This is a genomic window from Mycobacterium dioxanotrophicus (genome assembly GCF_002157835.1).
Taxonomy (GTDB): domain Bacteria; phylum Actinomycetota; class Actinomycetes; order Mycobacteriales; family Mycobacteriaceae; genus Mycobacterium; species Mycobacterium dioxanotrophicus.
The window spans coordinates 3,478,945-4,394,450 of sequence record NZ_CP020809.1 but is presented as its reverse complement, the minus strand read 5'-3'; the positions used below and the strand labels follow the sequence as shown (position 1 = coordinate 4,394,450).

Below are 915,506 nucleotides of genomic sequence, written 5' to 3'. Positions count from 1 at the left end.
GGCGGTCTGCCATCCCGCGAGCGACTTTTCGGCGGAAAGATATGTTGCGATAGGGGGGTGACAGACAACAGCACCGACCCGGCCGTCCTGCGCGGAGTAGCCGAACAGTTGGCGACCGAGGCCGCCGCACTCGTCCGACGCCGTCGTATCGAGGTATTCGGAGAGGGGGTTTCGGACGACGCGGGCCAAGCACATCAAGCAGATGACGACGTGCGCACTGTCCGTTCTAAGAGCACGCGGACCGACCCGGTGACGATCGTCGATACCGAGACCGAGCGATGGTTGCGCGAGCGGCTTGCCGTACTGCGGCCCGACGACGAGATCCTCGGCGAGGAAGAGGGCGGCCGCAGCGGCAGTGACGGGCTGCGCTGGGTGATCGACCCCATCGACGGCACCGTGAACTTCGTCTACGGCATCCCGGCCTATGCCGTGTCGGTGGCTGTCCAGCTCGACGGCCGGTCGGTGGCCGGCGCCGTCGCCAATGTCGCCGCCGGATCGGTGTATTCGGCGGCACTGGGACAGGGCGCCGCCGTGCTCCACGACGGGGTCAGCACGCCGCTGCGGTGCACGGCGGTCGACGATCTGGGCATGGCCCTGGTGGGCACGGGATTCGCCTACGTCCCCGAACAGCGGCGCCGACAGGCCGAGGTACTCGCACAGCTGCTGCCCGCGGTCCGGGACATGCGACGGCTCGGCTCGTGCGCGCTGGATCTGTGCATGGTCGCCGCGGGGCAACTCGACGCGTATTACGAAGAAGGCGTGCACGTGTGGGACTGGGCGGCAGGGGCGTTGATCGCCGCCGAGGCCGGGGCCAAGGTGTGGTTGCCGGGCATCGCGGGCGCGGGACGCGTGGGTGCTGCGGCTCCCGGCGTCGCCACCGCGCTGCGTGATGCGTTAGCAGACGCCGGTATGGATCTTTGACAGCAGCGCCGAATCGGCGGGCCCGGTGGCGTCCGGGCGCAGGCTGGCCAGTACGGCGTTGATGTCGTCGCTGCTCGCCAGCTCGGTGAATTCCGTACCCAACGCCAGATCGACTGTGGCGTCCGGCCTTTCGTCCTGGAACAACTCGGTGCACGGCGCCACCAGCCAGACCGCCGCCGCGGCGGCTCGACCCGTCGGACCGAACCGGATCTGGCCCTGGCATTCCAGTCGGGTGTGGGTGTAGATCGGATCGTTGGCGGCTTCGGGCTGGGCGAAACCCAGGTCCCGCAGTTCGCCGGCGATCTCGCCCGCTTGACCGCCCTGTCCGCTGGCGTTGAGCACCCGGATCTTGGTGTCGCTGAGTGCCGCGGGGGTGGTGTCGGTCATTGCCGACCTCGCCACCTGTTCGCCCAGCTTCGGAGTCGCGGGATCGGTGGCAGGTGGTGGTGGGTTGCACACCGTGGCCTCGCGGACGTCTGCCGGCCGATTGAGCGCGACGATCCACACCACCAGCGAGACCACCGCCAGGATGGCGAACAGCACGATGGCGGGGACGGTGTTACGCCGACGGAACGGCCGACCGTGTCGGTCGAACGCGGTGCCGTCGGTGATTTGTGCGACCACCCCTGCACTCTAAAGGCATGGTTGCCCTGCACAGCGGCAGAGTCGGGACAACGGTGTGATGTAAATCACACTGCAACATGTGGCAATAAGGGCACGAATCGTTTGGGTAATGCGTTCGACGCTGGTACAAACCTCTGCTGCAAGGTTTAGGGAGGGGATAGCGCTTATGGCTACCGATTACGACGCGCCGCGGCGAACCGAAACCGACGAGGTTTCCGAGGACTCACTAGAGGAGCTGAAGGCCCGGCGTAACGAGGCGCAGTCGGCCGTCGTCGATGTCGACGAATCCGAATCCGCCGAATCGTTCGAGCTGCCGGGAGCTGATCTCTCCGGCGAAGAGCTTTCGGTGCGGGTGGTTCCGAAGCAGGCTGACGAGTTCACCTGCTCCAGCTGCTTCCTGGTGCACCACCGCAGCCGCCTCGCCAGTGAGAAGGATGGCGTGATGATCTGCACGGACTGCGCCGCCTGACCGGCGCGCTCAGTCCTGCAGAGCGGCGAGCACGCGGTCTGGATGACGGGTACTGATCAGCCAGTACGGGGTGGGGTCATCCGGATCGTCGAGTACCACCAACACCATCGGGCCGACCCAGGCCCGATGCACTACGTAGGCCGCCGGGTCGAGCTGACGACCCAGGGCGGCCGTTTTGGCAGTGCGGGGCACCTCCGCTGTCCGGGCGATGGCACTGGTCGGCAGGTGCGCGCCGCCGATCCACAGTTCGGTGCCTCCGCCCGGCCGGGCCACGACACGCAATTCGACCTTGCTGAACCAGCTCAGCACCGCGCCCGCCACGCCGAACAGCACCACGAACGACACCCAGTTGGGCAATGCGGAAACGGCCTGGTTGACCTCGAGGGCGATGAGCGCTGCCAGCACTGCTGCCGGCAGAGTCCACCACCACGGCACCCACAACCGCTCGCGGTAGCGCACGGTTTGGGTGGTTGCGCGCGTGTCTGACACGTGGCTCAGAGTAATCTGTGACGTCGTGTCCAACTCTCTGGCGGTGGTCCGATTGGACCGCGATCTCCCGATGCCCGTCCGGGCGCACGACGGCGACGCGGGCGTCGACCTGTACAGCGCGCAGGACGTCCAACTGGCACCCGGGCAGCGCGCGCTGGTTCCGACGGGTGTGGCCGTGGCCATCCCGCACGGCATGGTGGGGTTGGTCCACCCGCGTTCGGGTTTGGCTGCGCGCGTGGGACTTTCGATCGTCAACAGCCCTGGCACCATCGACGCCGGTTACCGCGGTGAGATCATGGTCTCGCTGATCAACCTCGACCCCGAGACGCCCATCGTGATCAGCCGCGGGGATCGGATTGCCCAGTTGCTGGTGCTGCGGGTAGAACTTCCCGAACTGGTCGAGGTGACCTCGTTCGACGAGGCAGGCCTGGCCGATACTTCCCGTGGTGCAGGTGGCTACGGTTCCTCCGGCGGACATGCGAGTTTGTGATGGCATTCGGAAAACATGAAAAAGACCCGGCGACCGACGACGCGGCGCTGGATTCGGCTGCCGACGCGGTGACCGATGACGACGACTTCGAGGGCCCCTTCGACGTCGAGGACTTCGATGACGCTGCGGTGGCAGCCCAGGGCCGACTCGACCTGGGCTCGGTACTCATCCCGATGCCCGACGGCGGGCAGGTGCAGGTCGAACTCAACGAGGCCGGCGCGCCCAGTGCGGTATGGGTGGTGACACCGAACGGTCGGTTCACCATCGCGGCATACGCGGCTCCCAAGAGCCCCGGGCTGTGGCGCGAAGTGGCAACCGAACTGGCCGACTCGCTGCGGAAGGACGCGGCGTCTGTCGCCATCGAGGACGGGCGATGGGGCCGCGAGGTGGTCGGCGCCGGCAACGGCGGCGTGGTGCGGTTCATCGGGGTTGACGGGTACCGCTGGATGGTGCGGTGCGTTGTCAACGGCGCTCCGGACACCGTCGACGCACTCGCGGACGAAGCCCGGACTGCCTTGGCCGACACCGTGATTCGGCGCGGTGAGACTCCGCTTCCGGTGCGCACCCCGCTCGCGGTGGAATTGCCCGAGCCGATGGCCGCCCAATTGCGGGCAGCCGCTGCGGAGGCGGCCGCCGCCCAGGCCGCGGCTGGTCAGCAGCAGCCGCCACTGCAGCAGCAGGAGCCCGAGCCGGTGGCCCGGCGCAGTGCGCAGGGGTCGGCCATGCAGCAGCTCCGCACCATCACGGGCGGGTAGGTCTGGGTGGGAGCAAGCACCGCCGGGTAGGTCGGCGAGCCCCCGCGAATTCGACGTAACTGTCGTCGGCAGCTCGGATTTTCGACTTTTTCGTCGAACTCGCGGATCGTGTCGGCGCCGGCCCCTCACGCTTCCTGCAGCGCGGCCACACACGCCGCGCCCACGACGCCCGTCGTCGCGCCCATCTCTTCCAGGGTGACGGTGCGCAGCGCGGCCCGTGGCGCAGCGGAGACCCATTCGAAGCCGACCTCGGCCGGGTGTACGGGATCGTCGGTCGCCACCACGACCCCCAGCGGTACCGTCAGTCGTTCCAGGTCAGCGCAATCGGGCGCGGCATGACCCGCGGCCTCCTCCATCGCGTCGGGCAGTGTCGGCCACTGCCCGACCCAGGACCGGGTCAGCTCGTCGGCCAGCCACGGCGGACTGGAAGCTCTCATCTGCGCCACCGTGGCCGCCAGGCCGTCACGGCGCAGCAGCTGTGCCGACTGGCGTGCCAGCAATGCCGCCGGTGCGTTCTCCGGAGACCCTGTCCACGGCGGCAGTGCAGCGAGCACGGCCACGGTCCGGCCGGGATGGGCCAGTGCCCACGCGGTCGCCACAACAGCTCCGATCGATACCCCGCCGACGGCGATCGGACCGGAGCGGGCGGCGTCGTCGAGTGCGTCGCGGTAACCGTCGACGAGCCGGTGCGGCTGAGGCGGCGGCGTCACCAACACCGCCCCGACCTCATGTAATGCGTCGGAAAACGCCCGGTAAACGTAGTCGTCATCGGATCCGGTGCCGGGTAACAGCACTGTGGTGACACCTCGGAGAATGACGTTCATCACATGATCCTGCCTGGCACTTGGGAGAATCGGCGCGCCGACCCGCGCCCGCGTGGCATTCGGGCAATAAGAGGTCTACCGTGGCGATGGTTGGGTGGATTCACAAAGAATCCGCGAAAGGTCAGGAGAGGCCATGTCTACGGCCGAAGGGTATCTGCGCCGGCTAACTCGACGCCTGACAGAAGACCCCGAGCAACTCGATGTCGAAGAGCTCAGTGACGAGGCGGCCAACACCGGCGCGATGAAGGCGATCAACTGCCAGCGCGGCCAGGAGGTGACCATGGTCGGAACCCTGCGCAGCGTTGAATGTAACGGCAAAGGCTGTTCCGGCGGCGTGAAGGCCGAACTGTTCGACGGCACCGCCACCGTGATGCTGGTCTGGCTGGGCCAGCGCCGCATCCCCGGTATCGAATCGGGCCGGACCTTGCGCGTGCAGGGCCGCGTCGGACAGCTGGAGAACGGCACCAAGGCGATCTACAACCCGCGTTACGAAATTCAGAAGTGAGCTTGAGCGACGACAGCGCTCCCGCACCATCCACGAGTGAGCCCGAGCCTGAGCTCACCGCTGCCCGAGGCCGGGCCATCTTGGATCAGATGGGCGGTATCAGCGGCCTGATCTACTCGTCGCTGCCGGTGGTGGTGTTCGTCCCGGTTTCGACGTTGTTCGGCCTGATGCCCGCGATCAGCGCGGCGCTCGGTGTGGCCACTCTCATTCTCATCTGGCGGCTGATCCGGCATGACTCGGTTCAGCCCGCGGTCTCCGGCTTTTTCGGCGTCGGCATCAGTGCGCTCATCGCCTACGTGGTGGGGGAGTCGAAAGGCTTTTTCCTGCTTGGCATCTGGACGTCGTTGTTCTGGGCCGTGGTGTTCGGCGTCTCGGTACTCATCCGGCGGCCGATGGTGGGCTACATCTGGGGCTGGGTCAACTCCCACGACCGGGACTGGCGCGAGGTGCGTAAGGCTGTCGTGGCCTTCGACATCGCCACCGTCATCTGGGTTGTGGTGTTCGCGTCGCGATTCCTGGTGCAGCAGCACCTGTATCAAGCCGACCAGACCGGTTGGCTGGGCGTCGCCCGAATCGCCATGGGTTGGCCGCTGACGGCAGCCGCAGCGCTCGTGACCTATCTGGCCATCCGCGTCGCGCGCAACGCCCTGCATGCGCAGCAAGGCGTCGAAAGCACCGACTGAGCGGTTTCCCGCTCAGCGCGCCGTGGGGTCCAGCAGCAGTGCGCGCAACTCGTCCTCGACCTCGCTGACGGTCACGAACAACAGCTCGTCGCCACCCTCGAGAGGTTCGTCGGATTGGGGCACGATGACCCGCGGGCCACGCAGGATGGTGACCAACGAAGCGTCGCGCGGGAGGTTCAGCCGTTTCACCGGCTTGCCGCCCCACGGAGTGTCGGCGGGCAGCGTGATCTCCACCAGGTTGGCCTGGCCCTTGCGGAATTCCATCAGCCGCACCAGATCGCCCACGGCGACCGCCTCTTCGACCAGTGAGGCCAGCATCCGCGGAGTCGACACTGCGACGTCGACACCCCAGTTCTCGTCGAACAGCCACTCGTTGCGGGGATCGTTGACGCGGGCCACCACACGCGGCACCGCGAACTCCGTCTTGGCCAGCAGGCTGAGGACCACATTGACCTTGTCGTCGCCGGTCGCCGCGATCACGACGTCGAACGTTTCCAGCTGCAGCGACTCCAGCACAGTGATCTCACAGGCGTCCCCCAGACGCCAGTGCGCGGCCGGGATGGCGTCGACATCGATGTGCTCGAGGTTGCGCTCCAGCAGCGTCACCTCGTGATTGTTCTCCAACAGTTCTTTGGCGATGGAGCGGCCGACGGCACCGGCGCCGGCGATGGCGACCTTCATCGACGCTCCTCCTCATGATCGTCCGTGGCGTGTTTCATTCCGACTCCACAGCTTCACTGGGCGGCAGCGCCGCGATGGCAAGGGCTTCGGCGATGTGGCCGGACACGGCCGCGAGGTACACTTCGTCGCCGGCCTGGATGACCGTTTTCGCGTCGGGCAGATAACCGCTGCCGAACCGCAGGATGAAGGCCACCCGGCCGCCGGTGGCGGCCTCCAGTGAGGTGACCCTGCGCCCCGCCCAGCCCTCGTGCAGGGCCAGCTCGGCGACCCCCACGCTGCCGGAGGGGTCGCGCCACTTGGTGGTCTCGGTCTCGCGCGTCAGCACGTTGAGCAGACGGTCGGTGGTCCACGGCACGGTGGCCACCGTCGGAATCCCGAGCCGCTCGTAGACGGCCGCACGCTTGGCGTCGTAGATGCGGGAGACGACGCGTTCGACGCCGAAGGTCTCGCGGGCCAACCGCGCCGAGATGATGTTGGAGTTGTCACCGGAGGACACCGCCGCGAACGCGCCGGCCTCCTCGATACCGGCGCGCAACAGCACATCACGGTCGAACCCCATACCGAGGACCCGTTCGCCGGGGAACTCGGGGGACAACCGGTGAAATGCGGTGCTGTCGCGGTCGATGACGGCGACTTCATGCCCGATGCGGGCCAGGCTGTCCGCGAGCGATGCGCCCACTCGGCCACATCCCATGACGACTACACGCACGCGACGGTCCTCTCCGATGGCTGAAAAGCAAGCTGTAACTCAACCCGTGCAGTGGGAACGCTACCGCTCTTCGGTCGTGGGCTTACCCTTGGCACTCGTGTCCAAGCTTTCGACCGCAGCGCGTCGGCTCGTTCTGGGGCGGCCGTTCCGCAGCGACAAGCTCTCCCACACCCTGTTGCCCAAGCGGATCGCGCTGCCGGTCTTCGCGTCCGACGCGTTGTCGTCAGTGGCGTACGCGCCCGAGGAAGTCTTCCTGGTGCTGTCGGTGGCCGGGCTCGGTGCGTATTCCCTGACGCCGTGGATCGGCCTTGCGGTGGGCGGCGTCATGCTGATCGTGATCGCCAGTTACCGCCAGAACGTGCATGCCTACCCATCCGGTGGCGGCGACTACGAAGTGGTCACCACCAACCTCGGGCCCACCGCGGGCCTGACGGTGGCCAGTGCGCTCATGGTCGACTACGTGCTGACGGTGGCCGTGTCCACGTCGTCGGCCATGTCGAACATCGGGTCGGCGGTGCCGTTCGTCGCCCAGCACAAGGTGCTCATCGCCGTCATCGCGATCCTGGTGCTCGCGTCGTTGAACCTGCGCGGCATCCGGGAGTCCGGTACTGCGTTCGCGGTTCCCACCTACGCGTTCATGATCGGCATGTACATCATGCTGGGCTGGGGCCTGTTCCAGATCTATGTGCTGGGCCACCCGCTGCGCGCAGAGTCGGCCGGATTCGAGATGCACTCCGAGCACGGCGACGTGCTCGGGTTCGCGCTGGTATTCCTGGTGGCGCGGGCGTTCTCGTCGGGTTCGGCGGCACTGACCGGTGTCGAGGCCATCAGCAACGGTGTGCCGGCGTTCCAGAAACCCAAGTCGCGCAACGCGGCCACCACTCTGCTGCTGCTCGGTGTCATCTCGGTGAGCCTGCTCATGGGCATCATCCTGCTGGCCAAGGCCACCGGGGTGAAGATCGCCGAGCGTCCGCAGGAGCAGCTGATCGGCGCACCCGCCGACTACCACCAGAAGACCCTCATCGCGCAGCTGGCCGACGCGGTCTTCCACAACTTTCCGATCGGTCTGTACCTGATCGCCGGTGTGACGGCACTGATCCTCGTGCTCGCGGCCAACACCGCGTTCAACGGTTTCCCGGTGCTGGGCTCGATCCTGGCTCAGGATTCGTTCCTGCCGCGGCAGCTGCACACCCGGGGTGACCGGTTGGCGTTCTCGAACGGCATCCTGTTCCTGGCGTTCGCGGCGATCGCGTTCGTGGTGGCGTTCCGGGCCGAGGTCACCGCGTTGATCCAGCTCTATATCGTCGGCGTGTTCGTGTCGTTCACGTTCAGCCAGATCGGCATGGTGCGGCACTGGACCCGGCTGTTGCGCACCGAAACCGACCGCACGGTGCGCCTGCAGATGATGCGTTCGCGCGTGATCAACGCGATCGGTCTCACCGCGACCGGCACCGTGCTGGTGATCGTCGTGCTGACCAAGTTCCTGGCCGGCGCATGGATCGCGATCCTGGCCATGGGCTCGCTGTTCGTCGTGATGAAACTGATCCACAAGCACTACGACACGGTGGCCCGCGAACTGCGGGCACAGGACGCGGCCGAGCCGGGCGACATTGTCCTGCCCAGCCGTAACCATGCGGTGGTGCTGGTGTCGAAGCTGCACCTGCCGACCAAACGCGCGCTGGCCTATGCCAGGGCCACCCGACCCGACGCGCTCGAGGCGATCACCGTCAGCGTCGACGACGCCGAGACCCGCGCGCTGGTACACCAGTGGGAGGACAGCGACATCAGCGTGCCGCTCAAGGTCATCGCGTCGCCATACCGCGAGATCACCCGTCCGGTGCTCGATTACGTCCGACGGGTCACCAACGAGTCACCCCGCACCGTCGTCACGGTGTTCATTCCCGAGTACGTCGTCGGGCACTGGTGGGAACAGGTGCTGCACAACCAGAGCGCGCTGCGGCTCAAGGGCCGGCTGCTGTTCATGCCCAACGTGATGGTGACTTCGGTTCCGTGGCAGCTCAGTTCGTCGGAGCGGCTGAAGAAGCTGCAGCCACAGTCGGCTCCTGGCGATGCACGCAGGGGATTCCTGGAGTGACCGAGCTGACCCTGACCACTGGTCCGGCGGCCAACGGCGGCAGCTGCGTGGCCCGCCACGACGGCCGGGTGATCTTCGTGCGGTATGCGCTGCCCGGAGAGACGGTGCGGGCGCGAATCACCGACGAGCGCGGATCCTATTGGCATGCAGAGGCTTTCGACATCATCGAAGCCTCACCCGACCGGGTCGACTCGCTGTGCGAGATTGCCGGCGTGGACGGCGCGGGCTGCTGCGACCTGGCCTTCGCCGAACCTGATGCGGCCCGGCGGCTCAAGGGTGCCGTGGTGGCCAACCAGTTGTCACGGCTCGGAGGATTCGACTGGCGTGATGAGTCGGATGCCATGGCCGAGCCTGTCGGAACTGTCGGTGCCACCGGCTGGCGGACCAGGGTGCGGCTGGATACCGCGGCCGACGGCACTGTCGGATTCCACCGCTACCACAGCACGGAGTTGGTGACCGAACTGAACTGTGCGCAGTTGCAGGACGGGCTGCTCGACGGTCTGGCCGGATCGCGGTGGCCCACAGGGTCGCAACTGCACGTGGCACTCGATTCCGATGGTGTCCGTCATGTGGTCGCCTCACGCGGCACTGCTGAGCATCCCAGGGCCGCCAAGGCCAAGGAGGGGCGCAAGCACACCACCCGGGTGATCGAAGGCGACTACGAAGCCACACAGCGTGTCGGAGACCGGGTGTGGCGGGTGCCGGTGACGGCGTTTTGGCAGGCCCATCGTGACGCATCGGCGCTCTACAGCGAGCTGGTGGCCGGCTGGGCGCAGCTGCAACCCGGTATGACGGCGTGGGATCTGTACGGCGGCGCAGGGGTTTTCGCGGCCGCCCTGGCCGAACAGGTGGGGGAGAGTGGGCACGTCGTCACCGTGGACACCTCGCGCGGTTCGTCGCGGTCGGCCCGGGCCGCGCTGGCCGACCTGCCCTGGGTGTCGGTGGTCACCGACTCGGTGCGGCGCACGCTGTCGGTGCAGCGAACCCGCGCCGACGTGGCAGTGCTCGACCCGCCGCGTACGGGTGCCGGCCGCGAGGTGATCGATCAGGTGGCGGCCGCCGAAGTGCCACGCGTCATCCATATCGGTTGTGAGGCAGCATCGTTCGCCCGCGACGTCGGTCTGTATCGGAATCATGGCTATGTGGTGGATGAGATCCGGGTGTTCGACTCGTTCCCGCTCACCCACCATGTCGAATGTGTGGCCGTCCTGACGCGCTGACCTTGCCGAGCAGTCACTGGGGTACCGGAATTGCGGCGTGTCGCGGACCTGCGTGTCTGTTCGCGGGAAAATCAGTCGGACCGATCGATCGGCCTGCTGGCGGGCATGTCGGCAGTCGTCACGTTGCTGCTGATCCTGGCCATGGCCGGGAACAAGATTCAGGGCCTGGCCGCCGTGCGGGGTCTCGGCATGCTGATCGCGGGCCTGCCCTGCCTGCCGTGGTTCATCGACTCCGACTGGGGATTGCTGTTCGGCGTGCTGCCGCCGTTCTGGGCAGCCAAGGCGTTCTGGGTGGCCAGCGCCCACGGCCTCTGGTGGCCCTATGTGCTCGCCGGAGTCGCCTACAACGGTGCACTCGCGTGGCCGCTGTTCCGGAGGTTCCTCGCCAAGAACTCGTGACGTCACCCGAATACGAAGTAGCGCAGCCACATGTACAGGCCCGACAGGCCAACCGAAATCACGGTCACTACGACGCCCTTGCGGGTGAATTCCCAGAATGAGATCGGAGTGCCTGCGCGGCTGGCGATTCCGAGCATCACGACGTTGGCGCTGGCGCCGATCGCCGTGAGGTTGCCGCCGAAATCCGCACCCAATGCCAACGCCCACCACAATGCGTCCGGATGCGCCATGTCGGGCATCGACGCGACGAGTTCGGAAACGATGGGTGCCATGGTGGCGACGTAGGGGATGTTGTCGATGACACCGGATACCGGCGCCGACACACCGAGAATGAGCATCACGGTGAGCAGTGCGTTACCGCCCGTGGCCTGCGTCGCGGCCCGCGCCAAGGCGTCGACGGTACCCGTCTTGACCAGCGCGCCGATCATCACGAACAGGCCGGCGAAGAACAACAGCGTCTCCCACTCCACGCCCGAGAGATAGTCAGACCGGTCCAGCCCGGAGATCACCACCAGGACGCCCGCGCCGATGAGCGCCACCACCGACGGCGCGACGTGAATCACGGAATGCAGGATGAACGCGGCGAACACCAACCCGAGGACAACACCACATTTGACCAGCAGGCGTGAATCGCGAATCGCCTCGGCTTCTTGCAATGCCATCACGTCGGCCACCCGGTCGGGGTCGACGTCGAACGATCCCGGGAACAGCCGGGGAAGCAGGGCGATGAACGCCGCGACGACGATGATCACGATCGGCGTCAGATGCACCAGGAAATCGTTGAAGCTCAAACCCCCGCGGCTACCGATGATGATGTTCGGCGGGTCACCGACGAGCGTCGCCGTGCCGCCGATGTTGGAGGCGAACACCTCGGCCATCAGGAACGGAACTGCCTTGATCGCCAACCGGTCGCAGACCAGCAGCGTGACCGGCGCGATCAGCAGCACCGTCGTCACGTTGTCCAGCAGTGCTGACGCCGCGGCGGTCACCAACACCAGCAGGATCATGATCCGTAGCGGAGAACCTTTGGCGCGCTTGGCAGCCCAGATCGCCACGTATTCGAACACGCCGGTCTGGCGCAGCACACTGACGATGACCATCATGCCGAACAGCAGAAAAATGACGTCCCAGTCGATACCGGTCTCGCGGGAGAAGAATGCGTCCTGGGATTCCACGACTCCGCAGGCGAGCACAATCGCCGCACCGCCGAGGGCAACCGTCGTCTTGTTGATCCGGTCGCTGGCGATCAGCGCGTAGGCGAGGACGAAAACGCCGATTGCCAGCAGCGCCATAGGGTTCAGCGCCTCAGAGCGGCTTCGAGCAGGCGGGACGCCGTGATGACCCCGTGCAGTTTTCCGTCTTTGAGTACCGCGACCAGTGGGCTGCGCAGCCGCGCCATCAGTGCGGCCACCTCGATGATGGTGTCGTCCGCGCGTGCCGACGGCACGTCGAGAAGATGTTTGGGCAGCACCTCGCGGACAGTCTTGCCGTGCAGCTTCTCCGCGATACGGTCCGCCATGGACTCGTCGAGGACCCCGGCCAGTGCCGGGTCGTCCTGCACGTACTGCGGGATGATGAACCGCACGACCTCCGAGGCGGGCAGCACCGCGTAGGGAAGCCCTTCGGGATCGGTGACCACGATTCCCGGCAGCCGGTGCTGGGCCAGCATGCGCGCGGCGTCCAAGGCGTCAGCGTCCGCGGGAACAACTGGAAATTCCTCAGCGATGTCCTCGGCGCGCACGCACAGCACCATACGACGCCAGTGCGCTGCGGTACGTCAAAAGGCAGGCTTGCTGCTAACTTTGAACGACGGTGTGCCGGGAAGCCTGGTCGGCGCTAGTTGATGCTGACCAATGGAGCCTGCCCTATGAACAGTGGACGTGAAGGAACCGGTCGCCGGCTGCTGACCCGTAGCGGGTCATGGGCCGAGGCCCGCCGGATCTCGGAGATCCTGCGCAAGGAGACCGTCGGCGGCATCCTGCTGCTCGTCGCCGCGGGAGCCGCGCTGGTCTGGGCCAACTCACCGTGGTCGCAGGGCTACCACCGGTTGTCGGCGGTGATGATCGGGCCGCAATCCCTGCACCTGAACCTGAGCGTGTCCGCGTGGGCGGCTGACGGCCTGCTGGCGATCTTCTTCTTCGTCGTCGGGGTGGAACTCAAACGCGAGTTCGTCGCAGGCGACCTACGTGACCCGGCCCGCGCCGCGCTGCCGATCGCCGCCGCTGTCGGCGGCATGGTCGTGCCCGCGGTGATCTTCGTCGCGATCAACCTGAGCACCGGGCATGGCGAGAACCTCGGCGGCTGGGCGGTTCCCATCGCCACCGACATCGCGTTCGCGTTGGCCGTGCTGGCCGTGCTGTCGAGTCACCTGCCCTCGGCGCTGCGGATCTTCTTGCTGACCCTGGCGGTGGTCGACGATCTGCTGGCCATCATCGTCATCGCGGTCTTCTACACCGACCACCTGGCACCGGGTCCGTTGCTGGCGGCGCTGATCCCCATCGGTCTGTTCGCGCTGGCAGTGCAGCGCGGTGTGCGGCGGTGGTGGATCCTGCTGCCGTTGGCGCTGGCGGCCTGGATGCTGGTGCACGCCAGCGGGGTGCACGCGACCGTGGCCGGGGTGCTGCTCGGATTCACCGTCCCGGTTTTGGGCCGCCACGCGGCCGCCGAACAGTTCGAACACACCATGCGGCCGGTGTCGGCGGGGTTCGCGGTACCGGTGTTCGCGTTCTTCGCCGCGGGCGTGACAGTCGGTGGATGGTCCGGTCTGGGCGAGGCGCTGTCACATCCGGTGACACTGGGCGTCATCGCGGGGTTGGTGCTCGGCAAACCCATCGGAGTGCTGGGCACCACCTATCTCCTGGCTCGGTTCACCCATGCCAGCCTCGACGAAGGCCTCGCGTGGCGGGACGTTCTCGGTGTGGCGTTGCTCGCAGGAATCGGCTTCACCGTGTCGCTGCTCATCGGTGAACTGGCGTTCGGCCACAGCAGCGTCGCCGACGACGACGTCAAGATCGCGGTGCTGTTGGGATCGGTTATCGCAGGTCTGCTGGCCGCCGGGGTGTTGGCGGCCCGTAACGCGGCATACCGTCGAATTGCCCGGATTGAGACCGCCGACACAGACCACGATGGTGTGCCCGACATCTACTCGCCGCGCGAGGGATAGCCCAGATTCCGTGCGTACACTAAACGAATGCTTGAACAGGTCCGCGGTCCCGCTGATCTGCAGCACCTGTCGCAGTCGCAGCTAAGTGACCTGGCGCAGGAGATCCGGCAATTCCTGATCCACAAGGTCGCTGCAACCGGTGGGCATCTCGGCCCCAACCTGGGTGTGGTCGAACTGACGCTGGCGCTGCACCGGGTGTTCGACTCGCCACACGACCCCATCATCTTCGACACCGGCCACCAGGCCTATGTACACAAGATGCTGACCGGGCGCAGCCAGGATTTCGACTCGCTGCGAATGAAAGGCGGCCTGTCCGGCTACCCCGCCCGCAGTGAGAGTGAGCACGACTGGGTCGAGTCCAGCCATGCCAGCTCGGCGCTGTCCTACGCGGACGGGCTGGCCAAGGCCTTCGAGCTCAACGGGCACCGCAACCGCCACGTCGTGGCCGTCGTCGGCGACGGCGCGCTCACCGGCGGTATGTGCTGGGAGGCGCTGAACAACATCGCCACCGCCGGGCGCCCTGTGGTCATCGTCGTCAACGACAACGGCCGCAGCTACGCGCCGACCATCGGTGGCTTCGCCGATCACCTGGCCGGGCTGCGGCTGCAGCCGGGTTACGAGCGGATCCTGGAGGAGGGCCGCAAGGCCGTCCGGGGCCTTCCGGTCGTCGGCGAGTTCTGCTACCAGTGCATGCACAGCATCAAGGCCGGGATCAAGGACGCGATCTCCCCGCAGGTGATGTTCACCGATCTGGGCCTGAAGTACGTCGGCCCCATCGACGGCCACGACGAGCACGCCGTGGAGAACGCCCTGCGGCATGCTCGCGGCTTCAACGCCCCGGTGATCGTGCACGTGGTCACCCGCAAGGGCATGGGCTATCCACCGGCCGAGAACGATGAGGCCGAGCAAATGCACTCGTGCGGCGTGATCGACCCCGAGACCGGGCTGGCCACCAAGGCCTCCGGGCTGGGCTGGACCTCGGTGTTCTCCGAGGAACTGATCAAGATCGCCGCCAAGCGCCGCGACATCGTGGCGATCACGGCGGCGATGCCGGGGCCGACGGGCCTGAGCGCGTTCCGTGAGCGCTACCCGGACCGCTTCTTCGATGTGGGTATCGCCGAACAGCACGCGATGACCTCGGCCGCCGGTATGGCGATGGGCGGCCTGCATCCGGTGGTGGCGATCTACTCGACCTTCCTCAACCGCGCGTTCGACCAACTGCTGATGGACGTCGCGCTGCACAAGCTGCCCGTGACCCTGGTGCTGGACCGCGCTGGTGTGACGGGACCCGACGGCCCCAGCCACAACGGCATGTGGGACCTGTCGATCCTCGGCATCGTGCCCGGCATCCGGGTGGCCGCCCCCCGCGACGAGCCGCGGCTGCGTGAGCAACTCGCCGAGGCGCTGGCCGTCAGCGACGGCCCCACCGCCATCAGATTTCCCAAAGGCGATGTCGGCGAAGGCATCCCGGCAATCGAGCGGCGCGATGGTGTCGATGTGCTTGCGGTCCCGGCCCCGGGCCTCACCGACGACGTACTGCTGGTGGCGGTGGGGTCGTTCGCGCTGATGGCGCTCGCGGTGGCCGAGCGGCTACGCAACCAGGGCATCGGCGTGACCGTGGTGGACCCCCGGTGGGTGCTGCCGGTTCCGGAGGCGCTGAGCGATCTGGCCCGCGCGCACAAGTTGGTGGTCACCGTCGAGGACAACGGGGTGCACGGCGGCATCGGGTCGTCTGTGTCGGCTGCGTTGCGGCACAACGAGATCGACGTGCCATGCCGCGATGTGGCGGTGCCGCAGGAATTCCTGCCACACGCGTCGCGCGGCGAGGTGCTCTCCGAGGTCGGACTGACCGATCAGCACGTCGCGCGGCAGATCACCGGGTGGGTGGCGGCCATCGGTGCGCTCGCGGGCGAACGCGAAGTGTCCGAGCAGGTCGACTGACGAGTTCGGTTTCCCGCTAGCCTCGCCTCATGGATGCCGAACTGGAGCGCTGGAAAGCCGGCGGGGAGTTTTTCGACTATCTCGGATTCGACATCTTCTACCGGGTCGGCGGGCGTCCGCTGGATGACGGGCCGAATCTGCTGCTGATTCACGGATATCCGTTCAACTCGTGGGATTGGTCGCTGATCTGGCCCACGCTGGCCGAGCGGTTCACCGTCATCGCCCCCGACATGATCGGCATGGGCTTCTCGGCCAAACCGTTCGCCTACGGCTACGCGGTGACCGATCACGCCGACATGCACGAGGCGCTGCTGGCGAAGCTCGGCGTCACCTCGGCGCACATCCTGGCACACGACCTGGGCGATTCGGTGGGCCAGGAACTGTTGGCCCGCCACGAGTTCGGGGGACAGGCCTACGGGTCGCTGCGCATCGAATCGATCACCTGGCTCAACGGCGGGTTGTTCAACGAGGCCTACACGCCTCGGCTGATGCAGAAGCTGATGTCGCGAACACCGTTGGGCGACATCATGAGTCCGTTGCAGGGCAGCCCGTTTTCGCGTCGGCTGGTGGAGCCCACCATCAACGAGATGTTCGGCGTCAACACCAAACCGTCACCGCAACTGATGGCGAAATTCCATCAAATTCTCGAGTACAACGACGGAAAGCGGGTGCTGCACAAGGTCGGTCGTTTCGTCAACGATCGCTACACGCACCGCAACCGGTGGGTGCGGGCCATGCGTGAAACCGCCGTGTCGATGCGGCTCATCGACGGGCCCTCGGACCCCAACTCCGGACGGCACATGGCCAAACGCTATCTGGAGGTGATCCCGGATCCGGACGTGGTGATGCTGCCCGACGACATCGCGCACTGGCCGCAGATCGAGGCTCCCGACGCCGTGCTCACCCATTTCCTGGCGCACATCGACTCGGTGAGCAGCTGACGCCTCAGGTTTCGGTGGACAGCGCCGCAGTCAGGATCGGCACCGTCAGCTCGCGTTGCCAGGGCCGAACCTGGGCCTCGACCAGGAACTCCTCGACCGCAGTCGCGACGTCGGACACCGGCTGCCAATCCCAGCACAACCGGCGCACCACCTCGGGGGTGATGAGGTTCTCGGCGGGTACCGACACCCGTGCGGACAGGTCCGTCAGGCCCGCCCGGGCGGCCTCCAGCCGGGCCGCGGCCTCGGGTTTGCGCCTGCTCCAACGGGCCGCCGGTGGCGGGCCGTTCTGGGCTTCGGTCGCCGACGGTGGATCGGGATTCTGCCGGGCACGCTCCAGGGCGTCGAGCCAGACCTGCGCGGTCCGCCGTTGCTTGGATCCGCCGAAGATGGGCAGCGCGGTCAACTCGTCGACGGTCTTCGGATCGGCCGTGGCGGCGTTGACGATCGCCGAGTCGGGCAGGATGCGGCCCGGCGCGATGTCGCGGCTGCGAGCGATGTTGTCGCGGGTGGTCCACAGTTCGCGCACGGCGGCCAGCGCGCGAGGATTGCGGACCTTGTGGATGCCTGAGGTGCGCCGCCACCGGTCGCGTCGGGTGGGCTGCGCGACGTAGGTCCGCAGAAATTCGAATTCCTGTGTGGCCCAGTCGGTTTTGCCCTGCTCTTCGAGAACCTCGGCGATCGCGTCGCGCAGCTCCAACAGCACCTCGACATCGAGTGCGGCGTAGTTGAGCCAGTCGCCGGGCAGTGGCCGCTTGGACCAGTCCGCGGCGCCGTGGCCCTTCATCAACTGCAGGCCGAGAAGCCGCTGCACCATGGCGGCCAGATTGACCCGTTCGAACCCGGCGAGCCGGCCGGCCAGTTCGGTGTCATAGAGCCGGGCCGGGCGCAACCCGATCTCGGCCAGGCACGGCAGATCCTGGTCGGCGGCATGCAACACCCACTCGTCGGATTCCAGCGTGTGCGCCACAGGGGCCAGCGCGTCGATCGGCGAACCTCCGTGGTTCACCGGATCGATCAGCACAGTGCCCGCCCCGGCGCGCCGGATCTGCACCAGGTAAGCCCGGTTGGAGTAGCGGAACCCCGAGGCCCGTTCGGCGTCGATGGCGAAGCGGCCCGTGCCGTGGGCGAGAAGCGTTGCCGCCGAGGCTATCTCCTGGGCGCTCACGCACACTTCGGGTACGCCGCCTGCGGGCGCGAGCAGCGGAGTGGCCTCCGGCTCGGCCGGCGCCTCGGGATGGTCTGATTCCCCGTCTGTCATCTCACGCGCGCGTGCGGGAACTCAGGTCCGTGACACCGGCAGGGGGCAACCCCGCCGCGTGCTCGAGGACTTCACAGAATGCCTCCACGTGCGGCCCCAGCTCCACGTTGGTGGCCGTCCACGAGGCCCGCAGCTCCAGCTGATGGGCCCGCGGGGGACCGGAGATGTCGCCGTAGCGCACGGAGGTGGTGGCGGTAACGGTGCCGCCGAGCGCCGTGACGTGTTCGGCGCGCGTGTCCAAGGCGTCGACCAGCCAACTCCACGCCACTTCGGGCAGCAGCGGGTCGACCGCTTCACTGGAGTCCAGGTCGGCCTGGATGTAGGCCACCAGCCGCATGGTGCCGTCCCAGGCCTCGGCGCCCTCGGGGTCGTGCAACAGGATCAGCCGACCGAAGGCGTCGCCTTCGGATCGCTCCGGGACGATCGCGGTCTCGGGATGCTTGACCTCGGCGCCCAGCGCATAGCTGTAGGGCGCCAGCCGCTGTGGCGGGCGGATCGGGCCCAGCTCAATTTCCGGGCGTACGGTGGTGGCATTCATCGCCGCTACCGCCGTCCGAAACTGTGCCGGTTCGGCAGACGTCACATCATTGGACGCTAGCCCATCAGGCCAGGACAGTGGGCAGGCGCGCCGTATTGATGCCCGCGTGGCGGTGCGGGGCATCCGGTGGCCGGCGCCGTGGCACCATAGGACCCGATGAATACCCGCCGTGAGCTGCCCGAGTCGCCCTACCTGGCCGCCGCCAGTGGCCGCGCCCCGCACCGAGTGCCCGTGTGGTTCATGCGGCAGGCCGGCCGGTCTCTGCCTGAGTATCGGGCGTTGCGGGCCCAGCACCGCATGCTGGAAGCCTGCTTCGATCCCGAACTGGTCTGCGAAATCACCCTGCAGCCCGTCCGGCGGCACGGGGTCGACGCCGCCATCCTGTTCTCCGACATCGTGGTGCCGCTCAAGGCGTCGGGCGTCGGTCTGGACATCGTGCCCGACGTCGGGCCCGTCATCGAGCATCCGATCCGCACGATCACCGATGTGCAGGCGCTGAAACCGCTTGAACCGCAGCAGGTCTCGCCGGTCACCGAAGCGGTGTCGCTCCTGGTGTCCGCGCTGGGCGAGGTGCCCCTGATCGGGTTCGCGGGCGCCCCGTTCACACTGGCCTCCTACCTTGTGGAGGGCGGGCCCAGCCGCCATCACGATCGCACCAAGGCCATGATGCTCGGCGAGCCGGAGACCTGGCACGCCCTGATGACGGCGCTGACCGATCTCACCATCGCCTTCCTGCAGGCCCAGGTGGACGCCGGAGTGGACGCCCTGCAGGTGTTCGATTCCTGGGCCGGGACGCTGTCGCTGGCCGATTACCGCAGCTACGTGCTGCCGCACAGTGCCCGGGTGTTCGCCACCATGACGGCAGCCGGGGTACCGATGACCCACTTCGGGGTGGGTACCGCCGAACTGCTCGGCGCCATGTCCGAGGCGGTGGAACCGGCTACGGCTTCGGTGGTGGGCGTGGACTGGCGCACCTCGCTCGTCGACGCGGCCGCCCGGGTCAAGCCGGGCACCGCGCTGCAGGGCAACCTCGACCCGGTGGTGCTGCTGGCCGGCTGGCCCGTGGCCGAGGCCGCGGTGCGCCGGGTGGTCGAGGACGGCCGTCAGGCGGTCGCCGCGGGCGCCGCCGGACATGTCTTCAATCTGGGGCACGGGGTGTTGCCTGCGACCGATCCCGGAATCATCACCGAGGCAGTGGAGCTGGTCCACACATTGTGAGGCCCGCGTATTGCATTGTCGGCGGCGGCATTTCGGGCCTGGTCGCGGCATACCGGCTGCGCATGGCCGTGGGCGCCGACGCGGACATCACGCTGCTGGACCCGGCTGACCGGCTCGGCGGAGTCCTGCGCACCGAGCGCGTCGGCGGACAGCCGCTGGATGTCGGCGCGGAGGCCTTCGTGGTGCGCAGGCCCGAGATGCCGGCATTGTTGGCCGAGCTGGGTCTGAATCGGCGCCAGATCGCCACCACCGGGGTACGTCCGCTGATCTACAGCGGCGGGCGTCTGCGCCCGATGCCGCCGGGCACGCTGCAGGGCATTCCCGCCGAGGCGTCGTCGCTGCTCGGACTGGTCGACGATGCGACGGTGGCCCGCATCCTCGACGAGCGGACGCGGCCGCTGCACTGGCGCCGCGGTGCCGATCCCACCGTGGCCGAGCTCGTCGGGGACCGCTTCGGAGCTCAGGTGGTGACCCGCTCGGTCGACCCGCTGCTGGCCGGTGTCTACGCCGGGTCGGCGGCCACCATCGGATTGCGCTCGGCCGTGCCGCCGCTGGCCGCCGCGCTCGACCGGGGCGCCCGCAGCCTGACCGATGCCGTGCGTGCGGCGCTGCCTCCGCCGGCCGGCGACTCCGTGTTCGGCGCGCTGGACGGCGGTTACCGCGTGCTGCTGGACGAGCTGCACCACCGGTCGGCCGCCCGGTGGGTCCAGGTGGGCGCCGAACGGGTCGACCGAACCCCACAGGGCTGGGAGGTGCTCGACGACGAGGGCACCCGGTGGCGCGCCGACGCGGTGGTGCTGGCCGTCCCGGCGCCGCGACTGCCCAAGCTGATCGAACACATTGCGCCCCGAACCGCGGCGGCCGCCCGCCGCATCCGCGTCGCCTCGGCCGCGGTCGTGGCCCTCGCGTTGCCCGGCGGGACGCCGTTGCCGCAGCAATCCGGCGTGCTGGTGGCCGGGACCGACCCTCACGACGAGCGCAGAAGCCTCCTCAACGCAAAGGCAGTCACGCTGTCGTCCCGCAAATGGGGACGGCGCGGCAATGTCGAATTGGTGCGGTTGTCGTTCGGCCGGTACGGCGACACCCTGGCCCGAGACACCGGTGACGAGGACCTGCTGACGTGGGCGGCGCGCGACCTGAACACCCTGTTCGGGGTGAGCGTCGATCCCGTCGACAGTCATGTGCAGCGATGGATCGACGCCATGCCGCAGTACGGCCCGGGACATGCCGATCTGGTGGCCGAACTGCGCGCCGGTTTGCCGCCGACACTGGCCGTGGCGGGCGGCTATCTCGACGGCATCGGCGTGCCGGCCTGTGTGGCCTCTGCCACCCGTGCTGCCGACATACTGCTGAAACCCGGCGTGGCACGATAGTCCTATGGCCAAGCTCGATTTCGACGTACTGAACTCCACCCTGCGCTACCTGATGTTCTCCGTGTTCTCGGTGAATCCCGGTGAACTGGGGGAGGATCGCGCCGACATCATCGATGAGGCCGCGACCTTCTTCAAGGCCCAGGAGGACTGCGGTGTCGTGGTCCGCGGGCTCTACGACGTCGCCGGGCTGCGCGCCGACGCCGACTTCATGATCTGGACCCACGCCGAGAAGATCGAGTCGCTGCAAGCCACCTACTCCGACTTCCGCCGCACCACGGCGCTGGGCCGGGCCAGTGACCCGGTGTGGAGCAGCGCCGCGCTGCACCGGCCTGCCGAGTTCAACAAGAGCCACGTGCCGGCGTTCATCGCGGGCGAGGACCCCGGCGCCTACATCTGCGTGTACCCGTTCGTGCGGTCCTACGAGTGGTACCTGCTGCCCGACGAAGAGCGGCGCCGGATGCTCTCCGAACACGGCATGGCCGCCCGCGGATACAAGGACGTGCGCGCCAACACCGTTCCGGCCTTCGCCCTGGGCGACTACGAGTGGATCCTCGCGTTCGAGGCGCCCGAGCTGGACCGCATCGTCGATCTGATGCGGGACCTGCGCGCCACCGACGCAAGGCGGCACACGCGCGAGGAGACACCGTTCTTCACCGGGCCGCGGGTCGCCGTCGAAGAACTCGTCGCCAAGCTCCCGTAACCCCGTCGCGCCCGGTTGACGTGGGCGTTTCGGCAGCAGGCCTACCCTCGCGGATATGACTGCTCCAGAAGACACCACGCGTCGTTTCGAAGAGATGTACCGCGACGAGCGGACATCGCACGGTCTGCCTGCCGCCACCCCGTGGGACATCGGCGGTCCGCAACCGGTCGTCCAGCAGCTCGTCGCGGTCGGCGCCGTCAAGGGTGAAGTGCTCGACCCGGGCACCGGCCCCGGCCACCACGCCATCCACTACGCGTCAAAGGGCTTGTCGGCCACAGGCATCGACGCATCGCCCGCGGCAATCGAACGCGCCAGGGAGAACGCGGCGAAAGCCGGGGTGACGGTGGACTTCCAGGTGGCCGACGCCACCAAACTCGAAGGCCTGGAAGGGCGCTTCGACACCGTCGTCGACTCCGCGTTCTTCCACGTGTTCACCGGCGAGCAGGAACTGCAGAAGTCCTACGTGCGCGCGCTGCACCGAGCCACCAAACCCGGGGCGCGGCTGTTCATGTTCGAATTCGGGGACCACAACGTCAACGGCTTCCGGATGCCGCGCTATCTCACCGCCGACGATTTCCGCGCGGTGCTGCCCGACGCCGGCTGGGACATCACCTACCTGGGCCCCACCACGTACCAGGGCAACGTCAGCGTCGCGACCTTCGAGATGATGGCCGCCCGCAATCCCGAGATGGCCCAGGGCATGGAACCGCTGATGGAGCGGTTGCGGGTGATCGAGCCGTGGCTGATCGACGGCCGCGTGCACATGCCGTTCTGGGAGGTGCACGCCACCCGGATGGGCTGAGCGCAGGGGGCGAGCAGCCGTGTGCGCCGCCACACCGCGGCCGCGTCGACGTTGTCACCGGTGACAACGACATGCGGCAGGTGACTCGGGACGATTGATCTGTCGGGCGACCCCGTCGCCTCGTCCAGACCCAGCCACCCGAGGAAGACAGCCATGACCAGACCCGCCACCCCGATCGACACTGCCGACTTCTACGAGCTCGAGGGGTTGTTGAGCCCGGACGAACGCGAATTCCTGCACCGGGTGCGCGAATTCATGACATCGGAAGTCGCGCCCGTGGTCAACCAGCATTGGCAGCGGGGCACGTTCCCGTTCGAGGTGGTTCCCGGGTTTCGGCAGCTGGGCCTGGCCGGCCTGCCCTATCGCGGATTCGGTTGCCGCGGTGGGTCATACCTGCTCGACGGCATGGTCGCGATGGAGCTGGCCCGCACCGACCCGTCGATCGCGACGTTCTCCGGTGTGCACGGCGGGCTGGCGATGGGCTCGATCTACCTGTGCGGCAGCGAGGAACAGAAGAAGCGCTACCTGCCGGAGATGGCCCGGCTGGAGAAGATCGGGTCGTTCGGTCTGACCGAACCCGACGTCGGATCCGGCGCGTCTCGTGGTCTGACCACGACCGCGCGCCGCGACGGTGACACGTGGATCCTCAACGGGCAGAAGAAGTGGATCGGCAACGCCACCTTCGGCGACCTCACCATCATCTGGGCCAGGGACGTCGCCGACGACCAGGTCAAGGGGTTCATTGTCGCCAACGACACCCCCGGGTTCTCCACCGCCAAACTGGAGGACAAGATCGCGCTGCGGATCGTGCAGAACGCTCTCATCACACTCGACAACGTGCGGGTCGACGAGGCTGACCGCCTGCAGAACGCCAACTCTTTCCGTGACACCGCCGAAGTGTTGCGGATGACCCGGGCCGGGGTGGCGTGGATGTCCGTCGGGTGCGCGCGCGGTGCTTACGACAACGCGCTGAAGTACGCGGTCGAACGCGAGCAGTTTGGCAGGCCCATCGGCGGATTTCAGTTGGTGCAGGACCTGTTGGTGCGCATGCTGGGCAACATCACGTCGTCCTGGGCGCTGTGCGCGCGGCTGTCCCAATTGCAGGACGAGGGCCGCGCCGAGGACCGGCACTCCTCGCTGGCCAAGGCGTGGAGCACGGTGCGGATGCGCGAAACCGTGGGCTATGCGCGGGAATTGTTGGGCGGCAACGGGATTCTGCTGGAGCACAATGTGGGCCGCTTCGTCGCCGACGCCGCGGCGATCTACTCGTATGAAGGCACCCGCGAGATGAACACCCTGATCGTCGGCCGGGCCATCACGGGGCTGAGTGCCTTCGTCTGATGTTGCTCACCGGATGTTCGCGGTGACGAATTCTGCGATGGCATCCTGCATCTGGGTCAGACCGGGCTCTTCGAGCGGATAGTGGCCTGCGTTGGTCAGCATCACCGTCTGCACCGGCACCCGGGTGATGCGGGAGAGCACCGGTTGGCTCAGTTCCACAGGGGTCCAACGGTCTTCGGCAGGCTGGGTCAGCAGGACCGGGCAGGCGTCGAACTCGGCCGGTTCGACCGCGGGGGTGTAGTTCAGGTAGCTGTCCAGGAAGCGGATGGGCACCCAGTTGCCGCCAGAGGTGCGGTCTCTGGTCATGATCTTGAGCGCCGCCGGGTCGTTCACCAGGGCCGACATCTTGGAAGCCAGGGTCATCGGGATGCGGATGCGGGCGGCGGGGGTACGGGCCGCGAGGTGCATTGCGGGCGTTCCGATTCGGGCGGTGAGTTTGTCGTGTGCGGTGTCGGTGCGGACGGTCGGGTCGCGCTGGTCGAGGAACGTCATGCCGACGATGCCGCGCAGCGTCCCTTTCGGCGCCCTGGCGGCGACGTGGTAGGTCAGCATGCCGCCGGCGCTCAGGCCGTACAGCACGATCGGCCGGTCGTCACGGGTCTGCTCGTAGGCCAGGAAGTCCACCACGAGATCCACCCAGTCGTCGTAGGAGACGAGGGCGCCGGGGCGTACCTGCGTGAGGCCATAACCGAGATTGTCGAGCGCGACGGTCTCGAAACCCCGCGCCGCCAGCGGGGCACCGACGATCAGGCTCATCTGCCGTCCGTTGGTGCCGACACCGTGATGCAGCACGATCTTGGCCGGGGCATCGGGGTTGGCGTAGCGGTCCAGGTGCACGCGGTGGCCGTGCCACTGCCAGAACTCCTCGGCGGGCGCGCTCTGGTCGGTCAGTCGGAGCCGTTCGGGCAGGAACTTCTGCAGCTCACGCCAGGCCTGCTGGTCGCGGTAGTACCCGGTCGCCGGCGTGGTCATCGGTCAGCTCCTCGTCGTATGTCACTAACCGGCCGCTGTGCCGAACAACAGGCCCAGCAGATAGGTGACGGTGGCGGCCCCGTAGCCGATCAGCAACTGACGCATGGCGCGGCGCAGCGGCGGTCCGCCCGAGAGCAGGCCGACCACCATGCCCGTGCTCAGCAGGGCCACTCCCACCAGGACCGCCGACACCACCACCGCGGTGATGCCGCTGAGGCCGAACAGGTAGGGCAGCACCGGGATCAGGGCACCGGACGCGAAGAACATGAAGCTGGACACCGCGGCCCGCAGTCCTGTTCCCACGGCTTCGTGCTTCTCGGTGGACACCTCACCCAGCGGTGAGTCACCCAGGACGCCGGACCGCAGGCTCGCGAAGACCTCGGCAGCCCGGTCGGCTGCCTGCTGTTCGCTCATCCCGCGCGCACGGTACACCAGCGCCAACTCGTTGGCGTCGACGTCGAGGGCCTTCACTGCGGTACCGGCCGTGGCGCTGGGCGTCGACGCCTCCAGCAGTTCGAGCTGAGAGTTGACCGAAACGTATTCACCGGCGCCCATCGACAACGCTCCGGCGATCAATCCGGCCAGGCCCGTCGCGAGGATCGTCTGGTTGGACACCCCGGTGGCGCTGATGCCCAGCACCAGCGCGAGATTGCTGACCAGCCCGTCGTTGGCCCCGAACACCGCGGCGCGGAAACTGCCCGACAGCTGGTCGCGGCCCCGGCTGGCGAGAGCGCGGACGACCTCCATGTGGATGCGCTCGTCGGCGGCCATCGTCGGCGTGGCGTCGACGTCGGTCTCGTATGCCGAACGGGCCTCGGCGCGTTGAGCCAGCGCCAGCGTGAACACCGATCCCAGGTGGCGAGCCAGGAAGCCGAGCACCCGGGTGCGGAGGTCAGGCCGGTGCGGTCTGCCGACCTGGTCGCCGAGCAGCGTCAGCCAGTGGTTTTCATGCCTGCCCTCGGCCAGGGCCAGCTGCAGCAGGATGTCGCGTTCGGCGCCGTCGCGGCGCTGCGCCAGGTCGCGGTAGACGGCCGCTTCGGCGCGTTCATTGGCCAGGTGTTGACGCCATCGACGCAGTTGCGATGCGGTGGGCTGCGAAACCACCATGCCCGCGGGTGTCCCTCAGCTCTCGGCCGGGACCAGGTGCAGGGATATGGAGTTGATGCAGTACCGCTGGTCGGTGGGGGTGGGGTAGCCCTCACCCTCGAACACGTGCCCGAGGTGGCTGTGGCAGTTGGCGCACAGCACCTCGACGCGGCGCATGCCGAGGGAATTGTCCGAGCGCAGGATCACCGCGTCCGAATTGGCCGGATCGAAGAAAGACGGCCAGCCGCAATGGGATTCGAACTTCTCTGTGCTGCGGAACAGCTCGGCCCCGCAGGCCCGGCACTCGTACACGCCTTCGGTCTTGGTGTCGGTGTATTCCCCGGTGAAGGGGCGTTCGGTGCCGGCCCGGCGGAGTACCCCGAATTCTTCCGGTGTGAGCTTCTCGCGCCACTGGTCGTCGGTCAGTTCCACCTTGGGACCCGGGTTCGTCATATCCCCAAATTACGTGGTGTGCGCCGAGGCGCGCCAGGTGTGGCAGACTCCGGGCTACCCTGCGGTCATGCGGGGCACGTGGATCACCCGGCCGGGTCAGCTGGTGGTCGTCGGCGTGTTCGGCGACATCGAGGTCCACCACCATCCGGCCGTTCAGCTCGCCGTCGGTCTCGACGGGCCCCTCGCAGTAAGTTCGGGCGACGGTACGACACAGCGCTGCCGGATCGCCGTGATGGCAGGCGGTGCGAAGCACGCGTTGCACACCGCGGGCGCGAACTCCGTCCTGTCGATCTACGTCGGTCCCGAAACCGCCACGGCGGCAACGATGAACGCGGCGAGCCGGGGGAGTGGCGCGGCGCCCGGCGTGTGGGCGGTGGACGGTGCCGATGCAGCCGCGGCCGGTGCGGCAGCGGCGGTGAGCACAGGTGATCTGGCAGGCGCGGCCGATCTGGTCGTCGGGCATCTCCTCGAACGCGCCGCAGGGCAGAGAGCCGTCGAGTTGCACCCGCAGGTACCGGAGGCGATCGCCGTTGTCTCGGCCCGGCTGCCCGGCAGCGCCGACCTCGGCTCGGTTGCCGAGCAGGTTGCGTTGTCGCCCGACTACCTGGGGCGACTGTTCCGGCAACAGACCGGCGCGTCGTTCGCCGCGACCGCCAGGTGGACCCGGCTGCTGGTCGCGCTCGACGAGTTGTCCCACGGTGCGTCGATCACCGACGCGGCGCATGCGGCCGGATTCAGCGACGGGGCGCACGCCGCGCGGGTGTGCCGCGAACTCACCGGGATCGCGCCCCGCGACGTGGCCCGGGCGCTGCGCCCGCGCTGATGTGACGGATCTGTGCAAGCCGCGGCGACGCCACCGGCTGCATGATCGAGGAACTCACTACGAGATCCCCGGGGAGCAGCCATGCCAGTGATGTCACGCGTCGAGCGAGCGTTCTGCCGTGGGGTGCTGTGGCGCCCCATCGGTTCTGCCGTTCTGGGCGCCTTGCCGATCGAGCGGCTGGGTCGCGAAGTTCTTGAAATCGGTTCGGGCAGTGGGGATATCGCGGCCCGGCTGCGGCAGACGCAACCCGCGCTGGCGATCACCGCCACCGACCTGGACCCGGTGATGGTCCAGACCGCTGCCCGCAGGCTCCGGTCGTATTCGGACGTCACCGTCATGGCCGCGGATGCCACCGACCTGCCGTTCGCTGACGATTCGTTCGATGCCGTGATCAGCTGTCTGATGTTGCATCACATCGTGGCATGGGAGCTGGCGGTCGGTGAGATCGCGCGGGTGCTGCGCCCCGGCGGTGTGTTCACCGGGTACGACCTGGTGCGCACCCCGTTGGCGACGGCGATCCACCGCCTCGACCGGTCGCCGTTCCGGCTGGTGAACCCCGACGAGCTGACCGACGTGTGCGCCCGACACGGCCTGGCCCTGCTGACCCGGACCCGGCTGGCGGGTCAGGTCATGCAGTTCAGCTCACGCTGAGACGGCTTCGCGCGGCCGGCTGAGCCACAGCGGGTCGATGCCTTCGTCCAGCCGGTCGTCGGCCTTGGCGTCCAGGTAGCGGAAATACAGCACGCAGAACACCACGATCAGGATCAGCGACCAGCCGTAGGTGATCTTCATGTACTCCAGGAAGCGGCCGGTGGTCGGCCAGCGCCACATCAACCAGCGGTCCATCGTCATGAACCCGTAGACCCCCAGCCACGCAGGCCAGTTGCGGATCACCGAGTTCGGCAACACCACCGTCATCAGGAACGGGAACAGCGTCATCGAGTAGTAGCCCTGGGCCAGTGACAGCACGAGCCACGAGGTGATCAGCAATACGCCCGAGGAGGTCAGCATCCAGAACAGTTGGTCGCGCTCGCGGTAGTAGCGGTACAGCAGCCACAGGCTGACCGCGGCGAGCACCACGAATGCGACGCGCAACGCCACGATCAGCCACATCGGCAGGCCGTAGTAGATGCCGTTGCCCAGGATGGCGGAGTTGAAGTAGTCGCGGGTCTGCATGATGTAGGGCAGCGTGTTGTGCACGAAGCCCATCGGATCCGCCGACAGCGGCCACGCCACCGCGTTGAACACGATCGGCACCGCGAACGCCGTCACCAATGCGCGCCACTGCCGGTTCAGCAGCGGCAGCAACAGCAGGACACCGAGCAGAGGTTTGACCACCAGGGTCATGCCGATGGCTGCGCCGGCCAGCCACTGATGGCTCTGCTTGCCATCCAGCAGCCAGCGGAAGAACAGCACCTCGGCCAGCAGGATGCAGCCGTTGATGTTGGTGAAAACAAGTGTGTTGGTGACTGATTCGGTACAGAACATGGCCAGCAGCAGCGCCGGCAGCGCCACCGAGGTCAGAGAGAACTTGAACAGTCGTACCAGAAGGCAGGCCGCGATGATGACCGCCACCGCGTTGAACGCGACGAACCAGAAGCGCGACGCGAACTCCGGCAGGAACCCGAAGGGGGAGAGCAGCAGCGTGCCGCCCGGCGGGTACAGGTAGTGCGGGTCGACGAAATTGAAGTGCTCGTTGTAGATGGCCCAGTGCCGCCGAAAATTGGACACCGCGCGGTACACCGGGCCGAAGTCGTCGGTGATGTAGCCGTTGGTGGACAGGACATAGCTGCGGTGGATGATCGACATGATCGCCAGCGGCCACAAGACCGAGCGCAGCACTGTTGCGGCGCTGGGCGGGGAGGTGCGGGGACGGAATGTCCCCAGAAGGCCGTTACGGATGGAATCTACTGCCGTCACCAGCGAACCGTACACCGGCGGCCGGACGCCGAGCTGTCAGGCAGGACAGAACGTGTCGGTCTCCGGCACCTTGCCGGTGTCGAGATACAGCGTGATCGGTTGCAGCGCACAGGCTGTGTAGATGCTCGCGCCGTGACCGATGCCCTGCCACATGACCCGACGGTTGGTGGCGCCGGCGTTGATGATGCTGGCGGCGACGGCCGAGACGCCCTCGTTGCCGACGATGGGATCGTTCTGCACCCCGAGGATCAGCACCGGGATCTTCAGATCCTTGGGATCCGCGGGTGCCGAACTACTGGGCCAGTTCAGGCATTTCACCAAATCAAGCGCGCCGACCGCGCCGAACTGTGGGTACAACTTGCCCCACTGCACGACGAGTTCGCGCACCCGGTCGGGTGTCGGCCGGTTGAGGGCGTCGCCGCAGCTGTTGATGAACTGTCCGTCGCTCTGCCGAAGTGACTGGGCTTGGGTGATCAGGTTGTTCAGCAGGTTCGGGTCGCCGGAACGGGCGGCGGCCAGCGCTGCTGCCAGATCATTGGTGGAGCTGACACGGTCACCGCGTGGGAACCCCAGGGCGGTGCTGATGGCGTCGGCCACGGCGGCCACCGAGGCGCCGCCGGGCCCGCGGCCCGCGCGGGCGTCGGCCAGCAACGCGTCGACAGCCCCCTTCGGATCCGGTCCCAGCGGGCAGTTGGTGGCGACGCACTGCGCGGCGAACGCGTCGAGCGCCGCCTGCTGGCCCTTGACCCGCTGCTCGGCGGCGGCCTCGGCGCCGACCGCCAACGGCAGCGGCGAATCGAGGATCAGCCGAGACACCTTGTTCGGGTGCGAGCCGGCGTAGGCGAGCGCGACCTGCGCGCCGTTGCCGATGCCGAGCAGAGCCAGGGTGGGGACGTCCCAGGTGCTACGGAGGCGTTCGAGGTCTTCGGCGGCGTGGGCGTTGTTGTACGCCGAGTCGCCAGGGGCGATGGTGTCGGTGCAGTTGGTGGTGGCGGTCTGGGTCACCGCGCCCAGGTTGGCGACTGGGTCGTTGCCGGACTGGAACTGGGCCTGGTCCTGCATTTCTTGACGGTCGTAGACGTCGCGGCAGTCCACGGCCTCGGACATGCCCATCCCGCGCCGGTCGACCGCGACGATCGGATGGGCGGCCAACGCGTCGGCTCCCGAGCGCGACAACCACACCGGCAACTGGACCGAGGACGGGAGGTCGGAGCCCGTGGTCATCACCAGGGGAGCCGCGCCGGGCGGTGTCTGCGGCGAGCTGGCCCGCACCACACCGATGTTCAGCGATCCGCTGGCGCCCTCGATCGGATCGAGGTCGGCGTCGTAGGTCGCGCACTCCAGCTTGATCCCGGGGAGCGGCTGGATTGCGGCGTTGCTGAACAGCCGTGCCGTGCAGTCACGCCACTGCAGCGGATCGTTCTTCGGAGCTTCCATGGGCGGCGGCCCGGCAGGCGCGGGTGCGCTGGTCTCGGGCTGTCCCTGCGGGTGGGCGCCGGTGCCGGTGGCGTACTTCGGATCCGCGGCAAGGATCGGGGCGCACCCGGCGAGCAGTGCCGACACGGCCACGGTCGACACACTCAGGGCCCTCACCAGCTGATGACGCATGGCCACCACAGTAGCGATAGGCCCGTCACAGACCGCGGACGTAACGCGTGTACAGGAAACCGTCGTGGTCGGTGAGCAGGTGTGCCGGACGCATCTGGGCATGGACCTGACCGGGGCCGGTGGCGATGCGGCGCGCGACTCCGCCGATGAGCAGTGGCGCCACCGTCAGACACAGCTCGTCGAGCAGATGGTTCTCGATCAACGTGCTCAAGAGCTGCGGCCCGCCCTCGGTCAGGACCCGGAACAGTTTGCGTTCGGCGAGGATCCGCAGCGCCACGACGGCATCGACCCGCCCGGGGTCGGTTCCCGAGGCGTCGATCACCTCTGCCACCGCCCCAAACCGGTGCTGTGCGTCGTGGACGGTGTTGGTGCACGTGAGGATCAGCGGAGCCACGTCGGTGCGGGTGAAGAACAACGAGTCGTGATCCAAATTGGCCGATGCCGTGATGACCGCGATCGGCGGTACCTCCGCCTGGCCGCGCTCCTGCCGGGCCTCACGTTGTACGGCAGACAGTTGGACACCCGAGTAGTTCTCGATGCGGACCGTGGCCGCGCCCATCAGGATCACGTCGGCTGCTTCACGCATGATGTGGAACAGAGCGCGGTCACCCGTCCCGCCCAGTCCGCCCGACTTTCCGTCCGACGTCGCGCCCCCGTCCAGGCTGGCGATCATGTTGCCGCGCACCCAGCAACGCTGCAGATCATCGGGGTAGGCATAGAGCTCGCGGACCCGGGGGTCGTCGACGGTATCGAGCGGGCCGAGCACTGTGAGCTGTGTCCCAGCGATGTCATCGGACATAAGCAGAATTTGAGCACGTCGTTACGCTGCCTGCATGCACGGGTCCAGCGACGTCGCTCATCTCGCCGATCGGCACCCCACCGTCACGCCCGAGCGGTTGGTGGCGCAGTTGATCCCACCGCCGACGTTCTCCGACGTCAGCTTCGACACGTACCGGCCCGACCCGGCAGAGCCGTCGCAGGCCGCGGCGGTGCAGTCGTGCCGGCAATTCTGCGAGCAGGCCGCGGTGCGGCGGGCTGGGAAGAAGAAGCTGTTCGGCAAGCGCGAGGTGCTGCCCGGCGTGGGCCTCTACCTCGACGGCGGGTTCGGTGTCGGCAAGACCCACCTGCTGGCGTCGACGTATTACACGCTGTCGGCGTTGGGCGAGGCGCCCACCGCGTTCGCGACGTTCGGTGAACTCACCCAGCTGGCCGGGGTGTTCGGCTATAACGAGTGCATCGACCTGCTGGCCGAATACGTGGTGGTCTGCATCGACGAGTTCGAGCTCGACGATCCGGGCAACACCACGCTGATCCCGCGGCTGCTGTCGGCGCTGGTCGAGCGGGGCGTGTCGATCGCGGCCACCTCCAACACGCTGCCCGAGCAGCTCGGCGAGGGCCGGTTCGCCGCGCAGGACTTCCTGCGGGAGATCAACACGTTGGCGCAGATCTTCACGACGGTGCGTATCGAGGGTCCCGACTACCGGCACCGCGATCTGCCGCCGGCCCCGGAGCCGCTCACCGACATCCAGGTGGCGGACCGGGCGGAGGCCAAGCCCGGCGCCACGCTCGACGGTTTCGACGCCTTGTGCGCGCACCTGGCGACCATGCATCCGTCGCGCTATCAGGCGCTCATCGAAGGGGTGTCCGAGGTGTTCATCACCGGCGTGCACCCGATCGACGATCAAAGTGTTGCGCTGCGTCTGGTGGCGCTGACCGACCGGCTCTACGACGCGGGCATCCCGGTGCTGGCCTCGGGAACCAAGCTGGACACGATCTTCAGCGCTGAGATGCTCGCGGGCGGATTCCGCAAGAAGTATCTGCGGGCCACGTCGCGGCTGCTCGCCCTGACCGCCGCGGCCCAGCAGGCCGATCAGACCGGCCGGACCATCACGTAGTCGTTCTCGATGCCCGCGCCGAGCCGAAATGTCTTGGTGCCGTTGACCGTGAAGCCGTGCTTGCGGTAAAAGCGTTGGGCGCGTTCGTTTTTCTGATTGACGCCCAGCCACACCGAGCTGAAGCCGAGCGTGGCGGCGCGCTGCAGCGCCTCGGTCATCAACGCCGTCGCGGCACCTGCACCATGCTGGTCGGGCAGCACATAGATCTTGGAGAGCTCGATGGCCGGGCGCAGGTTGACCGCGCGCTGTACATCGTCGTCGTCGGGAACACCGCGAATCATCATGGCGTATCCGGTGATCGCCCCCGTGTTTCCGCTCCTCGCGTGCGCGGCACCATCCCTGGCGACCAGCAGCACCCGCTCCGGATCGCCGAGATAACCGCCGAACCGCTCTTCGGAGAGATTCTCGGCGATGAACGCGGCGATGTTCTCCGGTGTCGACGACGGGGGACAGGCCAGTGGGAACGTCGCGGCCGCGACCGCAGCCAGCTCGGGCAGATCGGCGCGGCGGGCCTGATCGACGACGACAGCGTCGGTGCTCATTCCGTCACGGTAGCGGCGCGCCTGGCTGCCAGAGGTTCCACTGCGCGAGGTGCTTGCCGGTCTGCGGGTTGATCAGCACTACGTTGGTGACCAACGCGCGGTAGACGTCCCAGTACACGTCGCCGTTGACGGTGGCTCCGGGCGGAGCGTTGCGCAGCACGCTTTCCAGGGCGTCGGGTGCGTCGGTGTGCTTGGACGCGTAGGCGTCCGCATACGGCGTGACGCCGTCAAAGGTGAACGCCAGCGCCATCGCGTACGGGTTGGGTGCCTGGATGGTGGTGATGGTCACCGGTGCCCGCCACGGGCTGCCCTGTGCGCGCCAGCGCGGCGAGCCGTTCCAGCCCCAGCCGGGTGGGACATCGGTGGCGAGGACGTCGTGCACGGTGACGTCGGCGACGATGCCGTTGAAGTTCACGCGCAGTGTCTGCCCGATCTGGCCGATCGGCGTGTCCTCGGCGGCAGCGGCCGGTGCGACGGCGAGAGCGGCGACAGTCGTCACGACCGAGAACAGGTACGCAAGCCAGCGAGACATGCCAGGCATGATCGCACAGACTGGAACGTGTTACAGCAGGTTGGCGGTCAGGATGCCCAGGGACCGATGCCGCCGACCTTGTCGATGCGGATCCGCGTCAGCCACCCGGCCGGGGCGTCCGGCGGTGGGAACGCGGCATCCGGGGAGGCCAGGGTCTGCGCCAGTACTGCGAGAAGTTCGGGCGCGCCGCCCTCGACGATGCGGGCCGTGCCGGTGATCGCGAGGTACGGGCGCATGACCTGGCCGACGTGTCCGGGGTCGACGATCGTCACCGCGACCCGCGGATCGCGTCGGACGTTGCGCACCTTCTTGTGCTCGGCGAGGTGCGCGGTCACCAGCTCGTCGCCTTCGGGCGTCGACTGCAACGCGACCCACACCAGGGTGACCTGCGGGCTGCCGTCCGCGTTCAGCGTGACGAGGGTGGCATCGGCGCCGGATCCGATGAGTGTACGTGCGGCATCGTTGAGCTTCACGCCCAGTGCTACGGCTGGGCGGCCCCATTCATTCCCTGTTCTTCTTGATGAACGGCTCCAGCGCAGTGGCCAGATCGGTTTCCAACCGTTGTGGGTCCACGCCCAGCCGATGTAGCGCGCCGTCGTCGGGCTCCGCCTCGAACAACGCCAACAGGATGTGCTCGGTGCCGATGTAGTTGTGACCCAAGCGAAGTGCCTGCCGGAACGTCAGCTCGAGGGCTTTCTTGGCGGTGGAGCTGAACGGGATGAGGGCGGGCACCTCGGGGACCCGTGGCGGCAGCGTGACGGCGGTGCGGACCGTATCGGCGTCGACGCCCTGACCGGTGAGCAGCTTGGCCGCCAGCCCGTCGGGTTCGCTGAACAACGCGAGCAGCAGATGGTCGGCGGTGATCTCGGCGTTGCCCGCCCCGTGGGCGGTGTTCTGCGAGGCGACCACGACGTTGCGGGCCCGCGGGGTGAACCGGCCGAACCCGGCGTTGGGGTCCAGTGCGGCCGGATCGAAGTCAGGGACTTTGGGGACGAAGCGTTTCTGGGCCGCCTGCTTGGTGACGCCCATGCACTTGCCGATGTCGGTCCACGACGCTCCGGAGCGGCGGGCCTGGTCGACGAAGTGGCCGATGAGGTGATCGGAGATCTCACCGAGGGCGTCGGCGGCGATGACGGCGTCGGTGAGCTGTTCGAGGGGTTCGGAATGCGCCTGCTTGATGGCGTCGATGAGGTCGTCGAGGCGGACGGGGTTGGTGATTTTGACGGGCTCGCTCATAGCGTCAACTTTAGGTTGACGATCAGCGTGCGTCAACTCTAGGTTGACGCACGCGCCGTCTCGATGGATGGGTGAAGCGAGCCTGTGATCGGGCAAGATAAGCGCCGATGAACTTCGAAGACCGCGTGATCCAGCTGCTCCGGCCGATCCTTCGGCCGGTGATGCGGGTGTTGTCGCTGCGCAGCATCGTGATCGTCGCGGCACTTTCCGTCGTGATCCTCGTCCTCACCCTCGGCACCTGGGTGTGGCTCGGCGTGACCAATGATCAGTACAGCCAGCTCGACCGCAGGCTGGATTCGCTGAGCAGCCTGGGCGACCTGAGCACCCTGCTGAACAGTCCGCGGCAGGCCGGTGACGATACGTCGGCACCCAATGGCGGTGGATTGGTGCGCACCGCGCACATCGGCGGGGTCACCGTCTCGGTGCCGAGCAATATCGTCTTGCCGCAGTTGGAGAATGGCTACGCCAACACCACGATCGACGGGGTCGAATACCGGGTCCGGACCTTCACCGCGGGTCCGGCGTCCATCGCGCTGGGCGCTCCGCTGGCCGAAACCCAGCGCCGCATCGACGAACTGCATCTGCGGGTGATCCTGATCTGTGCCGGCGTCATCGGCGGCACGGTCGTGGTCGGCTGGATGATCTCGCTGGTGATGATCACGCCGTTCCGGCTGCTCGCGCAGCAGGCCCGGGCCATCAACGCGCAGTCGAAGCCCGACGAGGTTCAGGTGCGTGGCGTCCGCGAGGCCGTCGAGATCGCCGAGGCGGTGGAGGGCATGCTCGACCGCATCGGCAACGAGCAGGAACGCACGAAGGCCGCGCTGGAATCGGCCCGCGATTTCGCCGCCGTCGCGTCGCACGAACTGCGGACCCCGCTCACGGCCATGCGGACCAACCTCGAAGTCCTCTACACCCTGGACATGACCCCTGAGCAGCGCCACGAGGTGATCGGCGATGTGATGCGCACGCAGAGCCGTATCGAAGCGACCCTCACGGCGCTGGAGCGGCTGGCGCAAGGCGAGCTGACCACGGTCGAGGATTTCGTGCCTGTCGATGTCACCGAGCTGCTGGATCGCGCCGCGCACGATGCCCTGCGGGTCTATCCGGGGCTGCGGGCGAGCCTGATGCCGTCACCGACCGTGCTGATCCAGGGCATGCCGGCCGGCCTGCGGCTGGTCATCGACAACGCCATCGCCAACGCGGTCAAACACGGCGGGGCCACCGAAATCCGGCTCAGCGCAGTGCGCTCCGCCGACGACGTGCAGATCGTGGTCGACGACAACGGATCCGGCGTACCCGAGGCGGAACGGGCCGAGGTGTTCGGGCGCTTCGCGCGCGGGACGACGGCGTCGCGCTCGGGCTCGGGGCTGGGACTGGCACTGGTTGCTCAGCAAGCCGAATTGCACGGCGGCACAGCATCTTTGGAAGCGAGTCCGATCGGCGGCGCGCGATTGCTGTTGCGGTTGCCGATCATCCATGTGCCGGCCGACGACGCGCCCTTCTGACCGGTCCGGCCGCTCAGCAGTCCTGAACGGGCACGCTCGCCAGGAGCTCATCGAGGAAACCGCTCGCCTCGTCGCCGGCGCGGTCGACGGCACCGGCAGCGATGGCCTCGACGAGTCCGTCGTGCGGGATGGACCGGGCATGCGGTGTGCCACTCGTGGCTGCGACACTGGCCAGGATGGCCTCGGTGAGCCCGCGGTAGAGCTCGATGAGCACGGTGTTGTGGGAGGCGCGCACCACGGCGAGGTGGAATTCGGTGTCCACGTGGGCGAAGTCGTCGTCGGATGCGGCGTCGCGGCGGCCCAGGAGGGCGCGTAGCTCGGCCACGTCCTGCTCGGTGCGGGCCGTGGCTGCCAGCCGGGCTCCTTCGACCTCCAGGCAGCGCCGGACCTGCAGCACCTCCCGCAGTTCGGATCCGCACAGCCTGCGCAGTGCGCCGGAGACCTCGCTGGTGGCGCGCACGTAGGTGCCGTCGCCCTGGCGGACCTCGAAGATGCCGCTGTGGGCGAGGGCCCGAATCGCCTCGCGGACGGTGTTGCGGCCGACACCCAGTGCCTCCACGAGCTCGGGTTCGGTGGGGATCTTCGTGTTGACCGGCCATTCTCCGGAGCTGACGGACGCGCGCAGCTGCTCGATCACCTGGTCAACCAGGCCGGTTCGCCGGGTTGTGACAAGCGGCACGTGAAAATCCTTTCATCCAATCATGGGATGTATGTCATCATAGCCGAGTGACTCAGAACGTACAGAGCAATCCGCCACATACCTATGAGCACGATCTCGAACTCGAACTCGACGGCGCGGTGGAACTTCGTCCCGCCGCAATGGCCGCAGGCGGGGCACTCCTGGTCGTCGCCGTGGTCCTCACGGCGCTGAACCTGCGGCCGGCGATCACCAGCGTCGGCCCGTTGCTGGGTGAGATGCGTGCAGCGCTGGGCGCATCGGCCATCTGGGCCGGCGCGCTGACCACGCTGCCCGTGCTGTGCTTCGCCGCCGCTGGGATGGCCGCGCCGTGGCTGGCCCGCCGGGTCGGGCTCGGCAACGCGATTTCGCTGGCACTGGTCGTCCTCAGCGTTGGCCTTGTGGTGCGCGTGCTGGACGGCCAGTACGTTGTCATCGGCGGCACGCTGGTCGCCAGCGCCGGAATCGCCCTGGTCAACGTGCTCATCCCGGTGGTCATCAAAGGTTCCTTCCCGGCCCAGATCGGTCTGATGACCGGCGTCTACACCGCAGCCCTGCAGGGTGGCGGGGCACTGGGGTCGGCGATCACCCCGCCGCTGGAGCCGCTGCTCGGCGGGTGGCGCCCGGCCGTGGGTAGCTGGGTCCTGCTGGCCGTGCTCGCGCTGCTGCTCTGGGTGCCCGCCTCGCGCGCCATCCGCGGTGCGCGCGCCGCCGCCCCTGCCGGTCAGAGCCGCGGCCGCTCGCTGCTGCGCAGCCCGCTGGCCTGGACCGTGACACTGTTCTTCGGCTGCCAGGCGTTCCTGGCCTACATCGTGATGGGCTGGCTGCCCGAGGTCTTCATCGACAGCGGCGTCAGCAAGAGCGACGCCGGCCTGCTGCTGGGACTGGTGTCGGTGCTCGCCGTGCCGATCAGCCTGATCATCCCGCCGCTGGCCGCTCGTCAGAAAAGCCAGAGCGGATGGATCGTCGGACTGGGGGTGCTCGGCTTCATCGGCATGGTCGGCCTGCTCGTCGATCCGGCCTTCTCGCCGCTGCTGTGGAGCGTTCTGGTCGGCATCGGGATGAGCGTGTTCTCGTTGGGGCTCACCGTGATTGCGCTGCGCGCCCGCAATGCCGAGGACACCGCCCGGCTGTCCGGGATGGTGCAGGGCCTGGGCTATCTGATCGCCTCGACGGGGCCCTTCCTGTTCGGTCTGCTGCACGAGATGACCGCCGGATGGACGGTGCCGTGGATCATGGTGCTGGTGGTCTATTCGGTGCAGATGGTCGCCGGAGCGCTGGCCGGGCGTAACCGCTACGTCTGACGCGGCTGGCGACGGGTTCGGGTGGTCGTGTAGCCTGGCCGACGTGAACATCGGTGTATGCGTCGGCTATTGGCGCTTTATCAAGGCTCCGGGCGGAGCCGATAAAGCGCAGCGTTAAGCACGCATCCACCCGGAGCCCAGGCAGTGACCAACAGGTTGCTGCCTTTCGTCATTCAAGGGCGCCGGATGTTCTGCAGGTGCCCACCACCAGGAAGGCACCCCAACAATGACTTTCGCGCAGATCGTCACGCCGCCCGCCACATCGGACCGGCGGATCCGAAGTTTCAGCGCGATACCCAGCCCGCACGATGTGCTCACCGAGTTCCCGCTGGGCGCCCGGCGGGCCGAGAAAGTGGCCCGCGACCGCGACGAGATCGCCGCGATCCTCGCCGGCCATGACGACCGCCTTCTGGTCGTGGTGGGCCCGTGCTCGGTACACGATCCGGCAGCGGCGCTCGAGTACGCGAGCCGACTGGTCAAGGTGGCCGATGAACTCAGTGACCGGCTCAAGATCGTCATGCGCGTCTACTTCGAGAAGCCGCGTACGACAGTCGGCTGGAAGGGCCTGATCAACGATCCCGACATGGACGGCACTTTCGACGTGGCCCGCGGCCTGCGGGTGGCTCGCAAGCTGCTGCTCGACGTCATCGACATCGGGCTGCCTGTCGGATGCGAATTCCTCGAACCCACCAGCCCGCAGTACATCGCCGATGCGGTGGCCTGGGGTGCGATCGGCGCCCGCACCACCGAATCCCAGGTGCACCGCCAGCTGGCGTCCGGGCTTTCGATGCCGGTCGGGTTCAAGAACGGCACCGACGGCAACATCCAGGTCGCCGTCGAGGGCGTGAAAGCCGCTGCGGCCGAGCACGTCTTCTTCGGGATGGACGACATGGGGCGCGGTGCGGTGGTGAGCACCGAAGGCAACGAGGACTGCCACGTGATTTTGCGCGGCGGCACCGACGGACCGAACTACGGCGCCGACTCTGTGACCGCCGCGGCGGCCAAGCTCACCGCCGCAGGGCTGCCTGGCCGCATCGTGATCGATTGCAGCCACGCCAATTCCGGCAAGGATCATGTGCGGCAGGCCGTCGTCGCCGGCGAGGTGGCGCAACTGGTTCGCGACGGTCTCCCGATCAGCGGTGTGATGCTGGAGAGCTTCCTGGTCGCCGGCGCCCAAGCGCCCGAGGCCCGTCCGTTGACCTACGGGCAATCCGTCACCGACAAGTGCATGGATTGGGACACAACCGATTCGGTGTTGCGGGAGCTGGCTGGTTAGCTTTGGGCCCGCCCGCCGGTGTCACCCCGAGTGGTGTCCCAGCCGACGGGCATCATGGGAACCGTTGGGCTGCCGAGGTTTTCATCGGATAGAGTGGCCAACCCGGTCGGTGCAACGGGCGTCGACTTGGCGATCGTGCCGGCGAAACCCATGGGCGCGGCTCCGGTGTCGGATGCCGTCGTCGCATTCGTCTCCGACGGTGGCGGCGTGGTGCTGTCCATGGTCATGAACTCGTGGCGGTAGCCGCGGTCCTGGGCTCCTGCGTTGCGTCGCTTGCGATCCCGGTGGCGCGCGCGGTTGGCCGCAGCCACACCGGCCGACGCGGCGGCGGAATTGCTCATGGGCGCGGAGGTCCCGGTGACCGCGCTGTGCCGCATGGACGGTCCGAAGCGCCATCCCGGACCGTCGCCCCGAACGGCGTACCCGGCGGCTTCGGTGCCGGCCGGGATAGGGGCCGGCGCCGTCGGCGACGCCGGTGCGCTGCCCGCCGGGGCGGTATTGGAGGGCGGGACGGTCCCCGCAGCCGTCGACGACGGTGCCGTGAGCGCAACGGCGTTCGGTCGGTCGGCCGGTTGTGCGCCGGCGACCGCGGCGGGTTCCTCGGCGGGCATCTCGTAGGTCTGCACGAGGCCGGCGAGGCCGAGCGCGACCGGGACCGCCACCGAGGCCGCCGAGCCCATGATCGCGGCGTAGAGCGGCGTGCCCATCAGGGCGAACGTGGCTGCGTAGGCGAACACGTAGAGCAGCGGCATCCAGGTGGTGATGGCGGTCGACGGACTCGTCGCGAAGTCCACGATGATCTGGTAGATCGTGCCCACCGGATCGGTGACCAACTGCTTGAGCGCCCGGTACATGCTCAGGAAGTGCTCGGAGCCCGACAACCACTCTTCGACGGGGTCGTCGAACTGCAGCGCGGTCGCTGAGGCGCGGGCGACCGCGGGAGCCAGCAACAGCGGCGCCTCGGTGGTCGACGGTGCCGCCGTGACGGCCGCTTCCGCGCCGGCCTGATACGCCGTCATCGCCGTGGCCGCCTGGATCCACATCCGGAGATAATCGGCCTCGTTGAGGGCGATGGGAATGGTGTTGACGCCGAAGAAGTTCGTCGCCACCAGCGCGCCGTGCTTCGCGTGGTTGGCGGCCAGCTCGGCCATGGTCGGAATGGCCGCCAGCGCTGCGCTGTACGACGCAGCGGCGGTTTCGACCTGGATGGCCACCGCCGCGCTGTTCGCGCTCGTCTGGCTCAGCCAGGCCACATAGGACGCGTGTGCAGCGGCGTACTGATCGGCGCTCGGGCCCTGCCACGCCCCGGCTTGCACGGTGCCCAGCATGGTCGTGAGTTCTGCTGCGGCCGAGGCGTACTCGGTACTCAAGGAGTTCCACGCGGCGGCGGCTGCCAGTAGTGGTCCGGCCCCGGGGCCGTTGCTGATCAGCGTCGAATGTACTTCGGGTGGCAAAGCCATCCATACCGGGGCGGTCATGATCTCCTCTGGAAAGTTTGTTTAGCCAAAGCTAATTCGAGGAATTTACGGGTGCGCTGGGTTGGCGATGGATCGGTTGGAGCGCTTAGCGGTAGTCGGCCAGGTTGGCGGTGAGCTCGTCGAAAACCGCCTGATTCAGTGCGAAAGCCACCTTGACCTCGTCGACCACGCGGTCGATGGCATCGGCGTCGAGGCCGAGTCCGTCAAGGCGGGAGCGGTAGGCATCCTTGTACGGCTTGGCGCGCATCGAGAACTCATAGAACGCCAGGCCGGCGCCCGCCAGGTGGAAGCTGCGCTCGAGTATCCGGCCGATCGCTCGGCCGCCCGAGAGGTCGCCGAGATAGCGGGTGTAGTGATGAGCCACCACCGCGCCGCCCCAATTCGCGTCGGCGAGCCGGGCGCAGTAGTCGCGCGTGGCGGGGGAGTCGACCTGCCGCGGACCACCTGGCGCCCAGTGCTCCAGATCGGCATCGATGGCCGCCAGTCGTTCCAGTGCGGGGTCGTACACCGCGGCGACCAGTGGATCGTTGCGGTGGGCCCGCACAACGGATTCCAGGGTGCCGTACACCGTGCGCAACCGCAGCAGGTAGGCGACGTATCCCTGAGCGTTGACCCGGCCGCCCAGCAGCTCTGCCATGAATGACGAGTGCTCTGCGGCAGCGTGTTCGGCCCGCGAGCCGTCACGCATGGCGACCGACAGCGAACGGTCGATCTCGGATGCGACGGTGGTGCTCGGCGGCATACTGCGCTCCATGGTTTTGGCGACAGGTTGTCAACATGATGTCGACAATGTGTCAGAAAACTAGCATCGCACGCGTGCGGGCGGGGGTCTACGTCGGCGCGCCCACCGCACGCAGGATGAAGCGCTCGATCGCGTCCGTCGGCAGATGCCGCGGCGCCAGACACGCGTGGATCAGCGAGATGGTCGCGGACTCGTCATCGACCGCGAACCGGCCCGCGGCCACCCCGTCGGCCAAGATTCCGCGGAGCACATCTTCGACCGCCACCACGTGGTCCCGGATGGCCAGCATCGTGTCGGCCGACAGGGCGCCGTACAGCTGGGGTCCGAACCCCATGTGGAATTGCTGACCGGCGTCGAGTTGGTGCCGGATGAACACCGCCAGCCGGTCGGCCGGATCGTCGACGTCGGCCAGCGCGGCGTGCAACCCGTCGAGGTAGCGGTTCGTCTCGTGGGACGCGAACGCGACGACCACCGCCTCCTTGTCCGCGAAGTGATGGTAGATGGCGGTGCGCCCGATACCGGCTGCAGCGGCAAGCTTCGCCATGGTGATGGCGTCAAAACTGTGGTCGGCCATCAACGTGGCAAAGGCCTCAAAGACGCGCTGTTGGACCAGCTCGCGGTGCTCCTCTACGGAAGCGGCGGTGATCCTCGGCACACATGTGACTCTAACGTTCCACTGATCGGTGACACGTGAGCGGCGGGAGCCTTCTCTCCGGTGATCCGGAGTAGTTGCGAACCCGTTGGGCAGCAGGAGGATTCGATGGTGCCCGGAGACGACGAAGGCCCGGCGAATGCCGGGCCTCATCTGTACCAATTGTGGTGCGCGATACTGGGATTGAACCAGTGACCTCTTCCGTGTCAGGGAAGCGCTCTCCCGCTGAGCTAATCGCGCGGGTTGAAACTCTTGGAGGTGGAGACGGGAATCGAACCCGCGTGCACGGCTTTGCAGGCCGTTGCCTCACCACTCGGCCACTCCACCGCTAGGGTTGATGCCACTGCACCTTCGAGCGGATGACGGGATTCGAACCCGCGACCCTCACCTTGGCAAGGTGATGCGCTACCAACTGCGCTACATCCGCGCGCCACGGGCGAGATCGTCGCCCGTCGCGATGCAGAACATTAGTGCACGGAGGCGCGCAGACACAAATCCCCATTACGGGAGGGGAAAGCGCGCCCAAAATCAGTGTTTCAGAACGGGTCGCCGGCCTCCGGTGAAAACCGAAAATCCGTGGGCCGTCACGGTGTCCTGTCGGAAGGCGACGAGTCGGTGCGCTTCCGACGTGGGTTCCGAGTGGGTTCGGGCTGGCGCCGGGGCTGCGATCGGAGCTGTTGCACGACGGACTGGAGTGGTGTGAGTTCACTCACGTGGCGGTCTGGAGCGGCGGCCGGTGATGAATGGGATCCATCGGCCACATGGATGTCTGGCCAACGGTTGACCGGGCCCGCTGAGGTGGCGATTCTGGTTACGCCGGGAAGCCGTGCTAATGTTCCACGTCGTTCCCCGGTCTCGTAGCTCAGTGGGAGAGCGTCCGCCTCACACGCGGAAGGTCGCTGGTTCGAACCCAGCCGGGACCACCACAAATAGCCTGTTCAAAGGCGGTTGTTAGTGCTGCTGCAGATGTTCGACTGACTGCCGGATGACCCAGAGTGACCCGTTCAACTTTTTATTCTCAAACGCAGGTGACCCGCACCCGGGTCACTTGGCCGGCCGCGCTGTTGAGCCAGCAGTGATCACATCGAGCTTCGCCGCGGCGTCTGCTAGAGCGCTGTTGGTGGAGTGTGTGTAGACGCTCAACGTGAAACGAGCATCGGTGTGACCGAGCCACGCGGCGATGACGGTTTCCGGCACTCCGTTCAAATGCATGAGTGTGGCGCACGAGTGCCGTGCATCATGCAGGCGGACGTGTGGGAGACCGGCGTCTTTCAGTGCGTCGGCCCACGCATGCGTCACCGTATCCGGGTGCGGCGGCTTACCGAACTCGTCGACGACCACCAGACCGGTGTCGGCCCACTTTTCCCCCAGGAAAAGCTTCAACTCCGACTGGCGTTTGCGCTCGCGGCGCAACGCAACGGTGAGGTCGGATGTGAGTGGAAGCTCACGGATGCTGCTTGTGGTCTTTGGCGCCCCGGTCTCGCTGCCGCCGGGGATCGCGAGGCGCGCAGCGGAGATCGCGAGGGTCTTCGCGGTCAAGTCGACGTCATCCCATCGCAGCGCGAGGATCTCGCCCCGGCGCATTCCGTTCAGAGCGAGTCGCCACGCGATGTCCAGGGTTTGCCCGGCGGTTGATTTCAGCAGTGTCGCGATCTGTTCTGCGTCGAGTGTATTCAGTTTCGCTCGCTCCGACGGCAAAGGTTTCACGAGCGCGGCGACATTTCTGGCAACGGCACCTTGATCGACGAGATCGGCAAACACACTCCGCGTGTGAGCGAGCATCGGATTGATTGACGCAGGGGACCAGGCTGCCCGGGTCTTCTTTCCCTTCAGCTTTTCTGGCGCATTCCACGTGCCCATCGCGGATTTGCCGTCACGAAGAGCCTGCACCACCTGTTCGATGTCGTCTTTCGTGATCGACTGCACTCGACGGTCCCCCAAGTGGTCAACGATCGGGCGCAGTGCTGTGACATAGGCGCTCATCGTCTTTGGGCGGATGCGCTGACCCTGCAACCAGCTCTCCACTGCCTGTTGAACGGTGAGTTCGGCCGGCGCGACATGCGTGCCGTGGGCCACCTCCGAGATCAGAGTCGAGCGCCACTTCACGGCTTCTTCAACTGCTTTGAAGCGCTTCTTGTGCTGGAACCGTGTGCCGTCCGGCCGGCTGGCGTGGACGCGCACCTCGTAGCGTTTTCCCGCCGACGTCTCAACGACCTTTACCCACTCGGGTCTCCTTGCCATGTGCGCGAGCATGGCACGTGTCACCGCTCGATACGCAGTGGACGTGACAAGACACGGCGAAGCTCGGCGTGTCGGATCGGCTCACTGGAACCACTCACGTATACGCACCATGCTGTAGTGCATGACCAACCCCGACGAGCTGGCCGCCGCGATTGCCACGCTGCTGGCCGCCGCGCAACCCGCCCAGCCCGCGGCGGCACAGCCCACGCTGCTCACTGTGGCCGAGACTGCAGAGAAGTTGCGCTGCGGTCAGACTCTGATCTATGCGATGTTGAAGGACGGTCGGCTTGCATCGGTCAAGGTCGGACGGCGGCGACTGGTGAAAGCGGCAGACGTGGATCGCTTTATTGCCAAGGGCGGCGTCGCTGCGTGATCGGGCTTGCGGGCCCCGCTGTCCGCGCATTCAGTCCCCAGGCGACGGAAGTCTCATTTTCACAGCGCCGATGTGCGGATTCGGCAAAATGACTGGACTGCACCCTGTCGATCGAGGCAAGTGACAGCACAGTGACAACGGTCAGCAGCAAGAACGGTGACATCACGAGGTCGGTACTGTTTCCGGTGTGGAGAGTTTCGACGCGGTGGTTGGCCCGCGAGTGTGCGGCGTTCGCGATGAACTGGGACTGAGCCAGGACCGGGTGGCTCGCGCGGTAATCCCCGGGCCGAGTTGGACTGGCACACAAACCGAGTCGGTCAGCTTGAAGACTCGCGTATATGGATAGCGCGTTAACGCAGCGGAGTTCGCGGCTTACGCGCATGGTCGTGGACGAATCACGCACGGTGCTGCGAAACGGAGGGAGCAGATGATCGCAGACGGTCCGCAGAACTCCAGCGTGAAATCCTCCGCGCATTTGCGGACAATGCGGGAAGTTGCCGGGCTGTCGATGCGGGCCGCCGCGGATCTTTGTGGAGTAAGTCTGCGAACATGGCAGTATTGGGAATCGCCGGGGTCTGACCAGTCCATCAAGGACGACGTATACGAGCTTCTCGACGGGCTGCTTCGGCGGAAATCTCAGATGGTGCAGCAGTTCCTCGACGCTGTCGCTGATCTCGACGCCCGGCATTCGGCCGATGAGATCCCGCCGGTGTCGATCGTTCGATACCGGTCGCAAACTGAGCTGGAAGAGGTCTATCCCGACTTCCCCGGCGGAATCGGTCTACATAACGCGGTTGTATCTTCTGTGCTTGATGCGCTCGGTGAACGCCTTGTTGTCCAGTGGGCTCAGGAAGTTTCGTAGATCGGCGGCCCCGCCTGCGATCAGAACGCCAGGCGTCTGGGTGAACGCCGAAGTGTTGTTCCGTGGTTGACCCGGTCGGCGTCACTCCGTGGCGCACCTCGACAGTGTCCATCAAGTCTTCACCTGTTCGGCTACCTTGGCGAGGATCGACAAATATAACCGTCCCCGTTCCACCTGCGGTTTTGAAACTCTCCTGCTCACGAAACTGCAGCAGGTACACGGACGATCGGCTGCGCGGATTCGGAAGCAGCGATCGTATCGATGATCGCCTTGCCGACAAGGCTCGGAACCTGTTGAGGCAGCATGTGTCCGGCCCACGGGACGTGTAGATGCACAGCACCCGGAATGGCGGCGGCCATTTCCTCCGCATGTGCCGTAGGGGTAAGAACGTCCAGTCCTCCGGACAGCACTGTGGTGTGAGCGCGAATGCCTGTCAGTGCGGTGTGAACATCGAAGTCGCGCAGACTGGGCAGGAAGCCGACAGCAGTACGTAGCGATGTGTTGGCCAGCGCGCTGGAGACCACCGAGCTCAGCCCCCGCTGATTGATCCCACCGTGGGTGCTGAGCTGGTCGAGGACCAGTCGAAGTGGAGTCGTAACGGCGGTGGCGGCGCGGGGCGGGATGTGGCTGGCAATCTCGACGAGCCCGTCGAGGACCGGAAGGTTCAGTAGCTGGCCGACTCCGTGTCGTGCAATCCGACCGGATGCAGTAGCGCACAACACCAGTCCGCGCACTTCGGCGGTGCACCTGTGGGAGATGCGTGACAGGTAGGTCAATGCGACCATCGCCCCGAGCGAATGGCCAATCAGGGTGACTGGTCCAACAGGGGCGATAGCGGTGAGGAGGTCGTCGAGGTCGTCGGCGAGCTGGTCGACGTTATAGGTATGGATGGGGGTAGGGGACGACTCTCCGTGACCACGATGGTCATATCCGATGGCGCGTGCTCGGCCGTCGAAGCGCTTTGTCACCTCATGGATCTGAGCGTCCCACGCGGTGCGGTCCAGGCACAGTCCGTGTAGGAACACCGCGGTGCTGTGGGCGTCGGGCCTGCCCCACTGGGACACTGCTAGTGATGTTCCGTCACGGGTGAGGATGCGTTGCTGGCGGGGCTTCAGTCCATGTGCGACGGGCATGGCGGTATTACCTCGTCTTCCCGTGGCCGGCTGTGCTGGTGCTCAACATCAGCGTCTGTGCGGGGAGGCGGCCCGCTACCGTGCGCAGGTAGGTGTCGATATCGTCGGCAGGTATCGGGTCAGGCCACACCAGCACGGTCAGTGATCCGTCGGTAAAGATGACCTCGGTCTTGTGCCAGAACGTGTTCGGGGCGTCGCCTGGCTGCATTCCGGGTGGCCCGCCAGTGGCGTAGGTAAGAGGGCGGATCCCGTCGGTGCCGGCGCTCATGTGCCTACGCCTCGGGGGAGGCGAGGTCGCCGATCCCGTACTGGACGGCGAAGGCTCGGATGAAATCAAGGGATCGGCGACAGTCGCTGACGGTGCGGTGCATGGAGGGGGCGACCGCGTTGGTGAGTGCGGCGTGCCTGTCCGGGTCTATGAACCGCGCCAGTTCGAGTAGGGCTGAGGCGTCGATCGTGCGGTGGTTGAACCGGGAGAACAACTTCGGCATATGCCGTTCCAGGAACGGACCGTCCAACGAACGGATGGAGCTGCCGACCATCGGAACCGGTTGAGTGATCTGGTGTTCGTCAAGGAACTTGCGGATTTCTCGGGCCCCGTTCCGTCGGCTGGGCGACACGACTCGGTTGGAGTTGGACAGGTCCGTGGGGGCGAGGAATCCGCAAGGGTTCAGGAGGTCAGCGATCAATCCGTTGTCCAGGTGCATGGCTTGCGCCATGGTGAGCTCCGCATCGTCGCGACAGGCAGTGGCGGAACCTGCTGCGGCGCCTGTAGTCACGATGAAGCTGTTCCAGCGCTGTTGAATGCGAGACGCCCAGGCCGTGGTGGAGTCGGTCACTAGGAGCACGCTGCGGTGGTCGACTTCACGCAGTGTGTTGTCGATGATGACAACACCGACCTCGAGGATGAGGTCATGTCTCGGGTCGAGTCCGGTGGTTTCGATATCGATGACGGCGAGGTTGCCGGTTCCGGCGTCGGACACGGTGTCTCCTCGTCAGATCTGCGCCGGCGCGTGTGCGAGTGCGTCTCGCAGTGCAAGCACCGCCGCCTCTGCGTCCGCCCAGCGGCGACCTGCGACGGCGCGATAGAACATCGCGGCGTCGGCGTCGGTTTCAGCGTCGGCGACCTGCAGCAGCAACTTGGCGGCCTTGCGGGGAACGCGGCGCAACTTTGGTGCGTGGTTGCGCGCGTCGGCGAGGAGGAAGAGCGACTTTTCCAGGTCCTGCAGCGGATTTCCCTTGTCGCCTCGGCGCCATACGTACTTCACGGCGTTTCCCGGGTCGAAGCTGAGTTGGCGGGTGACCTCGATGCATTCGATACCGCTTGGATGGTTGGTGTAGTGCGACGGATGATTCACCGGGTCATGGCTGGTGGCGAGGTCGACTGCGGTCATCTCAATCCTCCTGTATCTCTAAAATAGAGATTAACACGAGTTGCGGTCCGTCGACCAGTTAGCAGGGGGAGGGAGGGCAGTGGGTTGGGGCTCACGGCCACGGGTGCCCGGCCGCCGATCTCGCCGCGTACCTCTGAGTGCTCTGCTGCGATCGTGCTCGGCACAGCACAAGACCCTGGGCCGGCGCGTGGTGATGCTGGGGTGTTTCCTTGGCGCCGAAACGCTTAATCCACCGCGCTGTTGAATATGTGGGCCCGGTGAGGCCCCGGCCCCTGAAAAACGACGATGCCCCACAGACCGTCACGGTTCCATGGGGCATCGTCGGAGCCGGCATTTAGTCCGACAGCTCCTCGCCCTCGAAGTCACGGTTACCAGGAAGGTGCTCCGAGCATGCGTTCAAATCGTCGGGCTCATCCCTGGCCCCGCTGGCAAGGTAATGGTCAAGCGCTCGGACATGCGCCGGTCAGGATTTCTTGACCCGCAGCGTTCCCAGGCCTTTGCCCGTGAGCACCTTCGGGCTGGCGAAGCCGGTCTCCACCAATTCGGAAGCGGCGTTGTTGAACTCGACTGCGGCCTCGTTGACGATGTCGGCCAACTTGGCGATGTCGGCGTCGACCTCAGCCTGAAGTTCGGCCACGCGCGCCCGACCGGCCTCACGTCCGGCCTCGAGATCGGCGGTGGACTGGTCGTAGAAGCTGCGCAACTCGCGCAAGGTACGCAGACCCTCGGCCAGTCGTGCAGCGTCGGCGGCGTCCTGGTCGGTGCCGACGTAGGTCTCGTTGATGGTGTCAGTCACGGGAAACTCCTTCTATGGTCTCGGGTTCAATGCGGTGGTGTGCGTGGATCAGTTAGTCGGCGGGGAGTCGGCTCATCACCTCCGCCGCCAGCCACACGAATGGCAGCCGGGTGTCCTCGTCAAGCAGGTCCAGGCTCATCGGACCCCCCTCGCTGATGTGTTCATCCCACGGGATGGTGACGACTGGGAGTTGGTAGGAGGCGTGGATCCGGTCCCGCTCGGCTGCCACGTCGATGTGGCCCTTGCCCGGTCGCGTCTGAGTGAACACGACCACCGCGTCTCTGAGCAGCTCCACGTACCGCCCACCGAACCGCTTCAATGTTTCGATCAGAACGTGCAACTCGTCGATCGAGTCGGCGGCAGTGGATGCTGCCAGCACCAGTTGGTCGGTCTGGGCCAGGCCCTGGTGATACACCTGCGAGTCGATATTGAGGCCGAAATCGAGAATCGACAGGTCGAACCACTTGGACAGTTCGCCCAGCGCCCGCTCCAGTTTCTCCGCGGTCAGGAACCCCGCACCGTCGGCCGTGCTGGCACCGAGCACCCGTAGCCCGGACTTGTCGGTGAGCAGATAGCTGCTCACATCAGAAGCGCGGTTCAGGTCTTGGTCCGAAGCCAGAGACATCACCGAGGCGGGGGTCTGGTCGCTGACCTTGCGCACACGGTCTGTGAGATTTCCCAGCGGGTCAATCGACAACGCAGCTACTTTCATCCCGCGGTGGGCCGAGGAGATGGTGGCCCCCATGTTCAGAGCTATCGCGGTCTTACCCGCCGAGCCTTTCCCCGAGACGACACCGACCCGCTTCGGTGCTCGCAGCGTGCGCCGGATCTGAGCGATCCGCTGGTCGTACGCGATCTCATCGGCCCCCTTGGACAGGTGCAGCCAGAAAATCTTGTTCGCCTTCGCGCGCCAGCCGCGTTGAGCGCCTTCGGTGCGACCCTCGATGATGCGCTCGGCGCGACCGGTGTCGGCAGTGGCCACCGGTCGGCCAAGGTCCGCCGGGGCGACGGGCCGACCGAAGTCGGCAGGAACCGCGGGCCGCCCGATCACAGTGACATCGTCGTACTGGCCGGCGGGTGCCCACTGCGCCGCAGTGGCGGTCCGTCCGCCCATCCCCAGAGGAGGCGGTACCGGCGCGCCGTTGGGGATGGGGTCGGTGAAAGCCGGCGGGGGAGCCGGGGCTGGACGGTCGATGAAGTCGTTGGCCGCGGGCGCGTTGCGGTACTTGTCCCGCATGCGCCGAACGTTGGGCTGCTCGGGTGGGACAGTCATGGTCGTTTCTCCTTGGCGGTTCGATTCCTGGTGGGGCACATGGTTGCAGCGGCGACCAAGTCCACGCCGCACGCGGCGCGGGTGATCACGTCGGATCCCCGAAACCGTCACCGCTGATGCGCACGACACGTTCGTCGGGGTCAGAACTGAGCCGGATTCCGATACGCGTATCGGTCGGGTCGATCGTGAAGACTGCGCGTTTCCCGTTGGCGGCCAGGACTGCTCCTATCAGCTCCCGTTCGACCTGCAGTGCATCGGCTGCAACGAAGTCAGGGAGGGGTGCGCAGAACGATCCCGGGTGTCGGATGCTTCCCGAACCGCTGCCTGACTTCGTTGCAGACGGCGCGGGTGCGGGGTTCGTGACAGGTTCTTCGCGCTGTCTCCACCGACGCAGCCATCCTCTGTTCCACTGCTGCTGCGCATTGACCGCAACAGAGGAGGCGCCGGATTCCTTGGCTGTGTCCGACAGTTCGGCGGACACAGTTGGAACCAGCGCGGGGCCCTGCGACACATCGGGAACCCCCAGCGCCGGTGCTGGTACCGGTTCGCGGTCGGAGCGGAACGGGCGCAGCCACGACTTGGCCCGGCGCACTACCGGGCGCCCGCGCGCGACGACCAAGGTCGCCCCTGCGGCACGGGCGGCGATGTCGAGTGCGGGGTCGGCGTAGACGTTTCCGGCCACGGGGACCGGTTCCGGTGCCGGTAGCGGGTCTCGTGCGTGCCGCGCCGGGTCGGTCAGCATCGACGCCGGTGACATGAACGGGGCAGCCTCGATCGCCGGTACAGAACCCGGCGCCGACAGCGGCGGGGGAACTAGACCCGACGCGGCCGGAAGCGCGGCCCGGCCCGCCAGGTCACCGTCGTCATCAGGGGAAGAGGCTGGAGCCAACACCGCGGGGCTGACGTAGTGGCCGAACACGTCGGCATCCGAATCCAAGTGACCGTTGACTCGCCGTTGCTCCTGGCCTTTGGGATCGGGGCCGGAGTGTGTGTTGTTGCCGAACACCGTTATGGGAGGCACAGGGCTGGCAGAGGCCGCGGCAAGCGATGCCGCTGGCTCGATAAGTTGTTCGACGGCGGCAGCATCCTCTGCGCTGATTGTGCTTTCCACGGTGGCGCCTTTCGATCCGCGCGTTGCCTTTTCAGCGGCGGCACTTCCCTGCACAGTGTCGGCGGGGTTGGCGGCCAGCTTCTTTTTCTGCTCGTCGTCATGAGCGTTGCGGTGCTTCTTCCACTCGTCCGAGCCGAACTTGAGCTTTCCGGGGATAGTGCTGAACTTCGCGGCCGGTGAAATTCCGAACATCTGCTGAAAAGTGATGTCCGCGTTGGCGTGCAGCAACCGCACCAGGACACCGGTGTTGGCGGTGACGCGGATGATGACCCACGACGAGACCATGAATCCGATGCCGAGCGACACCATCAGCCCGTAAACCTGAACCTCCGGATTGTCGGTGAGGCCCAGAATCTGGGTAGCGAGACCTGAGACTGTCGCAGGCAGCGCGACAGCCACCATCGACGTGATCACTGCCATGATGAGATGGCTCGCGGCGTGGGCGAAGGCCTTGGACAAAGTGTCGAATCCGCGACGCTTGTGGACACTGCCCGCAGCTGCCCACCCCGCGCCCACGAAGCAGGCCACCGACACTGTCAGGTGCACGACGAACTTCCAGCTCGCTACCACGGCGAACACGAACATCGGCAGCGCCGGCAGCACCAGCATGACGATCGCGGTGATGACGGTGTCAGGTCCGGCCGCGTTCTGGCCTTCGACGAAGCAGCCGGTGTTCACAGACAATCCCTGCCCGGAGGCCATCGCCTCCGACCACAGCTTCTTGCACGAGTCGGTGAATTCGTGGCCGTAGTTCAGTGCGATCGCCGGGGTGCGAATCGACTGGTCGACCAGCGCGTGGCCGGTCGAGAGCGTTGTGTCGTTGGCGCTTCGGGTGACCGCCGAAGCCAGTCCGGTCGAGAAACCGTTGGCTGTTTCGAAGACTTTTGCGATGATCGCGAACGGGTTGTTGGTGAGAACAATCACGGCGATCACCATGGCCAGTGCGGCGCCGATCCGGTTATAGACCTCGGTGGTGAACATGCTTCCGGCGGTGGAGGCTAGCCGTGACCGAAACACCGAGAACGTCACCAGAGCCAGACCTGCGCAGGCGATCGCCCACGGCGGAAAGAATGCGAACAGCGGTGCGCAGAACCGCTGATACGCCTCCGAGAGCGGGGTCATCCAATTCGCCGACGACAGCACCAGACCGAGCAGAGCGTTGGCCGGCACCACCAGGAACTTGTACAGCTCGAAGACGACGCTGGTGATCATCCCAAAGATCCACGAATCCTGGTGCAGGTATTGGCTTCCCAGGAAGTGCAGGCGATACCGCGCGGCGCCGGCACCGGCGGAGTCGGTGGCGGTGAACAGATCCAGGAACGAGGCCATGGCTACGCAACTCCTCGCGGCGTACGCGGCTCTGCGTCGAGATCGGTCTCACGGATCATCTTCGAACTGCGGGTGTCGGCGAAACGGGCTAGCGACGCCGACAGGATCGGCAGGAACTGCACTCGCACGATGTTGCTGTTGCCGTCGTTCCACCAGCCTTCGCCCTCGCGGCCGGCGCGAGTCCGGGTGTTGTCGTCGGGATCTGGCGGTGAGGTCTGAGTGACCATCATGTTGATCAGCGAATCCAGTATCGGCATGTCCATGTGCTTGAGAGCGGCCCGCGCGTTGCCAGCCACCTTCTGCCCGAGGGCTGCCTTCTTCTCGATCATCGCGTAGTTGTGATCGAAATCCTCGCCATGCTGGGATCCGAACACTCCAAAATTTGCGTCTTTTCGCGCGGTGCGGTCGGGCGAACGGACAAGTAGTTCGACAACGTCCTCGTTGCCTTTGAGGAAGCTGATCTCGTCCCCGAAAAACACACACGTTCCACGGATCTGAGCGAACCGGTGAGCCGTCATCCGTGCGATAGACCCATACACCGAAGCTGCCCACTTGTTCAGATCGGTGGCGTTGTCCGGGTTCTCGCCGCGGTAGACCGGAAGCTCATGGGTGCGAAACACAGTCGAATACGGAGTAGACCCGGACTCCATGCGTGCAGCCAAATCAGCCAGGTTGTCGAAGGGTGGCAGGCCCATGTCCCCGTGTCCGCGCTCCGGCGGGTCGATGAAAGCCCGCGTGTATGGGAGCGCGGCCCAGTGCTCGAAATTCAGCGACAGGGCCCGGGCTTCGGCGTCGCCGGTGGTCTTGAGGAACCCCATCAGCTTGCGGGTGCTGTTGATGCCCCGTGGATTGCGGAACAAAGGGTTGAGGACCTTGGCGAAGTACGCCCCCTCAGGCGACTTTGTCTCAAATCCGAACAGCGGCAGGTAGTGCGCCATCATCGCGGTCTCCGCCAATGGGGATGGAAGGCACTTGAGGAAATCCATCGACACCGGCCCGCCGGGTGAGTCTCCCGTGGCTGCATTGACCACCTGGGTTCGTGCGATCTGGCGGGCGAACACCGCCCACTCTCCGTGCTTGGAGTGATCTACCACGGTGGAGTACCGATTGAGCAGCGTGACGAACAGCAGGATGAGCTTCATCAGGTTCGACTTGCCGCGACCTTGTGCTCCGGTCAACGCGATTGACCCGTTGCCGCGTTCGGTCGCACCGAGGATGTCGAGCAGGATGATCTGCCCGTTGGCGTTCTCCTTGTTGATGGCGATGGGGATGCCGACGGCATCTCCGGCGAAGCTGCGCCGGATCGGCATTGCCCCAGAGAACAAGCGAGCGGTAGTGGTCTGCAGCAGATCATTGCCCAGACGAGTACGCCGCGACCCTGGCATCATCATCGTCCACAGTTCCTTCTGACCACCAACCGGCAGGAGCGGAGTGAAACCGTTGGATCGGAACCGCTGCTGCAACGCTGCGACCCGGCCGGTGAGCTCGTCGAGGTCGCTAGATCCGAAGGCGAAGATCGCGGCGACCTGCATCCCTCGCGGCCCCGACTCGGCGCGGATCGCGTCGTGGAACCGGCGCAGTTCGGCTCGGCGCTTGTCGTAGTCGTATGCCTCGAATTCATCGGCGGAATTGGCTTCGCCTTCAGACACCAGGTCGCGTTCGGTATCGGACACGCTCTTGGTGTCGACCAGATCTTGCGAGAAGCGAAGACGCAGAGCGAAGTCGGCATCACCGCCGATCGCCTGGTCTACCAGGTAGGTGAAGCTCGACACCTGGTCAGTGAATCGGGCAGGGTAGCGGGCGATCCCGAACAGTGACTGATACGACGTCACGCCGTCGGGGAGTTCGGCGATGCGGGCTTTGCCCGGGTGCGATATCGCCATCACCGTTCCGGCTGACAGTGTGCGGAAGCGCTTGAACAGCGAGGTCTTTCGGTCGATCTTGGAGAGTTTCTTGGTGTAGTCGCGGCCGGCGTCGAGATCGCGCAGGAACGTTGAGTACAGCGCCGTGGCTTCAGCAGCTTCATCGAACACGACCTCCGGGTAGGCCCGCTCGGTCGGTGTCACCGCACCGCTGCGGGGCGGCGGAAGAATCGGAACAGTCAAACCACGCGTGGTGGCCCGCTCGAAGTACCAGTCGACGAGTTCGGGGACAGTGCGTACCGGCCGGAACTCTGGTGGAATCGCTGCGAAGCACCGTTTCTCGAAATCGCCGAGGTCGGCCCAGTCCAGGCCTTCGTGAGGGTCCGTCTCGACCAGCGTCGAGACCATGCGCTCAGAAATCGTGCGACGTGATGGCTGGCTGATCGAGAGCCAGTACACGCGATCGAACTCTACGAACTCGCCGCTGACCATCCGCTGGTAGAACTCGTTGATCAGATGCTCGAGGTGACGGTAGCGGTCTGGTTCCCAGTCCGGGATACCTCCGGTAATTCGTCGATGCGTCGAGAGCGGATCGACGCGCACCCGCGAACCTGCCAACAGGATGTCGTCGGTGGGGATCTCCGACAGCGCAGTGAGCAGAAGTTCGTGGGAGTCTTGCGCGGCCGCCGCAGTCTCTGGTCGATAGCTATTGACGTTGAGTCCGGTGAGTAGGTAGTTGCACCACACGCTGCCGTCTTCGGAGAAGACCAGATTTTTGCGGCGTTTGCTGAGCGGCGGGATGTGGTTGCCCATTGTGCGTGTCCTTCCGGGCCGGCTCAGATGCCGGGGAGGTCGAAGTTGGCGCTGTGCCGGTGGCTGAGTCCACGTCGCAGCAGGGAGAGTGCGGTCAATTCGGAGAGCACTCCGGTGTTGTCGATGCGGGTCAAGATCGCGACGTAGACACTGACTGCGACGAACCCGGCGGCGAAGACGGCCGCGGCGATCAACGGGTTGGCAACCATGACGACGATGAGCGCGCAGGCCATCAACAGAAGGATGGCGATGACCGCGAATGGGCCCATGCGCACCCCGCCGATTTTGGCCACCATGCGCACGCCTTTGACATCGTTGAAGATCCTGAAGGGACGCATCAGGCATGGCCTCCGCGTACAGGAACCTCCGGACCGCCTACGCTGATGGCGCTAAAGAAGACTGCCCAGAGATGCTAAGCGAAATTGCCCAGTTGGCTTGAGTGGCTAAGGTTAGCAGGTTCGTCGTTGCAGGGGAACGATTGTGCCGTCGCCGGGGGTGCTGGGGCGGGCAGCTTCTGGAGTGGTCAGCAAAGCGACGATGGTGATGGGTTCGCCGCAATGCGGGCAGGAACGGGTGGCGGCCGGCTGTGGGGCGGGTGGCCGGGCCTCGGTGACGGTGGCGGCGGTGTCGCTGTGTTTGCGTTGCTCCCAGGCGTGTTTGCGGCAGCGGTCTGAGCAGTAGATCTTGGTCGGTGTGGTGGCGGTGAATTCGGTCCAGCAGGCTTGGCAGGAACGGGTCTCAGCTGACATGGGCGGCGACCGCCTTACGCATCGTTTCGGCGGTGGCTTGGTGGTTGCGCAGCCGGTAGCTGGGTCCGTCGATACCGACCACGGTGGCGCGGTGCAGTAGCCTGTCCAACATGGCGGCTGCGACGGTGGCGTCTCCGAAAGCGGTTGCCCAGTCAGCGATCCCAACATTGGTTGTCAGAATCGTACTCGACTTCAGATACCGTTGGTTGATCACCTGGAACAACGCGGATGCCCCATCGCCGGGCAGCGGAAGGTAGCCAAGTTCGTCAATCACCAACAGTTTCGGTCCGGCGAAGAACCGCATGCAGGTGTGCCAGCGGCCTTCCAGGGCGGCTTTGTGGCAGCGGGCCGCCAGGTCGGCGGCGGTGGTGAAATACACCCGGTGGCCGGCCTCGACCGCGCCGCGGGCCAACGCGACGGCCAGCATGGTCTTGCCGACCCGGGTGGGCCGACGAACAGCACGTTGGCCGCGTCGTCGAGGAAGCGCAGACTGGCCAGGTCGTTGATCAGTTTGGCGTCGACCCCGGGCTGGGCGGCGAAATCGAAATCGGCCATGGTCCAGGGTTCGGGCAGACAGGCGAACCGCAACCGTGAGGTCAGCCGGCGGGCTTCGGTGGCGTTGACCTCGATCTCCAACAGCCGCTCCAAAGCGGCGGTCAGGGACAGGTTTTCGGCGCGGGCGGCATCGAGGATGCGGGGTAGCGCTTCGGCTGCGTCGCCGAGTTTCAGATAGGACAGATGTGCCCGGAGTTGTTGGTATCGGCGGGCTTCGCTCATCTGTGGGACGGTTTTGCTCAAGGGGGTTACTCCTGGTTCTGTTCGGTTGGATGGTGTTGGGGAACAACGGATAGCCGTGCTGCGGTCGCCGCATAGACGGCCAGATCGATCACTACCTTCTGGGCGGGATCGTTCGCCGGGGCACCACGCAGCCGCGCGGCCTCGGCAACGGCGGCCACCGAGGGCGGTCGCCGGGTCTTATGAGTGCAAGGCCTGGCCGTCGAGAACCCCGATAGCACTGCCTGTTCGAGCGCGACGACGTGACCGGCATCGCGCACCACCGCGCCGCTGCCGTCGACCGCGCGGCGGTGCGCGGCAACAACGGCTCCCGATGCCGTGGTCAATTGCACGGTGTCAGAGCCCAGGCGGTGGGTGACGGTCACCGTGGCCCCGGCCAGCCCGGCGGCACCGAGTACTGATTGCCCCGCCAGGACACCAACGCTTGTGGAGTGACGATGCGGTGTTCGGTCAACTCGGCCGGATACGAACCCGTCGGCAGTGACCGTAGTGGTTCGGCATCGGCCAGGGCGCCGACGGTGGTGGCCTGCCCGTCGCGGCGCCGGCGGCGCCCGTCGAGCTTCACGCACAGCCGGTCCAGCGACGCCTGGGCTTGCTCGATCGTGGTGTCGTCGGTGACGGTGCGCCACCAGCGTTGGGCGGCAGCGTGATTGGACTTCTCCACCACACCCTTGCGGTTGCCCCGTCGTGGCGGGCACACATCGACGGCGACAGCGTAGTGTTTGGCCACCCGGCGAACGCCGCGGTGATCCGGCCCGATTCGGGATGACATACCGTGGCCATCCGGTCGAACCGCCACCGCTGGGTGACCCCACCCAACCGGATGCTGACCGCCTCGATCGCTTCCACGACGTGCGCGAAGTCCTCGGCCGGGCCAGCGCCCCGCGCCAGCGGCTCGAATGGGCCAACGCCCCGACCAGCAGGTGGGCATGCCGGTCAGCCGCCCACGATGCTGGTGGATCGGGCAGCTCGACCCAGTCCCACTGAGTCTCGACCCCGGGCGGATGATCGATGACCGCGACGTCGCGGCCCTTGACCGACTGACACGGCTCGCAATGCGGTCGCAGCCCCAGGTTTCGGATTGCCAGGGTCAGCGACGGATACGAGCCGGTAAAACCTAGCTCGACGAGTTCGTCGAACAGGGTTGAGGCCCACAGGTGCGGATCGTCAGCCAGGCGGATCCGGCAGTACTCGACGAACGGATCGATCACCAGCGGTTCAGAGCGTTGGCGTTGCCCGGGTACTCGTTCCCCAGCCAGATAGGCCCGAACGGTTCGGCGATTGATCCCGAGATGGCGAGCGATCGCCGATATCGACCAACCCTGCTCCCGAAGCGCATGCGCTTCCACATCACCCTCCAGCGACAGCAAACGACGGCCCTCCCATTCATCAGCGGAAACACAACTCCGCTGACGATGAGCAGAACCCCGACAAGCAGTCCGACGACACGCCGAACCACCGCTGCCAACTGGGCACTTTCAATTAGCGAGACTGAGCACTTTCACTTAGCGCCATCAACGCCACCCCGTGTGCCGGCGAGGCCGCGGCAACCGGTGCGCGTCACCGGAAGTTGTCCAGCAGTCCGGTGCCGTAGTTGGCAAGCCACATGATGCCGCCCAGGATCATCTCGACGAGTAGCACGCCGAAGACAACGGTGCGCAGTTCCATGTGTGCAGCGGCGCCTTTCTTCGCCATCCACACGTTGAAGGCCTGCCAACCGCCGACGAGAACCGCGAGCACCATGAGTGCGGCCAGGCCGAAGTTCACGAGGGTGGTGAGGATGCCGTCGCTGGTGGGGTCGACCAGATCGGCCCTGTAGATGACGCTCTGCGCGGCGGTGAAGATCATGAGTGCCCTTTCCCCGAATAGTCAGGTGCCGTGTGTTCGGGGACAGGCTGATACGCAACAGTTGTCAACAACGACCGCGGCGCGGGTTGCACGGGGCGGCAGGGCGCCAGCACATATACACACCCATGTGCGCGTATGTGTGTGGAAGACGATTGCGGCACCGAGCTACAACCTGCGATACGGGAGTCACTACGACATCCGACACAGGCCCGCATACAGGCACCGATATACCCGATACCACAGACGGCAATACAGCACGCAATACGTGCAGGTCGCCAACTCGTGGCGCACGCCGTGTCGTGCTACGAACAGAGCTACGGTGCGCGCATGAACCACGCAGATACAGGCGTCACTGTGCACGCTTTCATTCGGCCTGGTACCCCGGCATCGGCCGGGCCAGCCGTGGTGACTCAAGTCGTCGACCTCTACGAGTTCGGGGTGATCGGCCCGGGCTCGACAGTCTGGTGCAACCTCGATGTGCCCAACGCGCTGTGGGTGTTGTCAGAGGTCTCGACGTTCCTGCGAATCGTCGACGTGCCTACGGCGGGCTGGGTGCGGTTGACACATGACTCAGCGGTGTGGGGCCGGGTGGCTATCGACACCACGCGGGCTCCAAGTCACGGCTTCTCGACCTCGGACATGCCGATGTCGGTGCAGCCGCACGACACCGTGACTGTGGCTTTCCGCAACACCGACAGTGCGCGGATGCGTGCGCAGTTCGGCGGCGCACATCACGCCATGCACGACTTCGAAATCAGCCGGGGGATGATGCGTGCGATCGATTTGAAGGCAGGCGGACACCAGACCAAAGCAGCCCCGAATGCGCCCAGCCAGTTCTCGTCCAACCACGCCGGCGTGCGCGGCCTGGACCTCATGGCCGCGACCACCGGACCACACATGCACCGGGTGATTCGGGAGAACCTTGACACCTTCACCACCGTCATCGACGTCGCCGAGTTCGGCAGGATCAAAGCAGCCCAACAGCGCATCTCACAGATTGCTGAGGTGATTACCGATCCGATCGTGCAGCGCATCGCCGCGCTCAAAGACGTTGGACCGTTTACCGCCGACAACGATGACGATGGTGCCGGGGCCATGTCCGGGCTGGACGGCGATGCCGGCCCCGCGGCAATGGCCGGTTGACACCACTGGTGCTGGATTAGCCTGCGGAGGCAGCGGCTCCAGGAACCCGCTCGGGGCGGCGGATATGCGCAATGTCACCATGTGCCTCCGCGGCGGTCATCCTGCCCCAGACCATGTCCATGAGGCATTCACCGCGCATGGCCACGGTGACCCGGCCGTACTCCGGAGTGCCCGTGATGCTCAGGGTGCCGCCCTTCGTCGACGCGAAGAGTGCCATGGCATCTCGGATCAGCGCGTTGAAGCCGTGGTTCGTCCACTGCGAGATGGTGACCGGCTCCATCGACCCGGTCGCGACGGTTTTCACGTACACGACGTCTTCTTCGCGCTGAGCCATGGGACACCTCCTCTCGGACAAAAGTTCGATACAGCAACTATAGCTATGTTTGCCGCACTGCCGTCAACACTCAACTTGTCACGTCCTCCGTTGCTTGGTCGAAAAACTATTGTGGGGTGATCGCTCCCCACCCGACCGGGGCATCGATTCCGTCTACCAGCCACACGTTGTTCGTGCCCAGGGACACCCGTAGCGCCAGGTCCATGATCGACCACGTCTTGATCGAAGCCGCGGCCTTTACCCGCACCAGGACTTTGAGGGTGTCTCCCGGCTTGGCGGTGGACACCGGAACCGAATCTGAGGCCGCCCAGCTTGATTCGATAGTGGCCGTCGAATAGGGGCTGTCGGTGATCGCCGATCCCGAGAACTTAGACGAGACGAACTGCCCGAGCGACGTGGCGTTGCCGGTGGAGGTCAGGTACGCGGTCACGAACCGGCCCAACGATTCCGACAGTGAGCTTTTCGTATCAACCGGCACCGTGTACTTGCTCGCCACTTTGAACGGAGTGGTGTCGACGTTGACGATGGACGGCCACATCAACAGCTGGTAGTCGGTGTCGTGTTCGATGACTGTCACCGCGTAGCGGTTGATCTGGGCTGCGCCGACTCCGGGAGCCACAAACGTCACCGCGAACGTCGCCTGCCACAGCACCGCGTCGGAGCCTTGCCAGCGGATGATGTCGGACGGGTCGATAGAGCGCACTTCGAACGGCACCTCCGACAATTCGATCGACGGCGATGCCAATGACCGCGACAGCAGCGCCTTTTTCGCCGACTCGGAACCGCCCATCCACAGCAGGAGAGCGTTGCGCGCGTAGTTCTGCACCCGGGTGACGTCGGTGATCGCCGAGTAGGTGTTCACCGGCTTGGGCAGACGCGCCAAGATCACCGCTGTCAGTACCACCATCACCAGCACGAGGCACAACGCCAGCGGGCCGCTGATCATCGAGAACACCATGGCACGTTCCCGCGCCCTGGGCTTCCACTGTGACAGGTCTTTGAGCTTGCGCACATTCGACAGCAATCGGGCCATCCCGCTGAGTCCTTTCCAATTCGCAGGTCGCGCCGCGCGAGGCTCGCGACCTGGTAGCGGCCGTACGGTAGCTGCGCGCTACGGCCCTGGGACGCCTCCGGCGCGGACAGAGAGAGGACCACTTCTGTTGAACGCCACCGTTGATGCGCTCCTGAACGCGTATTCGCGCCCAGCCCCCGAGGCCACGCGGGTTGCTGCTGCGATTTCGCGGGCCATGGTGACCGAAGACGGCACCGAGATTGCGTCTGACGCCGTGTTGTCGGCGCGAGTCCGTGCTGCCGTCGAGACCGCCAACCACGAGATCGCCGCGGAGAAGATGCCGCGGACATCTACATCGCCTGAGCACCGTGCGACAGAGTTCGGTGACCCCGTCGGGGAGTTCACGGTTGATGACGCCGATCCGGCACCAGTACCGACGCTGCGGTCTGATCGTCGGTACCTGCTTACCGACGATCCCGCCGGCGCAATCACGGAGTCACCAGCCCCCGAGGCGCCACCATGGCGGACCGAACCGCCGCTCGACGGCGTAGAGCTGCGCACCGTCGCACCCTCAACTGAGGCTGAGACCGCAAGCCCACAGCGCCTTTCGGCGGTCGATGGCACCGCACACCTGGACGACGACGGCGACGAACGGTACTCAGATAGCGCTGATCATCGCGAGTACCGAGAACATGTGGACGAGACTGACGCTGCTGAAAACCACACCGAACCCGATGACTTGGCCTACACCGGATCGGAAACCGACGACTACACGGATGAACAAGGTAACGAGGTGCGCGGTGGCGCGGACACCGCCACTGATCCAGAACCTGTCGACGGCAATGAGCCCGATCCGATGCTGTCGCTATCGCCTCCAGTCCTACTGCCGCCCTCACCTACCGATGCATTCGCCGGCACCCCGTCGCCGTGGGACGACCAAGCCGAAATCGCGCCCCCCGCATCCGGCGATGACGACGAGCAGGACCCAGAGGATCAGGGCGCGGTGTTCAATCGCGACGTCGACGATCCCGCTCCCTCCTGGGACGCCACCGAACCACCCGACGACATGAACGAGCCGACCCGCGATCCGGAAACCCCCCTCAAAGAACGGATCAGCCAACAGCTGCAACGCGTCCGAGAGGGGAGCTGGCGCAAGCAGCTACTGCTCGGCGCCGGTGTCACCGTGGCAGTACTCGTGCTCGTCACCGTGTTTGTGGCGTCGATCGCCGGCAACCGCGGCGAGCCACCGCAGCCGGCGGGCCAAGTCGATGCACCACCGCTGCAGTCAGAGAATCCTGAACCTGAACCCGTGGACGAGGTTCTGGTCCCCGCCAAAGTCTCAGCGAGCTGCGGCAACGACAGCGACGCGGTCGCGCCGTTCGCTGCGGACAAGACCCGCGCTTGGGTGTGCCTGCGGATAGACGGACTCGACCTCAACGTCCTCAACATCACCTTTAACACGGAGGTGGTGATCACCTCGATCTGCCTCGTGCCGGGGTGGGACTACGTGGCACCCGACGGTCGTGACGAATGGGCCCGCCACCGACTGGTCACCGCGGTCACGTGGCGAATGGGCGGGCAAGCGTTCCCCCAAGAGATCAACCCCACCCGGCCCGGGGTCTGTAAGCAGTTTCCGACGGACCCTCCGATCAGCACGCGGGAGATGTCGATGACGATCACCGCCAGCACGCGGCCGCCGCTGGGCAAGGATCAGGTGAGCTCCGGAATTGGTGGTGCCGACAATCCGGACAGCGTTGAGAACATCGACAAAACCTCCGCAGTCGGATCTATCGTCATCAACGGCCACAAGCGGAATGCGGGTAGCTGATGGCCGCCAACACCGAGTCTCTGTACCGCTGTTTCCAGCAATCAAACGCCTACGCGCGTGTCGCCACTGAACTGGCCCGGGAACAGGGAGGGTCTACTGACGGTGTGGCTTTCACCGCGGCCGCCGCGCTAGCACGATGGTGGTGGTTGCACGACCGAAGCGCACCCTCCCGCGTCCTCGACAACATCGCCGACGCAGACCCGGCGGTGCATGCTGCACGGTCCCGGTTGTCGGGCTCCCGGCAAGAGGAGCTGGCTCGGTGGGTTTCGCTGGCGTGGCCCAGCATCTGTGTGAGGGCCCAGACTCTGCTTGCCGCTGAAGCGATCTGGTTACTCAGCACCGGCGGCGCGAAGGCCGATCGGTGAACCTCCTGTGGAGGCTGGCCACCCCCAGACAGTGGCGCCGCCGATCCTTGGTCCTGCTGCTGGTGTGGATTGCGGTGGCGTTCGCCCACCACGAGGGCGTGCTCGCCGACGCCGGGGGGCTCCGTCTCCCACGTGAGGTCACGACACCTTCAGCCAGCCTTCGGTAGGTCGCGCCCTGCGGTTCGATCCGCACCGGGACCGGCCACCATAGCCGTCGAAGGATTCGCTCGATTCTTCGATTCTCGTTAATGCTGACGACGCGACTTTCGGAAAGGACTCACAGTGATCGACCCCGATGCCATGAAGTACCTGAATCAGGCCATCGGCTCACTCCGGAACTCCAATCACGCGGCAGCGGACCGGGATCTGGACTATGCATGCGAGGCATTTCCCGACCATTGCGATCTTCACCGGGCTTTGGCGTACTCCCACGTGACCAACCGGGGCGGGTACTTGACGAGCTCCGACATCACCGCGATCCGAAACACCCTGAACACCTACGACGAGATGATGTCGGTCATCGACAAGTCGAGTCAGGAGGAATGGTTCGGTGCCGATTGGGTCCTGCCCACCGTCGCACTCATCTTGCCCGCGGTCACTCGGGGCCAGTACCGCGCTGCATACTCCGCTCTACTTGTGGAGCAGGGGCGCTACGACGAGGCTCGGGCCGAGTTGGATGCTGCTGCCCGCGAACGTGTCGTGATGGTCGAGAAAAACGCGGTCACCACGGCCAAGGAGATCGCCGCCGTCGAGTGCCTGCTGTACTTCCACACTTCCCGCTGGGAGGACCTGCTCAATGTGGCGGGGACTCTGGTGGCGAAGGACACCTCGCCGCTGGAGCAGGCACTGGAGGCTTACGGCACAGCCATGTCCGGAACGGCATTGGCCCATCTCGGTTCTCACGAGGCAGGGCAGAACAAGCTCCGATACGCGGTGTCGAAGAACTTCCGCGATGTGTCGGCGTGGGCCTCGTTGCAGCTGGGGTTGTCCTGCCGTACCGCCGGGCAGGAAGACGCCGCACAGAAGGCATTCGGCGACGGCATGCAGTTCAACACACTGCCTGAACTCACCAATGCGATACGCAACAAGAACCAGCGGATGCGAATCTCGGCTGCGGATGTGATCGCTGCGCGCACCAGCTACTGGGAAGTGGATTCCGAGCCGGACATGGACGACTTCCAGCGCACCTCCTCTGCAGAGGAACGGCGTGAGATTCTCGACGCGGCACTGGCCGAGTTGAACGCGATCGACGGTATGGACGAGATCAAAGAGCAGATGCTCACCTTGTCCCACGAGATCGCTTTCGAGAACGAGCAGCGTCGGCGGGGGATGCCGGTGAAGGCCAAGACGCGTCACATCATCTTCAAAGGACCGCCTGGTACAGGTAAGACAACGATCGCCAACCTCATTTCGCGACTGTTCTACGGGCTCGGGGTGATTCGCAACAACACCCTGGTGTCAGCCAACCGGGCGACCCTGGTCGCTGAGTTCGAAGGGCAGTCGGGACCGAAGACGATCGCCAAGCTCAATGAGGCCCTCGGCGGTTGCATCTTCATCGATGAGGCGTACGAGCTTGTGCAGGACCGCCCCGGCCACAAGGACTCGTTCGGTTCGGAATCACTGACAGCCCTGCTGGAGTACATGGACAACCACCGCGATGACATTCTGGTAATCATCGCGGGTTATCCGGCGCCGATCGAGCGGTTCCTCGGCGAAAACCCCGGCCTGAAGTCACGTTTCGCCTACTCGATGATGTTCAACACCTACAGCCCCGACGAGATGTGGCGCATCCTGACCGGAATGGCCGCTAAGGAAGGTCGCGCTGTCGACCCGGCTGTGGAGGGCCGGTTCAAACAGATCATCGAGATCATGTGGGACACCGATGCAAAGGGCGACAGGGTTCTCGACGTCGCCGGTAACGGGCGCTTCGCCCGCAACGTGTTTGAGCAGGCGCAGGGACTGTCTTCGCGCCGGCTGATGAGCGGCGGCGTCGATCTGACGTCACTCACCAACGAACAATTCATGCAGCTGTCCTCCGAAGATGTGCTTGGCGCATCGGCCAACATTCTCAAGGGGTTTGGCATCATCAACGTGGCCTAACTGTGCTGTCTCGTGAGATCGGTTACGCAGGAAGGTCGTCGAACGACAGCTGCTGTATGTGCCGATGCCAGCGCGGAAGGATCTGTGTTCCCTGAATGGAAGGTAGACGAGATGAGCACTGTAGATTCAATTGATCCCGAGGGTGCAGCGCAAATCCTGGCTCTCTTTATTGAAGATGGGGAGCCTCCTGATTATCAGCGGCAGGATTTCGAGTTCGCCGCATCTGCCGTCGGGAACAAGGTGACGCTACGAATCAGTGAGCTTAATGCGGTTGCGACGTCGATGCTCGACCCAACAAAGATCCGCAAGACGCACGTGTTCGAACTGGCGGTGACCTACACGGGCTCGGTGGATGATGATGCCGGGATCACTCGACACGAATGATGGTGGGTTGCGTCAACCGTCAACGGCGAACCGCCGCAACCATCGATCCGTTTCACGATTGAGACATCACACCTAGAAGGCACACGAGACATCTCTCCGCGTCAGACAGACACAGAACGCTGTTGCAGATACTTTCTGATGCCGGCGGCGTCGAGAATCCCACCGAACCGGTCGATGCCGACCCGCGCCACGAGCCGCTGCTGGGCGTAGACATGCACCATCGCGGTGTCCTCTTCGCATCGGAAGCGCAGCCCGATCCCGGCGACCGTTACGCGGTACTCGCGGCCGGGTCGGATCTGCCTGATGTCACCCGACATCAGTCCGGGCTTCGCCTCGCACGCAAGAGGATCAGGCACAGACACCGTCCCCGATCGCGCGCATCGCCCGTGCCGTGACGCACCGCACTGGGCCGGGAACGTCCGGCGGCCCGTGCTGAACCCATCGCGATGTTCCCGTCTCGAGCAGCCACTGATCGTCGCGAACCGCGAGATTGTCTGCCAGCACAGCGTATTCCTCGGCCACGCGCCGATGCTGTGCGCTGTAGCGGATCTCGTAGGCCAGAACTCGGCGGTCCGGGTAGAGCTCAAGGATGCGCGGATCCTCGTCGTAGGTGAGCAGCCACCGAGCTCGGCAACCGGTGAGCGCACCAGCAAGCCGCTCGTGGTCGTCGATGGACATTCCGCTCGAATACAGTCCGTTGCCGGCAACCAGGTACGGCGGGTCGACGAACAGCACGAGTTCATCTTCGATCCCGACGGTTCCGTTCAGTTCGGCGATCCACACGATCCCGTCGCCTTCGCGGACCCGTATCCGGCTACCCAGCCGGCCGATTCGGGCGATGCGGTCTGACAGCCCCTCAGGGTTCCACCGCGAACGCAGGTGCCAGCGGCCGGTCTGGCTCTTCCCGCCGATCGGACCGACACGAGCATTGACCATCCCGGACCGGGAGCACCGGTTGATGACCAACGCGGCGAACGCGAGGTCGAGGTCGTTGATGTCGTCGCCGGACTCTCGGGCAGCGACCAGCTCGCGAGCCGCATGCCACGTGCCCATGTCGGGCTGGCTGGCACGTACCACCGCGGCCAACTCGGCGCTGTTGCCGGTGACAGTCCGCCACAGTGCTGCCAGCGCAGGGTTCCTCTCGGTCAGCCAGAACTCGTCGACGACACCATGATCGAGCAGGTGTAGTCCTGCGCCCGCACCTCCGGCGAATGGCTCGGCCCACACTTCGACGTCCAGGAGGCCGAACTGCGACTGGAAGATCTCGGCGAGGGCGTAGGCCATGCGGGCTTTCCCTCCGGGGTAACGCAGTGGGCTCAGCCACCGGTCAGACTGTGGCGGCATTGGAGATGTCCTTCAGCGGCCGTGGATTACGCGGCATCCGCGCGACTGACTGGCGTGGGGCGAAGGCCTGACCAGTGGCCGTCGCCCGACACGACGACGGGCGCCTGCAGGTCACGATGTTGCGGACGGTCAGCATTCGTACCGCTTTCGTCCACTGAGACCGGGGTGTCATGAGCCAGCCACATGATCGGTGACTGCGCTCGTCAACAAATCGACACACCTGACGAAGGCCGACTACGTCAGCTGCCGCCACTGTGGCTCACCCAGATAAGCGACGAAGAACAGTACGTTCGGATCGTCGGCGTTCGCCTCGGAGGCGAAGCGTTCAGCCACTTCAAGGGCGGGAGTGGGGCTACCCACTGGGCAAACCTCTCCATGCTGATCGCGGTAGGCGGCGGTATACATCTTCATGATTCTCCGATCCGATAATGGCGCCGATTACGTCAGGCGGCGGCATAGGGCTCGTACATGTGCCCGTGCTTCTGGATGCACAACCCGCAAATCGGCACAGGGTCAGCACCGCCACCAATTGACCGGTAATTGCCTACGAGAGTGAACTCATCACACCAGGCGCAAACTTCCATGACCTCAAACAGGTCGAACTCCATCGACGTACCTTTCGCTGATAAGTGCGCCGATTATGTCGGGTACGTGTCCACCACGACGACCGTCGTGCGGGCATAGTCCAACGCCAGACGAACGCCCTCGGCCTTTGCCTCAAGCCGCCACTGGTTGTCATAGTCGCTCTTGCGCTTGGCATCTTCGGCCATGTCCAGCAGGGTCGCGTTTGCCTTCTCAAGGCGTTCGATCAATTCGTCCATGTCGGTCTCCTCACCAATAAGTGCGTCGATCATGTCGGCTAGTCGATGTGGTGTAGTGACGACGCGGGCAGCCCCCACTCGCCGCCCAGATGGTCGCGCACCCAGATCAGGCTTTGACCTCCAACGCTCACGATATGGCCGTAACCAGGCCAGTCCGGGTCGCCGTACCTGTGCATCTGCGCGAGCACGTCGGGTTCGGCACCCACGCGGTCACCTACCTTGAAGGTGCTCAACAACGCTCTCTTCTCACCGAAGATTTCGCCATCTGTCAGGCCGAGCGGCGTGCATTGGTGACCTGAAGCGTCTTCTGCTCGGTCATCGTCGAACTCTGTTAGTAGCAGCAGACTTTCGGCGTGTCTTCGGCAGAGCAGGGATCTGGTTATTGTCGATCCTGCCTGTGGTGAGCATCGCTGCGCCGACCTCGGCGGTGCTCGCGTCTGCGGCGTCGGCAGCGAAACTCTCCCAGGCGGCGGCCATTGCACCGTCCACATCGTCACTTGGGCGCACCCGGCTCGGGATGATCGTGCCGTCGGCCACCGCAGCGGTGACTTCCGCCAGCAGCGCGAACACCTCGGCGATTTCCTCAGCCCGTAGCTCGTCGTCGGGGTCCTCCTCCAGCTCGGGGTGCAGGATCCCGCGGCCGGTGCACGCTGCGATCACTGCTTCGGAAATTTCCTCGGCGGTCTCGGTTTCCAGCGTTGCGGCGATCTCGTCGAAGAAACCGTCTGGGATCTTGGGCCCCCGTGGCGCTGTGTGCACCGGGAATGTAGGTCCGGTCATCGTCTATCTCTCCTTGGTGGAAGTCCACCCGTGCGCCGGTGGGGAGGGCGGCGTATGAGTGGGGCCGACGTTATTGCCGAATCAGCCGCGCTCGAAGTCGAACGGCACGACACGCCGGGGGCGTGAGGTGGCAGCCCTCGGTGAGCTTGAGGGTGTGTCGCGAGCTCACGGCGTTGACCGTGACAGCTGTGCGGCGAGTTGGTCGTCCACGGCGCGCACCTCCACGGTCCCGTCGGCTGTGACTTCGGCGGAGATCACCCGGAATGTGGTTTTCGTGTCGATGATGTCGGCGTTGGTGACCGGCATCGCGTCGCCGGTGAGGTAGCGCACTCGGACGCGGCCTGCGCCACCTCGTACGTTGCCGTCCCTGCGGGTCAGCGTGTATCCCTTTGTGGTGAACGCGCCGCCGGTGGGGAACACTTCTGCGATGAACTCCGCTTCACGGCCTCGATAGACTGAGGGAACCACCTGCGTGGAGGTCAGTACACGCGGCTGATGGTCACGTCCAGCCACAGCGCGGTGCACTTCGAAGGCGCTGGCCAGCTTCGCCTCGGCGAGTAGAGCCTGCGCGCCGGCCAGTTCGGGGTTGCGGCCGTGGCGTGCGATCTGATTGGCGGCGGCCACCATTGCCACGCCGTCAGCGCGGACATCTGCGTGTTCGGGGCACAGTGCCTTGCTTGGGGGAGCCGTGTGTACCGGTGTGACGGCGTCCCAGTCAACTACCAGCTTCTCGCGAGCTCCCGGATAGTCCGCGTCCAGCGTGTTCGAGCGGTGGCGGATCTGGAACCCGGCGCGTGCGGCGGCATCGCGGTTGTCTTTGGAAACGCTTCCCGCGTATCGCTTGAGCGTGGCCTGGGCGGCTCGGTCGGTCAGCAGCTCTGGCGGAACTTTCGTCTGCAGGAACTCTTTTCGCGCGGCTCGGGCGAAACGCAGGTGCCTGGAAAGGTCGAAGCCCTCTATCCGGGTGGTCTGCGCTTCGGTGTCTACGCCGTGACGCGAACTGTGTGGACGAGAAGCCAACGCGGCTGCCGTGTGGGCTCGGGCCTTGCCAGCGAGCAGTTGCGCGCTGCCCGAAGCGTCGGCGGTGTAGCCCATGGGGGTGTCACCGTAGAAGGTCCGTTCCAGGATGCGACGGCGCGCGGCCAAACGCATCGATTGTGCCCGTGGGCTTTTGCCGACCAACATCGACTGGACTGCCGTGTTGAGCCCTGAAGCGTTGGCTCCGGCCGGAACTCGGGTGAAGTGCTCGAAATCCACATCGGGAATCCGTGCCAGCACGTCTGCAACGCGAGCGTCCGGCTCAACAGGCAGCCGCACACCGTCGACGAGCACTGCAGTCCCTCCACCGGCTCCCGCTACCAATGTGGCGCCGGACGCCATCTGGATCCCGGCTGTGGAATCGATGTGATGGCGGCGTGCGCCGTCGATCAGGTCGGCCACCGTCAGAGGACGGTCCTGCTCGTCGTTCAGCCGCTTCACCAGATCGCTGGCGGGGCGTGGGGAGGCGGCGACCTGCGCCTGCTCTGTCACGTCCTCGAACAACTTGTCGCTCATGCGCTGCGACACCGTGGTCAGCGCCCCGATCTCATCGAGTGTGTGCCGCGCATAGAACTTCTGCGTGCGCTCCGGCAGCTGGTCGAACGTGGTGCCCGGCGCTGGAGCAGCCATCGCCCCACTGGCGATCGCGTCGATACGTGTCTCGATGCGCTCCAATTCGGCGGCGGCGTCGAGCGGATCAACGATGGCGCCGTCGGCGACCAGGTCGCGCTCACATAGCGCTGAGGCCAACTGAATCTTGGTGACCACCATCGGATCGCTCTTGCCGCCGTTGATCTTGGACGAGGCCTCGTTGGAGTTCTCGCGAACTTCACTGAACACGTCGTTGTGCATGCCCGGAACACGCCGCAGCGCCCCCGACTGGGACCGCAACAGTTCCGAAGAGATTCCCGGCGAAACGGCTTCGAGGCTGACCAAAAGGTTGCTCAGTGATGAGGGTGCCAGAGATGCCACTGCCGCTGCGCTGGCGTTGCTCATCTGGCTGCGAACGTTGTGGGTCACAGTGCGCACCGTGACCCGGTTCTCCTGGCGCCGAGCCGAGGCATCGGCACGCTTGGCGTCGGTCATGACGCAGCGGCGGCACTGACGAGCTGATCCTGCGAATTCGCTGAGGGAAACGCACATGTCTGGGTTCTGGCCTTCCGATGCGACAGCCGTGTCATGTCCTTTCGATGCATTTTGGCATGCCTGTCGTAAATGCCGGGCAAACTACGCGGCAAATCACTGAACTCGATCCGTCAGGCAGAGGCCTGAAGGCGTTCGTCGAGCAGATTGAGCGCACGCAGCATTGCGGCCTGATCTTCGGATAAACGCCCGTCGCGGTGCCGCCGTCGCTGGGAGACCACCCAGCTGTAGAACCGGTGCCCGGTGTCGATCGGCCGGCCACCCAGTTCAACGGACAATGCGACGGCACGGGCGTCGAAATCCGCCTCGCGCGCTGTCCATCGCCATCCGGGAATGGCGGCCAGGGCGTCGGCGCGGGCTGCGCTCAAATCGCCGCGGCGGTGGTTGTCGCGCTGGTCGCAGACCCAGGCGGCGAGGGCGCATTCGAGCGCGTCTGCAGCTCCCGTTCGCGGGTAGTGACGGTGTGCGCTCACGAAGTCACGCAGCGCTTCAAGCTGCTGGGGCCAGGAGATCGGGGACCGAGGGCCGGCCAACGACTGTGCCCAGCCCGGCAAGGTGTCCAACAACTGGGCCCGGCGCGCGGATAGTCGGCCTGAACGCAACTCGAAACGTTGCGTGGCAAGCCACCCGGCCAACGCTTCATCATCCCCACGTGCAGGGATGTGCCCGAACGTGTCGACGAAGTCGCGCACTCGGGCGAATGCGGATTCCCAGCGGCGCTCCCCGGGGGTCCACGCGAACCCTGGGAGCCGACTCAGGAGTTCAGCGCGTCCGGCCGGCAGGCACCCTGCCATCGCCCGTCGCCGCTGACGGCTCAGCCACGCGGTGCGTGGGCCGCCGCTAAGATCGTCTCCGGCCTCGCCGCGGGCGGCGACCTCCAGGTAACGCGACACCCAGATGTCGCGACGCAGGGACGTGATCCCGGCGGGCAACGCATCCAGTGCGAGCTGCTGACGCTCCGACAGCTTGCCTGCCGCTCGACGGCACCACGACCACACCAGCCATGCAAAATCCCCGGAAACAGGGTCGGGGGGTGTCGCGGAAGCGGCTACTGACGCGCAGCGCACCAACCACGCGGTTTCGGTGTCAGTGGGCGTGCCTCGGCGGGCGGTGGTGTTCAAAGCCGTTGGGTCCTCTCGAGCTTGTCCATGCAGAGCCGCACGACCGTAACCACCCGGAGGACGGGGGAGCGAGGGTAGCGCGGTGCTGCACAAGCACCCGTCAGGCCAGCGCCGGCACCGCATTCAACAGCAGTGCTTCATCGTCGGCCCACGCGACCAGATCGTCACCGGCACGCTGCAGCTGCGGGTTGCTGGCCGAGCGGGCCGCTGCCTCATGGACATGTCGGACCCAAGTTGCGGTGTCCATCAACCGCTTTCCCAGCCTCAGATCAACGGAGTAGATACGGCAACTGGGAACTGCGGCGTCTTTGGGCACCGCTGCCACCTTCGCGATCACCTGCGATACCGGGGGCATCGGTTCCCATCCGCTGCCATTCCACGTCAACATCAGCGACGCGGTCGCATATTGGGCGAGCTGCACCGCGATCGCCAACCAGGACAGGTCGATGGAGCTCGACGTCTTGAGGTCGCCAATCATGAGAGTGCCTTCAGCGTCAATGACCAGGAAGTCGAACGTCCCGACCATCCCGGTGGCGGGGATGAACACAGTGCGTTCGACCATGGAGGCGACGAAATTCAGGTTATGGCGGCGCATCGCCGCGAACAGCACCACAAGGTAGGGACGGATCATCGAGGGAACCTCGTCGAGCGTCAAGACGCCCTCCAGTACGGCTTGCAGATAGCCGTGCACCATCGTGCCGAACTCGCTGCCGTCATGGGCACCGGAGCGGCGGGCCGCCTGCCACGCCACTGAACTCAGCGCACGCTTGGACGACCAGTCCAGTTCAGAGATGTGCTCGGCGCCGTCAAGGGCGAGTCCGTCGAGCAGTTCTGGGTTGCGAGCCAGCCCCAGCACCGTCGACCGCAGCTGCCAGTCGGTCAAGTTGCCTGTGTCGTCGAGGACCTTGGCGTGGCTGGTGGCGCGGGTCAGGGTGTCGGTCTGGCGGATCCCGTCCAGGCCAGGGACCACGTAGCTCTTCTTGTCGCGGGTGTAGGCCGGCTGCCACTTGCCGGGAACCTCAGGAGGAGCGGGAATGGCGTCGGTGGGCGGTGCGTAGGGAGTCCGGGACGGCGCCACCGGGTCGTCGCACAGGGCCAAAACCTGCGACGGGGCTGGCGTGACGCTGCCAATGGGCGGCGCCGCGGATGGCCCCGCCAAGGTGCCGTTGCTGATCACTGACGTAGTCGTCGAGCCGACCGGGGCGACGCTGCCGATGGCCGGGGCAGCGGACAGGGGCGTCGCAGTGATCGAGGGGGCAGCCGGGGCGACGCTGTAGATGGCCGGTGCGGGCGCCAGTGCTGTGCTCATGCGGGGCACGTTAACTTGCGTGGGCGAAAAGACGAATTGCCGCATGACGGCACGCCGATGCCGATAATGCGCAGCAGTAGGAGGTGTCGGTGCATCGCAAAAATGAGTGGCATGTGGCGGCGCAGGTTACGCGGCGTGCACGGCGACGCGCTCCGGACTGGTGGGGGCAGGGAGCTTCGCAATAACCTTTCGGCGTGTGACTGTGCTGCTCAGTGGAAGGCCTTTGCAGCCGAGCCATGCGGCACCCAAGGCGGCGGCGAACGCGGCGTCTGCGCGGTCCTCGATGTTCTTGTCTCGGGTGGCGTCCGGCCAAGCCACCGCATAGGCGGCGACCACCTGGCTCTTGCTCGCGTTGCCTTTTCCGGTGGCGAACTGTTTGATCTGCTGCGGAGTCACTTCCATCACCGGCACCCCCGCTGTGCACAGGCCCTCGATCACGGCCCACCACAGGAATCCGCGACGTGTGAGTGAGCTGTCCTTCTCGCGGACCGAGAACTGCAGACCCTCCACCACTGCCAGTGCCGGGTTGCAGGCACGCACCTGGTTGACAATCCCGTCGACGAGGATCCGGTGTCGAGAGACGTGGGCGTCGACGGTGCTGGTGGCCGGCGGCACTGAGCGATGCACCGCGGTGGTGAGCGCCGCTGTCGCCAGGTCGATCGCTCCGATGCCGGTTCCGGTCAAGGACAGGTCCAGACCGATGGCACAGGCTCTGCCGGCGGAGTCGGGGGTCGTGGCCATGGCTCCCACGGTCGCATCGCCTGGCGGCAGGGACGGCCCGCGGCGCGGTTCTCGCTGTCGTCTCACAGCGCCGCATGCATCTGTTCGAACAGGTTTTTGATAGTCCGGTTTCGTGTCGTGTGTGTTCCTGTTTTCGGCCGAATTCGTCGGATGTAAATTGTCCCGGCTGCGCTGAACCTCCCCGTACTTCCAGGTAAATTACCCGTTTGACCTGCGGTAACTGTCACCGATCCGGTTATTTCACTGCTCAGCCGGGCAAACACGCAACTGTCGTGGGAATGGGGGGTGCCTCCGACAGCGGATATTCTCTGTTTCAGAGAGAATGCAGGTAAAGATATATATCTAGAACAACTAACTAATGAGCTTCCACCTATAGACCCTGTTTCCTCCTGTCACGCCGAGCTGTCCGAGGCACCCCCCACTGCCACGACAGCTACGCATCGCTGCAGGTGAACCGAAAAGTCACCGATTTACTGACAGTTACCGCAGGTCAAACGGGTAATTTACCGCGAAACTCGGGGAGGTCTAGCGAGCGGCGAACCGCAGCGAAGATGACATCGAGCAGACGTTTCGGAAGGGGCGGGTGTACAGGTGCGGACCCGAGAGCTTTTCCGGCGACCTGTCACACCGCCAATGCACGATGTCGGCGTGGGGTTTCTGTGCGTCTGGATCGTGGTTTCGAGGCTGCTTGCCCGGGCACCGCATGGTTGAGTGGCTGACCTCGCGCCCCGCTGTGTGCTCGCTCCAGTGTTCGGTCAGCATCGACGGATCCAGCCGCCGAAGCATGACCAAGGAGACAGCCCTGTGACCAACTCCTCCGCCGGGACTGCTATCGAGATGGCAGCTGCGCACCCGCGGATCAGTCCTATCGGGTCGCCGCAGCGTCACTACCGGTTGGACCCGCCGCTGAAGAGGTCTGGACGTCGCAACGTCGATGTGGCGATCATCCGCGGGTTCAGCACCTTCTATGTGTTCGCCGCGAATGGCTCTGGCGATGTCGCTGATTGGACCGCGCTGGCGGTGCTGCGTGAGCCCGAGGTTGTTGACTACGAATCAGCGCTCGCTGCGGTCGGATACCGCCTCGGCGACCGCAAGGGTGATCCCACCCCCGCGGGCAGTTGCGGCTAAAGGCTCGGCATGCCGTACGTCCCGCAGGCCTCGGCGAAGTTTGCGGGGCGGTGTTCCCCGGGATCGAGTGCGCATCGAGCCATTTATCTGAGCATATGTTTGTGTTTCAATGCATATACTACTGTTGGTTTCGCGACTACCTGGAGAGGCGCCGGGAATGCAACACCACACGACTCGGGTCAGGCGATGTGTGACTCGAGTCGTCAGTTTCCACAGGCCTTTCCAGCGCAAGTCGGTTGAAGTCGCCCCGCTGTCCGACCCTGAGCAGGAGCTGCGCTATGACCCACCCCGCCCACTCTGGAACTGCGTACGAAGTACTTGCGCACCGGCGTGTCAGCCCGATCGGGTCACCGCAGCGGCACTTCTCTGTGACGCCTGCGATCGTTGCTGTTGATGGTCGCTCCCAACGCAATATCGCCCTCATCCCGGATGCGGAGACCTTCTATGCGTTTGTCTCCAGTGCCCGTGGGGTGATCACTGACTGGACCAACCTGCTCGGCGGGGAGGCCGGACCTGTCGGAAGTGTCGAGGATGCTCTATCCCGTCTCGGCTACCTTCTCGTCATCGCCTCGCGGCGTGACTCTGTCGCTTGACTCGCCGCCGCGGCATTCCCGGCGTTGATGGCGCTAAGTGAAAGTGCTCAGTCTCGCTAATTGAAAGTGCCCAGTTGGCAGCGGTGGTTCGGCGTGTCGTCGGACTGCTTGTCGGGGTTCTGCTCATCGTCAGCGGAGTTGTGTTTCCGCTGATGAATGGGAGGGCCGTCGTTTGCTGTCGCTGGAGGGTGATGTGGAAGCGCATGCGCTTCGGGAGCAGGGTTGGTCGATATCGGCGATCGCTCGCCATCTCGGGATCAATCGCCGAACCGTTCGGGCCTATCTGGCTGGGGAACGAGTACCCGGGCAACGCCAACGCTCTGAACCGCTGGTGATCGATCCGTTCGTCGAGTACTGCCGGATCCGCCTGGCTGACGATCCGCACCTGTGGGCCTCAACCCTGTTCGACGAACTCGTCGAGCTAGGTTTTACCGGCTCGTATCCGTCGCTGACCCTGGCAATCCGAAACCTGGGCTGCGACCGCATTGCGAGCCGTGTCAGTCGGTCAAGGGCCGCGACGTCGCGGTCATCGATCATCCGCCCGGGGTCGAGACTCAGTGGGACTGGGTCGAGCTGCCCGATCCACCAGCATCGTGGGCGGCTGACCGGCATGCCCACCTGCTGGTCGGGGCGTTGGCCCATTCGAGCCGCTGGCGCGGGCGCTGGCCCGGCCGAGGACTTCGCGCACGTCGTGGAAGCGATCGAGGCGGTCAGCATCCGGTTGGGTGGGGTCACCCAGCGGTGGCGGTTCGACCGGATGGCCACGGTATGTCATCCCGAATCGGGCCGGATCACCGCGGCGTTCGCCGGGGTGGCCAAACACTACGCTGTCGCCGTCGATGTGTGCCCGCCACGACGGGGCAACCGCAAGGGTGTGGTGGAGAAGTCCAATCACGCTGCCGCCCAACGCTGGTGGCGCACCGTCACCGACGACACCACGATCGAGCAAGCCCAGGCGTCGCTGGACCGGCTGTGCGTGAAGCTCGACGGGCGCCGCCGGCGCCGCGACGGGCAGGCCACCACCGTCGGCGCCCTGGCCGATGCCGAACCACTACGGTCACTGCCGACGGGTTCGTATCCGGCCGAGTTGACCGAACACCGCATCGTCACTCCACAAGCGTTGGTGTCCTGGCGGGCAATCAGTACTCGGTGCCGCCGGGCTGGCCGGGCCACGGTGACCGTCACCCACCGCCTGGGCTCTGACACCGTGCAATTGACCACGGCATCGGGAGCCGTTGTTGCCGCGCACCGCCGCGCGGTCGACGGCAGCGGCGCGGTGGTGCGCGATGCCGGTCACGTCGTCGCGCTCGAACAGGCAGTGCTATCGGGTTCTCGACGGCCAGGCCTTGCACTCATAAGACCCGGCGACCGCCCTCGGTGGCCGCCGTTGCCGAGGCCGCGCGGCTGCGTGGTGCCCCGGCGAACGATCCCGCCAGAAGGTAGTGATCGATCTGGCCGTCTATGCGGCGACCGCAGCACGGCTATCCGTTGTTCCCAACACCATCCAACCGAACAGAACCAGGAGTAACCCCTTGAGCAAAACCGTCCCACAGATGAGCGAAGCCCGCCGATACCAACAACTCCGGGCACATCTGTCCTATCTGAAACTCGGCGACGCAGCCGAAGCGCTACCCCGCATCCTCGATGCCGCCCGCGCCGAAAACCTGTCCCTGACCGCCGCTTTGGAGCGGCTGTTGGAGATCGAGGTCAACGCCACCGAAGCCCGCCGGCTGACCTCACGGTTGCGGTTCGCCTGTCTGCCCGAACCCTGGACCATGGCCGATTTCGATTTCGCCGCCCAGCCCGGGTCGACGCCAAACTGATCAACGACCTGGCCAGTCTGCGCTTCCTCGACGACGCGGCCAACGTGCTGTTCGTCGGCCCACCCGGGGTCGGCAAGACCATGCTGGCCGTCGCGTTGGCCCGCGGCGCGGTCGAGGCCGGCCACCGGGTGTATTTCACCACCGCCGCCGACCTGGCGGCCCGCTGCCACAAAGCCGCCCTGGAAGGCCGCTGGCACACCTGCATGCGGTTCTTCGCCGGACCGAAACTGTTGGTGATTGACGAACTTGGCTACCTTCCGCTGCCCGGCGATGGGGCATCCGCGTTGTTCCAGGTGATCAACCAACGGTATCTGAAGTCGAGTACGATTCTGACAACCAATGTTGGGATCGCTGACTGGGCAACCGCTTTCGGAGACGCCACCGTCGCAGCCGCCATGTTGGACAGGCTACTGCACCGCGCCACCGTGGTCGGTATCGACGGACCCAGCTACCGGCTGCGCAACCACCAAGCCACCGCCGAAACGATGCGTAAGGCGGTCGCCGCCCATGTCAGCTGAGACCCGTTCCTGCCAAGCCTGCTGGACCGAATTCACCGCCACCACACCGACCAAGATCTACTGCTCAGACCGCTGCCGCAAACACGCCTGGGAGCAACGCAAACACAGCGACACCGCCGCCACCGTCACCGAGGCCCGGCCACCCGCCCCACAGCCGGCCGCCACCCGTTCCTGCCCGCATTGCGGCGAACCCATCACCATCGTCGCTTTGCTGACCACTCCAGAAGCTGCCCGCCCCAGCACCCCCGGCGACGGCACAATCGTTCCCCTGCAACGACGAACCTGCTAACCTTAGCCACTCAAGCCAACTGGGCAATTTCGCTTAGCATCTCTGGGCAGTCTTCTTTAGCGCCATCAGCGTCGGTGAAGCCGCGCCGTGCGCCACTCCGTGCCGACCGGTCTACAACGATCGCGGGCGCCGTGGTCGAGCCGAGCGCAAGGAGTGGCTGTGAGTCATTACGTCTTTAAAGGGGCCATCTTCACCCCCGGCCCGCTGGTCGAGGAGTTGATCCGAATTGGCGAGGCTTCACCTGCGGCGCGAGGCATGGACATCGAGGAGGTGCTCGTTCAGATCGCCGGAGCGAATGGGATCGACCGCGCGACCGTCAGCTCTGACGAATTCCCCCAGGCCGTCTGACATGGCCAGGCTGATCATCTACGTCCCGGCCTCCGGGGCCTCGGAGTACCTGGCGGAAGTCCAGACACAGATCCGCGACGGGTCCACCAGCGGTTATGTCAACGACGACATCCATTGGGGCGTCGAGTACGACCTCGACGAGCTCGGAAGCGGTCTTCAATGAGGGAGTGGGATTTACCGCGCCAGGCCGCTGAGCTGGCTGAAGCAAAAGCTGCACACGACAAACCGGAGAATCGCGTCATCCGCGAGGGCCGGGCAATCTGCAAGCGGTGCGGCCTCGGCTGGGAGTGCATGGTGCACGGCTGCTGAGATCCTTTCCGGCGGGGGCGCGCCAGGTGGTTTCCTCGCGCTCACAGTGAGGGCTGGTCAGCACATAGTCCGGTGTTTGGTCGATTTCGCCATGTCAGTTGATCCCCGCGGTTTCCGTGGCCGGCCACCTCCGGTACCGTGTCCGGGCCGGTTGATGAACCAGTCGCTGACTGCATCGGCGTCGAAGAGTGGACTATTGCCGATTCGTGCGGCGGGTGCCGGAAAGTCGTGCGGGCGTGATGATCCGGTTCGGCGGCGCTGAGCGGCTTGGCCGTTGTACGTCCGCACGGTGGCGGCGCCAAGTCGGTACGTCTCTGCGATATCAGCGATCGAGAGAAGTGTCGGCTTGGGAGGCTTCGTCATGGCCGCAGCCTCCTCGGTTCGGGCGCACAGGCGAAAACATAACTATATGGCCTATAACCATGTTTTGCGCGCGGAAAGGATGAGCGGCCATGTCAATCGTGACCTGCACGGTGTGAATCTGCAGATTTACACGGCGGGCTAAGGGTTATGGAAGATCAGTCCTCTGCCTCGGCGTGTTCTGTGAGACGGCCTCGCCTCACGTTGCGTGACTCCGTCCACCGCTGCGTGTACCGCTGACGCAGCGTTTCGCCAACGTCGGTCACATCGCCGGCAAGCCACTGCGCGTAGCGGCTTGAGGGGTCGTTGGGCGCGAGCTCGCCGGATATGGCAAGGAGCGTCTCGTAGAGGGGACGCACACCCGGGTGCAGTGCGTTGCTCGGTAGACAGTTGTCCTCGACGAGTCGGATCACATATGGCCAACTCAGTGCTACGAGCGCGGCGCCGATCTGGTCGACCGCCGAATCGTCGTGCGCCGCATCGCTGCCGCGTTTGCGTGCCCGGCCGGCGCTGCGTTTGCGCGTGAAGCCGTCGAGCGCCGCGATGGCGCGTTCCACTGCCGCAACATCAACGGGCACTGGCCGGCGGTCGTAGTTGGGCGGCCGGAAAAGAAAATCACTGCCGATCTCGGGTCCAGGGGGAGTGAATTCGGGGTCGGCCACGATCTGATCCATCGTCCCCGGCGGCCACCCGACCCCTGCCTCCAGCCGACCCAGTACGCGGGACGAAAAGTTCGTTCTGCGCCCTGCTTCCAGATCGGACAACACCCGAATCGAGACTCCGCACTGTTCGGCGAAAGCCTCCATGCGGGGGTATCCGCTGTCGATGCGCGCCTGCCGTAGCGCAGCTCCCAAGCGGTGCCATCCACTGTCGTCGTTGCTCACCACGGTCCTCTCCAGTTGGTTCCGTGCGGCCTGAGTATGCACCATTGCCAGGCATCAGCGATGTCTGAGGTGCTGGATCCTTCCTTTCGCTAAGTAGTTCTGTGGTGGTTTGCCAGCAGGTGTGAGATCTGAAAAGATTGCCCGCGCTCCGGATATGGAGGCAAGGGCCACGTGTGGATCGTCGACACGCGTTAAATCGTGGCATATCGCGCGGATCCGCACCGGAAATGAGGGAAACTAGTTGTGAAGTGCGGCTATGGGCCGCTCCTGCGCGCGCAGCTGTAAACAGCTCGGGAGTCGTCTCAGCTAACGGCACGCTTTTCTCGCGATGTTTGCTAATGAACATCGCTGCGTGCGTCGGAGGACCCGAAGTTGCACAGGCATTCAGCTGCGCGTTCACGGCATATGCTGCGTGTTTCTCTTCTGCGGGACGTGCAGATGCAGGCTCAAGTGCCGCTGCTGTTCGCAGGCGTGACTGCATGCCAGATTCCGGATGTGCTGGATAAGCAGCTACTCCCGAGGTCTTATGTGCCGGTTGGACGGACCGTGAACCTGCGCGCAAGCAGCAGGACGAAAGGACAGCTGAGCCTATTCGTGGTCGGCGTCTTCAGGGTCACCGCACAGGCCCCGTCCGATTCGGTGTGAACGGCGGGCATCGTCGAGCTCGGCATCGCTGGATGCTGCAACAGCACTGCGCCACTCGTCACTGTCGGTCATGGCGCACATCATGTTTCGCGACATTGAAGGCTGACGAGTGCGGCGCGGTCGGACGACAGCGGATCTGCCGAAGCATCCGTGGCCCTTCTGCAAGTCGCGCCGCAGCCAAGGGGCGACGTCGGACCCAGGTAACCATTGCGCGCATGACACAGCCCGTATCCGTGCTTGCCGACACCACGTTCGTCGCAGTCAACGTGCACGCCGGCGACTCCGCTTTCCAATGCAAACTGCACGCTCACACGACGGTAACGGCGCTGCTTCCCCAACTGCGCGAACAATTCGCCGGAAGCGTTCACTCCGAAGGGACGGTGCACGCCTATCTGACCGCTGAACGCGTGGAGTGGGCGCTGGAGGCCGGGCCGATGCGCAAACGGCTGGACCCCGAGATCACCCTGGCCGAAGCCCAGATAGCCCCGGGGGCCGACCTCTACCTGACTCACCGCACCCGCACCGAGAGCTATCCGGTCCTGCGTGACGACGTCGCCGAGGGCGCCGCGGAGGTATCTCGGCGGCTTTTCGCCGTTCTTGACGGCCGCGACACGCGGCGGTTGGCCGCCGCAGCACTGCCGCCGGCAGTCGCAGCTGTCGGAGCAATCGGCATAGCCGACGTTCTGTCCGGTAATGCCGCCGCGCGGTGGCCGGTGGTGGGTGTTCTAGCCGCGCTGGCCGTAATGTGCGCCACCATCGCCGGGGTTCTGTCTCGGGCCCGCGACGAGTTCGACGATGTCAGTGCCTCGCTATGCGTTTGTGCCTACCTGGCCACGGCGGGGGCCGCGCTGGCGGGGGTGCCACGGAGCCTCGGGATCTGGCACTTGGCCACTGTCGGCGCAGCTGTGGCGACCATGGTCGTGGCGTTGTGGTCGGTGACGGCGAACAAACCTGCCGGACTGCACGTAGGTGCGGCCGCGGTGTCGGCATGCGCGGTGCTCGTCGGTGCGCTGCACATCATTTTGCCGGTGTCATCACAAGCGGCGGCCGCGCAGATGGTGTTCCTGTCACTGGTCGTCATCGTGTGTGCTGTGCAGTTCTCCCGCGGAGTGGGACGGGTGCTGGTGAACTACATCCCGACCACCGGCGAGCCGGTCATACGGCGGTCCGAGCAAACCGTCGCCGCAGTGTCACGAAGGTCGACGTCCGGGGTCGCCATCGAAGCGATGCTCAACCAAGAGGCTCGCGTCATTACCACGCTCAAGGCCCTGATCGGCATGGTCGCAGGGGCAGGAATGGCACTGGTCGCCGCGGCCGCGGCCGGCGGCTACTTCACCTCCAACTACGAGTGGCACATGTTCGCGCTGGTCGGTTCTGCGTCAGTTGCAACGGTCGCGATCGGACGCGGTCTCGTCATTCGTGCTGCTGCCGTGCCGCTGATGGTGGCCGGTCCTTTGGCCGCCACCGCCTATTTGGCCGGTCGGGCGGTGTCACCGCATCAGGCGGACCCAGTCGTGCTGATCGCCGGAGCAGCTCCGCTGATGCTGTTCGTGCTGCTCTCTACGCTGTGGGCGATCCGGGCCCAGTCCATGCATTCACCGCTGGATAAGCGCCGTCTGGAAAGGGTCGCGGTGTTGGCCGTCGTGGCGGTCTTTCCGCTGCTGGTTCTCATCATGGACGGCTGGTCGAAGGTCCGAAACCGCTGAGCACCGCCACCTCCACCCATTGCCGAGAAAGGTTCGTCGTGCCCCGTCTCCGCATTCTGACAGCGCTACAGCGCAGCGGTGCCATCCTCGCCGCTGTTCTGCTGGCCGCAGTGCTATCGCCTGCGCCGCAGGCCTCGGCCTACAGCCCGTACGTGTTCGACCCAGCGGTAGATATCGCCCCGCCTGACGCCCCACCAGGACCTGACCCTCGGTTCCCGATGAAGCAGCAATACGAGTGCGCTACCTCCGGGCAACTGGCGGGATCTCAATTCGACTCGGTGCCGATCGACACCGTTTGGGGCGTTCGGGATCTGCACGGCTTGTCCACCGGGAAAGGTCAGACAGTCGCTGTCGTCGATTCCGGGGTGAATCGAAACGATCGGCTGCCGCGTCTGCTCGGTGGCGGTGACTACATCATGGGCACTGACGGGCTGCTTGACTGCGACCATCACGGCACCCTGGTCGCCGGGATCATCGCGGCACAGCCGAAGCCCGGCGACGGCTTCGTTGGAATTGCCCCCGATGCCGCGATCATTTCGATCCGCCAGACATCAGACCGCTACAGCATCGACACCACCAAACAACCGGGCAATGCCCGCGACGCACAGGCCGCGTCCAACCTCACCACGATGGCCCGCGCGATTGTGCGTGCGGCGTCGTTGAACGCCACGGTCATCAACATTTCGGCCACAGCATGTGTGCCTGTATCGGCGCCCGTGGATTTGAAAGAGTTGGCTGGCGCTCTCTATTTCGCAGCGGTGGTGAAGAACGTGGTGGTGGTGACCGCGGCCGGAAACCTCGGCAACGACTGCGCTCCGAACCCAGGCCCCGACCCTGCTACCCCGTCCGACGAACGCGGCTGGGGCTCGGTGAGCGCTTTGTCGCTGCCGTCGCTGTTCGACCAGTTCGTGCTCAGCGTCGGCGGCACATCGTTATTCGGCGACCCGTACGTCAAGTCGATGCCGGGACCGTGGGTGGGTGTGGCCGCCCCGGCGATCAACGTCGTCAGCCTCGACCCGGCCAAGATCACCGGTGAGCTGATCAACGCGCAGACAACCAAAGCCGGCGACGAGCCGATCGCCGGAACCAGTTTCGCTTCTGCAAACGTTGCTGGCCTGGCAGCCCTGATCCGGCAGCGCTGGCCGAACCTGAGTGCCCACCAAGTGATCGAGAGGATCAAGCGCACCGCCCACAGTCCATCGAGCGCGTTGTCCTCACTGGTCGGCGCCGGGGTCGTGGACCCCAAAGCCGCGCTGACCGCCCCAATCGACGACTCGATCCCGATGCTGCCCGACGGTGTTCCCGCGGTTGCAGCGGTTCCTGGGGCTCCGCCACCCCCACCGGACACTCTTGGCCGCACGGTCGCCCTGATCACGTTGGCCGTGCTCGGGTCCGCGGTATTTATCGCCATGGTGGTGACCCTGGCCCGAGGAGGGCGCGGACGCAAGGAACGACAGCCATGACCACTCAGCGGTGGTTTCCGGTTTCCGGTGTCGGTTGCCGCGCAGTCAAATTCGAGGAGGACAACTGATGGCCCGCCGTGCGCGCACAACGACCGGGGACAACGACGCCACTGAATCGGCTCCGCCGCGGCTCGCGGTTCCGGACCGCAAACTGGTGTCGCTGACCCCCAGCACCGGCCTGGCCGCCTCGGCGCTGGCCACCACTGCCGCACTGGGATTGTCCCCGTACGGGCCGGCGGCCGCAGCTGGTTCGGCCGCCGCGATCGCGGCTGTCTTCGGAGCGCGGGCGGGGGGACGCACACTGGGACAGTGGGTGGCGTTGCGTCGCGGTAGCCGTGACCTTCCGGAGCAGGCGGCAGCGTTCTCACGCGAAGGAATAGGCGTGATCTTCGACGGGCACACCGTCTCGGCACTGGTGCAGATCACGCCGAGGCCGTGGCAGCTGACCAGTATCACTGCAACGGGCTCTTGCCAGTCGCCGGTGATCTCAGCAGATGTCCTGCGCCGTCAATTGCGCCAGTACGACATCGGAGTCAATCGCTTGACCGCCATCTGCGCCGGGTACAAATTCGCCGCCCGCGACGTCGCCGCCAGCGTCCTAGACACCCTCATCGGACCAGTGTCGGTCCCCCTCGGTGGGATGACGGTGATTGAGGTGTCGCTGCGCCTGGAAGCCGACATGCTCGGTCCTGCTTATCGTCGCGCACAGCGTGATTCACTCCCGCACGGCCTGTGCCAGGCACTGACGATCGCGGCGACCCGGGTCTGCCACGCACTGGCCGAGCAAGGTTTCGGTGGCCGAATCATGGATGTGAACTCGATCAGAGCATTCCAGTCCGATGTCCTCGCACAGGTGGGCCGTCCGCTGGCCAGCCCCGGGTGGAGAAGCTGCGGCCCCCGTTCCGGTGTGCACACCCGCACCTACGTTCCAGCGCGCGGGCACTGGAACGCCGAGTCGGCCGGCGGCTGGCACCACCTGCAGTCCCACCGGCAATACACCACGCTGACACTGACACCGCAGGGCGATAATCAGGCGCTGGCCCAGCCTCTGATCACGTACCTGGTGCGCGGTGAGGACGGCCTGGCCAAAGCCTCCGGATACGGCCTGCGCGCCGCTGTCGGACAGCAGGCCGCAGGCCTGGCTCAGGCGTTGCCGGTGACCCGGCAGCTTCCGATGCGGTCTCCGGGTGCCCTCATCGACGACGATCATCACCTCGGATTCGGTATCCCGGCCGGGGGAGCAGGTGTGTTCGTGGGTACGCGCGAGGACAAGACGCGCGTCTTCGTGGCAGTTTCTCCGACCGCCGAGCCGTTGTGGCTGTCGGGTCCGGTCCTGTTCGCGATGCAGATGGTGGCGCGGCTGTCGACGCAGGACCAGATCATCGCAGTGATGATCGACGATCCGCGCTGGCACCGGTTAGTTGCGCACCGCGACAGCCCGACACTGACTGTGGGGTCACTGGATTCGGCCCCCGCCGACGTTGTGGTGTGCACGCCCGCATGGTGGGAGCGCCACCGCGAGCGGTGCGCCGGCAAGGCAGTTCTGCTGGTCACCGAGGACGTCCCCGGACGGGGGGCCTCCAACAGTCTGACCGTAACGACCACGGCCAGCGGACATTCGGAGATCGCGGTAGCAGTAGACGAGCAGACCACGACCGTGCGCTGGGAACTGACACCGATGGAGCGCCGGACGCTGCTCGGGGACGTCGATACCGAGGGATCTGCTGCACCACGCGAAGGGTCGGATCTGCGCCTTCCACAGGTCGTGGATCTGCCGACGGCCACCGCGGCGATCCGCCCCAAGCGTCGACCGGCTGCCGCTGTGCCGGCGGTCGAGACCGTGAGACAGGCCGCGGTTCCAGCGACCCCGGCTGCAGTTCCGGTGACGCGACCGGACCCTCCTGTCTCCAATCGGCGCGCGACTCCAACGACGCTGTCGGTACGGGACGTGACAGAGCTGCCTCCGGTGGTGTCCGCGCCACCTGCTGCAGCCCGGTCGCCTCGACGTACCGCGGCTCCGACGCCGACGAGAGCGCCTGCGCCGCGAGTCGACACCGCCCCGGTCGCGGCTTCGCCCCCGCTGACCCCGCCGCCGGCGGCGGTGCGAACAGACACGCCCGCCCAGGACACCCCGACCCCGCCCCGTCGTCGCGACCGCACTCCGCTGCGGCCCGCCCCGGCGGGGTCACCTCCGCTGGCACCGGTAGATCCGCCCCGGATCCGGTCCCGGGACCGCCAGCCGAGCCCGCCACCTTCGCCAGCTCTTCCGCAGAAACCGCCGGCGCGCCGGGGAAAGCACCGTCACGGATCGGATGAGGAGGGCAAGCCGTGACCAGCGATAGCGGCGATCTGTTAGGTGCGTCCCAGCCGTGAAGTCCGGTGAAAGTCGCGACACCAGCGGGTTCGCTCGAGCCTCCTACCATTCCCAGGCGTTGTGCCTGTCCGCACTGGGAATTGCTGGGCTGCTGGCTCCGATCGCCGTATGGGGCTATCCCTCGCCGGTACGCACCGCTGTGGGGTGGGGCGGCGCAGCAGTCGGAGCGTGGATTCTGGCCGCGGCGCGCCGCCAGTGGCGGATGCAGGACGGTGGCTACCGCCGTGAGGTGCCGTTGGGCGTTAGCGAGGCCGCACACGTCTCAGGCAGCGCAGTTCCAGAGCTCCCGCCGACCCTGTATGAGCACGGGAAGTTGCACCCTGAGGTGCGCCGCATCCTTGATATCGCCGCCTCCCAGTTCCGCGACAGGCTGGTGCTCGACCCGGCCCAAGTCGAATTCGAAGAAGACGGCAGGGGTGGAAGGAAGCTTGTTCTGTGGGGATTCCATTGTGTGGATTCAGGTTTCCTCACTACCGCTGGCATCCAGGACAGGTTGCAGTCGACGTTTCGCAAAGGACTCGGCGGGGTTTGGGCGTTCGAGTGGGATGAGACTGGTGACCGCTTTCTGGCGAGTCGCAAGTCGCGGATCGAGAGGCTGGTGTTTCCCCCGGACTGGCCTGTCGTTACCGACGCCGCTGCGGCCAAGCGGCTCTACATCGGCTGGGAGTTCAAAGTCGGCAAGTCAGCTCGGGGTGTGGAAGGTGTGTGCCCCCAGAAAATGCCACACCTCATGTGCATCGGTGAGTCGGGCTCTGGAAAGTCGGTGAGTGTGCGCAGCCTGCTTGAGCAGTTCCGCGCCGCTGGATGGCAGTTGATTCTCGCCGATGGCAAAGGGCCGGACTACGCCGGATACTTCGCTCCGCACCCAGAGGACAACAATCTTCCCGTTCCGGGCACAGTCGCCGTCGGGATCGGTGCCTCCCCGCGCGGCATGAGCTATGTCGGCGCGATCGTTCTGGCATATCTGATTCTGCAGGAGCGGCAGAACGGTTCCATGGAAGCCAAGATCACTGATCCGGAAGGGTGGAACAACTTTGCGCCGGTGCTGCTGGTGATGGACGAGATCAAAGGCATGCGCGAGAAGTGGAAGAGCGCCTTGCCGGGCAAGGACTTCGAGGCCATCGAATCGATGGTGACCGAGATTCTCTCCCTGGGCCGCGAACTGCGGGTGCACGTCCTGCTGGTATCCCAAGACGCCCGTGCGGTGTCGATCCCGAACACCTGGAAGTCGAACGTACCCATGAGTATCTGCTTGGGCCGGCCCAAAGAACTGACGCTGAAGTATGGGTTCCCCGAGTCGGTGCAGCCCAAGGTTCGATTGATCACTGACGCGATGGACCCGAAGATTAAGGGCCGCTGCGTGATTGCCTCCGTCGACGAGAAGACCGGCGCTTCCGACGCCACCGAGTATCAAGGTTACCTCGGATATTCCCCAGGCGAGTCGTGGGATAACGCGAACCTGCCGCCACAGGTCAAAGATCATTGGCCGTCGTTCAAACAGAATGTGTCGGACAAGGTTCCGCGGATGTACACGCGCCAGTGGTTCAAGATCGAGGAGAAATCCGAGGCGCAGATCACCTCCGAGGAGAAGAGCGGCGATCGCGGCTACATCGACTTCGAGATGTTCACCGTCGAAGAACTCAAGAAGATGCACCGCGTGGCCTTGGACAAACGAGGATCTGACGGCCGCATCATCCCTGATCCCGCCGTGACCAAATTTGACCCGGCCAGCCCGCACTACGTGTGTAGACCACCGCGCGATGACGCGAACCGAGTAGTAGCCGAGCTTTGAGAGGGAAGTGCTTTGCGGCTGCGTCCGAGCAATGCTGGAGCACGGCGTTTGTCCCAGCCGTGAAGCACTGGCCGGCGCTGACCTTCCACTCGTTTCGACCGGCGACCTCCGTCATTATTTCGTGTCTGCCGCAGGGCATCTCAGATCCTCGCTGCATCGCTGCAGCCTGCGCCGCGCACAGTCCGAATCGCGTCTGCTTACGCCGCGCTGTCACGTCCTCCCGACCGCGAGCCGGACAGCTCCCGGTCGACAGCTTCCTGCAATTCGTCGCGTGTGTAGGGTCCATCGCCGATGTGAACCACGACGCGGTAGCCGCAAGCGGCATAGGAACGTGCTGGTTCATGGTCATCGACATAGTCGTAGGGCTGCCCGTCTGCGCCATACACAGTGGCAACTGGGTAGTCCGGATGAATGTCGTTGGGATATCTCTTCATTAGATCTCACGCCTCTGTGCCGTCACTTCGGATGTCCACGTCCGGGGCCGCCCTGAACGTGTTCGCAGCCTGGCACCGCTGAGGCAGCGTTCGTGTACGTGGCGCGGCCGCCGTGACCGAGGAAGTTAGATTTGCTGCGGTTGGGTGGGACTGGCGCCTTCAACTGGACTTCACGACGACCCTTGTCACGTCCTCCCAAGACTGCCGTCCCCCACGTGCTTCGTGATCCGATAGGCAGAACCCTGCGGCTGCAAAACCTCACCGCGCCGCGCACATGCGATGCCGCCGCCCGGCGAGATGCTGCCGGACATGAGCGATTTTCCGACTAACCCGAATTTTTCGCGGAATGTTGCCTTTGGCGGTGTGTAGATAAGCGAAAGTGCCTGTCCTGCAAGGGATAATTGGACTTCTCTACGGTTCAAAGATCCTGACGGGAAGGCACTTCGCAGGTGAAGAATATCGCGGCCGCATCGCGGGTGAAAGTGTCGGCCGACGGCCATGGCGTCGTGTCGCATGCCGGGATGGGCCTGCTACGTGAACTGGCCGATCGGACCGGGTTATCGGCGCAGGTCACGGCTGCTTTGGCCGACACCTACCGCGGGCCGTGGGTGTATGCGCCCGGAGACGTGTTCGCTGATCTGGCGGCTGCGGTTGCTGACGGGGCGGACTGCATCGACGGGGTCGGCCAGCTCTGCGGCGACCGTGAGCACGCCTTCGGTGCGAAAGCCTCGACGACCACGATGTGGCGGCTGGTCGATGAGCGCATCGACGCCGCACACCTACCCGCGGTGCGGGCGGCCCGAGCGGGCGCGCGGGCGGCGGCCTGGGCCGCCGGTGCCGCCCCCGCTCCGGGTGACTGGCTGCACATCGACATCGACGCCACCCTGGTGATCGATCACTCCGACAACAAAGGCGGTGCGACGCCGACCTGGAAGAAGTCGTTCGGGCACCATCCGCTGCTGGCATTTCTGGACCGCCCCGAGATCGCCGGCGGGGAAGCCCTGGCCGGGCTGCTACGCACCGGCAACGCCGGCTCCAACACCGCCAGCGACCACGTCATCGTGCTGGCCCAAGCGCTGGCAGCGCTGCCCGCGGCCTGGCGACCCGACCCCAGGGCTGGCGATCATCCCGACAAGCCCAAGGTGCTGGTGCGCTGCGACACCGCCGGAGCCACCCACACCTTCGCCGACGCCTGCCGGGCCGCCGGGGTGGGGTTCTCCTTCGGTTACCCCGTCGACTGGCGCGTCCAAGACGCGGTGGACACCCTCAACCTCGCCGAGGGCTGGTACCCGGCGATCGGCACCGCCGGCGGTCTCCGCGACGGCGCCTGGATCGCCGAAGCCACCACCCTGGTCAACCTGTCGTCGTGGCCACCGGGCACGCGGCTGATCCTGCGCAAAGAAAGGCCGCATCCGGGCGCCCAGCTGCGATTCACCGACGCCGACGGGATGCGGATCACAGCGTTCATCACCGACACACCACCCGGCGTCGTGTCAGGACAGGTCGCCGGCCTGGAACTGCGCCACCGTCAGCACGCCCGCGTCGAAGACCGCATCCGCGAACTCAAAGCCACCGGCCTGCGCAACCTGCCCTGCCACTCATTTTGGGCCAACGCCGCATGGCTGGAAATCGCCCTCACCGCCGCCGACCTGGTCACCTGGTGCCGACTCATCGGATTCCGCACCCACCCGGGCCTGGCCCGCACCGAGATCGCCACCTTCCGCTACCGGGTCCTCCACGTCGCCGCCCGCATCACCCGCAGCGCCCGCCAAACATGCCTACGTCTCGACGCCACCTGGCGATGGGCCGCCCAGATCGCGACCGCCTGGCAGCACATCCGCACCGCCTTCGACTGATCCACAGCTCATCTGATCCAACTGACGAAAGGCCCACTGGCCCTGGGAAAGCCCGCCCAGCCCGGCGATAAGGGACCACCCCGCCACGCCCCGTGACCGCAGAAGCCACCTCACGGCCCATCTTGCCCCAACGCTCCACCGCAATCACCTTGGACGAAAAATCGAGGCTAACTCTTTGGCCGGATCCTGTGGCGACTGTGGACGGCCATTCGAGCTCGACTCGCGTGGAATGAGCTTCCACATCAACGAAGACGGCAGCTGCGATTTCGGGTCAGACCGCGACCACGTCGCCTACGGCTGATTACCCGCGCCCTGGACGAGAAACAGCGACGGCGAAGGGCAACCTGTGCGCCGCCCCTTCGCAGCGCCGCGACTTGCGGACTTAGCGCGATTCGGCACCACACTGACAGGGAAAGGACGACCGATGAGCAAGTTTGCGTGCCCCCGAGACGAAGTGCTCTACCAGCTCACCCTTGACGGAACGGGGGAGTCGTTCGGTGACGTGACTACTTGGGGGCTGCACTACACCGGGTTAGGCGAGCTGACCCGTCAGGAGCTGAACAGCCAGCACAGCGACCTGCTGGCCGAGGCTGGGGCGTCCGTCTCGGACTTCCCGGAGAACAACTACTGGGTGGTGGCCGAGGACGGTCAAGGGTTCATCACCACCTACGCCTACTCGGACGAGGCCCAGTACCGATCCGCACTGGTTGACGCCGAGAGTCGCTGGTCCACATTCGATAACGGAGCCGCCTGAACCCGGCGCCCCACGCCGACTCGCGGCGTGCCGCCACATCTCATTCTTCAGTTCAGCTGCGCGGCTGGTGTGCTGCCGGCGACCGTTACGAGAGGACCCGCACATAGCATGACCCGTGAACAGGTCTGTGACCGCATCGCCAACCTGCATTTGGATGACCTGGATCTGGTGATTACCCGTGACAGTGACGGATTCGCGGTCGCGGAGAGCCGCGGCTGCAGGTCGTACGTCTCCGACATCGGATCGTCCTACGAGGTGCCCGACACCGCAGACGAGCACGGCCAGCACGCGTTCACCGCCGGCCCATGGACCGCCTACCAGTACCACAGCTCGTACACGGCACCCAACCGCGGCAACTATGCGCGTGAGATCGAAGACCTGGTCAACGGCGATGCGTCAAAAGTGGTCGTCGGTGTCACCGCGGTCTTCGAGGACGAGTCCGACCCCGGCACGTGGGTGTTCGGCATCCGGACAGTGGAGTAAGACATGCACCCGATATCCGCAGGTGAACGGGTCGAATTCAGGCTCTGGCCGAACGACCAGCCCTACACAGGAACCGTGGTCGAGGTTCGAGAGGCGGTTCCGCAAGCCGATCCCCGAATCCGGCGCGTAGACAACGAGGCACATGCCCTTGTCGATGTTGACACCGGAGGACAGGCGGCCGTCGCGCTGTCTGAACTGCGAAAGATAGAGGGCTGATCTATGGCCGGATTCGATGCCTGGATCGACACGTTCGTCGAGGAGAAGGGGGTCGATCTCGAGCACCGCTTCGACGTGGACGGACCGCAGTGGGGTTGGAACTCGATCCCGCTCTCCGTGGTAATCGACACGGCGAAGAACACCAGTCCCGCCGAGCAGGAGCAGATCAAGAAGCAGCTGGTCGAGATCGACTTCAAGAACGGCGACGCGATGCACTTCTTTGAGTTCCTCGCGCAACAACTGGCCCGCTGATGGCCGGCCAGTTTCCGCGTGGTGGCACCTGACCGCACTGTGCACTGCAGCCTCTGCGGAGCCGATCGGCGTGTCCTGCATCTGAGGCTGTGCTTTTGAGATCCCGTGAAACGGTTGACCAATGGATGTCCCTGAGACCATCACCATCTACACCGACGGCGCCTGTCATGGGAATCCGGGGCCGGGCGGTTGGGGTGTAGTGCTGCGTTTCGGTGAACACGAGAAGCACCTCTACGGCGGAGAGAAGGCGACCACCAACAACCGCATGGAGTTGTTGGCCGCGATCGTGGCGCTTGAATCGATCACCGCGGCGCGTCCCATTCAGCTGTGGACCGACAGCCAATACGTGCGCCAGGGCATCACAAGCTGGATCTCCGGCTGGAAACGCAAGGGGTGGAAGACATCTACAGGCCAGCCGGTGAAGAACGCAGATCTCTGGCGGCGCCTGGATACCGTCGCCGCGCAGCACACGGTGGACTGGCGTTGGGTGAAAGGCCACGCAGGGCACGAAGGCAATGAGCTCGCCGACCAGCTCGCCACACGCGGCGCGAAGGAGTTCGGTGGCTCGACAAGGGCCGCGGGAATACCGAACCAGGGGAGCGGACGGCAACGACATCGGAGGTGGCCACGATGACGGCGCACACGCGGGGCGCCGGAGGTGGCCCGATGGGCCAATCAGAGTGCCGGTTTGCCCGCAAGCGCCGGTATTCGACCCGAGACCTGGCCGTGATGGGCGCTGACGAGGTCAAGGCCGCGGTCGAGTCCAGCGGTCGTCGATTCGACTCGCTGCACCCGTACCGGTGCCCTGACGGTCCGCACTGGCATCTGTCTCACTATGAGCAAGCCTTGGGAATGTGTCCCGTCTGCGAGGAGTGGCATCCTGCCTGGTGCGGGTCTCAGCCAGACAAGCGGTGGATCATCTCCGGGCACGTGGTTGACGAACAGCCGTGCCCCGGTGAGGGACAGCTGACGGCGGCGGTGTCCCGATGAGTATCTACGTCGACATCGCCGTGAACAGTGAACTGATCGCCGGTGTGGCCATCACCCGCACGACCAGCGGTGGTGAGCAGCCCGACTCGACCAACACCTACCGGTGGACGTATGCCCGCAACGGCGACACGGCCGTCGGATTCGTCGAACACCGGTACGGGAACGGCGCTATCGCACTGGCGCACAAGGTTCTCGGTGAGATCACCGAACGCCGCCGGATCGCCCAGGAGACCAACCGATGAGCGTGTGCGACGCCTGCGACGGTCAGGACCACGGGGAGTTCGAGCCACTGAAGTTCAGCGGACTGTACCGCGAGTGGCTGTGCGGGATATGCCGATCGGTCCTGCTCGACCAGCCGATGGACTCGGCTGGTGATCCCCCAACACGGCTCATGACAACACCCGCGGCCGCCGAAAGACGGACGCTGACGGTCGCTGACCAGAACCCAGCGCGCACCGACGACAACGGGACCACCTGGTATCGGCCATCATTCGAGGGCCAGGCGCCACCGAAGATGTGGGGTTGGACTTCCGACCCCGCCCACGCACACCCGGACTACGCCGCGGCTGCGACCACGTGTGTGCTGCCCGCCGATGTCACGGCTGAAGATCGTGCTGCGGTCTTGGAGTTCGCCAACCATTTAGCAAGGGAGTCACGGAACCGTGGCATGGCTCAGCATCCGCTGCCGAACCCGTCTGAGGTGTCGGAATCCGAGTCCGGCAACGGATGTGACCACGCACCTGACGAGGGCTGTTACCGGTGCTGCAGTGACTGCAACTACGACACCCACACGTGCCGGGGCTGTGGAGAGCCGTACAAGCACGGGCACGATCCCCGCTGCAAGGACTGCGAACCCAGCTCTGCAGATCCAGTAACGAAAGGCACGAACTGATGCGCGAATACCGCACCAATCAAGAACAGGGGGACACTGTGGTGCTCCAAGCAGTAGATGCCGCTGGCTACCTGTACCCGGTCGACGTCGAGCCGGCGCAGCAACAGCGCGGACGCCCGCGGCGCTCAACCCCCGCCAAGATGACGCACACGGGCCCGCACTTCGCACCTGCCCGCCTCCGGTCCCTGACGTCCCTGACCGGGTCACCTCTGCGTCCGCGCCCCGAGTTGGCGGAAGTGGGACCCGTGCCGGCCAGCCTAAACAGTGAAGTCTCACGAAAGGGAGGCAATGACAACCATGTTGAAACACCGAAATGTCGATGAAACTGTCGACGACGGCGACGAACTGCTCAACGCTTTCGGCGATCGGTTGATTCTGGGCGGGGCGTGGACGTGGGCTGATGGTGGCCAGTCACCTACCCGCAGGTGCACGAAGGCATGACGCAGAGTTCATCTGCCTGAAAGGGGCACCATGATTCTCGGATTCACCGGGACCCGCCGCGATCCCACAGCCGATCAGAAGCGTTTTATCCGACGCAACCTGTTCAACGCCACCGAACTGCATCACGGCTGTTGTGAGGGCAGCGACTACGCCTCTCATCTGTGCGCGGTAGACCTCGATATACCGACAATCTGGCTGCATCCACCGACCGATGAGAAACTGATGGTGCCGCTGTCCAAGCTGCTCACACGGGGTGGGATTCACGCGCTCAGCGCCAAGCCGTACCACGCCCGGAACCGCGACATTGTGGACGCTTGCGAGTTGTTGATCGCAACGCCAGACGGCCCGCGCCGTCCGAACAGCGGAACTTGGTACACCGTTGACTATGCCAGGGCCAACAAAGTCACTGTCGTCGTCTGTCTGCCAGGCGGCATCATCGACAACGACTACTCGACCTGACGTAGGGCAGCTCAGCTGACCCGCATGCACCGTCGCGGCCATGCCTGGTGACGCGCCGCGCACCGGGTGATCCGAACCGAACCCATAGCGTCAGCTCTCCACTATAGAGAGAACACCATGGCCACAGTGCAATTGTCACGTCCCCGAATAACTCTGGTGACGCACCAAACCTGGCGCGCCGAAGACTTGGCGCCGTGGGCCGATGTGCACCTGGACTTTGGGCTGGACACCGCCGCCGGCGCTGATGCTGAGGCGATGCTGTGGTGTCCGGGCGGATGGGCTGCGGCCGCAACGGTACGGCACCGCCACCTGCAGCTGTCCTCGGCCGGGCCCCGCTGGCTGGACTACCTGCCGATCGAACTGACCGGACGCGAGATCGTGACCTCGGAATCTGGTGCGTTACGGCAGACACCGCCTGTCATTCATGGCGGGACAATATTCGCCAAGCTCCCTGAAACCAAGCATGATTCGTTTCCGGCGCAGCTGCGTTCACTCGATGAACTTCTCACAGATCTGAGCCGGCTACCGGACCGTGAGCCAGTGCAACTGCAGACTCCGGTGCATTTCGACTCCGAGGTCCGTTGCTGGGTGCGTGACGGCCGGGTCGTCGCACGAGCCAGCTACTTTCCGGACCGGGCACGGGAGGACTGGCTGGATCTCGATGATCCGGTGCGGGCAACGGCGGCAGTCCTTTGGCTGGAAGAGGCACTGGTGACGTGTCATGTACCCGTTCCGCCGGGCGTGGTGATCGACGTCGGCTGGTGCTCGGATCCCTGGTTCGGAGAGCCCGGCTGGCGAATCGTGGAAGCCAACGCCGCGTGGTCGGCTGACTGGTACGGCGCATTGGAGCTGTCCTCGGTAGTCGAGACCGTCGTCGCGAGCCAAGTCGGCGTGTCGGATCAGTGGCGTTGGTATCCCAGCCCATTGCTGCTGCACTTGTCGTCGGGACTTGCGCAGCGATGACTGCTTCGGCGCTGCATGGGGCTACGGAGTGGCCGACCAACGGATAGAGGCGCTGCAGCGCGCAGGCTATCAGTAAAGCTAAGGAGTGAGCATGGCCAAGATAATCATCACCTACGAGTATGAACCCAACCTCGACCACTACCCAACTGGCACGGAAACAGCTGCTGAGGCTATGCGATTCGACGTTGACCAGGTGCTGAACGGAAACACCTACTGGGGCGAATTGCTCGACGGCGACGGCAAGATTACCGCATCGGTGGTCGATTAGCCGCCACAGGGAATTGTTTTGCGGCGCAAGGACTCAGCGCCGAATCATCGCAATGGAGAAACCGATGGACGACTGGCCCGCGATGACGGAGAACGTGTGGAATGAACTCCGCTTCCAGGGAATGTGCAAAACGTGCGCCAAGCAGGTGCGCACGGTGCATGTGTGCGTATGGATCCCATGCCCGACCGGCGGATGGTGGTCACATCAGGAACACCCCGACGACAACCATGGCGCCGAAATTGGTTGGCAGCCTGAGCAAGACATGAATAGGCAGGGACACGTCTTCACTGTCGGCGAGCACCCGCCGGGAGGAACCGCGGTGTCGACTCGCGCCGGAGCCGGAACGGCTGTCTCAAGGGTGTGAGTATGCGACTAGGCCCCGCTGGGGAATCAGAGAGCCACCAAATGACAAAGGGAGCAGCAATGTCCCATACCGAACAGGTCAAACCGCTCGACCTGCGTGAAAGCGACCTTATTGACCTCGTCCCACTCTTGAACGGTCCGTCATCGCACCCGTGGACGTGGCAGCCGTTCGGTGCTGACGACAGGGACCGGGCAGAAGCGATCGAATCGGCCCGAGACATCGCGCAATACGAGTTGGCGGTCGTGGAATCGGTGGAGCACGTCGATGGAGACAAGGTGGTCGTCTACAACGATCAGATCAATGTCACCGTAGCCGCAGACCACCTGATCACCCGGACGGTGGGCTGACCTGTGGCGAGCACCGACATCGTCGGCTACACGTTCCAGGCCGAGAATCTGTGTCCATCTTGCATGCGCGGCAAAGTGATCACCTGGGGCAGGTTCGATCCGGAGTCCACGGCGTCCACTGAGTCGCTGCTTGCCGACCTTGCCAAGGTTGTCGGCGTCGACCACATGAACGAACGCACCTATGACAGCGGTGATTTCCCCAAGGTGGTGTTCGACAGCCAGGTCGAGGATTCCGAAGACCGATGCGACGGGTGCCATGAGCCCCTCATCGGATAGCTCGTCGAATCCGATCACCGATCCCGCCAGGGGAGTGGGCCTATGGCGATGGAGAGAATCGTTTCGTCGCGAGCTGGAGGACTGAACGCATGAGCCCCGATCCCAGCGGCACTGACCGACACAGTTCCGGTGACGTAGCTGCTCACAGCTCCCACCGAGGACGGCACCGCGCGCCTGATCCCCTCGTCCGCCCGGAGATCAAGATCGGATCGATGGATGCTCCCACCGATCCGATCCAAATTGGACCGCAGCAATGAGCACCGCGACCGAGCACGCGAAAGTTGCCCAGGACACCGCTCCGTACGAGTCGAAGCGGATCGCCAACGCGATTATCGACCGCTTTCAGATCCCCGCCGAGCACGCGCTGCGTGCGGCGTCGATGCTGGCCATCGACGATCGGCAGTGGGCATTCAAGATCAGCCAGGGCTACTGGATAGACCCCGTCCTTCAAGCAATCGAGGCGACACAATATGAGTAACCTTCACGTCGGCGGTCAGGTCCGCATCCATGTCCGCGGCGTCGATCTTCCCGCCGAGATCATCGCGCTGTCACGGTCACGGGCGACGGTCGAATACATCGACGCCCACGGTGAGAAGCGCGCGACCAAGGTACCCATCAACGCCCTTACCCCGGCGGGCGTGGGATGACCGACGCGGTCATCGTCGACGTCGACGGGACTCTGTGTGACGTGTCGAGTGTGCGGCACTTCGTTGCGGCGCGGCCCAAGGATTTCGACGCATTCCACTGCGCCGCCGAAACGTGCCCGCCGCATACGCATGTGCTCGACGAAGTTCGTGAACACCACCATGCCGGACACCGCATCGTCGTAGTCACCGCCCGCATGTACCGGTGGGAGCAATCCACCCGCACGTGGCTCGACCGGCACATGCCGGTGCCTTACGTGGGACCGTTCATGCGCGGCGACAACGACTTCCGCGCTGACGTGGAGGTCAAGCGCGACATCCATCGAATACTCACGCGCGATCACGGTTTCCGCATCGTTCACAGCATCGATGACAACCCGGAGATCGTTGCGCTCTGGACGGAACTCGGCATACCCACCACGGTCGTTCCTGGTTGGACGCAGTGATGCGCCGGTGTTTGTGCGGTCGACGAAGCGCCGGGTCGAGCAGCGAACACCGATGCGTGGATGTCCTCGGCGGCTACTGTCAGACCGTCATTGGCCGACACGTCGTCCAGCTGTAGGGCGCCATCTGCGCAGATACAGCGGACCCTGTAGACGATCCAGAATCCCTTCTCCGCTTGATCGCGCAGCTCGACCAAATCGCCAACGGAGAAGCTGCGGTCGCGAAAATCGTTCGGCTTCCACGATGTCATCGGTTCCCCCTACTTGGACTGTTCCCATTCACCCCGGTACACGACACAGACGTCGGACCTCATCGCGCGAGGCCCCCAGCCCGTGTTTTTACGAGCCTCGTTCTCGTCCTTCTTCACAGTGAGGACGGTTGTGGAGAAGGGGCGACCATCGGTGTCGAGTTCGTCGCAACTTACCTGCCAGCGATGCCATACAGCGGCCACAAGCGAGACCCTTCATTTTGACCGCTGATTCGGGAGTCGTTTGATCACGAATTTCGGAGTCGCTGAGGAGGGTCGGTGAGTCGGATTGATCACGAATTTGGGAGTCGCGTTGATTGACCGTTGGCCTGGTGTCCGGGCGGCTAGGCACAGGCACAGGCACAGGCACAGTCGGCCCGGCCGCCGCTTGGCACTAGTAACTTCCCAGGGAAGAAATCCTGGGGTAATTGTCAGCGGGCGTTACGGCGAAGACCTCCGAAGTGATTTGGTGCGTTCCTCAGGTCGCACTTCACTCGGAGGTCTTCGTTATGTCACCACGCCACGCTGCCCGTAACGTCCGTGGTCAGAACTGCTAGCCGATCCAGGGCAGATGCGGAGGACCGCCCCCAGGCCCGCCTTGATAGTTGGGGTAGTTGGGTGGCGCTGGCGGCGGCACATGGATTTGCGCGTGTCCCGGTGAGGTGCATTCGTGAACGCCGGGAGCGGGCTGCGAGCATTGCTGTGGCTCCGCCGCAGCGGAAGGAGCCTCAATCGCTGTCGCGGCACCGAGCGCCGCGACACTAATCGCCAACAGGTAGCGGAGTTTGATAGTCATCGAAGTTAGCCTCTCGTTTTCCCCTCACGTCTACCGTTGCACCGCCATCGGGGCGGGGCGAGGGCCAAAAGTCCCTAATAATCGCGGAAATATCACTAGTATCGTACGTACTACATACGTTCGGTAGGCGTAGCGATCGAACAGCAGCAGCGCCCAAACCGCGGGCGGAGGATCGAGCGGCACGAGTCCGGCAGCAGACGGAGCCTGGTGAGGCGTGTCGGTTCCGGTCGAATCTTGAGCAGGCTGCCCCCGGAAATGGCTTGTTAATTTTCGGACCGGAGCCGTGCCCGGCGATCAGTGGTCATCGTAGGGCTGGGTTCTGTCGCACCTCATTGGTTCAATGGCCTTGTCCTGCGCACGACCGTTTCCCACTTCAGCTACTGATGTCGGCATGTCTGCAGTGCACAGTCCAGCGGAATGCAGCAGGGTTCAAGGCCGATGCCACAACCCCATTGGTTCACGAGCGGAACGAGGTCTCGACGGCCGAGGTGCTGAGACGTTCGCGGTTCGCGACCGGTCAGCTGAGGTGTGTGATGAGGTCGCGGCAGGCCTGTTCACAGCGTCGACATTCGTCGGCGCAGGTTTTGCAGTGTTGGTGGTGCGAAGCGTGGCGTTCGCATTCATCGGCGCAGACTCGGCATGCGGTTGCGCATACTGCGAGTAGGGGTTTGGCGAATTCGGGGTCGAATGCGGTTTGTCTGGCGTTGATGTGTGCGGTAGCTGTACAGATGTCGGCACAATTGAGGTTGGAGGTGATGCAGGCGGCGAGTGTGTCGACAGTTGGCTCACTAAGGCATGCATCGGCGCACTGAGTGCAAGTTTGTGCGCAGTCCAGGCAGGCGTCGAGGCATTGGGCCAGGATCGTCCGGAGTTCTTCAGCGATCTTGCGGGGATGGGTTTCGAGGATGGTGGCCGAGGTGGTCATGGGTGACCTTCTTTCCTACTAGGGGATTCCGTAGTTCCGATGGCCTACCCCGAGGGCGGCGCCGACAAACACACTTCCGTAGTCGAATGAACAGCTTGTGGCCTACCGCGTTGCCCACAACAGGAACGTGCTCTTTCGCTTCTGACGTGCTCCAGGCAGGCGGCTGACTACACAGTGCCGCCCATTTGCTTTCGTGCACATCACAACGTCGTCGGCCGTCGCCTGGTTCGGGTGGTGTGGCAAGGCAATGTTGCGTCCCTGGATACTGCGGGCCCGATACTTCGGCCGCTTTTCGCTACCCTGGGCCGGCGTGTGGCTGAGCGGGCACGTCCCCGCCCTGGTTAGATCTGCCAGTCTTGTGCGCCATCGGGTTGGTTGTAGATGCCAACAGAGTTCTTGACGACGACGGGGTCGCCACTACCGAAGTTGCCGAAGAACCATTGTGCATTGGCGGGGCTGAGATTGAGGCAGCCATGGCTGACATTGCGTTTGCCTTGGTCGGCTACCGACCAGGGTGCGCTGTGCACGAAGATTCCGCTGTTGTCGATGCGGACGGCGTTTTGGACCTTGAGTCTGTAGCCTTCGGCCGATCTCACCGGGACCCCGTACGTGGAGGAGTCCATGATGATGTCAGCGAATTTTTCCAGCACGTAGTAGGTACCGTTCGGTGTCTCATAACCCGGTTTCCCCAGTGACACAGGGAATGTTTTTTCCAGTTTGCCGTTGCGGACCACTTGCATTTGGTGAGTCTTGTCATCGATCGTGGCGACTAGTGCGTCGCCGACCCGGAAGCTGGACATGGTGCCGGCCGCATCGATGTTGACAACGGTGCCCGCTGGCCAAAAATCGATTGGCCGCCAACGGAGTTGGGTGTCGCTCATCCAATAGAACTTGCCCGGCACGGGCGGGTTGGACGAGATGCGAATCGCGTCCTGTGCCATCTGCCGGTCAGCGATAGGGCGTTGAAAGTTGATGTAGATCGGCTTGGCGACCCCAACGGTCGAGCCATTGACAGGATTGAACGATGGGGGGAGGAATGGCGGCTGCCCCGTGAACGGAAGCGGGTTTTGTCCGATGGGAGTATCGGAGTTCAACGGTTGTGTGAACGGCGCTGGCAGTTCGGGTGGCTGCGGCGCCACCGGGTTCGGGATCGGCGCCGGTTGGACGGGCACCGGAGGAGGCGCACCCTCTGGATCGGCTATCGCTGCCGGCCCGCTCAGCAGCGATGTCGAGAGCCACAAGGCTGCCAAGATAGGGGCGGCCCAGCGACGTGTGCTCTGGTGGTACATGGTTGCCTCCTCAGCGCAGGTGTGAGACGAGCGGCCGGGCCAACGGAATCTGCGACACGTGCTCCACATACTACTATTTACGTACGGATACCGTATGTAGGGTGAGTTGCGGTGACGTGGCCTGGCTGAGCCAGTTTCACGCTGCATGTCACAGTGAAGTTCGCCGTAGTTTGGACGAACCGTGCGGTGGACATGCTGCGGGAACAACGCCGTGGCCACGTTGTGGTGTACGAGACTGTTACATACGTACCGATTACGTGTACATGCGGGCATCATCGCAATGCTGCCTACGGAGTTTCGAGGTCGTGCTTGGCCGTGGCCACGGTAGTGGGTTCTTTACGGACTCTTTATCGAAAACCGAACTGCTCGCAAGATTCGGCGCCCATCCTGGGGAAGATCAAGACAGCGGCGGCCAAGCAGCGCAACGCCGCGGTGTGAGACATCGCACCGTTGAGGTCCACGTGACGACGAAAGGACACGAAGTGCAGGCAGGGCGGACGGCGGCCACCGTGGCTGACGGTGTGATGGCCTCGCTCCCTGTCCCGCCCAACTGCGACCGACCAGCATGGCGAGATCGCCACCATGCAGGAGCTTCTCACGCCGCGGTCGGTGTGCGAGGGCCGCTCAGATCCGTCGATCATCGCACCTGTCGGTGCGCCGCCGTGACTCGGTCAGCACACACGACGAGGATTCGTGTACCCGTCCCACACTGTTCATCGAAGGACAATATCGAGTTCCGTAATTGAATTCTTAGGTGCATCACCGGCGGCGGCGAAGAGAACCGACCCCCGATGGACGTGTGACGTGACGTTTCATCGAATTAAGGTCGCCTTCGCCGCTGCTTTTGGGGCGTGCGCATTGTTGATGATGAGGACAGGTTGAGATGAATATGACGCCACAACAAGATTGTATGATTTGTCGCCAGCAGGGACTATATGCGAACCGTATGAATGTCGTGACAGCACCACTTGGATTTCGGACCATATGTCTATGACAACCGTGTCAACAGCACATGAGCAATTCGGCGGCGCCGTCGTTGACGCGCCAATCACAGGCAGCGGCCACGATGCACAGTCGATTAAGATTTTGCTGGTTGATGATGAGCCGGCGTTGACAAATCTGGTGAAGATGGTCCTGCACTACGAAGGCTGGCAGGTCGGTGTTGCCCACACGGGTCGCGAAGCGGTGCAGAAGTTCATCGAGATGCGCCCCGATGCCCTCGTCCTCGACATCCAGCTTCCCGATGCGGACGGGTTGGAGGTCCTCAGGCAGGTACGCAATGGTGATCAATACACACCGACCCTGTTGCTGACGGCCCGCGATGCGGTGATCGACCGCGTCACCGGTCTGACGGCCGGTGCCGACGATTACATGTCCAAGCCGTTCAGTCTCGAGGAGCTCGTCGCCAGGCTGCGCGGTTTGCTGCGCCGATCGAGTGTGCTGTCTGCACCCGACAACGAGGTGCTCAGCGTGGGCGGCCTTGTTCTGTACGGGGCGTCGCGTGAGGTGACCCGCGATGACGACCCGATCAGCCTGACCGGTACCGAGTTCGAGTTGTTGCGGTACCTGATGCGCAATCCGCGGCGGATTCTGAGCCGCGCTGAGATTCTCGATCGGGTCTGGAACTATCGCTTTGCGGGGCGGACCAGCATAGTCGACCTCTACATCTCGTATCTGCGCAAGAAAGTCGACGCCGGGCGAGCTCCGATGATTCACACGGCCCGCGGTGTCGGATATATGCTGCGGCCGGCCGATGGCACATAGCCGCGTGCCGTGGTGGCCGCCGCGGTCGCTGCTCAGCCGACTGGCGGTGGGCGTCTGCGCGGTCGTCACGGTGGTGTTGCTGGCTGTCGGGACGGTATCGATTCTGACGTTGCGCAGTTACGTGACCAACGTCAGTGACGCGCAGGTGGGGCGGGCTTTGACCGCATTCGAGTACGCGCTGCAGGACCATGCCGACGGCCCACTGCTGGCAGAAGAACTTACTCACTTCACCGGCCAGGGCGTCGACAACGTCATCGCGGTGTTGCATGGCAACGAGATGGTCGAATCAGCTGTGTTTTACGAACGCGATTCGCGACCGGCGCCGGCGGACGTGGTGAGTGTGATCGAGAATCACGTCTGGCGCAACGGGCCGGCATTCACCATCGATTTGGGCAGTTTGGGGCCCTACCGCGTGCGCAGCCGAACGATCGAGGGCGGCGAGCGGCTGGTTTCGGCTGTGTCGTTGGCTCCTGCCTACCGTGCTCTCAGAGAGAAAACACTCTGGACTCTAACTCTGATCGTGACAGCACTTGCGGCGACGTCGATGGGCACCGTCGCCGTGGTGCGGTCGTCGCTGAGGCCGCTGCGGCGAGTCGCCGCCACCGCCGCCCAGGTCGCCAACCTGCCTTTGACTGACGACGACCACCGGATCACGATGCGTGTCCGCGCCACCGACACCGATCCCACCACAGAGGTGGGTATCGTCGGCGACACCCTGAATCGCTTGCTGGATAACGTTGACAGTGCTCTGGCCGCACGCGCGGAGTCCGATCGGCGCACGCGACGCTTCCTCAGCGATGCCAGCCATGAGCTGCGCACCCCGCTGACCGCGATCCAGGGCTATGCGGAATTGACCAGGCAAGATAGTACGGAGCTGCCAGCAGTCACCGAATACGCGTTGGCCCGCATCGAAGCCGAATCGCACCGCATGACGCGACTGGTCAACGACCTATTGCTCATCTCGCGACTCGACGAGGGACAAGACCTCGACTATGGCGAGCTGAATCTGTCCGACCTACTCGTCGACGCGGTGAACGACGCCGCTGTTGTGGGCACCGAGCACACGTGGCAGACCTGCCTACCCGACACAGCGGTGCATGTTCACGGGGACCCCGCCCGCCTGCATCAACTCATCAGCAATCTGCTTACCAACGCCCGGGTACACACCCCACCCGGGACCACCGTCGTGACCACCCTCGCTGTGCCGGGCACCGATGCGGGCTGGGTCGAGCTGACCGTTGCCAACGACGGCCCCGGCATCGACCCACAATTGCTGCCCACCCTGTTCGACCGGTTTGTCAAAGCACAGAATTCACGCGACCCGGGATCAGGTACCGGTCTGGGATTGGCAATCGTGGCCTCGATCGCCGAAGCGCACCACGGCACCGTGCAGGTCGAATCCACACCGGGCAGGACAGCATTTATCGTCCGCCTGCCGTTGACGGGTTAGCGCTTACTTCAGGTGGCTGCGAACCACGCCAAATGTGAACTATCACGGTGCCAGCTGAAAACATCCTGGACGTTCGATATGCGTATTTGTTTGGGTTCGATATGAGTTCCGAATAGCGCCCCTTTTCGCATTTACGCTGAGCGATAGACAAATCTTCTTTGAAAGGAAGGGCCAATGTCTTTCACATTCCGCTCACCATTAGCAGCCCTGGCGATCGCGATAGCCGCGAGCGCGGCACCGATCGCGTTTGCGAGCTCCGCAGCGGCCGCGCCAACGGGATCCACTGATGCCCAGTCAACAATCGGGATGCTGCAGGCCCAGGGATTCCACGTTCTGGTCAGCAGAGTCGGCGACGGGCCACTCAATACGTGCACCGTCAACGCGGTGCGACCCGGTCGTAAAGCCTCACAGAATCTGCCGATCCGGGCCGGAGTACGTACGCAGCCTATCGCGGCACCGACGGTGTACGTCGACCTGATGTGCAAACGCTGAGAGATCACGTAATGCGTTGTCGCTGCCATGTTTCCGGGCGCGCGCCCCGTCGCCGAAGCGCCTTCCAGTTCTGCTAACCGAGCCGACTGCGCCGTCGTGGAGGCGATCCGATTCCAATACCGGCCCGTGGGCGGTACGACTTGAGAAAGACACTCGATGAACCACGTTCTGAGCCCCGCACCGATCAGCCATGCTGGACGTCCCAGGCTGCTTCGTCGCTGCGATCGCCCTGCAGCAATGGTGGGCGACACACCGGTGCTACGGGTACCAGCGCGATTGACTCACGGCAGTCGCGGATACTGGGCCAAGCTCGAAGGGTTCAACCCGGGCGGCATGAAAGACCGCCCTGCCATGCACATGGTCGAATGCGCCCGGGCCCGGGGCGACTTGAGGCCGGGAGGGCGGATCGTTGAATCAACCAGCGGCACATTAGGTTTGGGGCTTGCGCTGGCGGGCATGGTGTACGGCCATCCCGTGACGTTGGTGACTGATCCCGGGATGGAGCCGATTGTGCAGCGGATGCTGTCGGCGTATGGAGCCACCGTCGATCGTGTCACGCAGCCCGATCCCCATGGTGGCTGGCAACAGGCCCGCAAGCAGCGTGCCGCGCAGCTTCTGGGTGCCGAACCTGGCGGTTGGTATCCCGACCAGTACAACAATCCCGATAACGTTGATGGGTATCGGAGCCTGGCGATGGAACTGCACGCGGAGCTCGGCCCTATTGATGTTCTGGTGTGCTCAGTGGGCACCGGGGGTCATTCTGCCGGGGTGGCCCGCATCCTGAGGCAGTTCAACCCCGACCTGCGGTTGATCGGCGTGGACAGCATCGGATCCACCATCTTCGGTCAACCGGCGACCACCCGGTTGATGCGCGGGCTTGGATCAAGCATTTATCCTCGCAATATCGCGTATGAGGCGTTCAACGAAGTGCATTGGGTTGCCCCGGCCGAGGCGGTGTGGTCCTGCCGCCACCTGGCCGCCCGCCACTTCCTCACCGGCGGGTGGAGCGTCGGGGCGGTCGCCTTGGTCGCCGACTGGGTTGCCCGCACAAGCGATCAGGACGCCACTATTGCCGCAGTCTTTCCCGACGGACCACAACGTTACTTCGATACCGTTTACAACGACGCCTACTGCCTTCAGCACGAACTGCTCATCGACCAACCGGCGGGGCAACCCGCCGTGATCGGCCACCCGAGCGAACAGGTGGTGACGGCGTGGACTCGGTGCAACACGGTGCCCCAGCCGGCACCCGCAAGGCACTGACACTTCGTGGCCGCCGGAGGCCGCTCATCAGTTCGGTGTGGCCGTTGTCGGCAACTCGACGGTGAAAGTGGTTTGTTTTGGCGAACTTGAGCTTTCAGCACGGATGCTGCCACCGTGGGCCTCGACGATCGCCTTGGCGATAGACAGACCAAGCCCCGAGCCCCCGTGCTCGCGGGTGCGTGCCGGATCAGCGCGGTAGAGGCGGTCGAAGATGTGGGGGAGGTGCTCGGGGGTAATGCCGTGACCGGTGTCGCTGACTCGCACCACGATGCATCCGGCCTGGTATTCGGCGCTGACGGTGACCAGGCCATGCGCGGGGGTGTGGCGTAGCGCGTTGTCGAGCAGGTTGGTGAGCACTTGGGCCAGTCGTTGCCCGTCACCGTGCAGCGGTGGTAACGACGGGGGAAGTGCTGTGTGTAGCTGCACCTTTTTGGCGTCGTATCGGTCGCTGACCGCTGTGGCGATGGTGAGAATGACCTCGGAGATGTCCACGTCGGCCATGGACATCGATGCGGCGCCTTCTTCTGCCTGAGCGAGTGCGGCGACGTCTTCGGAGAACCGGACGAGTCGTCGGGTTTGGTCTCGCAACATCGCGGTGGTGTCGGGGGTCAACGATCGCACCCCGTCTTCGACTGCCTCGATGTAGGCGTCCAGGACAGCTATCGGGGTGCGGATTTCGTGGGCAAGGTCACTGAACAGTTGGCGCCGGTTGACATCGACGGCCTGCAATTGTGTGGCCATGTGGTTGAAAGCGTGTGCCAATGAATGGAAGTCGGCGCCCAGACCCGGTGGTGGCACCCGGACGCCGTAATCGCCGTCTGCGACGGCGGTGGCGGCAGCGGCGACATCAGCTACCGAGCGTTGCAGCCGCCGGCTGACATACCAGGTCACCAGAATCGCTGTCACGGCCGAAACAACCACTGCACCGCCGACCGACAGCATGGTCGCGTACTGGTAGGCCTGCTCGGCGTGCAATTGTTCGGGTGAGCGCGGCGGGATGCCGGCACGGTGCAGGTGTTCACGGAACAACGGCGGCCCCACCACAGCAGCGACCAGCCAGGTGGTGATGGCCCCGGCCAGAAGCACTGCCGATTGCGCGATCAGCAACCGCATCCCAATCCCGGGGACCAGTCGCGGCCGCGGTGTCATTGTCCGTTACCAATGCGGTAGCCCACCCCTCGAACGGTAACGACGTATCGCCGCGCGCCGGGGTCTTCGCCGAGCTTGCGCCGCACATGCCCGATGTGCACGTCGACGAGGTGATCATTGCCTATCCACGGACCGTCGTGCACTAATTCCAGCAGCTGGCGCCGGCTCAGTACTAGTCCTGGACGGGCGGCCAGCGTCGCCAGGATGTCGAATTCCATCCGTGTCAGCGCGATCGGCTGCCCGGCCAGCGATACCTGGCGAGCGGCCACGTCGATGCGCAACGCCCCGATCTGCAGGGGTGCTGGCCGTGCCGAGGCGCCGACGGGCGCCGGGTCGGCAGCAATGCGGGGACGCCGCAACATCGCCCGGATGCGGGCAACCAATTCGCGAGGACTGAACGGTTTCGTGACGTAGTCGTCGGCGCCCACGGTGAGCCCGAGAATGGTGTCGATTTCGGTGTCGCGGGCGGTCAGGATGACCACGTAGGCGTCAGAGAAGGTGCGAATCTGGCGGCACACTTCCAATCCGTCCATCCCAGGTAACCCCAGATCGAGGATCACCACGTCGGGATCGACAGTGCGAGCCAATTCGAGCCCGTCTGGCCCGGTATGGGCGATGTGGGCGCTGAACTGCTCGCGAACGAGGTAGCTGGCCACCACATCGGCCAGCGCGGTCTCGTCATCGACGACCAGTGCCCGGTACTGCGAGCCCTCTGCCGCTGCCCGCGGTGCATCAGTCATGTGTCAATGGTGCGGCTGTATCGCGCGCCGCAAACGATCGGCGAGTTTCTTCAACGAATCTTCACACGACCCTTACCGATTCAATGATGTGCGGCGGTCAGGGTGGAACAGGTAAGGAGGCCGATATGTCTGTGGGATCAACGCTCGGCGGGTTCGTCGACGCCGACTGGGATGGCTGGCTGCTGCTGACCGCTGCGCTGGTGGTGTGCTGGGTCGTCGCGATCGCGACAGCGGCATCGTTGTTCAGTCCCCGCCGCCGCGGTGGACATGAAGTTCGGTCGACACCGGTGATCGCGGCAATGTTGACACCCGGTCCCCGCGTGCGGGCCGGCGTCGACCGCGTATCGGCAACTAGTGATCACACGACGCAGGAGAACCCCAGCAATGATTGATACCGGCAGGGCACCGCAGTTCAGCCGCCGCGGGTTCCTTGCGGCTTCAGTCGCGTTGGGTGCTACCGCGATAACGGGGTGTCAGCGCAACACTGGTACGGCACCTCCGGCCTCCACGTCCTCCTCGTCGGGCGCGATTGCCGCCGCCGAAGCACGCCGCCCCCACAGCGGGCGCACCGTGTCGACCACCTTGACCGCTCAGCGCGGCCCCGTCGATCTTGGAGGCCGCACAGTAGACACGTTGTCCTACAACGGTTCTGTACCCGGGCCACTGGTGCGGGCGTCAGTCGGCGATGAGTTGGCGGTGACGGTGCGCAATCATCTGGATCACTCCACCTCGGTGCACTGGCATGGGGTTGCGTTGCGCAACGACATGGATGGCGCTTCGCCGGCCACACCCGACATCGATGCCGGCGGTGAGTTCACGTACCGATTCTCGGTGCCGCACCCTGGAACCTATTGGGCCCATCCGCACACCGGGCTGGACGCCGACACCGGCCTGTATTTTCCGGTGATCGTCGATGACCCCAACGACCCTGGCCGCTACGACGCCGAGTGGGTGGTGATGCTCGATGACTGGACTGACGGGGTAGGCCCGACCCCGACCCAGATCTATGACGGATTGCGCGGCGGCAGCGGCCACAACGGCATGCCGGGGATGGGAGGTATGAGCGGTGGCGGTATGGGCAACAGTGCGTTGCTCGGCGGGGACGCCGGCGACGTAAGCTACCCATACTATGCGATCAACGGGCGTATCCCTCAGGCGCCCACGACGTTTCGCGCCAAGCCTGGTGACCGGGTGCGGATTCGGATCATCAACGCCGGGTCTGATACCGCCTTTCGAGTGGCGCTTGCAGGACACCGGCTGACCATCACCCATACCGATGGATTCCCGGTAACGCCCATCGACGCTGACGCCGTGTTGCTCGGCATGGGGGAACGCTACGACATGGTAGTCACCGCCGGAGACGGAGTGTTTCCACTGGTGGCAGCGGCCGAGGGCAAGAACGCTACCGCGCGCGCATTGCTGGTCACCGGGACAGGGGTGACCCCGGCTGCCGAGTACACCCCCGGCGAGCTGCAGGGCCGCGTCGCGACAGTCAGCGACTTGGCCGCCACAGGGGAGGCGGTGTTGCCGCCATCGCCCGACGAGGTGAACCTGTCGGCAGATCTGGGTGGGTCGATGATGCGCTACGACTGGACGATCAATGGATTGCCGTTCGCAAAGACCCGCCCGCTGCAGGTCCGAGAGGGCCAACATGTGTCGTTGACGTTCAACAACGCCACGATGATGTGGCACCCGATGCACTTGCACGGACACACCTTCGAAGTGGTCGGCGCCGATGGCCGCCCAGGCGCGCGCAAAGACACCGCCATCGTGTTGCCGATGCAAAAGCTACAGGTGCGGTTCGTCGCCGACAATCCCGGTGTGTGGATGATGCACTGTCACAACACCTATCACCAAGAGGCCGGCATGATGACCAGTGTGGATTACCAGGCCTAGCCCACGGGAAAAGCAGCCGGCCGGCGGCGTGTCCTGCGAGGTCCCTCAGGCCGGTCAAACACGGGTGTCGCATCAGGCCTGTATGGGGCCGGCCGTGGAGGGCATTGGGGTCGCCATGATGTGGTGCTGCCCCGAACGACTGCTGGTCGCGCGCAAGGGCCCACATCCGCCTAATGACTTGGGCGCCAGCACCATAAGCCGATTCGCACCGTGAGCCGAGTAGCGACGATCGCATCGTCTACTATGTAGCTTAGTAGATGATGTGACAGGTGTAGTTCGAATGGTGGGGCGTGCGCGGCGCTCCGCGACGGGAGGCCGGTGTGACCGTGGATCGCCGAATCGGCGTGCGGGTGTTGGCCGCGGTGCTGGTGCTCACCGGAACGTTCGGGGCGGTTGTCGCCGTGGGAATCTCGCACTGTTGGGGGTGTGACCGCGCGGGCAGCAGCGACCAGCAGAGCGCCGTTGCGCCGCAGCCAATCGCCGATCTGGTGATTTCCCCGGGACCGGCGGCCACCGATGTGGACCCACTGGGCCCGGTAACTGTGTCGGCGAGCTTTGCTTCGGTGTCGGAGGTGACGATGACCAACGAAGAGGGCATCCGCATCGCCGGCGTCACCACACCCGACGGTGCGGTGTGGAAGCCCGCCGTGCCGCTGGGCTATGGACGCACCTACACCATCACCGCGACCGCCACCGCCCCCGACGGGGCCCGGCTGCAACGTGTTTCTACGTTCTCGACCCTGGTTCCGGGCAATCAGACCCGGGTCCGGCTGACCACGACATCGGGTGCTGACGTGCGTGACGGCGCGACCTACGGCATCGGCACCGTCGTGGTGGCGCGCTTCGATGAACCGATCGTCGACAAGGCCGCCGCCGAGCGGCGCCTGGTGGTGTCGACTGCACCGGCGGTGATCGGGTCCTGGTACTGGCTGGACGATCAGACTGCGCATTGGCGCCCGGCACAGTACTTCGCCCCGGAAACGGCGGTGACGGTGCAGGCCAACATCTACGGAGCGGCGTTGGGGGGCGGCCTGTATGGGCAAGAGGATGTGCATGTGGGCTTTGTCATCGGCGACGCACACGTCGCCATCGCCGACGACGCCACCAAACAGGTCAGCGTGTTCAACAACGGCCAACTGGTCCGCACCATGCCGACCTCGATGGGCATGGGCGGCACCGAGAGGGTCAACGGACAAACCATCTCATTTTGGACCCAGCGCGGCATCTACACGGTGATGGACAAGGCCAATCCCGTGGTGATGGACTCCTCGACCTATGGCCTGCCGATCAATTCCCGGCTGGGGTACCGCGAAACGATCTCGTGGGCCACCCGTATAAGCACCGACGGGATCTATCTGCATCAGCTGGAGAGCACCGTCTGGGCTCAGGGCAACACCAATGTGTCGCACGGCTGCCTGAACCTCAACCCCGACAACGCCCGCTGGTTCTACGACTTTTCCCAGCCCGGCGATGTCGTCGAGGTTCGCAACACCGGCGGCGAGCCCCTGCAGGTCTGGCAGAACGGCGACTGGAGTGTGCCCTGGGAGCAGTGGGTGAAAGGCAGTGCTTTGCGTTGACCGTGGTCTGACAGCGGTGGGTGGCCAGCGACGTGTGTAATTACGGCCACGGGGTACTGGCCGGCTCGGATGGGGAGGCCACTGCCGACAGCACGCTCCAGCTTCCCCAGCCTGCAGCACTCTCCGTACTAGTCCAGGCGCCGGGGAGCGCACTGGCGATGTCGGTGGCGGGGACGTATAACGGTCCGTCTTGGCCGAGCAGGTTGATCCAGACGATGTGTCCGCGGCCTTTGAGAACGCGGACGAGCTCGTGGGCGCAGCAGAACGTATCGACGAGTACAGCGGCGTCGAAGACCTGATCGCAAAACGGCAATCGAGAGGCATCACAGCAGATGCGAAAGCTGTCGCACCCGGGTGCTTGGGTGAGCAGTGCGATGGAAAGGTCGACACAGAAGACCTCGTCGAAGTGGTCGGTCAGCAGCGGGGTGATCTGCCCGGTTCCGGATCCGACTTCAAGGCAGCGTCCGCCGACGGGTATCTGGCCCCGACGGAGGGCGTCGCGCACCGCGTCGAATCGGTTCGTGCTGTGTTGGGTGTTCCATGTGGCGGCCATACCGTCGAACATGCTGGCGGTAGCTCGCGCGATGTCGGTAGTCCAGACGCCATCGACGGCGATTGCGCGGGCGAATGCCTGGAGCTCGGGAACATCGTCTAGGACAGGTTTGTCGGGCTGAGCAGGGATAATCTGGGGAACGGTGATGACGGTCATCGACGTGTCCTGTCTTCAGGTCGCTACCACCACATTAGGCAGACCGGTATTATAGATGACCATGTCGCTCACGGTCGCAAACGCATCAACCTTCGCCGTGTGACCCGTCGAGTACACCCCGGTATCTACAGATGAGGTGCCTAGCCTTCGATGTGGCGACCGCGTGCGATGGCTATCCTCGGTCGTGGTGGTCGTGATGTGGGCCATGGTTGGCCATTAGCGGGTTCGACCCGCGAGCCCGCTAATGGCCTCGATCGAAACCCCTCGATACCTACCGTGGCAGGTACCGAGGGAGCCGGTGCCAGGGCCGGGGTTAGAGCTTCTTCGAGCGCAACCGTAGGGCGTTGCCAATGACGCTGACCGACGACAGGGCCATCGCGGCGGCTGCGATGATCGGCGACAGCAGTATCCCGAACACCGGGTAGAGGACTCCGGCAGCGAGCGGGATGCCGGCGGCGTTGTACACGAAAGCGAAGACCAGGTTCTGCCGGATGTTGCTCATCGTCGCTGCGGATAGTCGCCGCGCCCGGACGATCCCCGTCAGATCCCCGCGCAGGAGCGTGACCCCGGCGCTTTCGATGGCCACGTCCGTGCCCGATCCCATCGCGATGCCCACGTCGGCGGCCGCGAGTGCAGGGGCGTCGTTGACGCCGTCGCCGGCCATAGCCACGATCTTGCCCTGGTCCCGGAGTCGCTGCACGACTGCGCTCTTGTGATCAGGCAGAACCTCGGCCTCCACCTCGCTGATGCCGAGCCGGCGGCCGACCGCCTCAGCGGTGGTGCGGTTGTCGCCGGTGAGCATCACGACGTCGATGCCATCGTCGCGCAGCGCGGTCAAGGCCTCGGGGGTGGTGTCCTTGACTGGGTCGGCGATCGCGAGGACACCGGCGGCGCGGCCACCGACGCCGACGAAGATCGCAGTGGCGCCGTCGTGGCGGAGGTCGTCGGCCTGGCGGGCGAACGCGGAGATGTCGATTCCCTCGTCAGCGAGGAACGTGGCATTGCCCAGGGCGACCCGGCGTCCCTCGACGGTGCCGACCACGCCGCGTCCGACGGGGGAATCGAAGTCGGTGACGGCTGGGGTGGTGAGGCCGGCGCGTTCGGCCGCTTCGACAATCGCGAGCGCTAACGGGTGTTCGGAGGCACGTTCGACGCCGGCGGCCAGGCGCAGTACGTCGTTGGCGTCGATGCCGTTGTCGGGCACGATGGCGGTGACCGATGGGCGTCCTTCGGTCAGCGTGCCGGTCTTGTCGACGACGAGGGTGTCGACTTTCTCCAAGCGCTCGAGGGCCTCGGCGTTCTTGATGAGCACACCGAGTTCGGCGCCGCGACCGACGCCGACCATGATCGACATCGGGGTGGCCAGGCCAAGGGCGCAGGGGCAGGCGATGATCAACACCGACACAGCGACGACCAGTGCGTATGCCAGCGAGGGGGAGGGCCCGACGAGTGCCCACACCACAAACGCGACGACGGCGATCGCGATGACCGCGGGCACAAACTTTCGGGCGACCTTGTCGGCGAGCCGTTGAATGGGTGCGCGGGATCGCTGGGCTTGCGCCACCATCGCAACGATGCGGGCGAGCATGGTGTCGCGGCCGACCTTTTCGGCGCGGATCACCAATGCGCCGGTGCGGTTGAGGGTGCCGCCGATCACGGTGTCTCCGGAAGTCTTGGTGACGGGCATCGATTCGCCGGTGACCATAGACTCGTCGAGCGAGGATCGCCCGTCCTGCACGGCGCCGTCGACCGGAACCTTCTCGCCGGGCCGAACCCGCATCAGATCGCCGATCTGCACGGCGTCGAGCGCTACTTCTTCCTCGGTGCCATCGGCGTTGATACGGCGCCCGGTCTTCGGGGCCAGATCAAGCAGTGCCTTGATCGCGCCGGAGGTCTGCTCCCGTGCCCGCAGTTCCAGGACCTGCCCGAGCAGCACCAGCACGGTGATTACGGCAGCGGCCTCGAAGTACACGGCGACGGTGCCGTCCATGCCGCGAAAGGCGTCCGGGAAAACACCGGGCACGAGGGTGGCGACGACGCTGTAGAGCCAGGCCACCCCGGTGCCCATCGCGATCAGGGTGAACATGTTGAGGTTGCGTGTGCGCACCGACTGCGCGCCGCGAACGAAGAACGGCCATCCAGCCCACAGCACCACCGGGGTCGCCAGTACGAACTGGATCCACGTCGAGACCGTCGCGGGGACGAAGTGGTGTAGTGAGGGGAACAGGTGCCCGCCCATTTCAAGGGCGAACACCGGGGCGGTAAGAACGAGACCGATCCAGAAGCGGCGGGTCATGTCGGAGAGTTCGGGGCTCGGGCCGGTGTCGGCGGTGACCACGGCGGGTTCGAGAGCCATCCCACAGATCGGGCAGGACCCGGGTTCGGGCCGGCGAATCTCGGGGTGCATTGGGCAGGTGTATTCGACGCTCTCGCCGAGAGATGCGACCGGCGCAGCGGCCGGGGCCTGTGCGGCGTCGAGGAACTCGCCCGGGTCCGCTGCGAACCTGGACTGACAGTGCGCCGAGCAGAAGTGGAATGTCCGACTGTCGTATTCGATGCGGTACTCGCTCGTGTGAGGATCCACCGTCATCCCGCATACGGGATCGTGCACGAGATCGGGGGCAGGCACCGATCCGTGGTCATGGTGGCGATGCTCGGTCATGATCGGCCTTTCGTGTACTCGATTGCCGCGACGTATACCCGCGAGGCGGGCGGCACTGCGACTCAGTGTATACCCCCAAGGGGTATGCGGGGCAGTGTATCGACAGCCCAGTTCGGTCCGTTTCCCTTCCGGCATGCGCGGCAGCGATCCGCATCGCTTCCTCGAGATTCTGGCGGCTTGGTGGACCTGCCCGCCGGGCCGGGGAGCCGCTGGGGTGTGGGTCAGTATTCGATCAGTCGAGTTACGTAGGGCATCATCCCGCTGGTGCGCACAGGTGCGATGCGTACTTGTGAGCCGGTGAACGGAGCCTCAAGCATTTGGCCCTCGCCCAGATACATCGCCTCGTGCTGGCTGGCGTCGGGTCCATAGAAGATCAGGTCACCGCGACGCATTTGCGCCGACGGAATTTTGCGCCCGGCGTTGTATTGGGATCCCGAATAGTGGTCGAGTTTTATCCCGACACCGGCGAACGCGTACAGATACAGCCCCGAGCAGTCGAAACCGACAGTGCCTGCGCCTGAATCGATTCCGCGTGAGGCTCCGTTGGCATTGCCGCCTCCCCACGAGTAGGGCACACCCAACTGCGACATCGCCCGACGGATCACATATTCGGATGCCTGTCGGCCGTACACGCGGGGGATTCGGCCATTGGTGAATCCCGGGTCGGCAGGCGCGGCCGCTTGAGGCAAAATTCCCAGGCCGGTCAAAAACTTGCGTCCCATATCGGCGGTCAGCTGCGCCGAGGTCGCTGAAATCTGAAGCACTGCATTGATGATGGCGACTGGATCACCGGTCACGTTCGCGCTGGGCACCATCGGCAAGGTGGTGTCCCACTGGCTGGTGCCGGCGCGGTCGGTCGGTTGGCGGTCCCAATCGCCGGCGCCATCCGGCTGCCGTGGTGCGGGACTCAGGCGTGCCCGCGCGGCATCGCGGACCGCCACCAGGCGATCGACTTCTGCCTGCTGGGAACCGAATTGGCGTTGCGCTTCGGTCAAGGTGGCAACTGCGGCGTGCTGACGCTGCCCGGCGACGGTGAGGGCTTGCTCGGCGCGCTGTTCGGCCGCCCGTGCCGTAGATTCTTGGTTTGCCTTTTCGATGCGGACGTGTTGCAGTTGTGTCAGCGCGCTGCGATATCCGCGGGTCAGCAATTGGTCGGCGCTGGCGGCGATGACCTCATCTGGGTTTGACGCCAGCACCAGCGTCTTCGGGGGCCCGTTGACATAAGTGGCAGCAGCGAACTGGTCGAATCGCTGTTGTGCGGTGTCGATGGCGGTACTGGCCTCGGTGAGCTGCTGGCGGCTGGTATCGGCGTCGCGCCGCGCGGCAGTGGCGGCGACGCGGGCTTGGGAGACCTCCAGCAGGGCCTTGTTCACACCCTCCTGCTGGCCCTGGATCTGTGCACCGACCTCAGCCAGTCGTTGGTTGGCTCCAGCCAGTTCGACGACCGCTGGCACCGGGGAGTTGTCGGCATGAGCCTGGCCATTGTGAGATGCGTGTACCTGCGGGTTGCTCAGCATTGCCGAGGCGGCCGCGACCATGAAGATGAGGCAACTGCTGGCAATGCGACGGACAGGCCTCATCGAAGGTCTCCCTCAGCGGGGTGCGGGTGCACCGTCGGCAGCTCGTACGTGCTGGATAACACCTCGTTCGCATGTGCCATAAGGAGACCTCCAGTACGTAGTTGCACCGTATATCACATCCGTCACACAGGGAACATCTGCCACAGTCTCGGTGCGGTAACGGCACGTTGCGCACAGCGACGAGGCGGTACGTGCTCGGCGAGGCCCTGTCGCCAGATGAGACCCTGTCCTAGCGACCGATTCGACTTCGCACCCGTGTGCCTTTATCTACTATCTAGGTCAGTACTATCTGTGGAAGATGATCGCGGGCGCGTGCGGCGGAGGTGGTGGCGTGGTGGGGCAGCCAAAGGTGTGGCGGCAGTGCGCCGTCGCCGTGGCAGTCGTCGCGGGTGTGGGTCTGGCCGTGGGCGTTCCCAGCGCGCTGATCGCCAATCCATGGTTTGTGCGCATGACGCCGGTGCCCTGGTGGAGTTACACGGTGTGGGTACTGACGGCCGTGATGAGCGCCGGGCTGGCAGTGACGTTCGTGGGTGACTCCTCTGGTGGGTCGCCGGCACCGGGAGGCTCCGGGATCCTTGCCAATTTGGGGTCGGCGCTGGCCGTCGGGTGTCCGGTATGCAACAAACTGGTGGTGGCTGCCCTAGGCGTCAGCGGCGCGCTCAACGTGTGGGCTCCGGTACAACCCATTCTCGCCGCAGCGTCATTGTCGCTGCTGGGATGGGCTCTGTGGCGGCGGATTTCAGCCCGCCGTAGCTGCCCGGTCGGCACCGCCACTGCGTTGACCGCGGCAGTCCCGGTGATCGATTCGGTGAAGGAGTTTGAGCGCTGATCGGCGCCGCCCGGCCAGTCACGGCCCTCGCGCTGGGCCTACTCGGCGTCGCCGGTGTTCTGGTGGCCGCATACACCGAGCCGGTTGGCGTGCCGCTGTCACGGCCACCGACCCCCCATCACTTTGTCGACACTGCCGAGGACCCGGCTGTGGTCGAGGGCGGCGCCGCCGCCTGTCCGGCCCCTGCCCCTGCCCGTGACGCGGTGGCGGTGCCGTCACTGGCTGATGCGAGGGCGCGCTGCCTGGGTTCTGCACGCAGCGCCAATGTCGGTCTCGCGATCGCGGGTAAGCCCACACTGTTGAATCTGTGGGCGTCGTGGTGTGCGCCGTGCCGGCAGGAGATGCCCATTCTGGATGCTTACGCGGGCAGCCCTGGCGCGGTCCGTGTGGTGGGTGTGAATGTGCGCGACCGGTCCTCATCGGCAGCCGCGCTCGTTCGCGACTTGCAGATCACGTACCCGTCCTTTACCGACGCTGACAACGTCGCCGCGGCGTTGGCAGCGCCGCCGCTGCTTCCCCTGAGCTACCTGGTGAAGACCGATGGTTCGGTGCGCCGCTTGCAAGATGTGTTGGTGTTCAGTGATGTCGAGCAGGTCGCCCGTTCGGTCGCCACGGCGATGAGTTCGTGATGTGCGTTCCCGACAGGCATGGGCCAGTGTTGTGCCGATCGTTGCTGAACTCGCTGTCGTCCGGTGCTCGTGCTGAGCGGTTTTCGGTGCGTGTGCGACTGGTAGGCGTAGCGGGAAGCAGGCGGGGGAACCGGCCGCGGCGGGGGTGGCGATGACTGCGGTGGTGTGGTGGGCACTGCTCGGTGTAGCAGCGGGCTATTTGGTCCCAGTGGCGCTGCGTGCACTGTTGCGCCGCGGTGTTGGCGCAGCGGTGTTGCTGTGCGCATGGGGCGCGATGGTGAGTCTGATTGTCACGGCTCTGGCGCTACCGGTCCTCGCTGAACTCTTGCGCCGCTGCTGGCTGAGCGCAGGTCCGGTCGACTCCAGCCGGGTTGACACTGCAGCAGCTGCTGTCAGCGCGGTCATAGTCGTTGTCGCCGCGGTCCGCGGCGGCTGGCGTTTCGGCCATCTCAGCCGGATGCGGCACCGCCTGCACGGCAAGCATTTTGAGATGAACTGGCTGCTCACCGGTCAACGGCCCCGTCCCGGGACGGTGGTGTGGTTGCCCGCCACCGAGCCCCTGGCCTACAGCCTGGCCGGCCAACCACCGCTGGTTGTGGCGACCACGGGGCTATACCGGGTCTTCGATGACGCTACGGTCAGCGCCGTGCTGGCCCACGAGCATGCCCATACAGCGCGCCGGCATCATCTCTTCGTGTCCCTCGCCGATACGGTCGCCTCAGGGCTGGGATGGTTGCCGGTAATGCGTCAATCCCCGTCGTTGGTGCGCACACTGGTCGAATTGGATGCTGACGCCCACGCCGCGCGCGCCCACGGCCATCACCGCCTGCTGCAGGCCCTACGGACCATGCAACACACACCGGCGCCGCCAGCGGCCCTGGGCATCGCCGGTGAGTGCACCCAACTGCGGATGGCCCGTCTTTCCGCGCAGAGCTGCGGCGGGGCCGGCCGACTGGGCGGTGCCGCCGCACGGTTGGGCGCCGGCCTTGTCCTCGGGGTGCCGGCGTTGTTGAGTTTGTCGGCCGTGATCGCTGTCGTCTCCTGCACTGCGGCCTAACACAACGTCGCCCCCAGCCTCGATGGACAACGACGACCACCGCGAGTACTACGTACGCACCCATGTCGTCGTCGTTGGCCGGCCGCATACACCGCGATCCGCCCAGCATCGACCCAAGTCCGGGAACCTATGGGCGACGCTCGAAAATCTTGGCTCCTGAAGTTCGGTGCGCGGAATTGAGATCGCGGTCGGATTCCCGATGGCAGCCTTACTGATTGTGCTCGGCCTGTTGCGGATTGGGCTGCAACCGCATCCACGCGAGGATTCCTACGGTCGCTGCGACGCACGTCGTTGTGTGATTGCCGACGCGCCGGGTCGACGCAGCACAGGTGCAGCGAGGTAGGCTCACAACAACAATCGTGGAGGGTGATAGTGCGCGTACGGGGATTCGGTGAACTCGAAGCCGACATCATGGATCGCATTTGGAATCGTGATCCCGAGCCGGTCACGGTACGCGACATTTTCGACGAACTCGCCGATGAGCGGCGGATCGCCTACACCACCGTGATGTCGACGATGGACAACTTGCATACCAAGGGTTGGCTGGAGCGCGACCGTGACGGCCGGGCATACCGCTACTGGGCGACGTTGAACCGCGAGCAACACTCGGCTCAATTGATGCGTGAGGCCCTCGACGGCGGTGGGCAGTCAGACCTCGTACTCAGCTACTTCATCGAGCAGATCGATCCGCAGGACTCCGATCGGTTGCGCGCCGCACTGCGCACGCTGGCCCGGCGGTCGAACAGGGCGAAGAAGCGGTGAGCGTCGCCGCCTGCCTGCTGATTTTCAGCATGGTGATGGTGGCGTTGGGGCCAAAGGCGCTAGGCTTCCTCACCCGCGGCGGTTCGGCGCCCAGGTTCGGCATCGTGGCGTGGCTGACCGCGATCGGCAGCGTGTTGGCCACCGGGGTCGCCATTCCCGCTCTGGTGGCCCTGGACGTGCTATCCCACGGCCGCCAGCACAGTTCGCTGCTGAGTTCGTGTATGCAGTTGTTGTGCGATCTGGCAGCTGGACGGGCTGGCGGCGCAGCACAATTGGGGCTACTGATGGCGGCGCTAGGCCTGATCGTCGCGGTGATGAGCCTGGGGGTGAAATTGCTGCATACCGTTCGCCGATTGCGTGCCCATGCCGACACTCATGCCCAGGCAGCGCGCCTGGTGGGACGGCGAACCGATCAACCTCATGTGTATATCGTTGATGCCGAGCAGCGCACCGCCTATTGCGTGGCCGGCAACCCGCCGGCGATCGTTGTTACCAGCAGCGCGGTCGCCGCTCTCGATCCTCGGGAATTAGCGGCCGTACTGGCTCACGAACGGGCGCACCTCGACGGGCACCACGCCACGATAGTGACCGTGCTGCGCGGTTTGGCGATGGTGTTCCCCCGGGTGACATTGATGACCCGAGCAGCCGCCGATGTCACGCGGTTGCTGGAAATGTGTGCCGACGACGCCGCCGCCCGTCGCTACGGCCAGCGCACGCTGCTCGCGGGGCTGCTGGCCCTTGCCGGTGCCGCACCGGCTGAGGCTCTCGGCGCCGCCGATGTCGCGTTGCTGAGCCGCGCCGAACGTTTGGCACTTCCGGCCGCCTCAGGTAGACGCTTGGGCGCACGCGTCGGCCTCGCCGGCGCCACCACCCTCATCGCATTGGTCCCGATGGGCACCTTCGTCCTCGGTGCGTCGGGGCTGCTCTGTAGTTGAGTGGTTCAATTCGACCCGCTCGACCGCCCGACGTCGCGTTAACTCGAGAGCCCGATCCCTGCGTTGGCAGGCAGTCCGCTCCGCTTTGAGAGGGCTGCCGACAGGCATGGCAGGCGGACAGGCACTTCACTACTGCCTTTGTACATACTATGTTGGACAGTAGATAGTGGCGTTGTGCCGTTCGAAAGGAGCGCTGCCGCAGATGAGCCCCGTGCGTCGAATTCGCAAGAGCCGCCAGTCGATATACACCTCCACTTACCGGCGCCAACGCAGATACCGTGCCGCAGGCTGGGTCCTTGTTGGCATCGGCGCCGTGATGGCGATCGTGCACGTCGTTACCCATCTAGGTCGGCTGCACATCGTCGGTTACCAGGACCTTCTGTTGGGCTACCCGATGGCCGCAGTGCTGACAATTGTCGGTTTCGTCATCGTCGGGTCAGTCTCTGGCGCCCACCGCTGACCACGGCGCGATGAGGCACGGTGTAGTCGAGGAAGATGCGTGAGGGTCGGCTGAAGTTATCGCCACGAATGTCCCATTACTGAGCACTGAGCTACGTAGTAGGGCAGTATTAGGAGGTGCCTGATTCCTCCACCGCCACTGCATGGTTCGGTGTACTTGTCGTAGAGAGTGGCACGGGCTGGGCTGATTTGGTCACCGACAGCATTCGACGCGAGGGGATTCTAGTGTCGATCGCCGGTGGTGGTGCCAGTGCCCTCCTGGCGATTGTCGCGAAGGCCCGGCCCGACATGATCATTCTTGAGGCGGGCGATTGCCTCGACGAGACGATGGCGACCTGTCGAACCCTTCGGTCTGTCTCCGAGGCCCACATCGCCGTTTTGACCGCCAACTGCGATCGGGCAACCCGGCTCGCGGGGCTCAAAGCCGGTGCGGATGAGGTGTTCGCCGAGCCGTTGCGAACGGGGGAGATCGCTTGTCGCGTAAGGACAATTCTGAACCATCGGCGACCATCCGCTTCCGGTACCGGGCCGTGTCCTGATCCAGGAACTGGACGCCAGTTCGGCTCGCTGACCATCGATGTCCACCGCCGCCTGGTGTTCGTGTCCGGTGAGCAGGTTCATTTGACGCGTGTGCAGTTCGACATCCTTGTCGCTTTGTCGCATCGGCCCGACGGGATCACGACCCGTCAAGAACTGCTGAATGCGGTGTGGGGTCCGGAATGGCGAGGCAATCCGGGTGTGATCGACGTGCACATCGGTCATCTGCGGCGCCGGCTCGGCGATGATCCGGCGGATCCTCGGCTGGTGGTGAATGTGCGCGGTGTGGGGTATCGGCTGCCGGGCAGTCGCTAGGAGTGACTGCCGGATGGAGCCGCAGGGCTTGCCTTATCGGCTGTGCTGGGCGGCGAGTCCTGTGGTGCGCGCCGCGGTTTGCCGCACCTCCTGTGCGCAACCGGGGGATGTGCTGTGAATGACGGGTCGACACTGACAGGTTCGCAACCTACGGTCTCGCTCAGTACATAAGCGGGACGAGTCACACTCCGGGTGGCGGATCGAGAGGGATGCAATGCAGCTGCGTCGAAACGGATTGTGGTGGCAACTCAGCGTCCTGACGCTGATTCTGGTGGTGATTGGCGCCGCGATGCTGTTCATCGAGCGCCGCCACCCGGGCGTCTCGGCAGATGAGGTGGATTGTGCCACACACAAATGCGTTGCGCTGACCTTCGATGACGGCCCCTCGCCGTTCACCGATCGACTCTTGAGAGTTCTTGCCGCCAAGGGCGCCAAGGCCACGTTCTTTCTGATCGGCAACAAAGTCGCCGCCGATCCCGCGGCTGCGCGACGCATCGCCGATGCCGGCATGGAGATTGGCAGCCACACCTGGGAGCACCCCAACATGTCGACCGTCCCGCCGACAGAGATCCCCGGCCAGCTCCGAAAAGCCACCGAGGCCATCACTGCGGCAACCGGTCACGCACCCTCGCTCTACCGGCCGGCTGGAGGGTTGTCCAGCCCCGAGGTGAGGGCTGAAGCGGGAAGGCAAGGGCTAGCCGAAATACTCTGGGATGTCATTCCTTTTGATTGGATCAATGATGCCGATCTCGCAGCGACCACCTACATGCTCAAGACACAGATCCGTCCCGGTTCCGTAGTGCTGCTGCATGACACGTATTCCAGCACCGTCGATCTGGTGTATCGATTCCTCCCCGTCCTGATCGCCAACGACTATCACATGGTGACCGTCAGCCATCTGCTGGGCAGCAGGCCCGCGGGCAGCAGTTACGGCGGGCGTGAGAACGGCCCACCGGCCGACGCCATCCACGACATCCCCGCCAACCAGACACCGACACTGCCACCTACCCCTTCACCCAAGCCAGCGCCCAACCTGCCCATCACCGACATCCCTAATCAGAACCCGGGCGGCCCACCAGCATGAACGTCGCCTGCGAAAGTCACCCGCAGGCACGAGCAGTCGCACTGCGGTGCGCCCGAGGATCAGACTGGCGTGCTGCCCGGAACCCGTTGGCGCTGCGTGCGGTTGCGCGATTCTGGGCAAGTTCACATGTTCTGCCTCGAAAAGGGGCGGTCCACCGCGATGACCAGGTATCCGGCGTGTTCCTTCGTGGTGTCGCAAACGCGTAACGTCCTTGCATCGACTGGATCATCTACGTAGTGAGGCAGTACTAGCTGTTACTGTGGTTAACACTGTGTGGCACAAAACCGTTCCTGGGACGGCGTGGTTGCGGTCGGCGACCACGCTCGGCGTCGTTGCCCTACTGATGATCGTCAGTGCGGGACTGACCGGAGCCGTGTCCAGCGGCGCGACGGAGCGCCATGCGCCTCATGTGCTTGCCGCGGCGACCGGGGCAGCCGCAGTCGTCAGCCTGGATCATCCCCATATTCAACGATACGACTCGGTGGCGGCCCCGGATACCTTTGCCGCGGCGGTGCTGCCTCGAGCCGCGACGGTTCTGGCGCTCGTCGCCGTCGCAGCCGGGTTAGCCGCCCTGTGGCTGTGCGAGACGCATGCGCCGGCAGCTACGCAACGGGGACCTCCGCTGCACATCGAAGCCAATCGTCTCTCGGGCCGGCGGATGCTGGTCCGCTTCTGTATCGATCGGCGCTGAGCGGGCGCACCGCCGCCGGCGCCGCGCGGCCTAATGGCCCGCGTCGGTGCCATCCCACCCGCTTGTCGACCCCTTCGCCGTGCGCTGCGTGCGGCTACCACCACAGGAGCTGTGTGTCCATGAACGAAGTTCTCTCTGTTTCTGCTGCCACAGATCTGGCAGCAAGCCCCCATCGGCCGGCCGGCAATCAACGAGTCGCAACGATGGTGGGCAACACCCCGGTGCTACGGATATCCGAGCCGTTCACCGCCGATGCACGGGGATTCTGGGCCAAGCTGGAAGGCTTCAACCCCGGCGGCATGAAAGACCGGCCCGCCATGCACATGCTTGAGCAGGGCCGCGCGCGAGGTGACCTCCGGCCAGGTGCCAGGATCATTGAATCCACCAGCGGCACATTAGGTTTAGGTCTTGCCCTGGCTGGAACGGTATATGGCCATCCGGTTACCTTGGTCGCCGACCCGGGCATGGAGCCGATCATCCACCGCATGCTCGCCGCGTATGGCGCCGATGTCGACGTGGTGGCCGAGCCTCACCCCCAGGGCGGCTGGCAGCAGGCCCGCCGTGACCGGGTGGCCGAGTTGCTGGCCACCCATCGGCATTCTTGGTACCCCGACCAGTACAACAATCCTGACAACGTCGCCGCCTACCGTGGACTGGCGCTGGAATTGCGTGCACAACTCGGCGATATCGATGTGCTGGTCTGCTCGGTAGGCACGGGGGGACACTCGGCCGGGGTGGCGCGGGTATTGCGGGAATTCAATCCTGATCTACGGTTGGTGGGTGTGGACACCATCGGTTCGACCATTTTTGGTCAGCCATCAACCACCCGGTTGATGCGAGGACTCGGATCGAGCATCTACCCACGGAACGTCGACTACGGGGCGTTCGACGAAGTCCACTGGGTGGCCCCCGATGAAGCGGTGTGGGCCTGCCGCACCCTGGCCGCCACGCATTACGCCAGCGGTGGCTGGAGTGTTGGGGCGGTAGCGCTCGTCGCCGGTTGGGTGGCGGCTGCTGAGCCGATCGATACCACGGTGGCCGCAGTATTCCCCGATGGCCCGCAACGGTATTTCGACACCGTCTACAACGACGACTACTGCCGTAGCCATGGACTGTTACGGACCCAGCCGCCGGCCGAGCCCGAATTTGTGGCCGATCCCGACAAGCTTGTCATCACTCGGTGGACACGCACCCGCCACATCGTCGATCCGGTCGAGGGCCGGCGCTGATGGGCGTATTCCGTCAGTTCACGACCTTCGGGTGGCCCAGCAGGATGCTGATGATCAACCAGTTCGGCATCAATCTGGGCTTCTACATGCTCATGCCCTACCTGGCCGGCTACCTCGCCGGTCCACTCGGGCTGGCAGCGTGGGTCATCGGCTTGGTCCTTGGAGTACGGAACTTCTCCCAGCAGGGAATGTTCATCGTGGGCGGCACCCTGGCCGACCGATTCGGCTATAAACCCCTCATCGTCGCCGGGTGTCTGTTGCGCACCGTGGGCTTCGCATTGCTGGTTTACGCCCACACCCTGCCGCTGCTCGTGATCGCCTCGGCAGCAACAGGTTTCGCTGGCGCATTGTTCAATCCCGCAGTCCGGGCCTACTTGGCAGCCGATTCGGAGTCCCGAAGATTGGAAGCGTTCGCCCTGTTCAACGTTTTCTATCAGGCCGGCATCCTGGCGGGTCCGCTGGCGGGACTTGCATTGATGGCACTGGACTTCCGCACGACGGCCACAGCGGCGGCGGCCGTGTTCGCCGTGCTGACGATCGCCCAGCTGTTCATGCTGCCCCAACACGCTTCGGGTCGCGCGGCATCGACAGCGAAAACAGCCGTCATTGACGACTGGCGCGCCGTCGTGTCGAATCGGTCGTTCGTTTGTTTTGCTGCGGCGATGATCGGCTCGTACGTGTTGAATTTCCAGGTCTATCTGGCCTTGCCATTGCACGCAGCCGCCATTGCTCCCCAGCGCTCTTCGTCGGTGGTGGCCGCGGTATTTGTCGTGTCGGCAGTCGTGGCGGTGGGCGGACAGCTGCGCCTAACCCGCTGGTTTGCCCAACGGTGGGGAAACGGGCGCGCGCTGGTGATCGGAATGACGATCTTGGCAGCGGCATTTGTGCCGTTGGTCGCCGTCCCCAACGCCGGCCGATTCGGCACGACTGGCGCGATCGTCGCCCTACTATGTTCCGCAGCGCTATTGGCGGTCGGTTCTGCGGCGGTGTTCCCGTTCGAGATGGATACCGTCGTCTCCTTGGCCGGCGGCCGCCTGGTAGCCACCCACTACGGGTTCTACAACACGATTGTCGGTGTGGGCATCCTCGTGGGCAATCTGGCGACGGGTTCGCTGCTGCAGGCGGCGCGCGGCGCTGGCGCCGATGAACTTCTGTGGGGTGGGCTGGTAGTGGTGGGTCTGATCGCCGCCTTGGCGATCTACCTGCTCGACCGCCGCGGACACCTCAGCGTCGCGCAGCAACCCATGGAGGCAGCCCAGCGCTGAGTCAGCTGCGCCGATTTGAACGCGACCATCCGGGTGCAGGCTGGGGGCACTCGGATGTGACGATCGAGCCCGCAGCAACACAGGGTTCTCGCCTTCATCCACGCGTCTGGCCGACCCATCCGGTCGGATGAACTCTGCTCGCCTGCTCGCAGGAGGAACGTCCAACCACGGTCGGGCCACGTCCCACCGGTCCGTGCCCAGCATCCAAATGCATTGGTATATACGTACTTTAGCGTGACAAAATCGTTGCAGCGTGTTGCTGGGGCATCACGCAGGTAGCTGTACCGTCTCGCTATCTGCCCAGTAACTACGTACTGGGCGTGATAGCGGTCCTCGGTGCGTGAAGGGAGTTCATTCATGAAGAAAGTTGTGGTGGCCGCGATTGGCGGTCCGTGTACCGTCCTGCTGCTGGCCGGCCCTGCGCACCTGGCTACAGCCGCACCTGCGGGCCTAGGAACGGTGCAAGACACCGTGTCGACATTGCAGTCGCACGGATATAAGGTGATCATGAATAAAACTGGCGCAGGCCCGTTGGAGCGCTGCACAGTCGCGGCAGTCCGACCCGGTCGAGATATCACCGAGCTGCGTAAGAATTCCCGGGAACGCACCGTTGAACGGGTTGTCTACAAGACGGTGTATCTCGACGTGTCGTGCTAGCGGCGTTCTCGGGTTCTGTCGTCGACTTCGCTTGAACGGCTACGGGCAGCACTGACTTTGGTGATCTTGGGTGCGGACGCGGGATCGAGCGCCCACGGCGCACCATAGGACGCACTGCGCGATCGTTCGGACGAGGGGATGTCCGACCGCCCGTCGCAGGCGTGAAGGTGGCGTCTGTGGCCGTGTAGTCATCGACGAGTCCTTTCGGGTGGATATTGTCACCGTAACGCGGTATTGACTGGCTTGGGTAGCGGTGCGCGTCGGAATTCGTGCTGAAGCGAAGGGTTGTGCCCCAAGGATTCTGCGAGCGATACCTCGGCGGCGGTGCCGGTAGACGATTTGACGATTGCGAGGTCAAGATCGCCTTGGACTGCCATAATCGCAATCGTGCGAAAGTGCTTGGCGATGGGCGCCGTCGGCATCGCTGTCAGCGCAGTACTCGTTACGCTGGCGGGGTGTCAGTCGACCGCCATGCCTATCTCTGCGGTGTCGGCGCCGGCGGGGACTTCGACCGAGGTGTACCGCTGGCGTTCGGTCGGGCCGCGGGAGTTCGCGGAGATCATCACTGAGCCGGGTCGCGTGACCATGAACGTCCATATCCCCTACGAAGGGGACATTGCCGGCACCGATCTGTCGATGCCGTTCGATCAGATCCAAGCGCGATCCGATGCGTTGCCGCAGGAACGCGCCACCCCTGTTGCCGTGTACTGCCGTTCGGGCAGGATGAGTCAGGTCGCAGCGATCACTTTGACCGCCATGGGGTATCGAGACATCGTCGAGTTGGCTGGTGGCACTGTGGCCTGGGAGGGCAGCGGCCGTACGCTTGTCTGGCGTTAGGCGCTGCCGGGTCCGCTGGCGAAGTTGCGGCCTTGACGCACCGATCCCGCTATTCAGGGTGGCGCGGCCAGAGGCACGCAGGATAATCGGCTAGCAGCACCCGCACGAGGAGCTTGTTGAGGTCGACGGTTCTGGCGAAGATTCTGTACGAACCGCCCCGTAGCCGGCCTCCTTGACTGCGGCGACGATTGCCTCTTCGGGGACAGGCGCCGCGCTGGTGACCACCAACCGGCCAGTGGCGGCACTGACCTCGATCTGTGTGACACCGTCGACGCCGGTGACCTCCTCGCGAACCGACTGCTCGCAGTGGCCGCAGGTCATACCCGATACGTGATACTCGGTAACTGTCATCAGAACACTCCTTCCATACCCTGGTGGGGTATCAACGGTTGACTATATACCTCCGTGGCGTCTACTGCCAGAGGGTCAAACCTCACCGGGACGATCGCGAATTCCACTCAGAGCGTGGAGTTTTCCGGCGCGGTGGCACGGCGGTCCGGAGACCACCGTGCCGAGTGGACGTGCCGATTGCTACGACATAAGTCCGTAGCTAGGCTGTTGTCAGAGTTCTGACCAGCGAAAGGCATGCACTCGTGCGAAATCTTCCAAAACTCGCCGCCATGGCCGCGATACTCCTGCTCACCGCCCTCGGGGCGCTGGGTACCCCTCGCGCAGCGGCGGCATCCGATCTCTGCCCGCACCGGTTCGGTGCCGCGCAACGGCTGACTGACGCCAATGGCGCTGTCGTGGCCGGGTGGTCGGTGTCGGGGCTGCGCAGTAGCACCGACTACATACCGGGTTACGCGGCGGGCGGGCGGTTGTGGGAGGCCGACGCCACCGTGGAGGCCCTGACTGGCACGGTGACGCCTGTCATCCCCAATCTGTATGCGGTGTCGCCCACTGGTGAGCGCTATCAAGTTCTCTGGCAGATTGCCAGCCCAGACGGCTTGGCGCCCAACACTCTTGAGCAAGGCCAACGATCGGCCGGGAAGCTGTACTTTGATGTGACCGGCGCCGATCCCATGGGCGTCATCTACACCGCCGCCGGTTCCGCACCAGCACTGATGTGGTGCTGTAACGGCGAGATGAAGATGTCCATGCCGATGTCGGGCGGGATGGCCATGCCGATGGCCGGTGGACCCTGTTGCGACGGACCCCAGCCGTGCCCGTGCTGTGCAGGGATGTGCCCGTGACGGGTCGTTCTCTGGGGTTGAGATGGACGACCCTGTCGACCACGCCGCGAGCGGTGTTAGATCGGCATGACTGTCGTCGAGACGAACTGATCGCGCAGCCAACCGACAAATTCGGCCCACTGCCCGGTCACCAGAGCGACACCCACCGCTATGAGTGCGACACCGCCGGCGATTTGAATGGACCGTGAATGCCGCCGGGTCCATCCCAGCCAGCGATTGACTGACCCCACACCGAGCGCAATCCCCACGAACGGCACACCCAGCCCCAAGCAGTAGGCCACGATCATCAGCACGCCACGCACCGCACTGACGCCTTGTGTGCTGGCGGCCACCGAGAGGATTCCGGCCAGGGTGGGACCCAGGCAGGGTGTCCACCCCAGCCCGAACGTTGCGCCCAGTAGGGGAGCGCCGCCCAGGCCGCCGACCAGTGGTGGATGAAATCGCAGATCCCGTTGCAGCGCCGGCACCAATCCGATGAAGGCCAATCCCATCACGATGGTCACCACGCCGCCAACCCGTTCCAACAGTTCGCGATTGAGGGCCAGCGTGCCGATCACGCCAAAGACCGAAGCGGTTGCGGCGACGAACACCGCGGTGAAACCGGCAACAAACAGGACTGCGGCGCCGGTCACCCGCCAGGCGTCACGTGACCAGGCCTGTTGGTCGCCGCGCCCGGGGACACCTACCGTGCCCGCGAGGTAGGACAGGTATCCAGGGATCAGTGGCACACAGCATGGCGAGGCGAAGGATACGAAACCGGCGAGGGCCGATGCAGCCAATCCCAGAATCAGTGGCCCGGTCGCCGCCGCATCGGCGAAGGCGTTGCCGATACCCTGAGGGTGGGTAGTCACGATTCGCGTGCCACTCGCTGCACAATGGGGCGTAGGTCCTCGGCCAGCAGTGCGCGTAGAAAAATCGCCGCAACACGGTGGTGGCGGTCGAGTACCAGGGTTGTCGGGACGACGCTGGTCGGATATCCCCTGCCCAATGCGATGAGGCTGCGCATCGGCGGGTCGAAGATGGAGGGATACCGAACATTGCGGTCGGTAACGAAATCGGTCGCAGCACTGCGGTTATCGCGCACATCGATACCGAGGAACGCCACCCCCAGGGATTCGGTTTCATCGAAGACTTTCTCCAGCTGCGGCGTTTCGGTTCGGCAGGGGCCGCACCACGAGCCCCAGACGTTGATCACGACGGCCTTGTCTGGGAAGTCTGAAAGGTGGATCGGCTGGCCAGTGCGTAGGCTGGGTCCGTTGAGGTCGCCGATTGCGCTACGGGAATCAGCAGGGTCGTAGAACAGGTCGGTTTTGCCGCCGGGCGACACAAATTCGAAACTGCCGCCTTGCGCTACGGCATCGCGGCCGGTGCTGCAGCCAGCAGTGACGAGCGCGCCGAGCAGCGCGATACCGAACACGCGTCCCGCGCAGGTATATGGCATCAGTCCTCCGACACTGAATCACCCAAGAGCTGTAATACGTCCTAGGTACGTAGATAGTATGTTATCGACTCTGCGGCAGGGTCCGATGCCGTAGGCATCGACAGCACTTCGGCTGCTCCACCAGGGGAATGAGGTTAGCTACGTGGTTATGCAGTACGCAGATATCACGTTTTTGAACTGCGCAAACGCTGCGCACACCGTAGGCTTGCCGCCAGGCTGCCGGGAGATGAAGTGAGAATACGCGGATTTGGAGAACTCGAAGCGGTGATCATGGACCGCGTGTGGTCCCGTCGATCTCAGACGCCGGTGACGGTCCGCGACATCTGCGAGGAACTGTGCGCCGAGCGTCAGATCGCCTACACCACAGTGATGTCGACAATGGACAATCTGCACACCAAAGGGTGGTTGGCGCGGATCCGAGATGGCAAAGCCTACCGGTACTGGCCTACCCTGACCCGTGAGCAGCACAGTGCCCGGCTGATGTGTGAGGCGCTCGACGGCGGGGGACAAGCAGAAGTTGTGCTCGGCTACTTCCTCGAACAGATCGGTCCGGACAGGTCGGCACGGCTGCGCACGGTATTGAGCCGACGTGGACGGTCGAAACAGTCAAAAGGTCCGCGGGCCAGCGACGATACGGCGGGCGCCGAGTCTCTGGGATAGGCAACATTACGCCGGCCGACTCGATGGCGGGTCGCAGCGCGCACGACTTTCGCCGTGTATTCGTGGGGTGTTAGGCCGGTTGGTCTGTCGGTAATTTCAGGCGCTTGAGCATCAGTGCGTTCACCGCCACGATCAGGCTCGAACCTGACATCGATAGCGCGGCGACCTCCGGACGCAGCACCAATCCGAATAGCGGTTGAAAAACCCCTGCAGCGATCGGCAGCGCGATCACGTTGTAACCCACGGCCCACCCGAGGTTCTGACGCATCTTCCGTAGAGTGGCTCGCCCGATGCGCAGGGCGATGGGCACATCGAGTGGATCTGACCGCATCAACACCACGTCAGCGGTTTCGATGGCGACGTCGGTGCCAGCGCCGATTGCGATTCCCAAATCGGCCTGTGCGAGGGCCGGCGCATCATTGACACCGTCGCCAACCATCGCGACCTTGGTGTTGGAACGCTGCACTGCGGAAATCTCTGCGGCCTTGTCACGTGGCAGCACGTCGGCGATGACGCTGTCGATGGCCAGCTGGCTGGCGATGCGTTTCGCGGTGGCTTCATTGTCACCGCTCAACATCACCACATCCACTCCAAGCTCATGCAAAGCTGACACCGCCGCCGCTGAGGTTTCCCGGGCGGCATCGGCCAATGCGATCACGCCCACGCCCCGACCATCCACCGCGACAAGTACGGCGGTGCGCCCGCCTTCAGCCAGCTCATCACGCTTGGCCATGAGGGCCCCGAAGTCAATCTTCTCCTCCACCATCAATTTTCGGTTTCCCACGGCCACGCTGCGACCCTCCACGACGGCGGTCACCAGAGTTAGCAGTTCAGTTTCGGCGATCCCGTCAACCACGACATCGGTCACTGCTGGCCGCCCCTTGGTCAACGTACCGGTTTTGTCCATCACCACCGTCTGGATGCGGGCCGCGGTCTCCAGCGCCGTGGCGTTTTTGAACAGCACACCACGTTTGGCGCCCAAGCCGGTCCCCACCATGATGGCCGTTGGTGTCGCCAGCCCGAGCGCATCTGGGCAGGTGATCACGACGACGGTGATCGCAAACAACAATGCGGTCTGGACACCTGCGCCCACCAGCCACCAAACGAGGAAAGTCGCCACGCCGCCGATGAGAGCGACCAGGACCAGCCAGAAGGCCGCGCGGTCGGCCAACCGCTGACCGGGGGCCTTGGAATTCTGTGCTTCCTGGACCATCTGCACGATCTGGGCGAGCACAGTGTCAGACCCCACCTTGGTGGCACGCACATACAACGTGCCAGTGGTGTTGATCGAGGCTCCGATCACCGCCGAACCCGGGTTTTTGGTGACGGGCAGGCTCTCGCCGGTCACCATGGACTCATCCACCTCGGAGTGCCCGTCGGTTACCTCGCCGTCGACCGGAATCTTTGAGCCAGGGCGGATCAACAACAGGTCTCCGACTACAAGATCGGCAGTCGGCACTTCTACCGGCGTGCCGTCCCGCACGATTACCGCTGTCGGCGGTGCAAGCTCGAGCAGCGTGCGGATGGCATCGTTGGCGCCGCCTCGCGCACGCATCTCAAACCAATGCCCCAGCAGCACGAATGTCGTGAGTACCGAAGCCGCTTCGTAGAAGACCTCGCCACCACCGGTCAGAGTCACGCCGACGCTGTAGAGCCAACCGGCGCCGACGGCGACGGCGACCAGCACCATCATGTCTAGTGTGTGAGCGCGCAGCGCACGCCAAGCTCCATCGAAAAAGATCCACGCGCTGTAGAAGACCACGGGAATACTCAACAGCAACGTGAAGACGTCATCGCGCATCCCGAACGGCGCCGAGAGAGTGAAGCCAAACATGTTGCGCCCCATCGGTGACCACAACATGATCGGGATCGACAGCGTCAACGCGACGATGAATCGGTTCCGCATATCGCGGACCATCTGGTCCATCGACATACCGACGTGACCGCCGTGCCCCATCATTTCTTGTGGCGATACCGCGCCGTGGACATCATGTTGTCCGGGCTCCGCCATCGGATCACACACATGGTTCGGCACCGATTGGCCCGCGCAGTGAAGTTCACATTCGCGCACCCACCCCGATAGTGCGTCTACCGACGTATGCGCAGGGTCGTAGGTCACCGTCGCGGTTTGGTTCGCCGCGTTCGCCGCGACCGACACCACACCGGGGCGTCGCCGCAAAGCCGACTCGACAACTCCACCAGAGGTAGCCCAGTGCAACCCACCCACATGCAGCACCACGGTGCTCTCAGCCATGGTTCCAGGATCGCCGCGCGTCGTAAGACTCAGCTAGCCCTCCGATAAAGATTGCGTCAAGAAGGAACAACGGCACCTGCTATCACTGTCGGCTAGTGCGGATGGTCGAACAGCACCAGGGTGTCGGCCAAAGCACCGTCGACGAAATACGCGCGGCACGTAAACGGGTCATGCATCAGGGTGCCGACCTCGGTTTGTGCATCGACCATGCCAGAGACATTCCATACCGTAATCCGCGCATGATCGACACCTTTAAGGGAATCGTTGCCAATGAGTGAAAACAGGTCTCGGCTGTCGGGATCCAACTCGCTGGCCGTCGCCTTGACCTCGGAAAGGTTGGCAGTCGACGGTGAGGCCAACTGGGCGCGCACATCAGTTTCGCACCGCTGTTGTGCCATACGTTCGTTCGAGTTTGCCGCGCCGAAACCCTGTGTCTTCACTGCGATTACTACGATCACCGCCAAGAACGCTACTGCTGTAGAGGCGATGAGCCATAAGGGCACACTGCGCTTCGATGGCCCAGGTTGACTATGCATCTCCCGAACCTTCCCCGGTCACGGCCCAAACGACGACCCGCTGACATGACCCCTTGTGCGCGCAGCTCATCCGCCGACCATTGATCAGACGCGGCCCTGACAACGGTTTCACCCAACCTCATTCATCTACTGGCCGCGATAGTAGTTGGACTGTCGAGGCGGCGCAGATGCGGCGGCAGGTCCGCCGACCAGGAAGTTAACGGCAATGGCAACACCTGCATTCGCTAGCTCTCGATCACCCGTGTCACATAGGGAGTCATCCCGGCGGTACGTACAGGTGAGATCTTGACCGGCACACCCGTCTGCTGCGCTTCCAACATCTGCCCGCCCCCCAGATAGAGGGCCTCGTGCTGTCCGCCACCGGGACCCCAGAACAGCAGGTCTCCCCGTTTGGCTTGAGAGGGCGGGATGTGACGGCCTGCGGTGTACTGGTCTCCGGAGTATCGCGGCAGCAGAACACCCACTCCGGCGAATGCGTAACGTGTCAACCCCGAACAGTCGAAACCGACGGTGTTCGCGCCCGAATCGATACCGCGACTCGGACCGGTAAGGCTTCCACCACCCCAGGAATAGGGGACTCCGATTTGGGAGCCTGCCCGCCGAATCACATACTCGATCGCCTGCGCTCCATAGACGCGGTTCCCCTTCAGGGGGGCGGGACTGGTGGGACCAGAGAAACCCAGGCTGGCCATGAATGAACGCCCGAGATCCATCGTTGTCTGCGCAGCGATAGCGCTGGCCTGCAGCGAAGCATTGGCAACCGCCAGCGGATCGCCTGGCGCTCCGGCGCTGATCAGCTTGGGTAACGTCGGATCCCATTCACCTTTATCGGCAGTCGCGACCGCCGGACTAATCATGCCGAGCAGCGCAACTAAGACGACCGCGAACCAGGTGCGTGCCATGCCCATCACCACCCGTCAGAAGCTCGTGCCAGCCACCGTCTACGACTTTGCGGCAGGGCCGACCAATTACGTAGTCGCACCGTACTAACGGTTAGCGTAAATCACTCCTGCCACAAATGTAACGCCAAGCTCAAATTTCACTTTGGCAATGTTTGGCTCAGCGGCGGCTACAGGCGTGTGGTTGATACCGCTTCACACGCGGATTCCTTGACTCTCCGAAGCTCATCAGTGCAAGCGGTTGACGAGTAACTGACGAAGATCCGCCGCTGCAATCCCGCCAAAGTCCTCACCCCTCACGAGCGTGTCACCGACCACCACGGATGGCATGCGGGTGCGCGACGGTTCCACGTATGACATCGGCACGGTAATCGTGGCGCGCTTCGACGAGCAGATTGGCGACCGCCGAACGTCGGCACCAGGTCACCACCTCCGGCCGGCGCACGGCGCGTGGCATTGGATCGACGATCAAATCGCTCACCGGTCGGCCCCGGCGGTACTCCCGTGCGGGCACGGTACGGACTGCGGAGGGCCATGTTTACGGCGCACTGCTCGGCGCTGGCCCTACGGTGAACACCGGTTTACCGCGCTGCACGCCGTGTAGGCCGCCTTGGGCATCAGCCCGCGGGTTCGTTCCCGGCACACATCCGCTCCGGGTCAGCGCTATATGCATCTTCGTGACCATTGAGCATGATACCCCTGGGGGGTACACTACTCAGAAGTGGCCCCGCAGAGGAGACGCGATGAAACTCAACTCAATTGAACGTGCCGCCATGAACAACCCTATCCGGGCCGCCCATCAACATCATCGCGAAGCCGCCTGGTTTCGGCGCCTGGCCGGGGGCGGATTGGCTGGCAAGCACGTCCTCGAGGTGGGGTGCGGACGGGGCGTCGGAGCCGAAGTAATCCTCGACCGTTTGGGCGCTGCCCAGGTGAGTGCCTTCGACCTGGACGAGACAATGGTCGAGCTGGCGCGCAGACGCCTGCACGGTCGCCCCGTGTCGCTGTCAGTGGGCGATGCATGCGATATCGCCCAACCGGCGCAGAGCATGGACGCCGTGGTGGACTTTGGGATCATCCACCACGTCCCCGATTGGCCCCAGGCAATCGCCGAGATGGCCCGCGTAATGCGGCCCGGAGGTCTGCTGTTGTTCGAAGAGGTGCCACGCCACGTCCTGGACACGTGGGCTTTTCGCACCTTGACGGTGCATCCGCGCGAAAACCGGTTCGAGGCAGACGAATTCGCCGCCGAGTTGAGTCGCCACGGACTCCACGGGTCCGGCCAGCTCGAAAGCCACATCGGCGGGATGGTGTTCATTGGAGCTGCGCGGAAAAGTTAGCGCTCATGTCAGCGCGCTACCGCGCAGCCACTCCTCCAAGGGCACACTCAAGTCGCCGTTCTGCCACAAGCTGCAGTGGCTCACCGCCCCGGCGGAAAACTGACCCTCGTCGACCACATCCGTTATCCGTAGGTCTACTTGGGGTGTACTCGACTGTCGCCGACGTTGGCTATCGGTGCGGCGCCTATCGTGAGGGGCAGTCTTATCTGTAGGGCTGTACTCGATGATTTTCGGGTGCACCGGGATGAGGGTTGGTTCCGCATCGTTGGATGTCTCAGTTCTTGGTGGAACAGGAGCGGCGGGTCGGACGTCTAACTGGGTGTGGATGCTGAGGAACGCCAAGTCCTTGCGGATGAGGGTTTAGATCCGGATGACCCGCGAGTGGTGACGGCGATCGATTTGGTTCGGTGGGAGTTGTCTCTGCTTAGCGACGTTGTCTGTAGCGGTGTCATCGACGAACACCGAAACGGGTCAAGCCGATGGCGTTTCCGATGAGTGGCGGATGGGCGTGTGCTGGTTGACGCGACGACTCAGGAGCCCATCATTCCGCGGCCGCCCATCATGGGGCTCATCATGGCAGGCATGCCGTCGGTGACGAAGCCGGTGACTTCGTGTGCGTGGGCGCGGATGGCGTTGGTGAGGTTGGGATCGTTGGCGGTCTCGGTGGCGATAACACCGTTGGGGGTCAGCATGATTCGCCGCTGGTAGTCGGGTGCGCGACGGAACAGGGTGGGCAGGCTTTGACTCATGCAGCTCACTTCGGCGCCCTGGTCGAGGTGGTCATACATCGAGGACACGTGGGCGTGTAGTTGGGCGACGAGGTCGTCGGCGTCGGATTCGGTGGTGGTGCGGACCCCTCCGGGGATGTTCTCCACGGTGCGCCTTAGTTCGCTGTGGCGGGCGAACATGGTCATGTAGCGGTCCATGTCGGTGCCCGACACGCCGCCCATCATGCCGGGACCGTTGGCGTTCCCGGTGGGCATGCGAATGCTGGTGGTGCGCAACAGGTATCCCAGTGCGGCGATAGCCCCGGCCCCGCCGAGGAGGGCAAGTGCGGTGCGTCTGGTGAGTTCGGTCATGTGTGGCTTCTTTCGTGATGGTGTCCTGCTCGGACCGCTGTTGGCCGCCGGGCAGGTCAGGTGGTGGCGGTTTTGTGAGCGGCGACGCGTTCGACGAGGCCGAGTGTGAACCGCTCACGATGATCGATGGCGAGGTCGGTCGCGGCCCGCAGGTGCTCTAGGGGGCGGCGTAGGAAGTGTTCGCCGCCAAGGGGAACGGTGAACAATTCCAAGAACCGCTGCACGGCTCGGACTGGGGCGGTGCTGCTGCGGATGTGGTCGACGAGGATGAGTTTTCCGCCGGGGCGCAGGACTCGGGTCATTTCGGTGAGGGCTTGGCTGTGGTCGGGGATGGCACAGAGCCCGAAGGTGCAGACCACGCTGTCGAAGCTGGCGTCATCGAACGGCAGGTGGTGGGCGTCGGCTTGTTGCAGGGTGGCCGGGTGGCCGAGATCGGCGGCACGTTGACGAGCCAGGTCGAGCATCTGCTGGCTCCAATCGATCCCGGTCAGCGTGACGTCCTTGGGGTAGAAGGCAAGGTTGAGTCCGGTGCCGATCGCGACCTCCAAGACGTCGCCGCTAGCTTGGCTGCAGACCCACTGGCGAGAATCGCCGAACAGGTGACGATCGAAGAACCCGATCTCACGGTCATAGGTGGCCGATTTCTTGTCCCAGTACCGGTTCCAACGGGCGGTGCGATCATCGGTGGCCATGGTTCACCTCGCGTCGGCCGTCAGACGGTCAGGGTGCGTCCGATGTGGGGAACAAACCGGCCGACAGCCCCACAGTAGTCCCGGTAGACCTGCCCGTGGATGGTGTTGAGATAGGGCTCTTCGACGACGCGGACCTGCAGCTCGATCGTCACCCACAGGACGGCGAACGCGGCCAGGGCGAGCGGGTTGGGGGTCATCACGGTTATGCCGGCGGCGAAGATCAGCATGGCGGTGAAGATGGGATTGCGGACCAGCCCGAACACGCCACTGCGCACCAATGTGGTTGTTTCACTGGGATCCACCCCAATACGCCAGGACTCGCCCATGTCGCGTTGGGCGTAGAGCGTGGCCGCGATCCCGGCGACGGCCAGCACCGTTCCGCTCGCCTGAATCCACGGCGCCTGCAGCAGCGCAATCGGGGTGAGGATGTCGAGCAGTTGCAGCAGCGGCGCGGCCGCCCCGGCGAGGATGGCGGCGATGAATCCAGCGCCGGCCAACCATTGCAGCGACCCGGGCCGGCCGTGGATGCCGCGGAATCCGGTGGAGCCGGTGTGGCGGTACTGGGTCCAGCTGCGCCAGCCGAATCCCAACACAGCGAAAATCAGATACAGACCGAGTGCGGTGGCGGGCATCAGACGGTTCCTCCTGGCTTAATGGGATGTCGGGCGGGTGGCCGCGGCAGGCAAGCGGCTAGTTGGCGGCGAGCGCTTCGTCGAACGCTGTGGTCAGGTCTTGGTAGCTGTGTGGCTGGATGCGGGTGTCGTTGAGGAAAAACGTCGGGGTTCCCTTCACCCCCAAGGCCCGGCCGTCGGCGATGTCGAGCCGGATGCGTTCCAGCGTCGCGGGATCGGCGTAGGCGGCGTCGAAGACGGCCATGTCCAGGCCGAGTTCTGTTGCGAATCCGCGGAATACGTCATCTGCCGGGGTTTGCTTTTCACCCCACTGGGCCTGGGTGTCATACATCTTGCGATACATCGCCTCCAGGTGGCCCTGTTGGGCGGCGGCTTCCACCGCCCGGGCGGCCCGCTCGGCGTTGACGTGGGCTTGCAGCGGGAAGTAGCGGATCACGAAGTTCACCCGGTCCCCGTATTGGGCCCGCGCTTTTTCGATCTCTGGGTAGACCGCGCGGCAGCCCTCGCATTCGAAGTCGAGAAACTCCACGAACGTCACTGTGCTGTCGGGCACTGCGTTGAGGCGGTGACTGTTCTCCCGCACCAACTGCCCAGCCTGGACATTCTCGGGCTGCGCTGGGGTGGTCGAGGCGCGGTCGCGCACCGACAGGTAGGTCAGCGCACCGATCGCCATGGCGGCGATGACGAACGCGGTGAGCACCATGCGGCTGGTGCGCGCCATTGAGATACCTCTTTCGCGGGATCGGCGGCGATGTCGCCTGGCATCGGTGACTGTCGATGTTGTCCTTGTTGACCGATCAATGGAGTTGAACGCTATCATCGTCGTGTGGCGATGAAAAGTGGTTCGGTCGATCCCGTGGTGTGCGGGAATGTGGATGCCGCGACGGCGCTGTTTCACAGCCTTTCGGACGGCACCCGGTTGGCGATTCTGCGCCGCCTGGCTGGTGGCGAGGCCCGGGTGGTGGACCTGACCAGGGAGTTGGGGTTGGCGCAGTCAACGGTCTCGGCGCATCTGGCCTGCCTGCGTGACTGCGGGCTGGTGGATTTCCGGCCGCAGGGCCGGGCCTCGATCTATCGGCTGGCCCGCCCCGAGCTGCTGGACATGTTCCGGGCCGCCGAAGCGGTGTTGGAGGCCACCGGCAACGCGGTCGCGTTGTGCCCCAACTACGGCCACCCGGCCGAGCGAAAGGTTGCGCGATGAGTGAGGCGTGCGGCTGCGGCAGCGACGAGCCCGTCGCGGACGACCACGAACCCGAACGGCTCTGGGAGATCACCGAACTGCGCGCCGCCGCGGTGGCCGGAGTGGTGCTGGCGGCCGGCTACGTGATCGGCTGGACCGGCGGCCCCCATGCGGTCGAGATCGGCCTGTATGCACTGGCGTTGGTGATCGGCGCCTACACGTTCGTGCCCTCGACCCTGCGCCGGCTGGCCCAGGGGAAGATCGGGGTCGGCACGCTGATGACGATCGCAGCGGTCGGCGCGGTGATCCTCGGCGAAGTCGGCGAGGCCGCCATGCTGGCGTTCCTGTTCTCCATCAGCGAAGGCCTTGAAGAATACTCCTTGGCCCGCACCCGCCGCAGCCTGCGCGCCCTGTTGTCGCTGGTGCCCGACGAGGCCACCGTCCTGCGCGCCGGCACCGAAACCCCCATCCCGTCAAGCCAATTGCGGGTCGGTGACCGGATGCTCGTCAAGCCCGGCGAACGCGTCGCCACCGACGGCACCATCACCTCAGGGCGCACCGCGCTGGATGTCTCGGCGATCACCGGCGAATCCGTGCCGGTCGAGGCCGGGCCCGGTGATGAGGTGTTCGCCGGGTCGATCAACGGCACCGGAGTCCTCGAAGTCGAGGTCACCAGCAGCGCCGCCGACAACTCGCTGGCCCGCATCGTGGCCATCGTGGAGGCCGAGCAGTCCCGCAAAGGCGAAGCCCAGCGCCTGGCCGACCGCATCGCCAAACCCCTGGTCCCGGCGATCATGATCGCCGCCGTCCTCATCGCCGCCATCGGTTCCGTCCTTGGGGATCCGCTGGTGTGGATCGAGCGGGCCCTCGTTGTGTTGGTGGCCGCCTCCCCGTGCGCGCTGGCGATCTCGGTGCCGGTCACCGTCGTCGCCGCGATCGGAGCGGCCTCCAAGCTCGGCGTCCTCGTCAAAGGCGGGGCGGCACTGGAAGCCCTCGGCGCGGTCCGCACCATCGCCCTGGACAAAACCGGCACCCTGACCGCCAACCGGCCCACCGTCATCGACGTCGCCACCACCAACGGCGCCACCCGCGAGCAGGTCTTGGAGGCGGCGGCAGCGTTGGAGGCCCGCAGCGAACACCCCCTGGCCGCCGCCATTCTCGCTGCCACCGAGGACGCGGTCCAGCCCGCCCAGGAGGTGCAAGCCGTCCCCGGCGCGGGCCTGACCGGGCATCGGGACGGCCGGAGGTTGCGGCTCGGGCGGCCCGGCTGGCTCGCTCCCGGCCCGCTGGCCGAACAGGTCACGGCCATGCAAGCCGCCGGGGCGACCGCGGTGCTGGTCGAAGACAACAACCAACTGATCGGCGCAGTGGCGGTGCGTGACGAACTGCGCCCCGAAGCCCGCGCCGTCGTGGCGCAGCTGCGCCGCGGCGGCTATCAGGTAGCCATGCTGACCGGCGACAACTACGCGACCGCCCATGCCCTGGCCCGGCAGGTGGGGATCGATACGGTGCATGCTGATCTGCGGCCCGAAGACAAAGCCGCGCTGATCGGTCAACTGCGCCAACACTGCTCGACGGCCATGGTCGGTGACGGGGTCAACGACGCCCCCGCCCTGGCCACCGCCGACCTCGGCATTGCGATGGGGGCGATGGGCACCGACGTGGCCATCGAAACCGCCGACGTCGCCCTGATGGGTGAAGACCTGCGCCACCTCACCCACGCACTGGCGCACGCGCGGCGCGCCCGGCGCATCATGCTGCAAAACGTCGGCCTGTCCTTGGGTTTGATCACGGTACTCATCCCGCTCGCCCTCACCGGGGTGATGGGGCTGGCCGCGGTCGTCGCCGTGCACGAACTCGCCGAAATCATCGTCATCGCCAACGGTGTGCGCGCCGGACGCACCACACCCCTCGGGGGCGCCACTATTGAAGCCGGAACCGACTTGCACCGGCTGGCCCAGACCGGCCACCAGAAAACCACGACAGCCAGCTGAACTCGGGTTGCAACAGCATCACGTTGAACCGTGTCAACTCGCGTGAGCCGAGCAACGGGGAGGACACCCGCATCGATCAGGTCGACCGCGTCGCACTCCGAAGCGCCGCCAGCACGCGATTCCTGGTCGGAAGGTCCAATCGGCACGCATCAGCTGCCAACTCAGTGCCCGGCCTCATGACATCCACACCATCAACGAGCACCGACGGCGATGGATATGCACCGACCCTTTCCACCACCACATCGTCAGCGATACCAACCTCAAACAGACACTCGGCGAGCAAGCGCCGAGCCTCCGCCGCATTCGGACACCCCGGGCTGGTGAGAAGCTCCACACGCATACATCTAGCTTCGCTCAGAGCGCGTGTTATCTGGGCGGTTGGATCGCGATGACGGGCCGGTGGGCGTTGCGATCGGCGTGGAGAGGTGGGCGACCAACGCCTGGACGCGCGTCGTGATGTCGTCGCGGATGATTCGCATGCGTTCGATGCCATCGATGCCGCGCAGTGAGGGTTCGTCGGTGTCCCATCGCGCGACATTGGTGCCGGGGCGGTTGCCGAGTTCGGCTTGGGTGCCGACGATGACGACCAGGTCCGCATCGTCGAGCATCTGGTCGGTGAGTTGAACCGGTCGATGGTCGCTGATGTCGACGCCGACTTCGGCCAGAGCTTGTGCGGAAAGATCGTTGACGGCGGTCTTGGCGTGGGTGCCGGCCGAGGTGACATGGATGGTGGGTCCGGCGATGTGGTGCATGAGTCCTGCTGCCATCACCGATTTTCCGGCATTGCTGACGCAGACGAACAGGACGGTTGGGGGTGTGGCGGTCACCGGGTGTTTCCCTTCGTGGTGGGCGGTCAGATGATGTGTGGGCTGCGCCGCTCCATCAGGATGACGTCACGCCAGTGGCCGTGGAGTCGGCCGTGGCGCTCACGCACCCCGACGACGCGGAATCCGGCCCGGTGGTGCAGGGCGAGCGTGGCGGTGTTCTCGGGAAACACCTGGCTTTGCAGGGTCCAGATTCCGGCGTTCTCGCTGGAGGTGATCACAGACGTCAGCAGCAGCGTCCCGATACCTTGGCCGCGAGCGTGCTCGGCGACATACACACTGAGCTCGATCACCCCGGCGTGCACGCACCGTGAGGAGACGGGCGCAGCGGCAACCCATCCCATCACCTGCCCGTCGGGGCCGGTGGTGACGAAGCGGTGATCCGGGAGGTGCTCGGCGTCGAAGGTGGCCCAGTCCGGGGCGTTGAGGTCGAAGGTGGCGTTTGCGGTGTTGATCCCGGCTTGGTAGATCGCCAGGACGGCATCGGCATGGTCGGCGGTCATCGGGACTATCCGATGTTGACTGCCGGTCATCCCGATGAGCCCGTGCGCGTTGCGATGGTCAACGAGTCACGGCGACGTTGAGGTCAGCCAGCAACCGGCGGACGCGTTCTTCGATGTCGTCGCGGATGGGCCGCACGGCGTCGAGGCCTTGGCCGGCCGGGTCGGGCAGTTCCCAGTTCTCGTAGCGCTTGCCGGGGAAGATCGGGCAGGCGTCCCCGCAGCCCATGGTGATGACCACGTCGGCGGCAGCCACGATTTCGTCGGTCCAGGGTTTCGGGTATTCACCGGTGATATCGATACCGACCTCGGCCATGGCAGCGATTGCGGCCGGGTTGATCTCGTTGCCGGGCTCGGATCCGCCCGACCAGGCCACGGCGCGGTCGCCGGCCATATGAGTGAAGTATCCCAGCGCCATCTGGGAGCGGCCGGCGTTGTGGGTGCACAGGAACAGCACGGTGGGTTTGCCGTCGCTGATCTTGCCTTCCACCCGGGCAAGGGCGTGCAGGCGTTGGCGGGCGAACCGTTCGGCCAGCAGCGGCAAAAAGTTGGGAATGGTGGCACGCCCGGCGAATTGGTCATACGACGAGCAGAGGAACCGTTCGATAGTTTCAGTGCCGAAGCTATCGGCGAACTCTGTCTCCAGCCGGGTGGCAGCCGTTTTCAGGGCGAGCTGTTGGTCGATCGACAGGTCATCGCGCAGCTGGTGGGTGACGGGGCTGTCGGTCATGGCGTGGGTTCCGTTCTCGTCGTCGAGCCGTCAGTGGGCAGGTGTTGGGAGGTGTGGTGATGAAACCGTTTACGCAGCGCCAGCGAGACATAGACCAGGGCCACCAGCACCGGGACTTCGATCAGCGGGCCCACGACCCCGGCCAGGGCTTGTCCCGAGGTGGCGCCGTAGGTGGCGATCGCGACGGCGATGGCCAGTTCGAAGTTGTTGCCCGCGGCGGTGAACGCCAGGGTGGTGGTGCGCTCGTAGCCCAGATCGAGCATGCTGCCGAGCAGGTAGCCCCCGCCCCACATGATCGCGAAATACGCCAGTAGCGGCAGGGCGATGCGGGCCACGTCCCAGGGCTGGTGAGTGATCTGATCGCCTTGCAGGGCAAACAGAATCACGATGGTGAACAGTAACCCGTAGAGCGCCCACGGCCCGATCGTCGGCAGGAACTTCGACTCATACCAGTCGCGGCCTTTGGTTTTTTCTCCGATCCGGCGGGAGAGGTAGCCGGCCAGCAGCGGGATGCCGAGGAAGATGAGCACCGATTTGGCGATCTGCCACGGTGAGGTGTCGATGGTGGTTTGTTGCAGGCCGAGCCAGCCGGGCAGCACCGACAGGTAGAACCAGCCCAACACCGCGAACATGACCACTTGGAAGATCGAATTCAAGGCCACGAGAACGGCGGCGGCTTCACGGTCCCCGCAGGCCAGGTCGTTCCAGATGATGACCATGGCAATACATCTGGCGAGGCCGACGATGATCAGGCCGGTGCGATATTCGGGCAGATCGGGCAGCAGCAACCAGGCCAGCGCGAACATCAACGCCGGGCCGAGCACCCAGTTCAACACCAGCGAGGACAGCAGCAGTTTGCGGTCACCGGTGACGGTGTCGAGGCGGTCGTAGCGGACCTTGGCCAGGACCGGGTACATCATGATCAACAAACCGAGGGCGATGGGCAGTGAAATTCCGTCGATCTGAACCTTTTCCAGTGCGGTGTTCAATCCGGGGATCCACCGGCCCAGCAGCAGCCCGGCAACCATGGCCGCGCCGATCCACAGCGGCAGGAACCGGTCGAGGGTGGACAGCTTGCCCACGACCGGCGGCGCAGTGGTGGTGTCGGTCATGCCGGCACCCCAGCCACTGCATCTACCGAGGTCGCTCCGAGGAGCACGGCCAGGCTGGCCAGCGCTTCGGGCACCACCGCGTAATACACCCACGAGGCCCGGCGCTGCGAGGTGAGCAGGCCGGCGTCGCGCAGCACCTTGAGGTGATGGCTCACGGTGGGTTGGGAGACCTCCACGCCGACCGAGATGTCGCAGACGCAGGCTTCGCCGCCGGCGTGGCTGGCGATCGCCGAAAACAGTTGCAGCCGCACTGGATCAGCCAGGGCTTTGAGTTTGACTGCCATATCGGCGGCCTCGGCCGCCGAGAGAGGTTCACCCAGGAGTGCCCCGGGTGGGCAGCACGCGTCATCGACTGGACCTGATGATTTCGACATACATCAATATTGATACTTATCGAACCAGCCGTCAAGCCGGGCGACCGATAATCAAGGGCCCACCATCGCGGGGATGGTGGGCCCTTCGTGCCGGGTATCGGCGTTAGCAGCAGGACGAGGTCTTCGCCGCCTGGGGCTGCGCTTCGGCGGCGGCAGTACCGCCGCAGCAGACCCCACCCTCGGCGGCCTCACCGTCGGCGAGGAGCTGCGGGCTGGTGCCGAACGTGTCGGAATCGGCCAGCACGGTGTAGACCTCCCACTTCTCCCCGGCCGGGCCAGTGACCCACACCTTGTCCTGGGTGGCAAAACAACACGTGGTGCCGATCTCCTCGTCGGTGAACAGCCCTTCGCTGGTCAGCCGGGCGATCTCGGCGTGCACCTTGTCACTGGATTCGACCTCGACGCCGAGGTGGTTGATGGTGCCGCCCTTGCCGGGATTTTCCAGCAGTACCAGCTTCAGCGGTGGCTCGGTGACCGCGAAGTTGGCGTAACCGGGCTTGACCTTGGCCGGGGAAACGCCAAAGAGTTTGGTGTAGAACGTGACTGCCTCGTCGAGATCATTGACGTTGAGCGCTAACTGAACACGGGACATGATGAACCTCCCACTAGGGCTGAGACATATATCGAACTGACGCGTCAGGGCTCAGCATGCCACCTTTTCGATATATGTCAAGAAATTGTGGCAGGATGGGGGCATGCCCAAAGCGTTGCCCGTGATCGACATGTCCGCTCCGGTGTGCTGCGCCCCGGTTGCCGCCGGGCCGCTCAGTGACGCCGACGCCCTGCAGGTGGCGATGCGGCTGAAGGCTTTGGCTGATCCGGTGCGGGTCAAGATCATGTCGCTGCTGTTCAGTTCGCGCCCCGGGGAGGAGACCAGCGGGGATCTGGCGGCGGTGCTCGACTTGGCCGAATCCACGGTCAGTCATCACCTGGGCCAGCTGCGCAAAGCCGGGTTGGTGATCTCCGACCGGCGCGGCATGAACGTGTTCCACCGGGTGAAACCCGAAGCCCTGCAAGCATTGTGCGTGGTGCTCGACCCGAACTGCTGCACCTAGCCTTAGACAGCAGATCGTCGGCACGGCCGATGTTCCGCGACCGGGAGGTGGTCGCACTGTCGCGGTGGCGTGGTGGCGGTCATCCACCGGTCGTTATGACTTGCGGGCCAGTTCTCCGTGCAGGGTGGAGATGATGTGGTCGCGTTCGTGCAGCGGAGCATTCAGTTCGGTGATCTGGGCTTCTCGTGCCTTCATCCGGGTCCGTAGTGCGGCGATGATGCTGCTCTCGGAGTCGGTAGCTGGTGGTGGCGGGGGTTCGGGGGCAGCGGCCAGCGGCTGCAGGGTGCGGATCCGTTTGCGCAGTTCGGTGCGGCGGTGAATGACGCGGCGGGACACTCCGGCGTGGCGGGCCAGGCTGCTGACAGTGATATCGAGGCCCCGCTTGCGCATTGTCTTCAGCGCCTGCCCGATACGGGTGTCGTCGTCGCTGCGTTTGCGGGCACTGGCTTGCAGCGCCAGCAGCGACGCGGTGGTCACGGTCATGCGGCCCTGTGGGGATGCGCTTTGCGCAGTGCTGAATCGTGAGCACCGCGGGTGGCCACTGGTTTGCAGTGGAATCCGATTGGCGGTTCCGGCCCGGGCGATCGCCTCATTATGGGTGGCCTGATCTGCAGTAAGACGGTCCAGTATTGCTTGCAGGGAATGCAATTCGCGCAGCCGCTCTGCGACCCACACGTTCTCATCGGTGAGGTCGCGTCCGGTCCGCTCGCGATACTGCCGCCGGCGTAGGTCGATCAATGTCATGGTCTTGGCCTGCTGGTACGGATCGTCGCGCTGGTCCTGAGACTCTCCAGCCTCGCCTGAATCATCGTCCCTGACAACCAGCGGCTGCACTGCCGAACCGCACCCAACAGTCGAGCCCGCAGGAGACGACTCAATAGGGTCTTTCGGCCCTACCCACCGGCGCCGACGGCGCGCATGGTCACAACAGCGCCACCAACTTCGCGGTGCCGCTCGATGGGAAGGACGATCATCATGATGTGGTACGGCGGGGGCTGGGGTGGTTGGATCATGATGACGGTATTGATGTTGCTGTTTTGGGGAGGGCTGCTCACCGCGATCGTCTTGGCAGCCCGCTCCTTTGGCACCGATAGCCGATCCCGCAGCGGCCCAACGGTATCGCCGCGGGCCGATGAGCTGTTGAGCGAACGGTTCGCCCGCGGCGAGATCGACGAAGAGGAGTTCCGTCGGCGAATGGCACTGCTGCGCGAACACCGCTAAGCGCCATGACCAACCCGCTGCGGCAGTGCACCGATCGACGGTTAGGCCTGACGGCCCGGCTGCCGTAGGTTCAGACTGAGGCCTATGCCGCTCCGACAGGGCGTTTCGAATCGCGCTGACCGGACACACGATGACGGTCACCCACACCGACGGCTTCCCGGTCACCCCCCACCCAGGTGGACGCCGTGCTGATCGGCATGGGTTTCTCCTATGTCAAGCCGCTGCCGGTTGGCATGGCTGTTGTCGGGTTTGGTGGTCGGTGTGGAGGTGGCCGAAGACCACCCGGGCGAGGCGGCGTTTGAGGCAGCGCAGCGCTTCGGTGGTGGAATCGCCGGCGGCCAGCCGCTTTCGGTAGTAGGCCTGGCCGAGGCCGTCCAGACGGATCTGGGTGATTGCGATGCGGTGTAGGGCGGCGTTGAGTTGACGGTTGCCTGAGCGGGTCATCCGGACCCGGCCGGCAGTGTTGCCTGACCAGACCGGGATCGGTGCCACGCCGCTGTGGCGGGCGAAGGCTGCTTCGCTTTTGAATCTGGTGACGCCGGCTGTTTCGCCGATGATCTTGGCTGCGGTCAGCTCTCCACAGCCCGGCATCGCCAGCAGCACCGGGGCAACATCGCGCACGCGTTCAGTGATGCGCTTGGCCAAGACGTTGATCTGCTCGGTGAGTCGGGTGATGTCGGACAGCTCGTCGCGGGCCAGCTCGGCGACGAGGCCGTCCAGGGTGCCTAGCCAATCGCTGAGAAGCTTGCGGTGTTTGGCACGATCCAACGACGCCGGTTTCGGAGCCCGATCGGGATCCAATTCATGAACCCGCCACAGCAACCGATTGATAGTCGCCGTCCGTTGCGCCACAAGGTCTTCGCGTCGGTCTACCAACAATTTCAACTCGCGCGAGATTTCGTCGTGAGAGGCCACTGGCAAGTCCGGTTCACGCAAGTAAGCTCGTGCAACTGCCAGCGCGTCGATCGGATCAGACTTGCCGCGCGTACGCGCTGACGCCCGGGCATGGGCCATCATTTTCGGCGGTACCCGCACCACCTTTTGATCGGCCGTCAACAAATCGCGTTCCAACCGCGCCGACAAGTGTCGGCAATCCTCGATCGCCCACACCAACTCCGTACCGAACTGGTTCCGGGCCCACTGCACCGCCTGACGATGCCCCTGCGTCGTGGCCTTGACGACTTTCTCGCCGAGTCTGCGTCCGACCGCGTCAACGGCGACGAAGGTATGCGTGCGCTTGTGCACATCGGCTCCAACAACAACCATGGTGGTTGCCTCCATTCACTGTGAGGTGACGGTTGGGCCGGTCGGCGGACACATCTCAGTGGGGGCGACGCCACGCTCCTATCAAGTCACGCCGGCCGGTCCTTCACACCTGATGCCGACAAAACCCATGGATGCCAACCCAAAGGCGGCAGCGACGCTACGAGCCAGACACCAGGTGATCAGGATCCAACCACCGCAACAAGCGGCAACCTCACCCTGACACTGAGAGAACGCTACGACGTTCTGCTCACCACCGCCGACGGAATCTTCGCACTCGTCGCACTCGCCGAAGGGAAAACGCGCTGGCCCGAGCACTGTTATCCACTGGTGCCGGCTCCGCACCCGGTCCCGGCTTCCAACCGCCCGAGCTGACCAAACGGGTCGCCACCGCCGACATTTTCACCGCCACACCGCCCGTCGATCTGGGGGCGCAGTCCGGCCGGCCCGCTTGGCACTGGCAATCTCAAGGGGAGAAACCGTGGGGTAGTTCCAGCTCAAAGTCACCCGATCACTTAGGTCGCGAACGGCGTCGCCCCCAGCCTCGATTCGGCAGGAGGCGACTCAGTCAAGCGTGGTTAGGCGCTGGTAGCTATCGGGACTGCCTGAAGCTGCGCCAGGTGCTGACTAGCATGCTTCTCGACAAACAGCGGGATGAAATCCCGGATCGGACGATTTTCGAATCGGGAAAGAGCCGCGCCGACTGCGGCTGTCGTCGGTTCCTGAAAAGTAGACCGCTGAGGTTCCCGGAAAGTTGACCCACCCGGTGGTCTCTTGGAGGGATGATCGCGGTGGAAGACTGGGCAGAGATTCGGCGGTTGCATCGGGCTGAGGGGGTGCCGATCCGGGAGGTCGCCCGTCGGTTGGGTATCTCGCGGAACACGGTTCGCGCGGCCCTGGCCTCGGAACGGCCGCCACAGTACGAACGCAAACCTCGCGGCTCGGTAGCCGACGCGTATGAACCGCAGATCCGGGTGTTGCTGGCCGAGTGGCCGAAGATGCCGGCCCCGGTGATCGCCGCACTCAACGAGCAGCTTGGCGAGATGACCCCGAAGCTGATCCTGGCCGAACGCCAAGCCGAGGCCCGGCACGCTGCAGGGGCACCAGTGATGCGCGAGGTCGCCGCCGAGCTGCGCCGCGACGTCGACCACGCCCAGTTCCTCATCGCACAGCTACGCCGACGTTTCCCCGACCTGAACTCCGACCACACGGTCCTGGCCGCCAGCGCCCGACCAGATGCTGCCGCCATGGCCATCCGACACCGCCAGTGCTGACACCGCCGGTCATGAGCACACCCGACGGACAAGCAACGACGGACGCCGCATCGCTGACCTCTGAGCTACAGCAACGGTTCCTGATCGCCCTCAACGATGCGATCACCCGAGGTCGTTCCCCAGGTCATGACATCGGCCTGGGACTCCAGACCCTCGCCGAAATGACACTGGTCGCCCAAAGCCATCCTGACGCCACCGCAGAACACCTCGCCGAGGCCTACGACACCTTCAACAGCGAACACCGCTAGCTCGCCTGCCGTCGAGTGCCGACCATCAGGCGCGAGCATCGTCGCCCGGGTTGGGGTGGTGTTTGGATCGAGTCTGGGCCAGACGGAACGAATCGGTTCCAGTTTCGATGATGTTTCCGCCGAAGGTAAGTCGGTCCACGATGGCCGCGCATAGCCGTGGGTCGGTGAACGTCTTGGTCCAGCCGGAGAAACTCTCGTTGGACGCGATCGCGACGGAGGCTTTTTCCTCACGTTCGGTGAGGACCTGGAACAGCAGTTCAGCGCCGCGCCGGTCGAGCTCCATGTAGCCCAGCTCATCGATGCAGAGCAGATCGACGCGGCCGTAGCGGGCGATGGTTTTCGACAGTTGTTTGTCGTCGGCGGCTTCGACGAGTTCGTTGACCAGTTTGGTCGCCAGGGTGTATTTGACTCGGTAGCCGGCCATCGCGGCTTCGGTGCCCAACGCGATCAGCAGGTGGCTTTTGCCAGTCCCGGAGTCACCGATCAGACACAGCGGCAAGCCCTTTTTGACCCATTCGCATTTGGCGAGGGTGTGCACCGCGGCGGCATCCACGTTCGGGTTGGCGTCGAAGTCCCAGGCCCGCAGCGACTTGTCGCGGGGAAAGCCGGCGGCTTTGATCCGCCGTGTAGCACGGCGCCGCGCGCGATCGTCGCATTCGGCCATCAACAGCTCAGCCAGAAATCCACGGTAGGACATCTGCTCGGCGGCGGCCTCGTCGGCCAGCTCGGCGAAGCTGGCACGAATCGTCGGCAAGCGCAGCATCCGGCAGGCCTGCTCCACAGCAGCGTCAGCAGCTTGCTCGGTCAACCCGCGCCGGTGCGGCAAACTGGTGCTCACAGAAGTCGTGCTCATGAGGTGGCGGTGTCCTTCCTAGGATTGCGCAGCAGAGCGTCGTAAACCGCCACCGAGGGCAGCGGCCGAGAATCAATAGGCAGTGCGGCCAGCCGTCGTGCGGTCAGCGACGCCACCGCCTCGGCCTCGTCTGCGGCTTCATGGCGTTCGCCATAGTGTTCAGAAGTGTTATCCTCAGCTGCCTTTCGCGCCTCTAAGATCACGGAATCGGCAGTCAGCGCCCCTGCCGCCAGAGCGCGGGCCAACCCGATGACCACCAGTTCGTGCGGCAGATGCCGGTGCGCCAGCAAGACGCCGATCAGTTCGCGGGTGCCGGTAGCGTCGCCGTGAGTCTTGCGGGCCGCTGCCCACCAGGCGTCGTGCACCGGGGTGAACCGCCCCGCCGCGCGGGCCTGCTCCAACGCCGTCGAACCCGGCAAAGCACCGGGCTTGCGCAGCAGAATCTCCAGGTAGTGATCCAGCTCCAGCCGGGTTTCGGCTTTGCCCGGCAAGCGTTCATGCGTGGCGACCAGCTGGCGGTCGCAGTACACCTCCAGATGCGAAGCATGCAACTGCACCCTCACCTGGCGGCCGGCTAACTGTCGTGACCTGACACGTTGTTGTCAGGCGGCGAGCCGGCTGATGGGTGGTTGTCCGCCGAGTGCGGAGTGGCCTCGTTGAGTGTTGTAGCGGTGCAGGAATCGGTCAAGACCTCGTGTGCGCAAGCTGTTTGAGGTCCAAGGGCGGGCGTAGGCCCACTCGGTGAGCAAGGTTCGGTTGAAGCGTTCTGCTTTGCCGTTGGTCCAGGGCCGGCCGGGTTTGATGAATCGGCGTTTGAGCTGCCACGCTGAGCAGACCCAACCCCAGTTGGTGCCGCGCCGGTAGACCAACGCGTTGTCGGTGAGCAGCCGTCGCACGCGCACGCCGTGAGTGGCGAACCAGGCCAACGCTCGGTGCAGGAATTCCGCGCAGGTCATATCTTTCTCGTCGGGTAGCACTTCGCTGTAGGCCAGGCGGGTGCGGTCATCGATAGCGGTGTGGACGTAGTCGTAGCCAATGTTGATCTTCTTGTGCCGGTGGGCCACCGATACCGCGGCGTCGCGGCCGTGCAGGCGCCACCCGCCTCCCTTGGGGATACGGCCGAGCTTTTTGACGTCGACATGGACCAGTGAGCCCGGGGTGCGGTGTTCGTAGCGATTGGGGCTGCGCCGCGAGCAGCGCACGGACTCGCCGGTGATCGGATCGATGGCAGACAGGTGCGGCACCTGGTGGCGGGCCAGGATCCGTCCGACCGTGGACGGATTCAAGCCGAGTTCACCAGCCAGGACGACAGCGCCGCGCTTGAGGCGGCGTCGGGCGTTGAGCACTTTCTGCTCGACCCGATGGCTGGTGCGCCGGGGCATTCGGACCGGGCGCGAGGATCGGTCGGCCAACGCTGCGTCGCCGCCCTCGGCATACCGGCGCAGCCACTTGTAGACCGTCGCTCTCGAAATGCCCAGTTGTTCAGCGACATGCGCCGGCGGCCAACCGGCTGCAACACGCTCAACGATCAGGCGACGAGCGAACACGTTGGTACGAGCGTTAGCGTGAGACACGAGGACCTCCTACGGGTGAATGCCAGACACATCCACTCCGTCAGGAGGTCCTCCCAGTTTCAAGCAGGCACGCCGTCAACAACCTCACAGGTCACGACAGCTAACCGCACCGGCACCGAATACCGATTGGTGCGCACCGTGATCTGTTCTCTGAACCGAACAGTTGTTTGAATACTGTTCTATGCTTGTCGGAAGCGTGGGATGCCGAGGCCGGTGGCAGCGATGTCAGTGGTTGTCCTGCAGCGTCTTTCGATCTGGGCGAGTTTGTCCTCAGCGCCGGCGAGGCTGACCTGGAGTCCCTCGACCTCGCCCAGCCAGCCTTCGCGTTCGGCTTCGGCGATGCGGGCCGCGAGGTTGTCCCGGATCTCCTGGAGCCGCGGTCGTTGCTGTGGGTCCGGCCATAGGAGTGCGCATCTCACGCAAGCGTGCTCGTGGATACAGGGTGTGCCGAAAGCGCGTCCGCAGGTGCCAACGGAGACCTTGCGGCGCTCGAAGTGGCCAAGGAACTGCTGCCATTCCTCGTCGGTGGGCTGGCGGTATTCCTCGGTCGGCCGGAGCTTGCGTCGGCGGGCGATGAAGGCGAGGTGGGCGGTGATCGCCTCGTCAGGGTAGACGGCCTTGTAACCCATGGTGACGCCGATGTCGCGGTGTCCGGCGATGACTTGAGCGATATGCGGCGGGAGACCGTTGAGCACGGCGTCGGTGATGAACATGCGACGGAAGTCGTGTGCGGTGAAGTGCAGCGGCTCGCCAGCAGGGTCGGTCAGCCCGGTGTGGGCCAGCGCTTCGTCAAGCAGCTGAGCTACGAAACTGCCTCCGAGCGAGCGATTTTCAGCTCTGCTCCGCCGTTGGAACAGCAGCGGAGACGGCGGCAACCACACCAATTCGTGGCTGTCGCGGGCGCGGACGAGCGGGACCGTTCCGTCGGCGCCCCGGATGCGGCAGATGACCGCGCTGAGCACATCGGCAAGTTCCGGGCTGACCACGAGCAGGCGTTCGGTGTCTGTCTTTGACGGGGCGACCTGCAGCAGCGGCACCAGCTCGTTGGTGTTCGGCAGCCGATACTGGATCAGGCTGTGATGGCTCAGTTCAAGCAGTTCCTCCACCCGGACCCCGGTATGACGAAGCAGCTCGATTACTGACCACGCCCAAAAGGCGTGCTCCTCGTCACGATTGAGCAGCCATGGCCTGCCAGTTTCTGGATGGCGCACCCAAACGTTGTCCGCCGCCGCACTCGGGCGCTCGATCCTGGTAAGGATCTTTCCGACGGCGGTGAACTGCTTCCCTGGCCGGATCTGTTGCCCGGCGTCCAGAAACTGCCGTGACTCGCGCCTCCACCGGTCGACCGCTTCGACCAGGACAGGCAGCACCGGCAGCCGCTCGCGGGTGCGGCTGTCCATGCGCGCTTTACGACGCCGAACGAACTTCTTCCGGACGAGATCTTCCTGGCTGATCGGGCACGGCGCCACCCACACACCCCACCGGACCGGGTCTTCAAGTCCCCATTCAGCCAGGTCCAGGTAGAACGCCCGCACGGTGGCCAGCGTGTCGAGGTAGCCGAGCCGTTCGGACTCCACCTCGACACGTTCGCCGTCGCGGATCACGGTGGTGGTCTTGGTGCGCAGGCGCCGCTTCCACGCGCCGGCGACCTCACGCGGCAACCGCAGCGAATCGATGTCGGGGTGATATTGCTCGAGGTCTGACCAGAAACACCGAACCAGGTGATACGCCAGGCCGACCAACGTGTTGTAGTCGACTGCCGGTTGCCGATCGGCTAGATAGGCGACGAGCAGGTCACGGATCGGTCGGCACGCGATCGGATAACGGTCGACGAGCTGGGCGACTGAACGCTGCCCGAGGCTACGGATCTCCTGCAACGACGGCGTATCGGCGCCGAACACGCCTGCCTCACGCAGCATTCGAAAAGTCGCCGACGCCGAATCCGTACGGCCCCGCACCACGTATTCGACGGATCTCCAGCACATCACCAACGGTGATGTCTGCCAGCGTGCCGCCCTTGGCAGCGACGATCACCGCGCAGCGAAACAGGATGTCGCCCAACGCGTCCGATCTGATCGCCGGATCCTGCTCGCACAATCGCCGCAGCCGGTCGAATCCCGCGCCGTCGCGGCCGTAGACCATATTGCGAACCAGCTTGCGCTTCTTCCCGCCGGTCAACAGCCACTCCAGGGACGGTCGCAGCACGTCTGCGCCGACCACCACCAGCAGCGAGCTGGTCATCAACTCCAACCGGTTCTCGGAGTACTTCCCCTGGCGACGAAGCCACTGCTCGGGATGCTGCGCCCATTCCGAGCCTTGGGCGTCGGCGCCGCTGGCCATCCACCGCAGCTGCCAGGTTTCACCGGGTTGGTCGGCGAGCCAGTCCAGCAGCATTGGCACGCCCCAACGGCGGGCGTTCCGCACCCGCTGCGTGGACAACTCAGCCGTCGCGGCGGCGATAACCCCATCCGCCTCGACACGATCGCCGCAGGTGGCCGCCCAGCGCGTCTGCACCGCACGGGCCGGATAACGGGTTCGCCAATCAGGATGCGTGAGAGCGGGCTCAAGCGGCTCGGCATCGACACGGTTGGCAGTCCTTGACGCCAGAATGGTCTCGGCGATGGTCATGAGCGCCGACTCCGAGCGAACAGCACATCCAGCGTCTCGGGTCGATAGCCCGCCGCCGGCGGCGGGCCCTGCTCGGCGGCCTTGCGGGTCTGTTCGGCGTGGTGGGCGAGCACGCGTTCGATCACATCCTCCTTGCGCGGGGTCAGATAGATCTGCGTGGTGGTCAGCTGCGCATGCCCGAGCACGAACTGCACGTCGGTGAGCGGCATCGCCGGATCCTGGGCCATCCGGTAGGCCGCCGTATGCCGCAGCGCATGCAGCGTCGCGCTGGCGCCGGCGTCGGCGCTCACCCGCTCGAACATGCGGTGCGCTGCGTGATAGGTCAACGGCCGAAACGGCTTGCGCCGCGTCCACCACAACGGTCTGGTTCGTCCGCGCGGGATTTGACCCTCCATCTCCACCTGATACAACCGCAGCCACACGAACGCGTCCGACGACGCCGGCAGCTCCTGCATCTCACGAGAACCCTTGCGCACCACCGTGATCAACTGCCGCCCAGGATCGACACCGCCCTGCGTCACGGTCAGCAGCTCCGAGGCCCGCGCCCCGGTGGAGACGTAAAACGCCACCATCGCCCGGTCTCGGTTCGAGAGCAGCCGCGCGAAGATCTGGTTGAACTCCGCATCCGGGATATTGCGCGGGATCCGTCTGATCGCCCGAGGCCGATACAAGCCTGCTCGCTCGTTGCGATACGGCTCCATCGGGTTGTGATGCGCGTGCGCCCGGCCACCGCGCCGCGACCGGTCCAGCGGAAACGGATTCACCATCGGCCCGGTACCGACGTCGCGGTGGAAATCATAGAAACAGCGCAGAACCGTTTCGCTGTGCACCCGCACCGACACCGAATAGGGCACCGCCCGACCAGAACCTTTCGCGCGGTTCGTGATCGCAAGCCATCGGCAGAAATCGCGAGCCTCCAAACGCGTCGCACCGTCCCACGCCACCTCGACCGCCCACAGAAACCGGAACCAGCGCAGCAGGTCCATCCCGTACGAGCGGACCGTGGCCTCGCTACGCCCAGCCGCGAGCAGATCGCTGAAGTACGCAGCGACCGCCCCGACCGGCCGGCCCTGTGGGTCGAGCAACCGATACGGATCCCACTTCGATCCCGTCGCCGACAGCGACCCCACCGCCGGCACCTCCAACACCGACAGATCGCGCACGTTCTCGAAGTCGTCGAACATGGCACCGACGGTAGGACCGCTGTCTGTCGATCACGGCGCTGACATGCCGGAACGTCGGAATTAGTTCAGTCAATAGGTGACTGTGCCGATCCACGCGCAAGTTGAACCAGAGCCCGGTTTCGAACGCAGCCTCCGGCAGCGGCACCAACAGCGGCGCCTCGATAGCGAACAGCTCACCGACGGTGCGGACCCGCGAACCGATACGCCGATCGAGGTCATCGGCGTCCCATTTGTCGATCATGGCATTGAGTTCGGCGATCGATTCGATCTGAGGGACCGGCACGAAGTGGTTGCGCCGAAACCAACCGATCTGGCCTTCCACCCCACCCTTCTCATGAGCCCCCTGGATGCCAGGTTGGCAATAGAAAGCCTGTACCGAGTAGTGCGACCGAAACGCCACCCAGCGATCGTTTTCCACCCGATGCCGCGACAAACCCAGCACCGCTGAGACTGCTGATTTGAGGTTGTCGTAACGGATCCGGCCAAACGGAACCCCGCCGAGAACCTCGAAGGCGTGCACGTGGCCCTCCAAGAACGCTTCCTGCCCGGCCGATAGGAACACCCGATGCACCGCGCGGCCGGAGAACGACAAACGCAACGAGAACAACGTGCACGTCACCGGCTGACCACGCAGCTCGATCACCACGTCCCCGAAGTCGACCTCGGCTTCCTCGCCGGGCCGATGCGACTGCGGCACGAACACCTCGACAGCGGCACGACCAGACTCGGCCAAGATCTCCCCGCGACGCACCGACACATACGCCCGCACCCGCGAATACGACACCTCGGCCTGATGCTCCTCGCGCAGGCGATCGAAAACCCGCTTGGCGGTATGGCGTTGTTTGCGCGGCGCCGTCAGATCAGTACGCAGCCAACCGTCAATGACCTCGCGGTAATCATCGATCTTGCTGCCCCGATTCGGATAACGCCTTCGTTCCGAAGGCCACGCCGACCCCAACGCCTTCTGCACCGTCGTCCAGGACACCCGGTACTCACGCTGAATCGCCCGCGCCGACTTCCCAGCGTGAGCATCCCGGCGGATCGCCGCGTACAGCTCCACCTTCGACCCCGAAGGCCGCACCTCCATAGCCCATCAGAGACAGGTGCACGGCGGGTGACTCCCGAATTCACAGTCACCGACTTTGACACGACAACACCGACTCCGAAATTCGTGATCAAACGACTCCCGAATCAGCGGTCAAAATCAGACCCTTACGCTCGGCGTGCCAGAGCGCCAAGATCGGCCATCTTGAGTGCGCTGAACACAGTGGCGGGGTTGTACCCGAACGAAACTGGACCGTCCTTGGGCCGGGTGAACGTCGCTTCCAGCAGGCCATCGTTCGTGGCCACGGCGAACACTTCCACCCATCTGTCAGTGGTCTCGAGGAGTGCGTGTGCCTGCGTCGGGTCCAGCACCGAGGTGCCCACCGCGGCGTTGCGGTAGCCGGTGGTCTGGTCGGGCGCGGTGCGGCAGGTGTCCAGGTAGCGGCGATAGGAAGCCAGCGCGTAGCTGGAGGCGTTGATGCCGTTATAGCCGGCACCGGAGACCGTGCCGGCCCACCCTTCGGTTCCCTCTGAGTTGCTGGGTCGCAGATCAGCGACGAACACTGGGCTGGTCGCCGCTGCGCGGCGATCGAGATCGGTTTCAGCGGGGATCCCGTCGACAGAGCAGGACGCTAGGCCAGGCAGTACGCCGCTGGTGCGGTCATGACCCAGTACCGGTTGCCAGCCGGCGGCCGGCAGAGGGAGGTCTGCGACCGAGATGACTGAAAACGGTTCCTGTGCGGCGATGACCCCGCCCGAGACCGGGGAATCAGAGTCGGCCGGGTCAGCCTGAGCCGCTGACGCGGTGAACACCGCGGCGGCGCCAACGAGGGCGGCAGCGCTGGCGAAAGTGCGGGTGAGCTTCATGAGCGGTGACGGTAGGTGTTGCCCGGAGAAGGGGGAGGCAGCGGCGCGCCCCGCTGGAGCGGGTTGTGGTGCGCTGGCATGCCTCTGCGTTTACCGGGGCAGACCGGTCTGGTCGATCACCAGCGCCAGCGAGCCCCCTTGTGGCGGATCGGCGTAACGGCGGGCGAGGTAGGCATGCAGGTCGCGGTACTGGTACTCGACGGCCGGCGGCTGCTCGCGCACCCACTCGATCGAACCCTCGTCGTGCTCGCCAACTCGCATGTAGGTCATAAGGTTGCCGGGGTTGCAGTCGGAGGCGGAGTCGAGGAAAACCGCCACGGGCTCCCCGCCGCTGAGCACGTATGCCACTCGGTAATTGGTCATGGTGGCCATGCTGGTGTGGTCATGGCGCTTGGGCCCGCTGCGGCGCGTCAGGGCAACTCGATGCAGCGATGGGTTAACGGTCACCCGCGACGAAGATGCAGGGACGGGATACCCGTCGGTGTCCGTCAGGAGCGTTGCCGCGCTCAGTCGAACGCCTTCCAATGGTGGCCGACGTAGCCGATGACAGCGTCCATATCGGCAACAGATTCTGGAGTGGGCATCGCCGTCTTCACGGCGCCTGCTGCGCAGTGCAAGTCTCGGTGCGAGACGTACTGTCCGCGCACGTAGTCGATGAAGGCGCCGCGCGTCTCTGGACGGTCCTGATACTGCGCGCACAGGGCGCGGAATTCGTCGTGAGTGATCATCGCCGTGGGCCTTTCCCGTTGGGGTGCAACGGGAAATATGCTGCGTTCTAGCGACGCTACTGACTGTCTGCGGCGCGGTCGGGATACACCGGAACCCTGGATCGCCGCCCGTAGCGCAACCCGGATCACCCTTGGTAGTTCCGCCTGTAGCGCCGTCCGTAGTGCCGGGCGTGCACCGTGCGCGGCGGCGGGTCTGATTGGCTCCGTGCAAGTCGTGGCGGCGGGCCGGTCTGGCACCTGGACCTGGACACCCACACAGGAGAAATGCTGCGTGCCGCTGCAACTCCCGAGCAGAGTGTGTTCAACGTGGCTGGCCCGCACGGGTTTCGACTATGCAGCGGCGGCCAGTGCGAACAACTCCATCTGATTCGGATCGTTCGCAGTCAACAGTGTCACGTCCTCGATGTAGTCCGAACCCTCGGTCAGCAGCTCGGCTGCGTCCGCCAGTTCCACGAGCTGCCACTGCCGCTCGATGCGCTCAGCGAAGCTGCCGGTGGGAAGATCACGTGCGGCGCGGGCACGATCGATGATCGCGTCGGCCACTGCCTGCATACGGAGATCGTGGTGTTGGTGCAGCATTTTCACGTGGGTCACCATCGCCTCGACCACGTTCGACTCCGGCAGATAGACCCCTCCGGAGGAATAGGTAGCGACACCGTCGTACAGGTCGAACGGGTCGTCGCCAATCAGATGCCGGGGACGCAACAGTCCGTCGAGAATGACCTGGTGCCGGATCGGACCGCTCGACGGGAAGACTTTCCACGCCGCGTCGGTGTCTTCTTCCCAGCGTCGCGCCGCGGTTTCGACGGCCTCGGAGACTTTCAATGCCCTGCGGTGCGACGCGCGGGTCGCGAACGCTGCAACATCAGAGCTGGAGAACACAGTCTCGATGTCGGTAGCCACAGCCTCGCGGGCTTTCCGTTCGTCGCCGTCGGCCCGCGTCAGATAGGCCTTCCAGTTCACCTCGCCGATCGCCTCAGCCGGGGTGTCGCACCGTCCGATGTGCACGCCATGAGCCAGGACCGCGTCGGAGTGGGTGGCGAAGAATCGGATATCGACGTCGTTCCCGGACAGTCGCGTGTACGCGGCGGCTATGTGGGTGGCGGTCGCGGGGTCGATGTTCTCCTCAAAGCCGTCGGCGGTGTGGAAACTGATCTGTGGAGCAGTTTGTCGCCCCGTGCTTTTCTTCCGGGTGGGCGCGGTATTTGACACTGTCTCGGCGGTGGTGATCGAGTTCTGCTCGGCGGCAAGCCATTCCGACCATTGTTGGCTGTCACCGGCGTCGGCGCGGTCTTGCCGTGTCTCGGCGACGAACAGGTCGGCGATCTCTTGACGTCGCCTCGCCCGGTCAGCCTCGATAGTACCGAGTTCGGAGACGGTCAGGGGAGCGTTGCCGACGCCGAGACCGTCACTGGCGGTGTGCTCGTGCACCTTGGCGTAGCTGGTCCGCAGATCGTCCAGCTCGCGAGGAGGTGCGATCACGCCGACAAACAGCGGGTGCAGCGGTTCGTACCCTCGGGAGTGCTCGTAGTTCAGGATGGCGGCCCGCTGAAGGGTGTGTTCGGAAGGAACGTGACCGGCGTCGGCTGCTTTGGCGCCGGCCAGTCCGCGCAGTGTTCCGGAGATGTCGTGGGTGACGTGCGTCGACGGGGACACTGAGGATACCGTGGCGGGATCCAGCCCCAGATCGGTGGCGATCGGTGCCAGCGCGGAGGCGGGTGCGGCAGCGATGACCGAGAGCACACCAGGACCTGCGAACTGCGCTGCTGCGGAAGCCAAGTCGGCACGGTAAGTCTTCATCGCGGCCCGACGTTCTCGGTCCCGTTGTGGATTGTGGGGGCAGCGGCGCTTGGCGGTGCGGCACATTGGCGGCGTCTCCTTATCTGGTGCGGGCGACGGTCCCCGCTCCGGTCAGGAACGTAGCGCGCAGCGCCGACAAGAGCAGGCCGCGCCACAGCTCTCGCACCCGCCACGTGAAACGCCGAGAAGTGCCGCACCGTAGACGGATTCACCGCCCGGACTGATGTTGGCAGCCGGGACACAACAGCATCTTTCCTGGTGTGGCTCAGTTCTCTTCGATCCGACAGGTGATCGCGTATTCGTCGAAGTCGGTCCAGTCGCTGCAGGTCTGCACAGCGACACGCACCGTCTCCTGGTCAGGGATCGAGGTATGGGCGACCAGGGCATGGACGAGGTGATCACGGGCGCCGTCGAGTGTGTCGCTGGTTCCGGCGATGAATGCTCCGCGGTCGGGGTGCTCGTGTGTTGGGTACAGAGACAGGCTCCAGGTGTACGCCACGGTGTTTGGACTCCTCTTTCCGATCCGCGATCTGTCTCAGTCCTGCATAAGTCTCGGGGCCTTGCCGCTCGCCTGAGCCGTCCAGCTGCTAAACGCCGTGAAGATGGCGGCGTTGAGAACGTCTTGGAGAACTTCAAGGTCGACATGCAGCATCGGGTCACTGATCCCGATGTAGGTGATGCATCCGCCGTGCACGGCGACCGCGACGTGCGGATCGTCGGGGTCATCGACCCCGATCCCTACCGCCTCGACGCTGGGGAACGTCGCCTGAGTCCATGCCTCATCCGCATGCACCGCTGAGTCGATGGCTTGCTGCAGCTTCGGGGATAGCGCGGTCATCGCGGTGCCGGTGCTGCGGGCAGCGTCGAGGACGTGGTGGGCTCGCTTAAAGGACCCTGCGTCGAGGTCGCTTCGGCATCGGCTCCACCGGAGACTCCGCTGCCGTTGGAACCCGGGTAGGGGGCCAGCGGCGCGGTGTAGGTGGGTATTTCGGCGTCCGTCCGCGCGGGGGCCGCCGGTGTCGCGCTGGACGTGGCCGCTGCGGGGACAGGGGCGCAGGTGTAGGGGTCGAAGCGGCTGGTGGACGCACCGGAGGGTCCTGCCTCCCCGTCGGCTGACACGGTGGCCGTGCTCGGCGCGACTTGGCCCTCGGAAAGCTGCGGCTCCGCGGCGGTATCGGTCACTGCGATGTTCGGTGGCCCGCCGGCCACCGGGGCGCATTGGCCGGGAGCGACGGTAGCGGTGACGGTAACGGTCGCGGGGGTCACGCGCACGTCAGTGGTCTCGGATTCGGGAAGTTCGCTGCCGGGGTCGGCGACAGCCACGGTGACCGCCGCTGACAGGGCGATGGATACAGCGGCGGGGATCAGAAGGGCGGTCTTGAGCCTCATGGCGCGCAACGTTAGGCACGCGCCACTGCCTTCCACGAGCGCGGCGCGTCGTTACGGTGGCGCAGGTGAACACCCCCTCGATGCTGGCACGCACCGCGGTTTACGCGTTGCTGGGCCAACTGCTGGTGATCGTGGTGGTGGCAGCGGCGGTACCGGGTGGTTCGTCGTGGCTGGTGCTGTCCGGATTTGCCACCGCCTACTATGACCGAAATCTGTTCGCAGTGCGCATCGCGGCGCTGCCGTGGACCGATCCGGCTGTGTACGTGTCGATCCAGACCACGGTGCAGATGTCGATGGTCGCACTGGTGATCGCGGGGGCCTCGACGTTGGTGCGTACCAACCCGTGGCAGCACGGGGTGCTCCCGGATTCCAGCGCGCCGCGCCGCGACAAACCCAGCCCCGCGGACACCCACGCAGCTGGACCTGCACCCGCCCCCGGACTTCCTCCCGCCGCTGGGCCCGGGGCAGGCCTGTCGGGAAGTGGCGCATCATGATCACCGCCCCTGCGTTGCGCGCGTTGGCGCGACGGGCACTGGACACCCGACAACCCCTCAGCGCGTTGCGTGACGCCTGTTTGCGATACCGACGGCTGGCGATGCTGGCCGTCGGGCTGGCAACGGTTGTGGGTGCGGTGATGGGTGGGCTGGTGTTGGTGGCTGCTGTGTCCTCTCCAGCTGCCGCTCCGGTTGCGATTTCAGGGGTAGTGCTCACGAAGACGGCCGATCTGTTCGAGCCGGGCGGAAGCGACAAGCTCTCGGGGGCGGAGCTGGCCGAATCCGGTGCCGATTCGAAGATCAAGTGCCTTCCGATCCCACCGATGCGGGTGGATACGCAGGACGTGACAACGCCACCGGACCCGGTCGAGGGTGAGATGTCTCAGACACCCGAGGCGGGCCCGGTGCTGGCGCCGCTTCCGATCGCGGAGGATGGCTCACTGGAGCGCGCTGACGCCCAGACGCTCATCGACCCCGTTCCTCCCGGCACCAGCACGTTGGTCGCCCACGTTTGGTTCCTGTATCGGCTAGCTGGCCTGGGGGACTGGGACACGTTCGTGGCCGCCTACCATGCCGCGGATTTGCATGAGGACGACGAATCAGCTGATGCCCCACTGCAGCAGGTGCAGGCGCTCAACACCGCTGGTGTAGACCTAAGCCGGTACCGGCTTACCGCGGCCTCATTGAGCGCAGCGGGGCAATACACGGGCCGGCTGAACGATCCATACCCGGAATACCGGGAACTGGTGGCGATCGAGCTCGCAGCTACCTGCCTTGGTGACGAGGATGTCGCAGCGTCCCAGATGACGATGCCGCCGCCATCGACTGCCACACCACCGCCGGCTCCCGTTGCGGCCGCACAGATCCCGGAACCCCACGAGTGACGATCGCAGATGAACGTGTTAAGGAGTGGCGTGGCATGTCGGATGCTCACCGTTATTGTTACCGGACGGCCCGCGGGGTTTCCGTCGGAGCCACTCGAACGACATGGAAATTGGGGTCTACTTCCTGAATTTCGCCCACAACCTTCCAGTTCTCCGGAAGCTGGGCGAATGCCCCCGCTACGTCGGCGACGTCATGCGCGATGAGGTCGCGTCGGAAGTTGATACTCAGTCCGCCTCGAGCGTGGTGCTCGCCGACGGTCAGGGTCGGCTGGTGGTACGTCGCAAACTCGGCCCACCAAGTGGAACCGCATTCTCCGTTTCCATGATGTGCTCAGTCTCCTTGCCGGCTCTGCTATTTCGTACCTTCACCGGACGTCGTTGATGGCATCGAGGAGCTGGTCCACGATCAGGCCACTCCCCGCCGCGAACCGGCGCCCATCGCCGGCCAGCGCCACGCCGTGATCGAGCAGGTCTCCGCGCGTGAGAACGATACGGCCGCTGGCGCCGCCGAGGAACGTCGACGATGACGTAGCGGTCAACCGATTGTCTCCGTCAACCACCAACAGGTCATGGCGCGGATCCATGATCGCCAACGCGTGCACTCGCGTGAGCGGAGGTTGCTTCAAGGGAATCTCCTTGTCTCGCGTACCTTCTGTGGACACTTATCCGCGCAGTCCGTTCGTTCGGTTTGACTTGCGTACATCCGAGGTCACCACCCATAGCTGGCACGCCAACAAAGCCCCCGTAACGCCGAGCCAGGCACCGTGGAGACCTTGACCACCGATGCCAAACACGATATTGATCGCACCGATGCACATCGTCAGAACTCCAACGATGACCCCGCCGCGGAGGCTGAGCGCACGGCCGGACAGGCCCGCTTGCAAGTTCAGTGCACCCACCAGTATCAGCGCTATTCCTAGGGCGATCGTCATTTCGCCAATCATCAAGCCTTCCTCTCTTTCCGGTTATTCGAGTGTCCGTGGGCTCTGACAGCGGATACCTTTGCCGATACGATTCGCCGGTCTATCGTTCGGCCAGTTTCCGCTGCGCTGCGTTGTCGACTTGAGTCTTCAACTTGCGTTCTGGTGAGCGCCGGGCGGCGACGATCAGCGCTGCAAGCATCAGCGAGCTTGCGAATGCTGCGATGTAGACGCCGACCGGCGGCGGCGGACTCGATGGAGCCGCCAGGTGGGCACCGATCAGCACGCTGGAGCCAGCGAAGGTGAGAGCGACCGACAGAAACACGAGAGTGGCCCAAATGTTCTTCGACACTTCAATTTCTCCTTGTTGTTGGTGTTCGTACTCGTTCGGCTGCGTGCAGGACCCGCGTGAATCCATTCATTCATCCTCCATGCGTCAGGCAGTCGTGCAGACTTCCCCTGGACACCTGCTCAGGCAGCGGCACGCTGGGAATGGGAGGCCGTATCGCCGAGAACCTGAACCTCGTAGCGGAAAACGTCCCCGTCAGCGTCTGTAGCGTTCACAGAAACCAACAGGTACGCGGCTTCGGTGGCACTGCGTTCATCCGCAGCGATGATGGTTGCGACGATATCCGTCGACACCCACCACAGCGGCTGTTCGCCGTGATGTCGGTAGATCGCGGCCCGTGTGCCGGCAAGGCCCGCGTCTTCGATGACAGCGTCCAGCCCGTGAATTGGTCCAGTGCACAGGCGCACACCATAGGTGGAAGCGCGGCGGGCCGCCTCTGCGTCCTTGGCGCCGATGAACCGGTGCAATGTCACGCGGCGCTCGAAGCGGTCAACGGATCCTGAAGTGTTCACCCGTTCATCGTATCTCTATTTTAGAGAAATTCGTCTATCCGATCGAGGAGATCGGCGGGGCCGGACGAAGCGGGGTTACCGTGTTGTCCCCCGGCTCGGTGCGCAACGTGAGCACATACGTTCTACCGTCGTCGGTCGGAGCCATCTGACCGGCCGACACCATTGACCGAACCGCCTCGCCTACAAAGTCCGGATTGCCCAGCGGGGTGTGCTCCATTTCAGCGGCAAGTGCATCGATCGTCAGTGGAATGCGCTGCCGGGTCAACGCGAATGCAGCATTCATCACCGCAGCGTTGGCTTCAGCGCCACGGGTCCGCGACTCGGTCTCGTAGGCCGCATCAGCGTGTCGACGCATGATCCCTTGTTCCTTGCCTCTCTTGCGGGCCTGCTCGTCGCGCACCGCATCTGCCACGGCGACAAGCTCTTTGATGACTCTCCTGCGCACCTCCATGACCGCCTCGGCGGCGTACCAGTGCACATCCTGCGGCTGGGCTAATCCGTCCAGCACCGCCAACACCACACAGACCTTGAGCTGCTGTAGCAGTGCGTGCCGGTCAGCGATCGCGCTGGCACGGTCCGCTACAGCCTCAGCGGCGACATAACCTCCCGAGGGACTCATCGGGTTGGCAGTAGCGCTGCGCCACAGTTCATCGTCCATGAACTCTTTGGCCGCCGGGGGCGGCTTCACCCATACCGGGGGGCGAGGACCGCCGGTCTGCGGAAGCATTGACGGCGCACCGCCGTACCAGTAGACCGGGGCGATCTGCAGCCTCTCGGGGTAGTACCCGCCACGCATCGGCATCCGTTGAGCGCCCAGCCACAAAAAGCGTTGCGGGGTGCCGCGATCGGATTCACTGAACAGAGGTGAGACCGCTTCGGGCTGGGCGCCCAGGCGGATCCCGAATCGGTAGGTGTGCGCGGTAACCATCGAGTGGCGTTCCCGGTCGGAGGTGATGTTTCCGACATCCCCACCCATCCACATCTGGCGGTAGAGGCCGGTGGCCTTGGTGCCCTGGCGCCCCATCTCAGCAACGAACACGTCGATCTCGTCAGAAGACAGCAGCACTGAGTCGCAGGCGCGCTCCTCGCCGACGCTGCCGATATGCGGAGCTTCTCCGTCTGCCGATCGGTCCTCGGCTGCCTCCACCGATTCGCCGCCGGCGCGGGGGAACAGCTTCAAGATCCCTTCACCGGTGCCGACCGGGACCATCATCACCCCTGGGACCAGCGTGTCGGAGGCTGTCAGCGTCACCGACTTGCCCGAGGCAGGGGGGCCGACCAGCACGCTGTAAAGGTTGATCGAGGTCCCCGCTCCAGTGGGTCCGGTCTCGGCGGGGATCGACCCGTCGGCGGGGATCAACCGCACAGTCGGCGGGACATTGGCCGCCACTCGCGGCAGCAGCGCGCCCAGCATTCCCCACCGGCCAACCCCGCGTGCATCGGCAGCCGCGGCGACCTGAGATAACCCTGGGGTCGCGGTGAAGATCCACTCGTGCTCAATTGTCTCGTGCGTTTTGCGGTTGGCGATTGGGGGGAGCATCTCGGCCCACTGTGTGCGGGTGCTGTGCACCGCTGGAACGTGCTCGGGCGTGCGGGGGAACGGGTACTCGTAGATCTCATCGTCGCCAGGTATCGGCATGTCGGCGACGTCGCTGATTTCCGGAAAGCGCCGCACCTTACGCGGTTTCGGCTGTGGCACAGAGGCAGGCATCGGGGGAGGTGCCGGCCGGGGGCTTAGCGCTGTAGCGCCATCGGTCAGCGAGGGGGCCGTCTCGGCGTGGACAGCCGCCTCCGGCGGCCGAGTCACTTCGATCACCGGTGGAGTGGGCGCGCCGCCGGCGATCGGTGACGAGGTATACATCTCGTCACTGTTCTCGCGCACGACGCCGTCACGTGCCAGCGCTTCGCGCAGGCCCTCGGCGGCTTGCCGGAGCAGCTTGGCGCGGGTATGCGCACCGCTACGTTCCGCGTCGGCAGCCTGTTGTTCGTAGTGTTCGGGGAGTACTGGCGCCAGCGACTCGGAACTGCCTCCGATCGAGATCCCGTGCGCGCGGCCGGCTTCGACGACACTGCACCCGCGCAGCTTGGCCGCAAGCTCCAGCCGCGAGACGTGGTCGCCGGGCAAGCCGAGCTGGGCGATCATCGTTGCGCTCCACACGTGTGCGCCGTTGCCGACTTCGCAGCGGTCGTGCAGCGTCATGGATTTCTCGTTGTCAGACCCTGCCCAGTGCGCGATGTCGCACCCGCAGCCGTCGACCTGCCCGACCAGGGTGATGCGGTGATCCCCGGCGATCCAGGTCTCCCAGGAGACCGCGTCGACAGCATCAGTGAGCTCGATCGAACGGGCATCGGCAGTTACACGGTCATAAACGGTCTGCGGCCGCGGCGCCAGGCATCCGTGCAGCGGTTCCAGTCCTGCCGGAACGGGCACGCTGCGATCGAACAGCCACGCAGGAGCCACATCGAGATTCAACGCAGGGTCGGCGCCATAGGCGCTGTGGTCCAGCGGGCCGCCTTGTGCGGCGGCGTAGGAGTATTGCGGAGCCTCGGCAAGCTTCGATCCGGGTGCGACGGCATAGCGGGTTCCGGCCAGCACATCGATCAGGCCACCGCCAGGCAGCGAAATCCCCATGGCGTCGGCAGGCAGGGTCGCGGCGTCCATGCCGTCGGGGACGCGCAGCCAGGTGTGCGACCCGCCCCACTTCTTGTTGTGGGGTTGATTCATCTGCGCTTTTGCCGGAATGACGGTGACACGTAGCCCCGCATTTTGCACGGCAATCGTGGCGTGGGTGTTCTCGGCGTCCAAGCAGATCATCCGGCTCAGCGACAGGTTCACACCGACGTTTCCGCCGCGGTGCATGTGCTCTGCGATCTGGTCCACGGTGTAGGCGGGCGCGAACGGCCAACCTGTCTGTGTCGGTCTCTTTAGCTGTGCCTTCAGTGGCATCAGATGCGCACCGAGTGACACCATCCTGGTCAACGTCACAGTGTCGACCTGTGGGGTGCTGGTGTCTGGGCTCATCGCGCAAACTCTCCTGGCCGGTGGTTTTGACAGCGCCTCGGGCAAGGGTGGGAGATGCCTGAAACGCGCCTGCGACGCTACGTTGAAAGGGAGGAAATGCCGGTCTCGAACGCAGAAACCGGAAACGGCGTGTCGTCTATGCCGATTGCGTTTCCTTGCAATAATTCGAACACGTGTTCCGGAACGGCTGGAAGCGTGAGGCAGTGACAGAGAGGCGGTGCACCGGGGCCGTGGCGACAATCACCACCATCGAAACCGCAGATTCCTCTGCGTCGCCCGAGCGTAACGCGGAGGTGGACAACGAAATCGCCGCGAAGCTGGTCCGCGTCGCTGTTCAGCACGGATGGGTGTGCACCAGCGCACGGCCCGGTACTTCACCGCTCGCCGCATTCGTGAAGGCGTCAGCATGGGTATCGGGATACACGTGTCTGGTGGGCGCATCCATGCCAGCCGGGCAATCACGGTCGATCGATCCGCCGGGGTCGATGACGTTCGCGGCTGGTTGGTTGAACCGTCAGGGGAGCTCGGATGATCCTGCCTCCAGAGATCTGCGCACACGAGATTGATGTCCGGGAGGGTCGGCCTGTTGACCTCACGAAATTGACACACCACGGAGAGCTCCGGTTCCGCTGGTCGCTGCACGTGAACGAGCAGGACGCGGCGGCGTGTGTGCATGTGTGGTCCCCGTCTCTATGGCAGTGGAGCGAGGTGTGGTCGCTGAACAACACTCAGCCGATCCTGGCCGCCGCTGACCCCATGTTCAGTGCCGCCGACAAAGCTGCGGACTGGGGCCTGCTTTTCGCGGAGTTGGCGAAGTATGCAACGGAGCTCTTCGAAGGCGGCTGATCGATTCCCGCACCTGTATATCTCTAAAATGGAGAGTATTATGTCGGCATGGGCTCCCAACAGATCATCGGCGAGGTCACGGCAATTCCCGCGACGACGCGGCAAGAGATCGCAGCCTGCCGGGCGCTTGGGCTCGGCTACTGGTCGCAGGCGCCGCACCCCGGATGCGTCTGGGCGATTGACGATGAGCGCGTCGCACATCTGGTACGAGTTATCGCCTCCCGCAATGCGGTACAGGCAAAGTGCGGGCGGATCGACGCGCCCCTGAGGCCGCGCCTCTGCACGCACACAAACGCGCGAATCACTTTCGGTGCGGCGCTGGCGCCCGACCCGCCGACGCTATTCGACGACACCGGTCTCCTAAGCGCCTGACACTGATGATGGCACATCAAAACGAAGAGGAAGACGCAGCGCCTTGAACGACACTCGTCACGAGAATCGGCACGGACCATCAGACCTCGCACGCCTGACCTCGATCCTTGATCAAGTCGCCGCCTCCGGCACGAACCTGGCCCCCACGAACAGAAGCGCCCGCCGCGCTGCTGCACGGACGGCGCTGAGTCAGGCCCGCGCCGAAGAAAAGAGCAGCAGCACACCCGCGAAACGAGGCAAACTGATGGCGAATGCCTACTGGAACAAAGATTCTGGAGCTGTGTGGGTCGACTCAGGTGCAGGAGAATCCGCAGTGGAGGTGACCAGCGAAGCCACCAGCGCCCTGGCCGCCTACGACGCGCTTGCCCTAGCCGGTTTCGTTCGCCACGGGAACTGGGAGATCGTCCCCGGTGCGTCGCGGCACCGTGTCGCCGCCGTCACCCGGTCCGACTGACAAGGCACGACAACAGCTTCCGGCTCAGTAGCCCTGGTATCCACCCGTACCGACCCCCTGACGCGACATGAACGCGCCGAGACCCGAACCGTCAGCCCCGACCTTGTAAGTGTCCATGACGTAGTTGATCGAAGCGCTCGCTGAGGCGACCGGATCGTAGATCGAGTTCGACGTACCTGCCATGTGGTAGGCCGCGAATGTGGACGGAATGCACTGCCATTGACCGCGGCTGCTGTTGGACGGTAACCCATCCTCCATGATCATTCCGGTCGCGTTGGAATCCCATCCATTGCCGGCGTTCGGATTTCCGCCGGACTCGCCTTGGGACATGTGCTGATACAGGGCCTGCCACTGCTCACGCAGTGCAGGGTCATCAGGGATCCCGTTGATGGTCAGCGCCTGATTGATCACGGACGCTGTTTCCTGGGCCGTTAGCGGTCCGCCGGGGTACTTCGCCAGCGACACTTGCGATACGTCAAGGGGATCGGGGTTTTGTGGCGAGGTCGCCGAAGAGCCTGCGAACGGATCGTCGCTGTGAGGGAAGATTCCATTGGCGCCATCGGATTCGGCCTGCGCGCGCGACGCTTCGATCAGCGCTGCCAGAATCTGTGGGTCGATACTGGTGACACCGGCTGGCGGGGTTGCGGGCACCGGGGCCGGCATCGGTGCGGGCGAGGGAGCCGTTGGTGCGCTCTGCTGGGGTGCCGATGACGGAACCGTGGGCATCGAGCCAACATTGTTGACGCCCTTGGCGCCCTTGTTGTCGAGATCCTCGACACCCTTGGCGAACTTGTCGGTCTTCTTTGTGCCGTCTTTGACCTTGTCGCGCGCTCGCTCACCGTCTTTGGTGGTGTCGTCGACTGCCGCCGTCAACCCTGGATGCACCCCCGCAGCCCCGGGGGTGCGGTCAGCATTGCCCGGAAGCGTGCTGTCGGCCTTCTGCGCCCCGGAAACAAGCGCCGCTCCGTCACTGCTGATCTCACCGGCCATCAATCGTTCCTTCCGCGTATCCGCACTTACTTGACCGCACCCGGATCCAGCCGCGGCGCCGTTGACGACGGGACGTCGGTTCCGGTGCCGGTGTCGGTGGCCGCGGCGTTGGCCGGCCCACCCTCGCCCTGGCGTGGCACACCGGGAGTCCCGACGGACGGGATGGCCTGCGCCCCGGATTCCGGCGCCCCGGCAGGATCGGCCGGGGCCCCTGCGGGCGCGGCCGGTGATGCTGGCGATCCGTCGGCCGGAACGTGTGGCTCGGGGGTCCCGCCGGGAACGTCGAAGGTCGTCGCGGCGGGAGCCTGACCGGATACCGGTGAGGATGCGGCACCGGCATCCTCGAGATGGAAGTACGCGGCGCGCTCACCCATGTCCTGCGGCAGCGCGCTCGCGTCGACCACCTTGTACTCCGACAGGTCGTAGAACGCGCCGTCACCGAGCAGCATGAACTTCTTGTCACCGGTGTCGAGGATGTCGCCGGGTTTGGCGTCGACCGGTGCGACCTGCTGTCCAAGGTCCTGACCCGGTACCGGAGGCTTGAGTCCGGCCTGGGCAGCGGCATCGGCCAGCGACACCGGATGCGTCGGATCGGCGGCCGCCAGCACCTGCGCCAGCTTGGCGCTCTTGGCGTCGGGGAAGGTGACTTTGCGGTCTTTCACTTGAACCTCTTTGCTCTGCTCGGGTGCGGCCGCCGGCTTGGCGGTCGGTGGAACACCGGTCACCGGCGCGGCGGGGGCAGCCCCCGCGGTGACCGGCGCAGTGCTCGCCGGCTTGGCTGTGTCGGACTTCACCGCGGTCAGCGGCTCGGGCTTGCGGTCCTCGCGCTTCTTGTGGTCCTTGTCGTCATCGAGCAACTTCTTGGGCTCAGAATCCGGTTTCGACGATGCCGGGCTGTTCAACGGGGTGCCGCCACCGCCAGATCCGGTCGACGGCGTGCCCATCGGTGTGCCCATCGAACCGGCGGATGGGGTGTGGCCCAGCTTCGACAACAGATTGCCCAGGTCCGACATATCGTCTTTGCCGGCATCTTTCACCGACGGCCCGGTCGGCGATGCGGGTGCCGGGGCCAGTGGCGAAGGATGCGCGGTGACCGGGGTGGTGGCGGTCTTGTCGTGCGGGCTGGTGGTTGCCGACCGTGCCTCCACCGGTGCCGGGATCGGGCCGTCGAACACGGTCGCCAGCTTGTCGGCGGCGGCCTGCACCTTGGTCAGCTCTGTTTCGAGGGTGTTCTTCAGCGTTGTCGACGGTGATTGATCGGTCAGCGCGCCGTGGTCGGCGAGCTGGTTGCGGGCGTTGCGGTTGGCGGACAGCAGCGCGTCGTAGGCGGATTCGGCTGCCTTGGACCCGGCGCGTAGCTGCGCCATCACCTCGGGCACTTTGTCGGGTAGTTCCGCGATCGCCGAAAAGTGCGGGGCCAGCTTCTGGCGGTACTGCTCGAAGTAGGGCTCCCCGGACTGGGCCATGGTCTGATCCATTTGATGGAACAGGTCCGCGATACCGGTCAGCCACGTTTTCACCGCGGCTTCGACCTGCGGGGTATCCAGGGTCAGTGCCGCCGGCGGGTTCGAGTTCCACACCGAGCCGTTCGGCCCGTCTTCGAAGCCGAAGATGTTGCGCTGCACCGTCGCCAGCGCCGCGTCGACCTCTCGGACCCCTGCGGCCTCACTGGCCGAGGCGGGCAACATGCGTGTGGAAGTGCCGTCGGGTGAGTCCCACATGCCGTAGCCGGCGCCGCCGTTTCCCCACAGATGCCAGTCGGGCCCGAATGCCTCCCACGCCTGGCCTGCGCCCAATCCGATCCATCCGATGGGGCCGGGGATTGCGCCGATTGTATTGAGAAGGGCACCGACAACGTCGCCGTCTTTGAGGTCTTGCGCGGCGAATCCGAGGCCGACGACGGTGCCGATACCGGGCACTGCACGGGCGCCTATCTTCAAGGCACTCTTGGCCATTCCTTTGGCGCCGAGTTTCTCGATCCCCTTGTCGAGAACATCGACACCCCTGCTGTACTGGGCCTTGTAGAGGCCCCCGGCTCCCTGGACCGTTCCGGTCGCGGTGAGCTTGCCGGCGGGCTTGGCGGCGCCGGCCGTTGACGGAGCTGGGGCTGCCGGTTTGGCCGCATTCGTCGGTGACGTGGTGTTGGTAGCAGCGGCAGGAGCATCCGCTGCTGTCGGTGCGGTGCCCGATGCCGATGTAGGGGGAGCGTCAGCGGCAGGCTTGGTCGCGTCACTCGTTGCGGCGTCGTGGGTCGGGTTGGGCACACCCTGCGCCCCGGTGGACTCACTCACGATCGGCTCTCCTCATCTGACTGGATCTGCGGACGGAACGGGGTCACGTCTAGCCGCGGCTGCCGGCGACGAAGGCGGTGACGAAGGCGGCGAAAGGGAATCCCGGCTGGTAGGTGTGGGCGACGGCGTCGTAGACCTCGCCGTCCTGAATCATCAGGCGTCCCTGCGTGGCTCGCGGCATCCGTGACGGTGCTACCTTCTTCGACCGGATCGTGGCGTCCAGCCGAGCCATCGCGGCGTCCAGATGTGCGGCCACCGCTGACTTCTGCGCGGCGGGGGACGGTTCCCGCACACCGGCCAGGCCCAGCAGCACCACCGTCTCGTCGGATGCGGTGGCCAGTGCCGAAGCCAGAGTGTGCATGTACAGCAGAGTCCCTCGGCCCGCGTCCTGGATCGGAATCATGGCGGGCACAGTAGGTTGCATCCGCCAGTTCTCGCGTACACGGCGCGGGTCGCAGCTGCGCTTGTGTCGGCATCTAGGCGTAAGGTGCGACACCGGCGTGTCGTGCCGCGGGCACGACCACAACCTCCACAGCTGCATACCGTGTGCATCATGGATCTGACACAGGCTCCGCTTCGCCGCCGGTCAGCGGTACGCGCCAACGCCCTGCGGTTGACCCGTGCACAGAAAGCGATCGCGGCGGTGATGAACGGCGTGGACCCCGATCCCGACGACGTCGCCTATACCGCCGGGCATCGCATCGACGAGCAGATGCTGCATTTGTCAGCCGCGGCTGCCCTTCGGCAGGTGCTGCTGTCACGTCCCTCCCGGACCCGCAGGGCCGCTGAGTCCGATCAGCAGGTCGTCCTCGATGCCTATTACTTGGCGCTGGCGCTGGCCGATGCCGCGGCGGGCCACCCCGACACACTCAACGCTGCCGTGGCGCGCCCGTGGCGTGAGTGGTTCGCCGCGGCGGCGTTGGTGGCACGGTTGCAGATCCGGTTCCTCGAGCACGCCTGCAGCCAGATCGAGATGACCGCCAAAGACGCCCCCACACCAGCGCCGCTGGCCGGCGTACTCGCCAGCGATCTGCTTTCCAGCACCGGAATGCTCGGTTGCCGTACTGCGCTGCTTCCCGACTACGCCACCCGGGAAGACTCCCGTCGTACGACAGGGATGCGCTGGCTGCGAGCCACCTCGACGATCACCGTCGCCGGACACCCCGCAACCGTTGTGGTCGACGCGGGACCTGATGCGCTGCCCGGCGCATGGACCGCACGAATCGCCGCACCTCTGGTGATCACCGCCAGCGCTGGGGACACCCGCAGCCCGACGCGCTGGCCTCGGGAGGCGGTCACGGACTGCTTGCGGATGTGTTCACCAGGCGTTCGCAGCTGGGTGGCCTCGATGACGCGCCGGCTCAGCGGCGAAGCGGGCGAGGAGCTGGTGCTGCAGCCCGGGGCCGCACCAGGAAAATTCCTTGTCAGCCCAGCGGCGGCAGCGATCGCGGAATTGGTCGGCGGCCAGCGCTCCGAAGAGGTTGCAGCAACCGGTCCGTTCGAAGCACTGGCCGCAGGCGAACTGCCACTGGCCCCGAACACCTCCATACTGCCGGTGGAAGCGCCGCATGGGATGCTCGCCAGGATGCGACACGGTGGTGATCCAGGCGACGAGCTCAGCGCCGACACCCGCCTCGAGGATTACGTCACGCTTCCGATGATGGCGCTAAGTGAAAGTGCTCAGTCTCGCTAATTGAAAGTGCCCAGTTGGCAGCGGTGGTTCGGCGTGTCGTCGGACTGCTTGTCGGGGTTCTGCTCATCGTCAGCGGAGTTGTGTTTCCGCTGATGAATGGGAGGGCCGTCGTTTGCTGTCGCTGGAGGGTGATGTGGAAGCGCATGCGCTTCGGGAGCAGGGTTGGTCGATATCGGCGATCGCTCGCCATCTCGGGATCAATCGCCGAACCGTTCGGGCCTATCTGGCTGGGGAACGAGTACCCGGGCAACGCCAACGCTCTGAACCGCTGGTGATCGATCCGTTCGTCGAGTACTGCCGGATCCGCCTGGCTGACGATCCGCACCTGTGGGCCTCAACCCTGTTCGACGAACTCGTCGAGCTAGGTTTTACCGGCTCGTATCCGTCGCTGACCCTGGCAATCCGAAACCTGGGGCTGCGACCGCATTGCGAGCCGTGTCAGTCGGTCAAGGGCCGCGACGTCGCGGTCATCGATCATCCGCCGGGGTCGAGACTCAGTGGGACTGGGTCGAGCTGCCCGATCCACCAGCATCGTGGGCGGCTGACCGGCATGCCCACCTGCTGGTCGGGGCGTTGGCCCATTCGAGCCGCTGGCGCGGGGCGCTGGCCCCGGCCGAGGACTTCGCGCACGTCGTGGAAGCGATCGAGGCGGTCAGCATCCGGTTGGGTGGGGTCACCCAGCGGTGGCGGTTCGACCGGATGGCCACGGTATGTCATCCCGAATCGGGCCGGATCACCGCGGCGTTCGCCGGGGTGGCCAAACACTACGCTGTCGCCGTCGATGTGTGCCCGCCACGACGGGGCAACCGCAAGGGTGTGGTGGAGAAGTCCAATCACGCTGCCGCCCAACGCTGGTGGCGCACCGTCACCGACGACACCACGATCGAGCAAGCCCAGGCGTCGCTGGACCGGCTGTGCGTGAAGCTCGACGGGCGCCGCCGGCGCCGCGACGGGCAGGCCACCACCGTCGGCGCCCTGGCCGATGCCGAACCACTACGGTCACTGCCGACGGGTTCGTATCCGGCCGAGTTGACCGAACACCGCATCGTCACTCCACAAGCGTTGGTGTCCTGGCGGGGCAATCAGTACTCGGTGCCGCCGGGGCTGGCCGGGGCCACGGTGACCGTCACCCACCGCCTGGGCTCTGACACCGTGCAATTGACCACGGCATCGGGAGCCGTTGTTGCCGCGCACCGCCGCGCGGTCGACGGCAGCGGCGCGGTGGTGCGCGATGCCGGTCACGTCGTCGCGCTCGAACAGGCAGTGCTATCGGGTTCTCGACGGCCAGGCCTTGCACTCATAAGACCCGGCGACCGCCCTCGGTGGCCGCCGTTGCCGAGGCCGCGCGGCTGCGTGGTGCCCCGGCGAACGATCCCGCCCAGAAGGTAGTGATCGATCTGGCCGTCTATGCGGCGACCGCAGCACGGCTATCCGTTGTTCCCCAACACCATCCAACCGAACAGAACCAGGAGTAACCCCCTTGAGCAAAACCGTCCCACAGATGAGCGAAGCCCGCCGATACCAACAACTCCGGGCACATCTGTCCTATCTGAAACTCGGCGACGCAGCCGAAGCGCTACCCCGCATCCTCGATGCCGCCCGCGCCGAAAACCTGTCCCTGACCGCCGCTTTGGAGCGGCTGTTGGAGATCGAGGTCAACGCCACCGAAGCCCGCCGGCTGACCTCACGGTTGCGGTTCGCCTGTCTGCCCGAACCCTGGACCATGGCCGATTTCGATTTCGCCGCCCAGCCCGGGGTCGACGCCAAACTGATCAACGACCTGGCCAGTCTGCGCTTCCTCGACGACGCGGCCAACGTGCTGTTCGTCGGCCCACCCGGGGTCGGCAAGACCATGCTGGCCGTCGCGTTGGCCCGCGGCGCGGTCGAGGCCGGCCACCGGGTGTATTTCACCACCGCCGCCGACCTGGCGGCCCGCTGCCACAAAGCCGCCCTGGAAGGCCGCTGGCACACCTGCATGCGGTTCTTCGCCGGACCGAAACTGTTGGTGATTGACGAACTTGGCTACCTTCCGCTGCCCGGCGATGGGGCATCCGCGTTGTTCCAGGTGATCAACCAACGGTATCTGAAGTCGAGTACGATTCTGACAACCAATGTTGGGATCGCTGACTGGGCAACCGCTTTCGGAGACGCCACCGTCGCAGCCGCCATGTTGGACAGGCTACTGCACCGCGCCACCGTGGTCGGTATCGACGGACCCAGCTACCGGCTGCGCAACCACCAAGCCACCGCCGAAACGATGCGTAAGGCGGTCGCCGCCCATGTCAGCTGAGACCCGTTCCTGCCAAGCCTGCTGGACCGAATTCACCGCCACCACACCGACCAAGATCTACTGCTCAGACCGCTGCCGCAAACACGCCTGGGAGCAACGCAAACACAGCGACACCGCCGCCACCGTCACCGAGGCCCGGCCACCCGCCCCACAGCCGGCCGCCACCCGTTCCTGCCCGCATTGCGGCGAACCCATCACCATCGTCGCTTTGCTGACCACTCCAGAAGCTGCCCGCCCCAGCACCCCCGGCGACGGCACAATCGTTCCCCTGCAACGACGAACCTGCTAACCTTAGCCACTCAAGCCAACTGGGCAATTTCGCTTAGCATCTCTGGGCAGTCTTCTTTAGCGCCATCACCGAACGTGCACCGTGACGAGATAACGCTGCTCGCTGCTGCAGAGCCTTTCGATTTCGGTACTGAAGTCGAAGTCACCATCAACTTCGCGACCCCTGCATGGCAGGACGTGAGCGCTCTCGCCGCTGAGTTGCGCAGCGCCGGTGGCGCAACATTGACGGCACCGACGCTGGGACGCATCGACCAGGATGTCGTGCCCGGGGAAGGCCACCGGCTTGCCCTGAAGGCACGCGTACGTCGCGGTGTCGCGGTGCGCACCCGCCGCGGCTACGCGGTGATGCTCCCGGCTGGAACCCGGCTAGCGGTGATTGGCTCAGATGTCACCAAGCATCACACCACGCTGTATGCGGTCTGTGACCCTGAGCCAGCGGAGCCGGCGGCACTGGCCGTCCTCGGCGGCGATGCAGTGGGAAACGTGGCTTGAAGTGCCGCTCAAGCGAACTGCTCGCGCTCATTACCCTCGGCGGCCCGGCGTGGGATGTCCCCGCTGCCGGCGTACGACAGAACGACCGAATCGGAGCGGCTGCGGTCACGTGCGCCAGCACCAGCGGCGCCGGCTCCTGGTGCCATCCCCGAACCCGGGGTTCCCACCGGGGCGCTGCCGATCACTTTCTCCTGGGCGACATTTGACACGCCGGACAGCACTGTATTCCGCGCACTGACACTGTCACTGGAGCCAGTAGGCTTGGCCATCAACGGCGATCCCATGCCCCCCATTCCGGGGACTCCGCCGCCCCCGCCGGCACCCATCGAGGCAGAGTTGATCCCGTTACTGCCCAGTGGAAGACCTCCGCCGCCGGCCAACGTCGCAGGCGCGAAGGAACTTCCGGTCGATCCGCCGTTGAGCAGATCACCCATACCGGACAACGACCCGAACATCTGCATCGGTGCCGACAGCAGCTGCTGAAACGACTGCGGCAAGCTGGAGGCCATCTGCATCGGGCTCGACAGCACCGAACCGAACTGTCCCAGCATCGAGGTCATGTCCGAGGAGGTGCCGGCCGTGCTCGCGCCCGTATCGGTAACCGCCGAAGTGGCCTGCGTGGCCGCTTGTGAAGCTCCCTGTCCGGCGCTGCTCACCATATTGGTAGCCCCTTGCACCGCCTGAGCACCGTCGGCGACAGCGGACGCTGCGTTGCTCAGCGGCGGCGGAGGCGGGATCGGCACCGGTAGCGTCGCCGCCGTGATCACCTCGCCGTAAGTGGTTCCAATCATGGTGTTCTGGGCGGTGTATGCGGCGTACTCGCCATTGAGCTCGCCGATCAGCGGTGTGTTCTGCCCGAAGAAGTTGGTCGACTCGGCTGCCAGCTCCCGCACGCGATTGTTGATTGACTGCTCGGACGGGATCATCGATGTCCGCGACATTCCATAACTTTCGGCAACTACAGCATTGATCGCCGCCTGTTTGAACGCGATCGCAGCCATGGAAGCCAGCCAGGTCATGAAGGGTGGCGTTGCTGCTGATTGGATGGCCGAACGCATCCCCGAGATGGACGACAGTGAGGCCATCATTTGTTCGCCAACGATGCCCAGTGTTGCCAAGGTGGTCGACGCCAGACCCATCCACGCGGCCGACGCGGCTGCCCACGTCGCCCCTGTAGAACCGGTTTCGAGCATCCCTGCGCTCAGCTCGGGCGGCAGGGACCAGGGTTGTGCCGTCATTTGCGTCTGCCTCTCATGCAGTCGGGGTGTGCTGGCCAGGGTGCCACCGGGAAACTGTGCCCGACAACGCGGACACGGACCGCTGAGGCTGTCATGTCCCCTCGCTGACAGCGGTTTTCGAAAGACCAGCGGCCGGTGGTCAGGAACCCGGGGCCGGAACTGGTGGGGGCTCCGGCGCGGGCGGCGCCGAAACCGTCAGTGATCCGGAAGCGCCGACCAATTTCGCCGCGGCCGGATCGGAGCCCGCCACTGCCGACACGCGGGCAGGTGCGTCGGCGGGGGCACGCGTCACCGCCGCACTGCGTCCTCTGACAGTCAACGCTGATACCCCCGCCGCGTTGAAGTCGGCGACCAAGTTGCCGATACGCGCCGTCATCGTGTCCGACCCGGCCGCAGGGGTGTTCACCTCCACCTTGTCTGCGCCCAGTGCCGTGATGGCCTCGGACAGTGGGAACGGGATGCGTCCGAGACGGTCACCGACTTCGATCCACCCGGGCTCTGCGGTGGGGACACCGACACTGGACCAAAACGCCGAATCACCTCGCAGCAGCACACGGGTGCCGATCACCAACAGCTCGGCGGTCTGCGTACCTGAGCGCACTTTTCCGTAGGAGACGGCGTGTGAGGGATCGGCGGTTTCTTGAACCTCCAGCCGCGCGGTCGCCGTCGTCACCGTCGAGGCCAGTGTCACCGGCCCCGTCGACAGGGTCTGGCCGGCGTAGCGCAACGCTGCGGCTTCGAGCACCGACGGGGTTCGGGTGGCTGGCACCGGTTCTGGTGGCGGGGTACGCAAAGCCAGCCAGACGGTCAGTGGGACCGCCACCGTTGCCCACACCAGCGCCAGCGTCAACACGACGCGGGTCGCACGGCTGCCCGCACTTGGCCGTGGCAGTTCCCACATCTCACGCACTTCGGCTCCTTCCGCCGGCGACTGCCCCTGCAGCGGCCACCGTGCGAGCACCGTAACCAGGGGCGGCTGTGCACTATGTCCCGCGGCGCGTCCGGAACCGCCTCCGAAAACTAGCGATGCCGCTGGTTCTTGCCGGGGAGGCAATGAAACCAGCGGCATCGAGCCGGCCCGTCTCCGGCGAGGGGGATTTCCGGAGACGGGTCAGATCAAACAGCCATAGCCGCGAGTCCACCGGCGGCGTTGAGTGCCTCGAAAGTGCCGTTGACACTAGCGGTCTCGGCGGCACGCTCACCAAGCTGCTCGATGCCCAACCCGAGCATCGCGATGAAATCGGCGGTCGTCACGGCCTGCTGAGTGACCGCCATTGCCGAGTCGGCGTCGTTTCCGGGCGGGGTGACCGCCGCAGCGGCGGCGGTCGCGGTCCCAGCTGCCGCCGTGAATCCGGTCGTCTCGGTGATCAGTCCGGACACCTGGCCGACAACGTCGGCGAAGCTGCTTACTCCAATGGTCATCGTTTTCTCTCCTCACGTTCGCGATCATCGGCCCTGGACGGGAGCTGGCCGAGTTTGCTCTAGCTGAAATCATTCCACGTCTTCACTCCAGCGACGGTCGATGTGCCGTGTCGCGGGCACTGTCGAAATGTCATGTCCTCCAGTGCGCCTGGCAAATCGGTAGCCCAACTGCGTACCTGGCCGCGTGGCGACGCATGGCGTCACGGGGGTGTTTTGTCGGCCAACCGGGGCTGCTGCAGGGACAACGGACGCACCTCGTGGCTCGAGTAGAAGATCGCGCCCATCACCTTGGACGCGAGTTCGGCGCCACTTCGTTCAGTCACCGTGCCCGACAGCCGCACCAGCGGTATCCCGCCGACAATCAACGGCTCAACCTGCGTCACTGCCCACCTCCGAAAGGCTCAGGGACCCGCAGCGCGCAGCGCAGCGCGTAACGGGCATCGTCGATGTCTCCGGCGGTGCGGTCGGCCAGCGCCGCCGACAGCAGGTAGCGGGCCCACATCCGGGGATACCGGCCCGGCCCCGCACCGCCGGTCCATCGGGCTTGACTGACCAGACGTTCCAGATCCGCCGCTGCCTGCACGGGGCGACCCCACACCGTGGACAGATAGGTCAGGGTGTCGTCGATGTCTTCAGGGTCGATCGCATCGAAACCCCAACGGTCTTTGGAGCCGGCGGCGATGTTCACCGCGTCGATCTCCTGCTCCGAGAGCACCAACACCCCGCTGCGGGCAGCTTCGGGGTCGGTGGCCACCACTGCGTCGAACGGGCCGACGACACCGACCGCCACCGCCTCCAGCAATGGCCGCCACGGCTGGTCACACCCCAGCCACCGGGCGGCGAATCCATCGGAGACCTTGGTAATCAACGGAATCAGGTGTGGTGCGGCCCGCATACCCGGCGCCAGAAATCCGAGACCGTCACCGGTGACGAACACTGCCTCGGAGCTGTTCACCCCCACAGCCACCTGGATGACTCGGCCCTCTCGGCGGTGCGCCCGGTAGATTCCCGCGACGATAGACGCTGCGACCAGGTCCATGTCCGTGGCATGGTCAAGGCCTTTGAGATCCGCTCCGAAATCGAAAAGTTCCCTAGGGGTTTCACGTTCCTTTGGCACATACGCGACGGAATCGGAATCCTTCCCGGGCTTGATCGCGGGACCACTGGTAGGACGTACACCGGCTGCGCCGCCAGTAGCCCCCAGGCCGCCCAGTCCGCCACCCATTGGCCCCATCATCGGACCCATCGCGGGTGCCATCGGCACGCCCGGGGACACCGATGACCCGGGCGCACCTGTGCCCGGACTCAGCGTGTTGGTACCTGCGCCCGCGTCACCCGAGGAGACATGGGTCGTTGGCGTCGACAACGAGCTGTTGCCGCTGACTGCCTCGCCCGAGGACAGAGTCGTGGTTGGTGCTGCCGGTGGCGGTGCCGCAGTGGTTGCCGGTTCCGATGGCGTATCGGCCCGAGTTTCCCCTGCGGGCACCTCGACTGGACTTTCCTCCTCTTTGGGGGAGGTTCCTGTGGGGGTGTAGCGCGCGTTCTCCCCGTCACGTGACCCGCTGAGTGGGCGGCCGAGTGGAGATCCCGCGGTGCTGTTGTTCTCGGAACTTCCGGTCTTGTCTGCGCGCGGTCCCGATAGCGGGTTGCTGCTATCGGCAAGCCCTGAGGCTTTGGTGAGCCGTGACAGTGCGTCGTCGCTGATCGGCACGCCGTTGTTGCCGGGCAGCTTCTTCATCAGATCCTGGATCACCGACTGCCCGGCCTGGACGAGCGGTTGGGCCTGCTGACCCAGGTTAGGCATCCCGGATCCCACCTTCGACACCTGGCCGCCGACGTTCTGCAGCAGCGACGCCAGAGCGCCATCGGGCATTCCGGGCACCATCTGGCCGTTCTCAGGCATCGGAGCCATCGTCGAAGGAATGGTGGGTGTAGCTCCCTTCTGTACGCCGCTGACCAACTCCTCCTGGGTGCTGTTGTGGTTGCCACCGATCTGGTCGGCCTGGTCCTTGGCCGCCTGCAGCAACTCGTTGTATTTCTGCGTGAACTCGGCCTGGTTCTTGGGCGAGTTGGGACCGCCCGACCCGGCGTAGGACGCGATCAACTCCTCCACGGCCGTCTCGAAAGTCGTGGCCACACCGTTGAGTTGGATCTTGGTGTTAAGGATGTCCTGTGCCATCACACTGGCACCGTTACCCATATTCAGCTGCGCCAGTGCCCGGTCAAACGCCGCCCGCTGGTCCTCAGTGAACCCGGAGAGCAGCTGATCAGGAGTGTTACCGGTGGCGTTGGCTTCGATCAGCGCGTACATCACCTCAGCGGTGTTGCCCGTGCCAACCGATGCGGCGGATTGCTCGAACAACTGCAACGCCGAAGCCACCGTCTGCGTCTCCGACGTGGTCGGGAAGTTGGTACCGATGATCTCGGCGGAGTGCGGGGTGGGGACGGGGGGAATGTCAGTGGGGGACACGGAGCGGTTCCGTCCTCTCTGTCAGGCCGCACCGCCGGAGATGGGGTGCGTGTCGTGTTGCCATATTGGGGGCTGGGGTCCACCGGCGGCGGGCCCGGCGCGGCCTACGAGTCGCTGACCACGCGCACGAATTGAGTAGCCCCGCGGCTTGCGGCGTCGCTGAACATGACATTGGTCCCAGACTGTTGGGCTTCGACAACCTGGCCGTCACCGACATAAACCATGACGTGGTGATCTGGGTTGTCATCGAAGGCGAGATCACCGGGACGCGCGTCGGCGGCACTCACGAGCTGCCCAGCCGCATACTGCTCGCCGGACACGCGGGGAATCTCCACTCCGGATGCCTGGTATACGAGGTAACGGGCAAGCGCCGAGCAATCGAACCCGATCTTGTCGTAGTCGCCCGCGGCGTCGGCCGCTCCGCCGTCGCTGATGCCCTGGCTGGGCCCGTCGATGCTACCTCCACCCCATGCGTACGGAATTCCTTCAGCGACAACCTGTTTAGCTAGCTCGATGATCCGCTGCTGGTACTCGGTGGAGCCAGGTGAAGTCGGCCCGCCCGCGCCGACCTTGCCCTTGGCGGTGAGAGAACCCGTGCCCATCGAGCCGTCGCCACCGAGCAATTTGGACAGTGCCTGCGCACCGTTCGGACTGGACAGGGGCGAATTGATCGATCCACCGGGACTGGAAGACGGCACCTGCGGCATCTGCATCCCCGAACCAAGGTTGCCGGCACCGCCGAGCAGCGAACTCGCTCCGGCACCGAACGCGCTGAGCAAGGCAGCGGGGATCGCATTGACACCGTCGCCGCCCTTCTTGTCGATGCTTTTGACGCCCTCGCCAAACTTGCTGGTCTTGTCCGAGCCCTCCTTGACCTTGTCGCGCGCTCGCTCACCGTCTTTGGTGGTGTCGTCGACCGCAGCTGTTAGTCCGGGATGTACGCCGGGGCTGCCGGCGGTACCGCCGGAGCTGGCCGGCAGATCCTGCGCGATCTTGCCGGGCTCGGTGATGACCAGCTCGTTGCTGCTGATTTCCCCTGCCATGTCAGACCGCCCTCGCTGTCTCGGCCGCTGTCGCGTCGGTGCCCGTGATTCCCCGCAGAAGCGCCGCCAGGTCTGAGGTCACCGACCCGATAGAGCCGCCACCGGCGTTTACCAACTCATTTACCTTGGTGATGTCTGTGTGCAGCGATGAGGTGAAAGGCTCAAGTGCCGGGGCGATTTCGTCCGAAGCGCCGGTGCCGGGCTTGGCGGCTGCCTCGGCTGCCTCGGTCACCGCGTCGGAGGCCTTCAGCGCCGAGTCGAGCTGACCGCGCAGCGTTGTGAGCGTGTTCAGGGTCGCCTGGAACTGTTCGGGCGAGCTGATAGTGACTTCGTTTGCCACAGTTTGTCCTTTCAGAGCCGTCTCGAAGTCGTTTCGGGTCTACTTCATCGAGAACGCGGGCGGTATCGACGGATCGGGTGTCAGCGGATTCGGCTTCGGCGTCGTTGCCGGGGCCGGGGCCGAGGAGTCGCCGTAAGGTCCAGCGAAGATCGAGGATCCCGGGGCCGCCGGCACCGTGCCGGGCGGAGATGGAGGTGGTGTCACCGGAAGCAGCGGTGCACTGTTGGGAGTGCCCGTGGCCGGGGAATCAGCGGTACCGGCCTTCGGGGTGGGTTCGGAGCCGCCGGCGCCGGGAACTGCGGCAGCCGCGGTGACATCGATGTTGTGCGTCGTCTTGGCCCAAGTCTGCAGCCCGGTCACATCCGAACGCACCGAAGATTCCTTGGATTTCGCTCGTGTCTTTAGGTTGGCCATTGTGTCGTTGAACGCGGAGGCCAACGGCACCAAGGGGGCTGACGTACCGGGAACCGCGCCCGCAGCCGGGCTGCTGCTGCTGCTTTTCGACGCCACGGTTGTCGCGGCCGTCTCGGTTTCGGTTGCCACACTGGCCAACGCTTTTGCGACGGTGTCGAGTTTCTGCCACGCATCGCCGAACTTGTCGCCGATAGCGACATTGTCCGCGCCATCCTCGCTCATCCCTGTCCTCCTCAGTCCCCGGTGCCCAGTCAGGCCTTGCGGACGTCGTCAGCGGCCTTCAGGTCGATGCCGACCATGGCGTAGCCCTTCGCCTTGGCGGTGTCGGCGCAGTTCTCGGCGCTGTCGCAGGTGGCGGTGATCGCGTCCTTCAACGCGGCCGCCCACGCCTTCAGCGAAGCGACCACGGGTGTGTAGACGGGGGAGACCGCACCATCGGCGGTGAACGTCTTGGCATCAGATTCCGCCGCTGCCCCAACGGCGTCGAACGTCTTGACGAACCCGCGCAGCTCAGCTGCGATCCGCTTGATCTCCGCTATGTCCCGATCCAATGCAGCCTTGTCGACTGCGATCGAGCCTTCATTGCCGCCCATTGCGCGCCGCCTCTCGTTCGATGCCGTCGCGGATACCATCAGTGTGTCGTAGCAAACGACATGGCACCTCAATCGGCATCCGCAGTGTAAGGCGATCGGGAACCGAAGGATCGCCGCGGCGCGGACTGGCCCCACCAGGCGACAGCCTCAGGAACGGGCTACGGAGGCCCGCGCCGCTGGTGACGGGGTGCGGCTCGGCCGCCTACCGTACATTCCACGAGACCCGATGGACCAGGAGGACTCCCTTGGACACCCCGTGCACCGTCCCGGTTCTGTTACCAGTTCACCGCGACCGAGCCTGGCGCGCCCGCTGCGGCGGCACATGGTCCTGGGACGAAAGCCGCGCCATGTGGCTCGACGAGTCGAAAGGCGAGGCCGACCGGGACGGATGGCGAGGCCAGAAGTCCATGGAGAGCTTCAGTCGCCTCGTCGGCCCGTTCACCGAAGTCGACTGAGCCAGAGAAGATCCCACCAGGTAGTGCATGGTGCAGAACCGAATCACCGGCGAGAAGGTGGAATTCGAAACCGACGACGCGGACGATGCGATCGGAGCCCGCATCGCCGACACTCACACGAGCTACGCCGCCGACCGGATCGAGCACGACGCCGTCAGCGTCGAACCGGCCAGGTGATTAGGCCGCGGGTGTGGGCTCCACACGCGTCACGTCTGCCGGGAATGCATGCGCGCGATCTCGGCCTCCAACTCACCGCGCTGGATCGCGGCGCTGATGCGGGCCTTCTCCGCATTGTCGGGCTCGTCTCCGTCTGCGATCATGCGGATCGTGGTGCCCGCCAGCGTCTCCCACCGGCCGCCGAACAAGTGATGCTGTACGCCGTGGGTCTCATCGTGTAGGCGGTCGGCGGCCTCATGGGCATCAGTGCCGCGGAACTCCAAGCGGGTGACAGTGGACATGCGGCCGTCGCCGGGCTGCACCGGGCGTAGTTCGAGCGTGAGGCCTTCTGCGGATGTGACGGTCGTGTACGCACCGCTCTCGTCGGAGCCAAGCTCAGGTTCGACGCCGAACATGGCGGCGTACCCGGCGGAGACGTGCGCGATGATCGATGCCGGGGTGTACATCGTCAGCCTGGTGAGCTGCATGACCTGAATTGTGCCTGCAGCGTGGGGGCGCGTCGAGCCCTTTTCACTTCCGCATCGGCCAGATGAACGCAGCTTCCAGGTGTTACGCCACGTTTCCTGGATCCAGCGGGTCCTTTTTCGCTATCGTTCCGCCACGGACCGACTCGGCGATGGTTTGTTCACCCCAAACTTCCGCGACGTCAGGGCCGACCTGCCGAACCCGAACCGGGTCAGCCTGTTTCGTGCTGCCGCCGCCCTGCGGCACACCGCCTATACCAGGCGCGATCGGTATCCCACCGGGGCCGTGAGGCGCGGCGGCAGTGGGGGTTCCCAACTTGCCCGTCGCATTGGTGGCGTCGCTGGCACTGAGACGCGTCTGCGCCGTCGCGCCTTCGGGCCGGCCAGTCACGTTCGTTTCGGTCTTCATCCCCTGTACCGAGTTCCCGGTGGGGCCACCGGACACTTCGGCCGGCCCGGCTGCGTGCCCGCTAGCCGGTGACGGTACCGAAACCCGAGACGGCGGAGTTGGCGTGGTCGCCAGGGCAGCCAGACCTGGAGGTGTTCCGAATGCGTTGTCGAGGTCAGAGTTTGTGATTGCATCGGATTTGTCGTTCTTCCCCGGCTGGGTGGACGACACCGGCTGTGCAGTCGCTACGGGCTGTTGACCGGTCCCGGCAGGCTGTTGCTGCTGTCCCGCGGCAGGCTGCTGGCGCAATGCGTTAAGAACCGCGACCGGGTCCACGCCACCGGAACTCGACGACCGAGTGTCGGGCGATGTGCCGCTGCCGGGCGCAGCGGCACCAGCCGCTTTGGCTGAACTCGGGGCCGCGTTGCCGGGGGAACCCGCGGGGGAGCCGGCGGGGCGGGATGAAGTGGTGCCCGGATTATCGGGGGTGTTGCTGAAGTTGCCTTCCCCGGACATGCGCTTGTCGTGGCCTGCCCCACCGACCGCGGCCACCCCACCGTTGAGCTGCTCTGTTGCTTCGGCGACGGCGGCATCGAGTGTTTCGTCGGCAGTCTTGCGGGCGGCCTTCGCGTCGTCGTAATCCCGTTGCGCCGCAATGAAATCGCTCGTTGCGTTCGACACGGCGGTGCGGGCTTTGGTGATACGTTCCGAGTCTTCGGAGCTCTGAGCGTTCTGAAGCTCAGTCTCGGCGTCAGCCATCGCTGTGCGCTTCGAATCAAGCTGCGCACGCAGCCAAGTGAGCCACGTCTTGTCGTAGTGGCCGGTTTCGACGCCGTCACGCCATGCCTTGGCGGCAGCCTCCATCGCCGCGGCCGCCTTGGCCATGACACCGAGGACGTCACCGAGACGTTGCACCTCAGCTTGGGAACTGCGCAACCCGTCAAGTTTCGCGGTCGGGGTTGTGCCGGAAACCTCGGCTGACATGGCCGCGATGCCAGTGTTCAACTGCGTCGCTGTGTCGTGGTAGCCCGCCGATAGGTCACCGAAGGTTTTGCTCAAGCCAAGATCGGCGAACGAGAGATCAGGATCTTCGGGTTCCATAACGAGAGTGTGAGCTGGTCAAGGGATGTGGGACGAGCGCGGCGCGGGCTGAAGGTCGAGGCGGCAGACATCAGTTCTAGCTAGTATCAGTTCTGAGTGATATTCTGGTCCTGTGCCGACGCGACGGTGGGAGGTGGACACGACACTGATCCACGACTGGATCATCGGCTTGGACGAAGCCACGCAGGACAGCGTCCTGTCGGCGTTGGAGTACTTGGCCAACAACGGCCCCACCGCGGGTCGACCGTTCGTGGACCGCATCCACCACTCGCGGCACCAGAACATGAAAGAGTTGCGCCCGCGCAGCCCCGGCGGAAGCCGGCAGTTGCGCATCCTGTTCGCGTTCGACCTGCAATCGCACGCGATCACACTGATCGCCGGTGACAAGACCGGCGACTGGAACAAGTGGTACCGGGACAACGTTCCGGCGGCGGACGATCTATTCGACCGGCACCTGGAACGGACTACCGAGAAGAAGAAACAGAAGAAGCAGCGGAAGGGGAAGAGACGATGAGCACACTCGACGAACTACTGTCCGGTCTGCCCGTGGAGCGTCGCGAACGCATCGCCCGCGGCGCCGCCGAGATGGAGCGCGAGGCAGCCGAGTACCGCCTCCGCCAGCTTCGTGAGGACGCCGGCTACACGCAGAAGGCCCTCGCCGTGCTCATCGGCGTCGGCCAGAACAGGGTCTCCCAGATGGAGCACGGGCAGATCGCCGCCGCGCAGGTGTCGACCTTGCGCAAGTACGTCGAGGCTACCGGCGGTGAGTTGGAGCTGGTGGTCAAGCGCCCCGACGGGACCCGCATCCCGCTGGCGATCTGATCGCTTGCCTCGCTCGGGGTTTCAGCTGTGGCCCCGAGGCGACCGGCGGCTGTAACCGTGTGTCAGCCGGTGACGATTTCGACACCGAGGCGGTCGAGCGCCGGTGCGAGGTATGTGGCTTCACCAAGTCCGGTCAGGCCGTCTTCGCCTTTGAGGATCCCGATCAGCACAGCCCGATTGTCGGTGCCGACGAGGAAGACCGGGGCACCGCTGTCTCCTTCGATGCCGACGAACTCGTACTTGATCGTGTCCCGGTCGGGCCGAATCAGCGGTCTACACACGACCCCGCTGCGCGCACCGTCGACACATACCGGGGTGCCGGCCGGCAACTTCCGCACCTCGTCCACAGGCATCACGCGCGCGACGGGGAACTTGCCCGCGATCTTGGTCGCGTCTGGTGTGGGTGCGAGGACGGTCTCCAGCAGTGCTGAATCCTGATCCGCGTCATTATCGAGCTTTCCGGCGAGCGTTCCCACGACTTTCGGGCCTTCGCCGTTGGGCCCGGACCAAATGCTGACCACCGCCCCAGGGTGTTCGTCGCAGTGGCCAGCGGTCACGAAAACGTAATCGCCGTCGGCGATCCGTCGGGCCAGTGGTCCGAGAGTGCACTTGTTTGGTGAGGTGCCGATCTGACCTTGTCCGATGTTGATACCTGGGTAAGGCTGCGCACCATATTGGATGCCGGCCGCATCTGCTTGGGGGACAGCGGTTCCGCCCACGTCAATCCACTGCTGTGCGAGTGCCGCCGGATCCTTCGCAGTCTCCGCTGTGGGAACCGCTTGTGAAACAGGTGCAGGAGCGCTCTCGGCGGCATCGCTGGACGAGCATGCCGACACCGCTGCGCCGGCCGTAACCACCACAGCCGCCAACAGTGCCGTGCGCCTGTTCATCGCTCAATTGTCGCACCTGTGTGCTATTGGCCTGCGCACGCGTTGTCACGTCCTTTTGAGAATCCGGCTAATGGGCGCCTGACAGACAGAGGACGTGACAGCCAACGTGAGCATGTTCGGCGCCTGCCGCGTTAGATTTGCTCGCAGCAGGCAACACTTGCACATCCGAACGGATACGACGAAAGGAGCGGACCATGAAACAGCACGACCCCAGCGGTGCACTCTTCACGAGCGTTGGTCTGCTCGCGGTGGCCTTCTACTTTTCCGAAGGTGGCCCCGCCTGGCTCGCGTTTGGGGGAGCGGCCGCAATCGTCGTCGGTCTCCGAAAGATCTGGTCGGAGGTACAGCACGAAGAGCGTGAAGGCGTGGCGCCAGCGTCGCTGGTGGCCAAGCGGGTCCGGTTCGCCGGGACAGATTTCATGATCCTCGACGACAGCTCCCCATCGCTGGTCAGCGCTCGCAAGGGCGGGCGGGCGACGGTGACCGCCAGCTCCAGCGGCAAGATCGGAACCCTGTTCGTAGGCTTCGATGTCGACGGCAATCTGGTCGAGGCGGCCACCGAAGCCACACCATGGGACTCAGCGCAGCTACTCGTGAGCTGACCTGATCCGGGCGCCGGCGGGCCACACCACCGGACGGGGTGGTTTCACCACCCTCCGGGCCGGCGCGATTACTGATCCATCCACCATCCAGGATGCGTAGACCGGGCTCTGGGCCGCCACTGCGTCAAGGTTGCGCCAGTGCTCGTTCATGCGGCGCAAGTGCAGGACAGCACACCCGTTCCCCCTTCCGAACGTCTGCTCGATGTTGGTCTTCGCGGCGGGCCGCTGCTAGCTAGACCTCCCCGAGTTTCACCGTAAATTTCCCATTTGACCTGCGGTAACTGTCAGTAAATCGGTGACTTTTCGGTTCACCTGCACCAATGCGTAGCTGTCGTGGGAATGGGGGGTGCCTCTGAAAACCCGGCGTGACAGGAGGAAACAGGGTCTATAGGTGAAAGCTCATTAGTTAGTTGTTATAGATACGTATCTTTACCTGCATTCTCTCTGAAACAGAGAATATCCGCTGCCGGAGGCACCCCCACTTGCCACGACAGATGCGTGTTTACCCAGCCGAGCGGTGAATTGACCGGATCGGTGACAGTTACCGCAGGTCAAACGGGTAATTTACATCGAAACACGGGGAGGTTCAGCGCGGCCGGGACAATTTACATCCGACAAATCCAGCCGGAAACCAGGAACCGGACACGAGACCGGTGTATCGAAATTTTGTTCGAGCATGTCGTGCTCTCCGTCGGCCGCTCGGCGTGCCCCGCGTCGTGGGAAAGCGCATCCGCGTGTGGCCATTACGTTGGCGGCCATGGCCGCGGATTACACCCAGTGCGACTTCGACGAGCTGCCCGAGTGGCTCCGTTCCGCGTGCGAAGGCCTGACCGCCGAAGAGCGCCAGATGATGCTGCAGGCCATGACTGCGATGGCGGTATACGAGGACCAACAAGAGCAGCAGACGCGGCTCGAGGTGCCCGCTCCGCCGTCAGTCGACGACCGGGAGCTGGTCACCGAACTTCTCTACCCCGGACGCGACCTCGATGCCGAACCGCTGCCGGCCGACCGCGCCGGTGAGATCGACGCATTGCTGGGCGCCCCGAACCCCAACCGGGGTTTCTACCCATCGAGTTACAACCAGCCGGTCCGCATGCTGACCCTCGCCGAGGCAGCGGCAGAGCTGGGACTGGGGATGGCTCGGGTCCGCCGCATGGCCCGGGGTGGCGGCCTGCCCGCGCTGCGGATGTTCGGAACGATCCGTATCCGGTCGGACTATGTGTGGGCGATGGGCAACATCTTGGCAGCCGGCCTGCCCGCCGAACTTGGTTGCGGGTGGGCCACAGACCGACCTCGCGGAGCACTCGACCGCGGTGTGCCAGTCGAGCAGGTGGCACGAACACTGCGGGTGCACCCACAAACGATGTGGCGATGGTGGCGCAAGTTGGCCAAAGCCAACCCCGATGTGAAGCCCCGTCACCTGTTGTGGCGCTGCGTGGGCCGGCGTGAACGGGCGATGATCCCCGAAGACATCCTGATGGTGTGGGGGATTCCTTACGAGAAATCCTCGCTGCGCCGCATCTATTTCGAGGAGGCGTATCGCATCGATGCCGAAGTCCGCGCGGCGATCGCCGAGAACCGCCGCCGGACCAATGGTGTCGCTCCCGGCCTGCTTCGGCGCAAAAACAAAATGATCCGCGACCAGGTGTCAGGCCTGCAATGCTTCACTATGGCCGATGCCGCCTCGATGATGGGGATCAGCGCCTCGGGGACCCGCAAGGCGTTGCAGCGCGGAGGGGCCATCACCTGGACCATCGCTGGGACGACGCGGGTCTGTCAAGACGACTTGTTCGCTGTGCTCCAGCTGCGCAGCGACAAGGTCCGCAAGTCTCGGGGCCTTCCGCCCGGCGGTTTGATGAAAGACCCACTGCTGGTGCCGATCGCGATGGCCGCCGACAAGATCGGTGTCACCGTACGCACCCTGCGCCGCCGTGCCGCTGCTGGCAAGCTCGAAATAGTAACCTCCGGGTCCAAGCTGTGGTTGCGGCGCCATGAGGTGGATGCGCTCGTTGCCGCCCAGGCCGCCAAACCGGCACGCGCCGCCGAGGCTCGCGACCGCCGTCGCGCTGCTGCTGAACGGGGGGCGAATCTGACCGAGGCGCACATGGAGAACTTCCTGGCGTGGCTGAAGTGGAGCCAACCCGACATCGACCCCGCATTGGCGCTGCACACGCGTTCCAGCGCAGCTGCGTTCGCCGGCACCCGACCGAATGTCATCGAGGCGCTTGTCGCCGAAGGGCTGCTGCCGGCCCAGCGCCGCGGCCGCGATCTTCGGATCCGCACCGTCGACCTGGTTGCGGCAGGGGTGTTCAGTGCCAAGGTGGCGCGGATGTGCCCGAAACTGAGGATCGGTGATCCGCGTCAACGGCGCAACGTCACCGCGGAATACCTCACCTTTGACCAGGCCGCCCAGATCGTCGAGCGACCCGCATCTGAGGTTCGCTATCTGGTCAGGATCGGAACCTTGCACGCGGTGCGCTTCGGGTCGGGGAACCATCGATTGCATGAAAGCGAGGTTTACGGCCCCGGTTTGGCGCGCTACCGGCAGACGGCCCGGCCGTATCGAACGATCGAACATAAGCGGTTCGGTGGCTACAACCAGACTGTCAATGACACGGCCAACCACCTCGGCGTCAGTGAACGAACCGTGCTGCGCATGATCGAACGCGGAGCGTTGTTGGCGATCGAAGCGGCCAAGCAGCGTTGGTGCCGCATCGAGGGCGGGGCATGGATACAGCGCGACTTCCCCGTCAACCATGGCGGGTTCCTGGTGTCGGACAAGAGCGTTCGTACCGCGATCCGGCTGCGACAGTGCCGCGGTGACCTGCCGCGGACACCGATCCCGGTCACTGTCGAGCATTTGCGTGGCGGCCGCGCCCCAGAGCTGGAACCGTGGCAGGAATACCAGCTCGTCGACCAGCAGGGGAACCGTGTCGACGAGTACGGCCGCGCGGGCTGATCGGGGTGAAACTGTAGCCGGAGTGCTACCGGCGCTTGAACTTCTTTCCGTACACGCCTGAGACACGTGGCGGCGGTGGGCCGGTCGGGTCGGGTGCGTCGGGATGGCCGGCGGTGTGCAGGGAGACGTAGATCAGTTTGCGCAGGCTGTTTTGTGGGCCGTGTGGTTGGTGTTTGTAGTGGCCACGTACGAACCACCGACGGTAGGCGCGATCGTCGTTGTCTGGGTTGCCGTTGACGCCGCTGACCCCGGGTGGGCGCAGAATGTCGAGCATCGTGACGTCGTTGCGCGCGGTGCGGGCCGATTTCTTGGCCGGGCCAGTGTTGACCCGTTTCTGGCTGACAACGCGCTGCTGACCGATCAGTGCCAGCAGTGAGAGCACTGTGGCGGTCAGTGTGGGTGGTCCGGACTGATTCAGTTCGGGGTCGTCGAGCGGGCTTACGAGGTCGAGGACGCCGGAACCGCGGTCGACCACTGTGGCTAGCTCGTGCTGGTCGAAGCGGAGGACTTTTCCTGGTGATGTTCTGGGGCGCATGTCGCTGAGCTGTCCGTGCTTGCGTGGATCGCGCATCTGGGAGAGCAGGTAGCTGGTGATGTGGGTCTGGTCGTAGATCCACGCGATACCGTCCCAGGTGACCGGAACCGTTGATTGGCCCGCGTCCTTCATGTCAATGCTTCGCCAACTGAATGTTGCCAGCGGTTTCGGCCACAGCATCAGCCCGACTGGTGCCAGATCTGACGTGGTGATCAGCTCTTGGAAAGTGGTCTCCGGCATATCGCGGCTGGCGAGGTCAGCTGCAACGGATGCCGCTGTGCGGCTCATCCAGTACAGCTCGGCGTCAGCGATGTTGTCGGCGAACATCTTCATGTACGGCCGGGTGGGGTGGTTCTTCATCTCGTCTGGGACGGTGTCGATCTCGTCGATCGAGGCCTGGTAGCGGCGTTCGGAATCTGCGAGTGCCTCGGCGATCCACGGCATGCTGAATGCATCCCACCGGTGCGAACGTCCAGCCATCTTTCCCTCCGACCTGCATGCAACGTGTGAGTCGCAATATAACGGCGCAGGACGACAGTGCCGCGGACCCGGCCCCGGGAAAGTTTGGGCGCGGAATTCTCAGACCTTGGTTGCGACGCCGCCGCGCTCCAACACCGTGTAGGTGAAACCGGGTTTGACGAGGTGGTAGCCCTTGTCAGTGAACAGATCCCGGTACGAATCGCCGCCGAGGATGGACTGGATGCGACAGTTCACGCCGCTGAGAACAACCACGTCGCCCTCTTGCAGATCCCGTCCGAATACGCGCATCGTTCATCCCTTCCCTTTCAGAAGCAGGCGTCGCAGGTGCAGTGGTGGTGGCCGCCGGAGCGACATGCTGGAGAGGGGCGGTGATTGGGCATGAGCTCGTTGACAGCGGTGCGCCCCCGGCACATCCGGCACGCGGAGTCCCAGAACACCCCGTCAATGTGGCGGTAGAAGATCACACTTCGGCCCTCCAGAGTCCCGGGGGCCAGATGCTGTGGGAGAACTTGTGCCCAGTCGGGGAGTGCGGGCTTTAGCGTTGATGCGGACACAGGTGACATTCCTTGTCTGTTCTGGTTGACGGCGTTGGAGCGGTGATCGACCGTGGCAACTGTGGAGGCGGTTCGGGGTTCTGTGGGTCTCGCGACAGGGTTGGTGACCGCTCTTCGTAAATCTCTAAAATAGAGAATATCACCGAAGGGGCTTCTCCGCATCACGCCGTTCCCGCCGCGCTGGCCGCCACACCGGGTCCTGTTCAGAGCCGCGTTCAGGCGTTGTTATGCACCCGTGAGCACCGGCGTGTGCTCTGGTCCACGCGAAAGTCGCCGTGCTAAAGCCTCACGGGCGCACCTGAACTGACGACAGGTGCGTCCTGAACATCCACTGCATCCTGCGGTCTTTTCAGTTGTCGAGTTCGCGGTAGTCGAACTCGTATCCCTCGCCGTGGAGGTAGTTCTGCAGACTCCCGCTGCCCTCGTCGGCGTAATAGCCGCCGGGATCGTAGGTGGCGCGAATGTGGTCGATCACCTCGTCGTAGGTGGCGTGGCGCGTGACTACAGGCCCGCCCGCACTTGGGTCGGCGGTGGTCAGTTCCCAGGCCATCAGACGTCCCAGCTAAATTCGCGGCCGACCAGCCCCGGATCGGCGGAGCAGGTGGCGATCTCGGCGAAGTAGCCGGACTCGTCGGCAGCGGCATTGCTGCCAGTGCGTGGGCGCAGATGTTCATCGGCCCACTCGTCGAGGTCGCCGGTCGGAGCCGGCACGTCGAAGGTCTCTGTGCGTGGATACTCCTGGCCGTCATAGACGTCGGTGAATTTCACGGTGATCTGCACGGGGGCGGTTCCTTTCGTAGGGGGGCGAGGTGCGTCGTCACAGTGTCAAGTGACTTCATGGGCAGGCGCACGCGGCGCGACGAGCCTGGGCCGGTGGCTGTCACGTCCTTTCCTTCGGGCGAGTCGCAGCCGGTGAGCGGCGGCGGGCCGTGGCCCGGTGTGTCGGTGCATGCGGCTAGGTCGAGCGGCCGGGAAATGGTTTCCTGCTCACGATGTCCGCCTGAAATGCAAGGAGAACCCATGTCTGAGAGCGCATCGCGAGTCGCAGCCGAAGCGGCGCTATTCCTGGCCGGCCGCACCGCCGATGATCTCGGCTGGCCCGACCGCGCCTGCGTGGCACGGCAGTTCGCCGCCGCGCTCATGGGTGGTCTCGGTCCCGCGCAGTGGGTACCCGATCCGGTTATGTGGTGCATCGCGGTGCTGGAGCCGGCGATCGAACGTCGCATTCCTGGTCCCAGTGACGATCTGCGCGCATTGGGGTGGCCGCACACGCCCACAGTTGCAGCGCGCCTGGTTCAGTGGTTGGTCGAGGACGGAATCTTGACTGACTAGTGGCTGACTAACGCCGCTTTTATCGCATAACGCGAACTTGTCGGTGGCTGTGTGTAATCTCTAAAATAGAGATCGACCGACACCCCTTCAGGAGCTTGAGATGCGTCTTCCCGCCCCCGTTTCGACACTGGTCACCACTGGCGATGTCACCGCTTCGGCGCCAACGATGGCCAGCCGCGTGGACCCCGAGGGGGCGCGGCGCATGATGGACATTCTCATCAACCTTTACGCCGACCGCCGCCTGGCGGTGGTGCGCGAGTACGTCTCCAACGCCGTAGATGCGACCCGCGTGGCGGGCAGCACCGACCCGGTGCAGGTGACCAGCCCAACCGAACTGGAACCCAACTTCATTGTCACTGATGCCGGTATCGGTATGTCCGCCGCCGAGGTTGAAGCCACGTTCCTGGCGTTCGCCGCTTCGACCAAGCGCGACAGCAACGACCAGATCGGCGGTCTTGGTGTCGGCGCGAAATCGGCTCTCACAGTGGCCGAATCGTTCCTGGTGGACACAATCAAGGACGGCCGCCGCACACTGGTGCGCGCCGCTCGTGATCTCACCCACCAGGTGCTGCTCGCTGATGCGCCCAGTGACCTGCCCAACGGCACCACGATCACCGTCGCCGTGGAAGTCGCAGGCCAGCTCGACAAGTGGAACACGGTCATTCGTGAGGTCGCCTCGGCACACCCCGAAGGCACCGTACTTGTGGACGGCAAGCCGGTGGCGAGCCTGTCGGGCGGGCTGCGTTGGGTCGGACCCGTCGGCTGCCTGCGCGCGGGGGATCGCACTGTCGCGGTGCTGTCCGGCGGCACCCTGTTCGACGCCGTTCCAGAGGTGGTTAACCGAGTCCTCGCAGCCACGCGGTTGCAGGCGGCGGTGATCGAACTGCCCATCGGATCGTTCGATCACACCCCCAGTCGCGAATCAGTGGTCGCCACCGAGCGCACGCTGAGCGCCGTGGACGCCGCGCTCGAGACGTTCGCGCAGGTCTACGGAGACCTTGAGGAAAAGGTGGCGACCCTGGCCCTGACCGACGTGCACGCCGCTGCGACCCTGCGTGCCAGCATCCTGGGCGATGTGGCCCGCGCCGATCTGCTGCCGGTCCCGTTTCACGCCGTGGTGCCTGCGGGTTCTGGGGTGAGGCATGGGTCGGACAAGGGGCGCCGCACCAACCGGCGTCGCTGGAAGATCGCCGAGGCCGGCGAGGTGGTGTTCACCGCGTTGGGGGCCGAGCGAGTCCTCAAAGACGTTGTGGTGGTTACCGATGTTCCCGCGCGACGCGGCCTGCGAAGCTTCGCCACGCTGATGGCTGAAACGCACGCTGAGGCTCGGTGGGTGGTCCCAATCGTCGAAGGCTCCGATCGCCTCGATCTGCCGATCCTGGGAGAAGGCGACACCGTTACCGGACAGGTATGGCCGATCAGTGCCGACACCCCCGGTGTCACCGTCTACAGCTTCACCGAGTGGCTGTCGGCCACGACAACTAAGCGCGCACCGCGCAGCGGGCTGTCCGGATACGAGACCCGCATGGTCGCCACGGATGGCGGGCCGCAGACCCGGCAGACCCTCACCGGTGCGGAGATCGCCGCGCTCGGGTTGCCGGTCTGGTACGTCGAGGGCGACCCCCGCTACAGCCACGATTCCCGACTGGACTCCTCGCAGGCTGTTGCGGTCTACCTGGGGCGGCGCAAGCCGGGTCCGCTGCTGGCTGCGGTCCCCGAGGCGCAGCCCTATCACCAGTGGGCGCGGGCGCGGTTCGACACCGAGTCCGCCGGCTGGACCGACATCGAACGTATCGCTGCTGCGGTGGATGTGCAGCCCTACTGGACCGGCGACAAGATGCGCCTGGCGCTCGCCACCGATGCGGTGGCCCGGATCGCCCCGGGCCACCCGCTGCGCGAGATGGTGGTGCGCCTTGCCGAGATCGAGACTGCACGCCGGGCGCTGTCCGCTGACCATGCCACGGTAATGGCCCGTGCGGCTGTCCTGGGGGTCGGCAGCGACGCCCTGACCGAGGTGCGGCAGATGACTACAGCACTGAACAAGGCGTACCCGCTGCTGGACCACATGCGCAGCAACGTCTCTGAATTCGACCGCCGGCAGTTTGTGGACTACATCGTGCACACCCCGCCGCGATTGCCCACCGCCGACAACGCCTCCGCTAACGCTGCCTGACCGGTATCTCCCATCGAGCTTCGAAAAGACAAGGAAACACACCATGCGCGCATTCATCGACGCCAACTCCATCATCGTCACCGAAGGCGATGACACCGTGATGGTCGGCTCCGCCGATCCCGCCTACCGGAACGTGCGGACCTACCTCGTTGATGACCACGGCCAGGACTTCGCCACCGTCAAGAGCCTGGTCGAGGTGGTGCGGGTCACCGTAAAAGCAGCCGTCGCCGAGGCGGTGTCGGTAGTGGACGGTAACGACGACGACGCCTACAGGGTCACTCACGGTGACCCGGTGGCCGAGACAGTGCTGTCTACCGCGCTGCGGCTTGCCCGCGAGACCGCCGACATGGCACCACTGGGGGCGTTCCTGCGCCGTCTGGAGCGCAACCCGTCGGCCGCATCGCGTTCACAGCTGTTCGGCTGGCTCAAAGCCGGAGGCTTCGTGCTGACCACCGACGGGCTGATCGTCGGCTACAAGTCGGTACGCAACGATGGCTTCTCGGCGCACGCCGGTCGTGAGGCGGTGACGGTGGTCCACCAGGACGGCACCAGCGAGACCATCACCGGGAACATTCCGTACCCGGTCGGTGCGACGGTGTGGATGGACCGTGACCTCGTCAACCCGGACAGGCACTCGGCGTGCTCGGTCGGTCTGCATGTCGGAACCTACACCTACGCCAGCGATTTCAGCGAGCAGATGCTGGTGGTGTTGGTGGACCCAGCCGATGTGGTGTCGGTGCCCGCCGATCACAACGCGCAAAAGATGCGGGTGTGTCGCCTGACGGTCGCCGCTCGCCACGACGGTGAGCAGATCTCGGACGCGGTGATTGAGCACATCCGTACGGTGCCTGATTTCGAGGCGTCCGACGAGTACGCCCGCCGCGAAGGGAATAAGCCGCGTCCGACGTTCGGCGTCGTGGTGTCATTCGGTGATTCGGACGACGACGACGAATACCACGAAGACCACGAAGGTGATGAACAACAGGGCGACCAGCCCTGCGATGAGTACGCGGGTAGCGACGAGGAGGAAATCGAGGAAATCGTTGTACCGCTGGGGGAGACGCCGTGCGTGCCGGAACAGTGGTCGCTATGAGGACTGCCGCGATCCACGCTGAGCCTCTTCGGGCGGGAGCCTTCTTCGAGGGTCCGGCTCGGCCCCGCACAGAGGATCCCCCCGGTGGAGGAGTCCGAGCGGGGTACGTCATCTACGGCCCGCACGCGATTGTGTCGCGTCTCAGGGAGGTGTGAGCACAGCCATGCATTTGGTGAAGCAGACGGATGTTCCCAAGGATCTCCCCGAGTTGTTGACCGCGGAGCAAGAGGTGGAGCTTGCCAAGCGGATAGAGGCCGGCTTGTACGCACAGTTCCTACTCGCCAAGGGAGCCTCGCCGTACACCCCGGCACAGTTGAGATTGGTCGCCGCGGATGGTCAAGCTGCATTCGAGCATTTCGTGACCGCGAATGTTCGTCTGTCCGCGTGGTGGGCGCGTAAGCGGGCGGTAAGGGGCGCCAGTGCGTTGCTGACCGTGGAAGACCTCACCGCCGAAGGGATGCTCGGCGTCATTCGGGCTGTTCAAAAATTCGACTACACACAGGGATTCAAGTTCTCCACGTACGCGCTTCATTGGGTGCGTCTCCATCAACAGCGAGCGATCGCCAAGGCAACCCCCGCCGCGCTGTCTTCCAGCGACCAGGCGCGTTGCAGGGAACTGCTTATGGTCACCTACCAGCTGGGTATTGACCTGGGTAGCCTCGATTTTTCGTCCAAGGTGATTGCGGTGGAGCGTTGGGGCAAGATGGGCCGTGAGGTGGCTTCTGCGGTCACGGGGCGTGGCGGGGTGGTCCCTTATCGCCGGGCTGGGCGGGCTTTCCCAGGGCCAGTGGGCCTTTCGTCAGTTGGATCAGATGAGCTGTGGATCAGTCGAAGGCGGTGCGGATGTGCTGCCAGGCGGTCGCGATCTGGGCGGCCCATCGCCAGGTGGCGTCGAGACGTAGGCATGTTTGGCGGGCGCTGCGGGTGATGCGGGCGGCGACGTGGAGGACCCGGTAGCGGAAGGTGGCGATCTCGGTGCGGGCCAGGCCCGGGTGGGTGCGGAATCCGATGAGTCGGCACCAGGTGACCAGGTCGGCGGCGGTGAGGGCGATTTCCAGCCATGCGGCGTTGGCCCAAAATGAGTGGCAGGGCAGGTTGCGCAGGCCGGTGGCTTTGAGTTCGCGGATGCGGTCTTCGACGCGGGCGTGCTGACGGTGGCGCAGTTCCAGGCCGGCGACCTGTCCTGACACGACGCCGGGTGGTGTGTCGGTGATGAACGCTGTGATCCGCATCCCGTCGGCGTCGGTGAATCGCAGCTGGGCGCCCGGATGCGGCCTTTCTTTGCGCAGGATCAGCCGCGTGCCCGGTGGCCACGACGACAGGTTGACCAGGGTGGTGGCTTCGGCGATCCAGGCGCCGTCGCGGAGACCGCCGGCGGTGCCGATCGCCGGGTACCAGCCCTCGGCGAGGTTGAGGGTGTCCACCGCGTCTTGGACGCGCCAGTCGACGGGGTAACCGAAGGAGAACCCCACCCCGGCGGCCCGGCAGGCGTCGGCGAAGGTGTGGGTGGCTCCGGCGGTGTCGCAGCGCACCAGCACCTTGGGCTTGTCGGGATGATCGCCAGCCCTGGGGTCGGGTCGCCAGGCCGCGGGCAGCGCTGCCAGCGCTTGGGCCAGCACGATGACGTGGTCGCTGGCGGTGTTGGAGCCGGCGTTGCCGGTGCGTAGCAGCCCGGCCAGGGCTTCCCCGCCGGCGATCTCGGGGCGGTCCAGAAATGCCAGCAGCGGATGGTGCCCGAACGACTTCTTCCAGGTCGGCGTCGCACCGCCTTTGTTGTCGGAGTGATCGATCACCAGGGTGGCGTCGATGTCGATGTGCAGCCAGTCACCCGGAGCGGGGGCGGCACCGGCGGCCCAGGCCGCCGCCCGCGCGCCCGCTCGGGCCGCCCGCACCGCGGGTAGGTGTGCGGCGTCGATGCGCTCATCGACCAGCCGCCACATCGTGGTCGTCGAGGCTTTCGCACCGAAGGCGTGCTCACGGTCGCCGCAGAGCTGGCCGACCCCGTCGATGCAGTCCGCCCCGTCAGCAACCGCAGCCGCCAGATCAGCGAACACGTCTCCGGGCGCATACACCCACGGCCCGCGGTAGGTGTCGGCCAAAGCAGCCGTGACCTGCGCCGATAACCCGGTCCGATCGGCCAGTTCACGTAGCAGGCCCATCCCGGCATGCGACACGACGCCATGGCCGTCGGCCGACACTTTCACCCGCGATGCGGCCGCGATATTCTTCACCTGCGAAGTGCCTTCCCGTCAGGATCTTTGAACCGTAGAGAAGTCCAATTATCCCTTGCAGGACAGGCACTTTCGCTTATCTACACACCGCCAAAGGCAACATTCCGCGAAAAATTCGGGGTAGGACGCCCAACGATGCCGATCTCGCAGCTGCGATGGGTATCAGCGAAATGGGCATCGCTCAGATGCACGCCATGATGTCCCGTGCAGTCTCGCTGGACGCACCGCTTAGCGGGGGAGGTCGAGATGGCTCCTCCAGCCTGCTCGACCTCCTGGCAGGTCGAGACTGTGGCGACCGGGATGATGCCCATGACACTGCCGCCCAGCAGCTTTCGCAGTTGATGGAGCGGCTCTCTCATCGCGAGCGGCGAGTCATTTCCGAGGTGTTCGGTCTGGATACGGGAGAGCCACAGGCGGTGACAGATGTTGCCGACAAGTATCGGCTCCCCGTCGTCAAGGTCCGCGGGCTCATTCAAAAGGCGATGGCCAAACTTCGTGGCGAGCAGCAGGTGGCGGCATGACTGCGCTACTGCAGGAGCATGCACCGATCAGTGATGCTGTGCCGCAACCGCGTCCGCATCAACGTGCCGCGCTCGACGGGTTAGCCGATGCGGGGGAACGAGCGCAGCTGCGGATGGCATGCGGTACCGGTAAGACTCTCATCGGACCGTGGCAAGCGCTCGAAGTCGGGGCCCGCACGGTCGCGGTGTTCACGCCCAGCATTGCGTTGGTGGCACAGACCATCGCCGAGTGGCGACGCGTCATACCTGGCGTGCGCGTACTGGCCGTATGTTCAGATCCGACAACGGATGCCGGGCGCGCGGAAATCGGCGTTGACGGAATCGACCCGTTCGAAGGGCAACACGACCAAGACGGCAACGTAACCACCCGAAGTGAGGTGGTTGCCGGGTTCCTTGAGCGTGTTGAGACATCCGGTGCGTCCATGTCTCTCGTGGTGTCCACTTACCATTCCTCGCAAGTGGTCGCTGACGGGATCGGCTTGACGCGCAGCGGACGACCCCTGGATCTGGTGGTCGCTGACGAGGCTCACCACCTTGCCGGCCGCACCAACGCTGCATTTCTCCCAGTGCTCGATCCGCGCGGTGTGCTGGCGCGGCGCCGAGTATTCGCAACGGCAACGCCCATAGTCCTGAAAAGCCGTGGCGGCGCTGAGGCCATCGACGATTTGTCCGGAGCGAGTGCGGTCGCAAGATCCATGGATGACACTGAGTTGTTCGGGGAGATTGCATACACCCTGAATGTGGGGGAAGCCGTCAGCGCTGGATTGTTGGCCGACTACCGCGTCTTGGTGACCACCACAACCGAACCAGCAGGGGAAGCGACCGGAGAGCGAGCTGCGTTGGCCGCGCTGCTCGATGTAGCGCGCCGGTACGGTGTGCGGCGCATCCTGACTTTTCACAATCGAGTCGATTCTGCACGGGCATTCGCTGAACGTGTCAGCGCACTCATCGATGTGGACGGCACACCTATCCGTGCGCTCGCCGTTGACGGTTCAATGCACGACTCAGAGCGCGTGAAGATCCTGGCCAGACTCGCCGATACACGGACGGATGGGATCACTGTGGTTGCCTCGTCGCAGTGCCTGCGTGAGGGCATCGACGTGCCGGCAGTCGACGCCGTCGTGTTCGCCGATCCACGCACCAGTCAGGTGGGAATCATCCAGGCCATTGGTCGAGCCTTGCGTAAGCATCCCGGAAAATCCCACGGCACCATCGTCATTCCGCTGATTCTCGATCCCGAAGCTGATGATCAGGACCAGCTGTCCACGTCCTCCTACACCCACGTGTGGCGGGTTCTGCAAGGGCTGCGGGCCCATGACTCGCGGATCGGTCACGACATCGACAGGGCACGCCGCACCGGTACCAACAGTTGCATTAATGCGGACGCTCTGGACTGGTTGGAAGTCACCGGTGAACAGCCCGGGACGATAGTCACGCGCCTGCTGCAGCGCACTTCGTCAGTGTGGGAGCGTAACTTTCAGCGGCTCTGTGAAGAGACGGACAGGCTGGGATCAGCCGCGAGGATTACCACACAGTCTAACGAGTTTGGACAGTGGATCATGCTGCAGCGCATTCTATTCCGTGATGGGATGCTCGACGAAGACCGCCGCAAGAGGCTTGAATCGGTCAACGGCTGGCGATGGGATGCGAAAGAGGCCTCCGACGAGCGAACCCTGGACCGGCTCCGCGCTGTTTGCACTGATCGGGGAAGCCTCGATGACACGGCACCCGGTGAGTCGATTTTCACGGGATATGTTGACGGACTGAACCGTCCACTGCGGTTGTGGGTGGCGACGCAGCTGTGCAAGTACTGGGACAACGAGCTGGACAGCTGGATCACCGAGGCACTTCGGCAGATGCCGGGCTGGGACTGGTATCCGTTGTCAGAGGTCGATCAAGCCGGCGTGGCGGCATTTCGCTCCTTCGCCGCGTGGGAAGGTCACGCCGATGTCCCACCGGGGCACATCGAGGATGACATAGACCTCGACGCTTGGCTCGGAACAGTTCGGCGCCGCAAGATCTGCGGGACACTGCCATCGATCCTGGAATCGGTCCTACTGGCATCGACACCGACCGGCCGCAGAGGGGAACGGCGCTTCCTGTGGAAGCCATCGGAAACTCATTGGCAGATAGCGGAAATGGCGTGCAATCAGTACATCGCCAAGCACGGCACACTGGCGAGGATGCCGATTGGGACCGTCGAGGACGTCGAGGGCAAGCGTTTCGAGCTGTACCAGTGGTGTGCGGCCACCCGGTCTCGGCGCAAGCGCGGAGACTTTCGGCCGCAGGATAGCGCTATCGAACGATTCACTGGATGGACCTGGGGTTCACCCGGGCAGGGCGGCACCGACATGATCACAGGTCCAAAGCCGGGCGTCACCGACCACAGCACCCGTGGATTTCACCAGGGTTGCCGCTGCGTTGTCTGCGTCACCGAGAACCGCAGTTACATGCGACGCGCCGCATCAGAGCGGCGAGCGACGTACCGCGCTGATTGGGTGTCCGCGCAGGACGTCCGTGAACACCTCCAAGGCTTGCTTGCGTTGGAGGCAAGCAAGGACCGATCTGATGCCACGTTCACGATCGGTGCGATCGCCGCGGCTGCATGTGTTTCGCGAGGTCTCGTGTCGCTGCTCGTTGGGCGGGCAGCGGAGCCCCGGTGCAGCAAACTACATCGCCGCATACTGCTTGACCTCACCGCGGACGACGTCCGCGCGGTGCGGACAGTGCAGCGGTCCCGGGGCCGTCAAGGTATCCGTGACTACAACGCGCAGGTCGACGACCCGGTGCCCACCTGGATGCTGCTCAACCAGGCCGCAGCGGCGGGTTGGACACGCCAGCAGCTGACCGCAGCGCTCGGTTACAGCAGTATGGCCAACACACCGATCAGCGGCAAGCCCATAACCATCGCCCAGGCCAAACTCGTCCATGTCTGGTTCGAGTCGCTGGACGGCGACTTGACCCCGCCCCCGGTACCGCCAGCGAAGAAGCCGGGAACGAAGAAATCGCCCACACGGCGAAACAAGCGAGTTGACCGCGCTATGTCGGCGGCACCCGAAGCGGAGGCTTGGGCCAAATCACTTTTAGATCAAGGGTATTCGGTCAAGCATGCTGCTGAGAGAAGCGGACTGCCATTTGAATTAGTGTCCACGTTGGACGAGGTGCGGCGATGAGTGACCCTCCGCGCGGGGGTGAGGCGCGCCTGGCGATCCTGGCAGGGCCAACGATTGCGAATCTCTAAAATAGAGAATACCCTGATGGCGGGGAGATCGACCAGCGCAGTCAACTGTCGAAAGGCTTGCGAGGATGAGCAATGTTCTGTTCACTGCCGACTTGTACCGGATCATCAAGCAGGCGATGGCATTCGCCGAGCACGACAAAGTGCTCGCATACACCGGAGCGGCCAAGAGCTACCACCAGATTCATCTGACCTCATTCGGTGAAAACCTGCTCTCGGTGGCCACCGACGGGAAGGCCATGGGCGTCTCGAAGGCAAAGTGGATCACTGAGCTCAGCAGGGAATGTGACATCCCGTCGCCATCGCAGTTCGACAACCAGCCGGGGCCGGTGTTCGGGCTCAATGTCTCGCTCGACGACGCCAAAGAACTGATACGGCTGAGCCGCACGCTCAAAAGTGACCGCTGGACGCGGACTGTAGCGGTGAATCCGGCCGGCAACTATGCCGAATTCGTGTTCAGTTCCGGGGAGACACTGATCGCCGAGGACACTGACGTCTATTTCCCGCGTTGGCAAGCCCTCTTCCCCGAGTCAACCGAAGGTGTGCCGCGCGCGGTGACTGGCCTCAACCCCAAGCAGATCGCCAAGTTCGCAGTCGTCGTCGAGGACTCCCCGATGGTCCTGGTGACGCGCGACGACGTCCATGGCAAGTCGCAGAAGAACATCCTGGTCACGATCGGAGACGCCTTCATCGGTGTCATCATGCCGGTCAATCTTCGCGGCGGCACCAACGAACACCCACAGTGGCACCGCCCCAACTGGATTGGGGAACTCTAATGCACGGAGACAATGTAGGGCAGACGTTTTCCGGACTCGCGTTCGAGATCCCGCGACGGCATGAGAGTCGGAGGTGCTTCCCATGACGAGTTTCAAACGCGGTGACGGAGTCGTGTTCGTGCGCAATGGGCGGGTGGCCATGATCGGTCAAGCTTCCTACGACCGAACCACTATCAGCGTGGGTCTCGTCACCTCGGTGACCCGCGAAGGCGCGATCAAGGCCTATCGTCACTCGACCTACGACCAGCCGGAAATCAAGCTCCACAAGCATTCGCTGGAGCACGGTATGCAGAAATACGTGCTGCCAAAAAGTGACTGGGACATCGGCGCAGTCATGGACTACTGCCGCGATCGTCCGTGGGCGCATTCCCCTGAACACACCGGAGCGCCGTTCGACAGCCTTGACCAGCTCCGCGCCGAGCTCAAGCAGTTCCGAATCCAGGAGAAAACACCATGACCGAGATCGATTGCCGTAAGCCGGCCACACACCGCGAAGGCGTGTCGGCGCTGAACCTGCGACGAGTCACCGGTATCCGCCGCAGAGTGGACTGGAACCACATCAAGACACGAGACGTGTCACCGGAATATCCCATCAACGTCACACCCGGCAACGAGCTGACAATCGTGGTGTGGAGCGGTATTCCGCGGTTCATCGTCGAGTCCGGCCACGTCACGATCGAATTCCGGTCATCTTGGGGCAACTCACTCAAGGTGCGCCCCGCCGCCAGTGCTCACGTCCTCACCGACGGCCACACCAAGGTGACAATCGACAACGAGGGAAGTCTGCATGTCGACGCGCCCGAGGACAACCGTGTTCGTGTCTACGGGTCAGGGCAGGTCACCGGCGGAGAGTTTCCCAAAAGCATCTTCGGCGCAGTTATCGACGCAGTTCGGGGACGGGATGACTGAGTTCGGCACCTCTCGCGTTACCGGCTGCCGCACTTCGATTTCTCACGAGCACCGGCTCAACGCCCATCGAATCGCTGCGATTCAGTAGCCGGTGCCTCCTGCTCGGACTCCAGCCGGGTGGTGCGATGCGACCGACGCGGGATCCCGCACCACCCGGCTGTCACCAAAGTTCCGCCGGCACTGACATCATCGCGCCGCAAACCCAGGCCACGTGCCCGCGGGGGTAGACAGCTCATGCAGCGATCACAAGGAAACGGGGGACCGTGATCAACACCTTTCATCGGGGAAACGTCACCTTGACCGTCGATGATCCGATCGGCGCCGACAACGTCACGTTCACCATCACCCGCACAGCTGAGCTGACCGACGACGACGTGCGGCGCGTCAACGCCGAACTCGCTGATTACCCCGCAGCGCAGGGCGCGCGGCTGGTGCAGTCGCGTAGCGCCGGGGAGTGGGAAGTTCGAAGCGGCGTCACGGTTCTCGCGACCGGCAACGCCAGCCCGACCGCGCAGCTGCAGTGGACGGCACGGCGATGAGCGGCTGGGTTCGCGGCGATACCTGGGGCGGCCGGGCCTGCTACCGCCGCGAAGTCGGCGGCGATCGGATCATGGCCTACGTCGCATTCGATCTGATCGACCCCGAACTTGACGGTGACCGAACCCTGCCCTACTCCTACCACTGGTCGGTGCAGGACGGATCCTGCGGGCGCGTCATCGAACAGGGAAGCATAGACGGCGACGACGGTCTCGAAACCGCACAACTGGCCGCGGACGAAGCGGCGGCTCGTCTGTTCCCCGAACTGGCGGGGGACTGACCAGAATGTCGGAATGTCAGAGCCGTAACCACATTGAGATCAGTCAAGGCGACATCGGGAGTGAGGTTTGGAGCGGAATCCTGGGAACAGTGATCGATGTCGACCAGTCGCCGACTGAGGAGCCGCATCAAGTGTCTGGTGCTGGTATCGGTCGGTTTAACGTCCGCCGCCAACAACGATCCGACTTGTCAAGAGTGGGGATCTGATGATCGATTCGTCCCCTGGCAGCTGCCGTTACGGCATCAAGAAGGTCGGTTCGTTGATCACTGCCGCTGCCGTCATGTCCGCCGCGGTGGCCGCCGGATGTGGCGCGGAACCGGCGCCCGTCGCCGGCGACGTTCCATCGAGGACCAGTCGCACCGCCGCGCCCGGTCCGAGTGCGGCTACCGTCTCGGTCGGCGGAGCAACGCTCGACATCGAGCCCACAGTGGCATGCAGCACCGATGGCGGAAAAGTGCACATCGTCATCGGCACCGGCAAACCCAAGATCACCGCCACCCTCACCGACGCACACGAGCCGATCGTCGAGCAGGTTGACCTGGGCACCGTGGACGGTGTCACGCTGCGGTATGCCTCCGACGTAGCCGGATCTGACGCTGTGGCGAGCCGCAGCAACGATGCTTTCACCGTGCGGGGCAGCGCTGCGGTAGTCGAATCGGATGGGTCGACTACCACGGTCGTCCGGTCTTTTGTCATTACCGTCCTATGTCCCTAGCGCGTTCCCCCGCAGCGGGCCGTAGGACGTGACAGTAGCGTCGCTGCTGGTACGAGTCGGTTTTTGGCGCAATATCCGCACTTTGGTGGTAGTATCTAAAATAGAGATACTGGCCTCGGGGGGGGAAGCGCATGTCGGTCCCATTCGATGGCGCCGTGGCAGACTGCGGCGCAGGCGGAGGATCGCTGTGACGGCGCCGGTCACCACCGGCACGTGTGCCGATTGTCCGCATGAACATGACGAGCACATCGGAGCATCCTCGTCGTGCGTTGCGTTCGTTGTCGAGTTCGGCCGCGAACGCGTCTGCTATTGCACCGGATTCGAACCTGAAGACCCCGCCGAAGCCGACAACATCCTGCGGGACGGTGCACCGTGAAGGCGCGGCTGATCGAAGACCAGCTCTACGAAGTGGTCGACGGCCGCAAGTGGTACACGGCAAGCCGCCGATCGGACGGGTCGTACTTCGTGATGAATCACGTGGGCCGGGCCATCAGCGAGGGCTCCGATATTCATCGCCGCGTGGTCCGCGCCGTGGAGGAACTCCGGGAGTAAGACGTCTCCACGCTGGACCGTGTAACCAGCGCGGTAGAACACGCACCTAGCAAGGCGGCGCGACTTCCAGCCCAGCAGGGTCCTCCCACCATTCGTGAACCCCGCGGTCGCGGTCCATCCAGAACACGGGGATGAGACCGGTGGTGGCGGCAGGCGGGCGTGGAGTTCCCGGTTCCCAGCCGGGGACCGGGTTCAGTCCGCCCATGGATCCACTGTCGGCGAGCACCTCGCCCTCGACACCGGAGCCGCCTCGACGCGTGACGCGGTCCCCGACCCTGAATGGGTGTGCCGCGGGCTCAGACGACATAAGCGTCAGGGTCGCGGGTGAGAAGCTCGGCGATCGTCTTCGCCCAGGTTGGCGACTCGGCCGTGGCGATCAGTACTCGATCCTGAGCAGGACCGCTGAATCCGTACACGTGAACGTCGTCAGCGACGAACTCCTGGTCCATGTCGTGGGTCCCCTTCCGTTGCCGCGGTGAGTGATACGCCCGCTGATCGTGGCATGGGCGCCGGAAGAGCGGGCCGCCAGGCGCGTAGCTCAGATACCTGCGACAGCCCAGGCATCGGCGTGGACGGGCGCGACCTGGTCGGGCCCGGAACCGGTCCGAGGCTGGCCAAGACCGCTTGCACTGCTGCGGCGGCCGCCAGGAAATCAGCGATCGCGCGGCGCAGATGGTCCGGGGAGGTGATCAGCACCGTGCCCGAGACGATCATCGAACGGCGCAGCGGCGCTGCAGCATTGGATGTGGTTGATGTTGACGTGCGCTCGGTAAGGATGCGTTGTGCCGACATACTTCCGCCGATCAGACATGCGCGCGTGGCCGCAGCTGCGGTGCGTCCGCCACGTGAATCGACACCGGAAACCGCACCCCGCATCGCCGGATACGCTTGCGCCACCGCCCATCCCTGACGCAGCCGATCGATCAACCCATCACGCAGCGATCCGTCCGGTAGCAGTCCGAACCCAAGGATCACCATCGCAGCGCCGAGACGATGCTCTGCGGAACCTGGTCGGTGATTGGGAAGGGCAGGGCTGCATCGACGTTGGCGATCACCGTTTGCACCCGGCGGCATCTTCGCGGATGCCGTGACGGGGAGTAGTCGGGGTGGTCCGGCCCGGTGTGGCCGTCAGTAGACCGTCGACGATTCCCGGGATGAGGAACCTGACGAAGGGCCCGCGGTATCCAGCATTGGCGAGTTCAGTGCCGTGTCACTGCGGCTCACTCTCGAAAGCGTTCGACGGTTGACCATCGTATAGTTCGAAACCGGCCCTCCGAAGGCGCGTGTTCAGATCTGCGATGGCCGCCTCAGCTGTCGGGGCCTCGATCAGTTCGACGACGCTCGATAAGACGTTGAACAATGCCATGGGCTGCCGCCTTTCCCAGAGTTGCTGATCGAAGGGCAGCGTGCCACGGTTTCGGACCCGTCCACGGAAGGGCGCGGAGTTGGATATTGCGGGCACGGACTCCGGTGGTCTGCTACGCCTCGGTGAGGCATGCCAAGTAACCGTCCGCGCGACCAGCCGCCTCGCCGGCGAGTTCACCGATGCGCCCAAGCGCCGCGGCGGCGTCACTGCTGCGGTCATATCCCGGGTCGTCCCACAAACCGCTGCGGGAGTTGTACCAGTCGCGAACGTGCGCGGGTTCGGCATCCTCGGCGAGTGCGCATATCAGGAGAAGGGCCTCGGCGCGGTAACCCTGCTTGCCGATTGTGTCTGCAGGCTCGTGCATCCACTGCGGCCACGGCAATCCGGCGATGACCGACGCCACCGCATCCAGTGCCACTTCGGCGGCCTCTGCCCGGTCGCTGAAAGGGGAGCCGATGCCGGAGATGAACCGGTGGAACTCGCCAGCCAGCGATGCGGGTTCGGCGACACTGTCACAGGTGTGCGGCGGCGCGAGGATGCCGGCGCTGGTGAGGTTGGCGCAGGCGTCGTCCAGGAACGTGTCGAACAGCTGGTCCTGAGTGCGGGTCACGGTGATCCTTTGTGAGGTCGGGGCACCGTGAGAATCCGCCTCAGGAGGCGGCTGATCGACGCGCGGCGCGGCAGGACCGAGATCGCCACCTAGAATCGCCTGGACAGCGCGTGTTCAGGCGGTGACCAGGTTGGTGCCATCGTGAATTCGTGTGTGGACCGTGCCGTCGAACGCATCGATCACCCGGATGGCGAACGCTGGCGTCATCGCGGCCTCGACCTGGTCCCTGGTCATCCAGCGGACGTCTTGAGCCTCGTCGGTCGGGTGAACCTCACCGGCGACAGGGCGGCACCGAAAAACCAGCGCAACAATGCCGCGGCTGAGATTCTTGTAGACGCCGGTCAGCTGCTCGACGTCGACCTGCAAACCGGTCTCTTCGCGAACCTCACGCCGTACACCGTCCTCGAACGATTCATCCAGCTCCAGAACGCCACCGGGAGCTTCCCACCGGCCGTTGTCGTCACGTCGAATGACGAGAACTCGATTGTCGCTGTCGACGACGATCCCTGCCACACTGACCGAGTGTTTCGGTGTGTCTGCCACCGTCCGACCTCCATTGACTCGGGTGCTACTTCGTGACACGCGTGAGCGATACCTCTAGGCTAGTCGTCTAGATATGCCATGAAAGGCCGACACGTGCTGCAACTTGACGGGATCGACAAGACGGACGACCGTCCGCCGTATCGTCAGATCGCGGCGGTTTTGCGTGCAGCTATCGAGTCGCACCAGTTTGCGGCCGGCGAGCGGCTTCCCTCCGAAGCGGACCTGATCGAGCATTTCGGTGTAGCGCGCATGACTGTCCGGCAGGCAGTGCAGGAACTGCGCGGCGAGGGGCTTGTTGTCTCCGAACACGGTCGTGGTGTTTTTGTGCAGGCACGTCCACCGATTCGGCGGCTGGCCTCTGATCGGTTCGCGCGCAGGCATCGTGACGAGGGCAAGGCCGCGTTCAGCGTTGAAGCTGAGAAGTCCGGTTATTCTCCCCGCGTCGACAGCATCACTGTTCGGCGACAGAAGCCAGGTTCCGTCGTCGCCGAGAGACTTCGCGTTCCCGTCAGCGATGACGTCGTTGTACGGTCGCGGCGTTACCTGGCGGACGGACAGCCAATCGAGACCGCCGTTTCCTACATCCCGGTGGCTTTTGCTGCCGGCACCGCGATCGAACAAACCGACACGGGTCCCGGCGGCATCTATGCGCGTCTCGAAGAATCCGGGCACGTTCTAGCACGGTTCACTGAGGAGGTTGGAGCACGGATGCCCACCCCCGACGAACGCCGTGTGCTCAACATCGGTCTGGGCGTGCCCGTCTTGACCGTGCTGCGTACCGCCTACGACGTGAACGATGTGGCGGTCGAAGTTTGCGACACCGTGAAAGTTGCACCTTCCTACCTGCTCGAATACGAATTCTCGGCGCGCTAAATCCCCGAAAACCCTTTTGATGGCCCGCTGTGCCTAGAACTTGTCTAGACGTCTATGTATGCTCAACTCGTCTAGAGAAGGGTCCATCGGATCAGCCGACCGGACTCTCATTTGCGCCACCACCAAGGACGCAGTGACGTGAGATAACCGCAGCAGGAAGGGCATTCGGAATATGACCACCATCACCGCCACGGAAACCGACCTGATGCAGCGATTGCGCGTGGCAGGTGATGGGAAACAGTTCGAGGTGCGTGGCGGGTCCACTGATGGGCGAGCGCTGACCGTCGACGAACTGATCGCGGAACTGCTTCCCGGGCCCTTCGTGTTGGGTGCCGCCGTCGAACGGCTTGAAGCCGGGTACCCGGCACTTGTCGGGATCATCGACGCTGAAGGTGCGCGGGAAATCTGGGTGAAGACCCAGTCCCAGGATGTCAGCGCATAGTCAGTGGTTGCTGACTGTCACTTGGAACAGACCGTCTCGGGACAGGCCGATGCCGCGCACCGACCGAACACCCCACGCCGCAAGCAGGTGGCTTTTGACCAGGGACATGGCCGTTCCTTCAGTGATTCCCCGAAGCTCGAGAATAACTTCAGCGTCCCCGTCTGGTCGCGGGTCGACTCTGGCGAGAACCAGCGCGTCCGGCATGCCGACTGCGGCGCACGCGCCGACGGTCGCCCATCGAGCACGGGTGCAGCCTCCGTCGGAATCCAGCAGTGCAGCCGCCGCTGACTCAGGAGTGGGCGTCACGGAAGCCGACTCCTGGCCGGGAGGTTGTTCCGCCTCTGTCGATGGGGCATTGCTGCGTTTTGATCGTCCTACGGCGATACCGGCGATACCGGCAACGAGAAGCAAGGCTCCAGCAACTATCGACCAGGAATCCTTGTCTCCGTCAGCCAGCTTTCTCGGCAGCGATCGATCTTCTTGAGCCTGGTACCAGGCATATTCCGCCTCGCAGGCGGCATTCGTGGCATCCCTGAGTGCTCCGTGAAGGGAAGAGCTATCGTCTCTGCACGTTGGTTTCTGGGGCGATTCCTGGCACCCGGCCACGAATGTCGCAACCAGCACCACAAGAAGAAGAGCGATCGCCTTCGTCGGCACCTTCCGCATCCAGCCCCCTGCCCCCTGCGTCCGTTCGAATCACCCACGAACACAGGGTGATGTCCCACCCCGATGGGTTACACGAATTTACGTGGTGTGGATCGGGTGCCGGTCAGCCTGGTCCGTTTCGTCCTCAAACCGCCGCGCTGCGTCGCCACGGCCTTCGCCCGGTCGCAGTTGGTCAACGCCTGTCTCCTCCCGGATCTCGGGTACGCCGCGGAGCTGCTGGCCGGACGAGGCCGCCACGGTTGGCGTCAACGCCGCAGGATCGGCTTCTGGGGCCTGGGCTGCCCTCGCATTCTTGTGCGACAACGTGCGCAGCGTTGATTGACTTCAGCTGCAGGATTAACGAACACGCTCGACTGCGCGAGGAGTGCCGAGATCTGGAATTGATGCGCGGTCCGGCCGCCGGCCGCCTTGGTGCCGATCACGATGCCCAGACGCGGCAGCCCCTGGTGCCGACAACCCCAGGGGCCGTGCGTGCCCGATCAGTTCGCCGGAGCCACTCCGGTAGCTGCGCCCTTCACCGAGGCCTTCGCTCGCTTCTCGGCGCGTACGGGTTTTCCGTCACGCACGAAGCCGGTGGTGGAGGCGACCGTAGAAACGAGCATGCTCTCACCGCTGATGAACTGATGGAATCCGACACCGCTACCGCCACGTCCTTTCGTCGGAATATCCCAGACAGCAGTGACTTTCCAGCCCTTCTCTGAGATCGACAAGATCGCTTCAGACTCAGCTCCAGTGAGCGGGAACGCGGCGATCACCGCGTCACCTCCATCGGCCGCCAGCTTGACGCCGACCACCCCGTTGCCGGCGGCGCCCTGTGGATTAACGGTTGCGGGATCCAGTCGCAAGACCTTGCCGCGTCGGGTGATCAGTCCGAGGTGCGCACCGGGGGTCAACACTCCGGAGCACAGCAGCCCGGTGATATCTGGGGCGACTGGAACGTCGCGTGTCTTTGTCGGCAGTCCTTTGCCGTCAGTCAGTTTCACTCTGCCGTCAGTCCATACCGCCCAGCCGAGACCACTCGAGAGCAACTCACCGTGACTGTCGGAGAACACGCCCCGATCATCGAGTCGCCAGTTCTTGTTGATCGTGCGCTCACGGGGGCCGTCGTCGGAGCTCCCACCGGAGAGCGGAACAGCATCGAAGTCCAGGTGCGTACGGCGATCGAACTCGGGCGCGTTGAACAGTCTTGTCGTCTCGACCAGCTCCGCGTCGATCACGGTGCGGCGCTCGGTCGGTGACGAGACCAGTCGGGTGAGCGTGGCGTGTTCAGCATCCAGCTTCTTCGATTCAGCCTGCAGTTCCAGCACATCGAGCCGGGTCAGTCGGCGCAGCTGCATCGCCAGTACGTAGTCGGCCTGCTCTGCGTCGATCGTGAACCGCGCTTGCAGCCCAGTGCGTGCGTCGTCGACGGTATCGGAGCCGCGGATGATCGTCACGGCGGCGTCGATGTCCAAGTGCACCGCCATCAGGCCGGCCACCAGGTGTCGCCGCGCCTCGACCTTCTCCAGCCGGTACTCGCTGCGGCGCAACACCACTGAATCACGCAGGGACAAAAACGCCGAGATCAGTTCGCGCACAGTCCACCAGCGCGGAACCCGGTCACCATCAAGCGCAACCACGCTGGCTGCGAACGTGCCTTCCAGCGGAGTCTGGGCCAGCAGCTGGTCACGCACCGTCTCAGGATCGTGCCCGCGCTTTACTGTGACTGCAATGCGTAGTCCGTTGCGGCGGTCGGTCAGGTCGGACATGTCGGCGATGCCCGGGGCTTCCCCCGACTCGACTAGAGCACGGATTCGTTCCTGCACAGTGGAACTGGCAACGCCGGGCGGAAGCTCAGTGATCGTGATCGTCTTACCGTCGATCACCGTCGTGCCGCGTACGGTGAACGCACCTTTTCCGGTGGTGATGTAGTCGCGCAGCCCGTCGGAACCGACCACGGATGCCCCGCAACCCCAGTCGGGGCCAGGCAGCAGTTCCATAAGCGCGTCATCGGGCAGCTGTGGATCAGCCAGTAGTGCCCGGCACGCCGCCATTACCTCGCGGGGGTTGTGTGCGGGAACCTTGGTGGCCCAACCTTCGGCGATGCCGACGGCACCGTTGCAGAGCAGGAACGGGAATTGCGCCGGCAGCACGACCGGCTCAATCCATTCCCCGTCGAACGTATGGGTCATCGGTACCGCGTGGTCTCCGAGTTCAGAGGTCAGCGCGGCACCCGTTGGGGACAGGCGCATTTCTGTGTATCGGTCGGCGGCCGGTATGTCACCTTGAATGCGCGGGAAAGCTCCCTGTCCGTCAATGATTTTGACGCGCTGGAAGTCGGCGGCCAGAAGCGCCGCTGCGCCATACATCGCTGCACCACCGTGCGGGTGCAGGTTGCCGGTAACCGCCGAGCAGACCTTCGACGACTTCTGCGGCTTGTTGCCCGGCAGCAGCTTTGAGGCGTGCATCTGGTACAGCAGACGGCGCTGTCCAGGTTTGAGACCGTCGAATGCTGACGGTATCGCACGATCGCTGACGCTGTAGAGCGCGAAGGTGAGTTGGTATCGGTTCCAGTAGTCCTCGGCGCTCTGCTCGAGCACAAGGTCGCGGTTCTGTTCTGTGGCAGTCACGGTGTGGAGCTCCTAATCCAGGTCCAAGGACGAGGTATCAATGCGCGAAGCGGCGTCGGCCATCCACGTGCGCCGGCCTTCAGGAGCCCCGCCGAACAAGGTGTGGTGCAGTGCGCCGCCGAGGGCGTCGGGGCGTACCTGAATAACGGTCCGCTGACCTGGGTCCAGCACGGTGTTCCAGAAGTCGTCGGCGTTCATCTCGCCGAGGCCTTTGTTGCGTTGCACCTCGACCCTCGACCGGCCTCCTGACCTCAATCGAGCTACGGCGACGTCACGTTCGGCGTCGTCCTGGCAGTAGATGCGCTGCGAGCTGTCGGAGACCACGAACAGCGGCGGAAGGGTGACGTAGACCATGCCGGCTTCGACTAGAGGCCGGTAGAAGTCGAGGAACATCGAGATCAGCGACGAGTTGATGTTGCCCCCATCGGGATCGGCGTCGGAGGCGAAAAGAATCTTGTCGTACCGGCACTTCTCCGGGTCGCAATGGTCACGTACCCCGCAGTCGAGAATCCGCTCGATCGCCTGAAATTCCTCCTTACCGCGAGCTTTTGCGACCGTCCACCCGTAGACGTTCGGTGGTTTGCCCTTGAGCGGGAACGCTGCCTGGAACGTTGCGTCCCGCGCGGCCTTGATGGTGCCCAGAGCCGAGTCACCCTCTGCTATGAACAGTTCCGCTCCAGAACCGCGGCCAGTTTCACGGCAGGGCAGCAGCTTTGGCGGCAGTGACAGATTCGTCCCCAGCCCCTTGGCTTTAGATGCCGCACGGGACCGAGATTTGGCCCCCTCAGCACTGCGGCGAGCGCGTGCGGCTTCGAGAGCGAGTTTCGTCCACACGGTCACGGTGTCGGTGTTCGCCGGGTTGGCCGACCACACCGCGGTGCTGCGCGCCACGTCGGTCGCCATTGCCGTGTTCAGAGACCGTGACGACACTCCGGTTTTGTCTTGGCCGTTCCAGGAGACATCAGGCGCGCGGGTGTCAACGGCCAGTGCGGTAACCGCGGCGAAGTCCTGCGGCTCGGGGCCATCCTCTCCTTTGGCCAGGCCGAGGTCGCGCAGCCGCGCGGCGCGGGACGCCAGGGCCTCGGTCAGTCCTTTTACAGCCGCGTTGAGATGCGATCCGCCATCAGCGGTGTAGACGGTGTTGCAGAAGGAGGACACCGTTGCGGGCTCGGCCGGTCCGGCCGTCAGCGACCAGCGAAACGGCGTAGGCCCACGACCGGTCACATACTCCCCGCGGCCTTCGACAGAGGACCGAAGCGTGGGTATGGGGGTCTGCGCGCAGGCACACATGAAGTCCAGCACTGCGCCCGTACCCCAAGGCCCGGAGAATGACCCCAACAAAGCTGCGGGCAAGGGGCCGCCTGGCCAGCCTTCGTCGATCACGGTCAGGCGCACGTTTTGGGTCATGCGCACCGCCGCGTGGGCACGCAGCAGAACCTCGGTGATGTCGAGTGCGGTGTCGGGGGCCACCGACGGGTCGAGCAGCATGCGTACAGAGGTGCCGTGCACGGCGGGCTCGCCGTTGGACAGTCCACGCAGCTTCTGAGTGTCATCGCGGGTGAAGTCGGCGTCGGGATTGAAGCCGTCACCCGCGAAGCGGCCAGGATACCCACCACCAAAGCTCTGCTTGTACGTTTTCCCGGCGCGGTACACGGTGACGTCAGTGCGTCGGGAGATGAACACCGCGGCGGCAGCACCGATCCCGTTGAGGCCGGCACCGGTGGACTCGGCGTCGGCATGCGCGGTGAACTTCCCACCTGACCGCGCCGTGCCCAGTGTTTTGACGATGCCGTTCTTGCCGGCCGGGTCGGAGTCAACAGGTAAGCCCCGGCCGTCATCGGTGACGGTGAACGATCCGTCGGATCTCAAGATGATCGACACCGTGGACCCGTGAGCACCTGCCTCTTCCACGGCGTTGTCGACGATCTCGCGAGCGGCGGTCTGGTAGACCCTCGCACCGAGGTTGACCTGTGGCCGCATCCGGGTGTGCTGGATGTCGTCGAGCTCGATGACATCCGCGGCGGTGTAGCTCACTGACTAGATCCTTCCGTCGGCGGCGGGGGCTGGTGCCGCGCACCTTCTTGGTCCGGGGGAGGCGCATCTGGGATCGCAGTCGCGGATCGGTCGGACCTGGATGCGTTTCTGGGACACCTTGCCTGCGCGAGGTGTGTTGGCCCAGGGAGCGAGCACGACACGCCGGGGAAGCGAGAACGGCCGGACCGCGCCGCGGAATCGCTCGCTGTTATCAATTCCAACGCGGGTCAGGAAGCGGCGAGCAAAGTTCAATCCAAGCCCGACTGCTGTGCTTCTCGTGCTGCGCGAAGGATCCTCTGAACCTTGCTCGGTGACGTACCGAGTTCAGCTGCAATCTCCCGACTCGGCTTCTTTTCCGCGTTGTGATCCAGGACGGCGCAGATCATGTCGGGGGCAGCGGCGACACGCTTCGAGTCGACGAGCTGGTGAGCCAAAGCGGCGTGTTTGGACCGCGACAGCTGCGACCGTCGGGGCGCGGGGTACGTCGAGCTTTTTGGCTGTGGGCGGTTCGTTTGGTCGCTGCCCGAAGTGGCGGCCGGTTCAGACGTGGACAGTGGCGAAGCGGATGTGGGTGCTTCAAGACCACGTGGTGGCAGCGTTGCGGGTGTCTGGTTCTGATGCGCCCCGTCACGTGTGATGGCGGGCGTTGCGTCGCGATGCGTCGCGTCAACAGGTGCTTCACGAGCGTCGTTTCGCTGCATCACCGCGGGCCGGGCTTGCGTCACCGGCCCGCTCCGGTTGAAGCGATGCACCGCGGTGGTGATGCAGCCACGCAGACGAGAGGTGAGGTGGCGTGCTGCGTCAGGTGCGTCATTGGTTGCGTCAGTGTGTGCGTCAGATGCGGCACTTTGGTGTGCCATCGCGGCGATCTCGATACGTGTCAGCACGACTAGTCCGAGAGTGCAGACCGCGATGATTCCATCGATCATCACGGGGAAGAGAGCCGCCTCGTTCGCCGTGTATCCGTACTCGATGGCTAGCGATCGCAGTGCGTCGAACGAGAGCCTGAATGCCGTGGCGGACAGGGCAATGATCGCGACAAGGAAGCACCAGTAGGTCGGACCACGTGCGGCGATATGCGACCACAAGCCAAGCAGGTGAGTGAGACTCAACAGTGCGAACGGTGCCAGCGCGGCTGCGACAATCGGTCCGACAGCGGCAGCACCGGAGTGCGTGATCACAGTCCGAGCAACGTTTCCAGACAGGCTAGCGGTGGTGGCGAATGCCAGCAGCGCCCACAACAGGCGACGTACGCGTGTGTGTATTTCGTAGGGGGTCACCGCATTCCCTTTCTGGCCCGTGCGCTGGGTGCGGCGGCCGCGAACAGGAAACCAGAAGTTGCAACACGATTCGGGTGCAGGACGCGCATCGGACAAGGGGCGATTTTTGGGGTACTGCGAGCTGTGACACCCATAAGCGACAGTGCTACAGGCCTTTCGCATCGTCGGCCGGCTGATGCGAGCCTCCTATAGGCCGCACGATGTCGTAACGCGCATGCGTGAGGAGTATTTGTTCGAAGACGGCTCCGCGCTACAGGCCGCGCTACAGCGCACACTACGGACTTCGCTACAGAGGTCGATACAGCGATACCTACACAGGTAGATACAAATGCCGATACGACACCAGATACGGCTTCCCTCAAAGTCTTTGGCGGCGGCTGACTGCCCCTACCCATCCGCTGCGAACCAACCGCCGACGTGCTCGCGCACGGCGGGATCAGCGGAGCGGAGGCGCACCCGTTGCGGCTCGAATTCCGCGCCGACTGATGGGCGCATGTAGGTCGCCGGCTCGCGGGACGTCCTTGACTAGCCGGGGTTGTATCTGCACCTGCGGCAGCGGTTGGCGCGGACCGATGGCGAGCTGTCACGTCCCTCAATGATCACGTTGCTAAATGCTCGCAGTCTCCGTTGAAGTCGCCAGCTGCCGTCGCGCCCTGGGTGGCCGGCGGGGGGAGTATCCGCACATCCGACCTACCGGTTTTCGCGACAGCATGCGACACCCCGGCCGGTTTCCACATCCATCGATCGGTGGCGCAGCTGGGCGCTGGCGCCTTTCTCCGCAGCTGTTTGGTAGCCACGAAACTCCGGGGCGCCAGAAGAACTGCTTTGCGTCACGCTGACGCATCGGTGCCCGCGGTGATTGCGTCACCAATGCAGAAGCGGTGCGTCATGAACCGTGTGACGCGGTACAGCTTCGCGGAACGTTTTCCGTGTGCGCGTGATGCAGTACTGCATCACGCAGCTGCGTCACGAGTCCGTCTGCAATGCGCTCAGCCGCGTCAAGTCACTGCGTCAGGTGACGCGGCGGCCGGTCGTATCGGTGCAGCACTCGTGACGCAGCTGCCGTCACGAGTGCCGTTAATCGGACGCTTCACTCGCCGACTCATCAGATTGCCAATGCCACGACCAAGCCGCGTTGGCGGTCGTGTGCGACTGCTTGTCACACCTGTCCTCTAATCTCTATTTTAGAGATAACCAGACGGGGAGAAGAACATGACCACCGCCACGACGCCCACCAATGCAGTCGAGACCGTGACCTTGATCCAGGTCAACGCGGCCGGCAACAACAACAAGTTCTACGAGCTGTCGAGGATGCCTGACGGATCGACACTGGCACGGTGGGGCCGCATCGGCGCTGGCAATGCCCAGGCCCGCACCTACCCCGGACACGGCAGTTTCCGGGCCAAGCTCGATGAGAAGCTGCGCAAGGGCTACACCGTGTTCGACGGAGCCTCCACCCGGGCGTGCAAACCTCACGCAGCAAACGGCGCGTTGCGTCGCCACGTCGCTGCCGGTCTGTTCCCCGGTGCCGTGCCATCGGCGTCAGCCGAGCTGCTGGACCAGCTGGTCCGCTACAACAGGCACGCTATCGACAGCGCCACCGGTGGCCGAATCACGGTCAGCGACAGCGGATCGGTGACTACCGCACTGGGACCCGTGTCGCTTGACCAAATCACCGCGGCGCGGTCAGCACTCGCCCAGTTGCGTTCCGGATACGACCGCTGGGCAGTGGAGAGGTACCTGACGTTGATCCCGCAGAAAATCGCCAACGTTCGCGAGACGGACTGGGTGACGTCCACATGGTGCCGACAGCAGGACGACCTACTTGACGCGTTGGAATCGGCGGTCGTCATGTCAACCGCGGCTGCCGACGACGACGAGGCTGAGAATGTGGCAATCCCGTTCCGTCACACGATGACCGAACTGGGAACGGGGGATGAGGATTTCGCACGCATTGCAGCGAAGTTCGATCATTCTCGCAACTCCATGCACGCCGCGAATCGGCTCAAACTGCGCCGTGTGTGGGCTCTCGTCGACGGCGATGGCGCAGCCTGGGACGCCCGTAAGGACTCGCTCAAACACACGCGTGAGTTGTGGCACGGAACCACCACGGGGAATGTGCTCTCGATCTTGCGTACCGGCTTGATCTGCCCACCGGCGACGGCAGGTGCCTACAACACGACCGGCCGCATGTTTGGCGACGGTGTCTACTTCTCCGACCAGTCAACGAAAAGCCTCAACTACGCGATCGGCAGTGCCCCTGGGCAGCGGGGTCGTGGTGGACAGGGCAATCCTCTGATGTTCCTCGCCGACGTGGTGATGGGCCGGGAATGCCGCTCCACTGCGGGCTCATACGGGTCTGATTTGGTACGCAGATCCCGCACCGGCACCGACGATAAAGGCCGCAAGTTCGACTCGCTCTACATCCGCGGCGGCCACTGCGGTGTGCTCAACAACGAGATGATCGTTTGGCGCACCGATCAGATCAAGCTCACCCATCTGTGCGAGTTCCAATGAGCACGCCATGGTAGGCGTATCAGTCCGGAGGAAATACGCCCCGTGTTGCCCTTCGCGACCGGCTGAGAGCGTGGCGGACAAAAGACGCGATCATGTGCCATCGAGTCCACATCCGGTGCAGATCAGGACCCGACCGCCCAGGATCCACTCCGCATCGCGGAGCCCCGCCGTGCACTCTTCGGGGGAACTGGGCCAATCTCGACCCGGAATCCGAGCCACGAGCCGGCCGGGGGAGACGAAACCTCCCGGGGTCTGGTGGTACTCGGGTTGACGCGGGTCCCAGTGCCCGCCGATTTCGGACAGATCGGGAACCTCGCTGCGGTCGTACGTCCGGCTCATCGGTACTCCTCAGTGCTCGGCATGTAGACAGTCCCGGGAGCGCGGTCGCTGTAGTGATCCTTGTCCTGGACGGCGACCACGGTCACACCCGCCGCGGCCACTGCTGCGCCCGGGGAAGCCAGCGCCGCCAGATCGGACCTGGTTAGTCGCACGATCCCGATGGAAGCCGCGGCTGCCTTGTCCCTGACGGTGCAGTCGGAGTCCTCGATGGAGCAGACGGCGATCCGGCGACAGTCCGTGACCAGGGTCCGGCAGGACAGCGGGTCGTCGAGCTTATCGGCGAGGGCAGTCACGTTGCGCTGCGTCAATTCGACGGTTTGGGTCGCTTCAATCCACTTCACGGCCGGGATGTTTCCCGCCGATGACGACCGTCACAGTCCGGGGCGCGATCTTGCGCTGTGACGCGATCGATCTGTGTCCTCGCAGGTGTGCGCGTGGGGCCCACATGACCGATTCTCCCGGTGTCGCACATGGCGAGGGCTGGGGCACGGGGACGAATACGTTGCGGAAAACCGGCCTCAGACCATCTCGACGCCGTGTTCTGCGGCCAACGCTCTGCCAGCCTCGGTGAACCTGATCCACGTGTCGCCCGGATCATGGTTGAACGTGGTGACCAGCCCGGCCTGCTTGAGTTGCGTGAGGTTGCCGTTGTCCTCCCGTGAACCGCCGACATTGCCGCCTACGAGCGGGGTCCCGCCCCAGTTGTCGGCGTCGCGGGCGTAATCGAGAAACAGTTCCAGCGAGCGCGCGGTGATATCGGCCATGGGCGGCATCGTCGTAGAGATGCGTCCGGCATCGGTTGTGGGGCGCGGTGCGAAGTGAGCGGCGAGATTCCCGGCGTGATCGTCGGCCCGCGTGGCGTCACGGCCATGTACGGCAACGACAGCGGCACAATCTGCGAGTTGCTCGACGGTGTTCGGATACGGCTGTACCCGAACGCTGTCATCCCGGTTGCGCTGGCACATAGCTCGGCGGCACTACCGCTGGGCGTCGGGCAGTCGGGTGCTACGGGCCTTGGCGCGGAAGGGCGTCGGGTTGCCAGAGAACACCCAGGTCCGTAGCCGGCCGGCGTACCGGTAACGGGTCACTGCCCCGCCCGCGGCATCAGCATCTCGGCGGCCTCCTCCGGCGTCACAGCCCTGGTCCTGCGCAGCAGCCTGTGCCATTCGCGTTCTCCAGCCAGGTACTCCTCCACCTCGGGTGGCAACTGCGGCCCAGTGAGATCCTCCGCGTATTCGTCCACAACCAGTTGGACGCACCCCGGCCGCGATCGGTTCCACCGAGTTTTGGACCCGCCCGCGCGAAATCAGCGTCGGAGCCATCCCCAGCGAAGTTGGCACCACCCCGGGCCGCCAAGTCACACCGACTCAATTGGCGGACGCGGTGCGAGACGGGCGTATATGCGCAACGCAGTTCCCTGACGCGCCGACGACGCGACAGTCGATCAGGGTCTGGGTGTTGACGGGCACGGTGGTCTCCGTGGGTTGGGGGAAGTTCAGTGGACGCTGTCGGGGCCGCGCCCGAGGATCTTCACGAGCGCATCGGAGGCCGTGTCCGCGACTGTGGGGTCCGCAGCGATGAAGTGCAGCGGAGGGTGCCCGTCGCGTTCGACCGACGCGGAGTGCGGGTGCGCCTCAGGTTCCGGCTCTTCTTCGACCTGCGTCCAGTTGTCGGAGCCGATGAAGTAGTTCGCCGCGTCCACGGCGTGAACGTCGCGGAGTTCGGCCCAGTAGCAGGTGTACGGATCGTGCTCGGTGTCCGAGACGACGGTGACGGTGGCGTGCATCGATTGCTCCTGGTCTACCGGTTGATGGCCCAGTCGCGGACCCACTCGGCAGCCACCTCATCGGTCGCCGACTCCGCGAAGTCGTCCGAGCCGGGCAGGATCCGGCACGGCCGCGGCGTGCACGGCGATCCGTAGGCGGGCCCGCCTTCGCAGACAATCTCTGCGGTGCGACGGCCGCCGCCTAGGCTGGCGTGGCTCTCGCACAGGTCGAACACGGTCTTCTTACGCATCATCAGTTCTCCTCAGTCCTATTGGGGGAAGGTGTGTACTCGAGCCCGTCGTGCGCCCATCTCCAGCCGAAAGGACCTGTCTCCGGCACAGGGGAGAGTTCGGAAGCGCACGACGGGCGCTCGGATTCGTCGACGGGGCCGGCGGGCTACAGGTTGTCGAACCGGTCAGCGGTCTGAGCGTCGAAGTCGACGCTGTATCCACCCGGGCGGATATGCGCGGTGATGCGCGGACCGTGTTGTTCTGCGCGACCGCCCGACATGGGTGGGGAGATGAACGACACGGCCAGGTCGTAGGCCTTGCCTTTCTCGCGCACCTTGTCGCCTACCTTCAAGTTCCACACGTTCACTGCCATGTGCATTCCTTCATCCGGGGACGGTGCGGATGTTGGTGGGGTTTCGGGGAATCGAACGTGCGCGGCGCGACTGTCACCACGAGCGGATCTGCTCCGGGTCGCTCGACCCCCGATAGCTGCAGTCACGTTCCGTCGATGGATCAACCGCGCCGCCGCCGACGCCAGAAGTTCATCCGGACCAACGAACGAACCCGTACCTCGGTACGGGTCGGGTGGTGCCGATGCTCTCCGGGATCCGGGACACGAACCCTGGAAGCTCGTCGCCGGGTTCGCTGTGTCCGGTGGCGCGCTCCTGGTGAGCCTCGACAGACTGGGCGTTTCAGCCACTCAAGCTGCGCAAATCGTAGTTGCCGAACATTGTCACGTCCCCCAGCAATCGTGAGGTAGCCTCACGACCAGGTGTTCGCCGGTTGGGGGATTGGCATGGCAAACAAACTGAATGTGAACTCTGACGGCCTGCGCATCGCAGCCGCCGACAGCGATGTCGCTACCGCTGCACTGGCCGGCGAAGGCGGGACGTCCAGCAACGTCGGCATCGCCGCGATGGACGCGGCGCTGTCCTCGCTACGCCGACGCCAGGCCCACCGGATCAGCGGCCAGGCCGGCGACCTGTCCACCGGTGGTGCCCGCTACGACACCACCGACGGAGACAGCGGCGACGCCATCACCACGGTGAGCGTGTGAGCGCTGCCCCCGCCGGCCGATTCACCATACGTTCGGAGATCGAGGACCTCACCACGGTCGACTTCTCCGACGCCGCAGCACGGTGGCGCACCGCCGCCGACCAGTCCGACGAAGTGTTCGACCGGCACCGCCAGAACATCGCCTCCCCGGGCGGAACCACCTGGGAGGGTGATGCCAAGGACGCGGCGTTGGATCGTGCGACCGCTGACGGTGTGGTGGCCGGCAACCAGAACGGAGTCGTGCGCGAAGCCGCCGGCATCGCCGAGGACGCCGTCACCGACATCAACGCCGCGCAGCGCGAGGTGGTGGCCGCGATCACCACAGCCGAGGACGACGGGTTCACGGTCAGCGAACACCTCAAGGTGACCGACGCCCGCCGCTACGACATCAACACGATCGTCGAGCGGAACAGGGCCGCCACCGAGCACGCCGAAGACATCCGCTGGTACGCCGAGCGGCTCGGCCAGACCGTCATGTTCGCGGAGGGACGGCTGCAGAAGAAGGCCGGTGAGCTGGAGGGCATCCGGTTCGAGGGCGAAGGTGAGGGACGTGACGGCGAGCCCACCGTGCGACTCGTCGACAACAAGGTGGTCCAGGACAAGCCGGACGAGGACCGCAAAGACGAGGCGGGTGACAAACCTGCGGAGCAGGCGACCGGTCAGATTGGTCCGTTCGCGGTACCGAAGTCAGTGGAGGACGCGGCGAAGAAGTCGGGGCTGAAACCCGGCGAGAAGCCTCCCGCCACCACCGGGGACGTCGGCGGCGACCTGGGAGACTTGTTGGGTGCCAACGATCCTCCGGCCGCCGGGGCAGAACCGAAGCCCACCGCGGCGCCGGCGATAAGCCCGCAGGCAGTCGAACAGTTCAAGACGCAGGCCCGGAACCTCTTACGGCAGCAGGGCGTACCGCCCGACCAGATCGAGTCGCAGGTCAATGCCATGGTGGCCGATGCGCAGCGGGTGAACGCCGCGCTCGCGGACTCAGCTGCTCACACCCCGGCCAAGCCGGACACCACGCCGGGTCCCGCGCCCGCCGACACTCGCAGCCTCGGCGAGAAGCTCGGGGACAAATTCAACAACTTCGTCAACGAAGCTCATGACCAGTTCTACAACCGGCTCGACTCCACGGTGGAGACGCTGCAGAACCTTACCGGCACCGGAGGGGAGGGCCACCCCGGCGTCGCCGAGTCATGGCAACAGCTCGGGGAATCGGCCGTCGAAAACCATATGAAGGATCCGCTGCACCTGCGCGATCCGATGGGGCCGCTGGGACCGTGGGGTGCGGTCAACGGGGTCGTGGACGACATACCGGAGATGATCGACAACCCGGGTAAGTACGCCGGCGACAAGATGTTCGACGCCACCGCTATGGCCGCCACGGCACCTCTGGGTGCGGAGGGGTTGCTGGGCAAGTCGGTGTTGCCCGAGCTGGGTGCGTTGGAACGTGGTGCGCTGCCCGAGGCAGGCGTGCTGGAACGTGGCGTGGTGCCGGTTGTTCCGCACACTCCGGATCTGCCTCCCGTTCACCACACTCCGGATCTGCCTCCCGTTCACCACAATCCGGACCCACCGGCAGAGCATCGCGCGCCTTCCGATGTAACCGAGCCACCTCCTCGACCGCTACCGCCGCATGGGGAACCCGGTAGCTACGGATACGACGTCAACGGTGATCGCCTGCCGTACGCGAACGGCGGCAGACCGCCGTTCGGGCCTGGCCAAGTCGAGGACACCTGGCACATCTCGCGCGACGAACAACTCGATCAGATCAGCGGCGGCCGGCTGGATCTTCCGGCTCCGGGACAGAACCAGCAGTGGGTTCTCCTTCATCCCAATGGTCCCATTGGCGACGGCTGGACAGTCGAGAACGGTCATCGGCTCATCGAGTGGCAGCCCGGCGACCCTCGAAAAGGGCTGTGGGACATGGGGCACCCCCCTGGCGAGGAGTACCGTCTTACCAGGGATGCCTATCTGAGGGGCGAACTAAGTTACGAGGAGTTCTGGAACATCAATCGCGATCCGAACAATTTCCGAGTGCAAGATCCCTACCGGAACAGATCCCACATTGACGAGGGACCGTGAGCGAGAAGAGTGGACGTAGCGGACAATGAGCCTCCTTTACGCTGCGCAGAGGGCGACCTACGACGAGTTCCTCGAGGAGTACTCCCCTGACGACGCAAAACGTCTCTGGTCGGGCGGGAGGCCCCTGCTGTTCAAGTCGGTGGCCAACAGAGATGTGGAGGCGCGGGTGGCGATCACCATGCGACTTCTCGATGACGGAGCGGATCCATCGGTGGCGTCGGAGGGCATCAACGTCCTTCACGTGTTGTTCGATCAGCGAACACATGACACCTCATTCGAGGCCCCTATGCTCCGTCGCCTCATCGATGGCGGAGCCGACATCAACCTCTTCTCGAAGCGGTTCGGTCCGCCGTTGGCCGTGCTGATCCAGCACGGGCCGTCACCTGAAACGGCCTGCGTGCCGTTCTACGACGTGATCTTCGACCAGCCGAATCTTGATCTGTCGAGCCGGTACTTGCGCGACTTGATCTTCAACTCGGCGTGGAACCTGCCGCTGTTGCGCGAAAGGGTGTCAGCGTACGAGTCCACTCGAAACGAGGCGTAGAGCACCGTGAGGGGCGAGTACATCGAGTTCATCCCGAAGGCCGGGGCCTGCCTTGCTACCACGAATGTGATGGAACGGCGGGGCAGGGTGCGCTGGATGTGGCGGAGGCCGTCGCAGACCGGTGTCGACAACGGCTGGCGAATCATGAGCGAAATCGACACGTCGGAGTATCTGAATGAGCGCGAAAGTTGGCAGATCGTGGACTATAACGACGTCTGCTACATCGAACCCGCGCTTGTAGGCATTTGGGACTTCGAGGTGGGTTCCGACCTCGAAGTCGTGCGTGACGAGTCGGGCATTCGTATTTTCGACATTCCGACCGGGCGACAGATTCCGACCGAGAACCTCTACGTGCCACCGCAGTTCCGTGCACGGCCTGGAGAATGCTGATCCGCCGTGGCCCGTGCGAGTGCCGGGTGGGCGACGCGGTGTGCGCGGCCGTGGGGTGACGGTGGCTGACGAAGATTTCGAACTGTTCCTCACGAAGCTTCCGTTCTCGATCCCCGGTCCCGCGTGCACTGACGAGCACGTTACGGCCTACACCGGACTCGTCCCGGACTGCCTGATCTCCTACTGGCAGGAGTTCGGGTTCTCCGGATTCGGGAACGGGACAGCCTGGCTGGTCGATCCGATCGAGTGGAAGGTGACCACCGAGGAGGTCCTCCTCGATAGAGTTCAGCACCCGCGGCTGGGCGCGGACGCGCAGTACATCCCGTTCGTCCGAAGCGCTTTCGGGAAGGTCTGGTTCTGGACGCCCGGGTACGGGATCTCGCTCATCGTTGATCCGGTACGTGGAGTCCTGTTCGTCAAACCGCCGGCGAGAATGCTCACCCCTACTGGCTTCGAGCGGGCGATGCTGTCGTTCTTCGGTGCGTCGAGCATGGAGCGGTTCGAGTTCTTCGACAAGAACGAGGAGCCCATGTTCGAACGGACCCACCAGCACCTCGGAGACTTGCGGTTCGACGAGGTGTACAGGTTCGCGCCGGGTCTACTGGTCGGCGGCGCTGCGATTGTGGAGGCCACCCACCCGTTCCAGATTCATGTCCACATGGCGCTGCTGAGATCGGTCATAGGCGACGACTGGTACGTGGTTGCGTAACGGCCACCGCTCGAAGATGAAGGGACAGCGACGTGGTGACTGGTTCAATCGCGTGACCGAGGAACCGCCGTACCTGGTGCAGCTGGGCGACGCGCAGACCGCCGTCGTGCGCGCGTTGTTCGAGGCCCTTCCACGCGGAGGCTGGGAGAACTGCACCATCGAGTACCGCAAGGCCAACACGGTCGCCGAGTCCCAGGTAACCCTCACCAACAGCGCCGGGACGTCGGAGATAGTGAAGTCGCCGATCAACATGATCATGGCGTTCAAGAACCTGCGGGAGTTGATGGCCACTCAGGGCCGAGGGGCTTGGCTGTCGGCCACCTTGACGGCGACGCCGGACGGCAAGTGCGCATTCGACTACAACTACGACGCCCGGCCCGACTGGACGGTGCAGCCCGCAGACGAGACGTACATCGCAGACTTGGAGAAGTATCCTCGCCCCGCCGACCAGATTCCCGACTGGTATCCACGGAGTTCCTGACCATGGCCTACACGGCGGGGACGGCTGCTCTTCTTGGCGGTCGTCGCGGCGCTGATCGGCTGCGTGATCCGGGCGGTGGTGGTGATGCGCAAGCCGCGCCCGCCGCTCGAAGAGTACGACGAAGACGACCATCGATAGCCAATGACCGGCTAGGTCACGTCGGTGGCATCGGTGAGCTCAACAGAGGGGCAGTTCCCCCGATAGGAGGCGATGTACCGTGATCGACCCGATACTGGGAGAGATCGTTTTCAGCAGTTCCGTCGGGTGGGCGGGTGTCTACTCGTACCCATTTCTCGGCAAGGACGTGACGGTGCCGATGGAACTCGGTGGCGACGAGGGTGAGCCCGTCGATCCGATTCAGCGCGAAGCGGTGCGGCTGTACACCGAGCATAAGATCGACCTGTCAAACCAGGCCGATGACGCTATTTTCGCCTATTACAACGAGCGTCTACCGGAACTGCGCGCGCAGTTCGGTGACAGCGCCGATACGCTCATGCCGGTTCTCGCGGACAAATCGAGCCTGGCCCAGTTAGTCACTCCTACAGCGTTCTTCGTCCGCGAGCCTGTGGTGTCAGACGATAGAGTCATTGGCTTGCTGTCGAATTGCACATGGGATCCTAGCCATGGACTTGCTGTGAAGCTCGTCAACGAGAAGATCGTTGAGGTTGGTCCGCAGGACATCGTGCTGTAGGTGCCGTATGACTGCCGAACCGTCGTGCCTCGTCCAGCAGGGCGAGGCACCGGCCGAGGGGCGCGCGTTGTTCGACTCCCTCACGGACCGGAGGGGGTCGGACCGTGACCGACACCGTGCTTGGAGCGATCGCATACAGCGAGCCCGGAGGCTGGGAGGGCACCTACACGATCCTGTTTGTTGGACGGGAGGTGACCGTACGCATGGCCCTTGGGGGCTGGGATGAAGCCGATCGGGTAGAGCCTGTCCAGCGTGACGCTGTAGAGCAGTTCTCTGCGCGCAGGGCCGAGCTCTGCGCGCAGGCCGACGATGCCCTGTACGCCGAGTACCTCCGGCGCCAGCCGGAGCTGCGGGAGCAGTTCGGTGACGATGCGGACCGACTCATGCCGATCATCGACGGCATGGAAGGCCTGTCAGATCTGGTGACACCGGACTTCTTCCAGGTTCCGCTCCCGCGCCGCGGCTCGACTGACCGCGTGGTTGCGCTCACGTACAACTGCTCGTGGGACGTCGAGCTTGGGCTGGCGGTCAAGTTCGTCAACGAGGCCGTCGCCGAGGTCGGGCCGCAGAACATCGTGCTGTAATCCGGTGCGGCGCCACGCTCCCGAGCTTCGCGTCGAGGAACCCGAACTCGCGGCCGTTCATCAGCTCAAGGGAAGGATGCGTCGATCCAGGCGACGGTGGTCACATCCCCGGTCGCCGCGAGAGGATGTGGACATGAGCGATGAGAGCAGCACGTACACCGAAGCCGAGAACCGCTGGAACGTCGTGTCACTGGACACCGGATACACCCGCTCCGACTTCCCCCTGTGGTGGCGATGGGAGGCCGACTGCGACCCGATCTCCGACGAACACACACCAGACGAGACCTCGGCCTACGACCTGTTCCAGGAGTGGGACAGGTACCTGCAGAGGCGTGGTGCGAGCCCCTACGGCCTCGTCACGATCAGCTGGTTCGTTGAGGGATCCGGGTTTCTCACGGGTGCGCCGGCCTTCGGTGACCACGGCGCCGAAAACACCAGCCGGTACGACGCGAGATTCGATCCGCCGACGTCGACGGCCGACGGCGGACCGATCAACTGGAACCGCCTCCCGGTCGCCGACAAGCGGTGGCGGCCCGACCGGGGCGACAAGGGTGGTTTCGTGCAGGAGGCGACAGGGTGGAAGCCATCCGTGCTGCAACCGACTGTTCCGCTCGGCTTCCTCCGGCACTGCGCCGACGTTCGCAACTGGGCGTAGACCGATCCACGTGTACCCGCGCTACCCGCCACACCGCCGTGCCATGATTCGGGCATGGCACGAGTTCCGGGTCGTGCCCGCGGGAGGAGATGAGGTAGTCAGATGCCCGATCAACACGTGTTCGAGAACGCGATCGACGATGACGGAACCCGCCGTCACAGCGCTGCTCACCTGAACGATGCTGGCGCGCTGGTGATCACGACGCATGACCTCGGACCGGGAGTGCAGGAGTTCTTCGGAACGTCCGAGTACGAGGCGACTGAGACGTTCACCGCCGACCAGACGGCACAACTTCGGGAAGCGCTCGGTGACGATCTCATCGCGGCGATCGCGCAGCGGTTCCCGGACTCGCCGCTGGACTTCGCGAAGCACGCCGAGGCCGTGGGTATCGGCCGAGGCAGGATCTGGAACCGCATCGGCGACTGAAGATTCGGCGGTCACCTGTGCCGGCTGCCCATGCTGCGACGGGCAGATCTGGGATGGCGCCGCTGGGAATCGTGGGACTGATCGTCCGCAGTACGAGCGCGTCCCCCACACCACAGGCCCGCGCCAGGTGTGGGCGACGCGCCTGGTGCGTGGTGTCTAAGTTGCGCAGGTTTGTCGGCCGTCACTGCCACGATGGGCACATGGGAAGCCTTGACGGCACCGAACTTTCATGTCCCCGCGGCGGCCTGACCACCACCCCGACCCCTATCGCCAGAGGAACCACATGCGTAGCCTCATCGACCAGATCACCGATGCTCTGAACTCGCCCGACCGGCAAGCCTGGGAACGCGGCATCGAGCTGCTTTTCAGTCTTTCTGACGACCCCAGCCCCCGCTACGCCAAGGACGCGGTCACCCTGTGCTGCGACGCGTTGCGCGACCCAACAGCTTTCCCCGATGCCGCCCCAGCATTCTATGAGCCAATGCAGTTGCTGCTCCCACGTTTCCTTCGCAAGGTCGACTATGTTGGCGCGGATCTGCGACGGGCGGTTCTAAGCAGCGCGGATTTCGAGGGTTGCTATCTCGCCGGCGCAGACCTGGCCGGCGCCAGGATCGTGGGATCAATCTTCGCCGGCGCCACCCTTATCGGAGCCCGACTAATCGCCGCTCACGTCACCGAGAGCGCAGCCTTGGCCCGCGCAGACCTCAGCGGAGCGGACCTCATCGGGCTCAACGCCGACGGCGCCAACCTGTCGGGCGCAACCCTTAGCGCAGCCAACGCCACCAAGGCGAATCTGCTCGGGGCCGTCCTCCGTAAGATCACGGCGCGCGGGACAGTGTTCGTCAATGCGGACCTATCAAGGACCAACATGGTCAACGCCGACCTAGTTGGAGCCAATCTCGCGTTCGCCAATCTCGAGCGCGCAGAAATCGTCGCCGCCCCGGACAATGTCACCGATCTTCGATTCGCGAATCTGACCGGCGCGGTCCTCCGCGGTGCAGTGCTGGCGGATGTGGATCTGCGGGGTGCCAACCTGACGGACGTCGTCCTCGACGATGTCCAGCTATCCAGAATTCGCCTGGATGGCGCGATCTTCAGCCACCCCGTGCTGTCCAGCGTCGCGGATCGCGTGTAATACCGCCCGGGCGGTCCGCTCGACAGCAGCCTGTTCGGCAGGAGCCTCGGTACGCGTCACGCTGGGCGTGCCGGCGCGGGTACGTTCCGCCACAGTCCGGTCAACCGACTGCGTGCGTGATCAGCTGAACGAGTCCGTAGACAGCGAAGAATGCGGGGGTGATCAGCATGAGGCCGAGGGCGAGGTTGACCGACCACGGCTGGCGTTCCTTGAGCCCCTGACGGCGGGCAACCATCCGGATCAGATCACGGCCCTCGCGCGAGTTGAAGCGATAGTCGACGACCGGCTCGATCCGCCCGCGGTCCGAGAGCGCCCAGATCTTCTCCCGGGTGAACGCGAAGATCCTGCCGCCCTGCATCTCCCACGAGAATGCGAACCGGGGGACTCCGGCCGACCATTTCATCCGCACCTGGCGATCGGTGATCGTGTAGTACGACGCATGCTCGCGCACCCGCCAGCGAAAACTCGACTGCAGACCGGCGCGGTCAAACAGCTCCCACCAATGCGCATTGACGATGTCGAGTTCGACGTCGAATCCCCGTTTGGTGGGCGTCACCTTGTATGGGGTGCCTTCGGCGGCAGCGGCGACAGAACTACTGAACGTGCTCACCGCGAGCCTGCCGCGGGAGCGCAGACTGAGGCGTCCACGGTGCGGGTGTATGTCGTCGCTCGCTATCCGAACAGCTCTTGAAGCCGCTGCTGGACCCTGTCTGCGAACACCGGTGCTCCGGCCAGGCTGAGAGCGTAAGGAAGCGGCTGGTGCCCGGGTTTGGCGCTCCAATACGCATGCTGTTCGGCGGTTACCCGCCGGACCAGTCCCGGCGAAGAGTCGTCGACCAGAGTCAAGAAAGTGTCGGCGGTGTGCGTCTCGAACTCGAGGTCATCGTTTCCTGCCAGGCGCTCAAACTTGGCATCGTCAGTCACGAGGTAGCCGACACCGCCAGAGGCGGCTGCATTCACGACATGCCAATCGTGGCGATCCGGGTGATCGCGGTTGGTGATCTCAAAGCCGTCGATCCGGCCGTCAGAGAAGAGCTTGCGGATGCGGTCGAACCGCGCCGTCAAGTACCCGTCAGAGATCTCGGGTTTGTCCTTGCGGAGGTGATATCTCGCCTCCGCAAGCACATCCTCGGTCCACACGACCTCGTACATGTTCCCGTAGACGCTAAGCATGCTGACCCAGTCGAGCAGCGTCCTCGAATAGATCACGTTGGCATCGATCAGCACACGTGCCACGGGCATAGGTGGAACCGTACTGCAGGCCTGAACTGCTAAGTGTCCAGGCCCATTTCCTCATCGAGATCCCGGAGCGCAGACAGAGCTTCCAGCTGCTGAGCGCGTCTACGCTCACGGAACTTTTGGACATCCTCGGCGTGCAGACGTGCGTGGCTGCCGACTCTGTGTGCTTCGATGTCGCCGCGCCGGATCATTTTCATCAGCGTCGTCCGCGACACCCCCAGCTGTCCTGCAGCTTCAGTCGTGGTCAGCTCTGCGGGGAGCATGCCCACGGTGACCGTGCCTCCGGCCGAAACCGTAGAGATGATCTGGCCCAGTAGGTCAGCCAGTTCACGGGGAAGCTTGATCGGCTTGCCGCTGACGGGCAGGACTGCGAGCGCATCGGAGTGTTCGATCCGCCGCTCAGCCTCTTTGGCCTGCTCAACCGCCTGCTGCTCGACCACAATCGAGCGCTGCAACGTAGCGGTCACGGTGCACCTCCTTCATCCTTTAACCAGGCTAGGGGGTGTCACTTGTAAGTGCAACCCCGTCGCCATGCAGAACACCGACCATCCGTTCAACATTCCGGTCCCTACCCGGGAATAGGACGTGACATACTTCTGACCAGCCACTATGGGGCACGCAGTGCCGCTCGGTGCGTGCCGGGACCGGAGCCGACGGACGCGGTTCCGGCGTCGATCCCGGACCGGAGCACAGTCACTCGCGGTTTATCGGCGGTGACCGACGAGAATTTGCATTCCCGCAGCGAGTCCAGGGAAAGCGCTGGTGAGCGCGTTTTCGGTGCACGACGTGGGGGAGTAGCGACCGGTCGACCGCGGTGAGGGGCTGGTGGACGCTCAAGGTTGGTACCCGGGAACGGAAATAGACACTGGTCACCGTGTCCTAGATGCGTGCAATGATCCCGGCCATGAGCATGTTCGCACTCCTCCTCATCCTCGCGGCCGGGATCGCCGTCTGCTTTCTGATTGTCGGTCGGCGACACGGCGACGAGGTGGCCACCGCTATCGGCGTCCTGCTGCTGGTCGCACTCGCGTTCGCCGGCCTTCCCGTTGCTATGTCCGACGACCCGCCACCGCAGCGGCCGGCGCAGGTCTCAACCCGCTAAACGCACGAACCTTGCGCTGGGCCGTTCCGAGGAGGTGCCACCAGCGCTATCCGAGGCGGTCGACCCGGCGATGTGGAGAGTTGCCGACCTGTTGATCCTGCGGGGCGGACGAATGCAGGTGATCACGCGCGCCCGGACAGACAAGCGATGCCTGGACTGATCTCCGTCGTGATGGCCAGCGCCAGCTGCAAGGACGTGACGGGTGCGCTGACCATGCCGAGGTTTTGCAGCGGCCGGCTACCTGGTGACGGACTGATCACGTTGTGCCCCAACTATATTGGGGCGTGCACGCGGAAATCACGGGACGCTTACAGGACGTGACGTCCATCGCGTCACGGGTACGCCATACCCTCCGCGGCGAACAGCGCCTCGATCAGGATGCCGTTCGTCGCACCCAACAACCGCTCATCGATGCCGTCCATCTTCAAATCGAGCGCCCGCAGTGAGCCTCCGACCCTGATGATGGCCAGACACCGTCGGACACGGTCGGAGTGGTCCTGTGCGTAACGTGCGAGTGCCGACCACTTCGCCGAGGTGTCCGCGAGGTCGTAGCGGTGCGGATCCACTATGTCCATGACGAACTCTCCGTCTGCGTCATCGTGGAAGAACAAGAAGTCCGGGTGCATTAGCTGATACTTGTCGCCGAACTTGTACGGCACTGCGAGTGCGTGCTTGCCCGACGACGGATTCCTGTACCAGCCGACGAGAGTGTCCACCTTGAGTTCCGACTCAAGCACGTCGGTCTCCCAGGACGACCGAGAGGTGTCCACCGGAAACCCGCCGGTGTTCGGCTTGCCGTCAGGGACCACGTATAGGTGATACGGGTAGGCAGTGATCGGCTCAGTGGTCTGTCCACGCACTTTTTCGGTTGCGGCCGGGTAGACGTCGCGGACCTCGACGGTCGTGGGCAGCATCGGCATTCCCCCGAGATGCCAGAGCGACTCGATCTGATCCCGTATGTGGCGTGGACGTCGCGACACCTCCGACCGGTGCTGCTCGCGCCAGGTGCTGATTAGCGCGGTGGCCTGCGTCTCGATGAGCTCCTTGAAGCCCAGTTCGGCCATGGCTGTCAACCGCGCAGCGGCGTCGATCTCATCCTCGCCGTCGTTGCAGAGCTCGTTGAAGTACCAGCTCGCCGAACCTTCCGGCAGGATCCGCTGGGCGTGGCGGAAGTACCCGTCCAAGTCTCGCTCGTTGGTTGCGATGGCTGCTTTGCCGACGCTCTGCATGAGTGTCTCGCCGTAGGCGACCATGGTGGTGCTGACGGTCAACGACATGATGTCTGTGACCTTCGCATCGATCTCGTTGCTCCGCTGGCCGTCCGCCGCCCGCATCTGGTCGACGATCCACTGCTTCGCCTTCGCCGAACCCTGGGCCACGAGGCCGTGCTCGGTGAGCGCCGCGGCCAGACGCAGCAGTTGCGCCGTGCGGGAGCTGAACGTCGCCCGCTGCCGTGTGTACGAGGGCACGGTGTCCAACAGGTCGAACACCTCGGACGGCACCTTCGAGGACCGCCCGCACATCACCGGTGCCACCACGATGTCGACCTCGACGGTCTCGTCCTCGGTGAGCGCGTTCACGACCCGGGCCACATGCTCGGTGCGGAAGCCTGGCAGATACGCGGCCACCTCGTTCAGCCGGTCAGCGCCATCGACCCGCTTCGCCAATGGCGTCCGAACCAGCCGGCCGATCAACTGAGCGATCTCGGTGTACGAGTCCTTGCCCTGGAACGACACCAATACCTCGGCGCGTGGGCAGTCCCACCCGGTGGTGAGTGCCGACTTGAACAGCACCACCCTCGCTCGGTCGTCCCCGGAGATCGCCTCCGGCGGCAGGTAACGCACAGTCCGGTCACCGACCTTGAGCGGACCATGCGGATCACCGAACGCGTGGGCGACCGCGTAGTCGGACAGCTCCGACCACGCGGACTCGATCACCGACAGAATCTCCACGAGCCGCGCTTCGGTCACCTTCGGCTCGACCTGCACGACCAACAACGGCTCCACCAAACGGTCGCCTGTCGTCTCGTGGTGCGTCCGCCAGGCGGCGTCGGCGCTCCTCAGATCCTCCACTGCGAGCCCCAGCATCGTGTTGTCCGCGGTCTGCGACTCGCCGACGCTGCGCAGCAGAATACGGTCTTTGAGCAGCCCGGACTCTCGGACATCACCCGCCTTCACCTCGACCGGCCGCATGGTTCGATCCGCGGCGTCCATCGCCGCCAGGAACCGATCCGGTGTCGCTGAGATGCCCAGAACTACCGGCGCGGGCGGTTGGATGGTCCCGATGTTTGTGACGCCACCGCCGACGATGGTGCCGGCAATCGACTTTCGCTCCATGCCCTTGGTGCCCGAGCCGCGGTGCGCCTCATCCCAGATCACCAGGAAGTCCCCGCCACGCTCGCGCACGGTGTTGGCGATCATCTCCCAGCCGCCGTACGTACGGCGGTCGTTGTGGGTGCCGTCGGGCCGGGTGGCGTGCAACGTCGAGTTCTTCTGCATCGCCTGGATGTGCACGAAGTAGATGAAACCCGGCGCGAGGGTTCGGTGGTCCTCCTCCCCGAGATACCGGATTCGGTTCAAGTCAATCCCGCCGCCGGACGCCTGGTGGATCTTGCTGATCGTCTGCGCGTTGAGCGAGCGATCGTCAGTGATCCAAAGCACGGTCATGTTTGCGTTGGCGGCCCTTGTCGGGGTGCCTTTGTACAGACCTTCGAGCACCGCGGTGGCGATGACCGTCTTGCCCGCTCCAGTTGGGGCTGTGAGCCCGACAGCTGTGCGTTCACCGTCGTCCTCGTAGCCGGCGCGGGCTTTGGCCAGGTTGGCAAGCACCGACTCGACGGCCCTGCCCTGATAGGGCTCCAGCGCGAACTTCACCGCGCATCACCGACGGTGTTGATCGTGTAGTTCGACAGGTAATCCTCGTACAGCTGGACCGCGTCAATTCCCACCGGTAGGCGCTCTACGGCCTGCTGGTACTCGGCGGGGGAATCGGTGATGATGAACAGCACGGCCGGTGCGCGACCGGCGATCGCGGCATCGGCTACCACAGCGGCAAACCCGGTGAGCGCATCGATGTCGAACAGCACGCCGTACGCATCGGTGACCGCCCATCCTTCATCCGGCACGGCTTCGATCCGTTCGCCGCGGGCACCCCCTTCGAGCCAGAACAGCGGGGCGACGGATGTGAACTCCTGCCCGCGGCGCACCGCTGACGGATCGAGGTACGTGAGGTCGAACATCTCGACGTTCGCAGCAATCCCGTCGGAGTACACCGACCCGTCCGGGCGCTTGCCGGTGACCACGGTCGAAATCCGCGGGCGGCAGACGTACTCGAAAACGCCGCGCGCCGCCCACTGCTCGTCACCCGGGTGCACTCCCTCTGACCGGAATTTCTTAGCGTCCGCGGCTCCGACCTCGTTGTTGGTGACGAGGATCGACTGCCGGTTGCCTCCGTCCTCAGCATTTAGCCGCATCACCGCCTCGGTCGTTGATCCGGAGCCTCCAAAAAAGTCGAGAACCACCGCATCGCGCGATGCGGCCATACGGAACCATCGCATCAGAACTTCATGGTCTTTTGGGAAAGGGAACCTCTTAGAGCCGAGCTGCGCGGTGAGGCGGTTCGATGCTGTGCGTCGGTCGCGGTAGAACGATGGACTAACCAGAGACAGAAGCTGCTCTCGTAAGAGCCTCTTTCGCGTGGGGATCCGATCGCCGTCGAAGATGACGCGATTGGACTCAATCATCTTCGCCATCATCTCCTTGCCCACCTTCCATCCGTTAGTCGGTGGCTGGTAGGTCTTGCCGGTCGCCGGATCAGTGATGGCGTACCGCAGATTCGGGCGGTACATCGAGTTCACCAGATCACCCTCCAAGAACACTTCGCCGTCGTCATCGACACAGTTGAACCGGCGAACACCGGGAGGTAGATCCTTTCCCTCAGTCTTGATGAACTCCCGCAGGATCTTTTGAGCTTCGTCGGCTGTCTTACCTTCCCCAACCGCATCTTTCGCGACCTTGAGCATTTGCGGGGCGAGCGGCTTAGGGTCTAAGAACTGGCCGACCTTCGTCGCGTCGCGCCCGTAAATGAGCATGTAGTCGAGTCCGCCACCGTGATGTCGGCTCAGGGCGGAAACGCCGCCTTGCCAGGCGACATTCATGATGAAGTTGTGGTCACCGAATGTTTGGTCCAGCAACATCCGTAACCGGTGGTGTTCATCGTCGCCGATCGCAGCGATGATCACGCCGGTCGGCTTCAACAAGTCCCGGGCGATGCGCAATCGGCGCTCGAGGAACGACAGCCACTTCGATGATTTCGCTCGGTCGCTCTGGTCGACGTACCGGTCGTTGTAGATCCAGCCGTCGTTGCCGGTGTTGTACGGCGGGTCAATGTAGATTAGGTCGACCTTCTCGCGATGCGTGGAGCGCAGCGCCTGCAACACATGAAAGTTCTCCCCGTTGATCACGACATGCCACGGGGCTTCTGCGGGTCCGTTAGGGATCCGTTGGACCGATTGCAGGCCTGGATAGATCGGCTCCCCGAACTCTCGAACAACAACGAGCTCAGCAACTGGCCGCTCACCGCCGTCGCCACTAAGCACGGCGACCTTGCGGGTACGGTCGGTGAACCGATCGACGGTCCACGTCTCGGCGGTGGACTCGTCGCGCAGCGCCACGCGGATGCCCTTGCGGATCGGGTGATCGGTCAGGCGAACCGACTCCGGAAGGTGCCGGTCGAAGACCAGTCCGAACCGCCGTGAGCCACGCAGGAGTTCAACCTCGCTGGCGAGTCGGTTGCGCAGAGACTCGTCTTGGATCCGCCCGATCAACTGGTCGAGGACGTTGGTCTCGTCTACCATCTAGCCGCCCCTCCAGCACCGCGTTCACTAGTCCTCGAAAGACTAGGCGGCGTGGCGTCCGAGGCGTCCAGCCGCTCCCGGTTTCTCTGGTTTGTCACGCTCCGGTGACCGCTTCGATGCGGAACAGAAACTCCACACAATCGGCGCAACTTGCCGCCGCTGTGATCCCGGCTGAGGGTCTGGGCGGGGCGGGACGGTGCACTAATCCGCGGGGCGCTCCTCGATCGCCTGGCGGGTGGCCTGCTCGATCGCACGAAGGTGTTCGTTGTCCGCTTCGATTCGCTCGGCTTCCTTACGAACCGCGTCGTATTTCGCGTATTCGCGGGATGCGTGCTCAACTGACCGGCACGGTGGCCAGAGGCAGCCGCCGCAGCTCGCTCCACAGGCAGGCCGCGATGTCCGGGAACCCTGCAGCGATCGGATCCAGTCGCAGCCGCGGGTGCAGCGCCGGGGTGGTGTCGGACACCGCGGCCTTGAACGCCTCCCACTGTTCAGCAACACCTGTGGTTCGGCCGTCGCCGTCGAGCTTCGATCCGGGCGCATAGGTGTAGAACCCCCGAATCGCGCGAATCCGGCCACCATCCTCGCCCGGCACCACCAGCGCGCCGCGGCCGGCACGTTGGCCACGTCCCATCTTCAACACGGGAGTGTCGGTGTACGGCACCGCATCACGCGCGCACAGATCCCCGAGAAACATCTGCGTGCACAGCCGACCCCAGCCGCGGGGCGCCTGCCAGCGGTGTCCTGACCCCGGCAGCATCAGGACGTGACACCGAACCGCCCCGCCCCCGCGCCGCACCTCGTCGATGAGGTCGAGCAGCTCGCGCACGTCGTGATTCGGCAGCTGGTTGTGCCATTGCTGCACCATGCCGCCGAACTCGGTCAGCACCAGCAGAACCGGGCTGTTTGGAACGCGTTCGCCCCGTCTAGCGGCGGCGCTGCGCGCGGTGAACAGGCGGTGGGCGATCACGACCGCGGCCATGCATTGCGCCCAAGCCGGGTCAGCGAACCCATCGCCCGGGCGGCCAAGGAACGAGATGTTCGCAGCGCTGTCCAGCCCGTACAAGTCGTACTTTCCGTCCGCGGCGATCACCTGCCATCCGCGGGTTCGACACTGCTCCACTACGTTTCGGGCAGCCGCGGTGCCTCCACCACCCGTGGTGTTCACGATCAAGAGATGATCACCGGGGCCGGAGGGATCCCAATGGAGAGTGTCGTCGGTCGCGGTGTCGACGCCGAGCGGGATCGGATCGAGCGGCGCGGACGTGAAGTGGTCGCAAGACCTGATCGGCATGTGCAGTGGCGGCAGGACCACAGCAGGGGAGGGCGAACGGCGCAGGCTGTCGAGGAACTTCATCACTGCCTCAATCCCACAATGCTGGCGTGTAGCCAGGGTTCTTGTCGACGAACTCCCGGGTGCTCGGGCGCAGATGCTTCACCCGTTCGGCCAGCGTGGAATGCGCCGAGGCGTCAAGAGAGTCCGTGACCCCGTCGGGGCTGCGGACAGCGACGTGGAACTGACCCACGAACGTCACCAACGCGACTGCCGTACCGCACTAGGTGTCCCACTCAACCACGGCGCCGGGACGGATGAAATCCGGGATCTGATCAGCCATAGTGCGCATTTTCGCCGCTGCGAACGATGTGCGGGCGCACGGCGCGATGCGGAAGTAGAAGGAGCCGCGCCGCACACACTCGGAACGCTCCCCGCTCTCTAGCATGCGGGGCATGCGTCTGCTCGTCGTCGCCGACTCGGCGCACACATGGCCAGAGGATCCAGACGGACGTTACGACCTTGCGCCGCTGGTTGATCGGCACCGGCCGGACGCGTTGCTTTCCCTCGGTGACTACTCGACGGCGCACGCCGAGGTGATGGTCCGCAGCGGCGCCCCGGTGAGATTGGGAGTCTACGGAAACCACTGCACGCAGGACTATATGCCCGGTCACGGGATCGTCGACCTGATCGCAGACCGCCGTCTACCGGCCCGGCATACGACCCTCACGCTTGCAGGCCACCGCCCGCTCACCGTGCTGGCTGTGCAGGGATGCGTGCGCTACAAGCCCGACCGACACGACGTGCTGTTCACTCAGCGTGAGTACGCCGCGGCGATCGACCCATTGCCGGCCGCCGAACTGGTGATCACCCATTGCCCACCCGCCGGGATCAACGACGACCAAGACGCCGCACATGAGGGGATCGCCGCACTGCGCCGATGGGTGGACCGGCACCAGCCCCGATGGCTACTGCACGGACACACCTACGACAAACCGCCATCCAGCCGCCACGGCATCACTGACGTGATCTACGTGCATGGACACGCGGTCGTGGACCTGCACGGCAGCTCAGCGTAGACAACGACGCAACCTGCACGAGGCACTGACGGTGCCCTCGACTCTGCGCGTCAGGCGTCGACGGTACTTACGATTTCGTGGTCACTCCTGGGACATCACCACGTCGACACGGCAGGCACAGGCCGGCGAACACTACAAGCAGATGGTCGTCATCGGTCGCCCAAGAAACCCGGGTGTCGCGGTCGTGTCGACCGCATCCGTCGCAAAGGGTGTCAGCGTCGTAGCCCTTGATGTCCTGGGTGTGCGGGCCTACGCACTCCCAACAGACACGCATATGGTCGGGGTCCCAGCCGAACACCGAGAGGTTGCGGGGTCCCATGCTGGCATGCACACAGCTTTGGGCATCAGCGTTTTCAGCGATCCGCCGTGCATAAAGCCGATATCCGAGGTCCGGCGCCGCCTTCTCGCGCTGCTTGTTCTGGCGGATGAACTCAGCCGTCGCGATACGCCGTTCCCACTCTGCAGGTGCTCGACCTGCGAGATGGTCCTCGAGAGTTTGGCGGTAGCCGCGGAAGATCACCTCACCTTCCGAGGGGGCGACACCGACCGTGTCGGTGTCCTGGGGACGCTGCGTGCGTGTTAGCCCGGACATCGGGCTGATGTAGAACCCCTGACGCCGATACCACTGAATGGAGTCCGTGCGATTCAGCTCGACGTTGCCGTACAGGCCAACGTATTTGCGTGGCAGCCGGCGGACAGTCGCATCTAGCAGGGCTCGTCCAATTCCACTGCCGCGATGGCCCTCATCTACGGCTAGAACATAGATCTTCCACCAAGGGACCTTTGCCGGATCGAAGGCCGGCCCCCCTTTCTGGTGTAGGACGTGCAGGTTTTTAGCCGTGGGCTGGCCAACACCGATCACGCCACACACGGCGCCGTGGCTGTCGGTCGCCACCAGAGAAAGCCACTCGTGGGCGCTCGACCCGGAGCCCAACCGCTCTGGCCACGGATAATCGATACCGACATACCGTTCGATCAGCCCGATCGCCCGCTCGTTGTCACCTGGAGATGCCTCGCGCACCTGGAATGTTGTCCCCACAGATCCATGCTTAGCAGGCGCCGATGACAACGCGCGCCAACGCCGAGGTGTCGGTGGATGGGACGAAGCACATTCTGAACGCGCAGCCATGTGGCGTCTGCCCAGCCGCGCCCTGTGCCCGCGCTGCTGGCCCGCAGCGGCAAAGTCCCACCCCTAACACGACATCGGGGAGGATTGGATGCGCTTCGATCGAGGCTGTCAACGCCTCCAACGCGGCACTCGGTCACAGCGGGTTTTGACAGCGAAACCACCAGTTACCCGGGCTCACGAACCGTCAACCAGCGCTGAATTGCGCAGGTACGTCTGGCAACCTGTCGATCGGCGAGGTTAGGCTGCGGCCGTGTCCACACCGGCTGTCCCCGATCCCGGCCTCGCGGCCGGGCTGGACCGTGGTGTGCGCGAACGGATCCTGCGCGCCGCCTCCGGTGCCCAGTCGCCAGGAACCCGCCGAACCTACGACAGTTCCTGGAGCAGGTTCGAACGCTGGTGTGCCGCGCAGGGACATCAGGCGCTGCCAGCACACCCCGCGGTGGTGGCCGCGTACCTGGTGGATGCTGCCGACACGTTGACCTCCGACGGCCAACGTGCCTATGCGCCAACGACCTTGATCAAGTGGGTGGCGGCGATCACCGACCGACATCGCCGGAGCGGAATAGAGTTCGCGCCCACCCACCATGAGATGGTGCGGACCACCCTGGCGGGCATACGGCGCGAATATGCCGCCGCTGGGGACCGTCCCCGCAAGCCGCGGGCGCCGCTGCTCACCGATGATGTGCTCGCGATTGTCGCCGCCGCCCGCGACCAAGTCAGCAGCTGGGCCGACGCAGTAGCGGAGCGGCGCGACTCGGCGCTCCTGCTGATGGGATTCGCCGGTGCGTTTCGGCGTAGCGAGCTGGTTGACCTGCGGGGATCAGACGTCGAGTTACATCCGCTCGATGGGATCCACATCCACATCCGGCGGTCCAAAACCGATCAAGAAGGACTTGGAACCGTGCACGCACTGCCGCGTGCCGAGTTGCCTGACCGTTGCCCTCCGTGTGCGTACGCGCGGTGGGCACAGGTAGTTGCAGCCTTCGACAGGGGAGGACGCCCCGCGGTGATTGCGCTGGTCTCTGACGATGGCGGCGTGCTGAGCGAGCACCTGTGCCGAGGTCGAACTGTCCCCGGGATCGATTCGAGCCGAGCGATTTTCCGTACGGTGGGGCGCACTGCCAACCTGTCGACGGCGCCTATGTCTGGCGCCGCGGTGCATGCCGCGATCCGCCGGCGAGCTGAGCGGGCCGGATACTCCGCGGCGGCGGTCACCAGGCTCGGGGCGCACAGCCTGCGTGCTGGATTCGTGACGCAGGCCTTCCGCAACGGCGCTGACGCTCACGCGATCATGCGCCAGACACAACACCGGAGCCCAGCAATGGTTGAGCGCTACGCCCGCGAAGAAGCTCCGCTGATCGGCAACGCTGTCACGTCCCTTGGGCTATGACTGGGACCGGGCCGCGTGAACGCGCCGTGTGGCAGCTGTTCTGCGACTGGTGCGCCGCCTCGGGACGTGCCTCGCTGCCGACAGATCCGTTGACCCTGGCGCAGTTCGTCGCCGCCACCCCAGCCAGTCAAGCCACCCAGCGCCGCCGCGTAGGAGTGGTCAACGCGATTCACGCACGCGCGGGCCTGCCCACGCCTGGACGGGGCGAGGCGGTGCGCCAATTGATATATGACCGCCGCCGCGGCCGATTGCGGGAACGTGCCATCGCTGCGGCCGGAGCCATCACCAGACTGCCGGACGAAGGCTGGCCGACAGCGCTGTTCGCCAGCCGGGACGCACTTCTACTTGTTCTGGCAGCTGCGGGGTTGCCCGCGACGAGAATGGAAGCACTGCGGATCGGCGATGTGTGCAGCGACCAGTCCGGACACCGGATCCTTGTCCGGGACGAGAACGGTGGAACGCTTTCCACCCCGGATGATCTGGTGCATCTTGGGGTCTCAGCAGTTGACATTCACCGGAACTGGGCGCGGATCAGGAGCATTCAGCACCGCCTGTCCAATCCTCGGTTTCTGGCGGCCTTCTTTCGAGGCGAATCGGTACCCGCTACAGGGGAAGCTCCGCCGTCGCTGCCGCTCGTGACCCCCGTCGACAGATGGGGCGCGACTCCGATTCTGGATGTTCCACTGAGCGCGCCGTCGATCGCTCACATCGTTGCCACTCATCTGGCGGGCGCGCCTGTCTCGCACCGTCCGGTTAACCGACCCACACCGACGCTGGATCCAGAAGACGAGGCACCAGAACCGCCGCAGGTTCCAGAATTGGACCCTTCGATGTTCTCGCGCGGGGTCGCCGCTCGTTACCGCGCGGCTCAGAAACTCAGCGGCGTGAGCGCCGCCCTCGACGACATCGAGGCGAAGGCTGATCGGATCCTGGCTGACCTCCTGAATCTTCTCAGTGACTGACGCTGGTGCGTGGTCCTGGTGGGCTGGGGCAATGTGCGTTGGCCGTGACAGCAGAGCTGCTGTCACGTCCTGTGTTCCTGCGGCTCAACCCATCCCGGGGGCGGCGTAGCGCTGAACTGTGCCGGCTCCAGCCACAGCTGCATGTTGAGTTTCGATATGCCGTTCCCGCTGGAGACGGGAACGGCGACTGCGGCCAACCAGCCGCCATCGAAACCGGCGCATCCAGGCCACCTGTCGGCCTCGCTGCCACGGTTCGATCCGGAGACCGCCGCTTCTCAACCACATCGGGACTCCCGTCAGGCGTTTACCGAGGTCGGGGAACAGAGTCTGGAAGTGAACCCACACGGGTCTGTCCACCCTGTACAGCGTGGGGTAGTCGTCGGTTGTCGCCCAGCGATCCAGATCATCGAACATAGTTTCGAACACTACTCGCTTGGGATGCCGAGGTCAGGCGTGACGCCCGGTTGGCGCTACTGCCCGCGCTCAGACGATGAGCACGGCAATGCACGGCCCCCCTGCCGGGCCAAGCTCGACAACTTTGTCCCCGGCCTCGACGGCCTCCGGCAGGGCGGATCGGGATCGTTTCAGCCCGCCGAAGTGTGATGCCTCGGTGTGTGCGTACACGTGGATCGGGAATCCGGGAAACCCTGCGGGGCAAATGAGCTTGGGCGCGCATCACACCGAGGTGCGGCGCGACCGGGAGCTCCACAGTGTGTGATGCGGGAGCGGAGACGGCGGGACTCGAACCCGCGGCCGGCATCTGCCGACTACGCCGTAGCAAGGCGCTGCATTCGCCGCTCTGCCACGTCTCCAAAATCAAGATTGCGTCTTGACGCAATCTGCGTCGGGATAGTGGGATTCGAACCCACGACCTCCTCGTCCCGAACGAGGCGCGCTGCCAAACTGTGCCATATCCCGGGTGCGGCACCGGCTATTCCACACCGAGCCGCGTCACTCCTCGAAGATCCGCACCCCGTACCCGTCGCCGCGGGTGTCAGCGCATCCGTAGCCGGCAGCCTCGACCGCAAGCAGGACGTCGGCTGGATCTTCGCCGAGCAGGGCGAGTTCAGCGGCCGCGTGTTGCTCGGCTGTAGTGCGGTCGGGATGCTCGGAGCGTCCGAAATACTCACCGCTGCGGATCTTCTGGAACTCGCATACAAACATCGCCGTTCTTCCTTTTCGCCGGCGAGGTCGACCGGGGCGACCTCGATCACGCGAGAAGGTAGGTGCGCGAGGCTTTCCCTGCGCTACGCGGCGCGGACGTGCGCAGTGCGCCGTCCTGGAGCCCCCAACCGGAATCGAACCGGTGACCTGCTCATTACGAGTGAGCCGCTCTGGCCGACTGAGCTATGGGGGCGGGTCCGGCGAGTAAGCCGGAACGGTTACAGGCCAAGCTGGGCGCAATGTTCGTCAAAATGTGCCGTGGCGGCAGCATCAACCTGATCGCGATCGCTTCCGCGTTCGACCCAGACGCAGTTCTGGCACACCGCCACCCGCTCACCGGACCCCCGATCAACATGCGCATCGACAGCGGCCAGTGTGTTGCCCTGCTTGTCGACGAACGCCAGGTGCCGGACATCAGGGTGACCGTCCAGATATCCAATGCGGTCCATGGCGTCACTCCTCGCTCGCAGGAAGGTGGGCAGGGACGGCCAGTATCTACAAGAAGCCACACAACACAGGGGTGCGACGCGGCGCGGATGCTGCGACCGGAATCGAACCGGTGTACGCGCGACCGCTGCGCCCCTTCACCCCACCGGAGTACTTCACCGCTGGCGCACGCCCAACACCGAACCTGCCTGCTATCGACTGCGGGCGTTCACCTTTAGTCGCAGGCCTTCTGGCTTGATGGTGATTGTCTCACTGGCTGTGAGTTCGTAGCCTGGTTCCGGTTCGAGCTCGAACTGATGCAGTATGGCGGCCAGCGTCAGCATGATTTCGTGCAGTGCGAACTGGCGGCCGATGCACGCTCGGGGGCCAGTGCCAAATGGCTTGTAGATGCGTGGCGGGAGACTGCGGAGGTTTTCGGCCAGAAACCGGTCGGGGTTGAATTGCGCGGCGTCTGGCCCCCACGCGGCGGTATCTCGATGCGCGGCCAGGAGCAGCACAAAGACCCAATCCCCGGCTTTGAAGTGGTATTCGCCGCCGATTGTTGTGTCATGCTTTGCTTGTCGGAAATAGCCTGGCGCTACCGGCCACAGCCGTAGTGTTTCGTCGACAACGCGACGCAGGTAGCGCATCGGCGCGATGTCGCCGAATTCGCAGTCAGGAATGTCAGAGTCGGGCCAGTAGGTGTCGATCTCGGCTCGGCATGCGGTGGCGATGTCGGGGTTGTTGGCCAGATAGTGAAGGGCGAAGCCGATCGCGTTGGCCGATGTTTCGCTGCCCGCTACGAGCAGGGTCAGGATCTGGTTGATGATGTTGGCGTCATCGAGGGTTGCTCCGGTGTCGGGGTCGGGCGTGGTGAGCATCGAGTCGAGGATGTCCGCGTCGGTGGCCGGTGTCCCGGCATTTCTCCGCTCATCGATGATGATGGAGATCTGCGAGCGCAGCCACGCTTTGTCTTGCAGGTGCTGGTTTCTCTGCGCTTTGCCGAACAACTTGGTGTAGAGCGGTATTGCGTCGGTGCGTCGATTCGCATAGCGGAGCTCTCGCAGCACGGTGGTGGTGAAAGGATCATCGCTGACTTCGTCGAGACGGTTGAACGAGTGGCCGATGCCGGCGCGGCCGATGACCTCGGTGGTGAACCGGTTGCCTGCTGCGGCGATGTCAATCCACTGGCCCTGCTTGGCATTCCATGAATCGACCAGTTCTCGCACGGTTGACACCATCGTCGAGTGGTAAGCCGTCATCGCTTTCTTGCTGAATGCCGGCGTCAGGATGTTGTGCGCTTTCCGCCAGTTCGGCTCATGGCTGTAGGCGGTGAACAGACCGTCACCTGCCACCGGGCGCAGTGCGCGCAGAGAGTGTCCGACATGCTTTTCCCACGACGCTTCGTCATTGATCTCGTTGACGAGATCGGTGCGCGAGACCACGATCGCCGGAAGGTCGAAGATGCGCTGTTCGAGGATGCCGTCGTAGGCCGTGATGTCCTTTGCCAGCTTCTGGCAGGGCTTGTTCACGTCGACGGTCAGAAGGTCACCGATGATCGGCATGCGCCAGCGTGAGTGAGGAATCGCGGTGGTGTCTTGACTCATGCTCGCTCCTGGGATTGGGGCTGGGCGGTCCGGCGCTGGCGAACGGCCGCCTGAGCCTCCGGCCACCAGGTCGCCAAGCGCAGCAGCTCGGCGGTTTCTTCTTCAAGGGTGGTCGAACGTGACTGCACGATGGTTGATGTGTCCAGCGGCGTTGGATCGACACCGGAATTTTTGGCGTTGATTGCCCAGGCGAGTCGCAGGGCCTGGGCTGCCGCGTCCCGTTGTTCTTCAGGCACGGCCCATCTGCGCAGATGGTCGGCGATGTGATCGTCATCGATGCCTGTGACATAGCCGCGCAGTCGCAGGATGGCGTCACGGATCTGCACCGTGACCTGGTGCAGATCCAGAGAAGTTTTCTGCCGTCCGGACGCACGGGATTGCAGTTCGAATGCCACCGAAGGCACCGCCTCGATCATGCTTTCCTTCAAAAGCTGCAGTCTTCGCCAGTTGCGACTGGTGGCATCCCACCCGGCGCGGGCGTTGAGGGCGAGCACAACGGGCACTGTGCCGAGCACTATGGCCAGCGTCGATTCCCAAAAGATGCAGCTGCCATGCAGTTTGAGGCGGAAGTCCACGCTGTGCAGCCAGTTCAAATTCTCGAACACGTTGAGGGCGACTGCCTCGACGCAGGTGATGATGATGGATATCGCGATCGTGTAGCCGGCGACGGCAACCAGGCGCTCGTTGCGGTGGGCATCGGGGCGGATGAGTTCCTTGTGCACCATCCTGATGAGCATCGTCGCCATGGCCACATAGATTGTGGTGTCGAAAACCCATGCTGTGACGCTGGTCCATCCGCCGAACTGCTCGAGTGTTTGACCCGCATTACGCGCCGGGGTGCCAGCAGCAATGAAGGCCGCGGCCAGCACGGCGGCGGCGACTCGATGGTAGAAGTGCCGTCGCCGGACACCTTCAGACGACGCACCGCTGTGGTTATTCGCCCAGACCGTGACGAACCCCATGAACTCCGTACAGGCGAAGATCAGCAGTACCAGCGAGATCTGTTGAGCATCAGCAATTGTGAGCAATCCAGACTCAATCAGATAGCTATCGATCACGGGCTCACGCAACAGGTTCGCCAGCAGCAGCAGGCTCAGCGTGCGGTTCAGATACCGCTCGTAGGAACTAGATCTGAAAAACGCATACCGCACCACGACGATCACGGCCATCAGGGCAAGCAGCGGCCATGTGATTGCGGCGGGAACTGTCGTCATCGCGACCGGAAGAACACGCTGCGCATCATCGATGCTTCGTTGCTGCGCTCCATTGCCGTCAGCATGAGGATGTATGCGAACATCTCAGCGTCACGTTCCTGGTCGACCTCAAACTCTTTGCGTCCCAACACTGCGAGAACACTTTCGGGATCGAGCGTGGGAAGTAGACCACGACACACTTCGGCCCTGTGCTGACCATCTGTGGTAGGGCGGACAGCGACTCCGTGACCGAGGAGCATATGCCCGATCTCGTGACAGACAATTTGGTCGACGTGGTAGTCCGACGTCCCCGCCTCGTGCAGGATCAGATCATCAGAATCCCGGCGAAGCCACAGCCCGCACGGACTATCGATCAGCGAGGCAGTGTCGGTTGGGATCAACGTGATCGGCCGGCCGCGCATGTCGGCAACCCCCTGCACAAAAACGTCCCGGTCCCATGGAGAGGGGATCGGGAGCGTTCGCGCTAGGTCAAGCATGTCTTGGTTGGACAGTGTCATTGAGAACCCCCCGCTACAGGTCCGCCTGGTCAGGACTCGTCATCGGCATGATCGACAGGGGGCAGTTGCTCGACGCGTCGTGCCTGGTCAACCATTATTCGAATACTCTCAAGCGACTGTGGTGTCAGTCCAGACGCACGTGCGGCGATGTCACGCACTCCGGCATCTCGGAGAGTTTGTAGCAAACGTAGCTGGGCGTCAATGTTGGGGTCCGTACCGTCGTCAATCAGGTAGGACGCAGGAACGCCGAAGTATGTAGCAATCGCACGAAGGTGAGCGATCGTGGGATTAGTTTTCATCCCTGACCTGAGCTGCCACAAGTAGGCGGAGCTGATCGATACGCCGGTCTTCGCGGTGATGGCCTCAGCTGCGGCAGCATTAGAGAGCGGCGATTCGGTCGGTTTCCGCATGATCTCGAACAGCCGATTGATCTTCGCTGCCAGTTCGGAGTCTTCTGCTTGGTCAGCCACGATTAACTCCATTGCGTATTTGTGAGTTCTCGGTTAACGGTGCGTCTGTGTGCTCACGTTACTGCAGAGGTGGCTTGATTGGTACTTTCAGGTCCGCGTCGGTGTTTTATCTCCCGAGCCAGCGCTTACCCATGTATCGCACGAAAACACGATTGAAATGCGAAGATGCGCCCCTTGGCAGCCCGCGGGCACTGGATCGCGGAAGGACGGCATGTCTGGCCGTCTGCACGGCTCGCGGGGCCGTTCCCGTCCGAGGGAGACGTTTGGGGCGATGGGTGGGATTCGAACCCGACTACCTCCTGGACCACAACCAGGTGCTCTGCCGATTGAGCTACCACCGCCATGACAGGACGACATACAGATCAGCCCGGGCCGACGTCTCCGAACCGTTCGTCCACGGCCGCAGAGGCGGAGCCACCCGCACCCAGCATCTCAGCCAGGGCAGGCAGTTCCAGCGCGGTATTCAACCGTGTCGGTGCGCGGAGGGCGGGAGGATCGAACTCCCAAGAGCTTGCGCTTCGGCTGTTTTCAAGACAGTTCCCGTCGCCATCCGTCGGGTTGGCCCTCCAGGGTGTGCCAGCCTGTTTGGTCAGCGCGGCGTTGCTCCGGCGGGACTTGAACCCGCGACCACCGCATTATGAGTGCGGAGCTCTGCCAGCTGAGCTACGGAGCGTCAGGCACGGCGATGCTCCGTGCTGCCCGGCCTTGAACTCGATGGCTTTCGAGCCTCACCGAGTTTGCCGCGCTGCAATCTGCCCTCCCCGTGCGGATCGGAGGAGGGGAATCGACCCCTGACAGCGCGAACGTCGTTGCGGAGGCGGGATTCGAACCCGCGACCTCCGGGTTATGAGCCCGGCGGGCTACCTACCTGCCCTACTCCGCGTGGGCTGATACGGGCGGCGACATTGGTATCGGATCGCTAGCATGGACGCCCGCCGCGGTAAATCGCGCTCGACCATGCAGCGTGGCCCCGGCTGGGCCCGAACCCGCGACCTTTCCCATGCCGTGGAAGCGCGCGCTACCAACTGCGCCGACGGCCCGCGTCTTCTCTCTAGTGCGAAGCTTCGGCGAGGTGAGGCTCCGGAATGCCCAACAGGGTCCGCAGGGCTTCGGCGTTTCCGCGAGCGTCATCGAGCGGATGGTGGGTACGCCGCAACCCCTTCCACGATGATTGATCGTTCCACTTGCCGCGAGAGCCGGCGTAGAAGTCACCGATGCGCCGCGACGAGTGACCGAACAGCACTCGCCGGAGCTGTTCGTCGGTGAAGCAGTTCAGCCACATCGCATCGAAGCCGTTGTTGTCGCTGACCAAAGTGCGCCGTGCGAGACCAAAGCCGTCGAGCCAGCGGTGCAGCGCCTGGGCCACTCCGCTGGCCTTGCGGGCGTGAGTGGCATCTGCGGTGTCTTGGCCGTCGGTGATCCAATAGGCGTCAACGATCGGTCGTCCCGCGGCGTCGAGTTCCACGACCGGCAGGGCCGGGGTATCAGGGTGCGGATGAGCGCGGTACACGTGCCCATAGAACGACGCCCCGGTGACGACGTGGACCACGGCGAACTCGGTCATCAGACCCGACATTGGAGTCTTGTCAGTCGCCTCGACGTCCACGATGAACAGGTCTCCGACATCAGCCGGCAACAGGTGAGGCTCGCGCGTCATGGTCGTTCCCCTCGTCATGCTCGAAACTGGTGCCCCCAGACGGATTCGAACCGCCGGCCGTCGCGTTAGGACCGCGCTGCTCTGTCCGCTGAGCTACAGGGGCATATGTGCGAGATCCCGTGCAGGTCACCTCTCGTCCGAGGGTAAGTGCGGCGTCGTGGAGGTGCCTTCGCCAGGTGATACCAGGGGTGGCGTTGACACAGGATCTCGCGGATTAAGCATCTCCGCGGCGTGCGGAATGTTCCACTGAAGTGCCACGACACGCCGAAAGCAGTAGCGCCGACGGGAATCGAACCCGCGCATCCCCGAGGTGAAAGCCCGAGTGCCTAGCCATCACAGCACGGCGCCATGGACGAGACCGCGATCGTCGCCACGACCTCTGGATCCGACCATCGTTCGGTGATCGGAGATCTGCACGCCCGGCAGGACTCGAACCTGCGTTGTCCGGTTTTGGAGACCGGCGTCATAGCCGCTAGACCACGGACGCATAGGGGAGAGATCCCCGTAAAGCGGAAGACGGAGGCGCTGATCCCCATCGCCGAAGCGACCAACGGTGTTCGAAGCCGTGCGCGCCCGGGCGCGTTCATCTTCCAGATCTCGGCCGAAGATACGACCTGGTGCCCCCAGCAGGATTCGAACCTGCGACCCTCCGATTAAAAGTCGGTGGCTCTGGACCAGACTGAGCTATGGAGGCGAAGTACCCGCGCCGAGAATCGAACTCGGTCCCTCCTGCTTCGGAAGCAGGCGCTCTATCCGCTGAGCTACGCCGGCTGAAAATCTTGTCGGGGTACCCGGATTTGAACCGAGGACCTTTCGCTCCCAAAGCGAACGCGCTACCAAGCTGCGCCACACCCCGTTTCGCGTCGTTGAGGCCGACGCGGGCCTTGGTGCCGGCAGAGGGATTCGAACCCCCTCACCCGAGAGACCTGATTTACAGTCAGGCGCGCCTCGCCATCTGCGCCGTGCCGGCGTGGTGGTCCCGGAGGGTTTCGAACCCCCGACATCCGCGTTGTAGGCGCGGCGCTCTCCCGCTGAGCTACGAGACCTAAACGGTGCCCATTGCACCGCTGGCGCCAGCGACGGGTTTTGAACCCGCGACCTCCGCCTTGACAGGGCGGCGAGCTAACCAGCTGCTCTACACCGGCATGCGCGGCGATCCGCCGCGTGGTCGACCTGCGAGGAGTTGAACCTCGGACCTCATCGTTATCAGCGATGCGCTCTAACCGTCTGAGCTACAGATCGTTTCGGGGAGTTGGCGGTCCCCGGTCCGTTGCACCGCGAGAGGGATTTGAACCCCCGGCCCCCTGCTTCGTAGGCAGATGCTCTTTCCACTGAGCTACCGCGGCTTGGTGTCGGTGGCGGGAGTCGAACCTGCACACTGACAAAAGCGGTCCCGACCGGAGTCGAACCGGCGTCTCCGGGGCTTCAACCTGGCGCTTGAACCGTGTCAGCTTCGGGACCATTTCAGGTGCTTGCCCGCAGCTGCAGGTGCGCATCGACCGCCCCCATCACCGCGCGGGTAATGCCATGGCGCGCATTGAGCGCGGAAATCAACAGTCTGCCTGACGTGACAGCCGGCTGACCGGCGACGGTTAGGTAGTCCGTACGGGGATCGAACCCGTGATCTCCACCTTGAGAAAGTGGCGAGATAACCAACTACTCCAACGGACCATGTCGGGTCGGCGGCTGTGTCCCGCACCGTGCCGGTCGACACGGTGTGGGAGACAGCCGCCGTCACAGGTGGCCGGGACGAAACGGTTCGCGCACCAGGCGCATTCCCGCCTCGGCTGGCGTGCGATTGGCCTTGGCGCCGTTGCACGCCTCGCAGCTGGCCACCAGGTTGTGCCAAGTGTTTCCGCCTCCGCGACTGCGCGGCAACAGGTGATCAATCGTCGTAGCGCTCCCGCCGCAGCCGACGAACTGACACCGGTTCGCGTCGCGCGTCAAGATCTCGGCGCGGCTGGCGTGATCGGCTTCGCGACGGTACGGAACCGGGGCGTAGCGCACCAGCAGCAGCGACTTAGGCAGCTCGATTGCGGCGGTGGGGGAGCGCAGCACCTGCGGCGGGTCGTGCGCCTCCAGCGCGTAGGCGACCTCGCGCATCAACATCGACACCGCAGCCTGCCAGCCCACCCGGTCGAGCAGACTGTAGTCGGCGTTGAACACCTCGACGGCAGGTGCGGGGACCGTCATCGTCATGGCGCCGCACCTCCTTTCAGTGTCGTGGCGGGCCAGGTGGCGCGGATGCGCCAGAAGTGGAGACTGGGAGATTCGAACTCCCGACATCCTGCTTGCAAAGCAGGCGCTCTACCAGCTGAGCTAAGCCCCCGAAGTGGTGCGCTGGCCCGGAAGGGGTCGAACCTTCAACTACGCGATTAACAGTCGCGTGCTCTGCCAATTGAGCTACGGGCCAAGGTATTTCCTCTGTGTACCCCTCCCCGGATTCGAACCGGGAACCTTCGGAACCTAAATCCGACGCCTCTACCAGTTGGGCTAGAGGGGCATGGTGCGGATGGCGGGGATCGAACCCGCGGCCTTCTCGTTGGCAACGAAACGCGCTACCGGCTGCGCCACATCCACTTAGAGCCCACGACTTTCGACCAGCTGCAGCTGGCTTGCCCAGTTCGGCTACTGCCCCCATGCACCCCCGCATGGGGGAGGGGACCTGGTCTGACGGTTCCGCGCTCCGCTGCGCGAGCGGATAGTCACCGACAACCGTGGAGCCTTCACCGGGGGTCGAACCCGGGGCCTCGCCCATACCAAGGGCGCGCTCGTGCCACTGAGCTATGAAGGCGAAGCTGCGAGCATCGTACTTGAGCGTGTCCGCCAGATCATCTGCGTGGTCTCGGCTAGCGACAAGGGTGAGTAGCGCATTCACGCAGCGGCGCCTAGCGTCGTGATGCATGCAGATATCCCCACACACAGCCCTACTTGAACAACAGCGCTGTCTGCTGTTGGCCGTCGTCGGCCGGTGCAACGCCGATGAGTTGCACCGGTTCAGGATCCGAGTCGACCGGTTCGCTGAAGCGTCGACTTCAGACACGCCCATGGCCAGGCGTGAGCGGCTCCGCTACGGCCTCGCGACAATGGAGGACATGCTTGCGGCGATCGAGCGGCACTTTGAGCCGCTGCATTCGTCACAATCGGGTTGAGCCCCGGGCCGGATTCGAACCGGCGACGGTCGCTGCTTACAAGGCAGCCGCTCTGGCCGGACTGAGCTACCGGGGCGGGTTGTCCGCCTCGCGGCGGTTGCGAATGCGTTCATGCTGCTCGTCTCTCGGGAGGGGACCCACCGTTCATATCGGGCGGAGTCATGCCAATCGAGGGAGTGGGAGCGCTGCTCGCGGCCGTACTAGCGGCAACCATTGGGCGTGGAGTCCTTTGCGTGCACGTCCTACGCCGGCGAGCTGTCGCACCGCTGCCCAGCCGGCCAGAAGTCAGCGACCGGAATGATCAGCGTGGTGCCGCCCGTGCCGATGTTCTCGCGGCGGAACCAATAGCAGCGCTTGCCCTCAACTTGCGGTCCGTACCCGAGCGCGACACGTGCTCCCAGATAGTTCCACTTTTCTCGCACGCCCACGCCGCCGAGACTGATCGGTGTGAGGTGCAGTTTCGGGTTCATCGACATGGTGGATGTCCTCACTCCTGGAAACGATCAATATCCCTAAAATAGAGAATAGATGCCGCCGCCTACAAGTGAGCAGCCCAGATGCGACACGCCGACCAGACGAGAGTGGCTGCCCCGCCTGGATTCGAACCAAGGCTGAACTGAACCAGAATCAGTCATGCTGCCGTTTACATCACGGGGCAAGGTGCGTTTATGGTCCGCCGACCTGCTGCCTCGCCAGGGTTCGAACCTGAACTGGGCGAACCAAAATCGCCGGTGCTGCCAGTTACACCACGAGGCAATCGGTAGCCCCCGCGGGAGTCGAACCCGCACGCCCGAATGGGCACCGGGTTTTGAATCCGGTGCGTCTTCCAGTTCCGCCAGAGGGCCTGGCGTTGAGGGGAGCCCGAGCGGGTGCTGCAGCGTCACGGTTATGCGACGTGCTGCACCTGATGAGGGTTCCCTCGCGCATCAGAGCGGACGACGGGCATCGAACCCCGCGACATCCACCTTGGAAGGGTGGCGCTCTGCCAGCTGAGCTACATCCGCAGTGTCCCAGGCAGCGCCGGGGACTGGTCGCGTGTGGTGCGCCGCGAAGGGATCGAACCTTCGGCCCGCTGATTAAGAGTCAGCTGCTCTACCGACTGAGCTAGCGGCGCGAATCTGCAAGCGCGGACCGGTATTCAAGACCCGTTCCGCGCTTGCAGAAGACCGCACAGTCCACGCGATCGTGGTCCTGTGCGGCCGCTGGGCGCATGGCGGCGCCCAGCCACTGCCCCGGGTTCACCGGTACGGGGGCGAAACGCGATCGTCTGGCTGACCGGTCACATGCCCTCGAAAGAGCCCGGACGCCGAGGCGGCGCGTTCGCCTGTCCCGGTGAGGGGCAGTGCATCACACACTGTGGAGTTCTCAAGTTGCTGTGCATCACGTGGGTGTCCCCGGGTGGTGCGGACCGAAGCCGTGATCGCTGCGAGCGATTTACGTATCCAGTGACCAGAATGGTGCTACTCGAAAAGCGAGTTGTCCAGCCCATTTTCGGCTGAAATGGATTGTGGGACTGCGGATTTGGGCGCAGTTAGCTACAGAGACGTCAAGCGACGTTTCTGTCAGGGAAAACAGCCAGGCTGAGAGATTTATGAGATTGTTCTTCGGGCCCAAGCTTCCGGCCGGGGCACACGCCCACTGACAGGGCGGAAGGGTGACGCAGTGATGGCCGGAAGCACCTGGACTGGCTGAAGCCACGGAACTCGTCCACCGACCAGAGGCCGACGATGTTGGTGTCCGCGCATGACAACGCAGCCGAGGGTGCGGCGTGCATCCCGGTCGTTGTGCGATAGTCGCGGCCCCACACGGTCATGTATCAAAAGGTAACACCCGCTACCGACATCAACCAGCGAATACGCACGGGGGCGGCGCGCGTCCGCGCCGCGGGGAAGTTCGGGCAACCGCAGCTGTGACGCTGCAGCACATGATGGAACGAAACACTGAACTGTCAGGAACTGACCGCACCGCCGACGGTGTCCTGATCACCGAGGGCCTTCGGGTATGGACTAACGATCTGGAGCGAGGCCACATATCACTGGCCGAAGCCGGCTACGAGACCAACCAGAACACCGGCGACAAAACGCTGTGGTTCCACGTGATTCGACGACCCGGCGACCGGGGCGTGCTGCAGTCCAGCGACCGGGTCGCTACGCGCTTCCAAGGTAAGCCGGCCTGAAAGGCAGTGCATCCGATCGCGTCGCGTGACGGACTTCCCAGACTCGTTGGCGAGGATCTTCCCATGAGCAACGACTGGCCCATCCCCGAGGACCTGAGCGCTGACGGCCGCAAAGCCGCCGAGACGATCCGAGACTTCTTCACCGAGAAGAACATCACCAATCACGGTGGGGGAGGCAAATTCTACTCGCCGCAGCAGTGGCTGGATCGCGGCGAGTTGTACGGACTGGGTTCACTGCTAATCATCACCCACGATGGCGGCGATCATGCCGGTGCATTCAATCTCGACTACGAGCAGTACGCGCTCCATGACCAGCTGCAGACGCGGTTACGCCCGCTCGGGCTGTTCGTCGAAGGCTGCACCGGCTGGTACAGCGCGGTCCACCCCATCTGAAAGATTCTTTGAAAGGGCAAACCTCATGGGCAGATTCACGACAGTCACCGTCTACGTCGAAGGCAGTCAGCCGCAGTTGGACGGTTCAGCGTTCAGAAACGAAATACGGCAGCTCATGACCCGACATGGCGTCAAACCAACGATCATCGCGGTCGATGAGTCCGAGGCATGAGCAGGAACCCGGCATATGCCGGGTTCCCGCCGGTTGCGAAAGTAGAGGTCAGTCCAGAGGCGGCAAGCCGAGATCGGCAGGCGTCACGTGCGTGCTCTGCCCGGTCTCGTCGCAGTGCACCGCGAACATGTCCAGGCCGGTGACAGCGTTCCAGTTCTTGAACACTGCCAGGACCTCGACATGGTGCCCCGTTTCCGAGAACGATCACGCCGGGCTCTGTATCGGCGGCCGCGTCATAGGGCGGCAGGTCGGCGCGGTAGACGTGCTTTGTCCCGATGAGCGAGTGGCCTTCGATGCGCTGGTTCACTGAGGCTCCGATCCGCGGTGCTTGACGATATGGCTACTGCATCATTGCCGCAGCGGAGCTGGTGGCCAGCCGGCGGCGCGGCCGGGACCGCTACGCGGCGGACGGAGCGAAAGCTTCTGGGGCGCAGCGTGAGCAGTCGCAGCGTCGGCCCCAGAAGGAACTGAACCGATCGCATGTGGCGATCTTGCGGCGCCACTGCAAAGCCCACTTGATGCAGTTACTACAGGACCGGTGCGAGCAGCCGGGAAGCGGTGGGTTCTTTCGCGCGTTGAAGCTCCACGCCATCGAATCGGCAGTCGCCAGAAGGTTTCCGTACTCCCGCAAGCCCTGTAGCTTCACCCCGAAACCATGAACAGGCAGGCCGGGATCGCGCTCCAGAATGGCCTCGAAGACTGCACGGATCTCGTCGGTGTGTTGCCGCCGGCACACGCTGCCGACGCCGACCAGTGGCGTAACGCCGAGGTCAACCCCGGCATCGGCGTACATGTCCATGCATTGCAGATATTCCTCGACCCGGTACCCCTGCAGTACCGGCATGTACACCAGCTCCGTGTCACTGGCCTGGGCCCACAGCGCTGCCAACTCCAGGTAGCTGCCAACGGTGCGCTTCTGGTGTTCCAAGACAGTTAAACCGGTACGTGCCAACATGTCCGGCTCACACATCCAGTCCTGGATAGCGGCCCATTCCAGTTTTCCGATCTCGGTGTCGTAACGCACCACTGCGTCGACATACGCGGCCGGCGTGGTCCGCCACCCGCCGTAGAGGCTGATCTCGCTGAAGCCACCGGAGTCCAGCGCCCACGGTGCGGCCGCCACCGGGATCGAAGTGCGTATGCGTTCCAGGCGCCGGTGTGAGATGAACAGCGGCACACCAGCCTTGCTGAGCCACGACGTCTCGTGCGTGCCCAGATACAGGTAGTGATGCATGCCGATTCCTGGTGTGGTCGAGGAAATCCGCACCCCGATAAGGGTTTGGGGTGCGGGATCGGGGACCGCGACCTTTGCGTCAGATCGTCGGTCCCCGATCAAAAGTGGAGCTGTCCGGATTTGAACCGGATTCCAGTCAGCGTCGTCAGCTGCGTTCTACGTGCGTAGTTCCCGTTTTGTCATCCGGAGCGCTTGGGCGGGAACACCCTTGCGCTAGACCCGGTTTCCCGCTTGGTATCTCACGCAGCGTTGGAGCGGGAACCCCGTGCTGTCGCCATCCGAATCTTGTTTTTGAAGGAGCGGGGGAGCGTCGGAGGTCTCCCGGGTCCGTCCCAGTGTCCCACCGGTCAGGCGCAGACGAGGACGTCGCCGTTGGCGAAGGCCTCGATCTCAGCGAGATCGGCGTCAGACACGAGCGAATCGTTGTCGTTCGCGATTATCTTTCGGCTCCGACGCTCGCAGTGGTCGAGAGCCATTCACTGGCACGCTGTTCAGTTGTCTCTTCTGGCTGTCGAAACCTGTCAGCCCCGAGGATTGCTATTTTAGAGATCCAACTGCATGTGTGCAAGATCTCGCGCTACAACACGCCGAAGGAGGGGTCGTCCGGGGCCGCTGGGTCACGCTGCGTCTCCTGCACCATTTTGGCCGGCGGCGACCCGGAGCAGGCTCCCACCGCTGTGACCCGGCCCGAGGCCGGGTTCGTCAGCGTGTCGCGGTAGATCTACGCTGCGGGACGCCCATAGGCGCCGTTCTTAGGTTCCGGCGGGGCCCACAGAACCTGATGGCGCGCCCGGGTCAGGGCCACATACAACAGGCGCAGCTGCTCGTCATCGTCGTCATCGATCGGAACGTCGCCCATATCGACCAAGACACGATCCCAGGTTCCACCCTTGGCTTTATGCACAGTGGAGACGGTGACGTCGGCGCCTGAAGGGTCCCCCACCAGAGCCTGAGCCAGTGTTTTGATCGCGGATACCCCGTACTTGAGAACTGCCAGCACCTGGTCTCGCAGCTCCTCGTTTTCGGGATCCTCCTCATCGAGCCAGTAGTTCCAAAGCACTAGGTCGGTGAACCCCTGCAGCACAGTGTCTTTCGCTTCTTCGGCTCTACCGTCTTCTACGAGTTCAACATCCCGGGCCAGTCGCTCCAGCGCGACGATGTCGATCGTTGAGTGCACGCGACGGCCGGCTGCGAGCTGAAGCATGATGTGCTCGATCACGCGGGCGTTGGTGCGGCACACCACTGCGGTGACGGCGTGGGTATCGCTGTCACTGTATTGGTGGTGCACCTGCCCACCCTCCGGCCCAATCCCGACGAGGCGGATTCCAGTTCGGGCAGGGTCAAGCAGGTCGAGAACCTTATTGGCCTCCGCGGCGATGGCGGGGCCGAAACGACGGCACTCTGTGAGCGGCAAGGCCCGGACTCCGGGCCGCATCACGAAGTCCTGCATGGCGTCGACGCTTCCAGTGAACGTGTAGATCTGTTGATTCTCATCGCCTACCAGGGCCAGCTGTACCCGGCCCTGCTGGGCCATGACGACTTGAGCCAGTACGGGATTTGCGTCTTGGGCTTCGTCGTAGAGCAGCACGTCGCCGGGGCTGCCGATGATCGGTGCACTCAACGCCCACGCTTTCAGATAGTGCTGGTGGCTCGTTCCCAGAGCGCTGTCGGGATCCGACAGTTCGTCCCACATGCGTCGTGCGCATGCAACCAGCTCCCGGCGCACGATCGGCCGCATCTCTTTCGGCATCCCTGCCAGGGACGGCACATGCATCCAGTCAATCTCGGGTTCTGCGGACTGACAGAACTTCTCCACCGTCTTGCGCGTCAGTGTCAGAAACCGACGTTGCAACGAGAATCTCGGATCCCGGGACGGCACGATAACCCCTACGCACTTTCCGGTGCCGGGCTCCAGCTTCAATACGGCGTCAAGACACCGTGCGGCGCGGGGGACACCGAGCAGGCGCATCTCCTCGGCCATGCGAAGAGAGTGCTTATTGAGCCGCTCCACCCAGTGCCGCAGCGCCGGGGTCGCCCGGCAGGTGCGGTTGGCCAGTGAGTGCGCGGTGGAGGCACGTGCGTTGGTGAGCCCGTACTCGGAGAATGTGGCCTGCACCTCGTCCGCGTTGCGTCGATTGAACGTGATGTACCAGGCTGTGGCACCGGGCCGATGATCCCGCTGAGCCTGTGCGATCAAGGCCAGGGTGCTCGACTTTCCGGTTCCCGCCAGTGCTTGTACGGCGAGGTCTTCACCACGGAGATACGCATCGATCACGGCCTGCTGCTCGGCGGAGGGGACGAACGGAACGGGCACAACGACTCTCCTTGCTCAACGAAATCTCTAAAAAAGAGAGTATCTAGGAGTTCGTGCACTGCAACCGAAACCGTGCGCCACGCCGAGGCGCATGACCGCCCCGAACAAGGATTACGTCACGCCGTGAGGCTAAGTTCAACCTCAGCGCAGTCGACGCAGACACCGAAACCTGCGTGTGGGCAGAGGCTGAAATGGATACCGCACCGCGAACACAGCCGTCGTACGCTGTGCTCCGCGTCAGAGATCCCGTATGAATCGCGGCGGTTACCGGCTCGGGCCTCCGATGGCCGGCGTGGCGGGCTGGGCGGGTCGAGTGCGAGAAGCTCCAGGAAAAGCTGATCATCGTCAGTCACCGGCCGATACGGAAGCGTGGATCGGGAGCATGTCTTCGGTTACGTCGAAAATGCTGATGGCCTTCACTGCGCCGCCGGACCCCCGGATGACATCCTCATCGCCCCGACTTCGAAGAGCATCACGTGCCAGGCGTGCACACGCCCCGCGGCGGCTTCGAAGTCGCCGGCAGATGCTCCGTACATGTTCGATAGCTCCCGTGAGTACCGCCGCCGCGCCTCGTCACGGGAGGGGAGGCCGGTACTTGACCGCGACACGGACAGGTATGCGTCGACGAAGACACGCAACGTGTCGGGGATGTCGCCGGGGACAGTGTCGATCCACCGGGAGAGCGGCGCTGATGCCTCAAACTCGGCGGCGTACCCGATCACGGCGAGGAAGTTGCCGATGCAGGCGTGGATCTCGTCCTTCGCCACCGCTTCGTATGTCGGGTGGTCATGTTCGGGTGCGCGAGCCGCGTCTGCGCCACCCTGGTCGAAGGCGGCGCGCCACTGCTCCTGGGCGATTCTCGCGGTGCGTCGTTCCTCCAGCGCGGCTGCGAATTCGAAGAGTCGGTAACTGCCGGCTCGCGCACACAGGCGAGTAAAGCCGGCGGCCGGGTCTGAATCGCCGACGATGTCCGGCAACAGAACTACGTGACGGTTGAACTCGGCAATCGGCCAGGCGAACGCGTCGGCCTGAAGGCTCTGGCCTCGCGTTCTCGCTGCCGTCTCGTGGCATCCCAACCACTCTGTGTCCGGGTGCCCATCGCCGCCGAACCCGATGTGGGCGTCCGGGGAAACCTTCGCACTCACCGCCTCCTCCTTCACACACCGCTGTCTCGCTCTCGTTCGGAAGAGAGCTGGTCTCTGTCGCTAAAGTGGAGAATAGGATCGACAGTGGGAATCACCGCAACGCAACCCGCGCCACGCCGGGGGAGCGGTCGGGGGGACATGCTGCCCTGATGTCTCGACGCACCCCAGCCGCGCGTGGCGAGTGCGGGGCACGATCAGGACTCGGCGTTGGCGGCGTTCCAGCCCCGACTGAAAGCTGCCAACAGGTGCGTTTTCTCACCGACTGCGGCGTCGGAGACCTCGGCCATGATGGCGGGATCCAGAGCCGCGGCCGCCGGGCGACCCGCGGCGAAAGCGTCCCGGCCCAACTGCTCAGCTTGTCGATCGTCCACGGGCTCTTCCCCTTTCACTGTGCACAATTCGCGCACACTGCCGACTTTGGCCTATCCGCGAAGCGGATGTTCCGCAGACTTGCGGTCGGCGCAGTGAAACCGCGTGTGAGGCGCGATTGCGCCGGCGGAAGACGTGTCGGGGGAGTATCGAATTAGCGAGTGCGAGAGGAGGTCGTCCGTGTTGTCTTCTTGGCTGCAACTTTGCGCGGGGCTTTGGCGGGCGTGGCTTTCTTCGCGGTCGCGGCAGCCTTTTTGGCGGGGGCTTTAGCGACTTTGACTGGCGCAGACTTCTTCACGGTGGCGGCCGCGACTTTCTTGGTAGGAGCTTTCTTCGCACCTCGAGGAGAGGTGTTGGCCGGGACCGATTCCGGAGCCTGTCTGCGTGCGCGCCGGACACGGGCCATCGCCCGGTCATCGCCGGAGATCGCCTGCATCATGATGTGCGAGGGGATGTCGTAGGCCCGGGATAGGGCGTCGAGTTCTGGAACACGGCATGGCCGGTCACCGATCTCGATCCGCGAGAGGACTGCGCGATTGACGTTGGATGCCTCGGCGCCGGCATCGAGATCCATCCCCACTGCTACGCGTGCCTGACGCAGCACCGCTCCCACTGCCTCGTCGGTCAGGTCGTAGGTGCGCTGGGGGTGGATAGGCATAGTGCGTCCTTCCGCTTTAACCGAGGCGCGTTCACGTCTCTAACGTGGAGATTATGGCAAAACCACCCGTGGCGGCTACCGTAACAGCGTAGGGACGTGACATGTTGGCGAGAACAGGCGTTGCCGGGAGCGCTGGGTCTTTGGAGCATGGCCCCTAGGAGAGAGCGAGCGGGCCACGGCACTCAACATGCGACCAGCTGCACGCCCGCGGCGGGCGATGCGCGAGCGGTGGTGTGAACGCACCGTTTGCGGAACCTGGCAGTGCGGCACTGGACATGAACGCACACAGTCGAAGTTCTCTACCTGCGTGATAGCTAAGTTTTTGCTGACTCGCGCCACGTGCGCCGTGTCATGTCCGCATCGGAGACAGTGCGGGCATGACACCAGACGCGATCGCAGCGATCCTGGTCCTTCTGTCCAAGGTCCAGGGAACTCCGTACATCCCCGGGGGCAATAGCGCCGCGGGAACCGACTGTTCTGGGTTGGCGTCCTGGGTAGCGAACACCGCGGTGGGACGCGACCCATTCTCGGGCCGATTCAGCACCGCCAACGAGGCATCCGAACTAGCTTCCCGCGGGTTCGTCCATGGCGCAGCACCCAATGCCCTGGTGATTGGGTGGAACGCGTCGCACACCGCGGTGACGTTGCCCGACGGTACAGCGGTGTCCTCCGGTGAAGGTGGCGGGGTGAAGTTCGGCGGCCCAGGTGCTTACCAGGGCCAGTTCACCCACTACATGCATCTGCCGGTCGTTGCGAACACACCGCCCGAAGATCCCGGGCCACCTCGGGCATAGGTCCGAGCACACAGTTCGGTCGACGTGCCCAGTTCCAGATCCCCCGCGGCGCCCCGTGGATGCCTCGGGTCCAGACCCCGATCCCTGCCGACGTGTCTGGACCCGAGGTGGTTCCAGCGGGAGCCCCGCCTTCCGATGCGGGTACGCCCCCCGAAGGCGATCAGTCGACCCGGCTGAGTGCAACAGGTCCTGCCGCCGCTGCTGATCGGTTTTGCGGCCGGCTCCGATCGATGCGACTCTCCGGACCCTGGCGGGCCACGAGAGTTCGACCTCCTCGCCCCGGTGTCGCGTCGTGCTACGCGAGCGGAGCCCAAATCGAGACCGAGGATGCGTCCGGGCTCACCGTCGAGCAGCACCGGCCGGCGACACGCACTGCTGCTGCCAATGTGCCTCGGGGTACCCCCGCCACTGCGGCGGCGACGCCCCCGCGTAGGGGCGTCCGATGCGCTCCCAACTTGTCGTCTCACGAGTCCCGCATCCGTCTTTCCGAACAAACTTTCGACAGATCGGTTCTCGTGTCCGGTTCCTGTTTTCCGGCTGGATTTGTCGGATGTAAATTGTCCCGGTCGCGCTGAACCTCCCCGTGTTTCGATGTAAATTCCCCGTTTGACCTGCGGGAACTGTCACCGATCTGGTTACTTCACGGCTCAGCTGGGCAAACACGCATCTGTCGTGGGAATGGGGGGTGCCTCCGGCAGAGGATATTCTCTGTTTCAGAGAGAATGCAGGTAAAGATGTGTATCTAGAACAACTAACTAATGAGCTTTCACCTATAGACCCTGTTTCCTTCTGTCACGCTGGGTTGTCAGAGGCACCCCCCATTCCCACGACGGCTACGCATTGGTGCAGGTGAACCGAAAAGTCACCGATTTACTGACAGTTACCGCAGGTCAAATGGGTAATTTACGGAGAAACTCGGGGAGGTCTAGCGAGCGGCGAACCATGCCGGCCGGCTGAACCGGAAACGAATGCGCGAAAGCGCCAGGGATGCTGCGTGTCCGGCGGGCGAGTCCCGGACCCCCGAGGAGGGCTCGATGGGATCTCCACTGGCTGCAGTAGTCGGAGGCGATCCGAGGCGCCCCTTCCGGCACCGTGGGGAGGGCCGCGGTCGGCTCGGTCAGCCGGTCTCGACGTCGGCGTATCGGCCATCGACAAGCAGTGGTGCGCCGTGTTCTGAGAGGTGTGTCCGCCACATGGACGCAACGGCCAGCCCGATCAGGTGGGAAAGTGGGACCAGCGCAGGGAGGCTGAGATGCTCACCGGGGCGACGACGCGCCGATATCGGAAACACAGCAGCGACAAGCCCTCACGTATCTCGCCGCCGAGAACGGCATGCAGGGAGCGCACGAGAACTGCGTCGGCTGCTGCGAATGGCGACGGCCGTGATCATCGCCAGTTGCCGCCTCGCTGAGGTCGACGCGCCCGTCGACGCGGATGAAGTTCCGGGTGCCGGCTTCGCGGATCGGCGTGAGAATTCCGGCAACCTCGTCGATTTTGTGCGAGCAACCGGCGGTGTGGCCCATCAAGACTATTCGGTGCTGAGGGTGGGCGGCTGGTGTCACCGTGGGTCGCCGTAATTCTCAGTGCCGGTTAGTTTCGACTGCCAATTCGGGGGGTCGATTGATCACGAATTCAAGAGTCACCCCGGCAAGGCAACGTCGGCCCCCGGCACCTCAAACCGAAAGCCGGGCGCCGACCCTGACGTACTCCCTGACCTATAGCCGGAGGATGTCGTCAATAGACGCGGTCTTGACGAATGCGCGTGCCGCGGTGGCGAGTTTGGTATCTGCGGTGGCCAGCGCATCTGCTTGCAGTTGGGTCAGCGCGATGTATTCGGCCCGGTATGTGTCCGACCAGTTCAACTTGGCGGCTATTCGCCATGCGTGGTCCTGCATCGATCGGTCGCCGAGGAGCCGAATCCGCAGCCCGCGGATATCATCGAGAACCTTCCGGCCGACCCGTTCGCCGATCTCGCCTCGGCGCACCGATTCGTAGACCAGCGCCAGGGCTTGCGAACGCATCAGTGTGGGAGCGGTCAGGCTGTGCTGCGGCGGAATCGTCGTTCCACCGGCGGCCAATTTGATGGCCACCGGCGCATCGATGACAAACGTGGTCATCCCAGTACCGTCCCATGCCCACCGACATCCTGCCCGAGAACCCCGGTCGACAGAGACTCTGGGATCCACAGTCACCCATATCGACGCGGCACGCCGACGCTGAGATCCGTCATCAATCGACTCCCGAATTGGCAGTCAAACTCAGCCGGTTTCTGCCCACCGTGCGGCATCATGATTCGAGCGAGCTAGCGGTGGCGGTCGGCGTATAGCTCAGGAGTGTGCGCCGGCGTCCCGGAATGCGATGTTGCTTCTGATGTCGGGTCGCATCAGACGATTGCACTGTTCTTGGCCTTGCGGCGCCGGCCATCAGAAGCCTGTGTGATGGTGCGCTGGCGGGCTTGCTCTAGCAGCTTGTCCACCGGGATGGGCAAGGCCGCGGCAATGGTGGACAGCTCGGTGGCGCGGCAGGGGCGCTGACCGAGCTCGATACGCGAGAGCACCCTTACGTCGATCCCGGTGTCACGGGAGAGCTGGTTCTGGCTGATTCCGCGGTTCTGGCGTTCGATACGAATTGTTGCCCCGATCCGCGCGTCGGTCAGCCGAGGCCGCTTCTGGGCGCGGATGCCCTGCGCGAGGCGCGCGCCTGAGGTGGTCATCGTCGAGTGTCTCCGTCGTGTCGTACGTAATCTCTAAAGTAGAGAGTCTTTGGCTTGATCGTATGTGACGGGAACAGGCGCTGCAAGGCGCGCGTGGCCTGTACAGGTTGTCCCAGCTGTGGAGGGAACCCACCGGGAATGATGGGGGATACAGCGTTTTCGGTCACCCTACGAGCCCCGATACGCACATCACTACATGCAGTGCCACGCCCATCACGTACATGACGGGTGTGCTAACCCGCGCCCCACCCGCGCCGTGGCGGATCAATCGACCACGCTCAGCCCCCGAACGCGCCGCTCGCAACAGGCCCGGCGCCGGTGATCGAGGAGGTATCGGGTGCCCTGGTATCTGACAACCCCGCGGCAGATCAAGGGATATAGGCGCGAATTGAATCGTGTCGACGAAGCCCTGTCGCGTCAGGACGTGCGGGGCCTAGGTTCCCCTTTGAGGCGAATGCGCGGCTGGCTCGGGCTGGGCTTCGGAGGCGGCATCCTTATCCTGGTCGCGGCGTTCGTGGTGTCGCTGATCAGTCCGAAACCCGATGGCAGTGTCGCCGAGATTGTCACGACCCGCAGCGGTGGAATGTTCGTCCAGTTCAATGGGCGCCTGCACCCGGTGACCAACCTCGCCTCCGCGAGGCTGATTGTGGGCAAGGCCGACGATGCGAAGGTCGTCACCGATACGGCGCTACGTTCGATGCCGACTGGCCCACTGATGGGAATCCCCAATGCGCCGAACCTGCTTACGCCGCGTACCGATGAAGAGGCTGCCTGGACGGTGTGCGACTGGCGCGACACCGCTGTGCCGTTGTCGCTGCTGCGCTCCGGTGACATCACCACCGCGGTCATCGCTGGGAAAGACATGTTGGAAGGTGGAGAGGACCTTGGCCAGACGCGGGCAGTTCTGGTTCGACCGTCCACCGATCCTTCTCAGCTGTGGTTGATCTACCGTGACACCCGCGCACAAGTGGGCCGCGGCGACTTCGCCGCACAAGCCGCCCTAGGTCTGACTCCCGCTCGCATTGACTCGGCCGCGGTGGTGTCCCCGGCACTACTGGGGGCGATTTCGGCCTCGCCGGTCCTGACCGCACCGCAGCTGGCTGATCAGGGCCAGCCAAGCGAAGCGGTCCCCGGATCGGCTATCGGCGACGTGTTGACGGTGTCCACCGCATCAGGGGCCCGCGCCTTCTATCTGGTGGGCCGCACCGGAATTCAGCAAGTGGGACCCGTGCTGGCCCAGATGATGGTCAATGTCGGTGCTGCACAGCGGCTGATCGATGATCCCGCCACAGTGCAGACCTTCGAACGCGTGTCGATCGTCGACGACGGCCGGTTCCCGTCGTCGGTGCCGACCCTCGTCTCGAATCCAGCGCTGTGCTGGAGCTGGACTAAGACTCGTGGTGAATTGGCGGCGCACACACGGGTTTTCACCAACTCGAAGATGCCGCTGACTGAAGCGGGACGTATCTCGACTGTGCGCCTGCTGCCCAACGAGGGAACCGCCGAGCAGGCCACCGACGCGATCACGCGACCGGGCTATGGCTGGTATGCCCGCGTCACCGGGGACGCCGCTGATTCGGTGGCCGCCGAACAGGTGTTGTGGATCGACCCGAACGGGACCCGCTTCCCGATCGATGCGGTGATTCCAGACAGCGGCAACAAGCTCGACGTCTCCTACGACCCGACAGTGAAGGCGCTTGGACTCGAGAACGTCTTTCCGACCCCGATCCCGTGGTCGGTGGCCAAGCTGTATGCGCCCGGGGCCACGTTGTCGATCAAGAACGCACAGGTGATGCAGGGAACGATCAAGCCATTCTCTCAGGTACCGAGTCCGGCGAGGACCGCCAACCAGGGCCCGCCCGCGCAAGCCCCTAGTCCTACTGGGGTCCAGACCCCGCCGCCGGCCGCGCCGCCTGACGATTCGGCGCCGGAGGAGACCGAAGCGCACACCGATTCTGCCTCCGCCGTCCCGGCGCCCACTGCTGATGCCGCCGGCTGATCCGACACCCTGACCTGCTTCGAAGGAAGGACCTTCCGTGTTGTTCAACGAGTTCCGGCCAGCACCACGGCCGCAGACACAGCTCAGTCCGACCGGGGTGGAGATCCCGGCACCGCTACCCGCGCCGGAGCCGGACCGCCGCCCCACCTGGCAACGGATGCTTCCGCTTCTCATGGTCGGAGTCATGGTCGCGATGGTGGGGGGCATGGCGCTGTTGGGTGTCCGCGCGATCACCTCGGTTCTGGTCAGCGTTCCGATGATGATGATGATGTTGATCATGCATCTGAGCACCCAGCGTGGGGGTGCGTCCGGTGGCGACATCGAGCAGGAAATCGAGCGCTACGACCTGGACTTGCGGGAGCGGCGCGCCGAAATCCACGACCAGGGCCGGGCGATGCATGATCTGCGCACCACCTGCTTCCCTCATCCTTCGGATCTCCTGTCGCTGGTGGGAACCGAGGAAATGTGGCAGGCCGACCCGAATCCGGACATCGGCCGGGTGGTTCCCCCTGAGAGCGAACAGGATCCGGACGTCAAGCATCTGACGGCGAACCCGTTCCTGCGGGCCCGGGTGGGCATCGGTGTGGCTCCGCTGTTCCCGAAGCTGCCCAAGGCTGAGGAGATGGTGATCGAGATGACCGAACCGGTCACCCTGGTCCGATACCAGCGGGCAATGAACACATTGTCGGTGGTGGCCAACCTTCCGATCGACGTGCGCTTGAGCGAGTGGCCTGCTTACGCGCTGCGCGGTGACGAGTCGGCGCGCCTGGATCTGGTGCGGGCAATGGTGATGAGCCTGGCGTTCAACCACCGACCCAGTGATCTGAATATCGGTGTCATCACCGACGATCCGAAGGCATGGGAATGGATCAAGTGGCTGCCGCACCTCGAGGACACTTCAAAGGTGGAGAAGGGGACCGGCCCACGCCTGCTGGCGTGGCGCAGTCTGGACGAGTTCGCGGTGCGCCACGCAGCTGTGATCGAGCGAATCCGTTCCGGCGGGGATGATCGGCCACCGCACTTGCTGGTGATTGTCGATACCCCTGAGCAGATGGTGGCATGGCCGGCGACGATGGCCGGCGGGATGGACGGCATGACATGGCTGGTGGTGCGCTACGGCACCGATCTGGTCTCTGAGGAACGGTCGCGCATTCTGCTCAAGAACGGCCGCGTGTCGACGCTCGAAGACTACGACGCCGCGGCGGCCGATTCCGCTTCGGCGACGCTGGCCGAGACGTTCGCGCGTGCGATGTATCAGCACCGCCCGAAAGGCTACGGCGCCGGAGGCGGAGTCCAGGATGAACGGGCCGAACACATCCCGGACTTCTTCGAAGCCATCGCGATAGGCAACATCGAAACTCACGACCTCATCAAAGTGTGGAAGTCCAACGCGTTCACCGACGAGATCAAAGTTCCGTTCGGCTACCTGCGCAAGGGCGATGAACTCACCCCCGAGCTGAGCTTCCTGAACTTCTACGAGGAGAACCGCGACGGAAACGGCCCACACGGGGCGATCGCCGGCCGCACCGGATCGGGAAAGTCGTACTTCCTGCGGGCAATCGTGCTGGCGCTACTCGCCTTGTACGGGCCCGACAAGGTGGCGCTTATCCTCGCTGACTTCAAAGGCGGTTCGACATTCCTGGGGATGGACCCCGACCGGATTCCGCACGTGGTGGCCAACATCTCCGATCTGGAGCACACCGCAGAGCTGGTGGATCGTCTCGGCGCGGTGATCGATGGTGAGGTCACCCGTCGCGAGGAGTTCATCACCGGCGAAAAGGGATGCAAGGACATCTTCGAATACCGCGAGCAGCAGCAGAAACATCCCAACGATCCGCTGTGGCCTCCGGTGCCGGACCTGATTGTCGTCATCGACGAGTTCGGTGAATTCCTCAAGAAACGTCCGGGATACCTGGAACTGCTGACCCGTGTCGGCCGCGTTGGCCGTTCACTGGGCATGCACCTGGTCATGTGCAGTCAGTACATTGACCAGTCCGTGCTTGGTGATCTTCTGCAGCACTTGACGTTCCGCTACTCGTTGGCGGTGAACTCGCCCCAGCATTCGAACGTGATGCTCGGCACCGACGACGCGGCTCGGATGATCAAAGGCAACCTCAAGGGCAAGATCCTGCGCAAGTTCACCACCGACCACGGCCCGGTCGAGGTCGCGGCGTTCCATCACGAGGCCGCCTATATTCGCAAGACGGTGGTCGAACGCGCCCGCTCGGGCGGCGATTCGGATGAGGCGATCGTAGAGGCGGTCCTGCCGTTCGCCCTGTTCACCGAACGCAGCTTCACTCCAACGGTCGTCGACGGCGAAGTCGTCAACGTCAAGCAGGAGGAGACCGGCGACAGGATGAGTGACGTACTGCTGGAGAAGGTTTCTCGACTGGCGGACATGAAGGTGCTCGACTTGTGGAAGCCCTCACTGCGTGAGCCTTTGAGTCTGCCGACACTGAATCTGAGCCGTTCCTCTGTGGGGCTGAGTATCCGCATCGGCGACCTCGATGTGCCTGAGAAGCACACCCGCTTGCCATGGTTCATGGACTTCAGCGGCGCTCTGCCGCACCAGGTTATTGCCGGTGGCGGTAAGTCGGGGCGCACCACGTTGTTGCAGACGTTGGTCATCTGTGGCTGCCTGCAGTACGGGCCCGGCCGGCTGGCGTTTATGCTCGCCGACTTCGGAACCGGCAAGCTGGGCGAGGTCAAAAACAGCCCGAACGTAGCGTCGTATGCGGCCCCCGGCAGCGCTGATGGAGTGTCGCGGATCCTGGGTGAGGCCCGGCGAGTCATCGGGCTTCGCCGTGAAGCGATGGTGGACCGTGCAGTCTCCTCGGTGGACGCCTACCTTGACTCAAAAGTCGACAACCCTGTTCCCGGTGACCCATACGGTCGGGTGATGGTGCTGATCGACGGCATCGGGGGGTTCCTCGGCGAAGACCGTTCCGAACGGGCCAAGCTGCTGCGCCCGATCCTCGACCTCGGCGCTGCTGTCGGTGTGCACCTGGTGTTCACCGCTGATTCTTCCGGCGGCGGCACCACCGGCAACGTGGCTCACTACTCCATCGACGTTCCCGGCGGTGTGCAGTTGCCTGCGACCGATTACGCCGGTGCCAAGATGGCTCCAGAGCTGCGGATGAATCTCAAAACCCTGATCCCGCAAGATCAGCCGGGGCGGTCGGTGGATCCGTACAGCACCAAGCAGGCGCGAACGGTGGTGCCGATCAACCGCGAAATTGAACCCGACTCGTTCGCCAGGGGAATGCCGGTGTTCGAGGTGAACGACTATGGCGCCGAGATCCGGGGCCTGTGCGACCAGTTGGCCGAGGTGTTCGCCGCCGAGCAGGTGCCTGTTGTCCGGCCCGCAGACCCGGTGATCGACTTTGAGACGATCTGGTCGGTATATGCGCCGCTGGTCCCACCGAACCGTCATCCGGTACAGACACATTTCCCCGTGGGCTCCCTGACGGACACCCTGGAACTCGCGCTCGTTCCGAACAGGTCGCAGGACCTGCTGGTGTACGGCGAGAAAGGCTGTGGCAAGACCAATATGCTGCGGATGCACATGGAGTCGGTGATGCGTCAGTTCGCGCCGAAGGACGCCGTGATCGTCGTCATCGACCCGCTGCGTCAGCAACTCGGCGAACGTGACCGCCTCTATGCGCGTGGTCACGTGCGGCCGGCGAAGTTCGGTGAGCCTCGCGCGGACGGCACAACCAATCGGATCCGTCCGCCTGGCTATGTCAGCTCGGTTGACGATCTCAAAGATGTTGCCGACATGCTGGTGCGGCTGATGGGCCAACGTCGCCCCAGCGAGGACGCAACCGCCGAGGACCTGATCAACCGGACCTACTTCACCGGTCCGGAGGTGTACGTGTACATCGACAACTTCCACGCAATCTCCGAGGGCTACATGGCCAAGACCGTGTTCGACACTGTCGAAGTCGGCGATCAGACAGTCTCCAAGCTGCTGTCGACGGGCACTGATCTCGGCGTGCACTTCATCATCTCCGACGACGGTGGGTTCAACGACCGGGTGAAGTCGGCCGCGATGCTTGCGGCACTGCGAGAGAAAATGATGGCCCCGATCCTGCAGTTGGCCGGGCAACCGTCCTCGGGTATGCCTATCCCGCAGGCGTACCACCTCAAGCCTTCTCGGTGGCGCCCTGGCCAGGGGAGGCTCATCATCGACGCGGACGCGTACGAGATGGTGCAGACGGCACACATCGACGTCAATGCGGTGGCGGCGAGGTTCGAACAGAAGTAGGGCATACGACAACGCCCCGGTTCCGGTTGTCTGGGCCGGGGCGTTGTCGTATGCGGGATCAGTGTGTGTCGCGGATCTGCAGAGTCAGCGCTCCGCCCCCGGCGGTGATGATCAGCTGTACCAGCGCATTGCCGGCGTCAGGGTCCAGCCACAGTGTCACGGGAAGTGATACCAGGTTGCGCAGGCTGTCGCGGGGGAGTACGGCCTCCGCGGCGGCGACGGGAAGCTCACCGCGGAGTTTCACCGTGCCGGCGACCTGTCCACCGTTGACCGGTTGTGGACTTTCGAACGACACCGGTGAGATTGTTTCGATCATCGACGCCAAGCCCAGCTGCGGGTCCAGAAGCAGTGTCGGGTCGAAGTTTCCGCGCGCTGGGCCGACAGCGATAGGTTCTCCGTCCGCGGAGTCGAGGAACAGCTCGCCGTCTCGGACTTGGAAGTTCGCCTGCTGCCGTTCGCCGTTGATCATGAGGTTGGCGTTGCCGTTCGCGGCAGCCGGGTCGGTGCTCACCTGCGCCGCGTAGGACGATGCAATCAGATTCTCTATGCCGGTGGTGGCCACCATGATGGCGGCCGCGGTCGTGGCGCGCAGCCTTACAGCCGCATCGGCCACCGCGGCGGACGGGTCAGAGGGAAGGTCCGGCGCGGCGGCGGCTGTCTCCGCGGCCGGGGGCGAGCCTGCAGGCGGGGGAGCCGCAGTCGAGCAGCCGCCGGCCAATAGGACGGCGGCCAGTGCGGTGGCCACAGCAGAGACGGTGGGGGTGGGCATGGCCGGGGACGGTAAAGGCCTCGGCGTCGATGTCTGGCCGGCGGCGCGGCGAGTTCAGCAGTACCCTCGGAAACGCATCATCACCGACTTCTCGGCGGCGGTCACAGTGAGCCGGTACTTGTTCTTCACCTGCACCTGTCGCTTGACGTACGTGCACTGGAACGAGGGGTTCGGCGGCAACCACTGATCGGCCGAAGCCGCGCCCTTGGACTGGTTTGCCGAACCGTCGGCGGCCATCAGATTCAAGGGGTCGTTCGCGATCTGCGTGCGCCGCTGCGGCGACCATGACGCTGCCCCCGACACCCACGAATTGGCCAATGCCACTAGATGATCGACCTGCACGCGGGCCGATGTATCTGGGCCGCGGGTGAAAATGATCACGGTGCCTGTATACGGGTCGGCCAGCGTGCCAGAGAGCACTTTGCAGCCGTCGCGGGTCAGGACTCCGGTCATATCCCGAGCCAGGATGTCGTCGCGGGTCCCGCATCCGTTATGTCCGTATTCGATGTCCACGTTGTCGGTCCACGCCGCACCGAAGCGGTCTCGGGCGTACCCGCGCATAGACCCCGACTTGGCTACCGTCAGAGTGGCCGGGTCGTCGCTCGGGGTGCCGGTCCCTCCGATTCCGTCCGGCAAGGTTTGAGCCGGGTTGATCCGTTCGGTTGCCCAGTTGATGGCGGTGTCAGCATAGGCGCGCACACCGTTCGGACCGACGCGGACAATGACAGCGATCACCGCGATGATGGCGGCGATCACCAATACTGTCCATGCAGGTTCGCCCGAAACTCCGAGCACGCCACCCTTTTTGGACTTCTTCGACTCTCTGTCAGCCACGATCGCAGACTGTCGCCGCACTCGCGCGACTGCGGCGACTACGGCGCGACTTGCGGGGACTGTCGCCGCCGCGGTGGGCGCGCCCTGAAGGCAGGCGGTGCGTCAATAGCGTGTCATGTCCCGTGGTTGCCTTGCGGCCAGTCGTCTCGCACGGAGCCACAGTCAACGGTCACGGGGGCTGTTGGAAGCGCTACGGCGCGGTGGTTGTAGCGCTGCGCGTAGTTCCGTGGGAATGCACGGTCCCGTCGAAACGCAACGCTAACGCGCAGTTCAGAAAGGGGAACCGGGCTGCTTATCGGCCGACGTGTCCCCACCCGTGGCGATCGTTGTAGTGGCGAGTGTGGCGATGTCTGTAGCGGGGCGTCAGGCGACAATGCTGGGTCTGGTGTAGCCGATCGCGCCGTAGACGGCCGAACGCAAACGTTGGGATCAATGTTGTGCCCGCAGCCGGCACCCACACCGCCGATGCTGCCCGTCGCGGGATTCACCGCGGCGGGAGCCAAGGAATCAGAAGGTGGAACGCATGCCCGTCATCATCGATAACGAATCGTTCGTCAAGGGACTGTCTGCGGCCAAAGTGATGGCCTATTCGGGAAACGACGACCCAACCCACGCCGCAGTCGTGCTGGGCTCGAGCCGGGTGGAGGCTGGTGACAGCGGAACTCAGAACAGCCTCGCCTTCATCGCCTCGGACGGTGTCAGTCCTGGGCAGGCGATCTTCGAGTGCGACGGCGATCTGAAGTTGGTGAAGTTTTCGGTCGACCAGGCGTCACAACTGTTGTCGGCGGCCAAGGGTGCGGCATCGGCGGTCAAGAAGCTCGACAAGGAAGCCGAATGCTCCGTCGAGCTCTCGGTGGTCGACAACGGCGCAACACTGCTGATGCGCACGCTTACCGACGGCGACCCGGGCGAGGCCGACTCGCGCCACTACATCCCTTTGCAGGACGCCGAGGATTTCCCGATCCGCTCGACGATCAGCCGACTTAATGCTCGTGGTGCCAAAGAGATTCTCGGCACGCGAGGAACGGGTGACGAACAGACACTCGCGCCGCTGGGCGCCGGCAACGTGCAATCGTTCACCGCTGATGCCGTCAAGAAGATGAGCGCGATCACTGCAGTGTTCAAAGAGCCTGTCGAGCTCTACACGCGGGAACACCCAGCTTCGATCGTGACTATCACGTGCGCAGGGGTGTTCCGTGCGGTACTGGCTGCGCATGCCTACTCACCCGACCTGGATGTCGATGACCCGGAAGTGCCGGTAGCGATAGGTCTGATCGACGACAACGCCGCCGAAGCTGACGCGGCGTGACCACACGCCCTGACAAGGACTTCGACGCACTGGGCATCCCCAGCATCGAATGCCACGAGCAGGCGACGCTGCAGGCCATGTTCGGCTACGGCCGCGGTGTGGTCACCGTGTGTCGACGCCACGCCGAAAGGCGCGTCGCGCACGCGCAGCAGCGGGCGCGTAACGATGCCCCCGGGGCAAGTCCCGACAGCCGAATCATAAACGCGTAGAGGAGTTTCCGTGAGTCTTTCAGAACTGCAATTCGCACTGGACCAGCTCGGCGTCGCTTGCTGGTTCAACCAGCTGCCGGCACACGTGCGGCACTGGGAGGACCGGCAGGGGCAAGAGGCGATCTTGCTCCGGGCGCGGGAATTCGCAGTCGCGTGCGGTGCCACTGCAGAACAGATGACCGATTGCGAACAGTACGGGTCCCGCCTGGCGATAGACAACAAGGCTCCACTGACGTTGGCAGGGCGATCGTGGGACCAGTTCTCCGCTGGGCTGCGCGACGCGCGCAGCGGCTGTGGCTGACCGGATCGCTGACGATGTCTGCCATGCCCGGCGGCCTCGAAGCCGGATATTGCATCGGCGGTTACGTGGTCGACTGCGATGAACGGCAGCGATGCCGCGGAGTGCTGACGTTGCGCCGCAGTTCATCTCGATCTGTCACGTCCCCCTGAACCACCAACCCAGTGAAAGAGAAACCGTATGAGCTTCACAATCGAGACCGGCGACCTTTTCGCGCACCCGTCTGAGGCGCTCGCGCACGGCGTCAATTGCATCGGAGTAGCCGGCGCCGGTGTCGCAGCAATCATGAAACAGCGCCACCCAAACGCGATTCACCAATACGAGGTGCTCGCACGCCGCGGTGACCTTCCAGTTGGCGGGGCGATGATATGCCCTCAAGGGCCGGGAGATATGACGATCATCCACTGCGCCAGTCAGTATGAGCCGGGCCCCGACGCCCGACCCGAATGGCTACGATCGTCGCTGACTGTCGGACTCGAACTCGCAGTCGCGCACGGGATCGCGTCCGTGGCGCTGCCGCTCATCGGCGGAGGCATTGGGGGTCTCGACCCGAAAGAGGCCGAACAGATCATTCGCGAAGTCGCCGAGTCTTCCTCGGTAGCGGTCACGCTGGTGCTGCTCGGGTAGAACCTGATTCGGCGCCACAGATATGCCGGGACACGCCGTCGGACATGCATATTTCGTTACACGATGCTTTGTCGGATGCCGGTGCAACGATTGAGGTAATCCGGTGCGGGAACATCCACAGGCCGGAGTGCCGGGGAAGTATTCCGGCTACGTTCTCGCACCGGATTACCGCAACAGAAACTAAACGAGAGGTTCCGCCATGACTGTCCCTATCGCTCAGGCCCCCGTGGCCGCTGCTCCGCCGGTCGCTCAGGCACCGGTTGCTGCCGCTCCGGTTGCTGCCGCGCCTGTGGCCGCTGCTCCGGTCGCTCAGGCTCCGGTGGCCGCCGCACCAGTTGCTCAGGCGCCCGTTGCTGCCGCTCCGGCTCCGGCTCCGGCCGCCGCTCCCGCCGCCACCTACGGAGGCATCACGGCGGCCCCGGCGATCGGTTCGATTCCCACCGGCGGCGGTGGTGGTATCGGCGACGAGCACTTCAACAAGCCGATCCTGTTCCGCCTGCTGTCGGTGAGCCCGCGTTACAGCAAGTACGAAAAGGCCGAGGTTTCGACACCCACCGTCGACTACATCGTGCTCGATCCGGCCACCGGTGCCTTCACCGAGATCAAGAATGCGGTGATGATGCAGAAGCACATCCGGAACGAGCTGGTGGCATGTTTCCAGCGCGGAATGACCGCGGTGACCGCCGTGGCCATCAAGGTGCCGACGCAGAACGACGAACCGGCCAAGGTGCTGCGCGCGTTCGACGACCAGAACACGGGCTACGGCGCCGAACTCGCCACGCAGTACTTGCGTGAGGCCGCGATCAGCCAGTTCAACTGGTGGACCGCCACCGCCGCCTGACCCGCGATCAACACACGGCCCGTGCCTCAACCGGTGCGGGTCGTGTGTTGTTCTCACCGGCACTTGCGTAGACGCGTTGCGCGGAGTGATGCGGCGGCAACATAGCTAGCATCACCGCCGACATACCTGCAAGGGAAAGGCAGAGTCTTCATGAGCGAGGACGTCACCACCGGCGAGCCGACTTACTTCCGCCCGCCCAACGCTGATACCGGCGAGCCGACGCTGGCCGTCTACTTCTCGGCCGAGTTGTTCCCTCTGATGCGTGCCTACGAGTACGACGTCGCCGCCAAGACGGACCAACTCGCTGCCGATGTTCGCGACCACCTAGACAGGCTGGGCATCGCAATCCGGCCCACCATCCGGCACGGCCGCCTGCGCGCGATGCAGGATATCGAGCCCGACGAGAACGGCGTCAACCGCGACCCCATGGTTGTTTCGACAGTCGTGGCGTATCTGACCGATGCCGAGCCCGATGACCCGCGGCTGGTCCCGCTACTAGAGAACAGCTTTCACGGTCAGCGTATCGACGCGCAGATCGAGTTCGAGATTCCGACCACCGCCAGCGAAGCGGCGCTAGCCGAGCAGGAAAAGGCTGACGCTGAGCGTGCCGCGGAGTACCGCGTCAAAGCCGATGCCGCGCGTGCGGAAGCTGCGGACCGGGAAGCTCGACCGTTCGACCAGGACATGAGCGAGCTGTTCGACTGAACCTCGCGAAAGGCCCGAGCGCGGTAATGCCATCGTGCTCGGGCCTTTGTCCTGTCTACACCTTGTCACTGCCGACCACGATGAAAGGACGACATCCTGTGGCGCATATTGGTGGACGTACACCCGATCGCATCGCCGCCGACCAGCTTCTGGACAGGGCACGACTGCTCGAGGCTGCGGGGAAAACGGAGCAGGCGAGTGAACTGCGCCGACGCGCTTCGAAGCTGATCGGGGTCATCGCAAGTTCGAATGGCCGAAAGGACGTGACAGGCGCTCGACCAGCGCCGTGAAACCGCTGCGCAACAGTAAAAGCGAGCTGCAGGTTGCTTCGGCCCAGGCTCGGCGGTAATCTCCATTTTAGAGAGTAGGAGATATGGCTGTATTGATTTCACGTTCCACACTTCAGCGCATGGCGCTGGCGGGCGCGTTGACCGCCGGCGTCGGGGGAGCGACCACCACGGCCCTTCCAGGACTGAGCCACTGGCCGGCGCCATCGGTGATCGTGACCGTTGCTGCCATCACCCTCCTGGGCGGGCTTATTCGCAAGGTGCTATTGGTTGCGGCCGTTGCAGTCCTGCTCACAGTCGCGCTTGTTGCCGCAGATGCGGCGACAAGTCAACACATCCAGCGGGCGCTGAACCCGGCAACGGTGCTGCGCGTGGTGGGGCAACCGTGACCGTCAGCCGCGCATACGTGATCGACACCGCGACGGGCGTAGTCATCCACGTCGGTATATCCCTGTTGCACTGCGCCTAATCCACCACCACAGACGGGATTCCGACCATGACCACCAGAGACGCCACCGACGCACCCCTGCCAGCAGTTGACTTTGATGGCAACGTCTCCAGTGTCGTCAAGTGGATTGAGGACGACGGCCTCGGCTGGTTCCTGGCGGTATGCCGCGACGGTGCAACACGGCAGGTTTCCACCGACGAACTGATCGGGTTCGGGGTAGACCCGTCTCGCAACGTAAACCCCATGCGGCCGAACACTGCCCGCTAACCACCTCGACCTGGCGGCCCGACTGGCCGCCAGGAAGCTCCATCTGAAGGAGTTCGACATGAACACAAACCCCACCAACTGCCAATGCGTCGGACGTCGCAACGAATCCGACCCGCATTCGGTCCACTGTGACTCTGCCGGCGAGAGCGCGGACGTTCGCCCGATCGAGGCTGGCGACCGTGTTCAGTACCGCGAACGCGTTGGGCAGGAATCCCGCACATTCCACGGAACCATCCTCGGAATCCACAGCGGCATAGCCACGATCGATCTGGGCGGCGGCGGACGGTCTAGCGTCGCCGTCGAACGACTTTCCCTCGTAGCCATCGACCCGTACGCGCCCGGCGCCGTGTACCGGTGTCAGATTGACATCAGCACCGACTACCGCACACACGAGGCGTTCGTCATCATCGACGCGCTTGAAGAATACGCGTCGCGCCAGCGATGGCGGGCAGAAGACGGCGACAACGCCGAATTCCTGAAGGAGCTGGCAGACACTGCCGACCGGCTGCGCGAACAGTTCCACGCCCAGATGCACGACGGAGCAAACGTTGTCGACGCTGCGGGAATCGCGCAGGAACCCGTTCCGATCGCCGTCGGCGACGTCGTGACGTGGACCTACGGCCACTCCGCGCCAGGGGACGGCGCCGAACAGCGCACAGGCACCGTCACCGCGCTCGATACCGACGTGAACGTTGCAACGATCGCCGACGCCACCGACGGCCGCTCCTGCATCGTCGACGATTATCCGAACCGCCTGCACCGCGCCTAATCCACCACCACAGAAGGTATTCCGATCATGCCTACTTACTATCCCGGTGACCACCTGCGCACACCCGTCGACATCGCCGCCGACGCGGCCGAGGCCGCCGAATCCCGACCTCACCCCGACGCCGGATTGCCGCTGCCGGTCCACCACCTCGATGAGGGACATTTGGCGGCCGACAAACAACGCGGCGTGTGCCCGCACAGCGGCACCGGCGACATGGCCCACGGTTGCCCACGCGGATGCGAGGGTGCCAGGGAGCACTACTCGAACGACGGGCACCCACAATGCGAGGACGACCCGTTCGACGAGACCACCGCTGACGACGCCGAGAACCTGCCATATGAGTGCCCCGACTGCGGTGACCGTCACGACGGTATGACCACCGGAACCGAACGGTGCCCAGATTGTGAAGACGACGACCAGTGCGAAGGCCACGAGTCTCTGGCCGGCGAACACATGGGTGAGTCTGTGTACTGCGATGGCTCTTGCCGGCGAGCGGCGAAGCGCACCCGCAACAGTGGGCGGGTGTGACCATGGCGAAGAAAACGACCTACGTCGCCACCGCTCCCGATGGCAGCACCCATACCCGAACGTCTGCCCGGACCTACACGCACGCCGTGCTGGTCTTCGGGACGGAACTGGTACGCCAAGGTGCGCCGGAACGGGCTATGTCGCTGACGAAGAATGCGTCGATTGTGACGGAACCGGCGAGTGGTTCGAGTGACCAGCAGCAGGCCAACGCAAGGCCAAATTATCGGAACAGGAGGAGCCGTGAGCAGAGCTACCGAGATCGTCACAACCATGCTGGTCTATGAGTCCATTGGTGGTGGTCACGTGAGTCGCAACGAGGCCGAGCGCCTGGCGGGCGAAGTTGTCGAGGCGTTGACCGAGGCGGGTTTCGACCTGACGTAATCGGTGAGACACGTTGAGCACCAAGGTCACAAAGGGATCTGACGATGAAGATACCGATCAGCGAGCTCGACGCACAGGACGCCGGGGCGCGGAACTGCCCGGCGGTGCGGCCGGGCACGTTGGGATACCAAGGCTGCCGCCGAGTGGACGGGCACCCTGGCCCGCATGTGTCACAAGACCGTGGCGAGTGGACGACATAAGGAATAGGACATGGACAAAGATGGACTGCTCGACAGCGAGGGCGACTGGGAGGTGCGATCGAGTGTCTACCGGGATGGGAAACTCGTCGGCCACGTGGACGTTATGTCCGCTGGCACATTCGACAACCTCAGTCACGCGGTCTCCTGCGCATTTGAAGAACGAGATGTGGTGCGGCGTATCCGGAAACCGCGAAAGTAGCTGACCGTAAGGGGGCCACGACGTAGACGATGATCTGGGGCCTGCGGACCAGCGAAGCGCCGCCAAGGGCTTACGTAATCGGCGGCAGACGGCGAAATCATCGGTGAAGGATGGGCGTATGGGTGGACAGACATGGCTGGAGAACATCAGTCAAGACTTCGCCGTTGGCGACCATGTCACGGTCGGGTCCGTGGTCACTGTTCGGCGTGCCCGCAATCGGGCATCGCAGCACGCCACAGGCATCGTCACCGGCTACAACGATGTCGGCATTGTGGTGGAGTTCGATGGCGGCCCAATCAACGGTGCTACTTGGTGCACAGCCAGCCCGCTGGAACTTCGGCACCTGACGTAATCGGCGATCACCGGCGAGGAGAGGTATGCCGCACACCGACCTGTACTGGGAGCTCCGGGACCGGGGATACACCGACGCGGAAGCTCACCGACTGACCGAAGAACCCGACCTGATCGAGGAGGTAATGACATAACCAGGCCCGTACTGGCCACCGAGCTCAAGAGACTCGCCGATGAGCGACTGTGGGGGCGCGTCGGCGCCGCAGTAGCCGGGGGAGTTGTCGGCCCCTTGGTCTATTCTCTATATTAGAGAATAGACCAAGATGCTGAAAGGGCCACGATGACCGCCGCAGGGGAACCCAGAACCGCGAGCCTCTACTACCGGGAAGGCAACAGCGACAAGGAATACCATGCGAGGCTGGAACCTACCGACGCCGGATTCCTCGTCACTTTCGCCTATGGACGCCGGGGTTCGGCACTGACCACCGGCACGAAGACCACCACCGCGGTGGACTACGCCAAGGCCACGGCGATCTTCGAGAAGCTGGTCAAAGCCAAAGAGGCCAAGGGCTATACCCGCGGCGAGGACGGCACCCCATATCAGAACAGCGCCAGCGACCGCCACCCGTCGGGCCTGCTGCCCCAGCTGCTCAACGTCGCCGACCAGGCCGCTGCGAATGAAGCCATCAACAGTGACAGCTGGTGCCTGCAGGAGAAGTACGACGGCCGTCGCATGATGATTCGCAAGACCGGCGACACCATCGAGGCCATCAACAAGTTGGGCCTGGCGGTAGGGGTGTCCGCGGCGGTGGCCCGTGCAGCTGGGTCCATCGAGGGTGACTTCATCCTCGACGGGGAGATCATCGGCGATGTGCTGTACGCCTTCGACATCTTCGAGTACACAGGCAATGACCTGCGCGACAGGCCCTACCAAGAGCGCTACCGCATCCTGCTCGATCTGATCGCCCTGAACCTCGATGACGCGATCGCGCCGACCCACAACTGGACCTCCCAGAGTGACAAGCGCCGGAAGCTGGCCGAGCTGCGGGACGCCAAGGCCGAGGGCGTGGTGTTCAAGCGCCTGGATGCACCGTATTCGCCGGGGCGGCCCAACAGCGGCGGCCCGCAGCTCAAGTTCAAGTTCGTCGAGACCCTGAGCGCCCTGGTGACCGCGGTCAACACCCAGCGCAGCGTGGGCCTGAGCCTGCACGGCAACGACGGCCTGACCTTCGTCGGCAACGTCACCGTTCCCGCCAACCACGACGTGCCGCCGGTCGGCGCCGTCGTCGAGGTCCGCTACCTCTACGCCGCCCCGGCGCTGTACCAGCCCGTCTACCTCGGTGTGCGCGACGACATCCTGCCCGCGGAGTGCGTGATGGCGCAGGTGAAATTCAAGAGCGGCATCGACCGGTGAACGCTGACGGCGAAAATTCACAATCAACGCGCGGTGGCGGTGGAGGACTCATGCGACATCACCGCGAAACCACGACAGATGGCGACCTCTTCGATCCGCCCGAACCGGGCAAGTTCATCGTCGATTGTGCCTGTGGCGACACCTATCTCGTTGACAAGCCAAGGCGATTCGATGCCGAGTTCGAGGCATTGGAAGCCGCCGCACTGGCGCACGCCAGGAGACGACATGGCCACACCGTCTGGGCTTGTGAAGCAGGCTCTCGATGAGGCTGCCGGTTTCGGCACCGGAGACTGGGCCAACCCTGCACTCGCCGCCCTCCGTGAAGGTGGCTACAAGGTCATTCTTCGCAATCCGTGCAGGTGCGGGTGTGAAAAGCCACGAGATCAGCACCCGTGCCCGTGCGGCTGCGGCCATCCCTACGAGGACGCAGTACGCAAGGTGATGGGTGGCCCGATGTACCTGAACTGGGACCAGGCGAGCGCCAACATTGACGAGCACCCCGACGAGCCGTGCAGGTGGCCGGCCTGACGTAGGGCGCAATGATCGGATGGGGGAATGATGGAGTTTGAGACTCGGCAGATCGTGATCGCTCACGAGGTTATGTGGGAAGCGATCAGCGAATGGGCAGGTAAGCGCGGCCTTCGCCTAGTGCAGATACCTGGGTCGGGCGACGCCGAGGACGACCTACCGGCGTACATCTTCTCCCCGATCGACCCGACAAGGTTGAGATAGTCGGTGAGAAACGTTGATCGCCAAGGAAATAACGCGAAATTGTCGGTGGAGTAGTCCATCCAGCATCACCGCGGCCACGGCAGACAGCGACCTACAGCCACTTCATAGCTGTGTGGGCGGCCCCGCCAAGCTGACGTAGGGGAGACTTCCACAGCATGACCAGCCAATGCACTCATCCCGCAGACCAGCAGCGCGCCGTCTCCGACTTTGACGAACACCGCGACACCATCGACGGACCAAAGACATGGGTCCGCGAAACCGCCACCTGTGACGCTTGCGGCCGGCGCCGAAACATCCGAACATTGCTCACCAACGGCACCGACGACGGTCCAGAGTCGGGGATACACAAGCGGTGTCCAGATTGCGGCCGCCGCGTGTTCACCACTGTCCGCGATGGCGCGCTGGGCCCGCATCAGTGCGCTGACGCATGAATCGATTACCCGACTCAGAGGTGTTGCGCGGCCTGCTGCATGCCCGGATCAACAAGGCCCATTCAGCTGGGCGGCATCGCGACGTGGATTTCCTGTTGGACCGGCTGTATGACCTGGACGCACAGATAAGGCGGCTGGCGAGCCAGTGCGGGTCCTGACATCGCGCCGAACGTCCGTCGATTGCGCCGGCTCAAGCCGACCGGTCCGGGACGTGACACCCGCGTGCGGCCGGCAGTTTCACCGGCATCGAGCCAGCAGTCAGGCTGCCTGCCGGTTGAAATCCCCGCGGAGCACTCGATCGGCGAACTCGGCCAGACTGATCACGCGTGGGCCGGGAACTTGCCGGTTGTAGGTGGTGTCGCGCACCACGGCGATCCTTCCGGCACTTCGGATCTCGTCGATGTTGTGGGGAGCATCATCGAGGTAGACGTCACAGCCGGAGAGGCTCTTTTGCTGCATGAAAAGCAGATCGTCAGTTTCGATGCCGTGGCGAGCAAGCCAGCTTGCAAGGTCGCGGCGTCCGGCACGGTGCGATGATTCTCCCGCGCGGTGCTCTTGTCGTGCGGTCACGATGGAGACCTTGTGGCCGCCGTTGCGCAGTTCACGCACCGCGCCCGGAGCGGTGTCGTCGAGCAGTGCCAGATCGCCCAGGCCGCGTTCGTGCAGCTGGGCCATTGCCGCCGCCGCAGTGAGTGCATCGGGAAACCAGCCAGGTTCGATCAGTTCATAGGTGAGCGGTCCCTCGCCCGACATCGTGTGGCCGTTCCCGCGTCCGACCTCGGCGATGGCCGCCATGTAGCCAGCAAGCACACCGTCGACATCGAGACCTATATGCAATGGTCGCCGGATCATTGCGAAACCCGTTCGGGGCAGCCCCAGTAGACCAACGTGAAGGGTTTTCCGAGACCGGGACGGGCGGCAAACCAGTGCGCGTGCCACTCACCTTCACTGTCGCACGACCGGTCACGGCGGCCGCACCACTTGATCCGCGCCGCCACGCTAAGCCAGACCTCTTCGACTACGAGTTCCTGGCCATCGGTGCGTTGGCTTCCGCCGTTGTCGGCCAGGTCGGCCAGCAGCATGCCACGGTCAAGATCATGTCCTGCATGGATGCGTTGCCATCCGTGATCCTCGTTGACGAAATCACTGGGGTATTTCACTGTCTAGGCTCCTCACTTGTGTTGGGTGGTGCTGGGTCGGTGTTCATCCCGATCCGGACCGCCGACACCACTGATCCACGCGTTGACGGACTCGTAATCGACCCGCTCACTGCGCAATTCGCCGCCGGGAAGAATGAACGTTCCGTGCATATGCTGCGGGCCCAGACGCGCCCAGCCCACCCCGGCTCCGTGAAGCATCTCGGGGATCTCTGAGTGGTTGCGGCCGGAAAGTTCGCATGGGGGAAGTTAGACCGGTCCAGGATCTGCAGCGAGGAGGTCATCGATCAGGAACGTCGCCTCGTCGGACTTCGTGTAGGCCAGCCGGAACCACGCCACGGTGCCCCGCAGACGTCTCGGGTGCGGGCAGCCAGCCGCGCTCGACAGCGGAGTCGGTCAGGGTCTGCGCGGCCTCATGCACCGAGTATCCTGTTCCACTCGAAAGAGCTTTCAACACGGGTGAATCGGTATCTGGCGAGATGAGCGCGACCCCGATGACTCCCACGGGACCTCTCCGGTAGGTGCGCACGACCACTGTGGCGACCGCCCTCTGCGTGATGGTCGCGTTCCTCACTACTTGAATCGACTCCGTGATCGGATCTAGGGCGAGGTAATTCACCAGAGGGGTTCCTGTGACCTGGTTTCCATAATGGCTCATCCGCACATTCGGCTCCTGCACGTGGATCAGCAGCGGCATGCCGAAGTGCTCTTTGAGAATCCCTTCGCCGTAGTCCAGTTCGAGTGCCCGAGGCCGACGTCTAGCCAACTCGCCCTTAACCGCGTCGTAGATGGGGTCGTAGACCCTGCCGAGCTTGTAGTCGTCGAGGCACCTGTCGATCGATTCTCGGATGATCGAGAGCACGTCCGGCATGACGACCGTCCTGAACTCCTTGTAGTGCGCGAACGGTGCACCGTCCGCCGTGTGGAGCCGATCTCCGCACAACACCAGCGGTCTTCCGAGCTTGTCCCACCCGATGATGTCGCGCTCGATCGAACTTCCACCTGCGTCGTAGTACAGCGCCTTTGCCCCTCTCGTCTCAGGGGTGTGCAGTACAGCCATGGTCTCCTCCTTCCTCTCGTGTCATCGAGCATCCCAGGTCGAAATATGGTGTGGTCGTGGTTTTATCGGTGTCAGCCGGCCGCGTGCTGCCACTCCTGGATGGTGAACTCGAAGTCGCGCGTAGTGAACGAGATTGCGCTCATGCGGCAGGCCACCCATAAACGACGTCGCCGCCGTGTACTGAGGCGTACTCGTCCATCCGGTCGCGGCTGATTCCAGGCCCGCCGGCTATGACGGTGCCGTCTTTCCAGACGTGCCAACTGGTCTCGAAATCGATGCGCGGAACCACGATCTGCACTGACCGCGTGGTGATCTCGCCATCCGTGGTCCGGATCCTATACACCGACGAACCTGTGATGGGGGAGTCGAACGGCCCCTCTTCGATAGTTCCAACCACCAACACAGTGCCGTAGGCAATGACCTCGGCCCCGGCTGGGATGTGTGGTCGTGAGACGGAGTTCATGGCGGCTGTTTTCCTCTTATCGTCATTTGGGGTACGGGATTCGGATGTCAGACCCCGAGCACGCGACGTGCTTCCTGAACTCGCTGGAACTCCTCTGGTGTTCCTCCGTGGTCAGGGTGCGTAGCGCGCAGCGCGGCACGCACGCCGCCGTAGGAGTCGATGAGCGCCTGTGCGCGGGAACGGGCGTCAGAGTGATTCTCGATCGCCACCCAGCCTCGGTACTGCTCATGTCCGGGCGTGATCCCGTACCGGTCCAAGCGGCGAAGCCCGTTGAGTCCGAGTGCGATGGCCCTCAGGTTGTCCTGCCAGGTATCGAATTTCGCGGCGGGGTAGGACAGCGGTCCGAATCGCGATTCGACGTGCAGGACTACCCCGGGGTGGATGGTTTTAGCGCTCGCCCGTGGCATCCCGTCCATGCGGAAGTCGTCGTCGCGTAACGCGATCTCAAGCACCGACGGTGCATTGCGGGAGTGCTTGCCCAAGTGGCGGAGTTCGCGGTCGAGCTCATCGAGGGTGGCCGACAGCGTCGCGGTGAACGGCGAGCCTATGTGCGCTGACGGCAGCTGTCCCGGCCATTCCAGCAGGGGGCGCAATTCCATCCCGTCCGGGTAGCTGGTCATGTCCCCTCTTTCGTTGTGTCTCTAAAATAGAGAATACCATTGACGGTCCGAAGGTAACGGGCCGGCGCGATGGCTGCCCCATGGGGCACAGGCGCTTCTACGCTGGAATGTCGAGGGCTCGCTGTTCGGCGGCCGATATCAGACGCCGCAACCGGCCTGCGAACGTGTGCTTGGTCATCGGCGGTATGCAGCGTTCGGCAAGATCGGTGTTTGAGGCGTCGGGGTGGGCGATCCGCAGCTGCGCAGCGCAAATCCACTCTGGTGGCACGTCGGACCCTAGAATTTCGAGGGCGAGCCGGACCTTCCCGGCGATGTGTTGTCCTGCTTGCGAGGCGCGTGCGCTGTTGGCCTGGGACAGTGGCCTGGTGTCGAGCCGAGATTGAGCGGCAGCAACAGCTTTCGCATCGACCCACCGCCTAGCGGCCTCTGGCGCGCCGAGCTGTTCCAGAAGAGCCCCAACCCCGTAGCGGACCCGGACATAGTCAACGGCACCGTCGATCTCACTGCCTTGACGTGCTTCCGCGATCGCCGATAGACGCCGAGCAAAACCGGCCACCGCCAGTGCCGACGCCGGTCCGGGACAACGCACTTCCAGTGCTGGTGGCCTCACTGAAGTCACCCGCAGGTGTCCTGCGGATAACACCGCTCCGCGAAGTGCCGCAGCTGCGATCGCATCCGATGCGCACGCCGCTGACACCAGCGATGCGGGCATGCCCACCACGGGGCGTCCGTGCGTATCGAGAAGCCCGATACGCCGAGCAAGGTCGTCGGCGTCGCTTACACGAAGTGTCGCGGTTCTGCGTGGTCCTGCATCAACGCGCGGTGTGCATTCATACAGGTCGGATAGCGCCTGCGCGATGCGCACTGCGGCCGCTTCGGAGGACATGCGCGATTCCAGAGTCAGACGACCGTGCTGCATGCGTAGGCCACCACCGACACGTATCGCGGAGACCGCTTCGGCTTGGCGGTACCTGGCTTCTCCAGTGCCTTTGACAGGGGTCTCTACCAGTTCTGCAACCAGACTCATCGTCGGATCCACGGCGACGCTCCTTCCGGCTTGTCGAGCCCAGCAGCACTGACAGCCACCAGCTGCGGTTCCGGGTCAGCGACAGTGGCGGGCAGGGCCGCTTCGTGCTTGTCGGCCAGCGCCAGCAGGCGCCGCAGGCGCCCTGCGACAGCGTCTTTGGTTAGCGGTGGATCGGCCAGGCGCCCCAGTTCCTCAAGGGAGGCCTCGCCGTGGGTCAGGCGCAATGTTCCAGTGACAGCCAGGTGCTCCGGAACGTCGGTTCCGAGAATGGTCAACGCGCGTTCGACCCGGGCCGAAGTTTCTGCCGCAGCATCGGCAGTGCGCCGACTGTTGGCGGCGTCGAGGCTCGCCATGCGGCACATCCGCCGGCGCGTCGCACGGCTCTCCCACTCGAGGCGTGACTCGGGGGCTCCGATGCGGGTCATGAGATCGGCGATGTCAGTACCGGCACGGACCATCACCCGGTCGATACCTCGTGATTCGCGCACCAACGGCAGCACACCGATCCGGCGTGCGCAACTGGCCAGCGCGTATGCCACTTCGGTAGTGGGGCAGCGGATTTCCAGACTGGTGTTACTGCCGGGACCGCTCAGGGTTCCCGAAGCCAGGAATGCGCCACGCCAGGCGGCCTCGATCTCGCCGGGGGAGCCTCCAACAACGGTGGCCGGCAGACCCTGGACCTGGCGGCCACGTTCGTCGATCATTCCGATGGATCGCGCTAATGTCCCTCCGCCATCACTGGCGGCGACACGGACCAAGTAGCGGCCGCCACACAGTGCCGCGTTTCGAGGCAGCACGGTCGCGACCGCGCGGTGGCCGTACAGCTCGGCGATTTCACGGCGAAGGTAACGGGCCAGCGATGCGCTGCTGACCTCCGCGGCGACAACCAGGCCACGCGACACACGCAGGGTAGCCGTCAGGCGTAGGACTGCGGCCAGCTGGGCGCGCCTGCATCCTTCAGGGGTGCCGGTGTGCACCCCGAGGAGTTCGTCTTTCAGTTCTGCGGTCATCGACACGGTGTGCCTCCAGATTTGGTGGTGGTGGGGTAGTGGGGTGGGAGTGCCTGTCAGGCGGCGTTACTGGTCGGGCTGAGGTGTTCGGCGTCATCGAGCACACGCCACAGGGCGGTGTCGGCATCGCATGCGTCTTCGGGGCTGACACGGCGACGGTGATCGGCGATTGCGGCAACCAGATCGCTAGCGGCGGGCCAACGGGCATCGCTCATCTGCGCGAACTGCACGGCGGCATCGCAGGCGGCGACGATCTCGGTCGCGTTGGCGCTTCGTCGCAGCAGGACTGCTCGCTCGTCGGGGTCGGTACCGGTGCGCGCATCCAGCAATGCCAGGCGGGCGTCAAGTTCGGCTTTGACCCCACGCGCGGTGATCAGAACTTTGGATGCGACGTGAAGGTCCGTGCAGAACCCGTCGATCGTCGAGCGCACTGTGCGCCAGCACAATGCGTGCACCGCGGCCCGCAGTTCCGCTGGTCCGGCAGCAGCGATCCAGCTCGGGTCAGCCAACCGGGCACGCATCGTGTCGCCTCCGGTACGGCTGGTGTCGGTGAGATTCACAGGGATAGTCCTTTCGGTGTCAGGCGGCGGTGGTGTGGGTGGGGCGGTCGAACAGCGGAAGCCAGCGGTCTGCTTGGGCGAGGGCGATCATGTCGGAAAGGTCGCGGCGGTCCAGGTTGTGTGCGTCGGGGACACCGAGACGGGCGGCCAGGTCGACCTGTGCGCCACTGGCCTCGCTGCGTTCCACATCACGCATGTGGCCGGAGAAGATTTGTTGGGCCAGTGAGTCCGCGCGCGCCAGGTCCATGCCCTGCAGGTGACAATCCGGTCCCGGCCGGGTCCACTGTCCATCGAGTCCCACCCAGAACATCTGGTGCACCGTGGTGTCGAAAAATCCGAAGGCCCAATCTTTTCCGGCGACAGTGCCTGACACTCCGCGCATGTCGGCGAGCAGGATGGCGCCTTTGGACCCGCCCTGCCGGTAGACCGGCCGTACCAGTCCGCGCGGATGCTGGGTCCAGCGGATCGTCGAGGTACGCACCGACCAGGACGAATCGGTGCGACGCTTGGGGCCGGCAGCGGTGAGTTCGCCGGTGACCGGGTCGAACGTGACGAGCGGATCGACCCGGTGCTGGTCGCACTGGCAGCCGCAGCGGCACACTCCGAACACCGAGGCGCACTCGCACGTGCATTCGATGCTGCCCTTGACGGTCTCGACACCCGAACCGGTTGCCGCACAGCTGCAGTCGCATGAACAGCCGACACCGGTGCAAGTGAGGTCGCATCCCCCGTTGCACGGCTGGTCACAGCTGCAGCCGAGCCCTTCCTCGTCGCCGTCGGGTTGCTCTCGGCGGTCGGGCTCCAGCCTGGTCTGCACGATCAGGCCCAGCGATCCCGCTCCGACCAGATCCACCACCAGGGCGCGCTCTTTGACGCGGCCGTCCTCGAACGTGTGCGGACGCAGCGCCCGGCCCACGCACTGCACCAGGCGAGACTGGCTGCGCGTGGGCCGGGCCAGTACGACTGCCTCGCAGCGGGGGAAGTCCGCGCCCTCAGTCAGAACATCGACGGTGACCAGAACCCGTGTGGTCCCGTTGCGGAATCGGCGGTAAATGGCGGTGCGATCACGAACGGTGGTCGGCCCCACCACCATCTCCGCGGTGGCGCCGAGGCCGACCAGTGATTCGGTGAGTTGGCGGCAGTGCTCCATTGAGGCGCCGAACGCGATAGTCGACAAGCTGGCGGTACGTTCGAGCACTGCCTCCACGGTGGCGTTGAGCGTGGTCGTCCGCAGCATGGCTTCGGCGGCCTCGTCATCAGTGATTTCGCCGGCGCCGGTGTGCAGCGATTCCACGTCGAGGTCGGGTAGGTCAACGGTCACCCCATAGGGAGGCAGTAGAAACCCGTTCTCGATAGCCCAGGTGATGTCCCGCTCGAAGACAACGTCGCTCCAGACGGTCCGAAGTGGTACCTCGTTCTTGCCGGCGGCGTGGCGCGTCATCGTGGCGGTGAACCCGGCGCGGCGTGCACCGAGTGCGTGAAAATGGTCAATTACCTTGCGGTAGGTGGTCGCCACCGCGTGGTGCGCCTCATCGACGATGACGAGATCGCGCTTTCCCAGACGCAACAGCGCCGCGGTGCGCTGCAGCGATTGCACGGTGGCAGAGACGATCTGCGCAGTCGGATCGCCGCGGTGCGGCCCACCGATCATCGCCGGGGAAGGACCTGCCGGGTTCACGGCGGTCACAGCGCCGCTCATCTGCTCGATGAGTTCGTTGCGATGTGCCAGCAGCAGAACCCGGCCGCCGATTGCCACGTCGCGACGGACCAGCTCGGCGATCACCGTGGTCTTGCCCGATCCGGTGGGTAGCACAACCGCCGGTCCCTCTACGCCGCCGGCGAAAGCCTCGGTCACACGATCGGCCGCTTCGATCTGGTAGCCGCGCAGCGCACGCGGCGCGACGCCATGCGGTCGGGGTGACGGAAATGGCGCCGTCAGTGTGGAACTGGCGAGGGTCACGCCACCGACCTCCAGGTGATTCCTCTACGGATCCATCGGGGTGATGTCAGGCTTGTCGGGTTGAGCTGCGGCAGGGGTGATCCGGTGGCCATGGCCGTCACATCGCCGGTGCTGGCAGGTGATCCAGCCAGGACGGCCACGCGCCTTCGGCGACGTTCCCGGCAGTGACGGCCAGGCGCACCGCGACGGCGTTGCGAACGGTGTCGGCTACCGGGTTACCGTCACGGCCAACCCGCGGGCAGACGATGCCGGCCAGATGATGCGCGGCCAGCGCTGCCCGGCTGTGCGGCACCAAGACACGACTCGGCTGATATTTGCGGGTGAGGAAGGACAACAGCTCCAGATCTGCGCGTTCGACGCGCAGGCACATCAGCATCACCTGGCCCCAATGATCCCCGTAGAGGTCGTGCATGGTGTTGGAGCTGATCGCCAAACGCCGCAGCCGCGACATGGTGCGGGTGTCGGTGCAGTCTGGCTCGAGATTCCAATCCTCGTCGGCGGGGGCAGCACTGCGATTCAGGATTTCGAGCAGAGTGGCGGCCAGGGTCGGGTGCTCGGCTGCACTAAGGACCGCGCACCGTAGACATGTCACCCTGCCTGGATGGCGGTGAGGATGGTTGACCCGTTCGACCAGACCGTCGCGGATGTAGCTGGCGGTGCGCCGCGCCAGGGCTCCGGTGTAGTCGATGATCAGCTGCATGTCGACGACCGTTTCTTCCGGCCCTTCACTGTTGCCGTCGTCGCCGTCATCGTGGGTGCGGGTCAGAGAGTCCATGCGGACCCGGATCATCGGCGGCGCCGGAGGCATCGCACGAAGCGGAATCGGCGCCGGCGGCACAGCTGTTTCATCACCGGCAGCGGTTGTGTCGAATGCGTTGTGAAGCATCCCGGCGGCGGTCACAGCGACACCGCCGCTGCCGTCGCGAAGGTCGCCAGCACCGCGGGACCATCTGCGGACAATTCCAGCACCGCGGAGGTGATCATCAGACCGGGCAACGCGTGGGCAGCCATCGCCACCAGGTCGCTGTCAGGGCCGATTTGCAGAGTGCGTCCGCCGCTGAAGTCGAACGGCAGCCGCACGGTGCTCAACACTGCATCCGGCGGGGCGTCGGCAGAGGCAACAGGCGGGGGGCTCGGATTGGCGGGATTCTCAGTGGCAGGCACCTTGACGGGTGTGACGACCACGGAATCCTGCGCGATGTCTATGGCCTGAACCGGATTCACCGGGGTGGAAACCAGCGGCTGTTCGGCCACGGCGGCCGGCGCCGGGGTCGCTACGGGTTCCGGCGCAGGATTGAGGCTCTGTTCTCCAGCCTCGACAGCTGCTGCACTGATCGCGGCTTCTACGTCGGCGCGCACGATGCGCCCACGGGTTCCGGTTCCGGTAATGGTGCGCAGGTCGATCCCGTGCCGGTCGGCCAGCGTCTGAACCGCTTTGGAGACCGAGGGCGCCAGGGTGTCGGCGGTGGGTTGCAGCGCTGGAGTGTCGGGAAGCGCGATGACCGGCGGCAGGGGAGCGCCACCGGCGACCGGCGACGGTGCGAACACCTCTTCTTGCGCCGGCGCGGATGGCTGAACGGGAGGCACACCCGTAACGGGCACGGTCACGGGTGCTGGCGGTGCGACAGCGGGCGCCGGAGGAACGGGGGCCGGAGCCGGAGCGATCGGCGGACCGGCAGGCACGATTCCAGTAATCACGCTGTTGTCGGCTGCCGCCGGCGCCGGTGCCACAGTCAACGGCGTGGACTGCACGGCGACAGGGTCGGGCACAGGCAATGGCTCCGAGGCAGTCACCGGGGCCACCGCAGTGTGTGACACATCATGCAACGGGATGATCGGGGCCATCGCGTATGCGGGAGCCGGAGCTACGGATACGGGTGCCGGTGCAACAGCAGCGCCGTGGCTGATGTCCTGCAGACCTTGTGGGGCAACAGGAGTCGCGTTGGGGGCGGGCGGTACAGAAGCGGACATGGTGGTGTTCTCCTTGGTGGTGTTTGCCGGTGGGGCGGCGATGTCAGGCGGTGTACTTGAGGGTCCGGCCGGGCGACTTGGTGGTCACCAGCTCGTCGTAGATGTCGGGGTATTCCGCCTCGAGGCGCTTGTAGTCCATCTGCCGACCGCCGGCGGTGGCAGTCACCGTGAATCCGGCGTAGACACCCGCGTTGCCTCCGACTGAGTCCAGCAACGCGGTCCGCACTGCGTCGAGAGTCTTGGAAATCGCGGCGTTCACATTCGACAGAGTCCGGCCCTGCTCGGCTGCGCTGCGCGAGCGTGCGGCGGTGGCCAGCACCAGCTGGGTGAGGACCGCGACGGGGTCGGCGCTGGAGGCGACCGCATCGGAGAGCGCCGCCAGGTCGAGAACCGCGGCGGTCATGGGTGCGGCCGGCGCAGCGGCCGTCGGGGCGATGGGGTAGCTCGGGGGCGCGGTGGGCGCAAGTGCAGCAGTCATAAGGACCCTCCTTGGTGGTTCGGGTTTCGGTGGTGGGGTGGTTCGTGGGCGGTGGCTTCGGGTGCTGGTACGAACCTGTGGTTGCTCACAACTACGAATCAGCCACGTTTTCGTCACCGGCACTTGATGCCAACAATGCCGACTGTAATGCCGACTGTGATGCCAGGCAACCCCTGTTGAGTTATCGCGTGTCGTTTGTATCTGCGGGCACCGACAAGGCGCCGGAATCGAGGACGTCTGGCTGTACGGGCTGGCGACTCTGGCGAGGGGGCTTGGACCGCCCCCTTGAGGGCCTCCCTGGCGGTCGATCAGAGGATCCTGAATTGCGCCAGGATCCTCTACGTATGCCTCGATGGTGGTACTAAAGGTGCAGTAAAACGAGCATTTACAGCTGTAGTGGGATCACGGCCGCGAGATCTTTTCTGCCGCTCCAGTCCACCTAGAGCGGCCATCTCTGTGCGTGCGGCGGTGGCCGGCTACGCAGCCGTGTAGTTCACGTGTTTCACACACGTCTCAGTGGCATCTTTTGCGCTGTCATGTCCCTGGGCCGGTGGGATTGGCGGACGGATCCGGCACCGCGATGCCGATCTTGACCGGCAACCGTGCGGCACTAGATTCCATATAGTGCCGCCATCGGCGTGTCGAAACCGCGCAGGCAAACATGTCGGCAACTGCTGCTTGACTGAGTCGCGTGTCCCCAGAACCCGACGTCCCCCGAGTCGAGCTGCGTCGCGTCGCGGCTGCGCAGTTTCAGATTTACGACCACACCGTCGGTGCATACCTGGTCACCGACGATGACGCGATGGCGCAATGGGTCGCAGCCCTGTGCTCCACCGCACCCTCGACTGTGGCTGCCGACATCGAGACACGCGGACTGGACGTCAACAAGTTCTCGATCACCTGCGTGACGGTGGCATTTCATCTCGGCGCCGACACCGTGTCCCTGCTTTTGGACCCGCTACGCCGGCCCCAGCACCGCAAACTTCTCGCCCAGGTCTTCGACCATGCCGCGGCGTTGATATTCCACGGTGCTTGCTTCGACGTGGCGCCGCTGTATGCACACCGGCTGATGACCCGTGCACATATCCGAAAGTTGGGTGACACCCTGGTCGCCGCCCGAATGGTGAAGACCTACGACAAAGCCGGACGCACTCTGGAAGACCTGGCGATGGCGTACCAACTGATGGATGACGACCGGACGACCATGTCGGAAGTGTTCGCTGTACGGGGGTTGAAGAAGGACGAAGGCTGGTGGGCCACTGACATCGACACACCCACGTACGCCATTGGCGCGATGTCGGACACTGTGGCGACGCTGCGGCTGTGGGGCACCCCCGGAGTAGGTGGAACCGGAATCATGGCCACCGCGGCTCGGTACCTGACCACCCCGGACCTGGGAATGGGTGGTCGCGGTGTGCTCAACGCCGACGACGCCGAGCAGGTGGTCGAGGACGTTCAGCAGGTCAACCGGATCGTCCTGGAACGTACCGCCCGCGGCTATGCCGTCGACACCGAGTTTCCTGAGCGGTTCCGCGAACAGACGGTGGAGCAGGCGCGGGCAGCGGCGCAGCTGCTGGCCAACGCGGGCATCCGACCAGGCAATGGCCGGGATCTGGTCAACGCACTAGATGCGCGTGGCGAATTGCCCCAGCCGTGGCCAACCACCCCCACCGGGCAGCTCAAGGCCGACAAGGACGCGTTGAAGATATTCACCGACGACGATGCGGTGCTGCGATCGGACCTGGCACTGGCACACCGCACGGTCGCGGGGGTCGAGAAAGTCCTCGGCTACGTCTGCAAGGTGAAGGAAAACGCCGCTCCCACAGGACGTCTGCACCCTGAGATCAAAATCCTCGGCGCCAACGCCACCGGCCGCATGTGCTTGCCGGAGAATCAACGGTTGCTCACCCGTCGTGGCATCGTCGGCGTCGGTGACATCAGGCTGGGCGACAAGACCCTTGATGCGGACGGGAATTGGACCACAGTGCGTGCGGTGCATCGCTACACCGATGCGGCGGTGTGTACCTATCGGCTGACGAATGGGATGCACTTCACGTGCACTCCGGAGCATCGTTGGGTGACTGAGGATGCAACGGCGCAAACACATCTCAAAACGCTCGACGCGCTGACGGAAACTGACACGATTCGGTTGACCCCGCCGCCGTACATCGCCAGGCAGCTCGGCGCAGACGCGATCAAGTCGGTGACGGAGGCATGGACTAACGGTGCCCAGTCGATGGCGGCGGCGGTGGCATGGAGGAAGGAACTCGAGCTTCAACAGTGTGCCGCGATGGCGGGAGGCGCATCCGTCTCCATCGTGCGGAAACAGCTCCTGGAACGACGCTCCGCTGACTTCGCCGATCGGCTGAGGGATCAGGGCAGGCTGCCGAATCAACCGCTCCTGTGGGCATTGGAGGCGCCGACTGCCGAGCTGGCGGGCTGGGTGAACGGTGCGGGCTTCTGTCACGAAAAGGGCGCCCCGCCACACTCTTTCGACGAACAGTGGGGGGCCGCAGCTGCGGTGGCGATGTACCGCCTTGGAGTGTTGCCTCGCATGTGTGGTGGGCTGGTCGAGGTATGGAACTTCACCGATGTGCAGATCGCAGAGGGGCCGATGTCGCTACCTGGCGGTGGCCGTGCCGACGTCTGGTGTGTGACCACTGATGCTGGCACCTTCACGGCGTGGGGATCTCGGGGACCGTACTTGACCGGCAACTCGGCATCCAAGCCGGAGATCCAGCAGTTTCCGAAGGAGGCACGCGGGATCGTCGTGTCCGACGCCAGTGATTGGGTCAGCGCGGACTGGAAGTCGATTGAGCCGGTGATCCTAGCGACGGCATCAGGTGACGGTCAGTTCCTTGCCGACATGCGAGCTGGGAAGGATCCCTACGAACCGGTCGGCCAAATGGCCGGTATCGATCGCAAACTGGCGAAACGCAAGATGCTTGCCGACATGTACAGCCAGGGGCACAAGGCAGCCGCGCTGCAGTACGGCTGGACTCTGGATCGGGCCAAAGAAGTCGCGTGGGCGATCCGGGACAGTCTGCCTACCCTTTATCGGCTCATTGACGCTCTGAAGCACGAGTCGAAGAACGTCGGCAGGGTGGTCACACTGATGGGGCGTGTCGTAAATCAGGAATTCTCGTTCTATGACAACGGAATTCGCATGAACGAGGTGGCGTCGAGGATCGCACCGAACCATTTCTGCCAAGGGTCTGCACTTGATGTGATGCACTATTCGATCCTGGAACTGGATCGGATGGGCTTGTCCGACCATGTACACCTGTGGATGCATGACGAGATCGTCGCGGATCAAGAGATTGCCGATGCTCTGACCCAAGTGATGGCAACCCCGCCGCCGTTCCTGCAGCGCGCGGCTGCGCAGCGAGGGATCGAGGCGTTTCTGGCCGTCGACGTTAACGGGATGGGGAAGCGATGGGAGTACGTCTGATGGACGACGCTGTCATTCTCGACATTCGCTGGCGTAGCGGCAATATACCCAATCTTCCCCGGATGGTTGGACCCTTTACGAGTCAGGACGAGGCCGTGCAGTGGGCACATTTGAACGCGCGGCGGTCACTGTGGCAGGTGCATCCGCTGACCTTCCCCTACTTGCGCAGCAGTGACTCACTTGGCAAGGGAGACAACAATGCTCGGATCTGACCCGATCGCGGCGTTGCTGGGTGCAGGCATGGATCCGCGCCTGCCGGAGGTGCTGTGGAAAGGCTATCTGCGGCGCCTGGTGAATGCGGGCGCCGCAGTGACGATGCTCGGACCGGACGTGGTGGTCCCCGACGACGCCACCGACGCTGAGCGGGCAGGATTGGCAACGCTGGTGAGCACCTATCCCACCGGAACGCAGATGCCCATGGAAACAACCGGGAAGTTGGCGGGGGCCGGACTCATCGACGCTGCCGCGGAGCGGGTCAACGTCCGTGTCGGTGCCTACTACCGGCGGATCAATCGCACCGTGGGTAAAGATGTGGCAGCGGGTCTGTGGCGCCGAGGAGCGATCACCACATCGGCGGCGATCCATGCCGGCGCATCGAACATGGTGGCGGTGATGATCAGTGATGCTGCGTCGTTGCGGGTGTGGCGACAATGGTCCATGCAGGCTAGTGGCGATGGCTACGAACGCCACAGTGCACCAACGCTGTTGGTGCCGCAGTTGCGTGGCGGCGGGATGTATCTGTTCCGCACCTCGGAGGGGGACCGTATCGATCCACTGACCATGGCGGTCACCGGCTGGGAGGACTGCACGATCACGGTGACATCTGGCGACATGCTGGTTCCTGTCCCGCCGACGTGCCAGAACGGCGCACCGGTGACGCGGCTGGGGCCGTGCCGCATGCTGCCCGGGTGGTTGCGTGAATCGCTGTTGAGCTACGGCGTCCCGCCGCAGTCGGCTGCCGCGTAAACAGCTGCACGACAAAGCCCCGCGACTTATACAGTCGCGGGGCTTTGGCCGATGTGTGAAGCCTCAGCCGGCAGTCGCCATGCCGGGGCCCTGGTTCATGTCGAAGGAATGGATGTCATCCATCGAGGTATTGAGCACGGTCACCATCTGGGCGTCCACTTCCTCGTTGGAAGTGATTGCGGCGTTCTGCTTGTCCGAGAACTCCTTGACCGCATCCGAGGTGGTGCCTTGCAGGGCGCCGCCGGTCATCTGCGTGTACTTGTCGAGCAGCGTCGTCGCGGAGCCGGCGATCGCCTTTGACAGGTTCTTCATCTGCGCGATGGCGTCAGTTGTTCCGGCGATATTGAGATCGATCATTCCACCACTCATAAGAATCTCCTTGTCGTTGAGGCGTGGTCGGTGGGCTGGTGGATCAGACGGGCCGGTATACGGCCTGCTTGGCCGCTTCGGCCTGCGCGATCTGCTGCTGGGTGTACTTGCCCAGTCCTTCGAGAGCCTGGTTGCCCGTGTTGATGAGATCGGTCATCTTGGGCATGGTCTCGGTCTCGAAGCGGTTGAGGACTGCTGTCGCGCCTTCGGACTGGAAATGCACATGAGCGATCTCGGTGATCACCTTGTGCTTGTTGTCCGTGGCCTGTCGCAGGTTGACGAGTTCGCTCAACATGGCGTCGCTGATGGCCGCAATTTCATCCTGCGTGAGTCCAACCTTCGGGTTGGTCATGGCTAACCTCCGTGTGTCGTCGCTAGTGGGCGATTACGGCCGATGCTAGCGCAGATTTGCCGATCAACCGCCTCGGTATGCGTGTCGCAGGACCTTGATGCCTTCTTCGATGCCCGCTGTGTTTCCCCTTGTGTAGGTGATGCGCCGCAACGGTCCAGTGCCTGAAGGATACGAGGCAACTATCCCTTTGCCCCGCAGAAATGCCAGCGCCAGCGCGGACGGAGCCCCCCGCTGGGTGTCCACGTCGTTGGTGCGGACAGTGATCTGGGCCAACGCGTGAACGGTAGAGGTGGCGATCTCGGCGATCGCGTCGGTGGCCGCGGTAGGAGTGCGCGCGGCGGCGAGTATTTTGCGGGCACCTTTGCGGACTCCGGCGCGAAGCGCAGCGTCGGCTGCCCGCTCGTCATCTGTGGCGTCTTCGTCAGGCTCTGCGTCAATGAGCTTGGCCGTGGCCGCCGACGTGGCAAGCTCATCGGCGACGGTCCCCGGCAGCACCACGCTGGTGCGCAGCGGATACTCCGGCCAGATCCCCTGCGGATCCAGCAGCCCCAGCACCGCTTCGGCAGCATCTGCAGTGTCATGGATACGCCGCAGTCGACGTGCGAAGACAACGGTGTTGTTATTGACCAGAGTCGTCACCACCTCGCGGTCGCTGATACCTACCGCGAACGACACTCGAGGAACATCGCGCACCGCGGCGGACAGCCCGAACTTCTCCAGTACCGCGGGCAGCTTCTTGGGTGTGCGCCGCTGGGCGTAGAGCAGCACTGTCCCGTACACGGTGAGCTCGGAGAAACCGGTCACCGCACCGAACATGTCGGCCGCCTCGGCGGTGATTTGGCCATCGCCGCTGAGGGCCCCCCACGCTTTGAGGTCGAAGATCACTTGTGCTTCAGAGATGAACAGGTGTGGCAGGACGAGCCCCAATTCGACGGGCATGCGTCGCACCATGTTCTTGGCCGCCAGCCACTGCCAGTGCGAAACGGTGAACCACGGCGAAACCTCGGTGACCGGCGACGACAAAGAGTTGTCAGCGCTCAGCCAGCCTCCGACCGTCCGAAACCCTCCATCAGGCGCCGTGTCAGGTCCCGGAACAAGGGTGTCCATCGCGTCACGCAGTGTCGATGAGGCGCGGACGTTCCCGCCTCCACCCATGCTCACGCCCTCACGTGCGGCGTGGGCGATCGGCGCCAGTGCCGGATTAGCCTCGACGGCCAGTGAGATCAACTCCCGGCGCACTTCCTCGGGGTCGGCGGTGTCTGCCGGCTCGGTCTGCGCGTCGGTGTCTTCGGCTTGCGTGTCGGGCACTGAACCGGAGTCCGTTTCGACGGGGCCGACGATGTCCGGTTCGGCTTCGTCGATCGCTGCTTCGGCCTCAAGCTCGGGGGCAGGGCGATCCTCGAGGAGCGCTTGCAGGCGTGGGTCAATCACATCGCTGATCGTGACGGCCCGGATTCAGTCGACCGGCACGCGGCGCGCCCTACCCGAGCGCGTGTCCCTCGTAGGGAACCTGCCGCGGCAGCGTCGTCTGATCCTTTGACGAGACCGCCGAAAGGGGCGCGCCCGCAGGGGCCGGTGGCGCAGGATCGCTCACTCGAGCTGGTGCCGATGGCATTGCCGTAGCCGCGCCAGGTGACATGTCTGTCGGGGGCATCGGAGCTGTCGAAGCAGGATGATCTGACTTCGGGGCCGGTGCGTTCGGGGGATCCTGGGGGACTCCTGCATTCGATGTATTCACGGTGATGGCCGGCATGGAATCCCCGTCGACCCCATTGTGTTCGGGCACCACTGGAGCCGGGTTGTCCGGCAACAGCTGACCGTCTGGACCGACCGGTTCGTCTGGCAGTTCCGGCAGCGGGATCGCCGAGATAAACCCGTCGTCGCCCAACACATCGGCTAGGTCCTCCACAAGACCCGTCGCGGTGAGCACCAGATCGTTGCCGAGATAGATGCCTGAGGAAACAGCGCCGATGACCGCGTCACCGACCTGGACATCCGACGGATCGAGCGCGTCGCCCAGGAAGGCGATGTCCATTCCAGCAGCTTTCGCGGCGTCGACAACCGACATCGGCGACCCTCCGCTGGCTTCGGCCATGTTCAACATCATCTCGCCAATCCGCGGGTCAGCAACATCTTTGACCTGTACGTTGCGCCCGTCGGCAGAGACTTCCAATGCGAACGGCTTGACGGTCCGCTTCGACAGCGGGACTGCATCCTTGTCGACTTTGCCGTTTCCGTCCTTGTCGGCCGGCTTGCCGTTGGCATCCAGTTGGTGCGGGCGGGCATCGGTACCGGGTGCACCGAGGTGTGTCGGTGCTGCGGGGCCTGCAGGTGTGGGGGTCGCCGACGTGGCAGCTGCCCGGTCGGTGTCGGCTGCGGCAACCGCCGCCGGATCGGCTTTGGCGTTGCTATTCGTGGTATCGCCACGCAACGCTTTGAGGACGTCGTCGGGGAGTGCGGCGCCTTTCTGGGCGGCCTCGGTGAGTGGAGCCGCGGTCTGCTGTGCGGCGTTGGCGGCTTGCTGCGGAACCGCGGACGCCTGCTGCGCGGCGGTGGCGGCCGGTTGTCCCAGTGCCGAAAGTAAAGCTCCGAGGTCGTTGTTGCCTTTGGCCCTGGTCCCCGAACCTTCCGAGCCCGACGGTGTCGCTCCCGGTTTGGGGGTCGAAGCTCCGGTGCCGCCGGTGCTCCCGGTCACGCTCGCCTTGTTGGTCGCCGCCGCGGGAGCACCTGCGGTGTTCGCGGCCGCGGCCGCGGCCGAGACGTTCTCGACCGGCACAGTGTCGGGCTTTGCGATCGACCCGGCGTACTCCTGGATCTTCTGCGCGGCTTCGGTCGGAACTCCCAGGCCGGCGGGTGCGGCCACATCCGGCAGTTTGGTGAATTCCCCATGCAACGTGAGCCGTTTCTTGATGTCGAGACCAGTGGTGCTGCCGTAGTCCCGCTGCAGGTTGGACACGATGTCACCGATGGCCCGCCGGATCGTGTGGTTGCTGTTGCGAAGTTCCTGGAAAGCGCTATTGGCGCCAGTTCCTGCGCGCCAGATCTGTTGCGGAACATCAGCGGACGTGTGCAGCCCGGCGGCGAGATGGTCGAACACCGGAGCGATGCGCTCCAGCTGCTTGGTGATCTGCTGCTCACCGCTCCTCTCGAACGCTTTGCGTAATGCGTCGAGAACCCCCAACGCTGCGGTCACTTTCTTGTCCGCGGCGGTGAACGCCGACCCGAGCGTGGAAATGTGGCTGCCGGTTCCGCTCTCGGTCGGGATGGCAGCACCGGACGGGTTCCACGCCTGTGACTTCTCCATGTCGACGTGGAAGTGTTCCAGGTTGACCTTCTGCAGCGCGTCGTCTCGTGCGTTGAGTGCCGCCTCGTCGCCGTAGGTCAGACCGCCCTCGTCAGCAAATCCGGGGAGGTACTCGTTAGACGGCAGCCACCAGCGACTGCCGGCGAATGCGGGTGCGGCGTTGAACACGGTGTCCGCCGCCGAATCGCTGGCTTTGAGCACCGATCCTTTCGCGCCGTACGCGTCGCTGTCAGGGATCTGGGTCGTGGCGTCGGTGCTCCCATCGATCCTGGGCTGTTTGGCGTCGGCATTCCTCAGAACGTCCTGGGTATTGAGCGTCTTGGAACGGGAGCTGTAGGGACCGTCATTCAATTGATTGTTGGCCGTCGCGCGGAAATCGATCGCAGCGTCGATACCGTTGCGGCGGCGAATGATCGCTTCAATCTGATCGAGCAGGGACTGGCCGGTCGCCCCGCTCCGCATCGCCACACTGTCGATGCCGTTCCACTTGGCGATCAGCTGGGTGAGGGTGGCGTCGGTGCGGGACTGCGCGTCGGTTAGAGGTGCCATCGCTATCAGTACCCGACGCCTCGGCCCGTGCCCCGGGCCATGAACGCGTCCAGCCCGGAACCGGTGGCCAGGTTCACGCCGTACTGGACGCGGATGTAGCGCCAGGCCGCGGCGATGTTGGCAACCGGGTCGTAGATCGCGGTCGAGGTTCCGGGGGCGTGATATGCCGCGAACGTGCCGGGGATGGTCTGCATGGGACCGCGGCTGCTGTTGTGTGGTGCGCCGTCGGGTTGGGTGGCGCCCCAGGCGTTGGAGTCCCAACGGTTCACTGCGTTGGTCGATCCACCGGACTCACCTCCGATGATGGTGCGGGTGGCCGCGGTGAACCGCGCCGTCAACTCCGGCGCCACCCCAGCTGCGTTGAGGCCCGCGACAATGTCGGCGTCGCCGACGGCGGCAGCCGGATGGGCGCTGTAGTCGACAGCGGCCTTGTCGATCGCGGTGGCGGGCACAGCCGGGTGCTGGCTCGGTTCCTCAGAGACGAGCACCAGCGTCCGCGACGGTGTCGTTCCCCCGATCGGGTCGGCGACCGAGACAGCCTGAACTGGGATGGCGCCAGAGTGCAGCGACTTTCCTGGCTCAGGAGCCGCCGGGATCGGCGTAGAGCCGACCTCGGCCGGGATAAGGATGACGGGACGCGGCGGGGCGTCGATCGGAGCCATGTCCACTTCGGCGGGACCGGGGGCCGCGCCGTTGGCTGCTCCGTGTGCCGTCACGGGCAGTTCAGCGCCCGGGGACTCGAAAGTGAAAGGTTCGGTGAATGCGTGAGCCTCTGGCGCCGGGGGACCGTCGGGTACCGGCGCTGGCAACGCCCACAGCTGATCAACGGCGTCCGGGCCCGGGACATCGAACGTAGACGGATTGGGAGCGGCAACGGTGTCATCGGCGCTGGCGATACCGGCGCTGATCGCGCCGAGTGTCATAGCGGCGGCAGCGGGAAGAAGGATCCGCGTACCGGTGGACAGCGGGGGCATCGTCAGCAGAGCTCCTGTGTTTCGGGGCGCGTGTGCGCCGATGCCGGGAAACTTAGGTCGTCGGCATCTCAGGAACTGCCCGCGGCGCGAGCAGGTAGATCCGGCGAAGCCGGGCGCATGATGCCGGTAGTGGTGCAGCGGAAGTTTTCGTATGCGTCGGGTTAGCCTGCGGCCATGTCGACCGCACATCCAAGCAAACCCTGGATCGCCAAAGTTGCTTCTGTCGTTGTTTTTGGTGCAGTGGCCTCCATGGCGACCGTCTCGCCCGCCGGAGCTGACCCTTTGCCCGGTGGGCCTTGGGTGGCGATCGCCGGGGTGCACGGCGCACCGCAGCCCGTCGAGGTGACTGCGGCTGACTATCCGCAGCCGGGAATTACCATCGCCTCCCAGGTGGATGAGACCGAGGCGCAGAACTGCACCGTGTCATGGCCGATCGTGGCGACCACCGACGATCCGGGCTACCTGACAGCGGGCCACTGTATGGCCGCTAAATCTGCCCCGCTGTGGATGTATACCGCCATGAACAAGTCAGCGCGAGAACAACTTCCACCGTTGCAGAGCTACGATCGCGGATACGACCGGGACGGGGTCTACCACGACGCCGCGGTGTTTTTCTTGTCGGCCAGCCAGCAGCAGGGGCCCTACGGAGTCGAAATCGCCCCCGGAGTCAGACTGCGCGGGGTCCTCGGCGTGGACGCGGTGCGGTCACTGCCGGCAGGAACTCCGATGTGCATGAATGGCGCCCGTTCCGGTCTCACCTGCGGTCCCTTGGTGAGAGCCACGTCTGTGCAGGTGCGTTGGGGAGGCTCGGCGGTCCATGGCGATTCCGGTGCCCCTGTGTTCGTCGTCGACGAGAGGGGAGAGGCGATGGCCGTGGGGATGCTCGCCTACGGCCCGACCGACACCGACAACTACGTCACCTACCTGGCTCCCGTGCTCAAGCGAATGGGGCTGCGCCTGGTCGTCGACAATGACACAAAAGGAACTGACCGATGAGCGACCCCACGTGGTGGCGGCAGCCCGCAACCCCGGAACATGCAGCGGCGGCCGCACTTTCAGCGGCGCTGATCCGAGTCGAACCGGTGCGGGCGCAGTCGGCCCGGGCCCTGTACCCGCTGATCGCCGAGTCCTCTTCCGGGGACGGTGTCACGGCCCGCCGCAAGGCAGGTCCACTCTCAACACTGATGCAGGCACTGATCGACTCCGACCAGCGGTGCACAGACCTTGCGCTGGCCTGCGAACAGTGGCTCATGCACCCGTCGACGGACACCGGCGCCGCGCTGGTCGTGGCGGCCGGCTCACTCGAAACCTCGCCGAAAGAGAAAGAGCTGGCGTGGTTGTGTGGGGCCGGGATCGATGCCGCGATGGCCGAAGTGGCCCTCAACGGTCTGCGCGACGCCTCGGATGCGGCCTGCTCACTCATCGCCGCGGGGTGCGCTCAGCTGATTCCGCGGGTGTGGGTGGCCCGACAGCTCGGAGTGTCCCGCGATGCGCTGCACCGCCGGATCCGCACTACCGGTGCGGACGACTGGCGTCACCTTCTCGGGGCGTTCACATCTCCATGCACCGCCTGATCATCGCGGCTTGCCGCTGAACTCCCGACCGGCACCGCTGGAGCGGGATCTGCAGCGCCACTGCGACGCGTCCGGATGGTAAATGGCGGAGTTCCGGCCGCCCTATTCGAGGACGTCTCACGAATGCCGCATCCTTCTGTCCGAACAAAACTTTCGACAGACCGGTTCCCGGTTTCCCGCTGGATTTGTCGGATGTAAATTGTCCCGGACGCGCTGAACCTCCCCGTGTTTCCATGTAAATTCCCCATTTGACCTGCGGTAACTGTCACCGATCCGGTCAATTCACCGCTCAGCTGGGCAAACACGCAACTGTCGTGGGAATAGGGGGTGCCTCCGACAGCGGATATTCTCTGTTTCAGAGAGAATGCAGGTAAAGATATGTATCTAGAACAGCTAACTAATGAGCTTCCACCTATAGACCCTGTTTCCTCCTGTCACGCCGAGCTGTCAGAGGCACCCCCCATTCCCACGACAGCTACGCATTGGTGCAGGTGAACCGAAAAGTCACCGATTTACTGACAGTTACCGCAGGTCAAATGGGTAATTTACGGTGAAACTCGGGGAGGTCTGGTTAGCAGCAGCCCGCAGCGAAGACCAACATCGGGTAGGCGTTGGGAAGGGGCGAACGAGGTATAGGCGCTGAGTGCCCGACGCCGGCGATCCGAGTGATGGTCTCGCGCCGCGGGCGCCCAAACTGTGACGGCTTCCTACAGTCACCGTCTGTGATCGAGTTTCTCCTGCACCCAGCGGTCCCTCTAGCGCTGCTGGTGCTGTGGGCCACGGTCTGGTGGGCCCAGCGCAAAACTCCGCCCGTGCTGCCTCGGATGGACCGCCAACGGGCCCGGCCCGGAGATCTGGCCGCCGACGGCTCGACGGCGACCAGCAAGACCGAACAGCGCGTGCGCCAGGTCATCGAGAACGCCGGCTACCGGACCTACCCGCAAGGCACGCTGATGTGTATGGGGCGTGACAGCGCGGGGAAGAACCGATTCTTTACCCCCGATATCCTTGTGCGAAAACCGTTCTCGGTGGTGGAAGTCGACCCTGAGCGCTGGCACGGGACCCCAGAGCGTGTGGCCGAGGACCTCATGCGCAACCGGTTCTACGCGTCTCGCGGACTGAGGGTCGTGCGGGTTCGCATCGCCGGCACGCAACCGCTGAGCCCCAACGACGTCGTGATCGCCGATGCAGACTTCATCCCCGAACGCCACGGGGCCGCTCTTCTGCGCGCACTGCGCGGTGCTCGCATGTTGCCACCTCGGTACTGGGACGGGCGGGCCTCCTGACGACACACCGCTCGATTCGCGGCGAGACTGGGCCGGTCGTGGGCCGAATAAGCGCGAGACACGAATCTCGGTTCGCGGCAGACGGGCCATCGCGTGTGAAGATCGCCGTGTGGAATCAGTGAGAGACAAGGAATATCGCGCGGTGGCCGACCGGGCCGACGCTTCTCGCAAGAAGGCGGCCGAGACGTTGGAGGCGCTTCAGAAAGCGTCCACCCAACCAGATCCCATGCAGATCGCGCTGTTGTCGGCGTATCAAGAGCAGGCGAAGATCGATGCGTTGCACAAGATTTCGCACGAACTCGACTGGGTAAGGGACGCGATCGAATCCCGATAGCTGTGAGAGAGCAGCGCGGTAGGCGCCGCGTGCGCGCTGCGGGACGGAAACAGCGATGTGACCGTGCTGTGTCGGCGTGTCGTGCCTGCAGATTGGGCGAAGACCGCGGTGGTTCCTAGTGTCTGGGCATCTGTTCAGCAGCGATGCCACCACCGAGAGGGCCCAGATGACCGCCACTACCTGTGACCACCTGGTCTACACAGACAGCGAGGCGAGCACTTTTCGCCAGAACATCGACAAGATCGCCACGCGGGCAGCTGCAGCTCAAGCTGAGATCGTTGCTCTCGGTGGGGCACATGACGGCGCGCCGGCTGACAAGAATGCAGCGCTTGCCCAGGTGTACAGCGACCTGATGCGCGATATCGACATGATCGACAGCTGAGCTGGCGAATTCTGCTCCGAGTCACCGCGAAGGTGACCATGCGGACGACCTGCGCCCCCGATCTGCGAAGTAGTAGCTACTGGAGCCGTTAATCTGCCCAGATGGCAGGAAGCGTTGAAGGGGACAGCGCCGGAGGGCTGAAGCCTCCACGGCCGGGCGAGGAGACCGCGGAGGTGATGATCACGGTCAAGACCTACCCAAACCCTAGCGACAAGTACTTGGAGACCGTCTGCGTCGCCGGTGTGCGACTCGACCGTGGTCGTCCGGAGTGGATTCGTCTCTACCCGGTGAAGTTCCGCAATGAGGATTTCGACAAGCAGTTCAAGAAGTACGAGATCCTCCGACTTAACGGCACCTACACGCAGTCCAATGACAACCGCCCCGAGTCGTTTCGACCACGCCAGGAAGAGATGGTGCACATCGAGCACGTCGGGACCAAACACAACTGGTTGCGGCGGCGTCAGCTTCTCGGTGAGCTGGTTGGCGCCACCTCGATGTGCGACCTGATTGAGAGCAACCCAAAAGGCGGTATGGGCACGCCCTCACCTTCGCTCGGCTTGATCAAGCCGATGGATGTCGAAGTCGATGTCGCAGAAGGTGACCCGTGGTCGGATGTCGAGCAAGCAAAAGTTGAGAAGGCGTCAGCACAGGACTTGTTCGGCACGGCCATGAAGCCGCTGGAACCAGCGCCGTTCGCCATCCGCTACCGGTACCGCTGTGAAGCCCCCAAATGCCGCGGACACAGACAGAAGGTGCTCGACTGGGAAGCCGGTCAGGCGGGCCGTGACTGGAAAACACAGCACGGCGAAGCAAAAGCTCGCGAAATGCTCTACGGGAATTGGCGCGACTTGATGCTCGCACCGGAGCGGGACGTGCACTTCTACGTCGGCAATCAGGCCCTACATCGTGGGTCGTTCTCAGTGCTCGGGGTCTGGTACCCAAAGACTGAATTGGCATTGTTCAACTAGACGTGCACGACGGCGGCATCCGGGCAGGCTTTCAGGAGCTGGCGCACCACGATGTCGCGGTGGCACTCGGCGTGATTGTGTTCGAAGCACAGCAGCGCCACCGCTCCATCCTCGAGCAGCTCGCAGACGTGGGCCAGAGCATCGGACGCCGCGGCGCTCTCGAGCACCTCTCGGTACCGCGCGCGGGACTCCGGCTCGCCGGCACGGAACCCTGCCCTGTTGTCCTTGGGGTTGCCGAGCGCGCGGTGGTGGATGTAGCCGATGCCGACGGCAGCGAGCGCTTCGGACAGCTTCGTTTTCGACAACCCAGGCTTACGGCTGAGCGGAGTGAGGCGAACGTCGACGAGGACGCGCACGTCCTGTTCAAGCAGCTGGGCTACAAGGTCACTGGCGGTCTTTCCCTCGTAGCCGATGCTGACCAACGTGCCTTCGGCGGAGCCAGTTGTGCTCATGGGTTCTTATGGTGCAGCACGAGCTGCAAGACCGTGAAATTACTGCCGATATCGCGACGAAGATGTGATCGCCACGCCCGGGCACCCGCCCGGCCATAACCACCACTGCACCAGATGCGCCAAGAGGCACGATTCGCATCGAAGGATATGGCACCGTTCCATGCGCACCCAGCGCCCCCGAGGCGCTATCGGTGTGGACGGGTGGTGGGCCACTCTGCAAGTGGCTGCCACGGTGAGGGTCCCACGACCCCAGCCCCGGAGCGGCCGGGATCGTGGGACTTGTTCAGTGCCCCCTGGCGCCCTTCGGGACTGATCGGGTGCGTGCGTCGATCCCTCGCACCGCGATGACGATGTCTTCAGCGGTCAGCTCTGTCAGCTGCGCATCTGTCAATTTCGAAAGGTCGGTGTCCGTCAAGCGCGCAATGGACGCACGCGCTGCGTGCTCGACGATGTAGCTCGCGAACCGAATGTTGGAAAGCACATCGAGCGGTGAGTGGTCTTCGTCGGTGTGCTCGAACAGGTGCTCGACCTCTGTGTAGAACGTCTCTTCCGAGCCGGCCGCTGGCAGGCGGCCAGTTTTGTGGGCGAACCGTTGCAGGTGCTGCCAGAGTTCGGCCGCCGTGGGGCGTGCGAGGTCGATTCGCGCGCCAAGCAGAGAATCCAGCCTGCGATTCGTTACGAAGAGATGCGCCACGTCTGATGGATGGCCGGTGAGGATCAGCGCGATGTCGCCGCCACTACCACCGTCATCCAGCTTGTCCACGAGCATGTCCGAAATCTCCGCCGCATGCCACGGCTGGACATCGTGAATGATGAGGGTTGCGCCGCTGGCTTCCTCAAGTACGGCCTGAACCTTATCCACTGTATCGCCCGGGTTCGCGCCCGCGAGCTGCGTCCAGCCGGCCACAACGACTTTTGAACTGCGAGTGAGTCCGCACGTGTACAACGCGCGGGCGAGCAGGTCAGCGGTATGTGACTTTCCGGTTCCAGGATGACCGGTGACGACGAACGTGCGCTCTACGGCACCGATGCTCCCCAGGCCGCGCCGCTTTCGTTCTGCAGATACCTGCGCCGACGCGAGGGTTCGGCGCAACTGGTCTTTAACAGCGTTTCGTCCAATCAGGTTGTCGATCTCACCGTGAATCACCTGCAACTCGGACCGGCGAGCGGCGTCAGCGATCTCCGCGAGACGTTCAGGTGTCGGCTTCTCGACCGGGTCGATGCCTGAAGACAGCGCTCTGCTCAGTTCCTGAACAGCCGAGGTTCGGTCAACGTTCAGTCCGTCCGGTTCGATGCTGCCGGCGACTGGGAGGGCAACGCGCGCCTGCAGTCCGGTAACAGGGTCGATCGAGCGGCCGGGCTGGTCCCGGGGGATCTCAGCGTCGAACCGCGCTCGGAGAATGTTCGGGGCGTGAGCGCGGTGGTAGTGCTCGCATGGAAGCTGGATATGTCTGGAGAAGTTCGCCTCGAGCCCGGGGGAGGTCTCCTGTGCGCGGGTCTGGTCTGTTGCCACAAGATGTACACCCAGTTCGCGGCCGAGAGCGGCGATTCGGTGTATTACCGAACCTCCACCGGCCCCGAATCCGGCGAAACCTGCAAGCCCATCAACGGCGACGATCACGTGGCCGTAGGGATCGCCGGGAACCGTGTCGGTGTTCCTACCCGCCAGATAGGCATCTATCCCTGCGCTGTGAGGTCGGGTGACAGCGTCGTGACGCAGCTTCATCAACCGATCGATCTCGTCCAGAGCCGCTTTCACGCTTTCAGCATCCCCACTGTGGGCATAGGCGATCACGTTCGCCGACTCGGCGACCGCGTGCAACTGACCGGAGCGGCTGTCGAGGAGAACGAACGAGACATGCTGGGGCGTGTGCTGCGCGCAGGCCGCCAGCACAAGGGTCTGCAGCGTCGTGGTGCACCCGGATCCGGGGTCCCCCGAGATGAGCCAGTGCGGGGTGTTTGAGCCGAGATCTATTGTCCAGGGGAGGGTTCGGTGATGCAGCGGGTCGTCAAGGTAGCCGATCTGAATCCCGAGCCCATCCTTTTGGCGCTGTAATCCAAGTTCTGGCAGTGTTACTGGCTCCCGCAGTGGTTTTGTCCACAACCGGCGCACATCCGGAGCTGGTTCACGCGACAGCCGATCAAGCAGCGCGTCAGCCATCGTGGCATTGCGTCCAGAAACTGGAGCGCTGTGGTCCAACGCTCTGATCTCGACGGGTGCTTCGTCGCAGCTGAACCTACGCCAGATCTTCCCGGTAAGCGGGCCGCCTGACGATCTTGCAGCGGCGTCGGTGCCGATCATGGTGATCGATTGATGTGGTGAACTCACTGCCAGGCAGTAGCGGAATGCAAGCTGCTCCAACAGCTCGCCAAACGTGGACCGTTCGACGTGCTGACTGCACATGACCAGGTGCATGCCAAGTGAACGGCCAACGCGGCCGACGCGAGTGAGAAGTTCGTCGATTCCTCGTTGTCTCGGACGGGGCCTATTGAACTCCTCGATGATCACGAACAAATTTGGCAGCGGAGGCCAGTCAAGCTCACCGGGGTGCTGTCGTTGCTGCTCGCGGTATTCGAAGATGTCCTTGCATCCCTTTTCGCCGGTGATGAACTCCATGCGGCGGACAATTTCGCCCTCGATCACCAAGCCGAGGCGATCCACCATCTCGGGGTCGTCAGCTAGGTTGGAAATGTTGGCCAGCACATGTGGGCACCGGCCGGGGTCCATGTCCCGGAATGTCGCTCCGCCCTTGTAGTCCGCGAGGAGGAATCCGATCCTGTCGGGGCTGTATTTGGACATCAGTGCAAGGACGATTGCTCGCAGGAAACGGCTCTTCCCGCTGCCCGTTCGTCCAGCGATCACCCCGTGCGGGCCGTTGCCGCCGCGATTCTCCTCGTAGAAGTTCAGATAGCTCAATTCCGGTAGGAGTTGGTCGCCTTCACGGTGGAGTGCGACCGGGATTTTAATCTCATCAGTGCGGTCGTTGGCCGCCCATGTCGCCTGGAAGTCGTGGGTGGAGATGTCGGAAATCCCGAGGGCTTCGAAGAAGTCCGGGATGTCGTTGATGGACGCGGTAGAGGTGTCTGGCGCGCTGTCAGTTTCGGTGGCGGTGACCGCGTCGAGTGCCTGTTGGTACTTGGTGCCGGGGTGGGCGGCCATGTAGCGGCGGGCCCGGTTCTTGAGACGTGCGGATTCAACCATTGTGGACTAAACCTCCTGTGTCGTGCGGGATGTGGTCTGAACGGTTCCGCGACCACCTGCCACGTCCCGCTGAAACAGGAAGGACGAGCCGTGTGCCCCTAAGGGGGCTGACCGCCGAAATCGGCCGGGGTCGCGGCCCGGCTCGAAGACGGCTCCCGCCCCACGACGAAGGCGATTGCGGCGAAAGCTAGGCGATGTCTGAGGCTGCCGACGAACGCGACACGGTTCGGCTGCCTTCAGCGCGCGGTCTTGGTGCCAGACACAGCGGGGTCTGGCGACGGTTCGGGCTCACCGTCATCCCAGCCCCGGCAGTAGGGGCACCACAGCAGAAGCCGGTAGTGGGTCGTCTCCGAGTGCAGAATGGCGAACAGCCAGAGGTCCATCGGAATTCGAAGGCGAGTGGACCAGATTCCGGTTGATAGAGCGCCCGGAAGTACGAGCGACAATAGCTGCGGGCCGACCAAGACAGTGATCGTCACCGCTATCCCCGATGGCCGGGTAACAAAATGGGCCAACCAGAGCCAGCGCTTCTTCCGCTGGGCGCGGAGTGGGGCGTCGGTAGGCACTTCCTCAATGCAACGAACACACAACTGCCCCCTGAGCCGATGCGCTAGCGCCGCCAGTGCACACACGGCCATCACCGTGCCGGCCGTGAAGCGGCTGGTGGGTCCCAGAAGGCCAAACCACGACGCGATACACACAGCCAGCCAGCAGGGCAGGACATAGAGACTGGAATGGGCAATCATCAACGAGAATCGCGAGGCTCGTGAGTCGCCTCCACAGGCATCCATGCACGTCATCTCAGGTCCTCCGTTGGCCGGGCGTTTTGCCGGCATTTTGCTTCGATCACGCCGCGATGCTCGCGCACGTCGACTGCTTCGACGAGTCGGCACGCACGACACGCCGACACAGCTGGTCGGCCGAAACGGTCGGACTAGAGGGCACGTGACAGTGCCTGTCGCGAAGCCGGTTTCGCTTCCAGAATCAGGTTGCACCCGCATTCCACGGATGCAGGTGACCGCTGCGAGAGTGCGCCGCAGCTGATCCCGTGTCTCAAGACTCCGTGGAGAGTGCACGACACACGGGTGTGCTGAATCCGCGCTGTCGCCACCTCAGCACTGTAATCTCCAAAATAGAGATAGAAGGAGGTTGGGATGCGAGGCGGAATCAGCTCCCCGCGGCGGCAACTGCCATGGAATCGCACCATGCACGAACGCACCGCACGCCGGCTCGTCCTCGCAACCACACTGTTGTGTGCCGCGGTGCTGGCCGGAACTGCCATCGGTGAGAACCCTTGTCTAGCAGGCCTGATCGCCGATCTGGTTGTGCGATGACCCGACGCGTCATGGTTCTCATCACCGCTGGCTCGGTCGGTTCGGTACTGGGCTGCCTCTACCTGGCGGACCTCGGCATGTTGGTGTACGCCACAATCATCGGTGCTATTTGCTGGATCGTGCTCGACTTCCTCAAATGGCAGGGAGAGTGAGGTCGAGTGCAGGTGTCGACCCTGGTGGTGGCTGGTTCTGCGATATATATTGGAGGCGTTCTCCTTGGTGGTGGAACACACGTGGGATGCGAGGCCCCGGCTCCAGTCGGGGTCTCGCATATTTTCTCTGTCAACAGTCCCGCGACTACTGAGCTGAGCTGCGCAGAGTTGCGCTCAATCGCCACGCACCAGGATCTGGCCAGTTACCTGCCCGCCGGGGCCCGTCGCGAGGCGATCCGCCGACTCCGAATTCATTTGGCCCGCATCAGATCCGCCACAGGCTCTGATCCGAAAACCAATTGCTCCACATCGCTTCTGTCGCGGACCATGATTCGATGACGACCGTTCTGCACGAGCCGGGGCCCAGCACGGTGATGCTCGCCGGCGACTGGCACGGCAACACTGGCTGGGCGACGTCGCTGATCCTGTCCGCAGGTGTCCGCGGCATCCCGGTGCTGCTGCAGCTTGGAGATTTTGGATTCTGGGTTCCGGGGCGTCGTACCGACGACTATCTCAACGAGATCGACACGGCCTGTGCACGTCACGGCGTCACCGTGCTTTGGGTCGACGGCAACCATGAATGCTTTGATGCGCTGTACGACCTGCCGGCTGACCCCGACACGGGACTGCGCCAGATCCGGCCGCACATCTTCCACCTGCCGCGCGGCCTGCGCTGGCGCTGGCACGGCAAGACGTGGATGGCCTTGGGTGGTGCGCACTCGGTGGACCGCCCCATGCGCAATCCCGGTGTGAGTTGGTGGCCCGAGGAACGTCTCACCGCAGCTGATGTCGCCTACGCGATCAGCGGCGGCCCGGTCGACGTGATCGTCGCGCACGATGCACCGGACGGATACGAAATCCCCGGCCTCGGAGGAGGATTCCCACCAGCCGAGCTGTACCAGGCCGACCTGCATCGGCAGCTGGTCGGCGAGGTTGTAGACGCCACCGCGCCAACAGTGCTGTACCACGGCCACTACCACATCCACTACACCGCGCAGCGCGGCCCGACACGGATCATTGGCCTAGCCGACGACGGCGGCAACTTCGTGAAAAGCGCCATGATCCTGGACCTGACCGTCTGACAGCAGTTGCCGTGGGCGACGAAAACTGCAGCTCGGGAGCGACTGTGCTCCGGTCGTTGCGGTGCCAGCGCATGTCACCAACAACAGCTCCAGGCGCAGCTGCGGGCTCGGAGGGCGGGAGACGGCGGGCCGCGACACTGACGCACATCACGTCCCCAGATGTCCGAAGCTGTCGAGCCTCGGTGCGAAGATGCTGTGAATGGCTGAGGAGATGGTGCAGCGCGTCAAACCAGCTCGCCGGGATGTCGAGCTGAAGGATCTCACCATCCTCGTGCGCGCTGACGGAAATCCATTCGCCGTGCGGTGCTTCACCGAGGCGGAGTATGGCGAAGCAGAGCGCTACGCCTCCGAGATCAATGGTGAGTTGGTCGATGTCTCCTGGCCGCGGCTGACTGATCCGACAGCCGGTGCCGATCAATCGATGTCGTAGTGGCGCCAGTGCGGCATCGCCCGTCACAGATCCGAGCAATCGCTCGGATCCGGTCCCGGTCTCCTCAACGTCGATGACATCGCGGCGTGCACGACAGAGCAGCGGTGGGTCACGCTGCTGTTCTCAGAGCGCGAAGGTGACGATCCATCGCGGGTCGTTCCGCTCGATCGCCGGGACAGATTCGACCAATACTGCCCGGGCACGTTCGGCGTCATCGAGACCGAACCGGTGCGCGATCGATCCGGCGACTGCAGCGGTGTTGGCGCCGTCCCACTGTCCGGTGGCTCGCTGGCCTTGGGGGAGGTACACGTCGGCGCGGCCGTGGCACGACACTCGGATCGCTTCGGTCTCGCGGTGGTCCCACACGTCGTAGTCCAGGTGCACGAAGACAGTCGTGGTGCTCACGACTGGAATGCCCCGCCGGCACCCACGATGCGGGCTGCTGTCGCCCATGCGAATTCGATGCGGCCGCCCCGCCCATCACTACGCGACACCGTGGCGAATGGGTGGGCACAGCCGATGATGCGTGCTGGCTCCCCGTCGAGCGTCACTTTCGATTCGCAGAGTCGTTGGCGTTGGACGTCGTCGAGTCCACCGTGTGTTGGCATGCGCGCATAGTGGCAGCTATCGCACGGGAGCACGATGCTCGGCGCGAGTGCTTTTGGAAGAGATCAGCTCAGGATTGTCAAGGCTTCGCTTTCCGCGCGCGTCCAGTGGCGTGGGGGTGCGTCACCTGTGAACGTGGTCTCGTCCCACTCAACGGTGAAGATGCCTGGACGCATCCCGTGGTCGAGCCAGTCGACCACGGCGCCGATCGCCCCATTAGCGGTCTTGACAACATTGCCGAGTTCGACCATGACGCCTTACCTTTCGACGGAGTAGATGCGGGTGTAGCTGAACCGGTCGAGATTCTGCTGCGACTTGATGGCGGTGAGCTGGCCGGCGGATTCACCGTCGGCGATGATCCCGTACAGGCGCAGTCGCCCATAGGCGTTGTAGCCGGGCTCGGCCAGGATCGCAGTGGCCTCCTCGTAGGTCAGGGTCTTTTCGACGCCGTCACCGATGATCGACATCAGCAGTTCTCCTCCATCCAGCCCCGGGCGGTGATCAGACCCAGCGGGCCGTCAGCCACCGTCTCATCAGGTTTTCCGTAGTTCTTCACGACACACGTCGCGGTGTTCAGTGGTGTCCACGCGATCAGGATCTCGATGCCCTCGCGGCCGTAGATGACCTGCTCCTGGTCTTCGAAGCACGGAGTCACCGAGACGGTGGTCCACCCGTGTTGTGCGGCGACTTGTTCGAGCACCGCGCGTCCGTTGTAGGTCATGTCGGGCATCGTGGCAGGGCCCGTACATCTCCGGTGTGCACGGCGCGACCAGCACCAGTGGGGTGGCGCATCTCGCCACCCCCGCCGCGATGTCACGTCCTGCGAGCGATCCGGCGACAGGACTGCGGCGCGCCGCGCTCGCCGGTCGGAGAACGGCGCGGGCAGAGTCGCGCTGCCATCCGCCGACGAGAGGAATCCTCCATGGGCAGCACGAACTTCGAGCAGCTACGCATCGACGTGCTCAACGCCGCACGAGAAGGCCGGGCCACCTACCTGCCGGCCGGTGCCCGAGACAACCACACCGCCGAGGTCTACATCGATGGCCAGCTGGTAGGCCAGGCGTCCACCGTCGCGCATTTCGTGCGTGAGGATCCGGAGAGCACCACGCGCTTCGGGGAACGAAAATTGCTGCCCGGATACGACCACCAGATCCCGGAACGGTTGCGCTGAAACAAAAACTGGAACCAGATTGGCCCCGGCTCGGCTCAATCCGCAGCGAACAGGAACGCGTCGCCATCTGCGACCCAACTTCCGGGCGGGAAACCGTGATCGGCGACGAGAGAAGCCAGGGCCGGGGTGCGCACCGCGAAGCTGGTCCCGCTCAGCCGCACCAGCACGGTGCCCTTGTCGTCGATCGCCTGCCAGTTCCATTCCGTCTCGCCGGTGGGTTCCAGCCGTGCGTACATGCTCATCTCCTCACGTGCGGACATCCGTCCGGCAAGTCTCGACCCTGCGACCCACCGCGGCGACAGGCGGCGCTGTTTGCTGGTCGACGCCGTCGCCAGCCCACTTCGGACTATCTCGCGACGAACGACAGGAACACCTGCTGCTTCTGCCCGCCGGCGGTCACGTCGAATTCTCCATCGTCGTGCACCGGGTCACCGCCTCCCGCGCGGATCTGGGAGGCGACGGATTCAAGGATCAGCGCCAGGGTCTCGGCGTCGTCGGGGCCATCGGTGGATGCGGAAACAGTCAGGTTCATCGACACGGCGTCAGTGTCATCGCGCCGGGGTGACCGGCCTCTGCGCGGCGCGAACACCGACTCGCCGTATCGGATGGCATCGATCACGCTGATACTGCGCTACACGGCCGACACATCGAAGTACCCAGAGCACGTCACTACAGCAGACCGAGGCCGCGCGCCACGACATCGCCCAGTACGAGAACGGTGAGATACGCCTCGCGAAGTTGTTCGACGCAGTGGGCCGTCCCATGCCGATCCGGGACGGATGGATCATCTGGCCGAGAGCGGCCAGATGAAAGCGGAAACGGCCCCGATGACCCGTTGATGACCCATTCTCTGCAAAGTGACCCGTGAGAAACGACGAGAAACGCCTGGTCGGCGGGTTAGTCGGCGATTCGCGAGCTGGGCGAAGGCCGAATCGTCGTTCTCACACGCGGAAGGTCGCTGGTTCGAACCCAGCCGGGACCACCCTTGTAGTTCATTTCAATTCGGCCGTCGGCCGAACCGGTTCCCCAGGAAGCCCGGTCGATCAGCGTCAGATGACCGAACCGGTGATATAGCGTGGCGACGTCCAGCTATTTCACAAGTGAGAGCCCGAGCATGACCGACGAGCCGAACGTCGGCGCATCCGGCGGCCGGCGCACCCAGGCCGAACGCAGCGCGGCGACGCGAGCAAGGTTGCTCGACGCGACGATCGAATGCCTCATTACTCACGGCTACTCGGCGACCACGACGCCGAGGATCGCCAAGATTGCCGGGCTGACTCGCGGGGCGCAGCTGCATCACTTCCGGGCCAAGTCCGACATGGTGGTGGCGGCGATCGAGCGTCTCGCGCAGTTGCGCGCCCAAGCCGTGATGGACGAGGTGGACCGGTTCGACCCGGGTTCGGACTTCTTCACCTCGCTGCTCGACTATCTGTGGGAATTGCATCAGGGCCCGTTGTTCGCTGCGACCGTGGAGCTCTGGGTGGCGGGCCGCACCGACCGCGTGTTGGCGGGCGAGATCGAGAAGGTCGAGCCGATCGTGAATACCGCGCTGATCGCGGCTGCCGAACATGTCCTGCCCGCGGCAGCTGCCGCGTCGAAAGAGCTGGGCGACTTCGTCTTTACGGCGATGGACGCCCTGCGCGGAATTCTCGTCGCCAGCTTCGTCGACGGCGATGCCGCCCGTGCGAAGCGGCGATGGCAGCGGGCCTGCCGGGTGCTGGTGACGGCTGCGCCGCCGGTGTTCGACGCTCCCTCCGGCGCTTGACGGCCAGCGCAAAGAATCTCTCAGCGCATCAAGGGCAATCCATTGAATAGATGCAGCTGTGCATGTATCTTTTGACGGGGACGGCAAATAGTTTGCTGTAGCCCTGGAGGTCGAGGATATGACTCGGTTTGTGCTGCATGCTTCCGGTTCCGCCTCGCCGTGCTGTGCTGGGCGACTCGTCGATCAACACGCTGTGACCAGGACCGGTGTCGTCGTTTCCACGGTATTTGCTCTTGCAACGTTCGGGTCTATCGCGGCGCACGCCACCACGACGCTGTACGTGCCGGGAACCTCGCCGTCTCCGCAACAGGCCGGAACGGTCAGCCTGGCGTGGATGGGCCCGGCCGTGACGCAATTCGCCAGCACCGCCTACCAGATCGGCTACCCGGCGTCGTTCTATCCGTTCGAGGGCACCATCGCGCTGGATCCTTCTGTCGCACAAGGAGTTACCGCTCTGGACACGGCGATCCGGGCGGTCCCGCCCGGAGAGCCCATCCAGGTGATCGGCGTATCGCAGGGCGACGTGGTCCTCAGCGTGGAAGAGCAGGCACTGCTCGCCAATCCGCCTGCGAACACCGACATCACGTTCGTCCGGTTCGCCGACCCGACCAGCCCGACGGGCATCATGGGCCGCGACGCGGGCCTGCAGCTACCGGGCATCACCTTTGTCGCCGCCCCCGAAACGCCGTACAACACGGTGATCATCAACCGCCAGTACGACGGGATCGCGGACTGGCCGGCCAATCAGCTCAACATCCTCGCCGACGTCAACGCCCTCTTGGGTGCCCTCTACCTGCACAACCAAGTCAACTACGGGGTGGACCTCAGCACGATTCCCGCCTCCGACATCACCACCACGACCAATTCAATGGGCGGGACGACCACGACGTACCTCATCCCGTACACGGGGTTGCTGCCGATCCTGCGCCCACTGCAGAGCCTGGGCGTCAACGAGCAACTGCTCGAAGCGGTCCAGGTCCCACTCAAGCGGATCATCGATTCGGCGTACACGACGTCGACGTGGTCGCCGGCTCGCAAGGCCTTGGCCGCGGGCGGGCAGGCAGCGTTCCTGACGGTGGTGAACACCGCATCCCGGATCGCATCGGATGTCGGTGTGGCACTGCAGAACTTCACCGTGCCCGCACTCAACGCCGCTGCCCCGCGCACCGGCACGTCGGTTAAGGCGGATAAGGCGCAGACGCCCAAGGCCCCCAAGCATCAGACCCGGGGAGCGGACAGGGTCCGGAAAATCGTGGGCGCCGTTACGCGCCACCATGATACGGCGGCGGGTCCGCGGCTGTCCGCGCCGAAGTCGCAACATCTCGTGAACCTCCGGCATTCGGTGCACCCGACGCGCGGCCTGGGTGCGAGGTGATCGTGGGCTCACGACCCATACTGACGGCATGGAGCTCGACCCACAGATCGCTGAGCATTACGCGCAGGGCGTCGAGCGTGACCGCCTCGCCACGTGGGGCCGCTTAGAAGCGGCGCGGACGACCGAGCTGCTGCAGCGGTACCTTCCTGCCGCGCCGGCAACGGTTCTCGATGTGGGCGGCGCCGAGGGCGCCTATGCACTGCCGTTGGCAGCGGCGGGATATTCGGTGTATTTGGTCGACCCGGTCGAGGCCCACGTCGAAGCCGCGCGGACGGCATCGCGACGACAGTCGTCGGCCCCGCTCGCCGACTCGGCCGTGGGTGATGCGCGTGACCTGTCACGCTTTGACACGGGCAGCGTCGATGCGGTGATGATGCTCGGCCCGCTGTACCATCTGGTGGACCGGGCCGACCGGATGCGCGCACTGCACGAAGCGCGACGCGTGCTCCGGCCCGGCGGCCGCCTGGTGGCCGCGGCGATCTCTAGATTCGCGTCCACCGTCGACGGTCTGCGCACCAAGGCCGTCGCCGAGCCAGAGTTCGAGTCGATCGTCGTGGCCGATCTGCACACCGGTGTGCATCGAAACCCGCACGTCGACACCCGGCCGGAGTGGTTCACACTGGCCTACTTTCACCGCCCGGACGAGCTCGCCGACGAGGTGGCGACAGCCGGCTTTGCGGGGGTGGAGGTGCTGGCCATCGAGGGTCCGGTGCCCCTGGGAGACGACGTGCTCGCGGATGCGACGACGCGTGCGGCAGCCTTGCGGGCGATTGCCCGCGTGGAGCGCGAACCCGCGTTGTTGGGCGCCAGCCCGCATCTCATGGTCGTGGCACAAACGCCGCCCACCTGAGCCGAACGGCAGGCGAGGGAACCAGTTTCACGAGTCCGATGCACTCATCACGAGATCGAGGTGGGTGTTGATCATGGCTTCGGTCTCATGCAGGCAATGCTGCAACGCCGCCGCCTCGGCCGCGGTTTCGTCGCCGCGCATGATCGCCTCGAGGATCGCGGCGTGGTCGCGCTCGGCCTGGTCGAATTCGAAAAGCTGGCCCGCCGGGTCCGACGCCCACAGCAGCGGCGCCATTTCGCCCTGGACCTGCACGGTGGCCGTGGTGAGCCGATTGGACTGGGCGGCAACCGCAAGACCGATGTGAAAGCGACTGTCGGCCTTGCGGCGGTCCTGCGGGCTGGTTGCTGACCGAAAGCTGTCGGCCAGGTTCTGCAGCCGAGTCTGGTCGGCGTGGTCGGACCGGGCTGCGGCCAACCGCGCGGCCGTGGTCGCGATGCTGTCCGACAGGTCGCCCAGATCGCGCAGGTCTTCGGTGCTGCGTTCGCGCAACCGGCGGCGGCGTTCCGCCTCGGTGACGACGCCGGCGTCGCACACCACGCTGCCGCCGCCACGGCCGCGTCTGGTCTGGATGAAGCCCCGGTCACGCAGGGAGGCCAGTGCGGCGCGCAGCGTGAGCACGGCCACCCCGAACTGCGCCGCGAGTTCCCGTTCGGCGGGCAGCATTTCGCCGTAGCCGATGAGGCCCACGGCGATCGCGGTCTCCAGTTGGTGGGCGATCTGATCGGCACGGTCGGCGCCGTTTGCCTCGTTGGTGCGCAGTTGCGCGACGAGGGAGAACGAACTGCCGCGCGTCGCTTCGGAAGGTGTTGTGCCGCCGGAAGGTTGGGCAGCCTGCGTCATGACAGCGCCACGATCCGCCAGGGCAGCCGTTCGGGGTCCCGTGAGCGAACCGGCACGGAGTGCACGATGCGTTCCGAATCGGCAAGCCGCAGCCGCGACCCCGTGACATGGCGGGCACTGTTGGACACCACGACCCGCTCGTTGGCGGCGAGCAGCACCACATGATGGCGGCGGGTGTTCAAGGCCCGCAACATCAGCGCCTCCAGCCCGGGGATCGACAGGTCGGCACCGATGACCGCCGTGCCTCCCGAGGCGGCTTTCAGAGGTATCCCCAAAGTGATTGTGCAGACGTCGATTCCGCCGACATCGATGTAGGGCCCGGTGGTGACGGAATGGCCCGCGGCGATGGGAGCGGTGAACCAATCGTGGGATTGGTAGTCGTAGAAGCCGACGGCGTCAGGGTTGAGGATGTGTTTGACGAAGTAGGAGTTGCCGTCGGCGTCACGGCGCCAGCACTCCAGCCACCGGGTCGCATCGCTCAAGGTGTCCGAGCCGAACGCCATGTCGAACCCTTCGAGCAGCGGCTGGTCGGCGGCGAGCAGTTCCTGCAGCAGCGGTCTCACCGATGCCAACGCGGCCCGGTCGGGAGTTCGGCGACGCTCGGCGAATCCGTCGATGATCTCGCTCACGCGCCGGTGCACGATCTCGACGAGCTCGAACAACTCGTCCATCCGGGTTCCGACCACCCCTGCGACGCGCTCCAGCAGCGCAGGCAGATCGTCTTCTGCTAAAGCCATCGTGCACACCCACCGTCCTCGTAGCCGCAGGCTAACATCAGCGACCCCGCCGGGACGGCGCCCGGCGGGGTGTGGCTGGCGGCGTGATTAACGGTCCGCCCTCATTCCCATGGTCCGACGGCAGCCTTCGCGGCGGGCGCCTCGTGATGCGACCCGTGGTGATGGTGGCCGGGATGGTGTTCTTCGTATTCGGTTTCCAGTTCGTCAGCCGATCCGACACCTGCCGGCAGATTGATGGTGCTGCGCGGACCGGTGTAGGTGTGCTTGACCCGCAGCTGCCAGGCCAGCCACAGCGCGAGCAGGGTGCCGCCGACGACCAGCGGCGTGTAGTTGAGGTACTTCCACTCGAAGCTCGCGTTCCACGGCACACCGCCCGACGACGTGGGCAGCATGGCGATGACGGTGGTGATCCCGATCTCGACGACGGCGATCGCGCACAGCCACTTGTACTTCTGGCCCAGATTCCAGCTGCCGGTCTTGAAGGCAGATCCCTTGCGCCAGCGCTGATAGATCGGAATCGCAAAGGCCAGGTAGAGCCCGACGACACCGATCGAGACAACGGCGTTGAAGGCCACCGGCACCGGAGCCCCGTTGACGTCGACCTCGACCAGTGCGGGCAGCGTCAGCACGATGGCCAGCACGGCAACCAGGGCCACGCTGTAGAGCGGGACGTTCTTACTGTTCAACCGGGTCCAGAACCGGGCACCGGGGACAGCGCCGTCCCGGCTGAACGCGAACAGCATGCGGGTGGTCGAGGTCATGCAGGCCATGGCGCAGAAGCATTGGCCGACAGTCGATATCACCAACACGATGCCGATCCACGGGGCACCGAGCGCTTGGTTGAGCACCGTCACCACCGAGCCGCCGCTGGCACTGACGGCGGCGGGATCCTGCACGGCGAACAGGAAGCTCAGCAGCAGGATCCAGCCGCCGATGGCCGAGTACAGGATGGCCTGCCAGATGCCCTTGGCCGCCGAACCCGCCGCGCCGACGGTCTCCTCCGACATGTGGCACGACGCGTCGTATCCGGTGACGGTGAACTGGGGCAGGATCATCGACAGGGGCAGCACGAGGAACAGGAACCCGAGGTTCGACGTGCTGCCTCCGAACATGCCGGTGTTGTTGATTCGCTGGGCGAAAACGTCCGAGACGCTGGCGTGGTGGTCGGGGATGAAGACCAGGATCGCGATGACTGCCGCGACGCCCACGACGTGCCACCACACCGAGATGCTGTTGAAGATGGCCAGCAGGTGGCTGGAGAAGATCGACAGCAGGGTGACGACGACCAGCACTCCGATGAAGATCAGGAACACCCGGGTCAGCGAATAGCCCGCGGCCCAGGTGGGGCTGTAGGCGGATATGGTGATGTCGATGAAGCTGGCCGCGCCGTAGGACACCGCGGCCACGATGGCCAGCAGGCCGAGGAAGTCCAGCCAGCCGGTGAAATAACTGGAGCGCAACGAGCCCAGTTTCGCGGCCCAGAAGTACATGCCGCCGGAGGTGGGCATGGCCGAGACCAGTTCGCCCATGCACAGCCCCACGATGAGGATCAGCGCGCTGACGATGGGCCAGCCCCAGCTGATGGCCATCGGACCGCCGTTATTCCAGCCGATGAAGAAGCTGATGAACGGGCCGCTGAGGATCGAGATGACGGAGAAGGAGATGGCGAAGTTGTGAAAGCCGGACCACGAGCGGTCGAGCTCGGCTTTGTAGCCGAGCTCGGCGAGCATCTCGTCATCGGAGCTCTTGGGAGCTGTGGTGGACATCGTTGGTATTCCTTGGTTTTCGACGATGGGCGGGGAGTCGGTCAGCCGACGAGCTGACGCAAGCTGTCGTTGAGGAACACGCCGTTGGGATCGAATTCGCGGCGCACGGCGACGAACTTGTCGTATTCGGGGTACTGCTTCTCGATGCGCTCGCGGGTCAGGAAGTGCAGCTTGCCCCAGTGCTGGCGGGCGTCGAAGTCTTCGAGCAGCGCGTCGACGTCGCGCAGGTATGGCCAGTAGTCGGTGCCGGGATGGCCTGATACCGAGAGCACGTTGGTCTCGCGCTTGTAGAAGGGGGACAGGTAGCCGTCTTCGGGGCCGACCCATCGAACTTCGATCGGGTACAGCTCATTCGGGTACTTGGTGAGGATCAGCTGCTGCAACGCCTCGATGGCTTCGAGGCTGCGTTCGGCCGGAACGTAGTACTCGAGCTCGTGGAACGGCAACGTCATACCGCCCATGTCGTAGATCCGGTAAGACCGGTCCACCCGGGCGCCGGGCGTGGTGCTGATGCCGTCGGGCTCGGTCACCTCGACTTCACGGTAGATCTTCTGATATGCCCGGTTGGTCATGGGAAGCCCTTCGGGACAGGGCAATTCGTAGAGGGCGGGCGACTCTTCGGTCTGGCACCACAGGAACGAGTAGTGCCGCAGGTTGGCGACATTGTCGGCGAGGTTCGCCTTGATCTCGTCCCAGTGGGGGTAACTGACTTCCTCGGCGAGGTGGTAGCGCGGCGAGGCCTCCAACTCGACCTCGGTCATGATGCCGAGCGTGCCCAGCGCGACCTGGGCGGCCAGCAGCTTGTTCAGGTCGTCTTCGCCGACCTCGACGATCTCCCCGTGGCCGTTGACAATTCGGGCCCAGCGCAACCGACCGGAGAAGCTGGTCTGCCGGATTCCGGAGCCGTGCGTCGCCGTGGCCAGCGCGCCGGAGATCGACTGCTCGATGATGTCGCCCTGGTTGGTCAGCGACAGCCCGCGCTCCCACAACGGATCACCGATGTCCTTGATGCGGGTTCCGCCGCGCAGCCGGACCCGGTTGCGAGCGACGTCGACGTCGGTCACCCCGGTCAGGGCATCAGTGTTGATCAGCATGCCGCCCGTGGTGACGATCGGGGTGAACGAGTGGCCGGCTCCGACCGCGCGGACCGGCAGGTTCTGTTTGATCGCGAACCGGACGGCGTCGAGCACCTCCTGCTCATCGCGTGGCGCGACGGTGAAAGCCGGTGTGCACGTCTGGTTTCCACCCCAGTTGGTCCACGGCTGGTAGGTGGCGTAGCTGATCGGCGGAACGGCATAGTTGTGGGTGGGCATGGCGTTTTACCTTCCGAATCAGCGGCCGTGGTTGTGCATGACGTGCTTGGTGCGCGAGTAGTCGTCGAGCGCGTAGATGGACAGGTCGCGCCCGTATCCGGAGCCCTTGAAGCCGCCCCACGGCGCTTCGGTGGCCAGCACCAGATGGGAGTTGACCCATACGGTGCCCGCGTCGAGCTTGCCTGCGACGTCATGGCTGCGCTTCGCGTTCTCGGTGAAGACCGACGCCGACAGTCCGTAGGCCGTGGCGTTGGCCCGGGTGACGGCCTCGTCTTCGTCGGAGAAGGTCTCGACGGTCACCACGGGACCGAAGATCTCCTCGCGCGCGGCCTCCGCGTCGCTGTCGAGGCCGACCAGCACGGTCGGTGCGATGAAGAAGCCGGGGCCGTCGAGGGCCGAACCGCCCACGGCCGCACGGATACCCGCATCTTTGGCCCGGTCGAGGTAACCGCGGACCCGGTCGAAGTGGGGTCGCGACACCAGCGGGCCGATCTCGACGTCGTCGCCGGCGCCGGGTTCGCCCACCGTGAACGAGCTGACCTCCTTGACCAGGTGCTCGACGAACGCGTCGGCGACCGATTCATGCACCAGCACGCGGCATCCGGCACCGCATTCCTGCCCGGAGTTCCAGTACCCGGCGGCGCGGATCGAGGAAGCCGCCGCGGGCAGGTCGGCGTCCTCGAAGATGACGACGGGTGCCTTGCCGCCGAGCTCGAGGTGCACCCGCTTGAGCGATTCGGCGGCCGCGCGGGCCACGGCCTTTCCGCTGTTGACCGATCCGGTCAGCGCGATCATGTCGACACCGGGATGCCCGGCCAGCGCGGCGCCGACGACGGGGCCGGTGCCCGTGACCACGTTGAGGACGCCGGCGGGCAGCAGGTCGGCGACCAGTTCGGCGAACTTGCACGTGGTCAGCGGTGTGATCTCGGATGGCTTGAGTACCAGGCTGTTTCCTGCGGCCAGGATCGGGGCGATCTTCCACGCCGCCATCAGCAGCGGGTAGTTCCACGGGGTGACTACGCCGATCACGCCGAGCGGCTCACGGACGATCACCGACAGATGGTCGGCGGCGTAGTTGCCTGCGGCCTGCGAGGTGGTCGCCCGCGCCGCACCGGCGAAGAACCGGAAGGTGTCGATGGTGCTGGCCACATCGTCGCGGGACACCTCGAAGGGCTTGCCGGTGTTGGCGGATTCCAGGTTGACCAGCAGGTCGTGGTGCTCGGCGACCCGGTCGGCGATCTGCAGCAGGATCTGCGAACGCTCCTTGGGCGTGAGGCCTCCCCACGCGGGCTGGGCTTTGCGTGCTGCGGCGACGGCCACCTCGACGTCGGCGGCGGTGCCGTCGGGCACCTGGGCCAGCACGGTCTCGTGGCAGGGGTCGACCACGTCGAGGGTGGCCGCAGAGGTGCTCGGCCGGAACGCGCCATCGATGAACTGCCCGGCGGGCGGCAGATCGCCGGCACTGATCAAAGGTGCTGATTTGGGGTTGCGGCGGACGGTGACGGGCGTGGCTTCTGGCAGGACGGTCATGTGGATGCTTTCGTGGAGGGTGATTGATATATCTCTAAAGCTTTAATAGTGAATGTTTACGCTGTGGCGTGGCTCACGTCAAGAGCTGCGAGTGCTTTTAACCGAGCGGAAACACGCACCCGCCTCGCCGGTGGTTGTCGGCGCGATTCGGTAGGGTCCTGCGACGTGACTCAGAGCGCCGTCAAGTCGGTAACCGCACGCATCGCCGAAGAACTCGCCGTCGGGGAGCGCCAGGTGGCAGCTGCCGTCGCACTGTTCGACGAGGGCGCGACGGTTCCGTTCATCGCCCGGTACCGCAAGGAAGTCACGGGAAGTCTCGACGACGGCCAACTCCGCACGCTGGAGGAACGTCTCACCTACCTGCGTGAGCTCGATGCGCGTCGCGAGGCGGTGCTGGCATCCATCGAGGAACAGGGCAAGCTCACCGACGAACTGCGGGCGGCGTTGCTGGCAGCCGACACCAAGGCGCGGGTTGAGGACATCTACCTGCCCTACAAGCCCAAGCGGCGCACCAAGGCCCAGATCGCCAAGGAAGCGGGCCTGGAACCGCTGGCCGACCGGCTACTGGCCGACCCGACGCTGGTCCCCGACGAGCTGGCCGCGGAGTTCCTCAACGAAAACGTCGCCGACGCTGCCGCCGCACTCGAGGGTGCCCGCCACATCATCATCGAGCGGGCCTCCGAGGACGCCGAGCTGGTCGGTGCCAGCCGCGAGAAATTCTGGGCCGACGGGGCGCTGCGCACCGCTCCGTGGTCCGAGGAGGCCGCGAAAAGCCCTGCAGCGCAGAAGTTCCGCGACTACTTCGAATTTTCCGAGCCGTTGGAGAACATGCCGTCGCACCGCGTGTTGGCCGTGCTGCGGGGCGAGAAGGAGGAGGCGCTCGCGCTGACCTTCGACGGCGGTGACGACGAGATCTACCAGGCCATGATCGCCCAGTCGCTCGCCATCGACCTGTCCGCGAACGCCCCCGCCACACCGTGGCTGGCGACCACCGTCAGGCTGGCGTGGCGGGCCAAGCTGATGATCTCGGCAGCCGTCGACGCCCGGATGCGGCTGCGGCAGCGGGCCGAGGACGAGGCCGTGGCCGTGTTCGCCCGCAACCTCAAGGACCTGCTGCTGGCAGCTCCTGCGGGCACCCGCACGACACTCGGGCTCGATCCGGGCTTCCGCACGGGAGTGAAGGTGGCCGTGGTGGACGGCACCGGCAAGGTGGTCGACACCTGCGCGATCTACCCGCACCAACCGCAGAAGCAGTGGGATCAGGCCAAGGCCACGCTGGCCGCCCTCGTGGCGCGGCACGGCGTCGAGCTGATCGCGGTCGGCAACGGCACCGCTTCGCGCGAAACCGACGCGCTGGCAGCCGAACTCATCGCCGATATCCGGGCCGCCGGCGCCCCCGCGCCCACCAAGGCGATGGTGAGTGAGGCCGGGGCCTCGGTGTATTCGGCGTCGGCCTACGCCGCACAGGAGCTGCCCGAGCTCGACGTGACGCTGCGCGGCGCGGTGTCGATCGCGCGCCGCTTGCAGGACCCGCTGGCCGAGCTGGTGAAGATCGACCCGAAGTCCATCGGCGTCGGGCAGTACCAGCACGACGTCACGCCAGGCTCCTTGGCGCGCAGCCTCGACGCGGTCGTCGAGGACGCCGTGAACGCGGTGGGCGTGGACCTCAACACCGCCTCGGTGCCGTTGCTGGCGCGGGTGTCCGGGGTCACCGAATCGCTGGCGACCGCCATCGTGGCGCATCGCGAGAGCGCGGGAGCGTTCCGCAGCCGCAAGGCGCTGCTCAACGTTCCTCGCCTGGGCCCCAAGGCTTTTGAACAATGTGCCGGGTTCCTGCGGATCCGCGACGGGGAAGACCCGCTGGATGCCTCCGGCGTGCACCCCGAGTCCTACCCGGTGGTCCGCCGGATCCTGGACCGCTCCGGAGTGACGCTGGCTGAGCTGATCGGCAACGAACGCTCGCTGCGGGCACTGAAACCCGCCGATTTCGCCGACGAGCGGTTCGGTATTCCGACGGTCACCGACATTCTTGGTGAGCTGGAGAAGCCGGGACGCGACCCGCGTCCCGCGTTCTCCACGGCCACCTTCGCCGCGGGGGTGGAAAAGGTCGGCGACCTCAAGCCCGGCATGGTGCTCGAAGGTGTGGTGACCAACGTCGCGGCGTTCGGCGCGTTCATCGACGTGGGCGTGCACCAGGACGGCCTGGTGCACGTCTCTGCCATGGCCGACCGCTTCATCTCCGATCCGCACGAGGTGGTGAAGTCCGGCCAGGTGGTGCGGGTCAAGGTGCTCGACGTCGACGTCGACCGGCAGCGGATCAGCTTGACGCTGCGCCTCAACGACACCCCGGAGCGCGATCAGGGCAAGCGACCCGAGCGCGGTGGGGACAACCGCGGCGGCAACCAGAACCGTGGTGGTGGCAACAACCGCCGCGACGGCGGCAACCAGGCTCGCGGCAATCAGTCCCGGGGCCGCGGCAACGACTCGCGGCGCCGGGAGCCGAATCCGCCGTCAGGCTCGATGGCTGATGCGTTGCGTAAGGCGGGCTTCGGCAAGTAGCCAGGCCTGCCCGGTCGCGCTCCGCGATTGTGAAGCCACTGCGAAAAATTTGCGGCAGCTTCGCAGTGGATGCACGCTCGCGGACGATCTCGAATCCGGCCGGGTAGTTTCGGGACATGGAGAATCCCGTTGCCGTTGTCACCGGAGCGAGCCGTGGCGCGGGCCGAGGCATCGCCGCGGCGCTGATCGCCTCGGGCTGGCAGGTGTATGCCACGGGACGGACCGTGACGGATGCGGACGGCGCCATCGCGGTGCCACTCGACCATTCCGACGACGCGGCCGTGGGCGCGCTGTTCGATCGGATCGCGGACGAGCGCGGCCGACTGGACCTCCTCGTCAACAACGCGGCCGCCGTCCACGATGAGCTGACCAGCCCGAAGCCGTTCTGGGAGAAGTCGATTGCGCTGGCCGACGTGCTCGATGTCGGGCTGCGATCGGCCTACATCGCCTCCTGGTACGCCGCGCCGCTGTTGCTCGCCGCGGACAAGGGGCTCATTGCCTTCACCTCATCGCCGGGTTCGGTGTGCTACATGCATGGCCCGGCCTATGGAGCGCAAAAGGCCGGGTTGGACAAGCTCGCCGCCGACATGGCCGTCGACTTCCGGGGCACCGGCGTGGCCACGGTGTCAATCTGGATGGGCATCCTGCTCACCGAGAAGCTGCGTGCTGCGTTCAGCGGGCACCCCGAGGCCCTCGCCAAGACCGCCGAGCACGCCGAAACCCCGGAATTCACAGGGTATTTGATCAATGCGCTCTACCACGATCCCGAGTTGGCCGCAGTGTCCGGCCGTACCGTGATCGGCGCCGAACTCGCCCACCGCTACGGCATCACCGATGAGGGTGGCCGCGTCCCGCCGTCGCACCGCGACATGCTGGGCGCACCTCGCGAGCCCAGCGCCGTCGAAGTGCGCTGAGCGGCGCTGCGGGCTGCGAACACGGCCGAATCGCCCGCACGATTTCTGCCTTTCTGTCACTGCCGAGAAACCGGGGGTGACCTGCGCGGTAGCCGCGACGCGGGGCCGGGCGGCCACCGGCGATCCGCCCAAAAGCCGTGCCGCGGGCCCATGACACGCGGACAATGCTTGTACACAGGTGAATTCGCTGAGACCAGGGAGGATCATGCGTGGACGAGGTTTACTTCGACTGATGGCGATCGCCGGTGTGGCGGGCTTGACGGCATGCAGCACCACGACCCACAGCGGCGGCGACAGCAGCACAGGGCCTGCGCCGGCCCAGGCGCCGTCGATCACCGACGAGTCGTTCGGCCAAGTGGGCGGCACTCCGGTGACCCGTTACACGCTCAACAGCGGGCACGGCATGCAGGTGCGAATCCTCAACTACGGCGGCATCATTCAGTCGATCGAGGTACCCGACCGCAACGGGCAGGCCAACAACGTGGTGCTCGGTTTCCCGAATCTGGAGGGATATCTCAACAACACCGGCGACGCCAAGACCTACTTCGGTGCCATCATCGGCCGCTACGGTAACCGGATCGCCAAGGGAACCTTCTCGCTCGACGGCGCGCCGCATCAGGTCCCGATCAACAACAACGGCAACAGCCTGCACGGCGGCACCGCAGGATTCGACTCGAAGGTATGGCAGGCCACGCCGCAGAACGCCAACGGCAGCGTCGCCCTCAAACTCCAATACCTCAGTCCGGCAGGTGAAATGGGTTATCCGGGAGCGCTGACGACCACCGTCATCTACACCGTCGACCAGAACAATCAACTGCGCATCGACTATCACGCCACCACCGACGCCCCGACCGTGGTCAATCTGACCAATCACAGCTACTTCAACCTGGCGGGGGAGGACGCGCTCAACATCTATGACCACAAGCTCACCATCAGCGCCGACAGCTACACCCCGACGGACACCACACAGATCCCGACCGGCCAGATCGCCCCGGTGAAAGGAACACCGTTCGATTTCACCTCACCGACGCTGATCGGCGCACACATCACCGCCAACGACCCCCAGTTGCTGCTGGCCCACGGCTATGACCACAACTGGGTGATCAACCGCGGCAACGACACCGGCTTGGTGCAGGCCGCCAAGGCCGAGGATCCGGCGACCGGACGCACGCTGACCGTCTCCACCACCGAGCCGGGCGTGCAGTTCTACACCTCGAACTTCCTGGTCGGCGCGTTCACGGGCACCAGCGGCCACATCTACCGGCAAGGCGCGGGCTTCACGATGGAGACCCAGCACTTCCCGGACTCGCCCAACCAACCGGGGTTTCCCTCCACGATCCTCAATCCAGGGCAAACCTACGATTCGGCAACGGTTTTCGCCTTCGGCACCGGGTAGGCCCGTCGGCATGACCGCAGCAGTGGGCAGAAGCGGAGCGCAGGCGGTGAGAGCTACCAGACGATCGCCACGATCAACACGCCGGCCACCACGAACACCAACACGAAAACACCGATGGCGATGAGCCCGGCGGTCGCGCTGGGCGAGAACCGGTGTCGCGCGCGGGGCTGCGGCTCCGACACTCCGGATGTTTGCGCCGCGTCAGGGGGAGTGGAGCCTGGAGATACCCCTCCACCGGGTTCCAGGCCCGGGGTCCGTTCCGGATCGGGGTCCGGAGGCAGTGCGGTCATGTCGTGCCTCCCATCGAAAAGCTCGCCGGTCCTTCGGCGCTCGACCGGCCAACCCCGGGCTACCCCGGTCGGCGGGGTGCCAAACCGCGGCGGCTAATCCGCCACGGTGACCGGGATGACCCCCCAGATGTCGTCGCAGTACTCGGTGATCGCCCGGTCCGATGAGAACTTGCCGCTGCGTGCGGTGTTCATGATCGACATGCGGGTCCACGTCTCCGTGTCGCGCCACGCGGTACTGACCCGCTCCTGGCACTCGACATAGGAGGCATAGTCGGCCAGCACCAGGAACGGGTCGTCATGGCGCAGGTTCTCGACCAGTGGGCGGAACACGTCGGTGTCACCGTGGGAGAAGGTGCCGTCGGCGATCAGATCGAGTGCCGCCGCGAGTTCGGGATTGCCCGCCACGTAGTCCGACGGCCGGTAGCCGTCACGTTTGATCCGCTCGACCTCGTCGACGGTAAGGCCGAACAGGAAGAAGTTCTCGGCACCGACCTCGTCGCGCATCTCGACGTTGGCGCCGTCGAGGGTGCCGATGGTGAGCGCACCGTTGATCATGAACTTCATGTTGCCGGTGCCCGAGGCTTCCTTGCCTGCGGTCGAGATCTGTTCGGAGACATCGGCAGCCGGATAGATGAACTCTGCGTTCTGCACATTGAAGTTCGGCACGAAGGCGACCTTGAGAAACCGGTTGACATCCGGATCGTTGTTCACCGTCTCTCCCACGGCGTTGATGAGCTTGATGATCCGCTTGGCCAGGAAGTAGCCCGGCGCGGCCTTGCCGCCGAACACGAAAGCGCGGGGCACGATGTCCAGGCCGGGATTCTGCTTGAGGCGGTGGTACTGCGTGACGATGTTCAACACGTTGAGGTGCTGACGCTTGTACTCGTGAATGCGCTTGACCTGGATGTCGAACAGCCAATCGGGGTCCAGATCGACGCCCGCGGTGGAAGCGACGTAGGCGGCCAGCCGAGCCTTGTTGTCGCGCTTGACCGCTCGCCACTGGGTGCGGAACGCCGGATCGTCGACGTAGACCTCCAGTCCGCGCAGTTTGGTCAGATCGCTCAGCCAGCCGTCGCCGATGGTGTCGTCGAGCAGGCTGCGCAGGCCCGGGTTGGCCAACGCCAGGAAGCGGCGGGGGGTGACACCGTTGGTCTTGTTGGAGAACCGCTCGGGCCACAGCTCGTAGAAGTCTTTGAGGACACTGGATTTCAGCAGTTCCGAATGCAATGCCGCGACACCGTTGACGGCGTGGCTGCCGACGGTGGCCAGATGCGCCATCCGCACGCTCTTGCCGTTGTCCTCACCGATCAGCGACATCCGGCGCAGGCGGTCGGTGTCACCTGGGAACGCGGCGGCCACCTCGTCGAGGAAGCGGCGGTTGATCTCGTAGATGATCTCCAGGTGCCGCGGCAGCGATTCGCCGAACATGGCCAGCGGCCAGGTCTCCAGCGCCTCCGGCAGCAGGGTGTGGTTGGTGTAGCCGAACGATGCGACGGTGATGTCCCATGCCTCGTCCCAGCTCAGTTGCCGCTCGTCGACCAGCAGCCGCATCAGCTCGGCCACCCCGATCGACGGGTGAGTGTCGTTGAGCTGCAACGCGAACCGCTCGGGAAGCTCGTGTACCGAGGCGTCGGCCAGGTCGTCGAGGATGTGCAGCACGTGCTGCAGTGAGCAGGACACGAAGAAGTACTGCTGCAGCAGGCGCAGACGCTTGCCGACCTCGGGTTCATCGTTGGGGTAGAGCACCTTGGTCACGGTCTCGGAGGTGACCTCGTCCTCGACGGCCTTGTAGTAGTCCCCGGTGTTGAACGCCTCCAGGGCAAACGACTTGACGGCCCGGGCGCTCCACAGCGTCAGCGCGTTGCACGTCTTCACGCCGTAACCCTGGATGGGGGTGTCGTAGGCGACGCCCTTGATCACCCGTCCGGGTACCCACCGCGCCCGGTCGTGGCCGGCCTCGTCGGTGTAGTGCTCGGCGAAACCGCCCCAGTTCACCTCATAGCTCACATCGGGTTTGGCGATCTCCCAAGGGTTTCCGTTGTCGAGCCAGTTGTCGGTCTTCTCGACCTGCCAGCCGTCGTGGATCTCCTGGTCGAAGATGCCGAACTCGTAGCGAATGCCGTAACCGATCGCCGGGCGCTCCAGCGTCGCCAGCGAGTCGAGATAGCACGCGGCGAGCCGGCCGAGGCCGCCGTTGCCCAGACCGGGTTCCTCCTCGCAGGCCAGCACCTCGTCGAGATCCTGACCCAGCTCGGCCAGTGCGGCACGCGCGGCGGATTCGATCTGCAGGTTCAGCAGATTGGCGCCCAGCTGCGGGCCCATCAGGAACTCGGCCGACAGATAGCACGTGACCTTGCGGCCCAGGTCGAGCGATGTCTGGGTCGACGCGACCCGGTTGTCCTGCATGCGGTCCCGCACGGCCAGCGCAAGCGCGCGGTAGTAGTGTGCCGGGCGCAGCGCGGCGGCCGGACGGCCGATCGAGTACCGCAGGTGGTCGACGATGCCGCGACGCAGGGCGTCGGCAGACAGGCCGGTGCGGCTGCGTTCGTCGGTGGGCGCGTTCTGAGCGACGTCGGTCATGGCGGGAGTCTGACAGCTGCACGTGCACGGCAAACCTGTAATGGGCATCCGGCAAGTGAACTGCCGCCAGGTGGATCAGACGTTCTGCTTCGTCAACTGGTCGCGGCGCTGCTTGGCCCATTCGCCCATCTGAAACCCCGGCTGGTAGTCGCAGACCGAAAGCATCAGTGCCGCACGGGCAGTCACCGCCAGACCGTAGTCACAGTTCCACCCCGGCCGAGTCATCGCCCACGTCAGGACGCCGTCGGCGGGTGTGGTCACCGCGTCGAGCCGCATCGCCCGCGACGGTCCGGTCGGCGAGATGCCCACGGCGTTGGTGGTGCACCTCGACACCGCGCTCGACCCGTCGCGCACCACCGCGGGAATGTCGAGATCCTCCTCGTAGGTGCTCACGGTCTCGGCCATCATGACCCCGCCGGACGTGCGGTACCCGGTCTCGGCGTGATCGGCCGCGCCGGGCGGGACCAGAGGCGAACCGAGGAACAGGGTTGCCGCCGTACATTCCTGGGGCTGGGCCGCGGTGAAGTAGCTCGTCCCCACCGGAATCTGCGATGCGGGCCCGGCCGGTGTCCGGGTGCCCTCGGCCAGCAGCAGGGTCCGGGCGAACACGACGGGGTGGGACTGCGCGCGATTGGCAGCGCCGGATACCACGTCGGTGCAGCCGCTCAGCAGGCCCGCGACCAGCATCGAGACGGTGACGACGCGCACGCGCACCGTGGGTGGGGCAGCTGCTGGGCCGGCCGGTGAGTCGCTCAGATTCACGCGCACCACCATGTCACCTCCGGATCGGCGGTCCGCAGGCAATACGGTGGCGGGGTGTCCACTGACAGCGCGCATCCCGGTGGAGGGTTCAACCCGCCGGATCCCACGACCCGCGGTGGACCGGACTACGGCCGCTTCGTCGAGGCGGTGCGCACGCTGCAGGACCACGCCAAGGCCGCCGACGCGCCCGACGCGGTGATCGCCGAGGCCGCCGACCTGATCGAGAAGGTGTCGGCCCTGCTGGCGCCCTACGACGCCGACGAATGGAACTCACCGTCGGGCCGGCGCATGGACCTACCCAACCGCGGGAGCATCTCGACGGTGCCGACGCAGCTGCACGTCACCGCCGACCAGCGGATCGCGGGCAGCGCGTACTTCCGGCGGTTCCACCTCGGCCGCAACGGCGCGGTGCACGGCGGGCAGTTGGCGCTGCTGTTCGATTCGCTGCTGGGTTTCACCGCGGCGAAACTGACCCGCAACCCCTACCAGCGCACGGCCTACCTGCACGTCGACTACCGAAAGATCGTGCCGATCGAGAAAGAACTGCAGGTCGAGGCGGGTATCGACCGCATCGAGGGCCGCAAGATCTTCGTCGTCGGGCGCCTGAGCGACGGCGACGACGTGCTCGCGGAGGCCGAGGCGCTGTTTGTGCGCCTCAAACCTGGGCAGCCTTGACCCCATCGGGCTCGGGGCGCGGGTCGCCCCACCGATAGCATGGTCGCGATCGTATTGCGTCCCGCAACCATAGGAGAGTCCCCGATGAGCGCCGCCGCCAGCTCCGCCCCCGCAGCCCCGATCCGGGTCGCTGCAGGGACCACCGCCGGGGCGGCGGTCCGCGAGGCGGGACTGCCGCAGCGCGGCGCCGTCGACGCCGTCGTGGTGGTCCGCGACGCCGACGGCCGGCTGCGCGACCTGTCCTGGGTGCCCGACGCCGACGTCGAGGTGACCCCGGTGGCCGCCGACACCGAGGACGGCCGCAGCGTCATCAGGCACTCCTGCGCCCACGTGCTGGCGCAGGCCGTGCAGGATCTGTTCCCCGAGGCCAAGCTGGGGATCGGGCCGCCCATCGTCGACGGCTTCTACTACGACTTCGACGTCCCGCAGCCGTTCACGCCCGAGGACCTGGAGAAGCTCGAGAAGCGGATGCAGAAGATCGTCAAGGACGGTCAGCTGTTCGACCGGCGGGTCTACGAGTCCAAGGACGAAGCCCGTCGGGAACTCGCAGGCGAGCCCTACAAGCTGGAGCTGGTCGACGACAAATCCGGGGCCGACGATCCCGAGGTGATGGAGGTCGGCGGCGACGAACTCACCGCCTACGACAACCTCAATCCGCGCACCAAGGAACGGGTCTGGGGGGACTTGTGCCGCGGCCCGCACATCCCGACCACCAAGCACATTCCGGCGTTCAAGCTGACCCGCAGCTCCGCGGCCTACTGGCGGGGCAACCAGAACAACGCGAGCCTGCAGCGCATCTATGGCACGGCCTGGGAATCGCAGGAGGCCCTCGACAAGCACCTCGAGCTCATCGAGGAGGCGCAACGCCGCGATCACCGCAAGCTCGGGGTGGAACTCGACCTGTTCAGCTTCCCCGACGAGTTGGGTTCGGGCCTTCCGGTTTTCCACCCGAAGGGCGGCGTGGTGCGTCGCGAGCTCGAGGACTACTCGCGCCAAAAGCACCTGGAGGCGGGCTACGAGTTCGTCAACACCCCGCACATCACCAAGGAGCACCTCTACATCACCTCGGGGCACCTCGAGTGGTACGCCGACGGCATGTTCCCGCCGATGCACATCGACGCGGAGTTCAACGAGGACGGTTCGGTCCGCAAGCCGGGGCAGGACTACTACCTCAAGCCCATGAACTGCCCCATGCACCATCTGATCTTCCGGTCGCGGGGCCGTTCCTATCGTGAACTTCCGTTGCGGCTCTTCGAGTTCGGCAGCGTCTACCGCTACGAGAAGTCCGGCGTCGTCCACGGCCTGACCCGGGTTCGCGGCATGACCCAGGACGACGCGCACATCTACACCACGCGCGAGCAGATGCGCGACGAGCTCACCCGGCTGCTGCAGTTCGTGCTGGATCTGTTGCGCGACTACGGTCTCGACGACTTCTACCTGGAGCTGTCCACCAAGGACCCGGAGAAGTACGTCGGCTCCGACGAGATCTGGGAGGAGGCCACCGACACCCTGCGTGAGGTGGCCGAGGCCTCCGGCCTGGACCTGGTGCCCGATCCGGGCGGCGCCGCGTTCTACGGGCCGAAGATCTCGGTGCAGGTCAAGGACGCGCTCGGACGCAACTGGCAGATGTCGACGATCCAGCTGGACTTCAACATGCCCGACCGGTTCGAGCTGGAGTACACCGCCGCCGACGGCAGCAGGCAGCGGCCCGTCCTGATCCACCGGGCGCTGTTCGGTTCCATCGAGCGGTTCTTCGGGGTGCTCACCGAGCACTATGCGGGCGCGTTCCCGGCTTGGCTGGCGCCGGTGCAGGTGGTCGGCATCCCGGTCGCCGACGCGCACCTGGACTACCTGTATGACGTTGCCGCGCAGCTGAAGTCGCGTGGTATCCGCATCGAGGTGGATGCCAGCGACGACCGGATGGCCAAGAAGATCGTCAACCACACCAACCAGAAGGTGCCCTTCATGCTTTTGGCGGGGGACAAGGATGTGGAGGCAGGCGCGGTTTCCTTCCGGTTCGGGGACCGCACCCAGATCAACGGGGTGCCCCGCGAACAGGCGTTCGACGCCATCGCCGAATGGATCGAGCGGCGTGAGAATGCCGTTCCCACCGCCGAATTGGTCAACGCGGTACCCGCGATGAGCGCTGGCGCGAAGAGCCAGGTAGCCCCGACGTGACCGATCCGGACGAGCGGAGGATCGTCGACCACGGTGTCGGCGACCCCGACCATCTGCAGCGACTGTGGACCCCGCACCGGATGAGCTACATCGCCGATGCGGTCAAGGGCGACAACAAGGTTGGGTCTGCCGGGTCGTCGGAACCGTTCACCGACATCCCGGAGCTGTCCGATGAGGACGGCCTGATGGTGGCCCGCGGGCAACAGGTGTACGCGGTGCTGAACCTGTATCCGTACAACCCCGGACACCTGATGGTGGTGCCCTACCGGCGGGTGTCGGAGCTGGAGGACCTCACCGCCGAGGAGAGCGCCGAGCTGATGGCGTTCACGCAGAAGGCGATTCGCGTGATCAAGGCGGTGTCCCGGCCGCACGGCTTCAACGTCGGGCTCAACCTGGGCACGTCGGCGGGCGGTTCGCTGGCTGAGCATCTGCACATGCACGTGGTGCCGCGCTGGGGCGGCGACGCCAACTTCATCACGATCATCGGCGGCGCCAAGGTGATCCCACAGTTGCTGCGCGAGACGCGGGTGCTGCTGGCCACGGAATGGGCCAAGCAGCCGGGCCCGGCGGGAGTGGAGCGGTGAGCAACCTGTTCCTGATGAGCCGGGCCGCCTACGTCAAGCTGTCCCGTCCGGTGGCCAAGGCCGCGCTGCGTGCGGGCCTGACCCCCGACATCGTCACCATCGTGGGCACCGCAGGCTCGGTCACGGCCGCCCTGACGCTCTTCCCGATCGGCCAGTTGTGGTGGGGCGCCTTCGCGGTGTTCGTGTTCGTACTCGCCGACATGCTCGACGGCGCCATGGCCCGCGAACGCGGCGGCGGGACCCGGTTCGGCGCGGTGCTCGACGCCACCTGCGACCGGATCGCCGACGGCGCGGTGTTCGCCGGCCTGGTGTGGTGGGCGGCGTTCGGTCTGGGCAGCCCGGCGTTGGTGGTCGCCACGCTGATCTGCCTGGTGACCTCCCAGGTGATCTCCTACATCAAGGCCCGCGCCGAGGCCAGCGGCCTGCGCGGGGACGGCGGCATCATCGAGCGACCCGAGCGCCTGGTGATCGTCCTGGTGGGTGCCGGGCTGTCCGGGGTGCCGTTCCTGCACGTGCCCTGGCTCGTCGACGTCGCCATGTGGCTGCTCGCCGTGGCCAGCATCGTGACCGTCGCGCAGCGTCTGCACGCGGTGCGCACCTCGCCCGGTGCCATGGAACCGCTCAACCCGTCCCAACCCACCGAGTCGAACGAGCAGAGCGAACTGTGACGATCATCAGCCGGATCCCGCTGCGCGGACAGATGACCGACATGGGTTACGCGGCGGGCTGGCAATTGGTGCGCACCATGCCGGAGTTGTTGGCCCGCAACATGTTCGAGGCCGGCGCGTGGTACGCGTCGCTGGGCGGCGGGCCCGGGCAACTGCGCAAGAACCTGGCCCGCGTCATCGGGGTGGCACCGGCGGAGGTGCCCGACGAACTCATGCGGGAATCGCTGGCGTCCTATGCGCGGTACTGGCGCGAAGCATTCCGGCTGCCGTCGATGGACCTGCCCGCCGTCGCCCGGCGCCTCGATGAGGTGGTGCTCGGCGCGGACAAGCTGCAGGCAGCCCACGACGCCGGCCGCGGTGGCATTCTCGCGCTTCCGCACAGCGGCAACTGGGACATGGCCGGGGTGTGGTTGGTGAGCAAGTACGGCACCTTCGCCACCGTGGCCGAACGGCTCAAACCCGAATCGCTGTACCGGCGGTTCATCGAGTACCGCGAGAGCCTCGGCTTCGAGGTGTTCCCGCTGTCCGGAGGGGAACGGCCGCCGTTCGAGTTGCTCGCGCAGCGTCTGCGCGACAACAGGTTCGTGTGCCTGATGGCCGAGCGGGATCTGACCCGCAGCGGTGTCGAGGTCGACTTCTTCGGCGAACCCACCCGGATGCCCGCCGGATCGGCGAAGCTCGCCATCGAGACGGGTGCGCCGCTGTACCCGACACACGTCCACTACGACGGCGACGACTGCGTCGTCGAAATCTTCGATCCGCTCGACACGTCGTCGGGCGATGTCGGGATCATCACCCAGGCGCTGGCCGATCAGTTCGCGAAGAACATCGCCGCGCACCCGGCCGACTGGCACATGTTGCAGCCGCAGTGGCTCGCGGACCTCTCCGATGAGCGCCGCGCCCGGTTGGGCACCTGATGAGCGCTTGCGCGAAGAAGCGACGGAACTAAAGCCATGCGAATCGGGATGGTCTGCCCCTACTCGTTCGACGTGCCCGGCGGCGTGCAATCCCATGTGCTGCAACTCGCCGAGGTGATGCGCGAGGCCGGCAACGAGGTCAGCGTCCTGGCTCCGTCGTCGCCCCACGTCAAGCTGCCCGACTACGTGGTGTCGGGCGGCAAGGCCGTGCCGATCCCGTACAACGGCTCCGTGGCCCGATTGCGGTTCGGGCCCGCCACTCATCGCATGGTCAAGAAGTGGCTGGCCCGCGGTGACTTCGACGTGCTGCACCTGCACGAGCCCAACGCGCCGAGCCTGTCGATGCTCGCCCTGAACATCGCCGAGGGACCGATCGTCGCGACGTTTCACACCTCGACGACGAAGTCGCTGACCCTGTCGGTGTTCCAGGGCATCCTGCGCCCGCTGCACGAGAAGATCGTCGGCCGCATCGCAGTGTCCGACCTGGCCCGGCGCTGGCAGATGGAGGCGCTGGGATCCGACGCGGTGGAGATCCCCAACGGGGTCGATGTCGCGTCGTTCGCCGATGCTCCGGTACTCGACGGCTATCCGCGCCCGGGCCGCACGGTGTTGTTCCTCGGCCGGTTCGACGAACCCCGCAAGGGGATGGCCGTGCTGCTGGGCGCCCTGCCGAAACTGGTCGAACGGTTCCCCGACGTCGAGATCCTCATCGTCGGGCGTGGCGACGAGGACGCCTTGCGGGAACAGGCAGGCGACCTGGCGTCGCACCTGCGGTTCCTCGGTCAGGTCGACGACGCCACCAAAGCATCGGCGATGGCCAGTGCCGATGTGTACTGCGCCCCCAATCTCGGTGGCGAGAGCTTCGGCATCGTGCTGGTCGAGGCGATGGCCGCGGGCACGGCGGTGGTGGCCAGCGATCTGGACGCCTTCCGGCGCGTCCTCGACGACGGTCGCGTCGGCCGGTTGGTGCCGGTGGACGACGCGGACGCTCTTGCCGGCGGCCTGATCGAGATGCTGGCCGACGACTCGGCGCGGGCCCGCTACATCGCGGCGGCCACCGAGTACGTCGGCCGTTTCGACTGGTCGGTGGTGGCCGGCGAGATCATGCGGGTGTACGAGACCGTCGCCGGAGCCGGGACGAAGGTGCGCGTCGCAGGCACCCCGGCCAGAAGTGCCGCAGCTGGAGGTTCGGCGTCATGACCGCGGAGATCGTCGTCGGCCTGCTGATCCTGCTGGTCGTGGTGCTGTTGCTGGTGGGGATGTGGGCATTCCAGACGGCCAACCGACTCGACCGGCTGCATGTGCGCTACGACCTGTCCTGGCAGGCCCTCGACAGCGCTCTGGCGCGCCGCGCCGTGGTGGCGCGTGCCGTCGCCGTCGACGCGTATGCGGGCAGCCCACCGGGCAGACGGCTGGCCGCACTCGCCGACGCCGCCGAGCGAGCACCGCGCTCAGCCCGCGAAACCGCCGAGAACGATCTGTCGGCCGCGCTCGCAGCCGTCGACCCGGCGTCATTGCCGGTGGCACTGGTCGCCGAGTTGGCCGACGCCGAAGCGCGGGTGCTGCTGGCACGCCGCTTCCACAACGACGCCGTCCGCGACACCCTCGCGCTGCGCGAACGACCCGCCGTACGCACCCTGCGGCTGGGCGGCACCGCGGCGCTGCCCAGCTATTTCGAGATCGCCGAGCGCGCCGACGCGTCGAGCAGCACCGCAGGCCCGGTCAGTCGTCGCACGTCGGCGCGGGTGGTGCTGCTCGACGAATCCGGCGCGGTGCTGCTGCTGCGGGGCAGCGACCCGGCGATCGACGCACCGGACAAGCCGGCGCCACGCTGGTGGTTCACCGTCGGGGGCGCGGTGCAGCAGGGGGAGGATCTGCTTGCCGCCGCCGCGAGGGAACTCGCCGAGGAGACCGGCCTACGTGTGGACCCCGCAGACTTGATCGGACCGGTCTGGCGCCGCGACGCGGTGATCGACTTCAATGCATCGGTGATCCGCAGCGAGGAGTACTTCTTCATCCACCGCACGGCGCGGTTCGAACCTTCGGCATCGGGCCGCACCACCCTGGAACGTCATTACATCCACGGCCACCGCTGGTGCGATGCAACAATGATCGCCGAGTTGGTCGCCGGCGGGGAGACCGTGTATCCGTTGCAGTTGGGTGAGCTGTTGGGGCAGGCGGTTGACCTGGCCGAACAGTCGTCTGAAGGGCAGACGGGCACGCGGGGACCTGCGCACCGCGAGCTGCAAGCCATCCGTTGATGCGGATTCCATGGATTTGGCAGCTCGATTAGACTGAATCAGTAGAAATTTGGAGGAGATAGCAGTGGAAACCGCGGTGCAGAACGGTGCAACGAATCAGACCGGTACCGCGCGCGTGAAGCGCGGAATGGCTGAGATGCTCAAGGGCGGCGTCATCATGGACGTCGTCACGCCCGAGCAGGCGAAGATCGCCGAGGCCGCCGGTGCGGTGGCGGTGATGGCTTTGGAGCGGGTGCCTGCCGATATCCGGGCACAGGGCGGGGTGTCGCGGATGTCGGATCCCGACATGATCGAGGGCATCATCTCCGCGGTCACCATCCCGGTGATGGCCAAGGCGCGGATCGGGCATTTCGTCGAGGCGCAGATCCTGCAGGCCCTGGGTGTGGATTACATCGACGAGTCCGAGGTGCTCACCCCGGCCGATTACACCAACCACATCGACAAGTGGCGGTTCACCGTGCCGTTCGTGTGCGGGGCGACCAATCTGGGTGAGGCGCTGCGGCGGATCACCGAGGGCGCGGCGATGATCCGGTCCAAGGGGGAGGCCGGCACCGGGGACGTCTCCAATGCCACGACGCATATGCGCAAGATCGGTGGTGAGATCCGGCGGCTCACCTCGATGAGCGAGGACGAGTTGTTCGTGGCGGCCAAGGAGTTGCAGGCCCCATATGAGTTGGTGGTGGAGGTGGCCAAGGCGGGCAAGTTGCCGGTCACGCTGTTCACCGCCGGTGGTATCGCCACGCCTGCGGATGCGGCGATGATGATGCAACTTGGCGCCGAGGGTGTGTTCGTCGGATCCGGCATCTTCAAGTCGGGCAACCCCGCGCAGCGGGCCGCGGCGATCGTCAAGGCCACCACGTTCCACGACGACCCCGACGTGCTGGCCAAGGTGTCGCGCGGGCTGGGTGAGGCCATGGTCGGCATCAACGTCGACGACATCCCCCAGCCGCACAGGCTCGCCGAACGCGGCTGGTAAACACAACAGGTGGCAATTGAGGAGATCCTTGACCTCGAGCAACTCGAGGTCAACATCTACCGCGGTGGCGTGTTCAGCCCGGAATCGGGCTTTCTGCAGCGCACGTTCGGTGGTCATGTAGCCGGTCAGTCGCTGGTGTCCGCGGTGCGGACCGTCGATCCGCGCTTCCATGTGCACTCGCTGCACGGCTACTTTCTGCGGCCGGGTGACGCCCGCTCGCCGTCGGTGTACACCGTCGAGCGCATCCGCGACGGTGGCTCGTTCTGCACCCGCCGCGTCAGCGCGATCCAGCACGGCGAGACGATCTTCACGATGTCGGCCTCGTTCCAGACCGACCAGACCGGGATCGAACACCAGGACGCGATGCCCGACGCGCCGGGGCCCGACGACCTACCCGGCTTCCGGTCCGGGGGAGCGTTCGACGATGCCGGGTTCGCCCAGTTCGCCGAGTGGGACGTGCGGATCGTGCCGCGCGACCAGGTGAGCACGCTGCCCGGCAAGGCTTCCCAGCAGCAGGTGTGGTTCCGCCATCGGGACCCGCTGCCCGACGATCACGTGCTGCACATCTGCGCGCTGGCCTACATGAGCGATCTGACATTGCTGGGTTCGGCACAGGTACACCATCTCGACGTGCGCAAACACCTGATGGTGGCGTCCCTGGACCACGCCATGTGGTTCATGCGGCCCTTCCGGGCCGACGAGTGGCTGCTCTACGACCAGTCGTCGCCGTCGGCGTGCGGGGGCCGGTCGCTGACGCAGGGCAAGATATTCAACCGGGACGGCGCGATGGTGGCGGCCGTGATGCAGGAGGGGCTGACCCGCTACCAGCGGGATTTCACGCCTTCGGAAGGAAAATGACCAAGCACGTAGGAGTGCTCGCCCTTCAGGGCGACACCAGGGAACATCTGGCTGCGCTGCGCGCCGCAGGGGCCGACGCGAGCACAGTGCGCAGGCTCGCCGAACTCGACGCGGTCGACGCGCTGGTGATTCCCGGCGGGGAATCGACCGCGATGAGCCATCTGCTGCGCGAGTTCGATCTGCTGGAACCGCTACGGGCGCGCATCGCCGAGGGTTTGCCCTGCTACGGGTCCTGTGCGGGGATGATCCTGCTGGCCACCGAGATCGCCGACGCCGGAGTCGAGGGGCGCGCGGCGCTGCCGCTCAAGGGAATCGACATGACCGTGCGCCGCAACGCGTTCGGCCGCCAGGTGGACTCCTTCGAAGGCGACATCGACTTCGAAGGTCTGGACAGTCAGGTGCACGCGGTGTTCATCCGGGCGCCGTGGGTAGAGCGCGTCGGACCCGACGTGCAGGTGCTGGCCCGGGCTGCCGACCACATCGTGGCCGTGCGTCAGGGGCCGATGCTCGCGACGTCGTTTCACCCGGAGATGACCGGCGACCTGCGCATCCACAAGCTGTTCGTCGACTCGTTGTGACCGTCCTTACCATCCGCTGACCTGGGCCTATGGCGGGACACAGGAAGTCCCCGGCGGATACATAGGTTCGGCAAATCGGGGCAGGTCTTAATGGTCGTGTGACAACGACTCTCGAAGAAGATCCCGCTGCCGTCGAGCCCGGTTCGCAACCGCGCCGGGTTCGCCGGGATCTCGCGTCGGCCGAGCGGCTGGCGTTACCGATTCTGCTGGTGGGCACCGCGGTGGCCTACCTGTGGAACATCACCGTCAACGGGATGGGCAATGAGTTCTACGCCGCCGCCGCGCAGGCCGGCGCCAAGAACTGGGAAGCCCTGTTGTTCGGGTCGCTGGACGCCAACAACTTCATCACCGTGGACAAGCCCCCGGTATCGCAGTGGGTGATGGCGCTGTCAGGCCAGCTGTTCGGCTTCAGCAGCGCAAGCATGCTCATCCCCGAGGCGCTGATGGCCGTCGGCGCGGTGTGGCTGCTGTACGCCGCCGTGCGCCGGATCAGCGGACCTCGCGCCGCGCTACTGGCCGGTGCCGCGCTGGCAGTCATGCCGGTGACGGCACTGATGTTCCGGTTCAACAACCCCGACGCGGTGATGGTGCTGTTGATGACGGCGGCTGCGTATTGCTCGGTGCGCGCGCTGCAGCAGTGCGCCGGAGGCTCCGGCGCACGCTGGATGGCGCTTGCCGGCGTCGCGCTCGGATTCGCGTTCCTGGCCAAGATGCTCGAGGGTCTGATGGTCATGCCGGCGATCGGGCTGGTCTACCTGGTCGCCGCACCCGTCACGATGCGTCGACGGCTGCTGCACCTGCTGGGCTCGCTGGTCGCCTTCCTCGTGTCGTCGGGCTGGTTCGTGCTGCTCACCCTGCTCTGGCCGGCGTCCTCGCGGCCGTACCTCGCCGGTTCGACCGACAACAACTTCATGAACCTGGTGCTGGGCTACAACGGGTTCGGCCGCGTGCTCGGCCACAACCACTACGGCATGAAGCCAGGCGCTCACCCGACGCCCGATCCGGCGAGTGGCCCGGGCGCCGCAGCCGCCCAGCATCACGGCGGTTTCGGTGGCTGGGGCAACCAGGTCCAGGGCCTGCCCCGGCTGTTCACCGGCGAGTTCGGTTTCGAGATCGGCTGGCTGATCCCCGCGGCGCTGCTGGCGGTGGTACTGGTGCTGGTCTCCCGTGGGCGGGCGCCGCGCACCGACATCGTGCGAGCCGGAGCCATCCTGTTCGGCACCTGGCTGGTGATCGACGGGCTGGTGCTGAGCTTCATGAAGACCAATGTGCATCCGTACTACTGCCTGTCGCTGGCCCCCGCCGTCGCCGCCATGTTCGCCATCGGCATCCATGAGATGTGGCGCCGCCGCGCCGACTGGTTGGGGCAGATCGGTTTGGCGGCAATGCTTCTGGGAACCGGAGTGTGGAGCTTCTGGATCCTGGGCCGCAACGCGTCCTGGCTGCCGCCGCTGCGGTGGGCGATCCTCGCGGTGGCCGTGCTGGCCACGGTGGCTCTGCTGTGGGGGTTGCGTGCGGCTCGCCGCGGCGTCGCGGTCGCCGCACTGGCCGCTGCACTGATCGGCGGGTTCGCCGGGACGACGGCGTACACGGTGGCAACTCTGGGTCAGCCGCACACCGGCGGTGGCCCGAGTGTCGGACCGGCTGATCCCGATGACAGCCACGGGCACGGCTGGTTCACCGACAACCCCGGCGTGGATTCGATGCTGCGGGGCACCACGACCAAGTGGTCGGCGGCCATCAACCGTTCGTCGGCGGCGGCGAACCTCGAGTTGTCCACCAACACGGCGGTGATGGCGATCGGTGGCTTCACCGGTAGCGATCCGGTGCCGACGCTGGAACAGTTCCAGGCCTATGTCGCCGGTCGGCAGATCACCTACTACATCCTCCCGGAGTCCAAGGACCACGGCGGAGGCTTCTTCGGCAACAATTCGCACACCGACATCACCGACTGGGTCAAGGCGAACTTCACCTCGACCAAGGTGGGTTCGGACACGGTCTTCGACCTGAGCGCCCCGCTGAAGAAGCAGTAGCGGCGCGGCACTGTGGCGATCAACGGTGCCATGCTCGCGTCGGGTGCGTCGTCGACGCACAACGGCCCGTCCGCTCGGACCCGGGCGTCCGCCCACGTAGAATGGGCAGCCGGAGTTTCACCAGAAAGAGGGCGTACCTGCATGAGCGGCCATTCCAAGTGGGCCACCACAAAGCACCAGAAGGCCGTCAAAGACGCGCGCCGTGGTAAAGAATTCGCCAAGTTGATCAAGAACATCGAGGTGGCTGCGCGCACCGGCGGCGGTGACCCGGGCGGTAACCCCACGCTGTACGACGCCATCCAGAAGGCCAAGAAGACCTCGGTGCCCAACGACAACATCGAGCGGGCCCGCAAGCGTGGGGCCGGTGAAGAAGCCGGTGGCGCCGACTGGCAGACCATCATGTACGAGGGTTACGGTCCCAACGGTGTCGCAGTGCTCATCGAGTGCCTGAGCGACAACCGCAACCGGGCCGCCGGTGAGGTGCGGGTCGCGATGACGCGCAACGGCGGCAACATGGCCGATCCCGGTTCGGTGTCCTACCTGTTCTCCCGCAAGGGTGTGGTGACGCTGGAGAAGAACGGCCTGACCGAGGACGACGTGCTGCTGGCTGTGCTCGAAGCCGGCGCCGAGGAGGTCAACGACCTCGGCGACGCATTCGAGATCGTCTCCGAACCCTCCGACCTGGTCGCGGTCCGCACGGCGCTGCAGGACGCCGGTATCGACTACGACTCGGCCGAGGCCAGCTTCCAGCCCTCGGTCACCGTTCCGGTCGATCTCGACGGCGCACGCAAGGTGCTCAAGCTGGTTGATGCGCTTGAAGATAGCGACGACGTCCAAGAGGTGTACACCAACATCGACATCCCCGACGATGTTGCCGCAGCCCTCGACGAGGATTAGCCGGTAGTGGGGGCGGTTCGCGATCCCCAGAATGTGAAGTGGACGGTGCGCCGGCGGTGGCTGCCATGGCGCCCACGCCGAAAGATGCCCGAAGACTGGGGCGTCGGCGACATGTCCCTGTCCGACGGCGACGACGTCATCAGCATCGTGCTGAACATCGTCGTCCTGGTGCTGTTGATTCCCGTGGTGTTGTTGGCGCTGCTGGTCGCCGCCGAGTTCCTGCTGCTGTTGCTTCTGCTGCCGCTGTGGGTGCTGGCCCGGTCACTGTTCGGCACCCCGTGGATCATCGTGGTGCGCCGCCGGCACAAGATCGTCGTCGAGGAAGCCGTGCGCGGCTGGAGCGCCACCAGCGACCGGATCGAGCAGCTCAAGGCGGCCATCGCGGCCGGGGAGGCCGGCCCGGCCGCCGCGTCGGCTGCGTAGAACCTCAGAAGCTCGTCGCGAGTGGCCAGTTATGGCGCGGATTGTGGGAAATTCCGGTCATAACTGGCCACTCGACGTCCCGCTGGCGCCGCCCTAACCGATCGCGGCGACCGCCGCGGCGATCGGTGTCTCGCCGGAGATCACCTCGAACGTCTCACCAGCCGTCCGCGGTGCGTCGAGAACAGCCCGCAACACCGCGGCCACATCGGCACGTGGGATGGTGCCGCGCCCGGTGAATTCGGCGATCCGCACGACGCCGCTGCCTGCCTCGTCGGTGAGCCCGCCGGGCCGAACGATCGTGGTCTGCAGCCGCGAGCGGGCCCGCACGTTCGCGTCGGCGTCCGCCTTGGCCCGCATATAGGCGCGGAACACCTCGTCGTAGCCGTCGTCGAGGGTCCGGTCATCGGCGGACAGCGCTGAGATCATCACGTACCGCGCGACGCCCGCGGCCTCGGCAGCGTCGGCCAGCAGGATCGCGGCATCGCGGTCGACGGTCTCCTTGCGGGCCGCGCCGCTGCCCGGCCCGGCTCCTGCCGCGAACACCACCGCGTCGGCGCCTCGTACCTGCTCGGTGACCTCGTCGACCGAGGCCTGCTCCAGGTCCAGCACGACAGCCCGGGCGCCTGCGGCCTCTAGGTCGGCGCTTTGGGCCGGGTTGCGAATCAGCCCGGTCGCCGAATCCCCGCGCTCGGTCAGCAGTCGTTCCAGGATCAGGGCGATCTTGCCGTGTCCACCGGCGATCACGACGTGCATGATGTCTCCTCCAGCCTTGGTCGGGTCGCTACCAGCATGCAACGCCGCGCCCGGGCCGGATGAGCCCGCCGGTTCTGAGCGTGTCCCTGCCGCACCCGGTCGGTGGCCCACGCTAGGCTCTCGAACAGATGTTCTGACGAAAGGGTTCGCGTGCGGGTGATGGGAGTCGATCCCGGGTTGACGCGTTGCGGGCTGTCCGTGATCGAGAACGGGAAGGGCCGGCAGGTCATCGCCTTGGATGTGGACGTCGTCCGCACCCCGGCCGACGCGCCGCTGCAGAAGCGGCTGCTCACCATCAGTGACACCGTCGAGTACTGGATGGACACCCACCGGCCCGATGTGATCGCCATCGAGCGGGTCTTCGCGCAGCAGAATGTGTCTACGGTGATGGGCACCGCCCAGGCCGGCGGCGTGATCGCGCTGGCGGCCGCGCGCCGGGACATCGACGTGCACTTTCACACACCGTCCGAGGTGAAGGCCGCGGTCACCGGAAACGGCCGGGCCGACAAGTCTCAGGTCACCGAGATGGTCACCAGAATCCTTGCACTGCAAGCCAAACCGACTCCCGCCGATGCGGCTGACGCGCTCGCGCTTGCGATCTGTCATTGCTGGCGAGCGCCGATGCTGGCGCGGATGGCCGCCGCGGAAGCGCTCGCGGCCGAACAGCGCCGCAAGTATCAGGCGAGGCTCAAGGCGGCCCGGGCATGATCGCATCGGTCCGCGGCGAGGTCATCGACATCGCTCTCGATCACGCCGTCATCGAAGCCGCGGGCGTCGGCTACAAGGTGATGGCCACCCCGACCACCTTGGCGAACCTGCGTCGGGGCACCGAGGCCCGGTTGATCACCGCGATGATCGTGCGCGAAGACTCCATGACGCTCTACGGGTTCGCCGACGGGGACGCGCGGGACCTTTTCCTGACGCTGCTCGGCGTGTCCGGCGTCGGTCCGAAGATCGCGCTCGCGACGCTGGCGGTATATGACCCGCAGGCGCTGCGTCAGGCTCTGGCCGACGGCGACGTGACCGCGTTGACGCGGGTGCCGGGTATCGGCAAACGCGGCGCCGAGCGGATGGTGTTGGAGCTGCGCGACAAGATAGGGGCGGTGACTGCCGGCGCCACGGGCGGGGTGGGCGGCCACGCTGTCCGCGGTCCTGTGGTGGAAGCCCTTGTCGGCCTTGGTTTTCCGGCCAAGCAAGCCGAAGACGCGACCGACAAGGTGTTGGCCAACGATCCCGAGGCCACCACGTCCACCGCGTTGCGATCGGCGCTGTCGATGCTCGGTAAGAAGTAATCATGGGTCGGTTCGACGACGCCGAGGAGCCCGACGACCGCGAGGTGACGCCGGCGCTGACCGTAGGCGAAGGCGATATCGACGCCAGCCTGCGACCCCGTTCGCTCGGTGAGTTCATCGGTCAGCCGCGGGTGCGGGAGCAGTTGCAGCTGGTGCTCGAAGGAGCCAAGAACCGCGGCGGCACACCGGATCACATCCTGCTGTCCGGGCCGCCGGGCCTGGGCAAGACGTCGTTGGCCATGATCATCGCCGCGGAGCTGGGCTCATCGCTGCGTCTCACGTCGGGTCCTGCGCTGGAACGGGCGGGGGACCTGGCGGCCATGCTGTCCAACCTCGTCGAGCACGATGTGTTGTTCATCGACGAGATCCACCGCATCGCCCGCCCCGCCGAAGAGATGCTGTACCTGGCGATGGAGGACTTCCGCGTCGACGTCGTCGTGGGCAAAGGTCCTGGGGCCACGTCCATTCCGCTGGAGGTCGCGCCGTTCACCCTGGTCGGTGCGACCACCCGGTCCGGCGCTTTGACCGGACCGCTGCGGGACCGGTTCGGGTTCACCGCGCACATGGATTTCTACGAGCCGGTGGAGTTGGAACGCGTGCTGGCCCGCTCGGCAGGCATCCTCGGCATCAGTCTCGGCGCCGATGCCGGGGCGGAGATCGCGATGCGTTCCCGGGGCACGCCGCGCATCGCCAACCGGCTGCTGCGCCGGGTCCGCGACTACGCCGAGGTGCGCGCCGACGGCAACATCACCCGGGACATCGCCAAGGCCGCACTGGAGGTCTACGACGTCGACGAACTGGGTCTGGACCGGCTGGACCGGGCCGTCCTGTCCGCGCTGACGCGGAGTTTCGGCGGTGGGCCGGTGGGGGTTTCCACGTTGGCGGTGGCAGTCGGGGAGGAGGCCACCACTGTCGAGGAGGTGTGCGAACCGTTCCTGGTCCGCGCGGGGATGGTGGCGCGCACCCCGCGGGGTCGGGTGGCAACCCCACTGGCCTGGACTCACCTCGGCATGCAACCGCCGATAACGGGTCTGGGCCAGGCCGGGCTGTTTGAATAGTCGTCATGGTCTTCGCCGGTTTGGTTTTCGCCGCCCTCGCCGCGGTTCTGCATGTGTACATCTTCGTGATGGAGTCGCTCACCTGGACCTCGCCGCGCACCCGCGCGACCTTCGGTACCACCGCCGAAACCGCGGAAATCACCAAGGAGTTGGCGTTCAACCAGGGCTTCTACAACCTGTTCCTGGCCATCGTGACGGGCATCGGCATCCTGGGAATCGCATTGGGGCACAACGCTGTCGGTGTCGCCCTGGTGTTGGCCGGGGCCGGCTCCATGCTGGCCGCGGCGCTGGTTCTGCTCACCACCTCACCGGACAAGGCCCGTGCCGCCATCACGCAAGGCGTTTTCCCGCTGATCGCGGTGCTGCTGGTGGCCATCGGGGTCGCCCTCTAAGGCCGAGCAGACACCAAAGTCCGCGACACGCGGGGTTTCCGGTACCGCGGTGTCTGCTCGGCCAGAGACTGATTGGCCGCGGTCCTGGTGGGACCGCGGCCGCTCAGGGGATCTTCCCTTGTGAGGAAGCGTGTTACAGCAGGCCGAGCTGCTGCAGGTTGGTGATGTATTGGACGATGACCGCGGGTGTCACGTGCGGGATGTCCTTGTCGGGGCCGATCTTGGCTTCCTGCACGGCCTCCCGGAAGTGGTCGGTCGGTGCGCCCGCGCCGAGCATCGGCCGGCTGGGCTGCTGGTAGTTGTGCAACAGCGGCAGCAGCGAGGCCTGACGTTGCTTGTCCGGCAAGGCGCGCAGCGCGGTGTCGAACCGCTGCAGCCACGTCGCGTAGTCGTCAATCCGATGCACGGGGTAGCCGGCTTCGATGAGCCAGTCGACGAACTCGTCGAGACCGAGGCCGTCGTCGTACGGGTTCATCACGTGGTAGGTCTCGAAGCCGTCCGTCACGCGCACCCCGAGGGTGGAGATCGCTTCGGCGATGAACTCGACCGGCAGGCCGTCGTAGTGCGCTCGTTGCCGGGTGCCGTCGGCGGCCAGTTCGTAGAACGATCCGGGTGCGATGCCGGTGGCGACCAGGCTGAACATCATCCGGGTGAACATGTCGGGCAGGTTCAGCTGACCCGAGTAGGTCGTATCGGCCAGGATCATGTCGCAGCGGAACACCGAGACGGGCAGGCCGCACAGGTCGTGTGCCTCGCGCAGCAGGACCTCGCCGGCCCACTTGCTGTTGCCGTAGCCGTTGGCGTACGAGTCGTCGACCTGACGTGTCGCCGAGATCTGCCGGATGTCGGCGTTCTCGACGAACTCACCGGGCGTGATGCCCCAGCCGACACCGATGGTCGAAACATACACGAACGGCTTGATTTTCGTCGTCAGGGCGATGCGGATCAGTTCGGCGGTGCCGAGGGCGTTCGGCCCGAACAGCTGGCTGTAGGGCAGCACGTGGTTGACCAGGGCGGCCGGGTCGACGATCAGGTCGACGGTGTCGGCCAGGTGCTGCCAGGTCTCGCGGTCCAGGCCGAGATCGGACTCGCCCTTGTCGCCGGCGATGACCTCGAGGTGATCGGCGGCCAGATTCTGGTAGTGGGCAAGCAGTTTCGCGTCGCCGGTGTCGAAGATGGCGTCGAGCCGGGCGCGGGCTTCTTCGTCGGAGCGGGCCCGAACCAGCGCGATGACCTTGCCGTCGACCAGGTCCATGCGTTCCAGCCACTCCAGGGCGAGATAGCGCCCCAGGAGGCCGGTGGCGCCGGTCAACAGCACCGTGCGAACCTCCGCCGGAGCCTTGGGCAATGCCGGTGCGGCGGCCAGGGTCGCGGCGTCGATGAACTTGTCCAGCGTCAGGTCCGCGGCATGCACTTCGGTGGCGTCGCGCCCGTGCACCGACGCATATGTCGGCCGCTTGGAGCCCTGCCGTTCGGCCTCGAGGTAGGCGGCGATGGCTGCGAGGTCGTTGGCCGGGCTGACGATCACGCCCACCGGCACGTCGACCTCGAAGATCTCGTGCAGCAGGTTCGAAAAGGTCAACGCCGACAACGAATCTCCGCCGAGATCGGTGAAGTGGGCGTCGGGCCGCAGGTCTGCGGTCGAGGCGCCCAGCAGGGCGCCCGCGGCGCGGCTGACGGTGTCGAGAACGGGAGCGTCAGCGCCGTGACGACGGAGTTCGCGCAGCTCGTTGGCCTGCCCTTCGGCGAGATCGGTGTAGAGCTGTTCGAGCCGATCGCCGTAGTGCGCCTTCAGTTTCGGCCGGGCCAGCTTGCGGATACCGGTCAGCAGACCGTTCTCCAGCGTGAAAGGTGTTGTCTCGATGAGAAAGTCCCGCGGAACTTCGTAGGACTGCAGGTTGGCGGCTCGGGCCGCGTCCTGCAGGGAGTCGCTGATCGCTTGCTTCGACACGGCCGGATCGGTCGGTACCACCACGGCCAGCAGGTACGCGCGGGCGCTGTTGCCGTACAGGTAGATCTGCCGCACCAGGGGGCTGTCGCCGAATACGGCCTCCAGCTTGGACACCGTGACGAACTCGCCTTGCGACAGCTTGAGGACGTTGTTGCGCCGGTCCAGGTACTCGACCTGGTCCGGGCCGATCTCGGCGACGATGTCGCCGGTGCGGTAATAGCCGTCGGCGTCGAACATCTCGGCGGTGATCTCGGGGCGCTTGTAGTAGCCGGGGAACATCTGCTCGGACTTGACGAGCAGCTCGCCGCGCGGATGCGGCCGGTCGGTGCCGAGGTAGCCCAACTCGGGCACGTCGGCCAATTTGTAGTCGATCACCGGTGGGCGCTGGATGTGCCCGTCGACGAAGACGGAGCCGGCCTCGGTCGAGCCGTAACCCTCCAACAGGTGCATCTCCAGCAGCCGCTCCACCCAGGCCTTCATCTCGGCCGAGATCGGGGCCGAGCCTGTCATCGCTGAGACGAACCGGCCACCCAGCAGGTCCTGGCGCACCTCGGCGAGCACCTGCTCTTCCGCAGACACATTGGTGCTCCTCGCGTCCGCAGACACATTGGTGCTCCTCGCGTCCGCAGACACATTGGTGCTCCTCGCGTCCGCAGAAACATCGGCGTCGCGCTGATCCAACCGGCTCTGGTACTCCTGGAACAGCATGTCCCAGATGCGAGGCACGAAGCTCAGCTGCGTGGGCCGGACCAGGGCCAGGTCCTCCAGGAAGGTCGACAGGTCACTGCGGGCGGCGAAGTAGGCGGTGCCGCCGGAGCTGATCGTGGCGTACAGGATGCCGCGGCCCATCACGTGGCTCATCGGCATGAAGTTCAGCGTGATCGCGGGCAGCACGCTCTGGTTCTCGTCCCAGCTGGCCTTGGACGCGATCCGCCACATGGTGGAGACCTTGTTCTCCGGGTACATCGCGCCCTTGGGTGTTCCGGTGCTGCCGGAGGTGTAGATGAGCAGGGTCAGCGGGTCGGCCTGACCGGACACGTACAGCGGTGCGTCGGCGAGACTGCGGCCGCGGTCGAGGACGTCTGTGAAGGCTTCGACCTGGATGTCGGTGCCGGCGAGGGCGGCCTTGGCGGCCTCGAACGCCTCCCGCTGGTCATCGACCGCGGGACGGTAGTCGAACACCACCAGGCGCGCCGGGGCAGGTCCGGATTGGATCAGTGCGACGGCGTCATCGAGGAAGTCGACGCTGGAAGCGATGACCTTGGGTTCGGTTTCGGCGATGATCGGTCGCAGCTGCGTGACGGGTGCGCTGGTCTGCAGCGGGACCGAGACCGCACCGAGTTCGATGAGCGCGACGTCGATGGTGGTGTAGTCCACGCTGGTGAAGCCGAGGATGGCGACCCGGTCGCCGGGTTTGACGGGATGGTTGTGCCAGGCGTTGGTGACGGCCTGGATGCGGTCGCCGAGCTGGCGGTAGGTGATGGTCTCGAAGCGCGGCAGCAGCTGGGCTGACGTGCGGCCGTTGGCATCGGTGACGAGCTCGACGGCGCGGGTTCCGAGGGCCGGGCGGTCGGCATAGCCGGCCATGACTTCCTTGACGATGGCCGGCAGGCGCAGGCCAGGACGGTCGACGGCGGTGCTGACGGCCTCGTCGGGCCGTGCGGCGGCAAACTGCGGATCGTTGGCATAAAGGGCGGCGAGTCGGGTCTCGAGCCGTTCTTCACGGGTTTCATTCGACATAATCAAGTCCCCTGAGCAAATCAAATCTTGTGGTAGCCGACGCTTGATGCGTCTACCAAATACTACGTTAGTAAAACTAAATATATTTCGACTGTCCAGGCTGCTGCGGTGCGAGATTCGTCACCTCGCGTCACCTCCAGATGCGACAACGCCCCCGCCCGGGGACAGGGCGAGGGCGTTGTACGGATGGTGGTCAGAGCAGGCCGAGCTGCTTCAGGTTGGTGATGTACTGCACGATGACCGGGGCCGAGACGTGGGGGATGTCCTTGTCGGGCCCGATCTTGGCTTCCTGCACGGCTTCCCGGAACCGATCGGTCGGCGCCAGCGCACCCAGCATCGGACGCTCCGGCTTCTGGTAGTTGTGCAGCAACGGCAGCAACGAGGCTTGACGCTGCTTGTCCGGCAACGCGCGCAGGGTGCTTTCGAACCGCTGCAACCACTGGCCGTAGTCGGCGATGCGCTCGATCTGGTAGCCCGCTTCGATGAGCCAGTCGACGAACTCGTCCATGCCCAAACCGTCGTCGTACGGGTTCATCACGTGGTAGGTCTCGAAGTTCTCGACTGCCTGCGCACCCAGGGTCGAGATCGACTCCGCGATGAACTCCACCGGCAGACCGTCGTAGTGCGCCCGCTGCCGTTTGCCGTCGGCGCCCAGCTCATAGAACGAGCCCGGAGCGATACCGCTGGACACCAAGCTGAACATCATCCGGGTGAACATGTCGGGCAGGTTCAGCTGACCCGAGTACGTCGTATCGGCCAGGATCATGTCGCAGCGGAACACCGCCACCGGCAGGCCGCACAGATCGTTGGCCTCGCGCAGCAGGACCTCACCGGCCCACTTGCTGTTGCCGTAGCCGTTGGCGTACGAGTCATCGATGCGGCGCACCGCGCTCATCTCGCGGACGTCGGCTTCTTCGACGAACTTGCCCGGCGTGATCTGATCGCCGACACCGATCGTCGACACGTAGGTGTACGGCTTGATCTTGGTGGTCAGGGCGATGCGGATCAATTCGGCGGTGCCCAGGGCGTTCGGCCCGAACAGCTCGCTGTAGGGCAGCACGTGGTTGACCAGGGCGGCCGGGTCGACGATCAGGTCGACGGTGTCGGCCAGGCGCTGCCAGGTCTCGCGGTCCAGGCCGAGATCGGACTCGCCCTTGTCGCCGGCGATGACCTCGAGGTGATCGGCGGCCAATTCCTGGTAGTGGGCAAGCAGTTTCGCGTCGCCGGTGTCGAAGATGGCGTCGAGCCGGGCGCGGGCTTCCTCGTTGGAACGGGCCCGCACCACGGCGATGACCTTGCCGTCGACCAGGTCCATGCGTTCCAGCCATTCCAAGGCCAGGTAGCGGCCCAGGAAGCCGGTGGCACCGGTCAGCAGCACCGTGCGAACTTCGGCACCCGCCTTGGGCAATGTCGGTGCGGCAGCGAGCGTTTCGGCGTCGATGAACTTGTCCAGCGTCAGGTCCGCAGCGCTGATCTCGGCGGCATGCCGACCGTGCACCGACGCGAACGTCGGGCGCTTGGCGCCGGGGGAGCGCTCGGCCTCGATGTAGGCGGCGATGGCCGCCAGGTCGTTGGCCGGGCTGACGATCACGCCCACCGGCACGTCGACCTCGAAGATCTCGCGCAGCAGATTGCCGAAAGTCAACGCCGACAAGGAATCTCCGCCGAGATCGGTGAAGTGTGCATCGGGCTGCAGATCGGCCGACGACGCGCCCAGCAGGGCTCCGGCGGCCCGGCTGACCGTCTCCAGGGCCGGTGCCTGGGCGCCGTTCTGCCGGAGCTCGCGCAGCTCGTTGGCCTGGCTGTCGGCCAGGTCGGTGTAGAGCTGTTCGAGCCGATCGCCGTAGTGCGCCTTCAGCTTCGGCCACGCCAGCTTGCGGATGCCCGTGAGCAGACCGTTCTCCAGCGTGAAAGGCGTTGTCTCCACCAGGAAATCGCGGGGGATCTCGTAGGACTGCAGATCGGCGGCCTTGGCCACGTCCTGCAGTGACTCAGCGATCGCGGTCTTCAGTTCGGCGGGCTGGTAGCGCGCCTGGGCCTCCGGCGTCGGGACCACGACGGCGAGCAGGTACGGCCGCGCGCTGTTGCCGTAGATGTAGATCTGCTGCACCAGCGGGCTGTTGCCGAACACCGCTTCGAGCTTGGCGACCGTGACGAACTCGCCCTGAGCGAGCTTGAGCACGTTGTTGCGGCGGTCGACGTAGGTCAGCTGATCGGGACCGACCTCGGCCACGATGTCGCCGGTCCGGTAAAAGCCATCCTCGTCGAACACGCTCGCGGTGACCTCGGGTCGCTTGTAGTAGCCCGGGAACAGGTTCTCGGTCTTCACCAGCAGCTCGCCGCGCGGATGCGGCTGATCGGTGCTGAAGTAGCCCAGGTCTGGAACGTCCACCAGTTTGTAGTCGATCACTGCCTGGCGCTGCACCACGCCGTCGAAGAGCACCATGCCGGCCTCGGTCGACCCGTAGCCCTCGAGCAGATGCAGCTGCAGGAAATCGCCCAGCCACGATTTCAGTTCGGCGGAGATGGGAGCTGAGCCTGTCATCGCTGAGATGAAGCGTCCGCCAAGCAGATTCTCACGCATGTCGGCCATCACCTCGGCCTCGACGGCGGCGCGGTCGGCGGCACCGTCGAGTCGGTGATCCACCCGGCTCTGGAACTCGCTGAAGATCATCTCCCAGACCCGCGGCACGAAGTTCAGTTCGGTGGGCCGGACCAACGCCAGATCTTCCAGCAGCGTCGACAGGTCGCTGCGGGCGGCGAAGTAGGCGGTGCCGCCGGAGGCCAGCGACGCGTACAGGATGCCGCGGCCCATCACGTGGCTCATCGGCATGAAGCACAGGTTGATCGACGCGGCGGTCGGGCTGAACCAGGCCTTGGAGTTGCGGCGCCAGAACTTGGCGACAGCGCTCTGCAGATAGATCGCGCCCTTGGGGGCGCCGGTGCTGCCCGAGGTGTAGATGAGCAGGGCCAGCGGGTCTTCGTCGGAGGCCTCGGGGCCGGGGGCCTGCGGCAGGTCGGTGCCCCGCGCGATGAGGTCGGCCAGGGTCTCGACGACGATGGGGCTGCCCGCCTCGGCGAGCCGCGCACTGGCCCCGGCAACGGCGTCGCGGTGGTCGTCGACCTCGATGTGGTGGTCGAAGACCACGATCTTGGCCGGAGCGTAGGCGGTGAGTGCGAGTTCGACGGCGTCGTCGAGGTAGTCGACACTCGCGGCGATCACGCGGGGTTCGGTCTCCACGACGATCGGCGCCAGGGCCGATGCTGACGAACTGGTCTGCAGCGGCACCGAGACGGCTCCGAGCTGGCCCAGTGCGGTGTCGACGACGGTGTAGTCGGCGCTGGCGAAGCCGAGGATGCTGACCCGGTCACCCGCGGCCACCCCGGCCTGATGCAGGGCGCTGGCCAATGCCCGTACCCGTTCCCACACCTGTCCGTAGGTGATGGTGTCGAAGCGGGGGAGAAGCTGTGCGCTGGTCCTGCCGGTCTGCGGGTCAGTGACGAACTCGACGGCGCGCTCGCCGATGGCGGGTCGGTCGGCGTAGCCCTGCAGGACGGTCTGGACGATCTGCGGCAGTTGCAGGCCCTCGGCGTCGGCGGCGGCGCTCACGGTCTCGCTCGGCGCGGCGGCGGCGAACTGCGGATCAGTGCTGACCAAGTCAGCGATGCGGCGCTCGAGCCGCTCCTCACGGGTATCAGTCGTCATCAGCATCCCTCTTTGCAAATAGCTACGTATCAAATTGGCGCGACGTTGCGCTCGACCAACTACTACGTTAGTGGAACTAAACTTATTTCCGGATGGCCAGCTCAGGGCCTGTCAATTTGCTGTGAGTGTGTGAAAAACGCCCCGGAAGCGCCACAATTCTGCCGGGTTGTGAGCGGGGTCACGATATTTGCCGGAATGCCATCGGTCGGTGTTCAGGCGCCCCGGCCGCCACCTCGCTCGAGAGCAGCGTCATCCAAACGGCGTTACAGCCCGGCGACGGATGGGTACCCCCTGCTTCGTCAAAGGAGGCATCATGACCGAATTCGATACCCGCGGAGGCCGGATGCGCATGCCGCGTAGTCGAGGGGCGGCCAGCGGAATACTGCTGGTCCTACTGGGAGCGTGGGGAGCGTTGATTCCGTTCATCGGCCCGTACATCGACTTCGCGTTCACGCCTGATCAGGGCTGGATGTGGACGACGGCCAGAGGCTGGCTCGAAGTGTTGCCGGGAGCCGTGACGGCCCTCGGCGGACTGCTGTTGCTGACCTCGGGTAACCGCGCGACGGCGATGCTCGGCGGCTGGCTTGCCGTCATCGCAGGGGCCTGGTTTGTCATCGGCCGGTCGCTGACCGGGGTGTTGGCCATCGGCGACGCCGGAGCTCCGGTGGCGGTCACCGACGCCAAACGTGTCGCGCTGGAACTGGCCTACTTCTCCGGTCTCGGCGCGGTGATCGTGTTCCTGGGCGCCATTGCCCTCGGCCGGCTGTCGCTGCGCAGTGTGCGTGACGTGGCGTATGCACGGCGGCCCGTCATGGCTGAACCGGTCGCCACTGCAGCACCGGCTGCCGAGGTACCGGCTACGGACACGTCGGTCGCGCGTGAGCACCGGGAAGCGCGTGAGCACCGGGGATGGGGCGGCATGTTCGGCAGGCGTCACACCCACGCGCATTAGAGATCGCGCAGGATCAGCTCGAGTACGTCGAGAGCCTCGACGAGAAGCTCGTCGCTGATCGTGAGCGGAGGCAGGAAACGCAGCACGTTGCCGTAGGTGCCGCAGGTCAGCACGATCACCCCGGCAGCGTGCGCCCCCGCGCACAACGCTTTGGTCAGGTCGGCATCGGGTTCGGTGGTGCCGGCCTTGACCAGTTCCATGGCGATCATCGCGCCGCGGCCCCGGACATCGCCGATGCGGTCGTCCTCGGCCTGCCACCGCCCCAGCCGGTCTTTCATCAGCGCTTCGATCTGCTGGGCCCGGGCCACCATGCCCTGGCTCTCGATCGTCTCGATCGTTGCCAGCGCGGCCGCGCAGGCAACAGGGTTGCCGCCGTAGGTGCCGCCCAGTCCCGACACGTGCGGCGCATTCATGATCTCGGCGCGGCCCGTCACGGCAGACAACGGCATGCCGTCGGCGATGCCTTTCGCCGTGATGATCAGGTCGGGGTCGATGCCTTCGTGTTCGCAGGCGAACATCGCACCGGTGCGGGCGAACCCGGTCTGCACCTCGTCGGCGATGAACACCACGTCGTTGGCGCGGCACCAGGCGAGAAGGGCCGGAAGGAAGCCGTCGGCGGGAACGATGAAGCCGCCCTCGCCCTGGATCGGTTCGATCAGGACCGCCGCCAGATTGTCGGCGCCGATCTGCTTGTCGATCACATCGATCGCCCGCTTGGCGGCGAGTTCGCCGTCGGTGGCCATCTCCTTGCCGAACTCGGCGTCGCGGAACGGATAGGACAGCGGAGCGCGGTAGATCTCCGGGGCGAACGGCCCGAAGCCGTGCTTGTAGGGCATCACCTTGGCCGTCAATGCCATCGTGAGATTGGTGCGGCCGTGATAGGCGTGGTCGAACGCCACGACGGCCGGTTTATGGGTATAGGACCGCGCGATCTTCACGGCATTCTCGACGGCTTCGGAGCCCGAGTTGAACAGCGCGGAGCGCTTGTCGCCTGCGACCGGCGTCAACCGGTTGAGCTGTTCGCACACGGCCACATAGCCCTCGTAGGGGGTCACCATGAAACAGGTGTGGGTGAAGTTGGCGGCCTGGGCCGCGACGGCGTCGACCACCAGCGGTGAGGCGTTGCCGATGGTGGTGACCGCGATGCCGGAGCCCAGGTCGATGAGCCGGTTGCCGTCGACGTCTTCGACGATGCCACCGCCGGCCCGGATGGCGTAGACGGGCATCGTGGTGCCCACCCCGCGGCTCACCGCTGCGGCTTTCCGGTCGATCAGGGCCTGCGATTTGGGGCCCGGGATGGTGGTGGCGAGATGACGGCTCTGCTCGAGATGGCTCAACACTGACTCCTGCGAACGACGGCGGCGGCGCGGACGGATTAGAGCGACTCCGAGCCTAGTCGTCCCGGTGTGCCCGACAGTCGCTTTTGGGCACTGCGGGCGGGGGTCCGACGTGACGCGTCCAAGCCGGAACTTAGCCCCGCTAAGCGCGGTTCGGGCGACGGGGGCCGCGTCAGCGGATGGCCGCAATGGCAGACTGGTCCCCTATGAGGTGCCGTGACCTGCCGGTCCGGAGCCGAAGATCACACGATTCGATACGAAAGACAGTGCTGTCATGGATATAGCCATCTTCCTTCCGCTGCTCATCATCATGGGCGCGTTCATGTTCTTTGCGTCGCGACGTCAGAAGAAGGCGATGCAGAAGACCATCGACCTGCACAACTCGCTGCAGGTCGGCGACCGGATCCACACCACGTCGGGCCTGCAGGGCACGATCACCGGTATCACCGACGACAACATCCACCTGGAGATCGCCCCCGGCGTCATCACCACCTGGATGAAATTGGCCGTCCGGGACCGCATCGAGACCGACGCCGACGACGCCACCGATGACGTCGCGAAGCCCGAGGTGTCGTCGGCCCCCACCGAGCTGACCGAGAGCACCGCCGTCATCGACAACGACGGATTCAAGAAAGACTGACAGCCGACCACCCAGGACCAGCACGTACCCTTTGCGGTGCTGACGAACTGATCTCAAGGAGACCCTAGAAACGTGGCATCGTCTTCGGCGCCGGTGCACCCTGCCCGCTACCTGACGCTCTTCCTGGTTCTGCTCATCGGTGTGTACCTGCTGGTGTTCCTCACCGGTGACAAGCAGGCCAAGACCAAACTCGGCATCGACCTGCAGGGCGGGACCCGGGTGACGCTGACCGCCCGCACCCCGGACGGCTCGGCACCCACCCGTGAGGCGTTGACGCAGGCGCAGCAGATCATCGGTGCGCGCGTCAACGGTCTTGGTGTGTCCGGGTCCGAGGTCGTCATCGACGGCAACAACCTGGTGATCACGGTGCCCGGCAACGACGGCAACGAGGCGCGCAACCTGGGCCAGACCGCCCGGCTCTACATCCGTCCGGTCATCCACGCGATGCCGGCGCAGCCCAAGCAGGCGCAGCCGCCGGCCGGGGCGCCAGGTGCGCCACCGGCACCCGGCGCGCCAGGTACTGCACCGGCTCCCGGAGCGCCGGGCGCCCCGGGAGCGCTTCCCGGTGAGGCGCCGCAAGGTGAGCCACCTGCCGGGCAGCCCGGCGAACCGCCCGCGCAGGCACCCGCTGCGCCGGGCGCAGGCGAGCAGCCCGCACCGCAACCGCGGCCGTACCCGCGGGACCCGGCGCCCACGCCCGGAGAACCCGCGCCTGCACCGGCACCTCCGGCTCCGGCGCCCGCGCCGGCACCCGGTGACGCGAAGGGCGACCTCGCGCAGCGCATCGCCGACGAGAAGCAGTTGCGGCAGAGCACCAATCAGTCGGTGCAGATCCTGGCGCTGCAGTTCCAGGCCACCCGCTGCGGTGAGGACGACGTGCTCGCGGGCAACGACGATCCGAACCTGCCGCTGGTCACCTGCTCGACCGACGGTTCCACGGTCTACCTGCTCAACAAGTCGATCATGAGCGGCGAGGAGATCCAGAACGCCACCTCGGGGCTGGATCAGCAGCAGGGCCAGTACGTCGTCGACGTGGAGTTCAAGAGCGGCGGCGCCAAGACCTGGGCCGACTTCACCGCGGCCAACGTCGGCACCCAGACGGCCTTCACCCTCGACTCTCGGGTGGTCAGCGCCCCGGAGATCCGCGAGGCGATCCCCGGCGGCCGCACCCAGATCACCGGCAAGTTCACCAATGATTCCGCGCGTGAGCTGGCCAACGTGCTCAAGTACGGCTCCCTGCCGCTGTCGTTCGAATCCTCGGAAGCCGAGACGGTCTCGGCGACCCTGGGGCTGTCCTCGCTGCGGGCCGGTCTGATCGCCGGTGCGATCGGCCTGGCGGCCGTGCTGTTGTACTCGCTGCTGTACTACCGAGTGCTGGGACTGCTGGTGGCGCTGTCACTCGTGGCCTCGGGCGCAATGGTTTTCGCGATCCTGGTTTTGCTCGGCAGATACATCGGATACACGCTCGACCTCGCGGGCATCGCCGGTTTGATCATCGGTATCGGGACCACTGCCGACTCGTTCGTGGTGTTCTTCGAACGAATCAAAGATGAGATCCGCGAAGGCCGTTCGTTCCGGTCGGCGGTTCCACGCGGTTGGGCGAGAGCCAGAAAGACGATCGTGTCCGGCAACGCGGTGACGTTCCTGGCCGCTCTGGTGCTGTACGTCCTGGCCATCGGGCAGGTGAAGGGCTTCGCGTTCACCCTCGGGTTGACCACGCTGCTCGACCTCGTGGTGGTGTTCCTGGTGACCTGGCCGCTGGTGTACCTGGCGTCGAAGTCGCCGACGATGGCCAAACCGGCGCTCAACGGTCTCGGTGCGGTGCAGCAGATCGCCCGGGAACGCCGAGAAGCCGCGCACGCAACAGCGGGACGGGGATAGAGACATGGCTGCGAAGCACTCAACCGACACCGACGACGACACCACGACGGCCGTCGAAGCACCCAGCATCGAGGCGTCCTCGGCGGCGCTGCCCAAGCACGGATTCTTCGTCCGGCTCTACACGGGTACCGGCGCCTTCGAGGTCGTCGGCCGGCGCAAGTTCTGGTACATCATCAGCGGCGTCATCGTCGCCATCGCGATCGTCAGCATCGTGGTGCGCGGATTCACCTTCGGCATCGACTTCGAGGGCGGAACCAAGGTCTCGATGCCGTCGGCCGGTGAGTCCGGCACGATCAGCACCCAGCAGGTGGAAAACGTCTTCAACAAGACCTTGGGCCGCAACCCCGAATCGGTGGTCGTGGTGGGCAACGGGTCTTCGGCCACGGTTCAGATCCGGTCCGAGACGTTGTCCAACCAGGACACCGAGAAGCTGCGCACCGCCCTGTTCGACGCGTTCCACCCGAAGGGCAGCGACGGCAAGCCCAGCAAGCAGGTCATCAGCGACTCGGCCGTGTCGGAGACCTGGGGCGGCCAGATCACCCAGAAGGCGATCATCGCGCTGATCGTGTTTTTGGTGCTGGCGACCATCTACATCACCTGGCGCTACGAGAAGTACATGGCGCTGTCGGCACTGGCGTCGCTGGTCTTCGACCTGCTGGTCACCGCAGGCGTGTACTCGGTGGTCGGGTTCGAGGTGACCCCGGCAACCGTCATCGGCCTGCTCACGATCATGGGCTTCTCGCTCTACGACACCGTGATCGTCTTCGACAAGGTCGAGGAGAACACCCACGGCTTCGAGCACACCACCCGACGCACGTTCGCCGAGCAGGCCAACCTCGCGGTGAACCAGACGTTCATGCGCTCGATCAACACCAGCTTGATCTCGGTGCTTCCGATCGTGGCGCTGATCGTGGTGGCGGTGTGGCTGCTCGGCGTCGGCACCCTGATGGACCTGGCGCTGGTGCAGCTGGTCGGCGTGATCGTCGGTACTTACTCGTCGATCTTCTTCGCCACGCCGCTGCTGGTGTCCCTGCGGGAACGCACCGAGCTGGTGCGCCGGCACACCAAGAAGGTGCTCAACCGCCGCAACCCGGCCGCCGCGAAGGCCGACAAGAAGTCGGCCACCAAGGCCGCCGCCGAGGACACCGAGGCGGACGGTGCCGACGACGCCGACGATGCGGAGGAGACCGTGTCGGCGTCGGCGAGTTCGACGGCTCCTGCCAAACCCGCGGCCGGAGCGCGGCCGTCGCGACCGACGGCGCGAACGGGTCGCCCGTCGGGCAAGCGAAACACCCGGCGGTAGTCCGGATGGCTCAGTGGGGGGCCACCGGCCAGGTTCTGCGCACGCGAGGAGCAAAACAGGTTCTGCGCACGCGAGGGGCGCGACTTGCCGGGGCGGCGGTGGTGACACTGCTGGCCGCCGTCGGGGTGTCGGCCTGTGGCGGGAGCTCGGCCGATGCGATCGACTATGCGGTCGACGGCACGCTGCCCACCTACAACACCAACACCGTCGCCGGTGCGGCGTCGGCCGGGCCACAGGCCTTCGCCCGCACGCTGACCGGTTTCTCCTACCACGGACCTGACGGGCAGGTCGTCGCCGATCACGACTTCGGGTCGGTGTCGGTGGTGGGACGCGCCCCGCTGGTGCTCGACTACGTCATCGACGACAAAGCGGTGTACTCGGACGGCAAACCGATCACCTGTGACGATCTGGTGCTCGCCTGGGCAGCCCAGTCGGGCCGGTTCGCGGGCTTTGATGCGGCCAGTCAGGCCGGCTACCGCGACATCTCGACGGTGGACTGCGCGCCGGGGCAGAAGAAGGCCCGGGTGTCGTTCGCGCAGGACCGCCCGTTCGTCGACTACGCGCAGTTGTTCACCGCGACCTCGATGATGCCGTCGCACATCATCGCCGATGAACTGGGACTCGTCGAGGGCGGCGTCACCACCGCACTGCAGACCGGTGATACGCCCACGGTCGACCGCATCGCGCAGGCCTGGAACACCACGTGGGACCTCAAACCCGACGCGGACCTCAAGCACTTCCCGTCCTCGGGGCCGTATCGGCTCGACTCGGTGTCGAACGACGGTGTCGTGACGCTGGTGGCCAACGACAAGTGGTGGGGCGCAAAGCCCATCACCAACAAGGTCACGGTGTGGCCGCGGGGTGCCGACATCCAGGAGCGGGTCAACAAGGGCTCGTTCGACGTCGTCGACATCGCCACCGGATCGTCGGGGGTGCTCAACCTGCCCGACGACTACGTCAGCAACGACACCCCGTCGGCGGGGATCGAGCAGTTGATCTTCGCGCCGGGAGGCCCGTTGGCGGCCACCCCGGCCCGGCGCGCGTTGGCGCTGTGCACGCCGCGTGACGTCATCGCCCGCAATGCCGCCATGCCGATCGCCAATTCACGGCTCAGCCCGGCCGCCGACGACGCCTTCGGTGCGGCCGAGGGCGCCGCGGACGCGGGACAGTTCACCGTCGCCAACCCTGACGCCGCCCGCGCCGAGATCCACAACCAGCCGCTGACCGTGCGCATCGGGTACCAGACACCGAACGCACGGCTGGCCGCGACGGTAGGCGCGATCGCCAAAGCATGCGCACCGGCCGGTATCACGGTGCAGGACGCCGGCTCGGAAACGGCAGGACCGGTCGCGTTGCGCAACAACCAATTCGACGTGCTGCTGGCCAGCACAGGCGGGGCGACGGGCAGCGGCTCGTCGGGGTCCTCGGCGATGGACGCGTACGCCCTGCACGGCGGCAACGGCAACAACCTGCCCGGTTACAACAACGAACGCGTCGACGGGATCATCGACGCGCTGGCCGTGACGACCGACCCGAAGGAGTTGACGCGGCTGGTCGGGGAGGGCGCGCCCATCCTGTGGGGCGACATGCCGACGCTGCCGCTGTACCGGCAGCAGCGCACGGTGCTGACATCGACCAAGATGTACGCCGTGAGCAGCAATCCGACCCGCTGGGGTGCCGGCTGGAACATGGACCGTTGGAAGTTGTCGAAGTGACCGGCGATCGCGAACGGCCTCAGATCTCCGATATTTCACGGCTGGTGGCGTCGATGACCCGGGAGGTCGCCGATTTTCCGGAGCCCGGTGTGCAGTTCAAGGACCTGACGCCGCTGCTCGCCGACGCCGCCGGGCTCTGCGCGGTCACCGACGCGCTCGCGGCCAGCGCTGCCGGGGCGGACCTGGTGGCCGGCCTGGACGCACGTGGCTTCCTGCTGGGCGCGGCCGTCGCGACCCGGCTGGGCATCGGTGTGCTCGCCGTGCGCAAGGGCGGAAAGCTGCCGCCGCCGGTGCACAGTGCCACCTACCAGCTGGAATACGGCACGGCGACCCTGGAGATCCCCGCCGAGGGGATTGATATCGCCGGGCGTGACGTTGTCATCATCGACGATGTGCTGGCCACCGGCGGGACATTGGGAGCCGCGGTCAAGCTCCTCACGGCCAGCGGCGCCCGGGTGACCGGGGCCGCGGTGGTACTGGAGTTGACCGAATTGCGCGGCCGCGGCGCGGTGGCACCCCTGCCGGTTAGCAGCCTGCACACGGTCTGAGAGATATCCTCGAACTCTGGATGAACAGGTGGGGATGAACAGCAGGAGGTGACGGCGATGGCCGACGATCCCGGTACCGCTCAAGCCGTGCAGTCTCCACCGACGCCGCCCGCGCCGACCCCGGCCGACGTTGCCAAGACCAGCGCGTCGCGCCGCGTGCGCGCTCGGTTGGCCCGACGGATGACGGCGCAGCGCAGTGCCGTGAACCCGGTGCTCGAGCCGTTGGTGGCGGTGCACCGCGAGATCTACCCGAAGGCCGATCTGCAGCTGCTGCAGCGCGCCTATGACGTCGCCGACAAGCGGCACGCCGACCAGATGCGCAAGTCCGGCGATCCGTACATCACCCATCCGCTGGCGGTGGCCAACATCCTGGCCGAGCTCGGGATGGACACCACGACGCTGGTGGCCGCGCTGCTGCACGATACGGTCGAGGACACCGGCTACACGCTGGAGGCGCTGACCGCCGAGTTCGGCAGCGAGGTCGGCCACCTGGTCGACGGCGTCACCAAGCTCGACAAGGTGGTGCTGGGCTCGGCCGCCGAAGGCGAGACCATCCGCAAGATGATCATCGCGATGGCCCGCGACCCGCGCGTGCTGGTGATCAAGGTCGCCGACCGGCTGCACAACATGCGCACTATGCGCTTCCTGCCGCCGGAGAAGCAGGCCCGCAAGGCCCGCGAGACACTGGAAGTCATTGCCCCGCTTGCCCACCGGCTGGGGATGGCGACGGTCAAGTGGGAACTCGAAGACCTGTCGTTCGCGATTCTGCACCCCAAGAAGTACGAGGAGATCGTGCGTCTGGTCGCCGACCGGGCGCCGTCACGCGACACCTATCTCGCCAAGGTGCGCGCCGAGATCGGGGTGGCGCTGTCAGCCATGAAGATCAACGCGGTCGTCGAGGGCAGGCCCAAGCACTATTGGTCGATCTACCAGAAGATGATCGTCAAGGGTCGCGACTTCGACGACATCCACGACCTGGTCGGGGTGCGGATCCTCTGCGACGAGATCCGGGACTGTTACGCCGCGGTCGGCGTGGTGCACTCGCTGTGGCAGCCGATGGCGGGGCGTTTCAAGGACTACATCGCCCAGCCGCGATACGGCGTCTACCAGTCGCTGCACACCACCGTCGTCGGCCCGGAGGGCAAGCCGCTGGAGGTGCAGATCCGCACCCGGGACATGCACCGCACCGCCGAGTACGGCATCGCCGCGCACTGGCGGTACAAGGAAGCCAAGGGCCGCAACGGGGTTCCGCATCCGCACGCCTCTACCGAGATCGACGACATGGCCTGGATGCGCCAGCTTCTCGACTGGCAGCGGGAGGCCGCCGACCCGGGCGAATTCCTGGAGTCGCTGCGGTACGACCTTGCGGCCCAGGAACTCTTCGTGTTCACCCCCAAGGGGGACGTGATCACCCTGCCGACCGGCTCCACCCCGGTGGACTTCGCCTACGCCGTGCACACCGAGGTGGGGCACCGCTGTATCGGCGCGCGGGTCAACGGCCGGCTGGTGGCGCTGGAGCGCAAGCTCGAAAACGGGGAAGTGGTCGAGGTTTTCACCTCGAAGGCACCCAACGCCGGGCCCTCGCGCGACTGGCAGAGCTTCGTGGTGTCGCCCCGCGCCAAGGCCAAGATCCGGCAGTGGTTCGCCAAGGAGCGCCGCGAGGAAGCTCTCGAGTCCGGCAAGGACGCCATCGCGCGCGAAGTCCGGCGTGGTGGACTTCCGTTGCAGCGCTTGATGACCGGCGAGACCATGGGCGCGCTGGCCCGCGAGCTGCGCTACACCGATGTGTCGGCGCTCTACACCGCGGTCGGTGAGGGTCACGTCTCGGCGCGCCATGTGGTGCAGCGGCTGCTGGCGCAGTTCGGCGGCGACGACGCGGCCGAGGACGAGCTCGCCGAGCGGTCCACCCCGGCGAACATGCCGGTCCGGCAGCGCACCACCGATGACACCGGTGTGGCCGTGCCGGGTGCGCCCGGTGTGCTCACCAAGCTGGCCAAGTGCTGCACGCCGGTGCCCGGCGACACCATCATGGGCTTTGTCACCCGCGGCGGCGGAGTCAGCGTGCACCGCACCGACTGCACGAATGCGGCGTCGCTGCAAGAACAGTCGGAGCGCATCATCGATGTGCAGTGGGCGCCGTCACCGTCGTCGGTCTTCCTGGTGGCGATCCAGGTGGAGGCGCTCGACCGGCACCGGCTGCTCTCTGACGTCACGCGGGTGCTGGCCGACGAGAAGGTCAACATCCTCTCGGCCTCGGTCACCACTTCCAACGACCGGGTGGCCATCAGCCGGTTCACGTTCGAGATGGGTGACCCGAAGCACCTGGGTCATCTGCTGAGCGTGGTCCGCAACGTCGAGGGTGTGTACGACGTGTACCGGGTCACCAGCGCGGCCTGAGCGAGAAGGTCCTCGTCGGCGCCATGCGGCGCGGAGATCAGCAACCCGATCGGCAACGGTATGCCATTTCGCGCAAGTGGCAGGGATATCCCGCACGTGCCCAGGTAGCTGAGAGCCATCGTGGTGCGCAGTGTGCTGGCGTTGGCGGAGTCGTATCGGTCCTCGCAGGCCAGCAGTGCGTCGACGGTGGGCGGCTCGTGGCGCACGGTCGGGCACAGCAGCAGGGCATCCTGGAGTTCCGCGCCGAACTGGCGGCGCAGCGCAGGCATCGCCGCGCGCACCGGGCCGGTGTCCAAATGCGCATTGTGCCGCAGGCGTCGTCGGGTGGCCGACTCGATGCCGGCTGCGCAGGCCAGATGACCGTAGCGCTCATACGCCTCGGCTCCGACGAGCGTGCCGTGGGTATCCAGCAGTTGCTGAGCGGTGTCCAGCGCGGCGATGCGTCGGGTGGTCACCGAAAACCCTTGGCTCCGTAGCGCGTCGATCGCGGCTGCGAACGCGGTGCGCACCCCGGGTGTGCAGTCATCGACCCATTCACCTGCCGGGATGACGTACCGTGGGGCATCACCGGCATGGGGCCGCGGTTGGCCACCCGCCAACAACCGATCCAGGGTGCGGATCAGTCCGACGTCGGTCGCCAGCACTCCGACGCAGTCCAGCGTCGGGGATAGTGGCGCGAAGTCGTTGGGGCCGTAGCGGTTCCGGCTGGCGCGAAAGCCGACGCAGCCGCAGAACGCCGCCGGAACGCGTACGGAGCCCGAGGTGTCGGTGCCGACTGCCAGTGGCGCGACACCGGTGGTCACCGCGACGGCGGAGCCCGACGACGAGCCGCCCGGCACCAACGCGGCGTCGATCGGATTGATCGGGGTCCCGAAATGCCGATTGACACCGAGCCCGGAGAACGCGAACTCGCTGAGGTTGGCCTTCGCGATGGTGACCAGTCCGAGCCTGCCGGCCCGGCGGACCAGGGCACTGTCGACCCGCGCGGGGGATCGGTGCGCCGCGACCGCCGATCCACAGGTCGTGGTGGTGCCTGCGACGTCGAAAAGGTCCTTCCACACGATCGGCGTCCCGTCGAGTTCGCTGCGTGCTCGTCCGGCGCGGCGCCGGGCGTCACTGAGCTCGGCCTCGTAGACCGCGCGCTGGGAGGTGGTCGTGATCAGTGCCGATCGGGCCGCCGCGGTGGCGGCCCGGGCCAGCGAGCGCTCACATCGTTCCGCGGCGATGTGGGACGTCATGCGTCGACGCCGCCGGTCACCGGTGTGCGGGACGGGCCCGCCGCCGAGGTGTCGGACAATGCGCGCCCGCGGGTCTCCTCACCGAGGAGCACGGTGACCACAAGACCGATCACGTTGACGACGGCCAGAAGCCACATGACACCGCCGAGTCCGGTGCCGGTGAGGACGAGCGGCAATACGAACGTGCTGATGGCCGAGCCGATGCGGCTGATCGCGACGACGGTACCGGTGGCGCTGGCCCGTACTGCGGTGGGAAACAGCTCATTCGGGTAGATGATCTCGATGAAATTGCACGCCCCTGACGTGATCTCGTACAGCGCGAGCATCGCGAACAGGACGACGGCGGGCGCCTGCGGGTTGGTGGCCATGACGACGAACGCCGCACTCATGACGGCAAAAGTCCACAGCAGCAACGGTTTGCGCCCGATCTTGTCGACCAGCAGAAGTCCCGGGACGCCACCCACCAGAAACAGCACGCTGATCACCAACTCGGCCACGTACACGTTGTGTTCACCGACGCCCATCTGCGCGAGGATGTCCGGCCCGAAGGTGTACACCGCGAACAAGGGAATCACGTGCGCGGTGAAGAACATCCCGACGAAGATGACCCTGCGCAGATAGATGCCGCGGAAGAGCTCCGAATACGACGTGGCGGGCGGCTCAGCCGGGATGAGCGACGTGTCGGCCTGGGGACCCCAGACTTGTCGGCATACCTCGAGTGCCTCGGCCTCGCGGCCCTTGCTGAGCAGCCACCGCGGCGATTCCGGTGTCCCGGCGCGCATCAGCAGGGTGATGATGCCGAATACCGCCGGGCTGGCGAGCATGAACCGCCAGGCGTCAGGGCCCAGCGTCGACAGCACCCAGCCCACCGCCGCCGCGGCCGCTGCGCCCGCTGCCCACACCACGAACAGCGAGCCGAGCAGCCTGCCGCGGTAGCGACTCGGGATGAACTCGGCCAGAAGCGAACTGGCGATCGGATAGTCCGCGCCGATTGCCACGCCGAGAAGGAACCGCAGGATCACCAACTGCCACGCGTCGGTCACGAATGCCGAGGCGATGGACACCACGACCAACACGGACAGGTCGGCGATATACATGACCTTGCGGCCGACGCGGTCGGTGACATAGCCGAAAACCAAGCCGCCCACAAAGATTCCGATCAGGGCCGCGGCCCCCACCAGTCCTACGCTGACCGAGTCGAGGCTCAACTGGCTCTTCATGGAGACGAACGCGATGCCGATGATGGTCAGCGCGAATCCGTCGAGGAACGGTCCGCCTGCAGAGAACACGGTGAGCCGCTTGTGAAAGGCGGTCAACGGTCCGTCGTCGATGACGTGGGACATCACAGCTCCTCCTGGAAGAGTGGCTGCAGACGGGCGAAATGTGCTGCGGTGCGGGCGAGCGGGTCGAGCCGGGCGATCTCCACCCGGCCGTCGGCATCCAGTACGCGACGGTCGAGGTGGAAGGCAACCACCTCACCGATCACCAGCCGGTCGCTGCCGGGCTGAACGGTGCTGTGCAGGCGGCATTCCAGGCTGATAGGTGATTCCGCGAGCCGCGGCGGCCGGACGTGGCGGCATGGCAGCGGTGTCACGCTCGCCAGCTCGAATTCGTCGACCGACGCGTCGACCTGCACACTGGTGAGTTCGACGGCCGACGCCATGGCTGCTGGCGCGATGTTGACCACGAACTCACCCGTGGCTTCGATGTTGGCGGCACTGTCCTTGAGTCGGCCGGTGGCCAGGTATTCGAGGCTCAGCAGTACCAGCGGCGGCTGGGACGACACCACCGTGAAGAAGCTGAACGGCGCCAGGTTGGCGACGCCGTCTGGGCTCATGGTCGACGTCCAGGCGATGGGCCGCGGCACCACGGCCGCTTTGAGCAGCCCGAAAGCCTTGCGCGCCGACAGTTCTGCGGCATCGATGACTGTGACATCCAGGCAATCCATAGGTCTCCTTCGCTTGGCCGCGGCACGGGGCCAGCGGGTTGTGACCGTGAACACTAGGTAGGTCCGCGGATGCGGCGATATGGACGAATATCCATCGGTTGCACCCCAGCGGTGGAGAAACAACCATTGGGCGAGGGCCGCCGGGCTCGCTTGAATGGCGAGCTATGGAGTTGACCAACACGACAAGTAGAACGACGGTGCCCGCCGGTTCCGGTCAGGCCGTGACCCTGCGGCAAGGGGATCGGCTGCGGGTGATCGATGCCGAAGGCGGTCAGGTCGGCGATGTATTCGCTTACACGACAGGCGATATGGCCGAATATCTGAGCGCGTCGCATACCCGCACCACAACCGGCAGACTGTTTCCCCAGGTGGGGGAAAACTTCGTCACCAACCGGCGCAGGCCGATCCTGGCATTGGTGGACGACACCTCACCGGGCATCCACGACATGCTGATCGCCGCGTGTGACACCGAACGATATCGTGCACTCGGCGTTGCGGGTCATCCATCCTGCGCGGTGAATCTGCGAGATGCCCTGGGACAGCTGGGGTTGAGTGCAGTCGACGTACCCCAGCCGGTGAACGTGTTCATGAACATCCCGGTCGCCGACGGCGGTGCGCTGTCGTGGTTGCCCGCCGTGAGCCGGCCCGGCGACGCCGTCGTATTCGAAGCGGTCATGGACTGCGTGGTGGTGGTGTCGGCGTGCCCCATGGACCTCAACGGCATCAACGGGCATCGCCCCACGCCGCTCGTCATCGAACTGACACGAGTGCAGGAGAAGATCGCATGACCACCAATCACACGCAGACGCGGCACCCCGCGCTGAGCGCGGTGCACCTCGGCGCGCTGAGGCTGACGAATCGGTTTGCCGTCGCACCGATGACCCGGGTGTCAGCCGCGCCGGACGGCACCCCAACCGAAGCGATGGCCGACTATTACGCCGAATTCGCGCGTGGCGGTTTCGGTTTGGTGATCACCGAGGGCATCTACACCGACACCACCCACAGTCAGGGCTATCTCAACCAGCCCGGCCTGGCCGTCGATAGCCATGTGACGGGCTGGCGCCGGGTGACCGCGGCGGTGCATGCCGCAGGTGCTCCGATCGTGGCGCAGCTCATGCACGCCGGAGCGTTGTCGCAGGGCAACTCGCAGAGTGCCGGCACCATCGCACCCTCGGCCGTGCGCCCGCCCGGTGCGATGCTCGAGGAGTACGGCGGCTCCGGTCGGTGGCCCACGCCCCGAGAGATGGATCACGATGACATCGATGCGGTGGTCGCAGAGTTCGTCGCCGCAGCGCAACGCGCCCGCTCCGCCGGCTTCGACGGCGTCGAAATCCACGCCGCCAACGGGTATCTGCTCGATCAGTTCCTCACCACCTATACAAACTGCCGAGCCGATGGGTACGGCGGTAATGTGCAGAACCGCATTCGGCTCACCGCGCAGGTTTTGGCGGCGATCCGAGCGCGGATCGGCATGGAGGTATTGATCGGGGTGCGGCTGTCGCAGACCAAGGTCAACGACTTCGCGTACCGCTGGCCCGGTGGGGTTGACGAGGCCGAGGTGATCTTCGGTGCCTTGTGCGGTGCCGACTATCTGCACATCGCCAGCGAGGGCCGTGACTTCATCGACACCGCGCGGTTAGGCGATGGGCGCACCATCACGGCGGTCGCGCGTGAGGTGACCGGGCTTCCGGTGATGGCCAACGGCGGCATGCACGACCATGGGCAGGCTGCTGACGTGCTCGACGGCGGGCATGCCGACCTGTTGTCGGTCGGTCGTGGGGCGTTGGCGAACCCCGACCTGCCGCAGCGTCTTTCGGCCGGGCAAGCGCTGGATCCGTTCGATCACGGCATGCTCTCGCCGATGGCGACGATCGCCAACGCCCGGGTCTGGCGGGCCGACCGGTGACGGCGCCGTGGCACGGCGGCGCGAGTGCGGTGGCCACCTTGACCTTCGACGTCGATGCGGAGACACCGATCCTCGCCGAGGGGCACCACTATGGCGCACACATGATGGCGATGTCGCACCAGTCCTACGGGCCGGACGTCGGCGTGCCGCGCATCCTCGACCTGCTCGACGAATTGACCGTACCCGCCACCTTTTTCGTGCCAGGGTGGGTTGCCGAACACCGGCCCGGGCTGGCGGCGTCCATCGTTGAACGCGGACACGAGGTCGCCCACCACTCTTACAGTCACCGCTCGCCGGTGGCCATGACCGCCGCCGAGGAACGCGCCGACTTCGAACGGGCGCTGGCCGTGTTCGCGGCTCAGGGCATCGATATCGCCGGTCACCGTGCCGCGCTGTGGGGTGCCAGTTGGCAGACTCCGGGGCTCATCGCCGAACACGGCCTGCGCTACGACTCCTCCCTCATGGGCGACGACCGGCCATACCGGCTCACCACCGATGCCGGGCCGATCGTGGAGCTGCCGGTGCACTGGTCCCTGGACGACTGGGAGCAGTACGCCTACCTGCCCGATCCCCACATCGGTGCGGTGATCGAATCCCCAGTGAAGGTGGCCGAGATGTGGCGCGCGGAGTTGGATGGCATGCGGCACTATCGCTGCCTGTTCAATCTCTGTGTCCACCCGTTCCTTTCGGGTCGTCCGGGCCGGATGCTGGCATTGCGCGGATTCATCGAGTACGCCCTTGAGTGCGGCGACGTACGGTTCGCCCGCTGCCGCGATGTCGCCGAGGCGGTGTGTGCGGACCCGGCGCTCGAACCACGCACGGTGACACCGCCGTTGGTCGATCCCGCCGTGTACCCGGCGTAGCCCGGCTAACTCAGCGCGTCGGCCTCCAACGCCAGGAACAGGTCGACGCGGTCTTCCAGGCGTGTGACGTCGCGGCCGGTGAGCTCGTTGATCCGGGCGACGCGGTTGCGCAGCGTGTTCACATGGACATAGAGCGCTGCGGCGGTCTTGGCCCAGTGCCCGTCGTTGCCGAGAAACGTCCGCAGTGTGCGTTCCAACTCGGTGCCGTGCTGTTCATCGTGAACGCGCAGCGGGCCCAGGATGTCGTCGGCGAACCGGCGCAGCACCGACCGGTCGTGCAGGCCAAGCAGCATGCGGTGGGTACCCACGTCGGCGTAGGTGCCGACGCGGGATTCGGTTGAGCGGCGCCACATTACGTGGCAGACCTCTCTGGCCCGGATCAACGGATCCCGCAGCCCGGTGGCGTCGACGGCGAGATCTCCGACGCCGATGACGGTGCGGTCGGCGGGGAACCGGGTGGCCAGAGCCCGGATCAAGTGTTCGGCCAGCGGTACCAGGCTTGCGGAATCCTGGTGCCAACCGAACACCACGACGGTGTCCTGGCTGCCAGGGATCACCACGGCCGCAATGCCGCGATGGCTGAAGAACGCCTCGATCTCGTCGGTCGAGCCGACCGGCCGGAGCTCGTCGTTGCCGACCACCACGGTGTAGACCGCCAGCGGCGCCGACGGGTCGATCCCGAACGCGCGCAACCGTTCCGAGACCTCACGAGCGCGGGCCGTGCCGGACAGCACCATCTCGAGCAATTCGCTGGAGAAGCGGGATTCGATCGCCTGCAGCGCCTGCTGGCGGGTGACTTCGAGGCTGAGGTAACGCGCCGCCTGCTCGAGCGCATCTTGTTCGGCCGGCCGCAGCGCCGCCAGTGGACGCAGGCAGAACAGGCCGGCGTCGATATCGCCCATCGCACCCTCGACGAGATAGACCGCAGCGGTGCCGATTCCGGGCACCTCGAGTTCCAGCGGCGGCGGGTGGCGGTTCAGGGCGTCGACCGCGACGTGGATCTGCGCGTCGTCGACGACGGTGCCCGCGAGCCGCCGGCCCATGCGGTCCACCACCAGTAGCGGCAGATCGTGGTCGCGGCGTAGCACATCGAGGATGCCTTGGGCACCGCCGCCTCTGGAGATCGAACTCGCCAGCGCGTTGCCTCGACGCACCAGCCGGGACAGGGCCGACTGGCGGGCCTCGGTCTGCATGCGGGCGGCGGCCTGGGTGATGGCCGTGAACGGCACCGCGATAGACACCGCTGCAAGCGGTAACTCGGCGGCTGCGCAAGCGTCGACGAGATCCGTTGGGGTCGTTGGTGTCTGGTCCGTCAAACCGTAGATCAATCCCGATGCCCGGGCGCGTAGCAGGGCGGCGACGAAGTCGGCGGACGTCACCGTGCTGTGCCAGAGGCCGTTTGTCAGTACCAGTTCCGTGGCGCGGATGTAGGGCGACGGGTCGGGCAGCTCGGTGTTGTGCAGCCACAGCACTTCACGGTCGAGGGCGCCGGGCGGGCCGGGCACCAGAAGCGTCAACTCCAGCGTCGTGTCGTCGATCAGCGCGCCCAACGTCAGCATCGGTGTGCATACATCCAATCGTGTTGGTAGATCATGGATGTTTATACACTCGTTGCGGGGTGTCCGCGGTGTTTCGATGGGCGGAATCCGATACGTGAGGAGCCCTGGATGTCGACCCGACCGACCACACCACTGACCGCACCCGCGCCACCGCCGACGGCCGGGGTGCCGTTCGACGCCCACGGCATCGAGCCGATCGGCGCCGAAAGCCGTGACTGTTCGCCGTGGGAGCTGTTCTGGATCTGGTGTGGCGCCAACATCGCACCTATCAACTGGGTGCTCGGTGCGTTGGGCATCACCCTGGGCCTGAGCCTCGTCGAAACACTGATCGTGGTGGCCGTCGGCAATGTCGTCGGCTGCGCCGTGTTCGGGGTGTTCAACGTCATCGGGCATCGCACGGCCGTGAACCAGATGGTGCTCGGGCGTGCCGCGTTCGGCTTGTCGGGGGCGGTCGTGCCAGGCCTCGTGCAATTCCTGCTGACGATGGGATGGGTCGGAGTCAACACCTGGGTGGTGCTCGACCTCGTGATGGCGATGCTCCGGGAATTCGGGTTGACGGGTGGCATCTGGCTGAAAGTGGTTGTGGCAGCGGCCATCATGGCTGCCCAGCTGGGGCTGGCGCTGTACGGCTTCTACGCGATTCGCAGCTTCGAGAAGTACACCGTGCCGGCGACGGCGCTGGTGATGGCGGTCATGACGGTGCTGGCCCTGGTGACCACCGACGTGCACTGGTCGTTGGCGGGGCAGGCGATGAGTTCGGGGGAGAAGTTCACCGCGGTCACGCAGTTGCTCACGGCCATCGGCATCGGCTGGGGATTGACGTGGATTCCCTACGCGTCGGACTACAGCCGCTTCGTGCGGGTGTCGGCGTCGTCGCGGTCGGTGTTCTGGTCGTCGTCGTTGGGCATGTACGTGCCGACCGTGTGGCTGGCCGCCCTCGGTGCCTGCCTGGCCAGTGCCGGTGGCGGCAGTGATCCGTCGGCGCTGGTGGTCTCGACGTTCGGGGTGATGGCGGTGCCGGTCCTGCTCCTGCTCGTGCACGGGCCCATCGCGACGAACATCCTGAACCTCTATTCCTGCTCGCTGGCGGCACTGTCCATCGGCGTTCGGGCGGCGCGGTGGAAGGTGACATTGGGCGCCGGACTGGTGGCTTCGATCGTGCTGGCCGTGTTCGTGGAGGCGGACAGCTTCGCGCAGGCCTTCGACAACTGGATGGTGTCGATCCTGGTCTGGATCAGCCCGTGGGCCGCGATCATGGTGGTGGACTACACCGGGGTGCGGCGCGGTGTCCTCGACGTTGCGGGGCTGTATCTGCCCGCACGCGAATCCGCTTATGCCCGTTGGAATATGGCCGGGCTGGTGAGCTTGGCCGCTGGGATCGTGGCCGGTTGGGCATGGCAGTACGGCTTGGTGCCGGCCATGCAGGGTCCGGTGGCCACCGCGCTGGGCAACACCGATTTCTCCTGGCTGTCCGGCAGCGTGGTGGCCGGTGGGCTGTACTGGGCGCTGCGCCGTCGCACCGTCACAACTGCGGCGTAGGCCGGCGCCGGATGAGCCAGACGGTGGTCACCACGATGACCGCCAGCAGGTCGACACCCGCGACGATGATGGGCACGCGCATCAACGCGGAGAACCGTGTCGCCGAGAGTGTCGCGGGCTCGGACGAGTCGAGGGTGAGGACCACCGGCAACATGCCGGCCTGCAGTGTGCCGGCCAGCTCGCGCGCAGTGTCGGCGGTGAAGCCGCCGCTGATCTGGGTGCGGCCGCCCGGGATGGCTTCGCGGATCTCCGGGGCGCTGACCACCCGGGTGTCGAGGGTGAAGGCGGTTTGGGTGCCGATGTTGGCGGCGGTGAAATCCGCCCACGTACGCGCCCCGGAGTCGTCGAACTCGAGGTCGACGACGTGCTGACCGTTGTGGTCGTCCCAGTGCGACGTCGCGCGGCGGACATTCGACCCGGTCAGAATCGACTTGTCGAGCAGATAGACGGTCTTGCCGTCGGTCGAGCAGGTGACCAGCGGCAGCTTCGGATCGTCATGGCCGGCGAGCGAGTCGTCGTCACCGCAGCGGGTGGCCTGGAACTGCAGCGCCAGGATCTGGATCGACGGATTGGTGCTCTGCCGCAACTGCTTCTCGTCGGCGCTCCGCGCCGGATCGGCGGGTTTCGGTGGCGAGGTGGGGGTCGCTGGCGCACCGCCGGATTGCGCGGGGATCGCGTGGATCACCGGCCGGATGGCGAGCTGGCCCATCCGCGTGAGGTCCGCAACCACGTCGGGCCCGCCGGCCGGCACAGTGGCCACCACGTTCGTGCCGTCGACGGTCACAGCGGCACCGGGGACCTTGAGCCCGTCGAGTCGGCGCTGCACGACGTTGACGGCAGCGGCCAAGGCGTCGGGTGGCGGCGGTGCACCATCCGTGGTGTGTGCGGCGAAGGTCAGCCTGGTGGCGTCCCTGGTCTGCCAGATGTTCCTGCTCGCGAACACGGCCAGCCCGTAGCCGAGGACGGCGAGCAGGAGAGCCAGTACTACGAGAGCGCGGGGCACCGCGGTGGGCCGACCGGGTGGTTGCTGCGGATACATCGGTCAGTCCAGCCGGGCTGAGGTGATGGTCACCGGAGTGGCCGGCTGCCCGTCCTGCCCGCCTCCGGCAATGCCGCCCGCGGCGATCTTGTCGAGGGTGGCCAGCCCGGTGGCGTCGATGGTGCCGAACTTGGTGTAGTTCGGCGGCAGCTGCGAATCCTGGTAGACGAGGAAGAACTGGCTGCCGTTGGTGCCGGGCCCCGCGTTGGCCATGGCCAGGGTGCCGCGCGGATAGAGGATGGGCTGCTGCAGCGCGGGATCACCCGGCGGGTACTGATCGACGGGGTATTCGTCGGCGAACTCGTAACCGGGCCCGCCGGTGCCCGTTCCGGTGGGGTCACCGCACTGCAGGACCGACAGGGAGCCCGAGGTCAGCCGGTGGCACGGGGTGTTGTCGTAGAAACCCTGCTGGGCGAGGCTCGCAAAGTTGTTGACGGTGCACGGGGCCTTGGCGTTGTCGAGCTGCAGGCCGATGTTGCCCTGGTTGGTGGTGATGCTGGCGCTGACGGTGGCCGGGACGGTGGGAACCGTGCCGGCGCGGGGCGGCGTATTCGGCTTGTCCGCCGCGCCGGAGGCCGGGTATTGGCAGTTGGAGCCGGCGGTGGCCCGTGGTGAGGGCGATGGCGGCAATGTCCCGGTCGGTGGTGGCGGACCGGTCGGTTGCGCGGTCGGGGACGGATACGCCGTGGCGCTGCTGTCGATCGCCCCTTTGAGTTCCCCGAGGAAACCGGCGGTGAACACGCTGGCTGCCACCACGAGGACCACCGCGAGCACGGTCAGCGCCGTGAAGAGATAGCCCAGCACGAGGCCGACGATCGCCAGGCCGCGGCCCTGTTCCCCGGTGCGGCGGATCTGCGACAGCGAGATGTGCCCGAAGATGATGCCGAGCGGCGCGAACAGGAATCCACAGATCAGCGCCGCGATCGCCAGGCCGTTGGTCGGCCGCGGCGGCTGGGGGTACCCGACCGGCGGGGGCGGATATCCGGGCTGGTATCCGCCCTCCGGCGGTGGGGTCGTCACGGGCTAGTCCAGCAGGACGGACTTCAGCTCGACGTCGGTGGCCGGCTTGCCGTCCTGACCGCCACCGGCCACGCCGGCCGCCGCGATCTTGTCGAGGGTGGCCAGTCCGGTGGCGTCGATCTTGCCGAACACCGTGTAGTTCGGTGGCAGCTGCGAGTCCTTGTAGACCAGGAAGAACTGGCTGCCGTTGGTGCCGGGGCCGGCGTTGGCCATGGCCAGGGTGCCGCGCGGGTACAGCACCGGCTGCTGCAGCGCAGGGTTGTCCGGCTGGTACTGGTTGGCCGGGTATTCGTCGGCGAACTGGTAGCCCGGGCCGCCGGTGCCCTTGCCGGTCGGATCACCGCACTGCAGCACCGAAAGGCCGCCGGTGGTGAGCCGGTGGCACGGAGTGTCGTTGAAGTAGCCCTGCTGGGCCAGGCTGGCGAAGCTGTTGACGGTGCACGGCGCCTTGGCGTTGTCGAGCTGCAGGCCGAGGTTGCCCTGGTTGGTCGTCATGCTCACGCTGACCGTTGCCGGATCGGTGGGCACCTTGCCGGTGCGCGGCGGGTTGACCTTCTTGCTGGCCTCGCCGGTCGCCGGGTACTGGCAGTCCGCGCCGAGGTTGGCCGGGGCCACGAACGCCGGCAGCTGGCCGTTGGCGGCGGGCTGAGCCGCTGCGGACGGGGTCGTGGTGGCGGCCGAGGCCGTGGTGCTGCCCGAATCCCGGTTGACGACGTAGATGCCGACGCCTGCGCCGACAACCACGATGGCGGCCACGACCGCGCCGACGATGGTCAGCAGGCGGCGCTTGCGCTCCTGGGCTGCGCGACGCTCCAGCTGGCGTTCGAGCTTGCGCTTGGCCGTCGCTCGTCGTTGTTCGTTGGTGGGCACCGCGTTCGTCCTCTTCCTCGTGTGCACGTCAGGGGATGTTCCGATTCGCATCGAGTGTGCCAGGTGATGCCGGCCACGGGCCTGTCGACCCGCGTGAACAGGAGGTGTGATTCCGGCGTGGGAAACTGGCAACGTGTTGATCACCGGATTTCCGGCCGGGCTGCTCGCGTGCAATTGCTACGTCGTGGCGCAGCGGCCCGGGGCTGACGCGATCATCGTCGACCCAGGTCAGCGGGCGATGGGGCCGCTGCGGCGGATCCTCGACGAAAACCGGCTCACCCCGGCGGCGGTTCTGCTCACCCACGGCCACATCGACCACATCTGGTCGGCGCAGAAGGTGGCCGACACCTACGGCTGCCCGGCTTACATCCATCCAGAGGACCGGTTCATGCTCACCGACCCGATCAAGGGGTTCGGGCCCCGGCTGGCGCAGCTGGCGTTGGGAGTGTTGTTCTCCGAACCGCGCCAGCTCGTGGAACTGGACCGCGACGGCGACACCGTAGAGCTCGGCGGCCTGAGCGTCGCCGTCGACCACACACCCGGCCACACCCGCGGGTCGGTGGTCTTTCGACTGGCCGATGGCGCGGCGGGGGCGGTGTTCACTGGCGATACGCTGTTCCGGTCGTCGGTCGGACGCACCGACCTGCCCGGCGGCAGCGGCCGGGACCTGCTGGGGTCGATCGTGACAAAACTGTTGGTGCTCGACGACGACACCGTGGTACTACCTGGACACGGTCCGCGCTCGACGATCGGGCACGAACGCCGTACCAATCCATTTCTCGAAGGTTTGACTCTGTGACTGAGATTTCCGCTTCGCCTGTCGCGTTCCAGGCTCCCAAGGGCATTCCCGACTACCTGCCGCCGGACTCCGCGCAGTTCGTCGCGGTGCGCGAGGGTCTGCTGAGCTCGGCGCGCCGCGCCGGATACGGCGACATCGAGCTGCCGATTTTCGAGGACACCGCGCTGTTCGCGCGCGGCGTCGGGGAGTCCACGGACGTGGTGTCCAAGGAGATGTACACCTTCGCCGACCGCGGTGAGCGCTCGGTGACGCTGCGTCCCGAAGGCACCGCCGGGGTGATCCGTGCGGTCATCCAGCACCGGCTCGACCGCGGGGCCTTGCCCGTCAAGCTGTGCTACTCGGGCCCGTTCTTCCGCTACGAGCGGCCCCAGGCGGGACGCTACCGCCAGCTGCAGCAGGTGGGGGTCGAGGCCATCGGCGTCGACGATCCGGCGCTGGACGCCGAGGTGATCGCAGTCGCCGACTCCGGATTCCGGTCGCTGGGCCTCGACGGCTTCCGCTTGGAGCTCACCTCGCTGGGCGACGACACCTGCCGCCCAGCCTACCGCGAGCTCCTGCAGGCCTTCCTGTTCAAGCTCGATCTCGACGAGGAGACCCGGCGGCGCGCGGAGATCAACCCGCTGCGGGTGCTCGACGACAAGCGGCCCGAGGTGCGCGAGATGACCGCCGACGCGCCGCTCATGCTCGACCACCTCTCCGACACCGCCAAGCAGCACTTCGAAAGCGTGCAGGCGAACCTCGACGCGCTCGGGATTCCCTACGTCATCAACCCGCGCATGGTGCGGGGTCTCGACTACTACACCAAGACGACGTTCGAGTTCGTCCACGACGGCCTGGGGGCGCAGTCGGGTATCGGTGGCGGTGGCCGCTATGACGGGCTCATGCGTCGGCTCGGTGGTCAGGACGTCTCGGGCATCGGTTTCGGGCTCGGCGTCGACCGCACCCTGCTGGCACTGCAGGCCGAAGGGAAGACGGCCGCCGGTGCCGAACTCGGCGTGCAGGTGTTCGGGGTGCCGCTCGGGGAGGCCGCCAAGCTGGAGCTGGTCAAGCTGGCCGCCCGGCTGCGGGCCGCCGGCGTGCGCGTCGACCTCGCTTACGGCGACCGTGGACTCAAGGGCGCGATGAAGGCGGCCGACCGGTCCGGCGCCAAGTTTGCGCTCGTCGCGGGCGACCGCGACATCGAGGCAGGCACCATCGGCGTCAAGGATCTCTCGACCGGCGAGCAGGTCGATGTCGCCGCCGATGCCGTTGTCGCCGACCTGCTTTCCCGCCTGGCCTAGCGCCGCGCGCGTCACCCTGGCACCGTGCGTCACCCCTAGCACCGCGAGCGTGCGTGTCTGTTCCTCGACACGCCGCTCGCGGGCAGCACTTTGTGCACGCTCGCGCTGCGTCGGACGGCCGCGTGTGCGGCCGGCAATGTCGTCAGCCCGCACGCCCACAGCAGTTCACGCACGCTCGCAGGCCGCGACCGTGCGTGAACTGCTGAGGATTTGCGGCGTGTCGGCCGGCAGACACGCACGCTCGCGGTGCAACGCGCGGTGCAACTTGCGGTGCAACGCGGGGCGCGCGCTCGCGGTGCTTACGGGGCAGACGCCGGCAGCACGTGGTCGGCGACCTTGTCGGTGCTCAGGCACAACGAACACACGAACGCGTCGTGGGTCTCACACTTGAGCATGTCGGGGCGTTCGTAATCGTGATGGCACACATGGCATTTGAGATGGTCGCCGGACGGGTTGCCGAATTCGTCGAACATCGGCAGGTCGATCCCGTCGTCGGTGCGCCGCAGGTAGTACTTGCCCTTCGTGGCGACGGCCAGGATCGGCGGAAGCACGACGCCGAGGCCGATCGCCACCAGCGGCGAATACGGTCGCACGGTCTCACCGAGCCCGCCGAAGAACGCCAGCACCGAGAGCCCCGCCGCCAGCAGCATCGACCCGAAGCCCACGGGATTGAAGGCGTAGAGCATGCCGCGGCGGAACTCCGGCTCTTTCGGTGACAGTTTGAGCAGGTACTTGTTGAAGACGATGTCGCTGGCCACGACCACCACCCAGGCCATGCCGCAGTTGGCGTAGAAGCCCAGGATCGTGTTGAGGAAGCTGAACATGTCGGCTTCCATGAGGACCAGTGCGATCAGCAGGTTCACGCCGAGGAACACGATGCGTCCGGGGTAGTGCTTGGTGACGCGGGTGAACGAGTTGGTCCACGCCAGCGACCCCGAGTACGCGTTGGTCACATTGATCTTGATCTGGCTGATGACGACCAGGGCCACGGCCAGCGTCATCGCCAGCCAGCCGGGCAGGAAATTCTGGTAGATCTCCAGGAACTGGTGCACCGGCTGGTTCGCGATCCCGGCGCTGTCAGCGACGTTGGCGATCAGGTACACCGCCAGGAACAGGCCGACGATCTGCTTGATGGCGCCGAAGAACACCCAGCCGGGGCCGGCCAGGATCAGCCAGGTCCACCAACTGCGCTTGTTCTCAGGCGTCTGGGGCGGCATGAAGCGCAGGTAGTCGTTCTGCTCGGCGATCTGGGCGATGAGCGACAGGCAGACACCCGCGGCCAGCAGCGTCGAACCGAGGTCGAACCCGCCCTTGCCGTTCTCACCCTGGTAGGCGAAGAACTGGCCGACCGACTCGGGGTGGGTGACGACGAGATAGACGAAGGGCGCCACCATGAGGATCAGCCACAGCGGTGTCGTCCAAACCTGCAGTGTGGAAAGCACTTTCATGCCGTAGATGACGAGCGGGAAGATGATCAGCGTCGACACGGCGTAGCCGAGTGACAACGGGATGTGCAGGCCCAGTTTGAGGCCCTGGGCCATGATCGAGCCTTCGAGCGCGAAGAAGATGAAGGTGAAGGTCGCGAAGATGACGTTGGTGACGACCGAGCCGTAGTAGCCGAATCCGCTGCCGCGCGTGACGAGGTCCAGGTCGATGTTGTAGCGCGCCGAGTAGTAGGCCACCGGGAACCCGGTGAGGAAGATGACGACCGTGAAGATCAGGATGCCCCACAACGCGTTGGTGGTGCCGTACGAGATGCCGACGTTGGCGCCGATCGCGAAGTCGGCCAGATAAGCGATGCCCCCCAATGCGGAGATGCCGACGACGCGCGTCGACCACTTGCGGTAGCTGCGCGGCGCGAACCGCAGGGTGTAGTCCTCCAGGGTCTCCCTGGTGGCGGTCATCGTGTCGAGGTCGTCCTCGACCAACTCGTCCGGTGGCTTGCTCCCGAGCTCTTGTGTCATGCGGCGAAATTAGGAGCGACTTGTTACCCGGTGATGACCGTCATGTTCCCGGCAGGAACAGTTTTGTGAACCCGTCGACCCGCCATTGCCGGTCCCGTGGGCATGTCACATCTGTAACAACCCGGTAGCGTGCCTCGATATGAGGAACATGCGAAACGTGACGAGCAGGGTCGGAGCCGCGTTGGCGGTCGCGGCAGCATCTATTGCGGTGGGGCAGACTGTCGGTACTTCGGTGGCGAACGCCGATCCGGCGGCCGGACACCAGGTCCGTTACACGCTGACGTCGGGTGCTCCCTACGATTTCGACCTCTACTACCTGGCGACGCAGCCGCCCAACAAAGACGTCTACAACGCCGATCCGTACAAGTACCTGCAGAAGGCTTCTGTGAACGTCGGGCCGGACAACCCCTGGGTTTTCGACACCACGCTGGCCGACCCGCAGTGGGCGATCTTCACGATCAGCAGCACCACGCATGGCGGCCGTGAGGCTCCCAACGCGCACTGCGAGATCTCTGTCGACGGCCAGATCGCCACGCAGAACGATCATCCCTACAGCCCGCGGTGCCAGCTCGGTCAGTGGTAGTCCGCCTGGTAGTTCGCCACTAGCTCCTCGGTCGCCTGCGGGAGTACCTTCAACCTGCACGCAGTTGGTGCGCGGCCGCAGGCGAAGGAGCTCACGATGGCCGTCGACGAAGACAAACTCAACGCATTTCTCGGTCAGGCGGTCGGCGATCTCGGCGCCGCGATGAGCGCCATTCTGGTGCTGATCGGCGACGAGCTCGGACTGTATGCGGCGCTCGCCCGGGAACGGCTGACGTCCGGCCAACTGGCCGAGCGCACCGGGACCAGCGAGCGCTATATCCGGGAATGGCTGGGCAATCAGTGCGCGGGCGGATACGTCGATTACGACGGCGCCACCGACACCTACCACCTCAACGACGAGCAGGCGTTGTGCCTGGCCAATCCGGACGGCCCGGTCGATCTGCCCGGCGGCTACGCGGTCATCGAGGACCTGTTCCACATCAAGGACCGGGCCCTCGAGAACTTCCGCACCGGCGGCGGCATGGAGTGGGGTGAACACCATCCCTGCCTGTTCCGCGGCACCGAACGGTTCTTCCGGGCCGGATATAGGGCGAACCTGCTGTCATCGTGGCTCCCTGCGCTCGACGGCGCTGTCGACAAGCTCGAATTCGGGGGTCGGGCCGCGGACGTGGGGTGCGGGCACGGTGTCACCACAATCCTCATGGCACAGGCATTTCCGAATTCGGAGTTCGTCGGCATCGACTACCACGGTCCTTCGGTCGAGACCGCGCGCGAGCGCGCTGACGAAGCCGGCGTCGGCAATGTGAGCTTCGAAGTGGCTGATGCGACCACGTATCGGGGCGACGACTATGACCTGATCGCGTTCTTCGACTGCCTGCACGACATGGCCGACCCATCCGGTGCGGCGCGGCACGCTCGGCAGGCGCTCAAGCCCGACGGTCACTGCCTGCTGGTCGAACCGTTCGCGGGGGACAGCGTGGCCGAGAATCTCAATCCGGTCGGCAGGGTGTTCTACGGGGCGTCCTCACTGGTGTGCGTGCCCGTGTCACTCGCGCAGAAGGGCCCGGCCCTGGGTGCGCAGGCCGGCGAGCGCCGGTTGGCCGAGGTGCTGGTGAACGACGGCGGCTTCACGCGATTCCGCCGTGCTGCAGAGACGCCGTTCAATCTGGTGTTCGAGGCACGCCCGTAGCGGTTTGACAAATGGCTCGAACGGTTGTTCGATAGAAGGCGTGCGACAGAATCGGTTTCGCCGGCTGTCGCTGCCTGCTTCGTACCGTGGCGTCACCCATCGGTGGCCTGGTACGGATCGACTGGGCGAGCCGCCCACGGCGGGCGCCGGTGCCGTACCCGAAACCGCGGCACCGGCGCACCCAGCGCTACCCGTCTCCCTCTGCCTGCCCGACCGCGGTCGCGATGGCGGCGGCGAGTTCCGCGGGGGCTTCCACGTGCGCCAGATGACCCTGCTCGGGCAGCCGGGCCACGCGTGAGTGTGCGAGCGCGGCCGCAAAGGGCGCGAACGCGGTCCCGTATGGGGCCAGGTTCTCGTTGCGTGCCCCGAGGATCAGGGTCACCGGGATCTGAAGGCGCGCATAGTCTTTCCACGACGGCCGGTAGTCGTTGATGGCGGCCAGTTCCTCGCCCAACGGCTCGGCGAGTTGCCGCAGGACCGGCCAGGCCGGGGTCCGCCGCAGTTCTGCCACGTAGTCCTCGGAGAATCCGGACACGGCGGTGTTGACGAGTTCGACGGCGCGGTCCAGATCGCCCACGGCTGTGGCGGCCCGGATGACGTCGACCGCGTCCGGTGCGAAGGGCGCGCCGACGGGTTCGTACGCCGTCAAGGATCGGACCGCCGCGCACCCGATCGCGGTTTCCAGGGCGATGAGGGCCCCGTAGCTCCAGCCCACGAGATGTACCGCGCCGAGCGAGTCGATCGTGCGGCGCAGATCGTCGATCTCGACCCGCACCGAATAGTCGGCTCCGAGCCCGCCGCTCGGGGACCGGCCGCGCCGGTTGATCGTGACCACGGGATTCGGCAGGTCGATCGCGGCGACGACGGAGCGCCAGGTGGCTGCGTCGGCCATGACGCCGGGCACGACGAGTATCGGTGTGCCTTGGCCGGGACGGATTTCGGCGGTCAGCGTGGTCCCACCGCGCTCCATGGTGAAAGGCCGGGTCTCTGACTGAGTGAAAGTCATTGTGGCGCAGTTCCGATCGTCAGTAGGGTGCGGTTGTCGCGGTGGTAGAAGTCGTTGCCCTTGTCATCGATGACGATGAACGCCGGGAAATCCTCGACGCGGATCTTGAGCACGGCTTCCATGCCCAGTTCGCCGTATTCGAGCGTCTCGATCGACGTGATGCAGTCGTGGGCCACGCGCGCGGCGGGCCCGCCGACCGATCCCAGATAGAACCCGCCATGTGCCTGACATGACCGCCGGACCGCGTCGGAGCGATTGCCCTTGGCGAGCATCACCAGCGAACCGCCCGCCGCCTGGAACTGCTCGACGTAGGAATCCATGCGCCCGGCCGTCGTTGGTCCGAACGACCCGGATGGATATCCCTGCGGGCGTTTGGCGGGGCCCGCGTAGTACACGGGGTGACGACGCAGATACTCCGGCAACGGCTCGCCCGCGTCGAGCCGCTCGCGGATCTTGGCATGCGCGAGATCCCGTGCCACCACCATGGTTCCGCTCAGCGAGACCCGGGTGCCGACCGGATGACCGGACAGTTGGGCGCGGGTGTGGTCCAGGGACTGGTCGAGGTCGATGCGGACGACGTCAAGGTCGGATTCCGGTACCGCGTCCGGCAGGAACCGGGCCGGGTCGGTTTCGAGGTGTTCGAGGAACACGCCGTCACGCGTGACCTTCCCGAGGACATGGCGGTCCGCCGCGCACGACACGGCCAGGGCGATGGGCAGAGAACCACCGTGGCGGGGCAGCCGCACCACCCGGACGTCGTGGCAGAAGTACTTGCCGCCGAACTGCGCTCCGATTCCCAGCTGCTGGGTGGCCGTGAGGATCTGCCGTTCGAAATCGAGATCGCGAAAACCGTTACCGGACAATGATCCTGAAGTCGGCAAACTGTCGAGGTAGTGCGCGGACGCGAGTTTCGCGGTCTTGAGGGCGAATTCGGCGCTGGTGCCACCGATCACCACCGCCAGGTGGTAAGGCGGACACGCCGAGGTGCCGATCTCGGCGGCGCGGGCCACGATGAAATCCCGCAGGGCCGCCGGGTTGAGCAGTGCCGGTGTCTGCTGAAACAGGAAGCTCTTGTTGGCGCTGCCACAGCCTTTCGCCATGAACAGGAAGCGGTAGGTGTCGTCACCGTCGGCGAGGATCTCGATCTGGGCCGGCAGATTGGATCCGGTGTTGCGCTCATCGAACATCGACAGCGGCGCGAGTTGCGAGTAGCGCAGGTTCAGCGTCGTGTACGCGCGGGCGATGCCCCGCGACAGATGCTCGGCGTCGCGCCCGTCGGTGAGGACGTGTTGCCCCCGCCAGGCATGCACGATGGCGGTCCCGGTGTCCTGGCACATCGGCAGCACCCCTGCTGCGGCGATGTTCGCGTTACGCAGCAGCTCGGTGGCGACGTAGCGATCGTTGGCCGACGACTCCGGGTCGTCGAGGATCTTCGCGACCTGCCGAAGATGGTTGGTACGCAACAAGTGTGACACGTCCCGGTAGGCCTCGAATGCCAAGCGCTCAAGGGTCGCGGGGGAGATCGCCAGGAATTCCCGGCCCGCTGCGCTGACAACGCCGACGGGATCGGTGTCGAGCCTGCGATACTGCGCATCGTCGGGACCGGTCGGCAGAAGTGGCGTGTAGTCGATGCTCATGACCGTTCGATTCGGGATGCCAGTTCGAAGAGCATGCCTTCGTCGCCGGGGGTAGTGATGAGCTGCAGCCCGACGGGAAGGCCAGACACACTGCCCGCGGGCACACTGAGTGCGGGATGGCCGGTGAGGTTCCACGGGCAGGTCAAAGACAATAGCGCCGAGCGCACTTCGACTGCGTGGCCGTCGATTTCGTGTGCACGCTGATCGAGGTCGGTGGCCACCGTCGGGACGGTCGGCATCGCGAGCACGTCGAAGCGGTCGAACAGCTCTGCGGCCGCAGTGCGCAACGTGTCGCGCTGCCGGCCCGCGCGCACGTATTGCCAGGCGGCGGTGTCGCGCCCTCGTTGCAGACGCTCGACCACCTCGGCGTCGATGGTGTGCTCATGCCCGGCCAGGTCTTCGACGTGTTCGGCATAGGCCTCGCTGGACTGCAGGATGCTCAGCACCGAGAACAATTCACCTGCCGAGAACGGCAGGCGGGCGGTGCCCTCGACACTGATCCCGGCGCGTCCGAGGGCGTCGCGCACACAGGCGACGATCGCGGGGTCACACGGGCCGAAGCACTCGGGATCGACCCAGCCGACGCGCGGCGCCGCGTCGATCGGACGTATCGGATCACTGGCCATGACCGCGTAGGCATCCGCCACGCCCGACGCCGTGGTCGCGAAAACTCCGACATGATCGAGCGAGGCTGCCAGCGCGCGGACGCCGACGGTGGAGATCGCCCCGTAGGCCGGTTTGAAACCGGCCACACCACACAGCGCGGCGGGCACGCGTACCGAGCCTGCGGTGTCGGTGCCGACGGCAAGCGGCACCATGCCGGCGGCCGTGGCGACGGCGCTCCCGCCGCTCGAGCCCCCGCTGATCTTGTTGGCATCCCAGGGGTTACGAGAAGGGCCATGTGCGGAGCGGTCACCGGTGGCGCCGTATGCGAACTCGTGCAGCACGTTCTTGCCGACGATCACCGCACCGGCGGCACGCAGTCGGCGAACACATTCGGCGTCGGCGGCCGCGAGGCGCGGATTCACCAGGGAGCCCGACGTGGTGATCTGCCCGGCGATGTCGAGGAGATCTTTGACCGATACCGGGATCCCGTGCAGCACACCGCGGTCGCATCCCTGGGCGCGCTCTTGATCGGCGGTGCGGGCTGCGGCACGGGCCCCTTCGGCGTCAACGGCGGTGAAGGCGTTGAGAATCGGATTGAGCCGGGAGATCGCGGCCAGGCTTTGTTCGACGAGTTCCGCGCTCGTCGTTTGGCCGGCACGGAGCTCCGCAGCCAGGGCGCTGAGTTCGCGGTCGCGGAAGTAGCCGTTCAACACGGCGGGGTCGGCAATGTCGGTCATGTCAGATTCCTGGAAGTAGTTGCAGGGCAGGGACGATCGATGCGGTGGCCACCGCCATCGCGGCCACGTTCCCGATGAAGGGATGAAAGTCGGCGGGCAGTCGTGCCGAGATCGCCGCGGCCAGCGGCGGGCTGAGCACCGCGCCGAGCACGGCGCCGGCCAGCACCGAAGGCAGGCTGCCGCCGTAGGCCAGCACGCACGCCGGGGCGACGGACACGACCGGGACGAAGGTCGGATAGAACGGCCGACGAGCCCAGCGTCCGCGCCACACGGTCACCGCGACGACGGCCGCGACCGCCTGAGCGGTCAGGATCTGCGGCAGCAGTCCCGACCCGTAGGCCGGTGCCGCCGGGTTCAGCAGGAAGGTGATGAGCGCGCCTGCTATCAACCCGAGGCTCGCCCATTCGCTGCCGAAGAACTGCGCTTCGGAGAAATCGGCCAGGCTGCGGCGCAAAACCCAGACGGGACCACGCTTTTGCGGTGCGGTGGTCGGCGCCGGTTCGGGCGGGCGGCGCAAGTGCAGTGGCGCGGGCAGCCAGGGCAGGTGCCGGCATACGGTGAAGGCGAGCACCGCCGCCAACGCCATGCCTGCCGTCACACCCACCACCGGGGCGAGTCCGAGCCTCGGGCAGATGACGCTCGCGCCGAGCACCGACAGCCCGGGTGTGACGAGCCCGCCGAGTACTCCGCCGGTGAGCACCGTCGGGATGTCGGAGCCGAACATCAGCACGATGGTCGGAGAGACCGACACGAAGGGCGCGAACAGCGGCTGCCACGTGCCCGGTGACAGGGTCCAGCCCCAGGCTAGAGCGCTGACGGCTACCCCGAGCAGGGCGCTGGCCAGCATCGGGACCCACATTCCCGAGCCGCAGGCCTGCGCGAAGCCTTGGGCTGCCCGCCTGCGGGTCTGCAGCCAATGTGCCAGCGCGCCGCCGGCCAGCAGCCCCAGACCCGAGAGCGCACTGCTGTAGAAGTTGGGTTCGCTTGCCGCAGAGGCGATCACGTTGAGCAGCGGGGCCGCGGCCCGCAGGCTGCCGCTCCACAGTAGAACGGCAACCAGGCAGACGGCGGCGATGAGCGGCCACAGGGGAAGGGAGCCGCTTCGGGACCGTGTCGACGGCGCGGATGTCATGGCGCGGCCCTAGCGGGGCAGCGCCGAGCCGCCGCGGTAACCCAGCAGCTGATCGTAGAGATCGGTGCGGCGGTCGCGGTGCAGGTCGTTGAACTGATTCCAGATCGGTGCGCCGCGGGACGCCGTGATGTCGATGTCGGCGTAGAGGATGGTGTCCTCGTCCGGCCCGGCGATCCGGTCGATGGGCCAGCCGTTGGTCCCCGCGATGAGCGAGTTGCCCATGAAGCCCGACGTCCGTTCGGTGCCGATCCGGTCAGCGGTCGCGATGAACACGTTGTTGACGTGCGCGGCCGTCATGGTCAGGTATGCGGCCATGCAGGTGCCGCTCGCGTCGTACAGGGGCGGCGGCGTCCAGACCCAGCCGGTCGGGATGCAGATGATGTCGGCGCCCTGTTGCGCGACGATCCGCGCGGTCTCCGGGAACCAGATATCCCAGCAGACCAGCAGGCCGATCCTGCCGATGCGCGTGGGAAATACCGGGTACCCGAGGTCGCCGGGGGAGAAGAACAGCTTCTCCTCGTTCCACAGATGGGTCTTGCGGTACTTGCCGATGTAGCCGTCCGGCCCGACCAGCACAGCGGTGTCGAAGAGTTCGACGCCGTCGAGTTCGGGCAGACATCCGGCGATGTACACGTCGTGGCGTGCGGCGAACTCCACCCAGCCGGCGACCGTCGCGCCCGACGGCACGGATTCGGCATGGGCATAGGCCTCTTCCCGGGATTCGAAGGTGTAGCCCGTCGTGGCGAGCTCGGGCAGCACGATGAGGTTTGCGCCCTCAGCTACCGCTGCGTTGAGGCGTTCGTAGACCGCTTCGGAGTTGGCCTTGAGGTTCTCCACCCCGACCTGGGGGTTGAACTGCACGACGGCCACCCGAGCTGGGCTGTACCGGTGATCGGTGGATGAGGCGTTTTGATCAGGCATTACGCGTCCTTGTCCCATTGTTGTCGGAGTCGAGTCGAGGAACTCGACACGTCCGGCCCATTTGCCCGAACGTTCGGGCCGAACGTTCGGGCTATACTGCTCCGTGTTGCGCGCCACTGTCAAGGGCTGGCCGCACGACCGCATCTCAGCAAACAAGAGAGAGTGAAGTGGGGAAGTCGAAGCAGGCCACGCTGCAGTCGATCGCCGATGACCTCGGCCTGCATGTTTCGACGGTCGCGCGCGTGCTCAACGGCATGCGGGCCGGGGAGCGTGCAGCCTCGGGAGCCACCGCCGAACGGATCCGTCAACGTGCGGCCGAGGTCAACTACCGCTCGAATCCGCACGCGGCGAGCCTGCGCACCAAGCGCACCAACTTGGTCGGTGTGCTGGTGCCGAGGCTCAGCGATGTCGTGCTCGCCACGGTCTACGAGGGCATCGAATCCGCCGCCGCGGAGCGGGGCCTGACGGCGTTCGTCGCAAACACCCAGGACGAGCCCGACCGGCAGCGCATGCGGATCGAGATGATGCTGGATCGCCGCGTCGACGGGCTCATCCTCGGCGACGCGCGGGCCGACGATCACGCCGTCCTCGAAGAGCTCACCAAGCGCGAGGTGCCCTTCGTGCTCGTGAACCGAAGCGTCGCCGACTACCCCTCGGCAACCTGCGACAACTACCTCGGCGGCCGGTTGGCGGCCGAACACCTGCTGGAGCTGGGGCATCGACGGGTGGGCGTCATCGCCGGTCTGGCGCACGCAAGCACCGGAATCGACCGGCCCGCAGGCTTTGTCGACCGTTTCCGCGAGGCGGGCATCGACGTCCCGGCGGGCAACATCGTGTTCTCGGGCCTGGACAGCCAGGGCGGGCATGCCGCTGCCGACCGATTGCTCGCCACCGCGTCGCCGCCGACCGCGCTCTTCGCGGTCAACGATTTCGCCGCCATCGGTGCCGCCGGCGCGATCCGCGCCCACGGGCTGCGCGTCGGCGGGGACGTGTCCCTGATCGGCTTCAACAACATCGCGCTCACCGCCGAGATGCATGTCCCGCTGACCTCGGTCGAATCGCACGCGTTCGACATGGGCTGCGATTCCGTGCAACTGCTCGCCGATGCGCTGGCCGGCCGGCCCGGCGGCCAGCGGCGCACGAAACCCGTTCTGGTGGTACGTAAGTCGACGGCCGATGTGAACTGCTCCAGCCTGGCGTGACACGGTCCGGCGGAGGTTCTTGACATTCTGGTCGAACGGATGTTCGATGAATGGATGCGCTGGGACGGGCAGGGGGTGCGGGTCGACGACGGCGCGCTACCCGGCCTGCAACGGCTGGGATTCGTGCGCAGCGTACGCACCCCGCAGTTCGACGGCATCACCTTCCACGAGGTGTTGTGCAAGTCGGCGCTGAACAAGATTCCCGCGTCGTCGGCGCTCCCGTTCCGCTTCACCGTCAACGGTTACCGGGGGTGCTCGCACGCCTGCCGGTACTGTTTCGCCCGGCCGACCCACGAGTACCTGGACTTCGACTCCGGAGTGGATTTCGACACCCAGGTTGTGGTCAAGACCAACGTGGTCGAGGTTTTGCGCCGCGAGCTTCGCCGTCGTTCCTGGACTCGGGAGGCGGTGGCGTTGGGCACCAACACCGACCCGTATCAGCGCGCGGAGGGCCAGTATGCGTTGATGCCGGGAATCATTGGCGCACTGGCGGATTCCGGGACTCCCTTCTCGATCCTGACCAAGGGCACGCTCCTGCGCCGGGACTTGCCGCTGGTCGCCGACGCGGCCCACCACGGGCCCGGGGCCAGTGTGGCGATCTCCCTGGCAGTGGGCGATCCGGATTTGCATCGTGACGTCGAACCCGGCACTCCGTCGCCGCAGGCGCGGCTGGCCCTGATCTCTGCGGTGCGCGACGCAGGGCTGGGCTGCCATGTGATGGTGGCGCCGGTGCTGCCGTACCTGACCGACTCCTCGGAACAACTCGACGCGTTGCTCAGCCAGATCGCGTCGGCCGGTGCGACCGGGGCGACGGTGTTCGGCCTCCATCTCCGTGGATCGAACCGTGGCTGGTTCATGCAGTGGCTGCAACAGTCGCACCCCGAACTCGTGCCCGAATATGAGCGCTTGTACGGGCGCAGGGCCTACCTGCCGCAGGATTACCGCAGCGCGCTTCGTAGCCGGGTGGCACCGCTGCTCGCGCGCTACGGGCTGACGGGCAGGGGACCCGCGGCGCCCGTCAGCGCCGTATCCGAGGTCGCGGCACCGGCGCAGCCCACACTGTTCTGAGGGGCCGGCGTGTCTAACTGGCCAGCTTGCGCACGAATTCGGCTACTGCGGCCCCGATCTCGTCGGGACTGTCTTCCTGGATGAAATGCGAACCGGCGACCGTCACTTCGGTCTGGTTCGGCCAGGTCCGGGCGAACTCGCGGATGCGTCCGCGCATGATGGCGCCGGGCTCGGCGTTGACGAACAGCTTCGGGACGTCACTGGCCGCAAGCCAGGTGCCATAGTCCTCGACAATGGCGACCACGTCGGCTGGTTCGCCCTCGACCGGGATGTTGCGCGGCCACGACAATGTGGGGCGGCGGTCTTCACCCGGTTCGCGGTACGGGGCACGGTAGTGGTCCATCTCTGCTTCGGTGAGGGTGCGCCGGATCGCGCCCGGTAGTACGCCTTCGACAAACATGTTGTGCTCCAGCACCATTGACTCGCCGTTGGGGGAACGGAAGCCCTGGAACACGTCCCGCACCTGGTCGGGCCAGTCCGACCACGTCATCGGCGTGGCGATGGCTTCCATATAGGCGATGCCGGCCACGCGGTCGCGATGCTGGTTGGCCCAGTCGAATCCGAGTGCCGATCCCCAGTCGTGCAACACCAGCACCACGCGGTCGCCGAGGTCGAGCGAATCCCAGAGCTTGAAGAGGAAATCGCGATGTTCTGCATAGTGATAACGGTCGGGCCCGGAATCGTCGAGTTTGTCCGACCCACCCATGCCGATGAGGTCGCACGCCACCAGCCGGCCCAGCCCTTCCAGGTGCGGCATCACGTTGCGCCACAGGTATGATGAGGTGGGATTGCCGTGCTGGAACACGATGGCCGACGCGGCGGTGCCGTCGCCCTCGTCGATGTAGGCCATGCGGCGGCCGTTGATCTCGCGGTACTGCAACCGCCCGTACGGCTCAGTGCTGGCCATGTGGTCCTCCTCGATGTGGTTGGTCCTCGGCAACTTTGGCCGCAGCGGCCTGGGCGCTCCGCAGGATGCGTGCGGAGAACTGCGGGTCGGCGACCGCGCGCGACAGGGTCATGCCGCCGACGCAGAGGGCCATCAGTGCGATGGCATCGTCGAGCCGCTTCGCGTCGGTGTCGTCGTCGCAGATCGCCGCCAGTGATGTCCGTAGTTCGCGTTCGTAGCTGCTGCGGAACTGGTCGGAGCCCCGGGCGGCTTCCGATCCGAGGGCGGCGAAGGCGCAGCTGGTGGCCAGATCGTCGCGGTGAGCCGGAGTGAGATAGCGCTTGGCCAGGCTGGTCAGGCGGGCCCGCCAGGATTCGCCGTGTGACGGCTTGATCCAGTGCGGGCGGCCGGTGCCGATGGCGTGGCCGAAGGCCGCACTCGCCAGCTCGTCCTTGGTGCTGAAGTGGGAGTAGAAGGCGCCGTGCGTCAGCCCGGCGTCGCGCATGACCGCGGCGATACCTGCCCCGCCCAAACCTTCTTCGCGGAGTCGGCGCGCGGCGGCATCGAGGATCCGGTCTTTGGACTCGCGCTTGCTGTCGGCGCGCTTCGTCGGTGGATTTCGCATGAGGCTCATCATGCTAATCGCATGATGGGCATCATGTGAAGTGTTTGGCGGTTGTCCTAGTGCTCCAACGCCTTGGCGCAGTTGGCGAGGATGGCGCGGAAGTTCCAGGGCAGCAGTCGAGAGCTCACGGCCTCCATCGCCTTGCCGCCGCTGAGGGCGGGATGGGTGTAGGTGGTGAGCCAGTCGACGTGCGTGCCCTCACCACGTCGTGTGAAAGTCAATGTGCCGCCGTCATGATGGAACGGCGGGAACGAGCCGATGATCAAGTACGAGTAGCTGTTCGGACGGTCGTAGGCGGTGATCTCCTCGCGAAACCACATACCGGCGCCGGTCACCGCGCGCACCGCACCTACAGCGGGGCCCGACGAACCTTTCGCCCAGCCGGCTTTCAGCACCAGCGGGGCGGTGCCGATAGCGGCCGGATCGGCCAGCCAGTCGAAGACCTGTTCCAGTGGTGCGGCGATCACTCGTTCCACGTGAATGGTGGGCATGAGGAATTCCCCCTGGGTCGTGTGCTCCCCACCGTACGCCGCGGTCATAGCCGCGAGGGAAATCAGCTCTTGCCGCGCTTGACCTGATTGAACGGCACCCCACGGTCGGCGGCGTATTCCCGCGGGAACCCCAGCACGCGTTCGCTGATCACATTGCGGGCCATCTCCGAACTCCCACCGCCCAACGACCCGGTCTGCCGCGACAGATAGCGCACCCCGATGTCGAGCAGACGTTCGAGGTCGCCTCCTTCGTCCACCACGCCCGCGGTGCCGGCGATGGCCAACGCGGTGTCGACCTCGAGCTCGGTGGTCTCGGCGTGGAACAGACGGATCAGCGTGCCCGCGTTCGGGGGCAGCGAACCATTGCCGATCGAAGCCGAAACATGGTCGATGAGTTGCTGTTTCACCGCGCGCCTCACCAGTGCCCGGCCCGCGAGATCCTGCACCCGCGGGTCGTCACCCTGCCCGGTGGCCTCGGCGATCCCGATGTGGTCCGGTGGCATCTCGTTGGCATTCTCGGCGCCGGTCCCGCTGGCGAATTCCGAGCCGCCCCCGACCGCGCGCCGCTCGTGGTGCAACTGACGCGACGCGACGGTCCAGCCGTCGTTGACCGCGCCGACAACGGCGCCGTCGCCGAGCTCGAGGCCGTCGAAGAACTCTTCGCAGAACTCCTCGTTGCCGTTGACCTCTTTGATCCGGCGCATCGTGATGCCCGGCGCGTCGAGCGGTACCAGGAACATCGTCAGGCCCTCGTGCTTGGGCACCGTCCAGTCGGTGCGGGCCAGCATCAGCCCGTAGTCTCCGGCAAAGGCGCTGGTGCTCCAGGTCTTGGCGCCGTTGATGATCCATTTGTCGCCGACGCGGTCTGCCCGGGTGATGACCCCGGCCAGGTCGGATCCGCCGTTGGGCTCGCTGAGCAGCTGCACCAGGATCTCGTCGCCGCGGATGGCGGCCGAAATGCGTTCGCGCTTCTGTTCTTCGCTGCCCATGTCCAGGATCGTCGCCGCGCAGATCGTGAACGACGGGGTGTTGAGGATCAACGGCATTTCATAGCAGCGGCATTCGGCGTTGAACGCCTTCTGATACGCGTAGTCCAGGCCCAGACCGCCGTACTCGCGAGGGAAGCAGATACCCGCGAACCCCCCGGCGTGGAGCCGCTTCTGCAGTTCCTTCGCCCGCTCCCAGGAAGCAGCTTCGGCGCGCACCGAGAACGGCGGATCGTCCGGATCGATGGGAGGCATGTTCTGGGCCAGCCACGTCCGAGCGCGGGCCGTGAAATCGGCGAGAGACTCCGTGGCGACCGCCGTCTGGGTCATGCTTGTTTCTCCATTGCTCCGGGCTGTTTGCGGCTCAACGCATACACGGCGCGATGGTGGTCTTCGGGTGAGCCGAACATCGCCCGGTTCAAGGCCACCCGCCGCAGATACAGGTGCAGATCGTGTTCCCACGTCACACCGATCCCGCCGTGCAGCTGCACACAGTCCTGCAGCATCACCGGAGCCCGTTCGCCCACATAGGCTTTCGCGACGCTGACCAGTTTCGGCGCGTCGAGCGAGCGTGCGTCGACGGCTGCCACGGCTGCGGCTGTGGTTGCTCGGCAGGCCTCGAACCACATCTTCATGTCGGCGAAGCGGTGCTTGAGAGCCTGATACGACGCGAGCGGACGGCCGAAGCTGTGCCGGTCGAGCAGCCACTGATGGGTCAGCGACAGCACCGCGTCCAGAACGCCGACGGTCTCGGCGCACTGCAGCGCCAGGGCGATCTGACGCTGCCGTTCGATGATCGCCGCGGTCTGCTCGGCCGTGCCGACCGCAGCGGATGCGGCGACCTCGACGCCCTCGAATTGGACTCGCGCGTAGGTCTTCACGAGATCGACAGACGTCTGCGCCGTCACGCTCACGCCGGGGGAGTCGGCCGCGACGACGAACTGGCGTAGCGCACCGTCACATTCGGCAACCACCAGAAACACGTCGGCCTGGGTCCCGGCCTCCACCCGATCCTTGACCCCATCGATCCGGAATCCGTCCGCGGTGCGCGTCGCTGTGGTGGTTGCCGCTGTAGGGTCGAACGGCTGCCGCGGCTCGTAGACCGCCCACGAGGCGATCGACTCGCCGGAGACGAGCGCCTCGATGAGGCCCTCGTGGCAGCCAGGCGCGTCCACCAGCCCGGCGAGCACCACACTCACCACATGCAACGGCCCGGGTGCGACGGTGCGCCCGGCTTGCTCGGCAACCAAGGCGAGGTCGGCCAGCCCGTCACCGGAAACGCTTCCCCCACCGAGCTCTTCGGGCACCAGCAGACTGGCCCAGCCGAGCTCTGCGGCCCGCTGCCACCACGCGTTCTCGAACGAGGTGTCGCGGGCATGCAGGTCACGCACGGTGTCAAGGGAGGCTTCCTTGTCCAGGAAAGCCCGCGCCGTCGAGGCGAACAGCAGCTGTTCGGGATTGGCCGTCATCAGGTCAGGACCAGTGCGGGCACGTCGGGATGGTAGACCACCTTGTTCTCCACCTTGAACAGCTCGACCATGTTGCGGCCCATCACCTTTCGCACGCCTTCGGCATCGAGACCGTGGGCTTCGAGGTCGGAGACCAGGTTGATCGGATCGGCGAGCCCCTCCGGATGTGGCCAGTCCGAACCGAAGATGACCCGGTCGATGCCGAGCAGTTCGGACATCTTCTTGAAGTCGTCCTCCCAGAACGGTGCGACGTACACACAGCGCCGGAACGCCTCGATCGGATCCTCCGGAAACTCCTGCGGCATCTTCGAATACACGTCTTTGAATTGGTAGAAGAGGTACGGCACCCAGGACGCGCCGTTCTCGATCGACAGCACGCGCAGGTCGGGGTTGCGGGTGAACGCACCGTGACAGACCAGTGCGGCCATGGTGTCCTCGATGGGCCGCTTACCCATCGCCACCATCCGGAACGACGTCGGCTTGAACGGCAGGAACTCGTCGGCGGGCTCCCAGTCGTTGAGGTACTGCGCGTAACCGCTGTCGGAAGCGTGCATCGCCACGGGGATGCCGGCCTTGACGCAGGCCTGCCAGAACGGGTCGAACTCCTCGGTGCCGAACGAACGGGTTCCGCGGAAGCCGGGCACCGGGGCGGGCCGCACCAGCACTGTCTTGGCGCCGCGCTCCAGACACCACTGCAATTCCTCCAGTGCGCGGTCGACGATGGGCAACGTGATCACCGGAGTCGAGAAAATGCGCCCTTCGTAGTCGAATTGCCAAGTCTCGTACATCCATTCGTTGAGAGCATGGATGATGTCGTGGATCAGCTCGGGATCATCCTTGAGCCGTTCCTCGACGAGGCTGGCGAGGGTCGGGAACATCAGCGTGTAGTCGAGTCCGAGGCTGTCCATGACCTCAAGGCGCGCTTGCGGATTGCGGAAGGCGGGGATGGCCTTCATGGGCTTGCCCATCACCTCGCGGTAGCTCTTGCCGCCACTGCCGTGCCGGAAGTACTCCTCTTGCGCGCCGGGTCGAGCCACCACTTCGAAGGTCGGATTGGGGATGTAGTCGCTGATGTGGTTGCGGACCATGATCTTGGTCCTGCCGTGCACGTCGATGTAGTCGATGACGCCCTTGCGTTTGTCCGGCAGGAACTTCGTGAGCGCTTCCTTGGGTTCGTAGAAGTGATTGTCGGCGTCGAACACCGGGTAATCGAGGATGCGCGACGGCATGTTCGCCTCCTGAAAGAGTCATGTTCGTCTAAACCGGTAATGACGTTACCACGCATGGGTGTCACGTACGAGGCAGCGGGAACGGCGCTTAGTGTTGGATGAAACACCCAGGTCAGGCGGGGTTCCGAAGGCCGCGTACGCAGAATTCGTAAATGTGGGCGGCACTGATGGGCGACCCGTTGAGTTCGACGCCCAACGAGCGCAGGCGCATGGCGCCCAATAGTGATTGCATGATGAGCACCGTGGTGGTCGCGACCTCGACGTCGGCGCGAAACGTTCCCTCGGCGATTCCGCGACGCAGAATATCCGCGATGAGCTGGTGTAACGGCGCCAGCACCCGCGCGTATTCACGCGGCAACGATTCGGCAAGGTGATCGTTGTAGAACGTCAGGCCCCGGTTGATGCTGTCCTGGGTGCTCGACGTCGCGGGCTGGGCAATCCGCTCGATCAGCGCGCGCAACGCGGTCGGTCCCGGCAGGGTGTCGGTGTCGGTGCGCCACCGCGCCGTCGACTCGGTCATGATCGTGTCGATCAGGGCGAGCAGCAGCTCATCCTTGGTGGAAAAATGCTGGTAGAACGATCGCAGCGAAGTCTTCGAGCGTTCCACCACTTCGAGCACGGTGAAATCGGTGCGCCCCGTTTCGCCCAGGATTGCCAGCGCCGACCGCATGAACCGGGCGACCCGGTCTTCCTTGACGTCGGCGCGGTCGGCTTCCGCTGCCCGTTCGGACGGCCTGGCCATTGCGGCATCTCCTTGGTCATGCTGCACTTGCGAGAATGACATTACCGGTTCTGCAGAAGCGATAGGCGACGTGTGATTACTGTGTTGCAGCGATGACCGAGTGGTTTCTGTTCCTGCCCCAGGTGCGGCTGGGCATCCCCGACATCGTCGAACGTGCCCGCGTGGCCGATGCCGTCGGATTCGACGGCATCGCCTTCATCGACCACCTGGAGGCTCCCGGTGCGACACACCAGGACATCTGGGAGGCCATGACCGTCGCGACCTGGGTGGCGGCGCGCACCGAACACCTGAGAATCGGGCACCTGGTGCTGTGCGACGCCTTCCGACATCCTGCGGTGCTGGCGAAACAGGCGGTCACGTTGTCGGCGGCCTGCGACGGCCGGTTCGAGCTCGGGCTGGGTTCGGGCTCCTGGCCGCAGGAGTTCACCAGATTCGGGATCGCCGACGCCGATGACGCAGTTGCGCGCGTAGGCCGACTCGGCCGCACGCTGGAACTGCTCGGCCAGTACTGGGGTGACGGCGAGGATGCCGCGCTACCGCGGCCCTTACACCCGATTCCGTTGCTGCTGGGCGGAACCGGCCGCCGCACCATGGAGCTCGTGCGCGCGCACGCCGACTGGTGGAACATCCCCTCACATCAACTCGACCGGCTGCCCACGCTGTTGCCCACGGTCGGCGCCGTGCGGGCGTCGCTGCAGCAGATGGTCGGCTTCGCCGGCCGCGGCGCTGACCGGCAGGCGGTCACCGAACGCAGCACCCGGCTGTTCGGGCACCTGGGTTCGGGTTTGGTGTGTGGGAATGCCGCTGAACTCGCCGAGCATTTCGCGGGCCTGGCGGCCCAGGGCATCGAGCGCTTCTACGTATGGTTCAGCGATTTCGCTGCGCCGCAGACACTTTCCGAATTCGCCGAGACCGTGATCAGAGAGGGACGACTGTGACAACCGAAACCACCCAGTGGACCGTGCAGATGCTGCTGGACCTGTTCGACGCCGAGCCGGTCGGCGAGAATCGCTTCGTCGTCCAGACCGGGATCGCCGACGCCGACGAGCGTCAGGTGGTGGAGGGTACGCAGATCCTGGCGGCGGCCGTCGTCGCTGTCGCCAAACGGTTTCCGGACAAGTCGGTGCGATCGGTGCACGCTGTGTTCGCGCGCGCCGTGCTGGCCGGTCCACCGGTCGACGTCGATATCGACGTCCTCAGCGAGGGCCGCTCCACCGCCACCGCTGTGGTCACCGCATCGCAGAACGGCAAGCGTTGCATCACCGTCACCGCCTTCACCGATGTGCCGTCGGCTGACGTGATCCGCCACCACCTGCCCAGGCCCGCGGTCGCGGCGCCGGCGGATGCGAATGCGTCGCACATGCCGATGGCAGGCCGGGAGCTGCGGCTGGTCGACGTCGTCGACGTCAACAGCCCGGACGAGGTCGGGCCGCCGGAGATCTACGCGTGGCTTCGGTATGACCCGATTCCGACCCGCGATGACCTGGCCAAGGCTCTGATCGCGTATTTCACCGGCCACCTGGGCATTTCGACGACGATGCGAGCCCATGCAGGGATCGGCACCGCGCAGGCGCATCTCACGGTGTCGACCGCGCCCATGACCGTCACGGTGAGCTTCCACGAACCGGTCCGCTGGGACGGCTGGCTTCTCTACAGCCACGAGAGCACCCAGGTCGGCGCCGGCATGTCGTACGTGCGTGGTGCCGTGCACACCGAAGAGGGCGAACTCATCGCATCGTTCAGCCAGGATGGAATGATTCGCCCGTTGCGGACCACCGACACCGCTATCGCCGCCCACTCCCGGCTCTAGATTTCTGCCGCCGATTCCCTTGCGCGAGCAGACGTTGCGGTACCGGAAACGCGGCGTGTCGCGTACCTGAGTGTCTGCTCGCGCAAGGGAATCCGCGGCAGGGGACTCGGCAGGGGATCAGATCTTCAGGTACCCCTTCTCCGCGGGGATCTGCGCTGCGGTGAGCAACGAGGACGCATCGCCTGCGAGCCACACGACGATGTCGGATATGTCGTCGGGTGCGATCAGCGACTCCGTCGGCAGCGCGCCGGGGGAGAAGCTGTGGATGTAATGCGGGTGGTCCTGCAGCAGTTGGTACATCGACACGTCGTTGCCCATCGGGGTATCGGTGCCGTATGGGTGGATGGAGTTCACCCGAATCCCGAACTCGCCCAACTCGACTGCCAACGCGTTGGTGAGGCCGACGACACCGAACTTGCTGGCACAGTAGTGGGCACAGCCGGGCACGGCCTTCACCCCGGCCGCCGAACTCACGGTGATGATCGATCCGCCGTTGCCCGCCGCGATCATCGCGGGCACGACGGCCTGCACGGTGTTGAACACTCCGGTGAGGTTGATGTCGAGGATGTCCTGCCACTGTTGGGCCGAGATCTCCCACAGCCGGCCCCAATTGAGCACACCGGCATTGGCGACCACGATGTCGAGTCGGCCGAACTGCTCGACTGCATCGGCCACCAGCCGGCGCTGACCGTCGGCGTCGCGCACGTCGACCTCACGGGCCAGCACCTTGCGACCCTCAGCTTCGACGAGGGCGACGGTCTCGGCGAGGTCGTCTGGCGTGGCCGGGGCATAGCCGTTGGCCTCGGCCACCGGGGCACAGGCGTCGAGCGCGACGATGTCGGCTCCGGCACGGGCCAGCCGCACACAATGCGAACGCCCTTGCCCGCGTGCGGCTCCCGTGACGTAGGCGACCCGTCCGGCCAGAGACGTATCGGTCATGCCGGTTGCTCCTCGGATATCGCGGCGTGGACATTGGTGAACTGGTAATCCGACAGCGGCGAGTGCCGGGCGAACTGGCGGGACCCGGTGATGGTCTGCGGGCGGTAGTACGGGGTTTCGGACTGCGAGTTGACGAAGTAGGTGTTCAAGCCGGAGGTTGCGGTGTAGTAGAGGTGGGCGACCCGGCCGTCACGATTCATCCGGGCGTTCCACCGGTTGAACGCGTCCTGGCCGACCGTGGCGATCTCGGCGCCGCGGTGCCGCGTCTCGTCGATGATCCGCACGGCATGTGCGGCCATCGTCTCGACGTAGTCGGGCCAGGCGAATCCGACGAAGCCCAGCGGACCGACGATCTCCCAGCGGTTGGGCAGCCGCGGATGCGCGGTCCCGGCGTAACTGTGCAGACCGTGCGCCCGGTAGTAGTGGGCAAGGTCGAAGCCGCATGCACCCAGGACAGTCCCCGTCCGGTAGGTCTCCGGGTCGATCCACAGTTCGTAGCCGGTGGCCAGCACCAGTAGGTCGGCCGGGTGGTCGACGCCGTCGACGGTGCGCACGCCGGTGGCGGTGATCCGGTCGATCGGCGTGGTGATCAGGTGCGTGCTCGGATTGTTCAACGCCGGTAGGAAGGCACTGGAAATCACGGGCCGCTTGGCCAGGATGCCGTAGCGCGGCACCAATTTTCGCCGGGTGGCCGGATCGGCGACGACGGCCCGCAACAACAGCCGGTAGAGCAGCCGTGACCAGCCGTCATAGAGCGGCATCAGACGGCGCAACGCCGCATCGGGCAGTCGCGAGAACACGTGCACGATGGGCGCCACCATCAAGATGTCCATCGCCAGCCGGCCGAGGGCGTTCACCGCCGGAACCACCCCCGGCACGCGGAACAACCGACGCATCCACGGTGTGATGGCGAAGTCGATCTTCGGCAGTACCCACGCCGGGGTGCGCTGATAGACATCGAGATTGGCGGCCTCGGCGGACAGGGCACCGGTGATCTGCACGCCGGAGGAACCTGTCCCGATCACCGCGATCCGCTTGCCGCGGGTGTCGTAGGCATCGTCCCAGGCGTTCGGGCGCAGAATGGTGCCGGTGAAATCGTCGACCCCGGCGATGCCGACGCTGTCCTTGGCGTTGACGTAGCCGCCGACGGAGCTGATCACGAACCGCGCCGTCACGGCTGGGCGCCCCCGGATCTGCAAGTGCCACAGGCCGCGCTCCTCATCCCACTGCTGGCGGGTGACCTCGGCGTGGGCGTGCAGATGCTCGTAGAGACCGAGCTTGGTGGCGGTGTCCTGCAGATAGCGGTAGATCTCCGGGCCCGGCGCGAAAAATCTGCTCCAGTGCGGATTCGGCGCGAACGAGAGCTGATACCACAGTGTGGGGATGTCGACGGCGAGGCCGGGGTAGTGGTTGTCGCGCCACGTGCCGCCGAAATCGTCGCCGCGTTCGATGATGACGAAGTCGTGAATACCCCTCTGGCGCAACAGGTATGCTGCGGCGATCCCGCCTGGCCCGGCTCCGATGATCGCGACTTCGTAGTGAGGGACGCGCACGCGAGGAGCAGACGGCGATGGGCTCATGGCTGCCTTCCGGTGAGGCCGACGACGATGTGGTCGGACACGAAACGCTTCACCGCGCGGGAGCTGGCGAGGTTGACGCCGATCGGCGGGAGCAGTTCGAAGCTGAGCAGCAGCCGTACGATCCATTCGCCGGCGCGCGCGGGTGCGATGTCGGCGCCGATCTCGCCGCGCTGCTGCGCCGCACGGATCCGGGGTTTCCACAGCTCGATGGAGCGGCGCATGAGCTCGTCGCCGGTGTTGCGCAGCAGCAGGACCAGGATGCTCTCGTTGAAGCCGCGCGTGGTGACGGAGTCGGACTGCTGTCGGTGGGCGCAGATGAGCGCCGCCGCGGCGGCCACCTGATCCGTCAGGCTGTCCTCGCGGTCCAGGGCGGCGGCCATGGTCTCGATGAACGCCGACGCCAGGTGGTCGAGCGCCACCTTGATGGCGTTGTCGCGACTACCGAGCGCGTTGTGCACGGTGCCGCGGGACACGCCGGCTGCCTCCGCAACCGCCGTAAGGCTGAATTGCCGTGGACCATAACGCCGTAGCGTGTCAGCGGTGGCTTCCAGCAGCATGGACGGCACCGTCCGGTCTGCTCCGGGCATTTGAACACATTAACGATATGTGTTCAAAGTGGTCAATGGGTGACGTCGTGGGCGTGATGCACGATGTCGTGCAGGTGATACAGCGCGATGGTGGCGACGGTGAATGTGCTGCCGTTGCTGCGCAGGCCGCGCCGCGACCAGGCGCCGTCGGGCACCCGGTCGTACAGGTCGGCAACGACGCCGGCCGCGTCGAACAGCTCACCGGCCACGCGCTGCGGATCCTGGGACGCGTAATCGTCGGCGACGGCGGTGGCGTCCTGATCCCAGTTGGGGAACTGCGGATCGTCTTCGGTGAGCATGAGTTCGACGCGGTGGGCGAAGATGCGGTGTACGTCGCGTACGTGGCACCCGTATTCCAGCGTCGACCATCGGTCGGGTCGGTTCCTGGTGGCGACCCCGGGCTGTTGTAGGCGGGGCACCCAGGCCGCGGCATCGTCGCGGATGTGCCGGGCCACCTCGGTGGGTGGCACGCCGGAGGCGTCGAACCCGCATTCCGGGCACGGCCGGGTGAGCACCCAGGTCCAGTCCTTGCTGTCGGGTTCGATCGGGCCGGTCATGTCGAGAGCGCCGATCGGAGTACGTCGAGCGGCAGGCCGCCGAGATCCAGTGCGCGGCTGTGGAACTGCTTGAGTGACGAGCCGGCGCGCAGTGCCTCGTCGCGCAGCTGCTGCCAGATCCGTTGACCGATCGCGTACGACGGTGCCTGGCCGGGCCAGCCCAGGTACCGGTCGAGTTCGAACTGCAGATTCTCCGGGGCCATGGCCGAATGTGAGGTGAGGAAGTTCCAGGCCCGCTCGGCGTCCCAGACCGCACCGTCGGGTGCGGGTAGGCCGCAGTGCACACCGATGTCGATGACGACGCGGGCAGCCCGGAACCGTTGCGCGTCAAGCATGCCCATGCGGTTGCCGGGGTCGTCGAGCCAACCCAGCTCGGACATCAGTCGCTCGGCGTACAACGCCCAGCCCTCGCCGTGCCCGGACACCCAGCAGCCCAGCCGACGCCACCGGTTGAGCTGGTCGGCCAACGCCACGGCACGGCCGATCTGCAGATGGTGCCCGGGAACACCCTCGTGGAACACGGTTGTGGTCTCCTGCCAGGTGTGGAACCGCTCGACACCAGGCGGCACCGACCACCACATCCGGCCCGGGCGGCTGAAATCTTCCGACGGGCCGGTGTAGTAGATACCGCCGGTCTGGGTCGGTGCGATACGGCACTCCAGACGGCGCAGCGGTTCGGCAATGTCGAAATGCGTGCCCGCGAGCGAGTCCACCGCACGGTCGGAGAGCTCCTGCATCCAGGCCTGCAGCGCATCGGTACCGGTCACCACGTAGCGCGGTTCGTCATCGAGTCGGTGCAGGGTCTCGGCGACCGTGGCGCCGGGATAGAGCTCCTGGGCGATCGACACCTGTTCGGCCACAACCGCTTCCAGCAGCTCGATACCCCATGCGTAGGTTTCGTCGAGGTCGACCTCCGCGCCGAGGAACGACCGCGAGAACAGCCGGTAGGCATCGCGGCCACAGGCATCCTGCGGGCGGGCATGCGGGGCCACGTCGTCACGCAGGGTCGCCGCGAGCCGCAGGTACGCTGCGGCGGCGGCCTCGGCCCCGTCTTGCAACTCCTGATGCAGCGCAGGGCTTCCCAGCGGTGCCCGTGCCGCCATGCCGACGAACAATTGGCCGATCCGTGCGGCTTGTTCGATACCCCGGGTGATCTGGCGGCCTGCCGGGGCGTGCCCGTTGGCCGCCGCGGTCCGCAAGGCGTTGGCGTAACCGTCGGCGCGGTCGGGAATCTGCGACAGGCGCCGCGAGATGACTGCCCAATCGTCTTCGGTCTCGGTGGCCATGAGGTCGAACACATCGCGCATCGACTGCAAGGGTGAGGCGATCACGTTCAGCTCACCCAGATCCAGCCCGGCGTCGTTCAATTCGACGATCACTTCGAGCCGCTCGGTCAAAGCCGCGATGGTCACCACGTCGACATCGTCGACCGGGGTGGTTTCGGCGAGCTCCCGCAGCGTGGCACGGGCCGCTTCGGCACGTGCCGTCACGCCCTCGGAGGAGTAGTCCGTGATCTCCGCGTCGTACTCGGTGTCCGGGCTCTTGATGCCCAGTTCGGTTGCCGCACAGGGGTCCAACCGTGCGTAGGTCTGCAGGTAGCGTTCCGCGACAGCGTCTGCCGCGCTCTGTGCCCTAACCAAGGTCGGTCGCAGCGAACGTGTCGCACTTCTTGGGGTCACCGGTTTGGTAGCCCACGGTGAACCACTTCTGCCGCTGTGCGGAAGACCCGTGCGTCCATGTTTCGGGGGTGACCCGGCCCGTCGCCGCCTTCTGGATCCGGTCGTCACCGACCGACTGGGCGGCCGACAGCGCGTCGGCGATGTCCTTGTCGCTCAATGGTTCCAGGTACGGCACCCCGGTGCTCTCCTGTTTGGTGATCGACGCGTAGTGCGCCCATACCCCGGCGTAGCAGTCGGCCTGCAGTTCCGTGCGCACGCCGGCACCGGTCGCGCCCTCCGGATCCCGTTGGGCCCGGCCCAGCACACCCAGCAGGTCCTGCACGTGGTGCCCGTACTCGTGGGCCACCACGTACTCCTGGGCCAACGGGCCGCCGCTGGAACCGAATTGGTCGACCAGCACCTGGAAGAAGCCGGTGTCGAAGTAGGCGGTCTTGTCCGCCGGGCAGTAGAACGGGCCGACGTCGGTGGTGGCGGGGCCGCAGCCGGTGTTCACCTGATTCGTGAACAGCTTCATGTGCGGTCGCGTGTAGCCCTGGATCAGTTGCGACCACACGCCGTCGACCGAGTTGCCAGTGGCCACCACGCGGCACTCCACGTACTTGTTGGCGTCGGCGCCGGTCTTGCAGTGGCTCAGGTCGATGCCTTGGGTCTGGGCGCCGCCGGTGTCGATTTGCTGTTGCTGCGGCAGGATCGTGCCGGGATCGATGCCGAGGAACATGGCCACCACGACCACCAGCAAGCCCCCGAGACCACCTCCGATGGCCAGTCCACGACCGGGACCACGGCCTCCGCCGCCGGTCGACGTGGTGCTCGTGTCGATCTGCATACCCTCGTTGAAGGTCATCGCGTCGCTCCATCGCAATTCGCCGGTAGGTCGTACTCGACAGCGTGTCCAGCTTGCCACACTAGGATTCACACGTGTCCGTCGTCGCGGAACATCCGACCATCGCCCACACCTCGCTGGGGCGGCTCCGCGGCACCGTCGAGGGCGGTGTCGGGGTGTGGCGAGGTGTCGACTACGCCCAGCAACCCATCGGGCAGCGGCGGTTTCTGGCCCCGCAACCACTGTCCGGATGGACCGGTGTGCGCGATGCCATCGAACATGGACCGTTGCCGCCGCAAGGCCGCTCGTTCGTCGGTGGCGGTCGAGACGACCCCAAGATCCGCGACGAAGCCTGTCTGACCGTCACCGTGTGGTCGCCCGATACGTCGGGATCGCTGCCGGTCATGGTGTGGATTCCGGGCGGCGCATTCGTCTACGGCGCGGGTCAATTGCAGCTCTACAACGGGTCGCGGCTGGCCGCCAACGGCAATGTCGTGGTGGTCAATGTCACCTACCGGCTCGGGGTGTTCGGCGGTTTCGAGCTCAGTGATCTCGGCCCCGGTTTCGACGACAACCTGTGTCTGCGTGACCAGCTGGCGGCGCTGCGCTGGGTGCGCGACAACATCGCCGCGTTCGGCGGGGATCCCGACCGGGTCACCGTGTTCGGCGAATCTGCCGGTGCCACCTCGGTACTGGCGCTGCTGGCCAGCCCGGCCTCGACCGGACTGTTCGCCCGCGCCATCGCGCAGAGCCCGGCGCTACCGCTCATCGCCGACCGGGACACCCGCGCCCGGCAGGCGCGTCGCTTCCTCGCCGAATTGGGCGTCGGAGCCGAAGTGGTGAAGGCCTTACCGCAGCGGCAGTTGCGCCGGGCGGCCGGGCAGTTGCAGCTGGAAAGTGCGCAGCGCACACCGACATTGGCCTACGGGTTGACCTACGGCGTCGACCTGCTGCCTGCGCATCCCATCGAAGCGGCCCGGAGCGGTGCGGTCGGCCAGGTGCCGTTGATCATCGGCACCAACAGCCATGAGGCCTCGATGTTCGCCTGGGGCAAGCCGCCGATGCTGCCGACCACGCGGGCGGGCATCCACGCCTTCTTCGCGCGCACCGATCCGCGCGCGGAATCTCGCGTGCTGGCCGCCTACCCGGAGTTCCCGCGCCGCAGCGCGTTGATCGCCATCGGCTCCGACGTCATGTTCGGCGCGCCGACGTGGGCGTTCGCCGACGCCTACAGTGCTCACGCGCCCACTCACGCCTACCGGTTCGACCACACCACCTGGACGCTGAAAGTGCTGGGGCTGGGCGCGACCCACGGCAGCGAGATCGTCCACATCCAGCACAGCTACAGCTCCTACCTGGGGCGCAAGCTGCACCCGCTGGGGCGGCGCGTGCAGCCGTCGGTGGGCCGGCGGATGCAGCGGACGTGGCTGGATTTCGCCACAGCTGAGGGGCCCGCACGTGAGGAGGACCGGATTTTTCCCGCACGCGAGGAGGACAGAATTTTCCAGGACTGGCCACGATATGACACCGATCGGCGGCTGACCCGGGTGATCCGCTCGACGCGGGACGAGACGGTCTCTGACCCCGACACGGTCAGACGGACGGCGTGGGAGGGCCTGTACTAGGTGTACTGACCTGAGAGGTTAGGCACGCGGCTGGCAGGTGGTTGACCCTTGAGTGCTGTGTGGCCGCGGTGGTGATTGTAGTTGTGTAGCCATCGCGGGTACTCGGCGCAGCGGTCGGTGTCGCTGGTGTAGAGCCGGGCGTAGGCCCATTCGTCGGCCAGGGTGCGGTGGAAACGTTCCACTTTGCCATTGGTTTGTGGCCGGTAGGGGCGGGTGCGCCGGTGCTCGATGTCACCCAGGGCATCGCGAAATTTGTGCGACCGATAGCAGGACCCGTTGTCGGTCAACACTTTCCGCACCGTAAAGCCGCAATGATTGAACCAGGCGTTGGCCCGCAGCCAGAACGCTGCGGCCGTCTCTTTGCGTTCGTCTGCCAGTAGTTCGGAGTAGGCCAGCCGTGAGTGCGCATCGATGGCGGTGTGCAAGAAGTGATACCCCCGCACCGGATTGCCGTACTTGCTGGTCTGCCCTGAACTCTTGTCGGCCTGCCTGTTGCGGCCACCGATAGGTTTTCCCAACATCCGCCAGCCGCCTCCGTCCGGGATCTTGCCCAGCTTCTTGACATCGACATGCACGAGATCGCCGCAGGCCGCGGATTCCATCCGGCGGATGACCCGCCCGGTCGGGCGGTCGAGCCAGCGCAGTTTGGCCAGGCCGTACCGGGTCAGCACGCGGTGCACCGTCGAGGGATGCAACCTCAGCAGATAACCGATACGCGCAGGCCCCCAACGCCGGATGACCCGGACTTTGATGATGCGCCGCTCAGTTCGGGTGGGTGTTCTCTTGGGGCTGTGGTGAGGCCGTGAGCTGCGATCAGCCATGCCGGCATCACCGAGTTCGCGGTACCGCCCGGCCCAGCGAGCTGCGGTGCTCACCGAGACCTGGAACCGCTCGGCAGCCCGCCGCAGCGGCCAACCGTCCTCAACAATGCACCGAGCTAGGCGCAGACGTCCGGTTTCTGACAACGGGGCATTACGGTGGGACATGAAGACCTCCGGAGTGAGTTGGTGCGTTCCTCGACAGCTCGCACTTCACTCGGAGGTCTTCGTCATGTCACTACGCCACGCCGTACCTAACGTCGGTGGTCAGTACAACTAGGTCGCGAACCGCTTGTCGGTGTAGCGCCGCAGATTGTGCAGGAACCGCTGGAACAACCAGGCCATGACGGGCCGCCCCAATGTCATACCGAGCCGGCCTGCGATGCCGCTGGGCTTCATCGCCATCACCCAGGTCAGGTGGGCGCCGTCGGCGGTTTCCACGACGCGGTAGTCCTCCGCGAACGCCGAGATCGCATCCGAGGTGGTGGTGTTGAAGCGGAACGCCATGTGGGAGAACGGTTCCCATGCGAGGAATTCTTCGTCGCCGGTGATGTGGCCGCGCATCGAGACGGTGCGGGTGGTGCCGACGCCGCGGGGCTCGGGGCTGGTCCACTCGACGTTGGTGATCACCGTCGCCCAGTGCGGCCAGGATGTCTCGTCGGCGAGTACCTCGAAGAGCTGCTCGGGGGTGATCGCCAGGTCGACCGTGCTGACGAAGCGGAACGGTGCGGAGTCGATGAAGTCCAGGTCGACGCGTTCGCAGTCGTAGGTACGGGCCATGGGTAGACACCCTAGGGCAAGGTGTCTACTGATCGGTCAGCCCGGCCCGTCGCCTGCCGCGGCCAGCAGCGGCACCACCACGTCACTGATCGGGGTGGGCAGTCCGTGGGTGGCGCCCTTGCGCCGGATCACGCCATTGCGGATGTCCCACTCCAACGGCCTGCCGGCCTCGCGGTCGGTCAGCATCGACGTGGTCAGGTCCTCCGGAGACCGCGCGAGCATGTCGACGATCTCGTCGATCACGGAGTCGCCCAGCGTCGCTCCCTCGGCCCGGGCGACGGCAAGGCATTCGGCCAGGTACCCGCGGGCCAGGGCGGCGACGTCGTCGCGCCGGAACATCCCCGAGCGCCGGCCGGAGAGCACCATCAGCCCGACCGCGGCGTTGACCAGCAGCTTGCGCCACGCCGCGCTGAGGAAGTCGGGGTCCAACTCGACGGTGTCGGGCGGGAACAGTTCGGCCACCGCACGGGCGGCTGCAGTGTCGGGCAGCACGAGACGCAGCCGATTGCGCAGCCGCACCCAGCCCCGCGGCATGGTCTCGGCCGAGATCCAGATCGCCGCGGGCACCACCGTGCCGGCCGGGCAGTATCGCCCGACCCGCTCGACCTGCTCGACACCGTTCTGCAGCGCGCACACCACGGTGCCGGGGCCGCACAATCGCGCCAACCACGTCGCCGCAGCTTCGTTCTGGGTGTCCTTGACCGCGAGGAACACCACGGCGGCGGGGCCCGCCACAGCGTCCGGGTCGGTGTGCACCGGACCTGGCACGATGATCGCCTCGCCGTCGTCGGGGCGCACGTCGATCGACTCGCGCGGCGTCCGTCCGTATACCTCGACCCGATGCCCGGCAGCGTGCAGATATGCCGCTATTGCCGAGCCGATGGCACCGGGGCCGACGACCGCGATAGGGGAGTTCACGATCGCCAAGTTACCGGTGCCGACCCACTCTCTAGACTGGTCACTCGTCCCACCCGTCTTAATGAGGAGTATTTGTGCTGCGCAGTCATGCCGCCGGTTCGTTGCGGGCCACCGATGCCGGTCAGAAGGTGACGTTGGCGGGTTGGGTGGCGCGTCGTCGTGACCACGGTGGCGTCATCTTCATCGACCTGCGCGACGCGTCCGGTGTGTCGCAGGTGGTGTTCCGCGAGGGTGACGTGCTGGCCGCCGCTCACCGGCTGCGCGCCGAGTTCTGCATCGCTGTGACCGGGATCGTCGAGGTCCGCCCGGAGGGCAACGAGAACGCCGAGATCCCGACCGGTCAGATCGAGGTCAACGCCACGTCGTTGACCGTGCTGGGGGAGAGCGCCCCGCTGCCCTTCCAGCTCGACGAGACCGCCGGTGAGGAAGCCCGGTTGCGCTACCGCTACCTGGACCTGCGCCGCGAGGGTCCGGGCCATGCAATTCGCTTGCGCTCGAAGGTCAATGCGGCCGCGCGCGGCGTGCTGGCCGATCACGACTTCGTGGAGATCGAGACCCCGACGCTGACGCGGTCGACGCCGGAAGGCGCCCGCGACTTCCTGGTGCCCGCGCGGCTGCAGCCCGGCTCGTTCTACGCGTTGCCGCAGAGCCCGCAGCTGTTCAAGCAGCTGCTCATGGTCGCCGGGATGGAGCGGTACTACCAGATCGCGCGCTGCTACCGGGACGAGGATTTCCGTGCGGACCGCCAGCCCGAGTTCACGCAGCTCGACATGGAGCTCAGCTTCGTCGAGGCCGACGATGTCATCGCCATCGCCGAAGAGGTGCTGCGGGCCGTGTGGTCGACCATCGGCTACGACCTGCCGCTGCCACTGCCGCGGATCAGCTACGCCGAGGCGATGCGCCGGTTCGGCTCCGACAAGCCCGACCTGCGATTCGGGGTGGAACTCGTCGAGTGCACCGAGTACTTCAAGGACACCACGTTCCGGGTGTTCCAGGCGCCCTACGTCGGCGCTGTCGTCATGCCCGGCGGGGCGTCGCAGCCGCGCCGCACGCTCGACGGCTGGCAGGAGTTCGCCAAGCAGCGTGGCCACAAGGGGCTGGCATACGTGTTGGTAGGTGAGGACGGCACCCTGGGCGGCCCGGTGGCCAAGAACCTCACCGACGCCGAACGCGACGGGCTGACCGAGCATGTCGGCGCCAAGCCCGGTGACTGCATCTTCTTCGCTGCAGGTCCGGCCAAGGGGGCCCGAGGGCTACTCGGTGCGACCCGCATCGAGATCGCCAAGCGGCTCGACCTCATCGACCCGAACGCGTGGGCATTCACCTGGGTGGTGGACTTCCCGATGTTCGAGTCCACCGACGAGGCGACGGCTTCCGGTGACGTCGCGGTGGGGTCGGGAGCCTGGACGGCGGTGCACCATGCCTTCACCGCACCGAAGCCCGAGTCGGAGGGCACCTTCGACACCGATCCCGGCAACGCGTTGTCCGACGCCTACGACATCGTCTGCAACGGCAACGAGATCGGCGGCGGGTCGATCCGTATCCATCGTCGCGACTTGCAGGAGCGGGTGTTCGCGATGATGGGTATCAGCCACGACGAGGCCCAGGACAAGTTCGGATTCCTGTTGGACGCCTTCACTTTTGGTGCACCGCCGCACGGCGGCATCGCCTTCGGCTGGGATCGCATCACCGCGCTGCTCGCGGGTGTCGACTCGATCCGCGAGGTCATCGCCTTCCCGAAGTCGGGTGGCGGTGTCGACCCGCTGACCGACGCGCCTGCGCCGATCACCGCGCAGCAGCGTAAGGAATCCGGAATAGATGCCAAGCCGGAGAAGCTGGAAAAAGCATGACCGAGATGGACCAGGAGAAGCTGTTCACCGACCAGGCCGCGCTCGATGCGTTCAACCGTGGCGTGGTCGACGAATTCCGCGCCAACAGTGGCAAGGTCGGTGGCCAGTTCGAGGGCGGCGACCTGCTGTTGCTGCACACCACCGGTGCCAAGTCCGGCAAGCCGCGGCTGACCCCGCTGGCCTATGTGACCGTCGACGGCAAGATGCTCATCGTCGGGTCGTATGCGGGTGCGCCCAAAGACCCGGCGTGGGTGCACAACCTGCGGGCCAATCCGCAGGTGCGCATCGAACTCGGCGCAGAGACTCTCGACGCCATCGCCCGTGAGCTGCCCGCCGACGAGCGCGACGCGACGTACCCGAAGCTGACCGAGCTGGCACCGGCATTCGCTGAGTACCAGGCCAAGACCAGCCGGGCGATCCCGCTGTTCGAGCTTGTCCGGGCGTAACTCACCTCAACTGCGCCGGAACTGCATTCCCGGTCGTTAAAGCGTGCGCTCAACGACCGGGAATGCAGTTCCGCGGGTGGGAGCCCCCGCGCGAGTGTCGGAGGCGGCGATAATCGGCTGATGACTCAGCGTGCGTCCGTCGCACCCCAGACGGTCCCGCGCTGCGTCGCGATCCTCGTCTACGACGGTGTCACCATGCTCGACGTCGCCGGCCCGGCGGAGGTGTTCAAGGAGGCCAACGGGTTCGGTGCCGACTACCGGATCGTGTTGCTGTCCCCGCTAGGTGAGGACGTCACGTCGAACCTCGGATTCAGGGTCGCGGTCGACGGCGCCGTTTCCGCGGAGCCCGCCCCGGACACCTATCTGGTGCCGGGCTCCGACCGCTATCCGCGAACACCTGTGCCGCGAAATCTGGCGGAAGCCGCCCGGGTCCCGGCCGCCGGAGCGCGTCGTGTCGCGTCGATCTGCACCGGCGCATTCATCCTCGCCGCCGCGGGCCTGCTCGACGGCAAGCGTGCGACGACGCACTGGCGGGCCGCAGCCGAGCTCACCGCCCGCTGCCCGACATGCCGTGTCGAACCCGACGCGATCTATGTCCGTGACGGCAGCACATACACGTCGGCGGGAGTGACCGCCGGAATCGATCTGGCTCTCGCACTCGTCGAAGAAGACCACGGTCCGGACGTGACCCGCGACGTCGCTCGTGCCCTGGTGGTGTACATGCAGCGTTCCGGCGGTCAGTCGCAGTTCTCCGCTCCACTGCAAGGACCACCGCCCCGGTCACCGGCGTTGCGGAAGGTGACCGACTTGGTGACGGCGAACCCGCAGGACAACCACTCGCTCGGGGAACTCGCCGAGCACCTGCACATGAGTACCCGGCACCTCACCAGGCTCTTTCACGAAGAACTGTCCACGACGCCGGCCCGCTATGTGGAGAACATCCGCTTCGACATGGCCAGGGCGCTGCTCGATCAAGGGCACACCGCAACGCGGGCAGCGGCTCTGGCAGGGTTTCCCAGCTACGAGAGCATGCGACGGGTTTTCGCCAGAAAGCTCTCCATCAGCCCCGCGGCCTACCAGCGCCGGTTCAGCACGGCACGTCGCGCCGGTGCAGACGAGTAGTGCGTGATCTGAGGTGACGTGTGCGACGCGCCTACGGGCACGCCTGACGAATGAGGGCCGCCGTCTGGGCAGGCTGTGACATGTAGACGGCAGGACCATCCGCGCGGTGCCGGATCCGAAGCGCCGCAGGGGTTCCTTGGTGACGGCGTGGAACACCGCCTCCGGCGCAGCGCCGCCGGCAACGAGCATCGCGATACGCCGCAACGACGCCTCGGTCGCCGCAAGTTCACGCAGCCGGTCAGCGTCAGCGGTGGCCACGGCGATGCGCCTCCGTCGGGCGGTGGCTTGGAACGACTTTCGTCATGGCACCACCAGCTGCTCACGGATTTCGACCGCCGTCTCGAGCATCTGCCGAGTGCTGGTGAACCAGTCCTGCAGATTCAGATCGACGATGAGTTCGTCGGCGCCGGCGTCTGCGGCCGTCCTGGCATCGTCGAGGATTTGATCGAGAGTGCCGACGAACGCCGATCGGTCATGTCCTGCCGGGCGTGTGGTGAAGGTGACGTTTCCCACCACGACCAATTCCATCCGAGATGCGTCGCGGCCATAGGCGGAGGCCATGTCGCGGATACAGTCCCAGCTTGCGCGCAGGTCCGCGGCTCCGGCCGGACCCGGTGTGGTGAGCACCGGCAACCAACCGTCGGCATGTTGGGCAATGCGCTGCAGGGCTTTGGAACTCGTGCTGCGGCCCAAGTTGCGGCCACCGCCACCCAGCATCACCGGGATTTTCGACACCGGCTTGGGCAGCACGTCGGCGTCGCGGATGACGACGCGAGATCCCCGGAAATTCACCGGGTCCGGGGCCCACACCGCATCGAAGACATCCAGCGTTTCGTCGAGAAGGCGACCACGATCGGCTCGGGTGGCGCCGGTGGCCTGCAGCTCATCGGTGGACCACCCGGTGCCCATCCCCGCGATCACGCGTCCGCCGCTGATCTGGTCCACCGTGGCAAGTGCCTTCGCCAGCTGCACGGGTGTGTGCAGTGCGGCAACCAGAACTGCGGTACCGAGGCGCACCTTTTCGGTCACCACGGCCGCTGCCGTGAGGACGGCGAGGGGGTCGGCGGCCTGCCGAGAGCTTTCCGGCCACGGCACGTTCGGCGGGGCATACGGTTCGGCGGGCATCTGCGGGAACAGCAGCCGTTCGTACGTCCACACACTGGCGTACCCGGCGGCTTCGGCTGTCCGGGCTGCTTCGACCACATCGTGTTGCAGGTCGACTCCCAGCCTCTGGGGCAGCCGTAGTCCGAGTTTCATGTGCGGTTTCCTGTCTGGCAGTGATGGTCGTGGGTGCGGCCGGATGTGTTGCGTACCGGACAGCTACTCAAACCGAGACGCAATTTGCTGGGGGACAAGAATTCCGGACGTCCCGCGTCGACGTGTCGCGGTCAGCTCGGCCAGGCCGAGCCGAGCATGCGCTCGACTGTGGTGGTACGCCGGAAACCGGGGAGGAAGTGCTCCACAACGTCGGCGTTGACGGTGCCGTTCGTCGTGTTCGGGCGGTTCTTCAAACCGTCGAAATAGGCTTGGAGGAACTCGTTCTTGAAATCACCTCGTGGGTGAACGGCGAGGATTTCGGACACCTGGTCGTCATGGAGCTCGTTCAGGCCGAACCCGACGACGTCGGTCAGCACCCCCAGATACATGGTGGCGATCTCCGGGCCCAAGCGGTCAGGGATGCCCGGTGTCGTGTGCAGTGCGATGGTCGTCCAGACCGTTTCGGCGGCCGCGGGGGAGAAGCCGCGTTCGAGCAGGAACTGGCGCCCGTGGTCGGCCCCGTCGACCTCGAAACGCTGTTCTGCGTCAGAGAACGGCCGCTGCAGGCCGGTGTCGTGGAACAGGGCAGCCAGGTAGAGCAGTTCCGGATCCGGTGCCACACCGAGCCGCTGGGCGTGGATCTGCGCGAAGAAGTAGACCCGACGGGAGTGATGGTAGATGAGCGGGGTGGTGGTCTCGCGGATGAGGTGAGTCGCTTCGGTGACGGCGGCGGTGTCCGGAACCTCAACGCCGGCAATGGTTTCTGACATGAGTTCGTGCTTTCTGGTGATGACGGTCAGCTTGGGTATGTCATCCATGCTGACGGTCACCGCGTGCTCAGCGCTGCCTTGGTTCGGCCAGAAAGCCCTCAAATGTGGACGTGTCACCACCCCGCCGCGCCGGAACTGCATTCCCGGTCGTTAAAGCGTGCGCTCAACGACCGGGAATGCAGTTCCGCGGGTGGGGTGCGACTACAGCCGCTCGATGATGGTGGCGTTGGCCATGCCGCCCGCCTCACACATGGTCTGCAGGCCGTAGCGGGCTCCGCGCTGTTCGAGCGCGTTGACCAGCGTCGTCATGAGCCGCGCACCGCTGGCCCCGAGCGGGTGGCCGATCGCGACGGCGCCGCCGTTGACATTGGTCTTCGCGAGGTCGGCGCCGGTGTCGGCCGCCCAGGCGAGCACGACAGGGGCGAATGCCTCGTTCACTTCGAACAGGTCGATGTCGGAAATCGTCAAACCCGCACGGGCAAGCACTTTTTCGGTCGCTGGGATGACACCGGTCAGCATGTAGAGCGGATCGGAGCCGACCACTGTGGCGGTGTGGATGCGGGCCCGCGGTCGCAGGCCGAGCCGCTTGGCGGTGTCGCTGCTGGTGATCATCACCGCGGCGCTGCCGTCAGACAGTGGCGACGAGTTACCCGCGGTGATCTCCCAATTGATCTGCGGGAAACGCGTCGCATAAGCCTCGTTGTAGAACGCGGGCTTCAGCCCTGCCAGCGTCTCGACGGTGGTGCCGGGCCGGATGATCTCGTCGGTGGCCAGTCCGGCGATCGGGACGAGCTCGTTGTCGAAGAGCCCGGCCTTGGTGGCGGCCGCGGCTTTCTCATGGCTGCCTGCCGAGAAGTCGTCGAGCTGGGTGCGGGACAAGCCCCACCTGGCAGCGATGAGCTCGGCGCTGATTCCTTGCGGGACAAGACCTTCGGAGTAGCGCTGGGCGAACGCGTCGCCAAATGGATCGCTGCCGGACAGGATGTTGGTGCCCATGGGTACGCGTCCCATGGATTCCACGCCGGCTGCGATGACGATGTCGTAGGCACCGGCCACCACGCCCTGGGCGGCGAAACTGATGGCCTGCTGCGAGCTGCCGCACTGCCGGTCCACCGTGGTCCCTGGCACGCTCTCCGGGAAGCCGGCACCGAGCAGGGCGTTGCGGGCGATGTTGGCGGCCTGGTCGCCCACCTGGGTGACGGCGCCGCTGATGACGTCGTCGATCTGCGCCGGATCGATGCCGGTGCGATCGACCAGTTCACGCAGGCTGTGCGCGAGCAGATCCGCCGATTTCACCCCGTGCAGGGCGCCGTTCGCCTTGCCTTTACCGATGGGAGTGCGTACCGCACCCACGATCACGGCATCCCGGCCTGAATATCCGGACATCATTGCCTCCTGAGCCTCGCCGCTGAGTACTGCTGTCTATACTCAGATGTAACACCTAGGTTCAGTTCCAACAACCCAGCGATAGAGTGATGTGCATGACAGTCCTGCAGGGCGCACTCGCCGACCGTGATGCCTGGTCGGCGGTGGGGCGCTGCCCGATCGAGAAGACAATGGCCCTCGTCGGCACCAAATCGGCGATGCTGATCATGCGCGAGGCCTACTACGGCACCACCCGGTTCGACGACTTCTGGCGCCGCGTCGGCGTCACCAAGGCCGCCGCGTCGGCGCGGCTGAGTGACCTGGTCGAGGCCGGGCTGCTGGAGCGCAGGCCGTACCAGGAGCCGGGGCAGCGGGTGCGCGACGAGTACGTGCTGACACAGGCCGGCAGGGAATTCATGCCCGTGGTGTGGGCCTTGTTCGAGTGGGGGCGCCGCCACGTGCCCAACGATTCGCCGCTGCGGCTGGCTCACGCCGGCTGCGGTGCTGAGGCCACGGTCGAGATACGCTGCCAGGAAGGGCATCTGGTACCACCCGACGAACTCGTCGTCCGAATCGGCAAGGACTGACGGGAACTACCTCTGCCCGTCGGCCAGGAACTTCTTCGCCACAGTCTTCGGTGCCTGCGTCAGCCATGATTCGGTGATCAGCTCGGTCAACTCCGGGATGTCAATTGCCGCCAGCCGCACCAGTATTGCCGGATAGCCGTCGAAATGCGGGGTGGTGAAGTAGACATCAGGCTTGTCGGCGATCAGCGCCCACTTCACGCCCTCGTCGGGTACCCGCGCGCCGAGAATGTCGCCGTCGGGAGCGTCGTCACCGAGCGCCTCGAAATCCGCCTTGCGCAACGGCCGCTCCCAGGCCACGAGTTTCTTCCGTACCCGCCACGTCCGCGGCGAGGTTTGGCCGGTCTCCGGTAGGGCGGCCACCACCTGGGCCACGTCATCCCAATTCGCCATGGGCCAGAACGCTACTCTCGGGCCGTGTTGCACCTCCGCGTGATCGCTCCTGCCGAACTGCGCAATCCGATCCTCAACGTCCTGCAGCGAGAGCCCGGTGTCACCCACATCGTGCTGCATCCCAACGCGGCCGTGGAGCCGGCCGGTGACGAGATCACTGCCGACATCGCCCGCGAAGCCGCCAATGACGTTGTGGAGCGGCTCAAGTCGCTCGACGTGCAGAATCTCGGCGCGATCACGCTCGAAGTGCTCGACACGGTGTTGTCCAGTGCGGCCTACCACGCCGAGGATGCCGCTGACGGCGACGCCGCCGATGCGGTGGTCTGGGACGAGCTCGTGGCACGTACCCGCGACGAATCCCAGTTGAACGTCACGTTCCTGCTGTTTCTGTGCATCGCGTGCCTGCTCGCCGCCGTCGGCGTCCTCACCGACTCGCCGGTCACCGTCGTCGGGGCGATGGTCGTCGGGCCCGAATTCGGCCCCCTCGCCGCCTTGGCCGTCGCCCTGGTGCGCCGTCGCATGTCGTTGGCGCGGCGGGCGTCCGCAGCACTGCTCATCGGCTTTCCGGTGGCGATGGCCGTCACCGCAGGCGCCACGTTGGGGTTCGAGGCCTTGGGCTGGGTGGAACTGACCAGCACGCGCGAGCTGCACGGGGTCGATTTCATCTTCCAGGTCGGGCCGTTCTCGTTCGTCGTGGCGCTGCTTGCCGGTGCGGCGGGAATGCTGTCATTGGTATCGGCCAAATCAGCGGCGTTGGTGGGTGTCTTCATCTCGGTCACGACCGTGCCCGCGGCCGGCTTCGCGGTGGTGGCGGCCACGATGGGGGACTGGGACATCGCTGCTCAGTCGGTCGCGCAACTTGCCGTCAACCTCGTCGGGATCACGATCGCCGGCGTGCTGGTGCTCGCGGTGTACCGCAGGCTGCAGACGGCGAAAGAGTCCGGCGGGCGGCGTTCCGCCGGCGTCTGATCACAAGTGGCTGATACCCAAGCCGACGAAGAACACGCCGACCGCACCGGCGATCATCGCGACCACCAGCCGGTGATGGGACTTCATCCAGGCGTACAGCCGCTCGACGCCCGAGCGGGTGGCGTCAGGCGCGATCCAGAAACTCAGGATCGGAATCAGCGCCCCGGAGAAGGCCACCAGGTTGAAGGTCACCAGCGCGCTCAATTGCTGGCCGACCGCGGTACCCGAGGTGAGTACCGCCGCGATGGCGCCCAGGTAGTACGGCGAGGGAATGCCGTTGCTCAAGCCAAGCAGTCCCGCCGCCCATGCGGCCTCGCCGCGCAGCGCGGCCTTGATGCTTTCGGGCAGTTTGGAGATCACCGGCAGGGAGTCCAGTGTCGGCGGTTCCACCGGCTCGGTGGGCGAGGAATCCGTCGTCGGATCACCCGGATGGTCGCCGACGCCGGCGGGCACCGCCACGCGCTTGTTGCGGACCCGGTGGAACAGCCGCTCCAGCAGGCCGGTGGCCGACAACACCGCGATGAGGCCCGCCAGCACGCCGATCGTGATCTCGATTCCGGGGTGCACGGTGCGGTCACCGAGCGCGCTCTCCCGGAACACGAATACCACCGCCACGGCGACGGCCACGTTGGAGGTGAAGCCGGCGAGGAAGAACGGCAGCAACAACTTGACGGGCCGCGCGCGCGACACCATGTACGCGATCACCCCGATGCGCAACGGGTCGGTTGCGGCCACGAGAGCCATCACCAGCACCGTGCTCCACATGCGGGCGGGCCCATCCTTTCGTCAGCTATCTCCTGCTGATTGAACCAGCGCGCGCTGGGTGCGGCCCGTGCGGCATGCTCCGGGCGGCTCGTCCGACGCGGTGACCAGGGCCGGGAGGTCACGTCTTCGACATCCGAGGCGGGCGGCCGGCGAGCCGATGTGGGCGCGCCGGGCAGCCGGACGGGTGGCGGTTGCGTACCGTTCTGCAGTGATGGTTCTTCGCGCAAACGGCTCGCCGGACGCCGCTGCCGGTGGCGTGAGCACCGATGTCGACGGTGTGCTCGCGAGTTATCGCCGCACCCGCGCTCAGCAGGCGCTGTTCGAGGTGCGCGGAGCCCGGGCTGCCACCGGCTACGACGAGTTCCTCGACGCCGCGGGCAATGTCCGCCCGGCCTGGCGGGAGGTCGCGGACTGTGTCGGCGAGCGGGGCCGCAACGGGCTCGACCGGTTGCGCGGCGTGGTGCGTGGCCTGGTGGACAACGACGGCATCACCTACATCCAGGTGGATCGGCACGGCGAGGTGGTCACCGACCCGGACGGCACGACGTTGCCCGGCCCTTGGCATCTGGACGCGCTGCCGCTGGTGATCTCGTCGGCCGACTGGGACACACTGGAATCGGGTCTGGTGCAGCGGTCCCGGCTGCTCGACGCGGTGCTCGCCGATCTTTACGGACCCCGGCGGTCGATCACCAGCGGCACGCTGCCCGCTCAGCTGCTGTTCGCCCATCCCGGTTATGTGCGCGTCGCGCGCGGCATCGAGGTGCCGGGTCGGCACCAGCTGTTCCTGCACGGCTGCGATGTCAGCCGCAGCGGCGACGGCTCATTTCTGGTCAACGCCGACTGGACGCAGGCGCCGTCGGGTGCGGGCTATGCGCTGGCCGATCGGCGGGTGATCGCCCATGCCGTCCCTGAGCTCTATGAGCGCATCGGCCCGCGACCGGCCTCGCCCTGGGCGCAGGCGCTACGCCTGGCCCTGATCGACGTCGCACCCGAGGCGGCCGAAGAGCCGGTGGTCGTGGTGCTCAGCCCCGGCATCCATTCCGAGACGGCCTTCGATCAGGCGTATCTGGCGGGGGTGCTGGGTTTTCCCCTCGTGGAGAGCGCCGATCTGGTGGTGCGTGAGGGCAAGCTGTGGATGCGGTCGCTCGGCACCCTCAAACGGGTGGATGTCGTGTTGCGCCGCATCGACGCCGATTACGTGGACCCGCTTGATCTGCGGCCCGATTCGCGCCTGGGCGTGGTGGGGCTGGTCGAGGTGTTGCGGCGCGGCGCGGTGAGCGTGGTGAACAGTCTGGGCAGCGGTGTGCTGGAAAGCCCTGGGCTGCTGCGGTTTCTGCCTCAGCTGGCCCAGTTGCTGCTCGACGAGACCCCGCAGCTGCAGACCGCGCCCGTGTACTGGGGCGGTATCGACGTGGAGCGCTCGCAACTGCTCACCAAGTTGGCGTCGTTGCTGATTCGCTCTGCCGACGGCGTCGAGTCGATCGTCGGGCCTACGCTGTCGATCGCTCAGCGTGACACCCTGGCCGCCCGCATCGAAGCCGCGCCGTGGCGTTGGATCGGGCAGGAGCTACCGCAGTTCTCGTCGGCGCCGAGCGATTACCGGTCGAGCGGGTTGTCGGCGAGCAATGTGGGGATGCGGCTGTTCACCGTCGCGCAGCGCAGTGGTTACGCACCGATGATCGGTGGGCTGGGGTATCTGGTCGCCCCCGGCGCCGCCGCGTACCGGATGAATACCGTTGCAGCCAAGGATATCTGGGTGCGGTCTCCGACACGGGTGACGGCAGAGAAGATCCCAACGGCACCCGTCGAGCTTGTCGTTCCGACGATGACGTCGAGCCGAACCGAGGCCGTCAGCTCGCCGCGCGTGCTGTCCGATCTGTTCTGGATGGGTCGCTACGCCGAACGTGCCGAACAGATGGCGCGCCTGCTCACCGTCACCCGCGAGCGGTACCACGAATACCGCTACCGGCAGGACACCCCGGAAAGTCAGTGCGTGCCTGTGTTACTCGCGGCCGTCGATGCCATCACCGGTGCCGACGCCGAAGCCGACAGGGATGATCACGAGACCATCGCCGTCGCGCCGACCACGCTGTGGGCGGTCACCGCCGACCGGCACCGGCCCGGTTCGCTGGCGCAATCGGTGGAACGGTTGGGGTTGGCCGCCCGCTCGGTGCGCGACCAGATGTCCAACGACACCTGGATGGTCCTGGCCGCCGTGGAACGGGCAGTGTTGCGTGCCTCGGCATCTCCGCCGGATTCGCAGACCGCCGGCGAGACCTACCTGGCGACGGCGCACAGCCGAACGTTGTCGGGCATGCTCGCGCTGTCGGGCGTGGCGGCCGAATCCATGGTGCAGGACATCGGCTGGAGCCTGATGGATGTCGGCAAGCGCATCGAACGCGGCCTGGGCCTGACGGCGCTGCTCTGTGCCACCCTGACAGAGGTGCGCAGCCCGGCGGCCGAACGCACGGTGATGGAGTCCACCCTGGTGGCCTGCGAATCGTCGGTGATCTACCGGCGGCGCAACCCCGGAGTCGTCAGCGTCGCGGCACTGGCCGAGCTCATGCTGTTCGACCCGCAGAACCCGCGTTCGCTGGTGTATCAGTTGGACCGGCTGCGTACTGACCTCAAAACCCTTCCGGGAGCATCGGGTTCGTCACGATCCGAGCGGCTCGTCGATGAGATCGCCGTCCGCCTGCGCCGAATCGATCCGGCGGACCTGGCGATCGCAACAGCCGACGGCGTGCGGTCCGAACTCGCTGAACTGCTCGACAAGATGCACAGCGATCTGCGCGACCTCTCGGGCGTCATCACCGCCGCGCACCTCTCGCTGCCCGGCGGTATGCAGCCGTTGTGGGGGCCCGACGAAAGACGTTTGGTGCCGTCATGACCGGACCCGATGCTGCGAGCCGTCGCTACGACATCACCCATCGCACCGTCTACCGCTACTCCGACGACGTCACCAGCTCCTACGGTCGCGCCTTCCTCACGCCGCGCGAATTGCCCGGGCAGCGCAGGCTTTACCACGAGCTGCTGATCGAACCTGACGCCGCCGACAGCTCGACCGGCCGCGACGCCTACGGCAACATCAGTTCCTACTTCCATGTCCTGCAGCCACACCGCACACTGAGCATCACCGCGCGGTCGGTGGTGGAGGTGCAGCCGCCCGCTCCGGAGCGTTACACCGCCGGTTCGGCACGGGCGCCCTGGGAGATCGCCCGGCCGGTCGGCGGCGACGGCGCGCTGGCCACCGAGTTCACCATGGACCTGCAGCCGTCGGAGATCACCGATGCGGTACGCGATTATGCCGCACCGAGTTTCGTTCCGGGTCGGGCGCTGATCGATGTGCTGCGCGATCTCAACTCGCGGATCTTCGCCGACTTCACCTATCGATCCGGGTCCACCACGGTGTCCACCCAGGTCGCCCAGGTGCTCCGGGCCCGCGAAGGCGTCTGCCAGGATTTCGCGCGGCTGGCCATCGCATGCCTGCGGGCCAACGGGCTGGCCGCCAGCTACGTCTCCGGATACCTGGCGACAGACCCACCGCCCGGCAAGGACCGCATGATAGGCGTCGACGCCACACATGCCTGGGCCTCGGTATGGACCCCGCAGAACGTCTGGCTGGGCCTGGATCCCACCAACGACCAGATGGTCGACGAACGGTATATCGTCGCGGCTTTCGGGCGCGACTACGCCGACGTGCCGCCGCTGCGCGGCATCATCTACACCGATTCGGACAGCAGCACGATCGAGGTTTCGGTGGATGTGGCACCGTACGCGGGAGGTGTGCTCAGTGCGTGACTTCAACTGCCCGACATGCGGTCAGCGGTTGGCGTTCGAGAACTCGCTGTGCCTGTCGTGCGGCAGCGCGCTGGGCTTCTCGCTCAAGGACATGGCGCTGCTGGTGATCACCGACACCGATCAAGCCGCCCACGCCGGGGCCGTGGACGAGGACAAGTATCGGCTGTGTGCGAATCTGCATGTGGCTCAATGCAATTGGCTGGTACGAGTCGGTGGGGACCCGTTGTGTGCGTCGTGCGCGCTGACCCGCACGAGGCCGGCCGACACCGACACGTCGGCCCTGGCGGCATTCGGTGAAGCCGAGATGGCAAAGCGCCGCCTGATCGCCGAACTGCACGAACTGCGGTTACCGATCGTCAGCCGCAGTCAGGACCCGCAATTCGGGTTGGCGTTCGATCTGCTCTCCAGCGCGTCCGAGCAGGTGATGACCGGGCATCAGAACGGTGTCATCACGATCGATCTCGCGGAAGGCGACGACGTGCACCGCGAGCAGTTGCGCATCGCGATGGACGAACCGTACCGCACCCTGCTCGGCCATTTCCGCCACGAGATCGGGCATTACTACTTCTATCGGCTGATCGCCCCTTCGGCCGACTACGGTGAGCGGTTTCACGAATTGTTCGGTGACCCCGACGCGGACTACCAGGCTGCGTTGGACCGGCACTACGCCGACGGCGCCCCGGCGGGCTGGGAGGACACCTACGTATCGTCCTACGCCACCATGCATCCCGCCGAGGACTGGGCGGAGACCTTCGCCCACTATCTGCACATCCGCGACACCCTGGACACCGCCGCGGCGTTCGGATTCGCCCGCGCGGGTGCGACGTTCGATCGACGGGTATTGGGCCCCAGCGGTTTTGACACCATCATCGAGATGTGGCTACCGCTGTCATGGGCGCTCAACATGGTCAACCGCTCGATGGGCCACGCCGACCTGTACCCGTTCGTCCTGCCGCCGGCGGTGCTGGAGAAGATGCGGTTCGTGCACACCGTCATCGACGAGGTCACCGCGTAGCCGCTCACCCTTTCCCCGCGAACAGACACGCAGGTCCGCGACACACCGCGTTTCCGGTACCGCGATGTCTGCTCGCGGTCTAACAGCACGGTCACGATGGCATGTCGCAACGGCGTTCCGGCCGTGGACGTTTTTAGGATCGCCCGCGTGACTGATCGCTACGGTTCCGACATCCTGTCCCGAAACCCGCACACCCCCAAGCTGACCCGGTCCACCGAACAGCCCGCGGAAAAGGGGCTGGTGGTCGAGGACGCGCAGAGCGGTTATGTGGGTGCCGTGGTGCGCATCGAGGGTGGCCGCGTCGAACTCGAGGACCGCAGAGGCAAGGTGCGGGCATTTCCGATGGGTCCCGGATTCCTGATCGACGGCAAGCCGGTGATCCTGACCGTGCCGAAGCGGACCGCCGCGCCGGCTAGGACGGCATCGGGTTCGGTGGCGGTGGCGGGTGCCAAGGCCCGCGTCGCGCTGGCCAGTCGCATCTATGTCGAAGGCCGCCACGACGCCGAGCTCGTCGAGCAGGTGTGGGGCGCCGACCTGCGCATCGAGGGTGTGGTGGTCGAGTACCTCGGCGGCGTCGACGATCTGGCAGGCATCGTCGAGGAGTTCGCGCCCGGGCCCGGCCGCCGGCTCGGTGTGCTGGTCGACCACCTGGTGACCGGCTCGAAGGAGGCCCGCATCGCCGATGCGGTGCGGCGCGGCCCCGGCGGCGAGCACACCCTGGTCGTCGGCCATCCGTTCATCGACATCTGGCAGGCCGTCAAGCCGGCCCGGCTCGGAATGACCGCCTGGCCCGAGATTCCCCGCGGCACGGACTGGAAGAAGGGCATCTGCCAGGCGCTGCGCTGGCCGTATGCCACCCAGGCGGACACCGCGCGGGCCTGGCAGCGGATCCGCGGTCAGGTCCGCGACTGGAACGACCTGGAACCCGCGCTGATCGGCCGGGTGGAGGAGCTGATCGATTTCGTGACCGCGCCGGAGTCGCCCGACGACGCGGCGTGGTAAGCAGAACACGTGTCCGACAGTTTGTTCGATGTGCCCGGCGACCCGGGGCCCGGTGATCCCGGCGCTCTGGTCCCGCCCGGCACGGGTCCGCTCGCGGTGCGGATGCGTCCGGCCAGCCTCGACGAGGTCGTCGGGCAGCAGCATCTGCTGCGGGCCGGTTCACCGCTGCGTCGGCTGGTGGAGGGTTCCGGCGCGGCGTCGGTGATCCTCTATGGGCCGCCCGGTACCGGTAAGACCACGCTGGCCTCGCTGATCTCGCAGGCCACCGGCCGCCGGTTCGAGGCGCTCTCGGCACTGTCGGCCGGGGTCAAGGAGGTCCGCGCGGTGATCGACACCGCTCGGCGTTCGGCGGTCCACGGCGGCCAGACCGTCCTGTTCATCGACGAGGTGCACCGCTTCTCCAAGACGCAGCAGGATGCGCTGCTGGCGGCAGTCGAGAACCGGGTAGTGCTGTTGGTCGCGGCGACGACCGAAAACCCGTCGTTCTCCGTGGTGGCCCCGCTGCTCTCGCGTTCGCTGATCCTGCAGCTGCAGCCATTGACCCCGCAGGACATCGAGAGCGTGCTGCGCCGCGCGATCACCGATCCGCGGGGTCTCGGTGGCGCCGTCGAGGTCACCGACGAGGCGGTCGATCTCCTCGTGCAGCTCTCGGCAGGTGATGCCCGGCGTGCCCTGACCGCGCTGGAGGTGGCATCAGAGCCGGGAGAACGGGTCACCGTCGAGATCATCGAGCAGTCGCTGGACAAGGCCGCCGTGCGCTACGACCGCGACGGCGATCAGCACTATGACGTGGTCAGTGCGTTCATCAAATCGATGCGTGGCTCCGACGTCGACGCGGCGCTGCACTACCTGGCCCGGATGCTGGTGGCGGGGGAGGATCCGCGCTTCATCGCCCGGCGGCTGATGATCCTGGCCAGCGAGGACATCGGGATGGCCGATCCGAGTGCGTTGCAGATCGCGGTGGCCGCCGCCCAAACCGTGCAGCTGATCGGCATGCCCGAGGCGCAGTTGACGCTCGCCCACGCGACCGTCCATCTGGCGACCGCACCGAAGTCCAACGCGGTGACGACTGCGCTGGCCGCGGCGATGGGCGACATCCGAGCGGGCAAGGCTGGGCCGGTGCCACCGCATCTGCGCGACGGCCACTACTCCGGCGCCGCCAAGCTCGGCCACGCCGTCGGTTACCGCTATCCCCATGACCATCCCGACGGCGTTGTGCCGCAACAGTATCCGCCCGACGATCTGGTCCTGGCGGACTATTACCAGCCGACCGGTCGGGGTGTGGAGCGTGAGATCACGACCCGGCTGGACAAGTTGCGCGCCATCGTCCGTCGTAAGCGCTGAAAACCTCTTGACACCGTCGTACAGCTGCTTCTACCTTTGTAGTCAACCAGTTGATTGATCAACAGAAAGATTGATTATTGGCCAGTGATGACGATGGTGAAGTCAGGTTGGACCGTGCCTTTCTGGCATTGGCCGACCCGGTGCGACGGGCGATCGTGGCGCGGCTGTCCCGCGGTCCGGCGACCGTCAACGAATTGGCCGAGCCGTTCGACATCACGAAACAGGCTGTGTCCAAACACATTCAGGTTCTCGAACAGGCGGGCCTGGTGACCCGGACCCGAGACGCGCAGCGTAGACCCGTACACCTCGACGCGGCCGCCCTGGAGCGGCTGACCGCGTGGATCGACGGCTACCGCCTGAATGCCGAGCGCAGCTACCGCCGGCTGGACGCCCTGCTGGCAGCCATCGAAGAGGAGGACAAGAAATGACCAAGGCGCTGGATCTCACCGTCCCCGTCGACACCCTCGCCATGGAGTTCACCAGGGAGTTCGACGCGCCCGTCGCGGCGCTGTTCCGTGCCCACGCCGAGCCGGATCTGGTCACCCGGTGGCTGGGTCCGCACGACATCGCGATGGCGATCGAGCACTGGGACTTCCGGACCGGAGGCGGCTATCGCTACGTGCACTCCCGTGCCGACGAGCAGTACCGGTTCAACGGCGTGTTCCACACCGTGCGCTCGGACGAACTCATCATCCAGACCTTCGAATTCGAGGGCGCACCGGACATGGTGAACATCGAATTCATGTGGTTCGACGACCTTGGCGCCGGCCGCAGCAGGTTGCGCGGCCGGTCGATCTGCCCGAACACCCAAGCTCGGGACGCGTTGCTGTCCTCGGGCATGGAAGCGGGCATGATCGAGAGCTACGAACGCCTCGACGCGCTGCTGCCGACGCCATAGCCGACGAGCTATCGCATCAATCCCGAACGTCGACCACCGAACAACCCGCGCCGACGGCCCATCAACGACGCAGCGAGGGCCACGCCGAGTGCCGCGACGATCACCTGGACGAGCAGTTCGAGCCAGTCGACACCGTTGGTCTCGGTCGGAATCCCGAGCGCCCGCGCGATGGCGGTGCCGATGAACGCCGAGACGATGCCGACCAGGATCGTCACCAGGAACCCGATGGGCTGCCTGCCGGGCACCAGCAGCCGGCCGATGAAGCCGACGACGATGCCGATCAGGATTGCACTGACGATGCCGGTAATGGTCATTTCTCCTCCAAGGCTTGCGGACTGGAGGGGAGATACCCCGGCTGATCACCACGCAAACGGCTGCGTCAATTCAGCTGCGGCATCAGGCCAGTTCCGGGACCCGCAGATGGGCCAGTACCAACTCGAACTCGCCGACATCGAGCTGATCGGCTCCGAGATCCCGCAATCGGGCCGTGCGCAGCGACCGCGCCTGGTCACGGTTGTGGTCCATCGCCTCCTGGCTACGGAACGTCGCCGACGACACCGCCCGCCCGGTGGTGCGGTCGAGCATCAGGCTGGCGCTGCAGAACCCCGCCAGGTCGTCCAGGGCCGGAAGCACCGCGGACCGGTAGTAGTCGATGGCCCGGTCGAAGAGTTCCGGACGCGTCTGCAACCAGGTGGCCCGCACGCAGGCACCCGGTGCCGCGTACTGCTCGCGGTGCACCACCGCGATCTCCCACTCGTCGATCGTCGCGCTGCCTGCGAAAGCCTCGACGGCCCGATGCCGGATCGGTGCCAGGATCGGCGCGCTGGCCTGCATCGCGTCGTGGGAACGCCAGGCCGTGGTGGCGATGCAGCGCCCGGATTCCCGGTCCACCATCAGCGACAGGCCGACACACCCGTCGATCGCATCGACGGCGGGCATGACCTCGTCGCGAACGTGTGCGATGCCCGCATCGATGGCCTCGCTGTGCGCCGTGATCGTGGTAGAGCGTGCGAACACGATCCACCCCCTCTTGTCGGGGCAGCGCCCCGGTGGCGCCACCGGTTCCATCACCACCTTCCTCCGCGCGATCACGACTTGCAATGGCCCGCAGGACGACTCGTAGGCTGGGACAAATGGACACTGATGTGATCGACGTCGACACCACCCGGCGCCGCATCGTCGACCTCACCGACGCGGTACAGGGCTTCTGCGACGGACGCGGTGACGGGCTGTGCAACGTGTTCGTGCCGCACGCCACCGCCGGGGTGGCGATCATCGAGACCGGCGCCGGCTCCGACGACGACCTGATCGACACGCTGGAGCGGCTCCTGCCGCGCGATGACCGCTACCGGCACGCACACGGATCCTTCGGCCACGGTGCCGACCATGTGCTGCCCGCGCTGGTATCTCCGTCGGTCACGGTGCCGGTCCAGGCCGGACGGCCGCTTCTGGGGACCTGGCAAAGCGTCGTGCTGGTCGATCTCAACCGGGACAACCCGCAACGGTCGGTACGCCTGAGTTTTCTCGCGGCCTGACCAGCGCTGTTCAGGGCGACCACGCTGACCGGTAATGTAAGGCGGTCGAATTATTCGCGGTGAACACCGACCGGTACCCACAGCGACCATCTACTAAGACGAGGGCAGAGGCGACGTGCAGACACACGAGATCAGGAAGCGCTTCCTCGATCATTTCGTGAAAGCGGGCCATACCGAGGTGCCGAGCGCATCGGTCATCCTCGACGACCCCAACCTGCTGTTCGTCAACGCGGGCATGGTGCAGTTCGTGCCCTACTTCCTCGGGGCCCGCACGCCGCCCGCCGACCGCGCGACCAGCGTGCAGAAGTGCATCCGGACGCCCGACATCGACGAGGTCGGCATCACCACCCGGCACAACACCTTCTTCCAGATGGCCGGCAACTTCTCGTTCGGCGACTACTTCAAGAAGGGCGCCATCGAGCTGGCCTGGACGCTGCTGACCAACCCGGTCTCCGAGGGCGGCTACGGATTCGACCCGGAAAGGCTCTGGGCCACCGTCTATCTCGATGACGACGAGGCCATCGGCCTGTGGCAGGAGGTGGCCGGGCTGCCACTGTCGCGCATCCAGCGCCGCGGCATGGCCGACAACTACTGGTCGATGGGCATCCCTGGGCCGTGCGGCCCGTGTTCGGAGATCTACTACGACCGTGGCCCCGAATACGGCATCGACGGCGGGCCCGAGGCCAACGAGGACCGCTACATCGAGATCTGGAACCTCGTGTTCATGCAGAACGAGCGTGGCGAGGGCACGTCGAAGAACGACTTCGAAATCCTCGGCCCGCTGCCGCGCAAGAACATCGACACGGGGATGGGCGTCGAGCGCATCGCCTGCCTGCTGCAGGGCGTGGACAACGTCTACGAGACCGACCTGGTGCGTCCGGTGATCGACCTGGTCGCCGGGATCGCCCCCCGCGGCTACGGCGCAGGCAACCACGACGACGATGTGCGCTACCGCATCATCGCCGACCACAGCCGCACCGCGGCCATCATCATCGGAGACGGGGTCAGCCCCGGCAACGAAGGCCGCGGCTACGTGCTGCGCCGGCTGCTGCGTCGCATCATCCGCGCCGCCAAGCTGCTCGGTGTCGAGGAGCCCATCATGGGCCGGCTGATGACCACCGTGCGCGACGAGATGGGCCCGTCCTACCCCGAACTGGTCACCGACTTCGAACGCATCAACCGCATCGCCGTCGCCGAGGAGACCGCGTTCAACCGCACCCTGGTCTCGGGTTCGCGGCTGTTCGACGATGCCGCGAAGTCGACGCGCGCCGCCGGAAAATCCACGCTGTCGGGCGCCGACGCCTTCACCCTGCACGACACCTACGGTTTCCCCATCGACCTCACCCTGGAGATGGCCGCGGAAGCGGGCCTGACGGTCGACGAGGCAGGCTTCCGCAGCCTGATGGCCGAGCAGCGGGCGCGTGCCAAAGCCGACGCAGCGGCCCGCAAACAAGCCCACACCGACCTCACCGCGTACCGCGAGCTGGTCGACACCGGGCCCACCGAGTTCACCGGATTCGATGAATTGACTTCCGAGGCAAGGATTCTCGGCATCTTCGTGGACGGCAAGCGGGTTCCCGTGGTCGGTCATGAGGGTCTCGAGGCCGATCGGGTCGAGCTGATCCTGGACCGCACGCCGTTCTACGCAGAATCCGGCGGGCAGATCGCCGACGAGGGCGCCATCACCGGAACCGGAAGCTCCGAGACGGCCCGGGCCGCCGTCACCGATGTCCAGAAGATCGCCAAGACGCTGTGGGCGCATCGCGTCAACGTCGAATCCGGCGAGTTTGTCGAAGGCGACACCGTCGCCGCCGCGGTCGATCCCAAGTGGCGCCATGGCGCCACCCAGGGCCACTCCGGCACCCACATGGTGCACGCGGCGCTGCGACAGGTGCTGGGCCCCAACGCCGTCCAGGCCGGCTCGCTGAACCGGCCCGGCTATCTGCGGTTCGACTTCAACTGGCAGGGCGCGCTCTCCGAAGACCAGCGCTCACAGATCGAAGAAGTCACCAACGAGGCCGTCGAAGCCGACTTCGAGGTGCACACCTTCAACACCGAGCTCGACAAGGCGAAGGCCATGGGCGCCATGGCGCTGTTCGGCGAGAACTACCCCGACGAGGTGCGGGTGGTCGAGATCGGCGGGCCGTTCTCGCTCGAACTGTGCGGTGGTACACACGTGCACAACTCGGCACAGATCGGTCCCGTGACGATTCTCGGCGAATCCTCGGTCGGTTCCGGCGTGCGCCGGGTCGAGGCCTACGTCGGCCTGGAATCGTTCCGGCACCTGGCCAAGGAACGCGCCCTGATGGCCGGGCTGGCGTCATCACTGAAGGTGCCGTCCGAAGAGGTCCCCGCCCGGGTGGCCACACTCGTCGAGCGGCTCAAGGCCGCCGAGAAGGAACTCGACAAGGCCCGCCTGGCCAACGCCAGGGCCGCTGCCGCCAACGCCGCGGCCGGCGCGGAGCTCATCGGCAAGGTCCGGGTGGTGGCGCAGCGGATGGCCGCGGGCATGTCGGGCGGCGATCTGCGCACCCTCGTCGGCGACATCAAGGGCAAGCTCGGCAGCGACCCTGCCGTCATCGCGTTGATCGCCGAGGGCGAGGCTGACACGGTCCCGTTCGTGGTGGCGGCCAACCCGGCCGCGCAGGATCTCGGGCTGCGGGCCAACGAACTGGTGAAACAATTTGCCGCACCGGTGAACGGTCGCGGCGGCGGCAAGGCCGATCTGGCACAGGGTTCCGGTAAGGGGGCGGCGGGTATCGACGCGGCGTTGGCCGCATTGCGTACCGAGATCGGCCGGAGCTAGCCCGGTGCCGAGCAGCGGGGATAGGCTGCCGGACCGCCCGGGGGACGACGACCCCGGCCGCGGCCGACGCATCGGCATCGACGTGGGCACCGTTCGCATCGGCGTGGCCACAAGCGACCCGGACGGTATTCTGGCAACGCCGGTGGAGACGGTGTTGCGGGATCGGCGTGACAAGGCCGGCGGGAAGCATTTGCGCCGGCTGGTGGGCATTGTCGGCGAGTACGAGGCCGTCGAGGTGATCGTCGGACTGCCGCGCACCCTGGCTGATCGGGCGGGCACGTCGGCGCTCGACGCCATCGACCTCGCCGACCAGCTGGCGCGGCGCATCACGCCGACGCCGGTGCGGTTGGCCGACGAGCGCCTCACCACCGTCTCCGCACAACGATCGCTGCGCGACGCGGGGGTCCGCGCGAAGGGACAGAAAGCGGTGATCGACCAAGTGGCTGCAGTGGGCATTCTGCAGAGCTGGCTGGATCAGCGGCGGGCGGTCCTGGCCGCGCGCGACGACGGCCGCGGAGAGGGCATGGATGTCTGACAAGTGGGGTCCCGATCGGGCGCAGCCCGTCGCGGTGGGACCACCGCGACGGGGTATGAGCCGCGCCGAGCGGCTGCGTCAGGCCCGCAACAACCGTCGTCGTCGCATCGCCCGCGCCGCATCGCTGGCGCTGCTCATCGTTGTGGCGATCGCCGCGGTGTTCCTGGGCTCGAAGCTGTGGCACAGCTTCTCCGGGGGCAACAGCAATGACTACGCCGGCGACGGCGTGTCCGACCTGGTCATCCAGGTCCACGACGGCGACTCCACCACCGCGATCGCCAAGACGCTGCACGACCACAAGGCGGTGGCCACGGTCAAGGCGTTCGTCGACGCCGCCCAGCGCAACTCCGCCATGTCGGAGATCCAGCCGGGCTACTACAAGGTGCGCACCGAGATTCCCGCGTCCAACGCCGTTGCGCGGCTGGTCGATCCGAGCAACCGGGTGGGCAAACTCACCATTCCGGAGGGACGTCAGCTCGACGACATCGCCGACGTCAAGACCAACGCCGTCACAGACGGCATCTTCAGCCTGATCTCGAAGGCATCGTGCGTGAACCTCGACGGCGCAAAGCGCTGCGTGTCCGTCGACGACCTGCGCGCCGCCGCCGGAACGGCACCCGTGGCCGCGCTGGCGATTCCGCAGTGGGCGGCGGGGCCCGTGGGGGCGATGGGCGCCGACCATCGCCGGATCGAAGGTCTCATCGCGCCGGGCACCTGGAACATCGATCCGGCAGCGCCCGCGCAGTCCATCCTGTCGACATTGATCACGTCCAGCGCCACGGTGTACACCCAAGGCGGGCTGCTGGACACCGCCGCAGCCATGAACATGTCGCCCTACCAGATCCTCACCGTCGGATCGCTGGTGCAGCGGGAAGCCAAGCCGCAGGATTTCTCCAAGGTCGCCCGGGTGATCTACAACCGGCTCGCCGAGCACCGCAAACTGGAATTCGACTCCACGGTCAACTACTCGCTGGACCGCCAAGAGGTGGCGACCACCGACGCTGACCGCGCCAAGCCCACGCCGTGGAACTCCTATGTCCGCGAAGGGCTTCCGCAGACCCCGATCTGCTCACCGGGCGCCGAGGCGCTGGACGCCGCCGAGCACCCCGCGCCGGGGGACTGGCTGTACTTCGTGACCATCGACATGCAAGGCACCACACTGTTCACCCGGGACTACAACCAGCACCTGGCCAACATCGAACTGGCACGACACAACGGTGTTCTTGACAGTGCCCGATAGGCGGCGTCCGGCCGCCGTACCTGACACGGCGCGCAAAGCCGCGGTCCTCGGTTCACCCATCGCCCACTCGCGGTCTCCGCAGCTGCACCTGGCCGCCTACCGGGCATTGGGCCTGCCCGCCTGGACCTACGAACGCATCGAGTGCACGGCCGAGCAGCTGCCGGCACTGGTGTCCGGGCTCGGACCCGAATGGGTCGGCCTCTCGGTCACCATGCCCGGCAAGTTCGCCGCCCTCCGATTCGCCGACGACCACACCGAGCGGGCCCAGCTCGTCGGTTCGGCGAACACGCTGGTTCGTGTTCCCCGCGGCTGGCGGGCGGACAACACCGACATCGACGGTGTGACGGGCGCGCTCGGTGCGGTCGACGGGGCGGCGATCGTCGTGGGCTCCGGCGGCACCGCCCCGGCCGCGGTGCTCGGGCTGGCCGAGCTCGGGGCCAAGCGGATCACGGTGGTCGCCCGCAATGCCGACAAGGCCGCGCCGCTGGTCGATCTCGCGGCGGGACGCGGCGTCGAGAGCGCCTGGTGCGATCTCGATGGTGCGGACCTGGCCGATGTGGTCGCCGGCTCCGCCGTCGCAGTCAGCACCATCCCGGCCGATGCTGCCGCGCCGTACGCCTCGGTGCTCGCCGGGGTGCCGCGGCTGCTCGACGCCATCTACGACCCATGGCCCACCCCGCTGGCCGCGGCGGTACAGGCCGCAGGCGGCGAGGTGGTCAGCGGGCTGCACATGTTGCTGAACCAGGCTGTCACCCAGGTGGAGCTGTTCACCGGGCTGACCGCACCCAAGGACGTCATGCGGGCCGCCCTGTTCAGTTGAAACAGCCGTCCTCCCGACCCCGCGGCGCGGATTAGGCTCCATCGGTGGGGGTGTTGGCTGCCGGGGTGACGGTCGTCTGGCTGGTGACGCTGTGTGGGTACGACGTCAGGCAGCGTCGGCTTCCGAACTGGTTGACCCTGCCCGGCGGTGTGGTAATCGTCCTTGCTGCAACGCTTTTCGGTCATGGCGTCGAGGCGCTCATGGGTGCCGGCGCGTTGGCCGGGGTCTACCTGCTGGTGTACCTGGGCGCCCCGACCGCGCTCGGTGGCGGTGACGTCAAACTCGCCGTCGGTGTCGGTGCCCTGACCGGAATCTTCGGGCCCGACGTGTGGGTGCTGGCGGCGTTGGGTGCACCGCTGCTCACCGCGGTGCTGGCTGCCGGCGCCGCGATGCGCGGCATACCGACTGTGCCGCACGGCCCGTCGATGTGTGTGGCCAGTGCCGCGGCCATCGGGTTGGTGGTGCTGTAGCCCGGCGAATGTGAAGTTGTTTGCGAAGATTCGTCGAAATCTCGCAAACAACTTCACATTCGCCGGCCCGGCGGGCCGAGGGTCAGCGATAGCCGCGCTTGAGCAGGTGCTTGGCGCCGGCCTCCATCGCAGCGGGTGTGGCCAGGTCGAAATCGAATGCATTGGCCAGCCGCGCGGTGATGTTGAACGCGAAGCCCACGGCGAGGGCGTCTTTGATCTGAGCGGGAGAGACACCCGCTGACAGCACGTCGCGGATGGCGTCCTCGTCGACGGCATCCGCCTGGGACAGCTTGCCCAGCAGGCGAAGCGTCGCACGCAGTGGCTCATCGATCGGTGCGGTGTCGAGATCGGCGAGGACGGCGGTGACCTTGTCCGGATCGCCGTACCACTGGCCCGACGTGGCGGTGTGCGCGGCGACGCAGAACGGCGACGCATCGGCGTGGGCGATGTAGGCCGCCATGAGTTCACGCTCGCCGACCGACCACTCCGATGGTCCGCGCATGGCCTCGTGGGTGAGAGCGCCTGCACCGTAGAAGTCCTTGCGGTACAACGCCAACTTGACGGCGTCGACCACCGGTTGGCGTGAGACGACGCGGATCATGCCCAGCAGGGCCTTGGTTCCCAATCCATGCCCGCTGTCCAAGATGTCGAGCCTCATCGCCGATCAGCTCCGGTCACCCGGGCCAGCGCGTCAAGCGCGCCGGTGTACTGTCGGTCGGCTTGGCCGACCGCGGCGCACACGACGATCTCGAAGATCTGGTCCTCGCTCAGGCCCGTCGACCGGGCTGCAGCGATGTCGTCGTCAGTGACCCCGTCCGAGCGGCGAGCGATCTTGTCGACCAGGGTCCGTGCCGGCTCGTCGAGGCCGCTGTTGTCGAATGCGTTCTGCCGCAGAACTTTTGGTGCAGTGCCCGTGCTGCCGAGGATGCGGGCGATCAGCTCGCCACGTAGCCGGGTGATGTCGGTCATCGTGCAGATTCCTTTCGCTGGGCACAGGCGATGCGCGCTTGCAGTACTGCCTGTTCGGCGGGATTGTCGGTGAGTTCCAGCGCGCGGCGATCGGCGCTGCAGGCGGCGTCGGTGTCGCCGAGATCGCGCAGCAGATCGGCGCGCGTGGCGTGATAGAGGTGATAGTGATCGAGATCGCTTGCCAGCAGGTCCAATTCGACCATCGCCGCTTCGGGCCCCGAGCGGTACCGCAGCGCGATCGTGCGGTGCAGCCGGGTGACCGGAGACGATTCGAGATGCAGCAGCATGTCGTACAGCAGGACGATCTGCTCCCAGTCGGTGTCCTCCCAGCGTCCGGCCTCGGCATGGCAGGCGACGATGGCGGCCTGCAGCTGGTACGGGCCGGGGCGTCGCTGCCCGGCCGCGCGGGTCAACACCCGGACGGCCTGCTCGATGGCCTCCGAGTCCCAGAGCGACCGGTCCTGATATTGCAGCTGGACAAGGTTGCCATCTGCGTCGAAGCGAGCCGCGGCCCGCGCGCGATGCAGGCGGATCAACGCGAGCAGGCCGGCGACCTCCGGCTCGGTCGGCATCAACTGGTCCAGCAGCGACGCCAACCACTCGGCGTCGTCGACCAGATCATGGGCCTGTGCCCGCTCGGCCGTCGACAGGTAGCCCTCGTTGAACAGCAGGTAGATCACGGCGAGCACCTCGGACAGCCGCGGGCCCAGCTCGTCGTCGGCAGGAACCCGGTAGGGGATCGCGGCCTGCGTGATCTTCTGCTTGGCGCGGGTGATCCGCTGCGCCATCGTCGCCTCGTGCACCAGAAACGCCCGGGCTGTCTGCGCCGTCGTCAGCCCGCACACCACCCGCAGCGTCAGCGCGATCTGCGCCTGCCGCGGCAGCGCCGGGTGGCAGCACGTGAAGATCAGCTGCAGCCGCTCGTCGGGCTCGGGCTGCACGGGCCACTGCAGTTGCGCGAGTTTGGTCAGGTAGGTCTGTTCGCGCCGCAGCATGTCGAGGGCGCGGCGGCGGGCAACGATGAACAGCCAGGCGTCCGGCCGCGATGGGATCCCTTCGGCGGGCCAGTGCCGCAGCGCGGCCAGCACGGCGTCCTGAACCAGATCTTCGGCGGTGGCGAAATCGCCGGTGACGTGGATCAGCGACGCGGCCAGCCGGCCTGCGTGCTCGCGCACCACGTGGGCCAACTGGTCACTGACCGCGTCGCTCACATCGGCTCGAAATCGATGGGGCGGACCTCCACCACCGGACAGCCCGGCCACGTCTTGGCGGCTTGCAGCGCCTCGTCCAGATCTGCGACCTCGATCTCGACGTAACCGCTCACGACCTCTTTGCCCTCGACGAACGGGCCGTCGATGACGACCGGCTCACCGCGGTCGAGGCGCACCGTCGTCGCGGTCTCGGCGGCCTTGAGCTTGCTGCCCCCGCGCAACTTGTCGGCGTTGCCGGCGAACCATTCGTTGACCCGCTCGTAGGCACGTTGGCGCTCGGCGTCGCTCAGCGCCGCCATATCGCGGGTGAACTGCTCGGTTTCGACGAACATCAGTACGTATTTCATGAACCCTTCTCCATGTTATTTGCGGTTTCTACAATCAAGACGATCGGCAGCACCCGTGATACGACATCCTGCGACGCTCGAGCAGGGATTTCCGCGGGCAAAACCCGACGTGGGAGAATGACAAGCGTGTTGCGTTGGACCACAGCTGGTGAATCGCATGGCCGCGCCCTGGTGGCCATGGTCGAGGGCATGGTGGCCGGTGTTCCGGTCACCTCCGAGGACATCGGGGCGCAGCTCAAGCGCCGTCGTCTCGGCTACGGCCGCGGGGCCCGGATGAAGTTCGAGCAGGACCAGGTCACCATGCTGGCCGGGGTCCGGCACGGGTTGACCCTGGGCGGCCCGATCGCCATCGAGATCGGTAACACCGAGTGGCCCAAGTGGGAGACCGTGATGGCCCCCGACCCGGTCGACGAGGCCGAACTCGACGTGGCGCGCAACGCACCGCTGACCCGGCCGCGGCCCGGCCACGCCGATTACGCAGGCATGCTCAAGTACGGCTTCGACGATGCCCGCCCGGTGCTCGAACGCGCCAGCGCCCGCGAAACCGCCGCCCGGGTGGCCGCAGGCACCATCGCCCGCGCGTTCCTGCGGGAAGCGCTCGGCGTCGAGGTCATCTCACACGTCATCTCCATCGGCGCATCGGCACCGTATGCAGGCCCGCCGCCGCAGCCTCAGGACCTTGAGGCCATCGACGACAGCCCGGTGCGGGCGTTCGACAAGGACGCCGAGGCCGCCATGATCGCCGAGATCGAGGCCGCCAAGAAGGACGGCGACACCCTCGGCGGCATCGTCGAGGTGGTCGTCACCGGGCTGCCGATCGGGCTCGGCTCGTTCACCAGCGGGGAGAACCGGCTGGACAGTCAGTTGGCCGGCGCGGTCATGGGCATCCAGGCGATCAAGGGCGTCGAGATCGGCGACGGCTTCGAAACCGCGCGCCGCCGCGGCAGCGTCGCACACGACGAGATGTACCCGGGCCCGGACGGCGTGCTGCGGTCGACCAACCGCGCCGGCGGCCTGGAAGGCGGCATGACCAACGGTCAGGCGCTGCGGGTGCGCGCCGCGATGAAACCCATCTCGACGGTTCCGCGGGCCCTGGCCACCGTCGACATGGCCACCGGCGAGGAGGCCGTCGCGATCCATCAACGCTCCGACGTGTGCGCGGTGCCGGCCGCCGGTGTGGTCGTGGAGACCATGGTGGCGCTGGTGCTGGCCCGTGCCGCACTGGAGAAGTTCGGCGGGGATTCGCTTGCGGAGACCCGCGCCAACATCGACGCCTACCTGCGTGCGGTGAGCACGCGAGGAGCAAGTCCGGACGACGCTGAGCGCGAACCGGCGGCGCAGGCCCTGGGCTGATGGCGCCCCGAGCGGTACTGATCGGCCTACCGGGTTCAGGGAAATCGACCATCGGGCGCCGATTGGCCAAGGCGCTCGGCGTCACCATGCTCGACACCGACGCGGTGATCGAGGAGACCACTGGCCGCACCATCGCCGACATCTTCGCCAACGACGGCGAGCAGGAGTTCCGCCGGATCGAGGAAGAAGTGATCCGCGAAGCCCTCGACACCCACGACGGCGTGCTGTCGCTCGGTGGTGGCGCGATCACCACCGAAGGGGTGCGTGAGGCACTGGCCGGTCACACCGTCATCTATTTGGAGATCAGTGCCTCCGAAGGGATCCGCCGGACCGGTGGCAACAGCAACCGACCCCTGCTGGCCGGCGGTGACCGGGCCGAGAAGTACCGCGCGCTGATGTCGCAGCGCGTACCCATGTACCGGCGCGCGTCGACCATGCGGATCAACACCAATCGACGCAACCCCGGCGCGGTGGTGCGCACTGTCGTCGCGCGCCTGGAGAACACTCAGCCGCCCAAGCCGGTACCCGTCAAGCCGCGACGCCGGCGCCGTCCACGCTGGCGGCGGGGCCCGGCCACCTCGGGTGCCGACAAGGACCCGGCCGGAGCCACCGCCGTCCACGCCGACTCGACTGCCATACCCACACCCGCGGCCCTGGCCGCGCGCAACGCGGAGCGACACCATGACTGAGCCTGTGACCGTCGACGTTCTGACCGACCCGCCCTACCCGGTGATCATCGGCACCGGGTTGCTCGGTGACCTGGCCCGCACCTTGGAAGGGCGGCACAAGGTCGCCATTCTGCACCAGCCGACGCTCACCGAGACCGCTGAAGCCATTCGAAGTCACCTCGCGGACAAGGGAATCGACGCGCACCGCATCGAAATCCCGGACGCCGAAGGTGGCAAGGAACTGCCGGTCGTCGGATTCATCTGGGAAGTGTTGGGCCGCATCGGAATAGGCCGCAAGGACGCCGTCGTCAGCCTCGGCGGGGGAGCCGCCACCGACGTCGCGGGCTTCGCTGCGGCCACCTGGTTGCGGGGTGTGGACATCGTGCACGTCCCCACCACCCTGCTCGGCATGGTCGACGCCGCGGTCGGCGGCAAGACCGGTATCAACACCGATGCCGGCAAGAACCTGGTTGGGTCGTTCCATCAGCCAGCCGCCGTGCTCGTCGACCTGGCGACACTGGAAACGTTGCCCCGCAACGAGATCGTGGCCGGAATGGCCGAGATCGTGAAGGCCGGATTCATCGCCGACCCGGTGATCCTCGACTTGATCGAGGCCGATCCGCAGGCCGCCCTGGACCCGACCGGTACGGTGCTGCCGGAATTGATCCGGCGCGCCATCGCGGTCAAGGCCGAGGTGGTCGCGGCCGATGAGAAGGAATCGCAGCTGCGCGAGATCCTCAACTACGGCCACACGCTTGCGCACGCCATCGAACGGCGTGAGCGGTACAAGTGGCGCCACGGCGCGGCGGTGTCGGTCGGCCTGGTGTTCGCGGCCGAACTCGGCCGGCTGGCGGGCCGGCTCGACGACAAGACCGCCGACCGGCACCGTGCGGTGCTGACGGCGCTCGGACTGCCGGTCAGCTACGACGGCGACGCGCTGCCGGAGCTGCTGGAGTACATGGCGGGCGACAAGAAGAACCGGTCGGGTGTGTTGCGGTTCGTCGTCCTCGACGGGCTGGGCAAACCAGGCCGGCTGGAAGGGCCCGATCCGTCACTGCTGGCGGCGGCGTACGCAGAAGTGGCGCGGGACCCCAAGAGCTGAGGCTCCGCGTCACTGGCGCACCGGCTTTACTTGTTGTGCTGGTCGGGAATCTCGACCGGGCCGGTCTTCTCGGTGTCCTCCGACGGGGTTCCGGCATTGACCGCGGCGAACACATCGGTGTCGGCCCGCTCGTCCCCGACGTGGTCGTGCCTGGTGACCGGCGGCGCCTTACGGTCGACCAGCCAGCGGCCCAGCGTCACCCCGGCGACCGCGGCGAGGAACATCAGCAGCGCGGTGAACGCGGCGAACGTGGTGAGCTCGTTGAGCAGCGCCTCGACGTAGATGCTCTTGTAGAACAAGCCGATGATCCACGACACCGCACCGCTGACAACGCCCGCGAACAGCCCGGCCAGCAGCCAGGTCATCGCCAGATCGGCGCGACGGTCCGGGTCGGGATTGCGCCGGGCGTCCGCTCCGCCGTCGACATAGCCCCAGATGAACACGGCGATGGTGAACACCGCAACCAGCGTGATACTGAACCACATGGCGTTCTGAGGCGACGCGTTGATCAGTACACCCTGCAGCAAGCGCACGATCACCATCGCCGTTGCGAACACCACTCCGCGCAGTAACCACTTACTCATGAGGGCACAGCGTAGCGAGTAGCGTCACAGACCGTGACTATTTCCCAGCGCAGGGAGCGGCTGCGGCGTCGGCTGGAAGCGGCCGATCTACCCGCCATGCTGGTAACAGACCTGGTCAATGTGCATTATCTGTCCGGGTTCACCGGGTCCAATGCGGCGCTGCTGGTGCGCGTCGACGACGAAACGCCGGTGCTTGCCACCGATGGTCGCTACCGCACGCAAGCCGCTGCGCAGTGCCCGGATGCCGAGGTGATCATCGAACGGGCGTGTGCGCCGTGCCTGGGCCGGCGGGCGGGCGCCGACGGGGTGCGCCGGCTGGGCTTCGAGAGCCACGTGGTGACCGTCGACGCGTACACCGCGCTGAGCAAGGCCGCCGGCGACGGCGTCGAGCTGGTTCGGGCGCCCGGCGTGGTCGAGGCGCTGCGGGAGATCAAAGATGCCGGTGAGATCGCCATCCTGCGGCTGGCGTGCGAAGCGGCCGACGCGGCGCTGACCGATCTGGTGGCCCGGGGCGGGCTTCGGCCCGGTCGCACCGAGCGTCAGGTCCGCAACGAACTGGAGGCGCTGATGCTCGAGCACGGCGCCGACGGCCCGTCCTTCGAGACGATCGTCGCAACCGGGGCCAACTCGGCGATACCGCATCACCGGCCGACCGACGCCGTGCTGGCCGCGGGCGACTTCGTCAAGATCGACTTCGGTGCGCTGGTCGCCGGCTACCACTCCGACACCACCCGGACCTTTGTGCTGGGTCAGGCCGCACAGTGGCAGCGCGACATCTACGAGCTGGTGGCGACGGCCCAGCAGGCCGGTTGTGAAGCGCTGGCGCCGGGGATGTCACTCAGTGCCGTCGACGCGGCGTCGCGGCAGGTGATCGCCGACGCCGGGTATGCCGAGAACTTCGGCCACGGCCTCGGGCACGGCGTCGGATTGCAGATCCACGAAGCGCCGGGAATCAACGCCACAGCCGCCGGTACACTGCTTGCTGGCGCTGCGGTGACCGTTGAGCCAGGTGTCTACTTGCCCGATCGCGGCGGTGTCCGTATCGAGGACACCCTGGTCGTCGGAGAAACGGCACCCGAACTGCTTAGCCGGTTCCCCAAAGAACTGGCCATCCTGTGAACTGAAAGCTAGGAGCTACCCGAACCATGGCATCGACTGCCGACTTCAAGAATGGGCTCGTCCTGCAGATCGACGGCCAGCTGTGGCAGATCGTCGAATTCCAGCACGTCAAACCGGGTAAGGGCCCGGCCTTCGTGCGGACGAAGCTGAAGAACGTGGTGTCCGGCAAGGTGGTCGACAAGACCTACAACGCCGGCGTGAAGGTGGAGACCGCCACCGTCGACCGTCGCGACGCCACCTACCTGTACCGCGATGGCAACGACTTCGTGTTCATGGATTCCGAGGATTTCGAGCAGCACCCGCTGCCCGAGGCCCTGGTCGGCCGCAATGCGGACTTCCTGCTGGAGAGCATGCCCGTGCAGATCGCGTTCCACGAGAGCGCCCCGCTGTACCTGGAGCTTCCCGTCTCGGTTGAGCTCGAGGTGAGCCACACCGAGCCCGGTCTGCAGGGAGACCGCTCCAGCGCAGGCACCAAGCCCGCCACCATGGAGACCGGCGCCGAGATCCAGGTGCCGCTGTTCATCAACACCGGCGACAAGCTCAAGGTCGACACCCGCGACGGCAGCTACCTGGGCCGGGTGAATGGCTGATCGTCGTGGTGACCGCGGCCGCCACCAGGCCCGCAAGCGCGCCGTGGACGTGCTGTTCGAGGCGGAGGCGCGTGGTCTGACACCCGAGGCCGTGGCCGACGGCCGCATAGCGCTGGCCGAGGACGACCCCGAGGTGGCTGCGCTCAACCCCTACACGGTGACCGTGGCGCGCGGCGTGACAGAACACGCCGCGCACATCGACGATCTGATCTCTGCGCACCTGCAGGGCTGGACGCTCGAACGGTTGCCCGCCGTGGACCGTTCGATCCTGCGGGTGGCGGTGTGGGAGCTGCTGCACGCCGAGGACGTGCCCGAACCGGTCGCCGTCGACGAGGCCGTGGAGCTGGCCAAGGAGCTCTCCACCGATGAGTCGCCCGGCTTCGTCAACGGTGTGCTCGGCCAGGTGATGTTGGTGACCCCGCAGATCCGGGCGGCTGCACAGGCTGTCCGAGGGGCCGGCACTCAGGACAGTTAGCACTTGCACCGCGAGCGCGCGTGTTTGCGGGCCAACACGCCGTCATTGGTCGGCATAACGCGCACGCTCGCACTGCATTGGTGAACCTCACTGCGCAGCAGCGCAATCTGTGGCGTCCTCCCGCCAAATCGCTCACCAGTGGAAGGGCGTGACGAAACCCCTACTGCGGAGGCAGCACCGGAGGCCGGCACACATTCGCGACCGGATCCCACCACCAGCCGTTGTCGCACCCGAGCGGCGTGGTACCGATCGCGGGCCGGCAAGTGTTGGCCACGGGATCCCACCAGCCGTCTGGGCAGTTCGGCACCAGCGGCGCCTGGCAACTGTTTGTCACGGGATCCCACCACGAGCCGTTGTCGCAGTCTGCCCGGCTCACCGCGGGTGTGACCGCCGCGGTGAATGCCATCGGAACGAATGCCGCCACGGCGATTACGGCGGCGCGCTGCAGTGTCTTCACGGTGCCCTCCCTGGACCGTTCTTCAATGCATCTGTTGTCACCATAAGCGGTGCATCCGCGTTTCGATCAGCGCGATTGTAAATTCTCGACCCGCGGCAGGTGGCGCAATACCGTCCCGGCACCCGGTTTGACCTGGTGTGGGACCCGTTGCGGCGGCGTAATCAGTTAACCTGCGTCAGCAGTGGATTCGCCGCGCTGCACGGGCCTCATATGCGCCCTTACCGTGTTTGCGTGTCGCAGCCCGAAGCTCATCCCGGTCCGGTGCCGATCCGCCGTCCCCGCGCCGACCAGGCCCGTCAGGTGGCCGACGTGCTGCGCCATCAGATCTACGACGGGGCCTACGCGGACGGCCTGCCCACGGAGGCAGAACTGGCCGGCGAGTTCTTCGTCTCCCGCAACACCGTGCGCGAAGCCCTCTCTGTGCTCAAGAACGAGGGTTTGATCGACCGCGGCACCAAGGTCGGCACGCATGTGGCGGTCCGCAAGTACGACCACGGCCTCGACGCGCTCGTCGGACTCAAAGAGACGTTCAAGGACTACGGCGACGTCCGCAACGAGGTCCGGGCGGTACTGCACCTGGCAGCCCCGCCCGCCGTCGCGCGCAAGTTGGCTTTGGAGCCCGGCGCGCAAGTGGTCTACATCGAACGGCTGCGGTATCTCGGTGAGCTCCCCGTGTCGCTGGACCTGACGTATCTGGTCCCCGACATCGGGGAGCAGGTGATCGGCTATCCGCTGGAGACCAACGACGTGTTCTCGCTCATCGAGCAGGTCAGTGGGCAGCGACTGGGCGGGGCAACCTTTGCGCTGGAAGCGGTTTCGGCCGACCCGCACTCGGCGGCCACCCTGCAGGTACCTGCCGGGTCGGCGCTGCTGATGGCCGAGCGGCTCACCGGCCTCGACGACGGCAGACCCGTCGACCTCGAATACATCCGGATGCGCGGTGACCGAATCACCATGCGCGGCAATCTTGTTAGGAGCGATACATGACTCTGGTCAATCAGCGCGCCGATGTCCCGGTGACGATCGACGAGTCGCTGTGTATCGAGGGCTGCACGTTGTGCGTCGATGTCTGTCCTCTCGACGCACTGGCGATCAACCCCGCCAACGGCAAGGCCTACATGCACGTCGACGAGTGCTGGTACTGCGGGCCGTGCGCCGCGCGCTGTCCCACCGGCGCCGTGAACATCAACATGCCCTACCTGATCCGTTAGAGGACTCCCGTGAAAACAGCCCTGATCGCCCTTGCCGTCGGCGTCACGCTCGCCTCGGCCGGTTGCTCGCTGGATTCGGCAACGAAGTCGGCCAACACCGTCGACGTCGTCGTCGGCTACCAATCGAAGACCATCAACACCGTCACGGCCGGAACACTGCTGCGCGCCCAGGGGTACCTGGAACGGCGACTGGCCGACATCACCACCCGCACCGGCACCAAGTACAACGTGACCTGGCAGGACTACGACACCGGCGCTCCCATCACGGCGCAGATGGTGGCCGAGAAGATCGACATCGGCTCGATGGGTGACTACCCGATGCTGATCAACGGCTCGAAGACCCAGGCCAACGAGCGCGCCAAGACCGAGATCGTCTCGGTCACCGGGTACAACCCCAAGGGCGGGCTGAACATGGTTGTGGTGGCGCCGAATTCACCGGCACAGACACTGGCCGACCTGGCAGGCAAGAAGGTGTCGGCCAGCGTCGGGTCGGCTGGGCACGGCATGCTGGTGCAGGCACTCGGCAAGGACGGCATCGATCCCAACACCGGGGTCGAAGTGCTCAACCAGCAACCGCAGGTCGGCGCGTCCTCCCTGGAATCCGGTCAGGTCCAAGCGCTTTCGCAGTTCGTCGCCTGGCCCGGTCTACTGGTGCAGCAGGGCAAGGCGCGATTGCTCTATGACGGGGCCGAGTTGAACTACCCGACCCTGCACGGCGTGGTGGTGCGACGCGCGTACGCGGCCGAGCATCCGGAGGTGCTCGACGCGTTCCTGCAGGCACAGCTCGACGCGACCGACTTCCTCAACACCAAACCGCTGGAGGCGGCGAAGATCGTCGCCGACGGCAGCGGATTGCCCCAGGAGGTGGTGTACCTCTACAACGGGCCCGGCGGAACATCGTTCGACACCACACTCAAACCGTCCCTGGTGGAAGCACTCAAAGGTGATGTGCCGTACCTGAAATCGATCGGCAACTTCGCCGATCTCGACGTCACCGGGTTCGTACAGGACGCTCCGCTGCGCGCCGCGTACGCCGCCCGGGGCGAGGATTACGACGCGGCACTGAAGTCGACAGCGAATCCCTCGGTGCTCGGTGGCACCGACGAGCTATGCCAGGCGCCCGTCGACAACCCGGCGACGGCCAGTGAGCTGTGGCTGGACGGCGCGGAGAGCACCACGGCGGCGGCCAGCCCGACCTGCCTGCTCAAGGCCATCCGCGACGCCCAGGCCCGCGGCGCCAAGGTTCGCGCCGCCTATGTCCCCGACGCCGAACTGGGTACCCGGTGGTTCGCCGACAAGGCGGTCTGGATCCGTGACGGCGCCAACTACCTGCCGTTCGGAACCGCGGCGGGCGCACAACGTTACGCCCACGCACACCCGGGCAGCACCGTCGTCGACTACCAGCAGGCCCTGGCAGGTGCGGTATGACCACCACCGACGCCGTTCCTGTCTCGGGCATTTCGATTCCTGCGGCTACCCCAGAGGTCACCGGCCGCCGCACCGCCTCCCCGTGGCCACACCGTCTGGTGCGGGTGGCATCGGTGCTCGCCGCCATCGGACTGTGGCAGGTGCTGACGGCCAACCACGTTCGCGTCGGACTGCGCTTCGACACGCTGCCCACCGTCACCGAGATCGCGGCGGCGTTGGCGCACCGGGTGGGGGCTGAAGAGTACTGGCTGGATCTGGGCCAATCGTTGATCCGCATCCTCACGGGCTTCGGACTGGCCGCGGTCGTCGGCGTGATCACCGGCATCCTGCTGGGCCGCTCGACCCTGTTCGCCGACGTGCTCGGCCCGTTGACCGAACTGGCCCGGCCGATCCCGGCCATCGCGATGGTGCCGGTGGCCATCCTGCTGTTCCCGAGCGACGAGGCCGGAATCGTGTTCATCACGTTCCTGGCGGCGTACTTCCCGATCATGGTCAGTGTGCGGCACGCGGTGCGCGCCCTGCCGACCATCTGGGAGGACTCGGTGCGCACTCTCGGAGGTGGACGCCTCGACGTGCTGCGGCTCGTCGTGCTGCCGGGCATCCTGCCGGGCCTGTTCGGCGGGCTCTCGGTGGGCATGGGTGTCGCGTGGATCTGCGTGGTCTCGGCCGAAATGATCTCGGGCCGGCTCGGTGTCGGCTACCGCACCTGGCAGGCGTACACGGTGCTGAACTATCCCGACGTGTTCGTCGGCATCATCACCATCGGCGTGCTGGGCTTCGGCACGGCGGCAGCGGTGGAGCTGATCGGTCGCCGCGCCACCCGCTGGCTGCCGCGGGCCGAGGAGGCAACCCGATGAGCGCCCCCACGGTGACTGCCGGCATGCGGCTGGAGCTCGACGCAATCACGTTGTCCTACACCGGAAGTCCGGTGATCGACGGGCTGAGCCTGACCGTGCAGCCCGGCGAGATCCTCGTACTCACCGGACCGTCTGGCTGCGGCAAGTCGACGCTGCTGCGCGCGTTGACCGGGCTGCTGCGTCCCGACGCGGGCCGGGTGTTGGCCGACGACGTGCCGGTCACCGCCACCTCGCGGGATCGGGGCATGGTGTTCCAGGACAGCGCGCTGCTGCCGTGGCGCACGGTGCGGTCCAACATCGAACTCGCGCTGCAACTCCGCGGCGAGCCGCGCAATAGCCGCCGCGGCGAGCCGCGCCATAGCCGCCGCGGCGAGTCCAAGACCGGCAGGCGGGATCGGGCCGAGCGGTGGATCGACGAGGTGGGGCTGAGCGGCTTCGCCGACTTCCTGCCCAAGAGCCTGTCCGGTGGTATGCGCCAGCGGGTCCAGTTGGCCCGTGGTCTGGCCGGCGCGCCCCGCGCGGTGATGATGGACGAGCCGTTCGCCGCGCTGGACACTCAGACCCGCGCCGCCATGCAGCGGCTGCTCATCGACACCTGGCGGGCTCACCCCACCACGATCGTCTTCGTCACCCACGACGTCGACGAGGCGTTGACGCTGGGGGACCAGGTCGCCGTCCTCGGCCGCGCCGGCCAACCGCTGCGCGCGCTGCTGGAGGTGCCCGAACCCCGTACCGACCATGTTGGACGCTCGGCGTTGCGCGCCGAGATCATTGCCGCACTGGAGCAATCATGAGCGAACCCACCGTCATCCCCGACATCGCCGACGCGCTGCGCCTCGAGTGCGATGTGCTGGTGATCGGGGGCGGTACCGCAGGTACGATGGCGGCGCTGACGGCGGCCGAGAACGGTGCGCAGGTGCTGCTGCTGGAAAAGGCGCACGTGCGGCACTCCGGTGCACTGGCCATGGGCATGGACGGGGTGAACAACGCCGTCATCCCCGGCAAGGCCGTCCCCGAGGACTACGTCGCCGAGATCACCCGTGCCAACGACGGAATCGTGAACCAGCGCACGGTGTATCAAACCGCAACCCGTGGTTTCGCCATGGTGCAGCGGCTCGAGCGCTACGGGGTGAAATTCGAGAAAGACGAACACGGCGAGTACGCGGTGCGCCGGGTGCACCGCTCGGGGTCCTACGTGCTGCCGATGCCCGAAGGCAAGGACGTCAAGAAGGCGTTGTACCGCGTTCTGCGGCAACGCTCGATGCGCGAGAAGATTCGCATCGAGAACCGGTTCATGCCGGTGCGGGTGCTGACCGATCCGGATACCGGAAGGGCCATCGGGGCTGCCGCATTCAACACGCGCACTGGGGAATTCGTCACCGTCGCGGCCAAGGCCGTGATCCTGGCGACCGGGGCCTGCGGACGGCTGGGGCTGCCCGCGTCGGGATACCTGTACGGCACCTACGAGAACCCCACCAACGCCGGCGACGGTTACGCGATGGCGTACCACGCCGGCGCCGAGCTGTCCGGTATCGAGTGTTTTCAGGTCAATCCGCTGATCAAGGACTACAACGGGCCGGCGTGCGCCTATGTGGCCAACCCGTTCGGTGGCTATCAGGTCAACGCGCTCGGCGAGCGGTTCGTCGACTCCGACTACTGGTCGGGCCAGATGATGGCCGAGGTGAAGCAGGAGATCGAATCCGCGCGCGGCCCGATCTACCTCAAGCTCAGCCATCTCCCCGACGAGACGCTCACGGCCATCGAGAACATTCTGCACACCACCGAACGGCCCACCCGCGGCACCTTCCACGCCAACCGCGGACACGATTACCGCAGCCACGACATCGAGATGCACATCTCCGAGATCGGTTTGTGCAGTGGCCATTCCGCGTCCGGTGTATGGGTCGACGAGCACGCCCGCACCACTGTGCCCGGGCTGTACGCGGCGGGCGACCTGGCCTGCGTGCCGCACAACTACATGATCGGGGCCTTCGTCTACGGCGACCTCGCCGGCGAGCACGCCGCCTCGACCCGTGCCGATGTGGAACTGCCACAACAACTTCCGGCAGACCAACTGGCCGAAGCGCACGAGCTGATCTACCGGCCGCTGCGTCAACCCGACGGCCCGCCGCAGCCCCAGGTCGAATACAAGCTGCGGCGTTTCGTCAACGACTATGTGGCGCCGCCCAAGACCGCGACCAAGCTGTCGATCGCGGTGCAGACCTTCGAGCGGATGACCGGCGAGGTGGCCGGCATCGGCGCCCGCACCCCGCACGAACTGATGCGCGCCGCCGAGGTGTCGTTCATCCGCGACTGCGCGGAGATGGCGGCCCGCTCGTCGCTGACCCGCACCGAATCGCGCTGGGGTCTCTACCATGAGCGTGCCGACCTGCCCGACCGTGATGATCAGGGATGGCGTTACCACCTGAACCTGTACAAAGACGCCGACGGCACGATGCGGTTCGTCAAGCGCCCGGTGGCACCGTATTTCGTGCCGGTGCCCGGGCTGGAGCATCTGCCGTCCGATCATCCCGTGACGCCGGTCGAGCAGCCCGAACTGCACGGTGGGCGGGCGCCGGCCGAACCGCGCTCGCGCGTGCGCACCGAGGCTCCGGCGCAGCCGCCCTCGCCGCGGATCGCCGCGGTGCTGGCCCTGCAGGAGCCGTCGCTGGCCGAGCTGGGTGACTATCTGGCCGACGAGGATCCGGGGGTGCGGCGCACCGCGGTCGCCACGCTGGTCGAGCAGTTGCCCGACGGCTACCAGGCGGCACTGATCACCGCCCTGGGCGATGCTGACGCCGCGGTGCGGCAGGAAACCGCCGAGGGGGTCAGGGAACTCGTCGAGGTGCTGCCTGCGCCCGCACAGTTCGTCGACCGGTTGCAGTCACCGGATCCGGTGGTGCGTGCGGTCACGGTGTATGTGCTCAGCGCGCGACGCGTCGGTACTGCCGGCGCCTACCGTGCGGCGGTCGCCGATCCCGACCACCGGGTCCGCATCGAGGCGGTGCGGGCCCTGGTGTCCGTCGACGACGCAGAGGGGGTGGCCGAGGCGACCCGGGACACCAACCGGGAGGTGCGGATCGCCGCTGCCAACGGGTTGGCCACGCTGCGCTCCGGCGCCGCCGCGGTGCGCGAATTGCTCGCCAATCCGGACCCGTTGGTGCGTGCGGCCGCGTTGGCGTCGTTGGGCGCGGTCGGCTGCGACGATGTCGACGTGCCCAATGTGCAACGCGCACTGGGGGAGTCGGCCTGGCAGATCCGGCAGGGCGCGGCGCGCGCGTTGGCCGGTGCGCCGCCCGCGGTCGCGGTGCCCTCGCTGTCACAGGCGTTGACCGACCAGCACCTCGACGTCCGCAAGGCTGCCGTGCTGAGCCTGAGCCGGTGGGTGGGTACCGAGGACGCCGCCCGGGAGGCGCTCACCGGGGCACTCGACGACGGCGACGCCGACGTCCGTGCGTATGCGCGACATGCGTTGGCTCCGCGTTGAGGGCGGCGACTACTCGAACGTTGTCGCCTTCACCGCAGGCTCAACGTCAGCGTTCGAGGGCTTGGTAGGTGCGCCGGACGAAGCGGGGCTGGGCCGACTGCAGCCGGGCCAGTGAGGTGTTGCCCGCGACTGCGGCGGCGTCCACCGACATCTCCGGATGATTCTGAATCAGGTACAGCAGGATCAGGTCGGCCGACGGATCGGCCTGCCACCACGTGCCGTACGCGCCCGGCCAGCTGAACGTCCCCAACCCGCCGGGCCCGTACAACTGCCGAGACTTCGCCGGATCGGTCACCAACGACAGGTTCAGCCCGAACCCGCGGCCCACCCAGAACGGCGCTCCCAGAAAGGGATACTGCTTCTGCTCGGCGGTCAGCCGGTCGGTGCGCATCAACGTCACCGATTGCTCGGAGAGCACCCGTACCCCGTCGACGGTGCCGCCGGCCAGCAGCATGCAGGCGAACCGCAGATAGTCGTCGACGGTCGAGAACAGGCCCGAGCCGCCGGTGCAGAAGGGCGGGTCCACGATCGGCGGCGGGCCCATCACGTCATCGCGCAACAGCATTCCCTCAGCGGCCTTGCTGTCGAGTTGGTACATCGTCGCCGCCCGGCGCCGCCCCGCCGGGGTCACCGAGAACGCGGTGTCGGTCATGCCCACCGGCTCGAAGATGCGCTCGGCCAACACCTGCGCGAGCGGCTTGCCCTCGATCCGCGACAGCGCGATGCCCAGCACGTCGGTCCCATGGCTGTAGGTGAGCCGATCGCCGGGCTGATGGGCGAGCGGCAACTCGGCCAGCGCGGCCAGCCACCGGTCCTGGTCCTGACGCAACGGCAGCTTGCCGTACTCGCGGCTGAGCGGGCCGAGTACCGAGAACACGTAGGCCAGGCCGCTGCGGTGGGTCATCAGATCGTCGAACGTGATGGGTCTGCGGGCCGGTTCGGTCCGGTCCAGCGGACCGCGGGGTTCGGTCAGCACGCGCATGTCGGTCAGTTCGGGCAGCCAGCCGGTGATGGGCTCGTCGAGACGCAGCTTGCCCTCTTCCACCAGAGCCATCGCGGCGGCGATCGTCACGGGCTTGGACATCGACGCGATCCGGAAGATGGTGTCGCGCTGCATCGGCAGCCGGGCGTCGACGTCGCGGTAGCCCAGCTCGTTGACCTGCAGGACTTTCCCCGCCTGCCAGACCAGCGTGACCGCGCCGGAGAGCAGCCCGGCGTCGATGGCCTCCCGGATGGATGCTTGATTGCCGTCGAGGTTCACCCCGCCACGTTAGCCGTCACCCGAGCGGCGCAGCGCCGTGGTCCCGCCGCGCATTCGCGACAAGAATCCGACTCGACTGCGCGATACTTCCCTGCGAACACCATGGCGTGAGAAGAGGCAGATGACCCAGCAGGACCAGATCAACGGCGAACCGAACTCCGCCGCAGGCCCCACACCCAGCCCGATGAACAAGGTGGCCTTCGCCAGCTTCATCGGCACGGCGATCGAGTTCTACGACTTCTACATCTACGGCACTGCCGCCGCGCTGATCTTTCCGCACGTGTTCTTCCCGAACATGGGGTCCACGATGGCGACCATCTCGTCATTGGGCACCTTCGCGGTGGCGTTCCTGTCCCGTCCGATCGGGGCCGCGGTGTTCGGGCATTTCGGAGATCGCCTGGGCCGCAAGAAAACTCTCGTCGCGACGCTGCTGATCATGGGCTTGTCGACGGTGTGCGTCGGGCTGGTGCCCAGCGCGGCGACCATCGGTATCGCCGCGCCGATCATCCTGCTGACGCTGCGGCTGCTGCAGGGGTTCGCCGTCGGCGGGGAGTGGGCGGGCTCGGCGCTGCTGAGCGCCGAATACGCGCCTGCGGGCAAGCGCGGCACCTACGGGATGTTCACCCAGCTCGGCGCCGGCGCAGGCCTGGCCGTGAGCAACCTGGTGGTGTTCATCGTCAGCGTGACGGTCGGGGAGAAGAGTGCGGTGTTCCTCGACTGGGGCTGGCGGCTGCCCTTCCTGTTCAGCGCGGTGCTGCTCATCGTGGCGCTGTATGTGCGGCTGAGTATCGACGAGACACCGGTCTTCGCCCGCGAGCAGATCGCCGGAGGCGTGCCGAATGCCCCGTTCACCGAGCTGTTCCGCACCCAGAGCCGACAGGTGGCGCTCGCCGCAGGCTGCATGGTCGGCATCTTCACCATGAGCTTCCTCGGCGGCACCTACCTGATGAGCTACGCCAGCACCCGCGTCGGGCACCCACGCAGTCTCATCCTTGGCGTCGGTGTGCTCGCCGGCGTGGCTCTGATGGCCTTCTCCGCGATCTCGGCGGTGCTGTGCGACCGGTACGGCCGGCGCCGCATCATCCTCATCGGCTTCGCGCTCGCGCTGCCGTGGGCGTTCGTCGTGATGCCGCTGATCGACTCCCATTCCGCGGTGGGCTTCGCGGTCGCGATCGCCGGCATCTTCTGCATCTTCGGGCTGTCCTACGGACCTATCGGGTCCTTCCTGCCTGAGATCTTCGCCACTCGCTACCGCTACACCGGCGCCGGGATGGCGTTCAATCTCGCGGGCATCGTTGGTGGCGCCATCCCACCGCTGGTGGCAGGCGCGCTGGTGGCCAGCCTCGGCAGCTGGGCAGTCGGCCTGATGATCGCCTTCTTCGTCGTGGTCAGCATCGTGTGCACGGCCCTGCTGCCCGAGACGAAGGGTGCCGCGCTGGAAAAGGACGCCGCTGTCGCCGGATAGCGGCACCGCCGATGTCGCCTGCTAAGCTGCACGGCAGTTCGACGTCCTTTAACGATCCGTCCCGAGAGGCGGAGAAGGAGGTCAGGGTCACCTTATGGGCTCTTCAAGTGCCGACCGGGAATTGATGTCTGCGGCGGACGTCGGCCGAACCATTTCCCGGATCGCCCATCAGATCATCGAGAAGACCGCGCTGGACGATCCCGCCGAGCGGGCCCGCGTCGTCCTTCTCGGAATCCCCACCCGCGGTGTGATACTCGCCACCCGGCTGGCGGACAAGATCAACGAGTTCGCCGGCGTGACGCTGCCGCACGGCGCACTGGACATCACGCTCTACCGCGACGACCTCAACTTCAAACCGCCGCGCCCGCTGGCCTCGACGTCGATCCCCGCCGGCGGCATCGACGGCGCCGTCGTGATCCTCGTCGACGACGTGCTCTTCTCAGGGCGGTCGGTGCGCTCGGCGCTCGACGCCCTGCGTGACATCGGCCGGCCGCGCACTGTGCAGCTCGCCGTGTTGGTCGACCGCGGCCACCGGGAACTGCCCATCCGCGCCGACTACGTGGGCAAGAACGTGCCGACCGCACGCAACGAGAGCGTGCACGTTCTGCTGGCCGAGCATGACGACCGCGATGGGGTGGTGATTGCGCGATGAGCGCTTGCGCGAAGAGGGGACAGCTGCGATGACGACTCGTCATCTGTTGGCAGCGGCGGAGCTGACCCGGGAGGACGCGACGGCGATCCTCGACGACGCGGACCGGTTCCGCGAGGCGCTACTGGGCCGCGAGGTCAAGAAGCTGCCGACGCTGCGCGGCCGCACCGTCATCACGATGTTCTACGAGAACTCGACCCGTACCCGGGTGTCCTTCGAGGTGGCAGGCAAGTGGATGAGCGCCGACGTGATCAACGTCAGCTCGTCTGGATCGTCTGTGGCCAAAGGAGAGTCGCTGCGCGACACCGCGCTGACGTTGCGCGCTGCCGGCGCCGACGCCCTGATCATCCGCCATCCCGCCTCGGGTGCGGCCCAACAGCTCGCGGAGTGGACCGCCGAGGAGGGCGGGGGAGGGCCCAGCGTCATCAATGCCGGTGACGGCACGCACGAACACCCCACCCAGGCGCTGCTCGACGCCCTGACCATCCGTCAGCGGTTCGGCTCGATCGAAGGCAAGCGCGTGGTGATCGTCGGCGACGTGCTGCACAGCCGGGTGGCCCGGTCCAACGTGTCGCTGCTGGCCACGCTGGGCGCCGAGGTGGTGCTGGTCGCACCGCCCACGCTGCTGCCGGTCGGTGTGGCCGGATGGCCGGTCACGGTGTCGCACGATCTGGACGCCGAATTGCCCGCCGCCGACGCGGTACTGATGCTGCGCGTGCAGGCCGAGCGGATGAACGGCGGGTTCTTCCCGTCCGCCCGCGAGTACTCGGTGCGCTACGGGCTGTCCGAGAAGCGTCAGGCGATGCTGCCCGGCCACTCGGTGGTGCTGCACCCGGGCCCGATGCTGCGCGGCATGGAGATCGCCTTCCCTGTCGCCGACTCGTCGCAATCGGCTGTCCTGCAACAGGTTTCCAATGGTGTCCACGTGCGGATGGCGGTGCTGTTCCATCTGCTGGTTGGCGCGGACCAGGAGGCGATCAGCGTATGAGCACGACCGTGCAGGACAACCCGCAGGTGCTGATCCGCGGTGTGCGGCTCTACGGCGAGGGTGAGCCCGTCGACGTCCTGATCGCCGACGGGCAGATCGCGGAGATCGGCTCCTCGGTGCAGGCCCCCCAGGATGCCGAGGTGATCGAGGCGGCCGGTCAGGTGCTGCTGCCCGGATTCGTCGACCTGCACACCCATCTGCGCGAACCCGGCCGGGAGTACGCCGAGGACATCGAAACAGGTTCTGCGGCTGCGGCATTGGGCGGCTACACCGCGGTGTTCGCGATGGCCAACACCGATCCGGTGGCCGACACCGCCGTGGTCACCGATCACGTGTGGGCCCGCGGCCAGCAGGTCGGTCTCGTCGACGTGCACCCCGTCGGTGCGGTCACGGTGGGCCTGGAGGGCAAGCAGCTCACCGAGATGGGCCTGATGTCCGCGGGGTCGGGCCAGGTCCGGATGTTCTCCGATGACGGTCTGTGCGTGCACGATCCGTTGGTGATGCGCCGCGCGCTGGAGTACGCGTCAGGCTTGGGTGTGCTCATCGCCCAGCATGCCGAGGAACCTCGGCTGACCGTCGGTGCCGTCGCGCACGAAGGCCCCAACGCCGCCCGGTTGGGCCTTGCGGGCTGGCCGCGATCGGCCGAAGAATCCATCGTCGCCCGCGACGCCATCCTGGCTCGTGACGCCAAGGCCCGCGTGCACATCTGCCACGCCTCGACGGCCGGCACCGTGGAACTGCTGAAATGGGCCAAGGCGCAGGGGATTTCGATCACCGCCGAAGTGACGCCGCATCACCTGCTGCTCGACGATTCCCGGCTGGCCGACTACGACGGCCGCAACCGGGTGAACCCGCCGCTGCGCGAGGCCGCCGACGCCCAGGCGTTGCGGCAGGCCCTGGCCGACGGTGTCATCGACTGCGTGGCCACCGATCACGCCCCGCACGCCGAGCACGAGAAGTGCTGCGAATTCTCCGTGGCCCGGCCCGGCATGCTCGGGCTGCAGACGGCGCTGTCGGTGGTGGTCGAGACGATGCTGCGTCCGGGTCTGCTGACCTGGCGCGGCGTGGCCAAGGTGATGAGCGAGGCGCCGGCGGCCATCGTCGGCCTGCCGGATCAGGGCCGGCCGCTGGAGGTCGGTGAGCCGGCCAACCTGACGGTGGTCGACCCCGATGCCACATGGACCGTGGCCGGAGCCGATCTGGCCAGCCGTTCGGACAACACGCCGTTCGAGCAGATGGAGCTGCCTGCCACGGTGACCGCGACGCTGCTGCGGGGACGGATTACGGCGCTGCACGGGAAGTCCGTAGCGGCGGGCAGGAGCGTAGCGACCCGGGGATCAGGACGGTGAACACCCCCACGCTCATCGCCTCGTTGATCATGGCGGTCCTGGTCGTCCTGCTGATCGCGTTCCTGATCAGGCAGATGCTGCGCGGCTGGTTGCACCGGGTCCAGCGGCAGGCCGACATGATCGGTGCCCTGCCGCCGCTGCCGGACACCGTCAGTGCCGCATCGGTCGCGGCCACCAAAGGCCTCTATGTGGGCACCACGCTGGTACCGCACTGGAATGACAAGGTCGCCGCCGGTGATCTGGGTTTCCGCGCCAAGGCCGTGCTGACCCGCTATCCCGAGGGGATCATGTTGCAGCGCGTCGGCGCCGGGCCGATCTGGATTCCGCAGGAGTCCATCACCGCGATCCGCACCGAGCGCGGCATCGCGGGCAAGGCGCTCACGCACGACGGAATTCTGGCCATCCGGTGGAAATTGCCCTCGGGGACCGAGATCGACACCGGATTCCGCGCCGACAACCGCGCAGAGTACGACCGCTGGCTTGAGGAGAAGGCATGACGAAGACAAATGGACAGGGCAGCGGATCAGCAGGCACCACCGCGGTGCTGGTGCTGGAGGATGGGCGCATCTTCACGGGAACCCGATTCGGGGCCGTCGGCCAGACACTCGGCGAGGCCGTGTTCTCCACCGGCATGTCCGGCTATCAGGAGACGCTGACCGACCCCAGCTACCACGGGCAGATCGTGGTCGCCACGGCGCCGCAGATCGGCAACACCGGCTGGAACACCGAGGATGGCGAAAGCCGCGGGGACAAGATCTGGGTGGCCGGGTACGCAGTCCGCGACCCGTCGCCGCGAGCATCGAACTGGCGCGCCAGCGGAACTCTCGACGATGAACTGGTGCGCCAGGGCATTGTCGGGATCGCAGGCATCGACACCCGCGCCGTGGTGCGGCACCTGCGCACCCGCGGATCGATGAAGGCCGGCGTGTTCTCCGGTGATGCGTTGGCCGATGCCGACGTGCTGCTCGACCGGGTGCGCAGCCAACCGTCGATGCTGGGCGCCGATCTGGCCGGTGAGGTCAGCACCGATGCCTCGTACATCGTGGAACCCGAAGGCGGACACCGCTTCACCGTCGCTGCCATCGACCTGGGCATCAAGACCAACACCCCGCGCAACTTCGCCCGCCGCGGCATCCGCAGCCATGTGCTGCCGTCGTCGATCAGCTTCGAGGCGATCGCCGACCTCAAACCTGACGGGGTCTTCCTGTCCAACGGGCCCGGCGACCCGGCGACCGCCGACCACATCGTCGGGGTCACCCGCGAGGTGCTCGACGCCGGAATCCCGTTGTTCGGCATCTGCTTCGGCAACCAGATCCTGGGCCGGGCCCTGGGCCGCGCCACCTACAAGATGGTGTTCGGCCACCGCGGCATCAACGTCCCGGTGATCGATCACCGCACCGGCCGGGTCGCGATCACCGCGCAGAACCACGGCTTCGCGCTGGAAGGCGAAGCGGGCGAGACCTTCGAGACCCCCTTCGGCCCTGCCGAGGTCAGCCACACCTGCGCCAACGACGGTGTGGTGGAAGGCATCCGGCTCGCCAACGGCCGAGCGTTCTCGGTGCAGTACCACCCTGAGGCCGCTGCCGGCCCGCACGACGCCAACTACCTGTTCGACCAGTTCATCGACCTGCTGTCAGGGGAGAAGTAACCATGTTCCCCTGCAGCACCGCGAGCGTGCGTGTCTGTCCCTCGACACGCCGCATTTCCACCAGCAAATGCGCACCGTCGCGCCCGACCGGAGGTGCACTCAATGCCACGCCGCTCTGATCTCAACCATGTCCTGGTGATCGGCTCCGGCCCCATCGTCATCGGACAGGCCTGCGAGTTCGACTACTCGGGAACCCAGGCGTGCCGCGTGCTGCGCGCCGAGGGCCTGCAGGTCAGCCTGGTCAACTCCAACCCGGCGACGATCATGACCGATCCCGAGTACGCCGATCACACCTACGTCGAGCCGATCACCCCGGCGTTCGTCGAGAAGGTCATCGCCCAGCAGGCCGCGCGCGGCAACAAGATCGACGCGCTGCTGGCCACCTTGGGCGGGCAGACCGCGCTGAACACCGCGGTCGCGCTGCACGAGAACGGGGTGCTGGAGAAGTACGGCGTCGAATTGATCGGCGCCGACTTCGAGGCCATCCAGCGTGGCGAGGACCGTCAGCGGTTCAAGGACATCGTCGCCAAGGTCGGTGGCGAATCTGCCCGCAGCCGGGTGTGTTTCACCATGGACGAGGTCCGCGAGACCGTCGCCGAACTCGGCCTGCCGGTCGTCGTGCGGCCGTCGTTCACGATGGGCGGGCTCGGTTCGGGCATGGCCGCGACCGTCGAGGACGTCGAGCGGATGGCCGGTGACGGCCTGGCCGCGTCGCCCAGCGCCAACGTGCTGATCGAGGAGTCCATCTACGGGTGGAAGGAATACGAGCTCGAGCTGATGCGCGACGGCCATGACAACGTCGTGGTGGTCTGCTCGATCGAGAACGTCGACCCGATGGGCGTGCACACCGGTGACTCGGTGACCGTGGCCCCGGCGATGACGCTCACCGACCGTGAATACCAGGTCATGCGCGATCTCGGTATCGCGATCCTGCGCGAGGTCGGCGTCGACACCGGCGGCTGCAACATCCAGTTCGCGGTCGACCCGCGCGACGGCCGGCTCATCGTCATCGAGATGAACCCACGCGTATCGCGTTCCAGCGCCCTGGCCTCCAAGGCCACCGGGTTCCCGATCGCCAAGATCGCCGCCAAGCTGGCCATCGGCTACACCCTCGACGAGATCCTCAACGACATCACCAAGGAAACCCCGGCCTGCTTCGAGCCCACGCTGGACTACGTCGTCGTCAAGGCCCCGCGGTTCGCGTTCGAGAAGTTCCCCGGAGCCGACCCGACGCTGACCACCACCATGAAGTCGGTGGGCGAGGCGATGTCGTTGGGCCGCAACTTCATCGAAGCACTCGGCAAGGTGATGCGCTCGTTGGAGACCAGCCGTGCCGGATTCTGGACAGCACCGGACTCGGAGCTGACGGTCGAGGAGTTGCTCACCAACCTGCGCACGCCGACCGACGGCCGGCTCTACGACATCGAGCAGGCATTGCGGCTGGGCGCCAGTGTCGAGGACGTCGCCGAGGCCTCCGGCGTCGACCCGTGGTTCGTCGATCAGATCGCCACGCTGGTCGCGTTGCGCGCCGAACTGGTCGACGCCCCGGTGCTCGACGAGACGCTGCTGCGGCGGGCCAAGCACAGCGGGCTCTCGGACCGTCAGATCGCCGCGCTGCGACCGGAATTGGCCGGCGAGAGCGGGGTTCGCGCGCTGCGGGAACGCCTCGGCATCCACCCGGTGTACAAGACTGTCGACACGTGCGCGGCCGAGTTCGACGCCAAGACGCCGTACCACTACAGCAGCTATGAGCTCGACCCCGCGGCCGAGACCGAGGTGGCGCCCCAGACCGACAAGCCCAAGGTGCTGATCCTGGGTTCGGGGCCCAACCGGATCGGGCAGGGCATCGAATTCGATTACAGCTGTGTGCATGCTGCGACGACGTTGAGCGCCGCCGGATTCGAGACCGTTATGGTCAACTGCAACCCCGAGACGGTGTCCACCGACTACGACACCGCCGACCGGCTGTACTTCGAACCGCTCACGTTCGAGGATGTGCTGGAGGTCTACTACGCCGAACAAGCTTCCGGCGCAGGGGGACCCGGTGTCGTCGGGGTCATCGTGCAGCTCGGCGGGCAGACCCCGCTCGGGCTGGCCGAACGGCTGGAGAAGGCCGGAGTCCCGATCGTCGGCACCAGCCCCAAGGCCATCGACCTGGCCGAGGACCGTGGCGCGTTCGGCGAGGTGCTGACGACCGCGGGCCTGCCCGCCCCCCGCTTCGGCACGGCCACCAGCTTCGAGCAGGCCCGCCGGATCGCCGCCGACATCGGCTACCCGGTGCTGGTGCGGCCGTCCTACGTGCTCGGCGGGCGCGGCATGGAGATCGTCTACGACGAAGAGACCCTGCGGGGCTACATCACCCGCGCCACCCAGCTGTCCCCGGAGCATCCGGTGCTGGTGGACCGGTTCCTGGAAGACGCCATCGAGATCGACGTCGACGCCCTGTGCGACGGCACCGAGGTGTACCTCGGCGGCATCATGGAGCACATCGAGGAGGCCGGCATCCACTCCGGCGACTCGGCGTGTGCCCTGCCGCCGGTCACGTTGGGGCGCAGCGATGTCGAGGCCGTGCGCCGCGCCACCGAGGCCATCGCCCACGGCATCGGCGTGGTCGGGCTGCTCAACGTGCAGTACGCGCTGAAGGACGATGTGCTCTACGTGCTGGAGGCCAACCCGCGGGCGAGCCGCACGGTGCCGTTCGTGTCCAAGGCCACTGCTGTTCCGCTGGCCAAGGCTTGCGCGCGGGTGATGCTCGGTGCCACCATCGCCGAGTTGCGCGAGGAAGGCATCCTGGCCCGCACCGGCGACGGCGGGACAATCGCGCGCACCGCCCCGGTGGCGGTCAAGGAGGCCGTGCTGCCGTTCCACCGGTTCCGCAGAGCCGATGGCGCACAGGTCGATTCGCTGCTCGGACCGGAGATGAAATCGACCGGTGAGGTCATGGGCATCGACCACGACTTCGGCACGGCGTTCGCCAAGAGTCAGACCGCGGCCTACGGATCGCTGCCGGCGCAGGGCACGGTGTTCGTCTCGGTGGCCAACCGGGACAAGCGCTCGCTGGTGTTCCCGGTGAAACGCCTGGCCGATCTCGGGTTCCGCGTGCTGGCTACCGAAGGCACCGCAGAGATGTTGCGCCGCAACGGTATTCCGTGTGACGAGGTGCGCAAACACTTTGAGGAGCCGAGTGGCGCCCATCCGTTACCGTCGGCGGTCGACGTGATCAAGGCCGGGGAGGTCGACATGGTGATCAACACGCCGTACGGCAACTCCGGGCCCCGCGTCGACGGTTACGAGATCCGCTCGGCGGCGGTGTCGATGAACATCCCGTGCGTCACCACGGTGCAGGGCGCTTCGGCGGCCGTACAGGGTATCGAGGCGGGCATCCGCGGTGACATCGGCGTGATGAGCCTGCAGGAGCTGCACAGCTCCTTCGAGGCGCGGTGACCGTGGGCGGGTTCGGGGAACGGCTGACGGCTGCGGTCGCTGCCCGGGGCCCGCTGTGTCCCGGCATCGACCCGCACCCCGAATTGCTGCGGGCCTGGGGACTGGATGCCGACCCCGACGGGCTGCGCCGGTTCTGCGACACGTGCGTGACGGCATTCGCCGACTTCGCGATCGTCAAACCCCAGGTGGCGTTCTTCGAGGCTTACGGCGCAGCCGGTTTCACCGTGCTCGAGGACACCATGGCGGCGCTGCGCGACGCCGGGGTGCTCGTGTTGGCCGATGCCAAACGCGGTGACATCGGCTCCACGATGGCGGCGTACGCGGCGGCGTGGGCGGGCGACTCGCCGTTGGCGGCCGACGCCGTGACGGCCTCGCCGTATCTCGGGTTCGGCTCGCTGCAGCCGTTGCTCGACACCGCGACGGCAAACGGGCGCGGGGTTTTCGTGTTGGCCGCCACGTCCAATCCGGAAGGTGCAGGCGTGCAGCGCGCAATGGCGGGGGACCGCACGGTCGCGCAGTCGATCGTCGACGCGGTGGCCGAGGCGAACCGGGCGGCCGACGGTGCGTTCGGCGTCGTGGTGGGTGCCACGGTGACCGAGCCGCCCGACCTGAGCAGCCTGGGCGGGCCCGTCCTGGTGCCGGGGGTCGGCGCGCAGGGCGGCCGTCCCGAAGCGTTGGGCGGGCTCGGGGGCGGAAAACAGCTCCTGCCCGCGGTGTCGCGCGAGGTGTTGCGCGCAGGGCCCGGGGTCGACGAGCTGCGGGCGGCTGCCGAGCGGATGCGTGACGCGGTGGCCTATCTGGCCTGACGCCGGGACTTGAGTATCCGCGCCGCAATCAGGGCGGTGACGGCCGCACAGAGCGCCGGGACCACTGCGACGAGCGCCAGCCCGGTGAGGTCACCGCGGTCGCGCTCGCGGTAGATCACCTGTTGATACGGCGTGTCGTTGGCTGCCGCCGCGAACATGTAATCGCCGGAAATCCTTGCCGGAGTGCCGATTTCGTTGGTCCAGCGGGTCAGGAACGCGCCGTCACCGACGAACGGCGCAAGGTCGTCGGAGACCGCGTCGGAGTCCAGGTGCCCGGCGAACTGCAGCGTCGGATCGTCACCCGGCACCGGAACCGCCGTCGGATCCATCCGGTGCTCGGCCAACACATAGAGGTCGACCGACTGCGGGGTCTTCGCGGATTGCGACAAGCGCATGGGATAGACGGCACGGTCGGCGTCGAACGACAGTCGCAAAGGTTGCAGCGCGCCGGTCAATGTGGCTCCGCGCGCGTCGGGTACGAGCCGGATGGCCACCACCTGCCAGCCGTCGGCCAGATAGGGCGCCAGATTCCGGTCCAGGCCGGCCGGGTGGGCGAACCCCTTCGAGGCCAGCCAGGCGCTCAGGGCCGCCGGATCGTCGGCCGCCAGCCGCGTGACGTCGAACGGGCCGATGCGCTGGTTGCTGAGCACGTCGACGTGATGCCCGGGTGCCGCAGCCGACACCAGGCCCTCGGCACCGCCGAAGCCGTGCAGCCAGCCGAACGTCGGCCACCACGAATCGCGGTACTCGATGCGGGGTGCCGTCAGCCGGGCCAGTTCGTCGAAGATTCCCGTCTCGCCCAGCGTGACGTCGGCGGCAGACGGGACCGGCATGATCCACGCCGCCGTGTTGGACTGACCCCGCACGTTCAACGACATCAGGATGTCCTCGCGGTGCCCGTTCCAGGCCAGCAGCGAGCGTTCGTTGACCACTGCCGGGCCCGCGGTGTCGGGGATGTATGCGCCGCAGCCGCAGGCCCACGCAGGAGCCGCGACATTGGCCGTCAGACCGACCAGCAACAAGATGAGTGCGGCACATGCCGACCGAATCACGATCAAATCTTAGTGCCGTCGCCGCTGGACGACGCGCATGCGTAGGGGCCGACGCGCGGACGGCGGGCCGCCGTATTCGGCGACCCGCCGCCACCTGGTGGTAGCTCTCACCCGATCACAGGGGAATCCAGATGCCGAACAGCCAGAAGCCCCAGGCGTTGTAGCCCGGATCGAAGACCGGGGTCACCCAGTTGCCGTTGTAGTTGAACGGCTGGTGATCCCAGCGGCCCTGATCGATGCCGCGCCAGCCGAGGTCCGGCGGCGGGGGTGGTGGGGGATCCCACCGGTGGTCGCCGCCGTGGTCATCTCCACCGGGCCAGCCACCCGGGCCTCCCGGCCCGCGATCGGGGCCGCCAGGCCACCCGCCGGGTCCGCGATCAGGTCCGCCCGGGTTGCCCTGCCAGCGTCCGGGATCCCCGGGGCCGTTGTCCGGGCCCCTGTGATCTTGACCGCCTGGTCCTTGGCCGCCCGGCCCCGGGCCCTGGCAGTTTCCGAAATTGCACGGCGGCGGACCCGGCTGCGCGGAGGCCACCGGCGCCCCGAGGGCGAGAGTGGCCGCTCCGACCGCGACAGTCGCGGCGGAAGCGCAGGTCAGTCGCTTGATATTCATGTCCAGCTTCCCTCCGAATGGAGTTTGGTACCCGACTCTGGCGACGTTATTTAGCTAAGCTGTGCATCGGCTTTGTGGCAGTTAGGTGGGCGTTAGGCGTCACATGGGCGCCGGGTTGTCGGGCTTGTCACGGCCCTTGCCGACACGCCCGACACGCCGTGACCAGCGAAAATTTTCTCGGAGCCGCTGTGTGACCACTGGTCGTCCTCGGTCGTGACAGCGGCGCGCTTGTACCAGGTCAGCCGCCGAGTGCGCGAAAACCGTTGACGTGCAGCGATATCCGCTCCGGCCGGTGGAGTTCGAGGTGCCGGCGGAGGCGCCCGGCCCGCTCCCCGGGGTCTACCGCGGCGCACTACACGCTGGGCTTTTAGCGCTGTAACCAGGGGGTGGGGTTAGCTTTCGTCAGCCCGCGTGGGTACGGTCGTCGTCGCTGGCTGGTTTGTTTTCCAGCCGATCAAAACAAGTGATGGCCGAAGAAGAATTGCCAGGAGACGGAGGAACCCGTGGCCCTTCCCCAGTTGACCGACGAACAGCGCGCGGCAGCGTTGGAGAAGGCTGCTGCCGCACGTCGAGCGCGAGCCGAGCTCAAGGACCGGCTCAAGCGCGGCGGCACCAACCTCAAGCAGGTGCTCACCGACGCCGAGACCGATGAGGTCTTGGGCAAGATGAAGGTCTCCGCGCTGCTCGAGGCCCTGCCCAAGGTGGGCAAGGTCAAGGCGCAGGAAATCATGACCGAACTGGAAATCGCACCGACGCGCCGGCTGCGCGGCCTCGGCGACCGGCAGCGCAAGGCCCTGCTGGAGAAGTTCGACCAGTCCTAAGGCGCACAGGTTGAGCGTCGGCCGAGGGGTCGGACAACCCCGAGTCGTGGTGTTGTCCGGCCCCTCTGCCGTCGGGAAGTCCACCGTGGTCCGCTGCCTGCGGGAGCGGCTTCCCGACTTGTATTTCTCCGTCTCCGTCACGACCAGGGCCCCGCGGCCCGGCGAGGTGGACGGCGTCGACTACTTCTTCGTCAGCCCCGAGCAGTTTCAGAAACTGATCGAGACCGACGCCCTGCTGGAATGGGCCGAGATCCACGGTGGCCTGCACCGATCGGGCACGCCACGGGAACCGGTGCGTGACGCCGCCCGGGCCGGCCGCCCAGTGCTGATCGAGGTCGACCTGGCCGGCGCCAAGGCCGTCAAGAAGGCGATGCCCGAGGTCGTCTCGGTCTTCCTCGCACCGCCCAGCTGGGACGAACTGGTGAGCCGATTGACCGGGCGCGGCACCGAGACGCCCGAGGTGATGGCCCGCCGGCTGGAGACGGCGCGGGCCGAAATGGCCGCCCAGGGCGACTTTGACCAGGTCGTGGTGAACCGCCAGTTGGATTCGGCGTGCGCTGAATTGGTATCCTTGCTGGTGGGCCAAAACTGACCTGGCCTCCGCCCGACCTGATCGGGCCCGCGGGCCACCCCGCCGATAATCCAAAAGCATTTTCGTATAACCGCCAGGAGACCTTTTCGTGAGCACCCCGCATGCCGATGCGCAGCTGACCGCTGCGGACGATGTGGCCATTGATTCGTCCGCCGTCAGCGCCTACGACACGCCGCTGGGCATCACCAACCCGCCCATTGACGAGTTGCTGGACCGCGCGTCGAGCAAGTACGCCCTGGTGATCTACGCCGCCAAGCGTGCACGTCAGATCAACGACTACTACAACCAGCTCGGCGACGGCATCCTCGAGTACGTCGGCCCGCTGGTCGAGCCCGGCCTGCAGGAGAAGCCGCTGTCCATCGCGATGCGCGAGATCCACGAGGATCTGCTCGAGCACACCGAGGGCGAGTAAGCAACCCGGGGCCGTGCGTCGATGAGCCTCTCGGGCGAAGAGCAGATGTCATGAGCACGACGCGGAAGCACATCGTCGTCGGAGTTGCCGGCGGCATCGCCGCCTATAAGGCGTGCACCGTCGTCCGACAACTGACCGAGGCCGGTCACTCGGTGCGGGTGGCCCCGACCGAATCGGCCCTACGGTTCGTCGGTGCCGCCACGTTCGAGGCGCTGTCCGGCAACCCGGTGCACACCGGCGTCTTCGAGGACGTTCACGAGGTTCCGCATGTCCGGATCGGCCAGGAGGCGGATCTCGTCGTCGTCGCACCGGCCACCGCGGACCTGCTGGCCCGGGCCGCCAGCGGACGGGCCGACGATCTGCTGACCGCCACGCTCCTCACGGCGCGATGTCCAGTGCTGTTCGCGCCGGCCATGCACACCGAGATGTGGTTCCACCCGGCCACCGCCGACAACGTCGCGACGCTGCGCCGACGCGGCGCCGTGGTGCTGGAACCTGCTTCCGGCCGGCTCACCGGACAGGACAGCGGCGCCGGCCGCCTGCCCGAAGCCGAGGAGATCACCACCCTGGCGCAGCTGCTGCTCGACCGCGGCGACGCCCTCCCGTACGACATGTCCGGGGTGAAGGTGCTGGTGACCGCGGGCGGTACCCGCGAACCCCTTGATCCGGTGCGGTTCATCGGCAATCGCAGCTCCGGAAAGCAGGGCTACGCCATGGCGCGTGTGCTGGCCCAGCGCGGTGCCGAGGTGACGCTCATCGCCGGGAACACCGCGGGGCTCGTCGACCCGGCCGGCGTCGAGGTGCTGCACATCGGGTCGGCCACTGCGCTGCGCGACGCGGTGTCCAAGCGTGCGCCCGGCGCGAACGTTTTGGTGATGGCGGCTGCCGTCGCCGATTTCCGGCCGGCCCATGTCGCCACCAGCAAGATCAAGAAGGGCGCATCCGAGCCCAGTTCGATCGACCTGGTCCGCAACGACGACGTGCTCGCCGGTGTCGTCCGGGCGCGAGCCGACGGTCAATTGCCAAACATGCGCGCGATCGTCGGGTTCGCCGCCGAGACCGGCGACGCAAACGGGGACGTGCTGTTCCACGCTCGGGCAAAACTGCAGCGCAAAGGCTGTGACCTGCTGGTGGTGAACGCGGTGGGGGAGAACCGGGCCTTCGAGGTCGACCACAACGACGGATGGTTGCTGAGCTCCGACGGCGCGGAAGTCGCCCTGGAGCACGGATCGAAGACGCTGATGGCGACCCGTATCGTGGACTCGATCGCGGCTTTCCTGCGCAGTCGCGGCGCCTGAACCGGCGTCCGAATTTCGGTGCGGGTAAGCCTTGCGCAACGGCGTTCCACACGCTTGGGTGCAAACTGGGCAGAGATATAATTCGCCTAACTAAGCTTTTTGTAGGTTTTGAAACGTGAACGGAAAGGAAGCGGACCCGTGAGCCAAGGTCGCCTGTTTACCAGTGAGTCGGTAACCGAAGGGCACCCCGACAAGATCTGTGACGCGATCAGCGACTCTGTGCTCGACGCGCTGCTGGAGCAGGATCCGAAGTCGCGGGTCGCCGTGGAGACGATGGTGACCACCGGCCAGGTGCACGTCGCCGGCGAGGTCACCACCTCCGCCTACGCCGACATCCCCAAGATCGTGCGCGACCGCATCCTGGAGATCGGCTACGACTCGTCGACCAAGGGCTTCGACGGCGCCTCGTGCGGCGTCAACATCGCCATCGGCTCGCAGTCACCGGACATCGCCCAGGGCGTCGACACCGCGCACGAGGCCCGCGTCGAGGGCGCCGGTGACCCGCTGGACGCCCAGGGTGCCGGCGACCAGGGCCTGATGTTCGGGTACGCGATCAGCGACACCCCGGAACTCATGCCACTGCCCATCGCGCTGGCCCACCGGCTGGCCCGTCGGCTGACCGAGGTCCGCAAGAACGGCGTGCTCGACTACCTGCGCCCCGACGGCAAGACCCAGGTCACCATCCAGTACGACGGCAAGACTCCGGTCCGACTCGACACCGTGGTCCTGTCGACCCAGCACGCCGAGGGTGTCGACCTGGACGCGACGCTGACCCCGGACATCCGGGAGAAGGTCGTCAACACCGTCCTCAACGATCTCGGCCACGAGTCGCTTGACACCTCCGACTACCGACTGCTCGTCAACCCGACCGGCAAGTTCGTGCTGGGCGGTCCGATGGGTGACGCCGGTCTGACCGGCCGCAAGATCATCGTCGACACCTACGGTGGCTGGGCCCGTCACGGCGGCGGCGCGTTCTCCGGCAAGGATCCGTCAAAGGTGGACCGGTCCGCGGCGTACGCGATGCGCTGGGTGGCCAAGAATGTCGTCGCAGCCGGGCTGGCCGAGCGTGTCGAGGTCCAGGTGGCCTACGCGATCGGCAAGGCGGCCCCGGTGGGTCTGTTCGTCGAGACCTTCGGCACCGAGACCGTGGACCCCGCGCGCATCGAGAAGGCCATCAGCAGCGTGTTCGACCTGCGGCCCGGCGCCATCATCCGCGACCTGGACCTGCTGCGCCCGATCTACGCCCAGACCGCCGCCTACGGCCACTTCGGCCGCACCGATGTCGAGTTGCCCTGGGAGCAGACCAACAAGGTCGACGACCTCAAGGCCTCGGTCTAGTACCCCTTCTGCCGAGGCTTCCCTCGGCGAGCAGTCCTCAAAGCCCCCGACACTCTGGTGTTCGGGGGCTTTGACTAGGGTCCCTCCCGCTTGCGGGGGACTGCTCGCGCTTGGCCGGAACCTTTGCTGTGCGCTCGGCCACACAGCGTGAACATAGCTGGACCCTAAGGGTTTCCCATCGCGATTGATCAAGATATCCCGGTTGCTCAACGCACCCCACGGGAAGGAATCTATGCGATGACGATGAAATCTGAGGCGACGACGACCTGGCGCCGCCGCGCCGCCCTCGCGCTCGGCATGGCTGCATTGGCGGCCGCCTTCGCGGTGGCATGCGGCTCGAACGGCTCAACGCCGCAGAAGTCCAGCACCACCACGACCACCACCACGACGACGACCGCGACCACCGCCGCCAACGACAGCGGCAGCTCGTCAGGTGGTGGGGGCGGTGCCGCGCCGCACCACCACGAGGAGGGGCAGGCGCCGGCCACCGACACCGTCACCCAGACCGACACTGCCACCGCCACACAGACCGAGACGCAGACTCAGACCGAGACATCGACGGCCACACAATCCGTGCAGCAGCGTCCGGGCGGGCAGGAGCAGCGTCCCAACGACCGCAACCAATACGGCGGACAGACCCAGTACAACGGCGCGAACCAGCCCAGCCAACAGCCCAACGGCCGCTGACGCTCGCCGAGCAGACGTGAAGGTCCCGGAGAACCGGCGTGTCGCGGACTTTCACGTCTGCTCGCCGGAGAACGTGCGGGAGAACTCGCCGGAGAACGTGCGGGAGTGGGCTACCCGGTGAACCGATAGTCGTCGAGGTCGAAGCTGCGGCTGCGCCAGTACGCCTCGGGCGTGCTGGCCGGCCGCAGTGGGACATCGCCGTTGCGGTCGAAGTAGTAACTGTTGGCGTTGCGGCAACTGTCCTGCCAAAAGATCTGGCGGTGACGCTTGCGCATCATCTCGGCGAAATAGCGATCATTGGCTTCCTGCCGCACCTCGACGCGGTGAGCGGCCCGCCGGTCGGCCTGGGCGATGCAGCGCACCAGGTGGTGGGTCTGGGCTTCGATCAGCGCGAAATAGGACGACCCGACGTAGCCGTATGGGCCCATCACCGTGAAGTAGTTCGGGAAGCCGGGGATGCTGACGCCTTCATAGGCCTGCATGCGGTGCTCTTCCCAGAATGCGCTGAGGGTCTGGCCGCCGGGCCCGGTGATGTCGAAGGTCATCGCGTCGACGTCCATCACCTTGAAGCCGGTCGCCAGGATCAGCACGTCCGCCTCATAAGTTGACCCGTCGGCGGTGGCCACAGCGGATCCGGTGATTTTTTCGATCGGCTCTGTGACGAGAGCGACGTTGTCGCGGTTGAACGTCGACAGATACGTGTTGTGGAACCCGGGCCGTTTGCAGCCGACGGCATAACGGGGGGTGAGCTTGTCGCGCAGCACCGGGTCGCGCACCTCGCGACGCAGGTAGGCCCGGCCCGCGGCGTCGGCCCGCTTGGCGAACGGATTGATCGTGAAATACTGCGCGGCCAACGGAAAAGTGAATTCGACGTAGGCCTGGCTGAGCAGGCGGTGGAGCGTCCGCCCGCCGGGCACGCGCATGGCCCAGCGTGCCGCGGCAGGCAGCGGCACATCGAATTTCGGGAAACACCAGATGGGTGTGCGCTGAAAAACCGTGAGCTGCTGGACAATCGGCGCGATCTCGGGAATCACCTGAACCGCGGTGGCCCCGGTCCCGATGATCGCCACGCGCTTGCCGGTGAGGTCCTGGGTGTGGTCCCACCGCGCGGTGTGCATCGTGACGCCGGAAAAGGAGTCCACGCCGTCGATGTCGGGGAGTTTCGGGATGGTGAGCACACCGCTGGCGTTGACGAGGAACCGTGCTGTGATGACCTCGCCGGTGTTCAGTTCGACGCGCCAGAGGTTTTCGTCGGCATCGAACATCGCACCGGAAACCTCGGTGTCGAACCGGATCCGCGACCGCAGCCGGTATTTGTCGACGCAGTGCTCGGCGTATGCGCGCAGCTCACGTCCGGGAGCGTACGTCCGTGACCAGGCCGGCGACTGTTCGAACGAGAACTGATAGGAGAACGACGGAATATCCACGGCCACACCGGGATACCTGTTCCAGAACCAGGTGCCCCCGACGCCGTCACCGGCCTCGACGATGAGGTAGTCGCGCAATCCGGCCTTGTCCAGATTCACCGCGGTGCCGATGCCGGAGAATCCGGCACCCACGATCAGGGTGTGGTAGTCGGCCATCAGCGCGCCTCCCTCCTGCGCCTCGCCCGCGTCGAATCCGACCGTGATCGTCGCGCGTCGCGTGTCATGTCCCATATGCCCAGCCGCTGCGGCGGTGCTCCCATCAGTCCACGGTATGGCGGACACCCGCAAATGAGAATGGGATTATCGGACACGGAGACGGGAGTTTGGGACACGCCGCCGAATACAACGCGGGTGTTGTGCGAGGTGGCGCCGAGCGCCTTCTACCGCGGGCAGTAGCCCCGGTCAGCCGTGCAGCGCAGCCCGCAACGCGGCCAGCGCCCGGTCGGACGCCTCGGTCGCCGCGGGGACGACACCCACATATCCGAGGTAGCCGTGCACCAGCGTCTCGGCGACGTGCAATTCGACGGGCACCCCGGCCGCACGCAGCAGTTCGGCGTAACGCGCACCGTCGTCGCGCAGCGGATCGTGACCCGCGGTGGCGATGTAGGCCGGCGGCAGATCGGCCAGGCTCTCGGCCCGGGCCGGCAGCAGGGTGGCCGGGGGATCGGTCAGGTCGACGTCCTTGCTGACGTACCACTTGGTGAAACCCTTGACCGCGGCCAGATCCAGGATCGGGGCATCGGCATTCTCGGTGAACGACGGCAGCGACGTGTCGCCGGTGGTGGCCGGGTACCAGAGCAACTGGAACCGGATCGCCGGACCGCCCGCGTCGCGCGCCAGCTGCGCCATGACCGCGCTGAGGTTGCCGCCGGCCGAATCCCCGGCGACCGCCAGCCGGTCCGGGTCGGCGCCCAGTTCGGCGGCATGCGCGGCCACCCACCGGGTGGCGGCCCAGGCGTCGTCGACGGCGGCCGGGAACGGATGCTCGGGAGCCAACCGGTAATCCACCGACACCACCACGGCATCGGCGCGCACGGCGTGGTCGCGGGCAGTGCCGTCATAGGTGTCCAGATCACCGACCGACCAGCCGCCACCATGGATGAACACCACGACCGGCAAAGTCGTCCCGTCGGCCGTCGGCGGCCGGTACACCCGCAGCGGAATCGGGCCGGCCGGGCCCTCGATGATGCGGTCCTCGGTCACGACCTCGGGATGAACGTCGCGGCGCGGCAGTTCCTTGAACTTCCGTCGGGCCTCCTCGACGCCGTCGGCGGTGGAGAGTTGGAACGGCACCACCTGCAGTACCTTCTGCAGGATGGCATCGACAGCCGGCTTCTCGTCAGCAACAGACACTCCGTCACCGTACGCACACCGCCGCACGGCCTGGCTGTGGGTCGCAGCTGCGGTGGTCGGGGCCGGCTACGGGGTTTTCCTGATCGTGGCCGCGACGGGCCTGCCGACCGGGGCCGACCTCACCGGGCAGTTCCCGGGCCAGCCCGCCGTCAAGGCGCTGACGGCCGTGCTGCTGGCCGTTGCCGCGCTCGGCCATCCGATCGCCCGCGAACGACGGTGGTTGGTTGCGGCGCTGGGCTTTTCGGCAGCGGGGGATTTCCTGCTCGCGATGCCGTGGTGGCAGCCGTCGTTCGTCTTGGGCCTGGCCGCCTTCGTGGTCGCACACCTGTGTTTCCTGGCCGCGCTGTTCCCGCTCGCGCACCGGACGACGCCGCGGCTGGTCGCGGTCGCTGGCACCGTCGCGGCGTGTCTGGCTCTGCTGGTCTGGTTCTGGCCCCGGCTGCTCGAGCAGGGCATGGCGGTGCCGGTTACGGCCTACATCGCGGTGCTCGGAGCCATGGTCTGCACGGCACTGCTGGCGGACCTGCCGACCCCGTGGACAGCGCTGGGCGCGGTGACGTTCGCGGTGTCGGATTCGATGATCGGGATCAGCCAGTTCGTGCGCGGTGACCAGTTGCTGGCGGTCCCGATCTGGTGGGCCTACGCGGCATCGTTGCTGCTGATCACCGCCGGGTTGTTCTTCGCCAGGACGTCAGGGCGTTCTGGTACACCGGCGCCGTGACCACCACCCGGCAGGCAGCCGAGCACGAGCCCATCGCGCGAGTCCTGCCGATGCTGTCGGTGCCGCATCTGGACCGCGAATTCGACTATCTGGTCTCGGCCGAGCAGTCCGACGACGCGCAGCCCGGGGTCCGGGTCCGGGTGCGGTTCCACGGTCGACTGGTCGACGCGTTCCTGCTGGAGCGCCGATCGGACACCGACCACACCGGCAAGTTGGGCTGGTTGGATCGCGTGGTGTCGCCGGAATCGGTGCTCACCCCCGAGGTTCGGCGGCTGGTCGACGCCGTCGCCGCGCGCTACGCCGGGACGCGAGCCGACGTGCTGCGCCTGGCCGTGCCGCCGCGGCACGCCACGGTGGAGAAACAGACACCGGCCGAACCTGACCCGGTGCCGCCGGCCGCGGTCGATCCCGCCGCATGGGCCCGCTACGGACGCGGCGAACAGTTCCTCACGGCGTTGCAGGACGGCCGTGCGGCTCGCGCGGTGTGGCAGGCGCTGCCGGGGGAGCAGTGGTCGCAGCGGCTGGCCGAGGCCGCGGCGGTGACGGTGTGCGCCGGCCACGGTGTGCTGGCGATCATGCCGGACCAGCGCGACGTGGACGCGCTGTACGCCGCGGCGGTCGAACATGTTCCGGCGTCGCGGGTCGCGGCACTGTCGGCCGGGCTGGGTCCGGCGCAGCGGTACCGACGCTGGCTGTCGGTGCTGCGAGGAGATGCCCGGCTGGTGATCGGCACCCGCAGTGCGGTGTTCGCCCCTGTCCGCGATCTCGGCCTGGTGCTGGTGTGGGACGACGGCGATGACAACCTCGCCGAGCCGCGCGCGCCGTACCCGCACGCCCGCGAGGTGGCGATGTTGCGGGCACACCAATTGCGTTGTGCGGCAATGATCGGTGGCTACGCCCGCACGGCCGAGGCCCAGGGGATGGTGCGCACCCGCTGGGCCCACGACCTGGTGGCGGCCAGGCCGGTGGTGCGTGCGGCGGCGGCCCGGGTGGTGGCGCTCGAGGACAGCGGGTATGCGCAGGAACGCGATCCGGCCGCGCGCACCGCCCGATTGCCGTCGATGGCGTTGCAGGCCGCCCGCGCGGCGTTGCAGGCCGAGCGTCCGGTTCTGGTGCAGGTACCCCGCCGCGGTTACGTGCCCGCGCTGGCCTGTGCGCGTTGTCGCACGATCGCCCGCTGCAGGCACTGCACCGGTCCGATGGCGTTGCCGGATCGCGACAGCGCGGCCGCCGAATGCCGATGGTGTGGACGCCCCGAACCGACGCTGCGGTGTGTGCGCTGCGGTTCTGATGCCGTGCGCGCCGTCGTCGTCGGAGCCCGCCGCACCGCCGAGGAACTCGGTCGCGCCTTCCCAGGGGCCAGCGTGATCACCTCCGGGGGCGACGCCGTGGTGGCCACCGTGGGCGACGGGCCCGCGCTCGTGGTCTCGACACCGGGCGCCGAACCCGTCGCCGAAGGCGGTTACGGCGCCGCCCTGCTGCTCGACGGCTGGGCGCTGCTGGGCCGGCAGGACCTGCGAGCCGCCGAAGACACCCTGCGGCGCTGGATGGCCGCCGCGGCCCTGGTGCGCCCCCGCAGCGACGGCGGCGTGGTCGCGGTGGTGGCCGAGGCGGCCATACCCACCGTGCAGTCGCTGATCCGCTGGGATCCCGTCGGCCACGCCGACGCCGAACTCGACGCCCGCGGCGAGGTGGGGTTGCCGCCGGCCGTTCACATGGCGGCGGTCGACGGCACCGCGCCCGCGGTGACAGCCCTGTTGGACGCCGCACAGTTCCCCGACTCGGCCGAACTGCTGGGCCCGGTCGAGTTGCCGCCGGGTGCCCGGCGCCCGCCGGGGATCGAACCGAATGCCGACGTGACACGGATGCTGGTCCGGGTGCCGCGCAACGACGGATTGGCGCTGTCTGCGGCGCTGCGCCGCGCGACGGTAGTGCTCAGTGCGCGGCGCGAGCAAGAGCCGTCCCGTGTCCAAATCGATCCGTTGCACATAGGGTAGGCCGGACATCGCACCAGCACATCGATGTGCCGGAGGGGAGGTGTCATGCGTCGGGTTCTGGCCTGGTCGCTCGCGTTGGTGCTCGTCGTGTTCGGTCTGCTGTGGCCCACATTCTGGCCGAGCGGCGGCGGTGGCGCGGCCACCGACGATCCGGTCGTCATCACCGACTACGCGGCGGATCTCAGGGTCGGTGCCGACGGCGGGTTGACCGCTGTCGAGACCATCACCGCGGACTTCCCGGCCGGACGCCACGGGATCTTTCGCTACTGGGATATCGCCAACCCGAACAACCCGCGGCTGCGCCAGCCCCCCACGATCACCTCGGTCCGACTCAACGGGGCGCCGGCCCACTATGAGCTGCTGGACGAAGACGGTGGCCGGTTCGCGGTGGCCAAGATCGGCGACCCGAACCGCACCCTGAACTCCGGCCGCCAAATCTTCGAGATCCGCTACACCATCGACGGCGTACTCGACCCCGGACGAATCGGCGCGGACAAGACGTTCGCGGGATCGATCGGCAATCCCAGCTCCACTTCGGCGTTCTACTGGAATGTCATCGCCCCGGCATGGAACAACCGGATCGATCGCGCCAGGGTCAGCCTCACGCTCCCGGGCGCGGCCACCGGTGCCCAGTGCAGCGTCGGCTATGGGGTCGGCCGAGCCTGCAAAGACCTGGCCACCATGGGCGACACCGTCCAGCTCACCGCCCTCAACCTGGATCCCCACACCCCGGTCACGCTGCGCGCCGGGGTCGACGTGCCCACCCCGCCGCAGTTCACGCTGCCGTGGCCGTACACGTGGGATCAGGTGCTGGGCCGATCGGTGGCGGGAGTGATCTGGGTGGCGGCACTGTCGGTGGCACTGGGCTTGGCCGCCTTCGGTTGGTGGCGGCGGACCTCGGAACGACCGCCTGGTTTCCCGCTGCAGTACACACCGCCGGACGGGATCGGCCCGGTGCAGGCCGAGTACATCCGCACCGAGGCGATTCCGAAGAGTGCGCTGACCGCGACGCTGTTCCACCTCGCCGACCGCGGACTGATCGAGTTGCGTCAGGTCAGCGCCGAGCACTGGAACATCCGCGGCCTCGCCAGCCAGTCGGCGTGGGCCGACGTCGACCCGGTCGGTGCCGCCGTGGGACACGCGCTGGGGGTTTCGTACAAGAACAGCGAGTTCCGTGCTAGGAAAACGGCCACCTCAGGCCAGAAACTCAACAAGGCGAAGACCAATATGGCTGCCGCCGTGCGTAAGTGGGCCTTCGACAATGATCTGATGGTCAAGCGTCCCGAGGAACTGTGGCTGCGCGGCGCCAACGCGGTGGCGCTCGTCGCGGCACTGTGCGGCTTCCTGACGTGGTTCGGTGCCGGGGTGACCATGTGGGGTCTGCCCTTTGCGGTGTTCTTTCTGGTCACGGCCCGCGCGTGGCGTCCCGGGCTGGGCACCAGACGCACCGCCGCGGGACGCGAACTCTGGTCGCGGGTGGGCGGATTCCATCGGCTGCTGTCCACCGACTCGGCCGAAACCCGGTTCGACTTCGCCGCGCGCAAGGATCTCTACACTGCCTACATCCCGTTCGCCGTGGCCGCCGGGACCGCGGCGTTGTGGGCCAAGAAGTATCAGGACGTCACGGGTGACGTTGCCCCACAACCTGATTGGTATCACTCCTCGTCATCGAGCGTCGGGTGGGCCATGACGGGTGGATCCGGCGGGATGAGCTTTGACAGTTTCGATTCGGCGCTGTCGTCATCGATCGGCGCGTACACCGCAGCACAGTCATCGTCTTCGTCGTCCGGTGGCGGAGGATTCAGCGGCGGTGGCGGCGGGTTCAGCGGTGGCGGCGGCGGTGGCGGCGGCGGAGGAGGAGGTGGGTCATGGTGACGGTGCTGCTGGTCGTGGTGCTGGCGCTCGCGGTGCTCGTGCTGTTCGGCTTTGTGGCGGGCTACAACAAGATTCGTGCAGCGGACATCACCGTGTCCGAGGCGCTCAGCGGCATCGACGTCGAACTGACTCGCCGCGCCGCGCTCATCCCGGCGTTGGTGCACACCGTGCAGAGTTTCGCCGCGCATGAACAGGCGATCCTGGACCGCGTGAGCTCTGCACGGGCCGCCCTGGCGTCGGCGACCGGCGGCACGTCGGTCGCCCAGCGCAGCGCCGCCGAGCAGAATCTGGACAACGCCCTGGCGGGCGTGCTGGCGCTTGGCTCGTCCTACCCGCAGCTCAACTCGTCGAACAACTTCCTGGACCTGCAGAAGAACCTGGCCGACACCGAGAACAAGCTGGCCTTTGCCCGGCAGTACTACAACGACGCGGTGTCCACGCTGAACCGCTTGGTCGCCACCATCCCCTGGATGTACGTGGCGCCGCTCGCCGGGGTGTCCGAACGCGAGTACTACCGGATCCCGAAGTAGCCAACGCTGCGCCACTACACTGGCGCGGTGCGACTCGTCTTTGCCGGAACCCCCGAACCCGCGCTGCCGTCGCTGCGCCGATTCATCGACTCGCCGCGCCACGAGGTCGTCGCCGTGCTCACCCGCCCGGATGCCGCCGCGGGCCGCCGGGGAAAGCCCGCGCCCTCGCCGGTGGCCGAGTTGGCACTGCAGCACGACATCCCGCTGCTGCGGCCGGCGCGACCCAACGATGACGACTTCGTCGCCGAGCTGACCGAACTGGCCCCGGACTGCTGCGCCGTGGTGGCCTATGGCGCCTTGCTGAGCCGGCGGCTGCTGGCGGTCCCGGCGCGAGGCTGGGTCAATCTGCACTTCTCGCTGCTGCCGGCCTGGCGCGGTGCAGCGCCGGTGCAGGCAGCGATCGGCGCGGGGGACACCGTGACCGGTGCGACCACATTCCTCATCGAACCCGCGCTGGATTCGGGCCCCGTCTACGGCGTGGTCACCGAAGCCGTCGGCACATCCGACACCGCGGGCGATCTGCTTGGCCGCCTTGCCGTTTCGGGCGCAGCACTGCTCGAGGCCACGATCGACGGGATCGCCGACGGCTCACTGACCGCGGTGCCGCAACCGACCGACGGCATCACCGTCGCGCCCAAGATCACCGTCGAGTCGGCCAAGGTGCGCTGGGACCTACCGGCCCATGTCGTCGACCGCCACATCCGCGCGGTCACCCCCAACCCGGGCGCCTGGACGATGATCGGTGATCAACGGGTCAAGGTCGGCCCGGTGACGGTGGTCGAGGACGCAGATCCATTGGCTCCGGGCGTGATCCAGGCGCACCGCAAAGATGTGGTTGTAGGCACGGGTTCTCAGCCGGTGCGATTGGGTCAGATCCAGCCGCCGGGCAAGAAACTGATGAATGCCGCCGACTGGGCGCGAGGCGCCCGGCTCGACGAATCGGTACGCGCTTCATGACGCGCCCCGACAAGCGGCCACCGCAACGCAAGCGTCAGCCGCGACGCACGCCGCTGGACCCGGCGCGCCGCGCGGCGTTCGATGTGCTGCGCGCGGTGTCCGAACGCGATGCGTACGCCAACCTGGCACTGCCCGCACTGCTGACCGAACGCAAGATCGAAGGCCGGGACGCCGCTTTCGCCACCGAACTGACCTACGGCGCCTGCCGGGCCCGCGGTCTGCTCGACGCGGTGATCGAAAAGGCGTCCGGGCGGCCCACCGATCGCATCGATCCCGTGTTGCTCGATCTGCTGCGGCTAGGTGCCTACCAATTACTGCGCACGCGGGTCGAGCCGCACGCCGCGGTGTCCACCACCGTCGACCAGGCCGGTATCGAATTCGACACGGCCCGAGCGGGTTTCGTCAACGGGGTGATGCGCACCATCTCCTCGCGCGACGAGCAGGCCTGGACCGACGAGCTGGCCCCGGCGGCGGACACCGACCCGGTCGGGCACGCGGCGTTCGTCCATGCCCATCCACGCTGGATCGCCCAGGCGTTCACCGACGCGCTCGGTGCACGGGCCAGTGAACTCGACGCCCTGCTGACCAGCGACGACGAGCGCCCACTGGTGCATCTGGCGGCCCGGCCCGGCGTGTTGACGGCCGATGCTCTCGCCGAGCAGTCCGGCGGCACCGTCGGCAAGTACTCGCCGTACGCGGTGTATCTGCCCGGCGGCGATCCGGGGCGGCTCAGTGCGGTGCGCGACGGCGGCGCCCAGGTTCAGGACGAGGGCAGCCAGTTGGTGGCCCGGGCTTTGACGCTGGCCGCGCTCGACGGGCCGGACACCGGTCGGTGGCTGGATCTGTGTGCCGGACCGGGTGGCAAGACCGCGCTGCTGGCCGCGATGGGGACGGCCTCGGGCGCCAGGATCACCGCCGTCGAGCCGGGGGAGCGCCGCGCTGATCTGGTCGAGGAGAACACCCGCGGCCTGGGCGTCGACGTGCACCGGGTGGACGGCCGCGAATCGGGCCTCACCCCGGGCTTCGACCGGGTGCTGGTCGACGCACCCTGCACCGGCCTCGGTGCGCTGCGGCGCCGTCCGGAAGCCCGCTGGCGGCGCGCCCCCGGCGATGTGCCCGGCCTGGCGAAACTGCAGAAGGAGCTGCTGGCCGCGGCCATCAAGCTGACCCGCCCCGGCGGGGTGGTGCTCTACGCAACCTGTTCCCCGCACCTGGCCGAGACGGTCGGGGTGGTGGCCGATGCGCTGCGCCGGCAGCCTGTGACCGCGCTGGACACCCGCGAACTGTTCGCCCCGGCCGACGACCTCGGCGCCGGGCCGTACGTGCAATTGTGGCCACACCAGCACGGCACCGACGCGATGTTCGCCGCGGCCCTGAGGGTGCGATGACCACACCGACGACCGACGCCATGATGCGCCTGGCGGTCGAGCAGGCCAACGGGGTCAAGGGCACGACCTATCCCAACCCGCCCGTCGGCGCGGTCATCGTCGACCGCGACGGTCAGGTCGCCGGGGTGGGCGCCACCCAGCCGCCCAGCGGGCCGCACGCCGAGGTGATGGCGTTGCGCCGGGCCGGGCAGCGGGCGCTCGGCGGCACCGCGGTGGTCACCCTGGAACCGTGCAATCACCACGGCCGTACCCCGCCGTGCGTAGATGCGCTTGTGGCAGCTGGTGTTTCGAGAGTGGTGTACGCCGTCTCCGATCCCAACGAGGTGGCTGCCGGCGGTGCGGCACGGCTGGCCGATGCGGGTATCGAGGTGGTGCCCGGCGTGCTGACCGACGAGGTCACGCGTGGTCCGCTGCGCGAATGGCTGCACAAACAGCGCACGGGTCTGCCGCACGTCACCTGGAAGTTCGCCACCAGCGTGGATGGTCGCAGCGCCGCAGCCGACGGATCCAGCCAGTGGATCACCAGCCCGGCGGCGCGCGCGGACGTGCACCGCAGGCGTGCGGTGATCGATGCCATCGTGGTCGGCACCGGCACGGTGTTCGCCGATGATCCGGCGCTCACGGCGCGCCTGGCCGACGGCAGCCTCGCCGAGCACCAGCCCCTGCGCGTCGTGGTCGGGTATCGCGAGGTGTCGTCGGAAGCCAAAGTGCTCAACGATGATTCGCGCACGATGGTGATTCGTACCCATGACCCGCACGAAGTGATCAAGTTCCTCGCCGACCGCACCGATGTGCTGTTGGAGGGTGGGCCGACGTTGGCCGGCGCGTTCCTGCGGGCCGGTGCGGTCGACCGGATCATCGCCTATGTGGCACCGATTCTGTTGGGCGGCCCGATCACTGCGGTCGACGATGTCGGCGTGCTCAGCATCGCCCATGCCCAGCGCTGGCGCTTCGACGGGGTCGAACCGATCGGCCCGGACGTGCTGCTGAGTCTCGTACCAGGCTGAGCGGTGCGGTTGGACTACCTCAGCGAGGCGTGAAGCTCCAGGGTGGTAGTTACTGCACTGGCGGCCTCGGCGCCCTTCTGCACGAAATGCTTCGTGAAATAGCCGACGTGCTCGTCATGCTCGTGGAAATGGTGCGGAGTCAGCACCACGGAGAACACCGGCACGTCGGTGTCGAGTTGCACCCGCATGAGTCCGTCGATCACCGCGGTGGCCACGAATTCGTGGCGATAGATCCCCCCGTCGACCACCAGGGCGGCGGCGACGATGGCGCGATAGCGCCCGGTGAGCGCGAGACGTTTTGCGGTCAAGGGGATTTCGAAGGCGCCCGGTACTTCGAAGTATTCGAGTTCGTTTTCGGTGACACCGAGGGTTTGGATTTTGTCGGTGAAGCCGTGGCGTGCCTGGTCGACGATATTGCGGTGCCAGGTGGCCTGAACGAACGCGATCTGGGTGGCTGCCTCAGTCATGCCGATGACGCTATCGCACCGTCACTGGGTACCGAGTAGATGGCGCGCCGCGGTGATGTCGGTGACCAGTACGTTGATCCATCCGCCCTGCAGCACGCCGCGTAGTGCGGAAAGCTTGCGCGTGCCCCCGGCCACACCGATCCGTCGCGGCACGGTCATCAGCTGCTCGGGTTCGATGCCCATCACCCTGTCGTCCAGGTCGGAAGCCACTAGCCGGCCGGACTCGTCGAAGAACCGCAGACAGATGTCACCGACCGCGCCAAGCTTTCGCAGGGTGTCCTGGTCGGCCGCCGCGATGCTGTTTCCGCTCTGGGCCAGCAAAGGTGACGGCTCCAGAGCTCCGATACCGACCAGTGCGGTGGTCAGCTCCGCCCAGCGAGCAGTCACTTGTTGCACTGCCGGGTCGGACATCAGGCTTCGGCGGGCGTCAGCGGTGCCGAGCAGGCCGGGTGCGGGCAGGAAGATCGGGGTGGCTCCAGTGGCGGCTGCGAAGGTGGTCAGCAGCCTGTTGGCCTCGATCTGGACCTGCGGATCCCCAACGCCGCCGACCAACTGCACGACATCGCTGACCACCGGGCTGCTGGTCGGGCGGAGGAAGGTTGCTGCGGCCAGCAGGTTCGCGCTCCATGACGAGATACCAAGGACTTCGTCCCCCAACAGAGTGTTGTCGAGGTAGGCCGCGGCCGCGGCGCCCAGATTTTGTGCGATGTCGCGTTCGTCGGTGCTCATCACATCGACGACAACCGCTTCGTTGAGGCCGAACCGGTCTTGGAGCTGGTCCTCCAACTCGGTGTGGACGCCAGGCGGGGAGACTACGACCGTCTTGACGACGCCGACGTCGACCGCGCGCCGGAGCAAACGCGACACCCGCACCTGGGTGATTCCGAGAGCCTCGGCGATCTGCGCCTGCTTCTGGCCGCGTTCGTGATACAGCCGGGCGACTTTGACCATGAGACGCGACTGATCGTCGCCGGGTGGACGGCGGGTACTGCGCGTCACCACGGCCTCCTCCCATGCGTACAGAGTCATCAGAGACTAGACATTCGCCTCAATCGTAGGGTCAACGCGAGCCCTGGTCCGTGCGACCGCCTCCGCCCAGGCGCGGCGTCGCGCCTGGCGGTCGTCGTCGGTTATGGCAGGTGCCAGCTCGAGAGCGGATTCGCCGGACCCGGGCAGGCCGGTTTCCAGCTGAGCAGCCGTCCACCAGCCCAGACGCAAACCGGCCAGGTGCGCGGCACCCATGGCCGAGAGGTTCGCGGTCGACGAGATCGCTACCGGCAGTGCGCTGACATCGGATTGCAGTTGCATCAACGCCCGCGATTTCGTCATGCCGCCGTCGCACCGCAGTTGCGCCAACGGACCGGTCACGGTCTCGAAAGCAGCCACCACGTCGTCGATCTGGAAGGCAATGGCCTCCATCGCGGCTCGGGCCAGTTGCGGTCTGCGAGTGCCAAGCGACAGCCCAGCGATGACCGGCGTGGCGTCGCGGTCCCAATGCGGTGCGCCGAGCCCTCCGAAGGCCGGCACCACTGCAACCCCGTCGCTCGTCGCGGTGGTGGCTTCGTCCCAGAGTGTGTCGATGTCAACGTTGAACAAGTCCGCCAACCAGGACATGGTTTTCCCGGTGGAGCGGATGTTGGCTTCCAAGGCATGGGCGGTGCCGTCGACATCCCAAGCGATCGTCGAGCACACCCCGGTGGACGCCGCAGGCCTGGGCCCCAACGCCATCACCGAGCTGCCGGTGCCGTAGGTGGCCTTCACCACCCCCGGACGCCAGCCGGCGTGGGCGAACAAGGCGGCATGCGAATCGGCCAGCACCGCAAGCACCGGCACACCGTCGGGCAGCGGATCCAGATCACGCACGCCCGGGAACGGACCGGTCGAGGCCACCACCGTGGGAAGTGCCTCGCGGGGAACCCCGAAGATGTTGAGCAGAGCTTCATCCCAGGTACGGGTGGTGATATCGAGCAACTGGGTGCGCGAGGCGTTCCCGGCCTCGGTCACCGGCTCGCCGCCGAACCGCGAGAGGATCCAGGCGTCGATCGTGCCTACGCGCCAGCGGCCCGACTTGGCGCGGGTGCGGAGCGGATCGTATTCATCGAGCAGCCAGGACGCCTTGAGTGCCGAGAACATCGGATCCAGCGGCAAGCCGGTGGTATCGAAGATATACGGGGCATGCCCGTCATCCTCGATCCGGGCGGCTGCCGCGGCGGTGCGTTGATCCTGCCAGCTGAGGATCGGCCCGATGGTGTCACCGGTGTTGGTGTCCCACATCGCAACCGTCTCACGCTGCACGCTCAATGCCACCCCCACCACGGCCGGCGCGATCTCGTCGGTGACGCAGTCGCGGACCGACCGAGTGATGCTCGCCCAGATCTCGCCTGCACTCTGTTCGACCCAACCGGGATTAGGGTGCACCTGGCTCAATGCCACACTGGCGGTGCGGAACACCGCACCCCGGCTGTCCACCAGCATCGCCTTGGTCGAGCTGGTGCCCTGATCGATCGCGAGGATGAAGCTGCTAGGCGCGGCCATCGTGAATCACACTACGGGCTGCGTCGGCGATGCCGTCGGCGTTGAGATTGAAATAGTCCAGTAGGAACGCCGCATCCCCGGTCGGAGCGAATCCGGGCACGCCGAGAATCCGCATCCGTGATGGATGTGACTGCGACACCAGGGATGCCACTGCGGCCCCGAGGCCTCCGCTGACGATGCTCTCCTCGACGGTGACGATGCCCGCGGTCTCCCGCGCTGCGGCCAGCACGGCTGCCTCATCGAGCGGCTCAACGAACGCCATGTTCAGTACGCGTGCCGAAACACCTTCGGCGGCAAGCTGATCAGCGGCCCACAGGGCGCGTGAGACCATCGTGCCGATGGCGATGATGGTTACGTCGTTGCCCGGTCGGGCGATGACGGCCCGTCCGAAGGCGAACGTATCTGCCGGATCGCTGATCGCAGGCACCTTGAAGCGCGGGATGCGCAGGTAGGAGCCCTTGCCGTGCTCGACGGCCCAACGCACGGCGGCGCGGGTCTGCGCGCCGTCGGCCGGAACCACCACTGGCAGTCCGGACACCGCACGCATCCAGGACAAGTCCTCGATGGAATGGTGGGTCGGGCCGAGCTCGCCGTAGGCCATGCCCGGACTCTGCCCGCACAGCACCACATGACGCTGGCTGTAGGCCACGTCGGCCTTGATCTGTTCGGTCGCACGTCCGGTCAAGAACGGTGCGGCAGCGCAGACGAACGGGATCCTGCCGGCATTGGCCAGGCCTGCACCGACACCGACCAGATCCTGCTCGGCGATACCGACGTTGATCAGACGGTCGGGGAACTCCTCCCGGAACTTCACCAGGTTGCTGGAACCGACGGAGTCGTTGCAGACCGCGACGATTCGCTCGTCGGCACGGGCGAGCGCAGCCAGTTCATCGGCGAAATCGGCACGGCAGTCGAAGGTGGGCGCGTCGGTGGTCACGGTGGTCATGCGGAGAGCTCCTCGAGTGCGGCTTGAACTTGGTCGTCGCTCGGCACCTTGTGGTGCCATTCGACGCGATCTTCGATGAAGGAAACGCCCTTGCCTTTGATGGTGTCGGCGACAATCGCCACCGGTTTGCCGGTTGTGGACGGACCGAGCGCCTCCAGCAGCGCCCGATGGTCGTGGCCGTCGATGCGACGTGTCTCGAAGCCGAAGCTAGTCCACTTGTCATGCAGGGGCTCAAGGGTTTTGGTCTCTTCGGTGCGGTCGCCCTGCTGGAGCCGGTTACGGTCGACGATCGCAGTGAGGGAGGCAAGGCCGTAGTGCGCCGCAGTCATCGCTGCCTCCCAGTTGCTACCCTCCTGCATCTCCCCGTCACCCATCACGACGATGGTGCGGTAGTCGGCGCCACTGAGTTTGGCGCCCAACGCACATCCGGTGGCCACCGGAAACCCATGCCCCAGGGGTCCGGTATTGGTCTCCACGCCAGGCACTTTCACCCGATTGGGGTGGCCGTTGAGAGCCGACAGCGGCTTGGCGAATGTGCTGAGGGCGTCGTGCGGAAAGAAGCCGGCCGATGCCAGAGTCGAGTAGAGCGCGGCGGCGCAGTGCCCCTTGCTGAGGATGAACCTGTCTCGGTTCGGGTCGTTGGGATCGAGTGGATTGACCGACATGGCACCCCAGTAGGCGGCGACGAGGATGTCGGTAACCGACAAGTCGCCGCCGATATGGCCGATTCCGGCCTGCTGGATCGTTCGGACAATGTCACGTCGAATGCCTGTTGCGATATCGGCAAGCACCGGTGCGAGTTGTTCGGGCGGCATGACCCGATGTTTCTGCATCTTCGCCAGATAAGCCTCGGCGGCAGCGCGGTCGACGCTGAGTTGCGATGGTTGAACTGTTTGCGTCATCTTTCTTCCTTCATTGGGGTTCGGGATTACTGGGCGCAGAATCCGCCGTCGACCAGCAGGTCGATGCCGGTGACGAAGCTGGCCGCGTCAGAAAGCAGAAACACTGCGGGCCCGCCCATTTCGGCCGGGTCGGCGATGCGCTGCATGGGTGTCTCGGAGGCGAACACCGCCATGCTGTCGACCATCTCGGGTCGGGTGTTCATCGGAGTGGCGGTGTAACCCGGGCTTAGTGAGTTGACCCGGATACCGCGCGTCGCCCATTCCATGGCGAGCGATTTCGAAAGGTGGGTGACTGCGGCTTTTGCGCTGTTGTAGTGGCACTGGAACAGACCCCGGTTGACGATGGTGCCCGACATCGAAGAGATGTTGACGATTGATCCTGTGCCGTTGCGCAACATCGCATTTGCCTCGGCTTGGCAGCTTAGGAACACCCCGGTTGCGTCGATCGAGTACACCCGCTGCCATTGCTCTACCGGCATGTCCTCCGCGGGGCAGGCATTGGCGATTCCTGCGGCGTTGACCGCCAGCGTCAGCGGACCCAATTCAGATTCTGTCTGGGCGACAGCGTCGCGCAGCTGTTCGGCCGATTCCACGCTGGCCGGCGTGAAGACGGCCCGCGACCCGCGTGCCGTCAGGCCCTCAAGGGTTGCAGTGGCATCGGCGCCCGGCAGGTCAAGAACAGCGACGTCTGCGCCGTGCTCGGCGACGGCGAAAGCGATGGCCCGACCGATTCCGCTGGCACCACCGGTGATCAGCGCGACCCGACCGCTGAGATCAAAGCCGGGCATCAGCGGACCGCCATTTCCATCACGGCGGGGCCGGTGAGCCCTTCGCCGTCGAGCATTCCTTGGCAGCGGCCCCGGGCCAGAACCATGACACGGTGGGAAAGTCCGAGGATTTCGTCGAGGTCGGAGCTGACCACGATCACGGCAGTACCTGCTTTCGTCAGCTCGGCGATGAGTTCATAGATGGCCGAGCGGGCGCCGACATCGATCCCGCGGGTCGGCTCGTCGAGGATGACCAAGCGGGGATTGCGCTGGAGCCATTTGCCGAGCACGACCTTTTGTTGGTTGCCGCCGGACAGCGACGAGACCGGATTGTCCGGTCTGCCTTTGATGCCGAGACGCTTACCGACTTCGATACCCAATGTGCGCACGGTTTTCGGTGCGACCCAACCCTGGCGCTGCACACTGTCGAGATTCGGCAGCGCGATGTTGTCCTCGATGGTGTCGGAGACGATGAGACCCTGCTGTTTGCGGTCTTCTGGGACCAGGACGATCCCGGCGTCGATAGCCGCGCGCAACCCGGGCTTGACCGTCCTGCCGTCGAGGGTGACGGTACCGCTGGAGTAGGAGTCTGCTCCAGCGATCGCGCGCACGATCTCGGTCCTTCCGGCGCCGACGATACCGGCGATACCGAAGATCTCACCGGCGTGCACGTCGAACGAGATGTCGACGAATCGACCTGTGGGGGAGGATAGTTCGCGAACCGAGAGCACCACCCGGTCCGAAGGGTCGGCCGTGTCGGGAAACAGGCGGTCCACCGGACGTCCCACCATCTCGCGGACCAGCTGGTCTGGTGGCACCTGGCCGCTGGCGTGTTCGCTGATCTTGTGTCCGTCGCGCAGGACCACGATGCGGTCGGCGATCCGGGCGATCTCGGCGAGCCGGTGGCTCACGTAGATGAACGAGACACCTTCCTGGCGCAGCGCGTCCACGGTGGCGAAAAGCGCATCGGTCTCGTCCTGGCCCAGGGCAGCTGTGGGTTCGTCGAGGACCAGTAGTCGTGCGCGTAGTGCGAGCGCCTTGGCGATCTCGACCTGTTGCTGGCCTGCCACGCTCAGTTCGCCGACGAGCTGGTTCATCCGTCCGGTGAAACCGAGCCGGTCGAGATGTTTCTTGGCTTCGCGGGCCATCTCTGCCTGCGATACCCGGCCCCCACGCATGGGCCACCGGCCGACCATCACGTTCTCGGCGACGCTGAGCTCCGGCAGCAGCCGCATCTCCTGATGGATCATGCCGATACCCGCGTCGATGGCATCTCGAGGCGAGGTGGGCGCGTAGGGCTGTCCGCCCCAGGTCATGCTGCCCGCAGTCGGTGTCGTGGACCCGGCGATGATGCTCGACAGGGTCGACTTGCCCGCGCCGTTCTCCCCAAGCAGGGCGATGACCTGGCCGGGTCCGACGGTGAGGTCGACGCCGTCGAGCGCGATGGTGCCGGGGTAGTGTTTGGCGACTCCGGTGACCACCAGTGTTGATTTCTCAGTCATGATGTGCTCCAGAAACTTTCGTCGGTTCAGGGGTGCTGTTCGAGGAAGTGGGCAGCATTCTCGCGGGTCGTCAGCACGCCCTTTTGCAGCTGTTCGGCGGGCACTGCTTGCTTGTCGATCAGCTCGCGCGCCGATTTCACGGCCAGTCGACCGATCGCGAACGTGGGCTGGGTGATCGTCGCGGCCAGCTGGCCATCGCTGACCGCCTTGAGCCCGGCGATGTCCCCGTCGAATCCGACGACCTTGATGTCCGGGCGTCCGGCGGCGCGTGCGGCGGACGCCGCCCCCAGCGCCAGGGCGTCCGCCCGACCGAACAGCACTGTGATGTCGGGATGGGCCTGGAGCATGTCGGTGGTGATGTCGAAGCCTTCGCTCTGTGACCACTGCTGGGACGCCTGGCGGGCGACTTCATGCATCCCCGGTGCTGTCTTGAGTGCTTCGCTGAAACCCTGGTCGCGGGCCTGTTCAGGGGTGGTGCCGATCTGGCCCTGAATGACGCCGATGTTGGCCTTGCCGTTGGTGATGTCGATTACGTACTGGCCGAGTTGCTTCGCCGCGGCGACACTGTCGGTGGCGATGAAGGTGTCGGCGGGTGCGCCTGCCGGGTTGCGGTCGACGGCGATGATCGGGATGCCTGCCGCCTTGGCATCGCGCACCGGCACGGTCGCGGCGGTGGCGCCCGCCGGGATGTAGATGATGGCGTCCACGTTCTGGGTGATGAAGTTCTGCACCTGGCTGACTTGAGTATCGCCGTCGCCTTTGGCATCGGCCACCACAACGCGGAATCCGGCCTCGTCAGCGGCGGCCTGAACGGCTTGCCGGATCATGTTGAAGAAGTCGGCTTGCTGGTTGGCGACTGCGAGGCCGATCGTCGGACGGCCGTCACTGTTGTTGTTCAGCAACGTCTTGCAGCCGGTGCACAGTGCCAGTGTCACGATCAGCGTGGCAAGTGCGGCGAGGATGCGTCGGGTCATGGCGATCACCGATTGTTCTTGCGCCGCAGCACATCTGCTCCGACAGCGATCGCGATGACGCAGCCGATGACGATCTGCTGAATGAACGGGGATACGCCGAGCAGGTTCAGGCCGTTGCGCAGCACCCCGATGATGAGCACACCGATGACCGTGCCGGTAACTCGTCCGGTGCCGCCCATCAGGCTGGCCCCGCCGATCACGACTGCGGCGATGACGTCGAGTTCGTATCCCGTTGCCGCGCTGGGGGCGGAGGCATCCAGGCGCGAGGACAAGACCACCGCGCCGACCCCCGCCATCAGGCCGGCGGTGACGTACACCATGGTGGTGATTCGGCGGACGTTGAGACCGGCGAGGCGGGCCACCTCCGGGCCACCGCCGATGGCATACAGGGCGCGACCCGCCCGGCGATACCGGAGAAACATCCAGCCGGCGATGTAGAGGATGACGAGCACGGCGACAGTGACACTGATGAATCCGAAATACCTTGCGGTGGAAAGCTTGTAGAACCACTCGGGATAGCCGACGATCTGCTGGCCGTCGGTGATCAGGTTGGCCAGGCCCCGGGCCACCGACATCATCGCCAAGGTCGCGATGAACGCGGGTAATTTGAAGATGGTGACGCCCAGGCCGTTTATCAGGCCGGCGATGCCGCCGACGACGATTGCGGCCAGCATTGCGACTGGCAGTGGTACGCCTGCGTTATGGGACAACCAGCCCATCACAATGCCGGAGAGAGCGAGGACCGAACCCACCGACAGGTCGATGCCGCCGATGATGATGACGAACGTCGCGCCCAGCGCCAGGATGCCCAACACCGTCACCTGATCGACGATGTTGGTGAAGTTGCGCGCGGACAGGAAGTTCGGTGCGGTGACCGAAAGCGCGACGATCAGCAGTAGAAGCCCGGCGAACGCACCGCCGGATCCGGCGAGAGCTCTGCTGGTCAGCTCTTTGATGCGGGGTGACTGGCTGGTCGTCGGGGGCGTGGCGATGGCGCTGGTCATGGTGTCTCCGATTCGGGGGTTGTGCGGGTGGGGGACCAGAAACTGTCAGCTCATGAACATGCCGCCGTCGACGTTGACGGCTTGTCCGGTGATGTATTCAGCAGCTGAAGAAGCCAGGAACAGAACAAGATTCGTGACGTCGGTTTCGCTAGCAGGCCGGCCCAGCGGGATGTCGGCGATCCATTCTGCGATCAATTCGCCCGGCTTGTAGTCGCCCAGGCGGCGACCCCACTCTCGGTCGTTGTACTCCCACATCTCGGTGTGCACGATGCCCGGGCAGTAGGCGTTGACCCGGATGTTGTCTTTGGCGAGCTCCTTGGCCAAGGACTGGGTCAGCCCAAGTACACCGAACTTGCTCGCCGCGTAGGACGGTGTGTAGATGAAGCCTTGGCGGGCCTGGCCGCTGGCGGCATTGAGGATGCTGCCGCCGCCTGCGGTCCGCAGCAGGGGAGCGGCTGCCCTTATGGCGATGAACATTGCCGTCGTGTTGACGCGCAGAACCCGTTCGAAGTCCTCGAGGCTGGTGTTCTCCAGGTCGTTGATGGTGATGATGCCTGCGTTGTTGACCAGCACGTCCAATTTGCCCCAGGTGGAGGCCATTTGGTCGAATGCCGCGGCCATCTGGTGCTCGTCGGTCACGTCGGCTTGCGCGCCGAGGGCGTCGAATCCGTCGGCGCACAGCGTCTCGACGGCCTGGGTGACGTGCTCGTCCCGGTCGATCAGGAAGACCGACGCGCCGTTTTCGGCGAACCCGCGAGCGATGGTGTGGCCGATGCCGTGCGCTGAGCCGGTGACCGCGACCCGCCGGCCGGAGAAATGTCCGCGGAACAGGGATGTGGCGTCGCCAGTGTCGGGCATTGAGAGCCTCCGTTGAGTGAATAAATAATCGTCTATGATTGGATAATCAAATTGTGGACCTGATCGAGTGTGATGTCAACCGCGTCAATGAGCCGCAGTGATAACGGTCACGGACCCGGACGGCCGTTGGGGACCTGGCCGTCGACGCCGGTGACGGGCTAGAGGTCGCTTTCTGCGGCCATCCCTAGGCCGGACGCCGCGATGGCCTCAACTCGTGTCGGTCTATTCGTCGTCCAGCGACCGGTGCTCGATGAGGTTGCGCACCCCGGTGGGGCCGAGCCGTTCCCGGAATGTCTGCACGGTGTAGCCCACGACGGTGGCGTCGGTGCGGGCCCGAGCGGTGGCCGACCGGGGCAGCCCGAACAGCGGACCCATTTCACCGAAGTAATCGCCCGGTGTGGAGATTCTGACCATTTCCTCTCCGCCGGTTGCCAATTCGCGGGAGATGGAAATCTCACCGGCGGTCACCACGTAGATCAGGTCACCCATCGTGCCCTGGGCGAACAACACGTCGCCGGCCCGCAGCCGCACCGTTTCGGGCCCCTCGTGGGCCTCGGTCGCGTGCGGCACCAACTCGACCACCTGGTCGGCCAGTGGCAGGATGCGCGTGTCGTGTGTGGCGACGACCACAACGCGCTCGTCCTCGGCGAGTTCGCGGATCAGCCGCAGTACCTCCTCGACCTGGATGAAGTCCAGGTGGGCGGTGGGCTCGTCGGCCAGGATGAGCGGCGGGTCCAGCGCGATGGCCCGTGCCACCGCGACCCGCTGCTGCTGCCCGCCACTCAAATCGCCTGGGCGGTGGCGCATCCGGTGTTCGAGGCCGACCCGGGCGAGCAGCTCCTCGGCGCGCCGGCGCGCGTCCTGCCGGAACATCCCCGCGGCGTGCATCGGCACCATCACGTTCTCCAGCGCGGTCAGACTGGGCACGAGGTTGAACGCCTGGAAGACGATGCCGACCGTGTCGCGTCGATACGCGGAGAGCTCCCGGCCGCCCAGCGCCGTCACGTCGACATCGCCGAACTCGATGCGTCCGGCCGCCGGTTTGAGGATCCCGCCGAGGCACGACAGCAGGGTGGTCTTGCCACATCCGCTGGGGCCCAACAGAATTGCTAACGACCCGGCCTCGACCCCGAGGTCAAGGCCGTCGATGGGCCGCACGGCGTAGTCGCCGCTGGAGTATTCGACGACGAGATCCTTGATACGCAGATCGGACACGGTCAGGGCCCTCCGAACGCGAGTGCGGGGTCGACCCCGACGGCGCGGCGCAGCCCGGCGATGCTGGCCAGCAGACCGATCACCACCGCGATGACCGGCAGCGCGGTGAAGGCCACTGTCGGGACGTCGCAGCGCATCGGGAACAACGGGCCCAGCACGATCGATAGGGCGCTGCCGAGCAGGGCCGCCAACACCGCCACCAGAACGGCCTGCATCGCGAGCCCGGCGAGGATCGACCGGGTGGCCACCCCGACCGCCTTGAACACCGCGAAATCACGGGTGCGTTCGAGCGCGGACAGGTAGACCACCGAGCCGACGATCATCGCGGCGACGGCCCACAACAGCCCCGCCATCAGGGTCATCGCCTGGTTGGCGCCCCGCAGCGGCCGCACCATGTCGTCCACCGCGCCGCCGCGGTCGACCACTCGGTAGCCGTCGAGCGCCCCGGTGGGCTTGCCCCGCAAGCCGATCGACGAGATCAATGGTTGCCCGGAGAACAGCAGCTGCTGCGCGCCGGTGACGGTGAGGTAGACGTTGGCCTGACCGGCCAGGGCGGTCGAATCGTCGACGAGGCCGACGACACGCAGCCTCCGGGCGCCGATGTCGACGACGGCGCCGACGTCGCGCCCCATGGTCGTCGAGGCGGCGACCTCGTCGGGCGCTGCGGGGGAGCGGCCGGTGATCACTGCGGGCGCGCCCGGGCCCCGCTCCGGCACGCCGAACACGTTGACGTTGCGCGGCGACGAGCCGTCGGGGATCGTCGAGCTGCCGTACACCAGCGGCACCGCGGCCGTGACGCCCGGAAGGCGTTCGGCCCGTTGGACTTCGGCCATCGGAATCGGTGCCGAACCCAGGAACGGACCCGCCGCGCCGGCCTTGATCATGAACGCGTCCAAACCCAGCGCGTCGACGGTGCGCTGGGCCTCGACGCGGAAGCCGTTGGCCAACCCCGTCAGCACCAGGGTCATGGCGAACACCAGGCCGGTGCCGACGACCGCGATGGCGAAGCGTCGGCGTCGCCACTGCAGGTCACGCAGTGCCGCCATCAGCATGTCGACGCCTCGGCCATGGCTGGAGATTACCGAGCGGCAGTGGGGCCAGGGGCCGATTTCACGGGGTGCAGGAGCGTTCTGGGGCGGCCGGTTGTCGGTCGGTCTCGGTACACTCGTACCAAAGCGCTTTCGCCGACGAACGTGCGCCCGGTGAACTTGAGCAAAGGAACACGAGCGTGACCGCTCTGCAGGACTGGCTCAGTACCTCCCCGCTGAACCCACGAATATCCCAGCGAACCGTCAAAGCCCTGGTGTGCGCCCAGCTACGTGGGGTACTCCCGGCCCGGCGCGCGGCGGTCCGTGAAGAACCACCGCGCATCCGGCCCGGCATCGAGCGTTGCTGACCTACTGACTGCGGTGCCGGCCCGGGTGGTCGGCCGGCCCGTTGGTCACCGGAGTCGGTGCGCTGGTCAGCTCGGTCGCGGCATCATCGGCATCCTCGGATCCCTCGGCGGGGATCTCCTCGGCGTGCTCATGCCGCCCCGCGATGAGCAGACCGACCAGCGCACCGATGACACATACGATTGCCGCGCTGAGGAAGATGTCGCCGTACATCATCACGTACGCCTCGCGGTAGCGGGCCGCTTGCGCGGTCAGGCGCTCGACGAGGGACATGTTCGGGTTGGCATGCGCGACGGCGAGCGTCGCCAGGTGCTGATTGAACCGGTAGAAGCCCCAGGCCCCCAGCGCCGCGATGCCGATCAGCATGCCGATCATGCGGGAAACCACCACGGCCGCCGACGCGATGCCGTGCTCGGCGGAGGGGACGGCCCGCAGCGCCGCCGAGGTCAGCGGGCCGATCACGACACCCAGACCGAGACCCACGATCGCCAGGTCGGTATCGAGCACCGGCAGAGTGAACAGGCCCAGGTTGTGCCGGTCGGCCAGAACGTTGACCGACCAGTGCGAGACCAGGACGAAACCGCCCGCCGCGATCAGCAGACCGGCGAACACCATGAGTCGGTCGCCCAGCTTGGTGGCCAACCAGCCGCCGATGAGCGCGCCGATCGGCAGTGCGATCAGGAAACGCAGCAGCAGGAACGCCGAGTGGTTCTGATCCTGGCCCAGCACGCCCTGGCCGAACAGTTCGACATTGACCAGGGTGACCATCAGCGCCGCGCCCGCGCACAGGGACGCGGCCAGGGCCGCCAGGAACGGCCGGAAGTGCACGCCCGCGGGATCGATCAGCCGCGTCCGGGCCACCTTCTCCCACGCGAAGAAGGCGACCGTCGCCACGGCAGCGCCGATGAGCACCGGAACACCCCAGGACGGCAGCACGTGCTTGCCGTCGGGTTCCGGGTTGTAAAGCCCTACGACCGTGAGCCCGAGCGCGATCGCGAGCAGCACGCCGCCAACGACGTCGACCTTCTCGGGCGCCTGATCCTTGTCCTTCGGCGGCAGGCTGAAGTGGATCATCACCATCGCGATGAGAGCCAGCGGCACGTTGACCCAGAAGACCGCCTGCCAGTGGTTGAACAGCCACACCAGCGCGATGCCGTACATCGGGCCGAGCACCGCGCCCAATTCCTGCGCCGCACCCACCCCGCCCAGCACGCCGGCGCGGTTACGTGCGGACCACAGATCGGCCGCCAGCGCCAGCGTCACGGGAAGCAGGGCGCCACTGGCCGAGCCCTGGATGAGCCGGCCGATGACCAGCACGGTCACGTCGGTGGACAGCGCGGTCACGACCGAGCCGACCGCAAAACCGGCCAGGCCCACCTGGATCAGCATCTTGCGGCCGAACCGGTCCGACGCGCGGCCCAACAGCGGCATCGCGGCGATATAGCCCAGCAGGTAGCCCGTGATGATCGGGGTGACCCGTTGGATCTGATTGACCGCGATCCCGACGTCTTTCATGATGTCGACGATGATCGTGATCACGACATAGGTGTCGAGGGCGCCGAGCAGCACGGCGAGGCTGCCTGCGCTGATCGCGATTCCGCGGCTTGATGTCCGGGGCATCGGCATCAGCCCGCGGGCTTGGCGACGGTGACCTGCTTGCCCCAGTCGGACAGCGTCATGGTGACGCTGTTGCCCTCACTCGGGGTCAGCTTGGCCTGCATCAGCGCGTGGTCGCCGTCGGACTTGATCCACGCCACGGCCGGGACCGGCGCGGTGGCCTTGATCGACGGGGCGATCGCATTGACCGCGTCGGCCGAGACCTGGCCGGTGACTCGCACGGTGTCGACGCCGCCGATGGTCTCGCGGCCCTCGGCCTTGGGGTCGGTGAAGTTGGCGAGGATGTTGGCCAGGCCCTTGTCAGGGCTGAGGATGGCCGCGATGTCGTAGATGTTGGCCGCCGGGCCCCAGTTCGACAGCGGATCACCGGGGGTCAGCGCCGCCCACAGATCGTTGTCGACGACCGCGAACTTGGCGTCGCTGATCTTCTGGCCGGCCACGGTGACGTCGGCCGTGCCCTGGGCGGCGACCGCCGGGGAATTGGTGAGGTCGCCGTCGAGCTTCTGGATCGGCAGCCCGCTGACGGTGCCCTGCGTGGTCAGCTGCAGGTGAACGCTCTGCTGGCCCTTCGTGGTCGTGGTGGACTCCTGGATCAGGGTGGCCCCGTCCGGCAACGGTTCGTTGGATTTGTCCGCGGATTTGCCAGAACATCCGGCGATCAATGCGACCGCGGCGAAAAGGATTGCGAGCAAGGATTGGACAGCGAAGCGTGGGCGCGTCTGCATGTCTGCATCGTAGAGGCTCGTGGTGACGGGCTGCTTTCTCCGACCGCAGGCAGGCTCCAATACTCTGGGGGCCGTGTTCACCGGAATCGTTGAAGAGCTGGGCGTATTGGTCGACAAGCAAGAGCTGACCGATGCGGCGCGATTGACCATCCGCGGGCCTGTCGTCACTGCTGACGCGGGCCATGGCGATTCGATCGCGGTGAACGGCGTGTGTCTGACCGTGGTGGACGTGCTGCCCGACGGTGCCTTCACCGCCGACGTCATGGGCGAGACCCTCAACCGGTCCAGCCTGGGGGTTGTCGGGGTGGGCAGCCAGGTGAACCTGGAGCGCGCGGCGGCCGTCAACAGCCGGCTCGGCGGCCACATCGTGCAGGGCCACGTCGACGGCACCGGCGAGGTGGTCTCCCGCACCCCCTCCGAACACTGGGAAGTGGTGCGGATCGCGCTGCCACGCGAGCTGTCGCGGTACGTGGTCGAGAAGGGCTCCATCACCGTCGACGGGATTTCGCTCACAGTGTCCGCGGTGAGCGACGAGTGGTTCGAGGTGTCGTTGATTCCCACCACGCGTGAGCTCACCACCCTCGGCACGGCCGCGGTGGGCACCCGGGTGAACCTCGAGGTGGACATCATCGCCAAATATGTTGAGCGGCTGATGGGCGGCGCGGCTCAGTAAGAGCTGGCAATAACCGCTGGGTTCCGGTGGTTCATACTGGACACGATGACAATGGGTTCCGTGCCGGAACAGGCGACGACGGGTTCCCTGCCGGAGCCGGCACTGGAACAGGCAAGGTGGCGAAGATGACCAGGCTCGACTCCGTCGAGAGGGCGATTGCCGATATCGCCGCGGGCAAGGCCGTGGTGGTGATCGACGACGAGGATCGGGAGAACGAGGGCGATCTGATCTTCGCCGCCGAGAAAGCCACCCCGGAGCTGGTGGCGTTCATGGTGCGGTACACCTCTGGTTACCTGTGCGTCCCGTTGGACGGCGAGATCTGCGACCGGCTCGGCCTGCTGCCGATGTATGCGGTCAACCAGGACAAGCACGGTACTGCCTACACCGTCACCGTTGACGCGAGAACCGATATCGGCACCGGCATTTCGGCGTCGGACCGGGCCACCACGATGCGGAAGCTCGCTGATCCGTCGAGCATTGCCGGTGACTTCACCAAGCCCGGTCATGTGGTGCCACTACGCGCCAAGGACGGTGGCGTCCTGCGTCGCCCCGGGCACACCGAGGCCGCTGTCGACCTGGCCCGACTGGCGGGCTTGCAGCCGGCCGCCACCATCTGCGAGATCGTCAGCCAGAAGGACGAGGGCGACATGGCGCAGACCGACGAGCTGCGGGTGTTCGCCGACGAGCACAACCTGGCGCTGATCTCCATTGCGGACCTGATCGAGTGGCGGCGCAAGCACGAGAAGCACATCGAGCGCATCGCCGAGGCCCGAATCCCGACGCGGCACGGCGTGTTCCGCGCGGTCGGCTACAAGAGCATCTATGACGACGTCGAGCACGTCGCGCTGGTCCGCGGTGAGATCGCCGGACCGCACAGCGACGGCGACGACGTGCTGGTGCGGGTGCACTCGGAATGCCTGACCGGCGACGTATTCGGGTCGCGGCGCTGCGATTGCGGTCCGCAGCTGGATGCGGCCATGGCGATGGTGGCCCGGGAGGGTCGCGGCGTGGTGCTCTACATGCGCGGCCATGAGGGCCGGGGTATCGGCCTGATGCACAAGCTGCAGGCCTATCAGCTGCAGGATGCCGGTGAGGACACCGTCGACGCCAACCTGAAACTCGGCCTGCCGGCCGACGCACGGGACTACGGCATCGGCGCCCAGATCCTGGTCGACCTCGGTATCCGGTCGATGCGGCTGCTGACCAACAACCCGGCCAAGCGCGTCGGGCTGGACGGCTACGGGTTGCACATCATCGAGCGGGTCCCGCTGCCGGTGCGCGCCAACGCCGAGAACATCCGTTACCTGATGACCAAGCGCGACCGGATGGGCCACGACCTGGTGGGGCTCGACGATTACGACGAAGCGGTGAGCATGGACGACTACGACGAGGCCGTATATCTACTGGGGGACCGCCGTCCACCGAGTGCGAATGATTCCGGCGACATCCCGGGATCAGGTGCGGCCCCGGTGGGTGGCGTTGTCGGAGACGACACAATGAGTGGCGTCGTCGGAGACGACAAATGAGCGGAGGCGCGGGCGTTCCCGACATGCCGAAGGTCGACGCCTCGACGGTCAAGCTGGCCATCGTGGCCAGCACCTGGCACACCACGATCTGTGATGCCCTGCTCGACGGCGCCCGCAAGGTGGCGGCGGAGGCCGGCGTCGCGGAGCCGACCGTGGTGCGGGTGCTGGGTGCGATCGAAATCCCGGTGGTGGCACAGGCATTGGCTGCCACGCATGACGCAGTAATCGCGTTGGGCGTGGTGATCCGTGGTCAGACACCGCATTTCGACTATGTCTGCGACGCCGTCACCCAGGGACTGACCCGGGTGTCGCTGGACGCGTCGACGCCGGTGGCCAACGGTGTGCTGACCACCAACGATGAGCAACAGGCGCTGGACCGGGCCGGGTTGCCCGGGTCGGTCGAGGACAAGGGGGCGCAGGCCGCCGCCGCGGCTCTGTCCACCGCGCTGACGCTCCGGGAACTGCGCGCGCTGGCATGACCAAGCCGATGACTGAAGCCGGCTGGGACGTTGAGATAAAGCCTTATCGCACACCGCAATTCGCTTATGCTGCGGCGTTCGTACTCGTCGCTGCGCATATCACCGTCGGGGCGCTGCTGAAGGTGGGCTCCACCGGGGTGGTGTTCCAGACCTCAGACCAGGTCGCCATGGCATTGCTCGGCGTCATCCTTGCCGGCGCGGTGTTGATGTTCGCGCGGCCGCGGCTGCGTGTCGGAGCGCAGGGCCTGGCGGTGCGAAATCTCGTGTCCTACAAGCTCATTCCGTGGTCCGACGTCGTCGGGGTGTCCTTCCCGGTCGGGGCCAGATGGGCCAGGGTCGACCTGCCTGACGACGAATACATCCCGCTGATGGCCATCCAGGCGATCGACAAGGGCCGGGCCGTCGACGCGATGGAACAGCTGCGGACGTTGACCGACAAGTACCGTCCGAGTGCCGGCTGATTTCAACCGGCCTTGCCCGCTGGGGCGTGCCGAGATTCACAAGAGGGACGAATCGGAAGCCGGATCTGTCCCTCGCGTGAGCCTCGGTGAATGCACGACTCAGCGGGCGTCGCCCATCACCAGACCTTCTCGGCGCGGGTCCGCGCCGCCCACCCAGCCCGGCTGTGCGCGCATGATCGCCGAGAGCCCGCTGGACTGGTCGGCGACGTTGACCCGATGGCCCAGCTTGCGCAGCCCGGCCACGAGCGGATCGTGATCGCCCTGGGCGCCCGGTGGACCGGAGGCGTCGACGGCGGGATGCTCGCCGCCGACATTGGTCTCCGGGGTGTTGGCGGCACCGAAATCGACCATGGACACCGCCTGCTGCGGATCCAAGCCCCAATCCAGCATGCCGACAATCGTTTTGACGACGAACTGGATGATCACCGAGCCACCCGGGGATCCCAGCACCGCGTACAGCGGCCCACGCCCAGGCCCGGTCTTGTCGAACACCAGCGTCGGCGCCATGGAGCTGCGCGGTCGCTTGCCCGGCTGCACCCGGTTGGCCACCGGGACTCCCTCGGGGCTGACCGGATCGGCCGCGAAGTCGGTGAGCTGATTGTTGAGCAGGAATCCGTCGACCATGTGGAACGAGCCGAACGACGATTCGATCGTGGTGGTCAATGACGCCGCATTGCCGTAGCTGTCGACGATGCTGACCTGGCTGGTGCCGTGTTCACGGGCCGGCGCTGCGGTGGCCGGCGGGCCGAACTCGCCGGGCTGCGCGGTGCCCATGGTGTGCTGCTGGGAGATCAGCGCGGCGCGCCCGGTCAGGTATGCGCTGCCCAGCAGGGTCGCGGGGGTTCCGCCGGGCAGCGGCACGAAGTCGGTGTCGGCGACGTAGCGGTCGCGGTCGGCGTAGGCCAGGCGTTCGGCTTCGGAGACCAGGTGCACGCCCATCACGGTGGGGTGCCCGCCGTTGAGGTCGATGTCGGTGGGCCGGTCGGCACTCATCGCGAAGTGTTCGAGGATGCCCAGCGTGGCGGCCACGGCCATCCCGCCGGACGACGGTGGCGGCATGCCGCAGATCTCCCGACCGCGGTACCCCGTACACAACGGTGGGCGTTCCTTGGCGGTGTAGCCGGCGAGGTCCTGTTCGGTCATCAGGCTCGGCGTGCGCCCACCGGCAGTGTTGGTCGCGGCCGCGACGATGGCCCTGGCGATGTCGCCGGTGTAGAAGGCCTGGGCGCCGCCGGATCCGATGGCGCCCAGGGTTTTGGCGTATGCGGGATTGGTCAGCCGGGTGGCCACCGGTTTGGGGCTGCCATCAGGGTTCAGCAGGTATGCCGCGGCGGCGGGATCACCGCGCAGTTGAGGTGAGGCGTCGGCGATGGCCTCGGCCATCCGTGGGCTGATGTCGAAGCCGTCGTCGGCCAGTCGCACCGCGGGATCGAACAGGTCCCGCCACGACTTCTTCCCGAAGGTGCGGTGGACGTCGTCGAGCATTCGCACGATGCCGGGTACGCCGATGGAGCGTCCCGAGGCCCTGGTATCGGGACGGGGCTCGACGCGCTCGGTGTCCGACACCCACCGTAAATAGTTCTCGGTGGCCGCGGCCGGTGCGGTTTCGCGGCCGTCGAACGTCCGCACCGCCCCGGAGGCGGCGTCGTAGTAGACCAGGAACCCGCCGCCGCCGATACCGGAGGACTGCGGCTCCACCAGGCCCAGCACGGCCTGCGCGGTCACCAGGGCGTCGGCTGCGGTGCCGCCGTTGCGCAGCACCTTGCAGGCGGCTTCGGTGGCAAGCGGGTTGGCGGTGGCCACCGCGTACGTGGCGGTGTGGACGGCGGTCATGTCACGGCGGTAGCCCGTCGCCACTTCGGGATTGGTGGCCAGGTTGGCGGTCGTGCCCGGCGCGGGTGGTGGTGCGGGTGGTGGTGCGGGCGCGGTCGGTGTCTTGGGTGTCGGGGTGCCGTTGGAGGCGATGGTGCACGGCGCGGGCGTGGTCGCGCTTCGGCGCTGAGCGTCGCCGGCGCATCCGCCGAGAACCAACACGACGCCAGTGAGCAGGGCGATGACCAATCGCGTGGACGCCAGCATCCGCACCCTCTCGACGGTAGCGGAGATCAGTCGGATCGCGGCAGTAACCTTGAATCCGTGCCCGATCCAGCGACATACCGGCCGGCGCCCGGATCGATCCCAGTTGAACCGGGCGTCTACCGGTTTCGCGATCCCCATGGGCGGGTCATCTATGTCGGCAAGGCCAAGAGCCTCCGCAGCAGGCTGACGTCGTACTTCGCCGACCTCACCGGCCTGGCGCCGCGCACCCGGCAGATGGTGATGACCGCGGGCAGCGTCGAGTGGACGGTGGTGAACACCGAAGTCGAGGCGCTGCAGCTCGAGTACAACTGGATCAAGGAGTTCGACCCCCGCTTCAACATCCGTTACCGCGACGACAAGTCGTATCCGGTGCTGGCCGTCACGCTCAACGAGGAATACCCGCGGTTGATGGTGTACCGCGGCCCGCGCAAGAAGGGCGTCCGCTACTTCGGTCCGTACTCGCATGCCTGGGCCATCCGCGAAACCCTGGACCTGCTCACCCGGGTGTTCCCGGCCCGCACCTGCTCGGCGGGAGTCTTCAAGCGGCACAACCAGATCGGCCGTCCCTGCCTGCTCGGGTACATCGACAAGTGCTCGGCGCCCTGTATCGGCAGGGTCACCGCCGAGCAGCATCGGCAGATCGTGCTGGACTTCTGCGACTTCCTGGCCGGCCGCACCGACCGGCTGGCCCGCGACCTGGAGCAGCAGATGCTCGCCGCTGCCGAGGAGCTCGACTTCGAGCGGGCAGCACGCTTGCGGGACAACATCTCTGCGCTCAAGCGGGCGCTGGAGAAGCAGGCGGTGGTGTTCGGCGACGGGACCGACGCCGACCTGGTGGCCTTCGCGGACGACGACCTGGAGGCTGCCGTCCAGGTGTTCCACGTCCGCGGTGGCCGGGTGCGCGGCCAGCGTGGCTGGATCGTGGAGAAGTCGGGTGACCCGGAGCAATCTGGTCAGGAGCAGTTGGTCGAGCAGTTTCTCACCCAGTTCTACGGTGATCAGGCCGAGCTGGGTGGGGCCGCCGACGAGGCGACCAATCCGGTGCCGCGACAGGTGCTGGTGCCGGTGCTGCCGCCCAACGCCGACGAGCTGGCGGTGTGGCTGTCGGGGTTGCGTGGCTCGCGGGTGGCGCTGCGGGTGCCGGTGCGCGGTGACAAGCGCGCGCTGGCCGAGACCGTGCAGCGCAACGCGCAGGAGGCGCTGGCCCAGCACAAACTCAAGCGGGCCGGGGATTTCAACGCCAGGTCCGAAGCTCTGCAGAGCATCCAGGAATCGCTCGGGCTGGCCGACGCGCCGCTGCGCATCGAGTGCATCGACATCAGCCACGTCCAGGGGACCGACGTGGTGGCGTCGCTGGTGGTCTTCGAGGACGGGCTGCCGCGCAAGAGCGACTACCGCCACTACGCCATCCGGGAGGCCGCGGGAGAGGGACGTTCCGACGACGTCGCGTCCATCGCCGAGGTCACCCGGCGGCGGTTCCAGCGGCACCTCGCCGACACGAAACCCGATGCGACGGCCGAGCAGCGGCCGCGCCGGTTCGCCTACCCGCCCAACCTGTTCGTCGTCGACGGCGGCGCACCGCAGGTCAACGCCGCGGCCGCGGTACTGGAAGAACTCGGCGTCCACGATGTCGCGGTGATCGGTCTGGCCAAGCGTCTCGAAGAGGTGTGGGTGCCCTCCGAGCCCGATCCGGTGATCCTGCCGCGCACCAGCGAAGGGCTCTACCTGTTGCAGCGGGTGCGTGACGAGGCGCACCGCTTCGCCATCAGCTACCACCGCAGTAAGCGGTCCAAGCGGATGACGGCGTCGGCTCTCGATGCGGTGCGCGGGCTGGGGGAGAATCGGCGCAAGGCGCTGGTGACACATTTCGGGTCCGTGGCCCGGCTCAAAGAAGCGACCGTGGAGGAGATCACCGCGGTGCCGGGCATCGGCGTCGCCACGGCGCGGGCCGTCCGCGAGGCGCTCAGCGCGCCGGATTCCGGCGCACCTGCAACCGTTATCCAGGATGATCGATCGAGGGGCAATGCGATGACAGGGGCGGACATGGACACCAGTGAGCGGCAGGTGGATCGGGCGTGACAGAACAGCCACATCGGGACCCTCTCGACAGCACGGGGGCGGTCGCCGATTCCGGCATCGACGTGGTCCTGGTCACCGGCTTGTCGGGGGCGGGACGCGGCACCGCGGCCAAGGTGCTCGAGGACCTCGGCTGGTATGTCGCCGACAATCTGCCGCCCGAGCTGATCGCCCGAATGGTCGAGTTCGGTCTGGCGGCGGGCTCGCGCATCACCCAATTGGCGGTGGTGATGGATGCGCGGTCCCGGGGCTTCACCGGCGACCTGGATTCGGTGCGCAACGAACTTGCCACGCGGAACATCACGCCGCGGGTGCTGTTCCTGGAGGCGTCCGACGCCATCCTGGTGCGCCGCTACGAGCAGAACCGGCGCAGCCACCCGTTGCAGGGCAATCAGACCCTGGCCGAGGGGATCGCCGCGGAGCGCGCGATGCTGGCCCCGGTCCGCGCGGTGGCCGACCTCGTGATCGACACCTCGGCGCTGCCGGTGCCCGCGCTGCGGGCCAGCATCGAGCGCGCCTTCGGCAGTGAGACAGTGTCGGACACCAACGTGACAGTAGAGTCGTTCGGCTACAAGTACGGGCTGCCGATGGACGCCGACACGGTGATGGATGTGCGGTTCCTGCCCAATCCGCACTGGGTGGACGAGTTGCGCCCGCACACCGGTCAGCATGCGGCGGTGCGGGACTACGTGCTCGGTCAGCCCGGGGCCCACGAGTTTCTGGAGACCTACCATCGGCTGTTGGACGTCGTGATCGACGGATACCGCAGGGAGGGGAAGCGCTATATGACCGTGGCCATCGGGTGCACCGGCGGCAAACATCGCAGTGTCGCGATCGCCGAAGCCCTGGCGCAGCGGTTGGCCGGCGGCGACAAACTCACGGTGCGGGTGCTGCACCGGGATTTGGGTCGCGAATGAGGCCCGGACGCGAGGAGGGCAATTCACCCATCCGCATCGTCGCCCTGGGCGGTGGACACGGCCTGTACGCGACGTTGTCGGCGGCTCGGCGGCTCACGCCGCACGTGACCGCGGTGGTCACGGTGGCCGACGACGGTGGCTCGTCGGGCCGGCTGCGCTCGGAGCTGGACGTCGTCCCGCCCGGCGATCTTCGAATGGCGTTGGCGGCGTTGGCATCGGACAGCCCGCACGGCAGGCTGTGGGCAACCATCATCCAGCACCGGTTCGGTGGCAGCGGAGCCCTGGCCGGCCATCCCATCGGGAACCTGATCCTGGCCGGGCTCAACGAGGTCCTGGCCGATCCGGTGGCGGCGCTCGACGAGCTCGGCCGCATCCTCGGGGTCAAGGGTCGGGTGCTGCCGATGTGCCCCATCGCGCTGCAGATCGAGGCCGACGTGGCCGGGCTGGAATCCGATCCCCGGATGAGCCGGGTCATCCGCGGGCAGGTGGCCATCGCGACCACCGTCGGCCAGGTGCGCCGAGTCCGGTTGCTGCCGGGTGACCCTCCCGCCACGCGACAGGCCATCGACGCGATCATGGCCGCCGACCTGGTGGTGCTCGGCCCCGGCTCGTGGTTCACCAGCGTCATCCCGCATGTGCTGGTGCCCCAGTTGGCGGCTGCGCTGCAGGCGACGACGGCCCGACGGGCGTTGGTGCTGAATCTGGTGGCCGAGCCCGGCGAGACTGCGGGCTTCTCGGTGGAACGGCACATCCATGTGCTGGCCCAGCATGCGCCGGAGTTCACGGTGCATGACATCATCGTGGACGCCGGCAGCGTGCCGAGCCAGCGCGAACGCGAGCAGCTCAGCCGCACGGCCAAGATCCTCAACGCCCGCGTTGAGTTTGCTGACGTGTGCCGACCTGGTACACCTTTACATGACCCGGCGAGGTTGGCCGCGGCCCTGGAAGGAGTCGGCCTGCGCGCCAAGACACCCGACGGCGGCATCGTGCAGGAACCCACGGTTCCTACGCCCACCGCCAGGTCGGTTGATGTCGTGCGGCAGGAACCGGCACCAAACAGATCGAGAGGGGACGATCCGTGGCGATGACAGCCGAGGTCAAGGACGAGCTGAGCCGGCTGGTGGTCAATTCGGTGAGTGCTCGTCGCGCCGAGGTCGCGTCGCTGTTGCGGTTCGCCGGCGGATTGCACATCGTCGCGGGACGCGTCGTGGTCGAAGCCGAGGTGGATCTCGGCATCATCGCGCGCCGGCTCCGCAAGGACATCCACGACCTCTACGGCTACAACGCGGTGGTGCACGTGCTGTCGGCCAGCGGTATCCGCAAGAACACCCGCTACGTGGTGCGGGTCGCCACCGACGGCGAAGCGCTCGCGCGGCAGACCGGCCTGCTCGATCTGCGTGGCCGTCCCGTGCGCGGGCTGCCCGCGCAGGTGGTGGGCGGTAGCGTCGGCGACGCCGAAGCCGCCTGGCGAGGAGCGTTTCTGGCGCACGGTTCGCTGACCGAGCCCGGCCGGTCGTCGGCGCTTGAGGTCAGCTGCCCGGGGCCCGAGGCGGCGCTGGCGCTGGTGGGCGCGGCGCGGCGGCTCGGGGTCAACGCCAAGGCTCGCGAGGTGCGCGGCAGTGACCGCGTGGTGGTCCGGGACGGTGAGGCCATCGGTGCCCTGCTGACCCGGATGGGCGCCCAGGACACCCGACTGACCTGGGAGGAACGCCGCATGCGCCGGGAGGTCCGGGCCACGGCCAACCGGCTGGCGAACTTCGACGACGCGAACCTGCGCCGGTCGGCACGCGCCGCGGTGGCCGCCGCCGCCCGCGTCGAGCGTGCGCTGCACATCCTCGGCGACGGGGTGCCCGACCACCTGGCGGCCGCGGGCAAGCTGCGCGTCGAGCATCGGCAGGCCTCCCTCGAGGAGCTGGGTCGGCTGGCGGACCCGCCGATGACCAAAGATGCTGTGGCAGGCCGGATTCGGCGTTTGCTGTCGATGGCCGACCGCAAGGCCAAACAGGACGGCATTCCCGACACCGAGTCGGCGGTCACCCCGGACCTGCTCGACGACGCCTGAGCCGGTTCGGCTACACCGACAGCAGCGCCCAGCCGACGCCGAAAGCCGTCAGCACCGACACCGCGGTGAGCGGCAGGCCGAAGCGCACGAAGGTCGCCGAGCTGTACCCGCCGGGGCGCATCACCATCAGGTTGGACTGGTGGCTGAACGGGTTGAGGAACGTGAACGAGATGCACGTCCCGACCAGGATCAGCAGCAGAACCGGATTCAGCCCGGTGGAGGTGGCGATGGTCAGCACGACCGGTGTCAGGATCGCCGCGGCGGCGGCGTTGGTGACGACGTTGGTCAGCAGCGTGGTGCCCACCACCACGACGAGCACGACCAGCGGGATGCTGCTGCCCGACAACCGCAGGATCGCGTCGGAGATGTAGCCGCCCAGGCCGCTGTTCACCACGATCGTGCCAAGGCCGATCGACCCCGCGATGATGGCCAGGATGTTCCAGTTCAGCGCACGGGCCGCGGAGCGCGGCGTGAGCACCCCGCTGAGCACCATCAGCACTGCGCCGGTCACGGCGACGAGCTCGACAGCGGCCAGGCCGAGAGACCCGGCGACGATGACAGCGGTCAGGATGGCCAGGGCGATCCAGGTTTTGCCGGTCTGCGGTGCGGTGCCGGTGGCCTGCTGCCACAGCCCGACGAGCGGCTGCTCGGAGAGCGCCTCGGCCGAACTGGCGGTCACCAGGCACAGTTCCCCAGGTTCGGCGTGGGCCTCGCGCAGCAATTTGTCGGTCTGCGCCGCGACCACCACGATGTCCTCGTCCTCCTCCAGATCGCGCACCGTGGCCTGCTCGTTGTTCGCCACCGCGACGAGGTAAAGGCGCTGCGGCGACAACCCGAATCGTGGACTGCCCCAAAGCATTCGGACGCCGTCCTCGGTGCACTTGTAGACCAGCACGTCGTCGGCGGCCAGCACCGAATCGGACGTCACCGCCTTGCCCCACCGGCGGATTTCCAGCAGCTGGTATTCCAGCGTGGTGTGCACGCCCAATTCCGCGGCGGTGCGGCCGATGGCGTTGGCGCTGACCGATACCGGGATCTCAGCACGCCAGGACAGCTCCCGTTCGGCCTCGTCGGCACGGCCCCGCAGCATCACCGGGGCGGTGACGAGCAGGACCAGCCAGCCGATGATCGCGACCGGCACGGCGACGGGGACGAACGAGAACATCGACAGCATCACGCCCGACGGGGCGGCCAGCGCGGCGATCAGGAGGTTTGAGCTGGTACCGATCAGGGTCGCCGAACCGGCCAGGGTCGTGGCGTGCGCGACGGGCAGCAGGACACCGCGGGCCGGCACTCCGGACTGCTGCTGGAGTTCCTTGGCGGCCGGGATCAGCATCGCCACGATCGGTGTGGTGTTGATCAGCGCCGAGACGAAACCGACCGGCGGGATCAACCGGCGCAACGCCTGCCCGGCGGTGCTCACCCCGGACAGCAACCGGAACGTCACGCGTGACACCACCCCGGTGTGCAGCACGCCCTTGGCGATGACCAGCATCGCGGCGATCGTGACGACCCCACCGTTGCTGAGTCCGGCAAACAATTCGTTGGGTGTTGCGATACCTAGCAGGCCGGCCGCCACCAGCGCACAGATCAGGGCCAGCACCGCGGGTGTTCGGCCGGTTGTCATCACGACCAACGTGACGACGATGATCACCGCAGCGGTCAGTGCCATGCCCAGATTGTCAACCAGTCCGGTCGGCGGCGCGTGACGGCACCCACACTGAGCTCGCGGGCCCTGCGCTGACCAGATCGCGCGCACTGAGACCGGCACCACTAGGCTGTTGCGCGAGCAGTCCACTGGCGACATAGGGAGAAATCACGTGACCATCCGGGTAGGCGTCAACGGCTTCGGCCGCATTGGCCGCAACTTTTACCGGGCCGTTGCGGCGCAGCAGGCCGAGGGTCAGAACACCGACATCGAAATCGTGGCGGTCAACGACCTCACCGACAACGCCACCCTGGCTCACTTGCTGAAGTTCGACTCGATCCTGGGCCGGCTGGCGCAGGACGTCAGCCTGGAGGGCGACGACACCATCGTCATCGGCGACAAGAAGATCAAGTCGCTTGAGGTCAAAGAAGGCCCGGCGGCCCTGCCGTGGGGCGACCTCGGCGTCGACGTCGTAGTCGAGTCCACCGGCATCTTCACCAACGCTGCCAAGGCCAAGGGCCACCTCGACGCGGGGGCCAAGAAGGTCGTCATCTCGGCGCCGGCCACCGACGAGGACATCACCATCGTGATGGGCGTCAACGACGACAAGTACGACGGCAGCCAGAACATCATCTCCAACGCGTCGTGCACCACCAACTGCCTCGGCCCGCTGGCCAAGGTCCTCAACGACGAGTTCGGCATCGTCCGCGGCCTGATGACCACCATCCACGCCTACACCCAGGACCAGAACCTGCAGGACGGCCCGCACAAGGATCTGCGCCGCGCCCGTGCCGCTGCACTGAACATCGTGCCGACCTCCACCGGCGCCGCCAAGGCCATCGGCCTGGTCCTGCCTGAGCTCAAGGGCAAGCTGGACGGCTACGCCATGCGCGTGCCGGTCCCCACAGGTTCGGTGACCGACCTGACGGCCGAGCTGGCCAAGTCCGCCACCGTCGCCGAGATCAACGCCGCGATGAAGGCCGCTGCCGAGGGCCCGCTCAAGGGCATCATGAAGTACTACGACGCCCCGATCGTGTCGAGCGACATCGTCACCGACCCGCACAGCTCGCTGTTCGACTCGGGTCTGACCAAGGTCATCGACAACCAGGCCAAGGTGGTCTCCTGGTACGACAACGAGTGGGGCTACTCCAACCGCCTCGCCGATCTGGTCGCACTGGTCGGCAAGTCGCTCTGAGCAAGATGGGCGTCAAGACACTCAACGATCTGTTGGCCGAGGGTGTGGAAGGTCGGGGCGTGTTGGTGCGCTCGGACCTGAATGTCCCGCTCGACGACCAGGGCAACATCACCGATCCGGGCCGCATCATCGCCTCTGTCCCGACGCTGCAGGCGTTGGCCGAGGCGGGCGCGAAGGTCGTCGTCACCGCCCACCTCGGGCGCCCCAAGGGCGGCCCCGACCCCAAGTTCTCGCTGGCCCCGGTGGCCGTGGCGCTGGGGGAGAAGCTGGGCCGGCACGTGCAGCTGGCCGGCGACGTGGTCGGGACCGACGCACTGGCCCGCGCCGAAGGCCTCACTGACGGCGACGTCCTGCTGCTGGAGAACATCCGCTTCGATCCGCGTGAGACCAGCAAGGACGACGCCGAGCGGCTCGCGCTGGCCAACGAACTCGCCGCCCTCGTGGAAGGCGCCGACGGGTCGCCGGGTGCCTTCGTGTCCGACGGCTTCGGTGTGGTGCACCGCAAGCAGGCGTCGGTGTACGACATCGCGACGCTGTTGCCGCATTACGCGGGCACGCTCGTGGACGCCGAGGTCAAGGTGCTCGAGCAGCTGACCAGCTCGACCGAACGGCCGTACGCCGTGGTGCTGGGCGGCTCCAAGGTGTCCGACAAGCTCGCGGTCATCGAGAACCTCGCCACCAAGGCCGACAGCCTCATCATCGGTGGCGGCATGTGCTTCACCTTCCTTGCGGCACAAGGCGTTTCGGTAGGAACCTCGCTGTGCCAGGAGGAGATGATCGACACCTGCAAGCGCCTGCTGGAGACCTACGCCGACGTGATCCACCTGCCGGTCGACATCGTCGTCGCCGACAAGTTCGCCGCCGACGCCGAGCCCGAGACGGTCGCTTCGGACCGTATCCCGGACGGCAAGATGGGCCTCGACATCGGCCCGGAGTCGGTCAAGCGGTTCAGCGCGCTGCTTTCGAACGCCAAAACGGTGTTCTGGAACGGCCCGATGGGTGTGTTCGAGTTCCCGGCATTCGCGGCAGGCACCAAGGGGGTGGCCGAGGCCATCATCGGTGCCACGGCCAAGGGGGCCTTCAGCGTCGTGGGCGGCGGAGACTCGGCCGCGGCTGTGCGTCAGCTCGGGCTGCCCGAGGACGGTTTCTCGCACATCTCCACCGGTGGCGGTGCGTCGCTGGAATATCTAGAGGGCAAAGACCTGCCCGGTATCGAAATTTTGCAGTAGTTCGTCCACTCAAGATCAACGAGGAGACCCGTGGCGCGCAAGCCGCTCATCGCCGGCAACTGGAAGATGAACCTCAATCACTTCGAGGCCATCGCTCTGGTGCAGAAGATCGCATTCGCCTTGCCGGACAAGTACTTTGACAAGGTTGATGTGACCGTCATCCCGCCGTTCACCGATCTGCGCAGTGTGCAGACGCTCGTCGACGGTGACAAGCTGCGCCTGACGTACGGCGCCCAGGACCTGTCGCAACACGACTCCGGTGCCTACACCGGCGACATCAGCGGCGCGTTCCTGGCCAAGCTGGGCTGCAGCTACGTCGTGGTGGGGCACTCCGAGCGACGCACGTATCACCACGAGGACGATGCGCTGGTGGCCGCCAAGACCGCCGCGGCGTTCAAGCATGGCGTCACGCCGATCGTCTGCATCGGTGAGCAGCTCGAGGTGCGTGAGGCCGGCGACCACGTCGAGTTCAACATCAACTCGCTGCGCGGCTCGCTTGCCGGGCTGTCGAAAGAGCAGATCGGCCAGGTCGTCATCGCCTACGAGCCGGTGTGGGCCATCGGCACGGGCCGGGTGGCCAGCGCAGCCGACGCGCAGGAGGTCTGCAAGGCCATCCGCGACGAACTCGGCAACCTGTCGACGCCCGAGCTCGCCGCGGGTATCCGGGTGCTCTACGGCGGCTCGGTGAACGCCAAGAACGCCGGTGAGATCGTTGCGCAGCCCGATATCGACGGTGCCCTCGTCGGTGGTGCGTCGCTGGACGGCGAGCAGTTCGCCACCCTGTCGGCCATCGCCGCAGGTGGACCCCTGCCGTAACCCCGGGGCCGGGACCGGCAGCCTGACCAGGTATTCTGGCGGCCATGCAATTGGCGCTGCAGATCATCCTGGTCGTGACCAGTGTGCTGGTCGTGCTGCTGGTCCTGCTGCACCGTGCCAAGGGTGGCGGCCTGTCCACCCTGTTCGGCGGCGGCGTCCAGTCCAGCCTGTCCGGCTCCACGGTGGTCGAGAAGAACCTCGACCGACTGACGCTGTTCGTCACCGGCATCTGGCTGGTGTCGATCGTCGGCGTTGCCCTGCAGATCAAATACGCCTGACGGTTCGGGCGCACAGCTCGGCCCGTCACCACCCCGCCGCGCCAGTCCACCGGTCATCCGCATTCGGGTACCAGGAACCACTCAGCACAGCCTCCTAGGATCGCCGTCGGTGCCTGAATCAGTCACCGACCAGACCTTTTTGGGGCTTAGGCGGGGTGCACGTGTTCAGACTTCTCGGCGCCGGCGTCGGTGCGGTGTCGCTGCTCTGCCTGGCAGGTGGGGTAGCCGTCGCGGATCCGCTTCCGGTGGCCGACGTCACGCAGTCGGCTGACACCGACGACGGGTGGCATCTCAGCGCGTCGCTGACCCGGATGACCATCAATTCGGTGCCGAACATGGCAGCAACCGCGTTCACCCGCGAGGGATTCGTCACGGGCAAGGCCGCGGCCACGATCGACGGCAACGGCGGCGTCGCCGTCAACTCCGGCACCCTGGTCCTCGGGCTCCAATTGGGCTGCCAGATCGACCTCAGCGAGGGTGCCAGCGTCGGCGGCAACGCGGACATCGGGATCAACCCCGGCATCAACGGCAACGTGCTGAACGACATCGGGCCGTATGCGGATCTTGGTGGCAACGTGTCGGTGAACCTGTTGCCGGGCACCATCACCAACATCGGACTCGGCAAGAAAGAACTCAAGGGCCGCACCGGGGAGATCGTCGTGCACGATGCGCACGTCAAGGTCGATGCGTGCGGTGGCCCGGTGCCCATCCGGTTCTTCGCCACCGCGATGATCGACACGGATACCTCCGACGACAGCGTCAACGCCTACGGGGACATCCTCTCGCTATGACGGCCCGACCCTTCCGGATAGCGGTACTTGTCACGTGGGTGGCCGCGATGGTCATCAACATGCCCGCAGCCAGTGCCGACAATTGCACGGGCGCAGGTGATTTCGGGGCAGCTGCGGGCTGTGCGGCGCCGGGCGACGGATCGGGGAAGACCGAAAGCTGGCCACCGACGTCGGTGGATTGGCCGCCTGACTTCAGCTCCGACTCCGAGGCCGGGGCCAAGGACACCGACCAGGGCGCCGCGACCCCGATCGTGCTGCCGGACGGCCGGCCCGCGCCGCATGCCAAATCGTCGGCGGGCCAGGGTGATTCAGTCGGCACATCGACAAGTCCGACACCGATCGTGCCGGTGGGCGGTGCGCCGTCGGCGGCAGTCCCGACGCCCACACCGATCGTCGGGCCCACGTCGCCCACCCCGTAGGCGGGTACCACCCGCTGTGCGCCCGGTTCGCCGACCCCCGATACTGGGACACATGGCAGAGGCTTTCGACACCACCCTGTTGCCCATCGGTTCGGTGTACCGCACCCAGGTGGGCCGGGAAGCCACCGAGCCGATGCGCGAGGACATCAGACTGCTCGGCACGATCCTCGGCGACACCGTGCGGGAACAGAACGGCGAGGAGGTGTTCGACCTCATCGAACGTGCCCGGGTGGAATCGTTCCGCGTCCGGCGCTCCGAGATCGACCGAGCGGAGCTGGCCGGCCTGTTCGGCGGTATCGATGTCCACCAGGCCATTCCGGTCATCCGGGCCTTCACCCACTTCGCGCTGCTGGCCAACGTGGCCGAGGACATCCACCGGGAACGGCGCCGCGCGGTGCACGTGGCGGCAGGCGAACCCCCGCAGGACAGCAGCCTGGCGGCCACCTACCGCAAGCTGGACTCGGCGGCTCTCGACGCTGCCGCCGTTGCCGACGCGCTGACGGGCGCGCTGGTCTCGCCCGTCATCACCGCGCATCCCACCGAAACTCGGCGCCGCACGGTGTTCGACACCCAGCACCGCATCACCGAGCTGATGCGGTTGCGGCTGCACGGCCAGACCCGCACCGCCGACGACCGCGACATCGAGGTCGAGCTGAGACGCCACATCCTGACGCTGTGGCAGACGGCGTTGGTGCGGCTGTCCCGGCTGAAGATCTCCGACGAGATCGAAACCGGCCTGCGGTACTACCCGGCGGCGTTCTTCGAGGTCATACCGCAGGTCAACGCCCAGGTGCGCAGCGAGCTGCAGAGCCGCTGGCCCGACGCCGGACTGTTGGAGGTCCCGATCCTGCGGCCGGGGTCGTGGATCGGCGGCGACCGCGACGGCAACCCCAACGTCACACCGGAGATCGTCCGGCTGGCCACCGGCCGGGCCGCGTACACGGCGCTCGGGCACTACTTCACCGAGATCACCGCTCTGGAGGAAGAGCTGTCCCTGTCGGTGCGCCTCGTCCGGGTCAGCCCGGAGCTCACCGCGCTCGCCGATGCCTGCACCGAGCCGGCACGCGCCGACGAGCCGTATCGGCGCGCGCTGCGCGTGATCCACGGGCGTCTCACGGCCACCGCCGCCGAGATCCTCGACGAGCAGCCCGAACAGGTGCTCGACCTGGGGCTGACCGCGTACCGCACGCCCGCCGAATTGCTCGCCGACCTCGATACCGTCGATGCGTCACTGCGCGGGCACGGCAGCGCCGTACTGGCCGATGATCGCTTGGGCCGCCTGCGAGAGGCCGTGCGGGTCTTCGGTTTTCATCTGTGCGGCTTGGACATGCGGCAGAACTCGGAGACACACGAGCAGGTCGTCGCCGAGCTACTGGCCTGGGCCGGAGTGCATCCCGACTACGCGTCGTTGCCGGAGGCCGAGCGGGTCGAGCTGCTCGCCGCCGAGGTGGCCACCCGCCGCCCGCTGATCGGCGAGGGCGCGCAGCTCTCGGAACTGGCGCGCAAGGAACTCGGGATCGTCGCCGCGGCGGCCAGGGCGGTCAAGGTGCTCGGCCCCGAGGCGGTGCCCAACTACATCATCTCGATGTGCCAGTCGGTCTCCGATCTGCTGGAGGCCGCGGTGCTGCTGAAAGAGGCTGGGCTGCTGGATGTTTCGACCGGGTACTGCCCGGTCGGGATCGTGCCGCTGTTCGAGACCATCGACGACCTGCAGCGCGGTTCGACGATCCTGGAGGATGCGCTGGACCTGCCGGTGTACCGCGAGATCGTCACCGCGCGCGACCAGCAGCAGGAAGTGATGCTCGGCTACTCGGACTCCAACAAGGACGGTGGCTATCTGGCCGCCAACTGGGCCCTGTACCGTGCCGAACTCGACCTCGTGGAGTCGGCACGTAAGACCGGAATCCGGTTGCGGCTCTTCCACGGTCGCGGTGGGACCGTCGGCCGCGGCGGCGGCCCCAGCTATGACGCCATCCTGGCCCAACCGCCCGGCGCGGTGAAGGGCTCGCTGCGCATCACCGAACAGGGCGAGGTGATCGCGGCCAAGTACGCCGAACCCCGGATCGCGCACCGCAACCTGGAGACTCTACTGGCGGCCACCCTGGAATCGACCCTGCTCGACGTCGAAGGCCTCGGCGACGAGGCCGGGCCTGCGTACGCCGTGCTCGACGACCTCGCGGCCCGGGCTCAGCGGGCCTACGCCGAATTGGTGCACGACACACCGGGTTTCGTCGATTACTTCAAGGCGTCCACACCGGTCAGCGAGATCGGCGCGCTCAACATCGGCAGCAGGCCGACTTCTCGCAAGCCGACCACCTCGATTGCCGATCTGCGTGCCATCCCCTGGGTGCTGGCCTGGAGCCAGTCGCGCGTCATGCTGCCGGGCTGGTACGGCACCGGGACGGCGTTCGAGGAATGGATCGCCGAGGGGGACGGGCGACTGGAGGTGCTGCAAGATCTGTACCAGCGCTGGCCATTCTTCGCGACCGTGCTGTCCAACATGGCCCAGGTGCTCGCCAAGTCCGATATGGGCCTGGCAGCGCGGTATTCAGAGCTGGTCGACGATGAGGATCTGCGGGCCCGGGTGTTCGACAAGATCGTCGCCGAACACGAGCGCACCATTCGCATGCACCGGCTGATCACCGGCCAGGACGATCTGCTGGCCGACAACCCGGCGCTGGCCCGCTCGGTGTTCAACCGGTTCCCGTACCTGGAGCCGCTCAACCATCTGCAGGTGGAACTGTTGCGGCGCTACCGTTCCGGGGACACCGACGAGCTGGTGCAGCGTGGCATCCTGCTCACCATGAGTGGGCTGGCCACCGCGTTGCGCAACAGCGGTTAGACCCGGCCACTAGATTCCCGCCGTACGGCGCACCACGTCGACCACCCGGCGCACCGCATTCTCGGCCGTGGCCATCGGCGATGCGACCGCCTCGCCGATGTCCACGATGGCTTCGACGCGGTTCACGATGCCTTCGAGCCGCTCGACCATGGCGATCAGCCGCGGGGCCAGCTCATCGATGCTGGTGATGGTCCGATTGAACCGCTCGAGGGTGACATCCAAGTCGCCGATCGAGTTGTTGAGGCTGGTCACCGTGGTGTCGAGGTCGGTCAACAGGGCATCGATCTGATCGACCGTGGCGTCGGCGTTCAGCGCCGCCTGGGTGAGTGTCTTGATCCGCCGGCGCGGCGCGGGACGGGCCCGGCTGTCGCCTCTGTCTGCCATGACAGTCAGTATGGCCGGTGACGGAACCGAACCCGGCATCGGTGCGTCTGAACGGGTGTGACGAAATACTGTTCGTACCGCTGGCAACTGAGGTGTGAGCGCCCCGAGCGGGCCCCGTCCGATTACCTGGCGGGGTACCGGGAGGCGCTGGTGGACGCCGGTCATGGGCGACGGTGTGACGCCGAGGACACATGAGGCGCCGGGCAATTAGTCGCGGACCAGCGCGTCGCGCCCGGCGCGGATCATCTCCTCGCGCGCGACCACCTTGACGCGCTCGCGGCCCTGCACCTCGCCGAGGCTGATCTCGTGTGCGTCAAGGCGTTCCCACTCTGCCCAGGTGGTGTAGTCGACATCCTTGGCCGCTAGGTGCTCGAGGATCGCATCGGGGTCGGTGACCTCGGGAACACGCAGCCCGGGTAGATCGCTCAGCAAGCTGTTGACGGTCTCGGCGGCGTCGGACTTGGTGTGTCCGATGAGCCCGATCGGACCGCGCTTGATCCAGCCGGTCACATAGGTCGCGTCGATGAGGCCGCCGTCGATGTCGAGCACGCGGCCGGCGTCGTGCGGAATCACCCCGGCATGGTGGTCGAACGGCAGCCCCGCCAGATGCGACGACAGGTAGCCCACTGCGCGATACACGGCCTCGACGGGCCATTCGGTGAATTCGCCTGTGCCGCGGACGGTCCCGTCGCCGATGAGCTCGGTACGTTCCGTGCGCAGCCCTTCTACCCGGTCTTCACCCAGCACCGCGACCGGCGCCTGGCACAGGTGGATGTGAATGCGGTGCGGTGCGCCGGTCGGTTCCCGCTCCAGGTACTTCATCATGGTGTCGACGACGAGCTTGGTCGACTTGCTGGTGTTGATGGTCCGCTGGCTGGCCTCGTCGATCTCGAAACCCTCGGGATGCACGATGACGTCCACGTTCGGCGAGTGCGACAGTTCGCGAAATTCCATGGGGCTGAACTTGATCTGCGCGGGACCGCGCCGGGCGAACACGTGCACATCGGTCGCGGCGTTGGCGGCCAGACCCTGGTAGACGTTGCCGGCGATCTCGGTCGTGAGTTGTTCGTCGGCGGGCTTCGCGAGCATGCGGGCGACGTCGAGGGCGACGTTGCCCGCGCCCAGGACCGCGACATTCTTCGCGGTGAGCGGCCAGCTCCGCGGTACGTCGGGATGTCCGTCGTACCAGGACACGAAGTCTGCCGCGCCGTAGCTGCCCGGAAGTTCGATACCGGGGATGTCGAGGTCACGGTCGGCGCGTGCACCGGTGGAGAAGATCACCGCGTCGTAGTGACGGCGCAGGTCCGGCAGCGCAACGTCGGAGCCGTAGTGCACGTTGCCGATGAACCGGATCTCGTCGCGCGACAGCACCCTGCGCAGCGCCTTGATGATCTCCTTGATCCGCGGGTGATCGGGAGCGACGCCGTACCGGACCAGACCGTAAGGGGCTGGGAGACGGTCGAATACGTCGACGCGTGCGTGCCCGTACTCCTTGGTCAGGATGTCTGCGGCATAGATTCCCGCGGGACCTGCACCGATGACTGCTACCTGGATCGTCCTCATAACCGCCTCACGTATTAGGTGAGGCAAGCCTAAGTTATCACCGGGTACGCCGGGCAAGCCCTACGCGGGAGATCCGTGTCACAGGCTCAGGCGGGCAGCTTGGAGGCGGCCTGCTCGTCGAGCAGCCACACCGTGCGGTCACGGCCGATCGCCCCGGCGGCGGGCACGTCGACCGGGGCGGCCCCGCCCACCGCAGCGGCCACTGCTTCGGCCTTCTCGGCGCCGGCCACCACGAGCCAGACCTCACGCGCGCGGTGTATCGCCGGCAGCGTCAGCGTGATGCGCCGGGGCGGTGGCTTGGGGGAGTCGGTCACCGCGACCACCAGCCGCTCGGTTTCCCGCACCGCGGCGGTGTCGGGGAACAGCGAGTTGATGTGTCCCTCGCCCCCCATTCCGAGGAGATGCACGTCGAACTCCGCGGGCAGCACCTCGGCGTATGCCGCAGCGGCGTCGTCGATCGCATCGCCGAATTCACCGTCGCTGGTGGCCATCCGGTGCACATTGGCCGGCGGTATGTTGACGGACTCCAGCAGGGCGTCGTGTGCCTGCTGATCGTTGCGGTCGGCGTCGCCGGCCGGTACGAAGCGGTCGTCGCCCCAGAACAGCTGCACCTTGGACCAGTCGATCTCCGCCCCGGCGACGTGGCGCAGCATCGCGATCCCGACGGTGCCGCCGGTCAGCACGATGGACGCCTCGTCGCGGGCCGCGATGGCCGACGTGATCGCCCCGACCAGCCGGGCTCCTGCCGCAGCCGCCAATTGCTCTGCGTCGACGTAGGTTTCGATCACGCTCTCAGGCATATGTCACCTTCTCGATACCCTGCAGCGCTTCGAAATAGATCTCGTCGTCGTCGAGCCGGCGCATGTCCTCGGCAAGGCAATCACGAGTCTCCCTGCGGGCCAACGGAATCTGAGCGTCGGGCCGACCGGTGCGGGTCAGTGTCGCGGTGACACCCTCCTGCGGCCGGGTCAACGTGATGGTCTCACTGGCCCGGGTGAGCTCGACCTTCAGCTCACCGACGGCCCTGGTCACCGGACCGTCGATACGGCTGGCCAGCCACCCCGCCAGGACGTCAAGTGCCGGTTCGTCTTTCAGCCCGGACACCAGCGCCGACGTGATCGGTTCGTAGGGGCCCTGGTCCACTGCTGCGGTCAGCAGGGCCCGCCAGTACGTCACCCGGCTCCACGCCAGGTCGGTATCGCCGGTGCTGTAGCCGGCCAGCCTGCTCTTGATGCAGGCCAACGGATTCTCGCCGTTGGTGGCATCGGTGATTCGGCGAATGGCCAACTTGCCCAACGGATCCTTTGACGGAACCTTCGGAGCCAGATCCGGCCACCACGTCACCACTGGGGTGTCGGGCAGCAGGAACGGGGTCACCACGCTGCTGGCATGGTTGGCCAGCGGGCCGGACAACCGCAGCACCACCACCTCGTTGGCGCCCGCGTCACGACCAACCCGCAGCTGGGCATCCAGCCGAGCCTCGGTGGCCAGCCGGTCACCCGGAATGACCACGATGACGCGGCAGGGATGCTCGCGGCTCGCGGCATTGGCCGCCTCGATGGACTCTTCGAGCAGCGACTCGTTGTTGGGCGCGACGACCAGCGTCAACACCCGGCCCAGCGTGATGGCACCGCCCTCTTCGCGCAGCGCGACGATCTTCTTGTTGATGGCACCGGTGTTGGTGTCGGGCAGATCGAGAATCATAGTTAGGGCCGCCTCCATTCCCGGCCGGAGCGACGCAACATCTCGAACGCAGAGTCCGGGCCCCATGTCCCGGATTCGTACGGGTCGGGCTTACCGTGCGTGGCCCAGTACTCCAGCGCGGGATCGAGGATCTTCCACGACAATTCGACCTCGGCGTTGACCGGGAACAGCGACGGCTCACCGAGCAGCACGTCGAGGATCAGCCGCTCGTAGGCCTCCGGCGATTCCTCGGCGAATGCCGAACCGTAGGAGAAGTCCATGCTGACATCGCGCACTTCCATGATGTGGCCCGGAACCTTGGATCCGAACCGCAGCGTGATGCCTTCGTCGGGCTGCACGCGGATCACCAGTGCGTTCTGGCCGAGCTCATCGGTCATGCTGGCATCGAACGGCAGGTGCGGCGCACGCTTGAACACCAACGCGATCTCGGTGACCCTGCGGCCCAACCGCTTTCCGGTGCGCAGATAGAACGGCACACCGGCCCAGCGGCGGGTGTCCACCTCCAGGGTGATGGCCGCGAACGTCTCGGTCGTCGAGGTCTGGGAGAAGCCCTCCTCGTCGAGCAGGCCCACGACCTTCTCGCCGCCCTGCCAGCCACCGACGTATTGACCGCGCGAGGTGGTCTCGTCGAGCGGCTCGACCAGCTTGGTGGCCGAAAGCACCTTGATCTTCTCGGCCTGCAACTCGGCGGGGGAGAAGCTCACCGGCTCCTCCAGCGCCGTGAGCGCGAGCAGCTGCAGCAGATGGTTCTGGATCACGTCGCGGGCCGCGCCGACACCGTCGTAGTAGCCGCCGCGCCCACCGAGGCCGATGTCCTCGGCCATGGTGATCTGCACGCTGTCCACATAGTGCGAGTTCCACACCGGCTCGAACAGCTCGTTGGCGAAGCGCAGCGCCAGGATGTTCTGCACCGTCTCCTTGCCCAGGTAGTGGTCGATGCGGAACACCGACGACTCCGGGAAGACGCTGTTGACGACGCTGTTGAGCTCCTCGGCGCTCTTGAGGTCATGGCCGAACGGCTTCTCGATGACCACCCGGCTCCAGCTGCAGTCCGGCTTCTCGGCCAGCCCGCTGCGGGAGAGCTGTTCGCAGACCTGGGGGAACGCCTTGGGCGGGATCGACAGGTAGAACGCGTGATTGCCGCTGGTGCCGCGCTCCTCATCGAGCTTGTTGAGGGTGTCCTTGAGCCGATCGAAGGACGCGTCGTCGTCGAACGTGCCCTGGACGAACCGGAAACCCTCCGCCAGCCGGTCCCAGACCTCCTGGTGGAACGGGGTCCGGGCGTGCTGCCGCACCGCGTCGTAGACGATCTTGCTGAAGTCCTCGTCCGCCCAGTCGCGGCGGGCGAAGCCCACCAGGGCGAAGTTCGGCGGCAGCAGGCCGCGGTTGGCCAGGTCGTAGATCGCCGGCATCAGCTTCTTGCGGGCCAAGTCGCCGGTGACGCCGAAGATCACTACCGCACACGGCCCGGCGATCCTGGGCATGCGCTTGTCACGTTTGTCCCACAGCGGGTTGACCCAGTCTGCCGGACGCCTGTTGGTCTCGGTCATTTCTTCGCGGCGTCGAGCTGGCCCTGAGTTGCGTCGAGCAGTTCCTGCCACGACTTCTCGAACTTGTCCAGGCCCTCGTCTTCGAGAAGTTTGAACACATCGGGCAGATCGACGCCGATCGCTGCGAGCTTGTCGAAGGTCTCCTGCGAGGCCGCGGCCGTGCCGGAGATCGTGTCACCGGTCACGACACCGTGGTCGGCGACGGCCTCGATGGTCTTCTCCGGCATGGTGTTCACGGTGTTCGGGGCCACCAACTCGGTGACGTACAGCGTGTCGGAGTAGTCCGGGTTCTTCACGCCGGTCGACGCCCACAGCGGCCGCTGCACGCGTGCGCCGTCAGCCTTGAGCGCCGCATACCGGTCGCCGCCGAACACCTCTTCGTAGGCGGCGTAGGCCAGCCGGGCGTTGGCGACCCCGGCCTGGCCGCGCAGGGCCAGCGCCTCCTCGGAGCCGATCTTCTCCAGCCGGGCGTCGATCTCGGTGTCCACGCGGGATACGAAAAACGATGCGACGGAATGGATCTTGGACAGGTCGTGGCCGGCTTCGCGGGCCTTCTCCAGGCCTTCCAGGTAGGCGTCCATGACGGCCCGGTGACGCTCCACCGAGAAGATTAGCGTGACGTTCACCGAGATGCCCTCGGCGATCACGGCGGTGATGGCGGGCAGGCCGGCCAGCGTCGCCGGGATCTTGATCAGCACATTGGGCCGGTCGACGATCTTCCACAGCTCGATGGCCTGCAGGATCGTCTTGTCGGTCTCGTGCGCGAGCCGCGGGTCGACCTCGATGGACACCCGGCCGTCGATGCCGTCGGTGGCCTCGAAGGTCTTGGCCAGCACGTCGCACGCGTTGCGGACGTCGTCGGTGGTGACGGTACGGATGGTGGCATCGACGTCGGCGCCCCGCTCGGCGAGCTCCTTGACCTGCGCGTCGTAGGCCGTGCCCTTGGACAGAGCGGCCTGGAAGATCGACGGGTTCGTGGTGACGCCGACCACGCTGCGGGTGTTGATCAGGTCCGTGAGGTTCCCTGATTGCAGCCGCTCACGCGACAGGTCGTCGAGCCACACGGATACTCCCGCGGCACTCAGCGCCGCGAGATTCGGGTTCTGAGTCATGATTCGCTTCCTCTACTAGTTGTTCAGGGATCGTTCCGCCGCGGCGACCACAGCCTCTGGCGTGAAGCCGAACTCGCGGAACAGGGTCTTGTCGTCGGCCGATGCGCCGTAGTGCTCGATGGACACGATCTGCCCGGTGTCGCCGACCAGCTTGTGCCACGGCTGGGCGATACCCGCCTCGACCGCGACGCGCGCCGACACGCTCGGCGGCAGCACCGAGTCCTGGTAATCCTGCGGCTGCTTCTCGAACCACTCCACACACGGCATCGACACCACGGCGGCGACGATGTCCTTCTCGGCCAGCGCCTTCTGCGCCGCGACGGCCAGTTGCAGCTCCGAGCCGGTCGCGATGATGACGACGTCGGCGTCGTCGGCGGGCTTGCCGCCACCGAGCACGTAGCCACCACGGGCCACGCCTTCGGCGCTGGTTCCCTCCAGTACCGGGACACCCTGTCGGGTCAGGATCAATCCGACGGGGCCGGTGTTGGCCGTGCGCTCGAGCACGGTCTTCCACGCGTACGCGGTCTCATTCGGATCACCCGGGCGGACCACCGACAGGTTCGGGATGGACCGCAGGGCCGCCAGGTGCTCGATCGGCTGATGGGTCGGACCGTCCTCGCCGAGACCGATCGAATCGTGTGTCCACACGTAAATCGGGTCGATGTCCATCAGGGAAGCCAGCCGCACCGCGGGCCGCATGTAGTCCGAGAACTGCAGGAACGTCCCGCCGTACGCCCGGGTCGGGCCGTGCAGCACGATGCCGGACAGGATGGCGCCCATGGCGTGTTCGCGGATACCGAAGTGCAGGGTGCGGCCGTACCAGCTCATGGTCCAGTCGTGGGTCGACTGTGACGGCGGGCCAAAGGATTTGGCGCCCTTGATGGTGGTGTTGTTGCTGCCGGCGAGGTCCGCCGAACCACCCCACAGTTCGGGCAGCTTCGGCCCGACGGCGGCGAGCACCGCACCGGAGGCGGCGCGGGTGGCCACCGGCTTGGAGTCGGCCTCCCAGTGCGGCAGGTCGGCGTCCCAGCCCTCGGGCAGTTCGTGGGCCAGCAGGCGGTCGAGCAGCGCCTTGCGCTCCGGCTCCCGCTTGGCCCAGGCGTCGAACGAGATCTGCCAGTCCTCGTGGGCCTTCTTGCCGCGGGCGACCAGCTCGCGCGTGTGGGCGATGACGTCATCGCGCACCTCGAAGCTCTTGTCGGGGTCGAAGCCGAGCACCTTCTTGGTGGCCGCGACCTCGTCGGCGCCCAGCGCCGCGCCGTGCACGCCACCGGTGTTCATCTTGGTGGGTGCGGGGTAGCCGATGATGGTGCGCACCGCGATGAACGACGGCTTGTCGGTCACCTTCTTGGCTTCCGCGATGGCCGCCTCGATGCCGGCGACGTTCTCGCCGCCTTCGACTTCCTGGACATGCCAGCCGTAGGCCCGGTACCGCGCCGGGGTGTCCTCGGTCAGCGCGATCTGGGTGTCGTGCTCGATGGAGATCTTGTTGTCGTCCCAGAACACGATGAGGTTGCCCAGCTCTTGGGTGCCTGCCAGCGACGACGCTTCGCTGGTGACGCCCTCCTCGATGTCGCCGTCGGAGGCGATCACGTAGATGTAGTGGTCGAACGGGCTCTCACCGGGAGCGGTGTCGGGGTCGAACAGGCCACGCTCGTAGCGGGCGGCCATCGCCATGCCGACGGCCGACGCCAGGCCCTGGCCCAGCGGGCCCGTGGTGATCTCGACGCCCTTGGTGTGGCGGTACTCGGGGTGTCCGGGGGTCAGCGAACCCCACGTGCGCAGCGCCTCGATGTCGGCCAGCTCCAGGCCGAACCCGCCGAGGTACAGCTGGATGTACAGCGTGAGGCTGGAGTGCCCACACGACAGCACGAACCGGTCGCGGCCGATCCAGTGGGTGTCGCTGGGGTCGTGGCGCATCTGGCGCTGAAACAGCGAGTAGGCCAGCGGGGCCAGGCTCATGGCGGTGCCGGGGTGGCCGTTGCCGACCTTCTGCACCGCATCGGCGGCCAGTACGCGGACCGTATCGACGGCGGCCGAATCGAGGTCCGTCCAGTCGTCCGGATGGTTCGGGCGGGTGAGGGCGGAGATCTCTTCGACGGTGGTCACTACCTCGCTCCTAAGTTCCGATTGCATGTGCTGAGCTGTGCGCGGCCGGCCCGCAGCTCCATCCAACACCCTAGTGCCACCGGGTCATCGAGTGCGGTTGGTTGGGGCACGATTAGGCCGCCGTTCACCTCGGCCGGGTTCGCAAATCCGACCCTGCGGTGTCGGGCACTCAGCCATGCGGTCTACCATCGTCTGTAGTAGAAGTCGCGTGCAGTCACCCGAGGAGTTATTTGCGTGAGCATTCGCGAGCGCCGTTCCCTCGGTGGGGCGCCGAGCCGAATACGCAGCACTTTCCTGGCGTATGTGGCACTCACCAAGCCGCGTGTCATCGAGCTGTTGCTGGTGACGGCGATACCGGCCATGCTGCTGGCGCATCGCGGTGTCGTTGATCCGCTGCTGATCCTCAACACGCTGATCGGCGGCATGATGGCGGCGGCGGGTGCCAACACCCTCAACTGCGTGGCCGACGCCGACATCGACAAGGTCATGAAGCGCACCGCGCGCAGGCCGCTGGCCAAGGCGTCGGTGCCGACCCGGCACGCGCTGATCTTCGGGCTCGCCCTGACGGTCGCCTCGTTCGCATGGCTGTGGTGGACCACCAACCTGCTCTCGGGTGTGCTGGGCCTGGTGACCATCGCGTTCTACGTCTTCGTCTACACCCTGCTGCTCAAGCGGCGCACGTCGCAGAACGTGGTGTGGGGCGGGGCGGCGGGCTGCATGCCCGTGATGATCGGCTGGTCGGCGGTCACCGGAACCATCCAATGGCCCGCGCTGGTGATGTTCCTGGTCATCTTCTTCTGGACGCCGCCGCATACCTGGGCCCTGGCGATGCGCTACAAGGACGACTACAAGGCGGCCGGCGTGCCGATGCTGCCCGCGGTGGCCACCGAACGCCAGGTGACCAAGCAGATCCTGATCTACACGTGGCTCACCGTGCTGACCACGATGGTGCTCGCACTGGCCACCGGCTGGCTCTACGCGTCGGTCGCGCTGCTGGCAGGGGCATGGTTCCTGGTGATGGCCCACCAGCTGTACTCCGGCGTCAAGCGCGGCGAGCCGGTCAAGCCCTTGCGCCTGTTCCTGCAGTCCAACAACTACCTGGCCGTGGTGTTCTGCGCGCTCGCCGTGGACTCGGCACTGGCACTGCCGACGCTGTTCGGGCGGTAATCTGCGGGCGTGCTGGTCACCCCCGACAACTTCGCCCGCGCCGAATCCGACCTCTATTTCGCCAATATCGTCAAAGACGGCGGCTTCGCGGCGCTGCACCACATCCGTGAGTTGAGTCCGCTCGACAACCAACTGGTGATCCGGCAGAACCGGGACACCCTCTACTCGGCAGGGGTGTTCGATCTGGACGCCGGGCCGGTCACGGTGACCCTTCCCGACAGCGCCGGGCGCTTCATGGCCCTGCAGATCATCACCGAGGATCACTACGTTCCGACAGTCGTCTATGCGCCTGCGGAGCTCACCCTCACCCGGGCGGATATCGGCACCCGATATGTCGCAACAGCGATCCGGACCCTCGTCGACCCCAACGACCCGGCAGACGTCGAGGCGGTGCATGCGCTGCAGGACGCGATCTCGGTCAGCCAGGCCGCGCAGGGCAGCTTCGAAGTGCCGCAATGGGATCCGGTCAGCCAGAAGACGGTCCGCGACGCACTGATCACGTTGTCGACCACGCTTCCGGACAGCAAGGCGACCTTCGGGCCGCGGGACTCCGTCGACCCGGTGCGGCACCTGATCGGTTCGGCGTACGCCTGGGGCGGCAACCCGGAACGTGACGCGCTGTACCTACCGGTCTTCCCCGCCGCCAACGACGGCGCCACCGTGCACCGGCTCACCGTCGAAGATGTTCCGGTGGACGGGTTCTGGTCGGTGACCGTTTACAACAAGGACGGGTACTTCACACCGAATGCCCGGAACGCGTACTCGCTGAACAACATCACCGCGGCGAAGGGCTCCGACGGTGCGACCGTCATCCAGTTCGGCGGTGCCGACGCGGTGAACCTGCTGCCGATCACCGACGGCTGGAACTACATCGTGCGGCTCTACCGGCCCCGCCAGCAGATCCTCGACGGGTCATGGACGTTCCCGGTGGCCGAGCCCATTTAGCGGACTGGACTGTCCGCGAGTTCGACGAAAGCGTCGTAGCGCCCGCGGCGCAGCGACGTTTTCGTCGAACTCGGCGTCGCGCGTAGGCGACTCTAGGGCACCAGCACGATCGAGCCGACGGTCTTGCGGCCCTGCAGATCGGTGTGGGCCTGGGCGGCCTCGGCGAGCGGATAGCGTCCGCCCACGGTGATGTTGATGGTCCCGTCGGCGATCGCGTTGATCAGTTCCCCGGCCCGCCAGGAGAATTCGTCGGGTGTGCGGGTGTAGTGCGCCAGCGTCGGGCGGGTCAGGAACACCGAACCCGACGAGTTGAGGCGCTGCGGGTCGACCGGCGGGACCGGGCCACTGGCGGCGCCGAACAACGCCAGCGTCCCGCGCACGGCCAAACTGGCCAGGCTCGCGTCGAACGTCGACTTGCCCACCCCGTCGTAGACGGCGGCGACCCCGAGGCCGCCGGTGAGATCGCGGATCTTGTCGGCGAACTCTGCCGGGTCATCGGGGTAGTCGAGCACCTCGACGGCTCCGGCCTGCCGGGACAGCTCGGCTTTCTGCGGCGTGGATGCCGTGGTGATCACCCGGGTGCCGATGCTGGTGGCCCACTGCGTGAGGATCAGTCCCACGCCGCCTGCGCCGGCGTGCAGCAGCACGGTGTCCGACGGTTGCACCGGATAGGTCGACTTGATGAGGTAGTGCGCGGTCATGCCCTTGAGTAGTGCGGAAGCCACCGCGTCCGGCGCCACGCCGTCCGGCACGTAGGCGCTGAAATCGGCCGGGGCGACGCAATATTCGGCGTATGCCCCGGTCGCGTTGGCGGTCACCACCCGGTCGCCGACCGCCAGTGCCGCCACGTCGTCACCGACGGCGGCGACGGTGCCGCACACCTCGGTGCCGACGACGAACGGCAGCTCCCGCGGGTACAGCCCGGACCGGAAGTAGGTGTCGATGAAGTTCACGCCGATCGCTTCGGCCTTGATCAATATCTCGCCGGGCCCGGGGGTGGGCTCGGCCAGTTCGATGAAATTGAGGACCTCGGGTCCACCGGTCTCGGCGACTTCGATCGCGTGCATGGTGACCATCCTGCCAAGCCTCGGCCGTTCGCGTGTGCCGCAACACCCCGCCGGATCCCGTGACACTCTTGGTTTAGCCCGTCGCCACCGACCCTGGAGGATTGTGTGAAGCTCGCCCGCCCGGACATCTTCCATCCGCGCATCGTGTTCGCCGGTTGTCCGTCACTGCCCGACGGCGACGGCGACGACGCGGGTCTGGTCGCCGCGCTGCGCACGCGGGGCCTGCATGCGCGGTGGCTGTCCTGGGACGACCCTGCGACCCGGGATGCGGATCTGGTGGTGCTCAGGGCCACGTGGGACTACGCCGACCGGCTCGACGAATACCTGTCGTGGACCCGCTCGGTGCGCAACCTGATCAATGCGCCTGCGCTGGTCACCTGGAACGTCGACAAGCACTACCTGATCGACCTGGACAAGCTCGGTGTGCCGGTGGTGCCTACACAGCATTTCCCGGTCGGCCATGCCGTGACCGTTCCGGCCGGCGAGGTGGTGGTCAAACCTGCGGTCGGGGCGGGTTCACAAGGGGCGCAACGCTTCGTCGACGCCGACGCCGCCGTCGCACACGCCGCCCAGCTGCACGCACAGGGACGCGCCGTGCTGGTGCAGCCCTACGACGCGCGCATCGCCGACGGGGAGACCGCCCTGGTGTTCATCAACGGCGAGGAGTCCCATGCGTTCATCAAGGGACCGATCCTTCCGCCGGCGGGCAGCGCCCCGGAATTCGAGGAGACCGGAACCTATGCCACCGAAACCTTGTCACCGGCCGAGCCCGAGGATGCCATCTGGGAAGTCGGCCGGCTGGCCATTGCGGCCGTGACACGGATTTTCGACATCGCCGCGAGCGATCTGCTGTACGCCCGGGTGGACGTGATCGGCGGGGCCCGGGCGAGCGCAGCGACGGGGAATGGTCTCGACGATCCTCGGCTCTTGGAACTCGAGTTGGTCGAGCCGTCCCTGGGTTTCCGTCAGCTAAGCGCTGTCAACCGGGCTGACGCCGAACGTCGATTCGCGCTCGGGGTCGAATCGGCCCTCGAGCGGCTCGGCCTCGGTCCGCTCTCGCATCGACGCCCATAGTGCCGCCGTGGCGGCCGTGCAGGCCGCTGCGCCGGCAACGTGCACGGCGACCAGCGCGGCCGGCACGCCGGTGTAGAACTGCACGATCCCGACCAGTCCCTGCGCGCACACCAGGGCCAGCAGCACACCGAGCCGGACCATGATCGGCCGGGCCGCGTGCACCGCGGCGAGCGCGAACCCGAGCGCGATGATCATCGACAGGTAGGCGATCAGAAGCGACGAGTGGGCGTGCACCAGGGTGGTGATCTCCACCTGCAGGCGCGGCACCACACGGTCGAGGCTCTTGTCACCTGCGTGCGGACCTGCGCCGGTGACCAGCGTCCCGGTCACCAGGATCGCGGCGAGGATGACGGCGCTCAGCGCGGTCAACTGCCGCAAGGGTTTTGCCACGCGCACGGCGGGGGATCCGGCGTCGGGCTGGCCGACCTTCACGTACAGCAGCACCGACAGCCACACCATGGTCATCGAGGCCACCAGGTGGATGGCGACGGTCCACCACAGCAGGCCGGTCCGCACGGTGATGCCGCCGATGATGGCCTGGACCACCGTCGAGGCCGGCATCAGCCACGCGTAGATCAGCACCTCGCGGCGGCGCCGGGCCCGGGTGACGGCCAGCACGGCGGCTATCGCGGTGAACACCACCAGGAAAGTGATCATCCGGTTGCCGAATTCGACGGCCTGATGCACCACGGCGACCTCGGCGTGCGGTACCGGGGTGAAACTGCCGGGGAAGCACTGGGGCCATGTCGGGCAACCCAGACCCGAGGCGGTCACACGGACGATCGCGCCGGTCACCGCGATGCCGCCCTGGGTGAGGATCACCAGGAACGCGATGATGCGCTGGACCCGCAGGCTCGGTAGTGGCAGCAGATCGACCAGTCGCAGAAAAAGACGTCCGACGGTCACGGGCTGATCGTAGATGAACCGGAACTACAGCTCGTAGTAGGGGCCGCCCGGCGCATCAGGTGAATCGGAACCAGCGCATGGCGCACACGGCCGCGACGGCGCCCCACACCACCAGTACGAGGATGCCGAACCAGTCCACCGACAGCGACATCGCACGGGTCAGCGCCTCGGTGAGGGCACCCGACGGGGTGAGCCGCGCGGCCCACTGCAGGGCCGACGGCACCAGGCCGCCTTCCAGCGTCAGCGCGCCCAACCCGGCGAACACGAACCACAACAGGTTCGCCAACGCCAGCACGATCTCCGCCTTGAGCGTGCCGCCGAGCAGCAGTCCCAATGCCGCGAACCCGGCCGTGCCGAGCGCGATGATCACCGCGCCCAGCGCCAGACCCGCGACCGGCGGCCGCCAACCCAGTGCGACACCGATGGCACCCAACAGGATCGCCTGCAGGAAGACGACCGTGACCACGGCCAGCGCCTTGCCCGCGATGATGCCCCACACCGGCAGCGCCGTCGCGCCGAGTCGTTTGAGCGCGCCGTACCGGCGATCGAACGCCACGGCGATGGCCTGCCCGGTGAAGGCCGTGGAGATCACGGCCAGCGCCATGATCGGCGGGGTGAACGCCGCAGCGCGGTGGTCCCCGAACGACCCGAGCGGCAGCAGGGTCAGGCCGATCAGCAGTGTGATGGGGATGAACATGGTCAGTAGCAGCTGCTCGCCGTTGCGCAGCAGCAGCTTGAGCTCGAGCCCGTACTGCGCGGCCAGCATCTTCGGCACGCCGGCCGGCCGCGGATCGGGGGAGAACGTCCCGGGTTCGAAACGGTTGGTCGTGGTCATCTCGTTGTCCGTCATGTCGTCCGTATCGTCGTCAGTTCCTCGCGCGAGCGCTCGTCAGCCGCCCCGTAGCTCGCGGCCGGTGAGGTCCAGGAACACGTCCTCCAGGCTGCGTTGCTCCACCCGCATGTCGGTGGCCAGCACGTCGAGCCGGGCACACCACGCCGTCACGGTGGCCAGCACCTGCGGGTCGATAAAGCCCTCGACGAGGTATTCGCCCGGTGCGGTCTCGCTGGCCTTGTAGTTCTCCGGTAATGCGCCGACCAGCAGCGACAGATCGAGCTTGCGGGGCGCGCTGAACCGCAGCTGGTTTTCGGCGCCGGTGCGCATCAGTTCGGCGGGCGTGCCGGTGGCCACCGCCACGCCGTGGTCGATGATCACGATGCGGTCGGCGAGTTCCTCGGCCTCGGTCAGCTGATGCGTGGTCAACACCACTGTCACGCCGTCACGGCGCAGGGCATCGATCAACTCCCACACCACGATTCGCGCGTGCGCGTCCATGCCCGCGGTCGGCTCGTCGAGGAAGACCAGCTCGGGGCGCCCTACCACGGCGCATGCCAGCGCCAGCCGCTGCTGTTGCCCGCCGGAGAGCCGCCGGTAGGTGGTGCGGGCCGATTCGGTGAGGCCGAGGGTATCCATCAGCCAGGCCGGATCGAGTGGGTTGGCCGCGTACGACGCCACGAGGTCGAGCATCTCGCCGGCCCGCGCCGCCGGATATCCGCCGCCACCCTGCAGCATCACCCCGATCCGCTCACGCAGCCGCGCGTTGTCGCCGACGGGGTCCAGGCCCAGGATTTCGATGGTGCCGCCGTCGGGCCGGATGAAGCCCTCGCACATCTCGACGGTGGTGGTCTTGCCTGCCCCGTTGGGGCCGAGCAGGGCCAGCACCTCGGCCTTGTGTACTTCGAGGTCGAGGCCGGATACCGCTGTCGTCGTGCCGTACTGCTTGGTGACGCCGCGCAGCAGCACGGGTGTATCAGTCGGCGAAGCGTCGGAACGCGAGTTCACGGGGACTCAGCGTAGGCGTCGGAGGTGGTGGCCGGTGCCGCTGGTGGGCTGGTGGTGGTGTCGGGCAGCTTGCGCCAGGGCAACCGGCGCCAGGTCAGCCCGATCAGGATGAGGACGATCACCGTGCTCGCCAGCGTCGCCATCACGATCTGGAACAGCGCGAACCGGTCGCCGTTGGCGGTGGGCCCGAAGATACCGACGACCAGTGTGAGCACGATGGTGGCGCCGCGGAAGCCGGGGCGGGTGGCCCACGCGGCCAGCGGCACGATGGCCCACAGCAGGTACCACGGCTGCACCACCGGGAATAGCAGGACGGTCGCTCCGAGGGCGACGCCGAGGCCGCCGACCGGATGTAGCCGGCCACGCATGACTGCCAGGAGCAGCCAGGTGACGACGACGGCGATGATCGAGACGCCGATCGCGCGGGTCAACGCCAGGACGGCGGTGGTGTGGTCGCCGAGCCCGAGCAGGATGCCGACCTGGCCGGTGCCCAGGGCCAGCAGGGTCGGCGGCGACATCCAGCTGCGCACGACGTTCGCGGTGCCCAGGGTGAACAGCCAGCCGAACCCGAGCCCGCTGGCCCAGCCGATGATCGCCATCACCACCAGCGATACCGCGCCCAAGGAGAAGCTCGCGAGGAAGAACGCTTTGACGGTGCCGCCCCAGCGCCACGCCAGGGCCATCGCGACGAACCCGAGCGCCAGCAGCGACGGGAGTTTGACCTGCGAGGACATCGTGATGAGCACCGCGCCGAGGAGCAGCATCGCCATCGGTCGCCAGCGGACCCACTCGGCCGAACCGTGTGGCCAGGCCAACGGTCGCGGAAGCAGCGGGTGGCTCGAATCGATCCCCCGCAGCGCGAACTCGGTGCCGGCGAGCATGAGGCCCAGCATCAGCGCCTCGTTGTGGATGCCCGCGACCAGGTGCATGAACAGCAGTGGGTTACACGGCCCCAGCCACAGCGCACTGACTTCGGCGACGCCGCAGCGGTGCGCGAGCCGTGGGGTGGCCCACACGATGAGGCCGACGCCGAAGAGCACGACCAGGCGGTGACACAGCACGGCCGCGACGATGTTCTCGCCGGTCACTCCCGAGATGGTCTGACCGATCCACAGGAAAAGCGGACCGTAGGGGGCCGGCGTCTCGCGCCACAGGCTGGGGACGGACAGGGTGAAGACGTGGTCGAGACCGAGGCCGGTGGCCGGGCCCACGCGGTACGGGTCGAGCCCGAGCAGCGCGATCTCGCTCTGGGCCAGGTAGGAGTAGACGTCCTTGCTGTACATCGGTGGGGCGATCAGCAGCGGCAGCGCCCACAGCAGCAGCGTGCGGTCGAGCTGGCTGCGGGACATGCGGCGGGGGCCCAGCGCGAACCGGCCCAGCATCAGCCACGCGAGCGCCATCATGACCGCACCGGTGGTGGTCATGGTCAGCGACACCGTCTGGATCCGGGACGGCAGGTTGAGCAGCCGTACCCCAAACGTCGGATCCTGCACCACCGGGCGAGCGCCTGCGCCCAGCGCCCCGATGGCCATCAGCACGGTGCCGGTGGCGCCGAAGAGCCTGGTCCGGCGCAGCGCGACGACCTCGGCGTCGTTCAGTGGGGAGCCGACCGCACGTTCGTCGCCGTGCCACCGGGCGATCGACGAGCTGAAGGACGACAGGCGGCTGGCCATCAGAGCAGAGTAACCGCCAGGATCGAGTGGTCCGGGTCGGCGAGGGCGCGCGCGAGTGGCCCAGGTCACGTAAGGCCACCCTTGCTAGAACCTGTCGCCGAATTCCGTCACAATGGTGTTGTGAAAATCCGCTCGGACGGTACGCGCAAGGCTGGGGTCGGTACGCCGACCCCTGTCGGCGTTGCCGGCGTGCCGGCTTCAGCTGGTTTTGCCGGCTCGCCGGCGGCCGCTGGCGACGTCGTGCCCGCCTCTGACGGACAAACCCGCCGGGCCATCATCCAGTTGCTGCTCGAGGGTCCCATCACCGCGGGCCAGATCGGCGACCGGCTCGGCATCTCGGCCGCGGGGGTGCGCCGCCATCTCGACGCCCTCATCGACGCAGGCGATGCACAGGCCAGTGCTGCGGCGCCCTGGCAGCACAACGGCCGCGGCCGGCCGGCCAAGCGTTACCGGCTGACGTCGGCCGGGCGGGCCAAGCTCGGGCACACCTACGACGATCTGGCGGTGGCGGCCATCCGACAGCTGCGCGAGATCGGCGGCAAGGATGCGGTCCGGACGTTCGCCCGCAGGCGCATCGACACCATCCTGGCCGGGGTCACCGCTGGCTCCGGTGATGTGGCCGAAACCGCCGACCGCGTCGCGGCGGCGATGACCAAGGCCGGCTACGCGACCACGACCAATCCGGTCAGCGGGCCCGTGCGCGGTGTGCAGATCTGCCAACACCACTGCCCGGTGTCGCACGTCGCCGAGGAATTCCCCGAACTGTGCGAGACGGAGCGCGAGGCGTTCGCCGAAATCCTGGGAACCCATGTCCAGCGGCTGGCCACCATCGTCAACGGTGACTGCGCCTGCACCACCCACGTTCCACTCGACACCGACAATTCGTCCGATGTTCGGAGCGCGGCCCACGCCCGAACCGCCATCACCAACAACCAAGGAGCGTCGACATGACCATCACGCCCGATACGCCACTGACCCAGGAAGAGGCCATCGCGTCACTGGGGAAGTACGGCTACGGCTGGTCGGATTCCGATGCCGCGGGCGCCAGTGCGCAACGCGGCCTGTCCGAGGCCGTCGTGCGTGACATCTCGGGCAAGAAGAACGAGCCGGAATGGATGCTGGAGAGCCGGCTGAAGGCGCTGCGCACGTTCGACAAGAAGCCGATGCCGCACTGGGGTTCCAACCTCGAGGGCATCGACTTCGACAACATCAAGTACTTCGTGCGGTCCACCGAGAAGCAGGCCGCGTCCTGGGAGGAACTGCCCGAGGACATCCGCAACACCTACGACCGCCTCGGCATCCCCGAGGCGGAGAAGCAGCGGCTGGTTGCCGGTGTGGCGGCCCAGTACGAGTCCGAGGTGGTGTACCACCAGATCCGCGAAGACCTTGAGGCGCAAGGCGTCATCTTCCTGGATACCGACTCGGGCCTGCGCGAGCATCCGGAGATCTTCAAGCAGTACTTCGGCACCGTGATCCCGGCCGGCGACAACAAGTTCTCCGCGCTGAACACCGCGGTGTGGTCGGGCGGGTCGTTCATCTACGTGCCGCCGGGCGTGCACGTCGACATCCCGCTGCAGGCGTACTTCCGGATCAACACCGAGAACATGGGCCAGTTCGAGCGGACGCTGATCATCGCCGACGAGGGCTCCTACGTGCACTACGTCGAGGGTTGCACCGCGCCGATCTACAAGTCGGATTCGCTGCACTCGGCGGTCGTCGAGATCGTGGTGAAGCCCGGCGCACGGGTTCGGTACACCACCATCCAGAACTGGTCGAACAACGTCTACAACCTGGTCACCAAGCGGGCCCGGGCCGAAGCAGGCGCCACCATGGAGTGGATCGACGGCAACATCGGCTCCAAGGTCACCATGAAGTACCCGGCGGTGTGGATGACCGGCGAGCACGCCAAGGGCGAGGTGCTCTCGGTGGCGTTCGCGGGCGAGGGGCAGCACCAGGACACCGGTGCCAAGATGCTGCACCTGGCGCCCAACACGTCGTCCAACATCGTGTCCAAGTCGGTGGCCCGCGGCGGTGGCCGCGCCTCCTACCGGGGCCTGGTCCAGGTGAACAAGGGTGCGCACGGATCGCGCTCCAGCGTGAAATGTGATGCGCTGCTGGTCGATACGATCAGCCGCTCGGACACCTACCCGTACGTCGACATCCGCGAGGACGACGTGACGATGGGCCACGAGGCCACGGTGTCCAAGGTCAGCGAGGATCAGCTGTTCTACCTGATGAGCCGCGGCATGACCGAGGACGAGGCAATGGCAATGGTGGTGCGCGGCTTCGTCGAGCCGATCGCCAAGGAACTGCCGATGGAATACGCACTTGAGCTCAACCGGCTCATCGAGCTGCAAATGGAAGGCGCGGTCGGCTAGTGGGGCGAGCGAAGCGACGGGGAGATATCTAGTGGCAGGGCTTACGGAAGCTGTTGAAGGCACCAAAACCGGTTCGGCGTTGGCCGGCGCCAACAAGGGCGAGATTTTCACGTCCTTCGACGTCAACGCGTTCGAGGTGCCGCACGGCCGCGACGAGATCTGGCGCTTCACGCCGCTGAAGCGGTTGCGTGGCCTGCACAACGGGTCCGCCCCGGTGACCGGCAGCGCGCTGATCGAGGTGTCCGAGCGTCCCGGCGTCACCGTCGAGACCGTCGAGCGCGGCGACGAGCGACTCGGTCAGGGTGGGGTGCCCGCGGACCGGGTTGCGGCCCAGGCGTTCTCGTCATTCGGCCACGCCACGATCGTCACGGTGGGGCGCAACACCCAGGTCGCAGAGCCCATCGAGATCACCGTCAACGGGCCCGGTGAGGGCTCGACGGCCTATGGCCACCTGCAGGTGCGGGTGCACGAACTCGCCGAGGCGGTCGTTGTCCTCGACCACCGTGGCGGCGGAACCTACGCCGACAACGTCGAATTCGTCGTCGGCGACGCAGCACAGCTGAAGGTCGTGTCCATCGCCGACTGGGACGACGACACCGTCCACGTGAGCACGCATCACGCGACGCTGGGCAAGGATTCGGTGCTGCGGCATTTCGCGGTCACCCTCGGTGGCGACGTCGCACGGCTCACCGGTCGGGTCCGGTTCACCGCTCCGGGCGGCGATGCCGAACTGCTTGGCCTGTACTTCGCCGACGACGGTCAGCACTTCGAGTCGCGGCTGCTGGTCGACCACGCCCAGCCCAACTGCCGGTCGCATGTGACGTACAAGGGTGCGCTGCAAGGGGATCCGCAGTCGAACAAGCCCGACACCCACACCGTGTGGATCGGTGACGTGCTGATTCGGGCCGAGGCAACCGGCACCGACACCTATGAGGTGAACCGGAACCTGGTGCTCACCGACGGCGCGCGCGCCGACTCGGTGCCCAACCTGGAGATCGAGACCGGCGAGATCATCGGTGCCGGGCACGCCAGTGCCACCGGACGATTCGACGATGAGCAGCTGTTCTACCTGCAGGCCCGCGGTATCCCCGAAGACCAGGCCCGCCGCCTGGTGGTGCGCGGATTCTTCGGTGAGCTGATCCAGAAGATCTCCGTCCCCGCGGTCCGAGAGCGCCTCACCGCGGCCATCGAACACGAACTTGAGCTAACTGAAGGAATCACCCACGCATGAGCACTCTGGAAATCAAGGACCTCCACGTCAGCGTCGCTGCTAAGGACGGCGCCGAAGACGGCGGCGCGATCCCCATCCTCAAGGGCGTCGATCTCACCGTGAAGTCGGGGGAGACGCACGCGGTGATGGGCCCCAACGGCTCGGGTAAGTCGACGCTGTCCTACGCCATCGCGGGCCACCCGAAGTATGTCGTGACGTCCGGTTCGATCACCCTCGACGGGCAGGACGTGCTCGAGATGAGCATCGACGAAAGGGCCCGCGCGGGACTGTTTTTGGCCATGCAGTACCCGGTCGAGGTGCCCGGCGTATCCATGTCGAACTTCCTGCGCACCGCCGCGACGGCGGTCCGCGGCGAGGCGCCGAAGCTGCGGCACTGGGTCAAGGAAGTCAAGGCCGCGATGAGCGACCTGGAGATCGACCCGGCGTTCGGTGAGCGCAGCGTCAACGAGGGCTTCTCCGGTGGAGAGAAGAAGCGGCACGAGATCCTGCAGCTGAGCCTGCTCAAGCCGAAGATCGCGATCCTCGACGAGACCGACTCGGGTCTCGACGTCGATGCGCTGCGGGTCGTCAGCGAGGGCGTCAACCGCTACGCCGAGGAGACCCACGGCGGCATCCTGCTCATCACGCACTACACCCGCATCCTGCGCTACATCCAGCCGCAGTTCGTGCACGTGTTCGTCGGTGGACGCATCGTGGAGTCCGGTGGGCCCGAGCTGGCCGACGAACTCGAAGAGAACGGATACGTGCGCTTCACCCAAGCCGTCGGAGCCTGACCATGACTACCGCCTCGGTCGACTTGGACGTCACCCGGATCCGTGCGGATTTCCCGATCCTTTCTCGGGTGATGCGCGGCGGGAATCAGTTGGCCTACCTGGATTCCGGGGCGACCTCGCAGAAGCCGTTGCAGGTGCTCGACGCCGAACGGGACTTCCTGATCACCTCCAACGGGGCGGTGCACCGTGGTGCGCACCAGTTGATGGAAGAGTCGACCGACGCCTACGAGCAGGGCCGCGCCGACATCGCGGCATTTGTCGGCGCTGAGCCCGATGAGCTGGTGTTCACGAAGAACGCCACCGAATCGCTCAACCTGGTGGCGTATGTGCTGGGGGACAAGCGCTTCGACCGTGCTGTCGGTCCGGGCGACGTGATCGTCACAACCGAACTGGAACATCACGCCAACCTGATTCCGTGGCAGGAACTGGCGCAGCGCACCGGGGCGACCCTGAAGTGGTACTCGGTCACCGACGACGGCCGCATCGACCTGGATTCGCTCGACCTCGACGAGCGCGTGAAAGTGGTGGCGTTCAGCCATCATTCGAACGTGACGGGCGCTATCGCCCCGGTGGCCGAGCTGGTGTCACGGGCCAAGGCGGTCGGGGCGCTGACGGTTCTCGACGCCTGCCAGTCGGCGCCGCACCAGCCCGTCGACTTCCACGCGCTCGATGTCGACTTCGCCGCGTTCTCCGGGCACAAGATGCTGGGGCCCACCGGAATCGGTGTGCTCTACGGCCGGTCGGAACTGCTGAACGCGATGCCGCCCTTCATCACCGGCGGTTCGATGATCGAGACCGTCACGATGGAGAAGACCACCTACGCGCCTGCGCCGCAGCGGTTCGAGGCCGGCACGCCGATGACCTCGCAGGTCGTCGGATTGGCTGCTGCCGCACGGTATCTGACCGCCATCGGGATGCCCGCGGTCGAGGCGCACGAAGCCGAACTGGTGGCCGCCGCGCTCGAAGGGCTTGCCGGGTTGCCGAACATCCGCGTGGTCGGGCCGACGACCATGCAGCACCGTGGGTCGCCGGTGAGCTTCGTCGTCGACGGAATCCACGCCCACGATGTCGGGCAGTTCCTCGACGACGACGGCGTGGCCGTGCGCGTCGGGCATCACTGCGCCTGGCCCCTGCACCGCCGCTTCGGCATCGCCGCGACCGCACGCGCGTCGTTCGCGGTGTACAACACGCTCGACGAGGTCGACCGGCTGGTGGCCGGGGTGAAACGCGCTGTGGAGTTCTTCTCGTGAGAATGGAACAGATGTACCAGGACGTCATCCTGGACCACTACAAGCATCCGCACCACCGTGGGCTGCGGGAGCCGTTCGCGGCCGAGGTGCATCACGTCAACCCGACGTGCGGGGACGAGGTGACCCTGCGGGTGTCCCTGTCCGACGACGGTGACACCATCGCCGACATCTCGTATGACGGGCAGGGCTGCTCCATCAGCCAGGCGTCCACTTCGGTGCTCACCGACCAGGTGATCGGGCAGAGCGTCGGGGACGCCCTCGATACCGTCGCCGCGTTCACCGAGATGATTTCCTCCCGCGGCAACGTCGAGGGGGACGAAGATGTGATCGGTGACGGCATCGCGTTCGCCGGGGTCGCCAAGTACCCGGCGCGCGTGAAATGCGCGTTGCTGGGTTGGACAGCTTTCAAGGCCGCGCTTGCCGAGGCCAACGATTCGCACAGGGAGACGGCATGACCGAGACCACCAATGAGGCATTCCTCGCCGACCTCGAAGAGGCCATGCGCGACGTGGTCGACCCGGAGCTGGGGATCAACGTCGTCGACCTCGGTCTGGTGTACGGCCTGAACGTCGAACAGGCAGACACCGGAACCGTCGCGCTGATCGACATGACCCTGACATCGGCAGCGTGCCCGCTGACCGACGTGATCGAGGACCAGTCGCGGACCGCGCTCGTCGGTGCCGGGCTGGTCGACGAGCTCCGCATCAACTGGGTGTGGAACCCGCCGTGGGGCCCCGACAAGATCACCGACGACGGTCGCGAACAGCTGCGCGCGCTCGGTTTCACCGTCTAGCCGCTCTCCTCCCCGTCACAATGACGGTGTGCTGACGGTCCCGGCCTTCGTGTGGCGAGGTGGCTTCTTCTACCGCGCGGTGATCATCGGGGGCGCTGTCGGCGTGTGCCTGGCGGTGCTGGCCCTGTTGGACTCCGGGTTCTGGGTGGCAGGCGTCGCGGTGTTCGTGATCATGGGCGTCTTCTACGGGATATGGATGCCGCGGCGGATGGCCAGGTACTGGCCTGCCGCCAAGCAGCTCAATGGCGACGACCGGGTCGCGGTGGTGACGGCGGCCCGCAACGGTGACCGGATCGACGATCCCCGACTGGTTCCCGCGTTGGTCGACTATCACCGCGGTATGCACGCCGCGGCGGCTGACGCACGGCCGCTGAGGTGGCTGTTCCCGGTGGTTCTGGTCGTCGCGGCCGCGACCGCAGCCTGGGACGCGGTGTTCGGTTCGTGGGGCAACGCCGTGGCCTCGGTGATCTATCTCGTGGCCTTGCTGGTCGAAATGTTCTGGTGGCCGAAGCACCGCGAACAACTACTTGCCAATGTCGACCAGGCCTGTGGATAACTTCCGATTCCGTTCTGTTTTTGTCGGCTGTCCTCGTTAGCTTTCGGCCAGACGGGACCGATGGCGGGCCCGCAGGTTCGGAAGGCACCGATATGAGTACTGACGTTGAGCGGTTACGGGCTGCATGCGAACGCGATCTCGGCGATCCGGCCGACTGGCCGGGTCCGTTCGGATACCCAGATGCCTTGGCGCTGTGCATCATTGACGCGATCTACGTGACCGGAGCGCGGCACCTGACAGTCGAGAAAGTGGTCGAGCGATACCGCGGCTACCGAGCGGCCCAAGGTGGTGACGCCGATACCGACGGCGCGCCGGAACTCCTCGCGAATGTCGAGGAGCTCGGTGGTCCGGTGCAGTGGGCGGCGGAGATCGGCAATCGCCGTCCCACGTCGACGGTGAAGGGTGCGCCGCTGCGGTCGGCGGCGCTCATCGAAGTTGCCCAGGCTCTCGTCGGGCTCGGGATCCGCACCACCGCGGACCTCCGTCGGGTCACCGAGGACAGTGAACGCTACGCCCAAGCGAAGGCGGCGTGGTGTGCGGTGCCGGGGCAGCGGTCAGGTTTCACCTGGCGGTACCTCGTGCTGCTCGCTCAACAGCCCGAGGTCGCTGCGGATCCGTCGGTCGCCGGCTACGTGGACCGCGAACTCGGCGCGGCGGATCCCGCGGGCGTGGCCCGGCTGCTGCGGGACGTGTCCGAGAGCGCAGGCTGGGACGCTGCGGCACTGCACCACGCGATCTGGCGGTTCGAATCGGCACGTCGGGACCAGCGCGAGCTGCCGTCCACTGCATGAGCTGCTCATCCTGACGAAAGTTCTTCGCGCTCGGCATTTATCTGACTAAGGTCAGAGATATGTCCGCGGAGATGGTCGCGCAGGTCCGTAGATTCAACCGGGTCGTCACCCGCAGCGCGGGCGTGCTCAACGAGAACTTCCTGGCCAGCGGTCGGTCCCTCGGCCAAGACCGGCTGCTGTGGGAGATCGGCACCGACGGAAGCGACGTGAGGGATCTGCGGGAGCGGCTCGGGCTGGATTCGGGATACCTGAGCCGGCTCCTGCGGGCACTGCAGCGGGAGGGTCTTGTGGCCGTCGCACCCAGTGACGCCGACGGGCGCGTGCGCACCGCGCAACTCACCGCGGCCGGACGCCGCGAGCTCGACACGCTCAACGAGCGCTCCGACGATGCGGCGGCCGGCGTGCTGCGTACGCTGACCGACAGCCAGCAGGACCGGCTGGTGACGGCGATGGCCCAGGTCGAGCGGCTGCTCACGGTATCGGCGGTGCGAGTGGAGGCATGCGACCCACGCCATCCCGACGCCCGGTACTGCCTGGCCACCTACTACGCCGAACTGGCGCAGCGGTTCACCGGCGGCTACGACCCGGCGGTCAGTCCGGTCGCCGACGACGAGATGACGGCGCCCGCGGGGATGCTGCTCGTCGCATCCCTGCACGGGCGGCCGGTGGGCTGCGGTGCGGTGATCTGGTATCCGGGCGGCGTTGCGCTGGTCAAGCGGATGTGGGTCGCCCCAGCTGTGCGCGACCTCGGCCTCGGCAGGCGCATCCTGAGCGAACTCGAGGCCCGCGCACGCGCTCACGGGGACCGGCTGATGCGGCTGGAGACCAAGACTGAGCTGGCCGAAGCCCTTCGGATGTACCGCAGCTGCGGATATCGGGAGGTCGAACCGTTCAACGACGAGGTGTATGCCGATCACTGGTTCGAGAAGTCGTTACCGAGCGAGACTCGCGGTGAATAAAACGGAATCCCGGCGCAGCGCCCGATGTTGGTTGGACTTGTGAATCAGCCACGCCCAGAGTTGTTCAGCCCGATCACCGTCGGCTCTCTGACGATCCCCAATCGGTTTGCCATGGCCCCGATGACCCGTCGTGCTTCGCCGGGCGGTATCCCGGGCCCCGATGTCGCCGCGTACTACGCGCGACGCGCTGCCGGGGGTGTCGGTCTGATCATCACCGAGGGCGTGCGGCTGTCCGATCCCGTCGCCGGCTGGCCGTTCAGCATACCGACCCTCGCTGGTCCAGAGGTGCTCGCCGGCTGGCGGGCCGTGACCGACGCCGTACACGCTCACGGCGCGACGATCGCGGCGCAGCTGTGGCATCAAGGTGCTGAACGCGACGACCGCGACGGGCTGGTCCCGGTGAGTCCGTCCGGCCTCAACTCGCTCGGCGAGGCCAAGGGGCGCGCGTTGGGAACCGACGAGCTCGCCGGTGTGGCCGCGGGCTTCGCCGAAGCTGCCCGCAACGCCAAGGCGGCCGGGTTCGACGCCGTCGAACTGCACGGCGCACATGGTTATCTGCTCGACGAATTCCTTTGGGAAAGAACGAATCAGCGCACCGACGGGTATGGGGGATCGGTTGCCGCGCGCACCCGGTTCCCGGTCGAGGTGATCACCGCGGTGCGGGAGGCGGTCGGTTCGGAATTCCCGATCATCTACCGGTTCTCGCAGTGGAAGGCCAACGCCTACGATGCACATATCGCCGCCGACCCGGCTGAGCTGGAGGCGGTGCTGACCCCGCTGGTGAGCGCCGGCGCCGACATCCTGCACCCGTCGACCCGCAGGCACTACCTGCCGGCGTTTTCGGGGTCCACCCGCAGCCTCGCCGGCTGGGTCAAGCAGATCACCGGGGTCCCGGTCATCGGCGTAGGCTCCGTTGGGCTGGCCACCGAATTCAAACCTGGCCGGGCCGACGGAGATGTGATCATCCCGGCCCCGGTGGACCGGCTGCTCGAGCAGTTCGCGGCCGGCGAGTTCGACGTCGTGGCGATCGGGCGGGCGTTGCTGGCAGACCCGGGTTGGGTCAACCGGTTGCGCGACGACACGCTCGACGGCTTCGGCGGCTACCACGCCGAAACCGCACTCGCCGGCTTGCATTGACCATAGGCTGGGAACAGCCCGTCGCACCGTAACGTTAGGAAAGTCGTGACTACGCAAGACATCACCGCAGAACAGTTCAACGCCACCATTGCCGACAACGAGATCGTGCTGGTGGATTTCTGGGCGTCGTGGTGCGGGCCGTGTCGTGCGTTCGCGCCGACTTTCAAGGCCGCATCGGAGAAGCACCCGGACGTGGTGTTCGCCAAGGTCGACACCGAGGCTGAGCAGTCGCTGGCGGCTGCTGCCGAGATCCGGTCCATTCCGACGCTGATGGCCTTCAAGAAGGGCAAGCTGGTGTTCAACCAGGCCGGCGCCCTGCCCCCGGCAGCGCTTGAGGACCTGGTGCAGAAGGTCAAGGATTTCGACGTCGACGCGGCCATTGCCGCACAGGGTGACGGCGAGCAGGTCTAACCCGGCCTGATCCGCGGCCGCTGCGCGCTCAGGCGGTCGGACACGCGATAGCGTGCTGTGCGTGACAGAGCCCAACCAGTTCGTCCTGGTCGACCATCCGCGGCCGGGTGTAGCCCTGGTGACCCTCAATCGGCCCGAGCGGATGAACTCGATGGCGTTCGACGTCATGGTTCCGCTCAAGCGGACGCTCGAAGCCCTCCGCTACGACAACTCCGTGCGGGTCGTGGTGCTGACCGGGGCCGGCCGGGGCTTCTCTTCGGGCGCCGACCACAAGTCGGCCGGGTCGGTGCCACACGTGGATGGTCTGACCAGGCCGACGTTCGCGCTGCGGTCCATGGAAGTGCTCGACGAGGTGATTCTGGGCCTGCGGCGGCTGCACCAGCCCGTCATCGCGGCGGTCAACGGTGCGGCGATCGGCGGCGGGTTGTGCCTGGCGTTGGCATGCGACATCCGCGTGGCCGCCGAGAGCGCGTACTTCCGGGCGGCCGGCATCAACAACGGGCTGACCGCGAGTGAGCTGGGCCTGTCCTACCTCCTGCCTCGGGCGATCGGGGCGTCGCGGGCCTTCGAGATCATGCTGACCGGCCGCGACGTCGACGCCGAGGAGGCCGCGCGCATCGGTCTGGTGTCACGCTCGGTGCCCGGCGATGAGCTGTTGGAGACCTGCTACACGATGGCCGAGGGCATCGCGGCGTTCTCCCGGCCGGGAATCGAGTTGACCAAGCGGACACTTTGGAGTGGACTGGACGCCGCTAGCCTTGAGGGGCATATGCAGGCCGAAGGCCTCGGGCAACTCTTCGTACGCCTGCTCACCGCAAATTTCGAGGAAGCGGTGGCTGCGCGCGTGGAGGGGCGCCCACCGGCGTTTACTGACGAGCGCTTGCGCGAGGAATCGACAAGCACTGACGAGCGCTTGCGCGAGGAATCGACAAGCACTGACGAGCGCTTGCGCGAGGAATCGACAAGCACTGACGAGCGCTTGCGCGAGGAATCGACAAGCACCGACGACAAATAGCCGACAGGCGACGACAAATAAGAACGACAGGCAGGGAGGCAGTAGCGTGATCACCGCAACGGACCTGGAGGTCCGCGCCGGCGCGCGCACACTGCTGTCCATCGAGGGTTCGGCACTTCGGATCCAGCCTGGCGACCGCATCGGTTTGGTCGGCCGCAACGGCGCGGGCAAGACCACCACGATGCGGATTCTCGCGGGTGAGGGCGAGCCGTATGCCGGCACGGTCACGCGCACCGGCGACATCGGTTACCTGCCACAGGATCCGCGCGAAGGCAATCTTGACGTGCTGGCCCGTGACCGGGTGCTCTCGGCGCGCGGCCTGGACACCCTGCTGGCCGATCTGGAGAAGCAGCAGGCGCTGATGGCCGAGGTGGCCGACGACGCCGCCCGGGACAAGGCCGTGCGGAAGTACGGTCAGCTGGAGGAACGCTTCGCCGCCCTCGGCGGATATGCGGCCGAGAGCGAGGCGGGTCGCATCTGCGCGAGCCTGGCGTTGCCCGACCGTGTCCTTACCCAGCCGCTGCGGACCCTCTCGGGTGGTCAGCGCCGCCGGGTGGAACTGGCCCGAATCCTGTTCGCGGCCAGTGATACGGGATCCGGTTCGGCCACCACCCTGCTGCTCGACGAGCCCACCAACCACCTCGACGCCGACTCGATCGGGTGGCTGCGGACCTTCCTGCAGAACCACTCCGGCGGTCTGGTGGTCATCAGCCACAACGTCGAGCTGTTGGCCGATGTTGTCAACCGGGTGTGGTTCCTGGACGCGGTGCGTGGCGAGGCCGATGTCTACAACATGGGCTGGCAGAAATACCTCGACGCCCGTGCGACCGATGAGCAGCGGCGCCGTCGGGAACGCGCCAACGCGGAGAAGAAGGCAGGCGCGTTGCGCGCCCAGGCCGCCAAGATGGGCGCCAAGGCCACCAAAGCTGTTGCCGCGCAGAACATGTTGCGGCGTGCCGAGCGGATGATCGCCGAGCTGGACGCCGAGCGGGTTGCCGACAAGGTGGCTCGGATCAAGTTCCCGAGCCCGGCGCCGTGCGGCAAGACGCCGCTGGTGGCCAAGGGGCTGACCAAGACCTACGGGTCGTTGGAGATCTTCACCGGTGTCGACTTGGCGATCGACCGCGGATCGCGGGTGGTGGTGCTCGGCCTCAACGGTGCCGGCAAGACCACCCTGCTGCGTCTGTTGGCGGGTGCGGAAACCGCCGATGCGGGCGCCTTGGAGCCGGGCCACGGCCTCAAACTCGGCTACTTCGCGCAGGAACACGACACCCTCGACGACCATGCCACGGTGTGGGAGAACATCCGGCACGCGGCGCCGGACACGGGGGAGCAGGATCTGCGAGGTCTGTTGGGCGCCTTCATGTTCACCGGGCCGCAGCTGGAGCAGCCGGCGGGCACCCTGTCCGGCGGTGAGAAGACTCGCCTGGCGCTGGCCGGCCTGGTCGCCTCGACCGCCAATGTGCTGCTGCTCGACGAGCCGACCAACAACCTCGACCCGGCATCGCGCGAGCAGGTGCTCGACGCGTTGCGCAGTTATCAGGGTGCGGTGGTGTTGGTGACACACGATCCCGGTGCGGCCGAGGCGCTCGACCCGCAGCGCGTGGTGCTGTTGCCCGACGGCACCGAGGATTTCTGGTCGGCGGAGTACCGCGACCTCATCGAGCTGGCTTGAGTTCTTGCACTCGCCAAAACTCGATCGACGCCAAATCCTAAGACGTTGGCCAATTTCGCCCGCTGACGTGTGAGCTGTTTCTAGTCTGGGTAACCGTCGGGACATCCACAGCGGGGAGATGTCGATGAAGGAAACCAACAAGACCCGGGACGAATTGCTGACCGAGTTGCGCAGCGCCTACGAGAGGGGCGCCAGCATCCGCTCGCTGGTTGCGACGACGGGTCGGTCCTACGGTTCGATACACAGCTTGCTGCGCGAATCGGGCACCACCATGCGCAGCAGGGGCGGGCCCAACCACCGCACCAGAGCCCGGGCCTGAGCCCATAGCCGTTGCGGCACCGCCGGTTTCAGTGATCGGCTGACGTCGGGTGTTGTTGCCGCACCGATGCCTCCACGAGGTCGAGGACCGCATTGAGATTCTTGGGGTCCTCGCCGGAGGCCAGCCGCGCCACCAGACCGTCGAGCACGAGATCGAGGTAGATGTGCAGTACCGCGCTCGGGACGTCGTCGCGCAATCGCCCGGCCTGCTTCTGCCGCCGTAACCGTTCGGTGGTGGCAGCAGAGAGTTCGGCGGACCGTTCTGCCCAGCCCTGGTGAAAAGCCGGGTCGTTACGCAGTTTTCGGGCGATCTCCAGCCGCGTGGCCAGCCAGTCGAACTGCTCGGGCGCGGCCAGCATGTTTCGCATCACCTGGATCAGACCCTCACGGGCGGCCACGTCGGCCATCCGCTCGGCGTCTTCGCGGGCCAGTTCGAAGAACAAGGTGTCCTTGTCCTTGAAGTGGTGAAAGATTGCGCCGCGCGACAGCCCGATGGTTTGTTCGAGCCGCCGCACGGTCGCACTCTCGTATCCGTTCTGAGCGAAGCAGCGCCGGGCGCCGTCGAGAATCTGGCGGCGGCGGGCTGCCAGATGGTCGTCGGTCACCCGAGGCACTGGTTCACTCCTCGCGCAGGCGCCTGTCGTAGCGCCATAGCTGATTTGGTTGCTCCGGCCGGGACTACTTGGACTTCAGCATGTTGCGCAGCACGTACTGCAGGATGCCGCCGTTGCGGTAGTAGTCGGCCTCACCGGGGGTGTCGATGCGCACGACGGCGTCGAACTCGACCTTGGATCCGTCTTCCTTGGTGGCCGTCACGTGCACGGTCTTCGGCGTCTTGCCCTCGTTGAGCGCTTCGATTCCGGTGATGTCGTACACCTCGGTGCCGTCCAGCTTCAGGCTGGCCGCCGATTCGCCTGCCGGGAACTGCAGCGGGATGACGCCCATGCCGATCAGGTTGGAGCGGTGGATGCGCTCGAAGGACTCGGTGATGACGGCCTTGACACCGAGCAGCACCGTGCCCTTGGCCGCCCAGTCACGCGACGAGCCGGAGCCATACTCCTTGCCGCCCAAGACGACCAGCGGGATTCCGGCCTTCTTGTAGTTGACCGACGCGTCGTAGATGAACGACTGCGGGCCACCCTCCTGGGTGAAGTCCCGGGTGTAACCGCCGGACACATCGTCGAGCAGCTGGTTGCGCAGCCGGATGTTGGCGAAGGTGCCGCGGATCATCACCTCGTGGTTGCCGCGACGCGACCCCAGCGAGTTGTAATCCTTGCGCGCCACGCCGTTGGCGTCGAGGTACTGCGCGGCCGGGGTGCCCGGCTTGATCGAACCGGCCGGGCTGATGTGGTCGGTCGTGACCGAATCACCCAGCAGCGCAAGAACTCTGGCGCCCGTGATGTCGGTGACAGGCTCTGGCTCGGCGGGCATGCCGTCGAAGTACGGGGCCTTGCGCACGTAGGTCGATGCCTCGTCCCACTCGAAGATGTTGCCTTCGGGGGTGGAGAGCGAACGCCAGCGGTCGTCGCCCTTGAACACGTCGGCGTAGGAGTCGGTGAACATGTCCCGGTTGATCGACGACGCGATGGTCTCCTCGATCTCCGCCGCAGACGGCCAGATGTCCTTGAGGAAGACGTCCTTGCCGTCCTGGTCCTGGCCGAGCGGGTCGGTCTCGAAGTCGAAGTCCATGGTGCCCGCGATGCCGTAGGCGATGACCAGCGGCGGGGAGGCGAGGTAGTTCATCTTGACGTCGGGGGAGATGCGGCCCTCGAAGTTGCGGTTACCCGAGAGCACCGCGGTCACCGACAGGTCGTTGTCGTTGATGGCCTTGGAGATCTCGTCGGGCAGCGGGCCGGTGTTGCCGATGCATGTGGTGCAGCCGTAGCCGCCCAGGTAGTAGCCGAGCTTCTCCAGGTACGGCCACAGGCCGGCCTTGTTGTAGTAGTCGGTGACCACCTGCGAGCCCGGCGCCATGTTGGTCTTGACCCACGGCTTGCTGGTCAGGCCCTTCTCGACGGCCTTCTTGGCCAGCAGCGCCGCGCCGATCATGACCGACGGGTTGGAGGTGTTGGTGCAGGACGTGATGCCCGCGACCACCACGGCGCCGTGGTCGAGCACGAATTCACCGCGCTCTTCGGAGCGCACGGTGATCGGCTTGGTCGGCCGGCCCTCGGCGCCGTTGGCGGCCGACGGACGGACGTCCACGGCGCCGTCGTCGGCGAAGGTCAGCTTGGCCGGATCGGAGGCCGGGAAGGACTCCTCGATCGCCTCGTCGAGCTTGGTGTGCTCGACGGGGAGATTCTCCTCGACGTAGTTGTGGATGTCCTTGCGGAACGCGTTCTTCGCGTCGGACAGCTCGATGCGGTCCTGCGGACGCTTCGGGCCGGAGATCGAGGGCACCACGGTCGACAGGTCAAGCTCGAGGTACTCGGAGAACACCGGTTCCCGGTCGGGGTTGTGCCACATGCCCTGCGTCTTGGCGTAGGCCTCGACGAGTGCCAACTGCTCCTCGGTGCGCCCGGTCAGGCGGAGGTAGTTGATGGTCTCGTCGTCGATCGGGAAGATCGCTGCGGTGGAACCGAATTCGGGGCTCATGTTGCCCAGGGTGGCGCGGTTGGCCAGTGGCACCTCGGCCACACCCTTGCCGTAGAACTCGACGAACTTGCCGACCACGCCGTGCTTGCGCAGCATGTCGGTGACGGTGAGCACGACGTCGGTGGCGGTCACGCCGGGCTTGATCTCGCCGGTCAGCTTGAAGCCGACGACGCGGGGGATGAGCATCGAGACGGGCTGGCCCAGCATGGCGGCCTCGGCCTCGATACCGCCGACGCCCCAACCCAGCACGCCGAGGCCGTTCTCCATGGTGGTGTGGCTGTCGGTGCCCACACAGGTGTCCGGGTACGCGACCCCGTTGCGGGTCATCACGACGCGGGCCAGGTACTCGATGTTGACCTGGTGCACGATGCCGGTGCCGGGCGGGACGACCTTGAAGTCGTCGAAGGCGCCCTGGCCCCAGCGCAGGAACTGGTAACGCTCGGAGTTGCGCTCGTATTCGAGTTCGACGTTGCGCTCGAACGCGCCGGCGTTGCCGAAGACGTCGAGGATCACGGAGTGGTCGATGACCATCTCGGCCGGCGACAGCGGGTTGACCTTGTTCGGATCACCGCCGAGGGCGGCCACGGCTTCACGCATGGTGGCCAGGTCGACGATGCACGGCACACCGGTGAAGTCCTGCATCAGCACGCGGGCCGGGGTGAACTGGATCTCGATGCTCGGCTCGGCCGAGGGGTCCCAGTTGGCGATGGCCTGGATGTGGTCTTTGGTGATGTTGGCGCCATCTTCGGTGCGCAGCAGGTTCTCGGCGAGCACCTTGAGGCTGTACGGCAGCTTTTCGGTACCGGGTACCGCGTCCAGACGATAGATCTCGTAACTCTGGTCCCCGACTGTCAGCGTGTCGCGGGCACCAAATGAGTTAAGGGACGAATTTTCCGTATTCTCGCTGCTCACATCAACTCCCGGCTTGATCTCGCCGCGACGGGCTGTGTCGGCGGCGTTCCGATGTTAACAGTACGCTTGTCCTGCAATACGCCGCAGGGCGCGTAACAGTCTTCTCTTGTTGTTTCCGCGGTGCTACCCGGACGCCCGGATTCGGCGGGCGCCCAAATTTACCGGGGTCTCTCACGCCGGGTGGGACAGCCGTGTCGCTGCCCGGTGGGTTGGCGACACGGCGTACCGTGCCCCTGTGACTGGACCGCACGTCATCCCGTTTCTGCCTGCCTTCATCCCGGTCGAGGTATGCGACACCGTGGGGCTGAGCCCGGCGCAACCCGATGGCGTCGCGCACTGCATGGCGGCCGTACAGGCCGACGTCGCCGACGACGGGGTGGCCGCACCTGCCGCCGACGTGCCGGAGCTTCGCCAGGTGGTCAGTGACGCGCGCCAGGAGGGTGTCGACCTGAAGATCATCGTGGTGCCGAAGAATCCGTTCATCGACACCCCGCTGCGGGATATCGCCACCGAGGTCGGTCAGGCCAATCCCGGGTCGACGGTGATCGCCATCAGTCCGTCATTTGCCGGCACCTACAGCGAGTCCATAGATCGGGTCACTTTGGAGGCCGGACAAGACGTTGCCAAGACGGGTAACCCCGTGCAGTCGGCACGGAATTTCGTCGATCAGATAACGACTCCGATTTTCCCGTGGACAACCCTCACGATCGCGTTGACGCTAGGGGTGGCCGCAGCCGCCGTCATCACCCGCGTCCTGCAGGTTCGTGGCAAACGTGCCGCCGCGCCGGCGGCTCCGACCGACCCCCATCCGGAGCCCGCGGATCCATCGAACATTAGTTCGTAAATTCCTCGAATATCACTAAACGGTCACACTATTCGCAATTACATATCTGTAATTTGTGACTAAAGTTTCTTTAGCTTCTTCTGTGACGTACGGTGCAAACGGTACCCATTGTTGTAGTTGTGCTTTGTGTGACTTCTGCGCAAAGGCTGCGAGCAAACCTGCCGGTACGCCGTCGTTGAGCCCAAGGAGACTTGAGTCGCATGAGACGCTCCCTTCGCGCCTCTAGGTCGCAGTGGTACGGCCGCATCTGTGCCGTATCGCTGACGGTCGGGATGCTGCTCGCCACATCATGGGCCGGCGGCGTCCCACCGGCGACGGCCGAACCGGGCGGCCCGGAAGACGTCGCGACTCTGGTTGCCGCCGTGGCCAATGCGAACCAGAAGCTGCAGGAGTTGGGCGCCGCGATCCAGACCCAGCAGGAAAGCGTCAACAAGGCGATCGTCGCGGTGCAGGACGCGCGCGATGCGGCCGACGCGGCCAACCGTGAAGTGACTGCCAGTCAGCAGGGCATCGCCGACGCCAACGCCGCCATCGCCGCGGCGCAGAAACGCTTCGACAACTTCGCCGCAGCCAGCTACGTCAACGGCCCGTCGAGCTCGTACCTGACCGCAACGAACCCCGCCGACATGATCGACGCGGCCGCCACCAGCCAGACGCTGGCCGTCAGCTCCGACCAGGTGATGGCCGACCTGCAGCGGGCCCGCACCGAACAGGTGAACCGGGAATCGACGGCGCGGCTGGCCAAGCAGAAGGCCGACCAGGCCGCCCGCGATGCCCGGGCCAGCCAGGATTCCGCGGTGTCGGCGCTCAAGGACGCTCAGCAGACGTTCGGCGCCCAGCGCGACCAGTTGCAGCAGCTCACGGCGCAACGAGCTGCGGCCCAGGCCAAGCTCGACCAGGCGCGGCCCATGTCGGCTCCGGCCGGCAGCGCGCCCGCCGGGATCCCTGCGCAGGTGAACCCGGGTAACTGGGACCGTGCACCCGGGGCGGCGGGGCAGCGCCCAGCCAACTGGGACGGCCAGTGGGACCCCACACTGCCCGCGATCCCGAGCGCGTTCGTGCAGGGTGACCCCGTCGCGATCATCAACACCGTGCTGGGCATCTCGTCGACGTCGGCGCAGGTCACGCAGAACATGGGCCGGAGCTTCCTGCAGAAGCTGGGCATCCTGCCCACGCCGACGGGCTACACCAACGGCGCCATCCCCCGGGTGTACGGGCGGCAGGCCTCCGAGTACGTCATCCAGCGCGCGGGTTCGCAGATCGGTGTTCCGTACTCGTGGGGTGGCGGAAACGCCGCGGGCCCCAGCCGAGGAATCGATTCCGGTGCCGACACCGTCGGTTTCGACTGCTCTGGCCTGATCCTGTACGCGTTCGCCGGCGTCGGCATCAAGCTGCCGCACTACTCGGGGTCGCAGTACAACGCCGGCCGCAAGATCCCGTCCTCGCAGATGCGCCGCGGCGACGTCATCTTCTACGGCCCCGGCGGGGCCCAGCACGTGACGCTCTACCTCGGCAACGGCCAGATGCTCGAAGCGCCGTACACCGGGTCGACGGTCAAGATCTCACCCGTCCGCACCAGCGGCATGACACCGTACGTCGTCCGCTACATCGAATACTGAATCGTAGGGATTGCATTGCGCTCCAAGTCATTTCGCCCCACCAGAATCCTGGCTTCGACGGCGGTCGCAATCGCGCTCGCCGTCGGGGGCGCATGGCCTGCCGCGGCCGCACCCGACGACGGCTCCTGGGACCCGACACTGCCGAAGGTGGTCAGCTCCGGAGCCCCCGGTGATCCGGTGGCGATCGCCAACGCGTCGTTCCAGGTCAGCCAGATCGCGCTGCAGACCACCCAGAGTCTCGGGCAGCAGTTCCTGCAAAGCATCGGCCTGGCGCCCAAGACGGCCGCGGCATCACCGCTGCCCGCGGGCGCGGTGCGGGGCCCGCAGGCCATCGAGTACGCCATCCGGCGGGCCGGCAGCCAGATGGGCGTGCCGTATTCCTGGGGTGGCGGCACGCTGACCGGACCGGGTCCCGGGGTGGACTACGACGCCGGAAAGATCGGCTTCGACTGCTCGGGCCTGACCCGCTACGCCTTCGCCGGCGTGGGTGTGCAGATTCCCAAGTACTCCGGCGACCAGTACAACACCGGCCGTGCCATCCCGCCGTCGCAGGCCAAGCGTGGCGATCTGATCTTCTACGGCCCGGGCGGTAGCCAGCACGTCGCCATCTATCTCGGCGGCGGGAAGATGCTCGAGGCCTCCGGCAGTGCAGGCAAGGTCACCGTCAGCCCGGTGCGGACCGCGGGTATGTCGCCCCATCTGTCCCGCATCATCGAATCCTGAGCGGAACCTGAACTCTTCCGGGCAGCGTCGACGGATTCCGGAGTGCCTGGAATAGTTGACCACGGGCACCCGGCTGCCCGGCTATTGGTATTGATGCGTTTGCAGACGAACACTGTGGGAGGAAGTTGATGACGTCACCGAGTGGACCGCCGCAGGGCGCCGGAGGTTACCCCGGCTCGAGCCCGGCGCCGGGCTATCCTCCCGGCTCCCCGGCTGCGCCCGCTGCTGCGCAGCCCGGCGCGCACGCCGCCCCGGCGTCGAACAACGGCGGCCTGCAGGGTGAGGTGCATACCCTTGAGCGGGCGATCTTCGAGGTCAAGCGCATCATCGTCGGCCAGGATCAGCTGGTCGAGCGCATGCTGGTCGGCCTGCTCGCCAAGGGCCACGTGTTGCTCGAAGGTGTGCCCGGCGTCGCCAAGACCCTGGCCGTGGAGACGTTCGCCAAGGTGGTCGGCGGCACGTTTGCCCGCATCCAGTTCACCCCCGACCTGGTGCCCACCGACATCATCGGTACCCGTATCTACCGCCAGGGCAAGGAAGACTTCGACATCGAGCTCGGCCCCGTTGTGGTCAACTTCCTGCTCGCCGACGAGATCAACCGTGCGCCCGCCAAGGTGCAGTCGGCACTTCTCGAGGTCATGGCCGAGCGCAAGATCTCCATCGGCGGCAAGACCTTCCCGCTGCCCAGCCCGTTCCTGGTGATGGCGACCCAGAACCCGATCGAGCAGGAGGGCGTGTACCAGCTGCCCGAGGCGCAGCGTGACCGCTTCCTGTTCAAGCTCAACGTCGACTACCCGTCGCCGGAGGAAGAGCGCGAGATCATCTACCGGATGGGCGTCAAGCCGCCGGAGCCCAAGCAGATTCTCAACACCGGTGACCTGCTGCGCCTGCAGGATGTCGCGGCGAACACGTTCGTGCATCACGCGCTGGTGGACTACGTGGTGCGGATCGTCACCGCGACGCGTGAGCCCGAGAAATTCGGCATGCCCGACGCCAAAGCGTGGATCGCCTACGGCGCCTCGCCGCGTGCGTCGCTGGGCATCATCGCCGCGGCCCGCGCGCTGGCACTGGTGCGCGGCCGCGACTACGTCATCCCGCAGGACGTCGTCGAGGTCATCCCCGATGTGTTGCGGCACCGCCTGGTGCTCACCTACGACGCGCTGGCCGACGAGATCTCGTCGGAGACCGTGGTCAACCGCATCCTGCAGACAGTCGCCCTGCCGCAGGTGAATGCCCTTCCGCAGCAAGGACATTCGGTTCAGCCCGCGGTGCCCGCCGCTGCCGCCGCGGCCGCGGGTCGGTGACGGCTCCGGGCCGCCGCTCAGTCGACCTCCCGTCGCTGCAGCGCGGCGAGATCCGTGACCCCGCCCTGTCGGCGGCCCTGCGCAAGCTCGAGCTGACGGTCCGTCGCAAGCTCGACGGCGTGCTGCACGGCGACCACCTCGGGCTGATTCCCGGCCCGGGGTCAGAGCCGGGGGAGTCGCGCATCTACCAACCCGGCGACGATGTGCGCCGGATGGACTGGTCGGTGACGGCGCGGACCACGATGCCGCATGTCCGGCAGATGATCGCGGACCGGGAGCTGGAGACCTGGCTGGTGGTCGACGTCTCGGCCAGCCTCGACTTCGGCACCGCGGGCTGCGAGAAGCGTGACCTCGCCGTCGCGGCGGCCGCGGCCATCACGTTCCTCAACAGCGGGGGTGGCAACCGGATCGGCGCGATCATCGCCAACGGCGAAACGGTCCGGCGGGTCCCGGCCTTGTCAGGCCGTATGCACGAGCAGGAGATGCTGCGTGCCATCGCCACGATGCCCAAGGCGCCCACCGGTGTCCGGGGTGATCTGGCCGCGGCCATCGACGCGTTGCGCAGGCCGGAGCGGCGACGCGGCATGGCCGTGATCATCAGCGACTTCCTGGGGCCGATCAACTGGATGCGTCCGCTGCGGGCCATCGCGGGCCGTCACGAGGTGCTCGGCATCGAGGTGCTCGACCCGCGGGACATCGAGCTGCCCGAGGTCGGTGACGTGATCCTGCAGGACACCGAAACCGGCGTCACCCGCGAGTTCACCATCGACGCCCAGCTACGCAGCGATTTCGAGCAAGCCGCCGCGGCTCATCGCCAGGAGGTGGCCCGGACCCTGCGGCGGTGCGACGCCCCGCTGCTGAGCCTGCGCACCGACCGGGACTGGATCGCCGATGTGGTGCGGTTCGTGGCCAATCGGCGGCGTGGCGCGCTCGCGGCCCGGTAACCGGAATAGACGTCTGGCTGACGACCATCGAAACTGAAATGACAACTAGCACATGACATTACCGATACTCGGGCCGATCAGCCTGTCGGGCTTCGCGCACGCGTGGTGGTTCCTGTTCCTGTTCGTGGTGGCGGCCCTGGCCGTGCTGTACGTCGTCGTCCAGCGTGCCCGTCAACAGCGGATCCTGCGGTTTGCCAACATGGAGCTGCTGGAGAGTGTGGCGCCCAAGCAGCCGACCCGCTGGCGGCACGTGCCCGCCATCCTGCTGGTCGTCTCGTTGCTGCTGTTCACCGTGGCGATGGCGGGCCCGACCCACGACGTCCGGATCCCGCGCAACCGTGCCGTGGTGATGCTGGTGATCGACGTCTCGCAGTCCATGCGGGCCACCGATGTGGCGCCGAGCAGGTTGGCCGCGGCGCAGGAGGCGGCCAAGCAGTTCGCCGACCAGCTGACGCCCGGCATCAACCTCGGGCTCATCGCCTATGCGGGCACCGCGACCGTGCTGGTTCAGCCGACCACCAACCGGGACGCGACCAAGAACGCGCTCGACAAGCTGCAGCTGGCCGACCGGACTGCCACAGGCGAGGGCATCTTCACCGCCTTGCAGGCGATCGCGACGGTGGGTGCGGTGATCGGCGGGGGCGACGAACCGCCGCCTGCGCGGATTGTGCTGATGTCCGACGGTAAGGAAACGGTGCCGTCGAACCCGGATAACCCCAAGGGCGCCTACACAGCGGCCCGTACCGCCAAGGATCAGGGCGTCCCGATCTCCACGGTGTCGTTCGGCACGCCGTACGGCTATGTCGAGATCAACGATCAGCGCCAGCCGGTGCCCGTCGACGACGAGACGCTGAAGAAGATCGCGCAGCTCTCCGGTGGCGATGCGTTCAACGCGGCCAACCTGGAACAGCTGAAGGCGGTCTTCACGTCGCTGCAGCAGCAGATCGGCTACGAGACCATCAAGGGCGATGCCAGCCTGGGCTGGTTGCGGCTGGGGGCCTTGGTGCTCGCGCTCGCCGCCCTGGCCGGGCTGATGATCAACCGACGGCTGCCCAGCTAGATGAACGTCGAAAGCGGCACCCGGGCGGTGCAAACGCGTGTGCACCAGCCCCGGTGCCGATTTCAGCGAACCAGTATTGACGCGTTAAGTTGGCCAGCATGAGTGACACGGTTGCCGCTGAAGCTGATACCGAGACCACGCCCGGCCGTCCCGCGTTCGTTTCCCGCTCGGTCCTGGTGACCGGTGGCAACCGCGGTATCGGTCTGGCGATCGCACAGCGGCTGGCCGCCGACGGGCACAAGGTGGCCGTCACCCACCGTGGATCCGGCGCACCGGACGGGCTGTTCGGTGTCGTGTGCGACGTCACCGACAACGACGCCGTGGACCGCGCGTTCAAGGAGGTCGAGGAGCACCAGGGCCCGGTCGAGGTGCTGGTCTCCAACGCAGGCATCTCCAAGGATGCGTTCCTCATGCGGATGACGGAGGACCGCTTCGCAGAGGTCATCGACGCGAACCTCACCGGCGCGTTCCGGGTGGCTCAGCGCGCCTCGCGCAGCATGCAGCGCAAACGTTTCGGCCGGATCATCTTCATCGGCTCGGTCTCGGGTATGTGGGGGATCGGCAACCAGGCCAACTACGCGGCCGCCAAGGCCGGTCTCATCGGCATGGCCCGCTCGATCTCGCGTGAACTGTCCAAGGCCGGGGTCACCGCGAACGTCGTCGCCCCCGGCTACATCGACACCGAGATGACCCGCGCCCTCGATGAGCGGATCCAGGCCGGCGCGCTGGAATTCATCCCGGCCAAGCGGGTCGGCACCGCCGAGGAAGTCGCCGGGGCGGTGAGCTTCCTGGCGTCCGAGGACGCAAGCTACATCGCCGGTGCCGTGATCCCGGTCGACGGCGGCATGGGCATGGGCCACTGAGCTCAAAGCCTTTGGCCTACCAGAACTTTCAACTTTTCGCCCAAGAAGGAGTCCCACTCATGGCAGGTTTGCTCGAAGGCAAGCGGATCCTGGTCACCGGGATCATCACCGATTCGTCTATCGCGTTCCACATCGCCAAGGCGGCCCAGGAGGCCGGGGCCGAGCTGGTGCTGACCGGTTTCGACCGGATGAAGCTGATCCAGCGCATCGCCGACCGGCTGCCCAACCCGGCTCCGCTGCTCGAGCTCGATGTGCAGAACTCCGAGCATCTCGACAGCCTGGCCGAGCGGATCACCGGTGTCATCGGTGAGGGCAACAAACTTGACGGCGTGGTGCATTCGATCGGCTTCATGCCGCAGTCGGGCATGGGCATCAACCCGTTCTTCGACGCGCCGTACGAGGATGTCGCCAAGGGTATCCACATCTCGGCCTATTCGTACGCCTCGCTGGCCAAGGCGACGCTGCCGATCATGAATCGGGGCGGCAGTATCGTCGGCATGGATTTCGATCCCACCCGCGCGATGCCCGCCTACAACTGGATGACGGTCGCCAAGAGCGCACTGGAATCGGTCAACCGGTTCGTCGCCCGCGAGGCCGGCCAGGTCGGCGTCCGCTCCAATCTTGTTGCCGCCGGGCCCATCCGCACCCTCGCGATGAGCGCCATCGTCGGCGGTGCGCTGGGCGCCGAGGCCGGTGACCAGATGCGGCTGCTGGAAGAGGGCTGGGATCAGCGTGCTCCTGTCGGCTGGGACATGAAGGATCCGACGCCGGTCGCCAAGACGGTGTGCGCCCTGCTGTCGGATTGGCTGCCTGCCACCACCGGCACCGTCGTCTACGCCGACGGTGGCGCCCACACCCAGCTGCTCTGATCCCGAACTGATGGATTTCGATGCCCTGTTGCTGCTGTCTTTCGGCGGGCCCGAAGGACCGGAGCAGGTACGTCCATTCCTGGAGAACGTGACGCGCGGGCGCAACATCCCGCCGGAGCGGCTCGACGAGGTCGCCGAGCACTACCTGCATTTCGGCGGTGTGTCGCCGATCAACGGGATCAACCGTGCGCTGATCGAGCAGTTGCGGGCCGAGATGCCCGATCTGCCGGTGTATTTCGGCAACCGCAACTGGGATCCCTACGTCGAGGTCACTGTCGCCACGATGCGCGACAACGGTGTTCGGCGTGCCGCGGTGTTCACCACGTCGGCGTGGGGCGGCTATTCGAGCTGCACGCAGTACGTCGAGGACATCGCCCGGGCCCGGTCCGCGGCCGGCCCGGACGCGCCCGAATTGGTCAAGCTGCGGCAGTATTTCGATCATCCGCTGCTGGTGGAGATGTACGCCGAGGCGGTCACGAAAGCGGCGGCTTCACTGCCCGATGACGCGCGCGTGGTGTTCACTGCGCACTCCATCCCGATCGCCGCCGACGAACGGCACGGGCCGCGCCTCTACAGTCGACAGGTGGCCTACGCCGCGCGGCTGGTGGCGGCAGCCGCAGGCATCGACGACTACGACCTGGTGTGGCAGTCCCGCTCCGGCCCACCACAGGTGCCGTGGCTGGAACCCGATGTCGGCGACCACCTTTCGGTGCTGGAGCAGCGCGGCGTCAAGGCTGTCGTGGTGTGCCCCATCGGCTTCGTCGCCGATCACATCGAGGTGGTGTGGGATCTCGACAACGAACTGCGGCTGCAGGCCGACGCCGCAGGCATCGCGCTGGCTCGCGCCACCACGCCCAATGCCGACCGGCGCTACGCGAAGCTGGCCGCCGGGCTCATCGCCGAGTTGCGCGACGGCAGTGAACCGCTGCGCGTAACGGGGCCGGATCCGGTGCCCGGCTACGGATTCAGCGTCAACGGTGCGCCCTGTTCGCCGCACTGCTGCGGCAGCGCGGGCTAGGCAGGCCGTACCCGGTTCAGCGCCAGGCGGACTGCATGATGGCGCCGAGCGCAGCCAGTCTGGCGGCGCGCACCACCTGGGTCAGCGGGCGCAGCGTGTCACCGGCGAGCTGAACCTCCGAGGACGTCTGCAGCCCGATCGGTGTCAACCCGGCGCTCACCGTGACGATCGCGTCGACGTGCGCGGCGGTTTCCAGAACCCGGATGGCCCGTGTGGGCGCATGGTCGGGGATGCGGTGCAGCCGCGTGGCGTCCAGAATCTGCTCGACCATCCCGCGCGGGTCCTCGACCTCCATGCCTGCCCCGGAGCGCAGGGAGGTCAGTGTCTCGGCGGCCGAACGGACGGCCGAACGCAGTTCGTACTCGGCCGTGCCCAGCTCGAACTGCTCGGGCGGCGGCAGCGTCGGGACCGAGTACACCGTCCAGGACAATGCGCGGGGCTCCGGGTCGAACATCGAATTGTCTTCTGTCTCATCGAATTCGAAGTACTCGAACTCGGGGACCAGACCCACGCCCGGCAACTCGTCGTGGCTGACGATGACAGCCTCACCGACGGTCACGGCGTCGCGCTGGAACTGGGTGCCCGCGGGCAGGCCGCGGACATCACCGGGAATCGGCTGGGCGACCGTGATGGTGGGGGTCCGTACCGACCGCCCCGCGGCGGTGCGCAGTGTCTGCAGCAGCGACACCGAACCGGAGTCCTCCAACTCCGGCCAGGGCAGCCCGGTGCGGACCGCAGCCGACGAATCGTAGGCGGTCACAGAATGCGTTGGAGCCCATTGCGATAACGCGTCGAGGACGTCGTCGGGCGCGGCGGCACCCGCGAGCCAGGCGTTGGCCCACACCGACAGCGTTGCACTTGGACACCACATGATGCTGGCAGTGTAATAGTCGGCCGCCGCAACGGCGGTATTCGCTAGGGTGGTGGCATGCCTGTGTGGCTGATCTGGCTCATCGTGGCGCTGGGGCTGGCCGGGGCGGAGGCGCTGACCGGCGACATGTTCCTGCTCATGCTGGCCGGCGGAGCGCTGGCGGCCACGGGCTCCAGTGCGTTGCTGGACTGGCCGGTATGGGCCGACGGCGCGGTGTTCCTGGTGGTTTCGGTGCTGTTGCTGGTGCTGGTGCGGCCTGCGCTGCGGAGGCGGTTGCTCAGCGGACACGGCCTTCCGGACCCGGTCCAGGCGTTGGAAGGCAAGTCGGCGCTGGTGCTGGACCGGGTGGCGCGGCATGAAGGCCAGGTCAAACTCGACGGCGAGGTCTGGACGGCCAGGCCGCTCAACGACGACGATGTGTTCGAACCGGGTGACCATGTGACCGTCGTGAAGATCGACGGTGCGACCGCGGTTGTGTTCAGGTCACTGTAAAACGACGAAGGGGTCTGCCAAATGGACGGTGCTATAGCCGGGTTGGTCTTCCTGGTGGTGTTGGTGGTGTTCGCCATCATCGTGGTGGCGAAGTCCGTCGCGCTGATTCCTCAGGCCGAGGCGGCGGTCATCGAGCGGCTGGGGCGCTACAGCCGCACGGTCAGTGGCCAGCTGACGCTGCTGGTGCCGTTCATCGACCGGATCCGGGCCCGCGTGGACCTGCGGGAGCGGGTGGTGTCGTTCCCGCCACAGCCGGTGATCACCGAGGACAACCTCACGCTCAACATCGACACGGTCGTCTACTTCCAGGTGACCAATCCGCAGGCCGCGGTGTACCAGATCAGCAACTACATCGTCGGTGTCGAGCAGTTGACCACCACCACACTGCGCAACGTGGTGGGCGGTATGACGCTGGAGCAGACGCTGACCTCGCGTGATTCGATCAACGCTCAGCTGCGTGGGGTGCTCGACGAGGCCACCGGACGCTGGGGTCTGCGCGTGGCGCGGGTCGAGCTGCGCAGCATCGACCCGCCGCCGTCCATCCAGGAGTCGATGGAGAAGCAGATGAAGGCCGACCGCGACAAGAGGGCCATGATCCTGACGGCCGAGGGTGTGCGGGAGTCGTCCATCAAACAGGCCGAAGGTCAGAAGCAATCGCAGATCCTGGCGGCCGAGGGTGCCAAGCAGGCCGCGATCCTGGCCGCCGAGGCCGACCGGCAGTCCAGGATGCTGCGGGCCCAGGGTGAGCGGGCCGCCCAGTACCTGCAGGCACAGGGCCAGGCCAAGGCCATCGAAAAGACGTTCGCGGCGATCAAGGCGGGCCGTCCCACCCCGGAGATGCTGGCCTATCAGTATCTGCAGACCTTGCCGCAGATGGCCAAGGGTGAGGCGAACAAGGTGTGGATCGTGCCGAGCGACTTCGGTTCGGCGCTACAGGGATTCACCAAGATGCTGGGTGCGCCCGGCGAGGACGGCGTGTTCCGGTACACGCCGACCCCGGTGGATGAGGATCTGCCGAAGCCTGAGGATGACAGCGACGAGGTCGCCGAGTGGTTCTCGACCGACACCGATCCGGCCATCGCGCAGGCGGTCGCCAAGGCGGAGGCCGAAGCCCGCTCGACGACACCGCCGCTGGGGGCTCCGACGGCCGTCCCGCCCGCACCGTCGCTGGACGGGCCGTATCCGCAGGGCGGATTGCCCGGCGGCGCACACCGCGCCTGACGGACATCGTCAGGCCGGGGACTGCAGGCGTAGCTCGACCATCGGCAGCGGGGCATCGGTGTCGGTGATCGGTTGGCCGAGCGTCTCTTCCAGGATCGGCTTGAACTGTTCCCAGGCCTTGGGGCGGTCCAGCCGGTAGGCGGTGAGTACCCGGTCGGTGCTCTGCTGATCGAGCACGTGCGCGAGTGCGGGCCTGGGCGAGTGGCTGCCGACCCAGACGCGGACCGCGGGGTTGGCGCGAATGTTGCGGAACCACTGAGCCTTTGCGCCGAAGCCGGAGGCGACGACGTAGCTGTCGGGGGTAGGGTGGTCGACGACTTCGAGGACGACGTAGCGCGCTCGGCCCGACGTGCGGCCGATGTGTTCGAGCATCAGCACCCGTGGGCCGAGCAGCGCTCCGGCGCGCAGCCGGTAGATCCAGATCGGGGCGCGCACGAGCCGGCGATTGCGCAGGATGCGGGCGCCCAGATCGGCGAATATGTTGGCGGTCATGGTGTTTCTCCTTCCGGTCCGGCTCTGAGCCCGTTGCGGTAGATCGCGAAAACCTCCGCAGCCCAGCGCGACATCCCGTCGTGTTCGAGCGGGTCGACGCCCAACACTTCGGTGAGGCGTGGTCGCAGCATCAGGACGGCGAGATCGTTGGCCATCAGAACTGCCGCCCGCACCGCCGGATCCGCGCCGGCGTCGGCGACGCCGCCGGCGACCATGGCGTCCAGGGCGGTTCGGCTGATGCCGTAGAGCTGGGCGAACACTGCCGACGCGACGGTGCCGCCCGCCGTCAGCAGCCGGCTCAGGTACGCCGGAATCGGCGAGTCGGCGGGTAAGTGCGTGGCCAGGGAGTCCACCAGGGTCGGTACTGCGGACGGCTCGAGAGCGTCGTCGGAGGGTCGGCTGGTCGCTTCGGTCAGCAGTGCCTCCAGGGTGGCCACGACGTGATCGTCGACCGCCGCCACCAGCCCGTCCTTGGACCCGTAGTGCCGTATCAGCAGGGCAGGGGACACGCCTGCGGCCGCGGCGATATCGCGCATGGTGACCGCGTCGGCGCCGCGTTCGGCGAAGAGCCGCAGCGCCTCGTCGCGAATGCGTGCGCGTGCTGTCCGGTCATCGGCGGGTAGTGAACCCATGTTTACTATTGTAAACATTTGTTTACATCGGCGGTAGGCCGGAATCTGCGGTCATCCGCAGCCGGGAGTGCTCAGCCGCCGGTCACGGTGTCGACCGCGGTGCTCGACACGGCGCTGCGCTGAGCCCGGCGATGGCTGCGCACCTCGAAGATCAGCCCGGCCACGCCGAGGGCGGCCGTGCTCAACGACACCAGGAACAACGAGGGGCTGATGTTGCCGGTCAGGGCGTCACCGAGGATGACGACCGCGGCCGTGCCGGGAAGCAGCCCGACGACGGTGGCCAGCGTGTAAGGGACCACTCGCACGGCCGAGGCCCCGGCGGCGTAGTTGAGCACCGAGAACGGCACGGCAGGGATCAACCGCATCGATATCACCACGGGCCAGCCCCGCTGACGCAGCCGCGCGTCGACCGCCTCGAGCTTGGGGTGCGACACCAGCCGGTCGAGTTGCCAGCCGGCCGCCCGGACCAGCACCAATGCGATCACCGCGCTCACGGTGCTGGCCACCACGGCTATCGCCACCCCCAATGCCGGACCGAACAGCAGCCCGGCGGCCAGCGTGAAGGCCGTGCGGGGAAACGGGAACACCGTCACAACGATGTGCGCGCCCAGGAAGGCCAGCGGAAACCACGGTCCGACGGAGCCGGCCCAGTCGCGCAGTTGCAGCGCAGTGGGCAATGGCACGAGAAGTGCGACTGCGACAAGAATCACAATTGCGGCCAGGATGGCGACGATGCGGCGCGGCGGCAGCTGCAGCACGGTCGTCATCACCGCGGCACGCACGGTTCGCAGGGTGCTGACGACGGGTTTCACGCTCATCAAGACTACGGGCCGCGGGCGAACATCTCCCAGTCACGGGCGTCCGCGTCGGCTGCCCGGCAGACAGAGTCGTGATAGTGATCATTTAGCCTGAGAAACAAGTGACTAGGTCACACGCTGCGACAACAGGAGATGCGGGTGTCGTTACAGGGGTCCAGTGCGGTCGAATCCGACCGTGATCAGTGGCGCAAGGCGGTTGCCGGCGTCCTCGCCAAGAGCCGACGGGGGGACAGCGCCGACCTGCCGGCCGAGCCGGAGCGGCAGCTGGATTCGGCCACCTATGAAGGTTTTCCCATCCGCCCGCTCTACACGAGCCTGGACACCGTCGCCGAGCCGTCGCTGCCCGGTCAGTGGCCCTACATCCGCGGCGGCGACGCACGCCGTGACGTGAAGGCCGGATGGCGCGTCGCCGAATCGTTCCCGATCGTGCCCGGTTCCGGCGTCGAGACCGTCAACGGCGTGATGCTGCTCGCGCTGACCGAAGGCGTCAGCGCCCTGCTGCTGCGTATCGGCGGCCCCGACGGCGTCGCCGCAGCCGACGTCGACCGCTTGCTCGACGGCGTGTTCCTCGACCTGGTACCGATCGTGTTCGAGACCGCCGGCGCCGACTATCGCGCGACCGCCGAGAAGGTGCTGGCCCTGCTCGCGGATTTCGACGACGACCAGCGGGCCCGGTTGTCGGTCGACCTGGGCGCCGACCCACTGACGGCGGGCTTCGCCGGGCGCGACGCGGCCACCGAGGCCGACGTCGTCGCGACCGCCGCGCAGCTGACCGGCTATGCGGGCCGGGTACGGGCCATCACCGTCGACGGCCCGGCCTTCCACAACCACGGGGCCGGCGCGGCCTTGGAGCTGGCCGGTTCGATCGCCGCGGGTGTGGCCTACCTGCGCATCCTCGGTGACGGCGGCATCGCGGCCGACGACGCGTTGCGGCAGATCAGCTTCCGATACGCCGCCGACGACGATCAGTTCATGACCATCGCCAAGCTGCGGGCGGCACGGCAGCTGTGGGCCCGGGTAGCCGAGGTCGTCGGTGCGCCGGACTGCGGCGCCGCCACCCTGCATGCCGTCACCTCGCTGCCGATGATGACCCAGCGGGATCCGTGGGTGAACATGCTGCGCACGACGCTGGCCGCGTTCTCCGCCGGTGTCGGCGGCGCCGACACCATCACGGTGCACCCGTTCGATGTGGCCATCCCCGGCGGATTGGACGGGACCTCAAGCACTTTCGCCCGGCGGATCGCCCGTAACACGCAACTGCTGCTCCTCGAGGAGTCGCACCTGGGACAGGTGCTCGACCCGGCCGGTGGATCCTGGTTCGTCGAGGATCTCACCGCCCAGCTCGCCGAGCAGGCCTGGAAGCATTTCCAGCAGATCGAATCCCGCGGCGGATTCGTGGCGGCGCAGGATTACCTGAAGGCCGAGATCGCCGAGGTGGCCGGGCGGCGTTCCGACGACATCGCCCATCGCCGCACCGCGATCACCGGGGTCAACGAGTTCCCGAACCTCGCCGAACCTGTCCTCGCACAGGCAGATTCAGTCGTGGGCTGGGCGCGTTACGCGGCCGGGTTCGAAGACCTGCGCGACCGCTCCGATGCGTTCCTGGTCGGCACGGGCGCCCGCCCCCGGGTGCTGCTGCTGCCGCTGGGCCCGTTGGCCGAGCACAACGTCCGCACCACCTTCGCGAACAACCTGCTGGCATCGGGCGGTATCGAGGCCGTCAACCCCGGCACTGTCGAGGCCGCGAGCGTCGCCGCGGCGGTCACGGAGGCCGGCTCGCCGAGCGTCGCGGTGTTGTGCGGCACCGATGCCCGTTACGGCGCCGAGGCCGCCGCGGTGGTGGCGGCCGCACGGGCGGCCGGGGTGGGCGAGGTTCTGCTGGCCGGGCCGGAAAAGGCTGTCGCGCAAGCCGACTCGAAACCCGACGGATACCTGACCGCGAAGATCAATGCGGTAGAAGTGTTGGCGAACCTGCTCACCGGACTGGGGGCCTGATATGACTCTGAACGATGTTGCCGGCAGCCCGGCCCCGTCCGCCACCCCGATCGGCAGCTTCGCCGAGGTACCGCTGCGCGGCGAGGGCACCGGCGAGCCGGCCACCCCGCAGGCCGTCGAAATCCACGTGGCCGAGGCCGCGGCCGCCCACGGGTACGCCCCCGAGCAGCTGACCTGGGCCACCCCGGAAGGCATCGACGTCAAGCCGGTCTACATCGCCGCCGACCGGGACGCCGTGGTCGAGGCCGGATACCCGCTGGACAGCTTCCCGGGTGCCCCGCCGTTCGTCCGCGGGCCCTATCCGACGATGTACGTCAACCAGCCGTGGACCATCCGCCAGTACGCTGGTTTCTCCACCGCTGCCGAATCGAACGCGTTCTACCGGCGTAACCTCGCGGCCGGTCAGAAGGGCCTGTCGGTGGCCTTCGACCTGGCGACCCACCGCGGCTACGACTCGGACCATCCGCGGGTGCAGGGCGATGTCGGCATGGCCGGCGTGGCCATCGACTCCATCCTCGACATGCGGCAGCTGTTCGACGGCATCGACCTGTCCACCGTGAGCGTGTCGATGACCATGAACGGTGCGGTGCTGCCGATCCTCGCGCTGTACGTGGTGGCCGCCGAGGAGCAGGGTGTGCCGCCGGAGAAGCTCGCCGGGACCATCCAGAACGACATCCTCAAAGAGTTCATGGTCCGCAACACCTACATCTACCCGCCGAAACCGTCGATGCGGATCATCTCCGACATCTTCGGCTACACCAGCGCGAAAATGCCGAAGTTCAACAGCATTTCGATCTCGGGCTATCACATCCAGGAGGCCGGTGCGACCGCCGATCTGGAGTTGGCCTACACCCTGGCCGACGGCGTCGAGTACATCAAGGCCGGCCTGGACGCCGGCCTCGACATCGACAAGTTCGCGCCGCGGTTGAGCTTCTTCTGGGGCATCGGGATGAACTTCTTCATGGAGGTGGCCAAGCTGCGCGCGGGCCGGCTGCTGTGGAGCGAGCTGGTGGCCCAGTTCGGCGCCACGAACGACAAGTCCCTGTCGCTGCGCACGCACTCGCAGACCTCCGGCTGGTCGCTCACCGCGCAGGACGTGTTCAACAACGTCGCCAGAACCTGCATCGAGGCCATGGCCGCCACCCAGGGGCACACCCAGTCGCTGCACACCAACGCGCTCGACGAGGCGCTGGCGCTGCCCACCGACTTCTCGGCCCGCATCGCCCGCAACACCCAGCTGCTGCTGCAGCAGGAGTCGGGCACCACCCGGCCGATCGACCCGTGGGGCGGTTCGTACTACGTCGAGTGGCTGACCCACCAGCTCGCCGAGAAGGCCCGCGCCCACATCAAGGAAGTCGCCGAACACGGCGGCATGGCGCAGGCCATCAGCGACGGCATCCCGAAGCTGCGCATCGAAGAAGCCGCGGCACGGACCCAGGCCCGTATCGACTCCGGTGCCCAGCCCCTGATCGGCGTCAACAAGTACCAGGTCGACGAGGATCAGGAGATCGAGGTCCTCAAGGTCGAGAACTCGCGTGTGCGTGCCGAGCAGATCGCCAAACTCGAGCGGCTGCGCGCCGAGCGTGACGAGGCCGCCACCCAGGCCGCGCTGGCCGAACTTGCCCGCGCCGCAGGCGAAACCGGTGTCACCGGCGAGGACGGGCTGGGCAACAACCTGCTCGCCCTGGCGATCGACGCCGCACGTGCCAAAGCCACCCTCGGTGAGATCTCCGACGCCCTGGAGAAGGTGTACGGCCGGCACCGGGCCGAAATCCGCACCATCGCCGGCGTCTACCGCGACGAGGTCGGAAAGGCCGGGAACGTGAGCACCGCAACGGAATTGGTGGAGAAATTCGCCGAGGCGGACGGACGCCGTCCCCGCATCCTGGTGGCCAAGATGGGTCAGGACGGCCACGACCGCGGGCAGAAGGTGATCGCGACGGCGTTCGCCGACATCGGCTTCGACGTCGACGTGGGCTCGCTGTTCTCGACTCCCGACGAGGTGGCCCGCCAGGCCGCCGACAACGACGTGCACGTCGTCGGGGTGTCGTCGCTGGCCGCCGGGCATCTCACCCTGGTGCCTGCGCTGCGGGATGCGCTGGCCGAGGTGGGTCGACCCGACATCATGATCGTGGTCGGCGGCGTCATCCCGCCCGGCGACTTCGACGAGTTGTACGAGGCCGGCGCGACCGCGATCTTCCCGCCCGGCACGGTGATCGCCGACGCGGCCATCGGCCTGCTGCAGAAGCTGGCTGATCGGCTCGGCTATCAGCTGAACTAGTGGCCGACACGGTTAAGGATCTCGCCGCCGCGATCCGGGATGGTGACCGCGCCGCGCTGGCGCGGGCCATCACCCGGGTCGAATCGACCCGGGCCGATCATCGGGATCAGGCCCAGCAGCTGCTGCTCGAACTCACGCCGTTCGCGGGCACGGCCATGCACGTCGGGATCACCGGGGTGCCCGGTGTCGGCAAGTCGACCACCATCGAAGCCCTCGGCATGCACCTCATCGAGGCCGGCCACCGAGTGGCAGTGCTGGCGGTCGATCCGTCCTCGACGCGCACCGGCGGCTCCATCCTGGGAGACAAGACCCGCATGGCGCGGCTGGCGGTGCACCCGGACGCCTACATCCGGCCGTCGCCGACATCGGGGACACTCGGCGGGGTCGCGAAGGCCACCCGCGAGACCATCGTGCTGCTGGAGGCCGCCGGCTACGACGTCATCCTGGTCGAAACGGTCGGGGTGGGGCAGTCCGAAGTCGCCGTGGCCAACATGGTCGACACGTTCGTGTTCCTCACACTGGCCCGCACGGGAGATCAGCTGCAGGGCATCAAGAAGGGTGTGCTGGAGCTCGCCGACGTCATCGTGGTGAACAAGGCCGACGGGGAACACGCCGTCGAGGCCAAGCAGGCCGCGCGTGAACTCACCGGGGCCATCCGCTTGCTCTATCCACGCGAATCTCTCTGGCGCCCACCAGTTCTCACGATGAGCGCACTGACCGGCGACGGCCTGGCCGAGCTGTGGGACACGGTGCTCAAGCACCGGCAGGTGCTCAGCGACGCGGGGGAGTTCGACAAGCGGCGCCGCGAGCAGCAGGTCGACTGGACCTGGTCGATGGTCCGCGACGCCGTGCTCGACCGGCTGCTGTCCAACCCGAACGTGCGTGGCATCCGGGCGCAGGTGGAGCGCCAGGTACGCGACGGCGAACTGACACCGGCTCTGGCTGCGCAGCAGATACTCGACGCGGCGCAATGATGGCCACCGACAGCAACCGAAGGGCGGTTCGAACCGAATGTCACGTGTGAACTCCACGCTGCGCCTCCTGGTGGCCGGCACCGCGGTCGCCGGCGTGCTGCTCACCGGATGCAGCGGCGGTAGCCAGCCGACTGTGTCGAAGACCGAGCTGCAATCCATGGCCAAGGACAGGCTGGAAGCGGCGGCCAAGAAAAAGGCCAAGTCAGTGACATGCGACGACGGCATCGCGGGCAAAGTGGGCGCCACCCAGCATTGCGTGCTGACCGCTGGCAATGGCACCAAATACGGCGTCACCGCGACCGTCAAAGCGGTCAAGGACGGCAAGGTCAACATCGACTTCAAGGTCGACGACAAGCCGATGGGGTGACGTTCGGGCCGAATGGCGTTAACAGATCGGTAACACGGCAGTAGTTAGCCGGGGTTCCAGGTAAATTCGGAGCTGTGTCGGACAGTGACTGTCGGGGACGCAGCGTCGCGCTCCCGCACGGCGTCCAAGGTGCTGCGGACGCCAATTTCGGCTGCACCCTGCGGGCCTTTTCGCAGCTGTTCCCCGGCCGCCGGTTCGGCGGCGGCGCGCTGGCGGTGTTCCAGGACGGTGAGCCCGTCGTCGACGTCTGGACCGGATTCTCCGACCGTGCGGGCACCGAGTTCTGGACAGCCGACACCGGCGCGATGGTGTTCTCGGCGACCAAGGGGATGGCGTCGACGGTCATCCACCGACTCGTCGACCGCGGCCTGCTCGACTACGACACCCCGGTGTGCGCGTACTGGCCGGAGTTCGGTGAGAACGGCAAGGCCGGTATCACCGTCCGGCAGGTCATGGCGCACCGCGCCGGCCTGTCACAGCTCAACGGGGTGAGCCTGACCGAGCTGTTGAACCCCAGGCTGATGGAGGAGCGCATCGCGGCGTCCCCGGTCAGTGCGGTGCTGTTCGACAAGCCGGCCTACCACGCACTGACCTACGGCTGGCTGCTGTCGGGCTTGGCCCGGGCCGTCACGGGCCAGGGTATGCGCGATCTGATGCGGGCCGAGTTGGCCGAGCCCTTGCGCACCGACGGTCTGCATCTGGGCAGGCCTCCCGTCGGTGCGCCCACGCGTGCGGCGCAGATTCTCGCGCCCCAGCGGCGCTGGCCCAATCACCTTTTCGACTTCGTCGCACCCAAGTTGGCGGGGCTGGCTCGCTCCGGCGCCTTCGGCTCGATGTACGTACCCGGCGTGATGTCACTGATCCGGGGCGAAACCCCATTCCTGGACAGCGAGATACCGGCCGCCAACGGGGTCGCGACAGCGCGCGGGCTGGCCAGGATGTACGGCGCGATCGCCAACGCCGGCCGGTTCGAGGGCGTCGAATTCCTCTCCGCCGAAACGGTCGCCCGTCTCACCGGGCCGTCGGCGCTGCAGCGCGACCGCAATCTGGTCGTGCCGCTGTCGTTCCATCTCGGGTACCACTCTGTGCCGTTCGGGGTCATGCCCGGTTTCGGGCACGTCGGCATGGGCGGGTCGGTGGGATGGGCGGACCCGGCCAGTGGCCTGGCGATCGGATTTGTGCACAACCGGCTGGTCACCCCGATGGTGCTCGACATGACAGCGTTCGTCGCCCTCAACGCGGTCATCCGCAAGGACGTCGCGGCGGCGCGCCGCCGCGGCTACCAGCCGGTGCCCGACTTCGGTTCGGGCCCGTTCGAGCTGTCCAAGCCGGTCGCCGGCTGACCTGCATCCGCGGGGGCCGCTGTCCGGCGTTGTGACGATTTTGGTGGCCGGTGTAACGCGACACACCGCCCAGTGATCTATCTCACGTTTGGGTTTACCGCGCCTCGGGCCGGCGTGGCATGAGCGAAGCCTCCCCGGCGGGGGCGGATTTGCCCTCTGGGTTAATTGCGCATGACGGCCGCTGGATCCGGCATAGGGCCGGGCGGGTGCCATGGCGAACGCCGACGGTGTCCACCTCGCCCCGGCAGCCGCGCGGAGATGAGGTTGTCACAGGTCATTGCATGCGCAACGACGGATACAAGACTTGTCGACTGCACAGTCAGCTATCAATTAGGCAGGCATATTAAATGCGTGTTCAGCATGTGTTGCATATTTGCTCCACTGTGGAATTCGAAGTTTGCGAATGAGTGAACAGCAAACTCTCTGTCACTTTCCTTAGAATCAGCTGAGTATTGCTTAGCAATAGCGATTCGGATGCCGAGGAGTCGCGCCGTTGACAGCACGGAGCCCATCAATTACGCGTGCGCGCGCACTCGCGAGGTGCTGATGCACGGCCCGTCGAACGACGTCACCTCTGGGCGCAGATTCGTAAAACTATTGTGGTGCAGCGTATTCCATTACGCGCGACAAGGGGTCGGCGATGACTTCCCGACACTCGTGCCGAACGTAACCGACCGACGTGCGGGTGCGGCAGAGGGCGCCGTGGAGGAATGTCAGCATTTTTGCGATCCATTGTTTCCAACATTGCCCACAGGCGAAGCGCTACGCTACGCACTCGGATTGGCAACATTCCGAATGGATGCGGGATCAGGTAGCGTGCGTCGACGTTGACGCATCGAGCACTATTTTTTGGCACTTCTTAGTTCGTTCGTCGCCGGTATCGAGAGAGGTGACCGTGTGGCTGGAAACCCCAGTTGCCGGTTCGCCCCGATCGGACGTGTTCGCCCGACGAACTCGTCGGCCGGACGCCGGGCGGCGAGGTCCGGGCGGGAGCGCGAGGCGTCTTCGCCCTTCGGTGTCGCAGCACTGGCGCTCGTCCCGAATTGTCTGCGTAGACGTCTTGAAAGAGGTTGAAATTGGTGGTTGAGGCACCAGTCACTGCGGTAGCTGTCATCGGAATGGCCTGCCGTCTGCCTGGCGGTATCGATTCCCCAGAACAGATGTGGCAGGCCCTGCTACGCGGCGACGACCTTGTCACCACCGTACCGACGGATCGTTGGGACGCCGAGGAGTATTACGACCCCGAACCCGGTGTGCCCGGGCGGTCGGTGTCCAAGTGGGGCGCATTCCTCGACGACGTCGCCGGATTCGATGCCGACTTCTTCGGCATCAGCGACCGCGAGGCCACGGCCATCGACCCGCAGCACCGGTTGCTTCTGGAAACCGCGTGGGAAGCCGTCGAGCACGCCGGTATCGACCCCGCGACCCTCGCCGGATCGCTGACCGGCGTATTCATGGGCCTGACCCACGGCGACTACCAGCTCCTCGCGGCCGACGCCCACTCCATCGAGGGGCCGTACGGCTTCACCGGCAACAACTTCAGCCTCGCCTCCGGCCGCATCGCCTACCACCTCGGCGCGCACGGCCCGGCCTACTCGGTCGACTCGGCCTGCTCGTCGGGCCTGCTCGCGGTGCACAACGCGTGCCGCAGCCTGCACGATGGCGAGAGCGACCTGGCGTTGGCCGGTGGCGTGTGCATCGTGCTCGAGCCGCGAAAACTGGCCTCGGGTTCGGCGCAGGGCATGTTGTCGCCGACCGGCCGCTGCCATGCCTTCGACGTGGCAGCCGACGGTTTCGTGTCCGGCGAAGCGTCCGCGGTGCTGCTGCTCAAGCGACTGGCCGACGCCGAACGCGACGGCGACCGCATCCTGGCCGTCGTCCGCGGCACCGCGGCCAATCAGGACGGCCACACCGTCAACATCGCAACGCCGTCGCGCGACGCACAGGTCGCGGTCTACCGTTCGGCGCTGTCGGTGGCCGGTGTCGACCCGGCCACCGTCGGGCTCGTGGAGGCTCACGGCACCGGCACTCCGGTCGGCGATCCGATCGAATATTCAAGCCTGGCAACGGTTTACGGAACGTCGGCGGCGTGCGCGCTTGGTTCGTCGAAAACCAACTTCGGCCACAGCCAGTCGGCGTCCGGCGCGGTCGGTCTCATCAAGGCCGTGCTGGCCCTACAGCACGCCACGGTGCCACCCAATCTGCATTTCACCCAGCTGCCCGATCAGATGGCCTGCATCGAGACCGGGCTGTTCGTGCCGCAGGCCACGGTCGCCTGGCCCGGCTCCGACGCTTACCCGCGTCGTGCCGCGGTGTCCTCCTACGGGTTGTCCGGGACCAACGTGCACGCCGTGCTCGAGCAGGCGCCCAATGCCACCGCCACCGAACGCCGCGACCCGAAGCCGAGCGGTTCGTCGTTGTTCGCACTGTCGGCGACGTCGGCCGATGAGCTGCGGCGGACCTCGGGGCGCCTGGCCGAGTGGCTGACCGACCGCCCCGACGTCGACGTGACCGATCTGGCCTACACCCTGGCCCGCCGCCGGGCACACCGGTCGGTGCGCACCGCGGTGCTCGCCGAGGACGGAGCCGGCCTCATCGCCGGACTGCGGGAGATCGCCGACGGCGAGATGCCCTATGAGGCCGCGGTCGCGCAGGGCGATCGCGGACCGGTGTGGGTGTTCTCGGGCCAGGGCTCGCAATGGGCTGGGATGGGTGCGGGACTTCTGACATCCGAGCCCGCATTCGCCGCAGCCGTCGCCGAGCTCGAACCCCTGATCGCGCGGGAGTCCGGGTTCTCCGTGACCGAGGCCATGACGGCAGCAGACGTGGTGACCGGAATCGACCGGGTCCAGCCCACGGTGTTCGCGGTCCAGGTCGGCTTGGCGGCGACGTTGCGGGCCCGCGGCGTCGAGCCGGGCGCGGTCGTCGGACACTCGATGGGTGAGGTCGCCGCGGCGGTCGTGTCCGGGGTGTTGTCGCTCGACGACGGTGTCAAGGTCATCTGCCGACGCTCGCGGTTGATGTCGACCATCGCCGGTGCGGGTGCGATGGCATCGGTCGAGTTGCCGGCCCAGCAGGTGCTTTCGGAGCTGGCCGCCCGCGGTGTCAACGACGTGGTTCTGGCCGTGGTGGCATCGCCCAAGTCGACCGTGGTCGGCGGTGCGAAGGAGTCGATCCGTGCGTTGGTAGCCGAGTGGGAGAGCCGCGACATCATGGCCCGCGAGGTGGCCGTCGACGTCGCGTCCCACACGCCGCAGGTCGACCCGATCCTCGACCAGCTCGCCGACGAACTCGACGATCTCGACCCCGCCGAACCGACCATCCCGTACTACTCGGCCACCCTGTACGACCCACGGGACCTTGCCGACTGGGACGCCGACTACTGGGTGGACAACCTGCGGCACACGGTGCGCTTCGCCGCCGCGGTACAGGCCGCCCTCGAGGACGGCTTCCGGGTGTTCACCGAACTTGCGCCGCATCCGCTGCTGACCCACGCCGTGGATCAGACCGCCCGTGCGCTCGACATCCCACACGTCGCCCTGGCGAGCCTGCGCCGCGACCAGGTACTGCCCAACGGCCTGCTGCCGGTGGTGGCCGACGTGCATGCCGCGGGTGCGCGTGTCGACTTCTCGGTGCTCTACCCCCAGGGCCTGCTGGTCGACGCGCCTTTGCCCACCTGGAACCGGCGGCAGTTGATCCTCACCCGTGACCCCAATGAGCTCGCCCCCGGCGGAGCCGTGCTGGCAGTGCATCCGCTGCTCGGTGCCCACGTGCGACTCGCGGAGGAACCCGAACGCCACGTCTGGCAGGCCGATGTCGGCACCGCAACGCAGCCATGGCTGGGCGATCACCAGGTGCACAACATCGCCGCACTTCCGGGTGCCGCGTACTGCGAGATGGCGCTGGCCGCCGGACGCGCCGTGCTCGGCGACGACGCCGAGGTGAACGACATCACGTTCGACCAGATGCTGCTGCTCGAGGAGCAGACGCTGGTGTCGGCGGCCGCCACCGTGACCGGGCCCGGCGCCGCCGGCTTCGCGGTGGACACCCTGCAGGAGGGTGAGCAGGTGCGTCGCAGCGGCGCCCGTCTGCTGCTCGACGACAGCGCGGCGACTGCGCCGTCCTACGACGTCGACGCGCTGTTCGTCGCCCACCCGCAGCGGATCGAGGGCGCCGAGATGCGCGCCGGTTACAGCGACCGCGGCATCCAGTACGGCCCCGCGTTCTCCGGTCTGGTCGCGGCGTATGTCGGTGCGCCGCACGGCGATACAGTGCTCGCCGAAGTGGCGCTGCCGGGTTCGATCCGGTCACAGCAGGGCGTGTACGGCATCCACCCCGCGCTGCTGGATGCCTGCTTTCAGGCCGTCGGTGCGCATCCGCAGCTGCGCGACGACCGCACCGGTGCGCTGATGCTGCCGCTCGGTGTACGCCGGCTGCGGGCCCATGGGTCGACCCGCAATGTGCGCTATTGCCTCGCCCGGATCACCGAGACCACCCCGACGGGCGTGTCGGTCGACATCGATCTGTTCGACGAGCAGGGTGCCGTGCTGCTTGCGATCGCCGGGCTGCAGCTCGGCACCGGCGTATCGGCGAGTGGGCAGCGTGAGCGCACGCTCAACGAACGTCTGTTGGCCGTCGAATGGCGCGGTCAGGAGCTGCCGGAAGAGGATTTCAGCGATCCGGGACGCTGGCTGCTGATCAGCATGTCCGACGCGGCCGATCTGATGGCGACCAAGCTGGCCGATGCGCTCAAGACCCACGACGTCGAGGTCACCACCATGGCGTGGCCGCAGCACTCCGATCACGCAGCCCGCGCCGAGCGGCTGCGCGAACACCTCGCGGCCCGGCCGTTCAGCGACGTGCTCGTGGTGACCGCGCCGCGCAGCGGCGCCACGGATGAACAGTCCGGCATCCGCGGCGGCGACACCGTGCGCCACCTGGTGCACATCGCACGCGAGCTGCCCGAGGTGCACGGGGAACCGCCGCGACTGCACGTGCTGACCCGCAATGCCCAGACGGTGCTGGCCGAGGACACGGTCAACCTGGAAGAGGCGGGGCTGCGCGGCCTGATCCGGGTGATCGGCATGGAGCATCCGCGGTTGCAGGCCAGCCAGATCGATGTCGACGACTACACCGACGCCGCCCGGGTGGTGGCGCAACTGGTGTCCGGCTCCGACGAGGACGAGACCGCCTGGCGCGGCGGCAATTGGTATGTGGCACGGCTGGTTCCGGGTCCGCTGCGGCCCGAGGAACGCCGCAGCGCCGTGATCAACCCCGCCCGCGAGGGCATGCGGCTGCAGATCCGCACACCTGGTGACATCCAGTCGCTGGAGCTGGCCGCGTTCGAGCGGTTGGCGCCGGGGCCCGGACAGATCGAGGTGTCGGTCACCGCGTCCAACCTGAACTTCGCCGACGTGCTCGTGGCTTTCGGCCGGTATCCCAGCTTCGAGGGCCGGCTGCCGAAGCTGGGCGCCGACTTCTCAGGTGTGGTCACTGCGGTGGGTGCGGGTGTCGTCAGCCATCAGGTCGGGGACCGCGTGGGCGGGATCTCGGCAGACGGGGCGTGGTCGACGTTCGTCACCTGCGACGCCAATCTCGCTGTCACGCTGCCGCCGAGCGTGCCGATGAACCGCGCGGCCGCCGTCCCCAGTGCGCACGCGACCGCGTGGTACAGCCTGCATGACCTGGCGAGGATGTCGGCCGGCGACAAGGTGCTCATCCACTCCGCGACGGGTGGGGTAGGGCTGGCGGCCATCGCCATGGCGCGTGCGGTCGGTGCCGAGATCTACGCCACCGCAGGCAGTGAATCACGGCGGGACCTGTTGCGCGACATGGGCATCGAGCATGTCTACGATTCGCGCAGCATCGACTTCGCCGAGCAGATCCGCCGCGATACCGACGGCTACGGCGTGGACATCGTGCTCAACTCGCTCACCGGCGCGGCCCAGCGGGCCGGTCTGGAACTGCTGTCCTTCGGCGGCCGGTTCATCGAGATCGGCAAGCGCGACATCTACGGCGACACCCGGATGGGGCTGTTCCCGTTCCGCCGCAACCTGTCGTTCTACGCCGTCGACCTGGCCCTGCTGGCGCTGACCGAGCCCGATACCGTGCGCCGGTTGCTCGAGGTCTGCTACCAGCGCATCGCCGACGGCACACTGCCGTTGCCGCAGACCACGCACTACCCGTTGCAGGACGGCGCCACCGCCATCCGCGTGATGGGTGCGGCCGAGCACACCGGCAAGCTGGTGCTCGACATCCCGCACGGAGGTCAGATCTCGGCCGTGGTGCCGCCGGAAGAGGCTCCGGTGTTCCAGCGGGACGGCGCCTACGTGATCACGGGAGGCCTCGGCGGTCTCGGGTTGTTCCTCGCCGAGACACTGGCGGCCGCGGGCTGCGGTCGGATCGTGCTCAACGGCCGGTCCGCGCCGACACCCGGAGCGCAGGCCGTGATCGAACGGATCCGCGGGGCCGGCACCGAGGTCGCCGTCGAACTCGGCGACATCGCCGAACCGGCCACCGCCGTTCGCCTCGTGGAGGCGGCGTGCGCCACCGGCTTGCCATTGCGCGGTGTGCTGCACGGCGCCGCGGTCGTCGACGATGCCGTGCTCGCCAACATCACCGACGAACTCGTCGAAAGAGACTGGGCGCCCAAGGTTTACGGTGCCTGGAACCTGCATCAGGCCACCCGCAAGCAATCGCTGGACTGGTTCTGCTCGTTCTCCTCGGCCGCAGCGCTGGTCGGCTCGCCCGGGCAAGGCGCGTACGCCGCGGCCAACAGCTGGCTGGACGCGTTCACGCACTGGCGACGCAGCCAGGGGCTGCCCGCACTGGCGATCGCGTGGGGACCGTGGTCGCAGATCGGTCGCGGCACGGGCCTGGCCGAGGACTCGGGAGCCGCGATCTCACCCGAGGAAGGCGCCCACGCGTTCTCCACGCTGCTACGCCACGACCGCGCCTACAGCGGTTACGCGCCGGTGGTCGGAACACCGTGGCTCGCCGCCTTCGCGCAGAACAGCCGCTTCGCCGAGGCGTTCCGGTCCGCGGGCGGCAACCGGGGCGGCGGCAGCGCTTTCCTCACCGAGCTACACGCACTGCCCCGGGGCGAATGGCAGGCCCGGATGCGCCGCATGATCGCCGAGCAGATCGGCCTGATCCTGCGTCGCGCGGTCGATCCCGACCGCCCGCTGGCCGAGTACGGTCTCGATTCGCTTGGCACCCTTGAGGTGCGCACCCGGATCGAGGCGGAAACCGGAATTCGAATCGGGGCAACGGATATCAGCACGGTCCGGGTTCTCGCCGAGCGTCTCTGCGACGCCCTGGCCCCTGAGTCGCCCGTAGCGGTTCCGTCGTGATGGCAGCTGCCGCAGGATCACGCATACCGTCCAGCGCTGTCGTCGAGACAGGAGATGTCCAGTGGTTGCGATGAAGCCGATCCACGACTGGGCCGGTGAACCCGGCGAGCTGGTGTCGTGGCACCCGTCGCGGGCCTCGGTGGCCAAGGTTCGGGAGGCGCCGGTCAGCGACGTGCCGGTGAGCTACCAGCAGGAACAACATCTGCTGGCATACCGCAAGCATCGGTCGCACGGTACCGACATGGCCCGGCTCAACGTCCCGGCGTGGGACATCCCCGGCCGCTGCGACGTCCGTGCGATGACGCACGTGATCAACGCGTACCTGCGCCGCCACGACACGTTCCACAGCTGGTTCGAGTACACCGACGACGATCGCATCGTCCGCCACAAGGTGGACAACCCGCGCGACATCAAGTTCGTGCCGACCCAGCACGGTGAGATGTCGGCGCACCAGTGGCGCGACCACGTCCTGGCCACCCCCGATCCGTGGCAGTGGGACTGCTTCCACTTCGGAATCATCCAGCGCCCTGCACATTTCACGATCTACATCAGCGTCGACCACGTCCACACCGATGCCATGTTCATGGGTTTGGCCTTCGTCGAGATCCACATGATGTACCACGCGCTGGTGCACGGGGCGGCACCGCTGCAGCTGCCGGAGGCAGGCAGCTACGACCGGTACTGCGTACAACAGCGGGAGTTCACCGCCGGGCTCGACGGGGATTCACCGGAGATCCGCGACTGGATGAGCTTCCTGGAGGCCAATGACGGGACGCTGCCACGCTTTCCGTTACCCCTGGGAGATCCGTCGTTGCCGTACACCGGGGACGTCGTCACCGTGGAGTTGCTCGACAAGGAGCAGGGCGACCGGTTCGAGTCGGCCTGCATGGCGGCGGGCGCACGATTCAGCGGTGGGGTCTTTGCCTGCGGGGCGCTGGCCCAGTACGCGCTGACCGGTGCCGAGACCTACAGCGTCATCACACCGACGACCACTCGGCGCACCGAGGCCGAGTTCATGACGACGGGCTGGTTCACCGGGCTGGTGCCGATCACGGTGCCGGTGTCGACGGCGTCGTTCGCGGCGACGGCCCGGGCCGCACAGCTGTCGTTCGACGGCGGGATGGATCTGGCGCATGTTCCGTTCGAGCGGGTGCTCGAATTGGCCGATCCGCAGAGCGGCATCCGCCCTCCCGATCCGGGCGTACCGATGCTGTCGTATCTGGATGCCGGTCTGCTCTCACCCGGGGTGATCGGTGAGTGGCAGCGCCTCGGCGGCACCATCTACAGCGATTCCCGGTCGGCCTACCAGGTCGGCATGTGGGTCAACCGGGTCGAAGACCGGACCACGGTGACCGCTGCGTTCCCGAGCAATCCGATCGCCAGGGAATCGGTGCTGCGCTACCTCGACGCGATGAAAGCGGCCTACCTGCGGGTGATCGAGGGCCACGACGCGGTGCGGCCGTTCACCGATGTCGACGACTTCGACCTGAAAACCGCATGAGCATGGGCGATCACCGGCTCGAGTTCACCGACCAGGCGATGTTCCTGGGCCTTCGCGCCACCGGCCAGGAGGCCGTCGTGCAGTGCGTGTGGATCTACGAACGACCGGTCGACTACGACGGCCTTCGACGGTTCCACGAGGCGATCGGATATGGGTTGTGCGGCAGGCGGATCGAGCGCTCGCCGGTGCCTTTCGGCCGACACCATTGGGTCTCCGCACTGGGTCCCCAGGCGCGCCTGGACATCGCCGAACCACGGGACCGCGCGGATTTGGGCCGATGGGTGGACGAGCGTTCGTCGATGCCTCTGGATCCCGAGCACGGCCCGGGCTGGCACATGGGCGTGCTGCCGATGCGCGACGGCTCGACCGCGATCAGCCTGGTGGGCTCGCACTGCCTGGGTGACGGCGGCGCGGGCATCCTCACCGTGTTGGATGCGGTGTACGGCAACAAGACCGACTTCGGCCATCCACTGCCAGGGTCGCGTACCCGTTGGCGGGCGATCGGGGCGGATCTGCTGGACACGCTGCGGGGGACGCCTGAGCTGGCCCGTACCCTGCGGGCCGCGGTCAAGCTCGCCCGCAGTCGGCGTGACGACATCGCCCGGTCGAGTGCAGCGCGGCCCCGAGTGGTCTCGGGGGCAGATGAACGCGTGTACATGCCTGCGGTCACCGTGTACCTCAGCCATGAGGATTGGAACCTTCGCGCGAAAACCCTTGGTGGCAACAGCTATTCGCTGGTCGCAGGATTCGCGGCGAAGCTCGCGGAGTCGATGGGGCGGGTGCGTGCCACCGACGGTTTGGTGACGCTCAACATCCCGCAGAATGATCGCACCCTTGATCGGGACTCCCGCGCCAACGCGGTTCGGCTGGTCAATGTCGCAATCGACCCGACTGTGGTGACCACCGATCTCACCGAAGCCCGCGCCGCGATCAAACAGGGCATCGCCACCGCGCGCGATGCGCCCGACGAGACCCTGGTGCTGCTGCCGCTGACCCCGTTCATCCCGAAGCGGGCGGTGCGCAAAATGGCCGACGTGGTGTTCGGTTTCGCCGCCGACCTGCCCGTGTCCTGCTCCAACATGGGCGACGTCCCGTCCGCGCTGGCGATGGCCGACGGCACCGAGGCCGACTACGTCTACTTCCGCGGGGTCGACCGGTACGCCACCCGCCAGGCCATCGAGCAACGCTGCGGCCTGCTCACCGTGGTCGCCTGTGGGGTGGGCGGCACCATCTCGCTGAGCATCGTCGGTTACCAACCGGGCGCGGAGAACTCCACGCCGTGGCTGCACAGCCTGGTCGGCGAAACCCTCGCGGGGTTCGAACTCACCGGCAAGATCGAGTAGGGCGTCCGATGACTCAATCTCATTCCCCGACACGGTCATCGACCTCACCGGTCGGTGGTCGGCCGGAGCAGCACCTCGCGTTGTGGGACGAGGCGGCGGTGCGGACCATGCGCGCCACCGGCCGGATCCAGGTCATGCAGTGCACATGGGTGTACGACCACCCGATCGACTTCGACGGGCTGCGCCGATTCCACCAGAACTTCGGCGGCGGGCTCTTCGGCCGCCGAATCGAGCGCTCCCCGTTGCCGTTCGGCCGGTACCGCTGGGTGTCCGCGCTGGGACCCCAGGCTCCGCTTGACGTCGCCGAGCCGCGCCCGCGGGCGCAGATCGGCGACTGGCTCGACGAGCGGGCCCAGCTGCCGATCGATCCCGAGAACGGGCCCGGCTGGCATCTCGGCGTGCTGCCGGTGACCGACGGTTCGACCGCGGTAACAGTGGTGGCCTCGCACTGCCTCGGTGACGGCGTCGGGGGAGTGATGGTGATCGCCGACGCGATCGCAGGCAGGCGCCCCGATCTCGGCTACCCACCGCCGAACTCCCGCACGCGGCGGCGGGCGATACTGCGCGATGTCAGGGAGACCGCGTCGAGCTTGCCCGAGGTCGCCCGCATCGTCGCCGACGCGGTCAAGCAGCTGCGCGGGCAGAACCCCGACGAGGCCGCGCCCGCGGTTTCGAAGCCGGTGGTGCCCGACGGCGACAAACCGATTGTGCTGCCGACGATCTCGGTGTTCGTCGACCTGGCCGACTGGAACGCCCGAGCGGAAGCCGTTGGCGGTAACAGCTATTCGATGCTGGCCGGTTTCGCGGCGAGGCTCGGGGAGCGGATGGGACGTTGTGGCGCCGACGGCGACGTCACGCTGCTGATCGCGGTAAACGACCGCACCGAAGGCGACACGCGGGCCAACGCGATGTCGCTGGCGACCGCGTGCGTCGACCCGCTGCCGGTCACCACCGACCAGTCCGGCGTCCGTGGTGTCATCCGGCAGGCGTTCAAGACCATGCGCGACACGCCCGACGAAACTCTCAAACTACTGCCGCTGACCCCGCTGGTGCCCAAGCGGCTGCTGAAACGGGTCGCCGACGGCTTCCTCGCGTCTGGTGATCTGCCGGTGTCGTGCTCCAACCTCGGCGATCTTCCGTCCGACGTGACATGCGTGGACGGCACCGAGGCCGAGTACATCGTGTTCCGCGGTGTCGATCAGGGCACCACTGGCCAGGAGTTGGAGGACGCCGCCGGGCAACTGGTGCTGGTGTCCGCCCGCGTGGGCGGCAAGGTGTCCATCGGGATCACCGGATACCAAGCGGGAGAACACAATTCGAAGGCCAGACTGGCCGAACTGGCGGCAAAGACCCTCGCCGAGTTCGATCTCACCGCCGAAATCGACTGGAACAGCTGAGAAAGGCTGAATTCGATGACCGATACGACGCTGATTGGTGTGCTGCGGGAACGCGCCAGCCTGCAGCCCGACGACGTTGCCTACACGTATCTGGATTACGATCACGATCCCGAGGGCGTGCCCGTCCCGCTGACCTGGGCGCAGCTGTACCGCAAGGTGCGAGGACTGGCGCACGTCCTGCGGCAGAACGGCTCGGTAGGGGACCGTGCGGTGATCCTGGCTCCGCAGGGCCTCGAATACGTCATCTCGTTCCTCGCCGCGCTGCAGGCCGGCTTCATCGCCGTTCCGTTGTCGGTGCCGATGGGGGGCGTGCACGACGAGCGAGTGTCGGCGGTGCTGGGCGACTGCCGCCCGTCGGTGATCCTGACCACCTCGCCGTCCACCGCGGATGTCACCGAATACGCGGTCCGGCAAGGGGATTGCGCGGAGCCCGCGATCATCGCGGTCGACACGCTCGATCTCGACGCCCGGGTGAAGGCGATCAGCGCCCGTGAGGCCCGTCCGGCGACCGCCTACCTGCAGTACACGTCCGGATCGACCCGCACCCCGGCCGGGGTGATGGTGACCAATCGGAACCTGACAGCCAACTTCGAACAGATGATGTGCGACTTCTTCCCGCACTTCGGCAAGGTGCCGCCCCCGGGCACCACGGTGGTCTCGTGGCTGCCGTTCTATCACGACATGGGGCTGATGCACGGCGTGGTCGCCCCGATCCTCGGCGGCTGGCACACGGTGTTCACCACACCACTGCAGTTCCTGGCCAAGCCCGCGCGCTGGCCTCAGCTGATGGCGCGGTATCCCCGCGCGCTGACGGCGGGCCCCAACTTCGCCTTCGAACTCGCCGCGGCGCGCACCACCGACGAGGACATGGCCGGCCTGGACATGGGCGACGTGCTCGCGGTGATGAGCGGTAGCGAACGCGTCCACGAGGCCACCCTGCGGCGCTTCGCTGCGCGGTTCGCCAAATTCGGTTTCCGCGAAGAGGTGCTGCGGCCGTCCTACGGTCTGGCCGAGGCAACGCTCTATGTCGCCACCGGCGAGCCGGGGCCGCCCAGCGTCGTCACCTTCGAACCCGAGAAGCTCTCGGTCGGGCATGCGGAGCGGACCGGCACGGGACCCGGCACGCAGCTGGTCGGGTACGGCACTCCGGAATCGCCGGTGGTCCGCATCGTCGATCCCGAGACCCGCCTCGAGGTCCAGGCCGGCGCCATCGGTGAGATCTGGTCGCACGGTGAAAACAACTGCATCGGTTACTGGGAGAAGCCCGAGCAGACCGAGCACACCTTCGGGGCCACCCTGGCCGGCCCGTCGGCGGGCACGCCGGAAGGGCCGTGGCTGCGCACCGGAGACCTCGGCTTCATCTCCGACGGCGAACTGTTCATCATCGGGCGCATCAAGGATCTACTGATCGTGCGGGGACGCAACCATTACCCCGACGACATCGAAGCCACGATCGGTGAGATCACCGGCGGACGCGTGGCGGCGATCGCGGTCGAAGAGGACCGCAGCGAACAGCTCGTCGCCATCATCGAGGTCAAGAAGCGGGGCGACACCGAAGAAGCGGCAGCGGAGAATCTGCTGAACATCAAACGCGATGTGGCCTCGGCGATCTCGCAGGCCTACGGGCTCAGTGCCGCGGACCTCGTGCTGGTGCCCAGGGGTGCGATCCCGATCACCACCAGTGGCAAGATCCGGCGCGCTTCGTGTGTCGAGCAGTACCGCAACGACCAGTTCAACCGCCTCGACGTGAGGATCGCGTAGCAGAACTTGTTGGCTTTCTTGAACGGCCTGAGAACCCGCGGCGTCTTCGCCGACGGGTTCTTCGCCGTCCTCGGTCGGCTGGTTGTCAGGCGACCGGTGCTGATCATCGTGGCGTGGGTGGGCCTCGCCGTGACGCTGCTGCTGGCGGTGCCACCCCTGACGGTGGTCGCCCAGAAGAACCCGCCGGACCTGCTGCCGGCCGACTCGCCCGTCCTGGTGGCCAGCCAACACATGCAGAACGCCTTCCACGAGGCGGCCGCGGGCAACTTCGCCGTCGTCGTGCTTACCGACGAGAACGGGTTGTCACCGGCCGACGAGGCCACCTACGGCGATCTGGTCGGCAAGCTCAAGGGCAACTCGAGCGTGACCTCGACGCAGAACTTCATCGACATCCCCGAACTGCGTCAGGTGATGACCAGCGAGGACAAGAAGGCGTGGACGCTGCCCATCAGCCTGTCCGGGACGATGGGCACCGGAGGAGGTCAGGCGGCCTACCGCAGCGCCATCGACACGGTGCACGACGCGACCCGCGACTCGGCGCTGACGGTGAACGTGGTGGGTGCGGCGGCGACGTTCGACGACATCGACAAGGTCGGGGCGCGCGATCAGCACCTCATCGAGATCTCGACCGTGGTGCTGGTGCTGACCATCCTCATCGTGGTCTACCGCAATCTGGTCGCGATGCTGATGCCGCTGCTCACCATCGGCGTCTCGATGGTGGTGGCCCAACAGGTGGTGGCGGCCCTGGGCGAGGTCGGTCTGGGGCTCGGCCCACAGACCATCGTCTTGATGACGGCGATGCTGATGGGCGCCGGTACGGACTATGCCGTCTTCCTCTTCAGTCGCTACCAGGAGTGTCTGCGTGAGGGCATCACCTCCGACGTCGCCGTCGCCACCGCGCTGAAGTCGATCGGCGAGGTGATCGCGGGCTCGGCGGCGACGGTGGCGATCACGTTCCTGGGCTTGAGTTTCGCCCACCTGGGCGCCTTCGCGACCGTCGGGCCTGCGCTGGCGGTGACCATCGCGTTCGGCTTCCTGGCATCGATCACCATGCTTCCGGCGCTGATGGTGCTGGCCGGGCGGCGGGGTTGGGTCAAGCCCCGCAAGGACGTGACGGGCCGATTCTGGCGACGCTCGGGCGTCCACGTGGTGCGGCGCCCCGTGCTGCACGTGGTGTCGAGCCTCGTCATTCTCGTCGCATTGGCCGGCTGCGCGGCGATGGTCAAGTTCAATTACGACGACCGCAAGCTGCTGCCTGCCGACTCGTCGAGCAACCGCGGTTATGAGGCCATGGACCGGCATTTCCCGGTCAGCAGCACGTTGCAGCAGTTCATCCTGATCGAGTCACCGCAAGACCTGCGCAGTCCGAAAGCTCTTGCCGATCTGGAGCAGATGGCCCAGCGCGTCAGTCAGGTACCCAACATCGACAAGGTTCGCGGCATCACCAGGCCCACCGGAGAGGTGCTGGAACAGGCCAAGGCCACCTATCAGGCCGGCGAGGTCGGGGCCAAGCTGCGTGACGCCTCCAACCTCATCGAGAGCAACAACGCCAACCTCGACAAGTTGGCAGGCGGTGCGCATCAACTTGCCGACGGGCTGGGGGAGATCCGCAGCCAGGTGCTCACCGCGGTCGGTTCGGTTCGCGGGCTGGTGGGTGCTCTGACCGACCTGCAGACCCAGTTCGGTGGTTCCAAGACGCTCGCCGACATCGACAAGAGGGCCACGCTCGTCACCAACATGCGTTCGCTCGGCGGCGCGCTGAACAAGAACGTCGCCCAGGTCAAAGACCTCTACAACTGGGCGCTGCCCGCGGTCACGGCACTCAACGCCAGCCCGGCGTGCAACATCGACCCGGCGTGCGTGTCCTCGCGGGCCGATCTGCAGCGCGTGGTCGCCGCGTACGACGACGGCAGCGTCAACACGCTCACCGACCTGAGTAAGCAGCTGGAGGCCACCGACGGCAGCGACACCCTCGATGACTCCATCCGCGGCTTGGGGACGACGGTGACCAAGGTGACCAACGCACTGCAGCAGTTGGGGATGAGCGATCCGACCGGCTTGCAGCAGAAGATCTCGTCCGCGATCGACGGCGCCAATCTCCTGGCCGATTCCAGCCGCCAGCTCGCCGACGGGGTCCAGCTGCTCGTCGATCAGACCAAGGGCATGGGCACCGGCTTGGACCAGGGTTCGGCCTTCCTGCTCGGCATGAAGCGCGATGCCGCCAGCCCACCGATGTCGGGGTTCTACATCCCCCCGGAGATCCTGACCCAGGCCGAGTTCGAGAAAGCCGCCAAGCTGTTCGTCTCCGACGACGGCCACACCGTGCGCTATCTGGTTCAGACGGCCCTCAACCCGTTCGGCAGCTCGGCGATGGACCAGATCGAACAGATCCTGGCCGCCGCCGAGAGCGCCAAACCGAACACGACGCTGTCCGATGCGAAGATCTCGATGGTCGGGTTCTCGGCCGTCAACCGTGACGTCCGTGGCTACTACAACGCCGACATCCGCTACATCGTGTGCGTGACGCTGATCGTGGTGTTCCTGATCCTGGTGGCCTTGCTGCGCGCGATCGTGGCACCGCTGTACCTCGTGATCTCGGTTGTGCTGTCCTACCTTTCGGCGCTGGGTATCGGCGTCGTGTTCTTCCAGTTCATCCTGGGCCAGGAGCTGTCATGGACGGTTCCTGGCATGGCCTTCCTGGTCCTGGTGGCGGTCGGCGCCGATTACAACCTGTTGCTCATCTCCCGAATACGCGACGAGTCCAAGCTGGGGATCCCCTCCGGTGTGATCCGCACGGTGGGCGCGACGGGCGGCGTGATCACCTCCGCGGGTCTCATCTTCGCCGCCTCGATGCTCGCGCTGACGGTCAGCCACATCGCCAGCATCGTGCAGATCGGGTTCATCATCGGCGTCGGTCTGCTGCTCGACACGTTCCTGGTCCGGACCATCACGGTGCCGGCTGCTGCGGTACTGATCGGGAAGTTCAACTGGTGGCCGTCGAAAGGCAGGCATGGCCACGGTCGGGCAGAGGCGCCCGACGACGAGGACAGCGACTCGGAATCAGTCGACACCGCCGCCGACGATGACCTGGAGTTGGCCGACGCGGCAGGCGGACGCTGAGCGCCGCGTCGGAACGGCCAGAGCCCTCAGCGCTGGCTGTGCATCGAGAGCCAGCGGGTCTTGATGCGCCACGAGTGTGCCGAGGCCAGCGCGAACACCGCACCGCACATGCAGGCGAACAGCCAGACGAATTTGCCGTTCTCCCAGGGCTGCAACACCGGGAAGCACGCGGTGGTGATGCGCACCGCGCAGGCCAGGATGCCGCTGACGGAGGCGATCAGATAGATGTTCGCGATCCGCCGGGACCGCGGATCCTTGCGCAACACCATCATCGCCCGTGCGCCGTAGAGCAACAGGTAGGTCAGCGTGCCGCACAGCAGGATCCAATAGGCGCTGAGCCAGAAGTCGGTGGGCACCGTGAAGAAGTCGGCGCGATAGACCTTTGCGCCGTTGCCCAGCGAGAACGTCGCGAGCAGCAGCGGGATGCACAGGGTCGCGGGCCGCTCGACGTACTGCTTGAACGAGCGCTGCATCGCATCGTCGTCCTGCAACCGGCCCAGGGTGTTGTAGACGATGGCCGACGCCGCCACGATGTAGCAGTCGTGACCGATGTAGTCCTCGACGTTCCACTTTCCGGTCAGCTCATGGAGCACCCGACCGAGGGTTTCCGAGGCGAGCGGCGACATGAGCAGCACCGCGAGACCCTGCAGGGCGATGTTGAGGGTGGCCGCGACCTCCCATCGGCACGACCACGTGACACGCCGGATCCACAAGCTCCAGGCAATGCACCCGAGGGTGATCGTTATGAGCACGGCTACTGACATCGGAAAGTCGATTCGACGAGATTCAACGGATAGCTGATTGTATGGCTAAAGCGGCGGTGCGTCGGGGCGAGGCGCTAATTCGGACAACTTTGCCGGGCGTGCTGTTCGCGTCCTGGTGTCCGACGCCGCGACGGTCACCGGCGCTGACTCCATGTAGTGCCAGACTTCCTGGCGGCTCATCAGGCCGAACCTGATCTGCAGGTCGGGGTAACTGAGCCCGAAACGGTCCGCGACCTGCCTGAGCTCCTCGGCATTGGGGTAGTCGGACTCTTTGATGCGCCGATAGTAAGTGCTGCTCGACGTGCCGAGCGCGGTATAGATGGCCTTCGCGTCTATCTCGCCGTCGAGCAGGTAGTCCAGCAGTGCCTTGAGTTGCCTGCCGTTCTCATCGGTGCGGGGCATCACCACACCATAGCCCTGATCATCGACTTTGGGCAGCCTGGATCGGTTTGCTCACAGCTATTTCTTTATTGACACTCATGTCAGACTTTTGGCACTACTCTCCCAAAATTGGGACAGTGTGGCTAACGTGATCCCCATGGTCGCTCCGCTGCTGCATCCCGGTACCACGAGCTGGTTTTCCGACTACCCCACCGCGACGCCACCTCGCGAATCCGATATGGCGACGACGACGAGTGCGCTCGACGGTGTGCTCGGCGCAGAACTGGCCGGTGCCTGCGCCGCCATGGGCAGCAGCCCGGAGGAGATCCTGCTGGCCGCCCTTGGCCGCACCGTCGCCCGCACCATCGGCGACGGCGTGCTCGACGTCGACCTCGACAGTGAGGTGATGCGCCGGGCCTCGGTGGCGTGCAGTTCCCATCGGAGCCTGTCCGGCTACGACCTGCTGACGACGGTCACCCGCTCAACGGGTCCGTCCCGCGACCACTCGTGCGCGAACGTCCACTTCGGCTACGCCGAAGGCCGAGGATCCACAGCACCCGCGGGGTATTTGCTGTCACTGCTGGTGCGCCCCGGTTCCGATGCCGGACTGCAACTCGAATGGACGTACGACACCCGCGGTTTCGATCCGGTCACGGTGGCGGAACTGGCCGAGCAGTTCCCGTTCGCGCTCATCGAGGTGACCTCCGGCTAGCTGCCGCCTGCGCGATTTGCACTGCTCATTAGACTGCTTGCAGCGGCGTCGATCCGGCCATCACCGGGGAGCCTCCGGAAGAACGGCTGCGCGGGTTCCCCGCAACGCGGCTCAGTAGAACCGGGCGGGTGGGCCCGTCATCGCCCGAAAGTTGAGCGGCGCACGAGTTTTCGTGTGCAAGCGGGGTGGTACCGCGGCGCTCGCGCACCTGCGCGACGTCGTCCCCGTGCCTTGAACGCAGTTGGGCCCCCGGGCGCAACACAGGCACAGGAGACGAAGACGTGAGCGCCTATCCCAAGCCCGCCGCACCGAATTTTCCGGAGCGCGAACTTGAGGTGCTGGACTACTGGGCCGGCGACGACACTTTCCGGGCCAGCATCGCGCGCCGCGACGACGCACCGGAGTACGTCTTCTATGACGGTCCGCCGTTCGCCAACGGCCTGCCGCACTACGGCCACCTGCTGACCGGCTACGTCAAGGACATCGTGCCGCGGTACCGCACTATGCGCGGCTACAAGGTGGAGCGCAGGTTCGGCTGGGACACCCACGGCCTGCCCGCCGAGCTCGAGGTCCAGCGCCAGTTGGGCATCGCCGACAAGGCGCAGATCGAGGCGATGGGTATCGAGAAGTTCAACGATGCCTGCCGTGCCTCGGTGCTGAAGTACACCGACGAGTGGCGCGCCTACGTCACGCGGCAGGCCCGCTGGGTGGACTTCGACAACGACTACAAGACCCTGGACCCCACCTTCATGGAGTCGGTCATCTGGGCCTTCAAGCAGCTGTGGGACAAGGGCCTGGCCTACGAGGGCAACCGCGTGCTGCCGTACTGCTGGAACGACGAGACCCCGTTGTCCAACCACGAGCTGCGGATGGACGACGACGTCTACCAGAGCCGCCAGGATCCTGCGGTGACCGTCGGGTTCTCGGTGACCGAGGGGCCACTGCAGGGCGCCCACCTGCTGATCTGGACGACGACGCCGTGGACCTTGCCGTCCAATCAGGCCGTGGCCGTCAACCCTGACATCACCTACGTGCTGGTGCAAGGCTCCGAGGGGCGGCGGTACGTCCTCGCGGAGGCCCGGCTGGCCGCCTACGCACGCGAGCTGGGTGAGGAGCCGGAGGTCCTCGGTACCTATCCGGGCCGGGACCTGGTGGGCATGCCCTATCTGCCGCCGTTCCCATATTTCATGGACTCGCCCAACGCATTTCGGGTGCTCGCCGCAGACTTCGTCAGCACCGAGGACGGTACGGGCATCGTGCACATGGCGCCCGCCTACGGCGAGGACGACAAGGCCACGGCAGACACCGCCGACATCGTCGCCGTCACACCCGTGGACTCCAAGGGCCGGTTCGACGCGTCGGTTCCCGATTACGTGGGTCAGCATGTGTTCGAAGCCAATTCGCAGATCATCCGGGATCTCAAGAACGGTGACGGATCAGCTGGCGCCAACGGCGCGGTCCTCCTGCGGCACGAGACCTACGAGCACTCCTATCCGCACTGCTGGCGGTGCCGTAACCCGTTGATCTACCGCGCGGTGTCGTCGTGGTTCATCAAGGTGACTGAGTTCCGCGACCGGATGGTCGAGCTCAACAAGGAGATCACCTGGTACCCCGAGCACGTCAAGGACGGTCAGTTCGGCAAGTGGCTGTCCAATGCGCGTGACTGGTCGGTATCGCGAAACCGCTACTGGGGCAGCCCTATTCCGGTGTGGAAGTCCGACGATCCGGCGTATCCGCGGATCGACGTGTACGGCAGTCTCGATGAGCTCGAGCGTGACTTCGGAGTACGCCCGACGAACCTGCACCGGCCCTACATCGACGAGCTGACCCGGCCCAACCCCGACGATCCGACCGGCAAGTCCACCATGCGCCGCATCGAGGACGTGTTCGACGTGTGGTTCGACTCGGGGTCCATGCCGTATGCGCAGGTGCACTACCCGTTCGAGAATCAGGCCTGGTTCGACGGTGTCGGCGGTGCCGAGAATCAAGCTGGTGCCGAAGGTGCCGACGCCCACTTCCCGGGCGATTTCATCGTCGAGTACATCGGCCAGACCCGCGGCTGGTTCTACACCATGCACGTGTTGGCCACCGCGCTGTTCGACAAGCCGGCATTCAAAACCTGTGTGGCACATGGGATCGTGCTCGGCAACGACGGCCAGAAGATGAGCAAGTCGCTGCGCAACTATCCCGACGTCAGCGAGGTGTTCGACCGCGACGGCTCCGACGCCATGCGGTGGTTCCTGATGGCCTCGCCGATCCTGCGGGGCGGCAACCTCATCGTCACCGAGCAGGGCATCCGCGAGGGCGTGCGTCAGGTGCTGCTACCGCTGTGGAACGCCTACAGTTTCCTGGCGCTCTACGCGCCGCAGAAGGGAACGTGGCGCACCGATTCGACGAACGTCCTGGATCGCTACATCCTGGCCAAGCTGGCGCAGTTGCGCGACGATCTGACCGCGTCGCTGGACGTCTGCGACATCTCCGGGGCATGCGACGAGCTGCGGCAGTTCACCGAAGCGTTGACGAACTGGTATGTGCGCCGGTCACGTTCGCGGTTCTGGGAGGAGGACGCCGACGCCATCGACACGCTGCACACCGTGCTCGAGGTGACCAGCCGGCTCGCCGCGCCGCTGCTGCCGCTGGCCACCGAGGTGATCTGGCGCGGGTTGACCGACGAGCGGTCGGTGCACCTGACCGACTGGCCGGAGGCCGACGTGCTGCCGAAGGATCCCGATCTGGTCGCGGCGATGGACCAGGTGCGCGAGGTGTGCTCGGTGGGCTCGTCGCTGCGCAAGGCCAAGAAGCTGCGGGTGCGCCTGCCGCTGCCGAAACTGACCGTGGCCGTGGACAACCCGGATGCGCTCGCGCCGTTCGGCGACCTGATCGCCGACGAATTGAACGTCAAGGCGGTTGACCTCACCGACGACATCGATGCCTATGGCAAGTTCGAACTCGCCGTCAACGCCCGGGTCGCCGGACCTCGGATCGGCAAGGACGTTCAGGCCGCGATCAAGGCCGTCAAGGCGGGTGAGGGTGTGGTCAATCCCGACGGCACCCTGACCGCGGGCCCGGTGGTGCTGCAACCGGCCGAATACACCTCCAAACTCGTTGCGGCGGACCCGGAATGGACTTCGGCGCTGCCCGACGGGGCCGGGCTGGTGGTGCTCGACGGCACCGTCACCGAGGAGCTCGAAGCCGAAGGCTGGGCCAAGGACCGGATCCGCGAGCTTCAGGAGCTGCGCAAGACGACGGGACTGGAGGTCTCCGACCGGATCGCGGTGCAGATGGCGGTGCCCGCGGAGTTTGCCGCGTGGGCCGACACCCACCGCGACCTCATCGCCGGCGAGATCTTGGCCACCAGTTTCGAATTCGTGGGCACGGATACGGTGCTGGACGGCGCGGCGATCGGCGACGGCGTGCGGGTGGCGATCGCGAAGGTCTGATTTCGCGCGACCATGCCGAGCGTGAAGAAGATTGCGAGAAATCAGAACTTCTTCGAGATCAAGTTCACACTCGGCGAACGAGATCAGCGTCAGCCTTGGACGACCCGCGCCGTGCGGCCTTCGAGCGACACGGTGTCGCCCGGGTGGAGCTGGCGGCCGCGCCGCAACTCGACGTCGCCGTTGACCATGACGAGGCCGTCGGAGATCACCGCTTTGGCATCGGCGCCGGAGTCGATCAGCGAGGCCAGCTTGAGGAACTGGCCGAGGCGGATCGACTCGTCACGGATCGGGACCTCATCGGATGCCATGCGGGTCAGGTTAGCCCCATAGCATCGACAGGTATGGCAGGCAGCGGGCTCCAGACGGGTGGACGCTGGGTCCTGCATCTCGACATGGACGCGTTTTTCGCGTCCGTCGAACAGCTCACCCGGCCGACGCTGCGCGGGCGCCCCGTACTGGTCGGCGGCCTCGGCGGGCGCGGCGTCGTGGCAGGCGCCAGCTATGAGGCGAGGCGTTTCGGCGCCCGGTCCGCGATGCCGATGCACCAGGCGCGTCGCCTCGTCGGCGCGCCCGCGGTGGTGCTCCCGCCGCGCGGCGCGGTGTACAGCGTGGCCAGCCGCCGGGCGCTCGACACGGTCCGCAGTGTGGTCCCGGTCGTAGAGCAGCTGTCCTTCGACGAGGCTTTCGGCGAGCCCGCCGAGCTCGCGGGTGCTTCGGCGGTCGAGGTCGCGGAGTTCTGTGAGCGGTTGCGGGCCAAGGTGCGGGAGCACACCGGCCTGGTGGCCTCCGTCGGGGCCGGGTCGGGCAAGCAGATCGCCAAGATCGCGTCGGGCCTGGCGAAACCGGACGGGGTGCGGGTGGTCAGCCGCGACGAGGAACGGGTGCTGCTCGACGGGTTGCCGGTGCGGCGGCTGTGGGGGATCGGTCCGGTCGCCGAGGAGAAGCTGCACCGGCTGGGCATCGAGACCGTCGGCGCATTCGCGGCCTTGTCGGAGACCGAGGTGGCCAGCGTGCTCGGCGCGACCGTCGGCCCTGCGCTACACCAGCTGGCGCGCGGGATCGACGACCGGCCCGTGACCGAACGGGCCGAGGCCAAACAGATCAGTGCCGAGTCGACATTTCCCGAGGATCTCACCACACTGGCCCAGCTTCAGGACGCGATCGGCCCCATCGGTGAGCACGCGCACCGGCGCCTGGAGAAGGACGGCCGTGGCGCCCGGACCGTCACGGTCAAACTCAAGCGGTCGGACATGAGCACGCTCACCCGGTCGGCCACGCTGGGCTATGCCACCACCGAGGCTGCCACCCTCATCGGCACCGCGCGCCGACTGCTTCTCGACCCGGTCGAGGTCGGTCCGATTCGTCTTGTCGGCGTGGGCTTTTCGGGCTTGTCGGATACCCGGCAGGAGTCCTTGTTCCCTGATCTGGAACAGCCGCAGGAGGTCTGGGACACCCACCAGCCCGTCGACGCGAGTCCCGCGGCCGCCACGGTGTGGCGCATCGGCGACGACGTGGTGCATCCCGAGCACGGTTTCGGCTGGATCCAGGGCGCCGGGCACGGGGTGATGACCGTTCGCTTCGAAACGCGGGCATCAGGGCCAGGGCCCACCCGCACGATCGCAGCGGACACCCCTGGGCTGGCCCGGGCCAACCCGGTCGACAGCCTGGCCTGGGCCGATTATCTCGAGGCGCTCGGGCGGACGTGAGGAGCCGGACTACCAGAGCACGCCGTAGGTGGCCGACAGCACGAACCCGTGCTGTCCATAGGTCTTACACGTCACGGTGCCCTGATGCCCGACGCCGCAACTGGCTCCCCAGTTCTCCAGACGTTGCCCTTCGGGCAGGACATCGACATCGCGGGTGAACCTGGCGGTGTCGGAATGCTGGTAATCGGCAGGTCCCCAGCTGTTGACGACGGTCTGGTTGGTCCCGGCAGGCGCATCGGTCGGCACGGCGTCACAGCCCACCGGGCCGCCGTTGGGGCCGATGCCACAGTGCCTGCCGTCCGGGGTCTTGAAGAAGATCCAGTAGAAGTCGCCGGGTGCAGCCGACGAGAACGAGCCGCGGGCATTCGGATAGCTGTCGATGTCGTCGGCACCAGATGGCGGCTCGGCGCCCGCGGATGGCGCGGCCGCCAGGGCCAGCGCTGCGGTTGCGACAGCCGTAGCTAAGCGGTACAGCATGCCTTCCATTGAACCGAAGACGTCAACCCCACTGGCCGATAATGCCGCTCACCGGCTGTCCTGACGCCAGGACCGCCATCAGCAACACCCGGGCCTGCCCGGGTCGCAGCCGCGGCGCCAGGACCGCGCCTGCGTCGACGAGGCGTTGCCCCGGTCCGTAGTCCGGCCTGACCGGCCCGTCGGGCACCCGGGTGGACACTGCCACGGTCACGCCCTCGGCGGTGAGCCTGCGGACCGCTTCGATCACGGGTTCACCCGCATTGCCCGAGCCCACGGCCTCCAGCACGATCCCGCGGGCGCCTGCCGCGACGCACGCCTCCATGGCGGCCGCGTCGCTGCCCGGATAGACCGCGACGATGTCGACGCGGGGCGCGCGGCCTGCGGTCAATCCGCTCAACTGGGGCCGCACCTTGGCGGCGCCGGGCTCGAACCCGCCCGCGGTCACCGCACCCACCGGGGTCCCGGTGAAGCCCGCGAGGTTGATCGTCGAGTCCTTGCGCAGTCCGAGCGGTTGCCACACCGTACCGGCGAACGTGACGAGGACCCCCAGGTCACGGGCGTTGGTGCTGCCCGCCACGACCAGCGCGTCGTGCAGGTTGGCGGGCCCGTCCGAATCCGGGGAATCAGAGCTGCGTTGGGCTCCGGTCAGCACCACCGGCACGGCCCCGGTGTACGTCAGCTCCAGCCAGAGTGCGGTCTCCTCCATGGTGTCGGTGCCGTGGGTGATCACCACCCCGTCGGAACTGCGGGCCGCAGTCTCGGCTGCCGCCCGGATCCGGTCCCAGTCGGCCGGCGTCATCATGGCGCTGTCGGTGGACATCAGATCGACGATGTGAATGTCGGCGGCGATGTCGAGGTCGGCGGTGAGGTCGGTGCCCGTGCGGGTCGGGTGGCGCACCCCGGCGCCGTCGGTGCTGGTGGCGATGGTGCCGCCAGTTGTGATGACGGTCAGACTCACGGGCTTGTGCACGGCTCTAGATTGTCCCGCATCGACACTTTGGGATGATGGGGGAGTGACTGAGGAAACCCCCACCCCGGCGGAGCCGGTGACCGAGGCTTCCGGGGATGCAGAATCCCCTGCCCCGCCCCGACGCCGGCTGCCCCTGCTGCTGATGGTTGCCGGGGTGGTGCTGTTCCTCGACGTCGTGACCAAGGTGCTCGCGGTGCGGCTGTTGACGCCCGGACAGCCTGTTTCGATCATCGGCGACACGGTGACCTGGACGCTGGTCCGCAACTCCGGTGCGGCGTTCTCCATGGCGACGAGCTACACGTGGGTGCTGACGCTGATCGCCACCGGCGTGGTCATCGGCATCGTCTGGATGGGCCGCCGCCTGGTCTCGCCGTGGTGGGCGATCGGGCTCGGCATGATCCTCGGCGGCGCCATGGGCAATCTGGTGGACCGCTTCTTCCGTTCCCCTGGTCCGCTGCGCGGGCACGTGGTCGACTTCTTCTCCGTCGGTTGGTGGCCGGTGTTCAACGTGGCCGACCCTTCGGTGGTGGGCGGGGCGATCCTGCTGGTCGCGTTGTCGTTGTTCGGGTTCGACTTCGATACCGTCGGCCGGCGCCAGCCGGACGCGCAACAGAGCGAGGCGAAATCGAAGGCGGAGCCCGCGAAGACCGACAGCACCGAGACCGATACCGCGAAGACCGAGAAAACCGGCGAGGACGCCCAGGAGCCGGCCGACGAGTCGAGCCCGGTCGGCCGCCAGGCTGATCCGTCATAGTGGCCACCCGGTCGATGCCGGTCCCCGAGGGGCTGGCCGGTATGAGGGTCGACGCCGGCTTGGCGCGGCTGCTGGGGCTGTCTCGGACCGCCGTGGCGGCGCTGACCGAGGACGGTGGCGTCGACCTCGACGGAGCGCCTGCCGCCAAGTCCGACAAGCTGGTCGCCGGGGCCTGGCTGGAGGTGCGGCTGCCGGAGGCTCCCGCACCGGTGGAGAACACGCCCGTCGACATCGAGGGCATGGCCATCCTCTACTCCGACGACGACATCGTCGCGGTGGACAAGCCGCCGGGTGTCGCCGCGCATGCCACGGTCGGCTGGCACGGTCCGACGGTGCTGGGCGGGTTGGCGGCCGCGGGCTTCAGGATCAGTACGTCGGGAATCCACGAGCGGCAGGGCATCGTGCAACGCCTGGATGTCGGCACGTCGGGGGTCATGGTGGTGGCGCGTTCGGAACGGGCGTACACCGCGCTGAAGCGGGCGTTCAAATATCGCACCGTCGACAAGCGTTACCACGCTCTGGTGCAGGGGCATCCCGATCCGTCGAGCGGCACCATCGACGCGCCGATCGGCAGGCACCGGGGCCATGACTGGAAATTCGCGGTGGTCGAGGACGGACGCCACAGCGTCACCCACTACGACACCATCGAGGCCTTTCAGGCCGCCAGCCTGGTCGATATCGCACTGGAAACCGGCCGCACCCATCAGATCCGGGTCCATTTCGCCGCGCTGCACCATCCGTGTTGCGGTGACCTCACCTACGGCGCCGATCCGACGCTGGCGAAACGGCTCAAGCTCGAGCGCCAGTGGCTGCATGCCCGGTCACTGGCCTTTGCGCATCCGGCCGACGGCCGCCGCATCGAGATCACCAGTCCGTATCCGGCAGACCTGCAGCACGCCCTCGACGTGCTCCGCCGGCACTGATCGTGAGCGACGCGCAGCGCGGACGTGAGGAGCAGATTCAGCTCCGGACCGGAGTGCTCTACGGCGCAGCTGCGTACATCTGGTGGGGTCTGTGCCCGGGGTTCTTTCTGCTCCTGCTGCCCGCCGGAGCTCTCGAGGTGCTCGCCCACCGGATCGTCTGGAGCGCGGTGTTCCTGCTCCTGGTGCTGGCGGTGGCGCGTCGGCTCGGCGATCTGCGGCGGCTGCGCGCCCGCACCTGGCTGCAACTGCTGGCCGCGGCGGCGCTCATCTCCATCAACTGGGGTACCTACATCTACGCGGTCACCAACGGCCACGTCGTCGACGCCGCGCTCGGATACTTCATCAACCCGCTGGTGAGCGTGGCACTCGGGGTCGCGGTGTTCCGGGAACGCATCAACCGCTGGCAGGCGGTGGCCTTGGCCATCGCGGTGGCCGCGGTCGCGGTGCTGACCGCACAGGTCGGTGCGCCGCCCTACATCGCGGTCGTGCTTGCCGTGACGTTCGGCCTCTACGGACTGGTCAAGAAGGTGGTGGCGGCCGATCCGCGGGTCAGTGTCGCGGTCGAGACGCTGCTGGCGCTGCCGCTGGCCGCGGGATACCTGATCGCCCTCGCTGTGCTCGGGCAGGGCCATTTCCTGCACAACGGCACCCGGCATGCGGCTCTGCTGTTGCTGGCAGGCCCGGTCACGGCGATCCCGCTGCTGTTGTTCGCCGCCGCGGCGCAACGACTCCCGCTGGTCACCCTGGGGCTGTTGTTCTACCTCAACCCGGGCCTGCAGATGGCGTGGGGCGTGTTCATCGGACACGAACCGATGCCGCTGGGCCGGTGGGTCGGGTTCGCGCTGATCTGGCTAGCGCTGCTCATCATGACCGCGGGGGCGTTCGGCAGACGATCTCGGGATCCGGTTCCCGGATCTGTCGATCGAGTCGAACCGGAATCGTCATCACGGTGACAGGCTGAAAACCACGACACCGGGAGGACACCATGCAGTACTGCCTGCTCATGCACTATCAGGAAGGGCCGGAGGCCGGCCTCTCCGAGGAGGACATGGCACCAGCGCGGGCGGCGTTCGCCCGCTATGCCGACGATCTCGACGCGGCCGGCGTGCTGATCGGCACCCAGGTCCTCCAATCCGCGTCGGCGACAACCACTTACACCGCCCGCAACGGTAAACCCGAGATTCAGGACGGCCCGTTCGCCGAGACTCGCGAACGGCTCGGCGGGGTGTTCGTCATCGATGTGCCGGATCTGGACGCAGCGCTGCAGTGGGCCGGGCGGTGCCCTGCCGCGCAGTGGGGTTCGGTCGAGGTCCGCCCCGTCGCGGTCACCTATGCCCGCGGAACCGGGTGGTACACGCCCTGACCGAGTCGTCGGCGGCGCAGTCGCGGGTGGCGGCGATCACCCGCGACTCCTATGGTCGGCTGCTTGCGCTGCTGGCCGCGCCCACCGGTGACATCGCGTCGGCCGAGGATGCCCTGTCGGATGCCTTCGAGCGCGCGTTGCAGCGCTGGCCGCAGGACGGTGTACCCGGCAATGCCGAGGCCTGGATCCTGACCGTGGCGCGCAACAGATTGCGGGACCTGTGGAAGTCGTCGGCCTACCGGCTCACCAGGCCGCTGCCCGACGACCACGATCCCGTCGAGGCCTCCGATGAACCGGCCGAGATACCGGATCGGCGACTCGAACTCATGCTGGTGTGTGCGCACCCCGCCATCGCGCCCGACGCCCGTACCCCGCTGATGCTTCAGACCGTGCTCGGCGTGGACGCGGCGGCCATTGCCGGCGCGTTCGCCGTTGCCCCTGCCACGATGGCGCAACGGTTGGTGCGCGCGAAGAAGCGCGTCCGGGATGCTCGCATTCCGTTCGTCCTGCCGGAACGTGCCGACCTGGCCGACCGGCTTCCCGGCGTGCTGGAGGCCGTCTACGGCGCGTATGCCATCGACTGGCAGTCCACGCCGCAGGGCGCCGTGCTGGACTCGCTGTCCACCGAAGCGCTGCACCTGGCTCTGATCCTGGCCGAACTGCTGCCCGACGAACCGGAGGTGCTCGGGCTGGCGGCACTGTTGTCGCTGTGCGAGGCACGCCGTGATGCCCGGCATGATGCCGACGGCCGATTCGTCCCGCTCGACGCGCAGGACGCCGCACGATGGGACAGGGCGGTGATCGAATGCGGCGAGCGGATGCTGACGCGCGCACACGGGTTCTCCTCACCCGGGCGGTTCCAGTACGAGGCGGCCATCCAGTCCGCGCACTGCGCGCGACCGGTGGACCGCGCGGCGTTGCGCAGACTGCACCGCGCCCTGGTCCGGATTGCGCCGACGCTGGGGGCCGTGGTGGCGCTGGCTGCCCTCGACGGCGAGATCGACGGTCCGCGAGCAGGTTTGCGCAGCCTCGACGCGATCGACGATCCCGCCGTGACCCGGTTCCAGCCCGCCTGGGTGACGCGGGCGCACCTCTTGTCGCGCGCCGGCCGCACCGACGACGCCGTGCGGGCCTATCGTCGTGCGATCGAGCTGACCCCGCAGGCCGAGGTGGCGTCGTATCTGCGACGCACACTCGACGGGCTCACCTAGCGTCGGACGCCTCGGTGCGCGCGCTGACCGAGCGGCCCAGTGCGGCCACCTCGGCGTCCATCCTCGGCAGCAGCGCTGGAGCGGATTGCCGCATCGCGGTCTCGCCGACGTAACTGGTCAGCACCGGCTTGAGCCAGCGGAACAGCCCCACCCAGCCGGGGCAGTACACGCGGGTCTTGCGGCCTTCTATGCCCTTGACGAAAGCCCTGGCGCACTTGTCCGCCGACGTGGTCCAGTTCACCGGCCACCACGGGGCCATGGCCAGCATCTCGCCGAACACGGGCAGATCGGCCTTGGTGTCGCGGATCAGGTCTGTGTCGATCCACGACATGTGGGCCGAGCCCACCTTCACGCCGCGGTAGGCGACCTCCAGCCGCAAGGCGTTGGCGAGATGTTCGGCGCCCGCCTTGGACGTGCTGTATGGGGCCATCCCGGGAGCGGCGGCGAACGCGGCCATCGACGACACGATCAGCACATAACCCTGGCGGTCGATCACCGACGGCAGGGCGGCGCGCACGGTGTTGAAGACTCCGAGCACGTTGACGTCCATCACTCGTTTGAACGCCTCGGGGTCGACCTGGAGCAGGGAGCCGTAACTGGCCACGCCTGCGTTGGCCACGACGACATCGATGCCGCCGAAACGATCGACGGCCTTGTCTGCGACGTCTTGCATCGCGGACAGGTCACGCACGTCGGCGGTCATCGTCATGACCTTCGCATCGTCGGCGAGTTCGGCGGCGAGGGCTGCCAAGGGTTGTGCATCGACGTCGACGAGCACCAGTCTGGCGCCGCGCTTGTGCAGCAGGCGGGCCACCGCGGCGCCGATGCCACGGGCGCCACCGGTGATGACCACGACTTGCGAACTCAATGACACCATGTGCCGAAAGGTACCCCCGGTGTAGCAGGGATACCGATCGAATTGCACGACTGGTAGCTGAATTTCGCGACTGTGCGCACATGGGCAGCCACGAGCGGCCGGTTATCGCCAGCGGTCGTTGCCGTGAGACGCCAGCCGGCGCTCGATGTCGCCGACCACCTCGGCGACCTTCTCGGTGATGAAGAAGTGGTCGCCTGCCACCACCTGGATGTCGAAGGCTGCGGTCGTGAAAGCCGACCAGGCCGCCACCCGCTCGTAGCTGACCGCGGTGTCGTCGGCCGCCGCGTAGGCATAGATCGGGCACGCAACGGTTGTGCCGGGCGGGCAGTTGTATTCGGTGATCGCACCGTAATTGCGCAGGGTCCGCAGGATCGTCGCGCCGAATCGGTCCCCGATGAACTCGGTGTCGGTGCCGGTCATGTCGGCCACCATCTTCAGCAGCTCACCATCGCTGCTCTGGTGCAGCTCTTGGTAACCGCCGTGCCCAGGTGCGGGTGAGGCGGACAAGAACAGCGCCGCAATGGGTTTCCCGCCGGCTTCGAATTTGCGCGCCACTTCGAAGGCGATCAGTCCGCCCATGCTGTGGCCGAAGAACGCGACCGGTGCGTCCGACGTGATTCCCGCTGCGAGTAGGTCGTACACGTCACCGGCAAGCGTTGGGATACTGCCGATGTCGGGCACGTCGTGCCGGTCCGCGTGGCCGGGATACTGCACCGCGACGCGCCGAACCGGCGAGGTGAACGCACGGGCGAACGGTACATACGACCGTGCGGAACCCCCGGCGTGCGGAAATATGTACAGGGTTTCGACCGGATCCGGTCCTTGATCGCCTCGGGCTCCCGCTGTCATGTCGCGATCCACGAGCTGTGTGTCGTTGACGAACGCACCGGCTATTACCTCCCCGGGCCCGTCGGCGCAGTACCGGCGGGTTGAGAGCTCATTATCGGGGAGCGACGAAGGAATGCCAATCGGCAAATGACAGAACAGAATTCTGCTAGCTCAGCTAGGCGATTGCTCAACTCGTCAGTAGGTGTTCAGCCGCCGTGTCGCCGGCGGCGACAAGCGGCATTCGCCTCTGCGTGCGAGGCGGAGAGCGTCTGCCCAGGATCGTCTTTCCAGTTTCTGCGCGATCGGCTGCCCGTTGAGGCAAAACTTTGCGACAAGAAGATCGGCAATCATGATCGGTTGGATGCAAACTGCAGCCTTGTCACGAATCACCTTGTGCCACACCATGTCCAGATAAAATCTCGACATACTGCGAAAACGGCGCAACAGGCGAAGGCAAACGTCGTGTCAGGGGTGAAATGGTGGGCGATCTCGAGGAAAGCTCTGATTTGCGACGCGTAGCTAATTTGCACCGGCAAACAAGTTGGTGAGGTCGCCACTCTCGAGTGGGAAAACCGGTGACAGTTTGCCAACACCGGCGTAAATTTCCGCAAAGACGCCACGGGAGCCATCTTCGCCAGCCCGCACAAGGGATGTGCGGTTGACGAAATGATGACGCCCGCTGTCAGAACCAGTCGGGGGACGGGCTTGCGCTGGGCACCGACGGCCAGCGCAAGATGCGGCCTGCGCCGCCGACGACGGCGGCGCACAGCAAACAAACACGCAGACGGTGTGCTGTTCGCGTGCTGTCGGCATGAGCGACGAAGTCTGAGCGGGAGTGAATGGAAGGAAAACCCATGGCTGAGCATTCCCTGACAGCGCTTCTTCGTGAGCGGGCGAGCAAGCACGGCGACGCCACCGCCTACACCTACCTCGACTTCGAAGTCGACCCCAGCGGGTACCGCGACTCTTTCACCTGGGCCGAGCTGTACCGACGCGTTCGCGTCGTTGCCGAGGAACTCCGGTTGTGCGGCGCACCGGGTGACCGTGCCGCCGTGCTGGCACCGCAAGGGCTCGAGTACATAGTCGGTTTCCTCGGCGCCATGCACGCCGGGTTCGTCGCGGTACCCCTGTCGGTCCCGCAGCCGGGTGTGCATGACGAGCGGGTCGTGTCTGTTCTGCGGGATTGCAGTCCTTCGGTCATCCTCACCACGACCGCCTCGGCCGGCGATGTGGCGGGCTATGCCCAGGGCGCGGAAACCACGCGTCCGCCGGCGATCATCGAAATCGACACGCTTGACCTTGATTCGCCGCGCGAACCGGACACCGTGCGGCCGGGCATGCCGCCGGTCGCCTATCTGCAATACACCTCGGGGTCGACGCGACTGCCTGCCGGGGTCGTGGTCACCCACAAGAACGTCGTCACCAATGTCGACCAGGCACTCGCCGACTACTTCGGCGGGGAAATCCCGCCCGACACCACTTTCGTATCGTGGCTGCCCTTCTACCACGACATGGGGCTGATAAAAGGCATCTGCGCACCCCTGGTCTGTGGCCGCAGTGCCGCGTTGATGAGTCCGTTGTCGTTCCTGCAGCGTCCGGCCCGGTGGATGCAGTTGCTGGCCACCAGTCCGGCGGCCTTGTCAGCGGCACCGAACTTCGCCTTCGAGTTGGCCGCCCGTCGGACCACCGACGACGACATGGCCGGTCTGGACCTCGGCGACGTGCGATCGATACTCAGCGGCAGCGAGCGGGTGCACGCCGCCACCCTCAACCGATTCATCGACCGGTTCACGCCGTTTCACCTGAAGCCGAGCGCCATTCGACCGTCCTACGGCCTCGCCGAGGCGACGGTCTATGTCGCCACCTCGGACCTGGGCACCGCACCGTCGCGGGTCCGGTTCGATTACGAGAAGCTGTCGAACGGGCACGCGAGGCGGTGCGCGGCCGACGCGAGCGGAAGCACGGAACTGATCGGGCATGGCACCAGCCGGTCCACGATGCTCAGGATCGTCGATCCCGCTGCCGGCACCGAGAACCCGGCCGGAACGGTCGGCGAGATCTGGGTGCACGGGACCAACGTCGCCGCGGGATATTGGCACAAATCCGAAGAGACACAACGCGTCTTCGACGGCAGCCTGGTCAATGCCTCACCCGGCACACCGGACGGTCCGTGGCTCAAGACCGGCGATCTCGGCGTGATCTCCGACGGCGAGCTGTTCATCATCGGCAGGATCAAGGATCTGCTCATCGTGGACGGCTCGAACCACTATCCGGACGATATCGAGGCCACGATCCAAGAGCTGAGCAACGGCCGTGCGGCAGCCATATCCGTGCCCGACGGCCAGTCCGAGAAGTTGGTGGCCATCGTGGAGGTCAAACGCCGCCGCGAATCCGACGACGAATGGGCCGAGCGGCTCCATCTGTTGAAACGTGAACTGACGTCTGCGATTTCGACGACGCATCGGGTGCGAGCCGCCGATCTGGTGTTCGTCGCGCCAGGCTCGATACCGATAACGACCAGCGGGAAGGTGCGCCGGTCGACCTGCGGCGAGCGGTATCGACAAGACCTGTTCGAGCGATTGGACGGACCACGATGACTGCCACCATCGGAGACGACGCCGGACTGCGGCGCTGGCTGATCGACTATCTGGTCACCACCGTCGGCTGCAAGCCCGAAGAGATCGACCTCGATCTGTCGCTCAACGACCTCGGCGTCGGATCCAAGGACGCCGTGGTGCTCTCGGGTGAACTTGCCGAACTCCTGGACCGGCCGGTGTCACCGGTCGACTTCTGGCAGCATCCGACGATCAACTCGCTGGTCGGGTTTCTCGTCGACGGTGAGCCGGAATCCGCTGGGGAGCAGGCGTTCGGATTCGACCGCGGATCGCTCGACGAACCCATCGCCGTGGTGGGGCTGGGATGCCGGTTCCCTGGCGGGATCACCGGTCCGGATGCGCTGTGGGACTTCCTGTGGGACGGCCGCTGTGCGGTCGGCGAAGTTCCTCCGCAGCGTTGGCAGCCGTTCGACGACGGATCCCCCGAGGTTGCGGAGGCGCTGGCTGGCACCACCCGCTGGGGTTCGTTCCTGACAGACATCGACGCCTTCGATGCGGAGTTCTTCGAGATCTCACTGCGCGAGGCCGCGAAGATGGACCCGCAACAGCGGCTGCTGCTCGAAGTCGCCTGGGAGGCTTTTGAACACGCCGGAATCCCGGCGAGTTCACTGCGCCGTTCGCAGACCGGGGTGTTCGCCGGAGCGTGCTTCAGTGAGTACGGCTATCTGGGGTCGACGTATCTTCCGACAGTCGACGCCTGGAGCAATACCGGTGGCGCACTGAGCATCATCGCCAACCGGTTGTCCTATTTCCTCGACCTTCGCGGACCATCGGTCACCATTGACACCGCATGTTCGTCGTCACTGGTCGCCATCCATCTGGCGTGCCAGAGCCTGCGGATGCGCGACTGCGACACGGCGCTGGCGGCCGGGGTCAACATGCTGCTGTCGCCCGCCGTGTTTCACGGTTTCGACCAGGCCGGCGCGTTGTCACCGACCGGTAGGTGCCACGCTTTCGACGCTGCCGCAGACGGTTTCGTACGGGGTGAGGGCTGCGGGGCGGTCGTGCTGAAGCGTCTCGGCGACGCCGTGCGCGACGAGAACCGCATCCTGGCGGTGGTCCGCGGATCGGCGGTCAACCAGGACGGGCGATCCAACGGGTTGATGGCACCGAACCCGGCCGCCCAGATGGCGGTGTTGAAGTCGGCGTACACCAATGCCGGCCTGACGCCGCACGACGTGGACTATGTGGAAGCCCACGGGACGGGAACGTTCCTGGGTGATCCGATCGAGGCGCGCGCACTGGGAACCACACTGGGCCGCGGACGCCCGGAGCAGTCTCCACTGCTGATCGGCGCGATCAAGTCGAATCTGGGTCATCTGGAGGCTGCGGCCGGTATCGCGGGCTTCCTCAAGGCGGTGCTGGCGGTGCAGCAGGCCCAGATCCCCGGAAACGTCGGGTTCGAGGCACCCAATCCACACATTCCGTTCAGCGCACTGCGGCTCAAAGTTGCTGCCGAGAACCAGGATTGGCCATCGGTAGGGCGGATGCGGCGGGCCGGCGTGTCGTCGTTCGGGTTCGGCGGCACCAATGCGCACGTGGTTCTCGAACAGGCGCCCGACGCGGCCCCCGTGGGGCCCGGGCAGGATGCTGCCGTCACGACGCTGGTGGTGTCGGGGAAGGACCGCGAACGGATCGAACGGACCGCCGGGACCTTGGCCGGGTGGATGACCGGCGCCGGCGCGGGGACCGGGTTGGCCGATGTCGCACATACGCTCAACCACCACCGATCCAGTCATTCGGTGTTCGCCACGGTGTGTGCGCGCGATCACGAGCAGGCAATCGCAGGTTTGACGGCGTTGGCCCAGGGGGAACCCGCCACCGGCGTCGTGGGCCCGCACGACGGATCCTGCGGCGCGGGAACGGTGTTCGTGTACTCCGGCCAGGGTTCGCAGTGGGCAGGCATGGGACGGCAGTTGCTCATCGACGAACCGGCGTTCGCCGCAGCGGTTGCCGAGCTGGAACCGGTGTTCGTCGAACAGGTCGGATTCTCCCTGCGGCAGGTGCTTGCGGACGGGTTGCCGGTCCGCGGTGACGCCCAGGTACAGCCGGTGATCATGGGGCTGCAGCTGGCGTTGACGGAACTGTGGCGCTACCACGGCGTGACCCCGGACGCGGTGATCGGCCACTCGATGGGCGAAGTCACGGCAGCTGTCGTGGCCGGGGCCCTGACGGTTGACGAGGGGTTGCGGGTGATCGCCACCCGATCCCGCCTGATGTCGACACTGGCAGGCCAGGGCGCCGTCGCGCTGTTGTCGCTGAACGCCGAGGCGACAACGGAACTCATCGCCGATCACCCGGACGTGAGCCTGGCGATCTACACTTCGCCGCGCCAGACCGTGATCGCCGGGCCGCCGGAGGCGGTCGACACATTGATCTCGGCCGTGCAGCAGCGCGGCCGCTTCGCCCGCCGGGTCAACATGGAGGTGGCGTCCCACAACGCGCTGATGGATCCGATTCTGCCGCAGTTACGGGCGGCGCTGGCCGGTCTCGCGCCGCGGCGACCCGTGATTCCGTTCCTCTCGACGGTTCGGGATTTCACCACGGATCCGGTGCTCGACGCGGACTACTGGGCGGCCAACATCCGCCAGCCGGTACGGCTGCAGCAGGCGGTCACCACCGCCGGCGAAACCTACACCACCTACGTCGAGATCAGTGCCCATCCGATGCTCGCGCCCGCGATCTCGGAGACCCTCGGGGACATCCACCACCACAGCGTCGGCACCCTGACCCGCGACGGCGACGACACGGTCAGTTTCCACACCAACCTCAATGCGACGCACACCGCGCAGCCGCCGGTCACACCACACCCACCGGGACCGCATCCGGGCCTGCCGACCACGCCGTGGCTGCACGCGAGCCACTGGGCGGACTTCATGCCCATGAGCAGACGATCCCGCGGCGGTACGCCGTCCGCGACGTCTGGTGTCGTCCCCGCGGAGTGGTACTGCGAGTTGACCTGGCCTGAGCGACCCGTGGCAGCCGAGTCGATGCCCGCCGCGGGATCGTGGGTGGTGATCGGCGACGACGGCCTCGCGGCGGAGATCGCGCGTGCCGGGGACAACCGGGTCACCGCACTGGACGAGGACGCGGATCCCACGACAGTGCGGGCCGCCGCCGCCGATGCCGATTTCGTGCTGTACGCGGCACCCGTGTGTCCGGCGTTCGACGCGGCGTCGGGATACCGCGTCTTCGGCGCCGCGCGCCGAGTGGCAGTCGTGCTGGCGGACGCCGGATTGCCGGCGCGGCTGATCCTGCTGACCCGCAACGCGCAGCCGATCGCCGACGGGGACCGCGCCAATCCGTCCCACGCCGTGCTGTGGGGCCTGGGCCGCACGCTGGCGTTGGAATGCCCCGACATCTGGGGCGCGGTGATCGATGTCGACGAGTCGGTGCCGGCCGGTCTGGTCGCCCGTTACGCCGTCACCGAGGCCCACGCCGGCGATGAGGAAGATCAAATCGTCTACCGGGCGGGTGTCCGCCGGGTAGCCCGGCTACGCCGGGCGCTGCCGCCCACCACATCGGGGGATGGGCTGGACGGCAACGGCAGCTATCTGGTGGTGGGCGCGACCGGCAACATCGGTCCTCAGCTGATCCAACAGTTGGCCGACATGGGCGCCGGGACCGTCGTGGCGGTGTCACGCAATCCCGGTGCCCGGTTGGACGCGTTGTCCGCGACACTCGCCGGTCAGGGCAAGTCGTTGGTACCGGTGGCTGCCGATGCCACCGACGAAGCGGCCATGACGGCGCTCTTCGCCCGATTCGGGCGCGATCTGCCGCCCTTGGCCGGAATCTACCTGGCCGCCTTCGGTGGTGGTCCGGTCACCGTGACGGATATGACGGACGTGGACATTGCGGCGATGTTCCGGCCCAAGCTCGACGCGATCGCCGTCCTGCACAAGCTGTCGTTGGACACGCCGCTGCGCCAGTTCGTCCTCTTCAGCTCGATATCGGGACTGCTGGGCTCCCGATGGCTTGCGCACTACGCGGCGACCACGACGTTCTTGGACACGTTCGCCTACGCCCGGCGTGCTGCCGGGCTGCCTGCCACGACCATCAACTGGGGGTTGTGGAAATCGTTGGCCAACAATCAGATCGAGCAGGAACGGAACATCACCCTGGGGTCGGGCCTGGAACCGATGCCCGACGAGGTCGCGATCCAGGCGTTGTGGTCGGTGTGCGGATCCCGTGCTCCGGTGCGCTCGACCGTCGTGGCGGCCGACTGGACCCGCCTGGCGGCCGCCTACCGCACCAGGGCACCCCTGCATATCGTCGATGACCTCCTACCGCTGGACAACGACGAACCCGATGCGGCCGACGCTCCCGCTGTGCCGGCTACTCAATTCCGGAAAGCCCTGCGCGAGTGTGAACCCGAGCAGCGCTATCACCGACTCGCTGAGCACGTCAGCTCATTGGTCGCGCGGGTGATGGGGTTGGCGTCGCCGCAACTTCTCGACCGGTCGGAGGGGTTCTTCCAGTTCGGGATGGATTCGCTGATGAGCGTGACCCTTCAGCGGGCGCTGGCCGAAAGTCTCGGGCAGGCGGTGCCCGCCTCGGTGATCTTCGACTATCCGACCGTCGACGCGCTCACCGATTACCTGACCACCATCCTGCCGGAGCTCATCGAGGTTGCCGACGACACCGAGGTCGACAGCTACGAGGACTTCAGCGAAGACGAACTGCTGCAACAACTGTCACAGAGGCTGGGTTGATTTTTATGGTTGGTGCTGGGGCGGATCGTCGGGCGATTATTGCTGAGGCTTTGCATCGGATTGATGAGTTGACGGCGCGGTTGGCGGTGGCTGAGCGTGCTGATGTTGAGCCGGTGGCTGTGGTGGGGATGGGTTGCCGGTTGCCTGGTGGGGTGGGTTCTGCTGATCAGTTTTGGCAGTTGTTGCAGGACGGGCGTAGTGGGATTGTGCCGGTGCCGGGGGATCGGTGGGATGTTGAGGAGTTTTATTCGGCGGATCCGTCGGTGCCGGGGACGATTTGTGCGCGTGATGGTGGGTTTTTGACGTCGTGGCGTCCGGATGAGTTTGATGCGGAGTTTTTTGGGATTGCGCCGCGGGAGGCGGCGGCGATGGATCCGCAGCAGCGGTTGTTGCTTGAGGTGGCGTGGGAGGCGTTGGAGAACGCCGGTATTGTGGCGCAGTCGATTCGGGGGACGCAGACCGGTATCTTCGTCGGCCTGACCACCAACGACTATTCACTCACCTTCGCGGGGCGGCTCCGCCGCGAGGACATCGATGCCTATATCCCGTTTGGGAATGCGGCGAATTTTGCGGCGGGGCGGTTGGCGTATTTTCTGGGGGCGCGGGGTCCGGCGTTGGTGGTGGATACGGCGTGTTCGTCGTCGTTGGTGTCGGTGCATCTGGCGTGTCAGAGTCTGCGTCGTGGGGAGAGCGACACCGCCCTGGCCGCCGGCGTCAACCTGATTCTGCGCCCGGAGAACAGCATTGCGTGTTCCCGGTTTGGGATGTTGTCGCCGGATGGGCAGTGCAAGACCTTTGATGCCGGTGCCAATGGGTATGTGCGCAGTGAGGGTTGCGGGGTGGTGGTGCTCAAGCGGTTGAGTGATGCCCTGGCCGACGGGGACCGGGTGTTGGCGGTGGTGCGCGGATCGGCGGTCAACCAGGACGGCGCCAGCAGTGGGCAGACGGTGCCCAACGGCCCGGCCCAGCAGGCGTTGATGCGCCAGGCATTGGCAGCCTCACGACTGGTGCCCGCCGACATCGACTACATCGAGGCCCACGGCACCGGTACCGCATTGGGTGATCCGATCGAGTTGGATGCGCTGGCACAGGTTTTCGCCGACCGCGGCGACGCCGCCCCGCTGGTGGTGGGCTCGGTCAAGACCAACCTCGGACATTTGGAATCGGCCGCGGGCATCGCCGGATTCATCAAAACCGTCCTCAGCGTCCGCTACGGATACATCCCCAAACACCTCAACTTTCACCAACTCACCCCCCACGCCTGCCAAGACGCCACGCGCTTGACCATCGCATCGCCGGCGTTGGAATGGCCTACTGTGCCGCGTCCACGCCGCGCGGGGGTGTCGTCGTTCGGGGTCAGCGGAACCAACGCACACATCATCGTCGAGCAGGCACCGTCTCCCGAACCTGCTGTGTGGGAGCCGGATTCACCGGTGACGACGCTGGTGGTGGCGGGCAAGTCATCGCAGCGGATCGCCGCGACCGCAGCCATGCTCGGCCAGTGGATGACCGGCCCCGGCGCCGAAGTCCGCCTCGCCGACGTCGCCCACACCCTCAACCACCACCGCGCCCAACACCGCACCTTCGCCACCATCTGCGCCCGCGACCATAACCAGGCGGTCGCCGGACTGTCGGCCCTGGCGGCCGGCCAGGCTGCGGTCGGCGTGGTTCGGTCGCATGACGGGCCGTGCCGTCCGGGCCGGGTGTTCGTCTACTCCGGGCAAGGCTCCCAATGGGCCGGCATGGGCCGGCGACTGCTCACCGACGAACCCGCCTTCGCCACCGCCATCGACACCCTCGAACCGGCATTCCGCACCGAGGTCGGCTTCTCGCTGCGAGAGGTGCTCGAAGCGGCAGAACCGCTGACCGGTATCGAGCGCATCCAGCCGGTCCTGACCGGCCTGCAGCTCGCGTTGACCGAGTTGTGGCGGCACTACGGCGTGGTTCCCGACGCCGTCATCGGACACTCCATGGGCGAAGTCGCCGCCGCCGTCACCGCAGGCGCACTCACCCCCACCGAAGGACTCCGCGTCATCGCCACCCGCTCCCGGCTCATGTCGCGGCTGGCCGGCCAAGGCGCGATGGCACTCCTCGAGCTGGATCCCGCCTCGACCCTGGGATTGATCGCCGAGTACCCGGCGGTGACGCTGGCGGTCTACGCCTCGCCGACCCAGACGGTGATCGCCGGACCACCGGCCGACGTCGACATGTTGATCGCGAAGGTCGCGCAGCAGAGCAGGTTGGCACGACGCATCGACGTCGACGTCGCGTCGCATCATCCGACGATCGACCCCGTGCTACCTGATCTGCAGGCCGCATTGAGCGATCTCGCGCCGAAACCGCCAGCGATCCCGATCATCTCGACCACCTACGACGAGAGTCAGACGCCGACAACGAGTTTCGACGCCGATCACTGGGTCGCGAATCTGCGCCGACCGGTACGGTTCAGTCAGGCAATCGCTGCGGCCGGGACCGATCACGCCACCTTCATCGAGATCAGCCCCCACCCGCTGCTGACCCATTCGATCGCAGACACCCTCGCAGGCACACACTTCCACACCGTGCCGACCCTGCAGCGCGACGGCGACGACACCCACACGTTCCACACCAATCTGAACTCCGCTCACACCGGCGCGCCACCGCGCACCTCGCATCCGCCCGAACCGCATCCGGTGCTGCCCGCGACCCCGTGGCACCACACCCGGTTGTGGATCAAGCCGACGACCCCGCAGCTGCATGCGCCCGCGGCCGGATCGAACGGATGGAGCTATGCATCCGACTGGCCGATCGGGCCGATCACCGCGGCCGATACCGCCGGTGACGGTTCCTGGGTGGTGTTCGCCGACGAAGGATGCGGCGCCAAGGTGAGCAGCGCAGTCGGGGACGCAGCGGTGGTCACCGTCCTGCCGATGGACACGCTGGCCGACGGAGCAGCGGCATCCGAGTTGCCGGACATCCTCGGCAAGGCTGCGAATGTCCTTTATGCGCCGGACCTTTCGGCTTCCGGCCACTTGCCGGAATGGGGTTATCGGCTGTTCAACACGACCAGGCGCCTCACGGCTGCGCTTGCCACGATGGCGGTGCCACCCAGAATGTTCATCCTGGGACGGCGTGACGGCTCCGACGACCATCCGGCGGATCCGGCCGATGCCGTGCTCTGGGGACTGGGGCGGGCCTTGGCGTCGGAGCATCCGGAGATCTGGGGCGGTGTCGTCGACGTCGAGGAAACGGAGCCGCCCGGTGTGGGTTCCGATCCAACTGCGGGGCCCGTCGGCGACATCAAAGACGTGTGGCGAGTCTGCGAACCGGAAGAACGTCGTGCCCTGTTGCAGAACCATGTCGGTGTCCTGGTGGCAGCCGTCATGGGGCTGCCGTCAGCTCAGTCGCTCAATCCGGACGCGGATTTCTTTGAACTGGGCATGGATTCGTTGATGAACGTGATCCTGCAGCGCGCGCTTGCCGAGACCCTCGGCGAAGTTCTGCCCCAGACAGTCGTTTTCGACTACCCGACGGTCACGGAGCTCGCCGACCACCTCGCCGAGATCGTCGACGCCGACCTCCCGGAAAGTGTGGGTTGATTTTTATGGTTGGTGCTGGGGCGGATCGTCGGGCGATTATTGCTGAGGCTTTGCATCGGATTGATGAGTTGACGGCGCGGTTGGCGGTGGCTGAGCGTGCTGATGTTGAGCCGGTGGCTGTGGTGGGGATGGGTTGCCGGTTGCCTGGTGGGGTGGGTTCTGCTGATCAGTTTTGGCAGTTGTTGCAGGACGGGCGTAGTGGGATTGTGCCGGTGCCGGGGGATCGGTGGGATGTTGAGGAGTTTTATTCGGCGGATCCGTCGGTGCCGGGGACGATTTGTGCGCGTGATGGTGGGTTTTTGACGTCGTGGCGTCCGGATGAGTTTGATGCGGAGTTTTTTGGGATTGCGCCGCGGGAGGCGGCGGCGATGGATCCGCAGCAGCGGTTGTTGCTTGAGGTGGCGTGGGAGGCGTTGGAGAACGCCGGTATTGTGGCGCAGTCGATTCGGGGGACGCAGACCGGTATCTTCGTCGGCCTGACCGGATACGACTACATGTTGAGGCTCACCGAAACGCTGCGTCGCGAAGACTACGACGCGTATATCCCGTTTGGGAATGCGGCGAATTTTGCGGCGGGGCGGTTGGCGTATTTTCTGGGGGCGCGGGGTCCGGCGTTGGTGGTGGATACGGCGTGTTCGTCGTCGTTGGTGTCGGTGCATCTGGCGTGTCAGAGTCTGCGTCGTGGGGAGAGCGACACCGCCCTGGCCGCCGGCGTCAACCTGATCCTCAAGCCCGAAGCCAATATCGCACTCACCCGGTTCGGCATGTTGTCGCCGGATGGGCAGTGCAAGACCTTTGATGCCGGTGCCAATGGGTATGTGCGCAGTGAGGGTTGCGGGGTGGTGGTGCTCAAGCGATTGAGCGATGCCCTGCGCGACGGGGACCGGGTGTTGGCGGTGGTGCGCGGATCGGCGGTCAACCAGGACGGCGCCAGCAGTGGACAGACGGTGCCCAACGGCCCGGCCCAGCAGGCGTTGATGCGCCAGGCATTGGCAGCCTCACGACTGGTGCCCGCCGACATCGACTACATCGAGGCCCACGGCACCGGTACCGCATTGGGTGATCCGATCGAGTTGGATGCGCTGGCACAGGTTTTCGCCGACCGCGGCGACGCCGCCCCGCTGGTGGTGGGCTCGGTCAAGACCAACCTCGGACATTTGGAATCGGCCGCGGGCATCGCCGGATTCATCAAAACCGTCCTCAGCGTCCGCTACGGATACATCCCCAAACACCTCAACTTCCACCAACTCACCCCCCACGCGAGCCAAGACGCCACCCGCCTCACCATCGCACCCGACCTGCTGACGTGGCCGGAGAGCAACCGCCCGCGTCGCGCGGGCGTATCGTCATTCGGCGCCAGCGGGACGAATGCACACATCGTCATCGAACAAGCATCCGCGGTTGACGACGTTGTCGCGCAGCCGGATTCGCCCGTGACCACGCTGGTGTTGTCAGGCAAGACGCCCGAGCGGATCGCCGCGACCGCAGCCATGCTCGGCCAGTGGATGACCGGCCCCGGCGCCGAAGTCCGCCTCGCCGACGTCGCCCACACCCTCAACCACCACCGAACCCAACACCGCACCTTCGCCACCGTCTGCGCCCGCAGCCGTGCGCAGGCTGCAGAGGCGTTGCAAGCGCTCGCCGACGGACGTCCGGCGCCAGGCGTGGTTCGGTCGCATGACGGGCCGTGCCGGCCGGGCCGGGTGTTCGTCTACTCCGGGCAAGGCTCCCAATGGGCCGGCATGGGCCGGCGACTGCTCACCGACGAACCCGCCTTCGCCGCCGCCATCGACACCCTCGAACCGATGTTCCTCGACACCGTCGGCTTCTCGCTGCACGAGGTCATCGCCAACGGCGAGCCAGTGCTCGGCGACGCCCGGTTTCAGCCCGCGATTTTCGGCCTGCAGGTGGCGTTGACCGCGTTGTGGCGGCACTACGGCGTGGTCCCCGACGCTGTCATCGGACACTCCATGGGCGAAGTCGCCGCCGCCGTCACCGCAGGCGCACTCACCCCCACCGAAGGACTCCGCGTCATCGCCACCCGCTCCCGGCTCATGTCGCGGCTGGCCGGCCAAGGCGCCGTGGCACTGCTCGAGCTCGATGCCGACGCCACGTCCGCCCTGATCGCAGGGCGGGAACAGGTGAGCCTCGCGGTGTATTCGTCTCCAAGGCAGACGGTGGTGGCCGGGCCACCCTCGCAGATCGACCAGCTGATCACCGACGTCCAGCAGCAGGACCGCTTCGCCCGACGGGTCAACATGGAGGTGGCCTCACACAGCGCCCTCATGGATCCGATCTTGGCCGAGTTACGCACCGGCCTGGCGGATCTGGAGCCGAAACCGCCGGCAGTGCCCTTCCTGTCCACGGTGACCAACGACTGGGCCCCGCACGTCGACGCAGCCTATTGGGTGGCCAACGTCCGCCAACCGGTCCGGCTGTACCAGGCGCTCGCCGACCTCGGCGAGCAGTACGGCACGTTCATCGAGATCAGTCCGCACCCGGTGTTGGCGCATTCGATCACCGAGACGCTCGGCGACACACACCATCACACCGTCGGCACGCTGTCGCGCGACGGCGACGACACCCACACGTTCCACACCAATCTCAACGCGATCCACACCGCGGCGGCGCCGCAGACCCCGCATCCCGACGGTCCGCCACCCGAACTGCCCACCACGCCATGGCAACACACCAGGCACTGGATCGACGGTCCCGCCATCGCCCGTGCCGTGGCTGCGCAACAGTCACTCCCGGGGGCAGGGGGAGTGCCGCCACAGTGGTGCTGCGAGCTGACGTGGCAAGCACGTCCGCTGCCGGCGGATCGGCATGCGTCAGGGCGCTGGCTGGTGGTCTCCGATGCCGAGCTGAGTCTGGAACTCGACGCCGTGCTGCTGGCCCCCACGGCTTTGACCGAGCGCGATGGCGCGCTGGCGGACGCGTTGAACGGTGCAGCACATGTGGTGTTCGCGCCGGACGTGGCCATCGGATGCCTGGACGCGGAACCCGGCTATCACCTGTTCAACACGTGCCGCGAGCTCTGCGCGGCGTTGGCAGCGCTGCCGGAGCCGCCGCGTCTGTACCTGCTGACCCGTAACGCCCAGCCGCTCGCGGAGGGTGACCGGGCGAATCCCGCCCATGCGGTGCTGTGGGGTCTGGGCCGGACACTGGCGCTGGAGCACCCCGAATTCTGGGGCGGTGTCATCGATGTCGACGAGTCGGTGCCCGCCGAGCGGGTGGCCGGCTACCTTCGGGCTGAGGCCGCCGGCAGCGACGACGACGATCAAGCGGTGTACCGCGCCGGGCGCAGACATGTACCGCGGCTGGTGTCGGCACCGGCACGGCCCGCGCCACCCGCCGAAATCGATGGCGCGGGAAGCCATCTGGTCATCGGGGCCACGGGCAACATCGGGCCGCATCTGGTCCGCCAGCTCGTCGCGATGGGAGCCAAGACCGTCGTTGCGGTGTCCCGCAATCCCGGTGCACGGATGACAGAGCTGGCACAAGCCGTGGCCGAACACGGGGCGACGCTCGTGCCCGTCGCGGCCGACGCGTCGGATCCGAAGGCGATGGCGGCACTGTTCGAACGGTTCGGCCGTGACCTACCCGCACTCAACGGCATCTATCTCGCGGCATTCGGTGGTGGACCGGTGACGCTGGCGGACATGACCGCAGAGGACGTGCAGGCGATGTTCCGACCCAAGCTGGACGCGGTATCACTGCTGCACACCCTGTCGTTGAAACATCCGGTGCACCAGTTCGTGCTGTTCGCGTCGATCTCCGGGTTGCTCGGTTCGCGGTGGCTCGCGCACTACACAGCCACCACTGGGTTCCTGGACACCTTCGCCTACGCCCGCCGCGCCGCTGGGCTGGCCGCCACCACGGTGAACTGGGGGTGGTGGAAATCGTTGGCCGACAACCAGTCCGACGAGTACCAACAGGTCACGCTGAGCTCTGGGCTTGAACCCATGCCTGACGAGGTGGCGATCGGGGCACTGTGCTCGGCGCTGGCCACCGATGCCCCGGTTCGGGCCGTCATCGCTGCCGCCGACTGGACCCGACTGGCCGCGGCGTACCGCACCCGCGCGAGCCTGCGGATCGTCGACCCACTGATCCCCGCGGCGGGCGCCGAGAACCGTGCCGGCGACGACGATCAGGACGATCAGTGGGCCGGTGCCCCCGACTTCACCGAGCTGGATCCGCTTGACGTCGAACGCATCATCGGTGAGCGGCTGCGAACACGGCTCGCCGCGATCATGGGCTACGCCGACCCGGCTGCGCTGAGCCCGGCTGTCCCGCTGATCGAACTCGGCATGGATTCGCTGATGGCCGTGCGGATCCGGCATGCCACCCAGTCCGACTTCGGGGTCGAACCTCCGGTGGCCATGCTGCTGCAGGGTGCCTCCCTGGATGACATCACCGCCGATGTGATGCAGCAGTGCGGAGTGTCCACCCCGGACACCGGAGCAGCCGTCGACGCGCTGCGGGACCGAGCCAACCAACGTGCCGCCGCCCGCCGGGGCGCCGCGGTGCGGCGTAAGAGAGGACAGCGCGCGTGACTGCCACCGCCGAACAGGATCCGTTGTCGCCCAATGCCATAGCTGTCGTCGGTATGGCGCTGAGATTCCCCGGTGCCAACTCACCGTCGGCTTTCTGGCAGAACCTCCGCGCCGGTGAGGAGTCCATCCGGACGCTGACCGAGGCACAGCTCATCGACGCCGGAGTCAGCGCCGTCACCCTCGCCGATCCGCAATATGTGCGCCGCGCCCCGATCATCGACGGGATCGACGAGTTCGACGCCGAATTCTTCGGGTTCCCACCGCAGGTGGCACGCATGATGGATCCGCAGCAGCGGCTGTTCCTGCAGTGCGCCTGGCATGCGCTCGAGGATGCCGGCTGTGATCCCGCCGCATTCGACGGTTCGATCGGGGTGTTCGCGACCAGCGGCGCGAGCATGTACATGCTGCACAATCTGCTGTCGCATCACGACCGGTCCGCGTTCCTCGGGCAAGGCGCCACCTTCGATCTGATCAACATGTCATTGCAGAACGACAAGGACTACCTCGCCACCCGGGTCTCGCACCAGTTCGATCTGCGCGGGCCGAGCGTGACGGTGCAGACTGCGTGTTCGTCGTCGATGGTCGCCGTGCACACGGCCTGCCAAAGCCTGCTCAACGGCGAGTGCGACATGGTGCTCGCCGGCGGCGCGTCCATCCGGATTCCGCATCACGTGGGTTACTGGCATGAGCCCGGCTCGATGGTCTCCGGTGCCGGACACTGCCGGCCGTTCGATGCAGCAGCCGACGGTACCGTGTTCGGCAGCGGTGTTGCCGTGATCGCACTCAAACCGTTGCAAGCAGCGCTGGAGGCCGGCGACCGGATCCACGCCGTGATCCGGGGCTCGGCGATCAACAACGACGGCGCGAAGAAGATGACCTACGCGGCCCCCAACGGCGCCGCGCAGGCCGATGTGATTGCCGAGGCCCAAGCGGTCGCCGGCGTCGACGCGTCGTCCATCAGCTACATCGAGGCCCACGGCACGGGCACGCCCCTGGGCGACCCGATCGAAATGGAGGCGCTCCGAGCCGCTTTCAGCCTCTCGGACACGCCGCGGTCGGGTCCGTGCCTGGTGGGCTCGGTGAAGTCGAACATCGGCCATCTGGCGGAGGCCTCGGGAATCGCCGGTCTGATCAAGACGATTCTGTGCCTGAAGAACCGGGCCATTCCCGCGACGCTGCACTTCACCACGGCGAATCCGGCGCTGAACCTCGACCGTGGCCCGTTCACGGTGAGCAATGAGTGCACGCCGTGGGAGTGGGACGGTGTGCGCCGCGCAGGCGTGAGTTCGTTCGGTGTCGGCGGCACCAACGTCCACCTCGTCGTCGAGGAAGCGCCCGCGCAACCCGCATGCCCGGTGCAGGACGGGACACAGGTGCTGCGGCTGTCGGCCCGCACGCCTGAGGCGCTCGAAGACTTCCGGGCAGCGATGGCCGCCGAGCTGGCCGCAGACCCGGCATTGGACCTGTCCGACGTGACCGCCACGCTGGACCGGCGGCGACTCGAGAGGTTCAGGCTGGCCGCCGTCGTGCACGACCGGCACGACGCGGCGGCAGTACTGGGCGCCGCCGAGAGCGACAACGTCTTCGTCAGCGAGTCGACCGACGGAACCGCGACCAGCCGCGCGCCTGCCGGTGAGCGCCGCGTCACGCTCATGTTCCCGGGGCAAGGCGCCCAGCACGCCGACATGGCGCGCGGCCTCTACGAATCCGAGCCGGTGTTCACCGAGCACTTCGATCGGTGCGCCGAGGGCTTCCAGAGTGAGCTCGGCATCGATCTCAAGGCTGAGCTGTTCGGCTCCGATCAGTCGGACCTCGAACGCACCGACCGCGCCCAACCCGCGCTCTTCACCGTCGAATACGCACTTGCTCGGCTATTGCACGCCTACGGTGTGCAGGCCTCGGCGTATGTGGGCCACAGCATCGGTGAATACGTGGCCGGGGTACTGGCGGGAATTTTCGATCTGCCGACGGCGATCGGTGTTGTCGCGACCCGGGCCCGGTTGATGCACGGCTCTGCCCGGGGTGCGATGGTCGCGGTCGCGATGACACCCGAAGCCATCGCCGAGCACCTCGCACCGGGCCTCGACCTGGCAGCGGTCAACGACCCCGGCAACTGTGTCGTGGCAGGGTCACCGGAAGACGTCATGAAGTTCCAGAACCGCCTGCGGCAGCGGGGGATACTGGCCCGCCGGGTCCGCACCGCGCACGCGTTCCACTCGCAGCTCATGGATCCCGTCGTGCCACAGTTCGGCGAGTTTCTGTCCGGCGTCCAGCTGCGCCCGCCGCACACACCGGTGCTGTCGAATGTCACCGGAACCTGGTTGACAGACGCGCAGGCCACCGATCCGACCCTGTGGGCCGGCCAGATTCGTGCCACTGTCAGGTTCTCCGATGAGCTTGATCACGTGTTGGACGATCCCTGCGCCGTGTTGGTCGAGGTCGGGCCGGGTGGTGCGTTGACGGGATCGGCCATGCGCCATCCGAAATGGGCCGAACGGCATCGCGCTGTCCGCTTGATGCGGCACCAGGTGCAGAACCGCGGCGACCGGGACACGTTCCTGCTTGCGCTCGGCCAACTGTGGTCGGCCGGTGTCGAGGTCGACTGGTCTCCGTTGTCCAGCCGCACACCGACACTGGTCTCGCTGCCCGGATACCCCTTTGTCCGGCAACGGCACTGGGTGGACCCGGAGCTCACCGCCGACGGGGCGGCACCGGTCAGAACCAACGGCAGCACACCCAACGGGCATGTGGTCGAACCGGCCGGCGAGACGAAGACCGGCGGCGCCGGTACCGGACAGGTGGATATCGAGTCGACGCTGCGGCGCATCTGCGCCGAATGCCTGGGTGTCAGTTCGGTGGGCCCGAACGACGACTTCTTCGAGATCGGCGGGGACTCCCTGATCGCGATCGGCGTCGCGATGAGCGCGACCAACCAGGGTCTGGAGCTGACGCCACAAGATCTCTACGATCACCCGAACGTGGCGGCGCTGACCGCGGTGCTGTCCGCGCGTTACGCTGCCGGCGGGTTGGCCGCTGTGTCGGTCGACGATGCACCCCAACCTGTTTCACCGCTCGCGGCGCACTTCTTTGAGCATGGTCTGCGCGAAGCCGGGCGCTGGCGGGTGCCGCTGCTGGTGAGGCTGGATTCTACCGTCGGAATCGAGGACGTCCGGTCGGTGTTGGCGGCGGTGATCAACCACCACGACGCGTTGCGGACCGGGTTCAGCCAACGGGCCGGAGCGTGGGAACAGCAGATCCGGCCACCGTGCGATCAGCTCGACGTCGCCCAGGTGTCGTTGCCCGACACCGTGACGCCCGGTAGCGACGACGAACGGCGCGCGGCCATCGACATTCTCACCGCGCAGGTACGCCGGCAGGATCTTTCGAGTCCGGCACTGGCCGCGACCTACATCGCGGATGCCGACGGAGCCGGGCGGTACCTCGCGATGTCGATCCATGAACTGGTGGCCGACGGCGGGTCTCGGGAGATTCTGCTCACCGACCTGTTCACCGCGTTCACCCAGCGCCTGGCCGGCAGCGACATCACGTTGCCCCCGGTCACCGCGACATGGCGGGAATGGTCGCAGCGCTACGCCGGGCTCGCCACCCATCCGGCAGTCCTCGACAGCAGGCAGTACTGGCTGGACGAGGCCGCCAAACCCACACTGCCCCTGGCCGATCGGGGGCCCGGACAACCGCCCGGCGTGGACGACATGGAGTGTGTGCCGTCGCTGATCGGCGCTGAGCCGGCGGGTCTCATCGAACGGGCGAGGGGCAGATTCGAATTCGTCGTCGAGGAACTGATGCTCGGTGCGCTGTCCCGGACTATCGCGCACTCCGTAGCCGAGGGAACGGTCGCCGTCGCACTCGCCGGAACCGGGCGTGCCGTGCTCAAGCCGGATGTCGATCCCCGGCGCACGGTCGGCGGCTTCACCACGGTCTACCCGGTGTCGCTGTCGTGCCACGGCGGGTCCACCGCGACGCAGGTGCTCGACGGCGTGCACGAAACCATGCGCGCGGTCCCACATCAGGGTGTCGGCCACGGGCTGTTGCGCTACCTGTACGGGCCGACGGCGCGGACGTTCGGGGCTGTGGAATCCCCGGACATCCTGCTGTGCAACGAAGGTGTGATTCCTGATCTGCCGACGGCAGCCGGGCCGGTGCAGATCGATCGCGAGACGGCGATGGGTGTACGGGACAAGACGCCCGGACTGGGATTCCCGATCGAGATGCGGATCTACCGTTCATCGGCCGGAATGCATGTGGATTGGTGGTACGACGTTCGCCGGGTTGCCCAGGCGACCGTCAAGACGATGGCCGAACGCTTCCCGATCGAGTTCGAGGAACTCCTGTCCGAAGCGCTCGCGACGGCGCCGACCCAGGATGAATTCGGTGGCGCCATGTCCGAACTCGGGTTGGTGGACCTGTCCGCCGAATGAATCAACCGGTGAACCGGTATCAGCAACAGAGGATCTGATGAGGAGGTTGTGTTGACTACCCCGGACAAGAGCGTCGTCGTCAACGAGATCCACAAATCGTTCGGTGCGGTAAAGGCACTGCGCGGGGTCAGCTTCGATGTCGGGCGCGGAGAGGTGGTGGCACTGCTCGGGCCGAACGGGGCCGGTAAGACCACGATGGTCGACATCCTCTCGACGCTGACCCGGCCGGACCGTGGTGAGGCCAGCATCGCCGGCTTCGACGTCACGAAAGACCCGGCGAGCGTGCGCCGATCGATCATGTTGACCGGGCAACAGGTAGCCCTCGATGACGTGCTGACCGGTCGCGAGAACCTCATGCTGTTCGGGCGATTACAGGGTCTGACCAAGTCGGTGGCACGCTCCCGCGCCGAGGACCTGCTCGCCGAGTTCGACCTGGTCCATGCCGCGGATCGCCGGGTGGGCACATATTCGGGTGGTATGCGCCGACGCATCGACATCGCCTGCGGACTGGTGGTCCGCCCCGAGGTGGTGTTTCTCGACGAGCCCACCACCGGACTGGACCCGCGGAGCAGGCAGACCATCTGGGACCTGGTGTCGGGCTTCAAAAAGCTGGGCATCGCAACCCTTTTGACGACCCAGTACCTCGAAGAGGCCGACGCGCTGAGCGACCGGATCATCGTCATCGACCACGGCACGGTGGTGGCCGAGGGAACCGCCGATCAGCTCAAGGAACGCACGGGCGGCAGCTACTGTGAGATCGTCCCGCGTGACCTCAAGGATCTGCCGGCGATCGTCACTGCACTCGGACCACTCGTACCCGAACACAGCAGGACGGCGCTCGAGGAGTCGGCCGACCGCATCGCGGTGCCTGCCCCGGACGGTCCCAGCACCCTGGTGGAGGCGCTGTCGTTGCTCACTGCGGCGAACATCGAACTCACCGACATCGCCCTGCGGCGGCCGTCGCTCGATGAGGTGTTCCTCACCCTCACCGACGATTCCGACGTGTCACCACCAGATGTCGCGGCAGCCGAGGAGGACGACGGGGACGACGCGTTGGCCGGCGCCGGCGCCGGCAAGCACCGGTTGAACGGCAGCGAGCCGCAGTTGGAGAGGATGTGATGCCATGACGGCCGCGCTGAGCGCCGCGCGACCGCGCCCGTCGACCATTGGGCAGTGGTGGGTCCTCACCGTCCGGCTGGTCGCGCCCTCACTGCGCAACGGCGAGGTGGCCACTGGTGTCGTGGCAGTCGTGGTGTTCGCGGCGGGTTGGTACATCCCGCTGAATCACATGATGGGCGCCAGGTCGGGAATGAGCAGCTACGCGCAGTTCCTGATGCCGCTCATTGCACTGCAAGGCATTTCGTTCGCCGCGATCACCGGGGCGTTGCGGGCCGCGACAGATTCGGTCAAGGGCATCAACCGCCGGTTCGATTCCATGCCGATCCCGGCTCTGACACCGCTGGTTGCGCGTATGTCGGCGGGCGCCTACCGGTGCGCGATCGGTATCGCCGCAGCACTGGCCACCGGATATGTCATCGGCTTTCGGTTCTATCGCGGTGTCGGCTACGCCGTACTGTTCTGCGTGCTGCTGTTGGCGATCGGCATGGTGCTGTCCTACCTCGCGGATCTGCTGGGCAGCTCGTCGAAGAACCCCGAGGCCACCACACAGTGGCTGATGCTGCCGCAGCTGATCTTCGGGCTGCTGTCCGTCGGTATCCAACCCGTGGAGCACTTCCCGCATTGGATCCAGCCGGTGGTCCGCAATCAACCGATCTCCCAATTCATCTACGCGATGCGAGAACTGGCCGGCGATTCGACGCCCACGGCGGCTCCGGTCAGCTGGTCGGCGGTGGGTCCGTCGGTTGCCTGGCTGGCGGGGGTCACCGTCGTGATGATCCCGCTGTCACTGGCTCTTGTGTTGAGGCGGCGATGATGTCGGTCACCGATCACGCGGTACCCCGTGACTCTGCCGTGCTCAGCGAGTCCGCGTTCCCGATTCCGGATCGCCGGTTCGGCGAGAACTCGGTGCGCGTGCTGCCGGCCCACATCTGGGCGCAGACCAAGCGGCTGCTGATCCGGCTGGTTCGCGATCCGATGACGTTCGTGTTCGGGCTCGCACTACCGATCTTCTTCCTCGTGGTGATGAACATCGTTCTGGGGGACGCGATTTCGTCGGTCACCGGGCACAGCGCACTGTATGGCAGCGTTCCGCTGGTGACGCTGATCGGCGCGATGAACGGCGCTTCGGTCGGTGTGGTCGGGTTCATCTCGGAACGCAACGACGGGTTGCTCGCCCGGCTGTGGGTGCTGCCGGTGCATCGCGCATCAGGGCTTGTCGCACGGCTGTTCTCCGAGGCGATCCGGGTCGCCGTGAATTCTGTTGCACTGCTTGCGGTCGGCCTGGCGTTGGGCCTTCGACTGGAGCGGGGCGTGCTGGCCGGTGTCGTCTGGTTGTGCGTACCGGTGCTGTTCGGGATGGCGTTCGCCATGCTGGCGCTCACCATCGCGGTGTACTGGCCCAGCGCAACGCTGGTCGAGGCGATCACCCTGGTTTCAGCGCTGCTGTTGTTCTTCTGCACCGGTTTCGTTCCGCTCGACCAGTATCCGAACTGGATTCAGCCCGTTGTCGAACATCAACCGCTGTCCTACGCGACCGAGGTGATGCGCAGCCTGACGCTCGGCGGCGGCTTGCTCACGCCGGCTGTCGGTGTCCTGCTCTGGTCCGGCGGCATCATCGTGGCGTGCGTGGTCCCGATGGTGGTCGGCTATCGCCGGGTGAGCATGCGCGGATGAGCACCATGACGACCGGACCGCGCAAGGACGAGGAGCCCTGATGACCTTTCCCACCGCTGTCATCCGCAAGCTCGCGCCGAGCGAGGACTTCTTCGCTGAGACACAGACATTCACTTCGGTGACGCTGGAGTTGGCGGGACCTCTCGATGCGGACGCGATGTCGATGGCGTTCGACTGTCTGCTGGAGACATATCCGGTGTATGCCGGTCACCTCGAGCAGGCCGCCGACGGGCGCTTTCAGATTGTCGGCGACGATCTTCTTCATCCGGGAATGTGGTTGGCCGGAGACGATGACGCCGACGCGCAGATGCCGCTCGATCAGGGTGCTTCGCTGATCAATCTGGTCGTGCGCCCCGTCGAGGGCGGCGGTGAACTCATCTTGTATGTGCACCACAGCCTGGCCGACGGCAATCACATCGCCGGACTGCTGTTCGACCTGTTCACTCGCTATACCTCGGTGGTGACCACAGGGGATGCCGGGCCTGTCAGCCCGCAGCCGGCTCCCGAACCAATCGAGACGATCCTCGAGCAGCGTGGCGTCGAGAAGCTGTCGAGGTCGGGGCTCGATCGGTTCATTCCCGCCATGTTCGCCCATGAGCTGCCGCCCCGGCGATCGACCGACTCCACCAAATTTTCGCAGCCCGTCGCCGTACCGACCGCACGAGGCCGCCTGAGCAAAGCCGAAACAGCCGCATTGATCAAATACGGCCGCAAGCATCGGCTGTTCGTCAACAACCTTGTGTCGGCGGCAATCCTGTTGGCCGAGTGGCGGGTTCGCGAGACCCCGCACATTCCCATACCGTACGTCTACAACGTCAATCTGCGTCCGCTGCTCGAGCCTCCGGTCTCACCGACAGCGTGCACCTTGGCGCTGGGAGTCGCCACGTACCTGGCGCAGATCACCCCGTCCACCACACTCGTCGAGCTCGCCGCAGAGATCGCGTCGACGCTGCAGGCCGATCTCGGCGACGGCGTCGTGCAGCAGTCGTTGCTTCACTTCAACCTGCAATACGAGGGGACCCTGCCGGGGTTGGCAGATGTGGTGTTGTCCACCAACATCGGCAACGTCGCGGCGATGCCGACACCGCCCGGGTTGGAAGTCGTCGGTTTCTCATCGCAATTCCATCGAGCCTCGTCGGCTGTCATCGACGTGTACGGATTCGGAGTTGTAGCCGGTGAACTGGTCCTCGAACACCACGTCGACGCGGCTGCGCCGGAGCGATCGCTGGATCTGATTCTCACCATGCTGCGTGCGGCGTCCGTCGAGGCGACCGCGCTGTCCTGACCGTCAATCTCGAGTACATCACCGAAGGGTTGGTTCGAATGGCTACCAAGATGCACGTCGACTTGAGCGGTCCGCCGCAGACGATGCTCGACATGGTCTACGCGAAGGCTCTGGACGCAGATTCCGCGCGGCCCGTGTTGGGTGATCGCTTCGCGAAACAGCTGATGACCCAGCTGGATTACGACTGGACCAAGAGTCCCATTCCCCGTCAACGCCGCAGGCAGGTGACCTCGATCGCCGTCCGCGCCGCTCAGTTCGACATCTGGGTAAAGCAGTTTCTCGCGGTGACTGAACAGCCCATCGTGCTTCATGTGGGGTGCGGGCTGGACAGTCGGGCATTCCGGGTCGATCCGGGACCCGGGGTCGAGTGGTACGACATCGACTTTCCGGACGTCATCGCCCTGCGCGAACGTCTGTACCCGGCCCGCCAGAATTATCATCTGGTGTCGTCCTCGGCCACCGATCCCAGCTGGCTCAACAACATTCCGAACGATCGTCCTGCCTTGTTGATCGCCGAAGGCGTCAGCATGTATCTCACCGAACATGATGGCATCGACCTGCTGCGTCGCGTGGTCAGTCGGTTCCCGTCCGGGGAACTGCAACTCGACTTCTGGAGCCGGTTCGGTAGACGCGCCCAAGCGAAGAACAACAAGGTGGTGCGATGGTCAGGATCCGATCTGGGCTGGGCGGTCAACGCGCCGGATGAGATCATCGGTCAGATTCCGCGGGCCCGGTCATTGTGTGCGATCTCGGTGTTCGAGGCGAGCACCGTCCAGCTACTGCCGAAGGGATACCGGCGATTCGCCGCCGCCGCAGCACGCACGCCGGGGCTCCGCGACATCGTTCAGTTCCACCGGTACGCATTCTGACCCGCGGTCAGCTGAAGTGGTAATCGCTCAGCGGGAACCTCATCGATTCACGAATCGCATTGCGTCGCGAAGTCGGCCGAGTGATGGTGGCATTACCACGGAAGTAGTATGACCGCGACGTCGCGCAGTTGCCCCGGAAGAACACCATGTCGCCGAGGCGACGGGAGATCCGCCGGTGGAACGCCGCGCTGGCGCGCTCGGTGATCTCGAACGTGTCAGAACCACGACGGAGTAACTCCCCGAAAAGCCGGGACATGTGCCGCATCTGGTACTCGGTCATGGTGAAGAACGACGCACCGGTGAAGGCATACGGGCTGGCCATGTTCAGGTAGTTGGGGAAACCGGGGACCGACAGGCCCTCATAGGTCTGAAAATTGTTTTCCCGCCACCATTTCCCCAAATTGGCACCGGCACGGCCGATGACCTCGATCGCGGGGAAATTGGCATCCCACAGGTCGAATCCCGTTGCCAACACCAGTGTGTCGGTGACGGTCTTGCGGCCCTCGCCGTTGATGATTCCGTCCGGCTCGATCTGGGCGATGCCGGTGGTCTCCAGATGGACGTGGGGCAGTGCAAACGTCCGATAGTAGTGATTGGAGAAGGTGGTGCGCTTGCACCCGAAATCGTAGTCGGGCGTGAGTTTTCGCCGCGTCGCCCGATCGCGCACAGATGCGAACATGTGCAGCTTGGATACCTGGGCGGCGCCGCGATTCAGCGGTTTGGACCAGTTGTAATGCACCACCGCCGTGAAGATTCCCGCCTCGGCGATGGCATCGGTGAGGACTCTGAGCAGCCGCTGCGACAGGGGGAATCGGGCGAACAGTCGCTGCACGGCCGCCGGAATCGCGAAATCGACGCGCGGCACCACCCAGATCGGTGTCCGTTGGTAGACAGTCAGTTCCGCCGCTCGCTCGGCCAGTTCGGGGATCAACTGCACGGCGGTCACACCCGTGCCGATGATCGCGACGTGTCGGCCGTCGAGCGAATAGCCGCCATCCCACTTGGCGCTGTGCATGATCCGGCCCTCGAAGCCCGCGATCCCGGGGATGTCCGGGATCCGTGGCTGCGACAGGTAGCCGGTGGCGGTGATCAGGAATTGCGCGGTCAGCGTGTCGCCACCGGCGAGGGCCACTTGCCAGCGCTGGGAATCCTCGTCCCACCGGGCACTTTCGACTGTCGTGCCGAAGCGCATGTAGCGGCGCAGATCGTATTTCTCGGCAACGTGGTCGGCGTAGCTCTTCAACTCGTCGCCGGGGGCGTGCAACCTGGACCAGTACGGATTGGGTTCGAACCAGTACGAATACGTGGTGGTGGGGATGTCGACGGTCAGCCGGGGGTACCGGTTGACATGCCATGTTCCACCGAGGTCGTCTTCACGATCGAGGATGGCCAAATTCTCGAATCCGAGGCGATTGAGCTGGATCGCCGCACCCATACCGGCGAAGCCGGCGCCCACGATGACGGCGTCGAATCCTTCTGCGGTCACACACATACGGTACCCGTGCGGCACCGACTTAATGGGCCGAAATAAGACCGAGATCTGCATCCGAGATCACAAAAGTCGGACTTAGTTGCGAGTACAAACAATTCCTCGCCGAATCCCGATATTTCGCCATCGCCCAACGAAATTCACAGGTTCAATTTGCCGGACACAGCACATTTCGCGGCCCACCTGGTGGATGATGCATGGGTATCGCAAGTCGGGGCGAGCCAAACTGCACACCACAATCAAGCGGGTTCATCATGCGCGTCTTCATTCGGTCAGTCCTGGTGGCACTGTTGGTCGTTTCAGCCGCGGTCCTGCTGGCCCTCACCGCCACGATGACCTCGGTGTTCACCCTCACCGCGGCATCGAACTACATCATCAGGGGCACCGAGTACGCCCAACCGTTCTGCAGACCCTATTGCGGCACGCTCGACACGCCGCAACAGAATATCGACCTGGCGACGCCATACATCGATGCCACTGTCCCGTCAGCGGCTGCGCAGCCGAATGTATTCGTCAACTATCCCGCGAGTTTCTGGCCGTTCTCAGTGGGCTACTTCCACGCCATGACTTACGACGACGCCGTGGCCCTCGGCGTCGCGGCATTACCGTCACCCGGAACCATCAGTTCCGGAAGTGTGATCTTCGGATACTCACAGGGCGCGAATGTCGCGACGCAGTACAAGCGGAGCTTCAATCAATACTGGGCCAACAATCCGGGGACGCCGCCTGCGGTCAGTTTCGTTCTGATCGGCAACGGCAACCGGCCCAACGGTGGTGCGCTGGAACGCTTCAACGGGCTCTACATCCCTGGCCTGGACTTCACCTTCAGCGGCGCCACGCCCACGACGACCGCCGGTGCCGCGCCGGGCCAGATCACGACTTACGACATCGCCCAGCAGTACGACGGCTTCGCCGACTTCCCGACCAACCCACTGAATCCGTTCGCCATGGCGAACGCCGCGGCCGGTCTGGTCCTGGTGCACCCCAACTATCAGAACGTCGACCCGAACAGTGCCGTTTACCAGGGGACCCAAGGCGATACGGCCTATTACCTGATTCCCACCTACCCGGTGCCGCTGCTCATGCCCATCGCGAACATTCCGGGAGCGGGCCCGATCATCGCCGACACATTGGACCCCGTGATGCGGGTGCTCATCGAATCCGGCTACAACCGCACGATAAACCCAGGGCAGCCGACGCCCGCGAACATCTTCTACTTCCCGAATCCCGTGAAGTTCGCGGCGGCCCTGGCCGTCGCCATCCCGACGGGCCTGTTCATCGGATTGGAAGATCTCACGGGGGAGCGCACACCGGGAACGCCGCCGGCATACGTGCAAGGGCAGGGCGCCTACGGCATCTTCGGTCCGCCGGTGACGCTACCGAACCAGCCTCCGCCACCCGTTCCGCTCTCCCAGGTCATGGCGTCAACGCAGGTGCCCAGCGGCCAATCATCCACATCCGCCCCGAATCCCACGGAATCGCAACAGGTTGCCGATACGCAGACCGCGGCACCGACCACCGATACCGGGACGCCCGAGAGCAGCACGCCGCCGGCCGACACGACCAGCCAGCCGGTGCTGAACAAATCGATTCTGACGCCGCTACTGCCGGCGGTGAACAAGCCGAAGTTGAATGTCGTGCGGGGCGCGACAACGGGCAAGTCAGGTTTGACGACCGGCGTCCAAAGCACCGTTTCATCGGTGAAAGGGGTTGTGACGAAAACGATCACGTCCATCGTAAAGGCGCTCGGCACGAAGCCGCCGGCGGCGCAGGCGCACACTGGTTCGGCGGATACAAGCTCTGCGGGGGCGGCGGGATAGCGCTCAGCGGCTGAGCTGCCGTGCGTGGCTCGTCCAGTTGTTTGCTGAATAACTGTTGAGTTCAGCTGCTGCTCGCGCCATTGTGCCCGGCGGCGGATCACTCCGGCCGATCCAGCAATGTCCGCGGTCCAGGCGTCCACGTGGCGTGGGGATCGCGATATCGGCGTGCGCGGTTGCCGCTTTGAGCACAACGGATACGTCGCCCGATGCAGGTGGCTGATACTCCGGCTCGCGCCAGTCATTGTGATACATACGCATTTAGCGGCGGAGTGCCACCCGCGCGCCTGCTGCAGCGAATGTCGCGTTCCGCGCTGGAGCTACGAACCGACCACTGGGCTGCCGCCACCGTAAGAGCTACCGAAAATATTGTTTCTGGCGAAAATTGCAGCAATTTCACAGGAACGGCACTAGTCTTCGATGTGAGCGGTCCCATCAGTTAGCCAGATTCACCCGTCGGGGCGGAGGAATGCCGTGGGAATTCATCGACACAACACCATGAGCGCCAGGACGGCGTCGTACGTGACGGCCGGAGTTGCGCTGGAACTGGCCGGTCTGGTCGGGTTCGTCAATGTCGTAGACGCCAACGCGCCGATGGTGCGCCTCCTTGCGGCGACCAGTATCTTCATCGACGGCACCAAGGACATCATTCCCACCGGCAATTCCCAAGCGCCAGACCGGATGCGCGGCACCCTCAGCGGTGTCCTCGACCAGGGCTACGACTATGTTTCCACCCCCGGTGCGGGCGGCAACTACTACGTCCAGTACCCGCGATCGTTCGGAGTCCTCACCGGGCTCACCGATCCCACCTATGACGCGTCGCGAACCATCGCGACCCAGAACACCATCACCGCCATCAAAGACGCCCGTACGCAAAACCCGAACGACCCCATCTACGTCGTGGGCTATTCCCAGGGGGCCAACGCCGAGTCCGAGGCGATCCGCCAGTTGGAGGCCGAGGGATATGACACCTCGAACATCACGTTCGTGTTGGTGGGCAACGGTGCGCGCAACAACGGCGGCCTCTGGGCACGGCTGCCCGCCGGCGTGTACGTACCGCTGATCGGGCTGAGCTTCGGCGCGTCGATGAACCCGGATCCCAACGGTCCGCAGGTGATTCAGATCAGCAAGCAGTATGACGGCGCCTCGGATGTGCCGCAGTACGTGCTCAATCCCGTCGCCTGGGCCAATGCCGCCCTGGGGTTCGTCTACGTTCACAACGGCTACTACCAGGACGTGGATTTCGACCTCAACCACGATGGAACCATCAGTTCGGCCGATGTAGCTCTGGCCCAACAGGATCCGGCGCACTATATCGTGACGACCAACGGCAACATCTCCGACGTGGTGATCCGGAATCCCGAGGGTCAGCTGCCGTTGACACGGCCGTTGCTGGATCTTGGGGTGCCTCCCGAGATCGTCAAAGCCCTGGATCCGCTGCTGCGGGCCATCATCGAGACGAGCTACAACCGACCGCCGAACGGTGGGGTGTATCCGGCGCAACCGCAACATCTCGAGTTGCTGCCACCCGTGACCCGGTGGGAGGCTGACGCCGACGCCGTCGCCGCGGGATTGAAGGAGACCATCCATCGTCTCGAGGCGCTGAACACCGTGCACGTCAACCCGATCAGCCCGCTGACCGCCGACTCCACGCTGCCACAACCGCCAGGCGGAGAACAGCTGACGGCGGCGAAGCATCAGGAGACCACCATCGACCAGGGGGCGCCGCAGGGCGGTGCGCAACTGACGGCCGCGAAGACACTCGACGCACCGGATGCCGCGGAGGCTTCGGCCGGCACGGTCGACCAGGTCGGGACATCTGAAGCCGGGCAGGATGTCTCGGGCGCACACGATGCGGTCTCGCCCCCGACGACTTCGGATACGCCACCGGCGCCGAAGAAGCCTCAGACCAATGTAGTGCGCGGTCCGATCGGTGGATCGCCCGCGCTGTCGGGGCTGAAGACCGTCACCGCCAAGATCAACGGTGCGGTGACCGATGCCATGACCAAGGTCAAGGACGCCTTGAGCGGCAACCGCACCGGCAATAAGGTCAGCCCATCGACAGCAGGCTCTGAGGGCACTGGTGCAGGCGCGAATACCGGTACGACGCAATCTGATACCGACGGTGCTACGTCTGGAAGCGGGTCTGGTGCTACCGACAATTCAGGAGGAAGCTAGAACCAACGCAGTGGCGACGCTTCGACAGGGGATCGGATGAGTATCGCGGTGGTAGTGGCCTCGATCGTGCTGGCGGTCTATCTCGGTGTCGCCGCGATCCTGAACCTCTTCTATCTGGAGGAAGCGCGCAAGAACGGTCAGCGGCTGGGGCTGTCGCGCGGACTCAGCCGGTTCATCGGCGCGTGCCAGCTGGCGGGCGCCATCGGGCTGATCGGCGGATTGTTCTGGCGTCCCTTGGGCATTGCCGCAGCGGTCGGGTTCCTGCTGATGATGATCGGCGCGGTGATCGCGCACCGACGAGTGCGTGATTCCGTGCTGGCGACGCTACCCGCGGTCGTGGTCTTCGGTGTCACCGCATTCGTCTTCGGCGGTCAGCTCGCACTCGTCGCTGTATGACGCCGATTGTCAGGGGCGCTCGGCGATTTCGGCGATACGCGCAGTCGACGACTCGAACGCCGTGGCCAGGCGCGGTCCGATGAACATGGCGGCCACGCCTGCCAGCGGCCCGGCCATGATCACCCGTTCGGTCAAGATCGTGCCATCGGGAACAGGGTCGATCTGGTGCTCGAAGCGCATGGACAGTCCGGGAAACGACGACGTGCCGGTCCAGAGCCTCGGTGATTCCACCTCGGTGACCGTGGAGGCGGTTGCCGGGCCGCCCTTGCCTTTCACGGTTATCCGTGCGCCAACGCCGAATTCGCGGTCGATCGAGGCTGATTCGATGATGCCGCCCGGCCATCGCGGGGGATCGGTCCACACGTCCCACACCTGCGGTGCGGATGCCGAACTTCTCGTTGATCCTTCAAAGGACCGGCGCGCTTTAGCCATGTGCTGATGATCGCACTGCCGCAAGCGCTTTGGTGCGGATCGGAGCAGGTTGAGTTCACCGAACATCGGCATTACGGTGACGGTATGGCACGGTCTTTCGACGTGTCGGTGCAATCTGACGCCGGCCTCGCCGAGATCCTCAGGGCATTCGGTGACCGAGATTACTGGCATGCACGGCTCGCCGCTTATGCGGGAGCCGGGGCCACTCTCGACCGCCTTGCGGTCGACGCGGCAGGTTCGGCCATGGTGACCGTCACACTGCGCCTTCTGCGCGACCGACTGCCGGCACTGGTGACTCAGCTGTACCCCGGTGATCTGACGATGGTGCGCAATGAGACATGGCGGCCCGATAGCAGCGATGTGGTGCGGGGCGATATCCGCGTCGCCGTCCCGGGTGCACCGGTGTCGGCACACGGAAGGGCAACCCTCACACCGCGGGCCGCTGGTTCGCAGCTCGTCTGCCGCACCACGGTCAGGGTCGCGGTGCCCTTCGTCGGAGGCAAGCTGGAAGACTATCTGGGGCGTCAGTTCCGCGATGGGATGCCCGCGATACAACACTTCACAGCGCAGTGGATTGCCGAAAGGCGTTGATACTTCAGGTTCAGTGAATGATGACCGGCAGTTCGATCCGCGACGGATGTGCGCTGTCGCGGTGGACGCGGATGGCAGGCGCGCCTCCAGGCAGTACCGCGAACTGATCGGCATCGGCACCCGATACGGCGATCCGGATCCGGTGCCCCGCCTCGAACACATACGACGTCGGCAAGAGATCGAACCTCAGCTCGGCGATCTCACCGCGGGCAAGCGGTCTCGCGTCGGCGCGTCTGAAGGTCCGGTATGGAACGGTCTGCGGGTAGGGCGCCGCGGCGATACTGAGATGTCGATGGAGCGCACGCAATTCGCCCTCGGTGACGTACGAGACGGCGCCTCGGGTGTCCATATCCTCGAGATAGACGAAGAACGTCCCGTCGGCTGCTGTCGAGCTGACGAACAGCGTGACCAGGGGGTGTCCCGTCACCTCGAGCGGCTCGGTCAGCACGCCGGTGGTGTAGGTCAGGAGCTTCTCATCTGTGGTGCTGCGCTCGGGATAGCGCACGGCTTCCCCGATCGCAACCTGCGTGCGCCACCGCGAGTGCTCGCCGGTACCGGCGGTGAGATCGACCTGATAGTCATCGGCGGCGTCCTGGTCCGGGACCTCATCGGGCCCGGGGGCCTCGACGGTAAGTCGTCGGTCGGCGGTGAAGTAGTACGTGAGGACGTCGGCCGCGGGCGGCCACGAAGACGCCGATTTCCAGCGGCCTTCGCCCATCGTGAAGTAGTGCACGACGGGTTCCGACGCCATGCCATTGTCGCGACCTCTGAGGTGGTGGTCGAAGAACCGCAGCAGTTCACCTTCGTGATCGAACGCCGAAAGTGTCGGTGGACGAACAGGTTCGATCTGCCAACGGCCCCCATGGTTCCACGGACCGAGGACCAGCCTACTGCCCGCGGTGGCCACCGATGAGAAGCGCTTGATCGCCGAATGAGCGTAGGCACCGTCGAACCAGCCTCCGCTGCCGTAGACCGCGGCGCCCGACCCTTCGATGTCGCGACGGTAATTGTGCGGGCTGAACCGGTTGATGCTGCCGCGCGGATCGACGGGTGTACCGATCGGGGCCGGACCTTCCCCGATGCCGTTTCGGTAGGGATCCGACGGTGCCACATCATCACGGAACGTCAATGACAGGGCCTGGGGGTGGATTTCGTAGTTGGCGAGATGCGCGGCGACAGCTCCGGCGCGGAGCCGACGGCCGCGGTCACCGTCGACCGGCATCGCGCCGGTCACCAGGAGCTTGACCCACCACCCCGCGACCTCATGAGGTGCGTTGCGGTCGAGCGCGTCGTTGTAGCGCCCCCAGGTCTGGGTGAACCAGGTCCCGTGGATGCCGCCGGGGAACGCGATATCGGTGTAGGCGTCGTAGACCGAGAAGCGGGGCGCTACGGCCCGCACCGCGGGGTGCTGGTTGACCAGCAGCAGCTCCGCCGCGGCGCCGCTGTAGGAGGTACCCAGCGCACCGACGGCCCCGTCGGACCATGGCTGGCGGATGATCCAATCGACAACCTGTGCACCGTCGCGGATCTCGTCAGGGGACCATTCGCAGACCCGGTGCCCGTAGGAGGCGCCGGACCCGCGCACGTCGACGTCGACCCAGGCATAGCCCGCGGCGACAAAGCGACGACGGCACACGGCGGTCGAGCGGATGTGGTCAAACGGCTTGCCGCCCCGCAGCATTCGCAACGGCCAACGCAGTTCCATCGCCCGGTAGTACCGGGTCTGATGCACGATGGTCGGCAGCGGCGTCCCGGTCGGTGCGACGGGGAGATGGACCGTGATGGCGAGCTGGACACCGTCACGCATCGTCAAATAGCAAGAGGACGAGACCATTCCCCGGTGCACCGGTGATGGGCGACCGGTATCCAGCCAGGTGGCATCCGACCCGTCGCTCACTGCGCCACCTCCTGGTAGACGCGAAAGTTGATTGCCTGCTGCGACCGCATCGACGGTGTTGGGGTCAGCATAGAGAGGCCACGTGCCCGGAAAGGTCCGAATCGTGGAGTCCAACTGTGCGTTCGACCGATACCGGCCCACCGCGCCCGGTAGGGTCCGAAGTGTCCGTCGGCAGTGGAAAAACCAACGCGGAGGTCCCGTTTCGATGCGAGATTTTTCGGGCGCGGTCGCGCTGGTAACCGGCGGCGGTGGTGGGATCGGAGCGGCCGAGGTCAGGCTACTCACCGAGCGCGGCGCCACGGTGTGCGCGGTCGACATCGATGAGGACGCCGCGCTCGGCAGCGGCGCCGCCCTGGCCATCGGCGCCGACGTGGCCGACCGCGAAGCGATGGCCGAAGCGGTCGACCGGGTCGTCACACAGTTCGGCCGGCTCGATCTTGTCTTCTGCACTGCCGGCATCACCCACCGGCCGGCGACCCTGCGAGTGCTGGAACCGGGTACCGCGCAGCGGGTCATCGACGTCAACCTCGTCGGCACACTCAACACCCTCGAACCCGCGATCGACCCGCTCATCGCGTCGCGGGGGCATGCGGTTCTGGTGTCCTCGATGGGGTGGCCGCCCAACAGCGAGTTCGGGACGTTGCTGCCGACCTTGGGTGGTGTCGCCTACTCGACCAGCAAGGTGGCGGTGGAGATGCTCGGCCGCGGGCTGCGGATCGAGCTCTCGCCGTATGGGGTCGGAGTCACCATCGCCTACTTCGGTCCGGTCGACACGGCGATGGTGCGGCTCACCAACGTGCCGCCGACCCGCTCCAGCGAGCGGCTGCGTATCAGTCCCGAGAAGGCGGCCGCGGGAGTGATCCGGGCCGTCGAGCGGGAAAAGGTGCGCGTGATCATCCCCGGCCGGTGGAACTTCCTCAACGTCGTGCGGCCGCTGGGCGTGCATCTGGACAACCTGTTGCTTCGCAGCCGCAAGCAGCGCGATTTCATCCGTACTTATGACTCCGCGTGATGTCCATTTTGGCGTTAGTTTGCGAGGGAAGGTGTTGACCGGCATATAGCTATGTTTTAGCGTTTGCCCATGGGTTACGCGGGGGGACGTGGGCAGCGTCGCCGCAAACCGGGCAGGCCGGTCGGGGCGGACGCCGCGCAGACCAGGGCCCGCATCGTGCGCGCAGGCCGCGAGGTCATCACCGAGTACGGGTACGGAGCCGCCACGTTCCAGGCGATCGCCCGCAGGACCGGGCTGAGCCGGCCGACCCTGAACTACTACTTCGCCGACTGGGAGGACCTGTACGGTGAGTTGGTCCACGAGGCGCACTTGGTGCTCGTCGAGTGCATCGAGCAGGCCAAACAGCATGAGCTACCGGTCAATCGTTTGCGTGCCTTCGTGACGGCGGTGCTCGAGGTCGGCTCCCGCGACACCTCCTTCGTGGCGTTTCTGGTCAGCGCGCGCCTGGAGGCCGAACGCAACCCGACCCTCCCGACGGCCACCGTGACGGCAACCCGAGGCTTCCTGTTCAGCGTGGTGGGCGATGCGGTCGCGCGGCGTGACCTGCCCGACGACTGCGACGCCACGGCCATCGTCGAACTGCTGCACGCCATCCTGTGCGGTGTCGGCGTCTGGGTTGGCCTGGACGCGCCATGCGACTACTTGTCGGTTGCCAGGCAACTCGATGCCGTGCTCGACAGCGGGTTGCTGGGTGGGAATTCGCAAGCCTGCTGAGCGGCCGTCTGCAGACACGCTCGACGACACGCCCGGATGTGTCGGTGCTCCGCAATAGACTGGCCACCCTATGAGCGGTTCATCTTCGGGGTCCTTCGTACACCTGCACAATCACACCGAGTACTCGATGCTGGACGGTGCCGCGAAGATCACGCCGATGCTGGCCGAGGCCCAGCGGCTGGGCATGCCGGCGATCGGCATGACCGACCACGGCAACATGTTCGGCGCCAGCGAGTTCTACAACTCGGCCACCAAGGCCGGCATCAAACCGATCATCGGCATCGAGGCCTACATCGCGCCCGGTTCGCGCTTCGACACCAAGCGGGTTCAATGGGGTGACCCGAGCCAGAAGGGCGACGACGTCTCGGGTAGCGGCGCCTACACCCACATGACGATGGTGGCGGAAAACGCGACCGGTCTGCGCAACCTGTTCAAGCTGTCGTCGCTGGCCTCATTCGAAGGTCAGCTCGGCAAGTGGTCCCGCATGGACGCCGAGGTCATCGCCGAACACGCCACGGGCATCATCGCGACCACCGGCTGCCCCTCCGGCGAGGTGCAGACGCGGCTGCGGCTCGGTCAGCGGGACGAGGCGCTGGCGGCGGCCGCCAAGTGGCAGGACATTTTCGGCAAGGAGAACTTCTTCCTCGAGCTGATGGATCATGGGCTCGACATCGAACGCCGCGTTCGCGAGGGCTTGCTGGAGATCGGGCAGAAGCTCGGTATCCCGCCGCTGGCCACCAACGACTGCCACTACGTGACCCGCGAGGCCTCGCAGAATCATGAAGCGCTGCTGTGTATTCAGACCGGCAAGACGCTGTCGGACCCGAACCGGTTCAAGTTCGACGGCGACGGTTACTACCTCAAGTCGGCCGAGGAGATGCGCGCCCTGTGGGATTCCCAGGTGCCGGGCGCATGCGATTCCACGGTGCTGATCGGCGAGCGGGTGCAGTCGTACGCCGACGTGTGGACGCCGACCGACCGGATGCCGGTGTTCCCGGTGCCCGACGGCCACGACCAGGCGTCCTGGCTGACGCACGAGGTGACGGAGGGGCTGAACCGGCGGTTCCGTGGAGACGCCGTACCCGCCGAGTACACCGATCGCGCCACCTACGAGATCAAGGTCATCTGCGACAAAGGGTTCCCGTCGTACTTCCTGATCGTGGCCGACCTGATCAACTACGCCCGATCGGTCGGCATCCGGGTGGGACCGGGCCGTGGGTCGGCCGCCGGGTCGCTGGTGGCCTACGCGCTGGGCATCACCAACATCGACCCGATCCCGCACGGGCTGCTGTTCGAGCGGTTCCTGAACCCGGAACGCCCGTCGGCTCCCGATATCGACATCGACTTCGACGACCGTCGCCGCGGCGAGATGCTGCGGTATGCGGCCAACAAGTGGGGCAGCGACCGGGTCGCGCAGGTGATCACCTTCGGCACCATCAAGACCAAAGCGGCGCTCAAGGATTCGGCTCGCGTCCACTACGGCCAGCCGGGTTTCGCGATCGCCGACCGGATCACCAAGGCGCTGCCGCCGCCCATCATGGCCAAGGACATCCCGGTGTCGGGCATCACCGATCCCAGCCATGAGCGGTACAAGGAAGCCGCCGAGGTCCGCGCGCTGATCGACACCGATCCGGATGTGCGGACCATCTTCGAGACGGCACGTGGTCTGGAGGGCCTGGTCCGTAACGCGGGTGTGCACGCCTGCGCGGTGATCATGAGCTCCGAGCCGCTCATCGACGCCATCCCGCTGTGGAAGCGGCCACAGGACGGCGCGGTCATCACCGGTTGGGACTACCCGTCGTGTGAGGCCATCGGCCTGCTGAAGATGGACTTCCTGGGCCTGCGGAACCTGACGATCATCGGCGACTGCATCGAGAACATCAAAGCCAACCGCGGGATCGACCTCGACCTGGAAACGCTGCCGTTCGACGACCCGGCGGCCTACGAACTCCTCGGCCGGGGCGACACGCTGGGGGTGTTCCAGCTCGACGGTAGCGCGATGCGTGACCTGCTGCGCCGCATGCAGCCCACGGGCTTCAACGACATCGTTGCGGTGCTCGCGCTGTACCGGCCGGGCCCGATGGGCATGAACGCCCACAACGACTACGCCGACCGCAAGAACGGCCGCCAGGCCATCAAACCGATCCATCCGGAGCTGGAAGAGCCGCTCAAGGAGATCCTCGCCGAGACCTACGGCCTGATCGTCTACCAAGAGCAGATCATGTTCATCGCGCAGAAGGTCGCCTCCTACTCGATGGGTAAGGCCGATGCGCTGCGTAAGGCCATGGGCAAGAAGAAGCTCGAGGTACTCGAGGCCGAATACAAGGGCTTCAAAGAGGGCATGACGGCCAACGGGTTCTCCGAGGCCGCGGTGAAAGCCTTGTGGGACACCATTCTTCCGTTCGCCGGGTACGCGTTCAACAAGTCGCACGCGGCCGGCTACGGTCTGGTGTCGTACTGGACTGCCTACCTGAAGGCGAACTACCCGGCCGAATACATGGCGGGCCTGCTCACCTCCGTCGGCGACGACAAGGACAAGGCCGCGGTGTACCTCGCCGACTGCCGCAGGCTCGGTATCACGGTCCTGCCGCCCGACGTCAACGAGTCGGTGCAGAACTTCGCCTCGGTGGGCGCCGATATCCGGTTCGGACTGGGCGCAGTGCGTAACGTCGGCGCGAATGTGGTTGCGTCGCTGGTCAGTACCCGCGCCGAGAAGGGCAAGTACACCGATTTCTCGGACTACCTCAACAAGATCGACATCGCGGCCTGCAACAAGAAGGTCACCGAATCGCTGATCAAGGCCGGCGCCTTCGACTCGCTCGGGCACCCGCGCAAGGGGCTGTTTTTGGTGCACACCGATGCCGTCGATTCGGTGCTCGGTACCAAGAAGGCCGAGGCGATGGGGCAGTTCGACCTGTTCGGCGGGGGAGACGCCGCCGATGCCGGAGACGCCGCATTCACCATCAAAGTTCCCGACGATGAGTGGGAGGACAAACACAAGCTGGCGCTCGAACGCGAGATGCTCGGCCTGTACGTGTCCGGCCATCCGCTCAACGGCGTCGCGCATCTGTTGACGGCTCAGGTCGACACCCAGATTCCGGCGATCCTCGACGGTGACGTCGCCAACGACGCCCAAGTGGTGGTCGGCGGCATCCTCGCCTCGGTCAACCGCCGCGTCAACAAGAACGGATTGCCCTGGGCCTCGGCGCAGTTGGAAGACCTCACCGGTGGTATCGAGGTGCTGTTCTTCCCCCAGACCTATTCACTGTTCGGCGGTGAGATCGCCGACGACGTGGTGGTGTTGGTCAAGGCCAAGGTGGCCGCACGCGATGACCGGATCTCGCTGATCGCCCACGAGCTCGTGGTGCCGGACTTCACCAGCGCTCAGGCCGACCGGCCCCTTGCGGTGAGTCTGCCGACCCGGCAGTGCACCATCGACAAGGTCAGTGCACTCAAGCAGGTGCTGGCGAACCATCCGGGTACCGCGCAGGTCCATCTCCGGCTGATCAGCGGTGAGCGGATCACCACGCTTGAGCTGGATCAGTCACTGCGAGTGACGCCCTCGTCGGCATTGATGGGTGACCTCAAGGCGCTGCTGGGCCCAGGCTGTCTGGGCTGAGGCCCTTACCCGCCCAGTGGCCAGTTGTGCTCGCATATTGCGAGAAAACGTGCAGTAACTGGCCACTCGACGGTCGTTGAAGCTGTTGGTCAGAACCGGTACCGCAGGATCCGTCCCTTGCGCGCCGTCGCTTTCGTCATCCCCATCAATCGGGTGGCGATTCGCAGCCAGCCGGGAAAGAGGTCGACTTCGTCGGCATGGGCGAGGCTTGCCTCCTCGACGAGGCGCACCCGCGGATTCCACGTCTGCGGGTGGTGAGCGTCTTTGAAGCCGAGGTAACCCCATTGACTGCCAACATCTTTGAACATCTTCTGGGGATAGAATTTGAGCGCCGCGCGGCTGAACCAGCCGATGCCACCGTAGTCGTTGAAGGCGATCTCGCCACTGGGAAAGCGCTCGGTGATGCCGCGGAAGATGCCGGCGATGACCGGTTCGGCGAGGAATGCGAACAACCCGTCGGCCACGAGCATGGTGGGGCGGTCCGCCGGAATCGTCGCGGCCCAATCCGCAGCGGCCAGCGACGCGACCACGATGTGCGAGCGTGGATCCGGTGGCAGGAGCGTCTCCCGCAGTGCGCTGATGCCCGGGAGGTCAACGTGGTACCAGTCGACGGTCTGCGGCGGCGCGACCCGGTACAGGCCGCTGTCGAGGCCTGCGCCGAGATCGACCACGACGGCGTCCGGATGCGCCGAGGCGAAGCTACGGACCCGGTCGTCGAGCATCTTGGCCCGCAGCGCCGTCTGGCACACCACGCTGGTCTGAACACCCAGGCCGGCGAAGTCGTAGTCGATGTCGTCGACGATCGAATCGGCAAGGGAATCCGCGAGTATCGGACGCGGCGCGCGGTTGTCCAACGCCCGCGCGTACAGCGTCAGCAAGGCCGTCGCTTCGACTGGGGTCAGATCAGTGATGACAGTCCTCATAGTGCGACGGTACACCCGCCGCCGCATTGAACGATCAGCCCAAAACGTTTACCGCCCTGGCGATTACGAGTCCTGCGGTGGACAGCGCCACCATGGCCTGCACGGCCATCGCCATTTTCGCCCACCGCGCCAACGGCATGGTGTCGGTAGGCGAGAAGGCCATCACGTTGGTCATGCTCACGTAGAGGTAGTCGACGAACGTGGGACGCCAATCCGGTTTGGCGACATTGGGATTGCCCATCTGAGGGAACATGAAGTCGGGATACGGGCGTGCGCCGGTCTGCCGTGCGAACGGCCCGCCGCGGTCGAGCTCCCAGTACCAGATGCCGAACACGATGATGTTGGTGACGAAGATGGCTGCGCCGCTGCCCAACAGGATCGCCGCCTTGTTGCTGACCGCGCCCGACAGGATCTTCACGTCGAGCAGAACCGCCGAGAGCGTGTTGTCGAGAGTGATCGCGGCCAGTAGCACGAAGGTGGCGTACCGGCCCAGCACAGTTGACCGGGTGAACCGGATCGGGTTGAGCCACACCAGGACAGCCAGCAACAGCAGCTCCGCGACGATCAGCGGCCAGCGGGGCACCACGGTGTAGCTGCGCGGAATGGCGACTTGCAGGGCCAGTGCGGCGATGAGCGCCACCAGGACCGGCAGACGGCTTTCCGGGTCGCCGGGCCGCAGCCACGACGGCACGTGCTGCCCAGTTTCTGCGGCCAACCGCTCGGCACGGGCGACGAATTTCTCCACCGGGGTGTGCGGTTCACGAGGAGCGTCCGCCTCACTGTTCATCGTGTCAGTGTGGCTGCCTACGCTGTGAATATGCGGAGTCGTCATGTCAGTGTTTGGATCGATGCCCCGCCCGACGTGGTGTACGCGTTCGCCGCCGACCCGCACGAGTTGTCGCGCTGGGCGGCAGGCTTGGCGGAAGGTTCGCTCCGGCCGTCGGCCGACGGTTGGGTCGCGGATTCCCCGATGGGGCAGGTGACCGTACAGTTCAGCCCGCCCAACACCTTCGGCGTGCTCGATCATGTGGTGCGCCTACCGTCCGGTGAGGAGGTCGACAACCCCATGCGGGTGGTGGCAGCCGCTCCCGGGGCAGCGCAGAGCGAGGTGGTGTTCACCGTGCGGCAGCGGCCCGGGATCTCCGATGAGGATTTCGACGCCGATATCGCCGCGGTGACCGCCGATCTCCAGACCCTTCGCGGAATTCTCGAAGGTCAGTGACCGCGGGGCTTCAGCAGCGCGCTTCCAGCCGGTACTGAACATCGGCCGGCTTGGTCGGGCGGTCGTCGTTGGCACCGCTTGCCGTCCCGGTGATGGTGAACGTCGACCCGTCGATGCTGGCCTCGGTGGTGCCCGGCCGTCCTTCTGCCCAACTACCGGTGAAACCGTCCAAGCTGCGCAGGCGCACCGCCTTGGGAGTGACGGCGGTTCCGGTCTCGACCATCGCCGTGAAGCCCGGCTCCTTCTGCAGCGAGTCGATGATCCACAACCACGCCCGCTGCGTGCAGTCGATCGGGAAGGCGGTCGACGACTCCTGGCCGTTGATCGTGATGCGCGCGGTGTTCCCGCCGGCGGGAGGTCCGGACTGAGCTGAACACGCGCTTGCCACCAGAGCTGCGAGCACCACCGTGCGCGCCCCCGCCGTCCGTATCCGCCCATGGACATGGCGCATAAGAACGGGTTTACCCCTTGTCGGCGTGTTTAGCCATAGTCGCGCGGATTCGTCCGGTCCGGATCGTGAGCAGCCCCAGAGTTCTAGGCTGACCGCATGCCGCTGACTGGAGAATACGAACCGAGCACATCCGACTGGGCCAGGGACAACGCGGAGACCTACATGTCGTCCGGGGGCACTGCCGGCACCGAACTGAACGGCAGGCCGGTGATCCTGCTGACCACGGTCGGGGCCAAGACCGGCAAGATCCGCAAGACCCCGCTGATGCGTGTCGAGCACAACGGTGAGTACGCCGTGGTCGCCTCGTTGGGCGGCGCACCGAAGAATCCCGTCTGGTACTACAACGTGAAGAAGAATCCCCGGGTCGAGCTGCAGGACGGGACGGTATCCGGGGATTACGAGGCCCACGAGGTTTTCGGCGACGAGAAGGCCGCGTGGTGGGACCGGGCCGTGGCGGCGTTTCCCGATTACGCCGAGTACCAGAAGAAGACCGACCGGCAGATCCCGGTGTTCGTGCTCACCCCGGTGAAGTGAAACCGCTGGCCGGTGGCACTATTGACCGGTGACTGCCGAACTGAGCCCTAGCTCGAGAACGCCGCCGCTGATCCCAGCTCTTTCAGCGGCCGACATCGACGAGGCTGCCCGGCGAATTTCCGGCGTGGTCACCCAGAGCCCACTGCAGATTTGCGAGCGGTTGTCCGAGGCCACCGGCGCCACGGTGTACCTCAAGCGCGAGGACCTGCAGGCGGTGCGGTCCTACAAGGTGCGTGGCGCCTTCAACCTGATGGCCCAGCTCTCCGAGGACGAGAAGGCCGCCGGTGTGGTGTGCTCGTCGGCCGGCAACCATGCGCAGGGCTTCGCGATGGCGTGCCGGTCGATGGGGATCCACGGCCGGGTATATGTGCCTGCCAAGACTCCCAAGCAGAAGCGTGACCGGATCCGGTATCACGGCCGGGAGTTCATCGAGCTGATCGCCATCGGAGCGACCTACGACCAGGCCGCCGCCGCGGCACTCGACGACGTGGCACGCACGGGTGCCACCCTGGTACCGCCCTACGACGACCTGCGCACCATGGCTGGGCAGGGCACCATCGCCGCCGAACTGCTGGAGCAACTCGACAGCGAACCCGATCTGGTGATCGTGCCCGTCGGCGGCGGGGGTTGTATCTCCGGCATCACCACCTACCTGGCCGAGCGCACCACCGGCACCTCGGTGCTCGGCGCCGAACCGGCCGGTGCGGCGTCGATGATCGCGGCATTGGCGGCGGGTGAGCCCGTCACCCTCGAGCATGTGGACCAGTTCGTCGACGGGGCCGCCGTCGCCCGGGCGGGTGCGCGGCCCTACGCCGCACTGGCCGCGGCAGGCGACATGGTGTCGATCACCACCGTCGACGAGGGCGCTGTCTGCACCGCGATGCTCGACCTCTACCAGAACGAGGGCATCATCGCCGAGCCGGCCGGCGCCCTGTCGGTGGCGGCGCTGCTGGAGGCCGACATCGAGCCCGGCTCCACCGTGGTCTGCCTGATCTCCGGTGGCAACAACGACGTCTCCCGGTACAACGAGGTGCTGGAACGCTCGCTGGTCCACCTGGGCCTCAAGCATTACTTCCTGGTCGATTTCCCCCAGGAGCCCGGTGCCCTGCGGCGCTTCCTCGACGAGGTGCTCGGGCCGGGTGACGACATCACCCTGTTCGAGTACGTCAAGCGCAACAACCGGGAGACCGGTGAGGCGCTGTGCGGTGTCCAATTGAGTTCGGCGGCCGACCTGGAAGGTCTGCTGGCCCGGATGGAGGGCTCCGACATCCACGTCGAGTTGCTCGAGCCCGGATCCCCGACATACCGCTACCTGACCTGAGCGGCAGGTTGTCCGTATTCCCCTCGGCGGCTACAGGTTTCGTACCGCCGCCGAGCGGGATGCGGCATCTCGTTGCGGCATAGCCCGTCCTGCGAGCGCCGGATACAGGTAGTGCGCTACTCGCGCGGATGGCTGCGCCGGTTCCTAGCGTTGGCTCCAGCACTTTGAGGCAAGGAGCCCACCATGGCCGAATACATCATTCATTCCGGTGACACTCTCAGTGCCATTGCTCACCGACTCGGGGTCAGCCTGGCCGGCCTCGAAGCGGCGAATCCACAGATCACCGATCCCAACCGGATCTTCCCAGGGCAGATCGTCACGGTCCCGGGCAGTGCACCGGCGGCCGGGCCGAAGTACGTGGTGCACTCCGGGGACAGCCTCAGTGCCATCGCCACCCGGTTCGGGGTCAGCCTCGGTGCGCTCAAATCGGCGAATCCACAGATCGCCAACCCGAACCAGATCTTCCCGGGACAGGTCATCGCGATACCCGGCAACCTGCCGGCGGCGGGCCCGCAGTACGTGGTGCAGTCCGGTGACACGCTCACCGTGATCGGCACCCGGTTCGGTGTGGGTCTTGTACCGCTCGAAGCGGCAAATCCGCAGATCACCGACCCGAACCGCATTTTCCCGGGGCAGATCGTCACGGTGCCGGGCAATGCGCCTGCGGCGGGTCCGCGATATGTGGTGCAGCACGGCGACACGCTCACCGCGATCGGCACCCGATTCGCGGCGACCGTGACAGAGCTGGCGGCTGCCAACCCCCAGATCACCAACGCCAACCAGATCTTCACCGGGCAGGTCATCACGATCGCGACCTCGATCAGCTATGTGCGGCACAACATTTGGACGCTCGACGAGATCGATCACTGGCATCCGACGATCTACGCCTATGCCCGCGGCGTGCAGGTATTGATCGACCGGACGAAGGCCAACCAGATGGACCCGATCGGCTGGCAGTACCAGTCCGACATTCACGGCACGACGGTGAACCCGGACAACTTCCGCAATCAATGCCAGCACTTCTGCTGGTTCTTCCTGCCGTGGCACCGGATGTATCTGGAGTGGTTCGAGCGGATCATCCGGTCGGCCATCCAGGATGTCGACGATGTCGACGACGCGACGAAGCTGACCTGGGCGCTGCCCTATTGGAATTACAGCAGCGACGACGCCGCGCGCAGGCGCCTGCCGAAGGCGTTCCTGGACCTCACCCTGCCGGATGGGGTCACCCCCAATCCACTGTGGGTCGCCGGACGCAATCTCAACGATGGTTCGGCGCTGCCCCAGGCAGATGTGGATCTCACCGCGGCCCTGGCACCCACCGATTTCGCCGGCACCAACGGATTCGCCGGCGGCCGTACGGGATTCAGCCATGCCGGCGAGGATCCCGGCTCGGCGATGGGACCGCTGGAGGGCACACCGCACGGCGCGGTCCACGTCGACGTGGGCGGCCTGATGGGATCGTTCAACACCGCAGCTCTCGACCCCATCTTCTGGCTGCATCATGCCAACATCGACCGGCTCTGGGAGGTGTGGCGAGGGATGCCGGGGCATGTGAACACCAACGAATCGGCGTGGCTCTCCGGTGTCACCTTCCATTTCCACGATGAGAACGCGGCAACGCTCACCGAAACGGTGCAAGAGGTGCTGGATACCGCGGCGCAATTGAACTACAGCTATGAGGACACCTCGGCACCCGTTCCTGCTCCCGTGGAGGCGGACATGGCATTTCCACCGGCGCCACACGGCCCGCCCGAGCTGATCGGCGCATCGGACAGTGCCGTTGCGCTGACGGGGGAGCCCACCAGTGTCACCTTCGACATCGCGGCTCCGGCAGGGCCGTTGGCCGCCGCTGCCGCGAATCCGGTGTCGCGGGCATCCCTGCGGCTGGAGGACGTGACCTCGGCGGCTCCGGTGGGAGTCACCTACCGCGTGTATCTGGATGCACCCGGCGGTGCACCCGCGCTCGATGACGCGCACTACGTCGGCGTTGCGGCGTTCTTCGGGATCGAACAGACCACCGCACCCGACAACGAGCACGGCGGAATGAGACTCGCGTTCGACATCACCCGGCAGTATCGGCAATTGACCGCCGAGGGCCGCTGGAACGATCAGCTCAGCGTGACGTTCGTACCGCAACGTGTCGAGCCGCCCGCGACGCCGATCGAGCTGCCAGGGGAGTTGGCATCAGCACCGCAGCAGCCGGGCACAGCGCGCGTCGGACGGGTGAGCGTGTTCCTGCAATGACGACGGTGGCGTCGGGTCCGTCGATCTGGCGGCGGACCCGATGGTCGCATCCCGAGCTGCCACTGCTGGCCGTCGCGGCGGCCGCGTGGCTGGCGGTCATCGTCATGCACACCGCACTGGCGCGGTTTCACGTTGCGGCGCAGCATTGTTCGGGGCATATCCCGGGTGGGGTCGCGGTCGGACACCACCACGGGGCGGTGGGGCCCGCCGTCGCCGTGCATCAGTGTGCAGGGCCGCACCCTGTTTCCGTCGGGGCATTCCTCACCTCCGTTGCGCTGTGGATCCTCATGGCAACGGCCATGATGCTGCCCACCACGGTCCCCGTCGCGCGCTCGATTGCGTTGAACGGCAAGTGGAACCGGCGTCAACGTGGCCAGATGTTGTTCGCCGCAGGCTACCTCGCCGTATGGTCGGTCGTCGGTCTGGTCGTGCTGACCGTCGGGTGGCTGGTGGCACCCGCCACGACTGCATCGCCGGAGGTCGCCGGGATGCTGGCCGTCGCCGCAGGATGGGAGGTGACGCGCTGGAAGCGACGGTGTCTGCGGGCCTGCCACCGGATGCGGTCGATACCCCCGAACGGTCGCGCGGCCGACACGGCCTGCGTCCGTGAAGGTCTGCGCAACGGTGCGTGGTGCGCCGGCGCGTGCGGCCCGATGATGATCGCGATGGTGCTGGCCCCGCACGCATGGTGGTTGATGCTGACACTGTCCGGCGTGGTCGCGGCCGAGAAGCTGGTGACCAAGGCTGTCGATCACCTCCGGGTTTTCGCCGCGGTGCTCGTCGTCGTGGCGGTCGTCGCCGCGGCAGGCGCGCCCTTGACCTAGCCGGCGAGTCGCAGTGTCGGTTCCACTTCGAGCACCGCCTCGTCGTTCGCCCGGAAGATGGGCTCAAGCGGGACGCCGTATTCGACGGCCGCTGCGGTGAGCAGGGATGCCCAGTCCCGGTCGAGGTTCGACACCGGGCCGCGGCCCGGCCGCGTGAGCAGCAATGCCACGGTGGCGCCGTCCTCCAATCCGGCCAGCACGCGAGGTAGCCGGCTCACGATGTACTCGACCAGCCCCGGCTGTGGTTTGGCCCGTAGCGGCACCTGGCTCATGGTTTTGTACAAGCGCCGGTCGCCGCCGACGAATCCGACCCACAGCAGTCGTTGCCCGAACCCCAGCTCACCCATCAGCGCGCGCCAGCGCTGGCGCAGGTCTGCGGTGGAATGGATTGGGTCGGTGGCGGTTTCGATCGGTGGAACGGGCAGTAATTCGCGATGACTCATAGCGGCATCATCACCGCCCCGGCAGTTAACCGGGTAACGCGTTATCCACAGGCTCCGCGGTTGTGGACACCGGTTTGACAGTGCGCAGAATCGCGAAAGAATGTCCCGCCAGCGTCGTCTCCTCGGGACCCGGCTGCGGTTCACCCCACGCCAGCACCAGCTCACCGGTGACGGGAACACTGGTGGCGTCTTCTCCGACATTGCAGGCAATGGCCAGCGCGCCCCGCCGCATCACGATCCAGCGCTGATGTTCGTCGAACTCGACGTGCAAGTGGTCCAGCCACGGGTCGGCAAGGTCTGCCTCGGTGTGGCGCAAGGCGATGAGATCTCGGTAGAGCCGCCGCAACCGGCCATGGTCACCCTCGTCGATCTCGTCCCAGTTCAGCTTGGAGCGTTCGAACGTCGCGGGGTCCTGGGGATCGGGAACCTCGTCGGCGTCCCATCCGTGCTCGGCGAACTCGGCTTTCCGTCCTTCGGCGGTGGCGCGCGCCAGTTCAGGTTCGGGATGCGAACTGAAGAATTGAAACGGCGACGACGAGCCCCATTCTTCGCCCATGAAAAGCATTGCGGTGTATGGCGATCCGAGCGCCAGGGCGGCCTTCACAGCCAGCTGCCCGGAATCGAGCACCTGAGACGGCCGGTCGCCGACTGCGCGGTTGCCGACTTGATCGTGGGTCAGCGTGTAGGCCAGCAACCGGGTGGCCGGTATGGTCGCGGTGTCCAGCGGGCGCCCGTGCCTGCGGTGCCGGAACGACGAGTAGGTGCCCGCGTGGAAATAGCCGTTCTTCAATGTGGTGGCCAGGGTCCGTAGCGACCCGAAATCCGAGTAGTAGCCCTGCCTTTCGCCAGAGACCGCGGTGTGGATGGCGTGGTGGATGTCGTCGTCCCACTGTGCCGTGAGGCCGTAGCCGCCCCGGTCGCGCGGGGTGATCAGCCGGGGGTCGTTGAGGTCGCTCTCGGCGATCAGTGACAGCGGCCTGCCCAGTTCTGCTGCCAGCGCGTCGGTTTCGGTGGCGAGCTCCTCCAACAGGTGGATCGCGGTGTTGTCCATGAGGGCGTGCACGGCATCCAACCGCAGCCCGTCGGCGTGGAACTCGCGCATCCAGCGCAGCGCGCAGTCGAGAATGTAGCGGCGCACCTCGTCGGCGTCGGCGTCGGAAAGGTTGATCGAGCTGCCCCAGGGGTTGTGGCCGGAGGACAGGTAGGGACCGAATCGGGGAAGGTAATTGCCGGACGGGCCGAGGTGGTTGAACACCGCGTCGATCAGCACGCCGAGCCCGCGGGCATGGCAGGCGTCGATGAGGCGGATCAGGCCGTCCGGGCCGCCGTAGGGTTCGTGCACCGCGTACCAGAGCACGCCGTCATAGCCCCAGCCGTGTGTTCCGTTGAAGGCGTTGACCGGCATCAGCTCGACGAAGTCGACGCCCAGATCGACGAGATAGTCCAGCTTTTCGATCGCCGCATCGAAAGTTCCGGCCGGGGTGAAGGTGCCGGTGTGCAGTTCGTAGATGACCGCGCCTGCGATGGACCGGCCCGCCCAGTCGGCATCGGTCCAAGCGTCCGGCGCAGGCTGCCACAGCTGCGAGCGTTCGTGCACACCATCTGGTTGGCGGGGCGAGCGCGGATCCGGAAGTATCTGGGGGTCGTCGTCGAGGACGAATCCATATCGGCTGTCCGCGGCAGCGTCGACGTCGGCGCGCCACCACCCGTCGCCATCCCGGGTCATGTCATGGCGGATGCCGTCGACGTCGAGGCGGACCACCCCGGGCTTCGGTGCCCACACCGCGAATTCGGTCATGCGCCACGCACCAAGAGGGCGACCGGCAGTTCGCCGAACAGCTGTGCGGCGGGGACCGTACCGCTGTACTGCGCACCGGTGAGCCGGTCGGACCACACACCGTCGGGCAGCGTGATCGTGGTGTCTGCCCAACCGGTTTCGGCCAGCCGCACGGTCCAGCGACTGGCCGCCACCAGCACGTCGGCACCACGCCGGAAGGACACCACGTGCGCTGCGGCCGGTCCGACGGCCGGCACCGGACGGTACCCACCCGCCAGGAAACTCTCGGGACGCTCGCGGCGTAACCGCAACGCCGCGTTCGTCACTCGCATTTTGGGATCGCCCATATCGCGGAGCGCACGACGGCGTGCGGCGTAGTCGACGGGCCGCCGGTTGTCCGGGTCGACCAGGCTGTCCTCAGGAAGTTCGGTGCCCTGGTACACGTCCGGCACACCGGGGCTCGTCAGCTGGATGAGTTTCTGGCCCAGGATGTCGTCGGCGGCATGCTCGTGCAGGCGCGTGGCCAGCTCGGTCAAGCCGGCCGCGACCGGTCCATCGAGTACCTGATCGAGCCAGGCGTGTACGGCGGTTTCGAACTCGGCGTCGGGGTCGTGCCAGGACGTGTGGGTGGCGGCTTCCCGGATGGCCTTCTCGGTATAGGCGTGCAGCCGCGTCCGCAGCTCCGCGCTGACCACGCCGTCGGCGGGCCAGACACCGAAGATGTTCTGCCACAGGAACAATGCCGTGCCCTCGTCCGGCGGTACCGCCAGAGCAGACCACTGGCCGACCCGGTCGGCCCACTCCGACGGCACCTGCGACAGCACGCCGATGCGGGCCCGCACATCCTCACCCCGTTTGGTGTCGTGTGTGGTCAGTGCGGTCATGGCCTGCGGCCAGCGTCGGGCCCGGGTAGCGGCCCGTTGATGGAACTCCGCCGCGCTGACCCCGAACAGTGCCGGATCGCCGCCGACCTCGTTCAACGACACCAGGCGGGCATCGCGGTAGAACGCGCAATCCTCAACCGATTTCGCGGTCGCCGCCCCGCACAGCTGGTTGAACCGGGCCGCGGCTTCTGGGCTGGTGGACACCGCTGCCGACACGATGGCCAGCGCCTCCGCCAAGTCCGGTGCCGCCACCGCTGTTTCTGCGATCGCGACCGGGAGCACCGTGGCCAGCGCGGGATAGTCGCAGCGGTACACCGGGACTCGGCTGACCAATGCCGCGACGGCTTGGGGCAGCAGCGGATGTGCCGTATCTGTGACCGACGTGATCACCCGGCACAGCCGGGCCAGCTCACTGCCGAGGGTGTCGGTGACGGCCGTGACCTTGAGCTGGATCTCGGACGCGGCATCGTCCTGATTCGCCAGTTTCGTCAGGACAGCCGCTCCGGTGGGATCGACGAACAGACCGCCGACCTCGCGCAGCGCGTCGTATCCGGTGGTGCCGTCGACCGGCAGCGAGGCGTCCAGGCTTTCGACAGCAGCGAGGATCTTCTCGGCCACGATCCACGCCGACGGTCCGGCCAGTTCGCGCAACCAGGCGAGATAGCCTGCGGGATCGGACAATCCATCCGGATGGTCGACCCGCAGCCCGTCGACGAGCGACTCGTCGAACCATCGCTTGACCTCGGCGTGGGTGGCGTCGAACACGGCGCGGTCCTCCTGGCGCAGCGCGGCCAGCGAGGTGATCGAGAAGAACCGCCGATACCCGCAGCGGCCGGTGCGCCACCCGGTGAGCCGGTAGTGCTGCCGGTCGTGGACCTGCGCACCCGTTCCGTCACCGGTGCCCGCGGCGATCGGGAACACCAGGTCACCCAGGCGCAGCACGTCGCCGTCGACGGTCAGATGTTCGACGTCCGCATCGGAGCCCAGGACCGGCAACACGATGCGCCTGTCGTCGAGATCCCAGTCGATGTCGAAGAACTCCGCGTAGCGGGAGTCGCGGCCGTTGGCCAGTAGGTCCCACCACCACCGGTTCTGCTCGGCGTCGGACACCCCGACGTGGTTGGGCACGATATCGACGATGAGGCCCATGCCGCGGCTTTTGGCGGCGTCCGCGAGCCGGCGCAGACCGTCGACCCCGCCCAGCGCCGACGACACGCTGGTGGGGTCGGTGACGTCATAACCATGAGTCGACCCGGCGACCGCGGTGAGGATCGGCGACAGATACAGATGCGACACCCCGAGCTCGTCGAGATAGTCGAGTAACTCCACCGCGTCGTCGAATGTGCAGCAGTCACCACGCATCTGGAGCCGATACGTGGACAGGACTGGGACGGTCACGGCTCAGGCCGTCTTCTGTAGGACGAGCAGCGAGCGGGCCTGCAGCGAGATCTTCTCCCCGGCGGCCACGACCAGGTCCGACGCACCGGTCGGATCGGCCGTGTCGAACGCCGCCGTCCACTGACGGGCGTAGTCGCCGTCCGGCGTGACGAAATCCTGGGAGTGGTCATTGGCGTTGAAACACAACAGGAACGAATCGTCGACCACGCGCTCGCCCCGGGCGTCGGGGGCCTCGATGGCCTCGCCGTTGAGGAACACCGCCACGCAGGTGCCCAGGCCCGCGCCCCAGTCATCCGGTGTCATCTCGGTGCCGGACGGCGTCAACCACGCAATGTCGCGGACCTGGTCGCCGCTGCGGATCGGCTTGCCTTCGAAGAACCGGCGGCGCCGGAACACCGGGTGCCGCTTACGGAACTTGACGATCCTGCGTGTGAATGCCAGCAGGTCGGCGTTGGTTTCGCACAACGACCAATCCATCCAGGACAGCTCCGAGTCCTGGCAGTACACATTGTTGTTGCCCAGCTGGGTACGGCCGATCTCGTCGCCGTGCGCGATCATCGGAGTGCCCTGCGAGAGCATCAGCGTGCCGATGATGTTGCGCATCTGCTTGTCGCGCAGCGCCAGGATGTCGGGGTCGTCGGTCGGCCCTTCGACGCCGCAGTTCCAGGACCGGTTGTGGCTTTCGCCGTCGCGGTTGTCCTCGCCGTTGGCCTCGTTGTGTTTCTCGTTGTACGACACCAGGTCCCGCAGCGTGAAGCCGTCGTGACAGGTGACGAAGTTGATGCTGGCGCCGGGCCGCCGGCCCGTCGCCTCGTAGAGGTCCGACGAACCGGTGAGGCGGGACGCGAACTCACCCAGGGTTGCGGGCTCGCCCCGCCAGTAATCACGCACAGTGTCGCGGTATTTCCCGTTCCACTCGGTCCACAAACCTGGGAAGTTGCCGACCTGGTAGCCGCCCTCGCCGACATCCCACGGTTCGGCGATCAATTTGACCTGGCTGATCACCGGATCCTGCTGCACCAGGTCGAAGAACGCCGACAGCCGGTCCACGTCGTAGAACTCGCGCGCCAGCGTCGATGCCAGGTCGAACCGGAACCCGTCGACATGCATGTCCAACACCCAGTAGCGCAGGGAATCCATGATGAGCTGCAGGGTGTGCGGGTGCCGGGCGTTGAGGCTGTTACCGGTTCCGGTGAAATCCTTGTACAGCTCACGCTGGCCGTCCATCAGCCGGTAGTACCCGGCGTTGTCGATACCGCGGAAGTTGATGGTGGGGCCCAGATGGTTGCCTTCGGCGGTGTGGTTGTAGACCACGTCGAGGATCACCTCGATGCCCGCGTCGTGGAACGTCTTGACCATCGTCTTGAACTCGGCCACCGCGCCACCGGCGTGCCGGTTGGCGGCGTACTGGTAGTGCGGCGCGAAGAACCCCACGGTGTTGTAGCCCCAGTAGTTCCGCAGCCCGAGATCCAGCAGCCGGTGATCGTGCATGAACTGGTGCACGGGCATCAGCTCGATTGCCGTGACGTGAAGCGACTTGAGGTGGTCGATGATCGCCGGGTGGCTCAGGCCGGCGTAGGTTCCTCGCAGCGCATCGGGGATGCCGGGGTGAGTCTGGGTCATGCCTTTGACGTGGGCCTCGTAGATGACCGTGTCGTGATACGGCGTCTTGGGCGCCCGGTCGGATCCCCATTGAAAGAACGGGTTGATCACCACGCTGGTCATGGTGTGGCCCAGGGAATCCACCCGTGGGGGAGTTCCGGTGCCCTCCGGTTCGGCGGTCAGGTCGTAGGAGAACAACGCCTGGGTGAAGTCGAAGTCACCGTGGAACGACTTGCCGTACGGGTCGAGCAGCAGCTTGCTGGGATCGCACCGGTGCCCCGCGCTGGGGTCCCAGGGACCGTGAACGCGGAAACCGTATCGCTGGCCCGGCGTGACGGTCGGCAGGTAGGCGTGCCACACATACCCGTCGACCTCGTCGAGGTTGATCCGTTCTTCGGTGCCGTCCTTGGCGATCAGGCACAGCTCGACGCGTTCGGCCACCTCGGAGAACAGCGAGAAGTTGGTGCCCGCGCCGTCGTAGGTGGAACCCAGTGGATAGGGGTCGCCCGGCCACACCGTCGAGGTGGTGCGCGACGGGGAAGGGGGCTCGATGGACGAGGTCACGGCCTCACCACCAACCCGTTGCAGCCGCCATCTGACGGCCGAGCTCACCCGTCATCGTTCTCATGTACGTCGTCGAGATGTGGTGAGAATCGTGGTACAGCAACACATTTCCCTCCACCACCCGGCAATAGTCCTTACGGCACACCGCATTGCTCATGTCGAGTGGCTTCAGCAGTGGGAACTGCCCGATGAAATCCAGAGTGGGGTTCCGGTCGGAGAGTACCTCGGACCGCTTGATGCCGCAGGACACGGAGTCACCACCCTTGGCCAGGCAGTCGGCCGGGAAGAACGGCTGACCGTCCCGTACCAACCACGGCGTGTCCCGCATCGCGAGAACGGGAATGTTGTTCTTGGACAAGGTCTCCCAAATGCCGATGTAGGTTCCCGGCATCACATCGCCGGGCTTGATGTTCCACGGCCGGGTCGACGTGGTGAACACGTAGGCGGGCCGGTCGGCGATGAGCCGGGACATCACCTCGTCGTTCCATTGATGACACTTCGGGTACGGGCGGTTGTCGCCCATCACCAGCGGTACTTCCTCGGTGGTCAGCGGGCAACCCATCTTCAGATAGGTGACGACCTTGAAGTTGTGCAACCGGCCGAGCAGGTCCAGAGCGGTGATCCAGTGTTCGGCGTGCGAACCGCCCGCCAGCGCGATGGTGCGCGGCGCGTCCTTGTCGCCGTAGGTACAGGTGATCACGTCGGCATTGGAGAAATCACTGATACAGCCATCGAGGGTGGTGGCCGGCAGGTCGTCCTTGGCCTCCAGGACCGTCGGCCGCATGGGCAGCTTGGGTACGCGTTCGTGATTGAGCAGGGCGCGCGCACCGGGATAGTCCCGAGCGGACAACCCGGCCAGCTCCTTGCCGTTGGCCCGCTGCACGGTGACGTGCTCGCGCCAGGTGAACGACGTGGCGGTCAGCGCGACGCCGAGCAGGGCGACGCCGGATCCCAACACGATGGTCGGGCGCTTCAGCCGGGCCCGGAGCGGGACGGCCGGGGCAGGCGCGGCCGGTTTGGCCGACTTCTGCAGTCGCAGCGGTTCCTCGACGTATTGGGTGGTGAGCCAGGCCAGTACGCCGGAGATGAGCAGCACGGCCGTGCCCTCGACGAAGCTGGTGTGCGAATGGCCGGTGTAGGAGAGCCAGAAGATCAGCAGCGGCCAGTGCCACAGGTACAGCGAGTAGGCCATGGAACCGAGCGAGACGAACGGCTTGGTGGCCAGCATCCGGTTGGGCAGCGGCAACCGGTCATCCGAACCGGTGCCGGTCATCAGGTTGGCCGCGGAGACGATGAACAGCATCGTGGCTCCGACCGGGACCAACGCCCACGGGCCGGGGAATTCCTTGACGCCGTCGATGAACGCGCCGCAGGACAGGATCGCGGCCAGGGCGATCGTCGCGGCCACGGTCCGCAGCCACATCGGCCACCGCACGAGCGGCACGACGGCACCGACCAGCGCACCGAGCAGCAACTCCCAGGCACGGGCAAAGCTGTTGTAGTACGCGGTCGCCTGGTCGATGTTGTGCGCGATGATCGCGTATACGAAGGAGGCCACGGTCAGCGTGCTGAGCAGCACGACGAATGCCGTGCGCAGGTGCCGGCCGAAGACCTTCCGACACAGATAGGCGAATCCGAAGATCAGGGCAAGAAACGCAATGTAGAACTGGCCTTGTACCGACATCGACCAGATGTGCTGCAGCGGGCTGACCGCTTCGCCCGCGCGCAGATAGTTCGCCGCTGTGCTGGCCAATTCCCAGTTCTGGTAATAGCCCAGACTTGCCAGGCTCTGGTCAGCAAATGTCTCCCAGCGGGTCTCCGGCTGAATCAGGATGGTCAGCACCGCGGCGGCCGCCAGCACCACGACCAGTGCCGGCAGAAGCCGACGGACCAGCCGAACCACCTCGGGAACCGCTGACAGCGAGGCGCCCGGGGTGAGGGCTGTGCGCAACAATTTGCCACCGAAAAAGAACCCGGACAACGCCAGAAAAACGTCCACACCACCGGAAACGCGCCCGAACCAGACATGGAAAACCGCGACCAGCGCGATGGCGATACCGCGCAGGCCGTCCAGATCGTGCCGATAGAAACCCGACTTTCGGGTCCCCATGGCGGCAGGGGCGACGCGCGAATCGTCGGTGACGGGCGCCGACCGGGCTGGGGCGAGGGTCATCATGATCGAGGTCAATTTACCTAAAAACCCTGTGGTGCTCACATTTCGTATGCCTACGGCGCGGCAAGTGAGCAAAGGGCTAGGCTGCCGGTCTGTGGCTGAGCTGACACCGGCCCAGATCAGTGCCATCGACACGGCACACGTCTGGCACCCGTACAGCACCATCGGGGCCGAGGCGTTGGCACCGGTGGTGGCCGTCGGCGCCAAGGGTGCCTGGCTGACCGTGATCGACCCCCTCGACGGCGAGTCCGTCGAGGTGCTCGACGCGATGGCCTCCTGGTGGACGGCAGTGCACGGCCACGGGCACCCGGCCCTGGACCAGGCCATCACCCGGCAGATGGCGACGATGAACCACGTCATGTTCGGCGGCCTCACCCACGAGCCTGCTGCGCGTTTGGCGCAACTTTTGGTCGAGCTGACCCCCGCCGGACTCGACACGGTCTTCTTCAGCGACTCGGGTTCGGTTTCGGTCGAGGTGGCCGTGAAGATGGCCCTGCAGTACTGGCGCAGCCTCGGGCGGGTCGGTAAGCACCGCCTGATGACGTGGCGGGGTGGCTACCACGGCGACACCTTCACCCCGATGAGCGTGTGCGATCCCGACGGCGGCATGCATTCGATCTGGACCGATGTGCTCGTCGCCCAGGAATTCGCGCCCCAGGTCCCCGGCGAATACGACCCGGCCTACAGCGCGGCGTTCGAACAGCAGCTGGCCGACCACGCCGACGAGCTCGCGGCCGTGATCGTCGAACCGGTCGTGCAGGGGGCGGGCGGCATGCGCTTCCACGACCCGCGCTACCTGTCGGACCTGCGGGCGGCGTGCGACCGCCACGACGTGTTGCTGATCTTCGACGAGATCGCCACCGGCTTCGGCCGCACCGGCGAGCTGTTCGCCGCCGACCACGCCGGCGTCAGCCCCGACATCATGTGCGTCGGCAAGGCACTCACCGGCGGCTATATCACCCTGGCCGCCACCCTGTGTACCGCCCGGATCGCCCAGACCATCAGCTCGGGTGAGCCGGGCGCGCTCATGCACGGCCCCACGTTTATGGCCAACGCCCTGGCCTGCGCGGTGGGTGTGGCCGCGGTCGAGTTGTTGATCGACAGCGACTGGCGCGACCAGGTGCGCACGATCGAAGCGGGGCTGCAGAAGGGCCTGGCCCCAGCTCGCGACCTCGACGGTGTGGCCGATGTCCGGGTGCTCGGAGCGATCGGCGTGGTCGAGATGAAAAACCCGGTCGACATGCGCGTGGCCACCGCGGCAGCGCTGCGGCACCGGGTCTGGCTGCGCCCGTTCCGCAACCTGGTCTACGCGATGCCGCCGTACATCTGCAGTCCCGACGAGGTCGAACAGATCACCGCGGCGATGGTCGGGGTGGCGCGTGCACTAACCTGAACGGTGTTCAATTGTCGGCACCGCCGACGTGTTCAATTGTCGGCACCACCCAAGGAGCATCAGGTGACGCGCACCGATCTATCACCGCTGTCCTGGCTGGCCGACGTCGAACAGCAGCGCCGCACGGCAGGTTTGCGCCGCGAACTGCGGGCCCGCCCGCCGGTCGGAGCCGAGCTCGATCTCGCCTCCAACGACTACCTGGGCCTGTCCCAGCACCCTGAGGTGCTCGACGGTGGCGTCGAGGCACTGCGCACCTGGGGCGCAGGCGCCGGGGGATCGCGCCTGGTCACCGGCAACACCGAGCTGCACGAGGAGTTCGAACACGAGCTCGCCACGTTCGTCGGCGCCGAGTCCGCCCTGGTCTTCTCGTCCGGCTACACCGCCAACCTCGGCGCGGTCGTGGCCCTGTCCGGCGCCGGCTCGCTGGTGGTCTCCGACGCGTTGACGCACGCATCGCTGGTCGATGCGTGCCGGCTATCCCGCGCCCGGGTGGTGGTGTCACCGCATCGCGACGTCGCCGCCGTCGACGCGGCGCTCGGTGCACGGACCGAGGGACGCGCGGTCGTGGTGACCGAGTCGGTGTTCAGCGCCGACGGCGTGCTGGCCCCGCTACGCGAACTGCACGCGGTCTGTCGCCGCCACGGAGCGCTGCTCATCGTGGACGAGGCGCACGGTCTCGGGGTCCGCGGCACCGGCGGACAAGGCCTGCTGCACGAGGTCGGCCTGACCGGGGCGCCGGACGTCGTCATGACCACGACGCTGTCGAAGGCGTTGGGAAGCCAGGGCGGCGTGGTCCTCGGTCCCGCGGCGGTACGGGCCCACCTGATCGACGCGGCCCGGCCGTTCATCTTCGACACCGGGCTGGCGCCTGCCGCTGTCGGTGCCGCGCTGGCGGCTCTGCGCGTGCTGATCGCCGAGCCGCAGCGGGCCCGGGCGGTGCTGACCCACGCAGCCGAGTTGGCACGGATCTCAGGTGTGACGACCGAGCCCGACTCAGCGGTGGTGTCGGTGATTCTCGGTGAGCCCGACGTTGCGTTCGCCGCTGCGACGGCCTGCCTGCAGCGCGGTGTGCGGGTGGGTTGCTTCCGGCCGCCGACCGTACCGGTCGGGACGTCGCGACTGCGGCTGACCGCACGCGCGTCGCTGACCGACGATGAAATGGACCTGGCGCGCCGGGTGCTCACCGAGGTCCTCGCGGTCGCCCGCGCATGACGCTGCTCATCGTCACCGGCACTGACACCGGCGTCGGCAAAACGGTGTCCACCGCGGCGCTGGCATGTGCGGCCCGGCTGGCCCGCCGCGACGTGGCGGTGTGCAAACCGGTGCAGACCGGCGACGCGGACGGCGACGATGACCTCGGCGAGGTGCGCCGACTCGCCGGTGTGACCGCGCTGCACGGCGGCTGGCGATATCCCGAGCCCCTGGCGCCCGAGGCGGCGGCGCAGCGGGCCGGACTGGCCCTGCCGACCCGCACCGAGTTGGTCAGCGCAGTGCGATCGGCCGACGGGCCCGGGCGGTTGACCTTGGTCGAAGGGGCGGGTGGGCTGCTGGTGCGTATCGGCGCCGATGGAGTGACGCTGCGTGATCTCGCGGCCGACGTCTCGGCTCCGGTGCTCGTGGTGGTGTCGGCCGGCCTGGGCACTCTCAACCACACCGAGCTGACACTGGAATCACTTGCCGGACAAGGCATTTCATGTGCCGGGTTGGTCATCGGGGCGTGGCCCGCGCAACCGGGGCCTGCCGAGGAAGGCAATCTGAAGGAGCTGGCCCGACTGGCCCCACTGCGCGCGGTGCTGCCCGCCGGCGCCGGCGCGGCAAGTCCGCAGGAGTTCGAGGCGATCAGCGCCGATGCTTTCGACCGAGGGTGGATCGAGGAGCTGTGATATCGATGAGCGCTTGCGCGAAGAGCAATTGACGTGGTGCATTCCGTCGAATTCGTCTTCGACGCCGATACCGAGGCGGCGATCCGCGGTATCTGGGACGGACTGCGCGAGGCGGACATCCCCAGTCAGGCGCCTGCGAGCCGACCACACACCACCCTGGCGGTCGCCCAGCACATCGACGCGGCGGTCGAAACGGTGCTGCTGCCGGTCATCGACCGGTTTCCGCTGCCGTGCCGGTTAGGCGCCACGCTGATCTTCGGGCGCACCGCCGGGGTGCTGGGGCGGTTGTTGCTGCCATCGCCGGAGATCCTCGATGTGCATGCGCACGTCTACCGATCGTGCGTGCCGCTCATGGCCCCCGGCCCGATGCCGCATACCGAGCCGGGCCACTGGACTCCGCACGTCACGCTGGCCCGCAGGATCTCCCCGGCGAAGTTGTCCGCCGCGCTGCGGATCGCGGGTCGGCCCGCCGAGATCACCGGCAAGATCACAGGCCTCCGCAGATGGGACGGCGACCGCAGGACAGAACGCCTGATCGGCTGACATGCTGACGGGGTGGACCGGATTGCGATCATCCGCGCCGAGGCCGAACGATTCGCCGACGTGCTGGCCGGCGTCGCACCGGAGAGCCGGTGCCCCACCTGTCCGGACTGGAGCGCCGCAGACCTGTTGTGGCACCTGACCCAGGTGCATTTCTTCTGGGCCGGCGTGCTGGAAAGGAATGTCCGTACCGACACCGACCTCGCGGCCGTCGAGCAGGCGAAACCCGCTCGTCCTGAAACGCTCGGGGATGTGCTGGCGCTACGGGCGCAGGCCACGTCGGCGCTGCTCGGGCAACTGGACCGGCTCGAAGACGGCGAGCCACGCTGGTCGTGGTTCGCACCCGACCAGACCGTCGGGTTCACCCGGCGGATGCAGACCTACGAGGCGACACTGCACCGCGTGGATGCGGAATTGACGGCGGGGCTGCCGGTCGGTGCGATCGGTGCCGACGTGGCTGCGGGCGCCGTCGATCATGCCGTCGACGTGATGTGGGGATGGCAGCCGGAAGGTACGACGTATCAACCGCACGCCGTCGTCGAATTCGTCGGCACCGACACCGCTCAGCGCTGGCTCGTCGAGGTGGGTGCGGCAGGCGACTGGCCGCGTGCGGTGCGCGCGCGGCCGGGCGCCGCGGCTACGGCCACGGTTCGTGCGCCGGTCGCCGACCTGGCGTTGTGGAGCTGGACCAGGGGCGGCTCGGTCGACGCCACCGGTGAGCCGACGGCGTTGGCCGCGTTGGACACCGTGGTGTCCAACGGTATGCAGTGACGGCGGCCCGTTCGACCGAGTTCGATTGACGCCCTGCGCTATTCGGCTTTGGCCCGCAGCGCGCCGAGGTCGGCACCGCCGTGTACGGCGAGGCCGTCGACGAGCAGCTGCAAACCGAAACCGAACTCGCGGCCGGTGTCGGCCATCAGCACCGACTGTTCGTCACTGAGTGCGCCCGCGGCGTCCCATTGCAACCGCGACTGTTCGTCGACGGTGAATCCGAGGACGTAGTACATGACCGTGCGGGCCGCGGTTTCGGCGTCCTGGGCGGCCACTCCGGCGTCGCGGGCCGCGTCCGCCAGTTGGGTGACGATGGCGGCGGCGCGAGCCGATTGGCCGGTCGCGAAGCTCGACGACACCAGCTCGGCGCCGTCGGTGTGCGACAGCAGGGCGTCGCGCAGGGCAGCGCAGATCCCGTGGATTTTCTCGCGCCATCCGAATCCACCCGCATCGGTGCCCGTCGGCTGCAGAATGCGGTCCGCCACGGCGCCCAGCAGCTCCTGTTTGTTGGCGAAATGCCAGTACAGCGCGCCCGGGCTGACGTTGAGCTCACGGGCCAGTCGCCGCATGGTCAGGTCCGCGATGCCGTAGCTGTCGAGGATGGCCGTCGCCGCATCCACCACGTCGGGTTTGTGGAGTTGCACGCCGCTACCCTAACCTGAACGGTGTTCAAGTGTGTTGGCCACCGGCCTACACGTTCAAACGTCGGCTCCGTCGACGTGCAAGACGATGATCCGCAGGAGGAACCCACTGTGACGCAGGCGACCGTGGATGTGTTGAGTGTGGCCCGGGAGCAGGTCCTAGAGCGTGGCGTGGGCCTCGATCAGGACCAGACGCTGCAGGTGCTGCAGCTGCCCGATGAGCACCTCGAGGAACTCCTCGCTCTGGCGCACGACGTCCGGATGAAGTGGTGTGGCCCCGACGTCGAGGTCGAGGGCATCATCAGCCTCAAGACCGGCGGTTGCCCCGAGGATTGCCACTTCTGTTCGCAGTCAGGGCTTTTCGCCTCTCCCGTGCGCAGCGCCTGGCTGGACATCCCGAGCCTGGTGGAAGCCGCCAAGCAGACCGCCAAGACCGGTGCGACCGAGTTCTGCATCGTCGCGGCGGTGCGCGGCCCGGACGAGCGGCTGCTGGCCCAGGTGGCCGCCGGCATCGAGGCGATCCGCAACGAAGTCGACATCCAGATCGCGTGCTCGCTGGGCATGCTGTCCGAGGAGCAGGTGCAGCGGCTCTCCGACATGGGTGTGCACCGCTACAACCACAATCTGGAGACGGCACGCTCGTTCTTCACCAACGTCGTCACCACCCACACCTGGGAAGAGCGCTGGGACACCCTGCGCATGGTCCGCGAGGCCGGCATGGAGGTGTGCTGCGGCGGAATCCTCGGCATGGGGGAGACGCTTGAGCAGCGCGCCGAGTTCGCGGCGAACCTGGCCGAGCTCGACCCGCACGAGGTGCCGCTGAACTTCCTGAACCCGCGCCCGGGGACGCCGTTCGGCGACCTGGAGGTGCTGCCCGCCTCCGAGGCGCTCAAGGCGGTGGCCGCGTTCCGGCTGGCGCTGCCGCGCACCATGCTGCGGTTCGCCGGCGGCCGTGAGATCACCCTCGGTGACCTCGGCGCCAAGAAGGGCATCCTGGGCGGCATCAACGCCGTCATCGTCGGCAACTACCTGACCACGCTGGGCCGTCCGGCCGAAGCGGACCTGGAACTGCTCGACGATCTGCAGATGCCCATCAAGGCGCTCAACGCCAGCCTGTAGAACTGTTGGTGATGATTAGCGAGATGCCGGCGCTGCCCGCGCCTGTCAGCGCCGGTGTGTACAACGTCTATACCGGCGTCGAGGTCAACGCAGCGACCGGCTCGGCGGTCCCGACCGCCGCTCAGCTCGGCCTCGAGCCGCCCCGCTTCTGCGCGGAGTGTGGCCGCCGGATGATCGTCCAGGTGCGCCCGGACGGGTGGTGGGCGAAGTGTTCGCGGCATGGGGTGGTGGACTCCAAGGACCTGGAGACTCAGCGATGAGCCTCTCGGGCGAAGAGCCGAACGCCCCGATGAGCCTCTCGGGCGAAGAGCCGAACGCCCCGATGAGCCTCTCGGGCGAAGAGCCGAACGCCCCGGACGAGGCGCCCGCGCCTGCTCCCGTCCCTGCCTCCGATGTTGTTGCGGGCCCCCGTTTTTCACGGCAACGCGCCGCGGTGACCGTCGTGGTCGCCATGGCGTTGCTAGGCGCTGTCGTCGGTGCACTGTGGGCCTGGTTGGCGCCGTCGATCCACGGCGTGGTCGCGCTCACGCGCAGCGGCGAGCGGATCCATGCCTACCTCGGCAGCGAATCCGACAACTTCTTCACGTCCGCATTCATGTTCGTCGGCTTCCTGGTGGTCACGTCGATCGTGGCCGCGGTGCTGGTCTGGCAGTGGCGTGCGCACCGTGGCCCGGTGCTCGCGGGAGCGCTGGTCGTCGGGTGCGGGGTGTCGGCGGCTGCAGCGGCAGGCGTCGGTGTTGCGCTGGCGCACCTGCGTTACGGAACCGTCGACCTGCTCGGGGCCCCGATCAGTCCGGAACATCGCGTGCACTATGTCGTCGAAGCCCCGTCGGCGTTCTTCGGGCACGGGCCACTGCAGATCGCCACCACGATCCTGTTTCCGGCGGCCGTCGCCGCCCTGGTGTACGCGTTGATGGCGGTTTCCGCCGCGCGCGACGACCTGGGTGCCTGGCCGCCCGAGGAAACCCCGGTGTATCCGGTGTTGCCTGCCACGGTCGCCCAGCCTGGAGTCTGAGCCGGCTCAGAGCCGCCGGTGCCGCACCGTGCGGCCGGTGACCATCTTGAACCCGATGCCCGCGAGCCGGGCCATCCCCACGTAGGTCATGGGGTTGAGCAGCGTCGGCCATTTCGTGCGCACCAGGTGTGCGGTGAGCGGGCGTTCGGCGAACCGGTCGCCCAGCCAGCGCAGCGCCATGGGCGCCGACATGGGATGCAGCAACAGGTGGTCGCAGAACATGTCCCGGTGATAGGTGACGTCGGCGCCACCGGTGATGTACGTGTCGGCGAGCGCGTCGATGTCGTCGACCGAGATGATCTCGTCGTGGACGGCCTGCACGATGAGCACCGGCGGCCGGGGAGCGGCGGTTCCCAGCTTGATGTCGTCGAACACCTCGCTGACTTCCGACATGGCGAGGATCTGTTCCAACGGCAGGTCCACCAGATCTTCCATGTCGGTGCCGATGAGGCGCAGCACGGCTTCCACCGTGGTCATCCGGTGCAGCCGGTCCAGCAGCTTGCGGCCTTCACGGGTGGCGTGTTCGGCGATGACGCGGTTGAGGCCGGGGTAGATGTCGGCGAGCGCGGCCACCACGAGCGCGGGCAGTCCGGAAAACATGGTGCCGTTGAGCCGCTGGAAGGTGTGCCCGAGATCGCCGACGGGCGAGCCGAGGACCGCGCCGACGACATTGAGCTCGGGTGCGTAGGACTCACACATCTCGGCGGCCCACCCGGTGGCCAGTCCGCCACCGGAGTAGCCCCACAGGCCGATGGGCGCCTCGGGCGAGAAATTGAGTTGCTCGGATTCCAGCGCGGCCCGCAGCCCGTCGAGGATGCGATAGCCGGGCTCGTACGGCGCGCCCCACATCCCCTCGACGCCTTCGTGGTCGGGGATCGACACCGCCCAGCCCTGGGCCACCGCCGCGGTGATCAGCAGCAGCTCCAGCTGGGCCAGCGATCCGGTGGCCTTGGCGTGGCGACGCAGTGCATAGGAGGGGAAACAGCGTCCGGTGATCGCGTCGATCGCGCATTGATACGACACCAGCGGACAGTCCGGCGCCGCGTCGGGGGGGACGATCACGGTGGTGACCGCCGCCTCCGGGACGCCGGTGCGGCTCGTCGAGCGGTAGAGCAGCTGCGTGGCGTGGAGCCGCTGCGGGATCACGCCCAGGAAGGACAGTTCCACGTCACGGCTGCGCAGCACGGTCCCGGGCGCGGCGTGCTGAAACCCGGCGGGCGGTGCATAGAACGGATCGTCGGCCGGCAACTCGGGCCGCGCGCCGCGGTCGAGTTCCTCGTGCGGTGTGCGGCCGATCCATTCCGCGCCCGCTACGTTGGCGGCACTGCCCAAGTCCATCCCGGCATTCTTACTTAAGAAGGGTCTAAGAATCCAGTCGACTCACCCGGGCGGACGCAGCGCGGCGAATTCGTCGGTCACCCGGTAGCGCGATTCGGTGAAGCGGTACAGCGCCGCCGGGCGTCCTCCACTTCGGCCTGATCGTGCGGTGGTGCCGGTGCGGGTGATGACGTTGCGGCGTTCCAGCACGCGCTGCAGGTTGGTCGTGTCGACCTGGTAGCCGAGGGTCGCGCTGTAGACGTCCCGCAACGACGAGAGAACGAATTCCATTGGCGCCAAGGCGAATCCGATGTTCGTGTACGACATCTTGGCGACCAGCCGGGTCCGCGCATGTTCGACCATCGGCGCGTGGTCGAAGGCCATCGGGGGCAGGTCGTTGACCGGATGCCAGCGGGTATCAGGCGGCAACTCGGGCGTTGCGGGGGAGGGCACCAGCCCCAAGAATGTCGACGCGATGGTGCGGGGGCCGGGGACGCGGTCGGGGACGGAGAAGACGGCGAGTTGTTCGAGGTGGGTGAGTTGTTGCACATCCACCTTCTCGGCGAGTTGCCGCCGGACCGAACCGATCAGATCTTCGTCGTCGCGCAGCCGGCCGCCGGGCAGGGACCACTTGCCGCGCTCGGGTTCCCGTGCACGCTGCCATAACAGCACGTTAAGCGCGGGTTGCCGGGAATCGAGGCCGCGAACCTGGAACACGACAGCGAGCACTTCATGCTCGGTGCTAGTATATGGCATGTTTTCGATTATAAGTCGAAAACCTGATTCGGATTGAGGAGGCCGTCGTGACGGTGCTCAATGGCACGACCGCGGGGGATGTTTCAGGCCGGATGGCGGACCAGATTCTGGCCGGACCCGACGGCTATTCCGGCGTGGTCGGCGACGCCGAGTGGGCAGCCGAGATCCGCCGCCTCGTCGACCAGCGCGGCGCGACCCTGCTGGCGCACAACTACCAGCTGCCCGAGATCCAGGACGTCGCCGATCACGTCGGTGACTCGTTGGCGCTGTCGCGCATCGCCGCCGACGCACCCGAGGACACCATCGTGTTCTGCGGTGTGCACTTCATGGCGGAGACGGCCAAGATCCTCAGCCCGGACAAGACCGTGCTGATCCCCGATCAACGAGCCGGCTGCTCGCTGGCCGACTCCATCACCGTCGACGAACTGCGGGCGTGGAAAGACGAGTATCCCGATGCCGTCGTCGTGTCGTACGTCAACACGACCGCCGCGGTGAAGGCGCTCACCGACATCTGCTGCACGTCCGCGAACGCCGTCGACGTGGTGGCTTCCATCCCCGCCGACCGCGAGGTGCTGTTCTGCCCCGACCAGTTCCTCGGAGCACACGTCCGGCGCGTCACCGGTCGCACCAACATGCACATCTGGGCCGGGGAATGCCACGTGCACGCCGGCATCAACGGCGACGAACTGGCCGACCAGGCGCGCTCACACCCGGATGCCGAGCTGTTCGTGCACCCCGAATGTGGTTGCGCGACTTCAGCGTTGTACCTGGCCGGTGAGGGCGCAGTGCCCGAGGAGCGCGTGAAGATCCTGTCCACCGGAGGCATGCTCGACGCGGCCCGCGAGACCCGCGCCAGCCAGGTGCTGGTGGCCACCGAGGTCGGCATGCTGCACCAACTGCGCCAGGCCGCACCGGAAGTCGATTTCCTCGCGGTCAACGACCGGGCCTCGTGCCGGTATATGAAGATGATCACGCCCGCGGCCCTGTTGCGATGCCTGATCGACGGGGCCGACGAGGTACACGTCGACCCCGAAACCGCCCGGCTGGGCCGCGCCAGTGTGCAACGGATGATTGCCATCGGCCAGCCCGGCGGCGGCGAGTGAGCGGGTTGTCGGCCCGCACCGCTGGTGGCTCGTTCGCCTGCGGTGCATCGACGCTGTGGCAGCAGCGCGCCGACGTCGTGGTGATCGGCACCGGGGTGGGCGGCCTGGTCGCGGCGCTCGCCGCGTACCGCCGGGGCCGGCGGGTGATCGTGCTCAGCAAGACCGGGGAGACCGCGACCGCCTACGCCCAGGGCGGCATCGCCGTGGTGTTGCCCGGTAACGACGACTCGATCGACGCGCACGTCGCCGACACGGTCGCCGCGGGGGGCGGGCTCTGCGATCCCGATGCGGTCCGCTCGATCGTCGCCGACGGCTACCGTGCCGTGGCCGACCTGGTCGGTGCCGGTGCGCGGTTCGACGAAAAAGCTCCAGGCCGGTGGGCACTGACCCGCGAGGGTGGACACACCCGGCACCGGATCATCCATGCCGGCGGTGACGCCACCGGCGCGGAAGTGCAACGCGCCCTTGACCATGCCGCGGCCAACCTGGACATCAGGCGCAATCACGTCGCGTTGCAGATCCTGCACGACGGTTCGGCCGTGACCGGTGTGCTGGTGAACAACGACGACGGCATGGGCATCCTGCACGCACCCTCGGTAATCCTTGCCACCGGCGGCCTCGGCCATCTTTATTGCGCCACAACCAATCCCGAGGGCTCCACGGGCGACGGCATCGCCCTGGCCCTGTGGGCGGGCGTACCGGTCGCCGATATCGAGTTCATCCAGTTCCACCCGACCATGTTGTTCAACGGTGAAGTCGACGGCCGCCTGCCCCTGGTGACCGAGGCGATTCGCGGGGAGGGCGCCGTTCTCGTTGACTCGCAAGGCCTTTCGGTCACCGCCGGGGTGCACCCGATGGGGGACCTGGCGCCGCGCGATGTGGTGGCGGCAGCCATCGACGCCCGCCTGACCGCGACCGGTGACCCGTGCGTCTATCTCGACGCCCGCCGCATCGGTGATTTCCGGCGTCGGTTTCCCACCGTCGCGGCGTCGTGCGCCGCGGCCGGGATCGACCCGACCCGCGAGCCGATCCCGGTGGTGCCGGGCGCGCACTACAGCTGCGGCGGGGTGGTCACCGACGTGCATGGCCGTACCGAATTACCCGGACTGTTCGCCGCAGGGGAAGTGGCCCGCACCGGTATGCACGGCGCCAACCGGTTGGCCTCCAACAGCCTGCTCGAGGGACTCGTGGTCGGTGGCCGGGCCGGGCGCGTCGCCGCCGACTATGCGGCGCAAGCCGGTTCGGTGCGGGCACAGGCCCCCCGCGACCGCCGACTCGACATTGTCGACCGCAGCCTGCTGCAACACGCGATGTCCGCCCACGCCTCCGTGGTCCGCGACGCCACCGGGCTGGGACGGCTGCGTGCGCTCTTGGCCACCGCATCCCAGCGGGAAGCCCGCAGTCGCAAGAGTTTTGAAGATGCCGCACTCACCGTGACGGCACAGGCCGTTGCCGCAGCGGCCCTCGCCCGTACCGAAACCCGGGGCTGCCACCACCGTGACGACTTCCCCGGGACCGACGCGAACCAGGAGCATCCGTTGAGCATTCGCCACAGTGCCGGTGCGATCGCCGTCGCAGCCCCGACGGGGGTGTGCTGATGAAACTTTCAGCATCCGAGCTCATCGAGGCCCGAGCCACCATCGCGCGGGCACTCGAGGAGGACCTGCGCTACGGCCCCGACATCACCACCCAGGCGACCGTGCCGGCCTCGACCATGACCACCGCCTCGGTGGTCAACCGGGAGTCGGGAGTCATCGCCGGCGTCGACATCGCCCTGCTGGTGCTCGACGAGGTGATCGGGTCTGAGGGATACCGGGTGGTCCACCGTGTCGACGACGGATCCCGCCTCGACGCGAAGACCCAGGTGCTGACCGTTGAGGCGCCGACCCGGCAGCTGCTGACCGCCGAGCGCACAATGCTCAACCTGGTGTGCCATCTGTCGGGGATCGCCACGGCGACCGCCGCCTGGGTGGACGCCGTCGCCGGCACCAACGCCAAGATCCGCGACACCCGCAAGACGCTGCCAGGACTGCGTGCCCTGCAGAAATACGCCGTCCGCGTCGGCGGGGGGGTCAACCACCGGATGGGGCTGGGTGACGCCGCGCTGATCAAGGACAACCATGTGGCCGCGGCGGGCTCGGTGCTGGCCGCACTACAGGCGGTGCGTGCCGCCGCGCCCGAGCTGCCCTGCGAGGTCGAGGTCGATTCCCTCGAGCAACTCGACGACGTGCTCGCAGCCGGAGCGGAGCTGGTGCTCCTCGACAATTTCCCGGTCTGGCAGACACAGATCGCGGTGCAACGACGCGATGCCGTGTCGCCGGCGACCAAGCTCGAATCGTCGGGCGGCCTGACGCTGGCCAGCGCTGCCGAGTACGCCGGCACCGGGGTGGACTATCTCGCGGTCGGCGCGCTCACGCACTCGGTGCGGGTGCTCGACCTCGGACTCGACATCTGAGGACGAGGCGCCGTCAGCGGGGCGGGTCGCGTTTCGCGAGTCCGGTCAGGCCACGACGCCGCGCCGCACCAGGGACAACACCACCGCGGCGGTCGCGAACAGCCCGGAGAACACCCGGTTGAGCGCGGTCTGCTGGCGTGGGGTGTGCAGCCAGGCCAACAGCCGAGCGGCCCCACCGGTGTAGAGACTCATCACCACGGCGTCGACGCACACCATCGTCACGCCGATCGCCAGGTACTGCGGCAGCAAGGGGGCAGTCGGCACGACGAACTGCGGCAGCACCGCGATCAGGAACACCAGACCCTTCGGATTGGTGGTGTTCACCAGGAACCCGCGTGCCACCAAAGCCGGCCGGCCCCGGTCGGCTGCGGTGCCCAGCCGTTCACGCAGGTCCTGCGATGCGCTGCGCCACTGATGGATGGCCAGGTAGATCAGGTAGGCGACGCCGATCCACTTCACGACCTGGAAGGCCAGGATCGAGCTGGCGATGGCGGCGCCCAAGCCGACCGCCACCAGCACCAGCTGCGTGAGCAGCCCCAGCTGCAAACCCAGCACACTCCACGAGCCGCGACGAACGCCGTGCGTCAGGCCGGTGGCCATCGACTGGATCGCCCCGGCCCCGGGGGACACACTGATCGCGATCGACGCGCCGAGAAACGCCAGCCAGACCTGCCATGTCATGCGAGCAGTCTGACAGGGAATGTCAAACGATATCCGCGACGAAAACCCCGGTCCGGCGGCCGGCGATGCGGGCGATCCGAGGCAGCGACGCGTCAACGGTGCCGGCAGGCAGCACCCGCGGGTTGGTGATGTGGACGTCCCCGCGGAACAGATGGACGTCCGCTTCGCCCGCGGCCAACACGTTTTTGACCCAGTTAGTCTTGCCGTGCGCGAGCAGCACCGCGAGCGTATCGCCCTTGCGGTAGCTGGTGACGATGGTTTCGTAGGGCGTGCCCGACGTGCGACCACGGTGCTTGATCACGGTAAAACCGGGCAGACGCTTCGACAGTGGCTTCATCGCCGGGTTGATGTACTTGATCTGAAATCGTTCCAGTGCGGGCGGTATGAGCATCGGTACGCCCGGGGCGTGGTTGGGGTGATCCTTCGCGGACATCTCGACTCCATTCGCCGGTTTGCGACCACCCTACGACGCATCCCTGCCCGGATTTTTATTCAACTGGACTGATCAGGGACAATCGAAGAGATGGCCGAGTTTCAGATGTCCCGTATCGACCTACGCAACCGCGAGATGAGTGCCGCGCAGCTGCGCGGTGCCCTGCCCCGCGGTGGCGTCGACGTGGACGCAGTCGTTCCCAAGGTCCGTCCGATCGTCGACGCGATCGCCGAGCGGGGTGCGGTGGCCGCCCTGGACTACGGCGAGTCCTTCGACGGTGTCCGGCCCGCGGCGGTGCGTGTCCCGGCTGCGGCCTTGGCGCAGTCGCTCGCCGAGCTGTCCCCGGACGTGCGGGCGGCGCTGCAAGTGTCGATCGACCGCGCCCGCGCCGTGCATGCCGATCAGCGTCGCACCAACACCACCACGACGCTGGCGCCGGGCGCGACCGTCACCGAACGGTGGGTCCCGGTCGAGCGCGTCGGTCTCTACGTGCCCGGCGGTAACGCGGTCTATCCGTCCAGTGTGGTGATGAACGTGGTGCCCGCGCAGACCGCCGGGGTTGACTCCCTGGTGATCGCGAGCCCCCCGCAGGCGCAGTTTGGCGGGCTGCCGCATCCGACCATCCTGGCCGCCGCGGCGTTGCTCGGGGTGGAGGAAGTGTGGGCGGTCGGCGGGGCTCAGGCCGTCGCGCTGCTCGCCTACGGTGGCACCGACACCGATGGAGCCGAACTGGCCCCGGTGGACATGATCACCGGGCCGGGCAACATCTACGTCACCGCAGCCAAGCGGATCTGCCGTTCGCAGGTGGGTATCGACGCCGAGGCCGGTCCGACGGAGATCGCGATCCTCGCCGACCACACTGCCGACCCGGTACACGTGGCCGCCGATCTCATCAGCCAGGCCGAGCACGACGAGATGGCCGCGAGCGTGCTCGTCACCGACAGTGTGACGCTGGCGGACGCCACCGACCGTGAACTGGCCAACCAGCTCGCCACCACCGTGCACGTCGAGCGGGTGACCGCTGCGCTGAGAGGTCAGCAGTCGGCCATCGTGCTCGTCGACGACATCCCGGCCGGCATCCGCACGGTCAATGCCTACGCGGCCGAACACCTCGAGATCCAGACCGTCGACGCCGCCGGGGTCGCGGACCGGATCCGCTCGGCCGGAGCGATTTTCGTGGGCGCCTGGTCGCCGGTGAGCCTGGGTGACTACTGCGCGGGGTCCAACCACGTGCTGCCCACCGCCGGCTGTGCACGGCACTCCAGCGGGCTGTCGGTGCAGACCTTCCTGCGCGGCATCCACGTGGTGGAGTACGACGAGGCAGCACTGAAAGACGTTTCGGGACATGTGATCACGCTGTCGAAGGCCGAGGATCTACCAGCCCACGGTGAGGCAGTACGACGGAGGTTTGAGCGGTGACAGAGGTGACCTTGGCGGATCTGCCGCTGCGGGACAACCTGCGAGGCAAGTCGCCTTACGGCGCACCGCAGTTGCAGGTGCCGGTGCGGCTCAACACGAACGAGAATCCGCACCCGCCCACCCAGGCACTCATCGACGATGTCACTGCATCGGTGCGCGACGCCGCGGCCGAGCTGCACCGGTACCCCGACCGTGATGCGGTGGCTCTGCGCGCTGATCTGGCGGCGTATCTGACGTCGGCCACCGGGGTGCCTCTTGCCACCGAAAACCTTTGGGCCGCAAATGGTTCCAATGAGATCCTGCAGCAACTGCTGCAGGCGTTCGGCGGCCCGGGCCGGCGGGCGATCGGCTTCGTGCCGTCGTATTCGATGCACCCCATCATCTCCGACGGCACCCAGACGGAGTGGCTGCAAGCGTCCCGCGCGGACGATTTCAGCCTCGACGTCGACGCTGCCATCGCCGCCATCAAGGACCGCAAGCCCGACATCGTGTTCGTGACGAGTCCGAACAACCCGTCGGGACAGAGCGTTCCGCTCGAGGATCTACGGCGTCTGCTGGATGCCATGTCCGGCGGCGTGCTGGTTCTCGACGAGGCGTACGGCGAGTTCTCGTCACAGCCCAGTGCCGTCGCGCTGCTGGCCGAATATCCCGCGAAACTCGTTGTCAGCCGCACCATGAGCAAGGCGTTCGCGTTCGCCGGTGGCCGGCTGGGATACCTGGCAGCCGCGCCCGCGGTGATCGACGCACTGCTGTTGGTGCGGTTGCCGTACCACCTGTCGGTGCTGACCCAGGCGGCCGCCCGGGCCGCGCTGCGGCACGCCGATGACACCCTCGGCAGTGTGGCGACCCTTGCCGCCGAACGGGACCGGGTGGTTGCCGAGCTGACCCGTCTGGGCTACCGCGTGATACCCAGCGATGCCAACTTCGTGCTGTTCGGCGACTTCGCCGATGCGCCCTCGACCTGGCAGCGCTACCTGGACGCGGGCGTGCTGATCCGGGACGTCGGCATCCCCGGGTACCTGCGCACCACGATCGGCCTGGCGGCAGAGAACGACGCCTTTCTGGCCGCCAGTGCGGACCTCGTCAAGACTGAACTCAACAGCACGGTAGGAGCATCGTGACCCGTCGCGCGAAAGTCGAACGTAAGACCCGCGAATCCGAGATCGCCGTCGAGATCGACCTCGACGGCACCGGTGTGGTCGACATCGACACCGGCGTACCGTTCTTCGACCACATGCTGACCTCGCTGGGCAGCCACGCGAGCTTCGACCTGACCGTTCAGGCCAAGGGCGACGTCGAGATCGAAGGCCACCACACCGTGGAGGACACCGCGATCGTGCTCGGCCAGGCGCTCGGCCAGGCGCTGGGGGACAAGGCCGGCATCCGGCGGTTCGGTGACGCCTTCATCCCGATGGACGAGACGCTGGCGCACGCCGCGGTGGATGTGTCGGGCCGTCCGTATTTCGTGCATACCGGCGAGCCGGACTACATGGTCGAGTTCACCATCGCCGGGTCCAGCACGCCGTACCACACGGTGATCAACCGGCATGTGTTCGAGTCGATCGCGTTCAACGCCCGCATCGCCCTGCACGTGCGCACCATCTATGGTCGCGACCCGCACCACATCACCGAGGCCGAGTACAAGGCCGTCGCCCGGGCTCTGCGCCAGGCCGTCGAATACGACCCGCGGGTCACCGGAGTGCCGTCCACGAAGGGCACTTTGTGACTAAGAAACTCGTTGTTCTCGACTACGGATCGGGGAATCTGCGCTCGGCTCAACGGGCCCTGCAGCGCGTCGGTGCCGATGTCGAGGTGACTGCCGACCCAGGTGCCGCCGCGGCCGCCGACGGCCTGGTGGTGCCGGGGGTTGGTGCCTACGAAGCATGCATGAAGGGGCTACGGGCGATCGGCGGGGAGAAGATCATCGCCGACCGCCTGCAGCAGGGCCGCCCGGTGCTCGGCGTCTGCGTCGGGATGCAGATCCTGTTCACGCGCGGTGTGGAGTTCGGCGCGGAGACCGTCGGCTGTGGTCAATGGCCAGGGGCCGTCACCCGGCTGGATGCCCCGGTGATCCCGCACATGGGCTGGAACGTCGTCGAGGCCGCAGACGGAAGTAGGCTGTTCCGCGGGCTGGACGCCGACACGCGGTTCTACTTCGTGCACTCCTATGCCGCACAGGAGTGGTCGGGCAATTCCGACGCGTTGGTCACCTGGGCCACCCACCATGCTCGGTTCATCGCGGCGGTCGAGGACGGACCGTTGGCGGCCACGCAATTTCATCCGGAGAAGAGCGGCGATGCCGGTGCCACGCTGCTCGCGAATTGGGTTGAGGGACTGTGAGTTTGATTCTTTTGCCGGCCGTCGACGTGGTCGAGGGCAAAGCGGTTCGTCTGGTTCAGGGAAAGGCAGGCAGCGAGACCGACTACGGTTCGGCGCTCGAAGCTGCCATGGCCTGGCAGCGTGACGGTGCGCAGTGGATCCATCTGGTGGACCTCGACGCGGCCTTCGGCCGGGGGAGTAACCGCGAATTGCTGGCCGAGGTCGTCGGCAAGCTCGACGTCGACGTCGAACTCTCCGGCGGTATCCGCGACGACGAATCACTGAAGGCCGCGCTGGCCACGGGTTGCGCGCGCGTCAACATCGGCACCGCTGCGCTGGAGAACCCGAAGTGGTGTGCGGCAGCCATCGCCGAGTACGGCGACAAGGTGGCGGTGGGTCTGGATGTGCAGATCGTCGACGGGGCGCACCGGCTGCGCGGCCGCGGCTGGGAAACCGACGGCGGCGATCTGTGGGAGGTGCTGGAACGCCTTGAGCGCGAAGGCTGTTCACGGTACGTCGTCACCGACGTCACCAAGGACGGCACGCTGACGGGGCCCAATCTGGAGCTGCTCGGCGCGGTCGCCGAACGCAGTGGCGTACCCGTCATCGCCTCCGGCGGGGTGTCCAGCCTCGACGACCTCCAGGCCATCGCCACCCTGACCGAACGTGGTGTCGAAGGTGCGATCGTCGGGAAAGCGCTCTACGCCGGGCGATTCACCCTGCCCGAGGCTCTTGCTGCGGTCAGCGGCTGAACGGATGGATCCCAACCGGCTGGCCGCGCTGCTCGGCACCGCGGCCGAGATTCTCGACGAGGCGTCGGCACCGTTCATCGCCGGGCACCGGGCCGATTCCGCGGTTCGTAAGCAGGGCAACGACTTCGCCACCGAGGTCGACCTGGCCATCGAGCGGCAGGTGGTCAGGGCTCTCACCGAGGGAACCGGGATCGGCGTGCACGGCGAGGAGTTCGGCGGTGAGCCGATCGATTCCGAACTCGTGTGGGTGCTCGATCCGATCGACGGCACCTTCAACTACGCGGCGGGTTCGCCGATGGCCGCCATCCTGCTGGGGCTGTTGGCCAACGGCGAGCCGGTCGCGGGCCTGACCTGGCTGCCGTTCATGGGGCAGCGCTACACCGCCTTGGTCAACGGACCGCTGTACAACAACGGCGAGGCGCTTCCGCAGCTGGGCTCGCCGACGCTGGCCGACTCCATCGTCGGGATCCAGACCTTCAACATCGACTCCCGCGGCCGGTTCCCGGGCCGATACCGCGCACAGGTGCTGGCCAACCTGAGCCGCGAGTGCTCGCGGGTGCGCATGCACGGCGCCACCGGTGTCGACCTGGCCTACGTGGCGGGCGGAATCCTCGGCGCCGCCATCAGTTTCGGGCACCACATCTGGGATCACGCCGCCGGTGTGGCCCTGGTCCGGGCTGCCGGCGGTATCGTGACCGACCTCGCCGGAGAGCCGTGGACGGTCGAGTCGAAGTCGGCGCTGGCCGCCGCACCCGGTGTGCATCAACGCATGCTGGAGATCGTGAAAGCCGCGGGCAGCCCGGAGGATTACCTGTGACCAGTGACGTTGCGACCCGGGTGATTCCGTGTCTGGATGTCGACGACGGCCGTGTCGTCAAGGGAGTCAACTTCGAAAACCTCCGCGACGCCGGGGACCCCGTCGAACTGGCGGCGGCCTACGACGCCGAGGGCGCCGACGAATTGACGTTCTTGGACGTCACCGCATCGTCGTCGGGCCGCTCGACCATGCTCGAGGTGGTCAAGCGCACCGCGGAGCAGGTGTTCATCCCGCTGACGGTCGGCGGCGGGGTGCGCTCCGTCGAAGACGTCGACGTCCTGTTGCGCGCCGGGGCGGACAAGGTCTCGGTGAACACCGCCGCGATCGCTCGTCCCGAACTGCTGGCCGAGCTGGCCCGCCAGTTCGGCTCACAGTGCATCGTTCTCAGTGTCGATGCCCGCACCGTGCCGTCCGGCGCCGCACCGACGCCGTCGGGCTGGGAGGTCACCACCCACGGCGGGCGGCGTGGCACCGGTATCGACGCCATCGAATGGGCCGTTCGTGGCGCCGAACTGGGGGTCGGCGAAATCCTGCTCAATTCGATGGATCGCGACGGCACCAAGGCCGGTTTCGATCTGGCCATGCTGCGTGCGGTCCGCGCGGCGGTCAGCGTGCCGGTGATCGCCAGCGGTGGAGCCGGTGCGGTGGAACATTTTCCGCCCGCAGTTGTTGCAGGTGCCGATGCCGTCTTGGCCGCCAGCGTGTTCCACTTCCGGGAGCTCACCATCGCCGAGGTCAAGTCGGCGATGGCGGCGGAAGGAATCACTGTCCGATGAGCGCTTGCGCGAAGAGAAAACCACCCCGATGAGCACACTCGACGCGGATATCGCGGCGCGGCTCAAGCGCAACGCCGACGGCCTGTTCACCGCGGTGGTGCAGGAGCGGGGCAGCGGTGACGTGCTGATGGTCGCCTGGATGGACGACGACGCGCTCGCCCGCACGCTGGAAACCCGTGAGGCAACCTACTTTTCGCGTTCGCGCGGCGAGCAGTGGATCAAGGGCGCCACGTCCGGGCACACCCAGCACGTGCATTCGGTGCGCCTGGACTGCGATGGTGACACGGTGTTGCTCGAGGTCGACCAGGTCGGCGGCGCCTGCCACACCGGTGATCACACGTGCTTCGACGCCGACCTGCTGCTGCCACCCGAGGGCTAGCCCACTCACGCCATCGTCGTAGGTCGCTCTGTCGCACTGCGCGGAGTCGACGAGTGCCATGGCGAGCTCTGCGCAAGGGTGGCGAGTTCGTGCGCATGCTGCAGGACCGCGAGGCGGGCAAGCATCCGGTGGCGTAGCGATTCGTCGTCGGCGACTCCGGAAGCGACCAGTGCTCGCTCCAGCTTGGCGGCACGCGACCACGGGTGCCTGTGTGGCCGGCTCAGCGTCGCGGCCCGGTATGCCTTGCGGTCTCGGGTGCGTTGGGCGGCATCGCGGCCATCATCGCCGAGGCCGAGCCGGCCGAGGAAGCGTTCACGTAGTTCGCGGCCGATACGTGCTGCGATCCCTGCGTCTTGGTGGTGGGTGCGCAATTCGAGACCCAGGCCGAGGTGAAGCATGACGGTGCCCAGCACTGGACCGAGCAGGATGCGACCGAGGGCTTCGCCGGGGCTGGACATCGCCCATGCCATGTAGGCCATCGCCGCGCACATTGCCCATACGATGGTGCGGAACGCGCCCGGATGCCCGGTGCGGTGAACGTTGACGGCCATTCCCGCACCGCACACGAATAGAGCGAGTTCGGCTACGGCGAACATCACCCAGCGTTCACCATTGGCGGTCGGGATGTGCAGTACGACATCGAAGAATCGCCAGGATGTGTTCAGCGACACGGTCATTGAGACTGCTGCGACGGCGTAGCACGCGAACGCGACCCATGGCGTACGCCGCTCGGGCAGTGCGTGGACGGTATCGCCCGGATGACCGGGCGTGGACGCCTGCGACGTGTCGATAGCTGGGCGATAAACGGATGCGAGGTTGGCTGCCGGGGCGTCCCGAGGTTCGAACGGGAACGCGGTTGAGGCGGATTCGTTGCCGACGCCTGCGGCCACGACGTTGGAGTCATGTGCGTCGCGGTAGGCCTTTACCTCGGGTGCGACTCTGCGCAACGCGACGGTGTGGCCGTGCTGACCCAGCCAGGTGACCACCTCGGCTGGCTGAGCTCCACCCAGTACGTCCACGGCGTAGCGGATTCTGGTGACCTCATTTCTGGCTTCATCCAAGATTTTTCGATGTTTGTCGGCAGTGTTCGAGGTGGCCGGTGTCTGGGTTTCGCGATCCTGATACGTGGCTTGCTCGTCTACTGCGATCGGTGCGGTCACCGCGGATCCTCTTTGCTCGAAGGTTGTCGGTCCCGCAGCATCGCACGACGGACCGACAAGCAGACCTGCGTGATGGCGCGGTGACGCTCTCGATGGCCGAGCAGTCAGACCGCGAGCATCGGTGAGCGGCCCAGGATGCGCACGAGCAGAGTGGTCGCGACGGTCTGGGCGGTGATCAGGCACACCAGCACCACGACCTGAAACCGTCCGGCTTCCAATGGCGGAGCACCGGCCATCAGCGCACCGACGAATGCGCCCGGGAGCGTGACGAGCCCCGTCGTCCTGGTTTGGTCGAGGACCGGGCGCACGGCGTCTGCAGCCGCGGCCCGGCCGATGTGTACGACCGACTGACTCGGTGTCGCGCCGATGGCCAGCCAGCCTTCGATCTCGGCCCGCGATTTCACCGACATCCGCTGAAAATTGCGGCCCGCCAAGGTGGTCGCGGTCATCGTCGAACCGATGACGATGCCGCCGAGCGCGATCACGAACCGGCTCTCCAGCGCCAACATGTGCAGCCCGAATGCCAGGCCGATGGTCAGCGCGCTCGCGGCCACCGTCGACAGCACGACCGCGAGCGGGCCGCCGTGCAGATCCCGCAGTCTGCGGGCCGCTGTCCACGCCGCCACGCTGACCATCACGACCAGTGCCAGTGCCACCAGCGTGGGGTGGCTGAGGACTCCGCGCAGCGCGAGACTGATCAGGGCCAACTGCCCGAGCGCCCGGATGACCGCCCACCAGGGTGCGGCGGCATGCTGGATCTCAGCCCACCACATCACCGTCGAGGTGAGGGCGAGCAGGACCGCGGCGCCGAGCATCAAGGTGGCATACGGCATATGAGCATCTCATCACTGTGACGGGCGCGGCGGGAGCGACGGTGGTCGTTTCGGTGGGTCCGTACCGGCGTCGACCGACACTGTCCAATGTGGCGAATGTCGCCGCTCGTGCCACTTCACGTATGCAAGGGCAAATAGTGATCGGCGCCACCCTCCGCTAACTTCCGTGCGCGGACTCCGCGCGGCGAGGTTTGACCCATAACAACACCTAACCTGTGATTTTCGTCGCCCTGGCTACGCGCGACTGGCAAAGTGGTAAGCGCTAGTGACACCATCGAAATGTCTTGGTAACACGTTCAAAATTTGGGCTTGGAATGGTGTGATGTATAGCACGTTGTTGCGCACCCTCCGCCGTAGGTGGGTGTTTCGTGGGCTGGCTCGCAACCCATTGGCCCGGATGACCGATCGCCTTGAAGCGATCGCGATCCTGGCCGTTCTTCTTACCGCTCTTCTGATTGTCCCGACGGCCGCTCAGTCGGGTGCCGCTGTCTACTCGGCACAGCTGCAGGCGATCACCGAGCAGACCCGGTCTCTGCATCCGACCGACGCCGAGGTGGTCCGCGGCACCGTGCAGGGGGCGCAGCGGTACTCCACGGGTCTGCCCGTCGCGGTCCAGTGGCGCGAGGGTTCCCAGACGCGTACCGGGCGCACGACGTTCCCGACACCGACCTCCACCGGCCAGCACGTGGTGATCTGGCTTGATCAAAAGGGCAACGTGGTTGATGCCCCCAGGCGCAAAGCCGACGCCCAGTTGAGTGCCTTCGTGCGGTCGGCCGGTGTCTGGCTCGGTGCGGTGGCGTTGAGCGTGCTGATCGCCTATCTCGTCCGTCGGATGCTCGACCGGGTGCGGGCGAACGCTTGGGAGCGTGAGTTGCAGCTGCTGGCGCACAACGACGACGGCTGGGCCAACCGACGCATCTGACCGGGTCCCGAAGGACAGGCCGCCCGGCGTTGCGGTGCGTGGGCTTGTCGGTGGCTTCGATAACAATAACGGGGTGACCGACAGCGCAGCCTATTCCGCCGGCGACTCCGCCGCGGCGCGCAAGGCGCGTGGTGCCTATTTCACGCCCGTCGAGATCACCCGGTATCTCACCCGGTGGGCCGTCCGTAGCGCCGAAGATCGGGTTTTCGAGCCGTCCGCCGGCGACGCGGCATTTCTGCTCGCGGCCACCGAGCGGCTGCAGCATCTCGGCGACGCGGCCCCGCGGGTCGATGGTGTCGAGATCCACGCCGCCAGTGCGGCCGCTGCCCGGCGCCGGGTGGCCGAGGCCGGCGGCACGGCACACATCCGCACCGCGGACTTCTTCGACGTCGCCCCGCGGCCGGAATACACCGCCGTGATCGGCAATCCGCCCTACATCCGCTACCAGGATTTCCGCGGGCAGGTACGCGCCCAATCGCGGCGAGCGGCGCTGCAGGCCGGCGTGGCGTTGTCCGGGTTGGCCTCCAGTTGGGCGGCCTTCACCGTGCATTCCGCCCTGTTTCTGCGGCCCGGCGGCCGGATGGCGCTGGTGCTGCCCGCGGAATTGCTGAGCGTCAACTATGCCGCCGCCGTGCGCAAGTTCTTGTTCGACCGGTTCGCCCACGTCGAGCTGGTGATGTTCGACGAGCAGGTGTTTCCCGAGGCCGAGGCCGACATCGTGCTGTTGTTGGCCGACGGGTTCGACCAGGGACCGTCCGGCCACGCCGTCATCCACCGTGCCCACAACGCCGCATCGCTGACTTCTGAACTGGTCCAGCGCAATTGGTCGCCGCGCGACCCCGCCGACAAATGGGTCAGCGGGCTGATCGGCAACGGGCCCGTCGACGCGTTGCACGCGTTGCACGCCGCGGGTCGCTTCGCTCACCTGGAGCTGTGGGGGGACACCACACTGGGCATGGTGACCGGCAACAACGGCTTCTTCGCGCTGTCCCCGGACCGGGTTCGCGAATTGGGACTGCGCCGCACCGACCTGCTGCCGTTGTCGCCGCCGGGCAGCGCCCACCTGCGCGGCCTCACGCTCACCGTCGATCAGTTGACCCAGCTGGGGGAGCAGGGCAAGTCCACCCAGCTGTTCCGGCCGGTGGGCAGGTTGTCGGCGGCGGCTCAGCGCTACCTCGACGCCGGTCACGCCGCCGGGGTGCACCTGGCCTACAAGTGCCGGGTGCGCACCCCGTGGTACCTGGTGCCGCTGGTGACGCCCGCAGACCTGCTGTTGACATGCATGAACGCCGACACCCCACGGTTGGTGACCAACCGGGTCAAGGCCCATCACCTCAATTCGGTGCACGGTGTGTATCTGCGCGACGGGCTGGCCACGCTCGGGCGTGACCTGCTGCCCTTGGCAGCCTTGAATTCGGTGACGCTGCTGCACGCCGAGATGACCGGCCGGTCTTACGGCGGGGGAATACTGAAAATCGAACCACGAGAAGCGGATCGGTGGCTGGTGCCCGCACCCGAGCTCGTCGCCGACCGGGCTTCGCAACTACGTGCCGTGCGGCGCGGGGCGGCGTCCTTGCTGCGCAACGGTCAGTTGCTCGACGCGGTGCACATCGTCGACGATGCCCTCGGATTGTCGGACCTGGAAACCATTCGCACAGCGCGGGATTCATTGGCCACCCGGCGGGCGGTAAGGTCGCGGCGTGCCCGCTGAACCGTCGACGAAAGCCACCGCGTGGGCCATCTTCGACCGGATCGTCGCCGATGCCGCGCCCGGCGGTGAGCACACCAACCCGTGGGTACGCTGCGGCGACGAACTCATCTACCGCCCCGACTTCCGGGTACTGCGGAGGCTTCTCGGTGTGCCACTGCACCTCGACGCCCCGTCGACAACGGGTGTGCCGGCGTTGGCCTTGGATGTGTGGCTGGCCTATGAGATGCGGCGGGCCGGGTTCGATGCCGATGCGGTGTGGCCCCGGCCCAGCGAGCCGCGGATCATGCCCAGTGCCATCGCCAACCTGCTCGACGGGCTGCCACTCAAGGAGCGTCAACTCATCGAGCACCGGCTGCGCCGCTCCATGAAGGGCGTCGCCGGTTCCAGTGCCAGCATCCTCGGCAAGCACTACATGAAGCAGGTCGACGTGGTGATGTCGGACTGGGACACCGGCCCGGAGCTCCTCATCAGCACCAAGCGGATGGACTCCAGCTTCGGCAAGAATGCCGCCAACCGCGTCGAGGAGAGCTACGGCGACGCCAAGAATCTGCGACTGCGGCATCCGATGGCCGCACTCGGCTTCGTCTACGGCCTGCGCTCGACCATCCTCACAACCGAGCCCGACAAGGCCGAATGGCTGATCGACCTGCTCGGCAAGCTGGGTACCGAGGACGACGCTTACCATGCGGTCGCGCTGGTGATGATCGATTACGACGTCGCAGCGCCGGCCGAGGACGACGAGGTGGACAGCATCGAAAAGGCGGAGCCGGACGCGCTTTTCGAGATCGTCGACGTCGAGACCGCCGCAGTGGACGCGGCACTGGCAGCGCTTCCCGACATCGCGATCCGCCACGACACCGTGCCGCCCGAGCTGCAGCCGTCACGGTTTCTGGCCACGATGGTCACCCGCGTTGTCGACACAACGCCGGTGACCCGGCACCGCGAAGCCCGTCGGCGCCGCCGGGAGGCGCCTGCGGGTTAGCGGATCCGGGGCCCGGCCTTGGCTCGCGCGGTCCAGCGGCCGTCGTGGAAGCCGACCTCGACAGGATGGGCGAACGCCGTCGTGACGTGGTCGGTGGTCACCGTCTCCCGGGCGGCACCGCTCGCGACGGTACGCCCGTGTGCGATCAGCAGGGCATGCGTCGTCGACGTCGGCAGTTCTTCCAGATGGTGCGTCACCAGGATCGACGCCATATTCGGATGCGAATCATCAAGGGTGTCAAGGGTTTCCAGTAGCTGCTCGCGGGCGGCGACGTCCAGGCCGGTGGTCGGCTCGTCGAGGAGCAGCAGCTGGGGATCGGAGATCAGCGCGCGGGCGATCAGGGTGCGGCCCCGCTCGCCCTGCGACAGCGTCGGCCATGCCGCCTCGGCACGCGCGGCCAGTCCCACGGTGTCGATGAGCTCGTGGGCGCGGGCCACCTGCTCTGCGCTGGGTGTCCAGCGGGCCGCGGTGTCGATGGTGGCGGTGATGCCCGTGAGCACGACGTCGCGCACGGTCAGCGGATACTGCAGTCGGTGCCGGGGATTCACGTGGCCGATGGACCGCCGCAGCGCCGCAAGATCGGTCCGCCCCATCTGCCCGCCCAGCACGCGCACCGTGCCGGTGGTCGGAAAGGTCACCGCCGCACAGAATCCCAGCAGCGTGCTTTTGCCTGCGCCGTTCGGCCCCAGCAGCGCCCAGTGCTCCCCGGACTGCACGGTCAGCGATATGCCGTCGATGATCTGCTTGCCGTCGCGGCGGAATGTGACGTCGCTGATTTCCAAAACCGGTGTCATGAAAAGGATTCCTTCAGTGCGCTCAGGTGGGTTCGGCTGGAGGCCGCCGCCGCGGCAGGGTCCTGCGCGACGATCGCGTCGGCCAGTTGCTGGTGCAAGTCGTGGTCACACGGTTCCGACGCGATGGGGCGGATCTTGAGCATGTCGATCATCGCCAGCCGCAGCCGCGGCAGGAACGCGTCGAACAACTGGGTCAGCACATCGTTGTGCGCGGCGGTGATCACCGCGCGGTGAAACGCCATGTCGGCGTCGACGTGCTCGGGCACCGACTGTCCCGGCACACCACGGGCCGCGAGGGTGCGCCGAATCGTCCGCACATCTGCCGGGGTGCGGCGGGCAGCCGCCAACGCGGCGCCCTCGGCCTCGATGGCGATGCGGGCTTCGATCACCGAGGCGATGTTTGCGCTACGCAGCACGGTGTCCCAGTCCTCGGCGGCATCCAACGCCCTGACGAAAACCCCGGCGCCCTGGCGGCTTTCCAGTACACCTTTGCCCGCCAGTTCGCGGATGGCCTCCCGCAGCGTCGAGCGCCCCACCCCGAGTTGGGCGGCGAGCGTGGTTTCGCCGGGGAGTCGGTGACCGAGCGGCCACTCGCCGTTTCGGATCCGCGTCAGCAGCAATTGCGCTGTCTGCGCAGCCAACGGGTGCCGTTGTACCTGGGAAATCATCACAACCTCTCTACTTGTCTGAGGAGTTGTGTATATTCTAGCCATCATGACGCGCGTGCTTCTCCTTAGCTGCCTCGGCAGGGCCTGACCGACCGGCCCCCTGCCGCGGGGCTGTCGTTGCGCCGGTCGATCCATCACCGACCGAGCAGAAAGCACATCAGCATGAACCACACCCCGACGTGGAACCGGCAGCAGCCCTCGACGATGCCGTCGCATCGCTACGCATCCGTCTTCGACCGCGTGGATATTCCACTCACACAACGACATTGGCCCGACGCCCGATTCACCGTGGCACCGCTGTGGGTTCCGGTGGACCTGCGCGACGGCAATCAGGCGCTGGCCGAGCCGATGGACCCGGCCCGCAAGCGACGCTTCTTCGAGCTGCTGGTGGCCATGGGATACAAGGAGATCGAGGTCGGCTACCCGTCGGCGTCGCAGACCGACTACGACTTCGTGCGGCTGCTGGCCGATTCCGACTTCGCCCCGTCCGATGTCGGAATCGCGGTGTTCACCCCGGCCCGGCGCGACCTCATCGAGCGCACCGTGCATTCGGTGCGAGGTGTCCGCAACGAGGTGGTCATCCACATGTACACGGCCACCGCGCCGGTGTGGAGAAACACCGTGTTGGGCAAGGACCGCACCGAACTGCGCGAGCTGATCCTGTCCGGGGCCCGCGACGTCCTGGAATTCGCCGGCGACCTGCCCAACGTGCGCTTCGAATTCTCGCCCGAAGTGTTCAACCTGACCGAGCCGGATTACGTGCTGGAACTGTGCGACGCGGTCACCGAACTGTGGCAGGCCAGCGCGGACCGGCCGGTGATCCTCAACCTGCCCGCGACCGTCGAAGTGGCCACGCCGAACGTGTACGCCGACCAGATCGAGTACATGCACCGCAATCTGTCCCGTCGCGACAGCGTCATCCTCTCGGTGCATCCGCACAACGACCGCGGCACGGGGATCGCGTGTGCCGAGCTCGCGGTGCTGGCCGGCGCGCAGCGGGTCGAGGGCTGCGTCTTCGGTAACGGGGAACGCACCGGCAACGTCGACATCGCGACCCTGGCGTTGAATCTGCACGCCCAGGGTGTCGACCCGATGATCGACTTCTCCGACATCGATGAGATCGCCCGCACCGTCGCCTACTGCACGCGCATGCCGATCCCCGAACGCCATCCCTACGTCGGCGACCTGGTGCACACCGCGTTCTCCGGCACGCACCAGGACGCCATCAAGAAGGGCTTGGCCGAACATCGGGACAGGGCTGCGACCGAAGGCCGGTCTGAGCGTGAAATCGATTGGCGGGTACCGTATCTGCCGATCGACCCGGCCGACATCGGACGTACCTACGACGCGGTGATCCGGGTCAACTCGCAGTCGGGCAAGGGTGGCATCGCCTACCTGCTGCTCACCGACTACGGCCTGGACCTGCCCCGCCGGTTACAGATCGACTTCGCCCGCCGCGTCCAGGAGCACACCGACAGCCACGGTGCGGAAGTCACCGCCGCCGAGTTGTTCGACCTGTTCGATGCCGCGTATCTGCAACCCGGCGGCCCGGTCGAGCTGAAGGACTGGCATACCGGCCGCGACGAGACGACCGAGATAACCCTCGTCGTCGACGGCCAAACCCGGACCAGCACGCATCACGGGATCGGCCCACTGGATGCGCTGACCGCAGCGCTGAGTGCCGTCGGGCGCGACATCGAAGTGCTGAGCCTGACGCAGCAATCCGTCGGACGTGCGGCGGTCAGCTATCTGGAGTACCGCTGCGGCGGCAGGATCGGGTGGGCATGCGGTCGCAGCGATTCGGTGCTCGCCGCGTCGATGGCGGCGGTGCTGCGCGCGGTCAACGCGCCCTGAGCACCTCCAGTGCCTTGTCGGCGTGGGTGTCCATGCTGATCTCGCTGGAGATCACGTCGAGCACGGTGCGATCGGTGTCGATGACGAACGTGGTCCGCTTGACCGGCATCAGCTTGCCGAGCAGGCCGCGTTTGACACCGAAGTGGCTGGCCACCTTCCCGTCGGCATCCGAGAGCAGCGGGTAGTCGAACCGCTGGATGTCGGCGAACTTGGCCTGTTTGGCGACCGGGTCGGTGCTGATGCCGACCCGGGACGCACCGATGGCGGCGAACTCGGCGGCCAGATCGCGGAAGTGGCAGGCCTCCTTGGTGCAGCCGGGCGTCAACGCCGCGGGATAGAAGAACAGCACCACCGGCCCATCGGCCAGCAAACTCGTCAGACTGCGCACCGTGCCGGTTTGATCAGGGAGTTCGAACTCGGCAACGGTGTCACCCGTCTTAAGAGGTGTCATGGGCGTCCACGCTACGCCGACCCATCGCGTCCAGTCTGGGAGGATCATCTGCGTGCACACGCTTGCTTCCACCACGTCGCGTGAGGACTTCCGGGCGCTGGCCGCCGAACATCGGGTGGTCCCGGTGACCCGCAAGGTACTGGCCGACAGCGAGACGCCGCTGTCGGCGTACCGCAAGCTGGCCGCCAACCGGCCCGGAACGTTCCTGCTGGAATCGGCTGAGAACGGCCGGTCGTGGTCGCGATGGTCGTTCATCGGCGCGGGTGCCCCGTCGGCGCTGACCGTCCGCGACGACCAGGCGGTGTGGCTGGGCACGACGCCGCAGGACGCGCCCAGCGGCGGCGACCCGCTCGAGGCGGTGCGCACGACGCTCGAGCTGCTGGCCACCGCTGCGGTGCCCGGTATGCCGCCCCTGTCCTCGGGGCTGGTGGGCTTTTTCGCCTACGACATGGTCCGGCGCCTGGAGCGGTTGCCGGAACTGGTCGTCGACGATCTCGGCCTGCCCGACATGCTGCTCCTGCTGGCCACCGACATCGCAGCCGTCGACCACCATGAGGGCACCATCACGTTGATCGCAAACGCGGTCAACTGGAATGCCACCGATGACCGCGTCGACTGGGCCTATGACGACGCGGTCGCCCGCCTGGACGTGATGACGGCGGCGCTCGGGCAACCGTTGGCCTCGGCGGTGGCGACCTTCAGTCGTCCCGCGCCGGAGCACCGGGCGCAGCGCACCGTCGAGGAGTACTCGGCCATCGTCGAGAAGCTGGTCGGCGACATCGAGGCCGGCGAGGCGTTTCAGGTGGTGCCGTCGCAGCGGTTCGAAATGGATACCGCGGCTGATCCTCTCGACGTCTACCGGCTGTTGCGGGTGACCAACCCAAGCCCCTACATGTATCTGCTCAACGTCCCGAATGCCGAAGGCGGACTGGACTTTTCGGTCGTCGGTTCCAGTCCGGAGGCCCTGGTCACCGTCACCGACGGGCGGGCCACCACCCATCCCATCGCGGGCACCCGCTGGCGCGGCGCCACCGACGAAGAGGACGTGCTGTTGGAGAAGGAGCTGCTGGCCGACGACAAGGAACGTGCCGAGCACCTGATGCTGGTCGATCTCGGCCGCAACGACCTGGGCCGCGTGTGCCAGCCCGGCACCGTGCGGGTCGAGGACTACAGCCACATCGAGCGATACAGCCATGTCATGCATCTGGTGTCCACGGTCACCGGCGAACTCGCGGACGGCAAGACCGCACTCGACGCGGTGACCGCCTGCTTCCCGGCCGGGACCCTTTCGGGGGCGCCCAAGGTGCGGGCCATGGAGTTGATCGAGGAGGTCGAGAAGACGCGGCGCGGCCTGTACGGCGGTGTGCTCGGCTATCTCGACTTCGCAGGCAACGCCGACTTCGCCATCGCCATCCGCACGGCCCTGATGCGCAACGGCACCGCCTACGTGCAGGCGGGCGGGGGAGTCGTGGCGGACTCCAACGGTCCCTACGAGTACAACGAGTCGGCGAACAAGGCCAAAGCGGTGCTCAACGCGATTGCCGCCGCCGACACGCTCACCGAACCATGATGCGGATCGCGCAGGTTCTGCTCGTGGCCGCGGCCCTGGCCCTGTGGGGCGCGTCGCGGATGTCGTGGGTGCAGGTGTCGTCGTTCGATGGGCTGGGACAGCCCAAGAACACCGTGCTGACAGGTGCCATGTGGTCCACGGCGTTGATCCCGCTCGCGCTGGTGGTGCTGGCGGCCGCCGTCGCGGTTCTGGCGGTGCGGGGCTGGCTGTTGCGGCTGCTGGCCCTGCTGGTCGCCGTGGCCAGCGCTGGTATGGGTTATCTGGGAATCAGCTTGTGGGTTGCCAAGGACGTCGCCGTGCGGGCCGCGGACCTGGCCCTGGTGCCGGTGGCGCAACTGACCGGAACCCATCAGTACTACGGCGGCGCCGTGCTGACATTGGTTGCCGCCGTGTGCGCACTCGCCGGCGCGGTGCTGCTCATGCGCTCGGCGAGCGGAGCACGCGCGGTAGCGTCGCGCTATGCCGCGCCGGGGGCTCGCCGCGCCGCCGCGCAGGGCGAGAACGCCGACGCCCCAATGTCCGAACGGATGATCTGGGACGCGCTCGACGAGGGGCACGATCCGACGGGCGGGCAGAACGGCGAGCAGTCCGATCCGGACAACAAGGGTCGGTGACAGCAGAAGGTGTGGCGGCGACTACCCTTCGAGTGAGGTCCACCGGGATCGTCCCGGGCGCACCGGAAAGGAATCGACGGCGATGAGTTCGGCCACTGTGCTCGACTCCATCATCGAAGGAGTCCGCGCCGACGTTGCGGCTCGCGAGGCCGTCATAAGCCTTGAGGAAATCAAGGCGCGCGCCCTGGATGCACCCGCACCACTGGACGTGATGGCAGCGTTGCGCGAACCCGGGATCGGCGTCATCGCCGAGGTGAAACGTGCCAGCCCGTCCCGCGGGGCGCTGGCCAACATCGCAGACCCGGCGCAGTTGGCCCGCGCCTACGAGGATGGCGGCGCCCGGGTGATCAGCGTGCTCACCGAGGAGCGCCGGTTCCACGGCTCGTTGGCAGATCTGGACACGGTGCGGGCCGCGGTCTCAATTCCCGTGTTGCGCAAGGACTTCATCGTCAAGCCGTATCAGATCCATGAGGCCCGTGCGCACGGAGCGGACATGCTGCTGCTCATCGTCGCAGCGCTCGAACAGCCCGTGCTCGAGTCTTTGTTGGAGCGCACCGAGTCGCTGGGTATGACGGCTCTGGTCGAGGTCCACACCGAAGAGGAAGCCGACCGTGCCCTGCAGGCCGGCGCGCGCGTGATCGGCGTCAACGCACGGGATCTCAAGACCCTGGAGGTCGATCGGGACTGCTTCGCGCGCATCGCGCCGGGGCTGCCCAGCAACGTCATCCGGATCGCCGAATCCGGAGTCCGCGGAACGGCGGATCTTCTGGCGTACGCCGGCGCGGGCGCAGATGCCGTCCTCGTCGGTGAGGGGCTCGTCACCAGTGGTGACCCCCGCGGCGCGGTGGCCGATCTGGTGACCGCGGGTACCCACCCGTCCTGCCCGAAACCGGCTCGTTGAATCGGCAATGAGCCGCTGGCACGAAGAGGCACACTGATGGCGGATATCGCCGGTCCCGAGCTGCCGCGGTCCAGCGCAGCCGTGGCCGAACCCACGGTCCATGATCCCGACGCCCGAGGCCACTTCGGTTCTTACGGTGGCCGGCTCGTGCCGGAAGCCTTGATGGCGGTGATCGAGGAAGTCACCGCGGCCTACGAGAAGGCCCGCGGCGATCAGGCCTTCCTCGACGAGCTCGACCGGCTGCAACGGCACTACACCGGGCGGCCGTCGCCGCTGTACGAGGCCGCTCGGCTTTCGGAGCATGCGGGCGGGGCTCGGCTCTTCCTCAAGCGGGAAGACTTGAACCACACCGGTTCTCACAAAATCAACAATGTTCTCGGGCAGGCGCTGCTGGCTCGTCAGATGGGCAAGACCCGGGTGATCGCCGAGACCGGCGCGGGCCAGCACGGTGTCGCGACCGCGACGGCCTGCGCCCTGCTCGGCCTCGAGTGCGTGATCTACATGGGTGCCGTCGACACACAACGCCAGGCGCTGAACGTGGCGCGGATGCGGCTGCTCGGCGCCACGGTGGTCTCCGTGGAGGCCGGGTCGAAGACTCTCAAGGATGCGATCAACGAAGCATTCCGCGACTGGGTCACCAACGCCGACGAGACCTACTACTGCTTCGGGACCGCGGCAGGCCCGCACCCCTTCCCACTCATGGTGCGCGACTTCCAGCGCGTCGTCGGGTTGGAGGCGCGTGCGCAGATCCAGGATCAGGCCGGGCGGCTGCCCGACGCCGTGACCGCGTGCGTGGGTGGCGGATCGAACGCCATCGGCATCTTCCACGCGTTCATCGATGATCCCGGCGTGCGACTGGTCGGCTTCGAGGCGGCCGGTGACGGTGTCGAAACGGGACGGCACGCCGCGACCTTCTCCGGTGGGTCGCCGGGTGCGTTCCAGGGTTCGTTCTCCTACCTGCTGCAGGATGAGGACGGTCAGACCATCGAGTCCCACTCGATCTCGGCCGGCCTGGACTACCCGGGCGTCGGCCCCGAGCACGCCTACCTGAAGGACACCGGCCGGGCCGAGTATCTGCCGATCACCGACACCGAGGCGATGGATGCGTTCTCGTTGTTGTGTCGGACCGAGGGCATCATCCCGGCCATCGAATCGGCGCACGCCGTGGCCGGGGCGCTCAAGCTCGGCAGGGAACTCGGCAACGGGGCGATCATCCTGGTCAACGTCTCCGGTCGCGGTGACAAGGACGTGGAAACGGCGGCCAAGTGGTTCGGCCTGCTTGATGAGGGAGGCGCCTGATGAGCCGGTTGGCGGAACTGTTCGACGGGTGCCGAGCGGAAGGACGGGCAGCCCTGATCGGCTACCTGCCAACCGGTTTCCCCGATGTGGCGACGTCCATCGCGGCGATGACCGCGCTGGTCGAATCCGGTTGCGATCTGGTGGAAGTCGGTGTGCCGTACTCGGATCCGGGCATGGACGGGCCGACCATCGCTGCGGCGACCGAGACCGCGCTGGCCGGGGGAGTCCGGGTGCGCGACACTCTCGCCGCTGTCGAGGCGATCAGCAATGCCGGTGGCCGCGCGGTCGTGATGACGTACTGGAATCCTGTGCTGCGCAAGGGAGTTGACACTTTCGCACGTGATCTGGCGTCGGCAGGCGGCTACGGTCTGATCACCCCCGACCTCATTCCGGAAGAGGCCGACGATTGGCTTGCGGCCTCGGATGCCCATCAACTCGATCGGATTTTCCTGGTGGCACCGTCGTCGACCCCGCAGCGGTTGGCGGCCACCGTGCAGGCCTCCCGCGGCTTCATCTATGCCGCATCGACCATGGGCGTCACCGGTGCCCGCGACGCGGTCTCGAGCGCAGCGCCCGAGTTGGTGAGCCGGGTGAAGGAGATCTCGGACATCCCGGTCGGCGTCGGCCTCGGCGTACGGTCCGGGCAGCAGGCGGCCGAAATCGGGGCCTTCGCTGACGGCGTGATCGTCGGATCGGCCCTTGTCTCTGCTCTGCAGAACGGGCTCGACTCCGTCCGCACGCTCACCGAAGAACTGGCCACCGGTGTTCGGCAAAGGATTTCGGCTTGACCACAACCGTCCTCGCGTACCTGCCCAGCCCGTCACAGGGCGTCTGGCATCTGGGGCCGGTACCGATCCGCGCGTATGCCCTGTGCATCATCGCCGGAATCGTCGCGGCACTGATCATCGGTGACAGGCGGTGGGCGGCGCGCGGCGGCGAGCCGGGCGTGATCTACGACATCGCGCTGTGGGCCGTGCCTTTCGGCCTCGTCGGCGGTCGGCTTTACCACGTCATGACCGACTGGCGCACCTACTTCGGCCCCGAAGGCAAAGGCCTGGCCGCGGCGTTCCAGGTCTGGGAGGGCGGCCTCGGCATCTGGGGTGCCGTCGCACTCGGCGCGGTCGGCGCCTGGATCGCCTGCCGTCGGCGCGGAATCCCGTTGCCTGCGTTCGGCGATGCCATCGCCCCGGGGATCGTCCTCGCACAGGCGATCGGCCGCTTCGGCAACTACTTCAACCAAGAGCTCTACGGCCGTGTGACGTCGGTGCCGTGGGGCCTGGAGATCTACGATCGGCGCAACGCCGCCGGTCTGCCCGATCAACTCAACGGCGTCTCCAATGGCACCGTGCTGGCGGTCGTGCACCCCACCTTTCTCTACGAGTTGCTGTGGAACCTGCTGATTTTCGCCCTGTTGATCTGGGTCGACCGCAGGTTCCGGATCGGCCACGGCCGGTTGTTCGCGCTGTACGTGGCCGGCTACTGCGTGGGTCGGTTCTGGGTGGAGCTCATGCGCAGCGACGCCGCCACACATTTGGCCGGCATCCGCATCAACACCTTCACCTCGACTTTCGTGTTCATCGGCGCCGTCGTCTACGTCATGTTGGCACCCAAGGGCCGTGAGGATCCGGCCACCTTGGCGGGCCGGCCGCGTGACGACTCCGATGAATCGGTGGTCGATGAGCTGGGCAAGGACCTGGTCGGCGTGGCGGCCGCAACGGGCGTCGTGGCGGCCGCGAAGGTTGCAGGCGATTCCGATACCGCAGACGAACATTCCGAGGACATGCACCCGGACGCCGTGGCAGAGGACGAAGGTGCCGATGCCGCCGCCGCGGTCGAGTTGAAGGCCATAGCGCCGCACACCGACGAAGCGCCGGCTGAAGAGGCCGCCGCGAGCGCGGACGAGAGCTCCGACACCGACGAGGCTGACGAGGAATCCGCCGAAGCGGAACCGGCGGTTGAGCCGGTCGATGAAGAAGCCGTCGACACGGCCGCCGAGTCGACTGACGACAGCGAACCGGTAGCTGAGCTCGAGGAGCCAGAGTCCGAGGTATCGGAGTCCGAAGCCGACTCCGAGCAGGACGACACCGAAACTGAGACTGCCGCTCAAGCCGAGCCCGAAGCCGCGGAGTCCGACGCTGAGCCGTCTGCCGAACCGGACGGCAACGAGGCCGAGGACGAAGCAGCCGCAGAGGCCGTAACCGACGAGGCCGAGCCGACCGACGCCGACGCCCCGGAGCCCGAAGGCGACTCTGAACAGGACGAGACCGAAACTGCGGAGCCCGACGCCGAAGCGGCGGAGTCCAATGGCGAGCCCGTTGCGGAGGCGGAGGAGACAGAGTCCGAGGTATCGGAGTCCGAAGCCGACTCCGAGCAGGACGACACCGAAGCTGAACCTGCCGCTCAAGCCGAGCCGGAACCCGAAACCTCGGAATCCGACGCCGAGCCGGAAACCACCGCGACTGAAGACGAGGCATCCGCAGAGGCGCTGACCGACGAGCCCGAGCCGACCGACGCCGAGGGCGAGACAGCTGAGTCCGAAGCCGACTCCGAGCAGGACGTCACCGACGTCGAACCTGCCGCAGAAGCCGAGCCGGAACCCGAAACCTCGGAGCCCGACGCCGAGCCGGAAACCAGCACGACTGAGGACGAAGCATCCGCAGACGCTGGAGCCGACGAGCCCGAGACGTCCGAGGCCGACACAGCGGAGCCAGAAGGCGAAACAGGCGCCGAAGCCGCAGAGGTTGAGGCCGAACCAGCCGCAGAGGCTGAAGCTGACGAGGACGCCGAAGCAGGGGAGCCCGAGGCCGAGCCGTCTGCAGAGCCGGACGCCACTGAGGACGAATCGTCCGCAGAAGCGGTGAGCGACGAGCCGGCGAAGCCTGAAACAGAAGCGTCGGAGTCCGAACGCGAAACCGAGCCGTCTGACGAACCGGACACCGCCGAGGCTGAGGGCGAAGCCGCCACAGAGGCTGACGAAACCGCAGAGCCTGAGACTGCCGACACCGATGACGCGGAGAGTGGCGCTGCCACCGAAGCGGTCGACAGCGAGGACACGGACGCGGCGACTGAAGACGTGGAATCCGATGCGGCAGAAGACGAATCGGCGAAGGATGCGCCGTCGAAGGATGCCGCGGCCACGCCCAGCACACCGGCGGCACCGGCCCCCGCGCCGCAGCGTCGTCGGTGGTGGCGCCGCCGGCGCTGACTTCGCGTCGGAACGTGGCATGACAGCGGCTTGAACGAGTCGCGTTCTGGCATGCTGTGAACATGACCGATCGCCCGGAATACGGCGCCGGTGCCGAAGGCTCGGTACCGCCGTTCCCGCCGCCCGCGGGTTATCCACCGCCCCCTCCCGGCTACGGGCCGCCGCCGGGGTACCCACCACCGGGCTACGGGCAACCCAATGGCTACTACCCGCCCCCCGCGTACGTCGACCCGTCGGCTCCGTACGGGCGCCATCCGCTGACCGGCGAGCCGTTTTCGGACAAGTCGAAGGTCACCGCCGGACTGCTGCAGTTGCTGGGCTTCTTCGGGCTCGTGGGTATCGGGCGCATCTACATCGGCGACACCACCATGGGCGTCATTCAACTGGTGGTCGGGATCCTGACGTGCGGTATCGGCGCGTGGATCTGGGGTGTCATCGACGCGATCCTCATTTTCACCGACAAGGTCCGGGACACGAACGGGCGTCCGCTGCGCGATGGCACCTAACTCGGGGCTGAGCACCACGTCGACGCGCTACGGCGCGCTCGGCGCTGGTGTCATGCTGACCGGAGCGCTGGCATACACCGCGGTGGCCGATCCACACCGTCCCGGATTCCTGTTCCCGCCATGCCCGTTCAAGCTGATGACCGGCTGGAACTGCCCGGCGTGCGGTGGATTGCGGATGACCCACGATGTGCTGCACGGAGACCTGGGGGCAGCGGTGGTCGACAACGCGTTCGCGCTGGTCGGGCTTCCGCTGCTGGCCGCCTGGATTCTGGTGCGCTGGCGGTTGGGCAAGCCGGTCTTCCCGGCACCGGCCGTCGCGACCATCCTGGTCGCCGCCGTCATCTGGACCGTGGTCCGAAATCTCCCCGGCTTCCCGCTGACTCCGACATTCATTGGTATGTAGCCGCCGACCTGCACTGATACACTCGTAGTTCGGGCCGGTGCAGTCCCGGAGCAAGGATGTTCCGGACTGTGGAGGCGATTCAGGTGCTTTACTCGGCATTGCCAGAGGCGCAGGGCCTATACGACCCTGCAAACGAGGCCGATTCGTGCGGCGTGGCGATGATCGCCGACATTCAAGGACGACGGTCCCATGGCATCGTCGCCAACGGACTCGAAGCACTCGAAAATCTCGAGCACCGCGGTGCGGCCGGCGCCGAACCGAACAGTGGCGACGGCGCGGGCATCCTCCTGCAGCTGCCGGTCGAGTTGCTCAGTGAGGTCGTCGACTTCGCTCTACCGGCTCCCGCCGCTGACGGCGCGAGCACCTTCGCCGCCGGGATCTGCTTCCTGCCGCAGGACCCCGTGGTTCGCCAGAGCACCCGCGAGAAGATTGAAGCCATCGCCGCCGAAGAGGGCCTTGAGGTTCTGGGCTGGCGTGCGGTACCGGTCGATCCCGACGGTGCCGGCGTGGGCATGACGGCCCTTGGCTGTATGCCCTACATGGCCCAGCTGTTCATCGCCGCCCCGGAGGTGGCAGGCGTGCGGCCGGCCGGCCTCGACCTGGACCGGCTTGTCTACCCGCTGCGCAAACGCGCGGAGCGCTGCGATGTCTACTTCCCGTCGCTGTCCAGCCGGACCATCGTCTACAAGGGCATGCTCACGACACTGCAGCTGCCGCAGTACTTTTCGGATCTACGTGATGAACGTTGTCAAAGCGCCATCGCGATCGTGCACAGCCGGTTCTCCACCAACACGTTCCCGTCGTGGCCGCTGGCGCACCCGTTCCGCTTCGTCGCTCACAACGGTGAGATCAACACCGTTCGCGGCAACCGCAACCGCATGCACGCCCGCGAAGCGATGCTGGCCAGCGCACACATTCCCGGCGATCTGAGCCGGCTTTCGCCGATCTGCACGCCCGACGCCTCCGACTCGGCTTCCTTCGACGAGGTGCTGGAACTGCTCCACCTGGGTGGCCGAAGCCTGCCCCACGCAGTGCTGATGATGATCCCCGAGGCGTGGGAGAACGCCACCACGATGGATTCGGCCGAGCGGGACTTCTGGCAGTTCCACGCGTCGCTCATGGAGCCGTGGGACGGCCCGGCCTGCGTGACCTTCACCGATGGCACGTTGGTCGGAGCGGTCTTGGACCGCAACGGTTTACGCCCCGGACGGTGGTGGCGCACGGTCGACGACCGCATCATCCTGGCCAGCGAGAGCGGCGTGCTGGGCGTGCCGTCAGGTGAGATCGTCGCCAAGGGCAGGCTGCAGCCCGGCAAGATGCTTCTGGTCGACACGGCAGCCGGCCGCATCGTGTCCGACGACGAGATCAAGGAGCAGCTGGCGCAGGCCGAACCGTACGGTGAGTGGCTGCACGCTGGCTTGCTCGACCTGGCCACCCTGCCCGACCGGGCCCGCCTGCAGCCCAACCACGAGTCCGTCGTGCGACGGCAGATCGCCTTCGGGTACACCGAGGAGGAACTGCGGATCCTGCTCACGCCGATGGCGGCGTCGGGCGCCGAGCCCCTCGGATCGATGGGCACGGATACGCCGACGGCGGTGCTCTCGTCGCGGTCACGGCTGCTCTACGACTACTTCGTCGAACTGTTCGCCCAGGTGACGAACCCGCCGCTGGACGCCATCCGCGAAGAGGTGGTCACCTCCATGGCCCGGGTGATGGGGCCGGAGGAGAACCTGCTCGAGCCCGGTGCCGCGTCCTGTCGCCAGATCGTGCTGCGCTGGCCGGTTCTCGACAACGACGAACTGAGCAAGATCGTCCACATCAACGACGACGGCGAGCATCCCGGGTTGCGCTCCACCGTGTTGCGTGCGCTCTACGACGTCGAACGCGGCGGCGAGGGCCTCACCGAGGCTGTCGAGGATTTGCGCCTGCGGGCCAGCGAGGCGATCGCCAAAGGTGCCCGCACCCTGGTGATTTCCGACCGCGACTCGGATCACACCCGCGCGCCGATCCCGTCGCTGCTCGCCGTCTCGGCGGTGCACCATCATCTGGTCCGCACCAAGGAACGCACCAAGGTGGCATTGGTGGTCGAAAGCGGTGATGCCCGCGAGGTGCACCACATCGCGATGCTCATCGGATTCGGCGCGGCCGCGGTCAACCCGTATCTGGCGTTCGAGTCGATCGAAGACCTGATCCGCGAAGGCGAGCTCACCGGCATCGAGCCGGCCGCCGCGGTCCGCAACTACGTCAAGGCCCTCGGCAAGGGCGTAGTCAAGGTGATGAGCAAGATGGGCATCTCCACCGTCGGGTCCTACACGGCGGCACAGGTTTTCGAGGCGATCGGACTCGACAGGGGAGTGGTCGAGGAGTACTTCACCGGTACCACGAGCCAGCTCGGCGGTGTCGGTCTGGACGTGCTCGCCGAAGAGGTCAAGCTGCGCCATCGACGGGCCTACCCGGAGAACCCGACCGAACGCGTCCATCGCCGGCTGGAGGTGGGTGGCGAGTACGGCTTCCGCCGGGAGGGCGAGCTGCATCTGTTCACCCCGGAAGTGGTGTTCCTGCTGCAGCATTCGACTCGGACGGGCCGACGGGACATCTTCGCCCGGTACTCCGAAGAGGTCGATCGCCTGTCCCGCGAAGGCGGGGCGCTGCGCGGCCTGTTCGAGTTCAAACATGGGCTGCGTGCGCCGGTGTCACTGGACGAGGTGGAACCCGTCGAATCAATCGTCGCGCGCTTCAACACGGGCGCGATGAGCTACGGTTCGATCTCCGCCGAGGCCCACGAGACCATGGCCATCGCGATGAACAAGCTTGGTGGCCGCTCCAACAGCGGTGAGGGCGGCGAGGATGTCGGCCGGCTCTACGACCCGCTGCGGCGCAGCGCGGTCAAGCAGGTCGCCTCGGGCCGCTTCGGTGTGACGAGCGACTACCTGGTCAACGCCACGGATATCCAGATCAAGATGGCTCAGGGCGCCAAACCGGGTGAGGGCGGACAGCTTCCGGGCTACAAGGTGTATCCGAGCATCGCCAAGACCAGGCATTCCACCCCCGGCGTCGGGCTCATCTCGCCGCCGCCGCACCACGACATCTATTCGATCGAGGACCTCGCCCAGCTCATTCACGACCTGAAGAACGCCAACTCCGAGGCACGTATCCACGTCAAGCTGGTCAGCAGTGTCGGGGTCGGGACGGTGGCCGCAGGCGTGTCCAAGGCGCATGCCGACGTCGTGCTGATCTCCGGATATGACGGCGGCACCGGCGCCGCGCCGCTCACCTCGCTCAAGCATGCCGGGGCGCCATGGGAGATCGGCTTGGCCGACGCGCAGCAGACGCTGGTGCTCAACGGTTTACGTGACCGCATCACCGTGCAGTGTGACGGCGGCCTGCGCACGGCGCGTGATGTCATGGTGGCAGCGCTGCTGGGCGCAGAGGAGTTCGGCTTTGCGACCGCGCCGCTGGTGGTGGCGGGCTGCATCATGATGCGGGTGTGTCACCTCGATACCTGTCCGGTCGGGGTCGCGACCCAGAACCCCGAATTGCGGGCCCGATTCAACGGCAAGCCCGAGTTCGTGGAGAACTTCTTCACCTTCATCGCCGAGGACATCCGCCGCTACCTGGCCGAGTTGGGCTTCCGCAGCATCGACGAGGCCGTCGGCCACGCCGAGATGCTCGACACCGCGCCCGGCGTCGCGCACTGGAAGAGCCGTGGGCTGGACCTCAGCCCGATCTTCGCGGTGTCCACCGACGCCCATGGCGCCAAGCTGACCCAACGCCGCCGGTTGCGCGGCCAGGAGCACGGCTTGGAGCAGGCCCTGGACCGCACCCTGATCCAGCTCTCCGAGGGCGCACTGGAAGACGCCCACCCGGTTCGTTTGGAACTTCCGGTGCGCAACGTCAACCGCACGGTCGGCACCCTGCTCGGTTCCGAGGTCACCCGCCGCTATGGTGCCACCGGTTTGCCCGACGACACCATCCACGTGACGCTGACCGGATCGGCCGGGCAGTCGATCGGGGCGTTCCTGCCGCCCGGTGTCACCCTCGATCTCGTCGGCGACGCCAACGACTATGTGGGCAAAGGCCTTTCCGGCGGCCGGGTGGTCGTGCGGCCGCCGGACGACGTGTTGTTCCTGCCCGAGGACAACGTCATCGCGGGCAACACCCTGCTGTACGGGGCCGTCTCGGGTGAGGTCTTCCTGCGCGGCCGGGTGGGAGAACGGTTCTGCGCGCGCAATTCCGGGGCGTTGGCCGTCGCCGAAGGCGTCGGCGACCACGCATGCGAATACATGACCGGTGGCCGGGTGGTGGTGCTGGGCCGCACCGGCCGCAACATGGCTGCGGGCATGTCCGGTGGCATTGCCTACGTGCTGGGCTTGGACCCCGCGAAGGTCAACACCGAGATGGTGCAACTGCAGCGCCTCGAGCCCGAGGATCTGGCCTGGTTGCAGGCCGTCGTGGCCCGCCATGCCCAGTACACCGGCAGCACCGTGGCCAAGTCGGTGTTGTCCGACTGGTCAAGGCGCAGTTCGCAATTCACCAAAATCATGCCGACCGACTATCAGCGCGTGCTGCAGGCCACCCGGATGGCCAAGGCAGAGGGCCGCGATGTCGACGATGCGATCATGGAGGCCAGCCGTGGCTGATCCGACCGGATTCCTGCGAGTACCCAAGATCGAGGCCGCCAAGCGGCCCGTCGATGAACGCATCGGGGACTGGCGCGAGGTGTATGAACGGCAGAACCCGCATGAGCGGGCCGGCGAGGTCTCGCAGCAGGCCCGCCGCTGCATGGACTGTGGTATCCCGTTCTGCCACTCGGGAACCGCGGGATGCCCGCTCGGCAACCTCATCCCGGAGTGGAACGACCTGGTGCGCCGCGGCCGCTGGGACGCGGCCGGCGACCGGCTGCACGCCACCAACAACTTCCCGGAGTTCACCGGCCGGTTGTGCCCGGCGCCGTGTGAGGCGGCGTGTGTCCTGTCGATCAGCGAGGAGCAGACCGGCGGCAGCGTCACCATCAAACGCATCGAGCAGACCATTGCCGACCAGGCCTGGCTCGACGGTACGGTCGAGCCGCAGCCTGCCGCGATCAGCACCGGCAAGAGCGTCGCGGTGGTGGGCTCGGGTCCCGCAGGACTGGCCGCGGCCCAGCAGCTCACGCGCGCCGGCCACGACGTCACGGTCTACGAACGCGATGACCGCCTCGGTGGGCTGCTGCGCTACGGCATCCCCGAATACAAGCTGGAGAAGTCGGTCCTCGATCAGCGGCTGGCCCAGATGCGGGCCGAGGGAACCCGATTCGTCACCGAATGCGAGGTCGGTGTCGACCTGTCGGTCGAGCAGTTGCGCGCCCGGCATCAGGCCGTCGTGCTGGCCGTCGGTGCCCTGCGGGCTCGCGACAACGACGTGCCCGGTCGTGACTTGGCGGGGGTTCATCTGGCGATGGATCACCTGGTCCCGGCCAATCGGGAGTGTGAGGGCGACGGGCCGTCACCTCTGTCGGCCGCGGGGCGTCACGTGGTCATCATCGGCGGCGGGGACACCGGGGCCGACTGTCTGGGCACCGCGCACCGGCAGGGCGCGAAGTCGGTGACCCAGTTGGACTACAACCCCGAGCCACCGGGAATCCGTGACGATTCTCTCTCACCCTGGCCGACGTGGCCGCTGGTCCTGCGGACGTCGCCGGCGCACGCGGAGGGCGGGGCCCGCCACTTCGAGGTGGCGGTACAGCGGTTCATCGGCGACGACACAGGTCATCTGCGGGCGATGGAGATCGCCGAGGTGCGGGTCACCCGCGACGCCGACGGCCGCCGCCAGATCACCCCGGTCGGGGAACCGCTGGAGATTCCGTGCGACCTGGCGTTGTTGGCGATCGGGTTCGAGGGTGTCGAACACATGGCCCTGCTCGATGAGCTCGGCCTGCAGCTCAACGGGCGCGGCGCAGTGCCGTGCGGATCGGACTGGCAGACCGACGCACCGGGCGTGTTCGTCTGCGGTGACGCACACCGCGGGGCGTCGCTGGTGGTCTGGGCCATCGCCGAGGGCCGCAGCGCGGCCCATGCGGTGGATGCCTATCTGATGGGTGAATCCGACCTGCCGGCACCGGTGCGCCCGGGAGTGCTGCCGCTGGCCGTCGTCTGAATCGATTAACGACTATGCTCTGTTCCCGTGAACCGACGCGGGAAGATCGTTTGTACGATGGGTCCGGCTACTAGCACCGACGCGATGGTCAAATCGCTGGTCGAAGCCGGAATGGATGTAGCGCGGCTGAACTTCAGCCATGGCGAGTATTCGGATCATGAGGCGGCGTACCGCAGGGTCCGAGCAGCCGCCGACGAGACCGGGCACGCGGTCGGTGTTCTCGCCGACCTGCAGGGACCGAAGATCCGCCTCGGCCGTTTCGCCGACGGGCCGACTGTGTGGGCGACCGGCGAGACGGTGCGGATCACCATCGACGACTGCGCCGGAACCCACGATCGGGTGTCGACCACCTACAAGCGGCTGGCCGAGGATGCCGTGGCCGGCGACCGGGTGCTGGTCGACGACGGCAATGTCGGCCTGATCGTCGAGAGCATCGAGGGCAACGACGTCGTCTGCAAGGTCACTGAGGGTGGCCCGGTCAGCAACAACAAGGGCATGTCCCTGCCCGGCATGAACGTGTCTGCCCCGGCGCTGTCGGAGAAAGACATCAAGGACCTGGAGTTCGCGCTGCAGCTGGGCGTCGACCTGGTCGCGCTGTCCTTTGTCCGCTCACCGGCGGACATCGAGCTGGTGCACGAGGTGATGGACCGCGTCGGGCGCCGCGTTCCGGTGATCGCCAAGCTGGAGAAGCCCGAGGCCGTCGAGAACCTCGAGGCCATCGTGCTGGCATTCGACGCAGTGATGGTGGCCCGTGGCGACCTCGGCGTGGAGCTGCCGCTGGAGGAGGTGCCGCTGGTTCAGAAGCGGGCGATCCAGATCGCGCGGGAGAACGCCAAACCTGTCATCGTCGCCACGCAGATGCTGGAGTCGATGATCGACAGCTCGCGCCCCACCCGGGCCGAGGCCTCCGACGTCGCCAATGCGGTGCTCGACGGCGCGGACGCGGTCATGCTCTCCGGGGAGACCTCCGTGGGCAAGCACCCGCTGGAGACGGTGCGGACCATGGCCCGCATCATCCACGCGGTCGAGGAGAACTCGGTCGTGGTGCCGCCGCTGACCCACGTTCCGCGTACCAAGCGCGGTGTCATCTCATATGCGGCGCGCGACATCGGTGAACGACTGGACGCCAAGGCACTCGTTGCGTTCACCCAGTCCGGCGACACCGTGCGCCGGCTGGCTCGGCTGCACACGCCGCTGCCGGTGCTGGCGTTCACCGCACTGCCCGAGGTGCGCAGCCAGCTCGCCCTGACCTGGGGCACCGAGACGTTCATCGTGCCGCAGATGTCCAGCACCGACGACATGATCCGTCAGGTCGACAAGTCGTTGTTGGAGCTCGGCCGCTACAAGCGCGGCGAGCTGGTGGTCATCGTCGCGGGTGCTCCTCCCGGCACAGTAGGCTCCACGAATCTGATCCATGTGCACCGCATCGGTGAGGAGGACGTCTAAACGAGGAGAGGGGCCCAGTGTCACACTCGGATTTCGAGGAGCTGCTGGCGGTTCTCGACCTCAAGCGCGTCGACGACAACCTCTTCATCGGGACGCACCCGAGCAAGAATCCGATCCGCACGTTCGGCGGTCAGATGATCGCGCAGGCGTTCGTGGCGGGTGGTCGATCGCTGGAGCACAAGCAGCAGCCGAGCGCGCTGAACGCCCACTTCATCGCCGGCGGTGACCCGGAGCAAGACCTCGAGTTCCACATCGTGCGGCTACGCGACGAGAAGCGTTTCGCCAATCGCCGGGTGGACGTCATGCAGGACGGTCAGCTCTTGACGACCGTGATGCTCTCCTACATGAACGGCGGGCGCGGCCTCGAACACAGCGTGGCCGCGCCCGACGTCGCACATCCCGACACATTGCCGAAGATCGACGAGCTGTTGCGGGGGTACGAGGAAACGGTGCCCTTGTTCGTCGAGGCGTTGCGGCCCATCGAGTGGCGCTACACCAACGACCCGGCCTGGGTGATGCGGGATAAAGGGGAGCGCCTGGACCACAACCGGGTGTGGCTCAAGACCGAGGGCGCCATGCCCGACGACCCGGTGTTGCACGGCGCAGCGCTGGTGTATTCGTCGGACACCACGGTCCTCGACTCGATCATCACCACACATGGCCTCTCGTGGGGCTTCGACCGTATCTTCGCGGTGACGATGAACCACTCGGTGTGGTTTCACCGTCCGATCAAGTTCGACGAATGGGTGCTGTACTCGACCACCTCCCCGGTGGCCGCCGAATCCCGCGGCCTGGGCACCGGCCATTTCTTCGACGAAGCCGGTCAGCTGCTGGCGACGGTCGTGCAGGAAGGCATCGTCAAATACTTTCCCGCGTCGCGCTAGCGCGTCGAGGTCGGAGTGACACCGAGACCGTGCTCCACCCGGTTGCGTAAGGCGTCCTCGCACTGTTGTTGTGCGACGGGGTCGCTGCCCGCGCGTTGCATACAGTCCATGTATTCGGGGCCGCCGAACTCGTCAAACCAGCGCTGCCCCACGCCGACCCACACCCAGATGAAGGCGATCGACACCAGCACGGCGATGATTCCGAGCACGATGCCGCTGGTGGCGACGCCCCGGTTGTCGGCCTCGCCGCGTTTGCACCGGCCCAACGCCGCGATCCCGATGATCACCGCGAGGAGTCCGAGCACGATGCCACCGATCACTGACAACGTCAGGACGAGGCCGATGATCGCGAGCACCAGCGCGGCGACCCCCAGCCCGTTGCGTGGTCCGGCCGGCGGGCGAGGCGGGGGCGGCACGGGATAGCCACCGTATGGAGACGGGGGGTAACCGGCCCCGTAGGGCGGCGGCGGGGGATAACTGCTGTACGGCGGCGGGTAGGGGCCCGGGTACGGTCCGTACGGTGTCGGCGATGCGGCCGGTGGAGCGGGTTTGTCCGACTCGGTACCACCGCCGCGCGCGTCGGTCATGAGACCGAGGCTACTCGCCGGATACCTGTCGCAGCGCAGGACAGGTCAGCGTCGGGCAGTCGACACCGGCAGGCAGATGATGCGTTGCCACCACGACGGTTCGGTCAGCCGTCAACAGGCCGCCCGGTGTGAGCAGCTCGGTCAGGATGCGCTCGGTGTCGGCCGCCTCGAGATTCTCTGTCGGTTCGTCGAGCAGCACGATCGGGAAGCTCGAAATCAGCGCCCGGGCAAGCAGCAGCCGCCTGCGTTGACCCGCCGACACCGCGGCCGCTCCGCCCACCAGAATGCTGGACAACCCGTCGGGAAGTGCCGCGAACCACGTTCCGAGGCCGACGCGGTGCAGGACCGCCAACAGTTCCTCGTCGGTGGCGTCACCGCGGGCCACCAGCAGGTTGTCGCGCACCGTGGTGTCGAACAGGTGCGCATCCTCGGCGAAAAACGCTGCGCGCTGCGGCTTCTCGGCGTACTGGCGGGCGATCGCCATCAACAACGTCGTCTTGCCCGAGCCGCTGGGCCCCAGGACGGCCAGCCGTGCCCCCGGTTTCAGGTCCACCGCCGCGGCTTCGGGGCGCCGGCGCAGGCCCGGCTCGGGTTCGGTGAGATCCTGCAGCCTGCGGGCGGCGATGCGTGAGCGACCCAGCTGCAGAGCGGCTTCCGGCAGCGCGGCGGTCGCCTCGAATGCCGAGAGAGGCAGCAGCATCAGGATCGCCACGGTGGTCGGGGCGACGCTCGACGCCAGGGTGAGGGCGGCGACGACCGCGCCCAGCACGCTGGCACCGATGGCAGCGCTGGGCATGGCGGCGGCGACAGCGGCGGGCGCTGCGGCTCGGTCCACGGCGTGCCCCAGGGCCCGGTTCTGCTGTTCGGACTCGTCGATCACCGCGGCCAGGCGTCCACTGACGCGCAGCTCCGGGGCGTATTCGAGTGCCAGCATGGTGGCCGTGTCGCGCTGCGAACGATGTTGTGCAGCAACGGCTTCTGATGCCGTAGCCGCGCGGGCCGCGATGGCGGGAGCGAGGACACCCGCGATCAGCAGGCACGCGGCGAGCACCGCCGCGGCGGCAGGGGAGATCACGGCGATGACGCCGACAGCAGCGGCCGACAGCACCACGGCCACCACGATGGGCAGCAGTGCCCGCACCAGTACATCGGCCAGGTCGTCGACCGATCCACCGATTCGGGCCACGAGTTCACCGCTGGGCATGCGCATGACGTCATCGGTGGCGGTGTCGGCGAGCCGGCGGTACAACCCGGTGCGGGCATTGGCCGCCGCCCGCAGGGCGGTGTCGTGGGACGCCAGCCGCTGGCAGTAGCCGAGCACGCCTCGCGAAATACCCAGCGCCCGCACCGCAACCACGGCCACCGAGAGATCCAGCACCGGCGGCATCTGCCAGGCCCGGGTGATCAGCCATGCGGAGATCCCGGCCAACGCCAGGGCACTGCCCAGCGACAGCACGCCGAACATGCTGGCCAGCACCAGCCGTCCGATCCGTGGTCTGAGCAACTGCGCGGCGAATCGCAGCAGCGGGTCATCGCGGAACACGTGAATCACCCACTGTCACAACCACATCGCCGATCGCCAGCACGGGATCGCGGTGCCCGACCACCACCACGGTGGCACCCGACGCCGCCCTGGCGGTGACGGCGCTCAGGACCCGAGCCTCCAATTCGGCATCCAGATGCGCGGTCGGCTCGTCCAGCAGCACCACCGGAGCCGGGGACCCGAGCACGCGGGCCAGCCCGAGCCGCTGCCGCTGCCCGAGGGACAGGCCCACCCCGTCGCGGCCGATCACGGTGTCCAAACCGTCCGGAAGGCTGTCGCAGACCTCGTCGAAACCGGCACTGCGGCAGGCATTGTCGAGATCGGGCAGCGGGCCGAGCAATTCCAGATTGGCCCGGACGGTACCGGGAATCAGCACCGGACGGTGTGGCAACCAGGCGATCTGACGCCACCAGGCATCCAAGTCGAGCTCGCATACCTCGACTCCGTCCACCCGCACGCGTAGCGCATCGGTGAGCCCCAGAATGGCCTGTAGTGCCGTACTTTTCCCGGCGCCGTTGGGTCCGGTGAGTACTGTGACGCGCCCCGGTTCGATCGCCGCGTCGAAACCCGCGACGTCGATGGTGGGCGCGCCCGCCGTCGGGATACGGGTCCCGGACGGCCGCGGCGACGCAGTACAGAGCGCGAAGGCCGCCTCGGCCGCCGTCTTGCCGTCCTGCGCGGCGTGGAACGCCGCACCCACCCGCCTCAACGGCCAGAAGACTTCAGGCGCCAGCAGTAACGCGGTCAGGGCGGCTGCCAGCGGCATATCCCCGAAAACCAACCGCAGGCCGACACTGACCGCCACCAGGGCCACGCCGAGCGTGGCCAGCAGTTCCAGCACGAGCGCCGACAAGAAGGAGATCCGAAGCGTCGCCATGGTCGAACGCCGATGGGCGGCGGACAATTCGGCGATGCGCTGCACGGACCCTCCGGCCCTCCCGAGGGCGCGCAAGGTCGGGATGCCGGCAACCAGGTCCAGTAGGCGGCTCTGCAGGGTGGTCAGCGCACCGAGCGCCGCCGCCGACCGGTCGGCGGTGAGCAGCCCGATCAGGACCATGAAGATGGGGATGAGCGGTAGCGCGATCATCACGATCGCGGCGGCCTGAATGTCGTAGCACGCCATCACCAGCAGAGCTGCCGGGGTGAGGATGCCGGCGAGCACTACGGCAGGCAGATAGCCGCTGAAATACGGCCGCAGCCCGTCGAGGCCGCGTGTCACCACCGCGGCGGCCGCATCCCGGTCGGCCGCCAACTGCCGGGGCGGCAGGGCTGTCACCGATCGCAGGACCTGGCTGGACAACTCGCCGATGACCGCGGTGGCGCCGCGCTGTGAGAGCCTGCCCTGCAACCATTGCGCCACGGCGCGGACGGTCCAGATCAGTCCGAGGGCCAGAAGTGAGGAGCGCCAGCGCGATCCGGAGTCGGGATCGACGACCACACCTGCCACGAGATGGGCGAGCACCACCGCCGACGCGATCGTGCTTCCGGCAATCACCACGCCGCAGGCCACCGCGGCCGCCAGGTAGCGGCGCAGCGCCGTGACGGATCCCGTCCCGCCGCGAATACCCAGGGCGCGCCAGAGATTCAGTCCGACCGCCGGGAGAGTCCGATCGGCTCCGGAATGCGGTCAGCCGAGATGCGTTTGCGGAAAACCCAATACGTCCACGCCTGGTACACCATCACCAGCGGCGCGAACACCAGCGCCGCCCAGGTCATGACCTTCAGCGTGTACGGGGACGACGAGCCGTTGTAGATGGTCAGGCTCCAGTCCGGGTTCAGTGTGGAGGGCACCAGGTTCGGGTACAGCGCACCGAACAGCAGAACCACCACGGCGGCAACGACAATCGTGGTGCAGACGAACGCCCAGCCCTCGCCGCTGCGGCTGAACACCCTGGCCACCGCGGCCAGCTGTGCCACCACCGCGACCCCCAGAACGATCCACGTCCAGGTCTTGCCGTGGCTGAGCTGCGTCCACAGCCCGAAGCCCGCCACCAGCACCGTCGCCGGGATCGCCAGCTTGCCGGCGAAACCGAACGCATCGCTGCGGACAGTGCCGCTGGACTTCAGCGCGACGAACACCGCACCGTGCAAGGCGAACAGCGAACCGGTCGCCAGCCCGCCGAGCAGGGTGTACGGGTTGACGACGTCAGTGATTCCGGCATGCATCTGCCCGTGCGCGTCGACCGGCATACCGTGCACGAGCCCCGCGAAGGCGACGCCCCACAGAATGGCGGGCACCCACGAGCCGACCGCGATGGCGATGTCGGCCCATCGACGCCAGCCGGGATCGTCGATCTTGCCACGCCATTCGATGGCCACGACACGCACGATCATCGAGCACAGGATCGCCAGCAGCGGCAGATACAGACCGGAGAAGACGGTCGCGTACATCTCCGGGAACGCCGCGAACATCGCGCCACCGGCGGTGATCAGCCACACCTCGTTGCCGTCCCACACCGGGCCGATCGTGTTGAGAACGGCGCGGCGGTGCTGTTCGGCATCGGTTCCGGTGCGACCACCTGCGGGACCGGATGTGCTCCTCACGTGCGCAGGACCTGATGTGCTCCTCACGTCCGCGGGACCTGATGTGCTCCTCACGTGCGCGGGACCTGATGTGCTCCTCACGTGCGCGGCACGCCCGAAGAAGCTCATCAACATCCCGACACCGAAGTCGAATCCCTCCAGGACGAAGAATCCGAGGAACAGCACGGCCAGCAGAATGAACCAGAGTTCCTGTAATCCCATCGAATCGCTCCTCGACTCGTGCGGTGGGCTCAGTAGGCGAACGACAACGGTGCGACGTCGTCGGCACCCGGCGGGGCCGGCGGCGCCGGTTCGGAGTCGTGTTCCAGCGGCCCGGCCACGACATAGCGGCGCAGCAGGAAGAACCAGATGACCGCGAGCACGGCGTAGAGCAATGTGAAGGTCACCAGGGACAGCACCACGATGGTCATCGAGTTGTGCGATACGCCTTGGGCCACGGTCAGCCGGATGTTCGGATCACCGGTCGGGTTGGGCGCGACGACCCAGGGTTGACGACCCATCTCGGTGAACACCCAGCCCGCGCTGTTGGCCAAAAACGGTGTGGGGATGGTCAGTAGCGCGAACCAAGAGAACCAGCGTTGGTTCGGAATCCGGCCGCCACGGGTCAGCCACAGTGCGGCGACCGCGAAAAGACCTGGCACGGCGAGGAATCCGATCATCGCGCGGAACGACCAGTAGGTGACGAACAGGTTGGGCCGGTAGTCGCCGGGCCCGAATTTCTGTTCGTACATCTGCTGCAGATCCTGCACGCCGTCCAGATGCACACCGCTGAACTTGCCCTCGGCCAGGAACGGCAGGACGAACGGTACTTCGATGGCGTGCACGACGCTGTCGCAGTTGTTGTGGGTTCCTACGGTCAGCACCGAGAAATCCGGGTCGGTTTGGCTGTGACACAACGATTCTGCGGAGGCCATCTTCATCGGCTGCTGCTGGAACATCAACTTGCCCTGGGCGTCGCCGGTGAAGAACAGGCCGATGGCCGCCACCAGGGTGACCAGGCAGCCGAGAATGGTGGCGGGCCGGTACATGCTGACGGCGTCCTCGGCGGCGGTGCTGCCACTGTGATGACCGGCGCCAGTGGGCACGTCGTTTAGCCCGCCCCGCTGTGAGCGCACCATCCACCAGGCAGACACGCAGGCGACGAACACGCCTGCGGTCAAGAAGGCCCCGGCCACGGCATGCGAAAACGCGGCGATCGCAGTGTTGTTGGTGAACAGGGCGACGATGCTGGTCAGCTCGGCGCGACCCTTTTCGGCGTTGAACACCGCACCGACCGGATGCTGCATGAACGAGTTGGCCGAGATGATGAAGAACGCCGACATGTTCACCGCTATGGCCACCACCCAGATGCACGCGAGGTGCACGAGCCGGGGCAGCCGCGTCCAGCCGAAGATCCACAACCCGATGAACGTGGACTCGAAGAAGAACGCGGCCAGACCCTCCATGGCCAACGGGGCGCCGAAGATGTCGCCGACGAACCGCGAGTACTCGCTCCAGTTCATGCCGAACTGGAACTCCTGCACGATTCCGGTGGCCACCCCGATCGCGAAGTTGATCAGGAACAGCTTGCCGAAGAACCGGGTCAGCCGGTACCAGCTGTCATTGCCGGTGATCACCCACACGGTCTGCATGATGGCGATCAACGGTGCCAACCCGATGGTCAGCGGAACAAAGATGAAGTGGTACACGGTGGTGATTCCGAACTGCCACCGTGACACGTCCAATGCGTCCATCTGACCCTACTTCCGAGGTCGCTAGGTCAATCTACGACGAAGTGTAGTAGACATCCGTCTCGGCAACCAGCGTCCCGGGATCATCAGCACGGTGGGTTACGTCACCGTGGGCGGTTCCGAGGCGAAGGCGGCCTTCAATTTCTTGGCGTCGCTACGGATGCCGAAGGCCGAGACGACCTCGACAATGCCGAGCACGATCAGGATGATGCCGGTCACCTGCGTGACGGCGACCAGGCCTTCGACCGGTGCGACGAACATGATGATGCCCGCGATGATGCTCAGGACGCCGACGATGATCTCCCAAATGCGTCCGGGCAGAGACTGATCACCGATGGCCGACATCGCCGTCGCCACACCGCGGAAGATGAAGCCGACACCAATCCAGATGGCGAGCAACTGGATCGAGTTGTCCAGGTTGACGAAACACAGCACCGCGAGGACGAGCGACGCCGCACCGCTGATGAACAGCAGTACACGGCTACCGGCGGGGGAGCGCAGGCTGAGCGCGAGCACGACCTGCCAGATGCCGGTAACCAAGAGGTATGCGCCGAAGAAGATCGCTGTCACGATGATTGCGGCGGCGGGGCGAACGAACACCAGAACGCCCAGAATGACTGCGAGAACGCCAGTTGCCAGCGTTGCCTTCCACAGATGAGGCAACAGGCTTGGTGCAGCAGTGGTTTCCATGCTGGCAGTTTGGCACAACAAATAACGCCGGACGCGGATTTTACCGTACCGCTGTGGTGTCGTACTGCGGTCGTTAATGTTCGGTTACCCCCAGTGCGGGCTGGGGCCGCGGTCGTTAACGTCTCCGGTTTGATGAGGGCGGAAGACGGCCCTAGGCAGAGAGAAGAGGCAACTGTGAAAGCTGGATGTCACGTCCGTCGGGGGAAAATGTGGCGCGTCGCAGGGGTGATCGCGGCAAGTGGCGCCCTGATGCTCTCGGGGTGCGCGAATAACAGTGACAGCGGTACGTCAGGCACGGCGACCACCGCGGCAACGGCTGAGAAGGTCGACTCCATCGCCAACACCGTGCCGGATCCCATCAAGTCGAGCGGCAAGCTCATCGTCGGTACCGATCCGACGTACGCGCCGAACGAGTTCAAGGATCCCAACGGCAAGATCATCGGGTTCGATGTCGACCTGATGAACGCCATCGCCGCCACCCTCGGACTGACCCCGGAGTACCGGCCATCGGCGTTCGACAAGATCATTCCGTCCGTGCAGGGCGGCAGCTACAACGTCGGCATGTCGTCGTTCACCGACTCGAAGGAACGTGAACAGCAGGTCGACTTCGTCACCTACTTCCAGGCCGGCTCGGCCTGGGCGCAGAAGGTCGGCGCGGGCATCAACCCCGACGACGCGTGCGGCAAGAGGGTCGCGGTGCAGACGGCGACGGTGCAGGACACCAACGAGATGCCCGCCCGCAATGCGAAGTGCGCCAAGGAGGGCAAGCCCGCCATCGCCGTACTGAAGTTCGACGACCAGTCCGCAGCCACCAACGCGGTGCTGCTCGGGCAGGCCGACGCCATGTCGGCCGACTCCCCGGTGACGGCCTACGCGATCAAACAGAGCGACGGCAAACTCGAACAGGTCGGTGAGATCTTCGATTCTGCGCCGTACGGCTGGGTGGTACCCAAGGGCTCGCCGCTGGCCCAGTCGCTGCAGAAGGCCCTCGAGCACCTCATCCAGACCGGTGCCTACAAGCAGGTGGCCGCCAACTGGGGCGCCGAGAAGGGACTGATCGACAAGCCGGTCATCAACGGCGCGACCAGCTGAGGCGGGAATGGCAGACGCATCGCCGCCTCCGGCTGTCGAAGAGGAAACCTCACCTGCCGCCATTGATGCTGTCCCGCTGAGGCATCCGTGGCGGTGGGTGATGGCGGGTCTCGTCATCATCGGGCTGGCGCTGTTCGCGTACGGCGCGGCCACCAACGAGGCCTACCGGTGGGATACCTTCGGGAAATACCTGTTCGACCAACGGATTTCGCAGGCCGCCTGGAACACCCTGCAGCTCACCATCTTCTCCATGGTGCTGGCATTGATCCTCGGGGTCGCCCTGGCGGTGATGCGGCTGTCGCCGAATCCGGTGCTCAAAGCGGTGTCCTGGCTGTATCTGTGGATATTCCGCGGCACACCGGTATACGTGCAGTTGGTGCTCTGGGGCTTGGTCCCGGTGATCTACAAGAACATCCAACTGGGCGTGCCGTTCGGCCCGACCTTCTTCAAATTCAGCCTCAGCGAACCGAATTTCTTCATGTTGGCGATCCTGGGCCTGGGTCTCAACGAGGCGGCCTACATGGCGGAGATCATCCGCGCCGGCATCAGTTCGGTGCCGGAGGGGCAGTCCGAGGCGTCGACCGCACTCGGCATGTCGTGGTGGATGACGATGCGCCGCACCGTGCTGCCTCAGGCGATGCGGGTCATCATCCCGCCGACCGGCAACGAGTTCATCAGCATGCTCAAGACCACGTCACTGGTGACTGCGGTGCCGTACAGCTTCGAGTTGTACGGGCGGTCCAAGGACATCGGTGTTGCGCTGTTCCAACCGATCCCGTTGCTGTTGGTGGCATCCACCTGGTACCTGGCCGTCACGAGTGTGCTCATGGTCGGGCAGTACTACTTGGAGCGGTACTACGCCAGGGGCGCATCCCGGAAGCTGACGTCCAAGCAACTGGAGACCCTGGCCAAGGCGCAGATGGGAGAGCCGCATCCATGACCGAACCCATGGTCCGCGCCGAGAGTGTGTGCAAGAACTTCGGCGCGCTGCACGTCCTCAAGGGCGTCACCCTCGACATCGGCCGCGGCGAGGTGCTGTGCATGGTCGGGCCTTCGGGCTCGGGCAAGTCGACGTTCCTGCGGTGCATCAACCACCTGGAACAGGTCAACGGCGGCAGGCTCTATGTCGACGGAGAACTGGTCGGCTACCGCGAGCGCGGCGGCAAGCTGCATGAGCTGCGCCCCAAAGAGGCCGCCAAGCAACGGCGCGAGGTCGGGATGGTCTTCCAGCACTTCAACCTGTTCCCGCATCGCACGGTGCTGGAGAACATCATCGAGGCCCCCGTCCACGTCAAGAAGGTCAAGAAGGACGAAGCGCTGAAGCGGGCCAAGGATCTGCTCAGTCAGGTCGGATTGTCCGCCAAGGCCGATGCCTACCCGGCCCAGCTGTCCGGCGGTCAGCAGCAGCGGGTGGCCATCGCGCGCGCGTTGGCAATGAGTCCCAAGCTGATGCTCTTCGACGAGCCGACCTCCGCGTTGGACCCCGAGCTCGTCGGGGAGGTGCTTGCGGTGATGAAGAACCTCGCCAGTGAGGGGATGACCATGGTGGTCGTGACGCACGAGATGGGGTTCGCCCGTGAGGTCGCCGACAAGCTGGTGTTCATGGACGGCGGCGTGATCGTGGAGAGCGGCAATCCCCGTGAAGTGATGGCCAACCCGAAACATGAACGCACGAAGGCGTTTCTGTCCAAGGTGATGTAGTTTCGGTGCAGTGAGTGCAGCACGAGCAGACGTTTTCGTCACCGCCGCCGAACTGCGGCAGCTGATCGAGACCGGGGATCCCGTCACGGTCCTGGACGTGCGGTGGACTCTGGCCGAGCCCGATGGCACCGAGGCGTATCTGGCCGGGCACGTGCCGGGGGCGGTGTACGTGTCCCTGGATGACGAGTTGTCCGACCACGGCGTGGCCGGCCGCGGCAGGCACCCTTTGCCGTCCGGACGGAGCCTGGAAGCCTCGGCCCGCCGCTGGGGTCTGCGCTCCGGGGTACCCGTTGTGGTGTACGACGACTGGAACCGGGCCGGTTCCGGCCGGGCGTGGTGGGTGCTGACCGCGGCAGGCATCCCCGACGTCCGGATCCTCGACGGGGGCCTGGCGGCGTGGACGGCTGCGGGCGGGGCATTACAGAGCGGCCCGGTCCAGCCCGAGCCGGGCGACGTCATCGTCGCGCACGACGACCTGTACCACGGTGCCCGTCGCACCATCACCGCCGAAGAGGCCGGCGCGCACCGCGGCGTCCTGCTCGATGCCCGTGCACCCGAGCGCTTCCGCGGCGACGTCGAACCGATGGACCCGGCCGCCGGGCACATCCCGGGAGCCGTCAACCTGCCGAGCACCCGCGTTCTCGCCGCCAACGGCACCTTGCTGCCGGACGCCGACCTGCGGGGGCTGCTGGCTGAGCGGGGACTCACCGAAGGCACCGAGGCCGGCGCGTACTGCGGCTCCGGTGTCACCGCCGCGGTGGCCGTAGCGGCCTTGGCAGCCGCGGGTGTCGACGCCGCACTGTTCCCCGGATCCTGGTCGGAGTGGGCTGCCGACCCCACCCGTCCGGTCGCGGTCGGACCGTAGTCACGCCGAGATGTTGCCGTAGTGGTGCCGTCGGCGACCTTATGCTGAGCAGGTGCAGCGCCGTTCGGATCCGGTCGCCCCGCTGTGGCGGGCGGCGCAGGGGTTCCGGCTGCTCAGTTGCATTTACGCGCTGGGCTTCCAGATCGCGATCAACGACGATCTGATGCGTCCGATGCTGGCCTGGCTACTGTTCTCCGTGCTGATGCTCTGGAGCGTCGCGTGCGCGGTCGCCTACCTCAAAGGGTTCGGGCGGCGGCCGGCCTGGGTGATCGCCGAGATCGTGATCGTGCTGGTGCTCATGCTGTCGACGGCGTTCGTCGCGTCCGATCACTGGGTGGCCGACAACCAATCCTGGCCCACCACACTGTGGGCCACCAACGCCACGATCTCCGCGGCCCTGCAGTTCGGCCCGGTCGGCGGTATGGCGGCCGGACTCGCGGTCATGGCGGCGGCGGCGACGCTCAAGGGGTATGTCAGCCCGAACCTTGGCCGCAACGCCACAATCGTCATCGAGGTGGCCGTGGGTCTGGCGGTCGGTATGGCGGCCCAGACCGCTCGCCGAGCCCACGCCGAGTTGGAGCGGGCAGTGCGGCTGGCGGCCGCCTTGGAGGAGCGCGAGCGGCTGTCCCGCACCGTGCACGACGGGGCCATCCAGGTGCTGGCCCTGGTCTCCCGGCGCGGCCGCGAAATCGGGGGCGAGACAGCAAAACTGGCCGAATTGGCGGGGGAGCAGGAGCGGGCGTTGCGCCGCCTGGTCAGCGCACCGGACGCCGAGGTTGCGGGCGGGACCTTGACCGACGTCGGCGCGCTGCTGCGGAGCCGCGCCAGTGACCGGGTTTCGGTCAGCCTGCCAGCCGAGCCCGTGTTGCTGGAGGACGCCGTGGCCCGGGAGTTGTTCGCAGCGGCCGGCAATGCGCTCGACAACGTGGCCGCACACGCCGGGCCGGATGCTCGGGCGTTCGTCCTCCTCGAGGATCTGGGGGACAGCGTGACGGTGAGCATCCGCGACGACGGGGTGGGCATTGCCGACGGCAGGCTGGCCGAGGCGGCCCGGCAGGGTCGGCTCGGTGTATCGAAATCTATTGTGGGACGGATGGACTGGCTTGGCGGCAGCGCCGAGCTGACCACCGCACCGGGCGCCGGGACGGAATGGGAGCTGACGGTGCCGCGCACAGGAGGGGGACAGTGATGGGGGAGTCCGCACCGAAGGTGATGGTGGTCGACGACCATCCGATCTGGCGGGACGCGGTGGCGCGCGATCTTGCCGACGACGGATTCGAGGTGGTGGCAACGGCCGACGGCGTCGCCGCCGCTCGCCGCCGCGCCGCGGTGGTCCGGCCCGACGTGGTGGTGATGGACATGCGGTTGACCGACGGCACCGGCGCGCAAGCCACCGCCGAGGTGCTGGCGGTGTCCCCGGACACCAAGGTCCTGGTGTTGTCGGCGTCAGACGAGCGTGACGACGTACTCGAGGCGGTCAAGGCCGGGGCCACCGGCTATCTGGTCAAGAGCGCATCGAAAGCCGAACTGGGCGAAGCTGTTCGGGCGACCGCGCAGGGCCGGGCCGTGTTCACACCGGGTCTGGCCGGCTTGGTACTGGGCGAGTACCGACGCATGGCGGCGCGCCCTGACCGCGACGCCGCCACACCGAGCCTCACCGAACGGGAGACCGAGGTGCTGCGCTATGTGGCGAAAGGCTTGTCCGCCAAACAGATTGCCACCCGACTGTCGCTGAGCCACCGGACCGTGGAGAATCACGTCCAGGCCACATTCCGCAAACTGCAGGTGGCCAACCGGGTCGAGTTGGCCCGCTACGCCATCGAACACGGACTCGACGAGTAGTCCTACTCATCCGGTGACCCTGGTTCGCTGTCACGATGACAGGCATGACCGAACCGCACCGTGCCCTCATCTCCCGGCTGGCCTCGGACATCGCTGCGATCAACGCCTACACGGGAAGGGTCGCGGCCGACCTGGCGGAACTGGACCGGCTGCTGACACACCAGGCCCCTGCGCCTGTCGCGGCGCCGGTTGCTCCGTACTGGGCAGCGGGCCCGTACCCGGCGGTCCCGCAGGTGACCCCGCCCGTCGCGGTTGCGCCTCCGGCCGCCGCACCGACACCGCCGCCGCGCACCGAACGGTCCGAAGGCTGGATCGGCAAGGTGCTCGCGGTCGCCGGTGTGGCCGTGACGCTGGTCGGCGTCGTGTTGCTGGTGGTGCTGGCCGCACAGGCCGGCATCCTGCGGCCCGAGTTCCGCGTCGCGGCGGGCGCTGCGCTGGCGGCGGGTCTGGTCGCGGTCTCCTGGTGGCAACAGTCGCGGCCCGGCGGGCGCACCGGCGCGATCGCGCTGGCCGCGACCGGGATCGCGGCCGCCTACATCGACGTGATCGCCGTGACGGCGATCTATCACTGGGTTGCCGCGCCGGTCGGGCTCGCCATCGCGGCGGTCATCGGCGGTGGCGGGCTGGTGCTGGCTCGACTCTGGGACTCCGAACAACTCGGCCTGCTGGTTCTCGTGCCGTTGACCATCCTGGCCCCGGTCGTCACCGACGGCGTCACACTACTGCTGATCGGATTCATGCTGGCCTTGTCAGCGGCGACGCTGCCCGTGCAGTGGGGGCGGGACTGGATGACGGTGCATGTGGCGCGGGTCGCGGCGGCCACGGCACCGCTGCTGTTCGCGTTGGCAGCAGCGACATCGGAGGATCTGCGGTTGGCGTCGGCGTGCGCGGTGGCTGCGGTGCTGGCCGTGGGCGCCGGGGTGGTATTGCTGCGCTGGACCACCAACAAGGCCGCCATGGCGCTCACGACGGCGGCGGGAACCGTTCCACTGCTGTGCGTTTCGGCCGCGACGGATCGAGTGGTGGCTGCGCTGATGATCGGCGCGTTGGCCGCGGCCCTGGTGGCAGTCACCGCGATCGGCGATCGGATGCCCGGCGTGACGACCGTGGTGCGGCAGCTGTGGTCGGCGCTGTCGGCAGTTGCCGCCCTCATCGCGGTCACCGTGGCGTTCGACGGCACGGTAGCCGGCCCGGTGCTACTCGCGATGGCGATCGCCGTTGCCGTGGTTGCGCGACGCAGTGACGTCGGCAGGTGGGCGGCTATCGGGTTCGCGGTGGTCGGCGGCGGCTATTTCCTGAGCTACGCGCCGCCGGAAACCCTTACGCAGGCAACCGAACTCCGCGCGGGAGTCGCAGTGTCGGTGCTGACCTCGAGCATCCTGGCCATCGCCGCCGCAGCGACGATCGTGTGGTCGTGGACCGGCAGCCGACCTGCGTACGACGACACGGTTCGCCTGCTGTGGGTGGCCGCGGCGGCGGTGATCGGTTATGCGGTGACGACGTTCACGGTGACCGTCGGGGTGCTCGTAGGCGGTGCCGGCGCAGGATTCTTCGGCGGGCACATGATCGCGACCATCTGCTGGATCATGATCGCCGCCGGGTTGTTGTACTACGCCGCGCGCTTGCCCAAGGCCCAGCGGTCGCTGCCGATCGTGGGTGGTCTCGCGCTGGTGGCCGCCGCGATGGCCAAGCTGTTCCTCTTCGACCTGGGCACCCTCGACGGCATCTTCCGGGTCGCGGTGTTCATCGTGGTCGGGCTGGCGCTGCTGGGGATGGGGGCCGGATACGCCCGCCTACTCAGTCAGCAGGACAAGAACGGCGACCAGTTGACCGAACCGCAGGTGTGATCCCGGCCACTCCTCGTCTATTTTGGATTGATTACAAAAAAGGCATCGTTGGACCTGGCATGAGTACACGTCGAATCGAAACAGAGATCCAAGGTTTCCACGCCACACCGCAACTGAGCACCCATCTTCAGCAGGTGCTCGTCGACCTGATCGAACTCGGACTGCAAGGCAAGCAGGCGCACTGGAACGTCGTCGGCACCAACTTCCGCGACCTGCACCTGCAACTGGACGAACTGGTCGATTTCGCCCGCACCGGCAGCGACACCATCGCCGAACGGATGCGCGCACTGGACGCCGTCCCCGACGGCCGCTCCGACAGCGTGTCCGCGACGACCACGGTGCCGGAATTCCCTGCCTACGAACGAAATACGACCGAGGTGGTCGACCTCGTCACCACCCGCATCTACGCCGTGGTCGACACCATGCGCAGCGTGCACGACGCGGTCGACGCCGAGGACCCGAGCACCGCGGACATCCTGCATCAGCTCATCGACGGGCTGGAAAAGCTGGCCTGGTTGATCAAGTCGGAGAACGGCAAGGTCTAACCGGTCTCGACGGCCGCACGACCTTCGTCGTCGCGGCGGCCGACCAGGTACCAGGTCCGCATCACGCCCTTGCCCTTGATGTTGACCTCGCCGCGTTCTTCGAGCACGAAGCGGTCGCTGATGCGCTCATAGACGTTCTGCGGCACCTGGATTCGGCCGGCGACGTCGGTGGTCTCCATGCGGGAGGCGACGTTGACGGCGTCGCCCCACACGTCGTAGAAGAACTTGCGGGCGCCCACCACGCCGGCCACGACGGGACCGGAGGCGAGCCCGATGCGTAGCGGTACCGCTCGGCCCTGAGGATCCTTGAGATCGGCGACGGCATCGGCCATGTCGAGGGCAAAGCAGGCCAACGCCTCGACATGGTCGGTGCGCGGCTTGGGCACACCGGATACCACCATGTACGAGTCCCCGCTGGTCTTCACCTTCTCCAGATCGTGCTTGTCGACGAGCGCGTCGAGATCGGTGTAGAGCCGATCGAGGAAACGCACCAGGTCCGCGGGTGCGGTGTCGCTGGCCCGGCTGGTGTAACCGGCGATGTCGGCGAACAGAATCGACGCGTCGTCGTACTTGTCGGCGATGATGGTGCGGGCCGGGTCCTTCAGACGTGCGGCGACCGTCGCAGGCAGGATGTTGGCGAGTAGTTGCTCGGAGCGCTGGTATTCGGCCTCCATCGCGGCCTCGGCGCGGGCGTTCTCCCGCAACGCCAACCACACCGTCGCGAAGACCATCACGGTCGCCGACACGGTCGTCACGACGAAGCCGAACCGCAGCGTCCACGACGGGCCCAGGCCGCGGTCGACCGGGGCCACGAACGCCAGCGCAATCGACGCGATCACCCCCAACCCGACCAGCACAGCAGCCAGACCGATGCGCTCGATACCCAGGACCAGGACCACCAACGAGGCCGACACCAGGAAGTACAGCTGCAGACCTGATCCCGTGCCGACCTGGTAACACATCAGCGACACCGAGACGTAGGCGATGACGAAGAAGCTCAACGGTGCGATCAGCTCGCCGAACCGGTACAGCAGCGGCACCAGCACGAACAGCGCCGCGAACACGAGATTGAGAAACCCGACGCGCCAGATGGCCCCGCCGACGACGAGCTGGAACAAGCCGAAAAAGCCTGACACCGAAGCGGCGATCCAGGTCGCGATGGTCAGCACGCGCAGCCGGCTGGACAGACTCTCCGCGTAGTGGGCGGTGCGGGCGGGCAGCTGGCCGCTCAACACCAGCTCGGGCATGCAAACCGAGCGCCGGAACTCGCTGACCGCCACATTGAGAGGGTATCTTCGGCGACCGGTCAGTCGGTCGACATTCGCGCAGCGTCCCGGGCCCGCAGCGCCAGCCACAACTCGTGCCGATCGTGCACGGAGTCGAGCCTGCGACCGGTGAGCCGTTCGATGGCGTCGACGCGATTGCGCATCGTGTGTCGGTGCACCTGCAGGGCCGCGGCCGCCGGTGCCCACTGCCCGTTGTTCTCCAGAAACACCGTCAAGCTGTGCAACAGCTCGGCCGAGCGGTCGGCCGCATCGAGTGGGCCCAGCACCGCGTCGGCGAAGGCGCTCAGCGGCTCAGCTCCGACGGCGGTGAGCAGCAGCCGGCTGCTGGCGATGTCCTCGGCGGGCATGTGCCTGCCGTTCACCCGGCTGGCGGCCAGCGCCGAGCGCGCCTGCCGCAGCGACACTGCCAGAGCGCCGGGCCTCACCCCGATCCCGATGCCCGCAGCGCGGTGTCCGGCCAGGGTGCCGAGCACGCCGGGCAGGTCCGTGCCGCGCGGAACCGCGAGCTCCACGACATCGTCGACGACGCGCACGAGCGCGTCGGGCAGGGTGATCAGCAGATCCGCCGCCAGATCGTCGGCGTCCTGAGGGGCCGCCACCGCCGCGGCCCGCAGATCCACGTCGGGTACGCCCACCGCCGTCAGCCACCGCGCGGCCACCACGTCGTCGACGGTGGCCCGAGCGAGACGATCCAGCACCTGGGCGCGTCCACGGCGCTGGCCGGAGTCCAGCCCATGACGACGTTCGATCTCCAGCGACAGCAGCGACACCAGGTCGCCGGTGATCTGTTGGGCCACAGGCATTTCCGCCGGGCTGTCGAGCAGCAGCCAGGCGCGCAGCCTGCGGGCGCCCAGACCGTGCAGTTCGCGCCTGCGGCCGCCGCTGATGTCGACGGCCGCGGCGGCGAGACCGTGGTCGCGTACCGCGGTCAGCTGATCCGCCAGGGCGACCGAGAGCTCGTCGCCGCCGGGGTCGGATTCAGCCAAGACCCGGCCGAGCAGATCGATCACCACCCCGGTACGTCCGGTCGCGGTGCGGTGCGCGGCCAGGATGCCGAGCAGCCCGCCGGGGCTGACGGCAGCGGCGGTGAGGGCCCGCTGGGTCTGCAAAGCCCATTCCAGTTCGCGCCGTTCGGCTCGCGCCCGGTGCGCGAACACCGCCTTGGTGACCGCGATGAACGGCACAGGGTCGGGCACGGTCAACAACGGCAATCCCACCTCATCGGCGGCGTCGATCAGGCGGCGCGGCGCGCATTGATGGGGGAGATCGCCACCGAGCCCCAGCGCGACGGCACGGACTCCCGCGGCCTTGAGGTCGGCGAGATAGTCGCGGCACCCGTCGAAGTCGCCGGGCAGCAGCAGTCCGATGGTCAGCAACAGCTCACCGCCCTGCAGCCACGGACCGGGGCGGGCCAGTTCCGAGACCGCCGCGGCTTCGATCTCACTGTCCTGGACCGCGTCCTGACCTGCGACGAGACTCAGGCGCAGATCGGGATCGGCGAGCAGCTCGGCTATCGACAGCATGGACAGATTGTCGAACACGATCGGGCGATTTTCGCCCATATGTCGATATCGCTGTGATGTGCCTCTCGTCCATGGTGTAGCTATGACCCAGCAGACACCTCACAGCACACCGGTCGGACCCGTCGACGCCACCAAGGTGCCGCGGTACGCCGGTCCCGCCACGTTCGCGCGGCTGCCCCGCACCGACGAGGTGCCGCACACCGATGTCGCCGTGGTCGGTGTCCCGTTCGACTCCGGGGTCTCCTACCGCCCGGGTGCGCGGTTCGGCCCAGGCCACATCCGCGCCTCGTCCAAGCTGCTGCGGCCCTACCACCCCCGCCTCGACGTGGAGCCGTTCGCCGCGCAGCAGGTGGCCGACGCCGGCGACATCGCCGTGAACCCATTCGATCTCAACGAGGCCATCTCCACGATCGAATACGCCTCCGACCAACTGCGGGAGGGTGGCACGAAACTCATCACCCTCGGCGGTGACCACACCATCGCGCTGCCGTTGCTGCGATCCCTGCACCGCGACCACGGTCCGATCGCGGTCCTGCACTTCGACGCCCATCTCGACACCTGGGACACCTACTTCGGCGCGCCGTACACCCACGGAACCCCGTTCCGGCGGGCCAGCGAAGAGGGCCTGCTCGACAAGGAACACTGCCTGCACGTGGGCACCCGCGGGCCGCTCTACGCCTCGACCGACCTGGCCGACGACAAGGTACTCGGATTCCAGGTGCTCGGATCCGACGATTTCCAGATCGACGGTCTGGCGGCCGTAATCGAACGGATGCGGGCGCGTCTGGGTGAGGCACCGGTCTACGTCTCGGTCGACATCGACGTGCTCGATCCCGCCCACGCACCGGGCACCGGCACTCCTGAGGCCGGTGGCATGACCAGCCGTGAGCTGCTGCATTGCTTGCGAAACCTGGTGGGCCTCAACGTCGTCGGCGCCGACATCGTGGAGGTCGCCCCCGCCTACGACCACGCGGAAATCACCGGTATCGCCGCGGCGCATGTCGCATACGAGCTGATGTCGGTATTGGCCACCAACACGGGTGCTTGATATGACCGACTACCGTAACGGCGGCGCCGCCGTCGTGGAAACCCTTGCCGTGCATGGTGTCGACACCATCTTCGGGATCCCGGGCACTCACAACCTGGAGATCTACCGCCACCTCCGCGATGCCGGAATCCGCGCCGTGACACCCCGCCACGAGCAGGGCGCGGGCTACGCCGCCGAGGCCTACGCCCGCGTCTCGGGCCGGCCGGGCGTCGTGGTCGCCACCAGCGGCCCCGGGTTGACCAACGCCATGACCGCGGCCGCCACCGCCTACGCCGAGTCTCAGCCGATGCTGGTGTTGTCCTCGGGCATGCCGACCGGCGCCGAAGGACGCGATCTCGGTCAGCTCCACGAGGCCAAGAACATCAGCGGGGCGATGAACGAACTGGTGCGCTGGAGCCGTCGGGTGCGCAGCGCCGACGAGGCCGCCGAGGCGGTGACCGAGGCGTTCGGCAGCTTCACCGGCCGCAGGCCGCGTCCGGTGCACATCGAGATCCCGATCGACGTACTGGAGTCCCCCTGGTCGGGACGCGCTCGTCAATGCGTGAAACTGGTTGCGCCGCAGGCTGATCCGGAGACGGTGCGACGTGCCGCCGCCGCGTTGGCCGCTGCGGAGGCGCCGCTCATCATCGCCGGGGGAGGAGCCGTCGACGCGCAGCGCGAGCTCACCGCACTGGCCGAACTGCTCGGCGCTCCCGTCGCCACCACCGTCAACGGCAAAGGCGCTGTCTCCGAAGCACATCCGCTTTCGGTCGGCGCGTCGGTGCGGCTGCGGACCGTGCAGAACGCCGCCGCCGAAAGCGACGCCCTGCTGCTCATCGGGACCGAGCTCGGCGATTCCGACCTGTGGGAAGGGCAGATCCGGGGCAAGGTGGTGATCCGGTGCGATATCGAACCCGGCCAGCTCGACAAGAACTGCCCCGCTGATATCGCGCTGCTGGGCGATGCAGCCACGACACTGGCCGCGCTGGCGGCATCGCTGCCCGACCGGCCGGCGACCGACGGATCTGCGCGGGCCGCGGTACTGCGCGCCGAGTGTGTTTCCGAGGCCACCGTCGACGCCGGGCCCCACGTCGAGATCAACGCCGCCGTGCGGGCCGCATTACCGGCCGAGGCGATCCTCACCGGAGACAGCTCGCAGGTCACGTATTTCGGCTCGGTGCACTTCTTCGATGTGCCCGGCCCGCGGCAGTTCTGCTACATGCCCGGCTACGCCACACTGGGCTACGGCCTGCCGGCCGGCCTTGGGGCATCGATCGCCCGACCGGACGTGCCGGTCGCCGTGCTGCTCGGCGACGGTGCGTTGATGTTCTCCGTCCAGGAACTCATCACCCTTGTGGAACAACGGCTTCCGGTGCCGGTGGTCGTCGTCGACAACGGCGGCTACCGCGAGATCCGCGAGCAGCAGGCGAGCCGCGGCATCGCCCCGATCGGCGTCGACCTGCGTACGCCCGATCTGGCCGCCATGGCAATCGCCATGGGCGCCAACGGTATCCGCACCACATCCACCGACGAGGTGACCGACCTGGTGCGCGCCGCTCTGGGCGCCGACGGGCCGACCCTGATCCACCTGGACCTGCGCTGAGTCCAGCCCTACAGACCTGACAGATAGAAAGGAGCGCCGCCATGGACGTCGCAGTTGTTGCGATCTACATCGTCGCTATGATCGCATTCGGCTTCTGGGGTAAACGCAAGGCAACGACCCAATCCGACTTCCTCGTGGCCGGCCGTCGGCTCGGGCCCTTCCTGTATTCCGGGACGATGGCCGCCATCGTGCTCGGGGGAGCGTCCACCATCGGTGGTGTCGGACTCGGCTACCAGTACGGCATTTCCGGCATGTGGCTGGTGGTCGCCATCGGCGTCGGCATCCTGCTGCTGAGCCTGCTGTTCGCGGGCCGCATCCAACGGTTGCGGGTCTACACCGTCAGCCAGATGCTGGAGCTGCGCTACGGGCCGGGATCGAGCGTGCTGTCCGGTCTGGTGATGTGGGGCTACACCCTGATGTTGTCGGTCACCTCGACCATCGCGTACGCCACGATCTTCGGGGCACTGTTCGACATGGCGAAGGTCCCGTCGATCATATTGGGCGGCAGCGTCGTGATCCTCTACTCGACACTCGGCGGCATGTGGTCGATCACCCTGACCGACTTCGTGCAGTTCATCATCAAGACCATCGGCATCTTCTTCATCCTGCTGCCGATCGTGGTGATCCGCGCCGGCGGTTTCAGCGGCATGATCGCGAAGCTGCCGTCGGACGCCACGTCGTGGACCGCCATCGGCGGCAGCACCATCGTGACCTATTTCGTCATCTACACCTTCGGTCTGCTGATCGGCCAGGACATCTGGCAGCGCGTGTTCACCGCCCGTAGCCCGGGCGTGGCCCGCTGGGCGGGCACGGCCGCCGGCGTCTACTGCCTGCTGTACGCCGCCGCCGGGGCATTGATCGGGATGGCTGCGCACGTGCTGCTGCCCAAGCTGGATGCCCGTGACGATGCCTTCGCCCGGATCGTCGAGGCCCAGTTGCATCCGCTGCTGGCCGGTCTGGTGCTCGCCGCTGCACTGGCCGCGGTGATGTCGACCTCCAGCGGTGCACTGATCGCCACCGCCACCGTGTTCAGCCAGGACATCGTGGCCCGGCTGCGGCACCACGATGTCGAGTCCGGCAGTGAACACGACCACGTCCGCAACAACCGCCTCTACGTGGCCGGGTTCGGGGTGGTCATGGTGATCATCGCCTGCGTGCTGCAAGACGTGGTCGCGGCCCTGACGGTGGCCTACGACATCCTCGTGGGCGGCCTGCTCGTACCGATCCTCGGCGGACTGGTGTGGCGTCGCGGCACCAACGTCGGTGCCGTCATGGCCATGGCCGTCGGGACACTGGCCACGCTGGTCACGATGGTCTCCACCGACATCTTCGCCAACGAGCCCATCTACGTCGGACTGGCCTCGGGCCTGGTGGTGTACGTGGTCGGGAGTCTCGCCAGCAAGCCGACCGCGCCGGCGATCCTGGCCGAATGGGACCGGCGCAGCCGTGGCGAGTCGACGGTCGAGCAGCCTGCGAACGAAATCGCTTGAGCAACAAACAATCCCGCCAGACGTTTCCGCGACCAGGAGCAGACATGACAATTGACAGACGCCGACTGCTGGCCGGAGTACCGGCCGCAATGGCGGGTACCGCACTCTTCGCCGGCGCCACCACCGCATGTGCCACAACGGATTCGGGCAAGGCCTCGGGCGTCGACGGCCCCCAGGTGCACTGGCGCATGATGGTGAGCTGGCCGAAGGACCTGAGCATCATGTACGGCGGCGCCCAGTTCGTGGCCGATCGGGTGAAGGCGATGACCGGCGGCCGGTTCACCATCGACCTGCATGTCGAAGGCGAGCTCGACACCAAAGACGACCTGATGACCGCGGTCAGCAAGGGCTTCGTCGAATGCGGTCACAGCTCCTCGGACTACTACGCGGACAAAAATGCCGGACTGACGTTCGGATCCGGGGCGCCGTTCGGGTTGACCGCGGCAGAACACGCCTCGTGGCTGCGGTTCGGCGGCGGAATGGAGCTCATCGGCGGACTCTACGACCAGTTCGGCATCGTGTATTTCCCCGCAGGCAATACCGGCGCACAGATGGGCGGCTGGTTCAACAAGGAGATCAACAGCACCGACGATCTCAAAGGGCTGCGCATGCGCATTGGTGGGATCGGGGCCGAGGTCATGAAAACCTTCGGCGTCACCCCGGTCGACGTTCCGTATCTCAAGCTGGCCGACGCCATCAAGTCCGGCCAACTCGACGCTGCGGAGTTCGTCGCCCCGTTCGACGACGCCGAACTCGGACTGAACAAGGTGGCGAAGTTCTACTACTCACCGGGCTGGTGGCAGATCGGCGATCAGCTGGATTTCATCGTCAACAAGAAGGCCTTCCACGACCTGCCCGCCGAGTATCAGCAGATCGTCGAATCCGCGGCATGGGAAGCCAACCAGCGAGTGGTCGCCGAGTATGACGCGAAGAACGGCAACGCGTTGACGGACCTGGTCAAGGGCGGGACGCAGCTGCGCGAGTTTCCCATCGACATGATGCGCACCGCCTTCGCCGTGATGGAGGGCATCCACGTCCGTGAGAGCGCCAAGAGCGCCGACTACCAACGAGTGTTCGAGTCGTGGAACGCCTTCCGATGGATGGTGAAGAAGTGGCATGTCTTCATCGAAAGTCCGGTGATGCGGTCGAACGTCTTCACCGACCCGCCTCCGCGGCAATAGGTACGCCCGCCGCTCATCGGAGCGGTCGCCTCGACCTGATCACAGCAAACTCTCCTCCACGGTATCGATGTGTCAGAATGGAATACTGTCCAGTGCGACGTCGCTGTCGGGAACCTCTGGGGGAGTGTGAACGTGGACCGGGTGTGGGTACGGAATACAGCGGTCAGTGCGGCCATCGCCTGCGGCGCCATGGTCGCCGGGCCCGGCGTCTCGGGCACCGCGGTCGCATCGGCTGATCTACTCGGCGTCGGCGTCGATGTCCTCGGCATCTTCGGTCACCACAAAGACAACAAGAAAAGCTCCAGCCACCGCGCCGGCGCCAACGGTAAGCAGAACAGTGGCCCCGCCAAGACCGGGCGGCCCGGCCAGCGCGATAACCAGAAAACCGGCAAGCCTGGTCAGACCGGCAAACACAGGATCGGCGTGGGTGGTGAATCCTCAGGTCAGAAGTCTGCGGGGACCACCGAGAGCACTACGAATCGGGCGGCACAGTCAGCGAACACGCCGTCGACCTTGAGCACAGGCGTGAGCATCTCGGAAACATCGGTAGGCGTCCCTGAGGCTCAGGCGAGCATCCCGTCAGCCGGTGGCGGTGGCGGTGGCGGCGGAGCATCCACCAGCGGGCGCATCGGCCGGGCTCCGAACCTGGCGCCGGTGCCGACTGCCCCGAGTAGTCGGCAAATCGTCATTCACGCCGCACCGGCCGAGGCGCCTTCGGCACCTGCCCACACCGCCCCCGAAGCTCAGTCCCCGTCGATCGCCTCGCCGTCGGCCCCCGTGGTCGCCGCGCCGGTCCCGGTGGTAGTCCCACCGCCGATGATCGTGCTCCCGCTGCCACCCCTGCCGGAGGTCGCCCCGCCCGCCCCGTCCGGCGGCGGTGGCGCACCAGCGGCCCCGCCGCCCGCGCCGAGTGCACCTCACGTGACCGCGCCCAGCGCGCAGTCCCCGAAGCACGCCGCGCCGACGATCCCCGCGATCCCCGAGACGTTCCGCATCGGCTACGCCGACTACCTACGTGCGTCGAGCACCACAGATCTCATCTTCGCCGTGCTGCCGGGCCTTGCCGGGATGGTGTTGCTCACCGCCGCCGGCGGCGCGGTCGGCTTCCGCCAGGCGCGCGCGGCACGCACCCTGCCGGAGCAGCAGATCGCCCGGTTCCTGCCGTAACGGCGGGTAGGTTTTCACCTCCACCCGAGCACCTTGGAAATGGCTGTGCGCCATACCTTCTCAGGCTGTGACCGAACAACGCCAGCGGACTCGAAGTGTTTTGACAGTGGCGCGCAGGGGTGGGGTGCTTGGCTCGCCACATGATGACCAAAACACGAATTGCGGCAACCACGGCAATGTTTGCCACCGCGATCGGACTCGCGGGACTCGGCGGGGCCGTGGCACAAGCCGAGCCGATGGCACCCCCGCCCGACTACCACTGGTGCCCCGGTGAGTTCTGGCACCCCGAATGGGGCTTCAACTGGGACTTCGGGCGCTGCCACGACGACTGGTACTACGACGGCGAGCCACGCGATCAATGGCACTGGCACGGCAACGGCCCGTGGCGTCCCGGCATGTGACGTAACGCCGGTCCGTACGACAAATGCCAGGTCGATTGACCTGGCATTTTCTGGTGCCCTCGGTGAGATTCGAACTCACACTGGACGGGTTTTGAATCCGTTTCCTCTGCCAGTTGGGATACGAGGGCATCGCTGCGTTGGGTGCTGCGGCCTACCACCATAGATGATGGCCCCGCAGTCGCTCATCGGCGGCTGCCACGACACAATATCTCCATGACCGGGTCACCGACTCACGCCGCCAAGCCCCACCGCGTACTCATCGCCGAGGACGAGGCGCTCATCCGCCTCGACCTCGCAGAGATGCTGCGAGAGGAGGGCTATGACGTGGTCGGTGAGGCCGGCGACGGGCAGGAGGCGGTCGATCTGGCCGAGAAGCTGCGCCCTGACCTGGTGATCATGGACGTCAAGATGCCGCGCCGCGACGGGATCGACGCGGCAGCCGAGATCGCCAGTAAGCGCATCGCCCCGATCGTGGTGCTCACTGCGTTCAGTCAGCGTGAGTTGGTCGAGCGGGCCCGCGACGCAGGGGCCATGGCGTATCTGGTGAAGCCGTTCAACGTCACCGACCTCATCCCGGCCATCGAGGTGGCGGTCAGCCGGTTCGGTGAGATCACGGCGCTGGAAACCGAGGTGGCGAGCCTGTCGGACCGGTTGGAGACGCGCAAGCTGGTCGAGCGGGCGAAGGGCCTGCTGCAGAGCAAGCACCAGATGACCGAACCCGAGGCGTTCAAGTGGATCCAGCGGGCCGCGATGGACCGTCGGACCACCATGAAGCGGGTCGCAGAGGTGGTGTTGGAGTCGCTCGACGAACCCACGGAGGCTGCCGCCGACGAAGGGTAGCGGTGTTAATTGTGGGTTTCTGATGTTGCCGACAATCGCATTCGGCCAGAGTCGACGCGACCGGCATCAGTCAACATCCCGCACCACGGCCATGCTTTGGCTATGTTCTACCCCGAAGCATCGGCGCCTGCCTGGTCGGCATGGTCGTCGGCGCCGCTGACAACACTGACCCGGAGGTGAACGTGCGCGGTGGCATTGCACGAAAAGCGTTGGTTCTCGGTAGTGCGGGGCTCATGGTGCTCGGCATGGCGGCCTGCCAGAAGCAGTCGGCGCCCGAGCAGCAGGCATCCCAAACCAGTCTGAAGATCGTCGAGCAGTTCCCGATCGACGAAAACGGTGCGCAGATCAAGCCACCCGACACGGCAGCGGCGGCGGATCCGGCCGGTGACGGCAAGGCCACCTGCCCGCCCCTGAAGCTCGCGATGATGGGCGCGCTGACGGGCCCCGATGCCGCACTGGGCATCAACATCCTCAACGGTGCGCAGTTGGCGGTCGACAAGCACAATGCGGCCAACCCGGGCTGCCAGGTGACGCTGGAGAAGTTCGACACCGAGGGCGATCCCAACAAGGCCAACGGCGTCGCACCACGCATCGTGGACACCCAGGAGATCATCGGGCTGATCGGGCCCGCGTTCTCCGGTGAGACCGACGCCACCGGCGGCCTGTTCAACCAGGCCGGCCTGGTTGCCACCACCGCATCGGCGACCCGCGTCGATCTCAGCAAGAACGGCTGGCGCACGTTCTTCCGCGGCCTCGGCAACGACGGCAGCCAGGGCACCGCGGTCGCCAACTACCTGAAGAACACTCTGGGCAACAAGAAGGTCTGCGTCGTCGACGACCAGTCCGCCTACGGCATCGGCCTTGCCACCGTGGTGCGCGAAACCCTTGGGCCGGTGGCCGACTCGGGCTGCAACATCTCGGTGAAGAAAGAGGACAAAGATCTCTCGGCCGCAGTGACCCAGATCAAGGGTGTGGCCCCGGATTCCATCTTCTACAGCGGCTACTACTCGCAGGCAGCACCGTTCGTCCAGCAGCTGCGCGACGCGGGCGTCACCGCGACATTCGTCAGCGCCGACGGCACCAAGGACCCGGAGTTCGTCAAGCAGGCCGGCGAGGCCTCCAAGGACGCGATCCTGAGCTGCCCGTGCAGCCCGGCGCCTCCGGCGTTCGCCAAGGAGTACACCGCCAAGTTCAACCAGGAACCCGGCACGTACAGCACCGAGGGCTATGACCTGGCCACCATCCTGCTCAAAGGCATCGACTCGGGTATCAAGGATCGGGCCGGGCTGCTGGAGTACGTGAAGGCCTACAACGCACCTGGCGTGGCCCGCCAGTACCAGTGGACCGACACCGGTGAGCTCACCAACACCCTCATCTGGGTGTACAAGGTTCAGTGACGGTTTGACGACGGAAACGCGTCCGGAACAACCAGTTCCGGACGCGTTCTTCGTTGGTAACGCCAAGCGAAGAGGAGCCGCGCCCGGATGACCCCGGATTGCGTCAGTGGCTATGTGTGCGCCGCCGCCGACATCAACTTCAACGTCGAGAACCTGCTGCACGGGTTCTGGCAGCTCACGATCGACGGCCTGGCGTGGGGTGCGATCTATGCGTTGGTGGCAGTGGGGTACACCCTGGTTTTCGGTGTGCTGCGGCTGATCAACTTCGCGCACTCCGAGATCTTCATGCTCGGCATGTTCGGTGCCTACTTCTGTCTGGACGTGATCCTCGGTTTCACCGCCAACGGCAACGCCTACAACGTGGGCGTCGGATTGACGGTGATGTACCTGGGCATCGCGATGATCTTCGCGATGCTGGTGTCAGGCTCGGCGGCGGTGGGCCTGGAGTTGGTCGCCTACCGGCCGTTGCGCAAACGCAACGCGCGGCCGCTGACCTTCCTCATCACCGCGATCGGCATGTCGTTCGTGCTGCAGGAAGTGGTGCACTTCGTGCTGCCGCAATTCCTGAAAGGCTACGGCGGCAGCAACGCCCAGCCGCCGATCATCCTGGTACAGCCCAAGACTCAGTTCCACGTGTTCAACTCGAGCGTTTCGAACGTCACGGTCGTGGTCATCGTCGCCGCGGTGATCCTCGCGGTGCTCACCGACATCGCCATCAACCGGACCAAGTTCGGTCGCGGGATCCGGGCGGTGGCCCAGGACCCGACCACGGCGACACTGATGGGCGTGTCGCGGGAACGGATCATCATGACGACGTTTCTCATCGGTGGTCTGCTGGCGGGGGCCGCGGCACTGCTGTACACGCTGAAAGTGCCGCAGGGCATCGTCTACTGGGGCGGCTTCGTCCTCGGCATCAAGGCATTCTCGGCGGCCGTGCTCGGTGGCATCGGCAATCTGCGCGGTGCGCTGCTCGGCGGCCTGCTGCTGGGAATCATCGAGAACTACGGGCAGGCGGTGCTGGGTACCCAGTGGCGTGACGTCGTCGCGTTCGTTCTGCTGGTTCTGGTGTTGTTGTTCCGGCCCACCGGCATCCTGGGGGAGAGCCTCGGAAAGGCGCGGGCATGACGAACGGGCACGAATCCGAACGGCGGCCGATCGGCTCGGCCCTGCTGGCGCCGGGCGATGCCATCCGCGACGGCTGGTCAGCCCTGCCACGCCAGCTGAAATGGGTTTTCGGCATACCGGTGTTCGCGCTTTTGGCGTTGTTGCCGCTGAATCCTCCGCAGATCCTCGACACACCGGGCGTCAGCTTCGGCGGCACCATGGCCCAGTTCGCGATGGTCGCCATCATCGCGATCGGCCTCAATGTCGTTGTCGGCCAAGCCGGCCTGCTCGATCTCGGGTATGTCGGGTTCTACGCGGTAGGCGCGTACACGGTGGCTTTGTTGACGAGCCCTGCCAGCCCGTGGAACCAGGCCGGGCCCAACGGATTGCTCGGCACCCACTGGGCCTGGCTGGCCTGTGTGCCACTGGCGATGGCCGTCACCGCCATGGCCGGCCTGGTGCTGGGCATCCCGACACTGCGGCTGCGCGGGGATTATCTTGCCATCGTCACTCTCGGTTTCGGCGAGATCATCCGGCTGCTGGCCGACAATCTGGCGGGGGTGACCAACGGGCCACGTGGTCTCAACGAGCTCGCCTACCCACGTTTCCGCGAGGCTCAGGAACCGCCGAACGGTGTGTTCTCGCACGGCAACTCGCTCGGCAAGGACAACTACGGCACCTGGTGGTTCTGGCTGAGCCTGCTGTTGATCGTGGTGATCCTGCTGATCGTGGGCAACCTCGAGCGCAGCCGGGTGGGCCGCGCCTGGGTGGCGATCCGCGAGGACGAAGACGCCGCGGAGGTGATGGGCGTCAACACCTTCCGCTTCAAACTGTGGGCGTTCATCATCGGAGCGGCGATCGGTGGACTGTCCGGCGCGTTGTACGCCGGGCAGGTGCAGTTCGTCGCGCCACCGACCTTCAACATCATCAACTCAATGCTGTTCTTGTGTGCGGTCGTGCTCGGTGGTCAAGGCAACAAACTCGGCGTGATCTTCGGCGCGTTCATCATCGTGTATCTGCCCAACCGGCTTCTGGGTGTCGAATTGTTCGGGATCAACCTCGGCGACCTGAAGTACCTGTTCTTCGGGCTGGCCCTGGTGATCTTGATGATCTTCCGGCCGCAGGGCCTGTTCCCGGCCCGCCAGTTCCTGCTCACCTACGGCGGCGCGGCACGGCGATTGTTGCGTTCCGGCCCGGCGGAAAGGCCGGCGCCATGACCGAGGACACTTCCGGGACGACGGAAATCATCGAGGAGCTGGCCGGGGTCCACCGGGAGATCAACGCCGCCGAAGGCGAAGTACTGCTGCAGACTAAGGATCTGACGGTCAAGTTCGGTGGACTGGTGGCGTTGGACAACGTCACCTTCGACATCCGGCGCGGTGAGATCCTCGGCCTCATCGGACCCAACGGCGCAGGCAAGACCACCTGCTTCAACGCCATCACCGGGGTGTACCGGCCGAGTTCGGGTTCGGTGCTGTTCGACGGCGCCCCGTTGGGCCGCATCAAACGGCACCAGATCACGCGGCGGGGGATCGCCCGCACGTTCCAGAACATCCGGCTGTTCGGCGAGATGACGGCGCTGGAGAACGTGGTGGTCGGCACCGACGCGCGGCACCGCACCTCGGTGCCAGGCGCGCTGATCCGGACGCCGCGGCACCGTCGCGAAGAGCGCTCCGCCATCGAACGCGCCGCCGCACTCCTGCATTTCGTCGGGATCGCCCATCGCGGCGAGGAGAAGGCCAAGAACCTGCCGTACGGCGATCAGCGTCGGCTGGAGATCGCCCGCGCACTCGCGACGGAGCCGAAGCTGCTCTGCCTCGACGAACCGGCTGCGGGCTTCAACCCGAGTGAAAAAGCCGCTCTCATCGAGTTGATCCGCAAGATCCGTGACGACGGCTACACCGTGCTGCTGATCGAACACGACATGCGTCTGGTGATGGGAGTCACCGACCGCATCGTCGTGCTGGAATTCGGCCGCAAGATCGCCGACGGACTCCCCTCGGAAATCCGCGAGGACCCGAAGGTGATTGCCGCATATCTGGGGGTGCCCGATGACGAGCTCGGCTGACACCGGCGACCGCCCGGTCCTGCTCGAGGTTCGCGACGCCGTCGTGCACTACGGCAGGATCCAGGCACTGCACGGGGTTTCACTGGTGGTGCACGAGGGTGAGCTCGTGACGCTGCTGGGTTCCAATGGCGCAGGCAAGACGACGACGATGCGCGCGATCTCGGGTCTGCGGGCTCTGACGTCGGGTTCGGTGTGGTTCGAGGGCCAGGACATCTCTCGCGTCAAGGCGCATCTGCGAGTCGCGAGCGGCCTGATCCAGGCACCGGAGGGCCGCGGGGTCTTCCCAGGCATGTCGGTGCTGGAGAACCTCGAAATGGGCTGCTATGGAAGGAAGTTCGCCACCAAATCCGAGCACGACGAGCGGCTGGACTGGGTGCTGGAGACCTTCCCGAGGCTCGCCGAGCGGCGCAGCCAAGTGGGCGGCACCTTGTCGGGAGGGGAGCAGCAGATGCTCGCGATCGGCCGGGCGTTGATGGCACGACCCCGCGTGCTGTTGCTCGACGAGCCGTCGATGGGTTTGGCGCCCATGGTGATCTCGCAGATCTTCCGCATCATTTCCGAGATCAACAACCAGGGCACTACGGTCTTGCTGGTGGAACAGAACGCCCAACAGGCCCTGAGTCGATCGGACCGGGCCTACATTCTCGAAACCGGCAACGTCACCCGCACCGGCCCTGCCCGAGAACTGTTGGCCGACGACGCCGTTCGGGCGGCTTACCTCGGTGTGGCCTGATGGTCCTCAAGTCGATCGCTCTGTTCGTGCTGGCCGCGCTGCTCGAGATCGGCGGTGCCTGGTTGGTGTGGCAGGGCCTGCGTGAGCATCGGGGCTGGTTGTGGATCGGCGCGGGTGCGGTGTCGTTGGGCGCCTACGGATTCGTGGCGGCGTTCCAACCCGACTCTCACTTCGGGCGAGTTCTGGCTGCCTACGGCGGCGTGTTCATCGCCGGCTCGTTGATCTGGGGCGTCATCGCCGACGGTTTCCGCCCGGACCGCTGGGATGTCATCGGGGCACTGATATGCCTCGGCGGTGTCGGGCTGATCATGTACGGCCCGCGCTGACCCTCAGCCCAGATGTGCGCTGCCGTCGGTGAGATCGTCGCGGCGCAGCCCCATCGGCGTCGCGGCCGGCACGTCGCCTGCGGCCACCACCTGCCGGGTGATCGGGGTCAGCGTCTGGAACAGGGTCTCGACCTCCGCGTCGGTGAGGCCGTCGAGCGCGCTGAGCGCCGCGGCGTCGGTGCGGTCCTCGATCGCCTGTTTGAGCCGGCGGCCCGCCTCGGTGAGTTCGCCTGACCCGTCGAGCAACCCGCGCGCCCGCAGTTCGTCGCTGTAGTGCTCCCACTGTTCGTCGTCGTAATCGCGGCTGCGCATGAGCATTTCCCTGGGCGTGCGCCCAGCAGCGGCGTGCAGCACGTTGGACTGCCGCCCGGTGATGCCCTCGCCGAGCAGGATCGCGACGTGGGCGTCGCCGCGCTGTTCGCGCAGCAGTGTGACGGCCTGCCACAGTTGCGCGATGGGATCGTCGGGCCAGTCCAGTGCCCGGTTGGCCGCGTAGAGCGGCCGGCCGTCCAGCGGCGCGGTGCGGGCTGCCTTGGCCGCGAGATCAGCGGCGGTGCGGGTCGCTTCGTCGTCGATGACACCCGACCGCCGGAGCGCCGCCACGGCAGAGTCGAGGCGGGCGGCCAGAGCTGCTGCGGGATCGGCGATCTGCCACGCTGCGGGCAGGGCCTTGGCGACCCGGGCCGTCGTGAAGTTGTAGAACATCGCGGCCACCACGTCGGCAGGTACCTGGCCCAACGGTGCCGAACGTGCGGCCATGTAGCCCATCCAGAATCCGCGGTAGCCGAGTCCATCGAGGGCCGAGCGGCATTCCGGTGCGAAGTAGGTGACCCCGTGTACCAGCTCGAAACGTTCGAAGAAGCGGCGTGCCAGTGACGGTGTGCGACCCATGCCGTCAGTTAATCACCGGGCTTGTCGTCATGATCGACTGCGGTGACCGCTTCGTCGATGATGGCCCGCATCGCCCGTTCGGCACCCTGTTCGTCGCGCAGCCGGATCGCGCGGGCCACCTCGTCGTGCAGCTCGATCGCGGCGGGGTTGGGCTGCACCGGCATCAGCCCGTGGTGGGTGCGGCCGGTCAGCACCTCGGCCACCACGTCGTTGAGCGCCCGGAACATCTCGTTGCCGCTGGCTTCCAGCAGCGTCCGGTGAAACACCTTGTCCGCCAACAGGTATGCGTCGAGGTCGCCGGACCGTCCGTGCACCACCATGTCGGATACCGCTGCGGCCAAGATACGGCAGTGATCGGGATTGGCTCGGCGGGCCGCCAGGGCCGCGGCGGCCGGTTCGAATCCGCGGCGCAGTTCCGACAGGGACACCAACTGGGCGGCCCGGTCGCCGGCCTCCAGGCGCCACCGGATCAGCCTGGGGTCGAAGACGTTCCAGTTGGCCGACGGCTGGATGGTGATGCCGACGCGACGTCGTGACGCGATCATGCCCATCGACTCCAGCACTCGCATGGCCTCACGCGCGACACTGCGCGAGACCCCGTGCCGGGCGCTGACCCCTTCAAGGGTCAGAACCTGGCCCGCAGCGAGTTCACCGGACACGATGCCGGTACCGAGCGCGGTCAGCAGATTGCCATGCAACGCTCCGACGTTTGATGGCGAGGACACGGATACATCGTGTCATAAATGCGCCGGTACAGAGTAAAAACAGATTACTTTCAGAAATGCTTGCAAAAGTCTGACTTTTGAGGCAGGCTCTGTGACGGTAACCACAACCGTGAGGTGGAGTGCATGGGATCACCAATCGTCATCATGGGCGTTTCGGGTTCAGGAAAATCGACGGTCGGCGCGGCATTGGCGCAACGGCTACGCGTGCCGTTCGGCGACGCCGACGATTTCCACCCACCGGCCAACATCGCCAAGATGGCGGCCGGGCACCCGCTCGACGACGACGACCGCTATCCATGGCTGGAGACCATCGGCGGATGGCTGGCCGACCACCATGACGGTGGCGTCATGAGCTGCTCGGCACTCAAGCGCAAGTACCGCGACCAGTTGCGACGGCACTGCCCCGACGTGCAGTTCCTGCACCTCACAGGCACACCCGAGGTGATCGGCCGCAGGCAGGCCAGCCGTCCCGGGCACTTCATGCCCGCAGCACTGTTGAACTCGCAGTTCGAGACGCTGGAGCCGCTGGATTCCGACGAGGCCGGGATCACCATCGACGTAGACCAGGACATCGACGCCATCGTCGACGCCTACGTCGCCGCCACCGCGCCGGCCCGGGGCAAGCAGTGAGCCCCGCGCTGAGCGTCCTCGCCGAGGGCGCGAAACTGCCGGAGCCGGTCGCACCGGGCTGGGAACTGATCGTGGCGTTCCTGGCCGGCATCGCCGTGATCGTGGTGCTGATCTCGTGGGTGAAACTGCACCCGTTCCTCGCGTTGATCTTCGGTGCCTTGACCGTGGGCGTCGTGCCGCTGGTGCTCAGCGTGTTCACCGGCGACACGGTCAGGCAGAGCCTGCCCACGGTCATCACCTCGTTCAGCGACGGATTCGGTTCCACCGCAGCCGGTGTCGGCATCCTCATCGCCCTCGGAGCGATGTTCGCCAAGTTGCTTGCCGATTCCGGTGGCGCGGACGAGATCGTCGACACCATCGTCGGCCACGCCTCGCCCAGGATGTTGCCGTGGGCGATGGCCTTGGTGGGCGCCATCATCGGGCTGCCGATGTTCTTCGAGATCGGCCTGGTGCTCCTCATGCCGGTGATCTACCTGGTGGCGCGCCGCTCGCACCTGTCGCTGATCACGGTCGGCATCCCGGCGCTGGCCGGTCTGTCGGCCATGCACGGGTTCGTGCCACCGCACCCCGGCCCGCTCACCGCGATCGACCTGCTGCACGCCGACCTCGGTGTGACCCTGGCGCTCGGTGTGCTCGTCGCGGTGCCCACCGTGGTGATCGCCGGTCCGCTGTTCGGAAAACTGGCCGGCCGCTGGGTTGTCGTCGATGCCCCGGACACCTTCGAAGGTGATCGAAACGGTGCGGACGATGCGCAGCGTCCCTCGTTCGGCATCACGATGTTCAGTGTTCTGCTCCCCGTCGTGTTGATGATGGGGAAAGCCTTGTGCGACATCTTCATCGACAACAAGAAGCAGTGGCTGCGGGTCACCTTCGATGTGCTGGGCACCCCGCTGGTCGCGTTGCTCATCGCGGTCGTCGTCGGCATGGTCACGCTGGGCCGCGGCGCCGGAATGTCGCGGGCGGCCATCACCAAATGCGTCGAGTCGGGTTTGCCGCCGGTCGCCGGGATCATCTTGATCGTCGCTGCCGGTGGCGGATTCAAACAGGTTCTGGTCGACAGCGGTATCGGCACGATGCTGGCCCGCTGGGCCGAGAACGTCCACATCTCGGTCATCCTGCTGGCCTGGGTCCTGGCTGTGCTCATCCGGCTGGCCACCGGCTCGGCGACCGTTGCCACCATCACCGCCTCGGCGTTGGTGCTCGGCCTCGTCGAAGGGATGAGCACGGGTCAGACGTCGCTCGTCGTTCTCGCGGTCGGTGCGGGCTCACTGTTCTTCTCGCACGTCAACGATGCCGGATTCTGGTTGGTGAACCAGTATTTCCGGCTCACCGTGAGCCAGACCATCAAGACCTGGTCGCTGATGGAAACCGTGTTGTCGGTCGCCGGTCTGTTGTTCGTGCTGCTGCTCAGCCTGGTGGTGTGACCTGTTCAGCTCTTGACGACCTGCGTGCCACCGGCGAGTTCGTCATGCTTGCCCTGCTTGGTGGGGCTGCTGCTGATGGTCACCGCAATGACGATGATCGCGATCACGCCGAGGAACCCGCCGATGAACGGGATGATCGGCAAGAGGGTGAACGCATTTCGGATCGCCGATTGCGCCGCGGTGGGCTTGGCGGCACCGCCGGGCCCGTGGACCGAAAGACCCAGCAGGCGCTTACCGGGAGTCCAGCCGCTCGTGGTCTCGAACAGTACGAAGTAGACGAAACTCAGTAGGCCCGTGAACAGTCCGGTGACCCAGTAGCTCGACAACGAATCCGTCACCACCGACAGGACGATGGAGACGATGCCCACCAGGATTCCGTCGATCACTCGCGCGAAGAATCGCGCCGCCAGACCACCCGGCTGCTGAGCCCCGTGTGGCGGAGGAAATCCTGGCTGGCCGTACTGCCCCGGTTGCGGCTGGAAGTCACCCGTCGTCATACAGCCAAACTACCGCCCGCGGCGCTCGTTGAGCTGTGCACGCACCATCTCGCCCAGTTCGGCACCGCGTTCGCGAGCGGCGTCGGCCACGGTTGACGCCCGGTCACCGGCGGCCTGAGCCAGATCGGGCGCGCGATCACGGGCGACATGGGCCAATTCGGCCGCACGCTCACCGGCGGCCTGCGCCAGGTCGGGTCCGCGCTCGCGGGCCACATGGGCGAATTCCACGGCACGCTCACGGGCCGCTTCGGCGAGCTCTCGACCTCGCTCGGCACCGGTCTGCAAGCCATGGCCGAGCTTCTCGGCGACCTCGCTGTCGGCCAGCGATTGTCCGGCCGACTCTCCGAGCGGCCAGGCCGCGGCGACCGTTGCCGATGCGGCTTTGGCAGCGCGGCGTCCGCGCCAAGCCAGCGACGGTTTGCCCTCGGTGTCCACCGCGGCGATGATCAACCCGCCGATCAGGCTGACGTCGGCGAGGAACGCGCGGCGTTGCTCAGCTTGCCGCTCCGGGTCGGTTTCGGACCAGAACGTATGGCTGCCGAGCCCTCCGGGGATCACCGAGAGCGCGAGCAATCCCGAGGCCAACCGTGGCATTCGTCCGGTGGCCAGCAACAATCCGCCGCCGATCTGGACGGCTGCGTTGACCTTGGCCACGGTTTCGGCCTCGGGTACCGAGGTGGGCACCACGGGAGGCGGCAGCTTGCGGACGGCGCCCACCACGGGCCGGGCAGCGTCTGCGGCGGGTTTCGGGCTCCGCAGCGCATCCACGCCGCGGGCGATGAACGTGGTCGCCAGCATGGGCCGGGCAATTCGTCGGATCAGCATGGCGTAGGTGTTTCCGCAGCGGCGCTACCGCAAACCTGTCGCGGCGAACCGGTTGGGGGCCGACGTCCGCAACGGAGCCCAAGCGCTGACGAGAACCGGCCGTATCGGTGTAGCTTCTCGGGCGTGGCTCTTGTTGCCGGCATCGACTCATCCACCCAATCGTGCAAGATCGTGGTCTGCGACGCTGACAGCGGCGCGGTGATGCGCTCAGCGTCGACCCCGCACCCCGGCGGAACCGAGATAGACCCGCAGCACTGGTGGGCAGCTCTGCAGACGACCATAGCCGCAGTCGGCGGCCTCGACGACGTCGAGGCGCTGGCCGTGGGTGCGCAGCAGCACGGCATGGTGTGCCTCGACCGGTCCGGGGCGGTGGTGCGAGATGCCTTGCTGTGGAATGACACCCGCTCCGCCGGCAGCGGGGCCCAGCTGGTCGACGAGCTCGGTGGCCCTGCCGAATGGGCTAACCGCGTCGGTGTGGTGCCCGTCGCCGCGATCACCGCAAGCAAACTGCGATGGTTGGTCGACAACGAACCGGGCCACGCCGACGCCACCGCAGCGGTGTGCCTGCCGCACGATTGGCTGACCTGGCGGCTGAGTGGCTCGACCGACATCGCCGACCTTCGCACCGACCGCAGCGACGCGAGCGGCACCGGCTACTTCTCGGCAGAGACCGACAGCTACCGCGATGACTTGCTGGAGCTCGCGATGCGTGGGCGTCGGCCCGCGCTGCCCGCGGTGCTGGGTCCCGCGGAGATCGCGGGCACGCTGCCGGGCGGCGCGATCCTCGCGCCCGGCGCCGGTGACAATGCCGCTGCCGCGCTCGGTCTTGGGGCGGGGCCGGGGGATTGCGTCGTCTCGCTCGGCACATCGGGCGTGGTCAGCGCCGTCGGCGACGCGGCACCGCATGATCCGGACGGCATCGTTGCCGGATTCGCCGACGCCACTGGGCGGCAACTGCCGCTCGTGTGCACGCTCAACGGTGCGCCCGTGCTGGCCGCCACCGCCGCGATGCTGCGGGTGGATTACGACGAGTTCGACCGGCTGGCGCTTTCGGCGCAGCCGGGAGCAGACGGGTTGACGCTGGTGCCCTATCTGGAAGGCGAACGCTCACCGAACCTTCCGCAGGCCCGCGGCGCACTGCACGGTGTGACGGCGCGGAACTTCAACTCCGCCAACCTCGCGCGCGCCGGTGTGGACGGGCTTTTGGCGTCGATGGCGTACTGCATCGACAAGATCGTCAGCTACGGCGTCAGCGTCGACCGCATCATCCTGGTCGGCGGCGGCGCCCGTTCGGAGGCGGTACGGCGGATCGCCCCGGCCATCTGGGGTCGTCCGGTGCACGTGCCGCGGCCCGACGAGTACGTCGCGCTCGGCGCCGCCCGGCAGGCGGCCTGGGCGTTGAGCAAGCAGGATGCGCCGCCGGCCTGGAGCCTCGGCCCCATCACGCCGTACACCGCGGAGCCGACTCCGCAGGTCTTCGAGCAGTACCTCGCGGCGCAGCCGTTGACACTCGGTCAGTGAACTTCGACTGGGAGTCGCTGACACACGGCGTGTGGCGGGTCCGGTTGCCGTTCCTCGATGTGACGGTCGGCCTGGTCGCGGGGGACAGCGATGTGCTGCTGGTCGATTCTGGAACCACCGTGGCCGAGGCCAGAGCGCTCGACGCGGACATTCGCGCTCTCACCGGCCGACCCGTCGGCCAGATCGTGCTGACCCACCACCATTTCGACCATGTCCTCGGCAGTGCGCACTTCACCGCGGCGCGGATCCATTGCGCACCGGAGGTGGCCGAGATGCTGTCGCACGGCACCGCCCGCCTCCGCGCCGATGCCGTCGAGTACGGCGCCGATCCGGCCGAGGTGGACGAGACCATCCTCGCGCTGCGCCCACCGCAACGCGGAACTTGGGATGCGACGATCGATCTCGGAGGTCGTACGGTGACGGTGAGCCATCCTGGCCGCGGGCACACCGACCACGACCTCATCGTCGTGGTGCCCGGTCAACGCGCGGTGGTGTTCTGCGGTGATCTCGTCGAGGAGTCCGGTGATCCGGCGATCGATGAGCACTCCGATATCACGGCGTGGCCGTCGACCTTGGACGTGCTGCTCGACGCCGCCGGGCCCCGTGCGCTTCTCGTGCCGGGGCACGGTGCCGTGGTCGACGCGGAATTCGTTCGGCGGCAACAGCAGTGGCTGGTCGCCTGGTGCGCCGCCAGGCAATAGCCCTATTCGGACATCCGAGGCCAGTGCCGCAATGACGTGGGCCGCGTGTCGGAGGGACGAAGTCGGTCGAGCACCAGCCGCAGCGGAGGCCAACCGGAGCGTCCGCGCCGGATCACCACATAGGTGGTCATGATCACCTCGGGGCTGCGTAGCGGTAAGACCTTCAGTCCGTCGCGCGGAGTGCGGTCCACGGGCAACAGCCCGATTCCGTAGCCGGCCAGGACGAGATCCTCGACGAGGTCGAGGGTGTCGATCTGATGGGCGATCCTTGGCCTGAACCCTGACAGGGCGGCGAGTGTTCGTACTGCGTCCTCGTCGGCGGTGTTGCGGGAGTTGACGATCCAGGTGTGGTCGGCATAGTCGATGAGATCCACCGAGTCGGATGCGGCGGCCGGCACCACCAGACCCCATCTGGTCGACCACAGCGGCCACGATTCCAGCACGGGGTCGGGGGAGGCCGGCGCCAGGTTGTAGTCGTAGGTCAGAGCCATGTCGAGTTCGTTGTCCACGAGCCGGCGGAAGGCCTCGATGGGCTCGTACTCGCTGATGATCGCCTCGACGCGCGGATGGGTGCAGGCGATGTCGGCCAGAACCGGGAGCAGCGAGACGCGAATGGCCGTGGCGAACCCGCCGATGCGGATGGTGCCTGCCGGTTCGGCATCCGGGTCGAGGTCCAGGCGCGCACTGTCGACGGCGGCGAGGATGGTGACCGCGTGTTCGGCGAGCCGCAGCCCCGCCGGCGTGAGGCGCACGTTGCGGCCGTCGGGTTCGATCAGCTGGGCGCCGGTGTCCTTGGCCAGCGCGGCGATCTGCTGCGACACCGTCGAGGTGGTCAGGTGGTGAACCTCGGCGACCGCTCGCATGGAGCCCAGCCGCGACAGGGCCAGCAGCAACTGCAATCGGCGGGTGTCCACGCAGCAATTGTCCGTATATCGTGAACGTTCTGTCCATATCGATGCACTGTGCTGGATAGTTAGCCCATGTGCGACGATGCGGTGATGACCGCGCGTGCCACGCATTTCACCCAAACCGATCAGGACCGGTTCGTGCCGACGAAATTCGCGCAGAGCCACTGGGGTGAAGACCATCTCAACGGCCCGGCGCTGGTCGGTCTGGCCGCCCGCGCGCTCGAGTCCGCATATGAGCTGCCGGAGTTCCTGCCCGCCCGGCTGACGGTCGACCTGTTCAAAGCGGCCCGCGGGGTGCCGACCACCACCAAGGTCGCGCTGGTCCGCGACGGCAGGCGGGTGCGGAATTCGGAGTGCGAGCTGGTGCAGGACGGCGTCACGGTGGCCAAGGCCACGCTCGTGCAGTATCGGAGGTCATCGGCCCCGCGCGGCGAGGAATGGTGCGCGACAGCGGAATTCGCGGCGCCGGCCACGCTCGATTCGGCCCAGATGACGCTGATGGGCAGCGACGTAGCCGGCTGGGGCGGCACCATTGCCGATCATCAAAATGCCTCGCGCAAACGGTTCATCAACCGAACCATCACCGTCGTCGACGGTCGGCCCAACTCCCCGTTCGTCCGGGCGGCGATGGCGGCCGAGGGCACGAGCCTCGTCACCAACCTGGGGACCGCGGGCGTCGGCTACATCAACGGCGATCTCACCGTGGGTCTGGCCCGGCTACCGCTCGATGACTGGATCGGCGTACAGGCGGACTCGCACTGGGCCGCCGACGGCATCGCGGTGGGCGCCTCGACGTTGTTCGACAGCGCGGGCGCATTCGGCACCGGCCTCGTCACGGCCGTGAGCAATCCGCAGGCGCAGATCGACTTCGCCAACGACCCGTTCCCGGAGCGCTCTGCCCCGAGGTGAGGTCCTCGTCGTAGGGTTGTCGGCGTGGAGGTGCTGCTCGGAATCGACATGGGGACCGGAAGCACCAAGGGTGTCCTCGTCGACACGTCAGGTTCGGTCATTGCCACCGAAACCGTTGCGCACTCCATGGACCTACCGCGACCTGGGTGGGCCGAGGTCGATGCGGAAAACCTGTGGTGGCGTGAGGTTTGCGGGATCAGCACGGCGCTGATGGCCCACATGCCGAGCGGGGCTGTGCTGGCCGGGATGTGCGTCAGCGGTGTCGGCCCGTGTCTGGTGTTGTGCGACGACGATCTGCGCCCGCTGCGCCCGGCGATCCTGTTCGGCATCGACACCCGCGCTGCCGCGGAGATCGCCGTACTGACCGCTGAGTTCGGTGAGGCCGAGATTCTCGAGCGGGCCGGCACCCTGCTGTCCAGCCAGGCGGTCGGGCCCAAGCTGGAATGGGTGCGTCGCCACGAACCCGAGGTGTTCGACCGTGCGACGGGCTGGTTCGGGTCCAACTCGTTCATCGCCGCCAAGCTCACTGGTGAGTACGTGATGGACCATCACACGGCGAGCCAGTGCGACCCGCTCTACGCCACCCGCGACTACACGTGGAATCTGCCCTGGGCGCAACGCATCTGCGCGCACCTGCCGCTGCCGCGGCTCGTGTGGCCCAGCGAGGTCGTGGGCACCGTCACCGCGCAGGCCGCGGCGGCCACGGGTGTGCCGGTGGGGACACCGGTCGCAGCCGGAACGGTGGACGCGTATTCCGAGGCCTTCTCGGTCGGGGTGCGTCGCCCCGGCGATCAGATGTTGATGTACGGGTCGACGATGTTCCTGGTGCAGGTCATCGCCGAGTACCACAGCGATCCGGCGTTGTGGACGACGGCAGGCGTCGAACGCGGCACGCTGGCGCTGGCCGCGGGCACCTCGACCGCGGGCAGCCTGATCAACTGGTTGCAGGGCGTCACCGGCGGAGCGTCGTTCGAGGAATTGGTGGCCGAGGCCCGCGATGTGCCGCCCGGCAGCGAAGGGTTGTTGGTGCTGCCGTACCTGGCGGGGGAGCGCACGCCGGTGTTCGATCCCCAGGCCCGCGGAGTGGTTGCCGGCCTGACCTTGCGCCACGGCCGTGGCCATCTCTTCCGCGCTGCCTACGAAGGGATTTCGTTCGGGATCCGGCAGATTCTGGAACGTTTCGACGACGCCCACAGCGGTGCCCGCACGGTCGCGGTCGGCGGTGGCCTGCGCAGCCCGATCTGGGTGCAGGCGGTCAGCGACATCACCGGCCGCCTGCAGTTGATCCCGGAGCAGGGGATCGGCGCCAGTTACGGCGACGCCCTGCTGGCGGCGATCGGAACAGGGTTGGTGCCCGCCGACACCGACTGGGCCAAGATCGCCCGCGAGATCAAGCCCGACATGCGCAACCGTGAGCTGTACGACGATCTGTATGCGACGTGGCGGGAGCTGTACCCGGCGACCAAGGAGCAGGTGCACCGGTTGTCCGGTCAGACCACCGGATGACGGCTAGCCCGGTTCGGTTCTGTCGAGGATGGCTGTCGCCGTCACCGGGTCGGTCACCAGTTGGTTGAAGTACCCGCCGCGCGCGCCCGCGATGATCGAGTCGACCTTGTCCCTGCCGACCGCGACGGCGATGGTGACCGGGACATGTTGCAGCACTTCGAGTTCCACCGCGATGAGGCGGTCGCTGCCGTCGAACTCCACCGGCTCGCCATCGCGATCGTAGAACCGGGAACACACATCGCCGACCGCGGTGCGCAGTGACGTGGATCCGGTCGGCACGAACCGGGGGATGTCCGAACGGCTCAGCGGCGGGGCGCCGACACCCATCAACGCGCATCGGGCACGCGGCCAGAGGTTCAGGACGCGCTGGATGCTCGGATCGTTGAGCAACGACGGGTAGAGATCGGGCCCCGGCAACGCGGGGGCGAACAGGTAGTTGGGTCTGCCTTTGACGCGGTTGGCCACCAGCCGCGTGATCTCGTTGGTCTGGTACCACTCCTCAGGCTGGTCGTTGCCGCCGACGGTGGGGGCGACCAGGACACCGGGTAGGTCGACGAGGTCGTACTGGGCGACCTCGTAGACGGTACGGCCCGACGACACGAGCAACACGTCACCCGGCAGCAGTCCGGCCGCGGTCAGGGCGCGGCCCACTGCAGGCGCCAACGCCGCGCCCATGACGTCGACGTCGGTGCGGCCGGGGCCGGGCTGTGCCAGGGGATGGCACAGGAACACGGTGTTGAGTGCGAGGGCACGCGTCAACCGGTCGGCGACGTCGCCTGCGGTCACTTCGGCGGGCGGCACCACTTCGATGCGGACGATCCCGCGCCGCTTGGCTTCGGCGAGCAGCCGGCTGACGGTCGCCCGGCTGGTCCCGAGCTGGGCCGCGACATCGGCCTGGGTGGCGTCCTCGGTGTAGTACATCTTCGCGGCGGCGTACAGCAGCGAGGCCGGGAAGTGGCCGGATTCGGCGTCGAGCGATGAGCCGTCGACACCGTTGGACGGCGTCGGCTGCGCTGACCTGGGCACCTGACGAGTATGACACTGAACATCTGTTCTCGTTCAGATTTCTCTGCACAATTGTTCTGGACATATGTGCATAGGCTGGTTAATGTGACACCAACCACAGTGCGAAAGGTGTCCGTCGTGTCCAATCCAGGCTCCGCCCAGATCCCCGAGAAGATGCAGGCAGTGGTCTGCCATGGCCCGCAGGATTACCGGCTTGAGGAAGTGGCTGTGCCACAACGCGGCCGGGGCGAGGCGCTGATCCGCGTCGAAGCGGTCGGCATCTGCGCCAGCGATCTGAAGTGCTATCACGGCGCCGCCAAGTTCTGGGGCGACGAGAACCGCCCGGCCTGGGCCGAGACCATGGTCATCCCGGGGCACGAATTCGTCGGCCGGGTGGTCGACCTCGACGAGGAGGCCGCCGAGCGCTGGGGCATCGCCGTGGGTGACCGGGTGGTCTCCGAACAGATCGTGCCGTGCTGGGAGTGCCGGTTCTGCAAGCGGGGCCAGTACCACATGTGCCAGCCGCACGATCTCTACGGCTTCAAACGCCGCACGCCCGGCGCCATGGCCAGCTACATGGTCTATCCGGCGGAAGCGTTGGTGCACAAGGTTTCCGGTGACATCCCGCCGGCCCACGCCGCATTCGCCGAACCACTGTCCTGCGCGCTGCACGCCGTCGAGCGCGCCCAGATCACCTTCGAGGACACCGTCGTGGTGGCCGGGTGCGGACCCATCGGCCTCGGCATGATCGCCGGCGCGAAATCCAAGAACCCCATGCGGGTCATCGCCCTGGATCTGGCACCGGAGAAGCTCAAGCTCGCCGAGCGCTGCGGCGCCGACCTCACGATCAACATCGCCGAACAGAACGCCGAAGAGATCGTCAAGGGCCTCACCGACGGCTACGGCGCCGACGTGTACCTCGAGGGCACCGGCCACACTTCGGCTGTGCCCCAAGGCCTGAACCTGCTGCGCAAACTCGGCCGGTACGTCGAGTACGGCGTGTTCGGCAGCGACGTGACCGTCGACTGGAGCATCATCAGCGACGACAAGGAACTCGACGTGCTCGGCGCCCACCTCGGGCCGTACTGCTGGCCCGCGGCGATCAAGATGATCGAATCCGGCACGCTGCCGATGGACCAGATCTGCACCCACCAGCTGCCCCTCACCGAATTCCAGCGCGGCCTGGATCTGGTGGCCAGCGGCAAAGAATCCGTCAAAGTCTCCCTGATCCCGGCGTAAATGGAGCGCGAAGCAATGAGCAGACGTGTCCGTCCCGGTTCATCGGGACCGCAACTGTCGCGTCGAAGCATGTTGGCGGCCTTGGGCATCGCGGGGGCAGCCGCCGCCAGCGCACCGATCCTGAGTTCGTGCGGTGTGGGTGGCCGGGCGTCGGCGCCCAATGGCGCCGAGGCGATCACCGGTGGCTTCGACTGGAAGAAGGCCTCGGGTGCGACGATCAACATCCTGCAGACGCCCCATCCCTATCAGCTGTCCTATCAGCCGCTGATCAAGGAGTTCACCGAACTCACCGGCATCACCGTCAACGTCGATCTGGTGCCCGAGGCCGACTACTTCACCAAGCTCAACACCGAGCTGGCGGGCGGCTCCGGCAAGCACGACGCCTTCATGCTCGGTGCCTATTTCATCTGGCAGTACGGGCCGCCCGGGTGGATCGAGGATCTCGGCCCGTGGCTGAAGAACAGCTCGGCCACCAGCGCCGAGTATGACTTCGAGGACATCTTCGAAGGCTTGCGGACCTCGACGCGCTGGGACTTCACGCTGGGCCATCCGTTGGGAACCGGTGGCCAGTGGGCGATCCCGTGGGGCTTCGAGAACAACGTGGTGGCCTACAACAAGAAGTACTTCGATCAGCGCGGCATCACCAAGCTTCCCGACAACCTCGACGATTTCATCCAGCTGGCCGTCGACCTGACCGACCGCTCGGAGAACCGCTACGGCATCTCCACCCGAGGCTCGAAGTCATGGGCGACCATCCACCCGGGGTTCATGACGCAGTACACCCGGGAGGGCGCCGTCGACTACAAGTTCAACGGTTCGGAACTGATCGCGGAGATGGACAGCGACATCGCGATCGATTTCACCAAGAAGTGGATCGACATGCAGCACCGCGCCGGGCCAACGTCGTGGACCACCTACGACTATCCCAATGCCACAGGCGATCTCGGCGACGGCAAGGCGATGATGGTGTTCGATGCCGACAGCGCCACCTATCCGAAGAACAAGCCGGGGGCCAGCAAGGAGGCGGGCAACCTGGGCTGGTACGCAGGCCCCGCCGGGCCCGACGGCAACTACAAGACCAACCTGTGGACGTGGAGTTGGGCGATGTCGGCGAACTCTCGCAACAAGCTGCCCGCATGGCTGTTCATCCAGTGGGCCACCGGCAAGGATTCGATGAACAAGGCCGTCGAGGGCGGCACCTACGCCGACCCGGTGCGCAAGTCGGTGTTCGACAACACGTTCAAGCGCGTGGCGGCCGACCAGTTCGGCTACCTGCAGGCATTCGAGACCGTCATCGCCGAGTCGAAGATCCAGTTCACGCCGCAGAAGAAGTTTTTCGACACGACCCAGAACTGGGCCGTGGCGCTGCAGGACATCTACGGCGGTGACGATGCCGCCACGCGGCTGCGCAGCCTCGCCAAGACGAATACATCCAAGGTCAACCTCTAGGAGCTCTGGCACACATGACAACTCAGACTCCGAAAGCGCCGACCACATCGCAGGAGCAGCACGCGGCCGCGGCCCGACGCAACCTGCCGGAAGTGCCGGCCTGGCGCCGGCGGTTGCGGCCGTACGTGCTGTCCATCCCTGCGCTGGTGATCGTCATCGGCATCCTGTACCCGTTCGTCCTCGGCGCCTACTACGCCATCCTCAACTACGCCGCGGTCAACCCGGATCCGCACTTCGTCTGGTTCGACAACTTCAAATCCGTGCTGGGTGACCGGGTGTTCTGGAAGAGCGTCACCGTCACGCTGATCTTCGCGGTCGTCGCCACCGGCGTCGAAACAGTGTTGGGCGTGGGCCTCGCGCTCCTGCTGAACCGGTCGTCGATCATCGGCAAGATCTTCGAGAAGGTGCTCATCCTGCCGCTGATGATCGCCCCCGTCATCGCGGGCGTGATCTGGAAGCTGATGTTCAACCCGCAGTTCGGTGTGCTCAACCATGTTCTGGGACTGGGCAACACGTTCGACTGGTTGTCCTCGACGCATGCGTTGTGGTCGGTGATCCTCGTCGACCTGTGGATCTTCACACCCTTTGTCGCCATCCTCGTGCTCGCCGGCATCCGGTCGCTGCCCAAGGAGCCGTTCGAGGCGTCGGAAGTGGACGGTGCCAGTTGGCCCTACATGTTCCGCAAGCTCATGCTGCCGATGCTGTGGCCCTACATCCTGGTCGCGGTCATCTTCCGGTTCATGGACAACCTCAAGGTGTTCGACCACATCTACGTGCTCACCGCAGGCGGCCCGGGCGTCGCCACCCGCACCCTGCAGATCGGGGCCTTCGAAGACTCCATCATCAACCTCGACTACTCCCGCGGCAGCACCTACATGCTGCTGCTCTGGATCATCGTGTTCATCACCGCGCGCTACCTCGTGAGCGTGCTGGGCAAGGCGCAGCGCCGAGCTGCCGGAGCGGAGTCGTAACACCATGGGGCTCTTCAACAGATCCGAACTGCTCCCGGGACAGAAGCGCCTGTCGATCGGCTCGGTGGCCGCCGACATCGGGCTGGTCTTCTGGTTCGTGTTCTCACTGTTCCCGATCGCCTGGATGGTGATCCTGGCGCTCAAGAACGCCGAGCAGCAGACCACCACCTACTTCTCGTTCAGCCCGACATGGTCCAACTTCGCCACCGTGCTCTCCGACAAGGGCACCCAGATGACCAGCGTCGACTTCAAGGCCTCGCTGCTGACCAGCCTGCTGAACTGCGGTGGCGCGGTGATCGTTTCACTGGTCATCGGCATCCCCGCCGCTTACGCTGCCGGCCGGTGGCAGTACAAAGGCTCCAATGACCTGATGTTCCAGATGCTCTCGTTCCGCTTCGCGCCCGAGCTCATGGTGATCGTCCCGCTGTTCGTGATCTACAACCAGATCGGGCTGTTCGACACCAAGGTCGGCATGATCTGGGTACTGCAGCTGGTCACCATGCCACTGGTGGTGTGGATCCTGCGGTCCTACTTCCAGGACCTGCCCGAGGATCTCGAGCAGGCCGCACTGCTCGACGGATACACGCGGCGGCGCGCGTTCGTCATGGTGGCGCTGCCGATCGTGCGGCCCGGCATCGCCGCCGCGGCGCTGCTGGCCTTCATCTTCGCGTGGAACAACTACGTGTTCCCGCTGATTCTCGCCGACAGCAATGCCGGCACGGTGACCGTTGCGATCACCAAGTTCCTCGGCGGCGGCGGGCAGGCGTATTACAACCTGACCGCAGCGGCCGCCATCATCGCCGCGCTCCCACCGCTGATCCTGGCCTTGACCATTCAGCGGTACCTGGTGCGCGGCCTGTCGTTCGGGGCGGTGAAGGCCTGATGTCCACGGTATCGATTGCCGACCTACACAAGAGATTCGGCAAGACCAAAGCGGTCGACGGACTGTCGGTGGACATCACCGACGGTGAGTTCTTCGTCATCCTCGGCCCCAGCGGCGCAGGAAAGACCACCACGTTGAAGTCGGTGGCCGGGCTCGTCGACATCGACGAGGGATCAGTGCACATCGGCGGGGTGGACGTCACCCAGGTGGAGCCGTATCACCGCAACGTGGCGATGGCATTCGAGAGCTACGCGCTGTACCCGCAGAAGACGGTGGCCGAGAACCTGGCCTCGCCACTGAAAAGCGGTCGCACCGGCCGGTACTCGGAGCAGGAGCGCGCCGAGCGCATCGACCAGGTCACCTCCACTCTGGGAATCAATCATCTGCAGAAGCGTTTTCCGCGGGAGCTGTCCAACGGCCAGCGGCAGCGGGTGGCGCTCGGTCGGGTGTTGGTGCGGCCTGCCGACATCTATCTGCTCGATGAACCGCTGAGCCACCTGGACGCCAAGCTACGCGCGGCGATGCGCGCAGAACTCAAGCAGCTCGGTGCGATGAGCAACACCACGACCATCTACGTCACCCACGATTACCAGGAGGCGCTCGCCCTCGGCGACCGCATCGCGGTGATGCGCGAGGGCAAGCTGGTGCAGATCGGCACACCAGAGGAGGTCTGGCGCCGCCCGGCCGACACGTTCGTGGCGAAAGCGCTGGGACAACCGGAGATCAACCTGATCGACGGCGTGGTCGACGACGGCCGGATCCGCCTCGGCGACAGATCGTTCGATATCGCCGTGCCCGCGGGCGTCGAGTGTGCGCGCGGTGATGCGGTGCGGGTCGGCCTGCGGCCCTGCGATATTCACGTCACATCAGGCACAGGCACGCTGCACGGACGGGTGCTGCTGGCCGAACGTCTCGGCCGCAACGTCGAACTCACCGTAAGGGTGGGCGGCACACAGCTGGTCGTGCTCACCTCCGGCCGCGAAGGTGTCGGCGAAGGCGCCGAGGTCACCATGACGGTGGCCGATTCCGACGTTCATGTGTTCGCCGCCGGCGCGGGCGACACCCGCCGATTGGACGGCGGCAAGCGCGATTCCGCATTGGAGGCGGCTCAGTGACCACGACCGTGACACCACCCGCGACGGCGCAGAGCCTCACGCTGGACAAGCTGGTGAAGACCTATTCGTCGCGGGGCCGCGAGAGCTTCCAGGCGGTCAAGGGCATCGACATGGCGATCCGGCCGGGGGAGCTGGTGGCGCTGCTCGGGCCGTCGGGCTGCGGCAAGACGACCACGCTGCGCATGATCGCCGGCTTGGAGACGGTGACCAGCGGTTCCATCCGCATCGGCGAACGGGAGGTGTCACAGCTACCCGCCTCCAAACGCGGCATCGGCGTGGGGTTCGAGAGTTACGCGCTGTACCCGCCGATGTCGGTGCGGGAGAACCTGCTGTACGGGCTCAAGGCGCGCAAGGTCAAAGGCGCTGAGCAGATGGTCGACTCCATCAGCAGGCGCCTGGAGATGGACGACATGATGGGGCTGCGGCCGGCAGGGCTGTCCAGCGGGCAGAAGCAGCGCGTGGCGCTGGCCCGCGCGCTGGTGCGCAATCCTCCGGTGTTGTTGCTCGACGAGCCGCTGAGCCATCTCGACGCGTCGGCCCGCCAGCGAGTGCGTCGGGAACTCAAAGTGCTGCAACGTGAATTCGGCTACACCACCATCGTTGTCACCCACGATCAGGTGGAGGCCCTGTCGCTGGCCGATCGGCTCGCGGTGATGGATGCCGGTGTGGTGCAACAGTTCGGGACGCCCGACGAGGTGTTCGACGATCCCGCGAATCTGTTCGTCGCCCAGTTCGTCGGTGAACCGCAGATCAATGTTCTGCACGGCGTGGCCCGGGTGGCGGGCGGCACGGTCCGGGTCGAGATCGGTTCGGGCGCAGGGGCGCTGCACACCACGGTGACCGGGGTCGCCGACGGCACGAACGTCACCGTCGGGATCCGGCCGCAGGACTGTGTGATCGGCACAGACACCGACAAAGGCGTCCGGGTCACCGTCGCCTATTTCGAACACCTGCTGGAGTTCGGGCTGGCCACCAGCACGGTGGCAGGTGTCGAGGAAGGCATCGTGGTGCAAACCCCTGCCGCGGAAAGCTATGAGCCCGAACAGCAGGTCACGCTCACCGCTCCGGCCGAGCGCGTGTACCTGTTCGATTCCGACTCGGGGGAGCGCTTGCGGTGACGTCCGCTCACCGGCGGAACACCACCCACCGCATCGCGCTGTACATGTAGACGGCCTCACAGGCGCCCGCGGCGATCCTGGCGAGGTGATACTCGACGCCCAGTGCCGCCAGCCCACTCGACACACCCAGGATGAACGCCACGTAGTTGATCACCACGATCATGACATACACCGCCACCTGAGGCCCGACGGAGGCGTGCGACCGGAAGTTCAGCGTCCGGTTGAGGTAGTAGGCCAGGGCGAATGCACAGGCGTACGCCATGGTCACCGCCACCGGCAGCGGCAGGCCGACCGCCCCGCGCAGCAGCGTCAACACCAGCAGGTCCACGCCGAAGGTGAAACTGTTGATCAACACGAAGCCGAGGAAGGTCGGCGCCACCAGCGTGCTCAAGCCGAACGGAAGACGACCGATGACCCGTTCGCAGAATCGGTGAAACCGCCCCGCCGCCGACCGTTGATCAGGCTCGGTAACCACATGTCCACCGTGGCAGTCGCGGGTGTCGGGACCGTGATCGCCGAGCGAACGATGTGGGTCGGCGTCGTCTTCCGTGAATGGCCAGTTATGACACGGATTTCCCGCTGCGGCGTGCGATAACTGGCCATTCGACGACGGACCGGACGCAGGGCTGGACGGCTTAGAGTCCCTTCGGGATCATCGCGAGCTGGCGGCTCTGCACGATGACCTGTCCGGCCGCGTCGAGGATGAGATGGTCCTCCTCGAACAGGGTCTCGCCGATGACCGTGGCGCTCGCCATGACCCGCATCCAGCCCGGCGCGGGTCGGCGACGCAGGTAGGTGGTGAGCGCAACCGTCGGCGTCCAGCCGAACATGCCCCGGTTCATCGTCACCGGCGCGCTGATGTCACCGGCCATGACCGCGAACAGCAGCGCGGTATCGGGGTCGGCTTCGTCGTGGGCGAAGGGCCGCAGCCACATTCGATTGATCGGCTCGCCTTGTTGTCCGGCCAGGAACAGGGCCGCCGACGGGTCGATGCGCAGATCGCAACCCTGCGCGACATGCACGACCTGTCCCATGGGGTGCGCCGGGGTGACGTGTACGGCGTCGGCAGACGGTTCGACGGCCATGTCCGACAAGGGCAGTGGCTCTTGGTGGCGAGGTTCCGCCACATCGAGATGCCCGAGGGTGACCGCGGAGGAAACCGCCACCATATCGCCCTGGGACAGTTCGACGTCGACAACGCTGACCTGGCGGCCTCGCTTGCGGACGGTTGCGCTGAGCGTCACGTCGCCCGGTTCGGGGGCGTGAAGATAGTTGGCGCTCACGGCGATCGGCTGCAGGTCGGCCTCGGCGCGGAGGGCTCGCCGCGCCGCGGCCGCACACAGAGCCATCATGCAACCGCCGTGCACCTTGGGGCCGATGGTCCAGATGGGATCGACGGATGCCGCGTAGGTGCCGTCGCCGATCTGCTCCAGTCTCGTCAGATCGGTGAACGGATGTGTGGCGGTCAGAGTTTCGGTCAAGGTCATCCCTTTCACTGGGGGACACCGGGCTAACCTTACAGTCATAAGCAAACAGTCGTACAGTTGACGTGCATCACGCTGGCAGCTATCGCCACCGACATGAACCATAAACTAACACTTGTTAGTTTATGGTGTTAGGATGCGGACATGTCGCGGTCCACACGTCAGCGCAACTCGCGCGGTCAGGGCGGCCTGCTCCGTGACGAGATTCTGTCAGCCGCAACCCGCGTCATCGATGTCGCACAGACCGAGGCCGAGGTGTCGCTGCGCAGCATCGCGCGCGAGGCCGGCATCGCGGCGCCGTCGGTCTATGCGCATTTCGAAGACCGCGACCAGGTGCTGCAAGCCGTCGTGCAGAACAGCTGGGAGCAGGTCTGTGCGCAGATCACCGAACGGAGCAAGACCGGCCAGACCGCGAGGGATCGCGTGATCCTGGGATGCCGGGCGTATGTCGCATTCGCGCAACGCTATCCGCTGCGGTACACACTGATGACACAGGCCGCAGAGGTCGCCCCTGCGGCCCGCCGAGCCCTCGATGTCGTGACGCGAGGATTGCTGGCCTGCCGCGGTGCCGACCCCACGTCGGAGCCGACGCAGGCTTCGCACCGCAGTGCCGCGTCGTTGTCGGTGGCACTGCACGGTGTCGCCATGTTGCACCGCACCGATTCACCCAACTTGTGGCTCAGCGATTTCAGCACCGACGACATCATCGCAAGCCTCGTCGACGCCGCGATCCTGCGCCAAGACGAATCACACCCCGCTGACCATCAGTAAATCCCGAACGGTATGTCCACAAATATCACGTGGACACGAACGATTTCGGTGCCGTTCAATGCTGTAATGACCACCGGTAGCGCACGCCAGGGCGCCTTCATGGCGATCGCGGCGATGCTCATCGTGCAGCTCGGCGCTGCCATCGCCGTCGAGCTCATCGACGACCTGGGCGCTGTGGGTGTCGCGTGGCTGCGCCTGGCCTGGGCCGGTCTGATCCTGTTGGCAATCGTCCGGCCCCGCCCCACTCATTTCACCCGGTCGTCGTTCGTCGCATGCGTGCTGCTGGGAGCGGCCACGGCCGGCGTGACGATCCTGTTCATGTTGGCGGTGGCACGGATCCCGCTGGGAACTGCGAGCGCGCTGGAATTCCTTGGGCCCCTGGGTGTTGCGGTCGCCAAAGGCAGCGGCCGCGGACGATTTGTGTGGCCGGCCGCGGCCGGGCTCGGCGTGGTGCTGTTGACCGAGCCGTGGACCGGGTCAGTCGATCCGATCGGCGTGCTCTTCGCCCTGGCAGGGGCATTGTGCTGGGCGTCGTACATCCTGCTGACGCAGCGCGTCGGCGACGAGGTGGCCGGTCTGCGAGGCCTGGCCATCTCGATGCCGGTCGCCGCGTTGGTCGCCAGCCTGGCCGCCGGACCGGCCACGTTCGGCCGACTCACCCCAGAGCTGCTGCTGATCGGTCTCGGCCTGGCGATCCTGTTGCCTGTCATCCCGTTTGCGCTGGAACTGTTGGCGCTGCGCCGGCTCACCACCGCGGCATTCGGCACGCTGATGAGCCTGGAACCGGGCTTCGCGATGCTCATGGGATTACTCATCCTGCACCAGGTTCCGGCTCTGTTCGGCGTGGTCGGCATCGCGCTGGTGGTCGTGGCCGGTGTCGGCGCGACGAGCAACGGCGCCCGCACGGCACCGGTGCCCGCCGAGGTCGGCTGACCGCTCGTCGAGATTGACGCCAGGGCTGTGAGTTTGCGAATTCCACAGCCCTGGCGTCAAACGCGACAACACCGACCGCTTATGCGTCGATACGCTTGCGCCGGTAGAGCGTCCCCGCCATCAGCAGCACCAGGCTGATCACCAGGATCGCGGTGGCGAGCACGTTGATCTGCGGTGGCACCGCGGCCTTGACCGCCGCGTTGACGTACAGCGGATAGGTGACCGTCGACCCGCTGACGAAGTACGTGATGATGAAGTCGTCGAGCGACAAGGCGAACGACAACATCGCCGCGGCGACGATGCCCGGAACGATCAGTGGCAGTGTCACTTTGAAGAACGTCCGAGTGGGGCTCGCACCGAGATCCATCGAGGCGTCCTCCAGCGTCCAGTCGAACCCACGGACCCTGGCTCGCACGGTCATGGCGATGAAGCTGACCTCGAAGGCGATGTGCGCGATGAGGATCGTGACATAGCCCGTCGCCCACCCCAGATCGAGGAACAGCGTCAGCAGCGACGCGCCCATCACCACCTCGGGCGCCGTCAGCGGCAACACCAGGAACGTGTCGACGGCCTTCTGTCCCCGAAACCGTTGGCGCACCAAGGCAATCGCCACCAGCGTGCCCAGGACGAGGGCCACCGCGGTCGACACGGCCGCGACGTTGAGGCTCAACTTCAGCGCCGCGGTCAGGTCCGGGTACTTGAACGGGTGGGTCCAGTTGTCGAAGGTGAATTCCTGCCACGTGTAATTGAACTTGCCCGCAGGCTTGTTGAACGAGAACAACACGATGACAAAGATCGGCAGGAACAGGTACAGCAACACCAGGCCGGCCACGATGCGCAGCGCCCAGTCGCCCCATCTCGGGGTGCCCTTGACGGTTTTCGGGGCGTCGGGACTCGTCGCGGCGGCGACCGCTGCGGAGGTCATACCAGGTCCTCCGTCCCGAGAGCCCGCGTGTAGAGCAGGACACCGACGAGGATGATCGCCATCAGAACCATGCTCAGGGCGGCCGCGACCGGATAGTCCTTGACCACCAAGAACTGCTTCTGGATCACGTTGCCGATCATGCTGGTCTGGGTGCTACCCAGGTAGTCGGCGTTGATGAAGTCTCCGACCGCCGGAATGAACACCAGCATGCTGCCGGCCAGCACACCGGGCATCGCCAATGGCAGGATCACCTTGGTGAAGCTGCGACGATTGGTCGAATACAGGTCCTTGGAGGCTTCGATCAGGCGCGGGTCGATCTTCTCCAGGCTGACGTAGAGCGGCAGGATCATGAAGATGATCCAGTTGTAGACCAGGCCGCCGATCACCGCCCAACTCGTCGACAGCAACCGGCCCTCGCTGGGCAGCAGTCCGATCGAACCGAGGGTGCTGACCACCCAGCCGTCATCGGCCAGGATCGTCTTCCACGCCAGCGTGCGAATCAGGAACGTCACGAAGAACGGCAGGATGACCAGGCCCAGCAGCAGGTTCTTGTACCGGCCTGCCTTGAATGCGATCACGTACGCGAGCGGAAATGCCAGCAGCGCACACACCACGGTGGCGGTCAACGCGTAGCCGAACGAGCGCAGGATCTGCTCGCTGTAGGTACTGAAGGCCTTGGCGTAGTTGCCGATGTTCCAGTCGAAGGTCAGCGTGGGCAGATACACCGATCCGCCCGAGCTCGACAACGACGTGCGTGCCAGGGAGATGAACGGCACCACGAAGAAGATCCCGAGGTACACCAGCGCCGGCAGGATCATCAGATACGGAGCCACCTTGCTCCGCTGCCGGCTACTGGTCGCTACACCTGCCATCGGCTCAGCCGCCGGTGACCGCGGCGTACATGGCGTTGAACTCCTGGGTCTGCTCGTCGGTGAGCGCCGCCCAGGACTTCAGCTTGGCGAGTGTCTCGGCGGGCGGGTTGATCAGCGGGTTCTTGCTCAGATTCGGATTGATCTTGTCGAGTTCCTCGGCCATGTCCGTCAGGACGGGCACGTACTGGGTGAACGCGACGAGCTTGGCGTAGTTCGGGCGGTCGTAGACATAGTTGATCCAGGCCTCGGCGCCCTTCTGGTTCTGGGTGGTGTAGGGGATCACCATGGTGTCGATGAACCAGTCGCCGCCGGCTTCCGGGACCACGAAGTGCAGATTGGGGTTGTCGGCCTGCAGCTGCACCACGTCACCCGAATAGGCTTGGGCGACAGCGATATTGCCGGCGGCGAGGTCGTCGGCGTAGTCGTTGCCGGTGAACCTGCGGATCTGGCCCTTGTCTTTCTGCTCGCGGACCACGTCGACGGCCTTCTGGACCGATTCCTTCGTGGGGTTCTCAGGCGAGTTGCCCTGAGACTGCATGATCATGCCCAGCCCGTCCTGCGTATCGGAGAGCAGGCTGACCCGGCCCTTGAAGGCGGGGTCCCACAGGTCCTCGACCTTGGTGATGTCGCGGCCGGTCGCGGTCTTGTTGTAGGCGAGCCCGACCATGCCGGTCATGTACGGCGCGGTGTACTTGCGGCCCGGGTCGACCTGCCCGTTGAGCAGATCGGGGCGCAGGTTCTTCTTGTTGGGGACGCGGGAATCGCGGATCTCGTTGAGCCAGTGCAGGCCGTCGAGCCGAAGCGCCATGAACTGGGTGGGCACCACCAGATCCGCACCGATGTCCTGCTTGCGGGACAACGGCTCCTTGACCTTGGCGAACCACTGCTCGTTGTCGTTGAAGTCCTCTCGGTAGTCCACGCTGAGGCCGGAGGCCTTCTGGAATGCGTCGACGAACCCGGGTGCCATGTAGAGCGGCCAGTTCGAAATGCGCAGATTGCCGCTCGCCGGGGTGCCGTCGTCGGGCGGCGCGGAGCTCGACGGGCTACTGGCCTTCTCGCTGGAGCCACACGCCGCGAGGAACGACGGGCCCAGTGCGAGCGCGGCTGCGGCGGCCGCGCCTCCACCCAGGAACCGGCGCCGGGAAGTGGGGTTGGCGGCCAGTCGGGCGAGCAGGGCGGGATCGGTGTGGTTGGGCATGAGCGACCTTTCGGTGAACTGGGGCGCTGTCGGATGAGGGGGAGTGGTGTCGGCTGCCGGCGACTACGAGTCGTCGAGCATCTCTTCGAGGTCTTCGGTGGTGGGGATGTCCGCCGCAGGCAGCACCCGGGAGGCGTCGGGCGACCAGCTCACGTGCACGGCATCGCCGGGCCGCAGCAGCGGCAGGTCCTGCTCAGCGCCGACGTGGGCGATGATGGTCGAATCATCCTGCGCGGCAAGGGAAAGCCGCACCACCGGACCCTGGAAGGTGAGATCCTTGACGGTCGCGGGGACGGTCGCGACGTCGCCGTTCGGCCGATCCATGGTCACGCGGACCCGTTCCGGTCGGACCATGAGCGTCGCGTGGCCGCCGGGTTCGATCGTGGTGTCACCAGGCTTGGCCTTCAATGTGGTTCCCAGCACGTCGACTTCGACGAAATCGCGGTTGGCCCTTCCGGTCTGCCGTCCGGCCCACAGGTTGGCCTGGCCGATGAAACTCGCCACGAAAACCGTGGCCGGCCGGTCGTAGATCTCGGTCGGAGTGCCGATTTGCTCGACGTTGCCCGCGTTCATCACCGCGATCCGGTCGCTCATGGTGAGCGCTTCTTCCTGATCGTGAGTGACGTAGATGAAGGTGATCCCGACTTCCCGCTGGATGCGTTTGAGTTCGAACTGCATGGCATGCCGCAGTTTCAGATCCAGCGCACCCAACGGCTCGTCGAGCAGCAGTGCGCTCGGGTAGTTGACCAGCGCACGCGCCAGCGCGACCCGCTGTTGCTGCCCGCCGGACAACTGGCCGGGCTTGCGGGTGGCGAAGTCGGTCAGCCGCACAATCTCCAGCAGCTCGTCGACGCTGCGCTTGATCTCCGCCGCGCTTTTCTTGGCCGCCTTCTTCCGGCTGCGCGGGCCGTAGGCGACGTTGTCCCACACCGTCATATGCGGGAAGAGCGCGTAGTGCTGGAACACGGTGTTGACGTTGCGCTTGTGCGGCGGGACGTGGGACACGTCGACGCCTTCGAGCCGGATCGCGCCCTCGGTGGGACTCTCGAATCCCGCGATCATCCGAAGCGTCGTGGTCTTGCCGCAACCGGACGGGCCGAGCATGGAGAAGAACTCGCCGGAGGCGATCGAGAAGTCCGCCTCCTGTACGGCAACGTAGTCGGCGAAGCGTTTGGTCACATGGTCGATCTCGATGACTGGGCTACCACTTGTGGGTGGCGCGCCAGCTTGTCCCGCCGAATCGTCGATGGCGGTGGTGTCTGGGCCGGTCAGTGGAGTACCTCCTCAGGCGCAGCGTGGTGCTGTGGGTAAACCATCGCGGATGGGGCCGACGTTCGCAAGCGATTCCGCAACGATTTAACATTTCTACAATGGAATCCTTCGTTTGAAGGCGGTTATTGCACGTATTCCTACAGTGAAGGGGGCGTGCGACCACAACAGCGCGCCGGCGCTGACGGGTGTGGGAGCCTGCGCTCAGTTTCTCAGGATGCCGCTGCCCGGCGCCGCGAAACCGGGGACCGGATCAGCCCCACTCGTGGTTCATCGCACGCGACTCCGTCAAGGTTTGCACCGATCGCCGGTGGCGGTCGGGAGTACGGGACACCGCGATGAGAGCCATCGCCAGGGCCGCGGTGACCGCGCCGGCGACGAAGATGACCACGAAGCTGAATTCCGAAGGTACGCGGGCGTGTCCGATGAGCACCGCGACGATCGCGGCGGCGATCGAGCTCCCGACGGTCCGGGCAATGGCGTTCATGCTCGTGGCGATACCCGTCTGCGCCGCATCGACCTCACTGACCACCAGCGCGGGCAAGGCCCCGTACCCGAGGCTGATGTACGCGTTGGCCAGCACCCCGGCGACGATGACCTGCCAGGCCTGGTCATGGGCGAGCGCCAGCACGACGAACCCGGCGATGCCGGCAACGGCCGCGACGGCCATCACCCGCCGCGCGCCGTACCGGTCGATGAAGCGGCCGCTGATGAGCGCCACGACGAATCCGGTGAGCGCACCCGGCAACAAGAAGTAGACGCTGACCTGCAGCACGGTGGCACCGAAACCGTAGCCGGCCACCTCGCGCGGCATCTGGACGAACTGGGTGAGCCCCAGGAATGCGAAGTACAACCCCATACCGACGAAGATCGTGGCGACGTTGGTCAGCAGGATCGGTCGTCGGGTCAGCATCGCCGTCGACACGAGCGGCTGCTGTACGCGCCGCCCCCACCACCACCACGCGGCAAGCACGACCACTCCGGCCGCCAGCAGACCGAGCGTCGCGAGAGCGGCCCACCCCCACGCGTTGCCCTGGGTGATGCCCAGCAGCAACGCCGACAGCCCGGCCGCCAGTCCGATCGCCCCGAGCCAGTCGATGGTGCCGGTGGTGTCCGGTCGGCGGTCCGGAACAGCAAGTGCCGCAAGGACAATCACCACGGCGGTGAAGGCAGTGGTGAGCCAGAAGACGCGGTGATAGCCGGCATCGCCGGACATCAGCAGACCCGTCACGACCAGCCCGGCCCCGCCGCCGAAGCCGAGTGTTCCCGACAGGATCGACATCGCCCCCACCAGTCGGTCCTCGGCGAGTTCGGCGCGCAGCACGGCGATGCTGATCGGATAGAGCGCATAGGAGGCGCCCTGCAGCACCCGCGCCACGATCAGCAGCGGCACCGACGCGGTGGTCGCAGCCAGCAGCGAGCCGGCCAGTACGACGGCAAGCACGGCGAGCAACACCCGTTTCTTGCTGTACAGGTCGGCGAGGCGGCCGATGAGCGGCGTGGCCGCGGCGGCGGCGAGCAGGTTCGCGGTCACCGCCCAACTCACCGCAGCGGGCGTCGATCCCAGTTGTGCCGCGATGACACCGAGGACCGGCACCACCGCGGTCTGCAGGACCGCGACGGTCAGCACGACGAGACTCAACCCGGCGATCAGCACGGCGGGACGGGTCGTGGTGGCTTCAGGGTTTCCGATCCTGGGCACCACCACCGTCACTCCGTTCGTTAGCCTATCTTTTCAGTTTCCCGATTATGAACCGGTGGTCGTCGGCATGATGGAATGGGCCATGCCTTCTCGATCCAACGTGCTCAACGCGACCGCCTTCACCGGGCGCCGCCCGACGGGCGCCGGCGACCTCGCGGTCGAAACGCACGGCATCGCGCCCATCGGTCAGGACCAGCGGTACGGCCGTCCTGCGCGGTTGTTCACCGTGTGGTTCGCACCTCAGGTCAATATGACGGGCGTCTTCACCGGGACGCTGGCCATCGCGCTGGGTCTGGGCTTCTGGCTGGGCATGCTGGCCATGGTCATCGGCACCGTGCTCGGGTCATTGGTGGTGGCCTACCTGTCGACCTGGGGCCCGCGCACCGGCGCCGGCCAGTTGCCCAACGCGCGAATGGCATTCGGTGGCTTCGTCGTGGTGCCCGGGGTATTGCAGTGGGGTTCGTCGATCGCCTGGGACGCCTTGGTCGGCTTGTTCGGTGGGGAAGCACTGGCCGTCCTGGTGGGCATCCCGTTCTGGATCGCCGTGCTCATCGTCCTCGGCGTACAGGGCGTCGTCGGATTCTTCGGTTACGAGCTCATCCACCGGTTGCAGGCGGTGCTCACGGTCGTCTTGCTGGTCACCTTCGTGGTGTTCGCCGTCAAGCTGGTCCGCGGACAGGACGTGGTCACACCGGCGACCGCACACGGCGCAGCGCTGGTCGGCGCCTTCGTCTTCGAGGTGACCATCGCGCTCAGCTTGGCCATCTCGTGGGCGAGCTATGCCGCGGACTTCAGTCGGTACCTGCCCGCGACGGCCCCCCGGGGCCAGGTCTTCGGGTACACCTTCGCCGGTATCGCGTCGGCGTACATCTTCGTTCAGGGCATCGGCATCGCCGGCGCGGCAGCGGTCGGTGAGCAGACCGCCGAAGGAGTGCGAACCGTGATGGGCGGCGGAGTCCTCGGTGGGCTGGCGCTGTTGATCATCGCGCTGGCTGCCGTCGGTTCCGGGGTCATGAACGACTACAGCGGGTCACTGGCGCTGCAGACCATCGGGGCACGGGTCCGCAGGCCGGTCTCCGCCGTCATCGTCACGGCGCTCGCGTTCTTCTTGATCCTGTGGCTGCACGCCGCCGACACCGCGAGCCGGTTCACCGACGTGTTGTTGTTGGTCAGCTACTGGATTCCGGCGTTCGTGGCAGTGGTGTCGGTGGACTGGGCGATCCGGATCCGCGGACGCGACACGCTCGATCCATCGGCCGAGGAGACCCGCCGGTCGGACGCGGTGGCGGCGCTGATCACCTTCGTCATCTCCTACGCGGTGGCGATGCCGTTCATGAACACCTCACTGATCCACGGGCCGGTGGCGACCGCGTGGTACGGGGCCGACATCGCGTATTTCGTGAATTTCGGGGTAGCGCTGGCACTCTACGGCGGTTACCGGCTGCTGCAGGTCAAGCGCGGCCGGCAGTAGAACCTCACAGCGGGTGTGCGGCAAACCATTCCAGCAGTAGGCCCGCCACGGTGTCAGGCTCCTCGTCGGGCAACCAGTGCGAGGCGCCGCGAATCGTCTCGAACCGGTACGGTCCGGCCACGTAGTTCGCGGTGTCGTGGGCCGGTTTGGCGGTGATCGCGGTGTCTCCGTCGCTCCAGATGTACATCGTCGGCACCCGCACCCGGTGCTTGATCTCGCCCGAATCGGACAACAGCATCGCGCGGTACCAGTTGAGCGCCGCGGTCAGCATGCCGGGTTCGAGCATCGCTTCGGTGTCTCGTTGCGCATGCACGGCGGCCTGGCCGCCGCGCAGCAGCGCGTCGGTGATCCTGATACCCGAGCCGTCCCGGCCGAGCAGCAGCCGCTCGGGCAGCCGGGGAAGTTGGGCGACGTACATGTACCAGGACGCCAGGCCCTGTCGGCTGGTCGGTATCGCACGCAGGAAGGGCACCGGGTGGGGGACCGAGATCGGCGAGAACGACGCCAGTCGGTGGGGGTGCCGCAGCGCAAGCCCCCACCCCACCGCGGCGCCCCAGTCGTGCCCGACGAGGTGCACGCGGTCGGCTCCGCTGTCGTCGATGAGGGCCAGCACGTCGTCGACCAACTCGGACATCCGGTAGTCACGGCGCCGCAGCGGCCGCGCACCAGGGGAATAGCCCCGCTGATTCGGTGCCAGGCACCGGTATCCGTGCGCCGTCAGCCGTGCCGTCACGGCTTCCCAGCTGGTGTTGCGCTGGGGAAATCCGTGCAGCAGAACGACGACCGGCCCGTCCGCAGGGCCGTCGTCGATGACGTCAAAAACCAGGCCGCCGCGGCGGAACTGTTCCATATCGCACCCTCTTCCCGATGTGGCGACCGGGATCGGCACGGATTGACCTCTCCGGCAGTGCATTTGACGGCCACTCAAGACCCGGGAGCTTCCGGTTGCCGATCGCCGGATGCAGCCTAGCGCTCGCGCGCGATACCCGATTCGACACAACCCGGACACCCCCGACCAAAAGCCGCTGACAGCGACGTCGCGGTGCGGCACAGTTACCGACATGACCAGTCCGAAGCTTCCCAAACCGAGCGACCTCAAATCGGCCGCACAGGCTGCGGTGGAGACCGCTCAGTCGGCGGTCGAGACCGCGCAGGCCGTCGCGAACAGCGCGATGCGCATTCCCCCCGCCTCAGCTCAACTCGCCGTGCAGCTGCCCGATCTGATCGAGAATTTGGCGGTGGCGACTGAACGGCTGAATACGACCATCGACCGCACCGAGCGTTATCTGGCGATGGCCGACCCGATGTTCCGCACGATGGATCGCCTTCTGCCTCAGTTGGAGGCGCTCGTCGCCACCGGTAACGACGTCTTCCGGATGCTGTCGAACATCCCCGGATTGTCGAAGTTCAACCCGTTCGCGGCGCGCCCGACCGACGACCGCGGCACCGGATAGCCCGATGGGCCGCCCCGGAAAGCGACGGCCCATCAGCAGTTTCGGCGGATTTACATCGGAATCCAGGTGCCAAGGAACCAGAAGCCCCAACCGTGGCCGTCCCCTGCCTGCATCGGCGTCACCTGCTGACCGTTCCAGTTGAACGGCTGGTGGTCGTTGCGGCCTTGGTCGATGCCCCGGTTGTGCCAGTCGACCGGTCCAGCCGGTCCGCGGTCGGGTCCGCGATCGTCGCGGTGGTTGTCGCACTGCGGGGCGCCGGGACGATCGCAGCCCCAGCCGGGGTCTGCGCTTGCCGTGCCGAGACCGACACCGAGCAGCCCCGCCATGCCGATGCCCGCGGCCAGCGCCGAGACACCCAGGGTTCGCTTGAACGTCATAGGTTTACTCCGTTTCTTCGTGTTACGGCGTCAACGCCGGATGCGAAGTAAAGCTATGACGTGGATTTTTGCCGGCACTGTGGCGAACGTATGGTGCAGCTGTGCAAGCGATAACGGTTCGGACACCGCGGTAACGAATTGAAAACTGTTTGCCGTCAATGCTATTGAGGTCGTTGACCCGAGGCGGCGCCACCACTCGAGTCGCCGGATCAATGATGCTGGGCCACAACGGGTATGCCGGTCGGCCCGGCCGCGTCGGTGGTCGAATTCGGCATCGCCACTCGTGGTACCGACGGGGTCCCGAGTTGCGCTGCCAGCCAGGGCAACGCATCACCGAACGCCTGGGAGGCGAACAGCCAGTCATGTCTGCCGGGCCGCGTCACCACCGTGGATGTGATGCCTTCCGTGGCGCCGGTGGCCGACAATGAGCGTGCGGCGATGTCCTGGCCCTCGGGATTGGACACCGGATCACCCGCCGTGCCGTCAGGTGAGCCGGGCACCTCGAACCATCCCGTAACGCCGGTGTAGCGGCCGTGCCGTTTCATGACGGTGGTGGGGTCGAACGCGGCCCACGCGTCGGCGTCACCACCGAACAACGTGGCGATGCTGTGCTCGCGACTGCCGGTGTTGGGGCCGATGTCACCGGCGATGTCGACGAATGCGCTGAACAGGTCGGGGTGCATCACCGTCAGGTCGACCGCGCACGTGCCGCCCATCGACCATCCGGCGACGCCCCAATGGGTGCGGTCGGCACTGACCCCGAAATTCGCCGCCATGAACGGAGCAACGTCTTTCGTGAGGTGATCGGCAGCGTTGCCGCGGGGCCCGTTGACGCATTCGGTGTCGTTGTCGAACGCGCCGGTTGCGTCGACGAAGACCACCGCAGGCGCGCTGCCGTCGTGCTGGGTGGCGAAGTCGTCGATGGTGGCGACCGCATTACCGACCCGAAGCCAGTCGGCCGGCGTGTTCAACGCCGACCCGATCATCATCACCGTCGGCAAGCGAGGGGGCGGCTTACTCGCGAACCATATCGGGGGCAGGTAGACGAACTCTCGACGATGCGCGAATCCCGATACGGCGTTGATCCGCACTGGAACAACGACGCCTCGCTCGGGCCTTGCGTTCGACAATTGCATGGCGGTGACGCCGACCCGGTCGGTCTGATCGGGTACCGGTCCGGTCGTGAGTTGCATCCATGCCGTGCGCACCTTCGGGAAGTAGCCGACCCAGGTGTTGACCGACAGCGCCGCGCACACCACACACAGGGGTACAGCCAGCACCGACGCACCGCGCCGCCACCAGGACGCGCGCCGCCAGGTGAGGAAGATGAGGCTGAGCGCCGTGCCGACCAATCCGATCCACAGCCACAGTCGGTTCGGAGCCGCCTCACCGGAGACCCCGATCGACGAGATGTAGTGCCGAGCCCACACCGCGAACGGCGTCCCGATCAAGGCGGCGATGGCCAGCCGCCGCCAGCCTCGGCGATCGGCGTGGGCCCACACCACGTACAGCAGAAGCAGCGCAGCCAGCACCTGCACCGCGATTGGCACCCAGCCGTCGACCAGGGACAGTTGTGCGATGCGGTGGCGCAAAGGCTCTGCCATCTCAACCGCCACGGTCATATCTTGCAGACGAGAACCTGTGCGGTTGCTGTTGCCGCCCGCCGACACCCACAGTCAGCCGGTGTACCCGTGTTCGGCGTCCCGCGAGCGTTGCGACACGCGGTCACGGGATCTTCCCATCGGACTGCCAGGAGCCGCCGGCTCACTGCAACGAGGTGAGCAGCTGACTGAGGGTTCGTGATTCGGTGGCCGGGTCAGGCGTCGGCGCCCGCAGCGCAGAAAGGACCTGGTCGATCTGACCGTCGAGCACGGCCCACCCGGCGTTGTCCATCGGCTGCAGGGTGGCCTGGTCGTCGTCCCATGCGGTTTCGAGGTCTTTGATGCGGGTGGTGGCACCGGCCTGATCGCCCGCGTTGACCTTCACCAGGGTGTCCTGGACGATGCCGCGGTACTTGGTGACCGCGGCAGGCGGGAACTGTGCGGTCACCGACTGCCCTGCCGGTAGCGACACCGCTGCGGCCGATTCCGATTCCGCTTCGCCGCCGGCGGGTATTTCGTGGGGCCGACCGGCGGCCCACACCAGCAGGGCTACGGTCCCGATGGCGACCACGCCGAGATAGCCGAGCATGACGCGCTCACGGGCCGGGTCGCGATCCGCGGCCGGCGTGGCGGCGACCTCGCGTTCGATGACGTCGGAGCGAGTCACCGAGAGGTAGACGACGGTAACAAGGATCAACCCGAGGAAGATCACGCTCGTCACCGCGACGCCCAGTCCTAGGCCCTGCTCGGTTTTCGGGGCGGCCAGCCAGTCGCCGAGGTTCGCGCCCAGCGGACGCGTGAGGATGTAGGCGAGCCAGAACGACAGCACGGCGTTCGCGCCGAGCCGCCAGCCGATCACGATGGCGCCGATCAGTCCGGCCGGAAGGAGTACCGACCGCCCCGGACCCCAGCCGGTGAGCTCCAGCGTCCAGTCGCCGATGGCCGTGCCGAGCGCGAACGTCACCAGAACGGCCAGCCAATAGAACAGTTCACGCGGCAGCGAGACGATGCTGTGGATCGACAGCGTGCGTTCGCGCGCGAACCACACTCCGAACACCGTGGCGAGCACCGCGGCGAAGGCGAGGGTGCTCGCTGCCAATGGAACACCCGTGGTGTCGGTGAGGATGTCGGTGTAGAGCGTGCCCGTCACGCTGATCACGACGACGGTGAGCCAGTACACGAAGGGGACATATCGGCGCACGCTCAACTGCCACCCCAGCACGACAGCCAGGATCACGGTGAAGATCATCGCCGTCCGAATCAGCCCGACACCGAGCGTCATGTTGATCCAGTCGGCGAAGCTCTCACCGACGGTGGTGCACAGCACCTTGATCACCCAGAACCACACGGTGACTTCGGGAACCCGGCTCAGTGCGGACGAACTGGTCCCAGATCTTGCGGTATCGGCCATGTCCGCAGACGCTAGAGGCGGGACGCTGAACCGACGCTGAGAAAAGCTCAACGGAACCTGTTGGCGCGCAGGCAATCAGTCAGCGGCAAGCGGAATGTACGCGGTCAAGGTGGTGCCCCGGCCCATCGGGCTCGCGATCTGCAGGCGCCCACCCAGTGCCTCCACCCGGTCCTTCAGGCCCACCAGACCCGATCCGCCGCGGGTGTCGGCGCCACCCACGCCGTCGTCGGCCACCACGACACGCAGGGCGCCGCCGTCGACATCGACAGTCACGTTGACGTGGGACGCGTCGGCATGCTTGGTGACGTTCGTCAATGCCTCTGCCACAACGTAATACGCGCCCACCTCAACAGACTCGCGGGGTCGGTTCGCGACATCGACGGACACCTCGACGGGCAGCGTCGCCCGGCGGCCCAACGCGCGCAACGCGGGCCGCAGGCCCCCGTTGGTGAGAACCGCGGGGTGTATTCCGTGGGTGATCTGACGGAGCTCTTCGCTGGCCGCGACCAATCCGTCGCCGAGTTCGGCGATCTCGTGTGCCAGCGCATCGTCGGGTTGCAGTGCCGCCTGCAGCGATCGGCTCGTCAACGCCAGCGCGACCAACCGTTGCTGCGCACCGTCGTGCAGGTCTCGTTCGATCCGCCGCATGGCTTCATCACCAGCCGTCACGATCCGGGCCCGTGAGGCCATCAATTCGCGGCGGGATTCGGTGTTGGCAATTGCCGTCGCCACGAGTTCGGCGAAGTCGGCAAGCCGTGACTCCATATCCGGCGGCGGCGATCCGGGCCGTGACGAGCCTGCGATGGCGGCGCCCCACAGCCGCCCCTCGACGATGATCGGGGCGCCAACCCCGGAGCGCAGCCCGAGGTCACGGATCACCGCAGCGGCCGCCCCGGTCGCATCCTCATGACTGTCCAGACGTGCCGCACGGCCGGTCCGCAGCACCATGGCGGCGACGCTGTCGCCGGTCAACCGCAGCCGGACGCCCACCGGCATCCGCGGACGGCCGGCCTCGTCGTGGACCGCGACGATCTCGCCGTACTCGTCGTCGACATATCGAAACAACGCCGCGTTGCCCATATGCAGGGCGTTGGCGACTTCGTCGGCAACAGCGGTCAGCACCTCGTCGGGCGGCGCACCGCGCGCCACCAGGGTCGCCACCCGCCGCAGCGCTGCCTGACGCTCGGCGAGCTCGCTGACCTTCTCGGCAGCCTCCCGGGCTTCCACCGCACGCAACCGTGCCTGGCCGACGAGCAGATTGGCCAGCAGGGCGACGGGCAGATACACCACGATCGGGATCAAGTCCTGCAGCGTATGGGGGATCACCATGCCCCCGAGGTGCATACGCAGGTAGACGACGGTGCTCACGAACGTCATCACCACGCCCATCCACATCGGCCATCCGGCCGAGATCACAAGCACGCCAAGGAAGAACACCACGCCGAACATCTGGTGCGGCAGGGCCCTGCCAAGCAGACCCACCAATGCCGCCTCAGCAACGATCAGCCCGGCACCGACCGCGAAGCCCAGCCACAGCGGCGCCGTCGGCCCCAGCAGAAACGGCGTCAGCCCCGATGGTGCCCAGCCGTTGCGTGGTCCGTCCGCGCCGTGGGGCCTCGCGGCCAATCCCTCCGGAGTCATCGATGCATCCTCGATCCCGCGCGTTGTTCGGAGAGCCGATTATCCTCGTCTGCCGAGCGGGTCCGCGGACATCGGCGGTGCGTCAGGCCAAAATGGAGTCACCCGTGCCCTCGACCGAGCGACCCCGCCTGGAAGGACGCAGCATCATGACTGACTCTGCCACCGCCGACCTGCCTGTCTCGGGTCTTGAACTTCGCTCCCTACTGACCGATGCCGGTGAACTCGAACTGACACTGCAACCCCGGCCGGTCACTCCGCCGGACCCAGGCGAAGTCGTCGTACGGGTGGAAGCGTCGCCGGTCAATCCGTCAGATCTGGGGCTGCTGCTGGGCGCGGCAGACTTGGCGACTGCCCGAACGGTGGGCGAAGGCGCTGCCCGGTACACATCGCTCTCGGTTCCTGCCAAGGGCTTTCACGCCATGGCGAGCCGCGTCGGACAGTCCATGTCCGTGGGCAACGAGGGCGCAGGCGTGGTGATCGCGGCGGGTGACGACGCGAAATCCCTACTGGGCAAGACCGTCGCGGTGCTCGCCGGCGGCATGTACAGCCAGTACCGGACGGTGCCGGCGGGCAGCTGTCTGGCGCTGCCCGACGACGTGACCGCCGCCGAGGGCGCATCGTGTTTCGTCAACCCCCTCACCGCGTTGGGCATGGTCGAAACCATGCGCGATGAAGGACATACGGCGCTGGTCCACACGGCCGCGGCGTCCAACCTCGGCCAGATGCTCAACAAGATCTGCGCGCAGGACGGTGTCGCGCTGGTCAACATCGTCCGCAGCGCCGCGCAGGAAGAGCTGCTCAGGGGCATCGGGGCCCGGTACGTCTGCAACTCGACCGCAGACGACTTCGTCTCGGCCCTCGTCGAAGCCGTCGCCGAGACCGGCGCCACCCTGGCCTTCGACGCGATCGGTGGTGGGCACCTGGCGAGCACAATCCTCGCTGCCATGGAGACCGCCGCCGGTCGACGGATGACGAGTTACAGCAGGTACGGGTCGTCGGTCCTCAAACAGGTCTACATCTACGGGTCTCTGGACACCGGGCCGACCGAGCTCGACCGTTCATTCGGCATGAGCTGGAGCGTCGGAGGGTGGCTCTTGACCCCATTCCTACAGAAGATCGGGCCTTCCCGCGTCGCCGAGCTGCACGCCCGGGTGGCGGCCGGGGTGAAAACCACGTTCGCCAGCCACTACACCCAGACGATCCCACTGGCCGACCTGCTCAAACCACAGATGCTGCAAATGATCTCGCGCAAGGCGACGGGGGAGAAGTTCCTGGTCACACCGGCGCAGAACTGACTGCGCTCGGGCGTCCCGTCGCGACCAACGTCCGCACGGAGTCCGGCAATTCGGCCGATGACCACGAAGCCCGGTGCGGCGTCCCGTAATTGACGACGAACGGGACGGTGCCCGCCCACACGTCGGTATCCTCGTCGGGCTCCTTGACCGGACTGTCGTTGACCTTGTACACCCAATCCCCGTCGGTGATGGGCATGGCGACGACGTTGGTAGCGGCGATCTCTTTCGGTGTCATCCCACGGACTTCGGCCGTGCGCCCGGGAAGCAGCAGATCGCTGAAGCGGTCCAAAAGCATGGCGCGTTCTTCGCGGCGGGCGGCCTGCAGGTCACCGTAGAGGACCGCCGAGCGGTAATGCACCGAGGAGTCGAATGTGCTGTGGGCGACCACGAGTGCGTCCATCGCCGTCACACAGAAGGCCGCTGACGTTGCCGCCGCGTTGGCTCCCATTGCGCCGGCGCCAGTCGAACCGTGCATGAGAATCCGGTCCTCATGCCGGACGAACAGCGTCGGCACCGCCAAGGGCCGCGTCCTGCCGTCACGTCGTTCGACGCAGCCCATGGTGAGCACACCCCACCACTGCCCGTCGAGGAACTCTTCCAATGCGGCGCGCTCGGTGGACTGTCGACCTTCTTTGCGGGTGAGCTTCTCCATGTCTCACACAAAACCATGATTGCGGCATTATCGGAACGGCCAGAAACTGCAGATTTCAGATGCCAGTATTGTGAGCAGATGCCGCGGCACACCCGACTGGTTCATCTCCCGCTGGACACCAGCGACCTGAGCGCGAAGTCGATCGCCACGCAGATGGTGGCTCTGATCGCCGGCGGCCAACTCGCCGACGGGGATTGGCTGCCCTCCACACGCGCGCTGGCCGACGAGCTCCGATGTTCCCGCACCATGGTCGCGGCCGCCTACGACGAGCTGGTCGCCGCCGGGTTTCTCGAAGGGGTGCCCGGCTCGGGTACCCGGACGACGTCCGGCGCGGCGGCTGCGGCCGCCGCCGGCCTCTCCAGTCGTCCACGCGGCCCCCTCGACACGGATCGCGCGCGGCGTCCGTCGTCATCGACGGTGATCGCACCCCAACCCGGTTCACAGGTCGATTTGCGCCCGGGCTATCCCGACCCCGGGTTGATCGATATGCGCGCATGGACCCGCGCCTGGCGCGCGGCGGCAGCCCGGACCCCGACCACCTCATCACCGTGGCAGGACACGAGCGAGTCGTTCGTCACGGCGTTGACCGATCATCTGCGCACGAATCGCGGCATCGACACCGACACGGTGATCGACGTGCCCGGCTCGGGAGCGGCCTTTGAGGCCGTCGCGGCGGTGAGCGGTCTCACGCGCTGCTATCTCGAGTCGCCGTGCTATCCAGCCGCATACGAGGAGTTCCTACGCGCCGGGCTGCGCCCAACCTTCGTTACTGTCGATGACGACGGCCTGCGCGTCGATCAGCTGGGCGACGCCCCTGGCCTGGTGTACTGCACGCCGGCGCACCAGTATCCGCTCGGACACCGATTGTCGGTGAACCGGCGCGCCGAACTGGTCGCCTGGGCCAAGCGGACCGGCTCGATCATCGTCGAGGACGACTATGACGGCGAATTCCGCTACGGGGTCGCGCCACTTCCCGCGGTCCGGTCGGTCCCGGGTGCGGGGGAACACGTCGCCTACATCGGGACGGCGTCGAAGATCCTCACCCCGGGCCTGGGAGCGGCATGGCTGGTACCGCCCCGACCGCTTCGGGATGCCGTGCTGACCTACCTGCGTGAGCATCGGCTCGCGCTGTCCGTGATCACCCGGGATGCGCTCGCGGAGCTGATCCTCGCCGGTGATCTGCAGCGGCACCTGGCCCGCGCGGCACGCGAATACCGGCATCGCCGCGACATACTCATCGCCGCCCTCGGCGCACACTGCCCGGCGCTCTCCGTACTGGGCGTCGAGGCCGGTCTGCACGTCGCCGTCGTGCTGCCCCGTGGACATGATGACCGTAGGGTCGCCGTGCAACTCGGCGCACAGGGATTCGTCGTCGAACCCCTGTCACTCTATCCAGGCGCGGCGGATCGCGAAATCAACGGACTGGCAGTATGTTTCGCTCTCATCGACCGCGTGTCCGCCAACAGCTTCGCCAGTCGTCTCGCAGACACTCTCGGGTAGTCGATCGACCTCAATCACCCGCCCGGGAACCACCGAGAACCGCGTGCTCCGCGGGATAGGCGTGGATCAGCGCGGTAGTCAGCTTCGGTACCGCGTGGATGAGGTCGTGCTCGGCGTCGTGGGCGATCCGGTGAGCACTCGCGAGGCTGAGGTCGGGGTCGATGTCGAGTTCCGCGTCGGCGTGCAGGCGGTGCCCGATCCAGCGCATGCGCACGCTGCGCACCGCTTGTACGCCGGGGTGTGCGGCCAAGACGGCCTCGGCGGTGTCGATGAATGCGGGGTCCACACCGTCCATGAGACGACGGAACACATCTCGAACGGCCGTGCGCAGCACCACCAGGATCGCCACGGTGATCAACAGCCCGACGATGGGATCTGCGAGCGGGAATCCCAGCGCCACACCGCCGGCACCGATCAGCACCGCCAGCGACGTGAAGCCGTCGGTGCGGGCGTGCAGCCCGTCGGCGATCAGCGCCGCCGAACCGATCCTGCGCCCAACTCGTATGCGCAACAAGGCGACCCATTCATTGCCGAGAAATCCCACCAAGCCTGCGAGCGCGACCCAGCCGACGTGTTCGATCTGCTGCGGCTCGATCAACCTCCGGATCGCTTCCCAGCCGGCGATCACCGCAGACAAGGCGATCATCGCGACGACGAACAGCCCCGCGATGTCCTCGGCGCGGCCGAAGCCATAGGTGTATCGGCGGGTAGCGGCCTTGGTGCTGAGCACAAAAGCGATCCACAGCGGCACGCTCGTCAACGCGTCGGAGAAATTGTGGATGGTATCGGCCGCCAACGCGATCGATCCGGACAGCGCGACGATGACGATCTGGGCGATCGCCGTCAGTCCGAGCACCGACAGACTGATCTTGACCGCGCGGATTCCGGCCGCGCTGGACTCCAGAGCACTGTCGATGCTGTCCGCCGCGTCGTGCGAGTGCGGCGCGAAGATCTCCCGAACCAGCCCGCGCACACCTCCCGGGTGCTGATGGCCGTGGTCATGGTCGTGGGGGTGATGGTGATGGCCGCTCATCGCCGTGCAGCTTTCCGTGCGTCGGCGTCAACGTTCAGTTCACGTACCCGGGCATCGTCGCGGTGATGCGGCGGGACGCCGGGGCCGGCGTGTTCCGCGTTGAACACCGCATCGACGACCAATTGGCGGACGTGCTCGTTCTCCAGGCTGTAGAAGATCGTGGTGCCCGAGCGTCGCGTGCGCACCAGCCGCGCCATGCGGAGCTTGGCCAGGTGCTGCGACACCGATGGAGCCGGTTTGCCCACTCGTGAGGCAAGGTCGTTGACGGACAGCTCGCCCGCGGTGAGTGCCCACAAAACCTGAATCCTCGTGGCGTCGGCGAGCATTCGGAAAACCTCGACAATCAGACCTGCCTGCTCCTGATCCAGGGGATGCACCGACACATTATCTGCATGCATACGTAGATACTAACCCTCGCAATAAGCGTGCGTAGCACCCACGGCTCGACACCGGGCAAGTCGGGTAGGTGCCTACGCTATGCCGCTGCCCGCCGCGATGCGATGGTGCCCGTGGAGGCGTGAGCTGCCCAAATACAGATCTAGCGGAGGGATCACCATGGCACACCACGTATTGCGCAGGCCGGTATCGATAGCTCTGTTCGCCGCGCTGGCGGCAGTTTCCCACCCGGTACCCGCTCAGGCCGATCCGACCGATCTGCCTTACGGACCGGATACCTGCATCCAGGGCTACGTCTGGCGAGAGGCACAGACCGGCGACACGGTATGCGTCACACCCGCCGTCCGCGCCCGTACCGCCCAGGAAAACGCCACGGCCGCCGACCGCCGCGAGCCCAACGGAGGAGCTTATGGACCCAACACCTGTCTGCAGGGTTTCGTGTGGCGCGAGGCTTTCGACGGCGACGTGGTGTGCGTGACCCCCGACATCCGGACCCAGACGCGCGCAGACAATGCCGCGGCCGCGTCACGCAAACAAGCCAATGCGCCGAAGAGTGATCCCAGCGGACCGAACTTCATCATCTGGGTGGCGCCGGATTGTTCTGTCGTGCTCGACGGTGCCGGACCCGGCCGTGACACCCTCAATGTCGGCTATCAGGTACAGAATCTCGGGCCGGGAACCGTCGACAAGCTCGTTCCGGTTCGCGTGGCACTCGACAGCGGCGCCAGCGTCAACTACAACTCCTCACTCGGCGGCGGCCCGGATGGCCGGGCACAGAACTACGCCCAGATGACGGTGGACAGCAGCTTCTACCAGCGCGACAATCGCGTGACGATAACGGCGGACCCGGACAACCAGTACGCCGAGCGCGTGGAGTCCGACAACTCGGCGGCCGTGCTCATCCCGCGCCAACCCCGGCCGGCCAACAGCATGATCGATCTGAAATGCCAAGCCGTATAGGTGTTCACCGCCCGCATCTGAGAAATCGACGAATGGCATCGGAACTGGCTGCTTGACCCCGGCTGGGAAGCGCCGAGATAGTCGTTGGGACCTGTGCCCTGCGATGCTGCGGGCACAGGCCATCGACGAGGAAGGCTGCTGATGGCTGGCACATGCACTGTCGGAATCGCCCAATGGCTTCCAAAGTGCAACGCGCCCAAGGAAAACGTGCGCGACGTTGTGACGTCGATCGGTCGCCTCGCCGAGCGTGGCTGCGATCTCGTCGTCCTACCGGAATTGTGGCCGTGCGGATACGACCCGGCGACGTTGGCGGGCGATGCGGCGGCGGCCGCTGAGCCGCTGGAAGGGCCTCGCGGCCAATCGTTGTCGGCCGCGGCCGCCGATGCGGGCGTCTGGTTGTTCGCCGGCACCGTGCCCGAACGCGACGGGGATTGCCTCTACAACACCGCGGTGGTGTACGGGCCCGACGGCCGACTCGCCGCGGCCCATCGAAAGGTCCATCTGTACACCCCACTCGGGGAGGAGCACGTGTTCGAGGCCGGGACCGAACCCACGGTCGTCGACGTCGACGGCGTCGGTGTGGTCGGACTGAGCATCTGCTTCGACGGCGACCATCCCGCGTATGCCCGCCGCCTACAACAGTTGGGGGCGCGCATCGTCGTCGCACCCGCCGCCTACGAGGCAGCGGCCGAGACGTGGTGGGACGTGCTGTATCCGGCGAATGCGCTGGTCAACGGGCAGTGGTGGATTATGGCCAACCAGTGCGGCGGCGAGTTGCTCGGCAAGAGCAAGGTCATCGGGCCCGACGGAACCACCGTGGCACAGGCGGGCCGGGTGGGTGAAGCTGACTCGGCCGAATTCCTGGTCGTGACTGTCGATTTCGACCACGGCATCCAGGAAGCCGACCGGACGGCAGCTGCCCTGTGGGAGGGCGTCCCAGCGCAGTCCCGCCGCTGACATGCCCCGAGTTCGACGGTAATGTCGCGCCACGCGCGGCGGTGCAACGTTTTCGTCGAACTCGGCGCGCGAAAGTCCCGTCAGGCGCCGTCGCCGAACTGCGCACTGAGCTCCTTGGCGACTCGAACCAGAAGCGGGACAATGTGATCCGCGGAGTCGATGGTGACGCGCGCTGCGGGCCCTGACACCGAGATCGCGGTCGGTATCGGCGCGTCGGGTACCGGAACCGCGAAGCACCGCACGCCGATCTCCTGCTCACCCTCGTCGAGCGCGTAGCCACGGTGGCGGCTCAGTTCGAGATCGGCGATGAGGGCGTCCGGATCGGTCAGGGTGAACGCGGTCTGGGCGGTCATGCCGGCGCGGGCGACGATCTGTCGGACAGCCTCGTCGGGGAGCTGCATCAGCAGGGCCTTGCCGACGCCGGTGCAGTGCGTGTAGACGCGCCGCCCGACCTCGGTGAACATCCGCATGGAATGCTCGGAGGGCACCTGGTAGACGTACACCGCCATGGTGTCGTCGAGCAACGCCATGTTCGCGGTCTCCCCGGTGGTCTTGACGACCTCGGCCAACAGTGGCCGCGACCATGCGCCGAGCATCCGGGTGGCACTCTCACCGAGCCGAATCATCCTGGGCCCCAACGAGTATTGCCGCGACGGCAGTTGGCGCACGTATCCGCGGTTGACGAGCGTGCGCACCAGTCGGTGGATGGTCGGCACCGGAAGCCCGGAGGCTTCCGAGAGTTGGCTGAGGCCGATCGGCCCGCCGGCCGCGGCCATGACCTCAAGCAGGTCGAACGCGCGCTCGACCGACTGCACGCCGCTTGATGCCGCCTCTGTGCGTGCCATGGATGTCAACCCTTCGATTCGGTCTCGCCCGATACCCGCCATAGTAATCCACAAAGCGGAATCAATTATTCGTATCCCGAAGTGCGTGCCGGGTCGAACCACATCGGGCGAGTCAGCGCGGGGGCCAGTTCTTGAACGTCTTCGGTCGCGGCGGCGCGTAGGTGCGGACCTTGGATGTGCTCAGGCCCAGCCGAACCAGCGATTCGGCGATGGTGACCGCTGCGGCGACACCGTCGACCACGGGGACACCGGTCCGCTTGCGGATATCCGCGTCGAGCCCGGCCATCCCGCCGCAACCGAGCACGATGACCTCGGCCCGGTCCTGGGTGACGGCGCTTTCCGCCTGTTCGACAATCGCCGTCACCGCACGGTCCGGGTCCTCTTCGAGTTCCAGGACCCCGAGGCCACTGGCCCGAACCGAGGCGCACCGGGCGTCGAGCCCGGCCAGCTTCAGCCGGTCTTCGATCATCGGTACCGCGCGGTCCAAGGTGGTGACCACCGAGTACTTGTGGCCGAGGAACATCGCGGTGCTGGCGCCGGCTTCGGTGATGTCGACCACCGGGACATCCAGCAATTCCTGCAGCCCTTCACGACCGTGCTCGCCGTATCCGGCCTGAATGACGGCGTCGAACGGCTCGGTGTAGGCCCGCACGGTTTCCATGACGGCGATCGCGGCGAGATAGCTCTCGTAATTGCCCTCGACCGAGTCGGCACCGAAAAGCGGTGTCAACGCGACGATCTCGGTACCGGGGGAGGCCGCGGCAGCCGCCTGGCGGCCGATGGAGTCGGTCATCGACTCGGTGGTGTTGACGTTCACGACAAGGATGCGCATGTGCTGGCCCTTCGGAAGTGAGGTGTCGGCCGGATGTGATCAGTGCACGCTGGGGACGGCGATCGGCTCACCGGAGACGTCCTCGAACGTTTGGTTTCGGTCGGCGATCACGAGGTAGATGACCGCACCGAGGCCGGCCCCGAAGAACCAGGAGAACGGCGCAACGGCATGCAGGGCGGGGATGAAGGCGATCAGCAGGGAGAGCACCGCCGCGGGGATGAACCCGGCGATGGCCCTCGGGTTGAACCCGTTGCGGTAGAAGTAAACCCCGTCCGGATCCTCGGTGTAGAGCGCGGGAACGTTGATCTTGGTACGGCGCAGCAGCCAGTAGTCGGAGATGATGACGCCAAACAGCGGGCCGAGCAGCGCGCCGAGGCCACCGAGGAAGTACACGATCACCGCCGGACTGTTGTAGAGGTTCCAGGGCAGGATGACCAGACCGATGACGGCGCTGACCACACCGGCGCGGGCGAAGTTGAGCTTGCGCGGGAAGAGGTTGGTCAGTGCATAGATCGGTGCGACGAAGTTGGCCATCAGGTTGACCGCGATGGTGAGCACCAGCAGGGCCAGCGATGCCGCCACCAACAGGAACGTGTTCGGGATCGCGTGGACGATGTCAGCCGGGCTCTCGATGGTGACGCCGTCGATCTTGAACTGGGCGCCGGCCATCACGATGACGATCACGCCGAAGAACAACATGTTGATGGGGATGCCCCAGAAGTTGCCCTTCACAATGGATCGCCGAGTCTTCGACGCCCGGGTGAAGTCACAGAAGTTAAGCACGAACGTGGCGTAGATCGACACCCACAGCGCGCCGCCGGCGAAGATCTCGCGCCACATGGCGCCACCGGTCAAGGGCTTGTCGTTCGACCAGGCGATACCGCCGCCGGCTTTGACGAAGATCCACACCGCGAGCGCCGCCATGGTGGCCAGGATGATCGGACCGGCGACGGCCTCGTACTTGCGGATCATGTCCAGACCGTGCTGGACGATGTAGGTCTGCACGAGCCAGAGGGCGCCGAAGGTCAGCCAACCGAGTGTGGACAAACCCAGGATCGAATTGTGGTCCCAGTTCTGCAGCCCCGGGATCAGTGCGATCAGCAGTACGCGCAGTACCAGTGAGGCGAGGTAGGTCTGGATGCCGAACCAGACGATGGCGACGCCGCCGCGGATCGCTCCTGGAATCTGGGCGCCGCGGACGCCGAACGAGATACGGCACATGACGGGGAAAGGAACGCCGGTCTTGTAGCCCATGAAACCCGAGAAGGTGAGCAACCCGAACAGCAGAGCGGCGCCGATACCCAGCGCGAGCAGGATCTGCCAGCCACCCAATCCGAGCGCGAACAATCCCAACGCGAAGCCGTAGTTGCCCAGGCTGTGTACGTCGTTGGCCCACAGCGTGAAGATGTTGTAGCCACTCCAACGCCGGCCGGCCGCCTTGGTCGGGGCCAGGTCCTGGTTGTAGAGCCGCTCACTGACGTCGGGCAGCCCGGGCGTATCCGCCGGCGGGTGATGCAGGATCGGGTCGTGGTGGCCGGAGGATTCTGGCCGCGCCGGCGTCGCCTCACCGCGCCGCCACCGACTGCTCATGATGGATTGAGTGTGCGGCTGGTCTGATATCGCCATCGGGCGCTCCTCGTTGCGGGGGATATCGGATCTGGCGTCAGCGGCGAGATAAGAGGTCCTCGCGCTGGCATCAAATTTCGCATTGTGAAATTTGACTCTCGATATACGAAAGTCTGCCGTGTGGCGGGCATCACGTCAAGCCCTCCGCCGGAATCGACCCCTCTCCACGGCTCGACGTCCCGCTCTGAGGGATGCCTCGTTGACAGTCCAGAGAAGGCTCTGACCAGTGCTGATGACGGCGTTGCCCAGCTGCCGGATCCGCAACTGGCCCAATCCGACGGTCCGTGGACCCTTGACAGCGGACAGGTCAGCACGCTTCACTGTGTTCACAACACGAAATACATATTCCACAATACGAAAAAGCAGAGGCTGAGCGGATCTCACACCGCGACACCGACAATGAGGAGCGACACATGGCCGAGCTGTTCTGCAACGGGGGAGCGATGCGAGGCGGCAACCTCCACCACAACGTGTCCGAACATCGATTCCTGGGTGCGGTCCGCACCGCACCGATCTACCGCTTCTTCTCGGTACGCGACGAGTTCCCGGCGCTGCTACTGACCGCAAGCGGGGGCGCTTCGATCGAGGGTGAGCTCTACGACGTGCCACTGGACAACATCCGCACCGACTTCCTACCGGAGGAGCCCGCGGAGCTCGAGCTCACGGTGATCCAACTCGACGACGGCCGTTCGGTTCTCGCGGTCGGCCTGCGTCCGGGTTTGGTCGACACCAAGGCCGACGAGCTCATCGACATCACCGAACACGGCGGATGGCGGCGCTACCGCGGACTCCCGGACCCCGACGCCGCCCCGGCCTCCTGAAGCCCCGCAACGAACCGAGAAGCGAAAGAACACCGATGAATACCTCTGCCTACACCGTCAACTGCTCGATCCTGCTGACCGATGTCCCACTGCTGCAACGACCGCAAGCGGCGCGCGACGCGGGGTTCGACGCCGTCGAATTCTGGTGGCCGTTCGATACTTCCGCACCGCGCGACAGTGACGTCGACGCATTCGTGGCAGCGATCGAGAACGCCGGCGTCCAGCTGACCGGCCTCAACTTTGCGGCGGGTGACATGCCGGCAGGCGATCGCGGGCTGCTGTCCGACCCGGCCCAGGTCGCCGCATTCCGGGACAGCGTCGAGGTTGCGATCAGCATCGCAGAACGACTGGGCACCAAGGCTTTCAATGCTCTGTACGGCAACCGTATCGACGGTGTCGACCCGAAACAGCAGGACGACGTCGCCACCGAAAACCTCGCGCACGCGGGCAAGGCGGCCGACCAGATCGGTGCCGTGGTGCTCATCGAGCCGGTCAGCGGGGCGCCGTTGTACCCGCTGACACGCGCGGCCGACGCGATCGCCGTGATCGACCGGGTCCAAGCCGACCACGGCGTCGAGTCCCTGCGCCTGCTGGCCGATCTGTACCACTTGGCGGTCAACGGCGACGATGTCGGCGCTGCCATCGACGCCTACGCATCACGCATCGGACACGTGCAGATCGCGGATGCACCCGGCCGCGGCGAACCCGGCACCGGGACCCTCGACATCGACGGATACCTGCGCCGCCTCGCGGGACACGGCTATCGCGGCTACGTCGGGCTGGAGTACAAGGCCACCCGCCCGGACACCTTCGACTGGCTACCGGTCGATCAGCGCGCGTCCCGCGCCGCCAACTGACAACCACCCCTCTGACGGAATCGAGCACACTCGTGAGCACCATCGCATTCATCGGACTCGGAATCATGGGCAGCCCCATGGCCGTTCACCTCGCCAAGGCAGGCCATCAGGTCATCGGCTACAACCGCTCGCCGGAGCGGACCGCGGCGTTGGTCCATGCCGGCGGAACCGCCGCGGAGTCCATCGCCCAAGCTGTCGCGGACGCAGACGTCATCGCCGTGATGGTCCCCGATTCGCCCGACGTACAGTCCGTGCTCGCCGGTGAGCACGGCGTGTTCGATCACGCCAAGCCCGGCGCTCTCATCATCGACTTCTCGAGCATCCGGCCCGACGTCACCACCGAGCTGGCCACGCAGGCCACCGAACGGGGATTCCGCCTGCTCGACGCCCCGGTGTCCGGCGGTGAAGCGGGCGCCATCAACGCCGCGCTGTCGATCATGGTCGGCGGGTCGGCCGAGGACTTCGCAGCGGCCAAACCGATCCTCGATGTCGTCGGCAAGACGATCGTGCACGTCGGCCCGAGCGGCTCAGGCCAGACGGTCAAGGCCGCCAATCAGCTGATCGTCGCGGGCAACATCGAACTGCTGGCCGAGGCGATCGTGTTCCTCGAGGCTTACGGCGTGGACACCACAGCCGCAGTCGAGGTCCTCGGAGGCGGACTGGCCGGGTCCGCCGTACTCAACCAGAAGGCGCAGAAGATGCTGGACCGGTCCTTCGACCCCGGCTTCCGCATCGAACTGCACCACAAGGATCTCGGCATCGTGACCGCCGCAGCCCGGGAAGCCGGGGTGGTGACCCCGCTCGGCGCCGTCGTCGCCCAACTGATGGCCTCGGCGAGAGCGAACGGTGATGGCGGCCTTGATCATTCAGCTCTGTTCCGCGGGGTCGAGCGGCTGTCCGGCCGTAAGCCCGAGTGAGCTCATCCAAACTACTTTTCAGACGGAGATCCGATATGCCTCGTATGCGCGCCGTGGATGCGGCAGTCAAAATTCTGGAGCTCGAAGGTGCCACCCAGACCTTCGGCCTCCCCGGAGCGGCGATCAACCCGTTCTATTCCGCGATGCGCGCCCACGGCGGCATCCGGCACGTCCTCGCCCGCCACGTCGAGGGCGCGTCCCACATGGCCGAGGGGTACACCCGCGCCAAGGCGGGCAACATCGGCGTGTGCATCGGTACCTCGGGGCCGGCCGGCACCGACATGATCACCGGGCTGTATTCGGCGATGGCGGACTCCATCCCGATCCTGGCGATCACCGGCCAGGCGCCGGTCGCACGCCTGCACAAGGAGGATTTCCAGGCCGTTGACATCGCGGCCATCGCGGGGCCGGTCACCAAGATGGCGATGACCGTGCTCGAACCGGCGCAGGTGCCCGGAGCGTTCGCCAAGGCTTTTCATGTCATGCGGTCGGGCCGTCCGGGTCCGGTACTGCTGGACCTGCCCATCGACGTGCAGCTGGCGGAAATCGAATTCGATCCGGACACCTATGCGCCGCTTCCGGTGCACAAGCCTGCCGCGACGCGGGCGCAGGCTGAGAAGGCGCTCGACATGCTCGCCGCGGCGGAGCGGCCGTTGATCGTGGCAGGCGGCGGCATCATCAACGCCGACGCCGCCGAGCTGCTCGTCGAGCTGGCCGAGTTGCTGGATGTGCCGGTGGTGCCGACCCTGATGGGTTGGGGCGTGATCCCCGACGATCACCGGCTCACGGCAGGCATGGTGGGGTTGCAGACCGCGCACCGCTACGGCAACGCGACGATGCTCGCCTCCGACTTTGTCCTCGGTATCGGTAACCGGTGGGCCAACCGACACACCGGTGGGCTCGACACCTACCGCAAGGGCCGCAAATTCGTGCACGTCGACATCGAGCCGACCCAGATCGGCCGGGTCTTCGCCCCCGACTACGGCATCGTCTCGGACGCGAAGGCTGCCCTCGAGCAGTTCGTCGCCGTCGCACGCGAGCGTCAGGCCAACGGCACGCTGCCGGACCGGTCGGCGTGGGTGTCCGACTGCCAGGACCGCAAGCGCACCATGCAACGCAAGACCCATTTCGACGAGATCCCGGTCAAACCGCAGCGGGTGTACGAGGAAATGAACCGCGTCTTCGGCCGGGAAACCCGCTACGTCAGCACAATTGGGCTCTCTCAGATCGCCGGCGGGCAGTTCCTGCACGTGTACAAGCCACGGAACTGGATCAACTGCGGCCAGGCCGGGCCGTTGGGCTGGACCATCCCCGCCACACTCGGCGTGGTCACCGCTGACCCGGATGCGACCGTGGTGGCGCTCTCGGGTGACTACGACTTCCAGTTCATGATCGAAGAACTCGCGGTCGGCGCCCAGTTCAACCTGCCCTACATCCATGTCGTGGTGAACAACTCCTACCTCGGCCTGATCCGTCAGGCGCAGCGGGCATTCGACATGGACTATTGCGTCCAGCTCGGTTTCGACAACATCAACTCCGAGGAGACCACCCAGCACGACACCCTGCCCGCCATGCCCAAGGGCTACGGCGTCGACCACGTGAAGGTCGCAGAGGGCTTGGGCTGCAAGGCAATCCGCGTGACAGAACCCGGTGAGATCGCCGGCGCACTGCAGCGGGCCCGGGTGCTGGCCGGTGAGCACAAGGTTCCGGTGATCGTCGAGGTCTTCCTGGAACGCGTCACCAACATCGCGATGGGCACCGAGATCGACAACGTCGCCGAATTCGAAGAACTCGCCACGAGCTCCGAACACGCCCCCACGGCCCTTCTGTTGCTGGATTAGGCCATCGTGACACGCGTACTCGTCGCGCCCGACAAGTTCAAGGGCTCGCTGACCGCGGCGGAGGTGGCCGACGCCCTGGCCGACGGACTCACCGCGGGCAACCCGTCGTGGTCGGTCATCACGGCTCCGGTGGCCGACGGGGGAGACGGTACGGTTGCTGCCGCCGTCGCCGCAGGTTGGGCGCCGGTCGCGGTGGCCACCACCGGGCCGACGGGGCGTCCTGTCACCGCCCGCTACGCCCGTCGCGGGCCGACCGCCGTGGTCGAACTGGCCGCGGCCGTGGGCCTCGTGGCCCTCGCGGCGGGTGAACTGGATCCCTTGGGGGCGAGCACATTCGGCCTCGGCACCGTGATCGGGCATGCACTCGACGAGGGTGCCCGCGAGGTCATCATCGGTGTCGGCGGCAGTGCGTCGACCGACGGAGGCGCCGGAATGCTGCAAGCGCTCGGGGTGCGGATCCTCGACGTCGAGGGCAACGAGGTGAGCCCCGGCGGCGCCGCCCTGCGGGACGCCGTGCACGTCGACCTCGGTGCCCTGCGTCCAGCGGTCCGCAGTGCGCGTTTCCAGCTTGCGTGCGATGTCGACAACCCGCTGCTCGGCCCGCGGGGCGCGACGGCGGTGTACGCACCGCAGAAAGGCGCGACAGCAGTGCAGCTGGTGATCTTGGAGGAGTCGATGACCCGGTGGGCGCAGCTGCTGCACGTCGCGACAGGCCGGGACGACAGCCGGGTGCCCGGCGCAGGAGCCGCGGGTGGTACCGCGTTCGGAGCGATGTCGGTCCTGGGCGCCACCACCCGTTCCGGAATCGAAACTGTGCTCGACCTCATCGACTTCCGACGCAAGCTCGCCGAGACGGATATCGTCATCACGGGTGAGGGATCACTGGACACGCAGAGCCTGCATGGCAAGGCTCCGGTCGGAGTGGCCGCCGCAGCCCGTGAGGCCGGGGTGCCGGTCATCGCGGTCGCCGGCCGCAACACACTGCGCGATATTCAGTTGCGCGAGGCCGGAATTGCCAAGGCATACACGCTCGCCGAGCTCGAGCCCGACACCCATACATCCATGATGAACGCGGCGGATCTGCTGCGCCGCATCGGGCGCACCATCGCGGTATCCGCCGACCTCGTCACCACCAGCCGATAAGGAGAATCATGAGCACCGATTTCACAGGCCTGCCCGATCTTGCCTCGCGCGCACTCGGCGGCAGCGTGTCAGCGGCCAACGACGAACTGTTCGCGCAGCGCGAGAACTTGATCAAGCCCGGTGCGCCGTTCTTCGACCCGCACGAGTTCGGGCACAAGGGCAAGGTCTATGACGGGTGGGAAACCCGTCGACGCCGCGACGACGGCCACGACTACGCGATCGTTCGGCTCGGCACCGCCGGCATCATCCACGGAATCATCGTCGACACAGCGTATTTCAAGGGCAACTACCCACCGTTCATCTCGGTTGAGGCGGCCTCGATCGAGGGCTATCCCTCCATCGAGGAGGTCATGAAGGCGGACTGGCAGACCATCGTCGCGAAATCGCCCGCGCAGGGCGATACGCCCAACGCCTACGAGGTGACCGACCGCCACCGCTGGACCCACGTACGTCTGTCGATCTATCCGGACGGCGGCGTGGCGCGGTTGCGCGTGCACGGCGAGGTGGTGCCGGATCCTCGGTTCCTCGACGGGACCGTCGACCTACTGGCCGCGGAAAACGGTGGGCGGCTGGTGGATTGCTCCGATGCGTTCTATGCCTCGCCGGCAAACATCATCCTGCCCGGCCGGGCCCGCAACATGGGCGAGGGCTGGGAGAACTCCCGCCGCCGTGGCGGTGGCAACGATTACGCGGTGTTCGCGCTCGCCGCTGCCGGGCGTCCGCGGAATGTCGAGATCGACACCAGCTACTACGTCGGCAACGCCCCCGGCTGGGTGCGGCTGAGCGGGATCGACGCGCGCTCGGCCGATATCGATGCCGCCGACGCGTGGAAAGAGCTGCTGGCGCGCACCGCTGTGCAGCCAGATACCCGGCACCGTTTCGTGTTGGACGGCAGCACCGCGGTGACCCATCTACGCCTCGACGTCTATCCCGACGGTGGCCTGTCCCGGCTGCGGCTGTTCGGCGAACTCGATGGGCAGGCCGCCTCTGACGCTCGCCGCACGTGGTGGGATGCGCTGCCGGCCGGCCACCAGGCTCTGATCGCCGATCAGGCCCCGACTGCTTAAGGAAGGTGAATGCGATGTCCGACAAACTGGACCTGGTTTTCCGTGCGCCGCGCGTGATCACCGCAGCCGGCGAGGTGGCGCGATGTGTCGGGGTGCGCGACGGCCGCATCGTCACCATCGAGCCCATAAATGCCGACCTCGACGCCGACCAAATGGTCGAGCTCGGTGACGACGAGGTGCTCATCCCGGGTCTGGTCGACACCCACGTACACGTCAACGAGCCTGGCCGCACCGAGTGGGAAGGGTTCGCCAGCGCGACACGGGCGGCCGCGGCAGGTGGCATCACCACGATCGTGGACATGCCGCTCAACAGCATCCCACCGACGGTCAATGTCGAAGCGTTGCACGTGAAGCGACGCGTTGCGGCGGACCAGGCGTACGTCGACGTCGGATTCTGGGCCGGGGCCATCCCCGGCAACGTGCCGGATCTGCGGGCGCTGCACGACGCGGGAGTGTTCGGCTTCAAGTGTTTTCTGCTGCATTCCGGCGTCGATGAGTTCCCGCCGTTGGATCCCGACGGACTTGAGTTGGCGCTCAAGGAAATCGCCTCGTTCGGCGCCATGATGATCGTGCACGCCGAGGACGCCCACGCCATCGACCGCGCCGCCTCACCCGGAGGTGACAACTACGCCGACTTCCTGTCGTCGCGGCCCCGCGGTGCGGAGAATCTCGCGATCGCCGAAGTCATCGAGTTGTCGCGCTGGACCGGCTGCCGCGTCCACATCCTGCATCTGTCCAGTTCGGATGCCCTGCCGATGATCGCCTCGGCGCGCCGCGACGGCGTCAAGCTCACCGCGGAAACCTGCCCGCACTACCTGTCGTTCGTGTCGGAAGAAATTCCCGCGGGAGCCACCCAGTTCAAGTGCTGCCCGCCCATCCGCGAAGCCGGTAACCGGGAACTGTTGTGGCAGGGGCTTGTCGACGGTGTCATCGATTGCATCGTGACCGACCATTCCCCGTGCACCGCGGACCTCAAGCGGTTCGACATCGGTGACTTCGGCGTCGCCTGGGGCGGTATCGCCTCGTTGCAGGTATCGCTGTCGGCGGTGTGGTCGGAGGCCAAGCGCCGGGGTTACAGCCTGGGCGATGTGGTCCGCTGGATGGCCGAGAATCCCGCCCGGCAAGTCGGGCTGAACACCAAGGGCCACATCGCCCTTGGTTACGCAGCCGACTTCGCCGTCTTCGCGCCGGACGACGCCTTCGTCGTCGACGCAAAGGCCTTGCAGCACAAGAACCCCGTCTCCGCCTACGACCAGCGAGCGCTCGCCGGAGTGGTACGCAGCACGTGGCTGGCAGGCAAGCGGATCGATATCGACGAAGAGCCCCGCGGACGGCTGCTCAGCCGGGGAATGGCGTAGCCCACGATGACGATGTCACTGACCGACTTCAACGCCGCGAGCTCAGCGGACGCCGCGGCTGCCGTGCGGCCCTGCCTCGACGTCGACCGCTGGGTGAACGCCATCGTCGACAAACGGCCGTACCCGGACCTCGACGCGGTGGTGGCCGTCGCCCGGTCGGCCGCCGACCCGTTCACCGAGGACGAGCTGATCACCGCGCTGAGCCACCATCCGCGGATCGGGGAACGCGCATCAGGTGCCACCGCCGAGGCCGGCTTTTCACGTGCCGAACAATCCGGGGTGTCCGCTGACGCTGACGTACAGCGACGTCTGCTCGAGGGGAATCGCGCCTACGAGAAGCGGTTCGGCCACGTGTTCTTGATCCGCGCGGCCGGCCGTAGCAGCGAGGAGATCCTCGCGGCGCTCGAAGAACGCCTCACCAACGACGCCGCGACCGAGAAGTCCATCATGGCCGATCAGCTTCGTCAGATCGCGGTGCTTCGCCTGCAAGGAGTGTTGGCATGAGCTACATCACGACCCACGTGCTCGACGCCACCGCGGGGCGCCCCGCCGCCGGCGTCGCCGTCACGCTGCGTGCCGTCCCCACCGACGAGCAGATCGCCTCCGGGGTGACCGATGACGACGGGCGGATCGCCGACCTCGGCCCTGACCGCCTCGAGCCCGGCCACTACCGGATCGACTTCGGCACCGGCGACTACTTCGAAGGCCGCGGCCAGGACACGTTCTACCCGCAGGTCTCGATCTCGTTCAGTGTCAGCGCCGATCAGGCGCACTACCACGTGCCGCTGCTGCTCAGTCCCTTTGCCTACTCGACCTATCGCGGCAGCTGACCGCCCGCCAATTCTCTACCACCCCAGCCATCCCCAACCCTTTAGGAGCGATCGACATGAGCGACGTTGTGCTCACCGCCAACCAGTACGGAAAAGCCGAGAACCGGGTCGTGCGCATCACGCGCGATACCGCGCGGCACGAGATCGAGGATCTCAACGTCACTTCCCAGCTGCGTGGAGACTTCGAGGCGGCGCACACCGAGGGCGACAACTCGCACGTGGTGCCCACCGATACGCAGAAGAACACGATCTTCGCGTTCGCCAAGGACGGGATCGGTTCGCCGGAGGCCTTGCTGCTGCGGCTCGCTGACCACTTCACCGGCGAATTCGACTGGGTCACCGGCGGGCGCTGGGCGGCAGAGCAGTACCGATGGAGCCGGATCAACGACCACGACCACTCGTTCTACCGCAGCGGGCCCGACACGCGGACCGCGGTGCTGGTCCGCGATGGCGACACCGACACCATAATCACCGGCTTCTACGGCCTGACGGTGCTGAAATCCACGGAATCGGGCTTCGTCGGGTATCCCAAGGACAAGTACACGACGCTGGCCGAGACCACCGATCGCATCCTTGCCACCGACATCGCCACCCGCTGGCGGTACAACACCACCGTTCTCGACTTCAACGCGGTCTACGAGGACGTCCGCGCGATCATGCTGGACACCTTCACGCAGGGATACTCAAAAGCACTGCAGCACACTCTGTATCAGATGGGTGAGGCAGTGATCGGCGCGCATCCCGAGATCGACGAGATCAAATTCTCCTGCCCCAACAAGCACCATTTCGTCGCCGACCTGTCCTTCTGCGGCCTGGACAACCCGAACGAGGTGTTCTTCGCCGCCGACCGTCCCTACGGCCTCATCGAAGCCACCGTTGCCCGCGCCGGGGCTCCGTCCGCCGACGCCGCCTGGGTGGGGATCGCCGGATTCTGCTGAGGAATATGACCATGAAACTGCACCGCAATCGGACGGTCGACGACGGCGCCGAAGAAGTCCAGCGCCCCGAGGACGAGCGCCTCGGGGTCGGGCGATCATTCGCCTACGGCGCCCAGCACGTGCTCACGATGTACGGCGGCATCATCGCCCCGCCGTTGATCGTCGGCGGGGCAGCCGGTGTGCCGCCCGCGCAGCTCGGCGTACTGGTGGCCAGCTGCCTGTTCATCGGCGGCTTGGCCACCATTCTCCAGTCGGTCGGCATTCCATGGTTCGGATCCCAGCTTCCGCTCGTACAGGGCACCTCGTTCGCCAGCGTCGCCACCTTGGTGGCGATCGTGACGCAGGGCGGGGGACTGCCCGCGGCCTTCGGTTCGGTGATGGCCTCGGCCGCAATCGGTTTGGCGATCACACCGTTCTTCGCCCGCATCATCAGATTCTTCCCTCCGGTCGTCACGGGCACGGTCATCACCACCATCGGGCTGAGCCTGATGCCGGTGGCGGCCAACTGGGCGATGGGCAACAACGCCAAGCTGCCGACCTTCGGTTCGATCGAGAACATCATGCTCGCCGGCTTCACGCTGCTGGTGGTGATCATCCTCAGTCGGTCCAATGTGCCTGCCATTTCCCGGCTTTCGATTCTGTTCGCGATCATCATCGGCACCGCGGTGGCCACCGTCCTCGGCAAGGCCGACTTCTCCAAGGTGGCGGACGGTCCCATCGTGGCGTTCCCCGAGCCGTTCTTCTTCGGCGCACCGGTGTTCACCGTCGCCGGCGTCCTGTCGATGACCATCGTGGTGCTCGTCATCCTCACCGAGACCACGGCCGACATCCTGGCCGTCGGGGAGATCGTGAAGACGCGCGTCGACCGCCGCCGGATCGGCAACGGCCTGCGGGCCGACATGGGCGCCTCGCTGGTATCGCCGATCTTCAACGGATTCGTCCAGAGCGCCTTCGCCCAGAACGTCGGCCTGGTCGCCATCACCGGGGTCAAGAGCCGCTTCGTGGTCACCGCGGGCGGGGCCATCCTGGTGATCCTCGGGCTGCTGCCGGTGCTCGGCCGCGGCGTCGCCGCCGTGCCGTACCCGGTGCTCGGTGGAGCCGGTCTCGTGCTGTTCGGCACCGTGGCGGCATCCGGTATCCGGACGCTGGCCAGGGTGAACTACCAGGGCAACATGAATCTGGTCATCGTCGCGACGTCGGTGGGCATGGGCATGATTCCGATTGCGGCGCCGAACTTCTGGGAGCACTTCCCGGCCTGGTTCCAGACCATCTTCCACTCGGGGATCAGCTCGGCGGCCATCGCCGCGGTGCTGCTCAACCTGTTCTTCAACCACATCCGGTTCGCCCGCCAGAAGCCGGGGTCCTCGGTGTTCGCCGCGGCGGACCGCTTCATCGCCTTCGACGAGGTCCAGGCTTACAGCAAGCTCCGCGAGGGCGACCACATCGAAGGCGGCCGGATCGTCGACGCGGACGGTAAACCGCTGCGGGTCAAGCAGAGCGACGGACAACTGGTCGATGTCCCGATCTGCGCGGGCTCCGGCGATCATTGAGCGCCGTGCCTATCCAAGTCGAGTAGCGCACTACTCATCCACTTCCTCGCTGCAACAGCAAGAATCGGTTCGCAGCGGGGCAGAGGAGGGTGTCATGGCGTTGCCGGCATACGGGGTTCTCATCGGTACCCTCGACCATTTCGCCCGCGAGGACCCCAATCATTTCGGGTCGTGGTACCACGGCAAGATCTATCTGAATGCGCGGCTCGGCCTGTACGAATGCGCCGTGGACGTGTCGACGCCAAGTGGGGTGCCGGTCCAGTACCGGGAGGTACGCAACCTCGACAAGCGGCTGTTCGCCTTCGGTTCCGAGGCCGACGACTGGTATCCGCTGGCCCGTTCGGAAGAGTCGGGTGCCCTCGACTATCTGCGCTCACCACTGCTGCGAGGACGTGCGGGATGCGTCGGGTTCGTCGCGAGTCCGCTCATCGATCTGGTCAACACCATCCTTCGGTCGCCGCGCTTCGGATGGGTTGAGAGCACTGCCGACAACGCGCTGAATCTGTTGGAGAAGCGGCTGTCTGACTCCAGACGGCTGTACGTCTTCGGCCGCCCGTACACGACCGGTCTCGGTGTGCACGACATCCACATGAACCAGGGCGACCCGCCGGGTCAGTTTCAGGGCCAAGACGGCATCTGGCAGGACGGCGGAACCATCGTCGAGTCGAACGACGGGACGCTCAACGCGTTTCTGACGAAGTTCAAGACCCAGTCGTTGCAGACCGACGACAACGGCCTGCCGGTGTGAACACACTCCGGGAGGCTCGGCCGCGGATCGTTACAGTGTCCTCATGACGCTGCACGCCGACGCCGCCCATCCGGATCTGGTCACCGTCGGGGTGCCGACCCACTGGTACAACCTGGCCGCCGAACTCGATCAGCCGATCCCGCCGCACCTGCATCCCGCGACCAAGGAGCCGGTCGGCCCGGACGATCTCGCGGCGCTCTTCCCGAGCGGATTGATCGCCCAGGAGGTGTCCACCGAGGCGTACATCGCGATCCCCGACGTCGTCCGCGAGATCTACTCGATGTGGCGACCGTCGCCGTTGATCCGGGCCCGGCGGTTCGAAGAAGCGCTGAACACCGGCGCCCACATCTACGTCAAGTACGAGGGCGTCAGCCCCGTCGGTAGCCACAAGACCAATTCAGCTGTGGCACAAGCGTATTACAACAGCATCGATGGAGTCAGGAAGCTGACCACCGAGACCGGCGCGGGCCAGTGGGGCAGTGCTCTCGCCTTTGCCGGTGCGCAGTTCGGCCTCGAGATCGAGGTATGGCAGGTCCGGGCGTCCTACGACTCGAAGCCGTACCGCGGTCACCTGATCCGGACGTACGGAGGCACCGTGCATCCGAGCCCGTCAGAGCTCACCGAGTCGGGACGCGCCATCCTCGCCCAGAACCCGAACACCACAGGCAGCCTCGGCATGGCCGTGAGCGAGGCGGTCGAGGTCGCGGCCGCTGCCCCTGACACCCGGTACGCGCTCGGCAGTGTGTTGAACCACGTCGTGCTCCATCAGAGCGTCATCGGCCAGGAGGCCGTCGCGCAGCTCGCCGCCGTTGAGCCGAACGGCGCCGACGTCGTCTTCGGCTGTGCGGGTGGCGGTTCCAACCTCGCCGGGCTGGCGTTCCCGTTCCTGCGCGAGAAGATCCATGGGCGGTCCAACCCGCGCGTGGTGGCCGCCGAACCGGTCGCGTGCCCGTCGATCACGCAGGGGGAGTACCGCTACGACCACGGCGATGTGGCCGGCCTTACGCCCCTTTTGAAGATGCACACGCTCGGTATGGATTTCGTGCCCGACCCCATTCACGCGGGTGGCCTTCGCTACCACGGGATGGCGCCCGCGCTGAGCCACACTGTCGAGCTCGGGCTGGTCGAGGGCATCGCCATCTCACAGCATGATGCGTTCTCGGCCGGTGTCCGGTTCGCGCGGTCCCAGGGCATTGTGCCCGCGCCCGAGTCGACTCACGCGATCGCCGCCGCCGCGGCGCACGTGGCCGATGACCCCACCGAACAGGTGGTGGTGATCGGGTTGTCGGGCCACGGCCAACTCGACCTGCCGGCCTACGCGGAGTTCCTCGACAAGAAGTTCTGAACCGGCACCGTCGTCGCGGTGTCGGTCAGCCGGCTGCTCTCAAGGTGATGTCGGAGATGGCGGTGCGGCTCTGCCCGCCGACCGTGCCCAGCTTCGAAATCCACACCAGCACATTGGACGTTTTCGTCTTGTTGTCGATCGGGATGGTGTTCTGTCCGGGCCGCAACGACACGTTCGAGGTCAGCTCGGTCGTGTCGGAGACACTGCTCGGCGCGTCGCTGTCGGACGCACGAATCTGCACCTCGGTCCCGGTGCTGGGCACATCGAGGGTCACTTCACTGAGGGCCGTGGGCGCCGCGAGTTGCAGCATCAGGCCGACGCCCTGTTTGAAGGCCGGGAACGGCGCGGCGTCTTGGTAGATGTCGGTGGGCCACGCCGTATCGGGGTTACCGTCGATGGCCTTGCCGGCGTCGTTGGGATGATCGGGTGACCCGCCGGGGGAGAACACCGTCGCACGCTGCGGCGTGACGAGCGGCCCGGGGCCGCCGGGCGACGGGACCCCGAAGCCTCCGGTGATGAAGTAGACAGCCGTCGCCACGACCACCGCGAGCACCGCGAGGAGTCCGACGACACGCGCCGGGCGGGACTTCCACACGGACTTCTTGGCCGGCGTCACCTCGAACGAGTCACGCCGACGGCGGCCGCGCGTACCGGCCGAATGGTTGACCACCGCATCGGCGAAGAGGGTCCGGTCATCCCAGAAGCCGCTCACCTCCACCACGTCCCCGTCGGAGAGTTCGCCGGTGATGGAGTTGCCGCGCAGCTCGACCGGCACAACGGTGTGGGCTTGCCCCGTCGAGTCGTACCGCTCGACGCGGAAAGTCCAGACCTCCTCGTCTGCACCCGGTCCGCTCGGTCGTTTCTGCACCCCGCGCGCCGTACCCAGCACGGTGAGCACGCCCAGCGGTCGGGTCTGCGGGGAACTACGGCCAACGTCGCCGGGATTCTCCAGACCGGCGGTGAACACACCCGAATCAGCGGGAACCCGCTCCAGGGCCGGTTCGGGCGCGGTCGCCTCATTCAGACGACCATTGAGCGCCCGCGCGAAGTCGATACACCGCGCGTAGCGCTGATCGGGGTTCTTGGCCAGCGCCTTGGCCATGGCGGCGTCGAGGTGGGCAAGGTCGGGGCGGCGTTCCGACAGCCGGGGCGGCGGGGTGTTGAGGTGTTTGCCTGCGACGACGATGCGGTTGGCGTCATCGAACAGGGGTGCGCCGGTCAGCAGGTGGAACGCCGTGGCAGCCAGGGCGTACTGGTCGGCCCGGCCGTCGAGCGCCTTGCTGCTGAGCTGTTCGGGCGCGACGTACGCGACGGTGCCGATGGCCATGTTGGTTTCCGTGAGACCACTGACGTCGTCGGCCTCGCGGGCGATGCCGAAATCGGTGAGCAGCACGCGACGACGGGCGCTTGCCGTCGGCGTGGTCACCAGGATGTTCGCCGGCTTGACGTCACGGTGCAGCAGGCGCCGCTCGTGTGCGAAATCGAGCGCTTCGGCGACTGCGGTCACGATCTCCACGACATCCTCATACGGCATGCCCGACGGGTACTGCTTCTCCAGCATGTGCCGGGCATCGGTGCCCTCGACGTAGTCCATGGAGATCCACAGATGGCCTTCGAACTCGCCACGGTCGTGCACACCGACGATGTGCGGGTGCCACAACGTCGCAGCCAGCTCGGCCTCTCTGGTGAATCGCGCGCGGAACTCATCGTCGCGGGTGGTGTCCGTCGACAGGATCTTGAGCGCGTCCAGCCGGGGCAGCCGCGGATGCTGGGCGAGATACACCTCGCCCATGCCACCGGCACCGAGCAGCCGCTGGATGGAGTAACCGGCGAAGACGTCACCGGAGTTGAACGGCATACGTTGGAGCCTACAAACGAGGGCGCCTCGAACACGAAAATGCCGTTGTTTTCCCAGGCCAGACGGCGCGAACCCGCACTTGTGTAGCAGACTGCTACACTCGTAGCAGAGTGCAACACAGGAGGCTGCCATGACTGACACCGCAGACCGGGTGACGCGTTTCGCCGCTGATCTGATGGACAGTGCCGCCGCAGAAGGTGCCCGTCAGAGCCGGTCGGCCAAACAGCAGCTCGACCACTGGGCACGGGTGGGGCGGGCCGTCTCCAGCCAGCAGAGCGCAGCCCGCCGCAAGGTGGAGGCCGCCCTGGCCGGCGACACGCCGTTGCGGGACCTGACGTCCGAGGAGGGCGTCGTGTTCAACGCCGAGATCTCGGCGGCCATCGAAGAGAGCCTGGCACGCGGCAATTACGGCGCGGCACTGGCTGCTCGCGGGGTCACCACCGTCGCGCTCGACGACAACGGCGACATCGTGCAGTACCGCCCCGACGGCAGCACCTCGGTGCTGGTTTCGCAGCAGTGATCGCTGACACGCTCCGCACCACCGCGCGGTGAAACGCCTCGACCTCGTCGTCGGCTCCAACGGCGCGGGGAAGTCGACCTTCGTCGAGCTCACCCTGGCACCGCTGCTTCCGAACAGCCCCTTCGTCAACGCCGACGAGATCGCCAAGCGACGCTGGCCTGACGACCCGGCCACACATTCCTACGACGCCGCGCGCATAGCCGCGCAAACCAGGGCCGCACTCATCGAACGGGGCGAATCCTTCATCGCCGAGACGGTGTTCTCGCACCCGTCGAAACTCGAACTCATCGACCACGCGCACCAAGCCGGATATGGCGTGGTGCTACACGCGGTCATGATCCCGGAGGACCTCGCCGTGTTGCGCGTGCGGCACCGTGTCGAGGCCGGCGGCCACGACGTGCCGGAAGACAAGATCCGCGAGCGCTACCAACGACTTTGGCCGCTGGTCGCCACCGCTGCGGCCCGCTCGGAATCTGCGACGTTCTACGACAACAGCACCGCCAAAGGGCCCCGCATCGTTGCCCAGGTGGCCGGCGGCTTCGCCGTCGGGGCGCCCACGTGGCCGAAATGGACACCGGCCGTGCTCGTTTCGACCTGGCCAGGGCCGTAGGACGCGTTCGTTCGACTCGGGAACGGCCACCGGCCTGAGTGCCGTTTTGTATACCTTTCGCGAACATCGGGTGCCATTTCGGTAGCTGTGCGGCCATGGACGGGGCTGCGACGATCAGGGTGCAGGCAGATTCGACACCGCACAGGAGAACCCGTCTATGACCGAGCCTCGCCCTACCGCTACGCCGCGCAAGCGGGCCGCCAAGACCGCCGCCAAGACCAAGGCTGCCAAAGTCCCGGCAGTCGAGACCGCGACGACGGACCAGGTGACCCCGACGGCCAAGCCCGAGCTCGGCGACGATCTGCGGGAAGTCAGCGTCGGCACCGACGCAGCTTTCGCGTCGTCTCCCTCAGCCGCGTCGAAACGTCGTCCGCTTCGCAATATTTCAGAGATTCGCCACTTCTTCCGCACCAACGACGTCCCGGTGTACTTCATCGGTGCCACCCCGTTCAACTTGCTCGGCCTCGACCGCTGGGTACGCAGGTTCTCCTACATCACCTACTACGACGCCTGGGACGGCGCGCACCCACGGGTGTTCACGCCGATCCACAAGCCCTACCAAGAGTTCGCGAGCGGCGAGGAGATCAACAACTGGCTGTTGCGCAACGCCGAGGTGCGCGCCCACATGAGCCGCGGTGTGCAGCCGGGAGTGCGGCCCAAGGTGGCGATGGTGTTCTTCGACGCCGAGACCGAGGCCATCTGCGCCGAGCTGGGCTACGACCTGATCCTGCCGCCGGCCGCGCTGCGGGAGCACCTGGACTCCAAGATCGTCACCACCAAGCTTGGCAACGAGGCGGGCGCGCCCAGCGTGCCCAACGTGCTGACCAAGGTCGACAGCTACGAAGATCTCACGGCCGCTGCCGAAAAGGCCGGGCTCGGTGACGAACTCGTCGTGCAGACACCCTATGGCGACTCCGGCAAGACCACCTTCTTCATCTCGTCGGAGGCCGATTGGCGCAAGCACAGCGCACACATCGTCGGTGAGGACATCAAGGTCATGCGTCGCATCAACAACCGGCCGGTGGCGGTCGAGGCGGTGCTGACCCGGTGCGGCACGGTTGTCGGTCCGTTCATGACCGAGCTGACCGGCTACGCCGAACTGACGCCGTACCGCGGCGGCTGGTGCGGTAACGAGATGTATCCGGATGTGCTGTCACCGGAACGGCGCTCCAAGGCAACCGAACTCGTCCGACGCTTGGGGGATCGGCTGAGTCAGGAAGGCTACCGCGGCTTCTTCGAAGTCGACGTGCTTGTGGACGTCGACACCGACGAGGTCTATCTCGGCGAACTCAACCCGCGGATCAGCGGCGCGTCGGCGATCACCAATGTCACCGCAGGCGCCTACGCCGATGTGCCCCTGTTCCTGTTCCATCTGCTGGAATTCATGGGCGTGGAGTTCGACATCGATGTCGACGAGATCAACGAGCGCTGGGAGGAACTGGCCTCCGCCGATGTGTGGAGCCAGATGATCATCAAGGAGACGGCCGACGTCGTCGAGTTGCTCGAAGCAACGCCGCCGACCGGCCAGTACTACCTCGACTCCACCGGAGCCCTGGTGTTCCGCCGGGCGGCACTGGACTGGCATCAGTTGCAGGACGAGTCGGAGTCGTTCTTCCTGCGCATCTACGGCCCCGGTGACTACCGCTGGAAGGGCGCAGATCTCGGCGTGCTGGTCACCAAGGGTCGCCTGCAACGAGAATTGGCCCAGGGCGGTTCTGCACTCACCATTCGCGCTGGGCACCTTATCGATTCGCTGCGAGCCCGGTACCGCGGCACCCCGCTTGCCGAGCCCGCCACGATCGAGCCGGCTGCGAGTCTCACGCCGCTCTGACCGGTTCACCGCAGGCGTGACCGTTCCGTAACTCGGGTTCTCGCGGTAGACGTTTCGTCGAAACCCTCGGCACAACTTCGACGATCTGTACACTGCGGCGATGGGCGTTCCGGTGTCCTGGGTGCTCGCGCAGTCTGATCTGTCGCTGCGGCTCCTCGGTGGCAGCGCCGGAGTGTTGCGCGAGGTCACCCTGGCACTGACCACCGAGCTGTCCGAACCTTTCCGCTGGCTCTCCGGTGGCGAGTTGGTACTCACCACCGGACTCGGATTGCCGACGACCCGGGCGAAGCGAGCGGCCTATCTGCGCGGACTCAACGAATGTGGGGTCTCTGCAGTCGGTTTCGCCGTCGGCCTCAGTCATGCGAGGGTGCCGCCGGATCTCATCGCCGCCGCCGACGAGATCGGCATTCCGCTGCTGGAAGTGCCGTTGGCGACACCGTTCGCGGCGGTGGTCAAGCGCATGAGCGAACGGCTCGCCGATCAGCATTATGAAGCGGTACTCCGCGCATCGCGTGCTCAGCCGCGGATCACCCGTGCCGCGGTCGGTGGTGGCGCATCCGCGGTGGTGGCCGAGCTCGCCAGGGCGCTGTCCGCGAAGGTCCTCATCCTCTCCCCGTCGGGCGACGTCATCGAATCCCACCCGCGCTCCGTGGATTCCAAACTGGTCGACGACGTGCAGGCCGTGGTGGCGTCGGCCGGGGCAGGCGCCGTCGTCGCGGGGACCGCCATCACCTACCAGCGCATCAAAGTGACCCGCAAGATCTATGGCACCTTGGCTGTGGTGACGGCCATGCCGCTGTCATCGATCGACCAGATTCTGTTGGGCCACGCGAATTCATTACTCGCACTGGACTTCGAGAAGCCGGCCCGCCTGGTCGAAGCCCACCGCGAACTCAATGCGAGTGCGCTGGGACTTCTGCTCAGCGGCGAGCACGATCTCGGCCCGGCACGCGCGCAGCTCGCCCAGGTCGCCGATTCGCACGGGCACATCCGCGCCCTCGTCATCGACTGCGGGTCCGCCCCAGCCATCGAGCAGGCGTGCGCCGCACTCACACCGGCAGTCGAACGCGGCGGCTCGGTGCTCTTCGCGCGCGTACAGGGATGCCAGCTGATCGCCGTGCTACCGGGCACTCACGATGTCGCGTTCGTCCGCCGCGTCACCACCGATGTCGCCGCGCCGGCCCGCAAACTCATCAGGGTCGGCCTCAGCGAGCCGCTTGCGGTCGGCCGCCTGGAGGTGGCCGTCGAGCATGCCAAGATCGCGGCTGGAGCAGCCGAATGCGGGGGAGTGCCACTGGAATTCATGGCGTTCGCGGGCCGGGCGCTGCTCTCGATCGATTCGACCCGCCAGGTGCTCAATACCGTCGCGGACACCTTCCTGGCGCCTCTTGGCGTATACGACCGCGAGCACGGCAGTGAACTTCTGGTGTCGTTGCGGGCATTTCTGGAGGCCAACGGGCATTGGGAGACAGCGGCATCCGCGATCGGTGTGCACCGCCACACCTTGCGTAAACGTATGACGTCGGTGCAGGAGTTGATCGGGTGCAACCTCGACGTCGCCCGGGTCCGCGCAGAGCTGCTGTTGGCACTGCTGGCCTACCAGAGCTGAGGTGATGCGGCAGATCACCCGAGAACGTAAGGCAGGCGGTCGCCGAGAGATCCCAGCGCAGCGCGCTCGGCGGCGGTGGCCGGCCGCCGGCCGGTTCCGATTGTCAGAACGGCAGCGTCCGACATCGACACCGGGAATGGCGTGTCGGCGATCCCCTCGAACTGCTTGCGTGATGCCGTCAGCGCCAGCGCCGGGGGCCCGTCCACACCGCGTACATGCGCGGTCAGGTCGAGATGGTGCAACGTCGCTTCGAGGACGTAGGCATCCAGATAGTCAGCGGCAGTGAGGACTTCGCCTTGCGTTCTGACTCGAAGGTCTGGTGCGACAAGCTGGGCGGCCCGCGCTGCTGCCGAACCCACATCGTCGAGGTGATGCTTGAGCAGGTGCGGCTGCTCGTATGCCGCTGCCAGTCGCACGGTCAGCGCGTCGAGAGGGTCCTGCCCGCTCGGCAGCGTGTGCGTGATCTCCCAGTATGTCGCTGCATCGCGCGTCGGCTCGTCGTCAGTCGGTGTAGCCAGCGTGATGAGAATGTCCTGAGCGTCAATCACCAGATGACACAGCAGGTCTTGAACCTTCCACCCCGCGCAGCCGGACGGCGCCGTGAAATCCCGATCGGAGAGCCGCTCGGCGGCATCCAGCAGCGAACGCCACGCCACGGCGAACGCCGCATACCCCTTGGGACCGGCTTGGTCACGGCGCATCGGAATCATCGGTCAGGGGAGCGCGGACTGTCGCACGGCGTCGAACGGGGTGTTGCCGCTGATCCGGTTGACGATGCCTGCGGTGGTGAACTCTTTGGCCAGTCGCACCGCGTCGCCGACAGGTGATCCCGTCGCCAGCGCTGCGGTGATCGCCGCCGCCAGGGTGCAGCCGGCCCCGGCCACCCGAGCCTGGCCGACTTTGGCCGTACGCAGAATCTCGACGTCGCTGCCGTTGTAGAACACGTCGACGGCGTCGTCGCCGGGAAATTCCACGCCGCCCTTGACAACCACATAGCGAGGCCCGAGATCGGCGATGCGTTGGGCTGCTTCCACGAGGTCGTCGACAGACGAGATGTTCTCCATCCCGGCCAAGGTGCGCGCCTCGAACAGGTTCGGGGTGGTCACGGTGGCCAGCGGCAGGATCTGCCGGCGCAGCGCGGTGTCGGTATCGAGGGCAGCGCCGGGTTCCTGGCCTTTGCAGATGAGCACGGGATCGACGACGACGTGCCGCCAGGGCTGACGCGCAAGGGCCTGCGCGACGACGTCGATGGTGGCGGGGGTGCCCAGCATGCCGATCTTGACGACGTCCAGGTCATACGCCGAAGTCGCGGCTTCGATCTGATCGGCGACGACGTGCGGTTCGACCGGCACGAAGCGGTGTGTCCAATTCGCTTTCGGATCGAAGGACACGATGCAGGTCACGGTGCCGACGCCGTAGGCGCCGAGCTGTTGGAAGGTCCGCAGGTCTGCCTGCAGGCCGGCGCCGCCGGTGGCTTCAGATCCAGCGATGACGTATGCGAGGTCAACCACGCCATCGAGCCTACGGCCCCGCGCAACCGAGTTCCGGGATCCTGCAGAGGATGTCCGGCCTCGAGTTAGGGGAAGGTGATCGGGGGAATCGCGGAGGGAAGCGGAACTTCCGGGATGTCTGCAGGCATCTCGACGTGTGGCACGTCGGCCGGCAGTTCGACCGTGGGGACGTCGCCGGGCAATTGCACGTTCGGCACTGAGCTGGGCAATGGCACGGACGGTAGGTCGCTCGGGAAGGGGAACGGCGGAATGTTGGCCGGAACCGGCAGCGTTGTCTCCACATCGTCCAACGCGGCAGGCTGACCCGCTTCGCCGGCGCAGCCGACGACCAGTACGGGCATCCCACACATCGCGATGAACACAGCCGCTCGCCGCGAGACTCGTTTGATTGTGAAAGGCATCTTGCCAACTCGTTTGCCGTCCACGGCTACGACGCTACCACCGGGCTACGAGCGGATTGAACCCGTTGGCAGTGTGGGCTTTTGGCGTTGGTAGCGCGACCGATTAGGCCAAACTCTCCCCTAAGGGTAGAGTTTGCCCTCGTCGCCCAAACGCGGTGATCAGCTGAGTCGGGCCCACCTCACCCTGGGCTTGCGTGGTCAATTCTGTGTTCGGGCAATACTTTTCGCGCAACGAGGCGCACGGACACCGGAACTCATCGATGGTGGATCTGCCCGTCCAGTTATCAGTTCGCGGCCCGAGAACGGAGTTTGTGGTGAAACGATTGGCCAACGCGCCGACGCCGACCGAGCAGCAATCGATACTGGGCGCGCTGCGTTCCCCGCGCCGGCTGCGCACCGAGGTGCTGGCCGGGCTGGTGGTGGCGCTGGCACTGATCCCGGAGGCGATTTCGTTCTCGATCATCGCCGGGGTGGACCCTCGGGTGGGCCTGTTCGCGTCGTTCACCATGGCTGTGACGATCGCGGTCGTCGGCGGGCGGCCGGCGATGATCTCGGCGGCCACCGGCGCCGTGGCCCTGGTGGTGGCGCCGCTCGTGCATAGCCACGGGCTGAATTACCTGGTCGCGGCGGTGATCCTCGCCGGCGTGCTGCAGCTGCTGCTCGGTGGCCTCGGAGTGGCCAGGTTGATGAGGTTCGTGCCACGCAGCGTGATGGTCGGTTTCGTCAACGCCCTGGCGATCCTGATCTTCCTGTCCCAGTTGCCGCACCTGCTCGGCGTGCCGTGGCTGGTGTACCCGATGGTGGTGGCGGCGATTGCCATCATGGTCGCGTTACCGAAGCTCACCACCGCCATCCCCGCGCCGCTGGTCGCCATTGTGGTACTGACCGCAGTCACAGTGGGATTGGGTTGGTCGGTGCCGAATGTGGGCGACGAAGGCCAACTTCCGTCCAGCCTGCCGGCGCTGTTGATTCCCGATGTTCCGTTCACGGTGCACACGCTCGCGGTGATCGCTCCCTATTCGCTGACGATGGCCGTCGTCGGGCTGCTGGAATCACTCATGACCGCCAAGTTGGTGGACGACATCACCGATACCCACTCCAACAAGTCCCGCGAGGCGATGGGTCAAGGGGTGGCCAACGTGGTCACCGGATTCTTCGGCGGTATGGGTGGCTGCGCGATGATCGGCCAGACGATGATCAATGTGAAGGCCTGCGGCGCACGGACCCGCATCTCGACTTTCCTGGCCGGGACCCTGCTGCTCGGGCTCGTGGTGGGGCTCGGCGATGTCGTGGCCCGAATCCCGATGGCCGCCTTGGTGGCGGTGATGATCATGGTGTCAGTGGGCACCTTCGACTGGCATAGGATCAGCCCAAACACGTTGCGGCGCATGCCCAAGAGTGAGACCACCGTCATGGTGGCAACCGTGGCCGTCACGGTGGCCACCGACAACCTCGCCTACGGGGTGACCGTGGGCACCCTGACCGCCATGGTGCTGTTCGCCCGCCGAGTCGCGCACATGACCGAGGTCGTCGATATCGCCCACCCCGACGAGAACACTCGCGTGTATGCGGTGAAGGGGGAGCTGTTCTTCGCTTCCAGCAACGACTTGGTGTATCAGTTCGACTACGTCGGCGACCCTGCGAACGTCGTGATCGACATGAGCCACGCCCACATCTGGGATGCTTCGACCGTGGCGACTCTCGACGCGATCACCACCAAATATGCGGCAAAAGGCAAGACCGTCCGCATCGTCGGGATGAACGACAACAGCGCCGAGCGTCACGCGCGGCTCAGCGGCCAACTCGCCGGCGAGCACTGACCCACACTGAGGAGCCCGACGTGAGCAGCCCGGACACCGGTCACGAGCACCTGCAGATCGGTGAGGTCGCAGCCCGCACCGAACTGTCCATCAAAACCATCCGGCACTACGACGAGGTCGGTCTGGTGGTGCCGTCAGCACGATCCGCAGGCGGGTTCCGTCTCTATACCACCGGCGACGTCGACCGACTGCTGGCGATCCGCCGCATGAAACCCCTGGGCTTCAGCCTTGACGAAATGCGTCAGCTGCTCGTCGCGCTCGACACCCTCAACAGCGCCTCTGCCAGCCCGACCGCACGCACTCAAGCGCTCGACTACGTCAGCGAATGTCACACCCGCGCCCAAGCTGCGTGCGCCAAATTGACCCGACAACTCGCCTACGCCCACGAACTGACCGACCAACTCGCCCTGTTGTGCAGCTGACGGTTCGCCCAGCCCGCCCAGGGCGACCGACCCTGCACTGTCGTGACTGCTCTCACATCTTGACGGATCTTGTTTGACGCGGTCGGAGCACGGGGTATTTCGCGGTCACGGCGGCACAGGGCCGCCCCGCGTCGACGGCGCATCGCAAGTATGCAGAGGAGCTGGTATCTATGTCGGACAAGAGCGGACCCCTGGAAGGCATCGAAGGCGTCGTGGAAGGCGTCAAGGGCAAGGCCAAGGAAGCCATCGGCTCGGTCGTCGGACGCGACGACCTGCGCCGTGAAGGCCAGGCGCAACAGGACAAGGCTGATTCCCAACGCGAGGCAGCGAAGAAGGAAGCCGAAGCGGAATCTGCGCGTAAGGCAGCCGCTGTCAACGAGTCCCGCGAGAAGGCCGAACAGTAGGCACAGCCGAGGCGGGGCCGACCAGCGCAACTGGTCGGCCCCGCTCTGCGCTTCCGTGGCCACCGCCACAGCGATGTCGAAGCGTCGGTTAAAGATTCGGGTCGTTGAGGATCCGACGCTTCTCTGATTGGAACTCCGCCTCGGTGAGCGCCCCCGACTGACGCAGTGCTGCCAAGGTTTTCAGACGTTCCAGACGGACGCCTTGATCATCGGGCAGTTCGGTCGGTGCTCCGGCTGGCGGCACCGGCATCGCGAACTCGTCGTAAGTCGCCTGTACCAGAGGTCGATTGCGTCTGTCTGCACTGATCCACCACAGGATCGACAGGGGCAATGCGACCGCGGCAAGAACGATCAATCCAACGAAAGGCCAAATCGCCGAACCATATGGACTTCCATGGCCGAAGGACAACCGGGGCCGCTGGTTCTCGTTACCCGACCCTTCGATGAAAACCCGGTAGCGACCCGCCTGCCCAACCTGTGCCGATCCGATCTGCACGCGCACGTCTCGATTCGAAGTCGTGGTGCCGCCCATGCGGTCGGTAAGGACCGGGGTAGGGGCCCCGGCCGGCGCTTCGAAACGCAGCTTCACCGAAGGCACGATCACGCTTGCGCCCGTGGTAGCAGTGACCGCGTGATAGGAGATCACCACCTCACCTGCGGGTAGCTCCAACTCTGCCGAGCCCGGGATTGCCACTTCACCGTATGCGGCGGAGTCGGCGAACACGAAGGCGTTCAGCAACGCCGTCACAATGGCTCCGGCCACGCCAACAGCGAGCAATACGCCCGACACTGCGGTCGCGATCTTCGGAGCTTTTCGCGTGCCATTCACAGCTGGCAGTGTGCCACGGCCGCTCGAGTGAGTTACCCGTGCGCGCCACTACGCGGTTGTGGTTGAGCTCGGCGCGCGGGAGGCGCGCAGATCGAAACACCTAAGAGTGACGCGGATGAGTCCGGCGTACTTCGTCGTCGATGGTCTGCGGCTACTTCTGCGTCTCGGCCCAGGTCGCCAACAGGGCAAGACCGTCGGCGCTGGGCGTACCGGGCTCTGCGGTGTAGGTGGTGATCGAAACGTGCGGGTTACCAGGCAGCGCGAAGTCGTCGTACGCGAGGTCCATCGTGCCGACCGCCGGGTGGTTGACGACTTTGCGTCCGCGCGAGTGGCGGCGCACATTGTGCTTGCCCCAACGGGTCCTGAAATCGGTGCTGCGCGTGGAGAGCTCGCCGATGAGGGCGGTCACCTGTTCGTCCAGTGGGTCGCGCCCAGCGGTCGCTCGGAGTATCGCGACCAGCAGATCCTTCGCCTCGTCGATGTCGGCGTAGAAGCCCTCGGCGCGCGGGTCCAGGAACACGTACCTGGCGATCTTCGGTGGCTGCCGGATGATCTCCTGCTGAGACTCCATGGTTTCAAGGCTAAAACGCCTGTTCCTGGCGTGGGGGGTCGTGACAGTGCCTGGCAGGCATCCGCTGGGCGAGGGACGGTGGTCAAGCACCCCTGAGCCTCCGAAACGGCAACTGCCGACGTGATTTTGATTCGACAGGAGAACACCATGAACCCCATCTACGACTTCACCGGGCAGGTGGCCCTGGTCACCGGCGCCGCTTCCGGGATGGGCCTGGCCGCTGCCCGTGCGTTCGCCGACTCCGGCGCCGCCGTGGTTCTGGCAGACCTCGACCACGACGCCGTCCACAACGCAGCCGAGGAGATCACCGGCCGCGGGCGGCAGGCGATCGGCGTCGTCTGCGACGTCACCGACGAACAGCAAGTGGAGGCGGCGGTGCGGCGCGCGGTGACGGAGTACGGCCGGTTGGACATGGCGTTCAACAACGCCGGCATCCAGGTGCCGCCGACCGACGCGGCCGACGAGAGCTCCGACGCCTTCGACCGGGTCAACGCCGTCAACCTGCGCGGCGTCTGGGCCGCCATGAAGCACGAACTCCGACAGATGCGCGAACAGGGCAGCGGCGCCATCGTCAACTGCTCATCCCTAGGCGGGCTCGTCGGGCTGCCCGAACGTGCGGCCTACCACGCCTCTAAGCACGGCGTCATCGGCCTGACCCGCAGCGCTGCGGTCGAGTACGCGCCCCGGGGCGTCCGCATCAACGCCGTGTGCCCCGGCGTCATCGACACCCCGATGGTCGCCGACATGGTCGAGAACCAAGCCGAGGCCATGGCCGGGATCATCAAAGAACAGCCCATCGGCCGACTGGGGCGTGCCGACGAGGTCGCAGCAGCCGTCCTGTGGCTGTGCAGCCCCGGCGCCAGCTTCGTCGTCGGAACAGCTCTGCCGGTCGACGGTGGCTTCACCGTCCACTGATTCGCATCGATGCACCCAGGCTATTCCCCTGCATGCACCGGAACTGCAGGTCAACGACCGTGTGCCGCTACGGCGTCACGGACGGATTTTGAAGTGCGAGAAGGCTACGACGGTCCGCTGGGATGTGGCTCTGATTCGCCGTCGCGGCTTGACGAGGAGCCGCCGGCGCTCGAGATAATCCGCAGCCGTGGTCGCAATCTCTCGTCGGCGATTTCCGCTCCCGCTTCCAGGTCGTCAGCCAGCGCATTGGCGAACGCCACCAGACCGGCGTCATCGACGGAGTAACGGGACACCTGCGGATCGGCGGACAATCGACCAGCGGCTCGTCGCAGCAGGCTGGCCGCGCCGCTGCGATTGCCGCGTTGGACGTGCGTGATCCCGACCGCGAGTTGGGCCAAGCCCTGCCACAGCATCCGCTCGTCGGCCGGGCCGTTCTTCCAGGCGGCCTCGAGCACCTCGTGCGCGTGGAACGCCAACCCCTGGTCCAGTAGCTCCTGGGCATAGTCGAGGCTGTCTGCCGGCGGCAGACAAAGGTCATCGGGTATTCGCGGGATGCCCGTGGCACCGGGTGGAAGCGGGCGGCCCAAGGCGTCGCGCGGTCGCGCGCTGCGGGGCCGACCCGATTCGTCGCGATCGCGGGCTGCCATGCCTCCATCATGACAACTGCAGTCCACTCACAACGCCATCGGGTTGTACAAGTGACCGATGTCGGCAGGGGGGAGCGACTTCGCTGGCGACTACTTCACTCTTCGGAATCAGATCTTGCTGGCGCGGTGACCCGAGCAGACCGCGAATTGGCGCCGTTCGGCCGGAGCAAGCGGAGCGTAGTCCATCAGCGCCGGCGAAACATGTTGCGACGCAATAATGCTTCGGCGATTTGATTCAAATCCTCTGCGAGACAGGATAATTCGCACCCATTTGCTGGTACGCCTGCGTGTTCGAGAGCTGCAAGTTCCTTCGCCCGCCCGGGTGGTGTGGTCGCGAACTTTGGTCCCCGGGCCCGATGGGCGCCTGCTTGGCTAGAGGCGCTTCAATCCACGGATCGCCTGGAGGAACGGCAGAGTCGACGCGAGTCCCTTGCGAAAGTTCGGTTGTAACGTGCTGACGTTTCCCAGCGTGATGTGCCGCACGCCCTGATCTCGCCATTCGGCGGCCTGTTCGACGATGTCGTTGGGGGTGCCGGTTAGTAATCCTTCTCTGAGCAATGACTGCGGCACCTGCCGGGTGTAGGAGAGTGCGGTTTGTTCATCGATCAGTTGAGGCATGATGTCCGTTGCCCCACCGCTCAGGCCCATCGGATGCGAAACGCCGTGGCGCTCCCACCAATCCGCTGGGGCAAGCAGTGCGATGGATTTGATGGCGTCGCTGCTCAATGCCTCCTCGACGTCGTCGCGGGTGCGCCCGGCGACGGCGAACCCTTGCCAGGCTCCCTTGACCGACATCGGGTCGCGGCCTGCGTCGGAGGCGGCGCTTCGAACTGCATCCAATCCGGCGGCGTATTCGGTCGGAGCGATGAGCGCCGGTACCCAGCCGTCGGCGTAGCGTCCGGTGATTCTCAGCATGCGTGGGCCGTGAGAAGCGACCCAGATTTCGGGCCATTTCCCTCTGTGGGGCGGCAGTTCGAAGACGGCATCGTGCAGCGGAAAGTACGGCGAGTCGCGGGAGATCAACTCTCCGCCGGAGTTCCAAAGGGCGCGGATGGTGGCAAGTGCTTCTTCCAACCGTGTTACCGGTTTGGACCACTCCACGCCGTAGGGTTCGTTGCCTTCGCGCTCGCCCGTTCCGATGCCCAGGACCGCCCGTCCGCCGGTGAGTAGATGCAGCGTCGCGGCCGCCTGAGCAGTGACCGCGGGGTTTCGGCGACCGGCGTCGGTGACGCTGACTCCCAGCCGCAGGCGCCCGATCCGGTTGCGCGCCGCGAGATGGCCAAGCACGGTCCAGGGTTCGAGGATCGCGTCGACCTTCGGCACCAGACGCGCTGCACCGACGTAGCGGCGGCTGGCGATCGACCGGGGGAACAACGAGTTCAGATGATCGCCTACCCAAAACGAGTCCGCGCCGGCGGCCACCGCGCCGAGATAGTTTGCCCGCAACGGCGCCGTCGGCCATGGCTGCGCATTGACGATCTGGTCGAACACACCGACCCCGAACCGGCTCTTCGAATTCGACCGTCGTCCCATGGGTCTTTGTCCTTTCCCCGTGCGCCGCCGGACTGGCCACCTTCGAGCGTGGACAGCGCACTAGGTACTCGATGGTGTTCGTGCCCAGTATCACGGGCGCAGGGGCTCTGTGACGTGCGATCGTCGAAGATCTCGGCAACCGGACTCAACGTGGCTGTCCGTTCTCATTTGATCTGACACAGGACCAGTGAGCTGAACTGCGGTGTATCAGATCGGATGAGAATTCCACTTGACCAGCTTTATCAGCCGATCTGATGCACGACCGAATTCGTCTGCGACGCTCGCCGCGACCGGGAGCAGCTCCGAGAATGGCTGTCACGAATGCGCCCCTTTCGCTAAATCGGCTTCGATGGTTATCATCGTTGTGTGACGATGAATAAGCGGGACACCTGCCTGGCCGGCAACACGTCCGACCTCGATGCCGCGGTGGCACTGTTCCACAGTCTCTCCGATGCGACGCGGTTGACGATCGTGCGCCGCCTGGCTGACGGGGAGGCGCGAGTTGTCGATCTGATCGGTGAGCTGGGGTTGGCGCAATCCACCGTCTCCGCGCACGTGGCGTGCCTGCGGGACTGTGGGCTGGTCACCGGCCGCCCAGAAGGCCGTCAGGTGTTCTATTCCTTGTCTCGCCCCGAGCTGCTGGACGTGCTCGCTGCGGCGGAAACGCTGCTGGCGGCCACCGGCAACGCGGTGGCGTTGTGTCCCACCTATGGAACCGGCGCCCGGGGTGCGGCGATCGACACCGAGGAGACGCGGCAATGAGCGATGCCTGTGGCTGCGGCAGCGACGAACCCCGCAGCGCCGAGGAGCAGGAGCGTGAACCCGAACGGCTCTGGCAGATCACAGAATTGCAGTTCGCCGCGCTCTCCGGGGTACTGCTGCTGGCGGCGTTGATCGCCAACCTGGTCGGCGCCGCCGACCCGGTGGTGCTCACGTTGGAGGCAGCGGCGCTGCTGGCCGGCGCCTATACCTTCGTGCCGTCCACCCTGGGCGGCTGGCCAAGGCAAGATCGGGTCGGCACGCTGATGACCATCGCCGCCGTGGGCGCGGTGCTGCTCGGCGAGGTCGGTGAGGCCGCGATGCTGGCGTTCCTGTTCTCCATCAGCGAAGGCCTGGAGGAATACTCGCTGGCCCGCACCCGCCGCGGACTGCGCGCACTACTGTCGCTGGTGCCCGATGAGGCCACCGTTCGCCGCGACGGCACCGAAACAACCATCGCGCCAACAGAATTGCGCATCGGTGACCTCATGGTCGTCAAACCCGGAGAACGAGTCGCCACTGACGGCATCATCACCCGGGGCCGCACCGCCCTGGACCTCTCGGCCATCACCGGCGAATCAGTGCCCGTTGAAGCCGGCCCCGGTGATGAGGTGTTCGCCGGGTCGATCAACGGAGCCGGCGCCCTCGAAGTAGAAGTCAGCACCACCGCCGAGGACAATTCCCTGGCCCGCATCGTGCGCATCGTGGAAGCCGAGCAGTCCCGCAAGGGCGCCGCCCAACGTTTGGCTGACCGCATCGCCAAACCCCTGGTCCCCGCCGTGATGATCGCCGCCGCCCTGATCGCCGTCGCGGGGAGCCTGCTCGGTGACCCCGCCACCTGGATCGAACGCGCTCTGGTGGTGCTGGTCGCCGCCTCGCCCTGTGCTCTGGCGATTTCGGTACCGGTCACGGTCGTCGCCGCCATCGGCGCCGCCAGCAAGCTGGGCGCCCTGGTCAAAGGTGGCGCCGCGCTGGAAGCGCTGGGCAGGATCCGTGGGGTCGCCCTGGATAAGACCGGTACCCTCACCGCCAACCGGCCCACCGTCATCGAGGTGGCCACCACCCCCGACGTCACCCCCGAGCACGTCCTGGACCTCGCGGCCGCCGTAGAGGCCCGCAGTGAACACCCCCTGGCCGCGGCGATCCTGGCCGCCGCCGGCACCGTCACCCCCGCCGCCGACGTCGAGGCAGTCACCGGCGCCGGACTCACCGGCCACCGCGACGGGCACCGCATCCGGCTGGGCCGCCCGGCTGGCTCGACCGAGGTCCGCTCACCGCCGAGGTCACCCGGATGCAGCAGGCCGGAGCCACCGCCGTCCTGGTCGAAGACAACGGACAGGTGATCGGTGCCATCGCCGTGCGTGACGAATTGCGGCCCGAGGCAACCGAAGTCATCACCCAGCTGCGCCGCGACGGCTACCAGGTGGCGATGCTCACCGGCGACAACCACGCCACCGCGGCCGCCCTGGCCCGCGAAGTCGGCATCGACACCGTGCACGCCGATCTGCGCCCCGAAGACAAAGCCCGACTGATCGAACAGCTCCGCACCCAGCGCCCCACCGCGATGGTCGGCGATGGCGTCAACGACGCCCCCGCACTGGCTACCGCCGACCTCGGCATCGCGATGGGCGCCATGGGCACCGACGTCGCCATCGAAACCGCCGACGTCGCACTCATGGGTGAAGACCTACGCCACCTGCCACAAACATTCACCCATGCCCGCCGCGCCCGACGGATCATGCTGCAAAACGTCGGCCTATCCCTCGGACTGATCATTGTGCTGATGCCGCTGGCTTTGTTCGGGGTGCTCGGGTTGGCCGCCGTCGTGCTCGTCCATGAACTCGCCGAAATCGTGGTCATCGCCAACGGTGTGCGCGCCGGCCGCACCACAGCACTGACCGCACTCACCGCACAGCGGTCAACCAACCTAGCCACCGCGACCGCAGTGGGTGCCCCGTCGTGACCACCGATGGCACACACCCATGATCCTGTCGTCGGTTCTGCCCGCGATCGGGCTGTTCATCGTCACCAACATCGACGACATCATCGTGCTTTCACTGTTCTTCGCCCGCGGCGCAGGACAACGCGGGACCACCTCCCGGATCACCGCCGGCCAATACCTGGGATTCGCTGGAATTCTCGGCGCCGCCGTCCTCGTGACCCTAGGTGCGGGCGCATTCCTGCCGCCCGACGTCATCCCGTTCTTCGGACTCATCCCCCTCGCCCTGGGACTGAAGGCGGCTTGGCAAGCCTGGCGCGGAAACGGTGACGATGATGGTGACGCGAAGGTTGCGGGCAAGACCGTCAGCGTCTGGGCGGTCGCTGGCGTGACCTTCGCCAACGGCGGCGACAACGTCGGCGTCTACGTCCCGGTCTTCCTCAGCGTCGGACACGCAGCCGTCGTGGCCTACTGCGTCGTCTTCCTTCTTCTCGTCGGGGTGCTGGTGGTCATCGCCAGATATGTTGCCACCCGCCGCCCGATCGCGGAGATCCTCGAACGATGGGAACACATCCTGTTCCCGATTGTTCTGATCGGACTGGGTATTGTCATCCTGATCGGCGGCCTAGCTTTCTAGCTCGTCTAGTATTTCCATCTACGTATGCCTCACGGTCGGCTGGCAATGGGTTTTCCTACGAATATGGTTGCAAGATAAAGACTTTTGCATCAGGTATGAACGATCATTGATTTATCGCGGGACTTCCGGATGATCTGCTGGTTGTTCAGCCAGCCGTCGAGGGCCGCGGTGGTCGCCGTCTCATCCTCGGCGCCGAACACTGCGTTCGCGGCTGCCAAGAGAGCTACGCGGGCGACACTGGGATCGCCGGTGCGGTTCAACAATGCTGGCCGCTGGTCAATGATGACTGCGGCCATCCGGACTGTTTCGACGTAGGTGGCGATGTGCAGGTTGACCGTTGAGATGCTGGCCCATCGCCCCGTAATGCGATACCGGTGGCCGCGCTATCACCGAGACCGTCATCCCGTCGGAATCGGCGCTGCCGCAGCACTATACGTGATGCGTCGTTGATCGCTAGCTCAACGATGTCGGGGGCATTGCGCTTGGCCAGGGCATGATGTGCCCTGGCAGATCGGGCAACAGCTGGATGGTGTTTCAGTGACATCTGATCGTCCCATCGCTGGGCGGAGGGGCCAATCCAGCGGCCGTGGCGATGACAGACGGTGAGGTGGTCGGGCAACCAGCAATGGACCGGCTGGGGCACCCCTCGCCGTGCTGTGCAGTACCGGCAAATCGGGCGGGCACGTGCCCGCTGGCGGGTGAGATCACGTTCATCAGCGGTCAGGCCCCGCAGTCGGGCGCAGAGGACATGTCGTGGGTAGCCGCTGAGGCGGGCGAGGCGCTCAGGGTCGACGTAATGGCTCTCGCGTGCGGCGTAGTCGCGCAGGCTTTGGGGTGGGATTCTGTTGGCGTGGGCGAGTCGGGTGGTGAAGGAGTACACGGTCTCATCGCGAAATGCGGTGACTGACTGCGGAAGTGGTCGTGGTGGGAGTCGGGGCCAGTCGGTGATCACTGCTATCCGGCGCTGCGTTGGGCTGAGGCCTGAGCCGCGTAGTCGATGAGGACGCTGTCCAAGCCCTCGCGGTCGATGTGTTCGGTGTGGTCCAGCATTGCCCGGATGGCTGCCGAGCGGATGAGGTGGGCGAGGCTTCCGATCATTCCGCCGGTGCGCTGGTGCAGGTGTTTCGTCTGGCGCACGAGCGTGCCCGGCTCGTGTCGGTGCAGTCGCAGGGTTCCCTCCATCGCGGCGACCAGAGCCCGCCACTCCTGCCCATACGGGAAGGCCGCTGTGTTGATGACACCGCAGCGCCCGGCAAGCTGGCGGCCGCGAGTACCGGTAAACACTCCGGAGCGTTCGACGTCAATGCCGGCGTAGACGAAGGTCGCGGGCAGGTGTTCGGTGAAGTACTTGAGGTGATCGGAAAGTTCTTCTCCGGCACGGGTATCGAGATTGAGGTTATGGATCTCGTCGACGACCACTATGTCGGTACGCGCATCGATGAGCACTTGGCACACCGCGTCGGCGATATCGGTGACGTTCATCCGTCGTACCGGTGGAAGCCCGAGGAAGCGGGCGAATTCCATTGCGAGCTTGCGTGCTGAGCCTTCGGTGGAGCGGTCACGTAGACGACAGGGATGCGGGTTTTGTCCGAGTAACGGGTGCGGATCCGAAGTTCGTGGAACCGGCCGAGTTGTTTGATGGCCGTGGTCTTTCCGGTGGCTGCGCCACCGGAGACGATCAGCCCTCGCCGGGCGCCGATCTCGCGTTGATTCAGCAAAGTGAGCAGCTGACCCTCGTTGGTGATCTTCTGGATCGCCGAGGTGGTCACCACGACGAGCTCGGAATGGTGGGCCACCCTGGCCTCGTTGTAGGCGATCCGATCAGCATCGTCGAGATCGGACCAGTCTTGGTCGGGCAGCAAGGTGAATTCAGGCCGGTCAGCGTCAATGAACCGTCGCCACCCTTCCAGGGTTGTCGTCGGCTGCCGGCGCTCCTCGAGTTGACTGATCGGACTCACCAATGCCACTGCTCGGCCTCCTTACGTGCGTCGAACACCGGCAACGGGATGACATCAGCAAGATCGTCATCGTCGGAGTTCGCTGGCCTGTCGGTGCTCACCTCAGACGGTTCCTGGTTCTGGTTGGTGCCCTCGACACTGGGGTGTGGCCAGGACGGCTCGGGGATGGATCGGGCCCTGGCGGCTGCGCGTCGAGCTGCTGGCGGGTCCTGCTGGGTGTCGGGGCCGCGTTCGGCACGGTCCAGCAGGGCGTCGGCCGCCGCCGCGATCTCGGCTTCGGTCACCGGATCTGCGCCCCTTTCGGCGACGATCGCTTGGGCCTGTTTCCACACGGTGTCCCCGAACGGCACTGCAGCGGTGCGCATGTGGGTCCAGGTCGCGGTGATCCAACCGTCGTCGTGGTGATTGCGAACCCAAATCTGAGAGACGTCATAGGGGTCGTAATGAACCTCCCACCGGCCGTTGCGGGAACGAACCCCAGAGTCGACTCGCCGGTACGGGTTCAATGCCCGGGCATCGTAGGTCCGGTGATTGACCCGGATACCCGCTGAGCCGATGGTGCGCCACGTCGCGGGCAACAACTCGATGTAAGCATCAGCGCTCAGAGGCACCGGGACGTAACCAGCGACTTCGACCAGGGCCGCGAACTTCTCGTTCGGCGTCAGCGCTTTGCCCGGGGTCACCGGGTCACGTAGTCCGTCGTGGGGACGGTTCTGCCACACCGCGACGAGCCACTCATCGAGCAACGCCTGCAGTTCCACCAGCGACCACACTGCGTCCTGGTCGGCGTTCTTGCCGCGACGTTCCACGCTGGAACCGACATACCCGGCGACATACTGGGCGAACAATGTACCCACCGACTGCAGGGTGCGTTCCACCTTCGGTTTGTCGGTGGGCTGATCCGGATGAGCGGGTTGCAGGTTGATGCCCAGTGAGCAGCACGCCTGCTCAAATGTCTTGGAGAGAAACGCTTTCCCGTGATCACAGACGATGGTCTCGGGAGCGATCACCGGGCGAGCCGCGGCATCGGCGAGCCGTTGATCGATATCGGTCAAACGCCGATGCGGCAACACCGAGCGTGACAACCGCAACGCATCGGACCAACCCGGGCGCATCGGCTCTGGGGTCAGCGCCTTGGCCAACAGCAGCGCGGCATCGACGGCCTTGGTGGTGGGCCGCAGAACTGCCGCCGGGATCGAGCGGGTGACGTTGTCGACCATGGCGGTCAGCTCCACCCGATCGACTACACCGTCGTCAAGGACCACCCGCACGTCCAGCGGGGTGGAGTCGATTTCCACCATTTCACCGGGACGGGCCGCGGTTACCGTGCCGAAGGGGCCGTCGGGTTGCTTGGCCAATGACCTGCGAGTACGGGCGGAACCGAAGGTGTGTTTGCCTTCCTCCAGGCGTTTGACGAGCCGGTAGAAGGTCGCCTGTGACGGGGCCTTCGGGGCGTCGTCGGGACCGTATTCGGCCAACAGCGCCTTCTCCAGCTTGCGCTGAAGTCTGCTCACCGTGCCGGTTGATAGCTCAGTTTCGTTGTCGATCAGACGCCGGACCACGGCAACGACACGCTCATCGACACGGCCCAACACTGGACGTTTGGCGAGATAGCGGCCGTCCACCAATCCCAGAAGACCTTTGGCCTCGTAGCGAGATCGCTGACGCTGCAGGGTGATCAACGCCAGATCGTGACCGGCTGCTCGAAGCTCCTCAAGCTTGGTCAGCTCCCTCTGGCGAAGGGATCGGACCGCCGGATCGAACTCTGGCCGGATTGGCTGCCCAGGCGGACTTTCGGGTCGGCGCCCGGTCAATACCTCAACGATGTGCTGCTCCCACCATCGTGCGCGATCAGCGACCTCCTCGGGGACACCTTCGAGCGCCTCAACAGACCACAGCACCGGTCGTGACCCCGCCAGAACCTCCAGAGTCGAATCGGCCAATACCATCGACAGGGGAACGGTTGTGCGTTCACCAACAGCGTCGACAAGCCGTACCGATCCTCCGGCCAGACTTGCGACCGTGAAAACCCGTGAACCTAGACGGATTTCATCGCCTTCACGGATCACACCGCCTCGAAGCGAACTCATAACGCTGCCGCGCTCACTGCCGTCCGATCGTCGAGGACCGTCCGGGACAGATCGACCACCAAGCGTCGATGCCAGAGCAGATGGAACAGCACAGGCAGCACCACCAGCGGGTCGCCCACCGCCGTCGCGCCCTCCAGAAGGGGCTGCTCGCGGGCGAAACAGCTCAACAGTTCTGCCGCCACGCCAGGTCGCAACGCTCTCGGATGCCGGTACCCAGACAGCCACCGCAGGTTCGCCGCCAGCACAGGGTCCAATACACCGACGCGCCGGTACTGCCAGCCGGCCGCAATGCACACGACCTCCGAGCGGGCGAACAACTCCGCATCAGACTCAGGAATCCGGTCATCGGGACGAACATCGACGATCACGACCGTGCCGTCGGATCTGCGAGCGTAGTAGTCGGGCACATGATGACGGCCATCGGGCCATCGCAGCCGAAAAGGTTGGGAGGCAACGCCAACGGTTTCAGGATTAGCATCCAATGCCATCAGCTGATCCCGCTCAACCCACGATTCATAACCGATGTGCCGGCGCGTCGTCGCGAACCACCACAGCCCAGGAAAATTCCGTTGCCCACGAAACGACGGAAACGACCGCACCGGCTCGCAATCGACATCGAACCGGATCCCATGAGCCAACTCCAATGGAAGACGGGAAGTCCCATCCACGTCGGCTACCTCAAACACCGCATCGCACCGGCCCGCGGCAACAGCATCACCGGCCAGCATCGACATGCCCAGAACGGTACCGGCTGTATCAGATCAAATGAGAAAGGCGCGCCGATGTGTCACATCAAATGAGAATGCTTCAGATCGGATGAGAACTGACAGTGGCGATCTCGTCTCGCTGTGTGACGGCATCGCTGTCGGGAGGACCACGAGCCAAATCCGGTCAGCTGTCGGCCGTCACGTATCTGCCATCAAAATAATGAATCCTGGTGCCATACAGCTTCTTTTGAAGTGTCATAGTGACAAGGCGTGGGTCGATGGGCGCAGAGTCTGCGGTACGAACACGGGTAGCGTTCGCACCGAGACCCGGTGCACCGGGGCTAACCGATTTTGAGGGCAACGAAGAGGCGGCGTGCTGGGGGAGCCACACAGACCACCCAGCACACGCATCTGTCGGCAAACATTCTCTCAACTAGTTCCGGATCGGACACCGGTACGTGTTACAGACCGCCGCCGACTGGAGTGCCTCGAATATCCGTGCACGACAGCATGATTCGTCACTGTGACGAAATGACGTCGATGTAGGTCGCCCTTTGAAGAGGGGTCTGAAACAAACAGAACCGGCCACTCGCGACCCGGCAACCCGCCGAAGCTCGCAACGCTTCACCTAACGCCCGAACAATTGATTGATCGATTGAGACGGACGCCGCTTGAGCTGATGCACAAACGGGTGCCGGCGGTCCAGTGCCGCGTAAGGATTGTGGTCGCCACCAAGTATGACGACCGAATCTGGAGCGAGTGCTTTCACCTCATGCGACTCAAACGCCGTTGGGCGGTAACGGTGCGTGCGCAGCAGTTGCGAGCTGCGAGTTGTCGAGCTCAGCGTAGTTCCGTACCGATAACCTACATTATGTCAGGTTATCGGACCTCCCTTCCAGACTCGACACATGGCCGTGATTGTTTGGTCTCGTTGTCGGATGACAACCTATTTGAGATTTTGACACCCTAGTTGAGATTCCGTGACAGATAGTTGAGACTGTCGGGCCCCATCAGCTTGTCGTACCCCCGCAATATGGTCTGGCGCATGTCCAGTTGCACGTCCGTGGAGTCATCGGCAGATTCGTCGGCGCAGATCGGGATCGACACGGTCTCGTGGATCACCGCCGACGGGAACGAACGATCGGCTGCGGTGTCGCCTGCCTTGCTTCATGAGCATTTCCACCGAGCTCTGCCCTGGCGTTCCGGCGTCCAGTTTCAGAACCGGCTGAATCGGCATTCGCGGCAGTATTTCGCCTCGCAGCGTACGCATGTGTGGTGCGAATCAGGCTTGGAAGCCGAATCCTTGCTGTCGCTGGACTTTAACGGCCTGGTTCGCCAGATCGCATCGCAGCCCATGAAAATCAGCTTCGCCGACGGTTCGACCCACTTCCCTGACTTCTTCGCCACGCTCCGCAGCGGTGACCAGGTCCTCTATGACGTCAAGCTATTGGGTCGCATGACCGATGCTACGGTCGAGCAGTTCGCGAAGACGGCGGACGTATGTCGCACAGTCGGCTGGAAGCATCAGGTGCTGCACGAATTGCACCCGACCAAGCTGCGCAATCTCGAGTGGCTTCGTGCAGCACGGCACATGCGATATCACCCAGGGCGGCCCGAGCTTGACCGGTTGGTCGCGGTGTTCGCCGACGAATGCACATTCCGCGACGGAGCGCTCAAAGCCGATCTCAAACGACCATACATTGCAGCCGCGCATATCCGACATCTGTTGTGGCACAAGTATTTACGCACTGATTTTGACCAGGTAGTTACCGAGTCGAGCCTACTGGAAAGCGTCCACAAGAGAGAACCATGCAACTGCGGAGCGTGAACCTCGGAGACATCGTCACCTGGGACGGCTGCGACTGGATAGTCGACGCCCACGGTGAGCGTGGTACGCGCCTGAACCCCGTGGCAGGCGGCTCGCCCGTCTGGGTCGATCTCGCGACGATCTCCCAAGAAGAGTCCTTCGAGCATCATCATGCAGACACCGAGCATGCCCGGGCGGCGCGCAACCGCGTTGAACTCGCAATGCTTGCGTCGGAAGTTCGTCAGGATGTCCTGTTCTGGCTGCAACACGTGAACGAGGTGCAGTCCGGCCTGATCGATCCACACGACCCGGATGCCCAGCCGCGTGATGGCTACGGCCCAGAGACGACCCTTGAAGAACGCGTGCAGCGCAAGCTTGCTGAACTCGATGCCGCGGGAATCAAAACGTCGCGGCCAAGCCTGTTCCGGAAAGTCGCCAAGTACCGAACGGAAGGTATCGCCGGGCTCGTCGACCGGCGGCTCCTGCGCCGTCAGGAACCACGGCGAATCGCACCTGAGATCGAGGAAGCCGCTCAGCGTGTCATCGCTGATCATCTCGGTGCGACCAGCCGCGATGTCCTTTACTTCATAGATAAGGTCAAACATCGTGTCCGCCAGGATAATCCGGGGAAAGACGTCAACTGGCCAAGCGACCGCACGATACGACGCTGGCTTACCCCGATGCTGGAAGCAGCCGGCCTGACTAAGACCGCCAGTCACCGCCGATCAGAATCGAACCGGCCAAACCGAGCATTCCAGCCGATCCTCGCTTTCTACCCAGGACAATACGTCGAGATCGATTCGAACACCCTAGACGTCGAAACCGCGATGCCCGACGGCAAGATCATCCGCCCCTACATGACCGCTGCCGTCGACGTCTATTCCGGGAGCGTTGCCGGCTTCCACATTCACGCCGGTGCGCCATCATCTACAGACCACACTGTGCTTTTCGCTCGGATCGCTGCACCGTGTCGTGTCATTGATCGCATGAACCCGGCACTGTGGCTGTCGAATTCGAAGACGCTCCCTTCCAGTGAAATGATCGCGATGGGACAGGCCACCGGGGACGCTCCGGCGATGCCGTTCATTTCCATCGAGACGCTGACCATGGACCGCGGTAAAGACTTTCTGGCCAGCCGGGTAGCCGCAGAAATGCTCGGGTGGAGCGTCGTGGACGCACCACCTCATTCACCGACGGCGAAGCCTCATGTCGAGCGGTTCTTCAAGAGCATGAACAGCCTGTTCCTGTCACGTCTGGACGCCTACGTCGGCAACTCCCCTGACCATCGCGGCCGCAACCAGCGGGCACCGATTCCGTTCACGCAGCTGGTCGATGGCATGTGGTCGTTCATCGTCACCGTCTATCAGAATCGTCCACACAAGGGACTGATGCTTCGCGAGCATCCAGGACGGACGTTTACGCCGAACCAGATGTACTCCGCGACCTTCGACGCCAGCGCCGGTATCCCGATCCCGATCTCCCAGTCCGACTACATCTCCCTGATGCCCCGGCACGAGCGGACTTTCCAATCAGACGGCATCCACCTGAGCAACGAGATCTACGACTCCCCCGATCTCAACGAAGTCCGGGGACGGCCCGGCAAGCACGAGATTCGTCAAGATCCCTATGACACAGACCGGATCTGGGTTCGCCACCCCGACAACGGTGAATGGATCACTTGCTTCGCACGATCAATTCGGCTCGCCGCCCTGCCTTTCGGTACGAGCACCACCGCGAGCCTCTCCGCTACGGCCCAGGCGGACGATCCGCACACCCAGTGGGCGCAGGACTTCCTGGATGCCGAATCCCATCGCGTGAAAGCGACACGCTCCGGAACTGACACGGGCACACAAAAGACCTCGTCAGGCAAAGCCGCACGGAAGAAGGCCACAAAGACTGCTGCCGAACGTGCCAATCGCAAACGTGACCGGCTCCCCCGTCCAGCAGCTGTCGAACCTATGCAGCTTCCGACTGCCGTGCCCGTGCGTGAACACCCCGACGACTACACGGTTGCCTGAAAGTCCACAGACTATGAACCACAACGCATTTGCGACACACGGCCGTAAGACAACCCTGGATGGGCTGCGTCAGAGGATCGATAACCACATCATCCGGCCGGATGTCCTTAGCCGCACCGACTTCGACCGGTGCACCGAGGCTGAACAGGTTCTCTATGACGACCAGCGGCTGCAATGGTTCAGCAACGGACTGATCGTGAGGACACCTGCGCTGCGGCGACTGACCATGACCGGGTTATCACTACTGCGCGTCCATAACCCCAGCGCCGTGGGTGAGCGTGGGATCGTCCTGACTGGCCCGCCACACATCGGGAAAACCACTGCATTGATCCGCCTCGCTGCCGAAGTCGAGCAGTGGGCAGGCAAACGCGCGCCTGACTTCCGGGAGACCGGACGTGCACCCGTGGCCTACATCGAAATGGAGCCGAAGGCATCCCCGAAGTCGATCGCCAGCTCGATCCTCAACTTCTACGGAATCCCGCACAGCTTCAAGTCCGCCACGCAACACCAGCTCACCGATCAGGCTCTCGACGCTCTGCGTCGGCGACACACCCAGATGCTGATCATCGACGAGCTCCAGATGCTCAAACTCGACGGCAAGACCGGTGACGATGCGGTCAACTCCTTGAAGACGATCATGAACGACTCGGGGGCGATCTGCGTATTCGCCGGCGTCGACCTGCTTGAAGGACTCTCGAGCCGGCCAGCAGAGCAGATCATGGCCAGATGCCAAGTGACACAGATGCGTCCGTTCCTCGGCAGTGACGACACCTCACGCGGTCACTGGGCCTCGCTGATCAACTCACTCGGCGGTGCAATGCACTTGCTGGATGCCGAACCCGATCATCTCGCCCCCTACGCCGACATCCTGCTGACGATGACCGGTGGAAAAATCGGCGACCTCCGAAGCATTCTTGCCCTCGCGATGGCGAACGCGATCACCGACCGTGATGACACTGGCGACGAGATCATCACGCAAGATCACCTTGTCGGAGTCGGGCAGATCGGCGTTGCATGAATCTCGATCGACTGCCACGCCAGACGGTACCTGTCCGCCCGGTTCACCTCGAGACTCCTGGGTCATACTTCAAACGGCTATGCACAGCGAATTCGATCGACCGTCCGTGGATGGAAACCGTTGTCCGACAAAGACAGCGCACCAAAGGACGCGACGCGGTCGAACTCGGAGCCGTGATTGCCGAACTCGGCGGCCCAAAACCTGACACCTTCGAATCTGCGCACGCATGGGCGCTCGTCGGGCACCGGAACACCCGTGGTCCGTGGGACAAGCAGTCCGCCAGTGGCACCGCATGCCTGTCATGCACCGCCGGTACAGCAGTGACCACGTTCCCCCACATCCGATTCGCCTTCTGCCGTCGGCACGGCCAATGGCTAGGCAAACTTCAACGCCCCGCCGTCCTCGACGCCGACCTCTGGAAGGCTGAGCACACCCTTCGCTGCATGGTCCGATCAGGGTATGCAACCCGCGAACTGTACGAAGGCACCTGGGACGCTGTGCGCGACCATGCCTACATGATTGGTGAGAGCGCGTGGCCAGACAGACTCCGGCGAGCTCGTGACCAGCCCAAATTCACCGTCGGCACCGATGACCGGGTCGCTCTGTTCCCGCAGACGGTGCTGGCGCTTCGCGCCGTGACTCGCCCCCAACTAGTCATCTGGGCGGGTCAAGGCACACGGCAGCGGTACGAGATCAGACGCGCATTGACTGACAGTCTCGATTGGGCCGGGGACGACCGATGGCTGCTGGTCAACAACCTGCAGGAACTGCTTGAGGCACACGTCCGCAGCGTGGCCTGACCCTCGCACTCCTCGGCGCCGCAACTATCCGCGTACCTCCCCCCGGGACCTGCTGAATCGGCTGCCGATCACCCCCGAGCCATCGGTCGCCGGTCATAGCGGTGCCCTGGTGGACGTGTATCGCGCCGGAATGTGCGACATGGAATCCATTGCACCGCATCCGCCATGACCAATGTCTCCTGGTCAATGGACTTCATCGGCTTCTCGTGCAGCGTGTGGAGCGAGCCGATTTAGTCCCGTAACACTTGTTCATCGCGGTGTAACCCACCCGGCCACACCCAGCTCGATTCGGCCACGCCCGGACAAACCCCGTTAAAACCGCCCGACCTCCGATAGGCTCTGAGGCCGTTGACTCGCCCGGGTCACGCTGTGCTAGGGAGGATCGACGTGGCTGAGCCGTGGCTGCCCGCAGATGACGTCGCCGCACACCTCGGGATCACCAAAGACACCGTGTACACCTGGATCGCCGAGAAGGCCATGCCCGCCCACAAGGTTGGGCGCCTCTGGAAGTTCCAAGCCAGCGAGATCGACGACTGGGTGCGCCGTGGCGGTGCGGCACGGGAACGCGTCTCATGACTGCTCAATTGTCAGTAGCTCCTGCTGCAATGAGACCGGAATGGAGTGCATCGCGTGGCTCGTCGAGATGCGGAGCTGTGGACTAATGCCGCCATGTGCGTGTGGCGAAGGAGAAAAACCGAGAGATGACGAGTTCCCTTATCGCTGAGAGCGATTCCGTCCTCGGTACGCTGCGGACAACCACGAGCCATACAATCGGCATTCCCCACCTGGGCGCGACGAGGGTTTCATTCATCTTCTACAGCGACGCGCAAGATGCACTCGTGAAGGCGCTCGACGAATGAGCCAGCAGTTGGTCCGGGCATCCCTGCGTCCGACTAAGCGGGCGATGTGATGCCTGGAGCTCATTGGGTTCGCGCCGCTCTGCAGGTCAACCCCTACGCGTACCAGGGGCGAAACTCCCCCTCAACCAGGTTCGCCTCGGAGGCTGACTACAACGAGGCGCTTCTCGATAAATGCGATGAGCTTGGCATCGAACTCATCGCGATTACCGATCACTGGGCGGTCGACACGGCGAGTGGACTCATTCACGACGCGACGGCTCGCGGAGTCGTTGCCTTGCCTGGGTTCGAAGCAAACACGGCTGAAGGCTTCCATCTTCTCGTCATCTTCGAGTCCGGAACCGCTGTTGCCGATGTGAACGCGGCCGTCGGTGCGTGCGGTGGCACCCCAGGGTGCAACAACGGCACCGTCGGGCACTCTTTCGAGTACATCCTGGAGAAGATGTCGGATCGCGGTGCGCTGGTCATTCCTGCGCACGCCAACGTGGCGAACAGCGGGATGCTTACGGGCCGGCAGGGCAATCCGCTCGCAAAGCTGATCAATCATCCACAGCTCCATGCCTTGGGGATCACACCAAGCGTGGCTGCTGCGCAGGAGCAGGAAGCCATCATCGAACGTCGCAAGCCGTTCGACCGCCGGCACCCACTCGCAGTCATTCACGCCGACGACATCTCCCACCCAGATGCTCTGGAGACAGAGGGTGGCTCCACCTGGTTCAAAGTGAGCACGCTGACCGTCGAGAGCCTCAAGATCGCGGTCCGCACCCCCGAGACCCGGATCGCTCTCACTGATCCCAAGGGAGAGACACGCCCTCTCTTGAAGGAAATTTCGTGGGTCGGCGGCTTCCTGGACGGCGTCACAATCCCTCTCTCGCCGGATCTGACCGCGTTGATCGGTGGGCGAGGAACGGGGAAGTCCACCGCCATCGAGAGCCTTCGCTACGTTCTCGGGCTGACGCCGATTGGCGCCTCAGCCAAGGCAGACCACGACGCGATCGTCAGAGGTGTGCTTCGCGCAGGGACCGTCGTGAAACTCGCTGTTGAGGCGATCTCGCCGAGGCCCCAGGCGTTCACCATCGAACGATCTGTCCACAACACTCCGCTCGTCAAGGACTCCAGCGGTACGGTCACGAGCCTTCAACCGGCTGACGTGATCGGCGACGTCGAGATCTTCGGACAGCATGAGCTGGCGGAATTGACAAGCGACAGCGCGAAAGTCGCCAGTATGCTCCACCGTTTTCAAGGCAACGGAGACCTGACTGCCGAGCACAAGGCGACGCTGGCAACGTTGAAGGAAAGCCGCGAGAAGCTAGCGCGTGCGGAGATGGACAAGGCCGAACTCGGGGAAGAACTCGCCGACATCCCGCGCTTAGAAGAGCAAGTGCGCCAGTTTCAGGAGACCGACGTGCCTACTCGGTTGAGCGAGGTCACGCGGATGAACCAGGACGAGGCGGTGTTCTCCGAAGGACAATCGCGCGTCGCCGACGCAAAGTCGACCCTCACGGGGCTGACGGACACACAGTTGACGGCGAAGCTCGGCGCGTCGTACGACGGGCTTGAAGGATCGCCACAAGCGGACACTCTCCGACTCGTTCAATCTGCGACGAACACGTTGGCGGAGACATTGAAGATACTCGCGACTCAGGCCGAAGCAGCGATCGCAGCTGCCGACGCTGCGATCGCCTCGGCCGAAACCGATTGGACGAATGCTATCCGCGAGCAGCGCGACGATCACGCAGACGTGCTGCGGCAGCTCGTTCAAGACGGGCTTGAGCCCGACAAGTACCTGACGACGACGAAGGCGCTTGAAGACCTCAAGGCCAAGGAGCCTCGGCAGGCCGGCATCGACGCCAACATCAAGGAACTGGTCGCTTCCCGCAAGACACTTCTCCAGGAACTCGCCGAGCACGAGAACAAGCGGGTGGAAGCTCTGCACGATGCGATCCGAACTGCGAACGCAGCTACAGGTGGCGTCGTCATCGTGAAGCCAATCGCGGCTCAGGACCGTTGCCACGTCAAGTCGCTGATCGAAGACGCGGTCAGCGGGCAACGGACTCAGATCATGGCAGCCGTTGACGCTGAAGGCTTTTCGACCCGTGCGTTCGTTGAGGCTGCTCGCAAGGGTGAGGCTGAACTCACCGCCAAGTTCTCGATCCGTGGTGCGCAGGCCCGCGGAGTGGTCGATGCCGGGGAAGCTCTCTTCCGCCAGATCGAAGAGCTGTCGGTCGGGAATGCGGTGGAGGTACAGCTCGACATCGGGGCGGGAACGGGTACGCGGGAGTTCAAGAAGATGGACGACCTATCCAAGGGACAGCGGGCCACCGCCCTGCTGCTGCTCCTGCTCGGAGCATCACGTGCCCCACTCGTCATTGATCAACCTGAGGACGATCTCGATAACAGGTTCGTGTACGACGGGATCGTCAAGAACCTCCGCGAACTTAAGGGCAAGCGCCAGATCATCGCGAGCACACACAACGCGAATGTTCCGGTCCTCGGCGATGCGGAACTCATCGTCGCTTTGGAGGGCAGCGGTCAGAACGGCAAGCCAGTGGAAGGCGGCATCGGATCGCTCGATGACGCCACCATCCGTGCGCTCGCGGAATCGATCCTCGAGGGTGGAACGGCGGCATTCAACGCGAGGCAGCACCTGTACGGGTTCTGACAGGCATTTCGTCTGTTCCGCTTCGCAGACTTCGCCGCAATTCGGTGGATCAAGACTTGGCCAGACCGACCACCGCAGACATGACGACACGGCCGATGGTTAAGCAGGACGAATCGCAGTCTCAAATAGCTGTCATCAGCAGCCCAGAAATCAGACCCGATGAGCAAAGTCTCAAATCATCTGTCTCTGTTCACGATCCGTGAGCGTTCGATCTTCGAGGAGGCGAGTCTCAATATGTTGTCAATAGTCTCAGATTTGTTGGCACCCAACACTCGTTGCATCTGGCGGTTTTCGCAGTGAACTTGGCGGTCCTCGGTGATCCGGCTGTCTTCTCAGTTGAGTTGGCGGTGCCCGACTCAACTACGCCTGACACACTCTGGGCGCCTCTTCTCTTCCGCCCTCGTGCGCAAAGACGGCGTCGACTTGCCCGACGACTTGTCGAAGCGTGGCCGAGCTGTCTCGTTTCTAGAGATCTGACGTCGTCAGAACCTGTCTCGGTATGGGTGTAGGAGTCCGTGGTGATGGGATTGATTGCCGCCGCGGCGTTTGGCGTCGTACATCGCGCTGTCGGCGGCGGTGATGAGCTCCTTGAGCAGTGCCCGGTGCCGGGCGATTGTGCCATCGTCGACGTGGGCGCAGGCGGTGCCGACGCTGGCGGTGACTGCGGCGGGCGAGGCGGCGATGGCGTCACAGACCTGGGCCGCCAAACACTCGGCATTGCAGGTCGGCGAGACGACGGCCAGCAAGAATTCCTCACCGCCGCTGCGTGCGAGCGCCGCTTGGTAGTCCTCGGCCAGCGCTAGCAGTGTCTGAGCAACATCGACGAGCGCCTGGTCGCCTGCGGCGTGACCGTGAGTGTCGTTGACGGCTTTGAAGTTGTCGAGATCGATGACCAGGACCGCCAGGTGGCTGTCGACGGCGCGGCGGGTGGTGACGAGGCCGAGTATTTTGTTGTTGAAGGCACGCCGGTTGAGAAGGTTGGTTAACGGGTCTTGGTCGGCCTGGAGCAAATCGCCAGCGACGGCGCGCACCAGGACGTGGATGGCGACGGGCAGGGCAATGTTGACCTCGATGACCAGCCATAGATCAACCCCGGCCAGCGCGGGGTGTCCTGACTTAGCTAGCCGTACCGCCTGAATGGCAGCGACGGTGGTGGCCACCATGAAGTTGTAGAACACCAATGCGGGCGTTTGGAAAAACGCGATGTACGCCCCGCTGGTGGCGAAGGCAATGCAGCCGATCATCCCCGCGAGCGGATTGGGGTACGCCAGACACGCCAACGCGATGCCGGTGTTAAGTGTCAGGGCGAAAGCCGCCGACTGAGCGCGGGTTGGCCAGCGCCACACCCATAACAGCAGCCCGGAAACCCCTATAGCGCACGCGATCCACGTCATCACAATCGGGATGGCCCCCCGGGGGCTATCGTCCCCTACCAATAAGGCAAGCAGGCACACGATGTACGACAGCGTGAGAAAGGCCATCAAGGCGCGGGTGACCACGATTAAACGCCGCGCGGCGAGATACCCGGACAGCCAGTCGTAGTGCTGGCTCTGTCGCCGCCAGCTAATCGTGGACATTATCGCGCACGTGAGGCGATCGCAGAGACGTCAGCATGTAGGCAAATTTACGGTTGCAGCAATTCAAATGTTGCCTTATCGCCGCCTCGCGGGTGCGTCGTGGTTGATGGGGGTGGTTGGTCAGCGCCATGCGGCGTGTACCAACAATTGGTACAGTTGTCGTATGGGTCGAAACACCTCGTTCAGCCTGGATGAGCACTTCAACGCGTTTATCGAAGACGAGGTCGCCTCGGGACGGTATCGGTCGGCGAGCGACGTCGTGCGCGCCGCACTCAGGCTGCTCGAGGAACGCGAGACACGCTTAAACGCCCTGCGCGACGCATTGGTAGCTGGTGAAAATAGCGGAGCGTCAACACCGTTCGAGTTCGACACGTTCGTGTCACGGAAACGTGCCAGCGGACCTCACGGGCGGTGAGCCGCTATGTGCTGTCCCCTGCTGCCCAGGCCGATCTGGAGCAGACCTGGGACTACACCTCTCAACGTTGGAATGACGACCAGGCTGAAGCGTACGTTCGCGTGATTCAGCAGGCCGTTGAGCTTGTGGCGGAAAACCCGCTCATTGGGAGGTCCTGCGACGAGGTTCGCGCCGGCTACCGCCGGCACACTGCGGGATCGCACACGCTCTATTACCGTGATGGCGCCGGTGGAGAGCTGATCGACGTCGTGCGCATCCTCCACAAACGCATGGATGTGGACCGGCACCTCGACTGACGCGCGGGGCGGGCCCAAGCAACGTCGGGATTGTCATTCGGAACCGCCAACTTCACTGATACGCAACAGCGTTTCCGAACCCCAATATTGCTGACGCTCCCCTGGCAATGACCGCCAACTCAACCAAGACCGGACAATGACCGCGGCTATGTCCTGCGCTAAACGCGTTGACGCACAATGGCTTGGCGTCGTTGCCCTTCCACGCTGGAGTGGACGATGCTGAGGGTCTCGACGCCACCTGTCCCAGACATCTGGCGTTTTCTCGGCCCGCGCTCAACGCGGCCCGACTGGTCGGCGTACACCACCTGGGTGGACACTATGACGTGGCCCTTTCTGCAACAGTATTCAAAGTCGAACTTGCCGTCTCCGATGTCGATCACGGTTACTACGCCGATCACACGCTGACCGTTGCCCGTCACCCCAGCGAGACTGATGAGCGGATGGTGGTGCGGTTGTTGGCGTTTGGGCTGCGCGCACACCGACTCAGCGACGTCGACAGTGAGTTGGCGTTCGGGGCGGGCCTGTCCACCCCTGGCGTACCGGACTTGCGGCTCACCGACTACACCGGCCGGATCCTGGAGTGGATCAACGTCGGCCAGCCCGACGAACGCGTCTTGGGCAAGGCGGCCAGCCAGGCCGACCAGGTGCTGCTGTTCCCGTTCGCCGCCGGCGTGGCCACCTGGTGGCGCACCGTCGGCCCCAAAGTGGCGGGGCTGCCGAACCTGTCGGTAGTGCAGATACCGCACCCACCGGTGCAGCAACTGGCCCAAACTGTCGATCGACGGGTCTCGGCGCAGGTGATGGTGATCGAAGGTCAGGTGACGATGACCGTAGGCGGAGTCGACGTCACCTTCACGCCCGAGCCATTGGAGTGAACGTCTCAGCCCGAGGTGCTAACCGGCCCGGACATGCAGCAACAAGGGTGACGGCCACGTCGTTGGGCTGGCGGCACAACGACGTGGCGACCGCTAGGCGCCGACCGCCGGGCAGCTTGCCCCGCTCCACGGACACGTCGACCAGCAGATCCTCAACCCTGGCCGCGCACCCTCCTCGATTCGGCCATCGACTCGTCAGCGGCGCCCGAAGCCGCGGCAATCACCTCATCGAGCACGTCACGCGAAGCCGCCAATTCCCGCATGGCACGGTCCAATCGGTCCCGCTCGGCACACAATTCGGTCATCAGTCTCGGCGTTGCCTCTCGGGTGGGTCCGCCGTCAATGTCGCGCATGCACGGCAGCAGACCCGCGATGGTGTTGCTGCGCAGTCCCGCAGCGAACAACTCCTGGATGTGTATCACCCGGTCTACCGCCGTCTCGGCGTACTGGCGCTGCCCGCTGGGCGTCCTCGCGGCTGCCAGCAGCCCCTGCTGCTCGTAATAGCGCAACGACCGTTCGCTCACCCCAGTACGCCGAGACAGCTCGCCAATCCGCATGGTGCCATTTATACCGTTGAGGTTTGCCTCTGACATTGGTGTCAGCTCTTACCGTTCCGACATGACGACACTCCCCTTCACGTACAGCCCAATCATCGAACGCCCGCCATTGGCCTGGCCGAACGGCAGCCGTGTGGCGGTGTACATCGGCCTCAACATCGAGTACTTCCATCCCGACGTCCCGTCAACCAGCATCTGGCCGGGCACCGCCGACCTGAAGCCGGATGCGCTTAATCACGGCTGGCGCGACTACGGCACCCGGGTGGGCATCTGGCGCACCATCGACGCCCTGGACCGGTACGGTGTCCGTGCCTCCGCGCTGCTCAATTCCGATGTCGCCGAGCATTTTCCACAGATCGTGGCGGCCGGTAAGGAGCGCGACTGGGCCTGGCTTGCGCACGGACGGACCAATTCGACATTACATACCGGATACACGCGGAACGAGGAACGGCGCCTCCTCGAGGAGATCACCCGCGCGATCGCCGCGGCTACTGGCCGGGCACCGCACGGCTGGATGGGGCCAGGGCTGACCGAGACGCATCACACCCCGGCACTGCTGGCAGACCTCGGCTATCACTACGTGTTGGACTGGACCAACGACGATCAGCCTTACCCGTTGACTGTGCCGGGCATGCTCAGCGTGCCTTACTCCGTCGAGCTCAACGATCTGCTGATCTTCGGAAAAGGTTTCACCGGAGCCGAATTCGTGCAGATGGTGATCGACCAGTACGAGCAGCTGCATCGGGACGCCGCGACAGGTGGACGGGTCCTAGCGCTGGCGTTGCATCCGTTCGTCATCGGGCAGGCATTCCGGCACCGGTACTTCGAGCAGGTCTTGGAATTCCTGGCCGGCGCGCCGGATGTGTGGCTGACCACCAGCGATGACATCGCGGCGCAGTATGTGTTGGGTGACGCTTAACCGTTGACACCGGTGCGAGTCAGGGCCCGTTCGTCCGATCGACGGCGCCCCACACACATCGACCTCCCGATCCGGAATAAATCGCGCACCCAGTCAACTTGGCACGAGAGTTGGCTCTTCCCAGACCTAGGAGCATCCATGCCCCGTCCTGTCCGCGTCGCCGTGCAGATCCAGCCCGGCGGAGCGCCCGACTACCCCACGTGGCGTGACGCCGTCCTGGCTGCGGACGACCTCGGCGTCGACGTGATCTTCGGCTACGACCACTTTCATCGCCCGGCAATGGAGGCCATCGTCGACGGCAAGCCCGTCCTGTCAGACGCGCAGCCCGATGTCGCCAACTTCGAGGGCTGGACCGCGCTCGCGTCGTGGGGTGAGATCACGTCACACGCCGAGATCGGGCTCCTTGTCACCGGCGTCGGCTACCGCAACGCGGACCTGCTCGCTGACATGGCACGCACAGTCGACCACATCAGCGGCGGCCGGCTCATCCTGGGCCTGGGCGCCGGGTGGTACGAAAAGGACTACACCACATACGGTTACAGCTTCGGAACGTTCGGCTCCCGTTTCGATCTGTTCGATGAGAGCCTGATCCGCATCGAGAACCGGCTCGCTGCACTGATTCCGCCGCCCGTGCGCAAGATACCGGTCCTCATCGGCGGCACGGGGCCCAAACGCTCCCTGCCCGCTGTTGCCCGGCATGCCGACATTTGGCATGCATTCCAGGATCTCGACGCGTTCCGCAGATCCAGTGATCGCGTCGACGAGCTGGCAACGACGTTCGGCCGCAACGGCGCCGATATCGAACGCTCGACGCTGTGGGAGAACGCCGAAAGTGCTGATGCCTTCCGGGAAGCGGGAGTCACGTTGTTCCAGACCGAACTCACCGCCGACAACGGTTACGACCTCACGTCGCTCAAGGAGGTGCTCACCTGGCGGGACAACGGGTGACCCAATTCCGCGCGCCCGCTCGCTTCTCGTTCCTTCCGGGCCCGGCGGCCTCGCCAACTCCCCACCACAGAGTTGGACACTCCGCCGCCGGGTTAGTCACAGAAGTCGAATTGCGTTACCCCCACTGAGCCATAACTGATCCATCGGGCTGTCGGGGTTGACCGCCACGCCGCTGTACACCGCGAGAGGCGGTTGGCCTCACCCAGTGAATTCGGCAGAGGACTTGGGCGCGTCGAAGATGTTTCGCAGGGCGGATACGTCGCCGTCGATCTCGACGAGCGCACGGACATCGTCGAGCGCCAGCACACCGGCTGAGAGTCCGAGAACTAGCGCCCCCTCCGCGGTGAGCACGGCGGCCAGTTCACGACCGTCGGGCCTGCTTACCTCGACGCCGGACTCGGTGGCTGCCAGTTGGACCAGCACGCCGTCCACCGCCACCCCCACAGACACGCCCCGATCGGCAGGCACACGCCCAGAGAACAGGGCGGGCAGGGCCACGAACAGCCCGTCCGCACGAAACTCGTCGCCTTCGGGCCCGCGGGTCATCAGTGGCGTCGACCAGCGGATCAGTCCATCGATCGGCTCGCGTAGCTGCGCTCCCCACGTAGTGAGTGTGTATGTGATCGCACTGCTGTCGTCGGACAAGCGCCGCTCGATCACACCAGCGGCTTCCAGATCGCGCAGGCGATCGGTCAGCAGGTTGGTCGCGATACCCGAGAGCCCTTCCCGTAATTCGCCATACCGTGCGGGCCGTATCAGGAGCTCGCGGACGATCAGCAAATTCCACCGGTCCCCCACGACATCGAGAGCCCGTGCGAGTCCGCAATATTGGCCGTATTCTCGACTCATCACCACCTACTTGCTATTTTAAAGTGAACTTTACAATATCATTCACGTCTACGGGGAGCTCGACATGACAGTCGCGGAACGACCCACGTGGGTCGACGACGAGTTGTATCCGTTCGAAAGCCGATTCGTCGACATCGATGGGCACCGCGTGCACTACGTGGACGAAGGAACGGGGACCACACTGCTGTTCCTGCACGGCAACCCGACCTGGTCGTTCGACTACAGCAAGGTAATCGAATCCCTGCGGACGGAATTCCGTTGTGTCGCAGTGGACTACCCCGGTTTCGGACTGTCGGCGGCCGCACCCGGGTACCGGTACCTGCCCGCCGAACATGCCGAGGTGATCTCCCGATTCGTGGAAGCACTCGGGCTGACGGAGGTCACGCTGGTGGGGCACGACTGGGGCGGACCGATAGGGCTTGCAGCGGTACAACGACGACCCGAAGCGTTCGACCGGCTGGTGCTGACCAACACGTGGGCGTGGCCCGTCACCGACCCTCTCGTGCAGATCATGTCCTACGTGATGGGCAGCCCGATCGGGCGCTTGCTGATCCGTCAGCTCAACCTCTTCGTCAACGTGATGATCCCGGTCGGACACAGACTGACCAAGCCCACCAAAAAACAGATGGCCCACTATCAAAAGGCCCTCGACAGTCCAGGACGCCGCGAGGCCTCCGCGATCTTCCCCCGCGAGATCACTTCCAGCCGCGCCTTTCTCGCAGACATCGAGGCAGGCTTGTCCAACATTGCAGCACTGCCGGCGTTGATCATCTGGGGAGACGGGGACTTCGCGTTCGGCGACAAGGAACTGCGACGGTGGCAGGAATCCTTCACCGATCACGAGACCGTCATCGTTGATGGTGCCGGCCATTTCGTTCCATCGGACGCTCCCGAGCAGTTCGCAGCCGCGATCCGCCGCTGGCACAACCCGTCGGGGGCATAGCAGCCAACGGCGGGACAGAGCACGCCAACGTCGCCTCGCCGAGCATCGCAACCGATTTGCACGGAGGCTTGTCGGACCGCTAAGGGGCGAGAGCCCGCTCCATCGCTGGGCGCCACCGCTCCCCTGTCGATTTCGCTTGTCGCGCAGTGGTTCCCACTGGCGCGGACGGCCCTAACCGGACTCACGTCCGTGGCTACAACGGCTGCCTGGCATATCGGTCGACTGTTGCTCACCTGCGCGAGTGCGTCGGTGTAGGCGGGGTGTACGGACAAACCCGACACTCTCGCCGAGCGGGCCCGACGTCGGGACGAAAGCTGGCGGCACGTGCCGCAGTAGACGTTGGCACAACCAGCCAGGGCAGAGGCAGTTGGCCTGACTGGACGACGGCGTAGCGCGAACCGGGCTGTTCGCGACCGCGACTCCCCCCGAGCGCCTACACCGTTTGCACCATATGCGCTCATCATGACGCATTTTTCGCCCGATGCCCGGGCGTTCTTGGGGGCCATACCTTTTCGTGGTGAGCCGGTCAACGGCCCGGCAAGGCACCTGAAAGGCACCTAGTGACTACTGCGCTGTTGACCAGGCCCGACGTCCGCCGTATCGATGTCATCTCGGCCGCTGCGCCGTGCGCCAGCCTCCCCCAAACCGCCACTGCGGGTGAGGATTGCGCGCCCCGCCTACCGCTGCTGCGGCGACTGCTCAAACATCCGCGCGTGATGCACTACAACCGGCTCATCGTTCTTGTGGTGATCGTCAATCTCGGATGGGCGGTGTACGGGGCCACCGGCGGGAATTGGTGGACATCGCAGCACACCGATCTGTCGGCGATCGCCTTCATGGCGCAAACCAATCTGGCGGCCGCGGTGCTGTTTCGCCAGCAGTACATCCTCAATGCGGCAGCGTGGCTCGCCACCCGGGCGCCCACGTCGTGGCCGCTGCAGGTGCGGTGGGCGCTGGGCAAGTATTACCACCTCGGCGGTCTGCACGTGGGCACCGCGGTGGCCGGGACATTGTGGTACCTGGTACTGGCGACCTCGATGATCTGCGACGCCGTCGCCGGTGTAGGCGATGCCTCGGGCGCCAACACGATCTTCGTGGCTACCCTGGCCACCACGTTCTCGGTCATGGTGGTGATGGCGCTTCCGCGGCTGCGCGCCGCTCAGCACGACCGCTTCGAAATCACCCATCGGTTCTGCGGCTGGACGGCGCTGATCCTGATGTGGATCAACACCCTGGTCGTCATCAATGGTGACCGCGGCGACCGGTCGTTCGGCGGGGCCATGCTGACCGCCCCGGCGTTCTGGTTGGTCGTGGCGAGCGCGGGGCTGGCCATCTGGCCGTGGCTGCTGCTGCGTCGCGTTCCGATCAACTGCGCGCGTCCGTCCTCACACGCGATGATCGTGCGCCTGGATCACCGCGGGATTCCCCCGGTCGGCACCACCCGGGCGATCAGCCGCCATCCCCTGGTCGGCTGGCACCACTTCGCCAACGTGCCGGCCGCCCCGGGCGCGGCCGGGTACCGGATGCTGGTGTCCCGCGCCGGCGACTGGACTTCGGAGTTCGTCGACAATCCGCCCACCCACGTGTGGGTGCGCGGCATCCCGGCCGTCGGGGTGGCCAACGTACGCCGGTTGTTCAGCAAGGTGGTCATCGTGGCCACCGGCAGCGGCATCGGCCCCCTACTGGGCCACCTGTTGGACACCTCGGTTCCCGCGCAGCTGGTCTGGGTGACCAAGAACCCGCGCCTGACTTACGGCGAGGGGTTCGTCGAGGAAATCGAAGCGGCCCAGCCCGATGCGATCATCTGGGACACCGATGCCCTCGGCAAGCCCGATGTGCTGCAACTGGCCTATCAGGCCTTCGTCGAATCCGGTGCGGAGGCCGTCATCTGCGTGGCCAACCGCATCGTCACCGAACAGGTGGTGCACGGCTTCGAGCAACGCGGGATACCGGCGTTCGGCCCGATCTGGGATTCCTGAGCGATACGGTTCCGCGCCGATCGCCTCAGCGCCAGCCCAGCCACCTTATTGGCTGGACGCCGGCACCTCATTCGCCGCATCTATTGGCGCACTCTCGCGCGCAGCGCGGCGGGCACGGCTTTCCCGGAGTGCTTGCTGTGCGGACTCCAGGGTGATTTTGCGTGGATCGATTCCCTCCCGCTCAAAGCCTCTCACCGCGATTGGCAAGTATAAATACTTCAGTGGGAGCAGACGCTCGACAACCGCGTAGAACCGCCGATACATATGCATGAACCGGCGCGAAATGTCCTCGTCTTCGGGGGTCCACTCTAGATTGAACAGCTCCTGCACATGAAGCGGATAGCTATTGACAACGACTTGCCGCCGTCCTGCCCACCATGGCCACACAAATTTCTTCATGACCGGCGGCCACCACCGCGGCGCCAGGCGGCGCTCCATAAATTGTTCCAGCATCACCTGCGTTACCTGAGATTTCACCAAACGGTTACGTTCGATGTTGTCCAGATACCGCTCGAAATCGTCGTACGTATCGGGCTGAGAACTATCATCCACCCCTAACAGGCTGTACCACTCCTTGGACTCCTCAAATATCTGCTCCTTCATCGCCCGTGGCATGGACCCGTCGAAATACAGCTGCTCGATTATTACGATCAGCAGATAATGAAAAAAGGTGACATGCGCAAAATAGAAGGTTTCCGCATTCAAAGCGTGATACGTGCCGTCATGCAGAGTGCCTTTGACAGGCTTGTGCATATTCCGAGTCTTCAGGCCATATTTCTTCGCTTCTTCAGGAGCGTCGTACACCGTGCCATAAATGTACTCCCGAGATCGACGGGTCCGCTCCTTGTATATTTTGGCGCGGGCGCCGAAAGAACTGTCACCAGTGAAAAGAACGGAGCCCGAGGTAGCTTGCCCCATCTGCGGCCACGCCCCCGCGATGGGGCCCATGACAGGGCCGCCGAAAAATGCGACATCGAGACGCCCCCAATACTTCCATATCAGAGAGCCAGGAGGAATCGGATACTGAGAAAGATCTTTCCGGGACAAGCTGTCATCGCCGGTAAGTTCTGTCACCTTGACTTCCTCCGGAATCACCAGCTCCGGATCAAACGTTGTCTGCATGATTTTCTTGAGCGCCTTGAACCCCCGGGCCGCCATGCCAAACTCCTTGCGTTGCCGAATTCCATTACTTGGTAAACCTCAGTGCGGCCGTTCGCACTTCCCGTCGCCGGTAGCTGATCGACTGTGCTCTTAGCATAAGCACCGCAATGTCGGACTGCGTCCTATTGCACCTCAGAAATGACGCTCCCTCGCCCCGCGTCTCGACACCATCTATGCCGCAGTCGTCGACGTGCGCATCGATGAACCGCATGGAGCAGCACCAGGGGGAACATGTACGTGACGAATACGGAGATTTGCCAGCACTGGTTACGTTTTCATGAGATGAAGCACCGCCAGATTGCGGCCGGCCCTAGTCAAGGTGCCGGCCATCGCAATACGTCTGGCAGGCGACCGAATAGTGGATGCATTCTCGTTCAATGCGGGGGTCGATGGCGCTTGGGCAGCCTTTGCTGAAAATGCTGTCCTTAAACGGTTTCGCGCGGCTCGAGTAGCGGCAGACGCGGCAACTCCACCAAGGCCACGGCGTTCATCATCGCTTGCACATGCGCAAGATCAAGTCGACCGCATCCTGCGGATGGGCCGCCGGGGTCAGGACTTTTTGCAAGAGCAGGCCACGAATCGCGGCAACCGCGACAGTGGCCATGCTCAGCGCTTCTTGGGTGCCGTATCCTTCGCGTTCCGCGAGCGAGGCCAGCATCGTGGTCAGGTCGTCGAGCGAGTCGATGAACTCACGAAACTCCCCTGGGCTGGCCACGGTTCTTCATCGCCTCACCTCTCGCGGCCGCGCCGTTACCAGCGAAATCCTGCATGAAACTCACGTGACCGGCCTACAGGCATCGTTCCTCAGCTACCTCAGAACTTGCCGCGCCGCATAAACACGTCCCGTCGCGAATCCGCCCGAACAGGCTGGTTGTCGGCGGACAATTGCTGTATGTCCACAGCACTCTGGATCCTCATTGCGGTGCTTGCCGTCGGCACCATCGCCGGCGGACTGTTACGGATACGGGCCTGGTTGCAAAAGCCCGCCCCACCCGAGGTGATCGAGGCCGCGCGCCGTCGCGACGAAGAAAAAGACTGACCAGGCCGCACTCGCTGCGTATAGCCTTGCCGCCCAAGGAACTTCCCGTACTGGCCGCGCAACCCCTGCTTGGTCGGCCTCGACCTCGTGCCGCGCTGATACGGTCACCGCACACGAGCACACCCATCCGACGCCCCGGAGGACTGATCCCGGAATGAACTCCGCCGCCGAGTACGACTTCATCATCGTAGGAGCAGGCAGTGCGGGCTGCCTGCTCGCCAATCGGCTCAGCGCCAACCCTGACCACCGTGTGCTCTTGATCGAAGCCGGCGGCAAAGACAACTGGTTCTGGATCAAAGTACCGGTGGGCTATCTGTACACCATTGCCAACCCCCGCACCGACTGGTGCTTCACGACCGACGCCGATCCGGGTCTGGCCGGCCGCAGCATTCACTACGCGCGCGGCCGCGTGATCGGCGGCTGCTCATCGATCAACGCGATGATCCACATGCGCGGGCAGTCAGCCGATTACGAACTGTGGGCGCAGGCCACCGCTGACGAGCGATGGCTCTGGGGCGGGTCGGATGGCCCCGGTGAAACGCTGGCGATCTACAAGGGATTAGAGGACTACTTCGGCGGAGCCGACGAGTGGCACGGCGCCGGTGGTGAGATCCGCGTCGAGCAGCCGCGAGTGCGCTGGAAGATCTTGGACGCCTGGCAAGCCGCCGCTGCCGAGGTTGGCATCGCCCCCATCGACGAATTCAACCGCGGCGACAACTCGGGTAGCGCCTACTTTCACGTCAACCAACGACGTGGCCGTCGCTGGTCGATGGCCGATGCTTTCCTGCATCCCATCGCCCGCCGATCCAATCTCACCGTCTACACCCAGACCCAGGCTTTGAGGCTGCTGATGGACAACCAGGTCCATGACGATCAACGGCGCGGTGCCTGGAAGACGGCTCAGCACCGCGTCACCGGCCTGCAGCTGCTCAAGGATGGCCAGATCGTCGACGTTCGTGCCCGCCGGGAGGTGATCCTGAGCGCCGGAGCGATCGGCTCACCGCATCTCATGCAGCTCTCGGGTCTGGGACCGGCCGGGCTGCTCGCCCAGCATCAAGTGCCGGTGGCCGTCGATCTGCCAGGAGTGGGCGAAAACCTCCAGGACCATCTGCAGCTGCGAACCGTCTACCGCGTCCAGGGCGTCCGGACCGTCAACACCCTCTACCGGAATTGGATCACCCGTGGCGGCATGGGACTTCAGTACATGACGCTGCGATCAGGACCGATGACCATGCCGCCCTCCACGCTGGGGGCTTTCGCGAAAAGCGACCCGGCACTGGCCAGTCCCGATTTGGAGTGGCATGTGCAGCCCCTGTCGTTGCCCAAGTTCGGTGAACCCTTGCACAGCTTCGGTGCCATCACTCCCTCGGTCTGCAATCTGCGACCCAGTTCACGCGGCCACGTGCGCCTGGCTGATGCCGATCCGCTGACGTACCCAAAGATCTCCTGCAATTACCTGTCCACAGACGCTGATCGTCACATCGCCGTGAAGGGCCTCCGGATGACCCGCAAGATCATGGCGGCACCAGCGCTGGCCCGCTATGGCCCGCAAGAGTTGCTGCCCGGCCCCGACCTGGTGAGTGACGAAGATCTGCAGCACGCCGCTGGCGAACTCGGTACAACGATCTTCCACCCCGTGGGCACCTGCACTATGGGAGCCTTTGACTCACAAGGTATTCCGCGGTCAGCTGCCACGGTGCTCGATACCGACTGTCGTGTGTATCGCGTCGCCGGTCTTCGAGTCGTCGATGCCTCGGCGATGCCGACTATCACTTCGGGCAACACCAACGCGCCGGTCATGCTGATCGCGGAGCGCGCCGCACGGGCAATCTTGGGATAACGGGACTCAGGGCAATGCGCTATGCCGCCATGCAGACCTCACTTTCCACCGCTCGCTTGAACCTGAAGCTTCGTGACGACGGACGATCCCGGCCGTCCGCTCATTTACTTCGTGCGACAGGCCCCAAGCTCGTCGTAGTCAGCCGGTGCCCGGCTCATCTTGCGGCGACGCACGTCTTAGAACTGCAGTGAGTACGTGTTAGCCAAGTCGTCCTGGATGACGGCCGCATCGCGGATCGTGGTGTCGACGCTCAGTGAGTTGTCGAGGATGCGGGTCTCATAGCGCCAGCCTGGCGGCAATGCCAGCCGCCGCGCGAGGTCGGGCAGATCCTCGAGCGTCAAGCCCTTGTCGACGGTCTGGCTCCAGGTCTGCATGACCCAGCGCCGGCCGCCTGGGTCGACGAGTTCGAACACCGGTCGGCCGACGTCGAAGGTGAATACTGTGCGTCGGTCCACGTGATTGACGTGATATGGGGCCGGGTTCTGCGAAGACAGCTTCACGGTGGCCTGCTCGATCATGGCGATCCCGCCGAAGGTTCTCGTTTCCTGCTGCTTATCGGCGACCTTCTCGATCGTGCACATCAGCCAGTACCGCGGACCGTTGAGCAAAGCCGCCATGGCTCCGTTCTCCTCCGCAATGGCTGCGGCGTCGAGCCTGTCCCATAGCTCGGCCGGGCAGTCGTTGAGCGGAAAACTGTTGTAAACGGTGGCCTCTGGCCCAGATTCGCCATTGCGGAGCAAAAGCACCTCGCCGTAGCGCTTACCGAACACGTCCCCGGAGCGTTCAGCCATGGCGTTTCCTCCACTTTCAGCCGCCGTCGCTGGCGCAGCCTAGCGCGGACTGCCTACGACGTTGACGTTTGGCCTTCCGCTGCCGGGGTACAGGGGCATGGTGGCGCGCACAGCCCGTAGCGCGCGCACACTCGAACTCCCCCACGACTGGAGGTCTGTCGCCGTGGCCGAAATGATTGTCCAAACTCCCGAGGAAGTTGTTGCGTTCCTCAAAGCACAGCATGACCTGATCGAGGACATGTTTGATCAGGTCCTTCTCGCCTCAGACCCCAAGGCCCGCGAGAAGCCGTTCATCGCACTACGCCAACTGCTCGCCGTGCACGAGACAGCCGAGGAGATGATTGTCCATCCTCGGGTACGCCGCGAGTTGGATGGCGACGATTCGATTGTGGATGCGCGATTGCAGGAAGAGCACGACGCCAAAGAGCTGCTTTCTGGGATCGAGGCTCTCGATATCACATCCCAGCAGTTCGTCGACGAGCTCACCAAGCTGCGGGATGCGGTGCTCGAGCACGCCAAGCATGAGGAAAACGAGGAATTCCCCAAGCTGCAGCAAGAACTCGATGCCAACGAGCTGAAGCAGCTGGCGACAGCGGTGAAAGCGGCCGAGGCGATCGCGCCAACCCGTCCGCATCCGGGCGTGGAATCGGCGAAACTGAATTTCGCGGTGGGACCGTTCGCATCGATGCTTGACCGCGCCCGCGACGTGATCAAACAAGCGATCGGCTAACGACCCCACGGTCGTCATTGTCAGAACGGCCACGACGCGGGCACAAAGGTCTCCCTGGTGCGGCACGCCAAACCATAATTGCGCCGACGCGCACTGCCGGTCGGCTGGCTGGTCGGCGTTTAAACCGTTGTGACACAGTTAGTTCGATGACAATAACGGTGGGAGGCTGATTCGACATGGGAAATGCACGCCCCAAGGTGCTCATCATCGGCGGAGGATTCGGTGGCTTGTTTTGCGCCCGCCGACTGGGAGGCCTCGACGTCGACGTCACACTGCTGGACCGGGCGGCGTGCCACGTGTTTCAGCCGCTGCTCTATCAATGTGCGACAGGAACTTTGAGCATTGGCCAGATAAGCCGGTCGCTGCGGAGGAGCTCGCGCGTCACCGCAACGTCACGACCTTGCTCGGCGAGGCCATTCGGCTCGACGCCGACGGGCGGCGCGCCACGGCCCGCCGTCCCGACGAATCGACATTCGATCTCGAGTACGACTATCTGGTGATCGCAGCGGGCATGCGTCAGTCGTACTTCGGCAAGGAGGAATTCGCCGCGTGGGCGCCGGGCATGAAGACTCTCGACGATGCGCTGAGCATCCGCCGCCGGGTGTTCGCCGCCTTCGAGATCGCCGAGACGTTGCCGGCCGGCCCGGATCGGGACCAGTGGCTCACCTTCGTCGTCACCGGCGCAGGTCCCACGGGTGTCGAATTGGCAGGTCAGATCAGGGAACTGGCGACCCGTTCACTAGCGAATGAGTTTCACAGCATCGAGCCCGAGGATGCGCGCGTGCTGCTCGTCGACGGCGGAGACCGGATACTGAAGAGCTTCCCACCGGCGCTCGCCGAGCGAGCGTCGCGGACTCTTGACGAATTGGGCGTCGAGTTGCACTTCGGCGTCCACGTCACCGATGTTCGGCGCGACGGTGTCACCGTGAGCTCCAAGGGCGGCGGCCCGGACAAGGATTACGCCGCACGCACGGTGCTGTGGACGGCGGGAGTCGAAGGCGTTCCCTTCGCGCGGCACGCCGCCGAAGCGCTGGGCGTCCGAACCGACCGGTCCGGGCGCATCTCGGTCAACGCCGACCTGTCGGTGCCCGGCCATCCTCAGGTGTTCGTCATCGGGGATCTGGCAGGCCGTGAGGGATTGCCCGGCGTCGCGGAGAACGCGATGCAGGGCGGCTTGCACGTCGCCGCCTGCGTCAAGCGCGACCTCGCCGGCCGCGGACGCAAAGACTTCCGTTACCGCGACCTGGGATCGGCGGCCTACATCAGCCGTGGACAGGCCGTGCTGCAGGCCGGGCCGGTGAAGCTCTCTGGCGTCCTCGGATGGCTCGGCTGGGGATTCATCCACATCGCCTTCCTCACCGGGGTACGTAACCGCTTCAGCACGGTCGGAACCTGGATGTTGTCCATCGCGCGGGCCAACCGCAGCGACCGTTCGTTCATCCTGGGTGGATCCGGTCATTCCGACGAGCCCTATACCTGGGAATCGCCCGTGCACCAGGGTTATCACTCGGCGGGCAAGAAGTCCGACAGCAGTCAGACGGCGTAGCGACGCGCAGGCCCGGTACCCGCGAGCTGCCACAGCGGTACAGCCCCCCCACTGCCGCTCAATTCGTTATGAATGTTTATCTCAACTGTCACATGGGCAACTCTAGTAACGGCGGTTGGCGCGGCCGACCCCGTCCGAACAGCAAAGAATAGAGTCGAATGGAACATCGGAATGAACACCATCCTGTACGTGCGTCCCACTGGCGTCGCCCTTGAAACTCAGGCCTTTACCCAAGCCGACATCGCAGCGCTCATCAAGGACTACGCGCTCGAAAGTCTGACCAGCACCGACCGGCAGTTCGACTTTTGGTTCAGCCCGTCGACACAGTTCTGCCAACACCGATCCAACCGTCGCGCCACTGAATTGCTCCTGGCGACAACAGGGTTCACACCGAAGACCGTGCCGCTATTGCGCGGTGGCGTCGTCGTGGCGACCCATGACGCGGACGGCAACCTCGACGGGCTGAGCTGGCAGCAGTTAGACCTGCTGGCGCACAAGAGCCACGCACTGACCGAGCGCGACCGTCGGGCACTCAACCGCCGGGTCACGCGCCGGCATCACTCTCAACACATCGCGCAGTCCGCAGAGCAGCGCACGATGACCGAGCCTCTCCGCTACGGACGCTGACGACACCCAGGCGGTCGAGACGTTCAGCGAGTCCATCTTGCCGGTGGCGGGTACACGTAACGCGCGATCGTCCCCGACACCCAGGCGATGACGAAACCGCCGAACACCAGCAGCATGTTGCGTCCACAATGGCCCGTCAACCGTGCCACCGCAATGACCGCAACCGACGCGACCAACAACCCGACGCTGTATGCCCAGTACGAGCGGAGTTTCATAACTCCAGTGTGCAACTGGCCGCCGAGGCGATCCCCGCGGCTGGAATCGAAGGGACGGATATCGATCAACAGCAGCGCGTGGCATCTGGGACTGGATTGTGTTGTGGGAGTTGCGGTCAGGACTTCCCGAGCGACTGGCTCGGCGAAGTGTCCGCTGGAGACGATCTCGAGCAGGGTGCAGCTGACCAGACGCGAACCGCCCCACCACCGGCTCTGGCACCATTGGCAAGATGAATGCGCACTCGGAACCGGGGCGCACTGATCCGTTCGAAGATGCGATCGACAACACCCTGAGCTCCTTGCCAGCCAATCTCCGTGCGGCGATGAGCAATGTGGAAATCGTCATCGAGGACGAGCCTCCCGGCGGCCAGCGGCTGCTCGGCCTGTACCGGGGCATACCGCTGCCGCGAAGGAACAGCGCGTACGGCGGAGTGCTTCCCGACAAGATCAGCATCTTCCGCGGCCCGATCACGCGACTGGCTGCCGGCGATGAGAATCGTCTACGCGCAGAAATCAGACACGTCGTGCTGCACGAGATCGCGCACCACTTCGGGATCAGCGACGAGCGGTTGATCGAGCTCGACCGCTACTGACGCGACCGACCGCCAGATACATCGACGCACGAGCGTCAGCGATGCACAACACCCGCGGTGGAAAGCCTGCGGTCATCTCTCGATGTCATCTTCACGTCATCAACCACTAACCTACGGTACCGTAGGTTACGGTACCGTAGGTTCTAGGCCGAAGCGTCGATAGTGGATGAAGGGACTGACCTCATGGACACCCAAACAGCCGTGCTGCACGAACTGGAACCGGTTGTCGCACAGAACCTTGACCGCCACCTGGCGATGGCCCGCGAATGGTTCCCGCACGATTACGTGCCGTGGAGCCGCGGACGCGATTTCGCGTTCCTCGGCGGCGAAGACTGGCAGCCGGAGGACTCGCCGCTGGACCCCGTCGCCAAGGTGGCGATGACGGTCAACCTGCTGACCGAGGACAATCTGCCGTCATATCACCGCGAGATCGCCACCCGTTTCTCCCGCGACGGCGCCTGGGGCACCTGGATCGGACAGTGGACCGCCGAGGAAGGCCGTCACAGCATCGTGTTGCGCGACTACCTGGTGGTCACTCGCGGCGTCGACCCTGTCGCCCTGGAACGCCTGCGGATGGAGCACACCGTCGCCGGCTACGACGCCGGCGAGAGGACCCCTCTGGCGGTCTTGGCCTACGTCTCATTCCAGGAATTGGCGACGCGAGTCTCGCACCGCAACACCGGCCGGGCCTCGGGATGCCCGGTGGCCGACCAACTGCTTGCCCGCATTGCGGCCGACGAGAACCTGCACATGGTGTTCTACCGCAATCTGATGGCCGCGGCTCTGGAGGTCGCCCCTGACGCGGCGATGGCCGCGATCCGCGACGAGGTCCTCAATTTCGCGATGCCCGGCTTGGGCATGGCCGACTTTGCCCAGAACGCCATCACCATCGCGAAAGCCGGGATCTACGATCTGCGCATCCACCACGACGACGTGCTGATTCCCGTGTTGCGATTCTGGAATATCTTCGACCGCAACGACTTCGGTCCCGAGGGCGAGCGGGCTCGCGAGGAACTTGTCGGATTCCTGGGACTACTCGATGAGCGTGCGCGGTACTACGAGGAAAAGCGGAAGCAGCGCCGGACCGCGTGACAGCCGGGCGGGAGTGGCGTGGCCCTTACTCTGGGACCTGCCGGTACTTCTCGGCCTCAGCGGTCAGGCTCATGCCATGCCCGGATCCCGTGGTGCTGACGGGCAACTGGCCGCCGCTCGGAGCGGGAACACCATCGAACATCTCCGCCTCGAGTCGGGTGTGGTCGATGAAGTACTCGAGATGCCGAAGACGCGGGATGGCCGCGGCGACAGGAATATGCAGCGCGGGTGCGCAGTGCCCCGACACGTCGAGGTTGTGCGCCGCCGCGATGTCGGCGCCCGCCAACCAGCCGGTGTAGCCCCCGCATCGGGTCACGTCGAGTTGCAGGCAGTCCACCACGGGCGCCAGCTGGCGCGCGTCGTAGCGGTTGGAGATGTACTCCCCCGCGGCGACGTCGCACCGCACGGCGCCGCGCACGGCGGCCAGCCCGTCGATGTCATCGCTGCTGACCGGTTCCTCGAACCAGGCGACACCGAGGTGGTCCAGGGCCGCGCCGACACGGCGCGCCTGCCCAGGGGTGTATCCGCCGTTGGCGTCCACCATGATCTCGACGGTGTCACCGGCCAGCTCGCGTAACCGGTTGACTCGGGCCAGGTCTCGGACGGTGTCAGCGCCCCAACCCTGGGCGATCTTGATCTTCATCGCGGCGCATCCCGCGCCCTGCCACACCCGAACCTGTTCGGCGAGTTGGGCGTCGTCGAGGTTGGTGAATCCGCCCGAACCGTAGATGGGTACGGAACTGCGGCAGCGGCCCAACAAGGCCGAGAGCGGCAGGTTGCGCAAACGGGCGCGGAGATCCCACAGTGCGATGTCGACGGCGCTGATCGCCTGGGTGACCAGGCCGCGCGTGCCGCAATTACGGCAGGCGCGGTGCATGGCCTCGAAGGCGCCGGGGATGTCGGCGGCGTCGCGGCCGACGACGACGTCGCACAGGTGATGGATGACGACCGCCGCCGCGGCCGGGGAACTGTAGGTCCAGCCGAGTCCGACGACGCCCCCCGCGTGCGCGTGCACGACGACGGCGGTGGTGGCGTCCCATTCCAGGGTGCCGTCGGCTTCCGGACCTTCGGTGGGCACGCGGTAGACGGCTACCTCGAGACGCTCGATCTGCGACGAATACATGTGCTACACCGCCTTTCTCGATTGGATCAGGATGCGACCGCGTGGCGCTCCATCAGGTCGGCGGCCCGGGCTGCGAGCGCCATGATGGTCAGCGCCGGGTTGGCGGCACCCTGGGTGGGCATCACACTGCCGTCGACGACGTAGAGCCGATCCACTCCGAAGACGCGGTGCTCGGGATCGATGACACCGTCCTGCTGGCGTCTGGCCATGCGGGCACCGCCGACCAGGTGTGCGTAGCGCTGCACGGTCATGACCTCTTCGGCACCGGCGGCTTTCAGGAGGTCGGCCATGACCGCGCCTGCAGCGTCGATGAGCTGTTTGTCGTTGTCGCACTGGCTGTAAGCGAAGTGAGCGACGGGCAGGCCGTGCCGGTCGGTCTCATCGGCCAGGGTGACCCGGTTGTTCGGCAGTGGCAGTAGCTCGCACAAGGCGCCCAGCGTGGCCCAATGCACGTAATCGCGCATGTACTCACGCAGTGTCTGGCCCCAGTGACCTTGAGCGGCAACGTGTTCAGACCATGTGATCGGCAACGGGCTGACGGTCTGGATGGAGAATCCGCGTCGGTAGGGCTTGCTGGGATCGGTCTCGTAGAACTGCTCGCTGCTCACTTCCGGCGGCGGCGCCTTGTACATGCGGACCTCGTCGTCGAAGCGGCCGGCGACCTGCGGGGCGCCTTGAACCATCAGGTGCCGCCCCACGTGATCGTGACTGTTGCCGAGCCCGTCGGGGTAACGCGACGAGGCCGACAGCAACAACAGCCGCGGGGTCTCGATGGAGTAGCCGGCGATGACCACGGACTGCGCAAGCTGCCGGTGCAGCGTGCCACCGTGCAGGTACACCACACCGGTGGCGCGGCCGGTGTCGTCGTCCACCAGAATGCGGCTGACGTGGCAGTCCGGACGCACCTCGGCGCCATGCGCCAGGGCGTCGGGAATATGAGTGATCAGCGGGCTCGCCTTGGCATTGACCTTGCAGCCCTGGATGCAGAACCCGCGGTAGATGCAGTGCGGCCGATTGCCGAAGCGCCCGTTCGGGATGGCGACCGGCCCGACCCGCATGTCGACGCCCAGTGCCTGTGCGCCACGCAGCGCGATCAGTCCATTGCCGCTGACCGGATGCGGGCTGTGCGGGTAGCTGTGCGGATCGCCCCACGGCCAATCCTGGCCCGCCACTGGTAGTTCGGCCTCGATCTGCTCGTAATAGGGGCGCAGATCCGCGTAGTCGATGGGCCAGTCGACACCCACACCGTCGATGGAGTGGGTGCGGAAATCCGAGGGATGGAACCGCGGGGTGTAACCGGCGTAGTGCACCATGGACCCACCGACGCCCCGACCGGAGTTGTTGGACCCCAAGGGAACCGGGTCCGATCCGCCGATCTGGCGAGGGTCGGTCCAATACAGACCGTGCGAACCGCGCTCGTCGCTGACCCAGTCCCGGTCAGGATCCCAGAACGGTCCGGCGTCGAGCAGCACCACGCTCCATCCGGCGCGGGCCAGGCGTTGTCCGAGGGTGGCTCCCCCGGCGCCGGCTCCGACGATGACCACGTCGACCTCGTCGTCGGGATGGTACTTGCGCATGTCGGCCCGCAGCTGGTGGTTGGTGCGAATACCGTTGTTGGGCAACAACCATGCCGACTCGTTGCGGCTTCGTACGGTACTGCCGTCACCCATCGGTCCGCCCTTCGGGCAGATCCGAATCGGCGCGGCGCGCGCGCTCCACCCGCTCGGCGAACGGAACCGGGTCGACATCGCGGTGGTCGGCGACCTCGTACCGTTCGAGCGCGTTGACACCAGGGTTCAGGTAGCCCCGGGGGTAGGCCGGCCCGGAGAAACCCATCTCGTTCCACGCCCACGGATGGGAGTAGAACGCCGTGCACGCATACCGCGTCCACAAGCTCCACACGTGACCCGCGGGCCGTCCGTGCCAGTGCTCGGCTGCATCGGCGAGGTCCTGAACGTCCTGCAGCAGCCGCGCTTGCTTGCCGGTGCCCAGGTCGCCGTACCCGGCGCCGTAGTGGTCGCGTGCGTCGCCGTCGAGCGCGGCCAGGGAGTCGCGCCAGGCCTGCCCGTCTGCAGGCATGTCGTCGTAATGCCATCCGTCGGTCTCTCCCGCCGCCAGCCGGGAGTCGATCAGTTCCAGCACCGGAACCTTGGGGTCGTCGTCCTGGGCCAGGAGCAGGTCGAGCAAGGGCTGCGCGATCGCCATCTCCTCAACTGTGAAGAACGACAGCGTGGTCGGCAGCGCCAGCCGTCCGAGCACGACGCCGGCGGTGACCTGATCCCACTTGTCGGCTTGGGTCAACACGTCGAAATCCGGGAAACGGCCCCGGCCCTGGGGGGTGACGGCGCGGTGGTGTGCCGGGCGGAAGGGCATCAGCGGCTGCCGTCCCCCGGCAGCGGCAGGTCCTCGCGGCGCAACAGTGCCGCGAGCAGCCCCATGCCACCGACCAGCGAGGCCAGCAGTGGCGCGAATGCCGGTGGCCCGGATTCGAGGTTGTAGCGGGTCAGTCCGCCGGGCCGCTGGCAGATGCCACGCCAGTGCAAGTAGGCACCTTGCACGCCGTTGACGACGATCAGCGCGCTGGCAACGGGCAGCACGGTGTGGGCGGCGCGGCGGGAGAAGAATCCCGCCAGTCCGGCGGGCACGGCGGTCGGAACGATGACGACCGGCCAGTACATCATGCGGTTGCCGAAGCTCGCGCCGTCATGGGAAAGGTAGATCTCGGCGGTGGTGACCGCCGCGCCGGCCGCGGTCAGCGCTGCGAGGGTGCGTTCGAAACGTCCGGTGCGGATGGCGTGCACCGCGGCGCGTACGGGTCTCATGAGCGGCCCTTCTTCTCGCCTGGAAGGTATTGCTGCACTTTCTGTTTGATTCCCTGCTTGATGAAGTCCGCGCTGTCGTCGTCGCCGCCGACGACCGCCTCGACGAGAGACTTCGCCTGCTCGAACGTGGCGTGCGGCGGGATCGGCGGCACGTTCGGGTCGCACCGGACGTCGAGCACGGTGGGCCGGTCGGCTGCAAGCGCCCGGTCCCATGCGTCGCCGAGCGCCGAGGCGTCGTCGATGTTGTCGCCGTGCAAGCCGAGGCTGCGCGCGAACGCCGCGTAGTCGACGTCCGGAAGGTTCTGCGACGCATCGAATTTCGGTGAGTTCTCCATCGCACGCATTTCCCACGTGACCTGGTTGAGGTCGTTGTTGTGCAGGACGGCGATGATGAGGCGCGGGTCGGCCCACTGCTTCCAGTACTTGCTGATGGTGATCAGTTCGGCCATGCCGTTCATCTGCATTGCCCCGTCGCCGACGAAGGCGATGCTTGGCCGGTCGGGGTGGGCCCACTTGGCGCCGATGACATAGGGCACCCCGGGCCCCATGGTGGCCAATGTGCCGGACAGGGACCCGCGGACGTCGCCGCGGAACTTCAGGTGGCGGGCATACCAGTTGGCCGACGAGCCGGAATCCGCTGCGATGATGGCGTTTTCGGGCATCCGCTCCGACAGTTCCCAAAAGATCCGCATCGGGTTGAGTGGCTCGGCGTCAGTCATGGCCCTGCGCTGCACGGTGGTCCACCAACTGTCCACCCACTTTTCGATCTTTTCGCGCCAGGATCGGTCGGTCTTGCGCTCCAGCAATGGGATCAGCGCCCGCAACGTGGTCTTGGCGTCGCCGACGAGGTTGATCTCATACGGATACCGCATCCCGATCCACTTGCCGGAACGGTCGATCTGCACAGCGCGGGCCTGGTCGAGTTTGGGCATGAACTGGGTGTACGGGAAATTCGAGCCGACGGTGAGCAGCGTGTCGCACTCCATCATGAGATGCCAGCTGGCGGTGGTGCCGAGCAGCCCGATGGATCCGGTTACCCATGGCAGATCGTCGGGCAGCACGTCCTTGCCCAGCAAGGCTTTTGCGGCGCCGGCGCCGAGCAGCTCGGCGACTTCGGTGAGCTCGGCGACGCATCCCCGGGCGCCCTGGCCGACGAGCATCGCGACTTTCTGCCCGGCGTTGAGGAGGTCGGCGGTCCGGCGCAGCGCGGCGTCGTCGGGGACGACGCGCGCCTCGGACATCCCGAGGCTCGAGGGCACCTGCTTGAACGCGTGCCCCGGCGGTTCGTAAGGCAGCTCGAAGACGTCGGAGGGCACGATGATCGCCGTGGGTGCGCCCTCGCTGAGCGCGACGCGGATGGCACGGTCGATGAGGTTCGGCAGCTGCTTGGGGACCGTGCACATCTGTACGTACTCACTGCAGACGTCCTTGAACAAACTGATCAGGTCGATCTCCTGCTGGTAGGAGCCACCCATCGCGGAGCGTTCGGTCTGGCCGACGATGGCCACCACCGGGACATGGTCGAGTTTGGCGTCGTACAGCCCGTTGAGCAGGTGCACCGCGCCGGGGCCGCTGGTGGCCACGCACACGCCGACCTCTCCGGAGAACTTGGCGAAACCCACCGCCTCGAACGCGGCCATCTCTTCGTGTCGGGCCTGGACGAATTGTGGCTTGTCGTCGACGCGTTGCCACGCGGCGAGCAGCCCGTTGATGCCGTCTCCGGGGAACCCGAAGACTTGTTTGACGCCCCATTCCCGCAGCCGCCCGAGTAGGACGTCACCGACGGTGTCAGACATGTTGTCTCCTTCAAAAGTGTTGTCGTCTATGGAATTCCTTTGCCGGCGAAGTCAGTGCCGGTAGCGGATCAGCGCGACCCCTCCGGCAGTGAGCGCCGCACCGGCGGCCACCGACAGTGATCGCGCGTGCCGAGAAAGCCAGACCTGTGGCGAGTGATCGATCGAGCGGTCGTCGAAGGAGCCGTGCGCTCCTCGATCGCTGCCGGGGCGGTCGTCGAGGGGCTGCCAAAGGTTGTTCGGGCGGCCTTGACCGACCGGCTCGCTCGTCTGCTGCGATGAGTAGCCGGTGCGCGCGAGATAGCGGTCGAGCACCGACGGCATCAACCGCTGTCCGAGGATCGTCAACGCCGTGCTGGCACCGACCCAGTACTGCTTGCGCTCTGGATGGTCGGCTGCCCGGAGGATGGCGCGGGCAGCCACTTCGGGCTGATAGATCGGCGGCACGGGCTGAGGGTGACGCTGCAGCCGCGACAGCACCCAGTCGAACTGCGGCGTGTTGAGCGCCGGCATCTGCACCACGGTGATGTGGATATTGCTGCGGTCGTGCAGCAGCTCGGTGCGCACGGATTCGGTGAATCCATTGATGCCGTGTTTGGCACCGCAGTACGCCGACTGCAGCGGAATGGCGCGGGCCCCCAGCGCAGAACCGACTTGCACGATCGCACCGGCGTCGCGCGACTTCATCCGGGCCAGTGCCGCCATCGTTCCGTGGACGAAGCCGAGGTAGCTGACCTCGGTCACACGCCGGAACTCTGCCGGAGCGATCTCGGTGAATGGCGCGAACACCGACGTGAACGCGACGTTGACCCAGACATCGATCGGCCCGAAAGTGTCCTCGACCTTGGTGGCGGCGGCATCGACCTGCTCGAAATCTGCGATGTCCGTGGGCAGAGTCAGTGCTGTCCCGCCCGCGGCCTCGACGTCCTCGGCGGCTCCGCGCAGTCCGTCGTGTCCGCGGGCCAGTAGTGCGACGCGATCACCGCGCTGCCCGAAGGCCCGGGCAGCGGCACGTCCGATGCCTGCGCTGGCTCCGGTGACGACCACGGTGCGTGGCGATGTGGTGGTCATTGCGAGTCCTTTCTGTTTCGGGCAGTCGAGAATCATGTGCGGCGGCTTCGCCAGGCACACCGGGGTTTTGATGAAACCGATGCCGCTGCCGCTCATGAGTCGGGTGAGTCGACCCGTCCACCAGACGACATCGCGGAATCGGTGCGGTGGCGCGTACGCCGCTTCGAAATCCAAGCCGGACCCTCGATCTCGTCCGGCAGGATCCACATCGCGGATGCGATGCTCCAGCAGAAGAGGATCGTCCACAGCAGGATCGCCGGCGCGGTGAATCCCATAGGGCCGGGCACGTGGTGCACCGCGGCCACCGAACAGATGATCATCAGCGCCACAGCGGCGGCACCCATTCCGAGGGTGAATACTCTCGCCGTCCGGCGATGCATGGACGACACGGCCGCCAACGCCGCGATGCCCAGCATGACGACGCTCAGCGCCGGCGTGAGCGGCACGCCGAGCACCCACCACCCGTCGTGCTGGGGACGAACGAGAACGCCGACCAGACCGACCACGCCGAGTACTCCTGTCGCGACGGCTTCCCCGGCGAGTATCAGGCGGCCCTGGCGCCAATGAGACGGGTTGAGACTGACCCGGCGAAGGTCGGCTGTCTGGGGTGGCATCGGGCCGCGCGTGTCTCGCGCCATGCTGCCTCCTTGATCCGCTGATCTGGGCGGGCGGTTACCCAAACCGCCGCCATTTACCCGACTACATCCGATGTATCCAAAACGGATGATTTGCAAACAGGGCAATTTGCGTCAGTGCACGACATTCATTGCGGATGTATGCTGACGACGCCATGAGTGCCGAGAGAACGGACGCGGCCGCCGCCCCGAAGCCCGACGCCCAGTACGCAGCCGAACTCGAACGGGCGACACGGGGCCTGCTGGCGTTGAACGTCGCGGTGCTCGAGGAGATCGAGAAGCGCGTGGGACTGCCGACGCTGCGGGCTTTGCAGTCACTACAGCGCCTCGGTCCGAGCCAGGTCACGGAATTGGGTGAAGACCTCGACATGGTGCCGTCGAGCGCCAGCCGTCTCAGCGATCGGCTCGCCGAAGCCGGGTTGATCACCCGCAGCGTCGCGCCGCACAACAGGCGCGCGACGATTCTGGAGATGACCGACGCCGGACGTGCGGTTCTCGACGAGGTCGTTGCCGCACGGGCCGAACGCTTCGGCGTGGTCACCGAGCAGATGAGCCAACCCGAGCGTGAGCAGCTTCTCGCGGGGGCTGCCGCCTTCACGGCTGCCTACAACCGGTTGGCCACTCGCGCTTCAGCCGACGCTTGAGGATCGGCGCCGAAAACGGGTATTCCCGTCGCTGGTTGGTCACGAAGCCGAGGTGGCAGGAGTGGTGCAATGAGCGGCGCCGATAAAGCCAGGAACAAAATCGAGCGGGTCAGGGGCAAGATCAAGGAGACATATGGTCGTGCAACCGACGATCCCGAGTTGGAAGCCCAAGGCAAGGCGGATCAGCGGAGATCTCATCTCAAAGACGCTGGTGAAAAAGTCAAAGACGCGTTCCGCCCGCGGCGCCGCAGACAGCCGTAGCGGTCACCGGCCCCTCAGTGCGTTGTCGGTCCGCAACGCCGGGCCAAGACGCCCTCGCATTCGCGCCTGAGGCACTCCCCCAGTGATGATATGAAGCCGACACCTGAAACTGCCATGACCTGCGTGGGCCACGCGCCCGACAAGCGAGCCACCGGCACGCCGATATCCGTATCCGCCTGCCGGTGTTCACCATTGGACTGATGGAACAGCGATGGCAACCAAAGTCCAACGCCGGCACCGCTTTCGGGCGCTGCTGGTACTGGGGATAATCGCCATCGGTTTCGGGCTCCTATTGACACAATGTCCGGCCAACCGCGACGGCATGCCGGGTCAACTCGCTCAGTCGATGAAGGAAACCGCATCGGCCGCGCGCAGCGGAGCCCTTGCGCTGGACCTGTGGCTGCAGGGCCGCTCCACCACCCGATTGACCAGTGTGCAAATCTCCGACGCCCGACAGGACGTTGCCAGAGCGTACAAGGAAACCGCCGACCGCGGGGACGACGACCCTGCAGATCTGCGTCGTCAACAGATGCTGACCGAGTCCATGACATCGATAATCGGCCAGCTCAACGCAGCGTCGGCGAGATTGCGGCAGGTAACCACTGGACCGGACCCTGCGTCGATTCGCGACAGCCTGCTCGCATCGGCTGAAGCACTCGAGCATGGCTACCACTGATGCCCAAGATCTTCGGCGTTGCTCTGGGAATCCTCACCGCCATAGGCGGATTCCTCGACGTGGGCGATCTGGTCATGAGTGCCGTGGTGGGCTCGCGGTTCGGTTTGGCGCTGGCCTGGGTGATCCCTGTTGGAGTAGTGGGTATCTGCCTGTTCGCCCAGATGTCCGGGCGGGTCGCCGCCGTGAGTGGGCGAGCCACCTTCGAGATAATCCGTGAACGCCTCGGTCCTCGAATCGCGGCGGCAGACCTCTCGGCGTCGTTCTTCATCAATCTGATGACCATGACCGCCGAGATCGGCGGCGTGGCACTGGCGTTCCAGATGGCCACCGACGTCGGGCGGATGTGGTGGATACCGCTCGCAGCATTCGGGGTATGGCTGGTGATCTGGCGGGTCAAGTTCTCCATCATGGAAAACGTCACCGGACTCCTTGGTCTGTGCTTGATCGTCTTCGTCGTCACTGTCGTTGCATTGCATCCGAACTGGTCCGACCTGGCGCGTCAGGCGGTAAGGCCGGCGATTCCCGACTCTGAGTCAGCCACCACGTACTGGTACATGGCGATCTCGCTCTTCGGTTCGTCGATTGCCCCCTACGAGGTGTTCTTCTACTCGTCCGGCGCCATCGAAGAGCAATGGACGCAAGCGGATCTGGGTAAATCACGGCTCAATGTGATGGTCGGTTTTCCGCTCGGCGGCATACTCTCGCTCTCCATCGCGGCGTGTGCGGCGATCGTATTGTGGCCCAGCCAAATCCAAGTCACGGCACTGTCTCAGAACGTGATGCCGGTCGTGCTGGCCGGCGGCAAACTCGCGCTGGCGTTCGCGATTGTCGGCATCGTGGCCGCCACCTTCGGGGCGGCTCTGGAAACCAGTCTGTCGGCCGGCTACATTCTGGCCCAGTTCCTCGGCTGGACGTGGGGCAAGTTTCGCCGTCCCGCTCAGGCGGCGCGGTTTCACATCGTCATGCTCTTGTCGATCATCACCGGCGCCGCCGTCTTGTTCACGGGCGTCAACCCGGTCACGGTCACCGAGTATTCGGTGGTGTTTTCTGCCATCGCCTTGCCACTGACCTATCTGCCGATCCTGATCGTGGCCAACGATCCCGAATACATGGGCGATCAGACCAACGGAAGGGTGACCAATATGCTCAGTTCCGTCTACCTGGTAGTCATCCTCGCCGCCTCACTGGCGGCAATCCCGCTGATGATCGTGACGGGAGCGGGACGATGACATCCCGCACCGGACCATTCCTCAACCAGCATGCCGGTCGAGCGCTCGATGCCCGGCTGCATCTGTTGGACCGTCAACTGCTCGACGCCGACGGCGACCCGGTGGGGATCGTCGACGACCTGGAACTCACTGGGGTGCAACCGGATCAAGCCATCGCACCGGGTGCTCCGGCGCCGTCGGTGACGGCACTGCTCTCCGGCGAGGTCGTGGCAACACGGATCTTCGGCGGCGCGCCACCCGCGTCCCATCTGCAGTACATCCCATGGAGTCTCGTGAGCAGCGTCGGCGTTACGGTACGCCTGGCACCCACTGACATACCCAGCGATGTGCACTGGGTGGAGCGCTGGCTGCGTGACCACATCATCGCTCGCATTCCCGGAGGTCGGCATGCGGCTAAGTAGCCTGCTCGGCCTGCCTGCGATTGACGCCGAACAGCATCGCATCGGCACCATCGTGGACATTCGACTGGTCGTCGCCGGAGACTGCGACCGCAATCCGCCGCCGCCACAGCTGTTGGGCCTGGTTATCAGCCCGCGAACACGCTCGTCGTACCTGGGCTACGAGCGCAGCGACATCACCCAACCGAGACTCCTCGCCGCCCTGCTGCGGTGGCGGCACCGTGGCACGTTCGTGGCCGACTGGCAGGACATCGCCAGAGTGGCTGTCGATCATGTCACCCTGCGCCCCGGCTACACCCGCTACGCCGCCGCGTTGCGGCACGACGCTACCCCCTGAGCCGACGTGGCCGCGGCTTGCTACAGCCTTGCGGTGAGTCGCTACTCGCGACTGTGTCACCGGCCGTGTGCGAGACCGGCGCTACAGGCCGGACGGTACGACCTTGTCGTTCACTGTCACCGTGACCTGACCGGTCTTCGGGTTGTACGCGATCTTGCCGTGCTCGAACGTCTCCACCAGCAAGTCGTCGACTGCGTTCTCGTCGCTGGTGGGTGCGCCCAAAGGACCCACCGAGCCGTTCTCACCGGTGACCGCGGGCGCACCGTCCGGATCGCGTGGGACATTCCACGCCTCTCGAATCTTGCCCCAGGTGATGTACGCGGGTGTGCCCGCGTCGCCGTTCTTGGCGGTGATCACGCCGCCCTGGAACTGCTGGAACAACACGCCGCTCTCGCGTGCTCCTGCATTACGGTCACCCGTCAGTGGCTTGCCGAGAGCATCCTTCTGATGCTGGGTTGCCGACTGGTACTTGGCAGCGATCGGGCCGGTCAGCGTCACCTCGACGTCTCGTTCCCCGATGAGCTTCACGACAGCGGGCTGCGCCGGTGCGGCAGCGGTGGTGGTGGCGATCAACCCGACCTGCGGTGACGCCGACTCGTCGGCACTCGTACCAGTGCTGCAGCCAACAGTGATCAGCGCGACGGCGGCCAGGCCTGCGATTGCCGTGTTGCGGGATGCGATCGTCCTCATACTGTTCCTCTCGCGTCTTCCTGCGGTGTGGGTCAAGTTGCTGAACCGCTCGCCCGGCCCGGACTGCAAGCGAACCACCTGGGTGGCGCGGGCAATTGCGGTCCTCGTAGCTCCGAACCGACCTACGACGCGGCCATAGACGGCGAGCCAGAGCACCTGTGTAGAAGATCACGAATGCTCGATGAAATCCACCACCAATCGAACAGCTCGCCGTTCGGTCTGTGGTCTCAGAGGCCGAATGTGGCCACAATGCCGCACGAAGTACCCCAACGTCACGGTCCGGTGACCGCGCCAAAGTACTTCTGGCTCAGCGCTGCATACGTTCCGTCGTTCAGAGTGATGTTCAGCCACTGGTTGATCCACTGCTGCAGGTCGGCCGCAGGTCGAGCGATGAGATAGGCCTTCTGCGAAAAGGTGAACGGGTGATCCAGGCTCTCACCGCAGAGCTGAGGATTCCGGCTTACCTGCCAACGGATCTCACTGGTGTCCGTGATCATGACATCGGCAGCACCGCTGATGATCTGCGACAGAATCGTGTTGTTGTCCGGATAGGTCACCACTTGAGCGTTGTGCAGATGGTCTTTGTCGAATTCAGCATTGGTGCCACCGGGGTTGACCACCACGCGGACACCAGGACGGTCGATCTCGGTCAGCGTCGGAAACTTCGAACTGTCAGCACAACGAACGATCGCCGCCTTCCCGTCACGCAGGTAGGGAGCGCTGTAGAGGGCCTGCTCGGCGCGCTTGAGCGTGATGCTGATTCCGCCCATGGCCACATCACACTTGGTGTTCAGATCGTCGACCAGGCTTGCCCACGTAGTGGGCACCAGGACCACTCGGACTCCCAGTCGACCAGCCATATCGTTGGCCATGTCGATATCGAGACCGCTCCACGTGCCTGCGGGATCACGATAGGTGAATGGGCGATAGTCACCCGTGCTGCACACGCGGACCGTCCCGCGCTGCAGCACTTCTGACAACCCACCAGAGGCCGGCATGACTTTCGGCGATGGCGTCGTTGTCGATCCACACCCCGCGGTAAGCACCAGCATGGCGGCCAGTGCGATCATGTTGACCACCCGTATCACGGTGACCGCCCCTCCCACTCGCGAAGCGACGGCGCCTCCGCTCGTTCGCTCACCCAAACTACCCATCGTTAATTCTCCTCGACGATATGGACCGATGATGTGCAGTACGAGTGCGTGGCGTACGACAGGGCCGCCTGATAGACCTCGTCGAGCGCTCGTGCCGCGACGACATTCTGTAAAGCGTTGTTGAGTTCGGACCTGCACATTGGCGAGTGCAGCACGTCCCATTGCGCAGCGATCTCGCGCACCATCGAGTGGTTCAGACTGTCGATCGTCGTCCGCGAATGCGCCAGGTCCGTCGCCGCTACAGGCGCGGAGGTCGGATCCAGTTTCCATTGCGCAAACCGTGTGTGCTCCACCGCGCTCGTCGCATCGATCTGATTGCGGAAAACGGTGACGACATATGCGGGATCGATGTCATTGGCTTTGGCGGCCTTCGTCACGATGTCAAAGACTTGCTGCTCACGCTTCGGATCGTCGATGGCGCCACCCGTCGTGTATTTGGCAGCGGCTACCGGGTCGGCTGCCTGAAGGCGTTGTGCCGCAGCGTCAACCAACGGGAGCAATGAATTTTGCGGTTGGACAGGTGCCGCGGCGGCAAACGCCGAACCCGACATGTGCATGGCTCCTCCTTGGGGATACGGTTCCTGCCGCTCTTCCGGAATTGGTGCGCGCCGCTGTAGGTGTGGTGCGGTGCCCTTTCCCTCTGCCGCACAGCAGCATTCAGCAAGCCAACGCCTTGTGATGACGCCATAGACACTTGCATGGGTCCACACGGCCCCGCGCGGTGATGTCGCAAACTGTGGAAAAGATGTCCCATCGTGATAGGACTCCGACCGCTGAGGCAGTACAGACTGAACCCGTACCAGCGACGTCATAGGTCCGATAGTTGTGAAAACGCTTGATTCCGAGAGGGATACCGTGCAGCTCGGTTCGACATGTGTGGTAATGCCAAGCGCCTGGCACGGTCGCTCAGGAGTCAGACGCACCGCGGAAGCCTTCTCGATACGCTTTGGGCGTGATTCCGAGGCTGCTCAGGAATGCCCGCCGCAGGGTTTGGGCGCTGCCGAAACCGGCCAGGTGCGCGGCGTCAGCGACCGTACGACCGGCGTCCAGTGCGGCCCGGGCGGCATCGATGCGGACCATTTGGAGATAACGCGCCGGGGTGGTTCCCAGCTCGGATTGAAACAGCCGAGTGAGCTGACGTGGGCTCAGCGATGCTTGGGCAGCAAGCCTTTTCACGCTGTGGCCAGCAGCTGGGTTTGTCGCTATCGCATCGGTGACGGGACGCAGCGGAGACGCCAGAGGCGGATCTGTCTCGACCAACACCGAGAATTGCGATTGACCGCCCGCGCGTTTGAGATAGACAACCAGCCACCGGGCCACGGAGCGGACCAGTTCGGTGCCGTAGTCCATTTCCACCAGTGCCAGCGCGAGGTCGATGCCCGACGACACCCCTGCCGAGGTGAATACGTTGCCATCACGGACAAAGAGCGCATCCGGCTCAACGACGATATCGGGGAAGGACCGGGCGAACTGCCGAACGTCTCGCCAGTGGGTGGTCGCGCGCCGGCCGGTCAACAGACCAGCCTTCGCCAGGACGAACGATCCGGTGCAAACTGACGCCACACGTCGGGCCCGTCCCGACAGTGACTTGACGGCATCGACGAGCGCTGGATCAATCGGCCGCCCGACCAGGTCATCGCTGCCGACGATCATGACGGTATCGGCCGAATCGAACGACGAGATCCTGTCGGTGACACCCAGCCGCGTCCCGATCGACGTCGTCACGTCACGCCCGTCGAGCGAAGCGATCTTGACCTGGTACTGCGCACCAAAGCGGTTGGCTTCGCTGAACACCTCAGCCGGCCCCGCGATATCCAACAGCGTCGCGTCGTCGAAGACAACGATCACCACGGTGCGCGAATCGCCATCAACGTCAGCCACGGACCCATCGTGTCGGATTCACTGACGATTGCGCCGCCCTTGCCCACTCAGTGGGCCTGCACGTACACCGGGTTGCCAGGCATGAAAACCCGGGTTGAACCGCGCGTCGATCAGATATGGATCCGCATGCGCTGCAGGCCGGCTCGCTCGATTGATGATGAGAGTCGAGTTGTCTCGATCTACTGACCGTACGGCTGCCTCATCGGCTACCGGCTCTTCTCGCAATGACGGACGAGCGGTGATTGCCAGCGCTTTCGAACTGTTGGATCACGTCGGGGCGCTGGAACCGGTGCGGCTGCTCGACCTCGCGAACGCGAGTGGCATCCCGAGGGAAACCGTACGTCGGCTGTTGCAGCAGCTGATCGTGGTCGGGGCGGTCAGTCGCGACGGCACCCGATATCGGCTCGGCGCGAGCCTACTTGGGCTGGGTGCGCGAGTGAGCCCGGAGCGACGATTACGGGTGGCAGCCCGTCGGCCGCTCGCCGAGCTGGCAGCCGCCACTGGGGCCGCCGTGCAGTTATCCGCAACGATCGGCGGTGAGGCTGTGTTCCTGGATGTGGTAGACGCTCGAATTCCGTTGGAGTTCACCGCCGTACCCGGAGCTCAGGTACCGCCGGGCACTGCGACCGCGCGGGCCTACCGCGAACTGGCCCGTCCCGCACCCATAGTCGATGCCGGCGAGGTGCTGGCCGATCTGAGCTGTGTCGCAGTGGCGATCCCACTCGGCAACGATGTAACGGCGGCTGTGTCGGCTCTCGTCGCCGAACGCCGACCACCGCTCGGACTGCTGGCCGCAACCAGGGCCACCGGCGCCCGCATCACCAACCTCATCCGATCGGCCGAAACGCCGGTCGGCCCACAAAAGCTCACTCAGTGAGCGCGCGTTTGGCGCACGGCGCGGTCAATTCATAGCGTCGCCGATGTGACGGACACAGATTCGGCTAAGAACGGCGCGGACATACTGCTGGAACAGTTGGAAGCCCAACGCGTGGACTGTATTTTCGCCTCCCCCATCTCAGTGATGGCGCCGATATGGGAGGCGTTTTCCCGGCACGGGAAGAACATGAAGCTAAGGTACTTCCGCTGCCGCCACGAACTGCTGGCGGTGAGCCTGGCGTCGGGCTATTACAAGGCCACCGGACGCAGCCAGGTTGTCTTCCTGCCGACCTCGCTGGGCGTTCAGAACGGTTCGATGGGACTGAACACCGCGCTTCAGGAACGTACGCCCATGACAGTGCTGTCGCCGGACACGCTCAGCTACGGCGACGACCCAGACGGTGACCCGGGCGCTGAGTGGCCCGCACTGCTCACCGACCATGCCGGCCCGGCGCGCAATGCCGAAGCGGTGACGAAATGGTCGAAACGTGCCCGCACGCCATCAGATCTGGCCTATGAAACCCGGCGGGCGAAATTCCTCGCCGAGTCCGTCCCGATGGGGCCAACGCTGCTGGAGGTTCCCTTTCAGTTGTTGATGGGCAACGGCCACCCTGACATCCCCGCGTGGTTTTCCCCGACACCGGTTGTCGCAACACCACAACACATCGACCGGGTAGCCCAAATTCTCTCGGGCGCGACCTATCCCATCATCATCACCGAACACGGCGGGCGAACCGACGACGACCGCGCTGCCCTGTTGCGCATCGCCGAGGCGCTTGCGGCGCCCGTTTTTGAGTTCTGGATGCCCGCCTATCACAATTTTCCACGAACGCATCCGTTGTACCGAGCAGGTTCGCCTGACAAGGTCCTCGGCGAAGTCGACGCCGTCCTGCTGGCCGGCTGCAACGGGCTCTGGCATCCACCCCATGCGGCGCTGCGCCCGGGCTGCGCCGTCATTCACCTCGATCAGGACCCGCTGCGCCCACGCGCCGCATATTGGGGCTACCCCACCACCGAGGCCGTCGCGGGAGATCTATCGCTCAATCTGGCCGCCCTGGCCGCCAATCTCCGAACGCGCGCGGCCTCACGGCCCGGCGGTTCCCGACCGTGGGCCGGCTGTACGCAAGGCATCCACTCCAACCAGACCGACGAACCACATGAGACCGCGTCTGAGACAACCGATTCCGTGACAGTCACCGAATTGTTCGACGCGTTACAGGAGGCACTGCCCGAGAACGCGATCTGCGTCGATGAGATCACCTCCCAAGTGCCACAGATGATCCAATTCCTATACGCCCGCAAACCGTTTCAGCAGTACCGCGGTTGGGCGGGAGCATTGGGTACCGGTCTGGGCAGCGCACTCGGCGTCAAACTTGCATGCCCGGACCGGCTCGTCGTGTGCATCATCGGTGACGGTGCCTGGCACTACAACCCCGTTCCGGCGGCCCTTGGATTCGCACAAGAGTACGGGGTTCCGTTGCTCATCGTGTTGTGCAACAACCGGCAGTACGCATCCCAGAACTGGAATTTCCGCAAGTACTTCCCCGACAGCGCTGCGGTTCGCGAAGAGAACTTTGTCGGCGACGTCATCCAACCCACGCCGGACTATGTGAAACAGGCCGAAGCCTACGGCGGCACCGGTGAATGCGTACAGAACTCCGATGCGCTGCGCCCGGCACTGCAACGCGCACTAGAAGCCGTCATCTCGGGCCGAACATTTCTGCTCGACGCCATCGTCAACCCGTAGGAGCCACAATGCACAAAACTGGTTTGGTAGCCGCGGCGCACAGCGACCTGACGAGCCGGACTGATGCCACCCGGGTGCAGATACCCGACGGTGCACCGTTGGTCTGGAATGCCGCGGTGCAACATCGTCCGGCACTGATCGTGCGACCCGAGTCGTCCCAGGACGTACAGCAAGCCATCCGGGTGGCACGTGCGCGTGGGATGCGGCTATCCGTGCTCGGCGGCGGCCACGACTGGGCAGGTCGCGCGGTGTGTGACGGCGGCCTCGTGATCGACATGTCCGGGATGCGAAGTGTCACCGTCGATGCCGATTCGCAGGTCGCAACAGTGCGCGGGGGCGTCACAGCCGCTGACCTGATCGACACACTTGCGCCGTACGGGGTGGTAGCTGTCACCGGCAACTGCGGTGGCGTTGGCATGGCCGGACTTACCCTCGGCGGGGGCTACGGACCACTCAACGGGCGGTTCGGCCTTGCCATCGACAACCTGCTCGGCGTTGAGATTGTCCTTGCAGACGGTCGAATCGTCACAGCCGACGCGAGGCACGAGCCGGAGCTGTTCTGGGCACTGCGCGGCGGCGGTGGCAACTTCGGCGTGGTGACCGCGATGAAGCTGCGGTTGCATCCACTCGATCAGTTGATCGGCGGAATGATCACGTTTCCGTGGTCGCAGGGTGCGACGGTGTGGAGCGGGCTGGGTGCAGTGTTGTCGACTGCGCCGGAAGAACTGACCGTACTCAGCGGTCTGCTTCGCGGCCCTGACGGACAACCGGCGGTTTTTCTTGCCCCGGCCTGGACCGGCGATCAACGTGGCGGCGAAGCCGCTCTCGATGCACTCGGCAAGCTTGGAACACCGCTGACCACACAGGTCGCCCCAATGACCTATCGCGAATGGCTCCGCCTGTTCGACACGTGGGATGTCCGTGGACAGCACTGGGCGATTCGCACTCGCACGGTCGCGGACTTCACGCCGGGGGTCATCGATACACTCCTCGAGGCCGGTCTGAAACTGCCCGCGCTGCCGAGTGGCATCTCGATCCACCACTGCCACGGCGCGTCGACCCGCGTGGCCCCAGACGAGACCGCGTTCGCGTACCGCAGCCCACATTTCGTCGTCGAGGTCGTCGCCGGCTGGGAAACCGGGGACGGCGCCGCCCACCGCGCCTGGTCCGACGCAGCGGCGGCGGCACTTGCACCACACGCGATGCCCGGTGGCTACCAGAACCTTCTCGGCCCAGAGGATCACGAGCAGATCGTAAATGCCCACGGCGACAACGCACTACGGCTCGCGGCCGCGAAATCCCACTATGACCCCGATGGAATCTTCAACGCCATTCCGCTTCCTTCCAAAGCGCGCTGACCGCCCTTGACTCAGCCCCGGATGCGCGCACATCAGCATCAGCGGGGATCACCCAGAAGGAGAAAGCACATGTCCTACATCGTCGACAGCCATCACATCACCATGTCGGTGGGCGGAGCCCGGGAAGACATCGACTTCCACGTCGGGGTGCTCGGGCTGCAGCTGATCAAACGAACGGTGCTGTTCGATGGAGCGATCCCGATCTATCACCTGTATTACAGCAACGCCGAGGGCGATCCGAGCGCGGTGCTCACCACGTTCCCGTTCGCCCAGGCCGGGATGTACGGCAGACGCGGTACCAACCAGGCACGTGAGGTCCTGCTCGCAGCCCCTGCGGATTCATTGAATTACTGGTCCGCGCGATTGAACACCCGGGCGGCAGATGTCCGGGACGCAACGGTATTCGATCGTCGCCGCCTGTTGTTCCGACATCCGTGCGGCATCGAGTATCAGCTGGTCGAGGTCGACGATGACCCTCGTCGTGGGTATAGCGGCAACGGCGTACCCGAGGAGTACGCCATCCATGGAATCTACGGCCTCGGTATACATGTGACGGGGCTGGACACCGCCGTAGAGTTCGCCGCCGATCATCTCGGTGCACGCGAGGGGTTGACCGAAGGTGACCGGCTTGCCTTGGCGGCAGGAAAGTCCGGCCTCGGCGGCGCGGTCGAACTCGTTGTCAATCGCACGGACGCGCCGGGGACGTGGACCCACGGCGCTGGGACCATACACCACTTCGCTTGGAATGCAGACACTCTCGAGAATCAAGCGGACCTGAAATTCGAGATCGAGGGTGCAGGCTACACCGATATGTCCGAGGTACGAGACCGCAGGTACTTCAAGTCGGTGTACGTCAGGTCGCCCGGCGGCGCCCTGTTCGAACTGGCCGTGACACACAACGAGGGTGGATGGGACTGCGACGAGTCGCCGCTGGAGCTGGGCAAGCGATTCCAGCTGCCGGAGCAGTTCGAGGCACGACGCGAGGAAATCCTCGGGCGGCTAGAGCCGATCGGACTCTGAGCGCGGCGTCCGACGCCCGTCGACTTCTGACTACTTCTCGGAAAGGATCCGCTATGAACACATCCGTGGTGGATGGTGCCGCCAAAGTGCTGACTGATCCGACCGCATACGCCGACGACGACCGGCTGCACGCAGCACTGCGCCACTTGCGCGAACGCAATCCCGTTGCGTGGGTGAACCATCCGCCGTACCGACCGTTCTGGGCGATCACCAAGCACGCGGACATCGTGGCGATCGAGCGTGACAACGACCTGTTCATCAGTGCTCCCCGGCCGGTCCTCACGCCCTCCGGTCCCGAGGATCTGATGAAGGCAGCCCAAGACGCAGGAACCGGCATGCGCACCCTGGTCCAGATGGACGGCGCACACCATCGCAAGATGCGTGCGATCGGGGCGGACTGGTTCCGTCCCGCGGCAATGCGCGACTTGACGGCGCAGGTGAACCAACTGGCCAGGCGCTTTGTCGACAAAATGCGCGACATCGGACCGGAATGCGACTTCGTGACCGACATAGCAGTCGGGTTTCCGCTCTACGTGATCCTGTCCTTGCTCGGTCTTCCCGAGTCGGACTTTCCTCTCATGCACGAGCTGACCCAGGAGATGTTCGGCCGCGACGACACTGGACACCAGCGGGGCCACGGAGCCGCGGACACCCTCGAGGTGATGGAGGATTTCCTCAACTACTTCGCCACGCTGACGGCGTCACGTCGTGAAAAGCCTACCGGTGACATCGCCTCGGCGATCGCAAACGGCCGCATCGACGGCGAACCGCTCTCCGACATGGACACTGCGTCCTACTACGTGCTCGTGGCCGCTGCCGGCCACGACACCACCAAGGACGCCATTTCCGGCGGGCTGCGAGCATTAATCGAAAACCCGAGTGAATTACAACGATTGACGCAAAACCTCACGCTGATGCCGACCGCGGTCGAGGAGATGATCCGGTGGAGCACGCCTGTCAAGGAATTCATGCGCACCGCTACCGCCGACACGGTGGTGCGAGGTGTCGACATCAATGAAGGAGATGCGGTGTATCTGGCGTATGTGTCCGGCAACCGCGACGAAGAGGTATTCGACCGTCCGTTTCGCTTCGATGTCGGCCGTAACCCGAACAGGCACTTGTCCTTCGGGCAGGGCGTGCACTTCTGTCTCGGGGCCGCACTGGCGCGGATGGAGATCAGCAGTCTCTACCGGGAACTGCTGCCTCGACTGGTGTCGATCGAGCTCGCGGGCAAGCCTGAATTGGCCGCAACGACATTTGTCGGCGGCCTCAAGCACCTGCCAATTCGCTACTCACTCGTATGAGAATCAATCCTCCCCAAAGGAAGTCATTCACCAGCCATGACCGACGAAAACAGTCAGATGACCGCGGCACAAGTCGCGGTGGTGGGCGCGGGGCCGGCCGGCGTGGCAATGGCCGTCAGCTTGCGCGACCGGGGTCTGCACCCGCTGCTGATCGACAAAGGCGAGGTGGCAGCGTCCTGGCGCAGACGTTATGACCGCCTCAAGCTCAATACCGGAAGACGGTTCTCACATCTACCGAATCGCCCTTACCCCAGGGGAACACCGACATTTCCACACCGCGACCAGGTGGTGCATTATCTCGACCGCCACGCCCGCGAGGCAGGCATCAAGCTCTGGCTGGGCACGGAGATAACGCGCATTGACCGACACGACAACAGGTGGCTACTGCGTGCGGCGACCAGCGACATCGCTGCTCAGCAAGTAGTGGTGGCAACAGGTGAACAGCATGCGCCCCAGCTTCCCGACTGGCCGGCCGTCGACCAGTTCACCGGCGAGCTCCTGCACTCCTCGGAATACCGCAATCCCGAGAGCTACCGCGGCAGCAAGGTTCTCGTTGTCGGCGCGGGCGCCTCAGGGCTGGAGATCGCACACGACCTGTCGGCCGGCGGCGCCGACCACGTGTGGCTGGCGGTCCGGACGCCGCCCAACATCATGTTGAGGTCCATGCCGGGCGGCCTGCCGGCTGACTGGGTTGCGCTGCCGTTGTATCACGCTCCGACGTGCATTGCCGATGCGGTCGCCCGGGCAGCGCGCCGGACCAGCATCGGTGACCTCAGCCAGTTCGGGCTGCCAATCCCGGACGAGGGTGTGTTCACGCGTGATCGCCGTCTGGGGCAATCCCCCACGCTGGTCGACATGGATGTGATCGACGCCATCAAGAACGGTTCGATCGAAGTGGTGAGCGCCGTCGAGTCTTTCGATGCCGACAAGGTGTTGCTCGCCGACGGAACCAAGCTGAGTGCCGACGTCGTCATCGCCGCGACGGGGTATCGCCGAGACCTGACCTCACTGCTCGGCCACCTGGGCGTCCTCGACGACAACGGCAGGCCGTTGGTCATGGGCAAGACTGCTGCCGCTCCGGGGCTGCGTTTCTTCGGCTACCTCAGCCGGCCCGCCTTGATCGGCCACTTCGGCAAGCAGGCACAGCGAGTGGCCAAGAGGATCGCCATGGAATTGAGTGCCGGGCGGTAAGCGACACTCACATCACCTGCCTGCCACATCAGCTCAGCCGACGAAGATAAGAGGTCTCGGCGGGCATGGTTCCATCATGGGCGAACTGTGCCCACGCAGCCCGGAGTTGCCGTCCGATCGGCAGACGCGCGTTGGCGTTTCCGGCGTACTCACCGAGCATCGGGGCGTCTGCCCAGTCGTCGTCCGAGCCGAACAGGAACGGAAGTTCCATGCAGTGCGGCGCACCGAAGTCGGTGTGGTCCGGCTTCCAGTCAAATCGGTAATGGCCGGCAGTGCCACCGGCGGCGCGCCAGGCCTTCGCCATCCGTCGTGACGGGAGATCAAAGATCAGCGCTGTCGCAATCTTCGAGACGCCGTTGATGATCACCTTGCCGAGCGGGCCGAGCTTCATGAAGCGCGAGAAGGCGGGATCGATCTGGACCAACGGAAGCGCATCGTCGCGCGTGTGGAACAAGAAGATGTCGACGTCAGGGGCGTGCTGCGCGATGACGGCCGCTTCCCCACTCTCCGTAGGAAGCGGGTATTCACCGTAGTGAAACCCGAAGGGCATTCCACCCGACCAGCCATACCGTCGCCCCACCTGCGCGGCGATCTGCTGCACTTCGAGCAACTCTGCGGCGGAGAGGTCCGCGGGGCGTGATCGCAGCGCTTCGTCCGCGGCGGCTCGGACCCCGCGGTGCATCGCGTCGCGCCCCTTGCGCATTCCCAGTGGCGCGCTCTGCAATATCGCGCGTCGGAAGAGTCCTCGAACCGGCTCGCTGACCAGAAGCGAAGCCACCGAATCCCCTCCTGCCGACTGCCCGAAGATGGTCACATTCTGCGGATCACCGCCGAATGACGCGATGTTTCGCGCGACCCACTGCAGCGCAAGCATCTGGTCTCGAAGCCCGAGATTCGTCTCAGAGCCTTCGCGGGTCGGAGTGAGATAACCGAAGATGCCGACCCGGTAACTCACGTTCACCACGACGACGTTGCCTTCGATCGCAAGGCTGGTGGGCCGGTACCTGATCGATTCGCCGGTTCCGGTCACGTAGGCACCGCCGTGGAAATAGACCATGACCGGCAACCAGGACGCGTCACGTGGCGCGTGCACGCTGAGCACCAACGAATCCTCGTTCGCCTCAAGGCCCTTCAATACGTCGCCCATCATGTGCTTGATGAAACTGGGTGCCTGTGGGCAGTAGGTACCCGGACGCGTGGCGTCGATCGGTTGGGCCCAGGGCTCGACGGCAGCGGGCGCGCGGAAGCGGGCGGCCCTGCCATAGCGGACACCACGCGCAATGAGGAGTTGGTCTGTCTCGATGACAGTCAGCGGACCGCCATCGGTCTGGACGACCCGAGTGGACGCGAGTGAAGAGGTCATGATGTTCCGATCTGTCGGGTGCGGATGTCGGCGAGTCAGTCCTGACGCCTGGCGCGGACGTTGACGGTCAGCCAGAGGTGGCGGCCGGCCATACCTCTTGCGGCGGTGATGCCGTGGGCGTATCGGTCGATTTTCGCTGTCGCCGAGACGACGATGTCTTCCGCTTCGAGCTCGAGGGATTCGATAGTGAAGTTGGCAGCAGCGGCAACACCGCGTGCCGTGAGAATCCCTCCCAGGCGCCAGACGTCGTCGGTCTGCCGGAAGGATGTGGACGCGAAGGAAATCTCCGGGTACGTCTCGGCATCGAGGAACGCCTTGGACTTCACCTTCCGGTCGCGGATTTTGTTGCCTGACAAGAAGCTACGTGCATCCGCTGAAGCATGCGCGGTGGAGCCTTCGTGCGGATCGGCCACGACAACCGCACCTCCGGTCAGTGCGAAACTGCCGCGGACGGTGCCGGTCCCGAATTGATGTTTGGCCCGGAAGTCGATTCCGGAAGCGACGGGGTCGATACGGTAGACACCCTGGCTGGGAACGTGGATGGTCATTTGATCCCCTGACTTGAACGTTCAACCAATGTAGTCTGAGACGACTTGAATATTCAAGTCATGAGAGGTGTGAGATGGGTCGTGAAGTGCACCACGTGGATGAGGTGCGGGAGGTGCGCTGGCTGAGCAGTCAGGAGTTGACGGCTTGGCAGTCGTTCACACTGCTTGTTGCCCGCTTGCCAGCCGCGCTCGAACAGCAGTTGCAGCGCGACTTCGGCCTCAGTGTCGTGGAGTACCACGTGCTCGCAGGCCTCGCCGACGCGCCGGACCGCCAGATCCGAATGTCGGTACTGGCGACACTGGCCGGTTCCGAGCTGTCACGGATGTCGCACCTGGTAAAGCGCCTGGAGAAGCGCGGTTTCGTGCGTCGCGAGCCCGATCCGACTGATGGTCGTTACACGCTGGCCATTCTTACCGACCAGGGAGAGAGCTACCTGGCGGCGGCAGCTCCCGGGCACGTGGAGGAGGTGCGCCGGATGGTCCTCGATGTGCTCACCGACGCGGATGTAGCTGCGCTGGGCGCCATCTCCGCCACGCTCAACGCGCGTCTGGACGAGCTCGCTCCGGGTCGCAGCACGTGACCAGCGACGGTGAGCACAATGCGCACAAGCGGAAGATCGCGCATTGCGCGGCTTGCGCGCACAAGGGAGCCGAGACCGGTACGCCCGGGTGACAGTTGTTGCGCGCCGAAAGATCGGTACGCAACTGCACATACCAGCTGTCGAAGGAGCACAGACATGAACGGATACACGCTCGCCTCACGGATGGTCGGGTTCTTCCGCGCCGGCTACCCTACCGACGCACCCCGGCTTGGCCATGTGGCATTGATCGCAATGTGCCCCGCAGCTGTCAGCGTGGTGCGGCCGTCTACGGCGAACCGAAACACGTTCCGGTGAAGGCTTTCTGGGGATGACCGTGACCCGAGAAACGGGTAGGCCGGGCAGCGCTCGCGCCGCACGCCATGCCATCGTGACACACTCGGTTCGGAGATAGGAGCCGCCATGGACCGGGCCGCTTACGAACGCCTTCGCGCCGCACATCTCAGCGCCGTCCACGCAGCACTCGACGATCACGTGGAGCGCCTCGCCTGGTCGGCCGATCGGCTCCGCCGCCACCGCGACCAGGCGTTGCGATCGCTTCTCGGGTACGCGCGGGAACGCTCGCCGTTCTACGCCGAGAGGCTGCGGGGGCTCGACCTCGATGCGCTGACCGCCGCCGACCTGTCGTCGGTCCCCATCCTGACGAAGGCCGAGGCACAAGCCGACTGGGATGCAATCGTCACCACGCCAGATCTCAATCGTGTTGGAGCAGAACGCATTTTGCGTGAACAGGCCTGGTTCTCCTACACCTCTGGTGACCAGCAGGTGTTCAGTTCTGGCGGGTCAAGCGGCGTACGCGGAGTGTACGTCTGGGACTGGCAGTTCTTCATCACCACCGCATGCCTTGCCTGGCGTATTCAGGCCCGTGACGAGCGCCGACAAGGACCGGTGCCGAACGCGCGACTGGCGGTGCTCACCGCAGGGCTGCCACCTCATGCCAGCACCCCGCTGTTCGACGTGCCAACCGCTCCGGGCATGCAGACCGTCGTCATCGAAGCCGGTGCACCGTTCGACGAGGTACTCGCCGCCGTCGAACGGCACGCGCCGACTCACCTGGTGGGGTACGCCAGCGTCATCGGCCGGCTGGCGCGCGCCGCGCTGGCGGGTGACCTGCACATCCGTCCTGTGCGGGTGAGCACCAATTCCGAGCCGTTGCGGCCCGCGGACCGCGACGCCATCGTCGATGCCTGGCACGCTCCCCTGCACGATCTTTGGGGCTCAACGGAAATCGGTGTGCAGGCCGTCGGCTGCGCGCAAGGATCCGGTCTGCACGTGTGCGAGGACGAGGTCATCCTCGAGTCGGTGCACGGACGGACGCTCGCGACCTGCCTGTCCAACCGGACGTTTCCCTTCATCCGCTACGACCTGGGCGACGAGATCACGATGACGTCCGAGCCGTGCGCGTGCGGCATGGCGTCCGCGCGGGTCGCCGACATCACCGGTCGGCGCGACGACGACTTCGTGTACGGCCCACAGGTGGTGCCGGCCAGCGCCTTTCGGCACATCCTCGGCACCGACTCCCGCATCGTCGAATACCAGGTGGTGCAGACCGAGGACGGCGCCGACATCCTCGTGGTGGCGCATGCCGGCGTGGAGGACCTGTCCCCCGCGGTAGCCAATGCGATGCAGCGCTTTGGCGTCACTTCACCGGCTGTCCGGATACGCGCGGTCGAGAAGCTCGAGCGCAGCGCAGGCAGCGGCAAGCTCAGGCGCTTCGTGCCCTTGCGGACGCCTCAATCTGCGATCTGACGCGTGGGGCAGATCAGACGCGTAGATCTGCCTCAGACTCATGGCTTCGGACGTCAGCCGGCCCATCGCGGCGGGCGCTGCGCTGAGCCAGTGCCACCGAAAGCGCCGTCGCAAGCACCAACACCACGAGCGCACCGAACCCCGCCGACACCGACGTCGTCCACACTCCGTTGAGCAGTAGCAGCGCCGGCACGGAGCACGTCGGGATGCCCAGCAGAATCACGAACCATCCGGTGAAATGCCCCAGGTCAACCCGCCCCGCCTTGGTCACCCCGAGTCCCAGCATCACAAAGAACAACGACCAGATGATGGCCCAGGTCGCCCAGATGACGGCGAACACCGGATCTGTGCCGACGCTCTTGATCGCAAGGAAAGTCACCACCACCGCGACGAACGAGCAGTACCAACCGAATCCTCGCGCGTCGATGCCGAAGATCTGGATGAACCCGAACCACAGGTAGGTGAACCCGAACAGATAACTCGGCCAGGCCGCATTGATGACGGCAAGATCACCACCCGACTGCGCCAGCACCAGCGTCGGCACGACAATCTGAGCGGATCCGACAAACAAATTCAGCGGTGCGGCGCCGCGGCCATCGACGACTCCGATGGCCACCAGCCCATTGACGAGCAGTACTACTCCGACGAAAAGCAGTCCGACGTTACCCATCAGCAGCCGATCCATTCCGCGGACGGACCGCTCTGGCTGAACGTTGTAAAAGCGGTTGGCCGCAGGTCAGTTTCGTGCACCGCCCGGGATGTGTCCTGTCGATAGGTGATCGCGGTCCGGCGGTGTCGGGTGAGTTTGAGCATGTCGTGGGCCCCTGTCGGTGACGGTGAGTTCTCGACAGCGTAGAAACGGCCGCATCGCCGCGGCTATGGGAGGAATCTCCTATTTGAGCCGACCCGCGGGAGACCGACGGCCCGAATTCAGCCGGTCGTCACGCCGCCAGTGTCGAGGTCACGCAGCATTCTTCCGGACAGCAGCCCCCAAGACATGGCCTGGGACACGCACGACGCCCGGTTGCTGGCGCCGAGCTTGGCGGTCGCACTCTCCAGATGGTGTCCCGCTGTGCGGACGCTGATGAACAGCTGGGCCGCGATCTGGTTGTTGGTCAGCCCGCGGGCGGCAAGGGTGAGTGCATCGAGTTCGCGGGGGGTGATCCCGAACGGCAGCGCGGCGCGGGTGATCAACATGACCGCGTTGAGGCTGTCGTGCCGGAAACGCGGCGCCGTCCCGATGTGGCGGACATGCAGCCAGCCTGTGCCGTCATGCCAACGCGACGTGGTGCCGCCTGCCGCAGCCAACGCCATTTCACCGACAAGCTTCTCATCGAGGGCTGAATCCCACTGGCCGCCCAACCGCAACAGGTGCGCGCGGCCGGTCCGGTCGACCGCCCAGGCCTGGGCTTCCGGCCCCATCAGTTCGGCCACCATCCGCGGCCTCACCGAGAGGTCCAGGTGTTCGGCCATCTGCAAACGCAGCATGTTGATCTCGTCGACATCGTCATCGCTGGGGTAACGCGGATCGTCGCAGTTGACGTGGAGGGTGCCGGCATAAGCGCCATCAGCAGTGACCAGTCGGGCCGACAGCCCCTCGTCGAACCCGGCCGGGGTAAAAACCCCGGTCACCGAGTACGTAGTGCGGTAAGCCGGAAAATCCCGCCACCGCAGTGGCCCCAGGCTGCGTCTGCGCATCGCATCGAACAACGGATCGTGGTCGACGAACCACGTGTTGAAGTGATCCATCACCTGATCGGGGTAGCCATGGTTGGCGATGGAGAGGTGCCGACGCTGGATCGGGTCCCACAGGCAGATCGCCGAGGCCGACGATGCCACCCGCTTACCGAGGGCGTCGAGTACCTCGCTAGCCCGGCTTTCGATGCCGCTGTCACTGTCGAGCATCGCGGCGTAGGTGCCCGCCATCGCCAGAAGTCCCTTCCTGCCGTTGCCCCGAACTGGTTGTGCCCTGCATGTCTCGGGCCGCGGTTTCGGCAGATTGTATGCCGCGGTCTACGAATTCACGCCGCTTTCGCAGACTTCGTACGACGTTCAGCTCGCGGAAGAACCGGCAAACTCGAAACCGTCCTGGGCAGGACGTGTTTGGCGAGCGATACCCCGTCGAGACCGGACGAAACCGGGGCGGCAAATGGGAGATTCCTCCCATAGCCGCGGCGATGCGGCCGTTCCTACGCTGTCGAGAACTCACCGTCACACACGACAGGGGCCCACGACACATGCGAAAACTCACCCGCCACCGCGCCGCCACGATGACCTTGGTTGATCCACCAGGTGTGCGCATCCCAGCAACCGGCTCAACCCGGCCCGTACCTGCAGAACCGTCCCTGGGCAAGGAAATCACGTGCATCTGACACCGAAAGACGAAGACCGGCTGCTGCTGTTTCTGGCCGCCGAGCTGGCTCGCAAGCGGCGGGCCGCCGGCCTGGCCCTGACCTACGCCGAGGCGCGCGCCCTGATAGCCGACGAGGTAGCCGAGGCGGCACGCGCGGGCGCCACCGTTGCCGAAGCCGCGGCGCACGGAGCCACCCTACTGACCGACGACGACGTGCTGCCCGGCGTACGCACGCTGTTGGGCTCGGTTCAGGTAGAGGCCTTCTTCGAAGACGGACAAAAGCTGGTGACCGTGCACGACGCGATCACCCCGGGCAACAGGACAGCCACCGAACTCGCCGTCAATCCGGGTGAGATCCTCACTGCTGAAGGGGATCTGGAACTCAATGCGGGCAGGGACACCGCGTCGGTCACCGTGGAGAACACCGGTGACCGGCCGATCCAGGTGGGTTCGCACTTCCATTTCTTCGAAGCCAACCGGGCGCTGCGCTTCGATCGGAGCGCCGCCTTCGGCAAGCGCCTGGACATCCCGTCGGGAACCGCCGTTCGGTTCGAACCCGGTGAAGCACAGGATGTTTCGTTGACGCAGTACGCGGGCGACCAAATTGTCATCGGGCAGAACGATGTGACGAACGGCCCGACCAGCACCGAACCAAGCGGAGAGCTCATGACCAGCATGCACAACCACGGCTTCCTCGATACGGAGGCATGAGATGACCTACCGGATCAGCCGCCAGCGCTACGCCGAGCTGTATGGCCCCACCGTCGGCGATCGAGTCCGACTGGCCGACACCGAGTTGCTGGCCAAAGTCGAGGCCGATGCCACGGTCTACGGCGACGAAGCCGTCTTCGGTGGCGGCAAGACAATGCGCGAAGGCATGGCGGTGCACGGCGACGTGACGAACGCCGAGGGCGCGTTGGATTTCGTCATCACCAACGTATTGATCATCGACGCGGTGTTGGGGATCCGTAAGGCCGACATCGGAATTCGCAACGGCCGCATCGCCGGGATCGGCAAGGCCGGCAACCCGCGCACCATGGCCGGGGTCGATCCCGAACTCGTCATCGGCGCGGGCACCGATATCCGTTCCGGTGAGGGCATGATCGCCACCGCAGGTGCGATCGATGTACACGTGCACTTCGACAGCGCCGGGCTGGTCGAGGAGGCCATCTCCAGCGGCATCACGACGATGATCGGCGGCGGTCTGGGACCGGTCACGGTGGGTATCACCTCGTCGGGACCCACCAATCTGGCCCGGATGCTGCGGGCGGCCGAGGCCTTCCCGATGAACTTCGGTTTCATCGGAAATGGCAGCGCGTCGAGCATCGCACCGCTGATCGAGCAGGGCCTCGCCGGCGCCATCGGGTACAAGATCCACGAGGATTGGGGCGCCACTCCTGCCGCCATCCGGGCATCCCTGGATGCCGGCGACGAATTGGACCTGCAGGTGCAGATCCACACCGACACCCTCAACGAGGCAGGGTTCTTCGAGGACACCATGGCCGCCATCGGCGGCCGGCCAATCCACACCTACCACGCCGAGGGCGCCGGCGGAGGGCACGCACCTGACATCATGCGGGTGGTCGGCGAGCCGTACTGCCTGCCCTCCTCGACCAATCCGACGAATCCGTACACGCTCAACACCTTCGACGAGCATCTGGACATGGTGATGGTGTGCCACCATCTCAATCCACGGATCCGTGAAGACGTGGCGTTCGCGGAGTCCCGCATCCGACGCGAGACGATCGCGGCCGAGGACGTGCTGCACGACCTCGGCGCCATTTCGGCGATGGGTTCGGACTCCCAAGGCATGGGCCGGATCGGTGAAAGCATTGCGCGCACTTGGCAGTTGGCATCCCACATGCGCGCCACCCGCGGGCCGCTACCCGAGGATGCGACCAGCGGACCGCCTGCCGACAATGCCCGGATCCTGCGCTATATCGCCAAGCTGACCATCAATCCGGCCAAGCTGTTCGGCATCGATCATGAGGTCGGCTCACTGGAACCGGGCAAGCTGGCCGACATCGTCTTGTGGGAACCGAAATTCTTCGGCATCCGTCCCGAAGTGGTGTTCAAGGGTGGATTCCCGGCCTGGTCTGTGATGGGTGAATCCAACGCCTCACTGATGACCTGCGAACCACTGAAATATCGACCGCAGTGGGCCGCCTACGGTCGCGCGCCCGCCGACGTGTCCGTGAACTTCGTTGCCGAGGCCGCCATCGAGGGCGGATTGGCCGAGCAATTGGGCCTGCAAAGCCGGCTGGTGCCCTGTCGCGGTGCTCGGTCGCTGACAAAGGCCGATCTACTGCACAACAACTACCTGCCCGACATCTCGATCGAACCCGATACCTACCGGGTGATCGTGGATGGCGAGCTCTGCAGCAGTACCCCGATGGCAGCCGTGCCGCTGGGCCGGCGTTACACCCTGAAATAGGGAGGCAGACAACGTGAATGAAGTGATCCGCATCGGTATTGGTGGACCCGTCGGGTCGGGAAAGACCCGGCTGGTCGAGACGTTGATCCCCGAACTCGTCCAGCGAGGGCTCAGTGTCGCGGTGATCACCAACGACCTGGTGACCGACGAGGACGCGCAACGGGTCAGGCGCAGCGGTGTCATCGACCCGGCCCGGGTGCGCGCGGTGGAGACCGGGGCGTGCCCGCACACGGCGATCCGGGAAGATCCCTCGGCCAATCTCGCGGCGGCACGGGCGCTGGCCACGGAATTCGACGATCTGGACCTGATCCTCATCGAATCGGGTGGCGACAATCTCGCCGCCACCTTCACATCCGACCTGGTCGACTACTGGATATTCGTCATCGACACGGCGGGTGGTGATGACATCCCACGCAAGAAAGGCATCGGTCTGCTGCAAGCAGATCTGCTGGTGGTCAACAAGATCGACCTAGCCGAACTGGTGGGCTCAGACCTCGACGGGATGCGGCGCGACTGCGACATCGCCCGGCCGACCAAGCCGACGGTGTTCACCGACCTGCGCTCCGGACAGGGACTGACCGAACTGGCCGACGTCCTGTTGGACGGCGCCATGCTCGTTCCGGGCCGCGCGTGATCGCACCCGGTGAGCTGACCGTTCACGTCGGCACCGACGTCACGGGGCGTACCCGCATCAGCAAGCTGCGGCAGCGGTATCCACAGCGGGTCACCACCGTCCTGCATTCCGACGAGAGGTTTCCGCTCGCTGCGGTGCTCTGTGTGCAGAGCCCCAGCGGCGGGACCTTCTCCGACGACGACCTGTGCACCACCGCGGTGTGTCCGCCCGGATCACATCTCCTGCTCACCACCCAGGCCGCCACCCAGGTGTACGCGGGAGCCGGTCCAGGCGCCAAGCATCGGCTGCGGTTCACCGTATCCGCCGACGCCATCCTGGAGTACTTTCCCAAAACGGTGATACCGCAGTCCGATTCGGTGTTCGATCAGACGCTCGACATCGATATCGCGCCGACCGGGACGTACATCGGGTGGGAAGCCGTGGCCGCCGGCCGGATTGCCCACGGTGAGCGGTTCCGCTACGCCTCCAGCGACTTCGCCGTCACGGTGCGCAGTGAGGGACAGGTGATAGCACGTGACCGCCAACGGTTCACCCCGTCGGTCGCGCCGTATCTCGACGGCGACTACGTCGCGACCATGATGGTGCTCACGCCGGGGCGACCAGCTGTGACCAACGTGGTCCGTGAGGCCCTCGCCGGCCAGCCGTACGTGCGGGGCGGTGTCGGCGAATTGCCCCGTGGTGCGGGGACTTTTGCCCGTATCACCACCGACCGTGCACCGACGTTACGAAATGCCCAAGAGACCATCCACGCCGCCGTGCGCGACGCAGTCCTGCCGCACTGAAAGGTGCCCACGATGATGATGAATGCCGACACCATTCTCGGCACCGCGACCGACCCACAGTTCGCCGGTCGCATGGTGCATCACGCCGACATCGGCTGGGGAGACGCCAGTAAACACCGCCAACGTGTCACGACCGACGCGGGATCCGAGGTGCTGATCCAGTTGCCCCGCGGCAGCTTCCTGTACGACGGCGCTGTGCTCAGCGACGACGGCGCCAACGTCGTTGCGGTGCGGCGTCCTGCCGAACCAGCCATCCGGGTCCGATTCGCCGACAACAGCGGTCGTGCTCTGCTCATACTGGGTCACCTGCTCGGTAACCAGCACGCTCCGGTCGACGTGGACGAGGAGGGGCTTACCGCGCCACTGTTCACCAGTACCGAGGCGGCGAAGCAACTGCTCGCAGACCTGGGCCTCGTGGGAGAAGTAGGCGACGTCGTGATGGCCCGCAAGGGATGGTCCCGAACCTCGGCGGATAACCATGCCGGCCATCACCACTGACCCCGAGGTCGGGGCGGCGTTGTGGATGCAACTACATGACAGCGCCTTTCCCGCAGGACGGTTGGTGCATAGTCACGGACTGGAGGAATGGCTGGCCGGCCACCCCGGGGCCGACGCCGACAACATCGAGGCCACCGTGCTCGGCTACCTCATCCACGGCCACGCCCCCCTGGACGCCACGATAACGGCTCATGCCTGGACGGTGGCAGAAGACCCACACCGGCTGACCGAACTCGACGAGCTGACGGCGTCGTACAAGCTTTTCGGCAACGCCAGGACCGCGTCGACGTCAATCGGCCGCCAACTGGCAGCCACCGCAAGCGATATCGGCATGGTCGACGACGATCCGTACATCGCCGGGGTGGTCGACGGAACCTTTCCGGGGCATGCGGCCGTCGTCGAAGGTGCGGTCCAGTCTCGGCTGGGCATCCCCCGGCACGTCGCCGTGCTGGGTTCGATGCAATCGATGATGGCGTCACTACTCAGCGCCGCGGTGCGACTGGGCCGATTGGGTCCGCTGCAGAGCCAGCGCATCCAGCTCCGCGCCGCCGAGCTGGCGGTTCAGCTGTCAAAGGAGGCATGCGAGCGTCCGCTGCACGACCTGTCCAGCACAACACCCGCCTTAGAGATCAGCGGTATGCGCCACGAAGAACGTACGGCGAGACTGTTCGCCACCTGAGCCGCACCCTCGAAGCGCCCGAGCTTTGGCGCGCCCTGCCCGCTAGTTGCAGCGATATTGGCCGTTGAGAACACAATTCGACGGTGGCGAGTAGAAACCGCTCAGCACGCCCCTGATCCCACCCGTTGCGGTACCACCGGGGGCGATGCTGCGGTTCCAGTTCGCCGGGCCGACAACATAGTGTGTGCCGTATTGCGTGAAGGTGCTGCTCCACGTGTGCGAGATGGATTCTCCGGGCGGCAAGTCGAATTCGAGCTTCCAATCGGTGAGCGGCACCGTGCTCGCGTTGGTGATGACGAAGCGGGCGATGAAACCGGTCTGCCATGTCGATGTCACCGACAGCGTCGCCGCGGCCGCAGCCGCGTGAGCGGCGGGCGGGATGGCAAGTCCGACGGCGGCAGCCACCATTGTCGACGCGATGAGGTGAAGCGCTGTGCGCCAGCGCTTCACAGAGTTGCCCGGTTCAACCACAACAGGCAACACTAAGGCCGTCGAAAGAGAATCGGCTGTTGTATCGCGGGTACGCTGCAGGAGCTTTGCTCAACTGAAACCGTCACGAGATTTTTGCCTCGGTCTGTCGACCCATCCGGGGACTCTGGTGTGTCCCCGGCCGACTAATAGAGGATCGACGGTATCCAGCCTCCCTGTGGTTTCCGGTATTCGCCGAGCGTCATATACGTGAGCGGTTTGATCGGCCGCAGCCCCTGGCTCAGGCACCAACGAAAGAGCACCCCCTGCCGCGTCGGCACGATGAAGGACGCCGGCACCTCGCCTCCCACGAGTGCCCCCGCGATCAAGGCGCACATGTCGTCCTCGGTCTCGGCCACACCGTAAGCCGCGGGGAAGAAGGTGACCGTCGTGGCATAGGCCGTGATTCGACCGTCCCGGACCGCGACAACCGGTGAGAGCATCGGTGCCCGGAATGCATCGCGCAACTCGTCGGTGCGCTCAAAGCCGTGGACGCGCAGGCAAAGTCGCTCACACTCCGCGACGTCGCCCTCCTCAAGTGACCGCACTTCGATGCCGCTCGGCGGGCCACCCTCGGGAGTGCCGGTCATGACGACCGCTGGTTCCCTGACCTCGAAGCCCAGCGAGGCGTACAGCGCGATCGACTGCATGTTGAAGGAGTCTTGAAAGAGCCGGATACCACGCGCTCCGGCACCCCGCCCGATCACTTCCTCCATCAGGCGCCGACCAACGCCACACCCCTGCACACCAGGATCGATCGTGATGGGTCCGACGCCGAGGACCGGACCGCGCTCGTCGAGAAAGTTCGAGCCGACGATCCGGCCATCGGCCTCCGCGACGACGCCCCAGAACCGCGGGTGTGCGATCAAGCTGCCTGTGAGCTGCGAAGCGGCTTCTACCGTCGGAAAGTCGCGCGGGAACCGGTGATAGTCGTGCACACCAGCAAACGCCTCATAGACGATCCGGGCACATTCGTCGCCGTCGGCGGGTTCGACCGCGCGAACCAAGATCCCCTGCGCCCCGAGAGTTTGTTTCACATCGGTCCCAGCGGCCATGGCGCGCCCCTTCGATAGGTGTAGAGCGATGTTCTTCCCAACCCGCAGCGAAGTCAATCGGCTCGGCCCCCAGTGGTGCCAACACGCTGATTCGCCGTGAGGCATGCGATGGTGCTGGTATGACAACATTCGTCATCGATGCCCAGGTGGCCATCGACCTCGCCACCGACGGAGCGACCATCCCACCGCAGCACAGCCTCGCGGCTCCGACGTTGCTGCGCTCGCAGGCGCTAGCGCTCGTGTACGAATCGGTGCACCGCGGCCAGATCGACGAACGGGTCGGCCGACGCATCCTCGACGGTATCCGTGGACTGCGGATCCGGCTCCTCGGCGACCGATCACTGCAAGACCACGCCTGGCGCATAGCCGCGCAGCTGAACTGGCCGGACACCTACCGCGCCGAGTACATCGCACTGACCCGGCTGCAGGCCGACGCGCTGGCGACCGCCGACAGCCAACTCGCGGACGCGGCGCGGGCATTCGTCGACATTGTCACCCCCGACCACATCCTGCGGCCATAGAAGGCGGTTCGCAGTTCGGCTGATCCCTTGTCCCACAACGAGTATCGCACCGTCTGGGCATCATGCCCGTCGGGCCATGACGTACAGCCGCTGCGTGGTCTCACCGCGCCACTCATGCGGTCCGCGCAGATACCACTCGACATCGTTGAGCCCCGCCGCCTGCACTGCCGCGACGACGTCGGGCACGTCGTGCAGCACGACGTCCAGTGCCGGCACCTCGGCCTCGAACCAGCTGGTCACCCGGCGCACGTCGGCACCCGCATGCAGGGCGAGCACCAGCAGGCCGCCGGGTGCGAGTGGCCGGGCCAGGGCGGCGACGGCACCGGGCAGTTCGGACGCAGCGAGGTGGATCAGGGAGTACCACCCGAGGACGGCACCCCACCCGGCAGCCGCCGCCGGCCGCATCAACCGTCGCAGATCCCCCACCTCGTAGCGGACGTCGGGATGCCGCTGCTGCGCCTCGGCGATCATCTCCGGGCTGAGGTCGAGGCCCTGCGCATGGGCGCCGGCGGCGGTCAGATATGCCGTCACGTGGCCCGGTCCACAGCCGGCGTCCATGATCGGCAGATCCCGGACCGCCGCGGCCACGTGATCGAGGAGCCAGCGTTCGAACGGCAGCCCGTCGAGCTCATCGGACAGCTCACGCGCGTAGGCGGGGGCCACGACGCCATAGGTCGCCCGCACCCGATCGTCCCGGGCGTCCGGCGAGTCCACGATGGGAGCCTCGCGGTCGACCGCCGGCCGCGATGGTGTCTCCCCCGTGTCGACCGGGCCCAGCTCGTGCACCCATCGGTAATCCTGCTGACCTGGTCGCCGGTCGAGTCGCCGGACCAGAGGTTGGTCCCGCTTGCCCATCCGTTCCAGACACGCCTCGACCGCGCCGCGGTCCGAGAATGGGAACAGCCGCTCGGTCCGGGTACGCAACTCCCCGGGCGCCTGCGGTCCGCGCAGGAGCAGCACGGTGAGCACCGCACGCTCGTCGTCACCCAGGCCGAGGATCTCCGACAGGGTCTGGTGATACTTCAGAGTGCGCCGTCCGGTGTCAGACCACACGATGCGCACCAACCCGCGGTCCTTGAGCGCCCTGGCCGTGAGCTCCACTGTTCGTTCGTCAAGGTCCATGACCGGCTCGCGGCTGCTGGTCTGGTTGCAGGCGGTGCGGAGGGCAGAGAGCGTCAGAGGGTACGACGCGGGAACTGTGACCTGCTTCTCGAGAAGACTGCCCAGGATCCGCTGCTCGGCCGGCTCGAGGTCCATGCGCAGACCCTACTTCGACGCCGTCCAGGTGGTGGTCCAACCGTCGTATTGTCCGTCACCTCAATGGTTTTCGGGCGCATGAGCCCAGCGGACGTCGCCACCCGGGGCGCTCGGCGATGCCGGGCAGGTTTGAAACCCGCCAGTTTGGATAGCCCGACCCAAGGACAGACGGCATTTACGCCTGGACAACAGGACTTGGCGAAGGGAGCTTGACATGGCGTTCTCACAGATCGCATCGAAAACGACGGCAGTTGCCACCGGGATCGTGACAGCAGCAGTGTTGGCAGCGGCACCGGCGCTGGCCGACCCCGAAGCGCTGCAGTTCGGCCAATCGGCAGAGATACCCAGCCCCGGTGGCGCCATCGAGTACACCGTGAGCAACTTGCAGCCCAGTGGTCACAATGACGGTATCTGGTACTCGGATGTCACGGCCCAGGCTGTGAACGGCTTTCCCACCCCCAACATTTCCGATTTCAACGCGCGGGCAGTCAACAGCTCGACCTATGCGGACATGAAGGGTAACGAGACGGACGGTCTACCCAACCAACCGATCGCGCCGGGCAGCCAAACATCAGGCCGGATCTACTTCGACGTGCGTGGCGGTACAGCACCCGACAGCGTTGTTTATCGCGACGCCGGCGGCACCGACAAGGTCGTCTGGAAGGGCTGATCGTCTGAGCCCATCGCTGCTCAGGTCGGCGCAGAAGCGTCATGTAGCAGGTGGTCGACCATAGCGTCATCGACATCGGTGAAGAACGCGCCGACCACGTCTTCGATCTCATCGAATCCTTCGGCGCAGAAGAGCACCGGCTGGTAGTGCGTGATGTCGTAGGTCTGAACACCCATTCGGCCGACGTCGAGCGCGCGGAGTTCGGCATGCTCGATCTGCTGGATCTCGCCGTATGAGGAAAGCAGCCCGGCGCCGTAGGTGCGCACTTCCCCGTGCTCGCGCACCACACCGAATTCCAGGGAGAACCAGAAGACCTTCGAGATGAACTCGAGCGCCTCAGCCGTTTCCACGCGCCGCGCCGCCTGTCCGGCCAGCCGGTAGAGGGCCGCGAAACGATCGTGAGCCAGACAGTTGCCGTGCCCGACCACCTCGTGGATCAGGTCAGGCTCTGGTGTGTACAGCGGCACGGAGTGGTGCCGTAGGTACTGGGTGGAGTGGAAAATCCCATCGGCCAGGAATCCGTAGAACTCGCGCAGCGGCACCAGGCCGGCTGCCGGCACGTACTGAAAGCCGGTGAGCGGTCTGAGCATCGTGTTGACGTCGATGAGTTGCGGAATGTGGTCTTCGGGTAGTTGGAGCCGCTCACGGCCCTCCAGGTACGCCGCGCAGGCCAGCCGCCGGTGCAGCTTGTGCAGTTCAGCGCAGGCGATGCGCCAGACCTCCTGCTCCGCGTCGGTGTATGTCGCGATCGGTGGTGGCGTGCCCGGCCGCCAGTCCATGGCGAGCGCGGCTATCTCGTTGCGGCGGGTTCGGTATTCGGGGTCGACCGCACCTGGGTGGTCGGCGGCCAGGTGAACGGTGACGTCATCTCCCGACCGCGTCACCGGTGCGTACAGCTGAGCTTCCTCGAACATTGCTGCCTCCCGGAGATCCGGGCGTCGCATAGCGCGGCGTCGCTCGTGGCCGGCCGTCGCTACGGGGTGCCATAACGGCAGCCAGCCGGGTTTGTCGTCCTGCAAACCAGGATATGCGCGCGACGGGCTTGTTGACGGATGCGCGCTGGTGCGCGTCAAGCGATTTCAATCGCGCATCCGTTGTCCTGGCGACGGGACTACCGCACCGAGTCCATGGGGATCGGCGGGCTGACGAGGCGGAAATGCGAATTGCTGCGCTCCATGAATCTCCGCTCGTATGTGCCCTTGATCTGCTTGCCGTCCAACTCGCCCGTCAGCACCAACCGGTCCTGGTCCGGTTGTCTGGCGCGGAGCACCACCTCAGCGACATCCGAGTCCGGCTTCCGCAACTCGAGGCGATCTCCGTCGATGGTGAGCAGCCACCGGGTCGTGTACCCCGCGGGCACCTGACTGACAAACCTCACCACGCCGAGTTGGGGCACCTTGTTGCGGTCGGTGATCGCCACGTTGACCCACGGCTGCGGATCCGCCTGGTTCAACGTCGCTTCGCGCCCGTCGATGGTGAATGACGTTGCGCGCCAGACGCCGTCGAGAGTTGAGCTGGGCGTGTGATAGCCGATGTATGCCATGACGCCCCCCACTCCGGTGATCACCAGCAGCAGCGCGGCGATGCCGAATTTGGCGACCACGCCGGCGCGCCGCAGCCGACGATTGTCTGCCCAGAGTGGCGACCAGAGCTCGACCGGCCGGGTCCCACCGCGATTGAACACCACACGCGCGAGGTTCGGCCAATACGGGCACGTGATGACGACGGCGACCAAGAACAGTTGGGCCGCAACCAGCTTGACCGGGACGTCGTAGGTCAGGTTCAGCAGGAACACCTGCGCTGTGGAGATCACCGCGCCGACCGCTCCGAGCACCCACGTACGGTTCCACAGCAGCAGAAGTCCCGACAGCAGTTCGATCAGCCCGATGGCGACCGAGTACGCCTCGGAGGCCCCGACGAAGCCCCACAAGGTGTTGAACAGGCTGGTATCGCCCGTCAGCTGCAGCTGATGCTCCGGCAGCGGCATGTACCCCATCTGGACGGGAATCACCTTGCCCCATCCGTAGAAGATCATCACCAGCGCCAGCCCGAACCGCGCGAACACCAGCAGCGAGGCGGCCAGGCTCCGATAGTTGGGACGCCGTCGATCCATGACTGTCCACAACGCGGTGATCGGCAGTGCCACCACAATCCACCCGAGCTGGAAACACCACATCCACAACATGTCTCCACCGGCAGACCTGGTGATCTCGACGCTGCGACCTCGAGTCACGTAGCTGCCGATCTGTGCGAGCAGCCAGAGCAGTCGCTCGCATGGATAGTGCCCCTCGTCGAAGCCCACGACGCTGCCGAACACCGTGACGAGCAGAACCACACCGCCGGTGACGGCGAGCATTCCGCCACCAACGGTGAAAAGCAGTCGGAAACCCAGTTTCTGAAGCGATGTCCACTGCGGGACGCTTTCGGCGATATCGGGTGGTTCCGTGGTGGGAATCGGCGAGTACGCGGCTCTCGTCACGGTAGCTAGGGTAAGGCTCGTTGCCCTTTTACGCGCGTTAATTCGCGAGAAGCTGCGCGCCGTATTGCGCCAAAACCGTTGGCATTACACCTATCTCGGTTGGCTATAACTGCCCACCGCTTGGACGGTGCTGCGCAAGAATGCGAAAAGAGCAAATAAGTTGGGTTGCCACCGGCATTTTCTCCAGAACCGTTTCACCTGCAAAGTCTTCGGTTCCAAATGTCGACGCCGCGTTGTGCCAGTTCATCCAGCTGATCAGGCCGCGGACGACGTGCTCGGCGAGCGTGGCGTTGCCAGAATTGAGCTGTTCTGGAACATCCGCGGTCAGCGCGACCATTGCCAGGCAGCGGATGCCGGCCAGCTGGTCGCTCATACCAAACGCGTTCGGCCCGGATCGGGTCAGCTGATGGTGAGTGTGTCTCCGGTCGTGGTGACCGTCTTCGGTGCCAGCGGCTGCTCGGCCGGCCCCTTGACGACCGAGCCGTCGATATCGCTGAATCGGCTGCCATGGCATGGGCAGTCGATGGTGCCATCGGCGACTTTCGACACCAGGCACTGCTTGTGTGTGCAGACCGCCGTGAAGGCCTTGAACTGGCCGGGCTGCGGTTGGGTGACGACGATCTTGGGCTCTTTGAGCACGACGCCCCCACCCACGGGCACGTCGGCCGCCTTCACCGATACGGGTGCCGCGGCGGCCGTCGGGCTCGGCTCACTGCTCGCGGGCTGGCCGCCCGACGGCGAGGATTCCTTACCGCCGCAGGCGGTGACGACCATCCCGGCGGCGACCGCTCCGGCGCCGATGAGAACGCCACGGCGGCTCGCCGCGCCCGACCGCTCGTGCGGTTCGGCTGTGTGCCCGGTCCCTGTCATGTGCCCAGCCCTTCGTTGCGCCTATGCCATGTTCGCAGACAAGCGCTCCTCAGATGGCGAATCTCGGCATAGTCATGGAACGCATGGGACAACTCGGCGGGGAGCTAACGAGAAGCGCTGCAGCCCAAGGCAATCAGGCGTCGAACCGCTCGTCGGTCTGTTCTGGTCCCGCGGGTATCGGACCACTGGGGTTCGCGCCGGGTGTCCGTGCAGTGGACCGATCCGGTGCATCGGATGCCGCCCAGCTGGCGAGCATCCGCAGCTTCTCGTCGGCCGCGCTGCCGGTAGCAGCGGTGTACGCGGTGAGGACCAGTGGCTCGTCCCCGGTGGAGCGGACGTCGAGCGAGTCGTAGGCGAGGTCGATCGGGCCGACGACGGGGTGGTTGAAGTGTTTGAGCCCCGTGGTGTGGTTGCGCACGTCGTGGGCACCCCAGCGGCTGCGGAAACCCTCGCTGCGGGTAGCGAGTTCGCCGACGAGGTCGGTGAGGTCCTTGTTGTACGGGTCGCGGCCCGCCTCGGTGCGTAACAGCGCGACAGTGGTGTCCATCGAACCCGGGTAGTCCGGGAAGAAGTCGGCGGCCCGCTCGTCGAGGAAGTTGAACCGGGCGATGTTGGCTTTCCATGCGGGTTGGTCGAGCACCGGTGCGTACAGCGCCCGCCCCAGCGCGTTGCTGGCGATGATGTCGAGGCGGCCGTTGCGGATGAACGCCGCTGCCCCGGTCATCGCCTCGAGGAGCTGTTGCAGGCTCTCGGGAAGCTTGGCGGGCGTGCGACGGCGCGGGGTGCGCGTGGGTTTGGCGGCGCGCGCGAGATGGAACAGGTGGGCTGTCTCGGCGTCGTCGAGCAGCAGCGCGCGGGCGACGGCGGCGAGCACGTCGTCGGATACGCCACGGATGTGGCCCTTTTCCAGGCGGGTGTACCAATCGGTGCTCACCCCGGCGAGCACGGCGACTTCCTCGCGGCGTAGGCCGGGAACGCGGCGCTGGGTCCCGCCGACCGGGAGCCCGACTTGTTCCGGGGTGATCCGGGCACGGCGGGTGGCCAGGAAGTCACGGATGTCGGCGCGCTGCGGGGTGCCGCTGGTGTTCACACATCCGACGGTACGACCAGCAGCCCGGGCCGTGGGGGGTTGCGCCTGTACCCCCTCTGACTCGACCTGCCGCTCACCGCTGAGCCGGAGTTCCCTGGTTCAGGTGATGACCCAGGTATCCACTGACGGTGTCGACGCCGTCGACCGACCTCGGCATGCGACCTGCACATTGACCGCGGCGCTGCTGGGCTTCTTCACCATCACCCAAGACGCGGTGGTGGTGAACGTGGCCTTGCCGACCATCCGCGACGATCTCGGCGGCGGTGTGGCGGGACTGCAGTGGGTGGTCGACGGCTACACGCTGATGTTCGCGGCCCTGCTGCTGACGGCCGGTTCGCTGTCGGACCGGCTCGGCGCCAAGCGCGCTTTCGCCGGCGGCATGGTGCTGTTCGTGCTTGCTTCGGTGGCGTGCGGCGTTGCGCCGGCACTCGGCCTGCTGGTCGGGGCGCGGTTCCTGCAGGGAGCGGCAGCGGCAGCGATGATGCCGGCGTCCATGGCGCTGATCCGGCAGACCTACCACGAGCCGCCGGAGCGGGCGCGTGCCGTAGGCATCTGGGCGATGGGCGGTGCCGTCGCGTCGTCCTCCGGTCCGGTCCTGGGCGGGGTGCTCAGCGTGATCGACTGGCGACTGATCTTCTTCATCAACGTCCCGGTCGGTGTGATCGCCCTACTGCTGCTGGCCCGCTCAGAGGACTCCGCGACCCTGCGTGCCCCGTTCGATCCGGTCGGGCAGCTCACCGGCGTGTTGGCCATGGGCGGGTTGACCTACGGCGCCATCGAAGCCGGCTCCCGCGGGTTCACCGACCCGGCGGTGGTCGTCGCGTTCGTCGTCGCGGCCGTGTCGCTGATCGCTTTCATCCGTTCTCAACACGTGGTGGCCCATCCGATGCTGCCGTTGGACCTGTTCCGCTCCCGCACTGTCACCGTGGTCACCGCAACAGGTTTCGCGTTCATGGTGGGTTACTTCGGCTTGCCGTTCGTGGTCAGTCTGTTCCTGCAGCAGCACCGGGGCCTGGATGCCGTCCACACCGGCGTCGTCTTCCTGCCGATGATGCTCGTCGGTCTCGTGCTCACACCGTTCTCCGCCCGCATCTCGGAGCGCTTCGGCCGCCGCACGGTGATCGCGACCGGCTTGGGCCTGATGACAGCCGGCCTCGCCGCGGTGGGCCTGTTACCCGCGACCGCCCCTCTGTGGCTGCTGTCGGCACTGATGGTGCTGGTCGGGCTCGGCGGGCCGACCGTCTCCCCGCCCGCTACCGCGGTGCTGCTCGACACTGTCCCGCACGATCAGGCCGGTGTCGCATCCGGGGTGTTCAACACCAGCAGGCAGGTCGGCGGAGCACTTGGGGTGGCGGTGTTCGGCGGTCTGCTCACCAATGCGGAAACTTTCGTCCGCGGCGTCCACATGAGCCTGCTGATCGCCGCCGGCGTCACCGCCCTGACCGCCATCCTGACGTTGTCGCTACCCCACACCACTGAACATCACAAGGAGCACATATGACGGATCTGAACGAATCGCCGGCGAAGGCGCTCGACCGGTTCGGCACGGCCGAAATGATCGCCAATGCCGGGCCACACCCGGCTGCCCACCGATAGCCGACCGAAACCTCGCGAGACTCAAACAAGCTCGTAGCCGCCGTTTTTGGGCTGCCAGGTCGACGGAAAATGATTGGACGTGCCGCGTGCGCGTTGATAGCGTGCCGAAGACCGTGGCAGTACGCGAGGAGGTGAGACCCATGAACGCAGTAACCCTGTGGGTGCTCCCACTCGTGTTCACGGTTGGGCGATTGAGGTAGGTGTCGCCGGGAGCGCCCGAACGGCAATCCCGAAAGGCAACCGCTATGCACTTCACTTCTCAGACATCGTCCAACGGTGTCATCGAACGCACCTTCACGCTGGACGACATCACCGGCGTCCTCTGGTCACCAGAATCCGGCCCCACCGGCGCTCCGCTGATCTTGGCCGCTCACCCGGGCGGACTGGACAAGAAGGCGCCGGGACACGTGGCCCGGGCCCATTCCTCGGTGACCATTGACGGCTTTCATGTCGTATCCATCGACGCGCCCGGCCATGGTGACCGGCCGCGAAACGCACAGGATGAACGCTGGATCGCCGAGTTCCGCCGGGCGCGGGCCGAAGGCAGTCCCTCGTTCGGCCGTATCCTTGCCGCCTACAGCGCCTCGGTGGCCGAGCGTGCCGTCCCAGAATGGCAGGCAACCATCGACGCCGTGATGGCCCTGCCCGAGATCGGCGCACATGTTCCGGTCGGCTACTCGGGCATGTCTCTGGCCGGCGCGATCGGGATACCACTCGCGGCGGTCGAGCCTCGGATCACCGCTGCGTGCTTCGGCTGGCTGTCCGCGCATGACGCCCTGCTAGCGGCGGCGAAACAGATAACCATCCCGATCGAGTATCTGCTTCCCTTGGACGACAAGGAAATTCCACGCGCGTTCGGTCTCGAGTTGTTCGAGGCCTTCGCCTCGACCGACAAGGTGCTGCACGCTTTCCCGGGCGGGCACGGCCAGGTACCGACAGATGGCCGGATCGACACTCGGTTCTTCGCCCGGCATCTCGGACCGCCCGTCGGCCGGCCTGCGGCATGACGTGAAAAGGGGGGGTCGGCGACCGGGTGGCACCGATCGCCGACCCCCTGACCGATATGCGTAACGCCCTGCGTATCGGCCGAGCGAATAGGTACCCTCAAGACGGCGGCACCGACTTGGAGCAGCGCACGAGAAGCGTTGGGCAACATGATGAGCGTATGTACCGAGACGGCTCTGCCTGCGGCGTTCGACGAGCTCGACACCAAAATCAGCACGGGCATGACGGCCTACGCGATACCGGGTGTCGCAGTTGCCGTGTGGGCCGGCGGTCAAGAACATGTCAAAGGCTTCGGTGTCACCAACGTCGACCATCCGCTGCCCGTCGACGGTGACACCGTCTTCCGGATCGGCTCGACCACAAAGACGTTCACGGGCACCACGGTGATGCGGTTGGTCGAGCAGGGCTACGTGGATCTGGATGCGCCCGTGCGCCGTTACCTCCCCGACTTCGCCGTGGCCGATCCGGCTGCCAGCGCCGCGGTGACCGTGCGCCAACTGCTCAACCACACGTCGGGCTTTCTGGGTGACGACATCGAGGGGTTCGGGCGCGGCGACGACGCGGTGGCCCGCTACGTCGCCGCGATGACACGCCTACCGCAGCTGACCCCGCCGGGAACCGTGTTCGCCTACAACAACGCAGGTTTGGTGACGGCCGGCCGGATCATCGAGGTGGTCACAGACTCAAGTTACGAGTCGGTGGTGCAGAAACTGCTGCTCGAGCCGCTGCAGATGGGTCACTCTCACTACTTCTCCGACGAGATCATCGGCTTGAACGTGGCCGCGTCGCACAACGTTGTCGACGGCAAACCGGTTGTCGACACCAGCTTTTGGACGTTCCCACGCAGCTGCCACCCAACCGGCGGCCTGATGTCCAGCGCACGAGACCAGTTGCGGTACGCGAAGTTTCATCTCGGCGACGGGACGGCACCCAACGGCACCCAGCTGCTGAGTCCGCGAGCACTTGCGGCAATGCGGTCCAGCGCGGGTGCCGGCGGCACGCTACAGGTCGATCTCACGGGCATGGGCATCACCTGGATGCTGCGGCCGTCAGCGGAAAATGTGACGATCGTTCAGCACGGCGGCACCTGGAACGGCCAGCATTCGGGTTTCTTCATGGTGCCCGAGCGCGACTTCGCCATGACCGTGCTGACCAACTCCGAGGGCGGAGCGCAGCTGATCAACGATCTTTTCGGCGACGACTGGGCGCTGCGCCGGTTTGCGGGGATCAGCAACCTGCCTGCCACGGCCCAGGAACTCAGCGCCACCGACCTGGAACCCTTCCGAGGGCGCTACATCGCTCAGCACGTCGCCGAATCCGGCGATCCAGGGCAGACAGTGATCGAGTTCGAGGTAGGAAGCGGTCAACTCGACGGCACGATGACCGCCGATGACATCACCGGAAGCAATCCGAATTCGCAGGCCAGCCACCGCCTGGGTATTGCCTTCTATCGACCCGACCACGGACTCGACTTGGGAGCCGACAACAAACCCACCGGCACCCGATCCGACTTTGTACGAGGCGCCGACGGGACCATCGCCTGGTTCCGCAGCCACGGGCGCCTGTATCGACGCCAATAGCGCAGCTCGGTCGTGGGCGCACGCCACCGCGTCGGAGCCTGCGGCAGATCCAGTCGTCGTGGCGTTCAGCCCCGGATATGCGCTGTGCGTCGGCGACGCCGTTACGTAACATCGATTCAGGCAATCGGCATTCCTACGCGACGCAAAGGTTCTCCATGTACACCATCGATTGCACTGAAGCCCCCGTGGCGCCACCTCGAAAGGGGCCGCGCAGGTTCGCGGGCATCCTCACGATCGCCTTCGCGGTGCTGGCACTGGCAAGTGCTCCGGTACCCGTTGCCAGCGCCGATCCGTGTCCGGACGCGGAAGTGGTGTTTGCCCGTGGCACAGGTGAGCCTGCGGGCGTCGGCGGTATCGGACAGGCATTCGTCGATGCTCTTCGCGCCAAGACCGGGGCCAAATCGGTCAATGTCTACCCGATCAACTATCAGGCCAGTGCCGATTTCAACGACGGCTTCCAGTTCGCGCTCACCGTCATCGACGGGATCCGGGACGCTACCAACCACATTCAGACCGTCGCTGCGACCTGCCCCGCGACCAAGATGGTGCTCGGCGGATTTTCCCAGGGGGCTGCCGTGGCGGCATTCACCACGTCGGCCGATATCCCGGCAGGCGTCCCCGCAGCTTTCGTACCGCCGCCGATGCCGCCCGAGATCGCCGATCACGTCGCTGCCGTGACGTTGTTCGGTAAACCCTCGAACCAGTTCCTCAGCGACGCCGGCGCACCGCTGATCACGATTGGTCCGCTGTACGTGCCCAAGACCATCGATCTGTGCGCCAGCGGTGACAGTGTCTGCGATGGGGCGCCACCCGGGCCGCCTACCGGCGCGCACAACTCCTACATCGCCAACGGCATGGTCGACCAGGCCGCCCAGTTCGCCGCCGGCCGGCTCTAGCGACGAACTGGCATTCGCGGCGTGTACTAACTCGTCGCGCCCCGCACGCCCGTCCTCGATGGCAGCGCCTCTCTTTTCAGCGTCCGCTTCACAGGGTCAACTGAATAGCGCGCACGCTCGGCGAATTCGTTCGCCTCTACGTGCAGAACCTGCAGTCTCTTGGTGTCGAGCCCCAAGTTCTTTGCAACCCTGAGCGTCTCGGCTTCGAGTTCGGCCTGCGAGGTGTCGGGTGCTCCTTCCATCGTCACAACGCGATGGACGTGATGTATTTCGCCGCCCCGCGGATCGAACAGCAGGCAGCAACTGACCGATTTCACGTTCTGCGAACCGGTGGACGAGAATGTCATGGCACACCTATCCCCAGTAATCCATGCGTGCGACAAGGTAGGCCTCTTGATCTTCGCCGGTTGCCGTGGCGAAGGTGATGGAACTGACGTGGTCGAAGATGACCGGAGGCCAATTCGGCCAGGCGCCGAAGTCGATGTCCTTGTCGGATCCATCCTTGAGCCGTCGCCGGTAGTGCATGATGCCGGTGTAGTTGGCTCCCCCACCTACTTGGCCTTGCAGGGCCGTTTGCGCCCCTAACGTCGCCGGCGGCAAGTTCACCTGGACGGTGTTGTAACCCGGTGGCCACCCATCCATCCAATGCCAATCGATTCTTGTCACGGTCATGCCAATCACCCTCTCTGGCTGGTCATCTCGGGTCTTCGCCGGCGGACCATCACCGCCTGCGCACCACCTAGGATCAGGCCTGCCGGGCGCCGGCGACTAGCGTAGAGCGCTACTCATATCTCCGACCTGCCCTCGCCACCTCGACGAGGTTTGTCCACCGCCAGCTGACGGCCGCAGCGCTTCTTGCATACCAGAAAGCTCGGGTAGACAAGCAGGATGACCCCGGAACCGGACGGCGTGCCGGTGTCGACCGTCGCGAGAATGCGTCATCTAAACCCGCGACGGTCCATCAGAAGTCCGGCGGCACACCAGCTATTGCGAACACCGTGCATATCCTGCGGCTGTGCACGCGGCGACGCGGGGCACCCTCGCATCATCCGCTCGATACGCAAATTCTCACCCGACGGACATTCCTAGCATGGTAGCGTTCCGCTGATTCCGATCGCCGTTCCGGCTGTGCGGGAACAACGCAACGTAAGTGAGCAAACAACATGGTTGACGGGTACGCGTTGGTTGCCATCGATATGCAGGAAGTCTTTCGACGGCCGGACAGCGGATGGTTCGTTCCCCGCTACGACGAGGCAGCGCGCCGAATCGGCCAGCTGATACCCCTCTTCGGAGACCGGGTGGTACTCACCCGCTTCGTTTCACCAGACGAACCTGTCGGCGCGTGGGCCGGCTACTACCGGCGTTTTCCCTTCGCCGTGCTGCCCGAGCACGACCCGCTGTATCGCCTCTCCGGTGACTTCGCCACCTCGTCCTGCCCGGTCGTCACCATGACGACCTTCGGCAAGTGGGGTCCGGATTTGGCAGCGGCCATTCCAGACGGCCACGGCGTGGTGTTGACCGGAGTGTCCACTGACTGCTGCGTGCTGGCTACTGCTCTGGCCGCAGCCGATGCCGGCATGCAGGTCAAGGTCGTCGCCGACGCGTGCGCCGGCGTCACCGATACCGATCACCAGCGAGCGCTGGACGCCATGGCGCTGTTCAGCCCGCTCATCGAAATTACGACGACAGCCGACGTGCAGCGCGAACTAGCGGACTGACACGATCTGTTCGCGCAGGATGTCGCCATGACCTGCGTGCCTGGCGAATTCTTCGATCATGGCGAGCAGTGTCCATCGCATGCTGACCGTACCCTCACGGGGATTGTGCTTGACATCGTCGAGGTCGAAGCGCGACGCGATCTCGCGCGAACGCCGGCTCGCGCTCTCGAATTCCGCGATGACGTCGCTCAGCGACTCGCCGTCGGCGACAACGAACGTGCCTTCATCACGGCGTGAGTATCCCTCGCACTCGGATTCGTCGAGTCCTGCCCAGAACCGTTGGAACCAAATCCTTTCCGCGGCAGCGGCATGCTTGATCAACGATATCGGTGTGGTCAGCGATGTGACGAGCCGTCTGCGGGCATCCACGTCGGACAGGCCGCGTACGGTCTCGATGAGCGCTTCGCGGTTACGGTCGAGCATGTTCTCGATGATCGTTCGCTCATCACCGACGGTAATTCGGTTGGCAATCATAATCTTTCACTCCTTCTATAAGGCTGGGGTCGGCCGAGCCGAATGGTGGGCGGCGGTCCCGAGAGCTCTCTGGGAAGACAACGGTCCGGCGACCGCGAGTCAGGGGGCGTTCGCGCTGCGCGGATGTGCGCCGCACCCGCCGCGACAATGCAGACCAAACCGTTGCGCGGTCCGCCGTCTCAATCAGTATGCCGCAGTTCGATTCCGAACGCGGGTTGGGCCCACACGACGGAACGCCTTTGACCCCTGCGTCAAAAACTAAATGGGAGTAGGTTTGTCGCCGACAAAGACCGTCGTTTCGACACGTTTCCCGCGCCGAGGTGCGAGCATGGCGGTGGACACATCCTCCAACCGCAAACACCACAGGGACTTTCTGGACCCGAGGAGCAGCAGATGAGATGGTTGACGCCGTCTGGCGCGCGCAGAATGGTCTTTGCGACAGGCATCGCCGCAGCGGCCGTCATCGCGGCGATCGCTCCCGCGAACGCGTCGCCCACCGCATCAAGCCTGTCCGGCGGAGCAGTGCCCCACGGTCCGTTCTCCGTCAAGAACGATCCCGGGTGCGACGTCTTCGGATGGCAGCATCCGATGTGCGCCGGAGGAGCCTTCGAGACACCCGCAGACGACGGAATCCCGGGCGACAATGCCGCATTCGGCGGAATACCGGCGCCGGCGAGCGTGCCCAATGTCGACGGCTCGCTCAGTCCCCCCGGCATGCCGGGGGATGTCTAACCGCAAGACACGCCATGGATAACTCATAGCGCCGGAGGGCGTTCTACGCGACGACAGGTCAATTCCAGTTCTCGGTAGAGCGTCAGAAGGAGAATCGCATGAGTTTGGACAACATTTCGCACCTGGGCGCGCAGGGACCCGACGAGCTCGTCCCCTCTCGCTACGCGGTGCAGGTGGGTGCCATCGAGGTGCTGGTGATCAGCGACGGAGTGCTGCCGATAACCGCCTCGACGTTGGCCACCAATGTCGAGGCGACCGAGCTGGCGCACTGGCTGGACGACAATTTCCTGCCACCGGAGGTGGTCGACTGGCCGCTCAACGTGGTGGTGGTGCGCAGCGGCGACCGGACCATCCTCGTCGACGCGGGGCTGGGGCTGGAGTTCCCGGACTTCCCGCGGGCCGGGCAGACGGTCCAGCGACTGGAGGCGGCCGGGGTCGATCTCGCATCGGTGACCGACGTGGTACTCACCCATATGCACATGGACCACGTCGGCGGATTGCTCACCCAGGGGTTGAAGGAGCGGCTGCGGCCCGACCTGCGGGTCCATGCCTCGACGGCGGAGGCCGAGTTCTGGGACGCGCCGGACTTCTCGCGCACCACCATGCCGCAGCCGATACCGGACGTGCTGCGCAGGGTCGCTTCGCAGTTCCTGGACGAGTACCGCAGCCAGTTGTGGACATTCGAGACGGAATACGAGGTGGCGCCGGGCGTGCTGGTGACCCGCACCGGTGGTCACACCCCCGGACACAGCGTGGTCCGACTGGCCTCCGGCAGTGACAAGCTCACATTCGCCGGCGACGCCGTGTTTGCGCCTGGATTCGACAATCCCGAGTGGCACAACGGATTCGAACATGACCCCGATGAAGCGGCCCGGGTCCGAGTCCGCCTGCTCAGTGAGCTGGCGGCAACCGGCGAATCGCTGGTGGCCACTCACCTACCGTTCCCCTCCGTCTGCCGGGTCGCCGCGGCCGGCGACGTCTTCCGGTGCGTACCAGCCGTCTGGGATTACTGACAGCCGTGCGACCTTCACCGCCTTGGCCGGTCCAAGGCGGTGAAGCCGGCCCGGCACGGGGTGTCAGTGGTCCGTGTGGGATTGCGCGGCGACGATCCAGTTCCCGAATTCGACCGCGAGGTGCCAGCGGTGGGCGGCGACCAACGGCGCTGGGGTGAGACCCGGAAACTCCACGGTGAGAAGGGCTTCCAGCGCGCCGTCGCGGTCACGCAGCTGGTGGCGGACACCGCCGATGACGACACCGTCGTCGAGGAGCGCCTGGCCCGCGATCTGGATGGGGTATTCCGGATCAGCGGGCGTCGCGAGCGTGTCGGTCTTGGTGTAGTCCACCACGAATCGCGTCGGAGTCGGTGAGCCGCCGGTGGTTTCGACGACCTCCTGGCGTCCGTCGGGCAGTCCGCGCAGCAGATAGTGATCTGGCATCGCGGCGATCATGTTCACCTCGTCGTTGACGACGACGAGGTTGTTGAACCAGTCGGCGAACGCGGTGGCCGAGCATCCCGGAGCCACCACTCGGATCACACTGCGGGCAACACGTCCTCGGCTGGCGGCGACGGCGACCCGGGAGATCCGTTCTGAGGTGGCCAGGTCCCGGCGCAACATGGCATACATGCCGGCGTGCCCGAGTCCGGTCTTGAGGGTGACCAACGCTGCCCGCTGCGTGTCGAGGTCGGCGCTGAGCACGGTATCGATGTCGAGGTCAGGCGCGATTTCAGCGATCGCTCGCGTCCCCAGCCGGGAGACGAACTTCTTGAGGACCACTTTGGCGCGGCCGGCTTCCCATCGCTGGACCTCGGATCGGGCTACGGCCCTGTCGGCGATGAAGCTGGTCATGGCTGGCATGCAGCCAAGATAAGGCCTGACCGGCGATACCATGACCGCGGTATGACAGGTCGCCGATCTCGTGTGGCACGTTGGCATCGTTCAGATGTTCTGGCGGCAAGTGGCCGTCGGATGCTGCTACTACTGTGGCGGCGCCGCCCGGCCGACCGACCGGGCCCAAGTTGATGGCGATATGGTTGCCCTGCAACGCTTTTTGACCCGCGATGCACTCCGACTTCTCTCGCGCAGGGGCGAGCCGGGCGCCCCAACGTTCAACGCTGGGACGACCGTCTCGTCAACGCCGGCTACATCGGCATGAAGTTACCGAACCACCAGAAGCCCCAACGATCTATCGCCGGGCTCCACACCACAGATGCACCTGGTGCCCACCACGGAGGATTGGGCTGTACCGGAGCCCATGGCGGCGGGATGGCCGGAGGTACGTTAGGCTCCGCGTTCGCGACCCCACTGCCCATGAGGGTCGGCGGCACGCTCGCAACACCGCCCACCCCGAGAATGCCTGCGCCCATGCTGCCTGCGACGGCAACAGCGGCGGCTATTCGCTTGATGGTCACTGTTCTGTCCCTTTCCTTGACTGCATTCCCACCTGACGCGTCAAGGTCCGCGACATGAAAGGCAATGGTCACGACCCCACCTGGCGACTGCCTCGCTGCTCGAACAGCGGACCCTGCGCCTTAGGCACCTGAGTGCATACCCAGTGGCGGCGCAGGCCAAAACCCTCTCGCGGTCACTGAGCGGACACCGCGCACGTTGGCACCGGTGGGTTCATCGGGGCACCACCGGCATGAGCTGCTGCCGACAAGCCCATCGCACCGCCGATGACGACAGCGACGGCGGCGGGGACAACCGCGTGGCGGCCCAGGCTCTTGACGAAGTTCATGTCCATCCTCCTGTGTGAGTGAGCGTTGTGGCCGGACATTACGAAGCCGGCCATGACCCGCGCGCCGTTGTGTGCACAACCGGCACAAACACGCAATCAGGGCGCTTTTCCGCATTCTGCTCTCTGCTCCAGCTGCGCCGGCGGCGGTGAGCACAATGCGCAGAAACGGGTCAATCACCTACTTCGTCGACCAGTGCACACAAGCGTGCGACACCTCTCACCACGGCTCTAATTTCGGTCGTATCGCAACGGCAACACCGAAACCACAAGGAGCGCAGACATGGTCGCACTGGGGGCCTGGGACATTCCCGGAGTGTGCGACATGGCGGCGACGACGGCGTCTTCGTGCGTAGGACAATCGACGACCCCACGGTAATCGCTTTTGCCCCAGCCGAGTTCGGCTACATGACCGCCGAGGACGTTCGCAACCATGCGTTGTCGGCGACGCCCGGGACGCTGCAATGGGACTGCTTCACATTCGGCATCGTGGAGCACGCGGACTACTTCACGTGCTACGCCAGCATCGACCACCTGCACGTCACGGCATCTCCACCGGACTGATCTTCTTCGACATCTTGGGGCGGGCGAAGGCTCGATGAGTTTCTGTGCCGCCGCCGGTCTGTACGGGCATGACTGACGAAACCTTGAGCGCCGTCTGCACCATCGACGCGCCGGCCGAGACCGTGTTCGGCGTGCTGGCGGACCCGACCACCCATCAGGCGATCGACGGCACCGGTTGGGTGCGGGAGTCGCTGGACGGAAAACAACTGACCGCAGTGGGTCAGGTCTTCCGAATGGCGATGTACCACTCCAATTACGGAGGTATGCATTACGAGATGGCCAACCGCGTCGAGGTGTTCGACCCGCCCCATGCGATTGCGTGGCTGCCGGGCCAAGGCGCCGACGACGACCACCTCGACTTCGGTGGCTGGATCTGGCGGTACGACCTGGAGCAGATCGGCGATGGCCAGACAGAGGTCACTCTGACCTATGACTGGTCGGCGGTGCCACCGGCCATCCGTGAACACATCGGGTTCCCGCCGTTCGACCGGCAGCACCTGGACAACTCGCTCAAGCATCTCGCCGGGTTGGCGCAGCAACGGGCGTAGCGGGCGCGCTGTCGTTCAGCGCATCGCTCACGACACCACGACGGCGAGTTGTGCTGCAGATGAGCGGTTTCCGGACGTGTGCGCACGCGCGCGACGACGGGAACCCCGACGCATTCCCATGGCACGCCCGATCGCATCGGTGACACATTCGGCGGCATCCTGCAGCAGCATGTGCCCGGCATTCGGATGGTGCAGATGAACCGCTCCGGGAATGGCCGCGGCAATCTCGCGCGAATGCGAAGGTGGCGTTAGGACGTCGGCGCCGCCGCTGACGACGAACGTCTTGGCAGCGATGGACGCCAGAGCGTGATACACGTCGTAGCGCTTGAGGCTCGGCAGAAAACCGGCGGCTGTCGTCAGCGAGGCTGCCCGCACAGCTGCAGCCGTCACGGCGGCCGCGACCGCCGCGGCCGCGGTGCCGTCACCTGAGAATCTGCTCAACGCGTCACCCAGCGGGCGAATGAGCGCCTGGACGGCTCTGTCTGTTGCCTTTTGCGGCATGCGGTGAACCAGCCCGAACAGCGCGCCGGTAGCAGGCGTTGCCAGCAGCCGACCGATCCCCCGCTCGGCGATGCGGCCTGCCGCGGTGCCCACCAGGACCAGGCCTGCAGGCTCGACGGGACGTTTCGACGCCACGCGACCGAGGTATGCGAGCGCCGTCATGCCACCCATGGAGTGGCCCGCCAGCGTGAGCGGACCGGTGATGTGCAACGCGGCCAGGACCTGTGCGAGATCGGCGGCGAGCTGGGAGATTTCGTAGGTGGGCATCGGGGCACCGCCTGACCTACCGTGACCACGGTGGTCGTAGGTGATGACGCGGATCCTGCCACCGTAACGGCGTCGCAGTTCACCCACCTGCAGTGCCCAGCTCTCTTGCGAGAGCAGGAGACCATGCAGCAGGACGATTGTCGGCGCGTCGGCGCGGTCTGACGGGTAATCCGATATTGCAAGTCGCACGCCGTCCTGCGTCGTCATCGCCCGCTCGACGCGGCCGTCATCGTGTGCTGCCGCATGCCGGAACACGTTGGGCACCAGTGGCTCGGGTGCAACCGACATGATGGACTCCTCGGTACGTGTCGACGCCGGTAAGATCCCGGCATTCCGCTGCGCCAGAACCTACGGCGGCGCTGCGCCTGGCGGCTCGCTTGTGCGCGCAACTCGCGCAACTGGCCGATTTCGACCTTTTGCGCATTGCTGGCAGTGCGCGGTCTCACGAATATCGCTGTGCCATCGGCAATTCGAGCAGACTGCGGATACGTGAGCACAATGCGCAAAAGTGACAAAACGAGTACTTGTGCGGCTTGTGCGCACAAGCGGGCCATCGCGCGGGCAGCTCCCTAGCGTCGTGAGCACAGCCGACCAAGGCCCTGACCGCAAGGAGCGACAGATGACGACGCACCCTCCGAACCACACCCCGTGGTCGGCCGGCTACTGGTTCACTCATCGTCACGGCCATGACGGCCGCTGGATGCACGAATTCGGACCCACGAAATGACCACGATGACACCTACAGCACACCCCGACCGGGACAGCCAACAGCGGCAGATCGGGCGTCTCCTCGACAACCTTCCCGTCGGCCCCGTCCACCGCAGAGCGGTCATCGCCATCGGGCTCGGCCTCTTCTTCGAGGTGTACGAGATCTTCCTGTCCAGCACGATCGCCGCGACGTTGAAGACGCACTACGGACTCGGCGGCACCGCGCTGCAATTGCTACTCGCGTCGTCGTTCCTCGGAATGTTCGTCGGGGCAAGCGCCTTCGGCCGGATCGCTGATCGCATCGGGCGCCGGCGAGCCTTCCTGATCACCCTGGTGTGGTTCTCGCTGTGGAGCGTCATCGCCGCGTTCGCGCCGAACGCCTGGCTGCTCGTGGCGGCACGTTTCATGGCCGGCATCGGCGTGGGAGCCGAATATCCCATCGCCGACTCGTATCTCGCCGACGTACTACCCAAAGCTCACCGGGGGCGGCTGGCCGCGTGGGCATACACCTGCTCCTTCCTCGCGGTACCGGCGCTGGGCTTCCTGTCCCTGTGGCTCGCGGGCCGCAGCCTGTTCGGCGTCGACGGTTGGCGAGTCCTGTTGGTGATCGGCGCGATCGGCGCGGCGTTCATCATCGTGCTGCGCCGCAGCCTGCCGGAGTCACCGAGATGGCTGGCCGGTGTGGGTCGCATGGATGAAGCACAGGCCGCGCTGCGGGCGTTCGCAGCCGGGGCCGATCCGGCTCCCGAACACCCGGCCGACCGCGATGCCACCGATGGCGTCGTCACGGTGCCACCCGCATCGACCGGGTCGGCGCTCGAACGACTGCGGCGGTCGCCCTACCGGCAGCGGCTGATCATGCTCGGTGTGTTTCACCTCTTCCAGCCCTTCGGCTATTACGGGTTCGGCACGCTGGCGGTGCTGGTGCTGGTCAGCCGTGGCTACGACGTCACCTCGTCGCTGCTGTTCACCGCGGTGTCCTTCATCGGCTACCCGCTCGGTTCGCTCATTTCCATTCCGCTGCTGAAGCGGTTCGAGCGCAAGTACCTGATCATGGCGACGGTCGTCGTGATGGCGGTCTGTGGTGTCCTGTTCGCCACCGCGACCGTGCCGGCGCTCATCGTCGTGTTCGGCTTGCTGATCACCGCGTCGAGCAACGTCTTCTCGAACATCTACCACGTGTACCAGGCGGAGATCTTCCCCAGCGATGTGCGCGCAACGGCCGTCGGATGGACGTACTCGGTGTCGCGGCTGTCCAGTGCGGCGCTTCCGTTCATCCTCGTCCCGGTGCTCGACCACTACGGGGCGACGGCGATGTTCGCTGTCGTGCTGCTGGCGCTCGCCGCCACGATCGCGGTGATCGCCCCGATCGGACCGCGCACCACGGGCAAGAGTATCGACGACATCAACCCGATATGACCGATCTGCTGACACGTGACCGGATTGCGGGTTTTGCTCATTGTGCTCAGAGCGGCGCGTACGCTCAGCCCATGGTCAGAAGGCTGCACATGGATGTGCGCCTTGCCACCCAGGTGCTGCTGCTGCAAGTCGCCGTAGTGACGCTCACGCTGGGCATCGCGGGCGGTCTGCTGGCCTTCATGAGTCACGAGCGTCTCGCTGCCCAGTACGAGGACCGGTCGTTGGACATGGCCCGCGCGATCGCGTTCGCCCCCGCGGTCCGTGCCGACGTCGCGCGCTACGACGCTGCCCCGCTGACCCCGAGCCCGGCGCTCACCGACGAATTGGCGAAAGGTCCACTGCAGCAGTTGGCCACCGAAATCCAACAACGCACCGGCGTGTTGTTCGTGGTGATCACCAACAATCAAGGGATCCGGCTCTCGCATCCCAACCGCGACGAACTCGGCAAGCATGTCAGTACCGACCCGGCCGAGGTGTTGGCGGGCCACGAGGTGGTGACGCGTGAATCGGGCACCCTTGGCCCGTCGGTTCGGGCGAAAGTGCCTGTACTGGCACCTGATTCGACCCGGGTCGTCGGTGAGGTCAGCATCGGCATTTCGACGTCTGCCGTGCACCATCAGTTGTGGACCGATGTGCGGACCGCGGCAGCCCTGGTCGGCCTGGCACTGTTCATCGGTGTCCTGGGCTCATATCTTCTCGCCCGGCGCTGGCGCGGCCTCACCATGGGTCTGCAGCCCTCGGAGATGGCGGAGTTGATCCGCACTCAGGCCGCAGTCCTGCACGGTATCGACGAGGGCGTGCTGGCGGTCGACACCACGTGGAAGACTGCGTTCATCAACGACGAAGCCTCCCGGTTGCTGGAGGTCGGCCGCGAGGCGGGCAGGCCTGTCGAGCAGATCGGACTCACCCCACGGGTACTCGAGGTGTTTCGCGCGGCCGACGCGACACCGAATATCGCGACCGTCGGGGACCGGATCGTGGTCGTATCCTCGCGGCCCGTCACGCGAGACGGCCGCGAGCTGGGCACCGTCCTGGTGGTGCGGGATCGCACCGATGTCGAATCGTTGACCCGCGAACTCGACGCCGTACAACTGATGAGCACGGTGTTGCGGGCCCAGCGACACGAGTTCGCCAACCGGCTGCACCTGCTCAACGGTCTGCTACACAGCGGCCATGTCGACGAGGCGGCTCAATACGTCGAGGAACTGCTCGGCTCCGGTCCGCTGGGTTCGGCGCTGCCCGGCATCGACGCCGTCCGCGACGCATTCCTGCAGGCGTTCCTCGCGGCGAAAGCGGCCGTCGCCCGGGAAGCCGGCGTCACCTTGACGATCGGTGAGAACACCTGGGCGCCAGGCCGACTCGCCCTGCCGGTCGATGTGACGTCAGTCCTCGGCAATCTGTTGGACAACGCCATCTACGCAGCCCGCACCGGCGTGAAAGCCGACAAAGTCGTGGAAGTTGAGCTACTGCAGGATGGTTCGACATTGCACATCACCGTGGCCGACACCGGTGACGGGGTGCGCCCCGACTTCGTCGAGCACGTGTTCACCGAGGGCAAGTCGACCAAGCCGGAGTCCGGAATACCGGGTGGGCGCGGCATCGGCATGGCCCTGTCCCGTCAGATCAGCCGTGCGCTGGGCGGCGACATCCGGCTGTCGAGCCCGGGTAACGCCGACGCGGAGTTGTGCGGCGCAGAGTTCATCGCCCGGCTACCGGGTGTGATGGTGGAGGAGGAAGCCCAATGGGTGGCACAGAACTGATGGTGCTGGTGGTCGACGACGATTTCCGGGTGGCGAACATGCACGCGGGTATCGTCAACGCCCTGCCGGGGTTCTCGGTGTCGACGACAGTGACGACGCTCGCCGCCGCGCACAAGGCCGCACCGGTCGACCTCGCCCTGGTGGACGTCTATCTTCCGGACGGCTCAGGAATCGACTTTGTGCGCGGGTTACAGTGCGACAGCATGGTTTTGAGCGCGGCCACCGATGCCCGGACGATCCGCGCCGCGATGGCGGCCGGAGCGTTGAGCTATCTCGTCAAGCCGTTCGCACCGGCGGACCTCGCCGCCCGACTGTCGGGGTATGCGCGCTATCGCCGCATCCTTTCCGGGACCAACCTCGGCGGCAGCGAAGTCGACTCGGCGCTGGATGCCCTGCGCCCCCGCATCGCCCCTGTGCCATCCCCCACCGCCGTCGCCTCGCCGACCAAACAGCTTGTGCTCCAAGCACTTCGCACCTCGGAGCGGGCGATGTCGTCAGCCGAGGTCTCCTCGGAGATCGGCGTATCCCGCGCCACGGCACAGCGGTATCTGTCGACGTTGGCCAATGCGGGCGAGGTGAAGATCCAGCTCCGCTACGGCACAACCGGTCGGCCAGAACAGGAGTTCGTGGCCGTCGACAAACCACCCAGTCGCCCTGCGCGGTAAGGCTGATCGCCTGGCGCGTACGGCCGGCTAGATTCGTCTGCTGAGTTCGTCGACGCCTGGCCCGGACAACTCCGGCAGCGCAACCCGACGACCGCATGCCGCGAGCAGTAACGACAACGCAGGCCCTTCGACCGCCAACCCGGTACCGACTACGACACCGACATCCGTCCCGATCAACCGCAAACCCGCCAACCGCTTCCTGCCACCCGACAGTCGATCGCCCGCCACGTGGGCCACGGCCGCTCCGAGGTGATCGGTGGAGTACCTGCGGTGCAGCCCGAGTGGACGACGGATATCCTCGCCGTGCACGACGATCTCGACAATGCGTGAAATCGTGGGAAGTGGCGGAGAAGCAGTCGAATTCACCGATGCGCGCAATGCCGCCAACAGCTCCGAGGGATCGCGGTCACGCCCGGCCATCACCTGCCGTTGCACGATCCGCTCCGCACTGAGACCCGCGCGCATGAACTCGCCGACGAACTTTCGCTTGGTCAGAACCGCCGTTGCCGCCAGGTGGGCCACCACGTCGCGAACCGTCCAGCCGGCACACAAGGAGGCAACATCCCACTGCTGTCGCGTGAGCCCGCTCAAATCCTCGACGAGTGCACCCCGCTCGCCATGCACATCGGCCCACACCTCACGCGTGTCGCCAGCCACGGTGACCAGCCAATCACATCGCCGTCGCGACCACCGTGGCCAACGGTTCAGTACTGCACCCGGAAGCCCCCGACCAGCCGGATCGTGTTCTCGTCGGGGTCGGTTATGGTCGACAAGCGAACGCCTTTGGCGGCATCGGTGATTTCGCCCGGCTGAAGGCCACGCCGTCGCAATTCTTCGAGATGATCCTCAAGATCATCGACCGCGAAGTTGATCAACGTCGACCCGGCACGCTCGGCGTCGATGAAAACCTGTACCCAACCGCCGGGCACCACCTGCCACTCGACCAGATTCGGCATCGGATTGTTGTCGGCGGGCCGCCCGAACATGGCCTCGTACCACTGGTTGCTGCTTGCCAGGTCAGACACTGGGACAACGGCCAACACATGTTGGATCGGCATCTGCACTCCCTCCACGCATCGCATCTACCCCATTGCCGACCACGCTCGCGGCGAGAACTCATCGCACACGCGATGAACTCGCCCGGGCCGGACCTGCCCACCGCCCGACAGCCCTGGTCTCACGCTGCGACAATGGGGACATGGTCGAGCAGAGCATCTGGATGCAGAAGGTCGAGGCCGATCCCGGCCATTCCCAGTGGTACATCGAACGTTTTCGGTCCCTGGCGCGGGCCGGTGAGGACCTGGTCGGCGAAGCTCGACTGGTCGACGCGATGGTCCCCCGCGGTGCCCGCATCCTCGATGCCGGCTGTGGTCCCGGGCGTGTGGGCGGATACCTCGCCGAAGCCGGCCACACCGTGGTCGGTGTCGATGTCGACCCGGCGCTCATCGCGGCCGCAGAGCAAGATCACCCCGGTCCGCGCTGGCTCGTCGGGGATCTCGCCGAGCTCGACTTGCCTTCTCGTGGGATCCCGGAGCCGTTCGACATCATCGTGTCGGCCGGCAACGTGATGACGTTTCTCGCCCCGAGTACCCGCGTGCGCGTGCTCAGCCGTCTGCGTGCACACCTGGACGACGACGGCCGAGCGGTGATCGGTTTTGGGAGCGGCCGCGATTACGAGTTCGGTCAGTTTTTCGACGACGCGGCCCAGGCCGGCTTCACGCCGGATCTGTTGTTGTCGACGTGGGATCTGCGTCCGTTCACGGAGAACTCCGACTTCCTCGTCGCGAGTCTGCGGCCGTCTCCGCAGGGCCTCTGAGAGGAAGACGCGGTCGAATCTCAGTGCGCGGCAGCCGCCAACGCGACCAGCCCGTAGGCCACCGCGAAGCGATGACCCAGCTGTCCGCGCACATTGCCGCGCCCGACGGCGACGCGATGACCGAGCTGTTCGCTGACCGCCCGAACAAGCTCATCGTCGCCGGCGCCGCCGCCGACGAGCAGGACGCCACCGGCGTCAGGAGCCACCTTGTCGATGCCCCGCATCACGTTGCCGCCGATCACCATCCGCTTGGCCGCCAGCCGCCAGCTGCGCCATTCAGCGCCGGAGATCCGCGACGTGAAGGGCAGCAGGCCGCTGGGGGCCGAGGTCAGCAGCCAACCCGTGCACTTCCCGTCGACGGGTTTGTCAAGGAACCGCCGTCGGCCGTGTTCGTCCTCGACGAGCTGGACAGTGACGGCGGTGAGCGCCTCCGCGCGTTTGGCGTATTCGGCAGCGCTCCTGGATATTTCGAGTGCGGTTGCCGTGGCGCTGGTGAGGAGTTGCCCAGCGCCGGGAAGAACGACGCGTGCGTCGTCGGTGACGACGTCAACGGTTCCGCCTCCGATGTCGACGACCACCACGTCTGCGGTGACACCGGGTGTGGTGAGCGCGCCGGCACGTGCGGCCGCGGCCTCGGCATCAATTCGGGTCACCGGAACTCCGAGAGCGGCGCCGAGCGCAGCGACATCCGCGGGTGCCTGGTCCCCGCCGCCCAGGGTGGCCATCACCAGGCTGTCCACCGCGACGGA

The 915,506-nt window shown here is 66.0% G+C and carries 880 protein-coding genes, 34 tRNA genes, 1 other RNA gene and 17 pseudogenes (1 of these 932 running past the window's edge); 505 read left to right on the top strand and 427 right to left on the bottom strand.

Annotation, left to right across the window (positions count from 1 at the left end; translation table 11 throughout):
• Positions 1-57 precede the first annotated feature (57 nt).
• Positions 58-921 carry an inositol monophosphatase family protein gene (locus BTO20_RS21430; protein WP_087078172.1) on the top strand — a complete coding sequence of 288 codons (864 nt, stop codon included), beginning with the start codon at positions 58-60 and terminating at the stop codon, positions 919-921.
• On the opposite strand, the gene cei is transcribed toward BTO20_RS21430, so the two are convergent.
• Positions 895-1,545: an envelope integrity protein Cei gene (cei, locus tag BTO20_RS21425; RefSeq protein WP_087078171.1), complete on the bottom strand. Its 651-nt coding sequence runs from the start codon at positions 1,543-1,545 to the stop codon at positions 895-897. The genes BTO20_RS21430 and cei overlap by 27 nt on opposite strands.
• Before the next feature lie 166 nt (positions 1,546-1,711).
• Between cei and BTO20_RS21420 the strand changes: the two genes are divergently transcribed.
• On the top strand, positions 1,712-2,014 hold the full coding sequence (locus BTO20_RS21420) for a DUF4193 domain-containing protein (protein WP_029370210.1): 303 nt from the start codon (positions 1,712-1,714) through the stop codon (positions 2,012-2,014).
• A gap of 9 nt (positions 2,015-2,023) precedes the next feature.
• Here BTO20_RS21420 and BTO20_RS21415 read toward each other — a convergent pair whose 3' ends face one another.
• Positions 2,024-2,503 carry a DUF3093 domain-containing protein gene (locus tag BTO20_RS21415; RefSeq protein ID WP_087078170.1) on the bottom strand — a complete coding sequence of 160 codons (480 nt, stop codon included), beginning with the start codon at positions 2,501-2,503 and terminating at the stop codon, positions 2,024-2,026.
• A 25-nt stretch (positions 2,504-2,528) separates the two neighbouring features.
• Between BTO20_RS21415 and dut the strand changes: the two genes are divergently transcribed.
• Together dut and BTO20_RS21405 are read left to right on the top strand one after the other, a co-directional pair.
• Positions 2,529-2,993, top strand: coding sequence for a dUTP diphosphatase (dut, locus tag BTO20_RS21410; protein ID WP_087078169.1), 465 nt, complete (start codon positions 2,529-2,531; stop codon positions 2,991-2,993).
• Positions 2,993-3,748: a DUF3710 domain-containing protein gene (locus BTO20_RS21405; protein ID WP_087078168.1), complete on the top strand. Its 756-nt coding sequence runs from the start codon at positions 2,993-2,995 to the stop codon at positions 3,746-3,748. The genes dut and BTO20_RS21405 overlap by 1 nt, the downstream gene beginning before the upstream one ends.
• A gap of 125 nt (positions 3,749-3,873) precedes the next feature.
• Here the strand turns inward: BTO20_RS21405 and BTO20_RS21400 are convergent, their stop codons facing one another.
• Positions 3,874-4,572, bottom strand: coding sequence for an alpha/beta fold hydrolase (locus tag BTO20_RS21400; protein ID WP_198344011.1), 699 nt, complete (start codon positions 4,570-4,572; stop codon positions 3,874-3,876).
• Between the two features lie 133 nt (positions 4,573-4,705).
• On the opposite strand from BTO20_RS21400, the gene BTO20_RS21395 reads away from it, so the two are divergent.
• Positions 4,706-5,077, top strand: a complete 372-nt coding sequence (locus BTO20_RS21395) for an OB-fold nucleic acid binding domain-containing protein (protein WP_083166978.1) — start codon at positions 4,706-4,708, stop codon at positions 5,075-5,077.
• Positions 5,078-5,166: 89 nt separating this feature from the next.
• Entirely contained in the window at positions 5,167-5,760 is a 594-nt protein-coding gene (locus tag BTO20_RS21390; RefSeq protein WP_198344546.1) for a DUF3159 domain-containing protein, read from the top strand.
• A 12-nt stretch (positions 5,761-5,772) separates the two neighbouring features.
• Here BTO20_RS21390 and BTO20_RS21385 read toward each other — a convergent pair whose 3' ends face one another.
• Entirely contained in the window at positions 5,773-6,441 is a 669-nt protein-coding gene (locus tag BTO20_RS21385) for a potassium channel family protein (RefSeq protein ID WP_087078166.1), read from the bottom strand.
• A gap of 34 nt (positions 6,442-6,475) precedes the next feature.
• On the bottom strand, positions 6,476-7,150 hold the full coding sequence (locus BTO20_RS21380) for a potassium channel family protein (RefSeq protein WP_087078165.1): 675 nt from the start codon (positions 7,148-7,150) through the stop codon (positions 6,476-6,478).
• Between the two features lie 97 nt (positions 7,151-7,247).
• On the opposite strand from BTO20_RS21380, the gene BTO20_RS21375 reads away from it, so the two are divergent.
• From BTO20_RS21375 to BTO20_RS21365, 3 genes and pseudogenes are all read left to right on the top strand, one after another.
• The gene (locus BTO20_RS21375; protein WP_087082445.1) at positions 7,248-9,245 is read left to right on the top strand and encodes an APC family permease; all 1,998 of its coding nucleotides are present in this window, start codon (positions 7,248-7,250) and stop codon (positions 9,243-9,245) included.
• Positions 9,242-10,465: a class I SAM-dependent RNA methyltransferase gene (locus BTO20_RS21370; RefSeq protein ID WP_087078164.1), complete on the top strand. Its 1,224-nt coding sequence runs from the start codon at positions 9,242-9,244 to the stop codon at positions 10,463-10,465. The genes BTO20_RS21375 and BTO20_RS21370 overlap by 4 nt, the downstream gene beginning before the upstream one ends.
• An 87-nt stretch (positions 10,466-10,552) precedes the next feature.
• A pseudogene (locus tag BTO20_RS21365) lies at positions 10,553-10,864 on the top strand (ABC transporter permease); the annotation flags it as partial.
• Between the two features lie 2 nt (positions 10,865-10,866).
• Here the strand turns inward: BTO20_RS21365 and BTO20_RS21360 are convergent.
• Positions 10,867-12,156, bottom strand: a complete 1,290-nt coding sequence (locus BTO20_RS21360) for an ArsB/NhaD family transporter (RefSeq protein WP_087078163.1) — start codon at positions 12,154-12,156, stop codon at positions 10,867-10,869.
• Between the two features lie 5 nt (positions 12,157-12,161).
• Positions 12,162-12,605, bottom strand: a complete 444-nt coding sequence (locus BTO20_RS21355; RefSeq protein WP_087082444.1) for a CBS domain-containing protein — start codon at positions 12,603-12,605, stop codon at positions 12,162-12,164.
• A gap of 126 nt (positions 12,606-12,731) precedes the next feature.
• On the opposite strand from BTO20_RS21355, the gene nhaA reads away from it, so the two are divergent.
• From nhaA to BTO20_RS21340, 3 genes are read left to right on the top strand one after another with little or no spacing between them, the layout of a single operon-like run.
• A complete protein-coding gene (gene nhaA / locus BTO20_RS21350; protein WP_087078162.1) occupies positions 12,732-14,027 on the top strand; it encodes a Na+/H+ antiporter NhaA in 1,296 nt (431 codons plus the stop codon).
• A 27-nt stretch (positions 14,028-14,054) separates the two neighbouring features.
• Positions 14,055-15,968, top strand: a complete 1,914-nt coding sequence (gene dxs, locus BTO20_RS21345) for a 1-deoxy-D-xylulose-5-phosphate synthase (protein ID WP_087078161.1) — start codon at positions 14,055-14,057, stop codon at positions 15,966-15,968.
• Between the two features lie 29 nt (positions 15,969-15,997).
• On the top strand, positions 15,998-16,909 hold the full coding sequence (locus tag BTO20_RS21340; protein WP_087078160.1) for an alpha/beta fold hydrolase: 912 nt from the start codon (positions 15,998-16,000) through the stop codon (positions 16,907-16,909).
• 4 nt (positions 16,910-16,913) lie between these two features.
• On the opposite strand, the gene BTO20_RS21335 is transcribed toward BTO20_RS21340, so the two are convergent.
• Together BTO20_RS21335 and BTO20_RS21330 are read right to left on the bottom strand one after the other, a co-directional pair.
• On the bottom strand, positions 16,914-18,167 hold the full coding sequence (locus BTO20_RS21335; protein WP_087078159.1) for an HRDC domain-containing protein: 1,254 nt from the start codon (positions 18,165-18,167) through the stop codon (positions 16,914-16,916).
• Between the two features lies 1 nt (position 18,168).
• The gene (locus tag BTO20_RS21330) at positions 18,169-18,705 is read right to left on the bottom strand and encodes a DUF3000 domain-containing protein (RefSeq protein ID WP_232490812.1); all 537 of its coding nucleotides are present in this window, start codon (positions 18,703-18,705) and stop codon (positions 18,169-18,171) included.
• Positions 18,706-18,861: 156 nt separating this feature from the next.
• Here BTO20_RS21330 and hemE point away from each other — a divergent pair, with 156 nt between their 5' ends.
• The 5 genes from hemE (at position 18,862) to BTO20_RS21305 (ending at position 24,139) form a co-directional block, all read left to right on the top strand.
• Positions 18,862-19,923 carry a uroporphyrinogen decarboxylase gene (gene hemE / locus BTO20_RS21325; RefSeq protein WP_087078157.1) on the top strand — a complete coding sequence of 354 codons (1,062 nt, stop codon included), beginning with the start codon at positions 18,862-18,864 and terminating at the stop codon, positions 19,921-19,923.
• Positions 19,920-21,296, top strand: a complete 1,377-nt coding sequence (locus tag BTO20_RS21320) for a protoporphyrinogen oxidase (RefSeq protein ID WP_087078156.1) — start codon at positions 19,920-19,922, stop codon at positions 21,294-21,296. Before hemE ends, BTO20_RS21320 begins: the two co-directional genes overlap by 4 nt.
• A 4-nt stretch (positions 21,297-21,300) precedes the next feature.
• On the top strand, positions 21,301-21,996 hold the full coding sequence (gene hemQ, locus BTO20_RS21315; RefSeq protein ID WP_087078155.1) for a hydrogen peroxide-dependent heme synthase: 696 nt from the start codon (positions 21,301-21,303) through the stop codon (positions 21,994-21,996).
• Between the two features lie 55 nt (positions 21,997-22,051).
• A complete protein-coding gene (locus tag BTO20_RS21310; RefSeq protein WP_198344010.1) occupies positions 22,052-22,798 on the top strand; it encodes a class I SAM-dependent methyltransferase in 747 nt (248 codons plus the stop codon).
• 153 nt (positions 22,799-22,951) lie between these two features.
• The gene (locus BTO20_RS21305; protein WP_087078153.1) at positions 22,952-24,139 is read left to right on the top strand and encodes an acyl-CoA dehydrogenase family protein; all 1,188 of its coding nucleotides are present in this window, start codon (positions 22,952-22,954) and stop codon (positions 24,137-24,139) included.
• 6 nt (positions 24,140-24,145) lie between these two features.
• Here the strand turns inward: BTO20_RS21305 and BTO20_RS21300 are convergent, their stop codons facing one another.
• From BTO20_RS21300 to msrB, 3 genes are read right to left on the bottom strand one after another with little or no spacing between them, the layout of a single operon-like run.
• Positions 24,146-25,111 (bottom strand): alpha/beta hydrolase, encoded by a 966-nt coding sequence (locus BTO20_RS21300; RefSeq protein WP_087078152.1) that lies wholly within the window; start codon positions 25,109-25,111, stop codon positions 24,146-24,148.
• A 24-nt stretch (positions 25,112-25,135) separates the two neighbouring features.
• The gene (locus BTO20_RS21295; protein WP_087078151.1) at positions 25,136-26,218 is read right to left on the bottom strand and encodes a VIT1/CCC1 transporter family protein; all 1,083 of its coding nucleotides are present in this window, start codon (positions 26,216-26,218) and stop codon (positions 25,136-25,138) included.
• A gap of 15 nt (positions 26,219-26,233) precedes the next feature.
• Positions 26,234-26,650, bottom strand: a complete 417-nt coding sequence (gene msrB, locus BTO20_RS21290) for a peptide-methionine (R)-S-oxide reductase MsrB (protein WP_087078150.1) — start codon at positions 26,648-26,650, stop codon at positions 26,234-26,236.
• 67 nt (positions 26,651-26,717) lie between these two features.
• Here msrB and BTO20_RS21285 point away from each other — a divergent pair, with 67 nt between their 5' ends.
• Positions 26,718-27,473: a helix-turn-helix transcriptional regulator gene (locus BTO20_RS21285; RefSeq protein ID WP_157680301.1), complete on the top strand. Its 756-nt coding sequence runs from the start codon at positions 26,718-26,720 to the stop codon at positions 27,471-27,473.
• A gap of 81 nt (positions 27,474-27,554) precedes the next feature.
• Entirely contained in the window at positions 27,555-28,124 is a 570-nt protein-coding gene (locus BTO20_RS21280; protein WP_087078148.1) for a class I SAM-dependent methyltransferase, read from the top strand.
• Here the strand turns inward: BTO20_RS21280 and aftC are convergent.
• Genes aftC through BTO20_RS21265 form a run of 3 tightly spaced genes read right to left on the bottom strand, consistent with a single transcriptional unit; the run spans position 28,116 to position 31,800 of the window.
• On the bottom strand, positions 28,116-29,408 hold the full coding sequence (aftC, locus tag BTO20_RS21275) for an arabinofuranan 3-O-arabinosyltransferase (protein ID WP_087078147.1): 1,293 nt from the start codon (positions 29,406-29,408) through the stop codon (positions 28,116-28,118). The two genes, BTO20_RS21280 and aftC, sit on opposite strands and share 9 nt — an antisense overlap.
• Positions 29,409-29,429: 21 nt before the next feature.
• A complete protein-coding gene (locus BTO20_RS21270; RefSeq protein ID WP_198344009.1) occupies positions 29,430-31,001 on the bottom strand; it encodes an alpha/beta hydrolase in 1,572 nt (523 codons plus the stop codon).
• Between the two features lie 25 nt (positions 31,002-31,026).
• The gene (locus BTO20_RS21265; protein ID WP_087078145.1) at positions 31,027-31,800 is read right to left on the bottom strand and encodes a pyrimidine reductase family protein; all 774 of its coding nucleotides are present in this window, start codon (positions 31,798-31,800) and stop codon (positions 31,027-31,029) included.
• 34 nt (positions 31,801-31,834) lie between these two features.
• On the opposite strand from BTO20_RS21265, the gene zapE reads away from it, so the two are divergent.
• Positions 31,835-32,896: a cell division protein ZapE gene (zapE, locus tag BTO20_RS21260; protein WP_087078144.1), complete on the top strand. Its 1,062-nt coding sequence runs from the start codon at positions 31,835-31,837 to the stop codon at positions 32,894-32,896.
• Here the strand turns inward: zapE and BTO20_RS21255 are convergent.
• Genes BTO20_RS21255 through BTO20_RS21240 form a run of 4 tightly spaced genes read right to left on the bottom strand, consistent with a single transcriptional unit; the run spans position 32,872 to position 35,206 of the window.
• The gene (locus BTO20_RS21255; RefSeq protein WP_087078143.1) at positions 32,872-33,438 is read right to left on the bottom strand and encodes a GNAT family N-acetyltransferase; all 567 of its coding nucleotides are present in this window, start codon (positions 33,436-33,438) and stop codon (positions 32,872-32,874) included. The two genes, zapE and BTO20_RS21255, sit on opposite strands and share 25 nt — an antisense overlap.
• Before the next feature lie 4 nt (positions 33,439-33,442).
• Positions 33,443-33,970, bottom strand: a complete 528-nt coding sequence (locus tag BTO20_RS21250; RefSeq protein WP_087078142.1) for a hypothetical protein — start codon at positions 33,968-33,970, stop codon at positions 33,443-33,445.
• Between the two features lie 47 nt (positions 33,971-34,017).
• Entirely contained in the window at positions 34,018-34,443 is a 426-nt protein-coding gene (locus tag BTO20_RS21245) for a TIGR03618 family F420-dependent PPOX class oxidoreductase (RefSeq protein WP_087078141.1), read from the bottom strand.
• Positions 34,444-34,471: 28 nt separating this feature from the next.
• Entirely contained in the window at positions 34,472-35,206 is a 735-nt protein-coding gene (locus tag BTO20_RS21240; protein ID WP_087078140.1) for a Clp protease N-terminal domain-containing protein, read from the bottom strand.
• A 161-nt stretch (positions 35,207-35,367) separates the two neighbouring features.
• Here BTO20_RS21240 and BTO20_RS21235 point away from each other — a divergent pair, with 161 nt between their 5' ends.
• Positions 35,368-36,711 carry a sensor histidine kinase gene (locus tag BTO20_RS21235; protein WP_198344545.1) on the top strand — a complete coding sequence of 448 codons (1,344 nt, stop codon included), beginning with the start codon at positions 35,368-35,370 and terminating at the stop codon, positions 36,709-36,711.
• A gap of 13 nt (positions 36,712-36,724) precedes the next feature.
• Here BTO20_RS21235 and BTO20_RS21230 read toward each other — a convergent pair whose 3' ends face one another.
• The gene (locus BTO20_RS21230; protein ID WP_087078138.1) at positions 36,725-37,390 is read right to left on the bottom strand and encodes a FadR/GntR family transcriptional regulator; all 666 of its coding nucleotides are present in this window, start codon (positions 37,388-37,390) and stop codon (positions 36,725-36,727) included.
• 47 nt (positions 37,391-37,437) lie between these two features.
• On the opposite strand from BTO20_RS21230, the gene BTO20_RS21225 reads away from it, so the two are divergent.
• Together BTO20_RS21225 and BTO20_RS21220 are read left to right on the top strand one after the other, a co-directional pair.
• The gene (locus tag BTO20_RS21225) at positions 37,438-38,691 is read left to right on the top strand and encodes a CynX/NimT family MFS transporter (protein ID WP_087078137.1); all 1,254 of its coding nucleotides are present in this window, start codon (positions 37,438-37,440) and stop codon (positions 38,689-38,691) included.
• Positions 38,692-38,917: 226 nt separating this feature from the next.
• Positions 38,918-39,967: a 3-deoxy-7-phosphoheptulonate synthase gene (locus BTO20_RS21220; RefSeq protein ID WP_087078136.1), complete on the top strand. Its 1,050-nt coding sequence runs from the start codon at positions 38,918-38,920 to the stop codon at positions 39,965-39,967.
• On the opposite strand, the gene BTO20_RS21215 is transcribed toward BTO20_RS21220, so the two are convergent.
• The 6 genes from BTO20_RS21215 to BTO20_RS21190 form a co-directional block, all read right to left on the bottom strand.
• Positions 39,964-41,445, bottom strand: a complete 1,482-nt coding sequence (locus BTO20_RS21215) for a PPE family protein (protein WP_087078135.1) — start codon at positions 41,443-41,445, stop codon at positions 39,964-39,966. The genes BTO20_RS21220 and BTO20_RS21215 overlap by 4 nt on opposite strands.
• Positions 41,446-41,530: 85 nt before the next feature.
• Positions 41,531-42,187, bottom strand: coding sequence for a biliverdin-producing heme oxygenase (locus tag BTO20_RS21210; RefSeq protein ID WP_087082442.1), 657 nt, complete (start codon positions 42,185-42,187; stop codon positions 41,531-41,533).
• A gap of 88 nt (positions 42,188-42,275) precedes the next feature.
• Entirely contained in the window at positions 42,276-42,842 is a 567-nt protein-coding gene (locus BTO20_RS21205; protein ID WP_087078134.1) for a TetR/AcrR family transcriptional regulator, read from the bottom strand.
• A 162-nt stretch (positions 42,843-43,004) separates the two neighbouring features.
• Positions 43,005-43,079: transfer RNA gene (locus BTO20_RS21200), tRNA-Val, on the bottom strand.
• 13 nt (positions 43,080-43,092) lie between these two features.
• A tRNA-Cys gene (locus BTO20_RS21195) sits at positions 43,093-43,166 on the bottom strand.
• A gap of 27 nt (positions 43,167-43,193) precedes the next feature.
• Positions 43,194-43,266, bottom strand: a tRNA-Gly gene (locus BTO20_RS21190).
• Positions 43,267-43,690: 424 nt separating this feature from the next.
• On the opposite strand from BTO20_RS21190, the gene BTO20_RS21185 reads away from it, so the two are divergent.
• Positions 43,691-43,765 (top strand) — tRNA-Val (locus tag BTO20_RS21185).
• A 118-nt stretch (positions 43,766-43,883) separates the two neighbouring features.
• Here the strand turns inward: BTO20_RS21185 and BTO20_RS21180 are convergent.
• Positions 43,884-45,080, bottom strand: a complete 1,197-nt coding sequence (locus BTO20_RS21180) for a site-specific integrase (RefSeq protein ID WP_232490811.1) — start codon at positions 45,078-45,080, stop codon at positions 43,884-43,886.
• Between the two features lie 121 nt (positions 45,081-45,201).
• Here BTO20_RS21180 and BTO20_RS21175 point away from each other — a divergent pair, with 121 nt between their 5' ends.
• Together BTO20_RS21175 and BTO20_RS21170 are read left to right on the top strand one after the other, a co-directional pair.
• A complete protein-coding gene (locus BTO20_RS21175) occupies positions 45,202-45,453 on the top strand; it encodes a helix-turn-helix domain-containing protein (RefSeq protein ID WP_232490810.1) in 252 nt (83 codons plus the stop codon).
• A gap of 427 nt (positions 45,454-45,880) precedes the next feature.
• Entirely contained in the window at positions 45,881-46,315 is a 435-nt protein-coding gene (locus BTO20_RS21170) for an Aca2/YdiL-like domain-containing protein (RefSeq protein ID WP_087078132.1), read from the top strand.
• 197 nt (positions 46,316-46,512) lie between these two features.
• Here the strand turns inward: BTO20_RS21170 and BTO20_RS21165 are convergent, their stop codons facing one another.
• The 15 genes and pseudogenes from BTO20_RS21165 to BTO20_RS21105 form a co-directional block, all read right to left on the bottom strand.
• Complete coding sequence (locus BTO20_RS21165) at positions 46,513-47,448, bottom strand: alpha/beta fold hydrolase (RefSeq protein WP_087078131.1); 936 nt, start codon at positions 47,446-47,448, stop codon at positions 46,513-46,515.
• A 7-nt stretch (positions 47,449-47,455) separates the two neighbouring features.
• On the bottom strand, positions 47,456-47,716 hold the full coding sequence (locus tag BTO20_RS21160) for a hypothetical protein (RefSeq protein WP_087078130.1): 261 nt from the start codon (positions 47,714-47,716) through the stop codon (positions 47,456-47,458).
• A gap of 4 nt (positions 47,717-47,720) precedes the next feature.
• On the bottom strand, positions 47,721-48,431 hold the full coding sequence (locus BTO20_RS21155) for an exonuclease domain-containing protein (protein ID WP_087078129.1): 711 nt from the start codon (positions 48,429-48,431) through the stop codon (positions 47,721-47,723).
• Positions 48,432-48,443: 12 nt separating this feature from the next.
• Complete coding sequence (locus BTO20_RS21150) at positions 48,444-48,842, bottom strand: DUF3310 domain-containing protein (RefSeq protein ID WP_087078128.1); 399 nt, start codon at positions 48,840-48,842, stop codon at positions 48,444-48,446.
• Positions 48,843-49,305: 463 nt separating this feature from the next.
• The gene (locus tag BTO20_RS21145; protein ID WP_232490809.1) at positions 49,306-49,638 is read right to left on the bottom strand and encodes a hypothetical protein; all 333 of its coding nucleotides are present in this window, start codon (positions 49,636-49,638) and stop codon (positions 49,306-49,308) included.
• Positions 49,639-49,690: 52 nt separating this feature from the next.
• Positions 49,691-50,911, bottom strand: coding sequence for a MinD/ParA family ATP-binding protein (locus BTO20_RS21140; protein WP_087078127.1), 1,221 nt, complete (start codon positions 50,909-50,911; stop codon positions 49,691-49,693).
• An 85-nt stretch (positions 50,912-50,996) separates the two neighbouring features.
• A complete protein-coding gene (locus tag BTO20_RS21135) occupies positions 50,997-53,351 on the bottom strand; it encodes a hypothetical protein (RefSeq protein ID WP_087078126.1) in 2,355 nt (784 codons plus the stop codon).
• 2 nt (positions 53,352-53,353) lie between these two features.
• Entirely contained in the window at positions 53,354-56,026 is a 2,673-nt protein-coding gene (locus BTO20_RS21130; RefSeq protein WP_087078125.1) for an AAA family ATPase, read from the bottom strand.
• 23 nt (positions 56,027-56,049) lie between these two features.
• Positions 56,050-56,364 carry a hypothetical protein gene (locus BTO20_RS21125; protein ID WP_070947098.1) on the bottom strand — a complete coding sequence of 105 codons (315 nt, stop codon included), beginning with the start codon at positions 56,362-56,364 and terminating at the stop codon, positions 56,050-56,052.
• Between the two features lie 111 nt (positions 56,365-56,475).
• Positions 56,476-56,775: a hypothetical protein gene (locus BTO20_RS21120; protein WP_087072533.1), complete on the bottom strand. Its 300-nt coding sequence runs from the start codon at positions 56,773-56,775 to the stop codon at positions 56,476-56,478.
• Positions 56,765-57,552: pseudogene (gene istB / locus BTO20_RS21115) on the bottom strand (IS21-like element helper ATPase IstB). The gene BTO20_RS21120 and the pseudogene istB (BTO20_RS21115) overlap by 11 nt, the downstream one beginning before the upstream one ends.
• A 26-nt stretch (positions 57,553-57,578) precedes the next feature.
• A complete protein-coding gene (locus BTO20_RS40655) occupies positions 57,579-57,935 on the bottom strand; it encodes a hypothetical protein (protein ID WP_232490947.1) in 357 nt (118 codons plus the stop codon).
• Positions 57,932-58,342 carry a hypothetical protein gene (locus BTO20_RS40650; RefSeq protein ID WP_232491325.1) on the bottom strand — a complete coding sequence of 137 codons (411 nt, stop codon included), beginning with the start codon at positions 58,340-58,342 and terminating at the stop codon, positions 57,932-57,934. The genes BTO20_RS40655 and BTO20_RS40650 overlap by 4 nt, the downstream gene beginning before the upstream one ends.
• A gap of 490 nt (positions 58,343-58,832) precedes the next feature.
• Positions 58,833-58,919 (bottom strand): annotated as a pseudogene (locus BTO20_RS40645) (helix-turn-helix domain-containing protein); the annotation flags it as partial.
• Between the two features lie 211 nt (positions 58,920-59,130).
• Positions 59,131-59,418: a hypothetical protein gene (locus tag BTO20_RS21105; RefSeq protein ID WP_087078124.1), complete on the bottom strand. Its 288-nt coding sequence runs from the start codon at positions 59,416-59,418 to the stop codon at positions 59,131-59,133.
• 327 nt (positions 59,419-59,745) lie between these two features.
• Between BTO20_RS21105 and BTO20_RS21100 the strand changes: the two genes are divergently transcribed.
• Positions 59,746-60,561, top strand: coding sequence for a hypothetical protein (locus tag BTO20_RS21100; protein WP_157680300.1), 816 nt, complete (start codon positions 59,746-59,748; stop codon positions 60,559-60,561).
• Between the two features lie 16 nt (positions 60,562-60,577).
• On the opposite strand, the gene BTO20_RS21095 is transcribed toward BTO20_RS21100, so the two are convergent.
• On the bottom strand, positions 60,578-60,895 hold the full coding sequence (locus tag BTO20_RS21095) for a hypothetical protein (RefSeq protein ID WP_087078123.1): 318 nt from the start codon (positions 60,893-60,895) through the stop codon (positions 60,578-60,580).
• Between the two features lie 106 nt (positions 60,896-61,001).
• A complete protein-coding gene (locus tag BTO20_RS21090) occupies positions 61,002-61,928 on the bottom strand; it encodes a conjugal transfer protein (RefSeq protein ID WP_232490808.1) in 927 nt (308 codons plus the stop codon).
• Between the two features lie 127 nt (positions 61,929-62,055).
• Between BTO20_RS21090 and BTO20_RS21085 the strand changes: the two genes are divergently transcribed.
• The 3 genes from BTO20_RS21085 (at position 62,056) to BTO20_RS21070 (ending at position 66,584) form a co-directional block, all read left to right on the top strand.
• On the top strand, positions 62,056-63,735 hold the full coding sequence (locus BTO20_RS21085; protein WP_157680299.1) for a hypothetical protein: 1,680 nt from the start codon (positions 62,056-62,058) through the stop codon (positions 63,733-63,735).
• A 647-nt stretch (positions 63,736-64,382) separates the two neighbouring features.
• Entirely contained in the window at positions 64,383-66,200 is a 1,818-nt protein-coding gene (locus BTO20_RS21075; RefSeq protein WP_087078120.1) for an AAA family ATPase, read from the top strand.
• Positions 66,201-66,311: 111 nt separating this feature from the next.
• Positions 66,312-66,584 (top strand): hypothetical protein, encoded by a 273-nt coding sequence (locus BTO20_RS21070; RefSeq protein WP_157680298.1) that lies wholly within the window; start codon positions 66,312-66,314, stop codon positions 66,582-66,584.
• 101 nt (positions 66,585-66,685) lie between these two features.
• Here the strand turns inward: BTO20_RS21070 and BTO20_RS21065 are convergent, their stop codons facing one another.
• The 11 genes from BTO20_RS21065 to BTO20_RS21025 form a co-directional block, all read right to left on the bottom strand.
• Positions 66,686-66,940, bottom strand: coding sequence for a hypothetical protein (locus tag BTO20_RS21065; RefSeq protein ID WP_157680297.1), 255 nt, complete (start codon positions 66,938-66,940; stop codon positions 66,686-66,688).
• Positions 66,933-67,928, bottom strand: coding sequence for a DNA adenine methylase (locus BTO20_RS21060; protein WP_157680296.1), 996 nt, complete (start codon positions 67,926-67,928; stop codon positions 66,933-66,935). Before BTO20_RS21060 ends, BTO20_RS21065 begins: the two co-directional genes overlap by 8 nt.
• 234 nt (positions 67,929-68,162) lie before the next feature.
• Entirely contained in the window at positions 68,163-68,288 is a 126-nt protein-coding gene (locus BTO20_RS41140; protein ID WP_269770297.1) for a hypothetical protein, read from the bottom strand.
• Between the two features lie 83 nt (positions 68,289-68,371).
• Complete coding sequence (locus BTO20_RS39490; RefSeq protein ID WP_157680295.1) at positions 68,372-68,536, bottom strand: hypothetical protein; 165 nt, start codon at positions 68,534-68,536, stop codon at positions 68,372-68,374.
• Between the two features lie 30 nt (positions 68,537-68,566).
• A complete protein-coding gene (locus tag BTO20_RS21055) occupies positions 68,567-68,782 on the bottom strand; it encodes a hypothetical protein (protein WP_087078116.1) in 216 nt (71 codons plus the stop codon).
• Between the two features lie 5 nt (positions 68,783-68,787).
• The gene (locus BTO20_RS21050) at positions 68,788-68,955 is read right to left on the bottom strand and encodes a hypothetical protein (RefSeq protein ID WP_157680294.1); all 168 of its coding nucleotides are present in this window, start codon (positions 68,953-68,955) and stop codon (positions 68,788-68,790) included.
• 109 nt (positions 68,956-69,064) lie between these two features.
• Positions 69,065-69,529, bottom strand: coding sequence for a hypothetical protein (locus tag BTO20_RS21045; RefSeq protein ID WP_232490807.1), 465 nt, complete (start codon positions 69,527-69,529; stop codon positions 69,065-69,067).
• A gap of 165 nt (positions 69,530-69,694) precedes the next feature.
• Entirely contained in the window at positions 69,695-71,653 is a 1,959-nt protein-coding gene (locus BTO20_RS21040; protein ID WP_232490806.1) for a hypothetical protein, read from the bottom strand.
• Between the two features lie 170 nt (positions 71,654-71,823).
• Complete coding sequence (locus BTO20_RS21035; protein ID WP_198344008.1) at positions 71,824-72,708, bottom strand: helicase associated domain-containing protein; 885 nt, start codon at positions 72,706-72,708, stop codon at positions 71,824-71,826.
• A gap of 223 nt (positions 72,709-72,931) precedes the next feature.
• Positions 72,932-74,140, bottom strand: coding sequence for a hypothetical protein (locus tag BTO20_RS21030; RefSeq protein WP_087078112.1), 1,209 nt, complete (start codon positions 74,138-74,140; stop codon positions 72,932-72,934).
• 126 nt (positions 74,141-74,266) lie between these two features.
• The gene (locus BTO20_RS21025) at positions 74,267-74,881 is read right to left on the bottom strand and encodes a crossover junction endodeoxyribonuclease RuvC (RefSeq protein WP_087078111.1); all 615 of its coding nucleotides are present in this window, start codon (positions 74,879-74,881) and stop codon (positions 74,267-74,269) included.
• A gap of 804 nt (positions 74,882-75,685) precedes the next feature.
• On the opposite strand from BTO20_RS21025, the gene BTO20_RS39485 reads away from it, so the two are divergent.
• The 8 genes and pseudogenes from BTO20_RS39485 (at position 75,686) to BTO20_RS39480 (ending at position 79,743) form a co-directional block, all read left to right on the top strand.
• Positions 75,686-76,009, top strand: coding sequence for a hypothetical protein (locus BTO20_RS39485; RefSeq protein ID WP_157680293.1), 324 nt, complete (start codon positions 75,686-75,688; stop codon positions 76,007-76,009).
• 278 nt (positions 76,010-76,287) lie between these two features.
• Positions 76,288-76,602 (top strand): hypothetical protein, encoded by a 315-nt coding sequence (locus BTO20_RS21015; protein ID WP_157680292.1) that lies wholly within the window; start codon positions 76,288-76,290, stop codon positions 76,600-76,602.
• Positions 76,603-76,795: 193 nt separating this feature from the next.
• Positions 76,796-76,858 (top strand): annotated as a pseudogene (locus tag BTO20_RS41385) (hypothetical protein); the annotation flags it as partial.
• Between the two features lie 75 nt (positions 76,859-76,933).
• On the top strand, positions 76,934-78,130 hold the full coding sequence (locus tag BTO20_RS21010) for an IS21 family transposase (protein WP_232490805.1): 1,197 nt from the start codon (positions 76,934-76,936) through the stop codon (positions 78,128-78,130).
• Positions 78,131-78,155: 25 nt separating this feature from the next.
• Positions 78,156-78,943: pseudogene (gene istB, locus BTO20_RS21005) on the top strand (IS21-like element helper ATPase IstB).
• Positions 78,933-79,232, top strand: a complete 300-nt coding sequence (locus BTO20_RS21000) for a hypothetical protein (protein ID WP_087072533.1) — start codon at positions 78,933-78,935, stop codon at positions 79,230-79,232. Before istB (BTO20_RS21005) ends, BTO20_RS21000 begins: the two are co-directional and overlap by 11 nt.
• 159 nt (positions 79,233-79,391) lie before the next feature.
• The gene (locus tag BTO20_RS20995) at positions 79,392-79,580 is read left to right on the top strand and encodes a hypothetical protein (protein WP_157680291.1); all 189 of its coding nucleotides are present in this window, start codon (positions 79,392-79,394) and stop codon (positions 79,578-79,580) included.
• Between the two features lies 1 nt (position 79,581).
• The gene (locus BTO20_RS39480; RefSeq protein ID WP_157680290.1) at positions 79,582-79,743 is read left to right on the top strand and encodes a hypothetical protein; all 162 of its coding nucleotides are present in this window, start codon (positions 79,582-79,584) and stop codon (positions 79,741-79,743) included.
• A 664-nt stretch (positions 79,744-80,407) separates the two neighbouring features.
• Here BTO20_RS39480 and BTO20_RS20990 read toward each other — a convergent pair.
• Positions 80,408-80,911, bottom strand: coding sequence for a hypothetical protein (locus BTO20_RS20990; protein ID WP_232491324.1), 504 nt, complete (start codon positions 80,909-80,911; stop codon positions 80,408-80,410).
• 810 nt (positions 80,912-81,721) lie between these two features.
• Positions 81,722-81,850 (bottom strand): microaggregate invasion protein 1, encoded by a 129-nt coding sequence (gene mip1, locus BTO20_RS41130; protein WP_269770296.1) that lies wholly within the window; start codon positions 81,848-81,850, stop codon positions 81,722-81,724.
• 143 nt (positions 81,851-81,993) lie between these two features.
• Between mip1 and eccD the strand changes: the two genes are divergently transcribed.
• The 19 genes from eccD (at position 81,994) to BTO20_RS20885 (ending at position 99,198) form a co-directional block, all read left to right on the top strand.
• Positions 81,994-83,484, top strand: coding sequence for a type VII secretion integral membrane protein EccD (gene eccD / locus BTO20_RS20980; RefSeq protein ID WP_087078105.1), 1,491 nt, complete (start codon positions 81,994-81,996; stop codon positions 83,482-83,484).
• Positions 83,485-83,522: 38 nt separating this feature from the next.
• Complete coding sequence (gene mycP, locus BTO20_RS20975; protein ID WP_232490804.1) at positions 83,523-84,947, top strand: type VII secretion-associated serine protease mycosin; 1,425 nt, start codon at positions 83,523-83,525, stop codon at positions 84,945-84,947.
• Positions 84,948-85,014: 67 nt separating this feature from the next.
• Complete coding sequence (locus tag BTO20_RS20970) at positions 85,015-87,279, top strand: type VII secretion protein EccE (RefSeq protein WP_087078104.1); 2,265 nt, start codon at positions 85,015-85,017, stop codon at positions 87,277-87,279.
• Positions 87,280-87,316: 37 nt separating this feature from the next.
• Complete coding sequence (locus BTO20_RS20965) at positions 87,317-89,113, top strand: type IV secretion system DNA-binding domain-containing protein (protein ID WP_087078103.1); 1,797 nt, start codon at positions 87,317-87,319, stop codon at positions 89,111-89,113.
• Positions 89,114-89,996: 883 nt separating this feature from the next.
• Positions 89,997-91,403, top strand: a complete 1,407-nt coding sequence (locus tag BTO20_RS20955; protein WP_087078016.1) for an IS1380 family transposase — start codon at positions 89,997-89,999, stop codon at positions 91,401-91,403.
• Positions 91,404-91,827: 424 nt separating this feature from the next.
• Positions 91,828-92,157, top strand: coding sequence for a hypothetical protein (locus BTO20_RS20950; RefSeq protein ID WP_087078102.1), 330 nt, complete (start codon positions 91,828-91,830; stop codon positions 92,155-92,157).
• A gap of 108 nt (positions 92,158-92,265) precedes the next feature.
• Positions 92,266-92,640 (top strand): hypothetical protein, encoded by a 375-nt coding sequence (locus BTO20_RS20945; RefSeq protein ID WP_087078101.1) that lies wholly within the window; start codon positions 92,266-92,268, stop codon positions 92,638-92,640.
• Positions 92,641-92,859: 219 nt separating this feature from the next.
• A complete protein-coding gene (locus tag BTO20_RS20935; RefSeq protein ID WP_019346176.1) occupies positions 92,860-93,108 on the top strand; it encodes a hypothetical protein in 249 nt (82 codons plus the stop codon).
• A 121-nt stretch (positions 93,109-93,229) separates the two neighbouring features.
• Complete coding sequence (rnhA, locus tag BTO20_RS20930) at positions 93,230-93,742, top strand: ribonuclease HI (protein ID WP_087078099.1); 513 nt, start codon at positions 93,230-93,232, stop codon at positions 93,740-93,742.
• 32 nt (positions 93,743-93,774) lie between these two features.
• Positions 93,775-94,098 carry a hypothetical protein gene (locus BTO20_RS20925; RefSeq protein WP_131721857.1) on the top strand — a complete coding sequence of 108 codons (324 nt, stop codon included), beginning with the start codon at positions 93,775-93,777 and terminating at the stop codon, positions 94,096-94,098.
• Positions 94,095-94,340 (top strand): hypothetical protein, encoded by a 246-nt coding sequence (locus BTO20_RS20920; protein WP_087078098.1) that lies wholly within the window; start codon positions 94,095-94,097, stop codon positions 94,338-94,340. Before BTO20_RS20925 ends, BTO20_RS20920 begins: the two co-directional genes overlap by 4 nt.
• A 1,121-nt stretch (positions 94,341-95,461) precedes the next feature.
• Positions 95,462-95,890 (top strand): hypothetical protein, encoded by a 429-nt coding sequence (locus BTO20_RS20910; protein WP_087078096.1) that lies wholly within the window; start codon positions 95,462-95,464, stop codon positions 95,888-95,890.
• Positions 95,891-96,046: 156 nt separating this feature from the next.
• Positions 96,047-96,853, top strand: coding sequence for an ATP-grasp domain-containing protein (locus BTO20_RS20905; RefSeq protein WP_232490803.1), 807 nt, complete (start codon positions 96,047-96,049; stop codon positions 96,851-96,853).
• 91 nt (positions 96,854-96,944) lie between these two features.
• On the top strand, positions 96,945-97,121 hold the full coding sequence (locus BTO20_RS39475) for a hypothetical protein (RefSeq protein ID WP_157680288.1): 177 nt from the start codon (positions 96,945-96,947) through the stop codon (positions 97,119-97,121).
• A gap of 423 nt (positions 97,122-97,544) precedes the next feature.
• Positions 97,545-97,832: a hypothetical protein gene (locus tag BTO20_RS20900; protein WP_087078094.1), complete on the top strand. Its 288-nt coding sequence runs from the start codon at positions 97,545-97,547 to the stop codon at positions 97,830-97,832.
• Positions 97,833-97,835: 3 nt separating this feature from the next.
• Positions 97,836-98,108: a hypothetical protein gene (locus BTO20_RS20895; protein WP_087078093.1), complete on the top strand. Its 273-nt coding sequence runs from the start codon at positions 97,836-97,838 to the stop codon at positions 98,106-98,108.
• Between the two features lie 253 nt (positions 98,109-98,361).
• Positions 98,362-98,586 carry a hypothetical protein gene (locus BTO20_RS20890; protein ID WP_087078092.1) on the top strand — a complete coding sequence of 75 codons (225 nt, stop codon included), beginning with the start codon at positions 98,362-98,364 and terminating at the stop codon, positions 98,584-98,586.
• Positions 98,579-98,755 (top strand): hypothetical protein, encoded by a 177-nt coding sequence (locus BTO20_RS39470; RefSeq protein WP_157680287.1) that lies wholly within the window; start codon positions 98,579-98,581, stop codon positions 98,753-98,755. The genes BTO20_RS20890 and BTO20_RS39470 overlap by 8 nt, the downstream gene beginning before the upstream one ends.
• Positions 98,752-99,198 (top strand): phosphatase domain-containing protein, encoded by a 447-nt coding sequence (locus BTO20_RS20885; protein ID WP_087078091.1) that lies wholly within the window; start codon positions 98,752-98,754, stop codon positions 99,196-99,198. Before BTO20_RS39470 ends, BTO20_RS20885 begins: the two co-directional genes overlap by 4 nt.
• 1,558 nt (positions 99,199-100,756) lie before the next feature.
• Here BTO20_RS20885 and BTO20_RS20880 read toward each other — a convergent pair.
• Together BTO20_RS20880 and BTO20_RS20875 are read right to left on the bottom strand one after the other, a co-directional pair.
• Positions 100,757-101,164, bottom strand: coding sequence for a four-helix bundle copper-binding protein (locus BTO20_RS20880; RefSeq protein ID WP_087078090.1), 408 nt, complete (start codon positions 101,162-101,164; stop codon positions 100,757-100,759).
• 341 nt (positions 101,165-101,505) lie between these two features.
• The gene (locus BTO20_RS20875; RefSeq protein WP_087078089.1) at positions 101,506-102,453 is read right to left on the bottom strand and encodes a L,D-transpeptidase; all 948 of its coding nucleotides are present in this window, start codon (positions 102,451-102,453) and stop codon (positions 101,506-101,508) included.
• A gap of 990 nt (positions 102,454-103,443) precedes the next feature.
• Between BTO20_RS20875 and BTO20_RS20870 the strand changes: the two genes are divergently transcribed.
• From BTO20_RS20870 to BTO20_RS20855, 3 genes are all read left to right on the top strand, one after another.
• Positions 103,444-104,217 (top strand): response regulator transcription factor, encoded by a 774-nt coding sequence (locus BTO20_RS20870; RefSeq protein ID WP_087078088.1) that lies wholly within the window; start codon positions 103,444-103,446, stop codon positions 104,215-104,217.
• Positions 104,207-105,667, top strand: coding sequence for a sensor histidine kinase (locus BTO20_RS20865; RefSeq protein WP_087078087.1), 1,461 nt, complete (start codon positions 104,207-104,209; stop codon positions 105,665-105,667). The genes BTO20_RS20870 and BTO20_RS20865 overlap by 11 nt, the downstream gene beginning before the upstream one ends.
• A gap of 648 nt (positions 105,668-106,315) precedes the next feature.
• Entirely contained in the window at positions 106,316-107,422 is a 1,107-nt protein-coding gene (locus tag BTO20_RS20855) for a PLP-dependent cysteine synthase family protein (protein WP_087078085.1), read from the top strand.
• 27 nt (positions 107,423-107,449) lie between these two features.
• Here the strand turns inward: BTO20_RS20855 and BTO20_RS20850 are convergent, their stop codons facing one another.
• Positions 107,450-108,535 (bottom strand): sensor histidine kinase, encoded by a 1,086-nt coding sequence (locus tag BTO20_RS20850; protein WP_232490802.1) that lies wholly within the window; start codon positions 108,533-108,535, stop codon positions 107,450-107,452.
• A 32-nt stretch (positions 108,536-108,567) separates the two neighbouring features.
• On the bottom strand, positions 108,568-109,311 hold the full coding sequence (locus tag BTO20_RS20845) for a response regulator transcription factor (RefSeq protein ID WP_087078084.1): 744 nt from the start codon (positions 109,309-109,311) through the stop codon (positions 108,568-108,570).
• A 125-nt stretch (positions 109,312-109,436) separates the two neighbouring features.
• Between BTO20_RS20845 and BTO20_RS20840 the strand changes: the two genes are divergently transcribed.
• The 3 genes from BTO20_RS20840 (at position 109,437) to BTO20_RS20830 (ending at position 112,784) form a co-directional block, all read left to right on the top strand.
• Positions 109,437-109,703: a hypothetical protein gene (locus BTO20_RS20840; protein WP_087078083.1), complete on the top strand. Its 267-nt coding sequence runs from the start codon at positions 109,437-109,439 to the stop codon at positions 109,701-109,703.
• Complete coding sequence (locus tag BTO20_RS20835; RefSeq protein WP_087078082.1) at positions 109,696-111,207, top strand: multicopper oxidase family protein; 1,512 nt, start codon at positions 109,696-109,698, stop codon at positions 111,205-111,207. The genes BTO20_RS20840 and BTO20_RS20835 overlap by 8 nt, the downstream gene beginning before the upstream one ends.
• Before the next feature lie 320 nt (positions 111,208-111,527).
• Entirely contained in the window at positions 111,528-112,784 is a 1,257-nt protein-coding gene (locus BTO20_RS20830; protein WP_087082432.1) for a L,D-transpeptidase, read from the top strand.
• Positions 112,785-112,824: 40 nt separating this feature from the next.
• Here the strand turns inward: BTO20_RS20830 and BTO20_RS20825 are convergent, their stop codons facing one another.
• The 3 genes from BTO20_RS20825 to ripA (BTO20_RS20815) all read right to left on the bottom strand — a co-directional run bounded on the left by BTO20_RS20825 (position 112,825) and on the right by ripA (BTO20_RS20815) (position 117,735).
• Positions 112,825-113,493 (bottom strand): class I SAM-dependent methyltransferase, encoded by a 669-nt coding sequence (locus tag BTO20_RS20825; RefSeq protein ID WP_087078081.1) that lies wholly within the window; start codon positions 113,491-113,493, stop codon positions 112,825-112,827.
• 313 nt (positions 113,494-113,806) lie between these two features.
• The gene (locus BTO20_RS20820; protein ID WP_087078080.1) at positions 113,807-116,155 is read right to left on the bottom strand and encodes a heavy metal translocating P-type ATPase; all 2,349 of its coding nucleotides are present in this window, start codon (positions 116,153-116,155) and stop codon (positions 113,807-113,809) included.
• 221 nt (positions 116,156-116,376) lie between these two features.
• A complete protein-coding gene (gene ripA / locus BTO20_RS20815) occupies positions 116,377-117,735 on the bottom strand; it encodes an NlpC/P60 family peptidoglycan endopeptidase RipA (RefSeq protein ID WP_087078079.1) in 1,359 nt (452 codons plus the stop codon).
• Between the two features lie 331 nt (positions 117,736-118,066).
• On the opposite strand from ripA (BTO20_RS20815), the gene BTO20_RS20810 reads away from it, so the two are divergent.
• From BTO20_RS20810 to BTO20_RS20750, 13 genes are all read left to right on the top strand, one after another.
• The gene (locus tag BTO20_RS20810; protein ID WP_232490801.1) at positions 118,067-118,564 is read left to right on the top strand and encodes a hypothetical protein; all 498 of its coding nucleotides are present in this window, start codon (positions 118,067-118,069) and stop codon (positions 118,562-118,564) included.
• A 62-nt stretch (positions 118,565-118,626) separates the two neighbouring features.
• Positions 118,627-119,193 carry a TlpA family protein disulfide reductase gene (locus tag BTO20_RS20805; RefSeq protein ID WP_232490800.1) on the top strand — a complete coding sequence of 189 codons (567 nt, stop codon included), beginning with the start codon at positions 118,627-118,629 and terminating at the stop codon, positions 119,191-119,193.
• Positions 119,194-119,344: 151 nt separating this feature from the next.
• On the top strand, positions 119,345-120,250 hold the full coding sequence (locus BTO20_RS20800) for a M56 family metallopeptidase (protein WP_232490799.1): 906 nt from the start codon (positions 119,345-119,347) through the stop codon (positions 120,248-120,250).
• 372 nt (positions 120,251-120,622) lie between these two features.
• Entirely contained in the window at positions 120,623-121,012 is a 390-nt protein-coding gene (locus BTO20_RS20795; protein ID WP_087078076.1) for a BlaI/MecI/CopY family transcriptional regulator, read from the top strand.
• Complete coding sequence (locus BTO20_RS20790) at positions 121,009-121,947, top strand: M56 family metallopeptidase (protein WP_087078075.1); 939 nt, start codon at positions 121,009-121,011, stop codon at positions 121,945-121,947. The genes BTO20_RS20795 and BTO20_RS20790 overlap by 4 nt, the downstream gene beginning before the upstream one ends.
• 202 nt (positions 121,948-122,149) lie before the next feature.
• Positions 122,150-122,407, top strand: a complete 258-nt coding sequence (locus tag BTO20_RS20785; RefSeq protein ID WP_087078074.1) for a hypothetical protein — start codon at positions 122,150-122,152, stop codon at positions 122,405-122,407.
• Between the two features lie 116 nt (positions 122,408-122,523).
• Positions 122,524-123,258 carry a response regulator transcription factor gene (locus BTO20_RS20780; RefSeq protein ID WP_232490798.1) on the top strand — a complete coding sequence of 245 codons (735 nt, stop codon included), beginning with the start codon at positions 122,524-122,526 and terminating at the stop codon, positions 123,256-123,258.
• Positions 123,259-123,472: 214 nt separating this feature from the next.
• Complete coding sequence (locus BTO20_RS20775; RefSeq protein ID WP_087078073.1) at positions 123,473-124,342, top strand: polysaccharide deacetylase family protein; 870 nt, start codon at positions 123,473-123,475, stop codon at positions 124,340-124,342.
• A 271-nt stretch (positions 124,343-124,613) separates the two neighbouring features.
• A complete protein-coding gene (gene lpqS, locus BTO20_RS20770) occupies positions 124,614-125,033 on the top strand; it encodes a putative copper homeostasis (lipo)protein LpqS (protein WP_157680286.1) in 420 nt (139 codons plus the stop codon).
• A gap of 203 nt (positions 125,034-125,236) precedes the next feature.
• Positions 125,237-126,262, top strand: coding sequence for a PLP-dependent cysteine synthase family protein (locus BTO20_RS20765; RefSeq protein WP_232490797.1), 1,026 nt, complete (start codon positions 125,237-125,239; stop codon positions 126,260-126,262).
• Positions 126,262-127,527 carry an MFS transporter gene (locus BTO20_RS20760; protein ID WP_198344005.1) on the top strand — a complete coding sequence of 422 codons (1,266 nt, stop codon included), beginning with the start codon at positions 126,262-126,264 and terminating at the stop codon, positions 127,525-127,527. Before BTO20_RS20765 ends, BTO20_RS20760 begins: the two co-directional genes overlap by 1 nt.
• Positions 127,528-127,884: 357 nt before the next feature.
• Positions 127,885-128,184, top strand: a complete 300-nt coding sequence (locus BTO20_RS20755) for a hypothetical protein (RefSeq protein WP_087078070.1) — start codon at positions 127,885-127,887, stop codon at positions 128,182-128,184.
• A gap of 405 nt (positions 128,185-128,589) precedes the next feature.
• Positions 128,590-129,021, top strand: a complete 432-nt coding sequence (locus tag BTO20_RS20750; RefSeq protein ID WP_087078069.1) for a rhodanese-like domain-containing protein — start codon at positions 128,590-128,592, stop codon at positions 129,019-129,021.
• 90 nt (positions 129,022-129,111) lie between these two features.
• Here BTO20_RS20750 and BTO20_RS20745 read toward each other — a convergent pair whose 3' ends face one another.
• A complete protein-coding gene (locus tag BTO20_RS20745; RefSeq protein WP_087078068.1) occupies positions 129,112-129,372 on the bottom strand; it encodes a heavy-metal-associated domain-containing protein in 261 nt (86 codons plus the stop codon).
• A gap of 269 nt (positions 129,373-129,641) precedes the next feature.
• Between BTO20_RS20745 and BTO20_RS20740 the strand changes: the two genes are divergently transcribed.
• On the top strand, positions 129,642-130,214 hold the full coding sequence (locus BTO20_RS20740) for a DUF1942 domain-containing protein (RefSeq protein WP_087078067.1): 573 nt from the start codon (positions 129,642-129,644) through the stop codon (positions 130,212-130,214).
• A 56-nt stretch (positions 130,215-130,270) separates the two neighbouring features.
• Here BTO20_RS20740 and BTO20_RS20735 read toward each other — a convergent pair whose 3' ends face one another.
• Positions 130,271-131,065, bottom strand: a complete 795-nt coding sequence (locus BTO20_RS20735) for a cytochrome c biogenesis CcdA family protein (RefSeq protein ID WP_087078066.1) — start codon at positions 131,063-131,065, stop codon at positions 130,271-130,273.
• On the bottom strand, positions 131,062-131,631 hold the full coding sequence (locus BTO20_RS20730) for a TlpA family protein disulfide reductase (protein ID WP_232490796.1): 570 nt from the start codon (positions 131,629-131,631) through the stop codon (positions 131,062-131,064). The genes BTO20_RS20735 and BTO20_RS20730 overlap by 4 nt, the downstream gene beginning before the upstream one ends.
• A gap of 255 nt (positions 131,632-131,886) precedes the next feature.
• Between BTO20_RS20730 and BTO20_RS20725 the strand changes: the two genes are divergently transcribed.
• Positions 131,887-132,315, top strand: coding sequence for a BlaI/MecI/CopY family transcriptional regulator (locus BTO20_RS20725; RefSeq protein ID WP_087078064.1), 429 nt, complete (start codon positions 131,887-131,889; stop codon positions 132,313-132,315).
• A gap of 70 nt (positions 132,316-132,385) precedes the next feature.
• Here the strand turns inward: BTO20_RS20725 and BTO20_RS20720 are convergent, their stop codons facing one another.
• The 3 genes from BTO20_RS20720 to ripB (BTO20_RS20710) all read right to left on the bottom strand — a co-directional run bounded on the left by BTO20_RS20720 (position 132,386) and on the right by ripB (BTO20_RS20710) (position 135,962).
• A complete protein-coding gene (locus BTO20_RS20720) occupies positions 132,386-134,569 on the bottom strand; it encodes a heavy metal translocating P-type ATPase (protein WP_087078063.1) in 2,184 nt (727 codons plus the stop codon).
• 92 nt (positions 134,570-134,661) lie between these two features.
• Complete coding sequence (locus BTO20_RS20715) at positions 134,662-135,027, bottom strand: hypothetical protein (protein ID WP_232490795.1); 366 nt, start codon at positions 135,025-135,027, stop codon at positions 134,662-134,664.
• 302 nt (positions 135,028-135,329) lie between these two features.
• Positions 135,330-135,962, bottom strand: a complete 633-nt coding sequence (ripB, locus tag BTO20_RS20710; RefSeq protein WP_232491251.1) for an NlpC/P60 family peptidoglycan endopeptidase RipB — start codon at positions 135,960-135,962, stop codon at positions 135,330-135,332.
• Between the two features lie 785 nt (positions 135,963-136,747).
• Here ripB (BTO20_RS20710) and BTO20_RS20705 point away from each other — a divergent pair.
• A complete protein-coding gene (locus BTO20_RS20705; protein ID WP_087078061.1) occupies positions 136,748-137,344 on the top strand; it encodes a class I SAM-dependent methyltransferase in 597 nt (198 codons plus the stop codon).
• 530 nt (positions 137,345-137,874) lie between these two features.
• On the opposite strand, the gene BTO20_RS20700 is transcribed toward BTO20_RS20705, so the two are convergent.
• From BTO20_RS20700 to BTO20_RS20685, 4 genes are read right to left on the bottom strand one after another with little or no spacing between them, the layout of a single operon-like run.
• Positions 137,875-138,423: a hypothetical protein gene (locus tag BTO20_RS20700; protein WP_087078060.1), complete on the bottom strand. Its 549-nt coding sequence runs from the start codon at positions 138,421-138,423 to the stop codon at positions 137,875-137,877.
• 56 nt (positions 138,424-138,479) lie between these two features.
• On the bottom strand, positions 138,480-139,115 hold the full coding sequence (locus BTO20_RS20695; RefSeq protein ID WP_087078059.1) for a class I SAM-dependent methyltransferase: 636 nt from the start codon (positions 139,113-139,115) through the stop codon (positions 138,480-138,482).
• A 20-nt stretch (positions 139,116-139,135) separates the two neighbouring features.
• Positions 139,136-139,747: a methyltransferase family protein gene (locus BTO20_RS20690; protein ID WP_087078058.1), complete on the bottom strand. Its 612-nt coding sequence runs from the start codon at positions 139,745-139,747 to the stop codon at positions 139,136-139,138.
• Between the two features lie 58 nt (positions 139,748-139,805).
• On the bottom strand, positions 139,806-140,468 hold the full coding sequence (locus BTO20_RS20685) for a DsbA family protein (RefSeq protein ID WP_087078057.1): 663 nt from the start codon (positions 140,466-140,468) through the stop codon (positions 139,806-139,808).
• Between the two features lie 111 nt (positions 140,469-140,579).
• On the opposite strand from BTO20_RS20685, the gene BTO20_RS20680 reads away from it, so the two are divergent.
• Positions 140,580-140,948 carry an ArsR/SmtB family transcription factor gene (locus BTO20_RS20680; protein WP_087082422.1) on the top strand — a complete coding sequence of 123 codons (369 nt, stop codon included), beginning with the start codon at positions 140,580-140,582 and terminating at the stop codon, positions 140,946-140,948.
• Positions 140,945-142,921 (top strand): heavy metal translocating P-type ATPase, encoded by a 1,977-nt coding sequence (locus BTO20_RS20675; RefSeq protein ID WP_087078056.1) that lies wholly within the window; start codon positions 140,945-140,947, stop codon positions 142,919-142,921. The genes BTO20_RS20680 and BTO20_RS20675 overlap by 4 nt, the downstream gene beginning before the upstream one ends.
• Positions 142,922-143,265: 344 nt before the next feature.
• On the opposite strand, the gene BTO20_RS20665 is transcribed toward BTO20_RS20675, so the two are convergent.
• The 6 genes and pseudogenes from BTO20_RS20665 to BTO20_RS20640 all read right to left on the bottom strand — a co-directional run bounded on the left by BTO20_RS20665 (position 143,266) and on the right by BTO20_RS20640 (position 147,053).
• Complete coding sequence (locus tag BTO20_RS20665) at positions 143,266-143,748, bottom strand: arsenate-mycothiol transferase ArsC (RefSeq protein WP_198344004.1); 483 nt, start codon at positions 143,746-143,748, stop codon at positions 143,266-143,268.
• A 26-nt stretch (positions 143,749-143,774) separates the two neighbouring features.
• Positions 143,775-144,248, bottom strand: a complete 474-nt coding sequence (locus tag BTO20_RS20660; protein ID WP_198344003.1) for a GNAT family N-acetyltransferase — start codon at positions 144,246-144,248, stop codon at positions 143,775-143,777.
• Between the two features lie 58 nt (positions 144,249-144,306).
• Positions 144,307-144,975: an arsenate reductase ArsC gene (locus BTO20_RS20655; protein WP_087078053.1), complete on the bottom strand. Its 669-nt coding sequence runs from the start codon at positions 144,973-144,975 to the stop codon at positions 144,307-144,309.
• A 41-nt stretch (positions 144,976-145,016) separates the two neighbouring features.
• A pseudogene (gene arsB, locus BTO20_RS20650) lies at positions 145,017-146,087 on the bottom strand (ACR3 family arsenite efflux transporter); the annotation flags it as partial.
• Positions 146,084-146,461, bottom strand: coding sequence for an ArsR/SmtB family transcription factor (locus tag BTO20_RS20645; RefSeq protein WP_087078051.1), 378 nt, complete (start codon positions 146,459-146,461; stop codon positions 146,084-146,086). The gene BTO20_RS20645 and the pseudogene arsB, both read right to left, overlap by 4 nt.
• 103 nt (positions 146,462-146,564) lie before the next feature.
• The gene (locus BTO20_RS20640; RefSeq protein WP_087078050.1) at positions 146,565-147,053 is read right to left on the bottom strand and encodes an ArsI/CadI family heavy metal resistance metalloenzyme; all 489 of its coding nucleotides are present in this window, start codon (positions 147,051-147,053) and stop codon (positions 146,565-146,567) included.
• 103 nt (positions 147,054-147,156) lie between these two features.
• Between BTO20_RS20640 and BTO20_RS20635 the strand changes: the two genes are divergently transcribed.
• Complete coding sequence (locus BTO20_RS20635; protein WP_087078049.1) at positions 147,157-147,516, top strand: Rv2640c family ArsR-like transcriptional regulator; 360 nt, start codon at positions 147,157-147,159, stop codon at positions 147,514-147,516.
• 93 nt (positions 147,517-147,609) lie between these two features.
• Here BTO20_RS20635 and BTO20_RS40630 read toward each other — a convergent pair whose 3' ends face one another.
• A complete protein-coding gene (locus BTO20_RS40630; RefSeq protein WP_232490794.1) occupies positions 147,610-148,350 on the bottom strand; it encodes a hypothetical protein in 741 nt (246 codons plus the stop codon).
• Positions 148,351-148,473: 123 nt separating this feature from the next.
• On the opposite strand from BTO20_RS40630, the gene BTO20_RS20620 reads away from it, so the two are divergent.
• Both BTO20_RS20620 and BTO20_RS40625 read left to right on the top strand, forming a co-directional pair.
• Positions 148,474-148,737: an SHOCT domain-containing protein gene (locus tag BTO20_RS20620; RefSeq protein WP_232490793.1), complete on the top strand. Its 264-nt coding sequence runs from the start codon at positions 148,474-148,476 to the stop codon at positions 148,735-148,737.
• A 91-nt stretch (positions 148,738-148,828) separates the two neighbouring features.
• Positions 148,829-148,949 (top strand): annotated as a pseudogene (locus BTO20_RS40625) (hypothetical protein); the annotation flags it as partial.
• 1 nt (position 148,950) lies between these two features.
• Here BTO20_RS40625 and BTO20_RS20615 read toward each other — a convergent pair.
• Entirely contained in the window at positions 148,951-150,018 is a 1,068-nt protein-coding gene (locus tag BTO20_RS20615; RefSeq protein ID WP_428833525.1) for an IS110 family RNA-guided transposase, read from the bottom strand.
• A 210-nt stretch (positions 150,019-150,228) separates the two neighbouring features.
• Here BTO20_RS20615 and BTO20_RS41380 point away from each other — a divergent pair.
• Positions 150,229-150,431 (top strand): annotated as a pseudogene (locus BTO20_RS41380) (multicopper oxidase family protein); the annotation flags it as partial.
• 147 nt (positions 150,432-150,578) lie between these two features.
• Here the strand turns inward: BTO20_RS41380 and BTO20_RS41375 are convergent.
• Positions 150,579-150,824, bottom strand: a complete 246-nt coding sequence (locus BTO20_RS41375) for a three-helix bundle dimerization domain-containing protein (RefSeq protein ID WP_408632120.1) — start codon at positions 150,822-150,824, stop codon at positions 150,579-150,581.
• On the opposite strand from BTO20_RS41375, the pseudogene BTO20_RS20605 reads away from it, so the two are divergent.
• Together BTO20_RS20605 and BTO20_RS20600 are read left to right on the top strand one after the other, a co-directional pair.
• Positions 150,783-151,019, top strand: a pseudogene (locus tag BTO20_RS20605) (helix-turn-helix domain-containing protein); the annotation flags it as partial. The gene BTO20_RS41375 and the pseudogene BTO20_RS20605 sit on opposite strands and share 42 nt — an antisense overlap.
• A 266-nt stretch (positions 151,020-151,285) precedes the next feature.
• Positions 151,286-151,522, top strand: coding sequence for a hypothetical protein (locus BTO20_RS20600; protein WP_157680285.1), 237 nt, complete (start codon positions 151,286-151,288; stop codon positions 151,520-151,522).
• Positions 151,523-151,547: 25 nt separating this feature from the next.
• Here the strand turns inward: BTO20_RS20600 and istB (BTO20_RS20595) are convergent, their stop codons facing one another.
• The 14 genes and pseudogenes from istB (BTO20_RS20595) to BTO20_RS20540 all read right to left on the bottom strand — a co-directional run bounded on the left by istB (BTO20_RS20595) (position 151,548) and on the right by BTO20_RS20540 (position 163,589).
• Positions 151,548-152,375 carry an IS21-like element helper ATPase IstB gene (istB, locus tag BTO20_RS20595; RefSeq protein ID WP_087078046.1) on the bottom strand — a complete coding sequence of 276 codons (828 nt, stop codon included), beginning with the start codon at positions 152,373-152,375 and terminating at the stop codon, positions 151,548-151,550.
• Positions 152,372-152,944 (bottom strand): annotated as a pseudogene (locus BTO20_RS20590) (IS21 family transposase); the annotation flags it as partial. The pseudogene BTO20_RS20590 and the gene istB (BTO20_RS20595), both read right to left, overlap by 4 nt.
• Positions 152,945-152,977: 33 nt before the next feature.
• Positions 152,978-153,949: an IS481 family transposase gene (locus BTO20_RS20585; RefSeq protein WP_087078045.1), complete on the bottom strand. Its 972-nt coding sequence runs from the start codon at positions 153,947-153,949 to the stop codon at positions 152,978-152,980.
• A gap of 179 nt (positions 153,950-154,128) precedes the next feature.
• The gene (locus BTO20_RS20580) at positions 154,129-155,868 is read right to left on the bottom strand and encodes a site-specific integrase (RefSeq protein WP_232490792.1); all 1,740 of its coding nucleotides are present in this window, start codon (positions 155,866-155,868) and stop codon (positions 154,129-154,131) included.
• The gene (locus BTO20_RS40615) at positions 155,858-156,577 is read right to left on the bottom strand and encodes a hypothetical protein (protein WP_232490791.1); all 720 of its coding nucleotides are present in this window, start codon (positions 156,575-156,577) and stop codon (positions 155,858-155,860) included. Before BTO20_RS40615 ends, BTO20_RS20580 begins: the two co-directional genes overlap by 11 nt.
• The gene (locus BTO20_RS20575) at positions 156,574-157,707 is read right to left on the bottom strand and encodes a tyrosine-type recombinase/integrase (RefSeq protein WP_232491250.1); all 1,134 of its coding nucleotides are present in this window, start codon (positions 157,705-157,707) and stop codon (positions 156,574-156,576) included. The genes BTO20_RS40615 and BTO20_RS20575 overlap by 4 nt, the downstream gene beginning before the upstream one ends.
• On the bottom strand, positions 157,589-158,848 hold the full coding sequence (istA, locus tag BTO20_RS40610) for an IS21 family transposase (protein WP_157680284.1): 1,260 nt from the start codon (positions 158,846-158,848) through the stop codon (positions 157,589-157,591). Before istA ends, BTO20_RS20575 begins: the two co-directional genes overlap by 119 nt.
• Positions 158,849-158,973: 125 nt before the next feature.
• The gene (locus BTO20_RS20570; protein WP_087078043.1) at positions 158,974-159,672 is read right to left on the bottom strand and encodes a hypothetical protein; all 699 of its coding nucleotides are present in this window, start codon (positions 159,670-159,672) and stop codon (positions 158,974-158,976) included.
• Between the two features lie 90 nt (positions 159,673-159,762).
• Positions 159,763-160,035, bottom strand: a complete 273-nt coding sequence (locus BTO20_RS20565) for a hypothetical protein (protein ID WP_157680283.1) — start codon at positions 160,033-160,035, stop codon at positions 159,763-159,765.
• A 143-nt stretch (positions 160,036-160,178) separates the two neighbouring features.
• The gene (locus BTO20_RS20560) at positions 160,179-160,400 is read right to left on the bottom strand and encodes a hypothetical protein (protein ID WP_019346161.1); all 222 of its coding nucleotides are present in this window, start codon (positions 160,398-160,400) and stop codon (positions 160,179-160,181) included.
• A 330-nt stretch (positions 160,401-160,730) separates the two neighbouring features.
• On the bottom strand, positions 160,731-162,179 hold the full coding sequence (locus tag BTO20_RS20555; protein ID WP_131721853.1) for a hypothetical protein: 1,449 nt from the start codon (positions 162,177-162,179) through the stop codon (positions 160,731-160,733).
• Between the two features lie 286 nt (positions 162,180-162,465).
• Positions 162,466-162,699 (bottom strand): hypothetical protein, encoded by a 234-nt coding sequence (locus tag BTO20_RS20550; protein WP_047036707.1) that lies wholly within the window; start codon positions 162,697-162,699, stop codon positions 162,466-162,468.
• A 36-nt stretch (positions 162,700-162,735) separates the two neighbouring features.
• Positions 162,736-163,038 (bottom strand): hypothetical protein, encoded by a 303-nt coding sequence (locus BTO20_RS20545; RefSeq protein WP_047036706.1) that lies wholly within the window; start codon positions 163,036-163,038, stop codon positions 162,736-162,738.
• Positions 163,035-163,589, bottom strand: coding sequence for a hypothetical protein (locus BTO20_RS20540; protein ID WP_232490790.1), 555 nt, complete (start codon positions 163,587-163,589; stop codon positions 163,035-163,037). Before BTO20_RS20540 ends, BTO20_RS20545 begins: the two co-directional genes overlap by 4 nt.
• A gap of 65 nt (positions 163,590-163,654) precedes the next feature.
• Between BTO20_RS20540 and BTO20_RS20535 the strand changes: the two genes are divergently transcribed.
• Positions 163,655-164,083 carry a hypothetical protein gene (locus BTO20_RS20535; RefSeq protein WP_047036854.1) on the top strand — a complete coding sequence of 143 codons (429 nt, stop codon included), beginning with the start codon at positions 163,655-163,657 and terminating at the stop codon, positions 164,081-164,083.
• Positions 164,080-164,967, top strand: coding sequence for a hypothetical protein (locus BTO20_RS20530; protein ID WP_052773199.1), 888 nt, complete (start codon positions 164,080-164,082; stop codon positions 164,965-164,967). Before BTO20_RS20535 ends, BTO20_RS20530 begins: the two co-directional genes overlap by 4 nt.
• 365 nt (positions 164,968-165,332) lie before the next feature.
• On the opposite strand, the gene BTO20_RS20525 is transcribed toward BTO20_RS20530, so the two are convergent.
• The 5 genes from BTO20_RS20525 to BTO20_RS20505 all read right to left on the bottom strand — a co-directional run bounded on the left by BTO20_RS20525 (position 165,333) and on the right by BTO20_RS20505 (position 169,770).
• On the bottom strand, positions 165,333-165,593 hold the full coding sequence (locus BTO20_RS20525; RefSeq protein ID WP_131721852.1) for a hypothetical protein: 261 nt from the start codon (positions 165,591-165,593) through the stop codon (positions 165,333-165,335).
• A 36-nt stretch (positions 165,594-165,629) separates the two neighbouring features.
• The gene (locus BTO20_RS20520; protein ID WP_087078041.1) at positions 165,630-165,911 is read right to left on the bottom strand and encodes a hypothetical protein; all 282 of its coding nucleotides are present in this window, start codon (positions 165,909-165,911) and stop codon (positions 165,630-165,632) included.
• A gap of 79 nt (positions 165,912-165,990) precedes the next feature.
• Positions 165,991-166,305 (bottom strand): hypothetical protein, encoded by a 315-nt coding sequence (locus BTO20_RS20515; RefSeq protein WP_131721851.1) that lies wholly within the window; start codon positions 166,303-166,305, stop codon positions 165,991-165,993.
• 53 nt (positions 166,306-166,358) lie between these two features.
• On the bottom strand, positions 166,359-166,748 hold the full coding sequence (locus BTO20_RS20510) for a hypothetical protein (RefSeq protein ID WP_131721850.1): 390 nt from the start codon (positions 166,746-166,748) through the stop codon (positions 166,359-166,361).
• Between the two features lie 34 nt (positions 166,749-166,782).
• Positions 166,783-169,770, bottom strand: a complete 2,988-nt coding sequence (locus BTO20_RS20505; RefSeq protein ID WP_047036696.1) for a bifunctional DNA primase/polymerase — start codon at positions 169,768-169,770, stop codon at positions 166,783-166,785.
• A gap of 600 nt (positions 169,771-170,370) precedes the next feature.
• Between BTO20_RS20505 and BTO20_RS20500 the strand changes: the two genes are divergently transcribed.
• The 3 genes from BTO20_RS20500 to BTO20_RS39460 all read left to right on the top strand — a co-directional run bounded on the left by BTO20_RS20500 (position 170,371) and on the right by BTO20_RS39460 (position 171,442).
• Entirely contained in the window at positions 170,371-170,616 is a 246-nt protein-coding gene (locus tag BTO20_RS20500) for a hypothetical protein (protein ID WP_157680282.1), read from the top strand.
• Positions 170,617-170,664: 48 nt separating this feature from the next.
• Complete coding sequence (locus BTO20_RS20495) at positions 170,665-170,988, top strand: DUF7457 domain-containing protein (RefSeq protein ID WP_075909311.1); 324 nt, start codon at positions 170,665-170,667, stop codon at positions 170,986-170,988.
• A gap of 313 nt (positions 170,989-171,301) precedes the next feature.
• Positions 171,302-171,442: a hypothetical protein gene (locus BTO20_RS39460; protein WP_157680281.1), complete on the top strand. Its 141-nt coding sequence runs from the start codon at positions 171,302-171,304 to the stop codon at positions 171,440-171,442.
• Positions 171,443-171,466: 24 nt separating this feature from the next.
• Here the strand turns inward: BTO20_RS39460 and BTO20_RS20490 are convergent, their stop codons facing one another.
• From BTO20_RS20490 to BTO20_RS20480, 3 genes are read right to left on the bottom strand one after another with little or no spacing between them, the layout of a single operon-like run.
• Positions 171,467-172,432, bottom strand: a complete 966-nt coding sequence (locus BTO20_RS20490) for a transglycosylase SLT domain-containing protein (RefSeq protein WP_087078040.1) — start codon at positions 172,430-172,432, stop codon at positions 171,467-171,469.
• A gap of 26 nt (positions 172,433-172,458) precedes the next feature.
• The gene (locus tag BTO20_RS20485) at positions 172,459-174,723 is read right to left on the bottom strand and encodes a hypothetical protein (protein ID WP_087078039.1); all 2,265 of its coding nucleotides are present in this window, start codon (positions 174,721-174,723) and stop codon (positions 172,459-172,461) included.
• Positions 174,724-174,772: 49 nt separating this feature from the next.
• A complete protein-coding gene (locus BTO20_RS20480; protein WP_019346742.1) occupies positions 174,773-175,126 on the bottom strand; it encodes a hypothetical protein in 354 nt (117 codons plus the stop codon).
• Positions 175,127-175,276: 150 nt separating this feature from the next.
• Between BTO20_RS20480 and BTO20_RS20475 the strand changes: the two genes are divergently transcribed.
• The 5 genes and pseudogenes from BTO20_RS20475 (at position 175,277) to BTO20_RS20455 (ending at position 179,486) form a co-directional block, all read left to right on the top strand.
• Positions 175,277-176,416, top strand: coding sequence for a hypothetical protein (locus BTO20_RS20475; RefSeq protein ID WP_087078038.1), 1,140 nt, complete (start codon positions 175,277-175,279; stop codon positions 176,414-176,416).
• A gap of 112 nt (positions 176,417-176,528) precedes the next feature.
• Positions 176,529-177,891: pseudogene (locus BTO20_RS40600) on the top strand (Mu transposase domain-containing protein).
• 26 nt (positions 177,892-177,917) lie between these two features.
• A complete protein-coding gene (gene istB / locus BTO20_RS20465) occupies positions 177,918-178,706 on the top strand; it encodes an IS21-like element helper ATPase IstB (protein ID WP_087072468.1) in 789 nt (262 codons plus the stop codon).
• Positions 178,696-178,995 carry a hypothetical protein gene (locus BTO20_RS20460; RefSeq protein WP_087072533.1) on the top strand — a complete coding sequence of 100 codons (300 nt, stop codon included), beginning with the start codon at positions 178,696-178,698 and terminating at the stop codon, positions 178,993-178,995. Before istB (BTO20_RS20465) ends, BTO20_RS20460 begins: the two co-directional genes overlap by 11 nt.
• Positions 178,996-179,069: 74 nt before the next feature.
• On the top strand, positions 179,070-179,486 hold the full coding sequence (locus BTO20_RS20455; protein WP_087078037.1) for a hypothetical protein: 417 nt from the start codon (positions 179,070-179,072) through the stop codon (positions 179,484-179,486).
• An 8-nt stretch (positions 179,487-179,494) separates the two neighbouring features.
• On the opposite strand, the gene BTO20_RS20450 is transcribed toward BTO20_RS20455, so the two are convergent.
• The 9 genes from BTO20_RS20450 to BTO20_RS20410 form a co-directional block, all read right to left on the bottom strand.
• A complete protein-coding gene (locus BTO20_RS20450) occupies positions 179,495-180,724 on the bottom strand; it encodes a PPE domain-containing protein (protein ID WP_087078036.1) in 1,230 nt (409 codons plus the stop codon).
• A gap of 139 nt (positions 180,725-180,863) precedes the next feature.
• Positions 180,864-181,634, bottom strand: coding sequence for a hypothetical protein (locus BTO20_RS20445; RefSeq protein WP_157680280.1), 771 nt, complete (start codon positions 181,632-181,634; stop codon positions 180,864-180,866).
• Positions 181,635-181,840: 206 nt separating this feature from the next.
• Entirely contained in the window at positions 181,841-182,146 is a 306-nt protein-coding gene (locus BTO20_RS20440) for a hypothetical protein (RefSeq protein ID WP_047036684.1), read from the bottom strand.
• 200 nt (positions 182,147-182,346) lie between these two features.
• Positions 182,347-182,529, bottom strand: coding sequence for a hypothetical protein (locus BTO20_RS20435; RefSeq protein ID WP_087078034.1), 183 nt, complete (start codon positions 182,527-182,529; stop codon positions 182,347-182,349).
• Entirely contained in the window at positions 182,526-184,616 is a 2,091-nt protein-coding gene (locus tag BTO20_RS20430) for a hypothetical protein (RefSeq protein ID WP_232490789.1), read from the bottom strand. The genes BTO20_RS20435 and BTO20_RS20430 overlap by 4 nt, the downstream gene beginning before the upstream one ends.
• Positions 184,617-184,720: 104 nt before the next feature.
• Complete coding sequence (locus BTO20_RS20425) at positions 184,721-185,659, bottom strand: C40 family peptidase (RefSeq protein WP_087078033.1); 939 nt, start codon at positions 185,657-185,659, stop codon at positions 184,721-184,723.
• Position 185,660: 1 nt separating this feature from the next.
• Complete coding sequence (locus tag BTO20_RS20420) at positions 185,661-185,999, bottom strand: hypothetical protein (protein WP_087078032.1); 339 nt, start codon at positions 185,997-185,999, stop codon at positions 185,661-185,663.
• Between the two features lie 39 nt (positions 186,000-186,038).
• On the bottom strand, positions 186,039-186,635 hold the full coding sequence (locus BTO20_RS20415) for a hypothetical protein (RefSeq protein WP_087078031.1): 597 nt from the start codon (positions 186,633-186,635) through the stop codon (positions 186,039-186,041).
• Between the two features lie 29 nt (positions 186,636-186,664).
• On the bottom strand, positions 186,665-187,006 hold the full coding sequence (locus BTO20_RS20410) for a hypothetical protein (protein WP_087078030.1): 342 nt from the start codon (positions 187,004-187,006) through the stop codon (positions 186,665-186,667).
• A gap of 245 nt (positions 187,007-187,251) precedes the next feature.
• Between BTO20_RS20410 and BTO20_RS39455 the strand changes: the two genes are divergently transcribed.
• Both BTO20_RS39455 and BTO20_RS39450 read left to right on the top strand, forming a co-directional pair.
• Entirely contained in the window at positions 187,252-187,461 is a 210-nt protein-coding gene (locus BTO20_RS39455; protein WP_157680279.1) for a hypothetical protein, read from the top strand.
• 27 nt (positions 187,462-187,488) lie between these two features.
• A complete protein-coding gene (locus BTO20_RS39450; protein WP_157680278.1) occupies positions 187,489-187,638 on the top strand; it encodes a hypothetical protein in 150 nt (49 codons plus the stop codon).
• 29 nt (positions 187,639-187,667) lie between these two features.
• Here BTO20_RS39450 and BTO20_RS20405 read toward each other — a convergent pair whose 3' ends face one another.
• Both BTO20_RS20405 and BTO20_RS20400 read right to left on the bottom strand, forming a co-directional pair.
• Positions 187,668-188,105, bottom strand: coding sequence for a hypothetical protein (locus tag BTO20_RS20405; RefSeq protein WP_087078029.1), 438 nt, complete (start codon positions 188,103-188,105; stop codon positions 187,668-187,670).
• 82 nt (positions 188,106-188,187) lie between these two features.
• Positions 188,188-189,591: a hypothetical protein gene (locus tag BTO20_RS20400; protein WP_087078028.1), complete on the bottom strand. Its 1,404-nt coding sequence runs from the start codon at positions 189,589-189,591 to the stop codon at positions 188,188-188,190.
• 133 nt (positions 189,592-189,724) lie between these two features.
• Here BTO20_RS20400 and BTO20_RS20395 point away from each other — a divergent pair, with 133 nt between their 5' ends.
• Positions 189,725-190,105: a type II toxin-antitoxin system RelE/ParE family toxin gene (locus tag BTO20_RS20395; protein WP_232490788.1), complete on the top strand. Its 381-nt coding sequence runs from the start codon at positions 189,725-189,727 to the stop codon at positions 190,103-190,105.
• Entirely contained in the window at positions 190,102-190,413 is a 312-nt protein-coding gene (locus BTO20_RS20390) for a helix-turn-helix domain-containing protein (protein WP_087078026.1), read from the top strand. The genes BTO20_RS20395 and BTO20_RS20390 overlap by 4 nt, the downstream gene beginning before the upstream one ends.
• A gap of 62 nt (positions 190,414-190,475) precedes the next feature.
• Here the strand turns inward: BTO20_RS20390 and BTO20_RS20385 are convergent, their stop codons facing one another.
• The gene (locus BTO20_RS20385; protein WP_157680277.1) at positions 190,476-191,303 is read right to left on the bottom strand and encodes a chymotrypsin family serine protease; all 828 of its coding nucleotides are present in this window, start codon (positions 191,301-191,303) and stop codon (positions 190,476-190,478) included.
• A gap of 194 nt (positions 191,304-191,497) precedes the next feature.
• Between BTO20_RS20385 and BTO20_RS20380 the strand changes: the two genes are divergently transcribed.
• Both BTO20_RS20380 and BTO20_RS20375 read left to right on the top strand, forming a co-directional pair.
• Positions 191,498-191,905, top strand: coding sequence for a hypothetical protein (locus tag BTO20_RS20380; protein WP_087078024.1), 408 nt, complete (start codon positions 191,498-191,500; stop codon positions 191,903-191,905).
• Positions 191,906-192,662: 757 nt separating this feature from the next.
• Positions 192,663-194,864 (top strand): helix-turn-helix domain-containing protein, encoded by a 2,202-nt coding sequence (locus BTO20_RS20375; protein ID WP_087078023.1) that lies wholly within the window; start codon positions 192,663-192,665, stop codon positions 194,862-194,864.
• A gap of 25 nt (positions 194,865-194,889) precedes the next feature.
• Here the strand turns inward: BTO20_RS20375 and BTO20_RS20370 are convergent, their stop codons facing one another.
• The 4 genes from BTO20_RS20370 to BTO20_RS20355 all read right to left on the bottom strand — a co-directional run bounded on the left by BTO20_RS20370 (position 194,890) and on the right by BTO20_RS20355 (position 197,213).
• Complete coding sequence (locus BTO20_RS20370; RefSeq protein WP_087078022.1) at positions 194,890-195,879, bottom strand: hypothetical protein; 990 nt, start codon at positions 195,877-195,879, stop codon at positions 194,890-194,892.
• Between the two features lie 99 nt (positions 195,880-195,978).
• Positions 195,979-196,167: a hypothetical protein gene (locus BTO20_RS20365; protein ID WP_087078021.1), complete on the bottom strand. Its 189-nt coding sequence runs from the start codon at positions 196,165-196,167 to the stop codon at positions 195,979-195,981.
• Between the two features lie 615 nt (positions 196,168-196,782).
• The gene (locus tag BTO20_RS20360; protein ID WP_087078020.1) at positions 196,783-196,983 is read right to left on the bottom strand and encodes a hypothetical protein; all 201 of its coding nucleotides are present in this window, start codon (positions 196,981-196,983) and stop codon (positions 196,783-196,785) included.
• Positions 196,983-197,213: a hypothetical protein gene (locus tag BTO20_RS20355; protein WP_087078019.1), complete on the bottom strand. Its 231-nt coding sequence runs from the start codon at positions 197,211-197,213 to the stop codon at positions 196,983-196,985. Before BTO20_RS20355 ends, BTO20_RS20360 begins: the two co-directional genes overlap by 1 nt.
• A gap of 240 nt (positions 197,214-197,453) precedes the next feature.
• On the opposite strand from BTO20_RS20355, the gene BTO20_RS20350 reads away from it, so the two are divergent.
• The 4 genes from BTO20_RS20350 to BTO20_RS41370 all read left to right on the top strand — a co-directional run bounded on the left by BTO20_RS20350 (position 197,454) and on the right by BTO20_RS41370 (position 201,959).
• Positions 197,454-197,765, top strand: coding sequence for a hypothetical protein (locus BTO20_RS20350; protein ID WP_087078018.1), 312 nt, complete (start codon positions 197,454-197,456; stop codon positions 197,763-197,765).
• A gap of 100 nt (positions 197,766-197,865) precedes the next feature.
• Positions 197,866-199,938, top strand: a complete 2,073-nt coding sequence (locus BTO20_RS20345; RefSeq protein WP_232490787.1) for an ATP-binding protein — start codon at positions 197,866-197,868, stop codon at positions 199,936-199,938.
• A gap of 43 nt (positions 199,939-199,981) precedes the next feature.
• Complete coding sequence (locus tag BTO20_RS20340) at positions 199,982-201,031, top strand: hypothetical protein (RefSeq protein ID WP_087078017.1); 1,050 nt, start codon at positions 199,982-199,984, stop codon at positions 201,029-201,031.
• A 163-nt stretch (positions 201,032-201,194) separates the two neighbouring features.
• The gene (locus tag BTO20_RS41370) at positions 201,195-201,959 is read left to right on the top strand and encodes a sigma factor (RefSeq protein WP_087082409.1); all 765 of its coding nucleotides are present in this window, start codon (positions 201,195-201,197) and stop codon (positions 201,957-201,959) included.
• On the opposite strand, the gene BTO20_RS20330 is transcribed toward BTO20_RS41370, so the two are convergent.
• Complete coding sequence (locus tag BTO20_RS20330) at positions 201,856-203,262, bottom strand: IS1380 family transposase (protein WP_087078016.1); 1,407 nt, start codon at positions 203,260-203,262, stop codon at positions 201,856-201,858. The two genes, BTO20_RS41370 and BTO20_RS20330, sit on opposite strands and share 104 nt — an antisense overlap.
• 155 nt (positions 203,263-203,417) lie before the next feature.
• Here BTO20_RS20330 and BTO20_RS20325 point away from each other — a divergent pair, with 155 nt between their 5' ends.
• From BTO20_RS20325 to BTO20_RS20280, 10 genes are all read left to right on the top strand, one after another.
• Positions 203,418-203,783, top strand: coding sequence for a sigma factor-like helix-turn-helix DNA-binding protein (locus BTO20_RS20325; RefSeq protein WP_087078015.1), 366 nt, complete (start codon positions 203,418-203,420; stop codon positions 203,781-203,783).
• Positions 203,780-206,956 (top strand): DEAD/DEAH box helicase, encoded by a 3,177-nt coding sequence (locus BTO20_RS20320; protein ID WP_087078014.1) that lies wholly within the window; start codon positions 203,780-203,782, stop codon positions 206,954-206,956. Before BTO20_RS20325 ends, BTO20_RS20320 begins: the two co-directional genes overlap by 4 nt.
• 133 nt (positions 206,957-207,089) lie before the next feature.
• A complete protein-coding gene (locus BTO20_RS20315) occupies positions 207,090-207,797 on the top strand; it encodes a hypothetical protein (RefSeq protein ID WP_087078013.1) in 708 nt (235 codons plus the stop codon).
• Between the two features lie 82 nt (positions 207,798-207,879).
• Positions 207,880-208,254: a hypothetical protein gene (locus tag BTO20_RS20310; RefSeq protein ID WP_087078012.1), complete on the top strand. Its 375-nt coding sequence runs from the start codon at positions 207,880-207,882 to the stop codon at positions 208,252-208,254.
• Positions 208,251-208,706 carry a hypothetical protein gene (locus BTO20_RS20305; protein WP_087078011.1) on the top strand — a complete coding sequence of 152 codons (456 nt, stop codon included), beginning with the start codon at positions 208,251-208,253 and terminating at the stop codon, positions 208,704-208,706. The genes BTO20_RS20310 and BTO20_RS20305 overlap by 4 nt, the downstream gene beginning before the upstream one ends.
• A 263-nt stretch (positions 208,707-208,969) precedes the next feature.
• On the top strand, positions 208,970-209,245 hold the full coding sequence (locus BTO20_RS20300; RefSeq protein WP_087078010.1) for a hypothetical protein: 276 nt from the start codon (positions 208,970-208,972) through the stop codon (positions 209,243-209,245).
• Positions 209,242-209,523: a hypothetical protein gene (locus BTO20_RS20295; protein WP_157680276.1), complete on the top strand. Its 282-nt coding sequence runs from the start codon at positions 209,242-209,244 to the stop codon at positions 209,521-209,523. The genes BTO20_RS20300 and BTO20_RS20295 overlap by 4 nt, the downstream gene beginning before the upstream one ends.
• A gap of 205 nt (positions 209,524-209,728) precedes the next feature.
• On the top strand, positions 209,729-210,238 hold the full coding sequence (locus BTO20_RS20290; protein ID WP_087078008.1) for a lipoprotein LpqH: 510 nt from the start codon (positions 209,729-209,731) through the stop codon (positions 210,236-210,238).
• A gap of 187 nt (positions 210,239-210,425) precedes the next feature.
• Complete coding sequence (locus tag BTO20_RS20285) at positions 210,426-210,614, top strand: hypothetical protein (RefSeq protein ID WP_087078007.1); 189 nt, start codon at positions 210,426-210,428, stop codon at positions 210,612-210,614.
• Positions 210,611-210,790 (top strand): hypothetical protein, encoded by a 180-nt coding sequence (locus BTO20_RS20280; protein WP_087078006.1) that lies wholly within the window; start codon positions 210,611-210,613, stop codon positions 210,788-210,790. Before BTO20_RS20285 ends, BTO20_RS20280 begins: the two co-directional genes overlap by 4 nt.
• 46 nt (positions 210,791-210,836) lie before the next feature.
• Here the strand turns inward: BTO20_RS20280 and BTO20_RS39445 are convergent, their stop codons facing one another.
• The 5 genes from BTO20_RS39445 to BTO20_RS20265 all read right to left on the bottom strand — a co-directional run bounded on the left by BTO20_RS39445 (position 210,837) and on the right by BTO20_RS20265 (position 213,309).
• The gene (locus BTO20_RS39445) at positions 210,837-211,097 is read right to left on the bottom strand and encodes a hypothetical protein (protein ID WP_157680275.1); all 261 of its coding nucleotides are present in this window, start codon (positions 211,095-211,097) and stop codon (positions 210,837-210,839) included.
• Positions 211,087-211,239 (bottom strand): hypothetical protein, encoded by a 153-nt coding sequence (locus BTO20_RS39440; protein WP_157680274.1) that lies wholly within the window; start codon positions 211,237-211,239, stop codon positions 211,087-211,089. The genes BTO20_RS39445 and BTO20_RS39440 overlap by 11 nt, the downstream gene beginning before the upstream one ends.
• Positions 211,217-211,768: an ElyC/SanA/YdcF family protein gene (locus BTO20_RS41365; RefSeq protein WP_157680273.1), complete on the bottom strand. Its 552-nt coding sequence runs from the start codon at positions 211,766-211,768 to the stop codon at positions 211,217-211,219. Before BTO20_RS41365 ends, BTO20_RS39440 begins: the two co-directional genes overlap by 23 nt.
• A gap of 500 nt (positions 211,769-212,268) precedes the next feature.
• Positions 212,269-212,766, bottom strand: coding sequence for a hypothetical protein (locus BTO20_RS20270; protein WP_087078004.1), 498 nt, complete (start codon positions 212,764-212,766; stop codon positions 212,269-212,271).
• A 114-nt stretch (positions 212,767-212,880) separates the two neighbouring features.
• Entirely contained in the window at positions 212,881-213,309 is a 429-nt protein-coding gene (locus BTO20_RS20265) for an NUDIX hydrolase (protein ID WP_087078003.1), read from the bottom strand.
• Between the two features lie 78 nt (positions 213,310-213,387).
• Here BTO20_RS20265 and BTO20_RS20260 point away from each other — a divergent pair, with 78 nt between their 5' ends.
• Both BTO20_RS20260 and BTO20_RS20255 read left to right on the top strand, forming a co-directional pair.
• Positions 213,388-214,182 carry a GntR family transcriptional regulator gene (locus tag BTO20_RS20260; RefSeq protein ID WP_198343998.1) on the top strand — a complete coding sequence of 265 codons (795 nt, stop codon included), beginning with the start codon at positions 213,388-213,390 and terminating at the stop codon, positions 214,180-214,182.
• A 172-nt stretch (positions 214,183-214,354) separates the two neighbouring features.
• Positions 214,355-214,624, top strand: coding sequence for a hypothetical protein (locus tag BTO20_RS20255; protein WP_087078002.1), 270 nt, complete (start codon positions 214,355-214,357; stop codon positions 214,622-214,624).
• On the opposite strand, the gene BTO20_RS39435 is transcribed toward BTO20_RS20255, so the two are convergent.
• The 4 genes from BTO20_RS39435 to BTO20_RS20235 form a co-directional block, all read right to left on the bottom strand.
• The gene (locus BTO20_RS39435) at positions 214,625-215,290 is read right to left on the bottom strand and encodes a hypothetical protein (protein WP_157680272.1); all 666 of its coding nucleotides are present in this window, start codon (positions 215,288-215,290) and stop codon (positions 214,625-214,627) included.
• Between the two features lie 479 nt (positions 215,291-215,769).
• Positions 215,770-217,899, bottom strand: a complete 2,130-nt coding sequence (locus tag BTO20_RS20245; RefSeq protein WP_087078000.1) for a DNA gyrase subunit A — start codon at positions 217,897-217,899, stop codon at positions 215,770-215,772.
• 12 nt (positions 217,900-217,911) lie between these two features.
• On the bottom strand, positions 217,912-219,933 hold the full coding sequence (locus BTO20_RS20240; RefSeq protein ID WP_087077999.1) for a toprim domain-containing protein: 2,022 nt from the start codon (positions 219,931-219,933) through the stop codon (positions 217,912-217,914).
• A gap of 248 nt (positions 219,934-220,181) precedes the next feature.
• On the bottom strand, positions 220,182-221,213 hold the full coding sequence (locus tag BTO20_RS20235) for a DUF2637 domain-containing protein (RefSeq protein ID WP_232490785.1): 1,032 nt from the start codon (positions 221,211-221,213) through the stop codon (positions 220,182-220,184).
• 1,212 nt (positions 221,214-222,425) lie between these two features.
• Between BTO20_RS20235 and BTO20_RS20230 the strand changes: the two genes are divergently transcribed.
• Positions 222,426-223,730 (top strand): WGR domain-containing protein, encoded by a 1,305-nt coding sequence (locus BTO20_RS20230; protein ID WP_087077997.1) that lies wholly within the window; start codon positions 222,426-222,428, stop codon positions 223,728-223,730.
• A 90-nt stretch (positions 223,731-223,820) separates the two neighbouring features.
• Here BTO20_RS20230 and BTO20_RS20225 read toward each other — a convergent pair whose 3' ends face one another.
• The 3 genes from BTO20_RS20225 to BTO20_RS39430 form a co-directional block, all read right to left on the bottom strand.
• Positions 223,821-224,069: a hypothetical protein gene (locus BTO20_RS20225; RefSeq protein ID WP_087077996.1), complete on the bottom strand. Its 249-nt coding sequence runs from the start codon at positions 224,067-224,069 to the stop codon at positions 223,821-223,823.
• On the bottom strand, positions 224,066-224,410 hold the full coding sequence (locus BTO20_RS20220) for a hypothetical protein (RefSeq protein ID WP_087077995.1): 345 nt from the start codon (positions 224,408-224,410) through the stop codon (positions 224,066-224,068). Before BTO20_RS20220 ends, BTO20_RS20225 begins: the two co-directional genes overlap by 4 nt.
• Positions 224,411-224,587: 177 nt before the next feature.
• The gene (locus tag BTO20_RS39430) at positions 224,588-224,833 is read right to left on the bottom strand and encodes a hypothetical protein (RefSeq protein ID WP_157680271.1); all 246 of its coding nucleotides are present in this window, start codon (positions 224,831-224,833) and stop codon (positions 224,588-224,590) included.
• 54 nt (positions 224,834-224,887) lie between these two features.
• Between BTO20_RS39430 and BTO20_RS39425 the strand changes: the two genes are divergently transcribed.
• Positions 224,888-225,130: a hypothetical protein gene (locus BTO20_RS39425; protein WP_157680270.1), complete on the top strand. Its 243-nt coding sequence runs from the start codon at positions 224,888-224,890 to the stop codon at positions 225,128-225,130.
• Positions 225,131-225,153: 23 nt separating this feature from the next.
• Here BTO20_RS39425 and BTO20_RS39420 read toward each other — a convergent pair whose 3' ends face one another.
• From BTO20_RS39420 to BTO20_RS20200, 4 genes are all read right to left on the bottom strand, one after another.
• Complete coding sequence (locus tag BTO20_RS39420) at positions 225,154-225,312, bottom strand: hypothetical protein (RefSeq protein WP_157680269.1); 159 nt, start codon at positions 225,310-225,312, stop codon at positions 225,154-225,156.
• A gap of 252 nt (positions 225,313-225,564) precedes the next feature.
• A complete protein-coding gene (locus BTO20_RS20210) occupies positions 225,565-225,855 on the bottom strand; it encodes a hypothetical protein (protein ID WP_087077993.1) in 291 nt (96 codons plus the stop codon).
• 14 nt (positions 225,856-225,869) lie between these two features.
• On the bottom strand, positions 225,870-226,088 hold the full coding sequence (locus BTO20_RS20205; RefSeq protein WP_157680268.1) for a hypothetical protein: 219 nt from the start codon (positions 226,086-226,088) through the stop codon (positions 225,870-225,872).
• A gap of 143 nt (positions 226,089-226,231) precedes the next feature.
• Positions 226,232-226,438: a hypothetical protein gene (locus BTO20_RS20200; RefSeq protein ID WP_087082405.1), complete on the bottom strand. Its 207-nt coding sequence runs from the start codon at positions 226,436-226,438 to the stop codon at positions 226,232-226,234.
• Between the two features lie 423 nt (positions 226,439-226,861).
• Between BTO20_RS20200 and BTO20_RS20195 the strand changes: the two genes are divergently transcribed.
• The 11 genes from BTO20_RS20195 to BTO20_RS20145 all read left to right on the top strand — a co-directional run bounded on the left by BTO20_RS20195 (position 226,862) and on the right by BTO20_RS20145 (position 234,815).
• Positions 226,862-227,122 carry a hypothetical protein gene (locus BTO20_RS20195; protein WP_087077991.1) on the top strand — a complete coding sequence of 87 codons (261 nt, stop codon included), beginning with the start codon at positions 226,862-226,864 and terminating at the stop codon, positions 227,120-227,122.
• A complete protein-coding gene (locus BTO20_RS20190) occupies positions 227,119-229,200 on the top strand; it encodes a GH-E family nuclease (RefSeq protein WP_087077990.1) in 2,082 nt (693 codons plus the stop codon). The genes BTO20_RS20195 and BTO20_RS20190 overlap by 4 nt, the downstream gene beginning before the upstream one ends.
• Before the next feature lie 25 nt (positions 229,201-229,225).
• A complete protein-coding gene (locus BTO20_RS20185; protein WP_087077989.1) occupies positions 229,226-229,744 on the top strand; it encodes a hypothetical protein in 519 nt (172 codons plus the stop codon).
• Positions 229,745-229,750: 6 nt separating this feature from the next.
• The gene (locus BTO20_RS20180) at positions 229,751-230,134 is read left to right on the top strand and encodes an immunity protein Imm33 domain-containing protein (protein ID WP_232490784.1); all 384 of its coding nucleotides are present in this window, start codon (positions 229,751-229,753) and stop codon (positions 230,132-230,134) included.
• 55 nt (positions 230,135-230,189) lie between these two features.
• Entirely contained in the window at positions 230,190-230,843 is a 654-nt protein-coding gene (locus BTO20_RS20175; protein WP_232490783.1) for a GAD-like domain-containing protein, read from the top strand.
• A gap of 52 nt (positions 230,844-230,895) precedes the next feature.
• On the top strand, positions 230,896-231,324 hold the full coding sequence (locus BTO20_RS20170; RefSeq protein WP_087082399.1) for an immunity protein YezG family protein: 429 nt from the start codon (positions 230,896-230,898) through the stop codon (positions 231,322-231,324).
• Positions 231,325-231,541: 217 nt separating this feature from the next.
• Positions 231,542-232,015, top strand: a complete 474-nt coding sequence (locus tag BTO20_RS20165; RefSeq protein ID WP_087077988.1) for a DUF6985 domain-containing protein — start codon at positions 231,542-231,544, stop codon at positions 232,013-232,015.
• Between the two features lie 104 nt (positions 232,016-232,119).
• Positions 232,120-232,599: a DUF6985 domain-containing protein gene (locus tag BTO20_RS20160; RefSeq protein ID WP_087077987.1), complete on the top strand. Its 480-nt coding sequence runs from the start codon at positions 232,120-232,122 to the stop codon at positions 232,597-232,599.
• 133 nt (positions 232,600-232,732) lie between these two features.
• Positions 232,733-233,254, top strand: a complete 522-nt coding sequence (locus tag BTO20_RS20155) for a hypothetical protein (RefSeq protein ID WP_157680267.1) — start codon at positions 232,733-232,735, stop codon at positions 233,252-233,254.
• Positions 233,255-233,356: 102 nt separating this feature from the next.
• On the top strand, positions 233,357-233,680 hold the full coding sequence (locus tag BTO20_RS20150) for a hypothetical protein (RefSeq protein WP_087077985.1): 324 nt from the start codon (positions 233,357-233,359) through the stop codon (positions 233,678-233,680).
• Positions 233,681-233,963: 283 nt separating this feature from the next.
• Entirely contained in the window at positions 233,964-234,815 is an 852-nt protein-coding gene (locus BTO20_RS20145; protein ID WP_198343996.1) for a pentapeptide repeat-containing protein, read from the top strand.
• 100 nt (positions 234,816-234,915) lie between these two features.
• Here BTO20_RS20145 and BTO20_RS20140 read toward each other — a convergent pair whose 3' ends face one another.
• From BTO20_RS20140 to BTO20_RS40590, 3 genes are all read right to left on the bottom strand, one after another.
• Positions 234,916-235,425, bottom strand: a complete 510-nt coding sequence (locus BTO20_RS20140) for a hypothetical protein (RefSeq protein WP_087077983.1) — start codon at positions 235,423-235,425, stop codon at positions 234,916-234,918.
• 62 nt (positions 235,426-235,487) lie between these two features.
• Positions 235,488-236,057 carry a PIN domain-containing protein gene (locus BTO20_RS20135; protein WP_087077982.1) on the bottom strand — a complete coding sequence of 190 codons (570 nt, stop codon included), beginning with the start codon at positions 236,055-236,057 and terminating at the stop codon, positions 235,488-235,490.
• A 29-nt stretch (positions 236,058-236,086) separates the two neighbouring features.
• Complete coding sequence (locus BTO20_RS40590; RefSeq protein ID WP_232490782.1) at positions 236,087-236,521, bottom strand: helix-turn-helix domain-containing protein; 435 nt, start codon at positions 236,519-236,521, stop codon at positions 236,087-236,089.
• Between the two features lie 437 nt (positions 236,522-236,958).
• Here BTO20_RS40590 and BTO20_RS20125 point away from each other — a divergent pair, with 437 nt between their 5' ends.
• Positions 236,959-237,156, top strand: coding sequence for a hypothetical protein (locus tag BTO20_RS20125; protein WP_198343995.1), 198 nt, complete (start codon positions 236,959-236,961; stop codon positions 237,154-237,156).
• Between the two features lie 332 nt (positions 237,157-237,488).
• Here BTO20_RS20125 and BTO20_RS20120 read toward each other — a convergent pair whose 3' ends face one another.
• The 4 genes from BTO20_RS20120 to BTO20_RS39415 all read right to left on the bottom strand — a co-directional run bounded on the left by BTO20_RS20120 (position 237,489) and on the right by BTO20_RS39415 (position 243,546).
• Positions 237,489-240,029 carry a DEAD/DEAH box helicase gene (locus BTO20_RS20120; RefSeq protein WP_087077980.1) on the bottom strand — a complete coding sequence of 847 codons (2,541 nt, stop codon included), beginning with the start codon at positions 240,027-240,029 and terminating at the stop codon, positions 237,489-237,491.
• Complete coding sequence (locus tag BTO20_RS20115) at positions 240,026-241,981, bottom strand: site-specific DNA-methyltransferase (protein WP_232490781.1); 1,956 nt, start codon at positions 241,979-241,981, stop codon at positions 240,026-240,028. The genes BTO20_RS20120 and BTO20_RS20115 overlap by 4 nt, the downstream gene beginning before the upstream one ends.
• Before the next feature lie 364 nt (positions 241,982-242,345).
• On the bottom strand, positions 242,346-243,368 hold the full coding sequence (locus BTO20_RS20110; RefSeq protein ID WP_157680265.1) for a hypothetical protein: 1,023 nt from the start codon (positions 243,366-243,368) through the stop codon (positions 242,346-242,348).
• Between the two features lie 7 nt (positions 243,369-243,375).
• The gene (locus BTO20_RS39415; protein ID WP_157680264.1) at positions 243,376-243,546 is read right to left on the bottom strand and encodes a hypothetical protein; all 171 of its coding nucleotides are present in this window, start codon (positions 243,544-243,546) and stop codon (positions 243,376-243,378) included.
• A gap of 193 nt (positions 243,547-243,739) precedes the next feature.
• Between BTO20_RS39415 and BTO20_RS20105 the strand changes: the two genes are divergently transcribed.
• Positions 243,740-244,363, top strand: coding sequence for a metallophosphoesterase family protein (locus tag BTO20_RS20105; RefSeq protein ID WP_232490780.1), 624 nt, complete (start codon positions 243,740-243,742; stop codon positions 244,361-244,363).
• 67 nt (positions 244,364-244,430) lie between these two features.
• Here the strand turns inward: BTO20_RS20105 and BTO20_RS20100 are convergent, their stop codons facing one another.
• Positions 244,431-245,402, bottom strand: a complete 972-nt coding sequence (locus BTO20_RS20100; RefSeq protein WP_157680263.1) for a GNAT family N-acetyltransferase — start codon at positions 245,400-245,402, stop codon at positions 244,431-244,433.
• Between the two features lie 340 nt (positions 245,403-245,742).
• Here BTO20_RS20100 and BTO20_RS20095 point away from each other — a divergent pair, with 340 nt between their 5' ends.
• Positions 245,743-246,882 (top strand): tyrosine-type recombinase/integrase, encoded by a 1,140-nt coding sequence (locus tag BTO20_RS20095; RefSeq protein ID WP_087077976.1) that lies wholly within the window; start codon positions 245,743-245,745, stop codon positions 246,880-246,882.
• A gap of 26 nt (positions 246,883-246,908) precedes the next feature.
• Positions 246,909-247,844 carry a recombinase gene (locus tag BTO20_RS20090; protein WP_157680262.1) on the top strand — a complete coding sequence of 312 codons (936 nt, stop codon included), beginning with the start codon at positions 246,909-246,911 and terminating at the stop codon, positions 247,842-247,844.
• Between the two features lie 726 nt (positions 247,845-248,570).
• Here the strand turns inward: BTO20_RS20090 and BTO20_RS20080 are convergent.
• From BTO20_RS20080 to BTO20_RS19885, 38 genes are all read right to left on the bottom strand, one after another.
• A tRNA-Ser gene (locus tag BTO20_RS20080) sits at positions 248,571-248,656 on the bottom strand.
• Between the two features lie 32 nt (positions 248,657-248,688).
• Positions 248,689-248,762, bottom strand: a tRNA-Pro gene (locus BTO20_RS20075).
• Positions 248,763-248,795: 33 nt separating this feature from the next.
• Positions 248,796-249,008 (bottom strand): hypothetical protein, encoded by a 213-nt coding sequence (locus tag BTO20_RS20070; RefSeq protein WP_087077974.1) that lies wholly within the window; start codon positions 249,006-249,008, stop codon positions 248,796-248,798.
• Between the two features lie 116 nt (positions 249,009-249,124).
• A tRNA-Thr gene (locus tag BTO20_RS20065) sits at positions 249,125-249,201 on the bottom strand.
• Between the two features lie 25 nt (positions 249,202-249,226).
• On the bottom strand, positions 249,227-249,457 hold the full coding sequence (locus BTO20_RS20060) for a hypothetical protein (RefSeq protein WP_087077973.1): 231 nt from the start codon (positions 249,455-249,457) through the stop codon (positions 249,227-249,229).
• 189 nt (positions 249,458-249,646) lie between these two features.
• On the bottom strand, positions 249,647-250,999 hold the full coding sequence (locus tag BTO20_RS20055) for a cytochrome P450 (protein ID WP_087077972.1): 1,353 nt from the start codon (positions 250,997-250,999) through the stop codon (positions 249,647-249,649).
• A gap of 38 nt (positions 251,000-251,037) precedes the next feature.
• Positions 251,038-252,255 carry a DUF6545 domain-containing protein gene (locus tag BTO20_RS20050; protein ID WP_087077971.1) on the bottom strand — a complete coding sequence of 406 codons (1,218 nt, stop codon included), beginning with the start codon at positions 252,253-252,255 and terminating at the stop codon, positions 251,038-251,040.
• Positions 252,252-252,752 carry a hypothetical protein gene (locus BTO20_RS20045; RefSeq protein WP_083650322.1) on the bottom strand — a complete coding sequence of 167 codons (501 nt, stop codon included), beginning with the start codon at positions 252,750-252,752 and terminating at the stop codon, positions 252,252-252,254. The genes BTO20_RS20050 and BTO20_RS20045 overlap by 4 nt, the downstream gene beginning before the upstream one ends.
• Before the next feature lie 29 nt (positions 252,753-252,781).
• Complete coding sequence (locus tag BTO20_RS20040; protein ID WP_408632119.1) at positions 252,782-253,222, bottom strand: helix-turn-helix domain-containing protein; 441 nt, start codon at positions 253,220-253,222, stop codon at positions 252,782-252,784.
• Positions 253,223-253,486: 264 nt separating this feature from the next.
• Positions 253,487-253,563: transfer RNA gene (locus BTO20_RS20035), tRNA-His, on the bottom strand.
• Between the two features lie 259 nt (positions 253,564-253,822).
• A tRNA-Met gene (locus BTO20_RS20030) sits at positions 253,823-253,895 on the bottom strand.
• 136 nt (positions 253,896-254,031) lie between these two features.
• Positions 254,032-254,105: transfer RNA gene (locus BTO20_RS20025), tRNA-Met, on the bottom strand.
• 168 nt (positions 254,106-254,273) lie between these two features.
• The gene (locus BTO20_RS20020; RefSeq protein ID WP_087077969.1) at positions 254,274-254,879 is read right to left on the bottom strand and encodes a hypothetical protein; all 606 of its coding nucleotides are present in this window, start codon (positions 254,877-254,879) and stop codon (positions 254,274-254,276) included.
• Between the two features lie 27 nt (positions 254,880-254,906).
• Positions 254,907-254,982, bottom strand: a tRNA-Arg gene (locus BTO20_RS20015).
• A gap of 171 nt (positions 254,983-255,153) precedes the next feature.
• Positions 255,154-255,227 (bottom strand) — tRNA-Glu (locus BTO20_RS20010).
• 66 nt (positions 255,228-255,293) lie between these two features.
• Positions 255,294-255,366, bottom strand: a tRNA-Trp gene (locus BTO20_RS20005).
• A 128-nt stretch (positions 255,367-255,494) separates the two neighbouring features.
• Positions 255,495-255,573, bottom strand: a tRNA-Lys gene (locus tag BTO20_RS20000).
• Positions 255,574-255,577: 4 nt separating this feature from the next.
• A tRNA-Arg gene (locus BTO20_RS19995) sits at positions 255,578-255,650 on the bottom strand.
• Positions 255,651-255,661: 11 nt separating this feature from the next.
• A tRNA-Pro gene (locus tag BTO20_RS19990) sits at positions 255,662-255,735 on the bottom strand.
• Between the two features lie 29 nt (positions 255,736-255,764).
• Positions 255,765-255,849, bottom strand: a tRNA-Tyr gene (locus tag BTO20_RS19985).
• A gap of 1 nt (position 255,850) precedes the next feature.
• Positions 255,851-255,925, bottom strand: a tRNA-Val gene (locus BTO20_RS19980).
• 22 nt (positions 255,926-255,947) lie between these two features.
• A tRNA-Asp gene (locus BTO20_RS19975) sits at positions 255,948-256,024 on the bottom strand.
• 20 nt (positions 256,025-256,044) lie between these two features.
• Positions 256,045-256,121: transfer RNA gene (locus tag BTO20_RS19970), tRNA-Ile, on the bottom strand.
• A 31-nt stretch (positions 256,122-256,152) separates the two neighbouring features.
• Positions 256,153-256,225 (bottom strand) — tRNA-Arg (locus BTO20_RS19965).
• 42 nt (positions 256,226-256,267) lie between these two features.
• A tRNA-Phe gene (locus BTO20_RS19960) sits at positions 256,268-256,340 on the bottom strand.
• 136 nt (positions 256,341-256,476) lie between these two features.
• Positions 256,477-256,550, bottom strand: a tRNA-Glu gene (locus tag BTO20_RS19955).
• A 63-nt stretch (positions 256,551-256,613) separates the two neighbouring features.
• Positions 256,614-257,078, bottom strand: coding sequence for an HNH endonuclease (locus BTO20_RS19950; protein WP_087077968.1), 465 nt, complete (start codon positions 257,076-257,078; stop codon positions 256,614-256,616).
• Between the two features lie 57 nt (positions 257,079-257,135).
• A tRNA-Ala gene (locus tag BTO20_RS19945) sits at positions 257,136-257,208 on the bottom strand.
• An 11-nt stretch (positions 257,209-257,219) separates the two neighbouring features.
• Positions 257,220-257,292, bottom strand: a tRNA-Asn gene (locus BTO20_RS19940).
• A 16-nt stretch (positions 257,293-257,308) separates the two neighbouring features.
• Positions 257,309-257,382 (bottom strand) — tRNA-Leu (locus BTO20_RS19935).
• A gap of 1 nt (position 257,383) precedes the next feature.
• A tRNA-Gly gene (locus BTO20_RS19930) sits at positions 257,384-257,459 on the bottom strand.
• 138 nt (positions 257,460-257,597) lie between these two features.
• Positions 257,598-257,673: transfer RNA gene (locus BTO20_RS19925), tRNA-Thr, on the bottom strand.
• A gap of 357 nt (positions 257,674-258,030) precedes the next feature.
• Positions 258,031-258,107, bottom strand: a tRNA-Thr gene (locus BTO20_RS19915).
• A gap of 166 nt (positions 258,108-258,273) precedes the next feature.
• Entirely contained in the window at positions 258,274-258,507 is a 234-nt protein-coding gene (locus BTO20_RS19910) for a hypothetical protein (protein WP_047036533.1), read from the bottom strand.
• 106 nt (positions 258,508-258,613) lie between these two features.
• Positions 258,614-258,689: transfer RNA gene (locus tag BTO20_RS19905), tRNA-Gln, on the bottom strand.
• A gap of 103 nt (positions 258,690-258,792) precedes the next feature.
• Positions 258,793-258,876 (bottom strand) — tRNA-Leu (locus tag BTO20_RS19895).
• Positions 258,877-258,961: 85 nt separating this feature from the next.
• Positions 258,962-259,035 (bottom strand) — tRNA-Gly (locus tag BTO20_RS19890).
• Between the two features lie 34 nt (positions 259,036-259,069).
• Positions 259,070-259,145, bottom strand: a tRNA-Lys gene (locus BTO20_RS19885).
• Between the two features lie 810 nt (positions 259,146-259,955).
• On the opposite strand from BTO20_RS19885, the gene BTO20_RS19880 reads away from it, so the two are divergent.
• Together BTO20_RS19880 and BTO20_RS19875 are read left to right on the top strand one after the other, a co-directional pair.
• Positions 259,956-260,207, top strand: coding sequence for a hypothetical protein (locus BTO20_RS19880; protein ID WP_087077966.1), 252 nt, complete (start codon positions 259,956-259,958; stop codon positions 260,205-260,207).
• Between the two features lie 63 nt (positions 260,208-260,270).
• The gene (locus BTO20_RS19875) at positions 260,271-260,600 is read left to right on the top strand and encodes a hypothetical protein (protein ID WP_087077965.1); all 330 of its coding nucleotides are present in this window, start codon (positions 260,271-260,273) and stop codon (positions 260,598-260,600) included.
• A 569-nt stretch (positions 260,601-261,169) separates the two neighbouring features.
• Here the strand turns inward: BTO20_RS19875 and BTO20_RS19870 are convergent.
• The 6 genes from BTO20_RS19870 to BTO20_RS39930 all read right to left on the bottom strand — a co-directional run bounded on the left by BTO20_RS19870 (position 261,170) and on the right by BTO20_RS39930 (position 266,492).
• Entirely contained in the window at positions 261,170-262,006 is an 837-nt protein-coding gene (locus BTO20_RS19870; protein ID WP_198343994.1) for a deazapurine DNA modification protein DpdA family protein, read from the bottom strand.
• 102 nt (positions 262,007-262,108) lie between these two features.
• Positions 262,109-262,535, bottom strand: a transfer-messenger RNA (tmRNA) gene (gene ssrA, locus BTO20_RS19865).
• Between the two features lie 192 nt (positions 262,536-262,727).
• Positions 262,728-264,320: an ATP-binding domain-containing protein gene (locus tag BTO20_RS19860; RefSeq protein ID WP_087077964.1), complete on the bottom strand. Its 1,593-nt coding sequence runs from the start codon at positions 264,318-264,320 to the stop codon at positions 262,728-262,730.
• 416 nt (positions 264,321-264,736) lie between these two features.
• On the bottom strand, positions 264,737-265,465 hold the full coding sequence (locus BTO20_RS19855; RefSeq protein WP_157680261.1) for a hypothetical protein: 729 nt from the start codon (positions 265,463-265,465) through the stop codon (positions 264,737-264,739).
• A gap of 194 nt (positions 265,466-265,659) precedes the next feature.
• Complete coding sequence (locus BTO20_RS39410; RefSeq protein WP_157680260.1) at positions 265,660-265,836, bottom strand: hypothetical protein; 177 nt, start codon at positions 265,834-265,836, stop codon at positions 265,660-265,662.
• Between the two features lie 152 nt (positions 265,837-265,988).
• Positions 265,989-266,492, bottom strand: coding sequence for a helix-turn-helix domain-containing protein (locus BTO20_RS39930; protein ID WP_198343993.1), 504 nt, complete (start codon positions 266,490-266,492; stop codon positions 265,989-265,991).
• 377 nt (positions 266,493-266,869) lie between these two features.
• Between BTO20_RS39930 and BTO20_RS19840 the strand changes: the two genes are divergently transcribed.
• The gene (locus BTO20_RS19840) at positions 266,870-267,286 is read left to right on the top strand and encodes a peptidoglycan endopeptidase (protein ID WP_198343992.1); all 417 of its coding nucleotides are present in this window, start codon (positions 266,870-266,872) and stop codon (positions 267,284-267,286) included.
• Between the two features lie 1,256 nt (positions 267,287-268,542).
• Here BTO20_RS19840 and BTO20_RS39405 read toward each other — a convergent pair.
• The 3 genes from BTO20_RS39405 to BTO20_RS19820 all read right to left on the bottom strand — a co-directional run bounded on the left by BTO20_RS39405 (position 268,543) and on the right by BTO20_RS19820 (position 269,999).
• Positions 268,543-268,809: a hypothetical protein gene (locus tag BTO20_RS39405; RefSeq protein WP_157680259.1), complete on the bottom strand. Its 267-nt coding sequence runs from the start codon at positions 268,807-268,809 to the stop codon at positions 268,543-268,545.
• 192 nt (positions 268,810-269,001) lie between these two features.
• Entirely contained in the window at positions 269,002-269,403 is a 402-nt protein-coding gene (locus BTO20_RS19830) for a type II toxin-antitoxin system VapC family toxin (protein WP_087077961.1), read from the bottom strand.
• Positions 269,404-269,669: 266 nt separating this feature from the next.
• Entirely contained in the window at positions 269,670-269,999 is a 330-nt protein-coding gene (locus tag BTO20_RS19820; protein WP_087077959.1) for a helix-turn-helix domain-containing protein, read from the bottom strand.
• Between the two features lie 337 nt (positions 270,000-270,336).
• Here BTO20_RS19820 and eccB point away from each other — a divergent pair, with 337 nt between their 5' ends.
• The gene (eccB, locus tag BTO20_RS19815; protein ID WP_087077958.1) at positions 270,337-271,998 is read left to right on the top strand and encodes a type VII secretion protein EccB; all 1,662 of its coding nucleotides are present in this window, start codon (positions 270,337-270,339) and stop codon (positions 271,996-271,998) included.
• A gap of 37 nt (positions 271,999-272,035) precedes the next feature.
• Positions 272,036-276,265 (top strand): FtsK/SpoIIIE domain-containing protein, encoded by a 4,230-nt coding sequence (locus tag BTO20_RS19810; protein WP_232490779.1) that lies wholly within the window; start codon positions 272,036-272,038, stop codon positions 276,263-276,265.
• Positions 276,266-276,323: 58 nt separating this feature from the next.
• Here BTO20_RS19810 and BTO20_RS19805 read toward each other — a convergent pair whose 3' ends face one another.
• Together BTO20_RS19805 and BTO20_RS19800 are read right to left on the bottom strand one after the other, a co-directional pair.
• Positions 276,324-277,034: an LppX_LprAFG lipoprotein gene (locus BTO20_RS19805; RefSeq protein ID WP_087077957.1), complete on the bottom strand. Its 711-nt coding sequence runs from the start codon at positions 277,032-277,034 to the stop codon at positions 276,324-276,326.
• A 54-nt stretch (positions 277,035-277,088) separates the two neighbouring features.
• Positions 277,089-277,868: an HNH endonuclease family protein gene (locus tag BTO20_RS19800; RefSeq protein WP_232490778.1), complete on the bottom strand. Its 780-nt coding sequence runs from the start codon at positions 277,866-277,868 to the stop codon at positions 277,089-277,091.
• A 523-nt stretch (positions 277,869-278,391) separates the two neighbouring features.
• Here BTO20_RS19800 and BTO20_RS19795 point away from each other — a divergent pair.
• The 13 genes from BTO20_RS19795 (at position 278,392) to BTO20_RS19730 (ending at position 286,641) form a co-directional block, all read left to right on the top strand.
• Positions 278,392-279,177, top strand: a complete 786-nt coding sequence (locus BTO20_RS19795) for a hypothetical protein (RefSeq protein WP_087082389.1) — start codon at positions 278,392-278,394, stop codon at positions 279,175-279,177.
• Positions 279,174-279,386 (top strand): hypothetical protein, encoded by a 213-nt coding sequence (locus BTO20_RS19790; RefSeq protein WP_087077956.1) that lies wholly within the window; start codon positions 279,174-279,176, stop codon positions 279,384-279,386. Before BTO20_RS19795 ends, BTO20_RS19790 begins: the two co-directional genes overlap by 4 nt.
• 10 nt (positions 279,387-279,396) lie before the next feature.
• Positions 279,397-279,687 carry a hypothetical protein gene (locus BTO20_RS19785; RefSeq protein WP_087077955.1) on the top strand — a complete coding sequence of 97 codons (291 nt, stop codon included), beginning with the start codon at positions 279,397-279,399 and terminating at the stop codon, positions 279,685-279,687.
• A gap of 177 nt (positions 279,688-279,864) precedes the next feature.
• Positions 279,865-280,311, top strand: a complete 447-nt coding sequence (locus tag BTO20_RS19780) for a macro domain-containing protein (protein WP_087077954.1) — start codon at positions 279,865-279,867, stop codon at positions 280,309-280,311.
• 199 nt (positions 280,312-280,510) lie between these two features.
• Positions 280,511-281,152: a hypothetical protein gene (locus BTO20_RS19770; protein WP_232490777.1), complete on the top strand. Its 642-nt coding sequence runs from the start codon at positions 280,511-280,513 to the stop codon at positions 281,150-281,152.
• Between the two features lie 150 nt (positions 281,153-281,302).
• A complete protein-coding gene (locus BTO20_RS19765; RefSeq protein WP_047036510.1) occupies positions 281,303-281,857 on the top strand; it encodes a hypothetical protein in 555 nt (184 codons plus the stop codon).
• A gap of 373 nt (positions 281,858-282,230) precedes the next feature.
• Complete coding sequence (locus BTO20_RS19760; RefSeq protein WP_157680258.1) at positions 282,231-282,533, top strand: hypothetical protein; 303 nt, start codon at positions 282,231-282,233, stop codon at positions 282,531-282,533.
• A 107-nt stretch (positions 282,534-282,640) separates the two neighbouring features.
• On the top strand, positions 282,641-282,859 hold the full coding sequence (locus tag BTO20_RS19755; RefSeq protein WP_070945681.1) for a hypothetical protein: 219 nt from the start codon (positions 282,641-282,643) through the stop codon (positions 282,857-282,859).
• A gap of 58 nt (positions 282,860-282,917) precedes the next feature.
• Positions 282,918-283,628, top strand: coding sequence for a hypothetical protein (locus BTO20_RS19750; protein ID WP_087077952.1), 711 nt, complete (start codon positions 282,918-282,920; stop codon positions 283,626-283,628).
• 27 nt (positions 283,629-283,655) lie between these two features.
• Positions 283,656-284,156, top strand: a complete 501-nt coding sequence (locus BTO20_RS39400; RefSeq protein ID WP_157680257.1) for a hypothetical protein — start codon at positions 283,656-283,658, stop codon at positions 284,154-284,156.
• Between the two features lie 240 nt (positions 284,157-284,396).
• The gene (locus tag BTO20_RS39395; RefSeq protein WP_019348352.1) at positions 284,397-284,537 is read left to right on the top strand and encodes a hypothetical protein; all 141 of its coding nucleotides are present in this window, start codon (positions 284,397-284,399) and stop codon (positions 284,535-284,537) included.
• Between the two features lie 517 nt (positions 284,538-285,054).
• On the top strand, positions 285,055-285,288 hold the full coding sequence (locus tag BTO20_RS19735) for a hypothetical protein (RefSeq protein ID WP_087077950.1): 234 nt from the start codon (positions 285,055-285,057) through the stop codon (positions 285,286-285,288).
• A gap of 279 nt (positions 285,289-285,567) precedes the next feature.
• Positions 285,568-286,641 carry an ATP-dependent DNA ligase gene (locus BTO20_RS19730; protein WP_087077949.1) on the top strand — a complete coding sequence of 358 codons (1,074 nt, stop codon included), beginning with the start codon at positions 285,568-285,570 and terminating at the stop codon, positions 286,639-286,641.
• A 23-nt stretch (positions 286,642-286,664) separates the two neighbouring features.
• On the opposite strand, the gene BTO20_RS19725 is transcribed toward BTO20_RS19730, so the two are convergent.
• Complete coding sequence (locus BTO20_RS19725) at positions 286,665-286,868, bottom strand: hypothetical protein (RefSeq protein WP_157680256.1); 204 nt, start codon at positions 286,866-286,868, stop codon at positions 286,665-286,667.
• On the opposite strand from BTO20_RS19725, the gene BTO20_RS19720 reads away from it, so the two are divergent.
• Positions 286,867-287,169: a hypothetical protein gene (locus tag BTO20_RS19720; protein ID WP_157680255.1), complete on the top strand. Its 303-nt coding sequence runs from the start codon at positions 286,867-286,869 to the stop codon at positions 287,167-287,169. The two genes, BTO20_RS19725 and BTO20_RS19720, sit on opposite strands and share 2 nt — an antisense overlap.
• An 893-nt stretch (positions 287,170-288,062) precedes the next feature.
• Here BTO20_RS19720 and BTO20_RS19710 read toward each other — a convergent pair.
• Positions 288,063-288,656: a 5' nucleotidase, NT5C type gene (locus BTO20_RS19710; protein ID WP_087077945.1), complete on the bottom strand. Its 594-nt coding sequence runs from the start codon at positions 288,654-288,656 to the stop codon at positions 288,063-288,065.
• Positions 288,657-288,736: 80 nt separating this feature from the next.
• Here BTO20_RS19710 and BTO20_RS39390 point away from each other — a divergent pair, with 80 nt between their 5' ends.
• Positions 288,737-289,177, top strand: a complete 441-nt coding sequence (locus tag BTO20_RS39390) for a hypothetical protein (RefSeq protein ID WP_157680254.1) — start codon at positions 288,737-288,739, stop codon at positions 289,175-289,177.
• A gap of 64 nt (positions 289,178-289,241) precedes the next feature.
• On the opposite strand, the gene BTO20_RS19695 is transcribed toward BTO20_RS39390, so the two are convergent.
• The 10 genes from BTO20_RS19695 to BTO20_RS19650 all read right to left on the bottom strand — a co-directional run bounded on the left by BTO20_RS19695 (position 289,242) and on the right by BTO20_RS19650 (position 298,110).
• The gene (locus BTO20_RS19695) at positions 289,242-290,021 is read right to left on the bottom strand and encodes a hypothetical protein (RefSeq protein WP_087077942.1); all 780 of its coding nucleotides are present in this window, start codon (positions 290,019-290,021) and stop codon (positions 289,242-289,244) included.
• 139 nt (positions 290,022-290,160) lie between these two features.
• The gene (locus BTO20_RS19690; protein ID WP_087077941.1) at positions 290,161-290,484 is read right to left on the bottom strand and encodes a hypothetical protein; all 324 of its coding nucleotides are present in this window, start codon (positions 290,482-290,484) and stop codon (positions 290,161-290,163) included.
• A gap of 47 nt (positions 290,485-290,531) precedes the next feature.
• On the bottom strand, positions 290,532-291,104 hold the full coding sequence (locus BTO20_RS40585; protein ID WP_232490775.1) for a molecular chaperone DnaJ: 573 nt from the start codon (positions 291,102-291,104) through the stop codon (positions 290,532-290,534).
• A gap of 97 nt (positions 291,105-291,201) precedes the next feature.
• A complete protein-coding gene (gene whiA, locus BTO20_RS19680; protein WP_157680253.1) occupies positions 291,202-292,143 on the bottom strand; it encodes a DNA-binding protein WhiA in 942 nt (313 codons plus the stop codon).
• Positions 292,128-293,141, bottom strand: coding sequence for a DNA-binding protein WhiA (gene whiA / locus BTO20_RS19675; protein ID WP_232490774.1), 1,014 nt, complete (start codon positions 293,139-293,141; stop codon positions 292,128-292,130). Before whiA (BTO20_RS19675) ends, whiA (BTO20_RS19680) begins: the two co-directional genes overlap by 16 nt.
• 56 nt (positions 293,142-293,197) lie before the next feature.
• Positions 293,198-293,701, bottom strand: a complete 504-nt coding sequence (locus tag BTO20_RS19670; RefSeq protein ID WP_087077938.1) for a hypothetical protein — start codon at positions 293,699-293,701, stop codon at positions 293,198-293,200.
• Between the two features lie 19 nt (positions 293,702-293,720).
• A complete protein-coding gene (locus BTO20_RS19665; protein ID WP_232490773.1) occupies positions 293,721-295,661 on the bottom strand; it encodes a DEAD/DEAH box helicase in 1,941 nt (646 codons plus the stop codon).
• A gap of 97 nt (positions 295,662-295,758) precedes the next feature.
• Positions 295,759-296,436, bottom strand: coding sequence for a hypothetical protein (locus tag BTO20_RS19660; RefSeq protein WP_157680252.1), 678 nt, complete (start codon positions 296,434-296,436; stop codon positions 295,759-295,761).
• A gap of 122 nt (positions 296,437-296,558) precedes the next feature.
• Positions 296,559-297,632: an E3 binding domain-containing protein gene (locus BTO20_RS19655; protein ID WP_087077935.1), complete on the bottom strand. Its 1,074-nt coding sequence runs from the start codon at positions 297,630-297,632 to the stop codon at positions 296,559-296,561.
• A gap of 43 nt (positions 297,633-297,675) precedes the next feature.
• Complete coding sequence (locus BTO20_RS19650; RefSeq protein WP_052773277.1) at positions 297,676-298,110, bottom strand: hypothetical protein; 435 nt, start codon at positions 298,108-298,110, stop codon at positions 297,676-297,678.
• A 691-nt stretch (positions 298,111-298,801) separates the two neighbouring features.
• On the opposite strand from BTO20_RS19650, the gene BTO20_RS19645 reads away from it, so the two are divergent.
• From BTO20_RS19645 to BTO20_RS19640, 3 genes are read left to right on the top strand one after another with little or no spacing between them, the layout of a single operon-like run.
• Positions 298,802-301,561 carry a DNA polymerase gene (locus BTO20_RS19645; protein WP_087077934.1) on the top strand — a complete coding sequence of 920 codons (2,760 nt, stop codon included), beginning with the start codon at positions 298,802-298,804 and terminating at the stop codon, positions 301,559-301,561.
• Complete coding sequence (locus BTO20_RS39925; protein WP_198343991.1) at positions 301,561-301,773, top strand: hypothetical protein; 213 nt, start codon at positions 301,561-301,563, stop codon at positions 301,771-301,773. Before BTO20_RS19645 ends, BTO20_RS39925 begins: the two co-directional genes overlap by 1 nt.
• Positions 301,760-302,527, top strand: a complete 768-nt coding sequence (locus BTO20_RS19640; RefSeq protein WP_087077933.1) for a hypothetical protein — start codon at positions 301,760-301,762, stop codon at positions 302,525-302,527. The genes BTO20_RS39925 and BTO20_RS19640 overlap by 14 nt, the downstream gene beginning before the upstream one ends.
• A 63-nt stretch (positions 302,528-302,590) precedes the next feature.
• Here BTO20_RS19640 and BTO20_RS19635 read toward each other — a convergent pair whose 3' ends face one another.
• The 5 genes from BTO20_RS19635 to BTO20_RS19615 form a co-directional block, all read right to left on the bottom strand.
• Positions 302,591-302,884 carry a hypothetical protein gene (locus BTO20_RS19635; protein ID WP_019344665.1) on the bottom strand — a complete coding sequence of 98 codons (294 nt, stop codon included), beginning with the start codon at positions 302,882-302,884 and terminating at the stop codon, positions 302,591-302,593.
• Between the two features lie 55 nt (positions 302,885-302,939).
• Positions 302,940-303,248, bottom strand: coding sequence for a hypothetical protein (locus tag BTO20_RS19630; protein WP_019344664.1), 309 nt, complete (start codon positions 303,246-303,248; stop codon positions 302,940-302,942).
• A 63-nt stretch (positions 303,249-303,311) separates the two neighbouring features.
• Positions 303,312-304,679 carry a hypothetical protein gene (locus tag BTO20_RS19625; RefSeq protein ID WP_087077932.1) on the bottom strand — a complete coding sequence of 456 codons (1,368 nt, stop codon included), beginning with the start codon at positions 304,677-304,679 and terminating at the stop codon, positions 303,312-303,314.
• Between the two features lie 49 nt (positions 304,680-304,728).
• Positions 304,729-307,101: a hypothetical protein gene (locus BTO20_RS19620; protein WP_087077931.1), complete on the bottom strand. Its 2,373-nt coding sequence runs from the start codon at positions 307,099-307,101 to the stop codon at positions 304,729-304,731.
• Positions 307,102-307,106: 5 nt separating this feature from the next.
• Positions 307,107-308,075, bottom strand: coding sequence for a transglycosylase SLT domain-containing protein (locus BTO20_RS19615; RefSeq protein WP_157680251.1), 969 nt, complete (start codon positions 308,073-308,075; stop codon positions 307,107-307,109).
• Between the two features lie 174 nt (positions 308,076-308,249).
• On the opposite strand from BTO20_RS19615, the gene BTO20_RS40580 reads away from it, so the two are divergent.
• From BTO20_RS40580 to BTO20_RS19585, 6 genes are all read left to right on the top strand, one after another.
• Positions 308,250-309,071, top strand: a complete 822-nt coding sequence (locus BTO20_RS40580) for a S1 family peptidase (protein WP_232490772.1) — start codon at positions 308,250-308,252, stop codon at positions 309,069-309,071.
• Complete coding sequence (locus tag BTO20_RS19605) at positions 309,068-309,649, top strand: hypothetical protein (RefSeq protein ID WP_087077929.1); 582 nt, start codon at positions 309,068-309,070, stop codon at positions 309,647-309,649. Before BTO20_RS40580 ends, BTO20_RS19605 begins: the two co-directional genes overlap by 4 nt.
• 722 nt (positions 309,650-310,371) lie before the next feature.
• Positions 310,372-310,935 (top strand): hypothetical protein, encoded by a 564-nt coding sequence (locus BTO20_RS19600; protein ID WP_232490771.1) that lies wholly within the window; start codon positions 310,372-310,374, stop codon positions 310,933-310,935.
• 109 nt (positions 310,936-311,044) lie between these two features.
• Positions 311,045-311,269 carry a hypothetical protein gene (locus BTO20_RS19595; protein ID WP_131823391.1) on the top strand — a complete coding sequence of 75 codons (225 nt, stop codon included), beginning with the start codon at positions 311,045-311,047 and terminating at the stop codon, positions 311,267-311,269.
• A gap of 166 nt (positions 311,270-311,435) precedes the next feature.
• Positions 311,436-311,651 (top strand): hypothetical protein, encoded by a 216-nt coding sequence (locus tag BTO20_RS19590; RefSeq protein WP_131827744.1) that lies wholly within the window; start codon positions 311,436-311,438, stop codon positions 311,649-311,651.
• A gap of 101 nt (positions 311,652-311,752) precedes the next feature.
• Positions 311,753-312,619, top strand: coding sequence for a hypothetical protein (locus BTO20_RS19585; RefSeq protein ID WP_232490770.1), 867 nt, complete (start codon positions 311,753-311,755; stop codon positions 312,617-312,619).
• Here the strand turns inward: BTO20_RS19585 and BTO20_RS19580 are convergent.
• Together BTO20_RS19580 and BTO20_RS19575 are read right to left on the bottom strand one after the other, a co-directional pair.
• Complete coding sequence (locus tag BTO20_RS19580) at positions 312,616-313,071, bottom strand: DUF488 domain-containing protein (protein WP_087077927.1); 456 nt, start codon at positions 313,069-313,071, stop codon at positions 312,616-312,618. The two genes, BTO20_RS19585 and BTO20_RS19580, sit on opposite strands and share 4 nt — an antisense overlap.
• Before the next feature lie 283 nt (positions 313,072-313,354).
• A complete protein-coding gene (locus BTO20_RS19575; RefSeq protein WP_087077926.1) occupies positions 313,355-316,273 on the bottom strand; it encodes an FtsK/SpoIIIE domain-containing protein in 2,919 nt (972 codons plus the stop codon).
• A 1,154-nt stretch (positions 316,274-317,427) separates the two neighbouring features.
• Between BTO20_RS19575 and BTO20_RS39385 the strand changes: the two genes are divergently transcribed.
• From BTO20_RS39385 to BTO20_RS19565, 4 genes are all read left to right on the top strand, one after another.
• The gene (locus BTO20_RS39385; protein ID WP_157680250.1) at positions 317,428-317,607 is read left to right on the top strand and encodes a hypothetical protein; all 180 of its coding nucleotides are present in this window, start codon (positions 317,428-317,430) and stop codon (positions 317,605-317,607) included.
• A complete protein-coding gene (locus tag BTO20_RS39380) occupies positions 317,604-317,759 on the top strand; it encodes a hypothetical protein (protein ID WP_157680249.1) in 156 nt (51 codons plus the stop codon). Before BTO20_RS39385 ends, BTO20_RS39380 begins: the two co-directional genes overlap by 4 nt.
• A gap of 335 nt (positions 317,760-318,094) precedes the next feature.
• Positions 318,095-318,841, top strand: a complete 747-nt coding sequence (locus BTO20_RS19570) for a metallophosphoesterase family protein (protein ID WP_087077925.1) — start codon at positions 318,095-318,097, stop codon at positions 318,839-318,841.
• Positions 318,842-319,040: 199 nt separating this feature from the next.
• A complete protein-coding gene (locus BTO20_RS19565) occupies positions 319,041-319,271 on the top strand; it encodes a hypothetical protein (protein WP_087077924.1) in 231 nt (76 codons plus the stop codon).
• Positions 319,272-319,394: 123 nt separating this feature from the next.
• Here BTO20_RS19565 and BTO20_RS19560 read toward each other — a convergent pair whose 3' ends face one another.
• From BTO20_RS19560 to BTO20_RS19545, 5 genes are all read right to left on the bottom strand, one after another.
• Positions 319,395-319,676, bottom strand: a complete 282-nt coding sequence (locus BTO20_RS19560; protein ID WP_087077923.1) for a hypothetical protein — start codon at positions 319,674-319,676, stop codon at positions 319,395-319,397.
• Positions 319,673-319,879, bottom strand: a complete 207-nt coding sequence (locus BTO20_RS39375) for a hypothetical protein (protein WP_157680248.1) — start codon at positions 319,877-319,879, stop codon at positions 319,673-319,675. The genes BTO20_RS19560 and BTO20_RS39375 overlap by 4 nt, the downstream gene beginning before the upstream one ends.
• 63 nt (positions 319,880-319,942) lie before the next feature.
• Complete coding sequence (locus BTO20_RS19555; RefSeq protein WP_087077922.1) at positions 319,943-320,128, bottom strand: hypothetical protein; 186 nt, start codon at positions 320,126-320,128, stop codon at positions 319,943-319,945.
• Between the two features lie 6 nt (positions 320,129-320,134).
• Complete coding sequence (locus tag BTO20_RS19550; RefSeq protein ID WP_087077921.1) at positions 320,135-320,344, bottom strand: hypothetical protein; 210 nt, start codon at positions 320,342-320,344, stop codon at positions 320,135-320,137.
• Positions 320,344-320,598, bottom strand: coding sequence for a hypothetical protein (locus BTO20_RS19545; RefSeq protein ID WP_087077920.1), 255 nt, complete (start codon positions 320,596-320,598; stop codon positions 320,344-320,346). The genes BTO20_RS19550 and BTO20_RS19545 overlap by 1 nt, the downstream gene beginning before the upstream one ends.
• A 201-nt stretch (positions 320,599-320,799) precedes the next feature.
• Between BTO20_RS19545 and BTO20_RS19540 the strand changes: the two genes are divergently transcribed.
• The gene (locus BTO20_RS19540) at positions 320,800-321,048 is read left to right on the top strand and encodes a hypothetical protein (protein WP_087077919.1); all 249 of its coding nucleotides are present in this window, start codon (positions 320,800-320,802) and stop codon (positions 321,046-321,048) included.
• 35 nt (positions 321,049-321,083) lie between these two features.
• Here the strand turns inward: BTO20_RS19540 and BTO20_RS19535 are convergent, their stop codons facing one another.
• Both BTO20_RS19535 and BTO20_RS19530 read right to left on the bottom strand, forming a co-directional pair.
• A complete protein-coding gene (locus tag BTO20_RS19535; protein ID WP_087077918.1) occupies positions 321,084-321,308 on the bottom strand; it encodes a hypothetical protein in 225 nt (74 codons plus the stop codon).
• Positions 321,309-321,394: 86 nt separating this feature from the next.
• Positions 321,395-321,586, bottom strand: a complete 192-nt coding sequence (locus BTO20_RS19530) for a hypothetical protein (RefSeq protein WP_198343990.1) — start codon at positions 321,584-321,586, stop codon at positions 321,395-321,397.
• Between the two features lie 576 nt (positions 321,587-322,162).
• On the opposite strand from BTO20_RS19530, the gene BTO20_RS19525 reads away from it, so the two are divergent.
• The 3 genes from BTO20_RS19525 to BTO20_RS19515 all read left to right on the top strand — a co-directional run bounded on the left by BTO20_RS19525 (position 322,163) and on the right by BTO20_RS19515 (position 325,038).
• Complete coding sequence (locus BTO20_RS19525) at positions 322,163-322,813, top strand: TetR/AcrR family transcriptional regulator (RefSeq protein WP_087077916.1); 651 nt, start codon at positions 322,163-322,165, stop codon at positions 322,811-322,813.
• Positions 322,814-323,006: 193 nt separating this feature from the next.
• The gene (locus BTO20_RS19520) at positions 323,007-324,188 is read left to right on the top strand and encodes a PE-PPE domain-containing protein (protein ID WP_157680247.1); all 1,182 of its coding nucleotides are present in this window, start codon (positions 323,007-323,009) and stop codon (positions 324,186-324,188) included.
• Positions 324,189-324,216: 28 nt separating this feature from the next.
• The gene (locus BTO20_RS19515) at positions 324,217-325,038 is read left to right on the top strand and encodes a class I SAM-dependent methyltransferase (RefSeq protein ID WP_087077914.1); all 822 of its coding nucleotides are present in this window, start codon (positions 324,217-324,219) and stop codon (positions 325,036-325,038) included.
• A gap of 27 nt (positions 325,039-325,065) precedes the next feature.
• Here BTO20_RS19515 and BTO20_RS19510 read toward each other — a convergent pair whose 3' ends face one another.
• The 5 genes from BTO20_RS19510 to BTO20_RS19490 all read right to left on the bottom strand — a co-directional run bounded on the left by BTO20_RS19510 (position 325,066) and on the right by BTO20_RS19490 (position 331,224).
• Complete coding sequence (locus BTO20_RS19510) at positions 325,066-325,878, bottom strand: FadR/GntR family transcriptional regulator (RefSeq protein ID WP_087077913.1); 813 nt, start codon at positions 325,876-325,878, stop codon at positions 325,066-325,068.
• Positions 325,875-326,615 (bottom strand): cache domain-containing protein, encoded by a 741-nt coding sequence (locus BTO20_RS19505; protein ID WP_157680246.1) that lies wholly within the window; start codon positions 326,613-326,615, stop codon positions 325,875-325,877. The genes BTO20_RS19510 and BTO20_RS19505 overlap by 4 nt, the downstream gene beginning before the upstream one ends.
• A 101-nt stretch (positions 326,616-326,716) precedes the next feature.
• Positions 326,717-328,381: an amino acid permease gene (locus tag BTO20_RS19500; RefSeq protein WP_087077911.1), complete on the bottom strand. Its 1,665-nt coding sequence runs from the start codon at positions 328,379-328,381 to the stop codon at positions 326,717-326,719.
• Between the two features lie 41 nt (positions 328,382-328,422).
• On the bottom strand, positions 328,423-329,694 hold the full coding sequence (locus tag BTO20_RS19495; protein ID WP_087077910.1) for a D-arabinono-1,4-lactone oxidase: 1,272 nt from the start codon (positions 329,692-329,694) through the stop codon (positions 328,423-328,425).
• An 18-nt stretch (positions 329,695-329,712) separates the two neighbouring features.
• The gene (locus BTO20_RS19490; RefSeq protein WP_087077909.1) at positions 329,713-331,224 is read right to left on the bottom strand and encodes an aldehyde dehydrogenase family protein; all 1,512 of its coding nucleotides are present in this window, start codon (positions 331,222-331,224) and stop codon (positions 329,713-329,715) included.
• A gap of 165 nt (positions 331,225-331,389) precedes the next feature.
• On the opposite strand from BTO20_RS19490, the gene BTO20_RS19485 reads away from it, so the two are divergent.
• From BTO20_RS19485 to BTO20_RS19475, 3 genes are all read left to right on the top strand, one after another.
• On the top strand, positions 331,390-333,783 hold the full coding sequence (locus BTO20_RS19485; RefSeq protein WP_087077908.1) for a Tex family protein: 2,394 nt from the start codon (positions 331,390-331,392) through the stop codon (positions 333,781-333,783).
• Between the two features lie 116 nt (positions 333,784-333,899).
• A complete protein-coding gene (locus BTO20_RS19480; RefSeq protein WP_087077907.1) occupies positions 333,900-334,697 on the top strand; it encodes an SDR family NAD(P)-dependent oxidoreductase in 798 nt (265 codons plus the stop codon).
• 232 nt (positions 334,698-334,929) lie between these two features.
• On the top strand, positions 334,930-336,093 hold the full coding sequence (locus BTO20_RS19475) for an aldose epimerase family protein (RefSeq protein WP_232490769.1): 1,164 nt from the start codon (positions 334,930-334,932) through the stop codon (positions 336,091-336,093).
• A gap of 53 nt (positions 336,094-336,146) precedes the next feature.
• Here the strand turns inward: BTO20_RS19475 and BTO20_RS19470 are convergent, their stop codons facing one another.
• The 3 genes from BTO20_RS19470 to BTO20_RS19460 all read right to left on the bottom strand — a co-directional run bounded on the left by BTO20_RS19470 (position 336,147) and on the right by BTO20_RS19460 (position 339,725).
• On the bottom strand, positions 336,147-336,383 hold the full coding sequence (locus tag BTO20_RS19470) for a DUF6480 family protein (RefSeq protein ID WP_087077905.1): 237 nt from the start codon (positions 336,381-336,383) through the stop codon (positions 336,147-336,149).
• 93 nt (positions 336,384-336,476) lie between these two features.
• Positions 336,477-338,963: a glycogen/starch/alpha-glucan phosphorylase gene (locus BTO20_RS19465; protein ID WP_087077904.1), complete on the bottom strand. Its 2,487-nt coding sequence runs from the start codon at positions 338,961-338,963 to the stop codon at positions 336,477-336,479.
• A gap of 75 nt (positions 338,964-339,038) precedes the next feature.
• Positions 339,039-339,725, bottom strand: coding sequence for a hypothetical protein (locus BTO20_RS19460; RefSeq protein ID WP_232490768.1), 687 nt, complete (start codon positions 339,723-339,725; stop codon positions 339,039-339,041).
• Between the two features lie 54 nt (positions 339,726-339,779).
• Between BTO20_RS19460 and BTO20_RS19455 the strand changes: the two genes are divergently transcribed.
• From BTO20_RS19455 to BTO20_RS19395, 13 genes are all read left to right on the top strand, one after another.
• Positions 339,780-340,400: a PaaI family thioesterase gene (locus tag BTO20_RS19455; RefSeq protein WP_087077903.1), complete on the top strand. Its 621-nt coding sequence runs from the start codon at positions 339,780-339,782 to the stop codon at positions 340,398-340,400.
• Positions 340,401-340,484: 84 nt separating this feature from the next.
• A complete protein-coding gene (gene thrS, locus BTO20_RS19450) occupies positions 340,485-342,578 on the top strand; it encodes a threonine--tRNA ligase (RefSeq protein WP_087077902.1) in 2,094 nt (697 codons plus the stop codon).
• Positions 342,575-343,162, top strand: coding sequence for an HIT family protein (locus BTO20_RS19445; protein WP_087077901.1), 588 nt, complete (start codon positions 342,575-342,577; stop codon positions 343,160-343,162). The genes thrS and BTO20_RS19445 overlap by 4 nt, the downstream gene beginning before the upstream one ends.
• Complete coding sequence (gene pgsA / locus BTO20_RS19440; RefSeq protein ID WP_087077900.1) at positions 343,159-343,830, top strand: phosphatidylinositol phosphate synthase; 672 nt, start codon at positions 343,159-343,161, stop codon at positions 343,828-343,830. The genes BTO20_RS19445 and pgsA overlap by 4 nt, the downstream gene beginning before the upstream one ends.
• Entirely contained in the window at positions 343,827-344,747 is a 921-nt protein-coding gene (locus BTO20_RS19435) for a phosphatidylinositol mannoside acyltransferase (protein WP_087077899.1), read from the top strand. The genes pgsA and BTO20_RS19435 overlap by 4 nt, the downstream gene beginning before the upstream one ends.
• A 36-nt stretch (positions 344,748-344,783) precedes the next feature.
• On the top strand, positions 344,784-345,947 hold the full coding sequence (locus tag BTO20_RS19430; RefSeq protein ID WP_087077898.1) for a glycosyltransferase family 4 protein: 1,164 nt from the start codon (positions 344,784-344,786) through the stop codon (positions 345,945-345,947).
• Complete coding sequence (locus BTO20_RS19425; protein WP_087077897.1) at positions 345,944-347,008, top strand: NUDIX hydrolase; 1,065 nt, start codon at positions 345,944-345,946, stop codon at positions 347,006-347,008. The genes BTO20_RS19430 and BTO20_RS19425 overlap by 4 nt, the downstream gene beginning before the upstream one ends.
• A 64-nt stretch (positions 347,009-347,072) precedes the next feature.
• Entirely contained in the window at positions 347,073-347,984 is a 912-nt protein-coding gene (gene pdxS, locus BTO20_RS19420; protein WP_087077896.1) for a pyridoxal 5'-phosphate synthase lyase subunit PdxS, read from the top strand.
• A gap of 9 nt (positions 347,985-347,993) precedes the next feature.
• On the top strand, positions 347,994-348,842 hold the full coding sequence (gene tesB, locus BTO20_RS19415) for an acyl-CoA thioesterase II (protein ID WP_087077895.1): 849 nt from the start codon (positions 347,994-347,996) through the stop codon (positions 348,840-348,842).
• Positions 348,839-349,420 carry a pyridoxal 5'-phosphate synthase glutaminase subunit PdxT gene (gene pdxT / locus BTO20_RS19410; protein WP_087077894.1) on the top strand — a complete coding sequence of 194 codons (582 nt, stop codon included), beginning with the start codon at positions 348,839-348,841 and terminating at the stop codon, positions 349,418-349,420. The genes tesB and pdxT overlap by 4 nt, the downstream gene beginning before the upstream one ends.
• A gap of 98 nt (positions 349,421-349,518) precedes the next feature.
• A complete protein-coding gene (locus tag BTO20_RS19405; protein WP_087077893.1) occupies positions 349,519-351,453 on the top strand; it encodes an ArnT family glycosyltransferase in 1,935 nt (644 codons plus the stop codon).
• Between the two features lie 141 nt (positions 351,454-351,594).
• Positions 351,595-352,350, top strand: coding sequence for a YebC/PmpR family DNA-binding transcriptional regulator (locus BTO20_RS19400; protein ID WP_087077892.1), 756 nt, complete (start codon positions 351,595-351,597; stop codon positions 352,348-352,350).
• An 84-nt stretch (positions 352,351-352,434) separates the two neighbouring features.
• Positions 352,435-352,773 (top strand): hypothetical protein, encoded by a 339-nt coding sequence (locus BTO20_RS19395; protein WP_087077891.1) that lies wholly within the window; start codon positions 352,435-352,437, stop codon positions 352,771-352,773.
• Between the two features lie 93 nt (positions 352,774-352,866).
• Here BTO20_RS19395 and BTO20_RS19390 read toward each other — a convergent pair whose 3' ends face one another.
• Positions 352,867-353,526 carry an NAD(P)H-binding protein gene (locus BTO20_RS19390; protein ID WP_087077890.1) on the bottom strand — a complete coding sequence of 220 codons (660 nt, stop codon included), beginning with the start codon at positions 353,524-353,526 and terminating at the stop codon, positions 352,867-352,869.
• Between the two features lie 150 nt (positions 353,527-353,676).
• On the opposite strand from BTO20_RS19390, the gene ruvC reads away from it, so the two are divergent.
• The 4 genes from ruvC to BTO20_RS19370 are packed head-to-tail and all read left to right on the top strand — an operon-like array spanning position 353,677 to position 356,268.
• Positions 353,677-354,234, top strand: a complete 558-nt coding sequence (gene ruvC / locus BTO20_RS19385; RefSeq protein ID WP_029372290.1) for a crossover junction endodeoxyribonuclease RuvC — start codon at positions 353,677-353,679, stop codon at positions 354,232-354,234.
• Positions 354,231-354,818, top strand: a complete 588-nt coding sequence (gene ruvA, locus BTO20_RS19380) for a Holliday junction branch migration protein RuvA (protein WP_087077889.1) — start codon at positions 354,231-354,233, stop codon at positions 354,816-354,818. Before ruvC ends, ruvA begins: the two co-directional genes overlap by 4 nt.
• 2 nt (positions 354,819-354,820) lie before the next feature.
• A complete protein-coding gene (gene ruvB, locus BTO20_RS19375; protein ID WP_087077888.1) occupies positions 354,821-355,876 on the top strand; it encodes a Holliday junction branch migration DNA helicase RuvB in 1,056 nt (351 codons plus the stop codon).
• A 5-nt stretch (positions 355,877-355,881) separates the two neighbouring features.
• The gene (locus BTO20_RS19370) at positions 355,882-356,268 is read left to right on the top strand and encodes a DUF1304 domain-containing protein (RefSeq protein ID WP_087077887.1); all 387 of its coding nucleotides are present in this window, start codon (positions 355,882-355,884) and stop codon (positions 356,266-356,268) included.
• Between the two features lie 133 nt (positions 356,269-356,401).
• On the opposite strand, the gene car (BTO20_RS19365) is transcribed toward BTO20_RS19370, so the two are convergent.
• Together car (BTO20_RS19365) and car (BTO20_RS19360) are read right to left on the bottom strand one after the other, a co-directional pair.
• Positions 356,402-359,959 (bottom strand): carboxylic acid reductase, encoded by a 3,558-nt coding sequence (car, locus tag BTO20_RS19365; RefSeq protein WP_087077886.1) that lies wholly within the window; start codon positions 359,957-359,959, stop codon positions 356,402-356,404.
• 193 nt (positions 359,960-360,152) lie between these two features.
• Positions 360,153-363,665: a carboxylic acid reductase gene (gene car / locus BTO20_RS19360; protein ID WP_087082383.1), complete on the bottom strand. Its 3,513-nt coding sequence runs from the start codon at positions 363,663-363,665 to the stop codon at positions 360,153-360,155.
• Between the two features lie 313 nt (positions 363,666-363,978).
• Between car (BTO20_RS19360) and BTO20_RS19355 the strand changes: the two genes are divergently transcribed.
• Positions 363,979-364,617 (top strand): hypothetical protein, encoded by a 639-nt coding sequence (locus BTO20_RS19355; RefSeq protein WP_087082381.1) that lies wholly within the window; start codon positions 363,979-363,981, stop codon positions 364,615-364,617.
• Here the strand turns inward: BTO20_RS19355 and gabT are convergent.
• Entirely contained in the window at positions 364,614-365,954 is a 1,341-nt protein-coding gene (gabT, locus tag BTO20_RS19350) for a 4-aminobutyrate--2-oxoglutarate transaminase (protein WP_087082379.1), read from the bottom strand. The genes BTO20_RS19355 and gabT overlap by 4 nt on opposite strands.
• A gap of 274 nt (positions 365,955-366,228) precedes the next feature.
• On the opposite strand from gabT, the gene yajC reads away from it, so the two are divergent.
• The 6 genes from yajC (at position 366,229) to BTO20_RS19320 (ending at position 374,438) form a co-directional block, all read left to right on the top strand.
• Complete coding sequence (gene yajC, locus BTO20_RS19345; protein WP_087077885.1) at positions 366,229-366,594, top strand: preprotein translocase subunit YajC; 366 nt, start codon at positions 366,229-366,231, stop codon at positions 366,592-366,594.
• 72 nt (positions 366,595-366,666) lie between these two features.
• Positions 366,667-368,475 (top strand): protein translocase subunit SecD, encoded by a 1,809-nt coding sequence (secD, locus tag BTO20_RS19340; protein WP_087077884.1) that lies wholly within the window; start codon positions 366,667-366,669, stop codon positions 368,473-368,475.
• Between the two features lie 4 nt (positions 368,476-368,479).
• Entirely contained in the window at positions 368,480-369,778 is a 1,299-nt protein-coding gene (secF, locus tag BTO20_RS19335; protein WP_087077883.1) for a protein translocase subunit SecF, read from the top strand.
• 5 nt (positions 369,779-369,783) lie between these two features.
• Complete coding sequence (locus BTO20_RS19330) at positions 369,784-371,493, top strand: ABC transporter substrate-binding protein (protein WP_198343989.1); 1,710 nt, start codon at positions 369,784-369,786, stop codon at positions 371,491-371,493.
• 23 nt (positions 371,494-371,516) lie between these two features.
• Complete coding sequence (locus BTO20_RS19325; RefSeq protein ID WP_197514967.1) at positions 371,517-372,041, top strand: adenine phosphoribosyltransferase; 525 nt, start codon at positions 371,517-371,519, stop codon at positions 372,039-372,041.
• 57 nt (positions 372,042-372,098) lie between these two features.
• Positions 372,099-374,438: a RelA/SpoT family protein gene (locus tag BTO20_RS19320; RefSeq protein ID WP_087082375.1), complete on the top strand. Its 2,340-nt coding sequence runs from the start codon at positions 372,099-372,101 to the stop codon at positions 374,436-374,438.
• On the opposite strand, the gene BTO20_RS19315 is transcribed toward BTO20_RS19320, so the two are convergent.
• From BTO20_RS19315 to BTO20_RS19305, 3 genes are read right to left on the bottom strand one after another with little or no spacing between them, the layout of a single operon-like run.
• Positions 374,369-375,676, bottom strand: coding sequence for an amidase family protein (locus BTO20_RS19315; protein WP_087077882.1), 1,308 nt, complete (start codon positions 375,674-375,676; stop codon positions 374,369-374,371). The genes BTO20_RS19320 and BTO20_RS19315 overlap by 70 nt on opposite strands.
• Positions 375,673-377,019, bottom strand: coding sequence for an MFS transporter (locus BTO20_RS19310; protein WP_087077881.1), 1,347 nt, complete (start codon positions 377,017-377,019; stop codon positions 375,673-375,675). Before BTO20_RS19310 ends, BTO20_RS19315 begins: the two co-directional genes overlap by 4 nt.
• Positions 377,019-377,624 carry a flavin reductase family protein gene (locus tag BTO20_RS19305; protein WP_087077880.1) on the bottom strand — a complete coding sequence of 202 codons (606 nt, stop codon included), beginning with the start codon at positions 377,622-377,624 and terminating at the stop codon, positions 377,019-377,021. The genes BTO20_RS19310 and BTO20_RS19305 overlap by 1 nt, the downstream gene beginning before the upstream one ends.
• Positions 377,625-377,821: 197 nt before the next feature.
• Between BTO20_RS19305 and BTO20_RS19300 the strand changes: the two genes are divergently transcribed.
• From BTO20_RS19300 to BTO20_RS19290, 3 genes are read left to right on the top strand one after another with little or no spacing between them, the layout of a single operon-like run.
• Positions 377,822-378,412, top strand: coding sequence for a DUF1989 domain-containing protein (locus BTO20_RS19300; protein WP_232490767.1), 591 nt, complete (start codon positions 377,822-377,824; stop codon positions 378,410-378,412).
• Positions 378,409-379,530 (top strand): NADH:flavin oxidoreductase, encoded by a 1,122-nt coding sequence (locus BTO20_RS19295; RefSeq protein WP_087077878.1) that lies wholly within the window; start codon positions 378,409-378,411, stop codon positions 379,528-379,530. The genes BTO20_RS19300 and BTO20_RS19295 overlap by 4 nt, the downstream gene beginning before the upstream one ends.
• Complete coding sequence (locus BTO20_RS19290; protein ID WP_087077877.1) at positions 379,527-380,393, top strand: polysaccharide deacetylase family protein; 867 nt, start codon at positions 379,527-379,529, stop codon at positions 380,391-380,393. The genes BTO20_RS19295 and BTO20_RS19290 overlap by 4 nt, the downstream gene beginning before the upstream one ends.
• Positions 380,394-380,398: 5 nt before the next feature.
• On the opposite strand, the gene BTO20_RS19285 is transcribed toward BTO20_RS19290, so the two are convergent.
• Positions 380,399-381,952 (bottom strand): helix-turn-helix domain-containing protein, encoded by a 1,554-nt coding sequence (locus BTO20_RS19285; RefSeq protein WP_087077876.1) that lies wholly within the window; start codon positions 381,950-381,952, stop codon positions 380,399-380,401.
• A 108-nt stretch (positions 381,953-382,060) separates the two neighbouring features.
• On the opposite strand from BTO20_RS19285, the gene BTO20_RS19280 reads away from it, so the two are divergent.
• The gene (locus tag BTO20_RS19280) at positions 382,061-383,491 is read left to right on the top strand and encodes a cytosine permease (protein WP_087077875.1); all 1,431 of its coding nucleotides are present in this window, start codon (positions 382,061-382,063) and stop codon (positions 383,489-383,491) included.
• Here the strand turns inward: BTO20_RS19280 and BTO20_RS19275 are convergent.
• From BTO20_RS19275 to BTO20_RS19265, 3 genes are read right to left on the bottom strand one after another with little or no spacing between them, the layout of a single operon-like run.
• On the bottom strand, positions 383,475-384,530 hold the full coding sequence (locus tag BTO20_RS19275; protein WP_087077874.1) for a SecDF P1 head subdomain-containing protein: 1,056 nt from the start codon (positions 384,528-384,530) through the stop codon (positions 383,475-383,477). The two genes, BTO20_RS19280 and BTO20_RS19275, sit on opposite strands and share 17 nt — an antisense overlap.
• Before the next feature lie 3 nt (positions 384,531-384,533).
• On the bottom strand, positions 384,534-385,550 hold the full coding sequence (locus BTO20_RS19270) for a peptidylprolyl isomerase (RefSeq protein WP_087077873.1): 1,017 nt from the start codon (positions 385,548-385,550) through the stop codon (positions 384,534-384,536).
• 3 nt (positions 385,551-385,553) lie between these two features.
• Entirely contained in the window at positions 385,554-386,420 is an 867-nt protein-coding gene (locus tag BTO20_RS19265; RefSeq protein ID WP_087077872.1) for a peptidylprolyl isomerase, read from the bottom strand.
• Positions 386,421-386,553: 133 nt separating this feature from the next.
• Between BTO20_RS19265 and BTO20_RS19260 the strand changes: the two genes are divergently transcribed.
• Both BTO20_RS19260 and hisS read left to right on the top strand, forming a co-directional pair.
• Positions 386,554-387,219, top strand: a complete 666-nt coding sequence (locus BTO20_RS19260; RefSeq protein WP_087082373.1) for an MBL fold metallo-hydrolase — start codon at positions 386,554-386,556, stop codon at positions 387,217-387,219.
• 5 nt (positions 387,220-387,224) lie between these two features.
• Positions 387,225-388,499 carry a histidine--tRNA ligase gene (gene hisS / locus BTO20_RS19255; protein WP_198344544.1) on the top strand — a complete coding sequence of 425 codons (1,275 nt, stop codon included), beginning with the start codon at positions 387,225-387,227 and terminating at the stop codon, positions 388,497-388,499.
• Positions 388,500-388,798: 299 nt separating this feature from the next.
• Here hisS and BTO20_RS19250 read toward each other — a convergent pair whose 3' ends face one another.
• Positions 388,799-390,463 carry a purine-cytosine permease family protein gene (locus tag BTO20_RS19250; protein ID WP_157680245.1) on the bottom strand — a complete coding sequence of 555 codons (1,665 nt, stop codon included), beginning with the start codon at positions 390,461-390,463 and terminating at the stop codon, positions 388,799-388,801.
• A 148-nt stretch (positions 390,464-390,611) separates the two neighbouring features.
• Between BTO20_RS19250 and BTO20_RS19245 the strand changes: the two genes are divergently transcribed.
• Both BTO20_RS19245 and BTO20_RS19240 read left to right on the top strand, forming a co-directional pair.
• A complete protein-coding gene (locus BTO20_RS19245) occupies positions 390,612-391,046 on the top strand; it encodes a hypothetical protein (RefSeq protein WP_197514969.1) in 435 nt (144 codons plus the stop codon).
• 96 nt (positions 391,047-391,142) lie between these two features.
• Positions 391,143-392,195: a class I SAM-dependent methyltransferase gene (locus BTO20_RS19240; protein WP_087077870.1), complete on the top strand. Its 1,053-nt coding sequence runs from the start codon at positions 391,143-391,145 to the stop codon at positions 392,193-392,195.
• A 187-nt stretch (positions 392,196-392,382) separates the two neighbouring features.
• On the opposite strand, the gene BTO20_RS19235 is transcribed toward BTO20_RS19240, so the two are convergent.
• Genes BTO20_RS19235 through BTO20_RS19215 form a run of 5 tightly spaced genes read right to left on the bottom strand, consistent with a single transcriptional unit; the run spans position 392,383 to position 398,234 of the window.
• Positions 392,383-393,201 carry an alpha/beta fold hydrolase gene (locus BTO20_RS19235; RefSeq protein WP_087077869.1) on the bottom strand — a complete coding sequence of 273 codons (819 nt, stop codon included), beginning with the start codon at positions 393,199-393,201 and terminating at the stop codon, positions 392,383-392,385.
• Positions 393,198-394,838, bottom strand: coding sequence for a fumarate hydratase (locus BTO20_RS19230; protein WP_087077868.1), 1,641 nt, complete (start codon positions 394,836-394,838; stop codon positions 393,198-393,200). Before BTO20_RS19230 ends, BTO20_RS19235 begins: the two co-directional genes overlap by 4 nt.
• Complete coding sequence (locus BTO20_RS19225; protein ID WP_087077867.1) at positions 394,835-396,181, bottom strand: amidase; 1,347 nt, start codon at positions 396,179-396,181, stop codon at positions 394,835-394,837. The genes BTO20_RS19230 and BTO20_RS19225 overlap by 4 nt, the downstream gene beginning before the upstream one ends.
• A gap of 1 nt (position 396,182) precedes the next feature.
• The gene (locus tag BTO20_RS19220; protein WP_087077866.1) at positions 396,183-397,313 is read right to left on the bottom strand and encodes a hypothetical protein; all 1,131 of its coding nucleotides are present in this window, start codon (positions 397,311-397,313) and stop codon (positions 396,183-396,185) included.
• Positions 397,314-397,322: 9 nt separating this feature from the next.
• Entirely contained in the window at positions 397,323-398,234 is a 912-nt protein-coding gene (locus BTO20_RS19215; RefSeq protein WP_087077865.1) for a nitrilase family protein, read from the bottom strand.
• Between the two features lie 167 nt (positions 398,235-398,401).
• Between BTO20_RS19215 and BTO20_RS19210 the strand changes: the two genes are divergently transcribed.
• Together BTO20_RS19210 and BTO20_RS19205 are read left to right on the top strand one after the other, a co-directional pair.
• Positions 398,402-399,436, top strand: coding sequence for a LacI family DNA-binding transcriptional regulator (locus BTO20_RS19210; RefSeq protein WP_087077864.1), 1,035 nt, complete (start codon positions 398,402-398,404; stop codon positions 399,434-399,436).
• Positions 399,437-399,490: 54 nt separating this feature from the next.
• Positions 399,491-400,504 (top strand): Rv2578c family radical SAM protein, encoded by a 1,014-nt coding sequence (locus BTO20_RS19205; protein ID WP_087082369.1) that lies wholly within the window; start codon positions 399,491-399,493, stop codon positions 400,502-400,504.
• Positions 400,505-400,517: 13 nt separating this feature from the next.
• On the opposite strand, the gene BTO20_RS19200 is transcribed toward BTO20_RS19205, so the two are convergent.
• The 7 genes from BTO20_RS19200 to BTO20_RS19170 form a co-directional block, all read right to left on the bottom strand.
• A complete protein-coding gene (locus BTO20_RS19200) occupies positions 400,518-401,411 on the bottom strand; it encodes a haloalkane dehalogenase (protein WP_087077863.1) in 894 nt (297 codons plus the stop codon).
• Complete coding sequence (locus BTO20_RS19195; protein ID WP_157680244.1) at positions 401,398-402,015, bottom strand: TetR/AcrR family transcriptional regulator; 618 nt, start codon at positions 402,013-402,015, stop codon at positions 401,398-401,400. Before BTO20_RS19195 ends, BTO20_RS19200 begins: the two co-directional genes overlap by 14 nt.
• Before the next feature lie 56 nt (positions 402,016-402,071).
• Positions 402,072-402,506, bottom strand: coding sequence for an SRPBCC family protein (locus tag BTO20_RS19190; RefSeq protein ID WP_087082367.1), 435 nt, complete (start codon positions 402,504-402,506; stop codon positions 402,072-402,074).
• Between the two features lie 62 nt (positions 402,507-402,568).
• Complete coding sequence (locus tag BTO20_RS19185) at positions 402,569-403,822, bottom strand: acyl-CoA dehydrogenase family protein (RefSeq protein ID WP_087077861.1); 1,254 nt, start codon at positions 403,820-403,822, stop codon at positions 402,569-402,571.
• Positions 403,819-404,961 (bottom strand): acyl-CoA dehydrogenase family protein, encoded by a 1,143-nt coding sequence (locus tag BTO20_RS19180; RefSeq protein ID WP_087077860.1) that lies wholly within the window; start codon positions 404,959-404,961, stop codon positions 403,819-403,821. The genes BTO20_RS19185 and BTO20_RS19180 overlap by 4 nt, the downstream gene beginning before the upstream one ends.
• Positions 404,961-406,190, bottom strand: coding sequence for an amidohydrolase family protein (locus tag BTO20_RS19175; RefSeq protein ID WP_087077859.1), 1,230 nt, complete (start codon positions 406,188-406,190; stop codon positions 404,961-404,963). Before BTO20_RS19175 ends, BTO20_RS19180 begins: the two co-directional genes overlap by 1 nt.
• 112 nt (positions 406,191-406,302) lie before the next feature.
• On the bottom strand, positions 406,303-406,932 hold the full coding sequence (locus tag BTO20_RS19170) for a TetR/AcrR family transcriptional regulator (protein WP_087077858.1): 630 nt from the start codon (positions 406,930-406,932) through the stop codon (positions 406,303-406,305).
• 92 nt (positions 406,933-407,024) lie between these two features.
• Here BTO20_RS19170 and BTO20_RS19165 point away from each other — a divergent pair, with 92 nt between their 5' ends.
• On the top strand, positions 407,025-407,870 hold the full coding sequence (locus BTO20_RS19165; RefSeq protein WP_087077857.1) for an LLM class flavin-dependent oxidoreductase: 846 nt from the start codon (positions 407,025-407,027) through the stop codon (positions 407,868-407,870).
• A gap of 29 nt (positions 407,871-407,899) precedes the next feature.
• A complete protein-coding gene (locus tag BTO20_RS19160) occupies positions 407,900-408,742 on the top strand; it encodes an acyl-CoA thioesterase (RefSeq protein WP_198344543.1) in 843 nt (280 codons plus the stop codon).
• A 117-nt stretch (positions 408,743-408,859) separates the two neighbouring features.
• Here BTO20_RS19160 and BTO20_RS19155 read toward each other — a convergent pair whose 3' ends face one another.
• The 6 genes from BTO20_RS19155 to ypfJ are packed head-to-tail and all read right to left on the bottom strand — an operon-like array spanning position 408,860 to position 414,928.
• Complete coding sequence (locus BTO20_RS19155) at positions 408,860-409,681, bottom strand: mycofactocin-coupled SDR family oxidoreductase (RefSeq protein ID WP_087077855.1); 822 nt, start codon at positions 409,679-409,681, stop codon at positions 408,860-408,862.
• The gene (locus tag BTO20_RS19150) at positions 409,678-411,234 is read right to left on the bottom strand and encodes a flavin-containing monooxygenase (RefSeq protein WP_087077854.1); all 1,557 of its coding nucleotides are present in this window, start codon (positions 411,232-411,234) and stop codon (positions 409,678-409,680) included. The genes BTO20_RS19155 and BTO20_RS19150 overlap by 4 nt, the downstream gene beginning before the upstream one ends.
• A 23-nt stretch (positions 411,235-411,257) precedes the next feature.
• The gene (locus tag BTO20_RS19145) at positions 411,258-411,848 is read right to left on the bottom strand and encodes a TetR/AcrR family transcriptional regulator (RefSeq protein ID WP_087077853.1); all 591 of its coding nucleotides are present in this window, start codon (positions 411,846-411,848) and stop codon (positions 411,258-411,260) included.
• Between the two features lie 32 nt (positions 411,849-411,880).
• Positions 411,881-412,405, bottom strand: coding sequence for a DinB family protein (locus BTO20_RS19140; RefSeq protein ID WP_087077852.1), 525 nt, complete (start codon positions 412,403-412,405; stop codon positions 411,881-411,883).
• Entirely contained in the window at positions 412,402-414,045 is a 1,644-nt protein-coding gene (locus BTO20_RS19135; protein WP_087077851.1) for a DUF885 domain-containing protein, read from the bottom strand. The genes BTO20_RS19140 and BTO20_RS19135 overlap by 4 nt, the downstream gene beginning before the upstream one ends.
• Entirely contained in the window at positions 414,038-414,928 is an 891-nt protein-coding gene (gene ypfJ, locus BTO20_RS19130) for a KPN_02809 family neutral zinc metallopeptidase (protein ID WP_087077850.1), read from the bottom strand. Before ypfJ ends, BTO20_RS19135 begins: the two co-directional genes overlap by 8 nt.
• A gap of 74 nt (positions 414,929-415,002) precedes the next feature.
• Between ypfJ and BTO20_RS19125 the strand changes: the two genes are divergently transcribed.
• On the top strand, positions 415,003-416,532 hold the full coding sequence (locus BTO20_RS19125) for a carboxylesterase/lipase family protein (RefSeq protein ID WP_087077849.1): 1,530 nt from the start codon (positions 415,003-415,005) through the stop codon (positions 416,530-416,532).
• Here BTO20_RS19125 and BTO20_RS19120 read toward each other — a convergent pair.
• From BTO20_RS19120 to BTO20_RS19110, 3 genes are all read right to left on the bottom strand, one after another.
• Entirely contained in the window at positions 416,529-417,518 is a 990-nt protein-coding gene (locus BTO20_RS19120) for an IS481 family transposase (protein ID WP_087077848.1), read from the bottom strand. The two genes, BTO20_RS19125 and BTO20_RS19120, sit on opposite strands and share 4 nt — an antisense overlap.
• A 108-nt stretch (positions 417,519-417,626) precedes the next feature.
• A complete protein-coding gene (locus tag BTO20_RS19115) occupies positions 417,627-418,130 on the bottom strand; it encodes an SRPBCC family protein (RefSeq protein ID WP_087077847.1) in 504 nt (167 codons plus the stop codon).
• 36 nt (positions 418,131-418,166) lie between these two features.
• A complete protein-coding gene (locus tag BTO20_RS19110; protein ID WP_087082365.1) occupies positions 418,167-419,048 on the bottom strand; it encodes an oxidoreductase in 882 nt (293 codons plus the stop codon).
• A 74-nt stretch (positions 419,049-419,122) separates the two neighbouring features.
• Here BTO20_RS19110 and aspS point away from each other — a divergent pair, with 74 nt between their 5' ends.
• The 3 genes from aspS to BTO20_RS19095 all read left to right on the top strand — a co-directional run bounded on the left by aspS (position 419,123) and on the right by BTO20_RS19095 (position 422,466).
• Positions 419,123-420,898, top strand: a complete 1,776-nt coding sequence (aspS, locus tag BTO20_RS19105; RefSeq protein WP_087077846.1) for an aspartate--tRNA ligase — start codon at positions 419,123-419,125, stop codon at positions 420,896-420,898.
• A complete protein-coding gene (locus BTO20_RS19100) occupies positions 420,895-421,344 on the top strand; it encodes a nitroreductase family deazaflavin-dependent oxidoreductase (protein ID WP_087077845.1) in 450 nt (149 codons plus the stop codon). Before aspS ends, BTO20_RS19100 begins: the two co-directional genes overlap by 4 nt.
• 120 nt (positions 421,345-421,464) lie before the next feature.
• Positions 421,465-422,466, top strand: coding sequence for a GlxA family transcriptional regulator (locus tag BTO20_RS19095; RefSeq protein ID WP_087077844.1), 1,002 nt, complete (start codon positions 421,465-421,467; stop codon positions 422,464-422,466).
• 300 nt (positions 422,467-422,766) lie between these two features.
• On the opposite strand, the gene BTO20_RS19090 is transcribed toward BTO20_RS19095, so the two are convergent.
• The 3 genes from BTO20_RS19090 to BTO20_RS19080 form a co-directional block, all read right to left on the bottom strand.
• Positions 422,767-423,723 (bottom strand): TIGR03619 family F420-dependent LLM class oxidoreductase, encoded by a 957-nt coding sequence (locus BTO20_RS19090; RefSeq protein ID WP_087077843.1) that lies wholly within the window; start codon positions 423,721-423,723, stop codon positions 422,767-422,769.
• Between the two features lie 131 nt (positions 423,724-423,854).
• Entirely contained in the window at positions 423,855-424,493 is a 639-nt protein-coding gene (locus BTO20_RS19085; RefSeq protein ID WP_087082363.1) for an HD domain-containing protein, read from the bottom strand.
• A 201-nt stretch (positions 424,494-424,694) separates the two neighbouring features.
• Positions 424,695-425,879 carry a thiolase family protein gene (locus BTO20_RS19080; protein ID WP_087082361.1) on the bottom strand — a complete coding sequence of 395 codons (1,185 nt, stop codon included), beginning with the start codon at positions 425,877-425,879 and terminating at the stop codon, positions 424,695-424,697.
• A gap of 95 nt (positions 425,880-425,974) precedes the next feature.
• Between BTO20_RS19080 and BTO20_RS19075 the strand changes: the two genes are divergently transcribed.
• Positions 425,975-426,445 carry a winged helix-turn-helix transcriptional regulator gene (locus BTO20_RS19075; RefSeq protein WP_087077842.1) on the top strand — a complete coding sequence of 157 codons (471 nt, stop codon included), beginning with the start codon at positions 425,975-425,977 and terminating at the stop codon, positions 426,443-426,445.
• Between the two features lie 6 nt (positions 426,446-426,451).
• Here the strand turns inward: BTO20_RS19075 and BTO20_RS19070 are convergent, their stop codons facing one another.
• Complete coding sequence (locus BTO20_RS19070) at positions 426,452-426,835, bottom strand: MmcQ/YjbR family DNA-binding protein (RefSeq protein ID WP_087077841.1); 384 nt, start codon at positions 426,833-426,835, stop codon at positions 426,452-426,454.
• A 24-nt stretch (positions 426,836-426,859) separates the two neighbouring features.
• On the opposite strand from BTO20_RS19070, the gene BTO20_RS19065 reads away from it, so the two are divergent.
• Positions 426,860-427,804 (top strand): DUF389 domain-containing protein, encoded by a 945-nt coding sequence (locus BTO20_RS19065; RefSeq protein ID WP_087077840.1) that lies wholly within the window; start codon positions 426,860-426,862, stop codon positions 427,802-427,804.
• Here BTO20_RS19065 and BTO20_RS19060 read toward each other — a convergent pair whose 3' ends face one another.
• On the bottom strand, positions 427,805-428,569 hold the full coding sequence (locus tag BTO20_RS19060) for a GAP family protein (RefSeq protein WP_087077839.1): 765 nt from the start codon (positions 428,567-428,569) through the stop codon (positions 427,805-427,807). It lies immediately after the preceding gene.
• Positions 428,570-428,780: 211 nt separating this feature from the next.
• Here BTO20_RS19060 and BTO20_RS19055 point away from each other — a divergent pair, with 211 nt between their 5' ends.
• From BTO20_RS19055 to BTO20_RS19025, 7 genes are all read left to right on the top strand, one after another.
• On the top strand, positions 428,781-431,459 hold the full coding sequence (locus BTO20_RS19055) for a circularly permuted type 2 ATP-grasp protein (protein ID WP_087082359.1): 2,679 nt from the start codon (positions 428,781-428,783) through the stop codon (positions 431,457-431,459).
• Entirely contained in the window at positions 431,456-432,370 is a 915-nt protein-coding gene (locus BTO20_RS19050) for a transglutaminase family protein (protein WP_087077838.1), read from the top strand. The genes BTO20_RS19055 and BTO20_RS19050 overlap by 4 nt, the downstream gene beginning before the upstream one ends.
• Complete coding sequence (locus BTO20_RS19045; protein ID WP_087077837.1) at positions 432,363-433,385, top strand: zinc-binding metallopeptidase family protein; 1,023 nt, start codon at positions 432,363-432,365, stop codon at positions 433,383-433,385. Before BTO20_RS19050 ends, BTO20_RS19045 begins: the two co-directional genes overlap by 8 nt.
• 147 nt (positions 433,386-433,532) lie before the next feature.
• Positions 433,533-434,387 carry a DUF3097 domain-containing protein gene (locus BTO20_RS19040; RefSeq protein ID WP_087077836.1) on the top strand — a complete coding sequence of 285 codons (855 nt, stop codon included), beginning with the start codon at positions 433,533-433,535 and terminating at the stop codon, positions 434,385-434,387.
• 9 nt (positions 434,388-434,396) lie between these two features.
• Complete coding sequence (locus BTO20_RS19035; protein WP_087077835.1) at positions 434,397-435,731, top strand: replication-associated recombination protein A; 1,335 nt, start codon at positions 434,397-434,399, stop codon at positions 435,729-435,731.
• 77 nt (positions 435,732-435,808) lie between these two features.
• A complete protein-coding gene (locus BTO20_RS19030) occupies positions 435,809-436,159 on the top strand; it encodes an ArsR/SmtB family transcription factor (protein WP_087077834.1) in 351 nt (116 codons plus the stop codon).
• Positions 436,156-436,629 (top strand): SRPBCC family protein, encoded by a 474-nt coding sequence (locus tag BTO20_RS19025; protein WP_087077833.1) that lies wholly within the window; start codon positions 436,156-436,158, stop codon positions 436,627-436,629. The genes BTO20_RS19030 and BTO20_RS19025 overlap by 4 nt, the downstream gene beginning before the upstream one ends.
• Positions 436,630-436,637: 8 nt before the next feature.
• Here the strand turns inward: BTO20_RS19025 and BTO20_RS19020 are convergent, their stop codons facing one another.
• Positions 436,638-436,943: a GlsB/YeaQ/YmgE family stress response membrane protein gene (locus BTO20_RS19020; protein WP_087077832.1), complete on the bottom strand. Its 306-nt coding sequence runs from the start codon at positions 436,941-436,943 to the stop codon at positions 436,638-436,640.
• Between the two features lie 82 nt (positions 436,944-437,025).
• Positions 437,026-437,646, bottom strand: a complete 621-nt coding sequence (locus BTO20_RS19015; protein WP_087082357.1) for an antibiotic biosynthesis monooxygenase — start codon at positions 437,644-437,646, stop codon at positions 437,026-437,028.
• Positions 437,647-437,774: 128 nt separating this feature from the next.
• On the opposite strand from BTO20_RS19015, the gene BTO20_RS19010 reads away from it, so the two are divergent.
• The 6 genes from BTO20_RS19010 (at position 437,775) to BTO20_RS18985 (ending at position 444,035) form a co-directional block, all read left to right on the top strand.
• The gene (locus BTO20_RS19010) at positions 437,775-438,164 is read left to right on the top strand and encodes a secondary thiamine-phosphate synthase enzyme YjbQ (protein ID WP_198344542.1); all 390 of its coding nucleotides are present in this window, start codon (positions 437,775-437,777) and stop codon (positions 438,162-438,164) included.
• Positions 438,165-438,279: 115 nt separating this feature from the next.
• Entirely contained in the window at positions 438,280-440,970 is a 2,691-nt protein-coding gene (gene alaS, locus BTO20_RS19005) for an alanine--tRNA ligase (RefSeq protein WP_087077830.1), read from the top strand.
• A gap of 4 nt (positions 440,971-440,974) precedes the next feature.
• Positions 440,975-441,505, top strand: coding sequence for a Holliday junction resolvase RuvX (gene ruvX / locus BTO20_RS19000; RefSeq protein ID WP_087077829.1), 531 nt, complete (start codon positions 440,975-440,977; stop codon positions 441,503-441,505).
• On the top strand, positions 441,498-442,745 hold the full coding sequence (locus tag BTO20_RS18995; RefSeq protein WP_087077828.1) for an endolytic transglycosylase MltG: 1,248 nt from the start codon (positions 441,498-441,500) through the stop codon (positions 442,743-442,745). Before ruvX ends, BTO20_RS18995 begins: the two co-directional genes overlap by 8 nt.
• The gene (locus tag BTO20_RS18990) at positions 442,735-443,565 is read left to right on the top strand and encodes a shikimate dehydrogenase (RefSeq protein ID WP_087077827.1); all 831 of its coding nucleotides are present in this window, start codon (positions 442,735-442,737) and stop codon (positions 443,563-443,565) included. The genes BTO20_RS18995 and BTO20_RS18990 overlap by 11 nt, the downstream gene beginning before the upstream one ends.
• Before the next feature lie 53 nt (positions 443,566-443,618).
• Entirely contained in the window at positions 443,619-444,035 is a 417-nt protein-coding gene (locus BTO20_RS18985) for a prepilin peptidase (RefSeq protein ID WP_408632206.1), read from the top strand.
• An 82-nt stretch (positions 444,036-444,117) separates the two neighbouring features.
• Here BTO20_RS18985 and BTO20_RS18980 read toward each other — a convergent pair whose 3' ends face one another.
• From BTO20_RS18980 to BTO20_RS18965, 4 genes are read right to left on the bottom strand one after another with little or no spacing between them, the layout of a single operon-like run.
• On the bottom strand, positions 444,118-444,693 hold the full coding sequence (locus BTO20_RS18980) for a carboxymuconolactone decarboxylase family protein (RefSeq protein ID WP_087077826.1): 576 nt from the start codon (positions 444,691-444,693) through the stop codon (positions 444,118-444,120).
• A complete protein-coding gene (locus BTO20_RS18975; RefSeq protein ID WP_087077825.1) occupies positions 444,690-445,004 on the bottom strand; it encodes a carboxymuconolactone decarboxylase family protein in 315 nt (104 codons plus the stop codon). The genes BTO20_RS18980 and BTO20_RS18975 overlap by 4 nt, the downstream gene beginning before the upstream one ends.
• Positions 445,001-446,215, bottom strand: a complete 1,215-nt coding sequence (locus BTO20_RS18970) for an RNA polymerase sigma factor (protein WP_087077824.1) — start codon at positions 446,213-446,215, stop codon at positions 445,001-445,003. The genes BTO20_RS18975 and BTO20_RS18970 overlap by 4 nt, the downstream gene beginning before the upstream one ends.
• Positions 446,212-446,562 (bottom strand): YciI family protein, encoded by a 351-nt coding sequence (locus BTO20_RS18965; protein ID WP_087077823.1) that lies wholly within the window; start codon positions 446,560-446,562, stop codon positions 446,212-446,214. Before BTO20_RS18965 ends, BTO20_RS18970 begins: the two co-directional genes overlap by 4 nt.
• Before the next feature lie 126 nt (positions 446,563-446,688).
• On the opposite strand from BTO20_RS18965, the gene aroC reads away from it, so the two are divergent.
• The 3 genes and pseudogenes from aroC (at position 446,689) to aroB (ending at position 449,685) form a co-directional block, all read left to right on the top strand.
• Positions 446,689-447,915, top strand: a complete 1,227-nt coding sequence (gene aroC / locus BTO20_RS18960) for a chorismate synthase (protein ID WP_087077822.1) — start codon at positions 446,689-446,691, stop codon at positions 447,913-447,915.
• Positions 447,915-448,427: pseudogene (locus tag BTO20_RS18955) on the top strand (shikimate kinase); the annotation flags it as partial. The gene aroC and the pseudogene BTO20_RS18955, both read left to right, overlap by 1 nt.
• 169 nt (positions 448,428-448,596) lie before the next feature.
• Positions 448,597-449,685, top strand: coding sequence for a 3-dehydroquinate synthase (gene aroB / locus BTO20_RS18950; RefSeq protein ID WP_087077820.1), 1,089 nt, complete (start codon positions 448,597-448,599; stop codon positions 449,683-449,685).
• Between the two features lie 26 nt (positions 449,686-449,711).
• Here the strand turns inward: aroB and BTO20_RS18945 are convergent, their stop codons facing one another.
• Positions 449,712-450,269, bottom strand: a complete 558-nt coding sequence (locus tag BTO20_RS18945) for a B-4DMT family transporter (protein WP_087077819.1) — start codon at positions 450,267-450,269, stop codon at positions 449,712-449,714.
• Between the two features lie 33 nt (positions 450,270-450,302).
• Here BTO20_RS18945 and BTO20_RS18940 point away from each other — a divergent pair, with 33 nt between their 5' ends.
• The 3 genes from BTO20_RS18940 to nusB are packed head-to-tail and all read left to right on the top strand — an operon-like array spanning position 450,303 to position 452,453.
• Positions 450,303-451,388, top strand: a complete 1,086-nt coding sequence (locus tag BTO20_RS18940; protein ID WP_087077818.1) for a M24 family metallopeptidase — start codon at positions 450,303-450,305, stop codon at positions 451,386-451,388.
• 26 nt (positions 451,389-451,414) lie between these two features.
• Positions 451,415-451,978, top strand: a complete 564-nt coding sequence (gene efp, locus BTO20_RS18935) for an elongation factor P (RefSeq protein ID WP_018600316.1) — start codon at positions 451,415-451,417, stop codon at positions 451,976-451,978.
• Positions 451,971-452,453: a transcription antitermination factor NusB gene (gene nusB / locus BTO20_RS18930; protein WP_087077817.1), complete on the top strand. Its 483-nt coding sequence runs from the start codon at positions 451,971-451,973 to the stop codon at positions 452,451-452,453. Before efp ends, nusB begins: the two co-directional genes overlap by 8 nt.
• Before the next feature lie 160 nt (positions 452,454-452,613).
• Here the strand turns inward: nusB and BTO20_RS18925 are convergent, their stop codons facing one another.
• The gene (locus BTO20_RS18925; protein ID WP_198344541.1) at positions 452,614-452,859 is read right to left on the bottom strand and encodes a hypothetical protein; all 246 of its coding nucleotides are present in this window, start codon (positions 452,857-452,859) and stop codon (positions 452,614-452,616) included.
• A 282-nt stretch (positions 452,860-453,141) separates the two neighbouring features.
• Between BTO20_RS18925 and BTO20_RS18920 the strand changes: the two genes are divergently transcribed.
• The 6 genes from BTO20_RS18920 to BTO20_RS18895 are packed head-to-tail and all read left to right on the top strand — an operon-like array spanning position 453,142 to position 459,893.
• Entirely contained in the window at positions 453,142-453,897 is a 756-nt protein-coding gene (locus BTO20_RS18920; protein WP_232490765.1) for a GntR family transcriptional regulator, read from the top strand.
• Positions 453,894-454,121 carry a 4Fe-4S dicluster domain-containing protein gene (locus BTO20_RS18915; protein WP_087077814.1) on the top strand — a complete coding sequence of 76 codons (228 nt, stop codon included), beginning with the start codon at positions 453,894-453,896 and terminating at the stop codon, positions 454,119-454,121. The genes BTO20_RS18920 and BTO20_RS18915 overlap by 4 nt, the downstream gene beginning before the upstream one ends.
• Positions 454,122-454,130: 9 nt before the next feature.
• Positions 454,131-455,549 carry an ABC transporter substrate-binding protein gene (locus BTO20_RS18910; RefSeq protein ID WP_087077813.1) on the top strand — a complete coding sequence of 473 codons (1,419 nt, stop codon included), beginning with the start codon at positions 454,131-454,133 and terminating at the stop codon, positions 455,547-455,549.
• Positions 455,546-456,406 (top strand): ABC transporter permease, encoded by an 861-nt coding sequence (locus BTO20_RS18905; protein WP_087077812.1) that lies wholly within the window; start codon positions 455,546-455,548, stop codon positions 456,404-456,406. The genes BTO20_RS18910 and BTO20_RS18905 overlap by 4 nt, the downstream gene beginning before the upstream one ends.
• Positions 456,403-457,200, top strand: a complete 798-nt coding sequence (locus BTO20_RS18900) for an ABC transporter ATP-binding protein (protein WP_087077811.1) — start codon at positions 456,403-456,405, stop codon at positions 457,198-457,200. Before BTO20_RS18905 ends, BTO20_RS18900 begins: the two co-directional genes overlap by 4 nt.
• Positions 457,197-459,893, top strand: coding sequence for a fumarate reductase/succinate dehydrogenase flavoprotein subunit (locus BTO20_RS18895; protein ID WP_087077810.1), 2,697 nt, complete (start codon positions 457,197-457,199; stop codon positions 459,891-459,893). The genes BTO20_RS18900 and BTO20_RS18895 overlap by 4 nt, the downstream gene beginning before the upstream one ends.
• Positions 459,894-459,939: 46 nt before the next feature.
• Here the strand turns inward: BTO20_RS18895 and BTO20_RS18890 are convergent, their stop codons facing one another.
• On the bottom strand, positions 459,940-461,154 hold the full coding sequence (locus BTO20_RS18890) for a serine hydrolase domain-containing protein (protein ID WP_087077809.1): 1,215 nt from the start codon (positions 461,152-461,154) through the stop codon (positions 459,940-459,942).
• 121 nt (positions 461,155-461,275) lie between these two features.
• On the opposite strand from BTO20_RS18890, the gene BTO20_RS18885 reads away from it, so the two are divergent.
• The 8 genes from BTO20_RS18885 (at position 461,276) to pyrF (ending at position 471,503) form a co-directional block, all read left to right on the top strand.
• Positions 461,276-462,619 (top strand): MFS transporter, encoded by a 1,344-nt coding sequence (locus tag BTO20_RS18885; protein WP_087077808.1) that lies wholly within the window; start codon positions 461,276-461,278, stop codon positions 462,617-462,619.
• Positions 462,620-462,713: 94 nt separating this feature from the next.
• Positions 462,714-463,271 (top strand): bifunctional pyr operon transcriptional regulator/uracil phosphoribosyltransferase PyrR, encoded by a 558-nt coding sequence (pyrR, locus tag BTO20_RS18880; protein WP_087077807.1) that lies wholly within the window; start codon positions 462,714-462,716, stop codon positions 463,269-463,271.
• A gap of 28 nt (positions 463,272-463,299) precedes the next feature.
• Positions 463,300-464,256, top strand: a complete 957-nt coding sequence (locus BTO20_RS18875) for an aspartate carbamoyltransferase catalytic subunit (RefSeq protein ID WP_087077806.1) — start codon at positions 463,300-463,302, stop codon at positions 464,254-464,256.
• Entirely contained in the window at positions 464,253-465,605 is a 1,353-nt protein-coding gene (locus BTO20_RS18870) for a dihydroorotase (protein ID WP_087077805.1), read from the top strand. Before BTO20_RS18875 ends, BTO20_RS18870 begins: the two co-directional genes overlap by 4 nt.
• Positions 465,602-466,102, top strand: coding sequence for a PH-like domain-containing protein (locus BTO20_RS18865; protein ID WP_087077804.1), 501 nt, complete (start codon positions 465,602-465,604; stop codon positions 466,100-466,102). The genes BTO20_RS18870 and BTO20_RS18865 overlap by 4 nt, the downstream gene beginning before the upstream one ends.
• Positions 466,099-467,253, top strand: a complete 1,155-nt coding sequence (gene carA, locus BTO20_RS18860) for a glutamine-hydrolyzing carbamoyl-phosphate synthase small subunit (protein WP_087077803.1) — start codon at positions 466,099-466,101, stop codon at positions 467,251-467,253. Before BTO20_RS18865 ends, carA begins: the two co-directional genes overlap by 4 nt.
• A 102-nt stretch (positions 467,254-467,355) precedes the next feature.
• On the top strand, positions 467,356-470,697 hold the full coding sequence (gene carB, locus BTO20_RS18855) for a carbamoyl-phosphate synthase large subunit (protein WP_087077802.1): 3,342 nt from the start codon (positions 467,356-467,358) through the stop codon (positions 470,695-470,697).
• 2 nt (positions 470,698-470,699) lie between these two features.
• Positions 470,700-471,503, top strand: coding sequence for an orotidine-5'-phosphate decarboxylase (gene pyrF / locus BTO20_RS18850; protein WP_087077801.1), 804 nt, complete (start codon positions 470,700-470,702; stop codon positions 471,501-471,503).
• On the opposite strand, the gene BTO20_RS18845 is transcribed toward pyrF, so the two are convergent.
• Together BTO20_RS18845 and BTO20_RS18840 are read right to left on the bottom strand one after the other, a co-directional pair.
• Positions 471,491-472,555, bottom strand: coding sequence for a DUF2330 domain-containing protein (locus BTO20_RS18845; RefSeq protein ID WP_232490764.1), 1,065 nt, complete (start codon positions 472,553-472,555; stop codon positions 471,491-471,493). The genes pyrF and BTO20_RS18845 overlap by 13 nt on opposite strands.
• Positions 472,556-472,670: 115 nt before the next feature.
• A complete protein-coding gene (locus tag BTO20_RS18840; RefSeq protein WP_087077799.1) occupies positions 472,671-473,165 on the bottom strand; it encodes a hypothetical protein in 495 nt (164 codons plus the stop codon).
• A gap of 503 nt (positions 473,166-473,668) precedes the next feature.
• On the opposite strand from BTO20_RS18840, the gene mihF reads away from it, so the two are divergent.
• The 6 genes from mihF (at position 473,669) to BTO20_RS18810 (ending at position 478,313) form a co-directional block, all read left to right on the top strand.
• Entirely contained in the window at positions 473,669-473,986 is a 318-nt protein-coding gene (gene mihF, locus BTO20_RS18835; protein WP_003894434.1) for an integration host factor, actinobacterial type, read from the top strand.
• 10 nt (positions 473,987-473,996) lie between these two features.
• Positions 473,997-474,578 carry a guanylate kinase gene (gene gmk, locus BTO20_RS18830; RefSeq protein WP_087077798.1) on the top strand — a complete coding sequence of 194 codons (582 nt, stop codon included), beginning with the start codon at positions 473,997-473,999 and terminating at the stop codon, positions 474,576-474,578.
• Positions 474,579-474,666: 88 nt separating this feature from the next.
• A complete protein-coding gene (gene rpoZ, locus BTO20_RS18825) occupies positions 474,667-474,990 on the top strand; it encodes a DNA-directed RNA polymerase subunit omega (protein ID WP_087077797.1) in 324 nt (107 codons plus the stop codon).
• 50 nt (positions 474,991-475,040) lie between these two features.
• Positions 475,041-476,288, top strand: a complete 1,248-nt coding sequence (gene coaBC, locus BTO20_RS18820) for a bifunctional phosphopantothenoylcysteine decarboxylase/phosphopantothenate--cysteine ligase CoaBC (RefSeq protein WP_087077796.1) — start codon at positions 475,041-475,043, stop codon at positions 476,286-476,288.
• Between the two features lie 138 nt (positions 476,289-476,426).
• Positions 476,427-477,626 (top strand): methionine adenosyltransferase, encoded by a 1,200-nt coding sequence (gene metK / locus BTO20_RS18815; RefSeq protein WP_087077795.1) that lies wholly within the window; start codon positions 476,427-476,429, stop codon positions 477,624-477,626.
• Positions 477,627-477,863: 237 nt separating this feature from the next.
• Positions 477,864-478,313, top strand: coding sequence for a hypothetical protein (locus BTO20_RS18810; RefSeq protein ID WP_087077794.1), 450 nt, complete (start codon positions 477,864-477,866; stop codon positions 478,311-478,313).
• Between the two features lie 110 nt (positions 478,314-478,423).
• Here the strand turns inward: BTO20_RS18810 and BTO20_RS18805 are convergent, their stop codons facing one another.
• Together BTO20_RS18805 and BTO20_RS18800 are read right to left on the bottom strand one after the other, a co-directional pair.
• On the bottom strand, positions 478,424-479,899 hold the full coding sequence (locus BTO20_RS18805) for a flavin-containing monooxygenase (RefSeq protein ID WP_232491245.1): 1,476 nt from the start codon (positions 479,897-479,899) through the stop codon (positions 478,424-478,426).
• A gap of 243 nt (positions 479,900-480,142) precedes the next feature.
• Positions 480,143-481,093, bottom strand: coding sequence for an alpha/beta hydrolase (locus BTO20_RS18800; protein ID WP_198343987.1), 951 nt, complete (start codon positions 481,091-481,093; stop codon positions 480,143-480,145).
• Between BTO20_RS18800 and BTO20_RS18795 the strand changes: the two genes are divergently transcribed.
• Genes BTO20_RS18795 through ribD form a run of 7 tightly spaced genes read left to right on the top strand, consistent with a single transcriptional unit; the run spans position 481,056 to position 489,568 of the window.
• Positions 481,056-481,814: a lysoplasmalogenase gene (locus BTO20_RS18795; RefSeq protein WP_198343986.1), complete on the top strand. Its 759-nt coding sequence runs from the start codon at positions 481,056-481,058 to the stop codon at positions 481,812-481,814. The two genes, BTO20_RS18800 and BTO20_RS18795, sit on opposite strands and share 38 nt — an antisense overlap.
• Complete coding sequence (locus BTO20_RS18790; protein ID WP_087077793.1) at positions 481,811-483,811, top strand: primosomal protein N'; 2,001 nt, start codon at positions 481,811-481,813, stop codon at positions 483,809-483,811. Before BTO20_RS18795 ends, BTO20_RS18790 begins: the two co-directional genes overlap by 4 nt.
• Positions 483,812-483,856: 45 nt before the next feature.
• Positions 483,857-485,686: a DUF2207 domain-containing protein gene (locus BTO20_RS18785; protein ID WP_087077792.1), complete on the top strand. Its 1,830-nt coding sequence runs from the start codon at positions 483,857-483,859 to the stop codon at positions 485,684-485,686.
• On the top strand, positions 485,680-486,216 hold the full coding sequence (locus BTO20_RS18780; protein ID WP_087077791.1) for a LemA family protein: 537 nt from the start codon (positions 485,680-485,682) through the stop codon (positions 486,214-486,216). Before BTO20_RS18785 ends, BTO20_RS18780 begins: the two co-directional genes overlap by 7 nt.
• 27 nt (positions 486,217-486,243) lie before the next feature.
• Positions 486,244-487,173, top strand: a complete 930-nt coding sequence (fmt, locus tag BTO20_RS18775; RefSeq protein WP_087077790.1) for a methionyl-tRNA formyltransferase — start codon at positions 486,244-486,246, stop codon at positions 487,171-487,173.
• A complete protein-coding gene (locus BTO20_RS18770; RefSeq protein WP_087077789.1) occupies positions 487,170-488,561 on the top strand; it encodes an RsmB/NOP family class I SAM-dependent RNA methyltransferase in 1,392 nt (463 codons plus the stop codon). Before fmt ends, BTO20_RS18770 begins: the two co-directional genes overlap by 4 nt.
• On the top strand, positions 488,558-489,568 hold the full coding sequence (ribD, locus tag BTO20_RS18765) for a bifunctional diaminohydroxyphosphoribosylaminopyrimidine deaminase/5-amino-6-(5-phosphoribosylamino)uracil reductase RibD (protein WP_087077788.1): 1,011 nt from the start codon (positions 488,558-488,560) through the stop codon (positions 489,566-489,568). Before BTO20_RS18770 ends, ribD begins: the two co-directional genes overlap by 4 nt.
• A 14-nt stretch (positions 489,569-489,582) precedes the next feature.
• Here the strand turns inward: ribD and BTO20_RS18760 are convergent, their stop codons facing one another.
• The 12 genes from BTO20_RS18760 to BTO20_RS18705 form a co-directional block, all read right to left on the bottom strand.
• Positions 489,583-490,035, bottom strand: a complete 453-nt coding sequence (locus BTO20_RS18760; RefSeq protein WP_087077787.1) for a 6,7-dimethyl-8-ribityllumazine synthase — start codon at positions 490,033-490,035, stop codon at positions 489,583-489,585.
• A 21-nt stretch (positions 490,036-490,056) separates the two neighbouring features.
• Complete coding sequence (locus tag BTO20_RS18755) at positions 490,057-491,034, bottom strand: sugar-binding transcriptional regulator (RefSeq protein ID WP_198343985.1); 978 nt, start codon at positions 491,032-491,034, stop codon at positions 490,057-490,059.
• Between the two features lie 36 nt (positions 491,035-491,070).
• Entirely contained in the window at positions 491,071-492,570 is a 1,500-nt protein-coding gene (locus BTO20_RS18750) for an FGGY family carbohydrate kinase (RefSeq protein WP_087077785.1), read from the bottom strand.
• Positions 492,557-493,516 (bottom strand): transketolase family protein, encoded by a 960-nt coding sequence (locus BTO20_RS18745; RefSeq protein WP_087077784.1) that lies wholly within the window; start codon positions 493,514-493,516, stop codon positions 492,557-492,559. The genes BTO20_RS18750 and BTO20_RS18745 overlap by 14 nt, the downstream gene beginning before the upstream one ends.
• On the bottom strand, positions 493,513-494,331 hold the full coding sequence (locus BTO20_RS18740) for a transketolase (protein ID WP_198343984.1): 819 nt from the start codon (positions 494,329-494,331) through the stop codon (positions 493,513-493,515). The genes BTO20_RS18745 and BTO20_RS18740 overlap by 4 nt, the downstream gene beginning before the upstream one ends.
• Before the next feature lie 113 nt (positions 494,332-494,444).
• Positions 494,445-495,206 (bottom strand): SDR family oxidoreductase, encoded by a 762-nt coding sequence (locus BTO20_RS18735; RefSeq protein ID WP_087077782.1) that lies wholly within the window; start codon positions 495,204-495,206, stop codon positions 494,445-494,447.
• Positions 495,206-496,687, bottom strand: coding sequence for a sugar ABC transporter ATP-binding protein (locus BTO20_RS18730; protein ID WP_087077781.1), 1,482 nt, complete (start codon positions 496,685-496,687; stop codon positions 495,206-495,208). The genes BTO20_RS18735 and BTO20_RS18730 overlap by 1 nt, the downstream gene beginning before the upstream one ends.
• A 26-nt stretch (positions 496,688-496,713) precedes the next feature.
• Positions 496,714-497,661 (bottom strand): substrate-binding domain-containing protein, encoded by a 948-nt coding sequence (locus tag BTO20_RS18725; protein WP_087082347.1) that lies wholly within the window; start codon positions 497,659-497,661, stop codon positions 496,714-496,716.
• Positions 497,662-497,666: 5 nt separating this feature from the next.
• The gene (locus tag BTO20_RS18720; protein ID WP_087077780.1) at positions 497,667-498,665 is read right to left on the bottom strand and encodes an ABC transporter permease; all 999 of its coding nucleotides are present in this window, start codon (positions 498,663-498,665) and stop codon (positions 497,667-497,669) included.
• A 45-nt stretch (positions 498,666-498,710) separates the two neighbouring features.
• A complete protein-coding gene (locus BTO20_RS18715; RefSeq protein WP_087077779.1) occupies positions 498,711-499,523 on the bottom strand; it encodes an SDR family NAD(P)-dependent oxidoreductase in 813 nt (270 codons plus the stop codon).
• A 222-nt stretch (positions 499,524-499,745) separates the two neighbouring features.
• Positions 499,746-500,738 (bottom strand): ABC transporter ATP-binding protein, encoded by a 993-nt coding sequence (locus BTO20_RS18710; protein WP_087077778.1) that lies wholly within the window; start codon positions 500,736-500,738, stop codon positions 499,746-499,748.
• 2 nt (positions 500,739-500,740) lie between these two features.
• Positions 500,741-501,790 (bottom strand): ABC transporter permease, encoded by a 1,050-nt coding sequence (locus BTO20_RS18705; protein WP_087077777.1) that lies wholly within the window; start codon positions 501,788-501,790, stop codon positions 500,741-500,743.
• Between the two features lie 176 nt (positions 501,791-501,966).
• On the opposite strand from BTO20_RS18705, the gene BTO20_RS39920 reads away from it, so the two are divergent.
• Complete coding sequence (locus tag BTO20_RS39920) at positions 501,967-502,134, top strand: hypothetical protein (protein ID WP_198343983.1); 168 nt, start codon at positions 501,967-501,969, stop codon at positions 502,132-502,134.
• A gap of 1 nt (position 502,135) precedes the next feature.
• Here BTO20_RS39920 and BTO20_RS18700 read toward each other — a convergent pair whose 3' ends face one another.
• Both BTO20_RS18700 and BTO20_RS18695 read right to left on the bottom strand, forming a co-directional pair.
• Positions 502,136-503,758 carry an MFS transporter gene (locus tag BTO20_RS18700; RefSeq protein WP_198343982.1) on the bottom strand — a complete coding sequence of 541 codons (1,623 nt, stop codon included), beginning with the start codon at positions 503,756-503,758 and terminating at the stop codon, positions 502,136-502,138.
• Positions 503,758-504,474 carry an LppX_LprAFG lipoprotein gene (locus BTO20_RS18695; RefSeq protein ID WP_087077776.1) on the bottom strand — a complete coding sequence of 239 codons (717 nt, stop codon included), beginning with the start codon at positions 504,472-504,474 and terminating at the stop codon, positions 503,758-503,760. The genes BTO20_RS18700 and BTO20_RS18695 overlap by 1 nt, the downstream gene beginning before the upstream one ends.
• Positions 504,475-504,547: 73 nt before the next feature.
• Between BTO20_RS18695 and BTO20_RS18690 the strand changes: the two genes are divergently transcribed.
• The 4 genes from BTO20_RS18690 (at position 504,548) to BTO20_RS18675 (ending at position 507,613) form a co-directional block, all read left to right on the top strand.
• Positions 504,548-505,147: a riboflavin synthase gene (locus BTO20_RS18690; protein ID WP_087077775.1), complete on the top strand. Its 600-nt coding sequence runs from the start codon at positions 504,548-504,550 to the stop codon at positions 505,145-505,147.
• A gap of 125 nt (positions 505,148-505,272) precedes the next feature.
• The gene (locus BTO20_RS18685) at positions 505,273-506,673 is read left to right on the top strand and encodes a bifunctional 3,4-dihydroxy-2-butanone-4-phosphate synthase/GTP cyclohydrolase II (RefSeq protein ID WP_232490763.1); all 1,401 of its coding nucleotides are present in this window, start codon (positions 505,273-505,275) and stop codon (positions 506,671-506,673) included.
• Positions 506,670-507,152 (top strand): 6,7-dimethyl-8-ribityllumazine synthase, encoded by a 483-nt coding sequence (gene ribH, locus BTO20_RS18680; protein ID WP_087077774.1) that lies wholly within the window; start codon positions 506,670-506,672, stop codon positions 507,150-507,152. Before BTO20_RS18685 ends, ribH begins: the two co-directional genes overlap by 4 nt.
• Positions 507,149-507,613, top strand: a complete 465-nt coding sequence (locus tag BTO20_RS18675) for a PH domain-containing protein (protein WP_087077773.1) — start codon at positions 507,149-507,151, stop codon at positions 507,611-507,613. Before ribH ends, BTO20_RS18675 begins: the two co-directional genes overlap by 4 nt.
• Positions 507,614-507,712: 99 nt before the next feature.
• Here the strand turns inward: BTO20_RS18675 and BTO20_RS18670 are convergent, their stop codons facing one another.
• Positions 507,713-509,692, bottom strand: a complete 1,980-nt coding sequence (locus BTO20_RS18670; protein ID WP_198344540.1) for a gamma-glutamyltransferase family protein — start codon at positions 509,690-509,692, stop codon at positions 507,713-507,715.
• Between the two features lie 57 nt (positions 509,693-509,749).
• Here BTO20_RS18670 and uvrC point away from each other — a divergent pair, with 57 nt between their 5' ends.
• From uvrC to whiA (BTO20_RS18650), 4 genes are read left to right on the top strand one after another with little or no spacing between them, the layout of a single operon-like run.
• Positions 509,750-511,771 carry an excinuclease ABC subunit UvrC gene (uvrC, locus tag BTO20_RS18665; protein ID WP_087077772.1) on the top strand — a complete coding sequence of 674 codons (2,022 nt, stop codon included), beginning with the start codon at positions 509,750-509,752 and terminating at the stop codon, positions 511,769-511,771.
• Positions 511,768-512,685 carry an RNase adapter RapZ gene (gene rapZ, locus BTO20_RS18660; protein WP_087077771.1) on the top strand — a complete coding sequence of 306 codons (918 nt, stop codon included), beginning with the start codon at positions 511,768-511,770 and terminating at the stop codon, positions 512,683-512,685. Before uvrC ends, rapZ begins: the two co-directional genes overlap by 4 nt.
• Positions 512,682-513,773 carry a uridine diphosphate-N-acetylglucosamine-binding protein YvcK gene (gene yvcK / locus BTO20_RS18655; protein WP_087077770.1) on the top strand — a complete coding sequence of 364 codons (1,092 nt, stop codon included), beginning with the start codon at positions 512,682-512,684 and terminating at the stop codon, positions 513,771-513,773. The genes rapZ and yvcK overlap by 4 nt, the downstream gene beginning before the upstream one ends.
• Complete coding sequence (gene whiA, locus BTO20_RS18650; protein ID WP_087082341.1) at positions 513,770-514,747, top strand: DNA-binding protein WhiA; 978 nt, start codon at positions 513,770-513,772, stop codon at positions 514,745-514,747. Before yvcK ends, whiA (BTO20_RS18650) begins: the two co-directional genes overlap by 4 nt.
• Positions 514,748-514,757: 10 nt before the next feature.
• Here the strand turns inward: whiA (BTO20_RS18650) and BTO20_RS18645 are convergent, their stop codons facing one another.
• A complete protein-coding gene (locus BTO20_RS18645) occupies positions 514,758-516,419 on the bottom strand; it encodes an SLC13 family permease (RefSeq protein WP_087077769.1) in 1,662 nt (553 codons plus the stop codon).
• 148 nt (positions 516,420-516,567) lie between these two features.
• On the opposite strand from BTO20_RS18645, the gene gap reads away from it, so the two are divergent.
• From gap to ppc, 7 genes are all read left to right on the top strand, one after another.
• Positions 516,568-517,590, top strand: a complete 1,023-nt coding sequence (gene gap / locus BTO20_RS18640) for a type I glyceraldehyde-3-phosphate dehydrogenase (protein ID WP_087077768.1) — start codon at positions 516,568-516,570, stop codon at positions 517,588-517,590.
• A gap of 5 nt (positions 517,591-517,595) precedes the next feature.
• Positions 517,596-518,819 (top strand): phosphoglycerate kinase, encoded by a 1,224-nt coding sequence (locus BTO20_RS40575; RefSeq protein WP_087077767.1) that lies wholly within the window; start codon positions 517,596-517,598, stop codon positions 518,817-518,819.
• A 30-nt stretch (positions 518,820-518,849) separates the two neighbouring features.
• Positions 518,850-519,635: a triose-phosphate isomerase gene (gene tpiA, locus BTO20_RS40570; protein ID WP_087077766.1), complete on the top strand. Its 786-nt coding sequence runs from the start codon at positions 518,850-518,852 to the stop codon at positions 519,633-519,635.
• 44 nt (positions 519,636-519,679) lie between these two features.
• Positions 519,680-519,913 carry a preprotein translocase subunit SecG gene (secG, locus tag BTO20_RS18625; RefSeq protein WP_064944196.1) on the top strand — a complete coding sequence of 78 codons (234 nt, stop codon included), beginning with the start codon at positions 519,680-519,682 and terminating at the stop codon, positions 519,911-519,913.
• Positions 519,914-520,122: 209 nt separating this feature from the next.
• Positions 520,123-520,704, top strand: coding sequence for an MspA family porin (locus BTO20_RS18620; protein WP_087082339.1), 582 nt, complete (start codon positions 520,123-520,125; stop codon positions 520,702-520,704).
• Positions 520,701-521,123 carry a hypothetical protein gene (locus tag BTO20_RS18615; protein WP_157680243.1) on the top strand — a complete coding sequence of 141 codons (423 nt, stop codon included), beginning with the start codon at positions 520,701-520,703 and terminating at the stop codon, positions 521,121-521,123. The genes BTO20_RS18620 and BTO20_RS18615 overlap by 4 nt, the downstream gene beginning before the upstream one ends.
• A 52-nt stretch (positions 521,124-521,175) precedes the next feature.
• Positions 521,176-523,965, top strand: coding sequence for a phosphoenolpyruvate carboxylase (gene ppc / locus BTO20_RS18610; protein WP_087077764.1), 2,790 nt, complete (start codon positions 521,176-521,178; stop codon positions 523,963-523,965).
• Between the two features lie 9 nt (positions 523,966-523,974).
• Here the strand turns inward: ppc and BTO20_RS18605 are convergent, their stop codons facing one another.
• The 7 genes from BTO20_RS18605 to tkt all read right to left on the bottom strand — a co-directional run bounded on the left by BTO20_RS18605 (position 523,975) and on the right by tkt (position 532,387).
• Complete coding sequence (locus BTO20_RS18605) at positions 523,975-524,349, bottom strand: ATPase (RefSeq protein WP_087082337.1); 375 nt, start codon at positions 524,347-524,349, stop codon at positions 523,975-523,977.
• Positions 524,350-524,556: 207 nt separating this feature from the next.
• Entirely contained in the window at positions 524,557-525,912 is a 1,356-nt protein-coding gene (locus tag BTO20_RS18600; protein WP_087077763.1) for an FAD-dependent oxidoreductase, read from the bottom strand.
• A gap of 86 nt (positions 525,913-525,998) precedes the next feature.
• Positions 525,999-526,712, bottom strand: coding sequence for a 6-phosphogluconolactonase (gene pgl / locus BTO20_RS18595; RefSeq protein WP_087077762.1), 714 nt, complete (start codon positions 526,710-526,712; stop codon positions 525,999-526,001).
• The gene (gene opcA, locus BTO20_RS18590; RefSeq protein ID WP_087077761.1) at positions 526,705-527,616 is read right to left on the bottom strand and encodes a glucose-6-phosphate dehydrogenase assembly protein OpcA; all 912 of its coding nucleotides are present in this window, start codon (positions 527,614-527,616) and stop codon (positions 526,705-526,707) included. Before opcA ends, pgl begins: the two co-directional genes overlap by 8 nt.
• 2 nt (positions 527,617-527,618) lie before the next feature.
• Positions 527,619-529,166: a glucose-6-phosphate dehydrogenase gene (zwf, locus tag BTO20_RS18585; RefSeq protein ID WP_087077760.1), complete on the bottom strand. Its 1,548-nt coding sequence runs from the start codon at positions 529,164-529,166 to the stop codon at positions 527,619-527,621.
• Positions 529,163-530,281 carry a transaldolase gene (gene tal / locus BTO20_RS18580; RefSeq protein WP_198344539.1) on the bottom strand — a complete coding sequence of 373 codons (1,119 nt, stop codon included), beginning with the start codon at positions 530,279-530,281 and terminating at the stop codon, positions 529,163-529,165. The genes zwf and tal overlap by 4 nt, the downstream gene beginning before the upstream one ends.
• A 12-nt stretch (positions 530,282-530,293) precedes the next feature.
• Positions 530,294-532,387 (bottom strand): transketolase, encoded by a 2,094-nt coding sequence (gene tkt / locus BTO20_RS18575; protein WP_087077758.1) that lies wholly within the window; start codon positions 532,385-532,387, stop codon positions 530,294-530,296.
• A gap of 234 nt (positions 532,388-532,621) precedes the next feature.
• Between tkt and BTO20_RS18570 the strand changes: the two genes are divergently transcribed.
• Together BTO20_RS18570 and BTO20_RS18565 are read left to right on the top strand one after the other, a co-directional pair.
• Positions 532,622-533,554 (top strand): heme o synthase, encoded by a 933-nt coding sequence (locus tag BTO20_RS18570; RefSeq protein WP_087077757.1) that lies wholly within the window; start codon positions 532,622-532,624, stop codon positions 533,552-533,554.
• Positions 533,555-533,563: 9 nt separating this feature from the next.
• On the top strand, positions 533,564-534,499 hold the full coding sequence (locus BTO20_RS18565; protein WP_087077756.1) for a DUF1254 domain-containing protein: 936 nt from the start codon (positions 533,564-533,566) through the stop codon (positions 534,497-534,499).
• Positions 534,500-534,591: 92 nt separating this feature from the next.
• Here the strand turns inward: BTO20_RS18565 and BTO20_RS18560 are convergent, their stop codons facing one another.
• Positions 534,592-535,566, bottom strand: a complete 975-nt coding sequence (locus BTO20_RS18560; protein ID WP_087082335.1) for a quinone oxidoreductase family protein — start codon at positions 535,564-535,566, stop codon at positions 534,592-534,594.
• A gap of 105 nt (positions 535,567-535,671) precedes the next feature.
• Between BTO20_RS18560 and BTO20_RS18555 the strand changes: the two genes are divergently transcribed.
• Complete coding sequence (locus BTO20_RS18555; RefSeq protein WP_087077755.1) at positions 535,672-536,640, top strand: ATP-grasp domain-containing protein; 969 nt, start codon at positions 535,672-535,674, stop codon at positions 536,638-536,640.
• Here BTO20_RS18555 and BTO20_RS18550 read toward each other — a convergent pair.
• The 4 genes from BTO20_RS18550 to mptB all read right to left on the bottom strand — a co-directional run bounded on the left by BTO20_RS18550 (position 536,536) and on the right by mptB (position 541,059).
• The gene (locus BTO20_RS18550) at positions 536,536-537,519 is read right to left on the bottom strand and encodes a COX15/CtaA family protein (protein ID WP_198344538.1); all 984 of its coding nucleotides are present in this window, start codon (positions 537,517-537,519) and stop codon (positions 536,536-536,538) included. The genes BTO20_RS18555 and BTO20_RS18550 overlap by 105 nt on opposite strands.
• Positions 537,520-537,601: 82 nt before the next feature.
• Positions 537,602-538,381, bottom strand: coding sequence for an ABC transporter permease (locus tag BTO20_RS18545; protein ID WP_087082333.1), 780 nt, complete (start codon positions 538,379-538,381; stop codon positions 537,602-537,604).
• A 54-nt stretch (positions 538,382-538,435) separates the two neighbouring features.
• Positions 538,436-539,347 carry an ABC transporter ATP-binding protein gene (locus BTO20_RS18540; RefSeq protein WP_408632205.1) on the bottom strand — a complete coding sequence of 304 codons (912 nt, stop codon included), beginning with the start codon at positions 539,345-539,347 and terminating at the stop codon, positions 538,436-538,438.
• 35 nt (positions 539,348-539,382) lie between these two features.
• A complete protein-coding gene (gene mptB / locus BTO20_RS18535) occupies positions 539,383-541,059 on the bottom strand; it encodes a polyprenol phosphomannose-dependent alpha 1,6 mannosyltransferase MptB (protein ID WP_198343981.1) in 1,677 nt (558 codons plus the stop codon).
• A gap of 189 nt (positions 541,060-541,248) precedes the next feature.
• Between mptB and BTO20_RS18530 the strand changes: the two genes are divergently transcribed.
• From BTO20_RS18530 to BTO20_RS18460, 15 genes and pseudogenes are all read left to right on the top strand, one after another.
• A complete protein-coding gene (locus BTO20_RS18530) occupies positions 541,249-542,010 on the top strand; it encodes a helix-turn-helix transcriptional regulator (RefSeq protein WP_232491244.1) in 762 nt (253 codons plus the stop codon).
• On the top strand, positions 542,007-543,437 hold the full coding sequence (sufB, locus tag BTO20_RS18525; RefSeq protein ID WP_087077751.1) for a Fe-S cluster assembly protein SufB: 1,431 nt from the start codon (positions 542,007-542,009) through the stop codon (positions 543,435-543,437). The genes BTO20_RS18530 and sufB overlap by 4 nt, the downstream gene beginning before the upstream one ends.
• A 31-nt stretch (positions 543,438-543,468) precedes the next feature.
• The gene (gene sufD / locus BTO20_RS18520; RefSeq protein ID WP_087077750.1) at positions 543,469-544,668 is read left to right on the top strand and encodes a Fe-S cluster assembly protein SufD; all 1,200 of its coding nucleotides are present in this window, start codon (positions 543,469-543,471) and stop codon (positions 544,666-544,668) included.
• A complete protein-coding gene (gene sufC, locus BTO20_RS18515; RefSeq protein ID WP_087077749.1) occupies positions 544,665-545,441 on the top strand; it encodes a Fe-S cluster assembly ATPase SufC in 777 nt (258 codons plus the stop codon). Before sufD ends, sufC begins: the two co-directional genes overlap by 4 nt.
• A 2-nt stretch (positions 545,442-545,443) precedes the next feature.
• The gene (locus BTO20_RS18510; RefSeq protein ID WP_087077748.1) at positions 545,444-546,691 is read left to right on the top strand and encodes a cysteine desulfurase; all 1,248 of its coding nucleotides are present in this window, start codon (positions 545,444-545,446) and stop codon (positions 546,689-546,691) included.
• Positions 546,692-546,693: 2 nt separating this feature from the next.
• On the top strand, positions 546,694-547,146 hold the full coding sequence (gene sufU, locus BTO20_RS18505; RefSeq protein WP_198344537.1) for a Fe-S cluster assembly sulfur transfer protein SufU: 453 nt from the start codon (positions 546,694-546,696) through the stop codon (positions 547,144-547,146).
• Complete coding sequence (locus tag BTO20_RS18500) at positions 547,143-547,484, top strand: metal-sulfur cluster assembly factor (RefSeq protein WP_087077746.1); 342 nt, start codon at positions 547,143-547,145, stop codon at positions 547,482-547,484. The genes sufU and BTO20_RS18500 overlap by 4 nt, the downstream gene beginning before the upstream one ends.
• A 28-nt stretch (positions 547,485-547,512) precedes the next feature.
• On the top strand, positions 547,513-548,040 hold the full coding sequence (locus BTO20_RS18495; RefSeq protein WP_087077745.1) for a hypothetical protein: 528 nt from the start codon (positions 547,513-547,515) through the stop codon (positions 548,038-548,040).
• A 92-nt stretch (positions 548,041-548,132) separates the two neighbouring features.
• The gene (locus BTO20_RS18490; protein ID WP_087077744.1) at positions 548,133-548,831 is read left to right on the top strand and encodes a heme peroxidase; all 699 of its coding nucleotides are present in this window, start codon (positions 548,133-548,135) and stop codon (positions 548,829-548,831) included.
• Positions 548,832-548,890: 59 nt separating this feature from the next.
• Complete coding sequence (locus tag BTO20_RS18485) at positions 548,891-549,790, top strand: bifunctional helix-turn-helix transcriptional regulator/GNAT family N-acetyltransferase (RefSeq protein WP_198343979.1); 900 nt, start codon at positions 548,891-548,893, stop codon at positions 549,788-549,790.
• Positions 549,791-549,814: 24 nt separating this feature from the next.
• Positions 549,815-550,927 (top strand): oxidoreductase, encoded by a 1,113-nt coding sequence (locus BTO20_RS18480; RefSeq protein WP_087077743.1) that lies wholly within the window; start codon positions 549,815-549,817, stop codon positions 550,925-550,927.
• 45 nt (positions 550,928-550,972) lie between these two features.
• Positions 550,973-551,338, top strand: coding sequence for a thioredoxin (gene trxA / locus BTO20_RS18475; RefSeq protein WP_087077742.1), 366 nt, complete (start codon positions 550,973-550,975; stop codon positions 551,336-551,338).
• A 52-nt stretch (positions 551,339-551,390) separates the two neighbouring features.
• Positions 551,391-552,215, top strand: a pseudogene (locus BTO20_RS18470) (enoyl-CoA hydratase); the annotation flags it as partial.
• Between the two features lie 184 nt (positions 552,216-552,399).
• On the top strand, positions 552,400-554,028 hold the full coding sequence (locus BTO20_RS18465) for an ABC-F family ATP-binding cassette domain-containing protein (protein ID WP_087077741.1): 1,629 nt from the start codon (positions 552,400-552,402) through the stop codon (positions 554,026-554,028).
• 124 nt (positions 554,029-554,152) lie between these two features.
• Entirely contained in the window at positions 554,153-554,347 is a 195-nt protein-coding gene (locus tag BTO20_RS18460; RefSeq protein WP_029371250.1) for a helix-turn-helix domain-containing protein, read from the top strand.
• 28 nt (positions 554,348-554,375) lie between these two features.
• Here the strand turns inward: BTO20_RS18460 and BTO20_RS18455 are convergent, their stop codons facing one another.
• Entirely contained in the window at positions 554,376-554,960 is a 585-nt protein-coding gene (locus tag BTO20_RS18455; RefSeq protein ID WP_087077740.1) for a TetR/AcrR family transcriptional regulator, read from the bottom strand.
• A gap of 64 nt (positions 554,961-555,024) precedes the next feature.
• Positions 555,025-557,853, bottom strand: coding sequence for an aconitate hydratase (locus BTO20_RS18450; protein ID WP_087077739.1), 2,829 nt, complete (start codon positions 557,851-557,853; stop codon positions 555,025-555,027).
• A 235-nt stretch (positions 557,854-558,088) separates the two neighbouring features.
• Between BTO20_RS18450 and BTO20_RS18445 the strand changes: the two genes are divergently transcribed.
• The 9 genes from BTO20_RS18445 (at position 558,089) to BTO20_RS18405 (ending at position 567,097) form a co-directional block, all read left to right on the top strand.
• Positions 558,089-558,697: an Rv1476 family membrane protein gene (locus tag BTO20_RS18445; RefSeq protein WP_087077738.1), complete on the top strand. Its 609-nt coding sequence runs from the start codon at positions 558,089-558,091 to the stop codon at positions 558,695-558,697.
• Positions 558,698-558,897: 200 nt separating this feature from the next.
• The gene (gene ripA, locus BTO20_RS18440; RefSeq protein ID WP_087077737.1) at positions 558,898-560,316 is read left to right on the top strand and encodes an NlpC/P60 family peptidoglycan endopeptidase RipA; all 1,419 of its coding nucleotides are present in this window, start codon (positions 558,898-558,900) and stop codon (positions 560,314-560,316) included.
• A gap of 15 nt (positions 560,317-560,331) precedes the next feature.
• On the top strand, positions 560,332-561,039 hold the full coding sequence (gene ripB, locus BTO20_RS18435) for an NlpC/P60 family peptidoglycan endopeptidase RipB (protein WP_087077736.1): 708 nt from the start codon (positions 560,332-560,334) through the stop codon (positions 561,037-561,039).
• 128 nt (positions 561,040-561,167) lie between these two features.
• Entirely contained in the window at positions 561,168-562,343 is a 1,176-nt protein-coding gene (gene moxR1 / locus BTO20_RS18430; RefSeq protein WP_087077735.1) for a chaperone MoxR1, read from the top strand.
• A complete protein-coding gene (locus BTO20_RS18425) occupies positions 562,340-563,287 on the top strand; it encodes a DUF58 domain-containing protein (RefSeq protein ID WP_087077734.1) in 948 nt (315 codons plus the stop codon). Before moxR1 ends, BTO20_RS18425 begins: the two co-directional genes overlap by 4 nt.
• A 52-nt stretch (positions 563,288-563,339) precedes the next feature.
• Positions 563,340-564,347 carry a VWA domain-containing protein gene (locus BTO20_RS18420; RefSeq protein ID WP_087077733.1) on the top strand — a complete coding sequence of 336 codons (1,008 nt, stop codon included), beginning with the start codon at positions 563,340-563,342 and terminating at the stop codon, positions 564,345-564,347.
• Between the two features lie 98 nt (positions 564,348-564,445).
• Positions 564,446-565,210, top strand: coding sequence for a 3-oxoacyl-ACP reductase FabG1 (gene fabG1 / locus BTO20_RS18415; protein ID WP_083160912.1), 765 nt, complete (start codon positions 564,446-564,448; stop codon positions 565,208-565,210).
• Positions 565,211-565,269: 59 nt separating this feature from the next.
• A complete protein-coding gene (gene inhA / locus BTO20_RS18410) occupies positions 565,270-566,079 on the top strand; it encodes an NADH-dependent enoyl-ACP reductase InhA (protein WP_087077732.1) in 810 nt (269 codons plus the stop codon).
• 10 nt (positions 566,080-566,089) lie between these two features.
• Positions 566,090-567,097, top strand: coding sequence for a ferrochelatase (locus BTO20_RS18405; RefSeq protein ID WP_087077731.1), 1,008 nt, complete (start codon positions 566,090-566,092; stop codon positions 567,095-567,097).
• A 16-nt stretch (positions 567,098-567,113) separates the two neighbouring features.
• Here BTO20_RS18405 and BTO20_RS18400 read toward each other — a convergent pair whose 3' ends face one another.
• On the bottom strand, positions 567,114-567,968 hold the full coding sequence (locus BTO20_RS18400) for a hypothetical protein (RefSeq protein ID WP_087077730.1): 855 nt from the start codon (positions 567,966-567,968) through the stop codon (positions 567,114-567,116).
• A 57-nt stretch (positions 567,969-568,025) separates the two neighbouring features.
• Here BTO20_RS18400 and BTO20_RS18395 point away from each other — a divergent pair, with 57 nt between their 5' ends.
• Positions 568,026-568,460 carry an NfeD family protein gene (locus BTO20_RS18395; protein ID WP_083160920.1) on the top strand — a complete coding sequence of 145 codons (435 nt, stop codon included), beginning with the start codon at positions 568,026-568,028 and terminating at the stop codon, positions 568,458-568,460.
• Positions 568,461-568,481: 21 nt separating this feature from the next.
• Complete coding sequence (locus tag BTO20_RS18390) at positions 568,482-569,681, top strand: SPFH domain-containing protein (protein WP_087077729.1); 1,200 nt, start codon at positions 568,482-568,484, stop codon at positions 569,679-569,681.
• 9 nt (positions 569,682-569,690) lie between these two features.
• Here BTO20_RS18390 and BTO20_RS18385 read toward each other — a convergent pair whose 3' ends face one another.
• From BTO20_RS18385 to BTO20_RS18375, 3 genes are all read right to left on the bottom strand, one after another.
• Positions 569,691-570,173 carry a nitroreductase family deazaflavin-dependent oxidoreductase gene (locus tag BTO20_RS18385; protein ID WP_087077728.1) on the bottom strand — a complete coding sequence of 161 codons (483 nt, stop codon included), beginning with the start codon at positions 570,171-570,173 and terminating at the stop codon, positions 569,691-569,693.
• Entirely contained in the window at positions 570,170-570,805 is a 636-nt protein-coding gene (locus BTO20_RS18380) for a TetR/AcrR family transcriptional regulator (RefSeq protein ID WP_087077727.1), read from the bottom strand. Before BTO20_RS18380 ends, BTO20_RS18385 begins: the two co-directional genes overlap by 4 nt.
• Positions 570,806-570,876: 71 nt before the next feature.
• Positions 570,877-571,623, bottom strand: a complete 747-nt coding sequence (locus BTO20_RS18375; protein ID WP_198343977.1) for a TVP38/TMEM64 family protein — start codon at positions 571,621-571,623, stop codon at positions 570,877-570,879.
• A gap of 132 nt (positions 571,624-571,755) precedes the next feature.
• Between BTO20_RS18375 and mutA the strand changes: the two genes are divergently transcribed.
• The 11 genes from mutA (at position 571,756) to BTO20_RS18320 (ending at position 595,057) form a co-directional block, all read left to right on the top strand.
• On the top strand, positions 571,756-573,618 hold the full coding sequence (mutA, locus tag BTO20_RS18370; RefSeq protein WP_198343976.1) for a methylmalonyl-CoA mutase small subunit: 1,863 nt from the start codon (positions 571,756-571,758) through the stop codon (positions 573,616-573,618).
• 1 nt (position 573,619) lies between these two features.
• Positions 573,620-575,899, top strand: coding sequence for a methylmalonyl-CoA mutase (gene scpA / locus BTO20_RS18365; protein ID WP_087077726.1), 2,280 nt, complete (start codon positions 573,620-573,622; stop codon positions 575,897-575,899).
• Entirely contained in the window at positions 575,899-576,873 is a 975-nt protein-coding gene (meaB, locus tag BTO20_RS18360) for a methylmalonyl Co-A mutase-associated GTPase MeaB (protein WP_087077725.1), read from the top strand. The genes scpA and meaB overlap by 1 nt, the downstream gene beginning before the upstream one ends.
• A gap of 37 nt (positions 576,874-576,910) precedes the next feature.
• Positions 576,911-577,240, top strand: coding sequence for a DUF4333 domain-containing protein (locus BTO20_RS18355; protein ID WP_232490762.1), 330 nt, complete (start codon positions 576,911-576,913; stop codon positions 577,238-577,240).
• Positions 577,241-577,314: 74 nt separating this feature from the next.
• The gene (gene lipL / locus BTO20_RS18350) at positions 577,315-578,583 is read left to right on the top strand and encodes an esterase/beta-lactamase LipL (RefSeq protein WP_087077724.1); all 1,269 of its coding nucleotides are present in this window, start codon (positions 577,315-577,317) and stop codon (positions 578,581-578,583) included.
• A gap of 1,079 nt (positions 578,584-579,662) precedes the next feature.
• Entirely contained in the window at positions 579,663-585,935 is a 6,273-nt protein-coding gene (gene pks2, locus BTO20_RS18345; protein ID WP_087077723.1) for a sulfolipid-1 biosynthesis phthioceranic/hydroxyphthioceranic acid synthase, read from the top strand.
• A 61-nt stretch (positions 585,936-585,996) separates the two neighbouring features.
• The gene (locus BTO20_RS18340) at positions 585,997-587,436 is read left to right on the top strand and encodes a condensation domain-containing protein (RefSeq protein ID WP_198343975.1); all 1,440 of its coding nucleotides are present in this window, start codon (positions 585,997-585,999) and stop codon (positions 587,434-587,436) included.
• Positions 587,433-588,779, top strand: a complete 1,347-nt coding sequence (locus BTO20_RS18335) for a hypothetical protein (protein ID WP_232490761.1) — start codon at positions 587,433-587,435, stop codon at positions 588,777-588,779. The genes BTO20_RS18340 and BTO20_RS18335 overlap by 4 nt, the downstream gene beginning before the upstream one ends.
• An 8-nt stretch (positions 588,780-588,787) precedes the next feature.
• A complete protein-coding gene (locus BTO20_RS18330; protein ID WP_198343974.1) occupies positions 588,788-590,176 on the top strand; it encodes a WS/DGAT/MGAT family O-acyltransferase in 1,389 nt (462 codons plus the stop codon).
• A 15-nt stretch (positions 590,177-590,191) separates the two neighbouring features.
• Positions 590,192-591,937 (top strand): AMP-binding protein, encoded by a 1,746-nt coding sequence (locus tag BTO20_RS18325; protein WP_087077720.1) that lies wholly within the window; start codon positions 590,192-590,194, stop codon positions 591,935-591,937.
• A 9-nt stretch (positions 591,938-591,946) separates the two neighbouring features.
• Positions 591,947-595,057 carry an MMPL/RND family transporter gene (locus BTO20_RS18320; RefSeq protein WP_408632118.1) on the top strand — a complete coding sequence of 1,037 codons (3,111 nt, stop codon included), beginning with the start codon at positions 591,947-591,949 and terminating at the stop codon, positions 595,055-595,057.
• A gap of 26 nt (positions 595,058-595,083) precedes the next feature.
• Here BTO20_RS18320 and BTO20_RS18315 read toward each other — a convergent pair whose 3' ends face one another.
• Positions 595,084-595,821: a hypothetical protein gene (locus BTO20_RS18315; RefSeq protein ID WP_087077719.1), complete on the bottom strand. Its 738-nt coding sequence runs from the start codon at positions 595,819-595,821 to the stop codon at positions 595,084-595,086.
• A 45-nt stretch (positions 595,822-595,866) separates the two neighbouring features.
• Positions 595,867-596,223 (bottom strand): XRE family transcriptional regulator, encoded by a 357-nt coding sequence (locus tag BTO20_RS18310; RefSeq protein WP_198343973.1) that lies wholly within the window; start codon positions 596,221-596,223, stop codon positions 595,867-595,869.
• A 136-nt stretch (positions 596,224-596,359) separates the two neighbouring features.
• On the opposite strand from BTO20_RS18310, the gene BTO20_RS18305 reads away from it, so the two are divergent.
• Both BTO20_RS18305 and ileS read left to right on the top strand, forming a co-directional pair.
• Positions 596,360-596,914, top strand: a complete 555-nt coding sequence (locus BTO20_RS18305; protein WP_232491187.1) for a hypothetical protein — start codon at positions 596,360-596,362, stop codon at positions 596,912-596,914.
• Between the two features lie 281 nt (positions 596,915-597,195).
• The gene (ileS, locus tag BTO20_RS18300) at positions 597,196-600,354 is read left to right on the top strand and encodes an isoleucine--tRNA ligase (RefSeq protein ID WP_087077716.1); all 3,159 of its coding nucleotides are present in this window, start codon (positions 597,196-597,198) and stop codon (positions 600,352-600,354) included.
• An 89-nt stretch (positions 600,355-600,443) separates the two neighbouring features.
• On the opposite strand, the gene BTO20_RS18295 is transcribed toward ileS, so the two are convergent.
• The gene (locus BTO20_RS18295; protein WP_087077715.1) at positions 600,444-600,662 is read right to left on the bottom strand and encodes an RNA-binding S4 domain-containing protein; all 219 of its coding nucleotides are present in this window, start codon (positions 600,660-600,662) and stop codon (positions 600,444-600,446) included.
• A 33-nt stretch (positions 600,663-600,695) separates the two neighbouring features.
• On the opposite strand from BTO20_RS18295, the gene BTO20_RS18290 reads away from it, so the two are divergent.
• Positions 600,696-602,060 carry a DNA polymerase IV gene (locus BTO20_RS18290; RefSeq protein WP_087077714.1) on the top strand — a complete coding sequence of 455 codons (1,365 nt, stop codon included), beginning with the start codon at positions 600,696-600,698 and terminating at the stop codon, positions 602,058-602,060.
• A gap of 9 nt (positions 602,061-602,069) precedes the next feature.
• Here BTO20_RS18290 and BTO20_RS18285 read toward each other — a convergent pair whose 3' ends face one another.
• Positions 602,070-602,537, bottom strand: a complete 468-nt coding sequence (locus BTO20_RS18285; RefSeq protein ID WP_408632177.1) for a hypothetical protein — start codon at positions 602,535-602,537, stop codon at positions 602,070-602,072.
• Between the two features lie 22 nt (positions 602,538-602,559).
• Positions 602,560-603,507, bottom strand: coding sequence for an asparaginase (locus tag BTO20_RS18280; RefSeq protein ID WP_232491186.1), 948 nt, complete (start codon positions 603,505-603,507; stop codon positions 602,560-602,562).
• Positions 603,508-603,550: 43 nt separating this feature from the next.
• Here BTO20_RS18280 and lspA point away from each other — a divergent pair, with 43 nt between their 5' ends.
• The 5 genes from lspA to BTO20_RS18255 are packed head-to-tail and all read left to right on the top strand — an operon-like array spanning position 603,551 to position 607,758.
• Positions 603,551-604,261: a signal peptidase II gene (gene lspA / locus BTO20_RS18275; protein ID WP_087077712.1), complete on the top strand. Its 711-nt coding sequence runs from the start codon at positions 603,551-603,553 to the stop codon at positions 604,259-604,261.
• Positions 604,261-605,184: an RluA family pseudouridine synthase gene (locus BTO20_RS18270; protein WP_087077711.1), complete on the top strand. Its 924-nt coding sequence runs from the start codon at positions 604,261-604,263 to the stop codon at positions 605,182-605,184. The genes lspA and BTO20_RS18270 overlap by 1 nt, the downstream gene beginning before the upstream one ends.
• Positions 605,185-605,237: 53 nt before the next feature.
• The gene (rarD, locus tag BTO20_RS18265; protein ID WP_198344535.1) at positions 605,238-606,137 is read left to right on the top strand and encodes an EamA family transporter RarD; all 900 of its coding nucleotides are present in this window, start codon (positions 605,238-605,240) and stop codon (positions 606,135-606,137) included.
• Positions 606,138-606,169: 32 nt separating this feature from the next.
• The gene (locus BTO20_RS18260) at positions 606,170-606,547 is read left to right on the top strand and encodes a YciI family protein (RefSeq protein WP_087077710.1); all 378 of its coding nucleotides are present in this window, start codon (positions 606,170-606,172) and stop codon (positions 606,545-606,547) included.
• Entirely contained in the window at positions 606,532-607,758 is a 1,227-nt protein-coding gene (locus BTO20_RS18255) for an RNA polymerase sigma factor (RefSeq protein ID WP_408632176.1), read from the top strand. The genes BTO20_RS18260 and BTO20_RS18255 overlap by 16 nt, the downstream gene beginning before the upstream one ends.
• On the opposite strand, the gene BTO20_RS18250 is transcribed toward BTO20_RS18255, so the two are convergent.
• Both BTO20_RS18250 and BTO20_RS18245 read right to left on the bottom strand, forming a co-directional pair.
• The gene (locus tag BTO20_RS18250; RefSeq protein ID WP_087077709.1) at positions 607,751-608,635 is read right to left on the bottom strand and encodes an SDR family oxidoreductase; all 885 of its coding nucleotides are present in this window, start codon (positions 608,633-608,635) and stop codon (positions 607,751-607,753) included. The genes BTO20_RS18255 and BTO20_RS18250 overlap by 8 nt on opposite strands.
• A 102-nt stretch (positions 608,636-608,737) precedes the next feature.
• Complete coding sequence (locus tag BTO20_RS18245; RefSeq protein WP_087082307.1) at positions 608,738-609,484, bottom strand: thioesterase II family protein; 747 nt, start codon at positions 609,482-609,484, stop codon at positions 608,738-608,740.
• A gap of 833 nt (positions 609,485-610,317) precedes the next feature.
• Here BTO20_RS18245 and BTO20_RS18240 point away from each other — a divergent pair.
• Genes BTO20_RS18240 through BTO20_RS18195 form a run of 10 tightly spaced genes read left to right on the top strand, consistent with a single transcriptional unit; the run spans position 610,318 to position 634,310 of the window.
• On the top strand, positions 610,318-612,060 hold the full coding sequence (locus BTO20_RS18240; RefSeq protein ID WP_087082305.1) for an AMP-binding protein: 1,743 nt from the start codon (positions 610,318-610,320) through the stop codon (positions 612,058-612,060).
• Entirely contained in the window at positions 612,057-616,790 is a 4,734-nt protein-coding gene (locus BTO20_RS18235) for a type I polyketide synthase (RefSeq protein WP_087077708.1), read from the top strand. Before BTO20_RS18240 ends, BTO20_RS18235 begins: the two co-directional genes overlap by 4 nt.
• A gap of 5 nt (positions 616,791-616,795) precedes the next feature.
• Positions 616,796-620,368 carry a type I polyketide synthase gene (locus BTO20_RS18230; RefSeq protein WP_087077707.1) on the top strand — a complete coding sequence of 1,191 codons (3,573 nt, stop codon included), beginning with the start codon at positions 616,796-616,798 and terminating at the stop codon, positions 620,366-620,368.
• Positions 620,369-620,373: 5 nt separating this feature from the next.
• Positions 620,374-624,924: a type I polyketide synthase gene (locus BTO20_RS18225; RefSeq protein ID WP_087077706.1), complete on the top strand. Its 4,551-nt coding sequence runs from the start codon at positions 620,374-620,376 to the stop codon at positions 624,922-624,924.
• Entirely contained in the window at positions 624,921-629,363 is a 4,443-nt protein-coding gene (locus BTO20_RS18220; protein WP_232491185.1) for a type I polyketide synthase, read from the top strand. The genes BTO20_RS18225 and BTO20_RS18220 overlap by 4 nt, the downstream gene beginning before the upstream one ends.
• Before the next feature lie 51 nt (positions 629,364-629,414).
• Positions 629,415-630,482: an ATP-binding cassette domain-containing protein gene (locus BTO20_RS18215; RefSeq protein WP_087082301.1), complete on the top strand. Its 1,068-nt coding sequence runs from the start codon at positions 629,415-629,417 to the stop codon at positions 630,480-630,482.
• Between the two features lie 4 nt (positions 630,483-630,486).
• Complete coding sequence (locus BTO20_RS18210; protein WP_087077705.1) at positions 630,487-631,296, top strand: ABC transporter permease; 810 nt, start codon at positions 630,487-630,489, stop codon at positions 631,294-631,296.
• Positions 631,296-632,156 (top strand): ABC transporter permease, encoded by an 861-nt coding sequence (locus tag BTO20_RS18205; RefSeq protein ID WP_087082299.1) that lies wholly within the window; start codon positions 631,296-631,298, stop codon positions 632,154-632,156. The genes BTO20_RS18210 and BTO20_RS18205 overlap by 1 nt, the downstream gene beginning before the upstream one ends.
• Positions 632,157-632,196: 40 nt before the next feature.
• Complete coding sequence (locus BTO20_RS18200; RefSeq protein ID WP_087077704.1) at positions 632,197-633,441, top strand: phthiocerol/phthiodiolone dimycocerosyl transferase family protein; 1,245 nt, start codon at positions 632,197-632,199, stop codon at positions 633,439-633,441.
• Positions 633,442-633,479: 38 nt separating this feature from the next.
• On the top strand, positions 633,480-634,310 hold the full coding sequence (locus BTO20_RS18195; RefSeq protein ID WP_087077703.1) for a class I SAM-dependent methyltransferase: 831 nt from the start codon (positions 633,480-633,482) through the stop codon (positions 634,308-634,310).
• Between the two features lie 7 nt (positions 634,311-634,317).
• Here the strand turns inward: BTO20_RS18195 and BTO20_RS18190 are convergent, their stop codons facing one another.
• A complete protein-coding gene (locus tag BTO20_RS18190; protein ID WP_087082297.1) occupies positions 634,318-635,796 on the bottom strand; it encodes a flavin-containing monooxygenase in 1,479 nt (492 codons plus the stop codon).
• Between the two features lie 257 nt (positions 635,797-636,053).
• Between BTO20_RS18190 and BTO20_RS18185 the strand changes: the two genes are divergently transcribed.
• The 3 genes from BTO20_RS18185 (at position 636,054) to BTO20_RS18175 (ending at position 640,190) form a co-directional block, all read left to right on the top strand.
• Positions 636,054-637,619, top strand: coding sequence for a PE-PPE domain-containing protein (locus tag BTO20_RS18185; protein WP_232491184.1), 1,566 nt, complete (start codon positions 636,054-636,056; stop codon positions 637,617-637,619).
• 495 nt (positions 637,620-638,114) lie between these two features.
• Positions 638,115-639,794 (top strand): PE-PPE domain-containing protein, encoded by a 1,680-nt coding sequence (locus BTO20_RS18180; RefSeq protein ID WP_087077702.1) that lies wholly within the window; start codon positions 638,115-638,117, stop codon positions 639,792-639,794.
• Positions 639,795-639,830: 36 nt separating this feature from the next.
• Positions 639,831-640,190, top strand: a complete 360-nt coding sequence (locus BTO20_RS18175) for a DoxX family protein (protein WP_087077701.1) — start codon at positions 639,831-639,833, stop codon at positions 640,188-640,190.
• A gap of 9 nt (positions 640,191-640,199) precedes the next feature.
• Here BTO20_RS18175 and BTO20_RS18170 read toward each other — a convergent pair whose 3' ends face one another.
• On the bottom strand, positions 640,200-640,622 hold the full coding sequence (locus BTO20_RS18170) for an SRPBCC family protein (RefSeq protein ID WP_157680242.1): 423 nt from the start codon (positions 640,620-640,622) through the stop codon (positions 640,200-640,202).
• 84 nt (positions 640,623-640,706) lie between these two features.
• Here BTO20_RS18170 and BTO20_RS18165 point away from each other — a divergent pair, with 84 nt between their 5' ends.
• The gene (locus tag BTO20_RS18165) at positions 640,707-641,213 is read left to right on the top strand and encodes a DUF2505 domain-containing protein (protein ID WP_157680241.1); all 507 of its coding nucleotides are present in this window, start codon (positions 640,707-640,709) and stop codon (positions 641,211-641,213) included.
• Positions 641,214-641,223: 10 nt separating this feature from the next.
• On the opposite strand, the gene BTO20_RS18160 is transcribed toward BTO20_RS18165, so the two are convergent.
• Complete coding sequence (locus tag BTO20_RS18160) at positions 641,224-643,047, bottom strand: CocE/NonD family hydrolase (protein ID WP_087077699.1); 1,824 nt, start codon at positions 643,045-643,047, stop codon at positions 641,224-641,226.
• A 268-nt stretch (positions 643,048-643,315) separates the two neighbouring features.
• On the opposite strand from BTO20_RS18160, the gene BTO20_RS18155 reads away from it, so the two are divergent.
• The 3 genes from BTO20_RS18155 (at position 643,316) to dnaE (ending at position 648,455) form a co-directional block, all read left to right on the top strand.
• Positions 643,316-644,122, top strand: coding sequence for an SDR family NAD(P)-dependent oxidoreductase (locus tag BTO20_RS18155; protein WP_087077698.1), 807 nt, complete (start codon positions 643,316-643,318; stop codon positions 644,120-644,122).
• A 69-nt stretch (positions 644,123-644,191) separates the two neighbouring features.
• Positions 644,192-644,836, top strand: coding sequence for a TetR/AcrR family transcriptional regulator (locus BTO20_RS18150; RefSeq protein WP_087077697.1), 645 nt, complete (start codon positions 644,192-644,194; stop codon positions 644,834-644,836).
• A 70-nt stretch (positions 644,837-644,906) separates the two neighbouring features.
• Entirely contained in the window at positions 644,907-648,455 is a 3,549-nt protein-coding gene (gene dnaE / locus BTO20_RS18145) for a DNA polymerase III subunit alpha (RefSeq protein ID WP_087077696.1), read from the top strand.
• Between the two features lie 89 nt (positions 648,456-648,544).
• Here the strand turns inward: dnaE and BTO20_RS18140 are convergent, their stop codons facing one another.
• Positions 648,545-649,378, bottom strand: a complete 834-nt coding sequence (locus BTO20_RS18140; protein ID WP_087077695.1) for a class I SAM-dependent methyltransferase — start codon at positions 649,376-649,378, stop codon at positions 648,545-648,547.
• A 34-nt stretch (positions 649,379-649,412) separates the two neighbouring features.
• Positions 649,413-650,165, bottom strand: a complete 753-nt coding sequence (locus BTO20_RS18135; RefSeq protein WP_157680240.1) for a hypothetical protein — start codon at positions 650,163-650,165, stop codon at positions 649,413-649,415.
• A 30-nt stretch (positions 650,166-650,195) separates the two neighbouring features.
• On the opposite strand from BTO20_RS18135, the gene BTO20_RS18130 reads away from it, so the two are divergent.
• Positions 650,196-650,600, top strand: a complete 405-nt coding sequence (locus BTO20_RS18130) for an SRPBCC family protein (RefSeq protein WP_087077694.1) — start codon at positions 650,196-650,198, stop codon at positions 650,598-650,600.
• 10 nt (positions 650,601-650,610) lie between these two features.
• Here the strand turns inward: BTO20_RS18130 and BTO20_RS18125 are convergent, their stop codons facing one another.
• A complete protein-coding gene (locus BTO20_RS18125) occupies positions 650,611-651,006 on the bottom strand; it encodes a lipoprotein LpqH (RefSeq protein ID WP_232491181.1) in 396 nt (131 codons plus the stop codon).
• Between the two features lie 141 nt (positions 651,007-651,147).
• Between BTO20_RS18125 and BTO20_RS18120 the strand changes: the two genes are divergently transcribed.
• The 4 genes from BTO20_RS18120 (at position 651,148) to BTO20_RS18105 (ending at position 655,974) form a co-directional block, all read left to right on the top strand.
• A complete protein-coding gene (locus BTO20_RS18120; RefSeq protein WP_087077692.1) occupies positions 651,148-651,585 on the top strand; it encodes a nitroreductase family deazaflavin-dependent oxidoreductase in 438 nt (145 codons plus the stop codon).
• Positions 651,586-651,613: 28 nt separating this feature from the next.
• The gene (gene ilvA, locus BTO20_RS18115; RefSeq protein ID WP_087077691.1) at positions 651,614-652,906 is read left to right on the top strand and encodes a threonine ammonia-lyase IlvA; all 1,293 of its coding nucleotides are present in this window, start codon (positions 651,614-651,616) and stop codon (positions 652,904-652,906) included.
• 183 nt (positions 652,907-653,089) lie between these two features.
• Positions 653,090-655,150, top strand: coding sequence for a LysM peptidoglycan-binding domain-containing protein (locus tag BTO20_RS18110; RefSeq protein ID WP_087077690.1), 2,061 nt, complete (start codon positions 653,090-653,092; stop codon positions 655,148-655,150).
• A complete protein-coding gene (locus tag BTO20_RS18105; RefSeq protein WP_087077689.1) occupies positions 655,147-655,974 on the top strand; it encodes a DUF2182 domain-containing protein in 828 nt (275 codons plus the stop codon). Before BTO20_RS18110 ends, BTO20_RS18105 begins: the two co-directional genes overlap by 4 nt.
• Here the strand turns inward: BTO20_RS18105 and BTO20_RS18100 are convergent.
• Genes BTO20_RS18100 through BTO20_RS18080 form a run of 5 tightly spaced genes read right to left on the bottom strand, consistent with a single transcriptional unit; the run spans position 655,971 to position 664,818 of the window.
• Positions 655,971-656,417 carry a hypothetical protein gene (locus BTO20_RS18100; RefSeq protein ID WP_087077688.1) on the bottom strand — a complete coding sequence of 149 codons (447 nt, stop codon included), beginning with the start codon at positions 656,415-656,417 and terminating at the stop codon, positions 655,971-655,973. The genes BTO20_RS18105 and BTO20_RS18100 overlap by 4 nt on opposite strands.
• A 25-nt stretch (positions 656,418-656,442) precedes the next feature.
• The gene (gene treZ / locus BTO20_RS18095) at positions 656,443-658,215 is read right to left on the bottom strand and encodes a malto-oligosyltrehalose trehalohydrolase (protein WP_087077687.1); all 1,773 of its coding nucleotides are present in this window, start codon (positions 658,213-658,215) and stop codon (positions 656,443-656,445) included.
• Positions 658,212-660,476 (bottom strand): malto-oligosyltrehalose synthase, encoded by a 2,265-nt coding sequence (treY, locus tag BTO20_RS18090; RefSeq protein WP_087077686.1) that lies wholly within the window; start codon positions 660,474-660,476, stop codon positions 658,212-658,214. The genes treZ and treY overlap by 4 nt, the downstream gene beginning before the upstream one ends.
• A 3-nt stretch (positions 660,477-660,479) precedes the next feature.
• Positions 660,480-662,642: a glycogen debranching protein GlgX gene (gene glgX, locus BTO20_RS18085; protein WP_198344435.1), complete on the bottom strand. Its 2,163-nt coding sequence runs from the start codon at positions 662,640-662,642 to the stop codon at positions 660,480-660,482.
• Positions 662,643-662,646: 4 nt separating this feature from the next.
• Complete coding sequence (locus BTO20_RS18080; RefSeq protein ID WP_198344434.1) at positions 662,647-664,818, bottom strand: acyltransferase family protein; 2,172 nt, start codon at positions 664,816-664,818, stop codon at positions 662,647-662,649.
• Between the two features lie 91 nt (positions 664,819-664,909).
• Here BTO20_RS18080 and BTO20_RS18075 point away from each other — a divergent pair, with 91 nt between their 5' ends.
• The 5 genes from BTO20_RS18075 (at position 664,910) to BTO20_RS18055 (ending at position 669,402) form a co-directional block, all read left to right on the top strand.
• Positions 664,910-666,208 (top strand): adenosylmethionine--8-amino-7-oxononanoate transaminase, encoded by a 1,299-nt coding sequence (locus tag BTO20_RS18075; RefSeq protein WP_087077685.1) that lies wholly within the window; start codon positions 664,910-664,912, stop codon positions 666,206-666,208.
• A 63-nt stretch (positions 666,209-666,271) separates the two neighbouring features.
• The gene (locus tag BTO20_RS18070) at positions 666,272-667,420 is read left to right on the top strand and encodes an 8-amino-7-oxononanoate synthase (RefSeq protein WP_087077684.1); all 1,149 of its coding nucleotides are present in this window, start codon (positions 666,272-666,274) and stop codon (positions 667,418-667,420) included.
• Positions 667,417-668,091 (top strand): dethiobiotin synthase, encoded by a 675-nt coding sequence (gene bioD, locus BTO20_RS18065; protein WP_087077683.1) that lies wholly within the window; start codon positions 667,417-667,419, stop codon positions 668,089-668,091. Before BTO20_RS18070 ends, bioD begins: the two co-directional genes overlap by 4 nt.
• Positions 668,092-668,124: 33 nt before the next feature.
• A complete protein-coding gene (locus tag BTO20_RS18060; RefSeq protein WP_087077682.1) occupies positions 668,125-668,634 on the top strand; it encodes a 2'-5' RNA ligase family protein in 510 nt (169 codons plus the stop codon).
• Positions 668,635-668,646: 12 nt separating this feature from the next.
• Complete coding sequence (locus BTO20_RS18055) at positions 668,647-669,402, top strand: maleylpyruvate isomerase family mycothiol-dependent enzyme (protein WP_087077681.1); 756 nt, start codon at positions 668,647-668,649, stop codon at positions 669,400-669,402.
• Between the two features lie 38 nt (positions 669,403-669,440).
• Here the strand turns inward: BTO20_RS18055 and BTO20_RS18050 are convergent, their stop codons facing one another.
• Positions 669,441-670,046, bottom strand: coding sequence for a TetR family transcriptional regulator (locus BTO20_RS18050; protein ID WP_087077680.1), 606 nt, complete (start codon positions 670,044-670,046; stop codon positions 669,441-669,443).
• A 108-nt stretch (positions 670,047-670,154) separates the two neighbouring features.
• Between BTO20_RS18050 and bioB the strand changes: the two genes are divergently transcribed.
• The 3 genes from bioB to BTO20_RS18035 all read left to right on the top strand — a co-directional run bounded on the left by bioB (position 670,155) and on the right by BTO20_RS18035 (position 672,177).
• The gene (gene bioB / locus BTO20_RS18045) at positions 670,155-671,162 is read left to right on the top strand and encodes a biotin synthase BioB (RefSeq protein WP_087082286.1); all 1,008 of its coding nucleotides are present in this window, start codon (positions 670,155-670,157) and stop codon (positions 671,160-671,162) included.
• A gap of 11 nt (positions 671,163-671,173) precedes the next feature.
• Positions 671,174-671,422 carry a biotin synthase auxiliary protein BsaP gene (bsaP, locus tag BTO20_RS18040; protein WP_198344433.1) on the top strand — a complete coding sequence of 83 codons (249 nt, stop codon included), beginning with the start codon at positions 671,174-671,176 and terminating at the stop codon, positions 671,420-671,422.
• 62 nt (positions 671,423-671,484) lie between these two features.
• Complete coding sequence (locus BTO20_RS18035; protein ID WP_087082284.1) at positions 671,485-672,177, top strand: DUF2567 domain-containing protein; 693 nt, start codon at positions 671,485-671,487, stop codon at positions 672,175-672,177.
• Between the two features lie 6 nt (positions 672,178-672,183).
• Here the strand turns inward: BTO20_RS18035 and BTO20_RS18030 are convergent, their stop codons facing one another.
• Positions 672,184-673,515, bottom strand: a complete 1,332-nt coding sequence (locus tag BTO20_RS18030; RefSeq protein WP_087077678.1) for a lipase family protein — start codon at positions 673,513-673,515, stop codon at positions 672,184-672,186.
• Positions 673,516-673,557: 42 nt separating this feature from the next.
• Positions 673,558-674,250 carry an NUDIX hydrolase gene (locus BTO20_RS18025; RefSeq protein ID WP_198344432.1) on the bottom strand — a complete coding sequence of 231 codons (693 nt, stop codon included), beginning with the start codon at positions 674,248-674,250 and terminating at the stop codon, positions 673,558-673,560.
• Between the two features lie 47 nt (positions 674,251-674,297).
• On the opposite strand from BTO20_RS18025, the gene nadA reads away from it, so the two are divergent.
• Genes nadA through nadC form a run of 3 tightly spaced genes read left to right on the top strand, consistent with a single transcriptional unit; the run spans position 674,298 to position 677,808 of the window.
• The gene (gene nadA, locus BTO20_RS18020; RefSeq protein ID WP_408632175.1) at positions 674,298-675,353 is read left to right on the top strand and encodes a quinolinate synthase NadA; all 1,056 of its coding nucleotides are present in this window, start codon (positions 674,298-674,300) and stop codon (positions 675,351-675,353) included.
• Positions 675,350-676,951, top strand: a complete 1,602-nt coding sequence (locus tag BTO20_RS18015) for an L-aspartate oxidase (protein WP_232491179.1) — start codon at positions 675,350-675,352, stop codon at positions 676,949-676,951. The genes nadA and BTO20_RS18015 overlap by 4 nt, the downstream gene beginning before the upstream one ends.
• The gene (nadC, locus tag BTO20_RS18010) at positions 676,951-677,808 is read left to right on the top strand and encodes a carboxylating nicotinate-nucleotide diphosphorylase (protein WP_087082281.1); all 858 of its coding nucleotides are present in this window, start codon (positions 676,951-676,953) and stop codon (positions 677,806-677,808) included. Before BTO20_RS18015 ends, nadC begins: the two co-directional genes overlap by 1 nt.
• 45 nt (positions 677,809-677,853) lie before the next feature.
• Here nadC and rhtB read toward each other — a convergent pair whose 3' ends face one another.
• A complete protein-coding gene (rhtB, locus tag BTO20_RS18005) occupies positions 677,854-678,489 on the bottom strand; it encodes a homoserine/homoserine lactone efflux protein (protein ID WP_087077675.1) in 636 nt (211 codons plus the stop codon).
• 22 nt (positions 678,490-678,511) lie between these two features.
• Positions 678,512-678,922 carry a nitroreductase family deazaflavin-dependent oxidoreductase gene (locus tag BTO20_RS18000; protein WP_087077674.1) on the bottom strand — a complete coding sequence of 137 codons (411 nt, stop codon included), beginning with the start codon at positions 678,920-678,922 and terminating at the stop codon, positions 678,512-678,514.
• A 90-nt stretch (positions 678,923-679,012) separates the two neighbouring features.
• Between BTO20_RS18000 and hisD the strand changes: the two genes are divergently transcribed.
• The 8 genes from hisD to hisI are packed head-to-tail and all read left to right on the top strand — an operon-like array spanning position 679,013 to position 685,384.
• The gene (gene hisD / locus BTO20_RS17995) at positions 679,013-680,341 is read left to right on the top strand and encodes a histidinol dehydrogenase (RefSeq protein WP_198344431.1); all 1,329 of its coding nucleotides are present in this window, start codon (positions 679,013-679,015) and stop codon (positions 680,339-680,341) included.
• Complete coding sequence (locus tag BTO20_RS17990) at positions 680,338-681,462, top strand: histidinol-phosphate transaminase (protein ID WP_087077672.1); 1,125 nt, start codon at positions 680,338-680,340, stop codon at positions 681,460-681,462. Before hisD ends, BTO20_RS17990 begins: the two co-directional genes overlap by 4 nt.
• Complete coding sequence (gene hisB / locus BTO20_RS17985) at positions 681,459-682,067, top strand: imidazoleglycerol-phosphate dehydratase HisB (protein WP_087077671.1); 609 nt, start codon at positions 681,459-681,461, stop codon at positions 682,065-682,067. The genes BTO20_RS17990 and hisB overlap by 4 nt, the downstream gene beginning before the upstream one ends.
• Positions 682,064-682,681 carry an imidazole glycerol phosphate synthase subunit HisH gene (gene hisH / locus BTO20_RS17980; protein WP_087077670.1) on the top strand — a complete coding sequence of 206 codons (618 nt, stop codon included), beginning with the start codon at positions 682,064-682,066 and terminating at the stop codon, positions 682,679-682,681. Before hisB ends, hisH begins: the two co-directional genes overlap by 4 nt.
• Positions 682,678-683,412, top strand: coding sequence for a bifunctional 1-(5-phosphoribosyl)-5-((5-phosphoribosylamino)methylideneamino)imidazole-4-carboxamide isomerase/phosphoribosylanthranilate isomerase PriA (gene priA, locus BTO20_RS17975; RefSeq protein WP_087077669.1), 735 nt, complete (start codon positions 682,678-682,680; stop codon positions 683,410-683,412). Before hisH ends, priA begins: the two co-directional genes overlap by 4 nt.
• A gap of 4 nt (positions 683,413-683,416) precedes the next feature.
• On the top strand, positions 683,417-684,229 hold the full coding sequence (locus BTO20_RS17970) for an inositol monophosphatase family protein (protein WP_087077668.1): 813 nt from the start codon (positions 683,417-683,419) through the stop codon (positions 684,227-684,229).
• The gene (gene hisF, locus BTO20_RS17965) at positions 684,226-685,005 is read left to right on the top strand and encodes an imidazole glycerol phosphate synthase subunit HisF (protein WP_029367139.1); all 780 of its coding nucleotides are present in this window, start codon (positions 684,226-684,228) and stop codon (positions 685,003-685,005) included. The genes BTO20_RS17970 and hisF overlap by 4 nt, the downstream gene beginning before the upstream one ends.
• A gap of 28 nt (positions 685,006-685,033) precedes the next feature.
• The gene (gene hisI, locus BTO20_RS17960; RefSeq protein ID WP_087077667.1) at positions 685,034-685,384 is read left to right on the top strand and encodes a phosphoribosyl-AMP cyclohydrolase; all 351 of its coding nucleotides are present in this window, start codon (positions 685,034-685,036) and stop codon (positions 685,382-685,384) included.
• 5 nt (positions 685,385-685,389) lie between these two features.
• Here hisI and BTO20_RS40565 read toward each other — a convergent pair whose 3' ends face one another.
• Both BTO20_RS40565 and BTO20_RS17950 read right to left on the bottom strand, forming a co-directional pair.
• Positions 685,390-686,544, bottom strand: coding sequence for a hypothetical protein (locus BTO20_RS40565; protein WP_232491178.1), 1,155 nt, complete (start codon positions 686,542-686,544; stop codon positions 685,390-685,392).
• A gap of 104 nt (positions 686,545-686,648) precedes the next feature.
• Entirely contained in the window at positions 686,649-687,377 is a 729-nt protein-coding gene (locus BTO20_RS17950) for an ABC transporter permease (RefSeq protein WP_087077666.1), read from the bottom strand.
• Between the two features lie 322 nt (positions 687,378-687,699).
• On the opposite strand from BTO20_RS17950, the gene BTO20_RS17945 reads away from it, so the two are divergent.
• The 3 genes from BTO20_RS17945 (at position 687,700) to BTO20_RS17935 (ending at position 690,992) form a co-directional block, all read left to right on the top strand.
• The gene (locus BTO20_RS17945) at positions 687,700-688,299 is read left to right on the top strand and encodes an Rv1733c family protein (protein WP_456299092.1); all 600 of its coding nucleotides are present in this window, start codon (positions 687,700-687,702) and stop codon (positions 688,297-688,299) included.
• A gap of 73 nt (positions 688,300-688,372) precedes the next feature.
• Positions 688,373-690,010: an N-6 DNA methylase gene (locus BTO20_RS17940; protein WP_232491177.1), complete on the top strand. Its 1,638-nt coding sequence runs from the start codon at positions 688,373-688,375 to the stop codon at positions 690,008-690,010.
• The gene (locus tag BTO20_RS17935; RefSeq protein ID WP_087077663.1) at positions 690,000-690,992 is read left to right on the top strand and encodes a hypothetical protein; all 993 of its coding nucleotides are present in this window, start codon (positions 690,000-690,002) and stop codon (positions 690,990-690,992) included. Before BTO20_RS17940 ends, BTO20_RS17935 begins: the two co-directional genes overlap by 11 nt.
• On the opposite strand, the gene BTO20_RS17930 is transcribed toward BTO20_RS17935, so the two are convergent.
• On the bottom strand, positions 690,989-691,786 hold the full coding sequence (locus BTO20_RS17930; RefSeq protein ID WP_087077662.1) for an ABC transporter ATP-binding protein: 798 nt from the start codon (positions 691,784-691,786) through the stop codon (positions 690,989-690,991). The two genes, BTO20_RS17935 and BTO20_RS17930, sit on opposite strands and share 4 nt — an antisense overlap.
• Positions 691,783-692,454 (bottom strand): FadR/GntR family transcriptional regulator, encoded by a 672-nt coding sequence (locus BTO20_RS17925; protein ID WP_087077661.1) that lies wholly within the window; start codon positions 692,452-692,454, stop codon positions 691,783-691,785. The genes BTO20_RS17930 and BTO20_RS17925 overlap by 4 nt, the downstream gene beginning before the upstream one ends.
• A gap of 204 nt (positions 692,455-692,658) precedes the next feature.
• Here BTO20_RS17925 and BTO20_RS17920 point away from each other — a divergent pair, with 204 nt between their 5' ends.
• Positions 692,659-694,308 (top strand): 2-isopropylmalate synthase, encoded by a 1,650-nt coding sequence (locus BTO20_RS17920; RefSeq protein ID WP_198344532.1) that lies wholly within the window; start codon positions 692,659-692,661, stop codon positions 694,306-694,308.
• On the opposite strand, the gene BTO20_RS17915 is transcribed toward BTO20_RS17920, so the two are convergent.
• Entirely contained in the window at positions 694,295-694,759 is a 465-nt protein-coding gene (locus tag BTO20_RS17915; protein WP_087077659.1) for a peroxiredoxin, read from the bottom strand. The two genes, BTO20_RS17920 and BTO20_RS17915, sit on opposite strands and share 14 nt — an antisense overlap.
• Positions 694,760-694,811: 52 nt before the next feature.
• On the opposite strand from BTO20_RS17915, the gene BTO20_RS17910 reads away from it, so the two are divergent.
• From BTO20_RS17910 to BTO20_RS17855, 12 genes are all read left to right on the top strand, one after another.
• Positions 694,812-696,329 carry an anthranilate synthase component I gene (locus BTO20_RS17910; RefSeq protein ID WP_087077658.1) on the top strand — a complete coding sequence of 506 codons (1,518 nt, stop codon included), beginning with the start codon at positions 694,812-694,814 and terminating at the stop codon, positions 696,327-696,329.
• Positions 696,326-696,943 carry a TIGR02234 family membrane protein gene (locus BTO20_RS17905; protein ID WP_087077657.1) on the top strand — a complete coding sequence of 206 codons (618 nt, stop codon included), beginning with the start codon at positions 696,326-696,328 and terminating at the stop codon, positions 696,941-696,943. The genes BTO20_RS17910 and BTO20_RS17905 overlap by 4 nt, the downstream gene beginning before the upstream one ends.
• Positions 696,944-697,025: 82 nt before the next feature.
• Complete coding sequence (gene trpC / locus BTO20_RS17900; protein WP_087077656.1) at positions 697,026-697,844, top strand: indole-3-glycerol phosphate synthase TrpC; 819 nt, start codon at positions 697,026-697,028, stop codon at positions 697,842-697,844.
• 36 nt (positions 697,845-697,880) lie between these two features.
• A complete protein-coding gene (gene trpB / locus BTO20_RS17895; protein WP_087077655.1) occupies positions 697,881-699,143 on the top strand; it encodes a tryptophan synthase subunit beta in 1,263 nt (420 codons plus the stop codon).
• Positions 699,143-699,931, top strand: a complete 789-nt coding sequence (gene trpA, locus BTO20_RS17890; RefSeq protein ID WP_087077654.1) for a tryptophan synthase subunit alpha — start codon at positions 699,143-699,145, stop codon at positions 699,929-699,931. The genes trpB and trpA overlap by 1 nt, the downstream gene beginning before the upstream one ends.
• Positions 699,928-702,348 (top strand): prolipoprotein diacylglyceryl transferase, encoded by a 2,421-nt coding sequence (gene lgt / locus BTO20_RS17885; protein ID WP_087077653.1) that lies wholly within the window; start codon positions 699,928-699,930, stop codon positions 702,346-702,348. Before trpA ends, lgt begins: the two co-directional genes overlap by 4 nt.
• A gap of 62 nt (positions 702,349-702,410) precedes the next feature.
• The gene (locus BTO20_RS17880) at positions 702,411-702,854 is read left to right on the top strand and encodes an NINE protein (protein ID WP_087077652.1); all 444 of its coding nucleotides are present in this window, start codon (positions 702,411-702,413) and stop codon (positions 702,852-702,854) included.
• Complete coding sequence (locus tag BTO20_RS17875) at positions 702,844-703,257, top strand: DUF2752 domain-containing protein (RefSeq protein ID WP_087077651.1); 414 nt, start codon at positions 702,844-702,846, stop codon at positions 703,255-703,257. Before BTO20_RS17880 ends, BTO20_RS17875 begins: the two co-directional genes overlap by 11 nt.
• 83 nt (positions 703,258-703,340) lie before the next feature.
• Positions 703,341-707,897, top strand: coding sequence for a glutamate synthase large subunit (gene gltB, locus BTO20_RS17870; RefSeq protein ID WP_087082279.1), 4,557 nt, complete (start codon positions 703,341-703,343; stop codon positions 707,895-707,897).
• Positions 707,890-709,392: a glutamate synthase subunit beta gene (locus tag BTO20_RS17865; protein WP_087077650.1), complete on the top strand. Its 1,503-nt coding sequence runs from the start codon at positions 707,890-707,892 to the stop codon at positions 709,390-709,392. Before gltB ends, BTO20_RS17865 begins: the two co-directional genes overlap by 8 nt.
• Before the next feature lie 27 nt (positions 709,393-709,419).
• Positions 709,420-710,838 carry a pyruvate kinase gene (pyk, locus tag BTO20_RS17860; protein WP_087077649.1) on the top strand — a complete coding sequence of 473 codons (1,419 nt, stop codon included), beginning with the start codon at positions 709,420-709,422 and terminating at the stop codon, positions 710,836-710,838.
• 17 nt (positions 710,839-710,855) lie between these two features.
• On the top strand, positions 710,856-711,722 hold the full coding sequence (locus BTO20_RS17855) for an acyl-CoA thioesterase II (protein ID WP_087077648.1): 867 nt from the start codon (positions 710,856-710,858) through the stop codon (positions 711,720-711,722).
• Here the strand turns inward: BTO20_RS17855 and BTO20_RS17850 are convergent.
• From BTO20_RS17850 to BTO20_RS17825, 6 genes are all read right to left on the bottom strand, one after another.
• On the bottom strand, positions 711,719-712,309 hold the full coding sequence (locus BTO20_RS17850; RefSeq protein ID WP_087077647.1) for a DUF4190 domain-containing protein: 591 nt from the start codon (positions 712,307-712,309) through the stop codon (positions 711,719-711,721). The two genes, BTO20_RS17855 and BTO20_RS17850, sit on opposite strands and share 4 nt — an antisense overlap.
• A 10-nt stretch (positions 712,310-712,319) precedes the next feature.
• Positions 712,320-713,852, bottom strand: coding sequence for an ATP-binding cassette domain-containing protein (locus BTO20_RS17845; RefSeq protein ID WP_087077646.1), 1,533 nt, complete (start codon positions 713,850-713,852; stop codon positions 712,320-712,322).
• A complete protein-coding gene (gene cydD, locus BTO20_RS17840; protein ID WP_198344531.1) occupies positions 713,839-715,386 on the bottom strand; it encodes a thiol reductant ABC exporter subunit CydD in 1,548 nt (515 codons plus the stop codon). Before cydD ends, BTO20_RS17845 begins: the two co-directional genes overlap by 14 nt.
• A 50-nt stretch (positions 715,387-715,436) precedes the next feature.
• Entirely contained in the window at positions 715,437-716,597 is a 1,161-nt protein-coding gene (gene cydB / locus BTO20_RS17835; protein WP_087077644.1) for a cytochrome d ubiquinol oxidase subunit II, read from the bottom strand.
• A 29-nt stretch (positions 716,598-716,626) separates the two neighbouring features.
• The gene (locus BTO20_RS17830) at positions 716,627-718,129 is read right to left on the bottom strand and encodes a cytochrome ubiquinol oxidase subunit I (RefSeq protein WP_087077643.1); all 1,503 of its coding nucleotides are present in this window, start codon (positions 718,127-718,129) and stop codon (positions 716,627-716,629) included.
• A 96-nt stretch (positions 718,130-718,225) separates the two neighbouring features.
• Positions 718,226-718,816 carry an HdeD family acid-resistance protein gene (locus BTO20_RS17825; protein ID WP_087077642.1) on the bottom strand — a complete coding sequence of 197 codons (591 nt, stop codon included), beginning with the start codon at positions 718,814-718,816 and terminating at the stop codon, positions 718,226-718,228.
• 207 nt (positions 718,817-719,023) lie between these two features.
• On the opposite strand from BTO20_RS17825, the gene BTO20_RS17820 reads away from it, so the two are divergent.
• Genes BTO20_RS17820 through BTO20_RS17785 form a run of 8 tightly spaced genes read left to right on the top strand, consistent with a single transcriptional unit; the run spans position 719,024 to position 726,708 of the window.
• The gene (locus BTO20_RS17820; protein WP_087077641.1) at positions 719,024-719,908 is read left to right on the top strand and encodes an ABC transporter substrate-binding protein; all 885 of its coding nucleotides are present in this window, start codon (positions 719,024-719,026) and stop codon (positions 719,906-719,908) included.
• Between the two features lie 7 nt (positions 719,909-719,915).
• On the top strand, positions 719,916-720,848 hold the full coding sequence (locus BTO20_RS17815) for an amino acid ABC transporter permease (RefSeq protein WP_083161102.1): 933 nt from the start codon (positions 719,916-719,918) through the stop codon (positions 720,846-720,848).
• A gap of 8 nt (positions 720,849-720,856) precedes the next feature.
• Entirely contained in the window at positions 720,857-721,609 is a 753-nt protein-coding gene (locus tag BTO20_RS17810) for an amino acid ABC transporter ATP-binding protein (protein ID WP_198344530.1), read from the top strand.
• A 10-nt stretch (positions 721,610-721,619) separates the two neighbouring features.
• A complete protein-coding gene (locus BTO20_RS17805; protein ID WP_087077639.1) occupies positions 721,620-722,474 on the top strand; it encodes a sulfurtransferase in 855 nt (284 codons plus the stop codon).
• Between the two features lie 52 nt (positions 722,475-722,526).
• Complete coding sequence (gene macS, locus BTO20_RS17800; RefSeq protein WP_087077638.1) at positions 722,527-723,663, top strand: MacS family sensor histidine kinase; 1,137 nt, start codon at positions 722,527-722,529, stop codon at positions 723,661-723,663.
• Positions 723,663-724,316 carry a response regulator gene (locus BTO20_RS17795; RefSeq protein ID WP_198344430.1) on the top strand — a complete coding sequence of 218 codons (654 nt, stop codon included), beginning with the start codon at positions 723,663-723,665 and terminating at the stop codon, positions 724,314-724,316. Before macS ends, BTO20_RS17795 begins: the two co-directional genes overlap by 1 nt.
• Positions 724,317-724,360: 44 nt before the next feature.
• Positions 724,361-726,163, top strand: a complete 1,803-nt coding sequence (locus BTO20_RS17790) for a DUF2339 domain-containing protein (RefSeq protein ID WP_087077636.1) — start codon at positions 724,361-724,363, stop codon at positions 726,161-726,163.
• Positions 726,164-726,222: 59 nt separating this feature from the next.
• Positions 726,223-726,708 carry a Dps family protein gene (locus tag BTO20_RS17785; protein ID WP_087077635.1) on the top strand — a complete coding sequence of 162 codons (486 nt, stop codon included), beginning with the start codon at positions 726,223-726,225 and terminating at the stop codon, positions 726,706-726,708.
• On the opposite strand, the gene BTO20_RS17780 is transcribed toward BTO20_RS17785, so the two are convergent.
• On the bottom strand, positions 726,705-727,955 hold the full coding sequence (locus BTO20_RS17780) for an adenylate/guanylate cyclase domain-containing protein (protein WP_087082277.1): 1,251 nt from the start codon (positions 727,953-727,955) through the stop codon (positions 726,705-726,707). The genes BTO20_RS17785 and BTO20_RS17780 overlap by 4 nt on opposite strands.
• Positions 727,956-728,014: 59 nt before the next feature.
• The gene (locus BTO20_RS17775; protein WP_087077634.1) at positions 728,015-729,556 is read right to left on the bottom strand and encodes a helix-turn-helix domain-containing protein; all 1,542 of its coding nucleotides are present in this window, start codon (positions 729,554-729,556) and stop codon (positions 728,015-728,017) included.
• Positions 729,557-729,599: 43 nt separating this feature from the next.
• Here BTO20_RS17775 and speB point away from each other — a divergent pair, with 43 nt between their 5' ends.
• From speB to BTO20_RS17745, 6 genes are all read left to right on the top strand, one after another.
• A complete protein-coding gene (gene speB / locus BTO20_RS17770; protein ID WP_087077633.1) occupies positions 729,600-730,565 on the top strand; it encodes an agmatinase in 966 nt (321 codons plus the stop codon).
• Position 730,566: 1 nt separating this feature from the next.
• Complete coding sequence (locus BTO20_RS17765; protein ID WP_087077632.1) at positions 730,567-732,147, top strand: 5-guanidino-2-oxopentanoate decarboxylase; 1,581 nt, start codon at positions 730,567-730,569, stop codon at positions 732,145-732,147.
• A gap of 41 nt (positions 732,148-732,188) precedes the next feature.
• Positions 732,189-733,637 (top strand): sodium:solute symporter, encoded by a 1,449-nt coding sequence (locus BTO20_RS17760; protein WP_087077631.1) that lies wholly within the window; start codon positions 732,189-732,191, stop codon positions 733,635-733,637.
• 44 nt (positions 733,638-733,681) lie between these two features.
• Positions 733,682-734,818 carry a TRAP transporter substrate-binding protein gene (locus tag BTO20_RS17755; protein ID WP_157680239.1) on the top strand — a complete coding sequence of 379 codons (1,137 nt, stop codon included), beginning with the start codon at positions 733,682-733,684 and terminating at the stop codon, positions 734,816-734,818.
• 132 nt (positions 734,819-734,950) lie between these two features.
• The gene (locus tag BTO20_RS17750; protein WP_157680238.1) at positions 734,951-735,985 is read left to right on the top strand and encodes a hypothetical protein; all 1,035 of its coding nucleotides are present in this window, start codon (positions 734,951-734,953) and stop codon (positions 735,983-735,985) included.
• Between the two features lie 140 nt (positions 735,986-736,125).
• Entirely contained in the window at positions 736,126-736,386 is a 261-nt protein-coding gene (locus BTO20_RS17745) for a hypothetical protein (RefSeq protein WP_087077628.1), read from the top strand.
• A 51-nt stretch (positions 736,387-736,437) separates the two neighbouring features.
• On the opposite strand, the gene BTO20_RS17740 is transcribed toward BTO20_RS17745, so the two are convergent.
• A tRNA-Leu gene (locus BTO20_RS17740) sits at positions 736,438-736,514 on the bottom strand.
• Between the two features lie 85 nt (positions 736,515-736,599).
• On the opposite strand from BTO20_RS17740, the gene BTO20_RS17735 reads away from it, so the two are divergent.
• The 7 genes from BTO20_RS17735 (at position 736,600) to BTO20_RS17705 (ending at position 742,854) form a co-directional block, all read left to right on the top strand.
• On the top strand, positions 736,600-737,226 hold the full coding sequence (locus BTO20_RS17735) for an ANTAR domain-containing response regulator (protein ID WP_087077627.1): 627 nt from the start codon (positions 736,600-736,602) through the stop codon (positions 737,224-737,226).
• 182 nt (positions 737,227-737,408) lie between these two features.
• Positions 737,409-738,623 carry a branched-chain amino acid ABC transporter substrate-binding protein gene (locus BTO20_RS17730; RefSeq protein WP_087082275.1) on the top strand — a complete coding sequence of 405 codons (1,215 nt, stop codon included), beginning with the start codon at positions 737,409-737,411 and terminating at the stop codon, positions 738,621-738,623.
• An 87-nt stretch (positions 738,624-738,710) separates the two neighbouring features.
• A complete protein-coding gene (locus BTO20_RS17725) occupies positions 738,711-739,748 on the top strand; it encodes a branched-chain amino acid ABC transporter permease (protein WP_087077626.1) in 1,038 nt (345 codons plus the stop codon).
• On the top strand, positions 739,745-740,944 hold the full coding sequence (locus tag BTO20_RS17720) for a branched-chain amino acid ABC transporter permease (protein WP_087077625.1): 1,200 nt from the start codon (positions 739,745-739,747) through the stop codon (positions 740,942-740,944). Before BTO20_RS17725 ends, BTO20_RS17720 begins: the two co-directional genes overlap by 4 nt.
• The gene (locus BTO20_RS17715; RefSeq protein ID WP_087077624.1) at positions 740,941-741,795 is read left to right on the top strand and encodes an ABC transporter ATP-binding protein; all 855 of its coding nucleotides are present in this window, start codon (positions 740,941-740,943) and stop codon (positions 741,793-741,795) included. The genes BTO20_RS17720 and BTO20_RS17715 overlap by 4 nt, the downstream gene beginning before the upstream one ends.
• Positions 741,779-742,528, top strand: coding sequence for an ABC transporter ATP-binding protein (locus tag BTO20_RS17710; RefSeq protein WP_087077623.1), 750 nt, complete (start codon positions 741,779-741,781; stop codon positions 742,526-742,528). The genes BTO20_RS17715 and BTO20_RS17710 overlap by 17 nt, the downstream gene beginning before the upstream one ends.
• Entirely contained in the window at positions 742,528-742,854 is a 327-nt protein-coding gene (locus tag BTO20_RS17705) for a YnfA family protein (RefSeq protein ID WP_087077622.1), read from the top strand. Before BTO20_RS17710 ends, BTO20_RS17705 begins: the two co-directional genes overlap by 1 nt.
• Before the next feature lie 3 nt (positions 742,855-742,857).
• Here BTO20_RS17705 and BTO20_RS17700 read toward each other — a convergent pair whose 3' ends face one another.
• Together BTO20_RS17700 and BTO20_RS17695 are read right to left on the bottom strand one after the other, a co-directional pair.
• Positions 742,858-743,745 carry an SCO6745 family protein gene (locus BTO20_RS17700; RefSeq protein ID WP_087077621.1) on the bottom strand — a complete coding sequence of 296 codons (888 nt, stop codon included), beginning with the start codon at positions 743,743-743,745 and terminating at the stop codon, positions 742,858-742,860.
• An 8-nt stretch (positions 743,746-743,753) separates the two neighbouring features.
• A complete protein-coding gene (locus BTO20_RS17695; RefSeq protein ID WP_087077620.1) occupies positions 743,754-744,470 on the bottom strand; it encodes a FadR/GntR family transcriptional regulator in 717 nt (238 codons plus the stop codon).
• A 123-nt stretch (positions 744,471-744,593) separates the two neighbouring features.
• On the opposite strand from BTO20_RS17695, the gene BTO20_RS17690 reads away from it, so the two are divergent.
• Positions 744,594-745,100 carry a gluconokinase gene (locus BTO20_RS17690; RefSeq protein WP_087077619.1) on the top strand — a complete coding sequence of 169 codons (507 nt, stop codon included), beginning with the start codon at positions 744,594-744,596 and terminating at the stop codon, positions 745,098-745,100.
• Positions 745,097-746,524: a GntP family permease gene (locus tag BTO20_RS17685; RefSeq protein WP_087077618.1), complete on the top strand. Its 1,428-nt coding sequence runs from the start codon at positions 745,097-745,099 to the stop codon at positions 746,522-746,524. Before BTO20_RS17690 ends, BTO20_RS17685 begins: the two co-directional genes overlap by 4 nt.
• Before the next feature lie 5 nt (positions 746,525-746,529).
• On the opposite strand, the gene BTO20_RS17680 is transcribed toward BTO20_RS17685, so the two are convergent.
• Together BTO20_RS17680 and BTO20_RS17675 are read right to left on the bottom strand one after the other, a co-directional pair.
• Positions 746,530-747,021, bottom strand: a complete 492-nt coding sequence (locus BTO20_RS17680) for an RDD family protein (RefSeq protein WP_087077617.1) — start codon at positions 747,019-747,021, stop codon at positions 746,530-746,532.
• A 9-nt stretch (positions 747,022-747,030) separates the two neighbouring features.
• Positions 747,031-747,819 carry a DoxX family membrane protein gene (locus tag BTO20_RS17675; RefSeq protein ID WP_087077616.1) on the bottom strand — a complete coding sequence of 263 codons (789 nt, stop codon included), beginning with the start codon at positions 747,817-747,819 and terminating at the stop codon, positions 747,031-747,033.
• Positions 747,820-747,969: 150 nt separating this feature from the next.
• Here BTO20_RS17675 and xylB point away from each other — a divergent pair, with 150 nt between their 5' ends.
• Positions 747,970-749,367, top strand: coding sequence for a xylulokinase (gene xylB / locus BTO20_RS17670; RefSeq protein WP_087077615.1), 1,398 nt, complete (start codon positions 747,970-747,972; stop codon positions 749,365-749,367).
• On the top strand, positions 749,364-750,068 hold the full coding sequence (locus BTO20_RS17665) for an MBL fold metallo-hydrolase (RefSeq protein ID WP_087077614.1): 705 nt from the start codon (positions 749,364-749,366) through the stop codon (positions 750,066-750,068). Before xylB ends, BTO20_RS17665 begins: the two co-directional genes overlap by 4 nt.
• A gap of 2 nt (positions 750,069-750,070) precedes the next feature.
• Here BTO20_RS17665 and BTO20_RS17660 read toward each other — a convergent pair whose 3' ends face one another.
• Positions 750,071-750,982, bottom strand: coding sequence for a LysR family transcriptional regulator (locus BTO20_RS17660; RefSeq protein ID WP_087077613.1), 912 nt, complete (start codon positions 750,980-750,982; stop codon positions 750,071-750,073).
• An 84-nt stretch (positions 750,983-751,066) separates the two neighbouring features.
• Between BTO20_RS17660 and BTO20_RS17655 the strand changes: the two genes are divergently transcribed.
• Together BTO20_RS17655 and BTO20_RS17650 are read left to right on the top strand one after the other, a co-directional pair.
• Positions 751,067-751,885, top strand: a complete 819-nt coding sequence (locus BTO20_RS17655) for an acyl-CoA thioesterase domain-containing protein (RefSeq protein WP_198344428.1) — start codon at positions 751,067-751,069, stop codon at positions 751,883-751,885.
• A gap of 24 nt (positions 751,886-751,909) precedes the next feature.
• On the top strand, positions 751,910-753,391 hold the full coding sequence (locus tag BTO20_RS17650) for an FGGY-family carbohydrate kinase (protein WP_198344427.1): 1,482 nt from the start codon (positions 751,910-751,912) through the stop codon (positions 753,389-753,391).
• Between the two features lie 3 nt (positions 753,392-753,394).
• On the opposite strand, the gene BTO20_RS17645 is transcribed toward BTO20_RS17650, so the two are convergent.
• A complete protein-coding gene (locus BTO20_RS17645) occupies positions 753,395-754,417 on the bottom strand; it encodes a sugar-binding transcriptional regulator (protein ID WP_087077611.1) in 1,023 nt (340 codons plus the stop codon).
• Between the two features lie 153 nt (positions 754,418-754,570).
• Here BTO20_RS17645 and eltD point away from each other — a divergent pair, with 153 nt between their 5' ends.
• The 6 genes from eltD (at position 754,571) to BTO20_RS17615 (ending at position 761,171) form a co-directional block, all read left to right on the top strand.
• Complete coding sequence (eltD, locus tag BTO20_RS17640; RefSeq protein WP_087082271.1) at positions 754,571-755,635, top strand: erythritol/L-threitol dehyrogenase; 1,065 nt, start codon at positions 754,571-754,573, stop codon at positions 755,633-755,635.
• 69 nt (positions 755,636-755,704) lie between these two features.
• The gene (locus BTO20_RS17635; RefSeq protein WP_198344529.1) at positions 755,705-757,084 is read left to right on the top strand and encodes an extracellular solute-binding protein; all 1,380 of its coding nucleotides are present in this window, start codon (positions 755,705-755,707) and stop codon (positions 757,082-757,084) included.
• A gap of 14 nt (positions 757,085-757,098) precedes the next feature.
• Entirely contained in the window at positions 757,099-758,055 is a 957-nt protein-coding gene (locus BTO20_RS17630; protein ID WP_087077610.1) for a carbohydrate ABC transporter permease, read from the top strand.
• Between the two features lie 4 nt (positions 758,056-758,059).
• The gene (locus tag BTO20_RS17625; RefSeq protein WP_087077609.1) at positions 758,060-758,938 is read left to right on the top strand and encodes a carbohydrate ABC transporter permease; all 879 of its coding nucleotides are present in this window, start codon (positions 758,060-758,062) and stop codon (positions 758,936-758,938) included.
• A complete protein-coding gene (locus BTO20_RS17620) occupies positions 758,938-760,053 on the top strand; it encodes an ABC transporter ATP-binding protein (RefSeq protein ID WP_087077608.1) in 1,116 nt (371 codons plus the stop codon). The genes BTO20_RS17625 and BTO20_RS17620 overlap by 1 nt, the downstream gene beginning before the upstream one ends.
• Complete coding sequence (locus tag BTO20_RS17615; RefSeq protein ID WP_087077607.1) at positions 760,050-761,171, top strand: ABC transporter ATP-binding protein; 1,122 nt, start codon at positions 760,050-760,052, stop codon at positions 761,169-761,171. Before BTO20_RS17620 ends, BTO20_RS17615 begins: the two co-directional genes overlap by 4 nt.
• A gap of 7 nt (positions 761,172-761,178) precedes the next feature.
• Here BTO20_RS17615 and BTO20_RS17610 read toward each other — a convergent pair whose 3' ends face one another.
• Both BTO20_RS17610 and BTO20_RS17605 read right to left on the bottom strand, forming a co-directional pair.
• Positions 761,179-761,646, bottom strand: coding sequence for a GtrA family protein (locus BTO20_RS17610; RefSeq protein ID WP_087077606.1), 468 nt, complete (start codon positions 761,644-761,646; stop codon positions 761,179-761,181).
• A gap of 160 nt (positions 761,647-761,806) precedes the next feature.
• Complete coding sequence (locus BTO20_RS17605; RefSeq protein WP_087077605.1) at positions 761,807-762,658, bottom strand: thioesterase family protein; 852 nt, start codon at positions 762,656-762,658, stop codon at positions 761,807-761,809.
• Positions 762,659-762,799: 141 nt separating this feature from the next.
• On the opposite strand from BTO20_RS17605, the gene BTO20_RS17600 reads away from it, so the two are divergent.
• On the top strand, positions 762,800-763,426 hold the full coding sequence (locus tag BTO20_RS17600) for a TetR/AcrR family transcriptional regulator (protein ID WP_232491176.1): 627 nt from the start codon (positions 762,800-762,802) through the stop codon (positions 763,424-763,426).
• Positions 763,427-763,492: 66 nt separating this feature from the next.
• Entirely contained in the window at positions 763,493-764,359 is an 867-nt protein-coding gene (locus BTO20_RS17595) for an EamA family transporter (RefSeq protein WP_087077604.1), read from the top strand.
• 79 nt (positions 764,360-764,438) lie between these two features.
• On the opposite strand, the gene BTO20_RS17590 is transcribed toward BTO20_RS17595, so the two are convergent.
• The 5 genes from BTO20_RS17590 to BTO20_RS17570 all read right to left on the bottom strand — a co-directional run bounded on the left by BTO20_RS17590 (position 764,439) and on the right by BTO20_RS17570 (position 770,331).
• A complete protein-coding gene (locus tag BTO20_RS17590) occupies positions 764,439-765,284 on the bottom strand; it encodes an ABC transporter permease (RefSeq protein WP_087077603.1) in 846 nt (281 codons plus the stop codon).
• Positions 765,281-766,156, bottom strand: a complete 876-nt coding sequence (locus BTO20_RS17585; protein ID WP_087077602.1) for an ABC transporter permease — start codon at positions 766,154-766,156, stop codon at positions 765,281-765,283. Before BTO20_RS17585 ends, BTO20_RS17590 begins: the two co-directional genes overlap by 4 nt.
• A gap of 4 nt (positions 766,157-766,160) precedes the next feature.
• Positions 766,161-767,354: a polyamine ABC transporter substrate-binding protein gene (locus tag BTO20_RS17580; RefSeq protein ID WP_087077601.1), complete on the bottom strand. Its 1,194-nt coding sequence runs from the start codon at positions 767,352-767,354 to the stop codon at positions 766,161-766,163.
• Between the two features lie 63 nt (positions 767,355-767,417).
• Positions 767,418-768,533 (bottom strand): ABC transporter ATP-binding protein, encoded by a 1,116-nt coding sequence (locus BTO20_RS17575; RefSeq protein WP_087077600.1) that lies wholly within the window; start codon positions 768,531-768,533, stop codon positions 767,418-767,420.
• A gap of 343 nt (positions 768,534-768,876) precedes the next feature.
• On the bottom strand, positions 768,877-770,331 hold the full coding sequence (locus tag BTO20_RS17570) for an MFS transporter (RefSeq protein WP_087082265.1): 1,455 nt from the start codon (positions 770,329-770,331) through the stop codon (positions 768,877-768,879).
• Positions 770,332-770,407: 76 nt separating this feature from the next.
• On the opposite strand from BTO20_RS17570, the gene BTO20_RS17565 reads away from it, so the two are divergent.
• On the top strand, positions 770,408-771,796 hold the full coding sequence (locus BTO20_RS17565; RefSeq protein WP_198344426.1) for a purine-cytosine permease family protein: 1,389 nt from the start codon (positions 770,408-770,410) through the stop codon (positions 771,794-771,796).
• 4 nt (positions 771,797-771,800) lie between these two features.
• Here BTO20_RS17565 and BTO20_RS17560 read toward each other — a convergent pair whose 3' ends face one another.
• The gene (locus tag BTO20_RS17560; RefSeq protein ID WP_087077599.1) at positions 771,801-772,646 is read right to left on the bottom strand and encodes an alpha/beta fold hydrolase; all 846 of its coding nucleotides are present in this window, start codon (positions 772,644-772,646) and stop codon (positions 771,801-771,803) included.
• Between the two features lie 211 nt (positions 772,647-772,857).
• On the opposite strand from BTO20_RS17560, the gene BTO20_RS17555 reads away from it, so the two are divergent.
• Positions 772,858-773,250: a hypothetical protein gene (locus tag BTO20_RS17555; protein WP_087077598.1), complete on the top strand. Its 393-nt coding sequence runs from the start codon at positions 772,858-772,860 to the stop codon at positions 773,248-773,250.
• A 50-nt stretch (positions 773,251-773,300) separates the two neighbouring features.
• On the opposite strand, the gene BTO20_RS17550 is transcribed toward BTO20_RS17555, so the two are convergent.
• The 4 genes from BTO20_RS17550 to BTO20_RS17535 form a co-directional block, all read right to left on the bottom strand.
• Positions 773,301-773,627 (bottom strand): hypothetical protein, encoded by a 327-nt coding sequence (locus tag BTO20_RS17550; RefSeq protein WP_087077597.1) that lies wholly within the window; start codon positions 773,625-773,627, stop codon positions 773,301-773,303.
• Positions 773,628-773,836: 209 nt separating this feature from the next.
• Entirely contained in the window at positions 773,837-775,231 is a 1,395-nt protein-coding gene (locus tag BTO20_RS17545; RefSeq protein ID WP_087082260.1) for an alpha/beta hydrolase, read from the bottom strand.
• 160 nt (positions 775,232-775,391) lie between these two features.
• Positions 775,392-776,639: a COG4705 family protein gene (locus BTO20_RS17540; RefSeq protein ID WP_087077596.1), complete on the bottom strand. Its 1,248-nt coding sequence runs from the start codon at positions 776,637-776,639 to the stop codon at positions 775,392-775,394.
• A gap of 75 nt (positions 776,640-776,714) precedes the next feature.
• Positions 776,715-778,280 (bottom strand): GAF domain-containing sensor histidine kinase, encoded by a 1,566-nt coding sequence (locus BTO20_RS17535; RefSeq protein ID WP_087077595.1) that lies wholly within the window; start codon positions 778,278-778,280, stop codon positions 776,715-776,717.
• Between the two features lie 146 nt (positions 778,281-778,426).
• On the opposite strand from BTO20_RS17535, the gene BTO20_RS17530 reads away from it, so the two are divergent.
• A complete protein-coding gene (locus BTO20_RS17530; RefSeq protein WP_198344425.1) occupies positions 778,427-779,575 on the top strand; it encodes a zinc-binding dehydrogenase in 1,149 nt (382 codons plus the stop codon).
• On the opposite strand, the gene BTO20_RS17525 is transcribed toward BTO20_RS17530, so the two are convergent.
• Complete coding sequence (locus BTO20_RS17525) at positions 779,556-780,227, bottom strand: pyridoxamine 5'-phosphate oxidase family protein (protein WP_087077594.1); 672 nt, start codon at positions 780,225-780,227, stop codon at positions 779,556-779,558. The genes BTO20_RS17530 and BTO20_RS17525 overlap by 20 nt on opposite strands.
• A 78-nt stretch (positions 780,228-780,305) precedes the next feature.
• Between BTO20_RS17525 and BTO20_RS17520 the strand changes: the two genes are divergently transcribed.
• Positions 780,306-781,727, top strand: coding sequence for an aminotransferase-like domain-containing protein (locus tag BTO20_RS17520; protein WP_087077593.1), 1,422 nt, complete (start codon positions 780,306-780,308; stop codon positions 781,725-781,727).
• Positions 781,728-781,737: 10 nt separating this feature from the next.
• On the opposite strand, the gene BTO20_RS17515 is transcribed toward BTO20_RS17520, so the two are convergent.
• Positions 781,738-782,760, bottom strand: a complete 1,023-nt coding sequence (locus BTO20_RS17515) for a cation diffusion facilitator family transporter (protein ID WP_087077592.1) — start codon at positions 782,758-782,760, stop codon at positions 781,738-781,740.
• Entirely contained in the window at positions 782,757-783,158 is a 402-nt protein-coding gene (locus tag BTO20_RS17510) for an ArsR/SmtB family transcription factor (RefSeq protein WP_087077591.1), read from the bottom strand. The genes BTO20_RS17515 and BTO20_RS17510 overlap by 4 nt, the downstream gene beginning before the upstream one ends.
• A 157-nt stretch (positions 783,159-783,315) precedes the next feature.
• On the opposite strand from BTO20_RS17510, the gene BTO20_RS40560 reads away from it, so the two are divergent.
• Both BTO20_RS40560 and BTO20_RS17500 read left to right on the top strand, forming a co-directional pair.
• Positions 783,316-784,116 (top strand): hypothetical protein, encoded by an 801-nt coding sequence (locus tag BTO20_RS40560; RefSeq protein WP_232491174.1) that lies wholly within the window; start codon positions 783,316-783,318, stop codon positions 784,114-784,116.
• A gap of 141 nt (positions 784,117-784,257) precedes the next feature.
• Positions 784,258-785,073, top strand: a complete 816-nt coding sequence (locus tag BTO20_RS17500) for a carbon-nitrogen hydrolase family protein (RefSeq protein ID WP_087077590.1) — start codon at positions 784,258-784,260, stop codon at positions 785,071-785,073.
• Positions 785,074-785,153: 80 nt separating this feature from the next.
• Here BTO20_RS17500 and BTO20_RS17495 read toward each other — a convergent pair whose 3' ends face one another.
• The 3 genes from BTO20_RS17495 to BTO20_RS17485 all read right to left on the bottom strand — a co-directional run bounded on the left by BTO20_RS17495 (position 785,154) and on the right by BTO20_RS17485 (position 788,340).
• On the bottom strand, positions 785,154-785,918 hold the full coding sequence (locus tag BTO20_RS17495; protein ID WP_087082256.1) for an IclR family transcriptional regulator: 765 nt from the start codon (positions 785,916-785,918) through the stop codon (positions 785,154-785,156).
• Positions 785,919-786,030: 112 nt separating this feature from the next.
• The gene (locus BTO20_RS17490; RefSeq protein WP_087077589.1) at positions 786,031-786,750 is read right to left on the bottom strand and encodes an aspartate/glutamate racemase family protein; all 720 of its coding nucleotides are present in this window, start codon (positions 786,748-786,750) and stop codon (positions 786,031-786,033) included.
• Between the two features lie 39 nt (positions 786,751-786,789).
• Positions 786,790-788,340 carry an NCS1 family nucleobase:cation symporter-1 gene (locus BTO20_RS17485; RefSeq protein WP_087082254.1) on the bottom strand — a complete coding sequence of 517 codons (1,551 nt, stop codon included), beginning with the start codon at positions 788,338-788,340 and terminating at the stop codon, positions 786,790-786,792.
• Positions 788,341-788,789: 449 nt separating this feature from the next.
• Here BTO20_RS17485 and BTO20_RS17480 point away from each other — a divergent pair, with 449 nt between their 5' ends.
• The 13 genes from BTO20_RS17480 to BTO20_RS17420 all read left to right on the top strand — a co-directional run bounded on the left by BTO20_RS17480 (position 788,790) and on the right by BTO20_RS17420 (position 801,791).
• The gene (locus BTO20_RS17480; RefSeq protein WP_087077588.1) at positions 788,790-789,197 is read left to right on the top strand and encodes an allophanate hydrolase-related protein; all 408 of its coding nucleotides are present in this window, start codon (positions 788,790-788,792) and stop codon (positions 789,195-789,197) included.
• 35 nt (positions 789,198-789,232) lie between these two features.
• Complete coding sequence (locus BTO20_RS17475) at positions 789,233-790,054, top strand: hydroxypyruvate isomerase family protein (protein ID WP_087077587.1); 822 nt, start codon at positions 789,233-789,235, stop codon at positions 790,052-790,054.
• Between the two features lie 32 nt (positions 790,055-790,086).
• Positions 790,087-790,971, top strand: coding sequence for a 2-hydroxy-3-oxopropionate reductase (locus BTO20_RS17470; protein ID WP_087077586.1), 885 nt, complete (start codon positions 790,087-790,089; stop codon positions 790,969-790,971).
• 35 nt (positions 790,972-791,006) lie between these two features.
• On the top strand, positions 791,007-792,812 hold the full coding sequence (gene gcl, locus BTO20_RS17465) for a glyoxylate carboligase (RefSeq protein WP_087077585.1): 1,806 nt from the start codon (positions 791,007-791,009) through the stop codon (positions 792,810-792,812).
• A gap of 6 nt (positions 792,813-792,818) precedes the next feature.
• A complete protein-coding gene (locus BTO20_RS17460) occupies positions 792,819-793,955 on the top strand; it encodes a glycerate kinase (RefSeq protein WP_087077584.1) in 1,137 nt (378 codons plus the stop codon).
• A gap of 8 nt (positions 793,956-793,963) precedes the next feature.
• Positions 793,964-795,022 (top strand): allantoicase, encoded by a 1,059-nt coding sequence (alc, locus tag BTO20_RS17455; protein WP_198344424.1) that lies wholly within the window; start codon positions 793,964-793,966, stop codon positions 795,020-795,022.
• Between the two features lie 14 nt (positions 795,023-795,036).
• Entirely contained in the window at positions 795,037-796,380 is a 1,344-nt protein-coding gene (allB, locus tag BTO20_RS17450) for an allantoinase AllB (protein WP_087082252.1), read from the top strand.
• Between the two features lie 6 nt (positions 796,381-796,386).
• Positions 796,387-796,884, top strand: coding sequence for a 2-oxo-4-hydroxy-4-carboxy-5-ureidoimidazoline decarboxylase (uraD, locus tag BTO20_RS17445; RefSeq protein ID WP_198344423.1), 498 nt, complete (start codon positions 796,387-796,389; stop codon positions 796,882-796,884).
• Positions 796,881-797,210, top strand: a complete 330-nt coding sequence (gene uraH, locus BTO20_RS17440; RefSeq protein ID WP_087077581.1) for a hydroxyisourate hydrolase — start codon at positions 796,881-796,883, stop codon at positions 797,208-797,210. The genes uraD and uraH overlap by 4 nt, the downstream gene beginning before the upstream one ends.
• 56 nt (positions 797,211-797,266) lie before the next feature.
• Positions 797,267-798,148, top strand: a complete 882-nt coding sequence (gene pucL / locus BTO20_RS17435) for a factor-independent urate hydroxylase (RefSeq protein WP_087077580.1) — start codon at positions 797,267-797,269, stop codon at positions 798,146-798,148.
• A 5-nt stretch (positions 798,149-798,153) separates the two neighbouring features.
• Positions 798,154-799,698: a nucleobase:cation symporter-2 family protein gene (locus BTO20_RS17430; RefSeq protein ID WP_087077579.1), complete on the top strand. Its 1,545-nt coding sequence runs from the start codon at positions 798,154-798,156 to the stop codon at positions 799,696-799,698.
• Between the two features lie 94 nt (positions 799,699-799,792).
• The gene (locus BTO20_RS17425) at positions 799,793-800,446 is read left to right on the top strand and encodes a DUF2278 family protein (RefSeq protein WP_157680237.1); all 654 of its coding nucleotides are present in this window, start codon (positions 799,793-799,795) and stop codon (positions 800,444-800,446) included.
• A 43-nt stretch (positions 800,447-800,489) separates the two neighbouring features.
• Positions 800,490-801,791: a TrpB-like pyridoxal phosphate-dependent enzyme gene (locus tag BTO20_RS17420; protein WP_087077577.1), complete on the top strand. Its 1,302-nt coding sequence runs from the start codon at positions 800,490-800,492 to the stop codon at positions 801,789-801,791.
• Positions 801,792-801,816: 25 nt separating this feature from the next.
• Here the strand turns inward: BTO20_RS17420 and BTO20_RS17415 are convergent, their stop codons facing one another.
• Positions 801,817-803,649 (bottom strand): serine/threonine-protein kinase, encoded by a 1,833-nt coding sequence (locus BTO20_RS17415; RefSeq protein WP_087077576.1) that lies wholly within the window; start codon positions 803,647-803,649, stop codon positions 801,817-801,819.
• Positions 803,650-803,779: 130 nt separating this feature from the next.
• Here BTO20_RS17415 and BTO20_RS17410 point away from each other — a divergent pair, with 130 nt between their 5' ends.
• The 4 genes from BTO20_RS17410 to BTO20_RS17395 all read left to right on the top strand — a co-directional run bounded on the left by BTO20_RS17410 (position 803,780) and on the right by BTO20_RS17395 (position 808,219).
• A complete protein-coding gene (locus tag BTO20_RS17410) occupies positions 803,780-804,169 on the top strand; it encodes a TA system antitoxin ParD family protein (protein WP_087077575.1) in 390 nt (129 codons plus the stop codon).
• Between the two features lie 28 nt (positions 804,170-804,197).
• Entirely contained in the window at positions 804,198-804,779 is a 582-nt protein-coding gene (locus BTO20_RS17405; RefSeq protein ID WP_087077574.1) for a zeta toxin family protein, read from the top strand.
• A gap of 157 nt (positions 804,780-804,936) precedes the next feature.
• Complete coding sequence (locus tag BTO20_RS17400; RefSeq protein WP_232491172.1) at positions 804,937-806,610, top strand: biotin carboxylase; 1,674 nt, start codon at positions 804,937-804,939, stop codon at positions 806,608-806,610.
• Between the two features lie 100 nt (positions 806,611-806,710).
• A complete protein-coding gene (locus BTO20_RS17395) occupies positions 806,711-808,219 on the top strand; it encodes a PucR family transcriptional regulator (protein WP_087077573.1) in 1,509 nt (502 codons plus the stop codon).
• 14 nt (positions 808,220-808,233) lie between these two features.
• Here BTO20_RS17395 and BTO20_RS17390 read toward each other — a convergent pair whose 3' ends face one another.
• The 3 genes from BTO20_RS17390 to BTO20_RS17380 form a co-directional block, all read right to left on the bottom strand.
• Positions 808,234-808,920: a maleylpyruvate isomerase N-terminal domain-containing protein gene (locus tag BTO20_RS17390; protein WP_087082248.1), complete on the bottom strand. Its 687-nt coding sequence runs from the start codon at positions 808,918-808,920 to the stop codon at positions 808,234-808,236.
• A gap of 12 nt (positions 808,921-808,932) precedes the next feature.
• A complete protein-coding gene (thiD, locus tag BTO20_RS17385; protein WP_087077572.1) occupies positions 808,933-809,730 on the bottom strand; it encodes a bifunctional hydroxymethylpyrimidine kinase/phosphomethylpyrimidine kinase in 798 nt (265 codons plus the stop codon).
• 65 nt (positions 809,731-809,795) lie between these two features.
• Positions 809,796-810,071 (bottom strand): hypothetical protein, encoded by a 276-nt coding sequence (locus tag BTO20_RS17380; RefSeq protein ID WP_087082246.1) that lies wholly within the window; start codon positions 810,069-810,071, stop codon positions 809,796-809,798.
• Positions 810,072-810,391: 320 nt separating this feature from the next.
• Between BTO20_RS17380 and BTO20_RS17375 the strand changes: the two genes are divergently transcribed.
• From BTO20_RS17375 to mbp1, 3 genes are all read left to right on the top strand, one after another.
• On the top strand, positions 810,392-811,951 hold the full coding sequence (locus BTO20_RS17375; protein WP_408632204.1) for a SulP family inorganic anion transporter: 1,560 nt from the start codon (positions 810,392-810,394) through the stop codon (positions 811,949-811,951).
• Positions 811,952-811,971: 20 nt separating this feature from the next.
• Positions 811,972-812,373, top strand: coding sequence for a MerR family transcriptional regulator (locus BTO20_RS17370; RefSeq protein WP_087077571.1), 402 nt, complete (start codon positions 811,972-811,974; stop codon positions 812,371-812,373).
• 170 nt (positions 812,374-812,543) lie between these two features.
• Positions 812,544-812,777 (top strand): microaggregate-binding protein 1, encoded by a 234-nt coding sequence (gene mbp1, locus BTO20_RS17365; protein WP_087077570.1) that lies wholly within the window; start codon positions 812,544-812,546, stop codon positions 812,775-812,777.
• Positions 812,778-812,865: 88 nt separating this feature from the next.
• Here mbp1 and BTO20_RS17360 read toward each other — a convergent pair whose 3' ends face one another.
• On the bottom strand, positions 812,866-813,606 hold the full coding sequence (locus tag BTO20_RS17360) for an SHOCT domain-containing protein (protein WP_157680236.1): 741 nt from the start codon (positions 813,604-813,606) through the stop codon (positions 812,866-812,868).
• 151 nt (positions 813,607-813,757) lie between these two features.
• Positions 813,758-814,177 (bottom strand): MmyB family transcriptional regulator, encoded by a 420-nt coding sequence (locus BTO20_RS17355; RefSeq protein WP_198344422.1) that lies wholly within the window; start codon positions 814,175-814,177, stop codon positions 813,758-813,760.
• A 147-nt stretch (positions 814,178-814,324) separates the two neighbouring features.
• On the opposite strand from BTO20_RS17355, the gene BTO20_RS17350 reads away from it, so the two are divergent.
• Positions 814,325-815,092 (top strand): glucose 1-dehydrogenase, encoded by a 768-nt coding sequence (locus tag BTO20_RS17350; RefSeq protein ID WP_087077568.1) that lies wholly within the window; start codon positions 814,325-814,327, stop codon positions 815,090-815,092.
• Positions 815,093-815,196: 104 nt separating this feature from the next.
• Here the strand turns inward: BTO20_RS17350 and BTO20_RS17345 are convergent, their stop codons facing one another.
• Together BTO20_RS17345 and BTO20_RS17340 are read right to left on the bottom strand one after the other, a co-directional pair.
• Positions 815,197-815,739 carry a DUF309 domain-containing protein gene (locus BTO20_RS17345; protein WP_087077567.1) on the bottom strand — a complete coding sequence of 181 codons (543 nt, stop codon included), beginning with the start codon at positions 815,737-815,739 and terminating at the stop codon, positions 815,197-815,199.
• 372 nt (positions 815,740-816,111) lie between these two features.
• Positions 816,112-817,272 (bottom strand): LLM class flavin-dependent oxidoreductase, encoded by a 1,161-nt coding sequence (locus BTO20_RS17340; RefSeq protein ID WP_087077566.1) that lies wholly within the window; start codon positions 817,270-817,272, stop codon positions 816,112-816,114.
• Between the two features lie 366 nt (positions 817,273-817,638).
• Between BTO20_RS17340 and BTO20_RS17335 the strand changes: the two genes are divergently transcribed.
• From BTO20_RS17335 to BTO20_RS17325, 3 genes and pseudogenes are all read left to right on the top strand, one after another.
• Positions 817,639-818,034: an ArsR/SmtB family transcription factor gene (locus BTO20_RS17335; protein WP_063840634.1), complete on the top strand. Its 396-nt coding sequence runs from the start codon at positions 817,639-817,641 to the stop codon at positions 818,032-818,034.
• Positions 818,031-819,994: pseudogene (locus tag BTO20_RS17330) on the top strand (heavy metal translocating P-type ATPase). Before BTO20_RS17335 ends, BTO20_RS17330 begins: the two are co-directional and overlap by 4 nt.
• 19 nt (positions 819,995-820,013) lie before the next feature.
• A complete protein-coding gene (locus tag BTO20_RS17325; protein WP_011894055.1) occupies positions 820,014-820,607 on the top strand; it encodes a cadmium resistance transporter in 594 nt (197 codons plus the stop codon).
• Positions 820,608-820,696: 89 nt separating this feature from the next.
• Here the strand turns inward: BTO20_RS17325 and BTO20_RS40555 are convergent, their stop codons facing one another.
• The 5 genes and pseudogenes from BTO20_RS40555 to BTO20_RS17305 all read right to left on the bottom strand — a co-directional run bounded on the left by BTO20_RS40555 (position 820,697) and on the right by BTO20_RS17305 (position 825,383).
• On the bottom strand, positions 820,697-820,903 hold the full coding sequence (locus BTO20_RS40555) for a hypothetical protein (RefSeq protein ID WP_232491171.1): 207 nt from the start codon (positions 820,901-820,903) through the stop codon (positions 820,697-820,699).
• Complete coding sequence (locus BTO20_RS17320) at positions 820,864-821,487, bottom strand: hypothetical protein (protein WP_232491170.1); 624 nt, start codon at positions 821,485-821,487, stop codon at positions 820,864-820,866. Before BTO20_RS17320 ends, BTO20_RS40555 begins: the two co-directional genes overlap by 40 nt.
• Positions 821,488-821,561: 74 nt before the next feature.
• A pseudogene (locus BTO20_RS17315) lies at positions 821,562-822,574 on the bottom strand (TniB family NTP-binding protein).
• A complete protein-coding gene (locus BTO20_RS17310) occupies positions 822,562-824,514 on the bottom strand; it encodes a Mu transposase C-terminal domain-containing protein (protein WP_036372924.1) in 1,953 nt (650 codons plus the stop codon). Before BTO20_RS17310 ends, BTO20_RS17315 begins: the two are co-directional and overlap by 13 nt.
• 137 nt (positions 824,515-824,651) lie before the next feature.
• Positions 824,652-825,383, bottom strand: a complete 732-nt coding sequence (locus BTO20_RS17305) for a TnsA-like heteromeric transposase endonuclease subunit (protein ID WP_235718637.1) — start codon at positions 825,381-825,383, stop codon at positions 824,652-824,654.
• A gap of 1,024 nt (positions 825,384-826,407) precedes the next feature.
• Between BTO20_RS17305 and BTO20_RS17300 the strand changes: the two genes are divergently transcribed.
• From BTO20_RS17300 to BTO20_RS17270, 6 genes are all read left to right on the top strand, one after another.
• Positions 826,408-827,190 (top strand): TnsA-like heteromeric transposase endonuclease subunit, encoded by a 783-nt coding sequence (locus BTO20_RS17300; RefSeq protein ID WP_087082242.1) that lies wholly within the window; start codon positions 826,408-826,410, stop codon positions 827,188-827,190.
• A complete protein-coding gene (locus tag BTO20_RS17295) occupies positions 827,172-829,187 on the top strand; it encodes a Mu transposase C-terminal domain-containing protein (RefSeq protein ID WP_087077565.1) in 2,016 nt (671 codons plus the stop codon). The genes BTO20_RS17300 and BTO20_RS17295 overlap by 19 nt, the downstream gene beginning before the upstream one ends.
• A complete protein-coding gene (locus BTO20_RS17290; protein ID WP_232491168.1) occupies positions 829,156-830,205 on the top strand; it encodes an ATP-binding protein in 1,050 nt (349 codons plus the stop codon). The genes BTO20_RS17295 and BTO20_RS17290 overlap by 32 nt, the downstream gene beginning before the upstream one ends.
• A gap of 110 nt (positions 830,206-830,315) precedes the next feature.
• Positions 830,316-831,005, top strand: coding sequence for a hypothetical protein (locus tag BTO20_RS17285; RefSeq protein WP_087077564.1), 690 nt, complete (start codon positions 830,316-830,318; stop codon positions 831,003-831,005).
• Positions 831,006-831,392: 387 nt separating this feature from the next.
• Positions 831,393-831,581: a helix-turn-helix domain-containing protein gene (locus BTO20_RS17280; protein ID WP_087077563.1), complete on the top strand. Its 189-nt coding sequence runs from the start codon at positions 831,393-831,395 to the stop codon at positions 831,579-831,581.
• Between the two features lie 333 nt (positions 831,582-831,914).
• On the top strand, positions 831,915-834,524 hold the full coding sequence (locus tag BTO20_RS17270; protein WP_087077561.1) for a TrlF family AAA-like ATPase: 2,610 nt from the start codon (positions 831,915-831,917) through the stop codon (positions 834,522-834,524).
• Positions 834,525-835,006: 482 nt separating this feature from the next.
• On the opposite strand, the gene BTO20_RS17265 is transcribed toward BTO20_RS17270, so the two are convergent.
• Positions 835,007-836,101 carry a GGDEF domain-containing protein gene (locus BTO20_RS17265; RefSeq protein WP_087077560.1) on the bottom strand — a complete coding sequence of 365 codons (1,095 nt, stop codon included), beginning with the start codon at positions 836,099-836,101 and terminating at the stop codon, positions 835,007-835,009.
• A 163-nt stretch (positions 836,102-836,264) separates the two neighbouring features.
• Between BTO20_RS17265 and BTO20_RS17260 the strand changes: the two genes are divergently transcribed.
• The 3 genes from BTO20_RS17260 to BTO20_RS17250 all read left to right on the top strand — a co-directional run bounded on the left by BTO20_RS17260 (position 836,265) and on the right by BTO20_RS17250 (position 837,687).
• Positions 836,265-836,516, top strand: a complete 252-nt coding sequence (locus BTO20_RS17260; RefSeq protein ID WP_087077559.1) for a type II toxin-antitoxin system ParD family antitoxin — start codon at positions 836,265-836,267, stop codon at positions 836,514-836,516.
• The gene (locus BTO20_RS17255) at positions 836,513-836,812 is read left to right on the top strand and encodes a type II toxin-antitoxin system RelE/ParE family toxin (protein WP_087077558.1); all 300 of its coding nucleotides are present in this window, start codon (positions 836,513-836,515) and stop codon (positions 836,810-836,812) included. Before BTO20_RS17260 ends, BTO20_RS17255 begins: the two co-directional genes overlap by 4 nt.
• Positions 836,813-837,135: 323 nt before the next feature.
• The gene (locus BTO20_RS17250) at positions 837,136-837,687 is read left to right on the top strand and encodes a YaeQ family protein (RefSeq protein ID WP_087082238.1); all 552 of its coding nucleotides are present in this window, start codon (positions 837,136-837,138) and stop codon (positions 837,685-837,687) included.
• Positions 837,688-837,839: 152 nt separating this feature from the next.
• Here BTO20_RS17250 and BTO20_RS17245 read toward each other — a convergent pair whose 3' ends face one another.
• Positions 837,840-838,244 (bottom strand): MerR family transcriptional regulator, encoded by a 405-nt coding sequence (locus BTO20_RS17245; RefSeq protein ID WP_087082236.1) that lies wholly within the window; start codon positions 838,242-838,244, stop codon positions 837,840-837,842.
• Positions 838,245-838,305: 61 nt separating this feature from the next.
• On the opposite strand from BTO20_RS17245, the gene BTO20_RS17240 reads away from it, so the two are divergent.
• Both BTO20_RS17240 and BTO20_RS17235 read left to right on the top strand, forming a co-directional pair.
• Positions 838,306-839,163 (top strand): polysaccharide deacetylase family protein, encoded by an 858-nt coding sequence (locus BTO20_RS17240; RefSeq protein WP_198344421.1) that lies wholly within the window; start codon positions 838,306-838,308, stop codon positions 839,161-839,163.
• A 138-nt stretch (positions 839,164-839,301) separates the two neighbouring features.
• Positions 839,302-840,111: an LLM class F420-dependent oxidoreductase gene (locus BTO20_RS17235; RefSeq protein ID WP_087077556.1), complete on the top strand. Its 810-nt coding sequence runs from the start codon at positions 839,302-839,304 to the stop codon at positions 840,109-840,111.
• A gap of 198 nt (positions 840,112-840,309) precedes the next feature.
• Here BTO20_RS17235 and BTO20_RS17230 read toward each other — a convergent pair whose 3' ends face one another.
• On the bottom strand, positions 840,310-840,960 hold the full coding sequence (locus BTO20_RS17230) for a winged helix-turn-helix transcriptional regulator (RefSeq protein ID WP_087077555.1): 651 nt from the start codon (positions 840,958-840,960) through the stop codon (positions 840,310-840,312).
• Positions 840,961-841,024: 64 nt separating this feature from the next.
• On the opposite strand from BTO20_RS17230, the gene BTO20_RS17225 reads away from it, so the two are divergent.
• Complete coding sequence (locus BTO20_RS17225; RefSeq protein ID WP_087077554.1) at positions 841,025-841,903, top strand: alpha/beta fold hydrolase; 879 nt, start codon at positions 841,025-841,027, stop codon at positions 841,901-841,903.
• Between the two features lie 560 nt (positions 841,904-842,463).
• Positions 842,464-843,882, top strand: a complete 1,419-nt coding sequence (locus BTO20_RS17215; RefSeq protein ID WP_198344420.1) for a ferredoxin reductase domain-containing protein — start codon at positions 842,464-842,466, stop codon at positions 843,880-843,882.
• Positions 843,883-843,927: 45 nt separating this feature from the next.
• Here the strand turns inward: BTO20_RS17215 and BTO20_RS17210 are convergent, their stop codons facing one another.
• Positions 843,928-845,040, bottom strand: coding sequence for an oxygenase MpaB family protein (locus tag BTO20_RS17210; RefSeq protein ID WP_087077553.1), 1,113 nt, complete (start codon positions 845,038-845,040; stop codon positions 843,928-843,930).
• Positions 845,041-845,533: 493 nt separating this feature from the next.
• A complete protein-coding gene (locus BTO20_RS17200) occupies positions 845,534-845,758 on the bottom strand; it encodes a hypothetical protein (protein ID WP_232491167.1) in 225 nt (74 codons plus the stop codon).
• A gap of 177 nt (positions 845,759-845,935) precedes the next feature.
• On the opposite strand from BTO20_RS17200, the gene BTO20_RS17195 reads away from it, so the two are divergent.
• Together BTO20_RS17195 and BTO20_RS17190 are read left to right on the top strand one after the other, a co-directional pair.
• On the top strand, positions 845,936-846,082 hold the full coding sequence (locus tag BTO20_RS17195) for a hypothetical protein (protein WP_087077551.1): 147 nt from the start codon (positions 845,936-845,938) through the stop codon (positions 846,080-846,082).
• A 154-nt stretch (positions 846,083-846,236) separates the two neighbouring features.
• Complete coding sequence (locus BTO20_RS17190; RefSeq protein WP_087077550.1) at positions 846,237-847,922, top strand: GMC family oxidoreductase; 1,686 nt, start codon at positions 846,237-846,239, stop codon at positions 847,920-847,922.
• A 176-nt stretch (positions 847,923-848,098) separates the two neighbouring features.
• Here the strand turns inward: BTO20_RS17190 and BTO20_RS17185 are convergent, their stop codons facing one another.
• A complete protein-coding gene (locus tag BTO20_RS17185; RefSeq protein ID WP_087077549.1) occupies positions 848,099-848,713 on the bottom strand; it encodes a hypothetical protein in 615 nt (204 codons plus the stop codon).
• 163 nt (positions 848,714-848,876) lie between these two features.
• Between BTO20_RS17185 and BTO20_RS17180 the strand changes: the two genes are divergently transcribed.
• The 3 genes and pseudogenes from BTO20_RS17180 (at position 848,877) to BTO20_RS17170 (ending at position 851,616) form a co-directional block, all read left to right on the top strand.
• A complete protein-coding gene (locus BTO20_RS17180; RefSeq protein ID WP_087082232.1) occupies positions 848,877-849,443 on the top strand; it encodes a hemerythrin domain-containing protein in 567 nt (188 codons plus the stop codon).
• A gap of 176 nt (positions 849,444-849,619) precedes the next feature.
• A pseudogene (locus BTO20_RS17175) lies at positions 849,620-850,989 on the top strand (NAD(P)/FAD-dependent oxidoreductase).
• A 171-nt stretch (positions 850,990-851,160) separates the two neighbouring features.
• Positions 851,161-851,616, top strand: coding sequence for a hypothetical protein (locus BTO20_RS17170; RefSeq protein WP_232491166.1), 456 nt, complete (start codon positions 851,161-851,163; stop codon positions 851,614-851,616).
• 23 nt (positions 851,617-851,639) lie between these two features.
• Here BTO20_RS17170 and BTO20_RS17165 read toward each other — a convergent pair whose 3' ends face one another.
• Positions 851,640-851,831 (bottom strand): hypothetical protein, encoded by a 192-nt coding sequence (locus BTO20_RS17165; RefSeq protein ID WP_087077548.1) that lies wholly within the window; start codon positions 851,829-851,831, stop codon positions 851,640-851,642.
• A 230-nt stretch (positions 851,832-852,061) separates the two neighbouring features.
• Between BTO20_RS17165 and BTO20_RS17160 the strand changes: the two genes are divergently transcribed.
• Positions 852,062-852,424 carry a metallopeptidase family protein gene (locus BTO20_RS17160; protein WP_087077547.1) on the top strand — a complete coding sequence of 121 codons (363 nt, stop codon included), beginning with the start codon at positions 852,062-852,064 and terminating at the stop codon, positions 852,422-852,424.
• A gap of 183 nt (positions 852,425-852,607) precedes the next feature.
• Entirely contained in the window at positions 852,608-853,516 is a 909-nt protein-coding gene (locus BTO20_RS17155; protein ID WP_087077546.1) for an acyl-ACP desaturase, read from the top strand.
• Between the two features lie 25 nt (positions 853,517-853,541).
• Here BTO20_RS17155 and BTO20_RS17150 read toward each other — a convergent pair whose 3' ends face one another.
• From BTO20_RS17150 to BTO20_RS17120, 7 genes are all read right to left on the bottom strand, one after another.
• A complete protein-coding gene (locus BTO20_RS17150; protein ID WP_087077545.1) occupies positions 853,542-854,639 on the bottom strand; it encodes an enolase C-terminal domain-like protein in 1,098 nt (365 codons plus the stop codon).
• Positions 854,640-854,665: 26 nt separating this feature from the next.
• On the bottom strand, positions 854,666-856,216 hold the full coding sequence (locus BTO20_RS17145; protein WP_232491241.1) for a GMC family oxidoreductase: 1,551 nt from the start codon (positions 856,214-856,216) through the stop codon (positions 854,666-854,668).
• Between the two features lie 85 nt (positions 856,217-856,301).
• Positions 856,302-857,012, bottom strand: a complete 711-nt coding sequence (locus BTO20_RS17140) for a gluconate 2-dehydrogenase subunit 3 family protein (protein WP_087077543.1) — start codon at positions 857,010-857,012, stop codon at positions 856,302-856,304.
• Entirely contained in the window at positions 857,012-857,461 is a 450-nt protein-coding gene (locus BTO20_RS17135) for a hypothetical protein (protein ID WP_087077542.1), read from the bottom strand. Before BTO20_RS17135 ends, BTO20_RS17140 begins: the two co-directional genes overlap by 1 nt.
• Positions 857,458-859,257, bottom strand: a complete 1,800-nt coding sequence (locus BTO20_RS17130) for a thiamine pyrophosphate-requiring protein (protein ID WP_087077541.1) — start codon at positions 859,255-859,257, stop codon at positions 857,458-857,460. The genes BTO20_RS17135 and BTO20_RS17130 overlap by 4 nt, the downstream gene beginning before the upstream one ends.
• 51 nt (positions 859,258-859,308) lie before the next feature.
• Complete coding sequence (locus BTO20_RS17125) at positions 859,309-860,325, bottom strand: SDR family oxidoreductase (protein ID WP_087082230.1); 1,017 nt, start codon at positions 860,323-860,325, stop codon at positions 859,309-859,311.
• A 92-nt stretch (positions 860,326-860,417) separates the two neighbouring features.
• On the bottom strand, positions 860,418-860,963 hold the full coding sequence (locus BTO20_RS17120) for a hypothetical protein (protein WP_087077540.1): 546 nt from the start codon (positions 860,961-860,963) through the stop codon (positions 860,418-860,420).
• A 152-nt stretch (positions 860,964-861,115) separates the two neighbouring features.
• On the opposite strand from BTO20_RS17120, the gene BTO20_RS17115 reads away from it, so the two are divergent.
• The 6 genes from BTO20_RS17115 (at position 861,116) to BTO20_RS17090 (ending at position 864,505) form a co-directional block, all read left to right on the top strand.
• Entirely contained in the window at positions 861,116-861,604 is a 489-nt protein-coding gene (locus BTO20_RS17115; RefSeq protein ID WP_087082228.1) for a MarR family winged helix-turn-helix transcriptional regulator, read from the top strand.
• 69 nt (positions 861,605-861,673) lie between these two features.
• Complete coding sequence (locus BTO20_RS17110) at positions 861,674-861,865, top strand: CsbD family protein (RefSeq protein WP_087077539.1); 192 nt, start codon at positions 861,674-861,676, stop codon at positions 861,863-861,865.
• 211 nt (positions 861,866-862,076) lie between these two features.
• Positions 862,077-862,541: a hypothetical protein gene (locus BTO20_RS17105; RefSeq protein WP_087077538.1), complete on the top strand. Its 465-nt coding sequence runs from the start codon at positions 862,077-862,079 to the stop codon at positions 862,539-862,541.
• Complete coding sequence (locus tag BTO20_RS17100) at positions 862,541-863,770, top strand: Nramp family divalent metal transporter (protein WP_087077537.1); 1,230 nt, start codon at positions 862,541-862,543, stop codon at positions 863,768-863,770. The genes BTO20_RS17105 and BTO20_RS17100 overlap by 1 nt, the downstream gene beginning before the upstream one ends.
• The gene (locus BTO20_RS17095) at positions 863,767-864,171 is read left to right on the top strand and encodes a hypothetical protein (protein WP_087077536.1); all 405 of its coding nucleotides are present in this window, start codon (positions 863,767-863,769) and stop codon (positions 864,169-864,171) included. The genes BTO20_RS17100 and BTO20_RS17095 overlap by 4 nt, the downstream gene beginning before the upstream one ends.
• Positions 864,158-864,505, top strand: a complete 348-nt coding sequence (locus BTO20_RS17090; protein ID WP_087077535.1) for a hypothetical protein — start codon at positions 864,158-864,160, stop codon at positions 864,503-864,505. Before BTO20_RS17095 ends, BTO20_RS17090 begins: the two co-directional genes overlap by 14 nt.
• Positions 864,506-864,586: 81 nt before the next feature.
• On the opposite strand, the gene BTO20_RS17085 is transcribed toward BTO20_RS17090, so the two are convergent.
• The 4 genes from BTO20_RS17085 to BTO20_RS17070 form a co-directional block, all read right to left on the bottom strand.
• On the bottom strand, positions 864,587-865,195 hold the full coding sequence (locus BTO20_RS17085; RefSeq protein WP_087077534.1) for an LGFP repeat-containing protein: 609 nt from the start codon (positions 865,193-865,195) through the stop codon (positions 864,587-864,589).
• 272 nt (positions 865,196-865,467) lie between these two features.
• The gene (locus tag BTO20_RS17080; protein WP_087082227.1) at positions 865,468-866,265 is read right to left on the bottom strand and encodes a transporter substrate-binding domain-containing protein; all 798 of its coding nucleotides are present in this window, start codon (positions 866,263-866,265) and stop codon (positions 865,468-865,470) included.
• An 86-nt stretch (positions 866,266-866,351) separates the two neighbouring features.
• A complete protein-coding gene (locus BTO20_RS17075; protein WP_087077533.1) occupies positions 866,352-866,906 on the bottom strand; it encodes a chorismate mutase in 555 nt (184 codons plus the stop codon).
• 349 nt (positions 866,907-867,255) lie between these two features.
• The gene (locus BTO20_RS17070; RefSeq protein ID WP_087077532.1) at positions 867,256-868,230 is read right to left on the bottom strand and encodes a GlxA family transcriptional regulator; all 975 of its coding nucleotides are present in this window, start codon (positions 868,228-868,230) and stop codon (positions 867,256-867,258) included.
• A 238-nt stretch (positions 868,231-868,468) separates the two neighbouring features.
• Here BTO20_RS17070 and BTO20_RS17065 point away from each other — a divergent pair, with 238 nt between their 5' ends.
• The 6 genes from BTO20_RS17065 to BTO20_RS17040 all read left to right on the top strand — a co-directional run bounded on the left by BTO20_RS17065 (position 868,469) and on the right by BTO20_RS17040 (position 875,726).
• Positions 868,469-869,107: a helix-turn-helix domain-containing protein gene (locus tag BTO20_RS17065; RefSeq protein ID WP_157680235.1), complete on the top strand. Its 639-nt coding sequence runs from the start codon at positions 868,469-868,471 to the stop codon at positions 869,105-869,107.
• Between the two features lie 45 nt (positions 869,108-869,152).
• On the top strand, positions 869,153-870,853 hold the full coding sequence (locus tag BTO20_RS17060) for a thiamine pyrophosphate-dependent enzyme (RefSeq protein WP_087077530.1): 1,701 nt from the start codon (positions 869,153-869,155) through the stop codon (positions 870,851-870,853).
• Positions 870,854-870,861: 8 nt separating this feature from the next.
• The gene (locus BTO20_RS17055) at positions 870,862-872,211 is read left to right on the top strand and encodes an FAD-binding oxidoreductase (RefSeq protein ID WP_087077529.1); all 1,350 of its coding nucleotides are present in this window, start codon (positions 870,862-870,864) and stop codon (positions 872,209-872,211) included.
• Between the two features lie 69 nt (positions 872,212-872,280).
• A complete protein-coding gene (locus BTO20_RS17050) occupies positions 872,281-873,231 on the top strand; it encodes a VOC family protein (RefSeq protein ID WP_087077528.1) in 951 nt (316 codons plus the stop codon).
• Between the two features lie 53 nt (positions 873,232-873,284).
• Positions 873,285-874,535, top strand: coding sequence for a cytochrome P450 (locus BTO20_RS17045; RefSeq protein WP_087077527.1), 1,251 nt, complete (start codon positions 873,285-873,287; stop codon positions 874,533-874,535).
• A gap of 57 nt (positions 874,536-874,592) precedes the next feature.
• Positions 874,593-875,726: a flavin-containing monooxygenase gene (locus BTO20_RS17040; protein WP_087082225.1), complete on the top strand. Its 1,134-nt coding sequence runs from the start codon at positions 874,593-874,595 to the stop codon at positions 875,724-875,726.
• Positions 875,727-875,754: 28 nt separating this feature from the next.
• Here BTO20_RS17040 and BTO20_RS17035 read toward each other — a convergent pair whose 3' ends face one another.
• Both BTO20_RS17035 and BTO20_RS17030 read right to left on the bottom strand, forming a co-directional pair.
• Complete coding sequence (locus tag BTO20_RS17035; protein WP_087077526.1) at positions 875,755-877,089, bottom strand: carboxylesterase family protein; 1,335 nt, start codon at positions 877,087-877,089, stop codon at positions 875,755-875,757.
• A 35-nt stretch (positions 877,090-877,124) separates the two neighbouring features.
• The gene (locus BTO20_RS17030) at positions 877,125-877,637 is read right to left on the bottom strand and encodes a YceI family protein (RefSeq protein ID WP_087077525.1); all 513 of its coding nucleotides are present in this window, start codon (positions 877,635-877,637) and stop codon (positions 877,125-877,127) included.
• 74 nt (positions 877,638-877,711) lie between these two features.
• Between BTO20_RS17030 and BTO20_RS17025 the strand changes: the two genes are divergently transcribed.
• On the top strand, positions 877,712-878,218 hold the full coding sequence (locus BTO20_RS17025) for a MarR family winged helix-turn-helix transcriptional regulator (protein ID WP_087077524.1): 507 nt from the start codon (positions 877,712-877,714) through the stop codon (positions 878,216-878,218).
• Positions 878,219-878,638: 420 nt separating this feature from the next.
• A complete protein-coding gene (locus tag BTO20_RS17020; protein WP_087077523.1) occupies positions 878,639-879,985 on the top strand; it encodes a phenylacetate--CoA ligase family protein in 1,347 nt (448 codons plus the stop codon).
• Positions 879,986-879,998: 13 nt separating this feature from the next.
• Here the strand turns inward: BTO20_RS17020 and BTO20_RS17015 are convergent, their stop codons facing one another.
• Complete coding sequence (locus BTO20_RS17015) at positions 879,999-880,655, bottom strand: AmiS/UreI family transporter (protein ID WP_198344419.1); 657 nt, start codon at positions 880,653-880,655, stop codon at positions 879,999-880,001.
• A 260-nt stretch (positions 880,656-880,915) separates the two neighbouring features.
• The gene (locus BTO20_RS17010) at positions 880,916-881,911 is read right to left on the bottom strand and encodes a helix-turn-helix transcriptional regulator (protein ID WP_087077521.1); all 996 of its coding nucleotides are present in this window, start codon (positions 881,909-881,911) and stop codon (positions 880,916-880,918) included.
• A 436-nt stretch (positions 881,912-882,347) separates the two neighbouring features.
• Here BTO20_RS17010 and BTO20_RS17005 point away from each other — a divergent pair, with 436 nt between their 5' ends.
• The 6 genes from BTO20_RS17005 to BTO20_RS16980 are packed head-to-tail and all read left to right on the top strand — an operon-like array spanning position 882,348 to position 887,365.
• The gene (locus BTO20_RS17005; protein WP_087077520.1) at positions 882,348-883,049 is read left to right on the top strand and encodes an urease subunit beta; all 702 of its coding nucleotides are present in this window, start codon (positions 882,348-882,350) and stop codon (positions 883,047-883,049) included.
• Between the two features lies 1 nt (position 883,050).
• Positions 883,051-884,772: an urease subunit alpha gene (gene ureC, locus BTO20_RS17000; protein WP_087077519.1), complete on the top strand. Its 1,722-nt coding sequence runs from the start codon at positions 883,051-883,053 to the stop codon at positions 884,770-884,772.
• A gap of 13 nt (positions 884,773-884,785) precedes the next feature.
• Entirely contained in the window at positions 884,786-885,406 is a 621-nt protein-coding gene (gene ureG, locus BTO20_RS16995) for an urease accessory protein UreG (protein WP_087077518.1), read from the top strand.
• Positions 885,403-886,188 carry an urease accessory protein UreD gene (locus BTO20_RS16990; protein ID WP_087077517.1) on the top strand — a complete coding sequence of 262 codons (786 nt, stop codon included), beginning with the start codon at positions 885,403-885,405 and terminating at the stop codon, positions 886,186-886,188. Before ureG ends, BTO20_RS16990 begins: the two co-directional genes overlap by 4 nt.
• 12 nt (positions 886,189-886,200) lie before the next feature.
• Positions 886,201-886,686 (top strand): urease accessory protein UreE, encoded by a 486-nt coding sequence (locus BTO20_RS16985; RefSeq protein WP_087077516.1) that lies wholly within the window; start codon positions 886,201-886,203, stop codon positions 886,684-886,686.
• Positions 886,667-887,365, top strand: a complete 699-nt coding sequence (locus BTO20_RS16980) for an urease accessory protein UreF (RefSeq protein WP_087077515.1) — start codon at positions 886,667-886,669, stop codon at positions 887,363-887,365. The genes BTO20_RS16985 and BTO20_RS16980 overlap by 20 nt, the downstream gene beginning before the upstream one ends.
• A gap of 42 nt (positions 887,366-887,407) precedes the next feature.
• On the opposite strand, the gene BTO20_RS16975 is transcribed toward BTO20_RS16980, so the two are convergent.
• Together BTO20_RS16975 and BTO20_RS16970 are read right to left on the bottom strand one after the other, a co-directional pair.
• A complete protein-coding gene (locus BTO20_RS16975) occupies positions 887,408-887,836 on the bottom strand; it encodes a cellulose-binding domain-containing protein (protein WP_232491165.1) in 429 nt (142 codons plus the stop codon).
• A 143-nt stretch (positions 887,837-887,979) separates the two neighbouring features.
• Entirely contained in the window at positions 887,980-888,945 is a 966-nt protein-coding gene (locus BTO20_RS16970) for a GNAT family N-acetyltransferase (RefSeq protein WP_198344418.1), read from the bottom strand.
• Between the two features lie 62 nt (positions 888,946-889,007).
• Between BTO20_RS16970 and BTO20_RS16965 the strand changes: the two genes are divergently transcribed.
• Complete coding sequence (locus BTO20_RS16965) at positions 889,008-889,409, top strand: type II toxin-antitoxin system VapC family toxin (protein WP_087077513.1); 402 nt, start codon at positions 889,008-889,010, stop codon at positions 889,407-889,409.
• 60 nt (positions 889,410-889,469) lie between these two features.
• Here BTO20_RS16965 and BTO20_RS16960 read toward each other — a convergent pair whose 3' ends face one another.
• Complete coding sequence (locus BTO20_RS16960; RefSeq protein WP_087077512.1) at positions 889,470-890,666, bottom strand: DUF480 domain-containing protein; 1,197 nt, start codon at positions 890,664-890,666, stop codon at positions 889,470-889,472.
• 214 nt (positions 890,667-890,880) lie between these two features.
• Between BTO20_RS16960 and BTO20_RS16955 the strand changes: the two genes are divergently transcribed.
• Positions 890,881-891,336 (top strand): DUF1942 domain-containing protein, encoded by a 456-nt coding sequence (locus BTO20_RS16955; protein WP_087077511.1) that lies wholly within the window; start codon positions 890,881-890,883, stop codon positions 891,334-891,336.
• Between the two features lie 20 nt (positions 891,337-891,356).
• Here the strand turns inward: BTO20_RS16955 and BTO20_RS16950 are convergent, their stop codons facing one another.
• The 5 genes from BTO20_RS16950 to BTO20_RS16930 all read right to left on the bottom strand — a co-directional run bounded on the left by BTO20_RS16950 (position 891,357) and on the right by BTO20_RS16930 (position 895,775).
• The gene (locus BTO20_RS16950) at positions 891,357-892,250 is read right to left on the bottom strand and encodes a phenylalanine 4-monooxygenase (RefSeq protein ID WP_087077510.1); all 894 of its coding nucleotides are present in this window, start codon (positions 892,248-892,250) and stop codon (positions 891,357-891,359) included.
• 197 nt (positions 892,251-892,447) lie between these two features.
• On the bottom strand, positions 892,448-893,791 hold the full coding sequence (locus tag BTO20_RS16945) for a hypothetical protein (protein ID WP_332460324.1): 1,344 nt from the start codon (positions 893,789-893,791) through the stop codon (positions 892,448-892,450).
• A gap of 127 nt (positions 893,792-893,918) precedes the next feature.
• Entirely contained in the window at positions 893,919-894,188 is a 270-nt protein-coding gene (locus BTO20_RS16940; RefSeq protein ID WP_087077508.1) for a hypothetical protein, read from the bottom strand.
• 26 nt (positions 894,189-894,214) lie between these two features.
• Positions 894,215-894,685, bottom strand: coding sequence for a QcrA and Rieske domain-containing protein (locus tag BTO20_RS16935; protein ID WP_232491164.1), 471 nt, complete (start codon positions 894,683-894,685; stop codon positions 894,215-894,217).
• 133 nt (positions 894,686-894,818) lie between these two features.
• Positions 894,819-895,775, bottom strand: coding sequence for a helix-turn-helix transcriptional regulator (locus BTO20_RS16930; protein WP_087077507.1), 957 nt, complete (start codon positions 895,773-895,775; stop codon positions 894,819-894,821).
• Between the two features lie 106 nt (positions 895,776-895,881).
• On the opposite strand from BTO20_RS16930, the gene BTO20_RS16925 reads away from it, so the two are divergent.
• The 4 genes and pseudogenes from BTO20_RS16925 to BTO20_RS16910 all read left to right on the top strand — a co-directional run bounded on the left by BTO20_RS16925 (position 895,882) and on the right by BTO20_RS16910 (position 900,852).
• Positions 895,882-897,276 carry an MFS transporter gene (locus BTO20_RS16925; RefSeq protein WP_087077506.1) on the top strand — a complete coding sequence of 465 codons (1,395 nt, stop codon included), beginning with the start codon at positions 895,882-895,884 and terminating at the stop codon, positions 897,274-897,276.
• Positions 897,277-897,616: 340 nt separating this feature from the next.
• Positions 897,617-898,378 (top strand): alpha/beta hydrolase family protein, encoded by a 762-nt coding sequence (locus tag BTO20_RS16920; RefSeq protein ID WP_087077505.1) that lies wholly within the window; start codon positions 897,617-897,619, stop codon positions 898,376-898,378.
• A gap of 180 nt (positions 898,379-898,558) precedes the next feature.
• Positions 898,559-899,956: pseudogene (locus BTO20_RS16915) on the top strand (serine hydrolase domain-containing protein); the annotation flags it as partial.
• Positions 899,957-900,111: 155 nt separating this feature from the next.
• On the top strand, positions 900,112-900,852 hold the full coding sequence (locus BTO20_RS16910) for a cutinase family protein (RefSeq protein ID WP_087077503.1): 741 nt from the start codon (positions 900,112-900,114) through the stop codon (positions 900,850-900,852).
• Positions 900,853-900,878: 26 nt separating this feature from the next.
• Here BTO20_RS16910 and BTO20_RS16905 read toward each other — a convergent pair whose 3' ends face one another.
• Together BTO20_RS16905 and BTO20_RS16900 are read right to left on the bottom strand one after the other, a co-directional pair.
• Positions 900,879-901,199: a hypothetical protein gene (locus BTO20_RS16905; protein ID WP_087077502.1), complete on the bottom strand. Its 321-nt coding sequence runs from the start codon at positions 901,197-901,199 to the stop codon at positions 900,879-900,881.
• A gap of 7 nt (positions 901,200-901,206) precedes the next feature.
• Positions 901,207-901,524, bottom strand: coding sequence for a hypothetical protein (locus BTO20_RS16900; RefSeq protein WP_062828269.1), 318 nt, complete (start codon positions 901,522-901,524; stop codon positions 901,207-901,209).
• A gap of 491 nt (positions 901,525-902,015) precedes the next feature.
• On the opposite strand from BTO20_RS16900, the gene BTO20_RS16895 reads away from it, so the two are divergent.
• A complete protein-coding gene (locus BTO20_RS16895) occupies positions 902,016-902,570 on the top strand; it encodes a cysteine hydrolase family protein (protein WP_087077501.1) in 555 nt (184 codons plus the stop codon).
• On the opposite strand, the gene BTO20_RS16890 is transcribed toward BTO20_RS16895, so the two are convergent.
• On the bottom strand, positions 902,559-903,044 hold the full coding sequence (locus BTO20_RS16890; RefSeq protein ID WP_087077500.1) for a DinB family protein: 486 nt from the start codon (positions 903,042-903,044) through the stop codon (positions 902,559-902,561). The two genes, BTO20_RS16895 and BTO20_RS16890, sit on opposite strands and share 12 nt — an antisense overlap.
• A 393-nt stretch (positions 903,045-903,437) precedes the next feature.
• On the opposite strand from BTO20_RS16890, the gene BTO20_RS16885 reads away from it, so the two are divergent.
• Both BTO20_RS16885 and BTO20_RS16880 read left to right on the top strand, forming a co-directional pair.
• Positions 903,438-903,776 carry a hypothetical protein gene (locus BTO20_RS16885; protein ID WP_157680234.1) on the top strand — a complete coding sequence of 113 codons (339 nt, stop codon included), beginning with the start codon at positions 903,438-903,440 and terminating at the stop codon, positions 903,774-903,776.
• Between the two features lie 98 nt (positions 903,777-903,874).
• Positions 903,875-904,789, top strand: coding sequence for an MBL fold metallo-hydrolase (locus tag BTO20_RS16880; RefSeq protein ID WP_087077498.1), 915 nt, complete (start codon positions 903,875-903,877; stop codon positions 904,787-904,789).
• A gap of 63 nt (positions 904,790-904,852) precedes the next feature.
• Here the strand turns inward: BTO20_RS16880 and BTO20_RS16875 are convergent, their stop codons facing one another.
• Together BTO20_RS16875 and BTO20_RS39370 are read right to left on the bottom strand one after the other, a co-directional pair.
• Positions 904,853-905,632, bottom strand: coding sequence for a hypothetical protein (locus BTO20_RS16875; protein WP_087077497.1), 780 nt, complete (start codon positions 905,630-905,632; stop codon positions 904,853-904,855).
• A 727-nt stretch (positions 905,633-906,359) separates the two neighbouring features.
• Positions 906,360-906,512: a hypothetical protein gene (locus BTO20_RS39370; RefSeq protein ID WP_157680233.1), complete on the bottom strand. Its 153-nt coding sequence runs from the start codon at positions 906,510-906,512 to the stop codon at positions 906,360-906,362.
• 345 nt (positions 906,513-906,857) lie between these two features.
• On the opposite strand from BTO20_RS39370, the gene BTO20_RS16870 reads away from it, so the two are divergent.
• Both BTO20_RS16870 and BTO20_RS16865 read left to right on the top strand, forming a co-directional pair.
• Complete coding sequence (locus BTO20_RS16870; protein WP_232491163.1) at positions 906,858-907,073, top strand: hypothetical protein; 216 nt, start codon at positions 906,858-906,860, stop codon at positions 907,071-907,073.
• Between the two features lie 68 nt (positions 907,074-907,141).
• On the top strand, positions 907,142-907,621 hold the full coding sequence (locus tag BTO20_RS16865; RefSeq protein WP_087077496.1) for an SRPBCC family protein: 480 nt from the start codon (positions 907,142-907,144) through the stop codon (positions 907,619-907,621).
• 27 nt (positions 907,622-907,648) lie between these two features.
• Here BTO20_RS16865 and BTO20_RS16860 read toward each other — a convergent pair whose 3' ends face one another.
• On the bottom strand, positions 907,649-908,677 hold the full coding sequence (locus BTO20_RS16860) for an alpha/beta fold hydrolase (RefSeq protein ID WP_087077495.1): 1,029 nt from the start codon (positions 908,675-908,677) through the stop codon (positions 907,649-907,651).
• 435 nt (positions 908,678-909,112) lie between these two features.
• On the opposite strand from BTO20_RS16860, the gene BTO20_RS16855 reads away from it, so the two are divergent.
• The 3 genes from BTO20_RS16855 to BTO20_RS16845 all read left to right on the top strand — a co-directional run bounded on the left by BTO20_RS16855 (position 909,113) and on the right by BTO20_RS16845 (position 912,941).
• On the top strand, positions 909,113-910,516 hold the full coding sequence (locus BTO20_RS16855; protein WP_198344417.1) for an MFS transporter: 1,404 nt from the start codon (positions 909,113-909,115) through the stop codon (positions 910,514-910,516).
• Positions 910,517-910,587: 71 nt separating this feature from the next.
• Positions 910,588-912,276, top strand: a complete 1,689-nt coding sequence (locus BTO20_RS16850; protein WP_087082217.1) for an ATP-binding protein — start codon at positions 910,588-910,590, stop codon at positions 912,274-912,276.
• On the top strand, positions 912,258-912,941 hold the full coding sequence (locus tag BTO20_RS16845) for a response regulator (protein WP_087077494.1): 684 nt from the start codon (positions 912,258-912,260) through the stop codon (positions 912,939-912,941). Before BTO20_RS16850 ends, BTO20_RS16845 begins: the two co-directional genes overlap by 19 nt.
• A gap of 27 nt (positions 912,942-912,968) precedes the next feature.
• Here BTO20_RS16845 and BTO20_RS16840 read toward each other — a convergent pair whose 3' ends face one another.
• Both BTO20_RS16840 and BTO20_RS16835 read right to left on the bottom strand, forming a co-directional pair.
• Complete coding sequence (locus BTO20_RS16840) at positions 912,969-913,598, bottom strand: maleylpyruvate isomerase family mycothiol-dependent enzyme (RefSeq protein ID WP_087077493.1); 630 nt, start codon at positions 913,596-913,598, stop codon at positions 912,969-912,971.
• Positions 913,599-913,645: 47 nt separating this feature from the next.
• The gene (locus tag BTO20_RS16835; protein ID WP_087082216.1) at positions 913,646-913,999 is read right to left on the bottom strand and encodes a VOC family protein; all 354 of its coding nucleotides are present in this window, start codon (positions 913,997-913,999) and stop codon (positions 913,646-913,648) included.
• Between the two features lie 140 nt (positions 914,000-914,139).
• Between BTO20_RS16835 and BTO20_RS16830 the strand changes: the two genes are divergently transcribed.
• Positions 914,140-914,757, top strand: a complete 618-nt coding sequence (locus BTO20_RS16830) for a class I SAM-dependent methyltransferase (protein ID WP_087077492.1) — start codon at positions 914,140-914,142, stop codon at positions 914,755-914,757.
• 20 nt (positions 914,758-914,777) lie between these two features.
• Here the strand turns inward: BTO20_RS16830 and BTO20_RS16825 are convergent, their stop codons facing one another.
• Positions 914,778-915,506 carry the 3' portion of a diol dehydratase reactivase ATPase-like domain-containing protein gene (locus BTO20_RS16825; RefSeq protein ID WP_087077491.1) on the bottom strand. 840 nt of this gene lie beyond the right edge of the window, so only the last 729 of its 1,569 coding nucleotides appear in the window; the start codon falls outside the window, past its right edge — the gene reads right to left on this strand; it ends in the stop codon at positions 914,778-914,780.

What these genes read in the sequence shown, in the direction of transcription:
- BTO20_RS21420 (WP_029370210.1), top strand. Translation starts at nt 1,712, where the DNA reads ATGGCTACCGATTACGACGCGCCGCGGCGAACCGAAACCGACGAGGTT.
- BTO20_RS21405 (WP_087078168.1), top strand. Translation starts at nt 2,993, where the DNA reads ATGGCATTCGGAAAACATGAAAAAGACCCGGCGACCGACGACGCGGCG.
- BTO20_RS21400 (WP_198344011.1), bottom strand. Translation starts at nt 4,572, where the DNA reads ATGAACGTCATTCTCCGAGGTGTCACCACAGTGCTGTTACCCGGCACC.
- BTO20_RS21395 (WP_083166978.1), top strand. Translation starts at nt 4,706, where the DNA reads ATGTCTACGGCCGAAGGGTATCTGCGCCGGCTAACTCGACGCCTGACA.
- BTO20_RS21390 (WP_198344546.1), top strand. Translation starts at nt 5,167, where the DNA reads ATGGGCGGTATCAGCGGCCTGATCTACTCGTCGCTGCCGGTGGTGGTG.
- BTO20_RS21385 (WP_087078166.1), bottom strand. Translation starts at nt 6,441, where the DNA reads ATGAAGGTCGCCATCGCCGGCGCCGGTGCCGTCGGCCGCTCCATCGCC.
- BTO20_RS21360 (WP_087078163.1), bottom strand. Translation starts at nt 12,156, where the DNA reads ATGGCGCTGCTGGCAATCGGCGTTTTCGTCCTCGCCTACGCGCTGATC.
- nhaA (WP_087078162.1), top strand. Translation starts at nt 12,732, where the DNA reads ATGAACAGTGGACGTGAAGGAACCGGTCGCCGGCTGCTGACCCGTAGC.
- dxs (WP_087078161.1), top strand. Translation starts at nt 14,055, where the DNA reads ATGCTTGAACAGGTCCGCGGTCCCGCTGATCTGCAGCACCTGTCGCAG.
- BTO20_RS21340 (WP_087078160.1), top strand. Translation starts at nt 15,998, where the DNA reads ATGGATGCCGAACTGGAGCGCTGGAAAGCCGGCGGGGAGTTTTTCGAC.
- BTO20_RS21335 (WP_087078159.1), bottom strand. Translation starts at nt 18,167, where the DNA reads ATGACAGACGGGGAATCAGACCATCCCGAGGCGCCGGCCGAGCCGGAG.
- BTO20_RS21330 (WP_232490812.1), bottom strand. Translation starts at nt 18,705, where the DNA reads ATGAATGCCACCACCGTACGCCCGGAAATTGAGCTGGGCCCGATCCGC.
- hemE (WP_087078157.1), top strand. Translation starts at nt 18,862, where the DNA reads ATGAATACCCGCCGTGAGCTGCCCGAGTCGCCCTACCTGGCCGCCGCC.
- hemQ (WP_087078155.1), top strand. Translation starts at nt 21,301, where the DNA reads ATGGCCAAGCTCGATTTCGACGTACTGAACTCCACCCTGCGCTACCTG.
- BTO20_RS21310 (WP_198344010.1), top strand. Translation starts at nt 22,052, where the DNA reads ATGACTGCTCCAGAAGACACCACGCGTCGTTTCGAAGAGATGTACCGC.
- BTO20_RS21305 (WP_087078153.1), top strand. Translation starts at nt 22,952, where the DNA reads ATGACCAGACCCGCCACCCCGATCGACACTGCCGACTTCTACGAGCTC.
- BTO20_RS21300 (WP_087078152.1), bottom strand. Translation starts at nt 25,111, where the DNA reads ATGACCACGCCGGCGACCGGGTACTACCGCGACCAGCAGGCCTGGCGT.
- BTO20_RS21295 (WP_087078151.1), bottom strand. Translation starts at nt 26,218, where the DNA reads ATGGTGGTTTCGCAGCCCACCGCATCGCAACTGCGTCGATGGCGTCAA.
- msrB (WP_087078150.1), bottom strand. Translation starts at nt 26,650, where the DNA reads ATGACGAACCCGGGTCCCAAGGTGGAACTGACCGACGACCAGTGGCGC.
- BTO20_RS21285 (WP_157680301.1), top strand. Translation starts at nt 26,718, where the DNA reads ATGCGGGGCACGTGGATCACCCGGCCGGGTCAGCTGGTGGTCGTCGGC.
- BTO20_RS21280 (WP_087078148.1), top strand. Translation starts at nt 27,555, where the DNA reads ATGCCAGTGATGTCACGCGTCGAGCGAGCGTTCTGCCGTGGGGTGCTG.
- BTO20_RS21270 (WP_198344009.1), bottom strand. Translation starts at nt 31,001, where the DNA reads ATGCGTCATCAGCTGGTGAGGGCCCTGAGTGTGTCGACCGTGGCCGTG.
- BTO20_RS21265 (WP_087078145.1), bottom strand. Translation starts at nt 31,800, where the DNA reads ATGTCCGATGACATCGCTGGGACACAGCTCACAGTGCTCGGCCCGCTC.
- zapE (WP_087078144.1), top strand. Translation starts at nt 31,835, where the DNA reads ATGCACGGGTCCAGCGACGTCGCTCATCTCGCCGATCGGCACCCCACC.
- BTO20_RS21255 (WP_087078143.1), bottom strand. Translation starts at nt 33,438, where the DNA reads ATGAGCACCGACGCTGTCGTCGTCGATCAGGCCCGCCGCGCCGATCTG.
- BTO20_RS21250 (WP_087078142.1), bottom strand. Translation starts at nt 33,970, where the DNA reads ATGTCTCGCTGGCTTGCGTACCTGTTCTCGGTCGTGACGACTGTCGCC.
- BTO20_RS21240 (WP_087078140.1), bottom strand. Translation starts at nt 35,206, where the DNA reads ATGAGCGAGCCCGTCAAAATCACCAACCCCGTCCGCCTCGACGACCTC.
- BTO20_RS21235 (WP_198344545.1), top strand. Translation starts at nt 35,368, where the DNA reads ATGCGGGTGTTGTCGCTGCGCAGCATCGTGATCGTCGCGGCACTTTCC.
- BTO20_RS21220 (WP_087078136.1), top strand. Translation starts at nt 38,918, where the DNA reads ATGACTTTCGCGCAGATCGTCACGCCGCCCGCCACATCGGACCGGCGG.
- BTO20_RS21215 (WP_087078135.1), bottom strand. Translation starts at nt 41,445, where the DNA reads ATGACCGCCCCGGTATGGATGGCTTTGCCACCCGAAGTACATTCGACG.
- BTO20_RS21210 (WP_087082442.1), bottom strand. Translation starts at nt 42,187, where the DNA reads ATGCCGCCGAGCACCACCGTCGCATCCGAGATCGACCGTTCGCTGTCG.
- BTO20_RS21180 (WP_232490811.1), bottom strand. Translation starts at nt 45,080, where the DNA reads ATGGCAAGGAGACCCGAGTGGGTAAAGGTCGTTGAGACGTCGGCGGGA.
- BTO20_RS21175 (WP_232490810.1), top strand. Translation starts at nt 45,202, where the DNA reads ATGACCAACCCCGACGAGCTGGCCGCCGCGATTGCCACGCTGCTGGCC.
- BTO20_RS21170 (WP_087078132.1), top strand. Translation starts at nt 45,881, where the DNA reads ATGATCGCAGACGGTCCGCAGAACTCCAGCGTGAAATCCTCCGCGCAT.
- BTO20_RS21165 (WP_087078131.1), bottom strand. Translation starts at nt 47,448, where the DNA reads ATGCCCGTCGCACATGGACTGAAGCCCCGCCAGCAACGCATCCTCACC.
- BTO20_RS21160 (WP_087078130.1), bottom strand. Translation starts at nt 47,716, where the DNA reads ATGAGCGCCGGCACCGACGGGATCCGCCCTCTTACCTACGCCACTGGC.
- BTO20_RS21150 (WP_087078128.1), bottom strand. Translation starts at nt 48,842, where the DNA reads ATGACCGCAGTCGACCTCGCCACCAGCCATGACCCGGTGAATCATCCG.
- BTO20_RS21140 (WP_087078127.1), bottom strand. Translation starts at nt 50,911, where the DNA reads ATGACTGTCCCACCCGAGCAGCCCAACGTTCGGCGCATGCGGGACAAG.
- BTO20_RS21135 (WP_087078126.1), bottom strand. Translation starts at nt 53,351, where the DNA reads ATGGCCTCGTTCCTGGATCTGTTCACCGCCACCGACTCCGCCGGTGCC.
- BTO20_RS21130 (WP_087078125.1), bottom strand. Translation starts at nt 56,026, where the DNA reads ATGGGCAACCACATCCCGCCGCTCAGCAAACGCCGCAAAAATCTGGTC.
- BTO20_RS21125 (WP_070947098.1), bottom strand. Translation starts at nt 56,364, where the DNA reads ATGCGTCCCTTCAGGATCTTCAACGATGTCAAAGGCGTGCGCATGGTG.
- BTO20_RS21120 (WP_087072533.1), bottom strand. Translation starts at nt 56,775, where the DNA reads ATGTCAGCTGAGACCCGTTCCTGCCAAGCCTGCTGGACCGAATTCACC.
- BTO20_RS40650 (WP_232491325.1), bottom strand. Translation starts at nt 58,342, where the DNA reads ATGTCATCCCGAATCGGGCCGGATCACCGCGGCGTTCGCCGGGTGGCC.
- BTO20_RS21105 (WP_087078124.1), bottom strand. Translation starts at nt 59,418, where the DNA reads ATGATCTTCACCGCCGCGCAGAGCGTCATCTACAGGGCCGATCTGGTC.
- BTO20_RS21100 (WP_157680300.1), top strand. Translation starts at nt 59,746, where the DNA reads ATGAACCACGCAGATACAGGCGTCACTGTGCACGCTTTCATTCGGCCT.
- BTO20_RS21095 (WP_087078123.1), bottom strand. Translation starts at nt 60,895, where the DNA reads ATGGCTCAGCGCGAAGAAGACGTCGTGTACGTGAAAACCGTCGCGACC.
- BTO20_RS21090 (WP_232490808.1), bottom strand. Translation starts at nt 61,928, where the DNA reads ATGGCCCGATTGCTGTCGAATGTGCGCAAGCTCAAAGACCTGTCACAG.
- BTO20_RS21070 (WP_157680298.1), top strand. Translation starts at nt 66,312, where the DNA reads ATGAGCACTGTAGATTCAATTGATCCCGAGGGTGCAGCGCAAATCCTG.
- BTO20_RS21060 (WP_157680296.1), bottom strand. Translation starts at nt 67,928, where the DNA reads ATGCCGCCACAGTCTGACCGGTGGCTGAGCCCACTGCGTTACCCCGGA.
- BTO20_RS39490 (WP_157680295.1), bottom strand. Translation starts at nt 68,536, where the DNA reads ATGGAGTTCGACCTGTTTGAGGTCATGGAAGTTTGCGCCTGGTGTGAT.
- BTO20_RS21055 (WP_087078116.1), bottom strand. Translation starts at nt 68,782, where the DNA reads ATGATCGACGCACTTATTGGTGAGGAGACCGACATGGACGAATTGATC.
- BTO20_RS21045 (WP_232490807.1), bottom strand. Translation starts at nt 69,529, where the DNA reads ATGACCGGACCTACATTCCCGGTGCACACAGCGCCACGGGGGCCCAAG.
- BTO20_RS21040 (WP_232490806.1), bottom strand. Translation starts at nt 71,653, where the DNA reads ATGACCGACGCCAAGCGTGCCGATGCCTCGGCTCGGCGCCAGGAGAAC.
- BTO20_RS21030 (WP_087078112.1), bottom strand. Translation starts at nt 74,140, where the DNA reads ATGAGCACAGCACTGGCGCCCGCACCGGCCATCTACAGCGTCGCCCCG.
- BTO20_RS21025 (WP_087078111.1), bottom strand. Translation starts at nt 74,881, where the DNA reads ATGGCCACGACCCCCGACTCCGCCGGCAGAGCCTGTGCCATCGGTCTG.
- BTO20_RS21015 (WP_157680292.1), top strand. Translation starts at nt 76,288, where the DNA reads ATGACCCACCCCGCCCACTCTGGAACTGCGTACGAAGTACTTGCGCAC.
- BTO20_RS21000 (WP_087072533.1), top strand. Translation starts at nt 78,933, where the DNA reads ATGTCAGCTGAGACCCGTTCCTGCCAAGCCTGCTGGACCGAATTCACC.
- BTO20_RS39480 (WP_157680290.1), top strand. Translation starts at nt 79,582, where the DNA reads ATGGCCAGGCTGATCATCTACGTCCCGGCCTCCGGGGCCTCGGAGTAC.
- mip1 (WP_269770296.1), bottom strand. Translation starts at nt 81,850, where the DNA reads ATGACCGACAGTGACGAGTGGCGCAGTGCTGTTGCAGCATCCAGCGAT.
- eccD (WP_087078105.1), top strand. Translation starts at nt 81,994, where the DNA reads ATGACACAGCCCGTATCCGTGCTTGCCGACACCACGTTCGTCGCAGTC.
- BTO20_RS20970 (WP_087078104.1), top strand. Translation starts at nt 85,015, where the DNA reads ATGGCCCGCCGTGCGCGCACAACGACCGGGGACAACGACGCCACTGAA.
- BTO20_RS20950 (WP_087078102.1), top strand. Translation starts at nt 91,828, where the DNA reads ATGAGCAAGTTTGCGTGCCCCCGAGACGAAGTGCTCTACCAGCTCACC.
- BTO20_RS20945 (WP_087078101.1), top strand. Translation starts at nt 92,266, where the DNA reads ATGACCCGTGAACAGGTCTGTGACCGCATCGCCAACCTGCATTTGGAT.
- BTO20_RS20935 (WP_019346176.1), top strand. Translation starts at nt 92,860, where the DNA reads ATGGCCGGATTCGATGCCTGGATCGACACGTTCGTCGAGGAGAAGGGG.
- rnhA (WP_087078099.1), top strand. Translation starts at nt 93,230, where the DNA reads ATGGATGTCCCTGAGACCATCACCATCTACACCGACGGCGCCTGTCAT.
- BTO20_RS20925 (WP_131721857.1), top strand. Translation starts at nt 93,775, where the DNA reads ATGGGCCAATCAGAGTGCCGGTTTGCCCGCAAGCGCCGGTATTCGACC.
- BTO20_RS20920 (WP_087078098.1), top strand. Translation starts at nt 94,095, where the DNA reads ATGAGTATCTACGTCGACATCGCCGTGAACAGTGAACTGATCGCCGGT.
- BTO20_RS20910 (WP_087078096.1), top strand. Translation starts at nt 95,462, where the DNA reads ATGATTCTCGGATTCACCGGGACCCGCCGCGATCCCACAGCCGATCAG.
- BTO20_RS39475 (WP_157680288.1), top strand. Translation starts at nt 96,945, where the DNA reads ATGGCCAAGATAATCATCACCTACGAGTATGAACCCAACCTCGACCAC.
- BTO20_RS20900 (WP_087078094.1), top strand. Translation starts at nt 97,545, where the DNA reads ATGTCCCATACCGAACAGGTCAAACCGCTCGACCTGCGTGAAAGCGAC.
- BTO20_RS20890 (WP_087078092.1), top strand. Translation starts at nt 98,362, where the DNA reads ATGAGCACCGCGACCGAGCACGCGAAAGTTGCCCAGGACACCGCTCCG.
- BTO20_RS39470 (WP_157680287.1), top strand. Translation starts at nt 98,579, where the DNA reads ATGAGTAACCTTCACGTCGGCGGTCAGGTCCGCATCCATGTCCGCGGC.
- BTO20_RS20885 (WP_087078091.1), top strand. Translation starts at nt 98,752, where the DNA reads ATGACCGACGCGGTCATCGTCGACGTCGACGGGACTCTGTGTGACGTG.
- BTO20_RS20880 (WP_087078090.1), bottom strand. Translation starts at nt 101,164, where the DNA reads ATGACCACCTCGGCCACCATCCTCGAAACCCATCCCCGCAAGATCGCT.
- BTO20_RS20875 (WP_087078089.1), bottom strand. Translation starts at nt 102,453, where the DNA reads ATGTACCACCAGAGCACACGTCGCTGGGCCGCCCCTATCTTGGCAGCC.
- BTO20_RS20870 (WP_087078088.1), top strand. Translation starts at nt 103,444, where the DNA reads ATGACAACCGTGTCAACAGCACATGAGCAATTCGGCGGCGCCGTCGTT.
- BTO20_RS20865 (WP_087078087.1), top strand. Translation starts at nt 104,207, where the DNA reads ATGGCACATAGCCGCGTGCCGTGGTGGCCGCCGCGGTCGCTGCTCAGC.
- BTO20_RS20855 (WP_087078085.1), top strand. Translation starts at nt 106,316, where the DNA reads ATGAACCACGTTCTGAGCCCCGCACCGATCAGCCATGCTGGACGTCCC.
- BTO20_RS20850 (WP_232490802.1), bottom strand. Translation starts at nt 108,535, where the DNA reads ATGCGGTTGCTGATCGCGCAATCGGCAGTGCTTCTGGCCGGGGCCATC.
- BTO20_RS20845 (WP_087078084.1), bottom strand. Translation starts at nt 109,311, where the DNA reads ATGACTGATGCACCGCGGGCAGCGGCAGAGGGCTCGCAGTACCGGGCA.
- BTO20_RS20840 (WP_087078083.1), top strand. Translation starts at nt 109,437, where the DNA reads ATGTCTGTGGGATCAACGCTCGGCGGGTTCGTCGACGCCGACTGGGAT.
- BTO20_RS20835 (WP_087078082.1), top strand. Translation starts at nt 109,696, where the DNA reads ATGATTGATACCGGCAGGGCACCGCAGTTCAGCCGCCGCGGGTTCCTT.
- BTO20_RS20825 (WP_087078081.1), bottom strand. Translation starts at nt 113,493, where the DNA reads ATGACCGTCATCACCGTTCCCCAGATTATCCCTGCTCAGCCCGACAAA.
- BTO20_RS20820 (WP_087078080.1), bottom strand. Translation starts at nt 116,155, where the DNA reads ATGACCGAGCATCGCCACCATGACCACGGATCGGTGCCTGCCCCCGAT.
- ripA (WP_087078079.1), bottom strand. Translation starts at nt 117,735, where the DNA reads ATGAGGCCTGTCCGTCGCATTGCCAGCAGTTGCCTCATCTTCATGGTC.
- BTO20_RS20800 (WP_232490799.1), top strand. Translation starts at nt 119,345, where the DNA reads ATGACTGCGGTGGTGTGGTGGGCACTGCTCGGTGTAGCAGCGGGCTAT.
- BTO20_RS20785 (WP_087078074.1), top strand. Translation starts at nt 122,150, where the DNA reads ATGAGCCCCGTGCGTCGAATTCGCAAGAGCCGCCAGTCGATATACACC.
- BTO20_RS20775 (WP_087078073.1), top strand. Translation starts at nt 123,473, where the DNA reads ATGCAGCTGCGTCGAAACGGATTGTGGTGGCAACTCAGCGTCCTGACG.
- BTO20_RS20765 (WP_232490797.1), top strand. Translation starts at nt 125,237, where the DNA reads ATGGTGGGCAACACCCCGGTGCTACGGATATCCGAGCCGTTCACCGCC.
- BTO20_RS20760 (WP_198344005.1), top strand. Translation starts at nt 126,262, where the DNA reads ATGGGCGTATTCCGTCAGTTCACGACCTTCGGGTGGCCCAGCAGGATG.
- BTO20_RS20755 (WP_087078070.1), top strand. Translation starts at nt 127,885, where the DNA reads ATGAAGAAAGTTGTGGTGGCCGCGATTGGCGGTCCGTGTACCGTCCTG.
- BTO20_RS20750 (WP_087078069.1), top strand. Translation starts at nt 128,590, where the DNA reads ATGGGCGCCGTCGGCATCGCTGTCAGCGCAGTACTCGTTACGCTGGCG.
- BTO20_RS20745 (WP_087078068.1), bottom strand. Translation starts at nt 129,372, where the DNA reads ATGACAGTTACCGAGTATCACGTATCGGGTATGACCTGCGGCCACTGC.
- BTO20_RS20740 (WP_087078067.1), top strand. Translation starts at nt 129,642, where the DNA reads ATGGCCGCGATACTCCTGCTCACCGCCCTCGGGGCGCTGGGTACCCCT.
- BTO20_RS20720 (WP_087078063.1), bottom strand. Translation starts at nt 134,569, where the DNA reads ATGGCTGAGAGCACCGTGGTGCTGCATGTGGGTGGGTTGCACTGGGCT.
- ripB (WP_232491251.1), bottom strand. Translation starts at nt 135,962, where the DNA reads ATGATTAGTCCGGCGGTCGCGACTGCCGATAAAGGTGAATGGGATCCG.
- BTO20_RS20705 (WP_087078061.1), top strand. Translation starts at nt 136,748, where the DNA reads ATGAAACTCAACTCAATTGAACGTGCCGCCATGAACAACCCTATCCGG.
- BTO20_RS20700 (WP_087078060.1), bottom strand. Translation starts at nt 138,423, where the DNA reads ATGACCGAACTCACCAGACGCACCGCACTTGCCCTCCTCGGCGGGGCC.
- BTO20_RS20695 (WP_087078059.1), bottom strand. Translation starts at nt 139,115, where the DNA reads ATGGCCACCGATGATCGCACCGCCCGTTGGAACCGGTACTGGGACAAG.
- BTO20_RS20690 (WP_087078058.1), bottom strand. Translation starts at nt 139,747, where the DNA reads ATGCCCGCCACCGCACTCGGTCTGTATCTGATTTTCGCTGTGTTGGGA.
- BTO20_RS20685 (WP_087078057.1), bottom strand. Translation starts at nt 140,468, where the DNA reads ATGGCGCGCACCAGCCGCATGGTGCTCACCGCGTTCGTCATCGCCGCC.
- BTO20_RS20680 (WP_087082422.1), top strand. Translation starts at nt 140,580, where the DNA reads ATGAAAAGTGGTTCGGTCGATCCCGTGGTGTGCGGGAATGTGGATGCC.
- BTO20_RS20675 (WP_087078056.1), top strand. Translation starts at nt 140,945, where the DNA reads ATGAGTGAGGCGTGCGGCTGCGGCAGCGACGAGCCCGTCGCGGACGAC.
- BTO20_RS20660 (WP_198344003.1), bottom strand. Translation starts at nt 144,248, where the DNA reads ATGACCGCCGACCATGCCGATGCCGTCCTGGCGATCTACCAAGCCGGG.
- BTO20_RS20655 (WP_087078053.1), bottom strand. Translation starts at nt 144,975, where the DNA reads ATGACCGACAGCCCCGTCACCCACCAGCTGCGCGATGACCTGTCGATC.
- BTO20_RS20645 (WP_087078051.1), bottom strand. Translation starts at nt 146,461, where the DNA reads ATGTCGAAATCATCAGGTCCAGTCGATGACGCGTGCTGCCCACCCGGG.
- BTO20_RS20640 (WP_087078050.1), bottom strand. Translation starts at nt 147,053, where the DNA reads ATGTCCCGTGTTCAGTTAGCGCTCAACGTCAATGATCTCGACGAGGCA.
- BTO20_RS20635 (WP_087078049.1), top strand. Translation starts at nt 147,157, where the DNA reads ATGCCCAAAGCGTTGCCCGTGATCGACATGTCCGCTCCGGTGTGCTGC.
- BTO20_RS20620 (WP_232490793.1), top strand. Translation starts at nt 148,474, where the DNA reads ATGGGAAGGACGATCATCATGATGTGGTACGGCGGGGGCTGGGGTGGT.
- BTO20_RS20615 (WP_428833525.1), bottom strand. Translation starts at nt 150,018, where the DNA reads ATGGAGGCAACCACCATGGTTGTTGTTGGAGCCGATGTGCACAAGCGC.
- BTO20_RS41375 (WP_408632120.1), bottom strand. Translation starts at nt 150,824, where the DNA reads ATGCAACCGCCGAATCTCTGCCCAGTCTTCCACCGCGATCATCCCTCC.
- BTO20_RS20600 (WP_157680285.1), top strand. Translation starts at nt 151,286, where the DNA reads ATGAGCACACCCGACGGACAAGCAACGACGGACGCCGCATCGCTGACC.
- istB (WP_087078046.1), bottom strand. Translation starts at nt 152,375, where the DNA reads ATGAGCACGACTTCTGTGAGCACCAGTTTGCCGCACCGGCGCGGGTTG.
- BTO20_RS20580 (WP_232490792.1), bottom strand. Translation starts at nt 155,868, where the DNA reads ATGCTGCGTGAGGCAGGCGTGTTCGGCGCCGATACGCCGTCGTTGCAG.
- BTO20_RS40615 (WP_232490791.1), bottom strand. Translation starts at nt 156,577, where the DNA reads ATGACCATCGCCGAGACCATTCTGGCGTCAAGGACTGCCAACCGTGTC.
- istA (WP_157680284.1), bottom strand. Translation starts at nt 158,848, where the DNA reads ATGGAGGTGCGGCCTTCGGGGTCGAAGGTGGAGCTGTACGCGGCGATC.
- BTO20_RS20570 (WP_087078043.1), bottom strand. Translation starts at nt 159,672, where the DNA reads ATGAAGCTCACCCGCACTTTCGCCAGCGCTGCCGCCCTCGTTGGCGCC.
- BTO20_RS20565 (WP_157680283.1), bottom strand. Translation starts at nt 160,035, where the DNA reads ATGACCAATTACCGAGTGGCATACGTGCTCAGCGGCGGGGAGCCCGTG.
- BTO20_RS20560 (WP_019346161.1), bottom strand. Translation starts at nt 160,400, where the DNA reads ATGATCACTCACGACGAATTCCGCGCCCTGTGCGCGCAGTATCAGGAC.
- BTO20_RS20545 (WP_047036706.1), bottom strand. Translation starts at nt 163,038, where the DNA reads ATGACCGCGCTATCCCCGAAGCTGCAGCAAGCCATCGACTCAGCGGTG.
- BTO20_RS20540 (WP_232490790.1), bottom strand. Translation starts at nt 163,589, where the DNA reads ATGAGGCTCAAGACCGCCCTTCTGATCCCCGCCGCTGTATCCATCGCC.
- BTO20_RS20530 (WP_052773199.1), top strand. Translation starts at nt 164,080, where the DNA reads ATGATCACCGCCCCTGCGTTGCGCGCGTTGGCGCGACGGGCACTGGAC.
- BTO20_RS20520 (WP_087078041.1), bottom strand. Translation starts at nt 165,911, where the DNA reads ATGATTGGCGAAATGACGATCGCCCTAGGAATAGCGCTGATACTGGTG.
- BTO20_RS20515 (WP_131721851.1), bottom strand. Translation starts at nt 166,305, where the DNA reads ATGGATTCACGCGGGTCCTGCACGCAGCCGAACGAGTACGAACACCAA.
- BTO20_RS20505 (WP_047036696.1), bottom strand. Translation starts at nt 169,770, where the DNA reads ATGAGCCCAGACACCAGCACCCCACAGGTCGACACTGTGACGTTGACC.
- BTO20_RS20495 (WP_075909311.1), top strand. Translation starts at nt 170,665, where the DNA reads ATGGGCTCCCAACAGATCATCGGCGAGGTCACGGCAATTCCCGCGACG.
- BTO20_RS20490 (WP_087078040.1), bottom strand. Translation starts at nt 172,432, where the DNA reads ATGGCCGGTGAGATCAGCAGTGACGGAGCGGCGCTTGTTTCCGGGGCG.
- BTO20_RS20480 (WP_019346742.1), bottom strand. Translation starts at nt 175,126, where the DNA reads ATGATTCCGATCCAGGACGCGGGCCGAGGGACTCTGCTGTACATGCAC.
- BTO20_RS20475 (WP_087078038.1), top strand. Translation starts at nt 175,277, where the DNA reads ATGGATCTGACACAGGCTCCGCTTCGCCGCCGGTCAGCGGTACGCGCC.
- istB (WP_087072468.1), top strand. Translation starts at nt 177,918, where the DNA reads ATGAGCGAAGCCCGCCGATACCAACAACTCCGGGCACATCTGTCCTAT.
- BTO20_RS20460 (WP_087072533.1), top strand. Translation starts at nt 178,696, where the DNA reads ATGTCAGCTGAGACCCGTTCCTGCCAAGCCTGCTGGACCGAATTCACC.
- BTO20_RS20450 (WP_087078036.1), bottom strand. Translation starts at nt 180,724, where the DNA reads ATGACGGCACAACCCTGGTCCCTGCCGCCCGAGCTGAGCGCAGGGATG.
- BTO20_RS20440 (WP_047036684.1), bottom strand. Translation starts at nt 182,146, where the DNA reads ATGACCATTGGAGTAAGCAGCTTCGCCGACGTTGTCGGCCAGGTGTCC.
- BTO20_RS20425 (WP_087078033.1), bottom strand. Translation starts at nt 185,659, where the DNA reads ATGGCAGGGGAAATCAGCAGCAACGAGCTGGTCATCACCGAGCCCGGC.
- BTO20_RS20415 (WP_087078031.1), bottom strand. Translation starts at nt 186,635, where the DNA reads ATGAGCGAGGATGGCGCGGACAATGTCGCTATCGGCGACAAGTTCGGC.
- BTO20_RS20410 (WP_087078030.1), bottom strand. Translation starts at nt 187,006, where the DNA reads ATGGGCGGCAATGAAGGCTCGATCGCAGTCGACAAGGCTGCATTGGAT.
- BTO20_RS39450 (WP_157680278.1), top strand. Translation starts at nt 187,489, where the DNA reads ATGGTGCAGAACCGAATCACCGGCGAGAAGGTGGAATTCGAAACCGAC.
- BTO20_RS20405 (WP_087078029.1), bottom strand. Translation starts at nt 188,105, where the DNA reads ATGCAGCTCACCAGGCTGACGATGTACACCCCGGCATCGATCATCGCG.
- BTO20_RS20400 (WP_087078028.1), bottom strand. Translation starts at nt 189,591, where the DNA reads ATGGAACCCGAAGATCCTGATCTCTCGTTCGCCGATCTTGGCTTGAGC.
- BTO20_RS20390 (WP_087078026.1), top strand. Translation starts at nt 190,102, where the DNA reads ATGAGCACACTCGACGAACTACTGTCCGGTCTGCCCGTGGAGCGTCGC.
- BTO20_RS20385 (WP_157680277.1), bottom strand. Translation starts at nt 191,303, where the DNA reads ATGAACAGGCGCACGGCACTGTTGGCGGCTGTGGTGGTTACGGCCGGC.
- BTO20_RS20380 (WP_087078024.1), top strand. Translation starts at nt 191,498, where the DNA reads ATGAAACAGCACGACCCCAGCGGTGCACTCTTCACGAGCGTTGGTCTG.
- BTO20_RS20375 (WP_087078023.1), top strand. Translation starts at nt 192,663, where the DNA reads ATGGCCGCGGATTACACCCAGTGCGACTTCGACGAGCTGCCCGAGTGG.
- BTO20_RS20370 (WP_087078022.1), bottom strand. Translation starts at nt 195,879, where the DNA reads ATGGCTGGACGTTCGCACCGGTGGGATGCATTCAGCATGCCGTGGATC.
- BTO20_RS20365 (WP_087078021.1), bottom strand. Translation starts at nt 196,167, where the DNA reads ATGCGCGTATTCGGACGGGATCTGCAAGAGGGCGACGTGGTTGTTCTC.
- BTO20_RS20360 (WP_087078020.1), bottom strand. Translation starts at nt 196,983, where the DNA reads ATGGCCTGGGAACTGACCACCGCCGACCCAAGTGCGGGCGGGCCTGTA.
- BTO20_RS20350 (WP_087078018.1), top strand. Translation starts at nt 197,454, where the DNA reads ATGTCTGAGAGCGCATCGCGAGTCGCAGCCGAAGCGGCGCTATTCCTG.
- BTO20_RS20345 (WP_232490787.1), top strand. Translation starts at nt 197,866, where the DNA reads ATGCGTCTTCCCGCCCCCGTTTCGACACTGGTCACCACTGGCGATGTC.
- BTO20_RS20340 (WP_087078017.1), top strand. Translation starts at nt 199,982, where the DNA reads ATGCGCGCATTCATCGACGCCAACTCCATCATCGTCACCGAAGGCGAT.
- BTO20_RS41370 (WP_087082409.1), top strand. Translation starts at nt 201,195, where the DNA reads ATGCATTTGGTGAAGCAGACGGATGTTCCCAAGGATCTCCCCGAGTTG.
- BTO20_RS20325 (WP_087078015.1), top strand. Translation starts at nt 203,418, where the DNA reads ATGGGTATCAGCGAAATGGGCATCGCTCAGATGCACGCCATGATGTCC.
- BTO20_RS20320 (WP_087078014.1), top strand. Translation starts at nt 203,780, where the DNA reads ATGACTGCGCTACTGCAGGAGCATGCACCGATCAGTGATGCTGTGCCG.
- BTO20_RS20315 (WP_087078013.1), top strand. Translation starts at nt 207,090, where the DNA reads ATGAGCAATGTTCTGTTCACTGCCGACTTGTACCGGATCATCAAGCAG.
- BTO20_RS20310 (WP_087078012.1), top strand. Translation starts at nt 207,880, where the DNA reads ATGACGAGTTTCAAACGCGGTGACGGAGTCGTGTTCGTGCGCAATGGG.
- BTO20_RS20305 (WP_087078011.1), top strand. Translation starts at nt 208,251, where the DNA reads ATGACCGAGATCGATTGCCGTAAGCCGGCCACACACCGCGAAGGCGTG.
- BTO20_RS20295 (WP_157680276.1), top strand. Translation starts at nt 209,242, where the DNA reads ATGAGCGGCTGGGTTCGCGGCGATACCTGGGGCGGCCGGGCCTGCTAC.
- BTO20_RS20290 (WP_087078008.1), top strand. Translation starts at nt 209,729, where the DNA reads ATGATCGATTCGTCCCCTGGCAGCTGCCGTTACGGCATCAAGAAGGTC.
- BTO20_RS39445 (WP_157680275.1), bottom strand. Translation starts at nt 211,097, where the DNA reads ATGTCGTCTGAGCCCGCGGCACACCCATTCAGGGTCGGGGACCGCGTC.
- BTO20_RS39440 (WP_157680274.1), bottom strand. Translation starts at nt 211,239, where the DNA reads ATGGACCAGGAGTTCGTCGCTGACGACGTTCACGTGTACGGATTCAGC.
- BTO20_RS41365 (WP_157680273.1), bottom strand. Translation starts at nt 211,768, where the DNA reads ATGGTGATCCTTGGGTTCGGACTGCTACCGGACGGATCGCTGCGTGAT.
- BTO20_RS20260 (WP_198343998.1), top strand. Translation starts at nt 213,388, where the DNA reads ATGAAAGGCCGACACGTGCTGCAACTTGACGGGATCGACAAGACGGAC.
- BTO20_RS20255 (WP_087078002.1), top strand. Translation starts at nt 214,355, where the DNA reads ATGACCACCATCACCGCCACGGAAACCGACCTGATGCAGCGATTGCGC.
- BTO20_RS39435 (WP_157680272.1), bottom strand. Translation starts at nt 215,290, where the DNA reads ATGCGGAAGGTGCCGACGAAGGCGATCGCTCTTCTTCTTGTGGTGCTG.
- BTO20_RS20230 (WP_087077997.1), top strand. Translation starts at nt 222,426, where the DNA reads ATGACCACCGCCACGACGCCCACCAATGCAGTCGAGACCGTGACCTTG.
- BTO20_RS20225 (WP_087077996.1), bottom strand. Translation starts at nt 224,069, where the DNA reads ATGAGCCGGACGTACGACCGCAGCGAGGTTCCCGATCTGTCCGAAATC.
- BTO20_RS39430 (WP_157680271.1), bottom strand. Translation starts at nt 224,833, where the DNA reads ATGGCCGATATCACCGCGCGCTCGCTGGAACTGTTTCTCGATTACGCC.
- BTO20_RS20210 (WP_087077993.1), bottom strand. Translation starts at nt 225,855, where the DNA reads ATGCACGCCACCGTCACCGTCGTCTCGGACACCGAGCACGATCCGTAC.
- BTO20_RS20205 (WP_157680268.1), bottom strand. Translation starts at nt 226,088, where the DNA reads ATGATGCGTAAGAAGACCGTGTTCGACCTGTGCGAGAGCCACGCCAGC.
- BTO20_RS20200 (WP_087082405.1), bottom strand. Translation starts at nt 226,438, where the DNA reads ATGGCAGTGAACGTGTGGAACTTGAAGGTAGGCGACAAGGTGCGCGAG.
- BTO20_RS20195 (WP_087077991.1), top strand. Translation starts at nt 226,862, where the DNA reads ATGGCAAACAAACTGAATGTGAACTCTGACGGCCTGCGCATCGCAGCC.
- BTO20_RS20185 (WP_087077989.1), top strand. Translation starts at nt 229,226, where the DNA reads ATGAGCCTCCTTTACGCTGCGCAGAGGGCGACCTACGACGAGTTCCTC.
- BTO20_RS20155 (WP_157680267.1), top strand. Translation starts at nt 232,733, where the DNA reads ATGAGCGATGAGAGCAGCACGTACACCGAAGCCGAGAACCGCTGGAAC.
- BTO20_RS20150 (WP_087077985.1), top strand. Translation starts at nt 233,357, where the DNA reads ATGCCCGATCAACACGTGTTCGAGAACGCGATCGACGATGACGGAACC.
- BTO20_RS20145 (WP_198343996.1), top strand. Translation starts at nt 233,964, where the DNA reads ATGCGTAGCCTCATCGACCAGATCACCGATGCTCTGAACTCGCCCGAC.
- BTO20_RS20135 (WP_087077982.1), bottom strand. Translation starts at nt 236,057, where the DNA reads ATGCCCGTGGCACGTGTGCTGATCGATGCCAACGTGATCTATTCGAGG.
- BTO20_RS20125 (WP_198343995.1), top strand. Translation starts at nt 236,959, where the DNA reads ATGAGCATGTTCGCACTCCTCCTCATCCTCGCGGCCGGGATCGCCGTC.
- BTO20_RS20110 (WP_157680265.1), bottom strand. Translation starts at nt 243,368, where the DNA reads ATGAAGTTCCTCGACAGCCTGCGCCGTTCGCCCTCCCCTGCTGTGGTC.
- BTO20_RS20105 (WP_232490780.1), top strand. Translation starts at nt 243,740, where the DNA reads ATGCGTCTGCTCGTCGTCGCCGACTCGGCGCACACATGGCCAGAGGAT.
- BTO20_RS20070 (WP_087077974.1), bottom strand. Translation starts at nt 249,008, where the DNA reads ATGTTTGTATGCGAGTTCCAGAAGATCCGCAGCGGTGAGTATTTCGGA.
- BTO20_RS20060 (WP_087077973.1), bottom strand. Translation starts at nt 249,457, where the DNA reads ATGGACCGCATTGGATATCTGGACGGTCACCCTGATGTCCGGCACCTG.
- BTO20_RS20055 (WP_087077972.1), bottom strand. Translation starts at nt 250,999, where the DNA reads ATGCCGATCATCGGTGACCTTCTGACCGTCGACGTGAACAAGCCCTGC.
- BTO20_RS20050 (WP_087077971.1), bottom strand. Translation starts at nt 252,255, where the DNA reads ATGACGACAGTTCCCGCCGCAATCACATGGCCGCTGCTTGCCCTGATG.
- BTO20_RS20045 (WP_083650322.1), bottom strand. Translation starts at nt 252,752, where the DNA reads ATGACACTGTCCAACCAAGACATGCTTGACCTAGCGCGAACGCTCCCG.
- BTO20_RS20020 (WP_087077969.1), bottom strand. Translation starts at nt 254,879, where the DNA reads ATGACGCGCGAGCCTCACCTGTTGCCGGCTGATGTCGGAGACCTGTTC.
- BTO20_RS19950 (WP_087077968.1), bottom strand. Translation starts at nt 257,078, where the DNA reads ATGACGATGACGGTCCCCGCACCTGCCGTCGAGGTGTTCAACGCCGAC.
- BTO20_RS19910 (WP_047036533.1), bottom strand. Translation starts at nt 258,507, where the DNA reads ATGTCGATGAACCCGAAACTGCACCTCACACCGATCAGTCTCGGCGGC.
- BTO20_RS19880 (WP_087077966.1), top strand. Translation starts at nt 259,956, where the DNA reads ATGATGGAACGAAACACTGAACTGTCAGGAACTGACCGCACCGCCGAC.
- BTO20_RS19875 (WP_087077965.1), top strand. Translation starts at nt 260,271, where the DNA reads ATGAGCAACGACTGGCCCATCCCCGAGGACCTGAGCGCTGACGGCCGC.
- BTO20_RS19870 (WP_198343994.1), bottom strand. Translation starts at nt 262,006, where the DNA reads ATGCATCACTACCTGTATCTGGGCACGCACGAGACGTCGTGGCTCAGC.
- BTO20_RS39930 (WP_198343993.1), bottom strand. Translation starts at nt 266,492, where the DNA reads ATGCCTATCCACCCCCAGCGCACCTACGACCTGACCGACGAGGCAGTG.
- BTO20_RS19840 (WP_198343992.1), top strand. Translation starts at nt 266,870, where the DNA reads ATGACACCAGACGCGATCGCAGCGATCCTGGTCCTTCTGTCCAAGGTC.
- BTO20_RS39405 (WP_157680259.1), bottom strand. Translation starts at nt 268,809, where the DNA reads ATGGGCCACACCGCCGGTTGCTCGCACAAAATCGACGAGGTTGCCGGA.
- BTO20_RS19830 (WP_087077961.1), bottom strand. Translation starts at nt 269,403, where the DNA reads ATGACCACGTTTGTCATCGATGCGCCGGTGGCCATCAAATTGGCCGCC.
- BTO20_RS19820 (WP_087077959.1), bottom strand. Translation starts at nt 269,999, where the DNA reads ATGACCACCTCAGGCGCGCGCCTCGCGCAGGGCATCCGCGCCCAGAAG.
- BTO20_RS19805 (WP_087077957.1), bottom strand. Translation starts at nt 277,034, where the DNA reads ATGCCCACCCCCACCGTCTCTGCTGTGGCCACCGCACTGGCCGCCGTC.
- BTO20_RS19795 (WP_087082389.1), top strand. Translation starts at nt 278,392, where the DNA reads ATGCCCGTCATCATCGATAACGAATCGTTCGTCAAGGGACTGTCTGCG.
- BTO20_RS19780 (WP_087077954.1), top strand. Translation starts at nt 279,865, where the DNA reads ATGAGCTTCACAATCGAGACCGGCGACCTTTTCGCGCACCCGTCTGAG.
- BTO20_RS19770 (WP_232490777.1), top strand. Translation starts at nt 280,511, where the DNA reads ATGACTGTCCCTATCGCTCAGGCCCCCGTGGCCGCTGCTCCGCCGGTC.
- BTO20_RS19765 (WP_047036510.1), top strand. Translation starts at nt 281,303, where the DNA reads ATGAGCGAGGACGTCACCACCGGCGAGCCGACTTACTTCCGCCCGCCC.
- BTO20_RS19760 (WP_157680258.1), top strand. Translation starts at nt 282,231, where the DNA reads ATGGCTGTATTGATTTCACGTTCCACACTTCAGCGCATGGCGCTGGCG.
- BTO20_RS19755 (WP_070945681.1), top strand. Translation starts at nt 282,641, where the DNA reads ATGACCACCAGAGACGCCACCGACGCACCCCTGCCAGCAGTTGACTTT.
- BTO20_RS19750 (WP_087077952.1), top strand. Translation starts at nt 282,918, where the DNA reads ATGAACACAAACCCCACCAACTGCCAATGCGTCGGACGTCGCAACGAA.
- BTO20_RS39400 (WP_157680257.1), top strand. Translation starts at nt 283,656, where the DNA reads ATGCCTACTTACTATCCCGGTGACCACCTGCGCACACCCGTCGACATC.
- BTO20_RS19735 (WP_087077950.1), top strand. Translation starts at nt 285,055, where the DNA reads ATGGGTGGACAGACATGGCTGGAGAACATCAGTCAAGACTTCGCCGTT.
- BTO20_RS19730 (WP_087077949.1), top strand. Translation starts at nt 285,568, where the DNA reads ATGACCGCCGCAGGGGAACCCAGAACCGCGAGCCTCTACTACCGGGAA.
- BTO20_RS19720 (WP_157680255.1), top strand. Translation starts at nt 286,867, where the DNA reads ATGGCCACACCGTCTGGGCTTGTGAAGCAGGCTCTCGATGAGGCTGCC.
- BTO20_RS19725 (WP_157680256.1), bottom strand. Translation starts at nt 286,868, where the DNA reads ATGTCGTCTCCTGGCGTGCGCCAGTGCGGCGGCTTCCAATGCCTCGAA.
- BTO20_RS19710 (WP_087077945.1), bottom strand. Translation starts at nt 288,656, where the DNA reads ATGATCCGGCGACCATTGCATATAGGTCTCGATGTCGACGGTGTGCTT.
- BTO20_RS19695 (WP_087077942.1), bottom strand. Translation starts at nt 290,021, where the DNA reads ATGGCTGTACTGCACACCCCTGAGACGAGAGGGGCAAAGGCGCTGTAC.
- BTO20_RS19690 (WP_087077941.1), bottom strand. Translation starts at nt 290,484, where the DNA reads ATGAACTCCGTCTCACGACCACACATCCCAGCCGGGGCCGAGGTCATT.
- BTO20_RS40585 (WP_232490775.1), bottom strand. Translation starts at nt 291,104, where the DNA reads ATGACCAGCTACCCGGACGGGATGGAATTGCGCCCCCTGCTGGAATGG.
- whiA (WP_232490774.1), bottom strand. Translation starts at nt 293,141, where the DNA reads ATGACCGCAGAACTGAAAGACGAACTCCTCGGGGTGCACACCGGCACC.
- BTO20_RS19660 (WP_157680252.1), bottom strand. Translation starts at nt 296,436, where the DNA reads ATGGACTCTCTGACCCGCACCCACGATGACGGCGACGACGGCAACAGT.
- BTO20_RS19655 (WP_087077935.1), bottom strand. Translation starts at nt 297,632, where the DNA reads ATGTCCGCTTCTGTACCGCCCGCCCCCAACGCGACTCCTGTTGCCCCA.
- BTO20_RS19650 (WP_052773277.1), bottom strand. Translation starts at nt 298,110, where the DNA reads ATGACTGCTGCACTTGCGCCCACCGCGCCCCCGAGCTACCCCATCGCC.
- BTO20_RS39925 (WP_198343991.1), top strand. Translation starts at nt 301,561, where the DNA reads ATGGACGACGCTGTCATTCTCGACATTCGCTGGCGTAGCGGCAATATA.
- BTO20_RS19640 (WP_087077933.1), top strand. Translation starts at nt 301,760, where the DNA reads ATGCTCGGATCTGACCCGATCGCGGCGTTGCTGGGTGCAGGCATGGAT.
- BTO20_RS19635 (WP_019344665.1), bottom strand. Translation starts at nt 302,884, where the DNA reads ATGATCGATCTCAATATCGCCGGAACAACTGACGCCATCGCGCAGATG.
- BTO20_RS19630 (WP_019344664.1), bottom strand. Translation starts at nt 303,248, where the DNA reads ATGACCAACCCGAAGGTTGGACTCACGCAGGATGAAATTGCGGCCATC.
- BTO20_RS19620 (WP_087077931.1), bottom strand. Translation starts at nt 307,101, where the DNA reads ATGGCACCTCTAACCGACGCGCAGTCCCGCACCGACGCCACCCTCACC.
- BTO20_RS19615 (WP_157680251.1), bottom strand. Translation starts at nt 308,075, where the DNA reads ATGCCCCCGCTGTCCACCGGTACGCGGATCCTTCTTCCCGCTGCCGCC.
- BTO20_RS40580 (WP_232490772.1), top strand. Translation starts at nt 308,250, where the DNA reads ATGTCGACCGCACATCCAAGCAAACCCTGGATCGCCAAAGTTGCTTCT.
- BTO20_RS19605 (WP_087077929.1), top strand. Translation starts at nt 309,068, where the DNA reads ATGAGCGACCCCACGTGGTGGCGGCAGCCCGCAACCCCGGAACATGCA.
- BTO20_RS19590 (WP_131827744.1), top strand. Translation starts at nt 311,436, where the DNA reads ATGACCGCCACTACCTGTGACCACCTGGTCTACACAGACAGCGAGGCG.
- BTO20_RS19585 (WP_232490770.1), top strand. Translation starts at nt 311,753, where the DNA reads ATGGCAGGAAGCGTTGAAGGGGACAGCGCCGGAGGGCTGAAGCCTCCA.
- BTO20_RS19580 (WP_087077927.1), bottom strand. Translation starts at nt 313,071, where the DNA reads ATGAGCACAACTGGCTCCGCCGAAGGCACGTTGGTCAGCATCGGCTAC.
- BTO20_RS19575 (WP_087077926.1), bottom strand. Translation starts at nt 316,273, where the DNA reads ATGGTTGAATCCGCACGTCTCAAGAACCGGGCCCGCCGCTACATGGCC.
- BTO20_RS39385 (WP_157680250.1), top strand. Translation starts at nt 317,428, where the DNA reads ATGCGAGGCGGAATCAGCTCCCCGCGGCGGCAACTGCCATGGAATCGC.
- BTO20_RS39380 (WP_157680249.1), top strand. Translation starts at nt 317,604, where the DNA reads ATGACCCGACGCGTCATGGTTCTCATCACCGCTGGCTCGGTCGGTTCG.
- BTO20_RS19570 (WP_087077925.1), top strand. Translation starts at nt 318,095, where the DNA reads ATGACGACCGTTCTGCACGAGCCGGGGCCCAGCACGGTGATGCTCGCC.
- BTO20_RS19565 (WP_087077924.1), top strand. Translation starts at nt 319,041, where the DNA reads ATGGCTGAGGAGATGGTGCAGCGCGTCAAACCAGCTCGCCGGGATGTC.
- BTO20_RS39375 (WP_157680248.1), bottom strand. Translation starts at nt 319,879, where the DNA reads ATGCCAACACACGGTGGACTCGACGACGTCCAACGCCAACGACTCTGC.
- BTO20_RS19555 (WP_087077922.1), bottom strand. Translation starts at nt 320,128, where the DNA reads ATGGTCGAACTCGGCAATGTTGTCAAGACCGCTAATGGGGCGATCGGC.
- BTO20_RS19550 (WP_087077921.1), bottom strand. Translation starts at nt 320,344, where the DNA reads ATGTCGATCATCGGTGACGGCGTCGAAAAGACCCTGACCTACGAGGAG.
- BTO20_RS19545 (WP_087077920.1), bottom strand. Translation starts at nt 320,598, where the DNA reads ATGACCTACAACGGACGCGCGGTGCTCGAACAAGTCGCCGCACAACAC.
- BTO20_RS19540 (WP_087077919.1), top strand. Translation starts at nt 320,800, where the DNA reads ATGGGCAGCACGAACTTCGAGCAGCTACGCATCGACGTGCTCAACGCC.
- BTO20_RS19535 (WP_087077918.1), bottom strand. Translation starts at nt 321,308, where the DNA reads ATGTCCGCACGTGAGGAGATGAGCATGTACGCACGGCTGGAACCCACC.
- BTO20_RS19525 (WP_087077916.1), top strand. Translation starts at nt 322,163, where the DNA reads ATGACCGACGAGCCGAACGTCGGCGCATCCGGCGGCCGGCGCACCCAG.
- BTO20_RS19515 (WP_087077914.1), top strand. Translation starts at nt 324,217, where the DNA reads ATGGAGCTCGACCCACAGATCGCTGAGCATTACGCGCAGGGCGTCGAG.
- BTO20_RS19510 (WP_087077913.1), bottom strand. Translation starts at nt 325,878, where the DNA reads ATGACGCAGGCTGCCCAACCTTCCGGCGGCACAACACCTTCCGAAGCG.
- BTO20_RS19505 (WP_157680246.1), bottom strand. Translation starts at nt 326,615, where the DNA reads ATGGCTTTAGCAGAAGACGATCTGCCTGCGCTGCTGGAGCGCGTCGCA.
- BTO20_RS19500 (WP_087077911.1), bottom strand. Translation starts at nt 328,381, where the DNA reads ATGTCCACCACAGCTCCCAAGAGCTCCGATGACGAGATGCTCGCCGAG.
- BTO20_RS19495 (WP_087077910.1), bottom strand. Translation starts at nt 329,694, where the DNA reads ATGCCCACCCACAACTATGCCGTTCCGCCGATCAGCTACGCCACCTAC.
- BTO20_RS19490 (WP_087077909.1), bottom strand. Translation starts at nt 331,224, where the DNA reads ATGACCGTCCTGCCAGAAGCCACGCCCGTCACCGTCCGCCGCAACCCC.
- BTO20_RS19480 (WP_087077907.1), top strand. Translation starts at nt 333,900, where the DNA reads ATGGAGAATCCCGTTGCCGTTGTCACCGGAGCGAGCCGTGGCGCGGGC.
- BTO20_RS19475 (WP_232490769.1), top strand. Translation starts at nt 334,930, where the DNA reads ATGGCGATCGCCGGTGTGGCGGGCTTGACGGCATGCAGCACCACGACC.
- BTO20_RS19470 (WP_087077905.1), bottom strand. Translation starts at nt 336,383, where the DNA reads ATGACCGCACTGCCTCCGGACCCCGATCCGGAACGGACCCCGGGCCTG.
- BTO20_RS19465 (WP_087077904.1), bottom strand. Translation starts at nt 338,963, where the DNA reads ATGACCGACGTCGCTCAGAACGCGCCCACCGACGAACGCAGCCGCACC.
- thrS (WP_087077902.1), top strand. Translation starts at nt 340,485, where the DNA reads ATGAGCGCCGCCGCCAGCTCCGCCCCCGCAGCCCCGATCCGGGTCGCT.
- BTO20_RS19430 (WP_087077898.1), top strand. Translation starts at nt 344,784, where the DNA reads ATGCGAATCGGGATGGTCTGCCCCTACTCGTTCGACGTGCCCGGCGGC.
- BTO20_RS19425 (WP_087077897.1), top strand. Translation starts at nt 345,944, where the DNA reads ATGACCGCGGAGATCGTCGTCGGCCTGCTGATCCTGCTGGTCGTGGTG.
- pdxT (WP_087077894.1), top strand. Translation starts at nt 348,839, where the DNA reads ATGACCAAGCACGTAGGAGTGCTCGCCCTTCAGGGCGACACCAGGGAA.
- BTO20_RS19400 (WP_087077892.1), top strand. Translation starts at nt 351,595, where the DNA reads ATGAGCGGCCATTCCAAGTGGGCCACCACAAAGCACCAGAAGGCCGTC.
- BTO20_RS19395 (WP_087077891.1), top strand. Translation starts at nt 352,435, where the DNA reads ATGCCCGAAGACTGGGGCGTCGGCGACATGTCCCTGTCCGACGGCGAC.
- BTO20_RS19390 (WP_087077890.1), bottom strand. Translation starts at nt 353,526, where the DNA reads ATGCACGTCGTGATCGCCGGTGGACACGGCAAGATCGCCCTGATCCTG.
- ruvA (WP_087077889.1), top strand. Translation starts at nt 354,231, where the DNA reads ATGATCGCATCGGTCCGCGGCGAGGTCATCGACATCGCTCTCGATCAC.
- ruvB (WP_087077888.1), top strand. Translation starts at nt 354,821, where the DNA reads ATGGGTCGGTTCGACGACGCCGAGGAGCCCGACGACCGCGAGGTGACG.
- BTO20_RS19370 (WP_087077887.1), top strand. Translation starts at nt 355,882, where the DNA reads ATGGTCTTCGCCGGTTTGGTTTTCGCCGCCCTCGCCGCGGTTCTGCAT.
- car (WP_087077886.1), bottom strand. Translation starts at nt 359,959, where the DNA reads ATGTCGAATGAAACCCGTGAAGAACGGCTCGAGACCCGACTCGCCGCC.
- car (WP_087082383.1), bottom strand. Translation starts at nt 363,665, where the DNA reads ATGACGACTGATACCCGTGAGGAGCGGCTCGAGCGCCGCATCGCTGAC.
- BTO20_RS19355 (WP_087082381.1), top strand. Translation starts at nt 363,979, where the DNA reads ATGACCGAATTCGATACCCGCGGAGGCCGGATGCGCATGCCGCGTAGT.
- yajC (WP_087077885.1), top strand. Translation starts at nt 366,229, where the DNA reads ATGGATATAGCCATCTTCCTTCCGCTGCTCATCATCATGGGCGCGTTC.
- secF (WP_087077883.1), top strand. Translation starts at nt 368,480, where the DNA reads ATGGCTGCGAAGCACTCAACCGACACCGACGACGACACCACGACGGCC.
- BTO20_RS19330 (WP_198343989.1), top strand. Translation starts at nt 369,784, where the DNA reads ATGGCTCAGTGGGGGGCCACCGGCCAGGTTCTGCGCACGCGAGGAGCA.
- BTO20_RS19320 (WP_087082375.1), top strand. Translation starts at nt 372,099, where the DNA reads ATGGCCGACGATCCCGGTACCGCTCAAGCCGTGCAGTCTCCACCGACG.
- BTO20_RS19315 (WP_087077882.1), bottom strand. Translation starts at nt 375,676, where the DNA reads ATGACGTCCCACATCGCCGCGGAACGATGTGAGCGCTCGCTGGCCCGG.
- BTO20_RS19310 (WP_087077881.1), bottom strand. Translation starts at nt 377,019, where the DNA reads ATGTCCCACGTCATCGACGACGGACCGTTGACCGCCTTTCACAAGCGG.
- BTO20_RS19305 (WP_087077880.1), bottom strand. Translation starts at nt 377,624, where the DNA reads ATGGATTGCCTGGATGTCACAGTCATCGATGCCGCAGAACTGTCGGCG.
- BTO20_RS19295 (WP_087077878.1), top strand. Translation starts at nt 378,409, where the DNA reads ATGACCACCAATCACACGCAGACGCGGCACCCCGCGCTGAGCGCGGTG.
- BTO20_RS19285 (WP_087077876.1), bottom strand. Translation starts at nt 381,952, where the DNA reads ATGCTGACGTTGGGCGCGCTGATCGACGACACGACGCTGGAGTTGACG.
- BTO20_RS19280 (WP_087077875.1), top strand. Translation starts at nt 382,061, where the DNA reads ATGTCGACCCGACCGACCACACCACTGACCGCACCCGCGCCACCGCCG.
- BTO20_RS19275 (WP_087077874.1), bottom strand. Translation starts at nt 384,530, where the DNA reads ATGTATCCGCAGCAACCACCCGGTCGGCCCACCGCGGTGCCCCGCGCT.
- BTO20_RS19250 (WP_157680245.1), bottom strand. Translation starts at nt 390,463, where the DNA reads ATGACACAAGAGCTCGGGAGCAAGCCACCGGACGAGTTGGTCGAGGAC.
- BTO20_RS19245 (WP_197514969.1), top strand. Translation starts at nt 390,612, where the DNA reads ATGCGAAACGTGACGAGCAGGGTCGGAGCCGCGTTGGCGGTCGCGGCA.
- BTO20_RS19240 (WP_087077870.1), top strand. Translation starts at nt 391,143, where the DNA reads ATGGCCGTCGACGAAGACAAACTCAACGCATTTCTCGGTCAGGCGGTC.
- BTO20_RS19235 (WP_087077869.1), bottom strand. Translation starts at nt 393,201, where the DNA reads ATGACTTTCACTCAGTCAGAGACCCGGCCTTTCACCATGGAGCGCGGT.
- BTO20_RS19230 (WP_087077868.1), bottom strand. Translation starts at nt 394,838, where the DNA reads ATGAGCATCGACTACACGCCACTTCTGCCGACCGGTCCCGACGATGCG.
- BTO20_RS19225 (WP_087077867.1), bottom strand. Translation starts at nt 396,181, where the DNA reads ATGACCGACATTGCCGACCCCGCCGTGTTGAACGGCTACTTCCGCGAC.
- BTO20_RS19220 (WP_087077866.1), bottom strand. Translation starts at nt 397,313, where the DNA reads ATGACATCCGCGCCGTCGACACGGTCCCGAAGCGGCTCCCTTCCCCTG.
- BTO20_RS19215 (WP_087077865.1), bottom strand. Translation starts at nt 398,234, where the DNA reads ATGCCTGATCAAAACGCCTCATCCACCGATCACCGGTACAGCCCAGCT.
- BTO20_RS19205 (WP_087082369.1), top strand. Translation starts at nt 399,491, where the DNA reads ATGCGCTGGGACGGGCAGGGGGTGCGGGTCGACGACGGCGCGCTACCC.
- BTO20_RS19200 (WP_087077863.1), bottom strand. Translation starts at nt 401,411, where the DNA reads ATGGCCAGCACTGAGCCGTACGGGCGGTTGCAGTACCGCGAGATCAAC.
- BTO20_RS19195 (WP_157680244.1), bottom strand. Translation starts at nt 402,015, where the DNA reads ATGCGAAATCCACCGACGAAGCGCGCCGACAGCAAGCGCGAGTCCAAA.
- BTO20_RS19190 (WP_087082367.1), bottom strand. Translation starts at nt 402,506, where the DNA reads ATGCCCACCATTCACGTGGAACGAGTGATCGCCGCACCACTGGAACAG.
- BTO20_RS19185 (WP_087077861.1), bottom strand. Translation starts at nt 403,822, where the DNA reads ATGACCCAGACGGCGGTCGCCACGGAGTCTCTCGCCGATTTCACGGCC.
- BTO20_RS19180 (WP_087077860.1), bottom strand. Translation starts at nt 404,961, where the DNA reads ATGACGGCCAATCCCGAACAGCTGCTGTTCGCCTCGACGGCGCGGGCT.
- BTO20_RS19175 (WP_087077859.1), bottom strand. Translation starts at nt 406,190, where the DNA reads ATGCCGTCGCGCATCCTCGATTACCCGGTGTTCGACGCCGACAATCAC.
- BTO20_RS19170 (WP_087077858.1), bottom strand. Translation starts at nt 406,932, where the DNA reads ATGGCCAGGCCGTCCGAACGGGCAGCGGAAGCCGACCGCGCCGACGTC.
- BTO20_RS19165 (WP_087077857.1), top strand. Translation starts at nt 407,025, where the DNA reads ATGACCGAGTGGTTTCTGTTCCTGCCCCAGGTGCGGCTGGGCATCCCC.
- BTO20_RS19160 (WP_198344543.1), top strand. Translation starts at nt 407,900, where the DNA reads ATGCTGCTGGACCTGTTCGACGCCGAGCCGGTCGGCGAGAATCGCTTC.
- BTO20_RS19155 (WP_087077855.1), bottom strand. Translation starts at nt 409,681, where the DNA reads ATGACCGATACGTCTCTGGCCGGACGGGTCGCCTACGTCACGGGAGCC.
- BTO20_RS19145 (WP_087077853.1), bottom strand. Translation starts at nt 411,848, where the DNA reads ATGCCCGGAGCAGACCGGACGGTGCCGTCCATGCTGCTGGAAGCCACC.
- BTO20_RS19140 (WP_087077852.1), bottom strand. Translation starts at nt 412,405, where the DNA reads ATGACCGGCCCGATCGAACCCGACAGCAAGGACTGGACCTGGGTGCTC.
- ypfJ (WP_087077850.1), bottom strand. Translation starts at nt 414,928, where the DNA reads ATGACCTTCAACGAGGGTATGCAGATCGACACGAGCACCACGTCGACC.
- BTO20_RS19120 (WP_087077848.1), bottom strand. Translation starts at nt 417,518, where the DNA reads ATGTCCCACCGTAATGCCCCGTTGTCAGAAACCGGACGTCTGCGCCTA.
- BTO20_RS19115 (WP_087077847.1), bottom strand. Translation starts at nt 418,130, where the DNA reads ATGGCCCGTACCTACGACTGCGAACGCGTCGACCTGGACTTCATCGAC.
- BTO20_RS19100 (WP_087077845.1), top strand. Translation starts at nt 420,895, where the DNA reads ATGACCGAGATGGACCAGGAGAAGCTGTTCACCGACCAGGCCGCGCTC.
- BTO20_RS19095 (WP_087077844.1), top strand. Translation starts at nt 421,465, where the DNA reads ATGACTCAGCGTGCGTCCGTCGCACCCCAGACGGTCCCGCGCTGCGTC.
- BTO20_RS19090 (WP_087077843.1), bottom strand. Translation starts at nt 423,723, where the DNA reads ATGAAACTCGGACTACGGCTGCCCCAGAGGCTGGGAGTCGACCTGCAA.
- BTO20_RS19085 (WP_087082363.1), bottom strand. Translation starts at nt 424,493, where the DNA reads ATGTCAGAAACCATTGCCGGCGTTGAGGTTCCGGACACCGCCGCCGTC.
- BTO20_RS19080 (WP_087082361.1), bottom strand. Translation starts at nt 425,879, where the DNA reads ATGTCCGGATATTCAGGCCGGGATGCCGTGATCGTGGGTGCGGTACGC.
- BTO20_RS19075 (WP_087077842.1), top strand. Translation starts at nt 425,975, where the DNA reads ATGACAGTCCTGCAGGGCGCACTCGCCGACCGTGATGCCTGGTCGGCG.
- BTO20_RS19070 (WP_087077841.1), bottom strand. Translation starts at nt 426,835, where the DNA reads ATGGCGAATTGGGATGACGTGGCCCAGGTGGTGGCCGCCCTACCGGAG.
- BTO20_RS19060 (WP_087077839.1), bottom strand. Translation starts at nt 428,569, where the DNA reads ATGTGGAGCACGGTGCTGGTGATGGCTCTCGTGGCCGCAACCGACCCG.
- BTO20_RS19055 (WP_087082359.1), top strand. Translation starts at nt 428,781, where the DNA reads ATGGTTCTTCGCGCAAACGGCTCGCCGGACGCCGCTGCCGGTGGCGTG.
- BTO20_RS19050 (WP_087077838.1), top strand. Translation starts at nt 431,456, where the DNA reads ATGACCGGACCCGATGCTGCGAGCCGTCGCTACGACATCACCCATCGC.
- BTO20_RS19025 (WP_087077833.1), top strand. Translation starts at nt 436,156, where the DNA reads ATGACCAAGGCGCTGGATCTCACCGTCCCCGTCGACACCCTCGCCATG.
- BTO20_RS19020 (WP_087077832.1), bottom strand. Translation starts at nt 436,943, where the DNA reads ATGACCATTACCGGCATCGTCAGTGCAATCCTGATCGGCATCGTCGTC.
- BTO20_RS18995 (WP_087077828.1), top strand. Translation starts at nt 441,498, where the DNA reads ATGTCTGACAAGTGGGGTCCCGATCGGGCGCAGCCCGTCGCGGTGGGA.
- BTO20_RS18980 (WP_087077826.1), bottom strand. Translation starts at nt 444,693, where the DNA reads ATGAGGCTCGACATCTTGGACAGCGGGCATGGATTGGGAACCAAGGCC.
- BTO20_RS18975 (WP_087077825.1), bottom strand. Translation starts at nt 445,004, where the DNA reads ATGACCGACATCACCCGGCTACGTGGCGAGCTGATCGCCCGCATCCTC.
- BTO20_RS18965 (WP_087077823.1), bottom strand. Translation starts at nt 446,562, where the DNA reads ATGAAATACGTACTGATGTTCGTCGAAACCGAGCAGTTCACCCGCGAT.
- aroB (WP_087077820.1), top strand. Translation starts at nt 448,597, where the DNA reads ATGACTGAGCCTGTGACCGTCGACGTTCTGACCGACCCGCCCTACCCG.
- BTO20_RS18945 (WP_087077819.1), bottom strand. Translation starts at nt 450,269, where the DNA reads ATGAGTAAGTGGTTACTGCGCGGAGTGGTGTTCGCAACGGCGATGGTG.
- efp (WP_018600316.1), top strand. Translation starts at nt 451,415, where the DNA reads ATGGCATCGACTGCCGACTTCAAGAATGGGCTCGTCCTGCAGATCGAC.
- nusB (WP_087077817.1), top strand. Translation starts at nt 451,971, where the DNA reads ATGGCTGATCGTCGTGGTGACCGCGGCCGCCACCAGGCCCGCAAGCGC.
- BTO20_RS18925 (WP_198344541.1), bottom strand. Translation starts at nt 452,859, where the DNA reads ATGGCATTCACCGCGGCGGTCACACCCGCGGTGAGCCGGGCAGACTGC.
- BTO20_RS18915 (WP_087077814.1), top strand. Translation starts at nt 453,894, where the DNA reads ATGACTCTGGTCAATCAGCGCGCCGATGTCCCGGTGACGATCGACGAG.
- BTO20_RS18905 (WP_087077812.1), top strand. Translation starts at nt 455,546, where the DNA reads ATGACCACCACCGACGCCGTTCCTGTCTCGGGCATTTCGATTCCTGCG.
- BTO20_RS18900 (WP_087077811.1), top strand. Translation starts at nt 456,403, where the DNA reads ATGAGCGCCCCCACGGTGACTGCCGGCATGCGGCTGGAGCTCGACGCA.
- BTO20_RS18895 (WP_087077810.1), top strand. Translation starts at nt 457,197, where the DNA reads ATGAGCGAACCCACCGTCATCCCCGACATCGCCGACGCGCTGCGCCTC.
- BTO20_RS18885 (WP_087077808.1), top strand. Translation starts at nt 461,276, where the DNA reads ATGACCCAGCAGGACCAGATCAACGGCGAACCGAACTCCGCCGCAGGC.
- pyrR (WP_087077807.1), top strand. Translation starts at nt 462,714, where the DNA reads ATGGGCTCTTCAAGTGCCGACCGGGAATTGATGTCTGCGGCGGACGTC.
- BTO20_RS18875 (WP_087077806.1), top strand. Translation starts at nt 463,300, where the DNA reads ATGACGACTCGTCATCTGTTGGCAGCGGCGGAGCTGACCCGGGAGGAC.
- BTO20_RS18870 (WP_087077805.1), top strand. Translation starts at nt 464,253, where the DNA reads ATGAGCACGACCGTGCAGGACAACCCGCAGGTGCTGATCCGCGGTGTG.
- carA (WP_087077803.1), top strand. Translation starts at nt 466,099, where the DNA reads ATGACGAAGACAAATGGACAGGGCAGCGGATCAGCAGGCACCACCGCG.
- carB (WP_087077802.1), top strand. Translation starts at nt 467,356, where the DNA reads ATGCCACGCCGCTCTGATCTCAACCATGTCCTGGTGATCGGCTCCGGC.
- BTO20_RS18840 (WP_087077799.1), bottom strand. Translation starts at nt 473,165, where the DNA reads ATGAATATCAAGCGACTGACCTGCGCTTCCGCCGCGACTGTCGCGGTC.
- coaBC (WP_087077796.1), top strand. Translation starts at nt 475,041, where the DNA reads ATGAGCACGACGCGGAAGCACATCGTCGTCGGAGTTGCCGGCGGCATC.
- BTO20_RS18810 (WP_087077794.1), top strand. Translation starts at nt 477,864, where the DNA reads ATGACGATGAAATCTGAGGCGACGACGACCTGGCGCCGCCGCGCCGCC.
- BTO20_RS18795 (WP_198343986.1), top strand. Translation starts at nt 481,056, where the DNA reads ATGGCATCGACAGCCGGCTTCTCGTCAGCAACAGACACTCCGTCACCG.
- BTO20_RS18785 (WP_087077792.1), top strand. Translation starts at nt 483,857, where the DNA reads ATGCGTCGGGTTCTGGCCTGGTCGCTCGCGTTGGTGCTCGTCGTGTTC.
- BTO20_RS18780 (WP_087077791.1), top strand. Translation starts at nt 485,680, where the DNA reads ATGGTGACGGTGCTGCTGGTCGTGGTGCTGGCGCTCGCGGTGCTCGTG.
- BTO20_RS18770 (WP_087077789.1), top strand. Translation starts at nt 487,170, where the DNA reads ATGACGCGCCCCGACAAGCGGCCACCGCAACGCAAGCGTCAGCCGCGA.
- ribD (WP_087077788.1), top strand. Translation starts at nt 488,558, where the DNA reads ATGACCACACCGACGACCGACGCCATGATGCGCCTGGCGGTCGAGCAG.
- BTO20_RS18760 (WP_087077787.1), bottom strand. Translation starts at nt 490,035, where the DNA reads ATGACTGAGGCAGCCACCCAGATCGCGTTCGTTCAGGCCACCTGGCAC.
- BTO20_RS18750 (WP_087077785.1), bottom strand. Translation starts at nt 492,570, where the DNA reads ATGGCCGCGCCTAGCAGCTTCATCCTCGCGATCGATCAGGGCACCAGC.
- BTO20_RS18745 (WP_087077784.1), bottom strand. Translation starts at nt 493,516, where the DNA reads ATGACCACCGTGACCACCGACGCGCCCACCTTCGACTGCCGTGCCGAT.
- BTO20_RS18740 (WP_198343984.1), bottom strand. Translation starts at nt 494,331, where the DNA reads ATGCCGCCCGAACAACTCGCACCGGTGCTTGCCGATATCGCAACAGGC.
- BTO20_RS18735 (WP_087077782.1), bottom strand. Translation starts at nt 495,206, where the DNA reads ATGCCCGGCTTTGATCTCAGCGGTCGGGTCGCGCTGATCACCGGTGGT.
- BTO20_RS18730 (WP_087077781.1), bottom strand. Translation starts at nt 496,687, where the DNA reads ATGACTGAGAAATCAACACTGGTGGTCACCGGAGTCGCCAAACACTAC.
- BTO20_RS18725 (WP_087082347.1), bottom strand. Translation starts at nt 497,661, where the DNA reads ATGACCCGACGCATCCTCGCCGCACTTGCCACGCTGATCGTGACACTG.
- BTO20_RS18720 (WP_087077780.1), bottom strand. Translation starts at nt 498,665, where the DNA reads ATGACCAGCGCCATCGCCACGCCCCCGACGACCAGCCAGTCACCCCGC.
- BTO20_RS18715 (WP_087077779.1), bottom strand. Translation starts at nt 499,523, where the DNA reads ATGCCCGACACTGGCGACGCCACATCCCTGTTCCGCGGACATTTCTCC.
- BTO20_RS18705 (WP_087077777.1), bottom strand. Translation starts at nt 501,790, where the DNA reads ATGCTGATGGCGGCACTGCGTGACCTGCAGTGGCGACGCCGACGCTTC.
- BTO20_RS18700 (WP_198343982.1), bottom strand. Translation starts at nt 503,758, where the DNA reads ATGCCGATGCCCCGGACATCAAGCCGCGGAATCGCGATCAGCGCAGGC.
- BTO20_RS18695 (WP_087077776.1), bottom strand. Translation starts at nt 504,474, where the DNA reads ATGCAGACGCGCCCACGCTTCGCTGTCCAATCCTTGCTCGCAATCCTT.
- BTO20_RS18685 (WP_232490763.1), top strand. Translation starts at nt 505,273, where the DNA reads ATGACCAGGCTCGACTCCGTCGAGAGGGCGATTGCCGATATCGCCGCG.
- ribH (WP_087077774.1), top strand. Translation starts at nt 506,670, where the DNA reads ATGAGCGGAGGCGCGGGCGTTCCCGACATGCCGAAGGTCGACGCCTCG.
- BTO20_RS18675 (WP_087077773.1), top strand. Translation starts at nt 507,149, where the DNA reads ATGACCAAGCCGATGACTGAAGCCGGCTGGGACGTTGAGATAAAGCCT.
- BTO20_RS18670 (WP_198344540.1), bottom strand. Translation starts at nt 509,692, where the DNA reads ATGCTGGCGTCCACGCGATTGGTCATCGCCCTGCTCACTGGCGTCGTG.
- yvcK (WP_087077770.1), top strand. Translation starts at nt 512,682, where the DNA reads ATGAGGCCCGGACGCGAGGAGGGCAATTCACCCATCCGCATCGTCGCC.
- whiA (WP_087082341.1), top strand. Translation starts at nt 513,770, where the DNA reads ATGACAGCCGAGGTCAAGGACGAGCTGAGCCGGCTGGTGGTCAATTCG.
- BTO20_RS18645 (WP_087077769.1), bottom strand. Translation starts at nt 516,419, where the DNA reads ATGGCACTGACCGCTGCGGTGATCATCGTCGTCACGTTGGTCGTGATG.
- BTO20_RS40575 (WP_087077767.1), top strand. Translation starts at nt 517,596, where the DNA reads ATGGGCGTCAAGACACTCAACGATCTGTTGGCCGAGGGTGTGGAAGGT.
- secG (WP_064944196.1), top strand. Translation starts at nt 519,680, where the DNA reads ATGCAATTGGCGCTGCAGATCATCCTGGTCGTGACCAGTGTGCTGGTC.
- BTO20_RS18615 (WP_157680243.1), top strand. Translation starts at nt 520,701, where the DNA reads ATGACGGCCCGACCCTTCCGGATAGCGGTACTTGTCACGTGGGTGGCC.
- ppc (WP_087077764.1), top strand. Translation starts at nt 521,176, where the DNA reads ATGGCAGAGGCTTTCGACACCACCCTGTTGCCCATCGGTTCGGTGTAC.
- BTO20_RS18605 (WP_087082337.1), bottom strand. Translation starts at nt 524,349, where the DNA reads ATGGCAGACAGAGGCGACAGCCGGGCCCGTCCCGCGCCGCGCCGGCGG.
- BTO20_RS18600 (WP_087077763.1), bottom strand. Translation starts at nt 525,912, where the DNA reads ATGAGGACGATCCAGGTAGCAGTCATCGGTGCAGGTCCCGCGGGAATC.
- pgl (WP_087077762.1), bottom strand. Translation starts at nt 526,712, where the DNA reads ATGCCTGAGAGCGTGATCGAAACCTACGTCGACGCAGAGCAATTGGCG.
- opcA (WP_087077761.1), bottom strand. Translation starts at nt 527,616, where the DNA reads ATGATTCTCGATCTGCCCGACACCAACACCGGTGCCATCAACAAGAAG.
- zwf (WP_087077760.1), bottom strand. Translation starts at nt 529,166, where the DNA reads ATGACCGAGACCAACAGGCGTCCGGCAGACTGGGTCAACCCGCTGTGG.
- BTO20_RS18560 (WP_087082335.1), bottom strand. Translation starts at nt 535,566, where the DNA reads ATGCACGCGATCGAAGTCGCCGAGACCGGTGGACCCGAGGTCCTCAAT.
- BTO20_RS18545 (WP_087082333.1), bottom strand. Translation starts at nt 538,381, where the DNA reads ATGACCACGACCAACCGTTTCGAACCCGGGACGTTCTCCCCCGATCCG.
- mptB (WP_198343981.1), bottom strand. Translation starts at nt 541,059, where the DNA reads ATGGCCAGCCGCCTGTCGTCCTTCAGCTCGTCGATCGCCCGGTGGCAC.
- sufB (WP_087077751.1), top strand. Translation starts at nt 542,007, where the DNA reads ATGACCATCACGCCCGATACGCCACTGACCCAGGAAGAGGCCATCGCG.
- sufC (WP_087077749.1), top strand. Translation starts at nt 544,665, where the DNA reads ATGAGCACTCTGGAAATCAAGGACCTCCACGTCAGCGTCGCTGCTAAG.
- BTO20_RS18510 (WP_087077748.1), top strand. Translation starts at nt 545,444, where the DNA reads ATGACTACCGCCTCGGTCGACTTGGACGTCACCCGGATCCGTGCGGAT.
- sufU (WP_198344537.1), top strand. Translation starts at nt 546,694, where the DNA reads ATGGAACAGATGTACCAGGACGTCATCCTGGACCACTACAAGCATCCG.
- BTO20_RS18500 (WP_087077746.1), top strand. Translation starts at nt 547,143, where the DNA reads ATGACCGAGACCACCAATGAGGCATTCCTCGCCGACCTCGAAGAGGCC.
- BTO20_RS18490 (WP_087077744.1), top strand. Translation starts at nt 548,133, where the DNA reads ATGAGTACTGACGTTGAGCGGTTACGGGCTGCATGCGAACGCGATCTC.
- BTO20_RS18485 (WP_198343979.1), top strand. Translation starts at nt 548,891, where the DNA reads ATGTCCGCGGAGATGGTCGCGCAGGTCCGTAGATTCAACCGGGTCGTC.
- BTO20_RS18480 (WP_087077743.1), top strand. Translation starts at nt 549,815, where the DNA reads ATGTTGGTTGGACTTGTGAATCAGCCACGCCCAGAGTTGTTCAGCCCG.
- BTO20_RS18460 (WP_029371250.1), top strand. Translation starts at nt 554,153, where the DNA reads ATGAAGGAAACCAACAAGACCCGGGACGAATTGCTGACCGAGTTGCGC.
- ripA (WP_087077737.1), top strand. Translation starts at nt 558,898, where the DNA reads ATGAGACGCTCCCTTCGCGCCTCTAGGTCGCAGTGGTACGGCCGCATC.
- moxR1 (WP_087077735.1), top strand. Translation starts at nt 561,168, where the DNA reads ATGACGTCACCGAGTGGACCGCCGCAGGGCGCCGGAGGTTACCCCGGC.
- BTO20_RS18420 (WP_087077733.1), top strand. Translation starts at nt 563,340, where the DNA reads ATGACATTACCGATACTCGGGCCGATCAGCCTGTCGGGCTTCGCGCAC.
- fabG1 (WP_083160912.1), top strand. Translation starts at nt 564,446, where the DNA reads ATGAGTGACACGGTTGCCGCTGAAGCTGATACCGAGACCACGCCCGGC.
- inhA (WP_087077732.1), top strand. Translation starts at nt 565,270, where the DNA reads ATGGCAGGTTTGCTCGAAGGCAAGCGGATCCTGGTCACCGGGATCATC.
- BTO20_RS18405 (WP_087077731.1), top strand. Translation starts at nt 566,090, where the DNA reads ATGGATTTCGATGCCCTGTTGCTGCTGTCTTTCGGCGGGCCCGAAGGA.
- BTO20_RS18400 (WP_087077730.1), bottom strand. Translation starts at nt 567,968, where the DNA reads ATGTGGTGTCCAAGTGCAACGCTGTCGGTGTGGGCCAACGCCTGGCTC.
- BTO20_RS18395 (WP_083160920.1), top strand. Translation starts at nt 568,026, where the DNA reads ATGCCTGTGTGGCTGATCTGGCTCATCGTGGCGCTGGGGCTGGCCGGG.
- BTO20_RS18390 (WP_087077729.1), top strand. Translation starts at nt 568,482, where the DNA reads ATGGACGGTGCTATAGCCGGGTTGGTCTTCCTGGTGGTGTTGGTGGTG.
- BTO20_RS18385 (WP_087077728.1), bottom strand. Translation starts at nt 570,173, where the DNA reads ATGACCGCCAACATATTCGCCGATCTGGGCGCCCGCATCCTGCGCAAT.
- BTO20_RS18380 (WP_087077727.1), bottom strand. Translation starts at nt 570,805, where the DNA reads ATGGGTTCACTACCCGCCGATGACCGGACAGCACGCGCACGCATTCGC.
- BTO20_RS18375 (WP_198343977.1), bottom strand. Translation starts at nt 571,623, where the DNA reads ATGAGCGTGAAACCCGTCGTCAGCACCCTGCGAACCGTGCGTGCCGCG.
- mutA (WP_198343976.1), top strand. Translation starts at nt 571,756, where the DNA reads ATGCGGGTGTCGTTACAGGGGTCCAGTGCGGTCGAATCCGACCGTGAT.
- scpA (WP_087077726.1), top strand. Translation starts at nt 573,620, where the DNA reads ATGACTCTGAACGATGTTGCCGGCAGCCCGGCCCCGTCCGCCACCCCG.
- BTO20_RS18355 (WP_232490762.1), top strand. Translation starts at nt 576,911, where the DNA reads ATGTCACGTGTGAACTCCACGCTGCGCCTCCTGGTGGCCGGCACCGCG.
- BTO20_RS18335 (WP_232490761.1), top strand. Translation starts at nt 587,433, where the DNA reads ATGAGCATGGGCGATCACCGGCTCGAGTTCACCGACCAGGCGATGTTC.
- BTO20_RS18330 (WP_198343974.1), top strand. Translation starts at nt 588,788, where the DNA reads ATGACTCAATCTCATTCCCCGACACGGTCATCGACCTCACCGGTCGGT.
- BTO20_RS18325 (WP_087077720.1), top strand. Translation starts at nt 590,192, where the DNA reads ATGACCGATACGACGCTGATTGGTGTGCTGCGGGAACGCGCCAGCCTG.
- BTO20_RS18315 (WP_087077719.1), bottom strand. Translation starts at nt 595,821, where the DNA reads ATGTCAGTAGCCGTGCTCATAACGATCACCCTCGGGTGCATTGCCTGG.
- BTO20_RS18310 (WP_198343973.1), bottom strand. Translation starts at nt 596,223, where the DNA reads ATGCCCCGCACCGATGAGAACGGCAGGCAACTCAAGGCACTGCTGGAC.
- BTO20_RS18305 (WP_232491187.1), top strand. Translation starts at nt 596,360, where the DNA reads ATGGTCGCTCCGCTGCTGCATCCCGGTACCACGAGCTGGTTTTCCGAC.
- BTO20_RS18295 (WP_087077715.1), bottom strand. Translation starts at nt 600,662, where the DNA reads ATGGCATCCGATGAGGTCCCGATCCGTGACGAGTCGATCCGCCTCGGC.
- BTO20_RS18290 (WP_087077714.1), top strand. Translation starts at nt 600,696, where the DNA reads ATGGCAGGCAGCGGGCTCCAGACGGGTGGACGCTGGGTCCTGCATCTC.
- BTO20_RS18285 (WP_408632177.1), bottom strand. Translation starts at nt 602,537, where the DNA reads ATGCTGTACCGCTTAGCTACGGCTGTCGCAACCGCAGCGCTGGCCCTG.
- BTO20_RS18260 (WP_087077710.1), top strand. Translation starts at nt 606,170, where the DNA reads ATGCAGTACTGCCTGCTCATGCACTATCAGGAAGGGCCGGAGGCCGGC.
- BTO20_RS18250 (WP_087077709.1), bottom strand. Translation starts at nt 608,635, where the DNA reads ATGGTGTCATTGAGTTCGCAAGTCGTGGTCATCACCGGTGGCGCCCGT.
- BTO20_RS18245 (WP_087082307.1), bottom strand. Translation starts at nt 609,484, where the DNA reads ATGACAGCGGGAGCCCGAGGCGATCAAGGACCGGATCCGGTCGAAACC.
- BTO20_RS18240 (WP_087082305.1), top strand. Translation starts at nt 610,318, where the DNA reads ATGGCTGAGCATTCCCTGACAGCGCTTCTTCGTGAGCGGGCGAGCAAG.
- BTO20_RS18235 (WP_087077708.1), top strand. Translation starts at nt 612,057, where the DNA reads ATGACTGCCACCATCGGAGACGACGCCGGACTGCGGCGCTGGCTGATC.
- BTO20_RS18230 (WP_087077707.1), top strand. Translation starts at nt 616,796, where the DNA reads ATGGTTGGTGCTGGGGCGGATCGTCGGGCGATTATTGCTGAGGCTTTG.
- BTO20_RS18225 (WP_087077706.1), top strand. Translation starts at nt 620,374, where the DNA reads ATGGTTGGTGCTGGGGCGGATCGTCGGGCGATTATTGCTGAGGCTTTG.
- BTO20_RS18210 (WP_087077705.1), top strand. Translation starts at nt 630,487, where the DNA reads ATGACGGCCGCGCTGAGCGCCGCGCGACCGCGCCCGTCGACCATTGGG.
- BTO20_RS18205 (WP_087082299.1), top strand. Translation starts at nt 631,296, where the DNA reads ATGTCGGTCACCGATCACGCGGTACCCCGTGACTCTGCCGTGCTCAGC.
- BTO20_RS18200 (WP_087077704.1), top strand. Translation starts at nt 632,197, where the DNA reads ATGACCTTTCCCACCGCTGTCATCCGCAAGCTCGCGCCGAGCGAGGAC.
- BTO20_RS18195 (WP_087077703.1), top strand. Translation starts at nt 633,480, where the DNA reads ATGGCTACCAAGATGCACGTCGACTTGAGCGGTCCGCCGCAGACGATG.
- BTO20_RS18185 (WP_232491184.1), top strand. Translation starts at nt 636,054, where the DNA reads ATGCGCGTCTTCATTCGGTCAGTCCTGGTGGCACTGTTGGTCGTTTCA.
- BTO20_RS18180 (WP_087077702.1), top strand. Translation starts at nt 638,115, where the DNA reads ATGAGCGCCAGGACGGCGTCGTACGTGACGGCCGGAGTTGCGCTGGAA.
- BTO20_RS18175 (WP_087077701.1), top strand. Translation starts at nt 639,831, where the DNA reads ATGAGTATCGCGGTGGTAGTGGCCTCGATCGTGCTGGCGGTCTATCTC.
- BTO20_RS18170 (WP_157680242.1), bottom strand. Translation starts at nt 640,622, where the DNA reads ATGGCTAAAGCGCGCCGGTCCTTTGAAGGATCAACGAGAAGTTCGGCA.
- BTO20_RS18165 (WP_157680241.1), top strand. Translation starts at nt 640,707, where the DNA reads ATGGCACGGTCTTTCGACGTGTCGGTGCAATCTGACGCCGGCCTCGCC.
- BTO20_RS18160 (WP_087077699.1), bottom strand. Translation starts at nt 643,047, where the DNA reads ATGGTCTCGTCCTCTTGCTATTTGACGATGCGTGACGGTGTCCAGCTC.
- BTO20_RS18155 (WP_087077698.1), top strand. Translation starts at nt 643,316, where the DNA reads ATGCGAGATTTTTCGGGCGCGGTCGCGCTGGTAACCGGCGGCGGTGGT.
- BTO20_RS18150 (WP_087077697.1), top strand. Translation starts at nt 644,192, where the DNA reads ATGGGTTACGCGGGGGGACGTGGGCAGCGTCGCCGCAAACCGGGCAGG.
- dnaE (WP_087077696.1), top strand. Translation starts at nt 644,907, where the DNA reads ATGAGCGGTTCATCTTCGGGGTCCTTCGTACACCTGCACAATCACACC.
- BTO20_RS18140 (WP_087077695.1), bottom strand. Translation starts at nt 649,378, where the DNA reads ATGAGGACTGTCATCACTGATCTGACCCCAGTCGAAGCGACGGCCTTG.
- BTO20_RS18135 (WP_157680240.1), bottom strand. Translation starts at nt 650,165, where the DNA reads ATGAACAGTGAGGCGGACGCTCCTCGTGAACCGCACACCCCGGTGGAG.
- BTO20_RS18130 (WP_087077694.1), top strand. Translation starts at nt 650,196, where the DNA reads ATGCGGAGTCGTCATGTCAGTGTTTGGATCGATGCCCCGCCCGACGTG.
- BTO20_RS18120 (WP_087077692.1), top strand. Translation starts at nt 651,148, where the DNA reads ATGCCGCTGACTGGAGAATACGAACCGAGCACATCCGACTGGGCCAGG.
- BTO20_RS18110 (WP_087077690.1), top strand. Translation starts at nt 653,090, where the DNA reads ATGGCCGAATACATCATTCATTCCGGTGACACTCTCAGTGCCATTGCT.
- BTO20_RS18105 (WP_087077689.1), top strand. Translation starts at nt 655,147, where the DNA reads ATGACGACGGTGGCGTCGGGTCCGTCGATCTGGCGGCGGACCCGATGG.
- BTO20_RS18100 (WP_087077688.1), bottom strand. Translation starts at nt 656,417, where the DNA reads ATGAGTCATCGCGAATTACTGCCCGTTCCACCGATCGAAACCGCCACC.
- treZ (WP_087077687.1), bottom strand. Translation starts at nt 658,215, where the DNA reads ATGACCGAATTCGCGGTGTGGGCACCGAAGCCCGGGGTGGTCCGCCTC.
- BTO20_RS18080 (WP_198344434.1), bottom strand. Translation starts at nt 664,818, where the DNA reads ATGATGACCCTCGCCCCAGCCCGGTCGGCGCCCGTCACCGACGATTCG.
- bioD (WP_087077683.1), top strand. Translation starts at nt 667,417, where the DNA reads ATGACGCTGCTCATCGTCACCGGCACTGACACCGGCGTCGGCAAAACG.
- bsaP (WP_198344433.1), top strand. Translation starts at nt 671,174, where the DNA reads ATGATTAGCGAGATGCCGGCGCTGCCCGCGCCTGTCAGCGCCGGTGTG.
- BTO20_RS18035 (WP_087082284.1), top strand. Translation starts at nt 671,485, where the DNA reads ATGAGCCTCTCGGGCGAAGAGCCGAACGCCCCGGACGAGGCGCCCGCG.
- BTO20_RS18030 (WP_087077678.1), bottom strand. Translation starts at nt 673,515, where the DNA reads ATGGACTTGGGCAGTGCCGCCAACGTAGCGGGCGCGGAATGGATCGGC.
- BTO20_RS18025 (WP_198344432.1), bottom strand. Translation starts at nt 674,250, where the DNA reads ATGCCATATACTAGCACCGAGCATGAAGTGCTCGCTGTCGTGTTCCAG.
- nadC (WP_087082281.1), top strand. Translation starts at nt 676,951, where the DNA reads ATGAAACTTTCAGCATCCGAGCTCATCGAGGCCCGAGCCACCATCGCG.
- rhtB (WP_087077675.1), bottom strand. Translation starts at nt 678,489, where the DNA reads ATGACATGGCAGGTCTGGCTGGCGTTTCTCGGCGCGTCGATCGCGATC.
- BTO20_RS18000 (WP_087077674.1), bottom strand. Translation starts at nt 678,922, where the DNA reads ATGTCCGCGAAGGATCACCCCAACCACGCCCCGGGCGTACCGATGCTC.
- hisD (WP_198344431.1), top strand. Translation starts at nt 679,013, where the DNA reads ATGGCCGAGTTTCAGATGTCCCGTATCGACCTACGCAACCGCGAGATG.
- BTO20_RS17970 (WP_087077668.1), top strand. Translation starts at nt 683,417, where the DNA reads ATGGATCCCAACCGGCTGGCCGCGCTGCTCGGCACCGCGGCCGAGATT.
- hisI (WP_087077667.1), top strand. Translation starts at nt 685,034, where the DNA reads ATGAGCACACTCGACGCGGATATCGCGGCGCGGCTCAAGCGCAACGCC.
- BTO20_RS17950 (WP_087077666.1), bottom strand. Translation starts at nt 687,377, where the DNA reads ATGCCGTATGCCACCTTGATGCTCGGCGCCGCGGTCCTGCTCGCCCTC.
- BTO20_RS17945 (WP_456299092.1), top strand. Translation starts at nt 687,700, where the DNA reads ATGTATAGCACGTTGTTGCGCACCCTCCGCCGTAGGTGGGTGTTTCGT.
- BTO20_RS17930 (WP_087077662.1), bottom strand. Translation starts at nt 691,786, where the DNA reads ATGACACCGGTTTTGGAAATCAGCGACGTCACATTCCGCCGCGACGGC.
- BTO20_RS17925 (WP_087077661.1), bottom strand. Translation starts at nt 692,454, where the DNA reads ATGATTTCCCAGGTACAACGGCACCCGTTGGCTGCGCAGACAGCGCAA.
- BTO20_RS17920 (WP_198344532.1), top strand. Translation starts at nt 692,659, where the DNA reads ATGCCGTCGCATCGCTACGCATCCGTCTTCGACCGCGTGGATATTCCA.
- BTO20_RS17915 (WP_087077659.1), bottom strand. Translation starts at nt 694,759, where the DNA reads ATGACACCTCTTAAGACGGGTGACACCGTTGCCGAGTTCGAACTCCCT.
- BTO20_RS17905 (WP_087077657.1), top strand. Translation starts at nt 696,326, where the DNA reads ATGATGCGGATCGCGCAGGTTCTGCTCGTGGCCGCGGCCCTGGCCCTG.
- trpC (WP_087077656.1), top strand. Translation starts at nt 697,026, where the DNA reads ATGAGTTCGGCCACTGTGCTCGACTCCATCATCGAAGGAGTCCGCGCC.
- trpB (WP_087077655.1), top strand. Translation starts at nt 697,881, where the DNA reads ATGGCGGATATCGCCGGTCCCGAGCTGCCGCGGTCCAGCGCAGCCGTG.
- trpA (WP_087077654.1), top strand. Translation starts at nt 699,143, where the DNA reads ATGAGCCGGTTGGCGGAACTGTTCGACGGGTGCCGAGCGGAAGGACGG.
- BTO20_RS17880 (WP_087077652.1), top strand. Translation starts at nt 702,411, where the DNA reads ATGACCGATCGCCCGGAATACGGCGCCGGTGCCGAAGGCTCGGTACCG.
- BTO20_RS17875 (WP_087077651.1), top strand. Translation starts at nt 702,844, where the DNA reads ATGGCACCTAACTCGGGGCTGAGCACCACGTCGACGCGCTACGGCGCG.
- BTO20_RS17850 (WP_087077647.1), bottom strand. Translation starts at nt 712,309, where the DNA reads ATGACCGACGCGCGCGGCGGTGGTACCGAGTCGGACAAACCCGCTCCA.
- cydB (WP_087077644.1), bottom strand. Translation starts at nt 716,597, where the DNA reads ATGGGATTACAGGAACTCTGGTTCATTCTGCTGGCCGTGCTGTTCCTC.
- BTO20_RS17830 (WP_087077643.1), bottom strand. Translation starts at nt 718,129, where the DNA reads ATGGACGCATTGGACGTGTCACGGTGGCAGTTCGGAATCACCACCGTG.
- BTO20_RS17825 (WP_087077642.1), bottom strand. Translation starts at nt 718,816, where the DNA reads ATGGAAACCACTGCTGCACCAAGCCTGTTGCCTCATCTGTGGAAGGCA.
- BTO20_RS17820 (WP_087077641.1), top strand. Translation starts at nt 719,024, where the DNA reads ATGTGGCGCGTCGCAGGGGTGATCGCGGCAAGTGGCGCCCTGATGCTC.
- BTO20_RS17815 (WP_083161102.1), top strand. Translation starts at nt 719,916, where the DNA reads ATGGCAGACGCATCGCCGCCTCCGGCTGTCGAAGAGGAAACCTCACCT.
- BTO20_RS17810 (WP_198344530.1), top strand. Translation starts at nt 720,857, where the DNA reads ATGGTCCGCGCCGAGAGTGTGTGCAAGAACTTCGGCGCGCTGCACGTC.
- BTO20_RS17795 (WP_198344430.1), top strand. Translation starts at nt 723,663, where the DNA reads ATGGGGGAGTCCGCACCGAAGGTGATGGTGGTCGACGACCATCCGATC.
- BTO20_RS17790 (WP_087077636.1), top strand. Translation starts at nt 724,361, where the DNA reads ATGACCGAACCGCACCGTGCCCTCATCTCCCGGCTGGCCTCGGACATC.
- BTO20_RS17785 (WP_087077635.1), top strand. Translation starts at nt 726,223, where the DNA reads ATGAGTACACGTCGAATCGAAACAGAGATCCAAGGTTTCCACGCCACA.
- BTO20_RS17780 (WP_087082277.1), bottom strand. Translation starts at nt 727,955, where the DNA reads ATGCCCGAGCTGGTGTTGAGCGGCCAGCTGCCCGCCCGCACCGCCCAC.
- BTO20_RS17775 (WP_087077634.1), bottom strand. Translation starts at nt 729,556, where the DNA reads ATGGGCGAAAATCGCCCGATCGTGTTCGACAATCTGTCCATGCTGTCG.
- speB (WP_087077633.1), top strand. Translation starts at nt 729,600, where the DNA reads ATGACCCAGCAGACACCTCACAGCACACCGGTCGGACCCGTCGACGCC.
- BTO20_RS17765 (WP_087077632.1), top strand. Translation starts at nt 730,567, where the DNA reads ATGACCGACTACCGTAACGGCGGCGCCGCCGTCGTGGAAACCCTTGCC.
- BTO20_RS17760 (WP_087077631.1), top strand. Translation starts at nt 732,189, where the DNA reads ATGGACGTCGCAGTTGTTGCGATCTACATCGTCGCTATGATCGCATTC.
- BTO20_RS17755 (WP_157680239.1), top strand. Translation starts at nt 733,682, where the DNA reads ATGACAATTGACAGACGCCGACTGCTGGCCGGAGTACCGGCCGCAATG.
- BTO20_RS17745 (WP_087077628.1), top strand. Translation starts at nt 736,126, where the DNA reads ATGATGACCAAAACACGAATTGCGGCAACCACGGCAATGTTTGCCACC.
- BTO20_RS17735 (WP_087077627.1), top strand. Translation starts at nt 736,600, where the DNA reads ATGACCGGGTCACCGACTCACGCCGCCAAGCCCCACCGCGTACTCATC.
- BTO20_RS17725 (WP_087077626.1), top strand. Translation starts at nt 738,711, where the DNA reads ATGACCCCGGATTGCGTCAGTGGCTATGTGTGCGCCGCCGCCGACATC.
- BTO20_RS17720 (WP_087077625.1), top strand. Translation starts at nt 739,745, where the DNA reads ATGACGAACGGGCACGAATCCGAACGGCGGCCGATCGGCTCGGCCCTG.
- BTO20_RS17715 (WP_087077624.1), top strand. Translation starts at nt 740,941, where the DNA reads ATGACCGAGGACACTTCCGGGACGACGGAAATCATCGAGGAGCTGGCC.
- BTO20_RS17710 (WP_087077623.1), top strand. Translation starts at nt 741,779, where the DNA reads ATGACGAGCTCGGCTGACACCGGCGACCGCCCGGTCCTGCTCGAGGTT.
- BTO20_RS17705 (WP_087077622.1), top strand. Translation starts at nt 742,528, where the DNA reads ATGGTCCTCAAGTCGATCGCTCTGTTCGTGCTGGCCGCGCTGCTCGAG.
- BTO20_RS17700 (WP_087077621.1), bottom strand. Translation starts at nt 743,745, where the DNA reads ATGGGTCGCACACCGTCACTGGCACGCCGCTTCTTCGAACGTTTCGAG.
- BTO20_RS17690 (WP_087077619.1), top strand. Translation starts at nt 744,594, where the DNA reads ATGGGATCACCAATCGTCATCATGGGCGTTTCGGGTTCAGGAAAATCG.
- BTO20_RS17680 (WP_087077617.1), bottom strand. Translation starts at nt 747,021, where the DNA reads ATGACGACGGGTGACTTCCAGCCGCAACCGGGGCAGTACGGCCAGCCA.
- BTO20_RS17675 (WP_087077616.1), bottom strand. Translation starts at nt 747,819, where the DNA reads ATGCTGGCGACCACGTTCATCGCCCGCGGCGTGGATGCGCTGCGGAGC.
- BTO20_RS17655 (WP_198344428.1), top strand. Translation starts at nt 751,067, where the DNA reads ATGACCGCGCGTGCCACGCATTTCACCCAAACCGATCAGGACCGGTTC.
- eltD (WP_087082271.1), top strand. Translation starts at nt 754,571, where the DNA reads ATGCAGGCAGTGGTCTGCCATGGCCCGCAGGATTACCGGCTTGAGGAA.
- BTO20_RS17635 (WP_198344529.1), top strand. Translation starts at nt 755,705, where the DNA reads ATGTTGGCGGCCTTGGGCATCGCGGGGGCAGCCGCCGCCAGCGCACCG.
- BTO20_RS17630 (WP_087077610.1), top strand. Translation starts at nt 757,099, where the DNA reads ATGACAACTCAGACTCCGAAAGCGCCGACCACATCGCAGGAGCAGCAC.
- BTO20_RS17625 (WP_087077609.1), top strand. Translation starts at nt 758,060, where the DNA reads ATGGGGCTCTTCAACAGATCCGAACTGCTCCCGGGACAGAAGCGCCTG.
- BTO20_RS17620 (WP_087077608.1), top strand. Translation starts at nt 758,938, where the DNA reads ATGTCCACGGTATCGATTGCCGACCTACACAAGAGATTCGGCAAGACC.
- BTO20_RS17605 (WP_087077605.1), bottom strand. Translation starts at nt 762,658, where the DNA reads ATGACCTTGACCGAAACTCTGACCGCCACACATCCGTTCACCGATCTG.
- BTO20_RS17600 (WP_232491176.1), top strand. Translation starts at nt 762,800, where the DNA reads ATGTCGCGGTCCACACGTCAGCGCAACTCGCGCGGTCAGGGCGGCCTG.
- BTO20_RS17595 (WP_087077604.1), top strand. Translation starts at nt 763,493, where the DNA reads ATGACCACCGGTAGCGCACGCCAGGGCGCCTTCATGGCGATCGCGGCG.
- BTO20_RS17590 (WP_087077603.1), bottom strand. Translation starts at nt 765,284, where the DNA reads ATGACCTCCGCAGCGGTCGCCGCCGCGACGAGTCCCGACGCCCCGAAA.
- BTO20_RS17585 (WP_087077602.1), bottom strand. Translation starts at nt 766,156, where the DNA reads ATGGCAGGTGTAGCGACCAGTAGCCGGCAGCGGAGCAAGGTGGCTCCG.
- BTO20_RS17580 (WP_087077601.1), bottom strand. Translation starts at nt 767,354, where the DNA reads ATGCCCAACCACACCGATCCCGCCCTGCTCGCCCGACTGGCCGCCAAC.
- BTO20_RS17565 (WP_198344426.1), top strand. Translation starts at nt 770,408, where the DNA reads ATGCCTTCTCGATCCAACGTGCTCAACGCGACCGCCTTCACCGGGCGC.
- BTO20_RS17560 (WP_087077599.1), bottom strand. Translation starts at nt 772,646, where the DNA reads ATGGAACAGTTCCGCCGCGGCGGCCTGGTTTTTGACGTCATCGACGAC.
- BTO20_RS17555 (WP_087077598.1), top strand. Translation starts at nt 772,858, where the DNA reads ATGACCAGTCCGAAGCTTCCCAAACCGAGCGACCTCAAATCGGCCGCA.
- BTO20_RS17550 (WP_087077597.1), bottom strand. Translation starts at nt 773,627, where the DNA reads ATGACGTTCAAGCGAACCCTGGGTGTCTCGGCGCTGGCCGCGGGCATC.
- BTO20_RS17545 (WP_087082260.1), bottom strand. Translation starts at nt 775,231, where the DNA reads ATGGCAGAGCCTTTGCGCCACCGCATCGCACAACTGTCCCTGGTCGAC.
- BTO20_RS17540 (WP_087077596.1), bottom strand. Translation starts at nt 776,639, where the DNA reads ATGGCCGATACCGCAAGATCTGGGACCAGTTCGTCCGCACTGAGCCGG.
- BTO20_RS17535 (WP_087077595.1), bottom strand. Translation starts at nt 778,280, where the DNA reads ATGACTCCGGAGGGATTGGCCGCGAGGCCCCACGGCGCGGACGGACCA.
- BTO20_RS17530 (WP_198344425.1), top strand. Translation starts at nt 778,427, where the DNA reads ATGACTGACTCTGCCACCGCCGACCTGCCTGTCTCGGGTCTTGAACTT.
- BTO20_RS17525 (WP_087077594.1), bottom strand. Translation starts at nt 780,227, where the DNA reads ATGGAGAAGCTCACCCGCAAAGAAGGTCGACAGTCCACCGAGCGCGCC.
- BTO20_RS17520 (WP_087077593.1), top strand. Translation starts at nt 780,306, where the DNA reads ATGCCGCGGCACACCCGACTGGTTCATCTCCCGCTGGACACCAGCGAC.
- BTO20_RS17515 (WP_087077592.1), bottom strand. Translation starts at nt 782,760, where the DNA reads ATGAGCGGCCATCACCATCACCCCCACGACCATGACCACGGCCATCAG.
- BTO20_RS17510 (WP_087077591.1), bottom strand. Translation starts at nt 783,158, where the DNA reads ATGCATGCAGATAATGTGTCGGTGCATCCCCTGGATCAGGAGCAGGCA.
- BTO20_RS40560 (WP_232491174.1), top strand. Translation starts at nt 783,316, where the DNA reads ATGGCACACCACGTATTGCGCAGGCCGGTATCGATAGCTCTGTTCGCC.
- BTO20_RS17500 (WP_087077590.1), top strand. Translation starts at nt 784,258, where the DNA reads ATGGCTGGCACATGCACTGTCGGAATCGCCCAATGGCTTCCAAAGTGC.
- BTO20_RS17495 (WP_087082256.1), bottom strand. Translation starts at nt 785,918, where the DNA reads ATGGCACGCACAGAGGCGGCATCAAGCGGCGTGCAGTCGGTCGAGCGC.
- BTO20_RS17490 (WP_087077589.1), bottom strand. Translation starts at nt 786,750, where the DNA reads ATGCGCATCCTTGTCGTGAACGTCAACACCACCGAGTCGATGACCGAC.
- BTO20_RS17485 (WP_087082254.1), bottom strand. Translation starts at nt 788,340, where the DNA reads ATGAGCAGTCGGTGGCGGCGCGGTGAGGCGACGCCGGCGCGGCCAGAA.
- BTO20_RS17480 (WP_087077588.1), top strand. Translation starts at nt 788,790, where the DNA reads ATGGCCGAGCTGTTCTGCAACGGGGGAGCGATGCGAGGCGGCAACCTC.
- BTO20_RS17475 (WP_087077587.1), top strand. Translation starts at nt 789,233, where the DNA reads ATGAATACCTCTGCCTACACCGTCAACTGCTCGATCCTGCTGACCGAT.
- gcl (WP_087077585.1), top strand. Translation starts at nt 791,007, where the DNA reads ATGCCTCGTATGCGCGCCGTGGATGCGGCAGTCAAAATTCTGGAGCTC.
- alc (WP_198344424.1), top strand. Translation starts at nt 793,964, where the DNA reads ATGAGCACCGATTTCACAGGCCTGCCCGATCTTGCCTCGCGCGCACTC.
- allB (WP_087082252.1), top strand. Translation starts at nt 795,037, where the DNA reads ATGTCCGACAAACTGGACCTGGTTTTCCGTGCGCCGCGCGTGATCACC.
- uraD (WP_198344423.1), top strand. Translation starts at nt 796,387, where the DNA reads ATGACGATGTCACTGACCGACTTCAACGCCGCGAGCTCAGCGGACGCC.
- uraH (WP_087077581.1), top strand. Translation starts at nt 796,881, where the DNA reads ATGAGCTACATCACGACCCACGTGCTCGACGCCACCGCGGGGCGCCCC.
- pucL (WP_087077580.1), top strand. Translation starts at nt 797,267, where the DNA reads ATGAGCGACGTTGTGCTCACCGCCAACCAGTACGGAAAAGCCGAGAAC.
- BTO20_RS17430 (WP_087077579.1), top strand. Translation starts at nt 798,154, where the DNA reads ATGACCATGAAACTGCACCGCAATCGGACGGTCGACGACGGCGCCGAA.
- BTO20_RS17425 (WP_157680237.1), top strand. Translation starts at nt 799,793, where the DNA reads ATGGCGTTGCCGGCATACGGGGTTCTCATCGGTACCCTCGACCATTTC.
- BTO20_RS17420 (WP_087077577.1), top strand. Translation starts at nt 800,490, where the DNA reads ATGACGCTGCACGCCGACGCCGCCCATCCGGATCTGGTCACCGTCGGG.
- BTO20_RS17415 (WP_087077576.1), bottom strand. Translation starts at nt 803,649, where the DNA reads ATGCCGTTCAACTCCGGTGACGTCTTCGCCGGTTACTCCATCCAGCGG.
- BTO20_RS17410 (WP_087077575.1), top strand. Translation starts at nt 803,780, where the DNA reads ATGACTGACACCGCAGACCGGGTGACGCGTTTCGCCGCTGATCTGATG.
- BTO20_RS17400 (WP_232491172.1), top strand. Translation starts at nt 804,937, where the DNA reads ATGACCGAGCCTCGCCCTACCGCTACGCCGCGCAAGCGGGCCGCCAAG.
- BTO20_RS17395 (WP_087077573.1), top strand. Translation starts at nt 806,711, where the DNA reads ATGGGCGTTCCGGTGTCCTGGGTGCTCGCGCAGTCTGATCTGTCGCTG.
- BTO20_RS17390 (WP_087082248.1), bottom strand. Translation starts at nt 808,920, where the DNA reads ATGCGCCGTGACCAAGCCGGTCCCAAGGGGTATGCGGCGTTCGCCGTG.
- BTO20_RS17380 (WP_087082246.1), bottom strand. Translation starts at nt 810,071, where the DNA reads ATGCCCGTACTGGTCGTCGGCTGCGCCGGCGAAGCGGGTCAGCCTGCC.
- BTO20_RS17375 (WP_408632204.1), top strand. Translation starts at nt 810,392, where the DNA reads ATGGTGGATCTGCCCGTCCAGTTATCAGTTCGCGGCCCGAGAACGGAG.
- mbp1 (WP_087077570.1), top strand. Translation starts at nt 812,544, where the DNA reads ATGTCGGACAAGAGCGGACCCCTGGAAGGCATCGAAGGCGTCGTGGAA.
- BTO20_RS17355 (WP_198344422.1), bottom strand. Translation starts at nt 814,177, where the DNA reads ATGGAGTCTCAGCAGGAGATCATCCGGCAGCCACCGAAGATCGCCAGG.
- BTO20_RS17350 (WP_087077568.1), top strand. Translation starts at nt 814,325, where the DNA reads ATGAACCCCATCTACGACTTCACCGGGCAGGTGGCCCTGGTCACCGGC.
- BTO20_RS17345 (WP_087077567.1), bottom strand. Translation starts at nt 815,739, where the DNA reads ATGGCAGCCCGCGATCGCGACGAATCGGGTCGGCCCCGCAGCGCGCGA.
- BTO20_RS17340 (WP_087077566.1), bottom strand. Translation starts at nt 817,272, where the DNA reads ATGGGACGACGGTCGAATTCGAAGAGCCGGTTCGGGGTCGGTGTGTTC.
- BTO20_RS17325 (WP_011894055.1), top strand. Translation starts at nt 820,014, where the DNA reads ATGATCCTGTCGTCGGTTCTGCCCGCGATCGGGCTGTTCATCGTCACC.
- BTO20_RS40555 (WP_232491171.1), bottom strand. Translation starts at nt 820,903, where the DNA reads ATGGCCGCAGTCATCATTGACCAGCGGCCAGCATTGTTGAACCGCACC.
- BTO20_RS17310 (WP_036372924.1), bottom strand. Translation starts at nt 824,514, where the DNA reads ATGGTATTGGCCGATTCGACTCTGGAGGTTCTGGCGGGGTCACGACCG.
- BTO20_RS17305 (WP_235718637.1), bottom strand. Translation starts at nt 825,383, where the DNA reads ATGCTGGCCGGTGATGCTGTTGCCGCGGGCCGGTGCGATGCGGTGTTT.
- BTO20_RS17300 (WP_087082242.1), top strand. Translation starts at nt 826,408, where the DNA reads ATGTCCAGTTGCACGTCCGTGGAGTCATCGGCAGATTCGTCGGCGCAG.
- BTO20_RS17295 (WP_087077565.1), top strand. Translation starts at nt 827,172, where the DNA reads ATGCAACTGCGGAGCGTGAACCTCGGAGACATCGTCACCTGGGACGGC.
- BTO20_RS17285 (WP_087077564.1), top strand. Translation starts at nt 830,316, where the DNA reads ATGGAAACCGTTGTCCGACAAAGACAGCGCACCAAAGGACGCGACGCG.
- BTO20_RS17270 (WP_087077561.1), top strand. Translation starts at nt 831,915, where the DNA reads ATGCCTGGAGCTCATTGGGTTCGCGCCGCTCTGCAGGTCAACCCCTAC.
- BTO20_RS17265 (WP_087077560.1), bottom strand. Translation starts at nt 836,101, where the DNA reads ATGTCCACGATTAGCTGGCGGCGACAGAGCCAGCACTACGACTGGCTG.
- BTO20_RS17260 (WP_087077559.1), top strand. Translation starts at nt 836,265, where the DNA reads ATGGGTCGAAACACCTCGTTCAGCCTGGATGAGCACTTCAACGCGTTT.
- BTO20_RS17245 (WP_087082236.1), bottom strand. Translation starts at nt 838,244, where the DNA reads ATGCGGATTGGCGAGCTGTCTCGGCGTACTGGGGTGAGCGAACGGTCG.
- BTO20_RS17240 (WP_198344421.1), top strand. Translation starts at nt 838,306, where the DNA reads ATGACGACACTCCCCTTCACGTACAGCCCAATCATCGAACGCCCGCCA.
- BTO20_RS17235 (WP_087077556.1), top strand. Translation starts at nt 839,302, where the DNA reads ATGCCCCGTCCTGTCCGCGTCGCCGTGCAGATCCAGCCCGGCGGAGCG.
- BTO20_RS17230 (WP_087077555.1), bottom strand. Translation starts at nt 840,960, where the DNA reads ATGAGTCGAGAATACGGCCAATATTGCGGACTCGCACGGGCTCTCGAT.
- BTO20_RS17225 (WP_087077554.1), top strand. Translation starts at nt 841,025, where the DNA reads ATGACAGTCGCGGAACGACCCACGTGGGTCGACGACGAGTTGTATCCG.
- BTO20_RS17210 (WP_087077553.1), bottom strand. Translation starts at nt 845,040, where the DNA reads ATGGCGGCCCGGGGGTTCAAGGCGCTCAAGAAAATCATGCAGACAACG.
- BTO20_RS17195 (WP_087077551.1), top strand. Translation starts at nt 845,936, where the DNA reads ATGTCCACAGCACTCTGGATCCTCATTGCGGTGCTTGCCGTCGGCACC.
- BTO20_RS17190 (WP_087077550.1), top strand. Translation starts at nt 846,237, where the DNA reads ATGAACTCCGCCGCCGAGTACGACTTCATCATCGTAGGAGCAGGCAGT.
- BTO20_RS17185 (WP_087077549.1), bottom strand. Translation starts at nt 848,713, where the DNA reads ATGGCTGAACGCTCCGGGGACGTGTTCGGTAAGCGCTACGGCGAGGTG.
- BTO20_RS17170 (WP_232491166.1), top strand. Translation starts at nt 851,161, where the DNA reads ATGAACACCATCCTGTACGTGCGTCCCACTGGCGTCGCCCTTGAAACT.
- BTO20_RS17165 (WP_087077548.1), bottom strand. Translation starts at nt 851,831, where the DNA reads ATGAAACTCCGCTCGTACTGGGCATACAGCGTCGGGTTGTTGGTCGCG.
- BTO20_RS17160 (WP_087077547.1), top strand. Translation starts at nt 852,062, where the DNA reads ATGAATGCGCACTCGGAACCGGGGCGCACTGATCCGTTCGAAGATGCG.
- BTO20_RS17155 (WP_087077546.1), top strand. Translation starts at nt 852,608, where the DNA reads ATGGACACCCAAACAGCCGTGCTGCACGAACTGGAACCGGTTGTCGCA.
- BTO20_RS17150 (WP_087077545.1), bottom strand. Translation starts at nt 854,639, where the DNA reads ATGTATTCGTCGCAGATCGAGCGTCTCGAGGTAGCCGTCTACCGCGTG.
- BTO20_RS17145 (WP_232491241.1), bottom strand. Translation starts at nt 856,216, where the DNA reads ATGCGCAAGTACCATCCCGACGACGAGGTCGACGTGGTCATCGTCGGA.
- BTO20_RS17140 (WP_087077543.1), bottom strand. Translation starts at nt 857,012, where the DNA reads ATGCCCTTCCGCCCGGCACACCACCGCGCCGTCACCCCCCAGGGCCGG.
- BTO20_RS17135 (WP_087077542.1), bottom strand. Translation starts at nt 857,461, where the DNA reads ATGAGACCCGTACGCGCCGCGGTGCACGCCATCCGCACCGGACGTTTC.
- BTO20_RS17130 (WP_087077541.1), bottom strand. Translation starts at nt 859,257, where the DNA reads ATGTCTGACACCGTCGGTGACGTCCTACTCGGGCGGCTGCGGGAATGG.
- BTO20_RS17125 (WP_087082230.1), bottom strand. Translation starts at nt 860,325, where the DNA reads ATGACCACCACATCGCCACGCACCGTGGTCGTCACCGGAGCCAGCGCA.
- BTO20_RS17120 (WP_087077540.1), bottom strand. Translation starts at nt 860,963, where the DNA reads ATGGCGCGAGACACGCGCGGCCCGATGCCACCCCAGACAGCCGACCTT.
- BTO20_RS17115 (WP_087082228.1), top strand. Translation starts at nt 861,116, where the DNA reads ATGAGTGCCGAGAGAACGGACGCGGCCGCCGCCCCGAAGCCCGACGCC.
- BTO20_RS17110 (WP_087077539.1), top strand. Translation starts at nt 861,674, where the DNA reads ATGAGCGGCGCCGATAAAGCCAGGAACAAAATCGAGCGGGTCAGGGGC.
- BTO20_RS17105 (WP_087077538.1), top strand. Translation starts at nt 862,077, where the DNA reads ATGGCAACCAAAGTCCAACGCCGGCACCGCTTTCGGGCGCTGCTGGTA.
- BTO20_RS17100 (WP_087077537.1), top strand. Translation starts at nt 862,541, where the DNA reads ATGCCCAAGATCTTCGGCGTTGCTCTGGGAATCCTCACCGCCATAGGC.
- BTO20_RS17095 (WP_087077536.1), top strand. Translation starts at nt 863,767, where the DNA reads ATGACATCCCGCACCGGACCATTCCTCAACCAGCATGCCGGTCGAGCG.
- BTO20_RS17090 (WP_087077535.1), top strand. Translation starts at nt 864,158, where the DNA reads ATGCGGCTAAGTAGCCTGCTCGGCCTGCCTGCGATTGACGCCGAACAG.
- BTO20_RS17085 (WP_087077534.1), bottom strand. Translation starts at nt 865,195, where the DNA reads ATGAGGACGATCGCATCCCGCAACACGGCAATCGCAGGCCTGGCCGCC.
- BTO20_RS17080 (WP_087082227.1), bottom strand. Translation starts at nt 866,265, where the DNA reads ATGATCGCACTGGCCGCCATGCTGGTGCTTACCGCGGGGTGTGGATCG.
- BTO20_RS17075 (WP_087077533.1), bottom strand. Translation starts at nt 866,906, where the DNA reads ATGCACATGTCGGGTTCGGCGTTTGCCGCCGCGGCACCTGTCCAACCG.
- BTO20_RS17055 (WP_087077529.1), top strand. Translation starts at nt 870,862, where the DNA reads ATGCACAAAACTGGTTTGGTAGCCGCGGCGCACAGCGACCTGACGAGC.
- BTO20_RS17050 (WP_087077528.1), top strand. Translation starts at nt 872,281, where the DNA reads ATGTCCTACATCGTCGACAGCCATCACATCACCATGTCGGTGGGCGGA.
- BTO20_RS17045 (WP_087077527.1), top strand. Translation starts at nt 873,285, where the DNA reads ATGAACACATCCGTGGTGGATGGTGCCGCCAAAGTGCTGACTGATCCG.
- BTO20_RS17040 (WP_087082225.1), top strand. Translation starts at nt 874,593, where the DNA reads ATGACCGCGGCACAAGTCGCGGTGGTGGGCGCGGGGCCGGCCGGCGTG.
- BTO20_RS17035 (WP_087077526.1), bottom strand. Translation starts at nt 877,089, where the DNA reads ATGACCTCTTCACTCGCGTCCACTCGGGTCGTCCAGACCGATGGCGGT.
- BTO20_RS17030 (WP_087077525.1), bottom strand. Translation starts at nt 877,637, where the DNA reads ATGACCATCCACGTTCCCAGCCAGGGTGTCTACCGTATCGACCCCGTC.
- BTO20_RS17025 (WP_087077524.1), top strand. Translation starts at nt 877,712, where the DNA reads ATGGGTCGTGAAGTGCACCACGTGGATGAGGTGCGGGAGGTGCGCTGG.
- BTO20_RS17020 (WP_087077523.1), top strand. Translation starts at nt 878,639, where the DNA reads ATGGACCGGGCCGCTTACGAACGCCTTCGCGCCGCACATCTCAGCGCC.
- BTO20_RS17015 (WP_198344419.1), bottom strand. Translation starts at nt 880,655, where the DNA reads ATGGGTAACGTCGGACTGCTTTTCGTCGGAGTAGTACTGCTCGTCAAT.
- BTO20_RS17010 (WP_087077521.1), bottom strand. Translation starts at nt 881,911, where the DNA reads ATGGCGGGCACCTACGCCGCGATGCTCGACAGTGACAGCGGCATCGAA.
- ureC (WP_087077519.1), top strand. Translation starts at nt 883,051, where the DNA reads ATGACCTACCGGATCAGCCGCCAGCGCTACGCCGAGCTGTATGGCCCC.
- BTO20_RS16985 (WP_087077516.1), top strand. Translation starts at nt 886,201, where the DNA reads ATGATGATGAATGCCGACACCATTCTCGGCACCGCGACCGACCCACAG.
- BTO20_RS16980 (WP_087077515.1), top strand. Translation starts at nt 886,667, where the DNA reads ATGCCGGCCATCACCACTGACCCCGAGGTCGGGGCGGCGTTGTGGATG.
- BTO20_RS16965 (WP_087077513.1), top strand. Translation starts at nt 889,008, where the DNA reads ATGACAACATTCGTCATCGATGCCCAGGTGGCCATCGACCTCGCCACC.
- BTO20_RS16960 (WP_087077512.1), bottom strand. Translation starts at nt 890,666, where the DNA reads ATGGACCTCGAGCCGGCCGAGCAGCGGATCCTGGGCAGTCTTCTCGAG.
- BTO20_RS16955 (WP_087077511.1), top strand. Translation starts at nt 890,881, where the DNA reads ATGGCGTTCTCACAGATCGCATCGAAAACGACGGCAGTTGCCACCGGG.
- BTO20_RS16950 (WP_087077510.1), bottom strand. Translation starts at nt 892,250, where the DNA reads ATGTTCGAGGAAGCTCAGCTGTACGCACCGGTGACGCGGTCGGGAGAT.
- BTO20_RS16940 (WP_087077508.1), bottom strand. Translation starts at nt 894,188, where the DNA reads ATGAGCGACCAGCTGGCCGGCATCCGCTGCCTGGCAATGGTCGCGCTG.
- BTO20_RS16935 (WP_232491164.1), bottom strand. Translation starts at nt 894,685, where the DNA reads ATGACAGGGACCGGGCACACAGCCGAACCGCACGAGCGGTCGGGCGCG.
- BTO20_RS16925 (WP_087077506.1), top strand. Translation starts at nt 895,882, where the DNA reads ATGACCCAGGTATCCACTGACGGTGTCGACGCCGTCGACCGACCTCGG.
- BTO20_RS16920 (WP_087077505.1), top strand. Translation starts at nt 897,617, where the DNA reads ATGCACTTCACTTCTCAGACATCGTCCAACGGTGTCATCGAACGCACC.
- BTO20_RS16910 (WP_087077503.1), top strand. Translation starts at nt 900,112, where the DNA reads ATGTACACCATCGATTGCACTGAAGCCCCCGTGGCGCCACCTCGAAAG.
- BTO20_RS16905 (WP_087077502.1), bottom strand. Translation starts at nt 901,199, where the DNA reads ATGACATTCTCGTCCACCGGTTCGCAGAACGTGAAATCGGTCAGTTGC.
- BTO20_RS16900 (WP_062828269.1), bottom strand. Translation starts at nt 901,524, where the DNA reads ATGACCGTGACAAGAATCGATTGGCATTGGATGGATGGGTGGCCACCG.
- BTO20_RS16895 (WP_087077501.1), top strand. Translation starts at nt 902,016, where the DNA reads ATGGTTGACGGGTACGCGTTGGTTGCCATCGATATGCAGGAAGTCTTT.
- BTO20_RS16890 (WP_087077500.1), bottom strand. Translation starts at nt 903,044, where the DNA reads ATGATTGCCAACCGAATTACCGTCGGTGATGAGCGAACGATCATCGAG.
- BTO20_RS16885 (WP_157680234.1), top strand. Translation starts at nt 903,438, where the DNA reads ATGAGATGGTTGACGCCGTCTGGCGCGCGCAGAATGGTCTTTGCGACA.
- BTO20_RS16880 (WP_087077498.1), top strand. Translation starts at nt 903,875, where the DNA reads ATGAGTTTGGACAACATTTCGCACCTGGGCGCGCAGGGACCCGACGAG.
- BTO20_RS16875 (WP_087077497.1), bottom strand. Translation starts at nt 905,632, where the DNA reads ATGCCAGCCATGACCAGCTTCATCGCCGACAGGGCCGTAGCCCGATCC.
- BTO20_RS39370 (WP_157680233.1), bottom strand. Translation starts at nt 906,512, where the DNA reads ATGAACTTCGTCAAGAGCCTGGGCCGCCACGCGGTTGTCCCCGCCGCC.
- BTO20_RS16865 (WP_087077496.1), top strand. Translation starts at nt 907,142, where the DNA reads ATGACTGACGAAACCTTGAGCGCCGTCTGCACCATCGACGCGCCGGCC.
- BTO20_RS16860 (WP_087077495.1), bottom strand. Translation starts at nt 908,677, where the DNA reads ATGTCGGTTGCACCCGAGCCACTGGTGCCCAACGTGTTCCGGCATGCG.
- BTO20_RS16855 (WP_198344417.1), top strand. Translation starts at nt 909,113, where the DNA reads ATGACCACGATGACACCTACAGCACACCCCGACCGGGACAGCCAACAG.
- BTO20_RS16850 (WP_087082217.1), top strand. Translation starts at nt 910,588, where the DNA reads ATGGTCAGAAGGCTGCACATGGATGTGCGCCTTGCCACCCAGGTGCTG.
- BTO20_RS16845 (WP_087077494.1), top strand. Translation starts at nt 912,258, where the DNA reads ATGGGTGGCACAGAACTGATGGTGCTGGTGGTCGACGACGATTTCCGG.
- BTO20_RS16835 (WP_087082216.1), bottom strand. Translation starts at nt 913,999, where the DNA reads ATGCCGATCCAACATGTGTTGGCCGTTGTCCCAGTGTCTGACCTGGCA.
- BTO20_RS16830 (WP_087077492.1), top strand. Translation starts at nt 914,140, where the DNA reads ATGGTCGAGCAGAGCATCTGGATGCAGAAGGTCGAGGCCGATCCCGGC.